Source organism: Micromonospora sp. WMMD967, assembly GCF_029626165.1.
Lineage (GTDB): Bacteria > Actinomycetota > Actinomycetes > Mycobacteriales > Micromonosporaceae > Micromonospora > Micromonospora taraxaci.
The window spans coordinates 4,186,231-5,108,976 of sequence record NZ_JARUBK010000001.1 but is presented as its reverse complement, the minus strand read 5'-3'; the positions used below and the strand labels follow the sequence as shown (position 1 = coordinate 5,108,976).

At 71.8% G+C, this 922,746-nt stretch carries 780 protein-coding genes, 1 tRNA gene, 6 pseudogenes and 5 riboswitches (2 of these 792 cut by a window edge); of the genes and pseudogenes, 383 read left to right on the top strand and 404 right to left on the bottom strand.

Features of this window, described 5'->3' with window-relative positions:
• Positions 1–1,166: the 5' portion of an AMP-binding protein gene (locus O7631_RS23160; protein WP_278146144.1), read on the bottom strand. It extends 391 nt beyond the left edge of the window; only the first 1,166 of its 1,557 coding nucleotides appear in the window; it begins with the start codon at positions 1,164–1,166; the stop codon falls past the left edge of the window.
• Positions 1,167–1,432: 266 nt separating this feature from the next.
• Here O7631_RS23160 and O7631_RS23155 point away from each other — a divergent pair, with 266 nt between their 5' ends.
• From O7631_RS23155 to O7631_RS23130, 6 genes are all read left to right on the top strand, one after another.
• A complete protein-coding gene (locus O7631_RS23155; protein ID WP_278146143.1) occupies positions 1,433–2,737 on the top strand; it encodes an SGNH/GDSL hydrolase family protein in 1,305 nt (434 codons plus the stop codon).
• A 66-nt stretch (positions 2,738–2,803) separates the two neighbouring features.
• Positions 2,804–4,015 carry a cytochrome P450 gene (locus O7631_RS23150; RefSeq protein WP_278146142.1) on the top strand — a complete coding sequence of 404 codons (1,212 nt, stop codon included), beginning with the start codon at positions 2,804–2,806 and terminating at the stop codon, positions 4,013–4,015.
• Positions 4,016–4,022: 7 nt separating this feature from the next.
• The gene (locus O7631_RS23145) at positions 4,023–5,012 is read left to right on the top strand and encodes an alpha/beta hydrolase (protein WP_278146141.1); all 990 of its coding nucleotides are present in this window, start codon (positions 4,023–4,025) and stop codon (positions 5,010–5,012) included.
• On the top strand, positions 5,005–6,105 hold the full coding sequence (locus tag O7631_RS23140; RefSeq protein WP_278146140.1) for an alpha-hydroxy acid oxidase: 1,101 nt from the start codon (positions 5,005–5,007) through the stop codon (positions 6,103–6,105). The genes O7631_RS23145 and O7631_RS23140 overlap by 8 nt, the downstream gene beginning before the upstream one ends.
• Positions 6,102–7,430, top strand: a complete 1,329-nt coding sequence (locus O7631_RS23135) for a PLP-dependent aminotransferase family protein (RefSeq protein WP_278146139.1) — start codon at positions 6,102–6,104, stop codon at positions 7,428–7,430. The genes O7631_RS23140 and O7631_RS23135 overlap by 4 nt, the downstream gene beginning before the upstream one ends.
• Before the next feature lie 67 nt (positions 7,431–7,497).
• Positions 7,498–7,758: a hypothetical protein gene (locus O7631_RS23130; RefSeq protein WP_110566555.1), complete on the top strand. Its 261-nt coding sequence runs from the start codon at positions 7,498–7,500 to the stop codon at positions 7,756–7,758.
• Positions 7,759–7,923: 165 nt separating this feature from the next.
• Here O7631_RS23130 and O7631_RS23125 read toward each other — a convergent pair whose 3' ends face one another.
• The 5 genes from O7631_RS23125 to O7631_RS23105 all read right to left on the bottom strand — a co-directional run bounded on the left by O7631_RS23125 (position 7,924) and on the right by O7631_RS23105 (position 13,125).
• Complete coding sequence (locus tag O7631_RS23125; RefSeq protein ID WP_269679008.1) at positions 7,924–9,360, bottom strand: glycine hydroxymethyltransferase; 1,437 nt, start codon at positions 9,358–9,360, stop codon at positions 7,924–7,926.
• A gap of 19 nt (positions 9,361–9,379) precedes the next feature.
• Positions 9,380–9,469: riboswitch (ZMP/ZTP riboswitch) on the bottom strand.
• Positions 9,470–9,579: 110 nt separating this feature from the next.
• On the bottom strand, positions 9,580–10,080 hold the full coding sequence (locus O7631_RS23120) for a hemerythrin domain-containing protein (protein ID WP_332367447.1): 501 nt from the start codon (positions 10,078–10,080) through the stop codon (positions 9,580–9,582).
• Between the two features lie 80 nt (positions 10,081–10,160).
• Positions 10,161–11,030, bottom strand: coding sequence for an NAD(P)H-hydrate dehydratase (locus O7631_RS23115; RefSeq protein WP_269679006.1), 870 nt, complete (start codon positions 11,028–11,030; stop codon positions 10,161–10,163).
• Positions 11,014–11,745, bottom strand: a complete 732-nt coding sequence (locus O7631_RS23110) for a histidine phosphatase family protein (RefSeq protein ID WP_278146138.1) — start codon at positions 11,743–11,745, stop codon at positions 11,014–11,016. Before O7631_RS23110 ends, O7631_RS23115 begins: the two co-directional genes overlap by 17 nt.
• A 108-nt stretch (positions 11,746–11,853) precedes the next feature.
• The gene (locus tag O7631_RS23105) at positions 11,854–13,125 is read right to left on the bottom strand and encodes an N-acetyltransferase (RefSeq protein ID WP_278146137.1); all 1,272 of its coding nucleotides are present in this window, start codon (positions 13,123–13,125) and stop codon (positions 11,854–11,856) included.
• 129 nt (positions 13,126–13,254) lie between these two features.
• Here O7631_RS23105 and O7631_RS23100 point away from each other — a divergent pair, with 129 nt between their 5' ends.
• Positions 13,255–14,226, top strand: coding sequence for a DNA primase small subunit domain-containing protein (locus tag O7631_RS23100; protein WP_269679002.1), 972 nt, complete (start codon positions 13,255–13,257; stop codon positions 14,224–14,226).
• Positions 14,227–14,232: 6 nt separating this feature from the next.
• On the opposite strand, the gene O7631_RS23095 is transcribed toward O7631_RS23100, so the two are convergent.
• A complete protein-coding gene (locus O7631_RS23095; protein ID WP_278148004.1) occupies positions 14,233–14,667 on the bottom strand; it encodes an Lrp/AsnC family transcriptional regulator in 435 nt (144 codons plus the stop codon).
• A gap of 145 nt (positions 14,668–14,812) precedes the next feature.
• On the opposite strand from O7631_RS23095, the gene pdhA reads away from it, so the two are divergent.
• From pdhA to O7631_RS23075, 4 genes are all read left to right on the top strand, one after another.
• On the top strand, positions 14,813–16,012 hold the full coding sequence (gene pdhA / locus O7631_RS23090; RefSeq protein WP_278148003.1) for a pyruvate dehydrogenase (acetyl-transferring) E1 component subunit alpha: 1,200 nt from the start codon (positions 14,813–14,815) through the stop codon (positions 16,010–16,012).
• Positions 16,009–17,013, top strand: coding sequence for an alpha-ketoacid dehydrogenase subunit beta (locus tag O7631_RS23085; protein ID WP_208745163.1), 1,005 nt, complete (start codon positions 16,009–16,011; stop codon positions 17,011–17,013). Before pdhA ends, O7631_RS23085 begins: the two co-directional genes overlap by 4 nt.
• Entirely contained in the window at positions 16,998–18,392 is a 1,395-nt protein-coding gene (locus O7631_RS23080) for a dihydrolipoamide acetyltransferase family protein (protein WP_278148002.1), read from the top strand. Before O7631_RS23085 ends, O7631_RS23080 begins: the two co-directional genes overlap by 16 nt.
• 130 nt (positions 18,393–18,522) lie before the next feature.
• Positions 18,523–20,202 carry a right-handed parallel beta-helix repeat-containing protein gene (locus tag O7631_RS23075; RefSeq protein WP_278146136.1) on the top strand — a complete coding sequence of 560 codons (1,680 nt, stop codon included), beginning with the start codon at positions 18,523–18,525 and terminating at the stop codon, positions 20,200–20,202.
• 93 nt (positions 20,203–20,295) lie between these two features.
• Here O7631_RS23075 and O7631_RS23070 read toward each other — a convergent pair whose 3' ends face one another.
• On the bottom strand, positions 20,296–22,395 hold the full coding sequence (locus O7631_RS23070) for a PQQ-dependent sugar dehydrogenase (protein WP_278146135.1): 2,100 nt from the start codon (positions 22,393–22,395) through the stop codon (positions 20,296–20,298).
• Between the two features lie 23 nt (positions 22,396–22,418).
• Positions 22,419–23,375, bottom strand: coding sequence for a sugar phosphate isomerase/epimerase (locus O7631_RS23065; protein WP_278146134.1), 957 nt, complete (start codon positions 23,373–23,375; stop codon positions 22,419–22,421).
• 723 nt (positions 23,376–24,098) lie between these two features.
• Between O7631_RS23065 and O7631_RS23060 the strand changes: the two genes are divergently transcribed.
• Complete coding sequence (locus O7631_RS23060) at positions 24,099–25,367, top strand: Ig-like domain-containing protein (protein WP_278146133.1); 1,269 nt, start codon at positions 24,099–24,101, stop codon at positions 25,365–25,367.
• A 79-nt stretch (positions 25,368–25,446) separates the two neighbouring features.
• On the opposite strand, the gene O7631_RS23055 is transcribed toward O7631_RS23060, so the two are convergent.
• Entirely contained in the window at positions 25,447–26,463 is a 1,017-nt protein-coding gene (locus O7631_RS23055) for an SMP-30/gluconolactonase/LRE family protein (protein WP_278146132.1), read from the bottom strand.
• A 250-nt stretch (positions 26,464–26,713) separates the two neighbouring features.
• Here O7631_RS23055 and O7631_RS23050 point away from each other — a divergent pair, with 250 nt between their 5' ends.
• Positions 26,714–27,100, top strand: coding sequence for an STAS domain-containing protein (locus tag O7631_RS23050; RefSeq protein ID WP_278146131.1), 387 nt, complete (start codon positions 26,714–26,716; stop codon positions 27,098–27,100).
• A 44-nt stretch (positions 27,101–27,144) separates the two neighbouring features.
• On the opposite strand, the gene O7631_RS23045 is transcribed toward O7631_RS23050, so the two are convergent.
• The gene (locus O7631_RS23045; RefSeq protein WP_278146130.1) at positions 27,145–27,537 is read right to left on the bottom strand and encodes an FKBP-type peptidyl-prolyl cis-trans isomerase; all 393 of its coding nucleotides are present in this window, start codon (positions 27,535–27,537) and stop codon (positions 27,145–27,147) included.
• A gap of 228 nt (positions 27,538–27,765) precedes the next feature.
• Complete coding sequence (locus tag O7631_RS23040; protein WP_278146129.1) at positions 27,766–28,314, bottom strand: hypothetical protein; 549 nt, start codon at positions 28,312–28,314, stop codon at positions 27,766–27,768.
• Positions 28,315–28,564: 250 nt separating this feature from the next.
• Between O7631_RS23040 and O7631_RS23035 the strand changes: the two genes are divergently transcribed.
• A complete protein-coding gene (locus O7631_RS23035) occupies positions 28,565–29,497 on the top strand; it encodes a TerC family protein (protein ID WP_278146128.1) in 933 nt (310 codons plus the stop codon).
• A gap of 45 nt (positions 29,498–29,542) precedes the next feature.
• Here the strand turns inward: O7631_RS23035 and O7631_RS23030 are convergent, their stop codons facing one another.
• Entirely contained in the window at positions 29,543–30,106 is a 564-nt protein-coding gene (locus O7631_RS23030) for a hypothetical protein (protein WP_278146127.1), read from the bottom strand.
• Entirely contained in the window at positions 30,103–31,203 is a 1,101-nt protein-coding gene (locus tag O7631_RS23025) for an Asp23/Gls24 family envelope stress response protein (RefSeq protein WP_278146126.1), read from the bottom strand. The genes O7631_RS23030 and O7631_RS23025 overlap by 4 nt, the downstream gene beginning before the upstream one ends.
• A 426-nt stretch (positions 31,204–31,629) precedes the next feature.
• On the opposite strand from O7631_RS23025, the gene O7631_RS23020 reads away from it, so the two are divergent.
• Positions 31,630–32,511 (top strand): DUF2726 domain-containing protein, encoded by an 882-nt coding sequence (locus O7631_RS23020; RefSeq protein ID WP_278146125.1) that lies wholly within the window; start codon positions 31,630–31,632, stop codon positions 32,509–32,511.
• Between the two features lie 296 nt (positions 32,512–32,807).
• Positions 32,808–34,055 carry a hypothetical protein gene (locus tag O7631_RS23015; protein ID WP_278146124.1) on the top strand — a complete coding sequence of 416 codons (1,248 nt, stop codon included), beginning with the start codon at positions 32,808–32,810 and terminating at the stop codon, positions 34,053–34,055.
• A gap of 133 nt (positions 34,056–34,188) precedes the next feature.
• Here O7631_RS23015 and O7631_RS23010 read toward each other — a convergent pair whose 3' ends face one another.
• Both O7631_RS23010 and O7631_RS23005 read right to left on the bottom strand, forming a co-directional pair.
• Entirely contained in the window at positions 34,189–34,536 is a 348-nt protein-coding gene (locus tag O7631_RS23010) for an Lsr2 family protein (RefSeq protein WP_088989485.1), read from the bottom strand.
• A 145-nt stretch (positions 34,537–34,681) separates the two neighbouring features.
• Complete coding sequence (locus O7631_RS23005) at positions 34,682–35,305, bottom strand: response regulator transcription factor (RefSeq protein ID WP_278146123.1); 624 nt, start codon at positions 35,303–35,305, stop codon at positions 34,682–34,684.
• 83 nt (positions 35,306–35,388) lie between these two features.
• Here O7631_RS23005 and O7631_RS23000 point away from each other — a divergent pair, with 83 nt between their 5' ends.
• From O7631_RS23000 to O7631_RS22985, 4 genes are all read left to right on the top strand, one after another.
• Positions 35,389–36,108, top strand: a complete 720-nt coding sequence (locus O7631_RS23000; RefSeq protein ID WP_278146122.1) for a HAMP domain-containing sensor histidine kinase — start codon at positions 35,389–35,391, stop codon at positions 36,106–36,108.
• Positions 36,109–36,190: 82 nt separating this feature from the next.
• Positions 36,191–37,060, top strand: coding sequence for a manganese catalase family protein (locus O7631_RS22995; protein WP_278146121.1), 870 nt, complete (start codon positions 36,191–36,193; stop codon positions 37,058–37,060).
• A gap of 140 nt (positions 37,061–37,200) precedes the next feature.
• Positions 37,201–39,531, top strand: coding sequence for an endopeptidase La (gene lon / locus O7631_RS22990; RefSeq protein ID WP_278146120.1), 2,331 nt, complete (start codon positions 37,201–37,203; stop codon positions 39,529–39,531).
• A 135-nt stretch (positions 39,532–39,666) separates the two neighbouring features.
• Complete coding sequence (locus O7631_RS22985; RefSeq protein WP_278146119.1) at positions 39,667–40,071, top strand: DoxX family protein; 405 nt, start codon at positions 39,667–39,669, stop codon at positions 40,069–40,071.
• A 48-nt stretch (positions 40,072–40,119) separates the two neighbouring features.
• Here O7631_RS22985 and O7631_RS22980 read toward each other — a convergent pair whose 3' ends face one another.
• Together O7631_RS22980 and O7631_RS22975 are read right to left on the bottom strand one after the other, a co-directional pair.
• Entirely contained in the window at positions 40,120–41,853 is a 1,734-nt protein-coding gene (locus O7631_RS22980; protein WP_278146118.1) for a DEAD/DEAH box helicase, read from the bottom strand.
• A gap of 85 nt (positions 41,854–41,938) precedes the next feature.
• A complete protein-coding gene (locus O7631_RS22975) occupies positions 41,939–42,853 on the bottom strand; it encodes a hypothetical protein (RefSeq protein WP_278146117.1) in 915 nt (304 codons plus the stop codon).
• A gap of 131 nt (positions 42,854–42,984) precedes the next feature.
• Between O7631_RS22975 and O7631_RS22970 the strand changes: the two genes are divergently transcribed.
• The 8 genes from O7631_RS22970 (at position 42,985) to O7631_RS22935 (ending at position 50,744) form a co-directional block, all read left to right on the top strand.
• Positions 42,985–44,139 (top strand): histidine kinase, encoded by a 1,155-nt coding sequence (locus O7631_RS22970; RefSeq protein WP_278146116.1) that lies wholly within the window; start codon positions 42,985–42,987, stop codon positions 44,137–44,139.
• Positions 44,136–44,741, top strand: a complete 606-nt coding sequence (locus O7631_RS22965) for a response regulator transcription factor (RefSeq protein WP_278146115.1) — start codon at positions 44,136–44,138, stop codon at positions 44,739–44,741. Before O7631_RS22970 ends, O7631_RS22965 begins: the two co-directional genes overlap by 4 nt.
• A 147-nt stretch (positions 44,742–44,888) precedes the next feature.
• Positions 44,889–45,431 carry a 2'-5' RNA ligase family protein gene (locus O7631_RS22960; RefSeq protein ID WP_278146114.1) on the top strand — a complete coding sequence of 181 codons (543 nt, stop codon included), beginning with the start codon at positions 44,889–44,891 and terminating at the stop codon, positions 45,429–45,431.
• A 7-nt stretch (positions 45,432–45,438) separates the two neighbouring features.
• Positions 45,439–46,179, top strand: coding sequence for a winged helix-turn-helix domain-containing protein (locus O7631_RS22955; RefSeq protein WP_278146113.1), 741 nt, complete (start codon positions 45,439–45,441; stop codon positions 46,177–46,179).
• A gap of 50 nt (positions 46,180–46,229) precedes the next feature.
• Positions 46,230–47,276, top strand: a complete 1,047-nt coding sequence (locus O7631_RS22950; protein WP_278146112.1) for a cytochrome P450 — start codon at positions 46,230–46,232, stop codon at positions 47,274–47,276.
• Complete coding sequence (locus tag O7631_RS22945) at positions 47,273–48,082, top strand: isocitrate lyase/phosphoenolpyruvate mutase family protein (RefSeq protein WP_278146111.1); 810 nt, start codon at positions 47,273–47,275, stop codon at positions 48,080–48,082. The genes O7631_RS22950 and O7631_RS22945 overlap by 4 nt, the downstream gene beginning before the upstream one ends.
• Before the next feature lie 100 nt (positions 48,083–48,182).
• Positions 48,183–49,151 carry a DUF5715 family protein gene (locus O7631_RS22940; protein WP_278146110.1) on the top strand — a complete coding sequence of 323 codons (969 nt, stop codon included), beginning with the start codon at positions 48,183–48,185 and terminating at the stop codon, positions 49,149–49,151.
• A gap of 3 nt (positions 49,152–49,154) precedes the next feature.
• A complete protein-coding gene (locus O7631_RS22935) occupies positions 49,155–50,744 on the top strand; it encodes an asparagine synthase-related protein (protein ID WP_278146109.1) in 1,590 nt (529 codons plus the stop codon).
• Between the two features lie 31 nt (positions 50,745–50,775).
• On the opposite strand, the gene O7631_RS22930 is transcribed toward O7631_RS22935, so the two are convergent.
• Complete coding sequence (locus O7631_RS22930; RefSeq protein WP_278146108.1) at positions 50,776–51,987, bottom strand: SLC13 family permease; 1,212 nt, start codon at positions 51,985–51,987, stop codon at positions 50,776–50,778.
• A gap of 170 nt (positions 51,988–52,157) precedes the next feature.
• On the opposite strand from O7631_RS22930, the gene O7631_RS22925 reads away from it, so the two are divergent.
• Positions 52,158–53,150 carry a linear amide C-N hydrolase gene (locus O7631_RS22925; protein WP_278148001.1) on the top strand — a complete coding sequence of 331 codons (993 nt, stop codon included), beginning with the start codon at positions 52,158–52,160 and terminating at the stop codon, positions 53,148–53,150.
• 123 nt (positions 53,151–53,273) lie between these two features.
• Here O7631_RS22925 and O7631_RS22920 read toward each other — a convergent pair whose 3' ends face one another.
• The gene (locus O7631_RS22920; protein WP_278146107.1) at positions 53,274–53,459 is read right to left on the bottom strand and encodes a hypothetical protein; all 186 of its coding nucleotides are present in this window, start codon (positions 53,457–53,459) and stop codon (positions 53,274–53,276) included.
• A gap of 132 nt (positions 53,460–53,591) precedes the next feature.
• Entirely contained in the window at positions 53,592–55,037 is a 1,446-nt protein-coding gene (locus O7631_RS22915) for a hypothetical protein (protein WP_278146106.1), read from the bottom strand.
• A 138-nt stretch (positions 55,038–55,175) separates the two neighbouring features.
• Here O7631_RS22915 and O7631_RS22910 point away from each other — a divergent pair, with 138 nt between their 5' ends.
• The 4 genes from O7631_RS22910 to O7631_RS22895 all read left to right on the top strand — a co-directional run bounded on the left by O7631_RS22910 (position 55,176) and on the right by O7631_RS22895 (position 60,437).
• Positions 55,176–55,883: a DUF305 domain-containing protein gene (locus O7631_RS22910; RefSeq protein ID WP_278146105.1), complete on the top strand. Its 708-nt coding sequence runs from the start codon at positions 55,176–55,178 to the stop codon at positions 55,881–55,883.
• Positions 55,884–55,932: 49 nt separating this feature from the next.
• On the top strand, positions 55,933–57,153 hold the full coding sequence (locus O7631_RS22905; protein ID WP_278146104.1) for a sensor histidine kinase: 1,221 nt from the start codon (positions 55,933–55,935) through the stop codon (positions 57,151–57,153).
• Positions 57,150–57,815: a response regulator transcription factor gene (locus O7631_RS22900; RefSeq protein ID WP_269678963.1), complete on the top strand. Its 666-nt coding sequence runs from the start codon at positions 57,150–57,152 to the stop codon at positions 57,813–57,815. Before O7631_RS22905 ends, O7631_RS22900 begins: the two co-directional genes overlap by 4 nt.
• 147 nt (positions 57,816–57,962) lie before the next feature.
• Positions 57,963–60,437 carry an ABC transporter permease gene (locus tag O7631_RS22895; protein ID WP_278146103.1) on the top strand — a complete coding sequence of 825 codons (2,475 nt, stop codon included), beginning with the start codon at positions 57,963–57,965 and terminating at the stop codon, positions 60,435–60,437.
• Between the two features lie 80 nt (positions 60,438–60,517).
• Here the strand turns inward: O7631_RS22895 and O7631_RS22890 are convergent, their stop codons facing one another.
• Positions 60,518–61,780, bottom strand: a complete 1,263-nt coding sequence (locus tag O7631_RS22890) for a nucleotide sugar dehydrogenase (RefSeq protein WP_278146102.1) — start codon at positions 61,778–61,780, stop codon at positions 60,518–60,520.
• A 125-nt stretch (positions 61,781–61,905) separates the two neighbouring features.
• On the bottom strand, positions 61,906–63,279 hold the full coding sequence (locus O7631_RS22885; RefSeq protein WP_278146101.1) for a serine/threonine-protein kinase: 1,374 nt from the start codon (positions 63,277–63,279) through the stop codon (positions 61,906–61,908).
• A 530-nt stretch (positions 63,280–63,809) separates the two neighbouring features.
• Between O7631_RS22885 and O7631_RS22880 the strand changes: the two genes are divergently transcribed.
• The 10 genes from O7631_RS22880 (at position 63,810) to O7631_RS22835 (ending at position 71,643) form a co-directional block, all read left to right on the top strand.
• Positions 63,810–64,442, top strand: coding sequence for an RNA polymerase sigma factor (locus O7631_RS22880; protein ID WP_278146100.1), 633 nt, complete (start codon positions 63,810–63,812; stop codon positions 64,440–64,442).
• Between the two features lie 16 nt (positions 64,443–64,458).
• On the top strand, positions 64,459–65,217 hold the full coding sequence (locus tag O7631_RS22875) for a hypothetical protein (protein WP_278146099.1): 759 nt from the start codon (positions 64,459–64,461) through the stop codon (positions 65,215–65,217).
• 156 nt (positions 65,218–65,373) lie between these two features.
• A complete protein-coding gene (gene egtA, locus O7631_RS22870; RefSeq protein ID WP_278146098.1) occupies positions 65,374–66,612 on the top strand; it encodes an ergothioneine biosynthesis glutamate--cysteine ligase EgtA in 1,239 nt (412 codons plus the stop codon).
• 29 nt (positions 66,613–66,641) lie between these two features.
• Positions 66,642–67,961: an ergothioneine biosynthesis protein EgtB gene (gene egtB, locus O7631_RS22865; RefSeq protein WP_278146097.1), complete on the top strand. Its 1,320-nt coding sequence runs from the start codon at positions 66,642–66,644 to the stop codon at positions 67,959–67,961.
• A gap of 28 nt (positions 67,962–67,989) precedes the next feature.
• Positions 67,990–68,736 carry an ergothioneine biosynthesis protein EgtC gene (egtC, locus tag O7631_RS22860; RefSeq protein WP_278146096.1) on the top strand — a complete coding sequence of 249 codons (747 nt, stop codon included), beginning with the start codon at positions 67,990–67,992 and terminating at the stop codon, positions 68,734–68,736.
• Between the two features lie 49 nt (positions 68,737–68,785).
• Positions 68,786–69,751 (top strand): L-histidine N(alpha)-methyltransferase, encoded by a 966-nt coding sequence (gene egtD / locus O7631_RS22855; RefSeq protein ID WP_278146095.1) that lies wholly within the window; start codon positions 68,786–68,788, stop codon positions 69,749–69,751.
• A 215-nt stretch (positions 69,752–69,966) separates the two neighbouring features.
• A complete protein-coding gene (locus O7631_RS22850) occupies positions 69,967–70,554 on the top strand; it encodes a TMEM165/GDT1 family protein (RefSeq protein WP_278148000.1) in 588 nt (195 codons plus the stop codon).
• Positions 70,555–70,758: 204 nt separating this feature from the next.
• Entirely contained in the window at positions 70,759–71,121 is a 363-nt protein-coding gene (locus O7631_RS22845) for a DUF1622 domain-containing protein (protein ID WP_088989513.1), read from the top strand.
• Complete coding sequence (locus O7631_RS22840; protein WP_278146094.1) at positions 71,121–71,441, top strand: hypothetical protein; 321 nt, start codon at positions 71,121–71,123, stop codon at positions 71,439–71,441. Before O7631_RS22845 ends, O7631_RS22840 begins: the two co-directional genes overlap by 1 nt.
• A 4-nt stretch (positions 71,442–71,445) precedes the next feature.
• The gene (locus O7631_RS22835) at positions 71,446–71,643 is read left to right on the top strand and encodes a hypothetical protein (protein WP_278146093.1); all 198 of its coding nucleotides are present in this window, start codon (positions 71,446–71,448) and stop codon (positions 71,641–71,643) included.
• Between the two features lie 27 nt (positions 71,644–71,670).
• Here the strand turns inward: O7631_RS22835 and nhaA (O7631_RS22830) are convergent, their stop codons facing one another.
• Positions 71,671–73,023, bottom strand: a complete 1,353-nt coding sequence (nhaA, locus tag O7631_RS22830; RefSeq protein ID WP_278146092.1) for a Na+/H+ antiporter NhaA — start codon at positions 73,021–73,023, stop codon at positions 71,671–71,673.
• A 337-nt stretch (positions 73,024–73,360) separates the two neighbouring features.
• Between nhaA (O7631_RS22830) and O7631_RS22825 the strand changes: the two genes are divergently transcribed.
• Positions 73,361–74,824 carry a polysaccharide biosynthesis tyrosine autokinase gene (locus tag O7631_RS22825; protein ID WP_278146091.1) on the top strand — a complete coding sequence of 488 codons (1,464 nt, stop codon included), beginning with the start codon at positions 73,361–73,363 and terminating at the stop codon, positions 74,822–74,824.
• On the opposite strand, the gene O7631_RS22820 is transcribed toward O7631_RS22825, so the two are convergent.
• Positions 74,805–75,359, bottom strand: a complete 555-nt coding sequence (locus tag O7631_RS22820) for a low molecular weight phosphatase family protein (RefSeq protein WP_269678950.1) — start codon at positions 75,357–75,359, stop codon at positions 74,805–74,807. The two genes, O7631_RS22825 and O7631_RS22820, sit on opposite strands and share 20 nt — an antisense overlap.
• 168 nt (positions 75,360–75,527) lie before the next feature.
• Here O7631_RS22820 and O7631_RS22815 point away from each other — a divergent pair, with 168 nt between their 5' ends.
• The 4 genes from O7631_RS22815 to O7631_RS22800 all read left to right on the top strand — a co-directional run bounded on the left by O7631_RS22815 (position 75,528) and on the right by O7631_RS22800 (position 80,654).
• On the top strand, positions 75,528–76,775 hold the full coding sequence (locus O7631_RS22815; protein ID WP_278146090.1) for a glycosyltransferase family 4 protein: 1,248 nt from the start codon (positions 75,528–75,530) through the stop codon (positions 76,773–76,775).
• A gap of 97 nt (positions 76,776–76,872) precedes the next feature.
• A complete protein-coding gene (locus O7631_RS22810) occupies positions 76,873–78,657 on the top strand; it encodes a DUF4012 domain-containing protein (protein ID WP_278146089.1) in 1,785 nt (594 codons plus the stop codon).
• Positions 78,658–78,670: 13 nt separating this feature from the next.
• The gene (locus tag O7631_RS22805) at positions 78,671–79,300 is read left to right on the top strand and encodes a hypothetical protein (RefSeq protein WP_278146088.1); all 630 of its coding nucleotides are present in this window, start codon (positions 78,671–78,673) and stop codon (positions 79,298–79,300) included.
• A gap of 790 nt (positions 79,301–80,090) precedes the next feature.
• Positions 80,091–80,654, top strand: a complete 564-nt coding sequence (locus tag O7631_RS22800) for a hypothetical protein (protein WP_278146087.1) — start codon at positions 80,091–80,093, stop codon at positions 80,652–80,654.
• A 72-nt stretch (positions 80,655–80,726) separates the two neighbouring features.
• On the opposite strand, the gene O7631_RS22795 is transcribed toward O7631_RS22800, so the two are convergent.
• Together O7631_RS22795 and O7631_RS22790 are read right to left on the bottom strand one after the other, a co-directional pair.
• Complete coding sequence (locus tag O7631_RS22795; RefSeq protein WP_278146086.1) at positions 80,727–82,190, bottom strand: MFS transporter; 1,464 nt, start codon at positions 82,188–82,190, stop codon at positions 80,727–80,729.
• A gap of 55 nt (positions 82,191–82,245) precedes the next feature.
• Positions 82,246–82,482 carry a hypothetical protein gene (locus tag O7631_RS22790; protein ID WP_030491902.1) on the bottom strand — a complete coding sequence of 79 codons (237 nt, stop codon included), beginning with the start codon at positions 82,480–82,482 and terminating at the stop codon, positions 82,246–82,248.
• A 301-nt stretch (positions 82,483–82,783) separates the two neighbouring features.
• Here O7631_RS22790 and O7631_RS22785 point away from each other — a divergent pair, with 301 nt between their 5' ends.
• The gene (locus O7631_RS22785; protein WP_278146085.1) at positions 82,784–83,941 is read left to right on the top strand and encodes a geranylgeranyl reductase family protein; all 1,158 of its coding nucleotides are present in this window, start codon (positions 82,784–82,786) and stop codon (positions 83,939–83,941) included.
• Positions 83,942–84,019: 78 nt separating this feature from the next.
• Entirely contained in the window at positions 84,020–84,193 is a 174-nt protein-coding gene (locus tag O7631_RS22780) for a hypothetical protein (protein ID WP_269678943.1), read from the top strand.
• 54 nt (positions 84,194–84,247) lie between these two features.
• Here O7631_RS22780 and O7631_RS22775 read toward each other — a convergent pair whose 3' ends face one another.
• The gene (locus tag O7631_RS22775; protein ID WP_278146084.1) at positions 84,248–86,038 is read right to left on the bottom strand and encodes a 5'-nucleotidase C-terminal domain-containing protein; all 1,791 of its coding nucleotides are present in this window, start codon (positions 86,036–86,038) and stop codon (positions 84,248–84,250) included.
• A gap of 197 nt (positions 86,039–86,235) precedes the next feature.
• Between O7631_RS22775 and O7631_RS22770 the strand changes: the two genes are divergently transcribed.
• A complete protein-coding gene (locus O7631_RS22770; protein WP_278146083.1) occupies positions 86,236–87,138 on the top strand; it encodes a glucose 1-dehydrogenase in 903 nt (300 codons plus the stop codon).
• A gap of 122 nt (positions 87,139–87,260) precedes the next feature.
• Here O7631_RS22770 and O7631_RS22765 read toward each other — a convergent pair whose 3' ends face one another.
• Together O7631_RS22765 and O7631_RS22760 are read right to left on the bottom strand one after the other, a co-directional pair.
• The gene (locus O7631_RS22765; protein ID WP_088989528.1) at positions 87,261–87,953 is read right to left on the bottom strand and encodes a nucleotidyl transferase AbiEii/AbiGii toxin family protein; all 693 of its coding nucleotides are present in this window, start codon (positions 87,951–87,953) and stop codon (positions 87,261–87,263) included.
• The gene (locus tag O7631_RS22760) at positions 87,917–88,258 is read right to left on the bottom strand and encodes a hypothetical protein (protein ID WP_278146082.1); all 342 of its coding nucleotides are present in this window, start codon (positions 88,256–88,258) and stop codon (positions 87,917–87,919) included. The genes O7631_RS22765 and O7631_RS22760 overlap by 37 nt, the downstream gene beginning before the upstream one ends.
• 1,102 nt (positions 88,259–89,360) lie before the next feature.
• Between O7631_RS22760 and O7631_RS22755 the strand changes: the two genes are divergently transcribed.
• From O7631_RS22755 to O7631_RS22710, 10 genes are all read left to right on the top strand, one after another.
• Positions 89,361–89,924 carry a hypothetical protein gene (locus tag O7631_RS22755; protein WP_278146081.1) on the top strand — a complete coding sequence of 188 codons (564 nt, stop codon included), beginning with the start codon at positions 89,361–89,363 and terminating at the stop codon, positions 89,922–89,924.
• A gap of 839 nt (positions 89,925–90,763) precedes the next feature.
• Entirely contained in the window at positions 90,764–94,036 is a 3,273-nt protein-coding gene (fdh, locus tag O7631_RS22750) for a formate dehydrogenase (protein WP_278146080.1), read from the top strand.
• A complete protein-coding gene (locus O7631_RS22745; RefSeq protein ID WP_278146079.1) occupies positions 94,026–95,000 on the top strand; it encodes a 4Fe-4S dicluster domain-containing protein in 975 nt (324 codons plus the stop codon). The genes fdh and O7631_RS22745 overlap by 11 nt, the downstream gene beginning before the upstream one ends.
• A complete protein-coding gene (gene nrfD / locus O7631_RS22740; RefSeq protein ID WP_278146078.1) occupies positions 94,997–96,220 on the top strand; it encodes an NrfD/PsrC family molybdoenzyme membrane anchor subunit in 1,224 nt (407 codons plus the stop codon). The genes O7631_RS22745 and nrfD overlap by 4 nt, the downstream gene beginning before the upstream one ends.
• 38 nt (positions 96,221–96,258) lie before the next feature.
• A tRNA-Sec gene (locus O7631_RS22735) sits at positions 96,259–96,354 on the top strand.
• 22 nt (positions 96,355–96,376) lie between these two features.
• On the top strand, positions 96,377–97,681 hold the full coding sequence (selA, locus tag O7631_RS22730) for an L-seryl-tRNA(Sec) selenium transferase (RefSeq protein WP_278146077.1): 1,305 nt from the start codon (positions 96,377–96,379) through the stop codon (positions 97,679–97,681).
• Between the two features lie 2 nt (positions 97,682–97,683).
• Positions 97,684–99,468 (top strand): selenocysteine-specific translation elongation factor, encoded by a 1,785-nt coding sequence (locus O7631_RS22725; protein WP_278146076.1) that lies wholly within the window; start codon positions 97,684–97,686, stop codon positions 99,466–99,468.
• 43 nt (positions 99,469–99,511) lie between these two features.
• On the top strand, positions 99,512–99,709 hold the full coding sequence (locus O7631_RS22720) for a hypothetical protein (protein WP_088989536.1): 198 nt from the start codon (positions 99,512–99,514) through the stop codon (positions 99,707–99,709).
• An 80-nt stretch (positions 99,710–99,789) separates the two neighbouring features.
• Positions 99,790–101,067: a hemolysin family protein gene (locus O7631_RS22715; protein ID WP_278146075.1), complete on the top strand. Its 1,278-nt coding sequence runs from the start codon at positions 99,790–99,792 to the stop codon at positions 101,065–101,067.
• 71 nt (positions 101,068–101,138) lie between these two features.
• Positions 101,139–101,324, top strand: a complete 186-nt coding sequence (locus O7631_RS22710; RefSeq protein WP_036410487.1) for a hypothetical protein — start codon at positions 101,139–101,141, stop codon at positions 101,322–101,324.
• Between the two features lie 4 nt (positions 101,325–101,328).
• On the opposite strand, the gene O7631_RS22705 is transcribed toward O7631_RS22710, so the two are convergent.
• The gene (locus tag O7631_RS22705; RefSeq protein WP_145781713.1) at positions 101,329–101,979 is read right to left on the bottom strand and encodes a hypothetical protein; all 651 of its coding nucleotides are present in this window, start codon (positions 101,977–101,979) and stop codon (positions 101,329–101,331) included.
• A 137-nt stretch (positions 101,980–102,116) separates the two neighbouring features.
• Here O7631_RS22705 and O7631_RS22700 point away from each other — a divergent pair, with 137 nt between their 5' ends.
• On the top strand, positions 102,117–102,320 hold the full coding sequence (locus O7631_RS22700; RefSeq protein WP_278146074.1) for a hypothetical protein: 204 nt from the start codon (positions 102,117–102,119) through the stop codon (positions 102,318–102,320).
• On the opposite strand, the gene O7631_RS22695 is transcribed toward O7631_RS22700, so the two are convergent.
• From O7631_RS22695 to O7631_RS22685, 3 genes are all read right to left on the bottom strand, one after another.
• On the bottom strand, positions 102,321–102,797 hold the full coding sequence (locus O7631_RS22695; protein ID WP_278146073.1) for a hypothetical protein: 477 nt from the start codon (positions 102,795–102,797) through the stop codon (positions 102,321–102,323). It abuts the gene before it with no gap.
• A complete protein-coding gene (locus O7631_RS22690; RefSeq protein ID WP_088989541.1) occupies positions 102,794–103,006 on the bottom strand; it encodes a phosphatidylethanolamine-binding protein in 213 nt (70 codons plus the stop codon). Before O7631_RS22690 ends, O7631_RS22695 begins: the two co-directional genes overlap by 4 nt.
• A gap of 72 nt (positions 103,007–103,078) precedes the next feature.
• On the bottom strand, positions 103,079–103,960 hold the full coding sequence (locus O7631_RS22685) for a universal stress protein (RefSeq protein WP_278146072.1): 882 nt from the start codon (positions 103,958–103,960) through the stop codon (positions 103,079–103,081).
• 118 nt (positions 103,961–104,078) lie between these two features.
• On the opposite strand from O7631_RS22685, the gene O7631_RS22680 reads away from it, so the two are divergent.
• The 15 genes from O7631_RS22680 (at position 104,079) to O7631_RS22610 (ending at position 115,662) form a co-directional block, all read left to right on the top strand.
• Complete coding sequence (locus O7631_RS22680) at positions 104,079–104,825, top strand: SAM-dependent methyltransferase (protein ID WP_278146071.1); 747 nt, start codon at positions 104,079–104,081, stop codon at positions 104,823–104,825.
• A 71-nt stretch (positions 104,826–104,896) separates the two neighbouring features.
• Positions 104,897–106,069 carry a PP2C family protein-serine/threonine phosphatase gene (locus O7631_RS22675; protein ID WP_278146070.1) on the top strand — a complete coding sequence of 391 codons (1,173 nt, stop codon included), beginning with the start codon at positions 104,897–104,899 and terminating at the stop codon, positions 106,067–106,069.
• Between the two features lie 53 nt (positions 106,070–106,122).
• Positions 106,123–106,587, top strand: coding sequence for a MarR family transcriptional regulator (locus O7631_RS22670; protein ID WP_278146069.1), 465 nt, complete (start codon positions 106,123–106,125; stop codon positions 106,585–106,587).
• A 292-nt stretch (positions 106,588–106,879) separates the two neighbouring features.
• A complete protein-coding gene (locus tag O7631_RS22665; protein WP_269678925.1) occupies positions 106,880–107,512 on the top strand; it encodes a CDP-alcohol phosphatidyltransferase family protein in 633 nt (210 codons plus the stop codon).
• Positions 107,509–108,453 (top strand): DUF881 domain-containing protein, encoded by a 945-nt coding sequence (locus O7631_RS22660; RefSeq protein ID WP_278146068.1) that lies wholly within the window; start codon positions 107,509–107,511, stop codon positions 108,451–108,453. The genes O7631_RS22665 and O7631_RS22660 overlap by 4 nt, the downstream gene beginning before the upstream one ends.
• Positions 108,450–108,782: a small basic family protein gene (locus O7631_RS22655; RefSeq protein ID WP_088989548.1), complete on the top strand. Its 333-nt coding sequence runs from the start codon at positions 108,450–108,452 to the stop codon at positions 108,780–108,782. Before O7631_RS22660 ends, O7631_RS22655 begins: the two co-directional genes overlap by 4 nt.
• 10 nt (positions 108,783–108,792) lie before the next feature.
• A complete protein-coding gene (locus O7631_RS22650; RefSeq protein WP_278146067.1) occupies positions 108,793–109,821 on the top strand; it encodes a DUF881 domain-containing protein in 1,029 nt (342 codons plus the stop codon).
• A gap of 60 nt (positions 109,822–109,881) precedes the next feature.
• Positions 109,882–110,262, top strand: a complete 381-nt coding sequence (gene gcvH, locus O7631_RS22645; protein WP_088989550.1) for a glycine cleavage system protein GcvH — start codon at positions 109,882–109,884, stop codon at positions 110,260–110,262.
• A 216-nt stretch (positions 110,263–110,478) separates the two neighbouring features.
• The gene (locus tag O7631_RS22640; RefSeq protein WP_007071101.1) at positions 110,479–110,931 is read left to right on the top strand and encodes an FHA domain-containing protein; all 453 of its coding nucleotides are present in this window, start codon (positions 110,479–110,481) and stop codon (positions 110,929–110,931) included.
• Positions 110,932–110,981: 50 nt separating this feature from the next.
• Positions 110,982–111,680 carry a MerR family transcriptional regulator gene (locus tag O7631_RS22635; RefSeq protein ID WP_269683577.1) on the top strand — a complete coding sequence of 233 codons (699 nt, stop codon included), beginning with the start codon at positions 110,982–110,984 and terminating at the stop codon, positions 111,678–111,680.
• 185 nt (positions 111,681–111,865) lie between these two features.
• Positions 111,866–112,330, top strand: coding sequence for a bifunctional nuclease family protein (locus O7631_RS22630; protein ID WP_088989552.1), 465 nt, complete (start codon positions 111,866–111,868; stop codon positions 112,328–112,330).
• A 196-nt stretch (positions 112,331–112,526) separates the two neighbouring features.
• Complete coding sequence (locus tag O7631_RS22625) at positions 112,527–113,123, top strand: MerR family transcriptional regulator (RefSeq protein ID WP_278146066.1); 597 nt, start codon at positions 112,527–112,529, stop codon at positions 113,121–113,123.
• A gap of 261 nt (positions 113,124–113,384) precedes the next feature.
• Positions 113,385–113,783 carry a group 1 truncated hemoglobin gene (locus O7631_RS22620; RefSeq protein WP_278146065.1) on the top strand — a complete coding sequence of 133 codons (399 nt, stop codon included), beginning with the start codon at positions 113,385–113,387 and terminating at the stop codon, positions 113,781–113,783.
• Positions 113,784–113,785: 2 nt separating this feature from the next.
• Entirely contained in the window at positions 113,786–114,967 is a 1,182-nt protein-coding gene (locus O7631_RS22615; RefSeq protein WP_278146064.1) for a globin domain-containing protein, read from the top strand.
• Positions 114,964–115,662 carry a cell division protein DivIVA gene (locus O7631_RS22610; protein ID WP_145781736.1) on the top strand — a complete coding sequence of 233 codons (699 nt, stop codon included), beginning with the start codon at positions 114,964–114,966 and terminating at the stop codon, positions 115,660–115,662. Before O7631_RS22615 ends, O7631_RS22610 begins: the two co-directional genes overlap by 4 nt.
• Positions 115,663–115,716: 54 nt before the next feature.
• On the opposite strand, the gene O7631_RS22605 is transcribed toward O7631_RS22610, so the two are convergent.
• Positions 115,717–116,373, bottom strand: a complete 657-nt coding sequence (locus O7631_RS22605; RefSeq protein ID WP_278146063.1) for an NAD(P)H-binding protein — start codon at positions 116,371–116,373, stop codon at positions 115,717–115,719.
• Positions 116,374–116,505: 132 nt separating this feature from the next.
• On the opposite strand from O7631_RS22605, the gene O7631_RS22600 reads away from it, so the two are divergent.
• From O7631_RS22600 to gcvP, 3 genes are all read left to right on the top strand, one after another.
• A complete protein-coding gene (locus O7631_RS22600; RefSeq protein WP_278146062.1) occupies positions 116,506–117,573 on the top strand; it encodes a MerR family transcriptional regulator in 1,068 nt (355 codons plus the stop codon).
• Between the two features lie 82 nt (positions 117,574–117,655).
• The gene (locus tag O7631_RS22595; protein WP_278146061.1) at positions 117,656–118,501 is read left to right on the top strand and encodes an NAD-dependent protein deacetylase; all 846 of its coding nucleotides are present in this window, start codon (positions 117,656–117,658) and stop codon (positions 118,499–118,501) included.
• Between the two features lie 81 nt (positions 118,502–118,582).
• Positions 118,583–118,681: riboswitch (glycine riboswitch) on the top strand.
• 74 nt (positions 118,682–118,755) lie between these two features.
• A complete protein-coding gene (gene gcvP / locus O7631_RS22590; RefSeq protein ID WP_278146060.1) occupies positions 118,756–121,578 on the top strand; it encodes an aminomethyl-transferring glycine dehydrogenase in 2,823 nt (940 codons plus the stop codon).
• A gap of 132 nt (positions 121,579–121,710) precedes the next feature.
• On the opposite strand, the gene O7631_RS22585 is transcribed toward gcvP, so the two are convergent.
• Positions 121,711–121,911, bottom strand: a complete 201-nt coding sequence (locus O7631_RS22585; protein WP_007460326.1) for a DUF5999 family protein — start codon at positions 121,909–121,911, stop codon at positions 121,711–121,713.
• 123 nt (positions 121,912–122,034) lie between these two features.
• Between O7631_RS22585 and O7631_RS22580 the strand changes: the two genes are divergently transcribed.
• The 5 genes from O7631_RS22580 (at position 122,035) to O7631_RS22560 (ending at position 126,287) form a co-directional block, all read left to right on the top strand.
• Positions 122,035–123,342, top strand: a complete 1,308-nt coding sequence (locus O7631_RS22580; RefSeq protein WP_278146059.1) for a chorismate-binding protein — start codon at positions 122,035–122,037, stop codon at positions 123,340–123,342.
• Between the two features lie 10 nt (positions 123,343–123,352).
• The gene (locus O7631_RS22575) at positions 123,353–123,862 is read left to right on the top strand and encodes a peptide deformylase (protein WP_278146058.1); all 510 of its coding nucleotides are present in this window, start codon (positions 123,353–123,355) and stop codon (positions 123,860–123,862) included.
• Between the two features lie 192 nt (positions 123,863–124,054).
• Positions 124,055–124,393 (top strand): winged helix-turn-helix domain-containing protein, encoded by a 339-nt coding sequence (locus O7631_RS22570; protein WP_278146057.1) that lies wholly within the window; start codon positions 124,055–124,057, stop codon positions 124,391–124,393.
• Between the two features lie 3 nt (positions 124,394–124,396).
• Positions 124,397–124,672: a hypothetical protein gene (locus tag O7631_RS22565; protein ID WP_278146056.1), complete on the top strand. Its 276-nt coding sequence runs from the start codon at positions 124,397–124,399 to the stop codon at positions 124,670–124,672.
• A gap of 28 nt (positions 124,673–124,700) precedes the next feature.
• A complete protein-coding gene (locus tag O7631_RS22560) occupies positions 124,701–126,287 on the top strand; it encodes a serine hydrolase domain-containing protein (RefSeq protein ID WP_278146055.1) in 1,587 nt (528 codons plus the stop codon).
• Positions 126,288–126,308: 21 nt separating this feature from the next.
• On the opposite strand, the gene O7631_RS22555 is transcribed toward O7631_RS22560, so the two are convergent.
• On the bottom strand, positions 126,309–127,082 hold the full coding sequence (locus O7631_RS22555; RefSeq protein WP_278146054.1) for a TSUP family transporter: 774 nt from the start codon (positions 127,080–127,082) through the stop codon (positions 126,309–126,311).
• A gap of 183 nt (positions 127,083–127,265) precedes the next feature.
• Between O7631_RS22555 and O7631_RS22550 the strand changes: the two genes are divergently transcribed.
• The 3 genes from O7631_RS22550 (at position 127,266) to O7631_RS22540 (ending at position 131,120) form a co-directional block, all read left to right on the top strand.
• Entirely contained in the window at positions 127,266–128,045 is a 780-nt protein-coding gene (locus tag O7631_RS22550) for an endonuclease/exonuclease/phosphatase family protein (RefSeq protein ID WP_278146053.1), read from the top strand.
• 221 nt (positions 128,046–128,266) lie between these two features.
• Positions 128,267–130,378, top strand: a complete 2,112-nt coding sequence (locus O7631_RS22545; protein ID WP_278146052.1) for a M14 family zinc carboxypeptidase — start codon at positions 128,267–128,269, stop codon at positions 130,376–130,378.
• 82 nt (positions 130,379–130,460) lie between these two features.
• Complete coding sequence (locus O7631_RS22540) at positions 130,461–131,120, top strand: fasciclin domain-containing protein (protein ID WP_278146051.1); 660 nt, start codon at positions 130,461–130,463, stop codon at positions 131,118–131,120.
• 7 nt (positions 131,121–131,127) lie between these two features.
• Here O7631_RS22540 and O7631_RS22535 read toward each other — a convergent pair whose 3' ends face one another.
• The gene (locus O7631_RS22535; protein ID WP_278146050.1) at positions 131,128–132,129 is read right to left on the bottom strand and encodes a tyrosine-type recombinase/integrase; all 1,002 of its coding nucleotides are present in this window, start codon (positions 132,127–132,129) and stop codon (positions 131,128–131,130) included.
• A gap of 736 nt (positions 132,130–132,865) precedes the next feature.
• Here O7631_RS22535 and O7631_RS22530 point away from each other — a divergent pair.
• The 6 genes from O7631_RS22530 to O7631_RS22505 all read left to right on the top strand — a co-directional run bounded on the left by O7631_RS22530 (position 132,866) and on the right by O7631_RS22505 (position 141,019).
• Positions 132,866–133,420, top strand: coding sequence for a hypothetical protein (locus O7631_RS22530; protein ID WP_278146049.1), 555 nt, complete (start codon positions 132,866–132,868; stop codon positions 133,418–133,420).
• A 179-nt stretch (positions 133,421–133,599) separates the two neighbouring features.
• Positions 133,600–136,872 carry an NACHT domain-containing protein gene (locus O7631_RS22525; protein ID WP_278146048.1) on the top strand — a complete coding sequence of 1,091 codons (3,273 nt, stop codon included), beginning with the start codon at positions 133,600–133,602 and terminating at the stop codon, positions 136,870–136,872.
• A gap of 213 nt (positions 136,873–137,085) precedes the next feature.
• Complete coding sequence (gene zwf, locus O7631_RS22520) at positions 137,086–138,465, top strand: glucose-6-phosphate dehydrogenase (protein ID WP_278146047.1); 1,380 nt, start codon at positions 137,086–137,088, stop codon at positions 138,463–138,465.
• 66 nt (positions 138,466–138,531) lie between these two features.
• Positions 138,532–139,362 carry a hypothetical protein gene (locus O7631_RS22515; protein WP_278146046.1) on the top strand — a complete coding sequence of 277 codons (831 nt, stop codon included), beginning with the start codon at positions 138,532–138,534 and terminating at the stop codon, positions 139,360–139,362.
• Positions 139,363–139,490: 128 nt separating this feature from the next.
• Positions 139,491–140,897: an OFA family MFS transporter gene (locus O7631_RS22510; protein ID WP_278146045.1), complete on the top strand. Its 1,407-nt coding sequence runs from the start codon at positions 139,491–139,493 to the stop codon at positions 140,895–140,897.
• Positions 140,894–141,019, top strand: a complete 126-nt coding sequence (locus tag O7631_RS22505; protein ID WP_269678893.1) for a hypothetical protein — start codon at positions 140,894–140,896, stop codon at positions 141,017–141,019. Before O7631_RS22510 ends, O7631_RS22505 begins: the two co-directional genes overlap by 4 nt.
• 32 nt (positions 141,020–141,051) lie before the next feature.
• Here O7631_RS22505 and O7631_RS22500 read toward each other — a convergent pair whose 3' ends face one another.
• Positions 141,052–141,780, bottom strand: a complete 729-nt coding sequence (locus O7631_RS22500; protein ID WP_278146044.1) for an SDR family oxidoreductase — start codon at positions 141,778–141,780, stop codon at positions 141,052–141,054.
• 192 nt (positions 141,781–141,972) lie between these two features.
• Between O7631_RS22500 and O7631_RS22495 the strand changes: the two genes are divergently transcribed.
• A complete protein-coding gene (locus tag O7631_RS22495; RefSeq protein ID WP_278146043.1) occupies positions 141,973–142,434 on the top strand; it encodes a peroxiredoxin in 462 nt (153 codons plus the stop codon).
• Positions 142,435–142,517: 83 nt separating this feature from the next.
• Positions 142,518–143,204, top strand: coding sequence for a hypothetical protein (locus O7631_RS22490; protein ID WP_278146042.1), 687 nt, complete (start codon positions 142,518–142,520; stop codon positions 143,202–143,204).
• 6 nt (positions 143,205–143,210) lie between these two features.
• Here O7631_RS22490 and O7631_RS22485 read toward each other — a convergent pair whose 3' ends face one another.
• Entirely contained in the window at positions 143,211–143,663 is a 453-nt protein-coding gene (locus O7631_RS22485) for a MarR family winged helix-turn-helix transcriptional regulator (RefSeq protein WP_278146041.1), read from the bottom strand.
• 95 nt (positions 143,664–143,758) lie between these two features.
• Here O7631_RS22485 and O7631_RS22480 point away from each other — a divergent pair, with 95 nt between their 5' ends.
• Positions 143,759–144,190, top strand: a complete 432-nt coding sequence (locus tag O7631_RS22480; RefSeq protein ID WP_278146040.1) for a hypothetical protein — start codon at positions 143,759–143,761, stop codon at positions 144,188–144,190.
• A 243-nt stretch (positions 144,191–144,433) separates the two neighbouring features.
• Here O7631_RS22480 and O7631_RS22475 read toward each other — a convergent pair whose 3' ends face one another.
• Genes O7631_RS22475 through O7631_RS22460 form a run of 4 tightly spaced genes read right to left on the bottom strand, consistent with a single transcriptional unit; the run spans position 144,434 to position 148,975 of the window.
• Positions 144,434–145,618 (bottom strand): GNAT family N-acetyltransferase, encoded by a 1,185-nt coding sequence (locus O7631_RS22475; protein ID WP_278146039.1) that lies wholly within the window; start codon positions 145,616–145,618, stop codon positions 144,434–144,436.
• A 42-nt stretch (positions 145,619–145,660) separates the two neighbouring features.
• Positions 145,661–146,503, bottom strand: a complete 843-nt coding sequence (locus tag O7631_RS22470; RefSeq protein ID WP_278146038.1) for an arginase family protein — start codon at positions 146,501–146,503, stop codon at positions 145,661–145,663.
• 46 nt (positions 146,504–146,549) lie between these two features.
• Positions 146,550–147,548: a cytochrome d ubiquinol oxidase subunit II gene (gene cydB, locus O7631_RS22465; RefSeq protein ID WP_278146037.1), complete on the bottom strand. Its 999-nt coding sequence runs from the start codon at positions 147,546–147,548 to the stop codon at positions 146,550–146,552.
• Between the two features lie 14 nt (positions 147,549–147,562).
• A complete protein-coding gene (locus tag O7631_RS22460; RefSeq protein ID WP_278147999.1) occupies positions 147,563–148,975 on the bottom strand; it encodes a cytochrome ubiquinol oxidase subunit I in 1,413 nt (470 codons plus the stop codon).
• 176 nt (positions 148,976–149,151) lie between these two features.
• Here O7631_RS22460 and O7631_RS22455 point away from each other — a divergent pair, with 176 nt between their 5' ends.
• The 5 genes from O7631_RS22455 to O7631_RS22435 all read left to right on the top strand — a co-directional run bounded on the left by O7631_RS22455 (position 149,152) and on the right by O7631_RS22435 (position 154,585).
• Positions 149,152–149,925, top strand: coding sequence for a lysophospholipid acyltransferase family protein (locus tag O7631_RS22455; protein WP_278146036.1), 774 nt, complete (start codon positions 149,152–149,154; stop codon positions 149,923–149,925).
• A 530-nt stretch (positions 149,926–150,455) separates the two neighbouring features.
• Positions 150,456–151,580, top strand: a complete 1,125-nt coding sequence (locus O7631_RS22450) for an NYN domain-containing protein (RefSeq protein ID WP_278146035.1) — start codon at positions 150,456–150,458, stop codon at positions 151,578–151,580.
• Positions 151,581–151,632: 52 nt separating this feature from the next.
• Positions 151,633–152,400: a glycerophosphodiester phosphodiesterase gene (locus O7631_RS22445; RefSeq protein ID WP_278146034.1), complete on the top strand. Its 768-nt coding sequence runs from the start codon at positions 151,633–151,635 to the stop codon at positions 152,398–152,400.
• A gap of 20 nt (positions 152,401–152,420) precedes the next feature.
• The gene (locus O7631_RS22440) at positions 152,421–153,812 is read left to right on the top strand and encodes an MFS transporter (protein WP_145781812.1); all 1,392 of its coding nucleotides are present in this window, start codon (positions 152,421–152,423) and stop codon (positions 153,810–153,812) included.
• A gap of 149 nt (positions 153,813–153,961) precedes the next feature.
• Positions 153,962–154,585, top strand: a complete 624-nt coding sequence (locus O7631_RS22435) for a thymidine kinase (protein WP_278147998.1) — start codon at positions 153,962–153,964, stop codon at positions 154,583–154,585.
• On the opposite strand, the gene O7631_RS22430 is transcribed toward O7631_RS22435, so the two are convergent.
• Both O7631_RS22430 and O7631_RS22425 read right to left on the bottom strand, forming a co-directional pair.
• Positions 154,552–155,781 (bottom strand): low temperature requirement protein A, encoded by a 1,230-nt coding sequence (locus tag O7631_RS22430; RefSeq protein WP_278146033.1) that lies wholly within the window; start codon positions 155,779–155,781, stop codon positions 154,552–154,554. The two genes, O7631_RS22435 and O7631_RS22430, sit on opposite strands and share 34 nt — an antisense overlap.
• A complete protein-coding gene (locus O7631_RS22425; RefSeq protein WP_278147997.1) occupies positions 155,768–156,178 on the bottom strand; it encodes a DUF4878 domain-containing protein in 411 nt (136 codons plus the stop codon). Before O7631_RS22425 ends, O7631_RS22430 begins: the two co-directional genes overlap by 14 nt.
• 185 nt (positions 156,179–156,363) lie before the next feature.
• On the opposite strand from O7631_RS22425, the gene O7631_RS22420 reads away from it, so the two are divergent.
• From O7631_RS22420 to O7631_RS22410, 3 genes are all read left to right on the top strand, one after another.
• Complete coding sequence (locus tag O7631_RS22420) at positions 156,364–158,067, top strand: acyl-CoA dehydrogenase family protein (RefSeq protein ID WP_278146032.1); 1,704 nt, start codon at positions 156,364–156,366, stop codon at positions 158,065–158,067.
• A gap of 31 nt (positions 158,068–158,098) precedes the next feature.
• Positions 158,099–159,271: a PQQ-binding-like beta-propeller repeat protein gene (locus tag O7631_RS22415; RefSeq protein WP_278146031.1), complete on the top strand. Its 1,173-nt coding sequence runs from the start codon at positions 158,099–158,101 to the stop codon at positions 159,269–159,271.
• A gap of 203 nt (positions 159,272–159,474) precedes the next feature.
• On the top strand, positions 159,475–159,846 hold the full coding sequence (locus O7631_RS22410) for a VOC family protein (RefSeq protein WP_278146030.1): 372 nt from the start codon (positions 159,475–159,477) through the stop codon (positions 159,844–159,846).
• Positions 159,847–159,946: 100 nt separating this feature from the next.
• On the opposite strand, the gene O7631_RS22405 is transcribed toward O7631_RS22410, so the two are convergent.
• The 8 genes from O7631_RS22405 to O7631_RS22370 all read right to left on the bottom strand — a co-directional run bounded on the left by O7631_RS22405 (position 159,947) and on the right by O7631_RS22370 (position 166,144).
• The gene (locus O7631_RS22405; protein ID WP_278146029.1) at positions 159,947–160,945 is read right to left on the bottom strand and encodes a tyrosine-type recombinase/integrase; all 999 of its coding nucleotides are present in this window, start codon (positions 160,943–160,945) and stop codon (positions 159,947–159,949) included.
• Positions 160,946–161,012: 67 nt separating this feature from the next.
• Positions 161,013–161,438, bottom strand: coding sequence for an Hsp20/alpha crystallin family protein (locus O7631_RS22400; RefSeq protein WP_278147996.1), 426 nt, complete (start codon positions 161,436–161,438; stop codon positions 161,013–161,015).
• Positions 161,439–161,506: 68 nt separating this feature from the next.
• Positions 161,507–162,022, bottom strand: coding sequence for a GNAT family N-acetyltransferase (locus O7631_RS22395; RefSeq protein WP_278146028.1), 516 nt, complete (start codon positions 162,020–162,022; stop codon positions 161,507–161,509).
• A 30-nt stretch (positions 162,023–162,052) separates the two neighbouring features.
• Positions 162,053–163,744 (bottom strand): ABC-F family ATP-binding cassette domain-containing protein, encoded by a 1,692-nt coding sequence (locus O7631_RS22390; protein ID WP_278146027.1) that lies wholly within the window; start codon positions 163,742–163,744, stop codon positions 162,053–162,055.
• Between the two features lie 258 nt (positions 163,745–164,002).
• Positions 164,003–164,416: a DUF6069 family protein gene (locus O7631_RS22385; RefSeq protein ID WP_278146026.1), complete on the bottom strand. Its 414-nt coding sequence runs from the start codon at positions 164,414–164,416 to the stop codon at positions 164,003–164,005.
• Between the two features lie 76 nt (positions 164,417–164,492).
• The gene (locus O7631_RS22380; protein ID WP_278146025.1) at positions 164,493–164,969 is read right to left on the bottom strand and encodes a MarR family winged helix-turn-helix transcriptional regulator; all 477 of its coding nucleotides are present in this window, start codon (positions 164,967–164,969) and stop codon (positions 164,493–164,495) included.
• A 52-nt stretch (positions 164,970–165,021) separates the two neighbouring features.
• Positions 165,022–165,537: a DUF2087 domain-containing protein gene (locus O7631_RS22375; protein ID WP_278146024.1), complete on the bottom strand. Its 516-nt coding sequence runs from the start codon at positions 165,535–165,537 to the stop codon at positions 165,022–165,024.
• A gap of 88 nt (positions 165,538–165,625) precedes the next feature.
• Positions 165,626–166,144 carry a MarR family transcriptional regulator gene (locus O7631_RS22370; protein ID WP_278146023.1) on the bottom strand — a complete coding sequence of 173 codons (519 nt, stop codon included), beginning with the start codon at positions 166,142–166,144 and terminating at the stop codon, positions 165,626–165,628.
• A 68-nt stretch (positions 166,145–166,212) separates the two neighbouring features.
• Between O7631_RS22370 and O7631_RS22365 the strand changes: the two genes are divergently transcribed.
• Complete coding sequence (locus O7631_RS22365; RefSeq protein ID WP_278146022.1) at positions 166,213–167,436, top strand: MFS transporter; 1,224 nt, start codon at positions 166,213–166,215, stop codon at positions 167,434–167,436.
• A gap of 5 nt (positions 167,437–167,441) precedes the next feature.
• Here the strand turns inward: O7631_RS22365 and O7631_RS22360 are convergent, their stop codons facing one another.
• The gene (locus tag O7631_RS22360; RefSeq protein ID WP_278146021.1) at positions 167,442–167,633 is read right to left on the bottom strand and encodes a DUF397 domain-containing protein; all 192 of its coding nucleotides are present in this window, start codon (positions 167,631–167,633) and stop codon (positions 167,442–167,444) included.
• A complete protein-coding gene (locus O7631_RS22355) occupies positions 167,624–168,394 on the bottom strand; it encodes a DUF5753 domain-containing protein (protein WP_278146020.1) in 771 nt (256 codons plus the stop codon). The genes O7631_RS22360 and O7631_RS22355 overlap by 10 nt, the downstream gene beginning before the upstream one ends.
• Positions 168,395–168,597: 203 nt before the next feature.
• Between O7631_RS22355 and O7631_RS22350 the strand changes: the two genes are divergently transcribed.
• Positions 168,598–168,894, top strand: a complete 297-nt coding sequence (locus tag O7631_RS22350) for a hypothetical protein (protein ID WP_278146019.1) — start codon at positions 168,598–168,600, stop codon at positions 168,892–168,894.
• Complete coding sequence (locus tag O7631_RS22345; protein WP_278146018.1) at positions 168,894–169,139, top strand: flavin reductase; 246 nt, start codon at positions 168,894–168,896, stop codon at positions 169,137–169,139. Before O7631_RS22350 ends, O7631_RS22345 begins: the two co-directional genes overlap by 1 nt.
• Positions 169,140–169,164: 25 nt before the next feature.
• Here the strand turns inward: O7631_RS22345 and O7631_RS22340 are convergent, their stop codons facing one another.
• The 3 genes from O7631_RS22340 to O7631_RS22330 form a co-directional block, all read right to left on the bottom strand.
• Positions 169,165–169,752, bottom strand: a complete 588-nt coding sequence (locus O7631_RS22340) for a GNAT family N-acetyltransferase (protein ID WP_278146017.1) — start codon at positions 169,750–169,752, stop codon at positions 169,165–169,167.
• 221 nt (positions 169,753–169,973) lie between these two features.
• On the bottom strand, positions 169,974–170,480 hold the full coding sequence (locus O7631_RS22335; protein WP_278146016.1) for a DUF664 domain-containing protein: 507 nt from the start codon (positions 170,478–170,480) through the stop codon (positions 169,974–169,976).
• Entirely contained in the window at positions 170,477–171,508 is a 1,032-nt protein-coding gene (locus tag O7631_RS22330; RefSeq protein WP_278146015.1) for an aldo/keto reductase, read from the bottom strand. The genes O7631_RS22335 and O7631_RS22330 overlap by 4 nt, the downstream gene beginning before the upstream one ends.
• Before the next feature lie 121 nt (positions 171,509–171,629).
• Between O7631_RS22330 and O7631_RS22325 the strand changes: the two genes are divergently transcribed.
• Positions 171,630–173,183, top strand: coding sequence for a glycosyltransferase family 39 protein (locus O7631_RS22325; protein WP_278146014.1), 1,554 nt, complete (start codon positions 171,630–171,632; stop codon positions 173,181–173,183).
• Between the two features lie 60 nt (positions 173,184–173,243).
• On the opposite strand, the gene O7631_RS22320 is transcribed toward O7631_RS22325, so the two are convergent.
• The gene (locus O7631_RS22320) at positions 173,244–173,726 is read right to left on the bottom strand and encodes an Rrf2 family transcriptional regulator (RefSeq protein ID WP_269678859.1); all 483 of its coding nucleotides are present in this window, start codon (positions 173,724–173,726) and stop codon (positions 173,244–173,246) included.
• Between the two features lie 124 nt (positions 173,727–173,850).
• Here O7631_RS22320 and O7631_RS22315 point away from each other — a divergent pair, with 124 nt between their 5' ends.
• Positions 173,851–174,594 carry an NAD(P)H-binding protein gene (locus O7631_RS22315; protein ID WP_269678858.1) on the top strand — a complete coding sequence of 248 codons (744 nt, stop codon included), beginning with the start codon at positions 173,851–173,853 and terminating at the stop codon, positions 174,592–174,594.
• Between the two features lie 69 nt (positions 174,595–174,663).
• Here O7631_RS22315 and O7631_RS22310 read toward each other — a convergent pair whose 3' ends face one another.
• Positions 174,664–175,914 carry an MFS transporter gene (locus tag O7631_RS22310; protein WP_278146012.1) on the bottom strand — a complete coding sequence of 417 codons (1,251 nt, stop codon included), beginning with the start codon at positions 175,912–175,914 and terminating at the stop codon, positions 174,664–174,666.
• A gap of 124 nt (positions 175,915–176,038) precedes the next feature.
• Here O7631_RS22310 and O7631_RS22305 point away from each other — a divergent pair, with 124 nt between their 5' ends.
• Positions 176,039–177,001: a LysR family transcriptional regulator gene (locus O7631_RS22305; protein ID WP_278146011.1), complete on the top strand. Its 963-nt coding sequence runs from the start codon at positions 176,039–176,041 to the stop codon at positions 176,999–177,001.
• A gap of 22 nt (positions 177,002–177,023) precedes the next feature.
• On the opposite strand, the gene O7631_RS22300 is transcribed toward O7631_RS22305, so the two are convergent.
• From O7631_RS22300 to O7631_RS22290, 3 genes are all read right to left on the bottom strand, one after another.
• Positions 177,024–178,943 carry a hypothetical protein gene (locus O7631_RS22300; protein WP_278146010.1) on the bottom strand — a complete coding sequence of 640 codons (1,920 nt, stop codon included), beginning with the start codon at positions 178,941–178,943 and terminating at the stop codon, positions 177,024–177,026.
• 206 nt (positions 178,944–179,149) lie between these two features.
• A complete protein-coding gene (locus tag O7631_RS22295) occupies positions 179,150–179,623 on the bottom strand; it encodes an SUKH-4 family immunity protein (RefSeq protein ID WP_278146009.1) in 474 nt (157 codons plus the stop codon).
• A gap of 39 nt (positions 179,624–179,662) precedes the next feature.
• On the bottom strand, positions 179,663–180,226 hold the full coding sequence (locus O7631_RS22290) for a GNAT family N-acetyltransferase (RefSeq protein WP_278146008.1): 564 nt from the start codon (positions 180,224–180,226) through the stop codon (positions 179,663–179,665).
• Between the two features lie 88 nt (positions 180,227–180,314).
• Between O7631_RS22290 and hemC the strand changes: the two genes are divergently transcribed.
• Entirely contained in the window at positions 180,315–181,256 is a 942-nt protein-coding gene (gene hemC / locus O7631_RS22285) for a hydroxymethylbilane synthase (RefSeq protein ID WP_278146007.1), read from the top strand.
• Between the two features lie 60 nt (positions 181,257–181,316).
• Here the strand turns inward: hemC and rox (O7631_RS22280) are convergent, their stop codons facing one another.
• Positions 181,317–182,801 (bottom strand): rifampin monooxygenase, encoded by a 1,485-nt coding sequence (rox, locus tag O7631_RS22280; protein ID WP_278146006.1) that lies wholly within the window; start codon positions 182,799–182,801, stop codon positions 181,317–181,319.
• 327 nt (positions 182,802–183,128) lie between these two features.
• Here rox (O7631_RS22280) and O7631_RS22275 point away from each other — a divergent pair, with 327 nt between their 5' ends.
• Positions 183,129–183,596, top strand: coding sequence for an HNH endonuclease (locus tag O7631_RS22275; RefSeq protein WP_278146005.1), 468 nt, complete (start codon positions 183,129–183,131; stop codon positions 183,594–183,596).
• 522 nt (positions 183,597–184,118) lie between these two features.
• Positions 184,119–185,093 (top strand): prolyl aminopeptidase, encoded by a 975-nt coding sequence (gene pip / locus O7631_RS22270; RefSeq protein ID WP_278146004.1) that lies wholly within the window; start codon positions 184,119–184,121, stop codon positions 185,091–185,093.
• A 114-nt stretch (positions 185,094–185,207) separates the two neighbouring features.
• Here the strand turns inward: pip and O7631_RS22265 are convergent, their stop codons facing one another.
• Positions 185,208–187,109, bottom strand: a complete 1,902-nt coding sequence (locus O7631_RS22265; protein WP_278146003.1) for a prolyl oligopeptidase family serine peptidase — start codon at positions 187,107–187,109, stop codon at positions 185,208–185,210.
• A 109-nt stretch (positions 187,110–187,218) separates the two neighbouring features.
• Here O7631_RS22265 and O7631_RS22260 point away from each other — a divergent pair, with 109 nt between their 5' ends.
• From O7631_RS22260 to O7631_RS22250, 3 genes are read left to right on the top strand one after another with little or no spacing between them, the layout of a single operon-like run.
• Positions 187,219–187,803 carry an RNA polymerase sigma factor gene (locus O7631_RS22260; RefSeq protein ID WP_278146002.1) on the top strand — a complete coding sequence of 195 codons (585 nt, stop codon included), beginning with the start codon at positions 187,219–187,221 and terminating at the stop codon, positions 187,801–187,803.
• Positions 187,800–188,732 carry a CU044_5270 family protein gene (locus O7631_RS22255; protein WP_278146001.1) on the top strand — a complete coding sequence of 311 codons (933 nt, stop codon included), beginning with the start codon at positions 187,800–187,802 and terminating at the stop codon, positions 188,730–188,732. The genes O7631_RS22260 and O7631_RS22255 overlap by 4 nt, the downstream gene beginning before the upstream one ends.
• Positions 188,733–188,786: 54 nt before the next feature.
• Positions 188,787–189,293, top strand: coding sequence for a hypothetical protein (locus O7631_RS22250; RefSeq protein WP_278146000.1), 507 nt, complete (start codon positions 188,787–188,789; stop codon positions 189,291–189,293).
• A gap of 10 nt (positions 189,294–189,303) precedes the next feature.
• Here the strand turns inward: O7631_RS22250 and O7631_RS22245 are convergent, their stop codons facing one another.
• Positions 189,304–190,254 carry a DMT family transporter gene (locus O7631_RS22245; RefSeq protein WP_278145999.1) on the bottom strand — a complete coding sequence of 317 codons (951 nt, stop codon included), beginning with the start codon at positions 190,252–190,254 and terminating at the stop codon, positions 189,304–189,306.
• A gap of 72 nt (positions 190,255–190,326) precedes the next feature.
• Here O7631_RS22245 and O7631_RS22240 point away from each other — a divergent pair, with 72 nt between their 5' ends.
• Positions 190,327–191,244 carry a LysR substrate-binding domain-containing protein gene (locus O7631_RS22240; RefSeq protein ID WP_278145998.1) on the top strand — a complete coding sequence of 306 codons (918 nt, stop codon included), beginning with the start codon at positions 190,327–190,329 and terminating at the stop codon, positions 191,242–191,244.
• A 3-nt stretch (positions 191,245–191,247) separates the two neighbouring features.
• Here the strand turns inward: O7631_RS22240 and O7631_RS22235 are convergent, their stop codons facing one another.
• From O7631_RS22235 to O7631_RS22225, 3 genes are read right to left on the bottom strand one after another with little or no spacing between them, the layout of a single operon-like run.
• Positions 191,248–192,030, bottom strand: a complete 783-nt coding sequence (locus O7631_RS22235; RefSeq protein WP_278145997.1) for an ABC transporter permease — start codon at positions 192,028–192,030, stop codon at positions 191,248–191,250.
• A 31-nt stretch (positions 192,031–192,061) separates the two neighbouring features.
• A complete protein-coding gene (locus tag O7631_RS22230; protein WP_278145996.1) occupies positions 192,062–192,820 on the bottom strand; it encodes an ABC transporter permease in 759 nt (252 codons plus the stop codon).
• A 14-nt stretch (positions 192,821–192,834) separates the two neighbouring features.
• On the bottom strand, positions 192,835–193,803 hold the full coding sequence (locus O7631_RS22225) for an ABC transporter ATP-binding protein (protein WP_278145995.1): 969 nt from the start codon (positions 193,801–193,803) through the stop codon (positions 192,835–192,837).
• A 126-nt stretch (positions 193,804–193,929) separates the two neighbouring features.
• Here O7631_RS22225 and O7631_RS22220 point away from each other — a divergent pair, with 126 nt between their 5' ends.
• Positions 193,930–194,505, top strand: a complete 576-nt coding sequence (locus O7631_RS22220) for a maleylpyruvate isomerase N-terminal domain-containing protein (protein ID WP_278145994.1) — start codon at positions 193,930–193,932, stop codon at positions 194,503–194,505.
• A 14-nt stretch (positions 194,506–194,519) separates the two neighbouring features.
• Here O7631_RS22220 and O7631_RS22215 read toward each other — a convergent pair whose 3' ends face one another.
• Together O7631_RS22215 and O7631_RS22210 are read right to left on the bottom strand one after the other, a co-directional pair.
• The gene (locus tag O7631_RS22215) at positions 194,520–195,077 is read right to left on the bottom strand and encodes a GNAT family N-acetyltransferase (protein WP_278145993.1); all 558 of its coding nucleotides are present in this window, start codon (positions 195,075–195,077) and stop codon (positions 194,520–194,522) included.
• Positions 195,078–195,118: 41 nt separating this feature from the next.
• Positions 195,119–195,607 carry a DUF1992 domain-containing protein gene (locus tag O7631_RS22210; RefSeq protein ID WP_278145992.1) on the bottom strand — a complete coding sequence of 163 codons (489 nt, stop codon included), beginning with the start codon at positions 195,605–195,607 and terminating at the stop codon, positions 195,119–195,121.
• Between the two features lie 195 nt (positions 195,608–195,802).
• Between O7631_RS22210 and O7631_RS22205 the strand changes: the two genes are divergently transcribed.
• On the top strand, positions 195,803–196,453 hold the full coding sequence (locus tag O7631_RS22205) for a LysE family translocator (protein WP_278145991.1): 651 nt from the start codon (positions 195,803–195,805) through the stop codon (positions 196,451–196,453).
• 35 nt (positions 196,454–196,488) lie between these two features.
• Here O7631_RS22205 and O7631_RS22200 read toward each other — a convergent pair whose 3' ends face one another.
• Genes O7631_RS22200 through O7631_RS22190 form a run of 3 tightly spaced genes read right to left on the bottom strand, consistent with a single transcriptional unit; the run spans position 196,489 to position 199,337 of the window.
• A complete protein-coding gene (locus tag O7631_RS22200; RefSeq protein WP_278145990.1) occupies positions 196,489–197,313 on the bottom strand; it encodes an SDR family NAD(P)-dependent oxidoreductase in 825 nt (274 codons plus the stop codon).
• Complete coding sequence (locus O7631_RS22195; protein WP_278145989.1) at positions 197,310–198,632, bottom strand: NAD(P)-binding domain-containing protein; 1,323 nt, start codon at positions 198,630–198,632, stop codon at positions 197,310–197,312. Before O7631_RS22195 ends, O7631_RS22200 begins: the two co-directional genes overlap by 4 nt.
• Positions 198,633–198,689: 57 nt before the next feature.
• Positions 198,690–199,337: a TetR/AcrR family transcriptional regulator gene (locus tag O7631_RS22190; RefSeq protein WP_269678827.1), complete on the bottom strand. Its 648-nt coding sequence runs from the start codon at positions 199,335–199,337 to the stop codon at positions 198,690–198,692.
• A 57-nt stretch (positions 199,338–199,394) separates the two neighbouring features.
• On the opposite strand from O7631_RS22190, the gene O7631_RS22185 reads away from it, so the two are divergent.
• The 3 genes from O7631_RS22185 to O7631_RS22175 all read left to right on the top strand — a co-directional run bounded on the left by O7631_RS22185 (position 199,395) and on the right by O7631_RS22175 (position 202,503).
• Positions 199,395–200,747, top strand: a complete 1,353-nt coding sequence (locus tag O7631_RS22185) for an MFS transporter (protein WP_278145988.1) — start codon at positions 199,395–199,397, stop codon at positions 200,745–200,747.
• Between the two features lie 26 nt (positions 200,748–200,773).
• Positions 200,774–201,931 carry a hypothetical protein gene (locus tag O7631_RS22180; RefSeq protein ID WP_278145987.1) on the top strand — a complete coding sequence of 386 codons (1,158 nt, stop codon included), beginning with the start codon at positions 200,774–200,776 and terminating at the stop codon, positions 201,929–201,931.
• Positions 201,932–202,161: 230 nt separating this feature from the next.
• Positions 202,162–202,503: an RNA polymerase-binding protein RbpA gene (locus O7631_RS22175; RefSeq protein ID WP_030327608.1), complete on the top strand. Its 342-nt coding sequence runs from the start codon at positions 202,162–202,164 to the stop codon at positions 202,501–202,503.
• A gap of 67 nt (positions 202,504–202,570) precedes the next feature.
• Here the strand turns inward: O7631_RS22175 and O7631_RS22170 are convergent, their stop codons facing one another.
• The 9 genes from O7631_RS22170 to O7631_RS22130 form a co-directional block, all read right to left on the bottom strand.
• Positions 202,571–203,089, bottom strand: a complete 519-nt coding sequence (locus tag O7631_RS22170; RefSeq protein ID WP_278145986.1) for an FxsA family protein — start codon at positions 203,087–203,089, stop codon at positions 202,571–202,573.
• A gap of 67 nt (positions 203,090–203,156) precedes the next feature.
• On the bottom strand, positions 203,157–203,966 hold the full coding sequence (locus O7631_RS22165; protein ID WP_278145985.1) for a polyprenol monophosphomannose synthase: 810 nt from the start codon (positions 203,964–203,966) through the stop codon (positions 203,157–203,159).
• Positions 203,967–204,000: 34 nt separating this feature from the next.
• Positions 204,001–205,632 (bottom strand): apolipoprotein N-acyltransferase, encoded by a 1,632-nt coding sequence (gene lnt, locus O7631_RS22160; RefSeq protein ID WP_278147995.1) that lies wholly within the window; start codon positions 205,630–205,632, stop codon positions 204,001–204,003.
• Between the two features lie 583 nt (positions 205,633–206,215).
• A complete protein-coding gene (locus tag O7631_RS22155; protein ID WP_278145984.1) occupies positions 206,216–207,553 on the bottom strand; it encodes a glutamate mutase L in 1,338 nt (445 codons plus the stop codon).
• Positions 207,550–207,945: a hotdog domain-containing protein gene (locus tag O7631_RS22150; protein ID WP_278145983.1), complete on the bottom strand. Its 396-nt coding sequence runs from the start codon at positions 207,943–207,945 to the stop codon at positions 207,550–207,552. The genes O7631_RS22155 and O7631_RS22150 overlap by 4 nt, the downstream gene beginning before the upstream one ends.
• A 13-nt stretch (positions 207,946–207,958) precedes the next feature.
• Entirely contained in the window at positions 207,959–208,708 is a 750-nt protein-coding gene (locus O7631_RS22145) for an OAM dimerization domain-containing protein (RefSeq protein WP_278145982.1), read from the bottom strand.
• 55 nt (positions 208,709–208,763) lie between these two features.
• The gene (locus O7631_RS22140) at positions 208,764–210,323 is read right to left on the bottom strand and encodes a lysine 5,6-aminomutase subunit alpha (protein WP_278145981.1); all 1,560 of its coding nucleotides are present in this window, start codon (positions 210,321–210,323) and stop codon (positions 208,764–208,766) included.
• Positions 210,324–210,345: 22 nt separating this feature from the next.
• Positions 210,346–211,911, bottom strand: coding sequence for an amidohydrolase family protein (locus O7631_RS22135; protein ID WP_278145980.1), 1,566 nt, complete (start codon positions 211,909–211,911; stop codon positions 210,346–210,348).
• 4 nt (positions 211,912–211,915) lie between these two features.
• On the bottom strand, positions 211,916–212,965 hold the full coding sequence (locus O7631_RS22130; protein WP_278147994.1) for a zinc-binding alcohol dehydrogenase: 1,050 nt from the start codon (positions 212,963–212,965) through the stop codon (positions 211,916–211,918).
• A 152-nt stretch (positions 212,966–213,117) separates the two neighbouring features.
• Here O7631_RS22130 and O7631_RS22125 point away from each other — a divergent pair, with 152 nt between their 5' ends.
• Positions 213,118–214,509 carry a lysine 2,3-aminomutase gene (locus O7631_RS22125; RefSeq protein WP_278145979.1) on the top strand — a complete coding sequence of 464 codons (1,392 nt, stop codon included), beginning with the start codon at positions 213,118–213,120 and terminating at the stop codon, positions 214,507–214,509.
• 55 nt (positions 214,510–214,564) lie between these two features.
• On the opposite strand, the gene O7631_RS22120 is transcribed toward O7631_RS22125, so the two are convergent.
• From O7631_RS22120 to O7631_RS22100, 5 genes are all read right to left on the bottom strand, one after another.
• On the bottom strand, positions 214,565–215,629 hold the full coding sequence (locus O7631_RS22120; protein WP_278145978.1) for a hypothetical protein: 1,065 nt from the start codon (positions 215,627–215,629) through the stop codon (positions 214,565–214,567).
• Positions 215,626–216,192: an RNA polymerase sigma factor gene (locus O7631_RS22115; protein ID WP_278145977.1), complete on the bottom strand. Its 567-nt coding sequence runs from the start codon at positions 216,190–216,192 to the stop codon at positions 215,626–215,628. The genes O7631_RS22120 and O7631_RS22115 overlap by 4 nt, the downstream gene beginning before the upstream one ends.
• 85 nt (positions 216,193–216,277) lie before the next feature.
• Positions 216,278–217,213: a polysaccharide deacetylase family protein gene (locus O7631_RS22110; protein WP_278145976.1), complete on the bottom strand. Its 936-nt coding sequence runs from the start codon at positions 217,211–217,213 to the stop codon at positions 216,278–216,280.
• Between the two features lie 54 nt (positions 217,214–217,267).
• Positions 217,268–217,609 (bottom strand): YnfA family protein, encoded by a 342-nt coding sequence (locus tag O7631_RS22105; protein WP_278145975.1) that lies wholly within the window; start codon positions 217,607–217,609, stop codon positions 217,268–217,270.
• 73 nt (positions 217,610–217,682) lie between these two features.
• Positions 217,683–217,877 carry a CsbD family protein gene (locus O7631_RS22100; protein WP_088989634.1) on the bottom strand — a complete coding sequence of 65 codons (195 nt, stop codon included), beginning with the start codon at positions 217,875–217,877 and terminating at the stop codon, positions 217,683–217,685.
• A 157-nt stretch (positions 217,878–218,034) separates the two neighbouring features.
• Here O7631_RS22100 and O7631_RS22095 point away from each other — a divergent pair, with 157 nt between their 5' ends.
• Complete coding sequence (locus O7631_RS22095) at positions 218,035–218,646, top strand: histidine phosphatase family protein (protein ID WP_088989635.1); 612 nt, start codon at positions 218,035–218,037, stop codon at positions 218,644–218,646.
• Here the strand turns inward: O7631_RS22095 and O7631_RS22090 are convergent.
• The 3 genes from O7631_RS22090 to O7631_RS22080 all read right to left on the bottom strand — a co-directional run bounded on the left by O7631_RS22090 (position 218,576) and on the right by O7631_RS22080 (position 221,415).
• A complete protein-coding gene (locus O7631_RS22090) occupies positions 218,576–219,082 on the bottom strand; it encodes an Lrp/AsnC family transcriptional regulator (protein WP_278145974.1) in 507 nt (168 codons plus the stop codon). The genes O7631_RS22095 and O7631_RS22090 overlap by 71 nt on opposite strands.
• 78 nt (positions 219,083–219,160) lie before the next feature.
• The gene (locus O7631_RS22085) at positions 219,161–220,303 is read right to left on the bottom strand and encodes an acyl-CoA dehydrogenase family protein (RefSeq protein WP_278145973.1); all 1,143 of its coding nucleotides are present in this window, start codon (positions 220,301–220,303) and stop codon (positions 219,161–219,163) included.
• Complete coding sequence (locus O7631_RS22080; RefSeq protein WP_278145972.1) at positions 220,300–221,415, bottom strand: Xaa-Pro peptidase family protein; 1,116 nt, start codon at positions 221,413–221,415, stop codon at positions 220,300–220,302. Before O7631_RS22080 ends, O7631_RS22085 begins: the two co-directional genes overlap by 4 nt.
• Before the next feature lie 204 nt (positions 221,416–221,619).
• Here O7631_RS22080 and O7631_RS22075 point away from each other — a divergent pair, with 204 nt between their 5' ends.
• On the top strand, positions 221,620–222,987 hold the full coding sequence (locus tag O7631_RS22075; protein ID WP_278145971.1) for a glycosyl hydrolase family 18 protein: 1,368 nt from the start codon (positions 221,620–221,622) through the stop codon (positions 222,985–222,987).
• Between the two features lie 32 nt (positions 222,988–223,019).
• Here O7631_RS22075 and O7631_RS22070 read toward each other — a convergent pair whose 3' ends face one another.
• The gene (locus O7631_RS22070; RefSeq protein WP_278145970.1) at positions 223,020–223,907 is read right to left on the bottom strand and encodes a winged helix-turn-helix transcriptional regulator; all 888 of its coding nucleotides are present in this window, start codon (positions 223,905–223,907) and stop codon (positions 223,020–223,022) included.
• A gap of 273 nt (positions 223,908–224,180) precedes the next feature.
• On the opposite strand from O7631_RS22070, the gene O7631_RS22065 reads away from it, so the two are divergent.
• Positions 224,181–224,408, top strand: a complete 228-nt coding sequence (locus tag O7631_RS22065) for a hypothetical protein (RefSeq protein WP_278145969.1) — start codon at positions 224,181–224,183, stop codon at positions 224,406–224,408.
• A 59-nt stretch (positions 224,409–224,467) separates the two neighbouring features.
• On the top strand, positions 224,468–225,394 hold the full coding sequence (locus O7631_RS22060; protein WP_278145968.1) for a 5'-3' exonuclease: 927 nt from the start codon (positions 224,468–224,470) through the stop codon (positions 225,392–225,394).
• 20 nt (positions 225,395–225,414) lie between these two features.
• Here the strand turns inward: O7631_RS22060 and O7631_RS22055 are convergent, their stop codons facing one another.
• Positions 225,415–225,717, bottom strand: a complete 303-nt coding sequence (locus tag O7631_RS22055) for a GNAT family N-acetyltransferase (protein ID WP_278145967.1) — start codon at positions 225,715–225,717, stop codon at positions 225,415–225,417.
• Between the two features lie 128 nt (positions 225,718–225,845).
• Here O7631_RS22055 and O7631_RS22050 point away from each other — a divergent pair, with 128 nt between their 5' ends.
• From O7631_RS22050 to O7631_RS22040, 3 genes are all read left to right on the top strand, one after another.
• Positions 225,846–226,541 (top strand): DUF1223 domain-containing protein, encoded by a 696-nt coding sequence (locus O7631_RS22050; RefSeq protein WP_278145966.1) that lies wholly within the window; start codon positions 225,846–225,848, stop codon positions 226,539–226,541.
• 40 nt (positions 226,542–226,581) lie between these two features.
• Positions 226,582–226,956: an MmcQ/YjbR family DNA-binding protein gene (locus tag O7631_RS22045; RefSeq protein ID WP_278145965.1), complete on the top strand. Its 375-nt coding sequence runs from the start codon at positions 226,582–226,584 to the stop codon at positions 226,954–226,956.
• 157 nt (positions 226,957–227,113) lie between these two features.
• Positions 227,114–229,999, top strand: a complete 2,886-nt coding sequence (locus O7631_RS22040; RefSeq protein WP_278145964.1) for a glycosyl hydrolase — start codon at positions 227,114–227,116, stop codon at positions 229,997–229,999.
• A gap of 71 nt (positions 230,000–230,070) precedes the next feature.
• On the opposite strand, the gene O7631_RS22035 is transcribed toward O7631_RS22040, so the two are convergent.
• On the bottom strand, positions 230,071–231,360 hold the full coding sequence (locus O7631_RS22035) for an endo-1,4-beta-xylanase (RefSeq protein WP_278147993.1): 1,290 nt from the start codon (positions 231,358–231,360) through the stop codon (positions 230,071–230,073).
• A 471-nt stretch (positions 231,361–231,831) separates the two neighbouring features.
• Positions 231,832–233,589 (bottom strand): family 43 glycosylhydrolase, encoded by a 1,758-nt coding sequence (locus tag O7631_RS22030; protein ID WP_278147992.1) that lies wholly within the window; start codon positions 233,587–233,589, stop codon positions 231,832–231,834.
• Between the two features lie 756 nt (positions 233,590–234,345).
• On the opposite strand from O7631_RS22030, the gene O7631_RS22025 reads away from it, so the two are divergent.
• The 3 genes from O7631_RS22025 to O7631_RS22015 all read left to right on the top strand — a co-directional run bounded on the left by O7631_RS22025 (position 234,346) and on the right by O7631_RS22015 (position 238,754).
• The gene (locus O7631_RS22025) at positions 234,346–236,679 is read left to right on the top strand and encodes a beta-L-arabinofuranosidase domain-containing protein (protein ID WP_278145963.1); all 2,334 of its coding nucleotides are present in this window, start codon (positions 234,346–234,348) and stop codon (positions 236,677–236,679) included.
• A gap of 163 nt (positions 236,680–236,842) precedes the next feature.
• Positions 236,843–237,781 (top strand): superoxide dismutase, encoded by a 939-nt coding sequence (locus tag O7631_RS22020; RefSeq protein WP_278145962.1) that lies wholly within the window; start codon positions 236,843–236,845, stop codon positions 237,779–237,781.
• Positions 237,782–237,911: 130 nt separating this feature from the next.
• A complete protein-coding gene (locus O7631_RS22015; protein ID WP_278145961.1) occupies positions 237,912–238,754 on the top strand; it encodes an endonuclease/exonuclease/phosphatase family protein in 843 nt (280 codons plus the stop codon).
• Between the two features lie 18 nt (positions 238,755–238,772).
• Here the strand turns inward: O7631_RS22015 and O7631_RS22010 are convergent, their stop codons facing one another.
• Positions 238,773–239,654 (bottom strand): MHYT domain-containing protein, encoded by an 882-nt coding sequence (locus tag O7631_RS22010; RefSeq protein WP_278145960.1) that lies wholly within the window; start codon positions 239,652–239,654, stop codon positions 238,773–238,775.
• A 165-nt stretch (positions 239,655–239,819) separates the two neighbouring features.
• The gene (locus O7631_RS22005) at positions 239,820–242,618 is read right to left on the bottom strand and encodes a DEAD/DEAH box helicase (protein WP_278145959.1); all 2,799 of its coding nucleotides are present in this window, start codon (positions 242,616–242,618) and stop codon (positions 239,820–239,822) included.
• 86 nt (positions 242,619–242,704) lie between these two features.
• On the opposite strand from O7631_RS22005, the gene O7631_RS22000 reads away from it, so the two are divergent.
• Entirely contained in the window at positions 242,705–243,472 is a 768-nt protein-coding gene (locus O7631_RS22000) for an HAD family hydrolase (protein WP_278145958.1), read from the top strand.
• An 18-nt stretch (positions 243,473–243,490) separates the two neighbouring features.
• Here O7631_RS22000 and O7631_RS21995 read toward each other — a convergent pair whose 3' ends face one another.
• On the bottom strand, positions 243,491–243,889 hold the full coding sequence (locus tag O7631_RS21995) for a hypothetical protein (protein WP_269678796.1): 399 nt from the start codon (positions 243,887–243,889) through the stop codon (positions 243,491–243,493).
• Positions 243,886–244,194, bottom strand: coding sequence for a hypothetical protein (locus O7631_RS21990; protein ID WP_145781983.1), 309 nt, complete (start codon positions 244,192–244,194; stop codon positions 243,886–243,888). The genes O7631_RS21995 and O7631_RS21990 overlap by 4 nt, the downstream gene beginning before the upstream one ends.
• Positions 244,195–244,343: 149 nt before the next feature.
• On the opposite strand from O7631_RS21990, the gene O7631_RS21985 reads away from it, so the two are divergent.
• Complete coding sequence (locus O7631_RS21985) at positions 244,344–245,261, top strand: EamA family transporter (RefSeq protein WP_278145957.1); 918 nt, start codon at positions 244,344–244,346, stop codon at positions 245,259–245,261.
• On the opposite strand, the gene O7631_RS21980 is transcribed toward O7631_RS21985, so the two are convergent.
• From O7631_RS21980 to O7631_RS21955, 6 genes are all read right to left on the bottom strand, one after another.
• Positions 245,224–246,168: a diacylglycerol kinase gene (locus tag O7631_RS21980; protein ID WP_278145956.1), complete on the bottom strand. Its 945-nt coding sequence runs from the start codon at positions 246,166–246,168 to the stop codon at positions 245,224–245,226. The two genes, O7631_RS21985 and O7631_RS21980, sit on opposite strands and share 38 nt — an antisense overlap.
• Positions 246,169–246,314: 146 nt before the next feature.
• A complete protein-coding gene (gene tatC / locus O7631_RS21975; protein WP_278145955.1) occupies positions 246,315–247,268 on the bottom strand; it encodes a twin-arginine translocase subunit TatC in 954 nt (317 codons plus the stop codon).
• Positions 247,269–247,286: 18 nt separating this feature from the next.
• Positions 247,287–247,601 carry a Sec-independent protein translocase subunit TatA gene (gene tatA, locus O7631_RS21970; protein ID WP_145781988.1) on the bottom strand — a complete coding sequence of 105 codons (315 nt, stop codon included), beginning with the start codon at positions 247,599–247,601 and terminating at the stop codon, positions 247,287–247,289.
• A gap of 160 nt (positions 247,602–247,761) precedes the next feature.
• A complete protein-coding gene (locus O7631_RS21965) occupies positions 247,762–248,007 on the bottom strand; it encodes a hypothetical protein (RefSeq protein ID WP_278145954.1) in 246 nt (81 codons plus the stop codon).
• 10 nt (positions 248,008–248,017) lie between these two features.
• Positions 248,018–249,073 (bottom strand): YafY family protein, encoded by a 1,056-nt coding sequence (locus O7631_RS21960; protein WP_278145953.1) that lies wholly within the window; start codon positions 249,071–249,073, stop codon positions 248,018–248,020.
• Positions 249,070–250,068, bottom strand: a complete 999-nt coding sequence (locus O7631_RS21955) for a WYL domain-containing protein (protein ID WP_269678790.1) — start codon at positions 250,066–250,068, stop codon at positions 249,070–249,072. Before O7631_RS21955 ends, O7631_RS21960 begins: the two co-directional genes overlap by 4 nt.
• Before the next feature lie 117 nt (positions 250,069–250,185).
• On the opposite strand from O7631_RS21955, the gene O7631_RS21950 reads away from it, so the two are divergent.
• Both O7631_RS21950 and O7631_RS21945 read left to right on the top strand, forming a co-directional pair.
• On the top strand, positions 250,186–251,193 hold the full coding sequence (locus O7631_RS21950; protein ID WP_278145952.1) for a cation diffusion facilitator family transporter: 1,008 nt from the start codon (positions 250,186–250,188) through the stop codon (positions 251,191–251,193).
• A gap of 60 nt (positions 251,194–251,253) precedes the next feature.
• Positions 251,254–252,339, top strand: coding sequence for a DUF3866 family protein (locus O7631_RS21945; protein WP_278145951.1), 1,086 nt, complete (start codon positions 251,254–251,256; stop codon positions 252,337–252,339).
• Positions 252,340–252,509: 170 nt separating this feature from the next.
• On the opposite strand, the gene O7631_RS21940 is transcribed toward O7631_RS21945, so the two are convergent.
• The 4 genes from O7631_RS21940 to rfbA all read right to left on the bottom strand — a co-directional run bounded on the left by O7631_RS21940 (position 252,510) and on the right by rfbA (position 255,719).
• Positions 252,510–252,701, bottom strand: coding sequence for a hypothetical protein (locus O7631_RS21940; protein WP_088989657.1), 192 nt, complete (start codon positions 252,699–252,701; stop codon positions 252,510–252,512).
• A gap of 80 nt (positions 252,702–252,781) precedes the next feature.
• Positions 252,782–254,140 (bottom strand): Pup--protein ligase, encoded by a 1,359-nt coding sequence (gene pafA / locus O7631_RS21935; protein WP_088989658.1) that lies wholly within the window; start codon positions 254,138–254,140, stop codon positions 252,782–252,784.
• Positions 254,141–254,208: 68 nt separating this feature from the next.
• Positions 254,209–254,832 carry a dTDP-4-dehydrorhamnose 3,5-epimerase gene (gene rfbC / locus O7631_RS21930; protein ID WP_278145950.1) on the bottom strand — a complete coding sequence of 208 codons (624 nt, stop codon included), beginning with the start codon at positions 254,830–254,832 and terminating at the stop codon, positions 254,209–254,211.
• A complete protein-coding gene (gene rfbA, locus O7631_RS21925) occupies positions 254,829–255,719 on the bottom strand; it encodes a glucose-1-phosphate thymidylyltransferase RfbA (protein ID WP_278145949.1) in 891 nt (296 codons plus the stop codon). The genes rfbC and rfbA overlap by 4 nt, the downstream gene beginning before the upstream one ends.
• Before the next feature lie 87 nt (positions 255,720–255,806).
• Between rfbA and rfbB the strand changes: the two genes are divergently transcribed.
• Genes rfbB through O7631_RS21895 form a run of 6 tightly spaced genes read left to right on the top strand, consistent with a single transcriptional unit; the run spans position 255,807 to position 261,080 of the window.
• On the top strand, positions 255,807–256,808 hold the full coding sequence (gene rfbB / locus O7631_RS21920; RefSeq protein ID WP_278145948.1) for a dTDP-glucose 4,6-dehydratase: 1,002 nt from the start codon (positions 255,807–255,809) through the stop codon (positions 256,806–256,808).
• Positions 256,805–257,692, top strand: a complete 888-nt coding sequence (gene rfbD, locus O7631_RS21915) for a dTDP-4-dehydrorhamnose reductase (RefSeq protein WP_278145947.1) — start codon at positions 256,805–256,807, stop codon at positions 257,690–257,692. The genes rfbB and rfbD overlap by 4 nt, the downstream gene beginning before the upstream one ends.
• Positions 257,689–258,060, top strand: coding sequence for a DUF2304 domain-containing protein (locus O7631_RS21910; RefSeq protein WP_278145946.1), 372 nt, complete (start codon positions 257,689–257,691; stop codon positions 258,058–258,060). The genes rfbD and O7631_RS21910 overlap by 4 nt, the downstream gene beginning before the upstream one ends.
• On the top strand, positions 258,053–258,754 hold the full coding sequence (locus tag O7631_RS21905; RefSeq protein ID WP_278145945.1) for a glycosyltransferase family 2 protein: 702 nt from the start codon (positions 258,053–258,055) through the stop codon (positions 258,752–258,754). The genes O7631_RS21910 and O7631_RS21905 overlap by 8 nt, the downstream gene beginning before the upstream one ends.
• A complete protein-coding gene (locus O7631_RS21900; protein ID WP_278145944.1) occupies positions 258,751–260,055 on the top strand; it encodes a polysaccharide biosynthesis protein in 1,305 nt (434 codons plus the stop codon). Before O7631_RS21905 ends, O7631_RS21900 begins: the two co-directional genes overlap by 4 nt.
• Positions 260,052–261,080 (top strand): glycosyltransferase family 2 protein, encoded by a 1,029-nt coding sequence (locus O7631_RS21895; RefSeq protein ID WP_278145943.1) that lies wholly within the window; start codon positions 260,052–260,054, stop codon positions 261,078–261,080. The genes O7631_RS21900 and O7631_RS21895 overlap by 4 nt, the downstream gene beginning before the upstream one ends.
• 95 nt (positions 261,081–261,175) lie before the next feature.
• On the opposite strand, the gene prcA is transcribed toward O7631_RS21895, so the two are convergent.
• The 7 genes from prcA to arc all read right to left on the bottom strand — a co-directional run bounded on the left by prcA (position 261,176) and on the right by arc (position 269,524).
• Complete coding sequence (gene prcA, locus O7631_RS21890; RefSeq protein ID WP_269678779.1) at positions 261,176–261,997, bottom strand: proteasome subunit alpha; 822 nt, start codon at positions 261,995–261,997, stop codon at positions 261,176–261,178.
• A 61-nt stretch (positions 261,998–262,058) separates the two neighbouring features.
• Entirely contained in the window at positions 262,059–262,898 is an 840-nt protein-coding gene (gene prcB, locus O7631_RS21885; RefSeq protein ID WP_278145942.1) for a proteasome subunit beta, read from the bottom strand.
• Positions 262,817–263,107 carry an endonuclease VII domain-containing protein gene (locus tag O7631_RS21880; RefSeq protein ID WP_278145941.1) on the bottom strand — a complete coding sequence of 97 codons (291 nt, stop codon included), beginning with the start codon at positions 263,105–263,107 and terminating at the stop codon, positions 262,817–262,819. The genes prcB and O7631_RS21880 overlap by 82 nt, the downstream gene beginning before the upstream one ends.
• A 386-nt stretch (positions 263,108–263,493) precedes the next feature.
• Positions 263,494–263,709 (bottom strand): ubiquitin-like protein Pup, encoded by a 216-nt coding sequence (locus tag O7631_RS21875; protein WP_030332902.1) that lies wholly within the window; start codon positions 263,707–263,709, stop codon positions 263,494–263,496.
• Between the two features lie 103 nt (positions 263,710–263,812).
• Complete coding sequence (gene dop / locus O7631_RS21870; RefSeq protein WP_347403518.1) at positions 263,813–265,330, bottom strand: depupylase/deamidase Dop; 1,518 nt, start codon at positions 265,328–265,330, stop codon at positions 263,813–263,815.
• Between the two features lie 274 nt (positions 265,331–265,604).
• On the bottom strand, positions 265,605–267,602 hold the full coding sequence (locus O7631_RS21865; RefSeq protein ID WP_278145940.1) for a hypothetical protein: 1,998 nt from the start codon (positions 267,600–267,602) through the stop codon (positions 265,605–265,607).
• Between the two features lie 137 nt (positions 267,603–267,739).
• Positions 267,740–269,524 (bottom strand): proteasome ATPase, encoded by a 1,785-nt coding sequence (gene arc / locus O7631_RS21860; RefSeq protein ID WP_269678775.1) that lies wholly within the window; start codon positions 269,522–269,524, stop codon positions 267,740–267,742.
• 178 nt (positions 269,525–269,702) lie between these two features.
• On the opposite strand from arc, the gene O7631_RS21855 reads away from it, so the two are divergent.
• Positions 269,703–269,996 (top strand): ferredoxin, encoded by a 294-nt coding sequence (locus O7631_RS21855; protein WP_269678774.1) that lies wholly within the window; start codon positions 269,703–269,705, stop codon positions 269,994–269,996.
• Between the two features lie 56 nt (positions 269,997–270,052).
• Here O7631_RS21855 and O7631_RS21850 read toward each other — a convergent pair whose 3' ends face one another.
• Genes O7631_RS21850 through O7631_RS21840 form a run of 3 tightly spaced genes read right to left on the bottom strand, consistent with a single transcriptional unit; the run spans position 270,053 to position 272,815 of the window.
• Positions 270,053–270,625: a hypothetical protein gene (locus O7631_RS21850; protein WP_088989673.1), complete on the bottom strand. Its 573-nt coding sequence runs from the start codon at positions 270,623–270,625 to the stop codon at positions 270,053–270,055.
• A gap of 46 nt (positions 270,626–270,671) precedes the next feature.
• Complete coding sequence (locus O7631_RS21845) at positions 270,672–271,664, bottom strand: tRNA (adenine-N1)-methyltransferase (protein WP_278145939.1); 993 nt, start codon at positions 271,662–271,664, stop codon at positions 270,672–270,674.
• A complete protein-coding gene (locus tag O7631_RS21840; protein ID WP_278145938.1) occupies positions 271,661–272,815 on the bottom strand; it encodes a site-2 protease family protein in 1,155 nt (384 codons plus the stop codon). The genes O7631_RS21845 and O7631_RS21840 overlap by 4 nt, the downstream gene beginning before the upstream one ends.
• A gap of 77 nt (positions 272,816–272,892) precedes the next feature.
• Between O7631_RS21840 and O7631_RS21835 the strand changes: the two genes are divergently transcribed.
• The 4 genes from O7631_RS21835 (at position 272,893) to O7631_RS21820 (ending at position 278,527) form a co-directional block, all read left to right on the top strand.
• The gene (locus tag O7631_RS21835; protein WP_278145937.1) at positions 272,893–273,807 is read left to right on the top strand and encodes a RecB family exonuclease; all 915 of its coding nucleotides are present in this window, start codon (positions 272,893–272,895) and stop codon (positions 273,805–273,807) included.
• Between the two features lie 379 nt (positions 273,808–274,186).
• Positions 274,187–274,873: a response regulator transcription factor gene (locus tag O7631_RS21830; protein ID WP_278145936.1), complete on the top strand. Its 687-nt coding sequence runs from the start codon at positions 274,187–274,189 to the stop codon at positions 274,871–274,873.
• A gap of 331 nt (positions 274,874–275,204) precedes the next feature.
• Positions 275,205–275,972: an ABC transporter ATP-binding protein gene (locus tag O7631_RS21825; RefSeq protein ID WP_269678770.1), complete on the top strand. Its 768-nt coding sequence runs from the start codon at positions 275,205–275,207 to the stop codon at positions 275,970–275,972.
• A complete protein-coding gene (locus tag O7631_RS21820) occupies positions 275,972–278,527 on the top strand; it encodes an ABC transporter permease (protein WP_278145935.1) in 2,556 nt (851 codons plus the stop codon). Before O7631_RS21825 ends, O7631_RS21820 begins: the two co-directional genes overlap by 1 nt.
• Positions 278,528–278,578: 51 nt before the next feature.
• Here the strand turns inward: O7631_RS21820 and O7631_RS21815 are convergent, their stop codons facing one another.
• The 3 genes from O7631_RS21815 to O7631_RS21805 all read right to left on the bottom strand — a co-directional run bounded on the left by O7631_RS21815 (position 278,579) and on the right by O7631_RS21805 (position 280,411).
• Positions 278,579–279,229, bottom strand: a complete 651-nt coding sequence (locus O7631_RS21815) for an HAD family phosphatase (protein ID WP_278147990.1) — start codon at positions 279,227–279,229, stop codon at positions 278,579–278,581.
• A gap of 120 nt (positions 279,230–279,349) precedes the next feature.
• Positions 279,350–280,093 carry a neutral zinc metallopeptidase gene (locus tag O7631_RS21810; protein WP_278145934.1) on the bottom strand — a complete coding sequence of 248 codons (744 nt, stop codon included), beginning with the start codon at positions 280,091–280,093 and terminating at the stop codon, positions 279,350–279,352.
• A 114-nt stretch (positions 280,094–280,207) separates the two neighbouring features.
• Positions 280,208–280,411, bottom strand: coding sequence for a hypothetical protein (locus O7631_RS21805; protein WP_278145933.1), 204 nt, complete (start codon positions 280,409–280,411; stop codon positions 280,208–280,210).
• Between the two features lie 208 nt (positions 280,412–280,619).
• Between O7631_RS21805 and O7631_RS21800 the strand changes: the two genes are divergently transcribed.
• Together O7631_RS21800 and O7631_RS21795 are read left to right on the top strand one after the other, a co-directional pair.
• The gene (locus tag O7631_RS21800) at positions 280,620–281,012 is read left to right on the top strand and encodes a YciI family protein (protein ID WP_278147989.1); all 393 of its coding nucleotides are present in this window, start codon (positions 280,620–280,622) and stop codon (positions 281,010–281,012) included.
• Positions 281,013–281,015: 3 nt separating this feature from the next.
• The gene (locus tag O7631_RS21795; RefSeq protein WP_278145932.1) at positions 281,016–282,269 is read left to right on the top strand and encodes a sigma-70 family RNA polymerase sigma factor; all 1,254 of its coding nucleotides are present in this window, start codon (positions 281,016–281,018) and stop codon (positions 282,267–282,269) included.
• An 18-nt stretch (positions 282,270–282,287) separates the two neighbouring features.
• Here O7631_RS21795 and O7631_RS21790 read toward each other — a convergent pair whose 3' ends face one another.
• On the bottom strand, positions 282,288–283,388 hold the full coding sequence (locus O7631_RS21790; protein WP_278145931.1) for an ionic transporter y4hA: 1,101 nt from the start codon (positions 283,386–283,388) through the stop codon (positions 282,288–282,290).
• 89 nt (positions 283,389–283,477) lie between these two features.
• Between O7631_RS21790 and O7631_RS21785 the strand changes: the two genes are divergently transcribed.
• On the top strand, positions 283,478–283,840 hold the full coding sequence (locus O7631_RS21785; protein WP_278145930.1) for a metalloregulator ArsR/SmtB family transcription factor: 363 nt from the start codon (positions 283,478–283,480) through the stop codon (positions 283,838–283,840).
• On the top strand, positions 283,837–284,343 hold the full coding sequence (locus O7631_RS21780; protein ID WP_278145929.1) for an SRPBCC family protein: 507 nt from the start codon (positions 283,837–283,839) through the stop codon (positions 284,341–284,343). Before O7631_RS21785 ends, O7631_RS21780 begins: the two co-directional genes overlap by 4 nt.
• Here the strand turns inward: O7631_RS21780 and mug are convergent.
• Positions 284,340–284,903, bottom strand: a complete 564-nt coding sequence (mug, locus tag O7631_RS21775) for a G/U mismatch-specific DNA glycosylase (protein ID WP_278145928.1) — start codon at positions 284,901–284,903, stop codon at positions 284,340–284,342. The genes O7631_RS21780 and mug overlap by 4 nt on opposite strands.
• A gap of 75 nt (positions 284,904–284,978) precedes the next feature.
• Between mug and O7631_RS21770 the strand changes: the two genes are divergently transcribed.
• From O7631_RS21770 to O7631_RS21740, 6 genes and pseudogenes are all read left to right on the top strand, one after another.
• Positions 284,979–285,407, top strand: a complete 429-nt coding sequence (locus O7631_RS21770) for a hypothetical protein (protein ID WP_278145927.1) — start codon at positions 284,979–284,981, stop codon at positions 285,405–285,407.
• Positions 285,408–285,788: a CPBP family glutamic-type intramembrane protease gene (locus O7631_RS21765; RefSeq protein ID WP_347403542.1), complete on the top strand. Its 381-nt coding sequence runs from the start codon at positions 285,408–285,410 to the stop codon at positions 285,786–285,788.
• A gap of 108 nt (positions 285,789–285,896) precedes the next feature.
• Positions 285,897–286,610, top strand: a complete 714-nt coding sequence (locus O7631_RS21760; protein WP_278145925.1) for an alpha/beta hydrolase — start codon at positions 285,897–285,899, stop codon at positions 286,608–286,610.
• Positions 286,611–286,672: 62 nt separating this feature from the next.
• Complete coding sequence (locus O7631_RS21755; RefSeq protein ID WP_278145924.1) at positions 286,673–287,623, top strand: hypothetical protein; 951 nt, start codon at positions 286,673–286,675, stop codon at positions 287,621–287,623.
• 481 nt (positions 287,624–288,104) lie between these two features.
• A pseudogene (locus tag O7631_RS21750) lies at positions 288,105–288,830 on the top strand (ThuA domain-containing protein); the annotation flags it as partial.
• A 512-nt stretch (positions 288,831–289,342) separates the two neighbouring features.
• The gene (locus O7631_RS21740) at positions 289,343–292,174 is read left to right on the top strand and encodes a PQQ-dependent sugar dehydrogenase (protein WP_278145923.1); all 2,832 of its coding nucleotides are present in this window, start codon (positions 289,343–289,345) and stop codon (positions 292,172–292,174) included.
• 69 nt (positions 292,175–292,243) lie between these two features.
• Here O7631_RS21740 and O7631_RS21735 read toward each other — a convergent pair whose 3' ends face one another.
• The 3 genes from O7631_RS21735 to O7631_RS21725 form a co-directional block, all read right to left on the bottom strand.
• Positions 292,244–293,188: an acyltransferase domain-containing protein gene (locus tag O7631_RS21735; protein WP_278145922.1), complete on the bottom strand. Its 945-nt coding sequence runs from the start codon at positions 293,186–293,188 to the stop codon at positions 292,244–292,246.
• Between the two features lie 66 nt (positions 293,189–293,254).
• Complete coding sequence (locus tag O7631_RS21730) at positions 293,255–293,839, bottom strand: hypothetical protein (protein ID WP_278145921.1); 585 nt, start codon at positions 293,837–293,839, stop codon at positions 293,255–293,257.
• Between the two features lie 82 nt (positions 293,840–293,921).
• On the bottom strand, positions 293,922–294,350 hold the full coding sequence (locus O7631_RS21725; RefSeq protein ID WP_278145920.1) for a VOC family protein: 429 nt from the start codon (positions 294,348–294,350) through the stop codon (positions 293,922–293,924).
• Between the two features lie 201 nt (positions 294,351–294,551).
• Between O7631_RS21725 and O7631_RS21720 the strand changes: the two genes are divergently transcribed.
• Positions 294,552–295,583, top strand: a complete 1,032-nt coding sequence (locus tag O7631_RS21720) for a hypothetical protein (RefSeq protein WP_278145919.1) — start codon at positions 294,552–294,554, stop codon at positions 295,581–295,583.
• A 64-nt stretch (positions 295,584–295,647) separates the two neighbouring features.
• Positions 295,648–296,592 carry an NAD(P)-dependent oxidoreductase gene (locus O7631_RS21715; protein WP_278145918.1) on the top strand — a complete coding sequence of 315 codons (945 nt, stop codon included), beginning with the start codon at positions 295,648–295,650 and terminating at the stop codon, positions 296,590–296,592.
• Here O7631_RS21715 and O7631_RS21710 read toward each other — a convergent pair.
• From O7631_RS21710 to O7631_RS21700, 3 genes are all read right to left on the bottom strand, one after another.
• Positions 296,549–296,998, bottom strand: a complete 450-nt coding sequence (locus O7631_RS21710) for a GNAT family N-acetyltransferase (RefSeq protein ID WP_278145917.1) — start codon at positions 296,996–296,998, stop codon at positions 296,549–296,551. The two genes, O7631_RS21715 and O7631_RS21710, sit on opposite strands and share 44 nt — an antisense overlap.
• 186 nt (positions 296,999–297,184) lie before the next feature.
• Positions 297,185–297,625, bottom strand: a complete 441-nt coding sequence (locus O7631_RS21705) for a VOC family protein (protein ID WP_278145916.1) — start codon at positions 297,623–297,625, stop codon at positions 297,185–297,187.
• A 201-nt stretch (positions 297,626–297,826) separates the two neighbouring features.
• Positions 297,827–298,789 carry a zinc-dependent alcohol dehydrogenase family protein gene (locus tag O7631_RS21700; protein ID WP_278145915.1) on the bottom strand — a complete coding sequence of 321 codons (963 nt, stop codon included), beginning with the start codon at positions 298,787–298,789 and terminating at the stop codon, positions 297,827–297,829.
• An 85-nt stretch (positions 298,790–298,874) separates the two neighbouring features.
• On the opposite strand from O7631_RS21700, the gene O7631_RS21695 reads away from it, so the two are divergent.
• Positions 298,875–299,444, top strand: coding sequence for a TetR/AcrR family transcriptional regulator (locus O7631_RS21695; RefSeq protein WP_278145914.1), 570 nt, complete (start codon positions 298,875–298,877; stop codon positions 299,442–299,444).
• Between the two features lie 72 nt (positions 299,445–299,516).
• On the opposite strand, the gene O7631_RS21690 is transcribed toward O7631_RS21695, so the two are convergent.
• From O7631_RS21690 to O7631_RS21680, 3 genes are all read right to left on the bottom strand, one after another.
• On the bottom strand, positions 299,517–299,768 hold the full coding sequence (locus O7631_RS21690; protein ID WP_278145913.1) for a hypothetical protein: 252 nt from the start codon (positions 299,766–299,768) through the stop codon (positions 299,517–299,519).
• 81 nt (positions 299,769–299,849) lie between these two features.
• The gene (locus tag O7631_RS21685; RefSeq protein WP_278145912.1) at positions 299,850–300,494 is read right to left on the bottom strand and encodes a hypothetical protein; all 645 of its coding nucleotides are present in this window, start codon (positions 300,492–300,494) and stop codon (positions 299,850–299,852) included.
• A 128-nt stretch (positions 300,495–300,622) separates the two neighbouring features.
• On the bottom strand, positions 300,623–300,988 hold the full coding sequence (locus O7631_RS21680; RefSeq protein WP_278145911.1) for a hypothetical protein: 366 nt from the start codon (positions 300,986–300,988) through the stop codon (positions 300,623–300,625).
• Positions 300,989–301,175: 187 nt separating this feature from the next.
• Here O7631_RS21680 and O7631_RS21675 point away from each other — a divergent pair, with 187 nt between their 5' ends.
• The gene (locus O7631_RS21675; RefSeq protein WP_278145910.1) at positions 301,176–301,475 is read left to right on the top strand and encodes a hypothetical protein; all 300 of its coding nucleotides are present in this window, start codon (positions 301,176–301,178) and stop codon (positions 301,473–301,475) included.
• Between the two features lie 19 nt (positions 301,476–301,494).
• On the opposite strand, the gene O7631_RS21670 is transcribed toward O7631_RS21675, so the two are convergent.
• The gene (locus O7631_RS21670) at positions 301,495–301,971 is read right to left on the bottom strand and encodes an SRPBCC family protein (RefSeq protein WP_278145909.1); all 477 of its coding nucleotides are present in this window, start codon (positions 301,969–301,971) and stop codon (positions 301,495–301,497) included.
• A gap of 101 nt (positions 301,972–302,072) precedes the next feature.
• On the opposite strand from O7631_RS21670, the gene O7631_RS21665 reads away from it, so the two are divergent.
• Positions 302,073–302,495, top strand: coding sequence for a hypothetical protein (locus tag O7631_RS21665; protein ID WP_278145908.1), 423 nt, complete (start codon positions 302,073–302,075; stop codon positions 302,493–302,495).
• On the top strand, positions 302,492–302,836 hold the full coding sequence (locus O7631_RS21660; RefSeq protein ID WP_278145907.1) for a hypothetical protein: 345 nt from the start codon (positions 302,492–302,494) through the stop codon (positions 302,834–302,836). The genes O7631_RS21665 and O7631_RS21660 overlap by 4 nt, the downstream gene beginning before the upstream one ends.
• 76 nt (positions 302,837–302,912) lie before the next feature.
• Here O7631_RS21660 and O7631_RS21655 read toward each other — a convergent pair whose 3' ends face one another.
• Positions 302,913–303,257 carry a hypothetical protein gene (locus O7631_RS21655; protein WP_278145906.1) on the bottom strand — a complete coding sequence of 115 codons (345 nt, stop codon included), beginning with the start codon at positions 303,255–303,257 and terminating at the stop codon, positions 302,913–302,915.
• 480 nt (positions 303,258–303,737) lie between these two features.
• On the opposite strand from O7631_RS21655, the gene O7631_RS21650 reads away from it, so the two are divergent.
• Entirely contained in the window at positions 303,738–303,926 is a 189-nt protein-coding gene (locus tag O7631_RS21650) for a hypothetical protein (RefSeq protein ID WP_278145905.1), read from the top strand.
• Positions 303,927–304,001: 75 nt separating this feature from the next.
• On the opposite strand, the gene O7631_RS21645 is transcribed toward O7631_RS21650, so the two are convergent.
• Entirely contained in the window at positions 304,002–304,565 is a 564-nt protein-coding gene (locus O7631_RS21645; RefSeq protein WP_278145904.1) for a dihydrofolate reductase family protein, read from the bottom strand.
• A 441-nt stretch (positions 304,566–305,006) separates the two neighbouring features.
• Positions 305,007–305,501 carry a GNAT family N-acetyltransferase gene (locus O7631_RS21640; protein ID WP_278145903.1) on the bottom strand — a complete coding sequence of 165 codons (495 nt, stop codon included), beginning with the start codon at positions 305,499–305,501 and terminating at the stop codon, positions 305,007–305,009.
• Between the two features lie 197 nt (positions 305,502–305,698).
• Between O7631_RS21640 and O7631_RS21635 the strand changes: the two genes are divergently transcribed.
• Entirely contained in the window at positions 305,699–306,382 is a 684-nt protein-coding gene (locus O7631_RS21635) for a hypothetical protein (protein ID WP_278145902.1), read from the top strand.
• Between the two features lie 128 nt (positions 306,383–306,510).
• Positions 306,511–306,741: a tyrosine-type recombinase/integrase gene (locus O7631_RS21630; RefSeq protein WP_278145901.1), complete on the top strand. Its 231-nt coding sequence runs from the start codon at positions 306,511–306,513 to the stop codon at positions 306,739–306,741.
• Positions 306,742–306,798: 57 nt separating this feature from the next.
• Here the strand turns inward: O7631_RS21630 and metH are convergent, their stop codons facing one another.
• Positions 306,799–310,314 carry a methionine synthase gene (metH, locus tag O7631_RS21625; RefSeq protein WP_278145900.1) on the bottom strand — a complete coding sequence of 1,172 codons (3,516 nt, stop codon included), beginning with the start codon at positions 310,312–310,314 and terminating at the stop codon, positions 306,799–306,801.
• Positions 310,315–310,576: 262 nt separating this feature from the next.
• On the opposite strand from metH, the gene O7631_RS21620 reads away from it, so the two are divergent.
• Both O7631_RS21620 and O7631_RS21615 read left to right on the top strand, forming a co-directional pair.
• Positions 310,577–311,446, top strand: coding sequence for a PAC2 family protein (locus tag O7631_RS21620; protein ID WP_269678735.1), 870 nt, complete (start codon positions 310,577–310,579; stop codon positions 311,444–311,446).
• 124 nt (positions 311,447–311,570) lie between these two features.
• Positions 311,571–312,362 carry a GntR family transcriptional regulator gene (locus O7631_RS21615; protein WP_278147987.1) on the top strand — a complete coding sequence of 264 codons (792 nt, stop codon included), beginning with the start codon at positions 311,571–311,573 and terminating at the stop codon, positions 312,360–312,362.
• 542 nt (positions 312,363–312,904) lie between these two features.
• Here the strand turns inward: O7631_RS21615 and mshC are convergent.
• The 6 genes from mshC to O7631_RS21585 form a co-directional block, all read right to left on the bottom strand.
• Complete coding sequence (gene mshC / locus O7631_RS21610) at positions 312,905–314,143, bottom strand: cysteine--1-D-myo-inosityl 2-amino-2-deoxy-alpha-D-glucopyranoside ligase (protein ID WP_278145899.1); 1,239 nt, start codon at positions 314,141–314,143, stop codon at positions 312,905–312,907.
• Between the two features lie 66 nt (positions 314,144–314,209).
• On the bottom strand, positions 314,210–315,028 hold the full coding sequence (locus O7631_RS21605; protein WP_278145898.1) for an SCO1664 family protein: 819 nt from the start codon (positions 315,026–315,028) through the stop codon (positions 314,210–314,212).
• Positions 315,025–315,609: a DUF3090 domain-containing protein gene (locus O7631_RS21600; protein ID WP_278145897.1), complete on the bottom strand. Its 585-nt coding sequence runs from the start codon at positions 315,607–315,609 to the stop codon at positions 315,025–315,027. The genes O7631_RS21605 and O7631_RS21600 overlap by 4 nt, the downstream gene beginning before the upstream one ends.
• Before the next feature lie 157 nt (positions 315,610–315,766).
• Positions 315,767–316,480, bottom strand: a complete 714-nt coding sequence (locus tag O7631_RS21595; protein WP_278145896.1) for an MSMEG_4193 family putative phosphomutase — start codon at positions 316,478–316,480, stop codon at positions 315,767–315,769.
• Between the two features lie 226 nt (positions 316,481–316,706).
• Positions 316,707–317,543, bottom strand: a complete 837-nt coding sequence (locus O7631_RS21590; RefSeq protein ID WP_278145895.1) for an undecaprenyl-diphosphate phosphatase — start codon at positions 317,541–317,543, stop codon at positions 316,707–316,709.
• Positions 317,540–318,592, bottom strand: a complete 1,053-nt coding sequence (locus O7631_RS21585; RefSeq protein ID WP_145782115.1) for an LLM class F420-dependent oxidoreductase — start codon at positions 318,590–318,592, stop codon at positions 317,540–317,542. Before O7631_RS21585 ends, O7631_RS21590 begins: the two co-directional genes overlap by 4 nt.
• Before the next feature lie 186 nt (positions 318,593–318,778).
• Here O7631_RS21585 and O7631_RS21580 point away from each other — a divergent pair, with 186 nt between their 5' ends.
• Positions 318,779–319,750 (top strand): aldo/keto reductase, encoded by a 972-nt coding sequence (locus tag O7631_RS21580; protein ID WP_088989714.1) that lies wholly within the window; start codon positions 318,779–318,781, stop codon positions 319,748–319,750.
• An 85-nt stretch (positions 319,751–319,835) separates the two neighbouring features.
• Here the strand turns inward: O7631_RS21580 and O7631_RS21575 are convergent, their stop codons facing one another.
• From O7631_RS21575 to O7631_RS21565, 3 genes are read right to left on the bottom strand one after another with little or no spacing between them, the layout of a single operon-like run.
• A complete protein-coding gene (locus tag O7631_RS21575; protein WP_278145894.1) occupies positions 319,836–320,744 on the bottom strand; it encodes a hypothetical protein in 909 nt (302 codons plus the stop codon).
• Positions 320,745–320,765: 21 nt separating this feature from the next.
• Entirely contained in the window at positions 320,766–321,827 is a 1,062-nt protein-coding gene (locus O7631_RS21570; protein WP_278145893.1) for a WXG100 family type VII secretion target, read from the bottom strand.
• Positions 321,824–322,156 carry a hypothetical protein gene (locus tag O7631_RS21565; RefSeq protein ID WP_278145892.1) on the bottom strand — a complete coding sequence of 111 codons (333 nt, stop codon included), beginning with the start codon at positions 322,154–322,156 and terminating at the stop codon, positions 321,824–321,826. The genes O7631_RS21570 and O7631_RS21565 overlap by 4 nt, the downstream gene beginning before the upstream one ends.
• Positions 322,157–322,249: 93 nt before the next feature.
• On the opposite strand from O7631_RS21565, the gene O7631_RS21560 reads away from it, so the two are divergent.
• From O7631_RS21560 to O7631_RS21550, 3 genes are all read left to right on the top strand, one after another.
• Positions 322,250–322,669, top strand: a complete 420-nt coding sequence (locus O7631_RS21560; protein WP_278145891.1) for a YbaB/EbfC family nucleoid-associated protein — start codon at positions 322,250–322,252, stop codon at positions 322,667–322,669.
• Entirely contained in the window at positions 322,666–323,445 is a 780-nt protein-coding gene (locus O7631_RS21555; protein WP_278145890.1) for an SseB family protein, read from the top strand. Before O7631_RS21560 ends, O7631_RS21555 begins: the two co-directional genes overlap by 4 nt.
• A gap of 242 nt (positions 323,446–323,687) precedes the next feature.
• Positions 323,688–323,879, top strand: coding sequence for a DUF5703 family protein (locus tag O7631_RS21550; RefSeq protein WP_088989720.1), 192 nt, complete (start codon positions 323,688–323,690; stop codon positions 323,877–323,879).
• A gap of 119 nt (positions 323,880–323,998) precedes the next feature.
• On the opposite strand, the gene O7631_RS21545 is transcribed toward O7631_RS21550, so the two are convergent.
• Both O7631_RS21545 and O7631_RS21540 read right to left on the bottom strand, forming a co-directional pair.
• Positions 323,999–324,661 carry a hypothetical protein gene (locus O7631_RS21545; RefSeq protein WP_088989721.1) on the bottom strand — a complete coding sequence of 221 codons (663 nt, stop codon included), beginning with the start codon at positions 324,659–324,661 and terminating at the stop codon, positions 323,999–324,001.
• Positions 324,662–324,718: 57 nt separating this feature from the next.
• Positions 324,719–326,047 carry a M20/M25/M40 family metallo-hydrolase gene (locus tag O7631_RS21540; protein WP_278145889.1) on the bottom strand — a complete coding sequence of 443 codons (1,329 nt, stop codon included), beginning with the start codon at positions 326,045–326,047 and terminating at the stop codon, positions 324,719–324,721.
• 183 nt (positions 326,048–326,230) lie between these two features.
• On the opposite strand from O7631_RS21540, the gene O7631_RS21535 reads away from it, so the two are divergent.
• From O7631_RS21535 to O7631_RS21525, 3 genes are all read left to right on the top strand, one after another.
• The gene (locus tag O7631_RS21535) at positions 326,231–326,839 is read left to right on the top strand and encodes a hemerythrin domain-containing protein (protein ID WP_278145888.1); all 609 of its coding nucleotides are present in this window, start codon (positions 326,231–326,233) and stop codon (positions 326,837–326,839) included.
• An 86-nt stretch (positions 326,840–326,925) separates the two neighbouring features.
• Positions 326,926–327,906 carry a LysR family transcriptional regulator gene (locus O7631_RS21530; protein WP_269678721.1) on the top strand — a complete coding sequence of 327 codons (981 nt, stop codon included), beginning with the start codon at positions 326,926–326,928 and terminating at the stop codon, positions 327,904–327,906.
• Positions 327,907–327,952: 46 nt separating this feature from the next.
• A complete protein-coding gene (locus O7631_RS21525; RefSeq protein WP_088989724.1) occupies positions 327,953–328,198 on the top strand; it encodes a hypothetical protein in 246 nt (81 codons plus the stop codon).
• A 55-nt stretch (positions 328,199–328,253) separates the two neighbouring features.
• Here O7631_RS21525 and O7631_RS21520 read toward each other — a convergent pair whose 3' ends face one another.
• From O7631_RS21520 to O7631_RS21510, 3 genes are read right to left on the bottom strand one after another with little or no spacing between them, the layout of a single operon-like run.
• Positions 328,254–328,604 carry a DUF3140 domain-containing protein gene (locus tag O7631_RS21520; protein WP_269678720.1) on the bottom strand — a complete coding sequence of 117 codons (351 nt, stop codon included), beginning with the start codon at positions 328,602–328,604 and terminating at the stop codon, positions 328,254–328,256.
• Positions 328,604–328,810 (bottom strand): hypothetical protein, encoded by a 207-nt coding sequence (locus O7631_RS21515; RefSeq protein ID WP_278145887.1) that lies wholly within the window; start codon positions 328,808–328,810, stop codon positions 328,604–328,606. Before O7631_RS21515 ends, O7631_RS21520 begins: the two co-directional genes overlap by 1 nt.
• Positions 328,807–331,365 carry an ATP-dependent Clp protease ATP-binding subunit gene (locus O7631_RS21510; RefSeq protein ID WP_278145886.1) on the bottom strand — a complete coding sequence of 853 codons (2,559 nt, stop codon included), beginning with the start codon at positions 331,363–331,365 and terminating at the stop codon, positions 328,807–328,809. Before O7631_RS21510 ends, O7631_RS21515 begins: the two co-directional genes overlap by 4 nt.
• Positions 331,366–331,505: 140 nt before the next feature.
• Here O7631_RS21510 and O7631_RS21505 point away from each other — a divergent pair, with 140 nt between their 5' ends.
• The 7 genes from O7631_RS21505 (at position 331,506) to O7631_RS21475 (ending at position 339,984) form a co-directional block, all read left to right on the top strand.
• On the top strand, positions 331,506–331,898 hold the full coding sequence (locus O7631_RS21505; RefSeq protein ID WP_278145885.1) for a hypothetical protein: 393 nt from the start codon (positions 331,506–331,508) through the stop codon (positions 331,896–331,898).
• 152 nt (positions 331,899–332,050) lie between these two features.
• Complete coding sequence (locus tag O7631_RS21500; RefSeq protein ID WP_088989728.1) at positions 332,051–332,311, top strand: hypothetical protein; 261 nt, start codon at positions 332,051–332,053, stop codon at positions 332,309–332,311.
• Positions 332,312–332,317: 6 nt separating this feature from the next.
• Positions 332,318–333,409 (top strand): hypothetical protein, encoded by a 1,092-nt coding sequence (locus O7631_RS21495; RefSeq protein ID WP_278145884.1) that lies wholly within the window; start codon positions 332,318–332,320, stop codon positions 333,407–333,409.
• Positions 333,402–336,077: an FtsK/SpoIIIE domain-containing protein gene (locus tag O7631_RS21490; protein ID WP_278145883.1), complete on the top strand. Its 2,676-nt coding sequence runs from the start codon at positions 333,402–333,404 to the stop codon at positions 336,075–336,077. Before O7631_RS21495 ends, O7631_RS21490 begins: the two co-directional genes overlap by 8 nt.
• Positions 336,074–336,736, top strand: a complete 663-nt coding sequence (locus tag O7631_RS21485) for a hypothetical protein (protein WP_278145882.1) — start codon at positions 336,074–336,076, stop codon at positions 336,734–336,736. Before O7631_RS21490 ends, O7631_RS21485 begins: the two co-directional genes overlap by 4 nt.
• A gap of 82 nt (positions 336,737–336,818) precedes the next feature.
• A complete protein-coding gene (locus tag O7631_RS21480; protein ID WP_278145881.1) occupies positions 336,819–339,428 on the top strand; it encodes a CHAT domain-containing protein in 2,610 nt (869 codons plus the stop codon).
• 40 nt (positions 339,429–339,468) lie between these two features.
• Entirely contained in the window at positions 339,469–339,984 is a 516-nt protein-coding gene (locus O7631_RS21475; RefSeq protein WP_278145880.1) for a trypco2 family protein, read from the top strand.
• Position 339,985: 1 nt separating this feature from the next.
• Here the strand turns inward: O7631_RS21475 and O7631_RS21470 are convergent, their stop codons facing one another.
• Both O7631_RS21470 and O7631_RS21465 read right to left on the bottom strand, forming a co-directional pair.
• Positions 339,986–341,260: a cupin domain-containing protein gene (locus O7631_RS21470; protein WP_278145879.1), complete on the bottom strand. Its 1,275-nt coding sequence runs from the start codon at positions 341,258–341,260 to the stop codon at positions 339,986–339,988.
• Positions 341,261–341,269: 9 nt separating this feature from the next.
• The gene (locus tag O7631_RS21465) at positions 341,270–341,575 is read right to left on the bottom strand and encodes a hypothetical protein (protein ID WP_278145878.1); all 306 of its coding nucleotides are present in this window, start codon (positions 341,573–341,575) and stop codon (positions 341,270–341,272) included.
• A gap of 67 nt (positions 341,576–341,642) precedes the next feature.
• On the opposite strand from O7631_RS21465, the gene O7631_RS21460 reads away from it, so the two are divergent.
• A complete protein-coding gene (locus O7631_RS21460) occupies positions 341,643–342,509 on the top strand; it encodes a DUF72 domain-containing protein (RefSeq protein WP_278145877.1) in 867 nt (288 codons plus the stop codon).
• A gap of 43 nt (positions 342,510–342,552) precedes the next feature.
• Here the strand turns inward: O7631_RS21460 and O7631_RS21455 are convergent, their stop codons facing one another.
• The 10 genes from O7631_RS21455 to O7631_RS21410 form a co-directional block, all read right to left on the bottom strand.
• Complete coding sequence (locus O7631_RS21455) at positions 342,553–342,981, bottom strand: DUF2267 domain-containing protein (RefSeq protein ID WP_278145876.1); 429 nt, start codon at positions 342,979–342,981, stop codon at positions 342,553–342,555.
• Positions 342,974–343,159: a hypothetical protein gene (locus tag O7631_RS21450; protein ID WP_088989737.1), complete on the bottom strand. Its 186-nt coding sequence runs from the start codon at positions 343,157–343,159 to the stop codon at positions 342,974–342,976. The genes O7631_RS21455 and O7631_RS21450 overlap by 8 nt, the downstream gene beginning before the upstream one ends.
• Positions 343,160–343,270: 111 nt before the next feature.
• Complete coding sequence (locus O7631_RS21445; protein WP_278145875.1) at positions 343,271–344,143, bottom strand: DUF72 domain-containing protein; 873 nt, start codon at positions 344,141–344,143, stop codon at positions 343,271–343,273.
• Positions 344,144–344,191: 48 nt separating this feature from the next.
• Positions 344,192–344,590: a TraR/DksA C4-type zinc finger protein gene (locus O7631_RS21440; protein WP_088989739.1), complete on the bottom strand. Its 399-nt coding sequence runs from the start codon at positions 344,588–344,590 to the stop codon at positions 344,192–344,194.
• Between the two features lie 163 nt (positions 344,591–344,753).
• The gene (locus O7631_RS21435) at positions 344,754–345,416 is read right to left on the bottom strand and encodes a uridine kinase (protein ID WP_278145874.1); all 663 of its coding nucleotides are present in this window, start codon (positions 345,414–345,416) and stop codon (positions 344,754–344,756) included.
• Positions 345,417–345,458: 42 nt separating this feature from the next.
• The gene (locus tag O7631_RS21430) at positions 345,459–346,064 is read right to left on the bottom strand and encodes a winged helix-turn-helix domain-containing protein (RefSeq protein WP_269678706.1); all 606 of its coding nucleotides are present in this window, start codon (positions 346,062–346,064) and stop codon (positions 345,459–345,461) included.
• A 247-nt stretch (positions 346,065–346,311) separates the two neighbouring features.
• The gene (locus O7631_RS21425; protein WP_278145873.1) at positions 346,312–346,863 is read right to left on the bottom strand and encodes a winged helix-turn-helix domain-containing protein; all 552 of its coding nucleotides are present in this window, start codon (positions 346,861–346,863) and stop codon (positions 346,312–346,314) included.
• Positions 346,864–346,914: 51 nt separating this feature from the next.
• The gene (locus tag O7631_RS21420) at positions 346,915–347,400 is read right to left on the bottom strand and encodes a rhodanese-like domain-containing protein (protein ID WP_278145872.1); all 486 of its coding nucleotides are present in this window, start codon (positions 347,398–347,400) and stop codon (positions 346,915–346,917) included.
• Between the two features lie 46 nt (positions 347,401–347,446).
• Positions 347,447–347,902 carry a cysteine dioxygenase family protein gene (locus O7631_RS21415; protein ID WP_278145871.1) on the bottom strand — a complete coding sequence of 152 codons (456 nt, stop codon included), beginning with the start codon at positions 347,900–347,902 and terminating at the stop codon, positions 347,447–347,449.
• A gap of 111 nt (positions 347,903–348,013) precedes the next feature.
• Positions 348,014–348,391: a signal peptidase I gene (locus O7631_RS21410; RefSeq protein ID WP_278145870.1), complete on the bottom strand. Its 378-nt coding sequence runs from the start codon at positions 348,389–348,391 to the stop codon at positions 348,014–348,016.
• Between the two features lie 59 nt (positions 348,392–348,450).
• Between O7631_RS21410 and O7631_RS21405 the strand changes: the two genes are divergently transcribed.
• On the top strand, positions 348,451–348,843 hold the full coding sequence (locus O7631_RS21405; protein WP_278145869.1) for an ankyrin repeat domain-containing protein: 393 nt from the start codon (positions 348,451–348,453) through the stop codon (positions 348,841–348,843).
• Between the two features lie 32 nt (positions 348,844–348,875).
• Positions 348,876–349,823: a DUF3500 domain-containing protein gene (locus O7631_RS21400; RefSeq protein WP_278145868.1), complete on the top strand. Its 948-nt coding sequence runs from the start codon at positions 348,876–348,878 to the stop codon at positions 349,821–349,823.
• 305 nt (positions 349,824–350,128) lie between these two features.
• On the opposite strand, the gene O7631_RS21395 is transcribed toward O7631_RS21400, so the two are convergent.
• The 6 genes from O7631_RS21395 to O7631_RS21370 all read right to left on the bottom strand — a co-directional run bounded on the left by O7631_RS21395 (position 350,129) and on the right by O7631_RS21370 (position 356,555).
• Entirely contained in the window at positions 350,129–350,887 is a 759-nt protein-coding gene (locus O7631_RS21395) for a methyltransferase domain-containing protein (protein ID WP_278145867.1), read from the bottom strand.
• 141 nt (positions 350,888–351,028) lie between these two features.
• Complete coding sequence (locus O7631_RS21390) at positions 351,029–351,223, bottom strand: DNA-binding protein (protein ID WP_278145866.1); 195 nt, start codon at positions 351,221–351,223, stop codon at positions 351,029–351,031.
• A 92-nt stretch (positions 351,224–351,315) separates the two neighbouring features.
• Positions 351,316–351,813 carry a DUF2231 domain-containing protein gene (locus O7631_RS21385; protein WP_278145865.1) on the bottom strand — a complete coding sequence of 166 codons (498 nt, stop codon included), beginning with the start codon at positions 351,811–351,813 and terminating at the stop codon, positions 351,316–351,318.
• Positions 351,814–352,033: 220 nt separating this feature from the next.
• Positions 352,034–352,774, bottom strand: coding sequence for a GAF and ANTAR domain-containing protein (locus O7631_RS21380; RefSeq protein WP_278145864.1), 741 nt, complete (start codon positions 352,772–352,774; stop codon positions 352,034–352,036).
• A 181-nt stretch (positions 352,775–352,955) separates the two neighbouring features.
• Complete coding sequence (gene secA2, locus O7631_RS21375; RefSeq protein WP_278145863.1) at positions 352,956–355,247, bottom strand: accessory Sec system translocase SecA2; 2,292 nt, start codon at positions 355,245–355,247, stop codon at positions 352,956–352,958.
• A 72-nt stretch (positions 355,248–355,319) separates the two neighbouring features.
• Positions 355,320–356,555, bottom strand: a complete 1,236-nt coding sequence (locus O7631_RS21370) for an ABC transporter ATP-binding protein (RefSeq protein WP_278145862.1) — start codon at positions 356,553–356,555, stop codon at positions 355,320–355,322.
• A gap of 18 nt (positions 356,556–356,573) precedes the next feature.
• On the opposite strand from O7631_RS21370, the gene O7631_RS21365 reads away from it, so the two are divergent.
• Positions 356,574–357,242: an ABC transporter transmembrane domain-containing protein gene (locus O7631_RS21365; RefSeq protein ID WP_278145861.1), complete on the top strand. Its 669-nt coding sequence runs from the start codon at positions 356,574–356,576 to the stop codon at positions 357,240–357,242.
• Here the strand turns inward: O7631_RS21365 and O7631_RS21360 are convergent.
• A complete protein-coding gene (locus O7631_RS21360; RefSeq protein ID WP_278145860.1) occupies positions 357,212–358,300 on the bottom strand; it encodes a zinc-binding dehydrogenase in 1,089 nt (362 codons plus the stop codon). The genes O7631_RS21365 and O7631_RS21360 overlap by 31 nt on opposite strands.
• Positions 358,293–359,303, bottom strand: a complete 1,011-nt coding sequence (locus tag O7631_RS21355) for a Gfo/Idh/MocA family oxidoreductase (protein WP_278145859.1) — start codon at positions 359,301–359,303, stop codon at positions 358,293–358,295. Before O7631_RS21355 ends, O7631_RS21360 begins: the two co-directional genes overlap by 8 nt.
• Before the next feature lie 226 nt (positions 359,304–359,529).
• Between O7631_RS21355 and O7631_RS21350 the strand changes: the two genes are divergently transcribed.
• The 5 genes from O7631_RS21350 to ctaD all read left to right on the top strand — a co-directional run bounded on the left by O7631_RS21350 (position 359,530) and on the right by ctaD (position 365,289).
• Complete coding sequence (locus tag O7631_RS21350; protein WP_278147986.1) at positions 359,530–360,513, top strand: glucosyl-3-phosphoglycerate synthase; 984 nt, start codon at positions 359,530–359,532, stop codon at positions 360,511–360,513.
• 136 nt (positions 360,514–360,649) lie between these two features.
• Complete coding sequence (locus O7631_RS21345; protein WP_278145858.1) at positions 360,650–361,807, top strand: glycosyltransferase; 1,158 nt, start codon at positions 360,650–360,652, stop codon at positions 361,805–361,807.
• A 77-nt stretch (positions 361,808–361,884) separates the two neighbouring features.
• On the top strand, positions 361,885–362,343 hold the full coding sequence (locus O7631_RS21340) for a DUF4383 domain-containing protein (RefSeq protein WP_145782281.1): 459 nt from the start codon (positions 361,885–361,887) through the stop codon (positions 362,341–362,343).
• Between the two features lie 110 nt (positions 362,344–362,453).
• On the top strand, positions 362,454–363,176 hold the full coding sequence (locus O7631_RS21335) for an ATP-binding protein (protein WP_278145857.1): 723 nt from the start codon (positions 362,454–362,456) through the stop codon (positions 363,174–363,176).
• Between the two features lie 124 nt (positions 363,177–363,300).
• Positions 363,301–365,289, top strand: coding sequence for a cytochrome c oxidase subunit I (gene ctaD / locus O7631_RS21330; protein ID WP_278145856.1), 1,989 nt, complete (start codon positions 363,301–363,303; stop codon positions 365,287–365,289).
• Between the two features lie 143 nt (positions 365,290–365,432).
• Here the strand turns inward: ctaD and O7631_RS21325 are convergent, their stop codons facing one another.
• Together O7631_RS21325 and O7631_RS21320 are read right to left on the bottom strand one after the other, a co-directional pair.
• Complete coding sequence (locus tag O7631_RS21325) at positions 365,433–366,575, bottom strand: SigB/SigF/SigG family RNA polymerase sigma factor (RefSeq protein ID WP_278145855.1); 1,143 nt, start codon at positions 366,573–366,575, stop codon at positions 365,433–365,435.
• Positions 366,576–366,798: 223 nt separating this feature from the next.
• On the bottom strand, positions 366,799–368,241 hold the full coding sequence (locus O7631_RS21320; RefSeq protein ID WP_278145854.1) for a hypothetical protein: 1,443 nt from the start codon (positions 368,239–368,241) through the stop codon (positions 366,799–366,801).
• Between the two features lie 145 nt (positions 368,242–368,386).
• Between O7631_RS21320 and O7631_RS21315 the strand changes: the two genes are divergently transcribed.
• Complete coding sequence (locus tag O7631_RS21315) at positions 368,387–368,617, top strand: CDGSH iron-sulfur domain-containing protein (protein ID WP_269678687.1); 231 nt, start codon at positions 368,387–368,389, stop codon at positions 368,615–368,617.
• Positions 368,618–368,958: 341 nt separating this feature from the next.
• Here O7631_RS21315 and O7631_RS21310 read toward each other — a convergent pair whose 3' ends face one another.
• From O7631_RS21310 to O7631_RS21300, 3 genes are read right to left on the bottom strand one after another with little or no spacing between them, the layout of a single operon-like run.
• Positions 368,959–370,074, bottom strand: coding sequence for an iron-containing redox enzyme family protein (locus tag O7631_RS21310; protein ID WP_278145853.1), 1,116 nt, complete (start codon positions 370,072–370,074; stop codon positions 368,959–368,961).
• A 49-nt stretch (positions 370,075–370,123) separates the two neighbouring features.
• The gene (locus O7631_RS21305) at positions 370,124–371,875 is read right to left on the bottom strand and encodes a thiamine pyrophosphate-binding protein (protein ID WP_278145852.1); all 1,752 of its coding nucleotides are present in this window, start codon (positions 371,873–371,875) and stop codon (positions 370,124–370,126) included.
• On the bottom strand, positions 371,868–372,992 hold the full coding sequence (locus O7631_RS21300; RefSeq protein WP_278145851.1) for a Vms1/Ankzf1 family peptidyl-tRNA hydrolase: 1,125 nt from the start codon (positions 372,990–372,992) through the stop codon (positions 371,868–371,870). Before O7631_RS21300 ends, O7631_RS21305 begins: the two co-directional genes overlap by 8 nt.
• Before the next feature lie 142 nt (positions 372,993–373,134).
• Here O7631_RS21300 and O7631_RS21295 point away from each other — a divergent pair, with 142 nt between their 5' ends.
• Positions 373,135–373,683 carry a hypothetical protein gene (locus O7631_RS21295; protein ID WP_278147985.1) on the top strand — a complete coding sequence of 183 codons (549 nt, stop codon included), beginning with the start codon at positions 373,135–373,137 and terminating at the stop codon, positions 373,681–373,683.
• 38 nt (positions 373,684–373,721) lie between these two features.
• Here O7631_RS21295 and O7631_RS21290 read toward each other — a convergent pair whose 3' ends face one another.
• The gene (locus O7631_RS21290) at positions 373,722–374,060 is read right to left on the bottom strand and encodes a DUF3817 domain-containing protein (RefSeq protein ID WP_278147984.1); all 339 of its coding nucleotides are present in this window, start codon (positions 374,058–374,060) and stop codon (positions 373,722–373,724) included.
• Between the two features lie 155 nt (positions 374,061–374,215).
• Here O7631_RS21290 and O7631_RS21285 point away from each other — a divergent pair, with 155 nt between their 5' ends.
• Both O7631_RS21285 and O7631_RS21280 read left to right on the top strand, forming a co-directional pair.
• Positions 374,216–375,694 (top strand): glutamate--cysteine ligase, encoded by a 1,479-nt coding sequence (locus O7631_RS21285; protein ID WP_278145850.1) that lies wholly within the window; start codon positions 374,216–374,218, stop codon positions 375,692–375,694.
• 286 nt (positions 375,695–375,980) lie between these two features.
• On the top strand, positions 375,981–376,904 hold the full coding sequence (locus O7631_RS21280) for an LD-carboxypeptidase (RefSeq protein ID WP_278147983.1): 924 nt from the start codon (positions 375,981–375,983) through the stop codon (positions 376,902–376,904).
• A gap of 43 nt (positions 376,905–376,947) precedes the next feature.
• Here O7631_RS21280 and O7631_RS21275 read toward each other — a convergent pair whose 3' ends face one another.
• The 4 genes from O7631_RS21275 to O7631_RS21260 all read right to left on the bottom strand — a co-directional run bounded on the left by O7631_RS21275 (position 376,948) and on the right by O7631_RS21260 (position 380,384).
• The gene (locus tag O7631_RS21275; protein WP_278145849.1) at positions 376,948–377,334 is read right to left on the bottom strand and encodes a DUF2267 domain-containing protein; all 387 of its coding nucleotides are present in this window, start codon (positions 377,332–377,334) and stop codon (positions 376,948–376,950) included.
• Between the two features lie 107 nt (positions 377,335–377,441).
• A complete protein-coding gene (locus O7631_RS21270; RefSeq protein WP_278145848.1) occupies positions 377,442–378,026 on the bottom strand; it encodes a GNAT family protein in 585 nt (194 codons plus the stop codon).
• A gap of 179 nt (positions 378,027–378,205) precedes the next feature.
• Positions 378,206–379,378 carry a zinc-dependent alcohol dehydrogenase gene (locus O7631_RS21265; RefSeq protein ID WP_278145847.1) on the bottom strand — a complete coding sequence of 391 codons (1,173 nt, stop codon included), beginning with the start codon at positions 379,376–379,378 and terminating at the stop codon, positions 378,206–378,208.
• Positions 379,379–379,433: 55 nt separating this feature from the next.
• Positions 379,434–380,384, bottom strand: a complete 951-nt coding sequence (locus O7631_RS21260) for an SRPBCC family protein (RefSeq protein WP_278145846.1) — start codon at positions 380,382–380,384, stop codon at positions 379,434–379,436.
• 229 nt (positions 380,385–380,613) lie between these two features.
• On the opposite strand from O7631_RS21260, the gene O7631_RS21255 reads away from it, so the two are divergent.
• Positions 380,614–381,630 carry a carboxypeptidase regulatory-like domain-containing protein gene (locus O7631_RS21255; protein WP_278145845.1) on the top strand — a complete coding sequence of 339 codons (1,017 nt, stop codon included), beginning with the start codon at positions 380,614–380,616 and terminating at the stop codon, positions 381,628–381,630.
• Positions 381,631–381,639: 9 nt separating this feature from the next.
• On the opposite strand, the gene O7631_RS21250 is transcribed toward O7631_RS21255, so the two are convergent.
• Positions 381,640–382,143: a DUF6584 family protein gene (locus tag O7631_RS21250; protein ID WP_278145844.1), complete on the bottom strand. Its 504-nt coding sequence runs from the start codon at positions 382,141–382,143 to the stop codon at positions 381,640–381,642.
• 151 nt (positions 382,144–382,294) lie between these two features.
• Between O7631_RS21250 and nhaA (O7631_RS21245) the strand changes: the two genes are divergently transcribed.
• The 7 genes from nhaA (O7631_RS21245) to O7631_RS21215 all read left to right on the top strand — a co-directional run bounded on the left by nhaA (O7631_RS21245) (position 382,295) and on the right by O7631_RS21215 (position 390,561).
• Positions 382,295–383,614, top strand: a complete 1,320-nt coding sequence (nhaA, locus tag O7631_RS21245; RefSeq protein ID WP_278145843.1) for a Na+/H+ antiporter NhaA — start codon at positions 382,295–382,297, stop codon at positions 383,612–383,614.
• 115 nt (positions 383,615–383,729) lie between these two features.
• Complete coding sequence (locus tag O7631_RS21240) at positions 383,730–384,620, top strand: ABC transporter ATP-binding protein (protein ID WP_278145842.1); 891 nt, start codon at positions 383,730–383,732, stop codon at positions 384,618–384,620.
• Positions 384,617–386,254, top strand: coding sequence for a hypothetical protein (locus O7631_RS21235; RefSeq protein WP_278145841.1), 1,638 nt, complete (start codon positions 384,617–384,619; stop codon positions 386,252–386,254). Before O7631_RS21240 ends, O7631_RS21235 begins: the two co-directional genes overlap by 4 nt.
• Positions 386,255–386,340: 86 nt before the next feature.
• A complete protein-coding gene (locus tag O7631_RS21230) occupies positions 386,341–386,868 on the top strand; it encodes a sigma-70 family RNA polymerase sigma factor (protein ID WP_278145840.1) in 528 nt (175 codons plus the stop codon).
• Positions 386,855–388,057 (top strand): sialidase family protein, encoded by a 1,203-nt coding sequence (locus O7631_RS21225; RefSeq protein WP_278145839.1) that lies wholly within the window; start codon positions 386,855–386,857, stop codon positions 388,055–388,057. The genes O7631_RS21230 and O7631_RS21225 overlap by 14 nt, the downstream gene beginning before the upstream one ends.
• A 68-nt stretch (positions 388,058–388,125) precedes the next feature.
• Complete coding sequence (locus O7631_RS21220; RefSeq protein WP_278145838.1) at positions 388,126–388,500, top strand: SCP2 sterol-binding domain-containing protein; 375 nt, start codon at positions 388,126–388,128, stop codon at positions 388,498–388,500.
• Positions 388,501–388,512: 12 nt separating this feature from the next.
• The gene (locus O7631_RS21215; protein WP_278147982.1) at positions 388,513–390,561 is read left to right on the top strand and encodes a glycogen debranching N-terminal domain-containing protein; all 2,049 of its coding nucleotides are present in this window, start codon (positions 388,513–388,515) and stop codon (positions 390,559–390,561) included.
• Positions 390,562–390,621: 60 nt separating this feature from the next.
• Here O7631_RS21215 and O7631_RS21210 read toward each other — a convergent pair whose 3' ends face one another.
• From O7631_RS21210 to O7631_RS21200, 3 genes are all read right to left on the bottom strand, one after another.
• Positions 390,622–391,611, bottom strand: a complete 990-nt coding sequence (locus O7631_RS21210; RefSeq protein WP_278145837.1) for a hypothetical protein — start codon at positions 391,609–391,611, stop codon at positions 390,622–390,624.
• Positions 391,612–391,747: 136 nt separating this feature from the next.
• Positions 391,748–392,749 (bottom strand): HEAT repeat domain-containing protein, encoded by a 1,002-nt coding sequence (locus O7631_RS21205; protein WP_278145836.1) that lies wholly within the window; start codon positions 392,747–392,749, stop codon positions 391,748–391,750.
• Between the two features lie 3 nt (positions 392,750–392,752).
• A complete protein-coding gene (locus tag O7631_RS21200; protein ID WP_278147981.1) occupies positions 392,753–393,391 on the bottom strand; it encodes a HEAT repeat domain-containing protein in 639 nt (212 codons plus the stop codon).
• A 209-nt stretch (positions 393,392–393,600) separates the two neighbouring features.
• Between O7631_RS21200 and O7631_RS21195 the strand changes: the two genes are divergently transcribed.
• A complete protein-coding gene (locus O7631_RS21195; RefSeq protein ID WP_278145835.1) occupies positions 393,601–394,284 on the top strand; it encodes a DUF4396 domain-containing protein in 684 nt (227 codons plus the stop codon).
• A gap of 8 nt (positions 394,285–394,292) precedes the next feature.
• On the opposite strand, the gene O7631_RS21190 is transcribed toward O7631_RS21195, so the two are convergent.
• Positions 394,293–394,490, bottom strand: a complete 198-nt coding sequence (locus O7631_RS21190) for a hypothetical protein (RefSeq protein WP_278145834.1) — start codon at positions 394,488–394,490, stop codon at positions 394,293–394,295.
• A gap of 258 nt (positions 394,491–394,748) precedes the next feature.
• Between O7631_RS21190 and O7631_RS21185 the strand changes: the two genes are divergently transcribed.
• Positions 394,749–395,459 carry a carbonic anhydrase gene (locus O7631_RS21185; RefSeq protein ID WP_278145833.1) on the top strand — a complete coding sequence of 237 codons (711 nt, stop codon included), beginning with the start codon at positions 394,749–394,751 and terminating at the stop codon, positions 395,457–395,459.
• A 21-nt stretch (positions 395,460–395,480) separates the two neighbouring features.
• The gene (locus tag O7631_RS21180; protein WP_278145831.1) at positions 395,481–396,572 is read left to right on the top strand and encodes a winged helix DNA-binding domain-containing protein; all 1,092 of its coding nucleotides are present in this window, start codon (positions 395,481–395,483) and stop codon (positions 396,570–396,572) included.
• Position 396,573: 1 nt separating this feature from the next.
• On the opposite strand, the gene O7631_RS21175 is transcribed toward O7631_RS21180, so the two are convergent.
• Positions 396,574–397,017: a DUF5990 family protein gene (locus O7631_RS21175; protein ID WP_278145830.1), complete on the bottom strand. Its 444-nt coding sequence runs from the start codon at positions 397,015–397,017 to the stop codon at positions 396,574–396,576.
• 254 nt (positions 397,018–397,271) lie between these two features.
• On the opposite strand from O7631_RS21175, the gene rph reads away from it, so the two are divergent.
• From rph to O7631_RS21150, 5 genes are all read left to right on the top strand, one after another.
• Positions 397,272–399,896 (top strand): rifamycin-inactivating phosphotransferase, encoded by a 2,625-nt coding sequence (rph, locus tag O7631_RS21170; RefSeq protein WP_278145829.1) that lies wholly within the window; start codon positions 397,272–397,274, stop codon positions 399,894–399,896.
• A 192-nt stretch (positions 399,897–400,088) separates the two neighbouring features.
• A complete protein-coding gene (locus tag O7631_RS21165; protein WP_278145828.1) occupies positions 400,089–400,970 on the top strand; it encodes a hypothetical protein in 882 nt (293 codons plus the stop codon).
• Between the two features lie 397 nt (positions 400,971–401,367).
• A complete protein-coding gene (locus O7631_RS21160) occupies positions 401,368–402,876 on the top strand; it encodes a DUF1996 domain-containing protein (RefSeq protein WP_278145827.1) in 1,509 nt (502 codons plus the stop codon).
• Positions 402,877–402,956: 80 nt separating this feature from the next.
• Positions 402,957–403,487, top strand: coding sequence for a hypothetical protein (locus tag O7631_RS21155; protein WP_278145826.1), 531 nt, complete (start codon positions 402,957–402,959; stop codon positions 403,485–403,487).
• Positions 403,488–403,581: 94 nt separating this feature from the next.
• Entirely contained in the window at positions 403,582–404,226 is a 645-nt protein-coding gene (locus tag O7631_RS21150) for a dihydrofolate reductase family protein (RefSeq protein ID WP_278145825.1), read from the top strand.
• A 172-nt stretch (positions 404,227–404,398) separates the two neighbouring features.
• Here the strand turns inward: O7631_RS21150 and O7631_RS21145 are convergent, their stop codons facing one another.
• The 5 genes from O7631_RS21145 to O7631_RS21125 all read right to left on the bottom strand — a co-directional run bounded on the left by O7631_RS21145 (position 404,399) and on the right by O7631_RS21125 (position 408,067).
• Positions 404,399–404,731, bottom strand: a complete 333-nt coding sequence (locus O7631_RS21145; RefSeq protein WP_278145824.1) for a hypothetical protein — start codon at positions 404,729–404,731, stop codon at positions 404,399–404,401.
• Between the two features lie 181 nt (positions 404,732–404,912).
• Positions 404,913–405,536, bottom strand: a complete 624-nt coding sequence (locus tag O7631_RS21140) for a DUF6518 family protein (RefSeq protein WP_278145823.1) — start codon at positions 405,534–405,536, stop codon at positions 404,913–404,915.
• An 81-nt stretch (positions 405,537–405,617) separates the two neighbouring features.
• Entirely contained in the window at positions 405,618–406,052 is a 435-nt protein-coding gene (locus tag O7631_RS21135; protein ID WP_278145822.1) for a DUF6069 family protein, read from the bottom strand.
• Between the two features lie 40 nt (positions 406,053–406,092).
• Positions 406,093–407,058, bottom strand: a complete 966-nt coding sequence (locus tag O7631_RS21130) for an RNA polymerase subunit sigma-70 (protein WP_278145821.1) — start codon at positions 407,056–407,058, stop codon at positions 406,093–406,095.
• A gap of 94 nt (positions 407,059–407,152) precedes the next feature.
• Positions 407,153–408,067, bottom strand: coding sequence for an SDR family NAD(P)-dependent oxidoreductase (locus tag O7631_RS21125; RefSeq protein WP_278145820.1), 915 nt, complete (start codon positions 408,065–408,067; stop codon positions 407,153–407,155).
• A gap of 101 nt (positions 408,068–408,168) precedes the next feature.
• Here O7631_RS21125 and O7631_RS21120 point away from each other — a divergent pair, with 101 nt between their 5' ends.
• From O7631_RS21120 to O7631_RS21100, 5 genes are all read left to right on the top strand, one after another.
• Positions 408,169–408,834 (top strand): TetR family transcriptional regulator, encoded by a 666-nt coding sequence (locus O7631_RS21120; RefSeq protein ID WP_278145819.1) that lies wholly within the window; start codon positions 408,169–408,171, stop codon positions 408,832–408,834.
• 234 nt (positions 408,835–409,068) lie between these two features.
• Positions 409,069–409,446 (top strand): DUF2089 domain-containing protein, encoded by a 378-nt coding sequence (locus O7631_RS21115; RefSeq protein WP_278145818.1) that lies wholly within the window; start codon positions 409,069–409,071, stop codon positions 409,444–409,446.
• Positions 409,446–409,703, top strand: coding sequence for a hypothetical protein (locus O7631_RS21110; RefSeq protein ID WP_278145817.1), 258 nt, complete (start codon positions 409,446–409,448; stop codon positions 409,701–409,703). The genes O7631_RS21115 and O7631_RS21110 overlap by 1 nt, the downstream gene beginning before the upstream one ends.
• Before the next feature lie 11 nt (positions 409,704–409,714).
• Positions 409,715–410,137: a hypothetical protein gene (locus O7631_RS21105; protein WP_145782471.1), complete on the top strand. Its 423-nt coding sequence runs from the start codon at positions 409,715–409,717 to the stop codon at positions 410,135–410,137.
• Positions 410,138–410,397: 260 nt separating this feature from the next.
• Positions 410,398–411,069 carry a hypothetical protein gene (locus O7631_RS21100; protein WP_278145816.1) on the top strand — a complete coding sequence of 224 codons (672 nt, stop codon included), beginning with the start codon at positions 410,398–410,400 and terminating at the stop codon, positions 411,067–411,069.
• A 13-nt stretch (positions 411,070–411,082) separates the two neighbouring features.
• On the opposite strand, the gene O7631_RS21095 is transcribed toward O7631_RS21100, so the two are convergent.
• The gene (locus O7631_RS21095) at positions 411,083–411,769 is read right to left on the bottom strand and encodes a Type 1 glutamine amidotransferase-like domain-containing protein (protein WP_278145815.1); all 687 of its coding nucleotides are present in this window, start codon (positions 411,767–411,769) and stop codon (positions 411,083–411,085) included.
• A gap of 64 nt (positions 411,770–411,833) precedes the next feature.
• Between O7631_RS21095 and O7631_RS21090 the strand changes: the two genes are divergently transcribed.
• Positions 411,834–412,907, top strand: coding sequence for a glycoside hydrolase family 43 protein (locus tag O7631_RS21090; RefSeq protein ID WP_278145814.1), 1,074 nt, complete (start codon positions 411,834–411,836; stop codon positions 412,905–412,907).
• Here the strand turns inward: O7631_RS21090 and O7631_RS21085 are convergent.
• Positions 412,885–414,132, bottom strand: coding sequence for a DUF418 domain-containing protein (locus tag O7631_RS21085; protein ID WP_278145813.1), 1,248 nt, complete (start codon positions 414,130–414,132; stop codon positions 412,885–412,887). The genes O7631_RS21090 and O7631_RS21085 overlap by 23 nt on opposite strands.
• 80 nt (positions 414,133–414,212) lie before the next feature.
• Between O7631_RS21085 and O7631_RS21080 the strand changes: the two genes are divergently transcribed.
• Complete coding sequence (locus O7631_RS21080; protein WP_278145812.1) at positions 414,213–414,956, top strand: TetR/AcrR family transcriptional regulator; 744 nt, start codon at positions 414,213–414,215, stop codon at positions 414,954–414,956.
• Between the two features lie 227 nt (positions 414,957–415,183).
• Here the strand turns inward: O7631_RS21080 and O7631_RS21075 are convergent, their stop codons facing one another.
• Together O7631_RS21075 and O7631_RS21070 are read right to left on the bottom strand one after the other, a co-directional pair.
• Positions 415,184–415,516 carry a hypothetical protein gene (locus O7631_RS21075; RefSeq protein WP_278145811.1) on the bottom strand — a complete coding sequence of 111 codons (333 nt, stop codon included), beginning with the start codon at positions 415,514–415,516 and terminating at the stop codon, positions 415,184–415,186.
• A 49-nt stretch (positions 415,517–415,565) separates the two neighbouring features.
• On the bottom strand, positions 415,566–416,111 hold the full coding sequence (locus tag O7631_RS21070; RefSeq protein ID WP_278145810.1) for a TetR/AcrR family transcriptional regulator: 546 nt from the start codon (positions 416,109–416,111) through the stop codon (positions 415,566–415,568).
• A 169-nt stretch (positions 416,112–416,280) separates the two neighbouring features.
• Between O7631_RS21070 and O7631_RS21065 the strand changes: the two genes are divergently transcribed.
• From O7631_RS21065 to O7631_RS21055, 3 genes are all read left to right on the top strand, one after another.
• A complete protein-coding gene (locus tag O7631_RS21065) occupies positions 416,281–417,120 on the top strand; it encodes an oxidoreductase (RefSeq protein WP_278145809.1) in 840 nt (279 codons plus the stop codon).
• 48 nt (positions 417,121–417,168) lie between these two features.
• Positions 417,169–418,716 carry an aldehyde dehydrogenase gene (locus O7631_RS21060; protein ID WP_278145808.1) on the top strand — a complete coding sequence of 516 codons (1,548 nt, stop codon included), beginning with the start codon at positions 417,169–417,171 and terminating at the stop codon, positions 418,714–418,716.
• A 70-nt stretch (positions 418,717–418,786) separates the two neighbouring features.
• Positions 418,787–419,164: a hypothetical protein gene (locus O7631_RS21055; RefSeq protein ID WP_278145807.1), complete on the top strand. Its 378-nt coding sequence runs from the start codon at positions 418,787–418,789 to the stop codon at positions 419,162–419,164.
• A gap of 25 nt (positions 419,165–419,189) precedes the next feature.
• Here O7631_RS21055 and O7631_RS21050 read toward each other — a convergent pair whose 3' ends face one another.
• Positions 419,190–419,531 (bottom strand): GlsB/YeaQ/YmgE family stress response membrane protein, encoded by a 342-nt coding sequence (locus O7631_RS21050; protein WP_278145806.1) that lies wholly within the window; start codon positions 419,529–419,531, stop codon positions 419,190–419,192.
• A gap of 142 nt (positions 419,532–419,673) precedes the next feature.
• On the opposite strand from O7631_RS21050, the gene O7631_RS21045 reads away from it, so the two are divergent.
• Entirely contained in the window at positions 419,674–420,327 is a 654-nt protein-coding gene (locus O7631_RS21045) for a hypothetical protein (RefSeq protein ID WP_278145805.1), read from the top strand.
• Between the two features lie 30 nt (positions 420,328–420,357).
• Here O7631_RS21045 and O7631_RS21040 read toward each other — a convergent pair whose 3' ends face one another.
• Positions 420,358–420,975 (bottom strand): TetR/AcrR family transcriptional regulator, encoded by a 618-nt coding sequence (locus O7631_RS21040; protein WP_278145804.1) that lies wholly within the window; start codon positions 420,973–420,975, stop codon positions 420,358–420,360.
• A 104-nt stretch (positions 420,976–421,079) separates the two neighbouring features.
• Here O7631_RS21040 and O7631_RS21035 point away from each other — a divergent pair, with 104 nt between their 5' ends.
• Positions 421,080–421,859 (top strand): glucose 1-dehydrogenase, encoded by a 780-nt coding sequence (locus O7631_RS21035; RefSeq protein ID WP_278145803.1) that lies wholly within the window; start codon positions 421,080–421,082, stop codon positions 421,857–421,859.
• Between the two features lie 13 nt (positions 421,860–421,872).
• On the opposite strand, the gene O7631_RS21030 is transcribed toward O7631_RS21035, so the two are convergent.
• The 3 genes from O7631_RS21030 to O7631_RS21020 all read right to left on the bottom strand — a co-directional run bounded on the left by O7631_RS21030 (position 421,873) and on the right by O7631_RS21020 (position 424,762).
• Positions 421,873–422,403, bottom strand: a complete 531-nt coding sequence (locus O7631_RS21030) for a VOC family protein (RefSeq protein WP_278145802.1) — start codon at positions 422,401–422,403, stop codon at positions 421,873–421,875.
• Between the two features lie 46 nt (positions 422,404–422,449).
• On the bottom strand, positions 422,450–423,298 hold the full coding sequence (locus O7631_RS21025; RefSeq protein WP_278145801.1) for an alpha/beta hydrolase: 849 nt from the start codon (positions 423,296–423,298) through the stop codon (positions 422,450–422,452).
• A 201-nt stretch (positions 423,299–423,499) separates the two neighbouring features.
• On the bottom strand, positions 423,500–424,762 hold the full coding sequence (locus O7631_RS21020; protein WP_278145800.1) for a helix-turn-helix domain-containing protein: 1,263 nt from the start codon (positions 424,760–424,762) through the stop codon (positions 423,500–423,502).
• Between the two features lie 361 nt (positions 424,763–425,123).
• On the opposite strand from O7631_RS21020, the gene O7631_RS21015 reads away from it, so the two are divergent.
• The 4 genes from O7631_RS21015 (at position 425,124) to O7631_RS21000 (ending at position 428,512) form a co-directional block, all read left to right on the top strand.
• Positions 425,124–426,482, top strand: coding sequence for a hypothetical protein (locus O7631_RS21015; RefSeq protein WP_278145799.1), 1,359 nt, complete (start codon positions 425,124–425,126; stop codon positions 426,480–426,482).
• Between the two features lie 39 nt (positions 426,483–426,521).
• Entirely contained in the window at positions 426,522–427,031 is a 510-nt protein-coding gene (locus tag O7631_RS21010) for an NUDIX hydrolase (RefSeq protein WP_278145798.1), read from the top strand.
• A gap of 211 nt (positions 427,032–427,242) precedes the next feature.
• Complete coding sequence (locus tag O7631_RS21005) at positions 427,243–427,425, top strand: hypothetical protein (RefSeq protein WP_278145797.1); 183 nt, start codon at positions 427,243–427,245, stop codon at positions 427,423–427,425.
• The gene (locus O7631_RS21000; RefSeq protein WP_347403517.1) at positions 427,409–428,512 is read left to right on the top strand and encodes an LPO_1073/Vpar_1526 family protein; all 1,104 of its coding nucleotides are present in this window, start codon (positions 427,409–427,411) and stop codon (positions 428,510–428,512) included. The genes O7631_RS21005 and O7631_RS21000 overlap by 17 nt, the downstream gene beginning before the upstream one ends.
• A 144-nt stretch (positions 428,513–428,656) precedes the next feature.
• On the opposite strand, the gene treZ is transcribed toward O7631_RS21000, so the two are convergent.
• Genes treZ through glgX form a run of 3 tightly spaced genes read right to left on the bottom strand, consistent with a single transcriptional unit; the run spans position 428,657 to position 434,803 of the window.
• Positions 428,657–430,381 (bottom strand): malto-oligosyltrehalose trehalohydrolase, encoded by a 1,725-nt coding sequence (gene treZ / locus O7631_RS20995; protein ID WP_278145795.1) that lies wholly within the window; start codon positions 430,379–430,381, stop codon positions 428,657–428,659.
• Entirely contained in the window at positions 430,378–432,684 is a 2,307-nt protein-coding gene (gene treY / locus O7631_RS20990) for a malto-oligosyltrehalose synthase (RefSeq protein WP_278145794.1), read from the bottom strand. The genes treZ and treY overlap by 4 nt, the downstream gene beginning before the upstream one ends.
• 1 nt (position 432,685) lies before the next feature.
• Positions 432,686–434,803, bottom strand: coding sequence for a glycogen debranching protein GlgX (glgX, locus tag O7631_RS20985; RefSeq protein ID WP_278145793.1), 2,118 nt, complete (start codon positions 434,801–434,803; stop codon positions 432,686–432,688).
• A gap of 277 nt (positions 434,804–435,080) precedes the next feature.
• On the opposite strand from glgX, the gene O7631_RS20980 reads away from it, so the two are divergent.
• Positions 435,081–436,562: a glycosyltransferase family 4 protein gene (locus tag O7631_RS20980; RefSeq protein WP_278145792.1), complete on the top strand. Its 1,482-nt coding sequence runs from the start codon at positions 435,081–435,083 to the stop codon at positions 436,560–436,562.
• A 474-nt stretch (positions 436,563–437,036) separates the two neighbouring features.
• Complete coding sequence (locus O7631_RS20975) at positions 437,037–437,681, top strand: maleylpyruvate isomerase N-terminal domain-containing protein (RefSeq protein WP_278145791.1); 645 nt, start codon at positions 437,037–437,039, stop codon at positions 437,679–437,681.
• A gap of 212 nt (positions 437,682–437,893) precedes the next feature.
• Here the strand turns inward: O7631_RS20975 and O7631_RS20970 are convergent, their stop codons facing one another.
• From O7631_RS20970 to O7631_RS20950, 5 genes are all read right to left on the bottom strand, one after another.
• Positions 437,894–439,177 (bottom strand): citrate synthase, encoded by a 1,284-nt coding sequence (locus O7631_RS20970; RefSeq protein ID WP_145782519.1) that lies wholly within the window; start codon positions 439,175–439,177, stop codon positions 437,894–437,896.
• 278 nt (positions 439,178–439,455) lie between these two features.
• Positions 439,456–441,492 (bottom strand): sulfatase-like hydrolase/transferase, encoded by a 2,037-nt coding sequence (locus tag O7631_RS20965; protein WP_278145790.1) that lies wholly within the window; start codon positions 441,490–441,492, stop codon positions 439,456–439,458.
• Positions 441,485–442,915: a class I SAM-dependent methyltransferase gene (locus tag O7631_RS20960; protein ID WP_278145789.1), complete on the bottom strand. Its 1,431-nt coding sequence runs from the start codon at positions 442,913–442,915 to the stop codon at positions 441,485–441,487. Before O7631_RS20960 ends, O7631_RS20965 begins: the two co-directional genes overlap by 8 nt.
• A gap of 17 nt (positions 442,916–442,932) precedes the next feature.
• Complete coding sequence (locus O7631_RS20955) at positions 442,933–443,082, bottom strand: hypothetical protein (protein ID WP_165947858.1); 150 nt, start codon at positions 443,080–443,082, stop codon at positions 442,933–442,935.
• Positions 443,083–443,240: 158 nt separating this feature from the next.
• Positions 443,241–445,058, bottom strand: a complete 1,818-nt coding sequence (locus O7631_RS20950; RefSeq protein WP_278145788.1) for a glycoside hydrolase family 15 protein — start codon at positions 445,056–445,058, stop codon at positions 443,241–443,243.
• A gap of 77 nt (positions 445,059–445,135) precedes the next feature.
• Here O7631_RS20950 and O7631_RS20945 point away from each other — a divergent pair, with 77 nt between their 5' ends.
• The 3 genes from O7631_RS20945 to O7631_RS20935 are packed head-to-tail and all read left to right on the top strand — an operon-like array spanning position 445,136 to position 447,879.
• Positions 445,136–446,350, top strand: coding sequence for a D-arabinono-1,4-lactone oxidase (locus O7631_RS20945; protein WP_278145787.1), 1,215 nt, complete (start codon positions 445,136–445,138; stop codon positions 446,348–446,350).
• The gene (locus tag O7631_RS20940; protein ID WP_278145786.1) at positions 446,350–446,724 is read left to right on the top strand and encodes a sensory rhodopsin transducer; all 375 of its coding nucleotides are present in this window, start codon (positions 446,350–446,352) and stop codon (positions 446,722–446,724) included. The genes O7631_RS20945 and O7631_RS20940 overlap by 1 nt, the downstream gene beginning before the upstream one ends.
• 36 nt (positions 446,725–446,760) lie before the next feature.
• Positions 446,761–447,879 (top strand): FUSC family protein, encoded by a 1,119-nt coding sequence (locus O7631_RS20935; protein WP_278145785.1) that lies wholly within the window; start codon positions 446,761–446,763, stop codon positions 447,877–447,879.
• A gap of 10 nt (positions 447,880–447,889) precedes the next feature.
• On the opposite strand, the gene O7631_RS20930 is transcribed toward O7631_RS20935, so the two are convergent.
• The 5 genes from O7631_RS20930 to O7631_RS20910 form a co-directional block, all read right to left on the bottom strand.
• Positions 447,890–449,155, bottom strand: coding sequence for a bifunctional glycosyltransferase family 2/GtrA family protein (locus tag O7631_RS20930; protein WP_278145784.1), 1,266 nt, complete (start codon positions 449,153–449,155; stop codon positions 447,890–447,892).
• Positions 449,152–451,455 carry a glycosyltransferase family 39 protein gene (locus O7631_RS20925; RefSeq protein WP_278145783.1) on the bottom strand — a complete coding sequence of 768 codons (2,304 nt, stop codon included), beginning with the start codon at positions 451,453–451,455 and terminating at the stop codon, positions 449,152–449,154. Before O7631_RS20925 ends, O7631_RS20930 begins: the two co-directional genes overlap by 4 nt.
• A 44-nt stretch (positions 451,456–451,499) precedes the next feature.
• Entirely contained in the window at positions 451,500–453,005 is a 1,506-nt protein-coding gene (locus O7631_RS20920) for a HAMP domain-containing sensor histidine kinase (RefSeq protein WP_278145782.1), read from the bottom strand.
• On the bottom strand, positions 452,983–453,729 hold the full coding sequence (locus tag O7631_RS20915) for a response regulator transcription factor (RefSeq protein ID WP_269678614.1): 747 nt from the start codon (positions 453,727–453,729) through the stop codon (positions 452,983–452,985). Before O7631_RS20915 ends, O7631_RS20920 begins: the two co-directional genes overlap by 23 nt.
• 113 nt (positions 453,730–453,842) lie before the next feature.
• On the bottom strand, positions 453,843–454,073 hold the full coding sequence (locus O7631_RS20910; RefSeq protein WP_088989807.1) for a hypothetical protein: 231 nt from the start codon (positions 454,071–454,073) through the stop codon (positions 453,843–453,845).
• A 234-nt stretch (positions 454,074–454,307) separates the two neighbouring features.
• Here O7631_RS20910 and O7631_RS20905 point away from each other — a divergent pair, with 234 nt between their 5' ends.
• From O7631_RS20905 to O7631_RS20895, 3 genes are all read left to right on the top strand, one after another.
• Positions 454,308–455,240 (top strand): serine/threonine-protein kinase, encoded by a 933-nt coding sequence (locus tag O7631_RS20905; protein ID WP_278145781.1) that lies wholly within the window; start codon positions 454,308–454,310, stop codon positions 455,238–455,240.
• Positions 455,241–455,307: 67 nt separating this feature from the next.
• Positions 455,308–455,733, top strand: a complete 426-nt coding sequence (locus O7631_RS20900) for an OsmC family protein (protein WP_278145780.1) — start codon at positions 455,308–455,310, stop codon at positions 455,731–455,733.
• A 793-nt stretch (positions 455,734–456,526) separates the two neighbouring features.
• Positions 456,527–457,378, top strand: a complete 852-nt coding sequence (locus O7631_RS20895; RefSeq protein ID WP_278145779.1) for a hypothetical protein — start codon at positions 456,527–456,529, stop codon at positions 457,376–457,378.
• Between the two features lie 30 nt (positions 457,379–457,408).
• Here O7631_RS20895 and O7631_RS20890 read toward each other — a convergent pair whose 3' ends face one another.
• From O7631_RS20890 to O7631_RS20870, 5 genes are all read right to left on the bottom strand, one after another.
• Positions 457,409–457,930 carry an ATPase gene (locus tag O7631_RS20890; protein ID WP_278145778.1) on the bottom strand — a complete coding sequence of 174 codons (522 nt, stop codon included), beginning with the start codon at positions 457,928–457,930 and terminating at the stop codon, positions 457,409–457,411.
• 116 nt (positions 457,931–458,046) lie between these two features.
• Complete coding sequence (locus O7631_RS20885) at positions 458,047–458,493, bottom strand: response regulator (protein WP_145782537.1); 447 nt, start codon at positions 458,491–458,493, stop codon at positions 458,047–458,049.
• Positions 458,494–458,561: 68 nt separating this feature from the next.
• Positions 458,562–458,912 (bottom strand): STAS domain-containing protein, encoded by a 351-nt coding sequence (locus O7631_RS20880; RefSeq protein ID WP_278145777.1) that lies wholly within the window; start codon positions 458,910–458,912, stop codon positions 458,562–458,564.
• 118 nt (positions 458,913–459,030) lie between these two features.
• Positions 459,031–460,068 carry a cobalamin-dependent protein gene (locus tag O7631_RS20875; protein ID WP_278145776.1) on the bottom strand — a complete coding sequence of 346 codons (1,038 nt, stop codon included), beginning with the start codon at positions 460,066–460,068 and terminating at the stop codon, positions 459,031–459,033.
• Complete coding sequence (locus tag O7631_RS20870; protein ID WP_278145775.1) at positions 460,065–461,819, bottom strand: PP2C family protein-serine/threonine phosphatase; 1,755 nt, start codon at positions 461,817–461,819, stop codon at positions 460,065–460,067. The genes O7631_RS20875 and O7631_RS20870 overlap by 4 nt, the downstream gene beginning before the upstream one ends.
• 170 nt (positions 461,820–461,989) lie before the next feature.
• On the opposite strand from O7631_RS20870, the gene O7631_RS20865 reads away from it, so the two are divergent.
• Positions 461,990–462,313 carry an STAS domain-containing protein gene (locus O7631_RS20865; protein WP_278145774.1) on the top strand — a complete coding sequence of 108 codons (324 nt, stop codon included), beginning with the start codon at positions 461,990–461,992 and terminating at the stop codon, positions 462,311–462,313.
• A 70-nt stretch (positions 462,314–462,383) separates the two neighbouring features.
• Here the strand turns inward: O7631_RS20865 and O7631_RS20860 are convergent, their stop codons facing one another.
• A complete protein-coding gene (locus tag O7631_RS20860) occupies positions 462,384–462,698 on the bottom strand; it encodes a hypothetical protein (protein WP_278145773.1) in 315 nt (104 codons plus the stop codon).
• Positions 462,699–462,899: 201 nt separating this feature from the next.
• On the opposite strand from O7631_RS20860, the gene O7631_RS20855 reads away from it, so the two are divergent.
• From O7631_RS20855 to O7631_RS20845, 3 genes are all read left to right on the top strand, one after another.
• The gene (locus tag O7631_RS20855; RefSeq protein WP_278145772.1) at positions 462,900–463,877 is read left to right on the top strand and encodes a DUF2267 domain-containing protein; all 978 of its coding nucleotides are present in this window, start codon (positions 462,900–462,902) and stop codon (positions 463,875–463,877) included.
• A 115-nt stretch (positions 463,878–463,992) separates the two neighbouring features.
• Positions 463,993–464,787 carry a fused MFS/spermidine synthase gene (locus O7631_RS20850; RefSeq protein WP_278145771.1) on the top strand — a complete coding sequence of 265 codons (795 nt, stop codon included), beginning with the start codon at positions 463,993–463,995 and terminating at the stop codon, positions 464,785–464,787.
• A 58-nt stretch (positions 464,788–464,845) separates the two neighbouring features.
• Positions 464,846–465,934 (top strand): AI-2E family transporter, encoded by a 1,089-nt coding sequence (locus tag O7631_RS20845; RefSeq protein WP_278145770.1) that lies wholly within the window; start codon positions 464,846–464,848, stop codon positions 465,932–465,934.
• Here O7631_RS20845 and O7631_RS20840 read toward each other — a convergent pair.
• Positions 465,905–467,206: an NAD(P)/FAD-dependent oxidoreductase gene (locus O7631_RS20840; RefSeq protein ID WP_278145769.1), complete on the bottom strand. Its 1,302-nt coding sequence runs from the start codon at positions 467,204–467,206 to the stop codon at positions 465,905–465,907. The two genes, O7631_RS20845 and O7631_RS20840, sit on opposite strands and share 30 nt — an antisense overlap.
• 78 nt (positions 467,207–467,284) lie before the next feature.
• Entirely contained in the window at positions 467,285–467,812 is a 528-nt protein-coding gene (locus tag O7631_RS20835; RefSeq protein ID WP_278145768.1) for a GNAT family protein, read from the bottom strand.
• A gap of 136 nt (positions 467,813–467,948) precedes the next feature.
• Between O7631_RS20835 and O7631_RS20830 the strand changes: the two genes are divergently transcribed.
• On the top strand, positions 467,949–468,593 hold the full coding sequence (locus tag O7631_RS20830) for a hypothetical protein (RefSeq protein WP_278145767.1): 645 nt from the start codon (positions 467,949–467,951) through the stop codon (positions 468,591–468,593).
• Positions 468,594–468,609: 16 nt separating this feature from the next.
• Here the strand turns inward: O7631_RS20830 and O7631_RS20825 are convergent, their stop codons facing one another.
• The 5 genes from O7631_RS20825 to O7631_RS20805 all read right to left on the bottom strand — a co-directional run bounded on the left by O7631_RS20825 (position 468,610) and on the right by O7631_RS20805 (position 472,031).
• A complete protein-coding gene (locus O7631_RS20825) occupies positions 468,610–468,903 on the bottom strand; it encodes a DUF6510 family protein (protein WP_278145766.1) in 294 nt (97 codons plus the stop codon).
• 25 nt (positions 468,904–468,928) lie between these two features.
• On the bottom strand, positions 468,929–469,693 hold the full coding sequence (locus O7631_RS20820; RefSeq protein ID WP_278147980.1) for a ferredoxin reductase: 765 nt from the start codon (positions 469,691–469,693) through the stop codon (positions 468,929–468,931).
• 7 nt (positions 469,694–469,700) lie between these two features.
• Positions 469,701–470,300, bottom strand: a complete 600-nt coding sequence (locus O7631_RS20815) for a sulfite oxidase-like oxidoreductase (RefSeq protein ID WP_269678596.1) — start codon at positions 470,298–470,300, stop codon at positions 469,701–469,703.
• Between the two features lie 75 nt (positions 470,301–470,375).
• Positions 470,376–471,401: a TerC/Alx family metal homeostasis membrane protein gene (locus O7631_RS20810; RefSeq protein WP_278145765.1), complete on the bottom strand. Its 1,026-nt coding sequence runs from the start codon at positions 471,399–471,401 to the stop codon at positions 470,376–470,378.
• A 219-nt stretch (positions 471,402–471,620) separates the two neighbouring features.
• Positions 471,621–472,031, bottom strand: coding sequence for a DUF2267 domain-containing protein (locus O7631_RS20805; RefSeq protein WP_088989826.1), 411 nt, complete (start codon positions 472,029–472,031; stop codon positions 471,621–471,623).
• 155 nt (positions 472,032–472,186) lie between these two features.
• Between O7631_RS20805 and O7631_RS20800 the strand changes: the two genes are divergently transcribed.
• A complete protein-coding gene (locus tag O7631_RS20800) occupies positions 472,187–472,459 on the top strand; it encodes a DUF2795 domain-containing protein (protein ID WP_278145764.1) in 273 nt (90 codons plus the stop codon).
• A 42-nt stretch (positions 472,460–472,501) separates the two neighbouring features.
• Positions 472,502–473,167 (top strand): DUF1345 domain-containing protein, encoded by a 666-nt coding sequence (locus O7631_RS20795; protein WP_278145763.1) that lies wholly within the window; start codon positions 472,502–472,504, stop codon positions 473,165–473,167.
• Positions 473,168–473,529: 362 nt separating this feature from the next.
• Here the strand turns inward: O7631_RS20795 and O7631_RS20790 are convergent, their stop codons facing one another.
• From O7631_RS20790 to O7631_RS20770, 5 genes and pseudogenes are all read right to left on the bottom strand, one after another.
• Positions 473,530–474,198 carry a hypothetical protein gene (locus O7631_RS20790; RefSeq protein ID WP_278145762.1) on the bottom strand — a complete coding sequence of 223 codons (669 nt, stop codon included), beginning with the start codon at positions 474,196–474,198 and terminating at the stop codon, positions 473,530–473,532.
• An 83-nt stretch (positions 474,199–474,281) separates the two neighbouring features.
• Positions 474,282–475,258: pseudogene (locus O7631_RS20785) on the bottom strand (pirin family protein).
• Between the two features lie 150 nt (positions 475,259–475,408).
• Positions 475,409–476,407, bottom strand: a complete 999-nt coding sequence (locus O7631_RS20780; RefSeq protein WP_278145761.1) for a hypothetical protein — start codon at positions 476,405–476,407, stop codon at positions 475,409–475,411.
• A 439-nt stretch (positions 476,408–476,846) separates the two neighbouring features.
• Positions 476,847–477,410 (bottom strand): hypothetical protein, encoded by a 564-nt coding sequence (locus tag O7631_RS20775; protein ID WP_278145760.1) that lies wholly within the window; start codon positions 477,408–477,410, stop codon positions 476,847–476,849.
• Positions 477,411–478,444: 1,034 nt separating this feature from the next.
• The gene (locus O7631_RS20770; RefSeq protein ID WP_278145759.1) at positions 478,445–478,756 is read right to left on the bottom strand and encodes a MazG-like family protein; all 312 of its coding nucleotides are present in this window, start codon (positions 478,754–478,756) and stop codon (positions 478,445–478,447) included.
• A 328-nt stretch (positions 478,757–479,084) separates the two neighbouring features.
• Between O7631_RS20770 and O7631_RS20765 the strand changes: the two genes are divergently transcribed.
• A complete protein-coding gene (locus O7631_RS20765; protein ID WP_278145758.1) occupies positions 479,085–480,455 on the top strand; it encodes a hypothetical protein in 1,371 nt (456 codons plus the stop codon).
• A 60-nt stretch (positions 480,456–480,515) separates the two neighbouring features.
• Here O7631_RS20765 and O7631_RS20760 read toward each other — a convergent pair whose 3' ends face one another.
• Complete coding sequence (locus O7631_RS20760) at positions 480,516–481,229, bottom strand: hypothetical protein (protein WP_269678585.1); 714 nt, start codon at positions 481,227–481,229, stop codon at positions 480,516–480,518.
• Positions 481,230–481,783: 554 nt separating this feature from the next.
• A complete protein-coding gene (locus O7631_RS20755) occupies positions 481,784–482,254 on the bottom strand; it encodes a VOC family protein (protein ID WP_278145757.1) in 471 nt (156 codons plus the stop codon).
• Between the two features lie 48 nt (positions 482,255–482,302).
• Here O7631_RS20755 and tsaA point away from each other — a divergent pair, with 48 nt between their 5' ends.
• On the top strand, positions 482,303–482,731 hold the full coding sequence (tsaA, locus tag O7631_RS20750) for a tRNA (N6-threonylcarbamoyladenosine(37)-N6)-methyltransferase TrmO (RefSeq protein WP_278145756.1): 429 nt from the start codon (positions 482,303–482,305) through the stop codon (positions 482,729–482,731).
• A 21-nt stretch (positions 482,732–482,752) separates the two neighbouring features.
• Here tsaA and O7631_RS20745 read toward each other — a convergent pair whose 3' ends face one another.
• The gene (locus tag O7631_RS20745) at positions 482,753–483,382 is read right to left on the bottom strand and encodes an MBL fold metallo-hydrolase (RefSeq protein WP_278145755.1); all 630 of its coding nucleotides are present in this window, start codon (positions 483,380–483,382) and stop codon (positions 482,753–482,755) included.
• Positions 483,382–484,467, bottom strand: a complete 1,086-nt coding sequence (locus O7631_RS20740; protein ID WP_278145754.1) for an S-(hydroxymethyl)mycothiol dehydrogenase — start codon at positions 484,465–484,467, stop codon at positions 483,382–483,384. The genes O7631_RS20745 and O7631_RS20740 overlap by 1 nt, the downstream gene beginning before the upstream one ends.
• A 185-nt stretch (positions 484,468–484,652) precedes the next feature.
• On the opposite strand from O7631_RS20740, the gene O7631_RS20735 reads away from it, so the two are divergent.
• Complete coding sequence (locus O7631_RS20735; protein ID WP_269678580.1) at positions 484,653–485,075, top strand: hypothetical protein; 423 nt, start codon at positions 484,653–484,655, stop codon at positions 485,073–485,075.
• A 19-nt stretch (positions 485,076–485,094) separates the two neighbouring features.
• Positions 485,095–486,276 (top strand): low temperature requirement protein A, encoded by a 1,182-nt coding sequence (locus tag O7631_RS20730; RefSeq protein WP_278145753.1) that lies wholly within the window; start codon positions 485,095–485,097, stop codon positions 486,274–486,276.
• Between the two features lie 12 nt (positions 486,277–486,288).
• Here the strand turns inward: O7631_RS20730 and O7631_RS20725 are convergent, their stop codons facing one another.
• The 4 genes from O7631_RS20725 to O7631_RS20710 all read right to left on the bottom strand — a co-directional run bounded on the left by O7631_RS20725 (position 486,289) and on the right by O7631_RS20710 (position 489,736).
• On the bottom strand, positions 486,289–487,206 hold the full coding sequence (locus tag O7631_RS20725; protein ID WP_278145752.1) for an SDR family NAD(P)-dependent oxidoreductase: 918 nt from the start codon (positions 487,204–487,206) through the stop codon (positions 486,289–486,291).
• Between the two features lie 21 nt (positions 487,207–487,227).
• The gene (locus O7631_RS20720) at positions 487,228–488,736 is read right to left on the bottom strand and encodes an NAD(P)/FAD-dependent oxidoreductase (protein WP_278145751.1); all 1,509 of its coding nucleotides are present in this window, start codon (positions 488,734–488,736) and stop codon (positions 487,228–487,230) included.
• Between the two features lie 62 nt (positions 488,737–488,798).
• A complete protein-coding gene (locus O7631_RS20715) occupies positions 488,799–489,257 on the bottom strand; it encodes a hypothetical protein (RefSeq protein WP_278145750.1) in 459 nt (152 codons plus the stop codon).
• Positions 489,257–489,736 (bottom strand): hypothetical protein, encoded by a 480-nt coding sequence (locus tag O7631_RS20710; protein WP_278145749.1) that lies wholly within the window; start codon positions 489,734–489,736, stop codon positions 489,257–489,259. The genes O7631_RS20715 and O7631_RS20710 overlap by 1 nt, the downstream gene beginning before the upstream one ends.
• Before the next feature lie 44 nt (positions 489,737–489,780).
• Between O7631_RS20710 and O7631_RS20705 the strand changes: the two genes are divergently transcribed.
• The 7 genes from O7631_RS20705 (at position 489,781) to O7631_RS20675 (ending at position 498,987) form a co-directional block, all read left to right on the top strand.
• Complete coding sequence (locus O7631_RS20705) at positions 489,781–490,758, top strand: YafY family protein (protein WP_278145748.1); 978 nt, start codon at positions 489,781–489,783, stop codon at positions 490,756–490,758.
• Positions 490,759–490,851: 93 nt separating this feature from the next.
• Positions 490,852–491,484, top strand: coding sequence for an ATP-binding cassette domain-containing protein (locus tag O7631_RS20700; RefSeq protein WP_278145747.1), 633 nt, complete (start codon positions 490,852–490,854; stop codon positions 491,482–491,484).
• Positions 491,481–492,761: an extracellular solute-binding protein gene (locus tag O7631_RS20695; protein WP_278145746.1), complete on the top strand. Its 1,281-nt coding sequence runs from the start codon at positions 491,481–491,483 to the stop codon at positions 492,759–492,761. The genes O7631_RS20700 and O7631_RS20695 overlap by 4 nt, the downstream gene beginning before the upstream one ends.
• Positions 492,758–494,524 carry an ABC transporter permease subunit gene (locus O7631_RS20690; protein WP_278145745.1) on the top strand — a complete coding sequence of 589 codons (1,767 nt, stop codon included), beginning with the start codon at positions 492,758–492,760 and terminating at the stop codon, positions 494,522–494,524. Before O7631_RS20695 ends, O7631_RS20690 begins: the two co-directional genes overlap by 4 nt.
• 59 nt (positions 494,525–494,583) lie before the next feature.
• The gene (locus O7631_RS20685; protein ID WP_278145744.1) at positions 494,584–496,905 is read left to right on the top strand and encodes a tetratricopeptide repeat protein; all 2,322 of its coding nucleotides are present in this window, start codon (positions 494,584–494,586) and stop codon (positions 496,903–496,905) included.
• A gap of 40 nt (positions 496,906–496,945) precedes the next feature.
• Positions 496,946–497,569: an ABC transporter ATP-binding protein gene (locus O7631_RS20680; protein ID WP_278145743.1), complete on the top strand. Its 624-nt coding sequence runs from the start codon at positions 496,946–496,948 to the stop codon at positions 497,567–497,569.
• Entirely contained in the window at positions 497,566–498,987 is a 1,422-nt protein-coding gene (locus O7631_RS20675) for a DUF6297 family protein (RefSeq protein WP_278145742.1), read from the top strand. The genes O7631_RS20680 and O7631_RS20675 overlap by 4 nt, the downstream gene beginning before the upstream one ends.
• A gap of 34 nt (positions 498,988–499,021) precedes the next feature.
• Here O7631_RS20675 and O7631_RS20670 read toward each other — a convergent pair whose 3' ends face one another.
• The 3 genes from O7631_RS20670 to O7631_RS20660 all read right to left on the bottom strand — a co-directional run bounded on the left by O7631_RS20670 (position 499,022) and on the right by O7631_RS20660 (position 501,421).
• On the bottom strand, positions 499,022–500,053 hold the full coding sequence (locus O7631_RS20670) for a PHB depolymerase family esterase (RefSeq protein ID WP_278145741.1): 1,032 nt from the start codon (positions 500,051–500,053) through the stop codon (positions 499,022–499,024).
• Positions 500,054–500,166: 113 nt separating this feature from the next.
• Complete coding sequence (locus O7631_RS20665; protein ID WP_278145740.1) at positions 500,167–500,769, bottom strand: MBL fold metallo-hydrolase; 603 nt, start codon at positions 500,767–500,769, stop codon at positions 500,167–500,169.
• Between the two features lie 43 nt (positions 500,770–500,812).
• Positions 500,813–501,421 carry a hypothetical protein gene (locus O7631_RS20660; RefSeq protein WP_278145739.1) on the bottom strand — a complete coding sequence of 203 codons (609 nt, stop codon included), beginning with the start codon at positions 501,419–501,421 and terminating at the stop codon, positions 500,813–500,815.
• Between the two features lie 179 nt (positions 501,422–501,600).
• Here O7631_RS20660 and O7631_RS20655 point away from each other — a divergent pair, with 179 nt between their 5' ends.
• From O7631_RS20655 to O7631_RS20645, 3 genes are all read left to right on the top strand, one after another.
• Positions 501,601–502,698, top strand: a complete 1,098-nt coding sequence (locus tag O7631_RS20655) for a DUF5919 domain-containing protein (protein ID WP_278145738.1) — start codon at positions 501,601–501,603, stop codon at positions 502,696–502,698.
• A gap of 69 nt (positions 502,699–502,767) precedes the next feature.
• Positions 502,768–503,655 (top strand): pentapeptide repeat-containing protein, encoded by an 888-nt coding sequence (locus tag O7631_RS20650; protein WP_278145737.1) that lies wholly within the window; start codon positions 502,768–502,770, stop codon positions 503,653–503,655.
• Between the two features lie 136 nt (positions 503,656–503,791).
• A complete protein-coding gene (locus O7631_RS20645) occupies positions 503,792–504,028 on the top strand; it encodes a preprotein translocase YidC (protein ID WP_088989852.1) in 237 nt (78 codons plus the stop codon).
• 3 nt (positions 504,029–504,031) lie between these two features.
• On the opposite strand, the gene rnhA is transcribed toward O7631_RS20645, so the two are convergent.
• Entirely contained in the window at positions 504,032–504,505 is a 474-nt protein-coding gene (gene rnhA, locus O7631_RS20640) for a ribonuclease HI (protein WP_278145736.1), read from the bottom strand.
• A 239-nt stretch (positions 504,506–504,744) separates the two neighbouring features.
• A complete protein-coding gene (locus tag O7631_RS20635; RefSeq protein ID WP_278145735.1) occupies positions 504,745–505,980 on the bottom strand; it encodes a lycopene cyclase family protein in 1,236 nt (411 codons plus the stop codon).
• Between the two features lie 135 nt (positions 505,981–506,115).
• On the opposite strand from O7631_RS20635, the gene O7631_RS20630 reads away from it, so the two are divergent.
• The 3 genes from O7631_RS20630 to O7631_RS20620 all read left to right on the top strand — a co-directional run bounded on the left by O7631_RS20630 (position 506,116) and on the right by O7631_RS20620 (position 508,405).
• On the top strand, positions 506,116–506,943 hold the full coding sequence (locus tag O7631_RS20630; RefSeq protein WP_278145734.1) for a metalloregulator ArsR/SmtB family transcription factor: 828 nt from the start codon (positions 506,116–506,118) through the stop codon (positions 506,941–506,943).
• Positions 506,944–507,221: 278 nt separating this feature from the next.
• Entirely contained in the window at positions 507,222–507,707 is a 486-nt protein-coding gene (locus tag O7631_RS20625) for a hypothetical protein (RefSeq protein WP_145782633.1), read from the top strand.
• 86 nt (positions 507,708–507,793) lie between these two features.
• Entirely contained in the window at positions 507,794–508,405 is a 612-nt protein-coding gene (locus O7631_RS20620) for a class F sortase (RefSeq protein ID WP_278145733.1), read from the top strand.
• Positions 508,406–508,445: 40 nt separating this feature from the next.
• Here O7631_RS20620 and O7631_RS20615 read toward each other — a convergent pair whose 3' ends face one another.
• Positions 508,446–509,156: an MBL fold metallo-hydrolase gene (locus O7631_RS20615; protein ID WP_278145732.1), complete on the bottom strand. Its 711-nt coding sequence runs from the start codon at positions 509,154–509,156 to the stop codon at positions 508,446–508,448.
• Positions 509,157–509,232: 76 nt separating this feature from the next.
• Here O7631_RS20615 and O7631_RS20610 point away from each other — a divergent pair, with 76 nt between their 5' ends.
• Positions 509,233–509,646 carry a YchJ family protein gene (locus O7631_RS20610; RefSeq protein WP_278145731.1) on the top strand — a complete coding sequence of 138 codons (414 nt, stop codon included), beginning with the start codon at positions 509,233–509,235 and terminating at the stop codon, positions 509,644–509,646.
• Here O7631_RS20610 and O7631_RS20605 read toward each other — a convergent pair.
• Both O7631_RS20605 and O7631_RS20600 read right to left on the bottom strand, forming a co-directional pair.
• Positions 509,622–510,914 (bottom strand): MFS transporter, encoded by a 1,293-nt coding sequence (locus O7631_RS20605; protein WP_278145730.1) that lies wholly within the window; start codon positions 510,912–510,914, stop codon positions 509,622–509,624. The genes O7631_RS20610 and O7631_RS20605 overlap by 25 nt on opposite strands.
• 208 nt (positions 510,915–511,122) lie before the next feature.
• The gene (locus O7631_RS20600; protein WP_278145729.1) at positions 511,123–512,187 is read right to left on the bottom strand and encodes a hypothetical protein; all 1,065 of its coding nucleotides are present in this window, start codon (positions 512,185–512,187) and stop codon (positions 511,123–511,125) included.
• 187 nt (positions 512,188–512,374) lie between these two features.
• Here O7631_RS20600 and O7631_RS20595 point away from each other — a divergent pair, with 187 nt between their 5' ends.
• Both O7631_RS20595 and O7631_RS20590 read left to right on the top strand, forming a co-directional pair.
• Positions 512,375–513,505: an N-acetylmuramoyl-L-alanine amidase gene (locus O7631_RS20595; RefSeq protein ID WP_278145728.1), complete on the top strand. Its 1,131-nt coding sequence runs from the start codon at positions 512,375–512,377 to the stop codon at positions 513,503–513,505.
• 115 nt (positions 513,506–513,620) lie between these two features.
• Positions 513,621–515,195: an FMN-binding glutamate synthase family protein gene (locus tag O7631_RS20590; RefSeq protein WP_278145727.1), complete on the top strand. Its 1,575-nt coding sequence runs from the start codon at positions 513,621–513,623 to the stop codon at positions 515,193–515,195.
• Between the two features lie 77 nt (positions 515,196–515,272).
• Here O7631_RS20590 and O7631_RS20585 read toward each other — a convergent pair whose 3' ends face one another.
• The gene (locus O7631_RS20585; protein ID WP_278145726.1) at positions 515,273–515,917 is read right to left on the bottom strand and encodes a class I SAM-dependent methyltransferase; all 645 of its coding nucleotides are present in this window, start codon (positions 515,915–515,917) and stop codon (positions 515,273–515,275) included.
• Between the two features lie 109 nt (positions 515,918–516,026).
• On the opposite strand from O7631_RS20585, the gene O7631_RS20580 reads away from it, so the two are divergent.
• From O7631_RS20580 to O7631_RS20570, 3 genes are all read left to right on the top strand, one after another.
• On the top strand, positions 516,027–516,656 hold the full coding sequence (locus tag O7631_RS20580; protein ID WP_278145725.1) for a TetR/AcrR family transcriptional regulator: 630 nt from the start codon (positions 516,027–516,029) through the stop codon (positions 516,654–516,656).
• Between the two features lie 548 nt (positions 516,657–517,204).
• Positions 517,205–517,765 carry an N-acetyltransferase gene (locus O7631_RS20575; protein ID WP_278145724.1) on the top strand — a complete coding sequence of 187 codons (561 nt, stop codon included), beginning with the start codon at positions 517,205–517,207 and terminating at the stop codon, positions 517,763–517,765.
• Positions 517,762–518,346 (top strand): GNAT family N-acetyltransferase, encoded by a 585-nt coding sequence (locus O7631_RS20570; RefSeq protein ID WP_278145723.1) that lies wholly within the window; start codon positions 517,762–517,764, stop codon positions 518,344–518,346. Before O7631_RS20575 ends, O7631_RS20570 begins: the two co-directional genes overlap by 4 nt.
• Here the strand turns inward: O7631_RS20570 and O7631_RS20565 are convergent.
• Complete coding sequence (locus O7631_RS20565) at positions 518,241–519,215, bottom strand: YafY family protein (RefSeq protein WP_278145722.1); 975 nt, start codon at positions 519,213–519,215, stop codon at positions 518,241–518,243. The genes O7631_RS20570 and O7631_RS20565 overlap by 106 nt on opposite strands.
• 95 nt (positions 519,216–519,310) lie before the next feature.
• Here O7631_RS20565 and O7631_RS20560 point away from each other — a divergent pair, with 95 nt between their 5' ends.
• The 3 genes from O7631_RS20560 (at position 519,311) to O7631_RS20550 (ending at position 521,452) form a co-directional block, all read left to right on the top strand.
• Positions 519,311–519,748 (top strand): VOC family protein, encoded by a 438-nt coding sequence (locus tag O7631_RS20560; RefSeq protein ID WP_278145721.1) that lies wholly within the window; start codon positions 519,311–519,313, stop codon positions 519,746–519,748.
• A 57-nt stretch (positions 519,749–519,805) separates the two neighbouring features.
• Positions 519,806–520,993: a DNA polymerase IV gene (dinB, locus tag O7631_RS20555; RefSeq protein ID WP_278147979.1), complete on the top strand. Its 1,188-nt coding sequence runs from the start codon at positions 519,806–519,808 to the stop codon at positions 520,991–520,993.
• Between the two features lie 123 nt (positions 520,994–521,116).
• Positions 521,117–521,452, top strand: coding sequence for a hypothetical protein (locus O7631_RS20550; protein ID WP_278145720.1), 336 nt, complete (start codon positions 521,117–521,119; stop codon positions 521,450–521,452).
• 88 nt (positions 521,453–521,540) lie between these two features.
• Here the strand turns inward: O7631_RS20550 and O7631_RS20545 are convergent, their stop codons facing one another.
• Together O7631_RS20545 and htpG are read right to left on the bottom strand one after the other, a co-directional pair.
• Positions 521,541–522,215, bottom strand: a complete 675-nt coding sequence (locus tag O7631_RS20545) for a transglycosylase family protein (protein WP_278145719.1) — start codon at positions 522,213–522,215, stop codon at positions 521,541–521,543.
• A riboswitch (cyclic di-AMP (ydaO/yuaA leader) is annotated at positions 522,215–522,388 on the bottom strand. (Overlaps the previous gene by 1 nt.)
• A 294-nt stretch (positions 522,389–522,682) precedes the next feature.
• Positions 522,683–524,611, bottom strand: a complete 1,929-nt coding sequence (gene htpG / locus O7631_RS20540; protein ID WP_278145718.1) for a molecular chaperone HtpG — start codon at positions 524,609–524,611, stop codon at positions 522,683–522,685.
• Between the two features lie 149 nt (positions 524,612–524,760).
• Between htpG and O7631_RS20535 the strand changes: the two genes are divergently transcribed.
• Entirely contained in the window at positions 524,761–525,459 is a 699-nt protein-coding gene (locus tag O7631_RS20535) for an SDR family oxidoreductase (RefSeq protein WP_278145717.1), read from the top strand.
• Positions 525,460–525,523: 64 nt separating this feature from the next.
• Here O7631_RS20535 and O7631_RS20530 read toward each other — a convergent pair whose 3' ends face one another.
• Positions 525,524–526,975 carry a M28 family peptidase gene (locus O7631_RS20530; RefSeq protein WP_278145716.1) on the bottom strand — a complete coding sequence of 484 codons (1,452 nt, stop codon included), beginning with the start codon at positions 526,973–526,975 and terminating at the stop codon, positions 525,524–525,526.
• Positions 526,976–527,181: 206 nt separating this feature from the next.
• Between O7631_RS20530 and O7631_RS20525 the strand changes: the two genes are divergently transcribed.
• Positions 527,182–529,974, top strand: a complete 2,793-nt coding sequence (locus O7631_RS20525; RefSeq protein WP_278145715.1) for an ATP-binding protein — start codon at positions 527,182–527,184, stop codon at positions 529,972–529,974.
• A 31-nt stretch (positions 529,975–530,005) separates the two neighbouring features.
• Here O7631_RS20525 and O7631_RS20520 read toward each other — a convergent pair whose 3' ends face one another.
• The gene (locus tag O7631_RS20520; RefSeq protein WP_278145714.1) at positions 530,006–530,758 is read right to left on the bottom strand and encodes a hypothetical protein; all 753 of its coding nucleotides are present in this window, start codon (positions 530,756–530,758) and stop codon (positions 530,006–530,008) included.
• Positions 530,755–531,255 (bottom strand): SigE family RNA polymerase sigma factor, encoded by a 501-nt coding sequence (locus O7631_RS20515; RefSeq protein WP_278145713.1) that lies wholly within the window; start codon positions 531,253–531,255, stop codon positions 530,755–530,757. The genes O7631_RS20520 and O7631_RS20515 overlap by 4 nt, the downstream gene beginning before the upstream one ends.
• A 138-nt stretch (positions 531,256–531,393) precedes the next feature.
• Here O7631_RS20515 and O7631_RS20510 point away from each other — a divergent pair, with 138 nt between their 5' ends.
• Entirely contained in the window at positions 531,394–532,230 is an 837-nt protein-coding gene (locus tag O7631_RS20510; RefSeq protein WP_278145712.1) for a DUF3152 domain-containing protein, read from the top strand.
• Between the two features lie 24 nt (positions 532,231–532,254).
• Here the strand turns inward: O7631_RS20510 and O7631_RS20505 are convergent, their stop codons facing one another.
• Both O7631_RS20505 and O7631_RS20500 read right to left on the bottom strand, forming a co-directional pair.
• Positions 532,255–532,890, bottom strand: a complete 636-nt coding sequence (locus O7631_RS20505; protein ID WP_278145711.1) for a hypothetical protein — start codon at positions 532,888–532,890, stop codon at positions 532,255–532,257.
• A 121-nt stretch (positions 532,891–533,011) separates the two neighbouring features.
• Complete coding sequence (locus O7631_RS20500; RefSeq protein WP_278145710.1) at positions 533,012–534,199, bottom strand: snapalysin family zinc-dependent metalloprotease; 1,188 nt, start codon at positions 534,197–534,199, stop codon at positions 533,012–533,014.
• Between the two features lie 242 nt (positions 534,200–534,441).
• On the opposite strand from O7631_RS20500, the gene O7631_RS20495 reads away from it, so the two are divergent.
• Complete coding sequence (locus O7631_RS20495; protein ID WP_278145709.1) at positions 534,442–535,005, top strand: hypothetical protein; 564 nt, start codon at positions 534,442–534,444, stop codon at positions 535,003–535,005.
• Between the two features lie 408 nt (positions 535,006–535,413).
• The gene (locus O7631_RS20490; RefSeq protein WP_278145708.1) at positions 535,414–538,542 is read left to right on the top strand and encodes a BTAD domain-containing putative transcriptional regulator; all 3,129 of its coding nucleotides are present in this window, start codon (positions 535,414–535,416) and stop codon (positions 538,540–538,542) included.
• Positions 538,543–538,612: 70 nt separating this feature from the next.
• Here the strand turns inward: O7631_RS20490 and O7631_RS20485 are convergent, their stop codons facing one another.
• Complete coding sequence (locus tag O7631_RS20485) at positions 538,613–539,509, bottom strand: hypothetical protein (RefSeq protein ID WP_278145707.1); 897 nt, start codon at positions 539,507–539,509, stop codon at positions 538,613–538,615.
• Positions 539,510–539,699: 190 nt separating this feature from the next.
• Between O7631_RS20485 and O7631_RS20480 the strand changes: the two genes are divergently transcribed.
• Complete coding sequence (locus O7631_RS20480; RefSeq protein ID WP_278145706.1) at positions 539,700–540,197, top strand: hypothetical protein; 498 nt, start codon at positions 539,700–539,702, stop codon at positions 540,195–540,197.
• 153 nt (positions 540,198–540,350) lie between these two features.
• On the opposite strand, the gene O7631_RS20475 is transcribed toward O7631_RS20480, so the two are convergent.
• Positions 540,351–540,689 carry an L-rhamnose mutarotase gene (locus O7631_RS20475; RefSeq protein ID WP_278145705.1) on the bottom strand — a complete coding sequence of 113 codons (339 nt, stop codon included), beginning with the start codon at positions 540,687–540,689 and terminating at the stop codon, positions 540,351–540,353.
• Positions 540,690–540,855: 166 nt separating this feature from the next.
• Between O7631_RS20475 and O7631_RS20470 the strand changes: the two genes are divergently transcribed.
• The 8 genes from O7631_RS20470 (at position 540,856) to O7631_RS20435 (ending at position 548,919) form a co-directional block, all read left to right on the top strand.
• Complete coding sequence (locus O7631_RS20470) at positions 540,856–541,536, top strand: response regulator transcription factor (RefSeq protein WP_278145704.1); 681 nt, start codon at positions 540,856–540,858, stop codon at positions 541,534–541,536.
• Positions 541,537–541,550: 14 nt separating this feature from the next.
• Entirely contained in the window at positions 541,551–542,933 is a 1,383-nt protein-coding gene (locus O7631_RS20465; RefSeq protein ID WP_278145703.1) for a HAMP domain-containing sensor histidine kinase, read from the top strand.
• Complete coding sequence (locus O7631_RS20460) at positions 542,930–543,820, top strand: Gmad2 immunoglobulin-like domain-containing protein (protein WP_278145702.1); 891 nt, start codon at positions 542,930–542,932, stop codon at positions 543,818–543,820. The genes O7631_RS20465 and O7631_RS20460 overlap by 4 nt, the downstream gene beginning before the upstream one ends.
• Positions 543,821–544,201: 381 nt before the next feature.
• Positions 544,202–544,384 (top strand): hypothetical protein, encoded by a 183-nt coding sequence (locus O7631_RS20455; RefSeq protein WP_157742577.1) that lies wholly within the window; start codon positions 544,202–544,204, stop codon positions 544,382–544,384.
• Positions 544,381–545,727, top strand: a complete 1,347-nt coding sequence (locus O7631_RS20450; RefSeq protein ID WP_278145701.1) for a glycosyltransferase — start codon at positions 544,381–544,383, stop codon at positions 545,725–545,727. The genes O7631_RS20455 and O7631_RS20450 overlap by 4 nt, the downstream gene beginning before the upstream one ends.
• A gap of 151 nt (positions 545,728–545,878) precedes the next feature.
• On the top strand, positions 545,879–546,490 hold the full coding sequence (locus O7631_RS20445) for a TetR/AcrR family transcriptional regulator (protein WP_278145700.1): 612 nt from the start codon (positions 545,879–545,881) through the stop codon (positions 546,488–546,490).
• Between the two features lie 34 nt (positions 546,491–546,524).
• Entirely contained in the window at positions 546,525–548,018 is a 1,494-nt protein-coding gene (locus O7631_RS20440; protein WP_278145699.1) for an MFS transporter, read from the top strand.
• Positions 548,019–548,127: 109 nt separating this feature from the next.
• Entirely contained in the window at positions 548,128–548,919 is a 792-nt protein-coding gene (locus O7631_RS20435) for a maleylpyruvate isomerase family mycothiol-dependent enzyme (RefSeq protein WP_278145698.1), read from the top strand.
• 40 nt (positions 548,920–548,959) lie between these two features.
• Here O7631_RS20435 and O7631_RS20430 read toward each other — a convergent pair whose 3' ends face one another.
• The 3 genes from O7631_RS20430 to O7631_RS20420 form a co-directional block, all read right to left on the bottom strand.
• The gene (locus O7631_RS20430; protein ID WP_278145697.1) at positions 548,960–550,159 is read right to left on the bottom strand and encodes an RtcB family protein; all 1,200 of its coding nucleotides are present in this window, start codon (positions 550,157–550,159) and stop codon (positions 548,960–548,962) included.
• Between the two features lie 488 nt (positions 550,160–550,647).
• The gene (locus tag O7631_RS20425) at positions 550,648–551,109 is read right to left on the bottom strand and encodes a hypothetical protein (protein ID WP_278145696.1); all 462 of its coding nucleotides are present in this window, start codon (positions 551,107–551,109) and stop codon (positions 550,648–550,650) included.
• A gap of 21 nt (positions 551,110–551,130) precedes the next feature.
• Positions 551,131–552,402, bottom strand: coding sequence for a ThuA domain-containing protein (locus tag O7631_RS20420; protein WP_278145695.1), 1,272 nt, complete (start codon positions 552,400–552,402; stop codon positions 551,131–551,133).
• 193 nt (positions 552,403–552,595) lie between these two features.
• Between O7631_RS20420 and O7631_RS20415 the strand changes: the two genes are divergently transcribed.
• Positions 552,596–553,783 carry a spore photoproduct lyase family protein gene (locus O7631_RS20415; RefSeq protein ID WP_278145694.1) on the top strand — a complete coding sequence of 396 codons (1,188 nt, stop codon included), beginning with the start codon at positions 552,596–552,598 and terminating at the stop codon, positions 553,781–553,783.
• A 54-nt stretch (positions 553,784–553,837) separates the two neighbouring features.
• On the opposite strand, the gene O7631_RS20410 is transcribed toward O7631_RS20415, so the two are convergent.
• The 4 genes from O7631_RS20410 to O7631_RS20395 form a co-directional block, all read right to left on the bottom strand.
• On the bottom strand, positions 553,838–555,310 hold the full coding sequence (locus O7631_RS20410) for an arabinofuranosidase catalytic domain-containing protein (RefSeq protein ID WP_278145692.1): 1,473 nt from the start codon (positions 555,308–555,310) through the stop codon (positions 553,838–553,840).
• 251 nt (positions 555,311–555,561) lie between these two features.
• Positions 555,562–556,068: a DinB family protein gene (locus O7631_RS20405; protein WP_278145691.1), complete on the bottom strand. Its 507-nt coding sequence runs from the start codon at positions 556,066–556,068 to the stop codon at positions 555,562–555,564.
• Positions 556,069–556,117: 49 nt separating this feature from the next.
• Positions 556,118–556,948, bottom strand: a complete 831-nt coding sequence (locus O7631_RS20400) for a M15 family metallopeptidase (RefSeq protein WP_278145690.1) — start codon at positions 556,946–556,948, stop codon at positions 556,118–556,120.
• A gap of 99 nt (positions 556,949–557,047) precedes the next feature.
• The gene (locus O7631_RS20395; protein ID WP_278145689.1) at positions 557,048–557,704 is read right to left on the bottom strand and encodes a TetR family transcriptional regulator; all 657 of its coding nucleotides are present in this window, start codon (positions 557,702–557,704) and stop codon (positions 557,048–557,050) included.
• 79 nt (positions 557,705–557,783) lie between these two features.
• Here O7631_RS20395 and O7631_RS20390 point away from each other — a divergent pair, with 79 nt between their 5' ends.
• From O7631_RS20390 to O7631_RS20370, 5 genes are all read left to right on the top strand, one after another.
• Complete coding sequence (locus O7631_RS20390; RefSeq protein ID WP_278145688.1) at positions 557,784–558,266, top strand: cupin domain-containing protein; 483 nt, start codon at positions 557,784–557,786, stop codon at positions 558,264–558,266.
• Between the two features lie 23 nt (positions 558,267–558,289).
• The gene (locus O7631_RS20385; protein ID WP_278145687.1) at positions 558,290–558,829 is read left to right on the top strand and encodes a hypothetical protein; all 540 of its coding nucleotides are present in this window, start codon (positions 558,290–558,292) and stop codon (positions 558,827–558,829) included.
• A 152-nt stretch (positions 558,830–558,981) separates the two neighbouring features.
• Complete coding sequence (locus O7631_RS20380; RefSeq protein WP_278145686.1) at positions 558,982–559,491, top strand: DUF3558 family protein; 510 nt, start codon at positions 558,982–558,984, stop codon at positions 559,489–559,491.
• A gap of 8 nt (positions 559,492–559,499) precedes the next feature.
• Positions 559,500–560,972: a hypothetical protein gene (locus O7631_RS20375; RefSeq protein ID WP_278145685.1), complete on the top strand. Its 1,473-nt coding sequence runs from the start codon at positions 559,500–559,502 to the stop codon at positions 560,970–560,972.
• A 247-nt stretch (positions 560,973–561,219) separates the two neighbouring features.
• Positions 561,220–562,257: a LacI family DNA-binding transcriptional regulator gene (locus O7631_RS20370; RefSeq protein ID WP_278145684.1), complete on the top strand. Its 1,038-nt coding sequence runs from the start codon at positions 561,220–561,222 to the stop codon at positions 562,255–562,257.
• A 132-nt stretch (positions 562,258–562,389) separates the two neighbouring features.
• Here O7631_RS20370 and O7631_RS20365 read toward each other — a convergent pair whose 3' ends face one another.
• The 3 genes from O7631_RS20365 to O7631_RS20355 form a co-directional block, all read right to left on the bottom strand.
• Complete coding sequence (locus tag O7631_RS20365; protein WP_278145683.1) at positions 562,390–563,241, bottom strand: peptidylprolyl isomerase; 852 nt, start codon at positions 563,239–563,241, stop codon at positions 562,390–562,392.
• 70 nt (positions 563,242–563,311) lie between these two features.
• Positions 563,312–564,520 carry a serine hydrolase gene (locus tag O7631_RS20360; RefSeq protein ID WP_278145682.1) on the bottom strand — a complete coding sequence of 403 codons (1,209 nt, stop codon included), beginning with the start codon at positions 564,518–564,520 and terminating at the stop codon, positions 563,312–563,314.
• A 10-nt stretch (positions 564,521–564,530) separates the two neighbouring features.
• Positions 564,531–565,286 carry a MerR family transcriptional regulator gene (locus O7631_RS20355; protein WP_278145681.1) on the bottom strand — a complete coding sequence of 252 codons (756 nt, stop codon included), beginning with the start codon at positions 565,284–565,286 and terminating at the stop codon, positions 564,531–564,533.
• A 166-nt stretch (positions 565,287–565,452) separates the two neighbouring features.
• Between O7631_RS20355 and O7631_RS20350 the strand changes: the two genes are divergently transcribed.
• Positions 565,453–567,747: an excinuclease ABC subunit UvrA gene (locus O7631_RS20350; protein ID WP_278145680.1), complete on the top strand. Its 2,295-nt coding sequence runs from the start codon at positions 565,453–565,455 to the stop codon at positions 567,745–567,747.
• Between the two features lie 187 nt (positions 567,748–567,934).
• On the opposite strand, the gene O7631_RS20345 is transcribed toward O7631_RS20350, so the two are convergent.
• The 5 genes from O7631_RS20345 to O7631_RS20325 all read right to left on the bottom strand — a co-directional run bounded on the left by O7631_RS20345 (position 567,935) and on the right by O7631_RS20325 (position 572,550).
• The gene (locus tag O7631_RS20345) at positions 567,935–568,354 is read right to left on the bottom strand and encodes a protein-tyrosine phosphatase family protein (protein ID WP_278145679.1); all 420 of its coding nucleotides are present in this window, start codon (positions 568,352–568,354) and stop codon (positions 567,935–567,937) included.
• 417 nt (positions 568,355–568,771) lie between these two features.
• Positions 568,772–569,329, bottom strand: a complete 558-nt coding sequence (locus tag O7631_RS20340) for a hypothetical protein (RefSeq protein ID WP_278145678.1) — start codon at positions 569,327–569,329, stop codon at positions 568,772–568,774.
• Positions 569,330–569,888: 559 nt separating this feature from the next.
• The gene (locus O7631_RS20335; RefSeq protein ID WP_278145677.1) at positions 569,889–570,533 is read right to left on the bottom strand and encodes a response regulator transcription factor; all 645 of its coding nucleotides are present in this window, start codon (positions 570,531–570,533) and stop codon (positions 569,889–569,891) included.
• Complete coding sequence (locus O7631_RS20330) at positions 570,524–571,681, bottom strand: histidine kinase (protein WP_278145676.1); 1,158 nt, start codon at positions 571,679–571,681, stop codon at positions 570,524–570,526. The genes O7631_RS20335 and O7631_RS20330 overlap by 10 nt, the downstream gene beginning before the upstream one ends.
• Before the next feature lie 86 nt (positions 571,682–571,767).
• Positions 571,768–572,550, bottom strand: coding sequence for a DedA family protein (locus O7631_RS20325; RefSeq protein WP_278145675.1), 783 nt, complete (start codon positions 572,548–572,550; stop codon positions 571,768–571,770).
• Between the two features lie 82 nt (positions 572,551–572,632).
• Here O7631_RS20325 and O7631_RS20320 point away from each other — a divergent pair, with 82 nt between their 5' ends.
• The gene (locus tag O7631_RS20320) at positions 572,633–573,349 is read left to right on the top strand and encodes a carbon-nitrogen hydrolase family protein (RefSeq protein WP_278147978.1); all 717 of its coding nucleotides are present in this window, start codon (positions 572,633–572,635) and stop codon (positions 573,347–573,349) included.
• A 3-nt stretch (positions 573,350–573,352) separates the two neighbouring features.
• Here O7631_RS20320 and O7631_RS20315 read toward each other — a convergent pair whose 3' ends face one another.
• A complete protein-coding gene (locus O7631_RS20315) occupies positions 573,353–573,748 on the bottom strand; it encodes a VOC family protein (RefSeq protein ID WP_278145674.1) in 396 nt (131 codons plus the stop codon).
• On the bottom strand, positions 573,745–574,500 hold the full coding sequence (locus tag O7631_RS20310; protein ID WP_278145673.1) for a MarR family transcriptional regulator: 756 nt from the start codon (positions 574,498–574,500) through the stop codon (positions 573,745–573,747). The genes O7631_RS20315 and O7631_RS20310 overlap by 4 nt, the downstream gene beginning before the upstream one ends.
• Before the next feature lie 106 nt (positions 574,501–574,606).
• On the opposite strand from O7631_RS20310, the gene O7631_RS20305 reads away from it, so the two are divergent.
• On the top strand, positions 574,607–575,113 hold the full coding sequence (locus tag O7631_RS20305; protein ID WP_278145672.1) for a DinB family protein: 507 nt from the start codon (positions 574,607–574,609) through the stop codon (positions 575,111–575,113).
• Positions 575,114–575,123: 10 nt separating this feature from the next.
• Here the strand turns inward: O7631_RS20305 and O7631_RS20300 are convergent, their stop codons facing one another.
• From O7631_RS20300 to O7631_RS20270, 7 genes are all read right to left on the bottom strand, one after another.
• A complete protein-coding gene (locus O7631_RS20300) occupies positions 575,124–575,999 on the bottom strand; it encodes an alpha/beta hydrolase (RefSeq protein WP_278145671.1) in 876 nt (291 codons plus the stop codon).
• 89 nt (positions 576,000–576,088) lie between these two features.
• Positions 576,089–576,730, bottom strand: coding sequence for a histidine phosphatase family protein (locus O7631_RS20295; RefSeq protein ID WP_088989902.1), 642 nt, complete (start codon positions 576,728–576,730; stop codon positions 576,089–576,091).
• Positions 576,731–576,763: 33 nt separating this feature from the next.
• Entirely contained in the window at positions 576,764–578,218 is a 1,455-nt protein-coding gene (locus O7631_RS20290; protein ID WP_278145670.1) for a serine/threonine-protein kinase, read from the bottom strand.
• 97 nt (positions 578,219–578,315) lie between these two features.
• Complete coding sequence (locus O7631_RS20285) at positions 578,316–578,519, bottom strand: hypothetical protein (RefSeq protein ID WP_278145669.1); 204 nt, start codon at positions 578,517–578,519, stop codon at positions 578,316–578,318.
• 2 nt (positions 578,520–578,521) lie between these two features.
• Positions 578,522–579,565 (bottom strand): LacI family DNA-binding transcriptional regulator, encoded by a 1,044-nt coding sequence (locus O7631_RS20280; protein WP_278145668.1) that lies wholly within the window; start codon positions 579,563–579,565, stop codon positions 578,522–578,524.
• 122 nt (positions 579,566–579,687) lie between these two features.
• Entirely contained in the window at positions 579,688–580,575 is an 888-nt protein-coding gene (locus O7631_RS20275) for a helix-turn-helix transcriptional regulator (RefSeq protein ID WP_269678500.1), read from the bottom strand.
• Between the two features lie 140 nt (positions 580,576–580,715).
• Positions 580,716–580,955: a DUF397 domain-containing protein gene (locus O7631_RS20270; protein ID WP_074309213.1), complete on the bottom strand. Its 240-nt coding sequence runs from the start codon at positions 580,953–580,955 to the stop codon at positions 580,716–580,718.
• Between the two features lie 262 nt (positions 580,956–581,217).
• Here O7631_RS20270 and O7631_RS20265 point away from each other — a divergent pair, with 262 nt between their 5' ends.
• Positions 581,218–581,859: a GGDEF domain-containing protein gene (locus O7631_RS20265; protein ID WP_278145667.1), complete on the top strand. Its 642-nt coding sequence runs from the start codon at positions 581,218–581,220 to the stop codon at positions 581,857–581,859.
• Positions 581,860–581,863: 4 nt separating this feature from the next.
• Here the strand turns inward: O7631_RS20265 and rox (O7631_RS20260) are convergent, their stop codons facing one another.
• Positions 581,864–583,294, bottom strand: a complete 1,431-nt coding sequence (rox, locus tag O7631_RS20260; protein WP_278145666.1) for a rifampin monooxygenase — start codon at positions 583,292–583,294, stop codon at positions 581,864–581,866.
• 163 nt (positions 583,295–583,457) lie between these two features.
• Positions 583,458–584,465: a phosphotransferase gene (locus O7631_RS20255; protein WP_278145665.1), complete on the bottom strand. Its 1,008-nt coding sequence runs from the start codon at positions 584,463–584,465 to the stop codon at positions 583,458–583,460.
• Positions 584,466–584,586: 121 nt separating this feature from the next.
• Between O7631_RS20255 and O7631_RS20250 the strand changes: the two genes are divergently transcribed.
• Positions 584,587–585,237 carry an NAD(P)H-dependent oxidoreductase gene (locus O7631_RS20250; RefSeq protein ID WP_278145664.1) on the top strand — a complete coding sequence of 217 codons (651 nt, stop codon included), beginning with the start codon at positions 584,587–584,589 and terminating at the stop codon, positions 585,235–585,237.
• A gap of 327 nt (positions 585,238–585,564) precedes the next feature.
• On the opposite strand, the gene O7631_RS20245 is transcribed toward O7631_RS20250, so the two are convergent.
• Positions 585,565–586,056, bottom strand: coding sequence for a type II toxin-antitoxin system PemK/MazF family toxin (locus tag O7631_RS20245; RefSeq protein WP_088989909.1), 492 nt, complete (start codon positions 586,054–586,056; stop codon positions 585,565–585,567).
• 50 nt (positions 586,057–586,106) lie between these two features.
• Here O7631_RS20245 and O7631_RS20240 point away from each other — a divergent pair, with 50 nt between their 5' ends.
• Positions 586,107–586,622 (top strand): NUDIX domain-containing protein, encoded by a 516-nt coding sequence (locus tag O7631_RS20240; protein WP_278145663.1) that lies wholly within the window; start codon positions 586,107–586,109, stop codon positions 586,620–586,622.
• Between the two features lie 26 nt (positions 586,623–586,648).
• Positions 586,649–587,881: a hypothetical protein gene (locus tag O7631_RS20235; RefSeq protein WP_278145662.1), complete on the top strand. Its 1,233-nt coding sequence runs from the start codon at positions 586,649–586,651 to the stop codon at positions 587,879–587,881.
• On the opposite strand, the gene O7631_RS20230 is transcribed toward O7631_RS20235, so the two are convergent.
• Positions 587,882–588,646, bottom strand: a complete 765-nt coding sequence (locus O7631_RS20230; protein WP_278145661.1) for an SDR family oxidoreductase — start codon at positions 588,644–588,646, stop codon at positions 587,882–587,884. It lies immediately after the preceding gene.
• A 72-nt stretch (positions 588,647–588,718) separates the two neighbouring features.
• Between O7631_RS20230 and O7631_RS20225 the strand changes: the two genes are divergently transcribed.
• A complete protein-coding gene (locus tag O7631_RS20225; protein ID WP_278145660.1) occupies positions 588,719–589,357 on the top strand; it encodes a helix-turn-helix domain-containing protein in 639 nt (212 codons plus the stop codon).
• 10 nt (positions 589,358–589,367) lie between these two features.
• Here the strand turns inward: O7631_RS20225 and O7631_RS20220 are convergent, their stop codons facing one another.
• From O7631_RS20220 to O7631_RS20200, 5 genes are all read right to left on the bottom strand, one after another.
• A complete protein-coding gene (locus O7631_RS20220; protein WP_278145659.1) occupies positions 589,368–590,516 on the bottom strand; it encodes an FUSC family protein in 1,149 nt (382 codons plus the stop codon).
• Positions 590,517–590,604: 88 nt separating this feature from the next.
• The gene (locus O7631_RS20215; RefSeq protein ID WP_278145658.1) at positions 590,605–591,018 is read right to left on the bottom strand and encodes a DUF2267 domain-containing protein; all 414 of its coding nucleotides are present in this window, start codon (positions 591,016–591,018) and stop codon (positions 590,605–590,607) included.
• A 57-nt stretch (positions 591,019–591,075) separates the two neighbouring features.
• Entirely contained in the window at positions 591,076–592,431 is a 1,356-nt protein-coding gene (locus O7631_RS20210; RefSeq protein WP_278145657.1) for a hypothetical protein, read from the bottom strand.
• A complete protein-coding gene (locus tag O7631_RS20205) occupies positions 592,428–593,249 on the bottom strand; it encodes a sugar phosphate isomerase/epimerase family protein (protein ID WP_278145656.1) in 822 nt (273 codons plus the stop codon). Before O7631_RS20205 ends, O7631_RS20210 begins: the two co-directional genes overlap by 4 nt.
• The gene (locus O7631_RS20200) at positions 593,250–594,287 is read right to left on the bottom strand and encodes a zinc-binding alcohol dehydrogenase (RefSeq protein WP_278145655.1); all 1,038 of its coding nucleotides are present in this window, start codon (positions 594,285–594,287) and stop codon (positions 593,250–593,252) included.
• Between the two features lie 115 nt (positions 594,288–594,402).
• On the opposite strand from O7631_RS20200, the gene O7631_RS20195 reads away from it, so the two are divergent.
• Genes O7631_RS20195 through O7631_RS20180 form a run of 4 tightly spaced genes read left to right on the top strand, consistent with a single transcriptional unit; the run spans position 594,403 to position 598,276 of the window.
• Positions 594,403–595,797, top strand: a complete 1,395-nt coding sequence (locus tag O7631_RS20195) for an extracellular solute-binding protein (protein ID WP_278145654.1) — start codon at positions 594,403–594,405, stop codon at positions 595,795–595,797.
• On the top strand, positions 595,794–596,750 hold the full coding sequence (locus O7631_RS20190) for a sugar ABC transporter permease (protein WP_278145653.1): 957 nt from the start codon (positions 595,794–595,796) through the stop codon (positions 596,748–596,750). Before O7631_RS20195 ends, O7631_RS20190 begins: the two co-directional genes overlap by 4 nt.
• On the top strand, positions 596,750–597,616 hold the full coding sequence (locus O7631_RS20185) for a carbohydrate ABC transporter permease (protein WP_278145652.1): 867 nt from the start codon (positions 596,750–596,752) through the stop codon (positions 597,614–597,616). Before O7631_RS20190 ends, O7631_RS20185 begins: the two co-directional genes overlap by 1 nt.
• A gap of 54 nt (positions 597,617–597,670) precedes the next feature.
• Positions 597,671–598,276, top strand: a complete 606-nt coding sequence (locus tag O7631_RS20180) for a class I SAM-dependent methyltransferase (RefSeq protein WP_278145651.1) — start codon at positions 597,671–597,673, stop codon at positions 598,274–598,276.
• 5 nt (positions 598,277–598,281) lie between these two features.
• On the opposite strand, the gene eccB is transcribed toward O7631_RS20180, so the two are convergent.
• A complete protein-coding gene (gene eccB, locus O7631_RS20175; RefSeq protein WP_278145650.1) occupies positions 598,282–599,658 on the bottom strand; it encodes a type VII secretion protein EccB in 1,377 nt (458 codons plus the stop codon).
• Between the two features lie 130 nt (positions 599,659–599,788).
• On the opposite strand from eccB, the gene O7631_RS20170 reads away from it, so the two are divergent.
• Both O7631_RS20170 and O7631_RS20165 read left to right on the top strand, forming a co-directional pair.
• Positions 599,789–600,508 carry a spermidine synthase gene (locus tag O7631_RS20170; protein WP_278145649.1) on the top strand — a complete coding sequence of 240 codons (720 nt, stop codon included), beginning with the start codon at positions 599,789–599,791 and terminating at the stop codon, positions 600,506–600,508.
• A gap of 116 nt (positions 600,509–600,624) precedes the next feature.
• On the top strand, positions 600,625–600,801 hold the full coding sequence (locus O7631_RS20165) for a hypothetical protein (protein WP_167524848.1): 177 nt from the start codon (positions 600,625–600,627) through the stop codon (positions 600,799–600,801).
• A 4-nt stretch (positions 600,802–600,805) separates the two neighbouring features.
• Here O7631_RS20165 and O7631_RS20160 read toward each other — a convergent pair whose 3' ends face one another.
• Positions 600,806–602,608 (bottom strand): acyl-CoA dehydrogenase, encoded by a 1,803-nt coding sequence (locus tag O7631_RS20160; protein WP_278145648.1) that lies wholly within the window; start codon positions 602,606–602,608, stop codon positions 600,806–600,808.
• Between the two features lie 152 nt (positions 602,609–602,760).
• Here O7631_RS20160 and O7631_RS20155 point away from each other — a divergent pair, with 152 nt between their 5' ends.
• From O7631_RS20155 to O7631_RS20140, 4 genes are all read left to right on the top strand, one after another.
• Positions 602,761–603,180, top strand: coding sequence for an MmcQ/YjbR family DNA-binding protein (locus O7631_RS20155; RefSeq protein WP_278145647.1), 420 nt, complete (start codon positions 602,761–602,763; stop codon positions 603,178–603,180).
• A 132-nt stretch (positions 603,181–603,312) separates the two neighbouring features.
• On the top strand, positions 603,313–604,350 hold the full coding sequence (locus tag O7631_RS20150; RefSeq protein WP_278145646.1) for an L-dopachrome tautomerase-related protein: 1,038 nt from the start codon (positions 603,313–603,315) through the stop codon (positions 604,348–604,350).
• A 28-nt stretch (positions 604,351–604,378) separates the two neighbouring features.
• Positions 604,379–604,759: a VOC family protein gene (locus O7631_RS20145; protein ID WP_278145645.1), complete on the top strand. Its 381-nt coding sequence runs from the start codon at positions 604,379–604,381 to the stop codon at positions 604,757–604,759.
• 41 nt (positions 604,760–604,800) lie between these two features.
• Positions 604,801–605,496, top strand: a complete 696-nt coding sequence (locus O7631_RS20140) for an alpha/beta hydrolase (protein WP_278145644.1) — start codon at positions 604,801–604,803, stop codon at positions 605,494–605,496.
• A gap of 47 nt (positions 605,497–605,543) precedes the next feature.
• Here O7631_RS20140 and O7631_RS20135 read toward each other — a convergent pair whose 3' ends face one another.
• From O7631_RS20135 to O7631_RS20125, 3 genes are all read right to left on the bottom strand, one after another.
• A complete protein-coding gene (locus tag O7631_RS20135; protein WP_278145643.1) occupies positions 605,544–606,809 on the bottom strand; it encodes an MFS transporter in 1,266 nt (421 codons plus the stop codon).
• Complete coding sequence (locus tag O7631_RS20130; RefSeq protein WP_278145642.1) at positions 606,806–607,399, bottom strand: helix-turn-helix domain-containing protein; 594 nt, start codon at positions 607,397–607,399, stop codon at positions 606,806–606,808. Before O7631_RS20130 ends, O7631_RS20135 begins: the two co-directional genes overlap by 4 nt.
• Positions 607,400–607,463: 64 nt before the next feature.
• A complete protein-coding gene (locus O7631_RS20125) occupies positions 607,464–609,185 on the bottom strand; it encodes an LLM class flavin-dependent oxidoreductase (protein ID WP_278145641.1) in 1,722 nt (573 codons plus the stop codon).
• 114 nt (positions 609,186–609,299) lie between these two features.
• Here O7631_RS20125 and O7631_RS20120 point away from each other — a divergent pair, with 114 nt between their 5' ends.
• Positions 609,300–609,875, top strand: a complete 576-nt coding sequence (locus O7631_RS20120; protein WP_278145640.1) for a MarR family winged helix-turn-helix transcriptional regulator — start codon at positions 609,300–609,302, stop codon at positions 609,873–609,875.
• 65 nt (positions 609,876–609,940) lie between these two features.
• Here the strand turns inward: O7631_RS20120 and O7631_RS20115 are convergent, their stop codons facing one another.
• Positions 609,941–611,452, bottom strand: a complete 1,512-nt coding sequence (locus O7631_RS20115; protein WP_278145639.1) for a phosphoesterase — start codon at positions 611,450–611,452, stop codon at positions 609,941–609,943.
• A gap of 125 nt (positions 611,453–611,577) precedes the next feature.
• On the bottom strand, positions 611,578–612,237 hold the full coding sequence (locus O7631_RS20110) for a hypothetical protein (RefSeq protein ID WP_269678471.1): 660 nt from the start codon (positions 612,235–612,237) through the stop codon (positions 611,578–611,580).
• Between the two features lie 433 nt (positions 612,238–612,670).
• On the opposite strand from O7631_RS20110, the gene O7631_RS20105 reads away from it, so the two are divergent.
• Positions 612,671–613,633 carry a helix-turn-helix transcriptional regulator gene (locus tag O7631_RS20105; protein WP_278145638.1) on the top strand — a complete coding sequence of 321 codons (963 nt, stop codon included), beginning with the start codon at positions 612,671–612,673 and terminating at the stop codon, positions 613,631–613,633.
• Positions 613,634–613,679: 46 nt separating this feature from the next.
• Positions 613,680–614,333, top strand: coding sequence for a DUF6624 domain-containing protein (locus O7631_RS20100; RefSeq protein WP_278145637.1), 654 nt, complete (start codon positions 613,680–613,682; stop codon positions 614,331–614,333).
• Positions 614,334–614,494: 161 nt separating this feature from the next.
• Here the strand turns inward: O7631_RS20100 and O7631_RS20095 are convergent, their stop codons facing one another.
• Complete coding sequence (locus O7631_RS20095; RefSeq protein ID WP_278147977.1) at positions 614,495–614,896, bottom strand: helix-turn-helix domain-containing protein; 402 nt, start codon at positions 614,894–614,896, stop codon at positions 614,495–614,497.
• A gap of 96 nt (positions 614,897–614,992) precedes the next feature.
• Between O7631_RS20095 and O7631_RS20090 the strand changes: the two genes are divergently transcribed.
• Entirely contained in the window at positions 614,993–615,850 is an 858-nt protein-coding gene (locus tag O7631_RS20090; protein ID WP_278145636.1) for an SDR family oxidoreductase, read from the top strand.
• A gap of 113 nt (positions 615,851–615,963) precedes the next feature.
• On the opposite strand, the gene O7631_RS20085 is transcribed toward O7631_RS20090, so the two are convergent.
• A complete protein-coding gene (locus O7631_RS20085; RefSeq protein ID WP_278145635.1) occupies positions 615,964–616,653 on the bottom strand; it encodes a helix-turn-helix domain-containing protein in 690 nt (229 codons plus the stop codon).
• Positions 616,654–616,717: 64 nt separating this feature from the next.
• Here O7631_RS20085 and O7631_RS20080 point away from each other — a divergent pair, with 64 nt between their 5' ends.
• The 5 genes from O7631_RS20080 (at position 616,718) to O7631_RS20060 (ending at position 621,939) form a co-directional block, all read left to right on the top strand.
• Positions 616,718–617,551 carry an alpha/beta fold hydrolase gene (locus O7631_RS20080; RefSeq protein WP_278145634.1) on the top strand — a complete coding sequence of 278 codons (834 nt, stop codon included), beginning with the start codon at positions 616,718–616,720 and terminating at the stop codon, positions 617,549–617,551.
• Between the two features lie 140 nt (positions 617,552–617,691).
• Positions 617,692–618,639: an ion transporter gene (locus O7631_RS20075; protein WP_278145633.1), complete on the top strand. Its 948-nt coding sequence runs from the start codon at positions 617,692–617,694 to the stop codon at positions 618,637–618,639.
• 77 nt (positions 618,640–618,716) lie between these two features.
• Positions 618,717–619,886: an acyl-CoA dehydrogenase family protein gene (locus tag O7631_RS20070; protein WP_278145631.1), complete on the top strand. Its 1,170-nt coding sequence runs from the start codon at positions 618,717–618,719 to the stop codon at positions 619,884–619,886.
• Positions 619,886–620,731: a PhnD/SsuA/transferrin family substrate-binding protein gene (locus O7631_RS20065; RefSeq protein ID WP_278145630.1), complete on the top strand. Its 846-nt coding sequence runs from the start codon at positions 619,886–619,888 to the stop codon at positions 620,729–620,731. Before O7631_RS20070 ends, O7631_RS20065 begins: the two co-directional genes overlap by 1 nt.
• Positions 620,728–621,939: a ferritin-like domain-containing protein gene (locus O7631_RS20060; RefSeq protein WP_278145628.1), complete on the top strand. Its 1,212-nt coding sequence runs from the start codon at positions 620,728–620,730 to the stop codon at positions 621,937–621,939. The genes O7631_RS20065 and O7631_RS20060 overlap by 4 nt, the downstream gene beginning before the upstream one ends.
• A 49-nt stretch (positions 621,940–621,988) precedes the next feature.
• On the opposite strand, the gene O7631_RS20055 is transcribed toward O7631_RS20060, so the two are convergent.
• Positions 621,989–622,339 (bottom strand): DUF1330 domain-containing protein, encoded by a 351-nt coding sequence (locus tag O7631_RS20055; protein WP_145782850.1) that lies wholly within the window; start codon positions 622,337–622,339, stop codon positions 621,989–621,991.
• A gap of 124 nt (positions 622,340–622,463) precedes the next feature.
• Positions 622,464–623,054: a TetR/AcrR family transcriptional regulator gene (locus O7631_RS20050; protein ID WP_278145627.1), complete on the bottom strand. Its 591-nt coding sequence runs from the start codon at positions 623,052–623,054 to the stop codon at positions 622,464–622,466.
• A 115-nt stretch (positions 623,055–623,169) separates the two neighbouring features.
• Here O7631_RS20050 and O7631_RS20045 point away from each other — a divergent pair, with 115 nt between their 5' ends.
• Positions 623,170–623,523 carry a TraR/DksA C4-type zinc finger protein gene (locus tag O7631_RS20045; RefSeq protein ID WP_278145626.1) on the top strand — a complete coding sequence of 118 codons (354 nt, stop codon included), beginning with the start codon at positions 623,170–623,172 and terminating at the stop codon, positions 623,521–623,523.
• A 14-nt stretch (positions 623,524–623,537) separates the two neighbouring features.
• Here O7631_RS20045 and O7631_RS20040 read toward each other — a convergent pair whose 3' ends face one another.
• Positions 623,538–624,035 (bottom strand): GNAT family N-acetyltransferase, encoded by a 498-nt coding sequence (locus O7631_RS20040; protein WP_278145625.1) that lies wholly within the window; start codon positions 624,033–624,035, stop codon positions 623,538–623,540.
• Positions 624,036–624,215: 180 nt separating this feature from the next.
• Positions 624,216–625,481, bottom strand: a complete 1,266-nt coding sequence (gene eno / locus O7631_RS20035) for a phosphopyruvate hydratase (protein WP_278145624.1) — start codon at positions 625,479–625,481, stop codon at positions 624,216–624,218.
• 120 nt (positions 625,482–625,601) lie between these two features.
• Here eno and O7631_RS20030 point away from each other — a divergent pair, with 120 nt between their 5' ends.
• On the top strand, positions 625,602–626,516 hold the full coding sequence (locus tag O7631_RS20030) for a MerR family transcriptional regulator (protein ID WP_278145623.1): 915 nt from the start codon (positions 625,602–625,604) through the stop codon (positions 626,514–626,516).
• A gap of 23 nt (positions 626,517–626,539) precedes the next feature.
• On the opposite strand, the gene O7631_RS20025 is transcribed toward O7631_RS20030, so the two are convergent.
• Positions 626,540–627,535 (bottom strand): ribonucleotide-diphosphate reductase subunit beta, encoded by a 996-nt coding sequence (locus O7631_RS20025; protein ID WP_278145622.1) that lies wholly within the window; start codon positions 627,533–627,535, stop codon positions 626,540–626,542.
• A gap of 41 nt (positions 627,536–627,576) precedes the next feature.
• Entirely contained in the window at positions 627,577–629,940 is a 2,364-nt protein-coding gene (locus O7631_RS20020; protein WP_278147976.1) for a ribonucleoside-diphosphate reductase subunit alpha, read from the bottom strand.
• A gap of 189 nt (positions 629,941–630,129) precedes the next feature.
• Positions 630,130–630,344, bottom strand: a riboswitch (cobalamin riboswitch).
• 632 nt (positions 630,345–630,976) lie between these two features.
• Here O7631_RS20020 and O7631_RS20015 point away from each other — a divergent pair.
• Together O7631_RS20015 and O7631_RS20010 are read left to right on the top strand one after the other, a co-directional pair.
• A complete protein-coding gene (locus tag O7631_RS20015) occupies positions 630,977–632,371 on the top strand; it encodes an enolase C-terminal domain-like protein (RefSeq protein WP_278145621.1) in 1,395 nt (464 codons plus the stop codon).
• Between the two features lie 7 nt (positions 632,372–632,378).
• Positions 632,379–633,104, top strand: a complete 726-nt coding sequence (locus O7631_RS20010; RefSeq protein WP_278145620.1) for a FadR/GntR family transcriptional regulator — start codon at positions 632,379–632,381, stop codon at positions 633,102–633,104.
• A 9-nt stretch (positions 633,105–633,113) separates the two neighbouring features.
• On the opposite strand, the gene O7631_RS20005 is transcribed toward O7631_RS20010, so the two are convergent.
• From O7631_RS20005 to O7631_RS19985, 5 genes are all read right to left on the bottom strand, one after another.
• Positions 633,114–634,112, bottom strand: a complete 999-nt coding sequence (locus tag O7631_RS20005) for an aldo/keto reductase (protein ID WP_278145619.1) — start codon at positions 634,110–634,112, stop codon at positions 633,114–633,116.
• A 37-nt stretch (positions 634,113–634,149) separates the two neighbouring features.
• Positions 634,150–634,968, bottom strand: coding sequence for an ATP-binding cassette domain-containing protein (locus O7631_RS20000; protein WP_278145618.1), 819 nt, complete (start codon positions 634,966–634,968; stop codon positions 634,150–634,152).
• Positions 634,968–636,023, bottom strand: a complete 1,056-nt coding sequence (locus O7631_RS19995) for an ABC transporter substrate-binding protein (RefSeq protein WP_278145617.1) — start codon at positions 636,021–636,023, stop codon at positions 634,968–634,970. The genes O7631_RS20000 and O7631_RS19995 overlap by 1 nt, the downstream gene beginning before the upstream one ends.
• A gap of 40 nt (positions 636,024–636,063) precedes the next feature.
• Positions 636,064–637,071 carry an ABC transporter permease gene (locus O7631_RS19990; RefSeq protein WP_278145616.1) on the bottom strand — a complete coding sequence of 336 codons (1,008 nt, stop codon included), beginning with the start codon at positions 637,069–637,071 and terminating at the stop codon, positions 636,064–636,066.
• Between the two features lie 512 nt (positions 637,072–637,583).
• On the bottom strand, positions 637,584–638,462 hold the full coding sequence (locus O7631_RS19985; RefSeq protein WP_278145615.1) for an amidohydrolase family protein: 879 nt from the start codon (positions 638,460–638,462) through the stop codon (positions 637,584–637,586).
• Positions 638,463–638,721: 259 nt separating this feature from the next.
• Positions 638,722–638,877: riboswitch (cobalamin riboswitch) on the top strand.
• A 34-nt stretch (positions 638,878–638,911) separates the two neighbouring features.
• On the opposite strand from O7631_RS19985, the gene O7631_RS19980 reads away from it, so the two are divergent.
• Genes O7631_RS19980 through O7631_RS19970 form a run of 3 tightly spaced genes read left to right on the top strand, consistent with a single transcriptional unit; the run spans position 638,912 to position 640,460 of the window.
• Positions 638,912–639,115, top strand: a complete 204-nt coding sequence (locus O7631_RS19980; protein WP_269678446.1) for a CbtB-domain containing protein — start codon at positions 638,912–638,914, stop codon at positions 639,113–639,115.
• Positions 639,106–639,879 (top strand): CbtA family protein, encoded by a 774-nt coding sequence (locus tag O7631_RS19975; protein WP_278145614.1) that lies wholly within the window; start codon positions 639,106–639,108, stop codon positions 639,877–639,879. Before O7631_RS19980 ends, O7631_RS19975 begins: the two co-directional genes overlap by 10 nt.
• A complete protein-coding gene (locus tag O7631_RS19970; protein WP_278145613.1) occupies positions 639,876–640,460 on the top strand; it encodes a histidine phosphatase family protein in 585 nt (194 codons plus the stop codon). The genes O7631_RS19975 and O7631_RS19970 overlap by 4 nt, the downstream gene beginning before the upstream one ends.
• Before the next feature lie 51 nt (positions 640,461–640,511).
• Here O7631_RS19970 and O7631_RS19965 read toward each other — a convergent pair whose 3' ends face one another.
• Positions 640,512–641,150 (bottom strand): response regulator transcription factor, encoded by a 639-nt coding sequence (locus O7631_RS19965; protein WP_347403516.1) that lies wholly within the window; start codon positions 641,148–641,150, stop codon positions 640,512–640,514.
• Positions 641,151–641,154: 4 nt separating this feature from the next.
• Positions 641,155–642,378 carry a histidine kinase gene (locus O7631_RS19960; RefSeq protein WP_278145611.1) on the bottom strand — a complete coding sequence of 408 codons (1,224 nt, stop codon included), beginning with the start codon at positions 642,376–642,378 and terminating at the stop codon, positions 641,155–641,157.
• A 106-nt stretch (positions 642,379–642,484) separates the two neighbouring features.
• On the opposite strand from O7631_RS19960, the gene O7631_RS19955 reads away from it, so the two are divergent.
• Positions 642,485–643,423, top strand: coding sequence for a hypothetical protein (locus O7631_RS19955; RefSeq protein WP_278145610.1), 939 nt, complete (start codon positions 642,485–642,487; stop codon positions 643,421–643,423).
• Here the strand turns inward: O7631_RS19955 and O7631_RS33280 are convergent.
• The 3 genes and pseudogenes from O7631_RS33280 to O7631_RS19945 all read right to left on the bottom strand — a co-directional run.
• Positions 643,420–644,199, bottom strand: a pseudogene (locus tag O7631_RS33280) (PKD domain-containing protein); the annotation flags it as partial. The gene O7631_RS19955 and the pseudogene O7631_RS33280 overlap by 4 nt on opposite strands.
• A gap of 1,464 nt (positions 644,200–645,663) precedes the next feature.
• Positions 645,664–649,035, bottom strand: a pseudogene (locus O7631_RS33275) (GH92 family glycosyl hydrolase); the annotation flags it as partial.
• A 288-nt stretch (positions 649,036–649,323) separates the two neighbouring features.
• Positions 649,324–650,403 carry a glycoside hydrolase family 19 protein gene (locus tag O7631_RS19945; RefSeq protein WP_278145608.1) on the bottom strand — a complete coding sequence of 360 codons (1,080 nt, stop codon included), beginning with the start codon at positions 650,401–650,403 and terminating at the stop codon, positions 649,324–649,326.
• Between the two features lie 450 nt (positions 650,404–650,853).
• Here O7631_RS19945 and O7631_RS19940 point away from each other — a divergent pair, with 450 nt between their 5' ends.
• The 7 genes from O7631_RS19940 to O7631_RS19910 all read left to right on the top strand — a co-directional run bounded on the left by O7631_RS19940 (position 650,854) and on the right by O7631_RS19910 (position 659,894).
• Positions 650,854–651,882 (top strand): polysaccharide deacetylase family protein, encoded by a 1,029-nt coding sequence (locus O7631_RS19940; protein WP_278145607.1) that lies wholly within the window; start codon positions 650,854–650,856, stop codon positions 651,880–651,882.
• A gap of 88 nt (positions 651,883–651,970) precedes the next feature.
• Complete coding sequence (locus O7631_RS19935) at positions 651,971–652,909, top strand: acetamidase/formamidase family protein (protein ID WP_278145606.1); 939 nt, start codon at positions 651,971–651,973, stop codon at positions 652,907–652,909.
• A gap of 110 nt (positions 652,910–653,019) precedes the next feature.
• Positions 653,020–654,438 carry a PQQ-binding-like beta-propeller repeat protein gene (locus tag O7631_RS19930; RefSeq protein WP_278145605.1) on the top strand — a complete coding sequence of 473 codons (1,419 nt, stop codon included), beginning with the start codon at positions 653,020–653,022 and terminating at the stop codon, positions 654,436–654,438.
• A 67-nt stretch (positions 654,439–654,505) separates the two neighbouring features.
• Positions 654,506–655,609, top strand: a complete 1,104-nt coding sequence (locus O7631_RS19925) for a DUF559 domain-containing protein (RefSeq protein ID WP_278145604.1) — start codon at positions 654,506–654,508, stop codon at positions 655,607–655,609.
• Positions 655,606–656,310, top strand: a complete 705-nt coding sequence (locus tag O7631_RS19920) for a hypothetical protein (RefSeq protein WP_278145603.1) — start codon at positions 655,606–655,608, stop codon at positions 656,308–656,310. The genes O7631_RS19925 and O7631_RS19920 overlap by 4 nt, the downstream gene beginning before the upstream one ends.
• Positions 656,307–659,552: an ATP-binding protein gene (locus tag O7631_RS19915; RefSeq protein WP_278145602.1), complete on the top strand. Its 3,246-nt coding sequence runs from the start codon at positions 656,307–656,309 to the stop codon at positions 659,550–659,552. Before O7631_RS19920 ends, O7631_RS19915 begins: the two co-directional genes overlap by 4 nt.
• Before the next feature lie 9 nt (positions 659,553–659,561).
• Entirely contained in the window at positions 659,562–659,894 is a 333-nt protein-coding gene (locus O7631_RS19910) for a putative quinol monooxygenase (protein ID WP_278145601.1), read from the top strand.
• Between the two features lie 74 nt (positions 659,895–659,968).
• On the opposite strand, the gene pdxY is transcribed toward O7631_RS19910, so the two are convergent.
• The 3 genes from pdxY to O7631_RS19895 all read right to left on the bottom strand — a co-directional run bounded on the left by pdxY (position 659,969) and on the right by O7631_RS19895 (position 662,953).
• Positions 659,969–660,820, bottom strand: coding sequence for a pyridoxal kinase PdxY (pdxY, locus tag O7631_RS19905; protein ID WP_278145600.1), 852 nt, complete (start codon positions 660,818–660,820; stop codon positions 659,969–659,971).
• A gap of 143 nt (positions 660,821–660,963) precedes the next feature.
• On the bottom strand, positions 660,964–661,758 hold the full coding sequence (locus tag O7631_RS19900; protein WP_278145599.1) for a serine protease: 795 nt from the start codon (positions 661,756–661,758) through the stop codon (positions 660,964–660,966).
• A gap of 178 nt (positions 661,759–661,936) precedes the next feature.
• Positions 661,937–662,953: a LacI family DNA-binding transcriptional regulator gene (locus O7631_RS19895; protein ID WP_278145598.1), complete on the bottom strand. Its 1,017-nt coding sequence runs from the start codon at positions 662,951–662,953 to the stop codon at positions 661,937–661,939.
• Positions 662,954–663,191: 238 nt separating this feature from the next.
• Here O7631_RS19895 and O7631_RS19890 point away from each other — a divergent pair, with 238 nt between their 5' ends.
• The 11 genes from O7631_RS19890 to O7631_RS19840 all read left to right on the top strand — a co-directional run bounded on the left by O7631_RS19890 (position 663,192) and on the right by O7631_RS19840 (position 676,602).
• Positions 663,192–665,546, top strand: coding sequence for an AbfB domain-containing protein (locus tag O7631_RS19890; protein WP_278145597.1), 2,355 nt, complete (start codon positions 663,192–663,194; stop codon positions 665,544–665,546).
• Between the two features lie 460 nt (positions 665,547–666,006).
• A complete protein-coding gene (locus O7631_RS19885; RefSeq protein ID WP_278145596.1) occupies positions 666,007–667,299 on the top strand; it encodes a cytochrome P450 in 1,293 nt (430 codons plus the stop codon).
• A 236-nt stretch (positions 667,300–667,535) separates the two neighbouring features.
• Positions 667,536–668,045: a helix-turn-helix transcriptional regulator gene (locus O7631_RS19880; protein WP_278145595.1), complete on the top strand. Its 510-nt coding sequence runs from the start codon at positions 667,536–667,538 to the stop codon at positions 668,043–668,045.
• A gap of 253 nt (positions 668,046–668,298) precedes the next feature.
• Positions 668,299–670,689 carry a nitrate- and nitrite sensing domain-containing protein gene (locus O7631_RS19875; protein ID WP_278145594.1) on the top strand — a complete coding sequence of 797 codons (2,391 nt, stop codon included), beginning with the start codon at positions 668,299–668,301 and terminating at the stop codon, positions 670,687–670,689.
• A gap of 16 nt (positions 670,690–670,705) precedes the next feature.
• A complete protein-coding gene (locus tag O7631_RS19870) occupies positions 670,706–671,110 on the top strand; it encodes a roadblock/LC7 domain-containing protein (protein WP_088989969.1) in 405 nt (134 codons plus the stop codon).
• A gap of 51 nt (positions 671,111–671,161) precedes the next feature.
• Positions 671,162–672,355, top strand: coding sequence for an ABC transporter substrate-binding protein (locus tag O7631_RS19865; protein ID WP_269678428.1), 1,194 nt, complete (start codon positions 671,162–671,164; stop codon positions 672,353–672,355).
• On the top strand, positions 672,355–673,248 hold the full coding sequence (locus O7631_RS19860; protein WP_278147974.1) for a branched-chain amino acid ABC transporter permease: 894 nt from the start codon (positions 672,355–672,357) through the stop codon (positions 673,246–673,248). Before O7631_RS19865 ends, O7631_RS19860 begins: the two co-directional genes overlap by 1 nt.
• The gene (locus tag O7631_RS19855) at positions 673,245–674,255 is read left to right on the top strand and encodes a branched-chain amino acid ABC transporter permease (RefSeq protein WP_278145593.1); all 1,011 of its coding nucleotides are present in this window, start codon (positions 673,245–673,247) and stop codon (positions 674,253–674,255) included. Before O7631_RS19860 ends, O7631_RS19855 begins: the two co-directional genes overlap by 4 nt.
• Positions 674,252–674,995: an ABC transporter ATP-binding protein gene (locus O7631_RS19850; RefSeq protein WP_278145592.1), complete on the top strand. Its 744-nt coding sequence runs from the start codon at positions 674,252–674,254 to the stop codon at positions 674,993–674,995. The genes O7631_RS19855 and O7631_RS19850 overlap by 4 nt, the downstream gene beginning before the upstream one ends.
• Positions 674,995–675,792 carry an ABC transporter ATP-binding protein gene (locus O7631_RS19845; RefSeq protein ID WP_278145591.1) on the top strand — a complete coding sequence of 266 codons (798 nt, stop codon included), beginning with the start codon at positions 674,995–674,997 and terminating at the stop codon, positions 675,790–675,792. The genes O7631_RS19850 and O7631_RS19845 overlap by 1 nt, the downstream gene beginning before the upstream one ends.
• 6 nt (positions 675,793–675,798) lie before the next feature.
• Complete coding sequence (locus O7631_RS19840) at positions 675,799–676,602, top strand: methyltransferase domain-containing protein (protein ID WP_278145590.1); 804 nt, start codon at positions 675,799–675,801, stop codon at positions 676,600–676,602.
• 172 nt (positions 676,603–676,774) lie between these two features.
• On the opposite strand, the gene O7631_RS19835 is transcribed toward O7631_RS19840, so the two are convergent.
• The 5 genes from O7631_RS19835 to O7631_RS19815 form a co-directional block, all read right to left on the bottom strand.
• Entirely contained in the window at positions 676,775–677,752 is a 978-nt protein-coding gene (locus O7631_RS19835; protein ID WP_278145589.1) for an ABC transporter permease subunit, read from the bottom strand.
• Positions 677,749–678,648 carry an ABC transporter ATP-binding protein gene (locus tag O7631_RS19830; RefSeq protein ID WP_278145588.1) on the bottom strand — a complete coding sequence of 300 codons (900 nt, stop codon included), beginning with the start codon at positions 678,646–678,648 and terminating at the stop codon, positions 677,749–677,751. Before O7631_RS19830 ends, O7631_RS19835 begins: the two co-directional genes overlap by 4 nt.
• Positions 678,645–679,040: a GntR family transcriptional regulator gene (locus O7631_RS19825; RefSeq protein ID WP_278145587.1), complete on the bottom strand. Its 396-nt coding sequence runs from the start codon at positions 679,038–679,040 to the stop codon at positions 678,645–678,647. The genes O7631_RS19830 and O7631_RS19825 overlap by 4 nt, the downstream gene beginning before the upstream one ends.
• Positions 679,041–679,111: 71 nt before the next feature.
• A complete protein-coding gene (locus O7631_RS19820) occupies positions 679,112–680,053 on the bottom strand; it encodes a hypothetical protein (RefSeq protein ID WP_278145586.1) in 942 nt (313 codons plus the stop codon).
• Between the two features lie 240 nt (positions 680,054–680,293).
• Positions 680,294–680,905: a dihydrofolate reductase family protein gene (locus O7631_RS19815; RefSeq protein ID WP_278145585.1), complete on the bottom strand. Its 612-nt coding sequence runs from the start codon at positions 680,903–680,905 to the stop codon at positions 680,294–680,296.
• Positions 680,906–681,174: 269 nt separating this feature from the next.
• On the opposite strand from O7631_RS19815, the gene O7631_RS19810 reads away from it, so the two are divergent.
• Together O7631_RS19810 and O7631_RS19805 are read left to right on the top strand one after the other, a co-directional pair.
• On the top strand, positions 681,175–682,155 hold the full coding sequence (locus O7631_RS19810) for an ATP-binding cassette domain-containing protein (protein ID WP_278145584.1): 981 nt from the start codon (positions 681,175–681,177) through the stop codon (positions 682,153–682,155).
• A complete protein-coding gene (locus O7631_RS19805; protein ID WP_278145583.1) occupies positions 682,152–682,979 on the top strand; it encodes an ABC transporter permease in 828 nt (275 codons plus the stop codon). Before O7631_RS19810 ends, O7631_RS19805 begins: the two co-directional genes overlap by 4 nt.
• Here O7631_RS19805 and O7631_RS19800 read toward each other — a convergent pair.
• The gene (locus tag O7631_RS19800; RefSeq protein WP_278145582.1) at positions 682,976–686,161 is read right to left on the bottom strand and encodes a BTAD domain-containing putative transcriptional regulator; all 3,186 of its coding nucleotides are present in this window, start codon (positions 686,159–686,161) and stop codon (positions 682,976–682,978) included. The two genes, O7631_RS19805 and O7631_RS19800, sit on opposite strands and share 4 nt — an antisense overlap.
• Positions 686,162–686,274: 113 nt before the next feature.
• On the opposite strand from O7631_RS19800, the gene O7631_RS19795 reads away from it, so the two are divergent.
• From O7631_RS19795 to O7631_RS19770, 6 genes are all read left to right on the top strand, one after another.
• A complete protein-coding gene (locus O7631_RS19795) occupies positions 686,275–687,108 on the top strand; it encodes an ABC transporter ATP-binding protein (RefSeq protein WP_278145581.1) in 834 nt (277 codons plus the stop codon).
• Positions 687,109–687,141: 33 nt separating this feature from the next.
• The gene (locus tag O7631_RS19790; RefSeq protein WP_278145580.1) at positions 687,142–688,125 is read left to right on the top strand and encodes an iron-siderophore ABC transporter substrate-binding protein; all 984 of its coding nucleotides are present in this window, start codon (positions 687,142–687,144) and stop codon (positions 688,123–688,125) included.
• A gap of 5 nt (positions 688,126–688,130) precedes the next feature.
• Positions 688,131–690,230, top strand: coding sequence for an iron ABC transporter permease (locus O7631_RS19785; protein ID WP_278147973.1), 2,100 nt, complete (start codon positions 688,131–688,133; stop codon positions 690,228–690,230).
• 22 nt (positions 690,231–690,252) lie between these two features.
• Positions 690,253–691,158 (top strand): siderophore-interacting protein, encoded by a 906-nt coding sequence (locus tag O7631_RS19780; RefSeq protein WP_278145579.1) that lies wholly within the window; start codon positions 690,253–690,255, stop codon positions 691,156–691,158.
• Between the two features lie 163 nt (positions 691,159–691,321).
• Positions 691,322–692,794: an SDR family NAD(P)-dependent oxidoreductase gene (locus O7631_RS19775; RefSeq protein ID WP_278145578.1), complete on the top strand. Its 1,473-nt coding sequence runs from the start codon at positions 691,322–691,324 to the stop codon at positions 692,792–692,794.
• 74 nt (positions 692,795–692,868) lie between these two features.
• On the top strand, positions 692,869–693,345 hold the full coding sequence (locus O7631_RS19770; RefSeq protein WP_278145577.1) for a heme-degrading domain-containing protein: 477 nt from the start codon (positions 692,869–692,871) through the stop codon (positions 693,343–693,345).
• 44 nt (positions 693,346–693,389) lie between these two features.
• Here the strand turns inward: O7631_RS19770 and O7631_RS19765 are convergent, their stop codons facing one another.
• Positions 693,390–694,766: an FAD-dependent oxidoreductase gene (locus tag O7631_RS19765; protein ID WP_278145576.1), complete on the bottom strand. Its 1,377-nt coding sequence runs from the start codon at positions 694,764–694,766 to the stop codon at positions 693,390–693,392.
• A gap of 231 nt (positions 694,767–694,997) precedes the next feature.
• Between O7631_RS19765 and O7631_RS19760 the strand changes: the two genes are divergently transcribed.
• Together O7631_RS19760 and O7631_RS19755 are read left to right on the top strand one after the other, a co-directional pair.
• On the top strand, positions 694,998–696,383 hold the full coding sequence (locus O7631_RS19760) for a serine hydrolase (RefSeq protein ID WP_278145575.1): 1,386 nt from the start codon (positions 694,998–695,000) through the stop codon (positions 696,381–696,383).
• A 93-nt stretch (positions 696,384–696,476) separates the two neighbouring features.
• Positions 696,477–697,802, top strand: a complete 1,326-nt coding sequence (locus O7631_RS19755; protein ID WP_278145574.1) for an alpha/beta hydrolase — start codon at positions 696,477–696,479, stop codon at positions 697,800–697,802.
• A gap of 106 nt (positions 697,803–697,908) precedes the next feature.
• Here O7631_RS19755 and O7631_RS19750 read toward each other — a convergent pair whose 3' ends face one another.
• A complete protein-coding gene (locus tag O7631_RS19750) occupies positions 697,909–699,135 on the bottom strand; it encodes an MFS transporter (protein WP_278145573.1) in 1,227 nt (408 codons plus the stop codon).
• A gap of 41 nt (positions 699,136–699,176) precedes the next feature.
• Here O7631_RS19750 and O7631_RS19745 point away from each other — a divergent pair, with 41 nt between their 5' ends.
• Positions 699,177–700,271, top strand: coding sequence for an ROK family protein (locus O7631_RS19745; RefSeq protein WP_278145572.1), 1,095 nt, complete (start codon positions 699,177–699,179; stop codon positions 700,269–700,271).
• Between the two features lie 82 nt (positions 700,272–700,353).
• Here the strand turns inward: O7631_RS19745 and O7631_RS19740 are convergent, their stop codons facing one another.
• Positions 700,354–700,740 carry a MerR family transcriptional regulator gene (locus O7631_RS19740; protein ID WP_278145571.1) on the bottom strand — a complete coding sequence of 129 codons (387 nt, stop codon included), beginning with the start codon at positions 700,738–700,740 and terminating at the stop codon, positions 700,354–700,356.
• A 116-nt stretch (positions 700,741–700,856) separates the two neighbouring features.
• Between O7631_RS19740 and O7631_RS19735 the strand changes: the two genes are divergently transcribed.
• Positions 700,857–701,561, top strand: coding sequence for an SDR family oxidoreductase (locus O7631_RS19735; protein ID WP_278145570.1), 705 nt, complete (start codon positions 700,857–700,859; stop codon positions 701,559–701,561).
• A gap of 12 nt (positions 701,562–701,573) precedes the next feature.
• On the opposite strand, the gene O7631_RS19730 is transcribed toward O7631_RS19735, so the two are convergent.
• A complete protein-coding gene (locus O7631_RS19730) occupies positions 701,574–702,833 on the bottom strand; it encodes an Ig-like domain-containing protein (protein WP_278145569.1) in 1,260 nt (419 codons plus the stop codon).
• A gap of 242 nt (positions 702,834–703,075) precedes the next feature.
• Here O7631_RS19730 and O7631_RS19725 point away from each other — a divergent pair, with 242 nt between their 5' ends.
• From O7631_RS19725 to O7631_RS19710, 4 genes are all read left to right on the top strand, one after another.
• Positions 703,076–703,798: a hypothetical protein gene (locus O7631_RS19725; protein ID WP_278145568.1), complete on the top strand. Its 723-nt coding sequence runs from the start codon at positions 703,076–703,078 to the stop codon at positions 703,796–703,798.
• 118 nt (positions 703,799–703,916) lie between these two features.
• Positions 703,917–705,014, top strand: coding sequence for a DUF1996 domain-containing protein (locus O7631_RS19720; RefSeq protein ID WP_278145567.1), 1,098 nt, complete (start codon positions 703,917–703,919; stop codon positions 705,012–705,014).
• A 215-nt stretch (positions 705,015–705,229) separates the two neighbouring features.
• A complete protein-coding gene (locus O7631_RS19715; protein WP_278145566.1) occupies positions 705,230–709,495 on the top strand; it encodes a trypsin-like peptidase domain-containing protein in 4,266 nt (1,421 codons plus the stop codon).
• Between the two features lie 46 nt (positions 709,496–709,541).
• A complete protein-coding gene (locus O7631_RS19710; protein WP_269678399.1) occupies positions 709,542–709,880 on the top strand; it encodes a CU044_2847 family protein in 339 nt (112 codons plus the stop codon).
• A gap of 82 nt (positions 709,881–709,962) precedes the next feature.
• On the opposite strand, the gene O7631_RS19705 is transcribed toward O7631_RS19710, so the two are convergent.
• The 3 genes from O7631_RS19705 to O7631_RS19695 all read right to left on the bottom strand — a co-directional run bounded on the left by O7631_RS19705 (position 709,963) and on the right by O7631_RS19695 (position 711,185).
• Complete coding sequence (locus tag O7631_RS19705) at positions 709,963–710,592, bottom strand: hypothetical protein (RefSeq protein ID WP_278145565.1); 630 nt, start codon at positions 710,590–710,592, stop codon at positions 709,963–709,965.
• 204 nt (positions 710,593–710,796) lie between these two features.
• Entirely contained in the window at positions 710,797–710,970 is a 174-nt protein-coding gene (locus O7631_RS19700; protein WP_167393670.1) for a hypothetical protein, read from the bottom strand.
• Positions 710,967–711,185, bottom strand: coding sequence for a flavin reductase (locus O7631_RS19695; RefSeq protein ID WP_278145564.1), 219 nt, complete (start codon positions 711,183–711,185; stop codon positions 710,967–710,969). The genes O7631_RS19700 and O7631_RS19695 overlap by 4 nt, the downstream gene beginning before the upstream one ends.
• A 407-nt stretch (positions 711,186–711,592) precedes the next feature.
• On the opposite strand from O7631_RS19695, the gene O7631_RS19690 reads away from it, so the two are divergent.
• The gene (locus O7631_RS19690; RefSeq protein WP_278145563.1) at positions 711,593–712,342 is read left to right on the top strand and encodes an XRE family transcriptional regulator; all 750 of its coding nucleotides are present in this window, start codon (positions 711,593–711,595) and stop codon (positions 712,340–712,342) included.
• 58 nt (positions 712,343–712,400) lie between these two features.
• Entirely contained in the window at positions 712,401–712,904 is a 504-nt protein-coding gene (locus O7631_RS19685) for a hypothetical protein (RefSeq protein WP_278145562.1), read from the top strand.
• Positions 712,905–712,968: 64 nt separating this feature from the next.
• Here the strand turns inward: O7631_RS19685 and O7631_RS19680 are convergent, their stop codons facing one another.
• From O7631_RS19680 to O7631_RS19645, 8 genes are all read right to left on the bottom strand, one after another.
• Entirely contained in the window at positions 712,969–713,946 is a 978-nt protein-coding gene (locus tag O7631_RS19680) for a hypothetical protein (protein WP_278145561.1), read from the bottom strand.
• A gap of 32 nt (positions 713,947–713,978) precedes the next feature.
• Positions 713,979–715,505: a plastocyanin/azurin family copper-binding protein gene (locus O7631_RS19675; protein ID WP_278145560.1), complete on the bottom strand. Its 1,527-nt coding sequence runs from the start codon at positions 715,503–715,505 to the stop codon at positions 713,979–713,981.
• A gap of 8 nt (positions 715,506–715,513) precedes the next feature.
• A complete protein-coding gene (locus tag O7631_RS19670; protein ID WP_278145559.1) occupies positions 715,514–719,449 on the bottom strand; it encodes a ThuA domain-containing protein in 3,936 nt (1,311 codons plus the stop codon).
• Between the two features lie 18 nt (positions 719,450–719,467).
• Positions 719,468–720,472, bottom strand: a complete 1,005-nt coding sequence (locus tag O7631_RS19665; RefSeq protein WP_269678391.1) for a multicopper oxidase domain-containing protein — start codon at positions 720,470–720,472, stop codon at positions 719,468–719,470.
• Between the two features lie 456 nt (positions 720,473–720,928).
• The gene (locus tag O7631_RS19660; RefSeq protein WP_278145558.1) at positions 720,929–721,696 is read right to left on the bottom strand and encodes an amino acid ABC transporter ATP-binding protein; all 768 of its coding nucleotides are present in this window, start codon (positions 721,694–721,696) and stop codon (positions 720,929–720,931) included.
• Between the two features lie 4 nt (positions 721,697–721,700).
• On the bottom strand, positions 721,701–722,495 hold the full coding sequence (locus O7631_RS19655; protein WP_269678388.1) for an amino acid ABC transporter permease: 795 nt from the start codon (positions 722,493–722,495) through the stop codon (positions 721,701–721,703).
• 78 nt (positions 722,496–722,573) lie between these two features.
• Positions 722,574–723,392, bottom strand: coding sequence for a basic amino acid ABC transporter substrate-binding protein (locus tag O7631_RS19650; protein ID WP_278145557.1), 819 nt, complete (start codon positions 723,390–723,392; stop codon positions 722,574–722,576).
• 177 nt (positions 723,393–723,569) lie between these two features.
• Positions 723,570–724,247: a hypothetical protein gene (locus O7631_RS19645; RefSeq protein ID WP_278145556.1), complete on the bottom strand. Its 678-nt coding sequence runs from the start codon at positions 724,245–724,247 to the stop codon at positions 723,570–723,572.
• A gap of 337 nt (positions 724,248–724,584) precedes the next feature.
• Here O7631_RS19645 and O7631_RS19640 point away from each other — a divergent pair, with 337 nt between their 5' ends.
• From O7631_RS19640 to O7631_RS19625, 4 genes are read left to right on the top strand one after another with little or no spacing between them, the layout of a single operon-like run.
• Positions 724,585–725,196: a SipW-dependent-type signal peptide-containing protein gene (locus O7631_RS19640; protein ID WP_278145555.1), complete on the top strand. Its 612-nt coding sequence runs from the start codon at positions 724,585–724,587 to the stop codon at positions 725,194–725,196.
• A gap of 9 nt (positions 725,197–725,205) precedes the next feature.
• On the top strand, positions 725,206–725,838 hold the full coding sequence (locus O7631_RS19635; protein ID WP_278145554.1) for a SipW-dependent-type signal peptide-containing protein: 633 nt from the start codon (positions 725,206–725,208) through the stop codon (positions 725,836–725,838).
• A gap of 10 nt (positions 725,839–725,848) precedes the next feature.
• Entirely contained in the window at positions 725,849–727,141 is a 1,293-nt protein-coding gene (locus O7631_RS19630) for a signal peptidase I (RefSeq protein WP_278145553.1), read from the top strand.
• A complete protein-coding gene (locus O7631_RS19625) occupies positions 727,138–727,626 on the top strand; it encodes a hypothetical protein (RefSeq protein WP_278145552.1) in 489 nt (162 codons plus the stop codon). The genes O7631_RS19630 and O7631_RS19625 overlap by 4 nt, the downstream gene beginning before the upstream one ends.
• A gap of 3 nt (positions 727,627–727,629) precedes the next feature.
• On the opposite strand, the gene O7631_RS19620 is transcribed toward O7631_RS19625, so the two are convergent.
• The 3 genes from O7631_RS19620 to O7631_RS19610 are packed head-to-tail and all read right to left on the bottom strand — an operon-like array spanning position 727,630 to position 730,841.
• Positions 727,630–728,541: a sulfotransferase gene (locus O7631_RS19620; RefSeq protein WP_278145551.1), complete on the bottom strand. Its 912-nt coding sequence runs from the start codon at positions 728,539–728,541 to the stop codon at positions 727,630–727,632.
• A 3-nt stretch (positions 728,542–728,544) separates the two neighbouring features.
• Positions 728,545–729,561: a sulfotransferase gene (locus tag O7631_RS19615; RefSeq protein WP_278145550.1), complete on the bottom strand. Its 1,017-nt coding sequence runs from the start codon at positions 729,559–729,561 to the stop codon at positions 728,545–728,547.
• On the bottom strand, positions 729,558–730,841 hold the full coding sequence (locus tag O7631_RS19610; protein WP_278145549.1) for a glycosyltransferase: 1,284 nt from the start codon (positions 730,839–730,841) through the stop codon (positions 729,558–729,560). Before O7631_RS19610 ends, O7631_RS19615 begins: the two co-directional genes overlap by 4 nt.
• Positions 730,842–731,101: 260 nt before the next feature.
• On the opposite strand from O7631_RS19610, the gene O7631_RS19605 reads away from it, so the two are divergent.
• From O7631_RS19605 to O7631_RS19595, 3 genes are read left to right on the top strand one after another with little or no spacing between them, the layout of a single operon-like run.
• Positions 731,102–732,064, top strand: a complete 963-nt coding sequence (locus O7631_RS19605; protein WP_278145548.1) for a hypothetical protein — start codon at positions 731,102–731,104, stop codon at positions 732,062–732,064.
• Positions 732,057–732,836, top strand: coding sequence for a sulfotransferase (locus O7631_RS19600; protein ID WP_278145547.1), 780 nt, complete (start codon positions 732,057–732,059; stop codon positions 732,834–732,836). Before O7631_RS19605 ends, O7631_RS19600 begins: the two co-directional genes overlap by 8 nt.
• Positions 732,833–734,314, top strand: coding sequence for a hypothetical protein (locus O7631_RS19595; RefSeq protein ID WP_278145546.1), 1,482 nt, complete (start codon positions 732,833–732,835; stop codon positions 734,312–734,314). The genes O7631_RS19600 and O7631_RS19595 overlap by 4 nt, the downstream gene beginning before the upstream one ends.
• A gap of 172 nt (positions 734,315–734,486) precedes the next feature.
• On the opposite strand, the gene O7631_RS19590 is transcribed toward O7631_RS19595, so the two are convergent.
• The 12 genes from O7631_RS19590 to O7631_RS19535 form a co-directional block, all read right to left on the bottom strand.
• Positions 734,487–735,338 (bottom strand): sulfotransferase, encoded by an 852-nt coding sequence (locus tag O7631_RS19590; protein ID WP_278145545.1) that lies wholly within the window; start codon positions 735,336–735,338, stop codon positions 734,487–734,489.
• A complete protein-coding gene (locus O7631_RS19585) occupies positions 735,335–736,906 on the bottom strand; it encodes a flippase (protein WP_278145544.1) in 1,572 nt (523 codons plus the stop codon). Before O7631_RS19585 ends, O7631_RS19590 begins: the two co-directional genes overlap by 4 nt.
• Positions 736,907–736,928: 22 nt before the next feature.
• Positions 736,929–737,978 carry a Wzz/FepE/Etk N-terminal domain-containing protein gene (locus O7631_RS19580; protein WP_278145543.1) on the bottom strand — a complete coding sequence of 350 codons (1,050 nt, stop codon included), beginning with the start codon at positions 737,976–737,978 and terminating at the stop codon, positions 736,929–736,931.
• Positions 737,979–739,403, bottom strand: coding sequence for an O-antigen ligase family protein (locus O7631_RS19575; protein ID WP_278145542.1), 1,425 nt, complete (start codon positions 739,401–739,403; stop codon positions 737,979–737,981). It abuts the gene before it with no gap.
• Between the two features lie 254 nt (positions 739,404–739,657).
• Positions 739,658–740,974 carry a glycosyltransferase family 4 protein gene (locus tag O7631_RS19570; RefSeq protein WP_278145541.1) on the bottom strand — a complete coding sequence of 439 codons (1,317 nt, stop codon included), beginning with the start codon at positions 740,972–740,974 and terminating at the stop codon, positions 739,658–739,660.
• Positions 740,975–741,201: 227 nt separating this feature from the next.
• On the bottom strand, positions 741,202–742,095 hold the full coding sequence (locus O7631_RS19565) for a sulfite exporter TauE/SafE family protein (RefSeq protein ID WP_347403515.1): 894 nt from the start codon (positions 742,093–742,095) through the stop codon (positions 741,202–741,204).
• Complete coding sequence (locus O7631_RS19560; protein ID WP_278145540.1) at positions 742,092–742,691, bottom strand: rhodanese-like domain-containing protein; 600 nt, start codon at positions 742,689–742,691, stop codon at positions 742,092–742,094. Before O7631_RS19560 ends, O7631_RS19565 begins: the two co-directional genes overlap by 4 nt.
• 91 nt (positions 742,692–742,782) lie before the next feature.
• The gene (locus tag O7631_RS19555; RefSeq protein ID WP_278145539.1) at positions 742,783–744,183 is read right to left on the bottom strand and encodes an MBL fold metallo-hydrolase; all 1,401 of its coding nucleotides are present in this window, start codon (positions 744,181–744,183) and stop codon (positions 742,783–742,785) included.
• Positions 744,184–744,453: 270 nt separating this feature from the next.
• Positions 744,454–744,723: a metal-sensitive transcriptional regulator gene (locus tag O7631_RS19550; protein ID WP_278145538.1), complete on the bottom strand. Its 270-nt coding sequence runs from the start codon at positions 744,721–744,723 to the stop codon at positions 744,454–744,456.
• Between the two features lie 123 nt (positions 744,724–744,846).
• Positions 744,847–747,123: a catalase/peroxidase HPI gene (gene katG, locus O7631_RS19545; protein WP_278145537.1), complete on the bottom strand. Its 2,277-nt coding sequence runs from the start codon at positions 747,121–747,123 to the stop codon at positions 744,847–744,849.
• Entirely contained in the window at positions 747,120–747,575 is a 456-nt protein-coding gene (locus O7631_RS19540) for a Fur family transcriptional regulator (protein ID WP_269458271.1), read from the bottom strand. Before O7631_RS19540 ends, katG begins: the two co-directional genes overlap by 4 nt.
• Positions 747,572–747,709 (bottom strand): hypothetical protein, encoded by a 138-nt coding sequence (locus O7631_RS19535; protein WP_278145536.1) that lies wholly within the window; start codon positions 747,707–747,709, stop codon positions 747,572–747,574. Before O7631_RS19535 ends, O7631_RS19540 begins: the two co-directional genes overlap by 4 nt.
• Before the next feature lie 65 nt (positions 747,710–747,774).
• On the opposite strand from O7631_RS19535, the gene O7631_RS19530 reads away from it, so the two are divergent.
• The 3 genes from O7631_RS19530 to O7631_RS19520 all read left to right on the top strand — a co-directional run bounded on the left by O7631_RS19530 (position 747,775) and on the right by O7631_RS19520 (position 750,777).
• Positions 747,775–748,182, top strand: coding sequence for a YciI family protein (locus tag O7631_RS19530; protein ID WP_278145535.1), 408 nt, complete (start codon positions 747,775–747,777; stop codon positions 748,180–748,182).
• Positions 748,179–749,324 carry a DUF6596 domain-containing protein gene (locus tag O7631_RS19525; protein ID WP_278145534.1) on the top strand — a complete coding sequence of 382 codons (1,146 nt, stop codon included), beginning with the start codon at positions 748,179–748,181 and terminating at the stop codon, positions 749,322–749,324. The genes O7631_RS19530 and O7631_RS19525 overlap by 4 nt, the downstream gene beginning before the upstream one ends.
• Positions 749,325–749,748: 424 nt before the next feature.
• A complete protein-coding gene (locus tag O7631_RS19520) occupies positions 749,749–750,777 on the top strand; it encodes a glycoside hydrolase family 11 protein (RefSeq protein ID WP_278145533.1) in 1,029 nt (342 codons plus the stop codon).
• Between the two features lie 298 nt (positions 750,778–751,075).
• Here the strand turns inward: O7631_RS19520 and O7631_RS19515 are convergent, their stop codons facing one another.
• Together O7631_RS19515 and O7631_RS19510 are read right to left on the bottom strand one after the other, a co-directional pair.
• Entirely contained in the window at positions 751,076–752,521 is a 1,446-nt protein-coding gene (locus O7631_RS19515; protein WP_278145532.1) for a serine/threonine-protein kinase, read from the bottom strand.
• A gap of 93 nt (positions 752,522–752,614) precedes the next feature.
• Positions 752,615–753,595, bottom strand: a complete 981-nt coding sequence (locus O7631_RS19510) for an NAD(P)-dependent alcohol dehydrogenase (RefSeq protein ID WP_278145531.1) — start codon at positions 753,593–753,595, stop codon at positions 752,615–752,617.
• 116 nt (positions 753,596–753,711) lie between these two features.
• Between O7631_RS19510 and O7631_RS19505 the strand changes: the two genes are divergently transcribed.
• Positions 753,712–754,428 carry a TetR/AcrR family transcriptional regulator C-terminal domain-containing protein gene (locus O7631_RS19505; protein ID WP_278145530.1) on the top strand — a complete coding sequence of 239 codons (717 nt, stop codon included), beginning with the start codon at positions 753,712–753,714 and terminating at the stop codon, positions 754,426–754,428.
• An 87-nt stretch (positions 754,429–754,515) separates the two neighbouring features.
• On the opposite strand, the gene O7631_RS19500 is transcribed toward O7631_RS19505, so the two are convergent.
• The 6 genes from O7631_RS19500 to O7631_RS19475 form a co-directional block, all read right to left on the bottom strand.
• Entirely contained in the window at positions 754,516–755,409 is an 894-nt protein-coding gene (locus O7631_RS19500; protein WP_278145529.1) for an SGNH/GDSL hydrolase family protein, read from the bottom strand.
• 128 nt (positions 755,410–755,537) lie between these two features.
• On the bottom strand, positions 755,538–756,212 hold the full coding sequence (locus tag O7631_RS19495; protein WP_278145528.1) for a hypothetical protein: 675 nt from the start codon (positions 756,210–756,212) through the stop codon (positions 755,538–755,540).
• A 56-nt stretch (positions 756,213–756,268) separates the two neighbouring features.
• On the bottom strand, positions 756,269–756,883 hold the full coding sequence (locus O7631_RS19490; protein ID WP_278145527.1) for a dihydrofolate reductase family protein: 615 nt from the start codon (positions 756,881–756,883) through the stop codon (positions 756,269–756,271).
• Positions 756,884–756,989: 106 nt separating this feature from the next.
• A complete protein-coding gene (locus tag O7631_RS19485) occupies positions 756,990–757,529 on the bottom strand; it encodes a GNAT family protein (RefSeq protein ID WP_278145526.1) in 540 nt (179 codons plus the stop codon).
• A 193-nt stretch (positions 757,530–757,722) separates the two neighbouring features.
• Positions 757,723–759,123, bottom strand: a complete 1,401-nt coding sequence (locus tag O7631_RS19480; protein WP_278145525.1) for a non-reducing end alpha-L-arabinofuranosidase family hydrolase — start codon at positions 759,121–759,123, stop codon at positions 757,723–757,725.
• A gap of 163 nt (positions 759,124–759,286) precedes the next feature.
• Complete coding sequence (locus tag O7631_RS19475; RefSeq protein ID WP_278145524.1) at positions 759,287–759,739, bottom strand: OsmC family protein; 453 nt, start codon at positions 759,737–759,739, stop codon at positions 759,287–759,289.
• A gap of 159 nt (positions 759,740–759,898) precedes the next feature.
• Between O7631_RS19475 and O7631_RS19470 the strand changes: the two genes are divergently transcribed.
• Positions 759,899–760,612, top strand: coding sequence for a hypothetical protein (locus tag O7631_RS19470; protein ID WP_278145523.1), 714 nt, complete (start codon positions 759,899–759,901; stop codon positions 760,610–760,612).
• A gap of 21 nt (positions 760,613–760,633) precedes the next feature.
• Here the strand turns inward: O7631_RS19470 and O7631_RS19465 are convergent, their stop codons facing one another.
• Entirely contained in the window at positions 760,634–761,401 is a 768-nt protein-coding gene (locus tag O7631_RS19465) for a class I SAM-dependent methyltransferase (protein ID WP_278145522.1), read from the bottom strand.
• A 140-nt stretch (positions 761,402–761,541) separates the two neighbouring features.
• On the opposite strand from O7631_RS19465, the gene O7631_RS19460 reads away from it, so the two are divergent.
• Positions 761,542–763,122: an FGGY family carbohydrate kinase gene (locus tag O7631_RS19460; protein ID WP_278145521.1), complete on the top strand. Its 1,581-nt coding sequence runs from the start codon at positions 761,542–761,544 to the stop codon at positions 763,120–763,122.
• Positions 763,123–763,134: 12 nt separating this feature from the next.
• Here O7631_RS19460 and O7631_RS19455 read toward each other — a convergent pair whose 3' ends face one another.
• Genes O7631_RS19455 through O7631_RS19440 form a run of 4 tightly spaced genes read right to left on the bottom strand, consistent with a single transcriptional unit; the run spans position 763,135 to position 767,244 of the window.
• Positions 763,135–764,019, bottom strand: coding sequence for an ABC transporter permease (locus O7631_RS19455; protein WP_278145520.1), 885 nt, complete (start codon positions 764,017–764,019; stop codon positions 763,135–763,137).
• Positions 764,019–764,918, bottom strand: coding sequence for an ABC transporter permease (locus O7631_RS19450; RefSeq protein ID WP_278145519.1), 900 nt, complete (start codon positions 764,916–764,918; stop codon positions 764,019–764,021). Before O7631_RS19450 ends, O7631_RS19455 begins: the two co-directional genes overlap by 1 nt.
• Positions 764,915–766,027 (bottom strand): ABC transporter ATP-binding protein, encoded by a 1,113-nt coding sequence (locus O7631_RS19445; protein WP_278145518.1) that lies wholly within the window; start codon positions 766,025–766,027, stop codon positions 764,915–764,917. The genes O7631_RS19450 and O7631_RS19445 overlap by 4 nt, the downstream gene beginning before the upstream one ends.
• The gene (locus tag O7631_RS19440; RefSeq protein ID WP_278145517.1) at positions 766,024–767,244 is read right to left on the bottom strand and encodes an extracellular solute-binding protein; all 1,221 of its coding nucleotides are present in this window, start codon (positions 767,242–767,244) and stop codon (positions 766,024–766,026) included. Before O7631_RS19440 ends, O7631_RS19445 begins: the two co-directional genes overlap by 4 nt.
• 252 nt (positions 767,245–767,496) lie before the next feature.
• Here O7631_RS19440 and O7631_RS19435 point away from each other — a divergent pair, with 252 nt between their 5' ends.
• Positions 767,497–768,573 (top strand): LacI family DNA-binding transcriptional regulator, encoded by a 1,077-nt coding sequence (locus O7631_RS19435; protein WP_278145516.1) that lies wholly within the window; start codon positions 767,497–767,499, stop codon positions 768,571–768,573.
• Positions 768,574–768,886: 313 nt separating this feature from the next.
• On the opposite strand, the pseudogene O7631_RS19430 reads toward O7631_RS19435, so the two are convergent.
• Positions 768,887–769,489 (bottom strand): annotated as a pseudogene (locus O7631_RS19430) (GNAT family N-acetyltransferase); the annotation flags it as partial.
• Between the two features lie 243 nt (positions 769,490–769,732).
• On the opposite strand from O7631_RS19430, the gene O7631_RS19425 reads away from it, so the two are divergent.
• Positions 769,733–773,191 carry an alpha-glucuronidase family glycosyl hydrolase gene (locus O7631_RS19425; protein WP_278145514.1) on the top strand — a complete coding sequence of 1,153 codons (3,459 nt, stop codon included), beginning with the start codon at positions 769,733–769,735 and terminating at the stop codon, positions 773,189–773,191.
• Positions 773,192–773,425: 234 nt separating this feature from the next.
• On the opposite strand, the gene O7631_RS19420 is transcribed toward O7631_RS19425, so the two are convergent.
• Entirely contained in the window at positions 773,426–776,422 is a 2,997-nt protein-coding gene (locus tag O7631_RS19420; RefSeq protein ID WP_278145513.1) for a glycoside hydrolase family 95 protein, read from the bottom strand.
• A gap of 429 nt (positions 776,423–776,851) precedes the next feature.
• Here O7631_RS19420 and O7631_RS19415 point away from each other — a divergent pair, with 429 nt between their 5' ends.
• Complete coding sequence (locus tag O7631_RS19415; protein ID WP_278145512.1) at positions 776,852–777,307, top strand: hypothetical protein; 456 nt, start codon at positions 776,852–776,854, stop codon at positions 777,305–777,307.
• A 140-nt stretch (positions 777,308–777,447) separates the two neighbouring features.
• Entirely contained in the window at positions 777,448–778,959 is a 1,512-nt protein-coding gene (locus O7631_RS19410; RefSeq protein WP_278145511.1) for a PLP-dependent aminotransferase family protein, read from the top strand.
• Here O7631_RS19410 and O7631_RS19405 read toward each other — a convergent pair.
• The 15 genes from O7631_RS19405 to O7631_RS19335 all read right to left on the bottom strand — a co-directional run bounded on the left by O7631_RS19405 (position 778,904) and on the right by O7631_RS19335 (position 793,838).
• Entirely contained in the window at positions 778,904–780,361 is a 1,458-nt protein-coding gene (locus O7631_RS19405) for a UbiD family decarboxylase (RefSeq protein WP_278145510.1), read from the bottom strand. The two genes, O7631_RS19410 and O7631_RS19405, sit on opposite strands and share 56 nt — an antisense overlap.
• Positions 780,358–780,726: a chorismate mutase gene (locus O7631_RS19400; protein ID WP_278145509.1), complete on the bottom strand. Its 369-nt coding sequence runs from the start codon at positions 780,724–780,726 to the stop codon at positions 780,358–780,360. The genes O7631_RS19405 and O7631_RS19400 overlap by 4 nt, the downstream gene beginning before the upstream one ends.
• Positions 780,723–781,070 carry a cupin domain-containing protein gene (locus O7631_RS19395; RefSeq protein ID WP_145783082.1) on the bottom strand — a complete coding sequence of 116 codons (348 nt, stop codon included), beginning with the start codon at positions 781,068–781,070 and terminating at the stop codon, positions 780,723–780,725. Before O7631_RS19395 ends, O7631_RS19400 begins: the two co-directional genes overlap by 4 nt.
• Complete coding sequence (locus O7631_RS19390; RefSeq protein WP_278145508.1) at positions 781,060–781,758, bottom strand: flavodoxin family protein; 699 nt, start codon at positions 781,756–781,758, stop codon at positions 781,060–781,062. Before O7631_RS19390 ends, O7631_RS19395 begins: the two co-directional genes overlap by 11 nt.
• Before the next feature lie 58 nt (positions 781,759–781,816).
• Entirely contained in the window at positions 781,817–783,121 is a 1,305-nt protein-coding gene (locus O7631_RS19385; protein ID WP_278145507.1) for a TrpB-like pyridoxal phosphate-dependent enzyme, read from the bottom strand.
• Positions 783,122–783,142: 21 nt separating this feature from the next.
• Entirely contained in the window at positions 783,143–784,366 is a 1,224-nt protein-coding gene (locus tag O7631_RS19380; protein ID WP_278145506.1) for an MFS transporter, read from the bottom strand.
• Positions 784,363–785,589: an ATP-grasp domain-containing protein gene (locus tag O7631_RS19375; protein ID WP_278145505.1), complete on the bottom strand. Its 1,227-nt coding sequence runs from the start codon at positions 785,587–785,589 to the stop codon at positions 784,363–784,365. The genes O7631_RS19380 and O7631_RS19375 overlap by 4 nt, the downstream gene beginning before the upstream one ends.
• Positions 785,586–786,365, bottom strand: a complete 780-nt coding sequence (locus tag O7631_RS19370) for a phenylalanine--tRNA ligase beta subunit-related protein (RefSeq protein ID WP_278145504.1) — start codon at positions 786,363–786,365, stop codon at positions 785,586–785,588. The genes O7631_RS19375 and O7631_RS19370 overlap by 4 nt, the downstream gene beginning before the upstream one ends.
• On the bottom strand, positions 786,362–787,651 hold the full coding sequence (locus tag O7631_RS19365; protein WP_278145503.1) for an MFS transporter: 1,290 nt from the start codon (positions 787,649–787,651) through the stop codon (positions 786,362–786,364). Before O7631_RS19365 ends, O7631_RS19370 begins: the two co-directional genes overlap by 4 nt.
• Positions 787,651–788,940: an amidohydrolase family protein gene (locus O7631_RS19360; RefSeq protein ID WP_278145502.1), complete on the bottom strand. Its 1,290-nt coding sequence runs from the start codon at positions 788,938–788,940 to the stop codon at positions 787,651–787,653. Before O7631_RS19360 ends, O7631_RS19365 begins: the two co-directional genes overlap by 1 nt.
• A 32-nt stretch (positions 788,941–788,972) precedes the next feature.
• Positions 788,973–789,623: a prephenate dehydratase gene (locus O7631_RS19355; protein ID WP_278145501.1), complete on the bottom strand. Its 651-nt coding sequence runs from the start codon at positions 789,621–789,623 to the stop codon at positions 788,973–788,975.
• Positions 789,607–791,031, bottom strand: coding sequence for a phenylacetate--CoA ligase family protein (locus O7631_RS19350; protein ID WP_278145500.1), 1,425 nt, complete (start codon positions 791,029–791,031; stop codon positions 789,607–789,609). The genes O7631_RS19355 and O7631_RS19350 overlap by 17 nt, the downstream gene beginning before the upstream one ends.
• Positions 791,032–791,092: 61 nt before the next feature.
• On the bottom strand, positions 791,093–791,803 hold the full coding sequence (locus O7631_RS19345) for an SDR family oxidoreductase (RefSeq protein ID WP_278145499.1): 711 nt from the start codon (positions 791,801–791,803) through the stop codon (positions 791,093–791,095).
• The gene (locus O7631_RS19340) at positions 791,800–792,408 is read right to left on the bottom strand and encodes an aminodeoxychorismate/anthranilate synthase component II (protein WP_269678330.1); all 609 of its coding nucleotides are present in this window, start codon (positions 792,406–792,408) and stop codon (positions 791,800–791,802) included. Before O7631_RS19340 ends, O7631_RS19345 begins: the two co-directional genes overlap by 4 nt.
• The gene (locus O7631_RS19335) at positions 792,405–793,838 is read right to left on the bottom strand and encodes an anthranilate synthase component I family protein (RefSeq protein WP_278145498.1); all 1,434 of its coding nucleotides are present in this window, start codon (positions 793,836–793,838) and stop codon (positions 792,405–792,407) included. The genes O7631_RS19340 and O7631_RS19335 overlap by 4 nt, the downstream gene beginning before the upstream one ends.
• A gap of 455 nt (positions 793,839–794,293) precedes the next feature.
• Here O7631_RS19335 and O7631_RS19330 point away from each other — a divergent pair, with 455 nt between their 5' ends.
• The 4 genes from O7631_RS19330 (at position 794,294) to O7631_RS19315 (ending at position 802,646) form a co-directional block, all read left to right on the top strand.
• A complete protein-coding gene (locus O7631_RS19330; RefSeq protein WP_278145497.1) occupies positions 794,294–795,715 on the top strand; it encodes a PLP-dependent aminotransferase family protein in 1,422 nt (473 codons plus the stop codon).
• Between the two features lie 176 nt (positions 795,716–795,891).
• Positions 795,892–801,294, top strand: coding sequence for a carboxyl transferase domain-containing protein (locus tag O7631_RS19325; protein WP_278145496.1), 5,403 nt, complete (start codon positions 795,892–795,894; stop codon positions 801,292–801,294).
• A gap of 137 nt (positions 801,295–801,431) precedes the next feature.
• Positions 801,432–801,674, top strand: coding sequence for a DUF5988 family protein (locus O7631_RS19320; RefSeq protein ID WP_278145495.1), 243 nt, complete (start codon positions 801,432–801,434; stop codon positions 801,672–801,674).
• A 267-nt stretch (positions 801,675–801,941) separates the two neighbouring features.
• Positions 801,942–802,646 (top strand): 4'-phosphopantetheinyl transferase superfamily protein, encoded by a 705-nt coding sequence (locus O7631_RS19315; RefSeq protein ID WP_278145494.1) that lies wholly within the window; start codon positions 801,942–801,944, stop codon positions 802,644–802,646.
• Positions 802,647–802,866: 220 nt separating this feature from the next.
• Here O7631_RS19315 and scpA read toward each other — a convergent pair whose 3' ends face one another.
• From scpA to O7631_RS19285, 6 genes are read right to left on the bottom strand one after another with little or no spacing between them, the layout of a single operon-like run.
• Complete coding sequence (gene scpA / locus O7631_RS19310; protein ID WP_278145493.1) at positions 802,867–804,993, bottom strand: methylmalonyl-CoA mutase; 2,127 nt, start codon at positions 804,991–804,993, stop codon at positions 802,867–802,869.
• Complete coding sequence (locus O7631_RS19305; RefSeq protein WP_278145492.1) at positions 804,990–806,759, bottom strand: methylmalonyl-CoA mutase subunit beta; 1,770 nt, start codon at positions 806,757–806,759, stop codon at positions 804,990–804,992. Before O7631_RS19305 ends, scpA begins: the two co-directional genes overlap by 4 nt.
• A 28-nt stretch (positions 806,760–806,787) precedes the next feature.
• A complete protein-coding gene (locus O7631_RS19300; protein ID WP_278145491.1) occupies positions 806,788–825,708 on the bottom strand; it encodes a type I polyketide synthase in 18,921 nt (6,306 codons plus the stop codon).
• 34 nt (positions 825,709–825,742) lie between these two features.
• Positions 825,743–840,085: a type I polyketide synthase gene (locus O7631_RS19295; protein ID WP_278145490.1), complete on the bottom strand. Its 14,343-nt coding sequence runs from the start codon at positions 840,083–840,085 to the stop codon at positions 825,743–825,745.
• A 23-nt stretch (positions 840,086–840,108) separates the two neighbouring features.
• Complete coding sequence (locus O7631_RS19290) at positions 840,109–855,717, bottom strand: type I polyketide synthase (protein WP_278145489.1); 15,609 nt, start codon at positions 855,715–855,717, stop codon at positions 840,109–840,111.
• Between the two features lie 28 nt (positions 855,718–855,745).
• Entirely contained in the window at positions 855,746–872,356 is a 16,611-nt protein-coding gene (locus O7631_RS19285; protein ID WP_278145488.1) for a type I polyketide synthase, read from the bottom strand.
• Positions 872,357–872,593: 237 nt separating this feature from the next.
• Between O7631_RS19285 and O7631_RS19280 the strand changes: the two genes are divergently transcribed.
• The gene (locus tag O7631_RS19280) at positions 872,594–873,835 is read left to right on the top strand and encodes a cytochrome P450 (RefSeq protein WP_278145487.1); all 1,242 of its coding nucleotides are present in this window, start codon (positions 872,594–872,596) and stop codon (positions 873,833–873,835) included.
• Positions 873,836–873,891: 56 nt separating this feature from the next.
• On the opposite strand, the gene O7631_RS19275 is transcribed toward O7631_RS19280, so the two are convergent.
• The 10 genes and pseudogenes from O7631_RS19275 to O7631_RS19230 form a co-directional block, all read right to left on the bottom strand.
• Complete coding sequence (locus O7631_RS19275) at positions 873,892–875,847, bottom strand: hypothetical protein (protein ID WP_278145486.1); 1,956 nt, start codon at positions 875,845–875,847, stop codon at positions 873,892–873,894.
• Positions 875,832–876,602 carry an ABC transporter ATP-binding protein gene (locus tag O7631_RS19270; RefSeq protein WP_278145485.1) on the bottom strand — a complete coding sequence of 257 codons (771 nt, stop codon included), beginning with the start codon at positions 876,600–876,602 and terminating at the stop codon, positions 875,832–875,834. Before O7631_RS19270 ends, O7631_RS19275 begins: the two co-directional genes overlap by 16 nt.
• A 43-nt stretch (positions 876,603–876,645) precedes the next feature.
• Positions 876,646–877,401: an alpha/beta fold hydrolase gene (locus O7631_RS19265; RefSeq protein ID WP_278145484.1), complete on the bottom strand. Its 756-nt coding sequence runs from the start codon at positions 877,399–877,401 to the stop codon at positions 876,646–876,648.
• 13 nt (positions 877,402–877,414) lie between these two features.
• The gene (locus O7631_RS19260) at positions 877,415–881,269 is read right to left on the bottom strand and encodes an alpha/beta fold hydrolase (RefSeq protein WP_278145483.1); all 3,855 of its coding nucleotides are present in this window, start codon (positions 881,267–881,269) and stop codon (positions 877,415–877,417) included.
• 256 nt (positions 881,270–881,525) lie between these two features.
• Positions 881,526–890,558 (bottom strand): annotated as a pseudogene (locus O7631_RS19255) (type I polyketide synthase); the annotation flags it as partial.
• A 29-nt stretch (positions 890,559–890,587) separates the two neighbouring features.
• On the bottom strand, positions 890,588–895,441 hold the full coding sequence (locus O7631_RS19250; protein ID WP_278145481.1) for a type I polyketide synthase: 4,854 nt from the start codon (positions 895,439–895,441) through the stop codon (positions 890,588–890,590).
• On the bottom strand, positions 895,441–906,102 hold the full coding sequence (locus O7631_RS19245; RefSeq protein WP_278145480.1) for a type I polyketide synthase: 10,662 nt from the start codon (positions 906,100–906,102) through the stop codon (positions 895,441–895,443). Before O7631_RS19245 ends, O7631_RS19250 begins: the two co-directional genes overlap by 1 nt.
• 38 nt (positions 906,103–906,140) lie before the next feature.
• Positions 906,141–915,533, bottom strand: coding sequence for a type I polyketide synthase (locus tag O7631_RS19240; protein ID WP_278145479.1), 9,393 nt, complete (start codon positions 915,531–915,533; stop codon positions 906,141–906,143).
• 33 nt (positions 915,534–915,566) lie between these two features.
• Complete coding sequence (locus O7631_RS19235) at positions 915,567–921,977, bottom strand: type I polyketide synthase (protein ID WP_278145478.1); 6,411 nt, start codon at positions 921,975–921,977, stop codon at positions 915,567–915,569.
• Positions 921,978–922,021: 44 nt separating this feature from the next.
• On the bottom strand, positions 922,022–922,746 hold the final stretch of the coding sequence (locus tag O7631_RS19230) for a type I polyketide synthase (protein ID WP_278145477.1). 17,365 nt of this gene lie beyond the right edge of the window; only the last 725 of its 18,090 coding nucleotides appear in the window; the start codon falls outside the window, past its right edge; the stop codon is at positions 922,022–922,024.

Genomic DNA, 922,746 nt, shown 5'->3' with positions numbered 1-922,746 from the left:
CGGGTGCGGACCCAGCCGTCGACGAGCGTCTGCGCGGTCAGCTCCGGCTGGCCGTGGTAGCCGGCGAAGCTCAGCCGGGTGTGCACCCACACCTCACCGTCGTGCCCGGTGGGCAGCACCGTGCCGTCGTCGTCGCGGATCTCGATCCGCACGTCGCCGTAGGGGCGGCCGCAGGACCGCAGCCGTTCCGGGTGCTCCGGGTCGTCGGTCAACCCGGGCAGCGCGGTGATCACCACCGCTTCGCTGAGGCCGTACACGATGCGCAGCACCGGGCCGAACCGCGCGATGGCCTGGCGCAGCCGGGCGGGCGCTGCGGGCCCGGCGCCCACGTTGAACATGAACATCGCGGAGAAGTCCGCGCCGACCAGTGCCGGGTGGTCCAGCACCTCGTAGAGCATCGGCGGGGTGACGAAGGTGGAATTGATCCGTTCCCGCTGGACGGTGTCCACGAAGGCCACCGGGTCCCAGTCGTCGCGCAGGAACAGCACCCCACCGGTGAACAGGTTGAACAGGGTGGTGATCTGCCCGCTGGCCAGCCACATCGGTGAGTGCGACAGGTGCCGCAGCAACGGGAACCCGGCGGCCCGGAAGTCGGCGGCCAGGGTGAGGATCTGGGCGTAGAAACTCTCCCGGTGGTGCACCAGCTTGGGGCTGCCGGTGGTGCCGCTGGTCTGCAGGAACGATTCCGGCGCCGCCCCGGGTGCCGGCACCTGCGCCACCTCGGCGGCGGTGAGGTCCGGGCCGGCGCCGCCCCCGCCCAGGCAGCACACCGGCGTGCCGGGCAGCGCGGCGGCCAGGGCCGGGCCCAGGCTGGCCGGATCCCGGGCGTCGTAGACCAGGGCGTCCGGGCGGGCCAGACGGATGAACTCGTCGACCTCCCGACGGGACGTGACCGGCGCGACCCACATCGTCCGGCAGCCGATCAGGTGCAGCGCGAGCTGGAGCAGCGGACCCTCGACCGCGTTCGCCACGGTCACCAGCACGGCCGCGCCCGGGCGTACGCCGTGCCGGGCGAGCGTTGCGGCCATCGACCGCACCAGCGCGGCCGCCTCGGTGTAGGTGAGGCGACGGCCCCCTCCGACCAGCGCCTCCCGGTCACCGAAACCGGCGAAGAGATCCAGCGCCCTGTCCACGTAGGTCGTCGCGTGCCCGGGTGTGTCGGTCATCCGGCAGCCCCCTTCTCCAGACAGCGGCGCGCCCGGTGACGACGCGACGGCGGCGCGCGCTCCGGTGGGCCCGCCGCCTGCGAGCCTAGGCCGGTAACGGCTGGTCGGAACCGTGCCGACGGGCGGTCCGACGGGGCCCGCCGGACATTTGATCGCGTCGATCAGGTTGATTGACGCCCGTCAGCGGCGGCGGCTAGGTTTCTGGACCATCGTCCGGGCGGGAGCCGTCCTCGGACGACCCTGGGCTGCCACACGATGGAGGTTCCATGTCGACCCCGAAGAGATGGCATGTCGTCGCCGCCGCGGCGGCGCTGCTGGTCACCGGAACACCCGCCGTCGTCGCCAGCGCCGGCCCGTCCGGGACCGCCGCCGGCCGGCCCGACCGCCTCGAATGGGCGGGTAGCTGGGCCACAGCGGTCACCCGCGGAAACTCGGTCGGGCTGACCAACACCGGCCTCAACAACCAGAGCGTCCGGATGGTCGTGCACGTCTCGGTGGGCGGCCCGGCACTGCGGGTCCGCCTGAGCAACCTGTACGGCGAGCAGGCGGTCGTTGTCGGCCGGGCCACCGTCGCCCGCCCCAACACCGCCACCGCCGACGACCTGTCCGACATCGATCCGGCCTCGCTCCGTCCGCTGAGCTTCACCGGCGCCGCCTCGGCGACCATGAACCGGGGCGCCGAGCTGCTCAGCGATCCGTTGGCGTTCCCGGTCGCGGACGACAGCGACCTGGTGGTCACCCTGCACTTCCCGACGCCGACCGGCCCGACCACCTTCCACGGGCAGTCCCAGCAGGCCAACTTCATCGGCGCGGGCGACCTGACCGGGGCCGCCGAGGGCAGCGGGTTCACCACCCGGCCCACCTGCTGCTGGTTCTTCCTGTCCGGCGTCGACGTGCAACGCAAGGCGAGCCCGGGCGCGCTGGTGGTGCTCAGCGACTCCATCGGTGACGGCAACGGCAGCACCGTCAACGCCAACCGGCGCTGGCCCGACCTGCTGTCCGACCGGCTGCTCGCCGCCCGGCCGGACGCGCGTACCCCCGGTGTGCTCAACCTCAGCCTGGCCGGCAACCGCCTCAACCACGAGGGCACCGAGCCGGGTGACGGCAACTACCCCGGCTACTACCAGCTCGGCCCGAACGCGGCGGCCCGGCTCAACGAGGACGTCTTCCCCCAGACCGGTGTGCGGACCGTCGTCACCCACCTGGGCATCAACGACATCTGGATGTCCAACGACTCACCCGAGGCGATCATCGCCACCCTTCGACAGATCAACCAGCAGGTCCAGCAGCGTGGACTGACCAGCCTGGTGGCCACGCTGACCCCGTACGAGGGGCACGGGGCGCCCGGCGTGTGGACCGCGCAGAAGGAGGCCACCCGCCAGGCGGTCAACACGTACCTGCGGGGCAGCCGGGAGTTCGACGGGCTGCTCGACTTCGACCGGGTGCTGCGCGACCCGGCACGGCCCAGTGCGCTGTTGCCCGCGTACGACTCGGGAGATCACATCCACCCGAACGACGCCGGCAACCAGGCCCTCGCCGACGCCGTGCCGCTGCGGCTGCTCGGCATGTGACACCGGTCGGGGGCGGCGGGCGATCCCCGCCGCCCCCGGCATCGACATCCTGGGGAGGAAGACGTCGTGACGGTGCAGGAACTGCTCACCGGCCTGTACAGCGAAGAGGGCCGACAAAATCCCTATCCGTGGTACGCCGAGCTGCACCGGCTCGGTCCGGTCAGCGCGGTGCCGCCCCGCGCCGAGCACCGGACGGTGGCGGCGGTGGCGGTCGGCTACGACGTGATCGACGAGATGTTGCGCGATCCGGAGTGGACCAAACAACCACCACCGGGCTGGCAGGAACAGGAGATCCTGCGGACCTTCCAGACCTCGATGATGTTCGTGAACCCGCCCGACCACACGCGGATGCGACACGTGTTCTCCCGCACCTTCACCCCGCGTCGGCTGGGCGCGCTGGAACCGGTGATCGTGCGGGTCGTCGACGATCTGCTGGACCGGATGGCCGACGCCGGGAACAGCGTGGTCGACTTCGTGGCGGACTTCGCGTACCCGATCCCGGCGTTGGTGATGGCCGAGTTCATCGGCATCCCGGCGGGGCAGTTGGCGTGGTACCGCGAACGGGTGGACTGGATCGACGAGTTCCTCGACGTCGCCGGGAAGACGCCGCAGCGGCTGGCCGCCGCCAACACGGCGGCCGAGGAACTGCGGGTCTTCTACCGGGAGCTGTTGGCGCACCGCCGCAGAACGCCCGGTGACGACCTGCTCAGCGGGCTGGTGGAGGCCCTCGACTCGGGCGAGGTGGAGCTGACCGAGGACGAGTTGATCAGCAACCTGATCGTGCTGTTCAACGCCAGTTTCGTCACCACCGTCTACATGTTCAGCAATGGTCTGCCGCTGCTGCTGGCCCACCCGGAGACGGTCGCCGCGCTGCCCGCCGACGAGAAACTGAGCCAGGGCTGCGTCGACGAGGTGCTGCGGCTGCAGAGCCCGGTGCACTTCCTGGCCCGGGCCGCGCCGGCCGACACGGAACTGGCCGGCGTGCCGGTGGCCCGGGACGACAACGTGCTGATCATCATCGGTGCGGCCAACCGGGATCCGGCACGCTTCCCCGAGCCGGACGTCTTCGACCCGACCCGGCCCGGTCCGCCGTCGCTGGCCTTCGGGGTGGGGCTGCACTTCTGTCTCGGCGCGGCGGTGTCCCGCCTGGAGGGGCGTCTCGCGCTGCCCCGCCTATTCGCCCGCTTCCCGGGCCTGACGGTCACCGAGACGCCCACGTACAGCGGCAGCCTGTTCCTGCGTGGCATCGACAAGCTGCTCGTCAGCACCGGCGGATAGGAGCGACATGGCAGTGCACCCGGAGGTGGCGGCGTACCGGGCGGCCCGCGCCGCGGCCGGCACCCCGCCGCTGTACACGCAGACCCTCGCCGAGGCCCGCGCCGCGGACCTGGCCGCGATCCGCGCCGGCAGCGGGGTGGTCGAGCCGGTGGCCGAGGTACGCGACGAGCGCATCCCCGGCCCGGCCGGTGAGCTGCCGCTGCGGGTGTACCGGCCGGCCGGGTCGAATCCGCTGCCCACGCTGCTGTACTTCTTCGGCGGCGGCTGGACGCTCGGCAGCATCGACACCGCCGACGGCATCTGCCGGCGGCTGGCCAACACGGTGCCCTGCCAGGTGATCACCGTCGGGTACCGGCTCGCCCCGGAGCACCCCTTCCCGGCGGCGGTGCACGACTGTCACGCGGCCACCCGCTGGGTCGCCGAGCACGCCGAGCTGCTGGGCGTGGACCCGGACCGGCTGGCGGTGGGCGGGGACAGCGCGGGCGGGAACCTGGCCGCCGCGGTCACCCTGCTCTGCCGTGGCGACGGGCCCTCCCTCGCCGCGCAACTGCTGGTCTACCCGAACACCGACCAGAGCGGCGAGCCGGCCGGCCCCGGTGAGGACGACGATCCGACGCTGTTCAACAGCCGGTCGGTGGCCTGGTACCGGACGCACTACCTGGCCGACCCGGCGCAGGCCCGGGATCCTCTCGCGTCACCGTTGCTCGCCGACGACCTGACCGGCCTGCCCCCGGCGCTGGTGGTCACCGCCGAGTTGGACCCGCTCTGCGCCGAGGGGCAGCGGTACGCCGAGCGACTGGACGCCGCCGGCGTGCCCACCCGCTTGGCGCACTACCCGGGGATGATCCACGGCTTCTTCGCCATGCCGGGCGTCTTCACCGACGGTCGGCGGGCGCAGGCCGGCGCGGCGGCGTTCCTGCGGGAACGGTTCGGGCTGCCGTCCGCCCCCGACGAGGTGGCGCAGACCCCGGCCGGCACGGCGGTACGCGGTGGGTGAGCCGCTGCTGACCGACCTGTCCGCCGTGTCGCTCGCCGACTACGCCGAGCGGGCCCGGACGGTGCTGCCGCCGGACGTGTGGGACTACGTCGACGGCGGCAGCGCCGCCGAGGTGACGGTCGCCGCCAACCGGGACGCGCTGGACCGGGTCGCCGTCCTGCCCCGGGTGCTGCGCGGGGTGCACACCGTCGACCTCTGCACCCGACTGCTCGGCCGCCCGTACGCCATGCCGGTAGGGGTGGCGCCGATGGCGTACCAGCGGCTGGTGCACCCGGACGGGGAGCGGGGCCTCGCCTCGGCGGCCGGCGCGGCCGGCATCCCGTACCTGGCGAGCACGTTGAGCAGCACACCCGTCGAACAGGTCACCGCCGTCGGCGCGGACGTGTGGTTCCAGCTCTACTGGCTGCGCGACCGGGCCCTCGTCGGCGACCTGCTGGCCCGGGTCGTCGCGGCCGGGTGCCGGGCCCTGGTGGTCACCGTGGACGTCCCGGTGCTCGGTCGGCGTCCCCGTGACCTGCGCAACGCGTTCCGGCTGCCGGACGACGTGGTGGCCGCGAACCTGCCCGACGGTCGCGACGCCCTCGCGCACTCCGGCGCCCCCGGGGTGTCCGCGATCGCCGCGCACACCGCCGCCTCGTTCGCGCCGGCGCTGCGCTGGGCGGATCTGGCGTGGCTGCGCGAGCGGGTCGACCTGCCGCTGGTGGTGAAGGGGGTGCTGGACCCCCGGGACGCGATCGAGGCGGTCCGGATCGGCGCGGACGCGGTGGTCGTGTCCAACCACGGCGGCCGGCAGCTCGACGGCGCGCCGGCCAGCGTGACCATGCTGCCGGAGGTCGTCGACGCGGTCGGTGACAGGTGTCAGGTGCTTTTGGACAGTGGCATCCGCAGCGGCACCGACGTCCTGCGGGCGCTCGCGTTGGGCGCCTCCGGGGTGCTGCTGGGCCGGCCGTTGCTCTGGGCGCTGGCCGTCGGCGGCGAACGTGGCGCGCGGGACGCGTTGGCGCTGCTCGCCGCCGAGCTGACCGACGCGCTCACCCTGGCCGGTTGCGCCGACCCGGCGGCGGCGGCCGAGCTGCGGACACTCGGCGCGTGACCGCCACCGAGCCGGTCGACCTGACCGCCGCCGACCTGCACCCCGCGCTGGGCGACCCGGCGCTGACCTCGATGAACTTCCTCAACGAGGTGTCCGAGCGCTACCCGGCGGCGGTGTCCCTCGCGGCCGGACGACCGTACGAGGAGTTCTTCGACGTCGCGGCGGTGCACCGGCACCTCGACACGTTCCACCGGCACCTCACCGACGACCTGGGTCACCCGCCCGAACGGGCGCGGCGGCTGCTGTTGCAGTACGGCCGGACCAAGGGCATCGTGCACCACCTGGTCGCCCGCAACCTCGCCGTCGACGAGGGCATCACCGTCGACCCGGAGGCCGTCGTGGTGACCGTCGGCTGCCAGGAGGCGATGTTCCTGGTGTTGCGGGCGCTGCGGAGCGGGCCGACGGACGTGCTGCTTGCCGTCGCACCGACCTACGTCGGCCTGACCGGGGCGGCCCGCCTGGTGGACCTGCCGGTGTGGCCGGTCGCCGGCGGTCCGTCCGGGGTGGACCTGGCCGACCTGTCGGCGCAGGCACGGCGGGCCCGGGCGGCGGGGCTGCGGCCGCGCGCCTGTTACGTGATGCCGGACTTCGCCAACCCGTCCGGGGTCAGCATCTCCGCGGCGGACCGGCAGCGGTTGCTCACCCTCGCCGCCGAGGAGGACCTGCTGCTGCTGGAGGACAACCCGTACGGGCTGTTCCACGTCGACGACGGGCCGCGCCCGCCCACCCTCAAGGCGTTGGACGCCGAGCGGCGGGTCGTCTACCTCGGCTCGTTCGCCAAGACCGTGCTCCCCGGCGCGCGGGTCGGTTACGTGGTCGCCGACCAGCGGGTGGCCGGCCCGGACGGCCGGGTCGGCCCGCTCGCGGACCAGCTCGCCATGATCAAGAGCATGGTCACTGTGAACACCTCACCGATCGCGCAGGCGGTGATCGGTGGCCGGTTGCTGGAGAACGGGTGCAGCCTGGTGCCGGCGAACACGCGGGAGCGCTCCGCGTACACAAGGAATCTGCGCCACCTGGTGACCGGGCTGCGCCGACGCTTCCCGGCCGGGACGGACGGCCCGGCGGCGGTGCGCTGGACGGTGCCGGGCGGCGGGTTCTTCGTGGTGGTGACAGTGCCGTTCCCGGTCGACGACGCGCTGCTGGACCGCTCGGCGCGTGACTACGGGGTGCTGTGGACGCCGATGGCGCACTTCTACGACGACACCGCGCCGGTGTGCGCGCTGCGGCTGTCGGTCAGCGCGGTGACGCCGGCGCAGATCGACGTCGGGTTGGATCGCCTCGCGGCGCTGATCACCGACGAGCTGGCCGCCCGGACGGGTTGACACACCGCGTTCATCGGATGGCAATGCGCGACGACCCGCGTTTCCCCGTCCTGGGTGGACGGTCATAATAGGCCGCATGGTTGCCTGGGAGTACGCCCTGCTCGTCCGCCGCTATCAGGGACAGGGCCGCAATTTCCATGTCTCGTTCGTCTGGTACGCGCCGGACGGGTCCCGTAAGGACATCACCGCCTTCGGGGACACCGCCATCGCGCACCTCAACCGTGCCGGCCGGGAGGGGTGGGAGTTGGTCTCCGCCGCCGAGGACGTCAACAACGTCCAGGGCAGCACCGAAGTCCACCGCTACCACCTGAAGCGCCCCCTGGCCTAAACCGCCCCACCCCGCCCCCGCCCCGTCCCCTGTCCGGGTCGATCATGGAGTTGTGGTGGTGGACGAAGGGCGCAATCCGCCCTGATTCGGGCACCACAACTCCATGATCGACGCGATCCGGCCGGGCCGGGCCGGGCTGGGGCACGGCCGGGGCGGGAGGGCTGGTCAGGACAGGTCGACGTTGGGGTAGAGCGGGTGGGGGGCCAGCAGGTCGGTGGCCTGGCGGGCGATCTTGTCGGCCAGGGCCGGGTCGAGGGTGTACTTCGCCTTCGACGGGGTGCCGTCGGCGTTGGCGCCGGCGGTGGTCTGCGTGAGTACGGTGTGGATCAGCTCCGCGGTCTGGTCCATCTCGGCGGTGCCGAGGCCCCGGGTGGTCAGCGCCGGGGTGCCGATCCGGATGCCGGACGTGTACCACGCCCCGTTCGGGTCCTGCGGGACCGAGTTGCGGTTGGTGACGATGCCCGAGTCCAGGAGCGCCTGCTCGGCCTGCCGACCGGTGAGCCCGTAGCCGGACACGTCGATCAGCACGAGGTGGTTGTCGGTGCCACCGGTGACGAGCTTCGCGCCCCGACGCAACAGCCCTTCGGCGAGGGCTTGCGAGTTGTCCACGATCCGCTGGGCGTAGTCGGCGAACTCGGGGCGACGGGCCTCCGCGAGCGCGACCGCCTTGGCGGCCATCACGTGCGGCAGCGGACCGCCGAGCACCATCGGGCAGCCCCGGTCCACCTGGTCGGCCAGCTCCGGCTGGCAGAGCACCATGCCGCCGCGCGGGCCGCGCAGCGACTTGTGCGTGGTGGTCGTGACGATGTGCGCGTGCGGCACCGGGTCGAAGTCGCCGGTGAACACCTTGCCCGCCACCAGGCCGGCGAAGTGCGCCATGTCGACCATGAAGGTCGCGCCGACCGAGTCGGCGATCTCCCGCAGGATCCGGAAGTTCACCTTCCGGGGGTACGCCGAGTAACCGCCGACCAGGATCAGCGGCTTGAACTCACGGGCCGCCTCGGCCACCCGGTCGTAGTCGATCAGCCCGGTCTCCGGGTCGGTGCCGTAGCTGCGCTGGTCGAACATCTTGCCGGAGATGTTCGGCCGGAAGCCGTGCGTCAGGTGACCGCCAGCGTCCAGCGACATGCCGAGCATCCGCTGGTTGCCCAGCTCGCGGCGCAGCGCGAACCAGTCGGCCTCGGTGAGGTCGTTGACCTGCCGGACCTGAGCCTTCTTCAACGCGGGGGACTCCACCCGGTCGGCCAGCACCGCCCAGAACGCGACCAGGTTGGCGTCGATGCCCGAGTGCGGCTGCACGTACGCGTGCGCCGCGCCGAACAGCTCGCGCGCGTGTTCGGCGGCGAGCGCCTCGACGGTGTCGACGTTCTGGCAGCCGGCGTAGAAGCGACGGCCGACGGTGCCCTCGGCGTACTTGTCGCTGAACCAGTTGCCCATGGCCAGCAGGGTCGCCGGGGAGGCGTAGTTCTCGCTGGCGATGAGCTTCAGCGACTCCCGCTGGTCGGTCAGTTCGGCGCCGATGGCGTCGGCCACCCGGGGCTCGACCGCCCGGATCACCTCAAGGGCACTACGGAATGCGGTGGACTCGGCGTTGCGCGACATGCGACCTCCAACAGACGTGCGGGAAGGCCCAGGCGCTCGGCAAACGTCCTCGTGACGGGGCCGCTCCCCGATGGTTCTCCATCCCCACGCGCCAGTAACGGCCCGGTTGAGATCCTACCGGGCCGGCCGGGGCCGTCCCGGGCGACCTCCGGACGACACCCCCCGAGGTACGACGAGGGCCCGGCGCGCCGCCGGGCCCTCGGTGTTTACGCGACCGGCTCACGCGGTCATCGCGTCCATCGCCTTCTTGATCGCCTTCGGCTCGGTGGGGGTACGCGGGGCGTCCGCCCGCAGCGCGATCATCTTCTCGCCGATCTCCTGGAGCTGCTTACGCCCCAGCGCGTCGCGGACCTTCGGGAACCACTCCTCCTCTTCCTCCTCGACGTGGTGGGTGACGTTCTCGATGAGGACCGTGGTCTTGGCGTTGAAGCGCTCGTCGGAGGCGTCCATGCTGGCCAGCTCGGCACAGAGCACGTCGGCGACGTGGTGCTCCTCGTACGACTCGAGGATGTCGTCCTCCAGGTCGGGCAGCAGCCTGCGGACCTCCGGGTACATCACCTCGTTCTCGAGGTAGGTGTGCACGGTGAGGGCCTCGAGGATCTGGTTCACCAGCTTCTGCCGCTTGCTCGCCGGCCCCTCCTCGGCATCCTGGAAGGCCTTGAACAGTCGGCGCATTTCCTTGTGGTCCTCTTTGAGCAGGACGATCGCATCGGTCGACACGGGCATGACCTCCCTGAATCTCGGCTGGTGTGATTCCGGTACCCAGCAGGTCAAATACGGAAACAGCCGATATCGGCTGATCAGACCATGGACAGGGTGCCGGGGATCTCGTCGAGCAGTTCTCGGGCGAGGAAACCGATCCGGCCGTACCGGGGGATGAGCCGTTGCCCGCTCACCGCGTGCGCGAACGAGCCCCAGCAGGCGGCCTGCGCCGGATCCGCTCCCCGGGACAGCAGCCCGGCCAACAACCCGGCGAGCACGTCCCCGCTGCCGGAGGTGCCCAGCCCGGCGTCCGCGCTCTCCTCCCGCCAACCCCGCCCGTCCGGGGCGGCCACGTGCCCGTACAACGACACGACCGCCTCGTAGCGCACGGCCAACTCGGCCGCCTCGGCGTCCAGGTCCTCGCCCGGATCCCGCCCGAGCAGGTGCCCCGCCTCGGTGACGTTGGGCGTGAGCACCACCGGCCGGCCCGAGCCGACCAGCAGGTCCGGCGCGTGGCTGAGGGCGCCCAGGGCGTACGCGTCGAGCACCAGCGACGTGTCCGGGCGGGCCGCGTCCAGGACCAGCCGCAGCAGGCGGTTGGTCTCGTCGATCGCCTTCAGCCCGGGGCCGAGGGCCACCACGTCGGCCCCGGCGACCAGCTCGCCGAGTTGGCCGTCGCGGTCGGCGGCGACCGCGCCGTCGTCGGTCTCCGGCAACCCGACCACCAGCGCCTCGGGCACCTGGATGCTCAGCGTGGCGGCGGTGGACTCGGCGGCGGCGAGCTGGAGCACCCCGGCGCCGGCGCGCAGCGCCGCCACCCCGGCGAGGAGCACCGCGCCGGGGGTGAAGCGGGAGCCACCGACGACCAGGACGGTGCCGCGGCTCTCCTTGCCCCCGGCCGGCACCGGCAGCGCCCAGTCCCGCAGCAACGCCGGTGTGATCACCTTCACCTCAGACCGGCTCGGCATGGATCTCGTCCTCCCTGGTGGGCTGGGCGCCCTGCTGACGCAGGTGCGCGACGTCGTTGAAGGCGGTGAGCGCCAGTCGCCCCTCGGCGTCCGCCGACCACTCGGTGATCGAACAGTTGGCGATCACGTCCTGCCGGGTGAGCGCCATCAGCTCGTCCTCGGTCAGCCCCTCCACCAGATAACGAAGCAGGAAGACCAGCGCGTCGTGGCCGAAGAGCAGCACCCGGCAACCCTCGTGGTCACGCCGCAGGTCGCCCAGGAGGGTCCGCAGCCGCAACGCCACGTCCGTCCAGGACTCCCCGCCCGGCGGCCGGTAGTAGAACTTGCCCAACCGCTCCCGACGGTCGGCCTCGTCCGGGTACCGCCGTCGTACGCCGTGCCCGGTCAGCCCGTCGAGGATGCCCAACTCCCGGTCGCGCAGCCGCTCGTCGCGGTGCACGGGTACGTCGGTGCCGGCCAGCGCCAGCCGCGAGGTCTGCACCGCGCGCAGGTACGGCGACACCACCGCCACGTCCGGCCGCTTCGCCTCCGGCAGTGCAGCCAGCCAACGGCCGGTCGCCCGGGCCTGCTCCTGGCCGGTCGCGGAGAGGGGCACGTCGGCGTCGCGATGGGTGAGGTCGATCAGCTCCGCGCCCGTCGCCTCGGCCCGCGTCGCCGCGACGTTCGCGGTGCTCTCGCCGTGCCGGACGATCCAGAGGGTTGCCAGTTCCGCCATGCGGCACCCCTACCCGGCACCAGCGTGCGGTAATCGGCCCGCCGCCCGCCGCCCGCCGCCCGCCGCCCGCCGCCCGCCGCCCGCCGCCCGCCGCCCGCCGCCCGCCGGCTAGCGGCGGCTCTGCCAGGGACGTAGCCCCACCCGGGAGGTCGACTCGTCGCGCCGGCGGAAGAGGTACGTGAAGGACTGGGCGCCCAGGGCGAGGAGGAGCGCTCCCGTCCAGGCCCAGGAGTACGTCGGAGCGGAGTGGCGTACCGCGAGGACGCCGAGCACCGGCGCGGCCGCGACGACGAGGGACAGGGCGGTCGTGCTGATGGTTTGTCGAAAGCGTGCCGAGATGGCGAAGGTCGACCGGTCGTAGACGAGCAGGGCCGCGCCGAAGAGCGTGGCGGCCGTCAGGGCCACGCCCACCGAGGAGGTGATCTTCGCGAAGGTGACCGGTAGGGCGATGAGGAACGGGAAGACACCGCCGAACTCCGAGAGCACGTTGCCCCACTTGGTGTACCGGCTGAAGCTGTTGGTTCGCAGCCGGGCGAGCTCACCGGAGGTGTTGGCATAGATGATCAGCGACGCGGTGGTGGCCAGGGCCGCGCACATCAGCAGCACCCGCACCCCATCGGGATAGGCCGGTGAGGTGAACGACAGGCCGAGGACGAACGCGATCGAGGCCAGGATGCCGCTGGAGAAGGCGACCCCGGCGGCGCTTTCGTCGGACTGCAGGGCCGCGAAGTCGTCCTTCTCGAACCGGGACAGCTCCAGGGCCGGCCCGGCGGGCAGGTTCACCAGTCCCGTGATGACGTTCTCCTCGCCGGCCAGCAGGGTGGCGATCTGCGCCGATGCGGCAACCGGGATCAGATAGCGCTCGTCGGCGTCGACGTACTCCACCCGCGCCTTGTGCTGGCAGTAGTAGCGGTCGCGTCCCGGGCCGAAGTAGTCCGGCACGATGGTGCGGACGACAAACCCGCGGGACAGCAGCAACCCGAGCATGGCCAGGTTCTCCGGGCTGGTCACCGTGGAGATGCTCACCTGGGGCTGGGCCGCGACCGTCCGTGCCCGCGCCACGAAGTCGTCGAGCAGTGCCGCACCCACACCGGTGCGCCGTTGATCCGGGTGCACCCCGAGCCCACTCAGGTAGAGGTGATGGGCGCTCGGCAACTCGTACTGGAGGAAGCCGACGATCTCCGTGCCGGCGCGGACCACCCGGACGTGCCCGGCGGCGACGCCGTTCTCGATCTCACTCGGCGCCGCTGGCTCGTGCGCCGGGTCGCCGGGCGGGAAACAGAGCGCGTCGAGGGCGAGCAGCGCGGGGACGTCCTCGGTCGACGCGTCGTCGATCCGGACGGTGGGTGCCCCGCCCGATCTGGTCTTCTGCTGGCGCACGACGCCATCCTGCCCGACCCGGTCAAGAGGTGTGATCGACGCCGGTCGGTGCCTGGCGGGAGCGGTCGGCGCCGCGCCAGTGTCCGCTCGGTGGCCGTACGTCACGCTCGCGCGTCGTACCCTCAGGGCGTGGCCACGGCGGCGGAGGAGATCCGGGTGGGGGAGCGGCTGGTCCGCGTCTCCAGCCCCGACAAGCCCTACTTCCCGGAGCGAGGGCTGACCAAGCTGGACGTGGTCCGCTACTTCCTGGCGGTCGGCGACGGCATCCTGCGCGCGCTGCGGGACCGGCCCACGATGTTGGAGCGCTGGCCGCGCGGTGTCTTCGAGGGAGCGACGATCGCCACCCGGCAGACCAACCGGGGTGACGCGTTCTACCAGAAACGGTTGCCGGCGGGCGCGCCCGAGTGGGTGCGGACCGCACACATCACCTTCCCCAGTGGCCGCACCGCCGACGAGATCGCGCCGAGCGAGTTGGCCGTGGTGATCTGGGCCGCCAACCTGGGCACACTGCGTTTCCACCCGTGGCCGGTCAGCGCCACCGACGTGGAACGCCCCGACCAGCTCCGCATCGACCTCGACCCGTTGCCCGGCGTCGGCTTCGAGCAGGTGGTGCCGGTGGCCCGGGAGGTCCGCGCCTTCCTCGCCGAGCTGGGGATGACCGGCTATCCGAAGACCACCGGCGGGCGGGGCCTGCACATCTACCTGTCGATCGAGCCGCGGTGGGGTTTCGGCGAGTGCCGCCGCGCGGTGCTCGCGTTGGGCCGGGAGATGCAGCGCCGGTTGCCGGAGCTGGTCACCACCACCTGGTGGCGCGACCAGCGGGACCGGCCGGTCTTCGTGGACTACAACCAGATGTCCCGGGACCACACGATGGCCTCGGCGTACTCCATCCGCCCGACGCCCCGGGCGCTGGTGTCGGCGCCGCTGGAGTGGGCGGAGCTGGACGACGCCCGACCGGAGGACTTCGACGTGCTGTCGGTGCCGGCGCGCTTCGCCGAGCGCGGCGACCCGCACGCCGGTCTGGACGGTGACCGGCACTCGCTGGAGCCGCTGTTGGAGCTGGCCGACCGGGAAGGGCTGGAGGCACCACCCGTTCGGTGAGCCGGGTCAGGCCCACGGGCTGTCCGCCCCGTCGAACTCCTCGAACACCAGCCAGGTGCGGGTGGACAGCACCCCCGGGATGCTCTGCACCCGGCCCAGCACCACGTCCCGCAGCGCGGCGTTGTCCGGCGCGCGGACCAGAGCGAGGACGTCGTGGTCGCCGCCGAGCAGCGCGGCGTGCTCGATGTAGCGCACCCGGGCCAGCTCCGCCGACACCTCCCGCCAGGTGTTCTGCTCGATCGTCAACGCGATGTACGCCGAGGTGCCCAGCCCGGCCGCCTCGGGCGCCACCTGGGCCCGGAACCCGGTGATCACCCCGTCGCGCAGGAGCCGCTCCACCCGCGCGTACGCGTTGGTGCGGGAGATGTGGATCCGTTCGGCGAGGGTGCGCACCGACGTGCGGCCGTCCCGGACCAGCTCGTCGAGGATCCGCCGGTCCACCTCGTCCAGCGCTCGGGCCGATCGTCCCGATCCCGCCGCCCGACCCGCTTCGTCGGCGGGCTCCTGGCTCACTGTCGGCCTCCTAACATGCCAATCGTCCCGCCTTCCGCGTGGATCTTGAGTCAATCATCCGACAAGCGGAAGCATAGGCTCACCACACGTCCCAGGAGGTTCCGCCGTGACGACCACTCCCCAGGCGGTCCGCAGGGCATCCCCGCGCACCCGTCGGGCGGCCACCCCGCCCGACCCGGCGCGTCCGCTGCTGCCGAACACCGAGCCGGTCCGCCTACTCGACCCGACGGGCACGCCGCTGCCCGCCCGCACCGACTACCCGGAGCCGCCCGTCGAGGTGCTGCGCGAGCTGTACCGCCGGATGGTGCTCGGCCGCCGCTTCGACACCCAGGCCACCGCCCTGACCAAGCAGGGCCGCCTGGCCGTCTACCCGTCCTCGCGGGGTCAGGAGGCGTGCCAGGTCGGCGCGGTCCTCGCGGTCCGCGACACCGACTGGGTCTTCCCCACCTACCGCGAGTCGATGGCTCTGGTTGCCCGGGGCATCGACCCGGTCGAGGTGCTCACCCTCCTGCGCGGTGACTGGCACTGCGGGTACGACCCGGCCGAGGTACGCACCGCGCCGCAGTGCACCCCGCTCGCCACCCAGTGCGTGCACGCCGCCGGGCTGGCGCACGGCGAGGCGTACCAGGGGCGCGACACCGTGGCGCTGGCCTTCATCGGTGACGGAGCGACCAGCGAGGGCGACTTCCACGAGGGGATCAACTTCGCCGCCGTGTTCAAGGCGCCGGTGGTCTACTTCGTGCAGAACAACAGGTACGCGATCAGCGTCCCGCTGTCCCGGCAGACCGCCGCGCCGTCGCTGGCCTACAAGGGCGTCGGCTACGGCGTACCGAGCGAGCAGGTCGACGGCAACGACCCGGTGGCGGTGCTCGCCGTGCTCACCCGCGCGGTCGCGCACGCCCGCGCCGGCAACGGGCCGTTCCTGGTCGAGGCGCACACCTACCGGATGGAACCCCACACCAACGCCGACGACGCCAGCCGCTACCGCGACGGCGCCGAGGTCGACGCCTGGCGCGACCGGGACCCGGTCGCCCGCCTGGAGACCTACCTGCGCGCCCGCGGCGTCCTCGACGACGCGGCCGTCGCCGAGGTCGCCGAGCAGGCCGAGGCGTACGCGGCGGACCTGCGGGCGCGGATGAACGAGCAGCCCACCGTCGACCCGCTGAGCCTCTTCGACCATGTGTACGCCCAGCCCACCCCGCAACTCGTCGAACAGCGCGAGCAGGTCCGTGCCGAACTGGCCGCCGCCCGCGACGAGGAGGGGAACGCCTGATGGCCACCACCATGGCGAAGGCGCTCAACACCGCGCTCGCCGACGCCCTCGCCGCCGACGACCGGGTCGTCGTCTTCGGTGAGGACGTCGGTCAACTCGGCGGCGTCTTCCGGATCACCGACGGCCTCCAGGCCCGCTTCGGCGAGAACCGCTGCTTCGACACCCCCCTCGCCGAGGCCGGCATCGTCGGTTTCGCCGTCGGCCTGGCCATGTCCGGCCTGCGGCCGGTGGTCGAGATGCAGTTCGACGCGTTCGCGTACCCGGCGTTCGAGCAGATCGCCTCGCACGTCGCGAAGCTGCGCAACCGCACCCGGGGCGCGTTGAGCGTGCCGATCGTCATCCGGGTGCCGTACGCCGGCGGCATCGGCGGGGTCGAACACCACTGCGACTCGTCCGAGGCGTACTACGCGCACACCCCCGGACTGAAGGTGGTCACCCCGGCGACCGTCGAGGACGCGTACTCCCTGCTGCGCGAGGCGATCGACGACCCCGACCCGGTGGTCTTCATGGAGCCCAAGAAGCTCTACTTCGCCAGCGCCGACGCGGAGCTGCCCGCGCGCGCCGAGCCGTTCGGGAAGGCCGTCGTGCGTCGCCCCGGACGCGACGCCACACTGGTCGCGTACGGGCCGGCGGTGCCGGTCGCGCTGGAGGCCGCCGAGGCCGCCCGCGAGGAGGGCTGGGACCTGGAGGTCGTCGACGTCCGCACCATCGTGCCGTTCGACGACGCCACCATCACCGCCTCGGTCCGCCGTACCGGCCGGTGCGTGGTGATCCAGGAGGCCCCCGGCTTCGCGGGTGTCGGCGCGGAGATCGCCGCCCGGGTGCAGGAGCGGTGCTTCCACGCGTTGCACGCCCCGGTGCTGCGGGTGGCCGGGCTGGACATCCCGTACCCGGCGCCGATGCTGGAGCACACCCACCTCCCCGGTGTGGACCGGGTCCTCGACGCGGTGGCCCGCCTGCAGTGGGACGACCAGCCCGACGCGCGCTGGGCGGCGGCATGACCACCGTCGAACGGACCCAGGTCTTCCTCCTGCCCGACCTGGGCGAAGGGCTGAGCGAGGCCGAGATCGTCGAGTGGCGGGTCGCCGTGGGCGACGTGGTCACCGTCGACCAGAGCGTGGTCGAGGTGGAGACCGCCAAGGCCGTCGTGGACGTGCCCTGCCCGTACGCCGGCCGGGTCGTCACCCTGCACGGCGCGGCCGGTGAGGTACGCCCCGTCGGCCAGCCGTTGATCACCATCGCGCCGCTGGACGGTGGCGACGAGTCGGCCGGGCACGCCACCTACCGCGAGGAGGAACGGGCCGGCTCCGGCAACGTCCTGATCGGGTACGGGACAGGCCACGGCGGCGCCACCCGGCGTCGACGTCGGCCTCGGCTGGTCCTCGCCCCGGAACCGACCGACGTCGGGCCGGCGGACGCTGCTCGCCCGGACACTGCTCGCGCCGACGTCGCCGTGTCCGCCGCGGTGGGCGCCGCGCCCGCCGATCCGCGCTCGCCGGCCGCCCTGGTCATCTCGCCGATCGTCCGGCGGCTGGCCCGTGAGCACGGCGTCGACCTGGGTACGGTGCGGGGCACCGGTCCCGGCGGCGTGATCCGCCGCGCCGACGTGGAGGCGGCCCTGACCGCGCCCGCCGCCCGGCTCGCCGCCGTCCCGGACCCGCACGTCGCCCTCGCGCCGGCCGGGGACGGCGACGTGATCGTCCCCCTCACCGGCGTGCGGAAGGCGATCGCCGACAAGCTCTCCCGCAGCCGGCGGGAGATCCCGGAGGTGACCATCTGGGTCGACGTGGACGCCACGAGCCTCCTGGAGACCCGTGCGGCGATCAACGCGGCGGCCCCCGACGCGCCGGTGAGCATCCTGGCCCTGCTGGCCCGGATCTGCCTCAGCGGACTGCGCCGGTTCCCGCAGCTCAACGCCCGCGTCGACACGGAGGCGCAGCGGATCGTCCAGTCCGCCGGGGTGCACCTCGGCATCGCCGCGCAGACCGACCGGGGTCTGTTGGTGCCGGTGCTGCGCGACGCCCAACGCCTCACCACCGCCGAGCTGGCCGCCGAGCTGGCGGCGACCACCGCCGCCGCGCGGGCCGGTAACCTCCCGCCGGCCCGGCTGACCGGCGGGACGTTCACGCTGAACAACTACGGGGTGTTCGGCGTCGACGGCTCCACGCCGATCATCAACCACCCCGAGGCGGCCCTGCTCGGGGTCGGGCGGATCGTGGACAAGCCGTGGGTGGTCGACGGGCAGCTCGCCGTCCGCAAGGTGACCCAGCTCAGCCTCACCTTCGACCACCGGGTCTGCGACGGAGGGGTAGCCGGTGGCTTCCTGCGGCACGTGGCCGACTGCGTGGAACGACCGGCGATGCTGATCGCCGCCGTCTGACGGCGTACCCCGTCGGCCCCGGCGCTGCCCTCGCGGCGCCGGGGCCGACGCGTGCCCGGGGTTTCCCGGCCCCGTGACCGGGAAGTCGGCCCCGCCGGAGCGCACCGAACGCGTCGAAGGGAACGGGCCCGTGGCGAACGAGCTGATCCTGAACTCGGTCCGGGTGCGTCGGCCCGCCGCGGCCGGCGCGCCGCTCTACTGCAACGCGCTGGAGTACGGGCTGACCGGCGACGGCTCGACGAACGACCAGCCGGCGTTGGCCGCCCTCGTGGACCGCCTCGGCGCCGGCTACGCCTCGGACGGACGGGCCCGGGTCATCTACTGCCCGCCGGGCATCTACTCGATCCGGGACGCCGGCACGGTGTGGCGCAGCGGCGTGTCGCTGATCGGGGCCGGACCCGCGGCGACCCGGTTCATGCTCAGCAACGAGGGCAACCGCGCCGACCCGACCCCGTTGGCGTTCTGGACCACCGTGCAGCACGGCGCCGATCGGGACCGGCACATCGCCGACTGCACCTTCGCCGACTTCCAGATCGACGGCTCGGGCGTGGCGATGGCCGAGTACAACTACCTGGCCAAGGGCCTCGGCCTGCAGTACGTGGTGCGCGGCGTGTTCCGCAACCTCTACATCCACCACACCGCCGCCACCGGGTTGGGCTGCGACTTCCTCCAGGACACGCTCATCGACGGTGTGGTGGTGGTGGGCTGCGGCCGCCTGGACAACGGCGAGCAGATCGGCGGCGCCGGCATCGGGATCGGCATCGGCGGGTGGGGCACGATGGAACGCCTGACCATCGCCAACTGCACCGCCCTGGCCAACGGCACCAACGGCATCTTCCTGGAGTTGCAGAAGGACTACTGGGAACCGCCACGTGGCTACCGCATCGTCGGCTGCCACAGTCAGGGCAACCGGTTCGGCATCTCCGACTGGGGCGCCGACGGTCTGATCGTCTCCGCCTGCACGATGACCGGCAACCTGGAGACCGGCTTCGACGTGTCGGCGCAGGGCACCGCGGGCATCGCCGGACGGGGTGGACTGCTCACCGACTGCGTCATCGACGCGAACCTGCGCGACGGCGTCAGCATCGGCAACAGCCCCGGCCCGTACACCGTGCGGGGCAACCGGATCAGCGGCAACGGTCAGCACGGCTACCACGCGCACGACCTGGGGCGCGGTTACCAGGGCACGATCCGGGACGTGGTGATCGAGAGCAACGAGTTCTGGGGCAACGGGTTGGACGCGATCCGCATCGACCACCAGATGAGCGACGCGGTGCTGCTCAACAACCGGATCCGCAACAACGGCCGGCAGTACGCGCAGGGCGCCGGCGGTGCCGGTGACGCCGTGCGCTACGACGAGCGGACGCTCGTGGACCGGTCGGCCGACTGGCCGCACGACGGCCACCGGGGCAAGGTCCTGCGGGTCGGGCGGTCCGTCGCCATGGTCGCCGCCAACAGCGGCGACGAACTCATGCTCGCCCCGGTCCGTCCGGACGCGTTCAGCGCGTGGAGCGGGGACGTGCCACCGCCCGGTTGCGCGTACGAGTTGGCCCCCGCGCCGGAACGACGTGCGGGTGTCACGATCGACGCCCCATTCGACTCGGCGACCATCCGTGGCAACCGAATCTGGGACAACCACGACAACCAGACCCAGACCCACGGGCTGTGGATCACCGAGCGCGGCAGTTGTGTGGACTGCCGGGTCGAGGACAACGACCTCGCCGGCAACGTCGACGGGGGGATGCGGTTGGACACCCCACCGGTGGGCGGACGCTGGCGGGACAACCACGTCGACAGCGACTGGAGCTGAGCGGCCGATCTCCGCACTGGCGGAGGCGGCCGGAGGGACGGATGCGGCGGCGGCCGGAGTGTTCCGGCCGCCGCCGCTGTCATCGTCTACCGATCAGCCGGCCAGGCCAGCCACCGGGTCCGGGTCCAGCACGACAGTGGCCGAAGCGGACTGCGGCGGGACGCCCGGCTCGGTCGGCGCGTCGGTGTACTCGGCGACGAACACCGCGGTCAGGTTGTCCGCGCCGGCGTGCCCACCGTCCACGAAGGTCGGAATGCTGCCGGAGCAACCCGTCGAGGTGGACAACGGGTGACCGTGCTCGTCATGCCCGAGCACGTAGGTGACCGTCACCCGGGAGCAGTCCACCGGCAGGTCGTCGGTGACCTTCACCTCGTACGCGACGGTCTGCCCGAACTGGAAGGGCTGCCCGGCGACCGGGGCGACGAACTCGATGACCGGCGCCGTCGGCCCGATCACCAGCGGCAGCGTCGCCGAGGCGGACCGGCCGGTGCGGTCGGTCACCTTCACCGTCGGCGTGTACGAACCGTTCTCCTGGAACGTCCAGGTCGGGTTCGGATCGGTGCTGTCCACCGAACCGTCCGCGTTGAAGTCCCACGCGTAGCTGAGCTTGTCACCGTCCGGGTCGGTGGTGCCGGCGCTGGAGAACTTCACGGTCAGCGGGGCCTGCCCGACGGTCTTGTCGGCGCTGATCTTCGGGATCGGCGTCCGGTTGCCGCGGACGAAGTCGATCCGGGACAGCTGGGCGTCCGGGTTCTCGGCGAAGTAGCCGTCACCGTACTCCAGCACGTAGAGCGAACCGTCCGGGCCGAACTCCATGTCCATCGGATTGTCCACCACGATGGAGGGGACCACCGAGCGGATGTCCGCGACGTTCCCGTTGGTGTCGAGGCGGAACTCCTTGATGTAGTCCCGGGTCCACTCGTAGAACAGCGGCACCCCGTCGTAGTAGGCCGGCCAGCGGGTACGCGACGTGCTGGTCCCGTCGTAGTCGTACGCCGGGCCGCCCATCGGGCCGATACCACCGGTGCCCAACTGCGGGAACTCACCGGACGCCGCGGACGGGTACCAGACCTCCGGCTGCTCGACCGGCGGCAGCACGCGCTTGCCGGTGTTGTGCGGAGAGTCGTTGACCGGGCGCTTGCAGTTGAACGTGGCACCCGACTCGCCGGTGGCGAAGTCGTAGTCGCGGTAGGCGATCGTCGGCGTCACGCAGTACGGCCAGCCGTAGTTCGCCGGCTTGTCGATGAGCATCCACCGGCCGTGCCCGGCCGGGCCGCGCTCCGGGTTCGGGGAGGACGCGTCCGGTGAGTAGTCGGCCAGGTAGACGTTGTCGGTGCGCCTGTCGACGGCGAACCGGAACGCGTTGCGCAGCCCCATCGCGTAGATCTCCGGGCGGGTCTGTGCGGCGCCGGGCTTGAACAGGTTGCCGGCCGGCACCGTGTACCCGCCGGCGGCCTTCGGCTTGATGCGCAGCAGCTTGCCGCGCAGATCGTTGGTGTTGGCCGAGGTGCGCTGCGCGTCGTACGCCGGGTTGCGGTCGGCCCGCTCGTCGATCGGGATGTAGCCGTCGGAGGCGAACGGGTTGGTGTCGTCACCGGTCGACAGGTACAGGTTGCCCTTGCTGTCGAAGTCGATCTGCCCGCCGACGTGGCAGCAGATGCCCCGGTCGGTCGGCACGTCGATGATCTGCTGCTCGCTGGCGAGGTTGAGCTTCATCCCCTCCAGCTTGAACCGGGACAGCCGCAGCGCGCCCTTGAACCGCTGCCAGTCCGCCTCGGTGCCGGTCTCCGGCGCGTCGCCCTCGTTGACGCCCGGGGTCGCCGGGTCGTCCACCGGGGTGTTCATCGGCGGCGAGTAGTAGAGGTACACCCACTTGTTCTGGGCGAAGTTCGGGTCGATCGCGACCCCCTGCAGGCCCTCCTCGTCGTGCTCGTACACCGGGATGTCGGCGGCGAGGGTGTTCAGCCCGGTGCGCGGGTCGTGGATGCGGACCTCGCCGGTGCGCGAGGTGTGCAGCACCCGCAGGTCGGGCAGGACGGCGAGGCTGATCGGCTCGCCCGGGAAGTCGTTCAGTGTCACTTTCTGGAAGCTGCTGTCCGGCGGCGCGGCCGGCGCTGCGGCCGCTGCCGACGGTGGTACGACCAGACCGGCCGTCACCAGCAGCAGGGCGGACGCGAATGCGGTCCTGTTCATCAGGTGTGTCCCCCGGGGTGGTGTCAGTACCGAAGTGAAGCGAGATAGTCGAAGCCGACGCGGGCGGTGTCCAGGGCGTCGGCGGGGGAGCGCGGCGGCGTACCCGCGTCGTCACGTTCCACGATGTACTCCTCGATGCCGGCCTCCCGCTCGTGGGCGAAGATCCGGCCGAAGTCGATCAGGCCGTCGCCGAGGTCGGCGAAACCGCCCTCGACGTCGAGGTCCTTGACGTGCACCTGGCGGATCCGGCCACGGTTGGCCTTGATCACGTCGACCGGGTCGTGCGCGCCGCGCCAGGTCCAGTAGAGGTCCAGTTCGAAGTGGACCAGCCGTGGGTCGGTCTGCGTCGCGAGGATGTCGAACCCGGTCGAGCCGCCGGTCAGGGGCACGAACTCGAGCTGGTGGTTGTGGTAGCCGAACTCGAGCCCCGCGCGTTCGGCGAGCCGCCCGGCCTTGTTCAGGTCCCGGGCGAGGGCCCGGTAGACGGCGGGGTCCCGGATCGGCTGGCCGGCAGCGTCCCGACCGAAGTACGGGTGGACGATCTTCTTGCAGCCCACGACCTTGGCGTCGGCGAGGGCCTGTTCCCAGGTCGCGGCGTCGAACGGCTGCGGAATCCCGACGTGCCCGGAGGTGGAGCGCAGCCCCGCCTCGTCGAGCGCGGCCCGGAACTGGGCGGCGGTGCGTCCGACGAAACCGGCGTGCTCCACCCGCCGGTAGCCGATCCGACGCAGCGCGTCCAGGGTGCCGGGCAGGTCGGCGGCGAGCTGGTCGCGCAGCGTGTAGAGCTGGATGCTGATCCGGTCCACCGGCACCCGACGCCGGCCCTGCGCCTCTGCGGCGGGTGCGGCGCTGGCGGGCCCGGCGAGCAGACCGGCGGCCCCGACGGCAGCGGCGGAGACGGTCGCGGCGCGCAGCACTCCACGCCGGCTGACCGACTCCGACGCCGGTGTCGGCTCCGGTCGGTTGATCTGTCGATCCATGGTGGTGGTCCCTTCCTGACGGCTGGCATGCCGTCGGCGGCGGTCGACCTGGCTGCCGTCGCCCGGGCGCGCCGAACCGGCCGGAGGCGGGCTCCGGCTGGACGGTGACGGACGGCGCTCGGGTGCGGCCCGGTCCTGTCAGGAGCGGAACGCGGCGACCCGGCAGGGGTGGCGGCAGACTGATCGACTAATGGGCAACCCTCTATCTAGATCGAGACCCTACCCTTGCCTCCGGACGAAGGCAAAGCTTCGTCGCGTTTGGCAGAAGTTTCGCTCCAAATGACAAAAGCGCGCTGTCGAGGTGCGCCGGCAGGGATGACCTCCTCCTTCCGCGCCCTCTGGAGCGGGCAGCACCCCAGGCTCATGCATGATCCACACGACGTCGCCGATGTGGGGGTGTCGGTTCGGGTCTGATGCCGCGAGGTCACCGAAACGGAGTCGATCATGATGAGGCCGCTCGACCTCGCGTCGGGCCGTACGCCCCCTTCGGCGCGCCACGGCCCACCCGCCCCGGAAGGGCGTCATCCGGACAGCCGGCGCTGGCCGCGCTGAAGCAGAGCAAACGGCACGAGAGATGCCGGCCGAGCTTCTATTCCACCAAGCGGAACATAATTGGAAATTGTGTCGACAAAAGCGCCGACAATTATTTCTGAATGCCGCAATCGCCCATGCCCGGGAAGCGAGAATGTCGGCATAGGGAAGTCGAATACGGGGGGACTGAACATGACGTGTAGGCGGCGATTGACGCTGTTGGCGGTAACCATCGCAGCCGCACCACTCGTCCTGGGTGGGTGCACCGCCGACCGGGGGTCCGCGACCGGTTCGGCCAAGAAGCACGCCGCCCCGCCGGAGCTCGCCGTCACGCCGGGGGACAAGGCCCGCGACGTGCCGGTCAGCGCCGAGGTGGGCACCGTGGTCAAGGGGGGCCGGGTCACCGGCGTACGTCTGACCGACGACAAGGGCAAGCAGATCGCCGCCGAGCCGCGGGAGGACGGGTCTGGCTGGGTGCCGAGCGCTCCGTTGCAGCCGAAACGGACCTACACCGCCGAGGTGACAGCTGCCGGTGACTCCGGCGCCACCACGACCCGCACCACCACCTTCACCACGATGGCCAAATCGACCAAACCGCAGATCACCAGCACCCTCTATTTCGTCGGCAAACGGACGTACGGCACGGCGATGCCGGTTACCGTCGCGTTCGACCCGGGAATTCCGAAAGAGGCCAGAGCGGATGTTCAGCGACGGTTGTTCGTGAAGACGAATCCTCCGCAGCCGGGCACCTGGTCATGGCTCGAGGACGGGACTCAGGTCTATTACCGGGCCCCCGATTTCTGGAAGCCGGGTACGACGATCAGCGTCCGGGCCGGCCTGGAGGGTCTGCCGATCGGCAAGGACCGGGTCGGTGACGCCGAGCGCACCGCGACGTCCACGATCGGACGGCAGGTCTCGCTGGAGATCGACAACGCCACGAAGCAGATGACGGTCCTGCGGGACGGCAAACAGATCCGCCGGATCCCGGTCAGTCTGGGCAAGCCGAGCACGCCGAGTTCGAGCGGCAAGATGGTGATCATGGAGAAGCACGAACGGACCACCTTCGACACCCGGGGTGAGCCCAACGGCGGCTACGTGGTCGACGTCGACGACGCCCAGCGCTACACCTGGGGTGGTGAGTTCATCCACTCCGCCCCGTGGTCGGAGGGGGACCAGGGCAACACGAACGTCTCACACGGATGTGCCAACGTCTCCGCCACCGCTGCCGACTGGTTGATGGGGGTGACGCAGGTCGGGGACCTGGTGACAGTGAAGGGCACCGAAGTGGAACTGCAGCCGGGCAACGGCTGGACCGCGTGGAACGTGAGCTGGGACGAGTTCGTGCGAGGTAGCGCGCTGCCGGTGCCACCCGGGCTCAAGCCCGCCCCGGTCGCTCCGGCCCACCCGGGCGCGGTGGCCGGCGGGTCGCCCGCCCCGGCGCCCTCGGTCAGCGGTCGCTGAGCGACACGGCGGTCACACGGGCCGGTCCGCTGCGGCGAACCGGCCCGTCGCCGCGCGCGTGCTCCGGCGACCCCGGCGTTCACCGCAGGGGTACGCGGGCCACCCCCGGCCCGGTCAGGCTGCCCAGCCAGAGGTGGTCGCCGTGCTGGCGTACCCCGGTGATCATCCGGTAGTGCCCGTTGGGGCCGTGCAGCGTCCGGCGGACCGTGCCCTCGCCGTCGACGAGCGCGACCAGCCCGTAGCGGCGGGGTTGCGGCTGCATCGCGTCGGGGAGCAACGCGGCGAGTTGGCGTAGCCGCGGATGCGGCAGCAGCCGCTCGGCGATCGGCACCCGTGGGCTGGGCAGCGCTATCCAGTACGTCCCGTCGCCCACGGCCGCGAGGTTGTCCGGGTACGCGGGCAGGTCGGCCAGAACCCGCACACCGCCGCCCAGTTCGACGCGGAGCAGGCGGTGGGCGCTGGTCTCCACGAGCATCACTGCCGACTCGTCCGGGGTCAGCGCGATCCCGTTGGGGAAGTACAGCCCGTCGGCCACCACCTCGGTGCGGCCGCTGTTCGGGTGGTGGGCCAGCACCCGGCCGTTGGGGCGATGCTCCAGCAGGTCGCGCTTCCAGTGTGAGACCGGGAATCGGTCGGAGGAGTCGGTGAAGTAGATCGTGCCGTCGCGGGCCACCGTCGCGTTGTTGGCCAGGTGCACCGGGGGCGCGGTGCCGGTCAGTTCGTGCACCGCGCCGTCGGGGGTGACCCGCAGCAACCCGCGGTACGCGTCGCAGACGACCAGCGCCGCATCGGACGGGTCCACCTCGATGCCGAGCGGTCGGCCACCGGTCTCGGCGAGCAGCCGTGGTCGGGTGCCGGCCGGCGCGTCGACCGGCCACCACCAGAGCCGCCCCTCCTCGTCGCCGCTGATCACCCGACCGGCGCCGTCGACCACCACGTCCTCCGGGCCGACTGCCCCCTCGGGGAGGGGCAGCAGATCGACGTGGTCGAGCCGACGGTCGGTGGGCGCCCATGCTCCGGTCAGCGCCGGAGGAACGGTCGCGGGCTCACGGACGGGGCGGATCAGCCGAGGCGGCCGTGGCCGGGGGACCAGCATCGACCTATTCTCCACCCCTCGGTGCCGGCCGCCGTCGACCGTCGCCTGCCCGGCGTGCCGACCACGAGGGCCGACGTGGCGGCGGGGCCGGCGGCCCAGCCGGCCGACCTGGGGGTGGTCACGTCCGGGGAGGGCCCCGAACCTCCACCCTTAGGGGGAGGAGTGCCACCTCCGGGTATGACCCTGGGCGTACCCGGAATCACTCCGCCGAGGGGCGAAACTGTCGGAGGTGCCGGCTAGATTTCTTGGCATGGAAGAGGACAGCGACCGGCTCGACGTGCAGGTCAGCGTGGGTGACCAGGTGGTCGTCATGCGCGTGGCGGGCGAGATCGACATCGCCACTGTGGCGGCGTTCCGGTCCGCGTTGTGGTCCGCGCCTGCTCGCCGGGTGCTTCAGCTGGAGTTGTCCGATCTGCGGCTGCTCTCCGCCGCTGGCGTTCGCACGCTGCTCGCCGCGCATCTGCGCGTCCGGGCCTGCGGTGGCGAGCTGGTCCTCGTCGACCCGAGCCCGGTGGTGGCGCGGGTGCTCCGTGCCAGCGGTCTGCACCGCGTGATGCCGATCCTGGAGCCGGCCAAGGTGATCGACGCCGCGCGTCTCACCGGAGGCACGACCGCACACCTGCAGTTGGCCGCCTGACCGGCGAGGGGTCGCCAGCATGAGCCGGCGACCCCGAGAATCGGTCAGCGCACGCCGAGCAGATCCACGACGAAGATCAGCGTCTCGCCGGGCTTGATGACACCGGCCGCGCCCCGGTCGCCGTACCCGAGGTGTGGCGGGATGGTCAGACGGCGACGGCCGCCGACGCGCATGCCGACGACGCCCTGGTCCCAGCCGGCGATGACCTGACCGCCGCCGAGCGGGAACTCGAACGTCTGGCCCCGGTTCCAGGACGAGTCGAACTCGCCGCCGGTGGAGTGCGACACGCCGACGTAGTGCACGCTGACCAGCTGGCCCGCCTCCGCCTGCGGGCCGTCGCCCACGGTGATGTCCTCGATCACGAGGTCGGCGGGCGGTGCACCCTCGATCGGACCCACCTCGGGCTTGCCGGATCGGGCGCCTGCTGCCTGGTTCATGCGGGGATCTCCTGCCGTTGCGGGTGATGTGTCCGGTCACCGTCGATCCTGCCGGATAGCACCTCACCGATGTGCGGCGGACCCGCCACCTGCTCGAACCCACACCCGCGCCGCCGTCGACAGCCATCGCGACGAGTGCGGCGCGAGAGGCCGGGGCGGTGGCGTCCGGGAACGGACCGGCGGGCGTCACCGGAGGTGGTGACGCCCGCTCGGCATGTCGTCGAGTGGTCAGCGCAGCCAGGGCAGCCGCTGGACGACGGGCAGCTTCGCCCACACCCGGCCGAGGCCCCAGGTGTCGCCGGCGTCGACCAGCGCGAGGACCGCCAGCACCGCGGCGTAGATCAGGTGGTCGTCCATGAAGGGGTTGTTCTCCGGAGGCAGGACGGCGGTCCACATCAGGACCAGCAGCAGCCCACCGGTCACGGCGGCGACCCGCACGCCGATGCCGAGCAGCAGGGCGACACCGATCCCGGCCAGGCCGACCATGAACAGCCAGTCCGCCCAGGCGGCACCCGCGATCCCGGTGTACACGTCCGTGAACGGGCCCGTCACCCCGAAGGTGAGGAAGCCCTTGGTGGGGCTGCCCCCGTTGATCCAGGCGTTCTTCGACTCGGTGGCCATCCCGAGGCCGAACATCTTGTCGACGAACGCCCAGAGGAAGATCCAGCCGAGCGCCAGTCGGAGGCCGGCGAGGATGTACCGGACGGCCCGCCCTCCAGTGGTGCCGTGCGCCGGAGCGGTGTTCTCGACGGTGACCCGGTCGGTCGTCGCGGTCATGGTCTCCACGTCCCTTCTCAGTCTCGCACCGCACTTCCCGGTGGCATCTCCAGTGGACGCTCACGGCGCCCTCGGCGGCAGGGCCGACAGACCGCGTCGGCATGGGACGTTGGACCCCTCCGGTCCGTCCGGCCGAGTTCGCGGGACCGCCGACGTCGGGTCGGTCGTTCGCCTAGGCTCGGGAACGGCCGGCCGGCGGGCGGGGTGACGGGCGCACCGTGGCCGATGCGGGAGGGCTTCGGTGGCGGAGGTGACAGTCCCGGTCCCGCCGTGGGCCTGGGCGGCGGTCGGCGCGGTGATCGCCGTGATGCTCGCCGTGGACGTTCTCCTGCACCGGGACAACCACGTCATCGAGCTACGCGAGGCGCTGCTGTGGAGCGCCGTCTGGATCGGCGCGGGCCTGCTGTTCGGGCTGGTCGTCTGGTGGGGGCTCGGCGGCGACCCGGCCATCGCCTACTTCTCCGGATACCTGCTGGAGAAGGCGCTCTCGGTGGACAACGTGTTCGTCTTCGCCCTGCTCTTCGGCTACTTCCAGGTGCCAGCCGGCTACCAGCACAAGGTGCTGTTCTGGGGAGTCGTGGGGGCGCTCGTCTTCCGTCTGCTGTTCATCCTCGCCGGTGCCCAGCTGCTGAACCGGCTCACCTGGGCCGGGTTCGTGCTCGGCGCGTTCCTGATCTGGACCGGCTGGCGGCTCGCCGTACGCGGAAAACCGGACGTCGACCCGGAACGCAACGTCGTGGTCCGGCTGTTCCGGAAGCTGGTGCACACCGACGCGCGCTACCACGGCGACCGGTTCACGGCCCGGGTGGCCGGCCGGCGGATGGCGACACTGCTGCTGGTGGCGCTCGTCGCCATCGAGGCCACCGACGTGGTGTTCGCCATCGACTCGGTGGCGGCGATCCTCGCCATCACCACCAACACCTTCCTGGTCTGGACAGCCACCGCGTTCGCCGTGCTGGGGCTGCGCAGCCTCTACTTCTGCCTCGCCGGCCTGCTCCGACACTTCGGTTACCTGCGGTACGGACTCGCGTTCCTGCTGGCCTTCGCCGGGCTGAAACTCATCCTCGCCGAGACGCCGGTGGGCAAACTACCGGTCTGGATGACCCTCGCGGTGGTGGTGCTGACCCTGGCGATCTCCATCGGCGCCAGCCTTCTGGCCGCGCGGCGTGCCCCGGCCGGCTGACGTGTCGGTTCAACCGGCCAGCACAGCTGGTCGGCCAGACGCGGGTCAGGGTGGGCCGGGCTCGATACGGGCGGTCACGTCGAGATGCGCGGGTGCGCAGCCGGCGGTCGTCGCGAACCGGCGGACCGCGGCGTCGACGTGCGCGCGTACGCCGTCGGCCCTCGCGTCGCCCGCCAGATCCAGCCGTATCCACACGTCGGGCCGCTGCGGCGCGCCGGTGAGCACCACCCGTGCGCGGCGCACCCCGCGGTCGCCGGTCGTCAGGTCCCGCTCCAGCGCGCCGACCAGCACGTCGGTGGTCAGGCGGGTACGACCGGGGCGGTGGCCGTGGTGGCTCAGCACGCCGCGTAGTGCCTGGCGGGGTCGGCGCAGCTCACCCGCCAGCAGGCGCTGCCCGGCGAGGGCGGCGACAACTCCGGTGGCGGCCGCGGCCAGGGTGCTCCACGGCGCGGCCAGTCGCCAGGCGTCGAGCAGGCCGGCGCCGAGCAGCGCCGCGTCCGCGTCGTCGGCGGGCGGGGCGCTGACGCTGATCCACATCGCTGCCGCTCCGAACGCCACCAGCACCAGCGCGACGATCGTCCACAGCAGGCGGTGTGCGGCGTCGGTCATGCCGGCCTCCGGCGCGGCAGCAGCCGGATCTCGATCCGGCCGGTGCGGGGCGCGGCGAGCCGCCGCAGCTCCTGGCGCACGGCGAACTCGACCTCCGCGTGCGCCGCGGGGTCGCCGGTGGCGTGGACGCTGGGATGCCACTGGTCACCGCGTCGCCGCACGCGCACCCGTGCCCGGCGCACGCCGGGCACGGTCCCGGCCGCGTCGGTCAGCCGGCGTTCCACGCACCGTCTGCGCAGGTGCCAGCCGTCCCGCTCGTCGACGCGCAGCCGGGACGGTGTCCAGCGGCGCAGTTGGGCGACCAGGATGACCAGACCCGACAGGATGGCCGCGCCGGCGCCGGTGCGGACGTCCGGGTCGTGCCACCGGGTGCTGGTCAATGCGTCGTACCAGCCGGTGCCGGCGAGCAGTGGTGCCGGGCGACCCAGTGTGACGAGTAGCGCCTGTACGGCCAGTAGCACCCCGCCGACCAGCAGCGCGACGGCCAGCAGCGACGAGGCGGCCCGGTTGACGATGCGCATGCCGGCCTCGGGGCGCCGAGCCGGTGGTCGTGGCTCGGCGTGGTGCGCCCCGGGGACGATCAGGTCGTCCACCGTGATGGTCACGGCGGCCACGGTGAGGCCGGTTCCGGCGGCCACCCGGTCGGCGACGGCGGTCCGGACCGCCTCGGTGACGGCGGGCACGCTGTACCCGTACGTGGTGACCAGGTGCAGGTCGAGCCCCACGCAGGTGTCGGCCAGCCGGACGGTGGCCGGGTGGGCGCCGGTGACGCCGGGCACCTGACGGGCCGCGTGGGCAGCGATCCGGGCGACGTCCGCCGTCTCGACGGCGCGCCGGTTCGGGGCGACCCGGGTGCCGGTGCCCGGGTTCCCGTTGGTGGTGCCGGCGTTCGGTGCGGTGCCGACCGTCGGAGCGGACGGACGGCCGGCCACGGGGCGCGGTGGAAGTCGATGGTGGCGTCCCGCTCGATCGGTGCGCGGGCGTCGGCGGATGGTCGGATCACCGGCGAGTCGAGGTCGACGGGCGCGCGGGTCGTCCCGGCGTGGGCGGGCGCCCCGACCGCTGCCGGTGCGGGTACCGAGCTGCTGTCGCGACATGCTGACCTCCCGGCCGGTCCGCTACCGGCGACCCCGCTGGATACACCCAACCGAGTCCCCGGGAACGCGGCTTGCCTGTGACCTCGGTCACAGGCTGCCTGCCCCGCCCTGTCCTGCCCTGCCCAGGGGCGTGATCCACACCAGGTCCCCGAAGTGGCGGTATCCCGCCCAGGTGATCGCGCCACTTCGCCGACCTCGTGTTGACCTTGCCCGCCGGGCGGCGGGCGCGGGCGTGGGTGCGGAGACCCGCGTGGTGAGGCACGCTTCGCCCCCCGGAGCCTTCGTGCGCGTTTCGAGGGCCGGTGATCAGTATCGCCGAGTAGCGGGCGGGCGGCGAGCCCGAACCGGGCGTGCCACCGAGGCGTACGCCATGATCGACCGCCTAGACTCGGCCCGGCTCGACCGACCGGCGGATGGATCAGGCAGATGACGAGCATCGGCAGCGACGACCGCGGCTGGCTGCGGACGGTATCCGCCGAGAGCGGACGCGACACGCCGCTCAGTCGCGCCGGCCAGCGGATCCAGACGAACCGCAGGCTCAGTGACCTGGTCCAGGGCCGGCCGCCCGGTGTCACCGGCAGCCAGTGGAGTTCGGCCAGCCGCGCCAGCTTCGACTTCGTGGTCCGCTCGGCCGACACCGGCCGTGCGGTCGTCGCCGTGGAGATCGGCCCGGTCGCGGCCCCCGGCTCGGCGGAGCAGCGTGCCGAGCGACTGAAGGACGCGGTGAGCGAGGCCGTCGGCCTGCCCGTGCTGCGAATCGGTTCTCCGACGTTGCGGGCGGCCGAGCACGGGCGCCGCCTCGTGGAGTACGTGATCGACGCGCGCGCCTACGCCGCGGGCAGCGCCGTGGTGGCCGCCTCCGACGACGAACCGGTCCCGACGGGTTTCCGGGACATCCTCGGCCGGTTGCCGGACGGTCGTACCGGAGCGGTCAACGACCTCGGTGCGCTGACCCGCGCGGCGGTGGTGGAGGCCTACGTGGCCGGGCGGGTGGCCGACCCGATCGTGCGAGGGCTGCACGTCCGCTGGGCGGACGGGCCCGCGCAGGGGTGGAGTTGGGTGCAGGTCCGCCCCGACGCGTGCCTCGTCGAGCGGGTCTCGGTAACCGAACACCGCTTCTCCTGCGGGATCGACCCGGCCCGGCTGGCGGAGGATCTCGCCACTGTCGCCGTCGGGGAGCGACTGCGGGAAGACGCGGTCGCCGAGCTGGTGCCGCGCGCCGAGTTGACCGCGCAGATCGTCGCGCTGGGTCGACGTCGCGACGAACTGGTCGGCGGGTTCGCCTTCGACCACCTCTGCGCCGACTGACGCCACACCCGTTCCACCTGCTGATTCACCGCTCCGCCCCGCCTCCGTGTCGGGTCGCGGCAATTTCCTGTGAACTGGTTGAACCTTCTCGGTCGCCGCCCCGTACTCCTGCGCGAATGAACAGGATCTCCCCACTCGCGTCGTCGGGACCCGGGGGACGGTGTGGAAAGGGCATCGTCGGCCATCGACGCATTACCGGGTAGGTCACGGTGCTCGCCGCCGTGGCGTGCCATCTTACATCCGTCGGTCCGCCGAGGGCAGGAATCCACAACCGGATCGAGAAGGAGAGCAATTCGATGCGCAGGTCCACTCGGGCGCGCCGGTCACCCGGCAACGCGCGGAGCAAGCGTCTGTTGGCCGTTGTCGGCACGCTCGCTGTGTTCGGCGGAGTCGTCGCCGTGACCCAGATTTCGTCGGCCCAGGACCGGCGGACCAATAAGCCCCGCCCGGCCGCTGGGCAGTGCGTGGAACCGAGCCCGGGCGCGACCGCGCCGACCGGCGACGGTTCCACCAGCCGCACCTGGCAGAACGGTCGGTGGGTGCGCAACCACTGGGGTGACGGGCAGCAGTCGGTCCCCGAGTGTGAGGACGGAAAGGACGGCACGGTCGGCACCGGCACGGCCATCGCCTGCCCGGACGTGACGGCCAAGCTGCCGCAGGTGCCGGACCGGGCGCGGGCCGAGGTGGACCGCAACCTCGCCCAGTTGCAGGCGCAGATCGCCGAGGCGGACCGCCGTCTCGCCGCCGAGGGCAACAAGGGTGAGGCGTTCATCCGCAACGCGATCCTGCAACCGTTGGCCGGCAAGCGGCGCGCGGTGCTGGACCGGATCACGACCGCCATCGACCGTGTCGGCCCCCGGCCGCAGGGTCTCGCCGAACTCGCCCCGTGCACGGTGCAGCCGACCAACAACGGTGGCGGCAACAACGGCGGCGGCAGCACCCCTGCCCCCACCACCAGCACCGGCGGCAACAACGGTGGCGGCAACGCCCCCGGCGCCGGTCTCGGCGTGCTGGCCAACGACTGCGACGAGAGCCGCCTCCAGCCGCACGACGGCTTCCAGAACGGCAACCGCTGCGTGAGCACCGAGTTCGGTGAGGTCGGCGCCGCCGCGAACAACCCGTCGCTGCTGATCACCCAGTTCCCCCAGCAGGTGGGCCAGAACCAGGCCTTCACCCTGCGGGTCAGCACCCGCAACCTGGTCCGCGACCGCTTCCTGGCGGCCGGTCAGGGCGGCTACTACGTGGAGAGCTCGCTGCTCAACGCCCAGGGTCTGGTCCGGGGTCACTTCCACACCGCGTGCCGGATGCTGGACAGCCTGACCACCCCGCCGGAGCCGCAGGAGGTGCCTGCGTTCTTCGTCGCGACCGAGGACGGTCGCGGTGGGGCCCAGCCCGACGAGGTGACCATCCAGGTTCCGGGCCTGCCGGAGTCGGGCACCGCGCAGTGCTCCGTCTGGGCCGGTGACGGCTCGCACCGTCTGCCGATGATGGAGCGGGCCAACCAGACCCCGGCGTTCGACTCGGTGCGCATCACCGTCAACTGACCGGACGTACCAACGGCGGCCGGTCACCCGGGGCGACAACCCCCGGGTGACCGGCCGCCGCGTCGTCGGGGTCACCCGGACACAACGACGGGGCCCCGCCGTTTCCGGCAGGGCCCCGTCGTCGACTCGCGCGTCAGCGGCTCTTGTACGCCTCGACGACCTCGACCGGGATCCGGCCCCGTTCGGAAATCTTGTAGCCGTTCTTGACGGCCCATTCCCGGATTGCTCGGTTCTGCTCGCGATCCATTCCCGCGCCGGCGGGTCGCCCCGGACGCCGGACCGAGCGTGCGCTCTCGACCGGGCCGCGCCCGATCCGCCGACCCGCATTGATGTACGGATCCAGCGCCTTGCGAAGGACGCCGGCATTCTCGTCCGACACGTCGATCGTGTAGGCGACGCCGTCGAGACTGAACTCGACCGTCCGATCGGCCTTCCCACCGTCGAGGTCGTCGGTCAGGACCGTGATTACTTTTCTCGCCATTGCCGATTACTCCCTGTGTGCGGCGGGATGTGTCCAAAGTCTGACCTATCACCCCCGGAATCCGCAACAATACGCGTCCTATTCATTCGGCGCGTCGTGATTCCGTTACCGAGCAAAACCGGGAATCGGGGCGGATGAAGTGGCCTCATTCGCCGAGAAGGCCGGTGTGCCCGGCGATGGCGGCGGCCTCCGCCCGGTTGGAAACCCGCAACTTGCGCAGCAACGCGGCGGTCATTCGTTTCACCGTCCGCTCCGAGACATGCAGTTCGTCGGCGATGTCGACGGTGTTGCGGCCGGAGGCGATCGCCCGCAGCAGCCGACGTTCCTCGCCGTCCAGGTCGACGGGCGTCGCGTGGGCGGGGCGCAGCATCGCGTGCAGCAGCGCGCCCGGGAGGACCGCCCACCCGTCGAGGACGGCCCGCAACGGGGGCAGCAGTGCCTCCGGTTCGCTGGTCTTCGGCAGGAACCCCTCGGCGCCGGCCCGCAGCGCCTCCATCGCCGGTGCCGGGTCGGTGGAACCCGACATCGCGACCACGCGTATCCGGGGGGTGGTCCGTCGGATCGCTGCCACCGCCCGGATGCCACCCGGCGGCGGCATGTGCAGATCGACCAGGGCCAGGTCGGGCTGGCAGCGGCTGACCAGCGCCGCCGCGGCGGCGGCGTCGCCGGTGGAGGCGACCACCTCGGCCCGGCCGTCGGTGGTGATGGGGAGCAGCAGTTCGAGCCCGCGGACGAAGAGCGGGTGATCGTCCACGACGACGATTCGCATGGTGGAGGCTCCCGGCATGTCTGCGCCGTTCCCCAGCGGGTACCGATCATGCGGGTACGCACCGAACGAGGGGAGTCGGGTGGATGCGCGCACACCGCGGTTTGCAGGGCCTGCTGCGAGGGTTGCGCCGGATCGAGCCCGCTTCGGGTGACCTGCGAGCACCGGTGGCCGATCCGGAGTTGCTGCTGCGGGTGTTGTGCCACGAGTTCCGTACACCGATCAGCACCCTGACCTCGCTGACCCGGGCGTTGGCCGACGAGCACCGCGAGCTGAGCGGCGCCGACCGGCGGGCGATCACCGAGCTGGCCCGCGACCAGGCCGCCCATTTGCAGAGCCTGCTGCGCGACGCCACGGCCGGCACCGGTGCGCTGGCGTTGACCCTCCAACCGGAGCCGACGGTCGCGCTGGCGGGCATCCTGCGGGAGGCCGCCGCGCTGGTGCCGGTCGGCCGGCGGCGGGTGCGGGCCACCCGGGCCGCGGGATCCTGCCCGGTGGCGGCCGGACGGACCCGCCAGGTGCTCGTCAACCTGGTGGAGAACGCGCTGCGGCACGGGCCGTCGCAGGGGCAGGTCGGGCTCTACGCCACGGTGCGCGGCCCCGGCCTGAGCGTGCTGGTGACCGACGAGGGCCGCGTCGACGACGCGCTGCTGGCCGCGCTGCGCCGCCCGGCGCCGGCACACGGGATGTCCGGGTTGGGGCTGTGGATCGTCCGGCAGCTCGTCGCGGTGGACGGGGGAGCGCTGCGGGCGCACCGGTTGCAGCCGCGCGGCACGGCGCTGGAGGTGCTGCTGCCGGTGCGCTGACCCCGCCGGGACACGAATTGGCCCGGCCGGGTCACCGGTACGGGAAGGGCTGCCCTGCCAATTCCCGTACCGAGGGGGCCAGATGTTCAGTCATGTCAAGGATTTGCAGTTCGAGGCCAAACCGGACGGCCCGGACGCCGCGTTCGCCCGTCGCCTGCAGGAGGTGCTGGGCGGCAAGTGGGGCGAGATGACAGTCGCCAACCAGTACCTCTTCCAGGGGTGGAACTGCCGGCTGCCCGGCAAGTACAAGGATCTGTTGCTCGACGTCGGCACCGAGGAGATGGGCCACGTCGAGATGATCTGCACGATGATCACCCGGTTGTTGGACAGCGCGCCGTTGTCGCTGTCGGAGGGCATCGCGGAGGATCCCGGCGGGGCGGCGATCTACGCCGGCTCGAACCCGGCGCACTTCATCCACGCCGGGGCCGGGGCGTTGCCCGCCGACTCCAGCGGGGTGCCGTGGAACGGCGCGTACGTCACCGCCAGCGGCAACCTGCTGGCCGACTTCCAGCTCAACGTGACAGCGGAGGCGCAGGGTCGGCTCCAGGTCGCCCGGTTGTTCCACATGACCGACGACCCGGGCGTCAAGCAGATGCTGCGCTTCCTGCTGGCCCGCGACACCATGCACCAGAACATGTGGCTGGCCGCTATCGAGCAGCTCAAGGAGGACGGGCTGGAGGACATGCCGGTGCCGGAGGCGTTCCCGGACTCCGGCGACCTCACCGAGGAGTACGCCTACACGTACCTCGGGTTCTCCTCGGGCACCGACGCGGCGCAGAGCAGCTGGGCGTCCGGACCGTCGCCGGACGGCAAAGGCGAGTTCCGGTACGACGACAACCCGCGTGCGACCGCCCCGGAGCCGGTGCTGCCGCCGGGAGATCCCCGGCTCTACGGCACCAACCCGGGGGTGACCGGCTCGATCGCGAACACGGTAAAGAGCAAGCTCACCTGAGGTGTCCGGTCGGGTCGCCCCGCTGTCCGGGGCGACCCGCCGGACCGGCGGCAAAGTGGTCTGGGTCACAAGCCGGAACAAGGGGAACGCTTTGTTACTTGAGCCAGACACGCTCAAGTCAACCTGATGGCAGGTGTTCCATGGCAACTCTTCCGGTACTCCCACTGACCGACGCCGTGCTGCTGCCCGGGATGGTCATCCCGGTGACCCTCGACCCGTCCACCCAGGCCGCCATCGACGCCGCCCGCGCGACCGGCGACCGCAAGCTGCTCGCCGTGCCCCGGATCGACGGCGAGTACGGCCCCGTCGGCGTGATCGCCACCATCGAGAAGGTTGGCCGGCTGCCCGAGGGCGAGCCCGCCGCCGTCATCCGTGGCCTGTCCCGGGCCCGAATCGGCTCCGGCGTCCCCGGCCCCGGCGCGGCGCTCTGGGTCGAGGCGTCCGAACTCGACGAACCCGCGTACGCCGGCAAGGCCCGCGAACTCGCCCGCGAGTACCGCGCCCTGGTGACCTCGGTCCTGCAACAGCGGGGCGCCTGGCAGGTCATCGACGCGGTGGAGCGGATGACCGACCTCTCCGAGTTGGCCGACTCGGCCGGTTACGCGCCCTGGCTGACCCTGGAGCAGAAGACCGAGCTGCTCGCCGCGCCGGACGTCACCTCCCGACTGGAGCTGCTGGTCGGCTGGGTGAAGGACTACCTGGCCGAGCAGGAGGTCACCGAGCAGATCAACAGTGACGTCCGCGAGGGGCTGGAGAAGTCCCAGCGGGAGTTCCTGCTGCGTCAGCAGCTCGCCGCGATCCGCAAGGAGCTGGGCGAGGACGAGCCGGACGGTTCGGCCGACTACCGGTCCCGGGTCGAGTCCGCCGAGCTGCCGGAGAAGGTCCGCGAGGCGGCCATGCGCGAGGTCGGCAAGCTGGAGCGGGCCAGCGACGCCTCCCCGGAGGCGGGTTGGATCCGCACCTGGCTGGACACCGTGCTCGAAATGCCGTGGGGTACGCGTACCCAGGACAACACCGACCTGGCCGCGGCCCGGGCGGTGCTCGACGCCGACCACGCCGGCCTGGCCGACGTGAAGGACCGCATCCTGGAGTACCTGGCGGTGCGCAACCGGCGTGCCGAGCGCAACCTCGGCGTGGTCGGCGGACGAGGCTCCGGCGCGGTGCTCGCCCTCGCCGGCCCTCCCGGGGTCGGCAAGACCAGCCTCGGCGAATCCGTGGCGCGGGCGCTCGGCCGCAACTTCGTCCGGGTGTCCCTCGGTGGTGTCCGCGACGAGGCGGAGATCCGCGGTCACCGGCGCACCTACGTGGGTGCGCTGCCCGGCCGGATCGTCCGTGCCCTGCGCGAGGCCGGCTCGATGAACCCGGTCGTGCTCCTCGACGAGGTGGACAAGCTGGCCGCCGGCTACGCCGGTGACCCCGCCGCCGCCCTGCTGGAGGTGCTCGACCCGGCGCAGAACCACACCTTCCGGGACCACTACCTGGAGGTCGACCTCGACCTGTCCGACGTGCTCTTCCTGGCCACCGCCAACGTGGTGGAGTCCATCCCCGGCCCGCTGCTGGACCGGATGGAACTGGTCATGCTGGACGGCTACACCGAGGACGAGAAGGTCGCCATCGCCCGGGACCACCTGCTGCCGCGGCAGCGGGAGCGGGCCGGGTTGACCGCCGACGAGGTGCAGATCGCCGACGAGGCGCTCGCGCTGATCGCCGGGGAGTACACCCGCGAGGCCGGTGTCCGGCAGCTCGAACGGGGCCTGGCGAAGATCCTGCGCAAGGTGGCGGTGACGTTGGCGACCGACCCGTCGCCGGTACGCGTCGACACCGACAACCTCACCGGCTACCTGGGGCGACCGAAGTTCACCCCGGAGTCGGCCGAGCGCACGGCGGTGCCCGGCGTGGCGACCGGCCTCGCCGTCACCGGCGCCGGCGGGGACGTGCTCTTCATCGAGGCGACCAGCATGGAGGGCGAGCCGGGGCTGACCCTGACCGGCCAGCTCGGCGACGTGATGAAGGAGTCGGCGCACATCGCGCTGTCGTACCTGCGCTCCAACGGGCGACGGTTCGGCATCGACCCGAACGCCCTGGCCGGGCGACGGATCCACGTCCACTTCCCGGCGGGCGCGGTTCCCAAGGACGGCCCGAGCGCCGGCATCACCATGGTCACGGCCCTGGCGTCGCTGGTCACCGGCCGCCCGGTCCGTCCCGAGTTCGGGATGACCGGCGAGGTGACGCTCTCCGGCCGGGTGCTGCCGATCGGCGGGGTGAAGCAGAAGCTGCTCGCCGCGCACCGGGCCGGCCTCACCGAGGTGATCATCCCGGCGCGCAACGAGCCCGACCTGGACGACCTGCCGACCGAGGTGCGTGAGGCGCTGACCGTGCACACCCTGGCCGACGTGGCCGACGTGCTCGCTCTGGCACTGACCCCGGCCGACGTCCCGGCCCTGGACGGACCGGCGCTCTTCGTCTCCTGACCCTGCGACCGCGACGACCCCCGCCGTTCCCGTGACGGCGGGGGTCGTCGCCGTCCGCGCGCCGGGCGCTAACGTCTCGCCTGACGCTCCCCGACACCTCTCCGCCGCGAGGCGGTGCCCCCGGAGGTAAACCCCGTGAACCTGGTGCTCTGGATCATCCAGATCCTGCTCGCCGCTGTCTTCGCCGGCGCCGGCCTGGCCAAGCTGACCCAGCCCAAGGACAAGCTGCGCGAGATGATGCGATGGGTGGACCCGGTCCCGCCGTCGCAGGTCAAGGCCCTCGGCGCGGTCGAGGTGCTGGCCGCCCTCGGGCTCGTGCTGCCCGCGCTCACCGGCATCGCCACAGTGCTCACCCCGTTGGCAGCCGTCGGGCTGGTCATCGTCATGATCGGCGGCTTCCTGGTGCACCTGCGTGACCGGAAGAAGCGCGAGACGGCGGCCGAGCGTCGGCTGGAGGTGCAGGGCGCGATCACCTGCGCGGTGCTGCTGGTGCTCGCCGTCGTGGTGGCCTGGGGTCGCTTCGGGCCGTACTCCTTCTGATCCCCGGCGCCGGCGACCGTCGTACCCCGGCGGTCGCCGGCGTCGTGCTCAGCGCTCGTCGCCCCCACGGTCGCGGCGCACTGTCGCCTTGCGGCCCTTGATCGTGCTCTGCCGCAGCCCGGAGATCACCTCGTCGGCCACCCCCTGCGGCACCTCCACCAGGGAGAACCGGTCGGCGATCTCGATCGAGCCGATGTCCCGGCCGCGAATCCCGGTCTCGCCGGTGATCGCGCCGACCAGGTCCTGGGGGCGCACCCCCGCGCGCCGGCCCAGGCCGACGAAGACCTGGACGGTGTTGCCGCCACCGGAACGTGGACGACCCCCGCCCCGCCGGTCGCCACCCCGGCCACCGGACTCCGGTCGACCCTCGCGGGGACCGCGCACCGGGACCTGCGGGATCTCCTCCTCGTCGTCGGAGCCGGGCGACGTCACCTCGTGGGCCAGCTTCACGGCGGCGAGGGCGACCTCCATCAGGTCGAACTCGTCGGTGAGCGTCTCCACGATCACCCGGTACGGGTCGAGGTCGTCCTCCAGCAGGCTCTCCCGCAGCGCCGCCTGGGTCAGCTCCAACCGGCGGGTACGCATGTCCGCCACGGTGGGGATCTTGTCGATGGTGATCCGCTGGCCGGTCACCCGCTCGATGGTCTTGAGCATCCGGTGTTCACGCGGCTCGGCGAGGGTGATCGCCACACCTTCGCGGCCGGCCCGGCCCACCCGGCCGATCCGGTGCACGTACGACTCCGGGGCGGACGGCACGTCGTAGTTGACGACGTGGGTGAGCTGCTCGACGTCCAACCCCCGGGCCGCGACGTCGGTGGCCACCAGCAGATCGGCGGTGCCCGCCCGCAGCCGGCCCATGACCCGGTCGCGCTGCTCCTGGCTCATGCCACCGTGCAACGCCTCGGAGCGGTAGCCCCGGCCGTTCATCGTCTCGGTCAGCCGGTCGACCTCCTCCCGGCTGCGGCAGAACACGATCGCGGCGGTGGGCGACTCGACGTCCAGCACCCGACCCAGTGCGGCCGGCTTGTGCGCCCGGGTCACGATGTACGCGCTCTGCCGCACCCGGGGCGCCTCACCCGCGACCGGCTGCTCCCGACCGATCTCGATCCGGACCGGATCGCTGAGGTGCTGCCGGGCCATCCCGTCGATGCGCGACGGCATGGTGGCGGAGAAGAGAACCGTCTGCCGCTGCGCCGGAGCGTGTTCCAGGATCGCCTCGATGTCCTCGGCGAAGCCCATGTCGAGCATCTCGTCGGCCTCGTCGAGCACCACCGTGGTCAACCCACCGAGGCGCAGGGTGCCCCGGGCGATGTGGTCGAGAGCGCGTCCCGGGGTCGCCACCACCACGTCCACGCCGCTGTCGAGTGCCCGCAGCTGCCGTCCGATCGGCTGCCCGCCGTAGATCGGCAGCACCCGGGCGCCCAGGTCCTTGCCGTAGCGGTGGAACGCCTCGGAGACCTGCACCGCCAGCTCACGCGTCGGCACCAACACCAGCGCCACCGGGTCACCGCCACGACGGTGGGCCGTCATGAGGTTCAGCAGGGGGAGCGCGAACGCCGCCGTCTTGCCGGTGCCGGTGGCCGCCTGACCCAGCAGGTCCCGACCCTGAAGCAGCGGTGGGATCGCCTCCCGCTGGATGGGTGTGGGCTCCTCGTAGCCGAGGGCGGACAGCGCGCCCAGCAGTTCGGCGCGCAGCCCGAGCTCGGTGAAGGCGTTCACCTCGTCGGTGCCGGCGGGGGTGGCGTCGGACGGTGCGTCGTGCTGTGCAGGTGCGGAACTCATGTGCCAAGCCTTTCATCACGCCGTCCGGGCCGCTGCGCCGACCGCCACATGAGCGCGACAGGCGCCCCACCGGCGGTGGTCGCGGTCAGGCGGGGCTGCTCAGGATCGCCAGGATCATCACCGCGGCGAGGATCGCGTCGAGCACCCCGCAGAACTCGGTGTAGCCGCGCGGCACCACCCGGCCGGACCGATGGTGCGCCAGGTCCCATCCGGCGTGCGCCAGCCAGCCGAGCGCCACCAGCCACTCGGCGCTCCGCCCGCCGACCACGACCGCGACCAGCGTCAGGGCGCCCCAGACGGCGAGACCGACGAGCTGGGTGGCGAGCACACCCGGACCACCCAGCGTGCGCCGGAACAGGCCGATCAGCAGGTAGCCGCCCGGCAGCACCAGCATCGTCCACGGGCTGAGCACCCCCGGGGCGAACCACATGTCCGCAGTCACCAGCAGCGCCAGCCCGGTCGGCCAGCGGCGGGCGAGCGCCACCACGGCCGGGTGTCGACGGATCACCGCCGGCGACTCGTGCCGATGTCGCACCGCCACCAGCACCATCGCCGGCACCATCAGCAGATGGCCGCCGAGCAGCAGGCCGTCGGCGTCGAGCAGGCCGGCCCAGTACGGCACGAAGAGCAGCAGGAACGGGACGTACATGGCGGCGGCCATCTCGCCCACCCCACGCCAGTGGTGCGCCCGGTAGCGCATCCACACCGTCATCCCGGCGGTCATGGTGGTGGCCATCACCAGCGCGGCCACCTCCGGGCGGGCCAGCGCGCCGGTCGCCCCCAGAACCGCACCGACCATCTCGACCAGCGGTCCGAGCAGCAGCATCCCGGCGACCATCGCCAGCGCCATCTCGCCGAGATGCCACAGCAGCCGTCGCGTACCGCCGGCCGGCGTCACGTCGGTCCGCGTCGCGCCCGTGGGCGCCGGCTGGTCCGTCGTCAGCGGCCCGGGCGACGGTACGCGGGCGGCGCGGTCGGCGTACATCCGTGTGTTTTCCATGTCTTGACAGTGCCGGCGCTGCGGCCCGGCGGGCAGACGCGTCCGTCACCGGATATTCATGCGCGTCGCACGGTCCGACCGTGACAATTCGCATGGGTGGACCGGGCGGCGAGCGGTCCTAGGATCGACGCGTGACGAGCGAGGCGGCGACCCCCCGGGCGGACCGCCGGCTGCTCCGGGCCCGGCGGGCGACGTTGCTGTCGCTGGCCGTCGGGATGTGGGCGACCGTCCTGCTCCCGGCAGCCGGCCTGAGCCGTGAGCCGGACGTCGGCCGCGTCGCGCTCGGCGCGGTCGGCATCCTCGCCTTCGCGGCCACCCAGACCGCCGTGTTGTACGCGGCGGTCACCCCCTGGCTCGCGCAGCGGTGGCGACGGCGCGCCCAGCTCGGCCTGGCCGTCGTCGCGGTACTGACCGTGCCGTTGGTGGCGCCGGTCGCGGCCGGGGTCTGGCCGACCTGGGCGTGGCTCGGCGCCTCCCTGGTCGGGATGGCCCCGTTGGTGGTCCGCCTTCCCGGAGCGCTGGCGGTCACCGCCGGCACCCTCCTGGTGTCGGCGGCGGTGGCCTGGTGGACGGGCGGATCGGTGGGGCGTTCCCTGGCGGTGACGGGCGGGGTCGGGGTGGGCGTGGCGGCGGTCAACAGGTTCCAGGTCTGGTTCTGGGACCTGCTGGTGGAGGCCCGGCAGGGACAGGCCGCCCAGGGCAGGTTGGCCGCCGCCGAGGAGCGGCTGCGCTTCGCCCGCGACGTGCACGACCTGCTGGGGCACAGTCTCACGGTGATCGCGCTGAAGGCCGAACTCGCCGCGCGGCTCGCACCGGTCGACCCGGTTCGGGCCGGTCGGGAGGCCGCCGAGGTGCAGCGGCTCGCCGCGTCCGCGCTCGCCGAGGTCCGCGAGAGCGTGCACGGCTACCGCGCTGTCGACCTCGGCGAGCAGGTGGCCGCCGTGGCGGAGGTGCTCCGGTCGTGCGGAGTGCGCTGCACGGTGCCGTCGCCACCGGTGGACCTGCCGCAGCCGGCCGCGACCGAACTGGCGGCGGTGCTACGCGAGGCGGGCACCAACGTGCTGCGGCACAGCCGCGCCGACTGGTGTCGGATCCACATCGACCGGGAGGGGAACGTGGCCAGGATGACGGTGGTCAACGACGGCGCCGACGAGAGCGGCCCGGACGAGCACAGCCACGGCCTGCGGGGTCTGGCCGACCGGCTGGCCGCGGCCGGGGGAGAGCTGCGGACACGTCGCCAGGACGCGGTGTTCACCGTCGAGGCCACAGTGCCGGTGCCGTCGTGATCCGCGTCCTGCTGGCCGACGACGAGGACCTGATCCGGGTGGCGGTCGCCGCGCTGCTCGGCCTCGAACCGGACATCGACGTGGTGGCCCACGCCGCCGACGGGCCGACGGCGGTCACCGCGACGATCGCGCACCGCCCGGACGTCGCCGTGGTGGACCTGGAGATGCCCGGCCTGGACGGCATCGCCGTCGCCGCCGAGCTGGCCCGCGTCCATCCGGAGTGCGCGGTGGTCGTGTTGACCGGGCACGGCCGCCCGGGGCACCTCCGCCAGGCGTTGACCGCCGGTGCGCGAGGCTTCGTGCCGAAGGGCTCGCCCGGCGGGGCGCTCGCCGACGTGATCCGCCGGGTGCACGCCGGCGGCCGGTACGTCGACCCGTCGCTGGCCGCCGACGCGCTGACCCTGCCGGCGTGCCCGCTCACGCCTCGGGAGTTGGAGACGCTGCGGCTGGCCGAGTTCGGCGCACCGGTGGCGGTGATCGCCCGTCGGGTGCACCTGTCCACCGGCACGGTCCGCAACCACCTGTCGGCGGCCGTCCAGAAACTCGGTGCCGCCGACCGGGCCGAGGCGGTCCGTGCCGCCCGGGACAACGGCTGGCTCTGATCCGCTCGATCCACGTGTCGTCCGACACGTAGATCTTGGACAGTTTCCGTTTCGAGCGAACGGAAAGTGTCCAAGATTGGGACCGGGGACCGGGGCGGCGGACCGGTCTGGCGTTCGGTCGGCGAACCGTCCCGTTAGCGTGTCGGAGTGCGAACGGTGGAACTGGTCTGCTCGCCCGGGTTGGAGACCGCGATCCGGTCGATCTGGGTGCGGCTGGCGGCGGCGGGGCTGCCCAGCCTGGCCCGCAACGTCCACCCGACCAACCGGCCGCACCTCACCCTCGCCGCGGTGGACGATCTTCCACCCGGCGTCGCGCGCCGTCTGGCCGGGTTGTTCGAGGACGCGCTGCCGGTGCCGGTCACCCTCGACCGCGTCGTGGTTCTCGACGGCAGCGCTCCGTTGGTCTGGCTCGTCCGACCCACGCCCGCGCTGACCGCGCTGCACACGGCCGTCTGGGACGTCCTCGCCGACACCGAGGGACAGCGCCCGTGGCACGCGCCGGGTGCGTGGGTGCCGCACCTGAGCCTGGCGCTCCGGTTCCGCAACGCGGACCTACGGCTGGCCCGGGCCGTCGCGGGCGGGCAGCGCCCGACGGGCTCGTTCGACGGCGCCCGCAGCTACGACGGCACGGACCGGACGGTGTCCCCGCTGACCCGGCTCCGCTTAGGTCGTCGCGGTGCCGGGGGGTGATGGCGTCATGAGTGCTACCGAGGGCCGGACGATGGCTGAGTTGGCCGCGCTGCTGGCCGACGGCACCCGGGCCGGCATCTGCGTCGCGCTGCTCGACGGTCGGGCGTGGACCGCCGGGGAACTCGCCCGCCGTGCCGGGGTCGCGCCGTCCACGGCCAGCGACCACCTCACCCGGCTGGTGCGGGGCGGGCTGCTCGTGGAGGAACGGCAGGGCCGGCACCGCTACCTGCGGCTGGCCGGGCCGTCGGTGGCCGAGCTGATCGAGCGACTGGCCGGCCACGCCCCGGCCCCACCCGCGCCCACCGGCTCGCTGCGCGCGGCGAGCGCCGGTGCCGCCCTGACGTACGCCCGGACCTGCTACGACCACCTGGCCGGGCGGCTCGGCGTGCTGATGTACGACGCGCTGGTGGCCGACGGGCGGCTGGACCGGTCCAGCGGGTTGGCGTTGACCGCGCACGGGTGGGCGTGGGCGACCGACCTGGGCGTACCCGTGCCGGCGCTGTCCACCGGCCGACGTCCGGTGGTCCGCGACTGCCTGGACTGGACCGAGCGCCGCCCGCACCTGGCCGGAGCGCTCGGCGCGGCGCTGCGCCGCCGCTTCGCCGACCTGGGCTGGATCACCCAGGGCACCGGCCGGGCGGTCCGCCTGACGCCGACCGGGCGCACCGCCCTGGCCGCGACCCTGTCCGTCCCCGAGGACACCCTCGCACCCACTCCGAGCCCGTCACCCGCCAGCGGACGTGCCTGAGGCGCGACTGTTCGGCGGGGAGCGAAACGTTCCGCTCCTACTGTCGTGCGGTGACTGACACGTGGCCCGACATCGCCCCCGCGCCGGGAACGCCGCACTGCGGCCCGCCCTCACCCGTGCCGGGGCACGGCTGGTGGGTGACGAGGCACGCCGACGTACTCGCGGCGCTCACCGACGGAAACCTGCGGGTACCGCCCGTCGAGAGCGGTCCGCCCGGCACGCTCGCCTGGCTGCGCGCGTCGGTCAGCCGGTTCAGTGCGCCGCACCGGCACGCCCAGCGTCGGGCGACGGTGGTGGGCGCGTTGGCCGGCCTGGACCCGGAGGCGCTGCGGCGCGAGGCCGCCCAGCTGACCACCGCCGTCCTGGACCGGGTCGGTGACCGCCTCGACGTGATGCGGGAACTGGCCCGGTCGGTGCCGCTGCGGGTGCTGGCCGAGCGACTCGGTCTCGCCGACCCGGCAGCCGCCGGGACGGCGGTCGCCGTCGTCGCTGCCGCGTACCACCCGGGGGTCGACCCGGCGGTGACCCGGCGGGCCGACGCGGCGGTGGAAACGGTGCTGGCCCTCGTGCCGCCGGGCCCGCCGGAGGTCCGGGCGAACCTGGTCGGTCTGCTGGTCCAGGCCTGCGACGCGACGGCCGGTCTGATCGGTGCCGCCGCCCACCACCTGCTGCCGCCGCTCGACGGCCGGCCCGACGGGGACGCGCCCCCGGCGGCGGGGACCACCGCGCTGCTGGCGGAGGTGCTGCGGCTCGACCCGCCGGTGCGGGCGACCCGGCGCGTCACCACCACCGGGGTACGACTGGGTGGACAGGAGCTGCCGGCGGGAAGCCCGGTGCTGCTGCGCTTCGACGCGGCCAACCGCGATCCGCTGGTGTTCACCGAGCCGGCGGCGTTCCGACCCGGTCGCCCCGGTGCCGGGCTGCTCACGTTCGGGGCGGGGGAGCGCGGCTGCCCCGGCGACCGGCACGCCCTGGCCCTCGCCGCCGGGGTGCTCGACGTGCTGCGCGCACGCTGCCGGCGCACCCGCGCCGACCTGCGGCACGAGCCGCACCCCACACTGCGTGTCCCGACCGACCTGGAGGTGAGCGTCGCATGATCGACCGCCGTGCCGCGTTCCACGCCCTGCACCGCGCCGGCCGGCCCCTGCTGCTGCCCAACGCCTGGGACCACGCCTCGGCGGCGGCGCTCGCCGCGCGGGGCCACCCGGCGGTCGGCACCACCAGCCTCGGCGTGGCCGCCACCGCGGGCCTTCCCGACGGCACGGCCGCCACCGGGCAGGAGACGGTGGCCCTGGCCCGCCGGCTGGCGCGGTTGCCGGTGCTGCTCAGCGTCGACGTCGAGGCCGGGTTCAGCGACGACCCGGCGGAGGTCGCCGGGTACGTGGCGGAACTGGCCGGGCTCGGCGTGGTCGGCATCAACCTGGAGGACGGGCGCGCCGACGGCACCCTCGCCGACCCGCAGCACCACGCCGACAAGGTCGCGGCGGTGAAGGCGGCCGTGCCGGACCTGTTCGTCAACGCCCGCGTCGACGCCTGGTGGCTCGGGGTCGACGACCCGCTGCCGCGGACCCTCGCCCGGGCTCGCGCCTACCGGGCGGCGGGCGCCGACGGGATCTTCGTGCCCGGCGTCGTGGACCCGGCCACGCTGCGCGGACTCACCGAGCGGATCGACGCCCCGGTGAACGCGCTGTACCAACCCGGCGGCCCGGGGCTGGACGAGTTCGGCCGGGTCGGAATCGCGCGGGTCAGCACCGGCTCACTGCTGTTCCGCGCGGCACTGGCCGCCGCGCTCACCGCCGCCGACGGGGTACGCGTCGACGGGCTCGCGGCCCCGGCAGGGCTGCCGTCGTACGCCGAGGTGCAACGGCTGGCACCGACGCAACCGGACGGTTCGCTCCCTTAGGGGTAGATAGGAGGATTGTTCGGTCCGCTCCGGTCGCGGCGATTACGGTGTGTTACAGGGCGAAGTACCCACTGTGGGACCGGAGGAAAGGGACCCCGTCATGCGAGTGCCCAGCCGTAGTCCGGGACAGCAACCCGGCCCTCCCACGTCACCCACCGCCCCGGCCCGACGCCGGCCCTCCGGCACGGCACCCCGACGCCTCCCCACCGCCGAGCCCGACCTGGCCGCCTACCGGGCCGCCGTGGCCGAACTCCTGGTCGAGGTGGGCGCCCTGGCCGACGCGGCCAGCACCCGGGCCCGACAGGTGCTCATCGACGAGCGGCTGCGGGAGCCGGCGCTCGCCGCCGTCCTCGACGCCACCCCGCAGGGGCTGATCGGCGCCCGCGAGACGCTGCTGCTGGAAATGGCCCGCTACCAGCCGAACGAGCGCACCTCGGCACGCGACCTGACCGCGCTGGTCCGGATCTACCTGCTCTCGCGCATCGACGTGCTGTGGTGGCAGGACGCTCCGACGTTCCTCACCGACGACCAGGTCAACGGCAGCGCCGAACTCGTCGACCTGGAGTGGCTGCGCCGCCGCGACCTGCTGCGCTTCCGCTACCAGGAGCAGCCCGCCACCATGCTCGGCCGGGCCGCGCGCGGACTGCGCCGGCGGCTCCGCCCGGACGTCACTCCCCGTACGGCGGGGCTGCTGTTCCGCCGGGCCCGCCGGGAGGTGGTGGCGCTGCTCAACGACATCGGACGGGAGTTCGCCGCCGCCGCACCGCCGGCCACCCCGCCGCTGTGGGTCACCAGCCTGGTCCGCAGCGCCGAACACCAGTACCGGCTTCGCCGGCTGGGGTACGCCGCGATGCTGCCCAGCGGGCACTGCCTCGGCTACTCGGTCGACGTCGAACTGGCCTGGTTCGAGCGTTTCGGAGCGCGGGACACCCTGGCGGAACTGCTGCTCAACCGGCAGAAGGCCGGTGAGCTGAACGTGATCGACGAGGGGCAGGCGTGGCACCTGTGTCTCGCGCCCACCGCCCGGCGTCGTCTGCGCCGGGCCTACGAGGCCGAGATGGGGATCTGACCCGTGTGCGGCATCGCGTTGAGCATCGGCCCCGAGGCCGACCCGGCGACGTTCCGGCGGATGCTCGCCGTCCTGGCCCCTCGCGGTGAGGTCACCGAGACCCGGTCGGAGAACGGTCTGCTCGCCGGCACCCGCCGGCTTCGGATCGTCGACCGGGACCGGGCGGTGCAGCCGTGGACGTCCACCGACGAACGCTGGCTGCTCTGCTTCAACGGCGAGATCTTCAACTACCGGGAGCTGCGGGCGCAGCTGACCCGCCTCGGGCAGGCCTTCCGCACCGACAGCGACACCGAGGTGCTGCTCGCCGCGTTCCAGCAGTGGGGCGAGGCGGCGGTGACCCGGCTCCGCGGCGAGTACGCCTTCGCGATCGTCGAGCGGGCCACCGGCCGGACCTACCTGGCCCGCGACCCGGTCGGGGTGAAGCCGCTGTACTGGTCCCGCCGCCCCGGCTGCCTGCACATCGCCTCCGAGGTCAAGGCGCTCGTCGGGCACGGCGCCCCGGTCTGCGAGGTGCCGCCCGGGCACCACGGCTGGGCGGAGGCGGACGGGCACGTGCGACTGAGGCCGCACGTCGACCTGCTCACCATCGGCGCGGGCCTGCCGGTCATCGACGACCCGGACGAGGCCGCCCTGCTCGTCCGTGCCGCGTTGAGCGACTCGATCCGGATGCGGGTGCAGACCGACCTGACCGTCGGGGTGGTGCTCTCCGGCGGATTGGACAGCTCGTTGACACTGCGGCAGGTCCGCGACATCCACCCGGACTGCGTCGCGGTGACGGTCGGCGTGGCGGACAGCCCCGACGTGGCGTACGCCCGGCGGCTCGCCGCCGACCTCGACGTGCCGCACGTGGTGATCGAGCTGCGTCCACGCGACATCCGCCTCGCCGACGTCCGCGAGGCGATCCGGATCTCCGAGCTGACCGAGTACGGCGACATCATCAACGCGGTGGTCTCGGTGCCGATCTTCCGGCGGCTGCGCGACCTGGGCATCAAGGTGGTGCTCACCGGCGACGGCTCCGACGAGCTGTTCGGTGGCTACCCGATGTACCACCAGGTCGGTCCCGCCGCGGCGCGCAGGCTGTTCCTGCACCGGATCCGCAACCTGTGCCGTACGGAGTTGCAGAGGGTCGACCGGGCCGCCATGGGGCACGGGGTGGAGGCGCGGCTGCCGTTCCTCGACCTCAGCGTCGTGGAACTGGCGATGCGGCTGCCGCTGGATCTGAAACTGCGCCACGGACAGGAGAAGTGGATCGTCCGGCGGGCGTTCGCTGACGTGCTGCCCGACTACATCCTGCGCCGCCCGAAGCATCCGATGTCCTACTCGTCCGGGCTGCACGAGCGGGTCCGGCTGTACAAGCCGCTCTTCGCCCGGTTGCACCGGTCGTTCGGCTACGACCTGCAGGAGCCGGTCCGCCGGGACTTCGACAGTGTCCTCAGCCGCTGCGGCAACGACCTGGACCGGGCGATCGCGGACGGGCTGAGCCGGCCCGACTACACCGTCCTGGAGCACGCCCGTGACCTGGTCGGCGCGGCCAGGTGGAACGCCGCGCCGATGGTCCGTCGACTGGTCGGCCCGCGCCCGGCCCGCCGCTGAACAGCGGCCACCCGGCGGCGGGTCGGCGTGGTCAGCTCACCAGCAGCAGCGCGCCGACCGCGGCGAGCGTGCCGGTGACCGCGAGCAGCGTGCTGGTGAGCACGAAGCGGCTCACCGGCACCGCCACCCCGGCGGCCCGACACCGCTCGAACCAGAGCAGCGTGGCCAGCGACGCCCAGGGCGCGGCCAGCGGGCCGACATTGGTGCCGATCAGCAGGGCCAGCAGGCGGGTGTGGTCGGCGCTCGGCAGCACCGACTCGCCGGCCAGGTAGGCCGGCAGATTGTTCACCCCGTTGGCCAGCAACGCTCCGGTGCCTCCGGCGCGCAGGGCGCCCAGCGCCCCGCCGTCGACGCCGAGCAGGGTGCCGACCAGGTCGTCCAGACCGTGCCGGCCGAGGGTCTGCACCACCAGGAACAGGCCGGTGACGAAGAACAGCAGGCGCACCGGGACCAACCCCGGGCGCAGCGTGGCGGGGGAGCGGACAACGAACCCGACCAGCACCAGCGCCAGCGCGACGGTGGAGGCGAGACCGATCTCCACCCCGGCGAGGATGCCGGCGACGAACAGCAGACAACCGGCCAGCGCCGTGCGGTGCAGTACCGGATCGGCGGGCACGTGGCGGGCCGGCGGAACGAACCGTCCGCCGACCGGTCGGTCCCGCCGCCACCACCCGAACCAGAGCACGGCCATGGTGACCGCGACGGCGGCGACCTGCGGCAGCGCCATCCTGGCCGCGTACGTCAGGGGTGCCAGGCCGACCCGGTCGGCCGCCAGCAGGTTCGTCAGGTTCGACACCGGCAGCAACAGGCTGGCGGTGTTGGCCAACCAGACCGTGGTGACGGCGAGCGGGGCGGCGGGGATCCGCAGGTTCCGGGCCAGCGCGAGCAGCACCGGGGTGAGCAGCACGGCGGTGGTGTCGAGGTTGAGCACGAGGGTGGTGAGTGTGGCGAGACCGCCGCACAGCAGGAACAGCGCCGCCCAGCTGCCCCGGGAGGCCCGGGCCAGTCGACTGGCCAGCACGTCGAACACACCCGCCACGGCGGTCAGCTCGGCCAGCACGATCACGGTACCGAGGAACAGCAGCAGCGGCAGGATCCGGTGCAGGGTCTGGGTGGTCTCCGCACGGGGAAGCAGGCCGCTCAGCGCGCAGGCCGCGCCGACCACGGCGAGCACGACCGCCACCACGTCCAGCGGGTGGGGTCGCCAACGCGTGGTCGGTTCGGGCGGGGCTGCGACTGTCACATCTCGTGACGTTGGCACAGGTCCTGACCCCACGCTCGGCAACCCCGGTCGAGGGTGACCAGTCCCACGGCGCCCGCCGTCGAGCGCTCTGGCGGCCCGCGTCCCCCGCTGCGCCGCACCGATCGGGCGGGGTGGGCAACCGTCGATCGGTCCCATCGCGTCCAGTGGATATGCGCAGGATCCTGCCGGCCGTCGCGACGGCCCTACTGTTCACCGTGACCTCCTGTGCTCCGTCGGCGCCGCCGTCGCGCGTCGGCCCGCCACCGGCCACCCCGGTCGCCTCCCGCCAGGACCCGGAGCAGGCCGAGCGGACCATGGCCAGCCTGCGCCGCGTGGACGACCTGCCGCTGTACGAGATGACGTACGTCGGGGCGTACGACCCGACGGTGGGCACCGATGCCACGCCACCCAGCCCGTTCGGCTGCTCGTTGTTCGTCGCCGCCGGTGACCTGGGCCGGACGGTGTTCGCCCGCAACTTCGACTGGGACGCCAACCCGGCGCTGGTGCTGCGGACCGACCCGCCGGACGGCCACGCGTCCATCTCGCTCGTCGACATCTCCTACCTCGGGGTCGGCGCGGACCCCCGGGGTGACCGTCGTCTGCTGGACGCGCCGCTGCTGCCCTTCGACGGGATGAACGAGCGGGGCCTCGCCGTCGGGTTGGCGGCGGACGACGCGGCGACGGTCCGCCCCGACCCGGCCAAGCCCACCGTCGGCTCGGTACGGATCCTGCGGCTGGTGCTGGACCGGGCCGCGACGGTCGACGAGGCGCTCGCCGTGTTCACCCGGCACAACCTCGACTTCGACGGCGGGCCGCCGCTGCACTATCTGGTGGCGGACGCGACCGGAGCGTCAGCGGTGATCGAGTTCGTCGACGGTCGGTTGCGGGTGGAACGGGGTGCGGGCGGCTGGCAGGCGTTGACGAACGTGCCGGTCGTCGGCGTGCCCGAGCAGCAGCGGCGTGCGGACCGCCGGTACGGGCAGATCGCCGCCGCGCTGACCGAGGCCGGCGGAGCGCTGGACGTCGACGCGGCGCACCGGCTGCTCGCCGCCGTCCGGCAGGGGCACACCCGCTGGTCGGTGACCTACGAGCTGCGTACCGGCGGGGTTCGGGTCGTCACCGCGGGCGGCGGTGAGCGGCGCTACCACCTGGCGACGAGCTGACCTCGCGGCTCTCCCGGACGTTGCCGGGCCCGGCCCCCGAGATCGGATCATCGCGATCCGCAGCAACTGAACGGCTGGGCAGAGTCAGGCGACGGTCGGGAGGAGTCAGCGTCGGGTTCGACCCTAGCTGCCGCCGGTTCCACCGTCGCGCTTCCGCCGAGCGTCGCGCTGGCCACGTGTCGCGTAGTCCGGGAGGAACACCCCGAGGGCTACCACCACGGCCACGAACAGCGCCGACCAGTACGAACGAGCGGTCAACAGCGTGTAGACAAGGGGAGCGGCCAAGACGAGCAGCACGATGACTGCCACCCTCACCACTTTCGACATCGGCCCCTCCAGCATTCTCCCGATGATCGGATGGGCTCCCGCCGGGAACCCATCCGATCTGGGAACGGACAACCAACCGTCGTCGTTGGCCTCGCCCGGTTCGGTGCTCGGTGCCTACCAGCCGAGGTAGCTGGGCTGGGTCTGCACGTTGAGCTCCTGGTAGCGGGTCAGCTTGGCCGTCCAGGTGCGCCAGTCGTTCAGCTCCAGGACGTCCAGGCCCTTCACCATGTCGTTCGAGTAGATGTGGCCGTTGTAGTAGTACGCGGACCAGGTGCCGCCGCCGACGGGCCGGTCGGCCGAGAGCGGACCGCGCTCCCAGAAGGCGATCTCCTTCGGCTTGGCCGAGTCGGTGAAGTCCCAGACCGAGATACCGCCCTGGTACCACGCCTGGACCATGATGTCCTTACCGAGCACCGGGATCAGCGAGCCGTTGTGCGCCACGCAGTTCTCGGTGTCGGCGTTCGCCCGGGGGATCTTGTAGTAACTACGGAAGGTCATCTTCCGGGCGTTGCCACGACCGGAGATGTCGTAGATGGCGTCCGCTCCCCGGTTCGGGCCGACGGCCTCGTTGCAGGTCGCCGCCCCGCCACCACCCAGCTCGTCGGTGAAGATCACCTTGGTGCCGGCGTTGTTGAAGGTGGCCGAGTGCCAGAACGCGAAGTTGACCTCGTCCCGGACCCGGTTGATGACCCGAGGTGCTTCCCGGTTCTTGATGTCGAGCAGGATGCCGTCACCCATGCACGCGCCGGCGGCCAGGTCCTTGGCCGGGTAGACGGTGATGTCGTGGCAGCCGGTGGTCGCCGAGCCGGTCTCGCTGCCCGGGAAACCGCCGTCCGGGAAGAGGTTCGGCGCCGCGATCACCGCGGCGTCGGTCGGCTTCTTCAGCGGCACCTTGACGATGGAGATGGAGTCGTGCGGCGGCTGGCAGTCCGGGAATTCGGCCCGCGGGCTGTACGAGGAGACGTACAGGTAGACGGCCTTGCGGTCCTTGCCCGGCACCAGGGTGTGGGTGTGCGAGCCGCACGCCGTCTCGACCGACTTGATGTAGCGCGGGTTGGCCTTGTCCTTGATGTCGAAGATCTTGATGCCCTCCCACGAGCTCTTCACGTCCGCCCCCTGCGTGGTGCTGTTGCAGGAGTCGTCGCTGCGCGACGAGTCGGTGGAGAGGAAGAGCAGGTCACCGTGGACGGAGATGTCGTTCTGCGACCCCGGGCAGAGCACCCGGGCCTTGACCGTCGGCGCGCTGGGCCGCGAGATGTCGTAGATGACGAAGCCGTTGTAGTTGCCGGCGAACGCGTACTTGCCCTGGAAGGCGATGTCGCTGTTGGTGGCGTCCAGCGGGGCGACCTTGGGCACGTTGGCGATCTGGCGCAGGTTGGGGCTGCTCACGATCTCGTCGACGCCGGGGATCGTGTTGGTGAGCGCGGGGGCCGGGGCCGCCTGCGGCACCGTCTGCGCGTTGCTCGCAGGGGCGACGAGGGCGCTGGCGACGAGGAGGCCGGTTGTGGCGACCGCCACGACGCGCAGTTGTCGTAACCGTGGCTTGTGGAGTCTGATCATCGGCGGGGCCCTTCGCAAGGGGGAGACGATGGTCGACACGTTACCGCCCGACGAAGAACGTCGATGTGAACTGGATCACATGAAAGTGAGTTCTTCAATGGATAACATCGCGGTGACCTCGACCTCAGGGAGTGGCCCATGACCAATCGGCGCGCGCGCACCCTGGCAGTCGTCACACTGGCTGTCGTGCTGCCGCTGGTGGCGTTCCTGATGATCCGTCTCGGCGACGACACCGGCACGGGCACCGGGCAACCGGTCGCCGCCCCCGCCGCCTCCACCGCGCCGCCGACGGCCAGCCCCGTCCCCACCCACCTGACCGTCATCGCGCCCGGCCGTCCGGGCGAGACGGCGTCCACCCGCCCGGCGCACGAGGTGCGTGACGTCGGCCCCGCCCCGCACAACTCGCTGGACGTCGTGTTCGTCCAGATGATGATCCCGCACCACGCGCAGGCCCTGGCGATGGCGGAGCTCGCCCCGGACCGGGCCGCCGACCCCGACGTCCGTGCGATCGCCGAGCGCATCCGCGCCAGCCAAGGGCCGGAGATGGGCATGATGCGCGGTTGGCTGCAGACCCGCGGCCTCCCGGCGGAGGTCAAGGGGCACGACCACGGCACCATGCGCGGCATGCAGTCGCCCGAGGCCATGCGGCAGCTCGCCGCCACCCGGGGCGCGGACTTCGACCGGCTCTTCGTCCGGATGATGACCGAGCATCACCAGGGCGCCATCGAGATGGCCACCAAGCTGCTCACGGTGGGCTCCGACCTGACGCTCAACGAGTTCGCCAACGCCGTCGCCACCGAGCAGACCGTCGAGATCGACCGCATGCGCGAGATCCTCGACTCCTGACCCCGGACGCGGGGTGTGCGGGCCGAGAGCGCCCCGGCACGTACCCTGGGTGACCGTGAGACGCACCCTGTTCGGTCGCCCGCTGCGCGGCGTCGCCTTCGACGTGGCCGTCGCCGCCCTGGTGGTGCTCGTCTCCGTGGCCTCGGCGGTCGCCCAGCCGGGCGGCTGGGCGGCCACGCTGGTCGGCGTGGGGATGGCGGTGGCGCTGCTGTTCCGCCGTACCCACCCGAGCGCGGTGACCGTGGTGGTCGCGGCGCTCGCCCTGGTCCAGGTGGTCGCCGAATGGGGCCCACTCGTCTACGACGTCGCCGTCCTGATCGCGCTCTACAGCGTGGTGAAGTACGGCGAGCGGCTCCGCGACGGCGTCCTGGCCGGCGCGGTCGCCGCCGTGGGCGTGCTGCTGGCCGCCGCCCAGACCCCCGGTGTCATCCAGTGGTGGGTCACCGCGCTGTGGTACGCCCTGGTCACCGGCGCGGTGTGGCTGGTCGCGCTGAACGTGCGTACCCGCCGGCTCTACGTGCTCAGCCTCGAGGAACGGGCCACCACCCTGGAACGCGAACGGGAGGCCGAGTTCCGGGCGGCGGTCGCCGAGGAACGCACCCGCATCGCGAGGGAGCTGCACGACGTGGTCGCCCACAGCATGGCGGTGATGATCGTCCAGGCGGACGGCGCCCGGTTCATGTTCGACCGCGACCCCGGCCAGGCGCGTACCGCCATGAAGGTGGTCGCCGACACCGGCCGGCAGGCCCTGGAGGAGATGCGCCGCCTGGTCGGCGTCCTGCGCGACGCCGGACCGGGTGGCACCGACGGGTCCGACGACCTCGTCGTGGCCGCCGACCCGGAGCACCGCCGTCTGGCCCTGGCCGAGCTGCCCGACCTGCTGGCCCGCTTCGACGACGCCGGGCTGCGCGTCCGCGGCACCGTCACCGGAGCGCCTCCGACGCTCCCTCCGGGGTTGGAGCTGACCGTCTACCGGGTGGTGCAGGAGGCGCTGACCAACGCGCTCAAGCACGCCGGCGTCGGCGCCGGCGTCGAGGTCGCTTTGACGTACAGCGACGAGGCCGTCGTGGTCCGGGTCCTCGACAACGGTCTGGGCCGTCCACTGGTCAGCCCGGCGCCGTCGGGCGGTCACGGTCTGCTGGGCATGCGGGAGCGGGTGACGGTGTACGACGGCAGCCTCACCGCCGGCCCCCGGCCGGTCGGGGGCTGGCAGGTCGAGGTGCGGCTACCGCTACCGTCGGAGCCGGCAACGGAGGTGATCGCGGCATGACGATCCGAGTGGTGATCGTGGACGACCAGGCGCTGGTCCGCGCCGGGTTCCGCATGGTGCTGGACTCCCAGCCCGACCTGGAGGTGGTCGGCGAGGCGATCGACGGCGCCGACGCCCTGCGGGTGCTCGCCCGCACCGAGGCCGACGTCGTCGTGATGGACATCCGGATGCCGACCATGGACGGGGTGGAGGCGACCCGGCGGCTCTGCGCCGACCGGCCCGCCGGCCCGCCCCGGGTGCTCGTCCTGACGACCTTCGACACCGAGGCCGACGCGTTCGCGGCCCTGCAGGCCGGTGCGAGTGGGTTCCTGCTCAAGAACGTCCCACCGGAGGACCTGCTGGCCGCGATCCGGGTGGTGGCCCAGGGCGATTCCGTGGTCGCCCCGTCGATCACCCGACGGTTGCTGGACCGCTTCGCCGGGCAGCTCGGCACCGCGCCGACCGCCGACCCTCGACTCGCGCAGCTCACCGAACGGGAGCGGGAGGTGCTGCTGCTGGTCGCCCAGGGGCTGTCCAACGTGGAGATCGCCAACCGGGTGCACGTGGCGGAGGCCACGGTGAAGACACACGTCGGGCGGATCCTGGCGAAACTCCAGCTCCGCGACCGGGTGCAGGCGGTGGTACTGGCGTACGAGAGCGGGCTGGTCACACCCGGCGGATGACGCCGCGTACGACCTGGGTCGTAGCGACCGGCGGACGCGGCGCGACCCGGGGCGCAGACAGGTCGAGCGCGCAGGTGGAGACGGGCGGACCGGTGTCGCTCATAGCGTCGGAAGGGTCCGATCCGCCACCTGCACCGGGAGCCCCGCTTGATCCGCCTGACCCTGCGCTCGTTGCGTGCCGAGGCGCTGCGCATGCTGCTGTCCGCGCTGGCCGTCGTGCTCGGCGTCGCGTTCGTCGCCGGCACCATGATCTTCGTCGACGGGATGCGCGCCGGGACGTACGAGCGGGCCGGCACGTTCGACCGCCACACCGACCTGGGTGTCTACTCGGCCGGCCGGGAGGTGCTGCCCCCGACCCTGGTCGACCGGGTGCGCGCGGTCGACGGGGTGGCCGCGGCGGGCGGTGAGCTGACCAACACGGCCGGGGTGCTCGGCGTCGACGGTCGACCCGTCCTCGGCTTCACCATGCTCGCCGCGATCCCCACCGAGGCCGCCCTGCGCTCGTACGACATGGTCGCCGGACGGTTGCCCGACCGCGCCGGAGAGGTGGTGCTCGACGCGAAGACGGCCGCCGCGGAGAGCTTCGCGCTCGGCGCCACGGTCCGCGTCGGCGGCGCCAGCGGCCCGGCCCGGCCGTACACCCTGGTCGGCACCGTCGACGTGGCGGGCACCGTCCGCGATGTCGGCGGCCCGTTCGTCGGCATGGTCGGACCGGACGCCCTGGCCCTCACCGGCGAGCGAGGGTACGGCCGGATTCTGGTGGCGGCCCGGCCGGGCGCCTCCGTCGCGGCGCTCACCGACCGGGTGCGCGCCGTCATCGGCGGCGAGGCCGTGGTGAAGCGCCGTCAGCAGATCCTCGACGAGGCCGTCGAGGACGCGGTCCGCAACGTGGACCAGTTCCGGATGCTGTTGTCGATCTTCGTTGGGGTCGCCGTGGTGGTGGCCGGTTTCGTCATCGCCAACACGTTCGCGATCGTGTTGGCGCAGCGCACCCGACGCACCGCCCTGCTACGCCTGGTCGGGGCCACGCGCGGTCAGGTCTTCCGGGCCGCCGTGCTGGAGTCGGCGGTGCTGGGGCTGGCGGCCTCCGCGTGCGGTGTGCTGCTCGGGGTGGTCCTCGCCGGCGGGATGCGACTGTTGATGTCCCGACTGGACGCGCCGGTCGCCGGCGGCCTGACAGTGACCGGCTCGACAGTCCTCACCGGACTGCTCCTGGGCACCGCGTTGACAGTGTGCGCCGCTCTGGTCCCGGCGTGGCGGGGGACCAGGGTCGCCCCGGTGGCCGCGCTGACCGACGCCGCGGTGCAGCCCGCGCGCGCCGCTGGTCGGGTGCGGCTGGCCGTCGGCGCGGTGGTCCTGGCCGTCGGTGTCGCGGCGCTGATCGGCGCCGCCGGCGCGGGCCAACTGCTGCTGGTGGCGGCCGGCGGGGTGCTGGCCTTCTTCGGGATCGTCCTGTTCGGGCCGGTGCTCGTCCCGGCCCTGGCCCGGGTGTTCGGCTGGCCGGCCCGCCGCGTGCTCGGGACGGTCGGCGACCTGGCGGTGGCCAACACGACCCGCAACCCGCGGCGGGTCGCCGCGAGCGCCACCGCCCTGGTGATCGGGATCGGGCTGGTGTCGGCGTTCATGGTCGGTGCCCGGAGCACCAAGGACGGCATCGAACGCAGCGTGGACGCCCAGATCGGCACCGACTTCGTGGTCAGCGGTATCGGTCAGAACCTGCCGGCCGCACTCGCCGGCGAGCTCAGCGCCCGACCAGAACTGGGCGTCGTACACGAGCAGCGCAGCACCGTCGTCGCCGACGTCGAGATCCGCGCGGCCCACCCGGCGCTGGTCGGCCGGACCCTGGGCGCGGTGCTCGCCGGCGACGCCGGTCGGGTCGGGCCGGGGCAGGTGCTGGTACACCGGGAGTTGGCGCAGGCCCGCGGCTGGCGGGTCGGCTCACTGGTGACCGTGCGGGGCCACACGTTCCAGGTGGCCGCCGTGGTCACCGACGACACGTCCGGCGACGGCGCGCCCACCGGACACGTCATCGACATGGCCGACGCCGACTTCGCCGCGCTCTTCCCCGACCAGCGCGGTTTCCTCGCCGAGATCGACCCCGCCGCCGGGGTGAGCGCCGCGCAGGCCCGGGAGGTGATCGAGACGGTGCTGGGCCGCTACCCGACGGTGAACCTGTTGGACCAGGGCGCGTACAAGAAGATGCTGACCAGCACCGTCGACATGCTGCTCGTCTTCGTCACCGCGCTGCTCGGCCTGGCGGTGGTGATCGCACTGGTCGGCGTGGCGAACACGCTGAGCCTGTCGGTCGTCGAGCGGACCAGGGAGAACGCGGTGCTGCGGGCGGTCGGGCTCACCCGAGGGCGCATGCGGGCCGTACTCGCCGTGGAGGCGGTGCTGATGGCACTGGTCGGCGCGGTGCTCGGCGTGGCGCTGGGCACCGGCGTCAGCGCCTCCGCGATGGCCCTGCTGGCCCGCCTCGGCGGGGACTTCCACGTGGTGCTGCCGCTCGGTCAGCTCGGTCTGACCCTCGCCGTCGCGGTGGTGGCCGCCCTGCTCGCCTCCGTGTTGCCGGCCCGTCGGGCGCTGTCGCGCCCGGTTGTCGAGGCGCTGGCCGACCAGTGACCTGGGTCGGCTGCTCGGACGGACATCCGCCGGCCGGTCCCGCGAACTGTCGCACGCGGGACCGGCCAGCGGTGCCGGGTCTACAGGCGCTCGACCAGCGGGCCGGCGCACCGGTTGCGGGTGTCGAACACGTAGCGGGCGTGCCGGACCACGAGGTCGTAGTCGAAGCTGTCGTGGTCGGTGACCACCACCACCCCGTCGGCGGCGCTCACCTCCCGCTCGGACAGCCCGACCACGGTGACCCCGGCCGGGATCTGGTGCGGCTCGGCGTACGGCTCCACCGCGTGGACCTCGGCCCCGAGCGCCTGCAACCGGCGGGCCACGTCGACCGCCGGGGAGTCCCGCATGTCGCCGGTGTTCTTCTTGTACGCCAGTCCGAGCAGCAACAGCCGGGCGCCGCTGACGGATCGGCCCTTCCGGTTCAGTCCCGCCATGACCCGCTGCGCGACGTGCTCGGGCATCTCGTGGTTCACGTCGTTGGCCAACTCGATGAACCGGAACTGCCGGCCGAGGCGGCGCTTGACCTGCCACGACAGGTAACACGGGTCGATCGGCAGGCAGTGACCGCCCACTCCGGGACCGGGTCGGAACGGCAGGAACCCGAACGGCTTGGTCTCGGCGGCGTCGATCGCCTGCCAGACGTCGATGTCGAGGTGGTGCGACAGCATCGTCAGCTCGTTGATCAACGCGATGTTGACCTGGCGGAACGTGTTCTCGATCAGCTTGGTCAGCTCGGCGACCCGGGTGGAGTCCACCGGGACGGTGCGGTGCACGAGCCGCTGGTAGAACTCGTCCACGCGGGCCAGCGACGCCGAGTCCACTCCGGAGACGACCTTCGGGGTGTTCTCCAGCTTCCAGGTCGGGTTGCCCGGGTCGATCCGTTCCGGGCTGTAACCGAGGTGGAAGTCGCCCGGGCTGGCCAGTCCGCTGGCCGACTCCAACAGCGGGCGCAGCAGTTCCTCCGTCGTGCCCGGGTACGTGGTCGACTCCAGGACGACTGTGCAACCCGGCCGGACGTACGGACCGATACCGATACCGGCCTGCTCGACGAAGCTCAGATCGGGAGTGCCGTCGCGCAGTGGGGTCGGCACGGTGATGACGCAGATGTCGAAACCCTCCGCGTCGGAGTACTCCGTGCTGGGGTTGTACCGGCCGCTGCCCAATGCCCGGCCCAGCCGGTCGGTCGGGATGTCCTCGATGAACGACTCGCCGGAGGCGAGACGCTTCACCCGGTCGGCGTCGACGTCGAGGCCCACCACGTCCAGCCCCGCTTCGACGGCACGCAGGGCCAGCGGCAGCCCGACGTACCCCTGACCGATCACGACCAGCTTTTCAACGCTCACCCAGCGCTCCTGCGGCAGTTGGTGGAAATGGCCTGCAGAGAGCCTAGAGGCGTCTTCAGCGACGTAAGTCCGTTTTGGGGATATCGGTGCTGGTGGGACTGCGCCGACGAGCGGTACGCGGCGGACTACCCGCCCGCGCCGTCCGGAATGGCCGGCGTGCTCTCCGTCTCCGTGGGCGTGGCGGACGTCGGCGGAGTGCTCGGTTCGCCGGTCGGACCCCCGGTGGGGGCGGTCGTCCCGGTCGGCGTCCCCGTCGGAGTCGGTGAACTGGTCGTCTGGCTGGGCTGCGTGCTCGGCGTGGTGGAGACCGAGGCGGACGGGGAGTTGCCCGGGACCGGGGCACGATCAGGTCGAACGGGGTCACCGGTGGTGACCTGCTCATTCGCGGCCGGCAGCTCCTGCGGGCCGTCCGGCGCGACCGTCGGCGAGGTGGTGGGCAGTTTGACCGCCGGGTTCTCGCCGGTGTGGCGCGCCGCGCCCAGGGCGGCACCGAGCCCGACCAGTGCGACCAGGACGGCTGCGGCCGCGCCGACCAGCGGCCCCCGCCGCCGCTGACGCCCGGCCTGCGCCGCGCTCGCGACCGCCGCGCCGGCCGGCACGTCGGTACGGGTGCCCGGGCCGGCCTCGCGCAGGGCGACCGGTGTGGCCATCGCCGTCGGAGGCTCGCCACCGGTGACCGCGGTACGGGCGGCCTCGGCCATCGCCGCCCCGCTGCTGAACCTGTCCTGCGGATCCTTCGCCAGTGCCCGGGACACCAGGGCGCGGACCGCCTCCGGGATGTCGTGCGGCAGCTCGGGTGGTTCGTCGTCCAAGTGGCGCACGGCGACCTGGAGCGGGTTGTCGCCGGTGAACGGCGGACTGCCGGTGAGGCAGCAGTAGGTGACCGCGCCCAGGGCGTAGATGTCGGTGGCACCACTCACCGGTCGACCGGCCGCCTGCTCGGGCGCCATGTAGAGGGCGGTGCCGGGCACCGCGTTCGTGCTGGTGATGCTGGTGATGTCGGTGGACCGGGCCACACCGAAGTCCACCAGGACGACGGTGCCGTCCTCCTGCACCAGCAGGTTGCTGGGCTTGACGTCCCGATGCACGATGCCACCGCGGTGCGCGGCGTTGAGCGCGGCGGCCGCCTGGGCCACGATCGACATCGTCTCGGCCACATCGAGCCGGCCAGCCGCCTCGATCCGCTTGGACAGCGGCTCGCCGGCGACGAACTCCATCACGAGGTAGTCCGCTCGGCCGCCGTCGTCGGGCAGGTCGTCGGCGCCGCAGTCGAACACCTGCACGATGCCCGGGTGCCGCAGCGCCGCCATGATCCGGGCCTCGGCCCGGAACCGGGCGATGAAGTCCGGGTCGGAGACCAGCGCGGGCAGCAGGACCTTGACCGCGACCTGCCGGCCGAGGATCAGGTCGGAGGCACGCCAGACGTCGCCCATACCGCCGGTGGCGACACGTTCGTCCAAGCGGTAGCGACCGCTGAGCACGACCTCCGATGACAACACCGCATTACCGTACCTAGAGTGGCGCTGTACGGCTTACCGCGGCCTGTCGTCCGAGTGGGTGACACGCGTCGCGGCGCCGCCCTGACCTGTGTGGACGCCACGTTCCTGTGACGCGGTGACGACGTGCGGTGACGAAACCTGACATCCCTGCGCGTGCGGACACCCGGCGGGCCGCCAAAAGCCGTGACCGGGCACGGATCACTGCCCCCGGGTCACGGATTGTTACGCCGACACGCCGTTCGGCAGGGTTGATAATTGTCACTCTTCCGTAACGCGGTGCCGACTTGTCGCGTCGTCGGTCCCCTCCTAGCGTTAGCCCGGCTCGGGCCCCCGGCGACTTCGGCGCGCGCCGCCGACGAGGGTGGCGGTGGCCCGGACATCCGGCCCGGACCACCCGGGTCGCGGGCGCGATCAGAGCGGCGGGGGGCGGTAGGGGTGCGGCAGTTGGTCGGTTCGGCGTCTCGTTCCCCCCGATCTGCCTCGGTGTGGCAGCTGAGGTCGGCACTCCCCGGGCAGCCCACGGGTCGCGGATGACCGGCGACCTGTCGGAGGCGGTCAGCGCGGCACAGGGTGGGGACGAGGACGCCTTCCGCTTCCTCTACCGCACCCTCCAGCCGGGACTCCTGCGGTACCTCACCGCTCTCGTCGGCGCGGACGCCGAGGACGTCGCCTCGGAGTCCTGGCTGCAGATATCGCGCGACCTGCCGACGTTCACCGGTGGCGAGTTCCGCGCCTGGGTCGTCACCATCGCCCGCAACCGGGCGATGGACCACCTGCGCCGGCTGCGCCGCCGCCCGGCCCTCCCCGTCCCGGTGCAGGCGCTCGTCCACCTGGCCAGCGACGCCGACACCGCGGAGGGGGCCAGCGAGACGATCGGCACCGAGACAGCCCTTGCGCTGATCGCCACCCTCCCTCCCCGTGAGGCCGAAGCGGTGCTGTTGAGGGCCGTGGTCGGGCTTGACGCGGGATCCGCCGGCCGGGTGCTGGGCCGCCGGGCCGGTGCCGTCCGCACCGCCGCCCACCGAGGCCTGCGACGGCTCGCGGCCCTGCTGGAGCGCGAGGATTCGGTCGAACTGCCGGTCGGGGTCGACGGGGTGCCGCCACCCCGGTCGGGCAGCAGCCCGGCCGTGCGGGCGTCGCACACCGAGCCGGTGGACGGCTGACATGAGGGGATTTCCGATGAACCCGTTCCGGCGGGCCGACCACGCCGACACCGAACGGCTGCTCGACTCCGCCCAGCCCGAGGGGGGCACCCGGCCGCGTTCGGCCGCTGCCCCGGCGGCCACTGACGTGCCGTCCGCCCAGGTCCCCGGGTCCAACCCGGTCGCCCGGTTGCTCGCTGCGGCCGCCGGCCCGGTCCGGCCCGGGGAACTGGCCGGCGAGGAGGCCGCGCTGGCCGCGTTCCGGGCCGCCCGGGCCGAACCGTCGCCGTCGGTGCCCCACCGCGCGCGCCGTCGACGCCTGACCACCGGCGCGGCGGCCTGGATCGGCGCGGTCGCGGTGACCGCCACGGCCGGCGCCGCCTTCGCCGCGGTCCGACAGGACTGGATACCGGTACCTGTCGCACCGGAGCCGCCCCGAGCGACGCCGGATTCGCCCCGGTCCAACGACAACACCCGGTCGCCGGCCGAGACGCCGTCGCGCGACACCGTGTCGCCCCGCCCACCGTCGCCCGGCACGCCGTCGGCGGCAGCGCCCTCGGCGGACAGCCCTCCCGCCGGCCCGTTGCACGGCGAGTGCCGTTCGTGGCTGTCCAAGAAGCCCGACCAACGGGAGAAGGCACTGCGGACGCCGGGCTTCGAGCGGCTGGTGACCGCCGCCGGTGGTGCCGAGCGGGTTGAGGAGTACTGCCGCCGGCTGGTTGCCGAGGCGAAGCCCTCCGCGCCGGCGAAATCCGCCGCGCCGCACCCTCCGTCGGGCCGCCCCTCTCCGAAGTGAGCGGTGGCCGCCCGGGTGGTTAGTTCCGTCCGGCATGGGAAATTCGTCTGTCGGACAGAGGTTGGTGGCTCCGTGCACGCCCTCCGGCGGTGTCGGTGGGTGGGTCTACCGTGACACGGTGTCGCTGAGCCGGCACCTGGAGAGGGGACCCGACCGTTGGTGACGTCACCCGAGTTGGAGCGCAGCGCCATCCTGCGTGAGTCGGCAGCCGCAGGCCGGCACCTTGCCCGGATCTGCTTCAAGACCGGTCCGCCGACCCACACCGGCGTCGAACTGGAATGGACCGTGCACGACGCCGCCGATCCCGTCCGTCCCGTCGACCCGGGGCGGCTCAGGGCGGCGCTGGGGCCGCACAGCCCCGCCACGTTGGATCCCACCAGCCCGGCCGAGCCGCTGCGAGACGGCGGCGTGGTGACCCTGGAGCCGGGCGGCCAGTTGGAGATCTCCACCCCACCCCGACCCTCGACCGCCGCGTTGATCCAGGCCACCGAGGCCGACATCGCCCAGGTCACGGATCTGCTGGCCGCCGCCGGTCTGGTCCTTGGTCGCAGTGGCATCGACCCGCACCGGCGGCCCCGCCCGGTGGTGGAAACTCCCCGTTACCGCGCGATGCGCGCCGCCTTCGACCGGCGTGGTCCGGCCGGCCGCGTCATGATGTACAGCACCGCCGGGTTGCAGGTCTGTCTCGACGCCGGCGAGCCGGAGCAGATCGCCGACCGCTGGGCCGCAGCCCACGCCGTCGGCCCGCCGCTGCTCGCGGCGTTCGCCTCCGCCAACCGGCACGCCGGGCGTCGCACCGGTTGGGCCAGTGCCCGGATGGCCGCCTGGCTGGCCATCGACCCGGCCCGCACCCGACCGGTCTGGACGCCCGGCGACGCCGCCGAGGATCCGCGGGACACCTGGGTCCGGTACGTGCTCGCCGCGCCGTTGCTGTGCCGGCGTCGGCGCGGCTCGGACTGGACCGTGCCGCCCGGTGTGACCTTCGCCGACTGGCTCGACGGCGCTCTGCCGCAGCCACCCACCACCCATGACCTCGACTACCACGTCAGCACCCTCTTCCCGCCGGTGCGACCGCGCGGATACCTGGAGCTGCGCTACCTGGACGCCCAGCCCGAGCGGGACTGGCGACTCCCGCTGGCGGTGTTGAGTGCCCTTTTCCACGACCCGGGCACGGTGCGGGGGGCGTACGCCATCTCGGCCCCGGTGGCGCACCGCTGGTCGGCCGCCGCCCGCAGGGGCCTGGCCGACCCCGCGTTGGCCGCCGCCGCGATGGGCCTGCTCGACCTGGCCCTGACCGTCCTGCCCCGGCTGGGCCTGCCGGTCGACACCCAAGAAGACATCGAGCGAGGGGTACGACGGCGGCTGACCGCCGCCACCAGGCAGGGGAACCAGTGAGTACGCAGTCGCGAACGGCAGGAGGATCGGTGAGTTCGAGCAGTGAGCAGTTGCGTGACCGGATCGCTGTGGAGTTGGCCCGGGCCCGCTCCCGTACGTCGTTGTTGACCGAGGTGGTGGACGACGGTGAGTTGATGCGTCAGCACTCGCCGCTGATGTCGCCGCTGGTCTGGGACCTCGCCCACGTGGGTAACCAGGAGGAGTTGTGGCTGGTCCGCGACGTCGGCGGGCGCGAGCCGGTGCGGTGTGACATCGACGACTTGTACGACGCGTTCAAGCAGCCGCGTCGGGACCGTCCGGCGTTGCCTCTGTTGGCGCCCGCCGAGGCGCGTGCGTACCTGGGCACGGTGCGGGACAAGGTGCACGACCTACTCGACACGGTGGCGTTCGGCGAGCGGCCGCTGGTCGCCGACGGGTTCGCCTTCGGCATGATCGTGCAGCACGAGCAGCAGCACGACGAGACGATGCTCGCCACCCACCAACTGCGCGCGGGGTCGGCGGTGCTGCACGCCCCGCCGCCGCCCGAGCCGTCGGTTCGGGTCGGCGGGGAGGTGCTGGTGCCGGCGGGAGAGTTCACCATGGGCACCGACACCGACCCGTGGGCGTTGGACAACGAACGTCCCGCGCATCGTGTCGACCTCCCGGCGTACGTCATCGACGCGGCACCGGTCACCAACGGGCAGTACGAGGCCTTCATCGCCGACGGCGGTTACGACGATCAGCGGTGGTGGAGTCCGGAGGGTTGGGCGCATCGGGTCCGGGAGGGTCTGGTGGCGCCGATGCACTGGCGGCGTGACGGCGACGAGTGGTCGTACCGGCGTTTCGGCCGGTGGGATCGGGTGCGCGGCGACGAGCCGGTGGTGCACGTGTGCTTCTACGAGGCGCAGGCGTACGCGGCGTGGGCCGGTAAGCGGTTGCCCACCGAGGCGGAGTGGGAGAAGGCGGCCCGGTGGGATCCGTCGACGGGGCGGTCGCGGCGTTATCCGTGGGGCGACGAGGACCCGACCGAGGTGCACGCGAACCTCGATCAGCGGCATCTGTGGCCGGCGCCGGTGGGCGCGTACCCGGGCGGTGTGTCGCCGTTGGGTGTGCACCAGCTCATCGGTGACGTCTGGGAGTGGACGTCGAGCGCGTTCGGCGGGCATCCGGGCTTCACCGCGTTTCCCTACCGCGAATACTCGGAGGTCTTCTTCGGCGACGACTACCGGGTGTTGCGTGGTGGGTCGTTCGGCACCGACCGTTCGGCCTGCCGGGGCACCTTCCGTAACTGGGACTATCCGATCCGCCGGCAGATCTTCAGCGGTTTCCGCTGTGCCCGCGACGCCCGACCGGACGAGTCGTACCGGTGATCGGCGGTCCGGTGGGCAGGGCCCGCTGATGTGTCGTCACCTGGTCTACCTGGGGCCGCCGGTCACCCTGGCCGAGGTGCTGTTCGACCCGCCGCACTCGTTGGTGCGGCAGTCCTGGGCACCTCGGGACATGCGCGGCGGCGGCACCATCAACGCCGACGGGTTCGGCGTCGGCTGGTACCCGGGCGAGAGTGAGCCGGTGCGGTATCGGCGGGCCCAGCCGATCTGGAGCGACCCGACCATCGCCCAACTGGCGGCGGTGACCCGCGCCGGGGCGGTGCTCGCGGCGGTGCGGTCGGCCACTGTCGGGATGGCGGTGCTCGACGGCGCCGCCGCGCCCTTCGCCGAGGGTCGGTGGCTGTTCAGCCACAACGGTGTGGTCCGGGGCTGGCCGGACGCGGTGGTGCCGCTCGCCTCCGGTCTGCCGGTTCGTGACCTGCTCACGTTGGACGCCGCCACCGACTCGGCGTTGCTGTGGGCGTTGGTGCGGCATCGGCTGCGCGCCGGGGACGACCCGGCGGACGCGGTCGGGCGGACGGTGGCCGACGTCGCCGCGGCCGCCCCCGGGTCGCGGCTGAACCTGCTGCTCACCGACGGCCGGCGGGCGGTGGCGAGTGCGGCCGGGCATGCGTTGTCGGTACGCGAGTCGCCCGGTTCGGTGCTGCTCGCCTCCGAGCCGCACGACGACGACCCCCGGTGGCGGGTGGTGCCGGAGGGGCACCTGGTCCTCGCCACCGCTGACGAGGTGCGGGTACGTCCACTTCCGGCCCGGTGAGCAGCACCGGGCGGCACGCGATTGTCGATCGAGCAGAGGGGCGAGTTTGATGACGGCGGAACCGCTGGAGGTCTACCTCGAGGAGCGCGATCTGGAGCGTGGTCTGCGCGACGACGTTCGGGCCGGGCTGAGCGCCGAGCAGAAGTGGCTGCCGCCGAAGTGGTTCTACGACGCCCGGGGCAGCGAGCTGTTCGAGGAGATCACCCGCCTTCCCGAGTACTACCCCACCCGGGCGGAGCGGGAGGTGTTGGCCGAGCGGGCACCGGACATCGCGGTGGTGACCGAGGCCAAGACGTTGATCGAGTTGGGGTCCGGGTCGTCGGAGAAGACCCGCCTGTTGTTGGACGCGTTCACCCGCCGGGGTGGGCTGGGCACGTTCGTCCCGCTCGATGTGTCGGTCAGCGCCCTGCAGGGGTCCACCGCCCAGATCGCCGCCGACTACCCGGGCCTGCGGGTGCGGGGCATCGTGGGGGACTTCACCCGACAACTGGACCGGCTGCCCACCGGCGGTCGACGGCTCGTGGTGTTCCTCGGCGGCACCATCGGCAACCTGCTGCCCGCCGAGCGGGCCGAGTTCCTCACGGCGATGCGCGCGACGCTGGAGGTCGGCGACTGGCTGCTGCTCGGCACGGACCTGGTGAAGGATCCGTCGGTGATCGTGCCCGCCTACGACGACGCGGCCGGGGTCACCGCCGAGTTCAACCGCAACGTGCTCCGGGTGATCAACCGCGAGTTGGGCGCCGACTTCGACCCTGGGGCGTTCGACCATGTCGCTCTCTGGGACCCGGAGCGCGAGTGGATCGAGATGCGGTTGCGGGCGACCCGGCCGATGCGGGTGCGGGTGTTGGGCATGACTGTCGACTTCGCGGCGGGGGAGGACCTGCGCACCGAGGTCTCGGCGAAGTTCCACAGGGAGGGGATCGCCGCGGAGTTGGCGGCGGCGGGCTTCGTGACGGCGGAGTTCTGGACGGATCCGGCAGGGCTCTTCGGGGTCACGTTGGCGCGGGCCCGGTGAGCCTGTTCACCCGCCTCGTACCGGGCCGCTGGTGATCGGTTAGGCTGACCGGGCGAAGGGGAGTAGCCCCCAATGTCGTGGTCGACATACTGGTGCGTTCCGCACCCGGCCATGCGGCCCCGGTCCCCGGGGCGGGCGAGACCTTCGACTCAGGCTGTTGCAGCCGGGTCGAGGGCGCCCCTGTACCTCCTCCCGGCATGAGCGGGAAGGACGTCATGGAGGGATTTTTCGCCGCGCTGGTCGTCAGCTTCGGTGTCATCTTCGTCGCGGAGCTGGGAGACAAGTCCCAGTTGATGGCGTTGACCTTCGCCACGCGGTTCAAGCCGATCCCGGTGCTGATCGGTATCACTGTCGCCACGGCGGTGGTGCACCTGGCGTCGGTCGCCATCGGCGCGGGCCTCGGGGCGGTGTTGCCGACCGAGTGGATCTCCCTGGTGGCCGGTGTGGCGTTCCTCGGCTTCGGTGCGTGGACCCTGCGCGGGGACAAACTCACCGAGGAGGAGAAGCGCAAGGCGGAGAAGACGAACAAGACGGCGCTGGTGGCGGTGTCGGTGGCCTTCTTCCTGGCCGAGCTGGGTGACAAGACGATGCTCGCCACGATCACACTCGCAACCAAGTACGGCTGGTTCGGCACCTGGCTCGGTTCCACCATCGGCATGGTGGCGGCGGACGCGTTGGCCATCCTGGTCGGTCGGATGCTCGGTCGTCGGCTGCCGGAGAAGACCATCAAGTACGGTGCCGCGATCCTGTTCGCCATCTCCGGTCTGTGGCTGATCCTGGAGGCGGTGAGCGAGCTGACCTGAGTGCCGACTCGGCCCTGTTTCATGAGGGCGGTCGAGTCGAGGCGGAGTCCGGGCGGCGATCCGGCAAGGCGCGGTTTCGTCCGGATACCGGTGTCGTATCCGGACGAAACCGCAACGCCGCCGGTCGTCGCCCGGGGCCGCCGCAGGCCGACCAGTTCTTATGGAGCAGGGCCTAGCTGCCCCGAGGGCGGGTAACGGCCCGGGGTGGAGCCGGCTGAGCTGTTGCGACACGGTGACCAGGTGTTGGTGGCCGTGGTGGAGGTGGCCGGCGCGCTGGTGATCTTCGTGGGCGCGGTCTGGGCGGCGGTGCGGTTCGTGGTCGAGGGGCTGCGACACCGCACCGCCGCCCGTTTCACTCCGATCCGGCTCTCGCTGGGCCGGTTCCTGACTCTCGGCCTGGAGTTCCAGCTGGCGGCGGACGTGCTGCGGACCGCGGTGTCCCCGTCGTTCGAGCAGATCGGCCAACTGGCCGCGATTGCGACGATCCGGACGGCGTTGAACTACTTCCTGGGCCGGGAGATCCGTCAGGAGCAGCGCCAGGTGGCCGAGGGGGAGCGTCACGGGTGATGGAAACCCTGGTCACGGTGGTGACCGCTCTGGCCCTGGTCGTCGCCGTCGTGACAGTGCTCAGCAGCGGTGCGCTGAAGACCGGCGTCCGACTGCTGCTGGACCTGCTGACGGCGGCCGGTCTGATTCGGCTGGCCGGCGATCCGGGCTGGAACGGTCTGGTCGGCGCGGTGGCGATCATCGCCCTGCGTCAACTGCTCGGCGCGGCACTGAGCGCGCCGACCCCGTGGTCCGGGCGACAATCCCCGGCCCCCTGCGCCGAAGACGATTGCCACCTACCGTTGGCGCTAGGACGCGAAACCAGAAATCCGGGAGGATGACCAGATGAGCCGGCACGACGAACCGAACGAGTACGGCTTCTCCGGCGCTGGCACCGCTCCCGAACCGCCGGCCGGCGGGAAGCCCGACGAGCAGGATCGTGTCGAGGAGGTGGCGGTGCCGGGCGACGACCTCACCGCTCCCGCCGCCGAGGCGGTGGTCGAGGAGACCGAGGACCTGCCGCCCGCTGACCGTCGGCGCTGATCGGAGTCGCCGTCGGCGTGTCGCCGGTCAACCCTCGGCGGGTCGCTGGTAGACGTCGGGCACGCCGTCGCCGTCGGCGTCGAGCCGTTCCCGCTCCGCCACCCGGCGGTACGCCGCGTTGCGCCGGACGAGCACCGCCGCGGCCAGCCCGGCGGAGATCACCGAGCCGAGCAGAACGGCTGCCTTGACCCGGCCGCTGGTGGTGCCGTCGACGCCGAAGGCCAGGTCACCGACGAGCAGCGACACCGTGAAGCCGATGCCGCCGAGCATCGCGATGCCGAGCAGGTCGGCCCAGGTGACGTCCTCGTCCAGTTCGGCCCGGGTGAACCGGGCCAGCAGGTACGTCGAGCCGAGGATGCCGATGCTCTTGCCGAGCACCAGAGCGGCGACGACGGCGATCACCACCGGGTCGGTCAGCAGGGCCGTCAGGTCGCTGCCGCGCACTGTGACGCCGGCGGCGAACAGGGCGAAGACCGGTACGGCGAAGCCGGCCGACACCGGACGCCAGCGGTGCTCCAGGCGCGCGGCGAGCCCGCTCTCGGCGTCGGCGGCCGATCGGTCACCGGTCGTTGTTCGGGGACCCGCCAGCACCGGGACCGTGAAGCCGAGCAGGACGCCGGCCACCGTGGCGTGCACACCCGAGGCGTGCATCAGCGTCCAGGCGGCGATCGCGAGAGGGATGAGCGTCCACTGCCAGCCACCTTTACGCCGCACCAGAATCGCGAAGATCCCGATCGACGCCAGCGCGGCGAACAGTGCGGCGGGCTGTAGGTCGGCGGTGTAGAAGACCGCGATGATGGTGATCGCGAACAGATCGTCGACCACGGCGAGGGTGAGCAGGAATGCCCGTAGGCCCTGGGGCAGATGTGTACTGATCACCGCGAGTACGGCGAGCGCGAAGGCGATGTCGGTGGCGGTCGGAACGGCCCAGCCGCGCAGGCCCTCTCCGTCCGCGCTCAGGACGACCGCCACGTAGACCAGCGCTGGCAGCAGCATTCCGCCGAGCGCGGCGACCACCGGTAGCGCGGCCCGGCGTGGGTCGCGCAGGTCCCCGGCGACGAACTCCCGCTTGAGTTCGAGGCCCACCACGAAGAAGAAGATGGCCAGCAGGCCGTCCGCCGCCCACGCGGCGACATCGAGGTCCAGGTGCCAGGACGCGCCGCCGGGCCAGGGGACCCAGTGGGCGAGCCGGGTGTACGAGTCGGACCAGGGGGAGTTGGCCCAGACGAGCGCGACAGCGGCGCCGAGCAGCAGCAGCACGCCACCGACGGTCTCGGTACGCAGCACGTCGGCCAGGTGTCGGGCCTGCGGCCAGGACGACCGGGTGAACAGCCGGATCTTCGGCGGGCGCTGGTCGGATGGCGGGGTGTTGGGGGTCATCTGCGGGGTCACCTCGGGCGTCAGGACGGCGTGAATCCACTCGCCGACCAGGCTTCCCGGCACACCACTACGGACCCTGTCCGGCTTCGCGTTCCGGCGGCGACCGCTGGGCCGATCGGACGTCGCCGGACCGGCTTTCGACTTTTTCCTCGTTGTCGCCGCTGCCGAATGGACGGTTGTCGGGTTGGTCATCCGGATGCATGTCGCTCTGCGGAAAATACCTAACTCCGGACATAAGCCGCATGAACCGCTTTAATGGTTTCACGAGTTTAGAAACGACCTTGGGGGTTTTCGTGAAGTTCTTTGGCGTAACCGGACCGACACGGAGGCGCGCCTGATGGATCTGCTCCGCCAATTGCGTCACGTGCGTAGGCACTGGTGGGTCGCGCTGGTCACGGTCATGGTGGCGCTGGGCGTCTCGGCCTTCCTGACGGTGCGCGCCCAACCCCGGTACGTCGCCTCGGTGACGTTCTTCGTCACCACCCCCAACACCGGCGTCACGGATGCCTACCAGGGTGGGCTCTTCCTCCAGCAGCGCGTCAAGTCGTACGCGGACCTGCTCACCAGCGACCGACTGGCACAGAGCGTGGTGGCCGAGACCCCGGTCGGTCTCACCGCGGACGAGGTGCAGCGACGGGTGACCACCTCCACCGAGACCGGCACGGTCATGCTCCAGGCGTCGGTCACCGACACCGACCAGACCCGGGCGTTGCGAGTGACGGAAAGCCTGTCCGCGAAGTTCGTCGAACTCGTGCAAAAGGTCGAGACGACGCCCGAGGGCAAGGCGCCGATCAAGATCGAGGTGGTCAGTGGTCCCCGGGTGAGCGCCAACCCTGTCTCACCGCAGCCGGTTCGGAACCTCACCCTCGGTGGCCTGATCGGTCTGATCCTCGGTATCGGTCTGGCGATCCTGCGCGGTGTGGCCGACGTTCGGCTGCGCGACGCCGCCGGTCTGCAACGGGCCACCGGCAGCCCTCTGCTCGGCGAGATTCCGTTCGAGGGCAACGCCCGCAGCGCGCCGCTGATCGTGGGTGACGCCGCAACGTCCGCGCGTGCCGAGGCGGTGCGCAAGTTGCGTACCAATCTGCGTTTCGTGGATGTCCACGAGCCGGCTCGGGTCATCGCCGTGACCAGCGCCCTGCAGGGTGAGGGAAAGACCACCCTGTCCTGCAACCTGGCCATCGCACTGGCCGAGGCGGGCTGGCGGGTGCTGCTGGTCGACGCGGATCTGCGCCGCCCGAAGGTCGACGACTACCTGGGCCTGGACGCGGGTGTCGGCCTCACCGACGTGCTGGTCGGCGACGTGCAGGTCGGCGACGTCGTGCAGCGCTGGGGGGACAAGTCGCTGCTGGTGCTGCCCAGCGGTTCCGCCCCGCCGAACCCGAGCGAGTTGCTCGGTTCCAAGGCGATGTCGGACCTGCTGCTGGCGCTCCGGGAGTCGGCGGACATCGTGATCATCGACACCGCGCCGCTGCTCGCGGTGACCGACGGCGTGGTCGTCGCCGTGCAGGCCGACGGGGCGCTGCTGGTGACCCAGCAGGGTCGTACCTCGCGGACCCAGGTCGCCGCCGCCGCCCGCTCACTGCACTCGGTCTCCGTGCGTCTGCTCGGCTGCGTGCTCAACATGGCGAAGGTGGCCAAGGCCGAGGCGTACCAGTACGAGGCCTACCGGGTGGTCGCCACGACGCCCACGCAGTCGGTGCCTGCCGAACGGGCCGCGTCCGGTCGGCATGTCGCGACCACCGACGGGGTCAACGGCGTCACCGACCACACCCAGGAACTCACCCGGCTGCCCCGATGAGCGCGGCGAGGGGTCGCAGCGACCGTTCGATCTCCTCGGCGCAGCGTCGGAAGTCGGCGGCCGTGCCGCCGATCGGGTCCTGGAGGTCGTCCGCGTCCGGGGCGGCGGGTTGCAGCCGCCCCCGGGCGAGGGCGGCGGCGGCGATCGCCGCCTGCAACGAGTCGTCGGCCGGCCCGGCGGGCGGTTCGGCCGCCGCGGCCAGCCGGCCGAACTGGCGCACCGTGAACGTCCGGTGCAACGCCGCCGGCGCCAGCGCGGTGCAGACCGAGCGCTGGCGCCGGGTCGCCGTCAGCACGAGCGTCGCGTCGGCGAGGTACTCGGGGCGCAACGCCCGGGTCCGGAACGCCGCCGGGTCCGCGCCGCTGTCGGTCGCGACCTCCATGGCGTACGGGTGCATTCCCAGCCCGTCGATCGCGTCGGTGCCGGCACTGGCCACCGTGACGGGCCGGCCGGCCAGCAGTCGGCGAGCCAGGAACTCGGCCATCGGCGACCGGCACAGGTTGGCGTGGCAGACGAACAACACGCGATCAGCCATCGGAGCCCCTCTCATCGGTGCGGACGCGGGTGTCCACACCGCGGGGGCGGTGCGTCGACGCCGGTGGTCGCGCGGGGAGGGGTTGTCCGCATCGTACGCGCGCGAGACGGCCGCCGACCGTCGTGCCGCGCCGGCCGACGCCAATCCGTGCCGGACGGGGGTGTGTCAGTGAGGATCGGCATCCTGTCGTACCACTTTCCGCCCGAGCCGGCGTTCATCCCCGGGAGTCTCGCGGAGGAGTTGGCGGCGCGTGGGCACGAGGTTCGGGTGCTCACCGGATTCCCGGACTACCCGGGCGGACACGTCTATCCCGGCTGGCGGCAGCGATGGCACCACGAGACGCACAGCAGACAGCTGACCGTCCGGCGGGTGCCGCGCTACCCCGGGCGGGCGACGTCCACCAGGGGTCGGATGGCCAGCTACCTGTCGTTCGCGGGCAGCGCGACGTGGGTGGCGCGGCGGTACTTCAGCGATCTGGACGCGCTCTACGTCTTCCAACTACCGGCCACCACGTTCGCCACCGCCGGTGTGCTCCGGTTGCTCGGACAGGTGCCGGCGGTGCTGCACGTGCAGGACGTCTGGACCCGTGACGGCGCCGAGGAGGCCGGCGAGGACCGCTGGGTGGCGCGGATGGGCAGCGCGATGACCCGGATCTTTCGGACCGCGGCGCGGATCGCGGTGGCCGCACCGTCCATGCGGGATCTCGTGGTCGCCGCGGGCGCCGACCCGACCCGGGTACGAGAGGTGCTCAACTGGACCGACGAGCGGATCTTCCACCCGGTGACGCCCGGCGTGGCTGCCCGCCAACTGGTCCGTCGGGACGGTCGGTGCGTGGTGATGCACGCCGGGACCATCGGCGCTCGGCAGGGACTGGAGACCGCGGTCCGGGCGGCGGCGGCTCTGGACCGGACGATGGACCTGGTCCTCGTCGGTTCGGGCGCGGACGAGCGGCGGGTGCGGGGGCTCGCCGGCGAGCTCGGCGCGGACAATGTCCGCTTCGTGGAGCGACGGTCACCTGTCGACATGCCCGAGCTGTACGCCGCCGCCGACTACCAACTGGTCATGCTGCGCGACCTTCCGGAGTTGCGCGGCACGGTGCCGGGCAAGCTCCAGGCCGCGCTCTCGTGTGCTGCCCCGGTGGTCGCGTCGGCCGGCGGGGATACGGCTGAGCTGGTCGAACGCGCCAGGGCCGGCCTCTCGTGCCCGCCGGAGGACTGGGCGGCGCTGGCCGACCGGTTCTGGTTGGCCGCCACCATTCCGCCGCCCGTCCGGACCGAGATGGGCCGCCGAGGGCGGTCGGCGTACCTGCGGGAGATGTCGCTGCCCGCCGGGGTGGACCGCATCGAGCGGCTGCTGCACGAGGCAGCGGGGCGGGTCCCAGCACCGGCCACCGAGCGACGAGGAAACCTCGCGTAAGCGGCAATCATTTCTATATCGGCACGAAGTTCCCTGACCCGTGCTAAGAACGTCAGGGAATCGACCATCTGTCCGATTCCCCGATTGGGAGTGTGGTGTGACGGAAAGCGAACGGCCGACCCGGCGGCGGAGCCGGTCCCGGCGCCGTCGGCGTGCCCGACTGCGACGTGCCCTTCTCAGTGCCCTGGTGGTCGGCTCGCTGCTGCTGGCGGCCGGCGGTTGGGTCGGCTTCCGCGGCTGGCAGGCGCGCGCTCACCTGCTCAACGCCGCCGGCCTCGCCCGGGAGCTCAGCGCCCAGGTCGTCAGCGGAGACACCGACCGCGCTCTGCGGACGCTCGGCGCTCTTCAGGAGCAGTCCCGGGCGGCTCGGGCCGCTACCAACGGCCCGAGCTGGCAGGTCGGTCGGCGTGCCCCGATGGTGGGTGACGACCTCGACGCCGTTCGGCAGATCGCCGCCGCCATCGACTCGTTGGCGCGTCAGGCGTTTCCGACCCTGCTCCGGATGGACCTGACCAGCCTCGTCCCGACCGGCGGTGGACTGGACCTGGCCCGGCTCAGCGGAGTCTCCGCCGAGCTGACCCGGGTTAACGAGTCGGTGCAGGGTACGCGCCGGGACCTCGCTGTGGTCCCGGCCGACAGGCTGGTCAGCCAGGTCCGGCAGGCGCTCGTCGACCTGCGTGGCGAGATCGACCGCCTGGCCGGGCTCACCACGGCTGTGGACCAGGGCGCCCGCCTGCTGCCGCCACTGCTCGGCGCGAGTGGACCGCGGCGATACCTGCTGGTCTCGCAGAACCTCGCCGAGCTGCGCGCCACCGGCGGCATGTTCGGCGCGTACGCGATGATCGAGGCGAAGAGCGGCGCTGTGAAGATGGGCAAGCAGGGCAGTACGTCCTCGCTCGGCCGCTTCACCCCACCGCTGAAGGTGCCCGCCGAGACCCGCGCTCTCTGGACCGACCTCCCCGGCACCTACCCGGCCGACGTCAACCTGTCCCCGCACTTCCCGACCGCCGCGGCACTGTATCGCGAGATGTTTCGTCGTAAGACGGGCACCACTGTCGACGGTGTGCTCGCTGTCGACCCGGTGGTGCTGTCCTATCTGCTCAAGGCGACCGGCCCGGTGCTGGTGCCCGGCGGCGTCCCGCTGGCCAGCGAGAAGGTCGTGCAGACGCTGCTCAACGACAGTTACCGACGGCTCGACGTCAAACAGCAGGACGAGTTCTTCGCGGCGTCGGCGGCTGCCGTCTTCGACGCCTTCTTCAAGAAGAATGTCAACCCACGGGTGTTGTTGTCCGCATTTGACCGTGCTATCACCGAACGCCGGATATTGTTCTGGAGTGCCCGACCTGAGGAACAGCGGACGTTCGGCGACAGCCGGATGGCCGGGACGCTTCCGGAACAGGACACCGTGCCGACGGTCGGCGTGTTCCTCAACGACGGCAGCGGCGCGAAGCTCGGCTACTACCTACGACAGACGGCGAACGTGACGGTCGGCGAATGCCGCCCCGACGGCCGCCGCGAGCTGCGGCTCCGCGTGACCCTGCGCTCCACGGCACCGAAGTCCGGACTCAGCGAGTCCATCCTCGGTCTCGGTATGGCTGGTGATCCGTACACCGTCCGCACGTTGGTGTCGATCTTCAGTCCCGCGGGCGGAGCGGTGCTCGAGGCTCGGCTCGACGGTGCCGAGACGGCAGTAGGTAGCGGCACCGAACGCCGCCGTCAGGTGGCGACCGCCAGCGTCGACGTCGCTCCTGGCGCCGAGAGGACGCTGGAGGCCACCGTGCTGACGGCCAAGACCGGCGTCGGGCAGGCCGAGCTGTGGCTGACCCCCACCGCCAGCCCCTGGACCACCCAAGTTCATTCCGCACCAAGCTGTGATCAGTAGGAGGGAACCAATCATGCGGCTATCCCGCATCATCATGGCGCTCACGGTCGGCCTGGCCGTGGTGGCCGTGCCGACGGCAGCGGGGGCGGCGCAGCCGCAGCCGGCGCCCAGCGCGACCACTGACCCGCCCCAACCGCCGCCGTACCCGCCGGTAGTTGCGTCACTGACCGTCAACCGGCCGACGATCTTCCTCGGCGAGACGGTGCTGCTGACCGGCACCAACTTCGGCCCGAACGAGACCGTCGACATCTCGGTGACGGTCACCCCGCTGGCCGCTCCGGCCGGTGGTCAGGCTCCGGCTCGCCGCAGCGACGGCACCACCGTGGCCATGGCCCCGGTGGCCTACCAGGCGAGCGCGCCGCTGAACTTCACGGCGTACACCAACGCCCAGGGGCGCTTCACCAAGAGCTACAAGCCGTCGGTGACGGGTCTGCTGACCTTCACCGCGACCGGCCGCGAGTCCGGCCGTACCGCCAGCACCGAGCTGCGGGTGCTGCACAAGAAGCAGCCGCTGCCCGTCACGGGCGACAGCATGGGTACGCCCATGAAGCTCGGCGGTGGCCTGGTCGGCGCCGGAGCGATCATGTTGCTGCTGACCATGGCCTGGCGTCGCCGCCAGCGCCTCGGCGGTGCCGCGCACTAATCCGCACGACCGGGCTACGCCCGGACCGCACCGAAGCTGACGCCCGTCGGAGTTTTCCGGCGGGCGTCAGCCCTGCGCGTGGTGCCTCCGTCCTAACGGCGACTGCCGCCTGCAACCGACCGTTACTCGGGTCCGACTTGTGGCATTGGCCACCCGGTGTGCCTTGATCGACTCCGGTTCGCCGATGTCGCGGTATCAATCCCTGACGGACGCCGCGATATCGGCGAGGTCGTGTTGATCATGCGCGAGTTGGGGTGTTCTGCCCGCCAGCCTGGGTGGTCTGGCACCTGAGGTCGGGGTTTGGCGTGTGTTTTGTTCCGTGTGGGTGGTATTGGCGTGTGGGCGGGGGCACGTGTCGGGCGGAATGATGGCCGGGTCGGGGTCGTTGCACACCCTGACGATCGCAGGACCACGCCCCTGCCGGGCGCGATGGTCCGCCCCGGGAATGACCCCCGGCCCCGGGTCGTTACACCTGGACCCCGCCCGACCGGCACCCTGCTTCACCGGGTGTCAGCGGATGGCCGACCCCGGAATGACCTGGGCCTCCGGGTCGTTGTACACGGACCCTGGCCCGACCGGCACCCCGCTCCACCGGGTGCCAACGGATGGGCCGATCCCGGGAATGACCCCGGTCCCCGGGTCGTTACACACGGATCCGGCGCCGCGAGCCTCCGCTCGCAGGCCGCCGATGATCCCCCTCAAGACTTTCCCCGTTTGTTGCAGCGCCGGACGAGGTGCTCACACCCGTGCGATCTAGGCGGGTGTCCTTACCCCCGAAGGAGCTTCCCCCATGAACACGATCATGCGTAAGAGTGTGCTGTCCGTTGCTGGTCTGGCCTTTGCCGGTGGTGTGTTCGCCGGTCCGATCGCCGCCCACGCCGCTACTGCGACTGTGGACGTCAAGCCTGTTGCCGCCGCGGTGCAGGCGGCGCCGAAGCCGCAGGGCGAGCAGTCGCACATCACCCTCAACGATGAGCAGACCGCGAACGTGAAGGCGATCATCGCCGCGACGAAGAAGGCTGGTCTCCCGGAGCGGGCCGCGGTGATCTCGATCGCGACGAGCTTGCAGGAGTCGAAGTTGGAGAACCTGGGCCACCTCGGCGACGCCAACGACCACGACTCGTTGGGCCTGTTCCAGCAGCGCCCGTCCTCGGGTTGGGGCACGCCGGAGCAGATCACGGACCCGGCCTACTCGACCACCGCGTTCCTCAAGGGGCTGCGTCAGGTCGACGGGTGGCAGGACATGGCGCTGACGGATGCCGCGCAGACCGTGCAGGTCTCCGCCTACCCCGACGCGTACGCCCAGTGGGAGCAGCAGGCCACCGACCTGGTCGCCCAGCACTGGAACAGCTGACCCACCGCAACACCGCAACATCGATTGCTGGCCGGCACCCACACCCGGGTGCCGGCCAGCGGCGTACCCGAATCAGTTGTCCTGGTGGTTGCGGGTGCGGACGATGTCGACCATGGCGCAGATCAGCGCGAGCCCGATGATGCCGGTGGCCAGTATGAGGGACCGCTCGAAGGCGGTGGTCCAGTCGCCACGGGTGTCGGCCAGCGATGAGAAGAACATCGAGCCGACGGCGGCGATGCCGGCCGCGGCGCCGATCCGCTGGCCGGTCTGGAGCATGCCCGCGCCGCTGCCGGCCTGCGCCACCGGCACTTCGGAGAGGGTGATCGTCTGGTTGGGGGCGATGACCAGCCCGCTGCCGATGCCCGCGACGAGCAGTGGGCCGGCGGCGACCCAGGGTGCCGGGGCGTCCGGCGCGAGGCGCAGCGCGACCACCGTCGCGGCCAGCCCGACCACCACCGTGAGCAGGCCGAGGGCCACCAACGGTCGGCCGAGGCGGTTGACGATGCGACCACCGAGGACGGCGGCGGCCGCCGAGCCGAGGGCGAACGGGGTGATGGCCAGGCCGGCGACGAGCGCGCTGTAGCCGAGACCCATCTGGAGAAACAGCGTGAAGATGAAGAAGATGGCGGTGAAGCCGCCGAAGTAGACAAGCGCCAACAGCGAGCCCAGTGTGTACGACTGGAGGCTGAACAGCCGAAGGTCGAACAGGGGTTGGTGGTGGTGTGCGTACCGCCGCTCCCACAGTCCGAAGACGACCAGCACCGCCAAGCCGATCGGGATGAGCGCCCACTTCCAGGGTGTCTCCCACTGCTGTTCCTGCACGAGTGGCAGGAGCACCAGGACCACGCCCACCCCGAGAAGGAGAACACCGACGGGGTCGAGTTGACGCCAGCCGGGTTGCCCGGCCGGGCGGCCGGGCAGAAGACGCCAGCCGAGGATCACCGCGAGGATGCCGACCGGCACGTTGACGAAGAAGACCCAGCGCCACCCGTGTTCCTCGCCGCCGATGGCGATGAGCAGCCCGCCGAGCAACGGCCCGACCGCTGTGGAGATGCCAATGGTGGCACCGAGCAGCCCGAAGGGGCGAGCCCGCTCCGGACCGCGGAACAGTTGCTGGATGAGCCCGATGACCTGCGGGTTGACGATGCCGGCGGCGGCGCCCTGGAGGAGTCGGGTGATGACCAGCCAGGTCGGTGAGGTGGCGAGGCCGGCGAGTGCGCTGGTGATCGTGAACAGGGCGATACCGAAGACGAACGCGTTGCGCCGGCCTCGGGCGTCGCCGAAGCGACCGGCGGGGACCAGCGCCAGGCCGAAGGTGAGCGCGTACCCGGAGAGGACCCACTGCAGGTCGCTCGGGGAGGCGTGCAGCGCACGGTCGATGGACGGCACCGCCACGTTGACGATGCTGACGTCGAGCAGCGTCATGAACGCGGCGACCAGGCCGACGCCGACGGCCTGCCAGCGCCGCCGGTTCTCGGCCGCCGTCACCGGCTGCGCCGCGCTCATCGTGCCCCCCGGTGACCGTTGATCGCGCATCTCTGAGCGCTACCCGGGTCAGCGGGGGGCGAACCGTCTCGTGGGGTCCCGCCGGTCACGCCATCTGGCGGGCGCAGAACCGGGGGCCGAAGTCGAGACCCGCCATCGGTGAGTCCTCGCGGTGCAGCAGGCCCTTCTCGGTGAGCAGGTGCAGGGGACTGCCGACCTGCTCCTCGGTCAACCCGGACTCCTCGGCGATCAGGTCCGGGTACGGCACCTGTCCGCGTGCCTCCAGGGTGGTGACCGCCTGGTACACCCGTTGCTCGGCCTCCGACAGTTGCACCTGCTGCATGGTTCCTCCTCCGTTCGTCCGCCATCGCGTGGCGGCTGCCGTGCGCCGGTTACCCCGTGGCTGACCGAAGATGCACACCCGATCGGGCGGTCGGCGGGTCCGGCTGTCGCGGTCCGGCCGTGCCGAAGCCGTGTGTCGAAATCCTGGGCCGGCCTGCGGCGGGCCCAGACGACGACCGGCCGCGTTGGGGATTCGCCCGGATACAACACCGGTATCCAGGCGAATCCCCGCCTTGCCGGACCGCCGCCTGGACTCCGCCTCGGCTCGACCGAGGACTTCGACACACGGCTAGGCTGCTGTCGTGATCGTCTGGGACCTCGTCGTCGTCGGCGCCGGCCCCGCCGGGCTGTCCGCGGCACACGCCGCTGCCCGTGCCGGTGTCTCCACACTTGTCGTCGAGCGGGCCGCGCACCCGCGGTACAAGACCTGCGGCGGTGGCCTGATCGGCACCTCCCTGGCGGCTGTCGCGGATCGGATCGAGGTGCCCGCGCACGACCGGGTGGACCGTGTCACGTTCACCCGCGACGGCCGCCGGGAGTTCACCCGCCGTAACGACGGCCCGGTCGTGACGATGGTGCGCCGCGAGGAGTTCGACGACCGGCTGCGCGAGGCGGCCGTCGCCGCCGGCGCGCAGATGCGTGAGCGGGTCGCGGTCCGCGCGATCGAGCAGGACCCCGAGGGGGTACGCCTGCGGCTCGCCGACGGTACGACGATCGCGGCCCGGACGGTGATCGGGGCCGATGGTTCGTCGGGGGTGACCGCCCGGCACGTCGGGGTCCGGTACCGGCAGGTGGACCTGGGTTTGGAGCTGGAGATCCCGGTCCCCCCGGCGGAGCAGGAGCGGTGGCGGGGGCGGTTGCTGCTGGACTGGGGCGACATGCCGGGCTCGTACGCCTGGGTCTTCCCGAAGGGTGACCGCCTGACCGTCGGTGTGATCGCCGGTCGGGGAGCGGGGGAGGGGACGCGGGAGTACCTGCGGCGGTTCGTCGACCGGTTGGGGTTGACCGGGTTGCCCGCGGAGCACGATTCCGGTCACCTGACCCGGTGCCGTGCGGAGGATTCACCGTTGCGCAGCGGCCGGGTGCTGGTCGTGGGCGATGCGGCGGGGTTGTTGGAGCCGTGGAGCCGGGAGGGCATCAGCTTCGCGTTGCGGTCCGGCGGGTTGGCCGGCGCGGCGGTCGCCGACGGTGATCTGGCGGGGTACGAGCGGGCGGTCGCCGCGCGGTTGGTGCCGGAGATGCGGGCGGGGTTCCGGCTGTTGGACGTGTTCACCCGCCGCCCGGACGTGTTCCACGCCCTGTTGGCGACTCCGCCGGGCTGGCGGATGTTCGTGCAGTTCTGCCAGGGGCGGGCGAGCTTCGACGAGATGCTGCGACGTCGCTCCATCCGGGCCGCCCTCGCCGTGCTGGACCGACTGCCCGCACCGCGCCGGCCCACCTCTGTTACCCCAGGATCCTAGGATGCCTTACAGGGTGTGTGCGGTGCTGGTCCGGATTGGCCGCTCGTTGGACAATGAGCGGAGAAGCGGGAGGTGCCGATGGCCGAGCAGCCGTTCACCGATGACGAGTACGCGTTCCTGCGCCACATCCGGTTCGGGGAGTTGCCGCCCGCTGTGCGTCCCGACGAGCGGGTCGCCCTGACCGAGACCGATCCCGGGCGGGACCGCCCGGAGGAGGCCGAGGACCCGGTCCGCTGGAACGTGCAGGGCTGACAACAGCAGACGGGCCGTGGGTGTCGCCACCCACGGCCCGTCTGTGGCGCGCGATCAGAAGACCGGCACGCCCTCGCGTACCAGCCGCCAGTTCGGCTGGAAGAAGTCGGCCGGGTCGATCGTCCCCTTGGCCTGCGCCCAGTCGATGAGCAGCTGACGGATCTCCTGCTGCGCGTTGTAGACCTGCGTCTTCACGATGCCGGGGAAGTTGCCGCCGCCGCTGCGCCGGTAGTTGTTGACCGCCACGACGAACTGCGCGTTGTCGGCGACCGGGGTGTCGGTGCCGGCGAGCACCAGCCGGGTGATGCGCTGCCCGACCGGCCGGGAGATGTCGATGTCGTAGTCGACGCCGGAGAAGACGTCGTAGTTGTAGTCCGGCACCGCCGGGTCGCTGATCTGCTCCGGGTCGACCGGGGCGCCCGGCGCGAAGGTCCGAAAGTACTTCGCCGAGTACTCCAGGTACGCGCGCACCTCGGCTCCGCTGAGCACCACCGCTTCGAGGGTGTTGTCGTACACGTACAGGCCGGCCACGTCGCGGATCTTGACGTCGCCGGCGGGGAACACCGCGGTACGGCTGAACGGCGCCGCGATCGACAGCACCGGCAGGTCCGCGTACGCGGTGCCGGCCAGCGCCGCGCCGACCACCTCGGTCTGTACGTGGTTGATGAAGTCCAGGATCGGCGTGTCCCTGTACCGCGACTCCGCCGCCGACAGCTCGACAGTGGACCGCGCGACCACCTGGTTGACGTACGCCACGGTCTTCTGGTGTTGGGCCCGCACGGCCGCGAGCACCTTCGGGTCCTCGACCACCGTGTTGGTGTTCAGCATGGTGGCGGCCTTCTTGGTGATCGCCCACCGGCCACGCTCGCGGGTGAGGGTGAAGTCCATCCGGGTGAGCCGCTGGCCCCACTTGGACGGCTCGGAGAGCAGCACCTGGGCGCCGGTGCGCTCGTTGGTGACGAACCGCTCGACCACCTCGTTGTGCGCGTGCCCGAACAGGATCGCGTCGATCCCCGGCACCTGCTGGGCGATCAACGCCACCGGGTTCTCGTTCGGCAGCTCCGGGCCGTAGCTGGAGGTGCCGCTGTCACCCCCGTGCGCCGAGATCAGCACGAGGTCCGCGCCGCGGGCCCGCATGACCGGCACCCACTTCGCGGCGGTAGCGACCATGTCGTCGAAACGCAGCCTGCCCTCGACGTTGCCCTTGTCCCAGATGGCCACGCCGGGGTTGGTCAGACCGAGGATGCCGACCCGCAGGGTGGGCGCGCCGAGACCGAGGGAGACCTTCTTGATGACGTACGGCAGGAAGGCCGGCTTGCCGGTCTTCGCGTTGACGGCGTTCGCGGCGAGCGCCGGGAAGCCGAGCTGGCGGATCCACAGGTCCAGCAACGGCAGCCCGTAGTTGAACTCGTGGTTGCCCAGCGTCACCGCGTCGTAGTCGATGACGTTCATCGCCCGGGCCATGGGGTGCTTCTCCCCGGTGGCGGTGATCGGTTCCTGCTTGGCGTAGTACGTCGCCAGCGGAGTGCCCTGGATGGTGTCGCCGGCGTCGAGCACCAGCGTCGCCTTGCCCCGCCGCTCCCGACGGATCTGGTTGATCAGGGTCGCCAGCTTCGCGACACCGATGTCGTTCTGCTTGCTGTCGTCGTACTCGGCGTCGCGGTAGTAGTCCCAGTTGTAGACGTTGCCGTGAGTGTCCGACGTGCCCAGGAGGGTGAGGTCCCAGGTGCGTGACCGGGCCGCGCCGGCCGCCTGCGCGGGCGCGGCGGCGATCAGCGGGGCGGTCGCCGCCGCGGCGGCGGCGACGAGCACCTGGCGACGCGACGGACCGGAGGGAGAGGTCATGACGTGCCTTTCCATGGGGGTGGACGCGCTTCGTGGGCGCCTCGCGCACCATAACCACCAGCCGACACTCCCGCCACGGCAGCCCCGACGGGTGCAGCGGTTTCCGCAGGCCGGCCCGGGGTAGGGCGATCGGGGACGGGATTTCGCGGGAGCGCCATCGCCTACCGCGACCGCGCGAGGAGACTTCGGAGACATCGGTGACTGAGGATCAGCACACCCAGCAGGACCCGACCAGCCAGTACGGCGGGCAGTCGGGTCAGCCCGCACAGCAGCAGTCCGCGCCCGGCTCGACCGCGCAGATGAGCCCGAAGCCGGACCACGGGGAGGAGTCGTACCGGGGCACTGGCAAGCTCGACGGCAAGCGGGCGCTGATCACCGGCGGTGACTCCGGGATCGGCCGGGCGGTCGCCATCGCCTTCGCCCGGGAGGGCGCCGACGTGCTCATCTCGTATCTCGACGAGGGGGAGGACGCCGACGCCCGGGAGACCATTCGTCTGGTCGAGGAGGCCGGCCGGCGGGGCGTCGCGGTACGCGGTGACATCACCGACGAGTCGCACTGTCAGGAGCTGGTCGATCGGGCGGTACGCGACCTGGGCGGCCTGGACATCCTGGTCAACAACGCGGCTCACCAGATGTCGCAGGACAAGGGGATCCTCGGAATCACCACCGAGCAGTTCGACCGAGTGCTCAAGACCAACCTGTACGCGATGTTCTGGCTCTGCAAGGCGGCCATTCCCCACCTCAGCGAGGGCGCGGCGATCATCAACACGGCGTCGATCCAGGCGTTCGACCCGTCGCCGCAACTGCTGGACTACGCGACCACCAAGGCGGGCATCGCCAACTTCACCAAGGCGCTCGCCGCCGACCTCGCCGAGCAGGGCATCCGGGTCAACGCTGTCGCACCCGGCCCGGTGTGGACGCCGTTGATCCCGGCCACCATGCCCGAGGAGAAGGTGAAGCAGTTCGGCACCGACACCCCGGAGGGTCGCCCCGGGCAGCCCGCGGAGCTCGCACCCGCGTACGTCTTCTTCGCCTCGCAGGAGTCCAGCTACGTGACCGGCGAGATCCTTGGCGTCACGGGCGGTCGCCCGACGAAGTGATCCGCCGCCGGGGCGGGTGCTGCTTCGGTGCCCGCCCCGGGTGCGGCTCGTTCCGTATGCGTCGGTGTTCGGCTTGGCGCAACGCTTCTGTGCGGTCGGTGTTGCGGTGTGTACGTCGGCGGTCAGCGCGGCCAGGTGGCGAAGCGCCGCCGGACGTGATCGACGTCGGCGGCGCTCAGACCGTACCGACCGAACCGCTGCTCCGACAGCCGGTCCAGGTAACGCCCGGCGGCACGTACGTCCGCCGGATCCAGGGCCGGGTCGACCTGCCGTGCCAGCATCAGCAACTCGGTCACGTCGTAGTGCTCCAACGCCGCCGCCACGTCGATGAAGTCCCGGACCTCCCGCCGGTTGACCAACGCCGCGATCTTGTTCGCCACCAGGTCGCGTACGTCCATCACCGGGCCGAGGTCCATCACCACCGGGCTCTGCTGGCGGTCCAACCGGGCGAGGCTCAACCGGATCTGCCGGCCGTCGCGGCTCACCACGAAGTCCTTCATGTCCTGCTCGTACCCGTCGAACAGCTCAGCGAGATCCCCGTCGGGGTCGGCGTCGCTGACCAGGAAGCCGGCCCGCTCCAACGCCACCCGTACACCTGTGGACGCCGCCGCCGCGGCACCCTCCACGTCCGCGAAGAGGTCGACGTCCTCCGTCGGGCGGGCCACCAACCCGTGCGCCGCCCAGGCGACCCCGCCCCCCAACACGAACCGGTACGGTCCGGCGGCGGTGAGCGCCACCCGGGCGACCTCCCGGTAGAACTCGTGCAGATGCGGCTCGGTCACGCCGCGCGCAGGCCGCGGTGGCGGCTCTCCCATGCCTGGCGTACGCCACGGGGCAGGTTGAGCAGTCGCCACACCCGCCGAAGCGCGCGACCGTTGATGAGGACGCGCAGGTCCTCGGCGCGGGTGGTCTCGCGGAGCACGTTCTCGTACATCCAGAGCAGTTGGTCCGGGTCGTTGAGGTCGAAGGTGCGTTCGGCGTTCCACATCAACCGCACCGGCAACTCGACCACCCCGCGCGTGGGGCCGGCCAACTCGGCAAGCGTCCTCGCCACCACGGCAGGACGACCGGGCCGGGCCAGGAAGGCCACGCCGGTCGCAGTGGGGGAGACGGCCTGCATGGTGTCAGGGTAACGCCCACCGAAGCCGGTGTCGCTCAGGACGATCCCTACACGCTCCAGGGACGGTCGCCGGACCCGCTCGCGGGGGCACTGACCGGCCCCGTTGCAGCGGCGCTGTTCATGGCTAGCGTCGTCTATGGGCTGGGTTGTGCGGTGGGTGGGTTGTGCGGTGGGCTGCGTTGTGCGGCGGCTGGGTTGTCGGTGGGCTGCCTTGTCGGTGGGCTGCCTTGTCGGTGGGCGGCGCTGTCGGTGGGCGGCGGTGTCGGGTGGGCTGGGTTGTTCGGGGTTGCGTTGTCCGGTGGGTCGCGTTGTCCGACGGGCCGCGCTGTCGGTGGGCGGCGCTGTCGGTGGGCGGCGGTGTCCGGTGGGCTGGGTTGTTCGGGGGTTGCGTTGTCCGGTGGACTGGGGCTGTCCAGCGGGCCGTACTCTTCGCTGGGCCGTGCTGTTGGGAGGGCCGCGCTTTCCGTGCGTCCCTTGGCGGGCATGGCGTCAGCCCTGCGCGTGGTGCTTCGTCCGAGCGGCGACTGCCGGTCTGCGTTTCGGCGAAGTCGCGGTATCAAACCCTGACGGATACCGCGATATCGGCGAAGTCGTGTGGATCTCGCGTGAGCTGGGGTGTTCTGCCCGCCAGTCTGGGTGGTTTGGCACCTGGGGTCAGGGTTGACCCGTCGGTTTTGTTCCGTGTGGGCGGTGTTGGCGTGTGGTCGGGGCACGTGCCGGGCGGAATGATGGCCGGGTCGGGGTCGTTGCACACCCTGACGATCGCAGGACCACGCCCCTGCCGGGCGCGATGGTCCGCCCCGGGAATGACCCCCGGCCCCGGGGTCGTTACACCTGGACCCCGCCCGACCGGCACCCCGCTTCACCGGGTGCCAACGGATGGGCCGATCCCGGGAATGACCCCGGCCCCCGGGTCGTTGCACACGGACCCGGCGCCGCGAGCCCTCCGCTCGCAGGCCGCCGACCCCGGTGCGACACGCCCCCCCGGCCTGTCGGTCACCGAATCCCCCTCAAGACTTTCCCCGTTTGTTGCAGCGCCGGACGAGGTGCTCACACCCGTGCGATCTAGGCGGGTGTCCTTACCCCCGAAGGAGCTTCCCCCATGAACACGATCATGCGTAAGAGTGTGCTGTCCGTTGCTGGTCTGGCGTTCGCCGGTGGTGTGTTCGCCGGTCCGATCGCCGCCCACGCCGCTACTGCGACTGTGGACGTCAAGCCTGTTGCCGCCGCGGTGCAGACGGCGCCGAAGCCGCAGGGCGAGCAGTCGCACATCACCCTCAACGATGAGCAGACCGCGAACGTGAAGGCGATCATCGCCGCGACGAAGAAGGCCGGTCTCCCGGAGCGGGCCGCGGTGATCTCGATCGCGACGAGCTTGCAGGAGTCGAAGCTGGAGAACCTGGGCCATCTCGGCGACGCCAACGACCACGACTCGTTGGGCTTGTTCCAGCAGCGGCCGTCCTCGGGTTGGGGCACGCCGGAGCAGATCACCGACCCGGCCTACTCGACGACCGCGTTCCTCAAGGGCCTCAAGCAGGTCGACGGGTGGCAGGACATGGCGCTGACGGATGCCGCGCAGACCGTGCAGGTCTCCGCCTACCCCGACGCGTACGCCCAGTGGGAGCAGCAGGCCACCGACCTCGTCGCCCAGCACTGGAACAGCTGACCCACACCAAGCACCGACTGCTGGCCGGCACCCCACCCGGGTGCCGGCCAGCGGCATATCCACCACAGAGCACCGCCAACACGCAAAGGCGGTGGCACCGCCACCAGCGAGCACCGCCAACGCCGCGCACCGCCGCCGCCGCCGCGCGGGCGCGGGTGGCGGCACATCCACTCCGAGATCTTGGACAGTTTCCGTTCTCGCTGAACGGAAACTGTCCAAGATCTCGCGGTTCTGGGTGCTGGAACCGTGCGGCTGCCGCGCTTCGGCCCGGCCCGGCCCGGCCCGGGGCCGGATGGTCGTGCGGTGATACGGCGGCGGTCAGACAGTTCGGGGCGCTCGGTCGTGTGGCGTCAGGTGGCTGCCAGCCAGCGACAGGCAGGCAGCCAAACGGCGGGCCCGCGCTGCCCGGTGGGCAAAGCGCGCCCGGTGGGCAAAGCGCGCCCGGCGAGCCTGCGCCCGGCCGGCGACCAAGCACGAACGGTGGGCCCGCGCCGCCCGGTGGGCCCGCGCCGCCCGGCGGGCAAAGCACGGCCGACGCGCCCGGCCCGCCCCCGGCGCAGCCAGGGCGGCATGCCGGGAACAAGGTCGGGGGCGGGCTGGTTGTGGAGGGTGTCGGTGTGACTCAGTGTCCCCGGGCCTCACCTATATTGCCCTCGCGGAATACCGTTCGGCTGGAGCCGCGTCGTGCCACTCGCCGAGAGGCGACCTGCACACCGACACCAGCGCCGCCCCCGACCCAAAGGCCGGGGGCGGCGCTGTCTGGCAAGGGCCTTAACTCGCGAACATGTCTCAACTGGCCTATGTTCATGTGGTCGCTCGCGTGGGAGGGGGTGTCGGGTATGGGGCTGCGGACCTTCATCGAGGGTTGGCCGGTCTACCGGCAGCTCACCGGCACCGATCCGCTGGGCCGGGGCGCGGCGGCGAAGTCGGCGGGGTCCCGTGCGCTCACCGCTCGTACCGAGGACGCCGACAGTGTGGCTCGTTCGATCTGTCCGTACTGCGCTGTGGGTTGTGGGCAGCGGGTGTTCGTCAAGGACGGGCAGGTCAGCCAGATCGAGGGAGACCCGGACAGCCCGATCTCGCGGGGTCGGCTCTGCCCGAAGGGTTCGGCCAGTAAGAGTCTGGTGACGAGCCCGTTGCGGCAGACGACGGTTCGTTACCGCCGTCCGTACTCGACGCAGTGGGAGGATCTGGAGCTCGACACCGCGCTCGACATGATCGCCGACCGGATGCTCGCCGCGCGCGAGCAGACCTGGGAGGACGTCGACACGCAGGGCCGGCCGCTCAACCGGACGCTGGGTTTCTCCAGTCTGGGTGGGGCGACGCTGGACAACGAGGAGAACTACCTCATCAAGAAGTTGTTCACCGCGATGGGGGCGCTCCAGATCGAGAACCAGGCCCGTATTTGACACTCCGCCACCGTCCCCGGTCTGGGGGCCAGCTTCGGTCGTGGCGGTGCGACGGATTTCCAGCAGGACATCGCCAACGCTGACGTCATCGTCATCCAGGGTTCGAACATGGCCGAGGCGCACCCGGTGGGTTTCCAGTGGGTGATGGAGGCCAAGCGTCGCGGCGCGAAGGTGTTCCACGTCGACCCGCGGTTCACCCGGACCAGCGCTGTCGCTGACGCGTACCTGCCGATCCGGGCGGGCACCGACATCGCGCTGCTCGGCGGTGTGGTGCGGTACATCCTGGACAACGGTTTGGACTTCCGGGAGTACGTGCTGTCGTACACCAACGCCGCGACGATCGTCAGCGAGGAGTTCAGCGACACCGAGGACGGCGACGGTTTCTTCTCCGGCTTCGACCCGGAGACCGGCACCTACGTGCAGGACAGCTGGCAGTACGAGGGGCACGAGGACTCGTCGGGCAGCGGACACACCGCGAAGGAGCGGGACACCGCCGCCGGCCTGGAACACGAGTCGCACGGCGCGGAGGTCGGCGGGCAGACCCGGCGGGACGAGACGTTGCAGCACCCGCGGTGCGTCTACCAGATCCTCAAGCGCCACTTCGCCCGCTACACACCGGAGATGGTGGAGCGGGTCTGCGGCATCCCGCGGGAGCAGTTCCTGGAGTTGGCCCGGGCGTGGACGGCGAACTCCGGCCGGGAGCGCACCGGCATGCTGATCTACTCGGTGGGGTGGACGCAGCACAGTGTGGGTGTGCAGTACATCCGCACGGGCGCGATCATCCAGCTGTTGCTCGGCAACATGGGTCGCCCGGGTGGCGGGGTGATGGCCCTGCGGGGGCATGCCAGCATCCAGGGCTCCACCGACATCCCGACCCTGTTCAACCTGCTGCCCGGTTACCTGCCGATGCCGCACCACGCCGACCACCCGACCTTCGACGAGTGGGTGGACAGCATCCGGCACCCGGGGCAGAAGGGTTTCTGGGGCAACGCGCGGTCGTTCGCGGCCAGCCTGTTGAAGGCGTACTGGGGTGACGCGGCGACGCCGGAGAACGACTTCTGCTACGGCTACCTGCCCCGGTTGACCGGGGACCACGGCACGTACCAGCAGGTGCTCAACATGATCGACGGGAAGATCAAGGGGTACTTCCTGCTCGGTCAGAACCCGGCGGTCGGCTCGGCGCACGGTCGCGCCCAGCGGCTGGGCATGGCCAACCTGGACTGGTTGGTCGTCCGGGACCTGTTCATGATCGAAAGTGCCACGTTCTGGCAGAACGGCCCCGAGGTGGCCACCGGTGAGATCGTGCCGGAGGAGTGCCGCACCGAGGTGTTCTTCCTGCCCGCCGCCTCGCACGTGGAGAAGGAGGGCACGTTCACCCAGACGCAGCGGTTGTTGCAGTGGCGGGAGAAGGCCGTCGAGCCGCCAGGTGACGCCCGCTCCGAGTTGTGGTTCTTCTACCACCTCGGGCTCAAGCTGCGGGAGAAGCTGGCCGACTCACCGCTGCCGCGGGACCGGGCGCTGCTCGACCTCGCCTGGGACTACCCGACGCACGGTCCGCACGCGGAGCCGAGCGCCGAGGCGGTGCTGCGGGAGATCAACGGGTACGACGTGACGACCGGCCGTCCACTGTCCAGCTTCGCGGAGGCCCGCGCGGACGGTTCCACCGCCGTCGGCTGCTGGATCTACACCGGGGTGTACGCGGACGGCGTCAACCAGGCGGCCCGGCGCAGGTCCCGACACGAACAGGACTGGGTGGCCGCCGAGTGGGGTTGGGCGTGGCCGGCGAACCGGCGCATCCTCTACAACCGTGCCTCCGCCGACCCGGACGGCAACCCGTGGTCCGAGCGCAAGCGCTACGTGTGGTGGGACGCGGAGAAGGGCGAGTGGACCGGCTACGACGTGCCGGACTTCGAGAAGACCAAACCGCCGTCGTACCGGCCGCCTGCCGGCGCGTCCGGGCCGGAAGGCATCGCCGGTGACGACCCGTTCGTCATGCAGGGCGACGGCAAGGGCTGGCTGTACGCGCCGAGCGGTGTGCTGGACGGCCCGTTGCCGACGCACTACGAGCCGGTGGAGTCGCCGGTGCGTAACCCGCTCTACGGGCAGCAGGCCAACCCGACCCGCAAGATGTACGCGCATCCGGTGAACTCGGTGAACCCAAGCCCACCACAGGAGCACGATCAGGTGTTCCCGTACGTCTTCACGGTCAGCCGGCTCACCGAGCACCACACCGCTGGCGCGATGAGCCGGATGGTGTCGCCGCTGGCGGAGTTGCAGCCGGAGATGTTCGTCGAGGTGTCCCCGGCCCTCGCCACCGAGGCCGGTCTGACGCATCTGGGCTGGGCGCACCTGGTGAGCGGGCGGGCGGTGATCGAGGCGAGGGTGTTGGTGACGGACCGGCTCACCCCGTTGCGGGTGGACGACCGGATCATCCACCAGGTGTGGTTGCCGTACCACTTCGGTTTCGAGGGTCTGGTGACCGGCGACTCGGCCAACGACCTGTTCGGCATCAGCCTGGATCCGAACGTGCTGATCCAGGAGAGCAAGGTCGGCACCTGCGACGTGCGGCCCGGCCGTCGTCCGACCGGCCCGGCGTTGCTGGACCTGGTCGCCGACTACCAGCGGCGCGCCGGAATCACCCCGGGCCATAATGCCCCGGCGGTCACCACCGACGACGAGGGGAAGGAGCACGGTGCTTCCTGACCCGAACAGCCTGTACGGTCCGCTGGACCCGGCGCCCGATGCGGGTTATGAGAACGCGCCGCCGCGGATGGGGTTCTTCACCGACACGAGTGTCTGCATCGGTTGCAAGGCGTGTGAGGTGGCCTGCAAGGAGTGGAACGGTGTGCCGGAGAGCGGCCTGGACCTGCTCGGTATGTCGTACGACAACACGGGTGCGTTGACCGCGAACTCGTGGCGGCACGTGGCGTTCGTCGAGCAGCCCCGCCCGGCCGGGCAGCACCCGTCGTCGGCCGACGTGCTCGGTGATCCGGTGAACGTCGGCCCGCAGATGTCGGTCGATGCGGGCGCGGGGCCGCAGTTCCTGGGGATGCCGGGTGCGCAGCCGCCGGGTCGGGGCAGCGGTGCTGAGGGGCGGACGGATTTCCGGTGGTTGATGATGTCGGACGTGTGCAAGCACTGCACGCACGCGGCGTGTCTGGATGTGTGTCCGACGGGGTCGTTGTTCCGGACGGAATTCGGGACGGTGGTGGTGCAGGAGGACATCTGCAACGGGTGTGGGTACTGCATTTCCGCCTGCCCGTACGGGGTGATCGATCAGCGTAAGGGTGATGGTCGGGCGTGGAAGTGCACGTTGTGCTACGACCGGTTGGGTGCCGGCATGACCCCCGCGTGCGCGCAGGCGTGTCCGACGGAGTCAATCCAGTACGGGCCGCTGGACGAGCTGCGGGATCGGGCCGCCGCCCGGGTGAACACCCTGCACGAACGGGGGGTGTTGGAGGCCCGGTTGTACGGGCACGACCCGAACGACGGCGTCGGTGGTGACGGGGCGTTCTTCCTGCTGCTGGACGAGCCGGAGGTGTACGGTCTGCCACCGGACCCGGTCGTGACCACCCGGGACCTGCCTGCCATGTGGAAACACGCCGGTCTCGCGGCTCTCGCCATGGCGGCGGCCACCGTCGCCGCGTTCCTCGGAGGTTCCTCGTGAGTCCCCAGCGCCCCGAGGTGGGTGACCTGTTCCGTCGCTTCCGCGACCGGCTGGCCGCCGATGGCGCCGACCGACCGGGCGTCGCGGCAGGGCCGGAGGCCGGGGCCGACGGCGTGCCGACGGGTGCCGACGACCACCGTCCGCACGCGACCGCCCCGCCGCAGGAGATCGCCGCGCGGCACCGGGATTCCCGACCGCAGGGGACCTCCGCCGACCAGCCCGGTCGACGCACGGGCCGCCGACGCGGCGGGCGCGGCGGCGAGGAGCTGCGGGTACCGGAGGCCGAGTTCACGTCGTACTACGGTCGGCCCATCCTCAAGGGTCCGGTCTGGAAGTGGGACATCGCCGCGTACCTGTTCACCGGCGGGCTGGCGGCCGGATCGTCGCTGCTCGCGGCGGGTGGGCAGCTCACCGGCCGGCCGGCGCTGCGGCGTGCCGGTCGGGTCACCGCGCTGGCCGCCGTCAGCGCCAGCGCCGTGTTCCTCGTCAAGGACCTGGGCCGCCCGGCGCGGTTCCACCACATGCTGCGGGTGGCGAAGCCGACCTCGCCGATGTCGATGGGCACCTGGATCCTCACCGCCTACGGGCCGGCCGCCGGTGTCGCCGCTATCGCCGAGGCCGCCGGTGTGCTGCCGCGCCACGGCCTGCTCGGGCTGGCCGGTCGGGCGTTGCCGTCGGTCGGGCACGCCGCAGGGCTGCTCGCCGCCGGTGCCGCGCCCGCGCTGGCCACGTACACCGGGGTGTTGCTGGCCGACACGGCGGTTCCGTCGTGGCACGAGGCGTACCCCGAGTTGCCGGTCATCTTCGCGGGCAGCGCGCTGGCCAGCGGCGCGGGTGTGGGTCTGCTCGCCGCGCCGCCGGTCCAGGCCGGGCCGGCCCGGCGGATGGCGGTGGCCGGCGCGGCCCTGGAGTTGTACGGCGCGCACCGGGTGGAGACCCGCCTCGGTCTGCTCAGTGAGCCCTACCGGCTGGGCCGTCCCGGTCGGCTGCTGCGCGCCGGTCGGCTGCTCACCGCCGGCGGTGTCGCCGGTGCGCTGCTCGGCCGGCGCAGTCGGGTGGTCAGCGGACTGTCCGGTGTGGCGTTGCTGGCCGCGTCGGTGGCGACCCGGTTCGGCATCTTCTACGGCGGTGTCGCCTCGGCCCGTGACCCCCGGTACACGGTGGTGCCGCAACGCGAGCGGGTGGAAGCGCGGCGGAGCGGTGGCGGAACTTCCACCTGACCGGGCGGTCGTGCCCGTGCTGTGATCGAATGTCCGGTGGAGGCGTTCAGGCGGCTGGTGCCCCTCCCGGTCTTCAAAACCGGTGTGGTCCGGGACCCGGGCCAGGCGGGTTCGATTCCCGTCCGTCTCCGCCAAACCAGTGCAGGAGATGACGTCATGGGCGACGGGCCGACGGACCCGCGACGGCGGGTGCCCCGCACCGACACGCTGCTCGCCGATCCCCGGCTGGCCGCCGCCAGCGCGACGCTCGGCCGGGACCGGGTCAAGGCGGTCGTCGCCCGCGCCCAGGAGCGGGTCCGCCGTGGTGAGCTTCGCCCCGACGAGGCACGCGACGCGGCGGTCGCCGCGCTGCCCGCGGCCGGGCCCCGCGTGGTGCTCAACGCGACAGGCGTCGTGCTGCACACCAACCTGGGCCGGGCCCCGCTGTCCGCCGCCGCGGTCTCCGCGGTGGTCGCCGCCGCCGGGCACACCGACGTGGAGCTGGACCTGACCACCGGCCGGCGGGCCCGTCGCGGCCGCGACGCCCTCGACGCGCTGGCGGCTGCCGTGCCCGACGCGGGCGGCGTGCACGTGGTCAACAACGGCGCCGCCGCGTTGGTGCTGGCGGCCACCGCGTTGGCGGCCGGCCGGGAGATCGTCGTCAGCCGGGGTGAGCTGGTCGAGATCGGCGACGGGTTCCGGCTCCCCGACCTGCTGGAGAGCACCGGGGCGCGGTTGCGGGAGGTGGGCACCACCAACCGCACCACACTCGCCGACTACGCCGCGGCGCTCGGCCCGCAGACCGGCTTCGTGCTCAAGGTGCACCCGTCGAACTTCCAGGTCACCGGCTTCACCTCGGCGACCCCGGTGCGGCAACTGGCCACCCTCGGCGTGCCGGTGGTGGCCGACATCGGCTCCGGCCTGCTCACCGCGGATCCGCTGCTGCCCGACGAACCGGACGCGGCCACCACCCTGCGCGCCGGCGCCGCGCTGGTCACGGCCAGCGGCGACAAGCTGCTCGGCGGCCCGCAGGCGGGCCTGCTGCTCGGTGCCGTCGAACTGGTCGAGAAGCTGCGCCGTCACCCGCTGGCCCGGGCGTTGCGGGTGGACAAGCTCACCCTGGCCGCGCTGGCCGCGACGGTGCACCAGCCGGACACACCGACCCGGGGCGCGCTGCACGCCGACCCGGGTGCGCTGCGCAATCGGGTGGAGCGGCTGCGCGACCGGCTCGGCGCGGACGGCCGCAAGGCGGAGGTGGTGCCGGCCGTCGCGGTGGTCGGTGGTGGCGGAGCACCGGGTGTCGAGCTGGACTCGTGGGCGCTGAGCCTGCCCGAACGGTACGCGGGGCCGCTGCGCATCGGCGAGCAGCCGGTGCTCGGGCGGGTGGTCCGGGGTCGGCTCCTGCTCGACCTGCGGTGCGTGCCCGAGGAGGCCGACGAGGCGGTCCGGGCGGCAGTGCTGCGCGTACCCGGGGACGACTGACAGTGTTCGTCGTCGCCACCGCCGGACACGTCGACCACGGCAAGTCGACACTGGTCCGGGCGTTGACCGGGATGGAACCCGACCGGTGGGCCGAGGAGCGCCGCCGGGGGATGACCATCGACCTGGGTTTCGCGTGGACGACGCTGCCGTCCGGCGGCACTGTCGCCTTCGTCGACGTACCCGGGCACGAGCGGTTCGTGCCGAACATGCTCGCCGGCGTCGGCCCGGTGCCGGCGGCGCTGATCGTCGTGGCCGCCGACGAGGGCTGGATGCCGCAGTCCGCCGAGCACCTGGCCGCGCTCGACGCGCTCGGTGTCGCGTACGGCCTGCTGGCGGTGACCCGCGCGGACCTGGCCGACCCGGGGCCGGCCACGGCACGCGCCCGGGCCGAGATCGCCGCCACCAGCCTCGGCGCGGTGCCGGCGGTCGCGGTCAGTGGCCTGACCAGCGCGGGCCTGCCGGAGCTGCGGACCGCGCTGGACGGCCTCGCCGCCCGGGTGCCCGCCCCCGCGGTGGACGACCCGGTGCGTCTCTGGGTGGACCGCAGCTTCACGGTGCGGGGCAGCGGCACCGTGGTCACCGGCACCCTCGGCGCTGGGCGGCTGCGGGTGGGCGACGAGTTGGAGGTGGCCGGGGCCGACGATCCGGTCCGGGTACGCGGCCTGCACTCCCTGGGGGAGGCCCGACCGGAGGTGCCGGCGGTGGCCCGGGTGGCTGTCAACCTGCGCGGCACGCCCCGCGACCGGCTCGGCCGGGGCGACGCGCTGCTCACCCCGGGCCGCTTTCACCACACCGACCTCGTCGACGTGCGACTCACCGGCGACCCCGCGGCCGACCTGCCGGCCACCCTCACCCTGCACGTCGGGTCGGCGGCGGTGCCGGTACGCGTCCGGCCGCTCGGCCCGGACACCGTACGGCTGCGGTTGGCCCGTCCGTTGCCGCTGCTGGTGGGTGACCGGGCGCTGCTGCGTGACCCGGGCCGCCACCACGTGACGGGTGGGGTACGGGTGCTGGACGTGGCGCCGCCGCCGCTGGCCCGCCGGGGTGCCGCCGCCGCCCGCGCGCAGGTCCTGGCGGAGCTGGACGGTCGTCCGGACCTGGCCGGGGAGTTGCGCCGCCGTCGGCTGGTCCGGACCGGCACGTTGATCCGGATGGGTGTGCCGGTGCCTGCCGGCCCCGGGCGGGACAGCCCAGCGTGGACGGCGCCGGTGGCCGGCGACTGGTTGGCCGACCCGGCCCACTGGCAGCGCCTCGGCGAGCAGGTGACCGACGAGGTTGCCCGCTACGCCCGGGACCACCCGTTGGAGCCCGGGATGCCGGTGGACGCGCTGCGCCAGCGTCTCGCCCTGCCCGACCGGGTGCTGGTCGAGGCGCTGGTCCGGCCGCCACTGCGGATCCACGCCGGGCGGGTCGGGACGGCGGGCGTCGACGCGTTGCCGGAGCCGGTGGCCCGGGCCGTGCAGCGGGTCCGCGCCGAGTACGGCGACCGGCCGTTCCGGGCCCCCGAGGCGGACCGCCTCGTCGACCTGGGTCTGGGCCCCCGGGAGATCGGCGCCGCGGTACGGGCCGGCGCCCTGCTGCGGCTGGCCGACAACGTGGTGCTGCTGCCCGACGCGCTCGACGGCGCGGTCCGGGTGCTGGCGGGGCTGCCGCAGCCGTTCACGCTCTCCGCGGCGCGGCAGGCGTTGGACACCACCCGTCGGGTGGCGGTGCCCCTGCTGGAGTTGCTGGACCGTCGCGGCGCGACCCGACGACTGCCCGACGACGCCCGGATCGTCGTCACCTGAGCAACCGGCCCCGAGGTCGGTGACGGTCACCTACGGTGACGCCATGGACCCTTCCGCGGTCTGGCGGGACCGGCAGCACCAGTGGCGGATCGAGGCGTACCGCGCGCCGGACCTGCGCTTCGCCATCTACGCCACCAACGGGCCCACGGAGTCCGTGCCGCTGTGGCTGTTCGGGATGTCGGCGTTGGCCCGGTGGCTGATGACCCACTCCATCTCGCTGGACGACCTCGAGGTCGACTGAGCGGGGGCGCGCTCGCAAACCGGGCCCGCGCCGCGCCTCGCTGCGGTTGAGTGACAGCAGGCGGCGGACGGGAGTACGCGATGGGTGGCCAGCTCGGGCAGTTGGCGCTGGTGGCCGTCCTCGTGCTGGTCAACGCCGCGCTGTCCGGCAGTGAGATGGCGCTGGTGACGTTGCGCGAGGGGCAGTTGCGGCGGTTGGGTCGGCGCAGCCGTTCCGGCGACCGGTTGGTGCAGCTGTCCCGTGACCCGAACCGCTACCTGGCCACCATCCAGCTCGGTATCACCCTGGCGGGTTTCCTCGCGTCGGCGGCGGCCGCGGTGTCGCTGTCCGAGCCGCTGGTCGGCCCGCTGGGGTTCCTCGGCGGCGCGGCCCGTCCCGCCGCGGTGCTGCTGGTGACGGTGCTGTTGACGTTCGTCACGCTGGTGCTCGGCGAGTTGGCCCCGAAGCGGCTGGCCATGCAGCGGGCCGAGCGGTGGGCGCTGCTGAGCGCCGGTCCGCTGGATCTGCTCGCCCGCGTTTCCCGGCCGGCGGTGTGGCTGCTCAGCCGGGCCACCGACGCTGTCGTCCGACTGGCCGGGGGCGACCCGCGGGCCAACCGGGAGGAGATGACCGAGGAGGAGTTGCGGGAGATGCTGGCCAGCCAGCGCGGGCTGTCCGCCCAGCAGCGGGAGATCCTGACCGGCGCGTTCGACATCGCCGGTCGCACGCTGCGGGAGATCCTGGTGGCCCGGCGGGAGGTGACGACGTTGCCGGCCGACCTCGGCGCGGACGAGGGGGTTCGCCGACTCGCCGCCACCGGGCGGTCCCGCGCCCCGGTCACCGGTCCCGGAGGGCTGGACGAGGTGCTCGGCGTGGTGCACATCCGTGACCTGGTGCAGGCCGGCACCGCCTCGGTGGGCGAGCGGGTCCGGTCGCCGCTGCTGCTCCCGGTGACCCTGCCGGTCGCCGACGCGCTGCGGCAGCTCCGGCAGCAACACCAGCAACTGGCCCTGGTGGTCGACGAACACGGCGGCATCGACGGCATGGTCACCATGGAGGACCTGTTGGCCGAGGTGGTCGGCGAGTTGTACGACGAGACCGACCGGGACGTGCACGGCGTCGTCCGGGAACCGGACGGGTCCCTGCTGGTGCCCGGTGACTTTCCCCTGCACGACCTGCCGGACCTGGGGGTGCGGCTCAGTTTCCCGTTGTCCCGCGACTACACGACGGTGGCGGGGTTGGTGCTGGCCCGGCTGCGGCACCTGCCCGGTGAGGCGGGGGAGACGGTGCGCCTGCCCGGGTTGACCCTGGAGGTCGTGGAGGTCGCCGACCGGGCCGTTCGTCGGGTGCGGTTGCGCGGGTTCGTCAGCGATCGCTGACCGTCACCCGACCAGGCGACAAAACCCCCGAATGTGGATGAAAGCCGGATGAGCCGGGTTACCGTGCGAACGTGAAGGACCGAGGGTTGCGTACGTTCGTCACGGTGCTGGCCGGCCTCGCGGTGATCTACTTCGGTAGCGCCGGCCGCAGCCCGGAGGAGGGCCGTGGCATCTCCGGCGGGGTGGTGGTCCTGGCACTGCTCGCCGCCCTGCTGGTGTGGCACCTGACCCGTCCGGGAGACAAGACGGTGAAGTGAGCGCTCAACGGGCGGCGACGCGGGTGACCTCGCCGGCCGACTCCTCGCCGAGCGCCACCCGTACCAGCGCCGAGGCGAGACGGCCGAAGTCCGGTTCGTCGACGAGCCCGGCCAGCCGGTCCGGGGACCCCGGCAGACCCAACCGCTTCGCCCCGGCCAGGGCCCGACGGTCGGCGTACGGGCGCACGTCCGACCAGACCGTCTGGGCTTCGCGCAGGTAGATGTCCGCGCCGGTGGGACCGATGCCGGGGAACTCCGTGAGCCGCCGGCGCAGGCCGACCGGGTCACCCTTGGCCTCGCGGTGCAGCCGTCGCAGGTCACCGTGCCAACGGTCCAGGCACAGCCGGGCGCCGGTGCCGAGCATGGTGGCCGTGCGCTCGTCGTAGCGGCGGTAGTGACCCCGACCCAGCGCGTCGACGCGCTGCTGCCAACTGGCCGCCTCCATCGCCTGGGGCGTGCGGTAGCCCGCCGCGAACAGCTCCCGCGCGGCGTCCACCGCCACACACGCCCGGATCCGGGTGCTCAGCAGGGTGGTCAGCACCAGCAACTGGTACAGCGGTCCCGGTCGGTCGGAGAGCCGGATCCCGGCCTCCTCCGCGTACGTGCGGCCGCGCCGGTCCAGCAGGACCCGCACCACCGTTCGGTCGTTGCCCACACCACCCCTGATACCCCGTTTGGAAGCGGCTAGCCGCCCCGCCGACGCTCCGGGGCCGGAATGCCCACGGGGCGGGCGGGTATGCCGGCGGTGGAGGCGGTCGATGCCGCCTGCCGTACCCGGAAGGGAGACACCCCGTGACGAACCCGCAGCAGCAGGAGCTCCGCCGCAACGCGCTGGGCGCGACCAGCCAGGACAACAAGGGCCCCGCCCCGGGCGGGCACCCGGCCAACCGTGGTACGTCGCGCGGCGACGCCGGTCGACCGGTGCCCAAGGGGCAGGTGTCGCCATACGGCCCGGCCGGTGAGCCGGTGGCCGAGGACGACAGCGACACCCGCTGATCAGCGGCCGCGACCGGACGGCCGCCGCAACCTGTTCCAGGTGGCGGCGGCCGCCAGTCCGTACGCGAGGTGCGGAACGATGTCGGAGATCCAGTCGGAGCGCCGCCAGGTGCGCGGGTCGCTGAGCCCCAGCGCGGTGATCGACCCGTCCGTCATGGTCATCACACCGGCGCCGAGCAGGCCGGTGGCCACCGGCAGTGGTTGACGCCGATCACCGGCGTAGAGGGCGAACGCGACACCCGCGGCGATACCCAGCCCGTAACCGATCAGGGGCCCGAGACCGGAGCGGCGGTTGGCCCTCCGGTCCCCGGACCCCAGATCCAGGTGGGCGTACCCGGCCAGCTTGTCGACGGTCTCCTGCGGGACATCGCTCTCCGGTCGCCCCCGAAGCGCCATGTCGAGGTAACTCACCACGTTCAACGCGGTGCTCCCGACGGCGCCAGCGATGGCGCCGTCGGCCACGTCGACAGTTCTCACTTCGGGTCGCCCGGTTCGCGCTCACTCTTCGGCCCGTACGTGCGGTCGCCCCGTACCACGCCTCGTTGGCCGCGATCCTCCTGCAGGATCCGGTTCGCGACCTGGTTGGCCTTGCCGTCGGGCACCCGGCGTCCGGAGTCGTCGATCGCGTTGCGCAACCGCGCCCGCTGCTTGTCGTACGCGTTACTGCCCGGCCGTGGTCCTGGCATCTGCTGCCTCCTTCGTCGGCGGTCTGGGCGTACCGCGGCCGTCTACCCGTCTGCCGGCGCGCCAACCCCGCGTCAGTGGGGCGCGCGGACCACGGCCACCGGGCACTGCGCGTGGTGCAGCAGGGACTGGCTCACCGACCCCAGCAGCAACCCGGTCACCTCGCCGCGCCCCTGTCCACCCACCACCACCAGTTGGGCGGAGCGGGACGCGTCGGCGAGCACGGTGCCCGTTCGTCCGCGTACCGCCCGGCAGGTCAGCCGCACCGTCGGGTGGCGCTCGGTCAGCCCGGTCAGCCAGCCGGCGAGCATCCGCTCCTGTTCGCCGTGCAGTGTCGCCTCGTCGTACACCAGGGGTTGCATGTCGCCGGGGCCGCTGCTGCCGGGATGCCGGTAGGCGTGCATCGCCACCAGTGGCACACCGCGGGACACGGCGGTCTCCGCGGCGAAGTCGGCCGCGACGCGGGAGGCCTCCGAGCCGTCCACCGCGGCCAGCACCGGCTCGTCGGGCCGTTGCGCGCCGCGGGCCACCAGCACCGGACAGTCGGCGTACGCGGCGACCTGCACGGCGACCGAGCCGACCACCAGCGCCGAGAAGCCGCCCAGGCCACGGTCGCCGAGCACGATGAGCGCGGCGGTGGTGGACTCACCCACCAGCACGGCGGTCGCCTCGCCGTCGATGATCTCACCGGAGATCGTCAGCCCGGGCGCTGTCGCCTCGGCCTCGGCCACCGCTGCCGTGACCAGTTCCTCGGCCCGGTGGCGTAGCCCACCCCCGGGCGGCGCCCCCGGGGCGGGGGAGACCGGCACGTGCAGCAGCGGCCAGATGAACCCGTGCACGACCCGTAGCGGTCGGTGCCGTCGCGCGGCCTCGGCGGCGGCGAGGCGTACGGCCCGCAGCGCCGGCTCCGAACCGTCCACGCCGACCACCACGGCAGCGTTGTTCGCCGAGTTCACCGCCCCACCTCCCGCCCGCGGTCAGTATCGCGGGCTCAGACGCCTCCGCGTCGCGATACCGCGGAGCGCGTCGGGGTCGGTACGCTGGCGACGACCGGCCGGGGAGGGGGCGTCGTCGATGGGTGAACCGGACCAGCCGAGCACCGCGCGGATGATCGACTTTTGGCTCGGTGGGGAGCACCACTTCCCGGTCGACGTGGCCGCCGCGAGCGCGTTCGAGCAGGCGTACGGGCCGTGCGCTCCGGTGTTCCGGGAGCTGCGGGCGTTCCTGGGCCGGGCGGTGCGGGCGATGGCCGAGCAGGGGGTGGACGGTTTCCTGGTGTTCGGCGCGGGGGTGCCCACGCGGGGCAACGTGCACGAGATCGTCACCGACGCGACGGTGCTCTACACCGACGTCGACCCGGTCACCATCCGGCTGGGGCAGAGCATCCTCGCCGGCAGCGACCGGGCCGGCTACGGCTTCGGTGACGCGACCGACATCGGCACGATCGACCCGGCCCAGTTGCACCGGTTCGTGCCCGGTTGGGGTCGACGGCCGGTCGGGGTGGTCTTCCTGGGCCTCGCCGCGTTCCTCGACGACGAGACGTTGACCCGTACGCTCGACGAGTTGTACGCCGCCGCGGCCCCGGGCAGCCTGCTCGCCGTGGACTTCGACACCGAGGAGCTGGCGGGTTATCCGCAGGCCCTGGCGATGATGGGCCCGCAGTTCCGGATGCGTCCACCGGAGGCGTTCGCGCCCCTGCTGGGTCGGTGGGCGCCGACGGCGGACGGGATCGTCCCCGTCACCGAGTGGCGGCCGGAGGGTCCGCCGGCGCGGGTGCCCGACGCGTTCCACGGCGTGCTCGCGGCCCGGGGCGGCGACTGACCGCGCGGATGTGACGTCCGGGGGCGTCCGTATGATGCTTGCCCTGTAGCAAGCTTCTCGAGAGGACGACCATGGTGGACGTGCCGGACGTGGTGTCGCGCGCACTGCGCGACGCCCCGCCCGACCAACTGGCGGAGGCGGCGGACCGGGTGATCCGGTCGACGATGGGTGCGCTGCGCACCGACGTGTTCGTCGCCGACTACCGGATCAGCGGGCTGTGGCCGCTGCTGGATCCGGACCTGCCGGCGGCGGGTTTCCTGGCCTGTCACACCGTGGCGCAGCGCTGTTTCAGCAGCCAGCAGCCGGTGCGCGACGGCGAGGGTCCCTGCCGGCTGTACCTGCCGTTGACGGTGTGGGGGGAGCGGCTGGGTGTGCTGTTGATCGAGCTTCCCGACGTACCCGGTCCGGCGGTCACCGGCCGCGCCACGGACGTCGCCGGCGCCCTCGCGGTGGCGATGCGCGCGGCCGACCGGGAGACCGACCGTTACCGGCGGGCACGCCGCCGCGAGCGCCTCACGATGGCCGCCGAGATGCAGTGGGACCTGCTGCCCGGTCGCAGCGTGGCGCACCGGGCGTTCGACCTGGCCGGCCAGCTGGAGCCGGCGTACACAGTGGGTGGTGACCACTTCGACTGGTCCCTGGACGGTGACCGTCTCACGCTGACGGTGCTCAACGGCGAGGGCAACGGTCTGGCCGCGTCGATGCTGACCTCGGTCACCGTCAACGCGATGCGCAACGCGCGACGGTCCGGCGGTGGCCTGGTGGAGCAGGCCGAGTTGGCCTCGGACACGGTCTTCTACCAGCACCGGGGTAAGCGGTACGTGGCCACTCTGCTGCTCGAGGTGGACACCCGCACCGGGCAGGTACGGGCGGTCGACGCGGGTTCCCCGCACCTGCTGCGGATGCGGGGGTCCGTGGTGGAACAGATCAAGCTGGACCAGCAGTTGCCGTTGGGGATGTTCGCGGAGACCCGCTACGAGCTGCAGGAGTTGCGCCTCGAACCGGGTGATCGCCTCTTCGTGGTCAGCGACGGGGTGTGGGCCGCCGAGCCGCCGGGTCAGGAGCCGTACGGGCAGCGCATGATGGCGCGTTCCCTGCGCGCCACGCGGTTGCAGCCGGCGGCCGAAGCGGTTGGTACGGTGATGCGCGAGCTGCACGCCTACCACGCGGAGTCCGATCTGCGGGACGACGCCGTCGTTGTCTGTCTGGACTGGCGGGGTCCGCGCGAGCGGGGCAGCGGGTGAGGGCCGCCGCTGCGCCGGGCGGTCAGCAGCGCGACGACGGCAGGGGACATCGGGTGGAGCGACCTGCGGATCTCGCCGCGGCGATCAACGCGGCTGCCGAGACACTGATCGCCGTCCTCGATTCGGCAGCGTCGCGGCACCAGTTGCCGCCCACCCAGTTGCGGGTGCTGATGCTGATCAGCACCCGGCAGGAGACCAACGTCAACGGGTTGGCCGAGTTGCTGGACGTGGTGCCCTCGTCGGCGAGCCGTCTCTGCGACCGGTTGGAGGCGACCGGGTTGTTGCGCCGGGTGGCCGATCCACGGGACCGTCGCGAGGTGCGGCTGCTGCCGACCCCGGCCGCGCTGACCCTGCTGGAGGAGTTGGCGGAGCGGCGGCGGCGTGCGGTGCAGGCGGTGTTGGATCGGATGCCGACGCGGATGCAGCACGACCTGTTGCTGGCGTTGGTCGGGTTCGCCCGGGCGGCGACGCAGCCGGTGCCCGAGCAGCAGAATGATGCGGCGGCGCAGACGGCATGAGTGGGGCCCGTCCTCCACTAGTGTCCTAGGACGCTCAACGCGTGGTGATCCACGCCACAGTGCGGCAATGCCGCACCGGACGCCGCGCGGCAGCACCCCAGGGGCCAGGCGGAAGCCCGATATAGTGACAGCGCACTTCGCCGGCCCGCGATCATCGAGATCGCGGGCCGTGTCAGGGGAGAGGCCCCGCCCGGGGCCGCAGGGGGAGCCGGCGGTGGCCGGCCCGACAACGCGTACGCCCCTCAGCCACGTCCGCCGTCGGCTGGGGGCCACGTGCCGTGGAGGAGGATCGGTGTCGCGTCGGCCGGCTCGGGCAGAGCAACCGCCGGACACCGGTGACCAGACTCCCGGCAACCAGGTGCTCACCCTGCCCAACCTGATCAGCTTCGGGCGGTTGCTGGGCGTACCGCTCTTTCTCTATCTCTTCCTGGTCAGCCGGGCCGACGTGGCGGCGATCGTCGTGCTCGCCATCGGCGGCACCACCGACTGGGTCGACGGTTGGATTGCCCGCCGCCTGCGCCAGGTGAGCCGGCTCGGCGAGCTGCTCGACCCCCTCGCCGACCGGCTCTACATCCTCGCCACCCTGATCGCCTTCACCGCGCGCGAGGTGGTGCCGTGGCAGTTCACCGCGGCGCTGCTGGCCCGCGAGGTGCTCCTGCTCGGCTCCCTGGCGGTGCTGCGTCGCTACGGGTACGGGCCGCCGCCGGTGCACTACGTGGGTAAGACAGCGACGTTCCTGCTCCTCGCGGCCTTCCCGGTGCTGCTGTTGGCGACCGAGTGGAGCGCGGCGGCGACGGCGACCGCCGCGATCGGGTGGGGGCTGGCCTGGTGGGGGCTGGTGCTCTACTGGGTGGCCGGCGCGATGTACGTCGTACAGGCGGCCCGGTTGGTGCGCGCGGCCCGCGGCCCGGGAGCGGCGGCGTGAGCGCGCCGCGGCTCGGGAAGCCCGGCCAGGACCGGGTGTACGCGCCGGACTTCCTCACCGAGCTGTTCCGCAACCCGCTGGATCCGGGGTACGCGGACGCGGCGGCCGCCCGTCGGCGGTCGGCGGAGTCCGGGCCGGTGCGGGGTTGGCGGGCGCGGTCGTCGCGGACGGTCAGCCTCGTGGTGGTGGTGATGCTCGGCTTCCTGTTCGCGGTCGCGTACCGGCAGACGATGGCCGACGAGCCGGGGCGCAGCCAGGCCCGTTCCGGTCTGGTGACGCAGATCAAGGAGCGGGAGAGCCAGACCGACCGGCTGTCGACGCGGGCCGACCAGCTGCGCGAGGAGGTCAGTCGGCAGCGGGACGCGGCGTTGAGCGGGTCGGCGGCGGCCCAGCTGCGCAACCTGGAGGCGAGTACGGGCCTGGGCCGGGTGCGCGGTGACGGTGTGGTGGTGCGGTTGGCGGACGCGCCGGACAACGCGGATGCGGTGACCGGCGCCGGCGCTGGTCCGCCGCGGGTGTTGTACAGCGACCTGCAGGGGGTGGCCAACGCGTTGTGGAGTGCCGGCGCGGAGGCGATCGCCATCAACGGGCAGCGGTTGACGTCGACGTCGACGATCAGGTCGGCGGGTGAGGCGATGTTGGTGGACTTCCGGCCGGTGACCGGGCCGTACGAGGTGTCGGCGATCGGTCCGGGTTCGATGCGGCGCAAGTTCGAGGCCAGTCGGAACGCGGCGTTGATGCGGGAGGTCGCGCAGAAGACCGGGTTGTCGTTCGGTGTGCGGGAGTCGGACGACCTCACCCTGCCGGCGGCCGCGGAGCCGCAGCTACGCTACGCCAAGCCGTCGGTCAGTCCGAGCCCTTCCGCGTCGGGTGTCCGGTCCGGCAGTCCCGGGTCGTCCGGTCCGACGACCTCAGTTAGCCCCTCCGGAGGTGGCCGATGATCGCGGTGCTGGCGTTGCTCGCCGGTGTGGTGCTCGGTGTGGTGCTTGATCCCGCGGTGCCGGCGGCGTTGCAGCCGTACCTGCCGATCGCTGTGGTGGCCGCGTTGGACGCGGTGTTCGGTGGTGTGCGGGCGCGGTTGGACCGCATCTTCGACGACAAGCAGTTCGTGGTGTCGTTCATCTCGAACGTGCTGGTCGCCGGTCTGATCGTGTACCTGGGCGACCAGTTGGGGGTGGGCGGGCAGTTGTCCACCGGTGTGGTCGTCGTGTTGGGTGTGCGTATCTTCGGCAACGTGGCGGCGATCCGCCGGCACCTGTTCCGGGCGTAGGTTGGTTGCGATGAGTGACGAGCAGACCGACACGGGGACGGGGTGGCCGCAGCCGGCGGGTCCGGCGCGGCCGGGTGGGCCGGCGGGTGAGCCTGATCCGCGGCCGGACGCGCCGGATCCGGACGAGTTGAGCCCGTTGGCGCCGCAGGGTGAGCCCGCGGAGCCGGAGTCGGGTGATGAGCCCGCGGTGGAGCCGGTGGACGACGGTGCGACGGTGGACCTGAGGGCCGTGTCGCGGTCGGGGGAGCCGGCGGAGCGTTCCGACGGGTTGGCCGATCCGGTGGGGAGCTCTGACGCGCTGGCCGATCCGGTGGGGGAGTCGACGCCGGTGGTGGGTGGTCGGTCCCGGTTGAGTGCTGCCGGTGTGATGATCGTGGCGTTGTTGGTGTTGCTGGGTTTCACGTTGGTCGTGCAGTTGAAGACGACGTCGAAGGACCCGACGTTGGCGGCGACGAGGCAGGAGGACCTGGTCCGGATCCTGTCGGATCTGGATGCGCGGGAGAGCCGTCTTCAGCAGGACATCCGTGCTCTGGAGGACAGCCAGCGGCAGTTGCAGTCGGGTGAGCAGGGTCGTCAGGCGGCGTTGGACGAGGCGACGCGGCGGGCGGACGAGTTGGGGATCCTGGCGGGTACGTTGCCGGCGGTGGGCCCGGGTCTGACCGTGCAGTTCGATTCCGGTGTCAAGCCGATCACGGCGAACCGGGTGTTGGACGCGGTGCAGGAGCTGCGGGGTGCGGGTGCCGAGGCGATGCAGATCTCCGGTGGTGATCGGGCGACGGTGCGGATCATCGCGTCGACGTACTTCCTCGATGGGGACAACGGGTCGTTGGTGGTGGAGGGGCGTCGGTTGACGGGTCCGTACACGATCACGGTGATCGGTGATCCGGCGACGATGCGGACGGCGTTGAACATTCCTGGTGGGGTGGTGGCGTCGGTCCGGGGTGGCGGCGGTAACGTGACGTTTGGGGAGCGTGAGGTTGCCGAGGTTTCGGCGCTGCACGTGCCGATCAAGTTGGAACACGCCCGTCCGGTCTCCTGACCGGCGCGGCCGCGCCGGACCCGGGTGGTCCGGGGCACCGATGGATGAAGGACACGTCTGGTGATTCCTGAGGATCTGCGATACACCGCCGAGCATGAGTGGGTGGCGGGTGACGGCACGGGTGTGATCCGGGTCGGCATCACGCACTTCGCGCAGGACGCGCTGGGTGACATCGTGTACGTGCAGTTGCCCGAGGCGGGTTCGGTGGTCGCGGCTGGTGACTCGTTGGGTGAGATCGAGTCGACCAAGAGTGTGTCGGAGATCTACGCGCCGGTCGCGGGTACGGTTGCGGCCCGTAACGAGGCGTTGGGTGACACGCCTGAGCTGATCAACACTGATCCGTACGGTGAGGGTTGGTTGGTGGAGATCACGCCGAATGATCCGACGGCGACGGATGGGTTGCTGACGGCGGGCGCGTATCAGAAGATCACCGAAGGCTGAGTGAGCTTGTTCCGGTGCGTGGGCTGTGTGCGCGCGTCCGGTTGCCCTGCATTTCGGCGCTGGCTAGGCTCGCCCAGTCGACCGAGAACCCAAAATAGTTGAGCGTTGCGGAATTGCCTTCCCGGGCACGGGGAGCCAGCCGCCGGGTGTGCATGTGCCCGGCGGCCAGACCCGCCATTACCCGACGCCGACCGAACAGATCCGTGAGGTGGTCCCATGACGCGGCCAGACGACGAGTTCCCCCCGCTCGACGTCACTTCGACGCTCAATCTCGGTTCGCTCGACGAAGTGCTGGAGGGGCCGGACACCGATGTGGTGCCGAGCCGGATGTCCGGTTCGTTGCCGCCCGGTATGGCGCTGCTGGTGGTTCGTCGAGGTCCGAATGCGGGTGCCCGGTTCTTGTTGGACCACGATGTGACGACCAGTGGCCGGCATCCGGACAGTGACATCTTCCTCGATGACGTGACGGTGTCGCGTCGGCACGCGGAGTTCCACCGTGACGGTGGCACTTTCACGGTGCGGGACGTGGGCAGCTTGAATGGCACGTACGTGAATCGTGAGCGCGTCGAGGCGGCCACGTTGAGCAATGGTGACGAGGTTCAGATCGGTAAGTTCCGGGTGGTGTTCATCGCCGGTCCGCGCCCGGAGGAGGAGGCCGGCCGGGGGTGAACGAGCCTGCGGCCTCCACGTCACCCGGTGCGGCCCGGTCTCAGCCGCTGATGAGCATCGGTGAGGTGCTCGGGCAGTTGCGGGTGGATTTCCCGGACACCACGATTTCGAAGTTGCGGTTTCTCGAGGCCGAAGGGCTGGTGGAGCCGCAGCGGACGGCGGCGGGTTACCGGAAGTACAGCTGGGACGATGTGGCGCGGTTGCGGTTCGTGTTGACCGCGCAGCGGGACCGGTATCTGCCGTTGCGGGTGATCCGTGAGCAGTTGGCGCAGTGGGATTCGTCCGGTGAGCAGCCGGAGAGGTCGCGGCCGGCGTTGGTGGCGGTTGGTCCTGATGGTGAGGTGCCGGGTCGTGAGTCGGAGCCGGCCGAGTCGTCGCAGGTGCGGCTCGGCCGGGCGGACCTGGTGGCGCGTAGTGGGATCGACGAGTCGACGTTGGTGGAGTTGGAGCGGCTCGGTGTGCTGGTGTCGGATCCGCCGGGTTGGTATGACGGGGATGCTCTGATCATCGCGTCGGCGGTGGCGGGGTTGGCGTCGTACGGGTTGGAGCCGCGGCATCTGCGGGGTTATCGGACTGCGGCGGACCGTGAGGTTGGTTTGTTCGCGCAGTTGGTGGCGCCGTTGGCGCGGCAGAGTGATCCGGCGGCGCGGGCGCGGGCTGCGGAGACGGCGCGGGAGTTGGTGGCGTTGTCGGAGCAGTTGCACGCGGCGTTGGTGCGGGTGGGTCTGCGGTCGACGTTGGGTCGTTGATGGTGCCCGGTGGGTGGTGGCTGAGCGGAAAGATCTCTTCCGGGAAGCGTGCCGTAGGCTTGCCGGGGTAACCCCTTTCTGGCGCGGGCGTGGTGCTGTAGCGCATGGGACGGCCGTGTCGCGGTCCGTGTACCGTGCAGGGAAGGGCGCGGTGCGGCGTAGGTGACAACGACACGGAGGCGGCGGTGCGCGAGCTGAGCGTGGTCGGAGTTCGGGTGGAGTTGCCTAGCAACCAGCCGATCGTCCTGCTCAGGGAGGTCGAGGGGGACCGCTATCTGCCGATCTGGATCGGTGCGGTCGAGGCGACGGCTATCGCTTACGAGCAGCAGGGGGTCAAGCCGGCCCGGCCGTTGACTCATGATCTTCTGCGGGATGTGTTGGCGGCGTTGAAGGCGCCCTTGCAGGCGGTGGAGATCACCGAGCTCAAGGAGAACGTGTTCTACGCGGATCTGTTGATCGGTGATGGGGTGCGGGTGTCGGCGCGGCCGAGCGATTCGATCGCGTTGGCGTTGCGTGTCGGTGCGCCGATTCGTTGTTCGGAGCAGGTCCTCAGCGAGGCGGGGATCGTTATCCCTGATGAGCAGGAGGACGAGGTGGAGAAGTTCCGCGAGTTCCTGGACCAGGTGCGTCCGGAGGATTTCGCGGGCTGAGGTGTTTCTGGCTCTGCGCGTGGGGTTGTCACGGTCGGTGATGCCCTGGTGCGGTTGGTGATCTTTCCTGGTGACTGCGCGGCGTGTCGCGCCGGTTCCTCCGTGGTAACCCCTGAAGGTGGCTATAGGGTTGCCGTGTCGAGGGGTGCGCGTCCCGGAAACGACGCGTCACCGCACTGACGGGGAGGTTGTCCGGATGCACGAGCCGCAGGATTCCGATCCGGGTCGAGAGTGGGTTGAGCCGGGTGCCTCGTCGCCGCAGGCGGCGGTCGAGGGTGAGGGTTCGGTTGGCTACCGGGGTGTGACGGCCTGCCACGCGGTGGGCATCAGTTACCGGCAGTTGGATTACTGGGCGCGGACGACGCTTGTGGTGCCGAGCGTTCGCGACGCTTCGGGTTCGGGGACGCAGCGGTTGTATTCGTTCCGGGACCTGGTGGTGTTGAAGGTCGTGAAGCGGTTGTTGGATGCGGGGGTGTCCCTGCAGAACATCCGTAAGGCGATCGAGGCGTTGCGGTCGCGTGGTGTGGAGGATCTGGCCGGGATCACGCTGATCTCCGATGGGACGACGGTGTATGAGTGCCGGTCTCCGGAGGAAGTGGTCGACCTGTTGCAGGGGGGCCAGGGCGTTTTCGGGATCGCGATCGGTGGGGCTTTCAAGGAGATCCAGGGGTCGTTGTCGCATCTGCCGGCGGAGCCGGCGACGAGCGGCCCGGTGGAGCCTGCGGTGGCGTCTGATGCGGATCCGGTCGGTGACGAGTTGGCGGCGCGGCGGGCGCGGCGGCGGGCCGGCTGAGCGTTCCCATTTCCCGGGCTTTTTCCGGTTGGTTTTCTCGCGACCCTCGGTGACGGTGGTGGGTGCCGTCGAGTCGGTGCGGTCGATTGTGGATACGGTGGGTGTCGTTGCGGTGGCCGATTGTGGATCTACCTGTCGGTAGTGGTGACGCTGCGTGTGTGTTGATTGTCGGGAACCCGATACGGGGGCGCTGACCGGAGGCGTTTGACACGCTATGGTCCCTGACGGTTCTGGACCCTTCACCCCCCGGAAGGAACGACCGTGACGGTTACGGAAGAGACCGCTCCCGCTTCGCACTACGACCGCATTGGTGGTGCCAGTTCGGTCAAGGCGGCGGTTGAGCTGTTCTACGACAAGGTGCTCGTGGACCCCGCGTTGGCGGGTTACTTCTCCGATGTGGACATGGTGGGTCAGCGGCGGCATCTGACGTTGATGTTGACCACGGTCCTGGGTGGCCCCAACGAGTACGCCGGGCGTGGGTTGGCCGAGGCGCACCAGCCGTTGAACATTCCGGTGGAGCACTACGCGAAGGTGGGTGAGCACCTGACGGTGACGCTGACCGAGTTGGGTGTTCCGTCGGACATCCTGGCTGATGTGCAGACGGTGTTGGGACAGGTGCAGGACCAGGTGGTGGCCCGCGAGAACCGGTCGGGCGCCTGAGCGTGGACGCGGCCCGACTCAAGCAGAGCTGGTCGTTGGTCGCCGCGCACGGCGACCAGGTGCCGCTCTATTTCTACTCGACGTTGTTCCTGTCTCATCCCGAGACGCGGCAGATGTTCCCCACGAACATGGCCGGGCAGCGGGACCGCCTGGTGACCGCGTTGGGTCACATCGTGTCCAACGTGGACCAGGTGGATCACCTGGTGGGTTTCCTTCAGGACCTCGGCGCGGATCACCGTAAGTTCGCGGTCCGCGCGGAGCACTACCCGGCGGTCGGTGAGGCGCTGGTGGCGACGTTGCAGCATTTCCTCGCCGAGCAGTGGACCGATGAGCTGGCGGCGGACTGGACGGCCGCGTACGGGTTGGTCGCGCAGGTGATGACGGAGGCCGCGCAGGCCGCCGAGGCGGTGAACCCGCCGTGGTGGGTGGCGGAGATCGTGGCGCACGAGCGGCGGGCGTTCGACGTGGCGGTGTTGACGGTGCGTCCGCAGTACCTGTTGCCGTTCACCCCCGGTCAGTCGGTGGGGGTGTCGCATCCGTCGGTGCGGTCGTGGCGGTACTACTCGCCGGCGAACGCGCCCCGTGCGGATGGCACGTTGGAGTTCCACGTGCGGGCCGCGCCGGGTGGGGCGGTGTCGTCGCGGTTGGTGTACGGGTCGGCGGTGGGTGATCGGATCCACCTGGCGGCGCCGGTGGGGGAGCGGCTGGCGTTGTGGTCGGCGGGTTCGAGTGACCTGTTGTTGTTGGTGGCGGGCACGGGCTGGGCGCCGGTGAAGGCGTTGGTGGAGCAGGTGGTGGCGGAGGGTTCCCGCCGGCGGGTGGACCTGTACGTGGCGGCTCGTTCCCGTAGTGAGCTCTACGACAGCGAGGCGATCGACAAGTTGGCGTCGTCGCACTCGTGGTTGACGGTGACGTACGTGGTGGGTGCCGACGTGCACCGGCCGGGGGAGTTCGTGCACGCGGTGGATCGGGCGTTGGCCGACGGTGACTGGCGTTCCCGGCACGTGTTCGTGTGTGGGTCGGACGAGATGGTTTCGCACGCGGTGCAGACGTTGGTCCAGGCGGGTTTCCATCCGGGTCAGGTGCATCACGAGGGCCTGGGTTCGCAGTGGTACGGCTCGGCCTGGCGGACGGCGGTGCAGGGGACGACCGCCGGTGACACTTCGGGAGGCGGGAACAGGTGAGCGCGACCCCGATCAGTCGGTATGACGGGATACAGGTTTCCGGCGGTGTGCAGGTGCGGATGACCGCCGATCGGGTCCGGCGGTGGGAGTTCGGGTCCGCGTCGTTCGCCCGGCGTGGTTACGACAACGCGGACGTGGACCGGTTCCGGGTGCAGGTGGCCGACGAGTTGGACCTGTTGGCGACGCAGATCGCGACGTTGCGGGCGGAGAACGAGCGGCTGAACGACCGGGTGGAGTTGCACCGGCACGGGGTGATTCCGAGTACGGGTGCGGCGGCGAAGGTCCCGGCGGCGCGGGAGGTGAATCTGCTGTCCGCGGCGCAGCGTGAGGCGGAGCAGATCATCGCGCAGGCGCACGACTACGCGCGGCGGGTCGCCGAGTACGCCCGGGTGCAGTACGAGAGTTACCTGCACGCGGCGGAGGCCGAGGCGAAGCAGGAGGCGGAGCGGGCGGTGGCGGAGTACCGCAGCGCGGCGGGGCCGAGTTTCGACGACACGGTGGCCACCCGGGAGGCGTTGCGGATCTTCGGCGAGATGATGGTGTCGCACATGCAGGCGGCGGCGCGGCATCTCGACGACGGCAGTGAGCATCTGGCGCGCACGATGGATCGGATCGCGGCGGAGACGCCGGGGGCGCCGTTCGCTGCTGGTGCGGCGGCGGGCCGGTCGGCGTTGCCCCGGCATCAGCAGCGCTGACCTGGCCGGCACCGCTCAGGTGGTGGTGCGGCCGGGGCGCGCCGTCGGCCCCGCTCAGGTGGCGGCGGCGCGGACGGCGTCGGTGATCGGGGTGGGGCCGGCGACGAGTTCCACTGTCGCGCCGGTGGTGGATGGTTCGTCGAGGAGCGCGGCGAGGACGTGGGCGACGTCGGCGCGGCTGATGGCGCCGCGTCCGGCGTGCCGGGTGAGGGTGACGGTCGCGGTGGGTGGGTCGTCGGTGAGACGTCCGGGTCGCAGGACCGTCCAGTCCAGGTCGCGGTCGCGTAGGTCGTCCTCGGCGGCGCGTTTGGCGCGTAGGTACGCCGCCCACACGTCGTCGGTGCCGGCGGCGGGTGGGTCGTCCACGCCCATTGAGGAGACGAGCAGGTAGCGGCGGACGCCGGCGCGGGTGGCGGCGTCGGCGAGGAGCGCGGCGGCGGCCCGGTCGACGGTGTCCTTGCGGGCGGCGCCGCTGCCGGGACCGGCGCCCGCTGCGAAGATCACCGCGTCGGCGTCGGTGAGGTGCGTGGCGAGGTCGGCGGCAGTGGTGTGTTCCAGGTCGCAGACGACGGGTGTGGCGCCGGCGGCGCGTACCGTCGGGGCCTGTGCGGGGTTGCGGATCAGCCCGACCGGGGTGTCGCCGCGTTCGGTGAGGCGGCGGTGCAGCAGCAGGGCGATCTTGCCGTGGCCTCCGGCGATGACGACACGCATGCACCCAACCTACCGGCGGTGTGGGAGCCCTCGCGGCGGACGGGCGGACCGCGTGGGCTTGACCTTGACCTTTGGGGAAGGCCCACCCTGGGGTGTGCCGGTCGACGTGGCCGGCACGAGGAGGGTGTCGACGTGGGGCTCATGACCATCGGGGTGTTCGCGCAGGCGGCGGGGCTGACACCGAAGGCGCTGCGCCTGTACGACCAGGTGGGGCTTGTGCCGCCGGCCGCCGTGGACGCGGAGTCCGGGTATCGGCTCTACGACCCGGCGCAGGTGCCGTCGGCCCGGTTGGTGGCCCAGCTGCGGGGCATCGGTATGCCGTTGGCGACGATCCGCGTCGTGTGCGGGTTGGATCCGGCGGCGGCGGCCGAGGCGGTCACCGCGTACTGGCGGCGGGTCACCGCCGACACGGCGGCCCGCGCGCGGCTGGCGACCATCCTCGTGGACCACCTGTCTGAAGGGGGCGCCACGATGTCCGACCCGGGTACGACCATCGCTGTCCGCTACGCCGCCCGTTGTGACACGGGGTTGGTGCGCGACAGCAACGAGGACGCCGCGTACGCCAGCGACCGGTTGCTGGTCGTCGCCGACGGCATGCGGGGGCCCGGCGGTGCTGCCGCCAGCGCCGCCGCGGTCGACGCTCTCACTCCGTTGGCGCTGGTGGACGGGCCGGCCGTCGACCTGGTGACGATGCTCGCCGCCGCGGTCGCGGACGCCGACCGGAGTGTGCGGGCGTTGGCGACCGACGACCACCAGCCGGGCACCACGGTGACCGCGGTGCTGCGCAGCGGTTCCCAGCTGGCTCTCGCGCACGTCGGTGACACCCGCGCCTACCTGCTGCGCGATGGTGAGTTGTCGCTGCTCACACGGGATCACACCTGGGTGCAGGCGCAGGTGGATCAGGGCCGGCTCGACAGTGCCGCGGCCGCGGCGCATCCGCAGCGCGCGTTGTTGGTCCGCGCCCTCGGCGCCGGGACGCAGGTCGAGGTGGACCTGGTGCTGCGTACCGCCCGGCCGGGTGACCGGTATCTGCTGTGCTCGGACGGGTTGTCGGCGGTCGTCGACCGGGCGGCGGTGTGGTCGACGGTGGCCGCGCCGACCGGCCCGGCGGAGACGGTACGGGCGTTGGTCGAGCTGGCGTTGGCGCAGGGGGCGCCGGACAACATCGCCTGCGTCGTCGCCGACGTCGTCGCGGTGTAGACCTCGCCCTCGGTCCGCCGCCGGGCCCCGGCCGGTGCGGGGTTCGGCGGCGGGTGGCGGGTTGAGGCAGCATGGAGGGGTGATGGAGAGCCTCGACGCGTTGACCTCACTGGTGGCCGGGGGTGGGGTGGTGGTGCTCAGCGGCGCCGGCCTGTCCACCGAGTCGGGCATTCCGGACTACCGGGGCCCGAGTGGGGTGGCGCGGCGGCACACGCCGATGACGTACCAGGCGTTCACCCGGGATCCGGTGGCCCGGCGGCGTTACTGGGCGCGCAGCCACCTGGGGTGGCGGTTGATCGCCGGTGCGGCGCCGAACGGCGGGCACCGGGCGGTGGCGGGGTTGCAGCGGGCCGGTCTGGTCGACGCGGTGATCACCCAGAACCTCGACGGTCTGCACGGTGCGGCCGGCAGCACCTCGGTGATCGAGTTGCACGGTCGCCTCGACGAGGTGACCTGCCTGGACTGCGGCAACCTGACCTCCCGGGAGGAGCTGGACCGGCGGTTGCGGGAGGCGAACCCGGACTTCACGGCCCGGGTCGCCGCGGTGAACCCGGACGGTGATGTGGATCTCCCCGACGAGCAGGTGGAGGCGTTCCGGACGGTGGACTGTGGGATCTGCGGCACCGGCATGTTGAAGCCGGACGTGGTGTTCTTCGGCGAGACGGTGCCGCCGCAGCGGGTGGCGCGGTGCTTCGAGGCCGTGGGGCGGGCCCGGTCGTTGCTGGTGCTGGGGTCGTCGTTGACGGTGATGTCCGGGCGACGTTTCGTGATTCGGGCGGCGAAACAGGGCATCCCGGTGGCGATCGTGAACCAGGGGCCGACCCGTGGTGACGGGCACGCCAGTGTGTGCGTCGACGCGCCGTTGGGTGCGGTGTTGCCGGAGCTGGCCGCGCGGGTGAGCGGCAGCGCGGCCACCGTCGGCGTGTGACCGGCGGCCAGGTGACCGGCGCCGGCCGGGGGTAGGACATCTGGCGGTAACACCATCGCTGGTAGCGTTGGCGGTGCCGGTAACACCCACGTGGGAGAGACCGCCCGGCAGCACGCGGGGCGGCGCCGAAGGGGCAAATCCTCCCCGGAACCTCTCAGGCAAAAGGACCTCGTGGGCAGGCACTGTGGAGCGCCGCACCTGGGTGTGACAGAGGGGGAGGCCGACACGTCGACCTCGCCCCGGGAGCGCCACCCATGACCGTAGAGCAGTTCGCCACCCGTCACATCGGTCCCGGCCCCGACGACGAGCGTCGGATGTTGGAGGTCGTCGGGCACGACTCGATCGACGAGTTGATGGACGCCGCGATCCCCGAGGTGATCCGCTGGCACGGCACCCTCGACCTGCCGGACCCGGCCACCGAGGCCGAGACGATCGCCGAGCTGCGGGCCCTGGCGGCCCGCAACACCGTGGCCGTCTCCATGATCGGTCTGGGGTACCACGGCACGCACACCCCGGCGGTGATCCGCCGTAACGTCCTCGAGGACCCGGCCTGGTACACGGCGTACACGCCGTACCAGCCGGAGATCAGTCAGGGCCGCCTGGAGGCGCTGCTGAACTTCCAGACGATGGTCACCGACCTGACCGGCCTGGCCACCGCGAATGCCTCCATGCTCGACGAGGGCACCGCGGCGGCGGAGGCGATGACCCTCGCGCGCCGGGCGTCCAAGAGCAAGAGCGGCGTGTACGTGGTCGACGCCGACGCCCTGCCGCAGACCATTGCGGTGATCACCAGTCGGGCGGTGCCGCTCGGCATCGACGTGCGGGTCGTCGACGTCGACCGCGAGGAGTTGCCGGCGGAGTTCTTCGGCCTGCACCTGCAGTATCCGGGGGCGTCCGGGGCGGTCCGCGACCACGCGGGCCTCGTCGAGGCCGCGCACGGCGTGGGTGCCCTCGTCACCGTCGCCGCGGACCTGTTGGCGTTGACGCTGCTGCGGGCGCCGGGGCAGATCGGGGCGGACATCGCCGCCGGCACCACCCAGCGTTTCGGCGTACCCATGGGATTCGGTGGGCCGCACGCCGGTTACCTGGCGGTGCGCTCGGGCTTGGAGCGGATGCTGCCCGGGCGTCTGGTCGGGGTGTCGCGCGACGCGGACGGCAACCCGGCCTACCGGTTGGCGTTGCAGACCCGCGAGCAGCACATCCGGCGGGAGAAGGCGACCAGCAACATCTGCACCGCGCAGGTGCTCCTCGCGGTGATGGCCGGCATGTACGCCGTCTACCACGGGCCGGACGGGTTGCGGGACATCGCGTCGCGTACCCATGACATGGCGGCACGGCTCGCGGCCGGGCTGCGCGCCGGTGGCGTCGACGTCGCGGACGTCGCGTTCTTCGACACCGTCACCGCGACGGTGCCCGGCGGCGCGGCCCGGGTCGTCGCGGCGGCGGCCGAGCGGGGCGTGAACCTGCGCCTGGTCGACGCCGACCGGGTCGGGGTGTCCTGCGACGAGACGACGACCCTCGCGCACCTGGCGCGGGTGTGGGAGGCGTTCGGCGTGCCCGCGTTCGACGGTCACGCGGACGCGGCCCTGCCGACTGACCTTCGTCGCACCACCGACTTCCTGACCCACCCGGTGTTCCGCAGCCACCACTCGGAGACGGCGATGCTGCGCTACCTGCGGCGGCTGTCGGACTTCGACTACGCCCTGGACCGGGGCATGATCCCGCTCGGGTCGTGCACGATGAAGCTGAACGCGACCACCGAGATGGAGCCGGTCAGCTGGGCGGAGTTCGCCAGCATCCACCCGTTCGCACCGGACGACCAGACCGTCGGGTACCGGGAGATGATCGGCCAGCTGGAGTCGTGGCTGGCCGAGGTGACCGGTTACGACGCGGTCAGCGTGCAACCCAACGCGGGTTCGCAGGGGGAGCTGGCCGGCCTGTTGGCGATCCGCTCCTACCACGCGTCGCGCGGCGAGACGCACCGCGACGTGTGCCTGATCCCCTCGTCGGCGCACGGCACCAACGCGGCGTCGGCGGTGATGGCCGGCATGCGGGTCGTCGTGGTGGCCTGCGACGACGACGGCAACGTCGACCTGGTCGACCTGGATGCGAAGATCGACAAGCACCGGGACGCGCTCGCCGCGATCATGGTGACGTACCCGTCGACGCACGGCGTGTACGAGACGGGCATCGCGTCGCTGTGCGCGAAGGTCCACGACGCCGGCGGGCAGGTGTACGTCGACGGGGCGAACCTCAACGCCCTGGTCGGGTTCGCGAAGCCGGGCAAGTTCGGGGCGGACGTGTCGCACCTGAACCTGCACAAGACGTTCTGCATCCCGCACGGCGGCGGTGGCCCCGGTGTGGGTCCGGTGGCGGTCCGCGCGCACCTGGCGCCGTTCCTGCCCGGTGACCCGTTGGGCGCGCACGCCGACGCGACGCCGGCGATCTCGGCGGCGAAGTACGGGTCGGCGGGGATCCTGCCGATCCCGTGGGCGTACCTGCGGATGATGGGCGCCGAGGGGCTGACCCGGGCGACGGGTGTGGCGGTCCTCGCGGCGAACTACGTGGCGGCGCGCCTGCGGGGGCACTTCCCGGTGCTGTACGCCGGCAACAAGGGCCTGGTGGCGCACGAGTGCATCCTCGACCTGCGTCCGTTGACGAAGGCGACCGGCGTGAGCGTCGACGACGTGGCGAAGCGGCTGATCGACTACGGCTTCCACGCGCCGACGATGTCGTTCCCCGTCGCGGGGACGCTGATGGTGGAGCCGACCGAGAGCGAGGACCTGGCCGAGCTGGACCGGTTCTGCGACGCGATGATCGCGATCCGCGCGGAGATCGAGCAGGTCGCCTCGGGGCAGTGGCCGGCGGGGGACAACCCCCTGGCGAACGCGCCGCACACCGCGGCGATGGTCAGCGGTGACGAGTGGCCGCACGCGTACCCGCGGTCGGTGGGCGCGTACCCGGCCGGGGTGGAGCGGGCCGGGAAGTACTGGCCTCCGGTGCGGCGCATCGACGGCGCGTACGGCGACCGGAACCTGGTCTGCTCGTGCCCGTCGCCGGAGGCGTTCGAAGACTGAACTCGGCGACGGGCGTGCCGGGGCGGGCGGTTGCGAGCCGCCCCGGCCACCGCTGCGACCTGGGCGTGGCGTCCCTTACCGGGGGACCGGGCCTGGTCGAATGGCGGCTAGTCGGTGACGCTGAGTGGTCGGTCAGGCCACGAGGGCGTGGCGTGCGGGGCCGCGGTGCGGTGCGATGCTGCTGCCGTCGGGGAGCAGCTCGCCGGTGTCCTCGAAGACGATGACACCATTGCAGAGCAGGCTCCAGCCCTGCTCACGGAAGCAAGCGAGGACTCGCGCGGCTTCCCGGTCGGTGGCTTCAGCGGAGGGGCAGGTCGGTTGGTGCTGGCACATCGGGTTCTCCGGACTGTGGGGGCACTGTGTCATGGTTCACATGACCAGTGACGCACAGTACCAAGCGAAAGTGTCCGGCATCGAGCAGGTGTCCGTCTGTCGCGCCGGAAATCCACTGAACGGATGAGGAAGGTCGAACCGTACGGCGTGGAAACGCTCCCACAGGTGTACTCCCCGGATCGCGGCCCGGCTGCATTGGCCACGGGCAGCGGCCCGGCTGCGGTGGCCGCCGCCCACAGCGGGCCGGCGGCGTCGATCGCTGTGCCGGGGGCCCCGGCCGCGTGTCGAGGCGCGCTCACCGAACGCGCCCGCCTTCAGTGGCACCTGCGCGACGGAGGTGACCCCGCCGCCCTCGCCGAGGAGTTCCTGGCCGCACACGGCCTGGCCCTGCACGACCTGAGCCGGCCCGCCACGGCCCACCGCGACGGCACCGGGGTCTGCGGGGCGGCGCTCTACCTGTCCGCCGCCGCCGGGGCGTACCTGGCGGGAGCACCCACCACCGCGCCCGAGCCGGCGCCGACGCTGCCCGACCTCACCGTCGTCGTCTACGGCCACCATCCGGCCCCGGCCGACCCGGCCGGCCGGCCCGCCGCGGCGGCGTGGTGGCTCGGTGAGTGGGCCGAGAGCTGGACCCGCCGCCAGCACGCCGACGCGGTGACGAGCGTGCGCGCCGCGATCGGTCGCGGGGACGTCTACCAGACCAACCTCGTCGGGCACGCCGCCGCCGCCTACGCCGGCGACCCGCTGCCCGCGCTGCGCCGCCTCGGCGCGCTGCCCGGCGCCCGCTACGGCGGTGTGCTCACCGGCGACGGCTGGGCCATCGGCTGTGCCTCCCCGGAAACCCTCATCGAGGTCACCGACGGGCAGCTGATCACCCGACCCATCAAGGGCACCCGCGCGGCCACCGCCGCCGGCCGCGCCGAGCTGCTCGCCAGCGCGAAGGAACGCGCCGAACACGTCATGATCGTCGACCTGGAACGCAACGACCTCGCCCGCATCGCCCGCACCGGCACCGTGAGCGTCGACGAGCTGTTCACCGTCCGCCGCTGGTGCGACCTGTGGCAGGCCGAGTCGACGGTGCGGGCGGCTGCCGCCGACGGGCTCGGCCTGGCCGACCTGCTGCGCGCCACCTGCCCCGGTGGTTCCGTCACCGGCGCGCCGAAACGCGCCGCCCTGACCCAGATCAACGCCCTCGAACCGGTCGGCCGGGGCGCCAGCATGGGGGCGCTGGGCTGGGTCGCCCCCGGTCGCGTCGACCTCGGCCTGACCATCCGCACCGCCGCCGCCGACGGGCACCGCCTGCACACCTGGGCCGGTGGCGGCATCACCTGGGACAGCGACCCCGCCGCCGAGGTCGCCGAGGCCGCGGCGAAGACCGCGCCGATCCGTGCCACCCTGGCCGGACGCCGAACCCGCCGCGACCGGCGATAAGCTGCCGTCCATGACCTTGCGGCCCATCCGGATCATCGGCGACCCCGTCCTGCGCACCGAATGTGAGCCGGTCACCACCTTCGACGCCGAACTGCGTGCCCTCGTCACCGACCTGATGGACACCCTGCTCGGAGAGCCCGGCCGCGCCGGTGTCGCCGCGCCGCAGATCGGCGTCAGCGCCCAGGTGTTCGTCTACGACGCCGACGGGCACCGCGGCCACCTGATCAACCCCACCCTCGAACTGTCCGACGAACTCCAGGACGACGAGGAGGGCTGCCTGTCCATCCCCGGGCTGTACTTCCCGACCGTGCGGGCCCTGCACGCCACCGCCCACGGCGTCGACCAGAACGGCGAGCCGTTGACGATCTCCGGCAGCGGGTTCCTCGCCCGCGCCCTGCAACACGAGACCGACCACCTGCTCGGCACCCTGTACGTCGACACGCTGCGCGGCGACATCCGCCGGCGGGCCCTGCGCGAGATCCGCGCGGGTCGCTTCGACTCACCGAGCCGCCGCCGCTGATCTGCCAGCGCTGATCTGCCACTGACGCGCCAGCCGGGCTCGGCTGGCGCGTCAGTTGCTGTCCGCGGTGCCGGGTCTACGGCGATTCCCCGACGCCTCGTCAGGCGTTGACACCTCCGACCACCCCTGTCAGACTTTTGTGACGCCCGATGTCAGGGAAACCTGACAGGGGTGTCGAGGAGGGAATCCACGATGAGCGGCACCTTCCCGACAGGTGACGACCTGGTGTCACTGCTGGCCGCGCTGGCCAGCCCGCACCGGCTGCGGATCCTCGCCGCCCTGGCCCAGCAACGCACGTACGTCAGCGAGCTGGCACGGCAGCTGCACATGAACCGACCACTGCTCTACATGCACCTGCAGAAACTCGAAGCGGCCGGCCTGGTCACCGGCGAACTGGTGACAGCACCCGACGGCAGCTCGGTGAAGTACGTCCAGGCCGTGCCGTTCACGGTGCCCCTGGACCTCACCACGATCGTGCGGGCCGCGCAGAGCCTGACCGGCCCCGAGTCGGCCGCACCACAGAAGGAGTGAGCGATGACCCATCAGGTGGCGTTGGACGTGGCGCAGACCTCCACCATCGCCGTGACGGCGATCGTGCTGGCGGTGATCACCGTCGCCGGTCTCATCGGGACCGGCATCTACCGCGCCCGGTACGCCGCGGCCCGGGAGGAGAGCTACCGGGTGCTGGCCGAACGTGGCGCCGACAGCGCCCGGAGCACCGCGAGCGAACTCAAGGGCGTCCGCGACGAACTCGGCGAGGTCCGGCAACGACTGGCCGCCCTCGAGAAGCTACTCAGCCAGATCGGCTGACGAACGCACCCGGGGGAGGACGTCCGACGTGAACACAGTGACCCGACTGCTGACCCGGACCCGTCGCCTCGCCGGCGCAGCCGTCTGCCTGGCCCTGCTCGCCACGACGCCGACCCCGGTCGCCGCCAGCCCCGCGTCCGCCGACGACCTGGCCGCCGCCGAACGCTACCTGCGCGACTACATGCAGCGCACCCGGGCACCGGGCCTGGCGTACGCGGTGATCCGCGGCGACGAGACCCTGCAACATGGCGCCTGGGGCGTCGACGGCGACGGACGACCGATGACCGTCCACACACCGTTCCTGCTCGGGTCCACGAGCAAGTCGTTCACCGCACTCGCGGTGACCCAACTGGTCGAGTCCGGCCGGGTCCACCTCGACACCCCGGTCTCCACGTACGTGCCGTGGCTGCGCCTGGGCGCCGCCGACACCGCCCGGACGGTCACCGTCCGCCAGTTGTTGACCCACACCAGCGGACTACCGCAGGTGTGGAGCACCGACCTGACCGACCGGTACGACAACCGCCCCGGCGCACTGACCCGGTCCGTGCGGGACCTCGCCACCGTGCGACCCATCGCGCCCGCCGGACAAACCTACGAGTACAGCGACGCCAACTACATGATCCTCGGCGCGCTCGTCGAGAGCGTCACCGGTGACACCTTCGGCGCTCACCTGCGCCGCCACGTGCTCGACCCGCTGCGGATGACACACTCCGCGGCCACCGCCGACGAGGCCCGTGCCATCGACATCCCCGCCGGGCACCGGTACTACCTCGGCCGGCCGCAACGCTTCACCGCACCCTTCGACACCGCCGGAGTGCCCTACGGGTTCCTCGCCGCCAGCCTCGACGACCTGTCCCACTACGCCGCCGCGCAACTGGGCGGCGGGCGCTTCGGCGACACCCGGATCCTCAGCCCGCAGGGCACGGAACAGATGCACACCGGCACCGTGGACACCGGTCACGGCACCTACGGGTTCGGCTGGAAGAACAGCACCCTCGACGGCGTCGGCACCCGCATCGTCTGGCACGCCGGCGCGACCCCCGACTACTTCACCCACCTCGTGCTGGTCCCCGACGCGAACCTCGCCGTGATCGTCATGACCAACATCTACGGGCTGCCGATGGACGCGCCACTGAGCGCCGGAGCGTTCAACCTGGCCCGCATCCTGCACGGTGGCACACCGGCCACCGCCACCGCCGACCCGATCCACACCTGGGCGCTGGGCGGGCTGCTCACCGTCGCCGCCGCACTGCTCGCCCTGCTCGGCTGGTCGGTGACCCGCGTCCGGCGACACCGCACCGCCCTGCCGGCCCATTCCCGTGCCCGGACGGTCGTCACCACCGCCTGCTGGATCGCCGGCTGCGCCGCCGTCGCCGCCACCGCCACGTGGCTGGTGCCCTCCTTCTGGAAGGGCGCCGGGCTGGCCAAGCTCCAACTGTGGGCGCCAGACGTCGGTCACGCCATCCGCACCGTGGTCGTCCTGTCGGCCGCGCTCGCGCTGACCCGAATCGGCATCAGCGTGTACGACACGCTCCGCACCCACCGACCCGGCGCGACAACCCCACCCGGCGCGCCCGCCCGACACACCTCGACCCAGCCGTCCGCGCCCCGCTGACCCCCTCGGGTCAGCGCACCCTCACCGGGCCACCCACTCGTCGTGGCCGAGCTTCACGACCAACGCCACCACGACCACCAGCAGCACCACCCGCACGAACCCCGACCCACGGCGCAACGCCATCCGCGCCCCCAGCACCGCGCCGGCGATGTTGCACACCGCCATCCCCGCACCCAACAGCCACCACACGTGCCCGGTCACCCCGAACACCACCAACGCGCCCAGGTTCGTGCCCGCGTTGACGACCTTCGCCATCGCCGAACCGTGCACGAAGTCCGCGCCGACGAGCGCGGTGAACGCCAACACCAGGAACGTCCCGGTCCCCGGACCGATCAACCCGTCGTACAGGGCGATGCCCACCCCGGCCACCGCGACCACCACGCCCACCCGCACCGGGGTCCGCCTCGCCGGCACCGCCACCACCCCCATCCGAGGGCGCACCAGCACGAACACCGCCACCGCCACCAGCACCACCAGCACGACCGGCCGGTACGCCGACGCCGGCACCGCCCCGGCCAACGCCGCGCCCACACCCGCGCTGAGCACCGCCAACCCCGCAGCCGGCCCCGCCACCCGCCAGTCCACCTTCGTACGCCGGGCGTACGTCGCCGCCGCCGTGGACGTACCGAAGATCGCGGCCAACTTGTTCGTGCCCAACGCGGTCGCCACCGGCAACCCCGGGGCGGCCACCAACAACGCCGGCAGCAGCAACAACCCACCACCACCGACGACGGCGTCGACCCACCCGGCCATCGCGGCGGCGGCCAGCAGCGTACTGAGCGTCACGGCGTCCATGGGCGGCAATTCTCCCCACCCGATCCGCCCGAGCAGCCCTCCGAGTGGGAGAACTCACTGGTCAGCGGCCCCGCGTACGCCGCAGCCACACCCCCAACGCGCCCACCGCCACGAACACCACCATCGAACACAGCAACACCTTCACCACCGGGCAACCATGCCACGGGCACGTATGGTGCAGGAGTGCGCCTGGCCACCTTCAACATGCTGCACGGACGATCCCTCACCGACGGGCTCGTCGACCCCGCCCGACTCACCACCGCCATCGGCGCCCTCGACGCCGACGTGCTCGCCCTGCAGGAGGTCGATCGCGACCAACGCCGCAGCGGCAACCTCGACCTCACCGCCATCGCCGCCCACGCCCTACGCGCACCGCACCACCGCTTCGCCGCCGCCGTCGTCGGCACCCCCGGCGAACACTTCCGCCCCCTGCGCCACGACGACGACGGCCACGGCGAACCCTGCTACGGCATCGGTCTCATCAGCCGACACCCCGTCCGCAGCTGGCACGTCACCCGACTCAAAGCCGCCCCCGTCCGCTCACCGGTCTACGTCCCCGGCCCCCGCGGCGGGCTCATCCTGCTGCACGACGAACCCCGCGTCGTCGTCGCCGCCGTCCTGGACACCCCACACGGCCCGCTCACCGTCGCCGCGACCCACCTGTCGTTCGTGCCCGGCTGGAACGCCCGCCAACTCCGCCAGACCGTCCGCGCGCTACGCGCGTTACCCGCCCCCCGCGTGCTGCTCGGCGACCTCAACCTGCCCGCCGGCGCCGCCCGACTCGTCTCCGGCTGGCACCCCCTGGGCCGCCGCCCCACCTACCCCGCCGGGCAACCCCGCGTCCAACTCGACCACATCCTCGCCGACCGGCACGCCCTCCAACAGCTCCCACCGGTACGCGCCGTCACCACCCCACCGTCCACCATCTCCGACCACCGCCCCCTGCTGGTCGACCTCGGCTGACAAACGTCGCCGGAAACCCCGCTAGACCCTCGAACGCGCCACCCGCCGTGCGCGACAGCATCCGCTGGCTGACACCCGGTCAACCCACCACCGTCACCGCCTGACGACGCCCGGGGGAGCGCGGCCACCGATCCGCAAGATTCCCTCAAGATCATTGCATCGACGGACCTCGACGATCATGCTGATCGACACGCGCCCACGATCACCTCGTCGGAGGCCACATGAGACGTCAGCGACCCACCCTCATCGCCGTGTCCACCCTCATCGCCGTCACCCTCACCACCGCACCCACCCCCGCCAACGCCCAACGCGCCGCCGCGCAACCGACCCAGGTCACCGCCCTCACCGTCCGCCAGGCCGACGGATACGCCACCCTCGCCTGGCAACCCGTCCCCGACGCCACCGACTACCAGATCGAACGCACCCCCGTCGACGCCACCAACACCCCCACCGGCGCACCCACCATCGTCGGAATCTGGCGCCCCAACCGCCAGATCAACCAACAGGCACCCACCTTCGCCGACGCCGGATTCAACCCCGGCGACACCTTCCAATGGCGCGTCCGCGCCCGCGTCGGCACCACCGAACAGCCCTACTCCGACCCGGTCGTCGCCACCACCACCGCACCCTGGGGCAACCCCGAAACCCCCGGCCAGCACCTACGCACCCAGTGGGAGACCACCCACGCCGCGCAATACACCAGCGACACCGACGAGTACGCCTACACCGCCGCCATCGACGCCCTCAGCGACCGCGTCCGCGTCGTCGAACTCGGCCGCACCGTCCAGAACCGACCCATCAACATGATGGTCATCGGCCACCCCACCCCGGCCGCCACCCCGCAAGCCGTCGCCGCCACCGCACCCGTCGCCATCAACTGCAACGTGCACGGCAACGAACCCGGCGACCGCGAAGCCTGCCTCATCATGGCCCGGCAACTCGCCTTCAGCACCGACCCCCGCATCACCGACCTGCTCAGCCACACCACCGTCCTGATCGTCCCCACCATCAACGGCGACGGCCGCGCCAACAACACCCGCGGCAACTCCACCGGCCAGGACCTCAACCGCGACTACTCCCTGATCCGCCAGCCGGAGACCGCCGCGTACATCACAATGGTCCGCGACTACCGACCCGTCGCCGGCTACGACGGCCACGAATTCGGCAACTCCCGCGCCGGCGACCTGCCCATGCTGCCGCCACGGCACCAGAACGTCGCCCAACCCATCTTCGACCAGTCCCAGGACATGATCGAAGGCCACATGTACGCCAAGGGCGCCGAAGCCGGCTGGTGGGCCTGCCCCTACGGCTGCGAAGGCGGCGGCAACGTCGGCCTCAGCGAGGAAACCATCCTGCGCAACACCCTCGGCCTCAAGAACGTCACCAACTCCCTCCTGGAACTGCGCAGCTCCGGCGGCCAGACCCGCCCCGACGAGGGCAACACCGCCAACAACCGCCGCCGCAAGACCTACTCCGCCCTGTGGACCTTCCAGCAGTTCCTCGACTACCACCGCGCCGACCGCGCCGACATCCTCAACTCCCGCGCCGAAGCCATCGAGACCCAGGCCGCCAACACCGGCCGCCTCGTCTTCCGCGGATCCCGACCCATCCCGGCCCACCCCGCGCCGCACCCCGGCGACAGCCCACCGCCGCTCGACGCGCCCCCCGCGAACCTGATCCTCGACAACGCGCCCTGCGCCTACAAACTCACCGACGCCCAGTACAACGGCGCCCGCACCGACGGCCCCGGCGGCGTCGGCACCACCGTCGCCCAACGCATCGCCGCCCACGGCTGGAAGGTCATCAAGACCACCGACGGCTACTACGTCCCCCTCAACCAACCCGAACGCGGCCTCATCCCACTGCTCCTCGACCCGCTGGGCGTCGAGAAGCTCACCGACGGCGAACGCGTCCACCCCACCCTCACCGGCCGCCGCAACGGACCCCTGACCGTCACCGGCTTCACCTGCGCCACCCACGCCACCATCAACGGCCCGGTCACCGTCCGACCCGGCGCCGCACTCGTCACGACCTCGACCACCATCAGCGGCCCCCTCACCGCCACCGGCGCCGCCGGCGTCCTCCTCGCCGACAGCACCGTCAACGGCCCGGTCCGCATCGCCAACACCACCGACGCCGTGTCCGTCATCGACGTCACCATCGCCGGCCCCGTCGACCTCTCCACCAACACCACCGGCACCGACACCCCACTGCTGGCCGGCACCACCATCCGGGGTCCCCTCACCTGCACCGGCAACAACCCCACCCCGAGCAACCTCGGCATCGCCAACACCGTCCACGGCCCTCGCACCAACCAGTGCGCGGCCCTCTGACCGTCAGGTGAACAAGCCGGCGGCGCGGGCAGTGGTTCCCGCGCCGCCGGCACCCACCAACCCCGAACCCGAGGAGGCCACCGTGTCGCAACCCGCCACCGCACGCCGACACCCCCGACTGCCGGCCCTCGCCTTCCTCGCCACGACACTCCTGCTCGCCGCCTGCACCAGCAGCCCCGCGACTCCCCGCGCCGACGCCGAACCACCGGCCAGCGCCACCACACCCCAGGTCACCGGACCCCTCTGCGCCGCCCTACCCACCGGCACCGACCCCGGCAACCCCACCTTCCTCGCCAGCCAACCCGCCGACGAGGCACTGCGCTGGATCCCCACCCTCACCACCTTCGAGGCGGCCGTGCGCACCAGCGGCGTCCTCACCGACCTCCCCGCCGGCACCGGCATCACCATCCTGGCCCCCACCGACGACGCCTTCGCCGCCACGTTCTCCGAGGACAACTGGGACGACCTCATGACCCACCACACCGACCAGCTGCGCACACTGCTCAAGGCCCACCTCGTCACCGGAGCGCACCCGATCGACGACCTCACCACCGCCGGCACGACCACCACCCTCGACGGCACGGCCATCACCGTCACCCGCACCGGACCCACCGCCCGCCTCGGCGACCGCGCCGACACCGTCTGCGCCGACTACCAGGCCACCAACGCCCGCATCCACCTCATCAACGCCGTCCTCGGCCCACTGCCCGTCACCGCCGGCACCGGCCACCGCGCACACTGACCTCCACTCACTCCGACCGTGGCGGCAGCAGAGCCGCCAACGCGCGATTGGTCCGGTTGGCCCGAACCGCGTCCCGCTGCTGCCCAGCCGTCACCTCGATGTACGTCTGCGACGACGCCAACGACGCGTGCCCCAACAACCGCATGATCTCCGCAGCGCTCGCCCCGTCCTCGGCCAGCCGCGTCGCGAACGTGTGCCGTAACGCGTGCAACCGCGCGCCCCGCGGCACCCGGTCACCGATGCCCGCCCGCCGATAACACGACTCGACCAGATACTGCAGCCCTCCACGGCGCAACGGCTCACCCCGCCGATCCACCAGCAACGCCGAGTCCGGGCGTACCGACCGCGAACCGAAGCGCCGCGCCCGACTGTCCAGGTAGTCCTCCAACACCCGGTCCAGGTCCGCCTCGATCGGCACCACCCGGGGCCGTCCGCCCTTCCCGAGCACCTCGATCCGCCGCTCACCAGGCCGACCACCCAGCGAGCCCACCCGCAACGCCAGCAACTCCGACAGGCGCAACCCGGCGCAGAGCGCCACCGCCACCACGGCGACGTCGCGCTCCGGCCACGGGTCGCGCTGTCTGCCCTCGTCCCGCGCGACGGACGCAAGCAGCACCTCGGGGGTGTCCGCGCCCCGCAACGGCTTCGGCTGGGGGAGCAGCGCCCGGGGTCGCCCGACCGCCGGCATCGGGTTACCCGCCACGACCCCGTCGGCCACCAGGAACGTGAAGAAGCTGTTCCAGGTGGACCACGCCCGGTGCACCGACGCGGGTGCCCGGGGCGCGGCGAACCGGGCGAAGGCCGCCCGCATCACCCTGGGGGAGAGCTCGGTGATCGACACGACGTCCAGGGGGAGGGGAGGGGCGGCATCCTCGGCGACCAGGGCCGCCACCGCGAGCAGATCCCGCCGGTACGCGGCCAGGGTGTGGGGGGAGGGCTTACGGGTGGCGCGGGCGGTCAGGAACTCCTCGATCAATACCGCGAGCGAATCGTCCTTTTTGTCATGCATAAGGGATATTATGCAGCATTTTCGGGTTTCCGGAAAGCCGCTCCTGCACGGGCTGGGCGGGGGGAGGGGTGCGCCTGGCGAGGGGGCGCCAACCGTCCTGTAGACCTGCCCCAGATCTGGGGCAGGCGGTGCCCACCCGAACGGATCGGTCTGACCGACGACGCGAACGACAGCCTCCAGCCGCGCGGATGTCCACACGGCACCCACGGGTCGCGACGCCCATCAGCGATGACGACCCCGCGCCGAACGTTCACGTGCTGCGGGCGGCACTGTGGAGCCTCGTACCGTCCCTCGCCGTGGGCGGAGTCGCCCCGTTGCCGTGCCCTGTTCACGTGCCCCGCGGATGGGGCAGCTCTACAGGCCCGGGCAGGCACCTGCCGGCCGGCCCAAGCACCGCAGCTTCCGAATCCGTGACGGCGGTCGGCACGGCTGGCCAGCAGGAACCCCACGTCGCCCACCGGCTCTGACGCGCCGGCCGTAGCGCGCGAGGACGGGTCGCGCGGATCGAGGAGCACGTATCCTGCGCGGCATGACGCCGCCCGTCACCACCTGCCCTCACTGCGGGCGACCCGGCACCGTCTTCGTGTATCAGGAGCCGGGCGAACCAACGGACCTGGTCTGCCCCGAGGGGCACCAGTGGCGGGCTGCCGGCCGACCAGGCTGGGCTCCCTGTGCGTCGTCGGCCGCCCAGCCCGGACGCTACGGCGCGGACGACATATCGACCTGGACGGAGCCCATGGACGTCGACAGGGACGGACGGACGTGGCGGATCGGCACCCCCGACGACGTGGCCTGGCTCGCCGGGCAGACGACGCAGGGCTTGTCGGTCACCACCGCGATCCCACCGGTGTTCGACGCGTACGCCACGTTCCATCCGCCGGAAGGTGTCGGGTTCGACGCCCACGAGCGCGCCGTGGTGGACGTACTGGCGGGGTGCACCCCGGAGCAGCCCTGGTGGCTGGGCTATCTCGACACCGGCGCCCACGATGTCGTCTTCCCGCACGCCCCGAGGGTGTCCCTCTACTGGGACTACCCCTACGTACTGGTCGAGGCTGGACCCGAACAGGCGCTCACCTGGAGATCCGGCCACATGCGCGGCGACGGACCACTGCCGGATCTGTTCTTCCCGGCGGACCGCTCCTGGCTCGTCTCCGCCCTGTGGGACGACACGTGGACCGACTTCGGCGGCAGCGCGGACATGGTGGCCCGGCTGCGGCGCGATCCGCTGGTCAACGCCCGCGCCGTCGGGCCGGACGAGGACGCCTGCCCGCCCGGCCTGACCCGCGAATGACAACGGTGGGGGGACCGCCAGATAAGGCGACTTTACATAATGTGAATTATCGAATTTCGCTACTGCGCTTGCGATAGGGGCCATTGAGCGAGTCAATGACAGGACAGTGGCCAGCCACGCACCCCGGCCATCACGTAACGTGAACCGCTGGTCGCGGAGCGACCAGGAGGAGACGCGGCGTGGGGACTGTCGAGATGGCGCTGCTGCGCCTGGCAGGGTCGGTGGTGGCACCGGCGGTGCAGCGGTGGCTGGGAGGCCGCCGTGAGCAACGAGAACGCGAGACGCCCCTCATCGAACTCATCGGCGCGGGAATCGCCGATGACCTCGGCATGCGTCGGGCGGGCCGGCGGTTAGACGACCTGGTCGACACCGTCTACGAACGCCTTCAGCCGCTCATCCGTCGCGGCGAGCAGGCGCTGCCTGACAACGAGGTCGCGGCGGCCCTGCACGCGGTGGCCGACACGCTTCGGGACGCGGACCTCTCCGATGCCGCGGTGTTCGCCGACCACGTCGATCCCGCGCTGATGGCCACCCGGCTACGCAGACAGCTGCGCGACGTTCCCGAGCGGGCAGGACTGAACGAGGTGGCAGCTCAGCTGTACGGCACGGTGCTCGACGAGTGCTGCACCTGCCTGACCCAACTGGTCGTGCAACTCCCCCCGTTTCAGGGCCGCGCCACCGTGCAGACCTTGGAACGGCTCGCCGCGGTCGCAGACAGCCTCACCCAGGTGCTGGCACGGCTGCCGGTGACAAGCCTGGACGCCCCTACCGGTACCAGTCACGACGCCCATTTCCGCAATCGGTACCTGTCCCACCTGCTCACCGTGGTGGACCACCTGGAACTGTTCGGCGTCGACGTGCACCGCTACCGGCTGCGTACCCCGCTGAGCATCGCCTACATCAGCTTGGCCGTCACCGGCGGCAACACCCGCAACCTGCGCCGCGGTTGGTTCCGCTGGGATCCCGGCCTGCTGCGCTCCGACGGTGGTGGCGACAACGCTTCGGTACGGGCCGAGCAGGCCCTTGGCGACGCCGCACGGGTCCTGTTACGTGGTGATGCCGGCTCCGGCAAGACCACCCTGCTGCAGTGGATCGCGGTTACCGCCGCGCGGCAGGGATTCACCGGGAAGCTCGACGACTGGAACGGGCGCACCCCGTTCCTGGTTCGGCTGCGCGACCATGTCAGTCAACCGATGCCTCCCCCGGAACGGTTTCTCGACCTGATCGCCGCCACGATCGCCGGCCTCATGCCGCCCGGCTGGGTGCATCGCGAGCTCGGCACCGGGGCGATCCTTTGTGTGGACGGTGTCGACGAGGTGCCCGAAGCCCAACGGCGAGCGGTCCGCGACTGGCTGAATGGCATGCTGGCTGCTTATCCCGACCTGCGAGTCGTGGTCACCTCCCGACCGGCCGCCGCGTCCGCCCGGTGGCTTGACGCCGAGGGGTTCACGTCGGTGTTCCTGGAACGGATGGGACCGGCGGACGTCAAGGCGCTGATCCGGCACTGGCACGAGGCGGTTCGTGGGGCCGTCGACCTGCCGTGTGACGCCCATCTTTTGCCCGGCTACGAACAACGGTTACTCGCCCAGCTCGATGGCAGCGCTCACCTGCAGAATCTCGCGGGGAGCCCGCTGCTGTGCGCGATGCTGTGTGCACTGAACCTCGACCGTGACAGCAACTTGCCCCGGGACCGCATGGATGTCTACCAGGCGGCCCTCGACATGCTGCTGCACCGCCGCGACTCCCAACGTGGCGTTCCTACCGAAGTGCCGGAGCTGACCAGCCGCGACCAAGCCCAGCTTCTGCAGGAGGTCGCCTGGTGGATGACGCAGAACGGCCGCACCGAACTCACGCGTGCCGACGCGGCACTGCGTTTTGCCCGGCGGCTGGCCGGGATCCGACACATCACCACCCCCGTCGCCAGCGTGCTGGAGCACATGATTCAGCGCAGCGGCGTCCTGCGTGAGCCGGTGCCCGACCGCATCGATTTCGTCCACCGTACGTTTCAGGAGTATCTGGCCGCCCGGGAAGCCGCCGACCAGGGACACACCGGCGCGCTCCTCGAACACGCTCACCTCGACACCTGGCGGGAAACCATCATCCTGGCCGCTGGTCACGCCAATGCACCTGTTCGCAAGCAGCTTCTGAGCGGACTGCTAAAGCTCGCCGCCGAGCGGCCAAAGAGGGCCCGAGGGTTGCGGTTGCTCGCTGCGGCCTGCCTGGAAACCGCTCCGGCGGTCGAGCCGCAGCTACTTGCCGAAATCCGGTCGCACCTGCGGGCCCTGCTGCCCCGATCCGTCGCGGAGGCACGGTCCCTGGCCGCGGTCGGAGAGCCGCTGCTCGCCGACCTTCCGGCCGATCTCAGCATCTTGAGTGAGGCCCAGGCCGCGGCCACCGTCCGGGCCGTTGCTTTGGTCAACGGGCCTGATGCGCTGGCCACTCTCGCTCGCTACGGTGTCGATCCTCGCTTTCGCGTGCAGCGGCAGCTCATCACGGAGTGGGAGTACTTCGACCCCACCGAGTACGCGGTCCGGGTCCTCGCTGAGGCACCTCTCGACGGCGGCGAGGTGACAATTCGTAAGACGGCCCTGCTTCCCGAGCTGTTTTGGCTGCGGCATCTCACCAGGACGGTCGTTAAGGCTGAGCACAAGTTGGACCTGGCCCAACTAGCAGACGTACCGCACCTGACCACGGTCAATCTCATCGCACACGGGTTTGTCGGCGACCTCGCGCATCTGGCCGAGAAGCCCGACCTGCGCAATGTCTGGTTGGACGCCGGTGAGCAACTGTTGAATCTTTCGACGCTGCGAACGCTGCCGGCACTCACTGACCTGGTGCTGTGGGCGCTCGCACCCGACCAGGATATCTCCGCCCTCAGCAAGCTGGCGCGGTTGGACAACCTTGCTGTCGACGGCGTGGAGGTCGACGCGAACATACTCGCCGACCTCACCGCCCTGACGTACCTGCATGTCAGTCCATCTTCGGGGTGGGATCCGGCGATGCTCGCCCCTCTGCGGCACCTGACACAGTTGGCGCTTCATGCCTGCGGGGAGCCTTGTGGAGGTATTCACGGGCTGGTGGAACACATTCGCCGACTGAATACGATTACGTTCCTGGAACTCGGCGACTGCATGTGGTTGACGGATCTGACTGCGCTCGCCTCGATCGACACCCTCAACGCTTTGAAGATCGACAGGTCCCCCGTCACTGACCTGGGCCCCCTGACCGGGCTCCCGGGGCTCACTTGGCTGAGCATCGGCCACAGCGAACATCTGTTCGACCTGACTCCACTCGCCGGACTGCCTGAGCTGAAGGATCTCTGGATCTGGGACTCGCCGCCGGGACTCGACCTGACGCCACTGCACGGGAAACGTCTGACCGTACGCTTGGGGCGAAGCGTCAGGCTTGCCGACACCGGACGTCCGAACGGATTGCGGATCAAGCGCATTTGACCTCACCGCATCCCGTCGAGCTCCATCGTGAATCGCTTCGATCAGGGCCGATCGGATGTTGCCCACGTCACATCTGGGCCAGAGACCGTCGTCAGGGGGTCCGCGCCGTCGTTGTCGCCGACCTCACGTGCGCCGCTCGCGGGGGAATTCCCCGACCGGGTCGCGCCGTTCTCCGTTCGGAAGATCAGAATCAGATGATCGAATGGAAGTGCCATGCACATGCGCTCAGACGCGGTGGTGCTGTTCGGCGTTACCGGCGACCTCGTCTCGAAGAAGCTGTTCCCGGCGCTGTACGAGTTGACCCGACGCGACCGCCTGAATGTCCCGGTGATCGGCGTGGCCCGCTCCCCCTGGGATGACCAGCAGCTCGTCACCATGGCCCGCAAGTCGGTGCTGGAGGCCAGCGACGAGATCGACGACGGGGCCTTCGACGGGCTGGCGGCCAACCTTTCGATGATCTCCGGTGACTACGCCGACCCGACGACGTACGCGCGTCTGGCCGAGCGTCTGCGCGACGCCGAGCGGCCCGTCTTCTACCTGGCGATCCCTCCGGCGGTGTTCGGGTCCGTCGTCGAGGGCCTCGCGGCGGTCGGGTTGGCTGACCGGGGCCGGGTGATCGTGGAGAAGCCGTTCGGGCGTGACCTGGAGTCGTCGCGTGAGCTGGATCGCACGCTGCGGGCGGCGTTCGACAGCGAACGGGTGTTCCGCATCGACCATTACCTGGGCAAGGAGGCCGTCGAAGGTCTTTACGCCTTCCGGTTCGCCAACCGGTTGTTCGAGCCGTTGTGGAACAACGAGCACATCGACAACATCCAGGTGACCCTCGCGGAGGCGTTCGGGACGCAGGGTCGGGCCGGGTTCTACGACACGGTGGGCGCCACCCGGGACGTGTTGCAGAACCACATCCTGCAGGTCGTCGCGTTGATCGCGATGGAGGCGCCCGCCAGCGACGACACGACGGCGTTCCGGGAGGCGGAGGCCGCGGTGCTGCGGCAGATCGCGCCGCTGTCGCCGGAGTCCACGGTCCGGGGGCAGTACGCCGGCTACCGCGACGAGCCGGGCGTCGCCGCCGACTCCAACACCGAGACGTTCGTGGCGACCCGGTTGACAGTCGACTCCCCCCGCTGGGCGGGTGTGCCGTTCTACCTGCGCACCGGTAAGTCCCTGCCGGGGACGGCCACAGAAGTCGTGGTCGAGTTCAAGCAGCCGCAGCGTTCGCTGATCCCGGCGGAACGGGGCACGGCGACCGCCGCGAACCTGTTGCGGTTCCGCCTCGGGCGTGGCGACGGCATCACGATGTCGATCCAGGCGAAGAGCCCCGGCGCCGAGGTCGCGAGTCGTCCGGTGGACCTGTCCGTCGACTTCGGGTCGGCGCTCGGTCGCCGCCAGGAGGCGTACGAGCGGTTGCTCGACGACGCGATGGACGGGCAACACCTGCGGTTCGCCCGCGCGGAGACGATCGAGCAGGAGTGGCGCATCGTCGCGCCGATCCTGGACCTGCCGGCACCGGTGCGGTCGTACGACAAGGGCACCTGGGGTCCGGCGGACGCCGAGGCCCTCACCGGCGGCTGGCACGCCCCGGACCTGCGGTAGTGGCGCCGCTCACGGCGCCGGCGTTGCCGGCGCCGGAGCGCGCCACGCCCTGGCAGGGTGTGCCGAATGGCAACTGATGAGACGGTGGGCGGGCGCGCCGAGCTGGCCGAGGCCGAGTTCATGTTCCGGTACGAGTCGGGTGCGCCGGCCGACGTGCGGGGCGCGCTCGGGATCCGGACGGCCAGGATGGGCGGCGGTGTGGTGCTGTCGATGCGGCACGACCCGACGGGCTACTGGTCCAAGGCACTCGGGTTCGGCATCGACGAGCCGGTGACCGCCGGCCTGATCGCCCAGGTGTGCGACCTCTACCGCGCCGAGGGCACGCCCAGCGCGGTCATCCAGATCGCCCCGGACCGGCTGCCGGCGGACTGGGACGAGATCTGCGCGCGGGAGAACATCACGGCGGGCGGCGTGTGGGTCAAGCTCGCTGGTGAGATCGACGCCCTGAAGCCCGGTGGCACCGACCTGCGGGTCGGTCCGGTCCCGGACGAGTCGGTGCCCGAGTGGGCGTCGGTGGTCCTTCGGTGTTTCGGGATGCCCGAGGAACACCTGGCGCCGATGCTGGCCGCGAGCGTCCGCGACCCCGGCTTCCGTCCGTTCGCCGCGTGGGACGGCACCGATATGGTCGCCGCCGCGAACCTGTTCGTGCACGGCGAGGTCGGTTCGCTCAACACCGGTGCCACGCTGCCGACGCATCGGGGTCGGGGCGCGCAGTCGGGCCTGCTGGCGGCCCGGGTGGCAGCGGCCGCGGCGGCCGGTTGCCGGTGGGTCACCGGCGAGACGGGTAAGCCCGCGCAGGGTTCGTCGAACCCGTCGCTGGACAACATGCGCCGGCTGGGCATGAGCCCGCTGTACGAGCGTCGTAACTGGGTGTGGCAGGCGGAGCGCGCCGGTTGACGGATGCCGTGGCTGAGTGACCGCTCAGCTCACGGTATCGACCACCCGGCGCTGCCGAGGTTTGCCGCTGGTGTGTGCGCGGGGCACGTTGTGGGCACGTCTCGTCCTCATCCGAGAGGAAGCAGCGCATGCTTTCCGCACTCGATCGTCGGCACATCATCGCGCCGCCCGGCTACAGCCGGTGGCTCATCCCCCCGGCGGCGTTGGCCATCCACCTCTGCATCGGCCAGGTCTACGCGACAAGCGTCTACAAGAACTCGCTGATCGCGCACTTCGACACCAGTCAGACCGCGATCGGGGTGATCTTCAGCATCGCGATCGTGATGCTGGGGTTGTCCGCCGCTGTCGCCGGGACCTGGGTGGAGGCGAACGGGCCGCGTAAGGCGATGTTCGTCTCGGCCTGCTTCTGGGCGACGGGCTTCCTGGTGGGTTCGGTGGGCATCGCCACGAAGCAACTGTGGTTGCTGTATCTGGGCTACGGCCTGCTCGGCGGCATCGGTCTGGGGATCGGCTACATCTCCCCGGTCTCCACGTTGATCAAGTGGTTCCCGGACCGGCCGGGCCTGGCCACCGGTCTGGCGATCATGGGCTTCGGCGGTGGGGCGATGGTCGCCTCTCCCCTGTCGCGGCAGCTCCTGTCGTTCTACGATCCCGCCTACGACCCGGCCAACGCCGGGTCGACGGCGTCCGGCAGCGCCCTGGTCTGGTTGTTCGTGACGCTCGGCCTCGGCTACTTCGTAATCATGATGTTCGGGGTGGCGAATGTGCGGGTGCCGGCCGAGGATTGGCGGCCCGCCGGCTTCGACCCGGCGAGCGTCGCGGCGAAACCGCTGGTCACCACGGCGAACGTGTCGGCGGCGAACGCGGTGAAGACCCGCTCGTTCTGGCTGCTGTGGGTGGTGCTGTTCTGCAACGTCACCGCCGGAATCGGCATCCTGGAGCAGGCCAGCCCGATGATCCAGGACTTCTTCCGGGACAACGGCACATCGGCGGTGACCGTCGCGGCGGCCGGCGGGTTCGTGGGTCTGTTGTCGCTGTTCAACATGGCCGGCCGGTTCGTGTGGTCGTCCACGTCGGACGTCATCGGCCGCAAACCGATCTACCTGGTGTACCTGGGTGTCGGCATGGTGCTGTACGCGGCGCTGGCCCTCGTCGGGCAGACCGCAACGGCGCTGTTCGTGCTGTTGGCCTGCGTGATCCTGTCGTTCTACGGCGGTGGGTTCGCGACAGTGCCGGCGTACCTGCGGGACCTGTTCGGCACGTTCCAGGTCGGCGCGATCCACGGCCGGTTGCTGACCGCGTGGTCGGCGGCGGGGATCGCCGGTCCGCTGATCGTCAACGGGTTCCTCGACGCGCAGGGCGAGCCGGGCACGTTGACCGCGGCGGCCTACCGGCCGGCGCTGTTCACCATGGTGGGGGTCCTCGCGGTGGGCTTCGTGGCGAACCTGCTGGTGCGGCCGGTGCCGCAGCGCTACCACGAGCCGGCGGGGAACGTGGACGAGCCGAAGACCGAGCTAAGGAGTGGGACGCGATGAGCGACGACAGCCGTAACGGGCAGCAGGCCCGCTTGTGGATCTCCTGGTTGGTGGTGGCGGTGCTGCTCGGCTACGGGGTGGCGCAGACCGTCATCACGGCGGCGAAACTGTTCACCCACTGACAGCGGTGGGCCGGGGCGCGCGGCGTCCCGGCTCACAGGCCGCCGGACACCCGCAGGACCGTGCCGGTGGCGTAGGAGGCGTCCGGGCCGAGCAGCCAGGCGATGGCGGCGGCGATCTCGTCGGGTTCGCCGGCACGGCCCAGCGGGATGCGGCCGACAGCCGAGTCGGGGCGGTCGGGCACGCCGGAGTCGGCGTGGATGTCGGTACGCACGATGCCCGGTGCGACGGCATTGACCCGGATGCCCTTCGGGGCGAGTTCCTTGGCCAGACCGACGGTGAGGGTGTCGGTGGCGGCCTTCACCGCGGCGTAGTGCACGTACTCCCCCGGGCTGCCGAGGGTCGCGGCGGCCGAGGAGACGTTGACGATCGCACCGCCGTCGGTCAGCCGCCGGGCGGCCTGCTGCGCGCACAGGACGTAACCGACGAGGTTGACGTCGACGACCCGGCGCAGGTCCTCGACGCGCAGCTCGGTGAAGGGTCCGATGAGGCTGGTGACGCCGGCGTTGTTGACCAGGCCGGTGAGCGGGCCGAGCTGTGCTGCGGCGTCGAACAGCTCGGCGATCTGGTCGGGGTCGGTGGTGTCGGCGCGTACCGCGATGGCCTGCGCTCCGGTCGCGCGCAGGTCGGCCAGGACGGCCGCGGCGGCGGCCTCGTCGCGGCGGTAGCACAGGGCGACGTGGTGACCGGCGGCGGCGAGGCGGCGGGCGGTGGCGGCGCCGATGCCGCGACCGCCGCCGGTGATGACGGTGACGGGTGCCACGGTGCCTCCAGGGCTGTCGGAGCAGGATGCGCCGACGCTACCGTGACCGGCGCGCTCCGGTCGTCGAGAGGAGGGTCACACGCGGCGCGTCCGTGCTCGGCGGCGACGGGGTGACCGGGGAGTTGGGGTTGCTCCGAGGGTGATCGCTTACGCTCTGCGCGCGTTCGGTGGATCGGACAACGGAGGTGCGCGGTGGCGGGTGTGGGTGTCGGCGACGTGGCGCAGGACTTCGAGCTGCCCGATGAGACAGGCACGCCGCGGCGGTTGTCGGAGTTCCTGGCCGCCGGGCCGGTGGTGCTCTTCTTCTACCCGGGGGCGATGACCCGGGGTTGCACCGCGGAGAGCTGCCACTTCCGCGACCTCGCGGCGGAGTTCACGGCGCTGGGCGCGTCGCGGCTGGGCATCAGCCGGGACCCGGTGGCCAAGCAGGCGGAGTTCTCGAAGATGCACGGTTTCGACTATCCGCTGCTGTCCGATGAGGACGGCACCGTGGCGCGGCAGTTCGGGGTGAAGCGGCGGGTGCCGCTGGAGGCGCTGAGCACGAAGCGGATGACGTTCGTGATCGGTCCCGACCGGCGGATCATCGAGGTGATCCACAGCGAGGTCAGCATGACCGACCACGCGGATCGGGCGTTGCGGGCGTTGGGCGGCTGAAGGGGCGTGGGCCCTGTGCGGCGGGTGTCGCAGCCGGCTGGTATCAAGACAGAAATCAAACAGGTGTACGGAAGAGGGTTGTGATGGATGCCGGCCAGGGTTTGTCCACTGACGAGGTGCAGAGCATCCGGGAGGCGTTGGCGGCCGGGCGTAAGCCGCGGGTGGTGTTCACCGCCTCGGCGGGGCAGATCGCCGGCCAGATCGGTCAGGTGATCGAGCTGACCGACCCGGAGGCGTCCGACGAGTTCGTGGTGGTGCGTTTCGGCCGCGACGAGTTGCCGTTCTCCCCCGCCGACCTGGCGGTGGCGCCCAAGGGCGCCGGTCGTCGGGTGGTTCCGGAGCCGAAACCGGAGCCCGAGCCGGAGCCCGCGCCCGTGGCGGCGCCGGAGTTCGTGTTGGATACGCCGCGGGTGCCCGCGCAGCGACAGGAGGAGCCGAAGGTGGAGCAGACGGAGAAGCCGCCGGCGCGGCGGGCGGTCAAGGCCGTCAAGCCGAAGGGCCCCGCGGGTCTCACCGTGACGTTGGCGTACGCCGACGGTGAGTGGACCGTCGCCGCGCAGCAGGGCAGCAAGGCGCTGGCGAAGCCGTACGTGGTGAAGCCGGCCGAGGCGTTGAAGATGGTGGCGCTGGTCGACGTGCCCGGGGTGCAGGAGGCGGTGGAGCAGATCCTCGGCTCCGAGCGGGCCGAGGCGGAGCAGCAGGCCGAGAAGCTGCGCGCCGAGCTGGCCGAGATCGAGGCGCGTCTGGCGGAGCTGCGCGAGGCCCGCTGAGGGTGCTCAGCGCCGGGCGTGGTGCTCCAGCAGCCTGGTGAGCAGGTGGATCAGCTGGTCGCGTTCGGCGGCGGACAGCGGGGCGAGCAGGTCGTCCTGGACCCGGCCGACGGTGTCGCCCATCCGGTGGGCCTCCTCGGCGCCGGCATCGGTGAGGCTGATGACGTTGCGGCGGCGGTCGGCCGGGTCGGGGGCGCGTACGACGAGCCCTCGACCGGCCAGGTCGTTGACGGCGGCCACGACGTCGCTGCGGTCGATGCCGCAGCGTCGGCCCAGGTCGGCCTGGCTGGCGGGGCCGTCCTCAGCCAGCGCGGCGAGCAGCCGGTAGTGGTAGCCGCGCAGGTCGTGCGCGGCGAAGCCCTCGCTGAGCAGGCGGGTGGCGTGGGCGGCGGCCTGGTTGAGCAGCCAGGTCGGGGCGGTGCGGAGCCCGGCGGGTGACTGCGGGGCGGTCGACTCCATGGCGGCAGCCTAACAGGAATCGTTGGTGTGACCCACAATCCGTGCTACGTTGGCTGCACCAACGTTGGTGTGACCAACGTTCAGAAGGAGGCGTCATGTCCACCGCTCCCACCCTCAACGGCCAGGTCATCGGCCAGGCCCACTACGCCACCCGGGCCCTGTTGGAGCGCGCCGTCGCGCCGCTCGGGCTCAGCTTCGGCCAGGTCCTCGCGCTCAACGCCCTCGCCGGCGGGCCGGTCGAACGCGATCACCTCACGCAGCGGATCACCAGCACCCTCAAGGTCGACGCGCCCGCCGTCCACGAGGTGATCGCCGGACTCGTCGACGCGCACCTCGCGCAGGACGACACCGACGGCGCACGGATCCGGCTCACCGACACCGGTCACGCGGCGCAGGCCCGCGTCACCGACGCCGTCTCCGGCATCACCGCCCGCCTCTACGCGGACATCCCCGCCGACGAGGCGAGCGCCGCCGCCCGGGTGCTCACACTGGTCACCCAACGCGCGAACGCCGAACTGGCGGCCTGAGCGGGGCCGGTGGCGCCGGCATCCGGTCGGCGGGCCGGTCCGGGCGCGTGCGTGGGCTCTTAGGTGCCGTCGCCGGTCAGGCGCGTGCGTGGGCCCTCAGGCGGCGTCACCGGTCATGCGCCTGCGCGGGCTCTTAGGCGCCGTCGCCAGTAGGGCGCGCGCGACCCTCAGGTGGCGGCGCCATCACCGGTCGCCTGCGCGGCCCTTTGAAGGCGGCGCTTTCACTGGTTCGGGCGCGGCAGGTCAGAAGTAGTCGAGCACCTGCGCCGGGCCGCCCGCGCCCAACAGGTCCAGGGCGTCCGGCGCGACACCGGCGGCGTGCAGCAGGCCCGCCTGCGCGACCGACCGGGCGCTGGCCGCCCCGGTGTACAGCAACGCGAAACCCCGCACGTCCAGGCGCAGATCCGCATCGCCGGCGACACGGACCATCTCGGCGGCGCCGTCGGCGACAGCCAACCGCCAGGTGCCGGTGTTCCACTCGGCGAGCGGATCGGCGAGGCTGAAGTCCACGAAGCCCCGAACGTGGGCCGGCCACCCACGGGCGCCCACCGCGCGGGCGACGTCGACCGGCCGGTGCATCCACAGATCCCGTTCGTGCTCGCGGGCCGACTCCGACGGCAGGCAGGTGCTCACCGCGTCCCCATCGAGCGGACACAGTCGCAGGGTCGGCGCGACGCTCGCCCAACTGGCCAGCACCCCGACGAGTTCCCGGGCGGCCTCCGCGGTGACCGCCAGGGCCTCGTCGACGGTGAGCACCGAGTCGGCACCGTAACCGCGGCCCCGCTGCCAGCTGGCGTAGGCGACCAGCTCGCCGCCGACCTCGACGAGGGTGAGCCCGTCGCCGGGCAGGGCCGGGTCGGGGGCGTCGAACAGCTCACCCCGGCGGGTCAACAGCCCGTTGCGGTGCCGGGTGACCCGCTCGTAGAGGGCGGCGACGGCCGGCAGGTCGGCCACCGTGCCCGCACGCACCGCGAACCGCGGGTCGGGGCGGTGCCGGGGCAACACGGCGGTGGGCAGGTCGACGGTCCGCAGCACACCGGCGGTCTCCCACCCGCAGGCCCGGTACGGGGCGGCGACGGTCGGGTAGAGCGCGCTGACGGCCGCACCGCGCTCGCGGGCGCCGCGCAGCAGGGCGGTGAGCAGGGCACGAGCCACTCCCCGACCACGGGCCTCGGGGGCGACCGCCACACCCGCCACGTCGGCGGCCGACACCGCCTGCCCCGACCACCACTGGTCGTGGTGCAGGTCGACGGCCTTGCCGACGAGCCGCCCGGCGTCGTCGAACGCGCCCCAGCGCGTCATCCCCGGTACCACGATCCTCGTGCTCGCCGCGCGTTCCGAGGTGTTGCCAAACGCCAACCGACCCAGGTCCCAGGCGGCGTCGAGGTCGTCGGTGGTGAGTTCGCGTACGTGCGGGGTGGCGGGCATCGGGACACCGTAGCGAGGCGCGTCCGCTCGCCGACAGCCGATTTACGGCCGGCGTACCTGTCGCTCTCCGACGAGCCCGAGCGCCTCCAGCACGTCACCGAGCACCCGCTGGTCGTGCTCGACCTGCGGGACATACTCGGTGATCCCCACCCCGACCACCTGATGGTGGGCGCGCAGAGCGGTCAGCGACCGTGCCAGGGCGGCGGCTGTCAGGCCGCCGGGGGTGGGCACCGCCACGGCAGGCAACGCGGACGGGTCCAGCACATCCAGGTCGAGGTGCACGTACACCGCGGCACCGGGTGGGGGCAGCTCGGCCAGCCAGGTCGGCTGCGCGCCCAGAGTCGCGCAGTCCACGACCGTCAGGTCGTGCCGGTGCACGTACTCGACCTCGGCGGGGTCGAGATCTCGGACTCCGACCAGCGCGACCTGGCCCGGCGTGAGGCAACCAGGCGCCGGCAGCGCACCCTCCGCGGCGGCGTCGAGCAGCAAACGCAGAGGCATACCGTGCGCCGCCCCGCTCGGCGAACTCGCCGGTGTGTTGAGGTCACCGTGTGCGTCGATCCAGAGCACGAACAGCCGTTCTGCGTACTGGCCCGCGAGGTGGGCCACCGACGCGACCTCGACCGCGCAGTCCCCGCCCAATGTCAGCACCCGCTGCGGGCGGTGCTTTGCGAGCACCTCACGGTGGGCACGGTGGGCCTCGACGAGCGCGGCCCGGTGGCGGACCCCGTCCTGCCGCTCCGACCCGCCGGCCGGGACCGGCACCGTGACGCGCCGCGTCGCCGGCTCGGTCAGGGCGCCCAGCGCGGCTGCCCCCTCCCGCACACGGCTGTCGTCCGCGCCCTGCCACATCGGTACCAGCACGTCGAGATCCCGGTTCCACATGTGGCGATCCTTCCAGCGGCCCGGGCCGGCGCCACCGGGCGAGCGGTCAGTGCTGCGGGATGTTGGCCACGCCGATGCGCTTGCGGAACACCCAGTACGTCCAGCCCTGGTAGGCCAGCACCACCGGAGTGAAGATCACCGCCACCCAGGTCATGATCTTCAGGGTGTACGGGGTGGACGCGGCGTTGGTGGCCGTCAACGTGCCGGCCGCGTCCAGGGTGGAGGGCAGCACGTTCGGGAACAGCGCCGCGAACAGGGTCGCCACGGCCAGGCCGATCGCCACGGCGGTACCGGTGAACGCCCAGCCCTCCCGGCGTACCCGGGCGGCGGCCAGACCACCGAGCAGGGCGAGGGCCGCGCCGACGGCGAGCACGACGGCGGCCGTGCTGGAACGGATGCTCAACGTCCAGGTCAGGAAACCCACAGCGAGGACGGCGGCCCCGACGCCAAGGCGCACCGCGAGCGCGCCCGCACGCTCGCGGATGTCGCCGGTGGTCTTCAGGGCGAGGAACACCGCGCCGTGGGTGAGGAACAGCGCGAGGGTGGTCGCGCCACCCAGCAGGGCGTACGGGTGCAGCAGGTCGACGAGGCCGCCGACGTACTCATGGTCGGCGTCCAGTGGCACCCCGCGCAGGATGTTGGCGAAGGCGACGCCCCACAGGAACGCCGGCAGCAGCGAGCCGACGACGATCGCGGTGTCCCACCGGCGTTTCCAGGACGCCTCGGGGCGCTTGTGCCGGTACTCGAAGGCAACGCCCCGGGCGATCAGGGCCAGCAGGATCAGCAGCAGCGGCAGGTAGAAGCCGGAGAACAGGGTGGCGTACCACTCGGGGAACGCGGCGAACATCGCGCCACCGGCGGTGATCAACCACACCTCGTTGCCGTCCCAGACCGGCCCGATGGTGTTGATCAGGACGCGGCGTTCCCGGTCGTCACGGCCCAGGACCGGCAGCAGCATGCCGACGCCGAAGTCGAAGCCCTCCAGGATGAAGTACCCGGTGAACAGCACGGCGACGAGGAGAAACCAGATGGTGGTCAGTTCCACGATGGGCTCCGGGATCAGTAGGCGAAGGCGAGCGGGCGCTCGGCGTCGTCGGTGTCGTCGGTGGGGGGTTGTTCGCTGACGTCGGGTACGCCGGCCCTGGCGTAGCGCAGCAGCAACTTGACCTCGATCACGGCGAGGGTGGCGTAGATCAGCGTGAACGCGGTGAACGAGGTGAGCACCTCGGTCAGCGAGACGCTGCGGGACACCCCGTTGCGGGTGAGCATCTCGCCGAAGACGATCCACGGCTGGCGGCCCATCTCGGTGAAGATCCAGCCGAAGGAGTTGGCCAGCAACGGCAGCACCGGCATGGCCAGGCCCGCGCGCAGCAGCCACCTACTGCTCGGGGTACGGCCCTTGCGCTGGCTCCAGAGCACCAGCAGGGCGATCGCGCCGGCGGCCATCCCGAAGGCGATCATGAAGCGGAAGCTCCAGTAGGTGACCGGGATGATCGGGGTGTAGCTGCCCGCGCCGTACTGGGTGGCGTACTGGGCCTGCAGGTCGTTGATGCCGTGCACGGTGCCGTGCGGGTCGCCGGTACCCAGGTACGACAGCAGGTACGGGATCTTGAGGGCGAACACCTCGCGGGTGCCGTCGAGGCTGCCGATGGTGAGCACGGAGAACGAGGCGGGGCTCTCGGTGGTGTAGAGCCCTTCGGCGGCGGCCATCTTCATCGGCTGCACCTCGGTCATGATCTTGCCCTGGATGTCGCCGGTGAACAGCACGGCGGCGGAGGCGACCAGGACCACCCAGGAGCCGAACTTCGTGGCGAAGCGGTAGGCGCCGGCGTCGGCGGAGCCGCGGTTGCGGATCACGTGGTACAGCCCGACGGCCACGACCAGCGACCCGGCGACCAGGAACGAGCCGGCCAGGGTGTGCGGGAAGGTGATCAGGGCGACCTTGTTGGTCAGCACGGCCGGGAAGTCGGTCAGCTCGGCGCGCCCGCTGTCGGGGTTGATGCGGTAGCCGACCGGGTTCTGCATGAACGAATTCGCGGCGAGGATGAAGTACGCGGACAGGTTGGTGCCGATCGCGGCGGCCCAGATGCTGGCCAGGTGCGCCCGCTTGGGCAGCCGGTCCCAGCCGAAGATCCACAGGCCGATGAAGGTCGATTCGAGGAAGAACGCGACGAGCGCCTCGATGGCCAGTGGTGCGCCGAAGATGTCGCCGACGAAGCGGGAGTAGTCGCTCCAGTTCATGCCGAACTGGAACTCCTGCACGATGCCGGTGACCACACCCATCGCGAAGTTGATCAGGAACAGCTTGCCGTAGAACTTGGTGAGCTTGAGGTAGCGCTCGTTGCCGGTGCGGTGCCACAGCGTCTGCAGGATGGCGACCAGCACGGACAGGCCGATGGTCAGTGGCACGAAGAGAAAGTGGTAGACGGTGGTGACACCGAACTGCCAGCGGGCGACGTCCAACGCGTCCACCTGAAAACCCCCAACCATCCGTACTACGAGACGTAGTAAATACTACTGCTTGTCGTAGACCGATGGGCAGGGCCAGGCAGCCCGGATCGGCCCGGGACCAATGACCCTGATCACCCCGGGGCATCCGGCCGACCCGCCCGCACGACCGTGTCGCCGCGTGCGACGATGTCGCGCTGATGAACACCACGTACGCCACCTGGCAGCCGCCGCTCATCTGGCGCGGCGCCCTGCTCCTGGCCCGGGCCCTGGTCGGCCTGCTGGCCCGCCTCGAGGTCACCGGCGACGTCCCCGCGCACCTGCGTCGCGGGCCGCTGGTGCTGGCCGCCAACCACATCAGCCCGTTCGACCCGTTGGTGATGGTCGCCGCCTGCCAGACCCGCCGCATCGCCCCCCGGATCATGGCGACCGCCGGGCTGTTCCGCGCGCCGCTGCTCGGCGCCGCCATGCGCCACGCCGGACACATCCGCGTCGACCGGGGCACCAGCGCCGTCCACCAGGCTCTCGACGACGCCGCCACCGCTGTCGCCCGTGGCTCGGTGATCCTCATCTACCCCGAGGGTCGCATCGGTCTGGACCCCGGCATGTGGCCCGAACGCGGCAAGACCGGCGCCGCCCGCCTCGCCCTGGCCTGCGGCGCCCCGGTCGTCCCGGTCGCCCAGTGGGGTGCGCATGAGGTGCTCCCCTACCAGGCGCCCCGGGGAATGCTGCGTGGTGTCGCCCGCTCACTGTGGCGTCGCCCGGTGATCCGGGTGCACTTCGGCACCCCCGTCGACCTGGGCGAGTCGACCGCCGCCAGCCCCGGCGCGGCCCGCCGGGCCACCGACCGGATCATCGACGCGCTCACCGACACCCTCGCCCCGCTGCGCCCCGACGAGCCCGACCTGCCCCGGCACGTTGATCCGGGCCGCCCGAGCGACCTGAGCCGCGTCCACCGCCGCCGCTCGGCCTGAGGCCGCGCGACGTCGGGGTGCGCCCCTGCCCAGACACCTGAGGACGTGCCGGGCGGGACCCGCCGCACCGAGGTCCCGCCCGGCGCCACCGGCGCATCCCCACCCGCGTGTCCTTTGCTCTGCACCCATGGGCGCACCAGCTACACGCGGTGACTGTCGCCTCCGTGGGTGCAGAGCAAAGGACGAACAACAGGTGTTCGGGGGTGGTGGCCGTGCGCCGGCCCGTGGCTGAGCGTGCGACCGCCGAAAGCGGCGCCGCGGCCGGTCACGGGTGCGGCACGGTCGCACCGGGCAGACCGGCGTGCACGAGCTGCGCCGGCCAGGGGCGTCGGGACCACGCCCAACCCCGACCGAGGCCGACGAGGAGCAGCACGAAGCGCCGCACCGCTTCGTTGGTGGTGTCCCCGGCCGGGGGGATGCGGCTGGCTCGGCGGAGGGATGAGGTCGCCTCGGCAGGTGGCGATGCTGATGCGCATCAGCCAACCGCGCCTGTTTCAAGGAGTGTCATGTCCCGCTTTGGTTCCCGTGCGGTGAGAACCGCGGTGGGCGCGCTGTGGTCCTCGGTGACCTGGGTCTGTTGGAGGCACTGGCCGACCTGGACCGGATACGCGGCCGGGGCCTTCTCGCTGCTGTACGGCGCGCTGGGTCTGTACTGGACCTTCGGTGGCGACGGGTTCCCATTCGCCCCGGTCGACCCGGCACGCGCGTCCGGGTCGATCCTGGAAGGCAGCCGCGCCGAGGTCGTCGCACCGATCATCGCCGCGCTCGGCCTGATCGGCGCGGTCGTCGCCTGGGTGATGACGCGCCGCACCCGGCCCGGACGCCTGCCCACGGCGCTTGTCGTCTTCGGCTGGGCCGCGGCGGTCGGGCTGACCCTGGTCGTCCCCGACTACACCCTGATCGTCCTGGTGGCGTTCGCGCCGCTGCTGGCGGTCTTCGCCTTCACCGGCGTGCCCGGCGAGCAGGACGGCATCGGCGACATCCTGTACTGGCACCGGACGAACCTGATCATCGTGTTCCTCGGCGGCCTACTCTGGGCCGCCGCCACCCTCGGGTACCAGCGGAGGATCCGGGGTGCGTGCGCCCACTGCGGCCGCCGCCACGGGGGCGGTTACGGCCCGACCCGGCAGACGCTGCTGCGCTGGGGCCGCTGGGCCGTGGTGGTCGCCTGCCTCGCGCCACTGCCCTACGAGGTCACCCGGATCGCCTGGTACCTCAATGTTCCCCTCGGCGTCGACGAGGACTTCCTGCGGATGATGCAGGGCACTCCCGGGATGCTGGAGGTCGGGCTGGGCTGCGCCGTCGCGTCGGCGCTGGGCGGCGTGCTCACCCATGGTCTGGTGGCCCGCTGGGGAGAGGTCTATCCGCGCTGGATCTGGTTCAAGGCCGGCAGACCGGTCCCGCCCGCCCTCGCCGTCGTCCCGGCGTCGATCGTCGCCCTGACGATCATTCCCGCCGGTCTGATGCTGCTCTGGACCAGCGAAGCACGAGGCACCTGGGCACTGTGGGTTCCGAGTCTCTTCTGGCCGGTGTGGGGCGTCGGGCTCGGCGTCGCCACCATCGCGTACCACCGGCGCCGACGCGGTGCCTGCCACCACTGCGGAGAAGGACCCCCGGCGGTCGCCCGTGCCGCAGCCCCGGCGTCCCGGGCCTGATCTTCGCCGGTAGGTCACCCGCGCTCCACCGGCGGCGGGCATACTGCGTCGCGTGCTGACCCGATTCGGCTACCTCGACGCGCCCGCGCCGCTGGCGTTCGCCCACCGCGGCGGTGCCGCCGACGGCGACGAGAACACCACCGAGGCGTTCGCCCGGGCCATCGGGCTCGGTTACCGGTACGTGGAGACCGACGTGCACGCCACCGCGGACGGCGTCGCGGTGATCTTCCACGACCCGACGCTGCGCCGGGTCACCGGTGAGCCGGGGCGCATCGCCGAGATGAGCTGGGCCGACCTCGCCTCGGTACGCGTCGGCGGCGCCGCCGTTGTACCCCGGCTCGACGAGGTCCTCGGCGCCTGGCCGCAGGTCCGCTTCAACATCGACGTGAAGGCCGACGGCGGCGTCGAACCGACGGTCTCGACAGTGACCCGGACCGCCGCCGCCGACCGGGTGCTGCTCGCCTCGTTCAGCGACGCCCGCCTGACCCGGATGCGCGCGCTCACCGCGGGACGGGTCGCCACCAGCCTCGGCATGCGGGGCGTCGCCCGGCTACGCCTCGCCTCCCTGCACGGACGCCCGCTGCGGCTCCCCCCGTCGGTGGTCGCCGCGCAGGTGCCACCCCGCTACGGGCGGGTGCCGGTGGTGGACCGCCGGTTCCTCGACTACTGCCACCGGATCGGCCTGCAGGTGCACGTCTGGACGATCGACGAACCCGCCCAGATGCACGACTTACTGGATCGTGGCGTGGATGGCATCATGACCGATCACGTCGGCGTGCTGCGCGACGTCTACCGCAGCCGCGGCCACTGGGCCGCCTGAACCATTCCAAGGACCCCCCGATGGCCGAGACCGTGACCCCCACGGTGGACGACACCCCGCCTCCCGCGAGCACCCGCCGGGAGCGCCGGGGCTGGTACATCTACGACTGGGCCAACTCAGCGTTCCAGACCACCGTCATCACCGTGTTCCTCGGCCCGTTCCTGACCACCGTCGCCGAGGTGGCGGCCGGCTGCGAGCTGGGCGCGGACTCGTGCGACGGCTTCGTGTACCCGCTCGGCATCAAGGTCGCCGCCGGTTCCTACTACCCGTACCTGATCTCGCTGTCGGTCTTCCTCACCGTGTTCGTGCTGCCGGTCATCGGGGCGATCGCGGACCGGTCGGCGCACAAGAAGCGGCTGCTCGGCGGGGCCGCGTTCACCGGCGCCGGCGCCACCATCGCGATGGCGTTCGTCACCGGCGACCGCTACCTGCTCGGCGGGGCGCTCTTCCTGGTCGCCAACATCTCCTTCGGTGCCGCGATCGTGGTCTACAACTCGTTCCTGCCGCAGCTCGGCGGCCCCGACGAACGCGACGGCATCTCCAGTCGCGGGTGGGCGCTGGGCTACCTCGGCGGCGGTCTGCTGCTGGCGCTCAACCTGGTCGCGATCACCCTGCTCGACGACGGTGACAACCCGCAACGCACACTGGACCTGGCCCGCTGGTCGATCGTGTCCGCCGGAGTCTGGTGGGCGCTGTTCACGCTGGTCCCGCTGCGGTGGCTGCGCGAGCGCCCGTCGGCGGCGGCGCTGACCGGTGGCGGCAACGTCCTCACCGACGGGTTCCGTCAGCTCGGCCGCACCGTCCGCGAGATCAAGGCGTACCCGTTGACGCTGTACTTCCTGCTCGCCTTCCTGGTCTACAACGACGGCATCCAGACCGTCATCACCCTGGCCAGCCAGTACGGCACCGAGGAACTACGTCTGGAACAGAGCACCCTGATCATCACGATCCTGCTGGTGCAGTTCCTCGCCTTCGGCGGCGCGCTGAGCCTGGGGGCGCTGGCCCGGCGCATCGGCGCGTGGAAGACCGTGCTCCTCAGCCTCGTGCTCTGGACCGGTGTGATCATCGCCGCGTTCCGGCTGCCCGCCGAGGCGCCCGTGCCGTTCATGGTCCTCGGCGCGGCCATCGGCCTGGTCCTGGGCGGCAGCCAGGCGCTGAGCCGGTCGCTGTTCAGCCAGCTCATCCCCACCGGGAAGGAGGGCGAGTACTACGGCTTCTACGAGATCAGCGACAAGGGCACCAGTTGGCTCGGCCCGCTCGCTTTCGGCCTGGTGTTCCAGCTCACCTCCTCCTACCGGGTGGGCCTGGTCTCACTGCTGATCTTCTTCGTGGTCGGTTTCCTGCTCCTGGCCGCCGTGCCGATGCGCCGTGCCATCGTCGCCGCCGGCAACACGCCACCGCGGGTGCTCTGAGCACGCATCCCGCGCCCGACAGATCAGGAGTGGCCGATCGGCTAGGCTGCCCGACCGTGACTGACGACGCCACCACCGCCCCGACCTGCCTCGCCCACCCGTTCCCCGGTCAGCCGCACGCTCCGGCCGGGTGCGCGGCGGCGCGCGGGATGGACGGGCGGCCGGTGCACGCGGCGGCGCTGAAGTTCTTCTGGGGGCCGATGGACTGCGGCAAGTCCACGATGGCGCTGCAGATGAACTACAACCACGCCCGGCAGGGTCGTCGGGGGTTGGTCACCACCCGCATCGACAGGTCGTTGGGCCCGCAGGTCACCACCCGCATCGGGCTGGCCCACGAGGCCATCGAGGTCACCGACGACCTGGACCTGCGGGCGCTCGTGCGCGGCCGGTGGGCCGACGGGGTACGCGTGGACTACCTGATCTGCGACGAGGCGTGCTTTTACACCGTGGAACACGTCGAGCAGATGGCGGAGCTGGTCGACAGCTACGACGTCGACGTGTTCGCGTTCGGGCTGGCCACCGACTTCCGGTCCAGCCTGTTCCCCGCCGCGCAACGTCTGTTCGAGTTGGCCGACGAGGTGGCCCGCATCCAGGTCGAGGTGCTCTGCTGGTGCGGACGGGAGGGCCTGCTCAACGCCCGCGTCGTCGACGGGCGGGTCGTCCGCGAGGGCGCGCAGGTCGTCATCGGCGACACCGTGGACACCGCCGACGTGCGCTACCAGGTGCTCTGCCGCCGGCACTACCGCAGCGGCGACCTCGGCCCCCGTGACTGAGCCACCCGCGCACCCTCGCGGACCGCGACCTGGTCGATCACGATGACCGCGATGGTCACGACCAGCGCCGCCGAGGCACACACCGCGACCGGCGCCCCCGACCCCACGACGACCGGAATCAACGCCAGCAGCACCACGACCGCCGTGATCCGGCTGGTCGGCGGGCGCCTCCACAGCAACATCTTGTAGGCGGCGTGACCGGCGAGGAACAACGCCGGACCGCCCAGGAGGAACAGCGCGGCGACCGTCGTGGTGGGCGCGCCGGGCTCGGCCAGCAGCCGCTCGTCACCCGCTGAGGCGACGATCACGCCGGCGACGATCACCGGGTGCAGGTAGTTGAACGCGACCCGGCTCAACGCGCCGGTGCGCTCGCCGGCCTGCGCGACGACCTCCGTGGCGGCTGCGGCCGAGCGGGCGAAGTACACCCACCACAGCGCCACCGAACCGGCGAACGCCAGCAGGAACGCCCCGAACGTCACCAGGTCCACGTGCCGAGTGAGGGTGCCCCCGGTGACCAGGATCGACTCACCCAGCGCGATCAGCACGAACGCCCCGCACCGGTCGGCCAGGTGCCCGCCCTCCACCATCCACCGCTCGGGGCGGCTACGCCCTCGCCTCGGCAACGGGTACCCGATCCAGAGGCCGACCACCTCGATCACGATCACCGCCGCCCACAGCGCCTCCCGCGCCACCGGGCCGACCAGACCGCCGAGCACCATCAGCACCGACGTGCCGGCTATCCACGGCAGTGACTGCTGGAAACCGGAGACCAGCCAGGGGCTGCCCCGCGTCGCCCACAGAGCGAACATCGTCCGGCCCACCTGCACGCTCACGTAGACCACCGCGAAGAGCAACCCGGTCCCGTCGAACGCCTGCGGGATCGCCGCCGACAGCGACAGGCTGCCCAGCGTCACCCCGATCAGCATCGCCCGTACCGGCCCCTGGTCCGGTTGCAGCCAGTTGGTCACCCAGGTGGTGTAGATCCAGACGAACCAGACCAGTGCCAGCAACAACGCGGTACGCAGCGCGCCACGCCAGTCCGGGTGCTCGATCAGGTAGTGCGACAACTGGGTGATGGAGAAGACGAACACCAGGTCGAAGAAGAGTTCCGTCGAGGTGGTCGGCTGCACCCCCTGGCGCGGACGCAGCAACCAGGGCCGCACCGCTGTGACGTCCGGCGGTTCAGAAGGGGTCACCGCACACCCGCCAGTCGCCGCCCTCGCGGACCACCGGTAGGCGACGTTCCTCGCTGATCCCACCGTCACGGGTCACCTTCACCGTGACCGTGCCTTGCGGTCGACCGCTGTGCGTGGCGACCGACACGTCGGTGATCTCGTAGTCGGTGACCATCGGCGGGGTACGCACCCAGCTGGTGAAGCCGACCGCGCTCCACCGGCTGCGGGCGTCCTCGCAGAGCCGCTCGTACGCCCGGTCGCTGTCGCCGAGGGCCACCTCGCTGAAGAACCCGTCGGCGGTCTCCCGGATCGGGCCGGCGGCCTGACGGACGGTCTGCAGGTTCCAGGCGGCCAGGCCGGCCACCCCGACGCAGCACAGCGCCACACCGAACCCGGCGAACGCCAACCCGGTGCGCATCGGGCGGCTGCGCCGGGCCGGTCGACTCCACGACTGACCGGCACCCACGACTACCGACCGTAGAGAACGTCGTCGCACCGAGGTACGACATGCCGAAAATCGGATCCGGGGACTCACCCTGTTCGCGGCGGCCACGGATCGTCTACGGTCGGCGCACACCCCCGAGCAGTGCCAGGAGCCGATCGATGAGCCGCTTCGTTCAGCCGGTACCACCCCCCGTCGACCCGTACGCCGGTGACGGCCTGCTGCGCTCCTGGCTGGAGCGTCACCTCGGCCCGGACGGGCACGCCGCCGCGAAGGGCCGACTCGCCGACCTGGCCGCCGACGTCGCCGGGCCGTTGCGCGCGGCGCACGCCGACGCGGAGGCGCACCCGCCGACGCTGGTGCGCTACGACGGGTGGGGCGCGCGGGTCGACCGGATCGACACCTCCGCCGGCTGGCAGGCGCAGCGGGCCGCCGCCGCCCGGCACGCGGTGGTGGCGCTGCCCTACCTGCCGGACGCCCGCGGCACCTGGGGTGCCGCCGCTCGGGTGGTGCAGCACGCCCTGCTGCACCTGTACGGGCCGGAGTCGGCGACGTTCTCCTGCCCGGTGGCGATGGCCGACGGGGCTGCCGCGCTGCTCAGCCTGCCCGAGGTGGACAACGGGATCCGGGACGCGTGGCTGCCCCGGCTGATCTCCACCGACCCGGCCGAGGCGATCACCAGCGGGCAGTGGATGACCGAGGCGCAGGGCGGTTCCGACCTGGGCCGCTCCAGCACGATCGGCCGACCCGCGGCGGATGGTTCCTGGCGGTTGACCGGGGAGAAGTGGTTCTGCTCGGCCGCCGACGCGGCGATGGCGGTGGCGCTGGCCCGACCCGAGGGCGCCGGGCGCGGCAGCCGGGTGCTCGCGCCGTTCCTCGTTCCCCGGTACGCGGTCGACTCACCGTTGACCGACGGCGCGGCCCCGGGAGCGCCCGCGCCGGGTGTCACGGTGCACCGCCTGAAGGACAAGCTCGGTACGAGGGCGCTGCCGACCGCCGAGATCGGTCTGCACGACGCGTACGCGCTGCCGCTGGGCGACCCGGCGGTCCCCGGTCTGGTGCGGGCGATGACCCTGGTCGTGGTGACCCGGGTGCACAACGCCGCCGCGGCGGCGGGCGGAATGCGGCGCGGTCTCGCCTACGCCCGGGCGTACGCCGACGTGCGGCACGTCGCGGGCGGCGCGTTGGTGTCCTCGCCGCTGCACCGGGCCACCCTGGGCACCCTAGCGGTCGACGCGGCGGGCGCGTTCGCCCTGGCCGGGCACGCGTTCGCCCTGCTCGGGCGGGTCGAGGTCGGCGCCGACCCGCTGGCTGCGACGGAGCTGCGGATCGTGGCGCCGCTGGCGAAACTGGCGACCGGTCGACTGGCCGTCAGTTCCGCCAGCGAGTACGTGGAGAGCTTCGGCGGGGCCGGCTACGTGGAGGACACCGGCGTGCCCCGCCTGTTGCGCGACGCCCAGGTGCTGCCGATCTGGGAGGGCACCACGAACGTGCTGGCCCTGGACGTGCTGCGGGCGCTGACCCGGGAGGACGCCGGCGCGCCAGTGCTGGCCCGACTCGCCGCAGCCGTGGACCTGGCCCGGCCGTTGTCGCCGGTGCTGGCCGACACGCTGGCCGCCACCGCCGCGCGGTTGGGCGAGACCATCACCTCGGTGACCGCCGACCCGGCCGCGCCGGGGGTCGTCGCCGGCGCCCGTGGTCTGGCGCTGCGCCTGGCGTACGCGCTGACGACCGCGTTGCTCGTCGAGCACGCCGCCTGGGGTGACGAGCAGGCGGAGTTGGCCGCCCGCCTGTGGGCCCGCCGGTGGCTGCGACACGAGGAGATCGCCGAGGACGCCCACCACCACCTGGACCTGCTCTGCTGAACGGGCGGCGCGAACGGACGGGTGGACGCGCATGTCGGTGCTGATCGAGCTGGGAGACGACTGGGGTTCGCCACTTGACGACCGCACACCGCCGCCGCAGGTGTCCCGCCGTTGGCGGGTGGCGATGCTGGTGGCGGCGTGTGCCCTGCTCGGCGGCGCCGCCCCGGCCGCGCGCCTGACACCCCAGGTCGGGCCGGCGGTGCCTGCCCGGGCGACGGTGCTCGGTGCGGGGCCGCTGCTGCTGGTCGTCGACCCCGACCAGAACCCGCCCACGCTGAGCGCCTACGACCCGGCCGCGCCGGGAGGCCCGCCCCGGTGGCGGGTCACCGTGCCGCCCGCGGCGGGGTGGTCCGCCGAGGTCGCCGGTGACCTGCTCCTGCTTGTCGAACGCGACCAGACGCGCGGGGCGCGGGCGACCTCCGCGCGGTCGATGCGGACCGGCCAGCCGGTGTGGCGGCGACCCGAGCGGGTGTACGCGGCCGGGGACGCGGCGGTCGCGGTGAGCGAGGTGCGCAGCGCCTCCGAACCGGGACGGCGGGTCGAGGGCACGGTGCACGGTGTCGATCCGACCACCGGCGCAACCCGGTGGTCGGTCCCGCTGCCCTCCACGGCGGTGCTGCGGCCGCTTCCCGACCTGCCCGGGCGGGTGCTGCTGGTGCAGGACGACGGGCTGACCCGGCTGCTCGACGCCCATGACGGCACCGAGCGCGGTCGGGGACGGCTCCCGCCGGCCGACTACGGCCCGGACAATCCCCAGGTCGCCGGCGCGCATCTGGTGCTGCGCCACCCGAGCGGCGGCGCGGCGGTGCTGTCCGGGTACGACCTACCGGGGCTGGCTCCGCGCTGGCAGGTGCCGGTGCAGCCGGGCGAGTTGACCCTTCGGCCCTGCCAGGGGCTGATCTGCGGGCAGGACGAGCGGGGCCGCTGGGCGATCGACGCGGGCACCGGGGTGCGGCTGTGGACGTGGTCGGCGGGCGCCCGCTGGCGCACCGTGCCCGGCCCTCGCGGCGCCCCGGAACCCCTGCTGGTGCTCGGATTGGCGGCGGACGGCAGACGTTCACTGGTCGCGACGGTGGGTCGCGATGGTCACTGGGTGTCCGCGGTGCTCCCGGCGGGTGTGACCGACTGCCGGCGGGCCGGCACCGGGTTGCTCTGCCGTGATGGCGGGGCGAGGCAGACATTCTGGCCCCTCAACGGCCCCTGACTCTGCGCCGCGTCGGTCGCCTATCGGCATGATCAACACGGGTTCGCCGAAGTTGGGGTGTCGGAGGCATTGGGATACCCCGACTTCGCCGAACCCGTGTTGATCACCGGGTTCGGCGCGACCGTAGGGCGAGGGCCCGACATTCGGCGGCGTGGCGAGCGTCGCGGGCCGGAGTTGTCGGACCTCGGCGGGATACTGCCCGCGTGACAGTCTCTGCGGACCTCGCCATGGTCAACCTCGACAGTTCCGACCCCGCCGGCCACGCCGCGTTCTACCACGAGGCGCTGGGCTGGGAGGTCACCCACAGCCAACCGGAGTACGCAATGATCAGGTCCGGTGGCGTCTCCATCGGCTTCGGCCTGGTGGAGGGCTACCAGCCGCCGTCCTGGCCGGACAAGACCGGCGACAAGCGTTACCACCTGGATCTCTACGTCGACGACCTGGCTGCGGCGGAGCAGCAGCTCGTCGCTGCGGGTGCGTCCAAGCCGGACTTCCAGCCCGGTGGTGACCGGTGGGTGGTGCTGCTCGACCCGATCGGGCAGCCGTTCTGCATCTGCCCCCGCCCGCAGGGCTGACCGCGCTGACTCGGCCCGCGCCGACGGGGACCAGGGCGGCTCGGCCCGCGCCGAAGGGGACCAGGGTGGCTCGGCCCGCGCCGACGCCGACCAGCCTGGGTCAGGCGCGCCGACGGGAGCGGGCGGCCCAGACCGCGTAGGCCGGGTCGCGGTCGAGGTTGTGCCGGTCCCGGTCGTAGCGGCGGGTGGTGCGCGGGTCGGCGTGCCCCATCGCGTCCTGCACGTCCTCCAACGGCACTCCCTCGGAGCGGGCGGTGGTGGCGAACGCGTGCCGCAACGAGTGCGGCGACAGCTTCGCCCACGCCGGGATGCCCGCTGCTCGGGCGAGCCGACGCACCAGCCGGAACACCGAGTGCCGGTCCAGCCGGCCGCCGGTCGCGGTGACCAGCAGCGGCCCGGTCAGCTGCGTCACCTGCACGCCGGCGGCGGCGGCCCGTTCGGCCAGGTAGGCGTCCACGGCGTACCCGCTGCTGGGGGTCAGCGCGCGGCGGCGTTGCTTGCCGCCCTTGCCGACGAAGCGCACGCTGCGGTGGCCGCGTTCGGTGCCGAGGTCGGTCAGGTCCAACGAGATCAGCTCCCCGACCCGCAGGCCGAGGTCGGCGAGGAGCGCGATCGCCGCCCGGTTGCGGGCGGCGGTCGCTCCGGTGTCCGCGTCCGCGGCCGCGAGCAGCGCGTCGACCTCTTCGGGGGTGAGCCCCAGGGTGGCCGAGTGGTCCCGGTCGACGCGAGGGCGGTCCGCGCCGGAGACCGGGTTGGCCGCGATCGCGCCCAGTTTGACCAGGAAGTCGTACCAACTGGACAGCGCGGAGAGCCGCCGCGCCACTGTCGCCGGTGTCAGCGGCCGGCCGCTGCGGGCGCCGATGGTGGCTTCCAACGCCCGCGCGTACTCGTTGACGTGCAGGAAGGTGGCCCGCAGTGGGTCCAGGTCCCGGCCGGCGCACCAGGTGAGCCAACTGGTGACGTCACGGCGGTACGCGTCGCGGGTGTGCTCGGACAACCGCCGGTTGCGCAGCCACGCCTCGGTGACCTCGACCGGCCCGCTCGGCAGAGCGGGGGTCGCGGACGGGCGGGCGAGCACCGGAGCGTCGGGTAACACCATGTGAAAAAGGCTCTCAGCCTCGGGTGGGATCGTCGTGCAGGCGCGCCGATCCCACCCGAGGCCGTGATCACGCGTTGATCTGGCGGCGTCCTTCGCTGTTGGCGCTGATGGTGACCCGGCGGGGCTTGGCCCGCTCGGCGACGGGGATGCGCAGCGTCAGCACCCCGTGCTCGTAGCCGGCTTCGAGCTTGTCGGTGTCGAGGGTGTCGCCCAGGAACAGTCGCCGGGTGAAGGTGCCCATCGGACGTTCGGCGGCCACCAGCTCGACGCCGTCGCCGCTGGGCCGGCGACGCTCGGCCCGGACGGTGAGCACGTTGCGCTCGACGGTGCAGTCGATGGTGTCGGGGTCGACGCCGGGCAGGTCGAACGCCGCGTAGAAGTGGTCCCCGTCGCGGTACGCGTCCAAGGGCATCGTCGCGGGACGGGCTGCCGTACCGAAGAACTGCTCGGCGAGCCGGTCGATCTCGCGGAACGGGTCGGTACGCATCAACATGGTCATGCCTCCTCGGTTCTCCTGGCCGAAGGTGATGAGTTGAGTCGGTGCGACTCAACTTCCTCTTCTTATTTAGCGTCTTCCGCGGGGTTCGTCAACTGCTTCTCGAACCAGTGCTCGGCGTAGGGGCCCGACGAGTACGCCGGGATCTCCACGTACCCGTGCCGGGCGTACAGGGCGCGAGCCTCGACCAGGTCGTTGCGGGTGTCGAGGCGGATCCGGCCCACCCCGGCGGTACGGGCCGCCTGCTCGACGGCGGCCAGGAGCGCGGCACCTCCTCCGGCGCCTCGATGCTCGGGTCGGACGAACACCCGGGTCAGCTCGGCCCAGTCCGACTGCCAGCGCAGTCCGGCGCAGCCGGCCAGGTCGGAGCCGTGGTGGGCGAGCAGCAGCAGTCCACTCGGGTGGGTCAGGTCGTCGCTGGGCATCTCGGCCAACGCCGCGTCGACCTCACCGGGCAGGGCCTGTCGACGGTGGTAGCGGACCACCATCTCGGTCATGTACTCGCGCAGCAGTCGCACCGCGTCGGGCTGGTCGGGTCGGGTGGCACTGATCGACCACGTTGGTCGGGCGGTGACGGTCACCTGTCGATCATCACCGCCCGGTCAACGGGATTACACCTGCTTCCGGCCTGCCCCACGCGTTCGCCCGCCCGGCCCACCGATGCGCAAGCGCGGCCAGTCGGCCAGGTCGCGCAGCAGTTGCCGGTCGTGCGTGGCGATCACGATGGCGGCGCTCGTGTCGCGGATCGCGGCGGTCAGCTCGTCGGCCAGGGTCGACGACAGATGGTTCGTCGGCTCGTCCAGCAGGATCAGCGTCGGCCGCCCGGCCAGCGCCAACGCCAGGTCGAGACGGCGCTGCTGCCCCTGCGACATCCGCCCGACGGGGGTACGCGCCGCGACGGTGTCCAGCAGCCCCAACGATCCCAGCGACACGGCATCGGCGTCGGTGAGCGCTCCCCGGGCGACCAGGGACCCCACCCGGCGGGCGTACACCTCGTCGGCCGTCAGGTCGGGGGTCTGCCCGGCGGTCTCCTGGGTGACTCGGGCGACCCGGGCGTCCTTCGCCGTCCAGACGTACCCGTCGGTGGGTTCCAGTGCGCCGGCCAGCACCGCGAGCAGTGTGGACTTCCCGGTGCCGTTGGGCCCCGTGACGAGCAACCGGTCGCCGCCGTCGACGGTGAGATCGACCGGACCGGAGAGTCGACCCTCGACCGCGACGCTCTGCACGCGTACCTGCGGCGCGCCCCGCCGCACCCCGACATCCGGCATCCGCAACGCCGGCGGCGGTTTCGGTACGTCGACGCGGTGCGCCCGCAACGCGTCCTGCTGCCGGTGCAGCGCCTGCACGACACCCGGTGCACGGGACTGACGCTGGTGCTTGCCGGTCCCCTTGTCCGGTCGCCAACCGGTGGAGAGCCGGTCGCGAGCCTTCGACACCGCGTCCTGGAGTCGCCGGTGCTCGACCTGCTGCTGCTCGTGCTCCTGCTCCCAGTGCTCCCGTTCGCGACGACGCGCCTCCTGCCAGGCGTCGTAACCGCCGGCGTACAGCCGAGGTTTCCCGTCCCTGGTCGGGTCCAGGTCGAGGAACCGGTTCGCGACGTCGCGCAGCAGCGCCCGGTCGTGGCTGACCACGGCGAGACCGCCGTCGTGTTCGCGCAGCCGAGCGGTCAGGAAGTCCAGGCCGTCGGCGTCCAGGTGGTTCGTCGGTTCGTCCAGCAACAGCACGTCGTGGCGTGCGCCGAGCAGGCACGCCAACCGCACCCGGTAACGCTGCCCGACGGACAGCGTCGCCAGTGGACGGTCGCGGTCCGCGCAGGCGTCGAGTGCCTCCAGTGCCACGTCGACGCGGCGTTCGGCGTCCCAGGCGTCGAGCCGGGTGGCGGCGTCGAGCGCGCTCGCGTAGCGGTCCTCGGCGGTCGGGTCGCCCTCGGCCACGGCGATGGCTGCCGCGTCCAGTGCGGCGACGGCGGCCAGCGACGCGGCAAGCGCCTCGGACGTCAGGGTGCCGACCGTCTCGCCCTCCCGGGCGGACAGTTCCTGGCGGGCCAGGCCGATCGTGCCGGCCCGCGCGACGGTGCCGTCGTCCGGGGTGATCAACCCGGCGAGGACGTGCAGCAAGGTGGTCTTGCCGCGGCCGTTCTCGCCGACGACCGCCACCCGTGACCGGGCGGAGACGGTGACCGAGACGTCGGTCAGTACGCGACGCGACCCGCGCGTCACGGTGATGGCGGTGGCGCGTACGTGCGCGCTGCCGCCCGCCTCGACGGGCAGCGACATGGTTTCGTGGTTCGGGGTGAGGTTCAACGGTGCTCCGCAGCTCGCGATGGAGCCGGGCAGCGACTGACGGCCGCCCGGCGGGAACCGGGACGGCGAGCGCGAATTCAGCAGAAAGGACGCCGCCGTCAGCGGGCGGAGCGAACCTTCTGCGACCAGATACCTCGTGCCATGACGGCGATGCTAGCAGCGCCTCGTCGGAATCGGTGATCAAGAGGTTCGCGTCACCCTGGGTGCGATTGCTGACGCAAACCTCTTGATCACCAAGTGAGGCAGGCTGACCGCCAGTTATCGGCGGGGTCGGGGCAGCAGGGCGATGAGGGCGACCGCCACGGCGACGTGCGTCGCGCCGAGGGCCAGCTTCGCGCCGCCGGTGGCATCGACGTTGAGCAGCGGGGCGAAGGACAGCAACGTCACCACGACGGCCGACGAGATCCAGATCGGAAGGGCGACGCGTGGGGCGAACCGTTCCAGCAGGGCCAGCGTCGCCCAGCCGAGCAGGGCCGCACCCAGGGAAACCGTGACGATCGCGCCAACCCCGATGACCGTGGCGGGTTGCCCCGGGCTCTCGACCGTGTAGTCGACGCCGGCCAGCGCGCCGATCGACCAGATGACCAGGCAGGCCACGACGGCGACGACGACGCCGAGGGCGCGGCGGCGTAGCGGTGAGGTGGTGGGGCTCGTGACGGCGGCAGCATTCATGACGGCTCCTCGTTCAGGGGAAACGAACGAGTACGACCGTAACAGATAGTCTTGTTCGGAACTATCTCCCTCGGGATCAACAGCCGGAGCGGGCGCCCGGTGCGTACGGGGAGGTGTTGGCCAGTGGGCCGCCGACCAGTGCCAGGAGGGCCCGCAGGAACACCTCCCGGTCCTGCTCGGGCAGGGCGGCGAGAACGTCGTTCTGGATTCGCTGAACCACCTGCTGCGCCTGCCGCAGGACCTGCTCCCCCGCCGGTGTCACAGCGACCAACCGAGCCCGGCGATCCGTCGGCACCGGACGGCGTTCGGCCAGCCCGGCCCGTTCCAGCTGGTCGAGCGTCACGACCATCGTGGTCTTGTCCACGCCGCACCGTTCACCGATCTCGCGCTGGGTCAGGTCACCCGTGCGGGCCTGTGCGAGCACGTAGTGCGCTCGCGGCGAGATGCCCAGCTCGGCCAACCCCGCGGCGTGCTCGGCCTGCAGCGCGTGACTCGCCCAGGAGAGGAGGAACAACAGGTCGGGTGGGCCGTCGGCGGGCGTGCAGGAGGTCATGCGCCGAGGCTAGCAAGATGCTCCGTGACCAGACGATCTGTGCGGCGGACGATCAGTGTCGCTGGTAGATGCCGTGCTCACGGGTGAGCAACTGCTCGTCGATCAGGTAGCGCCGCAGCGTCGCGTGGTCCGACCCACCGGCGGCGCACCATTTCTTGAGCACGTCGTCGACGGCCCGCTCCGGATAACGGGTGCCCGGTGCGAACGACTGCTCGGCGATGTGTGCCAGCACCACCCGCCGCCGGCCCCGCTGCGCCGGCAGACCCACCAGGACGTCCCCTCGCAGGAAGGTCCGCAGCACCCGGTCGACGCCGGGATCGGCGTCGTCGGCCGGGCGGCTGTCGCGGGCGGCCTCCCGCAGCGACGCCTGGTCGGCCGCGAATGCGCCGTCCGCGCCGGTGACGAGACCCGCCTCGGTGAGCCGGCGGACCCCGGTGAGCACCGCCCGCACCGGCAGCCCGGTCCGCTCGGCCACGTCGGTCGCGCTGGTCGCACCCAACACGATCGCCGCGAAGATCCGTCGCCGTCCGTCGTCGGCCAGGGCCCCGGCCAGAGCATGCGCAGTCACGCCGGTCACCCTTGCACCGGCGGTACGCGCACCGCCAGCAATTTTCCGGCCCGCTCAGGTCTCTGGCGCGCTCAGCTCTCTGGCGTGCTCAGGTCTCCGGCGTGCTCGGCGGCTGCTCGGCGACGAGCAGCACCCGGCGCAGCAGGTCGGAGAGGCGCCGCCGCTCGGTCGCGGTGAGCGCACCGAACAGCCGGTGCTCCTCGGCGCCCTGGACCTCCATGGCCCCACGCCACGCGGCCTGCCCCGCCTCGGTGAGCTCCACGTCGACCCGTCGACGGTCGACTGTCGACGGAATCCGGCGCACGAAACCCCGCCGCAGCAACGCGTCCACCCGTGCCGTGATCGAGGCGGGGGCCATCGCCAGGTCCGCGGCGAGCTCCGAGGGCGCCGCCCGGCCTCGACGACCGGCCAGGGCGTGCAGTGTCTCGTACTCGTGGGCCGAGAGGTCGAGATCGACCAGGACCCGTTCCTTGACCGCCCGCAGGTGTCGGGTCAGTCGGATCATCCTGGTCACCGCCCCCTCGACGTCCGCGTCGAGGTCCGGAACCACCGGCAGCCAACGCTCGATGTGCCGGTCGGCGGCGTCCGGGGTCGGGGTCGGGGTCACCGCACCAGCTTACCTCAGTGCCGAAATATTCATTGCCAAAATATTCGACGTCGAAGTACCTTCAGGTCATGGCTCACCCTCTGCGCAACCACCCCTTCCGGCTGCTGTTCCTGGGTCGTACCGTCTCCGCCCTCGGCGACGCGGTGGTGCCGGCAGCCCTGGCCCTGGCCATCCTCCGGGCCACCGGTTCCACCGGCGCGCTGGCCGTCGTCCTCGCCGCGGCGATGGTTCCCCGTCTGCTCCTGCTGCCGCTCGGCGGTGTCGTCGCCGACCGGTTCGACGCCCGTCGGGTCGCCCTGCTGGCCGACCTGGTCCGCTGCGCCACCCAACTGGCGGTCGGCGTGGAGCTGCTCGGCGGCGACCCGTCGCTGAGCACCGTCGTCGTGGCGTCCGCGCTCGGCGGCGTCGCCTCGGCGTTCGCCATCCCGACCGCGTCGCCGCTGGTCGCCGGCACCGTCGAGCCGGCCGACCGGCAGCAGGCCAACGCCCTGATGGGAATCACCGCCAACACCAGCCGCCTCGCCGGCCCGGCGCTGGCCGGGGCGCTGATCTGGGCCGCCGGGCCCGGCTGGGCGTTCATCCTGGACGGTGCGTCGTTCGCGCTCAGCGCCGCGCTGCTCATGGTGGTGCGGGTCCGTCACGTGCCGGTGCCCCGCCGCTCCGTCCTCGCCGACCTGCGTCACGGCTTCGGTGAGGTCCGCGCCCGCGACTGGTTCTGGACCAGCCTGATCGGGCACGGCGTGTGGAACGGCGCCGCCGCCGTGCTGATGACCCTCGGGCCGGCCGTCGCCATCGACCGCCTCGGCGGCGAGACGACGTGGGTGGTGCTGTTGCAGGCCGGTGCGATCGGGATGCTCACCGGATCGTTGCTGGCCGGGCGGGTCCGGCTACGCCGGCCGGTGCTGCTGGCCAACCTCGGGCTGGCCTGCTACGCCGCGCCGCTGTTCCTGCTGGCCGTCGCCGCGCCCGCCCCGGCCGTGATCGCCGCGTACGCCGTGGCGTTGACCGCCCTCGGCTACCTCAACCCGGTCTGGGAGACCGTGGTGCAGCACCAGTTTCCGCCCGAGGTCCTGGCCCGCGTCACCTCGTACGACTGGCTGGTGTCGTTGGGCGCCATGCCGTTGGGCTACGCGCTGGCGCCGTTGGCCGCCGACGCGTTCGGCGCGCCGGTGCCCCTGGCCGTCGCCGGGCTGCTGGTCCTCGTCTCCTGCGCGGGCACGTCACTCGTGCCCGGCGTACGCCGACTCACCTGGCCGGCGACCCCGCAACCGCAACCGGCCGGTGTCCGCTGACGAGGTCAGGCGGCGTGGCGGGCCAGCGCGACGAAGCACCGCCACGACGCGGGGCTGAACGCCAACGTCGCGCCGTCGCGATCCTTCGTGTCCCGCACCAGGACCACACCCGGCAGGTTGTCGGCGACCTCGACACAGTCACCGCCGTTGCCGCCGCTCCTCGTGCTCTTCCGCCACCGCGCGCCGGTCATGTCCATGCTGCTGCCGCTTCTCTGAGGAGTGCCAGGGAACGCCCTCGGGGCAATGCCTCTCCGCGAATCCGCTCCCACCGTCGCTCCAGATTAACAAGGTCCGATGGCTGGTCCAGGATCTGCGCCTGGGCCGCGCTGTCCACGTGCGCGACCCGGGAACCGTCCGGCATGTCCGCGATGGTGAACGGCCCGTCGAGCCCCGGGTAGCTGGGCGCGTCCGCCGGGACGATGTGCAACTGGACGGTGCCCGCTTCGGCGTGCCCGACCAGGCGCGCGAGTTGCGTGGCCATCAGCGCGCGGTCGTCGCCGACGCGCCGTCGCAGCACGCCCTCGTCCAGCACGGCCACCAGCAGGGGCCCGCCCTCTCCCGGGGCGAGGATCGCCTGTCGGTCGAGACGCGCCTCGGTGAACTCGTCGATCGCCTCCGCCGCCAGCATCCCGCCGGCCAGGGTCGCCCGCGCGTACGCCTCGGTCTGCAACAACCCGGGCACCCACGCCAGTTGAAAGGACCGCAGCGTTACCGCCTCGCGTTCCAGATCGACCCACGGCCGGAACCACACCGGCTCCCGGTGATGGCCCGCGTCCGGCCACAGCGTGTCGATGTCCTTGGCGAGGAGGTCGGCGACGGTCGCCCGGTGCCGACTCTGTGGAACGTGCCCCGGGTTCGCCCACCGGGCGACGGTCTTCGGGTGCACACCGATCCGATCGGCGAGGCTCTCGGCGGTGTGACCCGCTGCGGCGAGCGCTGCGACAAAGGCGTGGTTCATGCCGTCCTCTCCTGGTGCAAAGCGGCTGCGATGAAGACATAACGTAACGCTGTGTGCTTGTCCAGCGACTACCGGCAAAGTGCGGTGTAGGCGGCGCGGCCGGCAGGGATTCCGACCCGGCGGGCGCGTTCGCGGGGCCGCTTCCGGTGGGCGAGCACTCCCGGAAGCGGCCCCTTCCCAGACGCCGAGCAGAGGGAAGACCGGTGCCGGAGAGCAACGAGGACGCCGGCCGGTTCAGGGCCGGGGACGTGGTCCTCCTGACCGACGCCGCGAGCGTGCAGTTCCGGAAACCGATCGTCGTCCGCGTCATCCGCGAGATACCCGACCGGTACACGTACGACGGTTGGCTCTGGCTCGACGCGTACCAGCTGAACGCGAAGGGTGAAGCGGTGGCACGGCGTGAACTGTTCGTGATGCGCGCGGGCGTACGGCGGCAGGCACCCGGCGAGGCGCGGAGGCCCGCGCCCGTCCGGCGTCGGACCACCGCGCGGACCGTCTGATGCGCGAGCACCGCAAGCATGTGCCGTCGCGGCCGTCCTGGCGCTGCCCGGTCTGCGGCATCCGGTGGCCGTGCTCGGCCGCGAAGCTGCGCCTTCTCGCCGAGTTCCGCGAGGACCGGCCGGGTCTGCTGACGCACCTGGCGAAGGTTCAGGAGGCGGCCACCGCCGACCTCGCCACGCTCCACCCGGGCGTCGCGCTTCCCGACCTGACCCCGCGCTTCGTCGGCTGGGCGGAGACCCGCTGACCAGGGCGGGCCGTCGGTGCGCTGATCAGACCGGGCCGTCAGTGCGCAGCCGAGCGTGCAGGTGCATGTCGTGCCAACCGTCGGTGTGGCGAACCGACCCTCGGCGCATGCCCTCCACCGGGAAGCCGGTCCGCGCGGCCACCCGGCAGGACGCCGCGTTGCCGGTCGAGTGCTCCAGCGCCAGCCGGTGCAGACCAGCCCACGTGAAGCTCCACCGGACGAGTGCCCCCAGTGCCTCGGTGGCGATGCCCCGACCACGCGCGGTGGGCAACAGCCAGTACGACACCTGCGCCGACGCCTCGGTCAGCAGCACGTCGCGCAACCCCACCTGGCCGACCGGCCGGTCGTCGGCGTCGACGACCGCCCAACTGGCGGCCGTCTCGTCGCGCCAACGGTCGGCCCACTGCACTGTCCACGACCGCGCCTCGTCGTCGCTGTCGAGACGACGCACGTGCCATCGCTGGATCGCCGGACAGTCGAATGCGGCCCGCACGGCTGGGGCGTCGTCGTCACGCCAGGGCCGCAGCGCCAGCCCGGAACGCACCGGAAGGTGGGGTTGCTCCTGGGCGGCGAGGCTACCGACGGGCAGGGCGGGCGCGACGAGCAGCGGCATTCGCCCATTATCGACCCGAGGGCCTCACGTGCCGGTCGGGCCGCCCCCCGACGCGAGAGATCTTGGACAGTTTCCGTTAGGGCGTAACGGAAACTGTCCAAGATCTGGTGGTACCACCGCTGTCCGACAACCCGCTCGACCCTGGCTCGGACGTGACGCACAGCCGTTCACACGAACGAAGCCCCGAGCAGCGACATCAGGCCATCATCGAGCCGAGGTTCTCACTCTCCGGTCGGGCCGCTCGCGAGTTCGGCGACGACGTCGAGGTGGCCGAGGTGTCGGGCGTACTCCTGCACCAGGTGGAACAGCACCCGCTCCAGCGACGCCGGGTCCGCGCCGTTCCAACGCGGACCGGGGGCACCGATCTCCGCCAGGTCGTGCGCCGTCACGACCGCGCTGGTGTGTGCGCCCTGCGCGCGCAGGGCCGCCACCAGGTCCTCCCGGGTCACGTCCGGGGCGACGTACCAGCGGTCGTCACGGCGGTCTCCCCACGGCTCGGCCACGTCGCGGCCCTGGAAGCCCCACTCGATCCAGCGCACCTCGACGTGGCGCAGGTGGGTGAGCAACTCCAGCGGGGTCCACCCGGACGGCAGCCGGCTGCTCCGCAGCTCCGACTCGTCCAACGCCGACACCTTGGCCACCACTGACTCCCGGAAGTAGTCCAGGTAGCGCAGGAAGACCTCGGAGCGGCTGCCGGCCGGGGCGGTGGGCTCGGGGAACGACGTCATGACGCGCTCGGCAGGTCACGGCCGCGCTGCCGCACACCCGCGCTGCCGTACGGGTAGTCGCCCACGAGCGGCGCGCTCGCCTCGTCGAGCCGTCGCATCTGCTCGGCGTCGAGGTCCAGGTCGCCGGCGGTCAGGTTGTCGTCGAGCTGCTCGGTGGTACGCGCGCCGAGGATCACCGAGGTGACCGCCGACCGGGCCGCCAGCCAGGCCAGCGACACCGCCGACATGGACACGCCGCGTTGTTCGGCGATCTCGCGCACCGCGTCGAGTACCCGCCAGGTGCGCTCCTCGGCGTTGCGTCCCGCGTACGCCTCGACGCCCCGCTCCGGGTTCTCGCCGAGCCGGGTCGCGCCGGTGGGTGCGCTGTCGCGCTGGTACTTGCCGGTCAGCCAACCGCCGCCCAGCGGTGACCACGGCAGGATGCCGATGCCCTCGTTCTCGCAGACCGGCACCACCTCGAACTCGATCTCGCGGGCCAGCAGGTTGTACTGCGGTTGCACGGTCACGATCGGGGTGAGGTTGAGGTGCTGGGTGAGCAGGGCCGCCTTCTGCAACTGCCACCCGGTGAAGTTGCTGACGCCCGCGTAGCGGATCTTGCCGGCGCGGACCGCGTCGTCGAAGAACCGCAGGGTCTCCGGCAGCGGGGTCAGCGGATCCCAGGCGTGCGCCTGGTACAGGTCGACGGCCTCGACGCCGAGTCGGCGCAGGCTGGCGTCCAGGGCGCGGGTGAGGTGCACCCGGGACAGGCCGGCGTCGTTGGCGCCCGGACCCATCGGGAAGCGCCCCTTGGTGGCGATGACGAGACGGTCCCGAACGTCGGGCCGGGCCCGCAGCCAACGGCCGACGACCTCCTCGGAGACACCGCGGGAGTAGACGTCGGCGGTGTCGATGAAGGTGCCGCCGGCCTCGACGAACCGGTCCAGTTGGGCGAAGCTGCCCGCCTCGTCGGTCTCCGCGCCGAAGGTCATCGTGCCCAGACACAGGGTCGACACCACAGTGCCGGTGGCGCCCAGATTGCGATAGCGCATATCGTCCTTTCGGTCCGAGTGACAAGCTGATCTTCGCACTCGTCCCCACCACCCGCACACGGACGATCCCGAACCTCGGCACGGGCCCCCACGTGGCGACGCCGCCGGTCATCATGAGCGGGTGAGCGAGCCCGCGATCGATATCGACCGACCGCACCGGCCCACCCAGCCGCCGCCGTCGGCGACGCCACCCGAGCCGGGCGCGCCCACGCGCGGTCCGTGGCTGGTGGCCGCCGCCACCACTGTGACGCTGCTGCTGCTCGCCGGTCGGTACGGCTACCACCGCGACGAGTTGTACTTCCTGCTGGCCGGCCGTCACCTCGACTGGGGTTACGTCGACCAGGGGCCGCTGGTCCCGGCGCTGGCCCGGCTGCTCGACACGATCGCGCCGGGCAACCTGGTCGTGCTGCGTACCCCGTCGGCGGTGTTGGCCGGCGCCGCGGTGCTGCTGGTCGCCGCGATCGCCCGCGAGGTGGGCGGCGGTCGGGGCGCACAGATCGTCGCGGCGGTGCTCGCCGCGCTGTCCGGCATCGTGCTCGCCAGTGGTCACCTGCTCAGCACCACCACTGTCGACCTGCTGGTGTGGCTGGTCGCGGCGTGGTGCGCGGTGCGGTTGCTGCGCACCGGTGACAGCCGGTGGGCGCTCGGCATCGGGCTGGCGCTCGGGGTGGGCATGCTCAGCAAGGTGCTGCCGGCGTTGCTGGCCGTGGGGCTGGTCGCCGGGGTGCTCATCGCCGGGCCGCGTCGGCTGCTGCGCGACCGCTGGGTGCTCGCCGCCGCCGCGGTCGCCGCCCTCCTGGCCGCACCGAACCTGATCTGGCAGGCGGCGCACGGCTTTCCGCAGCTCGGGGTGGCCGCCTCCATCGCCGACGGGGACAGCTCCTACAGTGGCCGCCTCGACGCGTTCACCCTCCAGTTCGTCATCATCAGCCCGTACGCCGTGCCGATCTGGATCGCGGGGTTCGTCGCCCTGCTGCGGCGACCGGCGTGGCGGGCGTACCGCGCGGTGGGCTGGGCCTGGTTGGTGGTGGTCGGCATCGTGCTGATCGCCGGCGGCAAGGGCTACTACGACGCGCCGTTGCTGCTGGTCCTCACCGCGGCCGGCGCGGTGGTCACCGCCGGGTGGGCGTCGCGTGGGTCGGTCCGGCTGCGGCGAGGGCTGCTCGTGCTCGGTGTGGTGCCGTTCCTGCTGCCCAACATCGTGCTGTTGCTGCCGGTGCTGCCGGCCGATCGGTTGCCCGGTTTCGTGGTCGACGTCAACTACGACGCGGGCGAGACGATCGGTTGGCCGGCGTTCGCCGACTCGGTCGCCGCCGTCCACCGTGGCCTGTCTCCCGAGGAGCGTTCGCGGGCGGTCGTCCTGACCGGCAACTACGGTGAGGCGGGCGCGTTGGCCCGTTTCGGTCCGGCCCGTGACCTGCCCCGCGCCTACTCCGGGCACAACAGCATGGTCGACTTCGGTCGGCCACCCGCCGACGCGGACGTGGTGATCGCCGTCGGCTTTGACGGTCCGGGTCGGTTGAACTCCTGGTTCGAGTCGTGCACGCAGGCCGGGTGGGTGGACCAGCGCGTCGACGTGGACAACGACGAGAACGGCGGCCCGATCCACGTGTGCCGGGGGCTGCGGCGTCCGTGGGCGCAGATCTGGGACACCGAGGTACGCCACACCGGGTGACAGTGCTCAGCCGGCTCCGCCGGTCGGGCAGGCTCAGCCGGCTCCGCTGGTCGGGCAGGCTCAGCCGGCTCCGCTGGTGAGCCAGGTCTGGATGCCGGCCAGTGCCTCGGGGCCGGAGTCGCTGTCGACGTCGCGAGCGAGGTCGGCGATCGTGACGGCGGCGAGCGCCTGCCGCCAGGCGTCTTCGGCTGCCCACATGGCGCGGGCGACCGGGCACGGGGTGGTGCAGGCGTCGGCAGGGGTTGCGAACGGGCCACGCTGGCGGATCTCGGTGCAGACGAAGCTGGGCCCGGGCCCGTCGACGGCCCGCACCACGTCGAGCAGCGTGACGCTCTCCGGGGCGCGGGTGAGGACGTAACCACCGGACTTGCCCTGGACGGAGTGGATCAGCCCGGCGCGGGCGAGGGACTGGAGCTGCTTGGCGAGGTAGCTGCTGGACACGTCGTGCAGCTCCGCCAGCTTGGCCGCCGGGACGGGCGTGTTGCTGGCTGTGAGGACCACGCAGCAGTGCAGCGCCCACTCGACCCCGCCGGACATCTTCATGACGTCACCCTAGTCACCCCGTTACTCGGATTCATTATGTCCGAGTATAGTTCTCGGACATAGGAGGTCCGAGTTTGACGGCTGGTGAGCCGGACGCAGGACCACATACTTCGCAGGAAGGTGCATGACCGTGAAGATCGCCGTACTGGGTGGGACCGGCCTCATCGGGTCGCAGGTCGTCAAGATCTTGCAATCCGCCGGGCACGAGGCGGTGCCGCACTCGCTGTCCACCGGGGTGGACCTGCTCACCGGGCAGGGCCTGACCGAGGCGCTCACCGGCGCCGACGTCGTCGTCAACCTGACGAACTCGCCGACCTTCGACGACGCCTCCCCCGCCTTCTTCCAGACGACCATGGACAACCTCCTGGCCGCCGCCGGCAGCGCGGGCGTCGGACACGCGGTGGTGCTCTCCATCGTCGGCGTCGACCAGGTGCCCGACCTGGCCTACTACCGCGCCAAGGTCCTCCAGGAGGACATCCTCAAGGCCGGCCCCGTTCCGTACTCGATCGTGCGCGCCACCCAGTTCTTCGAGTTCGTCGAGGCGATCCTGTCCTGGACCGCCGACGACACCACCGTCCGCCTGCCCGACACCCCGGTGCAGCCCATGGCCGCCGCCGACGTGGCGCAGGCCGTCGCCGACGTCAGCATGGGCGCGCCCCTGCAGGGCATCCGCAACGTCGCCGGCCCCGACGTCTTCGCCCTCGACGAGCTGGGCCGGATCACCCTCGCCGCCCGCGGCGACCAGCGCACCGTCACCACCGACAGCGCCGGCATGTTCGCCGCCGTCCCCGGTGACGTCCTCATCGCCCCCGCCGGCGCGGTCATCGCCCCCACCGCCTACCGGGAGTGGCTCGGCCGCCAGAGTTGAGCAACCGCCCGTACCGCACGCCGCCGTGGCGGTCGACCACCACGGCGATGTGCGGTACGGGCGCTCGGGTCACGACGACGTCGCGGCCACCACCTCACGATCGGGCACCGGCTCGACGGCCGGGCGGCGGGGAAGCACCAGTGGGCTGGCGAGGATCAGCAGTCCCGCGACCGCGATGGCCGTGCGAGGGCTGGTGGCGTCGGCGAGCAGTCCGCCGAGGGCGCTCAGGACGGCGATGGCGGCGCTGCTGCCGATCGACCAGGCGGTGAGCGTACGGACGGTGCGATCTCGGGGCGTCTGCTCCAGCCGGTACGTGGCGAGCACCGGGTTGTACAGACTCATGCTGAGGATGATCGCGAATTCGACGGCGATCACCGTCGCGAGTCCGGCGACGCCGGGCTGGACGAACGCCAGGCCGATCAGCCAGACCGCGCGCAACGTCCCGACGGTACGCAGGACCCGGTGCTGCCCGAAGCGCGTCACGACCCGACGGGCCAGGCGTGAGCCGACGAGTCCGCCCAGGCAGGGCACGGCGAAGGCGAGACCGTACTGCCAGGGCGGGAATCCGAGGTCACCGAGCAGGAGTACGGCCAGCAGCGGCTCGGTGGCCATGATCAGCCCGTTGACGAGCAGCTGGTTGAGGTAGAGCGCCCGCAGACCTCGGTGGGTGAACAGGTGCCGCCAACCGTCCAGCACCGCACCGGCCTGGGTCTGGCGTCCGCCGCCTCGCTCCGGACGTTCCTCCCGACCTCGGATCGCCGTGATCCCCAGCGCGGACAGCAGATAGCTAAGCGCGTCCGCGCCGATGCTGGTGACCGGCCCGAACACGCCGACCGCCGCGCCGCCCAGCGGCGGCCCGAGCGCGATGGCGCTCCACGTCGTCGACTCGAACCGCGCGTTGGCCGAGAGCAGGTCGTCCGGCCGGACGAGGACCTTGAGGTAGACGCCACTGGCCGCCCCGAAGGCGATCCTGGCGGTGGCGACGACGGCCGAGACGACCAGCAACTGCGCGAAGCTGACCCGGCCGAGGGCGTACGCGACGGGGATCGTCAGCAGGGCGGCGAACCGGATGAGGTCCATCGCGATCAGCACCGGCCGCTTGCGGCGAAACTCCACCCACGGCCCGAGCGGCACCGCGACCAACGCGCCCACCGCCGGGCCCACCGCGGCCAACGCGGACACCTGGCCGGGGCTGGCGTCCACCACGAGCACGGCGATCAACGGCAGGGCGCCGAACCCGAACCCGGAACCGTACGCGCTGACCGCGTACGCCGCCCACAACCAGCCGAACCGCCGCCCGAGCGACCGTCTCGCGGCCACGCCCACCCCGCTTCCGGACAACCGTTTGTTGACCGACGCGAGCAAAGCAAAGCACTGACCACGGATCAAACAACCGCAGCAACGGCCAGCCACAACCAGACGTTGTGTGGGTAGGGTTCACGCCGTGGATCTCGACGCCGTGCGTACCTTCGTCGCCGCCGCCGACGGCGGCCAGTTCCAGGACGCCGCCGCCGCGCTGTCCATCACCCAGCAGGCCGTGTCCAAGCGCATCGCCGCCCTGGAGAAGGACCTTGGGGTACGCCTGTTCAACCGCACGCCGCGCGGCGTCCACCTCACCATCGACGGTCAGACGTTCCTGCCCCACGCCCGTGAGCTGATCCGGGTCGCGGCGCGCGCCGACGCGTCGGTACGCCCCGGCCGGCGTGCCCTGCGCGTCGACGTGCACAGCCGACGGATCGCGTCGGCAGTGGTGCTCCAGGACTTCCATCGCGCGCACCCGCGCGTCGAGTTGGACGTGGTCACCCTCGACGCCGACGTGCACGCCGCGACAGCCGCCGTCGAGGCGGGAGCGGTCGACGCGTCCTTCCACGCCGTGCCCGTGCCCGCGCGGCACCTGCCGGACGCGATCAGAGTCGCCCGTGTGATCGACGAGCACCACGAGATCCTCGTCGGGCCGCGCCACGCGCTGGCCAACGCCGACGTGGTCACGCCCGCCGACCTGGCCGCGCACCGGATCTGGATGCCCGGCATGGCTCCCGGCAGCGAATGGGCCGACTACTACGACGAACTCGCCGCCGCGTTCGGCCTGACCATCGACCTCGTCGGCCCGGTCTTCGGCAACGAGGCCCTGCTGGCCGAGATCGCCGACTCCCCGCACCTGGCGACGTTGGCCGGTGAACGCACGCGGTACCTGTGGCCGGACAGCTACGACCTGCGGCGGATTCCCGTACGCGGGCCGGCGCCGATCTATCCCCTGTCGCTGATCTGGCGCGCCGACAACAGCCATCCCGCGCTCGGCGCGCTCCGCGAACACCTCGACTCCGGGCACACGCGGACACGGATGCCCGATGCCGAGGTCTGGTTGCCGACCTGGGGAGACACCGTGGTCCCGCCACGCTCTCGGTGAGAGCGTGGCGGGACCACGTGACCTACTTCTTGACGACCCACCGGATCCGCCGGGTGTGCCACAGGGCCACCACGCCGATCAACACCAGCAGGACGCCGGCCGCCGCGACGGTGAAGACGGACGCACCGGTGATCGGCAGGCCGCCACCTCCGCCACCGTCGCCGCCACCCGGTCGCGGAGACGCCTGGTTCAGGCCCACGAAGTCGGGAATCTCGTCGGTGCCGCCCAGGTAGGCCTGCTTCTCGTCGGACGACGTGGTGACCGCCGTGAGCGACTTGTCGACGGTGGCCGGCAGTGTCGCGTGCTGTTCCTTGAACGTGGTGTCGTTGAGCTTGGCCGTCTTCACCGGTTGGGTGAAGTCGACGCCGCCCGCTGTCACCTTCACGCCGTTCGGCAGCTCGTACGTGGTGGAGTTGATCTCCTTCACGTACTGGTTGAAGACGTCCGTCGGGGTCCAGTCGTCCTCCCGCTCCAGGCTGCTGACGTCGTTGCTGTCGATGCCGGCCTCGGCCGCGCGGCCGTCGGCTGCCATCCGCGCCCGGTACCACTCGGCGGCCACCCGGCTGATGTAGATGCGGCGCAGGTCCTTGAACCCGGGCACCTCGTTGACGGCCTCGTTCAACTCGGGCAGCAACAGATCCCGGTAGACGGCCATCGACGGCTCCGGGTTGGCCGGGCAGCTGAAGTTCGGGTCGCCCGGGATCGTGAAGTCGAACGCCTCGGCCTTCACCTCCAGCGGCGCGTCGAGGATGTAGAGACGGTTGCCCTCCTCACGGATCGTCGCGGTCTTCGGGACGATCCACTGCCGGATGCAGGCCCCGTCCAGGCCGGTCATCCGGTTCCAGTACTCCAGACCCAGCGCCGTATTCGGGTCCTGCAAGCGGGTCCAGGCCCGCTTCAGCTCCAGGTCGGCGTCGAGCATGACCCGACCGACCGCGGTACGACCGAGGTACTCGTCGATCACCTTGTCCGGCTGACTCGGGTTCAGGTTCACCCAGAACCGCGCCGACTCCACAGTCATCCAGGTGCTCAGCGCCTCGTCGGCGTCGTAGATCTGGAGGGTGCCGTCCTTCGACTCCTGACCCGGGGTGGTCGCCGTCTCGAACGAGTACGTGTCACCGGTCGATCCGCCACCGTCGGTGACGTACCGCAGCTGGACCGACGAGAAGTCGATGCCACCCGGCCGGACCGGCCCCAACTGCTTGCCGACCGCCTTGCTGACCGCGCTGCCCTTGGCCAACTCCTCCGGCGTCTTGGGCAGGATCGGCCCCGACTTCTTCGTCTCGTTGAGCAGCGTCTGGACCGCTACCTGCTTCGCGCCCGTGTTGCGGTTGTTGGTCCGGTCCCGCAGAGCCTTCTCGTCCTCACCCGGGTTGCCGTTCCAGCGGTAGCTGTAGGTGAACTTGTCCCGGACGTTGGCGTTCTTCAGCGCCGGGTCACAGGTCTTCTTGCAGGGTTCGATCTCGGAGTAGCCCTCCTTGATCGGCGACGCCTTGGCCGGCTGGTACGACACCTTGCCGGTCTTCGGATCGAACTCGATGCGCGGGGCCTTACCCTGCATCTGCTCGATCAGCCGGATCTCGGCGTGCTTCGCACCATCGCTGTAGCCGATGATGTACTTGCCGTCCTGCAGTTGGGCGATCGCGTAGTTGCCCCGGACGTTCGTGTACAACTTGTCGGTGGTCTTCGCCGGCCGGTTGTACCGGAGGTCCAGTCGCGCCTCCTGTAGGTACACGCCCAGCTTGTGGCACCCGTACCCGACCAGGCCCTCCGGCGTGATCGGCGCACACCGCGCATCGATGACCGGCCACGGCGCGGCGGCCTGCGGTCCGGCGTGTGCGGCGGCCGGCGCGATGCCGATCACCGACCAGATCAGGACCAGGACCGCCGCGAGTCGCGTCAGCACCGCGATCCGCGAACGTTCCTTGATGACATTGCCCATCAGATTCGCTGTCCCCCTTCGCACCCATGCCACGAATGGCCCCCCAACGCACGACGAAGATCGAGCGGCGACACGGGTGATGGTGTGTTGACCCGCTTGTCACAGGCGAGTCCGGACATGTCCGTACGTCAATGCCTAACGGACCCGAGGGATGCTAAGCGGTCAATGTCGAGGAAGTGGCCCCGACCGACATTTCGGAGAAGGGGCTAAAGGTCCGATTGGTCGGCGTAGTTGCCGGTAGCGATGTCCCACGAGAGGGCGTCCCAGTAGTTGTCCGAGGTCATCGCCGGCTCGTCCCACTCCGCGATGACACGCTGCATCTCGTCCTTGGCGTCTTCCCACTTGTCCGGGTCGCCACCGACGATCGCGGGCGCGAGACCGGCGACCAGGCGAAGCGACCGGGCGTACACCTCGATCGACGAGTTCACGAACGTCAGCGACCCGTTGTGGTCGAGGACGTACACCGCGCCCGTGCCCGGATCGAGGCAGAAATCGCCGCCCCACGCGTCGGTGCCGTACCCGAACCGGAGCATCCCGTTGCGCTCCACCAGATCCGGGCCGAGCAGGAACAGGTCGTACTCGTCGAGGCGCAGGGCGTCCGGCAGGTCCGCCGCCGCCAGTCGCTCCCGCACCTCAGGCGACAGCGACTCCCACCCGTCGAGCGTGTCCACAGATGACATGGTGGTCAATCTATCGACCGCCGAAGGCCCACGTGGGGATCAACCCGGCTCCCGGGACCGCCATTCGTCGTCCAGGACGGCGAAGACCAACTGGTCGGCCCACTCCCCCTCGAACAGGTAACTCGCCACGTGGCGAGCCTCCTGGCGCATGCCGAGCCGCGTCATCAGACGAGCGGAAGCGTCGTTGCGCGCGTGGCACCGACCGTAGACACGATGCAGCCCGAACTCGGTGAAACCCCAGTCCACCAACGCCGCTGCGGCCTCGGTGGCCAACCCACGACCGCCGTGGTCCGGGTGGACGACGAACCCGAGTTCAGCCGTCCGGTCGGCCTCGCTGCGCCACACCAACTCCACGTGCCCGATCACCCCGGTCTGCTCCACCACGGCCACCGTGAGGCAGTCACCCTCCACGCGCAGCGCGTCCTCACCGGTCATGGCAAGCACCGACGCCCGCGACTGCTCCCGGGTACGCGGCCCGGCACCGCGCATCCACCGCGTGACGTCGGGCCTGCGCTGGTACGCGTACACGTCGTCGAGGTCGTCCGACCGGACCGGACGCAGCGTGAGCCGCGCCGTACGGATCGGGAAGGTCGGGGCGGACACCAGCCGATCCTAGGGTGTGCTCGACCACGCCGATGGGCTCTCGCACCTCGCCGTCGATGCGCGCGTTCAACGGTCTACTCTCGCCGGTATGTCCGACTCCCGCCTGCTGCGCATCGGCACCCGCAACTCCCCGATGGCGCTGGCCCAGGCCGAACGGGTCCGCGCGATGCTCGCCGACCGGCACCCCGACGTCACCGTCGAGGTGAGGTCGATGTCGACCAGCGGGGACCGGTGGCTCGGCGACCTGGCCGCTCTGGGCGGCAAGGGGGCGTTCACCAAGGAGGTGGACGCCGCCCTGCTCAACGGTGACGTCGACCTGGCCGTGCACTGCGTCAAGGACGTACCCGGAGACCGCCCGGCGCCGGCGGGCACGGTGCTGGCCGCCTACCTCGCCCGCGACGACGTCCGGGACTGCCTCGTACACCCGGGCGGCCTGCGCATCGAGCAGCTGCCCGCCGGCACCCGGGTCGGCACCTCCGCCGTACGGCGGGTCGCGCAACTGGCCCTGCACTGGCCGGACCTGGTCCCGGTGGCCATCCGTGGCAACGCGAACAGCCGGCTGGCCAAACTCGACGCCGGCGAGGCGTACGACGCCCTCCTGCTCGCGGTCTCCGGTCTGCAACGGATCGGCCAGGCCGACCGGATCACCCACCCGATCGACGTCGACTCGATGATCCCGGCGGTCGGCTCCGGCACCCTGGTCCTGCAGTGCCGCGACGACGACACCCGCACCCGCGACCTGGCCGAGAGCCTCAACGACCCCCGCACCTGGCGCGAGACCATGGCCGAGCGGACCATGCTGCACATCCTGCAGGGCAACTGTCACTCGCCGATCGCCGCGCTCGCGCGCACCGAACCCGACGGTCGTCTCGGCCTGCGCGCGAGGGTCATCAGTCTCGACGGCAAGACCGTGCTCGACGTGCACGAGTGGGCCGCTGACCCGGTCACCCTCGGGACGTCCGTCGCCGCGGCCCTGTTGCGCCAGGGCGCCCGTGAACTCCTCGACCTGCCCACCCACGGGTCGGCCTGACCCGCGCCGGCCCCGTCCGCTGGCCCGGCGGCAGATGCCCAGGCCAGCGGACGCCGCCGGTCAGCCGGTGGGGTTGCCGAACCAGCGGGCGAGCTGTTCGTCCAGGTCCCGCTGCCCGTCGCCGATCCAGGCGATGTGGCCGTCCGGGCGCAACAGGACACCCGGCGCGTCCACGGCGGCGGTGGGGTCGGCGAGGTGGTCGACCCGGTCCGACCAGCCGCCGACGGTCAACCGTCCGGTCCGGTCCAGCAGCAACCCACGGCCGCGGTGCATCACCTCGTAGAGGGTTCCGTTTGTGACGGCGATGTCGCGCAGGCGGCGGCCGAGCAGATCCGGGCCCGGGCCGAAGTCGTACCGGATGTCGATGCCGGTGATCTTCTCGATCAGGCGGCGGTTCACCACGTCGAGGTCCATCAGCTCGGTGAGCAGCCGGCGCACCGCCTGCGGGCCGGGTTCGGGCGACAGCAACTCCGTCTGGGCGCGGGTGTTGTCCAGCACCTCCTCGGCGACCGGCCGACGTTCCGCCTGGTAACTGTCGAGCAGGGTCTCCGGCGCCCAGCCCCGGACCTGCGCGGCCACCTTCCAGCCGAGGTTGAACGCGTCCTGGACGCCCAGGTTGAGGCCCTGCCCACCGATGGGTGGATGGATGTGCGCCGCGTCGCCGGCCAGCAGCACCCGCTCCACCCGGTACCGCTCGGCCAGGCGGGTGGCATCGCCGAACCGCGACAACCAGCGCGGGGAGTGCACCCCGAGGTCGGTCCCGGCAACCGCCCGCAACCGTGTGCGGAAATCCTCCAGGGTGGGCGGTCGGGTGCGGTCGCTGACGTCCCCGGCGGGGACCACGACGCTGTACACCTGCCCGCCGAAGGGCCGCACCCAGAACGGGCGGTGCTTCTGGCCGACGGCGGCCACCCGGGCCGCGACCTCCTCCGGCGACGCCGTCAGCATCACCTCGCCCATCAGCGTCTCGGTCCGCGAGGGCTCGCCCGGGAATCCGACGCCGAGCAGTTTGCGCACCGTGCTGCGCCCGCCGTCGCAGCCGACGAGGTACCGCGTCCGCAGTTGCTCCCCGTCGGCCAACTCGACCGTCACCCCGTCCTCGTCCTGGGTGAGACCGGCTAGCGCAGCGCCGCGCCGAACCTGTGCCCCCAGGGCGACGGCGTGCTCTTCGAGCAGGTGGACGATGACCGGTTGCGGGATGCCCAGCAGGTAGGCGTGCGCGGTGTCCAGGTCCTCGGGCGCCGGTTTGTCGATGGCGGCGAAGAAGCCGCCGGCCGGGCGCTGTCGGCCCCGCTCGCGGACGCGCTCCAGGAGCCCGCGCATCGCCATCACCTCAAGGGTGCGGACGTGCAGGCCGACGATGCGGGCGAACGACGTGGGCTCGGTGTCCTTCTCCAGCACGAGAACCCGGACGTCGTGCAGCCGCAGCTCGGCGGCCAGCATCGCGCCGGTCGGTCCGCAGCCGCTGATGACCACATCGAAGAAGGGTGGGCGATCGGTGCCGGTGACCGGCGACGCCGCAGTGGTGTGGTGCCCAGAGTGCATGGGTGTTGCCTTTCGGGAGTGCCGTATTGGCGAGGCGCTCCCGGCGACACCTACGTCAATCGCCCGACCGTGACGGAGAGAGGGAGCACCCACATCGCTGCAACGTTCATGGGTCTCACCTCCTTGGGCAGGGTCACGTTCGGCAGCAGGCTACAAGCCCTTGGACCGTCGCGTCCACCGCATTCTCCGTGTCGTCCTGAGTACGCCGGCTCCGCAGGATCCGGGATGTTGCTGCCTCCGACGCTCGGGAAGCAGCAACATCCCCGAAGTGGTGCTGTCCTGGCCCAGCCGATCGGGCTTGTCAGGACTCTGGCCTAGCCTGACGAGATGCTGTCGCAGGTGAAGGGCGTGGCCCGGCATTTCACTGAAGAGACCCTTCGCGGGTACCTCCTCGATCGTGCGGTCCGTCGGGACGACGGCTGCCTGATCGTGCGCGGTTACGGCAGCCAGCGGGGCGTCTACCAGAAGGTCGCCGGTCGGGCCTGGGCACACATCGCGGCCTACGTCGTCTTCGTCGGCGACTTCGATCCGGACCTGGATGTGCACCACCTCTGCGGAGTGCCCGACTGCATCGAGCCCACCCACCTGCGACAGGTGAGCCACGCCGACAACTGCCGCAACCGCACGCAGCAGCCGCACTGCCGCAACGGACACGAGCGGGAGATCGACCCCGCGAGCGGTCGCTACCGCAAGGTCTGCCGAGTGTGCAACAACGAGGCGCAGAAGCGGTGGCGCGCGCGTCAGGCCGCAGAGGTCGCCGCCGCCCGTGCCGCGTACGGGCGCTCGACGGTCTGAGGGTCCGCACCACCATCCCGATCACGACCTGGCGTGACGCGCGGGGTGTTCAGATCAACGCATGCACCATCCTGAAGCATTACGCACAAGAACTGTCATTATGATGCACGTCCGATGCGTCCCTTTTGTGGCGGTCAATTATTGGATTGTTGTTATCGGTAAACCAGTAATCCTGGCGCGGCAACGTCCGGTGGTGTTTCGGAGGACGTCACGCCCGGGTCTGCGGCCCGGACTCCTGAAGGTGCAGCGAGCCGCGAAGTAGCCGATCAATCGAGTTCATGGGATAGCTGACGGGCGCTGTCGACGCATCCGCCGTCGCTGGGATCCCGAAGATCTGAGCGCCTCGTTAGTGGCCGAGGCCTGGAGCAGCTGCCGGTGATCGTCGCCGCGCTGTTGGTCGCCGATCAGCAGGCATCGAGCTGTGGGGCGGTGGCCTCGGTCGACGGGCTGCGGTAGTTGATCTCCGTTGGACGGTCTTCACAATACGATCGCTCTCCTTCCCTGTTCTCGGAGGTCTGGGCCGTGACCGAGCTGTATCCGCCGATCGATCCGTACGACACGGGCATGCTCGACGTCGGCGACGGCAACCTCGTCTACTGGGAGGTGTGCGGCAGGCCGTCCGGTAGGCCGGCGCTGGTCGTCCACGGCGGGCCCGGTTCCGGGTGTGGCCCCGGCTGGCGCCGATACTTCGATCCCGACCGGTACCGGATCGTCCTGTTCGACCAGCGTGGTTGCGGCCGCAGCACCCCGCACGCGAGCGACCCGGCGACCGACATGCGGCACAACACCACCTGGCATGTGATCGCCGACATGGAGCGGCTCCGCGAACGCCTCGGCATCGACCGCTGGCTGCTGCACGGCGGTTCCTGGGGCTCCACCCTCATCCTGGCCTACGCGCAGCAACACCCCCGACGGGTGTCCGAGATCGTCATCTCCGCCGTCACGATGACCCGGCGCACCGACATCGACTGGCTCTACCGGGGCGTCGGCCGGTTCTTCCCTGAACAGTGGGAACGATTTCTCGACGGCGCCCCGGGCACACCCCGCGACGGGGACATCGTCGCCGCCTACGCCCGCCTCATGGAACATCCTGACCTCGCCGTGCGGGAAAGGGCCGCGATCGATTGGTGCGCCTGGGAGGACGCGGTCCTGTCCGGGGAGACGGGCGGCGTATCCAACCCGTACGGCGACCGCCCCTCCGCGGCACGGCTGGCCTTCGTGCGGATCTGCGCGCACTACTTCTCCCACGGGGCGTGGCTGGAGGAAGGCGCACTACTGCGCGATGCCGACCAGATGGCCGGCATCCCCGGCGTCCTCATCCATGGCCGACTCGACCTGGGCGGACCGCTGCGAACGGCGTGGGACCTGCACCGTGCCTGGCCCGACTCCACCCTGACCGTGATCGAGAGCGCGGGACATCTCGGCACCACCGAGACGCGGGAGCACGTTCTTCGTGCCCTCGACCGGTTCGCCGTCGACGACGTCCCTCGCGGGTGAACACCTGTGATTCGCCCCAGGCCAGCATCATCGATCCCGCCCGGCCCTGAGGAATGAGCGCGATGCCGCGCGCACGGCAAACTGCCTAGGTGGCGGCGGTTCTGTGACGCCTGGTCAGGGTCGGAGCCAGCGGTCGAACCAGGCCCGGGTCCGGCGTAGGACGTCGAGTTGGTGGTTGCGTTCCCGGATCGAGTGGCCCTCTCTTGGGTAGATCACGAACTCGTGCTCGACGTCGAAGTGGCGCAGCGCCCGGTGCAGGTAGACGGCCTGTCCAAGGGGGACGTTGGTGTCCTCGGCGCCGTGCAGGATGAGCACCGGAGTGCGGATGTGGCGGGCGAAGGAGACGGGGCTGACCGCGTCGTGTCGGTGTGGGCCGACGCCGGACCAGCCGGTGCTGCCACCGAGCGCCGCTTCGAACTGGCCGTTCTCCCCGGTCGCGGCGAGCATGCCCCAGTCGACGATGCCGGCGCCGACCAGCGCGGCGCGGAACCGGTCGGTCTGGCCGACGGCCCACGCGGACATGAAGCCGCCGTGGCTCCACCCGGCGATACCGAGCCGGTGGGGGTCGGCGACCCCCCGGGAGATGAGAAGGTCGATGCCGGTCTGGATGTCGGTCCACTCCTCCTGGCCGACCCGGCCGGCGACGCTGGCGGCGAACTGGTGGCCGTGGCCCTGGCCGCCGCGCGGGTTGGGCAGGAACACCGCGTAACCGGCGTCGGCCAACCACTGCGCACTGGGGAACCAGAACACCTGGCAACGGTCGGCGTAGCGGTCGTAGGGGCCGCCGTGCACGATCGTGATCAGCGGGAACGGGCCGTCGGCGGCAGTTCGTCCGACCGGGAGTACGAGGAGACCGTCGAGGGCGAGGCCGTCGGTAGCCCGGTAGGTCAGCGGTTCCTGCGTACCGAGGGTGAGGCCGCTCAGCTCTGGGCGAGTATCGGTGATCTTTCGTAGTGGCCCGGTCGGGGGGCCGACATGGACGTCGACGGGTTGATACCGGCTACCGGTCAACGCGGCGATCGTCGCGCCGGAGGCAGCGGTGGTGAGATCGCTCAGGCGTCCCGGATGCGTCGACAGGATCGTGAGGTCGGTGGGGCCGAGCCGGGCCACTGTCGTGTTCAGGCCGTCGGCGAACACCATCAGTGCGGCGGCATCGGTCTGGCACAACTCGGTGGGGCACATCGAGAGATCAGCGGTGCGGTTGCGCAGGACGCGGCTGCCCAGGGCGAGGTCGAACACGGCGGTGCCGGCGTGCAGTGCCGGTGGGGTGAGGGCGAGGTAACCGAGGTGCCAGCCGTCCTCAGCCGGCCACCAGGCCAGCGAGCGTGCGTCGGCCGCGACCGGTCCAAGGTCCTCCACGGTCCCGGTGACGTGGTCGAACAGGTGCAGTCGGCCGCTGCGGGGGCCGTGGTCGCTGTCGGCGCTGGCCTGGGTCAGCACGGCGAGCGGGCCGCCGTCGGGCCGTTGCCGCAGTTCCACGACGTGTCGGTCGCCGAACACATCTGGCGTGATGACGCCGCCCGTGTCGAGGTCGAGCAGCCGCAGCCGGGCACGTGGTTCCCGCTCGCCGGCGACGATGGCGTCGTCGCGGTCCCGGGCGCGGCGCTCGTCCTCCTCGGTGGGTTCGTCTTCGGCGAGCATGGCGACGAGGGCCGGGTCGGCGAGGGGCAGATGGGCGATGATGCCGGCACGCCAGGTGGTCAACGCGGTCACCGTAGCGTCGGCGACGGCAAACCTGTGCAGCTGTGGTGTGCCGCGGTCGGTGCGGTCGGACAGGAAGAACAGCGCCCCCGAATCCGCCGACCAGCGTGGCGAGGACTCCGCCGCGGTGTCGGTGGTCACCCGGCGCGTCATGCCCACGTCGTCGACGTCGGCAAGCCAGACCTGGGTGTCGAGATGGTCACCGACCCGGCTGACGGGAGCGAGGACGTAGCCGAGCAGTCGCCCGTTCCGGGCGAGGACAGGGGTCCGCGGCTCATGACCGTCGACCACCACGTCGGCGGTCAGACCTGTCATGCGGACCAGTCTGCCAACATCGACGACGCAACACGCGACCGGGCCGGCACACGTCGTCCGTCGGCTCAGGAATACGGGAACTCACGGGCGGCTGCGGACAGGTACCGGTGTGACAGCTGAGATGCGGAGCCGAATCCGCGCGGGAGACACCGAGGCGTTCGGGGACCTCTTCGACGAGCACGCCGACGCGGTCCGTCGGCATGCGGTGTGGAGTGGCAGCGACCCGTCGCTCGCCGACGACGTGGTGTCGCTGACCTTCCTCGAGGCGTGGCGGATCCATGAGTCGCTGCGCCCGGACGGGGACAGTCTCCGGCCGTGGCTGCTGGGCATCGCCACCAACGTGCTGCGCAACCGGCGGCGGGCGGTGCGGCGGCATCGGGAGGCGCTACGACGGCTGCCGGCACGCGACACGGTCCCCGACTTCGCCGACGAGGTGGTCGGTCGGATGCACGACGCCGACCAGGTGGCCGCCGCCCTGGCGGCGCTGCGGGCACTGCGTCGGGTGGACCGGGAGGTGTTCCTGCTGTGCGTGTGGTCGCAACTGGACTACGCGGCGGCCGCCGAGGCGCTGGGCGTACCCGTCGGGACGGTGCGCTCACGGCTGTCCCGGGCCCGGACCCGGCTGCGGGCGCTGGCCGAGCAGGAGATGGCACGTACCCGAACGATTCCCGTCGAGCAGGGAGAGTACCGATGAGCGAGCCCACCGCCCCGCACGTGCCGGCCCTGCCGGCCCTACGCCGGCAGGCACTGCGACACCACCTGATGAACGAGATCGGGCGGCCGGCCCGGCGGTCGCGACGGGTGCTGGTGCTCGCGCCGGCGGCGGGCGTGCTCACCGCCGTGGTCGCGGCCGGCGTGGTCACCCAACCGTGGGCGCCGGACAGCGCGCCACTGGTCGTGACGGTCGCGCCGGGAGAACACGCCGGCGCCACGCTGCTGCTGAACCGGATGGCCGAAGCCGCCGTCGACGAGCCGGTCCAGGCGCCCGGCGAGGGCGAGTACGTCTACATCCGCAGCCGGGGTGCCTTCGCCGAGGTGGGCGACGGGCCGGCCCGGCTGCAGCCGGTACGCGAACGGGAGCTCTGGATCCCGCGCTACGAGGCGGGCGAGGGCCTGCTGCGGGAGCCGCGCTTCGACGTACCCCTCACGGGGGTGGTCCCCCGACAGTCGCGACTCGACGACGTGACGCCGAACGCGACGCTCGTCGATCTGCCCACCGATCCGGACGCGTTGCTGGCGAAGCTGTACCGGGAGCGGGAGCAACGGGGTCGGGGTAACAGCCGCGACGGCGCGGCGTTCACCGCGATCGGCGACGTCCTGCGCGAGTCGCTGGTGCCGCCCGAGACGAGCGCGGCGCTCTACCGGGCGGCGGCGAAGATCCCCGGGGTCGAGGTGGTCCGTGGGGTCACCGACGCGGCCGGCCGGCGGGGAATCGCCGTCGGGCACACCGAACTCGACAGACGCGACGAGTGGATCTTCGATGAGCGGACGTACGAGTACCTCGGCGAGCGCAGCTATCTCGTCGCGGACACCCCCGACGGACCCGCCGGCACGGTGTTGGGAACGACGGCGGTGCTGCAACGAGCCGTCGTGTCCGCCCTCGGGGAGCGCCCGGAGCGGTAGCCGGCGCACGCGTGATTTGACCCTCGACCGGGTCGAGGCCCGAGCATCGGCGGCATGGACGACCAGCCCACTTCCGACCCGACCATGACGCGCATCGTCGAGGCGGTGCAGCTCGGCCAGGCCGGTGACCCGACCGAAGCCCGGCACCGCCTCACCGCGTTGTGGGACGAGATCGGCGCCGCCGGCGACGCACTGCACCGTTGCACAGTGGCCCACTACCTCGCCGACCTGCAGGAGACCCCCGAGGTCGAGGTGGTGTGGGACGAACGCGCCCTCGCCGCCGTGACCGACCTCACCGACGAACGCGCCCAGCAGCACCACCACGCGCTGCAGGTACGGGCCTTCCTGCCGTCGCTGCACCTGAACCTCGCCGATGTGCACCGACGACTGCGCGACCCCGACCGGGCCCGGGCGCACCTGAGCACCGCTCGGAGCCTCGCCGAGCACCTGCCGGCCGACCAGTATGGCGATCTGGTCCGCGCGGGCATCCAGCACGTCGACCGGGCTCTCGCGGTGGGTTCGACCAAGCGCCTCGACTCGCACCCCGCCGCGGCTGGCTGACAGCGCCCCCCTACGGCGCTACCGCCGTCGGTTCGGCGACGTCGTCGCGTGCCGGATCCCGTGACGGGCGCCGTACGCGGGCCGACCGGAGCTGGAGGACGACGACGGAAGACAGCACCAGTGCACCGCCGACGAGCTGCACCACTGTCAGGTTCTCACCGAGGAACAGTGTGGCGAGGACGGCGGTGACCACCGGTTCGACGGTGGACAGGATGGCGGCGGTGGACGGGCCGGTGCGCCGCAGCCCGGCGAAGAAGGTCAGCATCGCCACGACTGTGGACACCACGGCGATGCAGGCGACCCAGAGCCACCCCCGCCATCCGAAGGTCAGGTCGACGCCGCCGGTGAGCAGGGCGTAAACGGCGAGGGTTCCGGCCGCGCCGGTCAGCACCAGCGCGGACAGCACCACGGGCGCCAGCCGGTGCACGACGGTGTCGGCGACCAGGATGTAGGTCGTGTACGTCAACGCGGCGGCGAAGGCCAGCAGCGCCCCGAGCGGATGGAAACCCACACCACCGGCGCCGAGCAGGACCAGCAGCGTTCCGCCCGACGCGCCCACCAGCGCGGCGGCGCGCCTCGGTGATAGCCGGTCCCGGCCGAGCAGCACCGCCCCCACTGTCACCAGGACCGGGTACGTGTAGAGGATCAGTGCCAGCAGCGAGGCGTCCATCAGTTGCAGAGCGCCGAAGAACAGGCCCGCCTGGGCGGCGTACCCGATGGCACCCAGCGCGACGGCGACGGCCAGGACGCGGCGGCCGGTCATCACCGGCCGCCCGGGGGCAGACGGAGCGCGGCGTAGGCCCGGCCGCACCAGCAACGCGATGCTGAGCAGAACGGCGGCCAGGGTGAACCGCACCAGCAGCAACTCCCCGGTGGAGACGCCGGCGTCGTAGGCGAGCTTGCCGAAGATCGCCATCGCGCCGAAGCACGCCGCGGACAGGAGACACAGTGCTGCACCCATGCAGCAAGGATCGACAACCCGACCGATCAGGTCCAGCGATGATTCCCGGAGGTCAATCGTTAGGATTCCCGCATGATCGAGCTGGACCTGCGGCGGTTGCGCTTCCTGCGCGAGTTCGAGGAGCGCGGCACCCTGGCGGCGGTGGCGGCGGCCCTGGGGTACAGCCCGTCCACGATCTCCCAACAACTCGCTCTGTTGGAGAAGGAGGTCGGCGCCCGTCTGCTCGACAAGGCCGGTCGGGGGGTGCGGCTCACCGATGCCGGGCACCTCCTCGCCCAGCACGCGCGAGTCCTGCTCTCCGCCGCCGAGGCGGCGCAGGCCGACCTCGCCGCCCTGGGCGGCGACATCCGCGGCACCGTCCGCGCCGGCGGCCTGCAGTCAGCGGCCCGCCGGCTGCTCATCCCCGCCGTCGCGCGCCTGAAGAGCGAACAGCCGCAGGTCCGCGTGGAGATCTTCGAACTCGAACTCGAACAGTCCCTGCCCGGCCTGCGCCTCGGCACTGTCGACCTCGTCATCGGCGACGAGTACGACAGCCATCCCCGCCCACGACCGGCCGGTCTGCGCTTCACGCTCCTGCTGGAAGAGCCGCTGAGGATCGTGCTCCCCGCCGCCCATCCACTCGCCCGGTCCGGTGGATCCGTCGCGATGGCCGATCTGCGCTCCGACATCTGGGCCGCCTCGGCCGAGGGCACCGGCCACCACGCCATGGTGGTCGGGACCTGCCGTGCCCTCGGCGGCTACGAACCCGACCTGCGGCACCGCTCCAACGACGCGGACGTCCAGCTCGAGTTGGTCCGCGCCGCGACAGCTGTCGCCCTCATGCCGGCCCTGACCCTGCCCCGCAACGACCCCTCGCTCGCGATCCGGGACATCGCCGAGACCACCCTCAGACGCCGCCTGGTCGCCGCCACCCGGGACACGCCACCCGCTCCCGCGCTCATCGCCCTCCTGACGGCGGTGACGGACCAGGTCCGCGTACTCGGGGTGTAGAGGTCAGCGCAGCATCGCCCGGGTCATCCGGCGGGTGGCGACGTACATCGCGACCGAGCCGAACGCGACGAGGTACGCCACCGGGATCAGCAGGTCCCAGCCGAGGCGACCCACCGCTGGTTCACGTACCAGCTCGATGCTGTGGTAGAGCGGCAGTGCCTGGATCACGGGTCGCACCGCCTCCGGGTAGACCGACAGGGGGTAGAACGTCGTGGCGAACAGGTACATCGGCAGCATGACCAGCTGGATGTACTGGAAGTCGGCGAAGTCGCGCAGGTACGTGGTGACGGCCAGCCCCGCCGCGGCGAACGCGTACGCGATGAGGAGCGACGCGGGTAGGGCCAGCAGCACCCAGGGCGAGGTGACCAACCCACCGACCGCCATGAGGGTGAGGAAGCCGATCGACGTGAGCAACGCGTTGATCATGGCGCTGGTGACCTCGCCGACGGCGATGTCGGTGACCGACAGCGGTGTCGGCAGGATCGCCTCGTAGGTCTTCTCCACCCTCATCCGGATGAAGACGCCGAAGCTGATCTGGTTGAACGCGGTGTTCATCGCTGTCGTGGCCAGGATCGCCGGGGCCACGTAGACGACGTAGGGGACCTCGATCCCGGGAACCGTACCGACGAGCAGCCCGACGCCGACGCCGATCGACAACAGGTAGAGGATCGGTTCGACCAGCGCGTTGAGCAGCGGGGTGACCGACCGGCGGTAGATCATGAAGTTGCGTTCGATGAGCGCGAGGACTCGGCGTCTCGTCCACTCGGGTACGACGACGGTGGTCATGCTGTCTCCACGAGGCTCTGGACGGAGGCCGTCACGGGTGCAACCGTCGGCGGTAGGTGACGCGGGCGACGAGGAAGCCGCCGATCGCAAGCGTCAACAGGTAGGCGATGTGCACGGAACTGCCGCCGACAGTCGCCGTGCCGAGGCTGAGCGAGCGGCACAACTCCACCCCGTGCCACAGCGGCAGCAGGTAGGACACCGGCCGGATCCACTCGGGTAGCTGCGAGACGGCGAAGAACGTGCCGGAGAACATGTAGAGCGGCATGATGACGAAGCGGAACACCGTGTCGATGTGGCGGAGTTTGCGCACACCGACCGCCCACGCCGCTGCGGGTGCCGCGAACGCGACCCCGGTCAGCGTCGCGCCGAGCAGCGCCCCGAGGGCCCACCATCCCCCGATCAACCCGAACGCGGCCATCACCGCGATGAAGGCGGCGCTGGCGACGAGCACCCGGAAGGCGATGAAGAGCAGGTGCCCGGCGGCGAGTTGCTCCGGGTCGAGTGGTGTCGGCGTGGCGCTGCGGTACGCCCCGAAGCCTGCGGCCCGGGCCACGCCCGCGGACGCCTCCAGGAACGCGTTCTGCATCGCGGCGGCGGCCAGCATGCCCGGTGCGAAGAACGCGGCGTAGGAGACGCCGGCGATCTGGGCCGGCGCGTTGTCGTCGACGAGGGAGCCCAGGCCGGCGCCGATGCCGATCAGGAACAGCAACGGGTTCAGCACGTTGATCACGATCGAGCCGCGCCAGGTACGCCGGTAGCGCGTGACCCAGTATCGGAATGCGCGAAGCACCAGTGGTCCCCCTGCTACTCGATGAGCGATCGGCCGGTGAGCTTGAGGAACACGTCCTCCAACGTCGCGCGGCGGACCAGCGCGGTGAGCGGCGTGAGCGACATGGCGTGCACCGCGGCGAGGGCGGCCTCCCCGTCGGCGGTGTAGACGAGCACCCGGTCGGGAAGCGGTTCGACGCGGCCGTCGCTGCCGGTGGCCAGCGCCGACGTGCGCAACTTCTCCGCCGCGGTGTCCCGTTCGTCGAGGCGGAAGCGCAGTTCGAGGACCTCCCGCGTGGCGTACCTGCTGATCAGGTCCCGGGGAGAGCCCTGGGCGACGATCCGGCCGTGGTCGACGACGATGAGCCGGTCGCAGAGTTGCTCGGCCTCGTCCATGTAGTGCGTGGTGAGGATGAGCGTGACGCCCTCCTGTTTGAGCTGAAAGAGCCGGTCCCACAGGATGTGACGCGCCTGCGGGTCGAGGCCGGTGGTCGGCTCGTCGAGCAGCAGGATGTCGGGTTCGTTGATCAGGGAACGGGCGATGGTCAGCCGCCGACGCATGCCACCGGAGAGCGTCTCGACCTGGTCGCCGGCCTTCTCCTGAAGTTGGGCGAAGTCCAGCAGTCGGGTGGCCCGTTCCCGGATGACGGTGCGTGGCAGGCCGAAGTATCGCCCGTAGATGTGCAGGTTCTCCCGGACGGTCAGCTCGTTGTCCAGGTGGTCGTCCTGGGTCACGACGCCCAACCGGGCGCGGATCTGCGGCCCCTGCGTCATCGGGTCCATGCCGAGCACACGCAGGCTGCCGCCGCTGATCGGCGACGTCGCGGCGATCATCCGCATGGTGGTGGACTTGCCCGCGCCGTTGGGGCCCAGGAGCCCGAACGACTCGCCCCGCTCAAGCGCGAAGTCGATGCCGTCGACAGCGCGGAACTCCGCTGTGGACCCGCGTGGCGGATAGGTCTTGGTCAGATTCCTCGCCTGGACCAGTGGTTGCTCGCTCACCATGGCAGCCTAGAAAATCCAACAACGGACTGCAATATTTAAACAGGGCGTTGTAATTTCCAGACTGTCCTCTGCGGCGGGTCGCCGATCTCGATTGCCACCCCCGACCGGACCTGCGAGGGTCGACGGATGTCACAGGTGACCGGTGCCGACCTGCTCCAGGCGGCCGACGAGATGACGCGCGTGCTGCACCCGCACCGCGAGCGCGACTGGTCGGTGCCCGCCGGCACGCTGACGTGGAGCTGCTGGACCACGGCGGCGCACGTCGCACACGACCTCCTCGCGTACGCCGGCCAGGTCACCGGCCGCCCGGACGACGGCTACCTGCCGTACGACCTGCGGGTCTCCCCCGACGCGAGCCCGGCGCAGGCCCTCACCGTGGTGCGGGCCTGCGCCGGGATGCTCGCCGCCGTCGTCGACGCGACCCCGTCCGACGCGCGGGCCTGGCACTACGGCCCCTGCGATCCGGGCGGCTTCGCGGCGATGGGCGTGGCCGAGACCCTGCTGCACACCCACGACATCACCCTTGGCCTCGGCGTGCCGTGGCAGCCACCGCAGCGGCTGAGCGCACTGGTGCTGGGGCGACTCTTCCCGGACGCCCCGGACGGGCCTGCCCCCGAGGTGCTGCTCTGGATGACCGGCCGTGGTGAGTTGCCCGGCCGGGCGCGGCGTACCTCCTGGAATTGGCACGCTGCGGTGGACTGACGGGCTGGACCGCGCTACCGCAACTGCTCCGGATGGACCTGATGATCGGGCGCCGGCAACACGTGCCGGTGCCCGTCCAGCGGAAAGGTCGGCGGCCGGGCGGGCAGCGTCTCCTCGTAGACGAAGCCGCACTTCTGGGCCACCCGGCAGGACGCGACGTTGTCCACCTGGTGCAGCAGGTCCAGATGCGTCAGCCCCGGGAACCGGTCGAACGCCCAGCCGCTGAGCGCGGTGACCGCGCGCGGCGCGATCCCACGCCCGCGCGCCCACGACGCCGTCCAGTAGCCCACCTCCGGTGCGGGGCGCTGCGGCGTCACGCCCTTGAGCACCACGTTCGCCACCAGCCGTGGACCCTTCGCGTGGTCTTCGAGGACGGCGAAGCTGTACCGCCGGCCGTCGGCCCAGTCCTGCCGTGTCCGCGAAAGCCAGTGCCGGCCCTCGTCGACGCTGGTCACCGGCAGCCGCGTCCATCGGCGCAGCACCGGATCCCGGTACGCCGCCAGCAGCGCGTCCAGGTCGTCGTCCACCCACTGTCGCAGGGCAAGGTCCGCCGCCCGCACCTCGATCATCATCCGCACAGTCTGCCGATGGCGTGCAAGGCCGACCAGACGGGTCAGCGCGACCGGCGTCGCCACGGCCACCAGGTACGGCGGGAGCGGCGCGGCGGGACGACGACGGCGGCGGCCCGCTCGGTCGGTGGCGTCGACACACTCGGCGGGGCGTGTTCGGCGCGCCAGCGGCGGACCACCTCGTCGGCGTTCACCGGGCGTACCACCACCCGGGGGCCGTCGGGGTTGCGGAGCCAGGCCACGATCTGCGCGTTCAACTGCCCCACGACGTCGCGTACGGACTGTTCGGTGGGCAGGTCGCGGACCTCGTCGGGGATCTGCTCGATGCGTCGGCGCAGTTGCAACGGGGTGGGCAGGAGCAGGTCGCTGGGCAGCGCCTCACGTTCCAGGAAACTCTTGATCCACCACGACTCGTCGTACGGCATACCCCGGCCGGGGATCGGCTTGCCCATGCCGGGCAGGTTGTCGAACTCGCCGCGCTGCGCGGCTCCCCGGATCTGCGCCTCCACTGCCGCTTCCCACGCCTCGGTCACCCTGCGGCACCTCCCCGGTCACGGTAGCCCGTCGCCTCCGGACGGCAACGGGCGTCGCAAGAGATCAGCGCACCCGCCCCGGCGACCATTCCCGCCGGACTGAAAGCGCAGGCCACGGGCCGCGAGGTGGCCCTCGGCCGCGATGTTCGTCCCGATTACGGTCAGTGTGGGGACTATCGAAACGGGGGGACACCGATGGTGAGTTCGGGTGCGCTGCTGGGTATCGCGCTGGTCGCGTTGGGGCTGGTGCTGACACCGGGCCCGAACATGGTCTACCTGGTGTCCCGCTCGGTCGCGCAGGGCCGCCGGGCGGGGCTGGTCTCGCTGCTCGGGGTGGCCGCCGGTTTCGGGGTCTACCTGGCCACGGCGGTCGCCGGCCTGGCCGCCGTGTTCGTCCTGGTGCCGACGCTGTACGCGGTGGTGAAACTGGCCGGCGCCGGTTACCTGCTCTGGTTGGCCTGGCGGACGCTGCGCCCCGGTGGGCACTCACCGTTCACGCCCGCGCCGCTGCCACCGGACCCGCCCCGGCGGCTGTTCACCATGGGTCTGGTCACCAACCTGCTGAACCCGAAGATCGCCATCCTCTACGTGTCGTTGCTGCCCCAGTTCGTCGACCCGGCGCGCGGGCACCTGGCCACGCAGAGCCTGCTGCTCGGCCTCACCCAGATCGCTGTCGCGCTGAGCGTGAACGCGCTGATCGTGCTCACCGCCGGTTCCCTCGCGGGCTTCTTCGCCCGCCGACCCGGCTGGCTACGGGTGCAGCGCTGGGTGACCGGCACGGCCCTGGCGGCGCTGGCCGTGCGGATCGCCACCGACCGGTCCCGCGCGGCGGTCGCCGCGCCCTGACCAGCGATCAGCGGCCCCGGTGCCGGACCCGACGGTCACCGGCCCCGGTGGCGGCGGAGCATCCCGGCGGCCAGCGGCGCGGCGTCCAGGTCACCGGCGGCGAGCCGGGCGGCCAGGGTACGGCGCACCAGCCGGTCGGCCAGCGCGGGCGCGTGCCGACCGACAGCCATCTCCAGGCGGCCACGGGCGGTGGTGGCCACGTCCCGGGGTGCCCGACGGGCGGTGGCGGTACGCAGGATCGCCGCGACCACCCCCTGCACCGGCTCGGGGCGGGACACGCCCTGCAACGACAGTCCCGCATCGGCGGTGCTGTCGTGGATGGGTGAGGCGACCATGCTCGGGTAGACGACGCTGACCCCGACGTGGGTGCCCACCTCGTGCCGCAGCGCGTCGGCGTACGCCACCAGGGCCCGCTTGCTCACCCCGTACGCGGCGGCGAGAGGCAGCGGCAGCACCGCCATCCGACTGGCCACGAAGATGACCCGTCCGTGGGCGGTGACCAGCGGCGGCAGGGCGGCGGCGGTCGTCCGCCACGCGGCGAGCAGGTTGACCTCCAGTTGCCGGCGGACCACCTCGTCGGGTGGCAGCTCGGCCGGGGCGGGGCCACCCACCCCGGCGTTGTTGATCAGCAGGTCGAGCCCGCCGAGCTGGTCGACGGCGGCCCGCACCGCCGGTGCGACGGCGTCCGGGTCGGTCAGGTCGCAGCCGAGCACCGGTACCTCGCCGTCGGTGCGAGGGTGCAGGTCGAGCCCCACCACCCGCGCGCCGGCGGCGGTCAACGCCGTACCGAGATGTCGACCGAAGGTGCCGCTCGCCCCGGTCACGAGCACCCGCCGGCCGGCCAGCGACCGGTTCGTCACCGCGGGGCCCCGGCTGCGGCCCGGCGGGCCCCGGCCGCCAATTCCCGGGTCAGCTCGGCCAGGTAGACGTCGAAGTCCACGCGCATCGCCGGACGGCGCTGACCCCAGCGGGCGGTCGCGGCCCGCAGGTCGGCCCGGCAGGCGGCCCGCTGTCGTTCCGGGTCGGGCAACGCGTACCGGCCGGCGAGGTGCGCGGCGACCAGTTTGGCCTGCGCCTCGACCAGGGGGAACGCCGATCCGGTGGACTGCACCAGGCCGACGAAGGTCAGGCCGGGGGCGTCCGGGTGGAACACGTGCCGGTACAACGGCAGGCTGTCCGGGCCGTCGCCGAGCAGCGCCGGGTCGAGGAACGGGACCACCACCCGGTAGCCGGTGCACCAGATGATCAGGTCGACGCTGTCGGTGCGGCCGTCGGTGAACTCGACCCGGTCACCGTCGACGGAGGCGATGCCGGGTCGGGCCTCGACGTCGCCGTGGGTCAGCCGGGACAGCAACCCGTCGGACAGCGTCGGGTGGTCCTGCAGGAAACCGTGGCGCGGCGCGGGCAACCCGTAGCGGGTGGGGTTGCCGACGGTGGTGCTCAGCATGGTCTGGCTGATGCGTTGCCGCAGCCGCCACGGCAACCGGCGGGCCAACGCCCCGTTGAGGGTGTCCGAGGGGCGACCCAGCAGGTACTTCGGCACCACCCAGACGCCCCGGCGCAGCGACAGCAACGTGCGGGTCGCGGCGTACGAGGCGTCCACGGCGATGTCCATCGCGGAGTTGCCGCCCCCGACGACGAGGACCCGCCTGCCGGCCAACTGCTCCGGACCCCGGTAGTCGTGGCTGTGTATCTGCTCGGCCGTGCAGGTGCCGGCGTACGACGGCTCGGGCAGTTTGGGCACCCGGTTGTGTCCGTTGGCCACGACCACCGCGTCGACGGTGACCTCGACCGGCGCGTCCGGACCGCTCGCGGCCACCGTCCAGGTGCCGTCCTGGTTGCGGGTGACCCGTTCGACGGTGTGGCGCAGCCGGATGTGCTCGCCCAACCCGAACCGGTCGACGTAGTCGGCCAGGTAGCCGGCGACCCGGGTGTGGTCGGGGTAGTCGGGCCAGTCGGTGGGCATCGGGTGGTCGGCGAACTGGGTGCGGCCCCGGCTGGTGTTCAGGTGCAACGTCCGGTACGCCGGTGAGTCGGGTGCCCCGTACACCCAGAGGCCACCGACCTGGTCGGTGGCCTCGAAGCAGACCACCGCCGCGCCGACGTCGCGCAACGCCTTGACCGCGGCGAGCCCGGCCGCGCCGGCGCCGATCACCGCCACCTGAGGTGGTACGCCCATCGCCGCCCCCATCTAAATCCAACGTCTGATGGATAATCGTCGTCGGGCGGTCACGCGTCAAGAGGTCGACGGTCCGTACAAACCGTCGAGCAGCCGATGCACGAACGCCCGGAACTCGCGCCGCTCCCGTGCCCCCGGCGCGCCCGCCGCCAACGCCACCACGTGACCGTGGGTCGCCCACACCAGGCTGCGTACGGTGATGTGCGGGGTCGGCTCCGCCAGCGCGCCGGCCGCCGCCGCGGCGCCGAGCAGCTCGGCCACCAACCGGTACAACGGGTCGGCGTAGCGCTGGTCCAACTCGGCGTGCCGCTGCGGCTCCAACCAGCGGCGCAGCCACAGCGCGGTGGTCTCCGGGCGGTCCTCCAGGAAGTCGACGAAGACGTCGACCAGCTCGTGCAGGGCGCGCCGCGCCGCGTCCGGCCCCGCGTCGAGAGCGGCACGGGCCTGCTCGGCGGCTTCGGTGAGGACCTCCCGCTCGGCGGCGAAGACGCGGGCGAAGCAGGCGTCGTAGAGCGCCGCCTTCGTACCCGTGTGGTGCGCGACGGTGGCGACGTCGACCCCGGCGGCGGCGGCGACCTCCCGCAGCCCGACGGCGTCGAAGCCACGCTCGGCGAACAGCGCGGTCGCGGCGGTGAGCACCACCTCGCGGGTCGGCCGGGTCTCGTCGCGTCGCGGGCGACCCGGACGGCGTCGGGGCATGGTCATGACCGCCATTCTGCCCCTAGAATCCAGCAACCGTTGGATTGCGGAGAGGACGCGGCGATGACCGGGCTCGACGGGCGGCCCGCGGCCGCCACCGAGGCGACGCTCCCCCGTGGCCCCCTGGCGGGCTTCGCGGCCGGCTCACTCGGCATGGGTGTCTGGGTGACGGTGCCCGGCCTGCTGCTGCTCTACTTCCTCACCGACGTGCTGGCCGTCGACCCGTGGCTGGCCGGCATCGCGCTGCTGCTGCCGAAGGTCGCCGACGTGGTGCTGCACCCCTGGGTGGGTCACCGCGCCGACGTCGAGCAGACCCGACGCGGCGACCGGCGTCGCCTGCTGCTGGTCGGCTGCGCCCTGCCGCTCGCGTTCGCCGCGCTGTTCGCGGTGCCCGGCGGCCTGACCGGCGCGCCGGCGGCGGCGTGGGTGGCGGTGTTCTTCGTCGTCGGCAACCTGCTCTTCGCCGCCTACCAGGTCCCCTACCTGGCCACCCCTGCCGACCTGCGCATCGGCTACGACGAACGCACCCGGCTGATGGCGTTCCGGATGGTCGTGCTGACCCTGGGCATCCTGGTGTCCGGCCTGCTGGCGCCGCTGCTCACCGGCGGCGACACCGCGACCCGCTCCGGCTACCAGCGGATGGGCCTGGTCCTCGCCGTCGGGATGCTGGTGGCCATGCTCGTCGGCGTCGCCGGCATCCGCCGGCTGCGCGGGTCGGCGGCGGACCACACCCCGGCGGGGCACGGCGGGTGGCGCGCCCTGCGCACCGCACTGCGCGACCGGCAGTTCCGCTGGCTCGTCGCCGCCTACCTGGCGATGTCCACCACCACCCACCTGGTGCTCGCCGGGGTGCCCTACTACGCCGAGTACGAACTGCGGAACACCGGCCTGACCACGGTGCTGGTGGCCGCGTTCGTCGCACCGGCGTTGCTGGTCACCCCGGCCTGGCTGATGGTGGCCCGCCGCGTCGGCAAGCAACGGGCGTTGCTCGGCGCGCAGGGCGCGTTCGCCCTCGGGTCGCTGGTGCTGGCGGTGGGCCGACCGGCCGGCCTGCCGGTGCTGATCGGCGCGGTGGCGGTGCTCGGCGTGGCGTTCGCCGGCATGCAACTGCTGCCGTTCTCGATGCTGCCCGACGTGATCCGCGCAGCCCCCGCCACCACCGGCGCCGGCACCTACACCGGGGTGTGGACGGCCACCGAGGCCACCGGCGCGGCCCTCGGTCCGTACGCGTACGCCCTGTGCCTGACCGTCGGTGGTTTCGTGGCCTCGACGGCCGGTGAGTCGATGGTGCAGCCGGACGCGGCGCTCGCCGCGGTCCGCTACGGCTTCGGGGTGCTGCCGGCGGTGGCGATGCTCGCGGCCGTGCTGCTGCAACGCCGCTACACCCTGGACGCCACCGCCCGGACGACGACCTGAACAGCCGGCACTAGACTTCGCCCTCGATGGACGCCCAGCCCAGCACCACCGAAACCCGTCCGTGCGCCCACTGTGGAGCGCCGGTGGCGCAGCGTGTCGGCGCGGGCCGGCCGTTTCGCTACTGCCGGGACAACGACGGCGCCTGCCAACGCGCCTCCCGCAACAGTCGGATGCGCCACCGCAACGCCCCCGGCCTGCCCGGGCAGGTGGCCCGCACCTGGGAGGCGGTGGACCGCCTCGACCAGATCGTCGAGACGTTGACCGAGTCACTGCACGCCGAGTTGTCGCCGGTGGGTGTGCAGCGGCAACTCGCGCAGGCCCGCGCGGAGGCCGCCACCGAGGTCGCGGCGGCGCAGACCGAACGCGACGAGGCCCGCGACGACGCCGAAGCCGCGGCGGCCGACGCCGCACGAGCCCGCGAGCAGGCCCGCGCCGCGCACGCCGAGGCCGACGACGCCCGGCAACGCGCCGAGCAGGCCGTGCGGCGGGCCACCGCGGCCGACGAACGCGCCCAGCACGCCGAGGCCGCCCGCGACCAGGCACGCCACGACGTCAGCGCCGCCGAGGCGTTGCGCGCCCAGGCGGAACGCGACCGGGACCAGGCCCGCGCCGAGGTGCGCGACCTGCGGGCCGAACGGGACACCGAGCGGCAACGGGTGACCGACCTGACAGTGGAACGCGACGCGGCACGCGCCGACGCCGAACGAGCCACCCGGGCCGCCGCCGAGGCGACCGAGCGGGCCGGGCGGTGGCAGGCCGAGGTGCAGGACGTACGGCGGCAGATCGAACAGGCCCGCGCCGACGCCGCGCGGACCCGCGCCGAGGCCGCCGACGCCGCCCGCGCCCGCGAGCAGGCCGACCGGGCCCGCGACCGCGCGCAGGTCGCGGCCCAACAGGCCGACGACGCCCGGCAGGAGGCCGCCGAACTCGCGGCGCGGCTGCGCGCGGAACTGGCCGCGACCGCCGCCCACCGGGACACCCTCACCGCCGAGGTTGCCGCGGCCCGGCAGGCCACGGCCGCCGCCGAGGCCCAGGTCACCGCCCTGACGGTACGACTCGACGCCGCCGAGACCGACCGGGACGCGGCCCAGCGGCGGGTGGCGCAGCTCGGTGACCAGGTCAGCGACCTGGCGTTGGCGTTGGCCCGGCTGGGTCCGACTCCGACGGGCGGGGCGGACACCTGAACGGGACGGCGCAACCTTCGCCGCGTCCGGGCGGTTAACATCCCCGGTGGCAGCGGACACACCGCCGTTGCGACCTCGCCCGGGGATCACCTGGCCGGCTGACCGTCCCGGCCGGTTACCCTTGGTCCCGGTCCGCCCGTGGACGCCTCACGCCCCCGGGCGGGAATGGCTCGACGGGGACACACAGTTACACCCAGAAGACCAGCACCACGAACGAGGGGAAGTCGATCATGGGCGAGCGTATGCTGCGCGGAAGCCGCCTTGGCGCGGTGAGCTACGAATCCGACCGCAACACGGAGCTCGCGCCGCGTCAGACCCGCGAGTACCTCTGCGCCAAGGGCCACCAGTTCGAGGTGCCGTTCGCCGTCGACGCCGAGGTCCCGACGACCTGGGAATGCAAGTTCGACGGCAGCGTCGCCCGACTCGTCGACGGCAGCGAGCCGGAGCAGAAGAAGGCCAAGCCGCCGCGTACCCACTGGGACATGCTGCTGGAGCGGCGTTCGATCGCCGAACTCGAGGACATCCTCGAGGAGCGCCTGCAGGAGGTCCGGACCCGTCGCGGCCGCGCCTGAGCCGCACGACGTACGACGACGCCGCCCCCGGGGACAACCCCGGGGGCGGCGTCGTTTTTGCGTGCTCTCAGTGGCGGCCGGGCTCCACGATCTCGCCCTCGATCGCCCGGCCACCGTCGACCACCACCGGCTGCTCCGGTCGGGGGGTCGGTTGCGGCGCACCTTGGCGCACCCGCACCGTACGGGGGCCGAACAGGTCACCGGCGACCATCGACGACACCCGCCGCTCGGTGGCACGGCGCACCCCGGCGCGGGCCAGTCGCCGCACCGGCGGCACCAGCAGCAGCAACCCGGCCAGCCCGCTGACCAGGCCGGGCACCGCGAGCAGCAACGCCCCGGCCAACCCGACGAGCCCGTCGGTCACCTGCCCACCCGGTGGTTGCCCGGCCGCCGCGGCGGACCGGAACCCACGCCAGGCGCGCATGCCCTCACGGCGCAGCAGCACCAACCCCAGCAGGGACGCCGCGAAGACCAGCAGCACGGCCACCCCGAACCCCAGCGCCCGCCCCACACCGACGAACACCGCCAGTTCCACCACCACCGCCAGCAACAGGGCCAACGGCACGAACTTCAGTCCTCGGCGCATCTCACCTCATCGCCATTCCCGCGACACCATGGGCGTGTCCCGCCCATCCAGCATGACACGACCGCGCTCACGGCCACCGCGCCTGACCGGTGGCCGTGCCGTGCAGGCCACGGCGTACCGCCTGGCGGCGGTCCCGCACACCCCAGGCGGTGATCCGCCACAGCGCCTCGGCCACGATCTTCGGGCTCATCTTGCTGTCCCCGCGTTCCCGCTCGGCGAACGTGATCGGCACCTCCACGATCCGCACCCCGGCCTGATGCGCCAGGCGGGACAGCTCCACCTGGAACGAGTACCCCTGCGAGGTCACCGACTCCAGGTCGATGGCGTCCAACGCGCTGATCCGGTACACGCGGTAACCGCCGGTGGCGTCCGAGACGGGCACACCCAGCGCCAGGCGCGCGTACAGGTTGCCGCCGCGCGACAGCAGCAGCCGCCGCAGCGGCCAGTTGAGCACGCGGGCGCCGCTGGTCCACCGTGACCCGATCACCACGTCGGCGTCCCGGGCGGCGTCCAGCAGCGCCGGCAGGTCCTCCGGGGCGTGGGAACCGTCGGCGTCCATCTCCACGACCGCCTGGTAGCCGCGTTCCCGGGCCCACCCGAACCCGGCCAGGTACGCCGCGCCGAGGCCTTCCTTGCCGTGACGGTGCAGCACCTGCACGTGGGGGTCGCCGTCGGCGAGAGCGTCGGCGATCGCGCCGGTGCCGTCGGGGCTGTTGTCGTCCGCGATGAGGATCCGCACCGCCGGAGCGGCGCGCCGGACCCGGCCCACGATTGTGGCGATGTTGTCGGCCTCGTTGTAGGTGGGGATCACCACCAGCACCCGGCCCACTCCGGGCACCTCGTCCGGGCGTCGGATCGTATCGGTCGCCTGGATCACGGTTCCTCCGCTCCCGCCGGCGTACCGGCTGTTGCTAACCGGGCATGATCCGTTGCCGCCGGCGCACCACCGCCGCGCCGACCAGGGCCGCCGCGGCCAACGCGGCGAGCGCCACCTCCGGCCACCATCCGAGCCGGGTGGCGAGGGTACGTCCGTCGTCGAGGCGCAGCTGTCGCACCACGACCTCCCGGGTGTTGAAGCCGGTGGCATCGCTTACCCGCCCGTCGGGTGCCACGAACCCGGACACGCCGACCGTGGAGGCCATCAACGCCGGTCGGCCGTGCTCGACGGCCCGCAACCGGACCATGGCCAGCTGCTGGCGGGCCTCCGCCACGTCGAACGTCGCGTTGTTGGTCTGCACGACCAGCAGTTGCGCGCCGCCGGTGACGGTGTCGCGGACCACGGCGTCGTAGGCGACCTCGAAGCAGATCACGTCACCCAGGACGGCCGGGCCGACGCGTACCACGCCCGGGGTGCTCCCCGGCACGAAGTCGTTGCGGATCAGGTCGACCTGCTTGCTGACCATGCGGGCCACGTCGCGCAGCGGCACGTACTCGGCGAACGGCACGGGGTGGCGTTTGGTGTACAGCTGGTCCATGTCGGGCCCGGTGCCGGGCCGCCACAGGATGCCCGCGTTGCGGACCTGCCCGGCGCCCGGGCCGAGCAGCACCGCGCCGACCAGGATCGGCGCGCGCACGGTGTCGGCGGCCTGGGAGATCCGCGCACCGGCGGTGGGGTTGCGCAGCGGGTCGATGTCGCTGGAGTTCTCCGGCCACACCACCAGGTCGGGTTGGTCCTGTTGGCCGGCGGCGACCCGGGCGGCCAGTTCGAGGGTGGCGTCGACGTGGTTGTTGAGCACCGCCTGCCGTTGGGCGTTGAAGTCCAGGCCCAGGCGCGGCACGTTGCCCTGCACGATCGCCACGGTGACCGTGGCGCCGGACCCGGCGGCGGCGACGGGCACGAGCAGCGCCCCGGCGGTCAGCGCGACGGCCAGGGCGGCCGGTACGGCCACCAGCGTCCACCGCCGCGCCGACGACCCGGTGGCCGGGGCGGCGTCCGCACCGTCGACGGTCGACGCGGTGTCGGTGGGGTCGGTGAGGGTGGTGGGACGCACTGTGGTCCAGGTGTGCCAGGCGGCGGTGACGAGCAGCCCGCCCAGGAGCGCCGCCGCGAAGGTCACCAGCGGCGCGCCGCCGAGCGAGGCCAGGCGCAGCAGCGGGGAGGTGTCCTGGCTGAACGCCAGCCGCCCCCAGGGGAAACCGCCGAACGGGGTGCGGTCGCGCAGGGCTTCCTGCCCGACCCACAGCAGGCCGGTCAGCACCGGCCACGACCAGCGGACGCGGTCGACCAGCGGGGACACCCAGGCGGTGGCCGCGCCGAGCAACGCCAGGTAGCCGGCCTGCAGCAGCGACAGGAGCACCCACGGCAGGTAGCCGGTGTGCAGGTTCGTCCAGGCCAGCAGCGGGGCGAAGAGCGCCACGCCGGTGAGGAAGCCCAGGCCGGCGCCGGCGCGCAACCGCCGCCGGTGGGTGGCGGCGGCCAGCAACGCCACGCCGACCGGGGCGAGCGGCCACACCCCGTACGGGGGGAACGCCACCAGCAGGGCCAGCCCGGCGGCCACGGCCAGAGGCACGGCCACCCGCAATGGCAGCGGCCGACCGGTCACCACCGGCCTGGTCGGCTCTGCCGGGGCGTGCGTCTCATCCCGGTCCAGGGTCGTCACCGCTTCACCTCGATCACGGGGCGAAGGCTACCTGGCCGGGGGCTGGAGCGGCCGCATCGGGCAGCCGGCAGTGAGCGGTGGGGCGCGATGCTCACGGAAAGCGGCACGGGTGCTGTCTCACGCCCCGGTGGGGAACGAAATCGGGGCGCGGCTCGCGCCGCGCCCCGATGCTCCCAGGCCCTTCCCGGCCGGTGTGGCGAGGATGGGGCACGACGACCTTCGGACCGACCGGACGTGGACTGGCTGCCCCCGCCGGGCCGTTGTCTACTGGCCGTGCACCTCACCCTGCCCGTACACCGGTAACCGCGGCCGGTTCGCGCCGCCCCGCCGACCCCCGCCCGCTGGACCTGGCCGCCGCGACGATGATGCTGAAAACATGTCGCTCGGCCAGCGGACGAAGGGACGAAGCGAACAACAGCCGCTTCCCGTGGTAGGACTCAAAGACGGTACGTGCCGACCCCCGTTGGTTGTCAACCCACACCCGGCCTGTCGTGTGTTGCGACACGGCGTGTCGGGTCGGCGCGTCTCAATGTGTCCGCAGATGGTGACGCAGCAGCATCCCCGCCGCCGCCCGATGCTCCTGCGCGAGGAGCCCTCCGGCGGCCAACACGTAGTCGGCGTCGACCACCGCGGCGGCGGCGCGCGGCAACGCCCACCCGCCGGCGTGGTCGGCGAGGACCGCCGCCAACACCTGCCCGGACACGGGTGTCGGGGCGTGCCGCAACACACCACCGGAGCCCACCAGCAACCGCACGTCACGCAGGTCCCGTCCGGCCCGCTCACCCGTCGCGGCGCCCCGCGCGTGTCGCCGCAGAGCCACCGTCGCCGCGAGGGTGGCGATCCGGGCGTCCACGGCCCGCTGCGGGTCGTCGACGGCCAGGAACGCCGGGTCGGTGGCCCGACGGTCCGCGTCGGCCGCCAGGGCGTCGGCGTCGCCCGGGGTCAGCAGCCGCTCCTCGACGGCGGCGCGCAGCACCCCGGGGGCGCTCCACCGCATGCCCAGGTCCCCCTCGACGGTGCGGGCCCGCCAGAGGCTGCCGGCGACCTCCCGACCGGGCCCGGTGGCCCGCTCGTCGGGGGTGAGCACCGAGTACACGTCGGTGGTGGCGCCACCCACGTCGACCACGGCCAGGTCACCGCCGACGGTGTCGGCGAGCACCTCCACACCGCTGAGGACCGCATCGGGGGTGGCCGCGCGGACCAGCCGCGCGAACCGGGTGCCCCGCGACAGTCGTTTACCCCCGATGACGTGGCGCAGGAACACCTCACGGATCGCCGCCCGCGCCGACGCCGGGGCGAGGACCCCGATGCGGGGCAGGACGTTCTCCGCGCCCGTCACCGGCACCCCGGCGGCCGCCAGCAGGGCGGTGAGGTCCTCGCGGACGTCGGCGTTGCCCGCGTACACCACCGGTTTGCGCCACCGGGCGCGGGCCAGCCGGGTCGCGTTGTGGGTGACCGTGTCGGCGTCACCGCCGTCGGTGCCGCCGACCAGCAGGACCACGTCGGGTCGGGAGGCGCGCAACGCCGTCAGGTCCGCCGCGCCGAGCCGACCGGCCGCCACGTGCACCACGTGCGCGCCGGCGGACAACCCGACGCGCCGGCCGGCCTGCGCGGTGACCAGCGGCTCGTACCCGATGACGGCCAGCCGCAGCCCACCGCCGGCCGACGAGCACACGTACCACGGCACGTCGCGGACACCGAGCCCGGCGGTGGCCGCCGTGACCGCGGCGTCCAGGCCGTGCAGCACGTCGGTGCCGACCGTCGTGGGCGCCGACGCCGCACCCACCAGCACGCCGGCGGCCAGGTCCACCACCGCCGCCTTGGTGTACGTGGACCCGACGTCCGCGCAGACGGCCAGGGTCACCGGTCTTCGGCGGGGACGACCACGGTGCCGGTCGCGGTGACCGCCACGATCGGTGGGTCCAGGACCTCCGCGGCGGACTCGGAGCGGTCCGGGCGGCCCCGGCACACCACCACGCACGCCAACTCCAGGGTGCGGCTGCGGGAGCCCACCCGCGACACCTGCGCGGTCACCTCCACCACGTCACCGGCGTGGATGGGGGCGGTGAACCGCACGTCGGAGTACCCGGCGAACAGGCCCTCGTCGCCGTCGGTGCGGATGCACACCTCGGTCGCCACGTCCCCGAACAACCCCAGGGCGTACGCCCCGTCGACCAGGTTGCCCGCGTAGTGGGCGTGCGAGTACGGCACATACCGCCGGTGCGTCACCGTCAACCCGAGCCGTGCGTCGGTCATGCCACTACCGTCCTCATGCCATCGCCTTCCGCTTCGTGATCAGGGCGTGCACGAGGTAGCTGGCCACCTCGCCGGGCGTGGTGCCCCGACCGAAGATCCGGTCCACACCCAACTCGTCGGTCATCGTCTCGTCGAACCGGGGACCACCGACGATCAACAGCGGTCGCTTGCCCGCGGGCATCGCCTCCCGGAACGCCGCCGACATCTCCCGGGTGTTGTGCAGGTGCGCGTCGCGTTGCGTGACGACCTGCGACACCAGCACCGCGTCGGCCTTCTCCACCCGGGCCATCTCCACCAACTCCGGCACGCTGACCTGCGCACCCATGTTGGTGACCTTCAACTCCCGGTAGTACTCCAGGCCCTTCTCCCCCGCGATGCCCTTGACGTTGAGGATCGCGTCGATGCCCACGGTGTGCGCGTCGGTGCCGATGCACGCCCCGACCACCGACAACTTGCGCCGCAACCGCTGCTTGATCACCGTGTTGACGTCCTTCGCCGACAGCAGGGCGAAGTCCCGTTCCACCACCTGCACCGCGTTCAGGTCGACCAGGTGGTTGACCCGCCCGTACACGACGAAGAACGTGAACCCGTCGCCCATCGGTTTGGCGTGCACCACCATCGCCGGGTCGATGCCCATCTTGTTGGCCAGCTGCACCGCCGCGCCCTCGGCCCGCTTGTCGTGCGACACCGGCAGGGTGAACGACACCTGCACCATCCCGTCACCGGTGGTGTCCCCGTACGGCCGCACGATCTGGCCGCTCACGACGCCGCGCCGCGGCGTCGTGAGCGGTCGCTACTGTGCTGACCGGTTCGCTCGCTCATGACGCCGCCTCCAGGATCTCGGTAGCCGGGTTGCAGTAGTCCTGCTCGTGCGCGGCGACCCCGGCGAGGCCCTTGCCCCGGTCCGCGGGCCGCTTCATGATCCCGAAGGTGCCCTCGGCGATCGCCGTCAGCAACGTCTGCTCCCCGATGCGTTCCAACAGGTCCAGCGCCTCACCGAGGACCTGGTTGGCGCGGCGGCGGATGAACCCGCCCGGCGCCGGCACGAAATCCTCGTGCAACCCACCGGCCGCCCCCAGCACGTACCGCACGTTCTGCAGGGCGATGTCCCGGTCCGACAACCACGGCGTCACCACCGCCTCGGTCATCATCCCCACCAGCAGGATGCCCTGACCGGTCAGCGCCCCCGCCAGGTTGAAGAACCCGTCGAGCAGGTTGCCCCGGAACACGTCACCGGTCATGTGCTTCGTCGGTGGCATCCACTTCAACGGCGCGTCCGGGAACAACTCCCGCGCCAACAACGCGTGGGCCAACTCCAGGCGGAACGACTCCGGCACCTCCGGGTTGATCTCGAACGCGTGCCCCAACCCCAACTGCCAGTCCGCCAGCCCCGCCTCGTGCGCGAAGAACTCGTTGAGCAGCTGCGACACCGTCACCGTGTGCGCCTCGTCGACCGCGTCGGCGGTGGTCAGGTAGTTGTCCTCACCGGTGTTGATGATGATCCCGGCGCGCGCGTGCACCTGCCGGGAGAACCGCTGGTCGACGAACGTGCGCACCGGGTTGATGTCGCGGAACAGGATCCCGTACATCGAGTCGTTCAACATCATGTCGAGCCGTTCCAGGCCCGCGAGGGTCGCCATCTCCGGCATGCACAACCCCGACGCGTAGTTGGTCAACCGCACGTAGCGGCCCACCTCCTTCGACGACTCGTCCAACGCCGCGCGCATCAACCGGAAGTTCTCCTGCGTGGCGTACGTGCCGGCGAACCCCTCCCGGGTCGCGCCCTCGGGCACGTAGTCCAACAGCGACTGCCCGGTGGAACGGATCACCGCGATCACGTCCGCGCCCGCCCGCGCCGCCGCCTGCGCCTGCGGGATGTCCTCGTAGATGTCGCCCGTGGCCACGATCAGGTAGATCCACGGCCGCTGCGCCGGGTCACCGTGCCGCTTCACCAGCCGGTCCCGCTCGGCGCGCCGCCGGTCGATGCGCCGGATACCCGCCCCGACCGCCTTGCGCGCCGCGCTGCGGGCCGCCGTCGCCGCCCGACCGGTCGGCTGGGTGAACCGCACCGACCCGGCCGCGGCCTTCTGCGCCAGCAACGTCACGTCGGTGAGACCCTCACGGGCGAGAGCGTCGAAGACCGGCACCGCGACCCCGTGCCCCAGACCCACGTCCGCGGCGACCGCGTCGACGAGCCGGTTCACCCACGGAATGCCGTCCGGGTCGGCGCCGGTCACCCCGGCCAGCCGCAGCACCGCCCGCTCCACCGACACCGTCGTGTGGCTGCGCGCCAGGTCCACCACCGGTTGCCCGGCCCGGCGCGCCAACTCCCGCGCCCGCGCCACCAACACCGGATCAAGATCAAGCTTCCCGGTCACGCCACACCGCTCATCTGCTCGCTCACGACGACCCTTCCTCGTAGATGACCTCGCCGCGCAGCACCAACCGCCGGCACACCGGCAGCGGCGTCGGGTCGTCCGGGCCCCGCAGGTCCGGGTCCTCGGCCAGCAACACCGGCAGACCCCGCTCCACCCCCGCCGGCGTCGACCACACCGCGAACGTCGCCGGCGCGCCCAACGCGAGGACCCCCTCGGCGTCCAGGTGCACCGCCCGCCACCCACCACGGGTGTGCGCGGCGAACGCCGCCCGCACACTCATCCGCTGCGCCGGGTTGTGGTGCGCCGCCGCCGCCCGCACCGAACCCCACGGGTCCAGCGGCGTCACCGGCGAATCCGACCCGAACGCCAACGCCACACCCACCGAGTGCAGCGCACCCATCGGATTCGACTCCAACGACCGGTCCAACCCCAACCGCGCCTCGTACATCCGACCCGCGCCACCCCACAACCGATCGAACGCCGGCTGCACGCTCGCCACAACCCCGTACTCCACGAACCGGGCGATCAACCGCCTGTTCATGATCTCCGCGTGCTCGATGCGGTGCCGGGCCGCCCGCAACCGCTCCACACCCACCGTCGCGGCAGCCGCCGCGAACCCGTCGAGGACCGTGCCGATCGCCGCGTCACCGATCGCGTGGAAACCGCCCTGCATGCCGTGCGCCGCGCAGTCCAACAGGTGATCACGCACCTGCTCGGCCGTCAGGTACCCGTGCCCGCACCCGTCACCGTCGTCGTACGCCCGCGACACGTGCGCCGTACGCGAACCCAACGCCCCGTCGGCGAACAGGTCCCCACCGGCGCCCACGGCACCCAGCTCCCGGGCCCGCGCCGCGCCACCCAACTCACCCCAGTACCCGTACACCTCCGGCACCCCCGCACCGGAGATGCCCAGCAACCCGGTGAAGTCCTCCTCGTCGGAGATGTCCGGACCACCGCACTCGTGCACCGCCGCGATCCCCAGCGACGCCGCCTGCGACAGCGCCACCCGCTGCGCGGCCACCCGCTGCGCCCGGCTCACCGACCCCTGCGCCGCCGCCCGCACCACGTGGTGCGCGTCGCGCCGCAACCACCCCGACGCGTCGAACCCGGCCGCCCGCGCCGCCTGCGGACACGCCGCCAGCAGCGCCGACGACACCAACGCCGAATGGATCGACGCCTGCGACAGGTACACCCGCCGCCCGCCGGCCGCCCGATCCAACGCCGCCGCGTCCGGCAACACCGGATCCGACCAGCCCGACTCGTCCCAGCCGTGCCCCAGCACCACCGCGTCCGCCGGCAGACCCGCCGCGAACCCGGCCACCGCGTCCAACAACTGCGCAGCCGTTCGCACCCCGGACAACTCCAGCCCGGACAACGCCAACCCCGTGTCGGTGGCGTGCACATGCGCATCGACGAACGCCGGGGTCACCAACGCCCCGTCCAGGTCCACCACCCGATCGGCCGGCGGCGCGTCACCGTCGGTCCCCAACCAGGCAATCCGCCCATCGGACACCAGCAGGGCGGTCGCGCTCGGGTCGGCGGGACAGTGCAGCACGCCGCCGCGGTACAACGTCGAGGGGTTCGTCATGACCTCAGTCTGCCGCGACCCGCGCCGCGAACAGCTGACGCACCCCCGGCTCGGCGCGCAACAACCCCAACGCCAACTCCGCGTGCCCCGGCACGTACCCGTTGCCCACCAGCATCGTCACGTCCGCCGCCAACCCCTCCGCGCCCAACGCCGCCGCCGAGAAGCTCGTCGCCATCGAGAAGAAGATCACCGTGCCGCCGTCCGCGGTGGCCAACACCGCGCCGTGCTCACACCCCGGCACGTCCACGCACACCACAGTGACGTCCGCCGGCGCGCCCAGGGCGGTCGTCACCGCCGTGGACAACCCCACCGGGTCCCGCGCGTCGGCCAACGCCACCGTCGACGCCAGCCCGGCGGCCGTCAGCGCGTCGCGCTCCGCCGCCACCGGCACCACCCCGACGGTACGCGCGGCACCCGCCCGCCGCGCCGCCGCGAGCGACAACGACCCGCTCTTGCCCGCCCCGCCGATCACCGCCACCCGCACCGGCGTCGGGTCACCGACACGACGACGGTCCTCGACGTAGCGCGACACCACCCGCGCGGTCAACGCGGGCGCCCCACACACGTCCAGCACCGCCAGGGACAACTGCGGGTCCTCGTCGTCGGGCAGCACCGCCGCGATGGACCGCGCGAACAGGATCGCCCACCCGTCACAGGGCACCTGCTCACTGCGCCCGTCCCACCGAGCCAGCCCGTCGGTCACGACCAGCGGGGTCAGCGTCAACGACACCAGGGTCGCCACCCGCTCGCCGACCTTCAACCCCAACGGGGAACGCCGGCCCGCCTCCTCGACCGTGCCGATCAACATCCCACCGGACCCGGTCACCGGGTTCTGCATCTTGCCCCGCGTCGAGATGATTTCCAGCACCTCGGCGCGGACCGCGTCGCCGTCACCGCCGTGTTTCTCCGACAACTGCCGGAAACTCGCCGCGTCCAGGTTCAGCCGCTGCACCCGGATCCGCACCTCGTTCGGTGCGATCTCCGCCGACGCGTCCAGGCGCCAGGCCGCCTGCGGCAGCACCCCCGCCGGTTGCACGACGCGGTGCAGTCCCACCGGTGACGTCACGCCAACCTCCCCTGCCCAGCCGCCCGAAGCCCCGGTCAAGGCTCGCGTAGCGGGAAAACTTACGGCAGACTAGTTTCTGTACCGAATATTTTCCAGTAGCCTTCGGGCCCGTCGATCAACAGCACCACCGAGGAGGGGCCGTGACCCAGACCATCCCGCAACCCCGTCACGCCCCGGTCGCGGCACCGACCGCCGGGCAGCCCTACGAATACCACCGCCGCCCCCTGGTCGAACCCGACTGGACCCGCTTCCCCGGCTGGCGCACCGTCACCCGCGACCAGTGGGAATCCGCCCAGTGGCAACGCGTCAACTGCGTCAAGAACATCAAGCAGCTCCGCGCCGTCTTCGGCGACCTCGTCGACGAGACCTTCTACGCCGACCTCGAGGCCGACCAGAAGGCCCTGGCCACCATGTCCATGCTGGTGCCACCACAAATGATCAACACGATGGTGCCGTTCGCACCCCTCACCACCGAGGCGCTGCTCGCCGACCCCATCCGCCGCTACATGATCCCCGTCGCCTCCGACCGCCGCACCGACTGGCCCTCACACCCCTACGCCAGCCGCGACAGCCTCCACGAGCACGACATGTGGGTCGCCGAAGGCCTCACCCACCGCTACCCCACCAAGGTCCTCGCCGAACTGCTCTCCACCTGCCCCCAGTACTGCGGGCACTGCACCCGGATGGACCTCGTCGGCAACTCCACCCCCGCCGTCGACAAACTCAAACTCACCCTCAAGCCCGTCGACCGCTACGACGCCCACATCGCCTACCTCAAGGGCCACCCCGGCGTCCGCGACGTCGTCGTCTCCGGCGGCGACGTCGCCAACGTCCCCTGGCGCAACCTCGAGTCGTACCTCATGCGACTGCTGGAACTGGAGACGGTGCGCGACATCCGACTCGCCACCAAAGCCCTCATGGGCCTCCCCCAGCACTGGCTACAACCCGACGTCGTCGAAGGCCTGGAACGCGTCGCCCGCACCGCCGCCCGACGCGGCGTCAACCTCGCCATCCACACCCACGTCAACCACGCCCAGTCGCTCACCCCACTGGTCGCCAAGGCCGCCCAGACCGCCCTCGACGTCGGCGTCCGCGACGTCCGCAACCAGGGCGTCCTCATGCGCGGCGTCAACGCCACCACCCCGGAACTGCTCGACCTCTGCTTCGCCTTGCAGGGCGAGGCCGGCATCCTGCCGTACTACTTCTACATGTGCGACATGATCCCCAACGCCGAACACTGGCGCGTCCCGGTCTGGCACGCCCAGCAGCTCCAGCACGACATCATGGGCTACCTCCCCGGCTACGCCACCCCCCGCATCGTCTGCGACGTCCCCTTCGTCGGCAAGCGCTGGGTGCACATGCTCACCGACTACGACCGCGAACGCGGCATCTCCTACTGGACCAAGAACTACCGCACCTCCATCGAATCCGCCGACCTGGAGGCGCTCAACAAGCGCTACGCCTACTACGACCCGATCGACACCCTGCCCGCCGACGGCCAGCAGTGGTGGACCGACCACCGCGACGACTGAACCACCAACGGCGGCGCCCCCGGGATGGTCATCCCGGGGGCGCCGCCGTTCCCCGTCACCGGCAGTCCAGGCCCTGGACATAGGAGGGCCGCAACGTCCCGGCCACGACCTCGTCGGCGTACTCCCAGAACACCTCCGGCCAGTCACCGGCCCGGTCCATGTCCCGCAACACCCGCCACCCATGGCTGCTCCGCAGCGCCTCGACGGCCCGCCCAACCCCGGCCTCGTCCCCGCTCGCCCGCGCCCGCTGCCACTCAGCGATCCACCCACAACCCACCCGGGACGTCACAGCGGCACCGAAATAGTACGAGTCGCTCACCCCGATCTCCTCCAGCGCGGCGACATCGAACCCCGGCGGCAGCGGCACGTCGGCGAGCACCGTCGCCGCCCGCTCCCGCACCGGCACGACCATCTCCGCCGGAAGCACCGCCAACCACGTCCGAGCGTCCACCCGAACGACGTCCGCGAGAACCCGGTCCAGGTCCTTGCGCGACCAGTTCTCGGAGGTCTTCATCTCCACGACCAGATCGTCGCGGGGACGCACCAGCACAGTGAAATCACCGCTGAGGCTCTGGAACGCATCAGCCGGCCAACCGTCCACCCGCACCGACCTCCCCGGCCCCGCATCGCGCTGACCGGCAAACCGGTCCGCGTACACGTACGCCGGATACCAGTTCATCTCCAGTTCCCGCCCACCCCGGCGAAACCTGACCATGCCATAGTTCTCGGAAAACTCAGACAGGGCCACGACCGTCCAACCGGCCCGATCGATCAACAACCGCGGGCTCCTCTCCGCCGCCTCCATCGCCAACGGAGAAAAGACGGCCCCGGCTCCCGCACCCGCGCTGACGATCGGAGAGACCCCCTCACCCTCGGCCTGCCCCCGCACCACCATCGACACCGGCACGACACTCACGAGCACGGCAGCCGCCGTCACGACGCCCGCCAAACGACGCACCCACAACCGCCGCCACGGTGGCCCGACAGCACGACGGACCAACGACTCGGACAGGATGTCCTCCAGCAGCGCCTGCCTCACCCCACCGAGGTCCCCCATCACCCCGAGCCCACCCGGGTCGGCATCCCGAACCAGCCGGTCGACACGCTCCTCCGTGGTCATGAGTCCTCCTTGCGGGCGGAAGTGGTCAGCACGTCGAGTACATGTCCGGGCGGCCCCGGGTCGTCACCGACCAACCCCCGCAACCGCGCCCGCGCCCGCGACAACCGGGTCCGCACCGCCGCGGGAGACACCCCCAGCACCGCCGCCACCTCATGCGGCTGCAGCCCCTCCCACACGGTCAGCATCAGCACCTCCCGGTCCACCTCCGGCAGACCCGCCAACGCCGCCCGAACGGCAAGCCGCTCCGGCACCGCACTGCCCGGATCAGCGACCGAAGCGGCAATCTGCTGGCGCAACCGCTCACCGAGGCGCTGCCGCCGCACACCCCCACGGTGATGATTCGCCAACACACGCCGGGCCACCCCGTACAGCCACAGCCGAGCCTCACCAGCAACCGGAAGGTCCTGCCGCCGGCGCCACGCCACCAGGAAGGTCTCCGCGACCACGTCGGCCGCGTCCTCCGGGTATGCGACACGCCGCAGGGCGTACGCCAGCAACGACTCGAAATCCTCGGCGTACGCCCGCCGGAAACGGTCCTCGTCCCGCTCTTTCTCGGAGCTCACACACACTCCATGTCCGACGCGGCCTCAACCGTGACGGCTCACCGAACCCCGACCCGCCCGACCGCCGACGCCACGCGACGGCGACTCAGCCGGCCAACACCTCGGACAACGGCGCCGGCGTCAACCCCCGCTCGCGCAACCCGGCCAGGATGTGCGGCAACGCCTCATCGGTCATCGCCGCGTTCGCCTCGGTCACATGCATGATCACCACCGACCCCGGGCGCGCGTGGTCCACCACCGCCCGCACCAACGGCTTCCACGCCTTCGCGAACGGATCACCGCTGACCACGTCCCCGTCGACCACCGTCACGCCCAGCGGGGCCAGCGCGTCCAGCGCCGCCGCGTCGTGACACAGCCCAGGGAAACGGAAGTACCGGGTCTGCCGACCCCCGTACGGTTTGATCACCTCGAACGTCTTCGCCACGTCGTCGCGCAACTCGGTCACCGGCTGCGAGGGCAGGTCGTAGCAGTCCTTGGTGAACGCCGCGTGCCCGTAGGTGTGGTTGGCCAACTCGAAGCGCGGATTACCGGCGATCCGCCGGGTGACGTCCGGATACCGCTGCACCCACTTACCGGTCAGGAAGAACGTGGCCGGAACCCGCTCCCGCTCCAGCAGGTCGAGGATGCGCAGGTTGGCGTACGACTTCACCCGGCCGGAACGCAGGCTGGCCAACATCGCGTCGGTCATGTCCGCGTCGAAGGTCAACGCGACCTTGTCGCCGGTCCGCTGCCCGTGGTTGACGACCGGCGCCCTGGTCCCGACGGGTGTCGCACCCGGCACCCTGGCGCCGGTCGACGTCGGCGACGGGACACCTGTCGACGGCGGGGGCACAGCGGCGCCGGACGACGAGACAGTCGGAGAGGCACTGACCGATGGCGCGACGGACGGTGTCGACGACGCGGACGAGCCGACGAAGACCGGCTGGTCCGACGGCGGCACCCGGGACGCCTCACACCCGGCACTGCCGAGAACGACCGCCACCACCAGGACGCCGAGAGCACGAATCCGACCACGAATCACGCCGCCGATCATCCCAAACGCGAGCTGCCCTCACTGCCCCGCGCCGGGTGGGGGTTAGGCGGAACCGCCACGCGGGGCGTACATGATGACTGCCACGCCCAGCAGACAGAGCGCCGCGCCGGTCACGTCCCAGCGGTCCGGGCGGAAGCCGTCCACCACCATCGCCCAGCCCAACGATCCGGCCACGAACACCCCGCCGTACGCGGCCAGGATCCGGCCGAAGTTCGCGTCCGGCTGGAACGTCGCGACGAACCCGTAGCAGCCCAGCGCGACCACACCGGCCGCGATCCACCACAGGCCACGCTGCTCCCGCCAGCCCTGCCACACCAACCACGCGCCGCCGATCTCCGCCAGCGCGGCCAGGGCGAACAACACCAGGGAACGAAGCACCGTCACCCGGCGACACTAACCGCCGCACGGGACGGGTCCCCGGGCGACGGTGCACCCGGGGACCCGCGAACCGCTCACGTCACTTCGTGAAGGAGTCCTTCACGTTGCGACCGGCGTCCTTGACGTTCTGACCGGCCTGCTTGGCGCGCGCGTCGCTCTGCTGGCTGGCGCCCTCGCCACGCATCCGCTCGTTGTCGGTCATGTCGCCGACGCGCTCCCGCGCAGCGCCGGCCATCTGCTCGACCTTGTTCTTGGCCTTCTCGGTGAAGCTCATCGCGCCTCCTCGGTCTGGCGGTTGTCCCCGCTCGCTTGCCCGGTCTCCGGGTGCCGAAACCGGCAGTGCCGGTTGGCACACCTTCTAAGGCATCCTAGGAAGATAGGTTGAGGGAGGGTCGCCTTCCGACCCCCCGAAGCGGTGGTTAACTGGCCGCATGGGAGAGCTCCTGCTGATCCGGCACGGCGAGACCACCTGGAGCGCCAGCCTGCGGCACACCTCGTACACCGATCTGGAGCTCACCCCCGACGGCGAGCGCCAGGCCCGCACCCTGGCCGCGTTCCTGGCCGGCCGGCGGTTCGTGACAGTGCTGGCCAGCCCCCGCTCCCGGGCGCTGCGCACCGCGCAGCTCGCCGGCCTCACCGTCGACGCCGTCGACGAGGACCTCAGCGAGTGGAACTACGGCGAGTACGAGGGCCGCACCACCGTCGACATCCACGCCGACCAGCCGCACTGGAACATTTGGACCGACGGCTGCCCGGGCGGGGAGTCCCCCGCGCAGGTCGGCGAACGGGTCGACCGGGTGCTGGAGCGGGTCACCCCGCTGCTCGACCGGGGCACCGTCGCGCTTGTCGGTCACGCGCACAGCCTGCGGGTGCTCGGCGCCCGCTGGATCGGCCTGCCGCCGTCCGCGGGTGGCCGGCTACGCCTGGAGACCGCCACGGTCAGCGCGCTCGGTCACGAGCACGGCCGGCAGGTCATCCTGCGGTGGAACCAGCCGGCTCCTCCGGCGCCCGGGACCGCGACCGACCCGGCGCCGCGGCACTGATCTTCGGCGGCCGGTGCTCGTACGGGGTCGACAGCACCACAGTGGTCCGGGTCGTGACGTTCGCCGAGGTACGGATCTCCTGCAACACCCGCTCCAGGTCGGCGGGGCTCGCCACCCGCACCAGCAGCAGGTAGAAGTCCTCCCCCGCCACCGAGTAGCAGGAGTCGATCTCGGGCAGGTGCGACAACCGCTCCGGCGCGTCGTCCGGCTGCGACGGGTCGAACGGGCGGATCGCCACGAACGCGGTCAGCGGCAGGTCCAACGCCTCGAACGACACCCGGGCGGCGTACCCCTTGATCACCCCGCGTTGCTCCAGCCGGCGCACCCGCTGGTGCACCGCGGACACCGACAGCCCCACCTTCTCGGCCAGGTCGGTGTACGACAGACGGCCGTCGGCGGTCAGCGCGGCGACGATAGCGCGGTCGATCTCCTCCACGGCGTGCAACCTACCGGGAAAACCGCCCGACGGCGACGCGGTAGCCGGCGCGACCACCCGCGCCGGCACCCGTCGTCCTCAGCCCCGCGCCAGGTCCCGGGAGATCACCATCCGCTGGATCTGGTTGGTGCCCTCCACGATCTGCAGCACCTTGGCCTCCCGCATGTACCGCTCCACCGGGTGGTCGGCCACGTAGCCCGCGCCGCCGAGCACCTGCACCGCGTCGGTGGTCACCCGCATGGCCATGTCGGTGGCGAAGAGCTTCGCCTTGGCCGCCTCGATCGCGTACGGGCGGCCGGCGTCGCGCAGCCGGGCCGCCGCGAGCGTCAACGCGCGGGCCGCGGAGATCTGGGTGGCCGCGTCGGCCACCATGAACCCGAGGCCCTGGAAGTCGATGATGGACCGGCCGAACTGCTGCCGTTCGCGGGCGTAGCCGACCGCGTAGTCCAGGGCCGCCTGGGCCAGCCCGACCGCGCAGGCCGCGATGCCCAACCGGCCGGAGTCCAGGGCGGACATCGCGATGGTGAAGCCCTCCCCCTCACCGCCGATCAGCCGGTCGGCCGGCACCCGCGCGTCGTCGAAGGCGATCTGGGCCACCGGGGAGGCGCGCAGACCCATCGTCCGTTCGGCCGCCTGCGGGGTGATGCCGGGAGTGCCGGCATCGGCGACCAGGCAGGAGATCCCCTTGGGGCCGGGCCCGCCGGTGCGGCAGAAGACGTTGTAGAAGTCGGCGGTCCGGGCGTGCGTGATCCACGCCTTGGTGCCGGAGACCAGGTACGCGTCGCCGTCGCGGACCGCCCGGGTGCTCAGCGACGCCGCGTCGGAGCCGCCCTGCGGCTCGGAGAGGCAGTACGCGCCCAGCAGTTCGCCGCCGATCATGTCCGGCAGCAGCTTGCGCTGCTCGTCGCTGCCGAAGGCCGCCACCGGGTAGCAGGACAGGGTGTGCACGCTGACCGCCTCGGCGACCGCGAGCCACCGGCTGGCGAGGATCTCCAGCACCTGCAGGTACACCTCGTACGGCTGGGCGGCGCCGCCGTACTCCTCGGGGTAGGGCAGGCCCAGCAGGCCGGCCCGGCCGAGGGTACGCAGCACCTCGCGGGGGAACTCGGCGCGCTCCTCGAAGGCGGCGGCCTTCGGTGCGAGCTCGCGGTCGGCGAGCTCGGTGGCGAGGCCCAGCAGGTCGTGGGCCTCGTCGGTGGGCAGGATCCGGTCGACAGTCATAGCGCGATGAGCTCCGTGGGGGTGGTGTTGAGCTGGTGCACGCCGTCCGGGGTGCAGACGACGATGTCCTCGATGCGGGCGCCGTGCCGCCCCGCCAGGTAGATGCCCGGTTCGATGGAGAACGCCATCCCGGCCTCCAGGGGCCGGTCGTTGCCGGCCACCAGGTAGGGCTCCTCGTGGCCGTCGAGCCCGATGCCGTGGCCGGTGCGGTGCAGGAACGCCTCGCCGTAGCCGGCGGCGGCGATCGGCTCACGGGCCGCGGCGTCGGCCTGCGCGCCGCTGATCCCGGGGCGCACCGCCGCGACGGCGGCGCGCTGGGCGTCGCGCAGCACCTCGTAGTAGTCCAGGAAGTCGTCCGGCGCGGACCCTCCGGCCAGGTAGGTGCGGGTGCAGTCCGAGCGGTAACCCGACGGCATCGTGCCGCCGATGTCGACCACCACCGGATCGCCGACCCCGATCGGCCGGTCCGAGGTGCCGTGGTGCGGGCTGGCCCCGTTCGGCCCGGACGCCACGATGACGAAGTCGACGGTTACGTGCCCGGCGGCCCGGATCGCCGCGGCGATGTCGGTGGCGACCTCGGCCTCGGTGCGGCCGGGGCGCAGCCACTCGCCCATCCGCAGGTGCACCTCGTCGATGGCCCTGCCGGCCTCGGCGAGCGCCGCCACCTCCGCCGCCGACTTACGGATGCGCAACTCCCGCAGGACCTCGCCGGCGAGCCGCTGGGCGGCGTGGGGAAGCGCGGCGCGCAGCGCGAGCACCTGCTCGGCCCACATCCGGTCGGCCAGCCCGACCGCAGCGACCGGGCCGTCGAGGGCGGCGGCGACCAGGGGGTACGGGTCGGTGCCGTCGACGTGGTCGACGATGCGTACACCGGTGGCGGGTGCGGGGGACGCCTCCGCCGCGGGGCGCTCCAGCCTCGGCACGATCAGGGTCGGCTCACCCTCGGCGGGCAGCACCAGGCAGGTGAGCCGTTCCCCCGCGTGGGCGTCGTACCCGGTCAGGTAGCGCAGGTCGCTGCCGGGTGTGAGCAGCAGGGCGTCAAGGCCGGCGGCGGCGGTGGCGCGCTGCGCGGCGATCAGCCGATCGGGCGGGTACAGCTCGTCGGTTCCCACACCGTCAGCTTAACGGTCGTTTGGGCCAGGGCGGAATCCGGACAACCGGTACGAAGGAAATCCACCGTCGTTGATTGACTCGGACAGTTAACACTCTTTAAGATTTGGCTGCCTCGAGGCCCACCCGTTCCTGCGTCCCCGCACCTCCCGCCCGCGACAACCCTGCGCGGGCGGCGTCGTCCCCCGCCCACGGGAAGGCCCCCGATGTCCTCACCACTGCGCCGCGCCCTCGCCGCCGGCCTGCTCGCGCTGGCCACCGCCGCCGCCACACTCACTGTCACGTCCACCGCCGCGCAGGCCGTGGTGCTGCCGAACAACTTCAAGAGCGTCGGCTACATGCCCTCCTGGACGGGCAACATCAACAGCATCCAGTTCAACAAGCTCACCCACATCAACTACGCCTTCGTGCTGCCGAACAGCAACGGCAGCCTCCAGGGTGTCGACGGGGCACGGCTCTCCTCGCTGGTCTCCGCAGGACACGCCAACAACGTCAAGGTCTCGATCGCGGTCGGCGGCTGGAACGACGGTAACGACTCGGCCTTCGAGGCCCTCGCGGCCAACTCCAGCACCCGGACCACCTTCGTCAACAACCTTGTCAACTTCGTCAATCAGTACAACCTCGACGGCGTCGACATGGACTGGGAGTACCCCGACCCGGGCGCGTCGGCGAACAACTACACCGCACTCATGACGCAGCTCGGCAGCGCGCTGCACAGCCGCGGCAAGCTGCTCACCGCCGCCGTGGTCTCCGAGGGCTACTACCTGGAGGGCATCCAGCCCGCCGTGTTCAACCAGGTCGACTGGCTCAACATCATGGCCTACGACGGCGGCAGCCCGCACGCCGGCTACGACTGGTCGATCAACAGCGTCAACCTGTGGAAGGCCCGTGGTCTGCCGGCCAGCAAGGCCGTCCTCGGCATCCCGTTCTACAGCCGCCCCGGCTACTACACCTACTCGGCGCTGGTCGGCATGGACCCGGCGAACGCCAACCGGGACTGCGCCACCATCGGCGGCGCGCAACAGTGCTGGAACGGCATCCCGACGGTGAAGCGTAAGACGCAGTGGGCGCTGGCCAACGCCGGCGGCGTGATGAACTGGGAGCTGACCCAGGACACCAGCGGCTCGACGTCGCTGGTCAGCGCGATGTACGACACCATCATGGGTGGCACCACGCCGCCGCCGACCGGTCGTACCGGCCGGATCACCGGCATCGGCGGCAAGTGCGTCGACGTGGCCGCGGCGAGCACCGCCAACGGGGCCGCCATCCAGCTCTACACCTGCAACGGCACCAACGCACAGACCTGGACCGTGGCCAGCGACAGCACGCTGCGCGCCCTCGGCAAGTGCGCCGACATCACCAGCGGCTCCACCGCCAACGGCGCGAAGGTCCAGCTCTGGGACTGCAACGGCAGCGGCGCGCAGGTCTGGCAGGCGCAGTCCAACGGGACGCTGCGCAACCCGCAGTCGAACAAGTGCCTGGACGCCAGCGACAACAGCTCCGCCGACGGCACCCGGCTGCAGATCTGGGACTGCTTCGCCGGCGCCAACCAGCGCTGGACGCTCCCGGCCTGACGGTTCGCACGGTCCCCGGTCGACGCCCAGCGTCAGCCGGGGACCGTGCCGTGTTCCCGAACGAGAGTGAGCATCTCGTCCACCGAGCCCGCCGGGTCGGTGACCGGGAACTGCACGGCCCGCACCACCGCCGTCGGGTCGACCAGCAGCGTCAGCCGCTTGAACCGGGTCATCCCGCCCGCCCGGAAGACGGGCAGCAGCAGGCCGGCGGCCAGCCGACCGTCCTGGTCGGACAACAGCGGGAACGGCAGCTCGGCGTACGCGGCGAAGTCGGCGAGCTGGTCGGGCCGCTGGGTGCTGACGCCGTACACCCCCACCTCGGCGGCCCGGAACTCCCCGTGACGCTTGGCGTACGTGGTCGACTCCAGCGTGCAGCCCCGGGCACCGGGGATCTCCGCCCAGCCGGGCGGATAGTCCGGCCGGACCGGGGCGTACGCCCCGGGAAAGAAGTAGAGGACGCTCCACCTGCCCGTCGCGGCCACCCCGACGGGCTGGCCGTCGGGTGCCGGCAGCACGACGTCAGGCAACCGCCGCCCGACCAGTTCGTGCGCCCGGCGCGCCTCGGCGGACCCGGCGTCGGCCGTCGCGGTCACCTCACCGTCGCCCATCAGGTGCCTCGTCCCCCAGTCCTGGAGGGCGATGAGGACCGGCAGCAGCCCTTCGCCCTTCCCGGTGAGCAGGTAGTCGTAGCGCGGTGGGTGTCGTGAGTACGGTCGACGCTCCAGGACCCCGTGCTCGACCAGGGCGCCGAGGCGCTCGGTCAGCGCCCGCCGGCTGACACCCAGCTCGCGGTGCAGGGCGTCGAAGCGGGTCGTTCCACCGGCGACGTCGCGCACGATGAGGAACGTCCACCAGTCCCCCAGCACGCCGAGCGCCTGCGCGATGCCGCAGTCCGCGTCGGCAAGATCTTCTCGCCGCACCCACTACCTCCGTTGCTCCGGCTCCGACTATAGTCCGTTCCATATTGGAACGCACTGGTTCGGCGAACGGGGGCCGGCGACATGCACGTCGACGAACGGGCCGGGGTGTTCTGGCGCTGGTGGACCGCCGGCACGACCAGCTTGGTCGGGTCGGCGGTCGACTCGGCCACGCCGGTGGGCACGTCGACGACCGTTTTGCCGAGCCGGATGGCGCCCGGGGCCATAGCCTGGGGTCGGGGTCCCGCGCGGGCGGCCCCGACCGGGAGGACCGCCGTGGCAGCGAACGAGGCGAACCGGGCGGCGACACGCCGTCGTCGGCAACTGTGGGCGGGAGTCCTCGCGCTCGTCGGCCTCGTCCTGCTGATCGTCGGGCTCACCGTCGCCGACGGCGTCGCCGCCTGGGTCGAGGTGCTGGTCGCGGTCCTGCTGCTGGTGACCAGTTACGTGGTGCAGCACCTGGCGCGGCGGGAGACCGTCTACCGGCACGACGACAAGGGCTGACCGCGCCGGACGGCCGGGGGTGCCCCGGATCGTCGGAGGGCTGTGCCAGGCTGTCCGGCGTGGCACAACGACCCCCGATCCTGCTGATCGACGCACCCAGCCTCTACTTCCGGGCCTACTTCGGCATCCCGGAGTCCGCCGCCCGCGCCGAGGACGGCACCCCGGTCAACGCGGTGCGTGGCTTCCTCGACATGCTCGCCACCCTGATCCGCGGGCGCGGCGCCGATCGGATGGTCTGCGCGCTGGACTACGACTGGCGTCCGGCGTGGCGGGTCGATCTGCTGCCGTCGTACAAGGCGCACCGGGTGGCACCGCAGGGCGGCGAGGTCGTTCCGGACACCCTGTCCCCGCAGGTGCCGATGATCCTGGAGGTGCTGGAGGCCGTCGGCATCACCGCCGTCGGCGCTACCGGCTACGAGGCCGACGACGTGCTCGGGACGCTCTCGGTGACCCAACCCGGCCCGGTCGAGGTGGTCTCCGGTGACCGGGACCTGTTCCAGCTCGTCGACGACGCCCGACCGGTCCGGCTGCTGTACGTCGGGCGTGGTGTCGCCAAGCTCGACGACTGCGACGACGCCGCGGTGCGGGCCCGCTACGGCGTGCCGGCCGACCGGTACGCGGACTTCGCCGCGCTACGCGGTGACCCCAGCGACGGGCTTCCCGGGGTCCCGGGCGTCGGGGAGAAGACCGCCGCCCGGCTCATCGAGCGGTACGGCAGCATCGCCGGCATCCTGGCCGCTCTCGACGACTCCGACTCGTCCTTCGCGCCGGGCCTGCGCACCAAGCTCGCCTCGGCACGTGACTACCTCGGCGTCGCGCCGACGGTGGTCCGGGTGGCGTTGGACGTGCCGCTGCCGGAGCTGCCCACCGCGCTGCCGTCCGCGCCGGTCGACCCGGACCGGCTGCTCGACCTCGCGGGGCGGTGGAACCTGGCCGGTTCCGCCCGCCGCCTGGTCGACGCCCTCGCCGCCCGCGCCGACGCCTGACCGTCGCTGACCCGCACGCTCTACTTGATCTTGCGGGTCGACCGGACCACGATGCTCTCGTACTCCGGGTGCTTGACCAGCCAGTCGGCGAGGAACGGACAGATCGGCACGACGGTCCGCCGCTTGGCGCGCGCGTCGTCCATGACCGCACGCGCCAGCGTCGACCCGACGCCCCGGCCCTCGAACGCCGGATCGACCTCGGTGTGGGTGTAGGCGATGATCGAGCCGGTCAGCTGGTAGGTGACGAACCCGGCGACCGTGCCCGTTTCGTCGCGCGCCTCGAAGCGCTCCCGCGCCGAGGCGTCTGTCACGGTGAACTGCACCTGACCATCCAACCACCCGGGTGGCCGGTGTCCGTCCGGAGGCGGCGGGGAGGTGAGCCGGCGCGCATTGTCGCGGCCGGAACGGGAAGAGCAACGCCCCCGGCCGCACGTGGGAGGAGACACCCACCATGACGTACCCGTCGACGGACGGCGGCTTCGCCGTCGTGGAGATGTTCACCTCGCAGGGGTGCAACAGCTGCCCCCCGGCGGAGGAGTTGCTGACCGAGATCGAACGTGACGCCCGGGAACGCGGTCAGGCCGTCTTCGGCCTCGGTTTCCACGTCGACTACTGGGACGACCTGGGGTGGCCCGACCAGTTCGCCGACGCGGCGTACACCGCGCGGCAGGAGGCGTACGCCCGTGCCCTTCGCACCCGCGGCCTGTACACCCCGCAGATGGTCGTCAACGGCACCGTCGAGTTCGTCGGATCCGATCGTCGACAGGCGTCCGGCGCGATCGCGTCCGCCCTGGCGTCACCGGCCGCCACCGCCCTCACGGTGTCCGTGGTCGAGTGGGACGGGCAGCGGGCGGTGCTGGACTACCAGGCCGAGCGACCGCCGGCCAACACTGTGGTGAACGTGGCGATCGTGCAGCGGGGCCTGGACAGCGAGATCGCCCGGGGTGAGAACGCCGGGCGGACGCTGCGACAGGACAACGTCGTGCGCGCCTTCGGGTCGGCGAGCCTGGGCGCCGAGCGGGGACGACTGGATCTGGTGACACCGCCCGACCTCGATCCGCGCAGTGCCGCCGTCGTCGCGTACGTGCAGGAAAACGGCAACGGGGCCATCGTCGGCGCGACCCGCGTCGAGCTGTCCACCGCGTAGTCTCGGCGCATGCGGTTGGCGCGCGGCGTGAGGGGGCCCGGTGGTTGACGCGGAGGACGTACGCCGGGTGGCGTTGGCCCTGCCGCACACGGTGGAGAACCCCAGCGACGGGTTCGACTTCCGGGTGGCCGACAAGGGTTTCGTCTGGTCCTATCCGGAGCGTGTGCCGGGCAAGCCGCGGGTGATCCGACTCGACATCGCGGTGCTGTACGTCGGGGACGAGGCGGAGAAGCAGGCTCTCCTGCTCGGTGAGCCGGACATCTTCTTCACCACCCCCGGCTACGACGGTCTGCCCCTGGTGCTGCTGCGCCTGGCGCAGATCGACCGGGAGCGCCTGAGCGAGCTGGTGACGGACGCCTGGCGGATGCGCGCGCCAGAGGCGTTGGTGAGCGGCGTCCAGAGCGCCGGCGCCTGACGACATCCGCGCGCAACCGGACGGACACATTGACGGGAATCTCGGTACTCCACTACCGTGGCCGTGAGAGAGCGCTCTCTCACCCGACCTTCCACCCAATTCAGACGCACCGCGTCGGACCCGGAAACGGTCACACCCGGCGCTCGATGGAGGCACCATGAATCCTCCCGTCCCCCACCGCCGATGGGCCCTGGCCGCCGTCACCGCGCTGGCCCTGGTCGTCGGCGGCCTCGCGATTCCCGTCACCCGCGCGGCCGAGGCCGCACCCGTCGGCGCCGGCAGCTACACCACCACCCCGGTCGGCCCGCTCCCGAGCGGGTGCGGCGCGATGTCCAGCAACCCCCGTCAGTTCGCCACCGCCAACGCGCCCACCGGCCCGATCCCCACCAACGACTGGTGGTCCTCGCTGCTGTGGAAGCGCACCGACTGCTCCTTCAGCGAGCCCCTGCACGCCCACCCGATCTCGTACGACACGTTCACCGACGGGCTGGGCTTCTCCGCGAACTCCACACCCGCCATCAGCGGCACCGCGACCGGTGTCGGGGAGTTCCACTACCCGTACGTGCAGGACATCCGGGTCGGCGTCGCCGGACTCGCCGCACCCCAGGTCAAGGTGGACGGCTGGACGGACTGGACGGTCAGCCCGCACTGGAGCGACGGCACCCGCACCCTACGCGCCACCATCGGCCACGGCCTACCGTTCGCGTACTTCCAGGCCACCGGCGGCAACGCGTCGATCGGGACCGCCGGCACCCCGGACGTCTGGTCCAACAGCGGCGCCACCATCGGCTTCCGGGTCAACGGCCACGACTACGTCGGGTACGCCCCGAGCGGCGCGAGCTGGACCGTCGAGTCCGGCCGGATCACGTCCACGTTGGCCGGTCGGGGATACTTCTCCATCGCCCTCCTGCCGCCGACGTCGAGCGCATCGGAGCGCGCCAGCCTGGCCGCGACCTACGGCCAGTACGCGCACGCCCACGTGACCGGCACCCAGGTCTCGTACTCGTACAACCCGGCGACAAGTGGGCTCACCACCACGTACGCGTTCACCACCACCGCCCGGGAGGGCACCGCCACGCAGACGGTGGTCAGCCTCTACCCGCACCAGTGGAAGTCGCTCAGCGGGTCCACCGCGATCACCCCGACCTACCCGTCGGCGCGCGGCCGGATGAAGGTGCTGACCGGCGTCAACCAGTTCCGCACCGCGATGAAGTTCCAGGGCGTCCTGCCGGAGCTGCCGGCCGTCGGCGACGGCAGCGGAAGTGACCTGGCGACGCTCACCAGCCAACTGGCGGCCGTTCGCGGCAACCCGATGGACCAACGCGGCAACGACACCTACTGGACCGGCAAGGGGCTCGGTCGGGCCGCCCGGATCGCCGAGATCGCCGACCAGGTCAACGACACCGCCACGCGTGACAGCGCGCTGAACGCGATCCGCAGCACCCTCACCGACTGGTTCACCGCGTCCAGCGGCAAGACCAGCCGGGTCTTCTACTACGACAACAACTGGGGCACCCTGATCGGCTACCCCGCGTCGTACGGCTCCGACCAAGAACTCAACGACCACCACTTCCACTACGGCTACTTCATCGCCGCCGCGGCGACCCTCGCGAAGTTCGACCCGGCGTGGGCCGCCACCAGCCGTTACGGCGGCATGGTGGACCTGCTGATCCGCGACGCCAACAACTACCGCCGCGACGACACCCGCTTCCCGTACCTGCGGGACTTCGACATCTACGCGGGCCACGACTGGGCGTCCGGGCACGGCTCGTTCGGCTCGGGCAACAACCAGGAGTCCTCGTCGGAGGGGATGAACTTCGCCAACGCCCTGATCCAGTGGGGGCAGACGACTGGCGACACCGCCGTCCGCGACGCCGGCGTCTTCCTCTACACCACCCAGGCCGCGGCGATCCAGGAGTACTGGTTCGACGTCAGCGACCAGAACTTCCCCGCCGCCTTCGGGCACTCCACCGTCGGCATGGTCTGGGGCAGCGGTGGCGCGTACGCCACCTGGTTCAGCGCCGAACCGGAGATGATCCAGGGCATCAACCTGCTGCCGGTCACCGGCGGGCACCTGTACCTGGGCAACAACCCGGCGTACGTGCGGACCAACTACGCCGAACTGGTCCGCAACAACGGCGGGCAACCGACGGTGTGGCAGGACATCCTCTGGCAGTTCCAGGCCCTCGGTGACCCCGACGCGGCGCTGGCGAACCTGCGCGCGAACCCCGGCTACACGCCGGAGGAGGGCGAGAGCCGAGCGCACACCTTCCACTGGATCCGCAACCTCGCGGCGCTGGGCACCGTCGACACGACGGTGACCGGCAACCACCCGCTGTCGGCGGTCTTCTCCCGCAACGGCGCCCGCACCTACGTGGCGTCGAACCCGACCGCCAGCCCAATCACCGTGACGTTCTCCAACGGCACCACGCTGAGCGTGGGCGCCGGCAAGACGGCCACCACCGGGGCGTACACCTGGAGTGGCGGCAACGCGGCCGGTGGCGTACCCCCGACGACGCCGACGGACCCCCCACCGACGACCACCCCGCCGCCGACGACGACCCCGCCGCCGTCCACCGGCGGACCGACGCGGTACCTGCTGCCCGGCGGCGGGTTGGGCTCCGCCGGTAGCGCGGCCACGACGACAGTCGCGGCAGCCAACGGCAACCACGACGGTACGCCCACCAACGCCCAGGTCTTCACGGCGACGGGCCTCAACCTCGCCTACTCCGGTGGGCAGACGGCGTTCGACCTGTTCGTGGACGCGGGGACGGCGGTCGGCAACGGCGTGCAGGTGCGGGTCTCCTACGACCTCACCGGCAACGGCAGTTGGGACCGGGTGGAGACGTGGCGTTACTTCGCCACCGACCCCGTCCCGGGCTACGAGCACTACACCCAGAGCGCCGGCCTGGCATCGGCCACCGGCACGTTGGGCGCGTTGAGCAACGGCAGGGTCCGGGTGGAGGTGTGGTCGGCGATCGGCAACAACCCCAGCACCATCGGCCTCGGCAACCAGTCGGTGCTGCGGCTGCCGTACTCCTGACCGACCCGCCGCGCACGACGGCCGGTGTGGAGGATGGTTCTCCACACCGGCCGTCGTGTGCGATCAGAGGGTCAGGAGGCGGTGCAGGTGGGCGTCATGCCGGTCCCGCTGCCCGTTCCCTGGAAGCCGAACTCGGCGACCTGGCCCGCGGTGAGCCGGCCGTTGTAGTCCACGTTGGCGAACCGCACCGTGCCGGTGGAGCCGCTGGCCGTGGCGCTCCAGGTGTTGGTGACGCTGGCGCCGCTCGGGAGGGTGACGCTGACGTTCCACCCGTTCGTGCCGGCGGATCCGGCGGTCACCTTCACGCTGGCCACGAACCCGCCGTTCCACGAGTTCAGCGACACCGACGCGGAACACCCGCCCGTGGTCGGTGGCGGGGTGGTGGGCGGCGGGGTCGTCGGCGGGGGCGTGGTCGGGGTGCCCGTGCCGGCGTTGAGGGCGTTCAGGACGGCGGTGTACGCGGCCTTCTTGTTGCCGTTGCAGTCGAACAGCAGCGCGTTGTCCGAGCCACGCCACGAGTCGCAGTCACGCACGCCCCACGTGGTGATGCCGGTGCACCGCGAGACAGCCAGGCAGGCACGGGTGACGGCACCGTAGATGTTGGCCTGGTTGCCGCCGGTCATCACGTCCAGCTCGGTGATCTGCACGTCCACGCCGAGATCGGCGAAGCGCTGCAGGTTGGCCTGGTAGTCCGACGCCAACGACGTGCCCAGGTGCGACTGGAAGCCCACACAGTCGATCGGCACACCACGGGACTTGAAGTCCCGCACCATGTTGTAGATCCCCGTCGACTTCGCGTTGATCCCGTCGGTGTTGTAGTCGTTGTAACACAACTTCGCACCCGGATCCGCCGCCCGCGCGGCCCGGAACGCCGCCTCGATCCAGTCGTTGCCGGTCCGCTGCAGGTTCGAGTCACGCCGCCCACCCGAACCACCGTCGGCGAACGCCTCGTTCACCACATCCCAGGCGTAGATCTTGCCCCGGTAATGCGTCGCGACCTGGGTCACGTGGTTGATCGCCGCGTTGCGCAACGCACTGCCCGACATGCCCTGCGCCCAACCCGGCTGCTGCGCGTGCCACAACAACGTGTGACCCCGCACGCTCATGCCATTGGCCTGCGCATGACTGACCAGACGATCACCACTGGAGTGATTGAACACCCCCTGCTGCGGCTCGTTGGAAGCCCACTTCATCTCGTTCTCGGCCACGACACTGTTGAACTCACGGTTCAAAATCGTCGTGTAGGCGCTGGTCGACAGCTTATTGACGGCGACCGCCGCACCGAAGTAACGGCCCTTCTCGGCCGCCGAGGCCCCGAGGGTCGTGCCGGCACTGGCCCCGGTGGTCATTGCCATCGTCATGCCGGTGGCGAGAGCGCCGGCGACCGCGACGGTCACCGCCGCTCGCAGGACTCTTCTGTGATTCATGCGGATTCCTTGTCTGTGGTGGTTCAGCGATGGGGGCGCAGCACCCGAAGCCGCGCCCACGACGTCGGAGAGCCGCATCGGCGATGCCCGACGGCCGATGCCCCCGTACGACGGCGGTGGTGTCCCAGGGTCGGCGAGACCGTGACAGCGAGCCCGGTAGCCGTCACGGCACCACTGCTGGGAATCCTGACGCGACGTCCGGCATGCCCTGGGCGGACGTCGCGTTCCGAGGTGCGGCCGGCCGACTCGCCCGGTGAGCCACAGCCGTGGCCGCCCTCATCCATCGACTGTGAGCGATAACATGTCGTTCGTCAAGTCGTAACGAAGCGCGTCGCCGCCGGGCGCTTCCACCTGCGGTCACAGGGGGGTGCCGGAGCCGCGCGACCACGACTCCGGCACCGGACGTCACTGGAGCGACGCGTCGTCGACGAGCAGACTGTCGGTGCCCGCCGCCGTCTCGACGTAGAACGTGGCGCCGGTGAGCGTGCCGCTCCACGACGGGGTCGCCGTGCCGGTGAGCAGCGTCCAGCCGTTCGCGTTGACTGCTGTCGCCGGGGTCAGCTGGAGGTAGCTGGTCGTGCCGTTGGCGGTCAACGCCAGTGTCGCCTTCGCGGACGGTGTGCCGCTCTGCGCGCGTACCCAGACGTTCGTGGTGTAGCTCTTGCCGTTGGTGAGTTTCGCTGTCACGTCCTGGCTGGGGCCGTTCCACGCCGAGGTGCGCCCGGTGATCGACAGGGAACCGGCGCCACCCCGGACGACCGACGTGTTCCGGGAGATCGTTCCGCTGCCGTTCACACCCCACCCGGTCGTGCCGTTCTCCACGTCGCCGTTGGTGAGGACGTTCCCGCTGCCACCGGTGCCGCCGGTGAACTGCCACCAGTTGACGTTGAACAGGTTGCCGCTGCCGCCGGCGAAGCGCAGGTACAGGTCACGGGTGCCGGTCGCGCCGCTGACCGCGCAGGTGGTGCTGGTCCAGGTCTGCCAACCACCGGTGCCACCGACGGTGCAGGTGCCCACCGTCGGGCCGCTGGGGCTGTCGAGGCGTACCTCGATCCGACCACCGCTGGTCGCCGACGCGACCCGGGCGGTGAACGAGGTCGCCCCCGCGCCGAACGCGACGCCCTTGACCTTGATGTAGTCGCCGTTCTCGATCCAGCCGACGTTCATTCCGCCCTCGCTGGACACCTCGGTCTCGATGCCCGAGCCCCACGCGATCGTCTCCGCCTCCTGCCGCACGTACGGATTCAGCGTCCCCACCTGCGGCGCGCCGGTGGTGGTCATGGTGATCGTCGGGATCGTGCCGTTGGAGTTGTAGGTGAACTTCTCCACCGCTACCGACCGCGTGTAACCACTGCCGCCCGGCAGCGCCCCGTTGTGGTAGAAGAAGTACGACCCGCCCTGGAAATCGATCACGCCGGCGTGGTTGGTGAAACTGGCGCCCTGCCGAGGCATGATCGTCCCGCGATAGGTCCATGGCCCGGTCGGACCGGTGGCGGTGGAGTACGCGATGAACTCCGAGCAGCACTCCGCCGCGAACACGTTGTAGTACAACCCGTTGCGCTTGAACACCCACGGACCCTCCTCGTAGAGGGTCGGGCGGCTGGCGTTCCCGTTACGGGTGCCGAAGCCCGCCGTGGTGAGCGGGATCCGGGTCGCACTACCCGAGTACGAGATCATGTCGGCGTTCAACCTCACGTACCACAGTCCCGGGTTGCCCCAGTAGAGGTACGCCTGCCCGTCGTCGTCGATGAAGACCGACGGGTCGATCTCGTTGTTGCCGACCAGGGGCCGGCCGAGCGCGTCGCGGAACGGACCGGTCGGGCTGTCGCCCACCGCCACACCGATGACCATCTGCCCGTTCGAGCGCTGGCGCACCGGCACGTACCAGTAGAACTTGCCGTTGCGCGCGATGACCTGGCCGGCCCACGCGTTGGCGTCCGCCCAGGAGAACGTGGCCAGGTTCAACGGCGAGCCGTGGTCGGTCCAGTTGACCATGTCGGCCGACGACCACACCCGCCATTCCTTCATGGTGAAGTACGTCGAGCCGTCCTCATCGTGCCCGGTGTAGAGGTACACCCGGCCGTTGTGCACCAACGGTGCCGGATCGGCGGTGTAGATGTGTTGGACGATCGGATTGTCCGCCCGGGCGGCGCTGGCCGGCAGCACGGCGAGGACGCAGACGAGGCTCGCCAGCCAGGCGGCGGCCCGCCTGACCCGGCCGCCGGCCCGGGTTGTGGTTCTCTCGTTCACCTTCACGATTGCTCCCACAGAGAGTGCGCGATGCGCGGGTTCTGGGTCGACGAGTCACCGCTGCCGGCTGCCGGTCGAGCGGGGGTCACCGCGCGCATGCCGAACAGCACGGCCGACAGCCGTGTTAGCGCTAACAGATCTTGAGTGACTCCCCCTCCCCCGATCTGACCTCGATTTTCTGGTGGTGCGAGATGACCGTCGTAACCACATCGCAGCATTGATGTATCGACGCTGACATCCACGATTTACGATGCACCGTACTGAGCGGCGAGCCGGGCGTCAACGGAGAGCGAGCACGTTCCCGTGACGCTGGGTCATGACCTTGCGATCACGCGCATCGGCGGCGTCGGGTCCGGAGCCGCCCGCGACCCCACCTCGACCGCGCCACCGGGACGCCGGGGCGCGACGGCACCGCACGGACACCCGCCGCGCCGCCGAACCGGCGATCCGGGGGGTTGCGGGCATGTTAACGACCAACTATGTTAGCGATCACATTGATGTGCCGCGATGACGTACCGGGTCGGGCACCGGGCGTCCACGGCTCCAACTTCCTGCGGCACGCGAGCCGACTCCTGAGGCGTCGACACGCTCGGTGGCAGTTCGCGCGCCGCCGACCGGCAGGACGTCACCTTCCGGATCACCACCACGCAGCACACCCTTGGAGGTCCCATGCCACCCCCGCCGCTCAGCCGCCGCCGCCTGCTGCAGGCCGCCGGAGCCACCGTGGCCCTCTCCGCAGCCGGTGCCGCCGTCGCTCCGCGTGGCGCGTCCGCGGCCGTCGTCCCACCGGTCCGACCCGACCTCGGAGTCTCGGCGTATCCGTTCGAGCTCGGGCAGGTACGGCTCAACTCCAGCCGCTGGATGGACAACCAGACGCGCACGCTCAACTACCTGCGGTTCGTCGACGTCGACCGGATGCTCTACAACTTCCGCGCCAACCACCGGCTGTCCACCAACGGCGCCGCCACCAACGGAGGCTGGGACGCGCCGAACTTCCCGTTCCGGACCCACATGCAGGGGCACTTCCTGACCGCGTGGTCGTACGCCTACGCCGTGCTCGGCGACACCACCTGCCGGGACAAGGCGAACTACATGGTGGCCGAGCTGGCCAAGTGCCAGGCCAACAACGGAGCCGCCGGCTTCGGCGCCGGTTACCTGTCCGGCTTCCCGGAGTCCGACTTCACCGCACTCGAAGCCCGCACGTTGTCCAACGGCAACGTGCCCTACTACTGCATCCACAAGACCCTCGCCGGACTGCTCGACGTCTGGCGGTACACCGGCAACACGCAGGCCCGTACGGTGCTGCTGGCGCTCGCCGGCTGGGTCGACACCCGCACGAGCCGGCTGAGCTCCAGCCAGATGCAGTCGATGCTGGGCACCGAGTTCGGTGGGATGAACGACGTCCTCACCGACATCTACCAGCAGACCGGCGACTCCCGCTGGCTCACCACCGCCCAGCGGTTCGACCACGCCGCCGTCTTCAACCCGCTGGCCAACAATCAGGACCAGCTGTCCGGGCTGCACGCCAACACGCAGGTGCCCAAGTGGATCGGCGCGGCCCGGGAGTTCAAGGCCACCGGCACCACCCGCTACCGGGACATCGCCAGCAACGCGTGGAACATGACGGTCAACGCGCACACCTACGTCATCGGCGGCAACAGTCAGGCCGAGCACTTCCGGGCACCCAACGCGATCGCCGGGTACCTCAGCAACGACACCTGCGAGCAGTGCAACACGTACAACATGCTCAAGCTGACCCGGGAGCTGTGGCTGCTCGACCCGAACCGGACCGACTACTTCGACTTCTACGAGCGGGCCCTGATCAACCACCTGATCGGTGGGCAGAACCCGGCCGACAGCCACGGCCACATCACCTACTTCACCCCGTTGCGGCCGGGCGGGCGTCGCGGTGTGGGACCGGCGTGGGGCGGCGGCACCTGGAGCACCGACTACAACTCGTTCTGGTGCTGCCAGGGCACCGGCCTGGAGATCAACACCAGGTTGATGGAGTCGATCTACTTCTACAACGGGACCACGCTGACCGTGAACCTGTTCACGCCGTCGGTCCTGAACTGGTCGCAGCGGGGCATCACGGTCACCCAGAGCACCACCTACCCGGTCGGCGACACCACCACCCTGACCCTGTCCGGGACGATGAGCGGCTCGTGGAGCATCCGGGTGCGGATCCCGGCCTGGACGACCGGCGCGACGATCGCCGTGAACGGCACGGCGCAGAACGTCGCCACCACACCGGGCAGCTACGCGACGGTCACCCGCACCTGGGCCGCCGGGGACACCATCACCGTACGGCTGCCGATGCAGGTCGTCATGCGCGCCGCCAACGACAACAGCTCGGTGGCCGCCGTGACGTACGGGCCGACGGTGCTGGCCGGCAACTACGGCAACACCACGTTGAGCGCCCTGCCGTCGCTCACCGTCTCCTCGATCACGCGCACCAGCACCAGCTCGCTCGCGTTCACCGCCAGCGCGAACGGGTCCACCGTGAACCTCGCACCCTTCCACGACGCCCACGGCTACAACTACACGGTCTACTGGAGCACCACCGGCGGCGGCAACACCGGTGGCAGCTACCGCCTGGTCAACGTCGGGACCGGGCTGGTCCTCGGCATCCAGAACATGTCCACCGCCGACGGTGGCCTGGCCGTGCAGTGGGGCGACAGCGGCACCGCGGACCACAACTGGGTGATGGTGACCGACGGCAACGCCGTCCGGTTCCGCAACGTCAACAGCGGCAAGGTCCTCGGCGTGGAGAACATGTCCACCGCCGACAACGCCCGGGTCCTGCAGTGGGCGGACAACGGCACCGCCGACCACCGTTGGATCCTGGTGGACAACGGCGACGGCACCTACAAGATCCGCAACGTCAACAGCAACAAGCTGCTCGGCATCCTGAACGGGTCCACCGCCTGGGGCGCGCAGGCCGTCCAGGACTCCGACAACGGCAGCGCGGACAACCGGTGGAGGCTCGTCCGCAACGCCTGACATTCACCCCGCTCGACGTCGCACCGGCGCGGCCGATCCGGTCGGTCGCGCCGGTGCCGCCGGGCGGGAGATCGACGACGGTCGTACAGTGGAACAGGTCCTGGCCCCAGTGAACGTGGCGGACGTGTCGGCTGCTGCCGCCTTTCCGCCCGGAAGGAGCACAGTGAACCGCCCCCTCCGCACCACGCTCGGCGGCGCGCTCGTCGTGGCCCTGCTGACCTCCGTCGCCGTCACCCCCGCGCAGGCGCACCCCGGCGGCCGGCCGCCCACCGTCCTCGCCCTGCCCGACGGCTTCGCGCCCGAGGGCATCGCCACCGCCGGCCGGTACGCCTACTTCGGGTCCCGCGCGACCGGCGCCATCCAGCGCGTCGACCTGGTCACCGGCCGCGGCACCCCGATCGGCGCGGCCACCGGCACCCCGTCGCTGGGTCTCAAGATCGACACCCGCGGCCGGCTGTTCGTCGCCGGCGGCACGGCCGGCGACGCCCGCGTGCTCGACACCCGCACCGGCGACGTCCTGGCCAGCTACCAGTTCGCCAGCACGCCCACGTTCGTCAACGACGTGATCCTGACCCGCGACGCCGCCTACTTCACCGACTCCAACCGCCCGGTGCTCTACCGGCTGCCGCTCGGTCGCGGCGGCGCGCTGCCCCCCGCCGGCGGTTTCACCACCATCCCGCTGACCGGTGCGTACGAGCAGGTCGGCACCGGCGTGAACCTCAACGGCATCACCACCACACCGGACGGTCGGGCCCTGGTCGTCGTCCAGTCGAACACCGGCACGCTGTACCGGGTCGACCCGCTGACCGGCGTGAGCACCGCCGTGGACGTGCCGGGCCACACCTTCACCAACGGCGACGGCCTGCTGCTGCTCGGCCGCACCCTCTACGTCGTCCAGAACAGCCTCAACCAGATCGCGGTCGTCACGCTCAACCGCTCCGGCACCGCCGGCACGCTCACCGCCGTCATCACCGACCCGAACTTCGACGTGCCCACCACAGTGGCCACGGCGTTGGGCCGGCTCTACCTGCCCAACGGCCGCTTCACCACGCCACCCACCCCGACCACCCCGTACACGGTCGTCGCGGTCCGCACACGCTGACCAACCCCCCGGGGGTACGCGCGGCGCGCGTGCCCCCGGGGTGGCCCGCGCCCGGGTCAGCCGCCGGTCCACCACGAGTACGATCACTGCCACCGTGGCGACGCCGTCGCCTGCCCCACCCGGAGTGCGCGTGGCCGATCGTCCGTCCCGATTCACGCGTCGAGCCGTGGCCGTCTGCCTCCTGCTCGTCGCCGCCGCGCTGCCCGGCCGGCCACCGGCGACCAGCGCCACGGACACCGCACGACCCACCGTCCTGCGGATGCTCCAACTGAACCTCTGCAACAGCGGTCGGGCCGGCTGCTACACCGGCCGGTCGATGGCCGTCGCCGCCGAGGTGATCGACACCGAGGCACCCGACCTGGTCACCCTGAACGAGATCTGTCAGGGTGACGTCCCCGCCCTGCGGCGCGTGTTCGAGGCCGTCCACCACGGTCGGAGCGTGGTGTCCGCGTTCCAGCCCGCCGGGGACCGGCCCAGCGGGGCCGACACCCGGTGCCGCAACGGGCAGCCGTACGGCGTGGGGCTGCTGGCCCGCGTCAGGACACCGGACACCCCGGGCGGCGTGCACCGCGGGATCCACCCGACGCAGGACCTCGCCGACCCCGAAGAACGCGCCTGGCTCTGCGTGGACGTCGACCGCAGGCTGCTCGCCTGCACCACACACCTGGCCAACACCAGCTACCGGGTGGCGCTCGCCCAGTGCGGGCATCTGCTCGACACGGTCCTGCCCACCATCCGCGGGAACAGCGGATCCGTGCTCGCCGGCGACCTCAACCTCCGGGCCGGCAGTGACCCCGACGTGCGGTCCTGCACCCCGCCCGACCACCAACGGGTGGACGACGGCGCGCTCCAACACATCGTGGCGACGGCCGGCGTGACCATCTGTTGTCGCAGGTCGGTGCCCATGCGCGAGGCGACCGATCACCCCGGCCTGCTGGCCACCCTCGTCATCGACGACCGACCGCCGACCTGAGATCCGCCGAGGTCGGCGTCAGCGGGGCGGCGTGTCCCGGCGGGACGGGAACGGGGTGCCCGGCTGACCGAGGGTGGAGCGGGCGCGCAACCCGACCGGGTCCGGGGCGGGCGTCGGGGCCGCCGGCTCCGCGACCCGCCGTCCGGCCAGGTACGCCGAGGCGGCCCGGTCGTCGTCGGTCGGGGCCGCGAGCAGCGCGTAGAGCAGCCCGACCACCCCGAAGATCACCGCCAGCATGATCGGCACCAGGAGGGTGCTCACGCCGGCCCCGGTCACCTCGCGGTTCGCACCTTCGTGGCGGTGTACCGACAGGGCGCTCATACCGGTGAAGTGCATCCCGTTCACGGCGATGCCCATCACCAACGCCGAGGCGAAGACCGCCATCCCCTTGCGAACCGTCATCGCGAGCCACAGCGCGACGGTGGCCGCCACGACGGCGATGGCCACGGAGAGCGCGACCCGGAGGGTGTCGTACCCGAGAGTGCCGTTGAGCCGCATCGCCGCCATGCCCGTGTAGTGCATGGCCGCCACGCCCGCACCGGTGAAGACTCCACCGGCGATCAGCCGCACGGCGTTCAACCGGCCGGTGCCGACGATGGCCAGACCGATACCGACAGCGACGACGGCGATGACCGTGCTGGCAACGGTCAGCGGCACGTCGTAGCGGATCCGGGTGTTCTCCACGGCGAACCCGAGCATCGCCATGAAGTGCATCGCCCAGATGGCGGTGCCGCCCAGCGCCCACGCCGCCAGCAAGCCCCACCATGCCCGCTGCCCACTCGTCCGCGCCGTACGGATGCGCCCGGCGCAGACCAGACCGAGGACGGAACCGAGCACGGACAGCGCGTAGCTCAACGCGGGTGTGATCCACCCGTACTCAAAGTGATTGATGTCCCCCACTGCGGCCTTCTCCCCATTCGTTACCAGCGCGTCAACAAAACGCTCGGGCAATGATCAGGGGTGCCGTGATCAGGCGCAATAGCACCCCCGGCCGTATTCGCGGGGTGGCGCGACGGTAACCGTCCGATGCGTCGGTTGGACGCCGCCAGTAACTGAACGTAACGGTCAGGCCGAGGTGTGGTAAGCCAGGACGCCCCTGTTGATGGCCGCTATAGCCTGCCGCGCGGTGGAGCGCAACTCCGGCGACGCACCGCCGGAGTCGGCAAGTTGACCAAGGAGGTCGACCACCTGCCGCGCCCACCTGACGAAGTCACCGGCGGGCATCTCACCGTCGATCTCGTGGCCGCTGCCGAGCACCTTGGCCAGCACCTCACCCCGGGCCCACCGGTAGACGGGCCAGGCAAAACCGAGATCCGGCTCCCGGGTCGCGGCCAACCCCCGGGCCGCCTCGTCGGCCTCGATCTCCCCCCACAGCTTCAGCGTCTCGTCCACCGCGTCGGCCACCGGCCCACGTGGCAGCGACGCCCGCTCGTCGACGTCGCGGCGTGCCTCGAAGACCACCACGGACACCGCAGCGGCCAACTCGGCCGGCGACAGACCGTTCCACACACCCCGGCGCAGACACTCGGCGACCAGCAGGTCGGCCTCGGTCCAGATCCGGCCGAGCATCCGCCCGGCGTCGGTGACCGCACCGTCGCGGGCCAGGTAGCCGCGGTCGGTCAACAGCGCCACGATCCGGTCGAAGGTCCGGGCGAGCGAACCCGTGCGCCCGGACACCCGCTCGCGCAACTCCTCGGTGTCGCGCTCCAGCCGGCGACGCCGCTCCGCCCAACGGGCGTGCTCCTCCCGTTCCGGGCAGGCGTGGCAGGGGTGGTGCCGCAATTCGGTGCGGAGCTGGGTCAGCCGGTGGTCCTCGCCGGTCACCTGGCGGGAACGGCCACCCCGTCGGCCGCTGTGCCGGTCCAGGCCGGTGCCGCTCACCTCGGCGGCGAGATCCCGTCGGGCAGCCGGTGAACGGTGGTTGAAGTGCTTGGGCACCCGGATTCGCGCCAGAACCTCGGCGGGGGTGGTGAAATCGCCGGGGCTGACCCGCCCGGCCCAGCGGTCCTGGGTCAGCACCAGGGGCCGGGGCTCACCGAACCCGCCGGTCGCCGGGTCCAGCACGACGGCCAACCCGGCCCGGCGGCCCGACGGCACCCGGATCACGTCGCCGACGCGCAGCCGCTCCAACGACGCCACCGCGGCGGCCTTGCGCTGGGTCTGCCCCTGCCGGGCGATGGCCTTCTCCCGGTCGGCGATCGCCACCCGCAACGCGAAGTACTCGTCGAAGTCGCCGTGGTGGCAGGCGGCCTCCGCGCCGTACGCCTCGATCGTCTCGGTGTTGCGCTGCACCTGCCGCGCCAGGCCGACCACCGACCGGTCCGCCTGGAACTGGGCGAACGAGGACTCCAGCAGAGCCCGGGCCGGCTCCGCGCCGACGGTGCCGACCAGGTTCACCGCCATGTTGTACGAGGGTCGGAAGCTGGACCGCAGCGGGTAGGTGCGGGTGGACGCGAGCCCCGCCACGTGCCGGGGGTCGGTCTCCGGGGACCACACCACGACGGCGTGCCCCTCCACGTCGATGCCGCGGCGGCCGGCGCGGCCGGTGAGCTGGGTGTACTCCCCCGGCGTCAGGTCGACGTGCGCCTCGCCGTTGTACTTCACCAGGCGTTCCAGCACCACGCAGCGGGCCGGCATGTTGATGCCCAGCGCCAGGGTCTCCGTGGCGAAGACCGCCTTGACCAGACCCCGGACGAACAACTCCTCGACGATCTCCTTGAACACCGGCAGCATGCCGGCATGGTGGGCGGCCAGCCCACGCTCCAGGCCGTCGAGCCACTCCCAGTAGCCGAGCACGGTCAGGTCCTCGCCGGGGATGGCGGTGACCCGGGACTCGACGACCCGGCGGATCTCGGCCCGCTCCTCCGGCGACGTCAACCGCAGCCCGGCGGCGAGGCACTGCTGCACAGCCGCGGCGCAACCGGCCCGGCTGAAGATGAACAGGATCGCCGGCAGCAGACCCTCCCGGTCCAGCCGGTCGACGATGTCCGGGCGCAACGGGCCACGCCAGCGCGGGCCACGACGGCCGGCGCCCGGCCCCGCGCTGCGACCCTCGCCCAGCTCCAGCCGACGCGCGGTCTCCCGGGTGTAGCGCAGCAACTCCGGGTGCACGTCGTGCTTGCGGGCGGCGTCGGCGTCGTGGAACAGGTCGAACATCCGCTTGCCGACCAGCATGTGCTGCCACAACGGCACCGGCCGGTGTTCGCTGACCACCACCGCCGTCTCGCCGCGTACGGTGACCAGCCAGTCGGCGAACTCCTCGGCGTTGGAGACGGTCGCCGACAGCGAGACCAGGGTGACCGAGGCGGGCAGGTGGATGATCACCTCTTCCCACACCCCACCACGGAACCGGTCGGCCAGGTAGTGCACCTCGTCCATCACCACGTACGCGAGGCCCTGCAGGGTGCTGGAGCCCGCGTAGAGCATGTTGCGCAGCACCTCGGTGGTCATCACCACCACCGGCGCGTCACCGTTGATCGCGTTGTCCCCGGTGAGCAGACCGACCTGATCGGCGCCGTACCGGGCGACCAGGTCGTGGTACTTCTGGTTGGACAACGCCTTGATCGGCGTCGTGTAGAAGCACTTGCGCCGGGTCGCCGGGGTCGCCGCGTCCGCGTCGGCCGGATCGCCGGGCCGGCCGCGCAACGCCAGGTGGACGGCAAACTCACCGACGACGGTCTTTCCGGCGCCGGTGGGGGCGCAGACCAACACCCCGCTGCCCCGCTCCAGCGACTGGCACGCCTCCCGCTGGAAGTCGTCGAGGTCGAACCCCAGGTCGAGGGCGAACTCGTCCAGCGCTGGAAACTGTGAGGCCTGCGCGGCCCGGCGACGGGCCTCCGCGTACCGCTCGGCGGGACTCGACATGGGACCAAGATTAGTGCGTGCCGGGACACGACACCCCACAAGGCCGTCCGGAGGTGCCGTCGGGGGCGGTCGGTAGGGTGCACGGCGTGCCGGACCATGCCGAACCGCCCCAGACTCGTCCGCCGGGCAACGCCGAGGCCGCCGCCCCCCGGGCGTCCCGACGGCCCGTGAAGGCGGTGCTCTTCGACTTCCACGGCACCCTGGCCCAGGTGGAGGAACCCCGGCGGTGGGTGCTGGAGGCCGCCAGCGCGTGCGGGGTCACCCTGGACCAGGTGCGCGCCACCTCGCTGGCCGACCGGCTGCTGACGGCCGGGCGTGCCGGCGGGCCGCTGCCGGCGCGGGTCCCACCCCGGCTGGCCGAGTTGTGGGCCGACCGGGACCTCTACCAACACGCCCACCGGGGCGCGTACACCGGGCTGGCCGAGACCGTCGACGCCGGCATCGAGGGCTTCGCCGACGCGCTCTACGAGCGGCTGCTGACCGCCGACGGCTGGCTGCCGTACGCGGACACCGCACCCACGCTGACCGCGTTGCGCGACGCCGGGGTGCCGGTGGCCGTGGTCAGCAACATCGGCTTCGACCTGCGGCCGCACTTCGACGCGTGGGGGCTGACCGACCTGGTGGACGCCTTCGTGCTCTCCTACGAGGTGGGGCGCTGCAAGCCCGACCCGGCGATCTTCTGGCGTGCCTGCGGAATGCTCGGCGTCGACGCGGAGCAGACTTTGATGGTCGGCGACACGCCCGCGGACGCGGGAGCGGTGGCCGCCGGCTGTTCGGTGCTGGTGCTCCCGGCCGCCGAGCCGGGCCGCGAGAACGGGCTGGGCGCGGTGCTCGACCTCGCCCTGCCCGCCTGACCCGCGGTTTCCGTGCCGTCAGCCGGGGATGTGGATCACCGGTAGCTCGCCGTCGCCGTACCGGTCTTCGCCGGTGAGGATCGAGGCGTCGTGTTCGAGGACGGCCAGCGCCGTGGTGGCCAGATCGGCGCGGCCCGTCACCGTGCGCCAGAAGCTGAGTTCGTGCCAGGAGTGCCCCTCGGTCGAGAGCACCGCACAGGCGTCCAGGTCCAGCAGCCGGTGCAGGGTCGCTCGTTCCTTCGGGTCGCTGACGATCGCCAGGGCCTCCGCGGCGGTCACGGCGGTGACGCCGAACCTGTTGCGGTCCTGGATGACCTCGTGCAGCGGCTCCCCGACGTGCACCGACCCCGCCAGGTACGCCAGCAGCGCCGACCGGTCCAGCACGAGCCGCACCGGGCGGTCGTCCTCGGGGCTCACGCGGCCGGTTGTTCGAGCGTCCCGGCGGCGGCGTCCAGCGCGTGTTGGCGGACCCGCTCGCGAAGGGCGCTGCGGCGCTCCGGCGACCAGTCGGCCTCCACGGCGGCCCGGCGGGCGCGCGCCTCGGCCACGCCCTGCTCGGTGATCGGGATGCCCTGGTGGGCCAGCTCCGCGTCCAGGGCGTCCAACCGCATCCGGTCACGGACGGCCTGGGTGATGTAGGCGCTGGCGTTGGACTCCCGCTCCAGGCGCTCGGCCACGTCCGGTGGCACGGAGATCGACAACTTCCGCATCGCGCTAGTCATACCAGGGACCGTACGCCGGTAGCACCACGTTGGCGACCACGTACCGCCGTGTCGGCGACGAACGTCCCTCTCCACGAGCCGAACGACAGAGGTCGCGTTCGCGCAGGTGGACACCGCCGCGAGGTAGCCGGAGCTGAACGCCTACCGTCGTGCCCGTGACCGAGATCCTGCTGCCCGCGCCACCGCCGACCGACACGCCACCAGCCCGACGCGGTGGCGTCGTCGCCGTGGGGCTGGTGCTCGGCGGGGCGCTGTCGGTGCAGTTCGGCTCCGCAGTGGCGGCGTTGCTCTTCCCGCGTACCGGAGTGGCCGGCGCGGTCACCCTGCGGCTGACGATCTCGGCGGTACTGCTGCTCGTGGTGTGCCGACCCCGACTACGCGGACACGACCGGTCGGCCTGGCTGGCGGTGGGCGCGTTCGGGCTGGCGCTGGCCGGCATGAACTCACTCTTCTACCAGGCCATCGAACGCATCCCGCTGGGCCCGGCGGTGACGCTGGAGGTCCTCGGCCCCCTCGCACTGTCGGTGTTCAGCGCCCGACGACTGGCCAGTTGGGCGTGGGCGGGCCTGGCCCTGGCCGGGGTGGCGCTGCTCGGGCAGGGCGGCTTCGACCGGCTCAACCCGGCCGGGGTGGCCTTCGCGTTCGGCGCGGGCGCCATGTGGGCCGCGTACATCGTGCTCAGCGCCCGGGTCGGCGGCCGGTTCCCGGGCGCGGACGGGCTGGCCCTGTCGCTGACCCTCGCCGCGCTGGTCACGCTGCCACTGGGCATCGTCGACGGCGGCGCGGTGCTGCTCGACCCGCCGGTGCTGGCGCTCGGTGCCGGCCTCGCGGTGCTCGCCTCCGGGCTGCCCTACACCCTGGAACTGCTGGCGCTACGGCGGATGCCCACCGCCACCTTCGCGGTGCTGATGAGCCTCGGTCCGGCCGTCGCCACCCTCGCCGGCTGGCTGGTGCTGCGGCAGGAGCTGACAGTGCTGGAGTGCGTCGCCATCGCGCTGGTCATCGCCGCCAGCATCGGAGCGGTACGGGTCAACGCAGCAGCCGCACGGCCCCCGGGACGGCGCTGATCGTCACCGGCAGACCCAGGGACCGTTCCCCGTCGGCGTACGTGGTGATGCCCTCGGCGGCCAACTCCACCGTACGGGCGCGGTAGCTATGCACGAGCGGGTGGCTGACGTGGGTGCCCTGGTAGATGCGCGGCTTCACCCGGATCAGGGTCCGTCGGTCGACCCGACCCGCCACCACCACGTCGAGCAACCCGTCGGTCGGGTCCGCGTCGGGGCAGATCCGCATCCCGCCGCCGTACGTGGGGCAGTTCCCCACCGCCACCAGCACCGCGTCCACCTCGTGCGGCACCCCGTCCAGGCGCATCGTGTAGCGACGCGGGCGCAGCCGGGCCAGCTCGACGACGATCGCCAGGTCGTACCGGCGCGGGCCGCGCGGCCAGCGCATCCGGTTGGCCCGCTCGTTGACGATCGCATCGAAGCCGGCGGCGAGAACCGCCCCGTACCAGCGCTCGGTGCCGTCGGCCCCGGTCATCCGGGCCAGGTCGACGGTGTGGCGGCGGCCGTCGCGCAGCGCTGACGCGATCACGTCCGCCGCCGCGAGCGGATCGGCCGGGAAACCGGTGTCCAGCGCGAAGTCGTTGCCGGTGCCGGCGGGGATCGGCCCGAAGGGCACGTCGGTGCCGGCGACCGCCTGCAAGGCCTGGTGCACGGTGCCGTCCCCACCGATCGCCACCAGGGCTCCCGCGCCGTCCGCGACCGCCGCGCGGCACGCCGCCTCCGCCTCGCCCGGCCCGGACGCCGACACCAACCGGACCGGCCGACCGGCGACGGCCAGGCCGTCCAGCAGCCGGGGCAGCAGGGCCCGGTAGCGGCCCCGGCCGGCGGTCGGGTTCGTGAGTACGGCCACCGGGCCACCGGCGAGCGGGGCGCGGTCGACCGGGCCCGGCAGGTGATCGTCTGCGGTCACGGGCAGCACCGTACCGGTCGGACACCCGCCGTTCACCAGGGGCAGGCGCTGTCACCACCAGTCCTCCCGCGCACGCTCGGCGTGACGCGGCGACGCCGCCCCCGAAAGACGGGGACGGCGTCGGCTGACCGGTCGGCGCGCGGCCGTCAGGTCATGTCGTCGTAGCGACGCTCGATCGGTGCCGGCTTGGTGATCGGCTCGGGAACGCCGATCGGCTCCGCCGCGTCGACCCGCTGCCCGGCCACGACCGGGTCCGCGTCGAACTCCAACGGCGACACCTCGTCGTCGTCGATGCCGGCGTAGACCTCCTTGCCCCGCCCGCGCCGCTTGTCGTTGATGAACGCGACCCCGACCGCCGCGAAGTAGAGCGCGGAAAGGCAGAGCGCCAACGCGGTCATCCCGAACGGGTCCGGGGTGGGGGTGACCACGGCGGAGAAGGCGAAGAACACGAAGATGGCCACCCGCCACCAGCTGAGCAGCCGCTTCGCGCTGGCCAGACCGACGAAGTTGAGCATCAGCACGATCAACGGGAACTCGAACGCCACACCGAACAACAGGATCAGGTTGGTGACGAACGAGATGTACCGGGTGACCTCGAGGTTGGTGGCGATGTCGTCGCCGGACACGTTGAGCAGGAACTCAAGGCCCTTGGTGGTGACGAAGAAGGCCAGCACCGCGCCGGCCGCGAACAGCGGCGCGGCGAGAGCCGTGAAGATGTACGCGTAGCGCCGCTCGTGCCGGTGCAGGCCCGGCGCGATGAACGCCCAGAGCTGGTAGAGCCAGATGGGCGCCGCGATGACCAGACCCACCCACAGGCCGATCTTCAGGTTCAGCAGGAAGACGTCCGCAACACCGAGCTGGACGAACTTGCACTTGCCGGAGACCGGATCCATCGAGGCCGGGAGGTCACAGTACGGCTTCGACAGCAGGATCCGGACCGGCGTCGCCAGCCAGATGCCGATGCCGAAGCCGATCATGATCGCCAGCGACGCGCGGAACAGACGGTTGCGCAGCTCGCGGACGTGCTCGATGAGCGTCATCGAGCCGTCGGCGGCCCGCTCGAACGTGCTCGGGCCGCGCTTGCGCAGGGCGAAGGCCACGACAGTGGTGCCCTTCGGTCAGTTGTCGCGGACGCGGTGCACCGGGTCGGCGACCGGCTGCTGCGGCGGCGCCTGCTGGTACGGCGGCTGCTGCGGCTGCCCGGCGTACGGCGCCTGCTGCCCGGCGTGCGGCGGCAACGGCTGGTAGCCGGCCTGCGCGTCGGCCTTCTCGGCGAGGTCGCGGTCGTCGTCCTGCAGGCTCTTGGTCTCCGCCTTGATGATCCGCAGCGACCGACCCAGCGAACGGGCCGCGTCGGGGAGCCGCTTCGCACCGAAGAGCAGGATCAGCACAACCACGAGAACAGCGATGTGCCACGGCTTGAGGGCACCCATGAGAAGCTCCAGTCGGTCTGTGTCCGAGGGGGTGGTACGCAGCCCATCGTACGTGCGGATCGGCTGCCCGCCACCCGCCGGGTGGTGGTGGTTTGGCCGGGAGGGTGAAGTCTTGACCAACCCGGGATGATCCGTCAACAGCCGCCGGACGAGGGGTCGGTCAGCCGCGCTTGGCCTTGATCACCGCGAGCCGTCGGGATGCGGTGTCGAGTTGACGCTGAACTCCCTCGGCCCGCTGCTGCAGCGTCTCGGCGGTGTCGCGCAGCGCCTCGGCCTCACCGGCCCGCCGCTGCAACGCCACGGCCGCGCGGCGCAGCTGAGGCAACCGGGCCAGCACCGGGCGCACGGCCAGCGCGAGCGCCACGAGAGGAAGCAGCACCAGCGCGAGCACGATCCAGATCAGCACGGCGGTCAGCCTACTGGGTGTGGCCGGCCACCGCCCGGTCACCCGACGGTGCGTCGTCCCGGTCGGCCTCCGGTCGCCGGGGCGCCGTGGTGGGCGCGGGCACGGCGTACGCGTCCAGGGCCGCGGCGGCCGTCGCCCGGACCTGTTCGGCCAGCTCGGCCGGGGCGACCACGGTGACCTCCGGGCCGAGACCCAGCACGAACCGGCGAGCCCACAGCAGATCGGTGACCCGCAGGGAGACGAGCCACTGGTCGCCGTCGCCGGCCTCCACCCGCTCGCATGGATAATATTCGGTGATCCACCGCTCGCTGCGACCGATGCGCAGCGTGATCAGCGGCAGGTCGGGCGACGGGCGGAACACCCCCTCGGTGAGGTCGTGCGGCACGGCCTGCGGCGGCACCGTGGCCGGCTCGTCCAGCTCGGTGATGGCGTCGATCCGGTCGGCGCGGAACAGCCGGACCGCCTCCGCGCGCCGACACCACGCCTCCACGTACGCCCGACCACCGACCATCAGCACCCGCAGCGGGTCGATGACACGGTCGGTGGTCTCGTCCCGGGCGGCGGTGTAGTAGGTGATCCGCAGCGCCTTCCCGCCCTCCACGGCGGCACGAAGCGCCTCGACCCGCCGGGTGTCCCCCGGCAGCCGGACCGCCACCGGCGCGCCCACCAGGTCCCCCGCGTCCTCGATCTTCGCCAGGGCCCGTTCGACGGCCTCCCGATTGGCGACGCCGGGCGTCTCGGCGAGCATCCGCAACGCCACCACCAACGCGAGTGCCTCGTCCGGCGTGAGCCGCAGCGGCCGGTCGATGCCGGCGTCGTAGGTGATCGTCACCCGGTCACCGTCGAACGCCATGTCGATGAGGTCACCGGGACCGTAGCCGGGCAACCCGCACACCCAGAGCAGCTCCAGGTCCTCCCGGAGCTGCCGCTCGGTCACGCCGAGGTCGCCCGCCGCCTCGGCGATCTCGATGCCGGGCCGGGCCAACAGGTAGGGCACCAGGTTGAGCAGTCGGGCCAACCGGTCCGCCGAGGCGCGGGAGCCGCCCCGGGCGGTCGGGCGGGTCATCGGGCACCTCCGCTCACGGCCAGCTCGTCGTGTCGGACGGCGATCTCCTTGAGTCGTTGGATGACGGCCTCGCGGACCTCCGGCGGGTCGAGCACCCGCACGTCCGGGCCGTAACCGACGAGATGGCCGGCCAGCCCGTCCGGATCCGCGTACGGCAGGACCAACCGGTCGCCGTCCGGGCCGGTGGTCACCTCGACCGCCCAGCGGCGCAGCCCGGCGGCCCGACCGGACGCGGCCAGGACGGTGGCCCGGCCGGTGCGCTCCACCGGACCCGACCAACGGGCCACGTGGCTGATCAGGTCGACGTTTGCCGGCGGCTCGTACGCGCCGGGCGCGCCGGTCACGCGGACCGCGCCGACGACCCGGGACAGCCGGAAGCAGCGGGTCGCCTCCCGGTCCTGGTCGTGGCCGACCACGTACCACCGGCCGCGCCAGCAGACCACGCCCCACGGTTGCAACCGCCGACGGGTCGGCGCGTCCCGGTCGGGCACCCGGTAGTCGAACCCGACCTCGCGGCGGTCCCGTGCGGCGGCGGTCAACGGCGCGAACGCCGGGTCGACGGTCACCATCGGCTCCAGGCCGAGGGTGGCCTGCGGGTCCACGTCCACCCCGGCGGCGCGCAGCTTGGCCAGCCCGGACGACGCCGCGGCGGCCAACCCGGCGTGCTGCCACAGCCGTGCGGCGATGCCCACGGCGGCGGCCTCGTCGGGCTCCAGGAGGATGTCGGGCAGCGCGTACTCGCGGTGGGCGATCCGGTAACCGGGCTCGGCGTCGAAGGCGCTCGCCGTGCCGGTCTCCAGTGGCACGCCCAGTTCGCGCAGCTCGGCCTTGTCCCGTTCGAACTTGCGCTGGAACGCTTCGTGGTCGCGCGCGTCGTCCGGATCATGCTCGTAACCGGGCACGGTCGCGGCGATCTGCGCGGCGGTCAGGAACCGTCGCGTGGACAGGAGGCAGATCACCAGGTTGACCAGGCGTTCGGTGCGGGTCCGCGACACGCGGTAGACGCTAGCAGCCGACGCGCCCACGACGTGCACCCGCGCGGGCGTGCCGCACACTTGTTCGGATCGGTGCTCCCCCGGCGCGCCGCCGTCTCCGGTCATAGGGTGGGCCTCATGTCGCAGGCGGAGGCCAGGCCAGAGAGCGAGAGCGTCGGCACGGTGATCGTCGCGGGCGCCGCCAACCTCGCCATCGCGATCGCCAAGCTGATCGCCGGGGTGGTCTCCGGCTCGGCCGCGATGCTCTCCGAGGCCGCGCACTCGTTCGCCGACACCACCACCGAGGTGCTGCTCTACCAGGCGCTACGCCGCGGCTCCCGGCCGGCGGACCAACGGCACCCCTTCGGGTACGGCAAGGAGAGCTACGTCTGGGCGTTCTTCGCGGCCATGTTCACCTTCGTCGCCGGCGCCGGTTTCGCCGTCACCCACGGCGTCACCACGATCCTGGTGCACGAGCACAGCGGCGACTACCTCATCTCGTACATCGTGCTCGGGGTGTCGTTCGTCATCGAGTCGATCTCCCTTACCCGGGCAGTGCGCCAGGTTCGCCGTGAGTCCCAACGTTGGCAGACCACGCCCCGACGGTTCCTGCGACTGACCGCCGACACCACCGTCAAGGCCGTCTTCCTGGAGGACAGCGCGGCCCTGATCGGTCTGCTGCTGGCCGGGCTCGGCGTCGGCCTGTCGCACGCCACCGGCGACGAGCTGTGGGACGGCATCGCGTCGATCCTGATCGGGCTGCTGCTGCTGGCGGTCGCCGGGATCCTCGCCGCCAACAACCTGTCGCTGCTGGTCGGCCGGGCGGTTCCGGAGCGGCTGCGCCAGGAGATCGAGCAGGAACTGGCCGGGCTGCCCGAGGTGGAACGCATCGACACCCTCCTGACCATGCAGCTCGGCCCGGACGACATCCTGGTCGCCGCGAAGGTCGACTTCCGCGACGAGGCGACCGGCGCGGAGATCGAGGCCACCGCCGACGAGGCCGAACGGCGGCTCACCGGCCGGTACCGCGAGATCCGCTTCGTCTTCCTCGATCCCACCCGCTCGTTGCCGGGGGCCACCGGCACCGCCCGGCACACCCAGGCCACGCCGAACCCGGACGCCGGCGGCGACGCCGAACCGACCTGATCCACGCCACCAGCGCACCCGGACGCGGGCCGTCGGGCCCGCGCGGCTAGCGTGCCCGTCATGGTGCGATGGCGTACGGGGACGGTGGCGACGCTGCGACGGCAGTGGACCGGGGCGGTGGAACTCGACGTCGACCTGCCCGACGGCACACGCATGCGGGCGCTGGCCTACCCCGAGCTGGTCGGTACGCCCGAGCCCGGCGACCGGGTGCTGCTCAACGCCGGCGCACTGCTGATGGGGCTGGGCACCGGCGGGTACGCCCTGGTGGTGGCCCTGCCGGACCGGCTGCCGCCGGACCCCGCGTCGGTCGGCGACAGCCGGGATGCCGGGCACCTGGTGAAGGCCCGTTACACGCCGCTGCAACCGATCCTGCTGGGCGTGGACGAGGAGGCGTCACCGCACCGCGACGTGCTGGCCGACGCGGACGACCTGGGCGGCCTGCCGGTGGTCACCGCCGACCTGCACTCGGCGCTACCGGCGATCCTGGCCGGCATCCGGGCCGACGCCCCGCAGGCGCGGGTGGCGTACCTGCTCACCGACGGCGGGGCGCTGCCCGCCTGGTTCTCCCGCACCCTCGCCGGGCTGCGCGAGGAACTGGCCGGCACGATCACCGTCGGGCAGTCCTTCGGCGGCGACCTCGAAGCCACCACACTGCACGGCGGTCTGCTCGCCGCCCGGCACGTACTGGGCGCCGACGTGGCCATCGTGGCCCAGGGGCCCGGCAACCTGGGCACCGGCACCCGGTGGGGCTTCTCCGGCGTCGCGGTCGGTGAGGCGATCAACGCGATCGCCACGCTGGGCGGCCGGGCGGTCGGGTCGTTGCGCATCTCCGACGCCGATCCCCGACCTCGGCACCGGGGTGTGTCGCACCACAGCCTGACCGCGTACGGCCGGGTGGCGCTCGCCCCGGCGGACCTGGTGGTGCCCGAGGACCTGGATCCGGCACTCGCCGCCGAGGTGGACGCGTCGCTGGCGCCCCTGATGACCCGACACCGGATCGTCCGGGTGCCCACCGCGGGTCTCGACGCCGCGTTGCGGTCCAGCGCCGTGCCGCTGTCCACGATGGGCCGCGGTCTCGACGCCGACCACGCGTACTTCCTGGCAGCGGCCGCCGCCGGCCGCCACGCGGTAACCCAGCTCCCCTGAACCCCTACCTCCCCGCCCGGGCCGCTCCGGCTCTCACCCGCCACTCCGTCGATCATGAAGTCGTGGTGCCCGGATCCTGGCGATAGACGGCATTTCTCCGCCACCACAACTCCATGATCGACGCAGGGTCGAGCGGGGTAGGGCGGCACCCGGGGGGTGGGGGGAGGGGGTTAGGCCAGGAAGATCAGGGCTAGCCAGCCGCCCACGATGAGGGCCAGGGCCAGGGCCAGCACCCACGTCGGCACGGTGTACTCACCGCGCCGGTTACGGTCGATCTCGGCGCGGATCTTCTCCCGCCGGCGTTCGACCCAGTTCTGCCGCTCGCCGCGTTCGGAGCGGTCGGAAGGTCCAGAAGTCGTCATGGCGCGCTCAGCTTAACCGCACGGTGCGCCGGGGCGACCGGCCCCGTCGGCTCACGCCGCCGCCGGGGCCGGCACACCGGTCACATGCTCGCGATCAGCCGCTCCACCCGCTCGTCGTACGCCCGGAACGGGTCCTTGCAGAGCACTGTGCGTTGCGCCTGGTCGTTGAGCTTCAGGTGCACCCAGTCGACGGTGAAGTCGCGGCGCTTCTCCTGCGCGTGCCGGATGAACTCGCCGCGCAACCGGGCCCGCGTGGTCTGCGGCGGGGTCTCCTTCGCCTCGAAGATCTCCGGGTCGGTGGCCACCCGATCGACCTCGCCGCGGCGCTCCAACAACCCGTAGAGGCCACGCCCGCGACGCACGTCGTGGTAGGCCAGATCCATCTGTGCCACCCGGGGGTGCGACAACGGCAGGTCGTGCTTGCGCTGGTAGCGCTCGATCAGCCGCAGCTTGCTGACCCAGTCGATCTCCCGGGAGACCGGTTCGAGGTCACCGGTCTCCACCGCGTTGAGCACCCGACCCCACAGCTCGACGACCCGCTTGGCGGCCTGGTCGCCACCCCGGCGCTCGACGAACTCGGTGGCCTTGGCCAGGTATTCCTGCTGGATGTCCAGGGCGCTGACCTCCTTGCCGTTGGCCAGTCGCACCTTGCGCCGGCCGGTGATGTCGTGCGACACCTCCCGGATCGCCCGGATCGGGTTCTCCAGGGACAGGTCGCGCATCACCACCCCGGCCTCGATCATCCGCAGCACGATGTCGGCGGTGCCGACCTTGAGCAGCGTGGTGACCTCGTTCATGTTGGAGTCACCGACGATCACGTGCAGCCGCCGGTAGCGCTCGGCGTCGGCATGCGGCTCGTCGCGGGTGTTGATGATCGGTCGGCTGCGGGTGGTCGCCGAGGAGACACCCTCCCAGATGTGCTCGGCCCGCTGCGACAGGCAGTAGACCGCGCCGCGCGGGGTCTGCAGGACCTTGCCGGCCCCACAGATCAACTGCCTGGTGACCAGGAACGGGATGAGCACGTCGGCGAGCCGGCCGAACTCGCCGTGTCGGGAGACCAGGTAGTTCTCGTGGCAGCCGTACGAGTTGCCGGCCGAGTCGGTGTTGTTCTTGAACAGGTAGATCTCACCCGCGATGCCCTCGTCGTGCAGTCGCTTCTCCGCGTCGACAAGCAGGCCCTCCAGGATCCGCTCGCCGGCCCGGTCGTGGGCGACCAGGTCGGTCACCGAGTCGCACTCCGGTGTCGCGTACTCCGGGTGCGACCCGACGTCCAAGTAGAGACGGGCCCCGTTACGCAGGAAGACGTTGCTCGACCGACCCCAGGAAACCACGCGCCGGAACAGATAGCGCGCGACCTCGTCCGGGGACAGCCGCCGCTGCCCGCGATAGGTGCAGGTGACGCCGTACTCGGTCTCGAGGCCGAAGATTCGCCGCTCCATGGTGTGACATTAGCCGCCCGGAGGCCCGGTTCGTCACTGTCACACCACAGGTCGTGCTCCGGGCGCGGTCACATACCGGTTGAGTGCGACATTCCGTCCGGCCCGAGGCTCGCCACGAACCGCCGGCAGGTGTCGTACTCCGGCAGCAGACCTTGCTCGCGGGCCTGGGCGAGGGTCGGCGCCGCCTCGTCGCGCGCGGACAGCAGCGGGACGTCGGCGGGCCACTCGATGCCCAACTCCTCGTCCAGCGGGTGCACCGCGTGCTCACCGGTCGGGTTGTAGGTGGTCGAGCAGAGGTAGCTCAGCGTCGCGTCGTCGGTCAGCGCGCAGAAGCCGTGCCCCAACCCTTCGCTGAGGTAGACCGCACGGCGGTCGGTGTCGTCCAGCCGGACGCCCTCCCAACGGCCGAAGGTCGGCGAACCGACCCGCAGGTCCACGATCACGTCGAGGACCGCTCCGCGCACGCAGGTGACGTACTTCGCCTGCCCGGGCGGGACGTCGGCGAAGTGGATGCCGCGCACCACGCCTCGCGCCGAGACCGACATGTTGGCCTGGGCCAACCGCAGGGGGTGCCCGACCGCCTCTGCGAGCTTGTCGAAGCGGTACCACTCCATGAACATGCCCCGCGGGTCGCCGTGCTGCTGGGGACTGATCTCCCAGGCGCCCTCGATGCTCAGCTCCCGGATCTTCACCACGCGCCCCCGTGCTGGCCGTTCGGCTCGGCCAGCAGGCCGAGCAGGTAGTCACCGTAACCACTCTTGGTCAACGGCGTGGCGAGCGCCCGCAGCTGGTCGTCGTCGATGAGGCCGGCCCGCCAGGCCACCTCCTCGACGCAGCCGATCTTCAGCCCCTGCCGCTCCTCGACGACCCGGACGAACTCGGCCGCCTGCATCATCGAGGTGAACGTGCCGGTGTCCAGCCAGGCGGTCCCGCGGTCCAGGACGGTCACCGACAGCTCGCCGGTCTCCCGGTACACCTCGTTGACCGCCGTGATCTCCAGCTCGCCGCGGGCGCTCGGGGTCAGCTTGCGGGCGATGTCCACGACCCGGTTGTCGTAGAAGTACAGGCCGGGAACCGCGTAGCGGGACTTCGGCCGGGCCGGCTTCTCCTCGATCGAGAGCACCCGACCGGTGTCGTCGAAGTCGACCACGCCGTACTCCTGCGGGTTGGCCACCTGGTAGGCGAAGACCCGCCCGCCGACCGGGTCGCCGTGCGCGGCGAGCTGCCGGCCCAGGCCGACACCGTGGAAGATGTTGTCGCCGAGGACCAGCGCCACCGACTCGTCGCCGATGAAGTCGGCACCGAGGATGAACGCCTGCGCGATGCCCTCCGGGCGCTCCTGGGCAGCGTACTCCAGTCGCAGCCCGAACTGGCTGCCGTCGCCGAGCAACCGGCGGAACTGGTCCTGGTCGTCCGGAGTCGTGATCACCAGGATCTCCCGGACCCCGGACATCACCAGGGTGGAGAGAGGGTAATAGACCATCGGCTTGTCGAAGACCGGCATCAGCTGCTTCGAGACCGCCCGGGTGATCGGCCAGAGCCGGGAGCCGGTGCCGCCAGCAAGTAGGATTCCACGCACCGGAAGAGCCTAGCGGCACAAACGCCGAACGCGCGGGGGGGTCATGCCCCACCCGCAGCACCTGACTTCGCGTAGACTCCCCGACCCGTGAGGATCCTCGTCACCGGCGGAGCCGGATTCATCGGGTCGGAATACGTTCGCCTGTTGCTGGGCAAGCCCCTCGGCAGTGCCGACGGCGTGCCGCCACTGGAGCCGACGGTCGTGACCGTGCTCGACAAACTGACCTACTCGGGCAACCTGGCCAACCTCGACCCCGTCCGCGACGACCCGCGGCTGCGGTTCGTCCAAGGCGACATCTGCGACCCGGTCGTGGTCGACGACGTCGTCGCCGACCACGACGTGATCGTGCACTTCGCCGCCGAATCACACGTCGACCGCTCCATCGCCGGCGCCGCGCCGTTCGTCACCACCAACGTGCTGGGCACCCAGACCCTCCTCGACGCCGCGCTGCGCCACCACACCAGCCGCTTCGTGCACGTCTCCACCGACGAGGTCTACGGCTCCATCGACGAGGGCTCCTGGACCGAAACCTGGCCCCTGGCCCCGAACTCCCCCTACTCCGCCTCCAAGGCCGGCTCCGACCTGCTCGCCCTGGCCTACCACCGCACCCACGGCATGGACGTCGTCGTCACCCGCTGCTCCAACAACTACGGCCCCTACCAATACCCCGAGAAGGTCATCCCGCTGTTCGTCAGCAACCTCCTCGACGGCGCCACCGTCCCCCTCTACGGCGACGGCGGCAACATCCGCGACTGGCTACACGTCCACGACCACTGCCGCGGCATCGCCCTGGTCCAACAGAAAGGCCGCCCCGGCGAGGTCTACAACATCGGCGGCGGCACCGAACTGACCAACAAAGAACTCACCGGCCGCCTCCTGGACGCCTGCGGCGCCGGCTGGGACCGCGTCGTGCCCGTCACCGACCGCAAGGGCCACGACCGCCGCTACTCCCTCGACATCACCAAAATCCACCAGGAACTCGGCTACAGCCCCAGCATCACCCTCGACCAAGGCCTCGCCGACACCGTCGCCTGGTACCGCGACAACCGCGCCTGGTGGGAACCGTTGAAGGCGGCCCCGACCGCATGAGCCGGATTCTCGTCACGGGTGCCGGCGGCATGCTCGGGCGCGACCTGGTCGCCGTTCTGGCGGCCCGGCCCGACCTCAAGGTGACCGCCGCCACCCGCGCCGACCTCGACATCACCGACCCCGCCGCCGCCCGCCACGCGGTGACCGGCCACGACGTCGTGATCAACGCGGCGGCCTGGACCAACGTCGACGGCGCCGAGACCAACGAGGCCGCGGCGACCGCCGTCAACGGCGGGGGCGTGGCCAACCTGGCCGCGGCGTGCGCCGCCGACGGGATTCGGCTGATCCAGGTCTCCACCGACTACGTCCTCGCGGGCAACGCGGACACCCCCTACCCGGAGGACGCCCCCACCGCGCCGGTCAACGCCTACGGACGCGGCAAGCTGGTCGGCGAGGAGGCCGTCGCGCGACTGCTGCCCGACACCGGGTACGTCGTGCGCACCGCCTGGCTCTACGGCGCGCACGGCCCGAACTTCGTGGCCACCATGCTCCGGCTCGCCACCCAGCACGAACACCTCGACGTGGTCGACGACCAACACGGCCAGCCCACCTGGTCGTACACGCTCGCCGAGCGGTTGGTCGCGCTGGCCGACGCGGCGCTGGCCGGAAAGGCGACGCCGGGCGTCTACCACGGCACCTGCGCCGGGCAGACGACGTGGTATGGGCTGGCCCGCGCCGCGTTCACGCTGGCCGGGCTGGATCCGGACCGGATCCGACCCACCACCAGTGACCGGTATCCGCGTCCCGCCACCCGGCCTGCGTACAGTGTGCTAGGGCACAGCCGCTGGGCGGCCGCGGGTCTGCCGCCGCTTCCCGACTGGCACAGCGCCCTGGTTGACGCGTTCCACTCCCCCGCTCCACCCGCCCCGTGGAAGGTCGCATGAAGCTCACCCTCGTCACCGGCCTGACCGGCCTGCTGCTCCTCGGCACCATCGTCGAGCTGCTGCGCCGCCGTCAGCTACGCGAGAAGTACGGCATGCTCTGGCTCGCCGTTCTGGTTGTCGTGATCCCGCTGTCCCTGTTCCCCCGGCTGCTCGACAACGTCGCTGAGCTCCTCGGCGTCGCCTCCGGTGTCAGCCTGGTGCTCTTCCTTGGCATCGTCTTCCTGCTGCTCGTGTGCGTGCACCTGAGCTGGGAGGTCAGCGCCCTCGAAGAAGAGACCCGCACCCTGGCCGAAGACTTCGCCCTGCTCCGCGCACAGTTCGACGCGGACCGGGCAGCCCGAGACGAACTGGTGTCCACCGATGGTTAACGGCAAGCGCACCTTGATCATCATCCCGGCTCTCAACGAGTCGGGCTCCATCGCCGACGTCGTCGGCGAGGTCCGCGGCGAACTGCCCGGCGTCGACGTCCTCGTCGTCGACGACGGCTCCACCGACCGCACCGCGGCCGTCGCCGTGGCCGCCGGCGCCCGCGTCGCCAAACTGCCGTACAACCTCGGCGTCGGCGGTGCCATGCGCCTCGGTTACCGCTACGCCCGCGACAACGACTACGACGTCGCGATCCAGATCGACGCCGATGGTCAGCACGACCCGCGGTACGTCCCGAAGCTCGTCGACCTGCTCGACGACAACGACCTGGTCATCGGCGCCCGGTTCGCCGGCGAGGGCGACTACAACGTCCGCGGCCCCCGCCGCTGGGCGATGGTGATGCTCTCCGCCGTGCTGTCCAAGGTCGCCCGCACCAAACTCACCGACACCACCTCCGGGTTCCGGGCCGCCAACCGGCGGGTCATCGAGATGTTCGCCGGCTGGTACCCGGCCGAGTACCTCGGTGACACGGTGGAGACCCTGGTGCACACCGCCCGACGCGGATACCGCATCCAGCAGGTGCCCGTCGCCATGCGCAAGCGGATGGCCGGCACGCCCAGCCATTCCCCCGCCCGGGCGATGATCTACCTCGGTCGCGCATTCGCCGTCCTCACGCTGGCGCTCATTCGCCGGTGATCAGTCGCCTGCTACGCCTGATCCCGCCCGGCACCATCGCTGTTGGTGCCGGGCTGGGTCTTCTTGGCCTCGCCTCCTACGTCCACCTCGCCGTCGCCGGCCACAGCCTCAGCGGGGCCGACTACAACCGTCTGTCGGTGCTCTGGTCGATCGTGTTCACCCTCGGCATCGGCATCTTCATGCCGATCGAGCAGGAGGTCGCCCGAGTCGTCGCCGCACGGCACAGCCAGGGGCTCCCCCCCGGGCCGGTGCTCGCCCGGGGCGTCACCGTCGCCGCCGCGATGCTCGCCGTGCTGGTGCTGGCCGTCACCGCCGGCCGCCAACTCCTCGCCGACCACCTCTTCCACGGCGACGGCACCATGGTCACCGTGCTCGTCGGCGCGCTCGCCGCGATGGCCGTCGCCTACACCACCCGCGGCGTCCTCTCCGGCCTGCAGCTCTTTCCCTGGTACGGCACCCAACTCGGCATCGACGGCGGGCTGCGCATCGTCATGGTCGCCCTGCTCGGGTTGGCCGGCGTGACCTCCGCCATCTGGTACGGCGTCGTGCTCGTCGTCGCCCCGCTGGCCAGCGTGCTGCTCACCCTTCCGCCAGTGCTGCGCGCCATCGGCGGTGGTCCACCGGTCGCCTGGGCCACCCTCCTGCGCGGCCTCGGGCTGCTCACCGCGTCCAGCCTGCTCTCCCAGGTCGTGGTGAACGTCGGCGTGATCAACCTGCAGTTGCTCGCCCCGTCCGACACCGCGGCCGCCGGCGCGTTGCTCTCCGCTCTCGTGCTGGTCCGCATCCCTCTGTTCGTCTTCGGTTCGATGCAGGCCTCACTGCTGCCCGGCCTGGCCACGACCGCCACCACCGGCGACCAGGCCGGCTTCTACGGCCTGCTGCGCCGGGCGGTGGGCATCGTCACCGCGCTCGGCCTCACCGGGGCCGTCGGTGCCGTGCTGCTCGGCCCGTGGCTGGTCGGCGTGCTTTTCGACGCCCCCGGCGTCCTCGGCCACGGCGACTTCGCCTGGCTGGCCGCCGCCACGCTCGCCTATCTCTGGGCGATGGTGCTCGGCCAGGCCCTCCTCGCCCTCGACCGGCACCGCGCCCAGGCCCTCGCCTGGACCGTCGGCGTCGCCGCCCTGATCATCGTCACGCTGCTCCCGGCCCCGGTGATCCTCCGGGTCGAGCTTGCCTACACCATCGGCTCCGTCATCGTGGCCGCCACCATGGCGGTGCTGCTACGCGGCGGCATTCGCCGACCCCCCACCCGGCCCTTCACCGACGCCGCCACCCCCGCCGTATCCGGAGGCATCCGATGACCCGCCCACAGGTGACCGCGGTCATGCTCGCCTACGGCGCCGAGCCGTACCTGGTCGACGCCGCCCAAGCCATCCTGGCCAGCACCGACATCGACATCGACCTGGTCGTCGTCGACAACGGCTGCACCGGCGACGGCATCGACATCGTCAAGGGCTTCCCGCAGGTGCGGGTCGTCCGCCCCGAACAGAACACCGGCTACTCCGGCGGCTGCCGGGTCGGCGCCGCCGAGGCCACCGGTGACTGGCTCGCCTTCGTCAACTCCGATGCCATCGTCGCCCCGGACGCCCTCGCCAAGACCGTAGCCGTCGCCGCCGAACCGGGCGTCGGCGCCGCGATGGCCTCCATCCGGCTCGCCGACACCCCCGAGTTGATCAACACCTCCGGCAACCCGCTGCACTTCACCGGGCTGTCCTGGGCAGGCGGCAACGGCGAACCCGCCACCGCCCACGCCGTACGCACCAGCGTGCCCTCGCTCAGCGGCTGCTGCTTCGTGATCAGCCGCCAGCGGTGGCAGGAGCTCGACGGCTTCGCCGCCGAATACTTCGCCTACCACGAAGACACCGAACTCAGCCTGCGGCTCTGGCAACGCGGCCTGCGGCTGGAGTACGTCCCGGACGCCGTGGTACGCCACCACTACGAGTTCTCCCGCAACGACCTGAAGCTCTACCTGGTGGAACGCAACCGGCTGGTCACCCTGCTCACCGCGTACCAGACCCGGACGCTGGTGGTGCTCGCACCGATGCTGCTGCTCACCGAGGCCGCCATGCTCGCCGCCGCGCTGGCCGGAGGCTGGACCAAGCAGAAGACCCGCGGCTGGGGTTGGTTGTGGCGCAACCGATCCTGGGTCGGCGCGCGCCGCCGCCAACTCCAGACCGAACGCACCGTGCCCGACGGAGTGATCGCCGAGCTGATGACCGCCCGGGTCGCCCCTTCGAACGTCGACTCGCCCCCCGGCATGGGCATCTTCAACGCGGTCGCCGCCGGCTACTGGGCCCTCGCCCGACCGTTGCTCCAGCGCCGCTGACCCGACCGGCGCGCGGACAGCGCCGCCGACGTGGACAGACGACACAGAAGCGCCGGGACCGTTTCGCGGTCCCGGCGCTTCTGCATGGCACACGATCAGCTGTCGGCCTGCCCCGGACGATCCTCCAGATCGGCCGAACCCGCCGAACTGGTCGGCTTACCCGCCTCGGCGGTCGGCACGGTGGGTGTGTCCCGCTCGTCGGTCGCCGCCGGCGCCTCCTTGCCGTCCAACAGTGCGGTCAGCGCGGCCCCGGTGATCCGCCGGAACGTCCGACCGACCCGCTGACGGTCCAGCACCGCCACCTCGAGCTGGTTCGCGGCGATCGTCCGCGCCGCACCACCCTCGCCGCCGGCGCTGCCCAGCGCCTGCACCGCGACCTTCACCGCCTCACCGAGGGACATGTCCGCCCGGTGATTCGCCTTCAGCACACCGGTGATGGCCTCGGCCTGGCCGCCCATCGCCATCCGCCCCGGCTCGTCGTTGACGGAGCCGTCGTACGTGAGCCGGTACAACTCGTCGTCGTCGGCCGTGGCCCCGACCTCCGCCACGCAGATCTCCACCTCGAACGGCTTCGACTGCTCGGTGAAGATCGCGCCCAGGGTCTGCGCGAACGCGTTGGCCAACGCCCTCCCGGTCACGTCCCGGCGGTCGTAGCTCAACCCGTTCAGGTCGGCCATCCGCACACCGGCCCGACGCAGGTTCTCAAACTCGTTGTAACGGCCGACAGCGGCGAAGCCGATCCGGTCGTAGATCTCACTGACCTTGTGCAGGGCGCTGGAGAGGTTCTCCGCGACGAAGAGCACCCCGCCGGAGTAGCTCAGGACCACCGCGCTGCGCCCCCGGGCGATGCCCTTTCGGGCCAGCTCGGAACGGTCGCGCATGATCTGTTCGGGCGAGGCGTAGAACTGCATTGCCACGGCGGCGGTTCTCCTTACGGCGCTGTGCTGACGACTGCTGGCTGGTGGGGGTGGACGGGGCTCAACCGCCCGGGTTCTCCATCCGACCGGAGACCACGCTCTCGGCGATCGCCGCCGTCTCGGCGTCGGTGAGCCGGTAGGTGCCCTCGGCGGTCGCGGTCATCACCACCGGGTAGATCCGCCGGGTCAGGTCCGGGCCGCCCGTCGCGGTGTCGTCGTCGGCCGCGTCGTAGAGGGCCTCGACGGCGAGCCGGGTCGCGTCGGCCACCGACAGGCCGGCCCGGAACCGCTTCTTCAACGCGGACTTGGCGAACAGCGAGCCGGAGCCGATCGCGTCGTAGCCGGTCTCCTCGTACGGGCCACCGGTGACGTCGAAGCTGAAGATCCGACCGGCCCGCGCCGGGTCGGCGGCGGCCAGGTCGAAGCCGGCGAAGAGCGGCACCACGGCGAGCCCCTGCATGGCCGCGCCCAGGTTGCCCCGGATCATCGAGGCCAACCGATTGGCCTTACCGTCCAGCGAGAGCATCGCGCCCTCGATCTTCTCGTAGTGCTCCAGCTCGACCTGGAACAGCCGCATCAGCTCGATCCCGATGCCCGCGGTGCCCGCGATGCCGACCAGCGAGTACGCGTCGGCCGGATGCACCTTCTCGATGTCGCGCTGGGCGATCAGGTTGCCCATGGTCGCCCGCCGGTCGCCGGCCATCACCACACCCTCGGCGGCCGTGATGGCCACGATGGTGGTCGCGTGCGGCGCCAGGTCGGCGGCCATGCCCGGCGGCAGCGCTCGCCGACCGGGCAGCATCTCGGGGGCCACCCGACTCAGGAACGTCGTGAAGGAGGACGTCCCCGCGTTGGTGAACACATCTGGTAGACGCCCGGATGGATCAAAGCCCGCTGCCACGTGGTTCCTCTCAGGTACGTGATCGCCCTGGCCAGCCTCGTGGGACTGTCACGGAACTGGCCAAGACCACCGTTGCAGTTGAAGCAGAGTATCCCGCGCACCCATCCGGTGCGATGATCGTGGTCCAGATGTTGTGGGTCCGCGCCCCGACAGATCGCGCAGACCCCGCCCTGCTCGGCCAGGAGCTCCTGAAACTCCTTCTCGCCCACGCGTACCGCCGTTGCAGGTGGTACTCGCGGTTACCCCCGTACAGCCGTTGCGCCGTCTCCTTGCCGCGGGCATTGTGGCGGGGCTTGCAGTAACTGTGCCGACCACTGGCCCTGGTGGTGTTGGTGGGGAAATCGTCCAGCGGCTTGATCTGTTCGCAGTCCGGACACCACTTGAGACTCTCACCCACCGGCCTGGGTGACTCTTTCTGCGCAGCGATGCCCCGCTTCCGTCGACTCGCCGCCGAACGCTCGTTGGCGCACGTTTTACAGTAGAAGGCAAGACCGTCCACCCGTCGCCGATCACGGTGAAACTCCGTGTGAGACAGCATCCTCTTGCACTGTGGGCACGCCTTGCCCGACGGGTCATTCAAATCGGACATTTACCCCTATTGGCCGCCTTTCTGGACGTAACCCCTCACGAATTCCTCTGCGTTCTCTTCGAGGACGGAGTCGATCTCGTCGAGGAGGTCGTCGACGTCCTCGGTGATCTCGGCGTGCCGCTCGGCCACCTCGGGGTTGGCCTCGGTGGTGACGTCCTCGATTTCCTCGCCCTGACGGGACTTGCCGGACTGCGACTGCCCGCCGCTGTCATGAGTGGCCACAGCTGCCTCCTCCACGATCGTCTGCGATGAACTTACCTCGCGCGGGCGACGAAAAGCCCGCCGCGCGCCGGCTTACGGCACACGGTGGGCGGCAAATCTCGAATCAGCCCCCGGTCAACGTCTCCAGCAGGTCCTTGGCGCTGGCGCACCGGTCGAACAGCGCGCCCACGTGTGCCCGCGTGCCCCGCTCCGGCTCCATCATCGGCACCCGGACCAACGACTCCCGGCCCACGTCGAAGATCACCGAGTCCCAGCTCGCGGCGACCACCTCGGAGGCGTACTGGGCCAGGCAGCGGCCGCGGAAGTAGGCCCGGGTGTCTTCCGGGGGCTCGGTCATGGCGGTGCGGGTCTCGTCGTCGGTGAGTAGCGTCTTCATCGCTCCCCGGCTGACCAGGCGGTGGTAGAGGCCCTTCTCCGGTCGGACGTCGGAATATTGCAGGTCGACCAGTTGGAGCTTGTGCGAGCCCCAACCGAGCTTCTCCCGCTCCCGGTAGCCCTCCAGCAGCCGCAGCTTGGCCACCCAGTCCAACTCGTCGGCGCAGAGCATGGGGTCGCGTCCCAGCCGGTCCAGGACGCTCTCCCAGCGGTCGAGCACGTCGATGGTCTGCTCGTCGGCGTCGGTGCCGTACCGGTCGTCGACAAAGGACCGGACCCGCTCCAGATAGGCCCACTGGAGGTCGAGGGCGGTGAGCCGACGGCCGTCGCGCAGGCGCATGCGGTGCGTCAGGGTGGGGTCGTGGCTGACCGCGCGCAGCTCGCTGACCGGGTCGGCGATGCCGAGGTCAGCCCCGAGCGCCTTCTCCTCGATCATGGTGAGGATCAGCGCGGTGGTGCCGACCTTCAGGTAGGTGGAGATCTCGGAGAGGTTGGCATCGCCGATGATGACGTGCAGCCGACGGTATTTGTCGGCGTCGGAGTGCGGCTCGTCGCGGGTGTTGATGATCGGACGCTTGAGGGTGGTCTCCAGGCCGACCTCGACCTCGAAGAAGTCGGCGCGCTGGGAGATCTGGAACCCGCTCTGGCCGCCGTCCTGACCGATGCCGACGCGCCCGGCGCCGCAGACGATCTGCCGGGTGACGAAGAAGGGCGTCAGGTACGCCACGATGTCGGCGAACGGCGTCTGGCGGCGCATCAGGTAGTTTTCGTGGGCGCCGTAGCTGGCGCCCTTGTTGTCGGTGTTGTTCTTGTAGAGGTGGATCGGCTGGCTGCCGGGGATGGTGGCGGCGCGGCGGGACGCCTCGGCCATCACCCGCTCACCGGCCTTGTCCCACCGCACCACGTCTCGGGGTGTGGTGACCTCGGGGGTGGAGTATTCGGGGTGCGCGTGGTCGACGTAGAGCCGGGCGCCGTTGGTGAGTATCACGTTGGCCAGGCCGAGATCCTCGTCGGCGAGCGCCTCGGCGGGGTCGTAGGCGGCACCCGAGTAGGTGAAGCCTCTCGCGTCGCGCAACGGCGACTCTTCCTCGTAGTCCCACCGGGCACGCCCGCCCCGGTTGAGTTCGGGGCGAGCCCCATAGGCGTTGACCACCTGCGATGAGGTGACCATCGGGTTGGCTCCGGCCTGACCGGGCACGGAGATGCCGTATTCGACCTCGGTGCCCATGATCCGACGTACCGTCATGCGACCACTCGCTTCGCTCGCCCACGGAGCCGGCGTGCCCGCCGCTCACACCATCGAGACTAGTCTGCGCGATGGCGCGCCGCGCGACCCTGTGGGTCGGCGCGGCGCGGCTGGGGCGTGTGTCAAAGTCCTCGGTCGAGCCGAGGCGGAGTCCAAGCGGCGGTCCGGCAAGCGGAGATGGGCGTGGATACCGGTGTGGTATCCACGCCCATCGCCAACGCCGCCGGCCGTCGTCTGGCGCGCCGCAGGCCGGCCAGGGGCCCGGACAGACGTCCTAGGGCTTGAGCGGTACCACGGTGAGGCCGTCGCGCAGGGCCGGGTCGGCGGTGAGCGCGCCGTCGATGGCCTTCTGGGCGGCCGGGTCGGCGACGATGAGGCGCAGCGGACGGGGTACGCGGCGCAGGATCTCGGCGGTCCGGGCGGGCTCGTCGTAGATCCGGAAGTAGATGCCGGGTTCGGTCTGGCCGCTGGTCCCCTGCATGGCGGACAGGAAGATCGACTCCCGGTAGCCCTGCAGGCCCTGCTTGTCGAGGACCAGGGTGACGGTGCCGGGGATCGCCGGGTAGTTCCGGTAGGCGATGTTGGTGACCGACGCGGTGCGGGAGACCGCCCGCACGTCCCGGCCGGCCCAGTCCTTGGCCCAGGTGCCGTTGCCGCCGTTGCGGTGGAAGTAGCCGCCGGTCCAGCCGATCAGGCCGGTGCCGGCCAGCAGCGCGAGCGTGACGAGGGCCGCGGTGCCGACGGCGGGAATGGCGCCGGCGACGGGGCGGCGGCGCGGTTCACCGTCGGTGCTCGGGTCGGGTGGCACCGGGAGCAGTCGGGCGAGCGCGGCCGCGCCGATGGTGAGCACGACGATGACCAGGTGCGCGGTCTTGCCGAAGTAGTAGGCGGGCTGGGTGCCGTTGGCGATGTTGACGGCAGCCATGCTGGCGGAGAAGAACAGCGCGACGGCCAGGGCCACGAGGTAGCGCCGCCAGGTGGTGTCGGCGAGGTTGGTCCGGACCAGGACGGCGGCGAGGACGAGCGCGCCGAGCCCGAGCATGGTGTTGTAGGTCTCGACCGGTGGTGTGCCGCCGGGGGCGGCGAGCGCCTCGCTCTGGCCGGCGACGAGGACGCCGATCACGGCGACCAGCGGGGCCAGGGCGGCGGTGAGGACGGCGACGACGGCGACGGTGCCGGGGCGGGTACGCAGTCGGCGCCGGTCGGCGATCAACCAGCAGAGCACCATGGCGCCGGTCGGGAAGAGGAAGAGGTAGTAGCTGAAGCCGATGCCGATCAGCAGCGCCCCGACGAGGATGAGTTGTTCGCGGAGCCGGTGCAGGGGGCGGACGACGAGGGCGACGAGGACCACGGCGAGGCTGAGCCCGAACGCCTCGCTGGGGTAGCCGGCGACCAGCAGCCGGGGCAGTTCGGCGCCGAGGACGAGCGCTGTCACACCGATGATGAGGACGAGTCGGCGCAGCGGGTGCAGGGGGCCGGCGACGTGCTGGGCGGCCCAGACCAGCGTGAGCACCAGGAGCCCGAAGGTGGCGAGGCACCAGAGCACGTAGTGGTCCATGAGTCGCGCCCCGGTGGGCGGATCGCCGGCGCTGCGCAGGAAGCCGTCGAGCAGCGCGCTGGTGAAGTGCCAGCCCTGCGGGTAGTGCACGAGGCCGGAGAAGATCTGCTCGCGGGCGGCGTCGGGGTCGACGAAGAGGTAGCCGCCGAGGCGGCCGATCACGTCGAACAGTGCCGGGTGGCGGCCGTTGTCCTCGCCGACCATCGCGAGGCTGAGTCGTTGACCGAAGGTGTCGGCCCGCAGGTAGGGGGTGGCGAGGTAGCCGGCGGCGAGGGCTGCTGCGGCGAGGGAGACCAGGTCGGACCAGCCGGGGCGGGGCAGTCGGGGGGCGCGCCGGGACAGCACGGCGGCCACCGTCAGCACGGTGAACGCCAGGCCGGTGACCGGGACCGGGTGCAGGCCCCAGGGCCAGACGCTGAAGAGAAGGCCGACGGCGCAGGTGAGGCCGCCGAGCAGGGCCAGGGCGAGCATGATCCGGTCGAGCAGGGCCCGGCCGGAGCGCAGCAGACTGGCCGTTGCGAGCAGGACGATCGGGGGCAGCAGCCACGCGGCGTGGACGGCGGTCGCGGCGACGGGGACGAGCCAACTGGCGAGCACCGCACCGAGGATCAGGCCGATGCCGGGGCGTCGGGCGGGCGGCGTGGTGGTTACCGGTTCCGGATCTTCCGTGCGGCCTTGCACTGCTGGTAGTTGCGCGGTGATGTCGGCACGCACGGTTGTCCTCGTTCGGTAGATCGGCGAAGTCGCCGCAGTCTAGCCGTAAGGGGTGTCGGCGAGGGCGCCGCCGGTCGGGTGGTGGCGGGCACGGACAGCGGCGGCACCGGACGGGATCCGGTGCCGCCGCTGGACGGTCAGAGGTACTGGCCGGTGTTGCTGGCGGTCTCGATGGACCGACCGGCCTCGGTGCCCTTGCCACCGGAGACGAGCGTGCGGATGTAGACGATCCGCTCGCCCTTCTTGCCGGAGATGCGGGCCCAGTCGTCGGGGTTGGTGGTGTTGGGGAGGTCCTCGTTCTCGCGGAACTCGTCGACGCAGGCGTCGAGCAGGTGCTGCAGTCGCAGCCCCTTGCGACCGGAGGTGAGGAACTCCTTGATGGCCATCTTCTTGCTCCGGTCGACGATGTTCTGGATCATCGCGCCGGAGTTGAAGTCCTTGAAGTAGAGGACTTCCTTGTCACCGTTGGCGTAGGTGACCTCAAGGAAGCGGTTCTCCTCGGTTTCGGAGTACATCCGCAGCACCACCGCGTCGATCATGGCCGCGACGGTGGCCTGGGGGTCGGCCCCGTGCTCGGTCAGGTCGTCCGGGTGCAGCGGCAGCCCGGAGAGGATGTACTTCGAGAAGATGTCCTTGGCCGCTTCGGCGTCCGGTCGCTCGATCTTGATCTTCACGTCGAGCCGACCGGGGCGCAGGATCGCCGGGTCGATCATGTCTTCCCGGTTGGAGGCGCCGATGACGATGACGTTCTCCAGGCCCTCCACGCCGTCGATCTCGCTGAGCAGCTGCGGGACGATGGTGTTCTCCACGTCGGAGGAGACACCGGAGCCGCGGGTCCGGAAGATCGAGTCCATCTCGTCGAAGAACACGATCACCGGCGTGCCCTCGCCGGCCTTCTCCCGTGCCCGCTGGAAGATCAGCCGGATGTGCCGCTCGGTCTCGCCGACGTACTTGTTGAGCAGCTCGGGGCCCTTGATGTTGAGGAAGAAGCTGGTGTGCTTCTCCTTGCCCTGCCGCTCGGCGATCTTCTTGGCCAACGAGTTGGCCACCGCCTTGGCGATGAGCGTCTTGCCACAGCCGGGCGGGCCGTACAGCAGGATGCCCTTGGGCGGGCGGAGCTGGTGCTCACGGAACAGGTCCGCGTGCAGGAACGGCAACTCCACCGCGTCGCGGATCTGCTCGATCTGCGACTGGAGGCCACCGATGTCGCCGTAGTCGACGTCGGGCACCTCCTCCAGGACCAGCTCCTCGACCTCGCTCTTCGGGATCCGCTCGTACGCGTACGCCGAGCGGGGCTCGATCATGAGCGAGTCGCCGGCTCGGATCGCCGAACCGATGAGGGTCTCGGCGAGGTGCACGATGCGTTCCTCGTCGGAGTGGGAGACCACCAGCGCCCGGTCACCCGGCCCGCCGTTTGGCCCCTCCAGGATCTCCTTGAGCATCACGACCTCACCGACCCGCTCATAGCCGAACGCGTCGACGATGTTGAGCGCGTCGTTGAGCAGGACCTCCTGGCCACGGCGCAGGTCGCCCACCTCCAGTGAGGGCGAGACCGCGACCCGTAGCTTGCGGCCGCCGGTGAAGACGTCCACCGTGCCGTCGTCGTGCTTGGCGAGGAAGACGCCGTAACCACTCGGCGGTTGCGCGAGGCGGTCGATCTCCTCCTTGAGCGTGACGATCTGCGTGCGAGCCTCCTTGAGGGTGCTCACCAGCCGGTCGTTGTTCTCGGTCAGCCGCGCCAACTGTGCCTGGGTGGCCGCCAGCCGCTCTTCGAGCTGCCGGACGTGTCGGGGGCTTTCGGTCAACTTACGCCGCACCAGAGCGAGTTCCTCCTGAAGGAACGCGACCTGCGTGGAGAGATCGTGGGCTTCCTTCTCCCACCGTGCGGCGCGCGAGTCCGCGTCGTCGCTGCGTGCTGCCACGTCCCACCTCCCCGGGGGGCTTGAACGTTCTGCCCTAACACTAGCCGCTATGAGGCCGATTCGGTCCCACGCAACACCCTCGTCACCGAACCTTGATCGCCAAGGGTGGCCTGACGGGCCGTTACCGGCGTTCGGGTACCGTCGGAGCGTAGGACGGGAGAACATGGGGGGTGCACTCGTGGCCGAGGTCGCGACCGATCAGCTGCAGGTCTGGGTGGACCAGGATCTCTGCACAGGCGACGGTCTCTGCGTGCAGTACGCGCCGGAGGTCTTCGAGTTCGACGTCGACGGCCTGGCGTACGTCAAGCGCGCCGACGGTGAACTGCTGTTGGCGCCGGGCAGCCGGGTCGACGTGCCCGCCCACCTGCGGCTCGAAGTGATCGACTCCGCGAAGGAGTGCCCGGGCGACTGCATCCACGTGGTGCGCGGCGACGGTGTCGAGGTCGCCGGCCCGGACGCCGAGGACGACTGACCGACCACACCGGCCGGGCCGCGCGGGCCCGGCCGGGGCCCCGAAAGGGGTACGCCTCAGAGCATCGGACGGCCGACCACCGAGGCGACCAGCCGCGCGAATTCCTCCAACCGGGCGATCTGCCCGGCACCGCCGTCGTCGAGGGTCTTGCCGAAGCGCAGCGCGTCGTGTCGTGGCGTGCCGGCCATCTCCTCGCTCGGCGGCGCCTCGTCGAGTGAGGTCAGCAGCAGGTAGACGTCGATGCTGTCGACCCGGATCTCGCCGCTGTCGGACCGGTTGAGCCGCCGTCGACAGCCGACCTCGGTGATGGTGGAGACCGGCACCACCCGCAGCGACGACGTCATCGAGCCCGGCGGACCCTCCTCCGGCGGCACGTCCTCGCCGTGCCAGAGGATCAGCCGGCTGCCGTCACAGACGACGACCTCCTGCCACACGCCGTTGACCTCGTTGACGAAGCGTTCCAGCGTGAAGCCGAGCACCGACGCGCCACGCAGCACACCGCCGAGCGCCTCCAGGGCGACGTCCGGGTCGCGCAGGTAGGCGCGGGCCGCGGACTCGAGGTCCTGGTAGGGCGACCAGTCGGGAAAGACCGCGGGGAGGTCACCGCCGCCGTAGCCCGGTCGGCTCATGCCGGCGCCTCCCCCTGCTCGCCGCTGCCGACGCCCAGCTTTCTGGTCACGGCCTGTCCATCTCCCCCGAACCGTCGGGAAGCGCGCCGGCCGCCTGGGCGGCCGCGGCCTGCCGGGCCGCCTCCGCCGCGCGCAGATCCTGGCGGCGCTGGGCGTACGCCTCGGTGCCCTTGCTGGGCTTGCGGCGGCGCGGCGGCGCCGTCACCCCCGGGGCCAGCTTGCGCGCGGACACCAGGAACGCGGTGTGCGCGATCATCCGGTGGTCCGGACGGACGGCGAGGCCCTCGGCGTGCCAGTCGCGCACCAGCGACTCCCAGGCCCGCGGCTCGGTCCAGCCGCCGCGCTCGCGCAACGCCTCGACCAGCTCGGAGAGCTGCGGTGTGGTGGCGACGTAGCCGATGAACACCCCGCCGGGCACCAACGCCCGCTCCACCATGTCGAGGGTCTCCCAGGGGGTCAGCATGTCCAGGATGATCCGGTCGAACCCGGTCTCCTGGCACTGCGCGACGTCACCGACGTGCAGGTGCCACGACGGGTGCGGTCCGTTGAAGAAGGCTTCGACGTTGCGCTTGGCGATCTGGGCGAAGTCGTCGCGCACCTCGAACGAGTGCAGTTCGCCCTCGGTGCCGACGGCGCGCAGCAGGGAGCAGCTCAGCGCGCCGGAGCCGGCGCCGGCTTCGAGGACCTTCGCGCCGGGGAAGATGTCGCCCATCGCGACGATCTGGGCGGAGTCCTTCGGGTAGATGACCTGGGCGCCGCGCGGCATGGACAGCACGTAGTCGGACAGGAGCGGCCGCAGGGCCAGGAAGGCGGTGCCGCCACCGGCGGTGGTCACCACGCTGCCGTCGGGCAGCCCGATCAGCGTGTCGTGCGCCAGGATGCCGCGGTGGGTGTGGAACTCCTTGCCCGGCTCCAGCGTCACGGTGTGCATCCGCCCCTTGGGGTCGGTCAGCTGGACCCGGTCGCCGGGCCGGAAGGGCCCTCGGTGCACGGGTGTCAGCGCCGGGGTGGCCGGGACGGTGGAGGGAGTTGCGGTCACTGTGTCATCTTCCGGTTGGGTTCGAGGAGCTGCGCGAGGTCCGCGATGTACAGAATGCCGACGACATCTTCGCCTGACGTCACCACGTACTGCGCGCCCGGGTGGGTCTGTACGGCCTCCATCACCCGCTCGCCGTCCCAGCCGAGCGTCAGGGTGGGGATCGTGCCCAGCGGTCGGGCGACGGCGTCGACCGCCAGCCACGGCCGGCGCTCGACCGGCACCGCCTCGGCGGCGACCGGGTCGACCAGGGCCGCCGGCCGGCCCGCCGAGTCGGTGACCAGCAGGGCGGCGTGGGGTTGCCCCCCGTCGGCGCGTCGGCGCTGCGCCTCGGCCAGCGGCGTGCCGGTGGTCACCGGCCAGACCGGACGGGCCAGCCGGGACAGGTCGATGAGGGGGAACCGGCGGCTGACCCGGGCGGCCCGGATCGACTGCCCGGCGCCGCGCCAGAGGGTGACGGCGACCAGCAGCATCAGCGGCAACGCCAGGGGCGCGAGGTAGTCGGCGACGGTGAGCACCACAACCACGATCGTGGTGCCGACGGCGACGACGCGCCCCGCCCAGCCGGCGACCTCGGTGCCGAGGTGGCGGTCGCGGGTCAGCCCCCACACCGCGGCGCGCAGCGCCCGGCCGCCGTCGAGCGGCAGCCCGGGCAGGCTGTTGAACAGCGCGACGATGACGTTGCTGACCGCGAGCTGGAAGGCGAGCTGGTGGACCACGGTCCCCGGTGGCAGGGCGAGGGTGGCCGCGACCGCGAGGACGCCGAGCACCGCGGAGACCGCCGGGCCGGCCAGTGACACCAGCAGGTCGACGCGGGGTGACGGGGCGTCCCGGTCCATCTCGGTGTAGCCGCCGAGCAGTTCCAGGGTGATCCCGCGCACACCGATGCCGTAGCGACGGGCGGTGAGGGCGTGCCCCAGCTCGTGCAGCAGCACCGAGCCGAGCAGGGACACCACGAAGCCAAAGCCGATCAGATAGCCGCTGATCTGCGGCAGGTCCAGCTGACGGGCGGCGAACTCGGCGTACAGGACGGCGATGATCACCGCGAGCAGGACCATGGAGCCGTTGAGGTGCAGCGGCACCCCGAACACCCGGCCGACGTTGAGGCCGAGCCGGCGGTCGGGTCGGCGTGGTGGCCGGGTTCGTCGCTCCATCGGCACGATGCTACGGACCGTCGCTGTGCGGGGCGGGCGGCGGTAGGTGTCATACCGGTGCCCTAACCTTTGCGGACATGACGGCGGAACCGGTCACCACCACCCAGCCCTCCTCCCCGGCGCAGGCGCCGCCGACGGTGCGGGCCTCGCTGTCGCCGTCGCGGGCGGCGGATTTCAAGACCTGCCCGTTGCTCTACCGGTTCCGCAGCATCGACCGGCTGCCCGAGCGCACCACCATGGAGCAGGCCCGGGGCACGTTGGTGCACGCGGTGCTGGAGCGGCTGTTCGACCTGCCCGCGCAGGGGCGCACGCCGGCTGCGGCCGGCGATCTGGTGGCCCCCCAGTGGGATCGGCTGGTCACCGAGCAGCCGGAGCTGGCCGAGCTGTTCGAGGGGGCGGAGCCGACCGACCCGGCGGAGTTCCTCCGCTCGGCCGCCGGGCTGCTGGAGGGTTACTTCGCGGTGGAGGACCCGACCCGGCTGGAGCCGGCCGAGCGGGAGAGCCTGATCTCGGCGGTGGTCGACGAGGAGCTGCTCATCCGGGGCTACCTGGACCGGCTCGACGTCGCGCCGGACGGGGCACTGCGAGTGGTCGACTACAAGACCGGCGGCGCGCCACGGGAGGCGTTCGAGGCGCGGGCGCTGTTCCAGCTGAAGTTCTACGCCCTCGTGCTGTGGCGCACCCGGGGGGTGGTGCCCCGGGTGCTGCGGCTGCTCTACCTGCGCGACGCCGAGGTGCTGGACTACACGCCGGACGCCGACGAGCTGGTCCGCTTCGAGCGCACCGTCGTCGCCCTGTGGCGGGCGATCGAGCAGGCGACCGCCCGGCAGGATTTCCGCCCCCGGCCGAGTCGGCTCTGCGACTGGTGCAGCCACCAGTCCCTGTGTCCCACCTTCGGCGGCACCCCGCCGCCGTTCCCGGTCGCGGCGGCGACCGCCGACCCGCTGCGCGACTCCCGGTCCGCTCCGGTGGCGCCCGGCGCCGACGAGTGACCGCCCGCACCGCGGCGCGCTGACGTCAGCGGCGCGAACCGCCCCGGGCCGCCGCCCCGGACCGCCGCGGACCGCCGCCGTCCGGGACCGCCGCGGACCGCCGCCGTCCCGGACCGCCGCCGGCTCGCGGGCCAGTCGCCGCCGCGCACACCGCACCCCGGCCGCCGCGCGGGCCGGTCGACGGCGGGTGGGCGTCCTCCCACCGGCATGGTGGTCCCCGACACGACGCTGCTCTCCCCCGCGCCGACCCGACATCGGCGGTGCCGCTGCGATCGGGACAACGCGACGGGCCGCGCTCTACGGTGATCCGCGACGCACCGGCCGGTGTACGCGAGGATGACCGGTGCGGCAGCACGACGTCGGCGGGACAGGAGACGTGATGACCGATCGGGTGGCCCCGGCGCGGCCGGTGCGCATCCTGCTCGCCGACGACCAGCCGCTGCTGCGTACCGGGTTCCGGATGGTGCTGGGCGCCGAGGGCGACCTGGACGTGGTGGCGGAGGCCGGGGACGGCGTGGAGGCGGTGGAGTTGTCCCGCCGGCTGCTACCCGACGTGGTCCTGATGGACATCCGGATGCCGCGGATGGACGGGGTGGCCGCGACCCGGGCGATCGTCGACGCGCGCCTGCCGGTGCGGGTGCTGGTGTTGACCACCTTCGACCTGGACGAGTACGTGGTGGGCGCGTTGCGCGCGGGCGCCAGCGGGTTCCTGGCCAAGGACGTGCCGGCCGAAGAGTTGATCTCGGCGATCCGCACCATCGCGGGCGGCGACGCGGTGGTGGCGCCCCGGATCCTGCGGCGGCTGCTGGACCGGTTCGCCGCACTGCTGCCCGACCCGGCGGCGACGCCCGCGGCAGCCCTCGACGCGCTCACCGACCGGGAACGTGAGGTGCTGGTGCAGGTCGCGCGAGGGCTGTCCAACGCCGAGATCGCCGCGGTGCTGTCGGTCAGCGAGACCACCATCAAGACCCACGTCGGGCACGTGCTGACCAAGCTGCGCCTGCGCGACCGGGTGCAGGCGGTGGTGCTGGCGTACGAGTCGGGTCTGGTCCGCCCCCGGGCGTAGCTCCACCGGCCCGGGTACCTCACCCGGCGTACACGAAGATCCCTCCATGGGGGGACGGCCGGCGTTGCCGCCGTCACCTACCGTGACCGGAGACGGTCTGGCGAGGTTGACCCTCCTGTGACGTGAGGGGGCAGGGTCGGAAACACGCACGACCGACCATCGGGTCAGGGGCAACCCTGATGCGGCATCGGGGTGCACCCGCATTGGGAAATCCGCACCGGGTCAACCCGTGGGCGGACGGTACGGGCGTGAGCAGCGCCGATGATGGAACAGTCGCGCCGGACCATCGGGGGGCGGCGTGAATTTCGGACAGACGGAAGAGGTAGATGACGTGACCGCGACGGTAGGCCAGCAGGCGCAGGCCGCGGCCCGGGCGAACGACGTGTGGAAGGTGTACGGCAGCGGCGAGGCGCAGGTCATCGCGCTGCGGGGGGTCAGCGCGGAGTTCGAACGCGGCCAGTTCACCGCGATCATGGGGCCGTCGGGTTCCGGCAAGTCGACGCTGATGCACTGCCTGGCGGGCCTGGACGCGGTGACCCGGGGCACGGTGTCGATCGGCGAGACGACGGTCACCGGGCTCGGCGACGCGGGGCTGACGAAGCTGCGCCGCGACAAGGTGGGTTTCATCTTCCAGCAGTTCAACCTGCTGCCCACCCTGACCGCGAAGGAGAACATCCTGCTGCCGCTGTCGATCGCCGGGCGTAAGCCGGACCAGGCCTGGTACGACACGGTGATCGAGACGGTCGGTCTGCGGGACCGGTTGGACCACCGGCCGGCGCAGCTCTCCGGCGGGCAGCAGCAGCGGGTGGCGTGTGCGCGGGCGCTGGTCTCCCGCCCCGAGGTGATCTTCGCGGACGAGCCGACCGGCAACCTGGACTCGCGCTCCGGCGCGGAGGTGCTCAACTTCCTGCGCAACTCCGTCCGCGAGCACGGTCAGACGATCGTGATGGTGACCCACGACCCGACCGCCGCCGCGTACGCCGACCGGGTGGTCTTCCTCGCCGACGGCGAGATCGTCTCGGAGCTGATCGAGCCGACCGCCGAGACGGTGCTGGACACCATGAAGAAGCTGGACACGCCGGCCGAGGTGGGCAACTGATGTTCCGCGCGACACTGAAGAGTCTGCTGGCCCGCAAGGTCCGGTTGATCCTGTCCGGGCTGGCGGTGGTGCTCGGGGTCATGTTCGTCTCCGGCGCCTTCGTCCTCACCGACACGTTGGGCCGCTCGTTCGACTCGGTCTTCGCCGACGGCTTCTCCGAGATCGACGTGAACGTCGCGGCGAAGCCGAAGGTCGAGCTGAGCGAGTTGGAGGGCGAGCAGACCGCCGCGCCACTGCCGGCCGCCGTGGTGGACCGGGTGAAGCAGGTTCCGGGGGCCGCCTCGGCGACGGGCGTCGTCAACGCCGACGGCGCCCGGGTGATCGGCAGCAACGGCAAGGTGGTCACCTCGTTCGGTCCGCCGCAGTTGGGCGAGAACTGGACCGGGGAGAGTGACCTGCTGCGGCTGCGCGAGGGGCGCGCGCCGCAGGCCGAGGACGAGATCGTCCTCAACAAGGCGCTGGCCACCACGGCGAAGGTGCAGGTCGGCCAGAAGGTCGGCGTGCTCACCGCGTTCGAGTCGAAGAGGCGGGACTTCACACTGGTCGGCATTGCCGGCTACAGCGGTGACCGGGACTCGATCGGCGGCGTGAACGAGGTCTTCTTCACCACGCCGGTGGCGCAGCGGCTGATGCTGGGCGAGCCGGACGTCTACAGCAGCATCACCGTGACCGCCGCCGACGGGGTCTCCGACGAGAAGCTGCGCGACGACGTGGCCCGCACCCTCGGCGCGGGCTTCGAGGTGAAGACGGGCGAGCAGGTCGCCTCGGACGCCGCGGCCAGCCTGAAGGAGGGTCTGTCCTTCTTCAACAAGATCCTGCTCGGCTTCGCGGCGGTGGCCCTGCTGGTGGGCACCTTCCTGATCCTCAACACGTTCTCGATCATCGTGGCCCAGCGCACCCGCGAGTTGGCGCTGATGCGCGCCATCGGCGCCAGCGGCCGGCAGATCATCGGGTCGGTGGTGCTGGAGGCCATCGCGGTCGGGTTGATCGCCTCGGTGCTCGGTCTGGCCGCCGGCATCGGCGTGGGCGCGTTGCTGGCGTACCTGTTCGGCAGTCTGGCCGGTGGGCTCACCCTCGCCGGGATCGGCGTGCCGGCGGCGGCGGTGATCGGGGCGTTCTCTGTCGGCCTGGTCATCACTGTGGTGGCGGCGCTGTTGCCGGCGCTGCGGGCGGCGCGGATCCCGCCGATCGCGGCGATGCAGGACGTGGCCACCCCGGACCGGCCGTTGACCAAGGTCACCGTGGCCGGGTCGCTGGTCACCGCCATCGGCGCGGTGCTGCTGTTCCTCGGGCTCAGCGGCAACGCCGGTGGTCAGACGCTGACCACCATCCTCGGTGGGGTGCTGTTCGCGTTCATCGGCGTGGCGCTGCTGACCCCGCTGATCAGCCGGCCGGTGGTGAGCCTGCTCGGCGGGATCTTCTCCTGGTCGTTGCCGGGCAAGCTGGGCCGGCTCAACTCGGGGCGCAACCCGCGCCGGACCGCGATCACCGCGGCGGCGCTGATGGTCGGCATCGCGCTGGTCACCGGTATCACGGTGATCCTCGACTCGGCCAAGGGCAGCATCAGCGCCCTGGCCCAGGACAGCGTCAAGGCCGAGCTGGTGATCGCCGGGGCGCAGGGCGGGCCGCGCCCGCCGAGCTTCGACCCGGCGGTGTTGGACCAGGCCAAGACCCTGCCCGGTGTGCAGATGGTCGACGGCGAGTACGGCGACATGAGCCAGATCGACGGCAAGACCACCTGGGTCGGGGCGAGCAGCGACATCGCGTCGCTGCGGCAGATCTTCAGCGCCAAGCCCGTCGCCGGTGACATCGACCGGCTCGGGCCGACGCAGATGCTGGCCAGTTCGGACACCGCCGACTCGCGGGGCTGGTCGGTGGGCTCGACGGTGAACGTGCAGTTGACCCGCGGCGAGACGCGGACGTACACGATCAGCGGCATCTACGAGTCCGGGCAGCTGTTGAACCCGGTGATGCTGCCGGTGACGGCGGCGAAGGACTTCGCGATCCCGCAGCCCTTCCAGGGGTTCATTCAGTTGGCCCCGGGCGCGCGGGTGGACGACGTTCTGCCGCGGGTGGAGACGCTTCTGGCGGACAGCCCCGAGGTGTCGGTGGCCGACCGGGACGCGTTCATCAAGCAGCAGACCGGTCAGCTCGACGGGCTGCTCACGATGATCCAGATCCTGTTGGCGCTGGCCATCGTGATCGCCGTGCTGGGCATCATCAACACCCTGGCGCTGTCGATCCTGGAACGGACCCGCGAGTTGGGGCTGCTGCGCGCCATCGGTCTACGCCGGTCGCAGACCATGGCCATGATCACCGTGGAGGCGGTGGTGATCTCGGTGTTCGGCGCGTTGCTGGGCGTGGCGGTCGGCACCGGCCTCGGCGCCGCGGTGGTCGAGGCACTCAAGGACGAGGGCATCACCGACCTGATCCTGCCCTGGGGGCAGATGGGTGTCTTCCTCGGTCTCGCCGCGATCATCGGTGTGGTGGCCGCTGTGGTTCCGGCCATCCGGGCGGCACGGATCAACGTCCTGGGCGCCATCGCCCACGACTGACGCACCGACGCCGATGGGGGTCCCGCAGCGCGGGGCCCCCATTCGCGTCCGTCAGGCTGCCGCCCGGTCGGCGAGCAGCGCCGCGAGCAGGTCCAGGTCCACGCCGGTGAGGCTATCCACCTGGTGTACGCCGACAGTGCTGGCGAGCGCCACCTCCGCCGGTACGGCCAGCACCGCCGCGCCCGAGGCGAGCGCGCTGGCCACGCCGGTCGGTGAGTCCTCGATCGCCACACACCGCTCGATCGGCACACCCAGTCGCCGGGCCGCGGTCAGGTACGGCTCGGGGTGCGGCTTGGCCGCGACCACCTCGTCGCCGGCGACCACGGTGTCGAAGTTGTCCCGGCCGAGGGTGTCCAGGGCGATCTCGACGAGCGCCCGGGGGCTGGAGGTGACCAGCGCGGTGGGGATTCGCGCCGCGCGGACCGCGCGCAGCAGCTCGAACGCGCCCGGCTGCCAGGGCAGACCGGTGCGGAACAGCTCCAGGATCCGGGCGTTGATCCAGGCCGCGCTGATCTCCGGGTCCCGTTCGGGCTGCCCCAGGTCGTCGTGCAGGATGCGCATCGACTCGGCCATGGCGGTGCCGATGATCGACTGGCGGGCCTCGACGGAGAGGTCCCCGCCGTACTCCCGGGCGAGTTCCTGCAATGCGATGTCCCACAGCTTCTCGCTGTCGACCAACGTGCCGTCCATGTCGAAGAGCACGGCGGCGGGGTGATGGCTGTTCAGCGGATCCTCCAGGGTCGTGGCCGACACGGGCGATCCTGCCAGGGCCCGCCACCGCCCACAGCCGCGATGGCCACCGACGTGATCCGGGCAACCCGCTCAGCCCAGGTCGCACGCCTCCAGCGACCGCTCGTACCCGCGGAAGAACGATTCGGTGCGCTGCTCGGCGGTGCCGTGCGAACCTTCGGCGAACCACGGCTGGTCGGGGTCGTCGCCGACCGCCGCCAACCCTTCCCGGAACTCGTCCAGGTCACCGTCGGCCAGGGTCAGGGCACCGGAGCGCACCGAGTCGCCGAGGTACGCGCCGGCCATGCAGTCGGCCTGCAACTCCTGCTGGATGGTGAAGCTGTTGTTGATGCCGAGCCGCGCCTGGATGGCGTGCGCGTACTCGTGCCCGAGCAGGTAGAACACGAACGCGTCACCGACCTGGCGGAACGCCGCCACCGACCAGCGGACGTCGTAGGCGATGAAGTCGCCCCGCGAGCAGTAGACCGCGTTGTTGCGGGGCAGCGGCTCACCGCCGCAGGACACCTCGCCCTCCCGCTGGTAGGGGGTGATCCGCCGGACTGGTTGGAACCGCTGACCGGACGCCTTGAACTGGGCTGCCCAGTAGCGCTCGGCGATCGCCTGGGCGTCGGCGACGTCCTGCTCGAACTCCGCGACGCTCGTGGTGCTGTCGGCCCGGGTGGTGCCCGGCCCGGGTGACGCCTGCGACTGCTGTGGTGCCGGACGCTCGCCCTCCGGCTCGGCCAGCCCGCCGCCCGCGCAGGCCAGCGACACCAGGGCGGCGGCCAGCAGGGCCGCCACGGTGCCTCGGGCGCCGCGTCCTGACCGTGCCCCCACTGTGCCTCCCAGACATCGCCGCTCTCGCTGAGCAGTACCCCGACGACACGACCGTCACGCCCGTCACCGGTTTCACGTGCGCGCCGGCCGAACGGTTCACCCTCCGGCCGGGCCTCAGCCGCTGGACTCCCGACCGCGCTGCCACGTGTCGCCCTGGTCGCCGTGCCGCTCGGCCTCGTACCGCTGCTGCCGGACGCGGGCGTCCCGCCCGGCCGCACGGTCGCCGTCGACCGCCGACCGCCCCCGCCGCAGCACGACCCCGATCGCCGCGACCGCCACGAGGACGAAGACCCCCACCACCGCCCACACCGTCGTCATGCCGCCAACCTAACGCCCACCCACCACCCCACCACCCCCGGCTGATCATGAGGTTGTGGTGACGCCGCTCGGCGTGTCGCGGCGACAACTTCACGATCGACCGATCAGGTGGGGTGGGGTGTGTCCGGGGTGGGGGCGCTGCTTCGACGTTCCCTCCGGAGGCGTCGGAGGGCGCCCGGCGGACAGAAGGAGCGGCGACGTGAAGTACATGATTTTGCTCTACGGCTCACAGCAGGACTACGACGTGCTGTCCGGGCGGGCGACCGACCGTCCCGCCATGTCCGCCGAGCAGATCGCGGCGATGCACACGCACATGGAGACCTTCCACCAGGCGCTGGCCGAGTCCGGGGAACTGGTCGACGCCCAGGGCCTGAGCGAGCCGGTGCACGCCCGACGGGTGCAGGTACGCGAGGGCGCGCCGGTGGTCACCGACGGCCCGTACCCGGAGACGCAGGAGGTCCTGGCCGGTTACACGATCGTGGAGTGCGCGAGCTTCGACCGGGCCACCGAGATCGCCGCCGGCCTGGTCGACCCGGACGCCCCGGGTGGTTACGTCGACGTGCGGCCGGTGCTGGACGGCATCGAGGACCTGGGCGGCTGACGGGTGCCCGAGACACGGGTCGAGGACCTGCTGCGCGAGTTCGCGCCGCGGGTCCTCGGCGCGCTGGTCCGCCGCTACGGGCACTTCGACACCGCCGAGGACGCGGTGCAGGAGGCGCTGATCGCCGCGGCCGAGGCCTGGCCGCGCGACGGCGTACCGGAGAACCCACGCGGCTGGTTGATCACCGTCGCGTCCCGCCGGCTGACCGACCTGCTGCGCCGGGAGCAGGCCCGGATGCGCCGCGAGGACACCGTGGCGCGGTGGGTGCTCCCGGAGCAGTGGCGCGCTCCGGCGGCGGATCGACCGCCGGCGGGCGAGGACGACACGCTCATCCTGCTCTTCCTGTGCTGCCATCCGGCGCTGTCGCCGGCGTCGCAGATCGCGCTCACGTTGCGCGCGGTGGGCGGGTTGACCACCGCCGAGGTGGCCCGCGCGTTCCTGGTGCCGGAGGCGACGATGACCCGGCGGATCAGCCGGGGCAAACAACGGATCCGCGAGAGCGGGCTGCGGTTCGCGCCGCCCACCGACGAGGAGCGGGCCGACCGGCTCGCCGCCGTGCTGCACGTGCTCTACCTGGTCTTCACCGAGGGGTACGCGCGCACGGCCGGCCCGGGGTTGCTGCGCGCCGACCTGACCGCCGAGGCGATCCGGCTGACCCGCCTGGTGCACCGGCTGTTACCGGAGGATCCCGAGGTCACCGGCCTGCTGGCGTTGATGCTGCTCACCGATGCCCGCGCTCCGGCGCGGATCGGCCCGCACGGCGAGTTGGTGCCGATGGCCGAGCAGGACCGTTCCCGGTGGCGGGCCGACCAGATCGCCGAGGGGACCGAGCTGATCACCAGGGCGCTGCCGCGCGGGGCGGTCGGGGCGTACCAGGTGCAGGCCGCCATCGCCGCCGTGCACGACGAGGCAGCCGGTGCGCGGGACACCGACTGGGCGCAGATCACCGCCCTGTACGAGGTGCTGCTGGGCATGTCGGACAACCCGGTGGTGGCGCTCAACCACGCGGTGGCGGTGGCGATGAGTCGCGGCCCGTCGGACGGGTTGGCGCGGCTGGCCGAGCTGGCCGGCGACGCGCGGTTGGCCGGCGACCCCCGACTCCCGGCCGCTCGCGCCCACCTGTTGGAGATGGTCGGTGAGCGGGCCGCGGCACGGGAGGCGTACCGCACGGCGGCGGCCCGGTCGACGAACCTGGCGCAGCAGCGCTACCTGTACGCCCGCGCGGAGCGCCTCGGCGACCCGCCGCCCGCCGGCTGACCCGGCGGGCGGTGCGGGTCACGGGCTGGCGGCCAGGAAGACGAAGGCGGCCATCAGCACCAGGTGTACGCCACCCTGCAGCACGTTGGCCCGGCCCGGCACGACGGTCAGCACAGCGGTCACGGCGGTCAGCGCGAGCAGCGTGAGCTGGGTGCCGCCGAGGCCGAGAAGCAGCGGGCCGTCCAGCCAGATCGAGGCGATCGCGATGGCCGGAATGGTCAGGCCGATGCTGGCCATAGCGGAGCCGAGAGCGAGGTTCAGGCTGGTCTGGACGCGGTCGCGGCGGGCGGCGCGGGCGGCGGCGAGGGTCTCCGGCAGGAGCACCAGCAGGGCGATGATGACGCCGACGAACGCGTGCGGCAGGTTCGCCGCCGCGACCCCGGCCTCGATGGTCGGGGAGACCGTCTTGGCGTCGCCGACCACCGCGACCAGCGCCACCAGCAGCAGGGCCAGGCTGACCATCGCCGCGCGGGTCGTGGGTGGCTTGGCGTGTTCCTCGGTCTCGATGACCTTGCCCCGGCTGTCGACCGGCAGGAAGTAGTCGCGGTGCCGGCCGGTCTGTACGAGCACGAAGAGCCCGTACAGGGCCAGCGACGCCACGGCGGCGAAGACGAGTTGGGCCGGGCTGAACTCCGGGCCGGGGCGGGCGGTGGTGAAGCTCGGAATGACCAGGCTCAGGGTGGCCAGGGTGATCACGGTGGCCAACGCACCGCCGGTGCCCTCCGGGTTGAACACCGCGACGCGGCGGCGCAGCGCCCCGAGTAGCAGGGACAGGCCCAGTATTCCGTTACAGGTGATCATGACGGCGGCGAAGACGGTGTCGCGGGCGAGTGACTGGGTCTTCTCCGGGCCGCTGATCATGAGCGTGACGATCAGGGCCACCTCGATCACGGTGACCGCGACGGCGAGCACCAGGGACCCGTACGGCTCCCCCACCCGGTGGGCGACCACCTCCGCGTGGTGCACGGCCGCGAGCACCGCGCCACCGAGCAGCAGCGCGACCACCACGATGACCGGCCCCGGCAGGCTCCGACCCCAGGTGACCATCAATATCAGGACGGCGAGCACGGGTACGACAAACGTCCAGTCGGTCAGGCGGGAGCGAAGGAGGGCGGCCATGCCTTACAGAGTGCCAGGTCAAGTGATCATGTGCCCACCATCGACGCACCGACATCGCCGAGATGTAACTCATAGGTTACGCTTCATCGGTGGACGAGGTGGTCACCGCGATCGCGGACCCGGTGCGACGGCACATCCTGACCATGCTGCGCGACGAACCCCTGTCGGCCGGCGACATCGCCCAGCGGTTCGTGATCAGCCGGCCCGCCATCAGCCGCCACCTTCGGGTGCTGCGCGAGAGCGGGCTGGTCCGCGACGAGCTGGTCGGCCGGCGACGGATCTACCACCTGGACCCGGGCCCACTCGCGCCGCTGGTCGGCTGGCTCGCCGGCCTGGCCGGCACCGACCGGTGGGAACGGCACCTCGACGCGTTGGAGACCGAGGTCTACCGCACCCGCCGAGAGCGCCGCAGCCGCGGCCCGGCGGGACACCGAAGGGAGCACACGGCATGACCCGCACACCCGCCGGACGCCTGTTCCGCACCGCCACCGGTCACGACCTCGTCCTGACCCGCACGTTCCGCGCCCCGGCGGCGGACGTCTGGGCCAGCCTGACCGAGTCGGAGCGCACCGCCCGCTGGTTCGGCCCCTGGGAGGGCGACGCGGCCCCCGGGCGCACCATCCGGGTCCAGATGGCGTACGAGGAGCAGCAGCCCTGGTGCGACGTCCGGATCGACGCCTGCGAAGCGCAGCGGCATCTCGCCGTGTCGATGATCGACAGCTACGGCACCTGGCTGTTGGAGCTGACGCTGACCGAGGCCGACGGCAGCACCGAGCTGCGGTTCGTGCAGCACCTCACGAGCGTGGAGGGCATCGCCGAGACGGGCGCCGGCTGGGAGTACTACCTGGACATGCTCGTCGCCTCCCGCGACGGCTCCCCCCGCCCCGACTTCGACGACTACCACCCGGCCATGCAGCCGTACTACCAGGACCTCGTCGCCACCGAACGCGCCTAGGCCTCCTGGCGCAGCCGGGCGAACTCGGCCGTCAAGGCCGGCAACGGGAAGTGCGCGTTCAGGCCACTCGGGTTCGGCAGCACCCAGACCCGGGCCGGACCCAGCCGCTGCGGCTGCGGGCCGAGCCCGGCGCCGGGCCTGACGAAGGCGATCCGGTACGCGGTCACTCCGAGGACGGCCACCCACCGCGGCCGGTACCGCTCGGCCTTCACCGCCAACCCGGTCACCCCGGCCACCAACTCCGCCGAGGTCAGCTCGTCGGCGCGGGCGGTGGCCCGGTTGCTCAGGCTGGTGATGCCCAGGCCATGGCGCAGCAACTCGTCGTGCTCCCACGGGTGCAGTTGCCGGTCCGTGAAGCCGGCACCGTGCAGGGCCGGCCAGAACCGGCTGCCCTTGCGGGCGAAGGGCAGCCCCACGGCGGCGGAGTAGAGGCCCGGGTTGAAGCCGCAGAACAGCACCCGCAGGCCGGGCCCGATCACGTCCGGCAGGCCCCGACCCGCGGCCGCCGCCACCTCCTGCGGTGTCGGCCGCCGAAACGGCTCCGACTGCTGCACGCCCACCTGACCGATCCTGCCCTACGACCGGAGTGTCGGGCCTCACGCTCGCCGTGGACGCCGCTGGCTACGCTGCGCGTGGTGAGCGTTGGACCTCGTCTCGCCCTGCCCTGGCGGATCCTCGTCGTGTCCGCCGGCGCCGTGCTGGTGTGGCTGTCAGTGAAGGCCCTGCTCGGCAGCGACTACGACCGACCCACTCACGCCGTCGGGGCCGTTCTCACCACGGTCCTCGCCGTACCCCTGGTGGTTGTCGCCCGTCGCCTCCTGGACCGACGCCCGTGGGCCGGCCTCGGACTGCCGCCGCTGCGCGAGGGCTGGCGGCATCTGCTGCTCGGCATGGCCTGCTGGCTGGTCCCCGCCGGGGTGGGGTTCGTGCTCTGCCTCGGCCTCGGTTGGGTCGAGATCAGCGTGCGGACGTCCGTCGGCGACGTGTGGCGCGTGACGGCGTTGCTGGTGGTGCTCGTGTTCCTCAAGGAGGCGCTGCCGGAGGAGCTGATCTTCCGGGGCTAACTGCAGCGCAACCTCGCCACCCGGCTGCCGGCGTGGCAGGCCGCCGTTGGGCAGGCCGTGCTGTTCACACTGTTCGGGTTCCTCGTCGGGGCCGCCCGGTCCGTCGACCGGCTCGCGCTCTTCTTCGTCTTCGCGCTCCTGCTGGGCGCCTTCCGGACCGCGACCGGCGACATCTGGGCGGGCATCGGCTTCCACGTCGCCTTCCAGACCGTCGCGCAACTGTTCGGCGACGTGGGGGCGGTCTTCGACGTGGTCGGCTCCGACGTCCTGGGAGTCGTGGCGATGGGGGCCATCCCGTTCTCGGTCAGCTGGATTGTCGTGCGACACCTCTACCGGCACCACCTGGACTGGCGGGCCGTCGCACCAGAGCCGGCGCGGTGACCGGCTGAACCTCCGCGTTCGGCCCCCCGACCCGGCCAGCCTGCGGAAGAGTGTCAGGCGAGAGTTGTCAGCGGTGGCACCGCGTCGTCTCCTGCGGAGGAGGTCCGAATGAGCCCCGAGCCTGCCAGCAACGTCGTCCTGGTGCACGGCGCGTACGCCGACGGCTCGTCCTGGTCCGACGTGATCCCCATCCTCCAGCGGGCCGGTCTGACCGTCACCGCGGTGCAGAACCCGCTGACCACCCTGGCCGACGACGTCGCCGCCACCAACCGCGCCCTCGACCGCCAGGACGGGCCGACGGTGCTGGTGGGCCATTCCTGGGCCGGCACGGTCATCAGCGAGGCCGGCAACCATCCGAACGTCACCGCCCTGGTGTACGTCGCCGCCCGCGCCCCGGACGCCGGCGAGGACTACGCGGCCCTCGCGGCCCAGTATCCGACGCCCCCGGCGAACGCCGGTCTCGTCCACCACGGCGGGTACGGACAGCTCAGCGAGGCGGCGTTCCTCGACGACTTCGCCGGCGGAGTCGACGAGGTCCGCGCCCGCTCGCTCTACGCGGTGCAGGGGCCGATCGCCGACGGCCTCTTCAAGGGCCGTACGACCGTCGCCGCCTGGCGGGACAAGCCCTGCTACTACTCAATCTCCACCCAGGACCGCACCACGGCACCCGAGCTGGAACGGTTCCTCGCCGAGCGGATGAACGCGACCACGATCGAGGTCGAGTCCTCCCACCTCGCCATGGTCACCCACCCGGAGACGATCGCCGACCTCATCATCATGGCCACCAGAGGGACGGACAGTCCCGCGTCGTCCGACCGCTGACAACCGCACGGGCGCTCACCGCAGGTCCGCAGCGCGTCGTCCGACCTGTCATGATCTCGACGGTGAGCAGTAGGTCAACCGGTCAGGTTCGGCTGCGACAGCACGCGACGCTCGTCCCGGTGCAAGCGGGCCAGGTGACGGTCAGCGTCTCCGTCGGTCCACACGGCGAGGCCATCGCGCTCTGGTCGAGCACGGCCGGCCGAGAGGCGCTCCTCGGCTCCACCCTGTCGGCGAGCGGAGTGTCGCGTCCGGACTCGACCACCCGGGCGGGTGTCGCGGTCCAGGTCGCCACCTACTCTCCGCAGGCCCGAAGTGTGATCGCTGTCCCCGACCTGGCACTGGCGCACTGTCACGTCCAACCCCTGCCCGGTGGGCGGATGCTCCTCGTCGGCGCCCGCTCCCGCCGGCTGGCCGAGGGTGTGGAGAACAACGCCGTCATCGTCGACGCCGACGGGACCACGGTCCGCCGGGGCACTCTCGGCGACGGGATCGAACACGTGCAGACCACCCGCTCCGGCAGGATCTGGGTGGGGTACTTCGACGAGGGTGTCTGCGGGGGCAGCGACGGGAGTCCGCCGCTCGGCGCCCCCGGCATCGTCAGGTTCACCAGTCGGCTCGTACCCGAATGGCATTTTCCGGACGGCGGGGTCGACCCGATCGACGACTGCTACGCCCTCAACGTCACCGGCGAGACCGCCTGGGCCACCTACTACAGCGACTTCCCGGTCGTACGCATCGCCGAAGACACTGTGCGGTCGTGGCCGGGTGGCCGCACCGCCGCCCGCGCCCTCATCGTCGACGACACGCGGTGCGCCCTGATCGGTGGCTACGGCGAACACCACGATCGGATCCTGGTGGGCAATCTCGATCACGGCCACTTCCGACGGTACCGACTCGTGCTGCCCAACGGCCGGCCGTTGCCGCGTCGGACCGTCGTGATCGGGCGCGGCGCCGAGTTGCACGCCTTCGTCGACACCACCTGGTTGCGCGTCAGTCTGCCGGACCTGCCGTGACGGGGACGGCGGCGGGAATACCCGCCTCGGGCGGTCCACGCCGACCGGGGTGGGCTTGACGGGGCGGAGACATCGGAGGTTTACTGCGTCAGCGATAGAAGTCGATGAGCTTCGTCCGTCCACTATGGTCGGGCGGCCTCCTCGGCGGTGCGATCGCGATCGGTCGACGCCGGTGCGCCAGCCGTCTCCTGGCACTGTCGGTAGCGACGCGATGCTCCCCCCTCGGCGGGCGGGGAGCACCGGCACGGCAACCCGCACGGCGCAGCGTCGCGCACACCCCCTGCGGGGCGATTCCACCGGCACGGCACCACCCGCAGCATCTCAGCCGAGCATCGGCGGCCCGGCTCCGTACCACCGCCATCGCGGCCTCGGCGAGCTCGCACGCCCACGTGACGCGCGCGCCAGGGTCGACGCTCAGCAGAGGAGCACCCCCATGCGTTCCCGTACCCGCCTGTTGGCACTCGTCACCGGCATGGCCGTGATGCTGGCCAGCCTGGCAATCCTCACGACGCCGGCCTCGGCGGCGCCACTGACCAAGGTCCTGGTGTTCAGCAAGACCGCGGGCTTCCGCCACTCGTCCATCCCGAACGGCATCGCCGCGATCCAGCAGCTCGGTTCGGCGAACGGCTTCACCGTGACCGCCACCGAGGACTCCAACCAGTTCACCACCTCGAACCTGGCCCAGTACCAGGCGGTGGTCTTCCTGTCCACGACCGGTGACGTCCTCAACGCCAGCCAGCAGACGGCCTTCGAGTCGTACATCGCCGCCGGCGGCGGATACGTCGGCGTGCACGCCGCCGCAGACACCGAGTACAACTGGCCGTGGTACGGCCAACTGGTCGGCGCGTACTTCGACTCGCACCCGGCGATCCAGAACGCGACGGTGCGGATCGAGGACAACACCAACCCGTCGACGGCGCACCTCCCGGCGACGTGGGTCCGCTCGGACGAGTGGTACAACTACCGCACCAACCCCCGGTCGAGCGCGCGGGTCCTGGCCAACCTCGACGAGTCGTCGTACAGCGGCGGCAACATGAGCGGCGACCACCCGATCACCTGGTGCAAGACGTACGGCGGCGGTCGGGCCTGGTACACGGGTCTGGGCCACACCGAGGCGTCGTACACCGACCCGAACTTCACCCGGATGCTGCTCGGCGGCCTCCAGGTCGCCGCGGGTTCGGTGACCGCCGACTGCTCGCCGCGGACGACCACCCCGCCGCCGACCACCCCGCCGCCCACCGCCAGCGGCTCCACCCTGAAGGCCCGGGCCAACAACCAGTTCGTCAGCGCGCCCAACTCCACCACCGCGCTGATCGCCAACAAGACCTCTGCGGGCACCAGCGAGCGGTTCGACGTGGTCAACCTCGCCAACGGCAACGTGGCGCTGCGCGCCAAGAGCAACGGGCAGTACGTCGCGGCCGAGAACGCCGGTGCCGCCGCGCTGATCGCCAACCGCGCCTCCGCCGGCGCCTGGGAGACGTTCCAGCTCGTGCGCAACTCCGACGGCACGGTGAGCCTGCGGGCCACGGTGAACAGCCGGTACGTCGCCGCCGACAACGGTGGCTCGTCCCCGCTGATCGCCAACCGGACCTCCATCGGCCAGTGGGAGAAGTTCGACCTCGTCACGAACTGACCGCGCCGCGGCTCACTGATCACCACCCCCTCCGGCCGTGGTGCGCCCCCGCACGCCCGGCCCCCGATCGTCGAGGAAGGACGATCATGTTCTCGAAACCCCGGCGCTGGTCCCGGGCCGTCATGGCGGCGCTCACCGCCGCCACGAGCGTGGCCCTGGCCGTTGCCGCACCGTCCACCGCGCAGGCTGCGGTGATCCCCGCCTCCGACTACCAACAGGTCAAACTCGCCACCGGCTCGGCCGAGCTGGGTGAGGCCATGTCCCTGGCCGTCCTGCCCAACCGCTCGGTCCTGCACACCGCCCGCAACGGCGTCCTGCGGGTCACCGACGTGGCCGGCAACACCAAGACCTCCGGCACCCTGTCGGTCTACACGCACGACGAGGAGGGGTTGCAGGGCGTCGCCGTCGACCCCAACTTCGCCACCAACCGGTGGATCTACCTGTACTACTCGCCCAGTCTGAGCACCCCGTCCGGGGACGCCCCGACCACAGGCTCACAGTCCGACTGGGACCGGTGGAAGGGTCACCTGCGGTTGTCGCGGTTCACCCTCAACTCCGACGACACGCTCAACCTGAGCAGCGAGAAGATCGTGCTCCAGGTCGCCAACGACCGTGGGCAGTGCTGCCACGTCGGCGGTGACCTGGACTTCGACGCCGCCGGCAACCTGTACCTGACCACTGGCGACGACACCAACCCGTTCGAGTCGTCCGGCTACGCGCCGCTGGACGAGCGGACCAACCGCAACCCGCAGTTCGACGCCCAGCGCACGGCGGGCAACACCAACGACCTGCGGGGCAAGGTGCTGCGGATCAAGCCGCAGACCGACGGCACGTACACGATCCCGTCGGGCAACCTGTTCGCTCCTGGCACGGCAAACACCCGTCCGGAGATCTACGCGATGGGTCTGCGCAACCCGTTCCGGATGAGCGTCGACAAGGCCACCGGTGTCGTCTACCTCGGCGACTACGGCCCGGACGCCGGGTCCACGAACTCCAGCCGCGGCCCTTCCGGGCAGGTCGAGTTCAACCGCATCGCCTCACCGGGCAACTACGGCTGGCCGTACTGCACCGGCACCAACACCAGCACCGAAACATACAATGAATACACCTTCCCGTCCGGACCGTCGCAGTCGAAGTACAACTGCACGGGCGGGCCGACCAACAACTCGTTCCGCAACACCGGGCTCGGCACGCTGCCCGCGGCGAGGCCGGCCTGGATCAAGTACGCGGGTGACTCCGGTTCGCCGTCGGAGTTCGGCAGCGGCTCGGAGTCGCCGATGGGCGGCCCGGTCTACCGGTACGACGCGTCGCTGAACTCCAGCATCAAGTTCCCGCAGTCGCTCAACGGTCAGTTCTTCGCCGGTGAGTACGGCCGCCGCTGGATCAAGGCCATCGCTGTCAACTCCGACGGCACCCGCGGGGAGATCTCCAACTTCCCGTGGTCCGGTACGCAGGTCATGGACATGGCCTTCGGTCCGGACGGGGCGCTCTACGTGCTGGACTACGGCACGGGGTCGAACAACCAGGCGCTGTTCCGCATCGAGTACATCGGTGGCGGCAACCGCAACCCCATCGCTGTCGCCTCGGCCAACCCCACGTCGGGGGCCAACCCGCTGACCGTCAACTTCTCGTCGGCCGGCAGCTCCGACCCCGAGGGCGGGGCGCTGAGCTACCTGTGGACGTTCGGTGACGGCACCACGTCGACGGCGGCCAACCCCACCAAGACGTACACCACAAACGGCACGTACTCCCCCACGTTGCGGGTCACCGACCCGAATGGCCTGACCGGCACGGCGAGCCTGGTCATCACGGTGGGCAACACGGCACCGACGGTGACGCTCACCTCGCCCGCCGACGGGCAGCTGTTCAGCTTCGGTGACACGGTGTCGTACCAGATCAGTGTGAGCGACCCGCAGGACGGCACCATCGACTGTTCCAAGGTGAGCCTGACCTACGCGCTGGGTCACGACAGTCACGCCCACCAGATCACCTCGAAGAACGGGTGCAGCGGCTCGATCACCGTGCCGACCGACGGCGAGCACGACTCGGCGGCCAACATCTACGGGGTCTTCGACGCCGCCTACACCGACAACGGCGGGCTGACCACGCACAGCATCAAGACGCTGCAACCGAAGCACCGCCAGGGTGAGCACTTCGGCGCCACCTCCGGCGTCCAGGCCACCGACCACACCAACGCCGAAGGTGGCCGCACCGCCGGGTTCATCGAGAACAACGACTGGATCTCGTACACGCCGTACAACCTGGCCAACGCCAACCGCATCACCGTGCGGGCGTCGTCGGCCGGCGCGGGCGGCACCATCGAGGTCCGGGCCGGTTCGGCGACCGGCACCCTGCTGGGCACCGTCACGGTGCCGGTGACCGGCGACTGGGAGACGTTCGTCGAGGCGTCCGGCACGATCAGCAACCCGCCGAGCGCGTCGACCACGCTGTACCTGGTGTTCAAGGGTGGCTCCGGCTACCTGTTCGACGTCGACGCGTTCACCTTCACGACCGGCACCGGTAGCAGCACGCCGGTGAGCACGCTGCGGGCGCAGGTCAACAACCAGTACGTGTCGGCGGTCGGCAGCACCGCGTTGATCGCCAACAAGGCCAGCGTCGGCAGTACCGAGCAGTTCGACCGGGTGGACGGCGGTAACGGCACCATCGCGCTGCGGTCGCGCGCCAACGGGCTCTACGTCTCGGCCACGAACTCGGGCGCCGGAGCGTTGGTCGCCAACGCCGCGTCGATCGGATCGTGGGAGAGGTTCCAGCTCATCACGAACTCGGATGGGACGGTGAGCCTGCGGGCCACCGTCAACAACCAGATCGTGTGCGCCGAGAACGCCGGGGCCGGATCCCTGATCGCCAACCGTACGTCGGTCGGGGCCTGGGAGAAGTTCATCCTGACCACCGGCTGACGGGAGGTGGGCCCGGCCCGGTCGGTGACGGGCCGGGCCCACCGATCCATCGGCTGTCGGCGCTCTCGGCTAGACCGGGAAGCTCCCGTGCCGCCAGTGCCAGTGTCGGCCAGCCCTGAGGTGGTCGACGATCGCACGTTGGAGCGCGGTGCGGCGAGGCAACTGGTCCAGCGGGGTGCTCAGCGTACGGAACACGAAACGCAGCACCTCGACGTCGGCGTCCGGGCCGTCCTTCTCCTCGTAGGGAACCAGCTCGAACATCTGCTGGAACCGGACGATGTTGGACCCCTCGGGCAGGTATTCCCGCAACTGCGGGTCGAGCAGCCACGAGCCGCAGGAGAACGCCGTGTAGGTCTCGTCGGGAAAGTGACGTGCGAAGAACGCCCGCGCCTCGTCCAGCGACGCCGCGACCGCCTCCGGGGTCAACGGCCCCGCGTCGGGAACGTGCAGGCCGATGGCCGTGTCGCCGGGGTGGTGTTGCAGCCGGCCCAGCTCGTAGATGCTGCCGCGCACGTGCAGCGTCAGCCAGCTCTGCATGACGGGCCAGCCCTCACCGCGCATCCGCCGGTCGATCGCGAGGTTGCGGCCGAGGTCCGCGAGGCTCCGCCACGACACGTCGTCGGGAACGCCGTGGTCGCGGTGGTAGCCCCGGGCGACGTCCACCAGGGCGAGGTACGCGTACACGTAGAGGTGCCGCCAGGCGGGACCCCGCTCGCGGGGCAACTCCGGACCGGGCGACAGCCAACCGTGGCCTCCGAGGTCGGCGTGGACCAGGGCGATCGACCGGTCGAGCAACCAGCGCAGCTCGGGCGTCCAGAGCGGCGAGGACGGGTCCGGCCAGCCCTGCATGATCTCGGCGGCGTCGTCGGGCCGGACCGCGAGCCGATCGAGCAGCTCCGGAGCGTCGGCCCTGGCGGGCAGCGGAACCGACGGTCGGTCGCCGGCGAGCTGCGCGACGCGTTCGACCTCCTCGACGGGCACTGCGAGCCGAGCGGCGATGTCGTGCGGATCCACGCCGACGACCCTACCGGCGTTCGGTCCTCCGGTGGGTGCCCGCGACGGTGGCCGGGGCCTGGTACGTCAGGAGTCGGCGGGCACTTCGGTGTCGAGTTGCCCGATCATCGGTGCCAGAAGCTCGTTGAGCTCCCGGGTCAGCACCACGACCGCCCGACGCGCCGCGGTGGTGACGTCGTCGTCCGGCCCGGTGGGTGTTGGCGGCAGACCGTCGAGCGGCAGCGGCGCCTCCACCTGGAGCAGCGCGCGCAGATGCGGACTGCGCGTCTGGTCCTGGTCGGTGGGGGTGGTGAACTGGCCGAACAGCTGCGGCCAGTCCCGCCAGCCACGGTCGCGCTGCCACTGCTTGGTCCAGGTCAGCTCCGCGGGCCAGCGGGAGGCCACCGTGACCGCGCAGATCATGCTGCCGTCCCAGGGGCTGCGGGCGCAGGTCGCCGAGATGATCCGCCGGTGCCAGCGGACGAAGCCCGGCGACAGTTCGGTGGCCACCCGCCAGGCCGTCGCCGCGAAAGCCACGGGCGCGAAGTCACCCCAGGTCTCGTCGAACTCGCCGATCCGACGAAGCACCTCCGCCTCGTACCGGCCGCGTCCGTCGCTGCCGTGTTCGCGGTCGAACTGCTCGTCCAGCCAGAAGGCGCGCGGTTCCGGCATCCTCGTCCCCGTTCCCCGACGATGGTGTTCAGCATGTCGAACCTATGCCATACGTCGGGCGCGGACGGTGTCCTCGACGCCACTACCCCACGAGAACACAGAACGGGTGACCGGCCGGGTCGGCGTACACGCGCAACGGCTCGTCGGGATCCTCGATGCGGTCGTAGCGCAGCCGGCCACCGAGGCGCAGGACGCGCTCGTGCTGCACCAGCAGTTCCTCGACGGACGTCACGGTGAGGTCCAGGTGCAGTTGCTGGGGTACGTCGTTCTTCGGCCACGTCGACTCCGGCAGGTCGTCCACCTGCTGGAACGCGAGCTGGGCGCTGCCGTCGGGGGACCGCAGGACCAGCCAGTCACGACCACGCTCGTCGTCCTGTCCGGCCGCCGGCGGCTCGTCGCCGGGCCGGTAGACGTAGCCGAGCAGATGTCGGTAGAACTCGGCCAACACCCGCGCGTCGGTGCCGTCCAGCACCACCGAACCCAATCGGGGGACGCTCTCCTGGTCGCTCATCATCGATCACCTCCGAGCGCCCATTGTCGTCGCACCTCGCTGTGGTCGCACCTCGCGGCGCTTCCGTGCCGGCGCGTTTCGCAGTCAGCCACCCGTCACTGAACGCATACGACACGACCACTGTGGATCGAACACGGACACCTAGCGTGGACGGCGCGACGTCGGAGCGACCGTCTCCGGCCGCCATCCCCGGGAGGTCACGTGCGCAGGAAACTCGGATTCGCCTCGGTGGGCATCATGCTGCTGGCCAGCGTCACCCTCGCGCAGGCCCCCGCCCACGCCGGCACCGCCGCGCCGAACGGATCCGCGACGGTCGCCGAAGGGCGCGCCACCATCAACGGACGGCCGTCCACCGACGCGGACACCGCGGCGGCCGTGGGCGACGCCTACTGGACGCCGGAACGGATGCGAGCGGCACGGCCCGCTCCCCTGCCCGACGGGGTCGACGCTCCCGACGGGGAGGCCGCCGACCGGCCCGGCCGCGTCGGTGCGCCGCGCGACGTCGCGGAGCCCGCGGCCCCACGGTCGCCGGCTGCCGCCGGTCCGGGCGTCGCCGCCAGCGGCGCCAGCCACGCGACCCAGGCGGCGAACGCCTCACCCGGGGTCGGTCGGGTCTTCTTCCGGCACAACAACGAGGACTTCTTCTGCTCCGGCGCGACCGTCAACAACCCGCAGGCGAACCTGGTCTCCACCGCCGGTCACTGCGTACACCCCGGGGACGGCGGGTCCGTCTGGTTCGACAACTGGGCGTACGCGCCGGAGTTCACCGACGGCGTCGCGGTGCACGGCCTCTGGTTCCCCAAGGAGTTCACCTCGGTCGAGGGGTGGGTCGACTACGGCTTCCTCTGGTGGGACTTCGCCTTCGTCACCATGCACCCACGGGGCGGCAAGCGGCTCGTGCACGTCACCGGCGGGCAGGGTCTCAGCGTCAACCAGTCGAAGAAGATCTCGGCGTTGCTGCTCGGTTACCCGGGGAAGCCGCCGTACGACGGCGAGTCGCAGTACTACGACCAGGGCACCACCAAGGCCGCCGGCGCGCAGCGGATCAAGCTGAAGGACTGCCCGCTCAACGAAGGCGCGAGCGGCGGCCCGTTCCTGCGTGCCTGGGACAACGATCTGCGGTTCGGGTTCGTCAACTCGGTGATGTCGTACAAGTTCTCCGGCAACATGTACGGCCCCTACTTCGACGACGACGTCCTGGACATCTACAACCTGGCGAAGAACAAGCAGTGACCGACGCTGCGCCGGCGACGGTCGTGGGTTGACAAGGACACACCTCCAGAGTGGACGATGGTGCGTGCGGATACTCGTGGTGGGTGGCAGCGGCCTGATCGGTGCTCACGTGGTGGAGGTCCTGCGGGAGCGAGGTCACGCCACGACAGCTGTGGCGCGTACCTCCCAACCGGGTGTCGACCACCTGCTGGACGTCGGGTCCGCCTCGCCGGAGGATCTGCGGTCGTTGCTCGCCGGTCACGACGGCGTCGTGTACGCCACCCGGACCGACGAGCAGCGGCCGCTGCCCAAGCCGATCTACCCGCAGTTCCGGCGGGACAACGTCGACCCGGTGGTACGCCTGTTCACCGCCGCCCGCGAGCAGGGCCTCACCCGTGGGGTCGTGATGGGTTCGTACTACACCTACTTCGACAGGTTGCATCCGCAGTGGCGGCTGCCCGAGCGGCACACGTACATCCGGTGCCGTGTCGAGCAGGCCCGGGAGGGACGGGCGGCGGCCGGTCCGGATCTGCCGGTCGCCGTCCTCGAACTGCCCTTCGTCTTCGGTCGGGCCGGCGACCGGCTGGCGAACTGGGCCGGTCCGCTGGACCGGTGGGCGCGCTCGCGTACACCTCTGGTCGCACCGGCCGGCGGAAGCGCCGCGGCCTCGGCGCGCAGCGTGGCCACTGTCGCGGCCGACGCTCTGGAGCAGGCCAGCGGCGCGGACATCCCGGTCGCCGACGAGAACCTCACCTGGCGCGACATGCTCGCGCGCATCGCCGAGGCGGTCGGTCGACGCCGCCGGGTCGCCCGGCTGCCGGCCGGCGCGGCACGGGCCGCCCTGCGCCTCGGCGGCGCGTTGCAGGGCCTCGGGGGCAAGGAGTCGGGGGTCAACCCCACCTACGTCGCCGACCTCCTGCTCACCGACCTGTTCATCGAGCCGACGACCGGCCGGTCGCTGGACGTCGCGCTCCGCGAGACCTTCCCTAGCCGTGCGACGCCGGGGGCCGCGCCAGGTACGCCGCCTTGACGTCAGGCGCGAACCCGCAGGCGCGGTAGAACCCGTGGGTCGCCGGAGTGCGCGAGCCCGTCATCAGCATCGCCTTGTAGCAGCCCGCGTCCCAAGCCGCCTGGAGCGTGCCGGCCATGATCTGCCGACCCAGACCGGTGCCCCGCCGGGATTCCTCGACGACCACGTTCTCGATGACGGCGTACGGTGACGCCGACCGGCTCAGGTTGGGGATCACGTTGAGGTAGGTCGTGGCGACGACGACACCGTCCAGGTCGAGGACGAACAGACTGAGCCCGGGGGTGTCGAGGATCCGCTGGTAGGCCGCCCGGTCGGAGCCGTCGTCCAGCACCGGATCGTCCGGGTTCAGCTGCCGGTAGAGGTGGATGATCTGCGTGAAGTCGTCAGGTCCTGCCACACGGAACACGCCCGGAGCCTAACCAGAACCCCCATCGGGCCGGTGCCCCGGCTCGCGGCGCGGCGTCAGCAGTTGGTACGACGACCCGGCCCGGACGCCGTCGCCCATGCGCAACGTCAGGGTTGTGGTGGTGTCCGCCGCTCGTGAGGCCCCGACATCCCTGGCGTTGTGGTTCCTGGACGACGGCGGCGGCTCTCAGCGAAGCTCCTGTGCCAGCCCGACGACGATGCCCTCCGGCCCGCGGACGTAGCAGAGCAGAAAGATGTCCTCGTACCGCTCCACATCCCCGACGAGTTCGGCCCCGTGACCGCGCAGGCGGGCGATCGTGTCCTCGATGTCGTCGACGGCGAACATGATGCGGCGGATGCCCAGTGTGTTCGCCGGCGCGTCCCTGGGCTCGGCGCTGATCGCCTTCGGGGTGTGGAACATCGCCAGTTCGACCTTGCCGTGACCGTCCGGGGTCCGCAGCATCGCGACCTCCTGCCGCACGTCGTCGATCCCGATGACCCGTTCCACCCACCGCCCCTCGACCGGACCTCTGCCCTCCACCTCCATGCCGAGCTCGACGAAGAACGCCATGACAGCGTCGAGGTCCTCGACCACGATGAGGACGTTGTCCATCCGCTGGATCGCCATGCTGCATCTCCTCGGGTGCGTTGCGGTCACGGTCGCCGCATTCTCCCGTGGGACGAAGCCACCCGGCCGTTCTCGACACCCGGAACAGCCCCACGCCGCGCCGCGCCGCGCCGCCTGGTCGATCAAGGAGTTGTGGTGCCCGGAACCTGGTGAACGGCGGCTTTCATCACCCGCCACAACTCCATGATCGACCAGAGAGGATCACGGGGTGAGGACGATTCGCCCGAAGACCTGGCCGGCGTCCATCTTCTGGTGGGCCGCAACCGCCTGCTGCAACGGCAGCACCTCGTGCACCACAGCGACCAGTTCGCCACGAGTCGCGGCGGTGAACTGGTCGCGTCGCACGGCCTGGCGGGCGGATTCCGGCACCGTCGCGGCGCTGAAGGTGGCGAACGACATCGACTTCTGGAATGCCGTCATCAGCTTCGCGCCGACGTCTGCCGGCGGCTGGCCGCCGACCGCGCCGACGACCACGAGGCGGCCGTTGGGGTTGAGCCTGTCCAGGAACGCGGGCAGGCCGTGGCCAGCGACGACGTCGATGATCACGTCGTAGCCGGAGGGGTCGTCGGGGCCTCCCGTACCCGCACGATCCAGCACGTGGGTCGCGCCGAGGCTGCGCAGCCGCCGACCACGCTCGGACGACGAGGTGGTGACCGCGACGGCACCGGCGCCACGGCGGCTCGCGACCTGCACCGCCATGATCCCGATGCTGCCGGCCGCGCCGCGTACCAGCACGGTCTCCCCGGGCGAGAAGTGCGCGTGGGCGAGACCGAAGTGGGCCACGATCCCGGAGTTGCCGAGCGTCACGGCATCGACGACGGAGAGGCCCGCCGGGACGGGCAGGACCTCCGAGATCGGCGCTACCGTCTGTTCGGCGTACCCACCGCCGGTACCGGTGAACGCCCACACGCGCTGCCCGATCCACGCAGGGTCGACGCCCTCGCCGACCTGGGCCACCGTTCCCGCCACCTCGCCGCCGAGGACGTGCCCCTCTCGGAAGCCGTAGGCGGCGAGAGCACCGCTTCGGATCATGACGTCGACACCTGCGACACCGACCGCCTCGACGGTGATCAAGACCTGTCCCGGAGCCGGAAGCGGGTCAGGAAGGTCGATCACCGCCAACCCGCGAGGATCGCCGAACTCCCTGATGGTGACTGTCTTCACCGGTATGCCTCCTCTCACGCTGAATCGCCTCGTGATCAGTACGAACGGTAGTGGACGCCTGCGTCCGTTTAACTAAAGTGAGAGCGTGACGGAGCATTTGACTCGTAACCTGCGGTCGGACGCGCTGGACAACCGCCAGCGGATCCTTGACGCCGCCCGGACGGCGTTCGCCACCGACGGCATGGATGTGCCGATGCGCGAGATTGCCCGCAGGGCAGGAGTCGGCCCTGCCACCCTCTACCGCCGCTTCCCCACCAAGCAGGCGTTGGCGACCGAGGCGTTCTCCGAGCAGATGGAGGCGTGCCAGGTCATCGTCGACGAAGGGCTCGCCGACCCGGACCCGTGGCATGGCCTGTGCCTGGTGATCGAGAAGCTCTGCGAGCTACACGCCCGCAACCGCGGCTACACCACCGCGTTCACGACGGCCTTTCCGCACGCCGTCGATCTCGCCACGAAGCGCGAAGCGGCCCTCGCCTCACTCACCGAACTGAGCCGTCGCGCCAAGAGCACCGGCCGCCTGCGGTCCGACTTCGTCCTGGACGACCTCATCCTCATGCTGATGGCCAACGGCGGTTTGCACGCCACCTCGACGGACGCCCGGGTGGCCGCCTCCCGCCGGTTCGCCACGCTCGCCATCCAGGCGTTTCGCGCCTGATCGACGCAGCGCCTCCCCATGGACCGCCCATCTGGTGGGCTTCCGGCGACGCCAGCGCTCGGTGACTCGGGTTCAACGGCTGTCGGGTAGGCCCGCCGAGGTGGAGGCACCGGACCCCTCGTCCTCGATGCGGCGCTGCTCGGCCAGGTAGTCGGCCAGACGCGGATCGGCCTGCAGCGCGTTGCCCCGCAGGTAGCTCGCGACGACTCGCCGGGTGGCCTGGAGCTGGAGGTACTCCAGGGCGTCGACCCTGCCTCTGCCGTACCGACGCAGAACCGCGATCACTTCTTCGGCGTCGACAGTGAAATCTTCGAGGGAGAGCAAGGAGTACGTCCGCCGCCCGTCGTGCTCTCTCGCCGACCGTCCTCGGAGCCGAGCGCCGGGAGCCAGGCGCCGGCGCGCCCGTCAGCGCCCGGCCGACCAGTCATTCGTCTCCAGAACGGGGTGACACTCGATGGCCTCGATCAGCGAAACAGATCCGCTGACCTTGGTGCCCTGCAGGTCGCTGTCCGTCCACACCATCCAGGACCGATCCAGCGGCCACAGATTCGTCGGTGAGAACCAGTATCGTCCTCCACGCTCCTCGATCAGGCCGGGCACCGCCGACAACGGGCCGCGCCACACGTGGAGCTGGTCGAAGTCCCCGGTGGGCACGGATGCGTAGAAGGCGACGCACTCCGTGCCGGGGCCGTCGACCGAGTGCTGGCTCAGGGTGTCGAGCAGGGCATCGAGGCTCTCCTCGTCGAGAGAGCCCTCCGGGGGTGGCTGGATGTCAGCGGGCCAACTGCCAGCCGGAAACCAGCTGTAGCTCGGCGGGAAGGTCCGCGCCCGTTCCGGGCCTGACCATCGGGTCAGGTACGTCGACCAGAGCACCCGATGCCAGGGGGCACCGGGCCGGGACACGTAACCCAACGGAATGCCGGTCTCTGTCGTGTCCTCGTCGAGGTCGATGCCATTGACGACCAGCGGCGCAAGCTCGCTGGCGTCGAGCCCTCCGCGGCGGATGTCGTCGTGCGTACCCAGACCCGCGCGGCCAGGGTTCTCGTACATCGCATGGAGGATCCAGGTCGACGATTCCCACCCGACCGGGTCGTAACCGGTGAGCGCCTCGTGGTCAGGGCGATCTGCAAGCCAGGTCAAGAGGCTGGCGGGGTCCTCGACCCGGTCCATGGACACAGTCACCATTGTCCGGCACCGGCGCCGGCTTTGATCAGCGAGGTCGACCAGGGCCGGTGGCCGGCCGCCAGGCGTCGAACGGTGTCGTGTGCCACCCTCTGCCAGCGGACCCGCGCGCTACCACCGCCGACGCCATCCTGGTCAAACTGGGCGCGGTCCCGGCCAACCCGGTCTCCGGCGCGGACGAGGTACCCCCGATGCGCCACCGTCGTAGCGTCCCCGCGCTCGACGTACAGCACCTCATCCTCGACCCACCAGACATCGCCGGCACAAAGGAAGACCCAATCGCAGCCGTCAGAGCTGCCGGGCAAGCCCTCCAGGTCGTCCACCAACACTGCCCGGGCTGCGGTGACGGGCTCGGTCTTCACGCCGCCATCCTGCCGTGCTGCCAGCATTGCCTTCGCAGGCCTTCCGCCGTTCGTCGACCGCTGGGACCATCGTCTGATGAACGAGCGGCCTCCAGTCACGAGCGCAGCTGACGACCCCGCCAGCCGACTGGACGCCTCTCGCTCGATCGTGCCCCTCGACACCGCTCTCCGCCGATGGGCCATTGGCATGACCATCGGGACTCTCCTCGTGCTGGCCCTGTCATGGTTCTACTCCGAGAGTTTCTTCGCGATGCTCAGCGCGTTGGGCTTCGTCCACGACCAGGGCGACCGACGCTCGGGCTGGGCTGCCGCCGCAGCCTGGCTGACCGCAGTGCCGGTGGCACTGGGTGCCGCCTGGATTTTGCAGGGTCGGCTGCCCCAACCGTGGGACGGCATCCTGTACGCCGGGATCGGGTCCGTCCTCGGGACCGTCAGCTACGCGGCCGTGACCCGGGCCGGCCACAGGACGCCGCAGCCCCAGCCCTGACAGCAGCTCGCGCCGGCCGTCACACCGCCGCTGGTGGCGACAACCGCATCTTCTGCCAGTTGCGGAACACGAAGCGGTGCACCGACTTCAACCCGACCCACAGCGCCGGATACAGAGCCGCACGGCCGAACCCGCGTACCGTGACCGTCGTCGTCCGGGTGACCCGGGTGCCGCGCTCCGTCGGGGCCAACTCGAACACATCCCCGAGCTGGTCGACGAAGCGGTGGAAGCCCAGGTTCGTCGACTCCATGTGGAAGGCCAGTCGAGCCGGCGGTTCCCAGGTCGTGATCCGCTGCCGCACGACACCCTGCTCCGACACGCACTGCCGGGCGGCGCCCACCTCCCCCGGGCCGTCCGGCAGGCGACAGGTCGTCGGCCGGGGCGTGCCCAGATAGAAGACCGGACACCGGGGCTGCAACTCCAGGCGCGAGTCGCACAGCGCCGGCCACAACACCTCCGGCGGGTGGGGCATCATCCAGCGCGTACGCACCATCATGCCGCTAACGGTAACTCCGGCATCGACAGTGCAATGTCCGGTGAAGGGACTACCTGGCGTCGTCTCGGTCACCTGTGGCCGAGGGGCGCTAGCTTCCTCCGGTGAGCTACGACATGGTCGTCCAGCGGTTCGAGCAGGGCGAGGCGGCGCCGATGGCGGGCGGGGCGTTCCGGGCCGTCGTCGAGCCTCACGTGGACCGTAGGGAACCTCAGGACAACTACTGGCAGATCAGCGCCGAGGACGGCGGCACGGCCGACGTCTACGCCGCACTCGCCGGCGGCACGCTCAGCGGTTTCATGGTCAGCCGATTTTCCGCCGGCGCCATTCTCGACATGCTCGTCAGGTACATCGGGCTGGCTGATGCCGTCGTGCTTCCACCTGGCTGCCCCACTCTGCTCGCGCACGAAGGGCAGCGGCAGCATCTTCCCGAGGACCTTCGCGCCGACGCGGTGGTCGTCCTGAGGACCTCACGTCGCTGGTGCTCCGTACGGACTTCACCAACGACACCGCCTGGGCATCCGTGAAGGCGGCATTACACACCTGGAAGGGCGCCGACTCCACCACCTTCGCCAGCGACCCGACGTACGCGGGCGTGAGCCTTCAAGAGCTGGTCGACGCGGACAACGCGGCGAGCAGCGACGACAAGCTCACGTACCTCTTCGTTGCTGACGCGACAGCGATGGCCGACGTCGAGCGTGGGCTGCTCGCACTCGACCTGGCGGACCAGCCCGGCCGCACCTTCCGGGTGCCACCCCGCTGGTACGCGGATGTCTCGACGAACCTCACCATCGCGAACATGGACTTCTCCGAGTTCGCCGATGCCGTTGACGAGTCTGGCACGTACCGGGGCTTCACCGGAGACTGACGTCCTGGTCTGGGACCTCTTCGCAGGCTCCGAGGTGACGGCCGAGGCCGCCGACGTCCAACCCGAAGCCACCCGGCTAGATCGAGCTGTCCTCCACCTTGCCGAGCATCACGTCGATGTCGCCGGTCCGGATCATTTCCTTTAGGGCCGCCAGCATTGCCTCGACGCCGGGTCTCGGAATGATGACCAGGTCGGAGCACCAGAAGTAGTGACCGCCGCCCGCCTCCCCGGTCTCAGCCCACCGTCGTAGGAGGCGGCCGATCTCAACCGTCGTCATGAAGGTGGCGTAGCGATGGGTGCCGTCGGCGAGGTAGACGTGTGCATCGATGTTGTCCGCCGTCGCAGGGTCGGTCCCCTCGCCGGACATGAAGCTGACACGGGCGCCCTCGACCACGCGGTCCCATTCCACCGTCTGACTCACGGCAACCATCATCGCAGCCTCGGACGCTCGGCGTGGGGATCGGATTGGTCACCCGGTGAGCGGTCGTACCCGCTGGTTGTGGCCTCGGCCGTTGTGACCTGGCTGCCTGAGGACTTCGTCCACCCCGTCTACGTGCCCGTGCCCGGTACCGCGCTTCACCTGCGGCCGATCCGGGAGGCGGACACGGCGATCACCTCGTCAGCACCCACCTCCTGCACACTTCGGGTACGCGACGGAAAATTGCCCGCTGGTCTAATCTCGCGTTATGACGCGTGCACGCCGCCAGAGGCTGCTGGCGCTCGTGGGCTGGACGCTCTGGCTCGCAGCGGGCGTCGGGCTGTTGCTCCGCTGGAACGGCCTGGGAGTTTGGCTGCTCACGGGCGCAGCTCTGCTCGCTCATCACTTGTCGCGTGGTTCTCGCGGTCCTGAGGTGGGACCGGCCCAGGAGGAGCCACATTCGACGGAGAAGACACTCGGCTGATGGCGTCAGTGATCCAGGCCGTGGGCCTCGTCGGTGTTGCCGGGGTCTTGGTCACCGTGGTGGTCCTCGCGCTGATCTCCTTCTGGAAATCACGGCATCGCCACGCAGACGATGACGCCGGGGACTTCCTGCTCAGCCCTCCACTGCATGGGGGCAGCGGTGGTGACACAGGTGATGGCAGCTACTAGACGTTGAGCCAGGGCGGCGTCGGAGCGCAGCCGGTCAGGCAGCCCGGAGCCCGGGCCGCCCCGAGGTCGGGGTGCTCAGCGCCTGGTCTCGTACCTGGTCAACACCACGCCGCCGGGGAACGTCCGAGTCTCCATCAGGGTCAGGTTCACCCAGCTGTCCACTGTCGCGAAGAACGGCATGCCCCCACCCACCAGGACCGGATGGGTGACGACCGCGTACTCGTCGATCAGCCCGGCCCGCATTGCCGCCGCGGCGAGGGTGGCGCTGGCGATATCCAGCGGGCCGCCGTCCTCGGCCTTGAGCCTGCTGATCTCGGCAACCGCGTCGCCGGTGACCACGCGGGCATTCCAGTCGACCGCGCTGGTCGTCGAGGAGAACACCACCTTCGGCATCTCCCGCCAGCGACGGGCGTACTCGACCTCCGCCGGTGTGGCACCCGGCCGCTGGTCGGCGGTCGGCCAGTGGGAGCTCATCGCCTCCCACAGTTTGCGCCCGTACAGTGCCGTGCCCGTGGCGCCCACCCGGTCGGACCACCACTGGAACAGCTCGTCGCTCGGCACACCCCAGCCCAGGTCGCCGTCCGGCGTGTTGACGTAGCCGTCCAGGCTCAGGTTCATACCGAAGGTCAGTCTCCGCATGGTGATCAGCCTTCCGTATGCGGCTACTCGCCGTACAGATCACCACGCCGTGAGCTGTTGACAGGCCCGGAGGCGGTACGACCACGATTCAGCGGCTCGGCGTTGGGCCCGCCAGGCAGATGTGGCGCGATCTAGCCAAGACGCACGAGACGAGCTGCGATGGATCGAGGTCGAGTGTTCGAACCCGGACCTGCAGCGCACTCGCCTCGAAGGTAGGAACCGCGATCACCGCGCACCGTACGAGCCGAGCCGGGCCGACGTTCATCGACGCCGGAGCGAGTACGAACTGTGGACGGAGGAACGGTTACTCCTCGACACCACACGCGAACTGACGACCAACGCTGCCCTCGCCCTGCGTCACGTTCAACCCGGAGTTGATCCCCGCCCGGCCGGCGACCGACTGTGAAGCGCTGGTCGAAGACCTTCAATCGACGCCGACCGCTAAGCCCCGAGACTCTTGGCCATGACGTGCTCCCGACGTACGCCGTCGGGCATGAGGTCGCCGAGTTCACCCGTGTCACGGAAGCCGTTCCGCTGGTAGAGCGCCCAGGCGTTCTGGTTGCCCTCCACCACGGCCAGGCGCAGCGTCTCCGCGCCCACGAGCCGAGCCCACTGCTCGACCGCCTGCAAAAGGCGGTCGCCCACACCCCGGCCACGTCCCAGCGGCGCCACGTACATCGAAATCAGCTCGACGACGGCGTCCTGATCGGTCGGCACCCCGCTGGCCATCCCGACCGGCTGCCCGTCGAGCATCGCCATGATGTTGTACGCGCCAGGTATGGCTAGCCGACCACGCCAGCGTTCCTCACGGTCGCCCTCACCCTGCCAGTCCGCCAGCTGAGAACCGAACGCGTACGCCGCCTCCGCCAGCGCAGCAAGCCGCAGCTCCCGCCACATCTTCCAATCGCCCTCGCTCAGCACACGCGTCTCGATCATGCGGGGAAGGGTGCCGCAGGTGCCGCGAGCAGACAACCCGGTATCCGGTGACGCGGTGTGACGACCAGACCCTGTTGACCGACGACCTGTCACCCATCAACTGAATCAGATGGGTAACGCATCAACTGAAGCCCGACAGTATCACTTGAGCGGCAGATGGTCTTGGGCCGATTGATGGGTTCGGATACGATCTGAACATGGGCCTGCCAGTGCTCGGGCGCAATCGAAGAACATCCCGGTCAACTGACAACGCGAGCACGATTAAAGAAGAATCTGTACAGTTCTTACTGGCTGATTTTGTCGCAGCTCGCGAGCTGCGTGTGTTCCTCTTCTCGGCAGTAGAGAAAAGAGTTCAATTCGTCGTCACACTGCAGGCTGCAGAAATGGCCTTCGTCGGCGTACTACTGTCTCAACGAAGAAGCATCGAGATTGTCATCAGTGTGGCGCTGGGCCTCGGCGTGCCGACTCTATTTCTGACATATCTGGCTTACCGACGAGCCCTCGACATGATGATCCAAGCCCGGAAATACATCAGGGCAATGAATGCCATACGCGGCTTCTTTGTAGCCAATGATCCACTCATCGCCGAGGCAGTACTCCTTCCAGCCAGCCCGCGACTACCGAGGTTTGATCGGCTAGGGCACGGCGGCTCCCCGGTTCAGACCCTGGCGACGACGGTGCTGGTTCTTGTGCTGCTACTCTCCGGACTGCTCGTCTATGCCGTTACATGGCTGATCTCAGGCGTCGGGGTCGGCATCGTCGGCACGCGCGTTTTCGCCATCGCGGCCGTTCCGACTGCGGTCGTCATTGTTGCGGTCGCTCTGGTCGAGCGTCGACGAATGAGAAGACTCCTACAGCAAGCAGAGGCCGAAAATCCTTAGGGCCACAGCGCGCCGCTATTCGACTGGCACCACGCTCCCAAAGGCGGCAAGACGCTAGAGGTTCCCCTCCCCGCCTCAGTAGCTCGCGATCCGAGCCACGAACATCCCCCGACGACCGGCACAACGGAATGCACGTCCTTCGGCACACCTACGCCTCTGATCTCCGGGACGCAGGGGAGAGCATCAGGGCGCTCTCGACCTACCTCGGCCACGCCGACCCGGGATGTACCTTGCGGACCTACACGCGTCTCCTACCGACCAGCGAGGACCGAACGCGCCGGGCCATTGATGCGGCCTTCGGTGAGGACCAGGCCGCTAAGGACGGCCCGGAAGCCGTTGCCGGCCTGGAGACGGCATGATCAAGGTTCAACGGTCTTCCGGACGGCTTCACGCGCAGGTCAGAGCACCCGCACGCGTCACTTGGCGTTGAAGTAGCTGGCCTCCGGGTGGTGGACCACGATCGCGTCGGTGGCCTGCTCCGGCATGAGCTGGAACTCCTCAGACAGCTCGACACCGATCCGGTCCGCGCCGAGCAGGTCCACGATCTTCGCCCGGTCCTCCAGGTCGGGGCAGGCCGGGTAGCCGAACGCGTACCGGCAGCCCCGGTAGTCGTTGCGCAACAGACCGGCCAGGTCGGTCGGGTCGTCGTGGCCCAGCGGACGGCCGTCGGGCAGGGTCATCTCGGCGCGGACGCGCCGGTGCCAGTACTCGGCGAGGGCCTCGGTCAGCTGCACCGACAGCCCGTGCACCTCCAGGTAGTCGCGGTACTCGTTGCGGGCGAACAGCTTCGCCGCGTACTCGCTGACGGGTTGCCCGACGGTGACCAGTTGCAACGCGACCACATCGAGCTGGTCGCCCTTGGGCTTGAAGAAGTCCGCCAGGCAGAGCCGCCGCTCCTGCCGCTGCCGGGGGAAGGAGAACCGGGCGCGCTCCGCGTGCCCGTTCTCGTCGAGCACCACCAGGTCGTTGCCTTCGGAGTACGCGGGGAAGTAGCCGTACACCACGGCTGCCTCGAGCACCTGATCGGCGATCAGCCGGTCCAGCCAGTACCGCAGACGCGGCCGACCCTCGGTCTCGACCAGCTCGTCGTAGGAGGGTCCCTTGCCGCCCCGGGCCCCGTTGAGCCCCCACTGCCCGCGGAACGTGGCCCGCTCGTCGAGCAACGCCGCATAATCCGCCATCGGCACGCCCTTGACCACCCGGGTGCCGAAGAACGGCGGCGTGGGCACCTCCACGTCCACTGCCACGTTGGAGCGGACCGAGGAGTCGTGCAGCTCGGGCAGCGACTCGGTGACCATGGTGCGCTGCCGTTCCCGGCGGGCGCGCCGCGCCGCAAGGGCGGCCTCCCGCTCCGGGTCGATCACCGGAGCGCCGCCGCGCTTGGCGGTCATCACCTTGTCCATCAGGGACAGGCCCTCGAACGCGTCCCGGGCGTAGTGCACCTGGCCGGGGAACATCGACCGCAGGTCGTCCTCGACGTACGCGCGGGTCAGCGCCGCCCCTCCGAGCAGGACGGGCCAACGCTCCGCGACCCCGCGCGTGGCCATCTCGGCCAGATTCTCCTTCATGATGACGGTGCTCTTGACCAGCAGCCCGGACATGCCGATCGCGTCGGCGCGGTGCTTCTCAGCCGCGTCGAGGATGGCGTTGATCGGCTGCTTGATGCCGATGTTCACCACCTCGTAGCCGTTGTTCGACAGGATGATGTCGACCAGGTTCTTGCCGATGTCGTGCACGTCACCGCGCACTGTGGCGAGCACGATACGGCCCTTGCCGCCGTCCTCGGTGGTCTCCATGTGCGGCTCCAGATAGGCCACCGCGGTCTTCATCACCTCGGCGGACTGGAGCACGAACGGCAACTGCATCTGGCCGGAGCCGAACAGTTCGCCGACCACCTTCATGCCGTCCAGCAGGATGTCGTTGATGATCGACAGTGGCGACCGGCCGCCGGCCATGGCGTCGTCCAGGTCGGCCTCCAGGCCGTTGCGCTCACCGTCGATGATCCGCCGCTTGAGCCGCTCGTCCAGCGGCAGCGCTGCCAGCTCCTGCGCCCGACTGGCCCGGGCGCTGGTCACGTCCACACCCTCGAAGAGTTCGAGGAAGCGCTGCAACGGGTCGTACCCCTCGCGGCGCCGGTCGTAGACCATGTCCAGGGCGACCTCGCGCTGCTCGTCGGGAATCTTCGACATCGGCAGGATCTTGCTGGCGTGCACGATCGCCGACGTCAGCCCGGCCTGCACGCACTCGTGCAGGAACACCGAGTTGAGCACCTGCCGGGCGGCCGGGTTGAGCCCGAACGAGATGTTCGAGATGCCCAGGGTGAAGTTGACGCCCGGGTAGCGCCGGGCGATCTCCCGGATCGCCTCGATCGTCTCGATGCCGTCGCGGCGGGTCTCCTCCTGCCCGGTGGCGATCGGGAAGGTCAGCGTGTCGATGAGGATGTCGGACAGCTCCATCCCCCACCTGCCGGTCAGGTCGTCGATGGTGCGCGAGGCGATGCGGACCTTGTCCGCCGCGGTGCGCGCCTGCCCCTCCTCGTCGATGCACATCACCACCACGGCGGCACCGTGCTCCCGGATCACCGGCATCACCCGCCCGTAGCGGGACTCCGGGCCGTCCCCATCCTCGAAGTTGACCGAGTTGACCACACACCGACCGCCGAGCATCTCCAGCCCGGCCTCGATGACCGCCGGCTCGGTGGAGTCCAACATGATCGGCAGGGTGGACGCGGTGGCGAACCGGCCGGCCAGCTCCCGCATGTCCTGCGTGCCGTCGCGGCCCACGTAGTCGACGCACAGGTCGAGCAGGTGCGAGCCGTCCCGGGCCTGACTGCGGGCGATCTCCACACAGGCACGCCAGTCACCGGCGAGCATCGCCTCCCGGAACGCCTTGGAACCGTTGGCGTTGGTCCGCTCCCCCACCATCAACACCGACGCGTCCTGGGCGAACGGCACCGGGTGGTACACCGAGGAGACACCCGCCTCGTGCCGGGCCTCACGGGCCGGGGCGACGCGGCCGTGCAGCCGCTCGGACAACACCCGGATGTGCTCCGGCGTGGTGCCGCAGCAACCCCCGATCAGCCCCACGCCGTAGTCGGTGATGAACCGCTCCAAGGCCTCGGCCAGCTCCACGGGAGTCAGCGGGAAGTACGCGCCGTCGGCGGTCAGCACCGGCAGGCCGGCGTTCGGCATCACCGACAGGGGGGCGCGGGAGTGCTGCGACAGATACCGCAGGTGCTCGCTCATCTCCGCCGGGCCGGTGGAGCAGTTGAGGCCGATCAGGTCCACCCCGAGCGGCTCGATCGCCGCCAGGGCGGCACCGATCTCGCTGCCCACCAGCATGGTCCCGGTGGTCTCCATGGCCACGTGACAGATGATCGGCACCGACTGGCCCAGCTCGGCCATCGCCCGCTTCGAGCCGACCACCGCTGCCTTGACCTGGAGCAGGTCCTGGCTCGTCTCGATGATCAGGGCGTCCACGCCGCCCTCGATCAGACCGGCGGCGTTCTCCTGGTAGGCGTCGCGCAGGGTCGAGTAGGGGGCATGCCCGAGGGTGGGCAGCTTGGTGCCCGGCCCGATCGAGCCGAGCACGAACCGGGGTCGCTGCGGGGTGCTGGCCGCGTCGGCGGCCTCCCGGGCGATCCGCGCGCCCGCCTCGGACAGCTCCCGGATGCGCTGCGGGATGTCGTACTCGGCGAGGTTGGCGAGATTGGCGCCGAAGGTGTTGGTCTCCACGCAGTCCGCGCCGGCGGCCAGGTAGGCGTCGTGCACGCCGCGCACCACGTCCGGCCGGGTGACGTTGAGGATCTCGTTGCACCCCTCGAGACCGAGGAAGTCGTCGAGCGTGAGGTCCGCGGCGTGCAACATCGTGCCCATCGCCCCATCGGCGATGAGAATCCGGTCGGCCAGCACATCCATCAACGAAGTCCGCACCCGTTCAGGTTAGTGCGGTCCCCGTCGCACTCAACGCCCCTCGGCGCGCGATCCCATATTGTGTCAGCGGGATCACCATGTCTGGTTCGTTCGTGTATGACCGGTCGCCGGTCCGGTGGACCGGCGCGGCCGACAAGCCGCATCCCTGCCCGGCACGTAGGCTGGCGGACGTGAAGGACAACAGGGACGCCACTGTGCCACACGGTACGACGACCGGGCGCGATCCCGGCGCCGACCGCGACGAGCAGGGTGAGGTGACGGCGTGACCGAGTTCGACGGACTGCCGGTGCTGCGGTCCCCGGTGGCGATCGCCGCCTTCGAGGGCTGGAACGACGCGGCCGACGCGTCCACCGCCGCGGTCGAGCACCTGGAACAGGTCTGGAACGCCCGACAGATCACCGAGCTGGACCCGGAGGACTTCTACGACTTCCAGGTCAGCCGGCCCACGATCACGATGGCCGACGGAGAGACCCGCCGGGTGGAGTGGCCGACGACCCGGTTCATGGTGGCCAGCCCGGAGGGCACCGACCGTGACGTGGTGCTGATCCGCGGCATCGAGCCGAGCATGCGCTGGCGGACGTTCTGCGAGCAGGTGCTGGAGATCTGCCACAGCCTCGAGGTGGAACGGGTCGTGCTGCTCGGCGCGCTGCTCGCCGACGTTCCGTACACTCGGCCGCTGCCGATCAGCGGCAGCGCCTCCGACGCGCAGGCCGCCGAGCGTTACCAGCTCACCCCCACCCGCTACGACGGGCCGACCGGCATCGTGGGCGTGCTGCACGACGCCTGCGCCCGCGCCGAGGTGGACGCCGTCTCGTTCTGGGTGCACGTGCCGCACTACGCCAACAACCCGCCCTGCCCGAAGGCCACCCTCGCCCTGCTGCACCGGGTGGAGGAGGTCGTCGACCTGCCGGTGCCGATGGCCGACCTGGCCGAGGAGTCCGCCGAGTGGGAACAGCGCGTACGCAGCGCCGCCGAGCAGGACGCCGAGCTGGGCGAATACGTTCGCGAGCTGGAGGAACGGGTCGGCGACGAGGGCATCACCCCGTTGACCGGTGACGAGATCGCCCAGGAGTTCGAGAAGTACCTGCGTCGACGGGGCGGTTCGGCCGGCCCCACCGCCGGTTCCTGGTAGCACGTCTCCCGCTGCGGGCCTTCGGACCTTTTGTGGTCCGGGGGCCCGTTTTGGCGTGTCCGGGGTAGCGCCGTCACACCCTCTACGGCATCCTAGGAACCTAGACGTGATCAAGGAGGCGGGTGTGCAGATCAATCCCGGGGCCGCTGAGTTCCCGCACCGACAGATCGCCGCGCAGCTCAAGGCCCAGGTCCGCCGGGGCGACTGGGGGCCGGGCGAGCGCCTGCCGTCCATCCCAGCCATCGCCGAGATGTTCGGCGTCGCCAAGCAGACCGTGCAACGCGCCGTCGACCAACTGCGGGTCGAGGGCATCCTGATCACCAAACCCGGCTCCGGTACGTACGTCCGGGGCACCCGCCGCCGGCTCAACCGGCTCTCCCGAGGGCGGTACGGCGGCTTCCGCGGCTACCACACCGACCTGGCCGCCCGGTACCGCCAGCAGTTGGTCTCCGTCGGCCTCTCCCCCGCGCCCGCCGAGGTCGCCGACGCGTTCGGCGTCTCCGACGGCACCAACCTGCTCTGCCGCCGGCACCTCGTCCGCACCGACGACTCCCCCGTCGAGGTGGGGGCCTCCTGGTTCCTGCCCCGCGACACCACGGGCACGTCGTTGGAGCGCGCCGAGGCGTTCGGCCGACCCCTCTACCAGGAGGCCGAGGAGGTCACCGGCCGGCGGTACGTCTCGGCCACCGACACGATCAGCGCCCGCCAGCCCAGCCGGGAGGAGGCCGAGACCCTCCAGATCCGGCCGGACACCCCGGTGCTGCACCTCCTGCACATCGCGTACGACGCGCACCGCAAACCGATCGAGGTCGCCCAGGCCACCTGGCCCGGCCCGATGACCACCCTCACCGAGGAGTACCAGATCCCCGGCCCCACCCCCGACCCGGAACCCGACCCCGGCCTGGTCCTGGGCTAACCACCACCCACACCCGGCGCTCGCCCCACCCCGGCGCCCCGCACCCATTGCGTCGATCATGAGGTTGACGGGTCCGATGGACATCGAACCGCCCGTCAACCTCATGATCGACGCAGGATCTCGCGATGATCGACTCGGGTTTCTGGAAGTCGGGGGGTCGCATCGTGCTGGACAGCGCGACTTCCTGAAACCCGAGTCGATCAACCCAGGCGACCGCCGGGCTGGGCATGGCGAGACGCGGTGACCCGTGGCCTCTGTCGATCATGGAGTTGTGGTGCTGCACATAAGGGGCACAGCACCTTTTGTCGCCCACCACAACTCCATGATCGACGCGCGCGGGGCGGGGCGACGCGGGGCGGGGCGACGCGGGGCGAGGCGACGCGGGGCGAGGCGACGCGGGGCGAGGCGACGCGGGGCGAGGCGACGCGGGGCGAGGCGACGCGGGGCGAGGCGACGCGGGGCGAGGCGACGCGGGGCGAGGCGACGCGGGGCGAGGCGACGCGGGGCGAGGCGACGCGGGGCGAGGCGACGCGGGGCGAGGGCTAGAGGCGGATGCCGAGGAGGGCGTCCACTGTGTTCGCGAAGAGGGCGGGGGCTTCGGCGTCATCCGTGGCGCCCGCCAGGGTCGCCTCGACCCAGCGGTCGGCGACCGCGAGGGCGCCGGGGGTGTCGAGGTCGTCGGCCAGGCGTGCGCGTACCCCGGCGAGAAGCTCGGCACCGGACGGCCCGGCGGGCGCGGCGGCGGCCTGCCGCCAGCGGGCCAGGCGCTCCTGTGCGGCGGTGAGCAGCTCGTTGGTCCAGGTGCGGTCGCTGCGGTAGTGCCCGGAGATCAACGCCAGCCGGATCGCCATCGGGTCGACCTTGTCGGCGCGCAGCCGGGACACGAAGACCAGGTTGCCGCGGGACTTGGACATCTTCTCGCCGTCCAGGCCGATCATCCCGGCGTGCACGTAGTGCTCGGCGAACGGCGCCTGACCGGTGAGTCGCTCGGCGTGCGCGGCGGAGGCCTCGTGGTGCGGGAAGAGCAGGTCGTTGCCGCCGCCCTGCACGTCGATCCGGTCGCCGAGGAGGTTCAGCGCGATCACCGCGCACTCGATGTGCCAACCCGGACGGCCGGGGCCCAGGTCTCCGCCCGGCCAGGACGGCTCACCCTCGCGGGCCCCGCGCCACAGCAGCGGGTCCAGGGGGTCGCGCTTGCCGGCCCGGTCGGGGTCGCCGCCCCGGTCCGGGAAGATCTCGAGCATCTGCTCACGGGTCAGGTTCGACTCGTAGCCGAACCGGCCGGTGGCGGAGATGTCGAAGTAGACGTCGCCGGTGCCGTCGTCGAGTCGGTACGCGGCACCGTCCTTGACCAGCACCTCGACCTTGTCGGCGATGTCCGGGATCGACTCGACGGCGCCCACGTAGTGCGCCGGCGGGATGATCCGCAGCGCCTCCATGTCCTCCCGGAACAGCGCGGTCTCCCGCATCGCCAGGACCACCCAGTCCTCGCCGTCGCGGGCGGCCCGCTCCAGCAGCGGATCGTCGATGTCGGTGACGTTCTGCACGTAGCGCACCGGACGGCCGGCGTCACGCCACATCCGCTGCACCAGGTCGAACGTGATCATGGTGGCGGCGTGGCCGAGGTGGGTCGCGTCGTACGGGGTGATGCCGCAGACGTACATGCTCGCCGCGTCGGCCGGGTCACTCGGGTGGACGCCCTGTCGCGCCGAGTCGTACAACGCCAACGGCTCGCCCGTGCCCGGCAGCCGTGGCACCTCGTGTCCCGCCCAAGACTCCATGGGATCAGCCTAACCAGCCGGGCGACGACGCCGGAGCACCCCACGGGTGATCAAGATGACAGCGGCTCACATGGGTGGCCAGGGCATCGCCGGCCAGTCCTCCGGTGGCTGCGGGAAACGGCCGGTCTCGCGCAACCGGTCGATCCGGGAGGCCAGCTCGGCCACCTCGCTGATCGTCAGGTGGTCGGCCAACTCCTCGCCGAGCGCCCCGGTGACCTGCCCGGCGAGCCCGTCGAGCATCTCCACGGCGTCCGGGGGAAGCTGCCGACCGGCCCAACCCCAGAGGACCGTCCGCAGCTTGTCCTCCACGTGGAAGCTCACCCCGTGGTCCACGCCGTAGATCCGGTCGTCAGCCCCGACGAGAACGTGGCCGCCCTTGCGGTCGGCGTTGTTGATCACTGCGTCCAGCACGGCGAGTCGGGCCAGCCGTGGGTCCTCGGCGTGCGCCAACACGTACGCCGCGCCGTCGTCGTCCCGGGCTGCGGCGATCGGGAACCAGCGGGGCGGCACCTCGTCGGCAGGCAGGAACCCGACCAGCTCCTCGGCGTCCTCCGGCTCGTCGATCCACAGTTGGCAGGAGCCGGGGCCGAACGGGCCGTCGCGCAGCACCGTGGGCGGCACCAGGCCCCAACCGGTCGCCTCGGAGACCAGGTACGCGGAGACCTCCCGGCCGGCCAGGGTGCCGTCGGGGAAGTCCCAGAGCGGTCGTTCGCCACGGACCGGCTTGTAGACGCAGCGGGCGGTGACCCCGTCCAGGGTCAGGATGCCGCGCAGCGTCGTGTTCGACGCGTCGACCAGCCGACCTTCCAGGTCGAGCACGCCGTCGCGCAGCAACCGAAGCGCGGCGTCACCGTCCTGGCGAGGCTGGAGGCCGGACGAGGTCACCGGTGGTAACCGTTGTGCCGCGGGCAGAGGTGCCCGGCGGGGTCCAACGGTTGGCCGCAGAGCGGACACGGCGGCCGGCCCGCGTTGACCACTCGCCGGGCCCGCTCGATGAACTGGCGGGTCGCCTGCGGGGTGAGCCGGACCCGGAGCCGATCCAGGTCCTCGTCCGGCTCTTCGTCCTCGTCGTCGTCCTCGTCCTCGTCGTCCTCGTCGCCCAGCTCGACCTCGGGCTCCACCTCGCCGGCGGCGATCGCCTCGATCACCACTGTCGCGGTGTCCACGTCGAAGGCCAGGCCGAGGGTGCCGACCCGGAACTCCTCGTCGACCGGAGTGTCCAGCGGCTCGTTGTCACCGATCACCGGCGCCAGCTCGGGCAGGTCCACCCCGAAGCGACGCTGCGCCTCGGTGAGCAGCTCCTCCAGCTTCTCGGCGAGCAGTGAGACCTGGACCTTCTCCAGCGCGACGCTGACCAGCCGGCCGCCGCCGCGGGCCTGCAGGTAGAAGGCGCGCTCCCCCGGCGGGCCGACTGTCCCGGCGACGAACCGCTCCGGCGGTTCGAAGGCGTGCACCTGGTGGGTCATACCCACGACCCTATCCGGCCCGCCAGGGCACCGCGCACCCCACCGACCCGAATCGCCACAGCGGCGGCGCGCCCGGCGTACCAGCGGCTGCGCCCGGGCGTGGCGGCCTGCGCGCCGGTCCGGTGTGGTGCGGCCCGGCGGCCGCCGATCGGCGTCGTCACCGGGCCGCGCCGGCCCCGCCGCCGACCGCGGCGTCCGAATCAGCCGCCCGGGACGCCCGCCGACGCCGCTTGCGAGGCGGCGGCACCAGGCCGGAGAGGTCGCCGCCGGTGTCGTTGAGCCGGACCAGGAACGGCCGCAGCGGCGTGAACCGGATCGCCGTCACCGACGCCGGGTCGGCCACGACCCGCTGGAAGAGATCCAGGTGTACGCCGAGCGCGTCCGCCACGATGGCCTTGATCACATCACCGTGGCTGCACGCCAGCCACACCGCCTCGGGACCGTGCTCGGCGCTCACCCGGGCGTCCCACGAGCGAACCGCCGCCACCGCCCGGGCGGACATCGCCGCCATCGCCTCGCCGTCGGGGAACACCGCGGCGCTCGGGCGCTGCTGCACCACCGGCCAGAGCGGTTCCTTGGCGAGCTTCTTCAGCGGCTGCCCCTCCCAGCTGCCGTAGTCACACTCGATCAGCCCGTCCTCGACGACCGGCGTGGCCTGCGGCAGCGCCAGCTCCAGGGTCTGCCGGCACCGGATCAGCGGGCTCGTCACGACGGCGGCCAGGGGCACCGCCCGCAACCGCTCGCCCACCGCGACGGCCTGGGCGCGCCCGGTGTCGTCCAGCTCGACCGGTTGTCGGCCGGCCAGACCGCCGTCGGCGTTCGCCGTGGTCCGGCCGTGTCGCAGAAGCAGAAGGGTCGCCACACCGACCACCCTAGGGCCTCCCCCGCCGCTCCCACCTCCACGGGCCACGGCCGCCGTCCGGGCTGATCGACACCAGTTCGCCGATCTGGTGGTGTCCCGCGGCTCGGACACCCCCGCATCGGCGACGTGGAGTCGATCAAGAGAATTCCCGCTCCCCCGGGCGATGTGGCGTCGCGGAAAGCACGACGGCCCCCGGGCCGCCTCGAGGGCGGGCCGGGGGCCGTCGACGGGTGGATCAGGTGGCGCTGATCGTGCCGGTCAGCAGCAGGGCCAGGACCAGGGTGCCCAGCGCGACCCGGTACAGCACGAAGACGTACAGGGTGTGGTGGGCGACATAGCGCAACAGCCAGGCGATGGCCGCGTACCCGATGCCGAAGGCGATGACCGTGGCCACGATCATCTGGGCCACCGACGGCGTGGACGTGCCCGGGGCGGACGGTTCGAAGACGTCCCCGAGACTGAACACGCCGGACATCACCACCGCCGGGATGGCCAGCAGGAACGAGTACCGTGCCGCCGCCTCCCGGGTCAGGTTGAGCAGCAGGCCGGCGGTGAGCGTGCCGCCCGAGCGGGACACCCCGGGGACCAGCGCCATCGCCTGGGCGAAGCCCATCACGATGCCGTCCTTCATCCGGAAGTTCTCCAGGGTGCGGGTCTGCCGACCCCAGTACTCGGCGAACGCCAGCACGAACGCGAACACGATCAGCGTGGTCGCCACCACCCACAGGTTGCGCCCGGCCGTCTTGATCTGGTCCTTGAACAGGAAACCGAACAACCCGATCGGGATGGACCCGACGATCACGTACCAGCCCATCCGGTAGTCGAGGCTGGACCGCACGGACCTGTCCCGGATGCCGACCAACCAGGTCCGGGTGATCCGCCAGATGTCCTTGGCGAAGTAGATCAACACGGCCGCTTCGGTGCCGAGCTGGGTGACCGCTGTGAACGACGCGCCGGCGTCGCGGTCGAAGAAGATCGCCGAGGTGATCCGCAGATGCCCCGACGAGCTGACCGGAAGGAACTCGGTCAGTCCCTGGACGATGCCCAGGACGATGGCCTCGACCCAGGTCACTCGCCAACTCCCGAAAGATCAAGTGCCTCGGCGACGGTACGCAGGGTCTGCACACCGCTCTCCCGGTCGGCCACGAACAGGGTCACCGACAGCGTGGTGACGCCGGCGGCGGCGTACTCCCGCATCCGCTCGGCGACGCGCTCCTTCGGCCCGAGCAGCGACGTCCGGTCGATGAACTCCATCGGCACGGCGGCGGCGGCGTCGCGCTGCCGCTTGGCCAGGTACAGGTCCTGCACCTCGCGGGCGGCGTCGCCGTACCCCATCCGGGTGGCGAGCTGGTTGTAGAAGTTCTGCTGGCGGCTGCCCATGCCACCCACGTACAGCGCCGCGTACCAGCGCACCAGTTCCGCGCAGGACGCCACGTCGTCACCGATCACCACGGGCACCGACGGCACCACGTCGAACCCGGCCAGCTCCTTGCCGACCTTGGCCCGCCCGGCGCGCACCGAGGCGAGCTGCTCCTCGGCGAACTCCGGGGCGTAGAAGACGGCCAGCCAGCCGTCGGCGATCTCGCCGGCCAGCTCCAGGTTCTTCGGACCGACCGCGGCCAGGTAGATCGGTATGTGTTCACGGGGTGGGTGGAAGCCCAGCCGCAGGGCCTTACCGGGGCCGTCCGGCAGCGGCAGCGTGTAGTGCTCGCCGTCGTACGCCACCTCCTTGCGGGCCACGGCCAGCTTCACGATGTCGACGAACTCGCGGGTCCGGGCGAGGGGCTTGGCGAAACGCACACCGTGCCAGCCCTCGGAGACCTGCGGGCCGGAGACGCCCAGGCCGAGGCGGAACCGACCACCGGAGAGCGCGTCGATGGTGGCGGCGGTCATCGCGGTGGCCGCCGGCGTACGGGCCGGGATCTGCATCACCGCGGCGCCGACGTCGATCCGTTCGGTCTGGCCGGCCATCCAGGCCAGCATGCTGGGCGAGTCGGAGCCGTAGGCCTCCGCCGCCCACACCACCGAATAGCCCAGCCGATCCGCCTCCTGCGCCAGAGCCAGGTGGTCGGCCGGTGTGCTCCACGCCGTCTGATATCCAAGACTGAGCCCGAGTCGCACTGGTCCTCCCCCATCCGTGGCACAGGTCGCACCAGGTTACGCAATGCCGATAACGGAGTCGATCACCGGCTCGACCCCTTTGGTCCCCCCTCCATCGGGACAGCACCGGGCGGCGGAACCGGCAGAACCGGCAGAGATACGGGAGCGAGGATATCCGTGGCGGCAGGTTCGAAATAAGGTTCACCCATGCAACAGCGACCGCTCGGCCGAAGCGGGCTGGCGGTTTCCCGGCTCGCGCTCGGCACCATGACCTGGGGCCGGGACACCGACGCCGACGATGCGGCCGCCCAGCTGAAGAGTTACCTGGACGCGGGCGGCAACCTGATCGACACCGCCGACGTGTACGGCGACGGCGACGCCGAGTCGGTGATCGGCTCGCTGCTGGGCTCCCTCGTGCCCCGCGAGGAACTGCTGATCGCCACCAAGGCCGGGTTGCGGCCGGGCAGCGGCCGACGCCGGGACGGCTCCCGGGGGCACCTGCTGCGGACGTTGGACGCGTCGCTGCGCCGGCTCGGCACCGACCACGTCGACCTGTTCCAGGTGCACGGGTACGACCCGGACACCCCCCTCGAAGAGACCCTGGCCGCGCTGGACCACGCGGTGGCCAGCGGCAAGGTCCGCTACGTCGGTGTGTCGAACTTCTCCGGTTGGCAGACCGCGCGGGCCGCCGCCTGGCAGACCGCCTGGCCGGGCCGGGCGCCGGTGGTCGCCGCCCAGGTGGAGTACTCGCTGCTCGAACGGGGCGTGGAGCGGGAGGTGCTGCCCGCGTGCGACGCGCTCGGCCTCGGCGTGCTGCCGTGGTCCCCACTGGGCCGGGGGGTGCTCACCGGCAAGTACCGGCACGGCCGTCCGGCGGACTCCCGGGCCGCGTCGCCGCACTTCGAGCGGTTCGTCGCGACGTACCTGGAACCGCGCTGCTCCAGCATCGTGGAGGCGGTGGCGACAGCGGCCGGCGGGCTGGGTGTGTCGCCGCTGGAGGTGGCGTTGGCCTGGATCCGGGACCGGCCGGGCGTGACCGCGCCGATCCTGGGCGCCCGGACGGTGGGGCAACTGCTCGGCGCTCTGCAAGTGGAACGCATCACACTGCCGGAGGAGATCACCACCGCGCTGGACGACGTGTCGGCGGTGCCGGTGGGATACCCCGAGCGCGACGGCTGACCGACCGGCCGGGTCGAGGCCGACCCGTCGGCCGCGTCAGGTCTGGACCCCCTCGGCCGGGCTACGGCGACGGACGCCGGCCGCGTCAGGGCGACGGACGCCGGCCGGGAAGGTCGCCGAGCGCGGTGAAGAAGCGCGACTGGTCGTCGCGGAGAGCGGGCTGGGTGAGCCGGAGCCATGAGCCGTCGTCGAAGGCGATGGTCGATGTGAGCTGCACGAGACCGGTCGCACTGCGCTCGGAGTCGAACCGTGCCACCCGGCTGAGCGGCACACTCCAGAGCACCCGTGCTCGGCGCCGGTCCGGTCGGTCGGCGTCCGGGCGGGAGCCCAATCTGAGCAGGTGCAGGTGGGTGTCGGTCACCGCGAACGGGGTGCCGGTGTAGCGATCCAGGAAGAGCAGGAGGCTGCCGGCGAGGGTGGCGAGGTCGCCGCTGAAGACGTACCGACGTCGGTAGGCGATCTCGGCGAGCTGGTCGGCCAGGGGCCGGTACAGGCTGAGCCGGAACAGCGCCCGGAACGCCTCCTGTTCCTCGGTGAGCGGGATCGGCTCCCGCTGGACCGGCTGGTGCGGCAGGTCCGGCTCCGGCGCGACCGCCTCCGGCAGGCCGGCGGCGACGGCACCCGCCTTGCCCGGCAGCAGCAGCACGCCCGCCGCCATCCGCACCGGGGTGAGCACCGCATCGACCCAGACGACCGGGTTGACGATGTTGAGCAGACCGAACAGCACCTTCGGGTCGAGGGAGTCGACGAACTTGTCGGCCATCACGTCGGCGAGCTGCCGGCCGGCCTTGTGCGTGTCCGGGCAGCGGACCGGGGCGAGGCCGACGTAGCGCAGCTCCTGGCCGGGCAGGAGCGGCGCCACCAGGGCACGTTCGGGTTCGTCGCTGGTGCGGAACTCCTCGCGCAGCTCGCGGGCCTTGTCCCGGGCCGCCCGCGCGCCGCCGAGCACCGCGTCGGTGAACCGACCCAGCCGACCTCGCTGCTCTGCCGTCACGCCGTACCTCCTCGACCGGGGCTAACGGCCCGCGGGTTGACCCGCGGGCGGCTGCCCGAAGACATTCTGGTCGATCCAGTCGGCGCCGCCCTGCACCGCCTGATCGATCTGGTCACCGACCTGCTCGGCGCCGGGGATGGACAGTCCGCTGGTGAACGCGACGGTCCCCCAGGTGACGCCGTGGACGACCGAGTTCGGCACGTTCCACGGAAGGTTGGTCGCCCAGTCCCGCGCGATCACCCGAGCCCCGTCGGCGACGCCGTGCGTCCGCAGCGCGGAGGCCCGGTCGAGGACACCCATGTCGAACGGCGAACCGGACTTGCCCAGCTTGTAGGTGCCCTTGGTGGGGTCGAAGATCTTGTGGAACCACTTGTCGGCCTTGCCCGCGGCGTGGCGCTTCTCGACGTACTTCCGGCCGGTGAGCAGCTTGTCCTGCATGGTGACCAGCTTGTCGAGGTGCGCCTGGAGCTTCCGCAGGGACAGCATGACCCGTTGGAGCAGGCGGATGACCTTCTGCAGGTGGGCCGCCAACGGTCGCAGGACCTTCAGCGCCCGGGTGACCACGATCAGGGCCCTGGTCACCGTCACGCCCACGCCGGCGACCCAGGACGCCCCCATGGTCACCGGCGCCATCAGGAGCGCCGTCACCAGCGTCACGAGCATCCAGTTCACGAACTCGACGCAGAGGTCCACGAGTACGTCGTGGACGGTCTGCAGGCCGTCGGCGACGCTGCGCAGGTACTCCGCTGTCGCGGCGAACTGCTCGGCCACGTCGAGCATCTGCTGTTCGACCTCGGCCAGCCGCTTGCCGTACGCCACGCCGGAGGGAGAGACCCACCCTGCCTGCGCGGACTCCCGGGTGCCGCGGTGGCCCTGGGCCAGGTCACGTACCTGCGTGGCCAACGCGTCCCACTCGGCGGCCTTGGCGCGCAGGACAGCGGGCTCACCGTCGACCAGCTCGACGATCTGGATCAGCGGCCAGGCCAACGTCCGGCAGACGCTGTCGACGGCGTCCTCCACTCCGGAGAGCGCATTGTCGAGGCCGTTCCACAGTTCGACGGCGCTGCCGGCCGGCCCGCTCATCCGGGCAGCCCCGACTGGATGGCCTTGAACCCGGCGTCGAGGTCCCGTTCGGTGCGCTCGTACGCCTCGACCGTGTCGCCCAACGCCGCGCCGACCCGGCCGAACGCGGCGTGCGCGGCGCCGAACAACTCGCGGCCGCCGGCGACCTGCTCGGCGTATTTGGCGCGCAGTAGGTCGCTGGCGAACGGCAGGTGGCCGAAGGCGTCCGACGGCACGTCACCGGCCGAGACGATCTGCGCCTCCAGCGCGGCGAGCGAACTGGCGACGTGTTTCGCGGCTGTCTCCAGTCGACGGACCGCCTGCACGTCGACATCGATGTCCGGTGGCATGCCGTTCCTCCCCCATGAGTCGAGCGAACCGACGATACGATCTCCCGGCCACCGGGCACCACCCGGTCGCACGATCCACGGGGGAGGGATTTCATGACGGACCCGACGTCCGCGTTCGACGCGCTGGCCGGACGGATCGCCGACATCGAGCGCCGGTTCGCCGGGCTGGGCGACGACCTGACCGAGCTGTCGGGCACCGCGACCGACGAGAGTGGCCTGGTCTCGGCGACCGTCGACGCCACCGGGGCCCTGACCGGCCTCACCCTCGCGCCCGCCGCGCTGCGCGCCGGCACCGAGGGCGTGGCGGAGCTGGTGCTCGACGCCTACCGGCGGGCCCGTGCGGCCGCCAGAGACCGCGTCGAGGAGCACACCGAGGGGTTGGACGGCGCGCTCGGCGCGAGCCTGGGCGACCTGTTCGGCACGCCGGGCGACTTCTCGGCCCTGGGCCGCCTGGAGGAGACCGTGGCCCGGCTCGGCCGGCTGGACGCCCGCCTGCCCGGCCCACCGGCGTGACGTCGCCGACCTGGCCGGAGATCGTCACGCGGCTGCGGGACACGATCGCCCACTGCGACCGGGACACCGACCTGGAACTCTCCGCCGGTCCGCGCGGCATCCGCCTGCTGGTGCGCCGCGAGGTAGTGCGGGTGGTCTGCCCCGGCCACGACGAGGCACGCCTGGCCGCACTCGGGTGGCACCGTCCGACCGGCGACGAGGGCTGGTGGTACGAGGTTGCGCGCACCCCGGAGCAGGTGCAGCGGCTCAGTGTGCTCGTGGCCCGTACCGCCGCCGTGGTGTTGACCGACCAGCCGGGTGCGCTCTCCTGCCGGGCGGTGCCGCCGGCCGCGAGCCCTGGCCTGCCGCCGCGACCGGCCCCCACCCGGCCGACCGCGACCGAGGCGGTTGCGACCGAGGCGGCGGAGCCGGCGGTGGTGGCGCTACTCGGCGCGGCCGTCGACCGGCGTGACCTGCCCGGCTACCTCGGAGTGCTGGCCGGCGCGACGGTGTGCGTGCCGCTGGCCGGGGAACCGACGCCGGATGCCGACTTCCCGTGGACAGTGGTCGGCGACGCGACCGGCGCGCCGCTGCTGCCGGTCTTCACCTCGCCGACGGCGCTCGCCGCGTTCACCGGGGACGGGGTGCCGTTCATCGCGCTGCCCTGCGCCGACCTGTTCGAGGACTGGCCGGACCGCTCCTGGGGGCTGGCGGTGGACCCGGGCAGCGCCCAGGCGGTCGCCCTGTCCGCGCCGGCGCTGACGACCCTGCTGACGGCGAACGCCCCCGCCGGCTGAGTTCCAGGCCTGCCGGCAACGCACCGCCCCGCCGATCATGGAGTTGTGGTGAGTGACGAAGACGCCCCAAACGGGCTAATCCGGACACCATTACTCCATGATCGGCGCAGCACTGTGCGGGCTCGCGGTTGCGGGCCTGTTTACCGCGGCTGGGGGTTTGGCGCGGCGGGAGGGCGCATCAGCGGCGTCGGTCACCCCCGAGGGGGTGGCAAATGGCCGCTGGGCTGGGCAGCATGGATGGCATGGACTACGAATACGCGCCGCTGCGGTTGCCGCCGAACGTCGACCGGTTGACCGCCGCGGCGCAGTTGGCGATCCAGGCGGAGTTCTCCGGATGGGAGCTGGCCCGGGTGCGGCTCTACCGCGACGGCACGCGACAGGTGGTGCTACGCCGTCGACTGGTCAACCAGCCGCAGCCCGGCCTGTCGTACTGAGCGGGCCGTGCCCCCGGTGAGCGATATACCGCAGAGTCATATTCATACCTCTGCGGTATATCGCTCACCGGCACCTCGACACGGCGGGCCAGCCCCGTCCCTGGTGCGGGCGTGCTCGTCTAGTGCTGGTGCCCGGCGTGGTCGTGATCGTCGTCGAGCTCCATGAACGGGTGCTCGTCGAGCCGGCCGACGAGCCGGTCGTCGGCCGCCGGTTGGAACGGGCCGACCGCGTCGTCGTCGTCGAACGACTCCAGGTCGACCGGGGTGCCCACCTCGCTGACCATGACCACCCCGTCGAGTGGCTCCAACTCCGGGACGTCCAGCGCGCCGAGCGAGCCGTCGCCGCTCTGCAGCAACTCCAGCACCGCCTCGCCGACGCCCTCCACCGGTGCCGGCTCGTCGTCCTCCGGGGTCCCCTCGCGCCGGGCGGCCTCGGCCACGCGCAGCAGCGCGGCCACGCTCGGCACCCGGTAGTCACGGCGCTGGCGTACCGAGATCACCCTCGGGTGGGGGTCGCTGGCCTCGGCACCGTCGACGCCGCCGAAGCGCTCGTCGGCCTCGTCGGGGTCGATCGAGTCGACATCCCACGGCGTCACCTCGCCGAAGGCGTCGAGCAGCCGCTCGTCGTACGCGAAGGAGGCGTTGTTCAACGCCACGTACGCCTGCCAGACGTCGTCGTCGTCGACGCGGCCCTGAGCGGCGCGTACAGCGGCCAGGTGGTGGCGGGCCGCTTCGATCACGCGCTCGAGAGCGGCGTCCAGCTCACCGTGCTGGTCGGTCATGTGGGGCAGTCCCTTCGGATGGGGAGGTCGCGCGCCGACGGCAAGTGCCGGACACGGCTAGCAGGTGCGCAGGAACCGGTCGAGCACCCGCACGCCGAACTGTAGTCCGTCGACCGGAACGCGCTCGTCGATGCCGTGGAACAACGCCGAGAAGTTCAGGTCGGCGGGCAGCCTGAGCGGGGCGAACCCGAAACAGCGGATGCCGAGCTGGGAGAACGCCTTGGCGTCGGTGCCGCCGGAGAGCATGTACGGAACCGGCCGCGCCCCCGGGTCCTCGGCGCGCAGGGCGGCCGACATGGCCTCGACCAGGTCACCGTCGAAGGTGGTCTCCAGCGCCGGCTGCCGCTGGATGTACTCGATCGCGATGTCCGGGCCGACCAGTTCGCGCAGCTGTCGTTCCAGCAGCTCGGACTGGCCGGGCAGGCTGCGGCAGTCGATGGTGGCGGTGGCGCGGCCGGGGATGACGTTGTCCTTGTAGCCGGCGCTCAACCGGGTCGGGTTGGCGGTGTTGCGGATGGTCGCGCCGATCAGGTTGGCGATCGGGCCGAGCTTGGCGATGGCCGTCTCCGGGTCCTCCGGGTCCAACTCGATGCCGAGCAGGTCGGAGACCTCGGTCAGGAACGCCCGTACGGTGTCGGTGACCACCACCGGGAAGCGGTGCCGGCCGATCCGGGCGACCGCCTCGGCGAGCGCGGTGACCGCGTTGTCGTCGTGCACCATCGAGCCGTGCCCGGGGCGGCCCTTGGCGTGCAGCCGCAGCCAGTCGATGCCCTTCTCGGCGGTCTCGATGAGGTAGAGCCGCTGGCTGTCGTTGACCGAGTAGGAGAAGCCGCCGACCTCGCCGATCGCCTCGGTGCAGCCGTCGAAGAGGCCCCGGTGGTTGTCCACCAGGAAACGGGCGCCGTAGTCGCTGCCCGCTTCCTCGTCGGCGGTGTACGCGAGCACGATGTCGCGCGGCGGTCGTACGCCGGTGCGCTGCCAGTGCCGCACGACGGCCAGGACCATCGCGTCGAAGTCCTTCATGTCGATGGCGCCGCGACCCCACAGGTAGCCGTCGCGCAGCTCGCCGGAGAGCGGGTGCACCGACCACTCGTCGGCGTCGGCGGGCACCACGTCCAGGTGGCCGTGCACCAGCAGCGCGCCCCGGCCCGGGTCGGTGCCCGGGATGCGGGCCACCACGTTCGCCCGGCCCGGCGCGGACTCGTGCAGGACGGACTCCACGCCCACCTCGGCGAGCTTCTCCGCCACGTACTCGGCCGCGCGGCGCTCACCGACGCTGGTGTCGTTGTCCCCGGTGTTGGTGGTGTCGATGCGCAGCAGGTCGCGGCAGAGGTCGACGACCTCTGCGGTGGGGTCGATTCGGGGGGAGGCGGCGTCGCTCGTCATCGCCTCTTCATACCAGCCCGAGGTGGCCGACGGACCGGCGCACCGGCGTGGCCGGGCCGGCGCGCCGACGCGCGTGGGTCGACACATCGACGGGTCGGTTTCGCCGTGAGCGCGTTCGGGTACCGCCGCCCACGACCGAACGTCCCCTGCCGGAGCTTCCGCCCGCCAGTCGAGGAGGGCACCATGTCCGCCGTTCCCCTGCCACCGCTGCCGCCCACGCCCGCACCCGAGGAGGGTTACCGGCCCGCCGGTCGCAGCATCGCCGACCTCGTCGACCGGGAGCATCAGCAACTGCTGTCGCTGGTGGAGCAGTTGACCGGCCCGGAGGCCACACCGCAGGAGGCGCTGGCGGTGCTCACCGCCGCGTTGTCGCGGCACCTGTCCGCCGAGGAGCAGTATCTGCTGCCGGCGGTGCGCGCGGCGCTGCCGACCGCCGGCGAGCGGGTGGACGCCGAGATCGCCGCCGACGCCGGCCTGCTCAACGCCCTGAAGGGCCTGACGGACGAGGCGCTGACCGACGTCGCCGGGCGGGTTCGTCAGCACGTGGACGGTGTAGGCGCGCTCGTCACCGAGCTGCGGGCGGTCGCGACCGAGGAGGAGCTGATCCGCCTGGGCAACCGGTTGGAGATCGCCGAGGAGGCCGCGCCGACCCGTCCCCACCCGAGCACTCCGGCCACCCCTCCGTGGAACCGGATCGTGGAGCCGGCGGTCGGTGTGGTGGACAAGGTTCTCGACGCGGTGACCCGGCGACCGACCTACCTGGCGGACCTGCCGGAGCCACCCCGCGACTGAGCGCGGACCCCGCCCGGTAATGCATTCATTATCACCGATCCGCTCGGGCTATTCCGCAGGCTGACGCGTAGTCCTACCGTCACCCTATGAACCTGGAGCTGCGTCACCTGCGGGTGGTCTGCGCGATCGCGGAGACGGGGAGTGTGACGAAGGCGGCGTCGGCGCTCGGCCTGGCCCAGCCGGCCCTCACCGCCCAGCTCCAACGCATCGAGCGGACACTGGGCGGCCCGCTGTTCGACCGGGACCGGCGTGGTGCCCGGCCCACCGCCCTCGGGGAGCTGGTGCTGGCCCGCGCCCGGGTCCTGCTGCCGGCGATGAAGGGGCTGCAGGACGAGGCGGCCCGGTTGGCCGGGGCCGGCGGTGCCCCCACCTGCTACCGGTTCGGTGGGGTGAACAGCCCGATCCTGGGTCGGTTGGTGCACCGGTTGGCCGCCGAGCAGCCTCCGGCCCAGATCACCACGTTCGCGTCGTGGTCGGTGGACGAGTTGGCGCAGCTGGTGGCCGGCGGCCGGCTGGACTTCGCGCTCACCGGTGTGTGCGGCGACGCCAGCCCGTCCGCCGGTTTCGGGTTGAGCTGGCAGGAGGTGGCCATCGACCCGGTGCTGGTGCTGCTGCCGGAGACGCACCCCCTCGCCGCCCAGGACGAGGTGCGCCTGGCGGACCTGCGCCACGAGCAGTGGGTGGCGGCACCGGGTGACGGCTGCTTCGGCGACTGCTTCGCCGCCGCGTGCGCCCGTGCCGGTTTCACCCCCCGCAAGGTGTACGAGACCGACATCCGCGGTTGCATCGACCTGGTGGACGCCGGTGTGGCGGTGGCGTTGTGCCAGGCGACGTTCCGGCCGGTGGCCGGGTTGGTGACCCGTCGGCTCGCCGGGACACCGCTGCGCTGGCGGCTCCTGCTCGGCTGGCACCCGGACTCCCCCGCCGCCCAGGGCGCCGATCTGGTGGTGGAGACGGCCAAGGCGGCGTACGTCGACTCGTTGGCCCCGCATCCGGCGTACCTGGCCTGGCTGATGAGCAACCCGGGGTTCGGGGTGCGCCAGCCCAGCGGGATCCGGCCGGTCTGAGCGCGGGGTGGGGTGCGAACCGCCGTTGGCCGGGTATCTGGCGGACATGACGGACCTCTACCCGCCCGCCGACGACCGCGAGTTGCTGCGCCAGGCGGCCGCCGCGCACACCGCCGCCACCCGCGACGTCGAGGCGTTCCTGCGCCGCCTGCCGACGGTGCCCGACCCGGCCGACGTCACCGAGTACGCGAACCTGCTCACCCGGGAGGACCAGACCCGCGGTGACCGGGACGCCGCGGCTGACGCCGCCGGACTGACCATCGCCAGCCTGGAATCCGACCAGGGCCAGTAGCGGCACGTGTCGACGGTGCCGTCCCGGAGCGGGGCGGCACCGTCGAGTGGCGCGGTCAGCGTTCGACGAGCGGGTCGTGCCCCAGGTCGAGCAGCGAGTGCCGCCAGTCGTCGTCGGCGTTGCCACGCGACGGCTTGGCGTCCATCAGCTCGCGGATGCGGTCGACCGCCTCCCGCATGACCTCGATGTCCTCCGGGGTGAGGTCGACCTTGCGCTTGTTCAACACCTTGAGGATCTCCCGGCCCGGCTGGGGCAGGTCGAGGTTCGGGTTCGGGCTGAACGACTCCTCCCCGGAGCCCCGGGTCAGCAGCCAGGTGCGTAGCTGCTCCGACGGGACGTTCACCTCGGCGTGGAAGTCCTCCCAGAGCACTTCCACCTCGGGGTCGAGCCGCGCTTCGCGTACCATCAGGTCTCCTCTCGCCGGCGGTGCCCGGACGTCTCCGGGTCGTCCTCCTGGTCGGTCTTCGGATGCAGGCCCTCGGCGGGCACCCGCGTACGGCGGGGGTTCGCGGTGGGCGGCGCCAGGATCGGGTCGGGATGCTCGTCCTCGTCCCGGGGTTTCGCGGGCTCGTGTGGGTCCTCGTTCTCGTCTCGTCGTGCCGGCCCGCTCATCGTGGGTGCGTGGTCGTGGCCGGGGTGTACCCGCGCTCACCGGCACTCACGTCGAAGGTGAGCGCGCCGTCGCGGACGTCCACCGTGACCTTCTGCCCCGGGGAGATCGCCGACTCCAGCAACATCCGGGACAGGTGGTTGTCCACCTCCCGCTGGATCACCCGCCGCAGCGGGCGGGCGCCGAACTCCGGCTGGTAGCCGTGTTCGGCGAGCCAGTCGATGCCGGCGGTGGTGAACTCCACCTGGAGGTCCTGGGCGTGCATGCGGCGGCGGGTCTCCTCGAGCAGCAGCGCGGTGATGTCGCGCAACTGCTCGGCCTCCAGCCGGCGGAAGATGATGACCTCGTCGATGCGGTTGAGGAACTCCGGGCGGAAGTTCTCCTGCAGGCGACGCATCAGCCGCTCGCGCAGTTCGTCGTTCTCCTGCTCGCTGCCGACGTCGCCGGCGCCGAAGCCGACCGAGCGCTGGGCGCCGGTGATCAGCTCGGAGCCGAGGTTGCTCGTCATGATCAGTACGGTGTTCTTGAAGTTCACGGTGCGACCCTGGCTGTCGGTCAGCCGCCCGTCGTCGAGCACCTGGAGCAGGATGTTGAACACGTCCGGGTGGGCCTTCTCGATCTCGTCGAGCAGCACCACCGCGTACGGGCGGCGGCGAACGGCCTCGGTGAGCTGGCCGGCCTCCTCGTAGCCGACGTATCCGGGCGGGGCGCCGACCAGCCGGCTGACCGTGTGCCGCTCCTGGAACTCGCTCATGTCCACCCGGACCATCCGGTCCGCCTCGCCGAACAACGCCTCGGCCAGGGCGCGGGCCAACTCGGTCTTGCCCACGCCGGTCGGGCCGAGGAACAGGAAACTGCCCATCGGCCGGTCCGGGTCGGCCAGCCCCGCCCGGGAGCGGCGGACGGCCTCGGCGACCGCGGTGACGGCGTCGTCCTGGCCGACGACCTTCTGGTGCAGGTGCCCCTCCAGGCGCAGCAGCCGGTCCCGTTCCTCCTCGGTGAGCTGGCTGACCGGAATGCCGGTGGCCCGGGACACCACCTCGGCGATCTCCTTCGGACTCACCTCCGGCACCTGCGAGGACGACATCCCGTCCTCGCCGTTGGCCCGGCGGATCTCCTGTTCCAGTTCGGCGATCCGGTCGCGCAGCGCGGAGGCCCGCTCGTACTGCTCGTCGGTGACGGCCTGCTCCTTGTCCCGGCGTACCTCGTCGAGCTCCTGCTCCAGCTCCCGCACGTCGGACGCCGGGGTGCGGGTGCGCAGCCGCACCCGTGCGCCGGCCTGGTCGATGAGGTCGATGGCCTTGTCCGGCAGGAACCGGTCGGTGACGTACCGGTCGGACAGCTCCGCGGCGGCGACCAACGCCTCGTCGGTGAAGCGCACCTGGTGGTGGGCCTCGTACCGGTCACGCAGGCCGCGCAGGATGGCGATGGTGTCGTCGACGCTGGGCTCGGGCACCAGCACCGGCTGGAAACGCCGGGCCAGCGCGGCGTCCTTCTCGATGCTCTTGCGGTACTCGTCCAGCGTCGTCGCGCCGATCACCCGCAACTCGCCACGCGCGAGGGCGGGTTTGAGCATGTTGGACGCGTCCATTCCGCCCTCGCTGCCGGCGCCACCCGCGCCGACCAGGGTGTGGATCTCGTCCAGGAAGATGATCAGCTCGTCGCGGTGCGCCCGGATCTCGTCGATGACCTTCTTCAGCCGCTCCTCGAAGTCGCCCCGGTAGCGGGTGCCGGCCACCAGGCCGGCGAGGTCGAGTTGGACGACCCGTTTGCCGAGCAGGGTCTGCGGGACGTCGCCGTCGCAGATCCGTTCGGCCAACCCCTCGACGATGGCGGTCTTGCCGACGCCGGCCTCGCCGATCAGCACCGGGTTGTTCTTGGTGCGCCGGGACAGGATCTCCACGGCCTGCTCGATCTCGTCGGCCCGTCCGATCACCGGGTCGATCTGGTCGTTGCGGGCCAGGTCGGTGAGGTCCTGCCCGTACTGGTCCAGGGTGGGGGTGCCACGGTCCGGCTTCGGGCCGGTCATCGGCCCGCGTTCGGCGTTGGCGGCCTGCAACGACTCGGGTTGGATACGCCCGGCGGCCAGCATCCGCCCGGCCGGCGACTCCGGGTTGAGCGGCAACGCCATCAGGATGTGTTCCGGGCCGATGTAGTTGGCGCCCATCGCCCGGGACAGTTGGTGGGCGTCGAGCAGCGCGCGCTTGGCGGCCGGCGTCAGCGACAGGTTGGGCGGCACCTCCCCGCGCGGCGCTCCGTCACCCTTGCCACCGAGGGCGTTGAGCAGGGTGTCCGGGTCGGCGCCGGCCCGGCGTACCAGGTCACGCAGGGGTTCGCGTTGCAGCGCCGCCCAGAGCAGGTGGTCGGTGTCCAGGTCGCTGCTCTGGCGTTGGGCGGCCCGCCGGGCCGCGTCGGCCAGCATCTCCCGGGCGTCGGCCGTCATCAGTCGGGTGATGTCGACCCGGTGCGGTGGCCGGCGTCCCCCCTCGCCCCGGCCGAAGTACCGGGCCAGGAATTCGTCCCACGGGTCGGAGCCGATGTCACCGGGTCCCATCATGTCTGTCCTCCGCAGTCGGGCGCGGCACGGTCGGCAGGGGCTACCCGGCGCGCGCCCCGACAAACGCCGCAGGCGGTGGCGCACCGGCGTCCCGGGTGTGGCGTCCGGCCAGGGGCGGCCGGTGGTGGCAGGCTGGTGGGATGAACGAGACACCGCTGTTGATCGTGGACGGCGCCAACGTGGTGGGCTCCCGCCCGAACGGGTGGTGGCGTGACCGCGCCGGCGCGGCGGCCCGGCTGCGCGACTCGCTCGCCCCGGTGGCGACCGTCGGGTTGCCGGCTCGTCTGCCCGCCCCGGTGGAGGTGGTGCTGGTGGTCGAGGGTGCCGCGCGGAACGTGCCGGGCACCGAGGGCGTCCGGGTGGTCTCCGCCGCCGGGTCCGGCGACGACACGGTTGTCGAGCTGGTGGCCGACGCGCCGCAGCGCCGCCGGCTGGTGGTCACCGCCGACCGGGAGTTGCGCGGACGGGTGACGGCGCTGGGTGCCGAGGTATATGGCCCGCGCTGGCTCCGGGAGAACCCGACCGACAACTGAGAAGTTCTCGCACTGGGACTCCCACAGAACGGACTCCCGGCACTTCCGGGCGTGTTCCGGACAGGCGGGCAGGAACACCGACAGGGCGGATGTTCTTTCGGACCCGCCGATAGGCTCTAATGGAGATCTCCCCGCCCCCAGGAGGTTCCGCCGTGGCGAGCGTCGCCGAGTTGAAGGCTGCCATCGATGTCGCCCTCCAACAGATCGGGGACGGGCAGACAGCCGTGCAGGCGGCCGGCGAGAAACTGACCGAGGCGCAGCAGACCCTCGCCGGTGCCCTGGAGGGCAGCGGGCACGAGACCGTGGAAGCGGCCCAGGCGTCGCTGACACAGGCCAGCCAGGAGCTGGAAGAGTGTCTCGCCGCGACACTTGTCGCGGTGGAGCAGGCGCAGCTCTACGTCGCCACCCTGTAGGCCGTCATGTCCATCATCGAGGACGTCGGTGGGCAGGTCCGTGCCGCCGCCGAGGAGTTCCCGCTGGCCCTGCTCGGGCAGGCGCTGGAGAAGTTCGGCCTGGCCGCGGAGCGGCTGCGCTGGGTCCGTCAGGAGTCCGCCAACCCGATGGGGGTGCCCGAGCTGAGCGCCGCCACCGAGCACGCCGAAAGCGCCGGCTACGCGCTGCGGGTCGCCCAGGAGCAGCTGTCGGCGTACCTGGCGGCGATCGGTCTCGCCGGGGACGGCGGCCCGGCGCCCCGCCCCGAGCAACGCGCGCCCCGACACGACACGCCGCCGGAGGCCGGGCCCACCGCCGTGCCGCCGGAGCCGGCCGAGCAGGTCCGGATGCGCCGCTGGTGGTCGGTGCGGGTGGCCGAGCTGACCGGCGGTCGGGCCGGCGCCGACGACGAACCCGACGAGCAGCTGGGCGACTCCCAGGAGTTGCTGCGCCGGGTCGTGGGCGGCGTCCGCTCCGGCGACCGCGACCGGCTGCGCAAGGAGCTGCGCCGGGCCCCGGCCGACGTCGGCCTGGGCCTGGCGGCCCTGGCCCCACCGCTGCTGCGCGAACTGGCCGGTGAGCTGCTCGGGCACCCGCCCCGCGCCGCCGACCTCGGGCGGCTGCGCGGGGAACTGGACGGACGCGTCCGCGACCTGCTGCCCGGGCTGCCGCCCCCGGTGCTGGAGACCCTGCTCACCCGGGTCTGCCGGATGCCACCACCGCGTGCCTCCGGGGAGCCGCCGCACGCCGCCGACTCCGCGGTCACCGCCGGTGTGGCGACCGGGCTGCTGCTCGCCCGTCTCGGTCGGGACCTCCCCTCGGGTGGCGCGGCCCAGCCGGCCGGCACGGGCCGACCGGCGGATGCGGGTTCTTCGACGGGTACGGGCCGACCGGCCGACGCACGGCAGCCGGCGGGGTCCGGCCGACCGGCAGCGGGGCGCTCGGGTGGTGTGGGCGCACGCCCCGCCGGTGTCGCCGCGCGGCCGGGCACCACCGGTGGGCAGCCCTCCGGTGGGCTACCGCCCCGCTCGGGAAGCCCCTGGCGGGACGCCCCGGCCCGACGGAGCTCCGATGGCTGACCGGCGCGGTCAGTTGGCCAGCCGGGTCCGGGACACCCTCGCCGAGGCGCTGGGCGCCACCCGTACCCGCCTGTCCGCCGCCCAGGCCGAGCTGACCGCCGGACGGGAACGGCTCACCCGGATCCAGCGGGCGGCGGCGGCCGTGCCGGCACGGGTGGGCGCCCAACGGGACCGTCGGGTCGCCGAGATCGACGCCCGCTACGCCACCCGGATCGCCGAGCTGGCCCGACGCGCCGCCGAGGCCGCCCGCCAGGAGGCCCCGGGTTGCGCGGGGGCCGACTGGGCGGGGTGGACGCCGACGCCGACCCGGCGGGCGGAACCACCCGGCGCGCTGCGGGTGGGCACTGTCCACCTCGACGGCGTCGAGCCGGTGCCCGCGCTGGTGCCGCTGCTCGATGCCGGGCACGTCCACCTCTCCGGCGGCGACCGCGCCGGCTGCGACGCGGTGGTGTCCGCGTTGCTGCTGCGGGCCGCCGGCCGCGCCGACCCGGGGGCGGTACGACTGATCGGGTACGACCCGGAGCAGCTCGGCGGCGGTCTGGCCGGGTTCTCCCCGCTGGGAACGGCGGGGCTGCTCACCTTCGTCGGCCCCGGCGGCTTGGGCCCCCTCCTCGACGACCTGGTGGAGCAGATCCGCCGGATCAACGAGACCGTGCTCGCCGGCGAGTACGCCTCCCTTCGCGAACTGGCGGCGGCGACCGGCCGCCGACCCGAGCCGTGGCGGGTGGCGGTGCTGCTCGGTGGCGACGACCTGAACCGGCACGAACGCGGGCAGTTGGACCGGGTGGTACGAGCCGGCGCCGCCTGCGGCGTGCACCTCGTGGTGCACGGTGTGCCGTTGCCGGAGGATCCGACGGTGACCCGCGTGGTGGCCGAGGTCGACGGCGCGCGGATCGGCGGCTCGGCCGGGTTGCCGGTACGCCTCGATCCGCCGCCGCCGGCGTCGCTGGTCACCGAGACCTGCCGGGAGATCGCCGCCCGGGTGAACGCCGGCCCACCGCCGACCCCGTTCACGGACCTGCTGCCCCCGCCGGATCTGATGTGGCGGGAGAGTTCCGCCGACGGGCTGACCGCGCCGATCGGCGAGGGAACACAGGGCCGGCCGGTGCGGTTGACGCTGGGCGACTATCCGCCACACGCGCTGATCGGCGGGCCGTCCGGCACCGGCAAGACCAACCTGATCTTCGCGTGGATCGGCGCGCTCGCCGCCCGCTACTCCCCCGCCGAGCTGGAGTTCTACCTGTTGGACTTCAAGGAGGGGGTGTCCTTCGCACGGTTCGCGCAGGGCCGGCGCGACCCGAGCTGGTTGCCGCACATGCGCCTGGTCGGCATCAACGTCAACACCGACCGGGAGTTCGGGTTGGCGCTGCTGCGGTTCCTCACCGAGGAGTTGCGCCGGCGTGCCGATGCGGCCAAGAAGCACGAGGTGACCAAGCTGGCCGAGCTGCGGGCCGTCGACCCGACCGGGCACTGGCCCCGGATCGTGGCGGTGGTCGACGAGTTCCAGATGCTGCTGGCCGGCCGGGACGTCGTGGCCCGGGAGGCGGCCGACCTGCTGGAGGACCTGGCCCGGCGCGGCCGGTCGCAGGGCATCCACCTGGTGCTCGCCTCGCAGGACGTACGGGGCATCGAGGCGCTGTGGGGCCGCCCGGCGCTGGTGGCCCAGTTCACCCTGCGCATAGCGCTGCCCAAGGCGCTGCGGATCCTCGCCGAACGCAACGACGCGGCCCAGTCGCTGCCCCGCTGGCACGCGGTGGTCAACGCCGAATCGGGCATGGTGGAGGGCAACGAGGTCGCCCGGATCCCGTCGGCCAGCGACTGGGAGACGTGGAGCGGGTTGCAGCACCGGCTGTGGCGGATGCGCCCGGCCGACGCCGCGCCGGCCCGGCTCTTCGACGGCGACGCGATCCCCCGGCTGGCGGACGCCCCGGACTTCCGGGCGCTGGCCGCGCCCCCCGACGGGACAGCGCCCCGCAACCCGGTGGCAGTGCTCGGTGAGATCATCGACGTGCAGTCCCGCTCGGCGGCACTGCGGCTGCCGCGTGCGCCGGGGCGCAACCTCGCGGTTCTCGGCACCCGGGTGGACGAGGCGTGCGCGGTGCTGGACGCCGCGGCCCGGTCGCTGGCCCGCCAACACCCGCCGGGCACCGCCCGGTTCTCCATCGCCTGCCTCGACCCGGACGCCGATCCGATCGCCCGGGCGCTCTACGACGACCTGGCCGACGACGCCGCCTGGTACGACGAGGAGACCGTCGGCGAGCTGATGGCCGAGACGGCCGACGGGTTGACCGGCCCGGGGAGCCCGCACTACCTGCTGCTGTTCGCCGTCGACGCGGCAGCCGGCGCGCTGGCCGCCCGCGCGGGCGGGCGCACCGGGCTGGAGCAGCTACGCCGGATCCTGCACGACGGGCCGGAACGACGCACACACGTGCTGGCCTGGTGGCGGGGAGTGGCCCGGATGCGCGCCGACCTCGGCGGTCCCGCCGCGCGTACCGACCAGATCGGCGCCTGGGTGGCTCTGGACACCCACGGCGGGGAGCTGGGTGCCTCGCTCTATCCGGGCACCGGCGGCCCGGACTGGTATCCCCGCCCCTGGCGGGGCCTCTTCTTCGACCGGGCGGTCCACCGCACCGGACAGGTGATCATCCCGTATGGACCGTCGCGGTGAACCAACCAGTGACCAGTGAGACGTACACGGCGCAGCTGCGGCGGTTGGCCGAGCTGACCGCGCGGGTGGCCGAGCAGCGCGCCGAGGCGCATACCTGGTACGAGCGGCAGTGCGAGGCCGCCGATCGGGCCGTCGCCGAGGCCGCCGAGCAGCTCCAGGACGCCGAGGTGGAGTTGGTCGCCGCACGTGAGCAGCAGGAACGGGTCGACGCCGAGGTGGCCCACCTGTGGCAGCAGGCCCGCTCGCGTCTCGGCGTCCGCCGCCTAGGTGGCCCACCCGCACCCGCGAACGGCGTCACGGCAACCGACCCCGTACCGATGCTCGCGAAGGTCCGGGACCTGCTCGACCGGGCTGGTCAGCCAGGCGAGTTGCCGGGCTCGGTCAATCCGCTGCTGGCGCTCTGCGGGGTGGCGGGCGCCGTACTCGCGTACGCCCTGGGGGCCGGCGCGCGGGCGCTGGGCGTCGGGTACGGCGGCGACCTGGCGGTCGGGATGCCGGTGCTGGCGCTGGTGGTGACCCTGCTCGGCCCGTTGATCGGTCTCGCGCCGGCACGGATGCTGGCCGACCGCCGGCACGCGATGCTCGGCCCACGACCGATCATCGTGGTCCTCGGCGCGGGCCTGCTGACCACCGCGCTGCTGCTGGCGCTGGGCCGCTGAGTGATCGGTCCACTATGGCTGTCGAGAAGCTGACCCCCGGCACGGCCACGAGCAACGCGCGATCTTCGCTACGGTACGTCCGATGGTCAGTGTCTTCCTGAGTTACCACGCCGGCGACGACACCGGTGTCGGGCGCCTGCTCGACGACATGCTGACCGCTCGGTTCGGCACCGAGAGCGTCGTGCGCGACGAACAGAGCGCGACCCTGTCCGCCACCGAGGTGCGGCGTCGTCTGGCGGCCTCGACGGCGTTGATCGTCGTGCTCGATCCGGCCGCGCCGAAGGTGCGCCGCCAGACCTTCACCATCGCCCTCACCACGTCCGTTCCGGTCGTCGTGGTGCTGGTGGACGATGCTCACCTGGCACCGAACGTCAGCGCGCAGCCCACGCTCAGCACACTGACGGTGCGGCGCTCCGAGGTCCGTACGGCCACCGTCCGTCGGACCATCCGCCGGCTGTGTGACCAACTCGCCACACGTCAGGGCTCCGAGGAGGCGACAGTCGGGCCCGCGATCCCGCTGATCCTCCGCACGCAACCGGTGCGACAGGTCATGTCGCCGGCCAGCCGCCATCCGTCGGTGACGATCGTCTACTCGACGCACCAGGGTGGTCTGGAGGTCGCCGACGCGGGCCGGCACCATTCGGGGCTCGCGGCCCGGTACGAGACGCGCTACGAGGTGGACACCAGCGTCCACCAACGGGTGTTCGGCCTTCGGCTACCCGCGACCGGCGGCGCGGGCCACGTCGAGTCGTCCATCGCCGTTGACTTCTGGGTGACCGACGCGGTCCAGGTCGTCCAAGGCGCGGCCACGGATGCCGCGGTAGTGGTCCGCGAAATCCTGCTGGGCGTCTGCCGACCGATCGCGTCGCGGTACACCCTCGACGAGGTGTCCCCGGCCGAGACAGCCCTCAACCGACAGCTCGCCACCGAAACGTTCACCCTGGACGGCGTCACCGTCCGGGTGAGACAGGTACTGCTGTTCGTCGACGACCGCGCCAGCGTGGGCGAGCGAGCCGAGCAGCGGCGACGGGAGAGGCTCCGCCGGGCCGGTGTCCTCTGGGATGACGCGGACACCCCCGATGCCCTGGTCCACTACCTGTCCAGGCGTGTTCCGCTCTCCGCCGAGTACGCCAGCGGTTGGGCCGGTACGCCACCGCCGATCACCGGACCGAAGGCCTCGCCACCGCCGATCACCGCACCGCAGACCTCGCCACCGTCGATCACCGCACCGCAGACCTCGCCACCGCCGAACGTCACTCCGGCGCCGACGCGACTGCTGGTGGCGCGTGCGCCCACCCGGGTCCCGGTGGGGCAGGACCTGAGCGTCGAGGTTCGGATCGTCAGCGAGGAACGATCGGTTCACCTGGACGCGAAGGTGGCACCGATGCCGAGTCTCTTCGTCGCCGAAGGCGGCACGCCGGTCACGGTGACCGTGCACGCGCCCGCCGGTCTGCACGCTGACGGTCCACTTCAGCAGACCGTCCTGGTCCTGCCGGACGGCGATCCGCATCCGATCCGGTTCGGCTTCGGAGCGCGTACCACTGGTCTGCATCGCGTCGACGTGACCGCCTGGGCCGGCGGCACGTTCCTGGCCGAGGTGTCCGTCGAGGTCTCCGTCGCCGACGGTGGGTCGTTCCGCGACGGCCAACCGAAGACCGCGCCGATCGGTGCCCCGCAGGCACGACCGGGCGAGGTCACGATGGAGGTTCGCTTCGACGGCAGCCGCCACACCTTCCAGCTGCGCTCCGATGCCGCGTTGTTCGCACCGGTCGTCGAGTCGGTCACGAACACGCCGAACGCCGCGGTGGAGAACACCATCCGGGAGTTGCAGCAACTGGCCGGCGGTGGTTCCCGTTACAGCCCCGCGATGACCCGCGAGGTCATCCGGTCGGCGGGCATCCAACTGTGGTCGGAGCTGGTGCCGGCCGATGTGCGGGACCAGTTCTGGGAGGTCCGCGCCGACATGAGCGCCTTCACGATCGCCACCGACCACGACGTGGTCCCGTGGGAACTGCTCCACCCGCTCAGCGCCCGACAGGACAAGGGTTTCCTCGTCGAGCAGGTCCCGGTGGTGCGCCGCACCTATGGTCAGCACCGGAACGCGAAGATCGGCCTACGCAACCCGCGTTTCGTGGTGCCGCCGAAGGCTCCCACCGGCGCGTACGAGGAGGTCACGACCATCCGCGCGATCCTCGGCGCGGCCGACAGCGCGCCCATCACCAGGGCGGACGAACTCCTCGCGCTGATCAACTCCGGGGAGTTGGGAGCGACCCACTTCGCCTGCCACAACACGTTCTCGTCGGACGGCTCGTTCATCGATCTGGACGGTGGCCGGTTCAAGCCGGCCCTGCTCGCCGAGGCCAGCATCCGCAAAGCGCTGACGGAGACCGGTCCCCTCGTGTTCATCAACGCGTGCCGGAGCGCGGGCGTGGCACCGACGTACACCAGGATGCTCGGCTGGGCGCAGCAGTTCATGTCGTCGGGCGCGGGTGCGTTCGTCGGCACTCTCTGGGCGGTGCGCTCGGACAGCTCGGCGCGCTTCGCGACGGCGTTCTACGAGTCCCTGGCCGGCGGCGCCACGCTGGGTGCGGCGGCCCTCGCCGCACGGGTCGGGCAGCAGGATGATCCACTCGACCCGACCTGGCTGGCCTACACGGTGTACGGCGACCCGTTCGCGACCGCCGCGGTCTGAGCGGTCGGCAACTCAACTCGCACGGAAGGGGAGGTGCGGCATGGACGTGATCGACTACAGCGTGCCGGTGGAGGAACTGGTGTCGGCGGTGAAGGACGCGGTGAGGCAGGCCGGCATCTCCACTGTCGACGAGGGCCGGGACCTGCGCCTCGGCTCCGTTCAGCTGATCTTGAGCGCGGTCGTCACCACGAAGCTCGGCGGTGGCCTGGATTTCCGGGTCCCGGTGATCGGCTGGAAGGTCAAAGTGGGCGGCAGCCACGCCCGCCAGCGGACCCACACGATCGACATCACGCTCGTCGCCGAGGATCTCCAGGATCGGCACGAGCTACGCCACGGCCCTGTCGAGGCGACCCTCGTGGACGCGATCACCACGATCCGCGCGGTGGTCGCCGCCGCCGGCGGGGGCGATGACCCGCTGGTGCTGAAGACCAGCACTGTGGAACTCGTCTTCGGCGTCACCGACCAGGGCACGATCTCGGTCGGCGCGGAGGGTGAGTTGACCGACGAGGTCACCAACACCCTCCGGATCGAGCTGCTCGGGGCATCCGCCGGGTAGCTCAGGCCGGCACCAGGACGGCCTCGCGCAGCAGTCGACGGGTGAGCGTGACCCGGTCGGCGTCGTCGGGCAGGCCGGGCAGATCACCGACCCGGATGGCCACTCCGCCGAGCAGGGCGCGGGCCGCCGGCTCACACTCGGCGGGCAGGGTGATCGTCCGGTCGAACAGCCGCAACGCCACAGTGTCCGAACCGTGCGGCACCAACTGCCACCGCAGGCCCGGCCGCACTGTGACCCGGGTGTCGGCGTCCAGAGTGGCGAGCGCGTCGGCCTGGGCGAGCGGGCGGATCGGCGCCGGACGGGAAGCCGGCCAGGCACGCTGCCGCAGCCGTGCGGCGACCGCGCCGGGGTCGGCGCGCAGCAGCCAGTCCCGCAGCGCCTCCACCGTCTCGGTCAGCTCCGGCTCGATGGCGTCCGGGTCGGCGACGTCAGTGCCGAACGGCAGGCTGGCCCGCAGCCGCTGGTCCTCGGAGGCCAGCGCGAGCAGCTCCTCGACCAGCGCGTAGCGGGTGAGCGCGCGGATGCCCACGGTCAGGTGCAGCGAGCTGGCCTCCTGGGCCTGCGCGCTGTGCAGCCACCCCCGGGGCAGGTAGAGGGCGTCGCCGGGGGCGAGCACCACGTCCAGCGCGGCGGGCCCCTGAGCGGTGGCGCCGACCTCGTCGGCACGTCCACCCCACGGCTGCTTCTCCAACGGATCGGGCAGCACCGGCGGGTGGATCCGCCAGTGTTTGCGGCCGTCGACCTGGAGGACGAACACGTCGTGGGTGTCGTAGTGGGTGGCGAACCCCTGACTGCCCGCCGGGGTGAGGTAGGCGTTGACCTGGAGCGGCTGGTTGAGCGCGAGGCCCAGGTCGCGGGCGAAGTCGACCAGCGGCGGCCAGATCCGGTGCAGACCCTGCAACACCAGGGTGGCGCCGGAGGCGTACTGCTCCAGGACCCGCTCGTCGAGCACCTGGTCGCCGATCTCGGCACCCGCGCCGCCGCCGCCGGTCCAGCGCGCGGCCGCGACCAGCTGGCCGTCCTTGGCGACGCGCAGGAACGGGGTACGCAGACCGCGCCGGCTCAGCAGCTCGTCGGCGTCGGCGGGGCTGAGCAGGTCGGTGAAGCCGGCCGGGTCGGGCAACTCGGCGGCGCGGGACAGCAGCGGGGTGTGTCCCCAGTGCGCGGCGGCGAACTTGGCCGGTTCGACCGACACGCAGCGGGCCAGAGCCGCGGCGGCCCCGGCAGACGGAACCGCCGGACGGCCGTGGCCGTCCGGCGGGTCGAGGTGCGTCATGGTGTACGCCTACCGGGCGCTGCCGTCAGCGCCGCCGTCCTGCTGGCCCGGGGTCGCGCCGCCGTCGGCGGGGCCCTCCGCGCCACCGTCGGCGCCGCCGTCCTGCTGGCCCGGGGTGGCACCACCGTCGGCGGGGCCCTCCGCGCCGCCGTCCGCGCCACCGTCGTGCTGGCCCGGGGTCGCGCCGCCGTCGGCGGGGCCCTCCGCGCCGCCGTCCGCGCCACCGTCGTGCTGACCCGCGGTGGCACCACCGTCGGCCGGGCCCTCCGCGCCGCCGCCGCCCATGGTCTGCATGTCGTCATCGTTGAGTGCCATCGGTGCTCCCTCGGGTGTGCCGCCCCGCCATCCGCCGGGGTCCGTCGTACTGCGGGTGGTACCCCACGTGCGATCTTCTCTAACCCTCACCGTAGACGCCGAACCGGGGCGACACGGGCAGTTCGCGGGCGGCGGCGGAGAGTGCCAGGATGAGGCGGTGATCCTGGTGGGCACGTCCGGCTGGCAGTACCGCGACTGGCGGGGTCGTTTCTACCCGCAACGGCTGCCGCAGCGGCTCTGGCTGGAGCACTTCGCGGCCGGCTTCGCCACCGTCGAGGTCAACAACGCCTTCTACCGGCTGCCGGAGCGGGACACGTTCGCCGCCTGGCGGGAGCGGACGCCGGCGGACTTCTGCGTGGCGGTGAAGATGAGCCGCTACCTCACCCACATCAAACGATTGCGCGACCCGGCCGAGCCGGTGGCCCGGTTCCTCGGCCGAGCGACAGCCCTCGGTGACCGGCTCGGCCCGGTGCTGGTGCAACTGCCACCGAACCTGCGGGCGGACGTCGACGCGCTCGACGCCACCCTGCGGCTGTTTCCGGCGGAGGTCCGGGTCGCCGTCGAACCCCGCCACCCCTCCTGGTGGACCGACGCCACCCGGGCGGTGCTGGAGCGGCGTCGGGCGGCGTTGGTGTGGGCCGACCGGCTGGGACGCCCGGTCGCGCCCCGCTGGCGCACCACCGATTTCGGGTACCTGCGGCTGCACGAGGGGCGGGCGCGGCCCTGGCCGCACTACGGTCGCGCCGCGCTCCGGTCCTGGGTGGGTCGGCTGACCGACGCCTTCGGCGCGGACGAGCCGGCGTACGTCTACTTCAACAACGATCCGGGCGGCGCGGCGGTCGTCGACGCCGTCGCGTTCGCCGCGCTGGCCCGGGGGGCCGGGCACCCGGTGTCGCGGGTGCCGTCTGCCGCGGCGGCTGCCGACGACGACTGAGCCCGCCCGACGGTCGTCGGGCGGGCTCGGGGACAGCTCGCTGTCACGGCATCAGCAGGGCGAGGTCCTTGGGCATCGTTTCCTTCACGTCCTGCCATTCGCCCTGGGTGACGTGTCGGCGCAGGGTGTCGAGCACCACCTGCGTCACCCGCTCCGGGCCGCCCTCCGCGTCGTACGGGAAGCCCTGCCGGACCTCGTAGAGGAAGTCGTCCCGGTTGAGCTTGATCGGCACGTCGGACGGCACCCAGCCGTCGAAGTAGATGCCCCGCACCAGGACCGGCAACTGCTGGGCGAACTCGACGCTCTCGTCGACCGGCAACCGGTCGCGCAGCAGGTGCAGCACCGTGCGCAGGGCGGCGTACGACTGGTTGCGCCGATCCTTCGGCCAGCCGTAGGCGTCCTCGATGTCCTTCAGAATGAGGGTCGTCTTGTCCAGCGAGGACTCGAACGCGGAGAGCATCCGGTCAGCCATCGGTCGACCCCCGTTCCGAGGTGTCCCACCGTCGGTCGTCGGCGCGCCGTGGCGGCCCCACCGGGCCGCGGCGGGCCCGCACCGGGCTGCCCTGCGGTGCGCGCCGGGTGTTGTCGGCCGTGCCGACCACGTGCAGGACGGCACCGCGCCGCCGATCCGTCACCACTCGAACCGTCATCCCCGTCACCTCCGTGTCGTCTGCGGCGTCGACCACCCTTGGGCGGCCGAGCCCACCGCGTCCACACTGCCGGTGCGCCGGGTGAGGCGGCCTCACCCCGTTCGGGTGAGGTCAGGTCGCGTCGAGGAGCCCGGCGAGGGTCGTGGCGTTGGTCTGCGCGTAGTCGCGGTAGCAATTGTTCATGAGGACGTGGGTCTGACCGGCCTCGTCGGCCAGCTCGCGCAGCTTCGGCGCCCAGTCGGCCAACTCCCGCTTGGAGTAGTGGTAACCGAACTTCTCGTGAATGTCCTTGCTGGTCCACTTGTCGCTGTGGCCGTGGAAACGCATGACAGCGAGGTCCGCGGTGGCGGCCAGCACCGGCGGTAGCGACGAGCGGTGGCCCTGGGGCATGTCCACGCAGACGTACGGCAGCTGGTGCTCGCGCAGGAAGCTCAGGGTCTCGTCGGCGTTGTCGCCGTCGAACCAGGAGGCGTGACGGAACTCGAAGACCGGTCGCAGCGGCGCGCAGCGCTTCGCCACCTCCAGCAGGTACTGCTTGTTGGCCCGCTTGATGGTGAACCAGGGCGGGAACTGGAACAGCAACGCGCCCAGCTTGCCCGCCTCGACGAGTGGGTCCAGTGCGGACAGGAAGCGCGTCCAGACCTCCTCGTACGACTGCGCGGGCAGGTCGTCGGGGTAGACGTTCTTCTTGTCGGTCTCCGGGCGCAGGTCCTTGTAGAGGGCGCTGACCTTGGTGGGGTGCCCGGTCAGCAGGCTGAACGCCTTGACGTTGAACGTGAAGCCGGCCGGGGTGCGGTCGGCCCACAGCCGCGCGGTCGCCTCGGCGGGCGGCGAATAATAGGTGGCGTCCACTTCGACCAGCGGGAACTGCCGCGCGTAGTAGGCCAGCCGCTTCTCCGGGTTGTCAGCGGTCTGCGGATACCAGCCCGATTCCAGGAGTGTGCGGTCGGTCCAGGACGCGGTGCCCACCAGGATGTCACCCATGGCTCAAGTCCATCGCGTCGCGGACCGACCGGCAACCGCTGGCGTCGCTCAGGCCGCCCGCCGTTCGCGGGTCTGCTTGCAGGTCACACACGTGGTGGCGGAGGGGAAGATCTCCAGCCGCTCGACCGGGATGGCCGCGGAGCAGCCCTCGCACCAGCCGTAGGTGCCCTCGGCGAGCCGGCCGAGCGCGTGCTCGTACTGGGCGCGGCGGTCCAGGATGGTGCGCAGCAGGGACTGCGCGGTGTCCCGCTCGGCCGTCTTGGTGCCGCTGTCGGCCTGGTCGTCGCCGGCGGTGTCGCCGACCTCCACCAGCCGCAGCACCTGGCTCTGGAGCACGGCCTGGTCGTACTCGGCGGTCAGCTCGTCGTACCGCGCCTGGAGTGAGTTCCGGATCTGGTCGATCTCCTTCTGGGAACGGTTCGTGTCGACCGTGTCGTGGACGAGCATCGCTGCCTGCCTTTCCTAAGCCTGTGGCTCACGGTGAACCGGGTGCCGGCGGCGTGGAGCCCCGGTCACGGTCGCATTCGGTACGCGGGCGATCACCCGCGCTCTGTGAGCCGGGCGAGTACCCGCCGGATCGGCGGGGCAAACCGACGATTTCTCGCGGTTGTCAGGCGTCGCCGGCGGGCTCGACGAGCGCGGGGTGGCGGGGGTCGTCGACGCGTACCACCACGTCGGCGAAGCTCGCCGGGACGACCTCCTCGGCGTACCTGTCGAACGCCGGTAGAACCCACGCCTGGGCGGGTTCGGTACGTCGTCGCAGCGCCGCCGGGGACACCTGCAGGTGGACGGTGACGTCGAACGGCAGCCCGCCACCGAGCAGCAGTGGACCGCTGACCAGGACGACGCCGCCGGGTGGCAGGTCGACGTAGCGGGCCCGGCTGGCCCGGTCGGTGTCGGCGTCCCAGAGCGACGGGAGCACCCGGCCGGTGCCACCCGGGCCGGCGGGGTCGAGGACCTCCCGACGCAGTCCGGCCTCGTCGACCCATGCCTCGTAGAAGGAGTCCGGGTTGGTGCGGCCCAGTTCGAAGCGCAGCGACGCGGGACGGAGGAAGTCGCCGGCCCGGACGTGCAGCACCGGAACGCCCTGGGCGCGCAGCGGGTCGACGAGGGCGGCGGCCAGCTCGTCCGGACCGGCGGCGGAGGGGCCGTCGATCGCCACCCGCAGCCGGGCTGGTCCGGGGTCGCCGGTCGCGGCGCCCCTCGCGGCGTCGACCAGCCGGCCGGTCAGCTCGGCGACGAGCAGGTCGGGCGAGATCGGGCGGATGCGCACCGGACCTATCCTGCCCCGCGTCGGGCAGGTCGGTGCGGCGGGTCAGCCGGTGCGGTCGATGGTCACCCGGGCGTCGTCGGCCAGCCGGTAGCCCACGCCGTAGACGGTGGTGACCAGGGGCACGTCCACACCGACCTTGCCGCGCAGCCGACGCACGTGCACGTCGACGGTACGCACGCCGGCGTGCTCGTAGCCCCAGACGGCGTTGAGCAGTTGCAGTCGGGTGAACACCCGGCGCGGATGGGCGACCAGGTGCAGCAGCAGGTCGAACTCCAGCCGGGTCAGCGGCAGCGGCTCGTCGTCGCGCAGCACCGAGCGCGACGAGGCGAGAATGTGCAGGGCCGGGATGGTCGGGCTGATCGCCCGGGTCGGCGACCGGTTGGCGGGCGTCTGCTCGGGGCGCCGTTCGGCCGGCACGGACCCGATGATCACGCCCTCGCCGCGTTCGAGCATCTCCCGGGCGGCCTCCAGCAGTCGACGTGCCGCCGGGGTCAGCGACTCCTCGCAGGCCAGCGGGATGGACAGCGTCACGGTGAGCACTGGCGTCGCGGTGTTCGCCGGGCGACGCTGACCGCCGGGCGGTCGACCGGGCACCGCGGGTTGCGACGTGTGCCATCCGGCGCGCGACGAGGCAGGGCTGACCGACATGGTCCTCCTTGGGCTGGTCCGGGTATCTCCCCACGGCCCGGGACGCCGCTTCATCGATGCTTCCCGGCACCCGGGCGAGGGTCAAGAGGCGGCTGCGTTGCATGAATGTGACAATTGACGAACACATCGGAGCCGGGTGCTCGCTCTGCGTACGAGCTTGATGATTACAGCAGAGTCGCCGAGATGCCCCGTTACGGGGGTCCCCGCCCGGTTCACCGAGGTCGTCGCAGGCCGCCGGACCAGGGCCCTACCGGGTGTGGTCCACGCTGATCCGGGCTTCGTCGGCCAGGCGGTAGCCGACCCCGTAGACGGTGGTCACCACCTCCGACCCGGCGAGCTTGGCGCGCAGTCGGCGGACGTGCACGTCGACGGTCCGCGCCACCGCGTGCTCGTACCCCCAGACGCTGGACAGCAGTTGCAGGCGGGTGAAGACCCGGCGGGGCCGCTCGGCCAGGAACAGCAGCAGCTCGTACTCGATGCGGGTCAGCGGGATGACCTGGTCGCCCTGGCGGACCATCCGCGAGCCGGCCAGGATGCGGACGCCTGGCGCGTCGGCGGACGGCTCGCCGCCGCCGACGGGGATCGGCGCCGGGCGCGGCGCGGGCGTGCGGTCCTCGACGGTACGCAGCTGCCCCTCCCCCGACTCGGCCAGCTCGCCGAGGAGCTGGACCAGGCGGGCCAGCCGTGGGCTCAGCGGCCCCGGGACGAGGTCGAGGGTGATGGTGAGGGTCGGGGCGGTGCGCGGACGGGTCGGGCGCGTCCCCGGGTGACGGCGCGTGGGGATGGCGACGACGGACATGATGCCTCCTCAAGTGGCGGTACGCCCGCCAGGCCTGGTGCGGCGTGGCGGTCAGCGGCGCGCCCACCCGGTGTTCACGGGCGACGCGAGTGCAGAGGTGTGCAGCGGGGTGGGGCCGAGAGCCGGCAGACCGGCGATCCGCCACGCGGCGAAGCCACCGACCACGTCGGTGGCCCGGTGCAGGCCGACGTCCTGCAGGGCGGCGGCGGCCAGCGACGACGTGTAGCCCTCCTGGCAGAGGATCATCACCGGTACGTCGTAGTCGACGGCCTGGGGCAGTCGGGCCGCGCAGCGGGGGTCGAAGCGCCACTCCAGCACGTTGCGTTCGACAGTGAGCGAGCCGGGCACCAGGCCGTGCGCGGCCCGCTGCGCGGCGGGTCGGATGTCGACCAGCAGCGCGCCGGCCCGGTACGCCAGGTGGGCCTGTTCCGGGTCGAGCCGGTCCAGCCGGGCCCGCGCGGCGGCCAGGATCTCGTCGATGCCGCGGGAGCCCGCGGGCGGCACGGGTGCCGGACAGTGCTCGGCGGTTATCTGCATTGTCGGTTCCTTCCGGTGACAGGGGGTTGGTCGTGACTCGCCGGGCTCACCAGGAGGTGCCGGCCTCGGCGACCTCGGCGATCCGCAGCCGGCCGTCCACGAGGTCGTAGCGGGTCATCCGCAGCAAGGCGGGCCGGTAGACGTGCACGCTGACCGCCGGATCGGGGCCCTGGTTGGTCACCCGGTGCACGTGTCGGGGTCCGAAACGGCGGCCGATGCCGGCCGGCAGCAGCCGCGGGCGTAGCCGACCGGAGCTGACGGTCTCCTCGGTGAGCGCGCCGCTGACGACCCGGAACGCCCCGGAGGAGCCGCCGTGGTCGTGCAGGTCGGTGCCCTGCCCGGGCAGCCAGCTCAGCGCCCACACCTCGTGCTCGGCGCTGACGGCGAGGCGGGCGTACCAGCGTTCGGCGGGGTCGAAGCGCAGCGCGACCGGCCAGCCGGCCGGGTCGGCCCACCGGGCGGCGACGGTGAGCAGGTCGGACTCCGGACGGTGGAGCGTCATGGCGGTTCCTCGCGGGTCGTTCGGCGGGGTGCCCTCGTACTCTAGACGGCAAAGCCTATAGGTTTAGTAGGTAATTCCACAGAATGGGACACCCATCGGGTCCCCTGTCGGTCAGCGCACCACCGGCGGGCCCACCCGGTAGCCGGGCAACGAGGGCCACCGCACCGTCAGCACCACCGACGCGCGCTCGGCGAACCAGGAGTGGTCCACCCCCCGGGCCCACACCACGTAGTCGCCGGGCACCGCCAGTCGTACCGTGCGGTCCGGCAACTCCACCCGGAAACAACCCTCGACGAGGACGAGCAGGGTCGTACGCCGCTCCCCCGTCGCCCACCGTGACCGCGCCTGCCCGGGCGGGTGCACACCCCACTTCACCTCGACGTCGGTGCTGTGCCGGATCTCCCCCGGCGGCACGAAGTGCCCGAGCAGCCAGCCGGCGTCGGTGGCACCGTCGACACCCGCGTTGCCCACGTACACCGTCTCAGCCATCGGACCCTCCCCAGCTCGCCGGCCGAGCAACCTATCAGGGCACGTCGTAGCCTGGACGGGTGACCGAGAACCTCGACGCCGAGACGCTGGCGTTCGCACACCGGATGTTCGACCTGGCCCGCGCCGGCTCCACCGAGGAGCTGGCCGCGCAGCTCGACGCCGGCCTGCCGGTCAACCTCACCAACGACAAGGGCGACACGCTGCTGATCCTGGCCGCGTACCACTCTCACCCGGACACCGTGGCCGCCCTGCTCACCCGCGGCGCCGACCACACCCGGGCCAACGACCGGGGCCAGACGGCGCTGGCCGCGGCGGTCTTCCGCAGCAGCACGGACGCCGTCCGCGCGCTCCTCGCCGCCGGGGCCGACCCCGCCCACGGCAACCCGTCCGCGATGGAGACCGCGCAGTTCTTCGACCTGCCGGAGATGACGGAGCTGCTGCGCGCCGGCTGACACCGAGCCCGACCGGCCGGTATACAGGATCGGTGGAAGATCCTCTGCCCGAGCAGATGCGGGCCGCAGGCACGGCGCTGCTGGCCGCGCTCGACCCCGCCGCCCGCGCCGACGCCGTGCACCCGTTCGACGACGAGTCCGCCCGACGCTGGCTGGAGTACCGGCCCCGACCCCGACCCGGCGTCAGCCTCGCCATGATGGACGTCGCCGGCCGCAAGGCCGCCCACCGGCTGCTGGCCACCGCGCTCAGCGCCTCGGCGTACGCGCAGGCGATGGCGATCATCGCGCTGGAGGAGGTGCTGGACCGCGCCGAGGACTGGCAGCGCGGCCGGCACAGCGCTGACTACTGGGTGGCCGTCTTCGGCGACCCGGCGCGCGACGACCGCTGGGCGTGGCGGTTCGAGGGGCACCACCTGTCGGTGACCATGACGGTGGTCGACGGTCAGGTCTCCCCCGCCCCGATCTTCTTCGGCGCCAACCCGGCGGCGGTCCGCTACGCCGGCCGTCCGGTGTCCCGCCCTCTCGGCGTCGAGGAGGACCTGGCCCTGGCGCTGCTCGACGCGCTGGGCCCCGCCGAACGGGCCGCCGCGATCATCGCCGACGACGCGCCGGCGGACATCATCAGCGCCACCCGGGGACGCGTCGACGCACCGCTGGAGCCGCTCGGCGTGCCGGCGGACCGGATGGGCCCGACCGGCCGGGCGCTGCTCCACCAGGTGGTCGCGCTCTACCTGGACCGGCTGCCGCCCGAGCTGGCCACCCGGGAAGCGGCCCGACTGGAGGCCGGCCCGCTGCACTTCGCCTGGGCCGGCCCCACCCGCGCCGGGCAGCGGCACTACTACCGGGTGCAGGGCGACGACCTGCTGATCGAGTACGACAACACCAGCCCGGACGGCAACCACGCGCACACCGTGCTACGCCGTCCCGCCAGCGACTTCGGTGCCGACGTCCTGGCCGGTCACCACCGAACCCACCACTAAGGCCTGTTTCATAAGGACTGGCCGGCCTGCGGCGGGCCCGGACGACGCCCGGCGGCGTTGCGGTTTCGTCCGGATACAACACCGGTATCCGGACGAAACCGCGCCTTGCCGGATCGCCGCCCGGACTCCGCCTCGGCTCGACCGCCCTTATGAAACAGGCCTTAGCCCGCGTTCGCCCCGCCGCGCCTCGCGTGCCGTGGTGATCGACTCCAGATCGCCGACGTGGGGGCATCCTGCTGGCCCGACACCCCCACCTCGCCGAGATGGAGTCGATCATTCCACCCCGGAAGCGGGCCGGTGGCGGGTCAGTGGCGGGTGGCCTCGATGAGGAAGCGCTCGGCGTGGGCCACGAAGGGGCCTTCGTCGACGATGCGGCGGTGCAGGTCACGCAGCCGGTCGCGGTAGCTGTCGACAGTGAACCCGGGCACCGTCCAGATCACCTTGCGCAGGAACCAGACCACCGCGCCGATGTCGAAGAACGCCGCCCGCAGGGTCGCCCGACGCAGGTCGACCACCCGCAGACCGGCCGCCTCGGCGGCGCCGACCGCGTGGTCGGGGTGCCGCGTGGCCGGCGGCGGCAGCGGACCGAGGATCGCCTCGCTCAACTCCCGCATGGTGCCCGCCCCGATCTGCTGGGACAGGAACGTCCCGCCCGGTCGCAGCACCCGCGCCGTCTGCTCCCAGTCGGTGCGTACCGGATGCCGGCTGACCACCAGGTCGAAGGAGGCGTCGCGGAACGGCAGCGGCCCGTCCGGGTCGACTGCCACCACCGTCGCGCCCACTCTTCGCAGGGTCCGTCGGGCGACCACGACGTTGGGCGGCCAGCCCTCGGTGGCCGTCAGGAGCTTCGGTGGCAGTGGCACCTCGGCGAGCACCTCCCCACCGCCGGTGTCCACGTCCAGCGCGGCGGTGGCACGCGCCATCCGATCGGCGACCATGCGGGCGTACCCCCATGGTGGACGTTCCTCGGTGGCCCGCCCGGCCAGCCAGTCGAAGCCCCATCCGTCCACGGGGGCGGCAGCGGCTTCAGCGATCAGGTCCTCGGCGTCACGCTCGGCGTCCATGGCGGCCAGCCTCGTGGTCGGTCACCCCGCCGGCAACCCATTTGCACCGCAGCGGCCGGCCTGTCGTAACGGTCGACCGGTCACGTCGGAACGGCGCGTCGCGGTGCGCGCGCTGCCCGGGGTCCCGGGCGGCGGCAGTGCTCAGCCGAGGCTGAGCTGGTGTTCCTCGAGGGCTGCCTGGAGGATGTCGAGTGCCTTCGCGCCCATCCCGTGCAGTCTGGCCAGGTCGACTCGGGGGACGTCCGCGAGCTGACGCAGCGTGGTGTAGCCGGCGCCGTGCAGGGCGCGGGTCGCGGGTGCACCGATTGTGGGAAGCGCGTCCAGGGCTGAGGTCATCCGTGATGGTAGACCGACCAACCGCAGCGGCGGCGTCCCGTTCACGCGCGCCGCCGACGGCTGGCCGTGCGACGACCGGGAGCCGGGTCGGGTCAGCGGCTGGGCCAGGGACGACGAATGTCGCCGGTCGAGCCGGCGAGGGCCTCCAGGCCGCCGGCCTCGGCCCGACCGCCGTCGAACTGGCGCATCAACCGGGCGCCCAGGTGCACACCGACCCCGCCGATCGCCAGCGCGACCAGCTCGGTGACCAGGATCGCGGCTGACGCCCCTCGTTGCGGGGACTGCGACCGGACCAGGCAGGTGAGCAGGAACATGCCGGCCATTGCGGCGTTCACCAGGTTGAAGGCGACGGCGGTGCGGCGGGTGCGGTCCCCCGGTGCGTCCCACAGGTCGACCATGCCCGCCACTGCGGTCAGCGCAGCGGCGACGAGGGCGGCGACACCCGTCCAGTAGCCCACCTCGCCCAGGAACGCCGGCCCACCGACGACGTCGGTGAGGTCGAAGACGGTGGCGCTGACGAACAGCCCGAGCGGGAAGGTCACCAGCATCGGTTGGATCGGATGCCCCTGCACCCGCAGTCGGCTCTGCATCGGTCCTCCCCCGGGTCGGCGCAGCTCACCTGACCAGAGTGCTACCCGAGCCCGCTCGCGGCGAAACGATCCCGCCCGACTCGCCGCTGACCGGACGAACGGACACCACCAGCCCTGATCGACTCGCGTTTCAGGGAACCGCGCCATCACCGCGCCTCGGATACCGCACCGTCAGGGAACCCGAGTCGATCGTGGAGGCGCAGCGCGAGCGGGGTGGGTGTCAGGCGTCGCGGGGACGGGAGACCGTGTGGACCAGCCGCTCGGCCACCTCGCGCAGCGGGATGTCCAACGACGTCGCGGCGGTACGCAGTACGTCGAGGGCCTCGGCCGGCGGGCACCCGCGCTGGGTCATGATCACGCCGACGGCCTGGCCCACCACCCCTTCGTGGAGCAGCGCGGCGTCCCGTTCACCGGCGACGGTGAGTTGCCGCTTGCGGTCGCGTACGGCGGCCAGCAGCAGGCCGGCGTGTTCGGCGAGCAGCATCGCGGTCAACTGGTGTTGCGGGGTCAGCAGGTCCGGCGCGGCGGCGTAGAGGTTGATCGCGCCGATCACCTGGTCGTCGATGTCCACCGGCGCGGAGATCACCCCGCGTACGCCGAGGTCGCGGGCGCGCGCCGTCCAGCCCGGCCAGCGGGGCTCCGCGGTCAGGTCGGCGGCGAGGATCATCTCGCGGCGTTGGATGGCGCTCATCGCCGGCGAGTCCGGGCCGTGTCGCAGGTCGTCCAGCCCGGCCAGCCGCTCGTCGGAGGCGGCCACGCCGGCCGGTTCGCCGGCGCGCAGCGCGGTGAAGCCGCACCAGCGCACCCCGGCGACGGCGTCCCGGGTGACCCGGACCAGCGCCAGCAGCGCCTCATCGAAATCGGTCAGGGCGATTAGACCTGCGGTCAGTTCCCGCAACAGCGCGGCGGTCTCCAGGACGCCGAGGGTCTGCACCACCGGCTCCCGCGTATCGATGTTCACCGCTTCGCAGCCTCCGTGCACGTCCGCGCCTGCCCGCCGGGCATCGTCACCTGTGTCATCGTCTGCTCTCTCCCGACTTGACCGACCAGCCCTACTACCCTCGCGAACCCTGGTCGAAACGACGTAAATCGGGGCCTCTCAGCGCGCACGGTCGCGCGGCGAGAGGCCCCGGATGCCTACGTCAGCGGGAGGTGCCGCTGAGTCGCCGCCCGATCGACGCGATCAGCCGGTCCAGCTCGGAGCCGAACGGGTTGTCGTGCACCAGGTACGTCCAGGTGGCGGTGGGCCGGACCAGGGTGCCGTCGTCGGGCTGCCAGTCCTCATCGAATTCGGTCTCGTTGAAGGTGGCGATGGTGCGGGCCTCGATCTCCGGGACCAGGTCGTTGAACGCCGGCACCGCGGCACGGTGGAACTCGTCCAGCGGGTCGAGCCGGCCCAGCGCCCGCAGGTGTACGCCCTCGCGGACCTCGGACAGCTCGGCCAGGTGGTCGGCCCAGAGCCGGTCCAGGTGGTAGAGCGCGATCGACCGGGCGGCCCGGGCGAGCAGGTCCTCGTCCATCTCGCCGGCCTTCTCGGGCTCCTTCTCCAGCAGCATCACCGCGGCCACGTCGCTGGTCAGCAGCCGTTCGCGGCGGGCGGCGAGGGCCTTGCGCTGCTGCTCGATGACCACGCTGTAGCGCCAGGTGTTGCGGTGGATCTCGTGGTTGACGCCCTCGGCGACCCGCTGGGCGTGCTCCACCGCGTAGTCCACCTGCTCGTCGGTCACCAGGCCGTCGGCGTTCATCCGCGGCGACGCCGGCACCGAGTCGGCGGCGTGCCGGACGACCAGGTCGTCCTCCAGGCTGACGAAGAAGACCGAGCCACCCGGGTCGCCCTGCCGGCCGGCCCGACCGCGCAGCTGGTCGTCGACCCGGCGGCTGTCGTGCCGGCCGCTGCCGATCACGTAGAGCCCGCCCAGCTCGGCGACCCGCTCCTGGTCGCTCTGGTCGCTGCCGCCGAGCCGGATGTCGACGCCCCGGCCGGCCATCTGGGTGGAGACCGTCACCGCGCCGAACGCGCCGGCCTCGGCGATGATCGCCGCTTCCTCGTCGTCGTTCTTCGCGTTCAGCACGACGCAGGGCACCCCGGCGGCGTTGAGGCCGGCGGCCAGCCCTTCGGACTCCTTGACGTCGAGGGTGCCGACCAGCACCGGCCGCCCCTTGGCGTGCGCGCGCTGGATCTCGTCGACGAGCGCCTCGTCCTTCTCGGCGCGGGTGGCGTAGATGCGGTCCGGCTCGTCCTCGCGGATGCAGGGGGTGTTCGGCGGGATCACCGCGACCTCGAGGTTGAAGAACTCCCGCAGCTGGTCGCCGACGTGCACCGCGGTGGCGGTCATCCCGCAGACCTTCGGGTAGAGCGCGATGTACGCCTGCATGGCGATGGTGCCCAGCACCTCGCCCTCGGCGGTGGCGTCCAGGCCCTCCTTGGCCTCGACAGCGGCCTGGAGGCCGTCCGGCCAGCGGCGGCGCTGGGCCACCCGGCCGCGCATCTCGTCGACCAGCTCGACGGTGCCGTCGCGGACGATGTAGTCCACGTCACGGTGCAGCAGGGCGTGCGCGTGCAGCGCAACGTTGACCGCGGAGAGCTGCTCGACGTGTTCCTCGTCGTACAGGTCGATGCCGAGCTTGGCCTCGATGGCGGCCAGGCCGGCGGAGGTGAAGGCGACGCTGCGGCCATCCTCCGCGACCGTGTAGTGCTTGCCCTTGCGCAGGCCACGCACCTGTGCGGCGGCGGCGTGCACCGGGTCCTGCTCGCCCGGCACCGCGCCGGCCAGGACCATCGGCACCCGCGCCTCGTCGATCATGATCGAGTCGGCCTCGTCGACAATCGCGGTGGACAGCGCCGGCTGCACCCGGTCCTCCACGTCGGTGACCAGCTGGTCGCGCAGGTAGTCGAACCCGGCCTCGCTGACCGAGACGTAGGTGACGTCGCAGGCGTACGCGTCGCGTCGCTCCTGCGGGGTGGAGGCCTCGTTGACCCAGCCGACGGTGAGGCCGAGCAGGGTGTAGACCGGCTCCATCCACTGGGCGTCGCGGCGGGCCAGGTAGTCGTTGATGGTGAGCACGTGCACCGGGCCGTTGCCGAGTCGGACGTGCCCGTACGCGGCGATCGTGGCGGTGAGTGTCTTGCCCTCACCGGTGGCCATCTCGGCGACCTTGCCGGAGAGCAGCGACATCGCGCCGAGCAGCTGCACGTCGTACGGCCGCTGGTCGAGGCCCCGGCGGGCGGCCTCGCGGCCGACGGCGCAGATCTCCTCGTAGCCGGTGGCGGCGCCGGCGGCCTCGGTCAGCTCGGCGTCGTCGAGCGCGGCGAGCTCGTCCGCGCGCGCCTCGATAGCCGGCAGCAGTTTCTCCAGCGGAGCAAGATCCACGGTCGAACCGGGGCGCTGGAGGAACCGCCGGAACTTGCTCTTGAACCGTTGCGACACACCCATGAGCGGCAACGGTACGCGATTCGGGCCGGCATGCGGGGCCCGGCCGCCGACAAGTTGGCGGATCGGACGGGCTCAGCCGACCAGTAGCTGGTGGGCGGCCAGCTCACGGTAGAGCGGGTCGGTCGCGGTCAGCTCGGCGTGGGTGCCGACGGCGACCACCCGACCGCTGTCGAGGACCACGATCTGGTCGGCGTCGACCACGGTGGCGAGCCGGTGCGCCACGATCAACAGCGTCCGGCGGACGGCCACCGCGTCGATGGCCCGGCGCAGCGCGGCCTCGTTGCGCGAGTCGAGGTTGCTGGTGGGCTCGTCGAGCAGCAGCACCGGCGGGCCGGCGAGCAGGGCACGGGCGATGGCCAGCCGCTGCCGCTCACCCCCGGAGAGCAGCACCCCGCCCTCCCCCACCTGGACGTCCAGCCCTTCGGAGGTGCGGTGCGCCAGGTGCGCGAGGTTGACCTCGTCGAGGACCTCGCGAAGCCGGTCGTCGGTGGCGTCCGGCGTGGTGATCAGCAGGTTCTCCCGGAGTGTGCCGGCCAGCACGGGGGCCTCCTGCTCGACGTAGCCCAGCCGGGCCCGCAGCGCGTCGCGGGGCAGATCCCGAACGTCGGCGCCGTCGAGTCGGACCGCGCCGGCGCTCACCTCGTAGAAGCGTTCGACCAGCGCGAGCAGTGTCGACTTGCCAGCACCGGAGGGGCCGACCAGCGCGGTACGGGTGCCGGTGGGCACCGTGAAGCTGACCTCGTGCAGCACCGGCTCGCCGCCCGGGTAGCCGAACCCCACCCGGTCGAACTCGATCATCGGCGCGGGCCGCCGCGGGCTGGTCGTCTCGACGGCGGGCGCCGGCCGGTCCGCCGCGCCCTCCGCGGGCACGGCGAGGATCTCCTCGATCCGCTGGAGGGCGCCCAGGCCGGACTGCAACTGGGTGTACGCCCGCAGCACCTGACCCAGCGGCAGCGCCAGCAGGAACAGGTACATGACGAAGGCGACCAGGTCGCCGACCGAGATCGCCCCGGCGGCGACCCGCGCCCCGCCGATGCCGAGCACCAGCAGGAACGCCCCCTGCACGGTGATCGAGCCGATCGGGCCGACCACCGACTGCACCCGTGCCACCCGCAGCCCGGCCGTGTACGCCTCCCGGGCGCTGCCGGTGACGGTCTGCGTCTCCCGGGCCTCGGCGCGGCTGGCCCGGATGGTCCGGGCCGCCGAGATGGCCCGCTCCACGGCCGAGGTCATCTCCCCGATCCGCTCCTGGGCGCGAAGGACCGGCCGGTCGGCCTGGCCGCGCTGCTGCCGTACCTGCGTGAGCACCGCGGCACCCTGGTCGTGGTGGGTGTGTTGTCGCTGCTCGGCGCGGCGGCGTCGCTGGCGCAGCCGCTGCTCACCCGGTCGGTGCTCGACCGGATCGGCGACGCCCACCCGGTCTCCGCGCTGGTGACGCTCCTCGTGGTCCTCGTGGTGCTCGGCGCGGCCATCGGCGGGCTGCGCGACTACCTGCTGCAACGCACCGCCGAAGGGTTGGTGCTGGGCACCCGCCGCCGGCTCGCCGCTCACCTGCTGCGGCTACCCATCGCCGAGTACGACAGCCGACGCACCGGCGACCTGCTGTCGAGGGTCGGCTCGGACACCACACTCCTGCGCGCGGTCGTCACCTCCGGGCTGTTCGAGACGGTCACCGGGGCGGTGACGGTGGTCGGCGCCGGCACGGCCATGGTGCTGCTCGACCCGCTGCTCTTCGGCATCACACTGCTCGGCGTGGCACTCGGGCTCGGCTTCGCGCTGACCTTCGTCCGCCGCGTGCGGGCGTTGGCCCGGGCCGGTGCCGACCGGCCGGTCCTTCGCGGTGCCGACCGGCCGGTCCTTCGCGGTGCTCATGCCGGGAACGGTAGTCCGCCGCGTCATCCACCCGGGCGGGGTCCGGGCCGACAAGGGTCGCCCGGGCGGTCCGGCACCCGCCCGGGGTGCGCTCAGGCGGACAGCACCACCTGGAGTTCCTGACGTCGACGGTCGGCCAGGTCGGTGAGCAGTGTGGGTGCCTCGTCGAACGGCACCACCGCCGAGACGAGGTGCTTGCGGACCGTGTCCCCGTACGCGCGGAGCAGGTCGACGGTCTCGGCGGAGAGCCGTTCGCGGTCCCAGGTGGGGGCGAGCCCGCGGGGCACCCGACCGATCTGCGCGCAGCGCAGCGAGAGGCCGTTGTGGTGGAACTCCTCGCCGAGCCGGACGGCGTCCGCGCCGTCCTGGTAGAAGGCCAGGTCGATCACGGTGCCCTGGGGGCGCAGCAGCCGCAGGGCGAGCTGCAACGCCCAGGCCTGCCCCCGGCACTGGAACACCACGTCGGCGCCCCGGTCGCCGGCGGTGTGCGCCCAGCGGGTCTTGAGCACGACCGCCGGGTCGTCCGCCTCCGGGTCGAGGGTTTCCAGGCCGAGCGCCTCGGCGGCGTGGCGGCGGTGCGGGGTGGGGTCGAGCACCACCACCGAGGCGGCGCCGTGACGCTTGGCGAACAGCGCCGTCAGCAGCGCCACCACACCGGCGCCGACCACGGCGACGCGCCGGCCGCGTACCCCGTCACCGAGCGTGCGGACGTCGGCGCCGTGCAGGTCGGCGGCCGCGTGCAGGAGGCCGTTGGCGCAGATCGGGCCCATGTGCGCGACGTAGACGCCGAGCAGCGGGTCCAGGTCCTCGGGCAGCGGCACGAACCGTTCGGCGACCGGGTCGGCCAGCCAGCCGGTCCGGTGCCCGTAGGTCATGGCGCCGACAGTGCCCACCGCGACGGCGGGCGTCTCGCTCTCCACCACGCGGCCGACCTGCATGTAGCCCAGCCGGGTCACCGGGTACGGGGTGCTCGCCGCGCCCGGCTGGAACAGGCCCAGGTCGGCGTTCCAGGTGACGTTCAGGTAGGGGTTCGTGCCCTTGACGTAGCTCAACTCGGTGCCGGCGGAGACGCCACTGAAGAGCGTCTCGACCCGGAACGTGCCGGGGCGCAGCGGGGCGGCGTCCTGCTCGACCAGCTCGACCTGGCCGGGACCGGTGACCACCACGACCCGGTCACGCATCGACTGTCACCCCCGTACGCAGCGCCGCCGGGGCGGTCGGGGTGGCGAGTCGTACGGTCGTGCCGGTGCGGGCCGAGTCGGCCACCGCTAGGGCCAGCCGCTGGGTCGCGAGGGCCTCGGCGTACGGGACGCGCACGTCGTCGCCGACGCCCCGGACGGCGTCGACGAAGGCGCGGTCCACCGCCACCCGGGCGGCCTCCGGGTCGGCGGGCACGTGTCGTTCGCCGTCGGCGTCGCGGATCGACAGGCCGTCCTCGGTGAGGGCGAGGGCCAGCCCGTCGGCGAGGATCTCCAGGCCGGCGCGGTGCTTCCAGCCGAGCACGCAGGCCGCGCTGAGGGTGCCGACCGCCCCGTCGGCGAAGCGCAGCACGGCGGTCGTCACCGAGTCGATGTCGGCGCCGTCGACCGCCGGCGGGGTGCCGTTGCCGTACGCGGTGACCTCGGTCACCTCGCCGGCCAGCACCCGGACCAGGTCCAGCACGTGGGCGGCCTGCTCGACCACCGGGCCGCCGGAACGGTCCCGCCGCGACCACCAGGCCACCGGGGGCACCTTGTCCAGCCAGGCGCCGCTGACCATCCGGACGGGACGGTCGGCGAGCAGTTCGCGGGCCTGGTCGAGCACGGTCAGGTACCGCCAGTGGTGGCCGACGGCCGTGCGCAACCCCCGGCGCGCGACCAGGTCGGCGATCCGTTCGGCGGTGCCCAGGTCGACCGCGACCGGCTTTTCCACGAACATCGGCACCCCGGCCTCGACCAGCGCTTCCTCGGCGGGGCCGTGCGCGAACGGGGGCACACAGACGTACACCGCGTCGGGGCTGGTGGCCAGCAGCTCGGCGATGTCGGCGCAGACCCGCGCACCGTGCGGCGTGGCCAGCGCGGACGCCGCCTCCGGCGCGACGTCGGTGACCCCGACCAGTTCGACGTCGTCGAAGCCGGACAGCACGCGCGCGTGACGTTGTGCCACTCCGCCGGCTCCGACCAGACCAACTCGGCACTGACGCATTCGTCACCCCTTCGAAGACATTTCATGTGCGGTGGGAGCAGTCCCCCGGGGTGTGCGCAATCAAACGTTCATCCCCCGGGAACGCACTGGCGTCACCTCTGTGATCAAGCTGTTGCCAAGAAAGCGGTTAACGCGTGGCAGGGAATGGGAACAACCAAATTCGGTTTTTCCACGCACGAATGGAGGGGTGCCCGTGCGGGATGCGACATCGAGCGTTTCACCGGTGGTGGAGGCGTGGGCCACGTATCGGACGACGACGACGGGCGACTGGCCGACGCGTCGGCTGATGCGGGCCAAGGGCGAGACCCGGGTCAGCGTGGTACTGCCGGCGCGCAACGAGGAGGCCACCGTCGGCGCGATCGTGTCGACCATCCGAGAGCACCTGATGGATCGGGTCGCCCTGGTCGACGAGCTGATCGTGGTGGATTCGCGCTCGACCGACCGCACGGCGCAGGTGGCTCGGGCCGCCGGCGCGGAGGTTGTCAGCCAGGACGCGATGACCCGGGGGCTGCCCCGGCTCACCGGCAAGGGCGACGCCCTGTGGGCCGGACTGGCCGCCGCCGAGGGGGACGTGGTGGCGTTCATCGACGCCGACCTGCGGGAGTTCCGGCCGCACTTCGTGACCGGGCTGCTCGGCCCGCTGCTCACCGACTCCTCGGTCGACTTCGTGAAAGGGTTCTACCACCGGCCGTTGGTCGGTGCCGCCAGCGTCGAGCAGGACGGCGGAGGCCGGGTGACCGAGCTGATGGCCCGGCCGCTGCTCAACCTGTTCTGGCCCGAGTTGGCCGGTTTCGTGCAGCCCCTCGCGGGTGAGTACGCGGGCCGCCGGGACGTGTTGGCCCGGGTGCCGTTCGTGTCCGGGTACGGCGTGGAGACGGCCATGATGATCGATCTGCTCGACCTGGTCGGCCTGGACGCGATGGCGCAGGTCGACCTCGGCGAGCGCAAGCACCGGCACCAGGACACGGCGGCGTTGGGACGGATGTCGGCGCAGATCATGTTGACGGCCTGGTCCCGGTTGCAGCGGCGCGGCTGGGCGACCCCCGGGTTGACGCCGGAGTCGTTGCTGACCCAGTTCCGTCGCGGCGGCTCGGACACCCTGCCCAACCTGGACCGCGAGATCGTGGTCACCGACGTGTCCATCGAGGAACGCCCGCCGCTGGCCGAGCTGCGCCACCGGGTGCCACGCCGACGGGTCGCCGCCGCGTGAGCGCGAGGAGTGAGCCGGTCCTGCGAGCCCCGCAGTCACGAACCAACTGCTCCGTGAGCGCGAGGAGTGAGCCGGTCCTGCGAGCCCCGCAGTCACGAACCAACTGCTCCGTAGACGCGAGAGAGGGACGAGCCGGATGAGCCTGACCGTGCTGATGAACGCCGGGCCGTGGCTGTCCGTGCCACCGCCCGGCTACGGCGGGATCGAGAACGTGATCGCCACGCTCGTGCCGGAGCTGCGCCGACTCGGCGTACGGGTGGTGCTCGCCTCGGTGGGCAGCAGCACCCTTCCGGTCGACGAGCGGGTGTCGGTGTTCGCCGACGGGCAGTTCGCGTCGTTGCAGCGGCCGTACAACCAGGTTTGTGGTGTCGCCCAGGCGCACCTGGCCGGCGTGGTCCGTGAGCTGCACTCCCGTGACGACATCGATCTGGTGCACGACCACGTGGAGGCGGTCGGTCTGGCCACGCTCGCCGCGATGGGACCGGCTGGCCCGCCGACCCTGCACACCCTGCACTGGGACCTGGCCAAGCACCCGGCGCTCTACGGCAGCCTGGACGGCGGCGACCGGGTCCGGGTCAACGGGGTGTCCGCGTCGCAGCTGGCCCGGGCGCCGCTGGCGCTGCGGGAACACTCGGTGGGGCACGTGCACCTGTCCACCCCGCTCGCCGTCGACGCCGACCGTCGACCCCGACCGGAGAAGGGTGAGCACCTGCTCATCCTGGGCCGGATCAACCCGGGCAAGGGCCAGGACGTGGGTGTCCGACTGGCCCACCGGGTCGGGTTTCCGCTGGTGCTGGCCGGCCCGGTGGGTCCGTACCACCGACCGGCCGACCTGGCCGCGGCCGGCGACGAGGCCCGGCAGAACCCGGACGTGCGGTTCTTCCTCGACGAGGTGGCCCCGCACGTCGACGGTGACCTGGTCCGCTGGGTGGGCACGGTGGCCGGCCAGGAGCGGGACGACCTGCTCGCGAGCGCCCGCGCGTCGCTGTTCCCGCTGCGGTGGGAGGAGCCCGGCGGCACGGCGGTGGTCGAGTCGCTCGCCCTGGGTACGCCGGTGGTGGCGACCTCCCGGGGCTGCCTTCCGGAGTTGATCGAGCACGGCCGCACCGGGCTGCTCACCGCCGAGGAGGAGGAGTTGGGCGATCTCGTGCTCGCCGGCGACCTGCTCGACCCGGACGAGTGCCGGCGGGTGGCCGCGCAGCGGTTCACCCCGGCGGTGATGGCCCAACGCTACGTGGAGCTGTACGAGCGGGTCCGCGACCTGTCGCGCGCGCCGAGGCTGCTGCCGGCCTGATCGCGGCGGCGTTTGCCGGCGGCGGCAACGGGTAGCCGGCAGCGCTCGTACCCGCCGTCGCAGCGAGGAGCCGGGGAATGGTCGGACCGATGGCCCACTCCCGGGCCCGACCCAACCCGGCCGACGGCAAGGCGCCGGTCCGGCGTGCCGCGTCGACGGTGGGGGTGCTGTTCCTGCTGATCGGCGTGCTCGGCTTCGTACCCGGGATCACCAGTGGGATGCACGACCTGCGCTTCGCCGGCCACGGCTCGGGCGCGTACCTGTTCGGGGTCTTCCAGGTGTCGGTGCTGCACAATCTGGTGCACCTGGCGTTCGGAGTGGCGGGCCTGGTGCTGGCGCGGACGGTCGCCGGGGCCCGGACGTTCCTGATCGGCGGCGGTGCCGTCTATCTGGTGCTCTGGCTCTACGGTCTGGCGGTGGACCATGACACCGGGGCGAACGTGCTGCCGGTGAACGACGCCGACAGTTGGCTGCACCTGGGCCTTGGCGTCGGCATGATCGCGTTGGGCGTCCTGACCGGCAGGCCCCGGCCGTGACCTGCGTCATCGCGGCCGGTCGGCCGCCCCACTCCGCCGGTGGTCCGGTTTGACGGCGGGCGGCCACGGGTAGTGGGGAGCTCCCGACCCAGCAGCGAATCGAGGGCGCGATGTCGAGCCGGATCACCTGCGAGGTGCGCACCACGGCACCGGTGGCGGTCGTCCGACTCGCTGGTGCGCTGCATCTGGGCACCATGCGCTCGGTGCACCGGGCGCTCAGCGACGCGCTCGTCGACCAGCCGGAGGCGTTGGTGGTCGACATGGCCGAGGTGAGCGTGGAGGACCGCCTCGCGCTGTCCGTCTTCGCCGCGACCGCGCGCCGCGCCGAGGAGTGGCCGGCCGTGCCGGTGGTGCTCTGCGCCCCGTCGCCGGTCGCCGCGCGCTGGCTGGCCGAGTCGACCACCTGCCGCGTGGTCCCGGTGACCGCGGACTGCGCGGAGGCCACCCGGATGGCGAGCGCCACGCTGCGGATGCGGGCCCGGTTGGAGCCGGTGGCCGAGGCGTGCCGGCGGGCCCGGGAGCTGGTCACCGACGCGTGCGCCCGGTGGAACCTGCCCGAGGCGGCCGGACCGGCCGCGTTGGTGCTGAGCGAGCTGGTCGGCAACGTGGTACGCCATGCCGGCACCCCGATGCAGGTGACGGTGACCCTGCGCCGGCCGTACCTGCACCTGGCGGTGGTGGACGGCAGCTGCGCGCAGGCGAAGCCGGGCGGGACGGACCTGCACGCCGAGGGTGGCCGGGGGCTGATGTTGGTCCGGGAACTGGCCCAGCGCTGGGGCAGCGTGCCGGCCGGTCAGGGCAAGGCTGTCTGGGCGATGCTGCCGGCAACCTGAGTGTTCGGGCGCTTGCGCCCGGTACCAGCGATCTGACCGAATTTACCGCTCTGGCCTGGTTACATGGTGCGAGGGTCGGGTAGGCACGCCCGTCCTTTCTGCCGTCACGACGGGGTGAGCAGCCATGCCCAAGCGGGTAACCACGGAACCCCGAGACCGGGGCCCGGCGATCCTGGCACCGGCCCGGTTCGGGGGGTTCCCGGGAGCGGTACGAGCACCGATCCCCGGCAACTCGTTGATCAAGTTCCTGGCCACGACCGACCACAAACAGATCGGCCTGCTGTACCTGCTGACCTCCTTCGGGTTCTTCGTGGTGGCCGGGCTGCAGGCGATGGTGATGCGCGCGGAGCTGGCCCGACCGGGGATGCAGTTCCTCTCCTCCGAGCAGTACAACCAGCTGTTCACCTCGCACGGCGCGGTGATGCTGCTGCTGTTCGCCACACCCGCGGCGTTCGGGTTCGCCAACTTCATCGTCCCGATCCAGATCGGCGCGCCGGACGTGTCGTTCCCCCGTCTCAACGCGCTCGCCTACTGGCTGTACCTGTTCGGCGGGCTCATGGTGATCGGTGGGTTCATCACCCCGGGGGGCTCGGCGGACTTCGGCTGGACCGCGTACAGCCCGCTCAGCGATGTGGACCACAGCCCCGGCGTGGGCGCGAACATGTGGGTGCTCGGCCTGGTCGTCTCCGGCCTGGGCACCATCCTCGGCGCGGTCAACCTGATCACCACGATCCTCACCCTGCGCGCACCCGGGATGACCATGTTCCGGATGCCGATCTTCACCTGGAACATGCTGTTCACCAGCGTTCTGGTGATCCTCGTCTTCCCGCTGCTGGCCGCCGCGCTGCTGGCGTTGTCGGCCGACCGGTTGCTCAACGCGCACGTGTACGACCCGGCGACCGGCGGGCCGATGCTCTGGCAACACCTGTTCTGGTTCTTCGGCCACCCCGAGGTGTACATCATCGCGTTGCCGTTCTTCGGCATCATCACCGAGATCATCCCGGTCTTCTCCCGCAAGCCGCTCTTCGGCTACACCGGGATCGTGCTGGCCACCGTCGCGATCACCGTGCTGTCCATGACGGTGTGGGCGCACCACATGTTCGCCACCGGTCAGGTGCTGCTGCCGTTCTTCAGCATCCTCAGCTATCTGATCGCGGTGCCGACCGGCGTGAAGTTCTTCAACTGGATCGGCACCATGTGGAAGGGGCAACTCACCTTCGAGACGCCGATGCTGTTCGCCATCGGCTTCCTGGTCACCTTCCTGCTCGGTGGCCTCACCGGGGTGCTGCTGGCCAGCCCGCCGGCCGACTGGCACACCCACGACAGCTACTTCGTGGTGGCGCACTTCCACTACGTGGTGTTCGGCACCGTGGTCTTCGCCCTGTTCGGCGGCTACTACTTCTGGTGGCCGAAGATGACCGGGCGACTGCTCGACGAGCGACTCGGCAAGGCGCACTTCTGGACGATGTTCATCGGCTTCCACGGCACCTTCCTGGTGCATCACTGGCTGGGCAGCGAGGGCATGCCGCGCCGCTACGCCGACTACCTGCCCACCGACGGCTTCACCACACTGAACACGATCTCCAGCATCTTCGCCTTCATCCTGGGGCTGTCCACCCTGTTCTTCATCTACAACGCCTGGAAGTCCTGGCGGTACGGGGCGGTGGTGACCGTGGACGACCCGTGGGGCTTCGGCAACTCGTTGGAGTGGGCCACCAGTTGCCCTCCCCCGCTGCGTAACTTCGACCGGATGCCGCGGATCCGGTCCGAGCGTCCCGCGTTCGACCTGAAGTACGGCCCGCTCGTCGCCGACCTAGGCCGGGACCTGCCGCAGCGCACCACGAAGCCGCCGCAGCAGTTCGCCGAGGAGTTGCGGTTGGAGCACCACGCCCCGGAGTCGCCGGCCGCCGAGGGCGCGCACGGCGCCCGCGAGGCCGCCGAGTTCCAGCCGGCGCCGCGCTCCGGCGCGCGCCCGGTGGACGTGCCGGAACCCGAGGGAATACGGCGTCCGAGCTTTGAGCAGAGCGACGCGCCCGAGGACAGCGAGGACGCGCCCAAGCCGCACGAGCGCTGGCGTCACCCGCACGGTGACGACAACCCCGAGAAACGCTGATCGGCGTACGCCGAGAGGGCCGACACCCGGCGGGTGTCGGCCCTCGTCGTTCGTGTTCCCGACCGCGGCGCTCCGGTCGAGGCCGGGCGGCTCGGTCCCTGCCGGCGGCTCAGTCCCTGCGCCGGCTTGATCCCTGCGGCGGCTCAGTCGCGGGCGGGGGCCAGGCCGGCGGCGGTGAGCGAGCGGCGTACCGCGGGCTGCACCCGGGTGAGCCGCAGCGGCACCCCGGTCCGCTCCGCGGCGTCCCGTCCGGCCATCAGGGCGGCGATCCCACCGGCGTCGAACCCACCCGCGCCGACCAGGTCGACGACCACCTCGCTGGGCTGGCCGGTGACGGCCTCCAGCATGGCCCGCCGCAGTTGGTCCGCGCCGTCGCGGTCGATCTCCCCGCCGACCTCGACCACCACCCGGTCGCCGTTCTGCTTGACCGAGATCCGGGTCTTGCCCGGGTCGGGTTCGGCCGCGCCGTTCTGCCACGGCGGCGGCGCGTCGGCGAGCATCCCCTGACGCAGCCAGGTGAGTGCGCGCGACAGCAACCGGGACACGTGCATCTGCGAAATGCCGAAGCGGGCGGCGATCTCCGCCTGGGTCTGGTTGCCGTAGAAGCGCATGGCCAGGATGCGCCGCTCCCGCCAGGGCAGTCGGTGCAGCAGACCGCTCACCGTGACCCGGTCGTCGACCGACTCCAGCGCGTTGTCCGATTCGCCGACCAGGTCACCGAACTCCGCCGAGCTCTCCCCGCCCACCGGGGCGTTGAGCGAGGCCGGGCTGTAGCCGGCCGCCGACTCCAGCGCGGCGAGGATCTCCTCCTCCGGGGTCTCCAGTCGGGCCGACAGCTCGGCCACCGACGGGGCCCGGGACAGCTCGCTGGTCAGCGCGGCCGTCGCCTGTCCCACCTCGAGGATCAGGTCCCGCAGCCGGCGGGGCACGTGCACGCCCCAGGTGCGGTCCCGGAAATGCCGTTTGATCTCGCCCACGATCGTGATCGCGGCGTACGCGGTGAACGACCCCCGTTCCGGGTCATACCGGTCGACGGCGTTGACCAGCCCCAGCCGGGCCACCTGCTCCAGGTCCTCCAGGGGCTCCCCACGACCGCGGTACCGGCGGGCCAGCCGCCCGGCGAAGGGCAACGCGAAGCGCACCAGGTCGTCGCGGGCCTCCCCCCGACGCTCGGGCGGCAGCCCTTCGATCCGGGCCGCGTACGCCAGTGCCGCCGCGTCGAGGTCCTCCAGACCCCGATCGGTGGGTGGTGGTGTGGTCGTGGTCGTACTCGTCTGTCCGAACATCCGCGCCTCCCTCAGGAAGGTCCCCCGCCCGGATCGGGAAACCGGTCGTGCGCGTGGTCGAGCCACGCACCGGGCCGGAAAAGTGGGTCAGTGACTGGGATGCCAGCGGGCGACAACGCGTCCACGCAGCGCAATCAGGCCGTCGCAGCCAGCGATGTTCCCGCTCCGTAGGTACTCAATCACGGGACCCCGGGTTCGCGAGGATGTTTCGGCGTGCTCCGTCTCAGGAGACCAACAACCCCTGGTGGCCGCCGCTGTCGCTGAGCACGGCGAGGGCTTCGTCGGCCCGCAGCGGGGGCGGGACGGGGAGGTCGTACGGCTGGGCACGCAGGACCTCGGTGGCCCGGCGGGTGGGCACGGACGTCACCGGGTAGCCGCGCGCGGTGGTCCGGTCCAACGCCCGACGCCGCTGCCCGAACCCGGCCACGGCCAGCCACTGCGGCAGCCCGGCCAGGGCTGGTGAACGCATCCCGGGAGGCTCGGGCAGCACGTCCACCGAGCTGAACGCCTCACTGCCGGCCAGCCACCACTCGGCCTCGTCGACGCTGCGGCGGGTGGCGTTCTCGCACCAGTACGGCACCAGCCCCGCCCGCATCACCTGCCACGGGTCGAGCAGGCGCCCGCATTCCACCACCAGCCGGTTACCGGTCTTTCCGGCGGCGCGCAGCCACCGCCGGTACAGGTCGGCGACGGCGGCGCTCAGTGCCGCCGGGCGGGGCACCAGCACCCGGCGCAGCGGGTGCTGGTGGCGTGTCGACCAGTCCCGCGCGGCCAGCTCGAAGCCCTCGTCGACGCCGTGCTCGGCGGTGCCGGACGACACGGTCACCTCCGGCGGCGCCCACCGGGTCGCGTCGCCGCCGACGGAGCGCAGCACCTGCCGCAGCGCGTGGCTGTCCGGGTGGAAGTCCACCGGGTCGAGCCCGCTGGCCGGGCAGCCGACCTGGAAGCTGTGCCCCGGACCTAATTCCCGGACCGGCCAGGTTCGCGCGTCGCGGACCAGCAGCACGGGGGCGCCGGGGAGTAGCCGGTCGGCCAGAAACCGCGTGTACGCGGCCGGCAGCGCCCTCCACGAGGCGGCCAGCGCGACGGTGGCCCCGGTCAGCGGGCCGCGGCTGGCCGGGCAGTGCACCTGCCGCAGGTGCAGGTCGGCGTTGCCGGCGAGCAGCCGGGTGGCCAGTGCCGCACCGTGGTCCAGTGCGTCCGCCGGGCGGTCCACCGCGCCGTCGGACCAGTGCACTGTCATCTCGAAGCTGGCCGGCAGCCAGGGCACGCCGAGAGCCACCGCCAGGTGCGCCAGGCCACCGTGCGGAGAGCCGATCAGCACCCCGGGGTAGCGCCGGCGGGGGTACTGGTCGACGAACCAGCGGGCGACCCGGGCAGCGTCCACCTCGTCTACCTGGGCGACGGTGAGCGCGACCCGTCCGGCGGCCCGGGTGACCGCGGCCCGGCGTACCGGTTCCGGAGCCCCGGGAAAGCGCGACGTGGGCCCGGTGTGCCCGAGGTCGGCGCAGTCCGCTCCGCGCAGCGCGCGGGCGGTGGCGGCGACCAGCACCCGGGCCGCGCTGCCCGCGGCCACGACCCGGTCGCCGGCCAGACCGGCGCCATCGGCCGTGAGCCCCTTGTGCACCTTGTGCACCGGCCCCACCTTGCCTCGTTCGCTCACCACGCGGCCCGGCTTCCCGTCCCGATGGGGTTCAAACGGGGCATCACCCACCCGGCGGCACATTCCGCTGGTCAGAGGGGTGCGCCGGTCATCAATGGCGTTCGGTCACTCGGGTTTCGGTGGGGCCAGGGCGGGCACTTCCGGGTCCATGGGCACCGACGACACCAGCGAGCCAGCCGCCGCCACGATCACCCCGTACGAGGACGGACCGTTGCTGGTCCGGGGCGACTTCGCGTTGGTCACCCCGGACGGCGAGCGGATCGACGCACGCCGGGGCACTGTGGCGCTGTGCCGTTGCGGCAAGTCGGCGCTCAAGCCGTTCTGCGACGGCACCCACAAGGCGATCCGGTTCCGGGCGGGCACCACCCGCGAGGGCTGACGACCCGACGACGCCCCATCACGCTCCGTGGGCGCGCTCCGGCAGGCCCGACCACCACGCCGCCCTCTTCTCTGCGCACGCCCTGCTCAGCGCAGGCTCGCCGTCCGGGCCCATCCCCCACCCTCGCCGCCTTTGCTCTGCACCCACCCAGGCACCAGGCACGGTCCGTAACCGTCGCCTCGGTGGGTGCAAAGCAAAGGACGAAGCGAGGGCCCTACGTCTGAGCGGGCGACGGCGCCACCCCACCGGCTTCCAGCGCGGCCAGCGCGCGGCCAGCGCGCGGCACCGCCGACAGCGCGCGGCAGCGCAGCCGGTGCACGGCCAGCGCGGCGGCGGCCCGGTCAGACGAGCGCGGTCGGGGCCGGCGGGGCGACCACGGCCGGTGGGGTCATCGGGGTCGACGCGACGAGGGAGACGGTCGGCGGCAAGGCCGGCGGAGCAGGTGGCCGCAGGGAACTGCGACCGGCGGCCCAACTGTCCAGCAGGTGCTCGGCGAACAACCGGTCCAGCGCGAGCCCGGCCGCCGCGCCGAACAGCACGTCGGGGGCGAGGGCCGGCTCGACGGCGACCAGGCCGCCGCACATGTCGTGGGCGGCGATCTGTTCGTGCACCGCGTCGGCCTCGACGTGTTCGTCGTAGAAGCGGGTGGCCACCTCGTCGAAGCCCAGCCGGCGCAGCCCGTTGCCGTAGCGACGGTTCGGCAGCGAGGAGGTCATCTCGAACGCGGCGAGGTGCCCCAGCAGCGCGCCGCGCAGTCGCCGGTGCAGGCCGAACAGCGACATCAGGTTGTTGGTGGCCAGGGTCACCGCCGGAACGGCGTCCAGGTGGGCGGCGTACCCGACGTCCAGCCCCAGCCGGCCGAGGGTGCTGCGGAACAGCTCGGCGTGCATCCGGTCCAGCCGGCCGTTGCCGTACTCGTCGGTCTGGATCTCCACGAGCGCGGCCTTGGCCGGGCCACCGAGGCGGGGCAGCGCCCAACTGTGCGGGTCCGCCTCGCGCAGGTGGTACACCGAGCGGTGTACGACGAACTCGCGGAACTGGGCGAGGTCGGCGCGTCGCTGGAGGTTGGCGGCCAGCGACGGTCCGTCGTCGGCCGCGACCACCTCGGCCAGGCCGGCGGCCACCCCGGCGGCGGGCACCACCGGCGTGCCGACCAGCCGGCGCAGCGCCGCCTCGAAGAGCCGTTCGCAGTGGACGCGCAGGGCGAGCAGCGTCGGCTGCCACTCCCACGACTCGTCGACACCGAACCAGCCCCGGTAGTGCAGCTCGTAGCAGAGGAACAGGGTCAGCTGTAGGTCCTCGTCGGTGATCGGGTCCGCCGGGTCGAGGTCGACGCCGAGACCGGTCGGCAGGTCGTGCGGCGGACGCCGCAGTGCCTCGACCACCGCCGCGGAGAGCGGGCCGCGCGGCCGCGGAAGGGTCGCGGGACCGAAGCGGCGGTCAGCGGACTCGGACATGGGACCTCCAGCGTCGTCGGGCCGCTTCTGATGCCCTGGCCAGGAGCGACTAAACGAAGTCCTCGGCGTTCACGGTGACCTCGACCTGCTCCCGGACCTTCCGGGCGGGAGCACCGTCGGCGTACAGACCCCGCAGGTCGGCGAACGCCGGCTCCGGCGGCGCCAACGACACCGCCGGGTCGACGACCGCCTCCAGTACGCAGGGACGGTCCGCCGCGAGGGCCTCGTCCCAGGCGGCGCCCACCAGTTCCGGGCGGTCCACCCGCACCCCGTGCAGCCCGAGCAGTCGGGCCCAACCGGCGTACGGGACGTCAGGGCGGCGACGGGTCGAATCCGACGGCGCCAACCCACCGCCCATGCCGCCCTGGTCCCGGTTGTTGAGCACCAGCACCACCAGGCGAGGGTCCCGCCACTGCTGCCAGTGGTTAGAGACGGTGATCAGCTCGGCGAGCCCGTTGAGCTGCATCGCCCCGTCGCCGACCAGCGCGACCACCGGCCGGTCGGGGGCGGCGAGCTTGGCGGCCACCGCGTACGGTAGGGCGCAGCCCATCGAGCCGAGCGTGCCGCACAGTTGGGCGTTCACCCCCGGTGGCAGGGTGAGGTGCCGGGCGTACCAGTAGAGGACCGAGCCGACGTCGACCGCGACGGCGCCGGTGCCCGGCATCCGGGCGGACAGCTCCTGGAGGACGAGTTGCGGGTTGACCGGGTCGGCGGGCGCGGCGACCCGCTCGGCGGCGACGTCCCGCCACCGGTCCACCGAGGCCTCCACCGTGGCCCGCCACCGCTGCTCGGGTTGGCCGCGCAGTCGGGTCAGCAGTGCCCGCAGGGTTTCGGCGGCGTCACCAACGAGCGGGACGTCGGCCGGGTAGCGGGCGCCGATCCGGCGACCGTCGATGTCGATCTGCACGGTTCGGGCCTGTTCCGGCATCGGGAAGTACTCGGTCCACGGGTCGTTGGTGCCGACCATCAGCAGCGTGTCGCAGCCGCCCATCAGTTCGGCCGCCGCCGGGGTGCCGACCTCGCCGAGGACACCGGTGTGGAACGGCAGTCGCTCGTCGAGCACCGGCTTGCCCAGCAGTGAGGTGGCCACGCCGGCACCGAGCCGATCGGCCACCTCGATGATCTCGGGGGCCGCGTCGCGACCACCCTGGCCGACCAGGATCGCCACGCGCTGGCCGCCGCCGAGCAGTTGGGCGGCGGCGTCGAGGTCCACGTCGTGCGGCAGCACCCGGGCCAGCGGCTCACCCGGGGTCGCCGAGACCACCCCGACGGCGGACGGCTGCAGGTCGGGCACCACGGCCTCCTGCAACTGCCGGGGCAACACCACACAGGTCGGGCTGCGGGTCGCCGCCGCCGTACGGAACGCCTGGTCCAGCAGCGCCGCCACGTCCTCCGGGCTGCGGCCGTACCGGACGAACTGGTTGCACACGTCCCCGAAGAGCCGGCTCAACCCGATCTCCTGGTGCGCGCCGCCGAGTGGCCCGGAGATGTCCTCCCCGACGATCGCGACCACCGGTTTACTGTCCAGCTTGGCGTCGTAGAGGCCGTTGAGCAGTTGGACGGCGCTGGGCCCCTGGGTGGCGAGGCAGACCCCGATGCCGCCGGTGAACTTGGCGTGCCCGGTGGCCATGAACGAGGCGGTCTCCTCGTGTCGCGCCGGGATGAACGCCGGTTCGCCGCCGGTGCTCTCCAACGCCTCGACCAACGGGGCGATCGCCGCCCCCGGGTAGCCGAAGGCGCGGGGTACCCGCCAGGCCAGGAGCCGTTCCACCACCACATCCGCGACGCGGCGCTCAGCCATTGCCGCGCCCCGGTGTGCTGGGGTCGACGTAGCGCAGCACCGCGCCGACGCCGTCGGTCAGCTCGGGCGCCTCGTCCGGGCCGAGCACGGTTAGCGCGGCATCGGTGCCGACGAGCGCCCGGACCAGCGCCGCGTCGGCGCGTACCCGTTGCGGGTCGTCCACCGACATGGCGGCGAGCTGGCCCGGGTCGACGGCGATCTCGGTGGGTTCCGCGCCGATCCACAGCTCGCCGTTGGCCGACGGGTCGTCCACGATGATCATCGTGTCCACCTGGTTGCGTTGCAGGGCCGAGACGACCGCGTCGAGACCGCCGCCCACGTCCTCCTGCACACCGAACTTGTCCAGCGTGGCGGCGATCCGCTGGTCGGCGACCTCCGCGATGGTCTGCACGGTCAGGTCGTCCAGCAGCGTCTGGTCGGCGCCGCCGGCGCGGGATCCGGCGTCGGTACGGACCACGAGGTCCTGCCAACGCTCCGGCATCTGCGCGGCGATCATGCCGGTGGCACGGACGTCACCGGCGACGACCACGACGTCCGCGCCGACCCGGTCGGCCAGGTCCGCGGTCGCGGCGGTGACGTCGCCGGCGTTCTGGTGCCAGGCCTCCATGGCAGCCCGTTGATACCGCGACTGGGACCAGCCGCCCGGCTTCGTCCGCCGTAGCGGGAACTCGTCGCGACCGGCGACGTGCGCCCGCCGGGGAACCCCGCCGGCGCTGACCGCCATGGCGTCGGCGCCCATCCGGTCGGCGATCACCCGCACCCAGGCCACCTGTTCGCCGCGCTGGGCGAGCAGCGGCATGACGTGTGGCAGCGGCGAGAAGCTGGCCAGGTCGCGCCGTGGCGGCGCGGACAGGTACTCGGAGAGCACCACCCGACCGTGACTGGCGAAGACCGCGAGGCCGTAGTCCCCGACCATCGGGTCGTGCCCACGGATCACCCGGTCCAGCGCGGCGATGCTCGCCTCGTCGGCCCCCTGGTCGGTCAGTTGACTCTGCAAGGCGCGCCAGCGCAGGTCCAACGCGGGATGGGCGTCCTCCGTGTCAGCGGAGGCGTCCAGGTACACCGAGCACCACGGCCCGGGACGGTCGTAGAGCGGGCGCAGGAAGGACAGCTGCATGCTCGACCCCTTTCCAGCTCGGCCCCCCGCTTACCCCTGTCGCCCGGGATGTCACCTCGCTGCCGTGAGCCCGTGACCAGGTTTCATTCACGTCGTTCAACCGAGGACGTCGATACGATCTGTGAACACAAGCGGACTCTCGGTGGTGGAAATGGACAGCGGACTCGATACCCGGCGCATCGTGCACCCGACGGAGCAAATCGTCACGGGGCGGCTGATCCGCCTGATGGACGGCTACACCCGCGAGGTACGCATCGGGCAGCCGGTGTTGGTGGCGGTGCTGGCGGCGGCGGCGATCGCCAGCCTGCCCGCCCTGCTGCTGCGCTCGCTCTTTTCGTTCGGCGGTGGCGGTGCCCGTCGCCGCTGGAAGCAGTTGAAGCAGGGCCCCGAATATCTGGTCACCCCGGTGCGACTGCGCAACACCGCCGGTCAGCTCTGCGAGGTGGAGCTGCACGGTCACCTGCCGCAGAGCGCGTTGCACCCGGCGGACCAGGTGCAACTCACGCTGCGTCCGCAACGGGACCCGGAGCTGCCGCCCCGGATCGAGCGGATCGTCAACCTGACCACCGGGCAACTGCTGACCCCGCGTACCGCGACGCTCTGGTCGCACCTCGGGCCGCCGTTGCTGCTGCAGGCTTTCCTGGGTGGGCTGTTGCTGGCCGGCGTCGTGGCCTGTTCCGCGCTGACCTGACCGTCCCGGACCGGATCAGACCTGAAGGATCAGCCCGGTCAGCCGACCGGCGCGGGCTCGCGGGCGGGCTGGCGGTCGACGCCGAGCATGCCCCGGCGGCGGGCCCAGCGCTCGAAGATCAGAGTGGCGAACGGCGGGACCGCACTGGCGAGGGCCACCGCCGTGGCCAGGAGGCTCCACCGGTGCAGCCGGGCCACGGCGAGCACCAGCAGGACGTACGCGACGAACAGGCCGCCGTGGATCGGCCCGAAGATCTTGACGCCCAGCTCGTTCTCCGGCGGGCCGTACTTGACCAGCATGCCGACCAGCAGAGCCAGCCAGGAGCAGGCCTCGGCGATCGCCGCCGCGACGAACAGCCGGGTCACCTTCTCGCGCATCCGCACGCCACCACCTCTCGGAGCCGCAATGCTATCGGGACGTGCTGACTGGGCTAGCAAGGCGTGCGGCTGGGTAGGAGAGGACCATCGGGTCTTCCCCCGCCCGCCGATGACGTGCGAGGTTAGGGGTGGCCAGCGGTGACAGGGTGGTGACCATGGGCGAGGACGTCGGCGTACGAACCTTCAGTCGAGAAGATCGGGCCCGCTATCGCGACAAGGTCCGCCGCTGTCTGGATGTCTTCGCGGAGATGCTGCGCGAGTCGCGCTTCGACGTCGACCGGCCGATGACCGGCGTGGAGATCGAGCTGAATCTCGTCGACGAGTCGTCGAACCCGACGATGCGCAACGCCGACGTGTTGGCGGCCATCGCCGACCCGAGCTTCCAGACCGAGCTGGGCCAGTTCAACGTGGAGATCAACGTGCCGCCGCGCCGGCTGACCGGCGCCGGCACCGCCGACTTCGAGGAGTACGTGCGGGCCAGCCTCAACGCCGCCGAGGTGAAGGCGCGGACGATCGGCGCGCACATGGTCATGATCGGTATCCTGCCGACGTTGCGTCCCGAGCACCTGACCGCCGAGACGCTCTCGGCCAACCCTCGTTACAAGCTGCTCAACGAGCAGATCTTCGCGGCTCGCGGTGAGGATCTGCCGATCGCCATCAGCGGCGTGGAACGGTTGGCGGTCACCGCCGACACGATCACCCCGGAGGCGGCCTGCACCAGCACCCAGTTCCACCTTCAGGTCAGCCCGCCCCAGTTCGCCGACTACTGGAACGCCGCCCAGGCGGTCGCCGGCATCCAGGTCGCGGTGGGCGCGAACTCGCCGCTGTTCTTCGGCCGGGAGCTGTGGCGCGAAACCCGCATCCCGCTGTTCCAGCAGGCCACCGACACCCGGTCGGAAGAGATCAAAGCCCAGGGGGTACGCCCCAGAGTCTGGTTCGGTGAACGCTGGATCACCAGCGTGTTCGACCTGTTCGAGGAGAACGTGCGGTACTTTCCGGCGTTGTTGCCGGTCTGCGACCCGGAGGATCCGGCGCAGGCCCTGGCGGCCGGTGAGGTGCCCAACCTCAACGAGTTGCGCCTGCACAACGGCACCGTCTACCGGTGGAACCGCCCGGTGTACGACGTGTCGCGCGGCCGGCCCCACCTGCGGGTAGAGAACAGGGTGCTGCCGGCCGGTCCGACGGTGGTGGACACCGTCGCCAACGGGGCGTTCTACTTCGGTCTGGTCCGGGCCCTGGCCGAGGCGGACCGGCCACTGTGGTCACAGATGTCGTTCAGCGCCGCCGAGGAGAACTTCACCAACTGCGCCCGGCACGGCATCGACGCGCAGGTGTTCTGGCCCGGCCTCGGTTACCTTCCGGTGAGTGAGCTGGTGCTGCGCCGGTTGCTGCCGCTGGCGCATCACGGGCTGGACCGGTGGGGGCTCGACCCGGCGGAGCGTGACCGGTTGCTCGGCATCATCGAGCAGCGCTGCCTGACCGGCCGCAACGGCGCGAGCTGGCAGGTGGAGACGCTGCACCGCCTGGAGTCCGCCGACCACCTGGACCGGCCGGAGGCGTTGCGTGAGGTGGTCCGTCACTACGTGGACCTGATGCACAGCAACCGCCCCGTGCACGAGTGGCCCATCCCCTGAGGCGTTGACGGCAGGCCGGCGACCACGTCGGCGCCGGTCCGCCCACGCCGTTCACCGCCCCCCGGGCGATCGATGCTTGTCGTACCCTGATGCGGCGCGGACATCGACGCCGATGAGGGGACCGCCTGTGAGCACATCCGGAAGTGACCGCATCCCGGCCCCGAGGTCCGCGGGCCGTTCCCTCTCCCGGCGGCATCTGCTGGGTGTCGGGGCGGCGGCCGCCAGCGGCACGTTACTGGTCGGCACGGCCACGGCGGCGCAGGCCGCGCCGGGCGGTCCCCGGCGGGTGCTACGCGCCCCGGTGCTGGTTCCCGGTGACCGGGTGCGGGTCGTCTCGCCCGGCCGGACCCCCGATCCCACGCTCATGGGTCGCGGCATCGAGATCCTGCGGAGCTGGGGCTTGGAGGTCGAGCTGGGCGAGCATGTCTACGCGAGGTACGGCTACCTGGCCGGCACCGACGCGCAGCGGCTGGCCGACCTGAACGCCGCGCTCAACGACCCGGGTGTACGAGCGGTCTTCGCTGCCCGGGGCGGTTACGGCACCCAGCGGATCGTGGACCAGATCGACGTCGCCGGTCTACGCCGGGATCCCCGGGTGGTCGTCGGCTTCAGCGACATCACCAGCATCCAGGGCAAGCTCTGGCGGGAGGCCGGTCTGGTCACCTTCTACGGCCCGATGGTCAACTGGAACGACGCCCGCACCGGTCCCGAGTCCGCGGAGGCGTTGCGCAGGGCGGTGATGACCACCGCACCCGTTACGATCACCAGGGACCCGGCCGAAACGGCCGCCCCCGTGGTGGTGCCGGGTCGAGCGTCGGGCCCCTTGCTGGGCGGCTGCCTGACGTTGCTGTCCACCTCGTTCGGCGCCGGGGACGTCCCGACGTTCGACGGCGCGATCCTGTTCTTCGAGGACGTGGACGAGGCGCCGTACAGCATCGACCGGATGCTGACCGAGTTGCGCCGGGTGGGTGCGCTGTCCCGGGTCGCCGGGGTGGCCGTCGGTCAGATCACCAACAGCGTCGGCGGTGCGGGCGAGTGGGACGCGGCGTCGGTGCTCAAGGATCGCCTGTACGACCTGGGTGTGCCGGTCCTGGGCGGGCTGCGGCTGGGGCACGGCAACGGGCAGCTCACCGTGCCGCTCGGCGCGCGGGCCACGATCGACGCCGAGGCGGGGACCCTGACCGTGGAGGCCGGGGTCCGCGCCCGCTGACCACGTGGCCCGCGTGAGCGCGCGGGCCTCGACGCCTCGGTGCTCAGCCGCGTGGGGCGGGCACGCCGAAGAGATCGGTGATGCCGCCGGGCAGTTGGGCGAGCAGGTCGTTGCGCTCGTCGTCGTTGAGCGCCTCGGCGACGGTGCGAAGCACCGCCTGGGCGTGTTCGCGCACCTGGTCCGCGTTCTGGACCTGTTCGCGGTCACCGACGTGCTTCAGGAAGTCGCCGACGTCCCACCGGCGGCCCTGCGGGTTGCGGGTGACGGACCCGTTGAGCCGCTCCGGCAGTTGCGCCGCCAGGTTGTCGGCCTCCTGGCCGGCGAGCCGTTCCCCGAGCACCGACAGGACGGCCTGCACGGACCGGACGGCCTCGTTCTCCCCGAGACCGGCGCGCTGCCGGACCGTGGCGATCATCTGCTCGTACTCCATGACGCGCTCCCTCCCCTCGACCGCCGACCGGCCGGTCAGCGGGCGAACAGGGCGAGTTCCCCGGGGCCCGGGGCACAAACGGGGTCCCCAACGACCCGGACGCTGCGTCACATAACGGGCGAGGGCTGGGCGAGCGCCGCGGGCGGCGGGTCGTCGCGCAGTCGGCTGTAGAGGTAGCCGTCGCGCCACTGACCGGCCCGGAACTCGCAGGCCCGGATGACGCCTTCGAGCTGGAAGCCGGCCTTTTCCAGCGACCGCTGCTCGGCCACGTTCTCGGGGTGGGTGCCGGCCTGGATGCGCTGCGCCGGGCTGTGCTGGAAGAGGTAGTCGCAGAGCAGCGCCTGCGCCCGCCAGCCGATGCCCCGACCCCGCCACGGTGGCAGCAGGACGATGCCGATCTCCCAGTACGACGCCCGCCCGGAGTACCGCCCAGCGGTGAAGCTGACGATGCCCACGGCGGCCCGTTCCTGTTCGACCTCCACGACGAGGCGTCCGTCGTCCTCGCCGAGGTAGCCGTCCACGGCGAACCGCCTGGCCGGCGCGCCGGCGTCGCGGAAGCCGGCCCAGTCCAGGCCGATCAGGCCCGGCTCGGTGCAGAACCGCCGGAACATCCCCAGGTCGGGCTCGGTAACCGGCCGCAGCCGGACGGTGATGTCGACCGGGACCGGCACCGCCGTGCCACCACTGTCCATGGCGACACGCTAGCCGCCGCGCGGCGGGAGACGCGCCGGAGTGCGCGGCGGGCCGGGCGACCTAGGGTGGTGGTCGGCCCTTTTTGGACCTGAATCGTCTGTGACATCGGCCCACTCGGGCTGAATCGTTTACGGCATCGGCTCCAAGGCAGCGCGCGATGCACTCCCCGGCCGCCCGGTCAGACCTTGAGCAGCACCTTCGTGCAGTCGTCCTGCTTCTTCTGAAAGATCTTGTAGCCCTTCGGGGCGTCGCGCAGCGGCATCCGGTGGCTGACGATGAAGCTCGGGTCGATCTCGCCGCGCTGGATGCGTTCCAGTAGCGGCCGGGTGTAACGCTGGACGTGGCACTGACCGGTCCGCATGATCAGGGACCGGTTCATGAACGCGCCCATCGGGAACTTGTCGACGAAACCGCCGTACGCGCCGACGACCGACACCACTCCACCCGAGCGGCAGGCCAGGATCGCCTGGCGCAGGGCGAACGGGCGTTCCGTCTCGACGCGCGCGGCCTGCTTCGCCCGGTCGTACGCGTACATCGCGGCGTTGCCGTGGTGTCCTTCCAGGCCGACCGCGTCGATGCACGCGTCAGGCCCCCGACCGGCGGTCATCTCGTTGAGGGTGTCCAACACGTCGGACTCCTCGTAGTTGATGGTCTCGGCACCGATGTGCTCGTCGGCCAGCCGCAGCCGGTAGGGGTAGCGGTCGATGATGATCACCCGCTCGGCGCCGAGCAGTCGGGCGCTGGCCGCGGCGAACAGCCCGACCGGTCCGGCGCCCCAGACCGCGACGACCTGACCGGGTTTGATGTCGCACATCTCGGCGCCCATGTAACCGGTCGGGAACACGTCGGCGAGCATGACCGCCTGGTCGTCGGTGACCTCGTCGGGCACCTTGAGCGGGCCGACGTCGGCGAACGGCACCCGGGCGTACTCGGCCTGACCGCCGGCGTAGCCGCCGAGCAGGTGGGAGTAGCCGAAGATGCCGGCGGGCGAATGCCCCATGATCTTCTCGGCGATGCCGGCGTTGGGGTTGGAGTTCTCGCACACCGAGTAGAGGCCGCGCTGACAGGACGAGCAGTGCCCGCAGGCGATCGGGAAGGGCACCACCACCCGGTCGCCCGGCTTGAGGTTGCGGACCTGCGGGCCCACCTCGACCACCTCGCCCATGAACTCGTGACCGAGGATGTCGCCCTTGCGCATGGCGGGGATGTAGCCGTGGTAGAGGTGCAGGTCGGAGCCGCAGATCGCGGTGGTGGTGATCCGCACTATCGCGTCCCGGGCGTTCATGATCGTGGGGTCGGGCACGTCGATCACCTTGACGCTGTCGGTGCCCATCCAGGCGGTGGCCTTCATTCTCGGTCCCTTTCGAAAGCGTGGGCGGATCAACGGCGGGACGCCGCGCGGCGGATCAACGGCGGGACGCCGGCAGCGGCTGGGCGGGGCGCTGTGCGGCCTGTTGGCGTACGGAGATGCCGTTGGGGCTGCTCTCGGAGCGGACCACCTCGCCGGTCTCCAGCACCTGCTTGAACCGGCGCAGGTCGTCACGGACCTGCTGCTCGGATTCCTCGCCGAAGAGCTTCGCCACCGCTCGGCCGAGCGCTCCGGCGGGTGGCGCGTAGCGCAGCTCGACCCGGACCTCGGTGCCCCGGTCACCGGGCGCGGGCACGAATCGCACCCGACCGGCGTTGGGCACGCCGGTACCCGGCAACGATCGCCAGGTGATCGACTTGTTCGGTTGGTCGTCGATGATCTCGGCGTCCCACTCGACGTGTCGACCCGCCGGGCCTCGGGCGACCCAGTGCGAGCGGCGCAGGTCGTCGGCGCGTACCGACTCGAGGTGCGCCATGAACCGGGGCAGGTTCTCCATGTCGCGCCAGAACCGGTATGCCTCGGCGGGCGAGCGGTTGACCGTCACGGCGATCTCCATCCGGATCACCCGGGCGCGAGCCCGGCGGGCCCGGCCGATGCGTACGGCGGAGAGCACGTCGACGGCGGTGATGCCGGCGACCGCGACGGTGGTCAGCGCGACCCGGCGGCGACGCTCGCCGCCCCGGTCGGCGAGGGCACGCCCGAGCAGTGTCAGGTCCATGGCGTCGCCGGCCACCCGGCTCCACGCCCAGTTCGCGGGGCGACGGCCGCTGATCAGGCCGGCGGCGCTGCCCAGCTCACGCAGGCCGATCGCCGGGAGCACGGCCCGCGCGGCCGGAGAGTCGTCCACCCCGGTCAGTCGCGCGAGCGGGCCGGGCGCGACCAGGGCGCCCACGCCCAGGGCCAGGCTCAGCAGGCCGAGAGCGCTCGGCAGCGTCGCCGGCACCGGCCCGTCCAACTCCGGCAGGAGCACAGTCTCGACACGACTCATGTCCGTTTCCTCCGGTGCACGTCACCACCGGTCCGCCGCGGAGCGCGATGGACCTGCCCCGTGACGCTATGCGGTACTCGTGACCCGTGCGCCCGATTCGCACACAGAGCCCCTTGTGCACGGCCCGCACTGTTTGCCGGCCTCCCATCGTCGGCATAGCGACATTGACCGATTTGGATCAGCCACGGAACGTTAGCGTCGGCTCACCCCATCGGAAGGGACAACGCCCATGAGTCGCGCACTCCTGCGCCACCTGACCGCCACCGTCGCCGTCGCACTACTCGTCCTGGAGGCCGCCGCGCCGGCTGCCGCCCGTACCCCCGGGGCCGAACCGCCCGCACCCGGCCAGGTCCGCACTGTGGTGCGTGACGCTGCCACCGGCGCGCCGGTCCCCCGGGCCTGCGCCGCGCTCGTCCCGGTGGACGCCGCCGCGCTGTCGGCGGTCACCATCGGACAGGACCAACTCGGCCGGTACGGGGGCTGCTCCGACGAGCAGGGCGTACTGCTGACCGGCGACGTGGCCCCGGGAAAGTACCGGCTTCTGATGCGCCCCTACGACACGACGGTCCACGGCTGGCAGTGGGTGGGCCAGCACGGCGGCACCGGTGAACGTGAGCGGGCACAGGTGGTCCACGTCCGGGCCGGCACGGTGACCACTGCGCCGGCCGTCCGGCTCGACCCGCCGGGCACCGTCGTCGGCGTGGTGACCGATGCCGCCACCGGCGCACCGGTCCCCCGCGCGTTGGTGATGGTGGTGCCGTACGTGCCGGACCCGAAGTACGGCGACCACGGCCCCATGACCGACGAGGACGGCCGTTACACGATCACCGGCCTCGGGCCGTACCGCTGGCCGGTGCAGTTCGCCGCGAACGGGTTCGCGACCGTGTGGTCCGGTGGGGTGGGCAACCGGGAGCAGGCGCGGACGGTGCGGGTCCGCGCCCAGCAGGCGGCGACCCTGGACCAGGCGCTACCCGCCGGGACACCGCTGGGCGGGGCGGTACGCGTCGACGAGCTGCTCACCTACGCCCAGGTGCTCGCGTTCGACGCGGCGACCGGTGACCTGGCCGGCGTGGCGGACGTGGGCGACAGTTACGGCCTGCGTCTGCTCCCCGGTCAGCGGGTGAAGCTGCGCTGCGACTGCTCGTACGCCCAGCCGGTGTGGCACCGCGACGCCGCCGGCTTCGACGCCGCGACCCCGGTGCGGATCCGGCGTGCGCCGAGTGTCGTGAACTTCGACCTGAGGTAACCCGGCGGCCTACAGCACCCACCGGATCACGGTGACCAGACCGACGACGGTCAGTGCCACCAGGACCACGCCGACCACCGCGGCGACCAGGCAGCCCAGCTCGTCGCGCCACGAGCTGGGCTCGCCGGGCCGCGGGCCGACATCCGTCCAGATGACGCCGGCGCCCCCCTGTTCGACCTGCTCGACCAGCCGGGCGAGCCGCCCGCTCGCCACCGGCCCCAGCGTGCCGCTGGGATCGGCGGTCACCCTCAACACCCGCAGGCGCTGCCAGGCGTTCGGGTAGGACCGCTCGAACGCGGCGACCTCCGCGGCGCTGGCGTCCTCGGTGAGGAAACCCCACCGGCCGGCCTCGGCCACGTTGCCCACCTGCCGGTACAGCGCGGCCCGCCGGGCGCGCAGCTCCAGGTCGTCGGGGTACGCGGCGGTGAGGCTGGCCAGCCGTTGCATCGCGGGGTGGACGTGCCCTCGCCGTAGGTCGGCCTCGACCTTCGCCAGCACGTGTTCCTTCGACATGGCGGCCATTCTGAGCGGTATTCCGGCCGCACCGACAGCCGATTTCGCTGCCTCCGATTCGGGCCGATGCTGATCGTTCGGCTAAAATGATCAGTGGTGTGCCGGGAAGCCTGGTCGGCGGTTCCGTCAGCGACCCCTCCGGAGGCTCCCCATGACCCCGCCACCCGCTCCCCACGAGCCGCAGCTCCTTCCGCGCGGCAGCTGGCCCGAGGTACGCCGGATCGGCGACATCCTCCGCACCGAGACGGTCGGCGGGGTGCTGCTCCTGGTCGCCGCGCTGCTCGCGCTGGCCTGGGCCAACTCGCCCTGGTCCGGGGCGTACCAGTCGCTGGGTGACCTGACGATCGGCCCCGAGGCGCTGCACCTGGATCTCACCCTGGGTCAGTGGGCCGCCGACGGCCTCCTGGCGATCTTCTTCTTCGTCGCCGGGCTGGAGCTCAAGCGTGAGTTCGTCGCCGGTGATCTGCGGGAGCCCCGGCGTGCCGTCCTGCCCGTCGCCGCCGCGGTCGGCGGGATGGCGGTGCCGGCGCTGATCTACGTCGGGTTCAACCTGTGGGCGGCCGACGGGGCGCTGACGGGCTGGGCGATTCCCACCGCCACCGACATCGCGTTCGCCCTCGCCGTACTCGGGGTGATCAACACCAACCTGCCGGCGGCGATGCGGACGTTCCTGCTGACCCTCGCGGTGGTGGACGACCTGCTGGCGATCGTGATCATCGCGGTGTTCTACACGAGCACCCTGCACTTCGGCCCGCTGCTGCTCGCGCTGGTTCCGTTGGCCCTCTTCGGGTTGCTGGTGCAGCGGCGGGTCCGGTCGTGGTGGCTGCTACTGCCACTGGCCGTGACGACCTGGGCGCTCGTGCACGCCTCGGGCGTGCACGCCACCGTCGCCGGGGTGCTGCTCGCCTTCACGGTGCCGGTGATCCGCCGTACGGCGGGGCCGGGTCGAGGCCTGGCGGAGCATTTCGAACACCGGATCAGGCCGCTGTCCGCCGGGGTGGCGGTGCCGGTGTTCGCGTTCTTCGCCGCCGGAGTGTCGATCGCCGGCGCGAGCGGCCTCGGCGCGACGCTCACCGACTCGGTCACACTCGGCATCGCTGTCGGTCTGGTGGCGGGCAAGGCAGCCGGGGTCCTCGGTGCCACCTGGCTCGTGCAGCGGTTCACACGGGCCCGGCTGGCGGAAGGGCTCGCCTGGTGGGACATCGTCGGATTGTCCCTGCTGGCCGGGATCGGCTTCACCGTGTCCCTGCTGATCGGCGAGCTGGCGTTCGGTGCCGGCACCGAACGGGACGACCACTCCAAGATCGGTGTGCTGCTCGGGTCGCTGGTGGCGGCGCTGCTGGCCACCATCGTCCTGCGCGCTCGCAACCGCCACTACGAGGGCGTGTGCGCCGTGGAGGAGCGCGACACCGATGCCGACGGCGTACCGGACGTCTACGAGGCGTCGGCGAACAAACCCGGGCCCGCCTGATCCGCTGTCACGGGACGGACACTTCCCGGCCAGGTGACCGGGGAGTACGCTCAGCTCCGGTGTGCCGGGAAGTCTGGTCGGCGTCGTACTCGTCGTCGACCCGGGGGGGTTTCCCATGGCTGTTCCCGCGATCCGCACCGCCGGTCTCACCAAACGCTACGGTCCGGTGTGCGCACTGGACGCACTGGACCTGACGGTGCCGGCCGGTGAGGTGTTCGGCTTTCTCGGGCCGAACGGCGCCGGCAAGTCCACCACGATCCGCATGCTGCTCGGGCTGGCGCGGCCCACCTCCGGACGGGCCTGGATCTTCGATGCCGATGCGGCCGACGTGGCGACGGCACACCGCTCGATCGCGTACGTTCCCGCCGATGTCGCACTCTGGCCGGCCCTGACCGGTGCCGAGGCGTTGGAGTTGCTGGGTCGGCTCGGCCCGGGCGTGGACCGCGTCTACCGCGACGAGCTGGTGGAGCGGTTCGCGTTGGACCTGTCCAAGCCGGGTCGGGCGTACTCGACCGGAAACCGGCAGAAGGTCGCGCTGGTGGCGGCGTTCGCCACCCGCGCTCCGCTGCTCGTGCTCGACGAGCCGACCAGCGGACTGGACCCGCTGATGGAACGGGAGTTCCAGGTCGCCGTCGCGCAGGCCCGCGAACGCGGGCAGACGGTGTTCCTCAGCTCCCATCAGCTGGCCGAGGTCGAGGCGGTGTGCGACCAGGTGGCGATCCTGCGCGGGGGCCGCCTCGTCGAGGTCTCCGGGGTCGCGGCACTGCGGCGGCTGCACCGCAGCCAGGTGGAGGTGAGCTTCGCCGACGTCGCCCCGGATCTGAGTGCGGTGGTCGGCGTCGAGACGGTGGAGCAGGTCGGTCCCGCCCGGCTGCGGTTCACCCTCACCGGCTCGCCAGCACCGGCGTTGCGGGCACTGTCCGCAGTGGAGGTGACCGCGCTGCGGATTCACGAACCGACCTTGGAAGAGATCTTCCTCGACTACTACCAGCAGCCGTCCCGGTGACCGCCATCGTCACCCGCCCGGAGCGGGTTCCGGCGGTTCCGTCCGCCCGCGTCATCGGTTCGACAGTCACCCGACTGGCCCTGCGGCAGGTACGCCGGGGTGCGCTGATCGTCGTCGTGCTGGTCGCCGGGATGTCCGCGATGGTGGCGGCCACGTACGCCAGTACCGTCGGCGACGCGCTGGATGCCGCCGCGCTGGCTGCCCTGGCCGAGAATCCCGCAATCCGCACCCTGTTCGGTCAGCCGGTCGCCCTCGACGACGCGGGTGGCTTCACGGTGTGGCGTACCGGCACCGTCCTGTCCGTCCTCGTCGGGACGTGGGGGTTGCTCGCGGCGACCCGGATCACCCGGGGCGAGGAGGACGCCGGCCGGTGGGCTCTCCTGGCCGCTGGCCGGCTCCCGCTCACCGCGATCGTGGCCCGGCATGTCGCCGTCCTGACCGGCGCGGTGCTGACGGCCGGCGTCGCGGCGGGCGCCGCCCTGCTCGCCGTCGGCACGTCACCAGACGGTGCCGTGCTGCACGGCGTCGGCCTGGCCCTGGTCGGGGTGTACTTCGTGGCCGCCGGCGCACTGACGGCGCAGGTCTTCGTGTCCCGTGCCGCGGCCAGCGGTGCCGCGACGGCACTGCTCGGCGTCGGCCTGCTGCTCCGGATGGTCGGCGATGGCGTCGACGCGCTCGGCTGGATGCGCTGGTTGTCACCGTTCGGGTTGGTCGCACTGGCGCAGCCGTACGCGGCGAACCGGGTCCTGCCGTTGGTCGTGCTGGCGACCTTCGCCGTCCCGCTGCTCGTCGCGGCCGTGCTGGCCGCTCGGCCCCGCGATCTCGGCAGCGGCTGGCTGGCCGCCTCGGCGGGCCGTCGACCCCGTCTGGGCCTCCTCGGCTCGGTGAGTGGCTTCGCCGCCCGTCGGCTGGCGCGTCCGCTCGCCGGCTGGGCGGCCGGGGTGGCTGCCTATTATCTGCTCATCGGCGTACTCACGGTGTCGATGACCGAATTCCTGGCAGACAACCCCCGCTTCGCGGATCTTGCCGCGCAGGCCGGTTTCGCCGGGCTGGGTTCGGTCGAGGGGTACGTGGCCGCGATGATGGCGCTGCTCGCGATCCCGGCAGGCGTGTTCGCCGCGGTCCGATCGGCTGCCTTCGCCGCGGACGAGGCCGCCGGCCGGCTCACGTTGTTGCACGCCCAGCCGTTGACGCGTACCCGATTTCTGCTGGCCGAGATGGCTGTCACCGGATGTGGCACGACGGTGTTGGTCGTCGCCGCCGGCCTTGCCACCTGGGTCGGAGCGTCGACCGTCGACGCTCCCCTCGGGCTCCTCGCCGCTCTGGCCGGCACGCTGAACGTGCTGCCCGTCGCCCTGCTGAGCCTCGGCGCGGCGACGTTCGCAGTGGGCTGGCTGCCACGCGCGGCAGCGCTCGTCGGCGCTCTGCCGGCGGCGGGCGGGTTCCTGTTGCAGGTCGTCGCCGACAGCACCGGCGCACCGGCCTGGGTCGGCCAACTGTCCCCGTACGCGCACCTCGCCCCGGTCCCGGACGCGGCGCCCGCCTGGGCTGCCAGCGCCCTCATGGTGATCATCGCCGGTGCGCTCGCCACACTGGGGCTGTTCGGCTACCAGCGGCGCGACCTCCAGGGATAGATCCGGTGGCCGGCCGACATAACTTGGCCGGCCACCGGAACCTTCTTCCCGGCCCGTTGGTGGGAGTGGTGAGAAGGGAGGTGACGGTGTCCGACGGCGATCTGATCTCCGAGCTGTACGCCAGTTGTTTCCGGCGCCTGGTGGTCCAGCTGTACGCGGTGACCGGTGACCTCAGCGAGGCGCAGGAGGCGGTGCAGGAGGCGTTCACCCGGGCGCTGGTGTCGCCACGGCGTTTCGCCGCGTTGGAGAACCCGGAGGCGTGGTTGCGGCGGGTCGCCGTGAACTGGGCGCGCAGCCGGTTTCGCCGCCGTCGGGTGCTCGACGGGCTGCTGCGCCGGATCGGTCCACCGCCGAACGTCGCCGACCACTCTCCCGAGCACCTCGCCCTGCTCGGGGCGTTGCGGGAACTGCCGGAGGGGCAGCGGCACGCCCTGGCGCTGCACTACCTCGTCGACCTGCCGGTGGACGAGATCGCCGACACGCTGGGCGTGTCGGCCGGCACGGTGAAGTCCCGGCTGTCCCGGGGGCGGACCGCCCTGGCGGCGCTGCTCGCCGACACCGACGACACCGCCACCGACGACACCGAGACGGGGAGGATCGATGCGCGGTCGTGAGTTCTCCGGGTTCGACGTGGACACCCTCACCGAGGCTGTCTCGCCGCCACCCCTCGACGAGTTGCGGTCCACCGCCCGGTTCCGCCGTCGCCGGTCGGTCGCGATGGGGACGGCCGCACTCGTCGCCCTGGCCGGGCTGACTGTCGTGCCTCTGGTGACCGGGGCGGACCGGCCCGATCCGGTGGTCCCCGCGGAGCCGTCGCGCACGGAGGGGGACATGTTCACGCTGACCGGGCCGGACTCCGGGGTCGACGTCGACGTGTCGGAGGACAGCTGCGTCATGCGCTTCGCGTACACGGGTGACCGTGGCCGGACCTGGTCGGCCTGGGACGCGGCCCGGTTCCAGGGCACCAGGTGCACGGCCAACGCCGCCAGCGGCACGCCGTCCGGTCGCAACGAGGTCGCCGTGCTCGGTGACCGGTCCTACCTGGTGAGCGACGCCGGGACGCTGCACCTCTCCACCGACTTCGGCCGGACCTGGCGGGACGCGAACTCCGCGATCGTCGCCGTGCCCGCCTTCCCGGCGACGGCCCGGCCGGTCTTCTGCGGCTTCGGGTGTCGCCCACTGGCCGAGCCGCTAGCTGTGGATCCGGCGAGCGGAACCGTGTACCGGCTCACCGCGAAGATGCCCTCGTGGCGTCCCCTGCAGAGCCTCTACCCGGCCGCCGACGGTTCCATCTGGGCGGCGTACCAGATGGGGTCGGGGGCGACGCTCGCCCGCAGCGCCGACGGAGGCGCGACCTGGACCGCCTGGGAGGTGGGTGACGACGTCAATGTCGCCGCGGTGGTCGGGCTCGACGACCGGGAGGGGTACGCGCTGATCAACCCACCCGCGACAGCGAGCGGTGGCCTGCGCCTGCTGCGCACCACTGACGGCGCGAAGACCTGGACGGATGTCGGCGTCAGCCTGCCGTGGACGTGGGACCTCACGGTGGGGTCGGACGGCTCCCTGCTCGCGATATCCACGGGCGATAGCACCGAGCCCGACCGGCTCGCGCGGCTCCTGGTCAGCCGGGACGACGGGAGACATTTCACCGTCGCCCGGGAGTACGGCCCCTCCGTCATGGCGGCCAGTGTGGCACCCGGGTTCGCCTGGCTCTACGGGCGCGACGGGCCAACGGCCGAACCCGACCACGTCCTCGTCACCACTGACGCGACCTCCTGGAGCCGCTTCGCGCTGAAACCCTGACCTGAGGAGTTAACAGCGGCCCACACCGGGTAGGCACCCGGGCTTCTGCCAGCGGCCGGGGAGGTGGGATGACGGCGACCAGCGCCTTTTTCGACCGGTTGACAGTCGCCGGCCAGGACCCGCGGTTCAGCAAGGTCTGTGGGAGTGTGCGCTTCGACATCCGGGACGGGGACCGTGTGGACCAGTGGCTCCTCGACATCGATCACGGCCGGATGCGGGTGACGAGGAGCGGCGCGCCGGCCACCACCGTGATCATGGTTTCGGCGCAGGTCGCGGACGCGATGGCCCGTGGCGAGGTGAACGGGCTGGCGGCGATCACCCGGGGCGAGATTTTGGTCGACGGTGACCTCGGCCTGGCGTTGCGGATCGGGCGCCTGTTCCCGCGGGAGCCGGAGCCGCCGGAGCACGCCGCCGGTAACGACGGTCCGGACGGCGGCCGGTGACCGATGCAGGACATCCAGGGCACTGTGGCGTGCATCGACGGGAACACCTTCATGGTGTCCGACGCCAGTGGCGACGTGGAGTCCTCCCCCGCCGCTCCGGTCGGGCTGTTCGCCGCCGACACCCGCTTCCTGTCCCGCTGGATGCTCTACGTCAACGGCGAGTGCATGACCGCGCTGTCGGTGGACGACAGCCAGTACTACGAGGTCACGTTCTTCGTGGTGCCGGGGGCGGCGGTGGACTACGTGCAGGCCGACCTTTCGGCCATCCGTCGCAGGCGGATCGGCCCGGACCTCACCGAGTCGTTGACGATCTTCAACTACGGCGAGCGGGAGATGGAACTCGACATCCGCCTCGAGGTGGCGGCCGACTTCGCCGACATCTTCGAGATCAAGTTCGACGTCAGCGACAAGGCCGGCACGTACTACACCGAGGTCGGGCCGAACGATCTGCGCCTGGGGTACCGGCGGTCCACGTACCACCGTCAGGTGGTCGTCTCCGCCACCGAACCCGCCGAGTACGACCCGGACGGCCTCCGGTTCACGGTCCAGCTCGGCCCCGGAGAGCAGTGGTCGACGCGCCTGCAGGCGGCGATGCGGGCGCTGCGCCCGGACGGCGTCGACCTGCGCTCCGCCCTGCGGGCGCAGCGCCCGGACGAGACCACCCTGCCGGCCAGTCTGCGGGCCTGGGTCGCGGCGGCCCCGACGTTGGACACCGAGAGCGTCGCGCTCCAACAGGTGTACACCCGCAGCCTGGTGGACCTGGCCGCGCTGCGCTTCGCCCCGCTGTCGTTGGGTGGCGCGACAGTGCCGGCGGCCGGGCTGCCCTGGTTCATGACCCTGTTCGGCCGTGACAGCCTGCTGACCTGCTTGCAGACCCTGGCCGTGACACCGTCGCTGACCCCGCCGACGCTGCGGATCCTGGCGTCGCTCCAGGGCGCTCGGCGCGACGACGTGCTGGAGGAGGATCCGGGCCGGATCCTGCACGAGCTGCGCTACGGCGAGTCGGCCGCGTTCGAGGAGCAGCCGCACTCCCCCTACTACGGCACTGTGGACGCGTCGCCGCTGTTCGTGGTGCTGCTCGACGAGTACGAGCGGTGGAGCGGCGACACCGCTCTGGCGCTGGAGCTGGAGCAGGAGGCGCGCGCCGCGCTGACCTGGATCGACAGGTACGCGGACCTGACCTCCACCGGTTACATCTGGTACGAGCGGCGCAACCGTGCGACCGGCCTGGACAACCAGTGCTGGAAGGACTCCTGGGACAGCATCTCCTACGCCGACGGGCGGCTGCCGGGCTTCCCGAGGGCCACCTGCGAAACCCAGGGGTACGCCTACGACGCCAAGATAAGAGGCGCGCGGCTGGCACGTACCGTCTGGGGCGACCCGGCCTTCGCCGATCGGCTGGAGCAGGAGGCGGCGGCCCTGTACGACCGCTTCAACCGGGACTTCTGGATGGAGGAACGCGGCTTCTACGCCCTCGCGCTGGACCACGACGGCACTCCCGTCGACAGTCTGTCCTCCAACATCGGGCATCTCCTGTGGAGCGGCATCGTGCCGCCGGAGAGGGCCCCGAGGATCGTCGAGCACCTGATGGGTCCGGCGCTCTTCTCCGGTTGGGGGGTGCGGACCTTCGCCGAGGGGCAGCGCCGGTACAACCCGCTCGGCTACCACAACGGCACGGTCTGGCCGTTCGACAACTCGTTCATCGCCTGGGGTCTGCGCCGGTACGGCTTCACCAGCGAGGCGGGCCGCATCGCCGAGAGCATCCTCTCCGCGGCCACCTACTTTCAGGGGCGGCTGCCCGAGGCGTTCGGCGGGTTCGACCGCGCCACCACCCGCTACCCGGTCCGGTACCCCACCGCCGGCAGCCCGCAGGCGTGGTCCAGCGGGGCGTGCATGCTGCTCATCCGCACCATGCTGGGCCTCAACCCGCACGAGGACCACCTGGCCGTGGACCCCGCGCTGCCGCACGCCTTCGGTCGGATGGCGCTGCTGGACGTCCCCGGCCGTTGGGGCAAGGCCGACGCCTTCGCCCGCCACCGCCCCGATCACCCCCCGTCGTAGCGACGACGACGGGCGGGCGCAACCGGGGACCACCTCCGGTCGCGCCCGGTCATGCGTCGGTCAGTCGGTGGACAGCCCCCTGGTCGCCAGTTCGCTGAGAGACCTGTCACCGCCGCCGAGGGCCGCGCGCGCCGCCTCCGGGTTGCACACCTGGAACGCCTCCACCACGAAGGTCGGCGAGCCGGAGCGCCCCTTGATGCCGTCCACCTCCTGCCGGTCGGGGTTGAAGGGCAGCGTGCGCCACTGCTCCGCGACCTGCGGCCAGGTGGAGGAGATCGCCGTGACCAGCCTGTCGACCAGGCTCGCGTAGTCCTCGGTGCTGATCGGCCGGCCCCGCCCGTACCGATCGCGCAGCGCGAGGATGTCGGCGCCCGCCGTGCCGGCGTAGGTGTCGTCCAGCCCGAGCCACCAGTGCGCGAAGTACGCGCCCTGGTAGCCCTGGGCGAGATAGCGCGACCCGTCGTTGTGCACCTCGATGATGAAGTTGTGGACCTGAGGGAACTGACAGTCCAGCAGCAGGACGGTCTTGGCACTGGCGGGCTTGACGAGCAGTGCCTTCCTGAGATCGTCACCCTCACCCGCGCCGAAGGTCTCCGCCGGCTTGCCGGCGAGTTCGCCGCCCTTGGCTTTCAACTGCTCACGGATCTGGTACGCGGCGAGGCCGCAGTTGGCCCACCGACGGCTCTTGTCGCGCAGTTTCACCTGCTTGTCGTCGGTACGCCCGGTGCTCGCCAGCGCCGTGTCGAGCTTCGTCAGCACAGCGCCGTCGAGGGCCTGGTCCCGCTGCCGCTGGTCGGGGCCGCTGGCGAACCCCTTCCGGGCGTAGTCGGTGGCGGCCTTGACGGCGTCGACCCAGGTGTCGAAGCGCTTGTCGTCGCCGAACCTGGTCGCCGACCAGGTGACCAACTGCCCGAGCGCGTCGCCCTCGAAGCCTTCCGGCAGCAGCGTTTCGATCCGCTCGGCGATCTCGCCGTAGGCTTTCCCGTCGTCCTCCAGGTTGGGGATCTGGCCATCGGGGTACGTCGCCTTGTCCTCGGCGATGAACAGCATGCCGAACCTCCACAGTCCCTTGTGCACGGTCACCCGCGGTGGCGAGTCGACTACCAGGCTGGACCATGGGAGGGGCATCGCATCCGCAACGTCGGGATTCCGTCCGCCGGCCTCCACTGTGGGTGGACACTGTCCGTCAGCCGTCGCTGTCGCGCAGCCCGAGGACGTACGTCGCCGTCATGGCGACGACCCGGTCCTGGTCCCGGGTCAGCTCGGCGAGGGCGCGGGAGGCGGCCGGCCCGGGGATGTCCGCGAGCGCCTGGGTCAACCGCCGACGCGCCGACTGTCGCACCGACTCGTGCGCGAGGCGGTCGACGAGCGCGCTCGTGATCTGGTCCGCCAACGCGCTGTCGCCGGCCAACGCGCTCAACGCGTCGGCGGCGTCGACGTCGTGGGCCTCCTCCACGACCATGTCGACGAGTGTCGCAACGGCGTCGGGCACGCCCCGCGCGCCGAGCGCCAGAGCCGCGTGCTGGCGGACCACGACGTCGGAGTGGGTGAGGGCGTCGCGCAGCAGGTCGGTCGCCGCAGTGTCCGGGATCTCGACGACGGTCTCGACGGCCCGTCCGCGTACCGCCGCGTCCGGCGATCGGAGCCCTTCCGCCAGCAGGGCCAGCCCGCTGTCGCCGGACTGCGCCAGCGCCCAGCGCAGGGCACCGGCAACGTGCGGGTCGGCCTCGCCGAGCACCGCCTCGACCAGGGCCTCCACCGGAACCTTTTCCGCCGAGTGCAGGGCGGCACGCTGACGCCGGCCGGCGCTCTCCGAACCCAACCCGCGCAGCAGGGCGACGGTCTCCAGGACGTCCGCCCAGTCGGCCGGGTCCGCCGCACCGATCCGACGCAGCCGGTTCAGTAACTCCATCTCGCCCGCGATGCGGTCCCGCGTCTGGCGGATGAGGTCGTCGACGAGGGCCGAGGGAGCGAACCCGGGGTCGTCGAGCGCCCGCCGGACGTCGCGCAGCGACAGCCCCAGCGTCCGCAAACTCTCGACCTGGAAGATCAGCCGGATGTCCGCGGCGGTGTACTCGCGGTAGCCCGTGCTGGTCCGGCCGGTCGGTCGGACCAGCCCGAGCGAGTCGTAGTGCCGGAGCATGCGCGCGCTCACCCCGGACCGCCGTGCCACCTCACCGATCAGCACCGGTCACCCGCTCGTCGCCGCCGGGCCGAGCGCCACCACACGGATAGCCTCGTCGGTCGCGTACTCGAAACCGGCGTCCGGGTCCTCCCACAGCCGCTGGGTGGCGGTCGCGTGCGCGCGTACCTGAGGGTCGGGATCGGCCACCGCGGCCCGCAGGATCGGGATGATCACCTCGCCGAGCGCGATCAGCGCTCGGCTCAAGCTCAACCGTGTCTCCCGGTTGCCCCGCCCCAACTGCGTCGACAGCACTGCGGCCAAATCGGCCGTCGCACCGTCGGGGACCACTGCGACCGCCGCCCGCCAGGCGCTGCGGGCCACCTCGTCGTCGGCGTCGGTGAGCAGCGCCGGCGTGATCGCCGGCCACGCCCTCCGGTCACCGATCTTGGACAGGGTGTGCAGCGCCTGACTGCGGGCCTGCGCGCGCTCCGAGCCGAGTTCGCCGAGCAGCCTGGGAACCGTCTGCGCCGCCGGGTGGCGGGTCAGGGCCCAGGTGAGCATTTCGCGTACGGAGAAGTCGGGCTCGACCGCGCACCGCGCGACGAGCGGGTCGACGCCTCGTGGGTCCGGGGTCGTGCCGACGGCCAGGGCCGCGCGCAGCCGCACCGACGCGTCGGTGTGTTTCAGCCCCTGGAGAGCCCTCATGGTGTTCGTGTCCTGGTGCGGACCGGTCATCGAACTCACCTCCTCGGACCCAGTGCAGACCTTGTCACTGTGTCAAGGTCAAGCGATCCTCGCCTGCGCCTTTCCGCAGTGCGGGCCGACACGGCGTGCCACACTCCGAGGTGTCCTCGATCGTCCTGCCCGTCCGGCTGCGGGCGGCGGATCGGCGCCCAGGTGCGGAAGGGGCGAGGATGCCACCAACCTGGCTGCTGGTGCTGTCCTGGGCCGCGCTCGCGGCGGGGTTCGTCAGCTTCGCGATCGTGGTCGCCGACACCTACCTGCGCGGGCACCGTCAGCCGGTGCGGGTCATGGAGATCGTCTGGCCGGTGACCGTCCTCTACATCGGCCCGGCGGCCGTCCGGCTCTACTGGAACTGGGGCAGGGCCGAGGTCTTCGCCCGACGACGGCACGGCGACCAGGTCCGCGGGCCCCGGCGGGGACTCGTCGTCACGCAGGTGTCCCGTTGCGGCGCGCACTGCGCGCTGGGCTTCGTCGTCGCCGAGGTCGCCCTGTTCGCCCTCAGGGTCGACCCGGCCCAGGAGACGCTGTGGGTCGACTACGTCGGCGACTACCTGGCGGCCGTGACGATCGCTGTCCTCTTCCGGTACGTCGGAGGACCCGGTCGCGGAGTCACCAAGATCTGGCGTGCCCTGTCAAGCGTGGTGACTGTCGAACTGCTGACCATCACCGCGTTCGAGCTGGCGCTGTTCGCGTGGCTGACGCTCGCGCACCACGTCGTCTTCCCCGAACCGCCGCTGCGACCGGACAGCCCGGTCTTCTGGTTCGCCGGCCAGCTGGGGCTGATCGCCGGCTTCGTCGCGGCGTGGCCGGTCGCCTCCTGGCAGCTCGACCGAAGTGCCGGTCGAGCGGAGTAGCCGGCCGGTCAGCGTGGCAGCCGGGTCCGGCGGTAGTAGGACCATCCGGCCAGTGGCAACGCGACAGTCCAGGCCAGCAGCAGCGGAAGACCGACCAGCACGCCCGTCGGGGTGAAGATGTCCGCAGAACTACTGTCCGGCAGGTCGGCCGCGAACTGCCACGGCAGGGTCACCGAGTAGCCGATCATCAGTGCGGATCCCAGCACCGTCGGCGTGAGGGGAAGCCATCGAGGCACCCGGCGCCCACGTAACCACGGCACCCACCGGGGGAAGGTCACCCCCCAGTCGCTGATGAGACCGAGCGCCAGGACTCCGCCTAGGGACCCGCCTCCCCGGGACCGGGGACGTCAGCCCGGCCGAGGGCGTGGGAAGCACTGTGATCTATCGATCACCGCGCATTCCACCTGTGTGGACGGCGGCCTGATAGGAAGGAGCGAGTTGGCCTCACCTCAAGGGAGTTGACCGTGGCGCGTTCGCACCTGTCCCGCCGTTCGCTGCTGACCGCCGGTGGCGCCGCCGCCGTCGCGCTCGGCGCAGCCACCGCCAGCCCGTCGGCAGCCGCTGCCACGCCGGCGGAGGACCCGGTCGACACTCCGGCCGAGGCGCTGCGGCGGCTGCGGGCCGGCAACCGGCGGTTCACCTCCGGGCACGGCCGGCACCCGCACCAGGGTCTGGCGGACCTGCACCGTCTCGCCGCCGGACAACACCCGTTCGCCGTCACCGTCGGCTGCGCGGACTCCCGGGTGGCCCCCGAGGTCCTCTTCGACCAGGGGCTGGGCGACCTGTTCGACAACCGGGTGGCCGGCAACATCGTCGACGACCTGCTGTTGGGCAGCATCGAGTTCGCCGTGGAGGAGTTCGGCAGCCTGCTGATCGTCGTCCTCGGCCACGAGCGCTGCGGCGCGATCACCGCCACCATCGACGCCATCCACAGCGGCGGCACCGCTCCCGGGCACATCGGCACGATCGTGGACGCCCTACGCCCGGTCGTCGAGCCGGTCCTCGACCAGCCCGGAGACCCGGTGGAGAACGGGGTCCGCGCCAACATCGTCGCCCAGGTGGCAGCGCTCAGCGCCCGCAGCTCGATCATCTCGGAGAAGGTGCACCAGGGCGCGCTGCGCGTCGTGGGCGCCCGCTACGACCTGGACAACGGGCGGGTTTCGCTGCTGGCCTGACGAGGGCCTTAGGGTTCAGTCATGGTCGATCGGCACCAGGTGTTGAACTTCCGCGTCCGCGCCCAGCAGCTCACCCGGGGCGCGGGCGCGCTCGCCGACACCGCCGTGCTGGACATCGGGGTGCAGAACACCGGGCCGGACGGTGCCCGGTGGGCGCTGGCGGTGCGCGGGGTCGACGTGACCGCGTTGTCCGACACGGAGGTGGTCCTGCTCTGGACCGTGCGGGGTGCCCCGCACCTCTACCGTCGGGCCGACGTCGGCAAGGTGGCGGCCGCTGTCGAACCCTTCACCGACGCGGACGCCGGCAAGCGCATCTACGACGCGTCCCGACCCTTGAAGGCCGCTGGCATCGGCAACCTCGCGGCCCTCGACGAGGTGGCCGCCCGCATGCGGGACGTCGTCACCAGGCCGACGGTCAAGGGGGACGTGTCCGGCCGCCTGGCCACGATGCTGCCCGCGCCGTACCTGCGGTCCTGCCGGCCGTGCGACGCCACCCACCTCTACGAGATGCCGTTCCGGCTCGCCGCCGTGCGGGCCGGCCTGGAACTCCAACTCGACACCTCACCGCCGATCCTGCGGCGCATCGCCGGGTTCCGGAAAGCATCCGCTCCGAGCGACCGTTTCGACCTCATCCGCGCGTACCTTCGCCTGCTCGGCCCGGCCACCCCGAAACAGGTGGCCGACTATCTCGACGCCCCGGTCAGGGACGTGAAGGCGCGCTGGCCCGACGACGTGGTCGAGGTGACTGTCGACGGTGAGGTGCGCTCACTGCTGGCCGCCGACGCACCGGCGCTGGAGTCGGCCGACGGCACGGGCACCCGCCTCCTCGGCCCGTACGACCTGTTCCTGCAGGCGAAGGACCGGGCGACGCTGGTGCCGGACGCCGCCCACGCCAAGGAGTTGTGGCCGGTGCTGGGTCGCCCCGGTGCCGTCCTGGTCGACGGCGAGCTGGTGGGCACCTGGCGCCCGCGCAAATCCGGCAGGACGCTCACGGTCGGCGTGCATCCCTGGCAGCGGCTCTCCGGCGCGACGCGCGACGCCGTCACCGCCCAGGCCGAACGCCTCGCCGCGCACCGGGCCGTCTCCCTGGCCGGCGTCGACATCGCCGGCTAGATCACCGCACCGTCCAGGCGACGGCGGGAGGCCGCACCCGAGCGCAGAGCGGCCCGCCGGCGGCGTCGGTCAGCCCGACCCGGCCGACCAGCACCCCGCCGCCCTCGTGTGCGGCGCGCAGCAGTTCGGTCGGGACGTCGGTGAACATCAGCTTCGCTCGTCGGAACATCGCAAAGCCGTCCTCGGTCACCGCGCCCCAGCTCAGGTACAGAAATCGCGCACCGGGGCGGCCGTGCACCCACGGGCCGCCGACGTCGAGCATCCCGTCGACCTCGCAGCTGGACACCTCGACGTGCCAGGTGGCGTCGGCGGCGTCGGCCGGCACCAGATCGACCACCTCGGCCTTGCGTTGGACGCCGACGTGCACGTTGCCCCGCCGCAGCGCGTCGGCCTCCGCACCGGTACGGCGACCGGGCAGGTCGGTGCCGTCGATCCGGATCCGCATGCTGGCGATTCTCGTTCCTCGACCGGTGCGGGCGCGCCGGTCGGTGGTGGCGGTGTCGGCCTGACGAGGCCGGCCGAAGTGTGCGGCGGTCGGGCGGGTCACCGCACCGCCCGAGCGGGCAAAAAGTAAAGGCAAGGAGATAACTCTCCCTGCCACTTCTAACGTATATCGCACCTGGGGGCTTGCGGCAAGACCCCGGTCCTGGCGCAGAATCTGCGGCCGGACCAGCATCAGGACGCAACGGGGGGCACGACATGGGTGTGTTGTCGATGGACGAGGGCCGCAGCGACCTCGCACCGCTGGTGGACCTCCGGGAGGTTGACGAGACGCAGGTGGCGGTCGTCGGAGGCAAGGCCGCGCACCTGGGCGTGCTGTCGCGCATCGACGGAGTCCGCGTACCGGCCGGGTTCTGCGTCACGACGACCGCCTTCCGGCGGGTCATGGCGCAGACCCCGCCGATCGACGAGCTGCTCGACCAGCTCTCCCGCCTCGGCCCGGACGACCGGGAGGCGGTCGGCGCGCTCAGCGCGGAGATCCGCCGGAGCATCGAGGAGACCCCGATCCCGGGCGACCTGGCGGCCGCGATCACCGGCGCGCTCGCCGGGTTCGGCGAGGAGACGGCCTACGCCGTCCGGTCCAGCGCGACGGCGGAGGACTCCCCCACGGCCTCCTTCGCGGGTCAGCAGGACACCTACCTGAACGTCGTGGGGCCGGAGGAGATCCTGCGGCACGTCAGCCGGTGCTGGGCGTCGCTGTTCACCGAGCGGGCCGTCGTCTACCGGCTGCGCAACGGCGTCGACCACCGTGCGGTGCAGATGGCTGTCGTCGTACAGCAGATGGTTTTTCCGGACGCCGCCGGCATCCTGTTCACCGCCGACCCGGTCTCGGGCGACCGGAGGGTCGCGACGGTGGACGCCAGCTTCGGCCTCGGCGAGGCCCTGGTGTCCGGCCTGGTGAACCCGGACGTCTTCACGGTGCGCGACGGCGAGGTCGTCACCAGGGCGGTGGCCGCCAAACAGCGTGCCGTCGTCGCCGTGTCGGGCGGCGGTACGCGGGAGGTGGCGATCGACCCGCAGCGGCAGGAGCAGCCGGCGTTGACCGAGGCACAGGTCGTGCGGCTGGTGCGGCTCGGACGACGAATCGAGGCTCACGTCGGCCGCCCGCAGGACATCGAATGGTGCCGGGTCGACGACGACTTCCTGATCGTGCAGAGCCGGCCGATCACCACGCTGTTCCCCGTGCCCCCGGCCGGTGACCAGGAGAACCACGTCTACCTCTCGGTCGGTCACCAGCAGATGATGACCGACGCCATGAGGCCGCTGGGGCTGTCCATGTGGCAGTTGACGGCCATGGCGCCAATGCTGGAGGCCGGCGGCAGGTTGTTCGTCGACGCCATCGGGCTGCTGGCCTCCCCGGGCCGGGCCGGGTTCCTGGAGATGGTCGGGAAGTCCGATCCGCTCATGAGGGACGCGTTGCAGACGCTCCTCGACCGCCCGGGCTTCGTCCCGACGACGCCCGTGGGCGAGGGTGGTCCCGCCAGGCTGCCGAACGGCGGCACGTCGATCGAGACCGACCCGGCCATCGTGACCGAGCTGGTCGAGCGCAACGAGGCGTCCGTCGCCGCCCTGCGGCGGGACATCGCGACGGTGAGCGGTACGGCGCTGTTCGACTTCCTGCTGGAGGCCTTCGAGGAACACAAGCGGATCCTCGCCGAGCCCCTGACCATGCAGGCGATCATGGCCGGCATGGAGGCCACCTGGTGGCTCAACGACCGGCTGTACGAGTGGCTGGGCGAGAAGAACGCCGCGGACACCCTCACCCTGTCCGCTCCCGGCAACATCACCTCGGAGATGGGACTGGCGTTGCTGGACGTCGCCGATGCGATCCGTCCGTATCCGGAGGTGGTGGCGTTCCTGCGCGGCGTCGAGGACGACGGCTTCCTCGACGAGCTACCGACAATCCCGGGCGGGGCCGTCGCGCGCGACGCCATTGAGGCGTACCTCGACCGGTACGGCATGCGCTGCATCGGGGAGATCGACATCACCAGGCCACGGTGGAGCGAACGCCCCAGCACACTCGTGCCGGTGATCCTCGACAACGTCCGACTCTTCGAGCCCGGTGCCGCCAGGAGGCGCTTCGCGCAGGGGCAGCGGCAGGCGCGCGAGAAGGCGCAGGAGGTGCTGACGCGTCTGCGGGCGCTGCCGGACGGGGAGCGGAAGGCCGACGAGACCGAGCGGATGATCGAACGGGTGCGGACCTTCGTCGGCTACCGGGAGTTCCCGAAGTACGGCATCGTCAGCCGCTACTTCGTCTACAAGCAGGCCCTGCTCGACGAGGCCGAACGCCTCGTGCGGGCCGGCGTCCTCAGCGAGCGGGAGGACGTCTTCTACCTCACGTTCCAGGAGTTCCGCGAGGCCACGCGCTCGCGCCAGGTGGACCACGAGCTGATCCGGCAGCGCCGGGACGAGTTCCGGTCGTACCAGGCACTGACGCCTCCCCGGGTGATGACCTCGGACGGCGAGGTCCTCACCGGGGCCTACCGACGTGACGACGTGCCGGCCGGTGCTCTGATCGGTGTGCCGGTGTCAGCCGGGACCGTCGAGGGACGCGCCCGCGTCATCCTGGACATGGCCCAGGCCGATCTCGAAGCCGGCGACATCCTCGTCACGGCCCACACGGACCCCAGCTGGACTCCCCTGTTCGTCGGCATCGCCGGCCTGGTGACGGAGGTCGGCGGGTTGATGACGCACGGCGCGGTGATCGCCCGGGAGTACGGCCTGCCGGCTGTCGTCAGCGTCCTCGACGCCACCCGGCTGATCCGCGACGGGCAGCGGATCCGCGTGCACGGCAGCGACGGGTACGTCGAGATCCTGCCCTGACCGACGGCACCCGGGGAGCCACCATGGACGCCACTCCCGACGACGCTCTCATCGCCGAGGCCACCCGGGTGGCCGTCGCCCGACTCTGACGTTCTGCGGCCGCCAGGTCGAAGTCCGTCGGGCTGCGTCAGGTTGCCTCCGCCTCCTACGCTGCCGGTCGTGCCCCACGTGCCCCGGCGACTCAGTCATCAGATGCGCGTTCGGCAGGACAGCGCGGGGGCAGGCCGCCAGAGCGGGGTGCACATCGAGCACCTGGTCATCACCCGCAGAGGCGACACCTGGCGGACGTCCCAGGTCAACGCGCCGGCCGAGCCGACGTGGCCCAGCGACCTGCTGCCCACGATCGGCGCCCTCGTACCGCCGTTGATCATCGTGCTCACCTTCGGCATGCTGGATCAACCAGCGGTGCTCCACGCACTGCTCCAGCAGGGCAACCCGGTCATCCTGGCCGTGGCACTGATTCCACTGGTGCTGCCGCTGGTGGGCGCAGCGTTGACGTACCTCGGTCTGCACCGGTGGACCTCCTGGACGACTCGCCAAGCGGGCTGGACCGCAATCGCCGTCGGCGCGACGCTCTCCTTCTTCATCCCGCTGAACTACGTCGCACCGCAGCTGGGCCTGCTGAGTCTCGCGTTCGCCGCAGTCGCCACCAGGAGACGACGCTTCCGAGCCCTGGCCGTCGCGCTCATCGCGCTGCTGACGGTCATCATCACCACCGCCGTCGTCACCAGCAGGACGCAGAGGTTCGCCTCGACCCCGGACGGTGACTACCTTCAGCGGATAACTGTGGGTCGGCTCCTCGACGGGCTCGTCCGTCTCAACATCGACGACGGCGAAGGGCAACGCAGCGTTCTGCTCGTGGGCAGCAGCGAGGACTACGCCACGGTCATCACCGCCGACCATCCTCCTGTGGTGGAACACGTCAGCGCCGACGTCATCGCCAAGGCCAGTCCGTGCCAACTGCGACCGACCCCGCTGCAACGAAGCCTGTTCAGTCTCGTGACCCGAGGGTCGGCGGCGACGGACGCCGACCGCGGCGGCACACCAGACTGCATCCAGGGACGTGCTTCGTAGGCGCGGTAGTCCACGTCCGCGCCGAGCGCTCCGGCCGCCTGGTGGATTTCGGCGGGCAACGCCGAGCAGAATGCCCTGCCGGCCGCACATTACCGATATTCCGCAGTCGATTGAATCACATTTCACGGCGTCCGTCGCTCGCCGACCTAACGGCTAACGCGAGCCCACATCAGGATCGTACGCCCAGGTGAAGGCGCAGAGGTCCACTCCGGACGCTTAATGAAAACTTAAGGAAATGCAGACGAAAAACTGTTATTCGCCGCCGGCAGGCCGGCCACCAGGGCCCGTCCGAAATGGTCTCCTTAATTCTTCGCCCACAAGTTGATGCCAATCCCCCGACCCACTCATACTTCTTTTCGCCATCAGCTGTGCCGTCGACCCAAAGGAAGAATTGGTAATGCGGACTCCCCCCGCGCATGTCGCACCGCCGGACCGGGCGCGCAAGCGCCGTCGTATCACCCGCCTCACGCTGGCCGGCGCGGTCGCCGCCGCGTTGACCGCGAGCGGCATCTACATCGCCGGCGCCCAGGCCGAGGAGGTCTCCGCCCCGGGCCGGGTCCAGGCGGAGGCCTTCGCGGCGCAGTCCGGCGCGCAGACCGAGAGCACCGGCGACGCCGACGGCGGCCGCAACGTCGGCTGGCTGGCCAACGGCGACTGGCTGCGGTACGACGGCGTGTCGATCACCGGCGCCGACCTGACCGCCCGGGTGTCCTCGCACAACTCCGCCGGTGGCAGCGTCGAACTGCGCCTCGGCGCGCAGGACGGCACGGTGCTGGCCAGTTTCCCGATCGCCCAGACCGGCGGCTGGCAGAAGTGGACGACAGTCGCCGCGAAGGCGTCGAGCGTGCCCGCCGGCCCGCAGACCGTCTTCGCCGTGCTGAAGAGCACCTCGACGTCGGACTTCGTCAACCTGAACTGGTTCACGTTCGGCCCGGCGGCCGGCGCGTCGCCCAGCGCCTCGACCACGCCGAGCACGCCGCCGAGCGCCTCGGCCACCCCGAGCGCCACCCCGTCGTCGTCCGCCTCCACGTCGGTCCCGCCGAGCGCGCCGGCCGGCGGCTGGGTGCCCGTCGACCAGGCCCGGTGGGACAGGGAACTCGCCGCGTTCAACGCGATCACGCCGAAGGCGGTGACCCCGGGCACCACCCGGGTCCCCGAGTTCCACACCGACTGCGAGGTCGCCAACTCCGCGCCGGACGACCCGATCGTCGTGCCCGGCCTGCCCGGCGCCTCGCACATGCACACGTTCTTCGGCACGAAGATCGACGCCTTCACCACGACGGACAAGCTGCTCTCCGCGACGACCAACTGCAACGCCCCGGGTGACAACAGCGCCTACTGGGTCCCGGAGCTGCGCAAGGACGGCAAGGCCGTGCCGATCAAGAGCTTCCGCGTCTACTACGGCTCGCGGGTCAAGGACCCGTCGACCGTCAAGCCGTTCCCGCCGGGCCTGCGGGTCGTCGAGGGTGACGCGAAGAGGCAGGTGGACACCCCGAAGAACGCCGGCAGCAACCAGTTCTGGTGTGCCGGCAGCGCCGAGATCGGCCGCAGCGCCGACGGCAACTGGCCGGTCTGCGCCCCCGGCGGCAACCTGATCTTCCAGCTCGTGTTCAAGGACTGCTGGGACGGCAAGAACATCGACTCGCCCGACCACAAGTCACACATGGGCGACCCGGTGAACGGGGTCTGCACCGGCAAGTACCCGGTGGCCGTGCCGGATCTGTCCTTCATGGTGAACTACCAGTCGCTGGGCGGTGACGGTCTCAGCCTCTCCTCCGGCAAGCCGTCGTCCATGCACGGTGACTTCATGAACGCCTGGGAGCCTGCCCGCCTCGGCGCTCTGGTGAAGTCCTGCCTCAACCAGAACGCCAAGTGCGGCACCGAGGTGACCTTCGCCGGCGGCTGACCGACGCCTGACAGAGACGGCCCTCGCACTCCGGTGCGGGGGCCGTCCGTCTGTGGGAGTCGGGTCCTAGAGTGGCCGGCGTGTGGATCAGGACCGGTGCCGTGACGACCACGCTGACCCTGGTGGCGACCCTCGCGGTCGGCTGTACGTCAGCCACTCCCCCGCCGATCCCGACGAACGCCGACCTGACGAGAGCCTGGTGCGGCTCCTCCGGCGACCGCATCGACCTGCGCCAGGACGGGTCGTCGCGGGTCGAGCCGATGTCCGACACCTATCTGTCGCACGTCCTTCGCGACCTCCGCCACACGTGGACCGACCAGTTCATCTGGCGTACCTACTTCGACGGCCGCAGGCCCACGTCCACGGACGGCACCTGGCTGCTCAGCGACCACGAGAACGAAGACGACCGGAAGGTCGACCACCGTCGGTGGGTGCGACTCGACTTCGGGGAACGCGCCTCCGCGGATCGGCACGAGGAGGAGGCCCCCGATCCGTACGAGTTCGGCGACGCGTTGCTCGTCAGCCACGACGGCAACGGCTTCGAACTGTTCGCCCTCGACGGGAGGCCCGACGAAGGCTGGTCGAGCCGGTTCACGCCCTGCGTCGACTGATCGGCGGACTCGCCGCCGATCACGCGAGCCGGGTCCACGCTCCGGCGCCGGTCTAGGCTTTGGGTCGAGACAACGACCTCATGAGGAGTAGGGCATGGGCCTCGTCCACATCGAGCTGTTCGCGACCCTCGACCTCGTCGGGCAGGCGCCCGGTGGTCCCGAGGAGGACCCGGCGGGGTTCCCGTTCGGCGGCTGGCAGGCGCCCCTGCTGGACGATGTCGCCGGAGCGCAGGTCGCGGCCGCGTACGAAGGCACCGACGCTCTCCTGCTCGGCCGGCGGACGTACGACATCTTCGCCGCGTACTGGCCGCACCAGGAGGGCGGCCAGGACGACGACATCGCCACGCTCTTCAACAGCGTCCCGAAGTACGTGGCCTCCCGGGGCACGCCCGACCTCTCGTGGGCCGGGTCCACGCAGCTCGGCCCGGACCTGGCCGGCGCGGTGCGCGAGATCCGGGACCGGCACGAGCACGTGAAGGTCGTCGGGAGCCTGAACCTGGTGCAGACCCTTCTGCGCGAGAAGCTCTTCGACCGGCTCGACCTGTGGGTGCACCCGATCGTGCTCGGCGTCGGCAAGAAGGTGTTCGACGGTGGCGAGGTGCCCACGAACCTCACACTCCTCGAACCGCCGGTGGCCAGCGCGAAGGGCACCGTCTACCTGCGCTACGGGCTGGCCGACGGCACACCCGCCACGGGCGACATGGCCGCACCCGATCGCGGTGCCCGACGCGACGACTGACGTCGCACCGGGAACCCATCGCCAAGATCCGCGCAACATCAGGGTTGTTGGTGTCTCCCGCATGTCGGAGGCAGCAACATGCGGGAAGTTGCGCGGATCTCCATGCGGCCGATCACCTTCAGCGTCCGTCACCGGGCCGACCAAGCATGGGCAAGCCGGCGCGACCGCTGCCCTAGCGGGCGGCCTCGTCGGGGACGGACCGCGGGTGCCGGAGCGCGCTCAGCAAGGCGGTGAGAACGCCAGCCACCAGCAGGACCCGCACCGCGTTGAACAGCACCGTGTCGCCTGTGGAGTGGGGCGGGAAGAGGTCCTTCACGAGCCAGCCGCCGCCCAGCCCGAGGCCCAGGCAGACGTACATAGCGGCCCGCAGTCGTGGGAGGTGCTGCGGGCGGCCGAAGATCCGGGGTGCCTGCGTGCCGCCACGGCTGCGGTAGAGCAGCACGGCGGCCATGGCCAGGCTGGCCGCTAGGCACGCGACGGCCAGGACAACGTCCACGGATTCCATGGGCGACAGGCTATCCGAGGAACGCCCACGCACCGCCTGCCCGCGCCCACGCACCGGCTGCGCCCGCCCAAGATCCGCACAACATCAGAGATGTTGGTGTCTCCCGCCTGCCGGAGGCAGCAACATCCCGGAAGTTGCGCGGATCATGGGCGGAAGGCGCGGCGAGGGCGGGGCGCGCGGCTTAGGAGAGCGCCCGGCCGGCCAGCGCGAAGCTCACCAGGATCGCGGCCGCCAGTGGTACGGCGACCGCGACGACGAGTGCCCGCCGACGGTGTGACTCGCCGGTCAGCACGACGATCAGCAGGCCCAGCGCGAGGTCGATGGCCACGTTCCACCACGCGCCGGAGGAGTAGTCGGGATCGGTCGCCTTGCCGGCGAACCGGACCGCCTCCTCGAAGAACACGGCTGCCGGCAGCGCCGCCCCGACGACCTGCCGCCAACCCGTGCCACGCGCCCACGTCCCGGCGGTGCCGAACACCACACCGGCGAGCACCCCGAAGAACATCCAGACCAGCGACGACGGCGCCCAGAGCACCGCGAGGTCGTCGCCTTGCAGGAGTGCGGCCGCGAGGTAGTAGCTGGGTACCGCGACGACGAGCAGGACGGTGGCGCCGAGTGCGGCGCGCAGCCACCCGGCCCGCGCCCAGTATCCGAAGAAGAAGGCGGCGACCGCCCAGGTGGCGGTGGAGTTGCCGAGTTCGGCGATGGGGAACGGCAGCCACTTGATCCAGCAGAAGTCGAGGACGCCGAGTAGGAAGCCGCCCACCACGGAGGCGAGCGCCACCGTCCGATCACCAGGTCGCATGATCGCAGAGCATACCGAGTATGCGGTGTCGCCCCGGCGGCCCCCGCAACCCCGAGGGTCGGGGGGCCGGGAGTGAGCCCGTCAGCCGACGCGGGCACGGAGGCTTCGCGTCAGGGTGGGGATCACGACCGCCGCCGGTACGAGGTGCAGCGCGAGAAGGGCGACGGTGGTGGCGGTGTTCGCCCCGGCGAGCAGGGGCGGGACCAGCGAGATCGCGGTCAGCGACACGGTCGTCCAGAGGAACCGCTCGGCGGGGCGGGCGCTCCACCACAGCAGGGCGACGGCGATGACGATGCCGACGACTGAGAAGAACCCGGTCACCACGGCGAACCCGCCCAACGGGATCGCCTCGCCACCGTCGGGGATCTGAAAGTTGACGCCGGCGGCCTGGGCGAGCGCGGCGGCGGCTGTGGTGACCACCATCGCGGCGAGGGTCGCGAGGAGGCCGGTGCCGGCGAGTCCGAGGATTCGGCGGTTGGTCTGAGTGGATGCCGGGGCGGCGTTCGTGCTGGTCATGTCAGTGCTCCATCGGTTCGGTCACTGGCGGACACCGGGACTACTCCGTGCCGCCGGCCGGCAGCCCGAGCCTCGGGAACTGATCGGCGTGGAAGGTGGTGATCTCGGTGATCGCCCCGCCGGTGATGCGTAGGACGTCGAGCGTCAGCGGCAGGTACGCGTTCTCCCGCTCCCGCCAGTGGTAGAAGGCGACGGCGGGTTGCCGGTTGACGGAGGTGGGGATGCCGCGCAGGCCGGTCATGCCTTCGAAGCCGTCCCGGATCCAGTCGTTGACCACCGCGTCGCGGCCGACGTGCAGGCCCGGGGTTGGCGGCATCGAGCACCGCACGTCGTCGCGCAGCATCGTGGTGAGCCGGCCGATGTCCGTGGCGACGCTGGCCTCGGTGAAGCGGCGTACCACCTCACGGGTCCCGGCGTCCTCGTCGCCGCCGGTCCAGTCCTGCCGTTCGGCGGGCAGGTGCTCCCGCATGCCGGCGCGGGCCCGTTGCAGCGCGCTGTTCACCGAGTTGACGGAGTCGCCGAGCAGTTCCGCGACGTCCTTCGCCGGCCAGCCGAGCACGTCGCGCAGGATCAGCGCGGCCCGTGGGCGCGGCGCGAGGTGCTGGACGGCGACCACGTACGCCAGCTCGATCGTCTCCCGGGCGACGGCCACGGCCTCCGGCTCGTCGGCGTCGCCCGCCGGCAGTTCGTCGAGCAGCCGGTCCGGGTAGGGCTGCAACCAGCGCACCTCGCCGCCGGTCGCCGGCTCCGGGCGGCACTTGGCGAGGAAGTCCAGGCAGGCGTTGGTGGCGATCCGGTACAGCCAGGCCCGGAACGTCGAGCGTCCCTCGAAGGTCTCCCGCCGCCGCCAGGCACGGAGGAACGTCTCCTGGACGGTGTCCTCGGCGTCTTCGAACGACCCGAGCATCCGGTAGCAGTGCACGTGCAGCTCCCGCCGGTGCCGCTGCGCCAGCCCGGTGAACTCCGGCTCGTCGACCTCGGCGAGGTCCCTCACATTCGCACTCATCACGTCATCCTTCCGCCTCGTCATGTCCTGTCCCAGGTATGACGGGCGCGGGTCGGAAAACTCATCACCGGGCACCTACCTGCCGGCGGCACGGTCACGCCGTGGCGGCGGCCCTGCCCACCGGAAACCGCACGCCGGTCAGGTCTTCCGACACGGCCCAGAGGCGTTGCTGCACGGTCAGGTCGTAGGACTCGGGGCTGGATGTGACCAGCTTCGGGTAGCCGCGCACCTCGCCCAGGCCGTCGGGGCCGTAGTACTGCCCGCCGAGAACGGACGGGTCGGTGGCGGCACGCAGGGTGGGCAGCGCACCGGCCGTGGCGGGCTGAGTGATCACCGGGGCGAGCAGGGTGACCGGCCGACGGACGACCGCCGGGGCGTTGCGGACCAGCTCGGTGTTGGAGACGCCGGGGTGGGCGGCCACCGCGACGGTGGCGCCGTGCGCGGAGAGGCGGCGTTGCAGCTCGTAGGTGAACATCAGGTTGGCGAGCTTCGACTGGCCGTAGGCGCCGACCCGACTGTACGAACGCTCCCACTGCAGGTCGTCGAAGTGGATGTCGGCGCGGATGCGGTGCCCGACGCTGCTGACCGTGACCACCCGGGAGCCGGGTACCGGCAGCAGCAGGTCGAGCAGCAGGCCGGTGAGCGCGAAGTGGCCCAGGTGGTTGGTGCCGAACTGCATCTCGAAGCCGTCGCGCGTGGTCTGCTTCGGGGTGTACATCACGCCGGCGTTGTTGATCAGCAGATCGATACGCGGGTGGGAGGCGCGCAGGCCGGCCGCGGCGGCGCGTACCGAGTCCAGCGAGGTCAGATCCAGCTCCCGTACGGAGACGTCGCCGTTGATCCGGGCGGCGGCCAGTTTGCCCTTCGCGGTGTCGCGCACGGCCAGCACGACCGACGCCCCGCGCTCGGCGAGCCGCCGGGCGGTCTCGAAGCCCAGTCCGGTGTTGGCGCCGGTGACCACGGCCACCCGGCCGTCCTGGCGCGGAATCTGCTGCTCGGTCCACTTCATCTCTGCTCCCCAATGTACCGCCGGTAACTTACGCCTGAAACGCTAAGGTACCGTCGGTACGTTGTCAAGAGACCGCCGGTACCTAAGCTAGGGTTGCTGTCATGACGTTCCAGCGGGCGCGCAGCGAGGAGCAGCGTGCGGTCCGACGGCAGGCGATCCTGGAGACGACCTCGGCGATGCTCGACGAGATGTCGGTGGCCGAGGTGACCCTCAACGAGCTGAGCCGGCGGGTCGGCCTGGCCAAGACGGCGGTGCTGCGCTATTTCGAGTCCCGCGAGGCGATCCTGCTCGACCTGATGGACGACCGGACGACGACCTGGCTGGCCGAGCTGGAGCGGGAGCTGGCCCACGGCGTCGACCTGAGCGGGTCCGCGATGGAACGGGCGGAGCAGGCGGCCGACGTGCTCAGCCGGTCGCTCGCCACCCAGACGGTGCTCTGTGACCTCATCGGAGCGCAGGGCGGGGTGCTCGAGCACAACGTCTCGGTCGAGGTGATCCGCCGGCACAAGCGGGCCTCGCTGGGCAACCTCGCGGTGATGGCGGGCCTCGTCCGGCGGCACCTGCCCGAGGTCGGCGACCGCGCCGAGCTGTTCTGCCTGCACGCCCTGTTCATGGCTGGCACGCTGTCCGCCTACGCCTCGCCGCCACCGAGCCTGCTCGCCGTCTACGAGTCCGAGCCGGCGCTCGCGGTCCACCATGTCGACCTGCGGACGGCCCTGCGGCTCGCGATCATCACGTCGCTCGTGGGCGTCCTGCCGCGCTTCTGAGTCCGACGCGCACGTCGCTGCGGATCGCTCCCGCTCGGCGAGGGGCTGCGGATCGTTCCCGGCCCGCGAGATCGACTCGGGTTCCGTGAAGCCGCCCTGTCCGAAGAGCCCGGACACCCCGGTTTCCGTGAAGGCGAGTCGATCGCACCGCACACAGGCGACCTTGAGGCCAACCTTAAGAAAGTTAAGGCCAGCCTCTTTGAAGTTGAAGATTCTTGAGATACAACTTTAGGTATGACAGAGCAGGCGATGGACTGGCAGGAACTGACCAGCCTGACGCGGGGCCAGCCGTTCGTCGTCGAGCGGGTGCGCCTGGCGGGCAACGGCGTCGCGATCGAGGGTGAGTTCGAGCTACCGCAACTGGCTCAGCTCAACGTCGAGGACCAGGTCTTCGTGACGGCGTTCGTGCGCTGCCACGGTTCGATCAAGGAGATGGAACGCATCTTCGGGGTGAGCTACCCGACGATCAAGTCACGACTCAACCGGATCACGCAGATGCTCGACTTCGTCGAGACCGACCCGGCACCCTCGCGGACCGACATCATCGACCGGCTGCGCCGCGGTGAGATCACCGCACAGCAGGCGTTGGCCGAGCTGGACGGCCGATCGTGATGCCGCAGCTGGTGACCGTCAAGGTCCGCCGCCCCGACCATCGGCCCCTCCGCTTCTGGGTCCCGGTGCTCCCCGTGGTGCTCGTACTCCTGCCGGTCGTGATCCTGGTCGTGCTCGCGGTGATCGTGGCCTGCCTCGTGTTCCGCATCCGTGTGATGCGGGCGCTCGGTGCCGGTTGGCGCGTCGTCTCCGCGCTGCCCGGCGCCCGCTTCGACATCGAGCAGGGCCGCCTGGCCGTGCTCGTAGCCATCCGATAGGAGAGGTTCGCATGACCGAACAACGCAAGGACATCCTCGACATGCTGGCCGCCGGCAAGATCACCGCAGAGGAGGCGGAGCAGCTCATCGCCGCCCTCGAACGGGACCAGGCACCGGCGGTGGCAGGTCACGATCTCCGGCCGAAGGGCAAGGTGAAGTACCTGCGGGTGGTGGTGGACGCCACCGACAACGGCGAGCCGTCGCGGGTCAACGTGCGGGTGCCACTGCAACTGCTGCGGGCCGGCGTACGGCTGGCGGCGCTGGTCCCGCCGCAGGCCCTGGTCAAGGCCAACGCCTCACTCAGCGACTCGGGCGTGCCGATCGACCTGACGCAGCTCAAGCCGGAGCAGTTGGAGGCGCTGGTGGAGCACCTCGACGACGTGACAGTGGAGGTGGACTCTCCCGATGCCACGGTGCGGGTCTTCTGCGAGTAGGCGCCGTCCGATGGGACGGCCCCTCGAGAGGGTGCTGGAACACCCTCCCGAGGCTGCGCCCGCCGCAGCAGAGCACAGGTGAACTGCCAACCTGAAGTCTAGCCACTCACCGGCACACCAACGGAGGGACCACTCGGACGCGTGGTCCCTCCGCTGCGTCCCGCCGAACGGTTCGCATGTCGGCAATCCGTCGTTGTCGGGGTGTCGGGCCACTCCGTAGCGTCGCGGCTACGTATCGATGCCCAGCGGAAGGACCCCTCGTGTCCGAACTCGTCGCTCCGCAGCTCGTCGTGAACAGCAGGATGATCTACTTCGGTTGGCTACCGGCCGATCCCGACGCGGTGGCCGCCCTGGTGCCGGACGGGCTAACGCCGGCACCGAACCACCAGGTCTTCATGAACCAGTACGTCGTCGACGACGCCGGCCAGACCTCCGGCTTCGGCGCGTACTCCCTGACGTACATCGGGCCAGATCTTTCCGGGGTCGACGCCCCCGACGGGGTGACGCCCGGTCGGTGGTGGACCCATTACTTCAACTCAAGCCCGGTCGTCCGGGCCTACGCCACCGCCCGGGGCGTGCCGGCGACCCCGGGCAAGACCACCATCGAGGTACGCGGGCATCGGCTGATCGCCACCACCGAGGCGGACGGCGTACCCGTGATCAGGACGACGGCCCGCGTCGGGCGCACCGGCGACGCGGTCAACCAGGGCCAACTGCGCTACCTCACCCGGCTGGACGGCAGGCTGCACAGCGGCAACTACCCGTTCGTGGCGCAGCCGGTCGACCCGTTCGCTGTCGAGTCGTTGGAGTTCCTCGAACCCGACCACCCGGTGTACGCGCTGCGTCCGGCCGACCCGCTGACCATCGTCTGGGGTTTCTACTCACCGCGCGCGTCGTTCGCCTACCCGGGCGGCGAGTCGGTGCTCGACTGACGGGACGCCCCGATCAGGGGTTGATCAGTTTCCACTCGCCTTCGGAAACGACGTCGACGGTGCCGTCGACCACGGTGATGGCGGTGTCGTCGTCGATGGCGTACGTCCGGACCGGGATTCCGGACGCCCACGTCTGGATGTCGGGCAACGTGGTGTCCTCCATGTCCGGATGGTTGAGGTGGGGGTACAGGGTGAAGTCCACCAGCCCCAACGCCCGGTCGGCGTCCTTCGCCATGTCGCTGCCGTCCGGGACGAACCCGAGATCGAATGCGGCGTCGCAGTTGTACGGGGTGACCGCGATGCTCCCGGCGCTGACTCCCACGTAGACCGTGTCGGTCAGCGAGGGCAGCAGGCCGGCCAGGCCCGACTGACGCATCCAGTGGGTCAGGTACAGCACGTCGCCGCCCCAGACGAGGAGGGCGTCGGCCTCCCGGACCGCCGGAACCCAGTTCTCCTTCCGGATCGTCGGCAGCGCGGTGAGCTCCAACAACCCCAGGGACTTCCAACCGAGCTGAGTCAGCGGGATGTCGGCCCGACCGTGAACCGCCTTCCACGCCCTCTCCGCCCCGCCGGGGAAGGGGTGGACGGCGGTGGGGATGAACAGGGCGGTGGATTCGGCGATCGGCTTGCCCAGCAGGTCGACGAGCGCGTTGGAGATGCTCGGGTTGCTGATGCCCCCCGAGGTGAGAAGGAACTTCACGCCGAAACGCCCTCCTGAAGCTAATCTACAAGCGTCGATGCTGACCGAGGAAAGGGCCCGGATCGTGACCATCGGAAACCGAACCCTCCCACGAATCCTCTCCGCCCTGCTGGCCGCCGTGCTCGCCGCCGGCCTGTCCGCGGTCGGTGCCGGACCGGCGACGGCCGGGCAGACCAGTCTGCGGGCTGCCGACCCGAGCGTGATCCGCGTCGGCGCCACCTACGTCTCCGTCCAGTCGCTCAGCGGTGGGGTCGCCGTGCGGCAGGCATCGTCACCGGACGCGCTGGCCGCCGCGCCCGCACGTCAGGTGTGGACGGACACCCGCAACCTCGGTGAGGTCTGGGCCCCGGAGATCGTCACCGACGGCGGCCGGTACTACATCTACTTCTCGGCCGGGCGCGGTGCCGCCCACCGCATGTACGTGATCCACTCGGCGTCGCCGGCCAGCGGCTACACGGCCGAGCGGCAACTCGCCCTGCCCGACGGCAAGTGGGCGATCGACGGCAGCCTGTTCACCTTCAACGGGCAGCGGTGGTTCGTCTGGTCGGGCTGGGCCGGCGACACCAACATCGAACAGAACATCTACCTCAGCCGTATGAGCGACCCGCTCACCCCGACCGGCAGCCGGTACGTCATCTCCCAACCACGGGAGAGCTGGGAGCGCGTCGTCGGCAACCCGTACATCAACGAGTCTCCCGAGGCGATCAGGGACCCCAACGGGCAACTCCACATCGTCTACTCTGCCAACGGCAGCTGGAGCGACCAGTACTGCCTGGCCGACCTGCGACTGCGCGCCGGCGGCGACCCGACGTACGTGTGGGACTGGTACAAGTCCAACGGCTGCCTGTTCGGCTCGAACCGGGCCACCATGATGGCCGGCTGGGATCCCACTCTGCACGTCAACGGGCCCGGTCATCACAGTTTCGTGCTGCTCAACGGCGACATCGCCACGAGCCCGCCGGCCGGGCCGAGGTTCCCGTTGATGTTCCACGCCGTCCCCAAGGGCACCGCGTACTCCTGGGCGAACCGGTACTGGTACACCGGCACCTTCTGCTGGTGGGGCAACACCACCTACCGCCGCGCCAACGTGCCCGGCCCGACGACCGACACCGGGTTCAGCCTGAAGTTCTTCGAGTGATCCCGCGTCGACCATGCCCGTCGGAGATCTCGCCGGTGTGTGGCGTCCTTCCGTTCGTCACCCGTCGTAGCGCCCACTCCGCCGGCCCGTACCGGTGCCGGCGCAGCCACCACGCGCTCACCGCAAGCTGCGCCGCGAAGATCAGCAATGCCAGCACGGTCGTCCCCACCGGCGACACCCTCCCGGCCAGGCCGAGCCCGATCCCGCTGAAGATGAGCAGTCCCAGCAGCGATTGCCCCAAATAGTTGGTGAGCGCGATCCGCCCCGCCGGTGCGAGGGCTGACCGCACGGACCCGAACCGCGGGCTGTGCATCATCCGCAGCAGCGTGGCCACGTACGCGGCCGTCAGCAGAGGCGCGGTCGCCGCGCTCGCACCCACGGCCAGTGACTCGCCGTTGCCGCCGCCCAGCGCGTACACCACGCCGCCCGCGACACCCACCGGGAAGCCGATGCACTGGATCCGCCGCAGCACCGGCTCGTGACCGCTGACGCCGGCGAGGAGCCGCCGTCGGCCGGCAACCATTCCGAGCAGGAACATCGCCAGCGCCGTCGGGCCCTGGAACGTCGCGGACTGGAGCACCATAAAGGGGAGCCCGGAGAGGTGGTGGCCGATGACGTCGCCCCACCCGCCGAGCATCGCGGCGGTCGCGTTCTCGGCGTTGGCCAGCGCCTCGGCTCGGGTCGGCAGGAACGCGGAGGAGTCCACGAAGAGCCCGCTGGCCAGCAGGCTCAGCAGCACGATCCCGTAGAGCACGCCGGCGACGCGCAGCGCCGTCCGGTCGCGGACCCGGCGCATCGCGAGCAGGACCAGGCAGACCACCGCGTACGTCATCAGGATGTCGCCGCCGTACAGGAGCGCGGTGTGCAGGGCGCCGAGGATGAACAGGCCGGCGATCCGGCGCAGCATCCGCGGCCCGAACGCGGCGCCCGCGCGCCCAGCCGCCGCCATCTGCAGGGTGAAGCTGTATCCGAACAGGAACGAGAAGAGGATGTAGAACTTCATGTCGACGAACACTGCGGACAGGAACCGCGCCGCGTCGTCGAGGACCGACGAGAACGCCGGATCCGTGATCAGGTTGCCCGGGTAACCGGAGGCCATGAAGGTGATGTTCACGACGAAGATCCCGAGCAGCGCGAAGCCCCGCAGCGCGTCGAGGTCGTGGAGGCGCTGCCCGGCGCTCGACCGGCTCGCCGTGGCGCCGATCGCGCCCGCTGACACGTCCATATGCTTCTTCTCCCCCGGTCCGGCCCGACGACATCTTTAATATACGGGAGATACTATCCATGGGACACAATGTGCCGTCAATGGCCGACGACGTGCCCGCCGACCTGGCGCGGCTCTGGCGACTCCCGACGCCCGCACGCCGCGGCCGGCCCGCCGAACTCGACGTCGAGCGGGTCGTCGGCACTGCGGTGGACCTGGCGGACCACGAAGGGCTGGACGGGGTGACCCTGCAGAAGGTCGCGCAGACTCTCGGCTTCACCAAGATGTCGCTCTATCGGCACGTGGGCTCGAAAGAGGAACTCCTCGAACTGATGACCGACCACGCCACCGGATCCGCCCCCCGGCTGGCCGCGGACAACTGGCGTGACGGCGTGCATCGCTGGGCGGCGGCGATCCGCGCCCGGTACGCCGAACACCCGTGGCTCGTGGAGGTTCCGATCGCCGGCCCACCCCGAGGGCCGAACGCCATCGGCTGGATGGATGCGTTCCTGCGGGTCCTGCACGACACCGGCCTGGATCCGAGGACGAAGGCAGGCGTACTCGTCGTCGTCAGCGGTTACGTGCGCAACGCGATCCTGCAGGGCCGGCAGATGGCCGAGGGCCGCAGCGGCACCGGGCTCAGCCAGGCCGACGTCGAGCAGAACTACGGCCACGCCCTCGCCGCGCTCGTCCGCCCGGAGCGCTTCCCCGAGGCCGCGCCGCTGTTCGCGGCGGGCGCGTTCGAGAGCGAGCCGGGCGAGGACCCGGAGGACCAGGACTTCACCTTCGGCCTGAACCTGATCCTCGACGGTGTCGAGGCCGCCATCGCGCGGCGCACGTCCTGAACCGCAGCACCCTCCATGGCAGCCGTCCCGCGGCCCGCCGCAGAGAGCGATATACCTGTGAGTCATATCTATGACTCACAGGTATATCGCCTACGCGTCATAGTGCGGCGAGGGCTCGTGCTGGCCGGCGTCACGGCTCGGACCGTCAGATCAGCCGGAACTGACGGGTCCGTGGGGCGACGGGGCTCGGCAGTCGATGACGCCGTCACCGCCGTCTGACGCGAGTGTCAGCTGGGCGGAGGCGGGCACTCCAGGACCGCGATCGAGTTTCCGGCGAACAGCCCCAGGTGCGGGTGCCCGGAGAAGATCTGGACAGCTTCGTCGTGCGAGCCCGCTTCGACGACGGTGTAGCCGGTCAGCGAGTCGGTGACGTCCTCGACACCCTGCGCGGTGACCAGCTTCTTCGCGTTCAGCGGAGCGCCCGGGTCGACGATGGCCTTCTCGTTGGCCTGCGCCCACGACGCCCAGGCGTTGATGAACTCGGTCTGCCGCTGTTCGGTGAGGTCGGCCTTGCCGGCCTCGTCAGCCGCACCGTGGAAGAGCGCGAGGAATCTGCCCATCCCCGCATCGTATCGAGCGGCATCAGGCGGGTGGTGATCGCTCCGACCGTCAGGCCGCGCCGAGACCGTTCATGAAGGTGGCTACGACGAGGTCGGCGGCTTGCGGTGGCGTCAGGGTGGGGAACTGGTGGGCGGCGGCGTCGACGAGTTGGTCGAGGACCGTTCGCGCCCAGGTGATGTCCACGTCGCCGCGCAGGTATCCCTCGTCTCGCAACCGGCGGATGAAGGCGTCGACCCGGGCGCTCTGCTCCTGACGGCGGATGCTGGCGGCAGGGTCGTTCTGCATCAGGCGGCGAGTGTCGAGAGGCCATTCGCGGCTGACGGGGACGATTCCCTCCACGTAGCGGTGCAGGGCGACGGGCACGGGGGCCTCGGTCAGGCGGGCCTCGTCTAGGACGTTCTCGGCGGAGTCGAGCTTGGCCTCGAAGACGGCACTGAGCAGGGCTTCGCGGTTCGCGAAGCGGCGGTGCACGGTGGTGCGGTCCACTCCGGCGGCAGCGGCGACGGCTGACATGGAGGTGCCGGGGTCCTCGGCCAGAAGTCGAGCTCCGGCGCGGAGGACCGCATCCAGATTACGGGCGGCGTCAGCTCTCATGGTGCCGCGATCATACTCGATTGTTTCAGCTACCCGGCAATCTTCTGCGTGTGAGTTGCGGAACAGAATTTTACTGCCTCGGTCTTGTTGTATTTAGCAGCCGTAACTCTACGGTTGTGTTGCTGCCCGCTTCGGGTGGCGAGAAATGACAAGCGGGAGGACACGTACGATGACAAGGACTTGGCTGATCACCGGTGGCTCGCAGGGACTGGGCAAGGCACTGGTGCTCGCAGCGCTGGAGGCCGGCGACCGAGTAGTGGCGACGTCCCGCAAGCCGGAAGCGCTGGCTTCCCTGGTGGCAGAGCACCCCGAGCGTCTCGCGGCCGTCGCGCTCGACGTCACCTCCCCGGCGCAGGCCCGAGAGGTGGTCGCCGCGGCGGTGCAGCGGTTCGGATCCATCGACCTGGTGGTCAACAACGCGGGCTACGCCACCAGCGGCTCGATCGAGGACTTCCCCGAGGAGGAATTCCGCGCGCAGGTCGAGGCGAACCTGTACGGCGTGGTCAATGTGACGAGGGCGGTCCTACCCGTGATGCGCGGGCAGCGCTCCGGGCACATCGTGCAGATCTCCTCGATCGGCGGCCGCGCAGGCGGCACCCCCGGCCTGGGTGCCTACCAGACGGCGAAGTTTGCTGTGGAGGGCTTCTCCGAGGTCCTTGCCAACGAAGTGGCCCCCTTGGGCATCAAGGTCACCATCGTCGAGCCGGGCGGCATCCGCACCGGCTGGGCCGCCGGGGCCGCCGAGCCCTCCGGTCCCATCACGCCTGACTACGCGCAGACGGTTGGCGTGTGGCTGGATCGATTCGCGCAGTACGCCGGGAACGAGCCCGGCGACCCGGACCGCATGGCCCGCGCCATCGTCGACACCGTGGACGCCGCGGAGCCTCCGCGCCGGCTACTGCTCGGCAGCGACGCGCTAGGGATCGCGATCAGCTCCGAGGAAGGCCGTATTGCGGAAGCCAACTCGTGGGCCAAGGTGAGCCGCTCCACGGACTACCCCACCGAATGACCGACACCCGTGGTGGCTCGGAACGTGCAGCGGGGCGACCCGGCCACGATGGCCGCCGCGATCCTGAGGCTCACCCAAGAGCCGGCGCCGCCGATGCGGCTTCCGCTCGGCTCCTCCACCCCTTCTCATCTCAAGGAATCAAACATGACTGTGCGCGACAAGCTCTACATCGGTGGTTCCTGGGTGACTCCCAGCGCGCCGGAGCTGATGCTCGACATCCTGTCCCCGCACGACCAGTCGGTGCTCGGCCGCGTGGCGCAGGCCGCACCAGCCGACATCGACAAGGCTGTCGCCGCCGCGCGTGAGGCGTTCGATCACGGTCCGTGGCCGCGCACCTCGCCGAAGGAGCGCCAAGACGTCGTGCGTCGTTACGACGCGCTGCGTACCGCCCGGGCGGACGAGATCGCCGCGGCGATCTCCAGGGAGAACGGCTCGGCAGGCTGGTTCACCAAGATCGGTCAACCCTTCCTGACCCGTCAGACCAACGCCTACCTCCAGGCAGCCGAGGAGTTCGGCTGGGAGGAAATCGTCGCGCCGTCCGACCCTTCGGTGGCCTTCGACACCATCGTCCGGCGCGAGGCGATCGGTGTGGTCGCTGCGGTCATCCCGTGGAACTCCCCGTTCTCCGCCGCCACCGCGAAGCTGATCCCGGCTCTGCTGGCGGGCAACACCGTCGTGCTCAAGGTCTCCCCGGAGAACTCGCTGAGCATGATGCTGCTGGCGGATCTCTGGCACGAGGCCGGGCTGCCCGAAGGCGTCCTCAGTGTGCTCCCGGCGGACCGGGAAACCAGCGAGCACCTCGTCTCGCACGCCGACGTCGACAAGATCTCCTTCACCGGCTCGACCCGCGCCGGCCGGCGGATCGCGGCGATCGCCGGGCAGCAACTCAAGCGCGTCGGTCTGGAACTGGGCGGCAAGTCCGCCGCACTGATCCTGGACGACGCGGACCTGGCCGCCGCGATGCAGGGCCTGCGGTTCGGATCGCTGGGCAACAACGGCGAGGCATGCATCCTGCAGACCCGCATCCTGGCTCCACGCAGCCGTTACGAGGAGGTTGTCACCGCTGTGAAAGACATGGTCGAGTCGCTGAAGGTCGGCGACCCCGCCGCATCCGACACCTTCATCGGCCCGATGATCCGCCGCGACCAGCAGCAACGTGTCATCGACTACATCACCATCGGCATCGAGGACGGCGCGCGTCTGGTGACCGGCGGCCCGCAGATCCCCGCCGGCCTGGAGAAGGGCAACTACGTCACCCCGACCGTGTTCGCCGACGTCGACAACGGCATGCGCATCGCGCAGGAGGAGATTTTCGGCCCGGTCCTGGTCGTCATCGCCTACGACGACGATGACGACGCCGTGCGGATTGCCAACGACTCCGAGTACGGCCTGTCCGGCGGAGTCTGGTCCGCGGACGTTGCCCGCGCCCTGGCCGTCGCCCGCCGGCTGCGCACGGGCACTGTCACGCTGAACGGCTCGCCGATCAGCTTCGACGGACCCTTCGGTGGCTACAAGGCCAGCGGTCTCGGCCGCGAGTACGGCAAGGTCGGCCTGACCGGCTACGTCGAGCATAAGTCGATCACCCGCACCCGGTAATCGTGAGATCTTCGATGGGAAGAAGCCGCGCTCCGACCACGGGTTGCCCGCCGCTGGCACCATCGGTCCGGTGAACGTTCGTCGCCTGGCGGCCATCGACATGCACGGCAGCCGGGGAACCATCCGCCGACGGCGGATCATCCTGGCCGAGTTCCTCGTCGGCGTGGTGCTGATGGTGACGTGGGGCGGTTGGCTGCTGACGACATCGGACGGCTTCGGCACCCGAGCGTTCGGCCTGTGGTTGGTCGGCGCGGGTCTCAACTACGCGCCACTGTCGGTGTACGCGCTCGCACTGATGCGGCCCGGCGCCCTCGACGCCGAGCTGGCCGGGGTCGACATCGACGGGGAACTGCGCCGCTACACAGTGCTTCAGCTCTGGGTCTTCGTGCCGCTGTCGCTGGTGACCTTCGCCGTCCGCGACGCCCTGGCCCGGCGTAGGGCCGGATGACGGCCGACTGAGCGGGGTCGGCTCGTCAGCTCTTGGCCTTGCTGCGACGGGGCCGCCGACGAGGGGTTTCGTCACCGCCGGCCAGCCGGGTGAAGGTCAGCATGTTCGCCAGCGCCACGGCGATGATCGCGAGGCCGACCTGGATCGCGAGCACGATCCAGTCCCAGCGCAGCACCCACACCTTCACACCGGCGTCGTCGTCGACATGGAGTGCCCTGGCGACCACTGTGCCCAGCACCGCCGAGCCGACGCCGAGGACGAACGTGGCGAAGACGCCGATCCGCTGCCTCCCCGGCAGGATGAGTCGCCCGAGCAGGCCGACGAGGGCGCCGATGAGCACCGCGCCGAGATAACCGGTTACCAGCATTGCTGTCTCTCCCCTCCAGCAGTGCCGACATACATGCCCGAATCTCACGTTCCCGGAAACCCCGCCCCGATCAGGGGCCACGGTGATGTCACCCGGACCCTCTACTCTGGCGGAGCTTTCGCACCCGACCGAAGGACGCCCCATGGCCCGCCCCTACCAGCCCGGCCCGAAGCAGTTCGTCTTCGCCACCGGTGACGGCGACGATCACCGCGTCACGGTGGGCGACCCGCAGGAGGCGTACGTGTCGTTCTCCGCGTTCTTCCGAGGTCGGGAGGCTGACACGTACACGATCGCCGACGCACCGGCGCGGCAGCGCCTGGTGCTCATGCCGCGTCGGGGGGTCATCTCCCGGATCACGGAGGCGGACCACCAGCGGTCGGAACACCTCCTGGTCGACAGGGCCAACCGCTACCTGCCGAGCGCGATGCTGTTCTTCGAGAACGGTTACGCCGGCCTCGACCACTTCGGCCAGTGGTTCTCCGACCTTGCCGATCTCGACGCGTCACCGGAGACCCGGGGTGCCGCCCGCGCCGCCACGTTCACGACGGAGGCAGCGGCCATCGACGAGGTGGGCCGGATCTGGGCGGATTCCGGCTACGTCGACCCGACCGACCAGTTCTACATCTTCTTCGATTCGAAGGACGTCGACGACGACCGGGCCGACCGCGCCGAACTGCTCCAGTTGGTCGAGTTCCTCGGTCTCGAACGGGTCGACGCCCCGGCCGGAGCCGCCGGGGGCGAGGTCTGGGTGCGCTCCGACCCACGCCTCGACGCCCAATGCGAACAGTGGGCGTGACGACCCGGCCTACGTCACCTCGTCCACCTGCTATCGGTTTGCGTGCCGGCCGTACCGCGCGACCATGGTGCGGACGGCGTCGTCCACCACCGTGATGACGCGCTCCGGGGTGACCGTCCATCCCGGGACCAGCAGGCTCGGCCAGAACACGTAGTTGGAGATCATCCCGAGGAACTGCGTCGTGGCCATCTGCGGGTCCGTGATGTCCGCCGTTCCCGCGTCGCGCTCGGCGATGAGGTAGGCCCGCACCGTCTCGAAGTACGGCAGCTTGCCCTCCGCGAAGTGCGCCTTGGCCAACTCCGGGAAGCGGGGCAGCTCGGCGATGACGATGCGGAACAGATCCGCCATCCCCGGTCGGCCCAACAGCGCCGCATAGTGCCGCCCGAGCGTGGTCAGGCCGGCTACCAGGTCGCCCGCTGACGGCACCTCGACGTCGTCACCACCGGCCCAGGAGTCGACGACGATGGCGTCGAACAGGGCCGCTTTCGTCGGGAACTGCTTGAACAGCGTGGCCTTCGACACCCCGGCTTCCTCGGCGATGCGCGCCAGCGACGCCCGGTCGTAGCCCAACTCGAGGAAAAGCTGCGTGGCGGCCTGCACGATCAGCGTGCGCTTCTCCTGAGCCACCCGCTGGTGATAGGTCGTCATGCGGTCATCATAGCGAGGTGAGTGGGTTGACTCACCACTCGCGGCGACGTACCGTTGCCATGGTGAGTCGCTCGACTCACCATCTGCCCCTCACGGAGGACCGCATGTCCCGCTTCATCGCTCACACAGTTCTCGTCACCGGCGGCGCGGGTGGGCAGGGCGCCAGCCACGTACGCGCCTTCCACGCCGAGGGCGCCAACGTCGTCATCGCCGGCATCGACCCCGAGCGCGGTGCCACCCTCGCCGCCGAACTGGGTGACAGAGCACTTTCCGTACGCCTCGACGTCGCCGACGAGAAGTCGTGGGCCGACGCCGTCGCCGCGACCGAGGACACGTTCGGCGCGCTCACCATCCTGGTCAACAACGCCGGCGTGCAGAACCCGCCGGCCCTGATCGAGTCCACCGATCAGGCCACGTGGGCGCGCATCCTCGACGTCAACCTCACCGGCACGTTCCTCGGCATCAAGACCGCCACACCAGCGCTGCGACGAGCGGGCGGTGGGGTGATCGTCAACATCGCCTCCGTCATGGGCACCGGAGGCACCGCCTTCTACGCGCCCTACGTCGCCAGCAAGTGGGCCATCCGCGGGCTCACCCAGACCGCCGCCCTCGAACTGGGACGCGACAACATCCGCGTCAACACCATTCACCCCGGCGTCGTCGCCACGAAGTTCATCACCGAACCAGCTGCCGGGGCCGACGCGCCGATCGCCGACTTCTACAACCCCGAGCCGTTCGCCGTGCCCCGGCTCGGGCAACCCGCCGACATCACCGCGACGCTGCTGTTCCTCGCCTCGTCCGACGCCGCGTTCATCACCGGCGCCGAGCACATCGTCGACGGCGGGCTGCTCCTGGGACCCGCCCTGAAGAACGAGGCCGCATGACGTCCTGTCGCACCTAGTCCTCGTCCTGCCACCTGCGCACATCCGTCTGGTCGTGATACGGCATCCGGTCGGGCGTGGTGATGAACTCCATCGTCGTGCCCCAGGGCGTGCGGCAGTAGCAGACCCTGTTTCCCGGGCCTTGTTCGGTCGTGTAGGGAATAGGGCGAGGCTCCGTGAGGGGGGTGCCTCCGGCCCTTCTCAAGCGCTCGACCGACGCGTCGATGTCGTCGGTATAGAGGCCGAAGTGCGTGATGCCGAAGTCGCTCGGCCGGACCGGCTCGGCTTGTTCGGGGCCGTGCATTTCGAAGAGCTCGAAGTCGGGTCCGGTGCCGATCTTGACCATCGCCTGCGCGCGCACGACCGTTCCCGGGTGAGCACCGACGGCCCGCTCGAATTCGGGGCCCTGCCGAGGCGGATCCTGCGGTCCGAAGGACTGATAGATCACCTGGGCGCCGAAGGCTTCCACGAAGAACGTCTTCGCGGCTTCGATGTCCGGCACCGTGATGCCGATGTGGTTGACGCCGCGAATGACAGGTGCGCTCATGACAGCTTTCCCTTCTTGATGAGCCGATCGGCGCGGTCGCAGAGGGTCACATGGCCGTGAGGAAATCGATCAGAGCTGCCGCGACGTCATCCGGCCGTTCCTCCGCGAGGTAGTGGCTGGACCGCGCAACCGGGCCGCCCGTCACGTTGCTGGCGAACTCCTTGAGCATCGGCACCATCTGTCCACCAAAGCGCTGGTCCCCGCCGAGACCCAGCACCGGAATCTCCAGCGGCTTCTTCTTGTACTCGAGCGCAGCGGCATGGTCGGCGGCGAGGGTCCGATACCACTCCAGGCCGCCGCGGGTGCGCCCCGGAAGCGCCATCGCTTTCGCGTAGATGTCGATGTCCGCCGGATCGAACGTGCTGTGGTCGTAGAACCGCTCAGCCATGAAGGTCGACACGTAGTCGTACTCACGGCCGTGGATCAGGCGCTCGGGTAGATCCCGGTTCATGTGGAAGCTGAAGTGCCAGAGTTTCCCGGTCGCCGCCTCCCATCCGGTCCAGCCGGGAAGCGGAACGTCGAGGACGGCCAGGTGGGTGACAGCCTGCCGATAGATGGCGGCCTGTGGCAGGGCGACCATCCCGCCGATGTCGTGCCCGCACACCGCGTAGCGCTCATACCCGAGGGCAACCATCACGTCGTGCCCGTCGCCCGCCATCGTCGCCTTGTCATAGCCGTCGAGGGGGCAGTCGGAGAAGCCCGCGCCGCGCATGTCGATGGCCACCACGCTGAAACGCTCAGCCAGCAGCGGCATCACACGGTGCCAACCCCACCACGTTTCCGGCCATCCGTGCAGCAGGAGGACCGGCGGGCCCGAGCCTCCCGTGACAGCGTTGATCTTGATGCCATTCGCCGGCACCAACTGCTGGGTGAACCCCGTCAAAGCTGCGATCATGATCGCTTTCCCGTCAGATGGTGACGTTCGAAAAAGCTCGCGGCCAACGGTCAGGGGTGTCGCGCCAGGCGTCGATATCGCTGCTGCCGCCACCACGAACCGTCACATCGGCCATGATTGAGCGGTTCTCAGGCGTCTCAGATCAAGCTACCGCGACCAGGTAGGTCCCGGGCACGTAACTGGTCAGGTCCCGACTGAGTCTCACCGGGTGAGGCCGACCAGCGTCGCCAGTCGCGCCACACCGGCCGGCGCCGGCTGCGCGCGGGCGACATCCGCGATGACGGTACGCGCCGACGCCCGGCACCGAACCTCAGCCGGCGCGACGCTGTCCGCGTCCACCAGGGCCCGTGCCGCCCCACGCACGTCGCCCAGGTGCAGGTACGCCCGCGCGACGTCGACCAGGTACGCACCCCGATACTCAGCCGGCAACCGCCGCCACCCCTCCCGCCGCACGACGCTCGAGTGCCTCCGTAACGCCTCGGCGGCGTCACCACGTTGTGCCGCCACGAGAACCCGGGCCAGCTCGACGGCGACCGGCCCGAAGCCGGTGCGGTGCGTGTCGTCGTACCCCCTCAGCCTGGCGGCGACGCCCGCCGCCCGATCGGTCAGCTCGTCGGCGCGGCGGTGCTCGCCGCATCCGGCGGCAGCAAGCGCGGCCTGCACCAGCAACGTCCCACCCACCGCCCTCCCCCGGTGATCGCCCTGCCCCTCACCTCCACTCCCGCCGTCGCCCTCGCTCCCGCCTTCGTGATCAAGACGTTTGCGGCAGGTTTGATCTCCACAAGCGCCGCAAACCTCTTGATCACCGAAGTGGGCTGACTGTGGAAGGACGCGGTTGGCGGCGGGGAGCAGCGCGGCCAGGGCCAGGCGGTCGCGGCCCTGCGCGCGGAGCGCCTGACCCACCGAGATGGTCGCGGTCGCCGCGAGCAGCCTGTCGTCGCCGGCGGCGGACATCGCCCGGTCAGCGGCCAGCCAGCCGAGATCGGCCTCGCCGAGCTTGACCAGCAGAGACGAGGTGATCCGGTACGCCTGCACCAGCGACTCTGCTTTCTGCGCGGCCCGAGCGGCGTCGAGCAGACCCGGCACCACCCGCACCAACTGCCCGTAGTGCGCGTGCTGGTAGCTCAACCACGCATGCCCTACCTGCCGTCTCAGCTCGTCCGTCTGCGGTGGAGCCTGCGGGCTGTCGTAGCGGGCGAGCGCGGCCCGAATGTCGTCCACCCCGTCCGGCGTACCCGCCGGAGTGCTCCGCGGCTGGCCGAGCAGCACCTCCGGCTCCACCCGCAGGACGTGGGCCAGTTCCTGAATCACCGAGTACCGGTCCAGGGTGCGAGCACCCCGCTCGATCTTGTCCACCCAGCTCTTCGACCTGCGCAGCCGGTCGGCAAGCATCTGCTGCGTCATCGACCGCCGCACCCGCCAGCTCGCAACGCGACGGCCGATGGGGATGTCATCGCTGGTCACGCCGCCACCGCCGGTCCGGGACCACGCGGGTCGTGTCGTCAACGGGTACGCGCTCCGCCTCGGCCTGCGCCAGGAGGCGCTGCTTGGCAGCCTCCCGCTCGGCCGCCTCACGTTTACTTGCTGCTTCGTTGCTTTGCACAGCCACCTCCGTCAACCGGGGCGCGACGCTCAGACTTCGCCGTCACCCAGGACTCCTGCTTAGCGAAGCGGGCAGCCGATCGACGGACCAGATAGCAAGTAATGCGCTCGATTGCGCTGCTCAGGACGTGGGTTGCGCGGGGTTGCGCAAGCCCCCATAGGACCGCGGCAGCCCATAGGCTCGTGACTGCTGGTAGTTGACTGATGCCTGGAGGCGGAAACCATGGCGCGACCGGTGACGAACGCGGCGTTCGAAGGGCTACTGCGTGCCGCTGGCTACGGCAACGCCCACGCTGCCTTCGCGCGCCAGCTCAACCACGCCGGCCGGGAGCAGGGGACCTGGCGGTACGACGCGGCCAGCGTCTACTGGTGGTTGCGCGGCCGTCGGCCTGGTGAGCACGCCCAAGCCGCCATGACCGAAACACTGGCTCGGAAGCTTGGTCGCTCAGTCGCCACCACGGAGTTAGGGTTCGGCGCGGTCGACAGTATCGGCATGTGTGTCTATCCCGCGTCCGTCGATAGGGCGATCTATACCAGCGAGCAAATCTGGACGATGCTGGGAAAGCACCTCAACCAACATGCCAGCGGGGTATTCGACAGCGGCAAAGCGCTAGAGGCTGCGCTCGGTTGGCGGTATGACCTGCCCGACAAGGCGGTCAGCCGGAGCGGCCGGCAACAGATCACCTCCACCGATGTTCAATCGCTGTACGCGCTGGCCGACCACTTCACCGACCTCGATCGACGTCACGGCAGCGGCTCTCCGCGCACCCGTGCTGTCATGGCCGACTTCTTGGTGCGTCAGGTCTCGCCGATGCTGCATGGCGCCTACACCGATGCCGTGGGACGGGACCTCATGCGCGCGGCGGCAACGCTCTCCGGCCAACTCGCCTTTATGTCCTACGACGCGGGCGAACATCTCATGGCGCAACATCATGTGACGCTCGGCTTGCGGCTCGCCAAGGCCGCTGGCGACCGCCTCTACGGCGCTCACCTACTGGCGAATCTCGCCACGCAGGCTGTGTTCTTGGGACACGCCCGAGAGTCGGCTCGGCTTGCCGAAGCAGCCATCGATGGTGCCGGCCGCGCACCCGCCGCAGTGCTCGCTCGGCTGCACGCCACCGCCGCTACCGCGTACGGGCAGTCAGGTGAGCGGCGCGCTTGCGAGCTCTCCCTCACCAAAGCTGAACGCACGCTTGACCGGACGGGCACGGATCCCGGCCCACGCTGGGTCGGCTACTTCAGCCCTGCCCACCTGGCCGGAGCCGCGCTCAGGTGCCTGGGCGACCTCCGTCTGTACGCGCAGGCCCTTCGTCACGCACCCGACGCACTTAATCTCGGCAGCAGGAACACCCGGACCCGCGCGCTGCACACCGCCCTCGTCGCCATGACTCATGCCCGCGCTGGCGACACCGACTCCGCCTGCAAATGGAGCCAGCAGCTAACACAGCACACTTCGGGCATCGAGTCGGAACGTGTCCAACAACGCATCCGCGCACTCACTCGGACGCTCAGCGCACAACGCCCATCGCCCCAGGTCAACGAAGTCCTGCACGCACTAGCAGCCTTGCCGACAGTCACCTGAACGAAAGCACACCTGGACAGCTCCGCTAGCGTCACGGAGGTGACCTGGACGGAGCCCGCCACGTGGTACGCCAACCTGGCTTCCTTCTACGCCGCTGCTGCGGCCTTCATCACCGACCCGGCCGATAACGTGCTTCTCGTGAAGCCCACGTACCGCGATCACTGGGTCTTCCCAGGCGGATATGTAGACGAAGGCGAATACCCGCATGAAGCCTGCGCCCGCGAGATCCGGGAGGAGTTGGGGATCGCTTTGCCGGTGGGCGACCTTCTTGTAGTCGACTGGGCACCACCTGCCGGACAGCGTCCCCGTGCAATCGTCAGCTTCACGTTCGACTGCGGGTCTGTTACCAGTCTCGACGGCTTCAACCTTCCGGGACAGGAGTTAGAGGACATCGCCTTCTTCCCATGCTCGGAGGCCGAGCGGCTACTTCCCGACAACGTCGACACACGAGTTAGTGCGGCCATGCGTGCCCGTGGTCGACACGTCCCGGTCTACCTTGCGGGCGGCAGGATCGTCCCGCTATCTTCTGGTGGTTCCCAGTTCGCATGAGCCAGCGCCGCAGACTGCGTGACCCTCAGGTCCGCGCAGACATCACTCATCCCTCGCCGATCATGTCGCCGTGTGTGCCAATGCTCCGACGTGGTCGGTTGAGGCGCCTCGACCAATCTCATACCCGAAGATGAATTAAGATTCAAGAGTTTAGTACTGGCAACGCCGACGAATTGTCGGTGCGCTTAACCTTGAAGAAGAGGAGCCCGTCTTGGACTGGACAGAATTGCTGGCCGCAACACTTGGCATATTGATTGGAGTAGCTGGCGATCGTTCACTCATCGCGATTGGACGCAAGCGAAGCGTAAAGCAAATGCAAAGAGCCGGCGATTTCGCCAGTCAGACACAAGTTGGCGGCAACTACACGGGGCGCAAAGATGATGCGACAGGGTAACCAGCGTCAATCAGCAGGAGACAGCTCGACCCAAATCCAAGGCCAAACCGTCGTTGTTTACCAAGGGGTCACCGAGGACCGGGCGGCCGAGATTGCTGAGTACAAAGCTAAGCAGGTGATCGAGAAATTTGGGCTCGACGGTAGGGCTATCGCACACGCAAGGATCAGCAGCTTCGATGAACAGCTAGTCGCGGAGTTCGCAACTAAAGGCCTTCTTGAGACGTTTCGTGATCCCGGCTTCCAGATCCTCCTTAACAGGGCTCAATTGCAAGCTGCCTCTACTGAGGATCAAGCAGACCACGAGCTGATCACAAAATTGCTGGTCGGGCGAGCATCGCAACGGCAGAAGACAGTACATCTAGCCGTTTCGCGGGCAGTTGAGACAGTCGACTCCCTCGATGACGAGACCCTAACTGGACTAACCCTACTCTGGTACACACTGAATACTCAGCCGGCTACAACCGATCCCTTAATGAGCCTGAAGTTCAGAGACAACGCTTACGGCAAGCTACTGCAGACAGCTCCACTGCCATCCGGGACTCGCTGGCTGGATGATCTCGACCTTCTGGGCCTAATGAACTGCGACTTTTCACAAGCGCGATATTTGAAGAACCTCGAAAGCCTGGCTATAGAGCGAAGGCCAGGCCTGTTCGGTCGAGGCCTTGCTGCCGACGAAGCGAAGCACATCCAAGACCGTCTTCGAGACATCGACAGAGATCTAGCATCTCTGCTCACACCCCACAGCTTGATACCGGGACAATTCCGGCTGAATGTGGTCGGTAAAGAATCCTGTCAGGAGCTTGCAGACAGCCATCAACTGCCACGGGATCGAAGAGAGAAACTGGAGGAGATCTTCGAAATCTGTGGGATAGGAACGGTCGACCAGAAAGCAAGGGACAAGGCGACCGAACTCATTGAAGGGATGCCAAACTATTCCACTGTACGTGCCTGGTTTAACGAATTCAACACGTCCATAGATGTAAGGATAACTGCAGCCGGGGTTGCCATCGCATACTCGAATGCCAACAGGTTCATCGACGTTGACGGATTGGGAACTCTTGCCGAAGTACTAGATAAGCGAAAATAACATGATGGCGCGAAACATCGTAGGAGCGGGTAGCCTTCGGCGATCATTCTGTGCTCTCCGCCTGGGACATCCGTGAGTCAACGAGGGAGCCCGCCGGGCTGAAGAATGGCCCTCATGGACAACAGTCCGTGCAAGGTCGGTGCCTCAAAGCGCCACGATCGCCGCGGTCTCCGCAGGAAGCTCGATCCGGTCCCGCATAACGGTGACCCCCTCCCCGGTCGCCAGGAGCACCCGCCGCGCCACCCCAGGCAACGACACTCCCTGCCCCCGCCCAGCGAAGTTCGCCACCACAAGCGTGTCCCCCCGCCGCATCAGCAGGAACTGATCCCCGTGCTGCACCGACACCGCGCTCATCCGAGGATCCGACAGGTCAGGCACCGACCGCCGCAGCCCGATCAGCCGTTGATAGAACGACAGCATCGAGGCATGCTCAGGCTTGTCCAGCTCCGCCCAGTCCAACCGCGACCGGGTGAACGTCTCCGGGTCCTGCGGATCCGGCACGTCGCCCTCCGGCCACCCGTGTGAGGCGAACTCCCGCCGCCGCCCGGTCCGCACCGCAGAGGCCAACTCCGGCTCCGGGTGCGACGTGAAGAACTGCCACGGCGTGGAGGCGGCCCACTCCTCCCCCATGAACAACATGGGAGTGAACGGCGCGGTCAGCAGCAACACGGCCCCGACCCGCACCAGCGCGGGCGACAGCGAGGCAGATATCCGATCCCCGGTAGCCCGGTTCCCGATCTGATCATGGTTCTGGAGGTACGCCACAAGCCGATGCCCAGGCACCCGTGAGTCGAGGGGTCGCCCGTGGTGCCGGTTGCGGAAGCTCGACCAGGTGCCCGCGTGGAAGAACCCGCCCGTCAGCACGTCCGACAGCGTCTCCAGCGAGCCGAAGTCGCCGTAGTAGCCCTGCCGCTCCCCCGTCAGCAACGTGTGCAGCGCGTGGTGGGCGTCGTCGTTCCACTGGGCGTGCAGGCCGAACCCGCCAGCCTCCCGAGGGGTGATCAGCCGGGGGTCGTTGAGGTCGGACTCGGCGATCAGCGACAGCGGGCGGCCCAGGTGCGTCGACAGGGATTCAACAGAAACCGCCAGCTCTTCGAGCAGAGGCACAGCCCGCGAATCCGGCAGCGCGTGCACGGCGTCCAGGCGCAGCCCGTCGACGTGGTAGTCGCGCAGCCACATGAGCACGCTGTCGATGATGTAGCGGCGTACCTCGTCGGAGTGCGGGCCGTCCAGGTTGATCGAGCGGCCCCAACTGTTGCTCTGCTCTGCCAGGTACGGGCCGAACCGCGGCGCGTAGGCCCCGGAGGGCCCGAAATGGTTGTAGACAACGTCGAGGATCACCCCCAACCCCTTGGCGTGGGCGGCGTCGACGAACCGTTTCAGGCCGTCGGGGCCGCCGTAGGGCTCGTGCGGGGCGTACCAGCAGACGCCGTCGTACCCCCAGTTGTGTTCGCCGTTGAAGGCGTTGACCGGGAGCAGCTCGATCAGGTCGACACCGAGGGTCACCAGGTGGTCGAGGCGGTCGATGGCCGCGTCGAAGGTGCCCTCCGGGGTGAAGGTGCCGATGTGCAGTTCGTAGAGGATGCTGCCGGGCAGTTGCCGGCCCGTCCACGCGCTGTCGGACCACGCGAAGTCGGCGTGGTCGTAGCGGCGGCTCGGCCCGTGCACACCCGCAGGCTGCCACGGGGAACGGGGGTCGGGCAGCGCGGTTTCGTCGTCGTTCAGCAGAAAGGAGTAGTCGGGGCCGGCGTCGGGAACGTCGACCTGCCACCAGCCGTCGGCGGCGGCGTTCATCTCGTGGTCGGTGTCGCCGGCCAGGCGCAGTCGCACCCGGGTGGCGTCCGGCGCCCAGACGGAGAATTCGGTCATGAAGCGGCCTCCTCGGCGGCGGTGAGAGGAGCCAGGAGAGCGACGGGATAGTCGGCCAGGAGATTGTCCAGCGGAGTCTCCCCGCCACTGTAGACCCGCCCGGTGAACAGGTCCTTCACTTCGTGAACAGGAAGCGACAGTGCTGTGTCACACCAGCCGCCGGCACGGGCCAGGCCCAGCGGCAGGCGGGTCGCCACGGTGATCGCGCCGCCCCGGTCGAACGCCACCACGTGGCGGCTCACCGGCCCGTGCGCGGCCACCGGCCGGTAGGTGGTGAACAGCTCCGGGTGCGCCCGCCGCAACCGCAGCGTCCGCGATACGACGAGCAGCTTCGCCGCTCCGTCGGTGTCGACCGGGGGACGCCAGCCGCCGTCGAGGCGTGCCAGCATCTCCCGGCGTACGTCGAAGTCGACCGGCCGGCGATTGTCCGGGTCGACCAGGGAGTTGTCCCACAGCTCGGTGCCCTGGTAGGTGTCCGGCACCCCGGGCATGGTGAGTTGGATCAGCTTCTGGCCCAGCGAGTTGCACCAGCCGGCCGGGGTGATGGCCGCGGCGAGTTCGGTCAGCTCGTCGTGCAGGCTCGGGTCGTCGTACATCCTGTCGACCACGTCGTGCAGCGCCTGCTCGAAGGCCGGGTCCGGGTCCGCCCAACTGGTCGAGGCCGCGGCCTCCCGGGCGGCCTTCTCGACGTACGCGTGCAGCCGCTCCCGCTCGATCGGCCACGCGCCGACGGCGGTCTGCCAGAGCAGGTGGGCGAACGCCGGGTCGGGCAGCGGAGCGTACTCCATCCAGGTTTTGACCTGCTCCGCCCAGCGGCCCGGCAGCTCGCTGAGCACGGCGAGGCGGGCGCGGATGTCCTCGCTGCGCTTGGTGTCGTGGGTGGAGAGGGTGGTCATGCTCGCCGGCCAGCGGACCTGCTGGGCGGTGGCGAAGCGGTGGAACTCCGCCGGTGGCACCCCGAAGCGGGTGGGGTTGTCGCCGACCTCGTTGAGCGCCACGAACCGGGTCCACCGGTAGAACGCGGTGTCCTCCACGCCCTTGGCCATCACGGCGCCGGTGAGCTGGGGGAACCGTTGGCCCAACTCGTCCTCGGGGTCGCGCAGGCGGCGCGTCACAGCGTCCAGGGCGCGGGCCAGGTCGGGGCGGCGGCGGCCGGCCTCGGAGCGGGCGGCGGCGAGGTGCCGGGCACCGTCGGGCGGGTAGCCCCGGTAGACGTCGAACGCGGCGGCCAGCTCGGCGAGCGCCGCACGGGCCTGCTCGGTGGGCACCTCGGGGGCGAGGGCCGCCAACCGGGTCAGCTCGGCCGCGAGCAACCGGGTGGCGGCGGCCATCTTGGTGGAGTGGGTCAGGTCCTCCCACGAGATCTGCTTGCCGTTGAGGTGGGTGTCCAGCACCGTGAAGTCACCCTCGGCGTCGATGTCGATGAAGAGCCCACCGACCATGGCCAGGGCGTCGTAGCCGGTGGTGCCGTCCACCGGCCAGTCCGGCAGCTCCTCGCCGTACTCCAGGATCTTCTCCACCACGAGCCAGGCGTCCGGTGCGGCCTCCCGCAGCCGGGCCAGATAGCCGGCCGGGTCGCGCAGGCCGTCCGGGTGGTCGACGCGGATGCCGTCGACCTCACCGGCGGCGGCCCAGCGCAGGATCAGCTCGTGGGTGGCGGCGAACACCGCCGGGTCCTCCACGCGCAGGCCGGCCAGGGTCGCGATGGCGAAGAACCGGCGGTACGTCAGCTCGGCGTCACCGCGACGCCACGACACCAGCTCGTAGTGCTGCCGGTCGTGCACCGCGCGGGCGTCGCCGTCGCCGGTGCCGTCGGCCACCGGGAAGCGGTGCTCGTGGTAGCGCAGCTCGCCGTCGACCAGCTTGAGGTCGTCCAGGGCGGCCGGGTCGTCGGCCAGGACCGGCAGCAGCAGCCGGCCCCGGTCCCAGTCGATGTCGAACCAGTCGGCGTACGACGAGTCGCGCCCCCGACGCAGCACGTCCCACCAGGCCGGGTTGGCCGGCGCGACGGCGATCCCGGCGTGGTTGGGCACGATGTCCACGACAAGGCCGAGCTGCTTGTCCCGCAGGGCGCGCAGCAACCGCTGGCGGGCGGCCTCCCCGCCCAGCTCCGGGTTGACCTCCCGGTGGTCCACCACGTCGTAGCCGTGCTGAGAGCCGGGCGTCGCGGTCAGCAGCGGGGCGGTGTAGAGGTGGCTGACACCGAGGTCGTTCAGGTAGTCGAGGATCCCGGCGGTCGCGTCCAGGTCGAAACCGGGGCGGACCTGGACGCGGTAGGTGGCCTTCGGAGGGGTGGCCGGCATGTCAGATCGTCCTCTCCAACACCACGAGGGAGCGGTCCGGCACCCGGATGGTGCCGCCCGCGCTGATCACCGTCGCGTCGTCGGGCTCGGGGTCAGCCGTGCTGATCACCCGTTCCCACTTCTGGCCGTACTCGCTGCCGGGCAGTGTGAAGTCCAACGGCGCGTCATGGGCGTTGAAGCAGAGCAGGAACGACGCGTCGTGGTGCTTCTGGCCGTACTGGCCGCGTTCCCGGATGCCCTCGCCGTTGACGAACAGGGCCACCGAACGGCCGAAGTCGTTGCCCCAGTCCTCCCCGGTCATCTCCCGACCGTCCGGGGTGTGCCAGGCCAGGTCGGGCAGCGGCTCGTCGGTGCCGCGCCCGCCGACCGGCAGGCCGGTGAAGAACCGGCGGCGGCGGAACACCTGGTGCCGTTTGCGGAAGTCGGTGAGCGTCCGCACGAACTCCAACAGTTGCTCGTCGACGTTGTCCCAGTCGACCCAGGACAACTCGCTGTCCTGGCAGTAGACGTTGTTGTTGCCGCGCTGGGTGCGGCCCAGCTCGTCGCCGTGGCCGATCATCGGCACACCCTGCGACAGCATGAGGGTGGCCAGGAAGTTGCGCCGCTGCTTGGCCCGCAGGGCGAGGACCCCCTCGTCGTCGGTGTCGCCCTCGACGCCGCAGTTCCAGGACCGGTTGTGGCTCTCGCCGTCCCGGTTGTCCTCGCCGTTGGCCTCGTTGTGCTTGTCGTTGTACGACACCAGGTCGTTGAGGGTGAACCCGTCGTGCACGGTGACGAAGTTGATGCTGTGGAACGGCCGGCGGCCGTCGTCCTGGTAGAGGTCGGCGGAGCCGGAGATGCGCGACGCGAACTCGGCCAGGGTGGCCGGCTCACCACGCCAGAAGTCCCGCACGGTGTCCCGGTACTTTCCGTTCCACTCCGTCCACAGCGGCGGGAAGTTGCCCACCTGGTAGCCGCCCGGGCCGACGTCCCACGGCTCGGCGATCAGCTTCACCCGGCTCACCACCGGGTCCTGCTGCACCACCTCGAAGAACGTGGACAGCCGGTCCACCTCGTAGAACTCCCGGGCCAGGGTGGCCGCCAGGTCGAACCGGAAACCGTCGACGTGCATCTCGGTCACCCAGTACCGCAACGAATCCATGATCAGTTGCAGGGAGTGCGGGCTGCGGACGTTCAGGCTGTTGCCGGTGCCCGTGTAGTCGACGAAGTAGCGGCGGTCCTCCTCGCTGAGCCGGTAGTAGCTCGGGGCGTCCACGCCCTTGAAGCTCAACGTCGGCCCGAGGTGGTTGCCCTCGGCGGTGTGGTTGTAGACCACGTCGAGGATGACCTCGATGCCCGCCGCGTGCAGCGCCTTGACCATGCCCCGGAACTCCTGCACCTGCTGACCGAGCCGGCCCAGCGCGGAGTAGCCGTGGTGCGGGGCGAAGAAGCCGATCGTGTTGTAGCCCCAGTAGTTACGCAGCCCCAGATCGTTGAGCCGGTGGTCGTGCACGAACTGGTGCACCGGCATCAGCTCGATCGCCGTCACCCCGAGCCGGGTCAGATAGTCGATCATCGGCGGGGAGGCGATGCCCGCGTACGTGCCGCGCAGCTCCTCCGGGATGTCCGGGTGCCGCATCGTCAACCCGCGCACGTGGGCCTCGTAGATCACCGAGTGGTGGTACGGCGTGCGCGGCGGCTTGTCGTTGCCCCAGTCGAAGTACGGGTTCACCACCACCGACTTCGGCATGAACGGCGCCGAGTCGGTCTCGTTCATCCGCTCCGGCTCGTCCAGCACGTAGTCGTAGACCGCCGGGTCCCACTGGATGTCACCGTCGATGGCCTTCGCGTACGGGTCGATCAGCAGCTTGTGCGGGTTGCAGCGCAACCCGTTCGCCTGGTCGTACGGGCCGTACACCCGGTAGCCGTAGCGCTGCCCCGGCTCGATGCCCGGCAGGTACGCGTGCCACACGTACGCGTCCACCTCACGCAACTCCACACGCCGCTCCGCGCCGGTGTCCCACTCGTCGAAGAGGCACAGCTCGATCCGCTCGGCGACCTCGGAGAAGATGGCGAAGTTGGTGCCCATCCCGTCGTAGGTGGCGCCCAACGGGTACCGCTCGCCCGGCCAGACCTGCATGTCGCTCCCTTGCCCATGGTGAGGTGCGCACCGGCCGAGGCTGCCCGCGCGCACGCAGGTAGTGCCCCCGGCCCGGCCGCGCCAATCCATCCTTTCAGGGAGTGCCCGGAAACCACCCGTCTGATGTGCGGTAAACCCTCAGGTGTTGTCCGTCACGATGGCCGTTTTCGAGGTGCGTTCTTGGGCCGGATGGACTTTCCTTGATCGGGGACAAGCGTTCGCGCGCGTGCCCGCCAGGCCCTCGGCCGCCCTTCCACCTGTCGCTCCGCCGCCACCGATGTCGGCGCGCACCACCCTGCCCTGGACGGAGATCGACGTGACCCTGCGGGTCGACGAGCAGACCGCTACCACCAAGGACCGGGCCCACCGGCCCACCCTCACTTCCCGGCCGCCGCTCTCGACACCACCCGGTCCGTCCGTGCAGCCCGCCACGATCGTGCCGGCGCAGCCCGGCCCCGGGGTGCCCCCGCAGACCCGCCGCATCCTCATGCTGTCCTGGGAGTACCCGCCGGTGCTCGTCGGCGGCCTCGGCCGCCACGTGCACGCCCTGTCGGTGGCCCTCGCCGCCGCCGGCCACGAGGTCACCGTCGTCACCCGCCACTGCGAGGGCGCACCCCTGGAGGAGTACGCCGACGGCGTGCGCATCCTGCGCGCCCCCGAGGACCCGGTGACCTTCCCCCTCGCCACCGACTCCCTGCTGGCGTGGACCATGGCGTTCAACCACACCCTCACCCGCACCGCCCTGCGCGCCACCCAGGCCGGCTCGTACGACGTCATCCACGCCCACGACTGGCTCGTCGCACACACCGCTATGACGTTGCGCGACCACCTGGACATCCCGCTGGTCAGCACCATCCACGCCACCGAGGCCGGCCGGCACCAGGGCTGGCTGCCGGAGGAGATGAACCGCACCATCCACGGCGTCGAACAGTGGCTCAGCGGCGAGTCCAACCGGGTGATCGTCTGCTCCGGGTACATGCGCGACGAGGTGAACGCGTTGTTCGGCGTACCGGCCGCACGGGTCGACGTGGTCGCCAACGGCGTCGAGCCGCACCGCTGGCGGGTGCCCTCGCGCGCGGTCGCCGCCGCCCGGGCCCGCTTCGCCGGGAACGGCCCGCTGGTCACCTTCGCCGGTCGCCTCGTGTACGAGAAGGGCGTCCAGCACCTCATCGCCGCACTCCCCCGACTGCGCGAGCGCCACCCCGGGCTGCGTGCCGTGATCGCCGGCGACGGCCCGTACCGCGCCGAACTGGAAGCCGAGGTGCACCGCCGTGGTCTGGGCGGCATGGTCACCATGCCCGGCTTCCTCGGCGGCACCGACCTGCCCGCGCTGATGGCCGCGTCCGACTGCTTCGCCGTGCCAAGCATCTACGAACCGTTCGGCATGGTGGCCCTGGAAGGCGCCGCCGCCGGCGCACCCCTGGCCGTCGCCGCCACCGGTGGCCTCGCCGAAATCGTCGAGCCGGGCGTCACCGGAATGACCTTCCGCCCGCACGACCCGGACGGGCTCGCCGACGCCATCGACGCGCTCCTGTCCGACCCGGAGCGATCCCGGGTGATGGCCCGCCGCGCCCGTCGGATGGTCCACGACCAGTACGGCTGGTCCGCGATCGCCCAGCGCACCGCCGCCAGCTACGCCGCCGCCATCCACTCCGACGCCGCGTTCACCGCCGAACGGGCCGAGCGGCGGATGTCCCAGGGTCGTGCGCTACCGGCGCTCCCCGACGGCAACCTGCTGGCCGCCGCCGGCCTGCGCTGACCTCGGGGGCGCGCTGACCTCGGAGGCGCGCTGACCTCGGAGGCGCGCTGACCTCGGAGGCGCGCTGACCTCGGAGGCGCGCTGACCTCGGAGGCGCGCTGACCTCGGAGGCGCGCTGACCTCGGAGGCGCGCTGACCTCGCGGGCGGCGCCCCAACGCTTGATCGACTCAATATCGCCGACGTGGCGGTATCGCCACGCCGGGATACCGCCACATCGGCGACATGGAGACGATCGAGACCCGCCGGGGCGCGCTGCCGGCAGTCCAGCCCGGCCCGCACGCCCCGGCGCGGCGCGGCGCGGCGCGGCGCTTGATCGACTCCACATCGCCGACGTGGCGGTAACGCAGCGCTTGGATACCGCCACATCGGCGACATGGAGACGATCAAGGCCCGCCGGTCCGTGACCCACCGCCCGGGCTGCCACCGCGTCTTGCCGCGCGGCGGGGACCCGTCAGGGCTGCCAGAATGTGCGGATGTCTCGCCCTGTCGACGCCCTGGATTCCGCGTTCCCGGTTGCCGCTTCGATCGCTCTGGACCTGATTCGCCGCCCCGAGGTGTCCGAGCAGTGGTCACGCCCGAGTGTGCTGCCCCATCTGTCCATCGGCGGCTTGGCGTGCCACCTGGGACGTCAGGCGATCCGGGCGGCGGAGCTGCTGCCGACGCCGAGCGACCTGCCGGTGTTGGAGTCGGCCGACAACCACTACGAGCGGGCGGCCTGGGTCAGCGAGGGGACCCCCGACGAAGCCTCGGTCGCCGCGAGCAACGACGAAGCCGAAGCGGCCCGAGGCCCCGCCGACCTGCACGCCCGATCCGCCGCCGCACTCGAGGAGGCGGGAAACCTGCTGGCGCGCGGCGCGGCTCTGGACGTCGTACCCATTCCGTGGCAGGGCTGGGCCCTGCGGCGCGGTGACTTCCTGCTGACCCGCCAGTTGGAGGTCGTGGTCCACTCCGACGACCTCGCGGTGAGCATCGGCGTACCCACGCCGGAGTTCCCGGCGGAGGTCTTCGACCCGGTCCGCGACCTGCTGGTGCGGCTGGCCGTTCGCCGCCATGGTCAGTCCGCGCTGATCAGCGCGTTGAGCCGCAGCGAACGGGCGCAGGACATCTCCGCCTTCTGACACCCGACCCGGCTTGATCGACTCGGTTTCCGTGAAGGCGCGGTATCCCAGCGCCGCCGATGCCCCGACTTCCAGGAAGCCGAGTCGATCAAGCCCACCTGGCCGGGCCGAGGCCGCCACCCCGCGACCGACGAAAGGCGACAGGCCGCCGACCCGAGCGGATCGACGGCCTGCGGTGGTACGACAAACTGTGGTGCGAAGAGCGATGGAGGTCAGCGCTCGTTGAAGGGGACGTAGTCCCGCTCGGCGGCACCGACGTAGACCTGCCGCGGACGGCCGATCTTGGTCTCCGGGTCGCTGATCATCTCGCGCCACTGGGCGATCCAGCCGGGGAGCCGGCCGAGCGCGAAGAGGACCGTGAACATCTTGGTCGGGAAGCCCATGGCCTTGTAGATCAGGCCGGTGTAGAAGTCCACGTTCGGGTAGAGCCGCCGGGAGACGAAGAAGTCGTCGGCGAGCGCGATCTCCTCCAGCTCCATGGCGATGTCCAGCAGCGGGTCCGGCTTGGCCATGCGGCCCAGCACGTCCTGCGCGGCCTTCTTGACGATCGCCGCGCGCGGGTCGTAGTTCTTGTAGACCCGGTGGCCGAAGCCCATCAGCTTGACGCCGTCCTCCTTGTCCTTGACCTTGCGGACGAAGGACCGGACGTCGTCGTCACCGGCGTGGATCTGCTGGAGCATCTCCAGCACCGCCTGGTTCGCGCCGCCGTGCAGCGGGCCGAACAGCGCGTTCACGCCGGCCGAGACCGAGGCGAACAGGTTGGCGTTGCTGGAGCCGACCAGGCGGACTGTCGACGTGGAGCAGTTCTGCTCGTGGTCGGCGTGCAGGACGAAGAGCATGTCCAGCACCTTCGACATCACGGGGTCGACCTCGTACGGCTCCGCCGGCACGCCGAACGTCATCCGCAGGAGGTTGTCCACGTACCCGAGGGAGTTGTCCGGGTAGAGCAGGGGCTGCCCGATGGACTTCTTGTACGCGTACGAGGCGATGGTGGGGACCTTCGCCATCAGCCGGACCGTGGAGATCTCCACGTGCTCGGAGTCGAACGGGTCCAGGCTGTCCTGGTAGAAGGTGGACAGGGCGCTCACCGCTGACGACAGCACCGCCATCGGGTGGGCGTCCCGGGGGAAGCCGTCGAAGAAGCGACGCATCTCCTCGTGCAGCAGCGAGTGCCGCCGAATCCACTCGGTGAACTCGGTCAGCTGCTGCTCGGTCGGCAGCTCACCGTAGATGAGCAGGTACGAGACCTCCAGGAAGGAGGACTTCTCGGCCAACTGCTCGATCGGGTATCCCCGGTAACGCAGGATGCCCGCGTCGCCGTCGATGTAGGTGATCGCGGATGAGGCAGCCGCGGTGTTGACGAAACCGGGGTCGTACGTCGTCATCCCGGTTTCCTTCAGCAGCTTGCTCACCCCGATACCGGCGGGGCCCTCGACCGCGGGATGTACCGGCATCGACAGCTGCCCACCGGGGTGATCGAGCTTGACTTCCGTCATGTGGTTCCTCGCTTCGCCGGCAGATCTACGTTGAATTGCCTTCGCTTCTACCGTAATTGCGGCCCGGTGGACAACGCCCGCCGTGGTTCTGCGGTGAGGCATGCGTCACCCGATTCCCGACCGGGCCGCCGGGAAACCCAACATCCCGCCAGCCGGGACCCGGCCGAAAGCGGGCCGGACCGCCGGCCGAGACCAGGCCGAAACCCAGCCGGGACGCCAGCCAGGACCCGGCCGAAACCCAGCCGGAACGCCGACCGGGAACAGGCCAGACGCACAGGTCACGACAGGGTGAGGCGTCGCAGCGTACCGTCCGGCGTGACCTGGAGGACGTCGAGCTGGTTGGCGCCGGCGCGGAACAGCGTGTCGTCGGTGAGCAGCGCGGCGAACCGGCGGCCGCCGGGGTCGGGGGGCACCGCCGGGACGACGGCCCCGATCCGGCCGTTGACGGCCACCGCCAACAGCGTGCCGTCCGGGATCTGGTCCGGGACGTCGCCCCAGACGAGTGCCGGGAGGGTTCCGGTGTCCGGGTCCATGGCGGTGAACGCGGCCAGGTCGGCTACCCGGGCGTTACCGGCGGCCGGGCCGGCGCGCACCTGCGTACCGACCAGGGGGTGCGGGGTCGGCAGCGGTGGCGGGGTGGGCACTCCGCCGGGGAAGGTGGTCGGAACGCCTGGGCGGTCGTAGAAGTGCTTCGTGCCGTCGGTGCGCGGGGCCTGCCGGGCGGAGCGGCCGTCGACGCGCCAGGGCAGCCGGATGTTGGCCTCGTCGGCGACGGTCGGCAGCAGGTCGACGTGCTCCCAGTTGCGGTCGTCCACCCGGCCGGTCTGTTGCCGGGGTTCCTTGACGAACGTCGGCACCCAGGCGACCTCGCCGGCGGCGGCCTTGATCGCGTCCATGCCCCGGCCCTGAGCGCCGGGACGGAAGCTGACGCCGTGGTCGGCGGTCACCACCAGCAGGGACTGGTCGTAGAGGCCGCTGGCACGCAGCGTCCGCAGGGTCTCGCCGATCAGCCGGTCGGTGTAGCCGAGCTGGGCGAGGTGACGCTGCCGGGCCAGGTCGACCCAGCCGGCGCCGTCGTTGGGAAGGTCCTCGGGGGCGTCGTAGCGGGCACCGGACGGCAGGTAGGCCCACGGCGAGTGCGGCATCAGCAGGTGCAGGAAGTGCAGCGTGGGCCGGGGCGCCGGTTTCAGCCCGGCCAGGAAGCTGGTGAACCGGGCCGGCTGGTTGTCGTCCAGGCTGTCCCAGCGGAACTTCGGGTCGGCCGGCACCGGCTCGGCGGCGTCCAGGCCGGCCTCGACGCGGGTCTGCTCCCGGTAGGAATCCTCCGGGTCGACGGCGCTCTCGGTGGGCGCGGCGATCCGGCCGAGGAGCTTGCCGGTCTCCCGGGCCAGCACGCCGAGCCCCTGTTCCGGGGTGACCGGTTGTTCGCACCGGCTGGGCGGGCAGAGGCGGGTGATGCTCTCCTCGGCGCGAATGTCGTAGAGGCCGCCGAAGGCGGTGAAGATGTTGTCCGGGTACTGCGAGTAGTGCGGGGCGACCGGCTTCGCCGGGTAGCGGCCGGTGAGCATCGCGGGCAGCGCGTTGGGCGTCCATCCGCTGACGCCGGTGGCGTTGCGGTACCAGGTGGACGCGCCGGCCAGCTCCGCGAAGTGCGGGAACCGCGCCGCGTCGATCGTCCCGTCGGCGCCGAGCAGGCTGACCAGCGGCAGCTCGTCGAGGATCAGCATCACCACCGGCGGGTGCACTCCCCCGCCCTGCGCGGTGCCGGCCGCGCCGCCGTCGCCGCGCGGCAGGACCACCGCGGAGGTGGGCGAGGCGAACAGGAACAGCGCCACGAAGGCGACCGGCCCGGCGGCGGCCAGCCGCAGGACCAGGCGCGGCGCCCGCCAGCGCTGGTGCGCGACAGCGCCGCCGGCCCCGATGAGCAGGGCCACCACCAGCAGCGGTACGCCCCGAAGCGGCGTCACGTGTCGGCCCACCTGCACGGCGAGGGCGGCGATCAGCAGCCCGACGAGCCCGGTGTGGGTGACGGCGCGGACGGTCCGGCCAGCCAGCCGGCCGAGCGCGCCGAGCAGCACCACCCCGGTCGTGGGCAGCACCGCCACCAGGGCGACCAGCAGCAGGATCTGCGCCGGGTCGGCGCGGTGGAACAGGAAGAAGTCAGGGCTGCGGCCGAGCACGTCCAGCAGCGGTTGGGTGACCACCAGCCCGACCAGCGCGGTCACCTCCAGCAGCCGGCCCAGCTCACCGCGCCAGCCCCGGTCCCACCGCAGGGCGGCAGGCGGCGCAGGGGTGGCGACGGGCGGTTCAGCCACCGATCACCGTTCGGTAGAGCGTGCGGGTGCCCGAGGGCAGTTCCAGCCGCTCGGTGATCCGGCCCCGGGCGGCGAGCAGCGTCTCGAAGGTGTCGCGTCGGTAGTCCGGGAAGAGGCCTGCGGGTTTGTTGGCCAACAGCCGGGTGGCCATCGGGTCCTCGGGGTGGACGAACTCGACCACCACGGTGCCGCCCGGCGAGGTCAGCCCGGCCAGCCAGTCGACGACCTCCGGCAGCGGCACGTTGCGCCCGATCGCCAGGTGGTGCACGACGGCGAGGGCGAGCACCACGTCGGCGGGCGCCCGGTCGGCGAAGCCGGCCCGTTCGACGCCGCGCCAGCCGCCACCCGGTGACGGGTCGGCGAGGTCCAGCACCAGCGGCAGGATCCGGCGCTGCCCCTCGGAGCGCAGCTTGCGGTACAGCTCGTCGACCACCGCCGGGTCCTGTTCGACGGCGACCACGTAGTCGGCGTGCCCGGCCGCCAACCGGGAGTACCGGCCGTCGTTGGCGCCGAGGTCGAGCACCAGGCGGGGGCGGGCGCCGGCGGCCACGGAGGTGACCACGAACTGTTCCTTCGCCACCCGGTCGCGGGCCGAGTAGCCGCAGGTGACCTGGTAGTCCGACCAGTGGCTGCCGGCGGGGCGGTGGTCCAGTTTGCGGACCAGTTTCTCGATGCCTCGTACGGTGGCCAGCAGCAACTCCCGGGAGAAGCCGGCGGCCCGCAGTTGGTCGCGTACCTCGGTGGTGCTGGCGGCGGCGTTGCGCTGCTGCATGGCCCCGTGCAGGTGCAGGTGGGTCAGCACGCCGGGGCGCAGCCGGCGGGTCCCGCCGAAGAGTGGTCGCAGCTCGTCGGCCTCGATGCCGTCGACGCGGGCGCGCAGCCACGGCTGGAAGTCGACGCCCAGGTGGGCGGTGAGCATCAGCGGGTAGAGCACGGTCTGGCAGAACTGCCGGTAGCCGGCCCACGGTTCGCCGTCGCGGACCGGTTCGAAGGAGCCGATGTCGATGAAGACTGGGTCGGCGCCGCGCCACTGCAGGTTGTACGCCGAGCCGTCCTTGGTGGTGAAGCCCTCGCCGAGCGCGGCGCGCAGGATCTCCAGGTGCAGCAGGGCGGCGTCGCGCAGCATGCCGAACGACCACTCGTACGGGTGGGAGACGAACGGGATGCGCTCGTGGCGCAGCACGGCGGCCCACGGGTTGCCGGTCGCGGCGGGTACCAGGGTCGGCGGGGCGTCCTCGGTGGCGCAGACCTTGCGTGCGGCGACGAGCGCCGGGAAGAACGTGCTGCCGTTGAGCGCCCGCCAGTGCGCGGCGGCCTGGGGGTCCAGCCCGCGCAGCACCTCGTCGCCGACGTGGAAGACCCGGTTGGCGGGGTCGCGGAAGGAGGCCGGCTCGGGCCGTACCTCGGTGGGTGAGATCGCCATCGTCGGGGTCGGCCCGCTCAGCGCTGGTCGGTCGGTTGCCGGCGGAACCGGTCGACCAGGCGTCGCCAGTAGAGTTTCGCGGCGACCGCTGCGCCGGCCACCCCGCCGACGACCGCCTGCACGATCAGGCTGCCGGATCCCGCGTCCAGGTAGGCCAGATGTTCCACCGATCGCTCCTTGGGTTTGCCGTCTCGACACCGGCGTCCCGAGCATGCAGCGGTGAGGCTTTTGACCCAGAAAGCCGGACTTGTCCCTCACCGTACGCCGATCGCCATCCGCGTCGCGGGCACATTGCCGGACTCCCAGCCTCACCACAGGATGTGATTCACACGCTCCGGTCCGCCCACGCGTGCAGGGCGTCGCGGTCGCCAGCGCCGTCGAGGTTCAGGGCCGCCTCGATCAACGCGAGGTGGGTGAAGGCCTGCGGGTAGTTGCCCAGCGCGGTGCCGGCGGCGTCGACCTGCTCGGCGTACAGGCCGAGGGGTCCGGCGTACCCGCACAGGTTGTCGAACAACTCCGCCGCCTCGTCGCGCCGCCCCGCCAGCACCAACGCGGAGACCAACTCGAAGGAGCAGAGCAGGAACGCGCCCTCCTCGCCGGGCAGGCCGTCGTCGATCGCGTACCGCCGGATCAGCGCCGGTGCGACGGCGAGGTCCCGCCGGACGCGGTCGATGGTGGCGACCACCCGGGGGTCGTCCCCGGGGAGGAACCCGACCAGGGGTATCCGCAGCAGCGAGGCGTCGAGCTGCGTCGAGTCGTACGCCAGCACGAAGCTGTCGATGCCGGTGTCGTAACCGCGCGCGATCACCTCGGCGTGGACGGCGTCGCGGTTGGTGCGCCACCTGCCGACGGGCGCGTCGTCGTCGCCGAGCAGCTCGGCGAGGCGGATGCCCCGGTCGAGGCAGACCCAGGCCATCACCTTCGAGTTGACGTAGTGCCGGCGCGGTCCCCGGATCTCCCAGATGCCGTGGTCGGGTTCCCGCCACCGGGCGGCCATGGTGTCGACGTGCCGGCGCAGCACCCGCCACTGCGCATCCGTCAACTCGCCGGTGAGCTGCTGGTACGACAGCGCGGCGTCGAGCACGTGCCCATACGTGTCGAACTGCACCTGGTGGGCGGCCTCGTTGCCGACGCGCACCGGGCGGGAGCCGGCGTACCCGTCGAGGTGGTCGAGGACCCTCTCCTCGCCGGTCGTCCCGTGGATCCCGACGAGCGGGGGCAGGTCGGCGCCGGCACCGGCGCAGGTCGTCAGCAGGAAGCGCAAATAGCGACGGCCCTCCTCGGCGTGGCCCAGCCGGAACAGGGCGAGCAGCAGCAGCGCGGCGTCGCGGTGCCAGGTGAAGCGGTAGTCCCAGTTGCGGACCCCGCCGATCTCCTCGGGCAGCGAGGCGGTGGGCGCGGCGAGCAACGCCCCGGTCTCGTCGAAGGACAGGCCCCGCAGGACGGCGGCGCTGTGCCGTACCTGGTCGCTGCCATGGCCGGTGTAGTCCGCACGGTCGGACCACTCGCGCCAGGTCCGACAGCTCTGCGCCAACAGCTCGGTGGAGTCGACCGCCTCGACCGGGCCTGCGCCGTAGTCGAGCAGCACGTCGACCGTCTGCCCCGCGTGCAGCACCACCTCGGCCCGCATCGTCGCCCCGTCGACGCGGAACGGCAGCGTCGAGCGGAGCCCCAGCCCGGCGTCGACGGCCACCCACCGGTCACCGTCGCGGTGCCACCCGACGGCGTGGGCGCCGTAGCCGGGCCGGGGTGTCACCTCGGCGCGTACCGACACCGAACCCTGGCGCACGGTGAGGCGGCGTACCAGCAGCATGCCCGCGCGGAACGGCTGCGCGGCGTCACCGGCGCGGACTGCCAGGAAGTCCTGACCGACAGCGCTGCCCCCGGCCGCGCGGTGCAGGGTCTCCAGCACCAACGTGCCGGGCAGGTACCGGCGGACCGGCTCGGCACAACCCTCGACCGCGAGCGTGAACGCGCCACCCACGCGCCGGGCCAACAGGCGTGCGAAGACCGCGTCACCTTCGAAGTGCGGCACGCAGAACCAGTCGACGGTGCCGTCCACGCCGACGAGCGCCCCGGTGTGGGTGTCGGAGAGGAACGCGTACGAGTCGATCGGCGGGGAGGTCGAGCCGGGAACCGGCACGCGGCGGGCTTACCCGCCGCGGGACCTCGGAAACAGCGGTCGGTGACTACCGGTCGCGCCGCCGGGTAGTCCCCCGCATGCGACGGTTCGTCAACTGGTCCGGCAGCCTCTCGTTCACGCCGAGGGAGTACGCCGAGCCGGCCGACGAGGACGCGGTACGGGACCTGGTCGTCCGCGCGCGGAAGGCCGGAGGGACGATTCGCCCGGTCGGGTCCGGTCACTCGTCCAGCCCTCTGACGCGTACCGACGACATCCTGCTCAGCGTGGACCGGCTCGCCGGTGTCATCGACGAGGACCACGGCCGGGCCCGGGTGTGGGCGGGCACCAAGCTCAAGACCCTCGGCGAGGGGTTGTACGACGCCGGGCTGGCCATGGACAACCTCGGCGACGTCGACTACCAGTCGATCGCCGGGGCGACGGCCACCGGCACCCATGGCACCGGCCTCGGCTTCGGCAACCTGTGCACCCAGGTGACCGGCGTCCGCCTGGTCACCGGCACCGGCGACGTGCTGGACATCTCGGCCGACGACAACGCCGACCTGCTGCCGGCGGCCCGTCTGTCGCTGGGCGCGCTCGGCGTGGTCACCCAGGTCACCCTGGACGTGCAGCCCCGCTACGAGCTGCGCCGTCGAGCGTGGTGCGCGCACGTCGAGTGGACCCTCGACCACCTCGCCGAGTTGCAGCACACCAACCGCAACATGGACTTCTACTGGTACCCGCGCAGCGACCAGACCCAGATCCGCACCCTGAACCGTGTCGACGGTGGGCCCGACGCGCGGGTGTGGGCCGCGCCGCGGGTGCCGGACTCCGGCCCGTGGGGGGCGCCCCACGAGATCCGGTCCGGGCCGATCCACCGCACCATCCCCCAGGAGCGGGACCTGCGGTTCGAGGAGATCGAGTACATGCTGCCGTCGGAGGCGTTCCCGGCCTGCTTCGCCGAGGTCCGAGCCCGGATCATGCAACGGCACCGCAAGATCGCCGGCTGGCGGGTGCTGGTGCGCAGCATCGCCGCCGACGACATCTGGCTGAGCAACGCGTACGGACGGCCCACCACCACCATCGCGTGCCTGCAGAACACCTCGCTGCCGTACGAGGACTACTTCCGGGACATGGAGGCGGTGTTCCGCCAGTACGGGGGCCGACCGCACTGGGGCAAGAAGCACTGGCTGACCGCCGGCGACCTGCGGCCCCTCTATCCCCGCTGGGACGACTTCCAGGCGGCCCGCCGCCGGCTCGACCCGGACGGTGTGTTCCTCAGCCCGGACCTCGCCAGACTGCTGGAGGAGACCTGATGCCCGACGTCGGCGCCTGCCTCTGGGTCGTGCCGGGCGGGCACATCCCGTTCCCCAGCAACGGCCCGGAGCCGGAGTTCACCGGCTTCGACCAACTCTGCGTCCTGAACGCCACCGACCGGCGGGCCGACGTCGAGCTGCACATCTACTACGAGGACGACGAGCCCGTCGGCCCGTACGCCCTGCCCGTGGACGCCCGCCGGGTGCGCCACGTCCGGCTCAACGACCTGATCGACCCGGAGGCGGTACGGCTGGACCGACCGTACGGCGCCCTGCTGCGGTCCCCGGTGCCCGTGGTGGTGCAGTTCCTGCGCCAGGACACCCGTCTGCCGGGGGTGGTGGCGCTGGCCGCGACCATGGCGTACCCGGCCTGACAGGTTCGCGCCCGGCCGCGCCGGGTAACCGCGACCATGACACCGACGGCCGGGGCGCCTGGCGGGCTGCGTGCCCGGCTCGTGGACGCCGGTCGCGGCGGCTACCAGCGGTTGCAGACGTACCTCATCGTGGCGTTGCAGTCCGGGTTGGCCGCCGCCCTGGCCTGGGTGGTGGCCAGTCAGGTCCTCGGAAACCCGGAACCGACGTTCGCGCCGGCCGCCGCCGTCGCCGTCATCGCGGCGTCCCTGGGTCGGCGCGCCCACCGCGCGCTGGAGCTGGTCGCCGGGGTGGTGCTCGGCATCGCCGCGGGTGACCTGCTGATCGGCCTCTTCGGCACCGGGCCGTGGCAGACCGGTGTGATCGTGTTCCTGGCGATCGCGGTCGCGGTGCTGGTACGCGGCACCGGGGCGCTGATGACCCAGGCCGGCGGTACGGCGGTCCTCATCGCCACCCTCACCCCGAGCGCGCCCGACCTGGAATGGCCGCGCACGATCAACGCGCTGGTGGGCGGGGCGGCCGGTCTGTTGGTGATGCTCGTCCTCCTGCCGATCAACCCGCTGCGGACGGTACGCCGGGCCGCCGAACCCGCCCTGGACCTGTTCGCCCGGGAGATGACCGCGTCGGCGCAGGCCCTCGCGCAGGCGGACAGCGGGCGCGCGCAGGCGACGCTGGAGCGGATGCGCGCCGCCGACCCGACCCTCAAACGGCTCACCGAGGTGGCGAACGCCGCCGACGAGGTGGTCCGGTTCTCGCCGGTGCGGTGGCGTCGACGACGGGCGATCGCCGCGTACCGTGGTGGGGTAACCCACATGCAGCGGGCCTTCCGCAACAGCCGTGGTCTGGTCCGCCGGATCGGCACCACGCTGCGTGACGAGGAGCCGGTGCCGGCCGACCTGCCGGCGGCGGTGGAGCACCTGGGCGAGGCGGTCCGACTGCTGAACCGGGAGTTCCTCGCCGCCCAGGAGCCCGTGCAGGCCCGCGCGCGGGTGCTGCGCGCGGTCCGGGAGGCCGGTGGGGCGTGCCGGGAGGGTCTGGGCTTCTCCGGGACGATCGTGGTGTCCCAACTCCGTACCGCCGCCAACGACCTGTTGCGGGCCACCGGCGTGCCCCGCGACGAGGCACGCCGGTTGGTCCGTGAGGCCGCCGCCGACTGACCGCCGCCGCTCAGCCGCGCCGATGGTGCATGCCGAGGCGCAGCAGCACGAAGCGCAGCACGGTCGCGGCCAGGTTCGCGACCACCAGCACGGCCAGCTCCACCGGCCGGGCCGGCACGGCATGGACCGCGTGCAGGACGGCCAACGAGCCACTGGTCAACGCCAGACCGAGCGCGAAAGCCAGCAGACCCTGCACGTGATGCCGCCCCACGTGCCGACGCCCCGTGATGCCGAACGTCAGCCGACGGTTCGCGGCCGTGTTCCCCACAGCGGTCACCAGCAGCGCCAGCAGGTTGGCCGGCTGCGCGCCGAGGGCTCCCCGGGTGGCCACGAACAGCACCAGGTACACGAGGGTGCTGGCCACCCCGACCGCCGCGAACCGGACCAACTGCCGAGGCAACCCGACGGGCACCTGAGTCACCGGGCCGGGTGACACGGTCAGCGACTCCCGCCCGGACGGCACGGTCAGCGGCCCCCGGCCCCACTGGGCGCGCAGGGCGGTCAACGGCAGCGCGCCGGTCAGCAACGCCCGACCCAGTCGGCCCACCCCTCGCAGGTCGGCCAGGGCCGTGGCGACGATGTCCACGCGGCTGTCCGGGTCGTCCACCCAGTCCACCGGCACCTCGTGGATGCGCAGACCGGCCCGCTGGGCGAGGACCAGCAACTCGGTGTCGAAGAACCAGCCGGTGTCGCGCACCAACGGGAGCAGCTCACCGGCCACGTCGGCGCGGATCGCCTTGAACCCGCACTGCGCGTCGGAGAACCGCGCCGCCAACGCTCCGCGCAGGAACAGGTTGTAGGCCCGGGAGATGACCTCCCGCTTGGCACCGCGTACCACCCGGGAGGTACGCGCCAGTCGGGTGCCGATCGCCAGGTCGGAGTGGCCGGAGATGAGCGGCGCGACGAGCGGCAGGAGCGCCGCCAGGTCGGTGGACAGGTCCACGTCCATGTACGCCAGCACCGGCGCGGACGACGCGGACCAGGCCGCCGACAGTGCCCTTCCCCGCCCCTTGGCCTGCAGGTGCAGCACGTCGACGCCGGGCAGTTCGGTGGCGAGACCATCGGCTATCGCCGGGGTGTCGTCGACGCTGGCGTTGTCCGCGATGGTGATCCGGAACGGGTACGGGAAGTGCTCGGTCAGGTGGGCGTGCAGCCGTCGTACGCACGGGCCGAGGTCGGTCTCCTCGTTGTAGACCGGGATCACCACGTCCAGCACCGCGCCGGCGGCGGCGGGTCGGGCCTGGACGGCGGCCCGCTGTGCGTTCAGCGCGGTCACGACACCTCCGTGCCGGTGCTCAGGTCGTAGACGGTGACACCGTCGACGGTCTGCGCCGTGAAGGTCTCCGCGACCCAGGCGGCGATCTCCTGGGAAGCCGAGCTGCCGCCGTTGGCTCGGAAGCCGCCACCACCGATGAAGTAGTGGATCTTTCCGTCGGCCACGTAGCGCTGGAACTGCGCGAGGGTGGGCGACGGGTCGCTGCCGTTGAAGCCGCCGATCGGCATCACCGGATCTCCGGTGGCGAGCTGGTAACCGGAGGCGTTGTTGGAGCCGATCGTGGCGGCCACCCAGGTGTAGTCGGCGCTGTCGCGCTCCAGCAACTCGCGCAGCGCGGTGCTGGGCTCCCGGGCGTCGAGCAGCCCGCCCATTCCCCCGCCGGCCGAGCGTCCCTGGCCGCCGGTGGGCCCGCCGTTGCGACCACCGCCGGGGAAGCCCGGCCCCTGGCCGCCGTTCTGACCCCCGCCGTTCTGACCGCCGCCGTCTCGACCGCCGCCGGGGAATTGGCCCCCGCCGGGGAGACCGCCCGGGAACTGACCGCCACCGTTCTGACCCCCGCCCGGGAATTGGCCCCCGCCCGGGGAACCACCCGGGAACTGACCGCCGCCCGGTAGTTCCATACCGCCCGGTGGTCGCCCGCCGGGGAAGCCGCCCCGGCCGAAACCGCCCGCCACGAATGGGCCGGCGCTCGGGATCGACCCGGTGTGCGGGGTCGCCCCGGTCTGCACCGCGTACGCCGCCGGGCCCGCGAGGGCCGCCGCGATGCCCAGACCCAGCACCACCGGCACCGACCGGCGGGGAAGCCGGGTCACCAGCAGGAGCAGCGCCGCGCCGACCAGGCCGGCGACGAGCACGACGCTCCGCAGCCACGGGTACCAGTCGGGGCTGCGCCCGAGCAGCGTCCACGCCCACCAGACGGTGACCGCGAGCGTGCCGGCGAGCGTCGCCGTGGCCGCCCATGGACGCCACCGCTGCCGTCGCGAGCCAGCAGCGGCAGCGGACGCCGGCACCGGATCAGCCGCCGGGCTCCCGGCGACAGCCGGATCAGCCGCCGGGTTCCCGGCGACAGCCGCAACCACCGCCGGTCGCCGTTCGCGCCAGAGCAGCGTGCCACCGATGCCGACCAACGCACCGATCGCTGGGGCGAGCGCCACCGTGTAGTACGCGTGGAAGATCCCGGACATGAAGCTGAAGATCAGACCGGTGACCAGCAGCCAGCCGCCCCAGAGCAGCAGCCCGGCCCGGGTCCGATCGGTACGGGCCGCCCGGCCAGCCACCAGCAGCCCGGCGACCAGCAGGATCACGGCGGCCGGCAGCAGCCACGAGACCTGACCGCCGACCTCACCACCGAACATGCGCAGGACGCCGGTCTGGCCCGAGAACGGACCGCCGCCTCCCGGCCGCCCGCCTCCGCCGCCGACGCTCCCCACCTCGTCGCCGGTGATCCGGCCGAGGCCGTTGTAGCCGAGGGTGAGCTCCAGGATGCTGTTCCCCTGCGACCCACCGATGTACGGGCGGGCGCCGGCCGGGACCAGCTCGACGAGCGCCACCCACCAGCCGGCGGAGACCACCACCGCCAGGCCGGCCAGCAGCAGCTGCCGGACCCGTCGCCACAGCCCGGTCGGCGCGGCCAGCAGGTAGACACCGGCGAAGACCGGCACCACCAGGAACGCCTGGAGCATCTTGGTGAGGAAGCCGAAGCCGACCAGCACACCGACCAGCACGATCCACCTGGTGCTCGCCGACTCCACCGCCCGGACGGTGGCGTACGCCCCGGCGACCAGCAGCAGGACCAGCAACGCGTCGGGGTTGTTGAACCGGAACATCAGCGTCGCCACCGGGGTGACCGCGAGGACGACGCCGGCGATCAGACCGGCGACCGGCCCGTACCAGCGCTTCACCGTCGCGTAGAGCACGCCGACCGAGGCAACGCCGCAGAGCGCCTGCGGGACGAGCATCGCCCAGCTGTTCAACCCGAAGATTCGTACGGACAGGGCCATCAGCCACAGGGACGCGGGGGTCTTGTCGACGGTGATGGAGTTGGCGGCGTCCGACGAGCCGTAGAGGAACGCCTTCCCGCTGACCGAGCCGGCCTGCACGGCGGCGGCGTAGAAGGAGTTCGCCCAGCCGGACGCGCCCAGGCCCCACAGGTAGAGCACAGCGGTGGCGAGCAGCAGACCAGCCAGCGCGGGCCGGGCCCAGGCCGGCGAGCGACGCGGCGGCGGCTGCTCGTCGGGGCGCGTGGTCGTCGACGGTTCCGGCTCGGCGGGTGTCGTCGGCAGGGTCTCGGTTCTGTCCATGCGGTCAGCCTCGGCGGCAGGGCTGGCGGGACGCCGTGCGCCGACTATGTGTCAGCTGTGGGATTCGGCAGCCGCACCGTGATCACCGTCCGACCCGGACGGCTGTCGACACCCACCGTTCCCCGGTGGGCCTCCACCACGGCCGCCACGATCGCCAGGCCGAGGCCGGTGCTGCCGTGCTCCCGAGAGCGGGAGCTGTCGCCGCGCGCGAACCGTTCGAACATCTCCGGTTGCAGCTCCGCCGGCACCCCGGGCCCGTCGTCGGCGACGGTGAGCATTGCGTTGTCGTCCTCGACGGCCAGCCTGGTGGTGACAGTGCTGCCGGGTGGGGTGTGCACCCGGGCGTTGGCCAGCAGGTTCGCGACCACCTGGTGCAGCCGGGCAGAGTCACCGGGCACCCGGATCGCCACCTCGGGGAGGTCGAGCTGCCAGCGGTGGTCGGGGCCGGCGACGTGCGCGTCGCTGACCGCGTCCACCACCAGCGCGGTCAGGTCCACCGGGTCCGCCGCGAGCGGCCGACCGGCGTCGAGCCGGGCCAGCAGCAACAGGTCGTCGACGAGCCGGGTCATCCGGGTGCTCTCCGACTCCACCCGGCGCAACGCGTGCGCCACGTCGGGGGGAACCTCGTCCCGACCGCGCCGGGCCACCTCGGCGTAGCCGCGGATCGCCGCCAGCGGAGTCCGCAACTCGTGGCTGGCGTCGGCGACGAACTGGCGTACCCGGGTCTCGCTGGCCTGCCGGGCGGAGAGCGCGTCGGCGACGTGGCCCAGCATCCGGTTCAACGCCGCGCCGACCTGACCGACCTCCGTGCGGGCGTCGGTGTCCGCCTCCGGGACCCGGACGGCGAGCGCCACCTCGCCCCGGTCCAGCGGCAGCTCGGTGACCCGGGTGGCGGTGGCGGCCACCCGGTTGAGCGGGCGCAGCGTGGCCCGGACGATCAGCGCGCCGGCCGCACCGGCGACCAGCAGCCCGACGGCGGCCACCGCGGCCTGCGCCGCCACCATCCACCAGACGGTCTCCTGCACACCCGACAGCGGTATCGCGACGACCCGTACCCGGCCGTCCCAGTACTGCCGGGCCACCGCCCGGTAGTCGCCGCGCGCCCCGAGGTCGACGGTGCGTGGCTGCGCGTCCACCGGCAGGCCCGCCAGCGCGGCGACGTCCCCGACCGGGACGGCCTGTTCGTCGGGGAACGGGTCACCGCTGGACGGACTGTCGGTCAGGGTCCGGGCGCTCGTCACCCGCCCGTCGGTGATCACGGCGACCACCGTGCCCGACGGCGACCCGGGCGGCACGCCGGGTCCGTTGCCCGGGAACGCCGGCCGCCCCGGACGGTCACCCCGCATGCCCGTCGACGGCACCAACTGGGCGTCGAGCCGGTCGATCAGGAAGTGCCGCAGCGCGACCGTGGTGAGGCCGCCGATCGCGACGCTGACCACCGCCAGCAGCGCGAGCAGGGCGAACACCAGGCGGGTACGCAGGGAACGGCCGGCCAGCCACCGTCGGGCGGCACGCAACGGTCGGCGGTCACTCCGCGGGCTTGAGGACATAGCCCGCACCGCGCAGCGTGTGGATCATCGGTTCGCGGCCGGCGTCGATCTTCTTTCGCAGGTACGAGATGTACAGCTCCACCACGTTGGCCTGGCCGCCGAAGTCGTAGTTCCACACCCGGTCGAGGATCTGCGCCTTGCTGAGGACCCGACGCGGATTGCGCATCAGGTAGCGCAGCAGCTCGAACTCGGTGGCGGTGAGCGTGACCAACTGACCCGCTCGGCGGACCTCGTGGCTGTCCTCGTCGAGGCTGAGGTCGCCGACGGTCAGCACGGCGTCCTCCCGGGCGGCGACCGCGAACCCGGAGCGGCGCAGCAACGCGCGCAGCCGGGCGATCACCTCCTCCAGGCTGAACGGTTTGGTGACGTAGTCGTCGCCGCCCACTGTCAACCCGGCGATGCGTTCCTCGACGGCGTCGCGGGCGGTCAGGAAGAGCACCGGCACGGTCGGCGCGTACTCGCGCAGTCGACGCAGCACCTGGAAGCCGTCCAGGTCGGGCAACATCACGTCGAGCACCACAGCGTCCGGCTGGAACTGCCGGGCGGCACTCAACGCCGCCATCCCGTTGCCGGCGCTGCGGACCTGCCAGCCCTCGTAGCGCAGCGCCATCGACAGCAGGTCGGTGAGCGTGGGTTCGTCGTCGACCACCAGCACCCGGACGGGTTCCCCGTCGGGGCGGCGCAGCTCGATCCGGCTCGGTGCGGCCTGCCCGTTCATGACCATGCCGCCCATCGTGGCCGCAACGCCTGTGCCACGCCCCTGCGGAGCCTGTGTGCCGGCTGTGCGGCCGGGCCGACGGGACTCCGGCGTCGCCACCGGTCAGCCCCGCCTCGTGGTCACTCGGACACCCCGTACGCGTCGGTGCGCACGAAGCGCATGCTCCAACCGCCGGTGCCGTCCGGGCGGTCGCGTTCGTACAGGTGGTCGGGGCCGGGCTGCACCGGGCCGGTGCCGTCCGGATGCCGCATGATCCAACGCTGCGGTGGGGCGCCGTCCGACCCGGCCGGCAGCAGCCGGACCAGGCCGTCCGCGGGCCCGCCGACGAAGCGTACGGTGACCTCGCTCATCGCGGCGCCTCTCGGGTGACCGTGCCGGCACAGTGGGTGACACCGGCTCTGGCTCGCAAGCTACCGCACCGGCCGTCGCGCCGCAGCGACGTGCGCAGGGCGGCCCGCCCCGGTTCACCCAGCGCGGCCCGCCCCGGTTCACCCAGCGCGAGTCGCGTCGGTTTGCCCAGCTCGGCGCTCGGGTACCGCGACGTGAGCACCCGTCGTCGGCGGGGCGTGAACGAGGAGTGGTCGATGCGCACGCTGGACGGGCGGTACCAGCTCGAGCAGCGCATCGGCATGGGCGGCATGTCCGAGGTGTGGCGGGCACACGACCAGGTGCTGGACCGGCCGGTCGCGGTGAAGCTCATCCTGCCCGGTCCACACCAGCAGGACAGCCCGGTGGAACGGATCCGCAGGGAGGCCCGGTCCGCCGCCCGCCTCGTGCACCCGAACGTGGCGAGCGTGCACGACTTCGGCACCTCCTCCACGCTGCCCGGCCGCCCGGTGCCGTACATCGTGATGGAACTGGCCGAGGGTGAGACGCTCGCCGCGCACCTGCGGGCCGGGCCACTGGACTGGCGGATCTCGGTGCGGGTCTGCGCGGAGGTCGCCGCGGCGCTGGCCGCCGCACACGCGGAAGGCATCGTCCACCGTGACGTCAAACCGGCGAACGTCATGCTCACCCCGGCCGGAGTGAAGGTCCTCGACTTCGGCATCGCCGTCCCCGCCGGCACCCCGGACCCGCTGCCCGACGGGATCGTAGTCGGCACCCCGGCGTACCTCGCCCCCGAGCAGTTGGACGGGGAGCCCGCCACCCCGGCCGCCGATATGTACGCCCTCGGCGTGCTGCTCTACTACAGCCTCACCGCCCGGCTGCCGTACCGCGCGGTCACCGCCGGCGAACTGCTCGGCGTACGCCGCCGACAGCCGCCGGAACGGCTACCCCCGATCGACGGGCTCCCGCCCGAGGTGGCCGACCTGTGCCACTCCTGCCTCGCCGACGAACCCGAGCGGCGCCCGACCAGCATGATGGCGGCACTGCTGCTGGCCGAGGCCGTGGACGCCCGGGTGTACGTGCCGATGACGATCCCCACCGCCTGGCGGCCCGCCCCACCCTCAGCGTGGACCGAACGGGCCGCGACGGAGGTCACCGAGGCGGTGGCGGTCTTCGACGAGCAGCGCTGAGACCGTCGGTTCGGCGTTTCGCCGGGCTGCGGCCGGGTAGCCCGCCGGTGAGCGACGGGAGAACGCGATGCCGGATCAGAGTTCCTGGCTGCGTGAGGCCACAGCGACCGCCGAGGGCGGCCACGTACGTACCGACGACGGCGGGCTCTCCACCGCGCTGGCCTCGCCGCTGGCGGCGCACTGCACGGGCCTGAGACCAGAGCAACTGCTGGCCGCCGCCTTCGCCTCCTGCCTGCACCACGCGGCGGTGGAGGCGGCCGGTGAGATCACCGACGAGGCACACACCGTTCAGGTGCGGGCGGAGGCGAAGCTGGGGCGCGACGACGACGGCCGGTACCGGGCCGACGTACACGCGCAGATCAGCTCGGCGGGCCTGACTCGGGAGCAACTGGCCGACCTGGTCGAGTACGCCGACCGGCTGTGGCCGTTCTCCAGCAGCGACGCCAGCCGCCACCGGCTGACCGTCACTCCGGCGGAGAACGGCCGACACTGACCCGGCAACCCGCCGGGCCCACCTCGCGCGCACCACACTGAATCACCGCACGCCCGCACTGACCGCCGCGCGCCCCGCACTGACCGCCGCGCGGCCCGCACTCGCCACGCGCCCCGCACTGACCGCCGCGCGGCCCGCACTGACCGCGCCCCGACTGGCATGATCGTGCTCGATCCTGGGTGTAGTGGCCTCGCGCGTTGGTCGAGGCCACTGTTTCCTGGTTCGAGCACGATCACCGGCGGGCGGCCGAGAGCAGGGCGCGCCGGGCCGGCAGCACCGTCGCAGCGCCATGATCCACTCGACATCGGCGAAATGGGGGTTTGCGGGCGGCTCCGACACCCCCATTTCGGCGAACCCGAGTGGATCAAGCGGTATGCGGGCCGCCGGAACGCCGGGCCGGTCCGAAGGGCGCAGGGCGCCACCGCTCCTTCCGCTGCCGCTCGCCGTCGTGGGCGTACTCCGGCTGCGCCGCCGTCAGCCCACCGTGCCGGTTGCACCCGGCCCGACCCCGACGGCGGAGGCAAGGCCCGGCGGGCCGGCCGATCGGCTGTTCGGGGGAACCGCACCTGACCGTTCGACGGACCGTCACGCAGGGCGAGATTGGCGGATGCAACGGCTGGCGCGGCGACCGCAATCACGCCCCGAATCGGAAATAACCGTCTCGCCTGATGTGCGGGTTTGCTCCGCTCCGCTGACGTTTTGCGCCATCACGTCCCCTCGATCGGGGCAAAGTGTGGCGCATGCCACCGTACCGGCGGACGATATCGAGCAATTGGGTCTTTAGCCTCGTCAGGTGCATCCCGACGACCCCTCCGACCAGAAGCTGACCGACGCGCGCCCGACTACCCCGTCGGACGACGCCGTATCAACCGAACGGACGATCGGCCGTCACCGCGCCTCCGAGCCGCCCCGTCGCAGCCTGCTGGGCTCGACCCCGGTCCGGGTGGCGCTGGCCACCGGTGTGACCTGCTGTCTCAGCCTCGTCGCGGTAGCCACCGCGCGGGGCAGCAGCGACGACACCTCCCGCGCCGTGGAGCCACTCGCCGAGGCGGTGGCCGACCGTGCGGCGATCGCCGACGAGCGCGCCTCCCGATCGCTGGACCGCGACGTCGCCCCCGCGCGGATCCTGCCCAGCCCGACGGCGAAGCCCACACCCAGCCCCACCGTCGCGCGCAAGGCGCCCAAGAAGCCGGTCAAGCCGCGCCGGCCCCGACCGGTCGCCGGCCTCGACCAGGCGCAAATGGACAACGCGAAGATCATCGTTGACGTCGGTCTGGACATGAAGATGCCCCGCCGCGCCCTGGTGGTGGCGCTGTCCACCGCCATGCAGGAGAGCAACCTCTACAACCTGGCCAGCGACGTCCTGCCGGAGTCGGCCAACTACCCCAACCAGGGCAGCGGGTCCGACCACGACTCGGTCGGGCTGTTCCAGCAGCGCCCGAGCAGCGGCTGGGGCACGGTGGCCGAGTTGATGCGCCCCTCGTACGCCGCGCGGGCCTTCTACACGGCCCTCAACGAGGTCCCCGGCTGGCAGGACATGAGCGTCACGTACGCCGCCCAGTCGGTGCAGATCTCCGCCTACCCCGACGCGTACGCCCAGCACGAGGAGCGGGCGACGATCGTCGCGTCGGCGCTCACCGCCTGAGCCGGCCACCCACGTCGCGGCCGGCCCGGGTCAGCGGCGACCGGAGGGCGGTTCCGCACTCGTGTCCAGCCCGCCGACTCCCACCCGACTCCCGGGTACGCCCGCAGCCGCGGTCGGCGTGTCGGCGGGCACCTGGTCGACGGTGAGCTGGCCCAGGATCTCGTCGACCCGGGCCTCACGCCGCCGGCGGAGGTACAGCGCCGCCTCGAAGTCGCGGCGGGCCTGCACCGCCTCCGCGTACGCCTGCTCCCGTACCTGCCGGGCCTCCTCGCGGGCCTCGTCCAGCTCGACGCGGGCGCGGGCCAGGAGGTCGGCGGCCTCGCGCCGCGTCGCGTCACCGGCGTGCCGCCTGCCGGTGGTGTCGCCGAGGTCGAGCCGTCGGAGCAGCCCGCTGAGCCAGGCGGCCTCCTCGCGGATCTCGTCCCATTCACGGCCCGCCCCGACCGCGCCCTGGGCCCGCGCGGCGAGCCGGGCCAGCCGGATGCCCAGCTCGTCCAGGCAGGAATCCACCTGCCGCTGGTCGTAACCGGTCTCAACGACGGAGAACCTCATACTGTCGCCCCCCCCAGGCAGCTGCTGTTACTTCCCCACCTGGATCCTCGGCCCAGACCACGACGGCCGAGGAGATTCGGGAAAAATGTTCAGCATGCGTGCGCGGGAGTCACGCGTCAGACGCGCTTGGGCAGCACGACCACCCGGCCGAAGAACTCGTCGATGCGGCGCACCACGTCGTTGAAGTCGTCCAGGTCGATCGGCTTGGTGACGTACGCGTTGGCCTGCAACGTGTAACTGCCCACGATGTCGGTGTCGGCGTTGGAGGTGGTCAGCACGACGATCGGGATGGTCCGCAGGTCCTCGTCCTGCTTGACCGCGCCGAGCACCTGCCGACCGTCCATGCGCGGCATGTTGAGGTCGAGCAGGATCACGTCCGGGCGGCGGGCCTGCTGGTGCCGGCCCTCGGCGCGGAGAAACTCCATCGCCTCCTCGCCGTCGCTGACCACGTCGATGACCTTGTCGACGTCGGAATCCGCCAACGCCTCCTCGATCATGAGCACGTCACCCGGGTCGTCGTCGACCACGAGGATGCGTACCGGCTGCGGGCTGTCTGCGCCCATCACTACCTGCTTCGGGTCGGCGGGGACGGGACCTGACGGTCACCGCGTTGGCGGGGAAATCTAGCCCATCACACAGCGGTCTGCGACGCCGGGTCGAGCGACTCCGGGTCGTGGCGCAACACGTCGGCGAGCCCGGTCACCCGCAACACCCGCTCGACCCGCCCGTTGGCGCCGGTGAGTCGGAGCCACCCTCCGTCGGCGGCGGCCTGGTTGTCCCCCCGGACAAAGACCGCCATGCCGGTGGAGTCGCAGAACGTGAGGTCGGTGAGGTCGAGCAGCAGCCGGGTCTCGCCGGCGGCGGCGAGATCCTCGATCGCGGTGGTCAACTGGGGGGCCGTGCTCAGGTCCAGCTCGCCGGTGAGCCGCAAACGGGCGGCGCCCCCGCCGTCGCGCTCGACGCGGCTGACACTGAACGTCACCGTGCTCCCCCTTGCTCCACCCGGTGGTGGGACGTTTGCAGTGCGGCAAGTATACGCAGAGCTGACTCGTCCGCCGGAGGGCGTGGTGATCGACCCGGAGCGGCCGTCGAGGGCCTCGTCAGCGGTTCGCGACGGGCAGCGCGGCGCGCCCGAGGGCCAGCACACGCGCCGCTCGGGGGAAGTCACGCAACGCGACACCGAAGTGGTCGAAGGGCAGGGCCACCGCCTCGGCGGGCACCCCACGACTGACCAGGATCTCCACCAGCCACTCGACGAACTCGGTGAACAGCGAGGAGTCGTCGACGTAGACCGCCGCGGCCAGGAAGTCCACGATGTGACCCAGGTCGCTCACCGTGGAGTCGAGCTGGGTGGCGCTGTAGGAGCGCGCCGCCGGCACCCGCTCCAGCAGGTCGGCCAACGCGCCGTCGATCAGCTCACCCCGACGCCGCACCAGGCTGGCGTACTCGTCGTCGGCCAGGTGCGCCAACCGCGCCGGCGGCACCGCGCGCAGCGCCCCCTCGTCGGAGATGAGGTCGGCCGCCGCGGGGGCGTCCGGCGCCCAGGCCACGCCGAGGCGACGCGCCCACCGGCCGTCCGTGCCGAACCCACGCCCACCGACCACCACGGGTACGTCTGAACGGCGGCAGGCCTCGATCATCCGGTGGGCGTACGGCAGCCGCATCGGAAGCGCGCACGCCAACGCGACAGCGTGGGCGTCGTAGCGGTGCAGGTACGACACGAGGTGTGCCGCCGGCACGCTGGCACCCAGGAAGGTCACCTGCCAGCCGCGCAACCGCAGCACCTCGGCCACCAGCCGGGGCGGCAGCGCGTGCCACTCGCCGTCCATGCAGGCCACCACCACCCGTCCACCGGTCGGGCGGGGGTTGACATGCGCGACCACCGCCGCCACCACCTGCTCGCTGATGTGCGTGGCGGCGTGCTCCTGCGCGACGCTCCACTCGTTGCGCGCCCACCGCTCACCCACCTCGGCCTGGGCGGGCGCGACCAGGTCCAGCAGCACCCGCTCGGCCGGTACGCCGGCGTCGAGCAGGCCGATCGCCAGGTCGACAGCGCCGTACTCGTCGGCGTCGGCGAGGCAGTCCAGGTAGCCGGCGAAGACACCAGCAGGGTCGGCGGCCGTCGTGGCGGCGGTCACGCGTCGCTCTCCCCCCGCTGGGCGACGTCGACAAGCTCGGGCACCGAGTGCAGGTGCCGCGACCCACGCCCGCCCAGGGCGGTCGCCCGCAGCGCCAGCACCGCGATGTCGTCGTGGTCGCCATGCCCCAACCAGTCGCAGGTGACCTGCTCCACCCGCTCGGCGAGGGCCGGCGCGGGCATCCGTTGACAGCCGGTCACGGCAGCGACGAGCCGTTCCGTGCCGAACTGCTCGTCGCCGCGCCGGCCGCCACGGGCCTCGGTCACGCCGTCGCTGTAGAGCAGGCAGGTCTCCCCCGGCGCCAGTCGTACTGTCACCTCACCGACGCGGGGGTCGGGCACCACCCCGATCAGCATGCCGCGCAGCGGCACCGACTCCACCTCGCCGGAGGTCCGCAGCACCAGCGGCGGCAGGTGCCCGCCGCCGGCCATGGTGAGCGTCAGGCCTCCGTCGCGTTGCGGGCGGGCCACGCCGAGCACGATCGTGGCGAAGCGGCCCTGGCCGTGCGCCTGGGTGGTCTCCAACAGCGCGTCGTTGAGCAGCCGCAGCAACCGCCCGGGGTGCGACTCCAAACGGTGCAACGCCTGCAGGCACTGCCGCAACTGGCCGGTGAAGACGGCCGCCTCGACGCCCTTGCCGGACACGTCGCCGAGGAAGAACACCGAGCCGCCGTCGGCGAGCCGGTGCGAGCCGTAGAAGTCGCCGCCGATGCGCAGCCCCGCCTGCGCGGGCCGGTACGCGGTGCCCCACTGCACGCCTGCGGCCTCGGCCGGCTCGACCGGCAGCAGACTGGCCTGGAGGGTGTCCGCGACCTCCGCCTGGTCGCGGTAGAGCAGCGCGGTGGTCAACGCCGCGCCGGCGCGGGCCGCGAACGCGCGGATCAGGTCCACATCGGCCTCGTCGTACCAGCGGGTCGCACGGCGGGCCACCAGCAGCACACCGACCGGAGCGTCCCGGCCGGGCAACGGAACGACCCGGGCGGCGCTCTCGGTGCCGGCGAGGGCGGGCAGCCAGCCGGCGTCGACCGCCTGCTCGACCAGCCAGTCCACCGCGTGCGGCTCGACCCCGGTCAGCCCGTCGGCGATGGCGGCCGGCAGGTCGCCGCCGGCCAGCGTCCCGCTGTCCACCGTCGGGGCCTCGTCGTCGGTGCGCGAGGCCCTCCACCAGCGGGCCCGACCGCCACGGGGGGCGAGCACCAGCACGGCCACCTCGGCCAGGGTCGGTACGGCGAGACGGACGACCGCCGCCGCGGCCCGGTCGGGGTGCAGCGGGTTGCCCAGCTTGTCGCCGACGACGGCCAGGAACGTCGAACGCGCCCGTTCGGCGAGTAACGCGTCTGCGCCGCTCACGCGGTCGGTGACGTCCTCGACGTACCAGCAGCAGCGGGCTCCGGAGAGGGGCACCTGACGGGCGCTGAGCCGGCGCGCGCGATGGGTGAAGTCGCCCTCGGCCATCTCGGGCACACCGGTGGCGTCGAGCGTCTCGCCGGGCCTGACCTCGGGTAACAGGCGTTCCGCCACCGGGCTGACGTGCCGCACGACGCCGTCGGCGTCGCAGACGATGAGGCCCTCTCGGAAATGCTCGACGACCTCGAACCAGTCGGGGGCGGCGAGGTCTCGGTCCGGGGCGAGCGGCGGGAGCGCGGCGGACCGGGGCAGCAGGCCGGCCGACCACGCCGGGGACCGTGTCGTACTCGGCGTGGGGAGCCGTCCGTCGCCCGGGTCTACGTCCCTGACGTCGGAAGCAGTCACCAGCTGAGCCTCACTCCTTGTCGTCCGCCCGTGCCCGCGCCGCAGACCGGCGCATTGTCGAAACCCTTCAGGCCACCCTACGCCGGTCGGCGGATGGTGGCACCTCGGCGTATTCGGGGCGAACGTCGTGCTCGCTTTGCGTTTCGCCGCTCGGCTGGGAAAATGGCGGGATGTCCGACCAGCTGTTGACCATCGAGGCAACCCGGCTCGACGCCGGGCACGTCCGACTCCGGCTGACCGGCGACCTCGACTTCGACACCGCCCCGGAGCTGACTGCCGCGGCGGCCGATCTGCACGGCGACGAGGTGCTGATCGACCTGAGCGGCGTCAGCATCTGCGACTCCTCCGGGCTCAGCGCGCTGCTGGTGGTGCAGCGCAAGGCTCGGGTGATGCAGCTGACCGGGGTCAGCCCGCAGTTGCAACGGATGCTGGACCGCACCGGCCTGGCCGAGGTGCTGGCCGTCGACCGCGACGACCTCCGCGCCACCGGCTGATCGTCGGCCGCCCCGGAAGGCCGGGGTGGCCCCCGACCCTGGGACCTGGGGTCGGGGGCCGGAGCAATGTCTAGGGTGCCGTCATCGGCTGGAGCCGGGGTCCGCTCTCACGCAGCTCGCCGGTCGGGGCCGGTTCGACGTCCTCGGGTTCTCCCGAATCGGGCGTCTGGTACAGATAGCGGACGAACTGCCCACCCGCCTCGTTGTCGTCCGCGCCGGGCCACTGACCGATGCAGTCCATGCCCACCACCTCACGTCCGGTCCCGTCGGCCTCCTCCAACAGCGCCCACAGGCTCACCGGGTAACACCTGGTGGCCTCGGGCGTGACCTGCCAGCGCGCGTACCAGCCGGGTCGGGCGGGGACGATCTCGACGATCTGCTTCATGACGACCTTCCTTCCGCGTACCTCGGAAGAACGTTGGTCCTGAGGTGATCGTGCGGGCCGTGCGGGTGAGCACCCCTCACCCCCGCCGGATGAAGCGTCGACGAAGACCCGGCCGACCCGGCCGGCAGTACCCGTTTCCTTCTCTTCGACGGCGGGAAGGCGACTGGCGCAGCCACGATCCCCAGCGGAAGGGGTGCCACGATGCGCAAGCAGATGGAAGGCGACAACCAGAGGCGTCGGGCGTTGGCCCGGCAGGCTCGCGAACAGAGTCGCCAGCCCAGCGAGATCGGCGCCAGCCTGAGCGCCTCCAAGCAACTCACGAGCCTCGACGCCGGCAAGCGAGCCGGCCCACCGCCGGCCGGACCCCACAAACCGGACAGTACGCGTGGCGGCCCGGCCCCGCCGCAACTCGGCAGCGCCGACAATCCGCGGCCGCAGCCGTCCCCGCCGAGCGGCGCGGCCGGCGTGAGCACCATGGGCTACCACGACCTGGTCGACGAGGTCCGACGTCGGGCCGGGGTCGACTTCAAGACCGCCAAGGTGGGCACCGAGGCCACAGTTCTGGTCCTCGCCTTCGCCCTGGAGACCGCCGAGCGGCAGCGGCTGCTCGCGGCGGTGCCGGCGTCGCTGCACGACGTGCTGCCCGTCGACGGCATCGAACGGCACCAGGACCTGCCCGGCTTCCTCGCCGAGGTGGGTCGGATCAGCGGCAACACCCCGGAGCAGGCCCGATACCAGGCGGAGGCCACGATGGCCGCGCTCGCCGAACAGGACGGCGACCTGGTCGAGTCGTTGCACGTACCCGACGGGTTGCGCGACCTGCTCAATCCGCCGGAGGCCGGCGGCGGTCTGGTCGGCGCGTCCACCACCACACCCACCCTGAACGCCGACGAGATCGACGCGGCGCTGGACGACCTGCCCTACTGGTCCGGCGACAGCGAGGGCTTCTACCGGGTCGTCGCGCTGCCGCCGGACAACCTGGACCGGGTGCTGGCCCGCCTCGACCGGATGCGCCAGGACACCGGCCGCGGCCCGAGCATTGGGCGTCCCGGCGACACCGCCGCGGTGCTGACCGTACGCACCAGCCAGGCCGACGGGGTGACCGCGCTCGACGTGGACCTCGCCCACCAGATCGACGACGCGATCGACGAGGTGGGGGCCGGGATGGCCGGCAGCTGACCGGCCACCGTGACCCGGGCGGGCCGGCGGGCGGGGGGACACCCCGCTACGCCGGCCCGTCGGCAGTGCCGGGCCACCGCCGGGCCGGACCACCGGCTCGGCTAGCGTGCCGGTCATGAACCGCGCCGCCGACCGGCTGGAACTGGTCGTCGACCCGGTCCGGCGGACCGGGCGGACGCTGCTGTCCGCCGGCGTCGAACAGTCGTACGTGGACGTCGAGGACCCCCGACACCTGCACTTCGACTACGTGCGACGGATCGCCTCGGCGGTGCGGGTGGCCGCCCCGGCCGGCGCCCCGTTGCACGTGCTGCACCTGGGCGGCGGCGCGTTGACGCTGCCGCGCTGGCTGGCCGCCACCCGGCCCGGCTCCCCGCAGCGGGTCGTCGAACGGGACCCGGCGGTCGTCGAGCTGGTCGCCCGGGAGTTGCCGCCGCTGCCGCCCGAGGTGCGGGTGGAGGTCGCCGATGCCCGGGACGCGCTCACCGCCACCCCGGACGGCCGGTACGACGTGGTGGTGGCCGACATCTACCGGGCCGCCCAGATGCCCCGGCACGTCCGCACCGTCGAGTTCGCCGCCGAGGTGGCCCGTGTTCTCCGCCCGGACGGGACGTACCTGGTCAACGTGACGGACCTGCCGCCGCTGGTCGCCACCCGGGCGCAGGTCGCGACGGTGCGGGCGGTCTTCGCCGACGTGTGCGTCGTCGGTGACCGGCGGATGCTGCGCGGCCGGCGGTACGGCAACCTGGTGCTGGCCGCGACGTCACGCCCCGGCGGCCTGCCGGTCGGCCGGCTGGCGGTGGCGGCCCTGCGCGACCCGGTGCCCGGTGGGCTGCTGCACGCCGCCGCGCTCGACACGTTCGTGGCCGGCGCCCGTCCCGTCACCGACACTGACGGCACCTTCGGCCACTGATCAGCGCTGCGTCCGCGATGCCGGGTTTCCGACGCCGCGCGTGGGGAAGGCGCGCCGGATGAGCAACGCCGACGATCGGGCGACCGCCCGCCGGACGCTGATCGTGATCGGTCTGGTGCTGGCGAGCGCGTTCGCGCTGGCGTTCGTGTACGCGACCCGCCGGGTGCTGACCTGGGCCGTGGTCGCCGCGTTCTTCGCCGTGGCGCTCAAACCCATCGTCGACCGGCTGCAACACCGCCTCGTCCGGCGCCGGTCGGTGGCCACGCTGCTGGTGTTCCTCGTCGCGTTCGTGCTGCTGGCGATCCTGGCCGCGCTGATCCTGGTGCCGCTGCTCGACGAGGTGGGCCGGTTCGCCGACCGGGCCCCCGCACTGCTGCACGACGCCCGCACCGGCCAGGGCCCGCTGGGGCGGCTTCTGGAACGCAGCGGGGCGCGACGTTACGTCGACGAACACTCCGACCAACTGCGCGACCTCGGAAGCCAGCTGCGTCAACCCGCTGTGGGCGTGCTGCGGGGCGTGGTCGAGACGGTCGCCGGGCTGATCACGGTCATCGTCCTGGCGTACCTCATGGTGTTGGAGGCCCCGCGGATCACCCGCGGCCTGCTCGCAGCGGCCGGGGACGGTCAGGGCGAGCGACTGCGCCGGGTCGGCTGGGAGGTGTCCCGGACCGTCACCGGCTACCTCACCGGCAACCTGCTGATCAGCGTGATCTGCGGGCTGTTGACCTACCTGGTGCTGGCCCTCACCGGGGTGCCGTTCGCGGCCGTGATCGCCCTGCTGGTAGCGGTGGCCGACCTGATACCGCTGGTCGGCGCGACCCTCGGAGCGGTGATCGCGGCCGGGGCGGGGTTCCTGCACTCCCCCACCGCCGGGCTGGTGGTGCTGGTCTTCTTCGTGGTCTACCAGCAGGTGGAGAACCACCTGCTACAACCGTTGATCCTCTCCCGGGCGGTGCGGCTCAACCCGCTGACCGTGCTGGTCAGCGTGCTGCTCGCGGCGGAGCTGGCCGGCCTGCTCGGCGCGTTGCTGGCCATCCCCGCCGCCGGCATCGTCCAGACCCTGCTGCGGGAGTACGGGCCGCGTCGGCCCGATCCCGCCCCGCCGGACGATGCCCGGTCAGCGGGCCCGGCTCGCGACCTCCGGTGAGGTGCTCTCCAACGGCACCGCGTTGGCCGGCACCAGGCCCAGCTGCACCGCCGACCGGGTCAGCGCGGCGTCCAGGGCCCAGTCGGCGCTCACCCGCGTCCGGTTGCCCGGCATCGCCATCAGGTGGTACGCGCGGGTGACCACCTTCGCCGGCAGCCCACCCAGGTTGACGTGCAACGGGTTCGCCGCCGCGTCCTTGCCGCCCAGGTCGACCACCCAGCCCAGGTCGTGGTGCTTGTACGGCTTGCGCTTGCCGAAACCGTACGACGCGGCGATGTTGTGCGCCGCGCGCTTGCCCTGCCGCTGCGCGTGCTGCGCGGTCATCCCGCACACCTTCCCAGGGTTGAGCAGGTCGGGCACCGCGGCGGCGTCACCGATGGCGAACACCTCCGGGTAGCCGGGCACGTTGAGGTACTCGTCGGTCACCAACCGGCCCCGGTCGGTACGCAAACCCAGCTCGTTCACGAACGGGTCGGGCCGCACCCCCACACACCACACGAGGGTGCAGGTCGGCACGTACTCGCCGTCGGTGAGCTTCACCCCGTCGCAGGTCGCCTCGGCCACCGACGTGCCCATCCGGACGTCCACACCCCGCCGGTTGAGCACCTTGTGCGAGGTGTCCGACATCCGCTTGTCCAGCTCCGGCAGCACCCGGGACGCGACGTCGAGCAGCATCCAGCGCGGGCGGACGGTGAGCCGGGGCCGCTGGGCGTGCAACGCGTCGGTGAACAACTGCCCGTGGGCGGCGACCTCGGTTCCGGTGTAACCCGCCCCGACCACCACGAACGTGGCCCGCGCCTGCTGCTCGGCCGGGTCCTCGGCCTGCTCGGCCAACTCGATCTGCCGCACGATGTGGTCGTGCAAATAGACGGCCTCGGGCAGGCCACGGAAGCCGTGCGCGTACTCGGTCACGCCGGGGATGGGCAGCAACTTGTTGACACTGCCCACGGCGAGCACCAACCGGTCGTACGCCAGCCGGTTCTTGTCCCCCTCCGCCTGGGTGAAACCGACCCAGCGGTTCTGCAGGTCGACGTGGTCCGCCTCGCCGATCACCACCCGGACGTTCTTGAGCGTCCCGGTCAACGGCACCGCGATCCGTCTGGGCTCGACCACCCCGGCGGCCACCTCGGGCAGCAACGGCAGGTAGAGGAAGTAGTCGGTGGAATTCAGCACCACGATCTCGGCCCGGTCCCGGGCGATCCGGCTCAACGTCTTCGCCGCGTGGTAACCGGCGAACCCGGCCCCCACGATCACCACACGAGGTTTCGTCATTGCGGGCCGTTTCCCGTCGCGAGCCGGGACAAACGTCCAGCTGCGCCGCCGTGATCGGCGGGTGGGGGCAGGCGGCGGTCAGGCGGCGGGTTGCGCGGTGATCGCCCACCGTTCGTGGTCGCGCCAGGCGCCGTCGATGAACAGGTAGTCCGGGGAGAAGCCCTCCAGCCGGAACCCGAGCTTGCGGGCCACCCGCCGGGACGGCTCGTTGCCCGGCTGGATGTTCGCCTCCAGGCGGTGCAACCCGACACTGGTGAACGCGTGGTCGATCACCAGGGAGACGCCCGCCGAGGCGTGGCCGGTCCCGCTGTACGGCAGGAACGCCGCGTACCCCAGGTATCCGCCGCGCAGCGCGCCCAGCACGATGCCGCTGATGTTCACGTAGCCGGCGATCGCACCACTGGCCCGGTCACAGATCAGGTAGCCCGCGCTGTCACGGCGGCGGATCCGGCGCAGGTAGAGGTCGTACTCCTCGGGGGTGCCCGGCGCGGCCAACCACGGGTGGTGCAGGTCCCGGCTGCGCCGCACGGCGGCGACGAACTCGTCGACGTCGGCGGGCCGGGGCCGGCGGATCGCGGCGGGACCGCCGGTACGCAGGTATCTCACGGCCGATCACTCTGACCGACCGGGGCGGCCGTTGTCCAACCGACCAGGGGGTTGCCCTCGGAGGAAGCCGGGGACAGGTCGGGTCACCCGAGTAATCGGCGAGCCCGTCGTCGACGGTGGATGCGAGGATCAACCGGTGGACGACGATCTCACTGTTGCCCTGGCGCGCGTTCGGGACGTCTTCGCCCGCTACCCGCGCCGGGCGGTGCTCGACGGCTGCCCGCACTGCAGGGGCGACGTGCTGGTCGACGAGCACGACCTGTTCTCACTGACCATCAGCCTCGGCAACACGGTCGGCAGCCGCGACGACGTGAAGAGCCTGCTCCCGGTGTTTTTCGAGTCGCTGGTCGTGTCCGAGGACCTGTATCCCGGCATCATCCTGGGCAAGCTCCCCCGCGAGGAGTGGCGCACCTGGCCGCAGGACGAGCAGGAGGCCATCGACGCATACCTCGACGCGGTGTGGCGGTCGCTCCTCGCCCAGCACCCGCCGCGACTGGGGGCCTTCGAGGACGCGGCGACGTTCCTCGACGCGGCCCGCGCGGCCGGCGAGCGCGTCGAACGATTCCTCGACGTCTGGGACGCCACGCCCACCTCGTCGGCAGACCGTCACCTCGCCGAGATGGTCAGCGGACTCGACGTCGTGAAGAGGAAGCCGAGCCCTCAGGGCGACTGGTTGCGCCGCGAGGCGGTACGCGACCGCCTGCACCGCGCGTTCGAACGGGACCACGACTCGGCCTGGGCCGACGACCTCGCCCGGGCCTACGACCTCCTCCGGGTCTGACCGGGGTGCCTGCTCGTCAGAGCGGGCCGGAGAACGGCTGCTGCATCGGCATGGGGACCTGGAGGAAGGTCGTGCCGCGCATGTCCAGCCAGGCCCGGTCCGGCCCACGCACCAGTCGCATCATCACCGCTTCGCAGGACGGGCAGCGTGCGACCAGCCCCGGGGCGTGCGAGTAGACGTGCAGGCTGGCCATCGAGCCGGTCATCCCGCAGTTCTCACAGCGGCCCATCGCGCTGCTCAGGTCAACCGTCAACAGCTCGCGCATCGGGCCGTCGAGCATGTTGCCGTCCACGTACGACATCTCGGTCATTGGATCTCCTCGACAGGGGTGTGAGTCAGCCGGTGGGGCCGAAGCGTTCGGTCTTGACCCGCCGCGACGGATGCCCGAGCCCCACCATCAGGTCGGCGACGGTCTCCACGAACGCGGTCGGGCCGCACACGTAGGTGAGCGGTTGCAGGTCCGGTGGCCAACCGTGGGTGTTGACGTCGGCCAGCCCGATGCGGTGCGGCTCGCCGCGCCAGCCCTCGGGCGCCTCGCGGGTGTAGACGTACGCGACGTCCAGGCCGAAGTCGTCGCGGACCCGGCGGCGCAGCTCGTCGGCGTAGATCACGTCGGCGGGGGTGCGCACCGAGTAGATCAGCCGGAACGCGGCCTTGTTGCCGGCGGCGCGGCGGGCCCGGATCATCGCCATCAACGGCACGATCCCGGAGCCGCCGGCGACGAGCTGCACCGGCGCGGTCTCCTCCGGCCGCCAGATGAACCACCCACCGAGCGGTCCGCGGACCTCCACCGGGTCGCCGTCGCCGAAGACATCGATGAGGTACGGGGACACTTCGCCGTCGGGCACGCGCTGGACGGTCACCTCGATGCGCGGGCCGCCCGGGCCGTCCACGACCGGTCCGGCGATCGAGTACGACCGGGCCGCCTGGTAGCCGTCCGGGGCGGTGAGGCGCAGGTCGACATGCTGCCCGGGCAGGTGACCCGGCCAGTCCGGCACCTCCAGCACCAGGGTCTGCGCGGTACGTGTCTCCACCCGGCGCTCCACCAGCCGACCGACCTGCCAGCGGTTGGCCGTCCGGGGCGGGCTGCTCGTCGCCACGGCGCGCTCAGTCACCCTGGTACCGCTGTTCGCGCCACGGGTCCCCGTAGTCGTGGTAGCCGGCGGTCTCCCAGAACCCCGGCTCGTCCATCGTCTTGAGCCGGATCCCGCGCACCCACTTGGCGGACTTCCAGAAGTACAGGTGCGGCACCAGCAGCCGCGCCGGGCCGCCGTGCTCGGCGGCCAGCGGAGCGCCCTCGAAAGTGTGCGCCACCCACGCCCGGCCGCCGCGCAGATCGTCCAGCGGCAGGTTCGTGCTGTAGCCGCCGTAGGAGTGCGCGAGCGCGAAGTGCGCCCCCGTGTCGACGTCGGCGAGCAGAGTGTCCAGGGAGACGCCCTGCCAGTTGGTGCCGAGCTTCGACCAGCGGGTGACGCAGTGGATGTCCACGTGCGGCGTCTCCTGCGGCAGGGCCATCAGCTCCTGCCACGACCAGCGGTGTTCGCTGCCGTTCTCGGCGGAGATGACGAACTCCCAGGTGTCCAGGGAGACCCGGGGCGTCGGGCCGGCCGAGAGCACCGGGAAGTCCTCGGTCAGGTACTGGCCGGGCGGCAGGGCCGGCTCCTGTGTGCGGGGCCGACCCTGAAAACCCGGTGACACGATTCCCATTGCACAGTCGTACCACCCGCGCCGGTGGGGGCGGAGGCTTTCCCGCGTACCCCCTCGTCGCCCGGCGCGGCGCGGTCAGTGCCGCTCGGCGACGACCTTGCGGTCCTCGGGGAGGTCGCCGCCCCGGGTGGCGCGCAGGCTGGTCACGGTGACCACCACCAGCACACCGATGATCACGCCGAGCGAGGCCAGGGTGGGGATCTGCGGCACGCTGTCCCAGATGCCGTGCGCCCAGTGCAGGCCCAGCTTGAGGCCGATGAACGCCAGGATGATGGCGAGGCCGTAGCTGAGGTGCACCAGTCGGCTCAGCGCCGCGTGCAGGACGAAGTAGAGCGCCCGCAGGCCGAGCAGGGCGAACGCGTTGGTGGCGAAGACCAGGTACGGGTCCTCGGTGATGCCGTAGACCGCCGGCACCGAGTCGACGGCGAAGACGACGTCGGTGGCCAGCACCGCGACCACCACCAGGGCGAACGGGGTCAGCGCCCGCTTCGCGCCCTGTCGGACGGTCATCTTGGTGCCGTGGTATTCGTCGACCACCGGCATGATCCTGCGCAGCAGCTTCACCGAGCGCATCTTGTTGATGTCGACTTCCTGCTGGTGCCCGGACAAGGCGTCACGCAGCAGCTTCACCGCCGTGGCGATGAGGATGATCGCGAAGAGCAGGAAGGCGAAGTCGAGGGTCTGCAACGCGGCCGCGCCGAGGGCGATGAACACGGCCCGCAGCACCAACGCGCCGGCGATGCCGTAGAGCAGCACCCGCTGGGCCAGCACCGCCGGCACCGCGAACGCGGCCAGCAGCAGCATGAAGACGAAGAGGTTGTCGACCGAGAGCGACTTTTCCACCAGGTAACCGGTGAGGTACTCCACGCCCTGCTGGGAGCCGTAGCGGGACCAGATCCAGGCGCCGAACGCCAGCGGCAGGGCGATGTAGAACGCCGACCAGCCGACGGCCTCCCGCATCGACACCTCGTGCGGGCGTCGGGTGACCAGGAAGTCCAACACCAGCAGCAGGATCACGCCGAGGATCGTGACCGCCCACAGCGTGGGCGTGCCGACCGACGACAGGTCACTGGCGGCGGACAGGTACGACACTTCGCTCATTGGGGTCTCCTCGAACACCGTCATGTTCGAGGTCTCCTTCACCCATCACCGTGATGGGCAACCACCCGAGGCGCGCCGGGCGCGCCGTACTGACCGGAATGGTTCGTGGGAAGTACTCCCCTCGCACGACAAGGTTAGGCCAGGCCGAATCGCCACGCCAAGCGGGACATCGATGGTTGCCCTGGTAAACAGCTGTGTGCGGCCGGGAAGGCCGCGCCGTCAGGCGCGACGAAGCGTCACGCCCGGTGCCAGCGCCTGCTCGACCAGACCCCGGTAGTCACGCGGCAACTGGGTCACCACGTCGTCGAACTCCCCACCGGTGATCGCCTCGCGCAGGGTGGTGAAGACCGCCCGGACGGCGTCGTCGGCGGCAGGTTCCTCCACACCGGCACGCAACGCCACCCGGGCGACGAACTCGGCCGCACCGAACCGATCGGCCTGCTCGGTGCTCGGGCTGGGCTTGAGCACCAACTGCAACGGCTGCGGCAGTTGAACGGCCAGGTCCAGGACCTCCCCGCCGGTCAACCGCTCGGCGAACGTCTCCAACACCGCCCGGGTCAGCTCCACCGCCCGCTCGGACGACGTCGCGGTGCGCTGGGAAACCTGGTCGATGAAGGTGTCGTAGTTCATCGCGTACTCCCTCTGGGCTCGCGTGGGCGTCTGCGACTACCCGCCGCGACCCGGCGGAAACGGCGGGGTTTCCTCCGCCCGGCGGGCGTGACCGGCCGGCGGGCGGGTAACCGCCGCCGGTCGTCACCACATCGATGCCCGAGGGAGCCCCTGCCATGGCGAGCTACGCCGAGGTCCTGCAGTACCTGTCGAGCCTGGACTACCCGGCCGAGAAGGCCGACGTGGTCCGTGAGGCCGAGCGGGAGGGCGCCCCGCCGGACGTGCTGAAGGCGCTGCGCGCCCTGCCGCCGGTCGACTACGCCAACGGGACCGAGGTGGCCCGCTCTGCCGGGATCGAGGCGGCACCCGAGGTGGGCGCCGCCAAGCGGGCCGAGCAGGCCCGGGACAAGAAGCACAACCGGGTCTCGCAGCATCTGCGCGGCATCTGACCCGGCGGTGACGTCGACCGCCCAGACCCGGACTCGTCACCGATGACCCACACCAGCCCGTCCCGGCCCGTGGAGGTGCGTTTCCCCGCCGCGCGGCAGCTCGCCGTGGTGGCGGTGGTCGGCGTCGTCGCCGGCGGCCTCTTCGCGCTGCTGCTGCCGCTGCACCTCGCCGCGCTGGCCGGCTGGGACGTGGGCGCGCTGAGCTGGCTCGTGCTGGTGTGGCTCAAGATCTGGCCGATGGACGCCGAACGGACCGCCCAACTGGCCGTGCACGAGGACCCGAACCGGGCGATCCGCGACGCGCTCCTGCTCGTCGCCTGCCTGGCCAGCCTGCTGGCCGTGGGGTTGGTCGTGGCCAGCGCCCAGGGCGCGCCTCCCGGCCTGACCCGCGAGCTGCACAGCGGGCTGGGCGTGCTGAGCGTGGTGCTCTCCTGGTTCGTGGTGCACACCGTGTTCGCCGCCCGGTACGCCCGGATCTACTACACCGGCCCGGATGGCGGGGTGAACTTCAACCAGTCCGAGCCGCCCTGCTACTCCGACTTCGCGTACGTCGCGTTCACCATCGGCGCGACGTTCCAGGTGTCCGACACCAACCTGACCAGCAACGAGATGCGTCGTACGGTGCTGCGGCACTCGATGGTGTCGTACCTGTTCGGGGCGTTCATCATCGCCGTGACAGTGAACCTGCTGGCGGGCCTGGCGCGCTGACTCGTTCCTCGCGGTCTGCGTCGGGCGTCGCGGTGTGGCCTGCTGAACGGTGGTGCGGCCTGCTGGCGGCGCTGCGCCCTGCTGGCTGGCGGCGGTGGCGGCGCTGCGGCCTGCTGGCGGCCCCGGGGACGGCACGGGGCGAGGGGTGAACGATCGCCGGGACAGGCGGGCGCCCCCTGGTCACGAACCGCGACCTGGGGCGCCACGCAAACCTGCCCAGGCGGTGAACCGCACCCGAACCGGGTGCCGCCACCAGGCGGTGGATGGCCGCTCGAACCGAGCGGTCAGCACTGCCGGGTCCAACCATACGACAGAACATCCCCCGTTCGGTCAGTATTTGGCGAAGTGTGGGCCACGGCACGTCATGATCGGCCGCTCACCTCCGCGTACCGGTGCTCAAGGTCGACCCGCGCCAGCGCCCCCACCAGCCAGGCGAGCTGCTCCGACTCCCCGCTGGCCAGGCCGGCCAGATCGTCCGCCGACCTGCCCAGCCCGAGCCGACGAGCCGCCGCCAACGCACGCCGGTCGGCCACCGGGGCCACCTCCCGCCACAACGCCTGCGCCTCGCGGAGGAACAGGTCGACGACCTGGCCGTCGACACCGGGAAGCTCGGCGAGGAGCTTCCGCTCCCGAGCCGGATCGTGGTGCGCCAACGCCCGCAACCGGCGCACATCGCCCCGGTACCGCTCGACCACTGTGCGAGCCAGGTCGCCCAGCACGGCGGAGAGGGCGTCCACGTCGCCTCGCTGACCGCTGGCCCGCAACACCCGCACGCGGTCCTCGTGCAGCGAACGGGCCAACCCTGCCGCGCTGTCCCAGCCCTCGTCGCGCAACGCCCGGGCACCGTCCAACGCCCGGCGGAAGTCACCCCGACGGGCCAGCAGCACCGCCAGATAGAGCACCTGGAACAGGCTCGCCGGGTTGTTGGTCACCCGGAAGCCGTACTGCTCGGCGAAGCCCCGCCCCGTGCCGGCGAGCCGGCGCGCCAGGCGTTTCCGGTCCGCCATCGGGGTGATCAGAGTGGTCGGCATGCCGGCGACTACCCGCGCGACCGACACGTCACACGCGGGCTGCACGCGGGTGCGAGCCGGGGCTGCCAGCCCGGCCCGGCCCGTCAGCCGTGCTGGCCACCGGTACGGTCGCGGGCCTTGAGGCGGGTGGTGGGCAGGGCAGGCGCCGGCAGCGGCGGCGCCGCATCGTCGGCGACCACACCGAAGCGCGCGTCCCCCGCCATCCAGTCCTCCCGGGCGGCGACGATCTCCTCGTGCGACCGGCCGACGAAGTTCCACCACATCACCAGCGGCTCCTCGAACGGCGTACCGCCCAGCAACAGCAACCGCGCCCCCGACCCTCCCCGCACGGTCAGCTCGCGGCGGCCCGTACCCAGGTAGAGCAACGCCCCCGGCTCGAACCCCACCCCGGCGGCGCCTCCGCCGAACCGGACATCGCCAGCACGGCGTACTCGAAGTCGGGCCGCAACGACAACGTCGTCGGCGCCTCACCGCCCAGCTCCAGCTGGACCCCCACCAACGGGGTGTGCACCACCGCCGGCGACCGCTGCCCGCCGAACTCACCGACCAGCACCGTGACGTCCACCTCGCCGTCGCGCCAGCGCGGCAGGTCGGCGTGGTGCGCGAAGTCCGCCCCGCCGGCGCGCGCCGAGTCCGGCAACGCCACCCACAGCTGTACGCCGTGCATCAGCGGTGGGTGGACGGCCGGCGACCGCTCGGAGTGGGCGATGCCGTTCCCGGAGGTCATCACGTTCAACTGGCCGGGCCGGATCGGCTGCACGTTGCCGAGGCTGTCCCGGTGCAGGATCTCCCCTTCCAGCAGCCAGGTCACCGTCTGCAGGCCGGTGTGCGGGTGCGGTGGCACCTCCATGCCGGGCCGCTGCGCCACATCGTCCGGGCCGAAGTGGTCGACGAAACACCACGCGCCGACCATGCGGCGGGGACGCTGCGGCAACAGTCGCCGCACAGTGGTGTACCGACCCAACGGCACGTCGTGGCCGGGCAACAGCACACTGCCGGGATCAACGTCGGCCACGCCAGGTGGTCGGGTCTGCGCCAGCATCGACTCGGTACGCTCCACCGCCCGACTGTACGCTCACGCCCACCCACGGCCGCAGCGCTTCTGTTCGGCGACTGCTCGGCTCACCGGCCGCGGTTATCGGCCGCTCGGTCATCGGCCGCTCGGTTATCGGTCGCTCGGTTATCGGTCGCTCGGTTATCGGCCGCTCGGTCATCGGCCGCCGGCGGACACCGTCACCCGGTTCGCTCCCGCGACCAGGTCCAGGTAGAGCCGTTCGGTCGCACGGTCCCAACCCGGCGTACCGAGGACCGCACCCGCGCCCACCCCATCCCAGCGGTCGGTGCCCAGCGCGACTGAACCGGCGCCCGCTCCCACGCGAACCCGCACCGGCGTCTCCCCTGCCAGCCGGATGTCGAGCTGACTGGTCCCACCGATGAGTCGTACCGTCAGGATGGTGGCGCCCTCCGGGCTGCCGGCACCGGACGCGCCGCCGGTGCGTTCCGCGGTGATCGGTGGCAGGAGGATCTCGGTGTGGGCCGACCCGCCGACGAGTTCCACGCCCAGCAACCGGCCCCGGCTCAGGTCCAGGACCTGACGGCTCACCCCGCCGACGAGGTGCAGACGCCAGGCGACCCGCTCGTTGAGCAGCACCCGCACGGCCCGGTCGCCACGTTCCCCGGACTCCGCGAGTTCGAGTCGGACGGTCTCCCCCGAGACGGTCGGTCGACCCACCACTGACGAGTCGGCCGGGCTGCTGATCCGGTACAGGTCGTTGCCCAGTTCGGCCACCCGCAGGTCGAACGAGGACACCCCGTCCGCGAGCACGAAGGTGCCTTTCCGCCGATCCGCCAGTGGCGCCGTGAGCAGCCGCTCGTCGGTGGCCGACCCACCGGGTCGACCATCAGCCGCGTCCGGGTCGACGACGCCCCCCGCGCGACCAACGCCGTCGGGCCGGGTGCCGTCCGGGCGGGTGCCGTCGGGCCGGGTGCCGTCGGGCCGGCTGCCGTCCGATCCACCAGCGTGGATCGTGCCGAGCCGCCCGGGGGCTGCGACGACCACCGCCACCGCGGCCGCGCCCAGCAGCAGCACGACAGCCGCGGCAGCCACCAGCAGGCGGGACCCCGTGGACCACCGCAGCGGTACGTCGTCACCGGCGGGTTCCGGCGGCGCCTCCGGTTCTTGGTTCGTGCCGTACCCCACCGCGGTCATGCCTCTGTCCCTCCGCCGGTCCCCGACGGGAGGTACGTACCCGCCGGCCGATCGGATCACTCCGTGCCACCAGCGCCACTCCACTACGTTGCCGAACGGTCGCCGAACGCGAGATCTTGGACAGTTTCCGTTACGCGTGAACGGAAACTGTCCAAGATCTACGGTCGGACAGCGGCGAAGGACCGGCTACCGCCTTCGCGACGTGCCGCCGCCGCCTTCGCGCGGCGATGGCGGCGGTCGGCGGCGGTGGTCGACGGTGGTCGGTGGTCGACGGTGGTCGGTGGTCGGCGGTGGTCGGTGGTCGACGGTGGTCGGTGGTCGACGGTGGTCGGTGGTCGACGGTGGTCGGTGGTCGGCGGTGTTCGGTGGTGGATATGCCGTTGGCCGGCACCCGGGTGGGGGTGCCGGCCAGCAATCGATGTTGCGGTGTTGCGGTGGGTCAGCTGTTCCAGTGCTGGGTGACGAGGTCGGTGGCCTGCTGCTCCCACTGGGCGTACGCGTCGGGGTAGGCGGAGACCTGCACGGTCTGCGCGGCATCCGTCAGCGCCATGTCCTGCCACCCGTCGACCTGCTTGAGGCCCTTGAGGAACGCGGTCGTCGAGTAGGCCGGGTCGGTGATCTGCTCCGGCGTGCCCCAACCCGAGCTCGGCCGCTGCTGGAACAAGCCCAGCGAGTCGTGGTCGTTGGCGTCGCCGAGGTGGCCCAGGTTCTCCAACTTCGACTCCTGCAAGCTCGTCGCGATCGAGATCACCGCGGCCCGCTCCGGGAGACCGGCCTTCTTCGTGGCGGCGATGATCGCCTTGACGTTGGCGGTCTGCTCGTCGTTGAGGGTGATGTGCGACTGCTCGCCCTGCGGCTTCGGCGCCGTCTGCGCCGCGGCGGCAACGGGCTTGGCGTCCACGGTCGCAGTAGCGGCGTGGGCGGCGATCGGACCGGCGAACACACCACCGGCGAACGCCAGACCAGCAACAGACAGCACACTCTTACGCATGATCGTGTTCATGGGGGAAGCTCCTTCGGGGGTAAAGACACCCGCCTAGATCGCACGGGTGTGAGCACCTCGTCCGGCGCTGCAACAAACGGGGAAAGTCTTGAGGGGGATTCGGTGACCGACAGGCCGGGGGGGCGTGTCGCACCGGGGTCGGCGGCCTGCGAGCGGAGGGCTCGCGGCGCCGGATCCGTGTGTAACGACCCGGGGGCCGGGGTCATTCCCGGGGTCGGCCGGTTCCGTTGGCACCCGGTGAAGCGCGGGGTGCCGGTCGGGCGGGGTCCAGGTGTAACGACCCGGGGCCGGGGGCCATTCCCGGGGCGGACCATCGCGCCCGGCAGGGGCGTGGTCCTGCGATCGTCAGGGTGTGCAACGACCCCGACCCGGCCATCATTCCGCCCGACACGTGCCCCCGCCCACACGCCAACACCGCCCAAACGGACCAAAACGGACGGGTCAACCCTGACCCCAGGTGTCCAACCACCCAGACTGGCGGGCAGAACACCCCAAACTCACGATGATCCACACGACTTCGCCGATATCGCGGTATCCGTGAGGGTTTGATACCGCGACTTCGCCGAAACGGAGTCGATCAAGGCATGCTGGTGGGCCAACGCCGACAAACCGGACTCGCGTAACGACTGGATGCAGGCCAGCCACCTTCGGAACAGGGCACCACGTAGGGCACGGACCTCACGAACCGCGCTCGATCCACTCGACTTCTTGAAAACCGGGGCATCCGAGGCGGTCTGACACCCCGACTTCACGGAAACCGAGTCGATCACGAAACAGAGCCGCGCCGAGCGGGCGCGTAAGACCAGAGCCACAGGAGAGCGTGGCCGAAGCTGACGAGGCCAGCCGCGGGCCACCGGGCCACCGGGCCAACCGCGCCAACCGGGCCAACCGGCCAACCGGCCAACCGGCCAGCGGGCCAACCGGCCAGCGGGCCAACCGGCCAACCGGCCAGCGGGCCAGCGGGCCAGCGGGCCAGGCGAACAAACCGGCCAAGCGAGCCAAGCCGGGACGGGGACGGCGGGTGGTGGACTCGTTCAGGTGGCGAGGCGGGAGCGGACTTTGGCGGCACAGGTGCCCAGGACCGTCTGGGCGTCCAACCCCAGGCTCTCGATGGCCACCAACGCGGTGAAGGCGACGTCGGCCAGCTCGGCGGCGACGTCCTCACGGGTGTGGGTGACGCCCTTGCGCGGGTTCTGCCCGAGCAGGCCGATCCAGGCGGCGGACGCCTCCCCCGCCTCCTCGGTCAGCTTCAGGATGCGGCAGGTCAGTTCGGTCTGCCCGGTGCCGTTCGCGTTGTCCAACCAGCTCCGCGACGCGCGGGCCGCCTCCCAGATCGACTCGTCCACGGCGACAAGTCAACCCGAGAGGTCCGCCTGCTCACGCAGCCGGGTACCGGACGGGCACCTCACCGACCAGCACGCCGGCTGACCCGGGATGGACGGCGGTCCGCATCCCGCGCGCACGGGCGGCCGGGTCAACGCGCGAAGGGCCTCACCGAGCACTGACGGCGCACGAGCCCGAGGGCTGATCAGCCGGACAGTCGGGCTTGACCGGCCGATCAGCGCAGCCATTGACACTGGTCGACGGCGGTCCTAGGTTCAGGACGCTACCGGCCGGTAGGCAACCGTCCCGCCTGGTCGCCCCCGGGCGACGTCCGTCCGATGGGGAGCATCGATGCTGTCCGCACCCGTTCGTACCCTCCGCCGGCTGCTCGCCGCCACCGCGACGCTGACTCTGGCGGTCGGGCTGGCCGGTGCCGCGCCGGCCGCCGCCACCGGCCGCGACCCGAGGGGCGGGGGACCGCTACCCGGGTACACCATCGAGAATCCGCCGTTGACGCCGCTGGTCGTGGGCGGCAAGCCGACGACGGTACGCCAGGGCGTGCACCGCCACGCCGGGTACATCATCGAGGTTCCCGCCCGGTGGAACGGTGACCTGGTGTTGTGGGCGCACGGCTACCGCGGTCAGGGCACTGTGCTCTCGCCGGAGCCGCCGGGCTTCGGGCTGCGCGAGCGACTCCTGGAGCAGGGGTACGCCTGGGCGTCGTCGTCGTACGACAGGAACGGCTTCGACATCCGTTCGGGGGTGCTGGGCACGAAGGATCTCGCCGACCACTTCGGGCGGACGATCCGCCGGCCGCAGCACACGTACGTCGCCGGGGTGTCGATGGGCGGGTACGTCATCGGTCGTTCGCTGGAGCAGTACCCCGGCTTCTACGACGGGGCGCTGCCGATGTGCGGGGTGCTCGGCGACCAGACGTTGCTCGACTTCTACCTTGACTACAACCTGGTCGCGCAGACTCTCGCCGGGGTGCCGGCGTACCCGACGCCGGCCGATTACCTGACGAACGCCGTACCCCGGATCCAGGTGGCACTCGGTCTGGCCGGGCTGACCCCCACCGGGCCGGACACCACCACGGACCGGGGTAAGCAGTTGCGGGCCATCACGGTGAACCGTTCGGGCGGGCCGCGTCCGGGTGCGGACGCGGCGTTCGCGGTCTGGAAGGACTTCCTCTTCTCGATCAGCGTGCCCACCGGGAGTGGCAACTCCCCCGCCCAGCGGCCCGGGCAACTCTCCACCAACCTGCTCACCCGGTACGCCCCGAACAGCCCGGTCGACGTCAACGCCACGGTGCGGAGGGTCGCGCCGGAGAACCCGGTGCAGCGGCTCCTGCCGACCCTGACGGAGGTGCCGCGGATCGCCGGTCGGCCCACCGCGCCGGTGCTCAGCCTGCATGGTCTCGGTGACCTGTTCGTGCCGTTCAGCATGGAGCAGGCGTATGCCACGGACGTGGCGCGGCACGGCCGCGGCAAGCTGGTGGTCCAACGGGCCATCCGGGCCACGCAGCACTGCGAGTTCACCCCGGCCGAGGCCGGCGCCGCCTGGGACGACCTGGTTGCCTGGGTACGCACCGGCAAGCGCCCGGCCGGCGACACCGTGACCGACCCGGCGGTGGTGGCGCGGCCCGACTACGGCTGCCGGTTCAGCGACCGGGAGGCGTACGCCGCCGGCGTCGGCACCCGCCGCCTCTATCCGGCCTGCTGAGACATGACGACGCCGGCCGGTCCCCACGTGGGGACCGGCCGGCGCGTGCGTGTGCGGGTGTCACCAGAGCTGCTGGACGATGTCCGCCGCCTGCTCCTCCCACTGCGCGTACGCGTACGGGAACGCGGAGACCTGGACGGTCTGCGCGGCGGTGGTCAGCGGCAGGTCCTGCCAGCCGCCCACGTTCTTGAGTGCGCTGAAGAACGCGGTGGCGGAGTACTCCGGGTCGGTGATCTGGTCGGGCGTGCCCCAACCGGATGACGGGCGCTGCTGGAATAGGCCCTGCGAGTCGTGGTCGTTGTACGCGCCCAGGTGGCCGAGGTTGTAGAGCTTCGACTCCTGCAGCGAGGTGGCCACGCCGATCACCGCGCCCCGGTCACCGACGCCGGTCTTCTTGGCGGCGTCGACGATGTGCCGGGCGTTGGCGAGCTGCGCGTCGTCGAGCGGGATGCGCGACTGGGCGCCCTCGATGCCGTGCGGGATCAGCTGGGCTCGGCTGGGCTTGCCGGCCGGCGGCTTGCCGGTGGCGGAGCCGGTGGTCAGGCCCGACTCGACGGGCTGGTCGTCCTGCTGGGCCGAGGTGGCGGCCTTGCCGGTGGCGAGGTCGATGGCGGCGACGGCGCCCTGGTGAGGTCCGGTGGTGACCGGAGCGGCGACTGCGGTCGGCGCGAGGGCCAGGCCGCCGAGGGCAGCCACACCCGCGACGCTCAGCGCGGTCTTGCGGTACGAGTCCTTAGCGATGGCGGGGAGCCATCGAGTGAAGTCGACCTTCACGATGGTTGCCCTTTCGATCGTGCGGAGCGCTCCGGGGTGAACACTCCTCGGGAGATGACCGCGGAAAAGGGTTTGGGCTCCGGCGGTACGGGGGACACAACCGGGTTGACGTGTCGGTCATTCCGGAAATGGCCTCACGTCGGCTGGCTGCGGTCCCGGTCACGGCGCAGAACCGGACAGACGCGGCTCGCTGGCCGCAACACCCGACGATGGTGACGCAGAGCGACTTCAGCGCTCGCAGGCGGAACGTCGTCGACACCCTTTGCTCTGCACCCCTACACGCACCGGACACCGCGCGTGACGGCGGCGCGGAAGTCCTCCGGCGGGCGGAAACGGTTCGTCCGCAGCTCAGCGCCCATGGTGCCGATCTGGGTGCAGAGCAAAGGGGGAATTCACCGTGCTGGGGAGGCGGGCGGCGGGTGGTTTGCCGCTACCGTGAGTGAACTACGGACCCAACACTGTGGGTGAGGTTGGCGTGCGGCTCGCCGCAGCGGACGTGGGCCAGGGCCGCCGTCTGCGCCGGGGTGAGAGCCGCGGCCCGGGAACTGTCGGACTCAGTTGTCGCTGTCACGTCCGGGCTCCGCATCCCGCGTCCCCGCCCGCACGTCCGGCGCGAGCAACTCCTGGAAGACGGTGATGTGCAGGCCCGCGGGGGCGTCGAGGCGGGAGTTGAGAGATTCCCACGGGGTACGCGTCGGCGGCGCGACCTCGCTCGCCCCCGCGGCGACCAGCCGGGAGGTGGTCGCCTCGGCGTCGTCCACCTCGAAGGCCACCCGCATCCGGGGGGCGACCTGCCGTCCCACCTCGACCTCGTCGATCATGCGTTTCTGGGCCGGGTTGGCGATCTCCAGGGTGGCGCGGCCGGCGTCCAGGATCATCACCCGGGCGTCGCCGTCGCTGACGAACTCCGCCTCCTCGGGCAGGCCGAGCGCGTCCCGGAAGAACGCGACGGCAGCGTCGTAGTCGTCGGCCTCCACCACGAGGCGCAGCTGACGGACGACAGGTGCGGGGTGCTCGGCGGCCATGCGCGCGATCCTAACGCCGTAGGCTCGCACCGTCGGGAAGGGAGCGTCATGGCCGGGACACCGCACGACGAGACGTACCTCCTGCGCCCGGTCGGCCGGGTCGCCTCGCCGCTGACCGACGCGGCGGACGCTCCGCGGCAGGGTGACGAGGGCGCCCCCACCGCCTGGTTGATCTTCGACGCGCAGGTCGGCCCGGCCGTGCGCGAGCTGCAGGCAGGCGCGGAGCTGCTGGTGCTGACCTGGTTGGACCGCGCCCGGCGCGACGTGCTGGTGGTGCACCCTCGCGGCGACCGGAGCCGGCCGGAGACCGGGGTGTTCAGCACCCGGTCCCCGCACCGGCCCAACCCCATCGGCCTGCACCGGGTGCGGGTCCTCAGCGTGGACGGGCTGCGCATCGAGGTGGCCGACCTGGAGGCCCTCGACGGCACCCCGATCCTGGACGTCAAGCCGGTGCTAGGGGCGGCTGACGAGCGCTGAGCCGCGCACCCGCACGCGGGCTCAGTGGCCGCGCGCCAACCACTCCTCAAGGTGCGGGGCCTCCGCGCCGATGGTGGTGTCGTCACCGTGGCCGGTGTGCACGACCGTCTCCGACGGCAGGGTGAGCAGGCGGGTACGGATCGACCTGACGATGGTGTCGAAGTCGCTGTACGAGCGACCTGTCGCACCCGGACCGCCGGCGAAGAGCGTGTCTCCCGTGAAGACTACGCCCAGGTCCGGGGCGTGGAAGCTGCACGCGCCGGGGCTGTGCCCGGGGGTGTGCAGCACCCGCAGCGTCGTGCCGCCCACCTCGATGCTCTGCCCGTCGTGCAGTTCGCCGTGCGGGGGCAGGTGCGGGTGGACCATGTCCCACAGCACCCGGTCGGCGGCGTGCAGCAACACCGGCGCGCCGGTGGCCTCGGCCAGCTCGGGCGCCACCCGGACGTGGTCGTCGTGGGCGTGGGTGGCCAGGATCGCGCGGACCTGCCGGTCACCCACCAGGGCGAGGATCGCGGCCACGTCGTGCGGGGCGTCCAGGACGACGCACTCGCTGTCGTCACCGATCACCCAGACGTTGTTGTCCACGTCGAACGTCTGGCCGTCCAACGAGAACGTGCCGGCGGTGACCGCCCGGTCGATGCGAGCCGTCATCAGAACACCACCACCGAGCGCAGCACGTCGCCGTGGTGCATCCGCTCGAACGCGTTCTCGACCTGGTCGAGCGTGATCTCCTCGGTGACGAACGCGTCGAGGTCGAGCCGGCCCTGCAGGTACAGCTCGGTGAGCATGGGGAAGTCCCGGCTGGGCAGACAGTCGCCGTACCAGCTCGACTTGAGGGCGCCGCCGCGTCCGAAGACGTCCAGCAGGGGCAGGTCGATCTGCATCTGCGGCGTCGGTACGCCGACCAGCACCACGGTGCCGGCCAGGTCACGGGCGTAGAACGCCTGCTTCCAGGTCTCCGGTCGACCCACGGCGTCGATCACCACGTCGGCGCCGAAGCCACCGGTGGCGGCACGGATCGCCTCGACCGGGTCGGCCTCCGAGGCGTTCACGGTGTGGGTGGCGCCGAACTGGCGGGCCCAGTCGAGCTTGCGGCTGTCGGTGTCCACCGCGACGATCGTGGTGGCGCCGGCCAGGACGGCACCGGCGACAGCGGCGTCGCCGACACCACCGCAGCCGATCACGGCGACCGAGTCGCCCCGGGTGACGTTGCCGGTGTTCATCGCGGCGCCCAGCCCCGCCATCACCCCGCAGCCGAGCAGACCCACGGCAGCCGGTCGGGCGGCCGGGTCCACCTTGGTGCACTGCCCGGCGTGCACCAGGGTCTTCTCGGCGAACGCGCCGATGCCCAGCGCCGGGGCGAGTTCGGTGCCGTCGGTGAGCGTCATCCGCTGCTTCGCGTTGTGGGTGTTGAAGCAGTACCAGGGACGGCCTCGGCGGCAGGCGCGGCAGTCGCCGCAGACCGCACGCCAGTTGAGGACGACGAAGTCGCCCGGGGCGACGTCGGTGACGCCCTCGCCGACCTGCTCCACGATGCCCGCCGCCTCGTGGCCCAGCAGGAAGGGGTAGTCGTCGTTGATGCCACCCTCGCGGTAGTGCAGGTCGGTGTGGCAGACACCGCAGGACTGGATCCGGACGACGGCCTCACCGGGGCCGGGATCGGGCACCACGATGGTGGTGACCTCGACCGGCGCGCCCTTGCTGCGGGAGATGACTCCCCGGACTTGCTGGCTCACTTCGCCTCCTGCTGGTGGTCTGCGGCAGGGCCGGACGCCGAGCGGAGGCGGGGGTGCCACGGGCTCGGCGCTGGGCCCTCGGCGAACCTACCGCGACCACCACGGCCAGCCCAGCCCGCCTGGCGGTTATCGCGGGCGGTCCGGGGTACGCGGGCCGCATTCGACCACGGCCAACGGGAGTGACAATGAAACTCGCACACCTGCCGCTACGGGTCAGCATCGGTGCGTACTTCCTCAACTCGGGCCTGCAGAAACGGAACCTGGAGGGCGCCGCCGCGGAGAGCATGCACGGGATGGCGGTGACGGCCGTGCCGCAGCTGGGTCAGTTCGAGCCGGCGCGCTTCGCGAAGCTGCTGGCGTACTCGGAGGTCGCCCTCGGGGCCGCGCTGATCGCGCCGTTCGTCCCGGCGCCCCTGGTCGGGCTGGGTCTGACCGCGTTCGGCGCGGGCCTGGTGCAGCTGTACCTGAAGACGCCGGGGTTGCGGGAACCCGGCAGCATCCGCCCGACCCAGCAGGGTGCGGGGTTGGCCAAGGACGTCTGGCTGGTCGGCGCGGGGCTGACCCTGGTGCTGGAGGGGCTGACCCACGGTCGTCGGCGGCGCTCCTGATCCGCGCCGAGGAGCGCAGTTGACCGACTCCCGCCCGGTACGGCCGTTCTACCGGCCGATGCGGCCCCATCGCCGCAACGAGCCGCACCGCGCGGCCACGCCGCTGGAACTCTTCTTCGACCTGTGCTTCGTGGTGGCCGTGGCGCAGGCCGCCGGCAACCTGCACCACGACGTCGCCGACGGTCACGTCGGCCACGGCCTGACCAGCTACCTGATGGTCTTCTTCGCGATCTGGTGGTCGTGGATGAACTTCACCTGGTTCGCCTCGGCGTACGACACCGACGACGACGTCTACCGGATCACCACTCTGGTGCAGATCGCCGGGGCGTTGATCATCGCTTCCGGGGTGACCCGGGCGTTCACCGACGGCGACTTCAGCGTCATCACCTACGGGTACGTGGTGGGGCGGCTGGCCGCTGTCGTGCACTGGACCCGAGCCGCCGTCGGCGACCTCGCGCACCGGGCGGCGGCGCGCCGCTACGCGATCGGCGTGACGGTCGTACAGCTCGGGTGGCTGCTGCGTCTGTCGCTGCCCGACGAGTGGGGCCTCGCGTCGTTCGTGCTGCTGGGGCTGGCCGACCTGGCGGTGCCGGCGGTGGCCGAACGCCCCGGCATGACCCCGTGGCACCCGGCGCACATCACCGAGCGGTACGGGCTGTTCACCCTGATCGTGCTCGGTGAGGCGGTGGCTGCCGTCTCGTTGGCGATCCAGGACGGACTCAACGCCGGCGAACACGATCTGTGGTCGCTCGCGGCAGCGGGCGCGGTCATCGTGTTCGCGCTGTGGTGGCTCTACTTCGACCGGCCGATCGAGGCGCCCGACCGGTTGCCGTACTCCCTCGTCTGGGGTTACGGCCACTACCTGGTGTTCGCGGCGATCGCCGCGATCGGGGCCGGGTTGGGCGCGGCGGTGGACGTCGACCGGGACCTCGCGCACATCTCCGAGAGCACCGCCGGGTACGCGGTGGGCATCCCCGTCGCGGTCTTCCTGCTCACGATCTGGGTGCTGCACGTCCGCCGGCAGCAGCACGGCGGTGTGGTCGTGGCCTTCCCGGTCGTCGCGCTGCTCGCGTTGCTCGCGCCGCTCGGCCCGGCCCCGGTGTATGTCCTCGCGGCCCTGCTGGTCGCCCTGGTGACGGTGACCGTGCTGCTGCGTAGGCGGGACGTCGGGCCCAGCGCGACGGTCGCCAACCCGGCCTGACAGCGTCGACGGTCACGCCGCGTCGCGGGCCGGGTCGACAGCGGCCTCGGCGGCGGGGCGTTGCGTGGGCACGCCGGTGGCGGGCGTCGGGGTCGGGCGGACGACGCCCCGGTTCAGGCCGGTGACCAGGAGCCGGTTGTACGAGGCCGGCAGCACCCGGGCCAGCAGGTCGGGCAGCTTCGCCGACCAGCCGATCAGCACCCGGCCCCGACGCCGCTCGACGCCACGCAGGATCACCTCGGCGGCCCGCTCCGGCGCGATGGTGAGCAGCTTCTCGAACTGGGCCCGGCCGGCCGCGTACTCCTCGTGGGAGACGCCGCTGCCGATGCGGGCGTTCTCGGTGATGCGGGTGCGGATCCCGCCCGGGTGCACCGACGTCACCCCGATGCCGTCGTCGACCAGTTCGTGGCGCAGCGCCTCGGTGAGGCCGCGCACGGCGAACTTGCTCGCCGAGTACGCGGCCTGCCCGGCCGGCGCGATCAGCCCGAACAGGCTGGAGATGTTGACCAGGTGCGCGCCGCGTTCCGCCCGGAGGGTGGGCAGCAGCGCGTGGGTCAGCTGCGCCACGGCCCGGAAGTTGACGTCGATCACCCAGCTGAACTCGTCGAACGTCACCTGGTCGAACCGGCCTCCGAGGCCGACGCCGGCGTTGTTCACCAGCAGGCGTACGCGCGGGTGCCGCTGGCCGATCTCCGCGGCCACCTGGGCGGTGGCCGTCGCGTCGGCGAGATCCACCACGTACGTGTGCACCTGACGGTGCGGGTGCGCCCCGCGGATCGCGGTGACGACGGTGTCCAGCCGCTCCGCGTCGCGGTCCAGCAGCACCAGGTCGCTGCCCCGGCGGGCCAGGGCGTGCGCCAACGCGGCACCGATGCCGCTGGCCGCTCCGGTGACCACGGCCGTGGCCCCGGCGAACTCGAACCTCTGCACGGGGTGCTCCTCTCCTGACGGTCAGCGACGCTCGGACGACACGGGACGTCGGGTGCCGGTGGGCGCGTCGGTCTCGCCGGCCCGGGAGAACCGCACACCCTCGTCGGTGAGCCTGCCGTGGCGCATCAGCAGCACGTCGCGGGGGTAGTTCTGGTGCAGCCGCCACGGCGCGTTCGCACCCTGCTTGGGCAGCGTGTCGACGGCGCGCAGCACGTAGCCGGAGCGCAGGTCGATCAGCGGCACCCGCCCGTCGTCGGGCGGCGCGAGCGGCGTGACGACCTGCTGGCCGGTGCGGTCCAGGTGCCGCAGCAGACGGCAGACGTACCCGGCGACGAGGTCGGCCTTGAGCGTCCACGACGCGTTGGTGTAGCCGAGGGTCAGCGCGAAGTTCGGCACCCCGGACAGCATCATGCCCTTGTAGGCGACGGTGCCGGCGAGGTCGACGTCGACGCCGTCCACCCGCAGCGTCAGGCCACCGACGGCGAGCAGGTTGAGCCCGGTCGCGGTGACCACGATGTCGGCGGGCAGCACGTCGCCGGAGGTCAGCCGGACACCGTCCGGGGTGAAGGTGTCGACGGTGTCGGTGACCACCGACGCCCGCCCCTGCCGTACGGCAATGAACAGGTCACCGTCGGGCGCGACACAGAGCCGCTGGTCCCACGGGTCGTAGCGGGGTGAGAAGTGCCTGTCGACGTCGTACCCGACCGGGAGGCGGCCCGTGGCGGCCCGGCGCAGCGTCCGCCTCACCAGGCCGGGCGCACGCCGGCTGAGCTGGTAGGTGACCGTGGAGAGCAGCACGTTCTTCCCGCGCACCAGCGGATACGCGGCGCTCGCCGGCAGCCAACGCCGCAACGCGTCGGCCAGCCGGTCCCGCGAGGACAACGCCATGACGTACGTGGGTGAGCGTTGCAGCATCGTCACGTGGGCGGCCCGCTGCGCCATCGCCGGCACCACTGTCACCGCTGTGGCGCCGCTGCCGATGACCACCACCCGCTTACCGGTGTGGTCGAGGTCGTCGGGCCAGTGCTGCGGGTGCACCAACCGTCCGGCGTACGCGTCGACGCCGGGCAGCGGCGGTGTGTAGCCCTCGTCGTAGCGGTAGTAGCCGGTGCAGGCGAACAGGAACGAGCAGGTCAGCACCACTGTCTCGGCGGTGTCGGCCCGCTGCGCGTACACCGTCCAGCGGGCGGTGGCGCTGTGCCACTCGGCGCGCAGCACCCGGTGTCGGAAGCGGATGTGCCGCTGCACGTCGTACTCCCGGGCGGTCTCGCGGACGTACTCCCGGATGGTCGTGCCGTCGGCGATGGCCTCCGGGGCGGTCCAGGGCTTGAACGCGTAGCCGAGGGTGAACATGTCCGAGTCCGAGCGGATGCCCGGGTAGCGGAACAGGTCCCAGGTGCCGCCGACGGCGTCGCGTGCCTCCAGCACCGCGTACGTCTTGCCCGGGCAGTCCCGGGTCAGGTGGCAGGCCGCGCCGATGCCGGACAGGCCGGCGCCGATGATCAGCACATCGACGTGGTCGGAGGCCATGACATCCCTCCATCCGGGGCGGTGGACGGACCCTAGCACCGCACTCGGACGGCCGGAACCTGCTAGTCGGACGCGCGCGTGAAGATCATGATCCAGTTGGTTTCCCAGGTCTGCTCGCCGTCGACGGAGAACGCCTGCTCCCAGCGGGCGGTGGTCGCGCTGATGTCCGACCAGATGAAGCGGCACCGCACCGGTCGCCCCTCGTGCTGGTCGTCGGCGTAGAAGTGGCCGACCCCGTTGACGAAACGGCCCACCATCGGCGGCTGCTCTAGCACCCCGCTGCCGCTGGTCATCCAGTAGATCGACCATTCCTGCCGGGCCGGGTCGAAGATCCGGATCGTGGCGCCGGCGGAGCCCTTGGTCGGGAACGTGATCTCGTCGAAGTGGCCGCCTCCGGCGAAGAAGCCGTGCGCTACCGACACCCCGGGGAACTCCTCCCAGTCGTCCGAGCCGACCAGCCGCTCGCGCAGCCGCCGGTTGACGACGTTCCAGGTGCCGGTGAAGAAGTCGAAGTCGCCCATCAGTGGCCTACCGGCCCTTCCGCTCGTGTGTCGCTCAGATAGCCGGTCAGGTCGGGGCTCTCCGGCGCCAGCATGTGTCGGACCCAGGCGGCCCGCTCGTGTTCCAGCACCGCCAACTCCCACACGCAGCCGACGGCGGGTCGACGCACCTCGATGAAACGGGTCGGGTCGTCGTCCGGGCAGTCCAGCGCCGATTGCCCGGCCGCGGCGACACGGACCTCCACCGCGTTGTCCCACACCCAGGTGTACGCCAGCAGGTACGCGCCGGTGTCCGCGCCCCGGTGCAGCACCACCCACCCGGCGGCCGGGGTGCCGTCGTCCACGACGTCGGCCAGCAGCGCGGGCAACAGGTCGTACGCCGCCTTCTCCACCTCCGGCTCGATACGCTGTTCCGGCTGGTCGATGTGGTAGCGCTTGAGCTGTCGACCGTCCACCCTGATGAGTCCCGGTGTGCTCAGATCCTTGTCCCTGAAGGCCATGCCGGGACAGTAGGACCACGCCCCTGACAGTTAGTGTCAGTGAAGTGCGGGCCAGTCGACTTCTCTCCGTCCTGATGCTGCTCCAGACACACGGTCGGCTCACCGCCGCGCAACTCGCCGACCGGTTGGGCGTCTCCCCCCGCACGATCTACCGCGACGTGGAGTCGCTGCACGCCGCCGGCATCCCGCTCTACGGAGAGGCCGGGCACGCCGGCGGCTACCAACTGGTCGACGGCTGGCGGACCCGCCTGACCGGGCTGACCGCCGAGGAGGCCGACCGGCTGTTCCTGGCCGGCCTGCCCGGCCCGGCCGACGAGCTGGGCTACGGCGACGTGGTGGCCGCGCTGCAACTCAAGCTGCACGCCGCGCTCCCCGCGCCGCTGCGCGACCGGGCCACCCGGCTCCAGCAGCGCTTCCACCTCGACGCGCCCGGCTGGTACGCCGACGGTGACGCCTCGCCGGAGTTGGCGCGTACGGCCGAGGCGGTCTGGCGACAGCACCGCGTCGAGGTGCGCTACCGGAGCTGGAACGGTGAGGTGACCCGGGTGCTGGAGCCGTACGGCCTGGTGCTCAAGGGTGGCCGGTGGTACGTGGTGGCCGACCAGCCCGGCCGGGGCGCGCCGGCGACGTACCGGGTCAGCCAGATCCTCGCCCTGACTCCGCTCCCGCAGGAGTTCGACCGGCCCGCCGACTTCGACCTGCCGTCGTGGTGGCGGGCGCACGTGGTGCGGTTCCGCGCCCGGCTGCACCGCGACGAGGCCACCGTACGGCTCTCCCCCGGCGGTCGCGAACGGCTGCGGGAGATCGCCGGCGATCCGGTGGTGACAGCTGTGGAGTCCAGCGCCGGGCCGCCGGACGCGCGCGGCTGGGTGACCGCGGTGCTGCCGATCGAGTCGCTCACCCATGCCCATGGTGAGCTGCTGCGCCTCGGCGCCGACGTCGAGGTGCTGGCCCCGGCGGCGTTGCGCGAGCGCCTGGCGGCCACGGCGGCCGGCCTCGCCGCGCTCTACTCGACCGGCTGAACCGACCGGCGCCTCCACAATGGAGGTGGCCGAGGGCATCGATTGTCGGCATGGTGTGCCACCCTGGGTGCGGTCTCCCAGCGGTCACCGGAGGTGAGGGTCACGTTACGGCTACACGCACTGGTCGCCGTCCCCGGCACCGGGCCGGTGACCCTGGACGTCCCCGCCGGCACGCTCGCCGCCCTGGTCGCCCCGCCCCGGTTCGGCACCGCCGTCGCCCGGGTGCTGGTCGGCCTGGCCCCTCCGGTGACCGGTCGCATCCTGGTCGGTGACCGGGACGTCACCGCGCTGCCGCCGCCGCGTCGGCAGATCGGCTACGTGCCGGCCGGCGGCGCGCTCCTGCCGCAGCTCACCGTGCGCCGCAACATCGAGTACGGCCAGCGCAAACGCGAGCGTGTGCACGAGGTGGCCGACGACTGGACGACCACCGTCGTCGACCGGCTCGAGTTGGCGCTGTCGCTGACCCTGCTGCCGCACCAGATCTCCGCCGCCCAACGGTTCCGGGTGGCCCTGGCGCGGGCGGCGGCCTGCCTGCCCGAGGTGCTCGTGGTCGACCTGCCGGCGGGCTCGGCCGGCGACAGTCGCCTCGCCGACCTGATGCCCCGGCTGTCCCCGCCGGAGGCGCCCGGGGTGGCGGTGCTGGTCTGCACCGCCGACCCGGCCACCCTGGCCGAGATCCCGGTGCGGCACGAACTGGTCACCGAGCCGAGCGAGGCGACCCGATGAGACCGTCCGCCCGTACGAGCCGTCGCGCCCTGTTGCGCGCTGCCGCCGCGAGCGTCGCCGCCGCGGCCGCCGGCTGCTCCGGCGGGACCCGGTCGGTGCAGGTCGCGGTGGTCTGGAGCACCAGCGAGCTGGACCGGTTCCGCCAGGTCGTCGGCGACTACCCCGGCGGTTCGGTGCAGGTGGTCAGCGCCGGCAACGACATCGACGCGTTCCTGCGGGCCCGGCACCTCGCGGGCACCAGCCCGGACGTGGCGATCCTGCCCCGCCCCGGCCTCGTCACCGAGTACGCCCAGCGTGGCTGGCTGAGCCCGGTGCGTCCGTCCAGCGAGTACGCGGTGCCCAACGGGCTGGGCGACCTGCTGACCGCCGACGGCCGGCGCTACGGCGTGTGGGTCAAGGCGGCGCACAAGTCGTTGGTCTGGCACCTGCCGTCGATGCTGCCCGAGCAGCCGACCGACTGGGACGGGCTGGTCGAGCGCACCCGACAGCTCGGCGCGAACGCCCGGCGTGACGGCGGCCCGGCACCCCTGGCCATCGGCGCCGCGGACGGCTGGGTGCTCACCGACTGGTTCGAGAACGTCCTGGCCGACGTGGCACCCGAGAGCTACGACGCTCTCGCCCTTCCGGACGCGGACTGGCAGGGCAGACCGGTGCGGGACGCCCTGGACCGGCTGGCCGGGCTCTGGAGCATCGACGGCGCGTTCCTGGGCGGCGGCCGTCGTGCCCTGCTCACCCAGTACGAGGAGTCGGTGATCCAGGTGGTGTATTCCCGGCGCGCGGTGATGCTCTGCGGGGCGGACTTCACCGCCGACGTCGTCGGCCCGTTCCAGCGCGGCCCGGAAGCACCCACCACGTTCCCGTTCCCGGGCACCCGACCCGGAGACGGCCCGTTGATCGTGGGCGGCGACGCGGCGGTGGCGTTCGCGGGCTCCCAGGGCGGGGCGGAGCTGGTCCAGTGGCTCACCAGGGCCGATTCGTTCCGGCCCTGGCTGCGCGCCGGCGGCTACCTGTCGCCCAACACCAACGTGCCGATCACCAGCTACACCGATCAGGTCGGTCGGAAGCTCGCCCGGGAGATGCAGGCACCCGGCACGCTGCGCTTCGACCTCTCCGACCAGTTGCCGGGCGCGTTCACCGGCTCGGACGGCGTCGGCATCTGGCGCATCATGCAGGGCTTCTTCGCCGACGTCACCGACGGTGTCAGCGCCAACGAGGCGATCCGCCGCGCCACCGGTCAGCTCGCCCTGGCGGCCCGCAACGCGGGCGGCGGCCGATGAGCCAGCCGCGGGTCCTCGGCGAGCTGGCCGTGCTCGACGACGTCGGGCCGCCCCGGCGGGGGCGTGCCTACCCGGCGGCGGGGGCGACCTCGGCGCTGTTGCTGCCGGCCGCCGTGCTGCTCGGTGGGCTCGTGCTGTGGCCGGTGCTGCGGACCATGCACGCCAGCGTCACCACCGACGGCCGCTGGGTCGGCGCGGAGCACTTCCGCACGGCGCTCGCCGCCCCGGGCACCGGCGCGGTGGTCGGCCGGACGGTGCTGTGGGCGCTGCTGGTGCCGGCGGTCGTGACCGCGCTGGGCTACCTGCTCGCCGCCGCGTCCCGCCGCTCCGAGGAGGGCGGCCTGGTCCGCTTGATCCTCCTGGTGCCGGTGGCGTTGCCGCTGGTCGTCACCGGGGTCACCTTCCGGCTGATGTACGACCCCGACCCGAGCCGAGGTCTGGCCACCCTGGTAGCCGCCCGACTGACCGGCCGCTCGGCCGAGGATGCGCCGCAGTTGCTCGGGCCAGGGCTGGTCACCGTGGCGTTGATGTCGGCGTTCGTCTGGGCCTGGGTGGGCCTGGCCGTGCTGGTGTTCCGGTCCGCGCTGGACACGGTGCCGCCGAGTCTCGCCGACGCGGTCCGCGCCTACGGCGGGCGGCGTCGGCACGTCCTGTGGGACGCCCAGTGGCGGCCCCTGCTGCTGCGGACAACGGCTGTGGTCTTCGCGCTGGTGGCGGTCGGCACCAGCCGCACGTTCGACCTGATCCTGGTGATGACCCCCGGCTCGGTCCGGGACGAGGCGTCGGTGCTCGCGCTACGGATCTGGCAGACCTCGGGGGGCACCACCACCGGCGACGGCGCCGCGCTCGGCGTGGTGTGGCTGGTGGCGGTCGTCGGCGGGATCATGGTGGCCGCGCTCTTCGTCCGGCAGGCCTGGCCGCCGCCGCGCGCCGAGGCGTCCCCGCAGCCAGGACCGGTCGCCCCGCCCCGGCGGGTCATCCGGCTGCTCGCGGTCGGCGCGGCGGTGGCGTGGCTGGTGCCGCTCGTGGTGCTGGTCGCCACCTCGGCACACGGCAGGGTCGACGCAGCGGCGCGTGGCTGGTGGTCGACTGCGCCCGACGGCGAGTCCTACCGGAATCTGGTCACCGGCACCGAGTTGTGGCGCACGTTGGGCTTCACGTTGCTCCTGGCCACCGCGGTGACCGCCACGGTGCTGGTGGTCGCGCTGCTGGCCGCGTACCCGCTGGCCTGGTTGACCGGGCCGGCCGCGCAGGCCACCGGGCTGTTGCTGCTGGCCGCCAGCGTCGTGCCGATCCAGGTCATCGCCGGCCCGGTCAACGAGGTCCTCGGCCTGGTGCTGTCCTCCGGCACCTCCCAGGGCTTGGCCCTGGTGCACACCGCGTTGGGTGTGCCGTTCGCCGTGCTGGTGCTGCGCAACGCGTTCGCCGACCTGCCCGTCGAGCAGGTGCGCGACGCCCGGCTGGGCGGCCGTCGGTGGTGGCACACCCTGCGCCGGCTGGCCCGCCACAACCTGTCGGCGGTGGTGGCGGTGTCCGTGCTGGAGTTCGTCCAGGTCTGGAACGACCTGGTGGTGGGCCGGCTGTTCAGCGGGCCGGGGGCGTCGCCACTCGGGCCGTTCCTGGCCGAGCAGACGCGCAGCTTCGTGAGCAACAGCGGTGCGCTGGCCGCCAGTTCGGTGCTCGCCTCGGTGCTGCCGGTGGTGCTGGTGGTGGTGTCGCGGCGGCACCTGGTCGCCGGGCTCGTCTCCGGGGGTGTCCGCTGACCAGGCCGGGCGGTGGTCGCCGCAGTCCGCGCTGGCCGGCGCTGATCGCGATCGGCGGGGTGGTCAGCGGCGTCCTGGCCAACGTGGTCAGCAACCTCGCCAGCAACCTGCTCTCCGAGTTGGCGGCCAGTGTGCTCGGGCCGACGAGCATCGCGCTCGCCGTCGGCGGCATCATCGGCTTCGTCGTGTACGAGGTCCGTCGCCGCCGGGCCGACCGGGACGTCGACCCGGAACCGACGGACGTGCTCACCACGCCGGCCGCCGGCGCGCCGAACCTGCCCTACACTGCCGAGTTCACCGGTCGTGGCGAGCACGTCGAGGCGGTCGTCGAGCTGCTCTCCCGGGAACACGCGGTGGCGGTGCTGGGCCGGCGGGCGGTGGGCACCTCCGCGTGCGCAGTCCAGGCCGCGAACCTGTGCCGGGACGACTTTCCGGACGGGCAGTACTACCTCGACCTGCGCCGACACGGGCGGCCCCGCTCGGCCCAACAGGTGCTCACCGCGCTGGCCCGGATCCTGGGCACCGCCCCGCCGACGTCCGGGCGACCGGACGCGCTCGTCGCCGCCGCCGACGCGGTGCGCGGCCAGCTCGACGGCCGCCGGATCCTGCTGGTGCTGGACAACGTCGACCGGCCCGACCAGGTCCGGCCCCTCCTTCCGCCGACCGCGCGCACCTGCCGGCTGCTGCTCGCCGGCGGCCCGGCGCTGATGGGGCTCAAGGGCGTGGTCGCCCACTGGATCGCCGAGCCGGGCACCTCCGAGGCGGTCGAGTTGTTCGCCACCGCGGGCGGGGCCGCGCCCGCCGCCCGGGTCCGCCGTGCCGATCCGCGCACCGACCCGGCGGTACGCGACATCGTCGACCTGTGCGGCCGACAGCCCCGCACCGTCCGCGCGCTCGGTTATCGCACCGCGCAGCACGGCTGGCGACACGCCGACCTGCTGGACGCGCTGCGCCGCGCGGTGCAGACACCACCACACCAGCGGCTCACCGTGTCGCCGGCCGCACGACTGATCACCGAACGGGACACCGCGTACCGGTCGTTGAGCCGCGAGGCGCGACGGTTGTACCGGGTGATGTCGCTGATCCCCGCCCCGGTCGACCGGCCCACCATCGCCGCGCTCGCCGGCCGACACCCCGAGCGGGTGACCGCGCTGCTCGACCAGTTGGCCGCCGCGGCGTTCGTGGTCGGCGCACCCGGGGACCGGTACGAGATCCGCCCGCTGCTCGCCGACAGCGCCCGACTGCACCTGCGCGACGCCGATCCGGTCCGGGCCCGGGTCGCCGCGCAGGCCCGGTTGACCCGGCACCTGGCGCGCCGGGCCGAACGGCACGCGGCCAACCTGGCGGTGCTCGGCGCGCCACCGGACCGGGAGTGGTCACTGCCGCTGGACGACGACCCGTACGGCTGGTTCGACCTGCATCAGGAGCTGCTGCTGGCGGTGGTGCGGGTGCCGTCCGGCGCGGCCGAGACACTGCCCCGACGGGTACGCCGGTGGTGGTTCCGGCTGGCCGTGGCGCTCTGCGGGTGGCTGGCGTACGCCGAGCGGCTCGACGAGTGGGAGCAGGTCTGCCGCACCGTGCTGGCCACCCCGACCGCCGACGACCGACCGGAGATCGCCGGGTGGGCGCACAACGAACTGGGTGTGCTGCGTCGGCGTCGGCACGATCCCCACGGGGCGGCGGCCGCGCTCACCCTCGCGGTGAACGAACGCGGACGCGGGGGCACTGCCCAGGCCCGGATGAACCTCGGCCTGGCCCTGCTGGATCTGGGGCAGTTGGACGACGCGGTGGAGCACCTGGAGATGTCCCGGAGGCACCGCTCCGGGGCGGACCGGGCCGGGCACGCCCTCACCGACCTGGGTCTCGGCGCGGCGCAGCTCGCCCGGGGTGAGCTGGACAGCGCACACCACCACCTGGTGCGGGCGGCGAACACCTTCCGGTCGGTGGGTGACGCCCGGGGGTACGCGGCGGCGTTGACCAACCTGGTGCTGGTGCACGCGGGTCTCGGCGAGCACCTGGACGCCGCGCAGGCGTGGCGGGCGGCGCTGCGCGAGTACGAGTCGGTCAACGACCCGACGAGCCGGGCGACGGCCCTGCTCAACGCCGGGGCGACGCTGCTGACCAGCACGCCGGGGCAGGCGCGGGTGGCGTACGACCTGCTGGCCGAGAGCCGGCGGCTGCGCGAGGAGACGCAACCCACGGCGGGGCTGGCGCGCACCCTGCTCTACCTGGGTGACGCCTGCGCGGCGCTGGGCGAGCACGCGGAGGCGCGGCGGCACTGGGCGGACGCGGCGTCGGTCGCCGAGGAGGTCGCCGACGGGCAGGCGCTGGCCGCCGCCGACGCCCGGCTGGAGGACGACGCTGCGGACCGCGTGACGTAGGTCGCTCGGCTTGGCCGGTGGCACGCCTCTGGGAGACTCTGTGATCGTGGACGCGCTCGCGGTACGGGGACTCAGTCGCAACTTCGGCAACCTGGTGGTGCTCGACGACGTGAGTTTCACACTGCCGGCGGGTCGGATCGCTGTGGTGCTGGGCCCGAACGGCAGCGGCAAGACCACACTGCTGCGCTGTGTGGTCGGCGCGGACCGGCCGGACGCGGGCGAGGTGCTGGTGCAGAGCCGACGGGCCGACGAGACCGACCCGCAGGTGCGGGCGTTGATGGCCGCCGCCCTGGACGACATCGACTTCTTCCCCGACCTGTCCGTGGTCGAGCACCTGGAGTTGGTCGCGTACGCGCACGGTGGTGACGCCGAGCCGGTCGAGGAGGTCCTCGCCGAGCTGGGCCTGGAGGCGGCCCGCGACCAGTTGCCGGTGACGCTGTCCAGCGGGCAGCGCCGCCGGCTGGCGCTCGCCTCGTGTTTCGTCCGCCCCCGTCGGGTGCTGATCCTGGACGAGCCCGAGCAGCGGCTGGACGTCCGTGGTCGGCAGTGGCTCACCGAGCGGCTGCTGCGCGAACGCGAGGCGGGCACGGCCGTGCTGCTGGCCTCGCACGACCCGGAGCTGATCGACGCGGTGGTCGACGAGCGCATCGAGATCGGCCGGTGACCGCCCCGACGGCCACGATCGCCGACGCGCCGACCGGCGTGCCCACCGCCCGGCAGCTGCGGACGCACCTGCGCAAGGCGCGCAGCCGGCACCACGACCATTCCCTCGGCGACGTGCTGGGCGACGCGTACGTGATCGTCCTGTTCACGGGCATGTACGGGTGGTTCGCGGTCAGCGCCAGCCGTGACCTGCTGGACTCCCCCACTGTGGGGCAGGCCGAACCGGGCGTGCGCTGGTGGTTGGCCGTCGCGGCGCTGCTGGCCGGCGCCGGCCTCGCCTGGCGGGGTCTGCGCGCGCTCGGGCCGCTTCTGGTGACCCCGGCCACGCAGAGCTGGGCGACCAGCGCGCCGGTCGACCGGCGGGCCTGGCTGGCGCCGCGCTTCGTGCTGCTGCTGATCGGCGCGGCGGCCAGCACCGCGGCCCTCGGCGTGGCCGTCGCCGCGCTTGGCGGTGTCAGCGATCCGGGTGCCCTGGGCTGGGCGGCCGCGGCCGGCGCGGGGTGGGGTGCGGCGGCGCTGGCGCTCAGCGTCGTCGCCCAGAGCAGCCGGGCCGGTCGACGGTGGCCGACGCTCATCGGCGTGGTCCCGCTGGTCGCGGCCGCCGTGATCACCGGCGCGGTGGTGCTCGTCGGGGGCCTGGGCGACGCGCTGCCCCGACCGACGACGACGCCCACCATCGCGCTGTTCGCCCTGGCGGTGCCGCTCGTGGGCCTGGGCACGGTCCTCGCGGTACGCGCGCTGCCCCGCGTCGACCGGGCCACGCTGACCACCGGCGCCCAGTTCGCCAACGCCGCCTCCACGGCCATGATCCTGCTGGACCCGAGTCTCCTCGCGGGGCTGGTGGAGAGCCGGCGGTGGCGTCGGGTCGGCAAGGTCCGCAGCAGCCGGTTCCGGCCCGGTCCGGGCTGGTGGACGCTGCTCCAGGCCGACGTACGACGACTGCGCCGCCACCCGAGCGCGGTGCTGATCTGGGCGGCGCTGATCGGGGTGCAGTACGCTGCCGCGCTCGCCATGCCCGGGTTGGCCGGGGCCGCTCAGGTGGTGTTCGCGTACCTCGCCGTCGACCGGCTGACCGGTGGTCTGCGGTCGGTCAGCCGCTCACCCGGGCTGCGTCGGGCGCTCGGGGGCAGCGACAATCTGCTGCGCGGCATCCACGTGGTGGTGCCGGCCGTCGGCGCGGCTCTGTGGTGGTTGCTGACGGTGCCGACCGTCGACCCGGGGCCGGCGTGGCTCGCGCCGACGCTGGCGCTCGGGGTGGTGGCCGCCGCGTTCCGGGCCGGCACCCGCCCACCGCTCAATTACGGCGGCGCGACCGTCAACACCCCGTTCGGGATGGTCCCTGTCGACCTGCTGCGTCAGGGTTCACGGGGGCCGGCGCTGCTGGCCGTGCTGGTGCTGGTGCAGCTGTTCCTGGGCTGACCGGCCAGCACCCTCGACCGGCCAGCCCGGGCGATCAGCCGTCGAGGCGGCGGACCATGTTCATGATGGTCTCCACCTGCGCGCCGCCCTTGATCGGGAAGTTGGTCGCGCCGAGGTAGCCCCACCAGTCCCAGCAGCCGTTCGGGTTGCTGAGGCTGGTGCCCGCCTGCGGGTAGAGGACGATGAGGTTGTTGGTGTCGGCGTACTGGTTGAGGTTGGCCCGGTCGACGAAGGCCGTGCCCACCGCGCCGGATCCCTGCGCGCAGCCGTGCAGGGCGACCAGCAGCCGGCACGACTGGCCGGCCGCGCAGGCCGACGGGACGTAGGCGTAGCCGTTGGCGTCCATGCTCAACCCGTTGGCCCAGCCGTTGACGGCGAAGGTGTTCTGGTTGAAGCGGACGAGCGTGCCGCCGAGCGCGCCGGTGTTCGGTGCGTTCACCCCGCCGAGGAGTTTGCGCAGCAGCGCGTTCTGCGGGTCGGTGCCGCAGTCGTTGAGGAAGGGCGACGCGGTCGCCGTGCAGCCGAGCGTGCCGTACGGGGTGACCCAGGAGTGACCGGCGGCGGAGCCGCTGTCGTACTGCACGCTGGCCCCGAAGTGCTGGTAGTAGCGGGCCAGGTCGTCGGTGACGGACTTCTTGACAGTGGTGTCGTTGACGCCGTGGAACACGTACACCGGATCGCCGGACAGGTTGCCGACCGGGTCGACCCAGCCGTACGACGCCCACGTGCGGGTGTAGGCCTGCAGGGCGGAGAGATTCGTCGGGTACGCGTTGTCGCCGCAGCCGTACAGCGCCTGCGCGACGGTGTTCTGGGAGCAGTAGTACGGCCCGGCGGCGAACACGGCCGCGCCACGGATGCGGGACGAGTAGGCGACGTGCAGTTGGGTGGCCATGTAGCCACCGGAGGACACACCGGCGACGTAGACGCCGGAGACGTTGTAGGTGCCCAACGACCCGGCGACCGGGGTCTTGGTGGACGGGGTGGCGGCCTGGGCGGGGGTGGCGGTGGTCAGGGCCAGCAGAAGGACGGCGGCGAGGGTGGTGGCGATCTTCCGCGGTGTGGACATGGGCGCTCCTCGGCAGCGCCGACAGGGGCGTCGACGCGCGCCGAAGCTACCGTGACATAGACCACATCAGATATGAGGGCGGCCGACACGTTCGCCGCCACCGGTGTGGTCCCTCAGGCGGTGTCGCCGGGGGCGAGGTGGCGGTAGCCGGGGATCGTCTCGCCGAACCAGCCGGCGACGCTGGCCAGGCCACGCTCGTTGAGCTGCGCGTCGTGGATCGGGTGGGCCGCGGCGGCACCGACGGCGGCGGCGAACCTTATCGCCTCGTCCAGGCGCAGCCACGACCCCTGGGCCGGCACGAGCACTGTGCGTACGGGCTCGTCCGGCACGTGCAACGAGTCACCGGGGTGGTAGAGCCCGTCACCGACCAGGTAGCCCAGGTTGGGGCAGTCCGGCTGCCCCTCGTGGATCGCCGCGTGCCGGCCGCCGTGGGCACTGACCTCGATGCCGGCCGCCGTGAAGCGTTGCCCCGCGCGGACCCGGGTCACCGGCAGCGGCGCGAGGTCGGGCAGTCGGGCACCCTCCGGGGCGTACACGGGGACGCCCAGGCCGGCGAGGCGCAGCACGTCCACGTGGTCGGTGTGCTCGTGGGTGACCAGGACGGCGTCCGCGCCGACCAGGGCCGCCGGCTCGCTCCACGTCCCCGGGTCGATCACCAGCACCCCGCCGTCGTGCTCGACCCGGACGCAGGCATGGGTGAACCGTGTGATCCGCATCCGAGGACGGTACGCCGCCGGTGTGACGGTTGGGCCGCGCCGGTCACAGCGGTTCGACAGCCGCCGTACGCAGGATGTAGAAGAACTGGGCGACGAACGCGACGAGGGCGGTCACCACCCCGGCCGGGATCGCCAGCACGTGTCCGAGCCCGGCCAGACCGGCCAGCAGGGCGACACCGAGGCCGAGCAGCACCGCGTTCACGGCACCGACCAGAGCGGCAGTGGTGAGCAGGAACTCCCACCACCCACGCTTGATGCCGACCAGCTTCCAGGCCGAGCGCATCGTGCCCTCGTCGGTGACCGCATCGCTGAAGAATTCGTGCTCGCCGGCGAACCGGTGGTGGTAATAGGCGCGGATGCGTTGGATCCGCCGCAGGTCCAACGCGTTCTCGACGGTGGTCTCGACCAGCCGCAGGAAGGTCAGCAACCCGACGACGAGCAGGGTCGGGAGCACCGCGCCGAGGTACGGCTGGAGCAGCGTCTCGTTGGTGGCCACGAAACCGAGCCCGATCAGGGCTGCCGACAGGACGGACAGGAAGATGGTGGCCCGGCCGGTGGCCTCGGCGATCGTGCCGGCGCGGGCGCTCTCCAACGCGTAGTGCTCGGTGGTCAACGCGCTGAGCAATGCCTGTTCGCGTTCACTGTCGTCCACCGCGCCTACCCTCCGTGGTCGCACCACCCCGTTACCGTCACCCTATGAGGGGTGGAGTCGGTCCGGGCGACGAAACCATCGCCCGCGAACGGGGCAGCGGCCGGCGGAGCCGGCACGTATCGTCCGCGTTCCGGATCGGTGGGCGGCGGCCGGGCCGGCCGACGGCGGAAGGGGATCGGATGCCGGGGTGGGCTGGTCGAGGTGGCCGGCAGCGGCGCGCCTTCGGCGTCGGTGGGGCGCTGCTCGGGGTCGCCGTGGTGATGCTGCTGGCCGCGTGGCGCAGCACGGGTTTCCTCAGCGACCTGTTGCTCAACCTCGGGGCCAGCGTGGTGCTCGCGGCCATCTCGTACGTCATCTTCGACCCGCTGTTCGAGGAGGCCCGCAAGGCCCGGGTGCAGGAGCACCTGAGCTTCGACCAGCAGGCCTTCGTGACGCGGCTGCACCGTTCCGGACGCCGGGTCCGCATCCTCGACACCTGGACGATCCTGCTGGAGCAACGGCACCGCGAGGAGACCCTGACCGCGATCCGGGCGGCGCTCGCCAACGGCGCGCAGGTGCAGTTGCTCCTGCTCGACCCGGACTGCACCGCCGCCCAGCAGCGCACCGAGGAGTTGGAGCGGCAGCGGGTGGACGTACCGCGGCAGATCCGCACCAACCTGCGTCACCTCGCCGCCTTCGCCGACGCCCTCGACAGCCGTCTGCGGCACCGCCTACAGGTCCGGCTCTACGACGCCTCGCCGTCGATCCAGCTCTACCAGTGGGACGGGCGGGCGCTGATCTCGTTCTTCCCGATCGGGAAGCTGTCGTTCAACGTTCCTCAACTGGAAGTCGACATGGACAGCCCGTGGGGCGGTTTCGTGCACGCCCGGTTCGAGGAGCTGTGGGAGCACGACCAGGCCACCCTGGACCTGGGACGGTACTGGTCGGTGACTGTCACCCTGCGCCACGACGACTCGGACGTGGTGGAGGTCCGCGTGCCGTACGTGACGGTGGACGGGCAGCACTTCGTCGACTGCCGTGGCTTCCGGGTGACCGGGCCGCTGACCGTGCGAGCCGTGTTGCCACCCCGCGCACCCGGGGCGGCGCCCGCCGTGTTCGCGCTGGCGGAGCCGGCCGATGGTGACCACACGCCAGCCGAGATCGTGAAACGCCACTTCGACCAGAAGTACGGCCACGACGACGGCGGCCGGGCTGTCTATCGGCTGGTGCCGCCGCCGGGCGCCTTCCGTACCCCGGAACCCCGTTCGGCGGCGGCCGGGGACAACCACGGACGGTGACCCCCGACGGTCCGGTCGGTGCGGTGCGCGGAACAATGGAGGCCTCGCCCGCACCAGGAGGACGCCAGCGTGTCATCCAGCCCCGCACCGCCACCGCAGTCGGCGCAGTTACGCGCGGACTGCGGGCGCTGTTTCGGGCTGTGCTGCGTGGTGCCGGCCTTCTCCGCGTCGGCGGACTTCGCCATCGACAAGCCGGCCGGGCAGCCCTGCCCCAACCTGGGCACGGACCACCGGTGCGGCATCCACACCGAGCTGCGGCAACGCGGCTTTCCCGGCTGCACGGTGTTCGACTGCTTCGGCGCCGGGCAGCGGGTCGCACAGGTCACCTTCGGCGGGCGGGACTGGCGGGACGCACCGGAGACGTTGCCGGCCATGGCGGAGGCGTTCGCCGTGCTGCGACCGCTGCACGAACTGCTCTGGTATCTCGACGCGGCGATGACGCTGCACCCGCCGGCCGACCTGCGTGACGAGCTGGAGCACGCCCGTGCCGAGACCGCCGCGCTCACGGCGGGTGACGTGGCGCGGCTGCGCGCGGTGGACGTCGCCGCGCACCGGGCCCGGGTCAACCCTCTGCTGTCGCGGGCCAGTGACGTGGCCCGCTCCCCCGCTGGCGTCGACCACCGGGGCGCGCACCTGCTCGGCGTCGACCTGCGCCGGGTCGACCTGCGCCGGGCCAACCTGCGCGGGGCGCTGCTGATCGGTGCCGACCTCCGCGACGTCGACCTGGGTCTCGCCGATCTCACCGGGGCGGACCTGCGCGGGACCGACCTGCGCGGGGCGGATCTGCGCCGCACTCTGTTCCTGCACCAGGCGCAACTGGACGCCGCCCGGGGTGACACGCGTACCGGCGTGCCGGCGACGCTCACCCGGCCGGCGCACTGGACGGCGCTGCCGCTCACCCCGGTCCGCCAGCCGTCGCCGGCCGGCACTGCCGCCCGGCGCGGCCGGCGACGCTGACAATCCGTCCGCCCCGAACACCCTCGAATCGAGCGCCCGGCCACCGCTGACGACGCCCCCACACCGCAAGGTTTCGGCCGGGACGACGCCGGGTAGCCAGCGCCGACGCTGACCGGTATCGACGGGGGGGCACGGCGTGGGTTTCCGAAAACGCGACGGTGAGCTGCCGGGCGACCCGCAGCACAGCGAGGACGAGGCCGGCCAGGTGCCGCTGGTGCAGGTCGAGGCGGACACCGAGGTGCCGGCGCCGGCCGACACCGACGTGCGCCCGGACATCGTGACCGAGGACAACAGCTCGGGCATGACCGGTGGCTCGTCCGGCAGCAGCGGTGGCGGGTCCAGCATGCCCGGGCATCCGGACGCGACCCGCTGACGCTCAGCGGCTGGAGAGCGCGGCCCGCGCCTCGGTCATGCCCTTGTTGGCCAGCCCGTCGGCCCGCTCGTTCTCCGGGTGACCGTTGTGCCCCTTGACCCACAGCCAGGTGACCTGGTGTCGCTCGCAGGCCGCCTCCAGCCGCTGCCACAGGTCGGCGTTCTTCACCGGCTGCTTGGCGGCGGTCTGCCAACCGTTGCGCTTCCAGGACGCCAGCCAACTGGTGATGCCGTTGCGCACGTAGGTGCTGTCGGTGTGCAGCTCCACGGTGACCGGCCGGTTCAGGCTCTCCAACGCCTGGATGGCCGCCATCAGCTCCATCCGGTTGTTGGTGGTCGGCGTGGCCTCGCCGCCGCACAGCTCCCGCTCGTGGTCGCCGTAGCGCAGCAGCGCGCCCCAACCGCCCGGCCCGGGGTTGCCACTGCACGCCCCGTCGGTCCAGATCTGCACGCCCCTGCCGGCCGCCGCGTCCACCATGCCCGGCAACCTACCGCGCGGTGACGTCGTCCTCGCTCCCCGGGGGCCTGGGCGCGCCGCCGCCGTGGAGGCCGATGCGGCAGTGAGCGGTATACCTCAGAGTCATAAATATGACTCTGAGGTATACCGGTCTCCAGCACATGGGCGTGGCAGCCGGCCAACCCTGATGGGGAGCCCTTTCGCCGCGCCCGCGCCGCCGGCCGGCGGGGCGCGCCGAGCTGCGGTGGGCGCGCAGGCCGCTACGGGCTGGGCTCCGCGCCGACCACGGCGGGCGGCACGGCCGGCGCGGGTCGGGTGGGCCGCAGCCGATCGCGGACGCGGTGCGCCGCGTCGCCGGCGGTGGCGGTGATCATCGGGAGCAGCCGGGTGGAGTTCATGATGGCGACCTCCTCGGCCGGGGTGGTCACCCCGTCGAGGAAGCGCAGCACCCGCTCGGCGGGGTTGCGGTCGAAGAGCCGGTCGAAGAAGTCCGGACCACCGACCCCGCCCCGGTCGAGCGCCCGCAACGCCACCGCGTCCATCCAGCGGTGCCGGCGGGGGTACGCCGCCTGGGGCACCGGCGGTCGCCCCGCCGCGAGGGCGCGGGCCACCTGGTCGGCCTGGCGGTACATCGCGGAGAAGGTGAAGCCGGTCGAGGGGCGGGTCGCGCCGCCGGCCGTACCGAGTCGGACCACCCGGGGCGAGGGCCGGGCCGGAAACGGCGCGTCGGTCATCGGGATCACGCCGTTCTCCACCTCGCGTATCCGCAGTCCGGCCGGGTCCAGCCCGAGCAGGTCCCGGTAGCCGGCCAGCGCCGCGTCGTACCCGGCGTCGGTGAGCAGGTCGGGCGAGAACTCGGTGTACTCGACCAGGGCGAAGCGGTCGCTCACCGGCAGCACGTACCCGAAGGAGACGCCCCGCGGCGGCTGCGGGGTGCGGAAATCCATCAGCACCGCCCGGGCCGGGTCGAAGACGGGACGGTCGGCCTCCAGCCACCAGCCGCGGAAGTGCTGCAACCAGGTGGTCCGCCCCGCTCGTGCCGGCGGGCGGGGGCGTGAGTCGAGCACCCATCCGGCCCGCACGGTCTGCCCGTCGCCGGTGCGCACCCGCACCCGCGTGCCGTCGTCGGTCACCGTGTCTGCGGGCGCGACGATCCGGGTGGCGTCGAGCCGACGCTCGGCCGCGGCAGCCCGGTCGTAGACCGGGCCGGAGCGGAGCATGGCGTACCGCAGCGGGGTCAGGTCCAGGACGCGGCGTCGCGCCGCGGTCGTCACCTCGACCTGTTGCCAGCTCGCGCTGAGCAGCGGGTCGAGGTCGGTGCCCGGGTGGCCCCAGAACGCCCAGGTGCGGTCCTGACCGCGCCGGCGGACCGGGTCGACGACGGCGATGCGCAGGTCGTGGACGCCGTGCCGGTCCAGCGCGGCGAGCAGCAGGGACGCCGCGCCGCCGCCGCCGAGCAGCGCGAGGTCGACGTCCAGCGGCGCGGATTCGGTCACCCGTCCCACGCTGCCACATCGGTGCGCGGCCCTTCACGCCGCTCCGGCCGGCGTGCGGTGCCACGCTTGACGAGCAACCATCCGGTTGCCTATCTTGATGGGCAACCAGACGGTTGCCTATTGGGGGGAGGGTCGGTGGACGAGGCGTTCCGGGCACTGGCCGACCCCAGCCGACGTCAGCTTCTCGACCGGCTCAACACGCGCAACGGCCAGACCCTGCGGGAGCTCTGCGACGGGCTGGCGACGACCCGGCAGGCCGTCAGCAAACACCTCTCGGTGCTGGAGGCGGCCAACCTCGTCACGAGCGTGCGGCGGGGCCGGGAGAAAGTGCACTACCTCAACGCCGCCCCGATCAACGCCATCGCCGACCGATGGCTCAGCCACTACGACCGTGCGCGCGCATCCGCCCTCGCCGACCTGACCACCGCATTGGAGCGACACACCGTGGAGAGCCCGACCTTCGCCTACACGACGTATGTCACCACCACGCCACAGCGACTGTGGGCCGCACTCATCGAACCGGCGTTCACCCGTCGCTACTGGGGTGGGATCGCCCTCGTGTCGGACTGGCAGGTCGGGTCACCCGTGCTGTGGCAGGACGCGCCCGGCGACGAGCCCCGCGATCTCGGCCAGCGGGTGCTGGCCGCGGAGCCGTACCGCCTCCTGTCCTACAGCTGGCACGGCTTCCAACCCGAGCACGCCGAGCACTTCGGGTGGTCCGCCGAGGAGTTGGCGGCCCGACTCGGCGAGCGTCGGTCGACGGTGACGTTCGAGATCGAGCCGCACGGCCCGGCGGCCGTCCGGCTGACCGTGATCCACGACGACTTCTCCCCCGACAGCGAGATGCACCGGGCCATCAGCGGCCAACTCGACGGCAGTGGAGGCTGGCCGGAACTGCTGGCCAGCCTCAAGACGCTCCTCGAAACCGGCGAGCCGATGCCCGAGGCGACCCCGGCCGGCTGACCGGACGCCCAGCCGGCGTATTTCCGTCAATACCTCGCCATCAGCCCAGCCGCGACAGCCCGACATCGACCGGAGGACCGGCGCTGCTCGGACCGTCCGGGCCTTTGCGCAGCTCTCCCCGCCTTCGGGTGGACACGTGACGGCAACGAGGAATTCTCATTTTCACCTGATCGTGGGCCCAACCCACCTAGTGTTGGGCACACCGGTGCTAGTCACGGAGTTGGCCACCCGAACGACGTCCCACGCAGTCAGCGGACGAAAAGTGAGGGAAGACGCGTATGAAGGTCTCAACAGCACTCTGCTCGGCGGCGCTCGGCGTGGGCCTCGGCACACTCCTGCTGCCAGGCGCCGCACTGGCCGACACCACGGTGTCACCGGCCACCACCCCGGTCGGAGGGACCGTCGTGCTCACCGCGACGACCTGCAACCCGAAGTCGGGTGACGCCCTGTTCCGGGTCACCGGCCCCAACCGCGACCAGAACGTCAGGTCCACGACAGCCGCCGCCGGCGGTGGGCTGAGCGCCGAACTCTTCACCGCCGGGTTCACCCTGGGCACGTACACGGTGGCCGCGACCTGCGGCGACGGCAGTTCGGCAGGCAGCGCGACGTTCACCGTCACCCCGATCGGCGGCGCGCCCGCCGGCTCCGGCGGCGACAGCCGCGACAACGGCGCTCTGGCCGCCGGAGGCACGCTGCTCGGCACCGCCCTGGCCGGCGCGGTGATCCTGGTCCGCCGGCGTCGCCCGGTGTCCACTGTCGCCTGATCGGCGGCTGTTCCATCCCTGAGGACGGGTGCCCGCGCCGGCGACACCGGCGCGGGCATCCCGACGATCCCAACGGAGGTGCCCACGTGTGGTGGCGGCGGACCCTACCGGCGGCGGTCGCCCTGCTCGCCGTGAGCGGGCTGGGGCTGATCACGGTCGGCCTCACCGCCGACCCGGCGACGCCACCACGACCGCCCGCCGACGCGCCACGACGCACCCAGCCGGCACCGGACCTGGTGCCGCTCCCGCGCGCCGCGCCGGTCCTGGTGCAGATCAGCGCCATCGGCGTACGCGCGGAGGTCGTCCCCGTCGGGGCCGACGCGGCCGGGGTGCTGGAGGTGCCGCCACTGGACCGGCCCACCCTCGCCGGCTGGTACCGGCACGGGGTGAGCCCCGGTGAGACGGGCAACGCCGTCCTGGTCGGACACGTCGACTCACCGGCCGGCCCGGCGGTCTTCTTCGACCTCGGGCGGCTGCGCGCCGGCGAGCAGATCCAGGTCACCCGCGCCGACACCCAGGTCGCCACGTTCACAGTGGACGACGTGCGGGCGTACCCCAAGGAGCACTTCCCGACCACGCTCGTCTACGGCCCGGCGGACGCCGCCGCGCTGCGCCTGATCACCTGCGGCGGTCGGTTCGACGCCGCGACCGGCAACTACGTCGACAACGTCGTCGTCTTCGCCACCCGCACCGCCTGATCCACAGCCCGCCGCTCCGGCTGGCTGTGAGGCCGCTTGCTCAGCGGTGCGTCGAGAGGAAGGCGCGGATCTTCTCCCGGGGGTTGTCGGTCAACTCCGGGCCGTGGGTGAAGGCCGCGAGGTCGTACTCCAACTCGCCGAACACGTGGGCGGTCTGCTGGGTCATCTGGAAGTTGCTGCACAGCACCTTCGGCGAATAGCGGACCCCGAGAATGTTGAACAGCGCGTCCCCGGTGATCAACAGTCGGGTCGGTTCGTGCAGCAACGACACGTGACCCGGCGAGTGGCCGGGGGTGTGCACCACCCGCAGGCCACCGCCGACGTCGAGCACGTCGCCGTCGGCCAGCGGCTGCGCCACCCGCACCGCCGGGAACCGGCCGCTGTTGAGCCGGGCGAAGAGCCGGCCGCCGGTCACGGTTGGGTCGCTGACCGGCGCGCGGCCCTCCTCGGCGTACGGAACGTCGCCGACGTGCGCCGCCACCGGGGCACCCGTACGCCGCGACATCTCCGCCGCACCACCCGCGTGGTCGGGGTGCGCGTGGGTGAGCACGATCCGGGTGACGTCGGCGGGCACCTTGCCGATCGCCGCCAGCCCGCGCACGATCCGGGCCGGTGCCTTGGCCAGCCCGCAGTCGACGAGCGTGACGCTGCCGTCGCCGTCGACGAACGCGTACGAGTTGACGGCTGAGCTGCCCACGGTGGGGATGCGCCATACGTTCGGGGCGAGCGGCACGGCAGGCGATCGCGTCATGCCGCGAGTCTAGGAACGGTCGTCAACCGGCCCGGGTCACCGTCGGGCGGTGCGGCCGGTACGGCAGGATGGCGAGGTGGGTAAGGCACGCCGACGGGCGAACACGACGACGGGACGGGCCTGCCCGTGCGGCTCCGGGCAGGCGTACGCGGACTGCTGCGCTCCGGCGCACAGCGGCGACAAGCCAGCGCCCACGGCCGAGGCGCTGATGCGCTCCCGGTTCAGCGCCTTCGCCCTCGGCGACACCGGCTACCTGCTGCGCAGCTGGCACTCGTCGACCCGACCCACCTCCATTGAGCTTGACCCGGGGCAGCGGTGGACCCGGCTGGAGATCGTCGGCACCGAGCGGGGCGGCCTGCTCGACACCGCCGGCACCGTCACCTTCCACGCGCACTACCGCAACGCCGGGCAGCCCGGCACGATGACCGAGCACAGCCGGTTCGTCCGCGAGGACGGCCGATGGGTCTACCTCGACGGTGACCAACCCTGACCGCTCGTCGACGCGGCGGCGTCTCGAGGCCTCACCACGGGCCGCCGACGGCGGGTAAGCAGCACCACCGCCAGCACCCCGTACGGCACGGCCGTCACCGTGAAGGCCACCGCGTTGCCGGCCACCGTGGCGAGCAGGCCGTAGCCGGCGTACGTCACGATGATCAACACGTCGGTGGCCATTCCCGCCAGTGACGTGACGGTGGCCCGGCTGGTGCCGGTGATCCGGGCCTGGAGCCGCGCGTCGGCCAGCACGGTGGCCAGCTGGGCAGCGCCGAACGCGACAGCGAGCAGCACGAACCCCGCCGGGTGCCGCAGCAGGGCACCCCCGGCCAACGCAACGCCGACCAGACCCAGCAGCGCGGCGTAACCCCGACTGCCCCACCGCTCCCCCACCGGGGCGAGCAGTCCGCCGACGGTCACCCCGGCCCAGAGCAGCAGGAGCAGCAACGGCACGGCCTGCGCCCCGGCACCGGTGTCCAGGGCGAGCAGCGGGGTGTACTCGTCCAGGGCGCCCCAGTCGGCGGCGACCACGGCCACCAGCAGCACGGCGGCCCGTACCGGCGGGCGGGTGCGAACCTGGGCCACCCCGGCCCGCAGCGTCTCCCACCACCCCAGGTCGTCATCGTCGTCCGGCCCGGCCGCGTCGTCCGGCCCGGCCGCCTCGTTCGCGACGGGTGCTGGGCGGCGCTCCGGGAACCGGGCGGCGACCGCCGCGGCGAGCAGACAGGCGAGTACGCTGGCGGCGCCCACCGCCGGGTAGCCGCCGGCGGCGAGCACCGGGCCGGCGAGCACCCCGGAGAGCACCACGCCCAGCACGCCGGCTGTCCGGGAGCGTCCGAGCACCCGGGCGTACCGATCAACAGCGCCGAGCCGCTCCAGTTCGGTCCAGACCAGCGCCTCCAGCGCGCCGGAGACCAACGCTCCCCCCGCTCCCCAGAGCAGGAACCCGAGAGCGAACGCCGGGTACGACGGCACCAGCACCCAGAGCGCGAACCCGGCGGCGCTCACCAGCGGGGCGAGGCACAACAGCAGTCGGCGGGACACCACGTCGGCCCACGCGCCGGACGGCACCTCGAACAGGATGCCGGCGGCCGACCAGATGACGAAGAGCGACGAGATCTGCCCGACGGACAGCCCGGTGTCGGCGAAGAACACCACGTACAGCGGGTAGAGCAGGACAAGGTCGCTGAGGAACGCGTACCCGTAGAGTGTTGCCGTCAGCCGGCGGACCGCCGGGTCGGGCACGCGCGAGGCGATGTGAATCATGGGGCCTTCCCGTGGGAGTGGAGACGGACACCGGATGTGCGGTGCCCGCGGTGGCCCACGGGATCGGGCTACGCGGCGGGATCAATGTCGCCAGGTCATGCCCGGATGCTAGCCGCGCCCTGTCATGCCCGCCAGCGCTTTCGGCGTGCCGGACGACGTGCGGCGGGGTGGGATCCCGAAGGATCGCACCCCGCCGATGACGTGCGTGTCAGCGCCGGTTCGGGTCGACCGGCGGGAGGACCGTGGTCGCCTCACTGTCGTCGCTGGTACGCGGGCCGGGCACCGCGCCGCCGGCACTCACCACCTGGGTCGTGTCGGCGTCACCGGCGCGCACCACCTGGGTCGCGTCGGCGTCACCACGACTCACGACCTGGGTCGCGTCCGCGCCGGACGGTCGGGTCACGACCTGGGTGGCCTCCGGGTCGGACGGTCGCGTCACCGTCTGCGTGGCCTCCGGGTCGGACGGTCGGGCCACCACCTGCGTGGCCTCCACGTCGGTGCCGACGAAGGACGGCCGCGCCGCCGGCTCGGCGGGGGCTGCCGCCGCGCGGGCCAGCTCGGCCTCGGCGTCGCGGCGACCGGCCCGGTAGGCGCGGGCGTGCTCGGCGATCAGCTGCGACTCCTGCTCGGCACGGGTCAGCCACCCCTCCCACCGGCTCTGCATAGGACGGATGAGACCACCGCCGACCCCGACGACGAGGATGCCGCCGATCGTGGCCAGCACGGCGATCAGCACCGGAGTGGTGACCGCGGTGGCCACACCGATCTGGTTCAGCGCGGCGATGACGCCCAGGCCGAGGATGAACACCGAGGCGGTGGTGGCCAGCACCCGGCCGTACGACAGGCCGCCGAGCGCGCCGCTGATGATGTCCTTCACCGCGCTGGCGATGGCGGCGGACACCACGACGATGACGATCGCGACGAAGGCGCGGGGCAGCCACGCGATCACCGCGCCGAGCAGGTCGGAGATCGGGTTGGGCCCCCAGATGCCGAAGGCGAGCTGAAGGGTGAACAGCAGCAGGGCGTAGTAGACGAGCTTCGCGACGATGTCGCTGGCGTCGTACCGGGAGCGACTCAACGCGCGGCGGACGCCGCCGCGTTCGACGGCGCGGTCGAAGCCCACGCGCTCCAGGACCTTCTCCACGATCTTCAGCGCGGCCTTGGCGATCAGCCATCCGGCCACCAGGATCGCCAGGAAGGCGACGGCCTTGGGCAGGAAGAGCATCACCGAGCGCAGGGCGTCACCCACCGCGTCGCTGACGTTGTCACTCATGTGGTCATTCCTCTACGGGGCAGCCGGGACAGTCGGTCCCGACCTACCCTCACCGGCCCGTGGAGAAACGCCGGCCTGGTTGGACGGGGTCTAGCGCGCGGACGAGTCTTGGCAATATTCTCCGGGGTGCGTGCGGCCACTGGAGCTACTTTTCATCCCCCCGCCGTGGGCCGCAGGAGGAGATGTCATGCACGTCGACCATTCCGAACTGGATCGCCGGACACTGCTGCGGGCCGGTCTCGGCGCCGCCACCGTCGCCGTCGTCGGGAGCGAACTCGCCTTCCCCGCCTCGGCGCAGGCCGCCCCCGGCACCGACCTGGACTGGATCATCAGCTGCGACGAGTGGGCCGCCCGCCCCCCGAAGGACCCGCTGTCGGTCAGCGCCATCGCCACCAACAAGATCATCGTGCATCACATGGCATTCCCGAACGTCACCGACTACTCCCGCGAGCAGGCGGTCAAGCTGGCCCACGACTGCCAGGACCTGCACATGGACGGCAACGGCTGGTCGGACACCGGCCAGCACTTCACGGTGAGCCGGGGCGGCTACGTGCTGGAGGGACGCCGGGGCAGCCTGGAGCGCCTGGAAGCCGGCGACCGGCAGATGATCTCCGCGCACTGCCCGGGCGAGAACGGCCGCGCCATCGGCATCGAGAACGAGGGCACCTACGTCACCGAGACGCCGCCGAAGGCCCTGACCGATTCCCTGGTCAAGCTCTGCGTCGCGATCTGCCGACAGTACGGGCTGCACGCGTACGACATCTTCGGCCACTGGGACTTCCGCACCACCGAGTGCCCGGGCGCCGCCTTCTACCGGCAGTTCCCCGAGCTGCGGCGGCGGGTACACGCCGCCCTCGGCACCAAGCTGGGCGACGTGCCGGCGCGCCGTTGGCCGGACCTGTGGCGCTTCGTGAACTCCCCCTCGGTCCGGGTCGTGCAGCACCTGCTCGCGCACCGGGGCTACGCGGTGGCGGTCAGCGGCACCTTCGACGCCGCGACCGTGGCGGCGGTGCAGGACTGGCAGGCCCGCAACGGCATCCCGGTGGACGTGGACGCCACCCTCACCCCGCCGACCTGGGAAACGCTGGCACCGGAGCTGGACCAGCACGCCACCGGCGCGCCCGTCACGGCCGTCCAGGAAATGCTCGCCACCAAGGGGTACGCGGTCACCGTCACCGGGGCGTACGACCACGCCACCCGGGCCGCCGTGCAGGACCTGCAGGCGCTGCACGGCCTGCCCCGCAACGGCAAGGTCAGCACGAGCACGTGGTGCACGATCGTCGGCGGTTCGGTCCGCCAGTCGTACCGGCACCGTTGAGCCCGAGGAGGCGGTGTGGGCCCGGGTCCGCACCGCCGCCGGCCCGGCCCGGCCACCAGCGCCAACGCGCCGTCGGACGGTTTGAGCCGACGTGCGGACGGAGAAAGTGCCGGACATGACATGGGCCCGTCGAGCCGTACCCGCTGCTGCCGCCGCCGTCGCGGCCCTCGCCGCGCGGGATCTGATCCAGCGCGACCACGCGTTGCTGCGCAACTTCCCGGTGCTCGGACGCGCCCGCTACCTGTTGGAGGCGATCGGGCCGGAGCTTCGGCAGTACATCGTGGCCGGCAACAACGAGGAGCGGCCGTTCACCCGCGACCAGCGCCGCTGGGTGTACGCGTCGGCGAAGCAGCAGAACAACTACTTCGGCTTCGGCACCGACAACGACATCGAGTACACCCCCGGCTATCCGATCATCAAGCACCGCACGTTCGGCCGGGCCGTTCCGCCGTCCACACCGACCGCTGGGCACGACGTCCGGCTACCCTGCGCGAAGGTGCTCGGCGCCGCCCGGGGACGGGCCCGCGCGTTCCGCCCGGAGTCGGTGGTCAACATCTCCGGGATGAGCTTCGGCTCGCTCTCCGGCAACGCCATCGCCGCGCTGAACAAGGGGGCGGCGCTCGCCGGCTGCCTTCAGAACACCGGCGAGGGCGGCCTGTCGCCGTACCACCGCAACGGCGGTGACCTGGTCTTCCAACTCGGCACGGCGTACTTCGGTTGCCGCGACGAGCAGGGCCGGTTCAGTCTCGACCGCCTCAAGGACCTGGTTGCCGGCGCGCCGGTGAAGGCCTTGGAGATCAAGCTGAGCCAGGGCGCGAAGCCGAGCCTCGGCGGTCTGCTGCCCGGCGCCAAGGTCTCCGCCGAGATCGCCGCCACCCGCGGCATCCCGGCCGGGCGGGACTGCGTGAGCCCGTCCCGGCACGCCGAGTTCTCCGACTGCGACAGCCTCCTCGACTGGGTCGAGCTGTTGGCGGCCGAGACGGGCCTGCCGGTCGGTATCAAGTCGGCGGTCGGCGACCTTGGCTTCTGGCAGGAGTTGGCCACGCTGATGCGCGACACCGGCCGCGGCGTGGACTTCGTGACGATCGACGGCGGCGAGGGCGGCACCGGCGCCGCGCCACTGATCTTCACCGACTCGGTGTCCCTCCCGTTCCAGCAGGGCTTCACCCGGGTGTACAAGATCTTCGCCGAGCACGACCTGCACGAACAGGTGGTCTTCGTCGGCGGCGGCAAGCTCGGCCTGCCGGACAACGCCATCGTCGCCTTCGCGCTCGGCTGCGACATGGTCAACGTCGGTCGGGAGGCGATGCTCTCCATCGGCTGCATCCAGGCGCAGAAGTGCCACACCGACACCTGCCCCACCGGCGTCGCCACCCAGAACGCGTGGCTCGCCCGGGGCCTGGACCCGGCGCTGAAGTCGGTGCGGGCGGCCAACTACCTGCGAACGTTGCGCCGCGACCTGACCAGGGTCGCCGAGGCCTGCGGCGTCGAACACCCCGGCCTGATCGACACGGATGCCGTGGAGATCCTGGACGGCCGCACCGGCTCCAGCCCCCTGCACGAGGTGTACGGCTACCAGCGGCGCTGGGGTCTGCCCTCGGCAGCCGACCAGGCGGAGATCGTGCGACTGATGACGCCGGAGGCACCGCAGGGCGGCAGCGCCCCACCGTCGGCCACCGCCGTGGGCTGACGAGCGACGGAACCACGCCTGACCCGGCCCGGCCCGCTGGCGATCCGGCGTCAACCTGCTCAGGTTGACCTCTTCGATCAGCGGCCCGTCCAGCAGCTGAGCTCCATGCCATCCTCGACCGGGAAGTCGATGCTGACGTAGCCGTTGCCCGGGTCTCTGACGTAGGTCACGTAGTCGCTCATCGACTCGAACGTGGAGTCGTCGCCGACGACCAGGGCGCCCGGGGCGAGCCGGTCCTCGATCAGGCGCAGGACGGGCAGGCACATGTCCTTCCAGCCGTCGAGCAGCGCCAGGCCGATCGGGCCGCCGACCATGCCGAGGGTGGTCAGCGCGTCTCCCTCGAGCACTGTCACGAGGTCGCTGAACCCGGCCGCCTCGATATTGGCGCGGGCCGCCTTGACCTTGGTCGCGCTGAGCTCGGTCGTGATGACGTGCCCGATCCCGCTGTCGCGCACGGCCGCGGCGAGGTAGAGCGTCGAGATTCCGTACGAGGTGCCGAACTCGACCACCGTCTGCGGTCGGGCCGCGCGGACCAGGGCGTAGAGCAGGTCGCCGCCGCTAGCCGAGATCGGCATGTAGACCTCTTCAAGCAGGTCGGAGCGTTCCTGGGGGGTGACCGTGGGTGCGGGTCGGCCTGGCGAGCGCTCATCGTCGCGCTCGGCCTCGGTGAACAGCCGGGCGATCAGGTCGCGGTCGGCGGGGTCGTGCAGTATCGTCGTCATGGCAGATAGACTAGACGCAACGTTGCGTCTAGTAAAGACCCGGATCTTGTAACGTCTCGGAAGACTTGAACTCCTCACGGGAAAGACGTCTCACGGGAAGGAGCGCCTGATGCATCGCGGCAACCGGCACGGCCGGAGCGAGGCGGCCCGCGAGGCCGTGCTCCAGGCGGCGGACGACCTCGTCGCCGAGATCGGCTACGCCAAGGTCACCATCGAGGGCATCGCATCCCGGGCCGGGGTCGCCAAGCAGACGATCTACCGGTGGTGGCGTTCCAAGACCGACATCCTGGTCGACGCGTTCACCGCCGACAGCGCCCAGGAGCTCACGCTGCCCGACACCGGCGCCTTCCGTACCGACCTGCGCGCCCACCTCGACGAGTTGGTCCGCTTCCTCGAGGTGTCCGACTCGGGCGCGGTGTTCCGGGCCCTGGTCGGTCAGGCCCAGCATGATCCGGAGCTGGCCGCCCGGCTGCGCGCGGAGGTTCTGCCGCAGCTGCGCGCCCGCGACCGAGTGCCGTTCGACCGGGCAGCGGCACGGGGCGAGCTGCCCGCCGCGGCCGACGTCGACCTCCTCGTCGACGAGGCGGTCGGGCCGATCCACTTCCGGGTGCTCGTGACGGGTGAACCTGTGACACCCGCACTGCTGGACGCGCTGGTCACCAGGGCAGGCCAGGGACAGCCGGGGGCACCACCCGGCCAGGAACAGCCGGGCGCGGCAGACGCGGAACTCGACCGTTGAGGGCGACGTCGCCTCCGAGCAGCGTGGGGATCGGCGCGACGGCCATGCGTCGTACAGCTCCCGTTCGGCCGAGAGGTAGCCCTTCTGGAACGAGCGGGCCAGGGTGTTGGCGTCGTACCAGTCGCCGCCGTCGACCGGGACGTGCCTCGGCTCGACCATCTGGCCTGGGAACGGATTCCGGATCCCGGGGCCACGTTCCCCAATAAGCGATATACCTGTGAGTCATATTTATGCCTCACAGGTATATCGCTCGTTCCTGCGACATGCAGCGCAATGATCACCACCACTTCTCGCGGCAAGCATGAGGCCACAGCGTCGGACGCTCGGCATTCAGCCGCGGGGCGGGGCACGCGGGCACGACACGACACGCCACGGCACGCCACGCAGCGCACGGCATCCGCCGCACGGCAGCCGGCACGCGGCAGCCGGCACGCGGCAGCCGGCACGCGGCAGCCGGCACGCGAATCAACAGGCCGCGCACGCCGGCGTCGGCCTTCAGCGGGATAAACGCGTGGAGCCGCCGCCAGGAACACCCGTATCGTGGCGCGGTGCTGATCAGACGTGAGACACCCGCCGACGTCGACGCCATCCGGGCGGTGCACGCCGCCGCATTCGCCAAGACCGGCGACGGCAACGACAGCGGCGACGGCGACGGCGACGGCGACGGCGACGGCCTACCGGTGGAGGCGACACTGGTCGACGCGCTTCGTGCCGACGACGGCTGGCTGCCCACGTACTCCCTGGTGGCTGTCGATTCGGACGGCCAGGTGGTGGGTCACGTGGTGGCCACCCGCGGCCTGGTGGGCGGTGAGCCGGTGGCGTTGGGCCTGGGGCCGCTCGGCGTGCTGCCCGACTGGCAGCGACGCGGCGTCGGCAGCGCGTTGATGCACGCGGTGCTCGGCGCGGCCGACGCGCGGGACGAGCCGCTCGTGGTGCTGCTCGGGCATCCCGACTACTACCCGCGCTTCGGTTTCGGGCCCGCCGTCGACCTGGGCGTCACTCCGCCACAGCCCTGGGGGCCGCAGTACTTCATGGCCCGTCCGATGGCCGCGTGGCGCGACTCGATCCGGGGTGAGTTCCGCTACGCGCGCCCGTTCGACGACCTGTGACCACACCGCGCATCCGCCGACGGCGTGCCGCCGACCTCGACGGATGCGTCGCGGCGCTCGCCGAGGTCCACCGGGTCGACCGGTATCCAGTGAACTGGCCCGCCGATCCGCGCCGCTGGCTGAGTGAGCCGCGCCCGGACCACGCCTGGGTCGCCGTCGCCGACGACGCGGCGATCGTCGGGCACGTCGCGGTGCACCGGGTGGTGCCCGGGCCGGCGGGCGCGTCGCCGGCCCGGCCGACGGCCGAGGTGGCACGTCTGTTCGTGGCGCCGGGCGCCCGGGGGTCGGCGCTGGGGAGTGCGCTGCTGGACCGGGTTCGCCGGTGGGCGAACGCGCGTGGGACCGCCCTGGTGCTGGAGGTGACGTCGGACAACGCAGCGGCGGCGGCGCTCTACGAGCGCACCGGATGGCGGTGCACCGGCACGAGCACCGCGCCGTGGACCGCACCCGACGGCAGCGCGGTGTCGCTGCGTCACTACACGCTGTCCGCTGACGCGGGGCCGGCCATCGCCGTGAGCCGACGCGCGAGCAGGGCCGCGGCGTCGCGCAACTCCGGAGGCTCCAACACCTGCACCTCGTAACTCAGACGGGCGAGGTGCGCGGCGAGCCAGTCCAGGCGCTCCCCGCCGACGACCAGCACGCACCACCCGTCGCGGTCTTCCTCGACCCGCCCCACCTGGGGCGGCACCGCCTCCCGCACCTGGTCGACCGTCGCGCGCACACGAGCCCGGGCGAGATACCGGTACGACGCCTCGGTCACGGCCCGCTGCACGAAGGCGACCGGGTCCGGGTGCTCGCGCGCCCGGAAACGCCAGGTCGTCGCGAACGCGGTAGCCATCCGGTCCAGGCGGAACGTCCGCCAGTCGTCGCGGTCCACGTCCCAGGCCATCAGGTACCAGCGGCGACCTGTCGTGACCATCCGGACCGGCTCGACCGTCCGCTCGTGCTGCCCACCGTTGCGTGCCTCGTAGGTGAATCGCACCCGCACCGCGTCGCGGCAGGCTCGGGCCAGCGTCACCAGCACCTCCGCGTCGATCTCGGCCACCGGACCCATGAGCGTCTCCGTGGAGCCGTGCACCGCACGCACCTCGGCGCGCAACCGTGCCGGCATGACCTGGTCGAGCTTCGTGAGGGCCCGCAGGGCCGCCTCGCCCGCGCCGGCGATCGTGCCGCCCGAGGCGAGGCGCAGCGAGACCGCCGTCGCGATCGCCTCCTCGTCGTCGAGGAGCAGCGGCGGCAGTCGGGTGCCCGCACCGAGCTGGTAGCCACCACCGACCCCCGGTGCCGCGTGCACGGGATAGCCGAGCGCACGCAGTCGCTGGACGTCACGACGCACACAACGGTCGGTGACACCGAGCTCGGCGGCGAGGTCCGCGGCCGTCCAGGACGGCCGCCGCTGGAGCAGCGCCAGCAACCGCAACACCCGCTCGGTCGTCGCCTCGACGGTCACCCGCCGATCGTTACACACAACGCGGAACGCCTCTGTCCGCTATCAACGAGAGGCTGGGCCCATGACCGACCAGGATCACGAGACAGGGAGCTGAGATGGCCCGCGACATGCAGATCACCGTCGACTGCGCCGACCCCGCCGCGTTGGCGGCGTTCTGGGCCGAGGCCCTCGGCTACCAGGTGCAGGGCCCGCCCGGGACCTTCGCGTCCTGGGAGCAGGCGCTCGACGCGATGGGGGTGCCGCCGGAGCACCGCAACGACGCGTCGGCGGTGGTCGACCCCGAGGGCTCGCGACCGCGCCTGTTCTTCCAACGGGTCCCCGAGCCCAAGCAGGTCAAGAATCGCGTACACATCGATGTGCGGGCCGCACCCGGGCTGGAGGGTGACGAACGGATGGCGGCCCTGGAGAAGGAGGCCGAACGGCTCGCCGCGCACGGTGCCACCCGGCTCAGTCGCCACGAGCCCGCTCCCCCGCTGGGTGCCGGTCACCTCGTCATGGCCGACCCGGAGGGCAACGAGTTCTGTCTCGACTGACGCCACGTTCGCCCAGGTCACTGCCGCGATCACCGGATGCCATGCGAACATGTGTACGTGTCGCCCGGTGCCAGCATCCTGCACGCCGACCTGGACGCCTTCTACGCGTCGGTCGAGCAGCGCGACGATCCACGCCTGCGTGGCCGGCCGGTGATCGTCGGCGGGGGCGTGGTCCTCGCGGCCAGCTACGAGGCGAAGGCGCGGGGCGTCCGCAGCGCGATGGGCGGCCAGCAGGCACGCCGGCTGTGTCCGGACGCGATCGTGGTGCCGCCGCGGATGTCGGCGTACACGGCGGCGAGCCGCGCGGTCTTCGAGATCTTCCGGCAGACCACTCCGCTGGTCGAGGGGCTCTCCATCGACGAGGCGTTCCTCGATGTGGGTGGCCTGCGGCGGCTGGTCGGGCCACCGGCCGACATCGCCGCGCGGCTGCGTCGGGAGGTTCGGGAGCGGGTCCACCTACCGATCACGGTGGGTGTGGCCCGCACGAAGTTCCTGGCGAAGGTGGCCAGCGGGGTGGCGAAACCCGACGGTCTGCTGGTGGTCGCACCGGACGCCGAGACGGCTTTCCTGCACCCCCTTCCGGTCGAACGGTTGTGGGGCGTCGGCCCGGTCACCTCCGCGAAGCTGCGGGAGCACCGGATCCGTACCGTCGGCGAAGTCGCCCGGCTCGGTGAGGCCGCGTTGGTGTCGCTGCTCGGGTCCGGTGCCGGCCGGCACCTGCACGCCCTGGCGCACAACCGTGACCCACGCGCGGTGCAGGTCGGTCGCCGACGCGGCTCGATGGGTGCCCAACACGCGCTGAGCCGTACCCCGCACGCCCCGGCGGAACTGGACGCCATCCTCGCCGGCCTGGTCGACCGGGTCACCCGCCGGATGCGCGCGGCCGGGCGCTCCGGGCGCACCGTGGTGCTGCGGCTGCGCTTCGGCGACTACAGCCGGGCGACCCGCTCGCACACCATCGGCAAGGCGACCGCGGACACGACGCCGCTGCTCGCCGCCGCGCGCGCGTTGCTGCGGGCGGCGCAGCCGGAGATCGACAGTCGTGGTGTCACGCTGATCGGTGTGTCGGTGGGCAACCTGGACGACAGTCCGGTGCAGCCGGAGTTGCCGTTCCACCGCGACCCGGGCGCGGAGTTGGACGCCGCGGTCGACGCGGTCCGCGACCGGTTCGGCTCGACGGCGCTCACCCGTGCGGTCCTGCTCGGCCGGGAGCCGGGTGTCGAGATGCCGCTGCTGCCGGATTGACCGATCTGCGTGCGGTGTCCGCGCGCGAGTTGCGACAGGAGACACATCACAGCAGGTCGGCGGTTTAGCCGGCGGCCGACGGGTGACCCTTGAGGGGTACAGCCTGACAAGGGGGGACCCACCATGTCCGACGACACCAGCAACCGAGCGAGCCGCGGCGCCGAGCGCCCGCACGACGTGACCGACCCGCTGCTCTGGCAACTGGCGATCGACGTGTTGAGCGCCCACGAGCCGGACGACGAGGGTCAGTGCCGCAATCTCCAGTGCGCCGGGCAGGCCTGGCCCTGCGCTGCCCGTCAGGGTGCCGAGCATTCGCTGCGCCTGTCCCGCGGCGGGTCTGACTCCGTCGAGGTGACCGTCGACGGCGGGACCGACCTGGCACCGGCCTCTCGCTGGGGTCGTAACGCCGGCCCGGTGGCGCCTCGTCGAGCACCGAAGGCGTCCGCCTCGGCGGCGTGACCCGAACCCGACCCGGCACTCGGGCTGACCAGCGCAGCACACACGAACGCTCGGCCGGTGATCCGGCCGAGCGTTCGTGTGCCGTCGGTCAGAGGCTGAGCTTCTGACCCGGGAAGATCAGACCGGGGTCGGCCCCGATCAGCTTCCGGTTGTGCTCGTACAGCGCCTGCCAGCCGCCGGACACCCGGTGGGCGTCGGCGATCTCCGACAGGGTGTCGCCCGGCTGGACCAGGTACGTCTGGCCGCCCGACGGCGACGCGGTGCGCTCATGGTTGCGGGACGCCGGCTGCTCGCCGCGCGACGGCCGCTCCTGCCGTTCCTGCCGCTCGGTGGGCTTGGCGGTGGACTTCGTCGACTTGGCGGTGGACTTCGTCGACTTCGTGGCGGAGCCGCCCGACGAGCCGCCCTTCTTGCCGCAGGTCGGCCAGGCACCGATCCCCTGCCCGGCGAGCACCTTCTCGGCGATGGCGATCTGCTCGCCTCGGCTGGCCAGATCGGCGCGGGCGGCGTACTTCTTGCCGCCGTAACCGGCCCAGGTGCTCTGCGAGAACTGCAGGCCACCGAAGTAGCCGTTGCCGGTATTGATCTTCCAGTTACCGCCGGACTCGCACTTGGCGATCGCGTCCCAGTTGACTCCGGCCTGCGCCGGGGCGGCCGGGCCGAAGAGGGCGACAGCGCCGGTGACCGCGCCGACGGCCAGGGTGCCGACGGCGAGGCGGCGGGTGGTGACCCGTCGATGACGGGGCGTGTGAACTGACGTCATGTGAGCTTCCTCCACGCCGGCGAGGTGAGCTGTCGGGTTCGGGCCGAGGAGCCCGGCCGCACGGTGGCGGCTTCACCCCGAGGTGACGTGCACCGAGGAACGTGTGGGTCCCCCGCTCCTGCCCGGGTGACTGGGTTCCGACGGCCGGGGGCAGGATTTGGCGTTGCCGGCCGTGGTGTCCGCAGTGGCGAACCCGACCGACGTTAGGCACGGTCGGTGACGATCGCCCAACCCCTGTGAAGTTGTTCACCGGGCTACGCGGGGCGTCACCCGCAGCGGTTGCGGGCGAGTGGCCACTGTGCAGAGAGCACTGTGGACCGGTTTCGATCAGGCCCGTGGCGCAGCCAGATCACGGTGTGTCGCCGAGCGACTCGACGTGTCCGTTGGTGATCGGATGCTCGACGTCGCACGCCGAACCGGCCGGCGGGTCCCCTGGTCGGGTGGCCCACCGGCCGGGTGTCGACCGTCTACAGAGTGCGCGCCAGCCGATCGGCGAGCGTCCGGGTGAAGCGGGCCGGGTCGGCCAGCTCACCGCCCTCGGCGAGCACCGCCAGGCCGTAGAGCAGCTCTGCGGTCTCGGTCAGGGCCGCCTGGTCGCTCCCCTGCTCGTGGGCCTTACGCAGCCCGGAGACCAGCGGGTGCCCGGGGTTGATCTCCAGGATCCGCTTGGTCGGGGGCACCTCGTGCCCCATGGCCCGGTACATCTTCTCCAGGGTCGGCGTGAGGTCGTGGGCGTCGCCGACGACGCAGGCCGGTGAGGTGGTCAGTCGCGACGACAGGCGGACCTCCCGGACGCTGTCGGTCAGCGTGGTGCCGAGCCAGTCGAGCAGGCCGGCGAACTCCTGCCGCTGCTGCTCGCGCTCGGCCTCGGCCTGCTGCTTCTCCTCGTCGGTGTCCAGGTCGATCTCGCCCTTGGCGATCGAGCGCAGCGTCTTGCCGTCGTACGCGCCGACCCGCTCGACCCACACCTCGTCGACCTGGTCGGTGAGCAGCAGCACCTCGTGACCCTTGGCCCGGAAGGCCTCCAGGTGCGGCGAGTTCTCGATGGCGGCCCGGGACTCACCGGTGGCGTACCAGATGTCGGTCTGGCCGTCCTTCATCCGCGAGACGTAACCGGCCAGGTCGGTGGGCTCGGTCGCGTCGTGGGTGGAGGCCACGGAGAGGATGTCCAGCAGGGTGTCCCGGTTGTCGGTGTCGTCGATCAGCCCTTCCTTGACCACCGCGCCGAACTCGGTCCAGAAGGTGCGGTAGCGCTCGGCGTGGTTGGCCTTCAGGTCCTTGACGGTGGCGAGGATCTTCTTGACCAGGCGGCGACGGACGATCTGGATCTGCCGGTCCTGCTGGAGGATCTCCCGGGAGATGTTCAGCGACAGGTCGTGCGCGTCGACCACGCCCTTGACGAAGCGCAGGTAGGTCGGGACGAGCGCCTCGCAGTCGTCCATGATGAAGACACGCTTGACGTAGAGCTGGACGCCTCGGCGACCCTGGGGGGAGAACAGGTCAAGTGGTGCGTGGCTGGGCAGGAACAGCAGCGCCTCGTACTCGAAGGTGCCCTCGCCCTTCATGTGCACGACCTCGAGCGGGTCGGCCCAGTCGTGGCTGACGTGCTTGTAGAACTCGTTGTACTCGGCGGCGTCGACCTCGTCGCGGGGCCGCGCCCAGAGCGCCTTCATGGAGTTGAGGGTCTGCACCTCGCTGGTGGCGGCCTCGCCGTCGGCGCCGGGGCGTTCGACGGTCATCCGGATGGGCCAGGCGATGAAGTCGGAGTATCGCTTGACGATGTCGCGGACGGTCCACTCGGCGGTGTAGTCGTGCAGGTTGTCCTCGGTGTCGGCCGGCTTGAGGTGCAGGGTCACAGTGGTGCCCTGCGGGGCCTCGTCCACCGCCTCGATCGAGTACGTGCCCTCGCCGGTGGACTCCCAGCGGGTGCCGCCGGTCTCGCCGGCCTTGCGGGTGACCAGGGTGACCCGGTCGGCGACCATGAACGCGGCGTAGAAGCCGACGCCGAACTGGCCGATCAGGTCCTGCGAGGCGCGCGCGTCGGCGGATTCGCGCAGTTGGCGCAGCAGCTCGGCGGTGCCCGACTTGGCGATGGTGCCGATCAACTGGACGACCTCGTCGCGGGTCATCCCGATGCCGTTGTCCCGCACGCTGAGGGTGCGGGCGTCCTTGTCGACCTCGAGCGTCACGTGCAGGTCGTCGGTGTCGGCGACGAGGTCCTTGTCGACGAGAGTGGCCAGCCGCAGCTTGTCCAGGGCGTCGGAGGCGTTCGAGATGAGCTCCCGCAGGAAGACGTCCTTGTTCGAATAGATCGAGTGGACCACCAACTGGAGGAGCTGACGCGCCTCGGCCTGGAACTCCAACGTTTCGGCCTGGTTGCTCACACCGTCTCCCATCTCGGCTCGTGCGGGGTTTCGCGGAAAGGATACGAGTCGTCACGGGCCGGGGTGCCGCCGCGTCCGGGTCGCATTCCCGATTGAGGGGGTCGTCGGTGTGACATGGCTGACTTTGGTTAACAGAAGTCAGGTGGGATAGCGTGACCGCCATGAAGATCTCTGGAAGCACCGCCCTCGTCACCGGCGCCAACCGCGGCCTCGGCCGCCACCTGGCCGCCGAACTCCTCGCCCGCGGCGCCACCGTCTACGCCGGCGCGCGCAACCCGGACACCGTGGACCTCCCCGGCGTGACGCCGGTGCGCCTGGACATCACCGACCCCGCCTCGGTGGCCGCCGCCGCCGAGCGTGCCGGCGGCGTGAACCTGCTGGTCAACAACGCGGGTATCGACACCCGCACCGACCTCCTCGACGGCGACCTGGACCTCGTCCGGCTGGAGCTGGAGACCCACTACATCGGCACCCTGTCCACGGTCCGGGCGTTCGCGCCGGTCATCGCCGGCAACGGCGGCGGAACGATCCTCAACGTGCTGTCCGTGCTGTCCTGGGTGAACTTCCCGATGCACGCCGCCTACGGTGCCGCGAAGTCCGCCGAATGGGCGATGACCAACGCGCTGCGCCTCCAGCTCGCCGAGCGGGGCGTCCGGGTCGCCGGCCTGCACGTCGGCTACCTGGACACCGACATGGCCGCCAATGTGACCGGCCCGAAGTCCGACCCCGCGGTGATCGCCCGGCTCACCGTCGACGGCATCGAGGCCGACGCGTACGAGATCGTCGCCGACGACGTCAGCCGGCGGGTGCAGGCCGGATTCCCCGGCGGCGTGGCGGCGCTCTACCCCCAGCTCCCCTGATCCACGACGCGACGGGCCGCCGCCGGCGAACACCGGCGGCGGCCCACCCGCACGACGTACGCGGTCAGCTCGCCTGCAACGCCACGTCGTCGAGCACGAAGCTGGTCTGCAACGACGAGTCCTCGGTGCCGGTGAACCTCAGGGTGACCGTCTGACCGGCGAACCCGGCCACGTTGAAGCTGCGCTGGGTGTAGCCGGCAGCCGCGTTCAGATTCGAGTACGTCGCCAGCGTGGTGGAGCCCACCTGCACGGTGAGCCGGTCGTACGCCGTGGAGCCGGTGGTCTCGGCGGTGTCGATGTGCAGCCAGAACGACAGCGTGTAGCTGGCACAGCCGGCCGGCAGCGTCACCGACTGCGACAGGCTCTCCGTGCTGGAGCTGCCGTTGCCGCCCAGCCACGCCTTGTACGACCCGGTCCTCGCAGGCTGGCTGCTGGAATTGGTGATCACGCCGGAGGACGCGGTCCACGGGGTGCTGCCGCTCTCGAAGCCGCCGTTCCCGATCACCTGACCGCCGGTGCAGGTCGGGGTGCCGCCGCTCACGGCGAGCTGCCACAACGCGTACGCGACGCCGTCGGCCGCCCGGTTCAGCACGGTGGCGCTGACGTTGGCGGTGGTGTCGCAGGACCGGTGGTAGCAGGGGTCGTACGCGGCGTTCGCGGTGCCGCCCCACTTGGCCGCCTGGGCGCTGGTCTTGCGGGCGCTGGCGCCGGCGGCGTAGCCGGAGGTGGGGATGCCGGCCTGCTGGAAGTAGTAGTCGTCGGAGCGGCCCTGACCCTCGACGTTCTCCTCGGGTTGCAGACCCAACGAGTCCCAGTACGCCTTCAGCGGCGCCGCCGTGGTCGAGGTGACCCGGTTGATGAAGTAGCCGCCGTTGACCGAGCCGACCATGTCGAAGTTGTAGTAACCCTTGATGTAGCCGCGCTGCGTGGAGGTGAGCGAGTTGACGTAGAAGCGGGAGCCGTTGAGGCCCTGCTCCTCGTCGGTCCACCAGGCGAACCTGACCTTCTTCGTCATGGTCGGGTTCTGCGCGGCCAGGACCAGCGCGTTCTCCAGGAGGGTCGCCGAGCCGGTGGCGTTGTCGTTGATGCCGGGGCCGGCCGAGACGCCGTCCAGGTGGGCGCCGAACATGACCACCTGGTCGGTCGGGCCGCCCCGCCACTCCGCGATGAGGTTGTTCGACGGGTACCGGCAGCTGGAGCAGTACTGCTCGCTGACGGTGTAGCCGGCAGACTGCAGTCTGTTCTTGACGTAGGTGAGCGAGGCCGTGTAGCCGGCCGAGCCGGCCCGCCGGTTACCGCCGTTGTTGGTGGCGATGCTGCTGAACTGGGCGAGGTGGGCTTGGACGTTGCTGACCGAAATGTCCGGTGCGGCCATCGCGGCGACGGTGGCGGCGATCGGCCGGGCCATCGTCGTCACGGTCGTGGGCGACGCGACCACCGGCTGTGCGGCCAGCGCCACCGTCATCCCGGCGAACACGGCGAGCGCGACTACCGCGCTCAGCGTTCTGCCTCTCATGGGGGCTCCTCGGGGAGTTGAAGGGATACCCGAGACACTTACAGATGTCGATGCAATGAGCATCGGTCGTTCGTCCCGAACCACCGACGGTTCGACGGTGGGTACCGGCGTCGGCACAGGTGAGTAGAGGTGCCAGGATGGGTAGGTAACGCCAGCAGGGGTCGTCGGGCCCGGAACGGGGGGCTTGCGATGGGGCCGGGTCGAGCGTGACACGACCCAGCATTGACCTGTTCAGCGGCGGTGGCGACACCGGTCGGCTGATGGCCGGGCTGGACTGGACCCGTACGCCGCTCGGCCCGGTCGACGGGTGGCCGCAGAGCCTGCGGGTCGCGGTCCGGCTGGTCCTCTCCTCCCGTTACCCCATGCTGCTGCTCTGGGGCGAGGAGTTCTCCCAGCTCTACAACGACGCGTACTCCACGCTGATCGGCGACAAGCACCCCGCCGCGCTCGGCGGCGACGTACGGGTGACCCTGGCCGAGGGCTGGGACGTGCTCGCCCCGCTGATCCAGCAGGCCATGACGACGGGGGTGGCCAGCTGGGTCCCGGCCCTGCGGCTGCTGCTGGAGCGGGCCGGCTACCGCGAGGAGGCATACTTCAACGTCTCGCACGCCCCGGCCCGGGACGACGACGGCCGTACCGTCGGCGTGTTCACCGTGTGCAGCGAGGTCACCGAGCAGGTCGTCGGCGAACGCCGGCTGCGGCTGCTGCGCGACCTGTCCGTCCTCGGAGACGGTCGCACCGTCGACGTGGACGCGACCGGCGCCCGGTTGATCGAGACGATCGGCGGTCACCCGTTGGACGTCCCGTTCGCCGCCATCTACCTGCGCGACGGCGCGTCCCTGCGGCGGCTCGCCCGCACCGGCGGCGGCCAGGGCACACTGCCGGACACCGTCGACCTGGCCGACCCGGGCCCGGTCGCCCACGCCTGGGGGCTGCCGGACGCCGCCGAGGGTCGTCCGGCCCAGGTCTCCGACGTCACCGACCGGATGACACTGCCCGCCGGCGCGTGGGACGACCCCGTCCACACCGCGCTGGCGCTGCCACTGCCCTCCGGCGACGAGGACCAACCGCTCGGTGTCCTGCTGGCCGGGGTCAGCCCGAGCCGACGGCTCGACGAGGCGTACCGGTCCTTCCACCAACTCCTGGCGCAACAGGCCTCCCTGGCGTTGCGCAACGCCCAGGAGCACGAGGAGGAGCGGCGCCGGATCGAGGCGTTGGCCGAACTGGATCGGGTGAAGACGGACTTCTTCGCCAACGTCAGCCACGAGTTCCGTACTCCGTTGACACTCATGCTCGGCCCGCTGGCCGACGCCCTCACCGACACCACCGCGCCCCTGGCGGCCGTGCAGCGGGAGCGGGTGGAGACCGCGTGGCGCAACGCCACCCGACTGCTGACGCTCGTCAACAGCCTGCTCACCTTCTCCAGCCTGGAAGCCGGTCGCGCTCGCAGCGATGCCCGAACTGTCGACCTGTCCGCGCTCACCGCTGAGCTCGCCGGCGTGTTCCGGGCCGCCGTCGAACGAGCCGGACTGGCCCTGGAGGTGGTCTGCCCTCCGCTGCCACGGCCGGTCACGATCGACCCCGTCAACTGGGAACGCATCGTCACCAACCTGCTGTCCAACGCCCTGAAGTACACGTTCATCGGCCGGATCCGGGTCAGTTTGGACGCCGACGACGAGGAGGTACGCCTCACCGTCGCGGACACCGGCATCGGCATCGCCGAGCAGGACCTGCCGAAACTCTTCGAACGCTTCCACCGGGTGCGGGGCACCCGCTCGCGCAGCCACGAGGGCACCGGCATCGGCCTGGCCCTGGTGAACGAGCTGGCCCGACTTGAGGGCGGCGAGGTGCGGGTGACCAGCCGGGTGGGTGTCGGCAGCACCTTCACCGTGGTGCTGCCCTGGTCGGCGACACGCCGCAGCGCGGTGGCCGACCCGCCGGCGGAACGCCGGGGTGACGCGGCCCGCGCCGCCGTGCAGGAGGCGGCCGGCTGGCTCGCCGAGGCGAGCGACAACCCGACCGAACCGGAGCACACCTCCGGGCCGGCCGCGGACGAGCTGGCCGGCGCACGGATCCTGGTCGCCGACGACAACACCGACATGCGGGCGTACCTCAGCAGGTTGCTGACCGGGCAGGGCTGGCGAGTGCGGGCCGTCACCGACGGCCGGCAGGCCCTCGACGAGGTCCACCGCGAACGGCCCGACCTGGTCCTCACCGACGTGATGATGCCGGTGCTGGACGGTTTCGACCTGCTACGCCGGCTCCGCGCGGACCCGGCGACCCGGGCGCTGCCGGTGCTGGTGCTGTCCGCCCGTGCCGGCGGTGAGGCCAGCGTGGAGGGCCTCGGCCTGGGCGCCGACGACTACCTGGTCAAGCCGTTCGCCGCGGCCGAACTGATCGCCCGGATCCGGGCCGCCATCCGCCGGGCCCGCGACCGTCACGACCCGGTCGGCACGTGGACGGGCGACACCCCACCGGCCCACGCTGGTGCGGTCGCGGCGGTCCCGGAGCCGACGGCCGAGGACGGAGGAACGGCGGTCGGCGTCGCCACCGGCAGGTCGGACGGCGGCGCGTCCACGCGCGATGCCGCCGTGGCCGATCGGGACGGCACCGGCGACGTCCTGGACACCAACTGGACGTACCCCTCCGCGCCCACCTCGGCGGCGCTGATGCGCGGAGATGTCCGACGGACGCTGCGCGACCTCGCTGTCGACCCGGACGTGCTGGAGGACCTGCTGCTGGCCGCGTCCGAGGCGGTGAACAACGCCGTCGAGCACGCACAGCGGCCCAGCCGCCCGGAGGTACGGGTACGGGTCCAGGTGGGTGACGGTCTGGTCCGGATCTCGGTGCGGGACTTCGGCACCTGGCGGGACCGGCGACCGGCGATGGACCGGGGCCGCGGCGCACTGCTCATGAACGCCTACGGCGACGTACGGCTGGTCTCCACCACCGCGGGGACGACGGTGACGATCGAACGCCGGCTGGACGACCCGGCCTGAGTGGCCGGCCCGAGGTCACCAGCCGTCGGCGTCAGAGCTGACCACCGGCGGCGTCGCGGGCGATGATGCCGTCGAGCCGCTCCCCCGGGGTCAGCACCGTCGGATCGAACCAGAAGATCACCACCTGCTTGTCGACACTCCACCGGGCCAGGCGGGCGTCGACCTGCCGCCCGTCCACAGTGCCGATGACGCGGTGGGCGGGGCCGACGAAGTAGCCGAAGGTGGGCACCTGCCTGGTCGACGGACGCTCGTCGTAGCCGATCTGGTGGAACCCGGGGCTCCGGTCGGCCCCCTCCACGTCGTTGACCAGGATGTCCGTGGTCAGCATGCCGTCCGGGAGGCGTCGACCGGCCGCCAGCCCGATGGTCACCTTCGGTGCGGCGGGCACGGACACCCGAACGACGTAGTACACCCGCTGCTCGGTGCCGTACCGCACCTTGCTGTCGATCACCTGGCCCAGCGGCTTCGGGGACGGCACGTCGCCCGCCGATGGCGGAGGGGTTGGCTCCGTCGACCTCGCCAGCGTCGGCGGAGAACCGGACGGTGTCGGGGCGACGGCCACCGGCGGTGGGCGATCGGCCGTCGGCGCAACACCGGTCCGGGCGTCGACCGCCACCACGACGACGGCGGCCAACCCGGCGGCGAGCGTCGCCGCCCCGGCTCCGGCAACCCGCCGGCGGGTACGCAACCGTCGCCCATCGCGCATCACGGCGGCCAGGTCGAGGACGGTGTCGGGGCGCTCGGTCGCCCGCATGGCGTGGCGGAGCTGCTCCAGCTCGCTCATCGGCGCGCCTCCTCGTCGGCGTGCCGCGGCGCCGCGGCGCGTAGTTTCTGCAGGGCCCGCGAGCTGGTGCTCTTGACCGTGCCCACGGATACGGCGAGTTCCCGGGCCACCTGCGCCTCCGGTAGGTCGAAGTAGTAGCGCAGCACGACGATGGCCCGCTCCCGAGGGCTGAGCGCGCGGAGGATGCCGATCAACCAGCGCCGGATGGTTACCTCGTCGGCCACGTCTGCGCGCCGTTGCTCCGGCACCTCGTCGGTCGCGTACTCGCGCATCGGCCGGCGCCACCCGTCCACCAGGTGATTGACCAGGGTGCGGCGGGCGTATCCGTAGGCGTCGTCGTCGTGGACCCGCGACCAGGACGCGTACGTGCGGGCAAGGGCGGTCTGCGCGGCGTCCTCGGCCAGGTGGTGATCGCCGGTCATCAGGAACGCGGCGTGCACGAGCCGCGCGGACGCCGCCCGCGCGAACTCGACGAACTCCGCGTCGCCCCGCGCCACCGTGAACCTCCCCCGTGCCACACCGCTATGGACGGGTCAGGTCGGCGAAAGGTTGAGCGGTGGGTCACATCAACTTTTCGCCACGGTCACCCGTCTTCTCCTCCGCGCCGCCGCCGAAGGCTGCGCGAGGGGAGAGACATGTCGACGAAGGTTACCCACCGATGGCGTTCCGCCTCGGCGACGCTGCTACTGGCGGTGGCGCTGCTCACCGGATGCGGACTGCCGGCCGACTGGCGGCCTGCGAACGACCCCGTCGCCGCCGGGCCGTCGCCCGACGGGCCCCTCGCGCCGGTCGCCACCGGCGGACCGACCGGGGTCGTCGACGTGGTTCCCAGTTCGGTGCCTGTCGTCCCGATCAGCTATCCCGCCTCCGGCGGGAACCGGTGGGTGACGGCGCCCGCGGAGGCGGCACCGGCGCGGACCGGCCGTGGCAGCTTGATGCGGTACCGCGTCGCCGTGGAACGCGACATCCGGGGCCTGCCGGTGGAGGACATCGCCACAGTGATCACCAAGACCCTGAACGACCCACGCGGTTGGACGGCTGGCGGGGCCTGGCGACTGCGCCGGGTGGGTGCCGGCGATCCGACCGACTTCACCATCTACCTGGCCACTCCCGGCACCCGTGACACTCTCTGCCAGGACCAGCCGGAGGGCTACACCTCGTGCCGCAACGGTGGTCGCGTGGTGCTCAACGTGGCGCGGTGGGTCAAGGGGGTGCCCGGGTACGGGGCGAGTCTCGCCACCTACCGGGAGTACATGGTCAACCACGAGGTGGGGCACAAACTCGGGTTCGGCCACGAGCGGTGCCCCGGGCGGGGCCGACCCGCGCCGGTGATGCAGCAACAGACGCTGGGTCTGCACGGCTGCACCGCTAACGCCTGGCCGTACCCGCAGGGCAAGGTCCGCTACAGCGGGCCGGTCGGGGCGTACGACGACAGGATCCCGCGTCGCGAGGGCGCGTATTCCGCGCACTGAGCCTGATCGAACGGGGGGGGCGCCTCAGGTGCGGCGGCCACGTTCCTGAGCCAGGCGCTCGTCCAGCCTGCCCAACTCGTAGATGGCGTTGAGGCTGGTCGGCAGGCGGCTGACGTTGTCCGGCGCGGGTTCGGGATCAGGAGTGGGAGCGGGGGACGGGGCCGGCACCGGCGCCGCGGAGGGGCCCGGGGCGCGGCGCCGCAGGAACAGCAGGGCCAGCACCACCAGGACGCCCAGGAGGAGCAGGTAGGACACGGGCGGCCACCGGTCGCGGGCGGAGTCGGCCGGCGGAGCGGCGACCGGAGCGGGGGCGTCCGCGTCGCGCACGGGCACCCCGGCCTCGCGGCTGCCCGTGCTCCCGCCGCCATCGGGACGGGCGGGTGCGACGACGGGTGCCGCCGGAGGTCGGGCACCGGCCGACGAAACGACGGGCGGGGTGATGGCGGTGGGTGCCGCGGAGCTGGGGCGGGGGGTGGCGGCTGGTGGACCGGGCGTGGACGGCGGGGCCGGGGTGACGCTCGGCGGGCGGTCGCCGTCCAGCAGGTCGTCGACGATCCGGCCGACACCGCCGAGGAGTTCGCCGACCGGACCCGGGGTGGCCGACGGCGACGGCGTGGGCGCGAGGGCGAGGGTCAGCACGAGGGCGAAGACGGCAGGCACGAGGGCCACCTCCGGTGTGTCGATGTGCCAGGCACCGTACCGCAGTGTGGGACCGGGTGGGTGACGCTGCCACGCCGGAGGCGGGGACGTGGTGCGTACCCGCCTCCGGCGTCTCCCATGGTCAGACCGGCAGGCCGCCGACCTGGGTCGAGATCCACGATCGGATCGAGGGCAGGTCGACGTAGATGGACGGGCCGGTGGCGCAGGTGGAGTTGTTGTTGCCGGCCCGGCTGGTCGCGCCGATCAGGTTCCACACCCCGTTGACGCGGCGTACCTGCGGACCGCCGGAGTCGCCGTAGCACGCGCCGGAGTTGCCGTTGGTGTTGTTGGTGCAGATCTCGTACGGGCCGTTGATGCCGGAGCACCGGCTGTCGGCCACGATGGACGTGTCCAGCTCGTTGGCGACCGTCGGGGCGGAGCCGCAGCCCCGAGGTGCGCAGGTCTGGCCCCAACCGATGATCCGGGTGGCCGTGCCGACCGCGCCCGACGTGCTCGGGATCGGGGCCGGGGCGTAGGTGACGGAACTGGCCAGTTGCAGCAGCTTCACGTCGACGCTCGGGTGGTTGACCGCGCGGGTCACCCGCACCACGGTGCCGCCGCTGGTGCGGTTGATGCTGCCCACCCGTACCGAGGACGGCGTCGAGCAGTGCTTGGCGGTGACCGCCCAGTTGCCCTTGATCAGGGTGCCGGTGCAGCCGGAGACGTACACCATGAAGGGGTAGTTCTCCGAGGCCGGACGGCCGCCGACCACCAGCGGCGCGACGTCGGAGGAGGTGCCGTCCCAGGTGTACGTGGTGGTGCCGGCCGGTGCGGCCAGGCTGCCGGCGAACAGCGAGTTCACCCGGCTCGCCTCCGCCGAGCTGGGGTTCGCGTTGCGGCAGGAAACCGGGGCGCTGCTGCCGGACATCAGGTCGGAGCAGAGGCCGGTACGCCGGTCCGGAAGGCCCAGGATGTGACCGAGTTCGTGGGCGGCGATGCGGTTGCGGTCGTAGCCCTGGTTGACGGCCGTGCGCCCCATCCAGATCCGCCCCGAGCCGAGGCCGGTCGGCTGCGCCCGGGGCCAGCCGTCGTCGACGTAGATGGTGATGCTGGCCGGGGTGCCGGCCAGCAGCCGGACGTTGCCGACCCGGCTGTTCCAGATCTGTGCGGCCTGGTCGAAGTTGGTGCGGAACTCGCCGGTCCGGCTCGCGTCGTAGTAGACGGTGCGGACGGCGGCGGCCGGCGCGCCGGTGGTGAGCTGCACCCCGGCTGCCGCCAGGGTCGCCGCGAGCATGGCCAGCGCCACACGTCGCAGTTGTCGTCGGAACATCACGCACTCCCCTGCGGTCGTCCGGCGACCAACGGTCACCGGTCATTGAGATGTGTCGATGCTAGGCCGTGAGTGGTCGGCGACTGTCATAGCGGAAGCGTCATACCGGCGCGGGCGATGGCTGTTACGCAGCGGTTACGCCGCAGCGAAGCGCCCGTGCCGGGGCGGGACGACGGTAACGGCAGAGGGCCACCGGCAGCGTCGCCGCGACGTGACCCCGAGGATCGAACGGAGGGACCACGATGAGGATCACCAGCGCACTGGCCGCGGTGGCGGTCGTCCTCGCCGGACTGGTGGCCGGCGTGGGCAGCAGCAGCGCGGCGGGCAGCAACAGCGCGGCGGCCTACTGCGGGATCACCTGGGGCAGCGCGGAGAAGTCAGCCGGCACGCTGAGCGACGCCCCGTTGACCGAGGTACGCACCGGCCGGCACGACTGTTACGACCGGGTCGTGTTCGAGTTCGCCGGGCCGGTCGACGGTTACGCCATCGGCTACGGCGAGACCTGGACCGAGGGCGAGGGGTTGGCGTTGTCGCCGTACACCGCCGGGGGTGCCCTGCTGCGGGTCTCGCTGCGGGCCCCGGCGTACGACGACGCGCACGAGGGCACCGTGCCCTACGCGGTCGGTGAGCACGTCGCGAACCTGCTGCGCTACCCGACGGTGCGGGACGTCGTCTTCGGCGGCAGCTTCGAGGGCTACAGCACCTTCGCGGTGGGTGTTCGGGCGCGGTTGCCGTTCCGCGTGCTCGTGCTCACCGGACCGGGCACGCACAGCCGGATCGTGCTCGACGTCGCGCACCAGTGGTGACCTGCTGAGGCGGTGACGGTCGCGGACGTCTCGGCGGGGGGCCGACGTGGTGGCGCTTCCCGCCGGCCTCGGCCGGCGGGAAGCGCGGGTCCCCGTTTCACAGATCGTCGGGCCACCAGTGCGGATCCAGGCTCTTGCCGTGGCCTTGCGGGCAGCGTCCGTAGCCGGTGCTGGACACGTTCCAGTGCTGGCGGCAGTAACGCCCTGGCCAGCAGATATTCAGCCACACGTGCGGCAACACGCCTGCGCGTCCCGGATCGGGTACGCGACCGACCAGGGTCTTGCCTCACCGGAGGCCGCCGGTGAACCTTAATCCACGGACACCGATCTGGTCGTCCGGAAGCGCGGCATGACCGGAGGAATGCGGTGCACCCGTTACGGGCAGGTCGTCAGCGGGGAGTCTGCTGCGTGGTGGCCGCCGCCGGTTACGGCAAGACCACAGCCCTGCGCCGCTGGTTTCCCGTCACCGGTTCCCGCTGGTGCCGAGGGGACGAGGGACCCGTACGCCACCTCGTCGCCGACGCCGTCGCGGCCGGCGACCGCGTGGTCGTGGTCGACGACCTGCCGCCGACCTCGGCGGAGCACCTGCACCTCCTGCTACAGGAGGTCGGGCGGTGGGCGGACGACGTCACGGTCGTCCTCGCCTCGCGGTGGCCGATGCCGGTGCCAGCCACCCGCCTGCTCGGCAGCGGTCTCTGGACCGAGCTGGGCCCCGCCGACCTGGCGCTCTCTCCGGACGACGTCGCCGACCTGCTCGCCGAGGAGTACGGCCTCTCCACGCCGGACCTCGCCGACCGGGTGTACGCGGCGACCGGCGGCTGGCCGGCGCTCGTCCATCTGTCCGCCGAGACCCTGCGGCTGGGCGGGGTGCTGACCGGGCCACTCGCCCCGAGCCTCAGCGAGCCCGGCGGGCCGATCGCGCGGTACGTCACCGACGAGGTGCTCGCCGCGCTCCCGGCGGACGCGAGCCGGCTGCTCCGCCAGGTCGGTGCGCTGACGCCGGTGACCGTGGGGCTGTGCCGCGCCCTCGGCCACCGCGGCGCCGCGCGCATCGTCGACGAGCTGCGTCGCACCGGTCTGCTGACCCGACCGGCCTGGGCGGCGGCCGGTCCGGGCGCACCGACGCCGGAGGAGCACCTCGTGCCGATCGTCGTCGAGACCGCCCGGCACGGGCACCGAGCGCCGACCGCCGACTGGGTCCGCACCACGGCCGCCGCCGCAGCAGCGTGGTACGACGAGCACGGCCCCCCGGTCGCCGCCGCCCGCGAGTACCTGCGCGCCGGGGACCACGCGGCGGGCGCCCGGGTGCTCGACGCGCAGGGCGATCGGATGATCGCGGCGGGTCGCTCTTCCACGGTGATCGAACTGGTCCGCATGGTGCCGGACCGGCACCGCAGCCGGCGGCTGCGCCTTCTGCTCGGCGACGCGTTGCGCACCCTCGGCGACCTGGGCGCGGCCACCCGCGAGTACGACGCCGTCGCCGAGGAGGACTGGGACGCCGGCCTCGCCTGGCGGATGGGCCGGATCCACTACCAGCGGGGTGACGCCCGGGCGGCCCTGGCGACCCTCGGCCGGCCGCTCGCCCGGCCCGCCCCGCCCGCCGATCGGGCGCTACTGCTCGCCTGGACCGCACACGCGCACCTGCTGGCCGGCGACACCGAGACCGCCACCGACCACGCGCGGCAGGCGCTGGCTGCCGCGACCAGCGCCGGGCAGGACGACGTACTGGCCACGACCCACCTCAGCGTCGCCCTGTGCCTCAGTGTCGCCGGCGACAGCGCGGGCAGCGAGGAGCACTTCGCCCTGGCACTGCCGATCGCCGAACGCACCGGTGACGTCCTGCTGCTCACCCGCATCCACACCAACCGTACGCACCAGTTCCTGCGAACCGGCCGCTTCGCCGAGGCGCTGACGATGGCCGAGCGATCGGCCCGGTATGCCGCACTGGCCGGCGCGCCCAGTCTGCGCGCCATCGCCACCAGCAACGAGGCGGAAGCGCTGGCGATGCTCGGCCGGTACGACGAGGCGGTGCAGCGGTACCAGGCGGCGCTGGCGTTCTACCAGCAGAAGGGCTCCCGCCGGTTCATCCACGCGCTACTCGGACTGGGTGAGCTGTACCGCCGGCGGGGCTGGCGCGAGCAGGCGCGCGCCGCCTACGAGGAGACGATCCGGGTCACCGAGGAGACCGGCAACGCGCACGTCCTGGTGGCCGCGCTCGCCGGGCTGGCGCTGGTGCGACTCGACGACGATGTGCCGGCGGCGGCGCAGCACGCCGACCGGGCCGCCCGGGGCGTCGCGGACGAGATCGTCGTGCCCGCACTGCTGGCCCAGGGCTGGGTGGCGCTCCGGATGGCCGCGCCCGACCGGGCCACCACGCTCGCCGGCGACGCGGCCCGCATCGCGCGCGGTCAGGGCGACCTGGCCGGGTTGGCCGACGCGCTCGAACTGCGGGCCGCCGCCGAGCAGGACCTCGGGCGGGCCCGTGCGGCGCTGCGCGAGGCGTACGCGATCTGGACTCGGGCCGGTGCGACGATCGAGGCGGCCAGGCTGCTGGTCGTACTCGGGCGGTTGCCCGGGGCCGACATCGACGATCGACTGGCCGGCCTTCTCGCGGGCGAGCAGGTCGCTCTCGCCGGAGCCCTGGTGGATCGGACGGCGAGCAGTTCCGGCGGCTGGGCGCCCGGCACCGGCCCGATCTACCAGCGGGTCGTGATCCGGGCCCTCGGCCGGTTCGAGGTGCACCTCGACGGCCACCCGGTGCCGGCCTCGCAGTGGCAGTCCCGCAAGGCGCGTGACCTGGTACGGATCCTCGTCGCCCGGCGCGGCCGCCCGGTGCCGCGAGGCGAGCTGTGCGAACTGCTCTGGCCGGACGACGACCCGGATCGCACCGGGCACCGGCTGTCGGTCCTGCTCTCGATCGTCCGCGGGGTGCTCGACCCGACGAAGACGTTCGCCCCCGACCACTTCCTGGTCGCCGATCACGCCTGCATCGCGCTCGACGTCGGCCGGTTGCGGGTGGACGTCGAGGAGTTCCTCGCGCACGTCGCGCACGCGCGGCGCCTGGTGGAGCGGGGGGCGCTGGCGGAGGGGCGGACGGTGCTGCTGGCCGCCGACCGGCTGTACCGCGCCGACGCGTTCGAGGACGAGCCGTACGCCGACTGGTCCGGCCCGCTGCGCGAGGAGGCGCGGGCGGCGTACCTCGGCCTGCTGCGCATGCTGGCCCAGGTCAGCCGAGCCACGGCGGGACCGGCGGCTGCGGTGACGTACCTGTTGCGGCTGCTGGAACGGGATCCGTACGACCAGCCGGCGCACCGGGCGTTGGTGCGCACGCTGGCCGCCGGTGGTCAGCACGGCGAGGCACGCCGGGCCCTCGCCCGGTACCGCGAGGCGATGACCGCCATCGGAGTGCACCCGCCGGACGAGATCATCCTCGCGCCCGGTCGTCCGGGTCGGCAGCAGCCGCAGGCCGTCGATCACCGGGGCTCGCCGGCCGCCGCCAACGGCCGGAGGGATCCGGCCCCCGACCGTGGGCGTTGACGGCGGGGCCGCTGCCGGCGGCGGGAGACCGCGCCCCGACCGGGTTCGTCGGCGTGCGACCGGCGGCCGATCAGTGGAAGACGGCCGACTCCAGGGCGGACACGGTGAGCGAGCCTGCACCGTCCCCCTCTGCGTCGTCCCGGGCTGCGGCCGCCCCCGGTAGCTGACTCGCCCGGACGGCCTCGGCGCCCGCCTGACGAAGGGTCGCGCTGGGGAGAAGCGCGCTGAGGAAGAAGGGACCCGCCCCCGTCACGCGCGCGCCGACCCCGTACACGTGGGCGTTCGGGCCGGCATCGGCGGTGACGACCGTCTTCGGCCACGTGCCGTCGTGCCCGCTGGCGGCCTCGACGCGGACGCCGGGCGGCCCGGTCGGTTGAGTGGGCTCCTTGCAGACGCCGACGGCCGTGAGACTCGCCGGCTCGGCGGGCCCGCCGGCGTGCACCCGTACCGTCCGCAGTCCGGGGCCGAAGGCGACCTCGTCGACGTACGTCTGGTCCACCGGTCCTTCGAGACGGAAGCCGGTGCCGACCAACAGTGTGTCGCCCGGGCAGCTCACCTCCGCCGTCGACGCCGATCCGACAGTGGCCGTCGCCCGCACCGGTGGGCTCGTCGACGAGTCGCAGGTGGCGTAGGCCACCACCGACCATGCGCTCGCATGCCCCGTCCGGGCTGTCGCGGTGACGGTCACCGACGTCAGCTCCGGGTCAGGCTCCATCGCGGTCAGCACCACCCCGCCGTTTCCGTTCACGATCCGAGCGCCCGCCGCGAAGACGGAGCGCGCCCCCGGACAGGTCGCGGTGGCGACCTTGGTCACGCTTCCGTCGCTGTCGCTCGCCCGCTCGGCCCGTACCGGTGCGAGCCCTCCCGCGTGGGCGGGCCGGCCCGGTGCGGCCGCCCCTGCTGTCGTACCCAGCGCGACGGCGACGGCGCCCGCCGCCGTCCGTCGTGCGATGTCCACAGTGCGCATGTCGCTCCCTCGCTCTCGCCGGTCCACTCTGGCCGGGCATCACCATGGTCCGGGCGGACCTCAGGGTGGCGTCATGGTGCGCCCGCGCCGATTCGCCACCCGGAGCGGATCGTGACGCGACCCTGAGGTCCCTGCCGAGACTCGATGTCGGACGCCGCGCAGTGGCCGCGGCGCGATCGAGGAGGAAGACATGCGGATCAGCAGAACGGCGACCCGGCTCCTGGCGGTGCCCCTGGTGGTGTGTGCACTCGGGCTGATCGGGGCGAACCCGGCGCAGGCTGCGGTGCGGACCGACCGGTTCTCCATCACCGAGCGGCACTTCGACTTCGGCGACGGCGACCTGGGCAACATCTCCGGGGATCCCAAGGCCGACGGCCGGCTGGAGTGGGATCTCGTCAACGGCACCTGGGAGCCTCGGCTGCTCGGGCGCATCTACATCAACAACGCGTCCGGCGAGTGCGTCCGGGTACAGATGGTCATCACCTACCAGAACGGCGTGGTGGTGACCTACACCGACAACGCGTCGGAATTCTGCGCCCCGAACGGGAGGACCTGGTACAACGACGTCGACTTCACACCGGTCAGGTCGCCCTACGTCGCGAGCGTCGTCGTCAGGCTGCAGAGCGCACCGGCGGGCGGGTGGTCGTTCGCGACCGAGGGAGCGTCGGCGCCGTACTTCACACCGTGATGGCTGCCCTAGGCGTGTCCGGTCATCGGATGACCCGGTAGGCACCTCGTCGATCATGGAGTTGTGGTGGCGGCATAGCCGCCAGGAGTGCCCATACCGGGCACCACAACTCCATGATCGACGCAGCGGGGTGACGGTCGAGGATCCCGAGCGTCAGGCCTGGTCGGATGCCCCTGCGGTTGCTTCGTCGGTCAGGTGCCAGACCTCACGCATCGGAGCCCACCAGTCCCCCGAGCCGGGCTCGGCGATCGACTCCTGACACGGGTCGGTCAGCTTCCACCACTCCTGCGTCTGCGGGTCGGCGGCGATGAACCGCAGGTCGGCCTCGTAGTCGTCACCGACGTACTCGTAGTAGCCGAAGAGCAGGTCGCCGTGGAGGAAGATGGTGTAGTTGCGGAAGTTGGCGTCGCGCAGCGTCTGCTCGACGCTCGGCCAGACCTCGGCGTGCAGTCGCAGGTAGGTTTCCCGCTGGTCCGGGCGGAGTCGGATCACGCAGCCATGACGTTGCACGTCGTGCCCTTTCGTGTGAGCTGATCGAGGGGTGCCGAAATCATCTGACCATAGCGGTTGGACGGTGCTTCGCAGAGGAGCTGCCTGGTCTCTGGGATCAGCCGTTCCGGCAGGCTGCGCAGCGTGGCGACGGGTCTACCCTCAGGTGATGGAGGGCCGCGTGCTGGTGGTCGAGGACGACGCCTCCATCCGGGAGGTCACCGTCCTCGGGCTGCGCCGCGCCGGCTTCCGGGTCGAGGGCGCCGTCGACGGACGGCAGGCCCTGGCGGCCTGGCGGGCCCGCCCCGTGGACCTGATCGTGCTCGACATCATGCTGCCCGTTCTGGACGGCCTGGAGGTCTGCCGGGAGATCCGGCGGACCAGTCAGGTGCCGATCCTCATGGTGACCGCGCGCACCGACACCATCGACGTGGTGGTCGGGTTGGAGTGCGGCGCCGACGACTACCTCCGTAAGCCCTTCGACCTGCCCGAGCTGGTGGCCCGGGTCCGGTCGGTGCTGCGTCGGGTGAGCGCACCGGTCCCGTCGACGCTCATCGAGGTCGGCGACCTGGAGATCGACCCCGGCGGCTTCGTGGTCCGCCGGCACGGCCGCGAGGTGGCGTTGACCACCACCGAGTTTCGCCTGTTGCTGGAGCTGGCCCGTCGACCCGGCCAGGTCTACACCCGGGATCTGCTGCTGCATCTGGTCTGGAACCACGACTTCCTGGGCGACTCCCGGCTCGTCGACGTGGCAGTGCAACGGCTACGCGCCAAGGTCGAGGAGGACCCGGCGCGGCCACGGCTGGTCCAGACCGTGCGTGGCGCCGGCTACAAGTTGTCGACGGATTGACGGGAGGGACGGCGATGGCCGGACGCGCGGTGCCCCCGGGCCGCCTGCGGCGCCGGCTGACCGTCGCGTTCATCCTGGTCGCCGGGGTCTCGGCCGGGCTGCTCGCCGGCGGGACCGGGCTGCTGCTGCGGCAGTCCTGGTGGGACGCGTCGCTGCGGGAGGCCGCCGCCGACGCCCGCTACCAACTCGTCCTGGCCGGGCAGTTCGTTCCACTGACCGACCAGCGCGGCGCCGATCTGCTCACCAGCTTCGAGGCCAGTGGCCGACACGTCGTGCTCGTCGACGGCCCGTCCCGCGCCTCGCACCCCGCGTACGCCCCGGCGCTGGGCACCGGGTTACGGGCCACGGTCGCGGCCGGGCAGCTCGGCTACCAGCGCTCCGCCCCGGCGGAGCGGCCCCGGCTGCTCGTGGTCGGTGGGCGCATCCCCGGCTCGACCGCCGAGTTGTACGTCCTCACCGTGGAGGACGACGTCGCCACCGACCTGGGTCAACTGCGTACCGCCCTGGTGGCGGGCTGGGTGCTCGTGGTGCTGCTCGCCGCCGGGGTCGGTCACGCGCTGGCGCGGCGGACGTTGGAGCCGGTGGGCCGGGCCAGCCGGGCTGCCCGAGCGCTCACCGAGGGCCTGCTCGCCACCCGCCTGCCGGTGCGCGGGCGCGACGAGTTCAGCGTCTGGGCGGCGACGTTCAACGAGATGGCCGAGGCACTGGAGTCGAAGATCGGGGCACTGTCGGCCGCGCAGGCCCGCGAGCGGCGGTTCACCGCCGACGTCGCGCACGAGCTGCGTACCCCGGTGACCTCGTTGGTGGCGGCGGCGTCGCTGCTGCGGGAACACCTCGACCAGTTGCCCGACGACGCCCGGCCGGCCGCGCGACTGCTGGTCGACGACGTGGTCCGGCTTCGCCGGCTGGTCGAGGACCTGATGGAGATCTCCCGACTGGACGCCGGTCGGGAGCATCTGGAAGTCGGGCCGGTCGACGCGTCGGCGCTGCTGCACGGGATCGTCGCCGCGCGCGGCTGGTCGGACCGGGTGCTGGTCGGCGGCGACGCCGTCACCCTGCGCACCGACCGGCGTCGGCTGGAGCGGGTGCTGGCCAACCTGGTCGCCAACGCGGTCGAGCACGGCGGCGGGGAGGTCCGGGCCACCGTCGTCCGGGCGGGCCCGCTGGTCGCCTTCGAGGTCTCCGACCAGGGGCCGGGCATCCCGGCGGAACATCTGCCCCTGGTGTTCGACCGTTTCCACCAGGTCGACAGGTCCCGCTCGGCGCCGGGCAGCGGGCTCGGGTTGGCCATCGCGCGGGAGCACGCCGCGCTGCTCGATGGGATGCTGACCGTCCGTAGTGGACCGGGCACCGGTGCCTGTTTCCGGCTGGAACTGCCGGCGGACGGTGCGGCATGAGCCCGCGCGGTGTCGCCGGGGCGACGCTCGTCGTCGCGCTGCTCGTGGGCGGATGTGGCAGCCCACGCTCCGGAACGCTCGGCCCGGCGCCCACGGCAGCGCCGCCCGGCACGGCCCCGGTGATCGTCACGCCGCCCAGCGCCTCCGCGCGCCCCGAGCCGACCCCGCGCACGGATCCGCCGAGGCCGTCCTCGACCAGCCCGTCGCCGCCGACGAGCGGTCCCGCCGGGGGCACCATCACAGTGGAGTTGTGGTTCGTCCGCGCCGGGCAGCTCGTACCGACCAGGCGGTCCCGGCCAGCGACCATGGCCACGTCCCGGCTGGCGCTGACCGAGCTGGCCCGGGGCCCGACGCCGGCCGAGGCCGCCGGCGGGCTGCGCACCCTCGTCCCGGCCGACGTCGAGGTCACCCGGATCACCGACGGCACGGCGGCCCTGCGCGCCCCGTCCGGCGACCCCGCGGAGCGGCGACTCCGCGAGGCCCAGGTGGTGTGGACACTCACCCAGTTCCCCACCGTGCGCCGGGTCCGCCTCGACGGGGCAGCCCCGGTCGGGCGGGCGGACTACGCGGACCTGCTGCCGCCCATAGTGGTCACCGGGCCGACCGCCGGCGAACGGGTCACCACGCCACTCGTCGTCACCGGGACCGCCGACGTGTTCGAGGCCACGGTGAGCGTCCGGGTGCTGGACTCCGCCGGCCGGGAGGTGGCCACCGGGTTCGGCACCGCCAGCTGCGGCAGCGGCTGCCGGGGCGGCTACCGGGTGCTGGTCGGCTGGCGCACGACCCGGGAGCAGAAGGGCACGATCGAGGTGTACGAGGTGTCCGCGCGCGACGGCTCACGGATCAACACGACGAGTGTGCCGGTGCTCCTCGCACCGGGCGGTTGACCGCCCCCACCGAGGCGGTGTTAACGCGATGCGTCATCCGTTTATCGACAACGACGTGCGGTCCTGACGTCTACCCGACAGCGCCCGGTTCTCGTGCCCACCGCCGGGACTGAGCCGACCGCGCGGCGAAACCGCAGGTCACACGAGGTTGCGCCGGTGGGAACGTCTCCGACACGCCGGTAGCGGTCGGGCGCGTCGGGCTGGGCCGGACGGCAGTTCACGTGACCTCCGAGATTGACCGGGACAGTTCTGTTTGCGAACGTGAGCGCGCAGTTGCACACAGTCACATTCGCTGTTCAGCGTCGTGATGACCGGACAGTTCTGCCGTCGTACCGGTCACCGCGACAGCCTTCGTCATCCCTCACAGAGCGGAGATCCATCATGTCCGGTGGCAGCCTTCCCCGTACCGGTATGGGCGTTGTCACGATCGGCGGCGCGGCCGGTATCGGCAGCTACGCCCTCCCCCTGCCGCTGACCATCGCCATCACCGGAGCGACCGCCGTCGTCGTCGGCTTCCTGATGATCCGGATGACGTTCCGCCGTAAGCAGTCGGTCGGCCAGTGACCGCGAGCGTCACGAGGGCTCGTGTCCTGTTCGCCGCGGCGGTCGTCCTGGCCGCCGCGGCGGCGTGGACCGCCCATCACGTCCTCGCCGTGATCGGCGCCCTCGACGGAGGCGGTCACCGCTTCACCTTCGCGTACGCCGCCATGTTCCTGTTGCTGATCTGGCAGCTCGGCACCTCCTACCTGGAGAAGCCCGCCGTGGTCACCGACCGGATGCAGGGGCACCTCGACGCTCTGCACGTGGTCGGCATCGTGCCGGCGTACAACGAGGATCCTGCCGCGCTGCGCGCCTGCCTCGAATCCATGATCTTCCAGACCCGCAGACCGAACACCATCTACGTGGTGGACGACGGGTCGAAGCTGACCGAGGGGTACCAGCCGATCAAGCGGTGGTTCCTCGACGTCGCTCCCGTGCACGGCATCATCGCCGCCTGGCACATCCAGCCCAACGCCGGGAAACGGCACGCCCAGGCCGCCGCGGTGCGGTCGACACCGGCAGCCGACGTCTACTGGACGGTGGACTCGGACACCATCTCGGACCCGAACGCCCTGGGGGAGTTGTTAAAGCCCTTCGCCGATCCGGCGGTGCAGTCCGTCGCGGGGGTGGTGATGGCGGCGAACGTCCGCAGCAGCTTCCTCACCCGGTTCACCGACCTGTGGCTGGTGACCGGGCAGCTCACCGACAGGTCGTCGTTGTCGGTGTTCGGGTGCGTGTGGGTCAACTCGGGCCCGATCGCCGCCTATCGGGCGGAGGTCGTTCGCGACAACCTCGGGGCGTACCTGACGGAGACGTTCTTCGGCCGGCGGGTACCCTTCTCCGACGACTCCCTGCTCACGCTCTTCGCGATGGTGCGGGGTCGTACCGTGCAGCAGCCGTCGGCGTTCGCGTTCTCCCTCATGCCGGAGAACGCCGGGCACTTCTGCCGGATGTTCCTCCGCTGGATGCGCGGCAGCTTCATCAGAACCTGGTGGCGGGTCCGGTACCTGTCGTTGCTCTCCATCGCGTGGTGGCTGCACCTGTTGCGCTGGGCGGCGACGGTGGTGGCGACCGTGCTGTTCGTGGCGGTGGCGATCCTGTCGCCGATCATCGACCCCGACCCGCGCGCGATTCCGTGGCTGGTGGCTGTGCCGTTGATCGTCGGGTATGGGCAGGCGCTCCGCTACATGACGGTCCGGCGCTCGGACCAGTCGACGGCCTACCAGTGGGGCACCTGGCTCCTCACGCCGGTCGCGGTGGTGTTCGCCCTGGTGGTGCTCCGGGCGATCCGCTGGTACGGCATCGCCACCTGCTGGCGCACCGGCTGGGGCACCCGCAAGAAGGTGGAAGTGGCGCTCAGTTCCTGACCGCCCGCCCGGCGCCCGGCGAAACGTGATCGTTTCGCCGGCCCGGTGCGACACAACTCACGAAAGCCTGCACGTTGGGGCGACCGCGAACTAGTGTCGGTACGACATCGTTTCGCGGGGGGGTCTTTCGGGGATGCTGGGTGGTCAGCAGGTGGGTACGAGCGCCGGGGTGCCGGCGGCTCGTGTTCCGCGGTGCACCGACACCGACCTGTTCGCCGTGGTCATCGCGCTGCTGCGCGAGGTCGGCTACGACCGGTTGACGATCGACGCCGTCGCCGCTCGTGCCCACGTCAGCAAGGCCACCATCTACCGCCGCTGGGACGGCAAGGCCGAACTGGTCGTCGCCGCCCTGCGCGACCGGCAGGTGGGTGTGCACAGCCCTCCCGACACCGGCTCGTTGCGCGGCGACCTGATCGAGTTGCTGCGGGCCACTGTCGCGATCTGCGCGGCCGACTGCGACCTCATGCAGGCGTTGACCTTCGCCATGCGGACCAACCCCGAGCTGGAACGTCTGGTGCGCCATCAGGTGCTGCCGGCCGGGCGGGTGGCCAGCACCGCCATCCTGGTCCGCGCCGCAGCCCGGGGGGAGATCCCGCCGGAGGCCGGCGAACGGGAGTTGTTCCACGATCTGGCGCCCGCGCTCACCATGTCCCGCATCGTCGCGCACGGCCTACCCGCCGACGACGCGTTCCTCACCCAGGTCGTCGACCAGGTGCTGATCCCGGTACTCCGCTACCAGCACGACCGCCCGTCCCAGGCCTGATTCACCGACATCTCGTAACACGGAAGGCTTCACCATGCCCGGAACCACCTCGACCGCCCCCGGCGCGCCCGGCGCCGGGACGTCGACAGGCGCGCCGCACCCGCGGCGTTGGATCGCGTTGGCGGTCATCGCGGTCTCGCAGCTGATGGTCGTCCTGGACGCCACCATCGTGAACATCGCGCTGCCGCAGGCCCAGGCCGATCTGGGGATCACCGACGCGAACCGGCAGTGGGTGATCACCGCGTACACGCTGGCCTTCGGCGGTCTGCTGCTGCTCGGCGGCCGGATCGCCGACTACTGGGGGCGCAAGCGCACCTTCCTGGTCGGTATGACCGGTTTCGCGCTCGCCTCCGCGCTGGGCGGCCTCGCCACCACTGGCGGCATGCTCTTCGCCGCCCGCGCACTGCAGGGCGCGTTCGGCGCGCTGCTCGCCCCGGCCGCGCTGGCACTGCTCACCGTCCTGTTCACCGAGGCCACCGAGCGGGCCAAGGCCTTCGCGGTGTACGGCGCGATCGCGGGCGGTGGGTCGGCGGTCGGTCTGCTGCTCGGCGGGGTGCTCACCGAGTACGCGGACTGGCGCTGGTGCCTGCTGGTCAACATCCCGGTCGCCGCGATCGCCATCGCCTTCGCGCTCCCGCTGGTGCCGGAGAGCCGGGCGCACGGCAACACCCGCTACGACGTGCCCGGTGCGATCGTGGTCACCGCCGGCCTGGTCGCCCTGGTCTACGGCTTCACCAAGGCCGCCGAGGACGGCTGGGACGCCACCGCGACGCTCGGTTTCATCGCCGCGGGTGTGGCGCTGCTCGCCGCCTTCGTGGTCATCGAGATGCGTTCCAGCCACCCGCTGCTGCCGCTGCGGATCATCCTCGACCGCAACCGGGGCGGGGCGTTCCTCACCTCGACGCTGATCGGCGCCGGCCTGTTCGGGGCGTTCCTCTTCCTGACCTTCTACTTCCAGGTGGTGCTGCAGTACAAGCCCCTCGAAGCCGGTCTGGCGTCGTTGCCGGTCACCGCGGGTGTGCTGATCGCCGCCGGTGGCGCGAGCCAGCTGATGCCGCGACTGGGTGCCAAGCCCCTGATGGTCGCCGGCTCGGCGCTCGCCGCCGTGGGCATGCTGGTGCTGACCCAGATCGACGTGAACACGTCGTTCCTCACCCACCTGCTGCCCGCCCAGGTCATCCTGGGCCTGGGGCTGGGCTTCACCTTCGTCCCGCTGTCCAGCCTGGCCCTGGTCGGGGTGCCGGAGCACGACGCCGGCGCGGCCAGCGCGACGCTCAACGCCACCCAGCAGATCGGTGGTTCGCTGGGCACCGCGCTGCTCAACACCCTCTACACCAGCGCTGTCGCCACCTACCTCGTCGGTCGGGCCCCGAGCCCGGTCAACCAGGTCGAGGCGCTGGTGCAGGGCTACAGCGTGGCGTTCGCCTGGGGCGCGGTGCTGATCGTGCTCGCCGGTCTGGCCACTGTGTTCCTGGTGAAGGTGCGCAAGGAGGACATCCCGACCGGCACCACTGTGCACATGGGCTGAGCTGACCGACACGGCCGCCGGCCGGTCCGCCCCGAGGTCGGGGCGGACCGGCCGGCGGCCGCTTCCGGTAACGTCCCGACCATCGTCGACAGTCCGTTTGAGGAGATCCATGTCCACCCCAGCTGACCAGATCATCACAGCTCTGCGCGCGGGCCACGAGGAGCTCGCCGCGCTCGTACGGGACCTCAAGGAAGACGACCTGCTCCGCCCGTCGGGGGCCAGCGAGTGGCAGGTTTCCCAGGTGCTGAGTCACCTGGGCAGCGGCGCCGAGATCAACCTGGCGGCGCTGGACGCCGCCCGCACCGGCACGCCCGGCCCGGACGGGGACTTCAACCGTGGCGTCTGGGCCCGCTGGGACGCGATGGCCCCGGCCGAGCACGCCGCCGGGTTCCTCGCCGCCAACGAGCGGCTGGTCGAGGCGTACGAGGCGCTGGACGCCGAGTCCCGCGCCTCGCTGCGGATCGACCTCGGCTTCCTGCCGGAGCCGGTCGACGTGGCCACCGCTGGCCGGTTCCGGCTCGTCGAGTTCGCGCTGCACCAGTGGGACGCCGAGGTGGCGTTCAACAGGTTCGCCGCGGTGACGCCGGGGGCGGTGGCGCTGCTGCTCGACCAGGTCGGCGGCATGCTGGCCTGGACCAGCCGGCCGCAGGAGTTGGCCGGCCGGGAGGCCACGCTACTGCTGCGCCTGCACGCGCCGGAGCGCACGGTCGGGCTGCGGCTGGGCGAGACGGTCGAGATCGTGGACGCGCCGGAGCAGCCCGACGGCGAGCTGGTCGCCCCGGCCGAGGCGTGGTTGCGGCTGGCGGTCGGCCGGCTCGGTCCCGCGTACACCCCGGACGGGGTGCGGGTGACCGGCCCGGTGACCCTGGACGACCTGCGCCGGGTCTTCGCCGGTTTCTGAGTGGTGGCGCGCGGGCCGGTGACCCGGCCCGCGCGACCCCTCAACCCTTCACACAGACCACCTGCTTGAGGTGGGCGACCACCTCGACCAGGTCCTCCTGCTGGGCCATCACCTCGGTGATGTCCTTGTACGCGCCGGGGATCTCGTCGACCACCCCGGCGTCCTTGCGGCACTCCACCCCGGCGGTCTGCGCGGCGAGGTCGTCGGTGCTGAACGTCCGCTTGGCCTGCGCCCGCGACATCCGCCGCCCGGCCCCGTGCGACGCCGAGCAGTACGCGTCCGGGTTCCCCCGCCCCCGCACGATGTACGACCCGGTGCCCATCGACCCGGGGATGATGCCCAGGTCACCCCGGCCGGCCCGGATCGCGCCCTTGCGGGTGACCAGCACCTCCACCCCGTCGTAGCTCTCCTCGGAGACGTAGTTGTGGTGGCAGGAGATCGGCTCGTCGTAGCCAACCTGCGGGAAGTGCTCCCGCACCACTTCGCAGAGCAGGGCCAGCATGACGGCCCGGTTGCGCCGCGCGTACTCCTGCGCCCACCACAGGTCCCGCCGGTACGCGTCCATCTCCGGCGTGCCGGCGAGGAACACCGCCAGGTCCCGGTCGGGAAGGTCGGCGTTGTGCGGCAGGCCCCGGGCCACCGCCATGTGCCGCTCGGCCAGTTCCTTGCCGATGTTGCGGGACCCGGAGTGCAGCATCAGCCAGACCCGACCCTCGTCGGCACCGCCCTGCTCCAGGCAGACCTCGATGAAGTGGTTGCCCCCACCGAGGGTGCCGAGCTGCCGCCGCGCCCGCGTCTCCAGCTGCGCCACCCGCCGGTCCAGGCCGGCGAACCGGCTCCAGAAGTCGTCCCAGCCGGCCTGCTCCAGGCCACGGACCCGACGCGTGTCGACCTGGTCCTGCCGCTGGGCGAAGCCCACCGGGATGGTGGCCTCGATCGCGGAACGCAGCCGGCCCAGGTCGTCCGGCAGGTCGCCGGCGGTCAGCGAGGTACGCACCGCCGACATCCCGCAGCCGATGTCGACGCCGACCGCGGCCGGCGAGACGGCCTGCCGCATGGCGATGACCGAGCCGACCGTGGCGCCCTTGCCGAAGTGCACGTCGGGCATGACGGCGACACCCTGCACCCAGGGCAGCGCGCCGATGTTGCGTAGCTGCTTGGCGGCCTGCGCCTCGATGGCGTACGGGTCGGTCCAGACCCGGACCGGAGCCCGGGTGCCGGCGAGAGGGGTGAATCCCATCGTGGGTTCCTTCTGTCGAATGGTGACCTGAATGGTCAGGCGCGGTGCGCGGATACGAAGAGGCCGCCCGATCCCGGTGGGATGGGCGGCCGGCGGACGCGTCAGCGTCGGCGTCAGGCGCGCCACCCCGGCCCGGTGCCCCGCAAGGGGTTACAGGCAGTGGTCGTGGGTGTGGTGAGCAGATAACCGTCGGCAGGAAGCGGACGCCGGGCGGCATCGGTGCGGACGCGTCGCGACACGGCGTACTCCCCTCGTGGTTGCTCTCGTGGTTGCTCTCGACCTTGCACCGAGGACAGTAGAAGGGCGGCGGCGCGTCCGCAATGGATATCCAGGTCGGCGCGGCACGGCGCGGCCTGTTCCGGCGACCCTGTCGCCCGCAGGTCCTGTCGAGCTGCCCCATTTATGGGGCAGCTCGACAGGAGCACAACACAGCGGGCCGAGGCCGATGGACCGACGGCAACGGGCCGACGGCTCAACGACAGGCCGGGTCAGGTGTCGTAGCAGCCGTCCCAGGGCGGGTCGAACCCGAGGTCGTCGGGGAGGAACTCGGCGTGGTCCGCGCCGTCGTACTCGTGGGACCAGTCGACCAGCCCGAAGACGTGCCCGTCGACCTCGACCTGGAACAGCGCGATGGCGATGTCGGCGAAGTGCCGGCCGGGCAGCGCGTCCAGCCACTCGTTGAGGCGGGCCTCGGCCCGGTCGATGGAGGCGTCCTCGGTCTCGCTGGTGCCGGCGAACCAGATGTCCGAGTCGGTGTGCGCGCCGTCGGCGTCGAACCGGTGCAGCACCGCGTACCAGCGCTTGTGGCGGTACCAGTCGTCTTCGGCTCCGGCACCGTCTTCGAGGGTGGCGGTGACGGAGCCGAAGAACTGACCCTTGTCGTAGTGGCCGATGGTGCTGGTGCGGTAGTCGGGCTCGTGCGCGATCGGCACCAGGTCGGGAATCGCCATGGCCGCGAGGCTACAGCGGAGTTATGACATGGCCACCAGGCGGAACGACTGCGCGGCGGTGCCGTTGCAGGTGTACTGGATGAGCTGGACACTGTCCGCCGTGGACGCTCCCGGCACGTCCAGGCACTTGCCGCTGCTGCGGTTGACCAGGCGGTAGTAGCCGTTGCCCTCGGACTCGGCCCGCCACTGCTGGTTGTTGCCGCCGCTGTAGCTCCAGAGCTGGATCGGCGCCGAGTCGGCCGTCGACCGGTCGGTCACGTCGAGCACCTGCGCGCTGTTGTTGCGGTTGTTGACCCGCAGGAAACCGCCGCTGGTCGGCGCGAACTGGTACTGCTGGGCGGCGCTGTTGTTGCAGGTGTACTGCTGGATGGCGGTGCCGTTCGCGCTGGCGGCGGCCCGGGCGTCCACGCACTTGCCGTTGCCCCGGTTGACCACCGTGTGCCAGGCGGTCGGCGAGATGCCGTCGGACGGCGGGGGCGTCGTCGGGGGCGTGCTGCTGACGCCGGCGAGCCAGTGCAGGCCGTCGATCAGCAGCTGGTTCTGCTGCGGGCTATCGAAGGTGGAGGACAGCCCGGTGTTGGTGTTGTAGTTCATCGCGTTGTGGCCGAAGTTCGCGTACAGCATCTTGTACTGCCGGTTGCTCCACACCAGCGGGTAGTAGCCGCCGTACCAGGACTGGTTGGGGTCGGTGCCGACCGGGAAGCTCGACGGGTCGACCGAGGCGAGGATGTCGATGTTGGGGTTCTGCCGCAGGTCGTTGCTCCAGGAGTACCACTCGCTGATCGACGACTGGAACGTCGCGGGCAGGTTCCGGCTGGCCGGGTGGGTGCGGTTGTCGGCCCGCATCGTGACCCGGGTCGGCCCCCAGGTGTTGGTCTGGAACGAGCCGGTGCCGAGGAAGGTGTTGTAGTACCAGCTCCAGCTCGACGGGTTGGTGGTGAACGCGCTGACGTGGAAGCCCAGCCATCCCCCGCCGTTCTGCACGTACTGCTGGAACGCGGCGCGTTGCGCGGCGGGCGGCGCGTCATCCAGGAACATGATGACCTTGTACTGGGCCAGGTTCGAGGTGTTCAGCAGGCTCCAGTTGTTGGTGGCCTCCCAGGAGAAGCCGTGCTGGGCGGCAGCCTGCGGGAACCAGGCCCGGGCGTCCTTGACGAAGTCGATGTGCGCGGCGTCCCAGGTGCCGTTGTAGAAGGCCAGGACCTTGAACGTCGGCGCGGCCTGCGCGCTTCGCGACGCGCTGAGCGCGACACCGGCCGTCATCGCGACGACCAGGGCGACGAACAACGACAAGAGTCTTCTGGTACGGGTGGAGAGGTCTGCGATCACCTGATCGTCCCTTCGGTGGGGACGCGCGCCGCCGCGTCGAGGTACATCTGTTCACATTGTTTACAGATAGACGAAAGGTTATTCCTCTGACCTGATCACGTCAATCACCGATCCCCCGAACGGGTGGGATTCCTTCGGCAGCGGGTACCCCGGGCCGGTGACCAGCCCGGACGCGGTCGACGTCGACCAGCCACTCGCCGTGGACGTACCCGCCGCGCCGCACGACGCCAGCGGCGAGCGGGTGTCGACCCGCGACCTGACCGGCCTCGCGCCGCCGGCCCGGCCCGCGCGCCGCTGGACCCCGGGCCGGGTGGTGGCCACCCCCGCCGCGCTGGAACACCCCCACGGGCAACGGATCGTCGAACGGGTGCGGGCCCTGGGCATCGAGGTGGAACACCTCAAATCCAACCGGCTCACCGCGGTACGCGGAGCCACCGACCGGGAGACGTACGCGCGGGCCAAGGCGACCATGGCGATCGTGGTGAGCCCACCCTCGCGGCGCACCCTGCAACCGATCGCGCCCAGCGCCGACTGGCGTGTCGACCTGGCCGAGGGCTGCCCCGCACACTGCCAGTACTGCTACCTGGCGGGTTCCCTGTCCGGCCCACCCGTCACCCGGGTGTACGCGGACCTCGACGACATCCTGGCCGGGCTGGCCCCGTACGCCGGGCGGGGGACGGTGACCAGCCGCGACGCGCGGCGCGCCGACGAGGGCACCACCTTCGAGGCGTCGTGCTACACCGACCCACTCGCGTTGGAGCACCTGACCGGCAGTTGGCGGCGGGCGGTGGGGCACTTCGCCGACTGGGACGCGCCGGTGCAGTTGCGCTGGACCACCAAGTACGCCGACGTGGACACCTTCGTCGGGCTGCCGCACGCCGGCCGCACCCGGGTCCGGTTCAGCGTCAACTGCGCCCCGGTAGGCGAACGGTTCGAGGGTGGCACCGCCCGGGTGCCGGACCGCCTGGCCGCGCTGCGCCGACTCGCGCTCGACGGCTACCCGGTGGGGCTGACCATCGCGCCGATCATCGCGCTGCCCGACTGGCGGGAGGCCTACGGCGGGCTGATCGACCAGGTCCGCGCGGCGGTCGACGGGGTGCCGGAGCTGGACCTGACCGCCGAGCTGATCACCCACCGGTTCACCCCCGGCAGCAAGGAGGTGCTGCTCGGTTGGTACCCGCGTACCCGGCTGGAGATGAACGAGGAGGCTCGCAGCCGCAAGCGCGGCAAGTTCGGCGCGGTGAAGTACGTCTACCCGCGCGACACGATGGCCGAGCTGCGTGACTGGTTCACCGCGGAACTGACCGCCCGGGTCCCCGCCTGCCGGATCCTCTACTGGACCTGAGCCGCCCTCACCTCGATCGGGAAGGGCGGCCCGGCCCCGGGTGTCGTCGAGTGGTCAGCTACGGGTGGACCACTGCTGGTTCGGTTGTCCGTTGCAGGACCACAGGATGAGTTTGGTGCCGTTGGCGGTGGCGGCGCCGTTGGCGTCGAGGCAGAGTCCGGACTCGACGCCGGTGATGGTGCCGTTGGTGTTGAGGTTCCACTGTTGGTTGGTGCCGCCGTGGCAGTCCCAGATGATCACCTGAGTGCCGTTGGTGGTGCCCTGGCCGTTGGCGTCGAGGCACTTGTTGCCGTACACCTGGATCTGCTTGCCGGCCGTGTAGGTCCAGCGTTGCGCGGTGCTGTTGCTGATGCAGTCCCACAGTTGCACCTGGGTGCCGTTGGTGGTGGTGCCGTTCGGCACGTCGACGCAGCGTCCAGACTGGGCGCCGACGACCTGGACGTTCTGCTGGGGGTTGCCACCTCCGGCCGGGGCGTACCCGGCGGCGTTGATGTTGGCCTGGACGGCGTTCTCGGTAGCCGCCGACGGGTAGCCGGAGGTCAGCACGCCCTCGAAGAAGGTGCCGCGGCCGGTGATGCTGTTGTCGCCACCGATGCCGAGCAGGATGGCGCCCTCCTTTTTCATCGGGTGGTAGCCGTTGGGGCGCGGCCCGTCGAAGTAGGTGGTGAGGCTGCCCGACTGCGCGTTGCCACCGCGGATCGCCCAGTGGTTCGGCTCGCCCTTGACCATGGCCGTGACGAAGCGGTGGTTGATCGAGGCGATGTTGTTGTATCCCGCGTTCACCCCGGAGAACAGCCCCCACTCCAGGTCCGCCATGATCCACGGACCGGCCCCCGCGCCGTAGCCCCACTGCTTGTTGGCACCGAAGTAGACGGTTTCCATGATCGCGCGCTCGTCGGCGAGGTTGTTGGTCTGCGCGTTGCCGTAGTCGAAGCAGCACCACTGGTTGTAGTGGGTGCCGTCGACGACCGCGTAGATGCCCTCGGGCTGGTCGCCGGTGGCGACGCCGTTGGTGTTGTTGTTGCGGTAGCCGGTGCCGGGGGCGATGTAGACGCCGTACGCCTTCTGACCACCGACGGTGACCGGCGCGGCCTTCGCGTCGGCGAGGTTGTCCCACCCGCCGGGGGCGGGGCCGGCGAAGCCACCGGGCGGTGCCTGGGTGAGGCGGTTGTTGCGGCCGGACTGGTCGTAGATGACGGTGATGACGCAGGAGGTGTTGGCGCAGAACGAGTCCTGGGTGGCGGCGTTGGCGTAGCCTCCGGCGCTCAGCACGCCGACGTCGCGGGTGGTGCTGTCCGACGATCGTCGGACCTGGTAGAGCGGCCCATTGTACGTGCCGTACAGCGCCCGGGTGGTGCTGTGCGCGGCCACGCACGGCGTACCACCCGAGGCGTAGATGTCGCACGGGCCGGTGGTGGCGGCGCGGGCCGGCGGCGGGTCGGAGACCACGTAGCCACCGGCGACGACGGCGACGAGTAACGGGATTCCTGCGGCGGCCAGGAAACGGCTGAGTCTTGTTCTCTTCACGTTCGTCGAATCCTTTCGAACGGGTGATGGGCGTGGCGCGTGCCGGTGGCGGCAGTACTGGCCCATCAGAACGCCGAGCGAGAAGGTCATGTGGCTGCGATATCCGGGCCAGCCCCGGAGCGAGCACCGTCGATGATCCAGTAGGGCTGGGCGAATCGATTCGACGGCACCCACAGTGGATAGACATCATACGTCTATCGTTATGAATCGAGAAGTGTCACTGTTGAGGCCTGGTGGACGGCCTCGACTTACTACACGCCCACGGCGCCGTCGATGCCCTCCCGGAGGAAGTCCGCGTGGCCGTTGTGCCGGGCGTACTCGTGGATCAGGTGCAGCATCACCAGCCGCAGCGACACCGTCTCGCCGGAGCGGGCGTTGTGGCCGGTCACGTCCAGCGATGGTGCGGCCCGCTCGATCCGACGAGCATGCTCGACCTCACGCTCCCAGGCGGCGAACGCCTCCGCCCTGGTGGCCGAGCTGGCGTCGTACGCCTGCTGGAAGTCGCCGACCTCCGACCAGACCAACGGAACGTCCTCGCCGTCGATGACCCGCCGGAACCAGGCACGTTCCACCTCCGCCATGTGCCGCACCAGGGCGAGCAGGGAGAGCGTGGAGGGCGGCATGGACCGCCGGCGCAGTTCCTCGTCGGACAGGCCCTCGCACTTGATCGCCAGCGTCGCGCGGTGGAAGTCGAGGAACGCGCGCAGCGTCTCCCGCTCGTCGCCGGTGACCGGTGGGCCGATTCGTTCGATGGTCATTGCGACGATCATGCCGGACGCCCCGGCAGCGGCGCTGCCGGGTCGGGCTTCAGCCGACCGACGAACGGGCGACCGGCGCGGCGAAGAACCTGTCCGGGTACGGCTCGTCGCGCAGGCTGTAGTGCCACCACTCGCGGTCGTAGTTGACGAACCCGGCGTCGGCCATCAGCCGTTGCAACAACCGCCGGTTGTCCCGGGGCGCGCCGGTGACGCGTGCGTCGGCGGTGTGTGCTCGGGAGTCGAAACAGTCGAAGCCCGTACCCATGTCGATGCTGTTGTCGGCGAAACGCTGCCCGCGGGGCGCGGTGCAGGCGACCAGCGGCTGCCCGACCCGGTACGGAGGCTGACTGGCGGGTGGCTCGTCGACGAGGGTCAGATCCATGGTGCTGCCCCGGCTGTGCGCGGTGGGCGCCCCGATGTAGCCGTCGGCGAAGAGCCGGTTCTTGGCCACGTCCGGGTAGAACTCGGCCTTGGTCTGCTGCTCGTCGGGGCGCTTCGCCCAGGCCACGAAGTCGTCCACCGCCGGCTGCGGGCGGTAGCAGTCGTACACCTTGAGGCTGTGCCCGCCGGCCAGCGCGGCGTCCTGCACACGCCGCAGCGCCTCCGCGGCCTCCCGGGTGAGCAGGCACAGCGGCTCCCGGTAGCCGGCGATCGGGCGACCCACGAAGTTGTGCGGGGTCGCGTACCGGATGTCGGTGTGGATGCGCGGGTCGACATCGGCCAGTACGACGAAGCCCGGCAGCTGCACGCCGGGGCTCGGCGCGGGAGTGGGGCTCACCGGGGTCGGCTGCGGCGCGGCCGGCGTGGGGCGGGGCTCGGGCCCTGAGCAGCCGCCGAGCAGCGCGACGAGCGCGAGCACGACGCCGATGCGGTAACGCACCAGTCCTGTCTATCAGCCCCGGCCGGACCTCGCGCCGGATCAGCCGTCGGCCGGTGATGGCCGGCCGAGCGGACGGCGGCACATTCCGACGCTGGGGGGTCAGCGGACCAACAGCGCGTCCTTCATGCGTTCGGACAGCCAGTCTCTGAAGGATGCCTCGGTCCAGCCGCAACGCAGCACCAACGCGTCGTAGTGCGCCGGGTCGTTGAAGATCCACAGAGAGTCGACCGCCCGCTCGACGTCAGAGCCTTGGCGCAACGAGCCGAGCGAAAGAACCCGTTCAACGACCATCCGGGCGCCCGCGCGACGGTTGCGCAGCAGCGTCTCCCACACGTCGGCGACCTCGGACGCTTCGTCTGCGGCCCGCCGCACGGTCTCGAAGATCCGCGCCGCGCGCCTGCCGATCAGGGTGCACACATCGGCGTAGGCGTGGAGGACGCCGGCCTGCGTGTCGGCCTCGAAGACAGGCCGGAACCAGGGCCGTTGCGCTACCGGCACCGGCTCGTCATCGCCGGCAAGCGCCTCGTCGAGGACCTGCCGTAGCAGCGCCGGCTTCGACCCGAATGCGGCGAACACGGTCGGGCGCGCGACGCCCGCAGCGGCGGCCACATCAGCCAGCGAGGCGCCGGCGTAACCACGTGCCACGAACAGCTCGGCGGCCGCGCCGACCACCGCCCGCCGGGTACGCCGCGCACTCTCCTCGCGCACCGCGGACCGGTAACGCCGAGTCGACTTTCCGTCCTTGACACCGTCCATGACTTCGCCATACTAGCAACATATTCGCTAGACGCTGGACAGTGAATAGACATCATCCATCAGATGGAGAGGCGACGCGATGACCGCCCGTCCGTACGTGCGCCGCGCCGGCGAGGGAGAAGCCCACTGGTTCGTCGGCAGCCTGATGACCATCAAGGCGACCGGCCAGCAGACCCGTGGTTGTCTCACCGTCGTCGAGTTCATCAATCCGCCCGGCTTCGCCGCACCTCTGCATCGGCACCAGCACGAGGACGAACTGTTCTACCTGCTGTCCGGCACCGCCGAGTTCCACTGCGACGGCGAAGCCTTCACCGCCGGGCCCGGCGATCTCGTCCTACTGCCCGTCGGACTGCCCCACACCTTTCTCGTCCGGCCCGACGAGCCGCTGCACGCCCTACAGATCACCACCCCGGCCGGGTTCGAACGGTTCGCCGCCGAGGCCGGCGCCCCCGCGCTCGACCGGCGTCTGCCCGACCAGGCACCGATCGACCCCGTTGCCCTCGGCCACGCCGCCGCTCGGCACGGCATCGAACTGCTCGGACCACCCCCGAACACTCAGTGAATCGACAGCAAAGGAGCCAGCACATGACGGACGGAAAGGTTCGATGCCGGGGTCGGCGGTGGGCGTTCGCAGCCGCCGCGGTCGCGCTCAGCAGCCTGCCGGCCTGCGGTTCGACACCGGCGGACCAGCCGACCGCGGTGAACGGTGACCCATCCCGCTCGATCGCTGCGGCAGGCACCGGAGCACAGTCGATCGACGCTTGCGCCCTACTGACCGTCGGCGAGGTCACGCAGGTGATCGGAACCATGGGTGACAGTGGCCCGCGGGCCGGCGACTCCGGCGACGGTGGCAGCTCCTGCGGCTGGGAGAACCCGGAGACCTACCACTCGATCACCATCAGCATCGGCAGCGCCGGCACCGCCGTCGGCGGAACCCTGCCGGCGGAATCCCCCTACGGAAAGACCGAACCCGGCTCCGATGGCATCCGCTTCGCGGCGGGCGGCATCGCCGAGTTCGCTCTGCGGGACCGCGCCTGCGAGGTTCAGGTCGTCACCAAGGTCACCGACAACAGCGACCGGTCCACCGCGGTTCGACTGATCGGCCTGGTACGCGACCGCGCCTGAGATCCGGTTCAGGAAGTCCGATAGGCAGTGTCGAGGACGAGCCGGCCACGGAGACCACGGCTTCCACCGATCAGAAAGGGACATCGATGCGACGACTACCCGGCTACGACCCGGCCCCGTATGTCAGGAACACCGGAACGAGGCGGGCGTCGGTGATCTCCGTGACGGTCATGATCCTCGCGCTGACCGGATGCGGCACGGCCGACCCACCTGCGCCGCCGTCCGCCGTCGAGCAGCCGTCCGTCGACGCACCGCCCAGCCCTGACGACCGCAGTGACGTCGCCGCGACCCCGGCACGGGCGGCCGACCCGTGCGCGTTGGTGCCGAAGGCCGACGCCGAACGCCTGGCCGGGACCCCCCTGCAGGATCCGGTGGCGGCCCGGGAGTCCTGCACCTACACCGGCCCGATCAGCGGACCCACCGCCCAGGTCGAGGTCTACGTCGGCGCCGGGGCCAAGAAGATCCTCGACATCGACCGCGAACTCGGCCACGACCTGAAGGCCATCGCCGGTGTCGGTGCCGAGGCGCATCTCGAGGACGGCGCCGTATTCGTCGACGCCGGCGGCACCTGGGTCGCCATCCGGCTGGTCAGCCTGGCCGATCCGGCCGCGTCCCGGCGGGCGTTGGAGGACCTGGCTCGGGACGTGGTGACCCGGCTATGACTCGCCCAATGCGGCGAACCCGTCGGGTCGTCGCCGCCACCACCGTCCTGCCCGTCCTGCTCGGTCTGACGGCGTGCTTCGGCACGAAGCCCACCACGCCGGGCGGCGACGGCGACGATCTGCGCTACGGGGCCGCGCCCGCCCCGCACCCGGACGTGACCCTCCACCGGGACGTGGTCATCGTGTCCGGCGGCAGCCGCGCGGTGCGGTCGGTCACCGACGGGGGCCTGACCTGGCGGCTCGACCCCGACGCCGGCAACGCAGACCTGCTGGCCCCGGGCAAGGTCATGTTCGTCACCGGACGCGGGGTCGGGCGGGTGATCGACGCCCGGCGTGACGGCCGGGACCTCGCCGTCACCATCGGCCCCGTAGGGATCACCGACGTCATCCAGGATGGCGAATTCACATCTGAACAGCCCATCTCCCTGGCCGACGCAGCCGCCTACCAGTTCGACGACACATTCTGGGTCCACCCGAGCAGCGAAGCACCGCGATCCGAACCGGCGGCAACCGCGACCGTGGGTCGCGCCCCGAACGTGACCGGCAACGCGCTGACGCTGGCCGGCACCCGGCCGGTCACCGCCACCGCGCCGCTCACCACAGGCGCGGCCCGGCCAAACGAGCTGGAGGCTGAGGGTCTCTGCTGCGCCGACGGTGTCGGCGCCCGTTTCTCCTACCGGGACAGTGGGCTCTACCTCTCGGGCAGCATCGCCTTCGTGATGGAACAGCCCTCGGCGAAGTTCCACCTGGTGATCGACGGTTCGACGGTCACCGTGGCCGAGTTGCGGATCCACGGCGCCGCCGGAGTCCGGGTCCAGGTTGAGGCCACCACCACAACCGGCCAGAACGTCCATCCCGTCGCGTTCGTCCCGGTCACCTTCAGCGTTCCGCTGGAATCCATTCTGGGCATCCCGCTCTCCGCGACCGTTCGGCAGTCGATCGGCATCCGCACCGGCTTCAGCGCCGGGCACACGACGATCAGGGCCAGCGGTGAGTACTCGCTCGGCGGCACCATGGGCTTCGGCTACGCCGACGGCAGGTTCGGCCCCCGTTGGCCTGGCGGCCTGCAGGTGAAGCGCAGCCTCGTCGACTCCGTCGAGGGCACGTCGGTGGGGGCGAACTCCCTGCTCATCGACTACGACGTGAAGTTCTTCGTCGGCCTCGGCGCGGTCGTGTTCAGCGCCGGACTATACGCAGGGCTCACCACCACGGTGGGGATCACCCGAGGATCCAGCATCGGATTCGGTGGCCTGCAGGGCCTCGCCAACCGCGAGGGGTGCAATCGCGCCGACCTCACGGTGAACGCGCGGTACGGCATCGGCTACACCATCCCGGCCCTGGTCGCCAAAGTGATCAACTTCTTCCTGAGAGTGTTCAACGCCAAACCCATCGCCGCCGAGGGCGGCATCCCCGACCCGCCGCCGGTCGTCAACCTGGTCAACAAGCACTGGGTCACGAACCGACCGGTGTGTCAGCACTGAGATCGCCCAAGCGCCCTTCCCGGCATTGGAAAGCCGAGCAGCCCGGCGCCGGCACGGCCCGCAGGCCGGAAGATACCGAAAGATGTCCGGAAGACTTCCGTAATTCCGTCGGACGCCGTAACCGGCCTGGCGTGTCGTGAACCCCCACCGGTGAGGCAAGATGACGCGTGGAACGGGCACGCCGTTCCGGGACACACGGCGGACGGCACCTGGTGGTCGTTCCTCCGGTTCGGTGAAGGAGACGCGGGTGGGCGCGGACGACGGACGCAGGGTGACCATCACCGCGATCGCACGGGAGGCCGGGGTCTCGGTGCCGACGGTGTCACGAGTGCTCAACGGTCGCTCCGATGTGGCTCCCGGCACCCGGGAGCGGGTCGAGGAGTTGTTGCGTCACCACGGCTACCGGCGTCGCACCAGCCGCAGCGTTCGCCGCGCCGGCCTGGTCGACCTGGTCTTCAACGACCTGGACAGCCCCTGGGCGGTGGAGATCATCCGTGGCGTGGAGGATGTCGGGCACGGCGCAGGCCTCGGCACCGTGGTCTCCGCGATCCACCGGCAGCCCACCGCCGCCCGGCAGTGGTTGCAGAACCTCCGCACCCGGGCCACCGACGGCGTCATCTTCGTGACCTCGCACCTGAGCCCGCCGCTGCACGCGCAGCTACGCCGCCTCAACGTGCCGGTGGTGGTCGTCGACCCGGCCGGCGTTCCGGCGATGGACGTACCGACCATCGGGGCGACCAACTGGGCCGGTGGGCTCGCCGCCACCGAACACCTGCTCTCCATCGGGCACCGACGCATCGGCTTCGTGGCCGGCCCGACGCACCTGCTGTGCAGCCGTGCGCGACTCGACGGTTACCGGGCCGGGCTGGAGGCCGCCGGGGTTCCGGTGGACGACGCGTTGATCTACCCGGGTGACTTCTACCACGCCTCCGGGTTCTCCGGCGCCACGGCGCTGCTCGACCTCCCCGACCCGCCGACCGCCATCTTCGCCGCCAGCGACCAGATGGCCTTCGGGGTCCACGAGGCCGTTCGACGCCGAGGGCTGCGAGTGCCGGACGACGTCAGCGTCGTCGGCTTCGACGACCTGCCGGAGGCCCGCTGGGCGTCACCGCCGCTGACCACGGTGCGTCAGCCGTTGGTCGAGATGGGACGGTTGGCGGCACGGACGGTGCTGCGCCTGTCCCAGGGCGAGGGCATCGACTCGCCTCGTGTCGAACTCGCCACCGAACTGGTCGTGCGGGATAGCACCGCCGCCCCACCGACCGGGTCACCCGACCCGTCGTGACGGCCGGAACTGCGCCGGAGACCGGTTGGAGCGCTTCCGATCCGGTTCCGGTAATTACGGCGACCGGTCGGCGACCCGGCCGAGGCCGCCGGGCGCGGTGAGCGACGGCGGGTCGCCCACCGCGCCGTACGGTCAGTGGTGGTGGTGCGCGCGGACGGCCTTGCGGATCGTCACCGGCAGCGCGGGCGCGCCGTCGACAGGCGCGGGATCCTCAGCGGTCGGGGCCACTCCCCCGGCGGCGATCCGGTCCAGGGTGGCCAGCCCGGCGGCGTCGACCTCACCGAAGATCGTGTAGTTGGGGCGCAACGCCGAGTTGGCGTACACCAGGAAGAACTGGCTGCCGTTGGTGTCCGGCCCGGCGTTGGCCATAGCGAGGACGCCCCGCGCGTACACCCGGCGTTCCCCGGTCGGGTCGGTGGGCGCCGGCGGCAGGTCGGTGGGCAGCTCGTCGCGGTACCGGTATCCCGGGCCGCCCTCGCCGGTGCTCGACGGGTCGCCGCACTGCAACACGCTCAGCGTCGGGTACGCGGTGAGCCGGTGGCACCACGTGCGGTCGTAGAAACGCTTGCCGACCAGGTGCAGGAAGCTCTGCACGGTGCACGGCGCGGTGGCCCGGTCCAGTGTCAGCCCGATCGGCCCGTGGTTGGTCGCCAGGGTCACCCGGACCGTGCCCCGGGACGGGGTGCGTCGCGGGTCGGGCGGCAGCGGCACCGGTCGGGCTGCGGGCTCGTCCGGCGTCTCGGTGTACGCGCACGGGCCGTGCGTGGTGCGCGGCGGTCGGGCTGCGGCGTCGATGCGCTGTGCGGCGGACGCGGCCGACGCGCCGGACGCGTTCACCGCGTCCGCCGACGGGCCGGGCGCGGCCACAGCGGCGGCCGACGCGCCGACGACCAGCGCCCCGGCGAGCACGGTCACCCCCGCGAGGCGGGTCAGGGCGCGGCGGGGTGCCGCCACGCGGGGGCGCGGTGGGAGTTCACTCGACACAGGGATCCTCCTGGACTCGTGGTGCCACAAAGACCGGAGTCTATGGAGGGCAGCGCCGGATGTCGATTCGTCAGGGCAGCCGACGGCGACGCCGCCACAGCAGCCCGCCCATCAACGCCAGCACGCCCGCCCCGCTGACCGCGGTCACCGACCAGAGCCATCCCGAGCCGCTGTGTCCCGGCCCGCTGGCCGCCGCCGGCCGGGGCGCACCGGGCGCCGCCAGCGCCGACGGTGCCGCCGACGGCGTAGCGGTCAGCTCGCCCGGCTCGACCAGCCGGCCGACCGAGGCGTCCCGGGGCACTGTGAACCCCCAGTCGAGCAGGGCGGCACCTTGCTCCCAGCCACGCTTCGGCGCCGACTCGGCGCCGAGCAGGGTCACCACCAGCCGCCGCCCTCCCCGTTCCGCCGCCCCCACGTAGGTGTGCCGGGCCAGGTCGGTGAAGCCGGTCTTGCCGCCGAGCGCACCCGGGTACCGGTAGATGAGCTGGTTCTCGTTCTGGATGTCGAAACCCTTGGTGCGTTGCGCCGGCTGGGCCGGAATCGACGTCTGCTCGGTCAACGCGTACCGGCGGAACGTCGGCTCGGCGAAGCAGGCGCGGGCGATCAACGCCAGGTCGTACGCGCTGGTGAACTGGCCCGCCCCGTCCAGCCCGGACGGGGTGACAGCGTGCGTCTGGAGCGCGCCGAGGTGGTGCGCGTACTCGTTCATGGCGCGTACGCCGGCGGCGCTGTCCGCGCCGCCACCGAGTCGCGCGAGGGCGTTGGCGGCCTCGTTGCCGGAGTTGAGCAGCAACCCGAGCCAGATGGTCTCGATGGTGTACCGGCCTCCCGCGACCAGGCCCACGGCTGAGGATCCGGGTTCGATGTCCATGTCCTCGTCGGTGACGGTGACCGTCTCCTTCGGGTCCAGCCGGGGCAGCATGGTGGCCGCCAGCAGGAGCTTCTGCACGCTGGCGGGTGTGCCGTACTCGTGGGGGCCGCAACCGCCGAGCACCTGGCCGCTGTCCAGGTCGGCGACCAGCCACGACGTGGCGCTGACCCCCGGTGGCGCGGGAGCGCCGGCCGGCACCACCAGGCCCGCGGTGTCCAGCCCGACGCCCCCGACCACCCGCTGGGCGGGCACGGCGGGCGGGGGCGAGGGCCGGGGTGGACGGGACATCGCCGGCACCGGCACCCGGGGGCATCGCACAGTGGGCACGGCGGAGGCTCCCGCCGCGGCGACCGGCGCGGGAGCGAGCAGAACGGCGGACGTCGTGGCCGCCAGCAGCGCAGCTCTCATGTGCCCGACCCTAGTCACGACGATCGCTTTGCGGGACGGGATGCGGGTCAACCCGAGCGCCCAGGTAGTCGTGCAGCGCGGCGCTGCCGCGCAGCCTGCGCAGGCTACGGGCGTGCAGCTCCTGCTCACGGCGGGCCAGCTCGGCACGGACCCGCTGCGGGCTGCCGGTGGTCCGCAGTTCACCCAGCACCGCCTCGATGATCTCGAACGGGTACGCGCCCCGGCGGAGCAGCGCGATGACCTGCGCGGCGCGTAGCTCCGTTTCGTCGTACACCCGGTAGTTGGTGCCCGGGGCGCGTCCCGGCCGCAGCAGCCCGCGTTCCTCCCACAGCCGAAGCTGCGAGGTCCGGACCCCGACCACTGCGGCGACCTCGCCGATGCGGGCGGCGCGGCGCGGCGCGGGCCGGGCGTGCGACGGGCTGGCCAGCACGGTCTCGAAGGCGCCGAGCACCCGCCGGATCTCTGCGCGTTCCCGGTCCAGCTCGGCATGCCCGCCGTCGAGCGCCGCCAGGGCCGCCGGCACGTCATCCGAGTGCACCGCCGCCATGATCTCCCGGGTACGGATCCAGCCGTGCCCCTCGGCCAGTCGGCGTGCCACCGTCAGCGCCCGCGCGTGCGCGGTCGTGAAGATCCGGTATCCGCTGTCGGTGCGGCCGACGGGCGGCAACACCCCCTGCTCGACGTAGTTGCGCACCTGCTGCACCGAGATCCCGACGGTGGCGGCGAGGTCGACGGCGCGCAGCCGTTCGACGGGTCCGGAGGTCACGACGGCAACCGTACCGGTTACCACGTGATTTGAGACTTTCCGGAGCAGTTCGCGGCCGCCTGCTCGGCAGGTTCGGCAAAAGTCTCTACATGGGGATGAATGAGACAATGGAACCCGTCAGCATCGGCGGGGCAGGAGTCCCGCCACGAATCCGCGAAGGGTCCGCATGTCGCAGCCAGCATGGTCCGCCGCCGACAGCCACGACATGATCGAGGTACGCGGAGCGCGGGAGAACAACCTCGCCAGCGTCTCGGTCGACATCCCCAAGCGCCGGTTGACGGTCTTCACCGGCGTCTCCGGCTCCGGCAAGTCGTCGCTGGTCTTCGGCACCATCGCCGCCGAGTCCCAGCGCATGATCAACGAGACCTACAGTGCGTTCCTCCAGTCGTTCATGCCGAACCTCAACCGGCCGGACGTCGACTCGCTGCGCAACCTCAGCGCGGCCATCGTCGTCGACCAGGAGCGGATGGGCGTCAACTCCCGCTCCACCGTCGGCACCGCCACCGACGCGTACGCGATGCTGCGGATCCTGTTCAGCCGGCTCGGTCAACCGTCGGTCGGCGGCGCCGGGGCGTTCAGCTTCAACCTGCCCGAGGGCATGTGCCTCACCTGTGAAGGGCTCGGCCGGGTCTCCGACCTCGACGTCAACGAGCTGGTCGACGTCGAACGCTCCCTCAACGACGGCGCGATCACCGCGCCCAACTTCGCCGTCGGCTCCTGGTACTGGCAGACCATCGTCGGCTCCGGTCTGTTCGACCCCGACGTCAAACTCCAGGACTTCACCCCGCAGCAGTGGGAGGACTTCCTCCACAAGCCGGCCACGAAGATCAAGGTGGGCAGCAACAACTGGACGTACGAGGGTCTGGCGGTCAAGGTCAAGCGGCTCCTACTGACCAAGGACCGCGAGTCGATGCAACCGCACATCCGCGCCTTCGTCGACCGGGCGGTCACCTTCACCAGCTGCGGCGACTGCGGCGGCACCCGACTCAACGCGGCAGCCCTGTCGTCGCGCATCGCCGGGCAGAACATCGCCGAGTGCTCGGCCATGCAGATCAGCGACCTGGCCGCGTTCGTCCGGGGCGTCGACGACCCGGGAGCGGCGCCGCTCGTCGCCAACCTCCGCGACCTGTTGGAGTCCCTGGTCGAGATCGGGCTGGGCTACCTCAGCCTGGACCGCGAATCGGCGACCCTCTCCGGCGGCGAGGCGCAACGGGTGAAGATGGTCCGGCACCTCGGCTCCAGCCTCTCCGACGTCACGTACGTCTTCGACGAGCCCACCGTCGGCCTGCACCCGCACGACATCGCCCGGATGAACGACCTGCTGCTGCGGTTGCGCGACAAGGGCAACACGGTGCTGGTGGTCGAACACAAGCCGGAGACCATCGCGATCGCCGACCACGTGGTCGACCTCGGCCCCGGGGCCGGCACCGACGGCGGGCGGATCTGCTTCACCGGCGACGTCGCCGCGCTACGCCGCTCCGACACCCTGACCGGCCGCCACCTGGACCACCGGGTCACCGTGCGCGCCGACGTACGCCGACCCACCGGGCACCTTCCCATCCGCCAGGCCGACCTGCACAACCTGCGCGACGTGGACGTGGACATCCCGCTCGGTGTGCTCACCGTGGTCACCGGCGTGGCCGGCTCCGGCAAGAGCTCGCTCATCCACGGGTCGCTACGCGGCCGTCAGGGCGTCGTGATCGTGGACCAGTCCCCGATCCGCGGCTCCCGGCGCAGCAACCCGGCCACCTACAGCGGGTTGCTCGACCCGATCCGCACCGCGTTCGCCAAGGCCAACGGGGTCAAGGCCGCCCTGTTCAGCGCCAACTCCGAGGGCGCCTGCCCGGCCTGCAAGGGGATCGGGCTGATCTACACGGACCTGGCGATGATGGCCGGCGTGGCGAGCGTCTGCGAACGGTGCGAAGGCCGACGCTTCACCGACGAGGTGCTCACGTACACGCTGCGCGGCAAGAACATCAGCGAGGTGCTGGCCATGTCGGTCACCGAGGCGCACGCGTTCTTCCCGGGTGGGCCGGCGCACCTCATCCTCGGCCGGCTGGTCGACGTCGGGCTGGGCTACCTCAGCCTCGGGCAACCGTTGACCACCCTGTCCGGCGGCGAGCGGCAACGGCTCAAGCTCGCCATCCACCTGGCGGAGAAGACCACCACGTACGTCCTGGACGAGCCCACCACCGGCCTGCACCTGGCCGACGTGGACCAACTGCTGGCCCTGCTCGACCGGATGGTCGACGCCGGCAACACGGTGATCGTCATCGAGCACCACCAGGCGGTCATGGCGCACGCGGACTGGATCGTCGACCTCGGCCCGGGCGCCGGACACGACGGCGGCCAGATCGTCTTCACCGGCACACCCGCCGACCTGGTCGCCCACGGCGACACCCTCACGGCCACCCACCTCCGCGAGTACGTCAACGCGCCAGCAGCGGTCGACAGGGGGTGACGCCCGCGGGGCCGAGGTCTCCGGGCTGTGCGCGCGGCCGACCAGGGCGTGCGCGCGGCCGGTCGGGTGCACGGCCCGGGCGGGGGCGTGCGGCCAGTCGGGGCGTGCGGCCGGTCGGGGCGGCGGCGGGTGCACGGCCCGGGCAGGGCGTGCGCGCGGCCCGGTCGAAGCGTGTGGAGGTTGTGGCTCAGGCGACGCGACGCAGCCAGCGCCGCTGCCAGGGGGTCTCCACCGCCTTCGGGTGGTAGCCCGCCCGAACCCACGGCACCGCCCGCTCGACCGGCAGACCGTCGAGGATCGCCAACGCGGCCAGGGCCGTTCCGGTGCGGCCCACCCCACCCCGGCAGGCCACCTCGACGCGTTCGCCGTCGTGCGCCCGCCGCAGCGCCTCGCGCAGAGCGTCGAGGGCATCGGCGCGATCCAGCGGAACCCAGAAATCGGGCCACCGTATCCGCCGATGCGGCCAGACCGGCACCGGACCAGGCGCCAACAGCACGGCGAAATCGGCAGGCGAGGTCTCCGCAGCGACACGACGTCCGCGCACCGCAACCCCACTGGGGAGTACGAGTACGCCCGGCTGCTCCGACCACGGCTGCGCGTCTGTCATCCGGACATTGTGCCGCCGCCCTCTGAGCACAGACAGCGCCGCCCCCGGCCTTGTGGGTCGGGGGCGGCGCTGGTGTCGGTGTGCAGGTCGCCTCTCGGCGAGTGGCACGACGCGGCTCCAGCCGAACGGTATTCCGCGAGGGCAATATAGGTGAGGCCCGGGGACACTGAGTCACACCGACACCCTCCACAACCAGCCCGCCCCCGACCTTGTTCCCGGCGTCCCGCTTCCCGCCGCAACTTCCAGGCCGCGCTACCTCAGACCATCCCGAAGCGCGCTGCCACACCACCGCATCACGAGATCTTGGACAGTTTCCGTTCACGCCTAACGGAAACTGTCCAAGATCTCGGGGTGGATATGCCGCTGGCCGGCACCCCGTTGTGGGTGCCGGCCAGCGGTCGGGCTGTTTGGTGGGGGTCAGCTGTTCCAGTGCTGGCCGACCAGGTCGGTGGCCTGCTGCTCCCACTGGGCGTACGCGTCGGGGTAGGCGGAGACCTGCACGGTCTGCGCGGCCTCGGTCAGCGGCATGTCCTGCCACCCGTCGACCTGCTTGAGGCCCTTGAGGAACGCGGTGGTGGAGTAGGCCGGGTCGGTGATCTGCTCCGGCGTGCCCCAACCCGAGGACGGCCGCTGCTGGAACAGGCCCAGCGAGTCGTGGTCGTTGGCGTCGCCGAGGTGGCCCAGGTTCTCCAGCTTCGACTCCTGCAGGCTCGTCGCGATCGAGATCACCGCGGCCCGCTCCGGGAGACCGGCCTTCTTCGTGGCGGCGATGATCGCCTTGACGTTGGCGGTCTGCTCACCGTTGAGGGTGATGTGCGACTGCTCGCCCTGCGGCTTCGGCGCCGTCTGCACCGCACCAGCAACAGGCTTCGCATCCACGGGGTTGGCGTGGGCGGCGATCGGACCAGCGAACACACCACCGGCGAACGCGAGACCAGCAACGGACAGCACACTCTTACGCATGATCGTGTTCATGGGGGAAGCTCCTTCGGGGGTAAGGACACCCGCAGTGATGCCGCGGGTGAGAGCACCTCGTCCGGCGCTGCAACACAAGTCCTAGGGGGAATCTTCGGCGGCCTGCGAGCGGGAGGCTCGCGGCGCCGGGTCCCTGTGTAACGACCCGGGGACCGGAGCCATTCCGGCCCCGTGGCACCGGTGAAGCGGGGTGCCGGTCGGGCCGGGGTCCAGGTGTAACGACCCGGGGTCGGGGGTCATTCCCGGGGGCGGACCACCGCGCCGACCGGCCGTGGTCCTGCGATCGTCAGGGTGTGTAACGACCCCGACCCGGCCACGATTCCGGCTGAGATGTGCCGCCGACCACAGCCCAGACGACCCAAGACCGGACAAACACGCGCGCGCACCAGAGCGACAACGGACCCTGATGCCTGATCGCCGCCTGCGGACCCCTGGCCAGCACCGCGATGATCGACTCAGTTTTCGTGAAGTCGCGGCATCGGATCGCCACGGACACCCCGACATCAAGGAAGGCGAGTCGATCACTCCCGCGACGGGGGCGTGGTTTGGGGCGAATGCGTCAGCTGCCCAGATAGCGCAGGACGGCGAGGATCCGCCGGCTGTAGCCGGTCGTGTGGGCGAGATCGAGTTTGTCGAAGATGGCGTTGACGTGCTTTTCGACAGCACTCTGCGACACGTGCAGCCGCTGGGCGACGGCGAGGTTCGTGTGGCCCTGCGCCATCTCGTGCAGCACGTCCCGTTCGCGCGGTGTCAGCCGACCGAGCGGGTCAGGCCGCCCCGAGCCGGCCACCACCTGCCGGACCACCTCCGGGTCGAGGGCGGTGCCTCCGGCGGCGACCCGGTCGAGTGCGTCGAGGAAGTCGTCCACCTGGGCAACCCGGTCCTTGAGCAGGTAGCCGACCCCCTCAGGGCGGTCCGCGAGCAGCCGGCCGGCGTACCGCCGTTCCACGTACTGCGAGAGCACCAGGACGCCGGTGTCGGGCCACCGCCGACGGATCTCCAACGCCGCCCGCAGGCCGTCATCGGTGTGGGTGGGCGGCATCCGGACATCCGTGACGACCACGTCGGGCCGGGTTCGTCCGACCGTCTCGACGAGTTCGTCGGCGGTCCCGACCGCCGCGAGCACCTCGTGGTCCTCCTCGGCGAGGAGTCTCGTCAGGCCTTCCCGGAGCAGCGTCGAGTCTTCGGCGAGGACTAGCCGCACGGCAGTTCCGCCAGCAGTGTCGTCGGACCGCCAGCAGGGCTGGTCACCCGCAGCCGGCCGTCCAGTGCGGCGACCCGTCGGGCCAGCCCGGACAGCCCGCGCCCTGCTGGTTCCGCCCCGCCGACGCCGTCGTCGTGCACGCGCATCCGGATCCACCCGTCCTGTGCCTCGAAATCGACAGTGACCAGGGTAGCGGCGGCGTGTTTCGCGGCGTTCGTGAGCGCCTCGCAGGCCACGAAGTAGAGCACCGTCTCGATCTGCCGCTCGGGGCGGACCGGCAGCTCGTAGCGGATCCGCACTGGCACCTCGGATCCGCGAGCGGCGATGGCGAGGACCTCGCCCAGATCGTTGCTGTCCAATGCCGACGGGTAGACCCGCCACGCCACCTCACGCAACTCCTCGACGGCCCGCTGGACGTCCTCGTGTGCCTGCACGATCAGCGCGTGCGTACGGTCGGCGTCGCGGGCACGGCGGGCACGGCCGAGCAGCATGCCGAGGGCGATCAGCCGTTGCTGCAGGCCGTCGTGCAGGTCGCGTTCGATGCGCTGCCGTTCGGCGTCGACGGCGGCGATGACGCCGGCCCGACTGGTGGTCAACTCCTGGACCCGTCGCGTCAGCTCCGCCCGGGTGCCCGGGCTGAGCAGTCGTCGCGCCAGCCGGACGTCGAGCACCGCGATACTGGCGAAGGCTTGAACGTTGAGCAGTAGCAGGACCACACCGACGCCGACCTGGGCCAGTGCGTCGAGAAGGGTCAACTCTCCGCGCACCGCCGCGCGCAGCACGATCCAGGCCAGCACCACGCCGACACCCAGCAGGGCGTACGCCAGCACGCCGAGCGTTCCGGTCAGCAGTCGGGCGACCAGGTAGCCGATCTGCCGTCGGGTCACCACATCGTCTGTCGTGGGCAACTCCTCGGCGGCGAGCAGCCCAACGAGGCGGCGACGTTCCATGTGCACCAGTCGCCCCGCGTACCTCTTGGTCAGGGCGGCGACCCGACGGCGGGCCGCCGGTTTCATCGCGACCAGGCTGAACGCGGCGGCCGCGACGGTGAGGAAGACGAACCCGACACCGGCCGTCGCGACGCCGACGGCGACGCCGACCGGAAGCCGGAGGACGCCCCACCACCTGCCGGTTCGCCGCTCTCCCACCACCTCGTCCGCCTTTCACACCGAGCCCTGACGCACCGACGGGTGCCATGTGTGGTGGCGCAGCAGAGGCCACCAGGGATGGTCGACTAGCGGTCGTCCGAGCCCCACGACCCGCTGCGGTAGAGCGTTCCGCGACCGGCCGGGTCGGGCACACCGTTCAGCGTGTTCGGCTCGGGTTCGGTCGGTTCGGGGTTCTGCGCGGCGCGGCGGGCTCGCAGCACACGGGACCCGACGAACCAGGCGGCCGCGGCCGCGCAGACGACGATCACCACCTTCTGGAGCATGCCGGCGTAGCCCTCGACGAGGTGCCAGTTGTCGCCGAGCAGGTAGCCGGCGAGGACGAACGTGGTGTTCCAGATAAGGCTGCCCAGCGTGGTGTAGATCAGGAACGTGCCGACCGGCATCCGTTCCACGCCCGCCGGAATGGAGATCAGGCTACGGAAGATCGGGATCATCCGGCCGAAGAAGACGGCCTTCACGCCGTGGCGCAGGAACCACGCCTCGGTCCGGTCCACGTCGCTGAGCTTCACCAGGGGAAGCCGGGACACGATGGCGCGCATCCGGTCGCGCCCCAACGACGCGCCGATCAGGTAGAGCGCGAGCGCACCCACCACCGAGCCCAGCGTGGTCCAGAAAATCGCACCGACCAGACTCATCCGTCCCTGCGCGGCGACGAACCCGGCCAACGGCAGAATCACCTCGCTGGGGATCGGCGGGAAGAGGTTCTCCAGCGCCACCGCCAGGCCGGCACCGGGGCCGCCGAGCCGTTCCACCAGGTCAGTGACGTAACCGACGATCCCGCCCTGCGGCGGTTCCGCTGCGGCGGTGGGGGTTCCGGTGGCGAGCAGGGCGTGGGACGTTCGAATCATGCCCCCACGGTACGAAGCGATCCTGAGAGTCGACCATGAGGCCGACCCCCCGACCGCACGGGTCGACCACATCGGTAAGGGTGTGGAAGACCGCACCCCGCTGCGTCTCGCGGTGGCGCAGCCGGCGTGCGTACCCCTGGATGTCGCGGAGAACGCGCTGGCGCACGCCGCCGCGGTCCGCGCGGCGCGCGCCCGGTTGGTGGTCTTTCCGGAGCTGTCGCTGACGGGGTACGAGTTGGACGCGCCGGTCGTGTCGGTCGACGACCCGCGGTTGACGCCGCTGGTCGAGGCGTGCGCCGAGACGGGCGCGTTGGCCCTGGCCGGTGCGCCGGTCGCGGGCGACCACATCGCGATGCTGGCGGTGAGCGGGGGCGGCGCGACGGTGGCGTACCGGAAGATGTGGTTGGGCGGTGCGGAGCCTCGCCGCTTCTGCCCGGGCGACGTGCCAGTGGTGCTCGACGTGGACGGTTGGCGGGTGGGGTTGGCGATCTGCAAGGACACCGGGGTCGCCGCGCACGCGGCGCGGACCGCGGCGCTCGGGATCGACGTGTACGCGGCGGGTGTGCTGGAGTCGGCCGAGGATTCGGCGGTGACCGACGAGCGGGCCGGCCGGATCACGGCCGCGCACCGGGTCTGGGTGGCGGTGGCGAGCTTCGCCGGGTCGACAGGTGGCGGCTACACCGAGGCGGCGGGGCGGTCGGGGGTCTGGACACCGCAGGGCGAGGTGTACGCCCGCGCGGGCGCCGAGCCGGACGAGGTGGTCAGCGTGCTGGTGACGCCAGGGATGGACGGCGTCTGAACGTCAGGCGCGGATGGGCTCGAACAGCTCGACCGGGTTGCCCGCTGGGTCGTCCATGACGATCTGCCTGCCGCCGGGGCCGCTGACGACGTCGCTGCGGAACACCACACCGGCTGCTCGGAGCCGGGCCGCCTCGGTGTCGATGTCGGCGACGATCAGGTGGATGCGATTCCAGCCACCGGGGTGCGGACGGCGCCCGTCGGGCATGGCGCGGCCGGCGGAGCTGTCCGGGCCGGACAACAGCAGCCGCAGGTTGCCGCGCCTCACGTCGGCGAACGCGGGCAGGAACGTGGTGATCGGAGTGAACCCGAGGTAAGTGGTGTAGAAGTCGAGCGCGGCGGCAACGTCGTCGACGAGGTAACGCACGCTGACGGTGCCGTCATCGGCAGGGCTGGTCATGATGTCTTCTCCCGGCGGTGAGTGAGTGTGTGCAGCAGGAAATCGATGCGCTGGGCGAGTGCGTCGGCGACGTGCTCGAACGCGGGCGGCCCGCCAGGCTCGGCGGCGGGGTCCGCGATGCTCCAGTGCACCGGTCGCGGATGGCCCGGAAACTCGGGGCAGACTTCCTTGACCCGGTCGCAGAGAGTGATCACGACGTCGAATCGCTGACCACTGAACTCGGCAAGGTGTTTGGGTCGGGCTGTTGTCAGATCGATCCCACGAGCCGCCATGACGCCGGCCGCCAGCGGATGAATCGGCTTCGGTGTGCTCCCGGCGCTGAACGCCTGCACAGCCCCGCCGGAGCGGTCGCGCAGCAGCGCTTCGGCCATCTGCGACCGCGAGCTGTTGGCCGTGCACAGGAACAACACCCGCCCGGCTGCCGGGGCGGCAGGCGCGGGTCCGGTGAGTCGCAACCCGGGGTGCAGGGCGTCACCCACGCCGGACAGCAGGTCAGCGCAACGGGCAAGGTCGAGCGAGTAGTAGGTGTCACGGCCGTCGGCGCTGCTGCGCCGCGCGGTCACCAGCTCGGCCTTGCGCAGCTTGGCCAGGTGGTACGAGACGAGATTCTGTGGCTGGCCGAGCGACGCGGTCAACTCCCGCACAGCGAGGTCGCTGCCAGCCAGCTCACCGAGCAGCCGCCACCGCACCGGGTGCCCGGCGGCCGTCACGAACCCGGGCGGCGTCATGGTGCCTGGTGTCTCTGAGATCACGCCCGGAGATTACATCAAATTGGATTGATGCAATAGCAAGTTGCCGGGTCGGGTTGCTGAGCGGTTGGTGTTTGCCAGCCGACGATGACCTTGGAATGCTTCGCGGATGACTTCCTTGCCGGGGACCTTCGCACCCGACGTCATCGCCCTGCCGGAGCAGGCGCAGTTCGAGGCGTTCATCGACGAGCACCGCAGGGCACTCAACGGCTGCCTGGACGGGTTGACCGAGGAGCAGGCACGCCGATCGTTGGTGCCGTCCCGGACCACGCTGCTGGGCCTGGTGAAGCACGCCGCCTTCGTGGAGAAGGTCTGGTTCGACGAAGCCGTCACGTGCCGCTCACGCGCCGAGATCGGCATCCCACCCACGCCGGGCGACTCGTTCCTCCTCGACGACGACGACACCATCGCCAGCATCCGGCAGGCACACCGGGAGGCGTGCGAAGCGTCCCGCCGCGCCACGGCCGCCCTGGGCCTGGACGACCTCCTGCGCGGCCACCGCAGCGGCCCGCAGCCCCTGCGATGGGTGTACCTGCACGTGCTGCGCGAGCTTGCCCAGCACTGCGGACACGCGGAGATCCTGCGGGAGCAGATCCTGAGCGAGCAGCGCGGGTGACCCAGGCCGGTCAGCCGGCGTCCAACACCTCCCGCAACCGGGCCGCGAACTCCTGCGGCTTGCCCGCGTAGCCGTGCTCTCCCCCCAGGAAGCCGCCGTGGTGACTGGGGAACACCACGGCCTGCTGGCCGAGCAGGGCCGCCAGGCCGTGGGCGGTCCGCGCGGTGTACGTCCCGGCCGACTCCTCCCCCACCGCGACCACGATCCGGGTGGGCGCCGCGGCGAGCCGGCTCGCGTCGGGGCGGTAGTCGGTGATCGCCCACGAGTTCTTCGACAGCAGCGGGTCGTCGCGGTTGCCGTCGTCCTCGGTGGACAGCCCGAACATCGCCGGGTCGGGGGTGGGCTGAGCGAAGTAGGCGTCGGTGAACTCGCCCTGCCACGAGGTCATCGCGATGAACGCGGCCATCCCGGCGCCGGCCCCCTTCGCCTGGTACGCGTCGTAGAACCCGGCCCGGGCGCGCTCGGCGGCGTCGGCGTCGGGGAGCACGGCGTTGATCGGGGGTTCGTGCGCCACCAACGTCACGACGTCTCCGGGGTACGCGGCGACGAGTTCGAGTGCCGTCACCGCGCCGCCGCTGCTGGCGAACAGATCGACCGGGCCGGCACCGAGCGCCTCGATCAGCAGGTGCAGGTCGGCCGCCTGCTGCTGCGGCGTGTGGTCGATCCGGCCGTCCGTGCGGACGCTGCGGCCGAGGCCACGCGGGTCGTAGGTGACGACGGTACGGTCGGTGAAGAGCGGCGCGAGCGAGGAGAAGCCCTCCGCCGCCATCGGCTGGCCGATCATCAGCAGCACGGGGCGTCCGCCGGCCGGGGGCAGCGGGCCTCGGACGTCGTAGACCAGGTCGACGCCGGGTACGGCGAGGGTGTGCGTCTGCGTTGTCGTCATCCGGTGAGACTACGACCGGCGGGAGCAGGTGGACGACCACGCCGTGCCGGCGACGCCAACCGGACGGCCGTCGGTCGTCGACGAACGGGTCACGCCCGGGCCCACCCGCCGGAGTCGGCGAAACGACGGAGCGTCCAGCGGGCCGGCGGCCAACCGCCCGGGTCGTGGTCGGTCGTCCACTCGGTGATCGACGCCGGGGGCACGTCCAGGTCGAAGGCCCGGAAGACCGGCTGCGCGGCGAGCGCGTGGAACGCGCCCTCGACGGTCTCGCTGTGACCGACCAGGATCACCGTGGAACCCCGGTGCCGGTGCGCGATCTCCATGATCGCTCGGCTGACACGGACCACCAGTTCGGCCCAGCTCTCGTTGCCCTCCTCGAACGGCCGGAACACACCCCCGCCGGCCACCGCGTGTTCGGTGCGGAAGCGTGCGGTCGGAAGGCCGTCGGCGTACGGGGGTGTGTGCCAGGTGCACAGGCCACAGTCGGCCACCGGCCGGACGCCGAACGCGGTGGCGATCGGTTGCGCCGTCTCGACAGCCCTCCGCAGCACGGACGAGTAGACCGCCACGGGCCGGTCGGCGGCGACCTCGCCGGTGAGCCGCTTGGCGAGATCGTTCGCCTGCTCGTGACCGAGGGCGGTGAGGCCCCGGCATCCACGTGGTCCGCCCACGATTCCCTCGAGCTGGTGCAGCGACTCACCGTGTCGCACGAAGATCAGACGTGTCCGCATCGGGACATCATGCCAGCGGTATAGACGCAGGTATCAGTCGTCCGTACGGCCGGTGAAGATGCTGCTGGTCCGCGCGAGCAGATCGTCCAGCTGGACGCCCGTCCGCGCTGGTAGCCGGTCGCGCTCCACCAAGTCGGCGATGTGTTCCCGCAGCTCGGCGACGCGCTTGGTCCGGTCCCTGGTGTGGCGGTTCAGGTCGGCGAGTTCGTCGCGGAGGTCTTCGGCGGTCTTGCGGTCGATGTCACCGCGGGCCAACGCGCCGGCGAGGATGCTGGCGAACTCGCCCGTCACCTCGCGGAAGCTGACCGGCACCTGCTGCCCACCGGTCGGGGGCGCGGTGGTGGCCGATGGTGACGGCGAGGGTGGCGGCTTCGGCGTCGGCGACTGCGTCGTGGGTCTGGGCGCCGGCGCGGAGGCCGAGGGTGCACCGGCGACGTCGCCGGGGTCGGGTGTGCCCGAGCTGCCGAACTGGCCCTGGGTGAGCAGGGCGCCGAGGCCGACGAGCACGGCCAGGCCGGCTGCGACCAACACGGCGAGGGGTCGGCGCGATCGGCGGCGGGCCGACACGGCGGGCACCGGGGCGGGACGGACAGCCGAGCGGTCGATCAGGGTTGGCGGATGGGCTGTCGGCCTGACGCGCAGCATCTCGGTGGGCGGCTCGACCGGCTGGCCCGCACCGAAGCGACGGGCCAGGTGCGCGGCGCTCGGCCGGTCAGCCGGATTGGCCGCCAGGCAGGCGACGGTCAGCTCGGCGACGTCGGCGGGGAGGCCGGGCACCCGCAGTGGCGGCACCGGAGTGCCGCGCCGGTGCACCTCCAGGGCGTCCTCCCAGCTCTGTACGGGCAGGGGGGCCTGGCCGGTGAGGGTCCGGTAGAGCAGCGCGCCGAGGGCGTACACGTCGCTGGCCGGGTCGGGCGGGCCAGCTCTCAACCGCTCCGGGGCGAAGTAGGCGGGTGTGCCCATCAGCGGTTCGCCGGACTGGCTATCGAGCCCGCCGAGCGCGGCGATGCCGAAGTCGAGCACCTTGGCCCCGGTGTCGGTGAGCATCACGTTGCCGGGCTTGACGTCGCGGTGCACGACGCCGATGCGGTGCGCGGCGGCCAGCGCGGCGGCGATCTGCCCCGCCACCCGTACCGCCTCCGGCCAGGGCATCGGGCCGTTGCGTAGCCGGTCGGCCAGGTTGTGCCCCTCGACCAGTTCCATCACCAGGTACGGGACCACAGCGCCGCTGGCCAGGGTCGCCTCGGCGTAGTCGTACACCTGGGTCACGTGTGGGTGGGTCAGCCGGGCGGCCGCGCGGGCCTCGCGCTGGATGGTGGCCCGCAGGTGCGGGTCGGTGGCGAACTGCCCGGCGAGGACCTTGATCGCGACCGGTCGGCCGAGGACGTCGTCGTCGGCCCGCCACACCTCGGACATGCCGCCGAGACCGATCCGCTCGTGCAGGACGTAGCGGTCGTGGAGACGGAGAGTGGGCGTGAAAGGCGACATGGCTTCACCATTCTGCCTGGTCGAGCCCTCCTCGACCACCCTCCGTGCCCGAGCCCACACTGTTCGTCCGGTGCGTGCCCGAATGAGTGCGAAGGGGTCAGGAGCAGCGCGGGGTGGCCGGCAGCGGTCGCGGCTGGATGCGGTCGGCGAGCCGACGCAGGGCGATGGCGGCAGCCTGCCGAGTCGGGTCGAGTGGAGCCCGGCGGACCCGCTCGACCTGGACCGGGGCGTCCGGTCGGGCCGAGTTGACGTGTCGGTTCATCGCGTCGAGGGCAGTGATGTATCCGGTGGGAAGTTCCATGGTCAACTCCTCGGGACAGGTCCGGTGGAGTCCCGGACGATGAGTGCGGTGGGCAGCAACACGTGACCGTCCGCCGTCTTTGCGGGCGGGTCGAGCAGCAGTTCGGCGGCGATGCGGCCCTTCTCCTCGGCCGGCTGCCGGACGGTGGTGAGGCCGGCCGCGGCGGCCTCGGGAACGTCGTCGAAACCGGTCACCGAGACGGGTGGGCGGTAACCGGCCGGCCGGGCGGCCAGGGCGTCCAGCACACCGAGTGCGAGGACGTCGGAGCCGGCCAGCACGGCGGTCGGGGGGTCGGGTCGGTCGAACAGTCCGGCGACGGCCGCGGCGGCGGCTTGGCGACTGTTGCCCGGAGCGTTGACCAGGGTCAGCGCGCCCCAGTCGATGCCGACCTCGGCGAACGCGTCGGCGAAGCCGGTGAGCCGGCCCCGGGTGGTGGGGTGCGGAACCTGCTCCACCCCGGCCACTGTGAGCGGGCCGGCCGGGGCGTCCGGCAGCACCGAGTCGGCGAGCAGCGCCACGCGGCGGTGACCGAGGCCCGCCACGTGCGCGGCGGCGCCGTACGCGGCGGCCCGTTCGTCGATGCCGACGTACCGCTCGTCGGGGCCGGCGTCGTCGCGGGCGGCCGTGCTGACGAACGGCAGCCCGCGTGCGCGGATCACGTCCAACGCCCACTCCTCGTCGGCGACGCAGTAGACGCAGAACCCGTCCACGGCGGCGTTCTCGACCGCCCGCCGGGCGTCGGTGACCGCCGTGGGCAGCGGCACCAGCAACATGCTGGTGCTGTGCCGCTCGGCCGCCTCGCCGACCCCGGCGAGGAAGCGGACGGCGAACGGGTCGGTGAAGGCGTACGACAGCTGCGAGGTGAACAGCACGCCGATCGACCCGACGAAGCCGCGGCGCAGGGAACGCGCGGTCGGGTTGGGACCGGGGTAGCCGAGTTGGCGTGCGGCGTCCAGGATTCGCCCGCGCAGGCTGGCGGAGAGCTGGTCGGGGCGGCTGTAGGCGTTGGACACGGTGCTGCGGGAGACGCCGACGGCGTCGGCCACGGCTTGCAGTGTTGGCTTCACCGGCACCTCTCTGTATCGATTCAGTCTGTATCGATTCAGAGACTAGCCCGACTCGTTGGCGTCGGTCAATACCACGCGTTTCGGAGTCGCCCGTGCCGCGATCAGGCCGGGTAGAGGTCGTCCAACAGGCGGCCGAGAATGTCCGGGGTACGCTCCGGCGGCTCGGCCTCGACGCAGAGCCGCTCCATGGCCACCGCGTAGTAATCCAGGTCATCGCGCTTGTCGAGGTAGAGGGCGCTGGTGAGCTGCTCGATGTAGACGATGTCGGGCAACTCCTGGTCGCCGAAGCGCAGGATCGTGAAGGCGCCCCCGGCGGCGGCGTGGCCGCCGGCGGCGAACGGGATGACCTGGAGCCGGATGTTGGGCGACTTGGTCGCCTCGATGAGTGCGGTCAGCTGGCCGCGCATGACGGCGGGGCCGCCGATCGGACGCCGCAGGGCGGCCTCGTCCACCACGGCCCAGAGCTGCGGCGGATTGTCCCGGTGGAGCAACTGCTGCCGCTGCATGCGCAGGGCGACCCGTCGGTCGATCTCGGCCGGATCGGCCGCGCCGTGCCCGAGCAGCACTACCGCCCGGGCATAGTCCCCGGTCTGCAACAGGCCGGGCACGAACTGCACCTCGTAGCTCCGGATCAACGCCGCAGCGGCCTCCAGCCCCAGGTACGACTGGAACCAGGTCGGCAGCACGTCACCGTAGCGGTGCCACCAGCCGGGGCTGTTGGCGTCCCGGGCGAGTTTCAGCAGCGCCTCGCGCTCGTGCTCCTCGGTGACCCCGTAGAGGGTCAACAGGTCGGAGACGTCGCGCTCCTTGAAGCCGACCCGACCCAGCTCCATCCGGCTGATCTTCGATTCGGAGGAACGGATCTCCCAGCCAGCACCCTCGCGGGTCACCCCACTGGTCTCCCGCAGCCGACGCAACTGGGCGCCGAGCAGCATGCGCAGCACGGTCGGCCCGGTTGTCGGGCCACCCTCGGCGGGAACCATCGTCACGTGCGGACCTCCGGACACCGACCCACGCGGCCGGGTACCTGGCCCGGCCGACGTGTAAGCATGCCATGGACCGACAGTGAGGTGAACTCCTCCGCGCCGGTGATTCAGTCCCGTCGCCGGGACGACCCCACCCGGGACGGTCAGTTGATCAGATGGTCGAAGTCCCCGTCCCGCGCGCCGAGAACGAAGGCCGCGATCTCGTCCACTGTGTAGATCAGCGCCGGCCCCTCCGGGTGCCGCGAGTTGCGAACCGCGATGCCCGCTCCCCCGGGCAGTTCGGCGAGTTCGACGCAGTTGCCGCTGGGGTTGCTTCGGCGGCTCTTCTGCCAGCTCAGTGGAGGCAACTGATGGATCGGTACGCCATTGGGTGGCTGCTGCATGGAGGCGTCTTTCTGCTCACGAGCCCGCCGGTGGCCGTGGGAGGAGCGGTGACGGCGAGGGGTGCGGTATCGACATCGGACGGTTCTGCACGTGCATCTGCTATTGCATATGCACCGGACGGCGAGCATGATAACGCACATGATCGGTGTGCATCCGTTCACGTTGAGTTACCCCACAGGGGCAACCAGCAGGTAAAACTGGCCCGATGCGGCGCACCGCGTCGGACGAAGGGGTAGGGCGGTCGCGGCGATGGGAGGGTTCGTGCCGGATCCGATGAGTGTCGCCTCCGGCATCTGCGCGGCCGGCGCGCTTCTCTCTTCCTGGCAACTACGCCGCCGGGCGGTGCGCGCCGAGGCCGAGATCGAGCACCTTCAGGCCGAGCTCGCCGCCGAACGCCACGCCGCCAGCCACGACGCCCTCACCGGGCTGCCCAACCGACGCGCCTTCTACCGCCTGGCTGCCGCCCTGCTCACCGACGCGGCCGGCCAGCCGTTGATCGCCGTGGTGCTGGATCTCGACGACTTCAAGCAGATCAACGACCGGTACGGGCACGCCGCCGGCGACCAGGTGCTGATCAGTGTGGCCGAACGTCTCGCCGGCTTCGCCGGGGACAATCTCGTCGCCCGCCTCGGTGGGGACGAGTTCGCCGGGTTGCTCGCCAGCCCGACCGTCGACCGGCGTTGGATCGAGTACTCCACCCGCCGTCTCGCCGAGACCGTCGCCGCGCCGATCCGACTGAGCGGGTGCAGCGTCCGGGTCACCGCCTCCGTCGGGCTCGCCCCGGTGACCGGCCCGGCCCAGCTCACCGAGGCGCTCAGCCGCGCCGACGCCGCCATGTACCAGGCGAAGAGCCTCGGCGGCGCCCGCTCACCCCGGCAACTGGTCGACAGCACCGAGCGCTGACGGGTCACCCGACGGGCGCACCGAACCACCTGGGCAACAGGCCGAGCAGGTCCGTCTGATCGTCGCCCACCCACGCCACGTGGCCGTCCGGCCGCAGCAGCACGGCGGGCACGTCCAGCTCGTCGCTGACGTCGACGACGTGGTCGACCCGATCCGCCCACCCGTCGACGGAGAGCCGGCCGGTCTGGTCGAGCAGCAGACCTCGGCCACCACGCATCAGCTCGTAGAGGCGACCGTTGTGCTTCAGTCGTACGTCGCGCAGGTGCCGACCGAGCAGCTCGTGGCCCGTACCGAGGTCGTACCGGACCCCGATCGCGGTGATCTTCTCGATCAGGAAGCGGTTGACCTCCTCGAAGTCCAGCAGCTCCGACAACAGGTGGCGCACCGCCCGGGGCCCCGGCTCCGGCGACAGCAGCACCATCTGCGCACGGGTGTTGGTCAGTACGTCGGCCGCCACCGGGTGCCGCTCGGCGTGGTAGCTGTCCAACAGCCCTTCCGGCGCCCAGCCGTTCACCGCGGCGGCCAGCTTCCAGCCGAGGTTGAACGCGTCCTGGATGCCCAGGTTGAGCCCCTGCCCACCGGTCGGTGGGTGGATGTGCGCGGCGTCGCCGGCCAGGAACACGCGGCCGGTCCGGTAGCGCTCGGCCAGCCGGGTGGCGTCGCCGAAGCGGGACAGCCAGCGTGGTGAGTGGACGCCGAAGTCGGTGCCCGCGTACACCCGGAGTTGCTCTTTGAACTCCTCGATGGTGGGCGGGACGGACCGGTCCTCGGCCACCCCCTCGGCGGGGACGAGGACGCGGTAGACCCCGTCGCCGAGCGGTCCGAGACCGAAGCGCAGGTGGGTCTTGCGGACCTCGGCCACCACGTCGGCCACCGCCTGCGGTGCCATGCCCACCTCCATCTCGCCGAGCAGTGACTCGACCTCGCTGGGCTCACCGGGAAAGCCGACGCCGAGCAGTTTGCGGACGGTGCTGCGACCGCCGTCGCAGCCGACGAGGTACCGCGATCGCACCCGCGTGCCGTCGGCGAGTTCCACAGTCACCCCGTGCTCGTCCTGGCTGAGGCCGGTCAGTTCGCAGCCGCGCCGGATCTCGACGCCGACCTCGCCGGCGTGCTCGGCCAGCAGCCGGTCGGTGGTGGTCTGCGGAATGCCGAGGACGTAGGCGTGTGCGGTGTCCAGTCCGCCCGGCGACGGTTTGGGAATGGCGGCGAAGAAGCCACCGACCGGGTGCTGCTGGCCGAGCGCGAGGAACCGCTCCAGCAGACCGCGCTGGTCCATCACCTCGATGCTGCGCGCGTGCAGGCCGAGCGAGCGGACGAACGGGGTCGGCTCGCTGTCCTTCTCCACCACGAGCACCTGCACGTCGTGCAGCCGCAGCTCGGCGGCCAGCATCAGGCCGGTCGGTCCGCCGCCGGCAATGATCACATCAATCATGGAATCCCCCGATTTTCCCAGGTTTGGGCTTCGGCAGGAGATTCTGCAGCACACCCCGGGTCTTGCGGCAAGACCCGGGGTGCGATATACGTTGGAGGTGGCAAGGAGTGCGTGACCTCCTTGCCCTTCGTGTTTTCCGGCCCCGGACGGACGCGGTCCCCGCTCAGCTCCGCCGGTCGAGGTCGCGCAACGCGACGTCGGCGAGAGTGACCAGACCGACCTCGGACACCAACCCCCGCACGATCCGCGCCGCCCGAGCACGGTCGGTCGCCTCGGCGTCCGGATCCAACGCCTGCCAAGTCCAGTCGGACAGGTCGTCCAGCGCGCGGACCGCGAGGAACCAGGCCAGACGGGCCCTGTCGATGTCGACCGGGCCGTACCCGTCGAGGGCGGCCTCCTGCTGGGCGGCGCTGACCGGGGCGAACGCGAGCACCCCGCCGACGACGAACATCAGGTCACACTCGGGCGGCGCGAGCACCGCGTCGTCCCAGTCGATCAACCAGACCTGCCCGTCCGCGCCGAGCAGCAGATTTCCCAGGTGCGGGTCACCGTGGCAGACCACGTCCGGGCCGAGGCGGGCCCGCCGGTCGACGGCGAGACGTTCGACGTCCCTGACCAGAGCGTCCACGCGGTCGGCCACCGCGGACCACTCCCGGGCCAGTTCCGCGGCGAGCGGACCGGCCGGGTCGCGCAGCCGCTCGGCCATCGCGCGGGTCGAGGCCACGATCGAGGGGTACGCCGCGCCGCCCGCCGGCAACAGTCGCCGCAACTCCCCGGTCACCGGCACCGCGTGTACGGCCGCCAGCACCTCGCCGTACGCGCGCCAGTGCGCGTCGGTCATCGGGCCGTCGAGGGCCCGCTGGTCGGAGACCCACGGCACCACCGAGAGGCGACACCCGTCGTGGTCGACGGCCAGCCCACCGTCCCGGGTCCGCAGCGGCGCGGCGATCCCCGGCACCCCCTGATCGGCCAGGTACGCCGTGACGACCAGACCGGCGGCGGTGCCACCACCGCTCAGTTTGACCGCGTAGCGCCCACCGTCGAGGGTTCTGGCCAGCCACAGGCGGGCGTGCTGGTCCGCGCCGTGGGTCACCAGCTCCAGCGCGGAGATGGTCAGGCCGAAGCTTGCCCGGACCTGCTCGGCAACCCGCCGCGGGACGTCCTCGATCATGGGGTCACCATGCCACCGACCGGCAGACCCGCCCAGCGCATTAATCGTGCGGAGGTGTCCCGGGACGGCCTCCGGGTATGGCGAGGCAGTAATCATCACCCGACGGGCGAAGGGAATCGACGTGGCGAGCATCCGCGCCCTCGTACTCAATTGCACCCTCAAGCCGTCACCCGCGCCGTCCAGCGCCGAGCAGCTCGGCCGGGAGGTGCTCGGCGAGTTGGCCGCGCAGGGCGTGGAGGGCGAACTGATCCGGGTCGTCGACCACGACGTGCGCTTCGGGGTGTCCACCGACGAGGGCGACGGCGACGGTTGGCCGACGATCCGCGCCAAGCTGCTGGCGGCCCAGGTGCTCGTCATCGCCACGCCGATCTGGCTCGGGCAGCCGTCGAGCGTCTGCAAGATGGTCCTCGAACGGCTCGACGCCGAACTCTCCGAGACCGACGACGAGGGCCGGCTCCTGACCTACGGCAAGGTGGCCGGTGTGGCCGTCGTCGGCAACGAGGACGGCGCGCACCACACGATCGGCCAGGTGCAGCAGGCGCTCAACGAGGTCGGGTTCACCCTCGCGGCCGCCGCCGCCACCTACTGGGTCGGCGAGGCTTTGCACACTGTGGACTACCGCGACGCCGGCCCGAAGCCGGACACCACCGGCCGCACCACCAAGGCACTGGCGCTCAACAGCGCACACCTCGCCCGACTGCTCAGCGAGCAGCCGTACCCGCCGCCGGACGCGCGCAGCGCCGCCGTCGGCCCGAGTCGCGGATCGGCCTGACCGACCGCAGCCGCTGCCCGGCCTGACCCCGTGGCACCTATTTGTTGCCCTGTAGAGCTGCCCCATCGGTGGGGCAGCGCTGTGCTCAGCCCGGCGCCCGGCAAACGCCGGCCCCGCCTGCCCTCGGCCCCACCCCCGGCCTCGCCCTACCCCGGCCTGCCCTGCCCCGCCCTACCCCGGCCTGCCCTGCCCCGCCCTACCCCGTCCTGCCCTGCCCCGCGGCTGCCCACATCTGGGGCAGCTCTACAGGGCGCACGGGCCATCCCTTGCTCCCCGACCGGTGCGCGGATCAGCTGCCAACCGCTTCGCCAGCGGCCGGCGTGCGGGTCAGCGCCAGCCGTAGCCGGCGCGTAGCGCCTGCCCGACCCGGTCGAACCGAGGCCGGTCCAGTACGGCGCCCTCGCGGCGGATGCTGTCCTCGCGCATGGTGAGCACCCGGTCCAACCGAACCCAGCTCGGCCGGTTGTCCCGGTCCCACTCGCCCGGCCCGAGCGCGAACCAGTGCCGCTGCCCGTCGCGCTCACTCTGACTGGACAGCATCAGCCCGAACAGCGTCCGGCTGTGCCGACCGACGACCAGCACCGGCCGGTCCTTGCCCTGCCGGGGGTCGTCCTCGTACGGCACCCACGTCCAGACGATCTCGCCCGGGTCGGCCTGCCCGTCGCGCTCCGGGGCGTAGGTCAGCTCCCGGCGCTGCAACGCGCTCACCTGACGGCGGCGGGCCACCTGGGCGGGGGCGGGCCCGCTACGTCGGGGCGACGGAATCACCGCGCCCACCCGGGAGATGCGAGCCGCGACATTCCTCAACAGACCAGCCACGGCGGGCAGCCTACCCGCCGCCCGAGCGGCCGGTGCGAGAGACTGGCCCGATGAACGAGGTGCCCCGCGACCTGCCGATCCTGGAACGACGCGCGGTGCGGGTGGTGGTCACGGACAGCACCGACCGGGTGTTGCTGTTCCACACCCGCGATCCCGACCATCCCCGGCTGGGCACCTGGTGGGAACTGCCAGGTGGTGGCATGGATCCCGGGGAGACCTATCGCGACACCGCCGTACGGGAGCTGCGCGAGGAGACCGGCATCGTGGTCGCCGCCGACCAGGTCGGTTCGCCGACCTGGCGTCGCCGGGCGACTTTCCTGCACCGTCAGGTGCGGCACGTGCAGGACGAGGTCGTCGTCACCGTACGGCTGGCGGGCCCCGGTCCCGACGTGGACGAGACACACCGGCTCGACTACGAGCGGGAGGACTACTTCGGGTTCCGCTGGTGGCCGCTGCACGAGGTGGTCGCCAGCACGCAGCGGTTCTATCCCGGGCACCTTCCCCGGTTGATCACGTCATTCCTCGACGGCGAGGAGATCGACGAGCCGTTCGAGTTGTGGTCGTGAGCCGGGCCGGCGGGCAGAGTGGGGGCATGACGACCGATCTGCACGGGCCGCTGTCCGCGTACGCCGCACGGTTGCACACCACGGCGGGCGACGCGCACCACGTCGCCTCTCCGCTCGGCGCCTGGCTCCTGCTCGCGGTCTGCGCCGCGGCTGCCACCGACGACGACCCGGCCGCCGAGGATCTGGCCCGCGCTCTGGGCACCGACCTGGCCGGTGCCGCCGAGGCTGCCCGCGCGCTGCTGGATTCGCCGCACCCGCTGGTCAGGTCCGCCACCGCGCTCTGGCAACGGTCGGGACGGAGCGACGTCGGGGCGGGCGGGTGGCGGGCCGCGCTGCCCCGCAGCACCGAGGTCGGCGTACTGCCCGATCAGGCCGGCCTGGACGCGTGGGCGCGCGCGCACACCGACGGTCTCATCGAGATGTTTCCGTTGACTGTCGGCCCGGACGTGGTCTTCGCCCTGGCCAGCGCGCTGGCCACCCGGGTGTCCTGGGCGGCCCCGTTCGACGTGGCCGACGCCCGCGAGCTCGGTGCCGGCAGCCCGTGGGCGGGACAGCTTCGGCGGGCGCTGCGCAGCCCGAGCCACGGCCACCGGTGCGCCATCGTGTCGACCACGCGTGCTGGTGACGTGATCGTGCACGCCGCCCCGGCCCAGACGACCGACGGAGCGGGGCTGGTGGTCCTCTCGGTGGCCGCCGCGCCGCAGGTGTCGCCGGCCGAGGTGCTGGCCGTCGCGTACGACCTCAGTGCCGGCGCGGCCGACGGCGCGCCACCGGCCGGCGCTCGCTCGCTGTTCGACCTGCCCCTCGGTAACGCTCCGCTCTGGACGGTGCGCGAGGAGCGGGTGCGGACAATGGCCTGCGGCGGACGAGAGGAGCGGCACCACGCCGTACTCCCCTGCTGGTCGGCCCGTAGCGAGCACGACCTGGCCGCTGCGACGCTCGGCTTCCCGGCCGCGACCGCGACGCTGGCGAAGGCGCTGGCCACCCCCGTGGAAGGCTTCGAGGCGCGGCAGTCGGCGGTGGCCCGCTTCGACAGGTACGGCTTCGAGGCGGCGGCGGTGACCGGCATGTTCGCGCGGACCAGCCTGCCGCCCGAGGGCGTCGCACGCACGGCCGAGCTGCGCTTCGGCCACCCGTACGCGGTGGTGGCCGTCGCCACCGACAGCCGGGCCGGCGGTGGCACCGGGCCGTGGCACGGGCTGCCGGTCTTCTCCGCCTGGATCGCCGAGCCCGAGGAGTTGCGCGCCGCCGATCGGTGATCAGAACCGCGGGCCGAGGAACAGGCCGCCGCTCGCGTCGATGACCTGGCCGGTGATCCAGCGGGCGGCGTCGGAGGCGAGGAAGGCGACCACCTCGGCGACGTCGTCGGGTGCTCCCAACCGGTTCAGGGCTGTCGTCGCGGCGATGAGGTCGGCCAGGCCCGGCGCTTCGAAGGCCGGACCGTTGGTCGCCGTGCGGGTGGCGCCGGGGGCGACCGCGTTGACGGTGATCCCCCGGACCCCGACCTGGTTGGCCAGGGTCATGCTCATCGTCTCGACCGCGCCCTTCGTCATGGCGAAGGACGTCTGCGTGGTGTTGGCCATCCGGGTCGCCACCGACGAGATCGTGATGACGCGGCCACCGTCGCGCAGCAGGGGCAGCGCCCGCTGGCAGATGAAGTACGGCGCTCGCACGTTCACCGCGAAGAGGTGGTCGAACTGCGCCCGCGTCGTGACGCCGAGCGGGCCGGCCGGTGCGGTGGCCGCGTTGTTGACGAGGATGTCGAGTGCACGCCCGGCCAGGGCGGTCTCCACTGCCGCGAAGAGGGTCTCCACGTCGTCGTCCACGCCCAGCTCCGCGCGCACGGCGAGTGCCGTTCCACCGGTGCGCTCGATGTCGCCGATCGTGGCCATCGCACCGTCCTCGTCGGTGCCGAAGTGGACGAGGACCATCGCGCCGCTCGCCGCCAGGCGAACCGCGATCGCCTGTCCGATGCCGCGGGACGCGCCCGTCACCAGAGCCGTCCTACCGGTCAGATCGCCCACGTCGACCACCCTCACGAATACGTTAGTCGCTACCAATCTGGTAGTGACTACCACTGAGGTAGTGTCTATCACATGCCCGATCAGCAGTCGACCCTGCGCGCTCACCGCCGAGCCGAGACGCAACGCGCGATCCAGGCGCACGCGGTGCGGCTGTTCACCGAACGCGGGTACGACGCCACCACGGTGAACGACGTCGCCGAGGCCGCTGGCGTGTCCCCCATGACCGTCTACCGGCACTTCCCCACGAAGGAAGACCTGGTCCTGATCGACCAGCACGGCCGACTCGTCGCCGACCGGATCACCGCGTCACCCGCCACCCAACCGCTGGTCCGCCGCATCGGCGGCGCGCTGATCGAATCGACCACGGCTCTGACCGGCGGCCCCGGTGGAGGCGAGCTCTCCACGAGCGGGCAGTTCCTGCTCGCCCGGCTCCGGCTGATGATCTCGACGCCGGCCCTGCGGGCCAAGCACCTGGACAACACGTACGCGCTCCAGCAGGCCATCGTCACCGCGCTCGGGGACGACACCACCGATCCCGACGCCGCATTCCACGCCCACGCGGCGGCGAGCGCCTGCCTGGCCGCCATGCACACTGCACTCGTGCGGTGGGCCGAGGACGACGGACGAAGCGAGCTGCCCGACCTGATCGCGAAGGCCCTCACCGCCGCCTTCGGCGACGACGCCCTCACCGACCGGCCAGACACGCGCTGAGCCGCCGGCCTCACCCGCCCGGGTGCAGAGAGGCTTCACCGTCCTGTACCGCCTTGCGCACCTCGTCGTTCGCTGACGTCGCGTCGTACCCGATCGCACGGAGGAGGTCGCTGGCAGCGGTACGCAGCTGGGTGACGACGGCGTCGCCGAACTCGTCGACGCCCTGGGCGCGGGCACGGCCCGCCCGATAGACGGCGTCGCGTACCGCCTGGTGGGTCTTCTCGGTCGGACGGCCGGCGCGATGCTCGCGGCGCAGCAGTTCGACCGCGTCGGCGAGCCGTCCGACGCTGGCGGACAGCTCTGGGGGAATCCGCTCGCGGTACTGCAGTGCCATCGCCGATCGGCGGGCGACCCCACGGCTGTGTTCGATGACGCGCTCGACCTGCTGACTCGCCCGCGCGAACCGCTCCACATCCTGTCGACGCAACCACCGGGCAGGAGCCAGGCTGACCACCTCTTCGGCGCCGCTGAGCGCCTGGTGCATCCGGTCCAACGCGGGACCCATGTCACGAAGGAGATCGAGGGCGCGAATCGCCCGCGGCTGATCCCCCGCCGTCAGGGCACCGGACACCTCCCGGAGCTGACCGGCGAGCCGCTGGTAGATCGGCGCCGCGTCCCGGTCGAGGATCCGCATCGGGTTCAACGGCACCAGCAACGCGACCACCACGAGGCCCACCGCGCCGCCGACCATCGCCTCGACGATCCGCGGCCATTCGAGGTCGTTCTGCGCCGGGGCGAGGGTCGCGAGCAGCACGGCCGTACCGCCGGCCTGGCCGACGGCAGCACCGCTGCGTCCGAACAGCACGAGCGTCGCGAGGACGGCGATCGCGACGACGAACCCGGTCTGCCAGAACCCGGTGCCCAGAAAGCTCAACAGAAGGTCGGTGGTGGCGATGCCGAGGCCGACACCGAGCAGCAGCTCGATGGTCCGGTGGGCGCGTTGGCCGAGCGCGGCGACGATCGTGCCCACCGCGGCGGAGGGGGCGAAGATCGGCGCGGGGTTGCCCAGCAGGTCGTGCCCGATCGACCAGGCCAGTGCCGCGGCCAGCCCGGCCTGCACCGAGATGACCAGGGCGGCTTCCAACTGGCTGAGCCGTAGTCGGCCCGCCCGGCCGCCGCGACTGCGGATCTGCGCGACGGCCGTCCTGACGCGTTTCACCGAGCACTCGTACCACGCACCGACTGCCGATCAGTCCGGGTTCACGCTAATCGGGACGTCCGGTGCCGGCACTGCCCACGCGAGTGGATCACAAAGGACCTGGTCGGCCGCCGTCGTCGCGCGGCAGTCGCGCCACCATCTCGCGGAACTCCCGAACTGTCATCGCCTCCCGCAGCGTCGCGAAGACCGCTCCGGTTCCGGCGCGGGCGGCGGCCGGGTCGACCCCGGCACGCTGCTCCACCCGACGCAGGAACTCGGCCGGGCCGGCGTCCGACGGCGGTGGTGCGGCCCCGGCACCGCCGTCGACCGGGGCCGGGCCGGTCAGATAACCGCCGACGTTGTTCGGAAGGTGCCCCACGAGGTCGTCGGGCGCGCCACCAGTCACCCGTTCGGCCATCGTCTGGAGGACGGCGCGGGCGAGCGCGGCGGCCTGCTCGGTCGGCAGGCCGGACCGCCGGGACACCGCGTCGATGAAGTACGGAAAGCCGTCGCCGTCGGTCACGTCCGGGCGGTTACCCCCGGCCGGCGTCGACAAACTGCGCCCTCAGCCATCAGGCGCTCACTCCCTCAGCAGGTCGAGCACCAGCGCTGCGGTCCAGCTGAACGCCGGTGAGCCGAGTCCGACGCCGGTGTCCGGATGGAAGTACTCGTGGCAGCCGGCCCCGGCGACCAGACCGATCATCGAGTGGCGCAGCCCGGCGGCCAGCTCCGGGTGCCCGTGCGTGAGCAGCCCGCGCCGGACCAGCCAACCGATGTTCAGCCAGCTCGGCCCCCGCCAGTAGCGCAGCGGCTCGAAGTCCGGCGCGGTGCGGTCGTAGGTGGGCAACGGCCGCTCCATGTGCCGGGTCACCCCGAAGCGCGCCGACCGGGCCTCGACCACCAGCGCGTCGACCTGTCGGGCCGGTAGGTCGGGCAGGACCAGTGGGGTCAGCCCGAGCACGGTACGGGCGCCGATCAGCCGACCGGTGCGCAGGTCGCGGGGTTGGAACGTGCCGGTGGTCGGGTCGTAGAGCCGTCGTACCACAGCCTCGGTGATCCGGGCCGCGCGGGCCCGGTGCGGCCCGGGGTCGTACCCGACGAGCGCGGCGATCTCGGCGAGCGCGTGCTCGGCGGACCCGAAGGCCGCGTTGAACAGCGGACACTCGACCAGGAACGGGTGGTCGTCGGCGAGGTCCCGGTCGGCGTAGCCGTGCTCGCGGTAGGCGGCGACGATCGCCAGGTAGCGCGCGTAGTCCAGGTCCGTGGGACGGTGCGCGGCGTCGGCGTGCGCGGTGTCGTGCCGGCGGTACGCGCGCATCACCGCCGCCTCGGCCGGCACCGCGGCCATCGGCGCGTCCCAGGCGGGGCTGTTGTCCAACCCGGACTCCCACGGGTGCACGACGCAGACGAGTCCGTCGCCGGCCACGTCCCGCCGGTCGGCCAGGTAGCGCTGCTGGGCGACGAGGGCGGGATAGAGCCGGCGCAGCGCGGCCAGGCCGGCCGCCTCGGGTGCCCGCTGGTACGCCAGCAGCGCGGCGAGCGCGTGCACCGGTGGCTGGACGAGCCCGGACGTGTCCACGGCAGGGGTGCCCTGTGCCTTCGCGCTGCGCCACATCTCCGGGCCCGGGAAGTACGCGCCGACGCGCAGCGTCGGGTTGAACACGATGTGCGGCACCCTCCCGTCGGCCCACTGGGCCCGGAACAGGCTCGTCAACTCCTGCCAGGCCCGTTCGGGGCGGGCCTGGGCGAGCCCGATCGCGATGAACGCGGAGTCCCAGCTCCACTGGTGCGGGTAGAGGGTGCGCGACGGCACCGTGTGGTCGTGTTCCCAGTTGGCGTCGAGCGTGTCGACAGCGAGACGGCGCAGCGCGGCCGGTTCGGCGGGGCCGCCGGTGCGGGTGAGGGCGGCGTGGGTCGCCCCGGCGTCGGCGGTCACGCGGCGGCCCGCCGGGGCAGCGCGTGCCGCAGCACCGTGGCGGCCTCCTGGAGGGCCCGGACCGGGTCGCCGCGCAGCCGGCACTCCAGGGCGAGCCAACCCTGGTAGTCCAGCTCCAGCAGGGTGCGTACCAACGCCGGCCAGTCCAGGTGCCCCGCGCCCGGCTGGTGGCGGTTGGAGTCGCTGACCTGTACGTGCCCGAGGTAGGGCGCGGCGGCGCGCAGGGCGCGGTGCACGTCGTCCTCCTCGATGTTCATGTGGAACGTGTCGGCGACCACCCGAACCGAGGGCAGGGCGAGTGCGGCGCAGAGCCCGACCGCCTCGTCGAGACGGTTGACCATGTGGTCCTCGTACCGGTTGAGGGGTTCCAGGAAGAGGGTGACGCCCTCGGCCTGGGCGTGCTCACCCAGCTCACCGAGGGCGTCGAGGAGGACCTGCCGGTCGCCGGCGGGCGGGCGGGGCGGCTCGAACGGCGGTAGCCGCCGGGAGAACATCCCCCAGGATGCCGGTGTCATCACCCCGACACCGCCCAGCTCGGCGATCACCGAGAGTTGGGAGCGCAGGTTGCGGACGGCGTCGGCGGAACGATCACTGTCGAAGTCGCCGATGAAGTGGTCCATCTCGACGCAGACGGTGGGCATCACCACGCCGGCGGCGCGGGCCCGACGCAGTTCCGGCAGCCGGCGGGCGAACGCGAGGTCACCACGTCCGCGTAGTTCGATGCCCTGGTAGCCGAGGGCGGTCGCGAGGGCGTACTTCTGGATCAGATTGGTGCCCGGCAGGAGTTGTTCCTGGCAGGCCAGCGCGATGGTGGTCATCTAGAACCTCAGCACCACTTGGAGGACGTCACCGGCGCCGCGATCGAGCAGCGCGAGGGCGTCGGCGACGGCGCTGGCGTCGACGATGTGGCTGACCAGCGGCAACGGATCGACGCTACGGTCGGCCACCAGGTCCATGAAGGTCTGCGCGACCCGGTCCCCGGTCCACCGCCCGGCCATGCTCGGCGCGGGGGTGGGCCCGGAGACTTGGGCGGCCACCAACTGGATGCGGTTGTGGTGGAACTCCTCGCCGAGGCCGAGCGCGTCGGCCTGGCCCTGGTAGAAACCGGCGGCGACGACCCGTCCGGCGTGTGCGGTGGATCGGATCGCCTCGTGCAACGCCGGGTACGCGCCGGACAACTCCAGGCAGACGTCCGCGCCCCGACCGTCGGTGGCCCGGCGCAGCGCGGCGGCGGCGGACTCGGAGCGGACGTCCACAGTGGAGGCGGCACCGTATCGGGCGGCGTGTGCCAGCCGGTCGGGCACCGGGTCGACGGCCACCACCCGGGCCCCGGAGAGCACCGCGAGTCGGGTGGCGAGCAGGCCGATGACACCCTGCCCGAAGACGCCCACCCAGTCGCCGAGGTGCAGGTCGCCGGCGAGCACGGCGGTCAGGGCGATGGCACCGGGCCGGGCGAAGACCGCGGCGAGCGGATCCAGCCCGGCGGGGAGCGGACGAACCGCCTCGGCGGCGAGCACCGCCTCGGCCCGGTGCCCCCAGATGCCCCAGACCAGTTGCCCCGGGTGTCGGTCGGTGACCTCCGGCGCCACCTCGACGACCTCGCCGACCTCCTCGTAGCCGAAGCCGATCAGCGGGTAGGGCACCGGCGTCTGTCGGGGGACGAACATCCGGGCGGTGTCGTCCCAGTCCTTGCTGAGCCGGGGATTGCTGCCCCGGTAGAGGGTCAGCTCGGTGCCGGCGGAAATGCCCGAGTAGCAGGTGCGCACACGAACCTGGCCGGGGCCGAGCGGATCCGGGGGGCAGGGCTCGAGGCTGATCCGTCGAGGCCCGGCGAGAGAGACAACCCAATTGACCATGAGTCACATCCCGGTAGCACTGGGCTCCAGGATAGCAAAAAATCGCCATATGTCTTGTCATTGATCAATCGAAGGCGTTGAATCCGTCTTGTACCCTTCGAGAGGAGTGCCACCGATGTCAGCACCTCCGAGGCGGATACTCGCCACCACAGTGATCCTGGCACTGACCACGTCCACCCTGCTGGCCTGCGGCGACGACACGTCGGACAGCAACAGCAAGAAGATCACCGTCTGGAGCCTGGAGGACGTCGCCGACCGGGTGACCGCCACCAAGGCGATCATCGCGGACTTCACCGCGAAGACCGGGATCCAGGTCGACCTGGTGACCGTCAACGAGGACCAGTTCCCCTCGCTGATCGCCGCAAACGCCGCCGCCGGTGACCTGCCCGACGTCGTCGGGTCGGTCTCCCTCGCCGGCATCCGTACGCTCGCCGGCAACGAGCTGCTGCACTCCTCGGCGAACGCGGAGGTCGTCGACCGGCTGGGCCGGCAGACGTTCTCACCGCGCGCGCTGGAGCTCACCTCCGACAACGGCACACAGCTCTCCGTGCCCAGCGACGGGTGGGGGCAGCTGCTCGTCTACCGCAAGGACCTGTTCGCCGCCGCCAACCTGCCCGCCCCCGACACGTACGAGCGGATCACCGCCGCCGCGGCGGCGCTGAACACCGGTGGCGTCGCCGGGATCACCGCGGCGACCGCCCCCAGCGACGTGTTCACCCAGCAGACCTTCGAGCACCTGGCGTTGGCCAACGGCTGTCAGCTCACCGACGACTCCGGGAAGATCACCCTGGATTCGCCCCAGTGCGTCGAGGCGTTCCGCTTCTACGGCGATCTGATCCGCACCAGCTCGGTGAAGGGCGCACAGGACGTGGACACCACCCGGGCCACCTACTTCGCCGGCAGGGCCGCCATGGTGATCTGGTCGCCGTTCATCCTCGACGAGCTGGCCGGGCTGCGTAACGACGCCAAGCCGACCTGCCCGCAGTGCCAGGCCGACCCGGGTTTCCTCGCGAAGAACAGCGGGTTCGTCACCGCGATCAAGGGCCCGAACGGCACCGAGCCGGCCCAGTACGGAGAGATCAGCTCCTGGGCCGTGCTGGACGGTGCGGTGACCGAACCGGCGACGTCCTTCGTGGAGTACATGCTCGGCGACGGCTACCCGCGCTGGTTCGGCATGTCCCCCGAGGGCCGCTTCCCGGTCCGCAAGGGCACCCCGGCCGAGCCGGAGGCGTTCCTGACCGCCTGGAACACCAGCCAGGCCGGTGTGGACGCGAAGAAGCCCCTCGCCGACGTGTACGGCGACGAGGTGTTGGCCACGCTGCGCCGCAGCCCGGACACCTTCGGCCGGTGGGGGCTCAGCCAGGGGCAGGGCAAGCTGGTCGGTGCCATGCTCGGGGAGTTGCCGGTGCCCAAGGTGCTGGGCGACCTCGTCTCCGGCAAGTCCGACGCGGCAGCCACCGCCAACCGCGCCAAGAAGGACGTGGACGCGATCAAGGCCGGCGTCAATTGACCACGACCGCGCCCGGCCCCGGCCGTTCCCCCACCCGGGAGCGGCCGGGGCGGGCCCGCCGCCGACCGATGACCCTGCGCCGCCGCGAGTCCCGTGCCGGGCTCGGGCTGGTCGCGCCGACATTGCTCGTCACGATCGCCGTGATCGGCATCCCGATCGTCTGGACGGTGGTGCTCGCCTTCCAGAGGGTCCGGCTCGCCACCCTGCGCAAGACCGGCCTGTTCGGCGAGTTCACCATGGACAACGTCGACCGGGTGCTGCGCACCCCCGGGTTCGCCGACACGCTCTGGACCACTGTGGTCTACAGCATCGGCGGCACCGTCGGGTCGATAGCGCTCGGCCTGGTCGCCGCGCTGGTGGTCCGTCGGCCGTTCCGGGGCCGCACCCTGGTCCGGGCGTCCATGCTGCTGCCGTACGTGGCGCCGGTGGTCGCGGTGACCTTCGTCTGGCAGGTGATGCTCGACCCGCAGCTCGGCATCGTCAACGCCTGGGGTCAGCGGCTGCTCGGCTGGGACGCCCCGGTGCCGTTCCTGTCCCAGGAATCGACAGCGCTGACCACCGTGATCGTGTTCGAGGCGTGGCGGTACTTCCCGTTCGCCTTCCTGTTCCTGCTGGCCCGACTCCAGGCGGTGCCCGGTGAGTTGGAGGAGGCCGCCCGCGTCGACGGGGCCACCCCCACCCAACGCTTCCGGCACATCCTGCTGCCGCAACTGCTGCCGGTGATCGCCCTGCTGGGCGTCCTGCGCTTCATCATGACGTTCAACAAGTTCGACGACGTCTACCTGCTCACCGGCGGCGCGGCGGGCACCGAGGTGGTCAGCGTGCGGGTGTACGAGTTCCTCACCGCCCGTACCGACATCGGCGCGGCGGCCGCGCAGGCGGTCGTGCTGGCCGTGGTGCTCATCGTGTTCGTGCTGATCTACCTGCGCTTCTTCGGACGGAGGGTGAGCTGATGGACCGGGACGTCATCGAGACGGTGAGCCTGCGCTGGCTGCGCCGCCTGGTGATCGCCGCGTTCCTGGTGGTCACCGTCTTCCCCTTCTACTACATGCTGGTGCTCTCGGTGCGCCCCATCGAGCGTCTGCTGCTCGACCCGGGCGCACTCGTGGTCGGCTTCGGTGAGCTGACCGTCGCCACGTACGCCGAGGTCCTGCGGGCCACCGACGACGGCGGCCAGGGATTCCTGACCTTCATCCGCAACAGCGGGGTGGTCGCGGTCGCGGCTACCGTGCTCACCCTGCTGGTGGCGATCCCGGGCGCGTACGCGGTGGCCCGGCTGCGGTTCTTCGGCCGACGGCAGGTCGACTTCCTGTTCCTCGCGGTCTACCTGTTCCCGTCGATCGTCATCGCGATCCCCCTGTTCGTGGTCTTCACCCAGGCCGGGCTGCGCGGCTCCCTGTTCGGTCTGGTGCTGGTCTACATCTCGCAGACGTTGCCGGTGTCGGTCTACATGTTGAAGAACTACTTCGAGACGATCCCGGTCAGTCTGGAGGAGTCCGCCGCCATCGACGGGGCCGGTCGGCTGGGCATCATCCGGCGGGTCAGCCTGCCCCTCGCCGCACCATCGATCATGGCGGTCGCCCTGTACGACTTCATGATCGCCTGGAACGAGTTCCTCTTCGCCCTGCTGTTCCTTGTCGACAAGCCCAACCGGTGGACGGTGTCGCTGGGGTTGTCCCTGCTCGCCGACGGGGTGGAGGTCCCCAAGACCGTGCTGATGGCCGGGTCGGTCGTCCTCACCGTGCCCATCGTGATCCTCTTCTTCGCCAGCGAACGACTCCTCACCGAGGGGCTGACAAGCGGCGCGGAGAAGGGATGATCGTCTCGCTCGGGTCCGGCGCCGCTCCCCCACCGGCCCGGTTACGGTGGCCACATGGCCAATCCGACCCGCTGGGCGACCGACACCGGCCCCGAGCACTCACAGTGGTACATCGACCGGTTCCGCAAGCTGGCCGCCGAGGGAGCGGACCTGGCCGGCGAGGCCCGCCTGGTCGACACCCTGGTGGAGCCCGGCTCCCGGATCCTCGACGCCGGCAGCGGCACCGGCCGGGTCGGTGCCGCGCTGGCGCAGCGTGGGCACACGGTGGTGGGGGTCGACGCCGACCCGGCGCTGGTGGCGGCGGCCCGAGCCGACCATCCGGGCCCGACGTGGCTGGTCGCCGACCTCGCCGAACTGGATCTGCCCGCGCTGGGTGAGACGGAGCCGTTCGACGCCGCGGTGCTGGCCGGCAACGTCCTCGCCTTCGTCGCCGTCGGCACCGAACCGGAGGTGCTGCGCCGCATCGCCGGCCACCTGCGACCGGACGGGGTGCTGACGGTGGGCTTCGGCACCGAACGGGGCTACCCGCTGACCGCTTTCGACGCCGACGCGGTGGCGGCCGGGCTGCGCGTGGAGCACCGCTTCGCGACCTGGGACCTGCGCCCGTGGCGCGACGACGCCCCGTTCGCGGTCACCATCCTGCGCCGTCCGGCCGACTGACGGCCTCAGTCTCCGGCGGCGACAGCCCGGGCGGCGGCCGGGTCCAGGGTCGCGCCGGCCGGCACCAGGCTGACCAGACCGGCCGGCAACCGCAACGGACGGACGCCGCCGTAGCCGAGCATCGGCAGCACCTCACGGTCGGCCAGCACGTACCGCCGGCCCAGGTCGGTGACCACGGAGACCGCACCGCCGGTCGCGCCGGGCGCCGCGGCGGCCTCGACGACCGCGCCGCGGCCCGGCTCGACCAGCACATGGTCGGCCAGCACCGCGTCACCCGCCGGCGCGGTCCGCGGAGAAGCCGCCAGGTCCCGCAGCGGTACGCCCCACCGCACCTCACCCACCCCACCGTCGTCGGCGACGCGGGTGCAGAGCGCCCCGTCGCCGCCGGCCGCCAGCCGGGGCGGGGTCGGCGGCGGGGCGTCCTGGCCGGTCGGCGCGAGGTCGGGCACCGTGGGCAGCGCGGCGAACTGGCCCAGGGTCAGCGGTACCGGCGCGCCCTGCCCGGTGCGGGCCAGCAACAATCCCGCCTGCAACTCGGTGATGCCGGCCAGACCGGCGTCGAGGGCCACCGCGTACTGCCGGCCGCCGCCGGAGTTGCTCACCAGGTAGACGGTGCCGATGGCGGTGCCCGGCACGCCGGTGGCGGGCCGGCCCAGCTCCGGCAGGTCGAGTGGGGCGAGGTCGGCGCCGGCGGGCAGAGAGTTGAGCAGGGCGGGCGCCACCGGCACGGCCTGCGCCCGGGTGGTGGCGAGCGCCGCCAGGACCCTGCTGGCGTCGCGGACCAGGTAGCGCCGTTGGTGCCAGACCAGGTGCAGCCCGCCGTCGGGGTGGCGCAGCAGCAGCGCCTCGTCCCCCAGCTGTCGACCGCCGTCGGGTTCGGTGCCGATCAGCAGGGCGGAGCGGGGCGCCTCGCCGGCCGGGACGGTCGAGCAGACCGTCCACGCCGCGGTGGCCAGCCGGCCGGGAGCGGGCAGCGAGTCGGGCGCGTCGGCGATGCCCAGCGGCAGACCACGCGGCACGCCGTCGATGGTGCGTCGGGAGACCAGGACGGTCTTCGACCGGTCCGCGCCGACGATGAGCAGCGCGGAGGCGTAGTTGAGCACCGGGTGCAGCTTCTGCTCGCGGTAGACGAACCGGGCGCCGGACTCCTTCTCCACGATCACCGCGCCCGGGTCGCGCCAGCCCTTGCCGCCGCCGGCGAACAGGCCGTAGAGCGCGAAACCGCCCAGCAGGATCGCCGCGACCAGGACGCTGGCCAGACCGGCGCCGGCCAGCCGCCGAAACGGTGACTGCGCGGGGTCGGTCTCCCGCATGACCAGGGCGGCGACCGCCCGTTGGACGCTGAACTGGTAGGAGTGCAGCTGGTCCTGCCGCGACGGCATGAGGTCCCTTCCGGTGGATCGGCCGGGCACAGGATATGCGCTGCGTCGATGTCCTGCGGACCCTGCGTGGCCGCCCGTGGCAGGGCAACCGGTACCATCCGTGGACGAATCCGGCGGCGAGAGGGCACCCGTGGGCGCGCGTTTCGAGGAGCTGGCCTGGCGGGAGACCCCGATCGGGGCGATCAGCCTGCGCCGACGCCGGGACCCGGCACTGCAGGTCGAGGTGTACGAGGTCAAGCTCGACGACGAATATTTGATGTCCAGCCTCTTCCCGGTCGCGGAGATCGAGCTGGCCCGGTTGGGTCTCGCCGAGGTGGCCGGTGACTCGGTCGACGTGGTGGTCGGCGGTCTCGGCCTGGGATACACCGCCTGCGCCGCGCTGGGTGATCCTCGGGTGCGTTCGCTGCTGGTGGTGGAGGCGATCGAGGACGTGATCGACTGGCACCGGCGAGGGCTGCTGCCGTTCGCGGCGGGGCTCGCCGAGGACCCGCGGACCCGGTTCGTGCAGGCCGACTTCTTCGCGGCGGTCGCCGGTGACGTCGGCTTCGACTCCGAGGTGCCCGGGAGACGGTTCGACGCGGTCCTGCTCGACGTCGACCACTCCCCGCGCAATGTCCTGCACCCCAGCCACGCCGCGTTCTACCCGCCGGCCGGCCTGCGCCGCCTAGCCGCCCTGCTGCGCCCGGAGGGGATCTTCGCGCTCTGGTCGGACGACCCGCCGGACGCCGAGTTCACCGACGCGCTCGGCGAGGTGTTCGCGAGCGTACGGGCGCACGTCGTGCCGTTCGCCAACCCGCTGACCGGCGGGGAGTCGGCCAACACCGTCTACGTGGCGCGTACCGGCCCCTGACCTGCTCGGCGCAGCGGGGCCGGAACCCGAGTCGATCGATCGGCATGGTGTCGGCCGGACGGGGAACGTTGGGACGGGCCGGCCGCACCAGGCGCGGCCGGTTTCAGGAGGTCGAGATGCGTGCGCTGCTCTGGGTCGTCGGCGTTGTCGCCGGTGTGCTGATCCTGCTCGGGTTGATCCTCGAGGCGGTCCGCTGGCTGATCATCATCGGTGTGATCGCGCTGGTGATCGTGATCGTCTGGGGGGTCGTGAAGGGGCGGCAGGCGGTGCAGCACCAGGGCCGACGACGCTGACCGGTCAGAACCAGTCCGGCCGCATGTCGAGCGTGGTGCGGTCCCGGCTGTCCAGCAGGTCGAACTGCGGCCCGGTACGGGGCAGCTCGACCGCGTAGAAGTAGCGGGCGGCCTGTCGCTTGCCGGCGTGGAACGCGTCGCCGGCACCCTCCGGCGGCAGGGCCAGCACCTGCTCCAGCCACATCCACGCGATCACCACGTGCCCGACGGCCTCCAGGTAGGCGCTGGCGTTGGCCAGCGCGAGCACCGGGTCACCGTCGGCCCACAGCCGAGCGGTGACCGAGGTGACCCGGTCGACCGTCTCGGCCAGCCGGTCGGCCAGGTCGGCCGCCTCGCCACCAGCCTTACGGGCGCGCTCGACGGTGTCCTCGATCGTCCTGGTCAACAGAGTGAGACCGGCGCCGCCCCGCATGGTCATCTTGCGCCCCAGCAGATCCAGCGCCTGGATGCCGTGCGTGCCCTCGTGGATCGGGTTGAGCCGGTTGTCCCGGTAGTGCTGCTCCACGTCGTGGTCCCGGGTGTAGCCGGCACCTCCGAGCACCTGGATCGCCAGGTCGTTGGCGGTCAGGCACCACTGTGACGGCCAACTCTTGGTGATCGGGGTGAGCACGTCCAGCAGCAGGTGGGCACGCTCGCGATCCGCCTCGGCGGGTGCGGTCCTCTGCTCGTCGAGCAGCCGCGCGCAGTAGAGCACCAGCGCCAGCGCCCCCTCCACGTAGCTCTTCTGCGCCAGCAGCATGCGGCGCACGTCGGGGTGGTCGATGATCGGCACCTGCGGCGTGGCCGGGTCCTTCGCACCGACCGGTCGGCCCTGCGGCCGCTCCCGGGCGTACGCCAGGCTCTTGAGATAGCCGGTGTAACCGAGCGCGGTGGCGCCCGCCCCGACCCCGATCCGGGCCTCGTTCATCATGTGGAACATCTGCGCCAGACCCTGGTGCGGTGCCCCGACCAGCTGGCCGACCGCGCCGGCCCGGCCGCCCGGGGTGCGCCCGCCGTCGCCGAAGCTGAGCAGGGTGTTCGTGGTGCCCCGGAAACCCATCTTGTGGTTGAGCCCGACCAACACCACGTCGTTGCGTTCCCCGAGCGACCCGTCCGCGCCGACCAGGACCTTGGGCACGATGAACAGCGAGATGCCCTTCACCCCGGGCGGCGCGCCTGGGATCCGCGCCAGGACCAGGTGCACGATGTTCTCGGCCAGCTCGTGGTCACCACCGGAGATCCACATCTTGGTGCCGAAGAGCCGGTACGTGCCGTCGGCCTGTGGTTCGGCGCGGGTGGTGATGTCAGCCAGCGAGCTGCCCGCGTGCGGCTCGGACAGGCACATGGTGCCGAAGAACCGGCCGTCCAGCATCGGCCGGACGTAGGTGTCCACCTGCTCGGCGCTCCCGTGCGCCAGCAGCAGGTTGGCGTTGCCCAGGGTCAGGAACGGGTACGCCGAGGTGGCCACGTTCGCCGCCTGGAACCAGGCGAAGCAGGCCGCCGTGACCGCGTGCGGCAGTTGCAGGCCGCCGACCGAGGAGTCCAACCCGGCGGTGAGCAGGCCCGTCTCGGCGAAACTGTCCAGCGCGGCGCGAACCTGCGGGATCAGCCGCACCCGCTGCCCGTCGAATGTGGGCTCGGCGAGGTCGGCGGCCCGGTTGTGCGGGGCGAACTGTTCGGTGGCCACCCGTTCGGCGAGGTCCAGTGCGTCGTCGAACGTCTCCCGGGAGTGCTCCGCGTAGCGGGGACGCTCGACGAGCTGCGACACCCGCAGCCAGTCGTGCAGCAGGAAGTCGAGGTCGCGGCGGGAGAGCAGGGTGGACGGCACGGAACTCCTCAGCGGGCCCGGGGTGGGACTGCCGGGACGACGGCCCACTGTCGCCCCGGCCCATCCTGACGGATCGTGGGAGCGGGCACCACCGGCGCGGGCGGCGTCGGGCGAGCGGGATCTGTCACACCGGGCGGCTAGGGTCGCTGTCCGTGACCGAACCCGGAGATGTTCCGCCCGAGATCCTCGACCGGCTGCGCCCGATCTGTCTCGGCCTGCCGGAGACGTACGAGGAGCCCGCCTGGGTGGGCATCCGCTGGCGGATCCGCAAGCGCACCGTCGCCCACGTGTTCACCGTCGACCCCGCCCGTCAGGTGGTGCACGCGCGGGCCGCCGAGCTCGACCGGCCCGCCTGCCTGCTGACCTTCCGCTCACCGCTCGACGAGATCGCCGGGCTGCTCAGTGGCGGTCACCCCTTCTACAAGCCGGACTGGAGTCCGACGGTGATGGGCATGGTCCTGGACGGCGGCGCCGACTGGGTCGAGATCGCGGAGTTGCTCTCCGAGAGCTACTGCATGCTCGCCCCGAAGCGGCTCGCCGCCCTGGTCGGCCCGCCGGCCCCGACCTTCTGAGCGGGCGGCGGCATCGGGTGAGCAGGCGGTTTCGCCCGGCATGCTCCGGGGATACCGCGCCGGGTGGCCGAGGTCAGTCGGGCTCCCCGCTGGAGTGCCGACGACGCCGCAGGGCGGGTGAGGAGCGGGTCGATGTCCACCCTGCCCACCCGGGAGGACCCCCGGCTGACCCCGATCCTCGGTGAGGGTCGGGTGTGCACGGGGGTGACGACTCTGCGAGGACGGGTCTTCCTGAGCTACCCGTCGGCGGACGGGCCCGGCGTGCAAGTGGTGGAGGCCCTCCCGGACGGCCGCCGCAACCCGTATCCGGACGCCGCGTGGAACCGGACGAACCAGTCATCGGACGGCGCGTTCGTGCACGTCAACGGCTTGCGTGCCGGCCCCGACGGCCGGCTGTGGATCCTCGACTCGGGCACGCCGCAGATCGGCGGGAAGCAGGTGCCGGGAGGCGCCCGTCTGATCGCGGTCGACCCACACCACGACCGGGTGGACCGCGTCTACCACCTCGGCGAGGCGCTGCACACCACCAGCTACGTCGACGATGTCCGTTTCAACGGGGCGATCGCGTACCTCAGCGACGCGGGGATGCCCGGCCTTGTCGTGCTCGACCTCGAATCGGGTCGGCTTCGGCGCGTACTGGACGGACACCCGAGCACCGTGGGCGGGCCGGTGGTCGCCGACGGGCGGGTGCTGCGCGATCCGGACGGCGTCGAGGTTCGCCTGCACGTCGACCAGCTCGAGGTGTCGCCCGACGGTCGCTGGCTCTACTACCAACCGGCCTCCGGTGGGATGTCCCGGATCGATACCCGCTGGGTGGACGACCCGACGGTGTCGGCCGACGGGATCGCCCGGCGGGTCGAACGGTGGTGCGACACACCCAGCACCGGCGGCACGGCGATCGACAACACCGGGACCATCTACCTCAGCGACCTGGAGCGCAGGCGCATCCTCACCGTCGCGCCGGACGGCAGCGTGCGTACCCTCGTCGCCGACCCTCGGCTGGTCTGGGTGGACGCGATGTGGCTCGACGCCGAGGCCCGGCTCTGGATGCCGGCGGCCCAGTTGCACCTGACCGCCGGGTTCAACGACGGGCGTTCCGCTGTCGACTACCCGGTGCACGTCTACCGGATGCCGGTCGCGGCCGGTCCGCCCCTCCTGGACCACTCCTGAGCTGACGGGCGTCGATAGGCTGCCTCGCATGCATCGAAGTCGCGTCTACGCCCTGCTGATCGATGCCCCCGCGGCGGAAGCCGCCCGGGCTGCGGAGTTCTGGTCCGCCGCGCTCGGCGTCAGCACCCGGACCCATCCGGCGGAGCCGCAGTTCGTCGGCCTGCACGAGGCGCTGCCTGGGCTGGTCGCCGCGGTTCAGGCAGTCGACGACGAGCCCCGCTTCCACCTCGACATCGAGACCGACGACGTGCCGGCCGAGACCGCGCGGTTGATCGGCCTGGGTGCCACCGAGGTGTCCCGGTGGCTCGAGTGTCGGATCCTGCGGGCGCCCGGCGGTCACCTGCTCTGCGTCCTGCCGGTGGAGAGCCCGCCGGAGCTCTTCGCCGCCGAGGCCCGCACCTGGTCCTGACCGCGTCCGGGTTGTCGGAGGGCGCCGTTAGAGTCCCGCCCATGGCTGAATTCGTGTTGGTGGCGGGGGCGTGGCTGGGGGCTTCGGCATGGGACGACGTGGTCGCGCCACTCCGGGCGGCCGGTCACGGGGCCCACGCGTTGACCCTCTCCGGTCTCGGTGACAAGCGGGGCATGCCCGCTGGGCAGCAGACCCACGTGCGGGACATCGTCGACGAGGTCGAACGTCGCGACCTGCGCGACGTGGTGCTGGTCGGGCACAGCTACTCCGGCATCCCGGTGGGTCAGGCCGCCGAGCGCATCGGTGACCGGTTGACCACTGTGGTCCTCGTCGACGCGGAGGTGCCGGTCGACGGCCTGTCGTTCGCCTCCGGTTGGTGGCAGGGCCAGGAGGCGTTCGAAGCGCAGCTCACCGAGAACGGGGGTTACTGGCCGCCGATCGGCGCGGCCGACCTCGACGGTCAGGGGCTCGCCGACGAGCAGGTCGCCCGCTTGATCGAGGCCTCCGTGCCGCACCCGGGTGCCACGCTGACCGAACCGGCCGTGCTGACCCGCCCGTTGGGTGAGCTTCCGGCGACGTACATCAAGTGCCTGCTCGACGGGCCTGAGCCCAACGATACGGTGGCCAAGCTGCTGGGCAACGACAACTGGCGACTGGTCACCATGGACACCGGGCACTGGCCGATGTTCTCGCAGCCCACCGAGCTGGCCCGGATCCTGGCGGCGCAGGCCGACTGACCGCGTCGGGCGCCGTGAGTGACGCCGTGGTGCCAGCGCCGACGAGGTCACGCAGTCTGATCGTCCAGGGTTCTGATGTGGCGCACCGGCGACGCGACCAGCCAGAGCACGGCGAGCACGCCACCCAGCCCGGCGATGGCCAGTGTGGGTCGCAGCCCGATGGTGGTGCCCAGCGCGCCACCGACCAACGCGCCGATCGGTCGGACGCCGTAGTTGACGGCGCTGTACGCCCCGGCCCGGCGTCCTCGTGCCTCGTCGGGTGTCACGGCGGTGAGCAGGGCGTTCAGGTTGATGTCCATCAACATCACACCGATGCTGGAGACCAGCTCGATGGCCGCCAGCATGGCCACCTTCGTCCAGGTGGGGCCTGTCACCAGCGCGGTCAGTGCCAGCGGTGCGGGAAAGAGCACCGCGCCGATCATGGCGGTACGCCCCAACCCGATGGTGCGGGAGATCCGTGGGGCGAGCCCCGCGCCGGCCAGGCCGCCGAGCGCGCCGAACCCGAGGGCGACACCGATCGCGCCGGCCGACAGGCCGAGGTCCCGGCTGGCGTAGAGCACCAGGAGCGCCCCGGCGATGAACGTGAAGAAGTTGACGGTGCTGGTGCAGCCGAGGGCTGCCCGCAGCACCGGGTGCCGCAGCACCATCACGAGCCCTTCGCGGACCAGACCGAGAGTGGACGTGTGGCGCGGCGGCGGAGGCGGCTCCGTCACCGGGATGCGGCGGAGCAGCAACGCCGAGCCGAAAAACGACACCGCGTCGACGAAGATCGCGACCGGCGCGCTGAGCGCCTGGACCAGCCCGCCGCCGACGGCTGGGCCGGCGATGAAGGACAGCGACCGGCTCATGCTGAGCTTGCTGTTCGCGTCCACGTAGGCCGATCGCGGCACCAGGGCGACGAAGAATGCCTGACGTGCCATGGCGAACAGCACCGCCCCGAAGCCGGTGAGCAGTGCCACCAGGTAGAGCTGGGTGAGGGTGATCGCGTCGAACAGGTACGCCACCGGCAGGCTGAGCAGCACCGCTGCGCGGACCAGGTCCGCGATGATCAGAAGCCGGCGCTTGTGGGTGCGCTGGTCAACCCACGCGCCGAGGAACAGGCCCAGCAGGTTGGGCAGCCAGATCAGCGCGGTGAGGACGCTGACCTGCACGGGCGTCGCGGCGAGCAGGGAGACGGCGATCAGCGGCAGCGCCAGTTCGCTGATCCGGTCGCCGAACTGGGAGATCGTCTCGCCGGCCCAGAAGGTGCGGAACCGTCGGTCGCGGTGCAGAGGCGGCGGGGGGTCGGTGACAGCGGCGGTGGTGGCGGTCATGACTCGGCCTGGTCGTCGCCGGACTCGGGCAGGAGGTAGCGCAGCATCCGGACGATTCGCGCCCCGTCCGGGGCCGACTCCTCCTTGCGCCGCACGTACGGAGCGAGCAGCTCCTCGATCGACTCCTCCAACTGCCGCAGCTCGTCGGCGGTGGCCACGAATCGGGTGTCGGCGACGCCGGCCAGCCCGCGCCACTCGGCGTCGAGTCGGGGTTCGTCGTGCAGCAGCCACTGCTGGGGCACCTCGGCTCGCCGGGCGAACATCTCACCGCGCAGTTGCCGGCCGGCGGCCTGCCCCTCGGCGTCGTCGGGCAGGACGAAGCGGAAACCACGGGCTGCCGCCTGCCACCAGCGTTCCCGCTTGCTGGTGGCGCCGTCCCAGTCGGTGACCAGGCCGAACGTCGCGAGGTGCCGCAGGTGCCAGCTGACCACCGACGGTGTGGCGCCGACGTGCGGCGAGAGCCCGGTCGCGGTGGCCGGGCCCTCCCGCTGGAGGTGTTCGAGGATGGCCAGCCGGACGGGGTGGGCCAACGCCCGCAGCGCCTGCGGTTCGTTGATCTCGAAGTCCCCGTACGGATTCTTGAGAGACATGTTTCGAAAGTACTCTCTCAGGTTTACCCCGGCAACCCCCTCCGCGCGCCACCGACCACGACGATCAGGCGATGCCCAACCGGGCCAACGGCTCGACCAGCTCACGCTCCTCGTAGCTGAGGTGCGACAACAGGGCGTCGGTCAGCAGGTCCACCGCCGCCCGCAGGTCGGCGAGCCCGTCCGGCGACCCGACGTACGCCACCAGGGCCCGGTCGACACCCTCCAACACGTCGTGGATGACGTGGTGCTCCTGCTCCAGCCGGTCCACGACCGGGCCCAGCCGTGGGTCTTGCGCCCGCAGCCGAGGGAAGAACGACTGGTCCTCGATCGTGTGGTGGGTGGTGACGATGCGGCAGTACGACTCGCAGTAGACGCCGAGCGTCCACCGGTTCTGTCGCATGGTCATCGTGTTGATGTGCGACCGGGCCGTGCCGGCGTCGATCTCACCGGCCGCGACCTGTTCGATCAGGTCGTGGATCTGGGCCAGCTCGGCCCGCAGCCCGTCGTGGATCTGCACCAGATGCGCACCGGTGGCCTGCTCCTGCGGCGTGTAGGTGCGATCCGGGTCGGGCGCCGGCCCGGTCGGTCGGGTCGACTCGTCCCAGACCTGCTGGTCGCTACGCCGTACGCCGTCGTCGGGGGTCGGCACCACCGCGAACGCGCCGCCGGTCACTGTCGCGCGGCTCGGCCGCGCCGCAGGGGCGGCAACCGGCTCCGCCGCCGCGCCCCGACCGTCCGCCGCCGCGCCGCCCACTGCCGCACCCCGGTCGCGTTCGGCCGCACCCCCGTCGCGGCCGCCCTCCGCCGCGCTCTGGGCGCGCTCGGCCGTGCCAGGAACGCGTTCGGCCGCGCCAGGGTCGCGCTCGGCCGTGCCCTGAGGACGCTCGGCCACGCCACTGTCGCGTTCGGCCGCGACCAGCTCGCGGACGGCTGGGGCGACCTCACCCGCGAAGCGGCGCAGGTCGTCGGGGTCGTCGCCGGCGAGGATGAAGGCGCTCACGCCCTCGCCCAGGGCCAGCTCGACCAACTCCTGCACCCACTGCTCGGCGGGCCCGTTCAACGGGCCACGACCGACGGCCGAGAACTGGCCGGCGATGTTGAGCAGTCGGCGCACGTCCCGGGGGGACCGGCCGGCCTCCTGCGCGGCGTCGTCGATGATCGCGTTGCCCTTGGTGAGGTCACCCGGCTGGAGGTAGCCCAGCGTGGGCAACCAACCATCGGCCCGCCGTCCGGTGAGCTGGAGCATCCGCGGCTTGTACGCCCCCAGCCAGACCGGCACCCGGTGCGCCGGAGCCGGACCGCGCTTGGCACCCCGCACCCGGTGGAACTCGCCGTCGACACGAACGCCACCGCGGGTCTCGGTGTCCCACATCTGCCGGATGATCTCGATGGCTTCCTCCAGCGCGCGTACGCCCTGGCCGGGGGTCAGCCGTCGGCCACCCATCGCCTCGATGGCGTCCCAGAACGCTCCCGCGCCGAGGCCGAGGGTGATCCGGCCGTCGCTGAGCAGGTCCAGGCTGGCCACGCTGCGGGCGAGCACCGCCGGTGGGCGCAGCGGCAGGTTCGTCACGTTCGCCGCCAGGTGCACCCGGTTGGTGCGGGCCGCCACGAAGCTGAGCAGCGTCCAGGTGTCGAGGAACGCCGGCTGGTACGGGTGGTCCTGGAAGGTGACGAGGTCCAGACCGACCTGCTCGGTCAGCACCGCGAGGCCGACAGTGCGGTCCGGATCGCCGGCACCAGGGGTGACGAAGGATCCGAAGACCAGGTCATGGCCGTAGTCGCTCATCTGCGAGCCTCCCGATTCACACGACGCGTCGGACGATGCGCCACGACCCAAACCTTATGCCAGTCAGAACATCTTCTGCCAACAAGGTCTGCGTCACTGCGCTATTGTCGAGTCATGACGGGTGCCACAGACCGGCCGGAAAGGCCCGATCCGCTCGACGACGACCTGGGCTGGATGCTCGGGATCGTCTTCCGTGGCTACGTCCGGGCAGCCGACCACGCGCTCACCGACTTCCCCGGCGGCCCACGCGGCTACCAGGTGCTCACCGCCGCGATCAACGGCCCAGCCCGCAACCAGGGGGCGATCGCCGAGGAACTCGGCCTCGACCGCACCGTCCTGACGTACCTCATCGACGACCTGGAACGGCCCGGGTTCGTCGCGCGTCGGGCGGACCCGGCAGATCGACGCAACCGGTTGATCGACGTCACCGACGCCGGCCGCGCGGCCTGGGAGAAGCGGCGCTCCGCGCTACGGCAGGTCGAGTCGCACCTGCTGGGTGCGCTCACGCCGGCCGACGCGGCGACGCTGCGGGCACTGCTGCAACGGGTCGCCTGCTCGGCCCAGGCGGCGGACCCGCTGCGCGACCTGTGCGAGGTGGTGGCGCAGGTGCAGCCGACGACGGACCGGCCTGACGCCGCCTCCGGCCGGGTCAGGCCGACTCCGACCCCCCGAGCCCGCCGCCGCGCCTGACACCCGTCGGGTACGGGTGGGTGCCGCTCGACTGTCGTACGTCGAGCGGCACCGCTACCGGGTCCTCAGCGGACGTGCACGAACACCGGGTTCGAGTAGAACCACAGGTCGTCCCACGGGCTCTCCAGCCCGTCGGCGAGCGGCTCGGCCTCGTCCGTGCTGGTGCCGCGAACCCGCGCGTAGGTGTCGGCCTCGACGTTGCGCAGGGTGTGCCGGATGACGTAGCTGTCGCCGTGCCGACGCCAGTCCCGCGGGCCGAACCGGGCCGCCACAGTGGTGGTGGGGTTGGTGTCGGCGTCCAGGCTGGCGCTCGGGCCGGTGATCTGGCCGACGATCAGGTCGACCCGGCGGACCTCGGGGCGGTCCCCGTTCGCGTTCACGCCGCCCAGCGGACGGAAGGTGATCTCGATCTCGACGTCGGTACGGCTCCGACGGCTGACCGTGATGGTCTGTCCCACCTCGGCGGTCTTGCCCTGGGACGTGGCGGTGACGTCGAGGCTGCGGATCAGGTCACCGGTGGTGACCCAGATCCGGCCGTTACGCAGACCGTCCATGATGTCGCCGTAGTCCTGACGGGCGTGCACGTACGTCTTGCTGTACTCGCCCGGCCAGAAGTCGGAGCCACCACGGGTCCAGTGCACGTGCGAGTCCGACGTCGCGGTGATCCACCAGCGCCGGCCCTCGCCGAGCAGCGAATCCCACAGCCCGCCGACCCGCGCGGTCATCTGGTCGAAGCCGCCGTAGGTCGGGTGGTTGCCGTACCCGCCGCGCTTGCCGCCGTTGAGAGGGCCGGCCTGGTGGCCGGGCGCGCCCTCGAAGCCGATGTAGACGTCCGGCGCGGCGTTGTTGCCGTTGCGGAACTCGCGCGGGGTGTCCTGGCCGTAGACGCCCAGACCGGGTGCCGACCGGGACGCGTGGTGGGCGATCACCAGCGGCTTGTGCGGCATGCCCCTGGCCACCTTGAGGAACTCGACCATCTTCGCCTCGGTGTCCCGGGCCGAATCGGTGGGGAACGCGTCGTACTTGGCGAACCGGCTCTCCAGCTCGAAGAGCTGCTTCGCCTCGTCGTCGTGGCGCGGGATCATCAGCGTGTGGTGGTCCAGCGACGGTGCGTCGAACTCCATTCCCCAGAACTGGAGCACCTCGGGGACCAGCTTGCGCGACCGGAGCAGGTCCGGGTACGCCTGCTCGATGTTCACCTTTGAGTGGGTCGGTCCGCCGTGGTCGGTGCACATCGCCCAGGTCAGACCGAAGTTCTTCGCCATGATGGCGTTGGTGACGATCGGGTAGACCGCGTCCGCGCCCTTGTGGAAGACGATCGGTGACTTCGTGGTGTCGAACTCGCCGCTGTACTCGGAGTGGATGTGGTGATCGCCGGCACGCCACGCCCGGTTCTTGGTGTTGCCCCGGCCGTCCTTGTCGTCGTCTCCCGGCCTGCGGTCCTCGTCGGCCCACGCCGCGCTGGCACCGACCAGAGGGCTGGCCGCAGCCAGTGTCGCGCCGACGCCCGCGTACTTGACCAGCTTGCGCCGTGACAACTGCGCCTGCTCGGTCTCTTCGGCTTGCTTGTCTCTCACGTGAGAGCCTCTCCTCGATCAAGCGATTGCTCTTTCGATCAAGGAGCCTTGAAGAGCGGGGTTAACGCCCGCCGTACGGGATCCGTGTCCACGATGAACACAGTGCCCAGTCGGGGTGCCAGCCATCAGATCCGGGCGCGGGGCAGCCAGCCGAGGAACCGGTGCCGCACCCGGGGCAGCGGCAGCGTGGGCAGGTCCTGGGCTGCGGCGACGAGGCAGGAGCCGAGGTAGACCGCGAGGGCGGCGCGCGCTCCACCGAACTCGGCGAGCAGTTGGCTCTGCTTCGTGGCGCAGGGCCACTCCCGACCACATCCGGTGCAGGTCCAGCTCGGCGGGCTGGGAAGGTGCTCCGGCAGTTTCACCCGGCGGTACCGGCCGACGACGCTGTTGTCCGAACGCACGTCGCGTCGCCGCGGCGCGGGGCCCGCGTTCCGGTGCGTCGGGCGGGCAGCGGGAAGGTAGCGCCCGACGGTGCCGAGGAGCACTCCGACGCGGATGAGCGCGTCCGGCCCGACGTGCTGGGCCAGCAACGCGGTCATCAGGTAGTGCCCCAGCAGGTCGAAGGCGTCGCGGTGGAGACGCAGTTCGCGGCACAGGTCGACGAAGTCCGGCGTGGTCAGGGGCACCCGGTCGTCGAGCGCGCGGCGCAGCACCTCGCGCAGAGCACCGCCGAGTCGCTGTACCGCGTCGCCCTCGCCCAGTCCCAGGCTGTCCTCGTCGGCAACCCGGGCCAGCGCTTCGGCCACCGCCAGTCGAACGACGCGTTCAGGGTCAGTACTGTCCAACGCTCATCCCTCCGTGGGCCGATCCGCGGGCGGTGGCCCCTTCGCCTGGCCACCGCCCGAGGTGATCGTGAATAACATTTCGTTGTCGGCCGCGCGGGTGGCTAGGACAGCAGGCGCAGAACGACGTCAGGCGTTAGTCGGAAAGCGAAGTCGGCCTGCCGACACGCGGCAGCGATTGGCGGGACGCCGCAGCCGCAGTTGTCGTATGGTGATATTCCCATCGACAGATATTGCGCCCCACCACCGCCCTGCGGTCTGGACATTTCCGACTCCCCCCGACCGGTCGCTGCCGTCCCGCTCGCGACGTCCCATCCACCGCACCGCCGGCCACGACGTGCCGGGTCACCGCCGAACACCCCCGGCACGTCCCGATCGCGCCGCCGGCACCGTTTCGTCCACCGGCGGCACCCGCACCGGACGGAGGCAGCAGCGGATGACGTCAACACCAGTGCGCGCACACCAGTTCGACAGCCACGACCCGGTGGCCATCCACCAGTTCCTGTCCGCGACGTACGACCCGAAACTGCGCGTCCAGAGCAGGAACGCCTACCAACTCAGCCACAACCGCGTCGACGCCGGTCCGTTCGCGATCGCGACCATGCACCAGAACGGGCATCTGGACATCGACGCCAGCACACTCCGCGGTCTGGTCGTCGGCCGCACCCGAACCGCGCGGGTCGATCGCGCCTGCCACGGACCGGCCGACCATTTCGGGCCCGGCGACGTCTTCCTCGTCACCAGGCCGGAGGAGCCGTGCCGCGTCCAGTGGCACCCCGGCGAGGTGGAACTCTGCGTGCTGGACCTGTCGGTCCTGGCGCAGGTGGCCACCACTGCGCCGACCCGGCGGCCCGGTCCGATCCGATTCACCGACCTGGGCCCCGCCAGCGCGGCACTCGCCCGCCAGTGGCGCAACACCACCAGCTTCGTCAGTGGCGTGGTGCTGAACAATCCGGCCGCCGGAACGCAACCGCTGGTGATCGGCAACGCCGCGCGCATGCTCGCCGCGGCGGCGCTCACCGTCTTTCCCAACACTGCCTTCACCGAACCCACCATCGGTGACCGGCACGACGCCAGCACCACCACGCTGCGGCGGGCCATCACCTTCCTGGAGGAGCACGCCCACCAGGACATCAGCGCCGCCGACATCGCCGCCGCGGCCCGGGTCTCCCTGCGGGCGGTGCAACTCGCCTTCCGCCGCCACCTCGGCACCACGCCGACGGCGTACCTACGGCGAATCCGCCTCGACCGGGCACACCACGACCTGGTGCGGGCCGATCCCCACCGGGAGACCGTCTCGGCGATCGCCAGTCGGTGGGGCTTCGCCAGCCACAGCAGGTTCACGGCCCGCTACCACGCGAGCTACGGCGTACCGCCGCGAGAGACGCTGCACGCCTGAGGGCTGGACCTTGTGAGCCGACCAGAGCCGGACGACAATCGTCGATGTGAGGGTTCCCACGCAGGTTGCCTTGCCGCTGGTCACACTGATGACCCTCGCCGCCTGCAGTAGTTCGTCCGACCCGACCGTCGACCCGTCGACCGATGCGCCGACGGCACCCACCAGCGCAGGCCCGTCCGCGGCCGTCCGCTCCCCTGCGGCCTTCGACAAGGCGCTGCACGACGAGTTGGTCGCGATGCTGGACCGTGACCAGGCCGATCGTGGGGGCACGCCACAGACCGAGTCCGACCAGGTCCGCACCGCACGGTTGAAGGACATCATCAGCACCCACGGCTGGCCGACCTTCGCGCTGGTCGGCGAGGACGGCGCCAACGCCGCGTGGGCCATCGCCCAACACTCCGATCTGGACCCGGCCTTCCAACAGGAGGCCCTGGGCCTGCTACGCGCGGCGGTCGCCAGCCGCCAGGCGTCGCCGGGCAACCTGGCCTATCTCGAAGACCGGGTCGCGGTGGGCAAGGGCGAGCCCCAGGTGTACGGCACACAGGTCCGCTGCGGTCCGGACGGCCCCTCCCCGACGACTCCGATCAGGGACGAGCCGGGTGTCGAGCGGCGTCGGGCCGAGGCGGGTCTGCCCACCCTGGCCAGCTACCTGGCCGAGATGACCACGATCTGCGCGCAGGACAACCAGGGCACGCCCTAGGGCCTGTTTCATAAGGGCGGTCGAGCCGAGGCGGAGTCCGGGCGGCGATCCGGCAAGGCGCGGTTTCGTCCGGATACCGGTGTTGTATCCGGATGAAACCGCAACGCCGCCGGGCGTCGTCCGGGCCCGCCGCAGGCCGGCCAGTTCTTATGAAACAGGCCCTAGGTCTGGCTCCGGTCGCGCTCGCGGGTGTCGCGGGCGGCCTGCACCTCAGGCACCGAGGCCTCCAGCAGGTCGGCGAGCCCGCGTAGCTGGTCGGCGACCCGGGCGCCGAGGGGCGTCAGCGAGTATTCGACGCGGGGCGGGATCGCGGTGAGCACCTCGCGGGTCAGCATTCCGTCGCGTTCGAGTGTTTGCAGGGTCTGGGAGAGCATCCGCTCGCTGACCCCGTCGATCCGGCGGCGCAGGGCGTTGAACCGGTAGCGACCCTCGCCGAGCGCCAACAGCGCCAGCGAGGCCCACTTCGAGGTCACGTCCTCGAAGGCCGCCCGGGAGGTGCACCCTCGGGCGAAGACATCGCTGACGAATTCCTGGGTAGGCCCCGCCGGGTCCTGGGCGGGCATGTCGTTCACCTCACCAGCCTACCTCACGGTTACTTGATGATAGTGCTGTAGATTCGTAAGTGCATGCAGATTCGACACCATTCTTCGGAGGTTCCCATGCCCACCTATGCCGTGACCGGCGCGACCGGTCGCCTGGGCCGCCTCGTGGTCGGGCAGCTGCTCGACAGCGGCATACCGGCCGCCGAGATCGCCGCTGTCGTCCGCAGCCCGGAGAAGGCCGCCGACCTGGCCGCGCGCGGGGTCGAGATCCGCCAGGCCAACTACGACGACCCGTCGACACTGCCCGGCGCCCTTGCCGGCGTCCGCCGGCTGCTGCTCATCTCCGGCGACACCCCCGGTCAGCGCGTCCCGCAGCACACCGCGGTCATCGACGCCGCCAAGCTCGCCGGGGTCGAGCGGCTGGTCTACACCAGCATCCTGAAGGCGGACACCACCACGAACCCGCTCGCCCCGGAGCACAAGGCCACCGAGGAGGTTCTCGCCGCGTCCGGCCTGACCCACACCGTGCTGCGCAACGGCTGGTACACCGAGAACTACACCGACCAGCTGCCGCAGTACCTGGGGTCCGGCACCATCCTCGGCGCCACCGGCGGCAGCAAGATCTCCGCCGCGACCCGGGCCGACTACGCGGCGGCGGCCGTGGCGGCGCTGACCCGCGAGGAGGACGGCAACGCCGTCTACGAGCTGGGCGGCACCCCGTTCACCTTTGACGAGCTGGCGGAGGCCGTCACCGAGGTGACCGGCACCCCGGTCGTCCACCGGGACCTGTCCGCCGCCGAGCTGGCCTCGGCCCTAGAGAACGTCGGCCTCGACGCCGGCACGGCCGGATTCGTCGCCGCGCTCGACCACTCGATCGCCATCGGCGAACTGGTGACCGACAGTGACGACCTCAGCCGGCTGATCGGGCGGCCGAGCACCCCGCTGCGTGACGCCATCCGGGCCGCGCAGGCCTGACCTGATCGTCGTCCACGCTGAAGCCGGGCGGGCGGTGGGCAGACGCCCGCCGCCCGCCCGGACCTACCCGCCCTCGTCGTAAGCCGACTGGCACCGCCGGTACGCCGATCAGGTCAGCCAGCCTCGGTCGACCCGGGGAGCAGCAGGCCGGTCAGCAGACCGCGCAGGGTCCGCTCGACGAGGTCGGCCCGCGGCGCCGGCTCGGAGGGCTGGCGGAACGCCGCGACCAGGTGCGGGTACGCCGTGAGGTCGGCCCCGGCGAGGCTGAACGCCCCGGCGGCGGGCTCGCGACGGGCGAAGAGGCTCACCACGCCGGTCATCATCGCGATGGCCTCGAACTTGGCCGCGACGGGGCAGCGTACGGGCTCCAGGACCCGGATGCAGTTGTCGAACCAGGCCAGGCTCTCCGGGCCGACCCCGGATGGCCGGTGGATCACGTCGCGCAGCCACGGATGCGCGCCGAACAGGGCCAGCTGTCGACGTCCCAGCAGCACCATCGTGTCCAACCAGCCGCCGTCCGCCTGTGGGTACGGGCGCAACTCCCCCACCGCCCGGTCGGTCATCAGGTCGAGCAGGTCGTCGCGGGACGACAGGTACCGGTAGAGGGATCCGGCCCCCGTGCCGAGCGCACCGGCCACGGCGCGCATCGACACCGCCGCCAACCCTTCGGCGTCGGCCAGGGTGATGGCGGCCGCGACGATGGCGTCCCGACTGTGCGCCGGGGTGGGTCCACGGGTGCCGCGTTCCGGCCTGCTCCAGATCGACTGCCGGTCGGGGCCGGCACTGGCGGGTGCGTCGCTCACCGATCTACTGTAAACTGCAAACGTCGTTCGCAGTTGTGGTCGGTGGCGGAAGGATGGGCCAACCATGGAGCAGGTCAGGGCACGGGACGGCGCGACGATCGTGCTGCGTTCCACGGGGGTGGGGCCGGGGATCGTCGTGGTGCACGGCGGCGGCACGACAATCGACGTCTACCGACGGCTGGCGCGGGCCCTCGCCGACCGGTTCACCGTGCACCTCTACAACCGACGCGGGCGGGCCGACGCGCCGCCGAGGTCGATGCCCTACACCGCCGACCAGGAGGCCGACGACCTCGCCGCCGTCCTGGAGCACACCGGCTCGGGCAACGTCATCGGCCACAGCAGTGGAGGCTTCCTGGCGCTCGAAGCCGCACTCCGACTGCCGATCGACCGTCTCGCCCTCTACGACGCCGCGATCTCGGTCGACGGCAGCTTCCCGTCGGCGTGGCTGCCGTCCGCGCGGGCGGCGGCGGAGGCTGGTGACATCCCCCGGGCTCTCGCGATCACGAGCGCGGGGATCAACCCTCACATGGCGGCGGGGAAGCTCCCGCTCGGCGTCCGGGTCGCGATCATCCGCGCCTTCCTGCGTACGTCGATCGGCCGGACCATGGGCGATCTGCTGCCGACCACACTGGAGGAGACGGCCCTGATCCTGGCGCACGACGCCCCGGCCACCCGGTGGGCCGGAGTGAGCGCCGAGGTGCTGCTGGCCTGCGGTGCCGACGGTCCGCCGTACTACGTGGACCAGAACGCCGCGCTGGCCCGCGCGCTGCCGCACGCCCGGACGCTGACGATTCCGCGCAGCGGCCACGACGCCATCAACCGGGCGCACCCGAGGATCGTCGACCCGCTCGCCGAGTTCTTCGGAGCGCCGGTGACGCCGGAGCGGGCGCGTCACTGACGAGCGGCGCACGATCGGGCACCGTCATTGATCTTGGCTAGGCTGGTGGACATGCCCGCACACCAGCCGCACCGCCATGACGACGGCCGGAGGTGGGCCCCCGCCACCGCCCCGGCGCGCCCGATCGAACCGGCCGGTCGGTGAGCGACGCACCCGTGCCCGCCCAGCGAGGCGGGCCGGCCACAGCCCCACCTGACCGAACCGCTTGGGCCGCCCGCTGCGCGCGGCTCTCCCGGTCGCGGCCCTTCGAGATCGCCATCGTCGTGGTCATCCTCGCCAACGGGATCGTGCTGGGCCTGGAGACGTACGACGACCTCAGCCCGGCGGGCACGGCGCTGCACTGGTTGGAGTTGTTCTTCCGCGCCGTCTTCGTCGTCGAGATCGGCATCCGACTCGCCGCGTACGGCAGGCGTCCGCAGGACTTCTTCCGGCACGCCTGGAACGTCTTCGACTTCGTGGTGATCGCCGCCATGTTCATACCGGGCCTGCACGGCGACCCGGCACTGCTGCGGGTCGTCCGGGTCGCCCGCATGGTGCGGCTGGTGCGGTTCTCGCCGGGTCTGCGGACCATCGTCTCCGCGCTGTGGCGCAGCCTGCCCGGCGTCACCGGCTTCCTCGCCCTGGCGGTGGTGACGCTCTACGTGTACGGGATGGCCGGCTGGTTGATCTTCGGTAGCAGGTATCCGGAGGAGTACGGCGACATCGGCCGGTCGTTGCTGACGTTGTTCGTGCTGCTGTCGCTGGAGACGCTGCCGGACCTCATCGAGCAGGGCATGGCCATCTCACCGTGGACGCTGCTGTACTACGTCAGCTACGTCGTCATCACCGTCAACCTGCTGCTCAACATCCTCATCGCCGTCATCGTCAACTCGATGGAGGAGGCACGCCGGTTGGAGATGACCGAGCGGCTGGCCCCCGACTACGACGAGGACGGCGACGGCGTACCGGACGAGGTGGACCGCATCGCGCTGACCCAACGGCTGGACGACCTGCGGGCGGTCATCGCCGAGTTGGAACGGGAGTTGCGGATCGACCGGGAGGACGGGCACGGCCGGCCGTACCGGGACGGCACCCGCGCCAGACGGTGATCCGACACTCGCGCCGCGTACTGCGGTTCGGATAGTGTCGGCGGCGGTCCCACCGCTTCGGCCGAAGGGGCACCAACATGACGTCCACTGTCGACAGTGCTCGATCCACCAGCGACGTCGCCGACACCCTCGGCGCCGTCATCGACGAGGTGATCCGGCCGCAGGCGCCGTCGGTCGACCGGGAGGGCGTCTTCCCCCGGTCGGGTGTCGACGCTCTCGCCGCAGCCGGCCTGCTCGGTCTGGCCTCCTCCACCGAGGTCGGTGGCGGCGGCCACGGCATGCGGACCGTCGCCGAGGTCGTCGAGCGGCTGGCCGCCGAGTGCGGCTCCACAGCGATGGTGGTGCTCATGCACTACGCGGCGACCGCCGTGATCGAGGCGCACGGCCCGCGCGAGGTCCGCGCGGCCATCGCGACCGGCGGCCACCTCACCACCCTGGCCTTCTCCGAGTACGGGTCACGCAGCCACTTCTGGTCGCCGACCGGCACCGCGACCGTCACCGACGACGGCAGCGTCCGCCTCGACGCCCGCAAGAGCTGGGTCACCTCGGCCGGCGAGGCCACCAGCTACGTCTGGTCGAGCCTCCCGCTGTCCGGCGACGCCGGCCCGATGACGCTGTGGCTCGTGCCGGCCGACAGTGCCGGCCTCACCGTGACCGGGAGCTTCGACGGGCTCGGCCTGCGCGGCAACGGTTCCCGGCCGATGACCGCCGACGGGCTGCGGGTCCCGTCGACGGCGATGATGGCTGCCGACGGGGCGGGGCTCGACACCGCGCTCGGCGCGGTCCTGCCCTGGTTCCTGGTGCTCAACGCCGCGTTCTGTCTCGGCCTCGCCGACAGCGCGGTCGCCGAGGCGGGCCGGCACCTCACCGCGACCACGCTCACCCACACCGGCGCCGCCCTGCGCGATGCGCCGGTCACCCGCCGGGACCTCGCCCGACTGATGATCCGCACCGATGCTCTGCGCGCCTTCCTGGGTGACACCCTCACCGCACTGGAGACGGGCCGAGACGACGCGATGCTGCGCGTACTGCAGGTCAAGGCCCTCGCCGGGGAGACCGTCGCCGAGGTGACCGACGGCGCGATGCAGCTCTGCGGTGGCAGCGCGTTCCGCAAGGAGCTGGGCCTTGAGCGTCGCTTCCGCGACTCGCGTGCGGCCCGGGTGATGGCACCCACCTCCGACGCCCTGTACGACTTCGTCGGGCGGGTCGCCACCGGTCTGCCACTCCTCGACGAGGCGAATCGCTGATGTCGACGCCCGGCGTCCTGATGGGCGCGGTCGCGTACGACCCCAAGGTGGTGACCATCTGGGAGGGTTTCCGCTCCTGGCTGCGCGGCCGTGGCCTGGAGTTCGACTTCGTCCTCTACTCGCACTACGAGCGCCAGGTCGAGGACCTCGTCGCCGGGCGGATCGACGCGGCGTGGAACTCTCCCCTGGCCTGGCTACGCGCCGAACGACTGGCGACCGCCAACGGCACGAGGGTGCGCGCGTTGACGATGCGCGACACCGACCAGGACCTCACCTCGGTCATGGTGGTCCGGGCCGACTCGCCGGTGCGCAGCACCGCCGACCTGGAAGGGCTGACGGTCGCGGTCGGAGCGGTGGACAGCCCTCAGGCGACGTTGATTCCGCTGGGTCACCTCGCCGCGGCCGGGGTCGCTGTCGACGTACGTCGCTTCGATGTCGGCGTCGGCCTGCACGGCGACCACATCGGTGGTGAACGCGACGCCGCCCGTGCCCTGACGGCCGGTGAGGTCGACGCCGCCTGCATGATCGACGCCAACCACCTGGCGTTCGTCCGGGAGGGCACCCTGCCGCCCGACGGCACCCGGATCATCGCGCAGACCACACCGTACGACCACTGCAACATGACGGTCCGCGAACCGGAGTCCGCCGGGGTCCGGCTCTTCGGCACGCTGCTGCTCGGCATGTCGTACGCCGATCCGCAGGTGCGCCCGCTGCTCGACCTGGAGGGGCTGACGGCCTGGAAGGACGGCCGGACCACGGGGTACGACGCCCTGGCAAGCGCTGTCGATGCCACCGGTTTCTACTCCCCCGACGGGCGGGTGACGGCCACGGACTACCGGCCGTGAGCGCGACACCGGTCGCCAAGGTCGACCTCGGTGACCTCGGTTTCGGCCGGGGCGCGCACCTACTCGTGCAACGCGCCCTGGCCGGGCTCCCGCCCGGCGGCCGGTTGGCGGTCTACGGCCGCGACCCGGCGTTGCGCGTACACCTGCCCGCCTGGTGTCGTGGGCGGGGCCATCGGGTCGAATGGCCGGATCCGGGTGACCGCGCCGACCTGGTCGCGGTGGTGGTCCGGGGGTCGGCGGACGACGACCGTTGGTTCGGCGCGGAGCGGGCCGGGCCGGCCCTGCCGACGGCTCTCAGCGGTCGCCCGCCGGCGCGGTGGGGGCTGGGTGCCCGGGGCGCGCTGCTCGAATCCGGTGGTCCGGAGGCTCGATTCGATCTGGACGATCGTGACCTGGTGTGGGCCGACGTCGCTCCGCACCTCTACGCCCAGGCGGCGGCGCGGCAGTGGGACCCGCAGACCGCGGTGCCGTGGGACGACACGTTCGCGCTACCGGCCGACGTGGAGGCCGCTGTGGTGCAGGTGATGACCTACCTGGTCGAGAACGAGCAGGCAGCTCTCGTCGTGCCGGCCCGGTTCGTGGGGCGCATCCACCCGCACTTCCGGGAGGTGGTGCAACTCCTCGCCGTGCAGATGGCCGACGAGGCCCGACACATGGAGGTCTTCAGCCGGCGGGCGCTGCTGCGCGGCGGCGAAATGGGTACGTCGTCGGCCGGCGGCCGGCAGTCGCTCTTCACGCTCGTCGCGGAGTCCGACTTCGCGCTGGCCTCGTTCCTGCTCTCCGTGCTCGGGGAGGGCAGCTTCGTCGACCTGCTCTCGTTCCTGCACGAGAACGCGCCGGACCCGGTGACGCGCCGGATCTGCTGGCTCGCCATGCAGGACGAGCGCCGGCACGTCGTGTTCGGCATGGCCCACCTGGAGCATCAGGCACGGCTCGACCCGATGGTGCGCGACCGGCTGCGGGCGGCCATCCACCGTCGCCACGACGCGCTCGCCGACACCGCCGGCCTCAACGCGGACGTCTTCGACGCGCTGGTGGTGCTCGCCGCGGGTGGATGGCACCCCGACGACGTGGCCGCCGGCTTCGACCGGGTGCAGGCTCTGCACCAGGCGATGGACCAGGGCCGTCAGCGCCGGCTGGTACGCCTGGGTTTCCGGCCCGACGAGGCTGCCGCGCTGTCGGCCCTGCACACCCGTAACTTCATGTAGGCGCGGCCCCCGCGCACGACGTTTCGTCCGCGGGGGCCGGGGTCCGGCGTCATTGGCCGAGCAGGGTCCGGATCTGCTGCGCGTAGCCGGCCACCGTGAACTCCGGGCCGACCGAGTCCACCAGGATCAGGTCGTTGATGGTGTGTGCGGTGCGCAGCGACAGGATCGCCTGGTACTCGGGCGAGTTGTACCAGGCCTTCGCGGTCTCCGCGTCCGGGAACTCGATCAGCACGACGGAACCGGGCCAGGCGCCCTCGATGACCTGCACCTCGGCGTCGACGGCGAGCCACTTGGCGCCGTACGCCTCGGTGGTGGCCTGGACCTGCTCCAGGTACCGCAGGGACTCCTCGGTGGGCACGCCGCCGGGGATACGCAGGTGGTTGATCAGGTAGGTGCTCATGTCCGACTCCTCAGTGCGGTTGGTGGGGCCTGCCGGCCGAAGGCGTACGACCGGTCGTCTTGAAATGGGTAAGAGCCGAGGCTCGGGTACAACGCCCCTCGCCACAGTTGGTGATCGACAGGGATCAGGTGAGGATCCGCGTCGTGGTGATCGTGAAGAACTCCCGCAGGGCATCCTGGTTGCCGGAAGCCTTCGCCCGCGCTGCCGCCCCCTCGTAGCCGGAGACCACGAAGCCGGCGAGGTCGCGGGCCGGTTCGTCGCCGTGCAGCTCATCGGCGGCGCGCGCCTGTTCGATCGCCACGGTGAGAGCGGCGACCCACCGGCCGAAGCCGGCATCGACGGCGGCGCGTAGGACGTCACTGTGCGCGGGGATCTCGCTGGCGAAGTTGCCGAGCAGGCAGCCCCGGTCACCCATGGTGTCGCCGAGGCCGGTGATGTAGCGGAGGTGGTTGACGATCCGCTCGCGCGGCGTGCCGCCCTGCTTCTTGTCGAGCATCTCCAGCCCCATCGCCGCGGAGTATCTCGCCACCGAGTCGAGGGCGAGGTCCTCCTTGCTGGCGAAGTGGTTGTAGAAGGTGCCCTTGGGTGCTCCGGCGGCGGCGACGATGTCCTGGACGCTCGTGCCGTTGTAACCGCGCAGGTGGAACAGGTCCAACGCGGCGTCGGACAACCGTTGCCGCGTCCCGGCGGAGGCCGGCGACTTCGATCGTGCCATGGCGGGCTCCTTCCGCTGACGGTTCCGGCGTGCTGACACCGCAAACGATATGACCGGTCGTCTCGGAATGCAAAATACTGTGACCACTGTCATTCGGCAGTACCGTGGAACCGCCATGGACAGGAACTCCGCCGCGATCCGCGACGAACTTCTGCGGCTGCGCCAGCAGACCGAGGCGCAGGTCGCCGCCCTCGACGGCGACCTGCGCAGCCTCTTCGAAGCGTCCCGGGCGTCGAACGCCGACGACGAGCACGACCCCGAGGGCGCCACCATCGCCTTCGAACGCGCACAGCTCACCGCCGTCCTGGACGCCGCCCGCCGCCGCCTCGCGGAGCTGGACGTCGCGCTGCGACGGGTCGACGACGGCAGCTACGGGGTGTGTGAACGGTGCCGTCGTCCCATTCCCGCCGAGCGACTGGTCGCCCGCCCGTCGGCGCGCACCTGCGTGGCCTGCGCGAGCCGACGCTGACAGCTCCGGGCCGGTCAGGTGATGGTGGGGCTGCGCCGCTCCAGCAGGACCACGTCACGCCAGCGTCCGTGGTGACGACCAACCCGTTCGCGTACGCCGACGACACGGAACCCGGCCCGCTGATGGAGTGCCAGGCTGGCGGTGTTCTCCGGGAAGATTCCGGACTGGATCGTCCAGATGCCGGCTGCCTCGGTGGAGCTGGTCAGCGCGTCCAGTAGCAGTCGACCGGCACCACGGCCCTGGGCCGCCGGGTCCACGTAGACGGAGTGTTCGACCACACCGGCGTACACCTCCCGGGTGGAGGTCGGCGAGACCGCGACCCAGCCGAGGACCGCGCCGGTGCGGTCGACGGCCACGAAGCGGTGCGCGGTCAGGCGCGCGGCGTCGAACGCCGCCCAGGTCGGCGCGGTGACCTCGAAGCTGGCGTTGCCGGCGTCGAGGCCGGCCTGGTAGATCTCCAGGACCCGACCGGCGTCGCCGTCGGCCATGGGCCGCACGGTGATGTCGCTCATCTCTGGGCGCAGCGATGGGCGCTGGGCCGGCGGCCATCGCGGGGGTGCTGACGAGCGGTATACCTCAGAGTCATCATCATGACTCTGAGGTATACCGCCTACCACCGCGCCCCTCCCCAGAGGGTGCCCGACGGCTGGCCGCCGGTCGCGCCCGTACGGCATCCGCGTGGTGCGGCGATGTCAGCGACTCCCGGCGTAGACGGCGCGGACGCCGAGCTCCTCCTCGATGCGGATGAGCTGGTTGTACTTGGCGGTGCGGTCCGAACGCGACAGTGAGCCGGTCTTGATCTGCCCGCAGCCCACTCCCACGGCCAGGTCGGCGATGGTGGTGTCCTCGGTCTCGCCGGAGCGGTGGGACATCACCACCCGGTACCCCGCCTTGTGGGCGGCGTCCACCGTCGCGAGGGCCTCGGTGAGCGTGCCGATCTGGTTGACCTTGACCAGGATCGCGTTGGCGTAACCACCCTCGATGCCGTCGCGCAACCGGTCGACGTCAGTGCAGAAGACGTCGTCGCCGACCAACTGCACCCGGTCCCCCGCCAGTGCCGTCAGCCGCTGCCAGCCGGCGATGTCGTCCTCGGCCATCGGGTCCTCGATCGAGCTGATCGGGTACCGGGCGGCCAGGTCCACCAGGTGGTCGATGTGCTCCTCCACGGTGCGCTGACGACCCTCGCCGACGTAGTCGTAGACGCCGTCGCGGTAGAACTCCGAGCTGGCCGGGTCCAGGCAGATCGCCACCTCGGTCCCCGGCTGGTAGCCGGCGTCCTCGACGGCGCGCACCACGAAGCGCAGCGCCTCGTCGGCGGTCGAGAAGTTCGGCGCGAACCCGCCCTCGTCGCCCACGTTGGTCTGGTGACCGGCAGCGGCCAGGGACGCCTTCAGGGTGTGGAAGACCTCCGAACCGACCCGGACCGCCTCGGCGAAGGTGCGTGCCCCGACCGGGGCGATCATGAACTCCTGGAAGTCCAGCGGGTTGTCGGCGTGCGCGCCGCCGTTGACGATGTTCATCATCGGCACCGGCAGCAGGCGGGCACCGACGCCGCCGACGTAGCGGTAGAGCGGCTGCCGGTGGGCCACCGCCGCCGCCTTCGCCGTCGCCAGGGACACCGCGAGGATCGCGTTGGCGCCCAGTCGCCCCTTGTCCTTCGAGCCGTCGAGATCGATCATCGTCTCGTCGATCAGCGCCTGGTCCTCGGCGTCGAGCCCGATCACCGCGTCGGCGATCTCGCCGTTGACGGCGGCGACGGCCGTCGTCACGCCCCTGCCGTGGAAGCGAGCGGGGTCCCCGTCGCGCAGCTCGACCGCCTCGTTCGCACCGGTCGACGCACCGGACGGTACGGCCGCCCGGCCGACCGAGCCGTCGCCGAGTTCCACGTCGGCCTCGACGGTCGGGTTGCCCCGGCTGTCGAGGATCTGCCGAGCACGCACCCGATTGATCACCGTCATCACACACACTCCCTGGTCACACTGCCTTTTCGCCGCCAGACTGGCAGGAAACGGCGGTCCTGGCACCGCGACGATGGACACGTTGACCCGTACCCCAGGGTGCGGGTTTAGGGTCGCGGGATGCGGGTGGGTGAGCTGGCACGACGGACCGGGACGACGGTCCGGGCACTGCGGTACTACGAGTCGGCGGGGCTGGTCGTGCCCCGGCGGCTCGGCAACGGCTACCGCGAGTACGACCCGATCGCGGTGCGGCTGGTGGCGCAGATCCGCGAGCTGATGGCCCTCGGCCTCACCGTCGAGGAGACCCGCCCGTTCGTCGAGTCGATCGCCGGTGGCGCCGACGACACCGACGTGTGCGCGGCGGCGGTGGCGACGTACCGCAGCACCATCACCACCCTCCAGGAGCGGATCGGCAGGCTGACCGCCCAACGGGACGCGCTGGACGCACGCCTCGACGCGGCGGCGACCCAGGTCGTACCCGGCGGTGGCGAAGTCGGGGGTGACCCCGCCGCGTTGGTCGGCACCAGCCTGCCGTCGCTGTCCTTCTACGGCACCGACGGCCGCCCGGTCGACCTCGGCGCGCTCGGCGTCGGACGCACCGTCATCTTCGTGTACCCACTGACCGGACGGCCGGGCGTCGACCTGCCCAACGGGCTGCTGGAGGTCCACGGCGCCCGGGGCAGCACCGAGCAGGCCGCCTGGTTCCGTGACCACCACGCGGAACTCCGCGCGGCCGGCGCCGCCCGGGTGTACGGCCTGTCCGCGCAGTCGACCGGGTACCAGCGGGAACTCGCGTACCGGCTACGGCTGCCCTACCCGCTGATCCCCGACCCGAGGCTGACCCTGGCCGACGCGCTGCGCCTGCCGACCCGCACCGCTGGTGACATGACGCTCTACGAACGGCTGACCCTGATCATCGCCGACGGTGTGGTGGAACACGTCTTCCACCCGATTCCGGACCCGGCGTCGCACCCCCTGCACGTGATGCGGTGGCTCACCAAGCGACGCCGGGCCCCCGGATCGGTCGCCGCCTAAGGCCTGTTTCGAAAGAACAGGCCTTAAAAGTCGTCGTCGAAGGCGACAGTGCCGGTCACCCCGACCTGGTACGCCGACACCCGCCGCTCGAAGAAGTTGGACAACTCCTGCACGTCCTGCAACTCCATGAAGGCGAACGGGTTGCTCGACCCGTAGTGCGGGGCGATGCCGAGCTGGGCGAGTCGACGGTCGGCGACGTGCTGGAGATACTCCCGCATGTCGGCGAGGGTCAGACCGGGCACGCCCTGGCCCACCAGGTCCTCGGCGAACTGCACCTCGCACTCGACGGCCTCGGTGAGCATCTGCCGCACCTGCTCGGCGAGGTCGTCGTCGAACAGGTCCGGCTCCTCGGCGCGAACCGTGTCCACGACGTCGAACGCGAACGCCATGTGCATGCTCTCGTCGCGGAACACCCAGTTGGTGCCGGAGGCGAGGCCGTGCAGCAGGCCACGGGAGCGCAGGAAGTAGACGTACGCGAACGCGCCGTAGAAGAACAGCCCCTCGATGCAGGCGGCGAAGCAGATCAGGTTGAGCAGGAACGCTCGCCGGTCCTCGCGCGAGCGCAGCTCCCGAAGATCGCCCAGGGAGTCGATCCAGCGGAAGCAGAACTCCGCCTTGCGGCGGATCGAGGGGATGTTCTCGATCGCGGCGAAGGCCTCGAACCGCTCGGTCTCGTCGGGCACGTACGTGTCGAGCAGGTTGAGATAGAACTGGACGTGCACCGCCTCCTCGAACAGTTGCCGGGACAGGTAGAGGCGACCCTCGGGGCTGTTCACGTGCTGGTACAGGTTGAGCACCAGGTTGTTCGCGACGATCGTGTCGCCGGTGGCGAAGAACGCCACCAGGCGGCTGACCAGGTGCCGCTCGGCCGGCGACAGCTTGTCCAGGTCGGCGAGGTCGGCGTGCAGGTCGACCTCCTCGACCGTCCAGGTGTTGCGGATGGCGTCGCGGAAGCGGTCGAAGAAGTGCGGGTAGCGCATCGGGCGGAGGGTGAGGTCCATCCCGGGGTCGAGCAGCATGTGCGTGGTCCTCGTGTCGGCGGTGATGGGGTGGGCGGCGGTCACTGGCAGGCCTCGCACGACTCGGGGTTCTCCAGCGAGCAGGCCAGCGCCTCCGCGTCGAGGGCAGCAGGCGCGAGGGCGACGGGCGCAAGGGCGACGGGCGCGGCGGCCACGGGTGCGACGGCGCTGACGGTGGCCTGCTGGATCCGCGTCGCGGGGCGCGAGCGCAGGTAGTAGGTGGTCTTCAGCCCGGCCTTCCAGGCGTACAGGTACATCGAGGAGAGCTTGCCGATGGTCGGCGCGGCCAGGAACAAATTCAGTGACTGGGACTGGTCGATGAACGGGGCACGGGCGGCGGCGAGGTCGATCAGCGCCCGCTGCGGCAGCTCCCACGCGGTGCGGAACAACTCCCGGACGCCGGCCGGCAGCTCCGCGATGTCCTGCACCGACCCCTCGGCCCGCTTGATCGCCGACCGGATCCGGTCGGTCCACAGACCCCGGGCCTTCAGCTCGCGGACCAGAGCGGTGTTGACCTGGAGGAACTCCCCGGACAACGTCTCGCGCTTGAACAGGTTCGACACCTGCGGCTCGATGCACTCGTAGCACCCGGCGATCGAGGCGATGGTGGCGGTCGGGGCGACGGCCACCAGCAGTGAGTTGCGCAGCCCGTGCGCCGCGACCTGCTCCCGCAGGGCGTCCCACCGGGTGGCCTGCGTACCCTCGACACCCCACAGGTCGGGCTGCAACTGACCCCGCGCGGCCCGGGTCTGCGGGTACGTCGGGTGCGCGCCGTACTGGCGGGCCAGGTCGGCGGAGGTCTCCAGCGCGGTCAGGTACAGCTCCTCGCTGACCCGGGTGGACAGCTCCCGCGCGGCGGGCGAATCGAACGGCAGCCGCAGTGCGAAGAAGACGTCCTGCAGGCCCATCAGCCCGAGCCCGACCGGCCGCCAGCGGGGGTTGCTCGCCGCCGCCTGCGTGGTCGGGTAGTAGTTGATGTCGATGACCCGGTCGAGGAAGGTCACCGCGGTACGCACCGTGGCGCGCAGCCGCTCCCAGTCGATGTCACCGTCGACGAGGTGGGCGGCGAGGTTCACCGAGCCGAGGTTGCACACGGCGGTCTCGGCGTCGCTGGACACCTCGACGATCTCGGTGCAGAGGTTGGACAGGTGCACCACGTTGCCCGGTTCGGCGGTCTGGTTGCACAGCCGGTTCGACGCGTCCTTGAAGGTCATCCACCCGTTGCCGGTCTGGGCCAGGGTGCGCATCATCTTCCCGTACAGCTCCCGCGCCGGGACCTGCCGGACGTAGCGGCCCTGCGCCTCGGCCTCGCGGTACGCGGCGTCGAACCGCTCCCCCCACAGGTCGGGCAGCTCGGGCACCTCGTGCGGGTCGAACAGCGACCACATCTCGTCGGCCTCGACCCGGCGCATGAACTCGTCCGGGACCCAGTTGGCCAGGTTCAGGTTGTGGGTGCGGCGGGCGTCCTCGCCGGTGTTGTCCCGCAGTTGCAGGAACTCCTCGATGTCCGGGTGCCACGGCTCCAGGTAGACGCACGCCGCGCCCTTGCGCCGGCCACCCTGGTTGACCGCCGCGACGCTCGCGTCCAACGTGCGCAGCCACGGCACGATCCCGTTGGACTGCCCGTTGGTGCCGCGGATCAACGCGCCCCGGGAGCGGACCCGGGAGTACGCGATGCCGATGCCGCCGGCGAACTTGGACAGGTTGGCGACCTGGGCGTAGCGCTGGTAGATCGAGTCCAACTCGTCGAGCGGTGAGTCGACCAGGTAGCAGGAGGACATCTGGGTGTGCCGGGTGCCGGAGTTGAACAGCGTCGGTGAGCTGGGCAGGTACGCCAGGCTGGACATCAACCGGTAGAAGCCGACCGCCTCGTCCGGCGTACGGGACAGGCCACAGGCCACCCGCAGCAGCCAGTACTGCGGAGTCTCCAGCACCGCCCGGCTGGTGGGGTGGCGCAGCAGGTACCTGTCGTAGACGGTGCGTAGCCCGAAGTACTCGAACCGCCGGTCGCCGTCCGGGTCGATGGCATCGTCGAGCACCGCGGCGTGCGTGGCGATGAACGCGGCGGTGTCTTCTCCGATCAGGCCCTCGGTGTGGCCGGTCCGGATCGCCGCGCTGAACGAGGCGATGCCCTGCCGACGCACCTCCTTGTCGACGTAGCCGGCGAGCAGGCGGGCGGCGAGGCGCGAGTACTGCGGTTCCTCACCGATCATCTCGGCCGCGGTCTGAATGGACAGCCGGTCCAGCTCGGCTGTCGTCGCGCCGTCGTACAGGCCGCTGATCGTGCGGGTGGCGACGCGCATCGGGTCGACGTCGGTCAGGTCGTCGGCCCACCGTTCGACCGCCCGGACGATCTTGTTCACGTCCACGGGTTCGGTGCCGCCGTCGCGCTTGCGGACCTGCATCGGTGTCCGCCGCGGTGCCGCGTCGGCGCTGGCCGGGACTACCTCGGTGACTGTCACCACTCGCTCCTCGGAGTTCGAGACCTGGAGGTCCGAACGCGCGGAGACAGACACCGACGGACGCCACGCCGGCGGCGTGGGTCACATGGCGTCAGCCGTCCCACGCGGCCTCGGACCGCCGCACACCCGGGTGCGGGTACGCGGCGCGCTGGCAGGTCTTCGGACTCGTGGGCGCGACCGGGCTCGCCGGTCTCCTACCGGCCGTCGCTTCCCAGACCGTGTGGTCCAGTGCTGATGACGGCTGTCGTTCCCACTCACCGCTGCGGGACAGTCCCGGATTTCCACCGGGTTCCCTCTTGCCTCGACCGCCCTGGGTGAGCGGTCGAACCAGCTGCGTTCGACACCATATATAGGGACCCAGCGGTTGTCACACCCCACATGTCGGTGCTGGCGTGTCGGCGGCGGAGGCGGTGACGACCGTCACCCGACCGCGCCCCGCCGCCGGCCCCGGGCGGCGGGGGCCGGCGGGAGGCGGCGGTCAGTGGCGCGACAAGGCTGCCGGGTGGTCGAACAACGGTCCACAAAGATGTGATGTATGCAGGATCCAGATGTAAGGAACGTTGCCCATAATCGACCGTCGATGTCGACGGTCAGAGTGAACATCCAATCTTCAAAACCCTCGGTCGGCCGTTGGCTCCGACCCTCGTTCCGAGCGGCGCGCCGCCGCCCACCATTCGACACATTCCACCGGCCGGGGTCCCACTTCGGACAGCGCGCGCCCACTACCAGCGGATTGGGTTTCGACCGTGGCGCAAATGCGCGATCGCGGGCCGCGACGGCGGGGTACCGCCGCCATGACGGCGGTCGCTCGGCATCCGAACACACCAGGTGGGAAGCGCCTCTCGCCCGGCGTCCGATCCCGATCAGAAACATTGGATGTCTGCATCGGTCAGGTGATCGACGTCGTTGACGCACCTGAACCAGCCTCCGTATACTCCGAATGATCATCTGATCTTTTGCCTAGTCGGGCGAGGAGCGCATGCCGCAGATCACCGCTGTCACCGTCGAGGACGTCCGCTTCCCCACCTCCCTGACCGCTGACGGGTCAGACGCCATGAACAAGGACGGCGACTACTCAGCGGCCTACGTCGTCCTGCACACCGACGGCACCGACAGCGTGGGCGCGCCGCTCGCGGGCCACGGCCTGACCTTCACCATCGGTCGGGGCAACGACATCGTCGCCGCCGCGGCGGTCCACCAGGCACAGCTCCTCGTGGGCCTGGACGTGGCGACGATGGCGGCCGACATGGGGGCGGTCTACCGCCTCCTCACGTCCGACTCGCAGCTGCGGTGGCTCGGGCCCGAGAAGGGCGTCGTCCACCTGTCGCTCGCGGCCGTGCTGAACGCCTCGTGGGACCTGGTGGCCCGGCTCGCCGACAAGCCGCTGTGGCGGCTCCTGGTCGACATGACCCCCGACCAACTCGTCGACATCGCGGACCTGCGCTACCTGTCCGACGCGCTGACCCGCGACGAGGCACTGGCCATCCTGCGAGCCAAGGAGAGCACGAAGGCCGACCGCCTCGCCGAGCTCCACCGGACCGGCTACCCCGCCTACACCACCTCGGCCGGCTGGCTCGGCTACGGCGACGACAAGCTGCGCCGGCTGTGCCAGGAAGCCGTCGACAGCGGCTACGGCTACGTCAAGCTCAAGGTGGGCGCCAACCTCGACGACGACATCCGTCGGTGCGCCATCGCCCGGGAGATCCTGGGCCCGGACCGCAACCTGATGATCGACGCCAACCAGGTGTGGGACGTCGGCCAGGCCATCGAGTGGGTCACCGCCCTCGCCCGGTTCACACCGCTGTGGATCGAGGAGCCGACCAGCCCCGACGACATCCTGGGTCACGCGGCCGTCCGCCGGGCCGTCGCCCCGATCGGCGTCGCCACCGGCGAGCACTGCCACAACCGGGTGATGTTCAAGCAGCTGTTCCAGGCCGGGGCCATCGACTTCTGCCAGTTGGACACCGGTCGGCTGGCCAGCATCAACGAGATCGTCGCCGTGCTGCTCCTCGCCGCGAAGTTCGACGTACCGGTCTGCCCGCACGCCGGCGGCGTCGGGCTGTGCGAGATGGTCCAGCACGTGTCGGTTCTCGACTACGTCGCGGTCTCGGGAGACCTCACCAACCGGGTCACCGAGTTCGTCGACCACCTGCACGAGCACTTCACCGACCCGTGCGTCATCCGCGACACCGGCTCGGGCAGCGGTTACGTCCTGCCCGACCAGCCCGGCTACTCCACGCGGATGCGCCCCGAGTCGATCGCGCTCTACCGCTTTCCCGACGGCCACTACTGGGCCGCGGCCGACCCGACTACCGTGTCATCTCCGGAGCCGTACGTGATCGCGGGTGGGACGGCCACATCCGCTGGCCGCTAGGGGGACCATGTCACGCACCGACGAAGTGGTGAACGGCATCAAGCAGATGATCCTGGACGGGAGGTTCAAGCCCGGGGACCGCCTGCCGATCGAGAAGGACCTCGCCGAGTCCCTCGGCGTCTCGCGCGGCTCACTGCGCGAGGGAATGTCGGCCCTGTCGATCCTCGGCATCGTCAACATCCGTCAGGGCGACGGCACCTACGTCACCAACCTCGACGCGCCGCAACTGCTGGCCCCGATGGGCTTCGTGGTGGACTTCCAGGGTCAGGACGACCCTCGGCACATCCACACCGTCCGGCGGCTGCTGGAGTGCGAGGCAGCCCGGTTGGCCGCCACCAGGATCACCGACGAGGCCCTCGCCCAGGCCGGGGAGCTGCTCGACGAGGCCGCCCGAATGGTCGGCCAGTCACCGCAGGACCACGAACGCATCCTCGAGATCGACATCGCCTTCCACCGGATCATCGCCGTGCACGCCGAGAACCCGGTGCTCGTCGGGCTCATCGAGGCGTTCGCCGGTCGCACCATCCGCGGGCGGCTCTGGCGGAGCCTGCACGAGGAGGGCGCGGACCGGCGTACCCATGACGAACACGTGGCGATCCTCAAGGCCCTCGTGGCGCGTGACCCGGAGCGGGCCCGCACCCGGATGGCCAACCACCTGATCGGTGTGGAGGAGTCGTTGCACGGGTTGCCCGACGACGGTGACCCGACCACCACCGAGATGACGGGCCCCTGACCGCTGACACTACGGCTGCACGTCGAGCAGCCCCGCCTCGTACAGCGCCGCCCAGAGCTGGTCCGGGACGTCGGTGTCGAACCGGCGCAGGGTCTCGGTCACCTGGACCGCGTCACGCACGCCGACCACTGTCGAGACCACGGCCGGGTGCCGACGGACGAACGCCAACGCCGCCTGGGGCAACGTGACGCCGTACGTCTGGCAGACCCGCGCAATCCGCCGGGCCTGACCGACCACCTCCACCGGCGCCCGCTGGTAGTTGTAGGCGGCGTCGCTGGGCGGCAGGTCCCGGGCCAGCAGCCCGGAGTTGTAGACCCCGGCGATCACCACACCGACGCGGCGGGCCTGCGCGGCGGGTAACAGGTCGGTCAACGCGCCCTGCTCCAGCAGCGTGTACCGGCCGGCGCACATCACCACATCGACGTCGGTCTCCGTGACGAAACGGGCCAGCATCGCGGACTGGTTCATCCCCGCGCCGATCGCGCCGATCACGCCCTGCTCGCGCAGCTCCACCAACGCCGGCACCGCCTCGTACGCGGCCTGCTCCCAGTGGTCGTCCGGGTCGTGCAGGTATACCACGTCGATCCGGTCCAGGCCGGTGCGTCGAAGGCTCGCCTCCACCGACCGGTGTACGCCGTCCCGGCTGAAGTCCCAGACCCGCCGGTGGTCGGCGGGCACGTCGAACCCCTCCGGGTCACGCAGGTGCGCGGTCTCCGGCGACGGCACGAGCAGCCGACCGACCTTGGTGGACACCACGTACTCGGCACGGGGTCGGGAGCGGAGGGCGGCACCCAGACGCCGTTCGGACAGGCCGAGCCCATAGTGCGGCGCGGTGTCGAAGTATCGGACACCCCCGGCCCACGCGGCGTCCACCGCGGCGGCGAACGCCTCGTCCGACGTACTCCGGAAGAGATTGCCGCCCTGCGAGGCACCGAATCCCAGTGGGCTGAACCGCACCTGTGGGCGGGCGGTGTCCACCGCGGTCCGCCGACCCAGGGGGCCGGTCACCGGCTGCGCCAGCTGCCGTCGGCCGGGACGTTCGTCGTCACCGCTCGTCCCGGTCCGTGCTGGTGCTCCCGGTCATCGCCGCCACCAGGTCGTCGGTGGTGACCTCGTCGGTCCGGAGTTGGGCCGCGCGGCGGCCGAGGCGCAGCACCTCGACCCGGTCGGCGATGTCGAGCACCTGCGGCATGTTGTGGCTGACCAGCACCACCGACATGCCGGCGTCGCGGGCGCGCCGGACGACGTCGAGAACCCGCCCGGTCTGGACCACGCCGAGCGCCGCGGTGGGTTCGTCGAGGATGACCACGTTGGTGGCCCAGATGATGGCACGGGCCACCGCGACGCACTGCCGTTGCCCACCGGACAACATGGCGATCGGGGTGGTGACCCGGGGGATCCGCACACCGAGTTCGTCCAGGGCCGCTGCCGCGCCCTGCCGCATGGCGCGCTTGTCCAGCAGGCCCAGCCGACCGAGTGGTCCGGAGCGGAGGATCTCCCTCCCGAGATACAGGTTGGCGGCCACGCTGAGGTCGTCGGCGACGGCCAGATCCTGGTAGACGGTCTCCACCCCCGCGCGCCGGGCGTCGACCGGGGTCGAGAACTGCACCGGGCGGCCGCCCACGAGGATCTCGCCCTCGTCCGGTGGGTGCACACCGGAGAGCGTCTTGATCAGAGTGCTCTTCCCGGCGCCGTTGTCGCCGATCAGCGCGACGACCTCGCCTCGGTGGACGGTGAAGTCGGCGCCCCGCAGCGCCTCGACGTGTCCGAACCGTTTGACGATGCCGCGAGCTTCCAGGACCGGCGGTTCCCCGCCGGACGGCAGTTCGTCGGTGTCGGCGGTGGCCGTCGGAGTCGTTCCCATCACTGCACCGGAGGGTTGGCGCAGCTGGGCTCGAGCACCGCCTTGATCTCCGCCGTGTCGATGTTCTCCTTGGTGACGAACGTGACGCCGGTGTCGGCGGACGCGAGGGGTGCCTTGTCCCGGAGGTGCTTGACCATCTTGTCGACGCCGAAGTAGCCCATCTTGAACGGGTTCTGCACGACCAGGGCCGAGATCTGACCGCTGCGCAGCCCGGCCACCTCGTCCGGGGCGGCGTCCCACCCGATGATGACGATCTTGCCCGACTTGCCCGCCGCCTGGATGGCCTGGGCGGCGCCGAGCACGCTCGGCTCGTTGGCCGCGAAGATGCCCTTGAGGTTGGGGTTGGCGGTGAGGATGTTCTCGGTGACCCGCCGCGCCTCGTTGACGTCGCTCTTGCTGGGCTGTTGGCCGACCAGCTTCAGGTTGGGGAACTGGGCGAGGCCGGCCTTGAAGCCGTCGACCCGCTCGGTGTTGGTCTGTGATCCGGGCTGAAACTCGACCAGGGCCACGTCGTGGTTGCCGGGGCCCAACTCCTTGGCGAGCAGCTTCGCCGCCTCGGTCGCCGAGGCGCGGTTGTCGGTGGCGAACAGCGGAACGCTCGACGGCTGCGGGCTGGTGCCGGAGTCGATCATCGCGACGGGGATCTTGGCGGCCAGCGCCTGGTCGGTGGCGGGCGCCAGGGCGCTGGAGTCGGTCGCCGCGTAGACGATGCCGTCGACCTTCTTGGTGACGAAGTTCTGGATCAGATTGACCTGGCCCTCGACGTCGGTCTCGGCGGTCACCCCGTCCCACTGGACGGTGACGTCCCCGGCGCGCTGCGCGGCGCACTCCGCGCCCGCCTTCACCGTGTTCCAGTAGTCGGCGCCGACGGCCTTCGGTACGACGGCGAGCTTCAGCGGCCCGCTCGCGTCCTTGCTCGCGCCGTCGTCGCCGCCGTCCCGGACCTCGACGCCGCCGCAGGCGCTGAGCAGGGCGGTGGCCGCGACCGCGGCCAGGATGGCCTGGGCACGGAGGAGACGCGTGCGCGCCGGTCGACTGGTGGTGGTGTGTGCCATGGTGGGTGTCCTTCCTCGTTCGGACTCGTGGAATGGCATGTCAACCCCGCGATTCCAGCCGCCGGCGGCGGTACTGGTCGAAGTAGACGGCGGCCCAGATGATCAGGCCGACGATCACCTGCTGGTAGTGGATGCTGATGTCGAGCAGGACGGCCCCGTTACGGACCAGGGCGATGAGGAAGGCGCCGATGATCGTCCCGACGATGCGGCCCTGCCCCCCGAACAGGCTGGCTCCGCCGATGACCGCGGCGGCGATGACGTCGAGCTCCAGCGAGATCCCGTAGTTGGGCTGGCCGGAGTTGACCCGGGAGGCGGCGATCATGCCGCCGAGCCCGACCAGCACACCCGCCAGCACGTACACCCCGGTCAGGTGACGGCCCACCCGGATGCCGGAGCGACGCGCGGCCTCCAGGTTGGAGCCCATCGCGTAGGTGTACTGGCCGAAGCGGGTCTGGGAGAGCAGGAAGGCGACCCCGACGGCGACCAGGACGGTGATCACGACGGCGAACGGAATGCCGATGATCTCGCCGTTGCCGAGCAGTTGGAACGACCGGGGCAGGCCGTAGACGCCGACCGCGCCGGTGATGATGAAGACCAGACCACGGCCGACGGACATCGTTCCCAGCGTCGCGATGAACGGTGGAATCCGGGCGGCCGTCACCAGCAGACCGTTCAACAGCCCGGCCAGCGCGCCGACGCCGATCGCGACCGCCGTGGCCGCCAGGAGGGAGAAGCCGAGGTCGCGGACTGTCATCGCTCCCAGCACGCCGGCGAGCGCGGCCACCGACCCGACCGAAAGGTCGATGCCCTTGGTGATGATGACCATGGTCTGCGCCGTGGCGATGATGGCGATCACCGCCGTCTGGGCCCCGATGTTGAAGAGGTTGTCCGCCGTCAGGAAGTAGGGACTCGCGAAGGTCAGCGCGACGAACAGGACGACCAACGCGGTGGCGGCGGTGAACTCGGAGACGGCGTGGGAGATCCGTTCCCGGAGCCAGTCACCGATGTCGCCGCGCTGCGTGCCGGCGGATGCCTCGGCGGTACTCATCGTCGGACCTGACCTCCCCATGTGTGGGGCCGGCACTCGACGGAAGGACCCGCCGTCGCGCCGAGCACCTATGAGCGACCGAGCCTCCCCACGGAGGAGAGAACTTGGCGTCGACCTGCCGCACCGTCACGATAGGTCAGATGTTTCCCTTGATCAGCCGTTACCATGCCATGCACCCCCGTGGATTGCCAAGGTCTTACAACCATGTTTTGACATCGTTACCAGAGCCGCCCCGCACATACGTCTGATCAAATCGGCACAAGTGCGGCCGAGCGTCGCGGCGACCTCTGTCGACGGTTGGTCACGGGACACCGAACCGGCAGGAGTCCACACTGGATCGGCAGGTCCGGCCCCGACGACCATGCGCACCCCGCACCCTAGGGTGACCCACCGGCTCGATCCGGCGGGCCATCGCGAGCATGTTATCGATAACATGCTATGCCCGGTGGCGGTTGCGGGCACCTCATTCTCCGCCGAACTCCCGGCCGGTCAACCGACGGCCTCCCGGCGGGTCACGACGCCGCGAGCCGGTACTCCCGGCTGGCCGTCTGTCGCCAGATCGCCGCGCGTTCGTCGTCGGTCAGCGGATCCAGCAGGTCGCCGAGGACCCTGACCCAGCGGGTGTACGAGGTGGCGAGCAGACACACCGGCCAGTCCGAGCCGAACATCAGCCGGCCCGGCCCGAACACGTCCAGTGCGTGCTCGACGGCCGGCCGCAGGTCCGCCACCGTCCAGGAACTGCCGCTCACCTCCGTCACCAGGCCGGAGATCTTCGCCGTCGTGTTGGGTGCGGCGGCGAGCGTCCGCAGGTCCCGGGGCCAGTCGGCGAGGCCCCCGCTGCCGAGCGGTGGCTTACCGAGGTGGTCCAGGACGAACCGGACCTGGGGCAGGTCACGGACGAGCCGGGTGGCCGCCGACAGCTGATGATGGCGTACGAGCAGGTCGAAGGCGAGGCCGGCAGCACCGACCGCGGCGACACCCCTCCGCACGTCGGGGCGGTCGAGATACGCCGGGTCGGGCTCGGACTGGACCAGATGACGGATACCGACGAGCCGCTCGCCGCCCCGCGCCGCCCGAAGTCGCTCCAGGCGCTCGACGACATCGTCGGCGGTGAGGTCGACCCACCCGACGACTCCGGCGATGAGAGGGTCGTCGGCCGCGATCCCCAACAGCTCCGGCGTCTCCGACCGGGCGGCGACGGACTGCACGACGACGGTCTGGGTGACTCCGGCGACCCGGGTAGCCGGGCCGAGATCGACCGGGGTGAAGTCGTCGTCGATCGCGGCCATGGTGTGCGGGTCGATCCAGGGTTGCGGGTGTCGGGCGCGAACCCAGAGGTGATGGTGCGCGTCGATGATCCCCGACTGCCGCACGGCCGCACCGGTCGTCATCGGACCCGACCCGGCGCGCTCACGTCCACCCACCCCGCTCCGCCACTGGTCGGCCCTCCGGCTCGGCCCGGTGCCGTCGACCGATCTGGCAGGATGACCATGTTAGCGGTAACAGACCGGTCGCAGGCCGCAGAACGCGCCCACCAGCCGGAACTCCCCAGCACTCCGGCCGGGCGAACACCGTCGACTGACCGAAGCGACGATGCGCCGCTACCCGCACGTCGGCGAGCCGGCGGGTCGCCGTCCGGGGACCGGGTTGACCGCCTGAGGCGGCACCGATACCGTCGACCCACTATCTGCGGCGACGCGAGGGAAGCCGGTGTGATTCCGGCGCGGTCGCGCCACTGTGAGCGGTTCCCTACACCTCAAGAGGGGCCGCGAGCCAGGACGCTCGGTCGTCCGCAGCCTTGCGATGGGGACGCGTCATCCCCGGGGAGGTTCGTGAGCACATGTCCAGTTCCACGTCCAGCCAGCCGTTGGTGAATCCCGCTGGCACCACGCGTCTGCTGTGGACGGTGTTGATGACCGTCGCCGCTCTGGCGTTGCTGGCCTACCTCGTCGCCTTCGACCAGGGCGCGGTGTCGCGCAGTGGCATGTACCTGCACGAGCTGATGCACGACGGCCGGCACCTGCTGGGTGTTCCGTGCCACTGACGGCCACCACCGCTCCCCCGTTCGTCACCGTCCTCGTCCGCGGCCTGCTCGCCGGTCTGATCGCCGGTCTGCTCGCCGGGACGTTCGCCTATGTCGCCGGCGAGCCGCACGTCGACGCGGCCATCGCGATCGAGGAGGCGGCGTCGGCGCATGCCGAGCCGGCCACCGGTGCGCACGACCACGAGGATGCCCTGGTCAGCCGCAACGGTCAGCGCGGCGGCCTGTTCCTGGCCACCGGCCTGTTCGGTGCCGCGATGGGTGGCCTGCTGGCCACGGCGTACGTCCTGCTGGCGCGTCGTCGGCGGACCTACGACGACGGACGGTCGGGTCTGCTGCTGGCCGGCGCGGCGCTGCTCGGCGCGGTTGTCGTGCCGTTCCTCAAGTACCCGGCGAACCCGCCGGCGGTCGGCGATCCGGCCACCATCAACCAACGCACCGTCACCTACCTACTGATGGTGGTGCTCGGTCTGGTGGCGGTGTGGGCGGGATCGCTGGGCTACCGATCGGTTGGCGCGCAGGCACCGCTGTGGCAACGCGTCGCTGCGGCCGTCGGCGGATTCCTGCTGGTCACCGTGGTCTCCTATGTGGTGCTTCCGTCGTTCCAGGAGGTCCCCGCCGACTTCCCCGCGACGCTGTTGTGGGACTTCCGGCTGGCCTCCCTCGGCACCCAGGTGGTGCTCTGGACCGGGATCGGCCTGCTGTTCGCGGCCCTGATGCACCACGACCGGCGTCGCCGGGCCGCCGCTGCACTTCCGGGCACGTGACCGCCACCAGCCTCCGGCTGGTCGCCCACGCGCACACCACCGCCCTGCGTCGGGCCCGCTTCGGCGGTTCGGACGACGGCTTGGACGAGGGCGGTCTGCGTGCCGCCCTCGCCCTGGCCGGACGTGGGCACCTGGGCGTCGACGACGCCTGCGTGTCCAGTCCCGCCGCAGCGGCTACCGATACCGCCGACGCACTCGGTCTGCTGCCCACCATCGAGGCGGCGTTGGCGGACTGCGACTACGGCGACTGGACCGGACGGTCGGTCGAGGAGGTCGCCGTCGAGCAGCCGCAGGCGCTGCACCAGTGGATGTCCGAACCGGAGGAGTCCGCACCGCACGGCGGCGAGTCCGTCGCTGCGGTGCGCGACCGGGTCGGTGCCTGGTTGGACGGGCAACGCGGCGCCGACCGCCGAATCACCGCGATCACGCACCCGCTGGTGATCCGGGTTGCGGTCGTGCACGCCCTGGGCCTGCCGTTGGCGACGTACCGGCAGGTGGACGTGGAGCCGTTGGCCGTGGTCCGGCTCACCAGCCAGGGCAGCCGCTGGCACCTACGACTGACCGCGCCGCGAGCGGACTGAGGTCACGCCGCCACCCTGCTGGCCCCTGCCGTCGGGGCTGGCGGGTTGCGGTCAGTCCAGCACCCCGGCCTGGTAGGCGAGAATTGCTGCCTGGACCCGGTTTGTCAGGCCCAGCTTCGCCAGAATCCGGCTGACGTGCGTCTTCACCGTCGCCTCGCTCATGAAGAGCGTGGCCGCGATCGCGGTGTTGGACAAGCCGCCGCCGACGGCTACCAGGACTTCCCGCTCCCTTTCGGTAAGCACCGCGAGTCGTTGTTCGGCATTGCTGCGCCGATCAGTTGTCGGGCCGGAGAACTGTCGAAGCAGCCTGCGGGTAACCCTCGGGGAGATCATCGCGTCACCGCGCGCCGCGCTGCGCACCGCGTTGAGCATGTCCTCGGCGGAGGCATCCTTGAGCAGGAAGCCGACGGCGCCGTAGCGAAGCGCGGTGTGCACGTACTCGTCGAGATCGAACGTGGTGAGCACGACGACGTGTGGTGGCCGATCGAGCCGCGCGATCCGCTCGATCGCGGTCAGCCCGTCGGTCCGCGGCATGCGGATGTCCATGAGGACGACGTCGGGCCGGCGCGTCCGGGCGAACTCGACCGCTTCGGCTCCGTCGGACGCCTCTCCCACCACCGTGATGTCCGGGGCCGCGTCGAGGATGGTGCGCAGCGTCGAACGCACCATCCATTCGTCGTCGACGATCAACGTCTTAGTCGGTGAGGTCATGGTCCTTTCCCGGTGCGATCGGTAGCTCGGCAACCAGGCTGAATCCACCATCGGCTGTGGGGCCCGAGGTCAGTTTTCCGCCGATCAGGTGAACGCGCTCGGCGAGGCCGAGGAGTCCGTGGCCGCCACCCGGCAGAGGCGGGGCCGTCGTGGGCCGTCCGCGGCCGCTACTGATCATCACCTGGAGCGACTGCCGTGTCTGCCCGACGCGGATCCGGGTTCTGGCACCCGGTGCGTGCTTGTGCACGTTGGTCAGGGACTCCTGGACGATGCGATAGGCAGCGTGCTCGACCAGCAGCGGTAGGCGTTCGGCGGTCTTCTTCTCCACGTCCAGGGTGACCGGTACACCGAGCCGCCGAGAGTCCGCGACCAACGCATCGAGATCGGCGAGGCCGGGGTGCGGGGCAATCGGCGCGTCATCATCGCTGCGGAGAATTCCGACCAGAGCACGCAGCTCCGCGAGTGCCTCACGCCCGATCGCTCCGATCTGCTGTCCCCGGACCACCGCGTCCTCGCCCTCGGCCACCTCCAGGGCGGTGGCCTGCAGCACAATCAGCGCCACCCGGTGGGCGACGACGTCATGCATGTCACGGGCGATCTGGGCCCGTTCGTCGCTCCGGGCCTGGGCCACACGCTGGTGCTGTTCGCGTTCGAGGCGTTCGGCCCGCTCCCGTATCCGTTCGACCAGCTCGCGTCGGGTGCCGACGTAGAGGCCGAGGAGAGCCGGAGCAACGCATACCGCGACGGTGACCGGGATCGCTCCGTCCGCGCCGGCGTACCGCCAGATCGGGGTGCCGACCAGGAGCACCGAGACCAGCACGCTCACGGCGACCTTCGGCCGCGCCATGGTGCGCTCTGCCAGCGTGTAGAGCGCGACCACCACCGTCACCTGGGCCGACACGAGGGCGGTCGCCACCAGGGCACCAGCCAGCAGGACCGTCGGGGCCTGTCGGCGCCGCCAGGTCAGCAGGCCGACCGCGAGGCCGAGCGGGATACCGAGCCACAACGGAGGAAGGCCGGGGCCGAAGCCGGCGAGGGTAGGACCGAAGAAGTCCACGCCGAACTGGCCGGTCGCCGCGCACACTGCCATGGCGAACGCCGCTACCGCGTCGATCACCGAGCGGCGGCGGGACCAGCGCAGAGCCTGGTTCAGGAGACGCGACATTATGATGCCGCCAGCGTAGGGCCGACCGACGGACACCGGCATCGGTCTAAGGATGTACGCCACCCCCGCCGGTCGGCACCGATAGATTGATTCGTTCTATCGGATCCGCCGACGCACCGCGCGACGCGCCCCGGCGAGGGTTGGGGGCATGACCGGACGACATCTCAACCCGCGAGTGATGCAGCTCGCCTTCGGTGTTTTCGCCCTCACCGCAGGCACCTTGACCGCGCTGCGTCCCGACCCACCGCATCCGCTTTTCACTACCGCGGCGACATCCGGATACGCGCTCGCCGCACTGCTGTCGTTCGGCGGCTGGCTCGCGCTCGGACACCCCGCGCTCGCCGCCCGTACCCGGCAGGTGCTGATCGTCTTCCATCTGCTCTTCGTGCCGGCTCAGTTCCTGTTTCTGCTCGCCCACGCCACACCGTGGCTCGGAATGGCCCTGTCCTCGGCGATCGCGGTCGGCCTGAAGCCGCGCTTCCCCCGCCTGGGGCGGACGCCGCGCAAGGTGTGGCTGACGCTGCACGTCGGCATCGGGGTCGGTTGGCTGGGCGTCGCAACCGGCATGCTGTTGCTGGCAGTCACCGGAGCGGTGGCCGACAGTCACGAGCTACAGCACGGGGCTTACCTGTTACTGCACACGTTCGAAATTCTGCTGGCGATCCCGAGTGCCTTTCTGGCGATCATCACCGGTGTCGTGGTCTCGCTCGGCACCCCGTGGGGTCTACTCAAACACAGGTGGGTGTTGGCCAAGCTGGTCATCGCGCTCGCCCTACCATTCCTCGCTGTCTTCGAAGGCCCCTGGATCGAGGAACTCGAGGCCCGCAGCGCATCCGGCCCGATCGACACCGGCACCACCGGGATGCTGCTGATCGGTGCCATGGGACTGTTCGCCGCCCTGCTGTGGGCCGCGACGATCCTCTCCATCTTCAAGCCGGGCGGGCGAACCCGGTGGGGCCGTCGCACTGACGAACGAGTGGGCCGCGCCGGCAGGGAGCCGGCACAGCCCACTCGTGATTCGTCACCCCGTCTCGCGTCACGACAGGTCCAACGAGCGACCTTTCATGATCTGCGAGGCAGTAGTTAGCCGGTGACGGTGAACGGTCGGGACACCTTCGTGGCCGACGTCTCGCCGGTCAGCGTGACGCTTGTCGCCCCGGGCTTCGCCGCTCCCGGAACGCTCACCGTCGCGCCCGAGATGACACCGTCACCGTTCGCGCGCACCGTGGTGACCGCGACGCCGTCGCCGAAGGCGATAGTGACCACCTCGTTCGGCACGAACCCGGAACCGTCGACGGTGATCGCCGTCGCGCGCGGCCCCGAGGCCGTCAACAGCGCCACCCTCGGCTGGTAGGTCCGCGCCTGCGCCTGCTCGGTCACCTGGACGGTGGCCGTGGCCGGCGTACGGGAGGACGCGCCGGTCGCGGTGACCGCGTACCGGCCGGGTTGCGCGTCGTCGGACGTCGGAACCGAGACTCGTACGGTTCCCTTCGCCGAGGCCGCGACCTTCGTGGTCCGGGCCGGGTCGGTGCCGACGCTGACCGTCACCTGCTCGCCGGCGGCGAACCCGCTGCCGTCGACGGTGATCGCGCCACCGGTCGTGACGCTGCCCGCCGAGGAGAGCGCGATCGCCGGCTGCGATCCACCCCTCGCGACGGTGACGGTGAACGCCTTGGTGCTGCTGGACAGCGTGTCCCACGCGGTGACGTGCACCGTGTAGGTGCCCGCGCGGGAGTAGGTGTGCTGCCCGGTCATGGCACCGGACGCGTCGATCGTGACGTCCTGCGGAGCCGTGCCGTCACCCCACTGGACGCGGGCGCGGTAGCCCGCCGTGCCGGGAACGCCGCCGGTCACCGAACCGAGGCTCGCCGTGAGGGCCTGCCCGGCGTTCGCCGTCTGGTCCTTCGGCGCGTCGGTGGTCAGCGCGGGGGCCGGCGTGCCGTCGTTGGCGACGGCGAACACGTGGATCCGGCCCGCCGAGCGGGGGTCGCCGGTCTGCGTCGGCAGGGTCACCGACACCAGCGTCTTACCCGCCGGGATCTGGTACGGCGCGGTGGCGAACAGGAACGGCTGGGCGCCGTCCCGGCTGGTGCCGTGCAGTCGGTACGCCGTCTTGGCGACGATGACGTTGCCGTAGGACGGGGTGCCGTTGGCGTTGCCGCCGAGCGTCCAGTCGCTGAACTGGATCGGGATGTCGGCGGTGCTGCCGTCGCTGAACGTCGCCGTGCCGGTGGTGCTCTGGTTGCCCTGCGTACCGGCGCCGATGAACGAGATGGACCGGGCGTCGGCCGGCAGGTCGAGAACGACAGTCGAGCCGTTGCCGGTGGCGTTGTCCGGCTGCCCGGGCGGGATCACCGGCAGGGTGAACCGCAGTGCCGTTCCGGGGACCTGCTGCCGCTGGCCCTGGACCGCGCCGCCCGCCGTCAGGGCGGCCCGCGAGTACGCCCACGACTTCGCGTCGCAGTCGGCCGCGAGGACCCCTTCGTCACCGATACAGACGCTGTCGAAGGCGGCGGTGAGGCCGGACGGCGGGGCGTACGCCACCTCGACGCCGACCGTCGCGGAGGTCTGGCTCTCGCCGTCGGTCACCGTGACGCTGGCCTGGTGGTAGCCCGGCGTGGCGTAGGTGTGCGATCCACCGACGCTGTAGACGGCCCGCGAGCTGAGCGTCAGGGTGCCCTCGGTCGCCGGCGTGCCGTCACCCCAGTCGATGGTGGCCCGGTAACCGTCGGCGGCGCCGCCGGTGACGGACGCCAGCGGCACCGAGACGGGCACACCGGAGGTGGCGTGCACGCTGCCCGTGGCCGTCACCGTGATGTCGCCACCGCCGATGGCCAGGTCCCCACCGGCGAGCAGCTCGATCTCGGCGAGGTTGGTCTGCGCGGCGCCGACGGTCTTCGTCACGGCGAGCCGGAACTGCGCGAACTTGCCCGGCTTGTCGATCGGGTACGGACGGGTCTGGTTGCGCCACCGGAACACCTGGTCGGTGCGGGTGTCCAGAGTGGTCCAGGTGATGCCGTCGTTGGAGCCCTGCAACCGCCAGTCCGCCGGGTCGCCCGCAGCCGCCCCGGACGTCACCGTGTAGTACGTCGGCTTCTGCTTGCCACCGCGGTTGGTCCAGGTGATCTGCGGCGTCGCCGAGGTGAGGGTCAGCTGCGTGGTCGACGAGTCGTCGAACAGCTTCGACGCGTCCTGACCGCCGGTCGCGGTAGCGGTGCCCAGACCGGGGCCGGTGGTGTCCTGCAACGGCTTCGGCGCGTCCTCGCCCTTGGTCAGCGACGGGGGCGCGTCCTTCTTGCCACTGCCCCAGGACGACGGGTTGGGGCCCATCTGGAAGTCGATGGTGCCGCCCCTGGCGAGCGTGGCCACGTCCACCGACAGGCCGCGCTGCTTCTTGCCGTTGACCTTGACGTCCTGCACGTAGATGTTGCGCGTGCTGTTGGCCGGCGCGTTGACGACGATGTCGCCGGTGGGCCGACGCACCATCATCCTGGTGAACTGCGGCGAACCGATGGTCCACTCGGCCGAACCGGCCTGCAACGGGTAGATGCCCAGCGAGCTGAGGATGTACCACGCCGACATCTCGCCGTTGTCCTCGTCGCCCAGGTAGCCCTGGCCGATCTCGCTGCCGACGTAGAGGCGGCGCAGGATCTCGCGTACCGCCGCCTGCGTCTTGGCCGGCGCGCCGGCGAAGTTGTACATGTACGGGATGTGGTGCGACGGCTGGTTGCTCATGCCGAGCTGACCCATCCGCACCGCGCGGGCCTCGATCATCTCGTGGATGATGCCGCCGTACCCACCGGGGCGGTCGGCGTTCTCCGGGGTGGCGAAGAACGTGTCGAGCTTGTTCCGCAGCGCCTGCTGCCCGCCGTACAGGTTGGCGAGGCCCTGCCCGTCCTGCTGGGCGGTGAAGGCGAAGTTCCACCCGTTGGTCTCGGTGTAGACGCCACCCCAGTCCAGCGGGTCGCCGGCGAGGAAGTTCCCGGCGGCGTCGCGGCCCTGGAACAGCTTCGTTTTCGGGTCGAACAGGTGGACGTAGTTGCGGGCCCGCTCCAGGAAGTAGCGGGACTCGTCCTTGAGCCGGGTGCGCTCCGACTTCGGCGTGGCCGGGTCCTTGGCCAGTGCCGCGGCCATGTTGCCGATGCCGTAGTCGTTGATGAAGCCCTCCAGCGCCCACGACACCGACTCGCCGGTGGAGGTGGGCGTGTAGCCGAGGAACAGGGAGGTCTCGATGCCCTTGCGGCCGACCGCGCTGCGCCCGGACGCGACCGTCGCGTCCTTGACCGCCGCGTCGTACGCCGCGAGCGGGTCGGGCAGCTTGACCCCGGTGAGGTACGCCTGGGCCAGCGCCACGTTGGCGCTGGTGCCGGTCATCAGGTCGGCGTACCCGGGAGACGACCAGCGGGCGATCCAGCCGCCGTCGCGGTAGTGCTGGACGAACCCGTCGGAGATCTTCGCGGCGACGTCCGGGTACAGCAGCGCGTAGGCGGGCCACACGGTGCGGTAGGTGTCCCAGAAGCCGTTGTTGACGTAGATCTGCCCGTCGACGATCTTCGCGCCGGTCTGGGTGGGGGTCGACGCGCCGGTGGGAGCGGAGACCGGGCTCGCGTACTGCCAGCGCGGGGCGGCGGCGGTGCCGGTGTTCTCCGACTGCGAGTTCGGGTAGAGGTTCAACCGGTACAGGTTGGAGTACATCGTGACGAGCTGCGATTCGTTGGCGCCACGCACCTCGACCCGGCCGAGCCGGTCCTTCCACGCTGCCGTCGCGGCGGCGTGGACCTGGTCGAAGCTCCTGCCGGTGACCTCCAGGTCGAGGTTGCGGCGGGCCTGGTCGACGGAGAGGAACGACGTCGCGAGGCGCATCGTCACCTCCCGGTTGGTGGAGACGTCGAAGGTGGCCGACGTCGCGGCGGAGGCCGTGGGCGCCCGGTCGAAGGCACCCGCCACGAACATACGGCTACGGCCGGCGGACAGGCCACTTCCGTTGTCCACCCAGCCGGTGAGCGTGCCGTCCGTGCCGATGGTGAACGTGCCGTTGTAGAAGACGAGACTGCCGGTCGCCTGCCCGGTCGGGAAGGTGAACCGCATGATCCCGGCGTGGTCGGTCGGCGACATCTCCGCGACGAGGCCGTTCTGCAGCGTGACCCGGTAGAGGTCCGGCCGGGCGATCTCGTCGTCGTGGCTGAAGGCGAGCGCGCGGCTGGCCGGCTGGCCGGTCAGGGAACCGCCGCCGACGACCGGCATCACCGACATCTGGTTGCGGTCACCCATCCACGGGCTCGGCTCGTGGGAGATCGCGAGGCCCTGCAACATGGGCAGGTTGGCCGCGTTGTTGATCCGGTGGTACTCGTACTCCCACGAGTTGGAGGTGGCGTCGGTGACCGGGGTGAAGAAGTTGAACCCGTTCGGCACGGCGGTGATCGGCAGGTTGTTGCCGCGCGAGAATCCGCTCGTCGAGTTGGTGCCGCGTCGGGTGTCGACGTAGTTGGTCAGCGTCGAGCCGTCGATCGCCGCCGGCGCCCCCGTCAGCTCGATGTCGTCGAGCCACCCCTGGAAATGGGTGTCGGCGACGGCCTGCGGGTTGTCGTACGCGAGCAGGATGCGGTCGATCGTCTTGCCGCGCGCGACGGTGCCGAGGTCGGTCTGCACCAGGTTCCACTGGTCGGCGAAGAGCGCCTTGGACGCACCCTGGCCGGCGGCGGTGAGCGGGTTGCCGTGCTGGTCGACAGGCGAGCGTCCACTCAGGTAGCTGCCGTCGGTGAAGTGCAGGTCGACGGCGGCGTAGGTGGACGGGTACCGGGCGTTCCCGGCGGTGAACTCCGGGAAGATCTTGTACGACAGCCGGGTCTTCGGCCCCACCGGGACGTTGACGTCGAACAGCTTGTTGGTGGCGTACGAGCGGCCGTCGCCCTCGGCGCCGCCGGAGTAGCGCAGCGCGGCGAGACCGGTGAACCCGGCGTCCGGCTTCGTGGTGTAGCCGCCGTTCGGGCCGGCGGTGGCCTCGCTGACCATCGGGGTGGCCGGCGGAAGGACGTCCGAGCCGTCGCCGACGTTCCAGTCGGCGAGTTGCAGCAGGTCGTCGCCGGAGTTCGCGGTGACGTTCAGCCGGTAGTACGCGTAGGCGTTGCTGTTGGTGACGCTGTAGCGGTTGGTGGCGAACCGGCCGCCGAACGTCTCACCGGAGCGCTTGTCCAGGTCGGTCCACGACGTGCCGTCCGTCGACCCCTGCACGACGAAGTCCTTGGGGTCGCGGCTCGGCGCGTCGTTGGCGGAGGTCAGCGAGTAGCGCTTGACCGTCACCGGTTCGGCGAACCGGTAGGTCACCCAGCCGGTCGTCTGGAACACGAGCCACTTTGTCGACGAGTCGTCGTCGGCGAGGTTGGCGGCGATCTCGCGGGGCTGGTATTCGTCGCTCGCGGTCACCGCGCTGACCTGCCCGAGCAGGCTGCCGGGCAGCGTGGTGACGGTGCCGCTCAGGTTCGCCTGGATCGGCTTACCGTTCGCGCCGACCTCCACAGTGCTGGTGGCGGGCTGTGGCTCGGCGGTCTCGAACGAGGAGCTGAAGTCGCCCGGCGTCGCCGAGGCGGGAGCGGCGTTGGCCAGGGGTGCGGCCACGAGCAGGCCCAGCGGCAGCAGGACGGCTGTCGTCGCGGCGACCAGGCGGGGAGACAGGGGGCGTGCAGGGGGGCTATGTGACATGGGGGACGGTGCCTTTCGACTCGAACCGGTCGAGTACGTCGAAGGTCGGGGCAGTGTGGAGCGTGCGGTGGCGCTGATCAGGCCCTGACATCGTTGTCATACCGGCTGGCGATCAACGAGAGTCGGGGCGGTGAACTGTTCGCTGATAGTTCCGGGCGCACCACGGCCCTGTCAACGGGTTGACCGGAGCGAGGCGTACCGGGCCTCGACGCCACACGGTGAATGCGCTGTGGCATCTAGATGCCACAGCGGAATCAGGCTGCGGACGCGCCGAGGCCCGGCCGCGGATCAGCAGTAGAGGTTGGCTCCGGCCGACACACCGAGGATGCCGACGAACTGCTGGTACCTGGTGACGCGGCTCTGCACCTGGGCGGGGTTACCGCCGTTGCACTCGATCGAGCCGTTGATGCTGCGGATCGTCTGGCCGAACCCGGCCCCGGTGACCATCGCGTTGTGGGCGGTCATGGTGCCCGGCCCGTTCTGGGTCATCCAGTACCAGATCCCGGTCTTCCAGGCCACCGCGGCATCGTTCTGCACCAGCCAGGGGTTGGTCAGCAGGGGCAGGTTGAGCGCGATACCGGCGGCGTTGTAGTTGAAGTTCCAGCTCAGCTGGATCGGCCCGCGCCCGTAGTAGGCCGCCTGTCCAGCCGGGCAGCCGTAGGACTGGCCGGGGTCGCAGTAGTGCGGGTAGTTCGCCGTGTTCTGTTCGACGATGTGCACGAGCCCACCGGTCTCGTGGTAGACGTTCGCCAGGAAGGCCGCGGCCTCCTGACGTTGCACAGTGGTGCTGCCGCTCTTCGCGAACGCCGGATAGGCGCTGAGCGCGGCGACGAGCCCGGAGTAGGTGTAGAAGGAGTTGCGACCCGGGAACATCTGGTTGAACTGGGCCTCGGTGACCACGAAGCCTCCCGGGTTGGTGGGCGGCGGGGTGGTCGGCGGTTGGCCACCACAGGTGTACGGCTCCCAGTACCAGGTGCTGACGACCGGGTCGTACCCGGGATTGTCGTGCTCGGCGACGTAGTAGAGACCGTTGGTGTACCGCACTATGGCTCCGGCGGCGTACCAGGTACCGGCGACCCAGTTCGGGTGGTTGCACGTGCCGCCGGTGGGCGGCGTGGTGCCTCCCCCGCACGCTCCGAGGTCCTCCCAGACGCCTGTCGTCCCGGGTGGCGCCTCGTTCTGGGTCCACCACTTCGCCCGGTAGTTGCGGCCGTTGTGGGAGACCTGGGCGTCTCCCCAGTAGACGGCAGAGGCCTGCCACGATGCCGAGCAGGCCGCCGCCGACGCGGCGGTGGGCGGGATGACCGCGACGAACGTCCCGGCGACGATCAGTGCCGCCAGCGCGACCAGCGCGCGCAGTCTCGTCATGTGCTCACTCCTTCCTGGAACTCCAATGACCGGAATCCAGCCTGATATCGATGGCAGTAACTGTAACATCTTCTGTTCACAATCTTTACTGTTTCCTTGACGCCGGCCGGGGATGACCACCGGGCGTCACGCTGGCATCGACACCGGTATTTCCGGCAGCTTTCCGGATCATGTCGCGACGGATCGGACGCCAGGCACGGTCGAGCCGCTGAACAGACGACAACCAGCCAGTCAGACATGCAGTACAGGGACCGATCGGCCGCCCACAGTGTCCGGTGACGCGTTCCGGAGCTGTTCCGGAAGTTGTTGACGCGTTGGAATTCCCGCTGTAATACTCCGATCCATCGAGGTCAATGCGAGCCACGCCGGCCGGCAGGACCTCCCACTCATCCACACCCGTCCGGACCGTGCTGCCCAGGCATCCGGCCGGCCTGCGCGAAGGGGCACCAGATGAGCAGGCTCTTCCCCCGCACGGCCCTGCGGTCGAGGCGGTTGCGCGCGGCGCTCGCCGTCCTCGCCACCGCCGTCGCGATGTGCGGCGTCGTCCTCGCCGCCACCACGACCTCTTCGAGCGCCGCGACCTGCAACGGGTACGTCGGCCTCACCTTCGACGACGGCCCGACCGGCAGCACCAGCGCGCTGCTGAACGTGCTGCGCAGCAACGGCGTACGGGCCACCATGTTCAACGTCGGACAGAACGTCCAGAACAACCGCTCGGCGGCGCAGGCACAGGTCTCCGCCGGCATGTGGGTCGCCAACCACAGCTGGAACCACGCGCACATGACCTCGATGAGCCAGTCGCAGATGCAGTCGGACCTGTCTCAGACCAGCTCGGCGATCCAGTCGGCCACCGGCGTCCGGCCGCAGCTGTTCCGGCCGCCGTACGGGGAGACCAACTCCACCCTCCAGTCCGTCGCGTCCTCGCTCGGCATGCGCCAGGTGCTGTGGGACGTGGACTCCCAGGACTGGAACGGGGCCAGTGTCAGCCAGATCGTCTCCAACGCGAGCCGCCTGCAGGCCGGTCAGGTCATCCTCATGCACGACGGGATCCAGAACACCCGCGACGCGATCCCCCAGATCGTGGCCAACCTGACAAGCCGCAACCTGTGCCCCGGCATGATCTCGCCGTCCACCGGCCGGGCCGTCGCACCCGACGGCACGACCCCGCCGACCGATGGCGGCACCACCCCGCCGCCCGGCGGCGGTAGCTGCACCGCGACGGCGACGACCACGAACGTCTGGGGCGACCGGTACAACACGTCGGTGACGGTCAGCGGCGCCAACACGTGGACGGTGGTCGTGGCCCTCACCTCTCCGCAGCGGGTCTCCACCGTCTGGAACGGCACCGCCACCTGGGACAGCAGCGGCACCGTCATGACCATGAGGTCCAACGGCAGCGGCAACACCTTCGGCTTCACCACGATGACCAACGGCAACAGCGGCGCCCGTCCACAGATCCGCTCCTGCACCTCCGGCTGACACCGCCGGGGCGAGACGTGCGCGGCGGGTGCGCCCGGCACCCGCCGCGCACCGCGTCGTGCGGATCGCGTGCCACTAGCCTGCACCCATGCGCCACACCCTCACGCCCGGGGACGACACCCTGCACGGCCACTTCTCCCCCGACTTCCGACCGGTGCTCACCGTCGATCCCGGCGACACCGTCACCTACCGGACCCTGGACTGCTGGTGGTCGTCCGGCCCGTACCCCGGCGGGCCCAACCGGGACCGCCCGCGGGTCGCGCAGCATCGCCCCGACCACGGACACGCGTTGGTAGGTCCGGTCGCGGTCCGCGGTGCGCGCGCCGGCCAGACCCTCGCGGTACGCATCGACGCGGTCGTCCCGGCGACCTGGGGGACGACTGTCGCCGGCGGTTGGCCGAGCGACTTCAACGAGCGCTACGGCGTCGAGGAACAACCGGTGGTGCACGCCTGGACGCTGGACCCGGCGACGATGACGGGCCGCAACCAGCACGGCCACACCGTCGCGCTGCGTCCCTTCATGGGGGTGCTCGGCATGCCACCGGCCGAGCCGGGACGGCACTCGACGATCCCGCCGCGCCCCTGGGGCGGCAACCTGGACTGCAAGGACCTCACCGCCGGCAGCACACTTTTTCTGCCGATCCCGGTGGAAGGCGCGCTCTTCTCGGTCGGCGACGGGCACGCCGCGCAGGGCGACGGCGAGGTCGGGGGCACCGCGATCGAGTGCCCGATGGACGAGGTGACACTGACTCTCGACGTCCGGGACGACTTCCCGCTCACCGGGCCGGTGGCGCGCACCTCGGACGCGTGGCTGACCCTGGGCGTCGGCGCGTCCCTCGACGACGCCACGTTCGCGGCGCTGGACTCGATGCTGACTCTGATGCAGCGGCTGCACGGGCTCGACCGCGCGGACGCGGTGGCGCTGGCCAGCATCGCTGTCGACGTCCGGGTGACGCAGATCGTGAACCAGACCGTCGGCGCGCACGCCGTGCTACGCGACGACGCGCTGGGCTGGCCGGGGCGGTGACTGGTCGGAGTTACGGCGAGCCGATTGTGTCGGTGGCCGCCGTTAGCGTGTGGTCACTGTCGCCGCGCCGGCCACGTCGAGCCGGTCGCTGACCCCTCGGAGGCCCGCCCATGTCCCAGGAGACGACCTACCTCGAACTGTCCGAAGTGGACGGTGCGCACAAGTTTTACGAGGTCATCGTCGACAACGCCACGCTGACCGTGCGCTACGGCCGGATCGGCGACCAGGGTCAGGTCAAGGCGAGCGGCTACCCGGACAACGCCCGTGCCCGCGCGGCCGCGGCGAAGAAGATCGGGGAGAAGATCCGCAAGGGGTACGCACCGGCCGTCCCGGGCGTCCGGCAGAAGCGCTCCGTCTCCCGGCGGCAGATCGTCAGCACCCGCTCGACCGCGCACACCGCCCCGGTGCTCTGGCGCTACGACTCCGGCGCTCCCGCCTTCGGCATCTTCGTCGACGGGCAGCACTGCATGGTCGGCAACGAGCACGGCGTCATCACCACGCTCGACCACGATGCCCGGGTGCGCAGTCAGGTGCGTCTTCCCGACGGGGTGAAGTGCATCGTCGCCGACGACGCCTGGGTCTACGCCGGCTGCGACGACGGCAACGTCTACGACCTCTCCGGCAAGGTGCCCCGAGTGGCCTACGCGATCGCTCCGGAGATCGACATCTACTGGCTCGACATCCACGACGGCGTCCTGGGTGTCTCCGACGCCGACGGCGGGATCACCGCCGTCGACCACGAGGACGAGTTCCTGTGGCGCAGGCCCGGGCGGGGGCGCTCGGCCTGGATGGTGCGGTGTGACCGCGACGCGATCTACCACGGCCACTCCCAGGGCGTGACCGGCTACGAGTGGCGTACCGGCAGCGAGTTGTGGCACACCAGGACCGGCGCGGTGCTGTTCGGCTGGCAGGAAGACGGCAGCGTGTTCGCCGGGACGAGCACCCGTGAGGTGGTACGCCTGTCCAAGTCGGGTCGGCACGAGCGCAGTTACCTCTGCGACGCCCCGGTGTTCTCCTGCGCGACCGCCGAGGGCGGTCGGTACGTCTTCGCCGGCGACAGCCAGTCGTCGATCTACTGCTTCGACGCGGACGGCACCCGGCTGTGGAAGCTCGGCACCGGCTGCGGCTCGGCGTACTCGATGCAGTACCACGACGACCGGCTCTACGTCGTCACCACCGGCGGCCATCTGGCCTGCATCGACGCGAGCGAGCCGGCGATCCGCGCCGCGCAGGCCGGTGACGTGCCCGAGGTACGCGACATCAAGGCGCCCCGGCAGGCTCCACGGGCGGCGCAGCCGACAGTCGTCGAGGTGACCAGCGACCTCGGCGGTGGAGTGGTGGTGCAGTGCCTGGACGATCGGGGCCGGTTGCGCGTCCAGGTGCTGTCCGACGGCTACCGACGGGACTGGTCGGTGCAGTTCCCAAAGGGGATCCGCGAGCCGGGTGCCCGCTACCTGGTGACCGAGGTCCGCGAGTCCAGCCGCGGTGGTTACTACCGCGCGTACGGCGACATCCGCCGGCTGCGCTGAGCGACGGGCGCACCGCCTCGCCAGCGAGGGGTCCCGGCCGCACCCGTCGCTGTCGTAGGGTGCCGCCATGGCACACCCCGTCCGGGCCGACGGCGACGCCAGCGCGGCCTGGTGGGCTGCCCCGCCGACGGGCCGAGTCAGTCACCTGCCGGGCATCGACCCGGAACTGCTGCGGGTGGCACTCGACCCGTTACCCCCGGCAGCCCCCGCGATCGTGCACTACTGGCCCACTGTGACGGGTCCTCTCGGTGACCTCGTGGACACCCTGCTCGACCAACTGGACACCGCCGCCCTCGCGATGTTCCCCCGCTGGCTGACGGGGGCCGGCCATCTCGACAGCGAGGGCACGCTCGCGGTGGCGGCGGTGCGGGCACTCGCGGCCCGTACCGCCGCCCGCTCCCGGCACTTCGGTCCGTTCCTGGCCGACCTCGCCGAGCGAGGGCTGCGCGGCCCGCGCCGCCCCGCCGGCCGGTCCCGCTTCGCCCCGGGGGTACGCGCGGCCGGGCTCGCCCGGGTGATCTCCGGGGCGTACGACCGGGAGAGCTGCGTGCTGGTCGTGGCCCTGCCCGACCTGGACGCCGACGCCGAGCGGACGCTGGTGGCCGCCGCCGAGTGGCTCGTGCGGCACGGTGGCTTCACTGTGTGGTTGGCCGGCGGGCCATTGCGCCACGCCGACCGGGTGCGCGCGGTGACGATGCCGGTGCCGGCACGGTTCACCGGTCTGACCGACGCTACCGAACGGCTCCCGGCCGCCGCCGCCGAGTCGGAGTCGACGGTGCTGGCCTGGCCGCCGATCGCTGGCGTGCCCCGCGGTGACAGCCCCGCCGAACAGGCGTTGGAACGCGCGCTCGCGCCGCACGACTGGGCGCGGGGCCGACGGTGGAACCAGACCTACGAGTGGCACGTCCTGGCCGCCGCGTACCGTCTGGATCTGTTTTGGCCCACGGAGGGTCTTGCGGTCGAGGTGGACGGCCCGGAGCATCGTGGGCGAATCGCTTTCGCCAACGACCGGCGGAGAGACGTGCAGCTGCAACTCCTCGGGCTGGACGTGCTCCGCTTCACCAACGAGCAGGTGCTCACCGACGCGCCGGCGGTGGTCGACGGGATCCGTCGGCTGCTGGCCCGGCGACGCGCGGGCGGCACGCACCCCCATGGAGATGAGACATCATGACGAGCCCGGCGGACGTCCCGCACCTGACGCCGAACCAGATCAACGCCCTCGTGGTGCTGATGGTCGAGGCACGCCGACTCACCAACGTCGAGTTGAAAGAGCTGGCCGGTTTCACACTGACCGGCAAGGACAACACGAAGCTCGTCGACCTGGGCCTGGTCGACACCGATCGGACGCACCGGCCGTTCGCCCACGAGTTGACCGAGCAGGGCTGGCGGGTGGCACGTCAGCTGCACACCGCCGCGCCGCCGAAGGCGGGTGGCTCGACGACCCGGTCCCTGTTCGTCGTCCTGTCCAACCTGCACCGTTCGCTGGACCGGCTCCGGGTCAGCCACGGCGACTTCTTCAAGCAGACCGGGGCAACGGCCGCCCTCAGCGAGCCGCGACCCGACGCACCGGCACCCGCTGTGACCGCACCGGCCGCACCGGTGTCCGCGGCCGAGGTGGAGGCACTGGTCCGCTCGGCGTACCGGGATCTGGCCACCGCGCCGGGCGCGTGGATCGGCCTCGCCGACGTCCGCGACCGACTCGCCGACACCGACCGGGCAGCCCTCGACGCGGCGTTGCGGGCGATGGTCGGCCGAGAGGACGTCCGCATCATTCCGGTGGCGAACACCAAGTCGCTGACCGCACGGGACCGGGCTGCGGCTGTGCGCATCGGGAACGAGGACAACCACGCCCTGGCGATCGGCCCGGCATGATCTCGGAGGACCATCGGGCCGTGCTGGACGCGGTCAGTCTCAACCCGGCGGTCACCCCGGACGACGTCTGGCGACCCAGCCCACACAACGTGCCGGAGCTGCACGAGAAGGTGACCGCGGAGATCCTGCGGGGGGTGGCGCGGGCCCGCACCGACGACACGAGCATGCCGCTCGGCGTGGCTATGCAGGGCCGCGCGGGCGCCGGCAAGACGCACCTGCTGGGGGCGGTCCGCGAACGGATCCAGGGCGACGGCGGCTACTTCTTCCTGGTCGACATGGTCAGCGGCAAGACGTTCTGGGAGAGCGTGGCCCTGGCCCTGGTGGAGGGGATGGGCCGCCCCCACGTCGGCTGGGGCACCCAGTTGAAGACCTTCCTGCGTCGACTCACCCCCCAGCTCGGCCTGCCGGTGGAGGTGCGCGACGCGGTCGCCGGCACCCGACCGGTGACCCGTGCGCATCTCGACACGTTCATCTGGGCGCTGCGCGAGCGCGATCGGGAGGTCGGGCGGGACGCCCAGGACACCGCTCGGGCGCTCGTCCTGCACGGCGGCATCGACTTCGAGGCACAGGACGTCGGTTACGCCCACCTGATCTCCGAACCGGGTGAGCCGGCCGCACGGGCGGCGTGGGGGTTGAGCGCCGCGATCCGCACCCCCCAGCAGGTCGTGCAGGACATCTCCCGGCTGATGGCCCTGACCCTGGACCCCACGGTCATCGCCGTGGATCAGCTCGACACGCTGTTCGCCCAGACCAGCACCTCACTGCTCAACCAGCATCAGGGCCTGGAGGACGGCCAGGCCAGGGTGCTCGGCCCGATCGCCGACGGCCTGCTCAAACTCCGCGACATCACCCGCCGCACGCTGGTCGTCGTCTCGTGCCTGCCGGACACCTGGGTGCTGATGACCCGCACCGCGCCCAGCCCGGTCGCTGACCGCTTCCGTACGGCGACCCTGCCGGACCGGATCCCCACCCCGGAGATCGGGCAGGCCATCGTGGCGAAGCGCCTCGCCGCCGCCTATGCGGGTATGTACTTCGGGCCACCGCACCCCACCTGGCCGATCGCCCCCGCCGCCTTCGCCGACGCACCCACCCTGACGCCACGCGCCCTACTCCGCCGAGTGGACCGCCACATCGCCTGGTGCCGTGATCGCGACGACGTGATCGAGCTGGATCGGCTCATCGACGGCGCCGACTCGACGCCGACCGTCAGCGCCACCCATGGCGCTCCCGCCGATCCGACGACGGACGAGCGCCACCTGCACGAGCTGGACGCACGGTTCGCCGAACTGGTCGAGGCCGCGGACGTGTCGGCCGCAGTCGACCCGACCGGCGAGGACGAGCACATGCCGCCGCTGATCGCCGCCGGCCTCGCGGCCTGGATCGCCGAGCAGGCGCCGACCGGCGCCACCTACAAGTACGATCCGCCGCCCGGCCGTAAGCCCGCGCTGCACGGGCGGCTCGTCGAGGTGCTCGACGAGGCCACCGAGAACGAGGCGCACTGGTGCTTCCGGGCCATCGCGCACCCCAATGCCATCGCCGTCACCGCCCGGGTCAAGGCCGCCTGCACCCTCGCCGGGTTGGACCGGGACCTGCCGCAACGGCGGCTGATCCTGCTGCGCAACGGTCCCTGGCCCACCGGGAAGCGTACGACCGAGGTGTTGACCGGCTTCGACGCGGCCGGCGGCCTGCGCTTCGTCGTCTCGGAGGCGGACCTGCGGGTCTTCGCGGCGCTGCGGGTGATGGCGGCCGAACCCTCCACGGCCCTGCAGGAGTGGCTGGTGGCCCGCCGTCCGGCCAGCGGCACCGAACTGTTCCGCGCGGTCCTGCCCGGGCCCGACGGGACGCGCGACGGTGCCCAGCCGCCGACACCCGACGACGAGCCACCGTCCCGTGGTCCCGAATCCGACCCGCCGCGGGTGTCGGAAGCCGACGCTCCCGCCGACGTGTCGACCGGTGCGGCAGCCGGGCCCGTACCCGCTGACCAGGCCGACCTCGTGGTCGGCGAGGGCGGTCGGGCTGTCAGGCTGGGCCGGACCGTCGACGGCGCTCACCCCTTCACGGTTCCCCTGGAGTCGCTGCGTCGCCACGCCGTCGTGTTCGCCGGGTCCGGCTCGGGCAAGACCGTGCTGATCCGCCGGCTGGTCGAGGAGTGTGCCCGCGAGGGGGTCTCCGCGATCGTGCTCGACCCCAACAACGACCTGGCCCGACTCGGCGACCCGTGGCCCGACCCGCCGGCCGGCTGGGGCCCCGGCGACGCCGAACGCGCCGCCGACTACCTCGCACACACCGAGGTGGTGGTGTGGACGCCCCGGGTCACCGCCGGTCGGCCGCTCAGCTTCCAGCCGCTGCCCGACTTCACCTCCCTGCGGGACTGGCCCGACGAGTTCGACCAGGCCGTCCGCTCCGCCGTGGAGGCGCTCGCGCCACGGGCCGGCGTAGACCGCTCCGGCCGGCTCGCCCAGCAGGGCAAGGCCGTCCTGACCGAGGCCCTCCACGCGTACGCGCGCAGCGGGATGGTGGGCCTGCCCGGCTTCACGGAGTTCCTCACCGACCTGCCCGAGGGGGTCAGTCGGCTGGCCCGCGCCGGGAAGCTCGCCGAGGAGTTGGCCGAGGCGCTCAAGGCGGCGATGGTCACCGATCCGCTCTTCGGCGGGGTCGGCGCGCCGGCCGATCCAGGGCTGTTGCTGACGCCGTCGGCGGGACGGCGGGCCCGGGTGTCGGTGATCAGCTTCGTCGGCCTCACGTCCGACCAGGAGCGGCAGAGCTTCGTCAACCAGTTGCAGATGGCGCTCTTCGCATGGATCAAGCGGCACCCCGCCGGCGACCGACCGCTGGGCGGGCTGTTCGTGATGGACGAGGCGCAGACGCTCGCGCCCTCAACCGGCACCACAGCCTGCACCGCCAGCTCGATCGCGCTGGCATCGCAGGCCCGCAAGTACGGGCTCGGGTTGGTCTTCGCCACCCAGGCGCCCAAGGGTCTGCACAACCAGATTTCCGGCAACGCGACGACGCAGTTCTTCGGGCTGCTCAACGCGCCGGCGCAGATCGACGCGGCCCGGCAACTCGCCGAGGCCAAGGGCGGCCGGCTGCCGGACATCGGCCTGCTCAACAGCGGTGAGTTCTACGCGGCCGGGGAGGGATTCTCCTTCGTCAAGGTCCGCACGCCGCTGTGCCTGACGCATCACCCGAAGGCGCCGTTGACCCCAGAGGAGGTCGTCGCCCGCGCCCGTCCGGCTGGGTAGCCTGGGGCCATGATCTTCATTACCGCCAAGTTCCGCATCTTGCCCGAGCACGCCGACCAGTGGCCGCAGATCGCCGCGGAGTTCACCGAGGCGACCCGGGCCGAGCCGGGTTGCCTGTGGTTCGACTGGTCGCGCAGCGTGGACGACCCGACCGAGTACGTGCTGGTCGAGGCGTTCCGCGACGGCGAGGCCGGCGGGGCTCACGTGCAGTCGGCGCACTTCCGCAAGGCCCAGGAGACCCTGCCGCCGCACCTGGCCGAGACCCCGCGCATCGTGAACGCGACCGTGCCGCAGGACGACTGGTCGCTGCTCGGCGAGATGGCCGTCCCCGAGGGCCGCTGACCGGACCCTGACCGTCGGCCGTCGCCGACCCCGCCGCGGCGGAGCCGACCTTCCGGCAGCGGGCCGTCCCGCCGTCAGCGGAGCCGGCGGGCGGTGAACCGGGCCGGCGGGTCGGCGATCACGTCCTGCGCCGCGACGAGCTGGATCTCCCGGGTGCCCGCCGCGACCGTCGCTTCGAGCACCGCGAAGACGGATGCGATGGTGCGTTCCAACGCGACAGCGGGTGAGCCCGTCGTCCAGAGATGCGCGAGGTACAACGCCGCGGTGACGTCGCCCCCGCCGTTCGGGTTGATCGGCAGCAGCGGTGTGGTCACCGCCCAGGCACCCTCGTCCGAGACGGCCACCACCTCCAGCGAGCCCGGCGGCAGGTCGCCGTGCAGCACGCTGGTCACCAGGACGTGCCGCGGGCCGGTCGCACGCACGACGTCGACCGCGTCGAGGACCTCCGCCAACGAGGTCGTCGTACGCCCGGCGAGGAAGTCAAGCTCGAAGTGGTTCGGCGTGATGATGTCGGCACGCGGCACGACGGTGTCGCGCAGGTACTCCGGGATACCCGGACGGACGAACATCCCGCGACCGGCGTCGCCCATCACCGGGTCGCAGCAGTACACAGCCGCCGGATTGAGGGCCTTGACCTTCTCGACCGCGTCCAGGATCACCGCCCCCATGGCCGGGTCACCCTGGTAGCCGGACAACACCGCGTCCGCGCCGCCGAGGACCCCACGGTCGGTGATGCCCGCGATCACCTCGGCCACGTCGGCCGCCGCCAGCATCGGTCCGCGCCACGCGCCGTACCCGGTGTGGTTGGAGAAGTGCACCGTCAGGACCGGCCAGACCTCGTGCCCGAGCCGTTGCAGGGGAAACACCGCCGCCGAGTTGCCGACGTGACCGTAGGCGACCGACGACTGGATGGACAAGATCTTCACTGGCCCATCATGGCCGTCGCTGCGGTGACCGCACGCGCGGCCCGCCGATTCTGTCGGCTGGCCCACTCGCCGCCTACCCCTGGGTGCCGGCACGAGCGGGCGGCCCGGACACCGTCGTCCGGGCCGCCCGAGTGGTCGTACGGTCAGCCGCCGAGGCTCGCCGCCGCCGAGGCGATCGACGAGGCGAAGTAGCTCACCTGGGTGTAGACGCCCGGGTAGTTGGGTCGGGCGCAGCCGTTGCCCCAGCTGACGATGCCGACCTGGATCCAGGCGTTGGAGGCGTCGCGCCGGAACATCGGGCCACCCGAGTCACCCTGGCAGGTGTCGGTGCCACCGCTGGCGTAGCCGGCGCAGATCTCCTGGGCGGGGATGAGGTCGCCGCCGTAGTTGGCGTTGCAGACGGAGTCACTCACGAACGGGACCGTCGCCTTGAGCAGGTACCGCTGCTGCCCGCCACCCTCGCGGGCAGCGCCCCACCCGGCGACGGTGAAGGTGCCGCTGTCGTAGGCGGTCGTGCTGGCGATCGGCAGCGTGCTCAGCCCGGTGACCGGGCTGGCCAGGCGGATCAGCGCCCAGTCCCGGCCGGCCCCGTTGTAGCCGGGGGCGCGGTAGACGTAGTTCGACCGGACGGTGATCCGACTGGACGACTGGAGGTCCACCGCCCCGAGCGTCGCGGTGATGCTGGTGTTGGTGCCGGTCGCGCCCACGCAGTGAGCCGCGGTGAGCACCAGCCGGGGGCTGTACAGGGCCCCGCCGCATCCCATCGAGAGCCGAACCATGAACGGGAACTCGCCCTGGGCGGCGCGGGTGCCGCCGACGACGTTCGGCGTGATGGGGTTGTCGGCCGCGGCGGCCGGCGCGGTGAGGGTGAGGCTGGCCGCGGTCACCGCGGCCAACGCGGTGGCCAGCAGGCCAGTGAGGGTACGCCAGCGAACCATGCATTCCTCCGCATCAGGATGGCACGCCTCGTGAGCGCACCGGCATTCGAGATAGCGGTCATCATATTGAGATCTTTGGATCTAGCGCGTCATCCTCTCTGGGTCGTACCACCGGCGCTATGGACTTCGGCATGCGCACCGCGCAGGTCCGGTCGGACAGCTCGCGGGCGAACGCTCGTCATCCGCCCGGCGTGCCGGTGCTCTCTCGTCGGACGAGCCGGAACGGCGTCTGCACGGTCAGCGGCGCCGCGACCGCCGTGCCCTCGATGCGGGCGACGAGTCGGCGTACCGCGAGACGGCCGATCTCCCTCTTGTCCGGCGCGATGGTGGTGAGGGTCGGCGTGCCGAAGCGTCCCTCCTCGATGTCGTCGATCCCGACCACGGCGACGTCCTCCGGCACCCGGAGACCGGCCTCGGCCAACGTCCGCAGCGCGCCGATGGCGACCAGGTCGTTGTAACCGAACACCGCGTCGGGCGGGTCACCGAGGGCGAGCAGGTCACGCATCGCGCGCTTGCCGTCGAGTCGGCCGAACGCGTCGGTGCGGGCGACCAACCGGGGGCGGTACGGCAGGCCGGCGGCGACGAGCGCCTCCCGGTAGCCGCGTACCCGCAGGTGCGCCGACTGCCGGTCACCGCCGGGCGTGGCGCCGATGAACGCGATCCGTCGGCGGCCGATCGCCACGAGGTGCTGGATCGCCGCGTGACTGGCGGCGACGTTGTCGATCGCGATGTGGTCGTACGGCACGTCGGAGACGCCCTCACCGATCAGCACGAGCGGAGTGTCAGCGGTCCGGGCGAGCACCTCCTCGCGGCCGATCCGCACCGGACTGAGGATCAGGCCGTCGATGATGTGTCGCCGGCTCCCGTCGAGGAGAGCCAGCTCGGCCTTCCGGTCGGCGGCGGTGTTCTCCATGACGAGCGTGTAGCCGAGCGCGGCGGCCTCGGAGATGGCGATCTCGGCGAGTTCGGCGAAGTAGGGGTTGTTCAGTTCCGGGATGGCCAGGGCGATCAGCCCGGTACGCCCCCGTCGGAGGTGCCGGGCACCCAGGTTGGGGCTGTACCCGAGTTCGTCGATCGCCTGCTGCACACGCTGCCGGGTCCGCTCCCCCACCGGCCGGTACCCGTTGACCACGTTCGAGACGGTGGCTAGCGACACCCCGGCGCGCTGGGCGATGTCCTTGAGGTTGACGCCCATCCATCGACCCTTCTCATGGGGACCACCGGACCACAGACATCGACGAACAAGGATTGACGGGAGGGCCGGCGCGGCTCTATAACGTTATACAGGCGATGACAGATGTCAATATGCCCACCACCTGACGCACGGAGACCGCACCGACGTCCGTTCGTCGTCAACCACCACCCGATGCCCACCGCCCACGCGCTTCGGGCTTGGCTGCACCGCCCGCGGCGACTCGCCCCTCGGAGACGGCATGACACGTCAGGTCCCCATCCGCCCCACAGTGCCGCTGCTGCTCATCCTCACCCTGGTCGCCGGCATCCTCGCCGCGCCGGCCGCGCCGGCGCACGCCGCACCGGCCAAGACGCCACCACTGACCACCCCCTGGACCAGCCAGGCCCTGGCCGGAACGCCGCTGCCCGAGTACCCGCGACCGCAGATGACGCGACCGGACTGGCTCAACCTCAACGGCGAGTGGCAGCTGCGCCAGTCGGCCACCGACGACGCCCCGCAGTTCGGCACCAACCTGCCCGAGCGGGTCAACGTGCCCTTCCCGGTGGAGAGCGCCCTGTCCGGCATCCAGCGGGCCGCCAACGACAACCGCAACTACCTGTTTTACCGGCGCACGGTCACCATCCCGGCGAACTGGTCGGGTCGCCGCACCCTGCTGCACTTCGGCGCCGTCGACTGGCAGAGCACCGTCTGGGTCAACGGCATCCGGGTCGGCGCGCACACCGGCGGCTACGACGCCTTCACCTTCGACGTGACCCCCCAGCTCACCACCGGCACGAACGAGATCGTCGTCAAGGTCTGGGATCCCACCGACACCCGCCAGAACGGCAGCCTGCCGGCCATCGGCAAGCAGACCAAGACACCCAGCGGAATCTTCTACACCCCGAGTTCGGGAATCTGGCAGACGGTGTGGCTGGAGCCGGTGCCCGCGGCGTCCATCAGCAGCGTCGACGTCTACCCGAACCTGAGCAACAACACAGTGCGGGTCCGGGTCTTCACCAGGGGCACCGTGAGCGGCCACAGCGTGCTCGCCGAGGCGCTGAACGGAAGCACTGTGGTCGGCACGGCCACCGGCGGCTTCACCGACTTCAGCGTGCCGGTGCCCAACGCCCGCCGCTGGTCGCCCGACGACCCGTTCCTCTACAACCTGCGGATCACCCTCCGCAACTCCGGCGCCGCCACAGTGGACCGGACCACGCACTACTTCGGGATGCGGGAGATCAGCACCGGTGTGGTGAACGGGGTGCTGCGCCCCAAGCTCAACGGCCAGTTCGTGTTCCAGGTCGGCACCCTCGACCAGGGCTACTGGCCGGACGGCCTCTACACCGCGCCGACCGACGCCGCCCTCGCCTTCGACCTGCAGAAGCACAAGGACCTCGGCTTCAACATGGTGCGCAAGCACATCAAGGTCGAACCGCAGCGCTGGTTCTACCACGCGGACCGGCTCGGCCTGCTCGTTTGGCAGGACATCCCGTCGCTGACCGCCCAGGACGTCAACCCCACCGACGCCCAGCAGGCTCAGTTCGAGGCGGAGGCACGCGAGATCGTCGACGAGCACCGCAGCTCGCCCGCCGTGGTCGCGTACACGCCGTACAACGAGGGCTGGGGCGAGCGTTCCCTCGCCGACACCCGGCGGGTCGCGCAGAACATCAAGAACCAGGACCCGACACGGCTGGTCAACCCGCACAGCGGTCACAACTGCTGCCAGTCCCTCGGCAACCCGGGTAACGGCGACATCGACGACTGGCACGTCTACCTCGGGCCCGACTCCCCCGTGCCGTCGAGCAGCCGGATCGCCGTCCTGGGCGAATTCGGTGGGCTGGGCCTGCACACCCCGGGTCACGAGTACAGCCCGAGCGGCAGCTTCTTCGCCTACGAGTGGCAGACCAGCTCGAACGCTCTCACCGACAGATACGTGGGACTGGTGCAGGGCAGTCAGAACCTGATGCTGGGCAAGGGACTCAGCGCCTCCATCTACACCGAGATCACCGACCTGGAGGGCGAGCTGAACGGCTTCCTCACCTACGACCGGCAGGTGATCAAGATGGATCAGGCGCGGGTCCGCGCCGCCAACACCGCCCTGATCAACGCCTCGAAGACCATCGGCAGCTCGGCGCCCGTGGCCCTGCCGGTGAACACCCGACGGTCATTGCAGGTGACGACGCCCGGCTACACCAACAGGTACCTGCGTCACCAGGACAGCCTGGCCTTCACCGAGGTCGTCGACGCCGCGAGTTCCAGCCTGCTCAAGGCCGACGCCACGTACACCGTCCGGACCGGTCTGGCCGACGCCGGCTGCTACTCGTTCGAGTCGGTCAACTTCCCCGGGCAGTACCTACGCCATCAGAACTCCCGGGTCCGCAACTCACCCGACGACGGCTCGACGTTGATGCGCGCCGACGCCACCTGGTGTGCGCGTGTGGGGTTGACCGGCGCGGGGGTCTCACTGGAGTCGTACAACTTCCGGGGCAGGTACCTGCGGCACTACAACTCGGAGATCTGGCTCAGCAACGGCGCGGGCGGCGACGCGTACAACACGCCGACGTTGTGGACCGCCGACAGCACCTGGAACGTCACCACACCCTGGGCACCCTGACCCCCCATACGGAGGAAGGACGTCGAGGGGGTCTTCGGCCTGGCCGAAGGCCCCCTCGACGTCCGATGTCATCGCGGAGCGCCCACTGTCGGGACCGCGACGGCGCGGCGACGTCACCGGGCGACAGGAAGATCGTTCTTCCGGTCATGAGGGAGAGCGGCACGTCGAACCCACGGTCCGTCAGGGCCGGCTGCCCGCCCCTGACGTCGGAGGGCCCGCAGGCCTGGGTCGACTGATGACAAGGACCAACTCGCACGTTGCAGACCGCCGCGTCCACCTGGCCGTTGCAACCCGCATTATGTCGCGCATTAAATAGACGTTGACCTATCTTGACTTGTGCAGCCGCTCAGCGCACCGTAAAGAGCCATAGGCAGATGCGCGCCATTATCGGCCCAACTGAACGTGGATCGTTGAATGGGGACGCTGCCGGTTTCGCGCCGCGTGCATCAGGAGGCGTTCCATGCGGTTGAATCCGTTCACCGGGACCTATCTCACCGATCCGGCAAGCATCTGGCGGCGTATTCTCGACGATCCCGACGGGGTGCACTACGCCGAGGATCTGGGCCTGTGGTTGATCAGCGGGCACGCCGACGTCCGGCGGACCCTCGCCGACGTGACGACCTTCGCCAACACTCTCACCCTCGCCCCGGTCTACGAGGTCTGCCCGGAGGCGTTGAGCGTGCTCATGCAGATTGACGCGCCCCCGACGACGGCCGCCGCGGACCCGCCGGTGCACCCCCGAACCCGTCGGGCGCTCCGCGCGACCTTCGCGAACACCGCCGAGCGGGTCGAGGCCGACTACGGCGCGATCGTCCGGCGCAGGGTCGACCAACTGGTGTCCCGGCTCACCGACCGCCAGGGCGACCAGGTCGACCTGATCCCGGAGTTCGCCACCGAACTTCCCCTGCTGGTGGTCCTGGACATCCTCGGCGTACCCGACGCCGACATCGGACGGATCAGGACGTGGGCCGACGGCCAGATCGCCCTCGTGTGGGGGCAACCCGACCCGGCCGAGCAGGTACGCCTGGCACGGGACCTGCTGGAGTTCTGGCACTACTGCGAGGAACTCGTCCGGCAGCGAGTGGCCAGCGGACACGAGGGCGACGACTTCATCAGCCGCGCCCTGTCGTACCGCGACGACGACGACACGGTGCTGACGGTGTCCGAGGTGGCGAGCCTCGCCTTCAATCTTCTGGTCGCCGGACACGAGACCACCGCCGGGCTGCTCGCGCACGCCCTCGACCAGGCGCTGTCCAACCCGCAGCACTGGTCGACGCTGACCACGGACCCGAAAGCCGCCGCCGCGTTCGTGAACGAGACCCTGCGGTTCGCGCCCGCCATCGACGGTTGGCTCCGGGTGACCAGCCGCGAGGTCACTGTGGGAACGGTGACGATTCCCGCCGGGGCGCGTTGCCTGCTGTTGATCGGAGCCGCGAACCGCGACCCCGCGGTGTTCGCCCACCCGGACCAGTTCCACCCACACCGGGTGGACGCGGGCAATCACCTGTCGTTCGGCCACGGACCACATTTCTGCATCGGAGCAGGATTGGCGAAACTGGAGGCCGAGATCGCCCTCACCCGGCTCGCCGACGCCATTCCCGGCCTTCGTCTGTCGACCGAGCAGCGGCGCTCGTACAAGCCGAACGTCGCATTCCGTGCGCACCGCACGCTGCTCGCGACAATCGACACCCGCACGCCTGCCGACATCCCGGCGGCGCGTGACGAGGTGGCTGCCGAAGCGCACGCCGCGTGACATGGGCGAGCGTCAGCACATCGCACCGCGGGGTCGGCGCTCACCGTTGCCCGCCCCCGGGCACACGCAACAGGTCCGACACGCATCCCTCGCGCTTTGCCTGACGATCGATGTCGGCGAACGTCTTCACAGTGATCGGTTCCTGGGATAAGAATTGCCCTCTATGAATGTTCAGCTCATCCGCCAATCCCGATCTGGCGTCCGCTGCTGATTCCCGTAGCCACGAAGGTGAGCGCATGGAGCACACGTCCCCGTCGAGCTCTGCTCACTCCGCGGCCAGCCAACGGTTCCGGTGGGAACTGCGCGACTGCCGCGTCCGGCGCGGCCTGACCCAGCGTGCCCTGGCGGATCTGGTGCGGTTCAGCCGGGAGACGGTCGCCGCGGTCGAGTCGGGTCGCCGGTTCGGCAGTCACGAGTTCGCGCTGCGCTGCGACGACGTGCTCGGCACCGGCGGACGGCTCGCGGCCCTCTGGCCGCAGGTGGCGGCCGAGCAGTTGGCGGCCGACGGCCGGCGGGGCCCCCGCGACTCGCAACCACAGCACCAGCAGCGGCGGGTGCCACGTCAACGTGATCGGCGCGATGCCCGTGACCCGGGTGCCGTGGTCGACGCGATCGACGAGCTGCGTGAGCTGATCGGCCAGGTGCTCAACACCCCAGCCGACGCGGGCGAGCCCAGCGACGCGCAGCGACGGCAGACACCGGAGGGCACGATGCCGGCCTCCGACCCCCACGACGACCAGCGCTGACCCCACGGATCGAGCTCCGTCTCACGGCGTCACCGGTTGCTGACGTTGGGTACAGATGCTGGTACGGGCAGTTTGTACCACGGCCAGGTCTGGTCTACGAGCGCGGCTTCCGGCCGAATGGGACTTGCATTCGGCAACGTGCGGATAGACCGTCATCGACGAGTCGTGGGAGTCAATCTTGGCGTCGAGCACCCGGTCCCACGCGGCCAGACCCTACCCGACCCGCCGACGCGGTTGGAAGATTGCCGGCCGGATGCGCCTCATCGTCGCGGCACCGCTCGTCGCCGTCATCGGCTTCGCCGGGCTCGCGCTGACCGAGAGCGCCCGCCAGACGGCCCGTGCCAGCGACCTTCGGATCCTCGCCCAGGTCGGCGCCGAGGCCGGCGACCTCGCCTACCGCCTGCAACGCGAGCGGATCGCCGCCGCCGACCTGCTCACCTACGGCGCGCCGGAGCAGCAGGACGCCTTCAGCGCGGAGATGACCGCCACCGACGATGCGGTCGGCCGCTACCGCGCACAGCGTGAACGGCTGACCGCTGACACCGACGCCAACCGGGACCTCCTACGCCGCATCGACGCGGCCCTGGACGGCCTCGCCCCGCTGCGCACCCAGGTGCGTACGGCGACGCACGCATCGGTGTCGGCGATGACCTTCAGCTACCGCATCGCGATCGCCGATCTGATCAACTTCCGGGAAGCCGTCTCGCACGGCGTGGTCGACGCTCGGCTCGCCGACGGGATCCGCGCCTCGGCGGCACTGTCGAAGACCGCCGAGGCGATCGGTCAGCAGCAGGTCGCCGTGCTGCGGACCGTCGCGGGCGGTGAACTGACCCCGGCCATGCAACAGGACATCACCGCCGCCCGTACCAGCTACACCGAGTCGAGCCTGTCGTTCCTGGCCCTGGCCCCACCCGAATGGAGCAGCTGGTGGGAGCAGGCCGGCACCGGCAAGGAGGCGCTCGCCCTGCAACGAATGCAGGACGCGGTGTCCCGCGCCCAACCGGGCTCACGGCTGCAACTGGAGACCGGCAGCTGGGTGTCCACCACGCAGACGCGTGCCGCCCGCCTGGCCGACCTGCGGGCACGGGTCGACGCCGCGGTCCGTGACGACGTGCGGGCCGCGCACGCCGACCAGCGCCGCCGAGCCGTCGCCGAGGCCGTCGGCGTCCTCCTGGCGCTGATCCTCACCGCGCTGGTGACCTGGCTCGTCGCCCGGCAGATCACCCGGCGCCTGCGTCGCCTGCGGGACGCCGCGAACGCTGTCGCTTTCGAGCAGCTCCCCGCTGTGGTGGCCCAGCTCCAGCAACCGGGCAGCGCCGCCGTCGACCCGGACAAGCTGGCCCGCCAACAGTCGACCGCCGCGCTCGAACCGTCCAGCGACGACGAGATCGGCGAACTGGGCCAGGCGTTCAGCGCCGTCCACCAGGCCGCCGTACGGACCGCCGCCGAGCAGGCCGTCATGCGCGCCAACACCGCCGACATCTTCATCCACCTGAGCCGCCGTGAACAACGCCTCGTCGATGCCGTCCTGGCACAGGTCGACCTGGTCGAGCGGGACGAGACCGACCCCGACCGGCTCCACCAGCTGTACACGCTGGACAACCTGGCAACCCGGATGGGGCGGATCAACGCGAGCCTGCTGGTGCTCGGCGGCGTCGGCGTCGGCCGCGTACGCCAGCGCGACGTCCCCCTGCAACAGGTGCTCCAGGCGGCGCTGTCCCAGATCGAGCACTACGCGCGGATCCGGCTCGGCATGATCGACGGGGACGTCGCCGTGGCGGCGAAGACCGTCGACGAGGTCGTGCACCTGCTCGCCGAACTCATGGACAACGCGACGACGTACTCACCGCCGGGCAGTGAGACCTGGGTGAGCGGCCGGAGCCTGGGCGACCGCGTCATCATCCAGATCAGCGACGAGGGCGTCGGGCTGTCGCCCCAGCGGATGCAGCAGCTCAACGAGTTGTTGGCCCGCCCACCCGCCATCGACGTGGCCGCCGTACGGGCGATGGGTCTGGTCGTGGTGGGTCAGCTCGCACAGCGCCTGGGTGCCACCGTCCAGCTGCGACGCGGCCCTCGACGCGGCACCCTCGCCGAGGCGACGCTTCCCGCGGGGATCATCCGGTCGCTGCCGCCGGAGGAGTACCTTCTCGCCCCCGGACGGCTCTCCCGCCGGGCGGCCCGCACGACCGGCGCCCCACCGCCGTACCAGCCGCGGCCCGAGCCCACCGCCGGGCACCCACCGGCCGAGCGGACCCTGCCCGCGGCCCCGGTGTTCCGAGCGACACCCCCGCCCCCGGACCGGGGTGACGCGCCCACCGAGGAGCTCCTCATCTTCGAGCAGGTCAACCACTGGTTCCAGAGCGACGTCGTCGAGGGCCACGAGACCCGGGAATGGTCCAGTCCCGCCGACGACGCCTGGCGCACCGCCGCCCAGGCGACCACCCCCGACGTCACCACGACCACCACCTCGGGCCTGCCCAAACGGCAGCCGCAGCGGCATCTCGTGCCCGGTGGCGTGACCGTCCCCCAGCAGCAGCAGAGATCCGAGTACCGCGACCCGGCCCAGGTGGCGACGGCGATGGCCGCGTACGCGCGGGGTGTGGCGAACCGACGGCGTACCCCGATCAACCTCGGCAACAAATGACGCGACAGGAGAGCACGTGAGCGACCAACAGGATCTCGGCTGGCTGCTGGACAACTTCGCGGCGCGTGCCAGCGAGGTCAGCCATGCGATCGCCATCTCCAGTGACGGCCTGATGGTGGCCGCCACCCGCGACCTGCCGCCGGACCGGGCCGACCAGTTGGCCGCGACGGGTAGCGGCCTCGTCAGCCTGCTGCGCGGGGCGGCGGCCTTCTTCGACGCCGGCGCGGTGATCTCCAACGTCACGCAGCTCGAGGGCGGATTCATGTTCTCGATGGCCTTCAACGACGGTGCCTCGCTGCTGGTGCTCGCCGCGCCCGAGTGCGACGTCGGCAAGGTCTCCTACGAGATGACCGAGCTGGCCAACCGCATCGGCGACGCCCTCACCCCCGCGGCCCGGGCGGCACTCGCCCGCAGCCGCTGACAACCCCGGCGCCCCCACGCCGGAGACCCCTCCCTTCCTCTGGAGAAAGACATGTCTCTCACCACCCCTTGGCGCAGCCGTGCCCTCACCGCCGCACTGCTCGCGGTCGTCCTGACCGGCAGCGCGGCCTGCGGTGACGACGCGCCGGGCACGAGCGCCGGCGGCTCGATAAAGATCGGCCTACTCGCGTCCCTGTCCGGGACGTACCAGGCCGTCGGTACGGAGATCCGCGACGGTTTCCAGCTCTACCTCGACACCCACGACGGCAAGCTCGGCGGCCGACAGGTCGACCTGGTCGTCGCCGACGAGGGCAACGGCGCCCAGACCGCGGTGCCGGCGGCGACCAAACTCCTCAAGCAGGACCGGGTGTCCGCGCTCACCGGCATCGTCGGCGGCGGCTCGGTCGCCGGGGTCGTCCCCCTGCTGGAGGAGACCAAGGTGCCTCTCGTCGGCTCCAACGGACGGCCGGAACTCAAGGACGTCTCCCGCGTCTGGCACACCTCGTACCTGTCCGACGAGCCCGGAGCGGCGATCGCCCAACACGTCCGGGACAACGTGAAGGGCTCGGTGTACGCGATCGGCCCGGACTACCAGGGCGGCTGGGACGAGCTGCGGGGGTTCACCGACGCCTTCGGCAAGATCGGCGGGAAGCTCGCGAACGCCGACGGCAAGACGACCTTCACCCCGTTCCCGGCGACAACCAACTTCACGCCGTACTTCGCCCGTATCAAGGCCTCCGGCGCGGCGGCCGTCTTCACGTTCTACGCCGGCAGCGCCGCCGTCGACTTCGTCAAGCAGTACGCGCAGTCCGAGATCAAGGACATCCCGTTGTACGCGGCCGGGTTCCTCACCGAGGGCGGTGTGCTCAACGCGCAGGGCGACGCGGCCCGGGGCATCTACTCGGTGCTCAACTACTCACCCGACCTCGACAACGCCGAGAACCGCGCCTTCGTGGCGGCGTGGAAGGCCAAGCACGACGGTTCGCCGACGACCTACGCGCTCGCCTCGTACGACGCGGCGGCGGTGCTGGACCGGGCGATCGGCGCCGCGGGGAACGACCCGACCCCGGAGGCCATCAACACGGCCATCGGTCAACTCGGCCAGATCGCCAGCCCGCGCGGCACCTGGCAGTTCTCCACCAGCACGCACTCCCCCGTGCAGAAGTGGTATCTGCGGCAGGTCCGCCAGGACGGCCGGGCGCTGTCCAACACCGTCGTGGGTGACCTCGCGACCGTCGGCCGGTGATGGCGGTGGCGGCCGGCACGAACCGGATCGACCCGTACCTGATACCGGCGCTGGACGGAGTCGCCTACGGGCTGCTCGTGTTCGTCGCCGCGTCGGGCCTGGTCTTCTGTTTCGGCGTCGCCAACATCCTCAACCTGGCGCACGGCATGCTCTACGCGATCGGCGGTTACACCGCCGCGGCGCTGCTCGACGGCGGCTGGGCAAGCCTGGCGTTGGCGCTCGGGGTCGGTGTGCTGGCCGCCGCCGCGGCGGGGGTGCTCCTCGCCGGCCTGCTCGCGCCGGTCGCCGCCGGCAACCACCTGGGTCAGGCGCTGCTGACGTTCGGCGTGGCGTTGGCCGGCGGCAGCCTGCTCGTCGCCGGCTTCGGCCCCGACGACCCACAGGTCGAGGTGCCCGCCGCCCTGGAGGGCTCGGTGGTGGTCGCCGGTCACCGCTACGCCGCGTACCGGCTGGTCTTCATCGTCGTCGCCGCGGTGATCGCCGCCGCCCTCTACCTCGTGGTACGGCGCACCAGGGCGGGGATGCTGGTCCGCGCGGCCGTCGACGACGCGGAGATGGTCGCCTGTCTGGGGGTGAGCCCGGCGCGGATCCGCGCCGGCGTGCTCGCCGCCGCCGGCGCGCTGGCCGGCGCGGCCGGGGTCCTGGGCGCGCCCATCATCGGGCCCGGCACGGACACCGCCGACACCGTGCTGCTGTTGTCCCTGGTCGTCGTCGTCCTCGGCGGCCTCGGTTCCATGGGAGGCACCCTGCTGGCCGCGCTCGCGATCGGCGAGATCCAGACGCTGGGGGTGGCGCTGCTGCCGTCCGCCGCGCCGTTCCTGCTGTTCGCCGCCATGGCCGCGGTGCTGGCCGTGCGCGCACGCGGCCTGGCCAGCAGGTGGAGGACGACGTGAGGCACGAGGTCGTCCGGCGGGCGCGAGGCGCGGTCGCCGCACTGGTCCTGGCGGGCCTGGTCGTGGCGCCCTGGGTGGTCGACGACTACACCACGGCGATCCTCGCCCGGACGCTGGCGTTGGCCCTGGTGGGGGTGAGCGTGGCCCTGCTCACCGGTGTCGCCGGTCTGCCGACCCTCGGCCAGACCGCGCCGTACGCCGCAGGCGCCTACGCGTGCGCCGTGGTCGGCAGCCGGGTGTCCGACGTCGGCGTCGTGCAGCTCGCCGTCGCGGCGGGCGCCGGGGCGGTACTGGCCGCGCTCACCGTGCCGCTGGTCGTGCACGCCCGAGGGGTGGTCATCCTGATGATCACGCTGGCGATCGGCGAACTCGCCGTCGTCGTCCTCGGCCGGTGGCGGTCGATGACCGGTGGCACGGACGGGTTGGCCGGCATCGCCGCGGTCCGTCCCTTCTGGGGGCTCCCGACCCTCGCCGACGACCAGTCCCGCTACCTGTACGCCCTGGTCGTCACGGCCACGCTGGTCGGGGCGGTGCTGTTGCTGCTGCGTACCCGGGCCGGGCTGCTGCTGCGGGCAGGCCGCGACGACGAGGCACGACTACGGGCCAGCGGGCACCGGGTGCCCCTGTACCTGTCCGGTGCGCACATCGCCGCCGGGGCGATCGCCGGTGCCGCCGGCTCGCTCCTGGTCGTCGCCCAGCAGTACATCTCCCCCGCCGACTTCGGCTTCGACACGTCCGCGCTGCTGCTGCTCGGTGTCGTCATCGGTGGCACCGCCTCGGTGGGCGGCGCCCTGGTCGGCGCGGCGCTGGTCATCGCCGCCCGGGACTGGTTGTTCGGCCTGCTGCCGGGGCATGCGCCGCTGGTGCTGGGTCTGCTGTTCGTGGCCACTGTCTACCTGCTGCCCACCGGCGTGAACCGGGCCCGGAGCCGGCTACGCCCGCCGCAGGCCCCGTCACACCGGCCCGCCGCTGTCGAGCAGGCCGCCGTCCCGGAGCTGCGCCGATGACCGGCCTGCTCGACGCCCGGGGCGTCACCGTGCGGTACGGCTCGCTCGCCGCGCTCGACAGCGTGGACCTGCGCGTCCACGACGGCCAGCGGCACGCCTTGATCGGCCCGAACGGCGCCGGCAAGACGACCCTGCTCAACGTCATCGGCGGGTCCACGAGACCCCAGCGCGGCACGGTGACCTTCGACGGGCGCGACGTCGGCCGATGGGGGCCGGCGGCCCGCGCCCGACGGGGCATCAACCGCATCCACCAACGGCCCGCGGTCTTCCCGACGTTGACCGCGACGGAGAACATCCTGGTCGCGGCGCTGCCGCGGGTCATTCCACGGCGCACATGGTGGCCCGGCGGACGTCGCCGCATCGCACACCACAGGGCAAGCACGCTGCTGGACCAGATGGGCCTCGCCGACGTCGCGGCGGTGCCCGCCGGACACCTCGCACACGGGCAACGACGTCAGTTGGAGATCGCGATGGCCCTTGCCGGTCGCCCCCGCCTGCTACTCCTCGACGAACCGGCCGCCGGACTGTCCGCCATCGAGGTCGGCCGCCTGGCCGAGCTGCTGCGGACGCTGCCCAGGGCTGTCGCCCTGCTCCTGGTCGAACATCGACTGGACCTGGTGTACGCCCTCTCCGACACGGTCACCGTGCTGCGCGACGGTCGAACCCTGGCCGCCGGCACCCCGGACGAGATCCGAACCTCGCCGCTGGTGCGGCAGGCCTACGCCGACGGGGTGGCCTGATGCTGTCCGTGGATCGCCTGTGCGCCGGCTACGCCGGAGGGACCGTGCTGCACGAGGTCAGCCTGCGGGTACGCCCCGGCAGCATCCAGGCCGTGGTGGGTCGCAACGGCGCGGGCAAGAGCACGCTCGTGCACACGATCGCCGGGCTGGTGCGCGCCTCCAGTGGTCGCATCGAGATCGGCGGGGTGCACCTCGCCGGCCGGCAGCCGCACCGCATCGCCCAGTCCGGAGTCGGTCTCGTCCCGCAGGGCCGACGGGTCTTCTCCCGGTTGACGGTGGCCGAGCACCTGCACCTGGCGGCCGCGCCGTGGCGGGCCCCCGCCGTGGGCGGTGAGGGCTGGACGGTGGCCCGGACCCTCGACCTGCTGCCGAGGTTGGCGGCCCGGCTGCGACACCGCGGCTGCGAACTGTCCGGCGGTGAGCAGCAGATGCTCGCCATCGCCCGGGCGCTGCTCGGCCAACCACGGGTGCTGCTCCTCGACGAGCCGTGTGAGGGCCTGTCGCCCGACCTGGCCGCGCGGGTTCGCGAACTCGTCAACGGCCTCGCCGCCGACGGCTTGACCGTGCTGCTCGTGGAACAGCAACTCCAGCATGCGATCGAGATCGCGGACCGGGTGGCGGTGCTGGAGTACGGCCGGGTGGTCTACGACCGACCGACGGTCGAGGCCCGCGTCGACCCCACCCCGCTGGCGGCGATGTTGAGCGTCGCCTCCGCCCCCATGCCGCCGCCACCGAACCGGTCGGCCCCTCGGCTCTGGGCCGACACCCCCACGTCACCCGACCCCTCGGAGAGGTAGACACCGATGGCAACCGCTACGAGCGATGGCACGTACACCTTCGACAACGGCCGACCGGAAGCCGTTCCCCAGATGCACGCCCTGGAGTCCTTCCTGGACCCGATCACGACACGCCGACTCGCCCGCCCGGTGCTGCGACCGGGTGCTACCTGCTGGGAGGTCGGGGCGGGTGGCGGTTCGATGGCCCGACGGATCGCCCGCGCCGTCGGCGACGACGGGTCCGTGATCGCCACCGACATCGACCCCACGCACCTGGTGGCCGAGGGCAACCTGCACGTACGCCGACACGACGTCCGAAGCGAACCGCCACCGGGGGACGCGTACGACCTGATCCACGCCCGGCTGCTGTTGCTGCACCTCCCCGATCGACGGCGGGTCCTGCGTACGCTGACCGGCGCGTTGGCTCCCGGTGGGTGGCTGGTGGTCGAGGAGTTCGACTGCACCGCGACGCCACGGGTGCTGACCGCGCCGAGTGACGACGCCGCGAAGCTTTTCGGGCAGGTGATGGACGCCATGATGGGAGTCCTGGAGGACCACGGCGCCGACCTGGGCTGGGCGCAGGACGTTCACACCGAGATGGCCCTCGCCGGCCTGACCGACCTGGACACCGTCACCCACTCGCAGAGCTGGGCCGGCGGCTCGACCGGGGCGTCGCTCTACGAGACGAACTCCCGCCAGTTGGAGCCGGACCTGCTCGCGGCCGGGTTGTCGCCGAACCAACTGAACACCTTCCGGCGACTGGTCCGGGACCCCGGGTTCGCCGTCATGTCGTACCACTTCGTCTCCACGCGGGGCCGTCTGCCGGAGTGAGCAGGTAGACCACCGCGTGGAGAGCGGTCGCGCCGTTCGTAGCTCCCGCCGCAGCACGCCCCCCGCTGAGCCGGACAGCTCTACCGAGGCGTCGACCGCACCGGCCGGGTTCCTGACAAGGAGCCCGGCCGGTCTGCGCGCGGGCCGGTCCCGGCCGGCGGGAGTCCGGGCACTAGATCATTCGGCGTCGTACCCGCCAGACCACCACACCGATGAGGACCGCCGCGACGGCGACGAACAGGGTCGCCTCGATGAGCTGGAACGTCCAGAACCGGTCGGCCGGGTGGTAGACCCCGAACTGCTGGACTCCCCGCGCGTGCAGGAACTGGTTGAGGTTGGTGCCGGCCCGGTTGGCGGCGTCCTCCAGCTCGTAGTATTCGGTCGAGCTCAGCCTGCGCCCGGTGGCGTCCGCGTAGCCGTGTTCGATCACCCAGGAAGCGTTGCCGGACACGGGCCGGTGCCCCGCCTGGTCCGTCGAACCGCCGACGGGGACCGGCTCCATGGCGGTGAGCGGCGTGGCGTACGCGGGACGGGCCAACAGCGCCACCGACATCCGGGCGGCGAGGAACGCCCCGAACGCGACGCCGAACGCGGGCAGGCTGCGCCGCAGGATCGCCCCGGCGGCGGTGGCGACGCCGAAGGCGAACAGCGCGTACGCCACCGGAACAAGTCCCTCCAGGTCGAAGGCGTCGTACTGGAACCGCCCTTCCCACACGTCGAATGGCTGACGGAACCAGGTGAGCACCGCGGTGAACATCGCGGTGAGCGCGACGGTGACGCCGGCCAGCGCGGCGAGCTTGGCCGCCAGCCAGCGCATCCGCGGCACGGCCTGCGTCCAGGCGAGCTGCCAGGTGCCGTCCTCCAGTTCGCGGGCGAGCAGCGGCGCACCGAGGAACGCGCCGATGACGACGGGGACCAGGTAGAAGGCCGCCAGGAGGTTCTCGACGTTGCCGTACCCCTCGTCGAGCCGGCGGAAGGACGCCACGCAGTCCTCGGTGATGCCGGCCGCTCCCGCACACCGGGCGGGACCGCCGGGGAACAGGTCGTGGGCCTGTGTCCCGAGCACGAGCAGGGCGATGCCGAACAGGCCGACGAGCAGACCCAGGACGCAGACCTCGGTCCGGTGCTGACGCCAGATCAACCACGTCACACCGCCACCTCCGACGTGACCACGGCGCTCGGCTCGGACGGCCGGCGCAGGTACGCCAGCACCAGGTCCTCCAGCGCCACCGGCTGGGCCTGCCACCCGGGCGCGGCCGGGAGCCCGCCGTCGCGTACCAGCACCGTCGAGTGCCGATCGCTGTGGACCGCCTCCACGACGGCGGCGGCCCGGTCGAGGTCGGTGGTCGTGCGCGGGCCGACGAGCAGCCGGTGCTCGGCGAGGAGGGTGTCGATGTCACCGGTGAGCGTGACCCGGCCGTGGTTGAGCACGATCAGGTGGTCGCAGACGCGCTCCAACTCGTGCACGACGTGGGAGGAGAAGAGGACGGTCACCCCGTCTTCGGCCACCGCGCCCATGAGGACCTGTAGGAACTCGTGCCGGGCCAGTGGGTCGAGGCTGGCCACCGGCTCGTCGAGGACGAGCAGGTCCGGTCGTTTCGCCAGGGCCAGCGCCAACGCGACCTGGGCCTGCTGCCCGCCGGAGAGCGTGCCGGCCCTGCGGTCGAGCGCGATGCCCAGCTTCGCCAGCCGGCGCTCGGCGAGCCCTTGGTCGAACCGCAGGTTGCAGGCCCGGCCGAAGCGGAGCATCTCGGCGACGGTGAAGCGCTTGTACAGCGGGTGGTCCTGGGCCAGGAACCCGATCCGGGACAGGGTCTGCGGGGTGCTGGCGGTGACGTCGTGGCCGAGGACCTCCACCGTGCCGGTGCTCGGTGCCAGCAACCCGACGACCAGGCGCAGCAGTGTGGTCTTGCCCGCGCCGTTGGGCCCGACCAGGGCGATCACGCCGCCCGTCGGCAGGGTCAGGGTGCAGTCGCGCAGCGCCCATCCCTTCCGGTACCGCTTGCCCACACCGTCGGTGCGCAGCGCGAACTCGGTCGCTGTCACGCCACTTCCTCATTCCTCGTCTGCTGGTGGACGGAGGTGAAGAGCGCGTCGACCGCCTGCTCGTCGAGGCCGGCCGCGTAGGCGCGGCGCAGCCAGGTCGCCAGGCCGCGCCGCAGCGACGTGTACGTCGATGCCGACATCGCGGCCGACTGCTGTTCGTTGACGAACGTGCCCTGGCCGGGCCGGCCGGTGACCAGGTTCTCCTGCTCCATCTGCCGGTACGCCTTGGCGACGGTGTTCGGATTGATCGCCAGATCCTCGACCACCTCGCGGATGAGCGGGAGGCGGTCACCGGGTTGGAGAAAGCCCAGCAGCACCGCCTGGCGGACCTGCTGGACGAGTTGCAGGTACGGCGGCACGCCGGAGTGGGTGTCGAGCCGGAAGACGAACACGGAAGCCCCTTACTGCTTTCCTAGCACAATAGTAAAGCAGCAAAGCAGAGGGCAACCGGGCTGTCGGTGGTTCAGCGCGGGATGGTTTCCTGGCCGGCGAGGACAATAAGGTCGTCAGGGCGGGCAGACAGCGGCGCGGTCGCTCCGTCAAGCCACACGAGGTAGCCCACCGGCGGACCGGAGGCCCCCCACCTGGCCTCGATGACCGTGGCCGAGCGGGCGTCGTTCGGCTGGGCGCGCAGGCGCACCCGGGTACCCGGCGCGTGTCCGTCGTCGGCGACGATGAGCAGCGCGTCGAGGATCTGGCGGGCACCGACGATCGGCAGCCCCTCCACATACGGTTCACCCGCGTGCCCCAGACGGGGCGTCATCATCGTGCTCAACAGCGCGGCCTGCCGGATCGCCTCCTGGCGGACCTGCCCGTCCACGCTGCGTTCGGCGATGGTCAGCGCCTCCTGAATGCTCGACCAGAGGGCCAGTGGCTCCTGATCGAGCAGCCGGCGGGCCTCGCGGTCGATGTCGGCGCAGGCCGTGTCGAGCGCGGTGTCCTCGCCCATCTCCGCGATCCAGGCCAGGTCTCCGACCTCGGGCAGCAGCCCCGGCGCCCCCGTCCCGATCACGATGTACAGCATCGCGAGCAGTTCCTCCCGGCCGTAGCCGTGGTAGAGCCGGCCCACCCCACTGCCCACACGCCCACGGCTCGGGGGGAAACGCTCGGCGAGGTGCCGAGCGCGGCCATGAGGCAGAGCCGCAGCTCTCCTCGTGTCCGACACCCGCTCCTCGAACGACCGCCGCTCACGGCGCTCGACGAGCAGCTGACGGTGGGGGTCGGATCCGATGGGGTAGATCGTCCGCCCGTAGGTGGCGAGGGTTTCGCCGGGTCGCAGCCCGACCGAGTCGAGGTGCCGGGCAGCCACCGAGTAGGCGACACCGGCCTGGGTCGCGTACTCCCGGATGGCGCGCTTGCGGGCTCGTCCGGAAGCTGGATCTCGCCGTGAGTGGTGATCAGACATGACGCCTCCGGTGCAGCCCCACGCACTCCACCGAACAGGCGGCGTGGCCGCAAGCCGGGAGTCGACACAACCGCGCGGAGTCGGAGACTCTTGGCCCCAGCATGCGATCAGGCGTGGGCCACCGCATCGGGCGCAGGCAGGCGCTCTGCCAGCGCCCAGCATATCGCTACCGTGGCCGGCTGCACGGACCCGCACGACCTGACCGACCGGCCTGCGCGCGGGCAGGGGAACGTCAGGTGGTCACTTCGGGACGGTGAAGCGCAGGTGCGTGACGTGCGGTGACTCGATCACCGCGGTTCGCACGAGCTCGATGTGGTCGGTGCCGAGCTCGTCGAACGGGCGCGTGCCGGTGCCGAGGAACACCGGTACGAGTTGGAGGTGGATGTCGTCCACCAGCCCGGCCTTGACGAACTGTCGTGCGGTGGTGGGCCCGCCCATGATGAGGACGTTGCGGTCGCCCGCCGCGTGACGCGCCTGGCGCAGCGCGCTGTGCAGGCCGTCGGTGACGAACGTGAAGGTGGCGCTCTTCATCGTCAACGGTTCGCGCGGCTCATGGGTCACCACGAAGCACGGCACCGGGAACGGGGTGTCCTCCCACAGGTCCACACCGACATCGAACGTCCGCTTGCCGACCACCACGGCGCCCGTCGTCGCGTGGATTTCCCGCGCCTGGGCGGCGTCGACGCCGACCGGGGTGACCCCGTCCGCCGCCACGGCACGGTCCCCGTCAGCCCGGAACAGCCACTCGTGCAACCGCTCGCCGCCCGCACCCATCGGTTGTTCCTTGGTGACGTCAGGTCCGGCGGCGAAGCCGTCCAACGACACGCTCATGCTCAACAGAACGCGGCCCATCGCGTACTCCTCGTCGTTCGGGTCCGTCAGAAGAACGGTCAGCGGGAGTATGACGTGACTCGATGGTGCTGAGGGGGCACCGCCGTGATCCACTCGATATCGGGGAGGTTGGGGTATCCGGGCGGTTCGGACACCCCCATTTCGGGGAACGCGAGTGGATCAAGCTGGATACCGGCCTCCGGGACCAGAGGCGGCGGGTCGGCGACCGTGTCAGCCGGTGTCGGTGGCGTGTCGGGGCGGTGTCAGCGGGCCGGCGCATGCTGTGACGCATGACAGCTGACCTGGTGATCGAGGCCGAGGGCCTCGTCAAGACCTTCGGGAAGACGAGGGCGCTGCAGGGCGTGGACCTCGCGGTTCCCCGGGGCACGGTGCTCGGGGTGCTCGGCCCCAACGGCGCCGGCAAGACCACCGCCGTACGCATCCTCTCGACCCTGCTGACCCCGGACGGCGGGACCGCCCGGATCGGCGGTTTCGACGTGGTACGCGACGCCGAGCGCGTTCGGCAGAGCATCGGACTGACCGGCCAGTACGCCTCGGTCGACGAGGACCTGACCGGACGGCAGAACCTGGAGCTGTTCGGCACCCTGCTGGAGCTGGGGCGTTCCGGCGCCCGGCGGCGGGCCGCCGAACTGCTCGAATGGTTCGACCTGACCGACGCCGCGAACCGGCCGGCCAAGACCTACTCCGGCGGCATGCGGCGACGGCTCGACCTGGCCGCCAGCCTCGTCGGCTCCCCCGACGTGATCTTCCTGGACGAGCCGACGACCGGGCTCGACCCGGCCAAGCGCGAGGACATGTGGGACGTGGTCCGCTCGCTGGTGGGCAACGGCTCGACGGTGCTGCTCACCACGCAGTACCTGGAGGAGGCCGACGCGCTCGCCGACGCGATCACGGTGATCGACCACGGCCGGGTGATCGCGCACGACACACCCGACGGGCTCAAGCGGGTGGTCGGCGGGCAGACCCTGGAGGTCCGGCCGTCCGACCCGGCGCACCTGCCCCGGACGGCGGAGATCCTGACCCAGGTCGGCTCCGGCGCGCCGGCCGACGAGATCCGCAAGGGCGTCCTCGCGGTGCCGGTCACCGACGACGCGGCCCTGACCGAGAGCGTCGCGCGCCTCGCCACGGCCGGCATCGCGGTCACCGAACTGTCCCTGCACCTGCCGAGCCTCGACGAGGTGTTCTTCACCCTCACCGGGCGTACGGCGTCCGAAGACGACACCACCCGCCCCACGGAGGTCGCGGCATGAGCACTCTGACCGACGCACCACCGACCCGGAACCGGGCGCTGTCGACGATCACCGCGCACCCGCGACCGTTCCGACTGGTCCGGCACTCGTTGGCGCTAGCCAAGCGCAGTCTCATCAAGACCTGGCGTACGCCCGAGGCGCTCATCGACGTCACGTTGCAGCCGGTGCTGTTCCTCGTCATCTTCGTGTACGTCTTCGGCGGCGCGGTCGCCGGATCGACAGGCGACTACCTGCAGTTCCTGCTGCCCGGCATCCTGGCGCAGACCATCGCGACAGGTGCCATCGCGATCGGTGTCAACCTCAACACCGACATCTCCAAGGGCATCTTCGACAGGTTCCGGTCGTTGCCGATCCCCCGCTCCGCACCACTTGTCGGCGCGGTCCTGGGCGACGTCGTCCGGTACGTGATCGTCACGGTGTCGACTCTCGCGATCGGCTACGTGATGGGTTTCCGGATCGAGACCGACCTGTTCCGGGCCATCGCCGGGTGTCTGCTCGCGGTGCTGTTCGCGCTCTGCCTGAGCTGGTTGCCGGTGCTCGTGTCGATGAAGGTGCGGACCGCCGGTGCCGTGCAGGGCGTCATGTTCGCGCTGATCATGCCGTTGAGCTTCGCGTCCAACGTCTTCGTCGGCGCCGACACCCTGCCCGGCTGGATGCGGGCGTTCGTGGACGTCAACCCGATGACCCACCTGGTGGCGTCGGTCCGTGGTCTGTTCCTCGGCACCCCGCTCGGCTCGCACGTGTGGTGGACACTCGCCTGGTGCGCCGGCTTCGTGGTGCTGTTCATGCCACTGGCGCTGCGCGCGTACCGGAAGAAGATCTAGGGCCTGGCGAGCAGGTCGCTCATCAGCTCCCGGATCCGGGCGGCGGCCGCGGCGACCGGACGCCCACGCCACGCGACCAGCAACGACTCGCGCCGCTCCTCGTCAGCGAGGGCGGCGTCGAGTCGTTCGGCCCGTCCGGGTGGGAAGAACATCCCGACGTGGGTGCCGACCCGGGTGGCGAGCGTGAACAGTTCCCGCGCTGTCTCGTCGTCACCGCGGTACGCCGCGAGCTCGGCGCCGCCCTGCGCCCACGCGCCGATGATGGGTAGGTCCTTCGAGGCGAGCGCGTCGTCGCGGGCGAGGGTCAACAGGGCGACCGCGTGCGCGTCGGGGTTCTCCCCCGGCATCGGCCGGACCTGCGCCACCCGCAGGTCGAGGACTGCCACGGCGACGCGCAGCATGGCCTGCGGCTGCGGCTGTGGGCTCGTCCAGCCGCGCAGGATCCGGGTGACCCGGGCGCCGCACGCGCGGGCCTCGTCGTACTGCTGACGCTGCCAGGCCAGGTGGGCCAGCCCGAGGCAGGCGACCGCGGCGTCCACCGCCTCGCCGTCGCCCGGGGCGGCCGTCTCCACCAGTCGTCGTTCGGCTTCTCCGTCACCGGTCAGGGCGAGCTGCACGTCCAGCCGTACCCGGATCGACCGGGCGTCCTGGGTGGCACCGATCATCTCCATGTGGCGGACGCTGCGCGCCAGCCACTCGGCCGACCCGGTGTCCCCGGTGGGGTTGAGGAACTGCCCGACGGCACCCGCCGCCATCGCCATGCCCCAGTGGTCACCGGCGATCGCGAAGCGGTGGTAGGCCTGCTCGGCATCGGTGACCGACGCCTCGGGCATGCCGCCGTTCTCCCGGGCCGCGGCGCGGGCGAACAGGCCGAGGGCCTGCACGTGCGGGTCGGGGTGCGCGACCAGTTCGTCAGCGGCCTTCATACTGCGATCCACGTCGGAGGCGTCGAACTCGGGCAGGGCCGACGCGAGCGCTGTCAACCGGGACGAGACCTCGTCGGGTCGCTCGGTGAGCAGCGTCCGTAGTGCCCGCCGGGCGAGCACCGCGAGCCGGAGTTCACCGCTGATACCGGAGTTCACCCCGGTCAGCAGGCACAACCAGGCGAGTCGGTCAGCGTCGGGCAGCGGTCGCCCGGCACGACGACCGTGCAGGATCGCCGAGTGGCGTCGTCGGACCGGGTCGGCGACACCCAGTATCCCGCGCGCCCATCCGAGGACCTCCAGGTGAAGGCCGCGCACCGTCCAGAGGTGGAACAGCGCCGTCGCGACGTCGACGGTGGCCGGCTCGTCGTCCTCGGCGAGCGCCCAGCGCAGGGCGGCGAGCAGGTTGTCCTGCTCGGCGGCGCAGCGGTGCAGCGCCTCGACCTGGCCGGGGCCGACGAAGCGGCCGGCGAGCGCGACGGCCCGCTCCCGGGCCCACGCGACCAGCCCGGTCATGGCCGCCCCTCGGGCACCGACCGCGTCGAGCCGGGCTTCGCCGTACTCACGGACCGTTTCGAGCATCCGGTAGCGCGGCGGGCCGTCCCCCTCGACCAGGGTCAACAGGGACTGCTCGACGAGTGTCGCCAGGCCGCGACGGACGTCCGGGGTCGGCGCGACGGCGGCGGCGAGATCCGCGGTGAAGGGCGCGGGGATGACCGCGACCCGTTGCAGCAGATCGCGGTCGTCCTCATCGAGCAGTTCCCTGCTCCAGTCGACGAGCGCCCACAGGCTCGCGTGCCGCTCCGGCAGGCCGCGCAGGGCGTCGTCGAGCAGCGCGAACCGGTCGGTGAGCCCGGCGAGCACGTCGTCGATCGGCATGTGTCGCAGTCGCGCCGCGGCCAACTCGAGGGCCAGGGGCAGGTTGTCGAGCCGGTGGCAGAGGGCCAGCGCCCGCGCGCTGTCCCAGGTGGGCACCGCACCGCCGGCCCGGGCGCGCGATTCGAGAACGGCGAGGGCGTCGGCGTCGGGCAGCGCGGTCAGTCGGTGCACCAACTCACCGGCCAGACCCAGCGGGGCCCGGCTCGTGGCGAGCACCGCGGCCTCCGGGGACGCCACAGCGACCAGGTCCGCCACGACGGTGGCCACCGCGTCGAGGACGTGCTCGCAGTTGTCCAGCACCAGCAGCCCGTCGAGGTCGGGTGCCACCGCGCGAAGGCGTTCCTCGGGGCTGAGCACCCGGCGTTCCAGGCCGAGGTTGCCACCTGTGGACGAGGTGTCCGCGCCTCCGAGGGCTGCGAGCACTGTGGGCAGCACCTCGTCGGGTGAGCGCAGGCCCGCGAGTTCGATCACGCGTACCGACTGCCCGGCCGCCGCCGTACGCCGCGCCACCTCGGCGGCGAGACGGGTCTTGCCCGCGCCGCCGGGTGCCACGATCGTCACCACCGCCGCGTCGGCGAGTGCCTCCACCACGGCCTCGACGTCCCGTTCCCGGCCGACGAGGGCGGTCATCGGCCGACGCCAGGCGGTCGGCAGGGCGATCCGCGTCGGTTGCCGGGGTGCCGCCTCGACGACCGGGGTGGTCAGCTCGCCGCGCAGCAGCGCCAGGTGGACCTGTGTGATCACCGGCGACGGGTCGGTGCCGTACCGGTCGGACAGCTCGACCCGGAGTCGCTCGACCACCTCCAGCGCCTCCGCCTCCCGTCCCTGGGCGGCGAGGCTCCGGACGAGCAGGGCGGCCGAGGGCTCGTCCGGCGGTGTACGGGCGACGAGCCGGCTCAGATCGGCCTCGTCGAACGGGCCCGCACCGGCGAGTGCCGCCTGCGCGCGGAGCGCGGCGACATCGGCGAACAGGCGGGTGTCCTCGGCGCTGACCAGCTCGGGCACCTCGGGGAAGAGGGCGCGCGCCTGGTCGGCGAGGCTGCGGGCGGCCGACAGATCGCCGCTGTCGAAGGCGGTCCGCGCGCGGTCGACGAGCGCCCGCGCCTCGACCGCGTCGACGGTGACCTCCTCGGCGGGCAGCCGGTATCCGCCGGGCACCGCGACCACGGACAGTCCGAGGCGGCGCACCCGGGACACGAGTGCCTGCACGGCACCCGTCGCGTCGTCGGGTGGGGCGCCGTCCCACACGGCGTCCACGAGCAGGCTCGTGGAGACCGCCCGTCCCCGTGCGTCGACGAGCGCGCGGACCACCGCCGCGAGACGTTCACCCCGAACGGGCTGACCGTCGACTGCGAACGGACCGAGGGTGGTGATCTGCACGGACCCAGCATCCCCCACGTGCGCGACCCCGCGACGACCGCCGGTCCATCCCCGGTGACCTGACTCGTTGGCCGACTTGACACGCCGGCATTTCGTTAGGTTAGCCTAACCTCATGCAAAACGAGTTGGCGTCGGCCAACGGCGAGCGCAGCCTGGCCGGCGTCGACCTCCGTCTGGGCTACCACGGCGTGCCGGTAGTGCACGACGCCATGATCAACCTTCGCGCCGGTGCCGTGACCGCCCTCGTCGGGCCCAACGGCAGCGGCAAGTCCACCCTGCTGCGGGCCCTGGCCCGCCTGCACCCGATCGAGTCCGGTCTGGTCCACCTCGCCGACGGCGTCGCGGCCGCCAGCCTCCCGTCCCGTGAGTTCGCCCGGCGGGTCACCCTGCTCGCCCAGAGCCGTCCGGTGCCCAGTGGGGTCACCGTCCACGATGTCGTCGGCTACGGCCGGCACCCCTACCGGGGGCGCTGGCGCACCGAGGATCCGGACGGTCCCGCCGCCATCGCCCGCGCCATGGACGTGACCGGTGTCGCCGCGATGGCCCAGCGTCCGGTCGACGAACTCTCCGGCGGCGAGTTGCAGCGGGTGTGGCTGGCCACCTGCCTGGCCCAGGACACTCCGGTGCTGCTCCTCGACGAACCCACCACCTTCCTCGACCTGCGCTACCAGGTGGAGATCCTGGACCTGGTCCGGGACCTCGCCGACGACCACGGCGTCGCCGTCGGCGTCGTCCTGCACGACCTCAACCAGGCCGCCGCCGTGGCGGACGAGGTGGTCCTGCTGCACCAGGGCAGGGTCCGCGCCACCGGCACCCCGGCCACCGTGTTCACCGAGGAAGCCCTCACCGAGACCTACGGAATCCGCATCGAGGTGACCACCGATCCGATCAGCGGACTGGTCACCACCCGTCCCGTCGGGCGGCACGCGGTCCGCGCCCTGGTCTGAAACACCCCTCATCCCCAGCAGAGAAAGACCGTCATGACCCGTACCCGTTTCACAGCCCTCATCGCCGTCGTGGCCGCCCTGACACTCGGCGCCTGCGGCACCACCGAGAAGGCCGCCACTCCCGAGACCTCCGCCTCGACGGCCGGCGGGCCGGTCAGCATCACCGACAGCCGCGGCAAGGAGATCACCCTCAAGGCCCCGGCCAGCAAGGTCGTCGGGCTCGAGTGGGGCGAGGTCGAGATGCTGGTCAGCCTGGGCGTCATGCCCGTCGGTGTGGCCGACCCGAAGGGCTACGGCACCTGGGTCACCTCCGCGAAGCTCGACCCGAGCGTCAAGGACGTCGGCGCTCGCGGAGAACCCAGCGTCGACTCGATCGTCGCCCTCCAGCCCGACCTCGTCGTGATGGAGGACGACCGGGGCGGCGCCATCGTCAGTCAGCTGGAGAAGTTCGTCCCCGTCGTGGTCGCCAAGGGCAGTGACGCCACCGACAACCTCGGCCGGATGCGCGCGGACCTCACCATGATCGCGAAGGCCGTCGGCAGGACCGCGCAGGCGGAGAAGCTGCTCGCCGACTTCGACACGGCCATCGCCGACGGCAAGAAGAAGATCGCCGACGCCGGGGCAGCCGGCCGGCCGTTCGCCATCGCCGACGGCTGGAAGGAGGGCAGCACCGTCAGCATCCGAATGTTCGGCACTGGCGCGCTCGTCTCCCAGATCGGCATCCAGCTCGGCCTCAGCAACGCCTGGACCGGCAAGACCGATGAGGTGTGGGGCCTCGGCCAGACCGACGTCGAGGGCATGACAGTGCTCAAGGACCCGAACGTGCACCTCTTCTACAACGCCTCCGACGGCGACGACGTGTTCGCCGACGGGCTCGCCGGCAACGCCATCTGGAAGTCGCTGCCCTTCGTGCAGAAGGGCAACCTGCACAAGATGCCCAACGGCATCTGGACCTTCGGTGGGCCGCTCTCCGGCAAGCAGTACATCGACGAACTCGTCAAGACGTACGCGGTGTGAGCGTGCTGAACGCACCCCCACGCCCGGAGCCGGCCACCCGGCCGGCTCCGGGCGGGCGACTGGCCGTACCACGCGTCGCCGGGGTCTTCGTCGCGGCGCTCCTGCTGCTGCTCGTGGTCGGCGCGGTGCACCTCACCCAGGGCACCTCCACCGTCGGGGCCCTCGACCTGCTCCGGCTCGTGACCGGCGGCGACGACGAGGCGGCCCGCGTCCTGGTCGCCTCCCGGCTGCCCCGGCTGCTCGCCGGGCTGGCCATCGGCGTGGCGCTCGGGTTCGCCGGCGCGGCGTTGCAGTCGATCGCCCGCAACCCGCTCGCCTCCCCGGACACGCTCGCTGTCAACGCGGGCGCCCACCTGGCGATCGTCGCCGTCGCCGCGTTCGGCATCTCGTTGCCGGCGCTGCCCTCCGGCGGCCTCGCCTTCTGCGGCGGGCTGGCCGCCGCCGGCCTGGTGATGGCCATGTCCTCCGGTGGGCAGGCCGGCACCACCCGGCTGATCCTCGCCGGCTCGGCGACGGCGCTGGCGCTCGGGTCGGTGACCACCCTGCTGCTGCTCCTCTTCGAGCAGGCCACCATCGGCCTGTTCGCCTGGGGCAACGGCTCGCTGGTGCAGAGCGACCTGACCGCGCTGACCCAACTCGCCCCGGTGATCGTCGGCGCGGCCCTCGTGCTCGTGCTGCTCGGACACCGCCTCGACATCCTCGCCCTCGGCGACGACACCGCCACAGTGCTCGGTCTCGACGTGCGGCGTACTCGGCTCACCGTCATGGTGCTGGCCGTGCTGCTCTCCGCCGCGGCGGTCACCCTCACCGGCCCGGTCGGCTTCGTCGGCCTGTGCGCCCCGGTGATCGTCCGGCTGCTCGCCCCCGTGGTGCCGGGGGTGCACCGGCACCGCGTCCTGCTGCCGTTGTCCGGCATCGCCGGGGTCATCATCGTGCTCGGCTCCGACGTGCTGCTCCGTGCCGTGATGGGCGGGCAGGCCGGCGTCGACATTCCGACCGGTGTGGTCACCACCCTGTTCGGCGCGGCGATCCTCATCTGGCTGGCCCGCCGGCACCGCGACGCGGGCCCCACCCGCCGCCCGCCCGGCGGGCACGCGGCCGTCCGCTCCGCCGCCTTCCACCGTGGCGTCGTCGCCGTCACCGCCGTCGTGACCATCTCCGCCGTGACGGTCGGCATGCTCGTCGGCGACACGTGGGTGCTGCTCGGGGATGTCGTCAACTGGATCAACGGCAGCACCGGGCCCGCGTACACCTTCGTGCTGGACCAGCGGTGGCCGCGCGTCGCCGCGGCGGTCCTGGCCGGCGCGGCGCTCGCGGTCGCCGGCACCACGGTGCAGGCGGTCTGCCGCAACCCGCTGGCCGAACCCGGCATCCTCGGCATCACCGCCGGCGCCGGGCTCGGGGCGGTCTCCCTGCTCACCTTCGTGCCGTTGGCCGGGGTGTGGGCCGTCTCCGGCGTCGCCGGGCTCGGCGCGATGGCGGCGTTCGCCCTGGTCTACGGCCTGGCGTGGCGCGGCGGGCTGAGTTCCGACCGGCTGGTGCTGATCGGCTTCGGCGCCTGGCAGGGCGGCATGGCAGTGATCACCTTCCTGGTCGTCGCCTTCGACCCGTGGAACACCGGAAAGGCGTTGACCTGGCTGTCCGGCTCCACCTACGGCCGCATGCCGACCCAGGTGCTGCCGGTGCTGATCGCCCTGCTCGTGCTCACCCCGGCAGTGGTCGCCGCGCGCCGCGAACTCGACCTGATGGCGTTGGACGACGACACCCCCCGGGTGCTGGGCGTCCGCCTGGAACGCACCCGGTTGGTGGCGCTCGGCGCGGCGGCGCTGCTCACCTCCACAGCGGTCTCGGCCGTCGGCGTCATCGGCTTCGTCGGCCTGGTCGCCCCGCACGCCGCGCGGGCCCTGGTGGGCGGGCGGCACTCCCGGGTGCTTCCGGTGGCCGCGCTGCTCGGCGCGGCGCTGGTCAGCATCGCCGACACCCTCGGCCGGACGATCATCGCCCCGGCCCAGGTCCCCGCCGGCCTGGTCACCGCCATGATCGGCACCCCGTACTTCGTCTGGCTGCTCTGGCGCTCCCGCGCCGTCACGAACAACCCCCGCTAGCTGCCGAGCCGAGAGAGGCACCATGACCGAGACCCTGCCCATCGCCCCCTGGCGCGTGTTCACCGTCACCGTCGCGGCGCTACGCCGGCTCAGCCCGTCGTTCGTCCGGGTGACCTTCACCGGCGTCGACCTCGACCGGTTCGCGGACAACGGGTACGACCAGCGGATCAAGCTGGTGCTGCCGGTGCCCGGTCAACACGGTGTCAACCTCACCGGCGGCGCGGACTGGTACGCGGCCTGGCGGGCTCTGCCGGAGCACCTGCGCAACCCGATCCGCACCTACACGGTACGGGCGGTCCGGCCCCACCTGGCCGAGGTCGACGTCGACCTGGTGCTGCACGGCGATGGTGGTCCGGCGACGCGCTGGGCTCGGCGCGCGAGCGTCGGCGACGAGATCGCCCTCGTCGGTCCGGACACGGGATACGACGGCAGCCACGGCGGCATCGAGTTCCGGCCGTCGACCGGGAGCTGCCTGCTGCTGGCCGGGGACGAGACCGCCGTGCCGGCGATCGCCAGCATCTGCGAGCGGCTCCCCCTCGACACCCGGGGCACCGTCCTGCTGGAGGTGCCCGACGCTGACGACGTGTTGCCGCTGGTCACACCCCCGGGCATCGAGGTCCGCTGGCTTCCTCGGGGCCTCGACGCACACGGCAGCCGGCTGGTGCCCGCGGTCGCCGCCGCAGCGGAGGAACTGCTGCTTCCTGGCCCGTCCGGGACCGGGCAACCCGTCGCCGACCTGGACGTGGACACCGAGATCCTGTGGGAGGTCCCCGAGGAGGTGGCCGCGGCACCCCTGTACGCATGGTTGGCCGGGGAGGCCGGCGTGATCCGCACCCTGCGGCGGCACCTGGTCTCCGAGCGAGGGCTGGACCGACGGGCGGTGGCCTTCATGGGTTACTGGCGTCTCGGGCACGCCGACCCCGCCTGACCGCCGCGAGCCGCGCCGCCGCCCCGGCAGCCGGGGCAGCCACGGGCAGGGGGCCGGGGCGGCCGTGAGGTGCGTGGGTGGCCGCGCGGTGCGTACAGTTTCGGGTCGGACTTGGGGCGAGCCGGGGTGACCCGGCACGGGATACGGGACGAGACGACGACGCATGACGGTGGACAACGTTACCGAAAACGGTCAGAAGGGCATTGACCGCGACCGCGGTCCCCAGGGCATTGACCGAGAACGGCTGGAGGCCTGCCTCAGCGTCTTCGAGGCGTTGGAGGCGCTGCCGTCGGACCACCCGGACGTGGTGCGGGTGCAGCGGGCCACCGCCCGGCTCTACAAGGTGGTCAAGCAGCGGCGACGAGAGGAACGGCGGGACGCCATCCTCGCCGCCGACCGGGCGGTGACGGAGGCCACCGCCACCGGTGCTCCCGGGAGGATCGACGACGAGACCCAGGGCATCCCGCTCGCGTCGTCGGTCGCGGGCGAGACGGCGGGCTTCCTGCACAACCCGCGCGGGTGCTACGTCTGCAAGCAGCGCTATCACCAGGTGGACGCCTTCTACCACCAGCTCTGCCCGTCCTGCGCGGCGCTCAACCGGCAGCGCCGCGACGCCCGTACCGACCTGACCGGTCGGCGCGCGCTCCTCACCGGCGGCCGAGCGAAGATCGGCATGTACATCGCGCTGCGGCTGCTGCGCGACGGTGCCCACACGACGGTGACCACGCGGTTCCCGCACGACGCGGTACGCCGGTTCGCCGCGATGCCGGACAGCGCCGACTGGCTGCACCGCCTGCGCATCGTCGGGATCGACCTGCGTGACCCGGCCCAGGTGATCGCCCTCGCCGACTCGGTGAGCAGTCAGGGTTCCCTGGACATCCTGATCAACAACGCGGCACAGACCGTCCGCCGCTCCCCCGGGGCGTACGCGCAGCTGGTCGCCGCGGAGGCCGCGGCCCTTCCGGACGGCCCGCTGCCGGAGTTGATCACCTTCGCCAAGCCGGGTGGGCAGGACGCCCCGGCGGGCGCCCTCACCGCCGGGCTCACCCCGCACGCGCTCACCGCGTTGGCGCTCACCAGCGGTTCCGCCTCGCCAGAGCGGATCGCGGCGTCCACGGCCATCGACGCCGGGGGTCTCGTACCGGACCTCGACTCGGTCAACAGCTGGGTCCAGCGGGTGCAGGAGGTCGACCCGGTCGAGCTGCTCGAAGTGCAGCTGTGCAACGTCACCGCACCGTTCGTGCTGGTCAGCAGGCTACGCCCGGCGATGGCCGCCGCGCCGGCCCGCCGCAAGTACGTGGTGAACGTGTCGGCGATGGAGGGCCAGTTCGGCCGTGGCTACAAGGGGCCGGGGCACCCGCACACCAACATGGCCAAGGCCGCGCTGAACATGCTGACCCGCACCAGCGCCGAGGAGATGCTGACCGACGGCATCCTGATGACCAGCGTCGACACCGGCTGGATCACCGACGAACGGCCGCACCCGACCAAGATGCGCCTGGCCGACGAGGGCTTCCACGCCCCGCTGGACCTGGTCGACGGCGCCGCCCGGGTGTACGACCCGATCGTCCGTGGCGAGCAGGGCGAAGACCTGTACGGCTGTTTCCTGAAGGACTACGCGCCCTGCGCCTGGTGACCGCCCGCAACAAAGCGAGTGATCGCCCGCGTGCAACAGAGCGGGTGACCGCCCGCGACGACGAGGAGAAGAACATGTCAGACGACCGTGACACGTGGCCGACGCTGGACGAGCTGCTGCGCGAGGAGAGCGAGCTGGAACTCGCGGGCCTGTCCGAGACGGACGCGTACGAGCTGGGGATGCTCGCCGTCGCCGCCGCGCGGGAGCAGGGACTGCCGGTGTCGATCGGGGTGTGGCGGGCGGGACGCCAGCTCTTCCACTGTGGTCTGCCGGGCTCGACGGCGGACAACGACGCGTGGCTGCGTCGCAAGGGGCGTGTGGTGACGCGCTTCGAGCACTCCTCGCTGTACATGGCCCGGTTGTGCCACGACAAGCAGGTGACGCTGGCCGAACGGTACGGTCTGCCGGCCGAACGGTTCGCGGCGGCCGGGGGCGCGGTGCCGCTGCGCGTGCGGGGCACCGGCGTGGTGGGCTGGGTCGGTGTATCCGGGCTGCCGCAGCTCGACGACCACCGTTTCGTCGTCGACATCCTCCGCAAGCTTCCCCGCTGACGCTGCGGACCCGGCGGCCCCGCACGAGGCCGCCGGGTCGGTCGTCAACGCGCCCGTCGGTTGGCGCGCAGGGCACCGATCAGTACGCCGGGCCGGGCCAGCGAGCGCGGGTGTTCACGCATGGAGACGACCTCGTTGAACCGGCGTGCTGTCGCCACGTCCGTGACGGTCGCCTCGATGATCTGCCGGCTCGCCCAACTGGAGATCCGGTAACCGCGCGGGTAGGGCCCGTGGACGTGGGGCAACGCCAGGTCGGCAGAGGTCGAGATCGACCAGGCGGCGTCGACGACGACCTGCTGCAACGCGAGGAAGTGCCGCGCGGGTGCCCGCAGGTCCGGCGCGGACCGCAGGTGAACCGACAGGCAGGCCGCGTACAGGGCCGCCGACGTCATCCCCTGCCCGTACACCGGGTTGAACGACGCGACGGCGTCGCCGACGCTGACCAGGCCGGCCGGGAACCGCTTCAGGGCGTGGAAGTCCCGTCGCCGGCTGTCGGCGTGGTGGTAGGTCTGGACGTCGCCCAGCATCTCCTGGTCGGCGATCTCGCCGAACTCCGGCGGGAACTGCTCCCGCAGGCGGCGGACGAAGTCCTCCGGCGTGCGGCCCGGTCGGTCGTCGCCGTAACCGGCCATCATGGCCATCCACCGGCCGTCCTCGATGGCGAAGAACGCGGCACCGGCCACGTCCACCCCCCTCTTCGGGGTGTGCAACGCCATCACCACGGTCGTGGCCGGGGTGACCTCCGGGCGGCGGAACAGGGCTGTCGCGTAGTTGAGGTGCACTGTCATCCGCCGCGTCACCGGCCGCTCCCAGCCGGCCTGCTCCAACCAGTCCGAGAGTCTGCTCGACCGACCCATGGCGTCCACCACGAAGTCACCGGTCTCCACGCCGGTCACCCCGGCACCCTCGCAGCGGACCCCGGTGACCGCGTCGCCGTCGAACACGAGACCTGTGGCGCGTGCGGTGACCGTCTTGACGTTGGGGAGCCGGAGCACCTGTTGGCGGATCAGCCCCTCCAGGAGCGGGCGGCTGCCGGCCAGGCTGTCGGCGTCGTCGGGGACGACGACCTTCGGGCGGCCATCGAGGTAGTTGAGCCGGGCCTCGGGCGGCGCCTCGACCGCTCCCTGCGCCAGCGCCGCGTCGCGGAAGCCGGGAAACAGGCGCTCCAGCTGGAGAAAGCCGCCGGGCAGCAGCGCGTGCAGCTGTGTCCCCTGGGGTACGCCGGGCCGCGCGCCGGCCACCTGCGGGTCGTCCCGGTCGATGATGACGACGCTCTCGGCGTGGTCGGACAGCACCCGGGCGGCCAGCAGGCCGGCGACGCTGCCGCCGACCACGACGGCCCTGCCGATCGTCGGTGAGATCTGCTCAGGGGGTCGGACCGCGTTCAGCTCCGCGAAGACCCGGGATGGGGAGAGGGACATCGTGCTCTCCAAGGGATACGAGGTGTGGTGCCCTCCGTGCCGCCGGCGTTCGGTGGGCGGGCGGACCGGTGGACGGTCGTCCGACGTGACGCTCGCCGATCGTCGCACAACCACCTGAAGGGCAACCGTCTGTGTCTGCCAGATGACCACGTGTCGGACGACGGGGTGGACACGACCGACGTTCGGACGGCCGATTGGCGTGCGACGATGCCGACTGTCACGATCTCCGGCATGCCCGTTGCACGTCGTACCCTCCTTGTCGCCGGTCTGGCCGCCGCGACCTCCGCGGTCACCGGATGCGGCGACAACGGCGCGCCGGATTCCGGTGTGGCCGGGCCTGGTGACGCGGTGACCGCGACCGACGCCGCCGGCAACCGGGTGGGCTTCGGCTCGGCCGGCAAGACCACACCGCCTTCGGGTACGCCGAGCGCCACCGCCTCCCCGAGCGGCGGTGCCGCGCCCGCCGGTCAGGCCCGCTACGCGCAGGAGGTGACGGCGCTGCTGCGGCGGCACCTGCCCGCCACTCCGCAGACGGTGCAGCACAAGGGCTTTCCCGGCGCGGTCGCCGTCGTCCTGGTCGACGGGAAGACGGCCGTGCACATCGCGGTCGGGGAGGCGTTGCGCTACGGCGCCGGGCCCAAGCTGCTGCCGGCGGGCCAACGGGTCGAGATGCGCCCGGACTCCATCTTCGACCTGGCCTCGGTCACGAAGGTGTACACGGCCATCCTGCTGTTGCAACAGGTCGACAAGGGTCGGGTCGAGTTGGGCGCGCCGGTGCGCGACTACCTGCCAGGTTTCACCGGCGCGGGCACCGAGCGGATCACCGTCGAGATGCTGCTGACCCACACCAGCGGTCTCCCGGTCGGCGCCAAGGTCACCGGGCTCGCCGACAACACGGCCCGCTGGAACGCCGTGCTCACCACCGGGCTGGTCTCCGGCGCCGTGCCCGGCACCACGTTCCGCTATTCCAGCGTCGGGCTCATGGTCGCCGGCAAGATCGTCGAGAAGGTGACCGGCCAGCGGCTCGACCAGGCGCTGAAGAGCAACCTCACCGGCCCGCTGGGCCTCCGTGACACCGGCTTCAACCCGAACGCCTGGCTGTCGGGCAGCGCGAAGGCCACCCGTCTCGTCGCCACCGACGCCCGCTCGTCGCGGGGTCTGCTCCGGGGCACCGTCCACGACGACGTCGCCAACCACCTCGGCGGCGTGGCCGGTCACGCCGGCATCTTCGCCACGGCCGGCGACCTGGCCGTCATCGGGCAGATGCTGCTCAAGGGCGGCACCCACCAGGGCCGGAGGATCCTCGCCGCGACGACGGTGCGTCGGATGCTCACCAACCAGAATTCCGGGAAGCCGGCGATCGACCCGGAGCGGCCCAACCGGACCGCCGCCCACGGACTCGGGGTCGTGCTCAACCAGAGTTGGTTCATGGGTCGGCTCGCCTCTGCCCGGACCTTCGGCCACACCGGTTTCGCCGGCCCGTCACTAGTGGTCGACCCGGCCCGGAAGCTCGTCGTCGCGCTGCTCACCAACCGCGCGCATCCCAACTGGAGTTGGTCGAACCCCGATCCGGTGCGCGCCTCCCTCGGCGATCTGCTCGCGAAAGCTGTCAACTGATCGACGACCGTCAGGTGTAGACCGCCGCGCCGCGCCCTGACAGGATACTTGCGCTATCAGTGCAGATACTTCGTCGCTCAGCGTGGAGGACCGATGCACGTGTCTCACCGGAGACTGCTCTCCGTGCTGGCCGGGGGCGTCCTCGCGGTCGGCTTGGCCGTCGCTCCCGCCCCCCGGGCCGCCGACGCCGCCACCACGACGTACCGCCCGGCGATCTTCGTGCACGGCAGCGCCGGTTCGGCGACGCAGTTCCAGTCGCAGGCCAAGCGTCTCGCCAGCAACGGCTACCCGATCGACGTCATCGAGGCCCACGAGTACGACTCACCGAACATCGCCACGATCCTGCCGGAGGTGTACGCGGGGCTCGACGCACGGATCACCCGTCTGCTGGCGACGACCGGCGCGGACCGCGTCGACCTGCTCGCGCACTCCCTCGGCACCTTCGTCACGCAGGGCTATCTGAACAGCTCACCGGCACGCGCCGCCCGCGTCGCCCACTACGTCAACCTGGACGGGCGCCCCGCCGCCTCCCCGCCCGGTGGTGTGCCCACCCTCGCCATCTGGGGTGAGGGCGACCCGGCCCGCGCCGTCGTCGGTGCGACGAACGTGCACCTCCCCGACCAGTCCCACACGCAGACCGTGTCGTCGCCGGAGTCGTTCGGTGAGATCTTCCGGTTCCTCCAGGGTCGGACGCCGCACACGACAGGGATCACGCCACAGCTCTTCGGCACCGCCCGGGTCTCCGGTCGCGCGGTGCTCTTCCCGAGCAACGTCGGCGTCACCGACGCGATTGTCGAGGTCTACCCGGTCAGTTCCCTGACCGGCGGTCGGTTGTCCCACCGGCCCACGCACCGGTTGGCAGTGGGTGACGACGGCTCGTTCGGCCCCGTCCCGGTGCTCGCCACGGCCCGCTACGAGTTCGCCATCGTGCGTCCCGGCGCACCGATGCACCACTTCTACTTCCAGCCGTTCCTTCGTTCGGACTCGTTCGTACGCCTCGCGACGAGCGTGCCCGGCGAAGGGCTCGGCGCGCTGGTGGACACCAGCGACCGGCACACGGCGCTGACGGTTCAACGCCAGAAGGAATGGTGGGGCGACCAGGGCGACGCCGGCGACCACCTCTGGATCAACGGCACTGACGTCCTGAACGCGGCGAACGCGCCACGGGCCAAGCGGACGATCGCGATCTTCGCGTTCGACGACGGCAGCGACGGTGTGAGCGACCTGACCGCTCCCCTGCCGGAGTTCTTCAGCCAGACCTTCATCACCGGCATGGACCTGTTCATCCCGGCGGCACCGGCGCACCTCGGCCTCGTCCGGATCACCGTGGGTCAACGCGGCGGCGGACACGACGTGATCAACGTGCCGAACTGGAGGTCGAGCGCCCACCGCGTGTCGGTCAGCGTCGACGACTTCTGACCCGAGCCTCCTCGGTGACCCGGCCGCCTCAACCCACGACAGCGGCCGGGGCACCTCAGTTTGCGATAGCGGCCGGGTCCCTCAGCCGCGGAAGCGGCCGGGCCCCTCAGCCCGCGACCACGGCCGGGGTTCGGTCGCGCTGGCGTCGCCCGACGGCGAAGCTGACCACCCCCAGGGCCAGGCCGACAATCGCCAGGGCAGCGCCGACCCAGGCCGGTGCGAGGTAGCCGAGGCCGGCGGCGATGGCGACGCTGCCCAGGGCCGCGCCCAGGCTGTTCGCGATGTTCATGGCCGACTGGTTGAGCGCCGCGCCCATCAGCTGCGCTCCGGGGGCAACGGTGATCAGGCGCGCCTGGAGGACCGGCCCGAGGTAGAGGCTCGTCGCGCCGACCAGGAACGCGCCGACGAACAGGCCGACCGGGCTCGACGCGACGAGGCTGAACGTCGTGATGCTCACGATCATCGCGACGAACCCGATGATCATGCTGCGTTGGAGGTCCCGGTCCGCCAACCAGCCACCCAGGGCGTTGCCGACGGTCATGCCGAGACCCACCGCCACCAACGCCCAGGGCACCGTCGCGGCCGAGAGTCCGGCGACGTCGGTGGTGACCGGCGCGATGTAGGTGTCCACCGCGAAGAAGCCGGCGAAGCCGATCGCGCCGGTCGCGGCGACCAACCAGACCTGCGACGTCCGCAGCGCCCGCAACTCGGCGGCCGGCGAGCCGTCGACCGCCGCGGCGACCTCCGGGACGACCGCCAGGACCGCCAGCAGGGTGAGCACGAAGACACCGGCGATGACCAGGTACGCGACGCGCCAGCCGGCCGCCTGACCAAGCCTCGTGATGAGGGGTACGCCGACCACGTTGCTCACTGTCAGACCGCTGAGCACGATGGCGAAGCCGCGGGCCTCGTTGCCGGGGCCCATCAGGGTGGCCGCGAGCAGGCCCGCCGCGCCGAAGTACGCGCCGTGCGGCAACGCCGCCGCGAACCGGGCCACCATCACCAGGTCGAAGGTGGGGGCGATCGCGGACGCGACGGTGCCGACGGCGAAGAGCGCGAGCAGTCCGAGCACGAGCTTCTTGCGCGGCAGGCGTGCGCTCAGCGCGGCGATCAGGGGTGCGCCCACGACCACGCCGAGCGCGTACGCGGTGATCATCCAGCCGGCGCGGGCGACCGCGTCGGACGACGACCGGGCGTACTCCTGCGGGAGCAGACCGCGCGCGATGTCGGGCAGCAGGCCCATCGCCACGAACTCGGTCAGACCGATCGCCACACCACCGAGTGCCAACGCGACAAGCGCCGCCACCCGTCGTCCTCTGCTCATCCCGATCACCGAGAAAATTTAGCAACAGCGTTGCGTAATAGAGTGGCGAGATGACTCGCATCACTGCCGACGTCACGTTCCTGCGCGGCTACAACCAGGCGCGGGTCCTGGCGTTGGGGCGTACCGGGCGGACGTTCGAGCGGTCGACGGTGGTCGGGGCGACCGGGCTGACGCCGCAGGCGGTCTCCAAGGTCATCGCGCGTCTGACCGGCGACGGCCTGATCCGCCCCACCGGCGTGCGCCGTGCGGGCATCGGCAAGCCTGCCGTCGTCTACGAACTCGTCCCCGACAGCCGGTACGCGATCGGCGCCCACGTGGCCCGGCGCACACTGCGGCTGGTCCTCGTCGACCTGGCCGGTGCCGTGCGCCACTCGGCGGTCAGTCCGTTGCCGGCCGACTTCACCCCCGAGCAGCTTCTCGACGCCCTGGCGGCCGGCGTCGGGGCGATGACCGCCAGCGGCGACGTGCGGAGCCGACTCACCGGCGTGGGCATCGGCATGATCGGCCCGCTGGACCACGCCAACGGCCTGGTCCGGGGTGCCCACGGCCTGCGGCACTGGCACGACGTACCCCTGCGCGAGATTGCCGAGAAGCACCTCGACCTGCCCGTCCACCTCGACAAGGACGTCACCGCGGGGGTTACGGCCGAGGCCTGGCGGCACGGCGCGACGTTCGGCGACGCGGCCCTCATCATGATCGAGTCAGGTATCGGTGGCGGCTTCTGGCTGGGCGGCACGGCCCACCGGGGCGCGCACACCAACGCGGGCGAGTTCGGCCACACTGTCGTCGACCTGGACGGACCCCGCTGTGTCTGCGGCCGCCACGGGTGCCTGGAGATCGTGCACCACCACGCGGCCGACGCCGGAGACATCGCCCGCGCCGCCCGCGTCGTGGCGGTCGGCGTGGTCAACCTGCTCCAGACCCTCGACCTGGCCCACGTCGTGCTGGCCGGCGCGGACCTCCTCCGACATCCGCAGACCTATCTCACGGCGGTGACCGAGGCCGTACGGGCCGACGCGCGGCGCGCGGACTGGCTCACCACGACGGTGACCCTGTCCAGCCTCGGCGCGGACGCCATCGCCGCGGGTGCCGCGATGCAGGTGCTCGACCAGCACTTCGGCGTGCCGGAGCTGGCCCCGATCTGAGCGCGCCGCCGGACCGTCCCGATGCGGACGCGGCCACCGACACCGATCGGCGGTGCCCCAGGCGTGCCGCGCCGTCGAACCGCTACGCCACCATCGCGGCGGCGAATTCCACGTGGGTGCATCCGCTGGCCGGGCTCTCGCTGAAGGCGATGACCGCGTCGAGCCGGTCCCGCGCGCTGCGGAGTTGGGTGATCTGCTCGTCGATACGGTCACGTTCGGCGCGCAGCAGCGCCCGGGACTCCGGCGTGTTGACCTTCGCGTCGACGCAGGGCAGCAGGTCCAGGATGGTGCGGCTGGTCAGGCCGGCCGAGTACAGCGTCTGGATGAGGTGCACCCGCTCGACCGCGTCGTCGCCGTAGTGACGCTGCCCGCCACTGCTGCGTGCGGCGGTCAGCAGGCCCTGCTCCTCGTAGTAGCGCAGGGCGCGTACCGACACGCCGGCCGCCGTGGCGAGTTCGCCGATGCGCATGGATCCTCCCCCGGCCGGTGACGCCCGCCACACGACCTTGTCCCTCACGTTCACGTCAGGTTTTAGCGTAGCTCGCGTACCGCTCGTCAGTGACACACGCCAGGAGGCAACAGGTCATGCAGATCAACGGTTCGATCGCACTGGTCACCGGGGCCAACCGTGGCCTCGGCCGGCACTTCGCCCGACAGCTGCTGGAGCGCGGCGCGGCCAAGGTGTACGCCACGGCCCGCAACCCGGAGCAGATCGACATTCCCGGTGTCGAGAAGCTACGGCTGGACATCACCGACCCGAGCTCCGTCGAGCAGGCGGCCGCCGCCGCGCCCGACGTCACCTTTCTGATCAACAACGCCGGCATCACCACCTTCACCAACCTGGTGAAGGGAGACCTGGGCAAGATCCGGTCCGAGCTCGACACGCACTTCTGGGGGACCCTGAGCATGGTCCGGGCGTTCGCACCGGTGCTGGGCGCGAATGGCGGAGGGGCGATCCTCAACGTCCTGTCGGCGTTGTCGTGGTTCTCCTACGACGGGGCCAACGCCTACGGCGTGGCGAAGGCGGCCGAGTGGAGCCTGACCAACGGCATCCGGCTGGAACTCGCCGGCCAGGGGACCCTGGTGAGCGGCCTGCACCTGGGCGCCGCCGACACCGACATGATGGCCCACTACGAGGGCGACAAGATGGACCCCGCCGACGTCGTACGCGTCGCCCTGGACGGCATCGAAGCCGGCCGGATCGAGGTCCTCGCCGACGAGTGGAGCGCACACGTCAAGGCGTCCCTCGCCAACGATCCGAGCGCCTTCTACGCCCCGACCGGGCGATAGTCGCCTGCCGGCTCAGCCGGTGGGCCCCGGCGGCGACGAGCCGCCCGCGACCGCGCCCGGGCGCGGCGTCGCGGGCGGGGCCGGCGAAGGACCAGTGGGTACGGGCAGTGCACTGCCCTTGACGAACTGCTCCCAACTGGTGTTCCAGGCCGTCCAGCCGTTGCCCGCCTCCAGCCGGACCTCGGTGCCGGTGAAGGTGACCAGATCACCGATCTGGGTGAACGTCATCAGCCAGTCCGCGTTGGCCGGCGAGATGTTCGTGCAGCCGTGCGACACGTTACGGTGCCCCTGATCCGACACGGACCAGGGTGCTGCGTGGATGAACTCACCGCCCCAGGTGAGGCGTTGCGCGTCCGCGACGTTCACCACGTAGCCGCCGTTCGGCTCGCCGCGGGTGTCGAAGGTGGTGCGCTGGTGCTTCTCCATGATCACCATCTTGCCGCTGGACGTCGGGGTGCTCGGCCTGCCCAGGCTGACCGGGATCCTGCGGATCACCGTGCCGTCGCGCAGCACGCGCATCTGCTTCGTGGCGTTGTCGACCTCGAGTGCCACCTGACGTCCGATCCGGGACGTCGCGGTGCGGTCGGCGTCTCCGACAAGGTTCTCGCCGATCGGCAGACCCTCCAGACCGGCGCGGACGCTGATCGTGGTGCCCGGTCGCCAGAAGTCGGGGGCGCGGTAGTAGACCTGACTGCCGTCGTCCAGCCAGGACCAGGCCCCGGGCTGCGGTGGGTTCGTCGTGACGAACAGCCGACGCTGCACGTCGGCGCGGACCGCCCTGGCGACGGGCGGATCGAAGCCGATGGTCACCGGCATGGCCGTGCCGTACGTCCGGCCGTCGGCGAAGTACAGCGTGCTGGTCACCTGCGGTTTCGTCGACGTCGCCATCGTGGTGAAGGTCGTCGTACGGGTGGTGGTCCGGCCGGAGTCGCCGACGGCGACCGCCTCGACGGTGTAGGTGCTCCGCGGTCGCAACGCGACGGTGGGCACCCAGGCCGAGCCGTCCTCCCGACGTTCCGCCCTGACCAGCATGCCCTTGTCGTCGGCGATGCGGACGACGACGACCGTTCCGCCGGTGACCCGCGCGGTGACCTCGGCGCTGACCGGCACGTCGCGGGACCGATCGGCGGGCGTCAGAGTCACCTCCGGCGCCGGCACCTCCCGTTCGACGGGCCGCACGGGGGCCTTGCGGTCGGTGGTGCATCCACCGAGGACCAGCGGCGTGGCCACGACGGACACCACCACCAGCGCCAGCCGTCGCCACAACCCCATCGACCGTCCCCTGCTCTCGTGTTCGCGTGCCCGCAATTCTTTCCCGCCGCTCACACTGACCGTGCCGTTTCCGGCAATCACGAAAGAAAGTCGTAAACGGCATGCTGCCGCGTACTCGATCAGGAGTTGCGCGTGCTGACTCCTGCGGTGCGGGTGGGCTAGGTTGTCGGCTTCGGAATATCAGGTTGGGGCCTGCCGGCGCGGGCGTGTCCGCGCCCGGTGACGACAGGTAGGAGCCGGCGGTGGCGATGGTCGACCAGCTCGTTTCCCGGACGGACACCGCCTACCAGCGATGGCTGGCATCAATCACCGACGACATCACCGCTGAGGGAGTGAGCGTGTACTGCCTGGAATCCCTGCCGGAGCGCAACACGACCTACGACATCGGCGAGTGGCTCACGGGCTACCTCATGATCGCCCAGGAAGGCGATCGGGGATTCTTCCTCAGGTGCGACGGCGGCGGCCCGGTGTTCTCGGCCGACCTGGGCGGGCTCGGCGAGGTCGACCTCACTGTCATCGCCCCAGGGTTCGAGGTGTGGCTGGGCTCCGGGTTCGCTCTGCCGGCGGACCCGGAGCCAGACCTGCCGCCAACCGCCGACGTCTATGTCGACGGGATTCCGGTCGACCGGGTTCAGCTGCTGGCGCGGGCAAGGAAACTTCTGGGTACGGATTGGCCGTTCGGGGCATTCCGGGGCCTGCTCGCCGCCCAACCGTTCCTGGCGGCGAGATCAGCTCGCCTGTACGTGCTGCTCCGCGACCTCGAGGACGCCCCCGAGTTGCGGCCCTACCTGCTCTACGCCACCGACCACGGCCTGGAAACGGTGTGGCCGACCGAGCTCGCCCGGCGGTGGAGTATCCACACCGAACCCGATTACAGTTTTTCGAAGAAAATCAAAGAATTGAGACTGAATCGACAGCCGGACCGCTCCGCACAGCGTATCGAGCAATCGCGGAATGAGTTTTAAGACAGACTTAAACGTCTCAGCTGGAATCAGGCAGGGGGTCAACTCGTACTCTTCCTTCTCGGAAGAAAGGTGACCCCTCTTGTTCAATATGCGATCCACTCCCAGGCTCCGCCGTTCCGTGACCGCCCTGCTGTTGGTGGGTGTGGCGTTCGCCGGCGGTTGCAAGGACATTCCGGGAGCTCCCGGCGCGTCAAGCCCCTCCAGCGACACCGGCATCGGCTCCTCCGACCCGCAGACGCCCACGTCCGCCGCCCCCGGCGACGCGTCGGCCACGCCGGGCGCTCCGAGCGCCTCGGCCACCCCGTCCCCCTCCGGTAAGCCGGCGACCCCGTCGACCAGCGCCGCCCCGCCCACCGCGTCCGGTGGTTGGATCACCATCGACGCCGCCGCGCAGGCCGCCGCGACGAAGGCGTTCTTCGCGCGCAAGCCCAAGCCGGTGACCGGCAACCCGGTCAAGGTGCCCGAGTTCAACGTCGGCTGCAAGGTCAGCCACCACAACAGCGACGACCCGATCGTGCTGCCGAAGCTGGTCGGCGGCTCCCACAACCACACGTTCTGGGGCAACAAGTCGACCGACGCCAACTCGACCGCCGAGTCGTTGCGGGCGTCGAAGGCGACCACCTGCAACTCGCCGGACGACCAGTCCGCCTACTGGGTGCCGACGATGTACCAGAACGGCAAGGTCGTCGACCCGACGGAGGTGACCGTCTACTACGGATCCCGCCTGAAGGACCCGAGCAAGACCCAGCCCTTCCCGTTCGGACTTCGCATGATCACCGGCGACGCGAAGAACCAGGTCGACACCCCGGACAAGCAGGGCAACCACTTCTGGTGCGCCGGCATCGGCGGCGAGGTCGGCCGCAGCGCGGACAAGACGTTCCCGGTCTGCGCCAAGACCGCGAACATCGTCCGCCAGATCACCTTCCCGGACTGCTGGGACGGCAAGCACCTGGACAGCCCGAACCACAAGGCGCACATGGCCAACGGCGACCACACCGGGGCGTGCCCGAAGAGCCACCCGGTGCCGGTCCCCTCGGTGTCCTTCGTGATCTCGTACCCGCTGAGCGCGAACACCGACGGCATCACCCTCGCGTCCGGCACCTCGTTCTCCATGCACGCGGACTTCTTCAACGCGTGGAAGGACGAGGCGCTCGCCGCCCGGGTCCGCAACTGCCTCGACCAGGGCGTGAAGTGCAACTCGGCCGGCAACTTCTAGGCACGGCAGCACCGCATCTCCTGACGGCGGCGGCACAACTCCCCCACACGGGGCCAGGACCCCGCTGCCGCCGTCAGCAGATGCGACGCTCACCGGCGGCCGTCACGAAGCAGGATGCCGCAGAAACAGGGGCATTGACCACCGGCGCTGTTCGATAGCATCAGCGAACGACGGGCTCCCGCTTCGATTGGTTGCCCGACCGACCCGGGAGCGCCATGGCCGAGGACATTTCACCGGCCGCCGCGCTCGGGCGCCTGCGAGGGCGGTCCGGCCAGGTGGTTGGCACGGCATTTCTCGTCACAGCCGATCTCGTCATCACCTGCGCCCATGTCGTCAGCGCGGCGCTCGGGGGTGACCACTTCGACGCCGCGGCACCGACGGAGACCGTCACTATCGAGTTCCCGCTGGTCGGTGACGACGCGCCGGGGAGCTCTTATCAGGGTTCCGTGGTGAGCTGGTGGCCCGCCCGGCTCGACGGCAGTGGTGACACCGCTGTGCTGCGACTCGACCGACGGCCGCCGGTGGGCATTCACCCCGCCCGTCTCACTCTGACCGAACCTGATTGGGGGGACAAGGTCCGGGTTTTCGGCTTCCCCGCCGATCTGACCGACGAGTACGGCGTATGGGTCGAGGCCGAGCTCCGTGCCCGGCAGGGGGCCGGCTGGTTGCAGGTCGAGTCACCGCCGCACCAGAGAGGGATCGGCCAGGGGTTCAGCGGCTCCCCGGTGTGGAGCCCTGCGGCCGGGATCATCGGCATGGTGGTGGCGGCCGAACGCGGCAACACCACGGCGTACCTGATTCCGGTCCGGACCCTGGTCGAGGCTCACCCGGACATCGCCGCGCCGGACCCGACCGAGACCTCCCCCTACCGAGGGCTGGAACCGTTCCTCGAAGAGCATTCGGCGTACTTCCGCGGTCGCGAGGCGCTGACCAAGCAAGTGATCAGACAGGTCGAGCGGCATCCCCTGGTGACCCTCGTCGGGCCGTCCGGCAGCGGTAAGTCCTCGCTGGTGTACGCCGGGCTGACGCCATCGCTGCGCAGGCTCGGCATGCTGGTCACCACCTTCCGCCCGCTGCCCGGCGCCCGATCCACCTCGCTGCTCGCCAACGCGGTCATCGGCGTCCTGGACCCGACACTGCCCGGGGTGGGTCAGCACGATGAAGCCGAAGCACTGGCGGACATGCTCGACACCACACCGACCCGGACGCTGTCCTGGCTCGCCGACCAGTTGGTCGAGAAGGCCGGCGACGGTGGCCTGCTGCTGTTCTGCGACCAGTTCGAGGAGTTGGCAGCCGAGGACGCCCAGCGGCTGTGGCGGCTCCTGCACGACCTGCTCCACGTCGCTCCACATCGCGCGGACGGCACTCCGAGGCTGCACGCCGTACTGACGATGCGGTCCGGCGCACTGGACTTGCTGGTAACGGAGGACACCGCGGAGGCCGCCACAGTGGGGATGGTGTTTGTTCCCCCGATGACCCGCGACCAGTTGCACGAGGTCGTCACGGCTGCCGACGTCGATTTCGAACCCGGGTTGGTGAGCCGGATCATCGACGACACCGGCACCGAGCCCGGGCAACTACCGCTGGTCGAGTTCACCCTCGCGCAGCTCTGGAAACGGCGGAGCACCAGCACGTTGACCCATCGCTCGTACGAGGAGTTGGGCGGTGTGTCCGGTGCCCTGGCCAGGTACGCCGACGACGTCTACGACGCGCTGCCGGCCTCGGATCGCCTGGCCGCCCGGCGGCTCTTCACCCAGTTGGCCCGCCCCGAGGACAGTGGTGACTTCCTGCGTCGACCAGTCCGGCTCGCCGACCTGAACGACGACCTCCGACCGGTCCTGGGGCGGCTCGCGGCCAGCCGACTGGTTGTTGTCAGCAGAGCCGCCGACGGTGCCGAGATCGCCGACCTCGCCCATCAAGCGCTGCTCCGGCAATGGCAGGGGCTGCGGGAATGGCTGATCCACGAGCGCGACTTTCGCGGCTGGCAGGAGGGGCTGCGAGTCCGACTCGCCGCCTGGGAGGCCGCCGGCCGGGACGCCGGTGGCCTGCTGCGCGGGGTCGCCCTCGCCACCGCGAACAGGTGGGAGCGGGAGCACCCCGAGGACATCGGGCCCGCCGAGCGCGCTTACATCACGTCGAGCAGCGCCGGAGAACGGCGCAGAGCCTGGGTGCTGCGGTCGGTGGTCGTTGTGATCTCGCTCCTGGCCCTGGTCGCCAGCGGCCTCGCGGTGGTCGCCGCCCGGCAGACCCACCAGGCCGACGCTCGCCTCCGTACCGCGGCGTCGCGAGCGCTCGCCGATGAGGCGAGTCGGCAACGCGCCACCGACCCCCGCGCGTCCCTGCAGTTGGCACAGGCTGCGTGGCATCATGACCAGACAGCCGAGGCATCGGGCGTGACCTTCACCTGGTACGCGGCCCTCCAGTTTGTGGAGCGGATCTACCAGGACGCGTGGAAGGGCGACCTGGACAAGATCCTCGCGAGCTCCGACGGGTCGACCGTGGTCTTCGTCAACAAGTCAGGCCTGCCTGCGGTGTGGACCGGCATGAACGGCGAGAACCCCCAGCAGTGGCGACTGCCGACCACCGGCGGCGGCTGGGAGGGCGGCACCTTCGCGCTCAGCCCTTCCGGCCGTCACCTCGGCTACAGCAGCGGCCTCGGCCGCGTCGCGCTCTGGGACATCGCGCAGCGCAGCGAGCCGATCGAGCTGGCCAGGCAGACGACACGCGACGACCTGAGCGTCAACGGGCAGACCAGTTCGGTGTCGTTCTCCCCCGACGGCAGCCGGTTCATGGTGTGGTCGCACAGCGAGCGGTCGGAGACGTCGCAGATCCTGGTCTGGACGGTCGAGGACGGCCAGCCGGTCCGGGTTACGGCACCAGCCCTTCCCGCCAGCTCGCTCACCTCGGTGTCGTTCGGTCCTCGAACCGACACCCTGCTGCTCGTCGGGTACGGGGTAGCACGCCTGCACCAACTCGACACCGGGCGACTCCTGAAGGCTCTGCCCGTGCCGGAGTCGGTGGACCCGCAGCCCGTCAGCAACGGCTCACTTCTCGCCCACTGCGATCCGGATCGGGACCTGGTGCAGGTCACCGATGTGGCGACCGGCGAAGCCCTGCGGACGGTCCCGATGCGCTCATGTGCGACGCCTATTCTGAGGCTTGACGGTCCGCCGTACCTGGTCTCCGCCAACTCGTTCGACGTCTCCGACTCGAACTCCGAGATCAGCGTCACCGACTTACGGACAGGCCAGACCTACCGGTTCACCACACCACCGATCGACTTCAACCCGCTGAGGCAGTCCCACCGCATCGCGCTGTTCGGCCGGCCGGACGGCCGTGTCGTCGCCCTCGTCGGGGACCGGAACCAGGGCTACCGGCTGGCGGCGACCGCCCCGCAGCCGCCGGCACCCGAACAGCCGAAGCAGGGGCCTGCGCGGCCGTTCGGGTCGCTCAGCCTCGGTAGCCCGGACGACCGCTGGGAGGTGGCTGTCAACGGCGAGACCGGCCGCATCGATCTGGTGGACGTCGAAACGCGACTGACAATCGCCAGCGCCACCGGCACGCCGACGACCGACGCCGCGAAGGTGATCTTCAAGGGATTCTGGTGCGGCTTCACGAGCGACGGCACCCGCTTCCTGATGGTTCAGGGTGATGAGTTGGTCGCCTACTCGATTCCCGAGCTGACTGTCGAGCATCGGATGCGACTACCCGTACAGCCCGAGATCGGGACCCCGCCGAACGAGCCCGGCATGTCCGCCTGGGCGAGCTCGGTGGCGGCGGACGGCGACGGCCGGGTGATCGTGTTGCACGCCGGTCTGCTGACCCGCTGGGACACCGCGACCGGAGCCATGACGGACGGTCCCGTACCGCTGAGAACCGACCTTTCGACGCAGCAGCATTCGGCCCTGCTGGCGGTCATGTCACCACTGCCGAGGCCGGGGCATCCCGGCGAGGTCGCTGTCGTCGAGCCCAATGGTGAGGTGGAGATCTGGAACATCGACCGGCGGCGGGCGATCGCGACCTTCACGGTCGGCGCGGCGAGAGGTCCGGGCACGCCCGTCTTTGATGTGACCGGGTCTCGCCTCGCCGTCCGATCGAGCAACGAGCAGGTCAAGATCATTGACGTGGATGGGAGTCGGGCCGAGAGCAGCATCCCCGCCGGCCAGATCGACGCGGTGCTCGGCTTCACCCCCGACGGCAGGCTGCTGACCGTGTCCCAATCACTCAAGCCGGTTGCTCAGTTCTGGGATGACAATAGTGGAAAGCTGCTGGCAACCCTGACCCTGGCGGCCAGCCCGACCCGCTGGACCCTGGCCGGTGATCTCCTGTCGCTGTCTGACGCCGAGCAGACCCGTTCGTTGCGGCTGAGGCCCGAGGTGTGGATGGAGCATCTCTGTTCCCTCAACGAGCGCCCTTACGACGGGACCGAGCGGGCCGTGATCAAACGGCACTCAGGTGCGACCGAGCGCCCGTGCGGCTGAGTCGTACGCTGCGCCCAGGGCTTACCGACCCCAGAGGAGTTGCGGGATGACACACGTCGTGGCGATGCCGGTCGACGGAGGCGAGACGGTTCTGATCGAGGTCTCCGACGACCGGACCGGTATCGAGCGGGTCGGTCGGCCCGGCGAGGTCGTGCGCACCGCCGGGGAGACACTCCAGCAGGCGCTCGCACGGGTCCGGCCGGCGGCCGAGGCGGTTCTGGACAGCGTCCGGGGTATGGCGAAGACCCCGGACCGGGTCACCGTCGAGTTCGGTATCAAGCTGACGGCGGAGGCTGGTGTGGTGGTCGCCCGCACGGCTACGGAGGCCAACTTCGCCGTCACCGTCGAGTGGTCGATGCCCGCGACGACTGAGCCCACCGGGTGACGGTGCTGGGCCCAACGCCGGGGACCTCGCGGCAGTCGGGTCCGAAGCCGTCGGACCAGCCCCGCCTCGTCGGCTCACCGACCTACTTGCGCAGCAGGTTGAGGAAGTCGGCGGCTGCCGGGAACGCCCGGTCCTCGGCGAACTCGCCGATGTAGACGACGGCCTCCTCGTCCTGGCCGTAGGAGTAGCCGTCCAGGGCAGGCCCGACCACGAGGATGGTGCCGCCCCGCCGCCAGGCCGCGTACCGCCAGGAGTAGCTACCGATGGCGAGGTACCTGCCCTCGGTCCGGACGTCGCACTCCGGTGGGCCGAGCCGTTCGGCGAACCTGTCGATCGCCGCGTCGAGGTACGCCTCGAACTCCACGCGCCCGGCGCCCCGCTCGCTCGTCCAGCCGGGCTGCGAGCCCCAGAAGTCGTCCGGCCACAGCTCCCCGCCCACCACGTAGTAGTGGACGAAGGGCAGGTAGAGGCCGTAGTCGGTGTAGACGGCATGACCGGCCGGGGTGACGAAGCGCGCCTCGTCGGTCGGCACCCCGTCGGTGGACCAGTCGAGGTTCCGCATCGCCCGGCTGGTGACGGCCGGCTCGTGCCAGGGTAGGTCGGCCAACCCGATGAGCTGATCGGCCAACTTCGCGTCGATCGGGCAGCTGGCGACGCAGTTCTCGATGTCCGTCTCGTCCTCGCCGGACTCTGGCTGGTGATCTTCCGACATGGCCGGGAATTCTTCCGACGCCGGCACCGCCGCGCAAGCACGGGCCGTGACGAGACCGCCGCGTACGTCTGCTCGACTACGCGAATGCGCGGGCTTTCACCTCTCCGTCGAGATCCGTGTGCGGCGGCAAGGGAGGTGGTGACCAGCAAGGCGTAGACCTCGGGTAGTTCGACGTCGTCACGGACGGCACCGGCACTGTTGGCATCAGACGAGGCGCTGGATGCGGACCTTCGGCCGCTCGTTCCTGAGGTGGCCGTGCTTGTGCTGGCGGACCTGCTCGTCCCAGACAGCCTGGTCGTAGTCCGGGTCCGGCGGGATCCACTTGTGCGAGCCGTCGCTGTAGTGGAACTTCTCATCACCGGGTCGCAGGATGCTCATCGAGTCCAGCCGAGGAAGCGGTGATGCAGGTAGCTGGCGGGAACGTGGGCCAGGTCCTGAGTGGCGTCGACGAGATGGGCGGCCAGGTAGAGGGCCAGCGACACCGGGGCTCGGTCGTACTCGGCTCGCAACTCCCAGCGCCGGATCCGGCAAGGCCACTCCCGCGCACACCCGCCGCACGTCCAGGCCGGCTTGACCGGATGGTGCGTCGTCACTCCGGGCCGTCCTGGCTGGGCCACCGGCCGCAGTTGATCGGACGGCCCCGCAAGGACGCCACCCGCCGCCCGACCGGCACCAGCTCAATGCCGCCCACGAAGCCACCGCCGATCCGGCACCGCCCGCGTGGTCTCCTCCACCGGTATTCGATCCGCCTCCGCCTCGGCAAGAAGCCGCCGCTTGGCCGCTTCCCGCTCGGCCGCCTGGATTTGCTCGCCCCGGCCTGCCGCTGGCTCGCCACCCTTACCCGGCATTGCCACCTCCGTCACCGAAACGCGGCAGCGCCCCCTGCGCCATCGCAGTCTCACAATGACGTCGGAGCGTCACCGGTTGCGACGGCACAACATGCGACAGACAGGACACATTGGTGACGACATTCAGGCGACATAGCGCTATCGTGGCGGTCATGGCCGCCCCCAACACCGCGTTGCGCGCTGTCCGTACCGGAATGCGCATGAGCCAAGACGACTTCGCTCGCGCGCTCCAGGCTGCCGGCCACCGCGTCGGCGAACCCAACGACGCCAACAAGAGACTCGTCCAACGATGGGAGTCGGGCGCGATCACCGCGCCGCGCCCCGTCTACGCCCGCGCGCTGGAGGTCGTCACCGGCCTACCCATCTCGCTACTGGGCTTCGCCTCGGTGCCCGGCGAACACGTCATTGACGACGAACGGGGTGGCCACGACCTCACCTCTCCCCTGTCCAGCCTGGCCACGCCGACACCAACGGCCAAGCCCGCCACGGTCCACGGGTCGTACGAAGGTGTTTGGCTCAGCCGCTATCAGTACTACTCCAGCGGCCGGGGGGACTCCTTCGCCGGGCAACACTTCGTCGTGATGCTTCAGCATGGCGACAGGCTGACCGTGCGCAGCCTGCCCGGCTCGGCGGCCTCGTCGCTCTCGATGGACCTGACCGTGGACGGTGCCGTTGTCACAGGCACGTGGGTGGAGCAGACCGACCCCGCCGGCTACTACCGGGGCGCCCGGTATCACGGCGCGGTTCAGCTCCTGGCCGAGCCCACGGGTCGCCGGATAGCCGGAAAGTGGGTTGGATTCGGCAAGGACATGGACGTAAACACCGGCCCGTGGGAGCTTGTCTTCCAAGACGCTTCAACGTCCAAGGCAACGCTCGATCGCTACAACACGTCGGTGACGTGACGCACGTACGGGCGCTGTCGGAACAGCCGGAGTCGGCGGGCAGAAGGACGGTCTTCCGTTGACCCTGGTACGCGGCAAGCTGGGATTCACCGATCCCAGGTCGTTCAGCCTCATCGGCTATCGGCACGGCGGCCACGGGTACGCGTTGTTCCGTGGATTCCCCTCCCTCGCGGAGATCGAGGATGGTCACAGCGACAGCGAGTTCCGGGTGCTCGACATCTGCTTCAGGAACATCGAGCGGATCTCTTGCTGGGCCGGTGGAGGGCCGATCCATCTGCGACACCCCACGGACGAGGAAAAGGACGCCATCCAGGCAAGGATCGGACCGACCCGCAACACGAACATCTACCTGTTGAAGCCGGACTCGATCGAGGACTACGTCGTAGCCAGCGCGGTCTACTGGGCGGAGTACCATCTCGCCCTTACTGCGCCGAGTCCTCTTGTCGCCGAGGACAAGGAAGGCCGGGATACCCATTCGCCGATCGAGCGGCCTGTGCAGTTCGTCGATCAGCCATGGACTCCGTACTCCCTGTCCAACAGCACCGACGCGAAGACCGTCTAACCGGTCGATACGACGGCGGTGGCCGGTCACCCAGAGGGCGACCGGCCACCGTCGCGTCGATCGGTCAGAGCTTCGCCGCACCCGCCTCGGTGGCCTCCTGCACCGCCGAGGTACGACGAACCTCGGCGCGCTGGTCGCCGGCGTCCTCGCGGTCCGGAGCGGCCACCCGCGCCGCCCGGTTGGTGGTCGCCGCCGCCTGGTCACCGGTCACGCCACCACGGATCCGGTTGTTGGCGGCTACCTGGGCGACCGGGTCGTTGCCCGTCACCGTCAACTGGCCGTTGATGATGTTGTCGTCCACCGTGACACCACCGGTGGTGCTGGTGATGCTGACGTCGGCACCCCAGTAGCCACCGGAGGCGCAGCTGTCGAGCCCACCGTTCGGGCCGACCTGCACGCCGCCCAGGTTGCCGGCGAACGTGGCCTTGCCGCGCACCGCGCTGCCGCACACCACGCTGCCGGTGGCGCTATTGAGCACCGACAGCGTGCCGTCGACGAACGAGTCGTGCAGGTCGGTGTAGTAGGTGCCGGTGCTGCTGAGGTTGCGCTCCACCTGGGTGCCCCGGTCGAGCCGGACCTCACCGGCTCCGACCGTGACGTTGCCGGCGACTGTCGACTCCTCCACGAACAGGAAGCTGTCGATCGTCGCGCTGCCCTTCGGCCGCACGGTCACGGTGCCGGTCCGGGCGTCCTTCAGGAAGATCCCGTACCCGCCGGCGGCGAGCACCACCTGACCGTCGACTGTGGTCTGCGTGGCGTCGAGGTAGCCGTCCGCGGAAACCCGTACCTCACCGCTGATCCGGCCCCCGGTCACCACCAGGTTGCCGCCGGCGGCGACGGTGACGTTGCCGGTGATGGTGGTGCCGGTCAGCGCGCAGGACTCGCCGGCCGGCACGTACAGGTCGTTGGGCACTGTCACCGCACCGCCGGTGCCGATGCAGTGGGTGACCAGGTCGGCGTGGGCGGTGGGGGCCACGGTCAGCACCGAGGCGGCGACGACGGCGGTCACGGTGGCCAGCTTGGCGACGGTACGTCCGGGCATCGTGGTACTCCCTGTCGAGAAGATTCGAGGACTCATGCGCCGACGTCCGATCGGGCCGCGGCCCGGACGATGGCGCCCTGCTGTCGCCGGTCGAGCGTTCCGCCGGTCACCAACGCGAGGGTGACCGCCTCGACGTGCCGGACGAATTCGGCGTGGCCGGGGTAGTCGGCGTGTTCGTCGATCAGATCGTTGATGGTGCAGCCGTTGCCGGTGTCGACGTTGCGGACACCGGTGTCGTCACCGTCGATGACCACCGTCGCCCGGGTGTCGGACTCGGGGCAGGCGTCGGTGCCGTCGGCCACCACTGTGAACGTCGTCGACTGCTCGGCGGCGGCGTTACCCGCCTTGTCCGTCGCCCGCACGCGCACCGTGTGCGCTCCGGTGGCGCGAACGGTGACGGGAGCGGAGTACGCGGTCCAGGCGCCGGTGTCCAGCGCGTACTCGACAGTCGCCACGCCCGACTCGGCGTCGGTGGCAGTGACGGTGACCGTCGCTGCGCCGACGTACGCGCCGTCGTCGTTGCGGTCACCGGCCACCGTGGCGGTGACGGTGGGTGGCGTGGTGTCCTCGGCCTGCGGCTCGACGACAGTGAAGTGCGACATCTGCTCGGCCGACGTGTTACCGGCCACGTCGGTGGCCCGGAAGTGCAGCATGTGCATCCCGACAGCGGTCACGACGACCGGGCTCGTGTACGCGGTGAAGGCAGCGCCGTCCAACGAGTATTCGATGGTGGCGACACCGGACCCGGCGTCGGTCGCGGTCAGCGTGGCGGTGGCCGTACCGACGTAGTTGCCGTCGCCGTCGCGGTCGCCGGCCAGTGTGGCCTTCACCTCCGGCGGGGTGGTGTCCTCCTCCCCCGGCTCGACGATCCGGAACGACACCGACCCGACGGTGCTGGTGTTGCCGGCCTGGTCGGTGGCCCGGAACTGCACCGAGTGGTCGCCGATCGCGGTCACCCGAACCGGCTCGGTGTACGGCGCGAAGCTCGTGTCGTCGACCTGGTACTCGACGGTCTCCACACCGGAGTCGGCGTCGGTGGCCGTGACGGTCACCGTGGCCGCGCCGAGGTAGTTGCCGTCGGGGTCCTGGTCACCCGCCACGGTGGCGGCCACCGTCGGCGGTGTGGTGTCGCCACCCCCGCCGCCCTCGGTGACGACCAGTTCGCCGACCATCTGGCTGTGGCCGGGGATCGAGCAGAAGTAGCGGTACCGGCCCGGGGTGAGGGTCACTGTCGCCTGGTGGCGGCCGTTGTTCGCGTCGAACGGACTGGCCAGGATGTTGAGGGTCACGTCGTGGTTGTAGCCCTCGCTGCTGGTGTCGAAGGTCAGCGTGTGCGGCATCCCGATGGTGTTGCCGGTGGCCTCGCTGTTCTCCCAGATGATCGTGGTCTCGCCGGCCACCGCTGTGGTGGGCGCGGACTTGTAGCGGGTGATGTCGCCGTCGGCGGTCCAGGTCAGCACCTGTGCCGCGGCTCGGGGGGCGGCGGAGGCCGGCGTCGCCACCCACGGGGTCACCGTGAGCAGGAGCGCCGCCAGCACTGCCGTTATTCGTCGGGGCATCGTCTCTCCTAGAGTTCCCGTACGCGGACGTTGCGGAACTCGGCCAGGTCGTTGTCACCGTGGTTCTGCAGACCGATGAAGCCGCGCAGGAACTGCCGCAGATCGGTCGGGGGGTCGCCGGCACGCGACGACTGCTTGCCGGGCGTGTTGTCGAACTCGTTGATCACCACGCCGTTGCGGATCATCGTGTAGTGCTGCCCGACGACGCGGATCTCGTAGTCGTTCCACTCGTTCTTCGGCGTCACACCGGCCTGGGCGAGCGGCACCGGGTCGAAGTTGTAGACCGAGCCGGTCTTCTGCGGCTCACCGGTGTCGCCGTCGTAGATCTGGATCTCGTGTCCGCAGTAGATCGCCATCCACGCGGTCGAGGTCCGGGCCGAGCCGACGGTGCCACAGCTGCCCGGCGGGCGTTGCTCCAGAGGGGTTCGCAGGTCCGGGAACCGGATGAAGACGCCGGTGTTGGCCCGGCCGGTGCCCGGTGCGATGTCCTTGAACTGGAGCCGCAGCGAGAAGTCACCGAGTTCCTTGGTGTGCCAGAGCATGCCCAGACCTCCGCTGGGCCGCAGCGAACCGTCCGGCTGGATCGCGAACGATCCGGTCGGCGCCTGCTGCCAAGCGCGCAGCGAGTCGGCGGTGCCGTCGTAGAGCGGCTCGTACCCGGTGTGCCCGTCCCGGCCGATCTCGGACGCGGCGGCCAACCGGGTCAGGGTGCCGGCCTCCCGGGCGTTGAGCAGGTCGTCGTCCTGCAACGCCTGGGCCACCGCCTTGACGTGCCGGACGAAACCGTCGTGGTCGGACCAGGTGCTCTCGTCGTCGATCAGGTCGTTGGCCGTGCAGCCCTGCCCGACGGTGCGACTGGGCACGCCCGTGTCGGTGTCACCGAGCCAGACGTTCTGCCGGTCGTCCGGCACCGCGCAGCCCACCGTGACAGTGCTCTGCACCGTCGCCGTCTCACCGTCGGCGTACGTGACGGTCAGCTTCGCGGTGTAGGTGCCGACTGTGGCGTACGTGTGCCGGGGGTTCGCCTCGGTCGACGTGGCACCGTCGCCGAACTCCCACCGGTGGCTGACACCGCCGGAACGCGCGCCGTCGAAGGCGATGGTCAGGGGCTTGTTCTGCACGGCGACGGAGTTCGCCGCCGGTACGGGGGTGGGTGCGCCACCGGTGTAGGTGATCCGGATCAGCTTCTGGTTGGGGTGCAGGCTGAAGAACCCGCCGCCGTAGTCCAGCAGGTAGAGCGCGCCGTCCGGGCCGAACTTGGCGTCCATCCAGCTCTGCAGCCGCGTGTCGCCGTTGCCGCCCGGGATGATGGCCCGCAGCGATTCGGCGTACACCGGTGGGGCGGCCTGCGGCACACCGGCCGGGTCGACAGTCACCGCGACCCGGTTGGCCGCGTTCGACTGGTCGCCGATGAACCACTTGCCGTCCCAGTGCTCCGGCCACGCCACGCCGCTGGCGGTGTCGACGAGGCTGCGGTGGTACGTCGGGCCGGACATGATGGCCTGCCCGCCGCCACGCAGGTACGGCTGGGTGTAGGTGGCGTCGGCCGCGACGTAGGTCGGGAGGCCGCTGCCGTCGGTGCGCTCCGGGAACACCGGGCCGCCGCCGTCGGGTGAATACCAGATCATGTTGTCCCGGGCGGCCGGGATGTCCACCAGTCCGGTGTTGCGGGGCGACTCGTTCTTCAGGTTGTCGCAGTCGTACCAGCCGGTCAGGACCGTCGCGTCGGTGTTGCTGCGGTCCCGGTACGGCTGCCGGTTGCCCATGCAGTACGGCCAGCCCTGGTTACCGGCGGAGGTGATGATGGTGGCGGTCTCGTACTTGGCCGGGCCCAGGGTGGGGCTGGGCGACGAGGCGTCCGGGCCGACCCAGCCGGCGGTCAGCCACTGGTGCACCGGATCGATCTGCAGGCGGGCGATGTTCCGGACGCCCATCACGTAGATCTCCGGGCGGGTCTTCTCGGTGCCCGGCGGGAACAGGTTCCCCTCGGGAATGGTGTACGTGCCGTCCGCCTCCGGGTGGATCCGGATGATCTTTCCAGCGAGGTCGTTGGTGTTACCCGACGTACGGCGGGCGTCCTGGAACGAGATCCCCTCGTATTCCTGGGTCCAGTTGTTGCCGGCGTAGCCCTGCGACCCCTCGGAGGAGTTGTTGTCGCCGGAGCCGACGTAGAGGTTGCCCTTGGCGTCGAACGCCATGCCGCCGCCGGCGTGGCAGCAGCTGTGGATCTGCACCGGGAACTGGAGCAGATCCTTGCGGGTGCTCTGGTCGACGGTCTGCGCCTGCCGGTCGTAGGTGAACCGGGAGACCGTTCGCTGCCCGACGCGCTTCACCCGGTCGACCGAGTCGTGCGGCATCCAGTAGACGTAGAGCCAGCCGTTCTCGGCGAACTTCGGGTCGGGCACGATGCCGAGCAGGCCCTCCTCGTTCTTCACCAACTCGGAGCCGCTGCCCCGGTTGCCCATCACCTCCAGGGTCGTGAGCAGCTTGACCTGCTTGGTCCGCGGGTCCCACGAGTGGATGGTGCCGCAGCCCTTGCCGACGTTCGGGTTGTTCCAGTCCGCGATCGGGCCGCTCGGGCAGGCGGCCTTGCCGACGTAGAAGACAGTGCCGTCCGGCGCGATGGTGAGCCCGTGCGGCTCGCCGATCTGGTCGAGCTGCCCGGTCTGGTTGGCGGCGGTGAGCCGCTCCACCTTGTAGTTCGCGGCGATCGTGGCCTGGCAGTCACCGCGTACGCGGCCGGTGGTCCAGTTCAGCGCCCCGGTGAGGTGGGTGCGGAAGGCCTCCTCACCGTAGCTGCCCTCGGTGTGGCCCATGCCGGTGTAGAACGACCGGCCGCCGTCGTAGTCCCGGCACCAGGAGACCGGGTGGAACGGGCCGTTGGCGGCCGCCCCCGCGTTGTAGTGCCGTTCCTCGACCTGGGCGAGGGTGTGCACGGTGCCGATCGGGTTCGGGTCCCAGTTCTCCCACCGGTCGGAACGGGTGATGGTCAGCGGCAGCGACGCCGTGGCCGGGTGTTTGCGGTCCAGGATGTTCACCACCGCGCGGTTCACGGCGGGAGGCTCCGGGGCGGTGGTGCTGCCGGTGAACAGGCGCAGGTCGGCCAACTGGGTCAGTGGCTCCCCGCTGTTCGCGGTGATGTTCAGGCGGTAGCGGGTGAACTCCTGCGGGGTGGCGATGTCGAACCGGCGGGTCTGGAACCGGTCGGGGAAGGCCTGGCCGGTGCGCCGGTCCAGGTCGGACCAGTTCTGACCGTCGGTGGAGCCCTGCAGGGTCCAGTCCTTCGGGTCGCGGCCGGAGGAGTCGTTGGCCGACGTCAACGCGTACCCGGTCACCCGCTTGGCGGCGGCCAGCTCGTAGGCCACCCAGCCGGTCGGGGTGCGGACCAGCCACTTGGTGTTGGCGTCGCCGTCGGTCAGCTTTTCCTTGGTCTCGTTCGGGGGGTTCTCGCCGCTGGCGGTCACCCGGGCCACCGGCTCGGCCACCGGGATGGCGCCGGCCGGGCGGGTGCCGATCAGGCCGGTGAACCAGGTCGAGTCGACCTGGGCGCGCGCCGCGTCGGCGATGCCGACGAAGCCGCCGCCGGCCTTCATGTAGCTCTGCAGCGCCGACTCCTGGTCGCGGTTGAGCGCGGCGCCCGTCGCGGAAAGGAAGACCACGCTGCGGTACGCGGACAGCCCTGCCGTGGTGAACACGCCGGGGTCCGTGGTGGCCGTGACATCGATGTCATGACCGGCACCAAGCTGTTTGATGGTGTCCACCGCGCGGGCCACCGGGTCCTGCTGCTCGGCCACCGGCCCGTGGAACACGAGGACAGCTGTCCTCTGTGGTTGCGCCGCCTGCGGGGCGGCTGCCGGTCGCGGCGCGGCTGCTGCCGTCGTCGCGGGAATCAGTGTCGCGATGGCGGCTGCCGCCGCGAGGGCTCGTCGTATCGTCCTGGTCATCCCCGTCCCCACTTTCGGTCAGCTTCCGTGCGTGTGGGTGTGGCCCTGGAACCGGTGGATCGCCTCCTCGGCGCCCGGTGGCATGCTGCCGTCGGCGTTGCGCACCAGGAAGATCCCGGCCATGCCGCCGTCGGAGTGCGTCTGCACGTGGCAGTGGTACATCCACGCCCCTGGTCCGACGCCCTCGCCGGCCAGCACCTGGAAACCGAACGAACTGCCCGGGTTGAGGTCCTTGTTGTCGACGACCAGGCTGGGGTCGCTCGGCCCCTCCAACATCCCGGTGCGGTTGTCGGCCCACCGGTGGGCGTGCAGGTGGAAGGTGTGGAACAGGTTGCCGTGCCCGATGGCGATCCACTCGACGCGCTCGCCCAGGTTCGCCTCGAACATCGGGGTCGCCGGGGCCATCTTGTTGTTGATCATCATGTCGTGGAACACGGCCGTGAACTGCTTCGACGGCAGGATGTCGCCGCGCCGCCGGACGATCAGCGCTCCGTACAGGCCCTTGGCGACACCGCCGGTGCCGTGGTCGGTGCCCATCGCGTGGTCGTGGTAGTGCCAGTAGCCGGCACTGCCCGGCATGTACCGCCGGCCGGCGGCGGCCACCATCTCGTGGGAGCGCCAGACGTACGTCCGCGTCTCGCCGGGGTTGTTGAACGAGGCGTTGAACGGGCTGCCGTCGGAGTCGGTGCTGTAGTCCACCCCGTGCGGGTGGATGGACAGCCGCTGCGTGGTGGTGTTGACCAGGGTGATCTCCAGGGTGTCACCCTCGTACATCTCCAGGATCGGCCCCGGGACGGTGGCCTGCCCGGGTGCCAGGCCGTAGCCGAACAGGTTGCCCGGCAGCTGCTCGGCGTAGATAGTGATCTTCTTGGTGACGCCCGCGGCGGCCCGCGCGGGGCTGCCCCCGAACGCGGCGCCGATCGCGGGGGCGGACGCGCCCAACGCTCCGGCGGCGAGCGCTCCGCTGGCGATCAGCGATCTGCGGGAGAGGTGGCGGTGGGGGCCACCAGCGTGATCGTCCATGGGTCTCCGTTCCCAACCGGGCGAAGACGCGACGAGGGCAGGGTGCATCGACCCGAGCACGGGGGCGGTAGCACGACTGAGGATGAGGCTCGTCGCGAACTTTGCTCGGAAGGCTCAGAACTTTCGGTGGATGACAGCAACTTATGTAATCCATCGACGAAAGTACAGGTCTGATTGCAAAAAGATTACCTTGACATCACGACGGCCGTCGATTGACATGAAGCTGACACGCTACCGCCGTCCGCGGCGCGAGGCGGTGGTCCGCCACTTCACGGCCGTGCTCGCCCGTCAGCCGCTGTGGCTGGCCGCCGACTCGATGTGCTGTTGAGCGATATACCTCAGGGTCATTTTTATGACTCTGAGGTATATCGCTGCCTGCCGTGACCGCTCCGACGGCGGTTACCGACGGTCACCTAAGTCCGTCGGCTGCGCCGACCGCCCGAGCCCGGTCGGGAGCTACTCGGTGACGTGGGTCGGGTCGAGGACCCGGGAGAGGAACGCGCGGGTCCGCTCGTGCTTCGGTGCGCCGAGCACCTCCTGCGGCGGTCCCTGCTCGACCACCACCCCACCGTCCATGAAGACGACCCGGTCGGCGACGTCGCGGGCGAACGCCATCTCGTGCGTCACCACCATCATCGTCATGCCGTCCTCGGCCAGCTTGCGCATGACGGTGAGCACGTCGCCCACCAGCTCCGGGTCGAGCGCGGAGGTCGGCTCGTCGAAGAGCATCAGCTTCGGCTCCATCGACAGCGACCGGGCGATCGCCGCCCGCTGCTGCTGCCCGCCGGAGAGTTGCGCCGGGAAGGCGTCGGCCTTGTCGCTCAGCCCGACCCGGTCCAGGTTGAGCCGAGCGATCCGCTCGGCCTCGGCACGGCCACGCCGCAGCACCCGGCGCTGAGCGATGGTGAGGTTGTTCAGCACGGTTAGGTGCGGGAACAGGTTGAACGACTGGAAGACCATGCCGATGCTGCGGCGGGCCGCGTCGATCTCGACGTCCGGGTCGGTCATCTCGACCCCGTTCACCCAGATCCGCCCGGCCGTCGGCTCCTCCAACAGGTCGACGCAACGCAGCAGCGTCGACTTGCCGGACCCGGACGGGCCGATGACGCAGACCACCTCGCCCTGGCCGACCTCGAAGTCGATGCCCTTGAGCACCTCGAGCGGACCGAAGGACTTGTGCAGGTCGCGGATCTCGACGGCAGGTCGGGACGGGGTCGTCGTCATGGGGTCACCGGGCCTTGGCGTAGCGGAGTTCGAGGCGACGTACCACCTGGGACAGGGGCAGGGTGATGATCAGGTAGGCGAGGCCCGCCACCAGCAGCGGGGTGGCGTTCACCCGGTCGTTGAGCATGTCCCGACCGAACTTGGTGATCTCGATGGTCTGCGCCGTCACGCCCAGCACGTAGGCCAGCGACGAGTCCTTGGTGAGCAGGATGAGTTCGTTCGTCAGCGGTGGGATGACGATCCGGAACGCCTGCGGGATGACGATCGTGCGCATCGCGGTGAAGTGCGACATGCCGAGGGTGCGCGCCGCCTCCATCTGGCCCTTGGGGACGGCCTGGATGCCGGCGCGGATGGTCTCGGCCATGTAGGCCGCGGCGGTCAACCCGAGGCCGATCGCAATCGACCCGAACACGCCACCCGGGATCTCCCGCTCCGGGAAGGCGATCGGGATGCCGTAGCCGACGAGGAAGAGCACCAGCAGCGCGGGCAGGCCCCGGAACAGCTCGATGTACGCCGTCGCCACCCAGCGGTACGGCGCCACCCGGGACAGCCGCATCAGGGCGAGGACGGTGCCGAACACGAGGCCGAAAGCGAACGCGCCGAGCGTGTAGAGGACGGTGTTGCGCAGCGCGACGGTGATGATCGTCGGGAACATCGACGTGATGATGTCGACGCGGAAGAACGCGTCGGCCAACCGGCCCCAGTCCGCGGCGAAGGCCACCGCGGCGATGACGGCGATGAAGACCAGGTACTGGATCCCGAGGGACAGCCGCTCCCGCTGGCGGCGTCGCAGCTTCACGTTGGCTCGTTGCCTTCCCGGAGTTACCGACACGGAGGGCGCGCGGGACGCGCGCCCTCCGGCACTACACGTGTGTGATCAGGCGCTCGGCCGCTTGCCGATCCACTTCTCGTAGATCGTGTCGTACGTGCCGTCCTGCTTGGCCTTGGCCAGCACCTCGTTGATCTTCTTGAGCAACTCCGGGTTGGCGGCCTTCTTCACGGGGAAGCCGTACTGCTCGCCGGTGTTGAACTCGGCGGCCACCTCGAACCCGCCCGGGTTCTTCTTCAGGTACTCGGTCCAGACCGGCAGGTCGTTGACGGCGGCCTCGACCTGGCCGTTGGAGACAGCCTGCTGCAGGGCGGCGAGGTCCTCGAACTCGACGAGCTGCAGGCCCTTCTCCGCCTCGAACTTCTTGGCGTAGTCACGACCCGTGGTGGCCGCCTGGACGCCCAGCTTCTTGCCCTTGAGGTCGTCGAGAGACTTGTACGCCTTGCCGGTCTTCACCAGCAGCGCCTGGGTGGCATCGAAGTACGGGTCGGAGAAGTCCAGGACCTTCTTGCGCTCGTCGGTGATCGTCATGCCGGCGGCGGCCGCGTCGCACTTACCGGTGTTCAGGTCCTGACCGGACTTGATCCCCTCGAACGGGGTGTCGACGATCGTCTGCTCGACGCCCAACTCCTTGGCCACCAGGTCCATGATCTCGACGTCGAAGCCGGTCACCGTGCCGCTGGCGTCCTTCGACTGGAACGGCGGGTACGGCAGGTGGGTGCAGACGGTCAGCTTGCCCGCCGTGACCAGCTTGACCCCGCTCGCCTGGACCTCGCTGTCGTCCTTCTTGGCGCACCCCGCGGTCACCGCGAGGGCGGCGATCGCCACGACGAGACCGGCCTGACGCACGGCGCTTGGGAACCTCACGGCTGTGTCCCTCCGATTCGGCTTCCATCGCATAGAAAGCCAATCTGGTTCATAGACTTTGCGATTAGCGACCGTACCCGATCCAGCGAGCCGCCCCCAAGATCACGCCGGGGCCGCCGTGCCGACGCGGCACGACGGCCCCCGTCGGCAAACCCGACAGACATGCCGCAACGGGTCTCAGCCGCCGGTCCCCTCGGCCGCGCCGTCCGGGGTGAGCGCCCCTTCATGGGGGTCTGTGTCCAGGAACACGTGCTGGTGGCCGTGGCCGGCGTCGATGCTGATCTGGTCGAGCTGGGTCGCCGCAACCGACCAGACCGTGGCCGCCTCGGCCGCCTGCCGCGTGCTGATGTCCAGCAGGGCCGCCTGGTGGGCGGCGGGGACACCGGCCGCCAGGGCGTAGGTGTCGACGGCGAGTGACGCCTGCTGCACCGCACCGCGCAGACCACCCCGGGCCACGTTCGTGGCGGTCGTCCCCGAGGGCGGGTCGGCGAACGGCTCGGCGGCCTTGCGCATGGTCTCCTGCCAGGTACGCGCCCGACCCGCATCCGGCGCCCGCCCGGCGGACTTCTCCTCCTTGACGGCGGCCAGGACGGGGGCGATCTGGTCGCGGACGCGGCGGGCCGTCTCGATCAGCTCGACGATCTGCTGGGCGTCCCGTTTCGCGTCGGCTTCCTGGATGCTCGCGATGGTCTCCGCAGTGGCGTCCGGGCGGCCCACCTGGTAGCCGACGAGGCCGCCGAGCAGCGCGGTGACCAGTGCGATGGCCCCCGCCACCGCCACGATGCGCGCTGTGCGACGACGACGATCATCGGGCTTCTCGGACAGGTACGAGGGCCGGCCGGTGCGACGCGCCATCGCATCTCCTCACATCGATGGTCTGGGGGCCACAGGGTAGCCGTCCTTCGGGACACCGGTCGATAGCCGGCAACGGATCGGCACGACAATCCGGCACCTGCGGGCGCAGCCCGCCCGGTTGCCGCAGCCACCACCACTGAAGAGGTTCGCCTCGGACTTTTGTCCTCTTTCATGCCTTTTGTCGTCATTGTCGGCATATCGTGTCCCTTGCGTGACAGCCCCCGCCAGATCACCTCTGTTCGACCGGCGGCTGCACAACGGCGACGGCCGGTCAGATCACCGGTGCGCCACTGTCACGACCCAGGACAGCCACAAGCGTCGCACCGAGGAGGACACATTGAGAGATTCGAGCAGCCGAGGAACCCGTCGCAAGCTCAAGGCGATTCTGGCCGGAGGGATCGCCCTCGGCCTCGGAGCGACGATCACCCTCGCCGCCTGGAACGACTCGGAGTACGCGACAGGCACGTTCACCGCGGGCACCTTCAGCATGGAGGGCAGCACGAACGGCACCACCTACGCGGAACACCCCACGGCTGGCACGGCGGCAGCACTGGTCTTCAGCACCGGCTTCGACGACATCAGCCCCGGTGACGTAGTCGCCGCACCGTTCGCCGTCCGCCTGACCGCGGCGACGACGTACGACGCCACAGTCACCGTGGCATCGGCCACCCCCGCTCCACCCGGCTTCGTCGGCCTCACCTACGGGATCGCGACCGTCCCCGCCTTCGCCAACTGCAGCGCGACGCCCACGACACCGACCTGGATCGTGGCACAGGGCACGCCGCTCAACTCGGTCGCCGGAGCGGTGCCGTTCAACCTGACGCAGGGCACCCCTCCCACGACTCCGGGCGCTGCGGTGAACCTCTGCTTCGTCGTCACGGCGGGACCCACGCTGGTGCAGGGCACATCGGTTACGGAAACCTGGCAACTCCTGGCCGAATCCGTATAGGTGGCGGCCGTGGTCAACCGTCGGACACCGGCCGGGACACCACGGCTCCGCCGGACCCGTGCCGTACTCGCCGGCGCGCTCGTTCTCGGCCTGGGAACGACGTCCACGCTCGCCGCGTGGACCGACAGCGAGTACGGCACCGGGTCGTTCGGCGCCAGCATCTTCGGCACCGAATCGCAGACCGCGTCCAGCACCTGGGCCAGCCACACTCCGGCGGCCAATGCCGCCACGTTGGCGTTCAACGCGACGGCGATGTCCCCCACGGTGTCCTTCTACGCCTTCCTCGACATCCGCACGACCGCGACGACGACCGTCGGTGGCGCGGTGGCGCTCACCAGTTCGTCGAACAACTCCGGCGCTCTCCTGCCCGCCCTCGAGTACCGCGCGGTGCGGACCGCCACCACCAGCACCACCTGCGCTGCCGCCGCCTTCACCGGCACGCCCACGTGGATCGTCGGGCCCAGCTACTCGGCGATCACCTCGGTGCCCGGTTCGCCGGTCTCCTCCGCCATCACCGTGCCGAGCGGCGCTACACCGCAGCTGCGGTTCTGCTTCGAGGTGCGGATCCAGTCCGGTGCCAGTAACGCGTACCAGGGCACGAGCGGCACCGTCACCTGGGAATTCACTGCCACGTCTACGTAAGGATCTTCACATGGTGGGACGCGCGCGTCGACGGCAGAGCCGCCTCGGCCGGGTCGGCGACCTGGTGCTGACCGTGCTCGCCGTCGGCGGGACGGTGTGCGTCGTCCTCGTCCCGCTGGCGTTCTTCTTCGACATCACGCTCATCCTGTTCAAGACCGGATCGATGAGCCCGACCATCCCGGCCGGATCACTGGCCGTGGTACGGGAGATTCCCGCGTCCGAGGTGAGCGTGGGAGACGTCGTCACCGTCGATCGCACGCCACTGCCGCCGATCACCCACCGCGTCGTCGACGTCGCCAACGGCGGCGGACCCTCCCGCCTGCTCACCCTGCGCGGGGACGCGAACCAGGCCAACGACGCCGCGCCGTACGCGGTGACCACCGTACGGCTCGTCGAGTGGTCGGTGCCCCGGCTCGGCTACGCGGTGCGCAGCGTGTCCAACGTGTACGCGATGAGCGCCATCACGATCGGGACCGCCGGGATCGTCACCTGGGCGTTCTGGCCACGTGGCGGAGAGCCGCCGACCCGGCGTCGCGGAGCGTCGCCTCGCCGTGGACCGGGCTCATCGGGGCCGGACAACGCGGGCCCAGGTACCGGGGTCGACACCCCGCCGAGCCGCACGGCGGCGCACGACGACTCGATCCTGAGGCGCATGTTCGTTCTGGCGGCTGTGCTGCCGGGCGTCACCGCGGCCGTCCTGGCGACGCCCGGTCAGGCACGCGCGGACACGTCCGAAGACGTCATTCGGAGCCAGTACCTCACCCTGATCTCGATCGGCGACCAGGATCGGATGACGAACCTCGCGCCGGACGAGCCGGTGCCGTGGCAGGTGGGCGTCACGGCACATACGCGGCAGCCGGGCGCGGTGAGCATCGCCCTGTCGGCGCTGGGACCACTCGCCGTCGATCCGGACGGACTCCAGGTCATGGTCGCCGTCTGCGCCATGCGGTGGGTGCGGGGTGCCTGCCCGAGCGGCCAGGCGGAGCAGGTCCTCGCCTACGGCCCCGCCGCGAGGCTGGCCGCACACCCGGTCACCATCAGCGCGATGCGCGCCGACCAGCAACGGTGGGTGCTCGTCACCGCCGGCCTGCTCGCCAGATCCGCCGTCTCGGGATCGGCGGATCTGGTCCTCACCGCGACCGGATTCGGCGACCGGGCATCGACGGGAGGCACTGTCGGCCCGCTTCCCCGTACCGGCACCAACCTGTGGACACCGGTGCTCGCCGGCGCCGGGGTGCTCCTCGCCGGGCTGCTGCTCATCCTCGCCACCCGCAGACACCGGGCCAGAGTCGAGCAACAGTGACGCTCCCGTGGATCCCGGATGCGCCAGCGCGGGAGAAGACCCGCCGTGTTCGGCGGCGCCGGCTCGCGGGTGCTGTCGCCCTGCTGCTCACCGGCACTGTGGTCGTACTCCCACCAGCACAGTCAACGATGGCGGCGTGGACCGACACCGAGTACGGGACCGGTTCCCTGCAGGCCGGCACGGTCAGCCCACCGACCAATCTTCAGTGCACAGCAGGCCTGGCCACCCCGCCGACATTCACCTGGAGCCTGCCCGTCGGCGGGCTCACCCGCAGCGGCTTCACCTGGTCGCTGTCGGGCGGCTTCTCCGGCGGCGGCACTCTCGCCGCCACGGCCACCTCGGTCACTGTGCCCGGCGCGTTGCTCAGCGTCGGAAGCGGCACCTTCCAACTGGTCGCGAACGGCCCCGGAGGGTGGACGTCGACACCGGTCACCGGCACGATCGGCATGCTGACTGTGCTGCTCTACTCCTGCAGCGTGCCGTAGGTCCTAGACCGGGTAGCCCCACTCGGCAAGTGGCTTCTCCAGCGACCGTTCGATAGCGGCGAGCTGCGCCGGACTGAGTTCGTCGCGGTACGCCGCAGCCCGGCCCGCCGGGAAGTCGTACCGGGAGAATCCCTTCTCGAACGCTGGCGACCAGTGCAGCCCCAGGAAGTCGAGCATCCGGCCGACCTGTTCGCGGGGCTGCTCGACCAGGTCCTCGTAGCGCACGTCGAGCCACTGCTCGGCGGGATGACGCAGGCGGGCCTGCGCGAACGCCTCCATCAGCATCTTCCAGCCGAGCGCGGCGAGGACCTGGAAGGACCGGCCCGACTCGAACCACTCCTCCCGCAGGTCCGACGGGAGCGGGCCGAAGATCCAGTTGTCGGGGCCCCGCCAGCCGTCCCACCAGCCCATCTGGAGCCAGGAGTTGGCCACCGCCCGGCCGTCGCGCACCACGTTGACGACCCGCAGGTCCGGGTACGCGGCGTGCAGCAGGCCGGTGCGCGGCCAACCGGTGACGTGCTGCACCAGGTGCTGGCAGCCCTGGCGGGCGATCCGCTCGTCGAAGAAGGTCCGCAGCCGGCGGGCCACGAACGGCGTCAGGTCCTCGGCCACCAGGTCCCGGCACGGGCGGGAGAAGCCACCGAGCACCTGCCTGTCGAGCAGGTGGTACGCCTCCGACGGCGCCACCCGCAGCCGCCCCCGCTCCAGCAACCGTCGGCTGTGTCGCAGCGAGGTCATGCCCGCCGGGCGGGGTGCCGAACGCCGGTAGAGCGTCCCGTTGAACCGGCCCTTGAGGTTGAGCCGGGCGAGCTTGTCGTCGAGGCCGGAGACGAAACCGACAGCGGGATGCCGGGAGAGCAACTCCTGGACCAGGGTCGAGCCGCAGCGACCGGTGCCCACCACCAGTGAGAGCATCGTTCAGCCTTCCTGCCGGGTAGCGGGTGACGAGGGAACGGCCGGCTCCGGACGGGACGTGGCGGCGGGAGGCGTGACCGTCCGGCGGCGCAACGGGTAGCCGAACCGGGACAGGGCCAGCCCGGTCAGCCCGGTGACCACCGCGTACGCGCGGGTGGACAGCCCGGTCAGCCACTCGGTGTCGGCGACCACGGGGACCAGCCCGGTGCGGTGCCGCGAGGGGTTGCCGGCAACCGAGTGGGTGGGTGCCAGTCGTGCCGTGCCCGGTGCCGGGAAGGGCAGGTCGTCCGCTGTCGCGCCGGCGAACCGGACGATCCGTGCGGTGGTGCCGGCCGGGTCGGCGACGAAGTCCTCGTACCGCACCCGCAGGTAACGGCCGTCCGCGGGCCGGCGGCCCCACAGTCGGACGGTGGCGGTGTTCCACACCAGCCAGAGCACCGCGGCCTTCCAGACCGGTGGCCGGCTCATCAACCGGTCGTCCGCGCGCCCGTCCAGTGGGCGTCGCCGACGCCAGGAGTAGGCGGTGGCCCGCGGGTCGCGGACCACGTGCAGGACGTACAGGTCGATGCCGGGCAGGGAGCCCAGCAGAGCGCCGTACGGAGGCAGCTTGGAGGAGTCGACGATGACCCCGCCGGGCCGGTCGGCGAGGGCGTGTTCGGCGATCGAGGCGTACAGCCGGGCCAGGTGGGTGTCGTCGGTGTGAGCCGGGACCGGCCGTCGACCGCGACGCCGTCGGCGCAGCAGTGCGGGCAACCCGCGCATCCGCAGCCGCCCGGCCAGCCGGTCGGCGATCCCGGCCGGGTCGGCTCCGGCCAGGTCGGCGCGCACCCGCGTCCACAGCGGGCAGTCGGCCAACGGCACCCCGCAGCCGCACTGCCGGTTCTCCAGGATGCCCCGCCGCCACAGGTAGCGCAGCTCACCCGCGGCGAAGAAGCCCGGGACCTGCCCCAGGACGGTGGTGATCAGCGTGCTGCCGCTGCGACCGCTGCCGGCGAGGTAGAGCACTCGGACCGCGCTCACCGAGCCGCTCCCCCACCGGCCGTCGCGCGGCCTACGCGTCGCCGGGTCGGCAGCGCCTCGGCGGCCTCCGCGTAGAGCGCGCGGATCCGGGCCAGGTGCAGGTCGGGGGCGAACTGTCGGGCGACCTTCGCCCGGCCGGCCTGCCCCATCCGGTACGCCCGTTCGGGGTCGGCCAGCAGCGCGTTCAGCGCGGCGGCGAGGTCGGTGGGCCGGTCCGCCCCGACGATGCTGCCGTCCACTGTGGGGTCCACCAGCTCGGGGAGACCACCGAGGTCGCTGGCGACCACCGGGACACCGCAGGCGAACGCCTCCAGCACCGCCATCGGCTGGTTCTCGTGCCACCGTGAGGGAACGGCGACCACCGCTGCCGACCGGATCAGCTCGTGCAGGCGCGGCTTGTCCAGGCGGCCGTGGAACCGGATCCGGCCGGGCGCGCGGCGCGCGGCGAGCGCCTCCAGGTCGGGTCGGGCCGGGCCGTCCCCGGCGACGTCGACGGCGACTCCGTCCGGCAGTGCGGCCACCGCCTCGACCAGCACGTCGACGCCCTTCTCCGCAGCCAGCCGGCCGGCGAAGACGACACCGCCGCCGGGCGTCTGCTTGGTGGCGATGCCGCCCAGGTCGACGAAGTGGTTCACCACCCGCAGCCGGTCCGGGTACACGCCGGCGCGACGCATCACGTCGGCCAGGAACTCGCTCGGGCTGACGAAGACCTGCACCGGGTCGTACGCGTCGAACTGCCGGTGCAACCACGACTCGACGGCGAGCAGGCCACTGCGCGACAGCGATCCGTCCTTGCAGCGGCGGCGGGCCGCCTGCAGGGGGCCTCCGGTGACGCAGGCCTGGCAGGGGCGGCCCCGATCCAGCAGTTGGTAGCTCGGGCAGGCGAGCTTGTAGTCGTGCAGGGTCAACACGCACGGCACGCCGGCCGACCGCGCCGCCGCGAGCACCGACGGCGAGAGCTGATGGTAGATGTTGTGCAGGTGCAGCACGTCCGGGTGGAAGTCGTCGATCACCTGAGCCAGGCCCCGGCGGCTCGTCGGTGACCACAGCATCCGACCGACGGCCGTCGCGCGCGGTCGGAGCCCGCTCGGCGCCGGCTCCAGCTCCACTTCGGTCGGAAACCGCTGCTCGTACGGGAGCGGCGACTCGTTCTCCGGGTGGCTCATGCCGAAGTAGGCGACCGTGTCCCCCGCCGCCCGCTGCAGGTCGGCGAGGTCGAGCAGGTAACCCTCCGCGCCGCCACGGCGGTAGAGGAACTTGTTCACATGCAGCACGCGCATCGACTCGGCCTGCTCACGTCGATCGGGCGAACCAGGCCCGGAGGTGACGACCGGGGTCTGCCCGCCCCGGCCAGGGCCCACCGTATGCAGGGCGGGTCTACGAGTCCAGTTCACCTATGGCATGTACCTGAACGGTTGATCTTCGTATGCCCGTGCGGCCCGCGCCCTGGCTTCCCTCCATGATCTCCGGATAGCCTGGCTGCGCCGCCGGTCGTCCCCGTTTCCCAGCGCGCCGGACCGGCGCCCGACCGAGGAGGACCGTGGCAGCCGACGACGAGATCTCCACAGTCGCGTACACCGCGCGCCGGATCAGGCGGCATCTGCGCTGGGCGCGCACCGAGGGGATCGGGCGGCTGGTCGAGGAGGACCGCCTCGACCCCGTCGAGCGGGTCCGCACCGCACTGGCAAAACGACGCTGGCGGCAGCGGGCCGGCCGGGCGCCCGGCTCGGCGATGCCGGTCTACCTGGTCGGTCTGCAACGATCCGGCACGAACATGCTGGTCCGTGGCCTCGACGCGGCCCCCGAGGTAGAGGTCCGCAACGAGAACGACAGCACCCTCTTCCACCGCTTCCAGCTGCGCCCGGACGCGGTGCTGACCGCCGCGATCCAGCGCAGCCGGCACGCGTACGTCCTGGTCAAGCCCCTCTGCGAGAGCCACCGCGTGGACGAGTTGCTGGCCCTGCCGGGGTCGACGCCCGGCCGCGCGCTCTGGGTCTACCGCGACGTCGACGACCGGGCCCGCTCCGAGGTCGCCAAGTTCGGTGACGCCAACCTGCGGGCGCTGCGCGCCATCGCCGACGGCAGCATCGGCCGGCGGTGGCAGGGGCAGCGCCTCGACGCCGACGCCGTCGAGCTGATCCGGGCGCACGACCCACAGAGGTTGGACCCGCACAGCGGCGCGGCCCTCTTCTGGTACGTCCGCAACTCGCTCGTCTTCCAGCTCGGCCTGGACCAGCGCGCCGACGTGCTGCTCTGCCGCTACGACACGGTCGTCGCGGAGCCGGAGGCGCAGCTGCGGCGGCTGTGCGCGTTCCTCGACTTCCCCTACCGGCCGGGGCTGCACGCGCACATCGCTCCGCGCCGATTCCACGACGGCACAGCGGGCCACCAGCAGTTACCGATCGACAGGCGCGTGCGGGCTCTCTGCGACGAGCTGACCGACCGGCTCGACAGGTGCGCGGCCGACGCCCGGTCCGAGACGAAGGCGGCCGACCGTGGCTGAACCAGTGACCAGTACCGCACCGATCTTCCTGGTCGGATGTCAACGCTCCGGCACGACGATGGTGCGCCTCGTCCTGGACTCCCACTCCAGCATCAGCTGCGGCCCGGAGACCCGGTTCCTGCCCGACCTGCGACGGATCGTCGGGCGGGACTGGGAACGGTTGGCCCGCTTCGGGTTCCCCCGCGAGGACTGGCTACGCCGGATCCGGGACTTCTTCGGCGGCGTCCACGCCGACTATGCCGCCGCGCGGGGCAAGACCCGGTGGGCCGACAAGACCCCGCTGTACGCGATGTCACTCGACTTCGTCACCGAGGTCTTCCCGGACGCCCAGATCGTGCACCTCATCCGGGACGGCCGCGACGTCGTGGTCTCGCACCGCAAACGGTTCGGCTACTGGTCCGCCGTCAAGTGCGTGGTGAAGTGGCCGCGCTACATCCGCGCCGCGCGGGCCGTCGGCGCCACCCTGCCCCCGGACCGCTACTACGAGCTGCGGTACGAGCAGGCGGTGACCGAGCCGGAGAAGACGATGCGGGGTCTCTTCGAGTTCCTCGGCGAACCGTGGGAGGACGGCATCCTCGACTACGACAGCAAGCAGCACGACGTGGCGCAGAAGTACACCACCGAGGCGGAGAAACGGCGGGCCGCCGCGAGCGTGACCGAACCGATCTACGGCTCCCGGGTCGGCACCTACCGCCGTGAGCTCGACCCGTTCCTCCGCCTGTTGGTCTGGGTCTTCTCCGGTCCGACCCTGCGCGCCCTCGGCTACCGGTGAACAGCCCTCGCCGGCTGGGCGCGCTCGCCACGGCCCTCGTCGCCGCGCTCCTGGTCACCGCCGGTTGCACCGCCCGCCGCGACGATCCGCCGGCGCCCACACCGGGGGCGGGCACCCCATCGGCCACGCCCGCTCCGGGAGGCGCCGTCGACGGGGTGAGCAACCCGTTCGGCGCGCACTGGGACTGGTCGCGCTACCAGCAGTTCGCGCCGTACCTGCGGCGGATCGCCGGGTCGGCGACCTACGAGGAGATCTCCTGGTGCGAGATCGAGCGCACCTCGGGCCAGCCGGACTGGACCGGGCTGGACGAGATCGCCACCCGCAGCCGGGAGTTGGGCATCACACTGCACCTGAAGATCCGTACCGGGGTGTGCTGGGCGACCGGTGGCACCGCGCGCTACACCCGGGGGGCGGCGAACAAGACCGAGTCGGCGATGCCCACCGACCTCGCCGCGTACCAGCGGTTCGTCCGCTCGGTGGTGCAACGGTACGGCCCGTACGGGGTGCGCGAGTACGCCATCGAGAACGAAGTCAACGCGCCGAGTTACTGGGCCGGCAGCCCCGAGGACTACGTACGGCTCGTCAAGGCCGCCGCCGAGACGATCCGCGCGACCGACCCACAGGCGCGGGTGGTCGACTCCGGCATCAGCAGCGTCGCGTACGGCATGGGGGTCGCCGACCGGCTGGTACGCGCCGATCGGGTGCCCGAGGCCATCGCCGCCTACCAGGCGTACTTCCAGCGCCGCGTCGGCACCAGGGGCCAGCAGATCCCCGCGGTCACCGGGGCGGAGCAACTCGTCAAGGCGCTCGCCACCGAGACCAACAGCCGCAGCCTGCGGTTCCTGGCCGCCACCGAGTCACTGCTGGCCGACCGCACCGTCGACGTCCGGCAGGTGCACTTCTACGAGCACTTCAGCGGTGTCGCGCCACTGCTGGACTACCTGCGTACGACGACGCCTGCCGGCATGCCGATCCAGGCGTGGGAGGTCGGTCAGTTCTGGCGTGACGGCGACGGTGACCCGGCCGGCCGGGCCGCCGAGATGGTCAAGACGGTCACCCTGCTGGCCGCCGGCGGGATCGGCGAGATCAGTTGGTTGCCGTTGGCGTACAACCCGAACAACGCGGCCGGCAGCGAGGTCCGCTACGGCCTGCTCGACCCGGACGGCACCGAACGGGAAGCCGGCCGGATGTTGGCGAGCCTGGCCGACGCGGCCCGGGGCGCCACCGTCACCCCGCTGCCGGCCTCGGTGGCGAACAAGCTGTACGGGGTGGCCTTCGTGCGCGGCGGGTCGAGCACGCTGGTGCTCTGGTCGGCGTCGAACGCACCGGTGACAGTGCCGGCGGCACGGGGTGGGCAGACCGGTGCGGTGGGTGCACCGCTGCGGGCGGCCGGGGGTGGTGGCACCACGGTGACCGACGTACCCGTGCTGCTGCGCGCCGACCAGCCGGTCGACCGGATCCTCGCCGACCTGCGCTAGCCGACTTGTTTCTCGACCTGCCTCCGGCGGCGCTCGCTGACCCCTGTCGATGTGCCGAATAGCGGCATACCTCAGAGTCATATTTATGACTTTGAGGTATACCGCTCAATGCCGCCTTCAACCCGGCGGAGGTGACCGACGGTCACCGCCGTCGATCGGCCGGTGCCGTGCGTTAGTCGGGCCAGGGGTCGGGCCAGTCGAGCAGGGCGGCCAGGCGGGCGTTGTGCGGTGCGAAGTACGCGGACAGCCGCTCCCGCAGCTGCGGGGTGAGCTGCGAGGCGCCCTCGTCGACGCGGCGGGTGTGCCGGGTGAACGCCTCGGGTGTGAAGGCCGGCAGGTCGAGGAAGTCCAGGATCGCGCGGTACGTGCCCGCCGGGTCGGCGTGCAGGTCCTCGGTCCGGGCGACGTGGATCCGTTCCCGGGGGACGTGCGCGAACCACCGCTGCACCTGCTCGGCGTAGCGACCTCGGGCGGCGTACGAGTGGTTGCGTAACGCCCGGTGTGCGGCGCGGGTGTCCGGGCCGACGCTCGTGGCCCGAGCGAGCCGCTCCTCCTCGGCGTCGAGCGCGTCGGCGAAGGTCAGCGGTTCGAGGCCGTACGAGCGGGTGTGCAGGTAGTGCGAGTAGGCCCGCTGCACCGGGTCCCGCAGCAGGGCGACGAAGCGGGCCTGCGGCAGGGCCGCCGCGACCCGGGACGGCACCTCCGGATGGAACAGGTAGTAGGGGCTCGCCTCGAACGTGCGCTCGTCCGGGGCGAGGCGCGGGAAGTGCCCCCGGTACCAGCGCAGACCCCGACCATGGTGGACGCTGAAGTACTGCAACTCCTTGCCGGTGGCGACCCGTACCCGGGGATGCGCGGCGAGGTGGTGGTACAGCGAGGTGGTGCCGCAGCGTTGACCACCGATCACCAGGAAGTCGGGCAGCGGGCCGGGCTCGCCCGGCCGCGCGGCGCGTCCCCACGCCCGCGTCGCGCGCACACCCCGGCGCAGGTGGTCGGTGACCTGACGTCGACCGGACGCGCTCACGAGCCGACCTTCGCGGCGGAACCGCGGGCCAGGGCGGCGCGTCGGCCGCCCCGACGGGTCACCGAACGCAGCACCATGACGTCCTCCCGACTGAGCCCGAGGGCGAGCACCCCGGCGCAGTACGCCCCCACGATCGCGGTCAGACCGACGGTGAGCTGCGTGACCCAGCCCTCGACCAGCCACCGCACACCGAACCCGACGACCACCGCGAACACCGCGGCGAACAGCCCCTTGAGCATGCCGGACGTCACCGGCACCGTGTGCACCTGCGCGCGCACCTGCCAGACCCGGGCGACGTTCACCGCGGCCAACGAGACCGCCCAGGCCACCGCCGCGCCGAGGATCCCGTACGCCGGGATGAGCCACAGGTTGAGCAGCACGTTGAGCACCAGGGCGGCGAGGTTGTCGACCATGTTGACCGCGACCCGGCCCGACATGTTCAGCAGCGTCCCGCACGGCCCGGTGGCGGCGTTGACGAGCTGGCCGAGCGCCAGCACGACAGTGACCGCCGCGCCGCCGGCCAGACCGGGCCCACCGACCAGGCGCAGCAACTGCTCCGGGAAGACCAGCAACGCCACGAACGCCGGCAGCGACAGTCGCAGCACCCAGCCGGTGGCGACCCGGTAGATCCGGCGGACCTCGTCCAGCCGACCCTGGTGGTAGAGGTGCGCCAGGTGCGGGCCGAACGAGGCGTTGACCGGTGCGAGCACGAACACCGCGATCGTCACCAGCCGGGTCGCCACGTGGTAGACGCCGATCGCGTCGGGCCCGTAGTCGAAGAACCCGAGCAGCAACGCGTCCACCCAGATCAGCCCGGTCGAGGAGAGCGAGGAGACCCAGCTGACAGTGGAGAAGCGGAACAGCTCTCCCGGCCGGTACGCGGGCCGGGCGGCCGGCACCCGGCGGATCATCCGGGCGAGCGCCACGAGAGCGAACCCGGCGGCGCTCCAGCTGGCCACCACCAGGGCCCAGAACGCGCCGGTCAGGCCCGCGCCCACGGCGAGCGCCACCGCGGTGAGCACCAGCCGGGCCGCCGGTTCGTAGACCTGGCCGATGAGCGCGTAGGCCCGTTGGGTACGCCAGCCCCGGGTGGCCGCGAGGGCGGCCTCGCAGACGGTCGAGGCGGGCAGGCACAGCGCGACCAACCGCAGACCGGTGCTGAGCTGCGGGTCGTGCAGCGCCCCGGCGAGCCACGGCGCGCCGACCGCCAGACCGACGGCGATGACGGTGGACGCCACGACCGAGATGCCGATCCCGAGGCGGATCGCGCCCCGCAGCGCGGCCGGGTCGTCGTCGGCGAGGTGCACCGCCACGAACCGGGTCAGCCCGGCGCGGAAACCGGACAGCGACAGCAGCCCGAGCAACGACAGCACGGCGTAGACCTGGGCGTACCGGCCCAGCTCGCGTACGCCCAGCACGCGGGCCAGCAACAGCATGACCAGGAAGAGCGCCACCTGGCTGAGCACCGCGCTCGCCAGGTTCAGCATGCCTCCGCGCGCCATGCCGCGTACCTGCTGGTCGCCGGCCTCCGGCGGGGCCGGTGGCCGGCCGGTCAGCTCGCCGCGCACCTGGCGGCCCGTTCCCGGGCGGTCACGACCGTCCCGCGGGCACGGTCTGTGCCGGCACCAGCGGCTCGGCCGGCGGCGGGCCGCTCGGGGTCGGCGTGGTGGTCGGGCGACCGGTCAGGCGTGCCCGCGAGAGCAGTTCGAGGACGCCGACCAGCAGCACCCCGAGCAGCAGACCCGCGCCTCCCACCGGCAGGGCGGTACGCACCAGCTCGGCCATCCGACTCACGTCGTGTGTCTCGCCGATGCTGGTCACCTGCTTCGGATCGGCGGCCTGGGCCTGGGCCCGGGCCGCCTGTAACCCCTCCCGGGCCTGCGACAGCGCGCCGGTCGCCGCGTCCCGCTGGGCGAGCAGCGCCTGGTAGTCGGGAAGTTTCGGCCCCAGCTCGTCGAGTTTCTTCTGCGCGGCGGTGATCGCGGCGGCCGCCGCGGCCGTACCCCGGCTGTTGCCGACCGCCTGCATGGAGAGTTGCTGCTGCCGCAGGCTGGTCAGCTCACCCAGCGTCGCCTGGTAGATCCGGTCCGGCTGGGAGACCTTGTTGGCCTTCTCCCAATCACCGATCGCCTTGGTGGCCGCGGTGACGTCGGCGTTGGCCGCCTCGACCTCGCTGGTGGCGATGCCGACCTGGGAGGAGAACAGGAAGGCGAGCGCCCGGGTGGTGGTCGCGCCCAGCACCGGCGCGACGGTCGCCCGGTCGCCGGCGGTGTACGTCACCTCCAGTTGGCTGCTCGCGCCGACCTGGGTGACGGCGAGGCCGTCGCGCAGCCGCTCCGGCGTCACCCCGGTGTCACCGGCCACGTCGGCGAGGACCCGGGGTGAGGTGACCGCCGCGCCGAAGGCCGCGACGAACTGGTTCGCCGCCTGCGTGCCGGTGTACTGCGTACCGGCCGCCCCGCCCACCAGCGCCGGCGCCGCCACGTAGGCGGTGCCGCTGTACTGCTGTGGCGCGAGCAGGACGATGCCGGCCGCCGCGCCGGTGGCGACCAGCGGCACCCCCACGAGTACCCAGAGGCGCCGTCGGGCGACCCGCAGGTAGTCGACGATCTCCACATTTTCCCCAATGCTGTCGTTCACTCAGACCGGGACAGACGTGCTTCGCGGCTGCTCGCCGGCCACCTTCGGAGCCGGGCGGCGGGCGATCGCACTGGCCGCCGCGGCGAACGCGACGAAATACCAGAGCGTAACCACATTGGAAATGACGTTGGACGCCGCGCTGACCGCCACGAACGCGACGGCGCAACCGGTGAAACCGACAGCGACGCCGCGCTCGAAGCTGCCCGGCGGCGCCCGCCGCAGCGCCCGACGCGCGGTGTGCACGATGGCGACAAGCATCATCAGGTACGCCCCGAGGCCGAGCAAGCCGGTCTCGACGTACGCCCGGAGGAAGTCGTTGTGCGGCTTCTTCGCCTCGTCGGTCTCGCGCTGGGTCATGTTCGGCCCGATGCCGGTGACCGGATTACGGTCGGCCAGCGTGACGATCTCGGTCCAGTAGCCGATCCGCCACGCCAGGGTGTTCCCGGTGGGATCCCCGCCGACAGCGCGTGAGCTGCCGAGTTGGGCGAACCTCTCGCCGACGGCGGGCACCAGGGCCACCCCGGCGACGGCCACCACGCAGAGGGTGACCAGCATCCGCTTGCTGCGGTGCAGCACGGCGACCACGACCAGACCGATCGCCGCGCCGAGCAGGGCGCTGCGGGTGTTGGTCAGCAACAGGAACAGCAACGAGAACCCGAGCAGCACGCCGAGGGTCACCCGCAGGCGACGACCCAGGAAGCGGTACACCGCGAAGCCGAAGATCACCATGAACATCAGGTAGCGACCGAACGTGGTCGACTGGCTGAACGTGCCACTGATCCGGGTGAAGTCGCCCTTCACCTCGGCCGGCGGGTTGCCGAGCAGCGACAGGACGACCGTGTAACCGAGCGACAGCACCAGCGAGACGTAGCAGGCGAGCAGGATCCGACGGATCGCCGCGGTGTTCGGCATCAGTTGTTCCAGCACCACGAACATCACCACAACGGTGAGGATCCGCAGCGCCTCCAACAGGCTGTTCGCCGGCCGTGTCGCGCCGAGCGCGCTCACCACGCTGCTGGCCCCGACGAGCAACATGGCCCACCCCAGCGGCGAGCCGCGCAACCGCCCGTGCCGGCTGAGCTGAGCGGCCAACCAGAGCCCGGCGGCGAGGAGGAACAGCACCGCGAGCAGTGTGGACGGGTCCACCACCCGGGCGGCGCCGGTGGAGTCGGCCTGGCCGGCACTCGGTCCGGTGAGCTTGAAAAGGTCGACGCAGGAGCGGACCGCGAGCATCAGCAGCACGTACCCGGAGAAGCGGGTCAGCGCGAGGACGGCCACCGCGACGCCCGCGACCGCCGCGAGTGGCAACACCATGCCCCTACGGTCACCGGCCGCCATCGACACTCCCGCGACCACCGCCACGACGGCGGCGGCCAGCGCCGCCGCGCCGGTGAGCAGGCGGGTCGTGTCCACCCGGTTGCTCATCGGCGGAGTCCCGCCGCCCGGCGAGTGACCGGGTAGTTCCGCATCGACCACCTGCTGCGTGTGTTGTCCCACTGATCCCACTGAACCGAATCGACGATGCCCGGCCGCTGCCGGGCGCGGCCAACCGATGTCCTCCCGGCACAAGATCGGTTCAATCTAGCCCCGTCACCTCACCGGCAGAAGGGGCCGTTGCACCGACGTGTCGGTCCCCCGCCAGGCTGACCCGAGATCGCGCCGGCGAACGGACCGTACGGTCAGTCGGTGCGGGCCGGCGGTCGCGCCCTGGACCGCCTACGCGTCACCGGGAGCAGGCTGAAGTAGAGGCGCTCCAACTCGTGGGCGGCGGTGTCCCAGCTGTACCTCTCGGTGACCCGGTCACCCAGCGCCTTCGCGCCGGCCCGCTCCCCCGCCAGGTCCCCGAGCAGCGCGGTCAGCACCCGGACCAGGTCGTCCTCGTCGCCGTCGCGGAACAACCGGCCTCCAGCGGCGTCCGACTCCAGCACCTCCACGTGTGGTGCGATGTCGCTCGCGACCACGGGAAGTCCGTACGCGGCCGCCTCCAGCAGCGTCAACGGCAGCCCTTCGAGGCGGGACGGCTGGACGAAGCCGGCGGCGTTGGCGTACAGCTCGGCGAGGAGGTCGCCGTAGGCGAACCCGGTGAAGACGATCCGGTCGTCCCCTTCGGCGGCACGGTGCAGCTGGTCAACGTAGTCGTCGGTGAACGACGACCCGCCGACGATCGCCAGCCGGATTCCGGTGTCGAGCCGCCGGAAGGCCCGGATCAGCAGGTCGGCGGCCTTCTCCGGGACCAGCCGACCGACCAGCAGCAGGTAGCCTCCGGGGGCCAGCCCGAAGCGGGCCTCGATCTGCCGGGTCGACGCCCGCCGAGCCGGGTTGACGCCGTTCGGGATGTAGGTTGTGGGCCGGCCGAACCGGGTCTCGTAGTGGGTGGCGAGCCCTCGGGAGACGGCGACCCGCTGGTGCGGGACGTAGCCGCTGAGCCAGTGGGCGCTGCCCAGCACCGTCCGTGCGGCCAGCCCCCACTTGGCCCGCTGGTTGTCCAACCCGTGCACTGTCAACACCACGCCCGAGCGGGAGAACCAGCGGGGCACCGGGGCGACCAGGGCCGGCCCGAGTCCGTGGTAGTGCACGATGTCGGGCCGTCCGGTCATCGCCGCCGCGGTCGAGGTGGCCGCGTGCACGATAGCGTCGAGGTGCTTGCTCGCGATGGTGTGCACCTCGCGCAGGCGTACGCCCCGGTAGTGCTTGGCCGGCATCTTCCCGTAGCTCCGGCGGCAGTAGACGGTGACCTCGTGCCCGAAGCCGGCCAGCCGGCTGGCCATCTCCTCGACGTGCCGTTCGATGCCGCCGTAGGTGGCCGGCATTCCCTTCTGGCCGATCATCGCGATGCGCAGTGGACGCCAGGCCGCGCCCGCCTCGGTGGCGTCCTCTCCGACCGCGCGCATGGGGAGCGCCTGCCGCGCCGCGCCATCCTCGCCCCGCTGCCGGGGAATCGCGGGATCGCCGCTGCCCTGGTCCACATCGTCGGTCTGCAGGTCGGGATGGGCCACGATGACTCCCTGCGTGACTAGGTGCGTGCCCGCGCCCGGGCAGATCAACACCTTGCCATGAACCGGCCCGTCCGCCAGCCGATCATGCAGACAAAAAAATCATCGGTGGGATTCGTTACTGGCGAGATGACATCCGGATGACATCCACGCGGACGGCTGTGGCACCAGGCCGACCAGGGGATGAACAGCGCACGAGTCGTTACGGCCCCGGTCGGGCCGTTACACACTCAATCCGGCCGGCGGTCAGTGGCGGGCCGACGATCCGGTCGGTTCGCGCACTCCCTACCGTGCCAGACGGCCACCGTCACGGTGATCGCGGCGACGACGCCGACACCGGCCCAGAGCAGCGGTCTGGTCCGCAGGTCGTCGGGCAGTTGCTGGCCGAGGACGAAGACTCCCATCACCACGACGAACCAGCCGAACGCCTTGCGCAGGATGTCCGCGGGAATCCGAGCGGTGAGTCGTCCGCCGGCGAGGCTGCCCGCGATGGCGGCGGCGGTGACCGCAGCCGCCAGGCCCCAGTCGATCTGCACAGTGGACAGATAGCCGGCCAGGCCGGCGAAGGACTTCATGGCGATGACCACCAGCGAGGTGCCGACCGCGACCGACATCGGCAGGCCACCGAGGAGCGCCAGGGCCGGCACCACCAGGAAGCCACCGCCCGCGCCGACCAGGCCGGTCACCAGTCCGACCACCACACCGTCGAGGATCACCCGCGGCACCGGCAGCTCGTGCGGCGCCGCCCTGCCGTCGGCGTCGCGGCGGCCGCGGATCATCGCGACCGCGGTGGCCAGCATCATCACTGCGAACCCGGTGAGCAGGACGCCGCCGGGGATGAGCCCGGCCAGTCGACCACCGGCGTAGGCGCCGGTCATACCGGCGAGACCGAAGATCAGGCCGGTGCGCCAGCGCACCCGGTGGGCGCGGGCGTGCGGAATGACGCCCACCACGCTGGTGGCACCGACGACGAGCAGCGATGTCGCGATGGCCTCCTTCGCCGGCAGGTCGGCGACATAGACCAGCAGCGGTACGGCGAGGATCGAACCGCCGCCGCCCAACAGCCCGAGGCTGACCCCGATCAGCACGGCCAGCCCGACGGTCAGCGCCAGCGTCGCTGTCATGCCCGCTCCGTGGCGCTCCCGCGCAGCTGGCCGACGACCCTGTCCAGGTCACAGCCGGCACCCCGGTTGTAGGGCAGCTTGCTGAGCATCAGCCCCATGGCGCAGGTGTTGGTGACGGCGGCGACTGTGAGACCGGCGCCGATGAACGCGGCCGCCCACTTGAGCTGCGGCACGAACACCGATGCGAGGACGCTGACCAGCACGATCGAGCCGGCCACGAGGCGGACCTGACGTTCGAGGTCCCAGCGGGGAACGCCTCGCGTGATCGGCGCGTCGGCCGCCTGCCAGGACATGATGCCGCCGTCGAGGACCCTCAGGTCCGACAGGCCGACCCCGGCCAAGGCCTGCTGGGCATGGGTGGCGCGGACACCGGAGCGGCAGACCAGAACGTCGTCCTCGTCCAGCTGGTCACGCAACTCCCGGCGGTGTTCCCTGAGCAGGTCGAGCGGCACGTTGTAGGAGCCGGGGATGTGCGACGACTCGAACTCCGCCGGGGTACGCACATCCAGCACGCGGGGGGCACGACCGGATTCGATCAGCTCGCGAAGAGCGGTGGCCTCGAGCGGGGCCGGACGCGTGGTGTCGGAAGTACTCATTTCTCTCTTTCCTGGATGAGCTGCCAGCTGTCATGGCAGGGGGATGCGGGCCGGCGGTGGTGGCGCCGACCGGTGGTACGGACTGTTCAGATCAGGCGTCGCCGACCGTCTTCAGGCCTGCGGCTGGGGCCTGGCCGAACGCGTCGTCGACGACGACCACCTCGCGGCCGGCGTTCGCCAGGACAGAGGCGGCAGCGGTGGCCCGGTAGCCGGAGCCGCAGTGCACCCACACGGCACCGGCCGGTACGTCGGCCAGCCGCCGGGGCAGGTCGGGCAGCGGGATGTGCACCGCGCCGTCGATGTGACCGGCCCGCCATTCGTTGGCCAGCCGCACGTCGAGAATCACGTCCGCGCTGGGCAGACCGGCTGGGACGTCGCCCTCCCGAGCCGCGGCCAGGGCAACGAAGTCCGCCATCCGCAACTCCCGCAGCTGACCGGGATCAGTCGCCCACTGCCCGGCGTCGCCGGTGGCCTGTGCGGCGGGGCGGTCGACACCGATGCGGACCAGTTCGCGTTGGGCGTCGGCGACCTGCTGCGGTGTCTCGGCGAGCAGGGTGATCGGCACCCCCCACTCGATCAGCCAACCGAGCCAGGTGGCCATCGGGCCATCCAGACCGAGACTGACCGTGCCGGCCAGGTGCGAGGCGGCGTACGCCTTGCGGTGCCGCAGGTCCACCACCCACTCCCCCTCGGCCATCCGCTCGCGTAGCTCGGCGGCGTCCGCGCGGTTGACCGGCGTGAGGTCGACCGGGGCCGGACCGGCGACGTTCGCCACCCCCATGTGGGCGTAGTACGCCGGATAGGCGTCGAGGCCGTCGAGGGTCTCGGTGACGAAGTCGTCGGCGGCCAGTCGCAGGACGGGGTTCTTCTCCCGCTCCCGGCCGATCGTCGACTCCGGCGCGTCCGACTGACTGGCCGAGCAGAAGCTGCCGAACCCGTGCGTCGGCCACACCTGCGCACCGTCGGGAAGCAGATCCGCCAACCGTTTCGCCGACGTGTGCTGGTGCAGGGCCAACTCGTGGGCGTGGCGCTGGCCCAGCAGGTCGGTACGGCCCGTCGTGCCGAACAGCAGCGACCCACCGGTGAAGACCCCGACTGCCTCCCAACCGGCGTCGGTGGCCACGTCGACGACGTACGACAGGTGGTGGAAGGTGTGACCCGGCGTGGCGATCACCCGCAGGCGGAGGGAGTCGGAGACGGCCACCTGGTCGCCGTCGGCGACCGACGTCCGCTCGAATCCAACCTCGTCGGCGGCGGCCACCAGGTAGTGCGCGCCGGTGATCCGGGCGAGTTCCAACCCGCCGGACACGTAGTCGTTGTGCAGGTGTGTCTCCAGGACGTGGGTGATGCGGACACCCTTCTCCCCCGCGAGGTACAGCATCCGGTCGACGTCGCGCTGAGGGTCGACAACGATCGCGACCTGCCCGTCCGACGCCAGGTAGCTGCGATCACCGAGGGAGGACGTCGCGACGACGGAAACCTCGACTGGCATGTTCCGCACTCCTTTCGTAGATACCCCGGGGGGTATGTAGACGACACACTGCCGCCTGGTTCTGCACCTGGATCGTTACCCGTCCACGCCGTCGTCAGTCCATGCGGAAGGCGTCGTCGGCGAGCTGCAAGCTCGGGCCGCACCGACGCGGGGGCGGCGCCCCGACCACACGGCCCGGACGCACCTCCGGGCGCGACGGCCCCACGGATATGGCAAGGATCCGCCTCGACGAGCCCTGCCGCCCGATTCGGACGGCAGGGCTCGGTCGTCTCAGGCGAGGGCGAGGAAGAGCTTCTCGAGCTCCTCCTCGGTCATCTCCGGCTCGTCGCCACGGTCACGCGCGGCCCCGCAGTGCCGCATCCCCGACGCAATGATCTTGAAGCCCGCGCGGTCGATCGCCTTCGACACCGCTGCGAGCTGGGTCAGCGCCTCGCGGCAGTCCTGACCGTTTTCCATCATCTCGATAACCGCGTTGAGCTGCCCACGCGCCCGCTTGAGCCTGGTCAGCGCATCCGAGGTCATCTCCGGTCGAAGCTTCATCGGCACCTCCTGGGCCCAACCATACCCCCTGGGGTATCCGATCCGCCAACATGACCGACGGCCGGATGCCAAAGAGCCCCGGCCGATCGCAGTGGATCGGCCGGGGCTCGTCGTGTCGAGCTGTCAGGCGATGTCGAACCGGTCGAGCTCCATGACCTTCGTCCAGGCGGCCACGAAGTCGGCCACGAACTTGGCCCGGGCGTCCTCGCTGGCGTAGACCTCGGCGAGGGCACGCAGCTGCGAGTTGGAACCGAAGATGAGGTCGACCGCCGTGGCGGTCCACTTCACCTCGTCGGTCGCCAGATCGCGGATCTCGTACACGTGCTCCTCGGACTTCGACGCGCTCCACCGGGTGCCCGGGGACAGCAGGTTCGCGAAGAAGTCGTTGGTGAGCAGGCCCGGCCGGTCGGTGAGGACACCGTGCTGGGCGCCACCGGTGTTGGCACCGAGGGAGCGCAGACCGCCGACCAGGACGGTCATCTCCGGCGCGGACAGGTTGAGCATGTACGCGCGGTCGATCAGCAGCACCTCCGGCTGGGTCTTCTCACCCGGACGCAGGTAGTTGCGGAAACCGTCGGCGCGCGGCTCCATGACGCGGAACGACTCGACGTCGGTCTGCTCCTGGGTCGCGTCCGTACGACCCGCACGGAACGGCACCGTCACCTCGACGCCGGCGTCCCGCGCCGCCTTCTCGACGGCGGCCGAACCGGCCAGCACGATGAGGTCGGCCAGCGAGATCTTCGCGCCGCCGGCCTCGTTGAACTCCCGCTGGATGCCCTCCAGGACGCCCAGGACGGTCGCCAGCTGCTCGGGCTGGTTGACCTCCCAGTTGCGCTGCGGCTCGAGGCGGATCCGGGCGCCGTTCGCGCCACCGCGCTTGTCGGTGTGCCGGAAGCTCGCGGCGGACGCCCAGGCGGTGGAGACCAGCTGAGCGGTCGTCAGACCGGACTCCAGGACCTTCGCCTTGAGCGCGGCGACATCGGCGTCACCGACCAGCTCGTGGTCGACGGCGGGCACCGGATCCTGCCAGAGCTGCGGCTCGGCCACCCACGGACCCAGGAAACGCTCGATCGGGCCCATGTCGCGGTGCAACAGCTTGTACCACGCCTTGGCGAACGCCAGCGCGAACTCGTCCGGGTTCTCCAGGAAGCGGCGCGAGATCTTCTCGTACGCCGGGTCGACGCGCAGCGACAGGTCGGTCGTGAGCATCGTGGGCTTGTACTTCTTCGCCGGGTCGAACGGGTCCGGGATGATCGCCTCGGCGTCCTTGGCCACCCACTGCTTGGCGCCGCCGGGGCTCGTGGTGAGCTCCCACTCGTAGCCGAACAGGATCTCGAAGAAGCGGTTGCTCCACTGCGTCGGCACGTCGGTCCAGGTCACCTCGAGACCACTGGTGATCGTGTCACCGCCCTTGCCACTGCCGTGGGTGCTCAGCCAGCCCAGACCCTGCGCCTCCAGCGGGGCACCCTCGGGCTCGGGGCCCACGTGGTTGTCGGCGACGCCGGCACCGTGGGTCTTGCCGAAGGTGTGACCACCGGCGATGAGCGCGACGGTCTCCTCGTCGTTCATCGCCATCCGGCCGAAGGTCTCCCGGATGAAGTGCGCCGCCGCGAGCGGGTCCGCGTTGCCGCGGGGGCCCTCCGGGTTGACGTAGATCAGACCCATCTCGGTCGAGCCGACGCCCGGCGTCATCTCCTTCTCGGAGGCGTACCGCTCGTCGCCGAGCCAGGTGTCCTCGGGACCCCAGAAGATCTCCTCGGGCTCCCAGACGTCCTCACGGCCGAAGCCGAAGCCGAAGGTCTTGAAGCCCATCGACTCCAGGGCCACGTTGCCGGCCAGCACGAGCAGGTCGGCCCAGGAGATCTTCTGGCCGTACTTCTGCTTGACCGGCCAGAGCAGCCGACGGGCCTTGTCCAGGTTGGCGTTGTCCGGCCAGCTGTTCAGCGGGGCGAAACGCTGGCCACCGTCGCCGGCGCCACCGCGACCGTCCTCGATGCGGTACGTGCCGGCGGCGTGCCAGCTCATCCGGATCATCAGGCCGCCGTAGTGGCCGAAGTCGGCCGGCCACCAGTCCTGCGAGGTGGTGAGCACCTCGACGATGTCCCGCTTGAGGGCCTCGACGTCGAGCTTCGCGAACTCCTTGGCGTAGCTGAAGTCCGCCCCCAGCGGGTTGCCCTTCGACGAGTGGGCGTGCAACACCGAGAGGTCGAGCTGGTTGGGCCACCAGTCCCGGTTGGTGCGCGGACGGCCGCCGGTCTTCGGGGTCGGCGAGTCGATCGCCGGGTTCTCGCTCTCGCTGCCGTGCGCGGTCACCGAGTCGTGCGCCACCGGGCAGCCGGCCGCTGCCTTCTGGTCCACACCCTGTGCACTGGTGGGGCGGTTGTCCTGGGTGTCGCTCATGAACTTCCTTCCGAGCTTGCGGATCTCTGGGGCGTACGGGCGGTCGCGCAGTCGGGGCAGATGCCCCAGTAGACGACCTCCGCCTCGTCGACCACGAACCCGTGGTCGACCGGGGCGGTGAGACAGGGGGCGTGCCCGACGGCGCAGTCGACGTCGGCGATCACGCCGCAGGTGCGGCAGACGACATGGTGGTGGTTGTCCGCGACCCGGGACTCGTAGCGGGCGGTCGCGCCGGCCGGCTGGATGCGCCGCACCAGACCGGCGTCGGTGAGTACGCGCAGCACGTCGTACACCGCTTGGTGGGAGATCGTCGGATGATCCGCCCGCACCAGCGCGATCACGGCGTCGGTGCCGACGTGCGGGTGGTCGCGCAACGCCGCGAGCACCGCCAATCGAGGCCGGGTCACCCGCAGCGAGGCGGCCCGCAGTTGCGCCTCGAAGTCGGACATCACTTGCCGAACACTAGCCCACTTTTCTGGAACCAATCAAGTTTTGGCCCGGGTTCGCGCGCCGCCGTGGCGAAGAATTCACCCAGGTCCTCCGCGATAGTAGAAATAATCCGGACGGCCATGTCGAGAACCGACACCCGGCTTCGTCCCCGGGGTGAACGCGACCACGACGGGTCGCACACCAGCGTCAAGGAGAACCACGATGGCCAAGTACCTGCTGCTCAAGCACTACCGCGGCGGCCCCAAGGCGGTCAACGACGTGCCGATGGACCAGTGGGCGCCGGCGGAGGTCTCGGCCCACATGCAGTACATGCGCGACTTCGCCGCGCGCCTCGAGGAGAGCGGTGAGTTCGTCGACGGTCAGGCCCTCGCCCCCACCGGGACGTTCGTCAGGTACGACGGCGAGGGTCGCCCGCCGGTCACCGACGGCCCGTTCGCCGAGACCAAGGACCTGATCGCCGGCTGGATGGTGATCGACGTCGACAGCTACGAGCGCGCCGTCGAGCTGGCCGGGGAGTTGTCGGCAGCCCCGGGAGCGGGCGGGAAGCCGATCCACGAGTGGCTCGAACTGCGCCCGTTCCTGACCGAGCCGCCCACCATCACCGAGTGAACGAGTCAGTGCTCCGGGGCCTCACCCCGAGCGTGCTCGGCATCCTCGTCCGCCGCGGGGTCGACTTCGCGGCGGCCGAGGACGCCGTGCAGGACGCGCTGGTCGAGGCGGTTCGCGTCTGGCCGGCCGACCCGCCGCGGGACCCGAAGGGCTGGCTGGTCACCGTGGCCTGGCGCCGGTTCCTCGACGCGACCCGGGCGGACGCGGCGCGCCGCCGACGTGAGGACGCCGTGGACGAGGAACCGGCACCGGGGCCCGCGTCGGCGGTGGACGACACGCTGTGGCTCTACTTCCTGTGCGCCCACCCGTCGCTGACGCCGTCGTCGGCGGTCGCGCTCACGCTGCGCGCGGTCGGAGGTCTGACCACCCGGCAGATCGCGCACGCCTACCTGGTCCCCGAGGCGACCATGGCCCAGCGCATCAGCCGGGCGAAGCGCACCGTCTCCGGGGTGCGGTTCGACCAGCCCGGCGACGTCGCGACAGTGCTGCGCGTCCTCTACCTGGTCTTCAACGAGGGCTACTCCGGCGACGTCGACCTCGCCGCCGAGGCCATCCGGCTGACCCGGCAGCTCCAGTCGGCGATCGACCATCCCGAGGTGGCCGGACTGCTCGCCCTCATGCTGCTCCACCACGCCCGGCGCGCCGCCCGCACCGCACCCGACGGCAGCCTGGTGCCCCTGGCGGAACAGGACCGCAGTCGGTGGGACACCGAGTCGATCGCCGAGGGCGTCACGATCCTCCAGACGGCTCTCGCCCGCGACCGGCTGGGTGAGTTCCAGGCCCAGGCCGCCATCGCGGCACTGCACGCGGACGCTCCCGCCGCCGAGGAGACCGACTGGGTGCAGATCGTCGAGTGGTACGACGAACTCGCCCGCCTGACCGACAGTCCTGTCGTCCGGCTCAACCGCGCGGTGGCCGTCGGCGAGGCCGACGGCGCGCGGGCCGGCCTCGCGGCGCTCGCGGCGCTGGACGAATCCCTGCCCCGCTACGCGGCGGTGGCGGCGTACCTGCACGAACGCGACGGCGATGTGGCGTCGGCGGCGCTGTTGTACGCCGAGGCGGCCCGGAAGGCGCCCAACCTCGCCGAGCGTGACCACCTGACCCGCCAGGCCGCGCGGCTCAACGCCGGCCGGTCCAGCTGACCCGTCCCCGCTCCTGACCCGACGCCGATCATCGGATGATTTCGGTCCGGAAAGTGTTCGGAAGTTTTCGGCCCGTCACCCGCGCTTCCAGAACGATCATTACGGCTTCCGGACGGCTCTGATCGACTACTGACCTGGCGAGACGTCACCCTGCGACAACCCGCCGGCCGTCGCCGCCCTACCGCGATGTTTCCGGAAATTGTTGACAAGGCGACAGCCAGGTTAATACGGTCCCCATCGACGGCATTCAATCGCCGTCGTGCACCGGATACCGCGATCCACTCCTCCGCTCGTCGTGCAGGACGACCGGTCAACCACCACCACGCGGTACGACGACAGTGGCCGCCACCCGACCACCGGCAGCCAGCCGAGACGTGCCGCATTGCTGGCCCCCCGCCAGCCGTCACGAGGAGGAAACACCCACATGAGCGACACCAGCCACATCCCCATCGCACCACAGAGGCGCGGCCGGCTACGGCTGCTCCTCGGCGCCGCGTGCGCCGCCGTCGTGGCCGTCGCCGGCACGATGACGGCCACCAACGCGTACGCCGAGGCGGACCGGACGCTCACCTCGAACCTCACCGGCACCCACAACGGGTACTACTTCTCGTTCTGGAAGGACAGCGGCAACGCCAGCATGACGCTGCGTGCCGACGGTCGCTACTCCAGCAGCTGGGACCGCAGCACCAACAACTGGGTCGGCGGCAAGGGCTGGGCCACCGGCAACCGGCGGACGGTCAGCTACTCGGGCACCTACAACCCGGGCAACAACAACACCTACCTCGCCCTGTACGGATGGACGCGCAACCCGCTCATCGAGTACTACGTGGTGGAGAACTTCGGTAGCTACAACCCGAGCAGCGGCGCCACCCGCATGGGCACCGTCACCACCGACGGCGGCACGTACGACATCCTGCGCAGCCAGCGCGTCAACGCCCCGTCGATCGATGGCAACCAGACGTTCTACCAGTACTGGAGCGTCCGCCAGCAGAAGCGGTCGAGCGGCACCATCACCACCGCCAACCACTTCGACGCCTGGGCCCGCGCCGGCCTGAACCTCGGCAGCAACCACGCTTACCAGATCATGGCCACCGAGGGCTACCAGAGCCAGGGCAGCTCCGACATCACCGTCTGGGAGGGCGGCGGCGGCAACCCGACCACCCCTCCCACCACCGGGAACCCGGGCACCGGCAACTGCAACGCGACGCTCTCCGCCGGTCAGCAGTGGGGTGACCGGTTCAACCTGAACGTTGCGGTCAGCGGCACCAACAACTGGGTGGTCAGCCTCGGTCTCAACGGCGGCCAGAGCATCCAGAACAGTTGGAACGCCTCCGTCAGCGGCACCAGCGGCACCGTGACGGCCAGGCCGAACGGCAACGGCAACAACTTCGGCATCACGATCATGGCCAACGGCAACTGGACCTGGCCGACGGTCAGCTGCCGAACCAGCTGACCCTGGGCAACTCCTGAGTCACACCTCTGGCGTGGCGGCTTCGGCCGCCACGCCAGAGTCGTATCAACAGGCCGGCCAGCCGCGCCCCCCACGTCGCACCCACGACAACCGGTGCGGCCCAGGCCGAGCGCGCCCGCTGCCAAGATCCGCGCAACATCAGGGATGTTGGTGTCTCCCGAGCGCTGGAGGCAGCAACATCAGGGAAGTTGCGCGAATCCTGGGCAACGGGCGACGGGCGGCGGGCGGCGGGCGGGCGGCGACGGGCGACGCGGCCATGCGCGGCGGGGTGTTGCGGTACCTAGGCCTGCGGTGTCGATGAGGTCTCTTCTGCGGAGTCCTCCGCCGACGGCTTCTTCGTCGGGTCCGCCACCGGTTCCTCCTCGGGCTCCCCCTCGGGTTCCTCCGAGGAAGTCTCGGTCGGCGCCGCCGTCGTACCGCCCGTGGGTGCTGTCGTCGGGTCGGTCGGGGCGCTCTCGGACGAGGTGGGCGCGGGCCCTCCCCCGGTGCTCGCACCGGGCGACGGGGACTGGCCGTCCGTTTCCGCAGCGGCCGAGCCGCCGGGCGTCGGGGTCGGGGTCGCGGAGCCAGTGGCGCTGACCGGCAGGCCCGCAGAATCTCGGGTGCCCGGGTCACCGCCGCCGGCGCCGGGGCCGGGATCGCGTTGCGACGGCACCGTCGGCGACACGGTGGGTGGCGTCGACGGTTGCCCGGTCCGGCCCGGCATGAGCCCGGTGGGGTCGGCGAAGACCAGGACGGCGGCTGCGGCGGCCATCGATCCGAGCAGCGCCGCGAGCACCTTCGGCCCTGGGCCGCCCGACCGCTTCGCCGCGCTGCCGACGACCGGACGCTGGACCTCGGTGCGCTCGACCGGTGTCCCGATCGGCGCTGCGACGGCGGTCCGCAGCGACTGGTCGGACGAATCCGTGAGTGCCTGTGCGGCAGTGGCCATGGCCGCCGCCGTCGGGAAGCGACGCGCGGGGTCCTTGGCCAGCGCGGTGGTGACCAGCCGCTGGACCGCCTCCGGGACGTCTTCGGGCAGCGGCGCCGGCTCCTCTTCGAGATGCCGCAGCGCCACCGCGACGGCGTTCTCGCCCTGGTGCGGGGGCCTGCCGGCGAGGCAGTGGTAGACGACGGCCCCCAGCGCGTAGATGTCGATCGCCGGGGTGGTCTCGTTCCTGGTGACCTGCTCGGGTGCCATGTAGAGGGCGGTGCCGACGACCTGGTTCGTGCCGGTGAGGCTCGCCGCCTCCTGCGTCACCGCCACACCGAAGTCGACGAGCACGACGTGCCCGTCCGGCTCGATGATCAGGTTGCTGGGCTTGACGTCCCGGTGCACGACGCCGGCGTCGTGTGCGGCCTGGAGCGCACCGGCGGTCTGCGCGGCGATCGACATCGTCTCGGCGACGCCCAGCCGGCCGACCTCGGCGATCCGCTCCGACAGGGGTTGCCCCTGCACACACTCCATGACGATGTACGCGAGGACCGGGGCGTCGGGCCCGGACACCTCACCGTAGTCGTAGACCTGGGCGACACCGGGGTGACGCAGCGCCGCCATCGCGCGGGCCTCGCGGCGGAACCGCTCGCCGAAGCCCGGGTCGGTGACCAACCGGGGTTGCAGCATCTTCACCGCGACGCAGCGGTCCAGGGTTTCGTCGACCGCCCGCCAGACGTCACCCATCCCACCGCTGGCAATGCTCTCGACCAGACGGTAACGGTCTCCGACGACTTGCCCCACAATCGGCATGACACTTTCGGTACCCCGGTCTCCCCGATCTCAAGCACCGCGACGCGACGTCGGATCCCAGGTGTCGTGTCGCGCCGGACCGTCGCGGCCGGGTCAGACGGTGATCACGACCTTGGCCCGCGCGTGCTCGCCCTCCAGGTAGCGCATCGCCAGGGGCACCTCGTGGAGGGGATAGTCCCGGTCGATGACCGGGGTGAGGCGACCGGTCTCGGCGTGCGCGCGGAGCGTGTCCAGGTGGTGCCGGCCGGGGACGGCCGTGAGGACGACGATGCGGTGCCGGACGAACGGCGCCAGCAGCCGGCCGCGCGCGATGAGGCCGATCGGTCCGAGGAGGCTGCCTCCGCGGTACACACCCCCGCCGGAGAGCACCAGCGTCCCGGTCGGGGTCAGCACCCGCCGAAGCGCCCGCAGCGAGCGGTTGCCGACCAGGTCGAACACCACGTCGTAGCGGTGGGTGCCGCGGGCGAAGTCGTCGCGGGTGTAGTCGACGACGTGTTCGGCGCCGAGGGAACGGGCCAGGTCGACGTTGCGGGTGCTGCACACGGCGGTCACTGTCGCCCCGAGCACCGCGGCCAACTGGACCGCGAGAGTGCCGACGCCGCCGGAGGCACCGTTGACCAGAACCCGGTGGCCGGGCCCGACCCGCCCGGCGTCCAGACCCATGAGCGCGGTGACGCCGGCCAACGGCAGGGCGGCGGCCTGCTGCGGGGTCAGGTTCGCCGGCTTCGCCGCGACCAGGTTCTCGTGGACACACACGTACTCCGCGAACGCCCCGTTGGCGTCACCGAGGTCACCGAAGACGGCATCGCCCGGGCGGACCTGTCGGACGCGCGCGCCGACGGCCTCGACCCGGCCGGCGAAGTCGCGGCCGCGGATGCGCGCTCGGGGCCGGGACCGCCCCAGCGCCAGGCGCGCCATCCGTGGGTCGCCCCGCATGGCATGCCAGTCGTACGCGTTGAGCGCGGCTGCCTCCACCCGCACGAGCACCTCGTCGGGGGCGGGCACCGGCGTGTCCACGTCCGCGAGCGTGAGCGTTTCGGGTGGGCCGTACCGGTCCTGCACGATCGCCTTCATGGCTTCACCCCTTCCTAGGTGTACGGCGTACACCTGACGACTCACAGGCTAGGTGTACGGCGTACACCTGTCAAGAGGTCTAGGGTTCGGTTGTCCACCGGACGACGAGGAGCGAGATGGCCGAGCAGGCGGAGACGCTGCGCCGCACGCCGCTGAGCAGGGACCGGGTCCTCCACGCCGCCGTCGCGCTCGCCGACGAGGCCGGGATCGAATCTCTCAGCATGCGCAACCTCGCGCAGGACCTGGGCGTCGTGCCGATGGCCCTCTACAAGCACGTGGCCAACAAGGACGAACTGCTCGACGGCATGATCGACGTGGTCGTCGGCGAGATCCGCGCCTCCGAGCCCGGCGCCGACTGGAAGCGCGCGGTCCGCGAACGCATTCTCTCGGCGCGGGAGGTGCTTCAGCGCCACCCCTGGGCGCCACTGGCGATCGAGTCGCGGAACATGGCGACACCGGCCATCCTGGCCTATCTCGACTCCATGATCGGGACGTTCCGGGCCGGCGGCTTCTCCGTCGACCTCACCCACCACGTGATGCACGCGATGGGCAGCCGGATCCTCGGCTTCAGTCAGGAACTCTTCGACGCCGACCGCCGCGCCGGTCGAAGCGGCAGGGCCGACCCGAACCCACCGACCGCCCTGCCCCCGGAGATCGCGGCCCGGTTCCCGCACGTCGCGGAGATCGCGATGGCGGCGTCGCATGACGACGAGTCCGTCCTCGGGCAGGGCTGCGACGACCAGTTCGAGTTCGAGTTCGCCCTGGACCTGCTTCTCGACGGCGTCGAACGGCTGCACCAACACGGTTGGGCTTCCGCACGCCGGCCTGGCTGAGGCTCCCGCGCACCACGAGGGCCTGATTCAGCGGTGAGTCGGCCCCGCCGCATCCGACGGGGCCGACTCGGCAGATCGCAGGATCGCTCAGCTGTTGAGCGTGGCGAGGAGGGCGGTGGCCATGCCCTGTTCACCCCGGGCGTTCGGGTGGAACGGCGCTGCCGCGTTCTGCGGCACCAGGCCCTCGACCCACCGAGTACCGCTGCTCTTGCACGCGTCACGACCGATCGACGGCGTGTAGACGTCGGAGTAGGTGGCGCCGTTCGCACTCGCGACGCTCGCCAACATCGCGTTCAGCGACTTCTCGATGCCGCGCAGGTACGGCACGTCCTGGTAGGCGATCGGGACGACCGGCCAGCAGCCGTACCCGGTGTCCGGCAGGATCGCCGGGTAGCCCAGCACCACGACCCGCGCGCTCGGCGCGGCCCGGCGAACCGCCTGGAGCACGGCGGTCACCTTCGGCGTCGCGGCGACGATCCTCGCCTGCAACTGGTCGACGCCTCCGGCGGTGTAGCTGTTCTTGCACGGTGACCCGAGCGGGCTGCTGACACTCGCCTCGGCGCAGGCGCCGATGATGCCGGAGAAGCCGATGTCGTTGCCGCCGATCTGCACCGTCACCAGCGCCGTGTTCGACGTGACCGCGTTGAGCTGCGGCGGCAGCGCGGTGCCCAACTGGCCGCTGCCACCGGAGAGGATGTCGTCAGTGGTGGCCCCGGAGCAACTCACGTCGGCGAACGACGACGAGCCGGCGGCCGCGGCCACCAGTGACGGATAGTTGCGGCTGGACCGTAGGCAGTTCAGGTCGGTCTGGCTGGGGATCAACGGGCCGGCGGTGTACGAGTCGCCCAGCGCGACGTAGCGGCCGGTGGGCACGGCCGCGCTGGCGGGGGTGGCGACGGTGAGCAGCACGCCGGCGGTGGCCAGGGTCAGTGCGGCCAGCCGGGTGGCTGCCCGCAGGAGGGGCAGGCGGGGACGGGTCATGGCGCCTCCCAGGGAGGGGGATCACGGGGGGTGGTGGTGCCCAAGATCCTGTCCCCGCCAACGCCGAACGTCAATATAGATGCGCCTCACTAAATAGAGCTCCGGGGTGTGGGCCGGGCCGGTGGCGCTCAGCCCAACGGCGCGTACCACTGGGCGCCGGTGACCCTGATCCGCTTGGACTGCTTGCGGTTCCACTCCACCCGCATGCCGTGTTTGCGCAGCACCGGAAACGCGACCTCGTCCATCAGTCGCTCCAGGTCGGCCTGGTAACCGGCCTGCTGCTCGGCCTCCGACAGACGGCCGTAGGCGGCCTCGTCGAAGTCGGCCGGAGGATAGACGCCGTAGCCGAGGTAGACCGCGCCCTCTTCGCTCTCGAGCAGCGACTCGGTGTCCTGCTGGTGGAACCAGAGGAACCCGCGCCAGTGCCGGGAGTCGTCGCGCTCGTCGTCGATCTCGGCGCTCGCGCAGGTGCCGCAGCAGCTGAAGTTCGCCCGGGCCAGCACCCCCACCTCGTTGAGCTCGGCGAAGGCGCGGGTGATGTTGGCGGTCACCTCACCCCACTGCCGCTGCTGCGCCCGCCGAGCGGCCACCGCCTTGCCGTGCGCCGCCCTCAGCTCGTCGTCGGTGGCGCCGCAGCGCTCCTCCTCGTCGTCGAAGAAGTCGACGAAATCGTCCGCGTCATCCTCACCGCGCACGATCCAGGCCCACAGCTCGTCCTCGATCGCGCTCCGCCCCGGCTCGGGGATGCGATCGGTCAGGAACCGGGCGCCCTCGGGGCGATCGTTGTACGTCCATTCGGTCACGAACGAATCTTCACACGGGCGTACGACGGGCCCGGACGCCCCGGGAGGCGGGCGTCCTAGTTTCCGGCGGGCACCTGGTCCTTGACATCGTCGTAGCCGGCCGGGGTGGGGGCCGCAGTCGGCGCGTAGATCACACGGAGCACACCCGTCGGGAACGACTCCGTCGCCAGCAGGCGCAGGTGGTAGGCCGAATCACCGTCGTCGAACAGCTTGCGGCCCTTGCGTGCCGCTACCGGGTGCACCAGCAGCCGCAGCTCGTCGACCAGACCCGCGGCGAGCAGCTGCTGCACCACGGAGATCGACCCGGGGATCAGGATGCCGCGTACGGCGTCGTCGGCCTTCAGGGCGGCGACGGCGTCGACGAGATCCCCCTGGATCAGCTCCGAGCTACGCCAGGAGAACTCCAGCGGCTGGCGCGAGACGACGACCTTGCGCATGTCCCCGAGCTGCTTGGCGAACGGCGCGTCCTCGCCACCAGCGGCCTCCCGACCGGGCCAGGCGCCGGCGAAGCTGTCGTACGTCTCGCGGCCGATCAGCAGCACGTCGGCGGTCTCGTAGTCCTCGGTGACGGCGCGGCCCATGTTCTCGTCGAAGTACGGGAAGTGCCAGTCAGGATCGATCTCGGCCACGCCGTCGGCCGAGATGAACAGTGTGGAGATGACCTTTGCCATCGCGGGGTCCCTTCGAATCGGGTGATGTCGGTAGCTCGACCGGCGCATCGTCCCAAAATCGTCAGCCACCGGCTGCCCCGATGACGCGTGTCGCATCAGGTAGTTGTCAGCCGGACGTCACCGGAGCGAGCCAGTGCCACGTTTCGAGCAGCTTGAGCTGTCCCAGCCCATTGGTCCGCTCGACGACGTCGTCGTCGCTCCGGACGTATCCGGCGGATGCGGCAACCCGCTGCGAGGGCAGATTGCCCCGCACGATACTCAGCCGCAGTCGGGTGAAGCCGAGCTCTTCGTGGCAGAACGTCGTGATCAACCGCAGGGAACGCGACGCCATACCTCGGCCGCGGTGCGCCGGGCCGCTGGCGTACCCCAGCACTCCGCTCGCCACGTGAAGTGCGACGAGGCCGAGCGGCTCCCCGCCGTCCCGCGTCACGGCCAGGTCGACGATGCCCTGGACCCGGCGGCGCCGGATTCTGACCAGAAAGGCGTCCGCGTCGAACGGAGAAGGAATGTCGGTGTTCGCGGCGATGTCCGCCGCGTCGAAGAGGCCCGGCAGGTGTGGCAGATCGGCGTCGAGCCAGTCGCGCAGCACAATCCCCTCCCCTTCCAGCACGAGAGGGGAGGCGGTGGGATCGACCGCTGACGACACAGTTGAATCACAGCTCACACACCATCGTTGCACGGCTGCCGGCGCGGGCCTGAGCTGTGCAAACGACCGGGCCCTGGACGTGTGGCGCGGACCATGCGCGGTCGGAAGGTCACCCGCACTCGACGTGGTGCGGGCGGGCTCGGCGTGACGCCGAGCCCGCCCGTTCCGGTCGGTCGAGCTTGATCGAACCGTGTCAGCGTTGCAGGGTCAGCAGACCCGGCCGGTACGGCAGCAGCCCGTAGTCGCCGCCGGAGTTGGGCGAACGACCCTGGTAGAGCAGTTGCAGGTTGCAGGCGTTGACGGTCATCGTCTGGTCCGCACTGGTCCGCAGCAGCTCACCGTGGCTGATGTCGTTGGTCCAGGTGGCGCCACTGTTGGCCTTGCCCGCGAACGGGTTGCTCTCGGACGTGGCCTGCGGCGTCCACGAACCACCCAGGCTGGTGGCCGTGAAGGAGCGGAAGTAGCGGCCCTGCGAACCGATCGCCTCGACGATCATCAGGTACTTGTTCAGGCCCTGGAGCTTGTAGACCTGGACAGCCTCGAAGAGGTTGTTCGTCGTGTCACTCATGATCGTCGTGTAGTTGGACCCGAAGCTGCCCGGGAAGTTCCCGATCGGCATGCTCGCCCGATAGATCTTACCGTTGTCACCGGCGAAGAACAGGTACATGTTCTGGCTGTCGCCGATCACCGCCTGGTCGATCGGCCCCGTGCCCGAACCCGTGATGCTCCCGCTGAACAACGTCTGCGCCGACGACCACCCGTTCGGGTTCGTCGGATCAGTCGACGTCCGGTACGAGAACGCCGGTCCACCCCACTGGTAGGCCAGCACCCAGATGTTGCGCGGCGCGAAGTAGAACAACGACGGCGCCACCGTCGCGTTGTTCATCGCGTTCTGACTGGCCGAGCCCATCTGGTTGTAGTTGCTGAAGAGACCGAAGTTCATCGAACCCCACCTGGTCCCGGTGTCGTGCGTGGTGGCGTAGACCAGTTGCTGGCCGTTGTACGGCGCGACGGTGAAGTCCTTCAGCGACACCCAACCCGACCTCGGCTGCGCCAACGCGCCGGTGGACGACCACCGGTACGACGAGGGGAGATCGCAGGTGTTGGTGGGGGGCGGAGTCGTCGGCGGCGGGTCGGTGGGCGGCGGGGTGGTGGTCGGCGGAGTGGTCGGTGTGGTGCCGCCGGTGCACGTGACGCCGTTGAGAGCGAAGCTGGTCGGCACCGGGTTGCTGCCCGTCCACGAGCCGTTGAAGCCGAACGACACCGAGCCGTTGGTCGGGACCGCGCCGTTGTAGCTCACGTTCTTCGCCGTCACCGCCGAGCCGCTCTGCGTCACCGAGGTGCTCCACGCCTGCGTCACCGTCTGCCCGGCGCCGTACGACCACGTCAACGTCCAACTGGTCAGCGGGTCGCCCAGGTTCGTGAGCGCCACGTTGGCGGTGAAGCCGCCCTGCCACTGTGACGCCACGGCGTAGTTCACCGAACAACCCGCTGCCGCGGCGCCCGCCGGCAGCGCCGCGACAACCGACGACGACACCAGTAGGGCAACGCCGGCCGAGACCAGGCCGACATTGGTAGCTCTGGATCTGGTCATATAGCACCTTCCTGACGGGATGGCGGCCAAATGCATTGGTGGTGGTCACTGCGAGCGGAGCGCATGTGAGCGTTAACAGGCCGCGTCAGGTATGTTACGGGAGCGCTCCCATAACCTCAAACCATTGAAGATGTTAATTCTTTAAAGCGTTGAGTGAGCGTGCTCAGCGCGGGTCTTCCGAGGTGTCACCGCCGGCGATGGCGACCGAGACCGGAGCGCCCAGCTCGACCGTACGGGAGACGGTGCACAGGCGGTCGTGCGACTGCTGCAACGACCGGGGCAACGCCTCGCGCGCCCGGTCGCCGTCCGCGCCGGCCGGAAACGTCACTGTGAACTCGACAGTGATGTTCTGCATCCGGTTGCCCCCGGACTCGTCCCGGATCTTGTCGCCGGTGACCGCGACGGAGAACTGCGTCGGTTCCGCGCGGCGGCTGGTGATGTGGTCCACGTCGACCGCGCTGCAACCGCCGATGGCCGCCAGGAGCAACTCCACAGGTGTGAAGCTGGAGTCCTCGCCCGTGCCCAACGACATCGACCCGCCGCGGACGTTGCGCGCAACGTAGTTACCCACACTGGTGCGCTCGATCTGCACCGAGCGGAAAGTGTCCTCACTCATGACAGGAAAACTACCCAGGCTTCGCCGGGACCGTCTGGCGAGTGCGGATCCCCGTCCGCCCGGTGGCCGGGCTCGGTCCGCCACCCCGTCCGCAAGGGAGCAACGGACGAGGCACTAGCATTGCCGCCGTCCACGACGGCTCTGCTGAAACGAGGCGACATGCGTTGGCTCCGGCGGTTGCTGGGCGGTAGGCGGGTCCAGCTCGACCCGGGACGACAGCAGACGCTGTTGCGGGACGCCCAGTCCCGCTACGGCGCCCACGCGCAGGTCCGGTTCCCGGACCAGGTCGAGGCGCTGACCGCGGCGCTGGACAGCGACGACGGCCTGGTGGTGGCAGCCCGGATCGTGAGCCAGGTCGCCGACGAGGCCCACGTGGACCTTCAGGCCCAGGCCCAGGAGATCCACCGACGGACGGGCCGGCGTCTCCTGGTGCACCGACGCAACTACCGGCCGCTGTGGGTGGAGGCCGGCCACGCCCTGCGCTGGCCGCTGTTCGCCCTGCCGAGCGGCTTCCACCCGTACGCGCAGGTGACCGCCGCGGTCACGGTGGTCGGCAGCCGAGCGCCGCGGCTGGACCGGGTGACCGACCCGAACCCGCTGCTGACCCGCGTGTTCGAGGTGCTCGACCTCACCACCGCCGCCTGGGAGTACGGACGGGTGCGGGTCGACACCGACGCCGCCGCCCTGGCCGATCGACTGATCCTGAGCGCCGGGCAGGTCCTCGCGGCCATGGACGAGCCGCCCCGGCTGCCACCGGCGGTCCGGGAGCTGATGCGCCGCAACAACACCGTCAGCGTGCACGACCCGGCCGGCCCTCGGGCGGTGGGTGGCATCAACCTGGGCGCGCGGATGCGCGAGAACTTCCTGGTCTGAGCAGCCGCCGGCGTCGAGGCGCTACCGCTCGTGACGCCGACGGGCGAGGTGGACGACGATGTCGGCGGCGAGGTCGACCGTCTCGGGCAGGACCCGCATGATCCGGTCGAAGACCTGTTCCTGGTCCGAGGTCGGCAGTTCGAGGTACGCCGAGATCGTCGACAGGTGCCCGACGTAGTCGTCGGCGCTCATCGTCAGACGCCGCTCGATCACGACCTGCTGGACATCGGTGAACCACTCGGACCGTTGGAGCTCGGTGCCCGGCCACTGCATCGCATGCCCGGGAGGCGTGCCGTCGGGAGACGGCACCTCGTCGCTCTCCAGAAACGGCGCCCGCGCCGCACGCACCGCCTCCGCCACCGCCGGATCGGCCAGCTGGATCGGGGCGCCGAACGAGGCGAACACGCCACCCGGCTCCACCAGCGCGGCCATCCGCGACCACCGACCCTCCGCCTTCGTCCAGTGCAGCGCCGCGGCCGCGTACACCAGGTCGTAGGTCTTTCCCGGTCGCAGGTCCTCGAATGCGGCCTGCACGGTCTGGACGCGGGACGGCACGTGTTTGCGCAGTTCGGCGAGCATGGCCCCGTCCGGTTCGGTGGCGGTGACGGTGACCTCCCGTCGGGTGAACAGACGGGTTGCCTTGCCTGTCCCCGCGCCGATCTCCAGGGCCGTCCGAACCGGCCGGCCCGCGTAGGCCATCACCAGGTCGAGAAGCTCGACGGGATATCCCGGCCGGTACCGTTCGTATGCTTCCGCCACCATCCCGAAGCTCAGCGCGCGAGCAGACATGCCGACAATCCTGTCACGACTCGCGTCGTCGATGCTCGATCTTCCTCGCCCGATCGACCGCGCGACTGCGCATCGTCAGGGCGACGGCAACTGCGCGCAACCGCTTGCCGGCCCGACGAGCGCCTCCCGACCATTGGCGGATGAGCCCGGGAGGTCCTGTCATCCTCGCGGTCGACCTGGGCACCACGACCGTCCGGGCGGCATCGTTCGCGCTGGACGGCACCGTGCGGCACGTCGAGACACGGCAGTGCCCACTCCTGCAGCCGGCACCCGGCTGGCTGGTGGTGGAGCCCGACGTCCTCGTGGCGGCCACCCTGGCGGCGATGTCCGCCTGCGCCGCCGCCACCGGAGGCGCGGAGGTCGTCGCTGTCACGCTCAGCACGGCCAGGGGCGCCCTGATCGGGTTGGACGCGACGCTGACGCCGGTGACGCCGCTGGTCACCCGGCACGACTCACGGTCCGCCGAGGCAGCCCGCGACCTGCGGTCCTCCGGTCAGAGCCGAGAGTTGCACCGGTTGTCGGGCACACCTGTGCACCCGGGCAGCCCGCTCTGCAAACTCATGTGGTTCGCCCGCCACGAGCCGTACCTCTGCGCGGCGACCCCGTGGTGGGTCGGCCTCAAGGACTACGTGCTCCACCGGCTGACCGGGGCGGTGGTGACCGAGCTGTCCTCGGCTTCCGGCACCGGACTGTTCGACGTCCACCGGAGAATGTGGAGTCCCGCGGTCCTCGACCTCGCCGGGGTGTCCGAGAGTCAGCTGCCCCCGGTCCTGCCCACGACGGCCGTCCTGCGGCTGTCGGCGACGGCAGGACGGTCGGTCGGCCTGCCGTCCGGCACGCCTGTCGTCGTGGGCGCGTGCCAGGAACCGTTGCGCGCTCTGGGCACCGCGGCGATCGACAGCACCGTCGCGGGTGTGACGCTGGGGGCCACCGGATCCCTGCGGACGGTGGTCACGGCTCCCCTCGTCGACGCGACGGAGACCTTCACCTGCGGCGCGTTGACCGAGGACGCCTGGGTCCTCGGCGCCACCGTCGGCAACGGCGGCAACGTCGTGCGGTGGGCCGGTCACACCCTCGCGCCCGACCATCCCTCGGCGCCCGGGGACGACTGGGCGCCGCCCGCGCTGCTGAGGCTCGCCGAACGGATCGCCCCGGGAAGCGACGGCCTCGTGATGCTGCCCCACGCGCGCGACGACCGGGCCTACCCGGAGGGCTCCGGCCCGTTGGGGGCGTACCTGGGGTTACGTGGGCACCACTCTCGCGGTCATCTGGTGCGGGCCGCCGTGGAGGGCGTCTGCCTGCAACTCGGTGACGTCCGCGACCGCCTGGCCGAGGTGACGCCGGTCAGCAGCGTTCACCTGGCCGGGGGCGCGTTCTCCTCTCCCCTGTGGCGGCAGGTGATGGCGGCGGTCCTGGACTGTCCGGTGCAGGCGTCGGGCGCGGCCGACGACGCGGCCCTCGGCGCGGCCGCGCTCGGGCTCTTCGCGATCGGTCTCTCCCCCGACCTGCGGGGGGCGGTCACCCACCTCGATCCGGAGGGCACCCGCAGCGAACCGGTCACCGTCGACCCGGCCCTCGCCACGGCGTACCGCGGCCTACGGACGAAGCTGCCCGTACTCCGCACTGTGGTGGGACGGGTGGGTGAGATCCTCGACGAGGCCGCCGCCCCGCACGTCGCCTGGCGGACCGACGCGCTGCCCCACGATGTCGTGGGCGGTTGACCGGGCCGCCGTTCAGTGCTCCGGCTCGTCCTTGACCCGGGCCACGAGCTGCGTCGGATTGACGTAGCGCAGGGCCACGACGAGCAGGACGAGCATCATCGAGGTGTAGATGACCGCCATGGCGTCGACCGACTGCTGGGCCCGGATCCCGGACGCCGACATCGAGTAGTAGAGCGCCACCACGAGGGTCTGCGAGTCCGGTCCGGCGGTGAGGAAGGTCAGTTCGAACATCCCCACGGTCCGCACGAGGACGAGGATCGCGGAGGCGAGGATGCCCGGCACGAGCAACGGTGCGAGGACCCGGAGGAACACCGTCCGCAGTCCCGCGCCGCACATGCGCGCGGCGCTCTCGACCCGCGGGTCGATCTGTTCGATGAACGGGGTCATCGTCAGGATGACGAAGGGCACCGAGGGTACGAGGTTGGCGAGCACCACCCCGGACATGTTCCCGGCCAGACCGAACTTGTAGAGAACGGTCGCCAGGGGAATGCCGTACGTGATCGGCGGCATCAGGATGGGCAGCAGGAACACGAGGAAGATCAACCGTTTGCCGGGGAACGACCGCCGCGCGAGCACATAGGCCGCCGGCACGCCGATCAGCAGCGAGAGACCCACGACGAGCGCGGAGACCTCCAGCGTCACGACGATGACCCGCAGGAGCGCGAACTCCTCCCAGGCCCGCCCGTACCAGCTGGTGGTGTAGCCGTCGGGCAACCAGGTGTCGAACCAGCGCCGGCCGAACGAGCTGACCAGCACGGACGCCACGACGCCCAGCAGGTTGAGGAAGAAGAAGACGACGACGCCCCACACGATCCAGGCGGCGGGCCGCGCGACGACGCGCCGACGTCCGGTACGGGCGGGGGGCGACGCCGGTGGCGCCTCGGTGATCGTTGCCATCAGCCCTTGCCTCCCGTGGAGCCGGTGTAGAAACGGCTGCGCGCGGCCAACACCACCGCGATGATGACCAGCTCGACGAACCCCATGATCATCGCGATGGCCGAGGCGTACGGGTAGTCGTACTGCTCGTACGCCGCCTGGTACGCGGCGAGGGAGATGACCCGTGTCTCGCCGGCCGGGTTGCCGACCAGGACGGCCGACGGGAACACGCTGAACGCCAGCACGAACGTCAGGCAGAACGTCGTGGCCAGGCCGGGCATCAGGAGCGGGAGGGTGATCCGGGTGAACCGGCGACGCCAGTCCGCCCCCAGCGTCGCGGCCGCCCGTTCCAGGGTCGGGTCGATGCCGGAGAGGTACGAGAGCACCAGCAGGAACGCGAACGGAAAACCGGTGATCACCAACGAGAAGAAGACACCCCAGTAGTTGTGGGTCAGTCGCACCGGCTCGTCGACGAGGTTCGTGGCCAGCAGGATCCGGTTGAACCAGCCGGTCGGGCCGAGGAAGTTCAGCAACCCCTGGGCGGTGAGCACCGTCCCGAGCGTGATCGGCACGACCAGCAGCGTGGTGACCAGCCGCTTGGCCCGGAAGCGTCCGCGCATCCGGTAGGCGATCGGCACCGCGGCGAGGACGTTCAGCAGCGCGGCGGGCAACGCGATGCGCAGCGTGATCCAGATCGTGCCCCGCTCGTAGGCGTCGGAGAAGAACCGGGCGTAGTCGCTGAACGGCCCACCCCTGGTCGGCTGGAACGAGAGCCCCAGCCCGTAGAAGAACGGGTAGAGGAACAGGGCGACCACGAACACCAGGGCCGGGACCAGCAACCAGAGCTGACGGTCGACGCCCCGCTCGGCGAGACGGTGCTGCCAGTGCGTCAACGGTCTGCCGGGCCGGCTGCCGCTCACCGCGCCGCCTCCACGACGTCCGCGAGGCGGTCGGTCGGCTGTGCCGCGTCGGCGGGATAGACGAGCAGCCGCCGTGGGTCGACGGCGAGCGTGACCTGGTCGCCCGGTGCGATGCGCCGCTCGGTACGCAGGTGCAGCAACAGGCCCGTGTCGGTGCGCGCCTCGGCCGCCAACTCGCGCCCCTGGTACTCCACCACCTCGATGGTGGCCGGCAGGACGTCGCGGGTCTCGCCGGACCCGTCGACGCGGACGTCCTCGGGGCGCACCGCGACCACCGCATCCACCCCGGCGCGCAGGTCTCCGACGGCCTCGCCGACCAGTCGATGACCGGACGACCCGACGGTGGCCCGCACGCCGTCGACCTGCTCGACCCGGCCCGGCCACAGGTTGCGGTAGCCCATGAAGTCGGCGACGTGCCAGTTCGCCGGCCGGGTGTGCAGCTCACGCGGCGACCCGACCTGCTGCACCCGACCCTCCCGCAGCACCACCAACCGGTCGGCCAGGGACAACGCCTCCTCCTGGTCGTGCGTGACGTAGACGGTGGTGAGGCCCAGCGACTGGTGCAAGCGGCGGATCTCGGTGCGCATCTCCAGACGCAGTTTGGCGTCGAGGTTGCTCAACGGCTCGTCCATCAGGACGAGGGACGGCTCGAACACCACGGCACGGGCGATGGCGACGCGTTGCTGTTGACCACCCGAGAGCTGGCCGGGCAGCTTGTCGACGTGATCCTCCAGCCGCACCAGCCGCACCGCCTCCTCGGTACGCCGGCGCGTCTCCTCCTTCGGCAACCGCCGCATCCGCAGCCCGAAGGCGATGTTCGCCCGTACCGTCAGATGGGGGAAGAGCGCGTAGCTCTGGAACACCATGCCGAAACCGCGCCGCTCCGGCGGCAGCGTGTCGATGCGGCGCTCGTCCTGCCAGATGCTCCCGGCCGTCAACGGCAGGAGCCCGGCCAGGCAGTTCAACGCCGTCGACTTGCCGCAGCCGGACGGGCCGAGCAGGGCGATGAACTCGCCCGCCTCGATCGTCAGGTCCAAGTCGGTGAGCGCGGCCTGCCCACCGAACCGGCGGGACACCCCGTCCAGGCGGAGTCGGGCGAAGGCGCTCATCCCTGCTTGACCTTCCCGCCGCCGATCTCACGGTCCCAGCGGTTGAACGCCGCCACGAGACTCTTCGCGTCGAGCGGGACCTCGGTGGGGTTGCCGGCGATCAGCGCGTCGTACTCGGGGCGGCCGAACTCGCGGATCGCGTCCTGGCTCTTCTGCGGCGCTGACGTGAGCTGGACGTCCTTCACCGCCGGCCCGGGGTAGAAGTACCCCTCGTCGTACGCCTTCGCCTGCTGCTCGGGGGTCAGCATGAACGCCAGCAGGGCCAGCGCGGCGGCCTGCGTGTCGGTCGACACGCCCTTGGGCATGACGGCGTAGTGCGCGTCGGTGACCCAGTGGAACCCGTCGATCGTGGCGATCTTCGCGTCCTTCGGCACCGTGCCCAGCACCCGGGGGTTGATGTCCCAACCGGTGGTGCTGACGATCAGATGGGCGGTGCCGTTGGCGAGGTTCTTCATCGTCTCGGTGGTGCCGGACGGGTAGTAGTCGACGTACTGGCCCAACTCCTTCAGGAAGGCCCACGTCTTGTCCCAGCCCGCGGTGGGGTCCTTGGGGTTGGCGTCGCCCAGGATGTAGGGCAGACCCATCAGGAACGTACGCCCCGGACCGGAGTTGGCCGGTCGGGCGTACTGGAACCTCTTCGGGTTGGCCTTGGCCCAGGCGAGCAGGGCCTGCGCGTTGGTGGGTGGCGTCGCGAGTCGCGACGGCAGGTATTCGAGCAGTGGGCCGGACGGGTAGTAGGTGACTGTCACGCCGGCGTTACCGGCGAGCTTCTGCATCGCGGCGGCCGGTTCCAGGTAGTTCCGCATCCCGCCGAGACGGTCGGCGAACGCCGGCAGCACGTCGACCCACAGCCCCTGCTCGATCCCGGCCGCGAGGCCGTCGACGCCGGTCAACACCAGACCGATGTCCACCCGGTCCGCACCCTGCTGGGCCTTGATCTTCCCGGCCAGCTCGGGCGCCGGCGCCTTCGAGTACGTCACCCGCGAGATCACGTCCGGGTTCTTCGACACGAACTCGTCGATCATCCCCTGGGTCAGCTGCAGGTTGCCGGCCACGTCGAGGACGTTGAGCGTCACCGCCCGGCCGGGTCGCTGCGGCACCTCTCCGGAGGTGTCACCCGAGGTGTCGCCGGGGGTCTCCGGCGCCCCGCACCCGACCGCGCCCACCAGGAGCGACGATGCCGTGACCAGGAGGGCGCCTCGCCGCGTCATACCCATCAGCCGTCTCCTTCGTCGGCTACCCGGCCCGGCCAGGTAGGTCCACGCTCCGCTCAGGTGGGGTCGCCCGTGAGGCCGCCCGCCATGGGCCATCTGCGATGCATTCAGACAGCCGACGTGCCGCAACGGCAACGGGTTGCCATGTATTGCCTCGCGCGAATACGTTCCTGGGCCGGAATGTTGCCGGGGCATTGCCGAGTGCGCACCGTCGTCATAACATGATCACGGCGCGTAGCCGGGGGGAGCACGACGATGCCCGACCACACCAGGCCGCCCGACAAGAGAGCCACGATCTACGACGTCGCGGCCGAAGCCGACGTGTCACCCTCCACGGTGTCGCGTGCCTTCTCCCGGCCGAGTCGCGTCAACTCCGAGACCGCCGAGCGGGTCCGGCAGGTCGCCGAGCGGCTGGGCTACCGGACCAACCCGCTCGCCCGCGCCCTCACCACGTCCCGCACGCGCATGATCGCGCTCGTCATCGCCGACATCACCAACCCGGTCTACGCCGGGATCGTGCGCGGTGCGCAGGAGACGGCGATGCACGACGAATACACCACTGTGCTCATCGACGCCCAGGAGTCCGACCGGCTGGAGCGGGCGGCGATCGAACGCACGATGTCGACTGTCGACGGTATCGTGCTGGCCAGCAGCCGGATGTCGGACTCGGCGATCCGGATGTTCGCCAAGCAGCGGCCGGTGGTGGTCCTCAACCGCGCCGTCGCCGACGTGCCCTGCGTCGTTACGGACAACCCCCGTGGGGTCCGGCGGGCCGCCGAGCACCTCGGGGAACTGGGGCACGACCACATCACCTACGTCGCGGGGCCGCAGGCGTCCTGGCCGAACGGCATCCGCTGGCGGTCGTTGCTCGAAGCCGGCATGGAACTGGAGATCAAGGTACGCCAGATCGGCCCGTTCAGCCCGACCATCGAGGGCGGCGAGCGAGCCGCCGAGGAACTGCGTGCCCGTCCCGCGACCGCCGTCCTCGCCTTCAACGACCAGATGGCGATCGGGCTCATCCGCGGCCTCACCCGGATGGGTGTCGACGTGCCGGGCGACGTCAGCATCGTGGGTTTCGACAACACCCTCGCCGCCGACATCGTCACACCCGGGCTGACCACCGTCGCGGCGCCGTTCTACGCGGAAGGTTCAGCGGCGACCCGGCACCTCCTCACGATGATCGAGGGCGCTCCCGGGCACGCCGGCCGGCCGATGGTCCTGCCGGTACGCCTCGTCGTCCGCCACTCGACGGCCGCCCGTCGGAACGCGGGTCGCGCCCGACCGTGGATACGCCAACGACAGTCGACCAACCCGGCGGCCCAGCTGTCCTGACGGGGATGGTCCGCTCCACCGGGCAGTGACGACGAGACCAGAAGGCTCACCGAGCACCTCCGAATCCGGTTCGGGTGTTCGTGTCGCCTGCGGTCGCCGACGATCAGTGCCAGGGATCGGCCTCCGGATTCTCACCGAGCACCCGCGCGCTCTCCCGGCACAGGTCACCGCCGAAGAGTTGGTTGCCTCCGGAATCGGTGCCCCATCGCTGGTCGGCAGCCGCAGCGATCGCACGCCACGTGTAGTCATCGGCCCGCCACCGCCTGACCTGCCGCGCGATGTCCGTGGTCACCGTCAGTCCCCACACCGTGGGACGGGCCTCCCACATCTCACGGGTCATCTCGTACTCCACCTCACCGGATTCATGCCCTGGTATCGGGGCGTCCCAGGTAGGGAAGTACGTGCGCACATACCGCATGCCGACGGCCTTCATCACGCCCTGGGAACCGATGTTCACCGTCATGGTCTGCGCGATCACCCGGCTCTGCCCGACCGTGTCGAAGGCATGCCGCAGCAGGGCCTGGGATGCCTCGCTGGCCAGACCTCTACGCCAGCAGTGGCGGGCAAGCCGGTAGCCCAACTCCGCGACGGTGGGATCGTCGGGCTGGTCGGGCCCGTGTGCCGGCGGAAGCATCATGAGCCCGACGAAGTCGCCCTCGTCCTCGCGCTCCGGCGCCGCCTTGCCACGCGCGCCGCCATCGGACCCGAACGCCATCCAGTAGCCCAGGCCGTCCACCGTGCCGGACAGCGCCAACCTCTGTGCGTGAGACGCGGCCACCTCGTCCCTGGATCGCGCCCGCCCGGTGATGTAGCGAAGCACCTCCGGGTCGGAGTCGAGCTCGACCTCCAGGTCGAAGTGCCGATCGGCGAGGGGAACCATCAGCAGACGGGCGGTGCGAAGGGTCGGTTGAGTCACCTGGTGACCGTTTCACGAGGGGGGCCGGCGACGCTACTCGATTCGAACGGGGCGGCCCTGGCTCCGCGTTGTGCCGTTCGATAGACCCGATCGCCCCGAGGCTGCGGGCCGCGACAAGAAACGACAACTCGTTGCCGCGGCGCCGCCGCGCCACACAGCATCGACACGTAGCAATCTGTCGACGTCGTCGTGCTCGCACGCCGGGCCGCACGGCATCCCGAGTGGACGAACGAGGAGATGGCGATGATCCGAGGCTCGACGCCCAGGCTACGGCGAACCCTCATCGTGCTGGGAACGGTGCTCGCCACGGTCGCGGCCACCCTGACGGTCGCCACGACACCCGTTGCCGCGGCCCCGCCACCGGACGACTACAGCGGCTCCGACCTGTGGCTGCGGTACGTGCCGGTCAGCGACCAGAAGGTGCTGCGCGACTACCGCCGCACGGTCACCGGGATCGTGGTCGAGAACGCCGACGCCACGAAGGTCCACCGGCACACGCCGGACCTCGCCATGGCCCCCGGGTCCGCTGAGAAGTTGGCCGAGACCACGCTGGGAGCGGCTCGGGACGAGCTGGTACGCGGGCTGGGCGGGCTGCTCGGCCAACCGGCTCCCGTGACGACCGTCGACGGTCACCGCGTACCGGACGGCGCCGTGATCGTCGGCACGCCGACGAGTTCGCCGTTGGTGAGCCGTGCCGTCCCGGCGCGGGACATCGCCGAGGTCGGCGACGAGGGTTATCTCGTCCGCTCGGTGACGAGCGGGAAGGCGCGGTTCACCGTCATCGCCGGCAACACCGACCTCGGCGCGTTGTACGGCACCTACGCCTTCCTGCGACTCCTGCAGACGCAGAAACCCATCGACCGCCTCCGCGTCGCCGAGTCACCGAAGATCAAGCACCGGCTGCTGAACAACTGGGAGACCGAGCGCCTGTACGCCGGCAACAACGCCTCCGGGCTGGGCGGACTGAACGGGGAGACCGGGGCGATCTTCAACTTCGCGGCGACCGGGGCGAGCGCCGGCCGGAACCTGCCCGTCATCCTGGACCGCTACATCGTGGTGGCACGGGCGTTGGCGTCTCTCGGCATCAACGGCATCACCATCAACAACGTCAACGCCGACAACGCGTACCTGACCAGTGCCCGGATCGCGCAGGAGGCGGCGCTGGCCGACGCGCTGCGTCCGTACGGCATCAAGCTGGGCCTCTCGATCCGCTACACCGCGCCGACGGACAGCCGATTCGCGCCGGACACGCTCACCAACAGCCAACTCGACCCCTACGGCGCCGACTTCCGGGGCTGGTGGAACCGCAGGGCCCAACAGATCAAGACCGCCATCCCGGACTTCATGGGCTTCACCGTGAAGGCCAACTCGGAGGGCCAGCCGGGGCCACAGGACTTCGGGTACGACCACGGCGACGGCGCCAACGCCATCGCCGCCGCAGTGGCGCCGCTCGGTATGACAGTCCACTGGCGGACCTTCGTCTACAACGCCGAGGTCGACAACGACCGGCTCAAGCGGGCCTACCTGGAGTTCGGGCCGATCGACGACGAGGTCCAACCGGACGGCACCCGGGGACGCTTCCGCGACAACGTGTTCCTCCAGACCAAGAACGGGCCGCTGGACTTCCAGGCCCGGGAGCCCATCCACCCGATGTTCGGCCGGATGGAGAACACCAACCAGGCCCTGGAACTCCAGATCACGCAGGAGTACACGGGTCAGAACTGGATGCTCAGCTACCTCGGCCCGATGTACGAGGAGATCCTCAAGACCGACACGTACGCCACCGACGCCAACGGCAAGCTGCTGCGCGAGCGGCTGGTCGGCGACGTCGTCGACGGGACCGCCCAGCACCACTCGGACACGGCCATCGTCGGTGTCGCGAACCTCGGCAACGCCGACAACCTGACCGGGCACCACTTCTCCCAGGCGAACCTCTTCGCCTTCGGCCGTCAGGCGTGGGACTGGACACTCGACTCGACGGACATCGCCACCGACTGGGTCCGGATGACCTGGAGCAACGACCGGCGGGTCGTCGACACCATCCGGGCGATGATGATGGGTTCGTGGGAGTCGCTGGTCAGCTACCAGACGCCGCTGGGCATCGGCCACCAGTTCGCCGAGGGCGCCCACTACCGCCCCGACCCCGCCGACTGGGCGGGCCGCGACGACTGGAGCCCGATCTACTACAACAAGGCCGACAGCGTCGGTCTGGGCTTCGACCGCTCCCCCACCGGCAGCAACCTGGCCGCCCAGTACTTCCCCCGGTTGCAGCAGCGCTACGGGAACATCGACTCGGTCCCGGAAAACCTGCTCATGTGGTTCCACCACGTGCCCTGGGGTCACCGGATGGACAGCGGCCGGACGTTCTGGGACGAGCTGGTCTACCGCTACCAGATGGGTGTGCAGTACGTGACCTGGATGCGGGAGACCTGGGAGACGCTCCAGCCCGACATCGACGCCCGCCGGTTCGCGGAGGTACGCGCCAAGCTGGCCGTCCACGAGGCGGACGCCGCCGACTGGCGGGACACCTCGGTGAACTACTGGAAGGAGTTCAGCGGGCGGGACATCCCGGTGGACGACGCGCCGCTGTCCGCGACGATCGTGGTGGGCGGGAAGGAGTTCGGCGGCTTCAACCTGTCGGAGAACGCGTACACCATCGGAGTCCCGGCCGGGGCATCGCCGACCATCACGAAGGTGCGGACCGCCGACCGGAAGGCCCGCTCCGAGATCGTCTCGCAGGCGGCCGGCGTACCCGGTCAGGCGGTCGTCAAGGTCACCACCAGGGGCTTCTTCGGGCCGCTGGTGAAGAACTACGTCTTCAACCTGGTGCCCGACACGACGCTCGCGAGCCTGCGCGTCGACGACGAGCCCTTGGCGTCCTTCGCACCGGCGGTGCGGCACTACAACGTCCTCACGCCGGCCGGCACCACGACCGTGCCGACCGTCGCGGCACGTGCCGCCGACCCCGCCGCCTCGGTCGTGGTCGCGCAGGCGGACAGCGCCACCGGGCAGGCACGGGTCACCGTCACCAACGGCCGCGCGTCGTCGGTCTACGTGGTGGACCTGAACACCACCCTCACCGGCAGCGACGAGTTCGACTCGACGCAGCTCGGCCCGCAGTGGCAGTGGGTCCGGAAGGACGACAGCAGGTGGCGCCTGGCCGACGGGTCGCTGGTCGTCACCGCCCAGCAGGGTGACCTGCAAGGCAGCGTCAACACCGCACGGAACCTGGCGCTCCAGGACGTCGACGGGGACTGGACGGCCGACTCCAGGATCGTCTTCTCCCGGCCACTCGCCGCCAACAACGAGCAGGGCGGCGTCCTCGCGTACGCGGACGACGACAACTACGTCAAGCTCGCCTGGGAGATGGCCAACGCCGGCGCACCGGTCCACAAGGCCCGGGTCGTCCTCCTGCGCGAGCAGAACGGCGTGACGTCGACAGTGGAGATCACCGGGGCGGACGCCCAGCGCATCGTCGGGGCGGACGGGGCCATCTGGCTCCGGCTGACCAAGACCGGGGACCGCTACCGCGCCTACTACTCCACCGACGGGAGCGTCTACCGCTACATCGGCTCCCAGACGTTGAACGCCGAGCCGACGAAGGCCGGAGTGCTGGCCTTCAACCGGGCCGGCACCTCCACCGACCTGAACGTCGCCGTCGACCACTTCCGGATCGAGAGCCGCGGGGAACGCATCAGCTAGGCGAATAGGCCGAGTAAGCCCCACTCCAGGGTGCGCTTCGGCTGGCCCGGCAGGTCGATGTGCTGATGAGCGGTATACCTCAGAGTCATACTTATACCTCTGAGGTATACCGCTCATCACCGAATCCGACCCGAGGAAGGTGACCGACGGTCACCGCCGAACGCCGAACGCGACCGGGCCCGTCCCCAGGTGGGACGGGCCCGGTCGTGCTCCCCCAAGCAGGAATCGTTGCCGTCAGCCGCCGATCGCGATGGCGAAGACGTGCATGGTCGGCACGTTGGCCGCAGGCCGCGCGCTGATGTTGGGCAGGACCACCTGGGCCACCGCCTTGCTCTGCAACGACACACCCACGTAGTAGATGCAGGCGGCCGTGGCCTGACGGCCGTTGTTGGGCCGGTTCTGGTACGCGGACACGACGGCGGCGGTGCCCCCGGAGTGGGGCCCGCCGTACCAGTCGGGCGAGCTCAGCGTGAACGTCTGGCGGGTGCCGTCGGCGTACACGACGGTGCCTGTCCCGGACACCGCGCCGTAGGTGCCGGTCAGCAGGAAGCCGAGCGTGCTGCCGGTGCCGCTGATGCCGATGGTCTGGCCCGAGGCGACGGCGTTGTCGGCGGTGCCGGGGCTGACGTTCGGCCAGCGGAAGTTCACCCCGTTGCGGCTGATCGTGGCGCCCGGGCTGGCTCCGGCCGAGGCCAGTGCCTGCGCGGACAGGCTTGCCCCGTTACCGTCGAAGTTTCCGACGTTGGTGTTGCTGTCGTTGGTGATGCCGGCGTTGGTGAAGCTCTGCTCGAGCGTCGGGGTGGCGACGCCCGTGCTGGTGACCCGGTAGGTACGCCCGGCCTGGACGGCGACCTCGATCAGGTCGGACTCGATCCGGGTCACCCGGGGCGCCGAACCGTCGGCGGTGTCGACAACCGTGACGGTGCCGGTGAGGATGCGGGCGCGCAGGCGGACCGTGCCGGCGCGGTCCGGCCGGACGAGCACCTCGGTGGCCTGACCGTTGCCCCAGGTGATGCCGACAGTGTGCCCGCCGCGACCCCGCAGGCCGGTCACCTTCCCGGCCGGCCACGCCGGCGGCAGCGCGGGCAGGATGTGCAACTCACCGGCGTGGCTCTGCAGCAGCATCTCGGCGATGCCCGCCGTCGCGCCGAAGTTGCCGTCGATCTGGAACGGGGGGTGCAGGTCGAACATGTTCGGCGCGAGCCGGGCGGTGGTGGCGAGGTAGCGGATGAGGTCGTGGGCCCGCTTGCCCTCCTCCATCCGTGCCCAGAAGTTGATTTTCCAGGCCAGCGACCAGCCGGTCCCGTCGTCGCCGCGCAGGGCCAGGGTCCGGCGGGCCGCCTCGAACAGCTGCGGGGTGCCGCGCTTGGTGATCTGGTTGCTGGGGGCCAACCCGTACAGGTGGGAGATGTGTCGGTGGTTGGGCTCGGTCTCCACCCAGTCGTAGAGCCACTCCATGATGTTGCCGCGCGAGCCGACCTTCATCGGAGGGAGCCGGTCGCGGGTGGCCCGGACCTGCGCCCGGAAGGTGCTGTCCACGTTGAGGACCTCGCTCGCACGGGCGACGCCGTCGAAGAGGTCCCGCAGGATCTGGTTGTCCATGGTGGGGCCGGCGCACACGCTGGCGTTCGAGTGGTGGCTGAGCTCCGGCGAGTTCGACGGGTTGGTCACCAGGTAGCCGAGGGTCGGCTCGGTCACCAGGGTGTCCAGGAAGAACTGCGCGGCGCCCTTCATGGCCGGATAGTTCGTCCGCAGGAACTCGATGTCGCCGTTGAACAGGTAGTGGTCCCAGATCAACACCGACAGCCACGCGCCACCGGTCTGCCACATCCCCCAGAACGCGCCGTCCACCACGGCCGTGGCCCGCCACGCGTCGGTGTTGTGGTGGGTGACCCAGCCACCCGCGTTGTACTGCACCTGGGCGGTACGAGCACCGGCGACGGAGAGCTCCCGGACCATGTCGAACACCGGGTTGTGGCACTCGGCCAGGTTCGTCGTGTTGGCCGGCCAGTAGTTCATCGGCAGGTTCGCGTTGATCGTGTACTTCGAGTCCCACGAGGGGGTCAGCGAGTCGTTCCAGATGCCCTGCAGGTTGGCGGGCTGCGTGCCGGGGCGCGAGGACGAGATCAGCAGGTACCGGCCGAACTGGAACAGCAGCGCGGAGAACTGCGGGTCGTTGACGCTGTTGTGCTGGGCGATCCGCACGTCGGTCGTCTGGTTCGCGGCCGAGGTGCGGCCCAGGTCCAGCGTGACCCGGTTGAAGAGCGCCTGGTAGTCGGCCACGTGCCTGCTGCGCAGCGAGTCGAAGCTGGTGGCCCGGGCGGCACTGAGGCGCTGCCGGGCGATGCCCCCGTAGTCGCCGCCGACGTTGCGGTAGTTGACGTAGCTGGAGCCGATGGAGATCAGCAGGACCACGCTCGTGGCGTTGGTGACCCGCAGGGTGCCGCCCGAGCTGGACACGCTGCCGCCGGTGACGGTGGCGTTGGCCAGGGCGAGGAAGCGGACCTGGCCGGTGACGCCCTCCTGGTTGCCGGAGACGCCGTCGAGGCCGATCGTGGCGCCGTCCGGGCTGGACACCGACGTGCGCTGCGGGCTGTCGAAGGTGGCGGTGAAGCTGATCGAGTTGCTCCGGTCGGCGGTGAGCCGCATCGCGATGACCTGGTCCGGCGCGCTGGCGAACACCTCCCGCTGGTGCCGGACGCCGTTGAGCACGTACGACGTGGTGACGGTGGCGGTGGTGAGGTCCAACGTGCGGTCGTACTGCGACGCCCCGCTGGCCGACCCGAAGGCGAGCCGCAGGTTGCCGACGGTCTGGTAGGCCAGTTGGCCGCCGGGGTTGCCCATCATGGTCTGGTTGATCAGGTCCTGGGCCTGGGTCCACTGGTTGGCGTTGACCAGACGCCGGATCTCCCCCAGTGAACCGGCACCCCGGGGGTTGCTCGGGTCGTGCGGGCCGCCGGCCCAGACGGTGTCCTCGTTGAGTTGGAGCCGTTCCGTGTCGACGTTGCCGAAGACCATGGCGCCGAGTCGGCCGTTGCCGATCGGTAGCGCCCGGAGCCAGTCGGTGCCGGCCCCCTCGTCGTACCAGAGGGCGAGGTCCCCGGCGGCCAGCACCTGCGGCGGCGCCACCGCGTCCGCCTGGGCCGCGGCGGTCCAGGGCAGCGGCAGGAGAGCGCCGCCCGCACCGGCCGCGCCGATCTTGATGGCTTGCCGTCGAGTCAGGTCGGACATCGATCCTCCAAACGGTGACCGATCCGGCCACCCGAAGCGGGACAACCATGAGAGCCGTCGTCGGGATCCGCTTGCCGACATCGACCACGGACCGCAGTGACCGGCCGAGATCAGCCCCGGAGACAGCCAGACATCTGATGTGTTTCGCGAAGGTTACTCCGACGCAACCGAATCGGCAATGGTCGATAGATGATGGGAATCCGCCCTCTGACCCGTCCCGCGGAGCGCCGCCGACAGGGAGACGGCATCGACCCGGCACTTTCTGACACGGACGGATCCCCGACCGGACACCGTCGAGCGACCAGGTAGGTGCCCATACATCGGATGTACCGTCCGTCGAACGGATTCCCGACCTCCCGGCCGGCCGCAACCTCGACGGGTCGACGGGCGTCTAGCGGGAAACACTTCCAGGTTGGACCGGAGGATCCGATGACTTCGACACCGCTACGCGCTCTCGTGCCCGTCGCCGTACTGGTGGGCCTCGCGGCCTGCACGACCCCCTCGTCCAAGCCCGAGGCCGGGGCCGGCACCACGTCGCCCGCACCCGACGCGACGTCCGCCTCCCCGGACACGTCGCCGACCCGCACGGCACCCGCGTCACCCGACGCCACCCCTGCCGCCTGTCCGGTCAGCGCGGCCACCCTTCAACGGGTGTCGGGGCTCGGCGACAGCCACCGGATCAACCCGGACCAGATCAACTGCGCACGTCGGTGGGCGACGGCCGGTGTGCGCGCCGTCGACCCGAGCATGCAGGGCGACGGCGTGCTGGTCTTCGAGTACGCCAACGGCACGTGGAAGAAGCTGGGCGAAGGCAGCGCGATCGAATGCAGCCCGTTCGGCATCCCGAACGAGATCGGCGACGAGGTCGGTTGCCGCGACCAGTGAGGGCGGTACGACCTGTGGGACCGGGTGCGAGTCTGCGAGAGCACCAAGACCGGTCCACCCTTCCCGCAGTGTCCGCGAACGACACCCACCTACGCGACTAGACTCGGAACCAGCGTCGATCCGGGGGGGTGCGTGCGCAGGTGGGTTCGTCTGAGCTTCTCGTCGCACTGGACCGCGACAGTTCGATTCCGTTGCAACAACAGCTCTGCGACCAGATCAGCGGGTCCGTGCGCACCGGTCGACTGCGCCCCGGCGATCCGGTGCCGCCGAGCCGTGAGCTGGCCCACCAGCTCCGGGTCTCCCGGACCGTGGTGACCAGGGCGTACGAACTGCTGCGGGCCAACGGGGTGCTCACCTCACGGCGGGGATCCGGCACCCGGGTCAGCGGCGCGCTGACCGACACCCCGCCACCGGCCCAACGCGCCGCCCGCCCGCCACTGTGGCCCGAGCCCCCGCTGCCCACCGACGCCGGTAGCCCGCTGTGGAAGCCCTGGGAACCAGCGCCGATGCACCGGCCGGACGGCGCGTACGACTTCCGGCACGGCACCCCGGCGCTGGCCAGCTTTCCGGTGACCCGGTGGCGGCAGTCGCTCGCCGAGGCGGTCAGTCAGGCCGACGCGGTGGCGCTGGGCTACGGCCCGGCCGAGGGCGCCTCGTCGTTGCGTACCCAGATCAGCGCCCTGCTGCGCCGCAGCCGCGCCCTCGACGCCAACCGCGAACACACGGTGGTGACCAGCGGCGCCACCCAGGCGATGGACATCCTGGTCCGGCTGCTCGTCGGCCCGGACGACGTGGTGGTCATCGAGGACCCGAGCCACACCGTGCTGCGGCAGATCTTCGGCTACTCGCGGGCCGCCGTGGTGCCGGTCGGCGTCGACGAGGAGGGCCTGCGGGTCGACGAGATCGAAAGCCAGGTCCGCGCGCACGGCCACGACCCGTCCCGGGTACGACTGATCTACGTGACCCCGTCGCACCAGTTCCCGACCGGGTTCATCATGTCCGAGCGGCGGCGACGAGCGCTGCTGCGCTGGGCCCGTGAACACTCCGCCACGGTGCTGGAGGACGACTACCACAACGAGTTCACGTTCGCCGAGGAGCGGCTCCCGTCGCTGGCCGCCGACCCGCAGGACGCGGACGTGGTCTACGTCGGCAGCTTCAGCAAGACGCTCTTCCCGTCGCTGCGCATCGGGTACGCGGTGCTGCCACAGCACCTCGTCCGGCCGTTCCTCGGCGTCAAGTGGATCACCGACCGGCTGACCCCGACGCTGACCCAGGAGGCACTGGCCGAGTTCATCTCCTCCGGGGCGTACGCCCGGCACATCGGCCGGATGGACCGCCTCTACCGGCAGCGACGTGCCCGGCTGCTGGAGGCGCTCTACGAACACTTCGGCGCGGGTGTGCGCATCTCCGGCACGGCCGCCGGGCTGCACGTGCTGGTGACCCTGGGCGGCGCGTCCGACGCCGACGAGGCGGCGATCGTGCGCGCCGCCGCCGCGCGCGACGTCCGGATCTACCCGGCCTCGGGCTACTTCGTCACCCGACCACCTGCCGAACCGACCTTCCTGATCGGGTACGCGGCGCTGCCCACCGCACGGATCACCGAGGGTGTGGCGCTGCTGGCCGCCGCGGTGCGGGAATCGACGGCTCGGTGAAACGGGGCCGGACGAACCGGGCCCGCTGGGCGTACGGGACGGTGCAGTCGAAGACCGCCTTCGCCGTGCGCCCGTCGGCCGAGAGCGACGACGAGTAGCCGGTGTGCTGGCTCGGGTCGAGCGGGAAGCCCTCCCGGTCCGGCAACACGCGCAGGTCCTGATCGGCCTGGAAACGGGTGACCATCGCCCACCACAGGTCCTGGTCGGACTCGATGTCGACGTCGTCGTCCACGCACAGCACCAGCTTGGCCATCCGGAACCGCTCCAGCACCGCCTCCGCGGCGGCGCGTACCGCGAGGTCGTCCTCCGGGCCCCGCTTCGCCGGCCACTGCAACACCACCATGAGCTGACCGCCGCCCGCCGTGTGGCAGTGCGCGGCCAGCGCCGGCGTGCCCCTGCGGCGCAGCACGTCCAGCACCGCGGCCTCCATCCCGAAGCCGAGCAGCACCGACTGCTCGTGCCCGGGCCCGGAGACGGCCTGCAGGATCGGGCTCTCCCGGGCGGTGATCGCGGTGACCTGGATCAACGGCAGCGCGGGATGCGCCCGGCCCTGGTAGCCGAGGAACTCCGGGGTGGCGACAGTGCCGTGTCGGCTCTCCGGCGCCCGGTCGGCCAGCAACTCGCCCTCGATGACGTACTCGGCGTGCGCGATGAACTCGGTGTCCACGGTGCGGCACTGCAGCAACTCCACCGGTTGCCCGGCGAGAGCGCCGGCCACCGCCAGCTCGTCGAGGTCGGGTGGCACGAGTGACGTCGGGCAACAGGAGGAGAGCAGCACCGCCGGGCACAGGCCGAGGTGGACGGCCACCGGCAACGGACTCCCCCGCCGCAGCGCGGCCTGGTACGCGAGCTCCAGGTCCCGGCCGGGCACCATCCAGATGGTCAGCGAGTCCGGACCCTGGACGCACATCCGGTGCACGGACAGGTTGCGGACCCCGGTGTCCGGGTCGGTGGCGAGCACCGCGCCGAGGGTCAGATAGGGCCCGGCGTCCTCGTCGGTGAGGACCGGCACCGGCAGCGCGGTCAGGTCCACCGGCAGCGTCTCGCGGGGCCATCGGGACGGGTCGTGTGCGGGCACCGGCGGGCGGGGTGCGGCCACCGCGTCGAGCAGCCGATGCGGCAGCTCGGCCGGTGTGCAGCCGAGCAGCCCGGCCGCGCGCCGACGGGTGCCGTACAGGCCCATCAGCACCGCTCGGGTCGGACCGTGGTCGGGGCGTACCCGGTCGAAGAGCACCGCCGGGCCGGCACCGGTGGGCGGGGCGGCGGGCGCACCCGCCCAGCGGGCGTAGTGCGCGGAGACGCCGTACCGGGCCGGTAGTTCGGTGGCGACGCGGACCAGCTCACCGGGGAGCGGATCGAGGGTGGCCAGGGCGTGCCGCAGGTCGACGGGTGTTCGGCTCACCGCTCCTCCCCCGCCGACGCGGCGGCGCGGCGGGCCGCCAGCATGTCGAGTTGCATCCGGGTCAGCTCGTCGATGAGGGCCCGGTAGGTGCCGACCGCCACCTCCGGCGGCATACCGTTGCCGACGGCCAGGTCGGACACCCGGTCGAGCACCTGCCGCACGCGGTCGGGTGATCGGACGGTCGCCTCGTCCGTCTTGTGCGCGGTCAGCTCCTGCACCACCCGGGTGCGCTCGGCCAGCAGGGCGATGATCCGCTGGTCGAGGTGGTCGATGACGCCGCGCAGCTCGGCGATCCGGGTCGGGCCGGCGGCGGCACCGGCCGGCGGGGAGCCGGCCGGTGCCGCGAACCAGTGCTGGTCGGTCATGGCTGGGGAACCTGGTCGACCACGAAGACGACGGTGGGCTCGGCGTCGCTGCCCTGGGACCGGTGCTCCTCGTCGTCGGGGATCACGAACCCCATGCCGGGGCGGCACGGCACCGACCGGTCCCGGAAGTGGATGGTGAACTCGCCCTGCAGGACGTAGCCGGTGTGACCGCGCAGGCACCAGTGGTGCTCGTCGAAGCCGGGCGGCAACTCCAGCAGGCGCAGCCGCTGCCCCCCGACGTACGAGATCTTGACGCGTCCCTCGGCGCCCGGCTTGTCCCACCTCTCCCACTCGGTGGCCGGGAAGTCGATGCCGACCGGCGCGGCGACCTGCTCAGTGGACATTCTCGATATCTCCTCTGGTCGGGGCGGAATCGTTGCGGCGGGGCCGCGGCACGCGTTCGTTGCGGTCCCGCCGCGGAAGGACCGGATCGCCGTCGACGCGCTGGTGCTGCTTGAGCAGCTGCACCATGTCGAGCATCCGGTGCACCATCCGCTCCAGCGCGTCGACGCCCTCGACGTCGTGCAGGCCCGGAGTGCCGGTGGTGTTGCGCAGCAGGACGGGGAACCCGCTGCCCACCAGGATCATCCGGTTGAGCAGCAGGTTGTTGACGATCTGGTTGTGCACGGACGAGTCGCTGTACCGTCGCCCGGTGACGATGATGCCGCCCACCTTGTCCGCCAACGGACGGGTGAAACGCAGGTAGCCGACGCCCGCGCGCTCGATGAAGACCTGCATGAGGTGGGCCAGACCGAAGCCGTGCACCGGGGCCGCGTAGATCAGCCCGTCGGCACGTGTCATCTGCTCCACCAGGGCGGGGACGTCGTCGTCCACCTGGCAGGGCACTGTGCGGCTGTTGCAGTCGCCGCACGGGCTGCACGGCGAGATCCGGTGCTCACGTAATTGAATGGTGCGCAGGACGCCGCCCCGCTCGGCGATGAGTCGTCCCGCGTACGCGATGGCGTGGTCGGTGTTGCCGCCGACCCGTTCCGATCCGTTGATGGCGAGGATGGTCCCTGCTTCGCTGTGCACTTTCACCCCCGGTGCTCGTCGCGGGGTGGGCGCCGCACCGCGCCCACCCCCTGCGAGGTCAGTCCGTCAGCTTCCCGGCGAAGTAGTCGATGTAGGCCTGCATGTCGAAGTGACCGTGCCCGGACAGGGAGAAGACGATCGCCTTCGACTCGCCCGTCTCCCGGCACTGGATCGCCTCGTCCACCGCCACGCGTACCGCGTGGGTGGACTCGGGCGCCGGCACGATGCCCTCGCTGCGCGCGAACAGCACGCCGGCCTCGAAGCAGGCCGTCTGCGGCACCGCGCGGGCCTCGATCAGGTCGATCTCCCGCAGCGCGCTCACGATCGGCGCCATGCCGTGGTAGCGCAGCCCACCGGCGTGGATCGACGGCGGGTGGAAGTCGTGGCCCAGGGTGTGCATCTTGGCCAGCGGGGTGAGCCCGGCGGTGTCGCCGAAGTCGTAGTCGTAGCTGCCCTTGGTCAGCGACGGGCAGGAGGCCGGCTCGGCCGCGACGAACCGCACCGTCGGACCACCGCCCCACTGCCGGCGCAGGAACGGCAGGGCCAGCCCGGCGAAGTTGGACCCGCCGCCGGCGGCGCCGACCACGACGTCCGGGTAGTCGTCGGCCATCGCCAACTGGAGCAACGCCTCCTGGCCGATGATCGTCTGGTGCATCAGCACCAGGTTGAGCACCGAGCCGAGGGCGTACTTGGCGGCGCCGCCGCTGCTCATCGCCGCCTCCACCGCCTCGGAGATGGCCAGGCCGAGGCTGCCGCTGGAGCCCGGGTCGGCGGCGAGCGCCGCCCGACCCGCACCGGTGCGGTCACTCGGGCTCGCGGTGACCGACGCCCCGAAGGTTTCCATCAGGCCCCGCCGGTACGGCTTCTGGTCGTAGCTGACCCGCACCATGAAGACCTCGCAGTCGAGGCCGAAGTAGGAACAGGCCATCGACAGCGAGCTGCCCCACTGACCGGCGCCGGTCTCCGTGGTGAGCCGTTGCACGCCGTCCTGCTTGCTGTAGTACGCCTGCGGAACGGCGGTGTTCGGCTTGTGGCTGCCGGCCGGGCTGACGCCCTCGTACTTGAAGTAGATCCGGGCCGGGGTGCCGAGGGCCTGCTCCAGCCGACGGGCCCGGACCAGCGGGCTGGGCCGCCACTGCCGGTAGATGTCCAGCACCGGCCCGGGAATGTCGATGTCCCGCTCGGTGGAGAACTCCTGCTCGACCATGCCGGTGGCGAAGAGCGGTTCGAGGTCGGCCGGGGTGATGGGCTCCCGGGTGCCGGGGTGCAGCATCGGGGGGAGCCCCTTGGGCAGGTCGGGGACCACGTTGTACCAGGTCGTCGGGATGTCGCTCTCGGGCAGCACGAACTTCGTCGCGGTCATGGCCTCTTCCAGGGGTGGGTGTCAGGAACTGGCGGTGGCCGGCTCGGCAGGTGACGGCACGGACCGGGCAGCCGGTCGCATCCGCAGCACTGCGAACGCGACCACGCCGACCACCGGGGTCAGCAGGAGCAGGAGGAGGACGGGCTGGTGCCCACCGGTCTGCCAGACGAAGCCGAGGCCCATCGGCACTACCAGGCGGGCGGAGCTGAGCACGAAACCGTTCAGGGCCATGAAACCGCTGACCCGGTGCTCCTCGACGTGGTCGGCGATGTAGGTGGGCACCACCACCGAGGCGATGATCTCCCCCAGCGTCCAGACCACAGTGGACAGCAGCACGGCGGGCAGCGAGAACGCGAACACCAGCACCGCCATGCCGGTGGACCAGAGCAGGCCCGCGACGACCAGCAGGGTCCGCGTCGAGTACGCCTTCATCCGCTTCTCGATGAGCAGACTGGCGCTGACCACGACCACGCTGTTGATCGTGTAGACCGCCCCGACGACCGCCACCGACGAGTGCAGCACCGTGGTGACCGCGAGCGGCAGTGTGTATTCCAGGCCGATCAGCGGTGCGACGTAACAGAACGAGACGATCACCAGCACCGCCACGTCGAGGTCCCGCAGCAGCCCGGCCCGCCGGGTGCTCGCGGTCGGCGAGGTCACCGGCACGCGCCGGGTGTCCGCCGGTACGAACAACCAGATGGTGGCCGCCGCGACCAGCCCGAGCAGGATGTTCCCGGCGAACATCAGCTGGTAGGAGTAGGCCGCCGCGATCCCGCCGAGCAGCGGGCCGACGCCCATGCCGAGGTTGTTGGCGAGGTAGCTCACCGTGTACGCGAACGGCCGCTGCTCGGGGGCGGTCAGGTCGGCGATCAGCGTGTTCGCCGCCGGGGCGAACATCCCCATCCCGACCAGCGCGACGAAGAGCAGCACCGCGTACGTCCAGGTGGGGCCGTCGAGCACTGCGAGACCCAGGTAGCCGACCGCGTTGAGCAGCAGGCTCGTCACCAGCGCGGCGCGTCGGCCGGCTCGACCGCAGACCGGGCCGCTGAGCAGGCTGCCGGCGAGCAGGCCGGTGCTGCCGACCGAGATCAGCACACCCGCCTCGCCGGTGCTGAGGTGCCGGCTCTGCACCAGGTAGACGGCGAGCAGCGGGAAGACGAACATGCCGGCCCGGTTGATGAAGGAGGCGTAGACCAGCATCCGCAACGGGCGCGGCAGCGCCTGGAACCGGCCCAGCCAGCTCACGCGTCACCGACCGGCTCGGTGACCACCTCGAAGGCGTCCCGAATGACCTTGAACCGTGCCCGCACGTCGTCGAAGTCGCGCCCCTCACAGACGTACCAGCCGAGGACGTCGTTGGACGCGGTCGGCGCGGCGAGCACGTCCCCCACGCTCTTCCACACGTCAGCGTCGAGCACCGAGTCGAGCCCTCGCAGCTCGTCCGCCGTGGTGATCGCGGTGATCCGCCCGTACCGGTCGGAGCACAGGTATTCGGTGCCGATCTCCGGGCCGAGGGTCGCCGCCGGGACGTGCCCCGGGTCCAGTTCGAGGCGGCACCACTCGCCGGCCAGGTTGATCCCCCGCCCGGCCTGGATGGCGGGGACGATCGAGCCGCCACCCGCCCGGGCGGCCGCCTCGCCGAAGACCAGCCCGCCGTCGTCGCGGAGGAAGAACTCCACGTGCGCCACGCCGGTCAGCATGCCGAAGCCACGCAGCACGGTGGCGCTGGCGGCCACGATGCGCCGCTCCGCCGGGGTCAGGTCGTGCTTGCGGGAGACCGTGCCGCCGGGCTCGTCGCGGAACTCCAGGATCGAGTACGTGTAGCGGGACAGCTGATCGAAGACCACCTCGCCGTCGCGCAGCAGCGAGTCGACGTGGTACTCGACGCCCCGGACGTACTCCTCCACCCGGTAGTCGTGCCGGTCGTCGGCGACCAGCGGCCACACCCGGGCCAGGTCCTCGGCGGAGTCCACCCGGTGGGTGTCGCCGCAGGCCCAGCCGGCGTACGGCTTGATCACCACCGGCCAGCCCACCTCGGCCGCGAACTCGGCGACCGCGCCGACCGTCTCGGGTCGGCACGAGCGGGCCACCGGCACGCCCAGCTCGACGGCCCGACGGTGCATGACGTTCTTGTCCCGGAACGTCAGCGCCTCCTCCGGGTCGAGACCCGGGATGCCGTGGTCGCGGCGGCAGTGCGCGGCGGTGAGCACGTCGCCCTCGAAGAGCGGGAAGACGCGCTCCACCGGGTGCGCGGCGACGATCGTGGTGACCGTGGCGCGAACGGCTTCCCGGTCGTCGAGGTCGGCGAAGTAGCAGGGCAGTCCGGCGGCCTCGGCGGCCGGCTGCCCGGTCGGCAGCAGCGCGACGGTGGCCACGCCCAGCTCGGCGGCGGCAGTGACGACACTGCGGAACTGGGCCGCGTACCGGCCGGCCGCGGGTCGGTAGATCACCAGGATCGCGCGGTTCACGAACGGCTCCCACTGTCACTGCCGACCGGGCCCGCGGTACGCAGGACGGCGCTGGTCGTCGCGCCGTCGAGCACCGCCTCCTGCCGGGTGCCGTCGGACAACCCGTCGAGGACGGTGGCGAGCCGGCCGAGCGCGTCCACCACGTCCGCCCGGCCGCCGGGGTGGGCCGACTCGACGGTGAGCAGCAGCCGGTGCCGGCCCAGGTCGGTGCGGACCAGGTGGCCCTGTCGCCAGTTCCAGCGCCGCGAGTGGGCCCGCCCGTCGGTGTCGGCGTAGACGACCTCGCCCGGCTCGGGCTGCTCCGGGGCGTCCGGAGCACCGAGCGGCAGGTACGTCTCGGTGCCGTCGGCCGGCCGGACCACGAGGTCGGCGAGGCCGTCGACGGCGCACGAGGCAACCGGGAGGGCGGCGCCGAGCGACACCGCGTTGCAGAGGTCGACCAGGGCGTTGATCCGGGGCAGCCGGTCGCCCTTGGCGACCCGCCGGGCGATGGACTCGGCGGCGCAGGGGAACCGGTTCGGGTTCACCCCCACCGCCCGGTACGCCTCCCGCCACGCGGCGATGCCCGGCAGCTCCGCCACCCCCGCCTTGTCCAGGCCGGCCGCGTGCAGCGCGTCCTCGGCGGCGGTGAGAAGCGCCGACACGGCGGGAGGGGCCGGAGCGACATCGACCGCCGGTACGGCGATCACGCCGAGCACGTAGTCCGGCACCGCGGTCAGCACCCGGTCGTCGATGCGCACGGTGAGGGTGTCCACACCGTCGCTGAGCTGGGTCATCGTGATCCTCGTAGGGTTCGGGTCCGATTGTCGGTCCGACCGTACGCAGCGGGGCGACCACCGCGTGTGGCCAATCCGGGGTGATCCGGTGTGGCCAATCCGGCGGTCGGCGGCGGACCGTCGGCGCGGCCGGCGCGGGTCCGCGCGCCGAGCAGCGTGGTGCCCAGCGCCAGCACGCAGAGCGCCGCCCCGACCGGCCCGAGCAGGTCCAGGCCGTTGTCGCCACCGTGCCGCAGCAGCAGGTTGCCGAGGAAACCGCCGAGCGCGATGCCCACGAACGTGGCCGACGAGTTGAGCGAGAGCAGCAACGGCCCGGAGGTCGGCGCGACGGTGAAGAGCCGGTGCTGCTGAGCCGGCTGGGTGGCCATCGCGGTGACGCCCCAGGCCGCCATGGCCAGCGCCGCCGGTAGCAGCGCCTGCCTGGTCAGCGGCAGTGTGACCAGCACCAGGGCGAGCCCGGCGACCGACACCAGCAGCACCGGCACGCCACCCCACCGGTCGGTGGCCCGCCCGCCGAGCACGGTCCCGGCGACCGCCGGCACGCCGAAGACCAGCAGCAGCACCGCGAGCACTGTGCCGTCGCCGTCGGTGGCCGGGGCGAGCAACGCCCCGACGTACGTCAGCGCGAGGTATCCGCCGGTCATGAACAACGCGGTGGTGAGCACCGCCAGGCCGACGCGACCCTCACGGGCCGGTGCGAGCCGGGCGGCCAGCGACGGGCCGGGAGGCAGCGCCAGCGCCGGCAGGCCGACGGTCACCGCGACCGCGCAGGCCGCGCCGACGGCCGCGAGCAGCCAGAACGTGGCCCGCCACTGGAGGTCGGCGGCGAGCCAGGTGCCGAACGGCACACCGGCGACGGTAGCCGCGGAGAGACCGCCGAGCACCACCGCCATGGCCCGGGCACGCCGCTCCGGTGGGGCCAGGGCGGCCGCCGACGCGGTGGCCGCGGGAACGTAGAGCGCGGCGCTGACCGCCGTGACGACCCGGGCCAGCAGCAGCAACGGCAGGTCGGGGGCGAGCGCGGAGGCGACGTTGCCCACCGTGAACCCGACCAGAGAGACCACCAGCACGGTACGCCGTTCCAGCCGGCCGGTCAGGGTGCCGAGCAGCGGTGCGGCGACCGCGTACGCGAGGGCGAAGACGGCGCTCACCCAGCCGGCCGAGGCGACGCTGACCCGCAGACTTCGGGCCACCTCGGGGAGCACACCGGCGACCACGAACGTGTCGGTGCCGATGGCGAAGGCGCCGACCGCGAGCAGCCCGACGACGGGTACGCCCCGACGCATCACGCCACCCCCGCCGGCTGCCCGGAGCGGTACCGGGCGGCGTCCCCGGCGACCACCCGACCGCCGAGCAGCACCATCTCGATCGCCTCCGGCCGACCGAGGACGGTGATGTCCTCGGCCGGGTCCCCGTCGGTGATCACCAGGTCGGCGAGCCGCCCCGGCTGCACGGTGCCCGCCTCGTCGCCCCGGCCGGCCAGCCGCGCTCCATTGGCCGTGGCCCAGGTCAGCACCACCGGCGCGGGAATGCCGGCAATCGTCACGTACGTCTCCAGCTCCTCGGCGTAGCGGCCGTGCGGGGTCCAGGCGAACCCGAAGTCGTCACCGGCCACGATCGGGATGCCCATCCGCACCATCAGCGGCAGGATGCGCAGGGTGTTCTCGACCTCGGCCTCGAACTCCAGCGTCTCCAGGTACTCCGGGGTCTTGCCGTGCCGGACGCCGTCGGTGAGCAGGCGGTGCGGCTGGTGCAGGCTCGGCACCACGAAGATGCCGCGCTCGGCGATGGCCTCCAGGGCGGCGTCGTCGGCGTACGTGGCGTGGTCGATCACGTCGACACCGGCGGCGATGGCGTTGCGGATGCCGCCCAGACCGCGCGAGTGCGCCCGGATCCGGACGCCCCGCTCGTGCGCGGCCCGGGCCGCGATCACCAACTCCTCGGCGGTGAACAGCAGCTCGTGCGACCGGCCGTTGGGGAAGGTGTCGTCACCCGTGGAGAAGACCTTGATGATCTCCGCGCCCTGGGCGACCTCGGTGTCGACGTACTCGATCAGCTCCTCCGGGGTGTCGGCCAACCGCATCAGGTCGCTCGGGATGCGTTGCTTGACCCCCGGGTTGCGGCGCTCCGGCGGGCCGGACACCATCAGGTCCCTGCTGCACGGCGTGATCCGCGGGCCGGGCAGCTTCCCGGCGTCGATCGCCCGACGCAGTGCCATGTCGATGCCCGACACCGAGCCGGCGCCGACGAAGGCGGTGTAGCCCAGCCGGAGCATCGCGGCGGCGTTGGCGGCGGCGCCGAGGGTGACCTCCGGGATGCTGTACTTGAACAGCATCTCCCGACCGTCGAGCACGTCCAGGTACGCGATGTGGGTGTGGCCGAGCGTCATCCCCGGCATGACCGTCCGACCGTCGAGGTCGAGGACGTCCACGTCCGGGTCGTGCAGCGGGGCCTGCGCCTCGGGCAGCACCGCGACGATGCGCTCGCCGTCGAGCAGCACACTGTGGTGCGGTCGGGAGGCCACCCCCAGTCCTTCCTGGACCGTGGCGCGGTGCAGCAACGTTCGTCGGGACACGACTGTCACTCCGGTTCTCTCGATGTCTGGTCTCAGCGACGGCCGAACAGGGTCCACACGATCTCGGCGCCCGGGCGGCGGGCCACCCACCGCAACGCGTGGCGGTGCACCCCGGGCGCGTTGGTCACCGCGAGGTCGGCGCCGCCGGCGGCGAGGATCTCGGCGGCGTGCTGGGTGGAGTCCGCGTCGACCCACCGCACCTGGCGCTCCCGCAGCGCGGGCGGCGCGAGGTCGTGGTAGATCCGTCGGACCTCCCACAGGGCGGCCACGGTGAGCCGGCCGTCGGCCGGGTCCGGGTCGCGGTCCGGCGGGGCGGCGATGCCGTACTCCGGGGTCGCCTGGGCGAAGTAGGCGTCCAGCCGCAGGTCACGGTGCCAGTGGAAGCGGGTGAGCCCCTGGTAGGCGCTCGGCACGAGGGCCTGGTCCACGCGCCGCTCCACCAGCGCGGCGAGCACCGCGTCGAAGGTGTCGGACAACTCGATGCGCAGCCCGTGCCGCTCGGCGAGGAACGCCGCCGTCAGGTGACTGGACGTCCCGGCCGGGCCGAGGGTGGCCAGCGTGGTGCCGGGCCGGCTCGCCCACCGGTCCATCACACTGCGCCACCGCCGCCCGTACGCGTCGGCGAGCGGGCCGGGCAGCGCCGGCACCGACCCGTGCGTGGCCGCCTCAGGTGGTGTAGCCACGGTTGCCCGCCATCCGCTGCGCCACCCTGGTCTCGTGGTCCACCTCGACCCGCCGGTCGACGATCCGGGCGGCCTTCCAACTGACGAACGCGCCGGTGCTGACGATCGGGTCCAGCCCGTCGGTCAGCTCCACCTCGACGGGTACGCCGAGCGCGGCGGCGGCCCGCTCCCGGACCCCGTCGGCCACCCCGGCGGGGTCGTCGGTGAGGTCCTTGAGCAGCTCCAGCCGGACCGTGAGCCGGTCACCGCCGGCGCCCGGGTCGTGGTCGATCACCACCTGGTACCCGCCCGAGCCGGTGACCCCGGTCAGGACCGCCGTCTCGATCTGCCCGGCGGTGAGACGTCGACCGCCCAGCTCGATGCGGTCCAGGGTGCGGCCCACGATCTGCACCAGGTCGCCGGGCATCTCGCAGGCACAGTCCGACGCCTCGACGATCACCGCGTCGCCGGTGCGGTAGCGGACCAGGGGCTTCACCCCGTCCACGAGCATGGTGACGGTGAGCTCTCCGCTGCCCCGGGAGCCGTACGACGTGCCGGTCTCCGGGTCGACCACCTCGATCAGGTAGTTGGTCTGGGAGAGGTGCATCCGCTTGTTGCGGCAGGCGGTGGCGATGACGAACGCCTCCTGCGAGCCGTACAGGATGTTGTAGACGTCCGCGCCCCAGACGGACTCCAGGTTGCGGGCCAGCGCCGGGGTGCACATCTCACCGGTGACGAAGAGGAGCTTGACGGAGAAGTCGTCGCGCAGCCGGTATCCGTAGTGCTCGGCGGCCTTGGCCAGCATCATCGCTACGCCGGGCGTGCAGCAGACGACCTCCAACTCGAGGTCCTTCATCAGCTGCAACGCCTTCGCGAACCCGATCACCGGTGAGTACGGCCAGATCTTCGCGTTCAGTGAACCGACGTTGCGGGCGATGTCGCCGAGGGTGTCGCCGAAGGAGTGCACCTCGGTCGGGCCCATCAGCCCGATGCGGGGCGGGTGGTCACGGAAGTGGTGGCGGAAGATCGACGCCCAGGACTCGGTCACGTGGGCGTTGCTGGCCACCACCTCCCGGCCGTCGCGGGGGCAGGGCGTCGCGCGACCGGTCGTGCCTGTCGTCTCGTAGAAGAACACCCCGTCGGCCAGCGGCCGGCTGAGGACGTCGAGCATCTCCTGCCGCAGGTGCGTCTTCGTGGTGAAGGGCAGCCGGTCGAGGGTCGCCGGGGTGATCGTCGACAGGTCGACGTCGGCCAGGTGACGGGCGTAGAACGGCGAACCGGTGGACACCTGGTCGAGCACCGTGCGCAGTTGGCGTGCACGCCAGGCGTCCAGCTCGGACGGGTCGAGGGTGCGGTCGTAGAACGCCCGGTGCAGAGCCAGGTAGTCGGCGGCGAAGTCCGCCGCCGGTCCGGTGGTCGGAAGCCACATGGTCGGATCCTTTCCAGGGATGAGCCGGCTGCCGTGCGGTTGTGGCGGGCCGGGACGCAGGTCAGTGCAGACCGCCGTTGACGTCCATCACGGAAGCGGTGACGTAGCTGCTCTCCGGACCGGCCAGCCAGGCGACCGCCGCGGCGACCTCGGCCGGCGAGCCGAACCGGCCGACCGGGATCCGGGCCCGGTAGTCGTCGCGACGCTCGACCGGAATCCGGGCGGCCATCGGGGTGTCGACCAGGCCCGGGGCGACCGCGTTGACCCGGATCCGGTGCTCGGCGAGCGACCGGCCGAGGCTGCGGGTCAGCGCGATGCACGCGCCCTTCGACGCCCCGTACGCGGCGTCCGGGCTCCCCGACTGCCCGCTGATCGAGGCGACGTTGACCACCGTGCCGGGACGACCGGCGGCGATCAGCGCACGGACGAACACCTGGGTGCAGAAGAACGCGGCGCCCAGGTTGACGTCGAGCACCTGCGCGTACGTCTTCGGGTCGTAGTCGAGGAAGTCCCGGGCGTGGTAGACGCCGGCATTGTTGACCAGCACCGTCGGCTGGCCGTAGCGCTCGTCGATGCGCGCGAAGAGCTGCTCCACCTGCTCCGGAACGGCCACGTCGGCGACCAGCGAGGCGTACGCCGCCGGGTCGCCGGCCCTGTCGACGTCGACGCCGAGCACCCGGTGCCCGGAGCCGGTCAGGGCGGCCGTCACGGCCCGGCCGATGCCGCCCGCCGCGCCGGTGACCACGGCCAGGGGTGCCGACTGATCGGTCATGACGACCCCGCCGCCCGGGACCCGGCCACCGGCAGCGCCGTGGCGCTTCGCAGGAAGTTGTCGAACAGGCGCAGCCCGTCCTCGGTGAGCACGCTCTCCGGGTGGAACTGCACCCCCTCCACCGGCAGGCTCAGGTGTCGTACCCCCATCACGTAGCCGTCGTCGGACGACCGCGCGGTGACCTCCAGGGCCGGCGGCGCCGGGTCCGCGACGATGAGCGAGTGGTAGCGGGTGACGGTGAGCGGGGCGGACGCCCCGGCGAAGACTCCCCGGCCGTCGTGGCCGACCACGCTCGTCTTGCCGTGCATCAGGTGCCGGGCGACGGCGACCGAACCGCCGTAGGCGAGACCGATCGCCTGGTGGCCGAGGCAGACGCCGAGCAGCGGCACCTGGCCGGCGAAGGCGTGCACCAGCTCCACGTGCCCGGACTCGGCGGGGTGGCCGGGCCCGGGGCCGAGCACCACCGCGTCCGGTCGCAGCGCGGCCAGCTCGTCGCTTGTCCGGGAGCGGGAACGGACGACCACGGTCCGCGCGCCGAGCGTGCGGAGGTACTGGTCGATGATGTGGGTGAAACTGTCGTACGCGTCGACGAGCAGAACCTTCACGGCAGCAGCTCCGTACCGGTCAGGGCCCAGAAGGTGGCGCTCATCTTGGCCAGCGTCTCCCGCCACTCGGCGTCCGGGTTGGAGTCGGCCACGACCCCGGCGGAGGCCTGGGTGCGGTAGCGGTGGCCGTCGTGCACGGCGGTGCGGATGCAGAGTGCGAGCACCGCGAACCCGCGCACGTCGACCAGGCCGATCGACCCGGCGTACACGCCCCGGGGTTCGTCCTCCAGCCCGTCGATGATCTCCATGGCCCGCAGCTTCGGCGCGCCGGTCATGGTGCCGGCGGGAAAGGCGGCGCAGATCGCCGCCCAGGCGTCGGCGTCGTCGGCGAGTTGCCCGGAGACGGTGGAGACGAGGTGGTGCACGTACGCGAACGGCTCGACGTCGAACATCGTGTCGACGCTGAGCGTCCCCGGCACGCAGACCCGACCGATGTCGTTGCGGCAGAGGTCGACGAGCATGACGTGCTCGGCGCGTTCTTTCTCGCTGGCGGTCAGCTCGGCCACCAGCCGGCGGTCGGTCTCCGGGTCGGCGCCGCGGGCCGCGGTGCCGGCGATCGGACGCATGGACAGCCGGCCCTGCTCGATGCGGAGGAACAGCTCCGGGCTCGCCCCGATGACGGTCCCGCCGGCCCAGGGCGTGAGGTACATGTAGGGCGACGGGTTGCGGTGCCGCAGCCGCCGGTAGACCTCCAGCGGGGTGAGAGTGGTCTCCACGTCGATCCGGTGACCGATCTGGATCTGGTAGCTGTCCCCCACCTCGATGTGCCGGAGGCACTGCTTGACCCGGGCGGCGAACGTCTCCTCGTCGACGGTGTCCCGGACCAGGCTGGGCGGTGGGGCGGCGGGCACCTCCCGATCGCCGTCCGGCAGCGCGGCGAGGAGGTCCGGCAACCGGTGGGCCGTGGCGTCCTCCGGCAGGTGCGGGCCGGTGGCGGCGAGGTGCCGCACGGTGCCGGTGCGCAGGTCCCACCAGACGGTGTGCCGGAACAGGACGAGGGTGCAGCGCGGGATGTCGTCCACCACCCGGTCGACGGAGAGTTCGTCCATGTCCCGCGCGGCCTCGTACGCGAGGGTGGTGAGGAAGCCGAAGGCGAAGCTGTCGGCGGGCGCGGTGGTCCGCACGGCGAACGCCCGTTGGACGGCCCGGATCGCCGCCCAGACCTCGGGCGGCCCGGCGACGGACCAGACCCGTTCCCGGGCGCGGTGCCGGACCGGCTCGCCCAGGACGGCGGTGAGCACGGCCGCCAGGGCGTCACCGAGCGGGCCGTCGGAGATCACCTCACAGCGGTCGGCGATGAACCGCACCTCGGCGAGGGCGTCCCAGCCGACGGCTGCCGCGTGGCGGTCCTGGGCCGGACCGTCCAGGCTTTCGAAGAGATACAGATCGTCCGGAGAACGAACTTCGGCGAGCGCCGTGTAGAGCGACAAAGGATCGATTGGCGACAGTGTGACAGATGTCACGTCTATTGGAATTGAGTTGGTCGGTGGCGTACGCCGCACCGCCACGGAATGCGACCCAATGAGCCGCGTGGCAGTCTTGGCCGACAATGAGGACACTGCGAAACCCCCTCTGAGCAGCCCGATTCACGCGCCCCCGTTGGCGTTGACCCCGCCACTGACGCGGCAGATCGGACTCTTCCCCCCAGCACAAAAGGACTCGCACGACCACCCGTGCGCCGAGGCCGGTGACGGTGCCGAGGTCCATATTGGACATACTCGGAACGTACGCCCTGATTCGCCGACAGCAGGTGGTTGCGCGTCCGACCAACACTTTCCTCAGGCGCAGATCACGCTGTCCATACCACTTCGACGACGCCGGAGCGGACCACTTGTCCCTGAATCTAAGCCTGTCAATAGATGGTCAATCGCGTGAAACGCTGGCAGTGCAGCTCCGTAACGCATTCCGCACACAGATCGAGGAGGGCACGCTTCGCCCGGGCACCCGGCTGCCGTCGAGCCGGCAACTCGCCGTCGACCTCGGGGTGTCCCGCAGTGTGGTCGTCGAGGCGTACGAGCAGCTCTGCGCCGAGGGGTACCTCGTCTCCCAGCACGGCTCGGGCACCTCCGTGGCGGCGACGGCGCGCACCGACAGCGGCTCGGCGCTCACTCCGCACGACAGCACGTCGACGGCGGCGGTCTGGGACCTGCGCACCGGCGGCCTGCACAGCTCCACCTTCCCCCGCCAGGACTGGATCCGGGCGGTCAGCGCGGTGGTCACCTCGGCCGGCCACCGGGAGCTGGGGTACGCCCCGCCGTCGGGCCTGCCGGTCGTGCGGCACACCCTCGCCGGCTACCTCGGTCGGGTGCGGGGCGTCCGCAGCCGACCCGAACACCTCATGATCACCTCAGGGTTCGCCCAGGGGCTGGCACTGCTCTGCCGGGAACTGCGCGACCGGGGCCACCACACCGTCGGTGTGGAGGACCCGGGTCACCCGGGCGAGTGGGAGTTCATCGCCGACGCCGGCCTGCGCCCGGTGGGCCTCCCGGTGGACGCCGACGGCATCCGGGTCGACGCGCTGGCCGCGAGCGGGGTCCGCGCCGTGCTCGTCACCCCGGCCAGCCAGTTCCCCACCGGGGCCACCCTCAGCGCGCACCGTCGGGAGCAACTCGTGGCCTGGGCCGAGGCGGTCGACGGCTACATCGTCGAGGACGACTTCGACGCCGCCTTCGTGGCCCCCGCCCAGCGGATGCCGGCACTGCAGAGCCTCGCCCCGGACCGGGTGATCTACGCCGGCAGCGCCAGCAAGGTCCTCGCCCCGGCACTGCGCCTCGGCTGGCTGGCCACCCCCGCCGCGCTCACCGCGCCGATCGAGCGGGTCCGCGCCGGCTGGGACATCGGCTGTTCCAGCCTGGAACAACTCGCCCTCGCCCGGCTGATCGACACCGGGGTCTTCGACCGGCACCTACGCCGACTCGCCGCCGACATCCAGAAGCGCCGTCAGGCGGTCCACCAGTTCGTCGCCCGCGAGATGCCGGGCACCACGGTGTTCGGCGGGCACAACGGGTTGCAGACGTACCTGGTGCTGCCCGAGCGGTGCGACGAGGAGGCGCTGGTGCAGGCGGCGCGGCGGCGCTCGGTACTGGTCCGTGGCGGACGCTTCTACGCCCTGCGAGCCGACGACCGACCGCCGGCGCTGGTCGTCGGCTACGCCGGGGTGCGCGGCTCGGAGCTGAGCCGCGGCCTGGCCGGGATCGCCGGGGCGTACCGCGAGACGACCGGCCGCGCCGGCGCCCGGTCCACACCCGACACCCCTGTCGCCTCGGTGTCGTCACGCTGGGCGTCTTCCCGCGCGAGGCGAAGCTAAGGCCTGTTTCATGAGGGCGGTCGAGCTGAGGCGGCGTCCGGGGCGGCGATCCTTAGGGGTGTTGGCTGCTCCGCGAGGCGGGCTACGGTCCGGCCGTGGCCGTACCGCGATGCGCGCGCGGGTCACTCGGAATCGTCGTCCGTCGAAGCGTCGGACGACGGGGGAGGGGTCGACCGGTGTTCAGGCGTATCGCGATCATCAATCGGGGCGAGGCCGCGATGCGGCTGATCCATGCCGTACGGGACCTGTCCGCGGAGTCGGGCGACCACATCGAGACCGTCGCCCTCTACACCGACGAGGACCGGACGGCGACCTTCGTCCGAGCGGCCGACGTGACGTACCCGTTGGGCGCCGCGGCCACCCGCCCCTACCTCAACCACGAGCTGCTGGAACGCGCCTTGGTCGAGACCGGCGCCGACGCGGCCTGGGTCGGTTGGGGATTCGTCGCGGAGGATCCGGCGTTCGCCGAGCTGTGCGAGCGGCTCGGGGTGACGTTCGTGGGGCCCAGCGCGGACGCGATGCGCAAACTCGGGGACAAGATCGGCTCGAAGCTGATCGCCGAGGAGGTCGGCGTGCCGGTCGCCCCGTGGAGCCGGGGCGAGGTCGCCACCCTGCAGGACGCCCTCCGCGCGGGCGAACGGATCGGCTATCCACTCATGCTCAAGGCGACCGCCGGTGGTGGTGGGCGTGGCATCCGACGGGTCGACTCGGCGGAGGACCTCACCGACGCCTACGAGCGGACCAGCCAGGAGGCGCTGCGGGCCTTCGGTTCGGGCGTCGTCTTCCTGGAACGACTGGTCACCGGCGCCCGGCACGTCGAGGTGCAGATGATCGCCGACGGGCAGGGCGGCGCCTGGGCCCTCGGCGTACGCGACTGCTCGGTGCAGCGTCGCAACCAGAAGATCATCGAGGAGTCCGCGTCGCCGGTGCTGGCGGCGGAACAGGTCGCCGAGGTGAAGGCCGCGGCGGTGCGACTCGCGCTGGCGGTCGGCTACCGGGGCGCCGGCACTGTCGAGTTCCTGTACCACCCGGCGCAGAAGCTCTTCGCGTTCCTGGAGGTCAACACGCGCCTGCAGGTCGAGCACCCGATCACCGAGATCACCACCGGCACCGACCTGGTCAAACTCCAACTGCACGTGGCCGGCGGTGGTCGCCTCGACGGCGCGACGCCGGTCGAGGCGGGTCACGCGGTCGAGGCCCGCCTGAACGCCGAGGATCCGGACCGCGACTTCGCGCCCTCCCCCGGCCGGATCGTCCGGCTCGCGCTACCTGCCGGCCCGGGCATCCGGGTGGACACGGGCGTGAGCGAGGGCGACAGCATCCCGGCGGCCTTCGACTCGATGATCGCCAAGATCATCGCGTACGGCCGGGACCGCGACGAGGCCCTCGGTCGCCTGCGCCGGGCCATGTCCGAGACGACGGTCATCATCGAGGGCGGCGCCACCAACAAGAGCTTCGTCCTGGACCTGCTCGACCAGTCCGAGGTGATCGACGGCTCCGCCGACACCGGCTGGATCGACCGGGTCCGCGCCGAGGGCCGCCTGGTCACCCACCGCCACTCCGCGCTCGCCCTCGCCGCGGCCGCCATCGAGGCCTACCAGGACGAGGAGGAGGTCAGCCGGCAACGGCTGCTCACCACCGCGCACGGAGGCCGACCGCAGGCGCAGCACGAGACCGGGCGTCCGCTCGACCTCAAGCTGCGCGGCGTCGGCTACCGGGTCGCGGTGTCGCGGGTGAGCAGCGAGCGGTTCCGTGTCGGCCTGTCGGCGGGCGGCGACGTCCACCGCCTGGACGTGCAGATGCAGCGGTTCGACGAGCACCGGGGGCAGATGCTGGTCAACGGGGAGCGTTTCCGGTTGGTGACCGCCACCCACGGGCCGATCCACACCGTCGAGGTCGACGGTGTCACCCACCGGGTCAGCAGGGACGAGGGCGGCGTGGTCCGCTCCCCCGCACCAGCCCTCGTCGTCGCCACTCCCCTCGCCGCCGGTGACGAGGTCGAGGCGGGCGCACCCATCCTCGTGCTGGAGAGCATGAAGATGGAGAACGTGCTCCGCGCCCCCTTCCGGGCCCGGGTCCGCGAATGCCCGGTCTCGGTCGGCAGCCAGGTCGAGACCGGCACCCCCCTGATGCGCCTCGAACCGCTGGCCGACTCCACCGCCGAGGAGACGTCGGGCGCGGCCGACACCGTCGAGATCGACCTGCCGCCGGCCCCGCCCGGGCCGTCGGCGCAGCAGACCCTTGACGATCTGCGCGCGCTCCTGCTCGGCTACGACGTCGATCCGGGTGAGATCACGCTCCACCCGGCCGCGGGCACCGAGTCGCCGACCGCCCAGCTCGACCTCCTGACGATCTTCGCGAACCTGGCGGAGCTGGCCCGGAACAAGCCCCGCCGGGCCGCCGACGCCCAGCCGGGCAGCGCCGTGCACACCCCGCGCGAGTTCCTCCACAGCTACCTGCAGAGCCTCGACGTCGAACGGGCCGGCGTCTCCCCCACCTTCGTGGCACGCCTCGAACGGGTCCTAGCCCACTACGGCGTGACCAGCCTCGACCGGACGCCGGAGCTGGAGGATGCCGTCTTCCGGATCTTCCTGGCCCAACAGCGCATGGCCGCCGCGGTGCCGCTCGTCTCCGAGGTGCTGCGCCAGCTGCTCGCGGGACCGGCACCCGCCGGTGACCGGCGCGAACCCGCCGGGATCGTCCTCGAACGACTGGTCGAGGCCACCCAGGTCCGCTTCCCCGCTGTCGCCGACCTGGCCCGTGGCCTGGTGTTCCGCTGGTACGCCCAGCCCCTGCTGCGCCGCACCCGCGCCGAGGACTACGCCGAGGTCCGCGCCGACCTGCGACACCTCGACCGGCACCCGGACGCACCGGATCGCGCCGAGCGCGTGCAACGGATGGTCGCCTGCCGGCAGCCCCTCGTACGGATCATCGGCCAGCGCATCCGACGCGGGGGCGACACCGAGCACGGCCCCCTGCTGGAGGTGCTGACCCGGCGCTACTACGGCAACCGGGGGCTGCGGGCCGTCACCCCGCGAGGCAGCTTCGTCACCGCCCAGCACGGCACCACGCACATCGTGGCGGGCGCCACCGACATTCCCGGTCTCCCCGAAACCCTCACCGCGCTCGCCGAGCTGGCCGCCGACGCCCCGGCCGGGCTGGTCGCGGACCTCTACGTCGCGCTGGGCGACCAGCCCGACGACGACGAGGCGATCGCCGTACGGCTCGGGAAGCTCTTCGCGGACCACTCGCTGCCCTCGACCGTCGAGCGGGTGACCGCCACAGTGGCCAGCTCCACCGGCGCGGTCATGCACCACTACTTCACGTTCCGGCCCGGGGAGGGCGGCTTCACCGAGGACCGGCTGATCCGGGGCCTGCACCCGCAGATCGCCCAACGCCTGCAACTGGAACGGCTCCGCGAGTTCGACCTGACCCGGCTGTCCTCGGCCGACGAGGAGATCTACCTCTTCAAGGCCGTGGCCCGCAGCAACCCGGCCGACGAACGGCTGATCGCCATGGGCCAGATCCGCGACCTGACCCCGCTGCGGGAGACCGACGGGCGGCTGGTCGCCCTGCCCGCCCTGGAGGAGGCCACCACCCTGGCCCTGGACGCGATCCGCGACATCCAGGCGCGGCGCCCGCAGGACAAGCGCTTCGACACCAACCGGATCCTGATGTACGTCTGGCCGCCCACCGACCTGTCGCGTGACGAGCTGAACGCGCTGGTCCAGCGGATCCTGCCGACGACGGTCGGCGCCGGGCTGGAGGAGGTGCAGTTCATCGCCCGCCAGCCGCGTGCGGCCGGGGACGTGGCGGTGACGATCACAGTCGACCCGGGCGGCGCCCGGCTGCACGTGGGCGCGCCGTCCACCGAAGCGGTACGCCCGTTGGACGACTACCGGCAGAAGGTGCTCCGCGCCGCACGCCGGGGCACCACCTACCCGTACGAGCTGACCGGGCTGCTCGGTCGGTTCACCGAGTACGACCTCGACCCGTCCGGGACGCTGGTGCCCGTCGACCGGCCGAAGGGGAGGAACTCGGCGGCCATCGTCGCCGGCCTGGTGACCACCGCGACCGAGCGGTACCCGGAGGGGATCACCCGTGTGGTGCTGCTCGGCGACCCGACGAAGTCGCTGGGCGCGCTCTCCGAACCCGAGTGCGCCCGTGTCATCGCCGCCCTCGACCTCGCCGAGCACCTGCGGGTGCCCCTCGAATGGTTCGCGCTGTCGGCCGGTGCCCGGATCTCGATGACCTCGGGCACCGAGAACATGGACTGGGTGGCCGCCGCGCTCAAGCGCGTCGTGACGTTCACCCAGGCCGGCGGTGAGATCAACATCGTGGTGGCCGGCATCAACGTGGGCGCACAGCCGTACTGGAACGCCGAGGCGACGATGCTCATGCACACCAAGGGCATCCTGGTCATGACCCCGGACTCCGCGATGGTGCTCACCGGCAAACACTCGCTCGACTTCTCCGGTGGCGTGTCCGCCGAGGACAACTTCGGCATCGGCGGCTACGACCGGGTGATGGGCCCGAACGGGCAGGCCCAGTACTGGGCACCCGACCTGCCGGCGGCCCGGGACGTGCTGATGGCCCACTACGACCACACCTACGTCGTACCCGGGGAGACCGGGCCCCGGCGGGCGGACACCGACGACCCGGTGGACCGGGACGTCTCGGACTACCCGCATACCGTCGACGGCAGCGACTTCACCACCGTCGGGCAGATCTTCTCGGCGACCCACAACCCGGACCGCAAGAAGGCCTTCGACATCCGTACTGTCCTGCGCGCCCTGTCCGACCAGGACCACCCCGTCCTCGAACGCTGGGCCGGGATGGCCGACGCCGACACGTCGGTGGTCCAAGACGCGCACGTCGGCGGCTATCCCGTCTGCCTCGTCGGCATCGAGTCGCGGCCCGTACCCCGGCGTGGGTTCCCGCCCACCGACGGGCCGGACACCTACACGGCGGGCACCCTGTTCCCCCGCTCGTCGAAGAAGACGGCACGGGCCATCAACGCGGCGTCCGGCAACCGACCGCTCGTCGTCCTGGCCAACCTGTCCGGCTTCGACGGCTCCCCCGAGTCGATGCGCCACCTGCAACTGGAGTACGGCGCCGAGATCGGTCGGGCGATCGTGAACTTCGACGGACCGATCGTCTTCTGCGTGATCTCCCGCTACCACGGCGGTGCGTTCGTGGTCTTCTCCAAGGCCCTCAACCCGTCCATGACGGTGCTCGCGCTGGAAGGATCGTTCGCCTCGGTGCTCGGCGGCGCCCCGGCGGCGGCTGTCGTCTTCTCCGGTGAGGTCAACACCCGTACCGCCAGGGACCCGCGCGTCGCGGACCTGCACGCGCAGGTGGCCGGGACGACCGGCGCGGAGCGCGCGGCAGTGAACACCCGGCTCGCCGAGGTGCGCTCCGCGGTCCGCGCGGAGAAGCTGGGCGAGGTGGCGGCGGAGTTCGACCGGGTGCACAGCATCCAGCGAGCCGTCGAGGTCGGCTCGGTCGACGCCATCGTCAGCACGGCCGACCTGCGGCCGCGCGTCATCGAGGCGATCGAGCACGGCCTGAAGCGCTGAAACGCACCGCGGCCTTCCGCATCTCGCGATCCGTCGCGCCTGCGACACCGCGGTACTAGGGGTCTGTGTCGGGGCCGGAGCCGCCAGCATGCTGGACTCCGGAGCAACGACGCTCCCTGGCAGAGAGGAACGATCCGATGCCTCAGCAGTACCTGACGCTCGATCGACCCGCCGTGGCACCAACGTCCGAGCCCGTGCTGGTGTTCCTCCAGGGTGGACCCGACGGCGTCCCACGCACGGTGGTGGCCACCGTCGAGCAGCTGGTCTACGGGAAGATCAAGGTGCCCTACCTCGCCGGCTACGAGCACTTCGAGCGCCGCGTCGGTGACGGCGCCCCACTGTTGTTCACCTGGACCGGCCGAACCAAGATCGCCGAGTGATCCGGGGCGGATCGCGGGCCGTACCCCTGCCGGCGGCAGCGGCACGACGGCCCGCGACCGGGCCCCCCACCTGCCCCTAGCCGTCGAGGGCACTCCCTTAGCCCAGCGGGCGCGGCCCGTGAAAGCCGCAGCGTTCGTTCCCTGTGGCTACCAGCGCCGATACTGTTGAAGCGTGACCAATGTCAGCCGTGCCCAGCCACTGCCGCCCACCGGCGTCAGCTCGGGTGTCGCTGACTCCGGAACCGTTTCTCCGGCGCGGAGGAAGCCATGATCGAGTCTATTCTTCCCGGCGCCGTGACGGCCGTCGACACGTTCGTGGACCCGCCCGGCGCCGACCTCTTCCCGGAAGAGGAGGCCGTCGTCCGCAAGGCGGTGGACAAGCGCCGCCGCGAGTTCACCACGGCCCGCTGGTGCGCCCGCCAGGCGATGCGACGGATCGGGATCGCCCCCGCGCCGGTCCTGCCCGGCACCCGGGGCGAGCCCCAGTGGCCGTTCGGGATGGTCGGCAGCATCACCCACTGCGCCGGCTACCGGGCCGCGGTCCTCGCCGAACAGGAGAAGGTCACCACCGTCGGCATCGACGCCGAGCCCAACGACGCCCTCGCCAACGGCGTGCTCGAAGCCGTCTCCCTGGCCGAGGAGCGGGACCGCATCGCCGTCCTGCTGCGGGACCACCCCGGTGTCGCCTGGGACCGGCTGCTGTTCAGCGCCAAGGAGTCGGTCTACAAGGCCTGGTTCCCGTTGACCGCGCGGTGGCTCGACTTCGAGGACGCGAACATCGTCATAGACCCGCTGAACGGCACGTTCACGGCCGCGTTGCTGGTGACCGGGCCCTGGGTGCACGGTCGACGACTCAGCGGCTTCAGCGGCCGCTGGCTGGCCGAGCAGGGCCTCGTCGTCACCGCCATCACCGTGCTCGCCCCGGTGGCCCCGAAGACCCGCACCACCGGCCGCGTCGCCGCGCACCGCTAGACGGGTGGGTCCTGGGTCAGGCCGGCGCTGTGGGCAGCGGGGGGCCCGCCATCCGCTTCGGCCGGCCGATGCGTGATCGAGCGGTATACCTCAAAGGTATAAATATGACTCTGAGGTATACCGCTCATCACCGCATCCGCCCCGACCGGGGTGACCGACGGTCACCGCCGGCCATCGGCGTACTCGGGCGGGCCTCGGCGACGCCGCCCGGCACGCAACCTCAGCGCAGCAGTCGTTCCAGCAGGTCCACCGCGGCCTCGGCGAGCACCGTCCCGGGCGGGAAGACGGCCGCGGCGCCGGCCCGGCGGAGCGCGGCGATGTCACCCGGAGGCACCACCCCGCCGACCACGATCATGATGTCCGCGCGACCCAGAGCGGTCAGAGCCTCGCGCAACGCGGGCACCAAGGTGAGGTGGCCGGCGGCGAGCGAGTTGACGCCGACGACGTGCACGTCCGCGTCGACGGCCTGCCGGGCCACCTCGTCCGGGGTCTGGAACAGCGGACCGACAGCGACGTCGAAACCCAGGTCGGCGAAGGCGGTGGCGACGACCTTCTGACCGCGGTCGTGACCGTCCTGGCCCATCTTCGCGACCAGGATGCGCGGGCGGGCACCATGCCGGTCGGCGAACGCGTCGGCGGCGGCACGGGCCCGCGCGACACCGGGATCGGCGCCCGCCTCGTCGCGGTACACCCCCTTGGTCGTGCGGATGCGGGCGACGTGCCTGCCGTAGGCCGACTCCAGGGCCGCGGAGATCTCCCCGACGGTGGCGTGCGCCCGGGCGGCGGTGACAGCCAGGTCGAGCAGGTTGGCCGACGGGTCGGTGGCGCCACGGGTGAGAGCGGCCAGGGCGGCGTCGCACGCCGGCTGGTCGCGTTCGGCCCGCAGCCGGCGCAGTTTCGCGACCTGCTCGGCGCGGACCGCCGAGTTGTCCACCTTGCGCACCTCGATGGGATCCTCGACGACCGGCCGGTGCCGGTTGACGCCGATCACCGGTTGCCGGCCCGAGTCGATCCGCGCCTGGGTACGCGCGGCGGCCTCCTCGATCCGCAGCTTCGGCAACCCCTGCTCGATGGCCCGGGCCATGCCCCCGGCCCGTTCGACCTCCCGGATGTGACCCCACGCGCGTTCGGCCAGGTCGTGGGTGAGCCGCTCCAGGTAGGCGCTACCACCCCACGGGTCGATCACCTGGGTGGTGCCGGACTCCTGCTGGAGCAGCAGCTGGGTGTTGCGGGCGATCCGGGCGGAGAAGTCGGTGGGCAACGCCAACGCCTCGTCCAACGCGTTCGTGTGCAGCGACTGCGTGTGGCCCTGGGTGGCCGCCATCGCCTCGACACAGGTCCGCACCACGTTGTTGTACGGATCCTGCGCGGTCAACGACCAGCCGGACGTCTGACAGTGGGTACGCAGCGACAGCGACTTCGGGTCGGTCGCGCCGGCGTCACGCAGCAGCCGCGCCCACAACAGGCGGCCGGCCCGCAGCTTCGCCACCTCCATGAAGAAGTGCATACCGACCGCCCAGAAGAACGACAGCCGGGGGGCGAACGCGTCGACGTCCAGCCCGGCGGTCTGACCGGCGCGCACGTACTCGGCGCCGTCCGCGAGGGTGTACGCCAACTCCAGGTCGGCTGTCGCGCCGGCCTCGTGCATGTGGTAGCCGGAGATCGAGATCGAGTTGAACCGGGGCATCCGTCGCGAGATGTAGGCGAAGATGTCCGCCACGATCCGCATCGAGGGCTCCGGCGGATAGATGTAGGTGTTGCGGACCATGAACTCCTTGAGGATGTCGTTCTGGATCGTTCCCGCCAACTGCTCGGGCGTGACCCCCTGCTCCTCGGCGGTGACGATGTAGAGGGCGAGGATCGGCAGCACCGCGCCGTTCATGGTCATCGACACGCTGATCCGGTCCAGTGGGATGCCCGCGAACAGCTCCCTCATTTCGAGGATCGAGTCGATCGCCACCCCGGCCATGCCCACGTCACCGGCCACCCGGGGGTGGTCGGAGTCGTAACCACGGTGGGTGGCCAGGTCGAACGCGACCGACAGGCCCTTCTGCCCGCCGGCCAGGTTGCGCCGGTAGAACGCGTTGGACTCCTGCGCGGTGGAGAAGCCGGCGTACTGGCGGACCGTCCACGGTCGGGTGGTGTACATGGTCGGGTAGGGGCCACGGACGAACGGGGCGATGCCCGGCAACGAGTCGAGGAAGTCCACTCCCACCAGGTCGTCCGCCGTGTAGAACCGCTTGACGCCGATCCCCTCCGGGGTCTGCCACACGTCGGTCGGCTCCGGGGCCGGGCCACTCGACCCGGGTGGCGTGCCGAGCGCGACGTCGGCGTACGAGGGGATCATCGGGGCACTCCGAGGTCGTCGAGGGTGGTCTCCAGCACGCGCACCGCGTCGCAGCCGGCGTACAGATAGTCGTCGACGCCGGGATGCCCGCCCGGCCGCCCGGCCAGCCAGACCTTCGCCGCGCCGGCCTGTCGGAGCGCGGCCGCGACCGGCGCGGCCTGCTCGGCGTACACCCGGTCGGACGAACAGAGGCAGACCACGGCGCCGGGCGCGACCGCGTCGCCGGGGGCGGTCGTCACGGTGCGGATGCCGCCGGCGGCGAACAGGTTCGCGGTGAAGGTGACCCGGGCGTTGTGCTCGGACGTCCGGCCGATCGCGACCAGGTGCACCACCGGCGTCGTCGGCGCGTCGTCGGCCCGGCGACGCAACTCCTCGAAGCGGAACGCGTAACGGTGGCGGGGCAGGCCGCCGACCGGTGCGGGCGAGCCGGCATGGCGGGTGGGGACCTGTTCGTCCAGATCAGGGAACTCGCTGACCCCGGTGATCGGGTCCTGCCGACGGGCCAGCCGCGTGGCCCGGCGCTCCCAGGTGGCGGCCAGCCGGTCGGCGACCAGACCGCTGCGCAGCGCCGCCCCGATGCCGCCGGCCCGTTCGATGGTGGTGAACCAGTCCCAGGCCGCGCGGGCCAGGTCCTCGGTGCGTGACTCGACGTACCAGGATCCGCCGGCCGGGTCGGTGACCCGGTGCAGGTGCACCTCGTCGAGCAGGATGATCTGGGTGTTGCGGGCGATCCGCTGGGCCGTCTCGTCGGGTCGGCCCAGGGCCAGGTCGAACGGCTGGACGGTGATCGCCCCGGCGCCACCGACGCCCGCGCCGAAGCCGGCGATCGTGGTCCGCAGCAGGTTGCTCCACGGATCCCGGGCGGTCATCATCGCGGCCGAGGTGACCGCGTGCTGCCGTTGCGCCGACGGCCGGTCGGCGCCGGCCACCTCGGTGACCCGGTGCCAGAGCCGGCGGGCCGCGCGGAACTTCGCGATCGTGGCGAACTGGTCGGCGGTCGCCGCGTACCGGAATTCGAGCTGGGCGAGCGACCTCGTCAGCGGGATCCCCCGATCGCTCATCGCCCGCAGGTACGCGACGCCGGTGGCCAGCGCGCACCCCAACTCCTCGGCGTCGCTGCCGCCCGCGTCGTGGTAGGTGGTCGCGTCGACTGTCAGCGCCCGCAGCTCCGGGTGCGCCGTCACCGACTGGGCCGCCAGCTCCGCGGCGACCCGGAGTTCCGGTTCGACGCCGCTGGCCGCGTACGCGCCGATCGGGTCGGCGCCGAGGTTGCCGCGCAACACGCGAGGGTCGATGTGCTGTCGGGTGGCCACGTCCAGCAGGGCGGCGGCGGCCTTGTCGGTCTCGGTGCCGGCGTCGAGCACGATGCCGGTGCGGTCCAGTGGGATACCGGCGAGCAGTTCGCCGAGTTGCTCGGGTGCCGTCGCGCGCAGCCACAGCGAGGTCGCCCCGCCGTGCAGGTCGGCGCGGGCTGCCGCCGCGCTGCGTACCGGGTCGGGGTCGGTGTGCACGGTTCGCACGTCCCACCGGCCGCCGACCGCACCGCCCCGGGTGAACGGCGCCTGCCCGGGTACGCCGTCCGGCACCGTGGTGTGGTGCGAGGTGTAGAGCGGGGCCAGCGGGAATCCGTCGTACGTGGTGGTGGCCAGCAGGTCCGCGGCCTCGTCCGCCCGGGTGTTCTCGTCCGCCCTTCCGGCCTTGCGCAGCACGCTCAGGGTGAGCCGCTGCCAGTCCTCGATGGCGGGAACCGGGAAGTCGTCTGTCATGGGTGTGGTCCTCCTTGGCCCGGCCCGGTCAGGCGCGGCCGAGTTCGCTGCGGATGAAGGCGAACAGTTCCTCGTCGCTGGCTTCTTCGAGCGGTGGCGCCTCCTCGGTGACCGGCTCGACGACGTCGTTGAGGCGGTTGATGAAGGCTTGGAGTCGCAGGACGGTCCGGCTCCTCGTGGTGCTGTCCGGTGTGGACGTCGCGAGGCCGGCTTCGAGACGGTCCAGTTCGGCGAAGAGCCCGCCGGTCAGGTCCAGGCCGTCGCCGATGACGGCGTCCCGGATGTGCCGGGCGAGGGCCTGCGCGGTCGGGTGGTCGAACGCCGCCGTGGGTGGCAGGTTCAGGCCGGTGACCCGGCCGAGCCGGTTGCGCAGCTCGACGGCGGTAAGCGAGTCGAAGCCCAACTCGGTGAAGGCCCGGGTGGGCGGGACGGCTTCCAGGGTGTCGTGGCCCAGGACGGCGGCGACGGTGCCGCGTACCAGGTCGAGAGCCGCCCGTTCCTGTTCCGGTTCGGTGCGGGCACGCCACTCGTCGCGCAGGGCGGCGGTGGTCCCGGCGTCTGCTGCGGGCGGCTGCTCGGCGGCCGACACCGGCACCTCGGGCAGGTCGGCGAGCAGTCGGCTGGGTCGGGTTCCGGTGAACGCGCTGGCGAACCGGGGCCAGTCGACGTCGGCGAGGACGACCTGACCGGTCGCGCCGGCGGCGGTTGCCATCGCGTAGAGGGCGGCGTTCGGGGGTAGGGCGTTCAGACCGCGACGACGGAGGCGCTCGTCGCTTCCGGTCCAGGGTCCCCAGGCGATCGATGTGGCACCGGCTTGCTGGGCGAGCGCCTCCAGCGTGGTGGCGGCCACCGCCGCGGCGGTCTGCAGGCCTCCGCCCCAGGTGCCGGCCACCGAGGTGAAGACGACGAACGCGTCCAGGTCCTCGTCGACGAGGGCGGTCAGGTGCCGGGCCCGGCGTACCGCCGGGGTGTCCCAGGCGTCGGGTGTGGTGTCGGTCAGCGGGGCCGGTGCGGGCTCGGAGCGGTCGGCGAGGACGACGGCGGTCAGCGCGACGCCGTCGGCCCGGACACGGTGCAGCAGGTCGGCCAGGGCGGCGTGGTCGTCTCCGGAGCAGGCCTCGACGGTGACGACGCCGTCGTCGTCCATCTCCGCGACGCTCTCGGTGACGATGACCCGGTCCGCGCCCTCGGCCACCGCCCAGCGGGCGATGTCGCCGCTGGTGTCGCCGACGACCAGGATCGTGCCGCGCGGACGCCAGCCTGCGGCGGGCGCGGCGGCGTGGCGGAGGCGTCGGGCGAGCACCCGGTCGCCACGGACGGCGAGCTGGTCCTCACCACCGCCACCGAGCGCGGCGGCGAGGTGGTCGCCGGCCCAGTCCGCCGGAACGTCCAGGAGGCCACCCCACCGGTGCGGCAGTTCCAGGGCGGCGACCCGGCCCAGGCCCCACACGGCGGCGGCGGACGGGTCGACTGGTTCGCCGGGCTCGGTGGCGACGGCCGCCGTGGTCACCATCCAGAGCGGCGCGTCGACGGCGGCGTCGACGTAGGCCTGGACGATGGTGAGCGCCGCCTCGGGGGTGCCGCCGGAGACGACGGCGCCGGCGATCGGGCCGTCGTCGACGGCCAGCCGAAGCCGGTCGGCCGCATCGGTCCGATTCAGGCCGACGACCGGGACTCCCCGTACCTCGGCGCCGTACGCGGTGAGGGTCTTGGCAACCACAGTGAGGTACGCGTCGTCGCCGAGCACCAGCCACGTGCCGGCGATCGTCGTGGTGGGCGCGGCGATCGTCGTCCACGCCTCCTCGTAGCGCCACGAGTCGCGGTTTCGGGTGGCTCGTCGTTCGTGACGCCAGGCGGTCAGGGCGGGCAGCAGGTCGGCGTTGTCGCCGGTGATGCCGAGCGGGCTGAGGTCGCCGTCCTCGACGGCCTGCCAGAACTCGCTGTCCACCGGGTCGACGGTGACCGGTTCGACCGGGGACGGCCAGAACCGGACGCGCTGGAAGGGGTAGGTGGGCAGGTCGACGCGTCGGCCACCCTGAGCCAGCTGTCCCCAGTCGACGGGGACACCGCGGACGAAGGCGCTGGCCAGTGCCGTGAGAAGGGTGGTGGGCTGGTCGCGGTCGGGGCGCTGCACCGCGACGAAGGCGGCGTCGGTGACGCAGTCCGCGCCCATCGCGGAGAGGACCCCGTCGGGGCCGATCTCCACGAACGTGCTGACGCCAAGGCCTTCCAGCGTGGTGATGCCGTCGGCGAAGCGCACCGCCTCACGGACGTGCCGCACCCAGTAAGCGGCGTCCTGGGTCTCGGCGACCTGCCCGGTCAGGTTCGACACGACGGGGATGCGCGGCGAGTCATAGGTCAGCGTCGCCGCGACCTGGGCGAACTCGGCCAGCATCGGCTCCATCAGCACGGAGTGGAACGCGTGGCTGACCCGCAGCTGCTTCGACTTCTCGAAGGCCGCCGCCACCGCCGTGACCTCGTCGGCCACACCGGACAGGACGACGGAGCGGGGGCCGTTGATCGCGGCGATGTTGACGCCGTCGGTCAGCAGTGGCAGCACCTCGGCCTCGGTGGCCCGCACCGCGGCCATCACCCCACCGGTCGGCAGCGCCTGCATCAGCCGGCCCCGCGCGGTGACCAGTTTCGCGGCGTCGGCCAGGGACAGCACCCCGGCGACGTGCGCGGCGGCGATCTCACCGATCGAGTGCCCCACCAGGAAGTCCGGAGTCACCCCGAACGACTCCACCAGTCGGAACAGGGCCACCTCGACGGCGAACAACGCCGACTGGGTGTAGACCGTCCGGTCCAGGTCGTCGCCGTCGGCGATGACGTAGCGGATCGGCCGGTCCAGGTGCCGGTCCAGCTCGGCGCAGGCCGCGTCGAACGCCTCCGCGTACACCGGGAACGTGTCGGCCAACCCCAGGCCCATGCCCTGCCGCTGGGAACCCTGCCCGGAGAAGACGAAGGCCGTCCGCCCGCGTACCGCCGAGCCGGTGACCACCCGGGGGTGGTCAGCGCCGGCGGCCAGGGCGTCGAGACCAGCGACCAGGGCTTCCGTGTCGGTGCCGACCACCACCGCGCGCTCCTCCAGGACGCTGCGGGTGGTCGTCAGCGAGTGGACCAGGTCCTTCGGGTCGGCTCCCGTCGAGAGGCGTTCCCGCAGCCGGGCGCTCTGCTCGCGGAGCGCGGGCCCGGTGCGGGCCGACAGCGGCAGCGCCGACACGGACGCCTGCGAGGGCTCGGTGGGCGCGGACGGCGTGCGGGTCGGCGGCTCCTCCAGGACGGCGTGGGCGTTCGTGCCGCTGAACCCGAACGACGAGATGGCAGCCCGACGCGGCCGGTCACCGGTCCGCGCCCACTGCCGCTCCTCGGTGAGCAGGGCCACCGAACCGGTGGTCCAGTCCACGTGCGGGCTGGGTTGGTCGGCGTGCAGCGTACGCGGCAGCGTTTCGTGCCGCATCGCCTCGACCATCTTGATGATGCCGGCGACCCCGGCGGCGGCCTGGGTGTGGCCGAGGTTCGACTTCACCGACCCCAGCCACAGCGGGTGGTCGGCGGGTCGACCCCGCCCGTACGTCGCGAGCAGTGCCTGCGCCTCGATCGGGTCGCCCAGTTTCGTGCCGGTGCCGTGCGCCTCCACCGCGTCGACGTCGGCGGCGGACACGCCCGCGTTGGCCAGCGCCGCCCGGATCACCCGCTGCTGCGACGGCCCGTTCGGAGCGGTCAGCCCGTTCGACGCGCCGTCCTGGTTGACAGCGCTCCCCCGGACCACAGCGAGCACCGGGTGGTCGTTCGCCACCGCGTCGCTGAGGCGCTCCAGGAGGAGCATGCCGACGCCCTCACCCCAGATCGTCCCGTCGGCATCGGCCGAGAACGCCCGGCAGCGGGCGGTGGCGGACAGGCCCCGCTGGCGGCTGAACTCGATGAACGCCCCCGGCGTGGACATCACCGTCACCCCGCCGGCCAGGGCGAGCTCGCACTCGCCCTGCCGCAGTGCCTGGCTGGCCCAGTGCAGGGCGACCAGCGACGACGAGCAGGCGGTGTCCACGGTGACCGCCGGGCCTTCCAGCCCGAAGGTGTACGAGATCCGTCCGGAGACGACGCTCGCCGCGTTACCGGTGCTGACGTACCCCTCGGCGGCTTCCTGCTCACCGGTCAGCAGCGGACCGTAGTCGAGGTTGTTGGTGCCGACGAAGACACCGGTCTGGCTTCCGCGTAGCGCGTCGGCCGGCACGCCGCCGCGTTCGAACGCCTCCCACGCCGTCTCCAGCAACAGCCGCTGCTGCGGGTCCATGGCCAGCGCCTCGCGGGGCGAGATGCCGAAGAACCCGGCGTCGAACTCGGTGGCGTCGGCCAGGAAGCCGCCTTCGCGTACGTAGGTGGTGCCGATGGCGTCCGGGTCCGGGTCGTAGAGGGCGTCCAGGTCCCATCCACGGTCGGTGGGGAACGCGCCGATGGCGTCGCCGCCGTCGGCGAGCAACCGCCACAGGTCCTCGGGCGAGCCGATGCCGCCGGGGAAGCGGCAGGACATCGCGACGATCGCGATCGGCTCGTCGGTGCGGGCCGGCACGGCGGCGACCGGGTTCGCGTCGGTCACCCCGACGACCTCGTTCTCCAGGTACGCGGCGAGTGCCTCCGGTGTCGGGTGGTCGAAGACCAGGGTGCTGGGCAGTCGCAGTCCGGTGGCCGCGCCGAGCCGGTTGCGTAGTTCGACACCGGTCAGCGAGTCGAAGCCGATCTCGGTGAAGGAACGTCCCGGGTCGACGGCGTGGGACGACCGCAGCCGTAGGACCTCCGCGACGTGGGTCCGGACTGTCTCCAGCACGGCGTGGGTCCGTTCGCTGCCGGCGAGTGCCAGCAGCTCGGACCGCCACCCGTCGTCGGCTGACGACTCCGGTTCGGTGGTGAGGGCGTGGACCTCCGGGACACCGTCGAGCAGCGGGCTGGGCCGGGCCGCGGTGAACGCCGGGGCGAACGTCGCCCAGTCGACGTCGGCGACGACGACACACGTGCGCTCGTCACCGACCGCCGACCGTAGGCCGCGCAGGGCCCGATCGGGGGCCATCGGGCGAAGGCCGCGTCGGCGTAGGTGTTCGTCCACGGCGCTGTCGGCGGCCATGCCACCGTCGGCCCACGGGCCCCAGCCGATCGAGGTCGCGGTGAGCCCTCGGGACCGGCGCTGTTCGGCGACGGCGTCCAGTGCCGCGTTGGCGGCCGCGTACGCGGCGTGGTCGCCGCTGCCCCACACACCGGCGATGGAGGAGAACAGCACGAAGGCGTCCAGCGGGACGTCCCGGAACAGGTCGTCCAGGTGTGTCGCGCCGCGCACCTTGGCGGCCGTGACCTCGGCGATGGCGTCGGCGGTCACCTCCGTGACGGGGGCGCGGGTGGCGACGCCGGCGGTGTGCAGCACCGCGGTGACCGTGTCACCGGCGGCGTCCAGGTCCGCGACGACCGCACCGATGGCGTCCCGGTCGGCCAGGTCGACCGCGCGGATGGTGACTCGGGCCCCGGCGGCGGTCAGTTCGTCGCGCAGGTCGGCTGCGCCGGGTGCGGCGTCTCCCCGTCGGCTGAGCAGGACCAGGTGGTCGGCGCCGTGGCCGGCGGCCCACCGGGCGGCGTGGGCGCCGAGCGCGCCGGTGCCGCCGGTGATCAGGACGGTGCCGCGCGGCTGCCACTGCCGACCCGTGCCGGCCGAGGGAACGAGTCGCCGGCCGAGCAGCCCGGCGCGGACGGCGACCTGGTCCTCGCCTCCGGCGCCGGTCAGTGCGGTGGCGAGCAACCGTCCGTCGATCGGGTCGCTGCCGGTGGGCAGGTCGACGAGGCCGCCCCAGGCGCTGTGGAGTTCCAGGGCGGCGACCCGGCCGAGGCCCCAGACGGCCGCGGCGGACGGGGTGGGCGCCGGATCGTGCGGGGTGGCGGCCACCGCGCCGCTGGTGATCAGCCAGAGCGGGATGTCGGTGGCCAGGGACTGGTGGGTCTGGACGGCGTGCAGTGCGTGCGCGGGGTCGTCCACCACGACGGCGATGCCGCTGATGTCGGGTGTCGCCTCGGCGTCCGGGGTGCCGCGTCGCACGTCGAGGCCGCTGGCGGCCAGGGCGTCCGAGACGCGGGTGTCGCCGGCCGGTTCGGTGATCAGCCAGGTCCCGGTGGGTGTGCCCGCCTGCGGTAGTGGGGTCCAGTCGACGCCGTACCGGCCGAGGGGCGTGGTGGTGTGGTCGCGCCGCCAGGACGCCAGGGCGGGGAGCAGCGGGGTGAGGGCGGTGCTGTCGTCGAGTTTCAGGGTCTGGGTGAGGGTGTCCAGGTCGGCGCGTTCGACGGCGTCCCAGAAGGCGGCGTCGGTGGGGCTCGTCGCCCGGGTGCCGGGCCTCGGCCAGTAGCGCTGGTGGTGGAAGGCGTAGGTGGGCAGGTCGATCAACCGCCCGCCGGGGTAGCACGGCGTCCAGTCGACAGCGACGCCGCGCACGTAGGCCTGCGCGAGGGCGGTCAGCAGCGTGGCTGGTTGGTCGCGGTCAGAGCGTTGCACTGGTACGAACACCGCGTCGCTGACGCAGTCTGCCCCCATCGCGGACAGCACCCCGTCGGGGCCGATCTCGATGAACGTGCTGACACCCAGGGCTTCCAGTGTGGTGATGCCGTCGGCGAACCGGACGGCCTCGCGGACGTGCCGCACCCAGTACGCCGCGTCCTGCGTGTCGGCGACCTGCCCGGTCACGTTCGACACGATCGGAATGCGCGGCGTGCCGTAGGTCAGGGTCTCGGCAACCTCGGTGAAAGCCTCCAGCATCGGCTCCATCAACACCGAGTGGAACGCGTGACTGACCCGCAGTTGCTTCGACTTCTTGAAGTGCGCCGCGACGGCGGTGACCTCGTCGGCAGCACCGGAGAGCACCACCGACCGGGGCCCGTTGATCGCCGCGATGCTCACTCCGTCGGTGAGCAGCGGCAGCACCTCCGCCTCGGTGGCCCGTACCGCGACCATGACACCGCCGGCCGGGAGTGCCTGCATGAGGCGACCTCGGGCGGTGACCAGCGTCGCCGCATCCGGCAGGGACAGCACCCCGGCGACGTGTGCGGCGGCGATCTCACCGATCGAGTGCCCGACCAGGTAGTCCGGTGTGACGCCGAACGACTCGACCAGGCGGAACAACGCGACCTCGACGGCGAACAACGCCGACTGGGTGTAGACGGTCTGGTCCAGGTCGTCGCCCTGGGCGATGACGTCGCGGATCGGCCGGTCGAGGTGCCGGTCCAGCTCGACGCAGGCGGCGTCGAATGCCTCGGCGTAACGCGGGAACGTGTCGTAGAGAGCCAATCCCATGCGGGAACGCTGGGATCCCTGGCCGGAGAACACGAACGCGGTCCTGCCGCGCACCACCGACCCGACCACGGGGCCGGGCACGCCCGCCGCGAGCGCCGCCAGCTCGTCGCGTCCGAGCACCACAGCCCGATGGGCGTGTGTCGACCGCGCCGACACCAACGAGAAGCCGACGTCGCGCGGGTCGGCCTCCACCGACGCCAGTCGGGCGGCCTGCGCCCGCAGGGCCTCAGGTGTGCGGGCGGACAGCACCCACGGCACGACCTCGGGCGCGTCCGGCCTGTCGTCGGCAGGGGTGTGCACTGTCGGTGGTTCTTCGAGGATGACGTGGGCGTTGGTGCCGGAGATGCCGAACGACGACACACCGGCGCGTCGAGGGTGCCCGTTCACCGGCCAGGGCTGCGCCTCGGTGAGCAACCGCACCTCACCAGCCGACCAGTCGACATGCGACGTCGGCGCATCCACATGCAACGTCCGCGGCAGAGTTTCGTGGCGCATCGCCTGCACCATCTTGATGATCCCCGCGACACCCGCAGCGGCCTGAGTGTGACCCAGGTTCGACTTCACCGACCCCAACCACAACGGCCGACCAGGGCGATCCTGCCCATAGGTCGCGAGGAGCGCCTGCGCCTCGATCGGATCACCCAACACCGTCGCCGTACCGTGCGCCTCCACCACATCCACATCAGCGACCGACAACCCCGCGTCAGCCAGCGCCGCACGAATGACCCGCTGCTGCGACGGACCATTCGGCGCCGTCAAACCATTCGACGCACCATCCTGATTAACCGCACTCCCCCGCACCACCGCCAACACCCGACGCCCATTGCGCAGAGCATCCGACAGGCGCTCCACCAACACCACACCCACACCCTCAGACCAACCAGTACCCCCCGCACCCTCCGCGAACGACCGACACACACCATCCGACGACAACCCCCGCTGCCGCGAAAACTCCACAAAAGCCGACGGCGTCGCCATCACCGTCACCCCACCCACCAACGCCAACGAACACTCACCACGCCGCAACGACTGACCCGCCACATGCAACGCCACCAACGACGACGAACACGCCGTATCCACCGTCACCGCCGGACCCTCAAACCCAAACGAATACGAAACCCGCCCCGACACCACAGAACCCGAATTACCCGTCCCCAAAAACCCCGCAAGACCATCAGGGCTCTGTTGGGCGTACGGGCCGTAGTCGTGGTACATCAGGCCGGCGAAAACGCCGGTGTCGGAACCGCGCAAGGATTGTGGGTCGATTCCCGCCCGTTCCAGGGCCTCCCAACTCACCTCCAACAACAAACGCTGCTGCGGATCCATGGCAAGAGCCTCACGCGGCGAGATCCCGAAGAACTCCGCGTCGAATTCGGCGGCGTTCGTGAGGAATCCGCCCCGGCGGGTGTACGAGGTGTCCGTCCGGGATTCGTCGGTGTCGAAGAGCGTGTCCAGGTCCCAGCCGCGGTCGGTGGGGAAGTCGCCGATGCCGTCGACACCCGAGTCGACAAGCCGCCACAGACCCTCGGGTGAGTCCACTCCGCCGGGGAAGCGGCAGGCCATGCCGACGATCGCGAGGGGCTCGTCCGCCGCCGCCGCGGTGCGAGCGCCGGTCTGCGTCGCCGCCGTGTCGGTCAGTTCGGTCAACAGGTGGTCGACCAGGGCGTCCGGTGTCGGATAGTCGAACACCGTCGTGGCCGACAACCGCAACCCCGTCGCCGCCGACAACCCGTTGCGGAACTCCACAGCCGTCAACGAGTCGAACCCCAACTCACCGAACGCCTGACCACCGTCCACCGACCACCCCTGCGGATGACCCAACACCGCCGCCACCCGCGACGACACCAGATCGAGGAGGTGGGAACGCTGTTCGTGTGGCGGCAGGTCGGCGAGCTGTGCCCGTAGCGACGACCTGTCGGCCGTGGCGGCGGCCCGCCGTCGCGGGGGTCGGACGAGCTGCCGCAGGAGCGCGGGCACGGTGCCGGAGGCGGCCACCGCCGTGAGGTCCAGCAGGATCGGCACGCTGACCGGCGGTGCCGCCGCGCAGCCGGCGTCGAGCAGGGCGAGTCCCTGCTCGGCGGTGAGCGGGAGCACCCCGCCTCGGCCGAGGCGGCGTTGGTCGGCGGTGGCGCTGAGGTCGCTGGTGTCGGCCCAGAGGCCCCAGGCCAGGGAGACCGCCGGCAGGCCCAACCCACGCCGGTGCTGCGCCAACGCGTCCAAGAACGCGTTACCCGCCGCGTACGCACCCTGACCCGCGTTACCGAACACCCCGGCCGCCGACGAGAACACCACGAACGCCGACAACCCCCGATCCCGGGTCAGCTCGTGCAGATACCAACCCGCATCCACCTTCGCCCGCAACACCGCCGACAGACGCTCCGCGCTCAGCCCGCCGACGACACCGTCGTCCACCACACCGGCGAGGTGGACGACACCGGACAGGTCCGGGGTGTCGGCGACGACCTGGGCGAGGGCTGCCCGGTCGGTGGCGTCCACGGCCACCAGCTGGGCGGACGCGCCGAGCGCGGCGAGTTCCGCCACGTACTCGGCAGCTCCGGGGGTTTCGGCGCCACGGCGGCTGACCAGCAGCAGGTCGCGTACGCCGTGCGTGGTGACCAGGTGCCGGGCCACCAGCTGGCCGAGCGTGCCCAGCGCACCGGTGACCAGTACCGTTCCGGTGCCGAAGGTGAACGGGCGTGGTTCCTCGACCGGCGGTCGGACGAGTCGGGGCACGCTGACCACTCCGCCACGGATGGCCAGTTGCGGCTCACCGCACTGAGCGGCCGCCGGGAGCACCGCCAACGAGCCGGGTCCGTCGTCGATGTCGACAAGTACGAACCGGTCCGGGTGTTCGGCCTGGGCGCTGCGTACCAACCCGTGGACGGCGGAGCCAGCGAGGTCGGTCAGCGGCTCGTCGCCGGCCTGCACGGCGTGCCGGGTCGCGATGACCAGCCGCACACCGGCGAGCCGGTCGTCGGTCAACCAGGACTGGAGCACCGCCAGGGTTTGGGCGGCGGCGGTGTGCGCTGCGGTGACCGGGTCGGCGGCGGGGCCGGACTCGGCGTACCAGAGGACCGGGCCGGCCGGCACGCTGCCGGCGGCGAGCGTCGCCGCCAGATCCGCGTGGTCGGTGAGCAGGGTCGCGGGCACGTCCAGCTCGGGGATCGGCGTCCACTCGATCCGGTACGGGCGAAGGGTCGTGCTCGTCGTCGGGGTGTGCGGGCGCAGGACGAGTCGGTCGACGGTGGCGATGGGCTGGTCCTCGGCGTCGCGCAGGTCGAGGGCGATCGCGTCGGTGCCGGCGCGGCTGATCCGCACCCGGGCCGCGCGCGCCCCGGTGGCGTGCACTGTCACTCCGGTCCAGCTGAACGGGAGTCCTGTCGTGTCGGAGTCGAGGACGCCGAGGGCGAGGCCGTGCAGGGCGGCGTCGAGGAGCGCGGGGTGCAGGAGGAAGCCGTCCACCGTGAGGTCGTCGGCGAGGGCCACGTCCGCAATCAGGTCGCCATCGCGGTGCCAGGCCCGGTGGAGTCCGCGCAGGTGCGGCCCGTACTCGAATCCGATCTCGGCGAAGCCGGGGTAGACGCCGTCGACAGGTAGCTCCTCGGTCGCCTCCGGTGTCCAGTGGCCGGGGGTGTCCCCCGTTTCGGCGGCGGTGAGGATGCCGGTGGCGTGCCGCTGCCATTCGCCGGTGTCGTCCGGGCGCGCGTAGAGGGTGACGTCTCGCCGTTGCCCGCACGGACTGTCGTCGGTGGACGGGCCGACCAGGGCGCGGATGGTCAGGGTGCTGCCACTGCTCGGGAGGACCATCGGGGCCTCGATGGTGAGTTCGTCGAGGCGGTTCAGGCCAGTGTGGTCGCCGGCGGCCAGGGCGAGGTCGACCAGCGCGGCGCCGGGGACCAGCAGTGTGCCGCCGATCAGGTGGTCGGCCAACCAGGGCTGCGTGCGGGAGGAGAGGCGGCCGGTGAGCAGCAGGCTGTCCTGCTCGGGCAGGTCGGCCGCGGCGGCCCAGAACGGGTGGTCGACGGTTCCGAGCCCGATGCTGGCCGCGTCGGCGGCGGCCTCGGGGGCGGTCGGCCAGTAGCGGCGGCGCTGGAAGGCGTAGGTGGGCAGGTCGACGGGCCGCCCGCCGGTCAGGCAGGGCGTCCAGTCGACGGCGACGCCGCGCACGTAGGCCTGCGCGAGGGCGGCCAGCAGCGTGGCTGGTTGGTCGCGGTCAGAGCGTTGCAGGGGTACGAATACCGCGTCGCTGACGCAGTCCGCGCCCATCGCGGAGAGGACACCGTCGGGGCCGATCTCCACGAACGTGCTCACACCGAGGCTCTCGAGTGTGGTGATGCCGTCGGCGAAACGGACCGCCTCGCGGACGTGCCGCACCCAGTAGCCGGCGTCCTGTGTTTCGGCGATCTGCCCGGTCACGTTCGACACGATCGGGATGCGCGGTGACTCGTAGGTGAGGGTTGCGGCGACCTGGGCGAACTCGGCCAGCATCGGCTCCATCAACACCGAGTGGAAGGCGTGGCTGACCCGCAACCGCTTGGACTTCTCGAAGTGCGCCGCCACCGCCGTGACCTCGTCGGCTAGACCGGAGAGGACGATCGAGCGGGGCCCGTTGATGGCGGCGATGCTCACCCCGTCGGTGAGCAGCGGTAGCACCTCGGCCTCGGTGGCCCGCATCGCGACCATCACCCCACCGGCCGGGAGGGCCTGCATGAGACGGCCTCGGGCGGTGACCAACGTCGCCGCGTCGGCCAGGGACAGCACCCCGGCCACGTGCGCGGCGGCGATTTCACCGATCGAGTGCCCGACCAGGTAATCCGGCCGGACGCCGAACGACTCCACCAGGCGGAACAGGGCGACCTCGACGGCGAACAACGCCGCCTGCGTGTAGACCGTCTGGTCCAGGTCGTCGCCCTGGGCGATGACGTCGCGGATCGGCCGGTCGAGGTGCCGGTCCAGCTCGACGCAGGCGGCGTCGAACGCCTCGGCGTAACGCGGGGAAGTCTCGTAGAGGTCCAGGCCCATGCCCGGCCGCTGCGAGCCCTGGCCGGAGAACACGAACGCGGTCTTGCCGCGCACCACGGAGCCGACGACCGGGCCGGGCTCACCGGCGGCGAGGGCCGCCAGGTCGTCCGGGCCGAATACCACCGCCCGGTGCGGGTGCGTCGTACGGTGTGCGGCCAGGGTGAACCCGACGTCCACCGGGTCGGCGTCCACCGCCGCCAGCCGGGCGGCCTGCCCCTGCAGCGCCTCCGGCGAGCGGGCCGACAGCACCCACGGCACCGGGGCGGGTGTGACGGCCTCGGTGCGGGGCGGCAGCTCGACCGCCGGTGGTTCTTCGAGGATGACGTGGGCGTTGGTGCCGGAGATGCCGAACGAGGACACACCGGCGCGTCGGGGGCGTCCGTTGACCGGCCACTGCTGCGCCTCGGTGAGCAACCGCACCTCACCAGCGGACCAGTCGACCTGCGACGTCGGCGCATCCACATGCAACGTCCGCGGCAGGATCTCGTGCCGCATCGCCTCGACCATCTTGATGATCCCCGCGACACCCGCAGCCGCCTGAGTGTGACCCAGGTTCGACTTCACCGACCCCAACCACAACGGCCGACCAGGGCGATCCTGCCCATAGGTCGCGAGGAGCGCCTGCGCCTCGATCGGATCACCCAACACCGTCGCCGTACCGTGCGCCTCCACCACATCCACATCAGCGACCGACAACCCCGCGTCAGCCAGCGCCGCACGAATGACCCGCTGCTGCGACGGACCATTCGGCGCCGTCAAACCATTCGACGCACCATCCTGATTAACCGCACTCCCCCGCACCACGGCGAGGACCCGACGCCCATGACGCAGAGCATCCGACAGGCGCTCCACCAACACCACACCCACACCCTCAGACCAACCAGTACCCCCCGCACCCTCCGCGAACGACCGACACACACCATCCGACGACAACCCCCGCTGCCGCGAAAACTCCACAAAAGCCGACGGCGTCGCCATCACCGTCACCCCACCCACCAACGCCAACGAACACTCACCACGCCGCAACGACTGACCCGCCACATGCAACGCCACCAACGACGACGAACACGCCGTATCCACCGTCACCGCCGGACCCTCAAACCCAAACGAATACGAAACCCGCCCCGACACCACAGAACCCGAATTACCCGTCCCCAAAAACCCCGCAAGACCATCAGGACTTTGCTGGGCCAGGCCGGCGTAGTCGTGGTACATCAATCCCGAGAAGACACCGGTGTCGGAACCGCGCAACGATTGTGGGTCGATTCCCGCTCGTTCCAGGGCCTCCCAACTGACCTCCAACAACAAACGCTGCTGCGGATCCATCGCAAGCGCCTCACGCGGCGAGATCCCGAAGAACTCCGCGTCGAAATCCGCGGCGTCGGTCAGGAACCCGCCCCGGCGGGTCAGGGACGTCTCCGCCAACGCCTCCAGGTCCCACCCGCGATCGGCGGGGAAGTCGCCGATGCCGTCACCGTCGGAGTCGACAAGCCGCCAGAGAGCGTCCGGCGAGTCCACCCCACCGGGGAAGCGACACGCCATCCCCACGATCGCGAGCGGCTCGTCAGTACGTGCCGTCGCCGTGGCGGTCGTCGCCGCCGTCACGCCGGACAGTTCGGCCAGCAGGTGACCGACCAGCGCGTCCGGGGTCGGGTAGTCGAACACCGTCGTCGCGGACAACCGCAACCCGGTCGCCGACGACAGACCGTTGCGGAACTCCACAGCCGTCAACGAGTCGAAACCCAACTCACCGAACGCCTGACCACCATCCACCGACCACCCCTGCGGATGACCCAGCACCGTCGCCACCCGCGACGACACCAGATCGAGAAGAGCGGCGCGGCGTGCGTCGTGGTCGAGGTTCGCGAGTCGGTCCCGCAGCGGAGCCGAGGCCGCGGCGGCGCGGCGTACGCGTACCAGATGCTGGAGAATGGTCGGGACGGTCCCGGCGGCCCGGATCGCGCGCAGGTCGAGCCGCACGGGCACGGTGACTGCCGTGTCCTCGGCCGCTGCCCGGTCGAAGAGCGCGAGGCCCTGCTCCGCGGTCAGTTCGCGGGCGCCGCCCCGGAGGAGGCGTTCCCGGTCGGCGGCGTCGATGTCGGCGGCCATGCCGACGGCCCAGGGGCCCCAGGCGAGGGAGACCGCCGGCAGGCCCAACCCACGCCGGTGCTGCGCCAACGCGTCCAGGAACGCGTTACCCGCCGCGTACGCGCCCTGACCCGCGTTACCGAACACCCCGGCCGCCGACGAGAACACCACGAACGCCGACAACCCCCGATCCCGGGTCAGCTCGTGCAGATACCAACCCGCGTCCACCTTCGCCCGCAACACCGCCGACAGACGCTCCGCGCTCAGCCCGCCGACGACACCGTCGTCGAGCACACCGGCCGTGTGCACCACACCGGACAGCTCTGGGGTCTCGGTGATGACCTCGGCCAGGGCCTCGCGGTCGGCCACGTCGACCGCGACGATCCGCGCGGACGCCCCCAGCTCGGCGAGTTCCGCCAGGAGTTCCGCGGCGCCCGGCGCGTCAGCGCCCCGGCGGCTCAGCAGCAGCAGGTCGCGCACACCGTGTGTCGTGACCAGGTGCCGTGCGACGTGCCGACCGAGTTGCCCGGTGGCGCCGGTGACCAGCACCGTGCCGTCGGTCAGGTCGAGGGGTCGCGGCGGGGTGCCGGCGGGTGGCCGGACCAGCCTGGGCGTGGTCGCGTCGCCGTTGCGCAACGCGGCCTGCGGCTCCCCGGTGGTGAGCAGGTTCGGCAGCGCCGCCTCGGACTCGTCGGTGCCGTCGACGTCGACCAGGACGAACCGATCGGGGTGCTCGGACTGCGCCGCCCGGACGAGGCCCCACACGGCGGCGGCACCGGGGTCGGTGACCGGCTCGTCGGCAGTGGCGACCGCGCCGGTCGTGACGACCGCCAGCCGGGCGCCGTCCTGCGGCCCTGCGGCCAGCCAGGACTGGAGGGTCTCCAGGACCGCGGCGGTGCGCTCGTGCGCACCGGTGACGACGTCGGCGTCGGCGGGTTCGACCCGGTGGATCACCACGGGACCGGTGACGGCGGCGGCGGACGGCGTGAGCGGGAGCCAGCCGAGGTGGAACAGCGCATCGTCGGTGCCGGTGCCCGCTGCGGCTGTGGTGAGTGGGCGCAGGACGAGTCGGTCGACGGTGAGTACCGGCTGACCGGCGGTGTCGGTCAGGTCCAGCCGGACCGAATCCGGGCCGAGGGTGCGGACCCGGGCCCGGACCGCCGAGCCGCCGGTCGCATGCACTGTCACGCCGGACCAGCTGAAGGGCACGCTGGCCCCGTCGGCGTGGGCGGGCAGCAGGTCACCGGCGCCGATGGCGTGCAGGGCGGCGTCGAGCACCGCCGGATGCAGTGGGAAGCCCTCGACCGGCACTGTCTCGTCGAGCGTGATCTCCGCGTACACCTGCTCCTGGTCGCGCCACGCGGCGCGCAGCGCGCGGAACGTCGGGCCGTAGAGCAGGCCACGGTCGGCGAAGGCGTCGTAGAGGCCGTCCAGGGCGACGGCTGTCGCGTCGGACGGCGGCCACGTCGGCGGCGGCGGGTTGGCCGCGCCGGGCTCGGAGGTGAGGACGCCGGAGGCATGCTCGGTCCACGTCTCGGCGTCCTGACTGGCGTGGACGCCGACCTGGCGACGCCCGTCGCCGTCCGGGGCGCCGACGCGGACCTGGACGTGCACCGCGTCGCTGCCGATGGTGAGCGGGATACCGGTGGTGAGTTCCTCGATCCGGTCGCAGCCGACGCGGTCGCCGGCGGCCAGGGCCAGATCGACGAGGGCGGCGCCGGGGACGACGACGGTCCCGGAGAGGGAGTGGTCGGCGAGCCACTGGTGGGTGGCGACGGTCCACCGGCCGGTGACGACGAGTTCGTCCGCTCCGGCCAGGGTGATGGCGGTGTCCAGCATGGGGTGACCGGTGCCGCCGCTGCCGGTGGGGGTGCCGGTGCCGACCGGCCAGTACCGCTTGTGGTGGAAGGCGTAGGTGGGCAGGTCGACACGCCGCCCGCCGGTCAGGCACTGCGTCCAGTCGACGGCGACGCCGCGCACGTAGGCCTGCGCGAGAGCGGTCAGCAGCGTGGTCGGTTGGTCGCGGTCAGAGCGTTGCAGGGGTACGAACACCGCGTCGCTGACGCAGTCTGCCCCCATCGCGGACAGCACCCCGTCGGGGCCGATCTCCACGAACGTGCTGACACCCAGGGCTTCCAGGGTGGTGATGCCGTCGGCGAACCGGACGGCCTCGCGGACGTGCCGCACCCAGTAGCCGGCGTCCTGCGCTTCCGCGATCTGCCCGGTCACGTTCGACACGATCGGGATGCGCGGCGTGTCGTAGGTCAGCGTTGCCGCGACCGACGCGAACTCGGCCAGCATCGGCTCCATCAACACCGAGTGGAACGCGTGGCTGACCCGCAGCTGCTTCGACTTGAAACTCGCTGCCACCTGCGCGACCTCGTCGGCCGCACCGGACAGCACCACCGAGCGGGGGCCGTTGATCGCGGCGATGCTCACCCCGTCGGTCAGCAGCGGCAGCACCTGCGCCTCGGTGGCCCGCACCGCGACCATCACTCCACCGGCCGGCAATGCCTGCATCAGGCGGCCCCGGGCGGTGACCAGCGTCGCCGCATCGGGCAGGGACAACACTCCCGCGACGTGCGCGGCGGCGATCTCACCGATCGAGTGGCCCACCAGGTAGTCCGGGGTGATGCCGAACGACTCGACGAGGCGGAACAATGCGACCTCGACGGCGAACAGCGCCGACTGGGTGTAGACGGTCTGGTCCAGGTCGTCGCCCTGGGCGATGACGTCGCGGATCGGCCGGTCCAGGTGCCGGTCCAGCTCGGCGCAAGCGGCGTCGAATGCCTCGGCGTAACGCGGGAACGTGTCGTAGAGGGCCAATCCCATGCCGGGTCGCTGGGAGCCCTGGCCGGAGAACACGAACGCCGTCTTGCCCCGCACCACCGACCCGACGACGGGGCCGGGCTCACCGGCGGCCACCGACGCCAGGTCGTCCGGGCCGAACACGACCGCCCGGTGCGGGTGCGCCGTACGGTGTGCGGCCAGGGTGAACCCGACGTCGACCCGGTCGGCCTCCACCGACGCCAGTCGGGCGGCCTGCCCCCGCAACGCCTCCGGGGAGCGGGCCGACAGCACCCACGGCACCGGGGCGAGTGCGACGGCCCCGGTGCGCGGCGGCACCTCCACCACCGGTGGCTCTTCGAGGATGACGTGCGCGTTCGTACCGGAGACCCCGAACGAGGAGACACCCGCGCGGCGTGGGCCCGGGCGCTGCGGCCACGGCTGGTTGTTGGCGGCGATGCGGACCGCGCCGGCGGCCCAGTCGACGTGCGTGGACGGCTGGTCGGCGTGCAGGCTGCGCGGGATCCGGCCGTGGCGCATCGCCTCGACCATCTTGATGATCCCGGCGACGCCGGCGGCGGCCTGGGTGTGGCCGATGTTCGACTTGACCGACCCCAGCCATAGTGGCTGGTCGGCGGGGCGGTCCTGCCCGTAGGTGGCGAGAAGGGCCTGCGCCTCGATCGGGTCGCCCAACGTGGTGCCGGTGCCGTGCGCCTCGACGGCGTCGACGTCGGAGGTGGTGAGGCCGGCGTTGCTCAGCGCGGCCCGGATGACGCGTTGCTGGGACGGCCCGTTCGGGGCGGTCAGCCCGTTCGACGCGCCGTCCTGGTTGACAGCGCTCCCCCGCACCACGGCGAGCACGGGATGGCCGTTGCGGACGGCGTCGGAGAGCCGCTCGACGAGCAGCATGCCGACACCCTCGCCCCAGCCGGTGCCGTCGGCGTCGTCGGAGAACGGCTTGCAGCGTCCGTCCGGGGCGAGTCCCCGCTGGCGGGAGAACGCCAGGAACGCCCCCGGGGTGGCCATCACCGTGACGCCGCCGGCCAGCGCCAGGTCACACTCCCCCTGCCGCAGCGCCTGAGCGGCGAGGTGCAGGGCGACAAGGGACGACGAGCAGGCGGTGTCCACAGTGACGGCGGTGCCCTCGAGGCCGAACGTGTACGCGATCCGCCCGGAGGCGATGCTGCCGGTGCTGCCGGTGCCGAGCGAACCCTCGGCGGAGTCGCCCAGCTCACCGACCAGCGCGGCGTAGTCGTGGTACATCACGCCGGTAAAGACGCCGGTGCGGCTGCCCTTGAGGGTGGCCGGGTCGATGCCCGCCCGCTCGAACGTCTCCCAGGACGTCTCCAGCAGCAGGCGTTGCTGCGCGTCGGTGGCCAGCGCCTCCCGGGGTGAGATGCCGAAGAACGCGGCGTCGAAGTCGCCGGCGTCGTGCAGGAAGCCCCCGTGCCGGGTGTACGACGTGCCGGGGTGGTCCGGGTCGGGGTGGTAGAGCTTCTCCACCTCCCAGCCCCGTTCGGCGGGGAACTCCCCGATGGCGTCGACACCCGAGTCGACGAGCTGCCACAGCGACTCCGGCGAGTCGACGCCACCGGGGAACCGGCAGCTCATGGCGATGATGGCGATCGGCTCGCGATGCCGCGCCTCGGCTTCCTGCAACCGCTCGCTGGTCTCGTGCAGTTCGGCGGTGACGCGCTTGAGATATTCGCGGAGCCGATCTTCGTTCGCCATGGGAATCACCTGTCCGAGAGAGGGTGCGAGCCGGTCAGGACGCGCCGAGCCGGCGGTCGATGAACGCGAACAGCTCGTCGTCGCTGGCTTCGTCGAGCGTTTCGGTGACCGGCGCGGACGCCCCGGTCACCTCGGCCCACTGGCCGGTGAGTGCCTTCAGCCGGGCCGCGACGCCGTCCCGCACGGCCAGTTCGGCGACCTCGTCCGGCAGCAGGGCGGTGAACGCCTGCTCCAGCCGGGCCAGTTCGTCGAGCAGTCGCGGGGTGCGGGCCGGGGCGAGCGTGCTCAGCAGGTGGTCGGCGAGAGCGCGCGGCGTCGGGTAGTCGAAGGTGAGCGTCGCCGGCAGGCTGAGCCCGGTGGCGGCGTTGAGGCCGTTGCGCAGTTCGACAGCCGCGAGGGAGGTGAACCCGAGGCCGGTGAACTCCAGGTCCGGGTCGACGGTGTGCGCTCCCCCGTCGCCGATCGTGGCCGCCACCTGGGTGAGGACGACGGTCAGCACGGCCTCGCTCCGGGCGGCCGGGTCGGTCGAGGCGATCTGCTCGGCGAGCGTACGGTCGGGTCCGCGTCGGGTGGTGCGGCGCTTCGGCGCCTCCCGCAGCAGGCCGCGTAGCACCGCCGGCACACTGGCCGGGGTGGCGGTCGGGTCGAGGCGCAGCGGCACCAGGGCCGGCTCGGCGGCGCCGAGGCTCAGGTCGAACGCGGTCAGGGCCTGCGCCTCGGTCATCGGCAGGACGCCGGTGCGGGCCATCCGGGCCAGGTCGGCCTCGGTGAGGGTGGCGGCCATGCCGGCGGCCCACGGCCCCCAGGCCAGCGAGGTGCCAGGCAGGCCGGCCCTTCTGCGGTACGCGGCGAGCGCGTCGAGGAACGCGTTGGCTGCCGCGTAGTTGCCCTGCCCCGGTCCGCCGACGACGCCGGCCGCCGAGGAGAACAGCACGAACGCTGTCAACTGCCGGTCCCGGGTCAGCTCGTGCAGGTGCCAGGCGGCCTCGGCCTTGGGGCGCAGGACGGTGGCGACGCGGTCCTCGGTCAACGCGGTGACCACTCCGTCGTCGAGCATCCCGGCGAGGTGGACGACAGCGCTCAGGTTGGTGAGACCGTCGAGCACCTCGGCCAGCGCGGTGCGGTCGGCGGCGTCGCAGGCGACCACTGTCGCGGTGGCTCCGGCGGCGGTGAGGTCTCGGACCAGGGTGTCGGCGCCCGGGGCGTCCGGGCCCTGCCGGCTGAGCAGCACCAGGTCGGTGACGCCGTGCCGGGTGACCAGGTGGCGGGCGACGGCAGGGCCGAGTCCACCGAGGCCGCCGGTGACCAGCACGGTCCCGGTGCCCAGTCCGGCGGTCTCGGCGCTGTTCGTCGCGTACGCCGTGAGGACGGGGGTGAAGACATTGTCCACGCCGATGGCGATCTGGGACTGCTCGGCTGCCGCAGCTGCCCGGATCTCCGCCTCGCCGGTGCCGGGCTCGGCGTCGACGAGCGTGAACCGGCCGGGGTGCTCCGACTGGGCGGCACGGACGAGACCCCAGACGGCGGCTCCGGAGAGGTGGGTGATGTCGCCATAGGCGGCTCCGGCGGTGACCACTGTGAGGCGGGTGTCGGAGTCCACAGCCGACTGGAGGGCGGCGAGCGTGCGGGCGGTCGAGGTACGCGTGGCGGCCACGGGGTCGGTGCCGTCCGCCGTAATCCGCAGGATGACGGTCTCGGGGTCACCGGTGGCGGGTAGGTCGACCGCCCTCCAGTCGAGGCGGTGCAGCACCGACGGCGGCGCGTACGCCCGCAGCCGCAGGGCGGCCACGGAGACGACCGGGTCGCCGACGGCGTCGGCCAGCGTGACCTGGACGGCGTCGCCGACGCGAAGGCGGACCTGGGCGGCGGTGACGCCGGGCTGGTGGACGGTGACGCCGGACCACGCGAACGGCACCGTGGCAGCGCCGTCGCCGGTCTGGTCGTCGAGGCCGAGAGCGTGCAGGGCGGCGTCGAGCAGGGCCGGGTGGATGCCGTAGCCGTCGACGCCCACGTCGTCGGGGAGCACGACGTCGGCGTGCACTGTGCCGTCGGTGTCGCGCCAGGCGGTCCGGACGCCCTGGAACGCCGGCCCGTAGTCGAGGCCGCGTCGGAGCAGCTCGTCGTAGAGCCCGTCCACGTCCAGCGGTGCCGCGGCGGCCGTGCGGCCCACCGGGACCACTGGCGTCTCGTCGGGGGGTGCGAGGGTGCCGGTGGCGTGGGCGGTCCAGGTCGTACCGTCGGTGCTGGCGTGGATGGTGACCGGCCGGCGGCCGTCGTCGGTGGCCGGGCCGACCCGCACCTGGATCTGGGCACCTCCGTCGTCGATGACGAGCGGGGCGGCGAGGACCAGGTCGTCCAGCCGGTCACCGGCGCCGGCCGCGAGGGCGGCCTCCACGAGCGCGGTGCCGGGGACCAGGAGGGCGCCGTCGACCCGGTGGTCGGCGAGCCACGGCACTGTCGCGACCGACCAGTGGCCGGTGAGGACGCGTTCCCCGCTCGCCTCGGCGAGGGTGATCGCGGTGTCGAAGAGCGGGTGGCCGGTGCGGTCACGGGGCCCGGCGGCCGGGCCGGTCGGCCAGTAGCGGCGGTGCTGGAAGGCGTAGGTGGGCAGGTCGACCAGCCGTCCGCCCCTGTGGCACGGTGCCCACTCGACGGCGACGCCGCGCACGTAGGCCTGCGCGAGGGCGGTCAGCAGCGTGGTCGGCTGGTCCCGGTCAGAGCGTTGCACTGGTACGAACACCGCGTCGCTGACGCAGTCCGCCCCCATCGCGGACAGCACACCGTCGGGGCCGATCTCCACGAACGTGCTGACACCCAGGGCTTCCAGTGCGGTGATGCCGTCAGCGAAGCGCACCGCCTCACGGACGTGCCGCACCCAGTACGCCGCGTCCTGCGCCGACGCGACCTGCCCGGTCAGGTTGGACACGATCGGGATACGCGGCGTGCCGTAGGTCAGGGATGCCGCGACCGAGGCGAACTCGGCCAGCATCGGCTCCATCAACACCGAGTGGAACGCGTGACTGACCCGCAGCCGCTTGGACTTGAAACTCGCAGCCACGGCCGCCACCTCGTCAGCGGCACCAGACAGCACCACCGAGCGGGGGCCGTTGATCGCCGCGATGCTCACCCCGTCGGTCAGCAGCGGCAGCACCTCCGCCTCGGTGGCCCGCACCGCGACCATCACCCCACCGGCCGGCAACGCCTGCATCAGGCGACCCCGGGCGGTGACCAGAGTCGCCGCGTCGGCCAGGGACAGCACCCCCGCGACGTGCGCGGCGGCGATCTCCCCGATCGAGTGCCCGACCAGGTAATCCGGCCTGACACCGAACGACTCCACCAGACGGAACAACGCGACCTCGACGGCGAACAACGCCGACTGCGTGTACACCGTCTGATCCAGGTCATCGCCGCCGCCGATGACGTCGCGGATCGGCCGGTCCAGGTGCGGGTCCAGTTCGGCGCAGACCGCGTCGAACGCCTCCGCGTACACCGGGAAGGTTTCGCGGAGGTCCAGGCCCATGCCCGGGCGCTGGGATCCCTGTCCGGAGAAGACGAAGGCGAGCTTGCCGTCGACCACGTCGCCGGTCACCAGGCCGGCATCGGTGCGGCCCTCGGCGAGCGCTTCGAGGGCGTCCGGGCCGAACACCACGGCCCGGTGCGGGAACGCGCCGCGCGTGCTGAGGGTGTGCCCGACGTCGGCGGGGTCCAGCGCGGGGTGGGTCTTCAGGTGGGTCAGCAGCCGGGTGCCCTGGTCGCGGAGACCGTCGGTGGTGGTCGCGGTGAGCGGCCAGACCGCCGGCCCGCTGACCGGGTGTCGGGGCACGGGTGTCGGTTCGGGGGCGGCTTCCAGGATGACGTGGGCGTTGGTGCCGGAGACGCCGAACGAGGACACGGCGGCGCGACGCGGGCGGCCCGACACTGTCCACTGCCGTTCCTCGGTGAGCAGCGAGACCGCTCCGGCCGACCAGTCGATGTGCGGGGACGGGTCCTCTGCGTGCAGGGTGCGGGGCAGGACGCCGTGCCGCATCGCCTGGATCATCTTGATGATGCCGGCGACACCGGCGGCGGCCTGGGTGTGGCCCATGTTCGACTTGATCGAGCCGAGCCACAGTGGTTGGTCGTCCGGGCGGTCCTGGCCGTAGGTGGCGAGCAGCGCCTGCGCCTCGATCGGGTCACCGAGCACCGTGCCGGTGCCGTGCGCCTCGACGGTGTCGACGTCGGCGGTGCTCAGGCCGGCGCTGGCCAGCGCGGCGCGGATGACCCGCTGCTGCGCGGGGCCGTTGGGGGCGGTCAGGCCGTTGGACGCGCCGTCGGAGTTGACGGCGCTGCCCCGAATCACGGCGAGGATCGGGTGGCCGTTGCGGTGGGCGTCGGAGAGGCGTTCGACGACGAGCATGCCGACGCCCTCGGACCAACCGGTGCCGTCCGCCCCTGCACCGAAGGACTTGCAGCGGCCGTCGGCGGAGAGCCCTCGCTGACGGGAGAATTCGATGAAGGTGCCCGGGGTGGCCATCACCGTGACGCCACCGGCGAGCGCCATGCTGCATTCGCCGCTGCGGATCGCCTGGACCGCGAAGTGCAGCGCCACCAGTGACGACGAGCAGGCGGTGTCCACGGTGACCGCCGGTCCTTCCAGCCCGAAGGTGTACGCGATCCGGCCGGAGATGACGCTGCCCGCGTTGCCGATGCCGAGCAGGCCTTCGACGGCGTCGCCGTCGGGGTCCAGGCGGGACACGTAGTCGTGGTACATGACGCCGGCGAAGACACCGGTGCGGCTGCCGCGTACGGTCGCCGGGTCGATGCCGGCCCGTTCGAAGGCCTCCCACGAGGTTTCCAGCAGCAGCCGCTGTTGTGGGTCGGTGGCGAGTGCCTCGCGCGGGCCGAGCCCGAAGAACGGGGCGTCGAAGTCGGCGGCGTCGGCGAGGAACCCGCCGAAGCGGGTGTACGAGGTCCCGGGGTGATCCGGGTCGGCGTGGTAGAGGCGGTCGACGTCCCAGCCCCGGTCGGCGGGGAAGTCGCCGATCGCGTCGCCGCCGGTCTCGACGAGTCGCCACAGGTCCTCGGGTGAGCTGATCCCGCCGGGGTAGCGGCAGGCCATGCCGACGATGGCGATCGGCTCGTCGGCCGGCCCCGATGCGGTGACCTTCACGAGAGGCTCGTCGGCGCCGATCAGCGTCTCGTGCAGGTGGGCGGCGAGGGCGGCCGGGGTCGGGTGGTCGAAGACGAGGGTGGCCGGCAGTCGCAGGCCGGTCGCGGCGTTCAGGCCGTTACGGAGTTCGACGGCGGCGAGCGAGTCGAACCCGGTCTCCTGGAACGCCTTGCCGGGGGCGACCGCCTGCCCCGAGCCGTGGCCCAGCACGCTCGCGACGTGGGTGCGGACCAGGTCGAGGAGGGCTTCCCGTTGGTCGGCCGGACGCAGTGCCGCGAGTCGCTGGACCAGGGAGGCGTCGCCGGTGGCGGCCCGCGCGGTGCCTCGTCGCGTAGCTCGGATGAGGTTGCGCAGCAGCGGGTGGACGGTGGCCGGCGCGTGACGGCCGGAGGTGAGCCGCAGGGGGACGACGGTGGTGCGGTGGCCGGCCGCGTCGAAGAGGCCGAGCCCGTCCTCGGGCGTGATCAGGGCGAGGCCGCCCCGGCTGAGTCGCTGGACCGCGTCCGGGTCCAGGTCGGCGGCCATCCCGGCGGCCCAGGGCCCCCAGGCGAGCGACGAGGCCGGCAGGCCGGCCTGGTGGCGGAGGTCGGCGAGGGCGTCGAGGAAGGCGTTGGCTGCCGCGTAGTTGGCCTGGCCGGGGCTGCCGAGCAGACCGGCGGCCGAGGAGAACGTCACGAAGGCGGTCACCGGGTGCCCGGCGGTGAGTTCGTGCAGGTGCCAGGCGGCGTCGACCTTCGGGCGGAGCACCGCGGCGAGGCGTTCCGGGGTGAGCGCGGTGACCACACCGTCGTCAATCACCCCGGCGATGTGCAGGACCCCGGTCAGGCTGCCGACACCGTCGATGGCGGCGGCGAGAGAGTCGCGGTCGGCCAGGTCGCAGGCCAGGACGGTGCTTGTCGCCCCGAGTGCGGCGAGTTCCGCGGTCAGGTCGGCGGCCTCCGGGGCGTCCGGGCCACGGCGGCTGAGAAGCAGCAGGTCGGTGACGCCGTACCGGGTGACCAGGTGTCGGGTGAGCAGTCGGCCGAGGGTGCCGAACGCGCCGGTGACCAGTACCGTGCCGGTGCCGAAGTCGTGACCGTCGGCGGGTGCGGTGACCCGGGCCAGGCGGGGTGCGCGCAGCATGCCGTCGCGGACGGCGATCTGCTCCTCGCCGGTGGCGAGGACAGCGCCCAGGTGGTCGTCGCCGTCGGTGTCGACGAGCAGGAACCGGCCGGGGTTCTCGGTCTGGGCGCTGCGGACCAGACCCCAGACGGCCGCGCCGGCCAGATCGGTGACCGTGTCGTCGGGGCCGCTGGTGACCGCGCCGCTGGTGACGACAGCGAGTCGGACGTCCCGTTCGACGGCGTCGCGTAGCGCGGTCAGGACGGCGGTCGTGGTGGCATGGGTGGCGGTGACCGGGTCGCCGGCGGCGGCGGCGGGCACGCGCAGCACCTCGATTCCCGTGCGGTCGGAGGTGCCGGGTGCCTCAACCGGAATCCAGTCGAGTCGGTGCAGGCCGTCGGTGCTGGCGGTGCGCTCGGCGTACCGGCGCAGCACCAGCGAGTCGGCGGTCAGCAGGGTCCGCCCGAGGGTGTCGGTGAGGTGGACGCTGACGGCGTCGGTGCCGGCGTCGGCCAGCCGCACCCGGGCGGTCACCGCGCCGGAGGTCCGCAGTGTGACGCCGGACCAGGCGAACGGCACCCGGGCCTGACCGTCGTCGTCGCCCAGGACGCCGAGGCCGAGTGGGTGCAGGGCGGTGTCCAGCAACGCCGGGTGGACGCCGTACCTGCTGCCGTCCACTGTGGTGGGCAGCTCCACCTCGGCGTGGACGGCACCGTCGGCGTCGAGCCAGGCCTGGCGCAGCCCGCGGAACGCGGGCCCGTAGTCGAGACCTCGACGGCGCAGGGCGTCGTAGAGACCGGTGGTGTCGATCGCCTCGGATCCGGCGGGTGGCCAGGCTTCCGGCGTGGCCTCGTCGAGGGTTTCGGCGGTGCTGAGGGTGCCGGTGGCGTGGGTGGTCCACCGGCTGCCGTCGGGGCTGGCGTGGACGGTGACGGTGCGGCGGCCGGTGCCGTCGTCGGCGCCGGTGCGGACCTGGACCTCGATCCGTTGCTCGCCGAGGACCAGCGGGGCGGCCAGGACGAGGTCGTCGACGCGGTCACAACCGACCTCGACGCCGGCGGCGAGGGCGAGTTCGAGCAGCGCGGTGCCGGGGACGACGACGTCACCGGCGACCTGGTGGTCGGTGAGCCACGGCAGGGCGGTCCGCGACCAGCGGCCGGTGAAGATCCGTTCGTCGCTGTCGCCGGCGAGGGTGAGCATGCCGCCGAGCAGCGGGTGGTCGACGGCGTCGCCGTTGCCGGTCACCGTGGCGGCGGGCCAGTAGCGCTGGTGTTGGAAGGCGTAGGTGGGCAGGTCGATCAGCCGCCCGCCGGTCAGGCAGGGCGTCCAGTCGACGGCGACACCGCGCACGAAGGCCTGCGCCAGGGCGGCCAGCAGCGTGGTCGGCTGGTCGCGGTCAGATCGTTGCACTGGTACGAACACCGCGTCGGCGACGCAGTCCGCCCCCATGGCCGACAACACCCCGTCGGGGCCGATCTCCACGAACGTGCTGACACCGAGACCTTCCAGGGTGGTGATGCCGTCGGCGAAGCGCACCGCTTCGCGGACGTGCCGCACCCAGTACGACGCGTCCTGTGTCTCGGCGATCTGCCCGGTCACGTTCGACACGATCGGTATGCGCGGCGTGCCGTAGGTCAGGGTTGCCGCGACCTGGGCGAACTCGGCCAGCATCGGTTCCATCAACACGGAATGGAACGCGTGACTGACCCGCAACTGCTTCGACTTTCCGAAGTGGGCCGCCACCTGCGCGACCTCGTCAGCCACACCGGACAGCACGACCGAGCGAGGGCCGTTGATCGCCGCGATGCTCACCCCGCTGGTCAACAGCGGCAGCACCTCGGCCTCGGTGGCCCGTACCGCGACCATGACACCGCCGGCCGGGAGGGCCTGCATGAGACGGCCTCGGGCGGTGACCAGTTTCGCCGCGTCGGCCAGGGACAGCACCCCGGCGACGTGCGCGGCGGCGATCTCACCGATCGAATGCCCGACCAGGTAATCCGGCCTGACAGCGAACGACTCGACAAGGCGGAACAACGCGACCTCGACGGCGAACAACGCCGACTGGGTGTAGACGGTCTGGTCCAGGTCGGTGCCGTCAGCGATGACCTCGCGGATCGGCCGGTCCAGATGCCGGTCCAGTTCAGCGCAGACCGCGTCGAACGCCTCGGCATAACGCGGGAACGTGTCGTAGAGGGCCAATCCCATGCCGGGTCGCTGCGAACCCTGGCCGGAGAACACGAAGGCGAGCGTGCCGTCGACCACGTCCCCGGTCACCAGACCGACATCGGTGCGGCCCTCGGCGAGCGCTTCGAGGGCGTCCGGGCCGAACACCACGGCCCGGTGCGGGAAGCTGCCGCGTCGGGTGAGGGAGTGGCCCAGGTCGACCGGGTCCGCGTCGCGGTACGGCAGCAGCCGCGTGGCCTGGGCGCTCAACGCGCCCGGCTCGGCGGCGCCCAGCGTCCACGGCACCGGCAGGGCAGCCGGCGTCGGCGGCGCGGCCTGGGGTTCCGGCGTCGGAGGCGCTTCCAGGATGGCGTGGGCATTGGTGCCGCTGATACCGAAGGAGGACACGGCGGCGCGGGCCGGACGGTCCACGTCGGGCCACGGCTGCGGCGCGGTGAGCAGCGACACCGCCCCGGAGGCCCAGTCGACGTGCGGGGTGGGTTCGTCCACGTGCAGCGTGCGGGGCAGCACCCGGTGCCGCATCGCCATGACCATCTTGATGATCCCGGCGACACCGGCCGCCGCGACGGTGTGCCCGATGTTCGACTTGACCGAGCCGAGCCAGAGCGGTCGCCCGGTCGGGCGGTCCTGCCCGTACGCGGTGAGCAGCGCCTGCGCCTCGATCGGGTCACCGAGCCGGGTGCCGGTGCCGTGTGCCTCGACCGCGTCCACGTCGGTCGGGCCAAGGCCGGCGTCGGCCAGTGCCGCCCGGATGACCCGCTGCTGGGCGGGGCCGTTGGGGGCGGTCAGGCCGTTCGACGCGCCGTCGGAGTTGACTGCCGTGCCGCGCACCACGGCGAGCACCCGGTGGCCGTTGCGGACGGCGTCGGAGAGACGCTCGACCAGGAGGATGCCCGCGCCCTCGGACCAGCCGGTGCCGTCCGCTCCCGCCGCGAACGACTTGCAGCGGCCGTCCGCGGACAGGCCCCGCTGGCGGGAGAACTCCACGAACGCGTCCGGGCTGGCCATCACCGTGACGCCACCGGCCAGCGCGAGGGAGCACTCGCCGGACCGTAGCGAGCGGACGGCCAGGTGCAACGCCACCAGCGACGACGAGCAGGCGGTGTCCACGGTGACCGCCGGGCCCTCCCAGCCGAGGGTGTACGCGATCCGCCCGGAGGTGACACTTGCCGCCGTGCCGGTGAGTCGGTACCCCTCGACCCCGTCGGCGATCTGGTCACCGGTGCCGTAGCCGGAGAAGGACGCCCCGACGAAGACACCCGCGGGTTCGCCGCGCAGGCCGGCGGGGTCGATGCCGGCCCGCTCGACCGCCTCCCACGCGGTCTCCATCAGCAGTCGCTGCTGCGGGTCCATGGCCAGCGCCTCGCGCGGTGAGATGCCGAAGAACGCCGCGTCGAAACCGGCGACGTCGGCGACGAACCCACCAGCACGGGTGTAGGAGGCGCCGGGCTGGTCCGGGTCGGGGTCGTAGAGGGCGTCCAGGTCCCAGCCACGGTCGGCGGGGAACCCGGCGATCGCGTCGGCGCCGGACTCGACGAGACGCCACAGGTCCTCGGGTGAGCCGACGTCGCCCGGGTAACGGCAGGCCATCCCGATGATGGCGATCGGCTCGTCGGGGCTGCCGGCCGACGGTGCGACGGTGTGCGCCGTGCGATCCGCCCCGGACAGCAGGGTGTCCAGCTCGGCGGCGAGGACGGCGGCGTACGGGTAGTCGAAGGCGACGGTGGTCGGCAGGCGCAGGCCGGTGGCGGCGGCGAGGCGGCTGCGCAGCTCCACGGCGGTCAGCGAGTCGAAGCCGAGTTCCCGGAAGGGGCGGTCGGCCGGGACGGCGTCGGCGGAGTCGTGTCCGAGGACGGCGGCGGCCTCGCCGCGTACCAGGTTCAGTAGGTACGCGCGGCGCTCCTCGACGGTACGGCCGGCCAGCAGGTCGGTGGCCGGGCCGGTGGACTGCGGCTGCTCCTCGACGTCGGCGAAGAGCGGGCTGAGCAGAGGGCTGGTGCGTCGTACCGTGAAGGCGGGTCCGAAGCGTGACCAGTCCACGTCGGCGACCACCACTGTGGTGTCGCCGGCGGACACGGCGTGGGTCAGCGCGACGATGGCGCGGGCAGGGTTCATCGCGGTGACGCCGCGCCGGGCGAGCTGGGCGGAGACGTCGGCGTCGGCCATGCCGCCGCCGGCCCACGGGCCCCAGGCGATGGCGGTGGCGGGGCGGCCCTGGGCGGCCCGGCGGGCGGCGAGGGCGTCGAGGTACGCGTTCGCGGCGGCGTATCCGCCCTGGTCCCCGCTGCCCCACACGCCAGCGATGGACGAGAAGAGCACGAAGGCGTCGAGGTCGTCGCCGAGGAGTTCGTCGAGGTGCCGGGCGCCGAGCACCTTCGCGGCGCCGAGTTCGCCGATCTCGGTCGGGTCCAGCTCGGCCAGTGAGGTCAGGTGGGCGACGCCGGCGGTGTGCACCACCGAGCGGACCGGGGTGCCGTCCGCGCGGAGCGTCGCGACGAGGGCGGCGAGGGCGTCGCGGTCGGTGACGTCGCAGACGACGGCGGTGAGGTGGCAGCCGGTCCCGGCCAGGTCCGCGGTCAGGGCGTCCAGGCCGGGGGCGTCCGCGCCCCGGCGGCTGACCAGGACGACCCGCTCCGCGCCGTTGTGCGCGGCCCAGCGGGCGACGTGGGCGCCGAGCGCGCCGGTGCCGCCGGTGACCAGGACGGTCCCGGTCGGCTGCCAGGGTTCGGTGGCCGGGGCGGGCGCACTGTCGATGCGCCGGGCGTGCAGGCCGTCGGCACGGATGGCGACCTGGTCTTCTCCGGTGCTCCCGGCCACAACGGTGACGAGCTGGTCGGTGACGTCGCCGGCCAGGTCGACGAGGCCGCCCCAGGTGTCCGGGTGTTCGAGGGCGGCCACCCGGCCGAGACCCCAGATCGCGGCCTGGGTGGGGTCGGGTGCGATGTCGTCGGTGCCCGTGGTGACGGCCGCTGTGGTGACGGTCCAGATCGGCGCGGTGATCCCGGCGGTGGTCGCCGCCTGGATCAGGGCGAGCAGGTCGGCTGTGGCGTCGAGGTCGCCGGTACGCGAGGGCACGTGGAGGATGCCGGTCACCTCGTCGGTGAGCTGCCCGGCGTCGCCGATCTCCGGGGTGGCCCCGTGTCGGGTCAGCAGGTCGTGCAGCTGCCGGGCGGTCGGGTCTGCCGGGTCGGCGACGATGCGCCACGTCCCGGCGAGGGTGCCGGCGGGTGGGGCGTCGACGGGCTGCCAGGTCTCCCGGTACCGCCACTGGTCGGGTGTGCCGCTCGTGGGTTTCGGCAGGTCCGGCCAGTAGTAGCGGCGTTGGAAGGCGTAGGTGGGCAGGTCGATCGTGCGGGCGTGTGGGTGGCACGGCGTCCAGTCGACGGCGACGCCGCGCACGTAGGCCTGCGCGAGGGCGGTCAGCAGCGTGGTCGGTTGGTCCCGGTCGGAGCGTTGCACTGGTACGAACACCGCGTCGCTGACGCAGTCCGCCCCCATCGCGGACAAAACACCGTCGGGGCCGATCTCGATGAACGTGCTGACACCGAGGGCTTCCAGTGTGGTGATGCCGTCAGCGAAGCGGACCGCCTCGCGGACGTGCCGCACCCAGTAGCCGGCGTCCTGCGCCTCGGCGACCTGCCCGGTCACGTTCGACACGATCGGAATGCGCGGCGTCTCGTAGGTCAGCGTTGCCGCTACCGACGCGAATTCGGCCAGCATCGGCTCCATCAACACCGAGTGGAACGCGTGACTGACCCGCAACCGCTTGGACTTCTCGAAGTGCGCCGCCACCGCCGTGACCTCGTCGGCGGCACCGGACAGCACGATCGACCGGGGGCCGTTGATCGCCGCGACGGACACCCCGTCGGTCAGCAGCGGCAGCACCTCCGCCTCGGTGGCCCGTACCGCGACCATCACCCCACCGGCCGGCAACGCCTGCATCAACCGGCCTCGGGCGGTGACAAGCGTCGCCGCATCCGGCAGGGACAACACCCCGGCGACATGCGCGGCGGCGATCTCACCGATCGAGTGCCCGACGAGGTAGTCCGGCGTGACACCGAACGACTCGACAAGCCGGAACAACGCGACCTCGACGGCGAACAACGCCGACTGGGTGTAGACGGTCTGGTCCAGGTCGGCTCCGTCGGCGATGACGTCGCGGATCGGCCGGTCCAGGTGCGGGTCCAACTCGGCGCAGGCCGCGTCGAACGCCTCCGCGTACACCGGGAAGGCCTCGGCCAGGGCCAGGCCCATGCCCGGGCGTTGCGAGCCCTGGCCGGAGAACACGAACGCGAGGGGGCCACGGGTGACGGTGCCTCGCACCACGCCGGCCGCGCCGCGGCCCTCGGCGAGCGCCGTCAGCGCGGCGAGCCGTTCCGCCGGGTCGGTGCTGGTGATCGCGGCGCGGTGTCGCAGGCCGGCGCGGGTGGTGGCCAGCGAGTGCGCGACGTCGCCGGGGTCGTCGTCACTGTCGGTGAGGTGGCGGGCGAGGCGGGCCGCCTGGGCGTGCAGGGCGGCGTCGTCGTGACCGGAGAGCAGCAGCGGCGCCGGGACGGTGACCGGATCACGGCCCGCCTCCTCGTCGCCGGCCGGGGCCTGCTCGACGATGACGTGGGCGTTGGTGCCGGAGACGCCGAAGGCGGAGACTCCCGCTCGCGCCGGTTGGTCGCCGGACGGCCAGGGGCGGGCCTCGGTGAGCAGCTCCACCGCACCGGCCGACCAGTCGACGTGCGGGGTGGGTGCGTCGACGTGCAGGGTCTGCGGGAGGGTGCGGTGGCGCATCGCCATGACCATCTTGATGATCCCGGCGACACCGGCGGCGGCCTGGGTGTGGCCGATGTTCGACTTGATCGAGCCGAGCCAGAGCGGGTCGCGCTCCCCTCGGTCACGGCCGTACGTGGCGAGCAGCGCCTGCGCCTCGATCGGGTCGCCGAGGACGGTGCCGGTGCCGTGCGCCTCCACCACGTCCACGTCGGCGCCGGTGAGCCCCGCGTTGTCCAGGGCGGCCCGGATGACCCGCTGCTGCGACGGCCCGTTCGGTGCGGTCAGGCCGTTGGACGCGCCGTCCTGGTTGACGGCGGTGCCCCTGATCACGGCGAGCACCTGGTGGCCGTTGCGGCGGGCGTCCGAGAGACGTTCCACCAGCAGCAGGCCGACGCCCTCACCCCAGCCGGTGCCGTCGGCGGCCGAGGCGAAGGACTTGCAGCGGCCGTCCGCCGCGAGGCCGCCCTGCCGTTCGAACTCCTCGAACGCGCCGGTGGTGCACATGACCGTCGCACCGCCGGCCAGCGCCATCGTGCACTCGCCCTGCCGTAGCGACTGGACCGCCAGGTGCAGCGCGACCAGCGACGACGAGCAGGCGGTGTCGACGGTGATGGCCGGGCCTTCGAGTCCGAAGAAGTACGACAGGCGGCCGGAGACCACTGCTGCCGCGTTCCCGGTCAACAGGTGACCCTCGTCGGCGATCGGCGTCCGCATCAGCACCGACGCGTAGTCCTGGGTGTTGGAGCCGACGAAGACGCCGACCTGGCGGCCCCGCAGCGACAGCGGGTCGACGCCGCCGCGCTCCAGGGCCTCCCAGGCGGTCTCCATGAGGAGCCGTTGCTGTGGGTCCATGGCGACGGCCTCGCGCGGCGAGATCCCGAACAACGCCGCGTCGAACTCACCGGCCGCGTCGAGGAACCCCGCCGGGCGGGCGTACGAGGCGGCCGGGTCCCAGCCACGGTCGTCCGGGAAGCCCGACAGGGCGCCGGCACCGTCGGCGACGAGTCGCCACAGGGCCTCGGGCGAGTCGACGCCGCCGGGATACCGGCAGGCCATACCGACGACAGCGATGGGTTCCCGCTGCGCCTCGGTGAGCCGGCGGTGCTGGTGGCGCAGACGCTCGTTCTCCTTCAGGGAGGAGCGCAGTGCCTCGACGAGCTTGTCGCTGGAGGTGGCCATCATGAGCTCCGCACGTCGGTGGTTCAGCGAGAGGAATCGAGCGCCAGCCGGATGAGGTCGTCCTCATCCAGCCCGTCGAGGTCGGTGCCGTCGGATTCCCCGGCGGCGGGTTCCGTGTCGTCGCCGGCGTCGTCGGCGAGGCGCAGCACGGCGTCCAGCAACCCGGCGGCACGCAGCCGGGCCGGTGAGATCGCGGCGAGCGCCTGCCGGATGCGGGCGTCGTCGTCGAGGTCGTCCGGGCCGAACAGCTCGTCGTGCAGGTGTTCGGCGAGGACCAGGGCGCTGGGGTAGTCGAAGATGAGGGTGGTGGCGAGCCGCAGGCCGGTGCTCGCGTTGAGCCGGTTGCGCATCTCGATCGCGGTCGCCGAGTCGAAGCCCAGCTCCCGGAACGCGCGCTCGGGTTCTACGGACTCGGCCGACGGGTGTCCGAGGACAGCGGCGGCCTCCGCCCGTACCGTCTGGAGCAGGGCCCGGTGCCGTTCGCCGCGAGACCTGTCGCGTAGCCGGGTGTAGAGCGCGGACGCCCCCTGGCCACCGATCGCGGCCTGGTCGGCGTCGCGGATCCGGCGTACCTGCGGCAGTTCGTGCAGCAGGGGCCGGGGCCGGGCCGACTCGTAGGCGGGTGCGAACCGCTGCCAGTCCACGTCGGCGATGGCGACGAAGGTCTCGTCGTGGTCCAGGGTGCGGGCCATGGCGGCGATGGCCAGGTCGGGTGCCATCGCGGCGAGGCCACGGCGGCGCAACTGCTCGACGATCGCGGCGTCGGACATGCCGCCGCCGTCCCACACCCCCCAGGCGATCGAGGTGGCGCGCAGACCACGGGCCCGGCGACGGGCCGCGAGCGCGTCGAGGTACGCGTTGGCCGCCGCGTACGCGCCCTGCCCACCGCCGCCCCAGACGCCGGCGTTGGAGGAGAACAGGACGAACGCGCTGACGTCTCCGACGAGGTCGTCGAGCGCCGCGGCGCCTGCCGCCTTGCCGTTGACCACGTCGGCGAACTCGTCCAGGCCGGTGTCGGCCAGCGGCGCCGACCGGGCGACACCGGCGGCGTGGAAGACCGCGGCGAGGTCGCCGATGCCGTCGAGCAGGCTGGTGAGCGCCTCCCGGTCGGCCGTGTCGCAGGCGGCGATGGTCACCCGTGCACCGAGGTGTTCCAGCTGGGTACGCAGCTCGTCGGCGCCGGGGGCGTCCGGCCCTCGACGGCTGGTGAGCACCAGGTGCTCGGCACCCCGTCCGGCCAGCCAGCGGGCCACGTGTGCGCCGATCGCGCCGGTGCCGCCGGTGATCAGGGTGGTGCCGGTGGGCGTCCACCCGTTCGGCGGTGCCGGGCTGTCGAGGGGGGCGGGGCGGAGGCGTCGAGCGTGGACGGCGTCCTCGCGTACCGCGATCTGGTCCTCGTCGTCGATGCCGGCGACGGCTGCCTGGAAGCGGGTGAGGGCGGCGTTGTCGAGCCGGGCGGGCAGGTCGATCAGGGCACCCCAGCGGTCCGGCTGTTCCAGGCCGAGCACCCGGCCGGTGGCCCAGACCTGGGCGGGGCCGGTCAGCGGCGGCTCGTCGGTGGCGGCGACGGTGACGGCGCCGCGGGTGACGATCCGGAGCCGGCCGGGGATCCCGGCGTCGGCCAGGGCCTGGACCAGCAGCACTGTCGCGGTCAGGCAGTGTGGGACGGCTCCGCCGGTGTTCGGGGCGACCGCCAGGAGGGACAGCACACCGGTGACGGCGGTCTCGGGGCCGGTCGCGGCTCTCAGCTGTGCGGTCAGTGCGGCCCGGTCGGTCGTCGCCGGGTCGACCTCGACGATGACGGCGGTGCCGCCGGCCTGCTCGATCGCGGCGCTGGCGAATTCGGTCTCAGCCTGGGCGGTGGCGGTGGTGATCAGCAGCCAGGTGCCGGTGAGCAACGCGTCGGGCGGTTCGGGCAGGGCGGTCCAGCCGACGGTGTAGCGCCAGGTGTCGGTGGTGCCGCGTTCCGTGCGGGTACGCCGCCAGGCGGTGAGAGCGGGCAGCAGGGCGTCGCCGTCGCCTGTGATCCCGAGGGGGGTGAGATCGCCGTTCTCCACCGCCTGCCAGAACTCGCTGTCGACCGGGTCGACGACGGGCACCGGTGTGTCGCCGGCCGGCCAGTAGCGCTGGTGCTGGAAGGGGTAGGTGGGCAGGTCCACGACCTGGGTGGCCGGGATGACTGTGGTCCAGTCGACCGGTGCGCCCTGCACCCACGCCTCGGCCAGCGACCGCACGAACCGCTCCGAGCCGCCTTCGCCACGGCGCAAAGTGCCGACTGTGGTGGCCTCGATCGCCCCGGTCAACACCGGGTGCGCGCTGACCTCGATGAAGATCCGGTGCCCGGCGGCGTGGGCGGCCCGCACCGCCAGGTCCAGACGTACCGGTTGACGCAGGTTGCGATACCAGTAGGCGGCGTCCATGACACCGCCGTCCTCGACCGTGGAGAACACCGGCACCGCGCCCGGCTGTGGTTGCACCCCGTCGAGCAGGCGGGCCAACTCGGCCTCCACCGGTTCGACCAGTGGGCAGTGCGACGCGTAGTCGACCTTGACCCGCTTGGCCCGCACCCCGGCCGCCTCGGCGGCGGCCAGGAACCCGTCCAGATCCGCACCGGCCACCACGACACTCGTCGGACCGTTGACCACCGCGACACTGACACCCTCGGTCAACAACGGGGTGACCACGTCCAGGCCGGCGTTGACCGACACCATCGCACCACTGCCGGACAGAGCCAGCAGAGCCTTACTGCGCAACGCGACGACCTTCGCCGCGTCACTCAACGACAACACACCGGCGACACACGCCGCCGCGATCTCACCCTGCGAATGACCGATGACCGCGTCGGGGACCACGCCCTTGGCCTTCCACACCTCGGCCAACGCGACGTGCACCGCCCAGAGGACCGGCTGCACCACATCCACCCGCTCCAACGGATCATCGGAGCGCAGCACGTCCAGGAGATTCCAGTCCACGAACGGCGCAAGGGCCGCCGCGCACTCCGCGATCCGGGCCGCGAACACCGGCTCGGCATCCAGCAGACCCACCGCCATCCCCACCCACTGCGAACCCTGACCGGGGAAGACGAACACCACACCGGCGGAACGGGCCACACCGGAGACGACGGCGCTCGACGGCATCCCGTCGGCCAAGGCGGCCAGACCGGCACTGTGGTCCGGGCCGAGGACGACCGCGCGGTGGTCGAAGACAGCACGCGAGGTGGCCAGCGAGTACGCCGCCTGCCCGGCGTCGCCGTCCCACGTCGCGAGCCGTTGCGCCTGACCGGCGACCGCCGTCGCGCTGCGGGCCGACAACAACCAGGGCGCACCGGGATCCGCCGCGACCGACTCGGCCTCCGGGGTGACCGGCGGCTCCTCGATGATCACGTGGGCGTTGGTGCCGGACACCCCGAACGACGACACCCCCGCCCGACGCGGGCGCTCCCCCGCCGGCCACGGTCGGGCGTCGGTGAGCAGCTCCACCGCGCCGTCGGACCAGTCGACGTGCCCGGTGGGCCGCTCGACGTGGACGGTCCGCGGCATGGTGTCGTGCCGCATCGCCATCAGCATCTTGATGATCCCGGCGACGCCCGCGGCGGCCTGGGTGTGCCCGATGTTCGACTTGATCGAGCCGAGCCACAGCGGCTGGTCGGTGGGCCGATCCTGCCCGTAGGTGGCGAGCAGCGCCTGGGCCTCGATCGGATCCCCGAGTCGGGTGCCCGTGCCGTGCGCCTCAACCGCGTCCACGTCGGCGGTGGTCAGGCCGGCGTCGGCCAACGCGGCGCGGATGACGCGTTGCTGCGACGGGCCGTTCGGGGCGGTCAGGCCGTTCGACGCGCCGTCCTGGTTGACAGCGGTGCCGCGTACCACGGCGAGCACCCGGTGACCGTTGCGGACCGCGTCGGAGAGCCGCTCGACCAGCAGCACACCGGCGCCCTCCGCCCAGCCGGTTCCGTCGGCGTCGTCGGAGAAGGACTTGCACCGGCCGTCGGGCGCCAGGCCGCGCTGCCGGGAGAAGTCGACGAACGTGCCCGGGGTTGCCATCACCGTCACCCCGCCGGCCAGCGCCATGACGCACTCGCCGTTGCGCAGCGCCCGTACCGCGAGGTGCAGTGCCACCAGCGACGACGAGCACGCGGTGTCCACGGTGACCGCCGGGCCCTCCAGGCCGAAGGTGTACGCCACCCGGCCGGAGACCACACTGCCGGCGTTGCCGACACCCAGCAGACCCTCGACTCCGTCAGCCGAACCGAGTCGGCTGACGTAGTCGTGGTACATCACCCCAGCGAACACACCCACCTGCGCTCCCCGTACGACCGCCGGGTCGATCCCGGCCCGCTCGAACGCCTCCCAGGAGGTCTCCAACAACAGCCGCTGCTGCGGATCCATGGCGAGGGCCTCCCGTGGCGAGATCCCGAAGAATCCCGCGTCGAAGTCGCCCGCGTCGTAGAGGAAACCGCCCTCCTTGGTGTACGTGGTCCCAGGATTGTCAGGATCGGGATCGAACAACACCCCTACATCCCAGCCCCGGTCAGGGGGGAACTCGCCGATCGCGTCACCGCCGGTGTCGACCAGCTGCCACAGGTCCTCGGGGGTCGTCACACCCCCGGGGTAGCGGCAGGCCATGCCGACGATCGCGATGGGTTCGTCGGCCGTGACCGCCCTGCTCACACCGGTCGTGGGGGCCTCGTCGCCACCGCCGAGAGCGGTGTTCAGGTGGTCGGCCAGGGCGACTGGGGTCGGGTAGTCGAAGACCAGGGTGGCGGCCAACCGCAGTCCGGTCGCGGCGTTCAGCCCGTTGCGCAGCTCGACGGCGGCGAGTGAGTCGAAGCCGAACTCGCTGAACGGTCGGTCGGCGACGACGGCGCGTCCGGAGCCGTGGCCCAGCACGCCGGCGACGTGGGTGCGTACCAGATCGAGCAGTTGGTCGCGGCGCGCGGCCGGCGCCAGACCGGCGAGTCGGCGCACCAGGGCGGCGTCGCCGGACGCCCGACCCGCGCGTTGCCGGGGGATCGCGCGGACCATGCCGCGCAGGACGCCGGGGACGTGCGACGGGGTCGCCGACGGGTCGAGCCGGACCGGTACGAGCAGGGCCTGGCCGTCGGCGGCGGCCTGGTCCAGCGCGGTGAGCGCCACGTCGGTCGGCAGCGGCAGCACACCGGAGCGGGCCATCCGGTCCAGTTCCGCCGGGGCGAGACCGGCGGCCATGCCGTCCGCCCACGGTCCCCAGGCCAGCGAGGTCGCGGCCAGGCCGGCGGCGTGCCGGTGCGCCGCGAGGGCGTCGAGGAAGGCGTTGGCGGCGGCGTAGTTGCCCTGCCCCGGGCCGCCGAAGACGCCGGCGGCGGAGGAGAACGACACGAACGCCGAGAGGTCCCGGTCGCTGGTGAGGTCGTGCAGGTGCCAGGCCGCGTCGACCTTCGGTCGCAGGACGGCGGCGGTGCGGTCCGGGGTGAGGCGGTCGATCGTACCGTCGTCGAGGACGCCGGCGATGTGGACGACGGCGGTCAGGTCGGGCGCTGCGGCGAGGACCGCCGCGAGGGCGTCCCGGTCGGCCGCGTCGGCGGCGACCACCGTCGCGGTGGCGCCGAGGGCGGCCAGGTCGGCGACCAGCTCGGCGGCACCGGGCGTGTCGGTGCCGCGGCGACCGAGCAGGATCAGGTCGGTGCAGCCGTGGCGGGTCGCCAGGTGCCGGGTGACGATCCTGCCGAGGGCGCCCAGGGCACCGGTGACCAGTACCGTTCCGGTGCCGAAGTCCGGGCCGTCGCCGGTCGGGCGGTGCGGAACGAGCCGGGGTACGAGGACGGTGTCTCCCCGCAGCGCGACCTGCTCCTCGCCGGCCCCGGCGATGGCTGCCAGCCGGGCATCGTCCGGGTCGTCACCAGGTGCGGCGTCGGCCAGCAGGAAGCGGCCCGGGTTCTCGGACTGGGCGCTGCGGATCAGGCCCCAGACCGCGGCGCCGGCCGGGTTCGGGACCGTGTCGTCCGGGGCCGCCGCGACCGCCCCGGTGGTGAGGACGAGCAGACGGGCGTCGTCCTGGGCGAGCACGGCCTGCGCGGCGGCGAGCGCCTCCACCGTGACCGCGTGCGCGGCGGCTGCCTGGTCGCCCGGGACCTGCGGGACGCGCAGCACGGTCAGGTCCTGCGCGGTCGACTCCACGGGCACCGGGATCGGCGACCAGGACAGCGTGTGCAGCACCGACGGCGGGGCGTACGGCCGCAGGAGCAGGGACTCCACGGTGACCGTGGGGCGACCGAGGTCGTCGGTCAGGTCGATCCGGACGGTGTCGGCGGCGGTCCGGGTCAGCCGGGCGCGGGCGGCGCTGCCGGTCTGACCGTGGCGGGTGACACCGGTCCAGGAGAACGGCACCTTTGCCTCCCGGCCGGCGTCGCCGGTCAGGCCGAGGACGTGCAGGGCGGCGTCCAGCAGCGCCGGGTGCGCCGCGTACCCGTCGGCGTCACCGTCGAGGGCCAGATCGGCGTGGAGGGCGCCGTCGGTGGCACGCCAGGCTTCGCGCAGCCCTCGGAAGGCGGGACCGTAGTCGAGGCCACGGTCGGCCAGGTCGTGGTAGAGGTCGCCGAGGTCGAGCGGGGTCGCGCCGGGCGGGGGCCATTCGTCGCTGTCCGGGGCGGGCACTGTGGCGGGGCTGACCGTACCGGTGGCGTGTGCCGCCCACCGGACCCCGTCGGTGGTGGCGTGCACCGCGACCGGTCGACGTCCGGCGTCGTCGGCCGGGCCGACCCGGACCTGGAGCTGCACGCCACGTTCGCCGGCCATCACGGGGGCGGAGAGCACGAGGTCGTCGACGTGGTCGCAGCCGGCCTCGGTGCCGGCGGCGAGGACCAGTTCGAGCAGCGCGGTGCCGGGCACGACAACCGAGCCGGCGATGCGGTGGTCGGCGAGCCAGGGCACCGAGCCGGTGCTCCAGTGGCCGGTGTGTACCCGCTCGTCGTCGCTGCCGGCCAGCGGGACCATCGCGCCGAGCAGCGGATGACTGCCGGCGCCGGCCTCGCCGACGGCGGCGGCCGGCCAGTAGCGGCGGCGTTGGAAGGCGTAGGTGGGCAGGTCGACCAGCCGTCCGCCCCTGTGGCACGGTGCCCACTCGACGGCGACGCCGCGCACGTAGGCCTGCGCGAGGGCGGTCAGCAGCGTGGTCGGCTGGTCCCGGTCAGAGCGTTGCACTGGTACGAACACCGCGTCGCTGACGCAGTCCGCCCCCATCGCGGACAGCACACCGTCGGGGCCGATCTCCACGAACGTGCTGACACCCAGGGCTTCCAGTGCGGTGATGCCGTCAGCGAAGCGCACCGCCTCACGGACGTGCCGCACCCAGTACGCCGCGTCCTGCGCCGACGCGACCTGCCCGGTCAGGTTGGACACGATCGGGATACGCGGCGTGCCGTAGGTCAGGGATGCCGCGACCGAGGCGAACTCGGCCAGCATCGGCTCCATCAACACCGAGTGGAACGCGTGACTGACCCGCAGCCGCTTGGACTTGAAACTCGCAGCCACGGCCGCCACCTCGTCAGCGGCACCAGACAGCACCACCGAGCGGGGGCCGTTGATCGCCGCGATGCTCACCCCGTCGGTCAGCAGCGGCAGCACCTCCGCCTCGGTGGCCCGCACCGCGACCATCACCCCACCGGCCGGCAACGCCTGCATCAGGCGACCCCGGGCGGTGACCAGAGTCGCCGCGTCGGCCAGGGACAGCACCCCCGCGACGTGCGCGGCGGCGATCTCCCCGATCGAGTGCCCGACCAGGTAATCCGGCCTGACACCGAACGACTCCACCAGACGGAACAACGCGACCTCGACGGCGAACAACGCCGACTGCGTGTACACCGTCTGATCCAGGTCATCGCCCTCGGCGATCACATCGCGGATCGGCCGGTCCAGGTGCCGGTCCAACTCGGCGCAGGCCGCGTCGAACGCTTCCCCGTACGCCGGGAAGGTTTCGTGAAGGGCCAGGCCCATGCCCGGGCGTTGCGAGCCCTGGCCGGAGAAGACGAACGCCGTCCGGCCGGTCACCGGAGTGCCGGTGACCAGAGCGGGGTCCTGCTGGCCGGCGGCGAGGGCGTCGAGGGCAGCCCGACCGAACGCCACCGCCCGGTGCGGGAGGCGGGCCCGCCCGGCGAGGGTGTACGCGGCGTCGAGCAGGTCCACGTCGCCGTCGGCCAGGAGCCGGGTGGCCTGCGCGGTCAGCGCCTCCGGGGTGCGGGCGGACAGGAGCAGCGGTACGCCGACGGTCGCGTCACGTGCCGGCCCATCGGGTGCGGGGGCCGGTTCGGGTGCCGCTTCGAGGATGACGTGCGCGTTGGTGCCGGAGACCCCGAAGGAGGAGACCGCCGACCGGCGGGGACGACCGTCGCCCGTCCACTCGCGGGGCTCGGTGAGCAGGGCGACCGAGCCCGACGACCAGTCGACGTGCGAGGTCGGCTCGTCGGCGTGCAGGGTGCGGGGCATCAGCCCGGCCCGCATCGCCATGACCATCTTGATGATGCCGCCGACTCCGGCGGCGGCCTGCGCGTGACCCAGGTTCGACTTGATCGAGCCGAGCCACAGCGGCCGGTCGGCGGCACGGCCCTGGCCGTACGTGGCGAGCAACGCCTGCGCCTCGATCGGGTCGCCCAGCACCGTGCCGGTGCCGTGCGCCTCCACCACGTCGACGTCGGCGGTGGACAGACCGGCGTCGGCGAGCGCCGCCCGGATCACCCGCTGTTGGGCGGGGCCGTTCGGGGCGGTCAGACCGTTCGATGCGCCGTCCTGGTTGACGGCAGTGCCCCGGACCAGCGCGAGCACCGGGTGACCAGAGCGGCGGGCGGTGGAGAGCCGCTCGACCAGCAGCACACCGACGCCCTCGGACCAACCGGTGCCGTCGGCGCCCGCCCCGAACGCCTTGCAGCGCCCGTCGGCGGCGAGCCCACCCTGTCGGGAGAACTCCAGGAACATCGTCGGCGTGGCCATCACCACGGCGCCGCCGGCGACGGCCATCGCGCACTCGCCGTTGCGGATCGCACCGATCGCCAGGTGCAGTGCGACCAGTGACGACGAGCAGGCGGTGTCCACAGTGACGGCGGGGCCCTCGAAGCCGAAGGTGTACGCGAGCCGGCCCGAGATGACGCTGGCGGCGGTGCCGGTGAGCAGGTAGCCGGTGCTGGCGTCCCGGCCCTGCAGCAGCGTGTCGTACCCCTGGGCCGAGGCGCCGACGAAGACGCCGACCTGTTCGCCGCGGACCGTCTCCGGGTCGATGCCGGCGCGTTCCAGTGCCTCCCAGGTGGATTCCAGCAACAGCCGTTGCTGTGGGTCCATGGCCAGTGCCTCGCGCGGCGAGATGCCGAAGAAGTCGGCGTCGAAGTCGGCGGCGTCGTGCAGGAAGCCTCCACGGTCGGTGGCCGAGCCGCCGTCCCGGTCGGTGTCGAAGAGGTCGGCCCGCCACCCCCGGTCCGCCGGGACCGCGCTGATGCCCTCGGCGCCGTCGGCGACCAGTCGCCACAACTCCTCCGGGGTGCCGATGCCACCCGGGTAGCGGCAGGCCATCGCGACGATCGCGATCGGATCGTCGTCGTCCCCGGTGGCAGCGGTGGAGGGTGGGGGCGCCTCCGGGATGGCACCGCCGAGCAGTTCGTCGCGCAGGTGGGCGACGAGCGCGAGAGGGCTCGGGTGGTCGAAGGCGAGTGTCGCGGACAGCCGGAGGCCGGTCACGGCGGTGAGCCGGTTGCGCAGTTCGACGGCTGTCAGCGAGTCGAACCCGAGTTCCTTGAAGGCTCGGCCGGCGACGACGTCGGACGGGGCGTGCCCGAGGACGGCGGCGACGTCCGCCACGACGATGTCCAGGAGGATCCGTTCGGCCTCGGCCGGTGCGGTGGCCAGCCGCCGGCGCAGCGCGGTCGCCGCGTCGGCGGGCCCGGCGGTGCCGGCCGGGCGGGTCGCACCACGGACGAGGCCCCGCAGCAGCGGCGGTGGGGTGGTGCCGGCGGCGACGGTACGGGCGAGTCGCACCGGAACGGCCAACGACTCGTCGACGCCGAGAGCCAGGTCGAGCAGCGCCAGCCCTTCGCCGGTGTCGAAGCCGAGCACGCCCGTGCGGTCCATGCGTCGCGTGTCGGTGTCGTCCAGCCGTCCGGCCATGCTGGTCGTGGCGGTCCACGGGCCCCAGGCGAGCGAGATCGCCGGCCGGCCCTGGGCGCGGCGGTGCGCCGCGAGCCCGTCCAGGAACGCGTTCGCGGCCGCGTAGTTGGCCTGCCCGGCCGCGCCGAGCAGGCCGGACAGCGACGAGAAGAGCACGAAGGCGGCCAGCGGCTGGTCGTGGGTGAGGTCGTGCAGGTGCCAGGCCGCGTCGACCTTGGGGCGGAGCACGCTGCTCAGCCGGTCCGCTGTCATCGCGCCGAGGACACCGTCGTCGAGGATGCCGGCGAGGTGGACGACGGCGGTGAGTGGCCGTTCCGTGGTGCTGGCCGCGATGAGGGCCGCGGCCGCGCCGCGGTCGGCGACGTCGCAGGCGACCAGTGTCACGCTGGCACCGAGGCCGCGCAGTTCGTCGGCGAGGTCGGTCGCGCCGGGCGCGTCCGGCCCGCGCCGTCCGGCCAGCACCAGGTGCCGGACGCCGTGGGTGGTGACCAGGTGCCGGGCGACGGCCGCACCGATGGCGCCGGTGCCGCCGGTGAGTAAAACGGCACCCTCCGGGTCGAGGGCGCTCGGGACGGTGAGGACCACCTTGCCGACGTGCGCGGCCTGGCTGACGTGCCGGAACGCGGCACCCGCCGCGCGTACGTCCCAGGTGGTCACCGGCAGCGGCCGCAGCGCGCCGGCCTCGAAGAGGTCGACCAGGGCGCGCAGCATCTCCTGGATCCGGTCCGGTCCGGCCTGGATGGTGTCGAAGGCCCGGTAGCTGACGCCGTGCGCCGCGTTGATCGCGGCCGGGTCGCGGACGTCGTTCTTGCCCATCTCGGCGAACCGGCCGCCCGGGGCGAGCAGCCGCAGGGAGGCGTCGACGTGCTCGCCGGTGAGCGAGTTGAGGACGACGTCGACCCCTCGGTCGGCGGTCGCGGCGCGGAACCTCTCCTCGAAGCCGGTGGTGCGGGACGAGGCGATCCGGTCGCCGTCGACACCCAGACCGCGCAGCGTCTCCCACTTGGCCGGGCTGGCCGTGCCGTAGACGGTGGCGCCGAGGTGGTGGGCCAGTTGCACGGCGGCCATGCCGACGCCGCCGGTGGCGGCGTGCACCAGCAGCGACTCCCCGGCGCGCAGGCCGGTCAGGTCGACCAGTGCGTAGTAGGCGGTGAGGAAGACGATCGGCACGGCGGCGGCCTGCTCGAACGTCCAGCCGGTCGGGATCGGGGTGACCAGCCGGTGGTCGGTGACGGTCACCGGGCCGAACGCGCCGTAGAACATGCCCATGACCGCGTCGCCGACGGCCACCCCGTCGACACCGGGGCCGATCGCGGTGACGACACCGGCGCCCTCGCTGCCGAGTTGGGCGACGTCGGGGTACATGTCCAGGGCGATCAGGACGTCCCGGAAGTTGAGGCCGGTGGCGCGGACCGCGATCCGGACCTGACCCGGGCCGAGCGGTTCGTCGACCTCGGGGCACGCGACGAGGGTGAGGTTGTCGAGGGTGCCCTTGACGGGGACGTCGAGTCGCCAGGGGACTCCGGCGGGCGGGATGAGGGCGGGCCCGGTCGCGGCGCGGGCCAGCCGTGGGGCGAGCACCGTGCCGTTGCGGACGGCGAGTTGCGGCTCCCCGGTGGCGAGCGCGGCGGCGAGCACGTCGTCGTCGGGCCGGTCCAGGTCGACCAGGACGAAGCGGTCCGGGTTCTCGGTCTGCGCGGTGCGGACCAGCCCCCACACCGCGGCGGCGGCCAAATCGGTGACGTCCCCGTCGGGTGAGGTGGCCACCGCGCCGGAGGTGACCACGGCGAGCCGGGCGTCCGCGTCGGTGGTGTCGCGCAGGAACCGCTGGAGGACGTCGAGTGTGGCGGCGGTCGCCGAGTGCGTGGCCGTCAGCGGGTCGGCACCGGTGGTCGGTGGGTGCCAGATCTGCGCCGACGTGGCCGGTGCGGCGGGGACGGTGGCGACCGCTGTCCACGCGAGGCGGTGCAGGGCGTCGGCGACCGGGAGGGTGCTCGTGGTCGGTGGGGTGTACGGCCGGAGCACCAGGGAACCGACAGTGGCGACCGGCTGCCCCGTGGTGTCCCAGACGTCCAGGGCGACGGTGTCGGTGCCCCGCAGCCGTACCCGGATCGTGTCGGCGCCGACCGCGTGCACCGTGGCACCGTTCCAGGCGAACGGGACGGCGGCCGGTTCGGCGTCGGTGACGGTGTGACCGAGGGCGTGCAGGGCGGCGTCGAGGATCGCCGGGTGCAGCCCGAAGCGGGAGGCGTCGACGCTCTCGGGGGCGCGTACCTCGGCGAACGTCTCCCCCAGCGGGCCGCGCCAGACCGCCTCCAGGCCCCGGAACGCGGGCCCGTAGGTCAGGCCGCGCTCGACCAGCCCCGGGTAGAGGCCGTCGATGTCGACGGGTTCGGCCCCCGGCGGCGGCCACTCGGTGAGGGCCGGGGGCACGGCGCCGGTGACACCGAGGGTGCCGGAGGCGTGCACGGTCCACATCTCGCCGTCCCCGCTGTGCACGCTCACGGTGCGCCGGCCGTCGGCGTCGGCCGCGCCGACCCGGACCTGGACCTGCACCCCCGCCGACGGCAGGACGAGCGGGGTGGCCAGGACCAGGTCCTCGACCGTCGGGCAGCCGACCTCGGCGCCCGCCGCGAGCACCGCTTCGAGCTGGGCGGTGCCGGGCACGACGAGGTCCCCGGCGACCCGGTGGTCGGCGAGCCACGGGTGCCCGGCGGCGGACCAGTGACCGGTGAAGAGGTGCTCGTCGGCGCCGGCCAGGGCGACGGCGGCACCGAGCAGCGGGTGGTCGACACCGGTGAGGCCCAGCGCCCGGGTGTCGCCGACCGGGGCGGTGCCGGTGGCCGGCCAGTAGCGCTGGTGTTGGAACGCGTAGGTGGGCAGGTCGACGCGGCGACCACCGGGGGCCAGCACGGTCCAGTCCACCGCGGCGCCCCGCACGTACGCCTCGGCCAGCCCGGTGACCACCGCGGTCACCTCGGGGCGGCCCCGGCGCAGCAGCGGCACGTAGGTGGCTTCGGTGTCGTCGCTCTCCCGGGCCATGGCGGTGAGGACGCCGTCCGGGCCGATCTCCAGGAACCGGGTGACGCCACGCCCGCGCAGCCAGGCGATGCCGTCGGCGAACCGGACCGCCCCGCGCACGTGCCGGACCCAGTAGTCGGCGTCCGGTGTGCCGGCGAGCTGCCCGGTCAGGTTGGACACGACCGGGATGACCGGCTCGTGGTAGGTCAGGGCGCTCGCCACCTGGGCGAACTCGGCCAGCATCGGCTCCATCAACGCCGAGTGGAACGCGTGGCTGACCGTCAGCGCCCTGGACTTGTCGAAGTGGGCGGCGACCGCCGCCACGGCGTCGGCGGTGCCGGACAGCACCACCGACCGGGGACCGTTGACGGCGGCGATGTCCACACCGTCGGACAGCAGCGGCAGCACCTCCGCCTCGGTGGCGCGTACCGCCACCATCACCCCGCCGGGCGGCAACGCCTGCATCAGCCGACCTCGGGCGGTGACCAGCTTCGCCGCATCGGGCAGGGACAGCACGCCGGCCACGTGGGCGGCGGCGATCTCACCGATCGAGTGCCCCACCAGGTAGTCCGGGGTGACCCCGAACGACTCGACCAGACGGAACAGGGCCACCTCGACAGCGAACAGGGCGGCCTGCGTGTAGCCGGTCTGTTCCAGGTCCACGCCGTCGGCGATCACCTCGCGCAGCGGACGGTCGAGGTGGGGATCCAGCTCCGCGCAGACCGCGTCGAATGCCTGCGCGTACGCCGGGAACCGTTCGGCGAGGTCGAGGCCCATGCCGTGACGCTGGGATCCCTGACCGGAGAAGAGGAAGGCGGTGCGACCCTCCTGGACGGTGCCGGTGACGAGCCCGGCGGCGGCGTTCCCGGCGGCCAGGGCCGCGAGTCCGGCCGGCAGGTCGGCGCCGGTGACCACCGCCCGGACGGGCAGCGGTGAACGGGTCGCGGCGAGCGAGTGGGCGACGTCGGCGGGGCCGGCCCCGGAGCCGGCGGTGAAGGCGGCGAGGCGGTCGGCCTGCGCCCGCAGCGCCTCCGGAGTGTGACCGCTGAGCACCCAGACCGGGTCGGTGGCGGCCGGGACGTCGGTCGCCGGGGCGTCCGTCGCCGGGGCCTCCTCGATGATCGCGTGGGCGTTGGTGCCGCTGATGCCGAACGCGGAGACCGCCGCCCGTCGGGGCCGCTCCCCCGGCGCCCACCGGCGCTCGGAGGTGAGCAGTTGGACGTTGCCGGCGGTCCAGTCGACGTGCGGGGTGGGCTCGTCGACGTGCAGGGTGCGTGGCATGACGCCGGCCCGTAGGGCGAGCACCGTCTTCATCACGCCGCCGACCCCGGCCGCGGCCTGGGTGTGGCCGAGGTTGGACTTGAGCGAGCCGAGCCAGAGCGGTTCGCCGGCCGGACGGCTCTGACCGTAGGTGGCGAGCAGCGCCTGCGCCTCGATCGGGTCGCCGAGCCGGGTGCCGGTGCCGTGCGCCTCGACCAGGTCGACGTCGGCGGCGGTGAGTCGGGCGTTGGCGAGCGCGGCCCGGATGACGCGTTGCTGGGCGGGCCCGTTGGGGGCGGTGAGGCCGTTGGACGCGCCGTCCTGGTTGACAGCGGTGCCTCTGATGACGGCGAGCACCGGGTGGTTGTTGCGCTGGGCGTCGGAGAGCCGCTCCAGCAGGAGCAGGCCGGCGCCCTCGGACCAGCCGGTGCCGTCGGCGGCGGCGGCGAACGGCTTGCACCGGCCGTCCGGGGCGAGGCCGCGCTGGCGGCTGAACTCGACGAACGCCTCCGGGGTGGCGAGCACCGTGGCGCCACCGGCGAGGGCCAGGGAGCACTCCTGCTGGCGGAGTGACTGGACCGCCAGGTGCAGCGCGACCAGGGAGGCCGAGCAGGCGGTGTCGATGGTGACCGCCGGCCCTTCCAGACCGAACTGGTACGCGATCCGCCCGGAGAGCACGCTGGCCGCGCTGCCGGTCAACCGGTAGCCCTCGATGCCGTCCTGGGTGTGCCGCTGCAACAGCGTGTCGTAGTCGCGGCCGCTGATCCCGACGAACACGCCGGTCCGGCTGCCGCGCACGCTGTCACCGGGGATGCCGGCCCGCTCGAACGCCTCCCAGGCGGTCTCCAGCAGCAACCGTTGCTGCGGGTCCATGGCCAGGGCCTCGCGCGGCGAGATGCCGAACAGCGCCGGGTCGAAGTCGGCCGCCTCGGCGAGGAAGCCGCCCTCGCGGGCGTAGGTCTTGCCCTTGGCGTCCGGGTCGGGGTCGTAGAGCGCGTCGACGTCCCAGCCCCGGTCGTCGGGGAAGTCGCCGATCGCGTCACCGCCGGCGGCGATCAGCTCCCAGAGCTGCTCCGGCGTGTCGACCCGCCCGGGGTAGCGGCAGGTCATCGCGACGATCGCGACCGGTTCGCCGGCCGCCGTCTCCACCTCTTCGAGGCGCCGCTTGCTGCGTCGCAGCTCGGCGGTCATCCACTTGAGATGGTCGAGCAGCTTCTCGTCGTTCGCCATCACACGTACCCCGTTCCCGCTGCGCGGATCAAGATCTGCCGAATTCGTTCTGGATGATCTGGAGCAGTTCGTCGGCGGTCGCGTCGCCGATCTCGTCGCCGGCCACCTCCGCCGGTTCCTCGGTGGCGGCCCAGCGGTGTGCGAGCGCCTGGAGGCGGGCCACCAGGGCGGGCCGGTCGGCGTCGTCGACACCGGTGGCGGCGAGGGCCGCCTCGAGGTCGTCGAGCCGACCCTCCACCGTCGGCGCGGCCGGGCGGTGCTCGCGCATCAGGAGGGTGTCCAGGTGCGCGGCGAGGACCGCCGGGGTCGGGTGGTCGAACACCAGGGTGGCCGGGAGGTTGAGCCCGGTGACAGCGGTGAGCCGGTTGCGCATCTCGACAGCTGTCAACGAGTCGAAGCCGAGTTCGCGGAAGGCGCGGTTCGCCTCGAAGCCGCCGCCCGGGCCGAGGACGGTGGCCGTCTCGGTCCGGACCAGGTCGAGCAGCAGGTGCCCGCGTTCGGCGTCGGGCAGGTCGGTGAGCCCGTCGATCGGCCCGGCGGTCCGCACCGGTACGGCCGGTGCGGCGACCGCCGCGCGGGCCTCCTCGACGCCGTCCAGCAGAGGGCTGGGGCGGGCGGCGGTGAAGGCGGGGGCGAAGCGGGCCCAGTCGACGTCGGCGACCGCGACGGTGACGTCGCCGTGGTCGAGGGCGCTGGCGAACGCGTCGACAGCCGCGGACGGGACCAGCGGGGTGAGCCCGCGTCGCCGCAGGTGTTCCTCGGTCCCGGTGTCGGCGACCATACCGCCCTCGCCCCACGGTCCCCACGCGACAGCGCTGCCGGCCAGGCCGCGTGCCCGCCGCCGTTCGGCGAACGCGTCGAGGTAGGCGTTGCCCGCGGCGTAGGCGGCCTGGCCGCCGCTGCCCCAGACGCCGGAGATGGAGGAGAAGCAGACGAAGGCGTCCAGGTCCCGGTCGCCGAGGAGGTCCTCCAGGTGCCGGGCCCCGCCGATCTTCGCGGCGACGATGCGGGCCAGCAGCTCCGGGCTGGTCTCGTCGAGCGGGGCGGAGTCACCGATGCCGGCGGTGTGCACCACGGCGCGCAGCGGCAGCACGTCGGCGTCGGCCCGGCGGAGCAGGTCGGCGACGTCGTCGGGGTCGGTCAGGTCGCAGGCCACGACTGTGACCCGGGCGCCGAGCGCGGTCAGCTCCCGGGACAGGTCGTCCGCGCCGGGGGCGTCGGCACCGCGACGGCTGGCCAGGATCAGGTGGCCGGCGCCGTCCTGGGCGAGTCGGCGGGCCACGTGCCCGGCGAGCGCGCCGGTGCCACCGGTGACCAGAACGGTGTCGCGGGGTGTCCAGCGGGTCAAGGTGGTGGGCGGGAGCGGTGCCCGGACCAGGCGGCGGACGAACGTGCCGGCGTCGCGCAGGGCCACCTGGTCGACGCCGCCGTCGGCGAGCACCCGGCAGAGCGCGGGCCCGTCGACGCGGTCCGGCAGGTCGATCAGCCCACCCCAGCGGGCGGAGTGCTCCAGGGCGGCGACGCGGCCGAGGCCCCACACCGCGTTCTGGGTCGGGTCGGTGACCTCGGCGGTGGCGGACACCGCACCCCGGGTGACGGCCCACAGCGGCGCGTCGAGGTGGGCGTCCCCGGCCGCCTGGATCAGGGCCAGGGTGGCGGCCAGCCCGTTGGGCACCCCGGGGTGGCCGGGCAGTTCACGGTCGTCCAGGGCGAGCAGCGACAGGACACCGGTGACCCCCGTCGCCGAGGCCAGTTCGGCGGCGATCGCCGCCCGGTCGAGGCCGTCCACCACCACCGGCAGCGAGTGGGCGCCGGCGTCGGTCAGGGCCTCGATCAGGGTACGGGCGTACGCGTCGGCCGGGCCGGGGAGCGCGACCAGCCAGGTTCCGCCGAGACGGGCGGTACCGTGCATGGCGACGGGTTCCCACTGTGCCCGGTACCGCTGTCGGTCGGCGGTGTCGCGGGCCTGCCGGCCCCGGTGCCAGTCGGCCAGGGCCGGCAGCGCCTGGGCGACCTCCGCCACCCGGTCGTCGCCGAGCATCGTGCCGAGCGTTTCCAGGTCGTTGTGCTGTACCGCGGACCAGAAGGGGTCGTCCGACGAGTCGGCGCCGGTGCTGGCGGGCAGTGCCGGGGCGATCCAGAACCGGCGGCGCTGGAACGGGTAGGTGGGCAGCGGCACGGTCGCCGTGCCGGGCAGTGCGCTCGCCCAGTCGACGGGTACGCCGCCGACGTGCAGGCCGGCCACCGCCTCGGCGACCGCGGCGGGCTCGGCCCGGTCACCGCGTAGCGCGGCGACCAGGACGGCGTCCGCCTGCCTCGCCGTGGGCAGGCACTCGCGGGCCAGCGCGGTCAACACCCCACCCGGACCGACCTCGCAGTACGCGGTGACACCCCGGGCGTCCAGTGCGGTGATCCCGTCGGCGAAGCGCACCGCCCCACGGACGTGCCGCACCCAGTAGTCGGCGTCCGGGCGGCCGATCGGTTCGCCGGTCAGGTCGGAGATCAGCGGGATCGTCGGCGGCGCGTACGTGAGGTCGGCGGCGATCCGGCCGAACTCGGCGAGCATCGGGTCCATGTGCGCGGAGTGGAAGGCGTGGCTGACGTTGAGCCGCTTGGCCCGTCGCCCGTCCGCGCGCCACCGCTCGACGATCAGGTCGACGGTGTCCGCGTCGCCGGCGACGACCACCGAGTCGGGTCCGTTGACCGCGGCGATCGACACGTCGCCGGTCAGCAGTGGCCGGATCTCCGCCTCGGTGCCCTGCATCGCCACCATCGCGCCGCCGGAGGGGAGCGCCTGCATCAGTCGGCCCCGCGCGGCGACCAGCCGTGCGGCGTCGGGCAGGGACAGGACGCCTGCCACGTGCGCGGCGGCGAGTTCACCGATGGAGTGGCCGAGCAGGTAGTCGGCTGTCACGCCGCGCGTTTCGAGGAGGCGGTACAGGGCCACTTCGAGGGCGAAGAGCGCCGGCTGGGTGAACTCGGTGCGGTCCAGCACTGCCGCGTCATCGGTGCCGGGCTCGGCGAACATGACGTCGAGCAGTGGGCGGTCGAGGTGCGGGGCGAACGCGGCCCGGATCTCGTCGAGCGCCGCGGTGAAGACCGGTTCGGTGGCGTACAGGTCACGACCGGCACCCGGGCGTTGGCTGCCCTGGCCGGTGAACAGGAACGCGAGCTTGCCGGTGGCGGTGGCGGTGCCGTTGATGACCGACGGGCCGGGTTCGCCGGCCGCGACGGCGTGCAGGCCGGTACGCAGCGCGTCGGCGTCGGCGGCCAGGACGACGGTCCGGTGTTCCAGGGCGGAGCGGGTGGTGGCCAGGGAACGGGCGAGGGTCGCACCGGTTCCGGCCTCGACGTGCCGGTCGACACCGGCGGCGAGGAGCCGTTCGGCCTGGGCCCGCAGCGCCCGGTCGGAGCGTCCGGACAGGACGTACGGAAGCTGTCGCGTCGACGGGACCGGGTCCGGGGCGGTCGCCTCGGGTTGGGCGGCGGGCGTCGGTTGTTCGAGGATGACGTGGGCGTTGGTGCCGCTCACCCCGAACGCCGAGACCGCCGCGCGGCGCGCCCGGCCGGTCTCGGGCCACGGCTGCGCCGTGGTGAGCAGCCGTACCGCGCCGGCCGACCAGTCCACGTGCGGTGTCGGCTCGTCCACGTGCAGGGTCCGTGGCGCGAGGCCGTGCCGCATCGCCTGGACCATCTTGATGACCCCGCCGATGCCGGCGGCGGCCTGGGCGTGCCCGATGTTCGACTTGAGCGAGCCCAGCAGCAGTGGTTGCTCGGCCGGCCGACCCCGCCCGTACGTGGCGAGCAGCGCCTGCGCCTCGATCGGGTCGCCGAGGGTGGTGCCGGTGCCGTGCGCCTCGACCACGTCGACGTCGGCCGTGGACAGACCCGCGTCGGCCAGCGCCTCGACGATCACCCGCTGCTGCGCGGGCCCGTTCGGGGCGGTCAGGCCGTTGGACGCGCCGTCGGAGTTCACCGCGCTGCCCCGGACCACGGCGAGCACTGTGTGCCCGTTGGCCAGGGCGTCCGACATCCGTTCCAGGACCACGAACCCGACGCCCTCGGCCCAACCGGTGCCGTCGGCACCGGCGGCGAACGCCTTGCACCGGCCGTCCGGGGCGAGCCCGCCCTGCCGGCTGAACTCGACGAAGACCGCCGGGCTCGACATGACAGCGACACCGCCGGCCAGGGCGAGCGTGCACTCCCCCTGCCGTAGCGCGCGGGCCGCCCAGTGCAGGGCGACGAGCGACGACGAGCACGCCGAGTCGATGGTGACGGCCGGCCCCTCGAAGCCGAAGGTGTAGGCGACCCGCCCGGACATCACGCTCGTCGCGTTGCCGGTGAGGCGGTACCCCTCGACCCCGGGTGGTGGCGGCGCGCCTTCGGCGTACCCGAGGTGGGCGCCGCCGACGAAGACGCCGGTCCGCCGGCCGCGCTGCGCCCGTGGTGGGAGGCCCGCGTCCTCGAGGGCCTGCCAGGCGGTCTCCAGCAGGAGCCGCTGCTGCGGGTCCATCGCCAGGGCCTCGCGGCCGTTCACCCCGAACAGGTCGGCGTCGAAGTCCGCCGCGTCGTGCAGGAAGCCGCCGGAGCGGGTGTACGCGGTGCCCTGGTGGTCCGGGTCCGGGTGGTAGAGCGCGTCGAGCGCCCAGCCGCGGTCGGCGGGGAAGCCGGAGATGACGTCGGCCTCGTCGGCGACGAGCCGCCACAGGTCGTCGGGCCCCTGCACGCCGCCCGGGAAGCGGCAGGACATGCCGACCACGACGATCGGGTCGTCGTCGGGTGCCACTGCCGACGCCGAGACCGGCGCTGCGGTGGCGGGCTGGTCGAGCAGCCGGTCGCGCAGGTAGCGGGCCACCGCGAGCGGGTTCGGGTGGTCGAAGACGAGGGTGGCGGGCGGGGCGAAGCCGACGTCGCGGCGCAGCCGGTCCCGCAGGTCCACGCCGGTGAGCGAGTCGACACCCATCTCGCGGAACGCCTGCTCCGCGCCGACCGCGTCCGGCCCGGCGTGACCGAGGACGGCGGCGGTGACGCCACGGACGAGGGTGAGCAGGTGGTGTTCCTGTTCGGCCGGGGCCAGCGCGGCCAGGGTCTCGGCCAGCGGCGTGGCGGTCGGCTCGACGCTCTGGCCGACCAGCGCCCGCACCTGCGGCAGGTCGCCGATCAACGGCCGGGGCCGGGCGGCGCTGAAGATGGGGGCGAAACGCGACCAGTCGACGTCGGCGACCGCCACGTAGGTCTCGTCGCCGTCCACGGCCTCGCGCAGCGCGGCGATCGCGGTCCGCGGGTCGAGGACCGGCAGGCCGCGCCGGAACAGCAGGGTTTCGGTGCCGGCGTCGACCATCCCGCCGTCGCCCCACGGGCCCCAGGCGACCGAGGTGGCGGTCAGGCCCCGGGTTCGCCGGTCGTCGGCGAGGGCGTCCAGGTAGGCGTTCGCGGCGGCGTACCCGCTCTGCTCGCCACTGCCCCAGAGCGCGGCGATCGAGCTGAACAGCACGAACGCGTCGAGCGGGGTGTCGGCGAGGAGCCGGTCCAGGTGGGCGGCGCCGGCGACCTTGGCCTCGGCGACCTCGGCGAGCCCGGCCGGGTCGTCGTCCAGCGTTGCGGCGAATCGCAGGGCGCCGGCGGTGTGGAAGACGGCGGTCAGGTCCCCGATGGTGCCGAGCAGGTCGGCGAGGGCCTCGGCGTCGGCGACGTCGCAGGTGGCGATGGTGACGCGGGCACCGAGCGCGGTCAGTTCGGCGTGCAGCTGGTCCGCGCCGGGGGCGTCGGCGCCGGCCCGACTGGTCAGCACCAGGTGGGGGGCGCCCGCCCCGGCGAGCCAGCGGGCCACGTGCGCGCCGAGCGCGCCGGTGCCGCCGGTGATCAGGACGCTGCCGCGCGGCGACCAGGTGGTCGGGGTGATGGGCGGGGCCGCCGGTACGACACGTCGGACGTGGACTCCGGTGTCCCGGACGGCGACCTGGTCCTCCGTGGTGGTGCTGCGCACCACCGCCCAGAGCCGGGCGAAGGTGTCGGCGTCGGGGTTCTCCGGCAGGTCGGCGAGGCCGGCCCAGGTGTCGGGGAGTTCGAGGGCGGCGACCCGGCCGTACCCCCACACGGTGGCCTGGTGCGGGCTGATCCGGGGTTCGTCGCCGACGCGTACCGCGCCGGTGGTGACGGCCCAGAGCGGGGTGCCCTGCGGAAGGTCGCGCAGCAGCTTCGAGGTGCCGGTCAGGCCACGGGACAGGTGTGGGTGCTCCTGGTCGGGGCGCTCGTCCAGGGCGAGCAGGGACAGCACGCCGACGATCTGACCCGGGTCGATGGTGGACAGTGCGCCGGCCGGCACCGCGATCACGTCGGGACCACCCGCGGCCACGAGGCCTGCGGTCATCGGGAGGTCGAGGTCGGGGACGACGACCAGCCAGCGTCCGGGGCGGGGGGCGGTGGTGACGTCCCGGACCGGCCAGTCGACGCGGTAGCGCAGGCCGGGTTCGGTGCCCTGGCGACGCCAGGCGCGCAGCGCGGGGAGGACCTCGTCGAGGGGGTGGTCGTCGGCGACGCCGAGCAGGTCGGCCAGGTCGCCGCGGTCGACGGCCTGCCAGAACGGGGTGTCGGGGGCGGCGGTGTCGTCCTCGATCCAGAAGCGCTGCCGTTGGAAGGCGTAGGTGGGTAGGTCGACCAGCCGCCCGCCGCTCAGGCAGGGCGTCCAGTCCACCGCGACGCCGCGCACGAAGGCCTGCGCGAGGGCGGCCAGCAGCGTGGTCGGTTGGTCGCGGTCAGAGCGTTGCACGGGTACGAACACCGCGTCGCCGACGCAGTCCGCGCCCATCGCGGACAGCACCCCGTCGGGGCCGATCTCCACGAACGTCGAGACACCCAGGGACTCCAGTGTGGTGATGCCGTCGGCGAAGCGGACCGCCTCGCGGACGTGCCGCACCCAGTACGCCGCGTCCTGCGTGGATGCGACCTGCCCGGTCACGTTCGACACGATCGGGATGCGCGGTGACTCGTAGGAGAGCGTCCCCGCGACCGACGCGAACTCGGCCAGCATCGGCTCCATCAACACCGAGTGGAACGCGTGACTGACCCGCAGCTGCTTGGACTTCCCGAAGTGGGCCGCGACGGCGGCGACCTCGTCGGCCGCACCGGACAGCACCACGGACCGAGGGCCGTTGATCGCCGCGACGGACACCCCGTCGGTCAGCAACGGCAGCACCTCGGCCTCGGTTGCCCGCACCGCGACCATCACGCCCCCGGCCGGCAACGCCTGCATCAACCGGCCCCGCGCGGTGACCAGCGTCGCCGCATCCGGCAGGGACAACACCCCTGCGACGTGCGCGGCGGCGATCTCCCCGATCGAGTGCCCCACCAGGAAGTCCGGTGTGACACCGAACGACTCCACCAGGCGGAACAACGCGACCTCGACCGCGAACAACGCCGACTGCGTGTACACCGTCTGATCCAGATCGTCGCCCTCGGCGATCACGTCCCGGATCGGCCGGTCCAGGTGCCGGTCCAGCTCGACGCAGACCGCGTCGAACGCCTCCGCGTACACCGGGAAGGCCTCGGCCAGAGCCAGGCCCATGCCCTGCCGCTGCGAACCCTGACCGGAGAAGACGAAGGCGAGACTTCCCGCCCGTACCTCACCGGTGTGCGCGCCTGGGTGATCGCGGCCCGCGGCCAGATCGCGCAGGGCGCCCACCGCGTCGCTCTCGCTGGTGAGCAGCACCGCCCGGTGCGTGAACGCGGTCCGGGCGGCGGCCAGGGTCCAGCCGGTGTCGAGCAGTGTGGGTGTGCCCGGTTCGGCCAGCCGGTCCGCGAGGCGAAGCGCCTGGGCGCGCAGCGCGTCGGTCGACTGCCCGCTGAGCACCAGCGGGACGACGGGAGAGGACGCCTGCGGAAGGGCCGGTACGCGGCCGACTCCGGCGGGCGCCTCCAGGATCACGTGGGCGTTGGTGCCGCTGATGCCGAACGACGACACGGCGGCCCGGCGCGGCAGGTCCGCCGGCCACGGTTGGGCCGTGTCCAGCAGCCGCAGCGGGCTGTCCGCCCACTCGATGTGCGGGCTGGGCGTCCCGGCGTGCAGGGTGCGGGGCAGCACCTCGTGCCGCATCGCCTCGACCAGCTTGATGACACCGGCGACACCGGCGGCGGCCTGGGTGTGCCCCAGGTTCGACTTGACCGAGCCGAGCCACAACGGCCGCTGCGCCGGGCGGTCCGGCCCGTACGCCGCCTGCAACGCCTGGGCCTCGATGGGGTCGCCCAGCGCGGTGCCGGTGCCGTGCGCCTCGATCACGTCGATGTCGCCGGGCGTCAGCGCCGCGTCGGCGAGCGCGGCCCGGATCACCCGTTGCTGGGCGGGGCCGTTCGGGGCGGTCAGGCCGTTCGACGCGCCGTCGGAGTTGACGGCGGTGCCACGGACCACGGCGAGGACCGGGTGACCGTGCCGTTGGGCGTCGGAGAGACGCTCGACCAGCAGCATGCCCACGCCCTCGGCGGAACCGAACCCGTCGGCGTCGGCGGAGAAGGGCTTGCAGCGGCCGTCTGGGGCGAGTCCACGTTGGCGGCTGAACTCGACGAACATGTGCGGGGTGGACATGATGGCGACGCCGCCGGCCAGCGCCAGGTCACACTCACCGGCCCGCAGCGCCCGCACGGCCAGGTGCAGCGCGACCAGCGACGACGAGCAGGCGGTGTCGACGGTGACGGCAGGGCCGTCGAGGCCGAAGGCGTACGCGATCCGGCCGGAGGCGACGCTCGCGGTGCTGCCGGTGAGCAGGTAGCCCTCCAGGTCGGCGGGCGCCTGCCGGACCCGGGACGCGTAGTCCTGGTAGGTGAGGCCGACGTAGACCCCGGCGTGCCGGCCGCGCAGCGTCGCGGGGTCGATGCCGGCCCGTTCGAACGCCTCCCACGAGGTCTCCAGCAGGAGCCGCTGCTGCGGGTCCATCGCCAGGGCTTCGCGGGGGGAAATACCGAACGGGGCGGGGTCGAAGTCGGCGACGTCGTAGAGGAACCCGCCGTGCCGGGTGGTCGAGGTGCCCGGGTGATCCGGGTCCGGGTGGTAGAGAGCGGCCAGGTCCCACCCACGGTCGGTGGGGAAGCCACCGATCGCGTCACCGCCGTCGTCCAGCAGTCGCCACAGGTCGGCGGGCGAGGTGACGTTCCCGGGGTAGCGGCAGGCCATCGCGACGATCGCGATCGGCTCGTCGGGTACCCGTACCGTGGCGGGGTCGTCAGCGGGTCGGGCGGGCAGCGTGCCGGTGAGCTCGTCGTGCAGGTACGCCGCGAGGGCGGCCGGGGTGGGGTGGTCGAAGACCAGTGTGGTGGACAGGCGCAGGCCGGTGACAGTGCGCAGGCGGTTGCGCAGCTCGACCCCGGCGAGGGAGTCGAAGCCCAACTCGCGGAACGGACGGTTCGGGTCGACAGCGTCCGGGCCGGTGTGGCCGAGCACGAGCGCCGCCTGTTCGCGGACCAGGCCGACCAGGGCCCGCTCGCGGGCCGCCTCGGGCAGCGCGGCCAGTGCGGCGGCGAGGCTCTCGGCGGGGCCACCGGACGCGCGGGACGCGACTGCGCCGGCACCGATGGCGCGCTGCACCTCCGGCAGGTCCTCGATCAGCGGGCGGCGGCGGCCGGCGGTGAGCGCGAGGGCCAGCCGGTCCCAGTCGAGGTCGGCGACGGTGATCGTGGTGGCGTCGTCGTCGAGGGCCTGTTGCAGGGCGGCGAGCGCGATCTGTGGGTCCATCGGGGTGATGCCGTGGCGTTGCATGAGGTCGCCGACTGCGACGTCGGCGGCCATGCCGCCGCCGGCCCACGGACCCCAGGCGATCGAGGTCGCCGTCAGGCCGTCGGCGCGGCGCTGCTCGGCCAGGGCGTCGAGGTACGCGTTTCCCGGCGCGTAGTTGCCCTGCCCCGGGATGCCGATGCTCGCCGCGATCGACGAGAACAGCACGAACGCGTCGAGGTCCCCGTCCCGGGTGAGGTCGTCGAGGTTACGGGCGGCGGCCACCTTCGCGGCGAGGACCCGGTCGACCTGGTCGGCGGTGAGGGTGTCGACGGTGCCGTCGTCGAGCAGGCCGGCGGTGTGCACGACCGCGCTGACCGGATGCGCGGCGAGGACCGTCGCGAGGGCGTCACGGTCACCCGCGTCGCAGGCCACGACCGAGGCGGTGGCGCCCAGTTCGGCCAGGTCGGCGACCAGGTCGGCGGCGCCGGGCGCGTCCGGGCCGCGCCGGCTGAGCAGGATCAGGTGCGGCACGCCACGCTCGGCGAGCCAGCGGGCGACAGTGCCGCCGAGGGCGCCCGTCCCGCCGGTGACCAGCACCGGTCCGTCCAGGCGCGGGCCGCCAGCCAGTCGGGCCGGGCGGGGTGCGTGGCCGAGGCGGCGCAGGTAGCGACCGTCGACCCGGATGGCGACCTGGTCCTCGCCGTCCTCGCCGGCCACGGTGGCGAGCAGCCGATCGGCGGCCCGCTCGTCGAGGTCGGTGGGCAGGTCGACCAGGCCGCCCCACCGATCGGCGTGTTCCAGGGCGACGATCCGGCCGAGACCCCAGATCAGTGCCTGCTCGGGGTCGTCCACCCGGTCCGCCGGACCGGTGTCGACGCCACCGCGGGTGACCAGCCAGAGCGGGGCGTCCACGCCGGCGTCACCGAGGGCCTGGGTGAGGGTCAGACTGCGGCGCAGCCCTTCGCCGAGGGGCCCCTCCGCGAAGGCGAGCAGGGACAGGACGCCGTCGGCGTCACCGGCGAGCCGCTCGGCGACTGTGACCCGGTCGGCGTCGGCGGCGATGACCACCACGTCCAGGGTGAGCCCGGCGTCGCCGAGGGCCTGGAGGACGGCGGTGGTGCCCGGGTCGTACCCGGCCACGGCGACGATCCAGTGCCCGTCGGCGGTGACAGTGGCGTCCGGCTGCGGCTTCCACTGGACCACGTAGCGCCAACCGGCGGCCCCGGCGCGGATCCGCTGCTCACGCCGCCAGGCGGCCAGCACCGGCACGATCTCGTCCAGTGCGCCCGGAGCCAGGGCCAGGTCGGTGGCGAGCGCGGCGGCGTCGCCACGCTCCACCGCCGCCCAGAACGGGTCGTTGGCCGGGTCGTCGGCGCTGCCGGGCACGACCGGGTGATGCCAGAAGTGCTCCCGTTCGAACGGGTAGGTGGGCAGCGCCACCAGCGCGCCGTCCGGGGTCAGGTCCGTCCAGTCGACGGTGAGCCCGCGCGCGTACGCCTCGGCCAGCGCGACCCGGAACCGGTCCGGGCCGCCGTCGTGGCGTCGCAACGTCCGGAGCACGGCGGCGTCCACTCCGGCCTCGTCGGCCGAGTCCTGCACGGCCGCGACGAGAACCGGGTGTGGGCTGGCCTCGACGAAGGCGCGGTACCCGTCGGACAACAGCACGTCCACCGTCTCGGCGAAGCGGACCGGCCGGCGCAGGTTGGTGTACCAGTAGTCGGCGTCCAGCTCGGTGGTGTCCAGCCGCGAGCCGTAGACGGTGGAGTAGAACGGGATGTCGGCGGCGCACGGCTCGACGCCGCTGAGCGCGTGCAGCAACTCGTCGCGGATCGCCTCCACGTGTGCCGAGTGCGAGGCGTAGTCGACCTTGATGCGCTTGGCCTCGATGCCCACCGCGGCGAGCGCCGGTTCGAGGTCGTCCAGGTCGGCGGGTTCCCCGGCGACGACCACTGCGGTCGGACCGTTGACGGCGGCCACGCTGATCCGGCCGCCCCAGCGGGCCAGGACCGGCTCCACGGCGGCGGCGGACGCCTGGACCGCGAGCATTCCGCCCTGCCCGGCCAGCGCGACGATCGCCTGGCTGCGGCGGGCCGCGATCCGGGCGGCGTCGTCAAGGGTGAGCGCGCCGGCGATGTGCGCGGCGGCGACCTCACCCTGGCTGTGCCCGATCACCGCGGCCGGTCGGACACCGGCGGCCTGCCAGAGCCGGGCCAGGGAGACCATCACCGCCCACAGCGCGGGCTGGACCACGTCGACCCGGTCCAGCGACGGGGCGTCGTCGTCGCCGCGCAGCGCGGCGAGAAGATCCCAACCGGTGTACGGGAGCAGCGCCGCGCCGCAGGCGGTCAGGTGGTCGCGGAACACCGGGTCGGCGTCGGCCAGCTCGACGGCCATGCCCAGCCACTGGGAACCCTGTCCCGGGAAGACGAACGCGACCCGGCCGGGCTCGGCCGGGTGGGCGGTGACGACGTTCGCCGCCGACCCGTCCTCGGCCACGGCGGCCAGTCCGTCGCGCAGGTCGTCCGGTGTGGTGGCGAGGACGACCGCCCGGTGTTCGAACCGGGTCCGGGTGACGTTGAGGGTGTACGCGAGGTCGGCGAGGTGGGTGTCGTCTCCCCCGATGCGGTCGCGCAGACGCGCGGCCTGGCGTCGTAGGGCGTGCGGCGTACGGGCGGACACCAGCACCGGCACGGCGGTCGGCACGGCCGGGCGGGCGGCGGCGACGACGTCGGTGGCGACGTCGACGTCGGGTGCTTCTTCGAGGACCAGGTGGGCGTTCGTTCCGCTGATGCCGAAGGAGGAGACGGCGGCCCGGCGGGGGTGGTCGTTCCGCCGCCAGTCGCGGGGCTCGGTGAGCAGTCGGACGGTGCCGGGGGACCAGTCGACGTGCGGTGACGGCTCGTCGGCGTGCAGGGTGCGGGGCAACACCTCGGCGCGCATCGCGAGGATCATCTTGATCACGCCACCGACGCCGGCGGCGGCCTGGGTGTGGCCGATGTTGGACTTCAGCGAGCCCAACCACAGCGGGTCGTCCTCGGGTCGGTCGACGCCGTAGGTGGCGATCAGCGCCTGCGCCTCGATCGGGTCGCCCAGTGTGGTGCCGGTGCCGTGTGCCTCGACCACATCGACGTCGGCCGGGGTGAGTCCGGCGTCGGCGAGGGCGGCCCGGATGACGCGTTGCTGGGCCGGGCCGTTCGGCGCGGAGAGCCCGTTGGACGCGCCGTCGGAGTTGATCGCGCTGCCCCGGATCACGGCGAGGACCTGGTGGCCGTTCGCCCGCGCGTCGCTGAGCCGTTCCAGGACCAGGACGCCGACGCCCTCGCCCCACCCGGTGCCGTCGGCGGCCGCGCCGAACGCCTTGCACCGGCCGTCGCCGGCCAGGCCGCGCTGGCGGCTGAACTCGACGAACATGCCGGGGCCGGCCATCACCGTGGCACCGCCGGCCAGGGCCAGTTCGCACTCCCCCCGGCGCAGCGACTGGGCGGCCAGGTGCAGCGCGACGAGCGACGACGAGCAGGCGGTGTCGACGGTCAGCGCCGGCCCTTCGAGGCCGAGCACGTACGAGATGCGGCCGGAGGCGACGCTCATCGTGCTGCCCGTCAGCACGTAGCCGTCGAGGCCGTCGGCGGGTTCGGCGAGGCGTGCGCCGTACTCGTGGGAGGTGGCGCCCACGAAGACCCCCGTGCGGCTGCCGCGCAGCGCGCCCGGCACGATGCCGGCCCGTTCCACCGCCTCCCAGGAGGCCTGCAACAGCAGTCGCTGCTGCGGGTCCATGGCCAGCGCCTCGCGCGGGGAGATGCCGAAGAAGCCCGGGTCGAACTCGGCGGCGTCGTGCAGGAACCCGCCAGAGCGGGTGTAGCTGGTGCCCGGGTGGCCGGGGTTCGGGTGGTAGAGGGCGGTCAGGTCCCAACCCCGGTCGGTGGGGAAGCCGGTGATGGCGTCACCGCCGCTGGACACCAGGTGCCACAGCTCGTCGGGGTCGGTGATGCCACCGGGATAGCGGCAGGCCATCGCGACGACAGCGATCGGCTCGTCGGCGTCGGGCCGCCCCGGCCGCGCGGACTCCTCGACGGTCGACGGGTCGACGCCGCCCGAGGCGGTGTGCAGCCACCGGGCGAGCGTGACCGGGTCGGGGCTGTCGTAGAGCAGGGTGGCCGGCAACGCGAGGTCGAGGGCGGAACTGAGGCGGTCGCGCAGTTCGACGGCGGTCAGCGAGTCGAAGCCGAGCTGCTTGAAGGAGTGGGTGGTGTCGACGGTGAACGGGTCCGGGTGGCCGAGCACCGCGGCGGCGTGCGTGCGTACCAGGTCAAGAAGGTCGGCCTCGGAGCGCGCGGCGCTGCGCGCGGCCGGCGTCGAAGGCTCGTCGGCGGTCTCGGACACCCAGTAGGACTCGCGCTGGAACGCGTACGTGGGCAGCGGCACGCGCACCCCGCCGGCCAGCGACGGCGTCCAGTCGACGGCGACTCCCCGGCCGTGCAGCTGGGCCAGGGCGGCGACGACCGTCTCCGCCTGCGGGCGGTCCGGGCGCTGGGCCGGGACGAACGCGCCCGTCGGCACGCAGTGGGCGCCCATCGCACAGAGCACCCCGTCCGGGCCGATCTCGACGAACGTGGTGACGCCTTCGCTCTCCAGTGTCGCGAGCCCGTCGGCGAACCGGACCGCCTCGCGCACGTGCCGCACCCAGTAGGCGGCGTCCTGGGTCTCGGCGATCCGGCCCGTCACGTTGGAGACGATCGGGATGGTCGGCGGCGCGTACGTCAGCGTCTCGGCGACCTCGGCGAAGGCCACGAGCATCGGTTCCATCAGCGCCGAGTGGAAGGCGTGACTGACCCGGAGCTGCCGGGTCTTCTCGAACCTCGCCGCGACCGCGGCCACCGCGTCGGCGGTTCCGGACAGCACCACCGAGTTGGGGCCGTTGACCGCCGCGATGTCCACGCCGTCGGTGAGGTGCGGTGTCACGTCGGCCTCGGCGGCCTGCACCGCGACCATCACGCCACCGGCCGGGAGGTCCTGCATCAGTCGGCCCCGGGCCGTGACGAGCTTCGCCGCGTCGGCCAGGGACAGCACCCCGGCGACGTGGGCTGCGGCGATCTCGCCGATGGAGTGCCCGACCAGGTAGTCCGCCGTGACGCCGAACGACTCGACGAGCCGGAACAACGCCACCTCGACGGCGAACAGCGCCGCCTGCGTGTAGACGGTCCGGTCCAGCTCCGACCCGTCCGCGACGACCTCGCGCAGCGGGCGGTCCAGGTGCGTGTCGAGGTCCGCGCAGGCGGCGTCGAAGGCTGCCGCGAACACCGGGTAGGTGTCGGCGAGGTCGAGGCCCATCCCGACCCGCTGCGAGCCCTGGCCGGCGAAGAGGAACGCGAGCCGGCCGTCGCCGACCCGCTGCACCGGCGAGTCGTCGGCGGCGAGGGCGGCCAGGCGCTCGGTCAGGGTGGTCAGGTCCGCTCCGACGACCGCCGCCCGGTGGTCGAAGCCGCTGCGGTGCCGGACGAGGGAGTACGCCACGTCCACCGGCCGCGCGTCCGGGGCCAGCGCGTCGCGCAACTGTCCGGCCTGCGCGCGTACGGCGGCCGGGGTACGCCCGGACAGCAGCCACGCCACGGGTTCGTGTGTCGCCGGCTCGTCGGTCACGGGTGGCCGGGTCGGCGCCGACGACAGCACGACGTGGCAGTTCGTGCCGCCCATGCCGAACGAGCTGACCCCGGCGACCAGCTGCCGCTGCGACTCCGGCCACGCCCCGTGCTCCGTACGGACCCGCAGCCGCAGCTCGTCGAACGGGATGCGCGGGTTCGGCGTGACGAAGTTGAGACTCGGTGGCAGTTCCCGGTGGTGCAGGGCCAGAACGGTCTTGAGAAGCCCGACCACGCCCGCCGCGCCCTCCAGGTGCCCGACGTTCGTCTTCGCCGACCCGACCAGCAGCGGATGACGGCGGCCGGACGCCACCCCGAGGACCGTGCCGAGCGCGTCGGCCTCCACCGGGTCGCCGACCCGGGTGCCGGTGCCGTGCAGCTCCACGTACTGGACCGTCGCCGGGTCCACACCGGCCTGCCGGTACGCCTCGCGCAGCACGTCGGTCTGGCCGTCGCTGGTGGGTGTGGTGAGGCTGTCGCCACCGCCGTCGTTGTTGACCGCGCTGCCCCGGACCACGCCGTAGATCTGGTCGCCGTCGGCGAGCGCGTCGGTGAGGAGTTTGAGGGTGAGGACGACGCCGCCCTCGCCGCGCGCGTAGCCGTTGGCCCGGGCGTCGAACGTGTAGCAGCGGCCGTCCGGCGACAGGCCACCGAACGCGGCGGCGGTGAGGGTGCTCTCCGGGACCAGGTTGAGGCTGACCCCACCGGCCAGGGCTACCTGGCAGCGGCGCTCACGCAGGCTCTCCGCCGCCAGGTGGACGGCGACCAGCGAGGACGCCTGTGCCGCGTCGACGGTGAGGCTGGGACCGCGCAGCCCGAGCACGTACGACAGCCGGTTGGCGATGATGCCCCGGTTGGTGCCGGTGAGTGTCCACGGGGTGATGCCGTCGACCCCGAGGCGGCGGATCAGAGTGGCGTAGTCGTCGCCGATCGCGCCGACGAAGACACCGGCTCGTGTGCCGGCGAGAGCGTCCGGGACGATGCCGGCGTCCTCCAGGGCTTCCCAGCCGAGCTCCAGCATGAGCCGTTGCTGGGGGTCCATGGTGGCCGCCTCGCGCGGGGCGATGCCGAAGAAGCCGGGGTCGAAGCCGTCGACCCGGTCCAGGAAGCCGCCGCGTGGACGGTCCTCGGTGCTCCCCCAGCGTCCGGCCGGTGCCCTGGTGATGGCGTCGCGGCCGTCCGCGAGCAGGTGCCAGAACGCGGCGGGATCGTTGGCGCCGGGAAGTCGGCACGCGACACCGACAATGGCGACGCCGTCGGATTCCGCATTTCCATCGGTGAATGCTGATTCGCTCTTCATGACGATCCGCGGCCCCCACTCGTCCACACGGCCCGATGGCGCGTTCGATTCGGACGGTAATGAGGGCCGGCAGAGGCCGGACACCCCTACGGGATCGAGCGCACCCCGGGCCGGGGCCGATGTGGAGGGCAGCCCCTATCCCCCTGGATCGACCCCCGATCCGGGTCGTGGCGCATTTCCCGAAGACCCGTTCTTCCTATCGTGGAGACAATGTCCATGCGGAAATGAGTGGTGACGATGACCAGTGCGACGCAACATCCCGCCCCGGCCGGATCGGGCACCGGGGAGCCGGCTCCGCTGCCCCGGCAGCGCGGTAAATGTCCGTTCTCCCCACCTGACGAACTCCTGAAGCGCGCCGAGGAGCACCCGGTCAGCCCGCTGATCATGGCGGACGGGTCGGTCGGCTGGCTGGTGACGCGGGCCGAGGACGTCCGGGCGGTGCTCGCCGACACCCGGTTCAGCGCGGACATCCTCAAGGCGTCGAACCCGATCCAGGTGATCCCCGAGGAGGCCAAGCAGCTCCCGCCCGACCCGGCGTTCTTCATCCACGTCGACCCGCCGCACCACACCCGTTACCGCAAGATGTTGATGGGTCAGTTCACCATGCGCCGGGTCCGTGCCCTGGAGCCGCGGATCTCCGAGATCGTCACCGATCGCCTCGACGCGATCGAGGCCGCCGGCCCGCCGGCCGACCTGGTCCGGGACTTCGCCCTGCCCATCCCCTCACTGGTCATCTGCGAGCTGCTCGGCGTGCCGTACGCCGAACGGGAGCAGTTCCAGACGCTGACCGCCGCAATGCTGCGCACCGACGCCACCCCGATGGAGGTCGGGATGTCGGCCTGGAACCTGCGGCAGTACCTGGCGGCTCTGGTGGCGACCAAACACGAGGAGCCGGACGGCGCCCTGATCTCCGGCCTGATCCACGACTCGGACGACGACCCGCTCACCGACGAGGAACTGACCAGCATCGCCATGCTGCTGCTCGTCGGCGGCCACGAGACCACCGCCAACCAGCTCAGCCTCGGCGTGTTCGCGCTGCTCACCAATCCCGAGCAGCTGGCCATCCTGCGCGCCGACCTGGACCGGGTGCCGGACGCCGTGGAGGAGTTGCTCCGCTACCTGCCGACGTTCCAGTTCGGCGTGACGCGCCTCGCGACCGAGGACGTGCCGGTGGGCGGTCAGCTCATCCGCGCCGGTGAGAGCGTCAGCCTCTCGCTGTCCGCCGCCAACCGCGACCCGTCCCGCTTCGTCGACCCGGGGGTCTTCGACGTGACCCGGACCGGCAACCAGCACCTGGCCTTCGGTCACGGTGTGCACCTGTGCATCGGCCAGCAGCTCGCCCGCGCGGAGCTCCGGATCGCACTGCGGGCCCTGCTCACCCGCTTCCCCGGGCTGCGCCTGCACGGGTCCGCGGACGACGTTCCGCTGCGCTCCGAGTCGCTGATCTACGGCGTCCGCGAGCTGCCCGTCTCCTGGTGAGGTCCAGGCACACACGAGGGCTCGGCCACACGGTGGCCGAGCCCTCGTCGTCGTGCTCAGTGGTGCAGTTCGTCGACCTTCTCGGGGTGCCGGGTCACCACCGGGGCGGCGGCGAGACCGGCACCATCCACAGTGGCCTGTCGGCTCTCCCGGCGTGCCAACCGGAGCTGGTGGAAACCCGCGGCGATGAGGCCCAGGCCGAGCAGGACCATGACGCCCACGACCGGCCAGTGCAGCGCCTCGGGGACGAGGCGAGCCACGAACCACGAGTCGCGGTCGGGGTCGGTGTACTTCAGGAAGGCGGGGACCACACCCTGTGCGATCAGCGGGACCCAGCAGACGATGAAGCACACGTAGACCGCAGCACGGCGGGCCGGCGACGCCTTCGCGATGCCGAGGCGGCTCTCGCCGAGGTCCACCCCGCCGAGCGACGCCGTGATCTGATCCCAGTCGACGTCGCCGGTGAGGTTGCTCTTGCGGGAGGTGGAGGCCCGCATGGTGGCCAGCAGGTCGGGGCCGGTGGCTTCCAGGTGCTTGGCGGCGAGGTCACCGAGCAGCCAGGCCAGCAGGATGCCGGTGACCAGGCCGACGCCGGCGCCCGCCCAGTCGGGGCCGTAGCGGACGGTGAGGTAGGCGGGGGCCGCGGTGGCCGCGACCAGCACCAGCATGAGCAGCACCTGGGTGAAGTCGGTGCCGTTCTCCAGGAGGTTGCCGCTGCGCTTGTGCGGGTCGGTCATCGGCACCGGCCGCAGCACCGAGATCAGCACGATGACGCCGGCGCCGCCGCCTACCAGGGCCGGCACCAGGGCGGCCAGCCACGGCCAGGCCCACGTCTGCCCGCTGAGCAGGGTGGGCACGACACTGAGGACGACGACCACCGGGGCGGTCAGCAGCAGCCAGGCGAGCTGGCGGCCACGGACGTCCTTCCGGGCGGCCCCGGGGGTGAGCACGGTCTGCCAGATCACCGTGCCGTCCTCGCCGTACAGGTTGGCGGAGATGGCGGCGGCCCAGATACCGAACGCGACACCGATGAACGGCACGAAGATCGGCAGGTCGACCATGAGCGGCAGCAGACAGAACGCGAGGGCGTAGACCAGCGAGAAGACCAGGTAGTGGAAGCGCATCAGGTCGCGGGACGCGGTGCGCAGCTCCCGACCGACGACGGCTCGTACGCCGCCACCCCGGATCTTCTGGGCTGCGGTGCGACCGCGCGCCGGGCGTCCGCTGGCGCTGCGGTGGCTGAGTCGGCGGACCAGCAGCGCGGACCAACCGAGCATGGCCAGCACGCTGAGCACGGCGAACCCGGCCGGCACGGCGGCGGCCAGCAGCCAGTCACCGCGGCCGGCGGCCTCCACCGCGACGATTCCCCAGCCGGACGGCAACCGGCGCACCCAGGCCGCCAGGTTGTCCGGGAAGCCGGCGGTGAGGGCGTACTGGATGGTGGGTTTGAGCACCCAGCCGGTGTGCGTGAGCGCCAGGATGCCGCCGCTGATGACGGCGGCCAGCACCGCTCCGATCTTGGCGCGCATCAGCGTGCTGAGCGCTGCGGTGACGAACCGGGAGGCGAGCACCACGAACAGCAGCTGGAGGAACACCACCGGCACCGCGATCAGGGCGGCGGCGCCGCCCACCGGGAGGGCCGCGACGATCAGCGCGGTGAAGGCCACCAGGCTGACCACCGGGGCGACGCCGACGAACGCGACGGCGAGCAGGCCGAAGGCGAGCCGGCGCGGTGGAATCGGCAGCAGCGCCAGGTGCTCCGGGCGCAGCGTCTCGTCGCCGCCACCGAACAGCACCGGGCCGAACAGCCACCCGATCGTCCAGATGGCGAACGCCGCGCCGACCAGGTCGAGGGGTAGGCCGTCCACCGGCCAGTCGTGCACGGCAAGCCAGATCGTGCCGCCGGCGAGGACCAGGCCCAGCACGCCGCCACCGATCATGTCGGCGGCGCGCTGCCCGGTCATCGAGTGCCGCAGGACGGCCAGCTTCATCCGGATCAGGATGCCAACCATGACAGCTCCCCCGCGCTCACCGGCTGGCCGCCGACCAGGTCGACGAACCGGTTCTCCAGGGTGCTGCCGCCGCGTACCTCGTCGAGTGGGCCGGAGGCGACCACCCGGCCGCCGGTGACGACCGCGACGTGGTCGCAGAGCTGCTCGACCACCGGCATGACGTGACTGGAGAACACCACCGAGCCGCCGGCGGCGACGAACCGCTGGAGGATCACCTTGATCGTCGCCGCCGAGACGGGGTCGACAGCCTCCAGGGGCTCATCGAGGACCAGCAGCTTCGGTGCGTGCAGCAGCGCCGTGGCCAGGCCGATCTTCTTCCGCATGCCGGTCGAGTATTCGAGGACCAGGGTGCTGTCGGCCCGGTCGAGTTCGAGGACCTCCAGCAGTTCCTGGCTGCGCTCGGCGACCGCCTCGGGTTCCATCCCCCGCAGCAGACCCAGGTAGGTGAGCACCTCCCGGCCGGTGAGCCGTTCCGGCATGCCGAGGCTGTCGGGAAGGACGCCGATCAGCTCCTTGGCGCGGACCGGGTCGGCCCAGACGTCGACACCGAAGATCTCGGCGCGACCGCTGTCCGGGCGCAGCAGCCCGACGGCCATGGACAGCGATGTGGTCTTGCCGGCCCCGTTGGGACCGACCAGCCCGAAGAACGAGCCGCCCGGAACCTCCAGGTCGACGTGGTCGACGGCGCGCTTGTCACCGAATGTCTTGGACAGCCCGATGAGCCGCAGAGCCGGCGTGGGTGTCGGGGTTGTCACTGGTACCTCCGGAAGTCTCGGACTGCTCAAGCCGGCGTCGCCGTCAGCCTGACGTCAGGCGATCCACAATGGTCTCCAGTATGTCCGTCTGGTGGTTGTTCAGGTAGAAGTGACCACCCCTATAAACTTTGATGGCGTAGGGGCCGGTGGTGTGCGTCCGCCAGGAGTCGGCCTCGTCCACTGTCACCTTCGGGTCGGAATCGCCGGTCAGGACGGTGATCGGGCAGGACAACGGCGGCCCGGGCCGGTACACGTAGGTCTCCGCGGCCTTGTAGTCGTTGCGGATCGCCCCGATGATCATCCGGATCAGCTCGTCGTCGTCGAGCAGTTTGCCCTCGGTGCCGTTGAGCCGGCGCATCTCCGCGATCAGGCCGTTGTCACCCAACTGGTGGATGTGCTCCTCACGGTGACGTGACGGCGCACGCCGCCCGGAAGCGAACAGGTGCTTCAGGACGATGCCGTCCTCCTCCAGGAGCCGGGCCACCTCGAAGGCGACCGAGGCTCCCATGCTGTGACCGAACAGGGCGATCGGGCGGTCGGCGAGGGTGGCGACCTGCTCCGCGACCCGGGTGGCCAGGCCGTGAACGGTGTCGATGCACGGCTCGGCGCGACGGTCCTGCCGGCCGGGATACTGCACCGCGAGCACCTCGACGCCGGTCAGGGCGCGCGAGACCGGGTGATAGTAACTGGCCGAACCGCCGGCGTGCGGCAGGCAGACCAGACGCACCGGCGCGTCCGGCTTCGGGTGGAACCGGCGCAGCCAGAGGCTGGTGTCGACAGTGGCAGTGGTGATTGTCATCGAGGTCTCCGTCTCACAGGGTCGTGGTCAGCCAGTCGTGCACCGTCTGGGCGGTGCGACCGACCTGGTCGCCGAGCATCGTGAAGTGATTTCCGGTGGCGTCCGCCACCGTGTGCGGGTGCTGCCAGGACGGCCGCCAGTCGCGGCCCTCCGGCACCGCGCCGAGAGGCTCCCCGGCGCGGACCAGCAGGGTGGGTGCGGTGCTGGGCAACGGCTCGAAGTCGCCGTAGTGGCGGATGTACGACGCCCAGGCGAGGTACCGCTCGTCGGGCACCCCGGCGTCGTCCATCTCCAGCCCGTTGAGCAGTTCGGGGATCCACTGGCCGAGGACCGCGTCGGCCGGCGGGTAGGTGTCGAGCAGCACCACGGCGGCCGGTGTGACGCCAGCGGCCTCCAACTCGGCGGTGAGGGCGTTGGCGACCAGACCGCCGGCCGAGTGTCCCAGCAGGATGAACGGCTCGGTGCCGGCGTCCTCGCGGATCGCCCGGGTCTGTAGGCGCAGCGCGGCGGCCAGGTCGGCGGGGGCCGGCTCGTCGGCCTGGTAACCGGGATTGACCAGGGCGGAGATCCGGTACCGGCCGCGTAGGGCGCCGGCCAGTCGCGCGTACTCCTGCGGACCGGCCATCAGCGAGGTCGTGCAACACGCGATGATCCGCGGGCCGTCGCCCTCCTCGGCCAGGCGTGCCAGCGGGGGTACGGCCACCCGCCCGGCGTCCACGTCGTCGGCGGTGAACGTCGGCCGGTACCCGGCCAGCCGCATCAGCAGTGTCGTGTACTCGTGCAGGTCGTCGTTCTGCCGCGCCTGCCGGAACAGCGCGTCCAGGGTGGGGGCCGGCGTGGCCGGCGTCGTCCCGGCCATCTCCGCCATCAGGTGCCGGGCCAGCCGGTCCGGGTCCTGGTAGGTGAAGAGCAGGCCGGGAGGCATGTTCAGGCCGGCGGCGGCGTTGAGCCGCAGGCGGATCTCCTGCCCGATCACCGAGTCGACGCCGAGTTCGAGGAAGTCCCGGCCGGGCCGGATGGACTCGATGCCGGGGTAGCCGAGGACCTCGGCGGTCTCCCGCCGGATGAGGTCGCGGACCTCCTCGAACGTGGAGTCCCGGGACAGGACCGGCGCCGCCGACGCGGCCGGCGACTGCTCGGCGGGGGCGGCTGCGGTCGGCATGGTGACCGGTTCCAGCGCCGGCCAGTAGTGCTGCCGCTGGTACGGGTAGGTGGGCAGGTCGACGCGCGCGGTGCCGGGCAGCAGCGCCGCCCAGTCCGGTCGTACGCCCCGGCAGTGCAGCCGGGCGAGTGCCGTGACCAGGGCTTCCACGTCGTCCCCTGCGCGGCGCTGCGCGGCGACGAACAGCGGGGCGGTGTCCCGGTCGGCGCCCTCGACGCAGTCGGCGCCCAGCGGGGTGAGCACCGCGTCCGGACCGATCTCCAGGTAGGCGGTGACGCCCCGCTCGTGCAGGGTCCGGATGCCGTCCGCGAAGCGCACGGTGGCGCGGACCTGGTCGACCCAGTAGTCGGAGTCGAACTCCGCGACGCCGCCGGTCACCGTCGAGACGACCGGAACGCGGGCGGGGGCGTGGGTAAGCCCTCGGACGACCCGGGCGAAGTCCGCGGTCATCGGTGCCATCAGCGGTGAGTGCAGGGCGTGCTCCACGTCCAGCGTCCGGGTCTTGCCGAACCGCGCGACCACCTGCTCGACCGCCTCCGCCGCGCCGGACACCACCACCGACTTCGGGCCGTTGACGGCGGCGACGGACGCCACCGCCTCGAATCCGGCGAGCGCGTCCCGGACCTCCGCCTCGGTGGCCCGGACCGCGACCATCACGCCGCCGGCCGGGAGTGCCTGGATGAGCCGTCCTCGTGCCGCGACGAGCGCGGCCGCGTCGGACAGCGACAGCACTCCGGCCGCGTGTGCCGCCGCGACCTCGCCGGTGGAGTGTCCGATGAGCTGGTCCGGGACCACTCCGAACGAGGTGACCAGGCGGTACAGCGCGACCTCGACGGCGAACAGCGCCGCCTGGGCGTACCCGGTGCGGTCCAGGGCTGCCTCGTCGTCGAGGACGACCTCGCGGATCGACCGGTCCAGGTGCACGTCGAGTTCGGCGCAGGCCGCGTCGAACGCCTCGGCGAACACCGGGAAGGTGGCGTACAGGTCCCGGCCCATGCCGACCCGCTGCGCGCCCGGGCCGGAGAAGACGAAGGCCACCTGCGGTCGGGCCGCCGCGAGGTCGCCGGGGTCGGTCCCGTCGGCGATCCGGGTCAGCGCCGCGGTCAACGTGTCCGTTCCGGTGCCGACGGCGACCGCCCGGTACTCGAAGTGCGAGCGGGTGACAGCGAGCGACCCGGCCACGTCGGCCGGGTCCAGACCGGGGTGCTCCCGCAGGTACGCGAGCAGCTGCGCCGCCTGGGCGCGGAGCCCGGCGGGCTCACGGGCCGACACCGGCCAGGCCAGGACGCCGTGGGGGGCACGGGTGCCCGGGGTGGCGAGCCGACCCTCGGTCTCCTCGGGTTGTTCGAGGATCACGTGGGCGTTGGTGCCGCTGACCCCGAACGAGGAGACCGCGGCGCGGCGCGGCCGACCGTCGGCGGGCCACGGGCGCGACGAGGTGAGCAGTTCGACGGCCCCCGCGGACCAGTCCACCTGCGGGGTGGGCCGGTCGACGTGCAGGGTGGCCGGGAGCATGCCGTGCCGCATCGCCTCGACCATCTTGATGATGCCGGTGACACCGGCGGCGGCCTGGGTGTGGCCGATGTTCGACTTGATCGAGCCGAGCCACAGCGGCCGGTCGGCGGGGCGGTCCTGGCCGTAGGTGGCCAGCAGCGCCTGCGCCTCGATCGGGTCGCCGAGTCGGGTGCCGGTGCCGTGCGCCTCGACGACGTCGATGTCGGCCATCGTGAGCCGGGCGTTGGCCAGCGCGGCCCGGATCACCCGCTGTTGGGCAGGGCCGTTCGGGGCGGTCAGGCCACTGGACGCGCCGTCCTGGTTGACCGCGCTGCCGCGCAGCACGGCGAGGACGGGGTGACCGTTGCGGCGGGCGTCGGACAGCCGTTCCAGCAGGATCATCGCGGCGCCCTCGCCCCAGCCGGTGCCGTCGGCGGCGGCGGCGAACGACTTGCACCGGCCGTTGGCGGCGAGCCCACCCTGCTTGGAGAACTCGACGAACACCGACGGGGTGGCCATCACCGCGACGCCGCCGGCCAGCGCCAGGTCGCACTCGCCATCGCGTAGGGACTGGGCGGCCAGGTGGACCGCGACGAGCGAGGAGGAGCAGGCGGTGTCCACGGTGAGCGCCGGCCCTTCCAGGCCGAACGTGTACGAGATCCGCCCGGAGACCACACTCGCCGAGTTGCCGGTGCCGAGGTGCCCGTCGAAGCCCTGCGCCAGGGCGGCGACCAGCACACCGGTGTAGTCCTGGTTGTTGGTGCCGGCGAAGACCCCGGTACGGCTGCCCCGGGCGGCGGTCCGGTCGATGCCGGCCCGCTCGAAGGTCTCCCAGGCGATCTCCAGGAGCAGCCGCTGCTGCGGGTCCATGGCGATCGCCTCGCGCGGGGAGATGCCGAAGAAGCCGGGGTCGAAGTCACCGGCGTCGTAGAGGAAGGCACCGGAGCCCGCGGTGCTCAGCTCGGACAGCGCGGCCAGGTCCCAACCGCGATCGGACGGGAACTCACCGATCGCGTCCCGGCCCTCGGCCACCAGGTCCCAGAGCTGATCGGGCCCCCGGACTCCACCGGGCAGCCGGCAGCCCGTCGAGACGATCGCGATCGGTTCGGGCGCGGGCGGGGCCGCCGGGGTTGCGGCGCGTTGCTTGAGCCGCTTGTTGTCGGCGAGCGCCGCACGCAGCGCCGCCACCACCTCGTCGTAACTCGTGGCCATCGTCTACTCCCCGTCAGCTCTCGGTGCCGTCGAGGGCGAGGCGGACCAGCTCGCTCACGTCGAGCTCCGCCAGGTCCTCACCGTCGTCGTCGGTGGCCGGGGGCGCGTCCGGCGCCTCCGGCCCGGTCTGTGCCAGGCCGAGCAGGGTGTCCAGCAGGCCGGCCGCACGCAGCCGCTCCACCGGGATCCGGGACAGGACCTCACGGACCTGCTGCTCCTCCGGGTCCCCCGCCGCCTCCGGGCCGGCCAACTGGTCGAGGACGTGCTCGGCCAGGACCAGCGGTGACGGATAGTCGAAGATCAGGGTCGCCGGCAACGGCAGGCCGAGTTCGGCGGAGAGCGCGTTGCGCAGCTCCACACCGGTCAGCGAGTCGAAGCCCAGTTCCAGGAATCCGCGGTCGACGTCGACACCGCCGGGCGCGGTATGCCCCAGCACGGTGGCGGCGTTCTTGCGGATCAGGTCGAGCACGACCCGCTCCCGCTCGGCTGCCGGCAGCCCGGTCAGACTGCGGCGCAGGGCGTCGGCGTCGGCGTCGTTCTCGGCCCCCGGCGTACCGGCGGTGAGAGCGGCCCGCGCCTCGTCGATCTCGTCGAGCAGCCGGCCGGAGCGGACCGCCTGGAACGGCAGCGCGAACCGGGCCCAGTCGACGTCGGCGACGGCGAGCGCCACCTCGCGGTCGTCGATGGCGGCGGCCAGCGCGTCGATCGCCGACTCCGGGTTCATCACGGGCAGGCCGCGGCGGCGCAACTGCTCCTGGGCCGGGCCCTCGGCCATGCCACCGTCACCCCACGGCCCCCAGGCCACGGCGGTGCCGGCGAGGCCACGGCCACGCCTGGCCTCGGCGAGGGCGTCGAGGTACGCGTTGGCTGCCGCGTAGGCGCCCTGCCCGCCGCTGCCCCAGATCCCGGCGATCGAGGAGAAGAGCACGAACGCGTCGAGCTGTCGCTCCCCGAGCAGCGCGTCCAGGTGCACCGCGCCGGCGATCTTCGCGCGGACCACGGCGGCGAACTCGTCCAGGTCGGTGTCCCGCAGCGATCCGGGTGTGCCGATGCCTGCGGCGTGCACCACAGCGGTCAGCGGCAGGTCGGTGGGGACGCGGTCGAGCACGCCGGCCAGCGCGTCCCGGTCGGCGACGTCACAGGCCTCGACTGTCACCCGGGCGCCGAGCGCGGTCAGTTCGCCGGTCAGGTCGGCCACGCCGGGTGCGTCGGCGCCCCGGCGGCTGAGCAGGAGCAGGTGCTCGGCGCCCCGCTCGGCGAGCAGGCGCGCGACGCGTCCGCCCAGTGCTCCGGTGCCGCCGGTGACGAGGACCGTTCCGCGCGGCTGCCACTGCGGCCCCGGGGTCGTGCTGCGGGGATGGCGGACCAGCCGGCGGCCGAAGATCGCCGAGGCGCGGATCGCCACCTGGTCCTCACCGCCGCCGGCACCGGCGCCGGCCAGCACGGCGCAGAGCCGTGAGCCGGCACGGTCGTCGAGCTGCGGCGGCAGGTCGACCAGACCTGCCCACAGTCGCGGCTGCTCCAGGGCGGCGACCCGACCGAGACCCCAGACCTGCGCCTGGGCGGGCGCGGCGACCCGCTCCGAGCCGCCGATCGCGACGGCCCCACGGGTCACGCTCCACACCGGAGCGTTCGCCCCGAGCTGGTCGAGGGCCTGGACCAGTGTCACAGTGCCGGCGACACCAGTGGTCAGGATCGGGTGCGTGGGGTGCGGGGCCTCGTCGAGGGCGAGCAGTGACACGATGCCGTGCACCGGGCCGTACTCGTCAAGGGCCGCGCCGAGCCGCGCGGCGGTGCCGGCGCGGGTCAGGTCCGCCGGCGTCAGCGTGACGGTTCCGGTCGCCGCGCCGTGCTTGCGCAGCACGGCGGCGAGTTCGGCGGTGGGGTGGTCGGGGGTGCTGACCAGCAGCCAGGTGCCGGTCAGCGTGGGCGTCCCGGTGGAGGACAGGGGCCGCCAGCGGACGCCGTACCGCCACCCGTCGATCGTCGAGCTCCGCCGGGCCTGTCGACGCCAGACGGAGAGCGCCTGGACGACCGCCGGCAGGGTGGCGTCGGTCGGCAGGGCGAGTTCGGCGCCGATGCCCGCGAGGTCCGCGCGCTCGATGCGGTCCCACAGGTCCGCGTCGTCGGACGCGGCGGCCGGCAGGGCCCAGGAGATCGACCCGGGCCAGTAGTGCTGCCGCTGGAAGGCGTACGTGGGCAGCTCGACGCGTCGCGCCCCGGGGTGCACGGCCACCCAGTCCACCGCGATGCCGCGGACGTGGAGCTGGGCGAGCCCGGCGCGCAGGGCGGTCGGTTGGTCGCGGTCGGATCGTTGCAGCGGTACGAACACCGCGTCGGTGACACAGTCAGCGCCCATCGCGGAGAGCACCCCGTCCGGGCCGATCTCCACGAAGGTGGCGACACCCAGACCTTCCAGGGTGGTGATGCCGTCGGCGAACCGGACCGCCTCCCGCACGTGCCGCACCCAGTAGGCCGCGTCCGGTGTCTCGGCGACCTGCCCGGTCACGTTGGAGATGATCGGAATCCGCGGCGGCGCGTACGTCAACGTCTCGGCGACCGACGCGAACTCCGCCAGCATCGGCTCCATCAGCACCGAGTGAAAGGCGTGGCTGACCGTCAACCGCTTGGACTTCGCGAAGTGCGCGGCGACGGCTTCCACCGCGTCGGCGGCACCGGACAGCACCACCGAACGGGGGCCGTTGACGGCCGCGACGGAGACCCCGTCGACCAGCAGCGGCACCACCTCTGCCTCGGTGGCCCGCACCGCGACCATGACCCCGCCGGCGGGCAACGCCTGCATCAACCGGCCGCGTGCGGTGACCAGCTTCGCGGCGTCGGCCAGGGTCAGCACGCCAGCGACGTGGGCGGCGGCGATCTCGCCGATCGAGTGGCCCACCAGGTAGTCGGGGGTGGCGCCCACCAGGCGGTAGAGCGCGACCTCGACCGCGAACAACGCGGCCTGGGTGTAGACCGTCTGGTCCAGCTCGTCGCCGTCGGCGATCACCGACCGCAGCGGTCGGTCCAGATGCAGGTCCAACTCGGCGCAGGCCGCGTCGAACGCGTCGGCGAAGACCGGGTAGGTGGCGGCGAGTTCCAGGCCCATCCCCGGCCGCTGTGAACCCTGGCCGGAGAACACGAACGCCGTCCGCCCCCGCACCACGGACCCCCTGATCGAGGCCGGTGATCCGGCGGCGGTCGCCGCCAGCTCGGCGCGGCCGAACACCGCGGCCCGGTGCCGATGCGGGGTACGGGTGGTGGCGAGGGAGAACCCGACGTCGTAGGGGTCCAGCCCCGGGTGCTCGTCCAGGTGGCCGAGCAGCCGCTCGGCCTGGTCCCGCAGCCCTTCCTCGGTACGCGAGCCGAGCAGCCAGACGCACGGCCGTTGCGGGTTCGTGGCGGGGTCCGGGGCTGGCGGGATCGGGTCGCCCTCCAACACGACGTGGGCGTTCGTCCCGCTGATGCCGAACGACGACACGGCGGCCCGGCGTGGTCCGGTGACCTCCCACGGCAGGGACCTGTCGAGCAGCGCGACAGCGCCGGACTCCCAGTCCACCTCGGCGCTCGGCTGGTCCACGTGCAATGTCCGGGGCAGCACCCCGTACCGCATCGCCTGGATCACCTTGATCACCCCGGCGACACCGGCGGCGGCCTGGGTGTGGCCGATGTTCGACTTGATCGAGCCCAGCCGCAGCGGGCGGTCCGCGGGTCGGTGCTGTCCGTAGGTGGCGAGCAACGCCTGGGCCTCGATCGGGTCACCGAGTCGGGTGCCGGTGCCGTGCGCCTCGACGAGGTCCACGTCGGAGGGTCGCAGGCCGGCGTCGGTGAGGGCAGCCCGGATGACCCGCTGCTGGGCGGGCCCGTTGGGGGCGGTCAGCCCGTTCGACGCGCCGTCCTGGTTGATCGCGCTGCCGCGTACCGTGGCGAGGATCTGGTGGCCGGCGGCCAGCGCCGCGGATCGGCGCTCGAGCAGCAGCATGCCCGCGCCCTCGCCCCAGCCGGTGCCGTCGGCGTCGTCGGCGAACGCCTTGCAGCGACCGTCGGCGGCGAGCCCGCGTTGGCGGCTGAACTCGACGAACCGGCCCGGGGTGGCCATCACCGTGACACCGCCGGCCAGCGCCTGCCGGCACTCGCCCCGGCGCAGCGACTGGGCGGCGAGGTGCAGCGCGACGAGCGACGACGAGCAGGCGGTGTCGATGGTGACGGCCGGGCCCTCCAGGCCGAGGGCGTAGGAGATCCGTCCGGAGGCGACGCTGCCGGCGTTGCCGGTCATGGTGTGCCCCTCGACGCCCTCGGTGGAGCCGTAGAGCAGCGCGCCGTAGTCCTGGCCGTTGGAGCCGACGAAGACGCCGACCTGCTCGCCACGGGCGGTCGACGGGTCGATGCCGGCGTGCTCGAACGCCTCCCAGGCCGTCTCCAGCAGGAGCCGCTGCTGCGGGTCCATGGCCAGTGCCTCGCGCGGCGAGATGCCGAAGAACTCCGGGTCGAACGCGGCGGCGCCGTAGAGGAAGCCGCCCTCGCGGACGTAGCTGGTGCCGGAGTTGTCCGGGTCGGCGTCGTAGACGCTGTCGACGTCCCAGCCACGGTCGGCGGGGAACGTGGAGATGGCGTCCACCTCGTCACGCACGAGCTGCCACAACTGGTCGGGGTTGTCGGCGCCGCCGGGGAAGCGGCACGACATGCCGACCACGACAATCGGGTCGTCCTGGTCGGCAGCGCCGACGGAAAGGCCTTGGTCGGCAGCGCCGACGGAGAAGCGCTGGTCGGCGGCGGGCTCGGTGTCACTGTCGGCGCCGAGCAGGTCGCTGAGGTGGCCGCCGAGGGCGAACGCGCTCGGGTGGTCGAAGATCAGGGTGGCGGGTAGCCGCAGGCCGGTGGCGGCGGCGAGCGCATTGCGCAGTTCGACAGCGGTGAGCGAGTCGAAGCCGAGGTCACGGAAGGCACGTTCCGGTTCCACGCCGTCCGCGTCGGGGTGGCCGAGGACCGCGGCGGCGTGCCCGCGGACCAGGTCGACGAGCGCGGTGGCACGTTCCCGGGCGGTCATCGACCGCAGCCGCCGGGTCAGGTCGCCGGACGGGTCGGCGGCGGTGGTCGCGGCGGCTTCCGGGATGGAGGCGAGGGTCGGGTTGGGGCGTACCGCTGTGAAGCCGGGCGCGAACCGCTCCCAGTCGACGTCGGTCAGCGCCAGGACCGGCTCACCGCCGCCGATGGCCTGGGCGAGACCGGTGAGGGCCAGCTCCGGGTCCATCGCGCCCAGGCCGCCTCGGCTGAGCCGCTCCCGACGCACGGCCTCCTCGGCGAGGCCGCCGTCGCCCCAGCGGCCCCAGGCGATCGAGGTCGCCGGTAGGCCGCCGGCGGCCCGCTGCTCGGCGAGGGCGTCGAGGTACGCGTTGGCGGCGGCGTACGCGCCCTGTCCCGCGTTGCCGAGGGTGCCGGCGAAGGACGAGAACAGCACGAACGCGGTCAGCTCCCGGTCCCGGGTGAGGTGGTGCAGGTGGTGGGCGGCGACGGCCTTCGGGGCCAGGACCCGGTCGATCCGGTCCCGGTCGAGGCTGCCGAGGGTGCCGTCGTCCAGGACGGCGGCCGTGTGGAAGACGGAGGTCAGGTCGTCCAGGCCGTCGATCACTGTGCGCAGGGCGTCCCGGTCGGTGATGTCGCAGGCGGTGATCGTCACTCGTACGCCGGTCTGCTCCAGTTCGGCGCGCAGGTCGTCGGCGCCGGGGGCGTCCGGGCCACGGCGGCTGACGAGCACCAGATGCTCGACACCGTTGCGGGCCAGCCAGCGGGCCGTGTGCGCGCCGATCGCGCCGGTGCCTCCGGTGACCAGCGCGGTGCCCGACGGCGACCAGCGGGGTGCGCCGCTCTGCGGGGCGCGGGTCAGCCGGCGGGTGTAGAGGCCCGAGGCGCGGACGGCGAACTGGTCCTCGTCGTCGCCGGCGGTGAGGGCCGCGACGAGCCGGGCGGCCGAGCGGGGGTCGGGCTGGGCGGGCAGGTCGACAAGGCCACCCCAGCGGTACGGCTCCTCGAGGGCGACGACCCGGCCGAAGCCCCAGAGCGCCGCTGGTGTGGGTGCCGGGGCGGCGTCGGAGCGACCGACCCGGACACCGGACCGGGTGGCGAGCCAGAGTGGAGCGGTGACGCCCGCGTCCGCGAGGCCGTGCAGGACCGTGGACGTGTCGTGCACCGCGTCGGCGGCGGTCGACTCGGCAAGGGGCAGCGCGAGCAGGGACAGCACTCCGTCGACAGGCGTTCCGGCGACGGCGGTGGCGACCGCGTCGGCGACGGCGGTCCGTTCGATCGGGCCTTGGTCGATGGTCACCGGTACGGTCCGGGCACCGGCCTGCCGGAGTGCGTCCTCGACGGCGTCCGACCACTGTTCGCCGGTGGGGCGCAGGACCAGCCAGGTGCCGGTGTGGGTGCTCTCGGCCGGTGTGGTCCGGCTCTGCCAGGTGATCCGGTACCGCCAGTCGTCGAGGATGTGGTGCTGGCGTGTGCGGCGACGCCAGGCGGTCAGTGCGGGCAGCAGCTCGGTGCCGTCGCCGGTGATGCCCAGCGGGGTGAGGTCGCCGTTCTCGACGGCCCGCCAGAACTCGCTGTCCACCGGGTCGGCCAGGTTCGTCGCACCGCCGGGGGTGGGCCAGTAGCGCTGGTGCTGGAAGGGGTAGGTGGGCAGGTCCACGACCTGGGTGGCCGGGATGACTGTGGTCCAGTCGACCGGTGCGCCCTGCACCCACGCCTCAGCCAGCGACCGCACGAACCGCTCCGGGCCGCCTTCGCCACGGCGCAGCGTGCCGACGGTGGTGGCCTCGATCGCCCCGGTCAACACCGGGTGCGCGCTGACCTCCACGAAGATCCGATGCCCGGCCGCCTGCGCTGCCTGCACCGCCAGGTCCAGACGCACCGGCTGACGCAGGTTGCGATACCAGTAGGCGGCGTTCATCTCCCCGCCGCCCTCCACCGTGGAGAACACCGGCACCGCGCCCGGCTGCGGTTGCACCCCGTCCAGCAGACGAGCCAACTCCGCCTCCACCGGCTCGACCAGAGCACAATGCGACGCGTAATCCACCTTCACCCGCTTGGCCCGCACCCCGGCCGCCTCGGCGGCGGCCAGGAACCCGTCCAGATCCGCACCGGCCACCACGACACTCGTCGGACCGTTGACGACCGCGACGCTGACCCCCTCGGTCAGCAACGGGGTGACCACGTCCAGGCCGGCGTTGACCGACACCATCGCACCACTGCCGGACAGAGCCAGCAGAGCCTTACTGCGCAACGCGACGACCTTCGCGGCGTCACTCAACGACAGCACCCCGGCGACACAGGCCGCCGCGATCTCACCCTGGGAATGACCGATGACCGCGTCGGGGACCACGCCCTTGGCCTTCCACACCTCGGCCAACGCGACGTGCACCGCCCAGAGGACCGGCTGCACCACATCCACCCGCTCCAACGGATCATCGGAGCGCAGCACGTCCAGGAGATTCCAGTCCACGAACGGCGCAAGGGCCGCCGCGCACTCCGCGATCCGGGCCGCGAACACCGGCTCGGCATCCAGCAGACCCACCGCCATCCCCACCCACTGCGAACCCTGACCCGGGAACACGAACACCACACCCGCGTCCGGGTGGGCCGAGCCGGACACCAGCGCACCCGACGGCAGGCCGTCCCGGAGGGCGGACAGGCCGGCGCCGTGATCCGGGCCGAGCACGACCGCCCGGTGGCTCAGCACCGATCGGGTGGACAGCAGCGAGTACGCGACCGCCCCCGGATCCGCCGTCACCCGCGACAGCCGCTCGGCCTGCCCGCGCAGCGCCTCCGGCGCCGCCGCCGACAACAGCCACGGCACGTTCGGTTCCGTCACGACCGGCACGTCGACAGGCGCGACCGGCTCGTCGGCGGGCGCGACCGGCGCCTCCTCGATGATCACGTGCGCGTTGGTGCCGGACACCCCGAACGACGACACTCCCGCCCGACGCGGGTGCTCCCCCGCCGGCCACGGCCGGGCGTCGGTGAGCAGCTCCACCGCACCGGCCGACCAGTCCACCTGCGGTGTCGGCTCGTCCACATGCAGCGTGCGCGGCAACGTCTCATGACGCAGCGCCTCGACCACCTTGATGATCCCGGCGACACCCGCGGCGGCCTGGGTGTGCCCGATGTTCGACTTCACCGACCCCAACCACAGCGGCTGACCGGTGGGCCGATCCTGGCCATAGGTCGCCAGGACCGCCTGCGCCTCGATCGGGTCGCCCAGTGTGGTGCCGGTGCCGTGCGCCTCGACCGCGTCGACGTCCGCCGCCGACAGTCGGGCGTCGACCAGCGCGGCCTGGATCACCCGCTGCTGCGACGGCCCGTTCGGGGCGGTCAACCCGTTCGACGCGCCGTCCTGGTTGACCGCGCTGCCGCGTACCACGGCGAGCACCCGGTGACCGTTGCGGACCGCGTCGGAGAGCCGCTCCACCAGGAGCACCCCGGCGCCCTCGGCGAAGCCGGTGCCGTCGGCGGCACCCGCGAACGCCTTGCACCGGCCGTCCGCCGCCAGGCCACGCTGGCGGGAGAAGCCCACGAACAGCGACGGGGTGGCCATCACCGTGACACCACCGGCCAGCGCCAGCGAGCACTCACCGGCCCGCAGCGCCTGCGCCGCCAGGTGCAGGGCCACCAACGACGACGAGCACGCGGTGTCGACGGTGACCGCCGGGCCCTCCAGACCCAGCGAGTACGACACCCGCCCGGAGATGACAGCGCCCGCGTTACCGGTGGCCAGGTAACCCTCCAGCCCTTCGGACGCGCCCATCAGGATGGCCGAGTAGTCCGAGCCGTTGGTGCCCGCGAACACGCCGGTCCGCGACCCGGACAGCGACGCCGGGTCGATGCCGGCCCGCTCGATCGCCTCCCAGGACACCTCCAGCAGGAGGCGCTGCGCCGGATCCATGGCGAGGGCCTCGCGAGGGCTGATCCCGAAGAAGCCGGCGTCGAAGTCGCCCGCCCCGCTCAGGAACCCGCCCTCGGCGGCGTACGACGTCCCGGGGTTGTCCGGGTCGGGGTCGAACAGCGCCTCGGTGTCCCAGCCCCGGTCGGACGGGAACGGCGTGATGCCGTCCCCTTCCCCGGCGACCAGGTTCCACAGCGACTCCGGGGAGTCCACGCCACCGGGGAACCGGCAGCCCACGCCGATGATCGCGATCGGCTCGTCGGCGCGTACCTCCAGGTGCCGGATACGCTCCTGGGCGGTTTCCAGGTCGGCGGTGACCCGCTTGAGGAAGTAGCGCAACCGCTCTTCGTTGGCCATCGGTAGGTCTCCCCTTGTGAGCGTGCGGGTCAGGCGATGCCGAACTTCTTGCCGAGGAGGTCGAACATCTCCTCGTCGGTGGCGTCGGCCAGGGCTTCGCCCGCGGTCTCCACCGGCTCGGCGCGCCCGTGCTTCCAGTCCGCGACGAGCGCCTGCATGCGGGTCATCAGCCGGACGTACGTGACGTCGTCCGGTTCGAGGCTGTCCAGGGCCGCCTCCAAGCGGTCCAGGTCGTCCAGCGCGGAGGTGTCCCCCGTCCCGCCGCACAGGCTGTCCAGGAAGGCGGCGAGCGTGGTCGGGTTCGGATAGTCGAAGACGAGCGTGACGGGCAGCCGCAGCCCGGTGGCGGCACCCAGGCGGTTGCGCAGTTCCACGGCGGTCACCGAGTCGAAGCCAAGCTCCTGGAAGGTCTTCTTCGGTGGCACCTCGTCGGCGGAGGCGTACCCGAGCACCGTGGCCACCTGCGCCCGTACCGTGTCGAGCAGTGCCTTGGCCCGCTCGGCCGGCGGCAGGCCCGCGAGGCGCGCGGCGGCGCTCTCGCCGGCTCCGTCGCCGTCGCGGGCGATCGCCGCGAGCACCTGCTGCGCCTCCGGGATCGCGCTGACCAGGGGGCTGGGCCGGGTCGCGGTGACCGCGACGAAGAACCGCTCCCACCTGATGTCGGCGACGGTGAGGAACGGTTCGTCGTGCTCCACCGCCTGCCGCAGGGTGGTGATCGCCAGCTCGGGTGCCATCTCGGCGACGCCGTGGCGGGTCAGCAGCTCACCGAACTCGCCGTCGGCCATGCCGCCGCCACCCCAGGCGCCCCAGGCGATGGCGGTGCCCGGCAGTCCGAGCGAGCGGCGGTGCTGCACCAGGGCGTCCAGGTAGGCGTTCGCGGGGGCGTAGTTGCCGACGCCGGAGCTGGCCACCGTGCCGGCGAACGAGGAGAACGTGATGAACGCGTCCAGGTCCAGGTCCCGGGTCAGCTCGTGCAGGTGGCGGGCGGAGTCCACCTTGGCGCGCAGGACGCCGTCGACGCGGTGGGTCTCCAGGGCGTCGATCACGCAGTCGTCGAGGACGGCGGCGCTGTGCACCACAGCGGTCAGCGGCGTCTCGGCGGGGATCGCGTCGATCAGCGCGGCCAGGGCGTTGCGGTCGGCGGCGTCGCAGGCGGCCACCGTGACCGTCGCGCCGAGCGCGGTGAGGTCGTCGCGCAACGCGTCGGCGCCCGGTGCGTCCGGGCCGCGTCGGCTGACCAGCAGAAGGTGCTCGGCGCCGTGCGCGGCCAGCCACCGGGCCAACTGGGAGCCGAGACCGCCGGTGCCGCCCAGGACGAGAGTGGTGCCGCGCGGCTGCCAGCGGCGAGCCGGGCTGCGGTCGCCGACCGGTGCGCGCATCAGCCGCCGGCCGAGGAGGCCGGGCGCGCGGATCGCGGCCTGGTCCTCGCCCGTCGCGCCGGAGAGCAGGGCGCAGAGCAGGTTGGCGCCGCGCTCGTCGAGCGTCGCCGGTAGGTCCACCAGCCCGCCCCAGCGTTCCGGGTGTTCCAGGGCGGCCACCCGGCCGAAGCCCCAGAGCAGCGCCTGGGCCGGGTTGGCCAGGGGGTCGCCCGGTCCGGTGCCGATCGCGCCCCGCGACGCGCACCACAGTGGCGCGCCGATACCGAGGTCGCCGAGGGCCTGCACCAGGACGACGGTGGCGGCGAAACCGCGCGGGGTGGAGCGGTACCGGGCCAGGACCCGCTCGTCCAGGGCGAGCAGGGACAGCACACCGTCCGGACGGTCACAGCCGGCCGCGTCGAGGGCCAGGGTGAGCTGGGCGGCCAACGCGGTGCGGTGGACGTCGAACGGGTCGATCTCCACCGGCACCACCCGCGCGCCGCCGTCACGCAGCGCCGAGCTGACCTCGGCCGGCAGCGGCGAGTCGATCCCGGCCGGTACGGCGACCAGCCAGGTGCCGGTGAGACGGGCCGGTTGGTCGGGGACGCGTACCCACTCGTCGCGGTAGCGCCAGCTGTCCAGTTTCGAGCCGGTCTGCCGTTGCTGCCGCCACGACGACAGGGCCGGGAGCAGGTCTCCCACCGCCGCCGGGTCGACGCCGATGGTCGCGGCGAGCACGTCCGCGTCCTGCCGCTCGACGGCGTTCCAGAAGACCGCGTCGTCGGTGCTCGCGGCCACGACGGCGGGAGCCGGGGGCCGCTGACCGCCCAGCCAGTACGGCCGGCCCTGGAACGCGAAGGTCGGCAACGGCACGGTGCGCCCCTGCGGGTGGACCGTCGCGAAGTCGACAGCGGCACCGTGCACGTACGCGGAGGCCAGCGAGTGGGTGAACCGCCGGAGCCCGCCGTCGCCGCGCCGCAGCGTGCCCAGGACCACGGCGTCGCCGCCGGCGTCCTCAGCGAGGCCGGTGAGACCGGCGATCAGCACCGGGTGCGGGCTGATCTCGATGATCAGGGCGTGACCGGCGTCCAGGGCGGTGTGCACGGCCAGGTCGAGGCGGACCGGGTTGCGCAGGTTGTCGTACCAGTAGGCGGCGTTCATCGCAGTGCCGTCGATCGGTGTGCCGGTGACCGTGGAGATGATCGGCACGGTGCCGGTGGTCGGCGTGATCCCGTCCAGGAGCCGGGCCAGCTCGGCCTCGATCGGTTCCACCTGGGCGCAGTGCGAGGCGTAGTCCACCTGGACCTGCCGGGCGCGGACACCGGCCGCCTGGGCGGCGGTCAGGAAGGCCGCGACGTCGGCGCCCGCCACGACCACACTGGACGGACCGTTCACGGCCGCGACGGCGATCCCGTCGGTGAGCAGCGGTTCGACGCTGGCGAGCGGGGCGTTCACCGACACCATGCCGCCGGTGCCGGACAGGGCGAGCAGGGCGCGGCTGCGCAGGGCGACCACCTTGGCGGCGTCGGTCAGCGACAGCGCGCCGGCCACACAGGCGGCGGCGATCTCGCCCTGTGAGTGGCCGACGACCGCGCCGGGTCGTACGCCACGGGAGATCCAGGTTTCGGCGAGCGAGACCATCACCGCCCAGAGCGCGGGCTGCACCACGTCGACGCGGTCCAGGGCGGTCGGGTCGGTGGAGCGCAGCACGTCCAGCAGCGACCAGTCGACGTACGGGTCGAGGGCGGCGGCGCACTCGGCGATCCGGGCGGCGAAGACCGGCTCCTGGTCGAGCATCTCGGTCGCCATGCCGAGCCACTGGGAGCCCTGGCCGGGGAAGACGAAGAGCGGCCTGCCGGCGAGCTGCCGGTCGGCGCGGGGTGCGCTGCCGTCGGGGAACTCGGCGAGGCTGGTCAGCATCTCGTCCCGGTTGGCGCCGACGACCACGGCACGGTGGTCGAAGGTGGCCCGGGTCCTCCACAGGGAGTGGCCGACGTCCGACGGCGTCAGCGCGGGGTGCCGGGTCAGGTGGTCGTGCAGACGGCGGGCCTGCGCGACGAGGCCGGCCTCGGTGCGGGCCGAGATCGGCCAGGCGGCGACCGGGCCGTCGGTCGGGTCGGTGGTGTCGACGGGCGCCTCGGTGGGCGGCTGCTCCAGGATGATGTGCCCGTTGGTGCCGGAGACGCCGAAGGACGACACCCCGGCCCGGCGCGGGTGCCCGGTCTCCGGCCACGGGATCGTCTCGGTGAGGACCTGCGCGGCACCGGTCGACCAGTCCACGTGTGAGGTGGGCGCGTCGACGTTGAGTGTCTTCGGCAGGATCCCGTGCTGGATGGAGAGGACCGCCTTGATCAGCCCGGCGATGCCGGCCGCCGACTGGGTGTGCCCGATGTTCGACTTGACCGAGGTGATCCAGAGGGGGTTCTCCGCCGGTCGGCCCCGGCCGTACGTCTCCAGCAGCGCCTGCGCCTCGATGGGGTCGCCGAGGGTGGTGCCGGTGCCGTGCGACTCGACGGTGTCGACCTGGTCCGGGGTGAGTCGGGCGTTGGCGAGCGCGGCCCTGATGACCCGCTCCTGGGCCGGCCCGTTGGGGGCGGTGAGGCCGTTGGAGGCGCCGTCCTGGTTGGTCGCGCTGCCCCGCACGATCGCAAGGATCGGGTGGCCGTTGCGCTGCGCGTCGGAGAGCCGCTCGGCCATGATGATGCCGACGCCCTCTCCCCAGGCGGTGCCGTCGGCGGCTTCGGCGAAGGGCTTGCACCGCCCGTCCGCGGCCAGCCCTTTCTGCCTGCTGAACAGGATGAACGCGCCCGGCGCCGCCATGATCGTGACGCCGCCGACCAGGGCCAGGTCGCACTCGCGCGACCGCAGTGACTGGACGGCCCAGTGCATCGCGACGAGCGACGACGAGCAGGCCGTGTCGACGGTGACGGCCGGGCCGCCGAAGCCCAGGCTGTACGCGATCCGGCCGGACGCGACGCTGGTGGTGGTGCCGGTGCCGAGGTACATGTCGACGCCCTCGGGGGCCTCGTGCAGTGCGGTGCCGTAGTTCTGCTGGGTGATGCCGACGAACACGCCGGTCTGGCTTCCGCGCAGGGTCTGCGGGTTGACGCCGGCCCGTTCGATCGCCTCCCAGGACGCCTCCAGCAGCAGCCGTTGCTGCGGGTCCATGGCGAGCGCCTCGTGCGGGCTGATCCCGAAGAACGCGGCGTCGAAGTCCGCGGCGTCGTCCAGGAACGAGCCCTCCCGCACGTAGCTCTGGCCGGGTGCGTCAGCGTCCGGGCTGTAGAGCGACTCCAGGTCCCAGCCCCGGTCCGCGGGCAGGGGGCCGAGCGCGTCGCGCTCGCCGACGAGCATTTGCCAGAGGTCCTCCGGCCCGCGTACGCCGCCGGGGAACCGACAGCTCATCGAGACGATCGCGATCGGCTCCCGGTCCCGGTTCTCGGCCTCGTGCAACTGCTGTTTGGTCTCCTGAAGGGTGGTGGTGACCTTCTTGAGGAAATGGCGAAGCTTCTCGTCGTCTGCCATCACGACACTCCGAACTCTCGGGTGATGAACTCGAACATCTCGTCGTCGGTGGCCGACTCGAGGTCCTGCGTCACGTCCGCGGCGCCGGTGGGCTCCAGCCCGGCCAGCAGGTCACGCAGGCGGCTGGTCACCTGCTCGCGTACCGATCCGTCGCCGGGCAACGTGGCCACGGCGGCTTCGATCCGACTCAGCTCGGCCAGCAGCGGCTCGGCCGCCCCGGCCTCGTCCGGCACCACCTGCGCCCGCAGGTACGCGGCGAGCGAGTGGGCGTTCGGGTAGTCGAAGACGAGGGTGGCGCGCAGCCGCAGGCCGGTCGCGACGTTGAGCCGGTTGCGCAGCTCGACGGCGGTCAGGGAGTCGAAACCGAGTTCCTTGAACGGCAGGGTCGGGTCCACGTCGTCGGGGCCGGGGTAGCCGAGGACGGCCGCGACGTTGGCGCGTACCACCTGGAGGACCAGGGCGTCGGCGTCCTCGTCGGCGAGACCGGCGAGCCGCTGGGCGAGGCCCACGACCGACGGGCCGCCGGCCGGTTCGGTGACGGGCCGGGCGGCGCCTCGGACCAGACCGCGCAGCAGCGCCGGCACGGTCTCCACCGGCTGGTGGCGCAGCCCGGCCAGGTCCAGGTCCGCCGGGACCAGCAGCGGTTCGTCGAGTACGCCGGCCGTGTCGAACAGGGCGAGCGCGCGGGCGGTGGGCAGTCGGCGGACGCCGCCGCGTGCCACCCGCCGCAGGTCGGCGCCGTCCAGGTGCCCGGTCATGCCGCTGGCCTGCTCCCACAGGCCCCAGGCCAGCGACTCGGCGGGCAGGCCGAGCGCCCTCCGGTGCCGGGCCAACTCGTCGAGGAAGGCGTTGGCCGCCGCGTAGTTGCCCTGGCCCGCGCCGCCGAGGACACCGGCCGCGGAGGAGAACAGCACGAACCGGGCGACCTTGCGGTCGGTGGTCAGCAGGTGCAGGTTCCACGCGGCGTCGGTCTTCGGTGCCAGCACGGCGTCGATGCGGTCCGGGGTCAGCGCGGTGACGACGCCGTCGTCCAGTGCGCCGGCCGCGTGCACCACGGTCAGTGGTTGGTCGGCGGGTATCCGGTCGAGGACCGCCGCGAGGGCGTCCCGGTCGGTGGCGTCGCAGGCCTCCACGACGACCTGGGCGCCGAGCTCGGTCAGGTCGGTGACCAGGGTGTCCACCCCGTCGGCGGCGCGTCCGCGACGTCCGGTCAGCACCAGCCGCCGGGCCCCGTGCTCGGTGACCAGGTGTCGGGCGAGCAACCCGCCGAGGGTGCCGGTGCCACCGGTGATCAGAACGGTGCCGTCCGGGTCGCCGCCGGCGGTGTCGGCGCGCGGTTCCGGGGCGACCGGGACCGGTGCCAGGCGCGGGGCGAGCGGCCGACCGGCACGGACGACCACCTGCGGCTCACCGGAGGCGACCGCCGGGACGGCCACGGTCAGCGAGGTGGGATCGTCGTCGAGGTCGAGGAGGACGAAGCGGTAGGGGTTCTCCGCCTGCGCGGTGCGGATCAGGCCCCACGCGGCGGCTGCGGCGAGGTCACCGGCCGGGTCGCCGGTGTTCGACGCGACCGCACCCCGGGTGACGACGACCAGTCGCGACGCCCCGAACGCGGGCTCCGCGAGCCAGCGCTGCACCAGGTCGAGCGCGACTGTGGTGCTGCGTCGCGCGCCGGTGCCGGGCTCGGCCGCCGCCTGCGGATCCGCCTCCAACGTCACGAAGACCATCTCGGGTACGACCGGGGCGTCCGCCAGCGCGGCCAGGTCCGGGTATCCGGTGCCGGCGACGCGGGTCAGCTGGTACGGGTCGACGCCGACGACAGCGGTGCTCGGCGCAGTGCCGGGCAGCACCGGGGTCCAGTCCAGCCGGTACAGCGACTCGTGGTCGCCGCCGCGGGCGCTGGCCAGCCGGTCCGCCGACACCGGCCGCATGATCAGCGAGTCGATCTCGGCGACCGGGGCGCCGGTGCTGTCGGCGACGGTGAACGAGACGCCGACGGCGCCGGCCGGCTTGAGTCGGATCCGGAAGCTGGAGGAGCCGGTGGTGTGCAGGGAGATGCCGCTCCACACGAACGGGAGGCGGCTGCGCTCGGCCGGTTCGCCGTCGCCCATCCGGGTCAGGAAGGTGTTCAGCGACATGGCCTGCAGGCCGGCGTCGAGCAGGGCCGGGTGCATGCCGTACGCACCCGCGGCGGCCCGGCCCGACTCGGGCAGGGACAGCTCGGCGTAGACGTCGTCCTCGGTGACCCAGGCGGCGCGCAGGCCCTGGAACATCGGCCCGTAGTCGAACGCGGTCCGACTGACGGCCTCGTAGAACTCGGAAAGGTCGACCGGCCGGGCCCCGGGTGGCGGCCAGGTGGTGAGGTCGGCCGGCCCGGTCGGGTCGGCGGCGGTGCTGATCGCGCCGGTGGCGTGGTGGATCCAGCCGGTGGCGTCCAACGGGTCGCCGGTTTCGCCCTCGTCGGAGCGGGAGCGGACGTTGATGGCGCGGCGGCCGTTGCCGTCCGGAGGGCCCACCCAGAGCTGTAGTTGGCGGGTGCCGCGTTCGGGGACGATCAGCGGGGTGAGCAGTGTCAGTTCTTCCAGCCGCCGGCATCCGGTCTGACCCGCTACGTGCAGGGCGAGTTCGACGAAGGCGGTGCCGGGCATGACGTTGGCGCCCATCACCTTGTGTTCGCCGAGCCAGGGGTGGGCCTCGACGGAGAGCAGGCCGGTGAAGAGGACGGCGTCGGAGTCGAGCAGGGGGATGGCGGCGCCGAGCATCGGGTGGCTCGCCGGGTTGAGGCCGGCGGTGGCGATGTCGGCGCTGATCGGGAGGTTGACCTCGTCGACCCAGAACCGTTGGTGTTGGAAGGGGTAGGTGGGCAGGTCGACGGTCCGGGTGGCGGGGATGACTGTGGTCCAGTCGACGGGTGCGCCCTGCACCCACGCCTCGGCCAGGGCCCGCACGATCTGACCGGTGCCGCCCTCACCCCGGCGCAGCGTCCCGACGGCCGGGGCGTCCACGCTGTCGGCGATCGCCCCGGTCAACACCGGATGGGCGCTGACCTCGACGAATATCCGGTGCCCCGCCGTGTACGCGGCCTGCACCGCCAGGTCCAGGCGTACCGGTTGACGCAGGTTGCGGTACCAGTAGGCGGCGTCCATGACACCGCCGTCCTCGACTGTGGAGAACACCGGGACCGTGCCCTGCTGCGGTCGCACCCCGTCGAGCAGCTTTGCCAGCTCGGCCTCGACCGGTTCGACCAGAGCGCAGTGCGACGCGTAGTCAACCTTGACCCGCTTGGCCCGCACCCCGGCTGCCTCGGCAGCGGCCAGGAACGCATCCAGATCCGCACCGGCCACCACGACACTCGTCGGACCGTTGACGACCGCGACACTGGCACCCTCGGTCAACAATGGGGTGACCACGTCCAGACCGGCGCTGACCGACACCATGCCGCCGGTGCCAGACAGGGCCAGCAGCGCCTTGCTGCGCAACGCGACGACCTTCGCCGCGTCGCTGAGCGACAACACCCCGGCCACACACGCCGCCGCGATCTCACCCTGCGAATGACCGATCACCGCATCAGGGACCACACCCTTGGAGCGCCACACCTCGGCCAGGGACACGTGCACCGCCCAGAGGACCGGCTGCACCACATCCACCCGCTCCAACGGGCCATCGGAACGCAGCACGTCCAGGAGGTTCCAGTCCACGAACGGGGCAAGGGCCGCCGCGCACTCCGCGATCCGCGCCGCGAACACCGGCTCGGACTCCAGCAACTCGGCGGCCATGCCGACCCACTGGGAACCCTGACCGGGGAAGACGAAGACCACACCTGACGAACGGGCCGCACCGGAGACGACAGTGCTCGACGGCAAGCCGTCGGCCAACGCGGCAAGACCGGGCCGGTGGTCCGGGCCGAGCACCACGGCCCGTTGGACGAACTCGGATCGGCTCAGCAGCGAGTGGGCGACCTCGGCCGGCTCCGACTCCAGGCCGGCAAGTCGGCGGGCCTGGTCGGCGACGGCCGTGGCGGTACGCCCGGACAGCACCCACGGCACGTCCGGCGACACCACTGTCGACTCGTCGACCGGCGTGGCCGGCGCCTCCTCGATGATCACGTGGGCGTTGGTGCCGGAGACCCCGAAGGACGAGACGCCGGCCCGCCGTGGCCGCCCGTACGTCTCCCACGGCCGCGCGTCGGTGAGCAGCTCGACCGCACCGGCCGACCAGTCCACCTCGGGTGTGGGCTCGTCCACGTGCAGGGTCCGAGGCATGGTCTCGTTGCGGATCGCCGCGACCATCTTGATGATCCCGGCGACACCGGCGGCGGCCTGCGCGTGGCCGATGTTCGACTTGATCGACCCGAGCCGCAGCGGTCGGTCCGCCGACCGACCCTGACCGTAGGTGGCGAGCAGCGCCTGCGCCTCGATCGGGTCGCCGAGCACCGTGCCGGTGCCGTGCGCCTCGACCACGTCGACGTCGGCGCTGCTCAGGCCCGCGTTGGCCAGGGCGGCGCGGATGACGCGTTGCTGCGACGGGCCGTTCGGGGCGGTCAGGCCGTTGGAGGCGCCGTCCTGGTTGATGGCGCTGCCGCGGACCACGGCCAGGACGTGGTGCCCGTTGCGCCGCGCGTCGGAGAGTCGCTCCACCACCAGGACGCCGGCGCCCTCGGCCCAGCCGATCCCGTCGGCGGACCCGGCGAACGACTTGCAGCGCCCGTCCGGGGCCAGTCCGCGCTGCTGGCTGAACGCGACGAACGCGGCCGGGGTCGCCATCACCATCACGCCACCGACCAGCGCGAGGGAGCACTCCCCCTGCCGCAGCGCCTGGGCCGCGAGGTGCAGGGCGACGAGCGACGACGAGCAGGCGGTGTCCACCGACAGCGACGGCCCTTCCAGGCCGAGCGCGTACGACACCCGCCCGGAGATCACGCTCGCTGTGGTGCTGGTCAGGCCGAAGCCCCCGACGCTGGACGGGTCACGGCCAAGGACGCCGCCGTAGTCCTGGCCGCTGGTGCCGGCGAACACACCGGTCCGGCTGCCGCGCAGCGACACCGGGTCGATGCCGGCCCGCTCGATCGCCTCCCAGGAGACCTCGAGGAGCACCCGCTGCTGCGGGTCCATCGCGACCGCCTCGCGGGGGCTGATCCCGAAGAACGCGGCGTCGAAGTCGGTGGCGCCGTCGAGGAAGCCGCCCTCACGCACGTAGAAGCCGCCCGGTCGGTCGGCCTCCGGGTCGTAGAGGCCGGCGATGTCCCAGCCCCGGTCCTCCGGGACGCCGGTGATGCCGTCGGTGCCGAGGTCGACCAGCTGCCACAGGTCCTCCGGCGTCCGCACACCGCCGGGGTAGCGGCAGGCCATCCCGACGATGGCGACCGGTTCGTCGGCGGCGATCGGCGCGGCCTCGGTGCTCGCCGCCGTCGGTGCCTCGATGCCGCCGAGCTGTTCGTGCAGGTATCCGGCGAGAGCCTGCGGGGTCGGGTAGTCGAAGATGAGGGTGGCCGGCAGGCGCAGCCCGGTCGCGCCGCCCAACTGGTTGCGGATCTCCACGGCGGTGAGCGAGTCGACGCCGAGTTCGGAGAGGGGCTGGTGCGGCGGGACGGCCGCCGGACCGGAGTGGCCCAGGACGGCGGCGGCCTGTCCGCGTACGAGATCGAGCAGTGCCCGCTCCCGGTCCGCCTCGGCGAGGGCGGCGAGGTGGGTGAGGAACGCGTTGCCGGCGCGGGTCCTGGCACCCGGCTTGCCACCCGGCACCCGGACCAGCCCGCGCAGCAGCGCCGGTACGCCGCCCTGGGCGCTCTGCGCCCGCAGGGTGGCGAAGTCCAGCCGGGCCGGCGCGACCACCGGCACCGACGCGGCGATCGCCCGGTCGAAGAGCGCGAGCGCGTCGGCGGACGGCATGGAGACGATGCCGCCGCGCGCGATGCGGGAGAAGTGGGTGTCGTCGAGGTGCTCCGACATGCCGCTACGGGCGTCCCAGAGGCCCCAGACGAGGGACACGCCGGGCAGCCCGGCCGCCCGTCGGTGCTGGGCGAGCGCGTCCAGGTAGGCGTTCGCCGCCGCGTAGTTGCCCTGGCCGCCACCGCCGAGGGTCGCGGCGAGGGAGGAGAACAGGACGAACGCGCCGAGGTTCGCATCCCGGGTCAGGTCGTGCAGGTGGTGGGCGGCGTCGACCTTGGGTCGCAGCACCGCGCCGACGCGGCCCGGGGTGAGCGCGCTGACCACGCCGTCGTCGGAGACCCCGGCGGCGTGCACCACGGCGGTCAGCGGGTGCTCGGCGGGCACCGAGGCGAGCAACGCGGCGACCGCGGCGCGGTCGGCGGTGTCGCACGCGGCCATCGTCACCGCGGCGCCCAGTGTGGTCAGTTCGGCGCAGAGTTCGGCGCTGCCCTCGGCGGCGCTGCCCCGGCGGCTGGTGAGCAACAGGTGCCGCACGCCGTGCCGGGTGACCAGGTGCCGGGCCAGCAGGCCGCCCAGGGTGCCGGTGGCGCCGGTGATCAGGACGGTGCCGTCCGGGTCGAGCGGGGGGTTCGGCTCCCGGGGCGGGGCGAGCCGGGCCAGCCGGGGCACCCGTACCGTGCCGCGCCGGACGGCGACCTGCGGTTCGCCGGAGGTGACCGCCTCGATCAGCCGGCCCGCGCTTGCCGGGTGCCCGTCCAGGTCGGCCAGGACGAACCGCTCCGGGTTCTCCGACTGGGCCGAGCGGATCAGACCCCAGACCGGGGCGGCGGACAGGTCGGCCACGTCCTCGTCCGGGCCGGCGGCGATCGCCTGACGGGTGACCACCACCAGCCGCGCCCCGTCGAACGCGCCGTCGTCCAGCCAGTGCTGCGCGGTGACCAGCGCGGCGATGGTGGTGGCGTGGGTGGACCGGGGATCGGTGTCCGCCCCGGAGCAGCCGGCCAGGACCAGGTCCGGACGGTCCGCGCCACCGGCCAGGGCGACCCCGAGCGCCGCGAGGTCCGGGTAGCGGTCGGCGGCGACGTCGGCGAGTTCGGGAAGGTCGTCGCCGAGGATCGCGATCCGGCCGGGATCGCCGGCGGTGGTCGTGACGGCCGGCCAGTCGACGTGGAAGAGCGTGTCGTCGGGGGTGGCGAGTTGGTCGGCGGAGATGGGACGCAGCGTGAGCATCCGCACCTCGGCGACCGGCGCGCCGGTGGTGTCCGCGACGGCGACGCTCACGTCGGCGTTCTCCGCGATCCGCACGCGGACCCGCAGATCGGTGGCGCCGGCCGCGTGCAGCGCGACGTCGTTCCAGGCGAACGGCAGCCGGTTGCCCTGCTCGGTGGTCCGGGCCGGCAGCAGGCCGGTGGCGTGCATGGCCGCGTCGAGCAGCGCCGGGTGCAGACCGAAGTCGGCCGGGTCGGTGCCGCTGCCGTCCGGGATACGCACCTCGGCGTACGCGTACTCGCCGGCCACCCAGGCGCGCTGGAGTGCCTGGAACGCGGGCCCGTAGGTGAATCCCTGCGCGGCGAGCCGGTCGTAGAAGCCGGTGAGGTCGGCGGGGCGGGCGTCGGCCGGTGGCCAGGTGGTGAAGTCCCGCCAGTCCGTGGTGGACGCCTCGGCGGCCTGGACCACGCCGACGGCGTGGCAGGTCCACGGCTTGTCCGGGTCGGCGGAGTCGACAGCTCGGGAGTGGATGGTGACGGCGCGGGAGCCGTCGTCCTCGGCCGGGCCGACCGACACCTGCAGTTCGGTGTCGCCGCGCTCGGGCAGCACCAGTGGCGCCTGGAGGGTGAGTTCGCGCAGGTGGCCGGTGCCGACCTGCTCGCCGGCGCGCAGTGCGAGCTCCACGAAGCCGGTGCCGGGCACCAGCACGGTGCCCTGCACGGCGTGGTCGGCGAGCCAGGAGTGCTGCTCCAGGCTGAGCCGGCCGGTGTAGAGGAAGCCTGCCCCGTCGGCGAGCGCGACGGCCGCGCCGAGCAGCGGGTGCCCCGCCGGGCGGACGCCCACGTTGGTCAGGTCGCCGGTCCACCGGCGGGAGGTGTCCGGCCAGTACCGCTCGTGCTGGAAGGCGTAGGTGGGCAGGTGGACCGGCCGTCCGGCGGGGAGCACGGCACGCCAGTCCGGGGACACCCCCTGCACGTGCAGGCGGCCGAGCGCCGCGAGCAGCGCCGCCGGCTCGGGGCGGTCCTTGCGCAACGCGGCGACGACCACCTGACCACCGGTCAGGCATTCGTCGGCCAGGGCGGTCAGGACACCGCCGGGGCCGATCTCCACCAGTGTGGTGACGCCGGCGTCGACCAGGGCGGCGATGCCGTCGGCGAAGCGGACCGCGTCGCGGACGTGGCGCACCCAGTAGGCGGCGTCCAGTCGCTCGTCGAGCCGGCCGGTGACGTTGGAGACGATCGGGATCTGTGGCTCGTGATAGGTGACGCTCTCCGCGACCCGGCGGAAGTCGTCGAGCATCGGCTCCATCAACGCCGAGTGGAAGGCGTGGCTGACGGTGAGCCGCTTGGCCCTGCCGACGGTCGCGGCGACCGCCTCGACGGCCTGCTGTTCGCCGGAGAGCACTACCGAGCGCGGGCCGTTGACCGCCGCGATCGAGACGCCGTCGGTCAGCAGGGGCAGCACCTCGGCCTCGGTGGCCCGCACCGCGACCATCACCCCGCCGGCGGGCAACGCCTGCATCAGGGTGCCGCGCGCGGCGACCAGTGTCGCCGCGTCCGCGAGGGACAGCACACCAGCGACGTGCGCGGCGGCCAGCTCGCCGATCGAGTGGCCGATCAGGTGGTCGGGGACGATGCCCCAGGACTCGACCAGCCGGTACAACGCCACCTCGACGGCGAACAGACCGGCCTGGGTGTACGCGGTCTGGTCCAGCAGGCCGTCCGGGTTCTCCGCGATCACCCGGCGCAGCGGCTGCTCCAGGTGCGGCTGGAGCGCGTCGCAGACCTCGTCGAACGCGGCCGCGAAGACGGGGTACGTGGCGGCGAGGTCGCTGCCCATGCCGGTGCGTTGGGAACCCTGACCGGAGAAGAGGAACGCGGTACGCGCGGGCTGCCGCTGGCCGGTGAGCACTCCGGCGTCGAGGCGCCCCTCCGCCAGCGCCGCGAGCCGGTGCACCAGGTCGGCGCGGTCACCGGGCAGGATCACGGCCCGGTGGTCGAACGTGCTGCGGTCGGACGTCAGGGCGTACGCCACGTCGCGCAGGTCGACCCGGTCGTCGCCGGCCACCCGGGCGAGCAGTTTCGCCGCCTGCGCCCGCAACGCCCGCTCGGTACGCCCGGACAGCAGCCACGGTCCGTCCGGTGCGGTGCTGGCCGCCGGTGCGGTGTCGTCGGCGACCTCCGGGGCCTGTTCGAGGACCACGTGCACGTTCGTGCCGCTGACCCCGAACGAGGAGACCGCCGACCGGCGCGGCTCGTCGGTCCGTGGCCACGGCTGCCGGCTGGTGAGCAGTTCGACGGCGCCCTCGGACCAGTCGACCTGCGGGGTCGGCTCGTCGACGTGCAGCGTCTGCGGCAGGACGCCGGCGCGCATCGCGAGGACCATCTTGATGATCCCGGCGACGCCCGCGGCGGCCTGGGTGTGGCCGAGATTGGACTTGATCGAGCCGAGCCACAGGGGGCGCTGCCTGTCGCGGTCCTGCCCGTACGTGGCGATGAGCGCCTGCGCCTCGATCGGGTCGCCGAGGCCGGTGCCGGTGCCGTGCGCCTCGACCGTGTCGATCTGGTTCGGGGTGAGGCCGGCGTTGGCCAGCGCCCGTTGGATGACGCGCTGCTGCGCCGGGCCGTTCGGGGCGCTGAGCCCGTTGGACGCGCCGTCCTGGTTGACCGCCGAGCCGCGGATCACGGCGAGGATCGGGTGACCGTTGCGCTGCGCGTCGCTGAGCCGTTCCAGGACCAGCACACCGGCGCCCTCCGCCCAGCCGGTGCCGTCGGCCGCGGCGGCGAACGCCTTGCACCGCCCGTCGCCGGACAGACCGCCCTGCCGGGAGAATTCGAGGAACGCGCCAGGGGTGGCCATCACCGTGGCGCCGCCGGCCAGCGCGAGCCCGCATTCCTGCTGGCGCAGGGCCTGGGCGGCGAGGTGCAACGCCACCAGCGACGAGGAGCACGCGGTGTCGACGGTGACCGCCGGGCCCTCCAGCCCCAGACAGTAGGAGATCCGGCCGGAGACGACGGCCGCCGCGTTGCCGGTGAGCAGATGCCCCTCCAGCCCAACGGATGCGCCCAGCAGCAGCGTGCCGTAGTCCTGACCGGCGGTGCCGGCGAAGACACCGGTCTGGCTGCCCTTGAGCGTGACCGGGTCGATCCCGGCCTGCTCCAGGGCCTCCCAGGTGACCTCCAGCAGCATCCGCTGCTGCGGGTCCATCGCGGTGGCCTCGCGTGGCGAGATGCCGAAGAAGGCGGCGTCGAAGTCGGCCGCGTCGTAGACGAAGCCGGCCTGGCGGGCGTCGGAGGTGCCCGCCGCGCCGGTGCCGTCGCCGAACAGGGCGTCCAGGTCCCAACCCCGGTCGTCCGGGAACTCGGCCATCGCGTCGCGGCCGTCGAGCAGCAGTTGCCACAGGTCCTCGGGGGTACGGACGTCGCCGGGGAAGCGGCAGCCCATGCCGATGATGGCGATCGGCTCCTGCTCGCCCGCCTCGACCTCGCGCAGCCGTTGCCGCGTCTGGTGCAGGTCGGCGGTGACCCGCTTCAGGTAGTCGAGGAGCTTGTCTTCAGTCAGCATCGCTTGCCAACCCCTCCGGATGCGCGCAGCGCTCGGTGTCAGGACACCGAGAGTTGCGTGTCGATGAAGTCGAAGATCTCGTCGGCGCTGGCCGACTGGAGCTTCTCGGTGACGGTGTCGCCGGTGTGTTCGGTGGTGCCGTGCACGTCGGCCAGGAGTGCCTGGAGTCGGGCGGTGAGCTGGGCCCGCGCGCCCTTGTCGAGGGTTCGTCCGGAGATCAGACCGGCGAGGCGGTCCACCTCGGCCAGCAGCGGCAGCTCGGTGTCCGAGTCACCGACGATCCGGCCGACCAGGTGGGTGGTGAGGGCCCGGGCGGTGGGGTGGTCGAAGGCCAGGGTCGCCGGCAGTTTCACCCCGGTCGCGACGCTGATCTGGTTGCGGAGCTGCACCGCCGTCAGCGAGTCGAATCCGAGTTCCTTGAACGCCCGGTCCGACTCGACGGCGGTGCTGTCCGGGTGGCCGAGCACCGAGGCGGCCTGGGCACGGACCAGGTCGAGCAGGACGGCGTCGCGTTCGGCCGGGTCGAGCCCGTCGATGCGACGCAGCCACGGCGCTGTCGACGGGTCGCCGGTGCCGGCGGCCAGCGCGGCGCGTACCGCGGGTAGGTCGGTGACCAGACGCGGCGGGCCGGCCGGGTGTTGCTCGGTGAAGCGGTCCCAGCCGACGTCGGCCAGCACGATCCGGGTGTCGCCGTGGTCGAGGGCCTGCCCCAGCGCGGTCAGGGCGGACGAGGTGGGCAACGGGGTGACCGCGGGATCGCCGGCGGCCTCGCTGCCGGCCCAGTCGCCCCAGGCGATCGAGGTGGCGGGCAGCCCCGCGGCGACGCGACGGGCGGCCAGGGCGTCGAGGTACGCGTTGGTGGCGGCGTACGCGCCCTGCCCGGTGCTGCCGAGCGTTCCCGCGAGCGCCGAGAACAGCACGAACGCGGTCAGATCGTGATCGCGGGTCAGTTCGTGCAGGTGTCGGGCGCCGGTTGCCCGGCCGGCGGCGACGGCGGCCAGACGGTCGCCGGTAAGCCCGGTCAGCAGGCCGGAGTCGCGGGTCCCGGCGAGGTGGAACACGGCGGTCAGGTCGTCGATGCCGTCGACCAGCGTGCGTAGGGCGTCGCGGTCGGCGACGTCGCAGGCGGCGATGGTCACCCGCGCGCCGAGCTGTTCCAACTCGGTACGCAGGTCACCCGCACCGGGGGCGTCCGGGCCACGGCGGCTGGTGAGCACCAGGTGCTCGACGCCGCGTCCGGCCAGCCAGCGCGCCACGTGTGCGCCGATCGCTCCGGTGCCGCCGGTGACCAGTGCGGCGCCGGTGGGCGACCAGCCGGTCGTCGGCGTCGGGACGGTGGACGGGGCCGGCCGCAGGCGGCGGGCGACCGCGCCGGCGGACCGGATCGCCACCTGGTTCTCGCCGGTCGAACCCGGCTCGCCGCGGAGGGTGACGGCGAGCCGGGTTCCGGCCACCGGGTCGAGAGTGTCGGGCAGATCGATCAGCCCGCCGAAGCGCTGCGGGTCCTCGGCCTCGAGTACGGGTCCAAGGCCCCAGAGCATCGCCTGGGCCGGGTGCGGCACGCCCTCGCCGGGGGCGACGGCAACCGCCCCACGGGTGACGCACCACAGTTTCGCCGGGGAACCGATGTCGCCGAGCGTCTGCAGCAGCGTCAGCGTGGCGGTCGTCCCGGTGGTGATCTGCGGGTTCTCTCGATCCGGACGTTGGTCGAGCGCGAGCAGCGACAGGACACCGGCGATCGGGATGTCGATGTCGGAGAGCCGGTTCAGGAGCCCGGCCAGCTCGCCGCGCTCGGTGGTGGCCGGTGCGATCTCCAGGACCTCGGCGCCGTGGTCGCGCAGGGCGGCGGCGCAGTCGGTGGCGATCCGGTGCTGGTCGGTGGTGTCGGGTACGACGAGCAGCCAGGTGCCGTCGAGCCGGGGCGCGGTGCCGGCGTCCGGGATCGGGGTCCAGCCGACGGTGTAGCGCCAGGTGTCGGTGGTGCCCCTCTCCCGGCGGGTACGCCGCCAGGTGGCCAGCGCGGGCAGCAGGTCCCCAGCGTCGCCGGTGATGCCCAGCGGGGTCAGGTCGCCGTCCTCGACGGCCTGCCAGAACTGGCTGTCGACCGGGTCGGAGGCGGCCATCGCCCCGCCACCGGTGGGCCAGTAGCGCTGGTGCTGGAACGGGTAGGTGGGCAGGTCGACGACCCGGGTGGCCGGGATGACGGTGCTCCAGTCGACCGGTGCCCCGCGTACCCAGGCCTCGGCCAGCGCTCGCTCGACCTGGTCGGTGCCGCCCGCGTCGCGGCGCAGGGTGCCGACGGTGGCCGCGTCGACGGTGTCGGCGATCGCGCCGGTGAGCACCGGGTGGGCGCTGACCTCGACGAAGATCCGGTGTCCGGCGGTGTACGCGGCCTCGACGGCCTGGTCCAGGCGGACCGGCTGGCGCAGGTTGCGGTACCAGTAGGCGGCGTCCATGACCCCGCCGTCCTCCACGGTGGAGAAGATCGGCACCGCGCCGGGCAGCGGCCGCACACCGTCGAGCAGGCCTGCCAGTTCGGCCTCGACCGGCTCGACGAGCGCGCAGTGCGAGGCGTAGTCCACCTTGACCCGCCTGGCCCGCACGCCGGCCACCTCCGTGACGGCCAGGAACACGTCCAGGTCGGCGGGGGCACCCGCGACGACCACGCTGGTCGGGCCGTTCACGACCGCTACCGTCACACCGTCGGTGAGCAGCGGGGTGACCACGTCCAGACCGGCGTTGACCGAGACCATGCCGCCCGTGCCGGCGACCGCCAGCAGGGCCTTGCTGCGCAGCGCGACGACCTTGGCAGCGTCGCCGAGCGAGAGGACACCGGCGACGCAGGCCGCGGCGATCTCGCCCTGCGAGTGGCCGATCACCGCGTCCGGGGTCACGCCCTTGGCCTTCCACACCTCGGCCAACGCGACGTGCACCGCCCACAACACCGGCTGCACCACATCGACCCGCTCCAACGGGTCGTCGGAGCGCAGCACGTCCAGGAGGTTCCAGTCCACGAACGGCGCGAGCGCCGCCGCGCACTCGGCGATCCGGGCCGCGAACACCGGTTCGGCGTCGAGCAGCCCGACCGCCATGCCGACCCACTGCGAGCCCTGGCCGGGGAAGACGAAGACGACGGGTGCGTCGGGGTACGCCGAGCCGGTGATCACCGAACTGGACGGCAGGCCGTCGACGAGCGCGTTCAGGCCGGTGCGGTGCTCCGGGCCGAGGACCACGGCCCGCTGGCTGAACGCCGAGCGGGTAGCGGCCAGCGAGTAGGCCACCTCACCGGCCGGGGCGTCCAGCGCGGCGAGTTGCCGTGCCTGGTCGGCGACCGCCGTGGCGGTGCGCCCGGCCAGCAGCCACGGCACGTCCGGCGTCGTCGCGGCGACCTCGTCGGCGGCGACCGCCGGCGCTTCCTCGATGATCACGTGGGCGTTGGTGCCGGAGACCCCGAACGACGAGACACCGGCGCGGCGCGGGCGCTCCCCCGCACGCCACGACCGCGGCTCGGTGAGCAGCTCCACCGCGCCGTCGGACCAGTCCACCTGCGGGGTCGGCTCGTCCACGTGCAGCGTGCGGGGCAGGGTCTCGTGACGCAGCGCCTCGACCATCTTGATGATGCCGGCGACCCCGGCGGCGGCCTGGGTGTGCCCGATGTTGGACTTGACCGACCCGAGCCACAACGGCTGGTCGGCGGGACGGTCCTGGCCGTACGTGGCGAGCAGCGCCTGCGCCTCGATCGGGTCGCCGAGTCGGGTTCCGGTGCCGTGCGCCTCGACCACGTCGACATCCGCGGCGGACAATCCGGAATTGGCCAGAGCAGCCCGGATGACGCGTTGTTGGGAAGGCCCATTCGGCGCGGTCAGACCATTCGACGCACCGTCCTGATTGACTGCGGAACCGCGTACCACGGCGAGGACGCGGTGACCGTTTCGGCGGGCGTCGGAAAGCCTCTCCACGAGCAGCATTCCGACGCCCTCGGAGAATCCGGTGCCGTCGGCCGCCCCGGCGAAGGCCTTGCAGCGGCCGTCCTCGGCCAGGCCCCGCTGGCGGGAGAAACCGACGAACAACGACGGGGTGGCCATCACCGTCACGCCGCCGGCCAACGCGAGGTCGCACTCGCCGCTGCGCAGGGCCTGCGCCGCCAGGTGCAGCGCCACCAGGGACGACGAGCAGGCCGTGTCGACGGTGACCGCCGGCCCTTCCAGACCCAGCACGTAGGACACCCGGCCGGACAGGACCGCTCCTGCGTTGCCGGTGGCCAGGTATCCCTCCAGGCCGTCGGAGGCGCCGAACAGCACGGCGGAGTAGTCGGAACCGTTGGTGCCGGCGAAGACGCCCGTACGCGAACCGGCGAGCCCCGCCGGGTCGATTCCGGCGCGCTCGACGGCCTCCCAGGAGGCTTCCAACAACAACCGCTGCTGAGGATCCATCGCTAATGCCTCACGCGGATTGACACCAAAGAATTCGGCATCGAACTCACCTACGTCGTAGAGAAACCCGCCGGTCCGGGTGTATGTGGTCCCAGCGTTGTCGGGATCGGGATCGAACAACACCCCTAAATCCCAGCCCCGATCCGCAGGGAAAACGCCCATGCCGTCACCGTCGGCGGCGACCAGCCGCCACAGGTCCTCCGGGGAGCCGACGCCACCCGGGTAGCGGCAGCTCATGCCGACGATGGCGATCGGCTCGTCCGCCGCCAGGGCGGTCGTCGGGGCCGCGGCGGCCGGTCCGGTGTCGGTGTCCAGGAGCTGCTCGCGCAGACGGGCGCCGAGGGCGTGCGGGGACGGGTGGTCGAAGACCATGGTGGCCGGTAGGCGCAGACCGGTGGCGCGGGCCAACCGGTTGCGCAGCTCGACGCCGGTGACCGAGTCGAAGCCGAGTTCCTGGAAGGTGCGGCGTGGTTCGACCGCCTCCGGCGACGGGTAGCTGAGCACCGCGGCCACCTGGGCGCGGACCAGGTCGAGCAACGTGCGCCGCTGGTCCGCCTCGGACTGGCCGGCGAGCTGCCGGGCGTAGGTGTTGGCGGGTGCCGCGGTCGGGTCGCCGGCCTCGGTCGTCGCGGCGCGCGAGCGCAGCTCCCGCACCTCGGGCACCGCGTCGAGCAGCGGGGCCGCGCGGGTGGCGGTGAAGGCGACGAAGTACCGGTCCCAGGCGATGTCGGCGATGGCCAGGTACGTCTCGTCGTGGTCGACAGCGCCGCGCAGCGCCTCGATGGCGAGGGCCGGTGCCATGCCGGGCATGCCGTGCCGGTCCAGCAGGTCACCGAAGCGACCGTCGGCCAGCCCGCCACCGTCCCAGGCGCCCCAGGCCACCGAGAGGGCGTGCCGTCCGGCCGCCCGGCGTTGCTGGGCGAGCGCGTCGAGGTAGGCGTTCGCGGGGGCGTAGTTGCCCACGCCGGAGCTGGCGAGAGTGCCGGCGACCGACGAGCAGAGCATGAAGACGGACAGGTCCAGGTCGCGGGTCAACTCGTCCAGGTTGGCCGCCGCGGTCATCTTGGCGTGCAGGGCCCGGGACATCCGGTCGACGTCGAGGGCGTCGACGACGGTGTCGTCGATAGCGGCGGCGGTGTGCACCACGGCGGTCAACGGATGCGCGGCGGGCACGTCGGCGAGGACCGCGGCCAGCGCGTCGCGGTCGCCGGCGTCGCAGGCCACCACGGAGACCGCGGTGCCCAGCGCGGTGAGTTCCGCGGTGAGGTCGGCGGCTCCCGGGGCGTCCGGTCCGCGACGGCTGAGCAGCAACAGGTGCCCAACTCCGGAGCGGGCCAGCCAGCGGGCGATGTGTCCGCCGAGCGCGCCGGTGCCGCCGGTGATGAGGACGGTGCCCTCGGGGTTCCAGCGGCGGGTCGGGGCGGTCCCGGCGAGTGGCGCGCGGACCAGCCGTCGGCCGAAGACGCCGCTGCTGCGCACTGCCACCTGGTCCTCGCCGGTGGCGCCGGAGATCACCGTGGCGAGCAGGCCACGGGTGCGCTCGTCCAGCTCGCCGGGCAGGTCGACGAGCCCACCCCACCGGTCCGGGTGCTCCAGCGCGGCGACCCGCCCGAAGCCCCAGACCAACGCCTGGGCCGGGTTGGTGACCGGGTCGGTACGGCCGACCGACACCGCGCCCGAGGTGGCGCACCACAGCGGCGCGCCGAGGTCGGCGATCCCGAGTGCCTGGGTGAGCGCGACGGTGGCGGCGAAGCCGGCCGGTACGTCCGGGTGCTCCGGCAGTGGTTGTTCGTCGAGGGCGAGCAGGGACAGGATGCCGCCGGGCTGGGCACCACGCAGGGTGTCGGCCAGCGAGTCCCGGTCGGCGGTGCGGGTGTCGACCTCGACGGCGATCACCCCGGCGGCGTGCCGGCCGAGGGTGTCGAGGGCGGCGGTGACCCGGTCGTCGCCGCGTCGCCCGGTCGGGACCAGGACCAGCCAGGTGCCGGCGGGGGTGCCGTCGGCGCCGCCCGGGTGCGGACGCCACGCGATGTGGTACCGCCACGAGTCGACTGTCGCCTGGTCCCGGCTACCCCGGTGCCACGAGGTGAGGCTGGGCAGGATCGGCTCGACCACGTCGTCGGCGACGCCGAGGGTGGCGGTGAGCGCGCCCACGTCGGCCCGGTCCACAGCCGACCAGAAGCCCGCCTCGGCGGGGGTGCCGCCGCCGGTGCCGGCGCCCGGGTCGGCCGCGCCGAACTCCACCTCCAGCCAGTAGCGCTGGTGCTGGAACGGGTAGGTGGGCAGGGCGACCGTACGCGCGCCGGGGAACACCGCCGACCAGTCCAGCCGGACGCCGTGCACGTGGGCCTCGGCCAGTGACCGGGTGAAGCGGGCCAGCCCGCCCTCGTCCCGGCGCAGGCTGCCGATGACGGCGGCCTCGTCCGCGCCGCCGAGCAGTTCGGTGAGTCCGCCGGTCAGCACGGGGTGCGGGCTGCACTCCACGAAGACGTGGTGCCCGTCGGTCCGCAGTCGTTCCACCGTCTCCGCGAAGAGGACCTGTTGGCGCAGGTTGCGGAACCAGTAGTCGCCGTCCACCGTGCTGGTGTCGAGCGGCTCGCCGGTGACCGTGGAGTAGAACGGAATGGCCGCCGGGCCGGGGCTCAGCCCGTCCAGGGCGGTGAGCACGGCGTCGCGGATCCGCTCGACGTGGGCGGAGTGCGAGGCGTAGTCCACGTTGATCCGCCGGGCCCGTACGCCGTCGCGCTCACACTCGGCGAGCAGCTCGTCCAGGGCGTCCGCGTCGCCGGCCACCACGACCGAGGCCGGCCCGTTGACGGCGGCGACACTGATCCGCCCGACGTAGCTCTCCAGCCGTCGCCGCACCGCGTCGGCGGGTGCCGCGACCGAGACCATGCCGCCCAACCCGGACAACGCCGACAGGGCCTGGCTGCGCAGCGCGACGACCTTCGCGCCGTCCTCCACTGACAGCGCTCCGGCGACGACGGCGGCGGCGATCTCACCCTGGGAGTGACCGACGACCGCCGCCGGGACGACACCGTACGAGCGCCACAGCTCGGCCAGCGCCACCATGACCGCCCAGAGCGCGGGCTGCACCACGTCGACCCGCTTCAGCACCTCCGGGTCGGTGGAGCGCAGCACGTCGAGCAGGGACCAGTCGGTGTACGGCCGCAGGGCCGTCGCGCACTGCTCGATCCGGGCGGCGAACACCGGCGCGGTCTCCATCAGCTCGGCTGCCATGCCGACCCACTGGGAGCCCTGACCGGGGAAGACGAGCACCGCGCCGGCGGTCTCACCACGGCAGGCGTACGCGTCGGCGGCGTCCGGCCCCTGCGCGGCGAGCGTGTCCAGGCGCTCACGTAGGCCGGCCAGGTCCCGGCCGACCAGCACGGCCCGGTGTTCCAGGGCCGCCCGGGTGGTGGCCAGGGAGAAGCCCACGTCGGCGGGGTCGACGGATCCCACGGCGTCCAGGTGGGCGGCGAGCCGACTGGCCTGCTCCCGCATCGCCGCCTCGGTACGCCCGGACAGCACCCACGGCAGCGCCCCACCGGCCGCCGCCGGGGTCACCGGCTCGGACGACAGGGCCGGGGTCACCGGCTCGGAAGACGGGGCCGGGGCCTCCTCCAGGATCACGTGCGCGTTGGTGCCGCTGACCCCGAACGCCGACACGCCGCCGCGACGGGGCAGGCCGGTGTCCGGCCAGGGCAGGCGTTCGGTGGCCAGCGCGACGGTGCCGGCCGACCAGTCGACCTGCGGAGTGGGCTCGTCGACGTGCAGGGTGGGCGGGACCACGCCGTGCTGGATGGCCAGTGCCATCTTCATGATGCCGGCGATGCCGGAGGCGGCCTGGGTGTGGCCGATGTTGGACTTGACCGAGCCGATCAGCAGCGGTCGTTCGGCGGCCCGCTGCTTGCCGTACGTGGCGATCAGGGCCTGCGCCTCGATCGGGTCGCCGAGGGTGGTGCCGGTGCCGTGGGTCTCGACCACGTCGACCTGGGCGGCGGTCAGCTTCGCGTCGGTGAGCGCCTGGCGGATCATGCGCTGTTGGGCCGGGCCGTTCGGGGCGGTGAGGCCGTTGGACGCGCCGTCCTGGTTGAGGGCGCTGCCGCGTACCACGGCGATGATCGGGTGGCCCAGGCGCTGCGCGTCGGAGAGCCGCTCCAGGAGCACCAGGCCGACGCCCTCGGCCCAGCCGGTGCCGTCGGCGGACGCGGCGAACGCCTTGCAGCGGCCGTCGCGGGCCAGGCCACGCTGCCGGCTGAACTCGACGAACGGGGTCGGCGTCGACATGATCGCGACACCGCCGGCGAGGGCCAGGGAACACTCGTCGCGGCGCAGCGACTGCGCCGCCAGGTGGACGGCGACCAGCGACGACGAGCAGGCGGTGTCGATGGTGACGGCCGGCCCCTCCAACCCGAGGGAGTACGCGATCCGCCCGGACACCACGCTCGTCGAGCTGCCGGTGAGCAGCTGTCCCTCGATGGCGTCCGGTGCGCTCATCAGCACCCGGGCGCTGTAGTCCTGCATGGTGACGCCGGCGTAGACACCGGTGCTGGTGCCGCGCAGCGACAGTGGGTCGATGCCGGCGCGTTCGAAGGTCTCCCACGCCGATTCGAGCAGCAGTCGCTGCTGCGGGTCCATGGTGAGGGCCTCGCGCGGCGAGATCCCGAAGAACGCGGCGTCGAACTCGCCGACCGCGTCGATGAACCCGCCGTGCTTGGTGTACGTGGTGCCCCGGTGTTCCGGGTCGGGGTCGTAGAGCTCCTCCACGTTCCATCCCCGGTCGGCCGGGAACTCGGTGATGCCGTCCCGGCCGTCCGCGAGCATCCGCCACAGCTCTTCCGGGCTGTTCACACCGCCCGGGAAGCGGCAGCTCATCGCGACGATCGCGATCGGCTCCTGGTCGCGTGACTCGACGGCCTGCAGCTGACGCTTGGTGCGCCGCAGATCAGCGGTGACCTTCTTGAGGTAGTCGAGAAGCTGCTGCTCATCGGCCATCGTTCGGCCCTCCCCTAGGACGGAAGTGGTGGATCACGGAAAGTCGAGTTCGTTGTCGATCAGGTCGAAGATGTCCTCGGCCGAGGCGTCGTCGAGGTCGGCGTCGTCGGACGTGGTCGCGGTGGGCACGGCCGCTGCCGGTTCCACGGCGGCGAGCAGTTCCCGAAGCCGGGAGGCGATGCCGGTGCCGGCCAGCGCCTCGGCGTCCAGCGCCGAGATCGCGCCGGTCAGCCGGTCGAAGGCGACGTGCACCGCGTTCCCGTCCGGCTCGGATCCGGTGGTGAGTTCCTTGCCGAGGTGCTCGGCGAGCGCCTGGGCGTTGGGGTAGTCGAAGACGAGCGTGGCGGGCAGCCGCAGCCCGGTCGCGCCGTTGAGCCGGTTGCGCAACTCGACGGCGGTCAGCGAGTCGAAGCCGAGTTCCTTGAACGCGCGGGTGGGCTCGATCGGCTCCGAGGCGGGCCGGCCGAGGACCACTGTGGCGTGTCCGCGTACCAGATCGAGCAGGATCCGCTGCTGGTCCGCCGCGCCGAGCCCGGCCAGCCGCCGGCCGAGGTCGTCGCCGGTCTCGGTGGCGGTGGCCGCCGCCCGGCGGGCCGGTGCGCGCACCAGGCCGCGCAGCAGCGGCGCCACCGCGCCGCCCTGCCCCCGCAGGATCCCGGTGTCGATGTTCGCCGGTACCAGGATCGCCTCGTCGTGGCGCACTGCCGCGTCCAGCAGGGCGAGTCCCTGGTCGGCGGTGAGCGGGGCCATGCCGCCGCGGGCCATCCGGGCGTGGTCGGTCGCGTCCAGGTGACCGGTCATCCCACTGGCGTCGGCCCAGAGGCCCCAGGCGAGCGCCACGGCGGGTAGCCCCTGGTCGCGCCGGTGCTGGGCGAGGGCGTCGAGGAACGTGTTGGCCGCCGCGTAGTTCGCCTGGCCGGCGCCGCCGAAGGTCCCGGCGCCGGCGGAGAAGAGCACGAACTCGGCGACCGGCGCGGCCTGGGTCAGTTCGTGCAGGTGCCAGGCCGCGTCCACCTTGGGCCGCATCACCTCGTCCAGGCGTTCCGGTGTCAGCGAGCCGACCACGCCGTCGGCGAGGACGCCTGCCGCGTGCACCACAGTGGTGAGCGGGTGCTCGGCCGGGATTTCGGCGAGCAGTGCGGCCAGGGCCTCCCGGTCGGCGGTGTCGCAGGCGACGACGCGGGCCTGCGCGCCGAGGTCGGCGAGTTCCGCGCACAGGTCGGCGGCACCGGGTGCCTGCGGGCCGCGCCGGCTGGTGAGCAGCAGGTGACGGCGACCCTGCCGGGCGAAGTGCCGGGCCATCAGCGCGCCGAGCGTGCCGGTGCCACCGGTGATGAGGACGGTGCCCTCCGGGTCCGGCCGGGGCGGCAGGGTCAGGGCGATCTTGCCGATGTGCCGGGCCTGGCTGAGGAAGCGGAACGCCTCCGGCGCGCGGCGCAGGTCCCAGGTGCGCAGCGGCATCGGGCGCAGGTGCCCGGCCGCGAAGAGGGCCATCAGCTCGGTCCAGATGTCGCGGATCCGATCGCCGCCGGCCTCGATCAGGTCGAACGCCTGGTAGCCGACGCCGGGGTGCTGCGCGGCCACGGTGTCGGCGCGGCGGATGTCGGTCTTGCCCATCTCGACGAACCGTCCGCCCCTGGGCAGCAGCCGCAGCGACGCGTCAACGAACTCACCGGCCAGGGAGTCCAGGACCACGTCCACGCCGCGTCCACCGGTCGCCCCGAGGATGCGGTGCTCGAAGTCGAGGCTGCGCGTCGAGGCGATCCGGTCGTCGGTGAAGCCGTCGGCGCGCAGCACGTCCCACTTGGCGGGGCTGGCGGTGCCGAACACGTCGGCGCCGAAGTGCCGGGCGAGCTGGACCGCTGCCATCCCGACGCCGCCGGTCGCGGCGTGCACCAGCACCGACTGCCCGGCACGCAGGTGGCCGGCGTCGACCAGACCGTAGTACGCGGTGAGGAAGGCGACCGGCACCGTCGCGGCGACCGGGTACGACCAGTCGTCGGGCACCTTGGCGATCATGCGGTGGTCGGTGACGCCGATGGGGGCCATCGAGCCGGAGAAGAGACCCATCACCCGGTCGCCGACGGCGAACCCGTCCACACCCGGTCCCACCTCGACGATCTCACCGGCCGCCTCGTTGCCGAGGACCTGCTGGTCCGGGACCATGCCGAGGGTCAGCACCACGTCCCGGAAGTTCAGGCCGCTGGCGTGGATGCGGACGCGCACGTGTCCGTCCGGGAGGTCCCAGCCGATCTCCGGGCAGGGCAGCAGTTCCAGGTTGTCGAAGGTGCCGCGCTCCCGTACGTCGAGGCGCCACGGCTCGTCGGTGTCCGGCAGGACCAGGGCCGGGGTGGTCGCGGCGCGGGCCAGACGCAGCGCGTACGCGGTGCCGCCGCGCACCGCCACCTGCGGTTCCCCGGTGCCGATCGCGGCGACCAGTGCGGCCGCCGAGGCGGCATCACCGTCCAGGTCGGCCAGGTGCAGGCGGTCCGGGTTCTCCGCCTGAGCGGCGCGGACCAGACCCCAGAGGGGTGCGTGGACCAGGTCCTCGATCGGGTCCTCGGCACCTGTCGAGACGGCGCGGCGGGTCACCACCACGAGCCGGGCGTCCGGTCCGGTGAGCCAGTCCTGGAGCAGACCGAGGAAGGAGTGGGTGGCGGCAGTCGCGGCCGCGGCGACGGCACCCGCGGTGTCGCCCGGGCCGAACGGAGCCACGACCAGGTCGGGGCGTCGACTCGGGTCGCCGGCGAGATCGGCGTACGCCACGACGTCGTGTCCGGCCTCGGCGAGCGCTGCGGACACCCCGATCTCGTCGACGCCGAGGACAGCGACGAGGGCCGGAGCAGCGGCGGCGGGAAGGGTCAGCGGGGTCCAGTCGAGGCGGAACAGGGAGGTGCGGGCCGGGTCGTCGGCCGTCTCCAGGGCACCGGCGGCGAGCGGGCGCAGCACGAGGGAGGCGATCGACAGGACCGGGCTGCCGCTCTGGTCGGCGGCGAGCACCGACACCGTGTCCGGGCCCTGTGGCCGCAGCCGGACGCGCAGCATCTCCGCACCGGTGGCGAGCAGGTCGACGTCGGTCCAGGAGAACGGCAGCAGGCCTGCCTGTTCGGCGCCGGCCGGTTCGAGGGCCAGCCCGATCGGGTGCAGCGCCGCGTCGAGCAGCGCCGGGTGCAGCCCGTATGCGTCGGCGTCGGTTCCTCGGGGCAGGGCGACCTCGGCGTACACGTCGTCGCCGGAGCGCCAGATCGCCCGCAGCCCTTGGAAGGCCGGGCCGTAGCCGTAGCCTCGGGCTTCCAGGTCCGGGTAGAAGCCGTCCACCGCGACGGCCTGCGCGCCGGCCGGTGGCCAGACCGGGAGCGGTTCGGGTGCGTCCGGCCGGGTGGTGCTGAGCAGACCGGTGGCGTGTCGGGTCCACTGCTGTTCGGCGTCGGCGGTGTCCGGCCGGGCGTAGAGGGTGAACGCGCGGTCCGGTGCGTTTCCGGGGGCGTCGACCACGGCCTGCAACGCCAGACCGGTCTGGTCGGGGACGATGAGTGGCCGTTCCAGGGTGAGGTCGGCGACTGTCGGACAGCCGAGCTGGTCGCCGATCCGGATGGCCAGGTCGAGCAGTGCGGTGCCGGGGACCACCAGGCGGCCGGAGACGCGGTGGTCGGCGAGCCATGGGTGGGTGGTGAGCGAGAGCCGCCCGGCGACGATCGTGCCGTCGGCGCCGGCGAGTCCGAGGGCCGCTCCGAGGACCGGGTGGGTGACGGGGGCCAGGCCGAACGCGGAGGCGTCGCCGTGTGCCCGCGTGCTGGGGCGCGGCCAGAAGCGTTGGCGCTGGAAGGGGTAGGTGGGCAGTTCCACTGTCGGTGCTGCCGGGATGACTGTGGTCCAGTCGACGGGTGCGCCCTGGACCCACGCCTCGGCGAGGGCCCGCACGATCTGACCGGTGCCGCCCTCACCCCGGCGCAGCGTGCCTACCGTCGCCACGTTTACGGCGTCGGCGATCGCCCCGGTCAACACCGGGTGCGCGCTGACCTCGACGAATATCCGGTGCCCCGCCGTGTACGCGGCCCGCACCGCCAGGTCCAGACGTACCGGTTCACGGAGGTTGCGATACCAGTAGGCGGCGTCCATGACACCGCCGCCCTCCACCGTGGAGAACACCGGCACCGCGCCCGGCTGCGGATGCACCCCGTCCAGCAGACGGGCCAACTCCGCCTCCACCGGCTCGACCAGAGCACAATGCGACGCGTAGTCCACCTTCACCCGCCTGGCCCGCACCCCCGCCGCCTCCGCAGCGGCCAGGAACGCATCCAGGTCCGCACCCGCCACCACGACACTCGTCGGACCGTTGACCACCGCGACGCTCACACCCTCGGTCAACAACGGGGTGACCACATCCAGACCGGCGCTGACCGACACCATCCCACCACTGCCGGACAGAGCCAGCAAAGCCTTACTGCGCAACGCGACCACCTTCGCCGCGTCACTGAGCGACAGCACACCGGCGACACACGCCGCCGCGATCTCACCCTGCGAATGACCGATCACCGCGTCCGGGGTGACGCCCTTGGACCGCCACACCTCGGCCAGGGACACGTGCACCGCCCACAACACCGGCTGCACCACATCCACCCGCTCCAACGGATCATCCGACCGCAACACGTCCAGGAGGTTCCAGTCCACGAACGGCGCAAGGGCCGCCGCACACTCCGCGACCCGCGCCGCGAACACCGGCTCGGACTCCAACAACTCCGCAGCCATCCCCACCCACTGCGAACCCTGACCCGGGAAGACGAACACCACGCCCGCGTCCGGACGGGCCGCGCCGGACACCACTGAACCTGACGGCAGGCCCTCCCGGAGGGCGGCCAGTCCGGCTCGCTGATCGGGGCCGAGCACGACGGCGCGGTGGTCGAAGACGGCACGCGACGACAGCGACGACGCCACCGACGAGGCGTCCGCGTCCACGCCCGACAACCTGTCGGCCTGGTCGGCGACCGCCGCCGCGGTACGCCCCGACAACAACCAGGGCACGCCGGGATCCGCCGCTACCGACTCGGCCACCGGTACTGCCGGCGGCTCCTCGATGATCACGTGCGCGTTGGTGCCGGACATGCCGAACGACGACACCCCCGCCCGACGTGGGCGCTCCCCCGCCGGCCACGGCCGGGCGTCGGTGAGCAGCTCCACCGCACCGGCCGACCAGTCCACATCCGGCGTCGGCTCGTCCACGTGCAGGGTGCGCGGCATCGTCTCGTGCCGCATGGCGTGGACGACCTTGATGATCCCGGCGACACCGGCGGCGGCCTGCGCGTGGCCCATGTTCGACTTGATCGAGCCGAGCCACAGTGGCTGGTCGGCGGGGCGCTCCTGCCCGTACGTGGCGAGCAGTGCCTGCGCCTCGATCGGGTCACCGAGGGTGGTGCCGGTGCCGTGCGCCTCCACCAGGTCGACCTCGGCAGTGGAGAGTCCGGCGGCGGCGAGCGCCTGGAGGATCACACGTTCCTGGGCGGGTCCGTTGGGGGCGGTGAGTCCGTTCGAGGCGCCGTCGGAGTTGACAGCGGTGCCCCGTACCACGGCGAGCACCCGGTGGCCGTTGCGGACGGCGTCGGAGAGGCGCTCCACCAGCAGCATTCCCGCGCCCTCGGCCCAGCCGGTGCCGTCGGCCGCCGCGGCGAACGCCTTGCAGCGGCCGTCACCGGCGAGGCCGCCCTGCCGGGAGAACTCGACGAACGTGCCGGGGGTGGCCATGACGACGGCGCCGCCGGCCAGCGCGAGGGAACACTCACCGCGCCGCAGCGCCTGCGCGGCGAGGTGCAACGCGACGAGCGACGACGAGCAGGCCGTGTCGACGGTGACCGCCGGCCCTTCCAGGCCCAGCGCGTAGGCGACCCGTCCGGACGCCACGCTGGCCGCGTTGCCGGTGGCCAGGTAGCCGTCGAGGCCGTCGTCGGCCGCGCCCATCAGCAGTGTCGAGTAGTCGTGCGAGTTGGTGCCCGCGAACACACCGGTACGCGACCCGGACAGCGATGCGGGGTCGATGCCGGCGCGTTCGATCGCCTCCCACGACACCTCCAGCAGGAGCCGCTGTTGCGGGTCCATGGCCAGTGCCTCACGCGGGTTGATCCCGAAGAACGCGGCGTCGAAGTCGGCGACACCGTCGATGAAGCCACCCTGTGCGGTGTGCGAGGAGCCACGGTCGTCCGGGTCGCCGGCCAGGGCGGCGAGGTCCCAGCCTCGGTCCCCGGGCAGCTCGGAGACCACGTCGGCGCCGTCGGCGACGATCCGCCACAGGTCGGCCGGGGTGGTGATCCCGCCCGGGTACCGGCAGGCCATCCCGACGATCGCGATCGGCTCGCGGTCCGCGGCTTCGAGGTCGCGCACCTGGTCGCGGGTGCGCTGCAACTCGTTGATCACCTTTTTGAGGGATTCGCGCAGGCGTAGTTCGTCCGCCATCAGAACGCTCCTTGCTCGGGCCGGCGGGGGAAGGGGGTCCGGCGTTACAGACCGAGGTCGTTGTCGACCAGGTCAAACAACTCGTCGTCGGAGGCGTCGGCGAGGGCGTCCGGGACGCCGTCGGTGTCGGCCCCGCCGGTGTTCAGCTTCGCCAGCAGGCTCTGCAGGCGCAGGACGATGCGGGCTCGTCCGCTGTCGTCGACGTCGCGGCTGGTCAGCGCCAGTTCGAGCCGGTCGAGTTCGGCAGCGGTGGGCAGGACCGTCCCGGTGTCGGGCAGGAGCTCGTTCTTGAGGTACCGCGCGAGCACTGTCGCGGTGGGCCGATCGAAGACCAGCGTGGCGGGCAGTTTGAGGCCGGTCTCCCGGCTCAGGTGGTTGCGGACCTCGACAGCGGCGAGGGAGTCGAAGCCGAGTTCCCGGAACGCCCGCGTCGGCGGGATGCTGTCGACCGAGGAGTGGCCGAGCACCGTCGCCGCGGCGGTGCGTACCAGGTCGAGCAGGTGCTTTTCCCGGTCCTGCTCCGGCAGTGCGATGAGCTGGTCGCGTAGCGCGGCCACCGTGTCGGTGCCGCTCGCCGGGCCGTCGGCCTCCGCGCCCGCCAGCGCGTCGCGGGCCTCCGGCAGGTCGGCGAGCAGCCCGCTGCGGCGGGCCATGGTGTACGCCGGGGTGAACTTCGCCCAGTCGACGTCGGCGACAGTGGTGGTGGCGTCGGTTCCGGCGACCGCCCGGGCGAGGGCCGCGATGGCCGCCTCCGGGTCGAGTGGCAGCA

What these genes read in the sequence shown, in the direction of transcription:
- O7631_RS23155 (WP_278146143.1), top strand. Translation starts at nt 1,433, where the DNA reads ATGTCGACCCCGAAGAGATGGCATGTCGTCGCCGCCGCGGCGGCGCTG.
- O7631_RS23145 (WP_278146141.1), top strand. Translation starts at nt 4,023, where the DNA reads ATGGCAGTGCACCCGGAGGTGGCGGCGTACCGGGCGGCCCGCGCCGCG.
- O7631_RS23125 (WP_269679008.1), bottom strand. Translation starts at nt 9,360, where the DNA reads ATGTCGCGCAACGCCGAGTCCACCGCATTCCGTAGTGCCCTTGAGGTG.
- O7631_RS23115 (WP_269679006.1), bottom strand. Translation starts at nt 11,030, where the DNA reads ATGCCGAGCCGGTCTGAGGTGAAGGTGATCACACCGGCGTTGCTGCGG.
- O7631_RS23110 (WP_278146138.1), bottom strand. Translation starts at nt 11,745, where the DNA reads ATGGCGGAACTGGCAACCCTCTGGATCGTCCGGCACGGCGAGAGCACC.
- O7631_RS23070 (WP_278146135.1), bottom strand. Translation starts at nt 22,395, where the DNA reads ATGAACAGGACCGCATTCGCGTCCGCCCTGCTGCTGGTGACGGCCGGT.
- O7631_RS23065 (WP_278146134.1), bottom strand. Translation starts at nt 23,375, where the DNA reads ATGGATCGACAGATCAACCGACCGGAGCCGACACCGGCGTCGGAGTCG.
- O7631_RS23060 (WP_278146133.1), top strand. Translation starts at nt 24,099, where the DNA reads ATGACGTGTAGGCGGCGATTGACGCTGTTGGCGGTAACCATCGCAGCC.
- O7631_RS23055 (WP_278146132.1), bottom strand. Translation starts at nt 26,463, where the DNA reads ATGCTGGTCCCCCGGCCACGGCCGCCTCGGCTGATCCGCCCCGTCCGT.
- O7631_RS23050 (WP_278146131.1), top strand. Translation starts at nt 26,714, where the DNA reads ATGGAAGAGGACAGCGACCGGCTCGACGTGCAGGTCAGCGTGGGTGAC.
- O7631_RS23045 (WP_278146130.1), bottom strand. Translation starts at nt 27,537, where the DNA reads ATGAACCAGGCAGCAGGCGCCCGATCCGGCAAGCCCGAGGTGGGTCCG.
- O7631_RS23040 (WP_278146129.1), bottom strand. Translation starts at nt 28,314, where the DNA reads ATGACCGCGACGACCGACCGGGTCACCGTCGAGAACACCGCTCCGGCG.
- O7631_RS23030 (WP_278146127.1), bottom strand. Translation starts at nt 30,106, where the DNA reads ATGACCGACGCCGCACACCGCCTGCTGTGGACGATCGTCGCGCTGGTG.
- O7631_RS23025 (WP_278146126.1), bottom strand. Translation starts at nt 31,203, where the DNA reads ATGTCGCGACAGCAGCTCGGTACCCGCACCGGCAGCGGTCGGGGCGCC.
- O7631_RS23020 (WP_278146125.1), top strand. Translation starts at nt 31,630, where the DNA reads ATGACGAGCATCGGCAGCGACGACCGCGGCTGGCTGCGGACGGTATCC.
- O7631_RS23015 (WP_278146124.1), top strand. Translation starts at nt 32,808, where the DNA reads ATGCGCAGGTCCACTCGGGCGCGCCGGTCACCCGGCAACGCGCGGAGC.
- O7631_RS23010 (WP_088989485.1), bottom strand. Translation starts at nt 34,536, where the DNA reads ATGGCGAGAAAAGTAATCACGGTCCTGACCGACGACCTCGACGGTGGG.
- O7631_RS23005 (WP_278146123.1), bottom strand. Translation starts at nt 35,305, where the DNA reads ATGCGAATCGTCGTCGTGGACGATCACCCGCTCTTCGTCCGCGGGCTC.
- O7631_RS23000 (WP_278146122.1), top strand. Translation starts at nt 35,389, where the DNA reads ATGCGCGCACACCGCGGTTTGCAGGGCCTGCTGCGAGGGTTGCGCCGG.
- O7631_RS22995 (WP_278146121.1), top strand. Translation starts at nt 36,191, where the DNA reads ATGTTCAGTCATGTCAAGGATTTGCAGTTCGAGGCCAAACCGGACGGC.
- lon (WP_278146120.1), top strand. Translation starts at nt 37,201, where the DNA reads ATGGCAACTCTTCCGGTACTCCCACTGACCGACGCCGTGCTGCTGCCC.
- O7631_RS22980 (WP_278146118.1), bottom strand. Translation starts at nt 41,853, where the DNA reads ATGAGTTCCGCACCTGCACAGCACGACGCACCGTCCGACGCCACCCCC.
- O7631_RS22975 (WP_278146117.1), bottom strand. Translation starts at nt 42,853, where the DNA reads ATGGAAAACACACGGATGTACGCCGACCGCGCCGCCCGCGTACCGTCG.
- O7631_RS22955 (WP_278146113.1), top strand. Translation starts at nt 45,439, where the DNA reads ATGAGTGCTACCGAGGGCCGGACGATGGCTGAGTTGGCCGCGCTGCTG.
- O7631_RS22945 (WP_278146111.1), top strand. Translation starts at nt 47,273, where the DNA reads ATGATCGACCGCCGTGCCGCGTTCCACGCCCTGCACCGCGCCGGCCGG.
- O7631_RS22940 (WP_278146110.1), top strand. Translation starts at nt 48,183, where the DNA reads ATGCGAGTGCCCAGCCGTAGTCCGGGACAGCAACCCGGCCCTCCCACG.
- O7631_RS22925 (WP_278148001.1), top strand. Translation starts at nt 52,158, where the DNA reads ATGCGCAGGATCCTGCCGGCCGTCGCGACGGCCCTACTGTTCACCGTG.
- O7631_RS22915 (WP_278146106.1), bottom strand. Translation starts at nt 55,037, where the DNA reads ATGATCAGACTCCACAAGCCACGGTTACGACAACTGCGCGTCGTGGCG.
- O7631_RS22910 (WP_278146105.1), top strand. Translation starts at nt 55,176, where the DNA reads ATGACCAATCGGCGCGCGCGCACCCTGGCAGTCGTCACACTGGCTGTC.
- O7631_RS22900 (WP_269678963.1), top strand. Translation starts at nt 57,150, where the DNA reads ATGACGATCCGAGTGGTGATCGTGGACGACCAGGCGCTGGTCCGCGCC.
- O7631_RS22880 (WP_278146100.1), top strand. Translation starts at nt 63,810, where the DNA reads ATGACCGGCGACCTGTCGGAGGCGGTCAGCGCGGCACAGGGTGGGGAC.
- O7631_RS22875 (WP_278146099.1), top strand. Translation starts at nt 64,459, where the DNA reads ATGAACCCGTTCCGGCGGGCCGACCACGCCGACACCGAACGGCTGCTC.
- egtC (WP_278146096.1), top strand. Translation starts at nt 67,990, where the DNA reads ATGTGTCGTCACCTGGTCTACCTGGGGCCGCCGGTCACCCTGGCCGAG.
- egtD (WP_278146095.1), top strand. Translation starts at nt 68,786, where the DNA reads ATGACGGCGGAACCGCTGGAGGTCTACCTCGAGGAGCGCGATCTGGAG.
- O7631_RS22850 (WP_278148000.1), top strand. Translation starts at nt 69,967, where the DNA reads ATGGAGGGATTTTTCGCCGCGCTGGTCGTCAGCTTCGGTGTCATCTTC.
- O7631_RS22840 (WP_278146094.1), top strand. Translation starts at nt 71,121, where the DNA reads ATGGAAACCCTGGTCACGGTGGTGACCGCTCTGGCCCTGGTCGTCGCC.
- O7631_RS22835 (WP_278146093.1), top strand. Translation starts at nt 71,446, where the DNA reads ATGAGCCGGCACGACGAACCGAACGAGTACGGCTTCTCCGGCGCTGGC.
- nhaA (WP_278146092.1), bottom strand. Translation starts at nt 73,023, where the DNA reads ATGACCCCCAACACCCCGCCATCCGACCAGCGCCCGCCGAAGATCCGG.
- O7631_RS22825 (WP_278146091.1), top strand. Translation starts at nt 73,361, where the DNA reads ATGGATCTGCTCCGCCAATTGCGTCACGTGCGTAGGCACTGGTGGGTC.
- O7631_RS22820 (WP_269678950.1), bottom strand. Translation starts at nt 75,359, where the DNA reads ATGGCTGATCGCGTGTTGTTCGTCTGCCACGCCAACCTGTGCCGGTCG.
- O7631_RS22805 (WP_278146088.1), top strand. Translation starts at nt 78,671, where the DNA reads ATGCGGCTATCCCGCATCATCATGGCGCTCACGGTCGGCCTGGCCGTG.
- O7631_RS22800 (WP_278146087.1), top strand. Translation starts at nt 80,091, where the DNA reads ATGAACACGATCATGCGTAAGAGTGTGCTGTCCGTTGCTGGTCTGGCC.
- O7631_RS22795 (WP_278146086.1), bottom strand. Translation starts at nt 82,190, where the DNA reads ATGCGCGATCAACGGTCACCGGGGGGCACGATGAGCGCGGCGCAGCCG.
- O7631_RS22790 (WP_030491902.1), bottom strand. Translation starts at nt 82,482, where the DNA reads ATGCAGCAGGTGCAACTGTCGGAGGCCGAGCAACGGGTGTACCAGGCG.
- O7631_RS22780 (WP_269678943.1), top strand. Translation starts at nt 84,020, where the DNA reads ATGGCCGAGCAGCCGTTCACCGATGACGAGTACGCGTTCCTGCGCCAC.
- O7631_RS22775 (WP_278146084.1), bottom strand. Translation starts at nt 86,038, where the DNA reads ATGACCTCTCCCTCCGGTCCGTCGCGTCGCCAGGTGCTCGTCGCCGCC.
- O7631_RS22765 (WP_088989528.1), bottom strand. Translation starts at nt 87,953, where the DNA reads ATGGGAGAGCCGCCACCGCGGCCTGCGCGCGGCGTGACCGAGCCGCAT.
- O7631_RS22760 (WP_278146082.1), bottom strand. Translation starts at nt 88,258, where the DNA reads ATGCAGGCCGTCTCCCCCACTGCGACCGGCGTGGCCTTCCTGGCCCGG.
- O7631_RS22755 (WP_278146081.1), top strand. Translation starts at nt 89,361, where the DNA reads ATGAACACGATCATGCGTAAGAGTGTGCTGTCCGTTGCTGGTCTGGCG.
- selA (WP_278146077.1), top strand. Translation starts at nt 96,377, where the DNA reads ATGGGCGACGGGCCGACGGACCCGCGACGGCGGGTGCCCCGCACCGAC.
- O7631_RS22720 (WP_088989536.1), top strand. Translation starts at nt 99,512, where the DNA reads ATGGACCCTTCCGCGGTCTGGCGGGACCGGCAGCACCAGTGGCGGATC.
- O7631_RS22715 (WP_278146075.1), top strand. Translation starts at nt 99,790, where the DNA reads ATGGGTGGCCAGCTCGGGCAGTTGGCGCTGGTGGCCGTCCTCGTGCTG.
- O7631_RS22690 (WP_088989541.1), bottom strand. Translation starts at nt 103,006, where the DNA reads ATGCCAGGACCACGGCCGGGCAGTAACGCGTACGACAAGCAGCGGGCG.
- O7631_RS22680 (WP_278146071.1), top strand. Translation starts at nt 104,079, where the DNA reads ATGGGTGAACCGGACCAGCCGAGCACCGCGCGGATGATCGACTTTTGG.
- O7631_RS22675 (WP_278146070.1), top strand. Translation starts at nt 104,897, where the DNA reads ATGGTGGACGTGCCGGACGTGGTGTCGCGCGCACTGCGCGACGCCCCG.
- O7631_RS22655 (WP_088989548.1), top strand. Translation starts at nt 108,450, where the DNA reads ATGATCGCGGTGCTGGCGTTGCTCGCCGGTGTGGTGCTCGGTGTGGTG.
- O7631_RS22650 (WP_278146067.1), top strand. Translation starts at nt 108,793, where the DNA reads ATGAGTGACGAGCAGACCGACACGGGGACGGGGTGGCCGCAGCCGGCG.
- O7631_RS22640 (WP_007071101.1), top strand. Translation starts at nt 110,479, where the DNA reads ATGACGCGGCCAGACGACGAGTTCCCCCCGCTCGACGTCACTTCGACG.
- O7631_RS22635 (WP_269683577.1), top strand. Translation starts at nt 110,982, where the DNA reads ATGAGCATCGGTGAGGTGCTCGGGCAGTTGCGGGTGGATTTCCCGGAC.
- O7631_RS22625 (WP_278146066.1), top strand. Translation starts at nt 112,527, where the DNA reads ATGCACGAGCCGCAGGATTCCGATCCGGGTCGAGAGTGGGTTGAGCCG.
- O7631_RS22605 (WP_278146063.1), bottom strand. Translation starts at nt 116,373, where the DNA reads ATGCGTGTCGTCATCGCCGGAGGCCACGGCAAGATCGCCCTGCTGCTG.
- O7631_RS22595 (WP_278146061.1), top strand. Translation starts at nt 117,656, where the DNA reads ATGGAGAGCCTCGACGCGTTGACCTCACTGGTGGCCGGGGGTGGGGTG.
- gcvP (WP_278146060.1), top strand. Translation starts at nt 118,756, where the DNA reads ATGACCGTAGAGCAGTTCGCCACCCGTCACATCGGTCCCGGCCCCGAC.
- O7631_RS22585 (WP_007460326.1), bottom strand. Translation starts at nt 121,911, where the DNA reads ATGTGCCAGCACCAACCGACCTGCCCCTCCGCTGAAGCCACCGACCGG.
- O7631_RS22580 (WP_278146059.1), top strand. Translation starts at nt 122,035, where the DNA reads ATGAGGAAGGTCGAACCGTACGGCGTGGAAACGCTCCCACAGGTGTAC.
- O7631_RS22575 (WP_278146058.1), top strand. Translation starts at nt 123,353, where the DNA reads ATGACCTTGCGGCCCATCCGGATCATCGGCGACCCCGTCCTGCGCACC.
- O7631_RS22570 (WP_278146057.1), top strand. Translation starts at nt 124,055, where the DNA reads ATGAGCGGCACCTTCCCGACAGGTGACGACCTGGTGTCACTGCTGGCC.
- O7631_RS22565 (WP_278146056.1), top strand. Translation starts at nt 124,397, where the DNA reads ATGACCCATCAGGTGGCGTTGGACGTGGCGCAGACCTCCACCATCGCC.
- O7631_RS22555 (WP_278146054.1), bottom strand. Translation starts at nt 127,082, where the DNA reads ATGGACGCCGTGACGCTCAGTACGCTGCTGGCCGCCGCCGCGATGGCC.
- O7631_RS22545 (WP_278146052.1), top strand. Translation starts at nt 128,267, where the DNA reads ATGAGACGTCAGCGACCCACCCTCATCGCCGTGTCCACCCTCATCGCC.
- O7631_RS22535 (WP_278146050.1), bottom strand. Translation starts at nt 132,129, where the DNA reads ATGCATGACAAAAAGGACGATTCGCTCGCGGTATTGATCGAGGAGTTC.
- O7631_RS22530 (WP_278146049.1), top strand. Translation starts at nt 132,866, where the DNA reads ATGGACGTCGACAGGGACGGACGGACGTGGCGGATCGGCACCCCCGAC.
- zwf (WP_278146047.1), top strand. Translation starts at nt 137,086, where the DNA reads ATGCACATGCGCTCAGACGCGGTGGTGCTGTTCGGCGTTACCGGCGAC.
- O7631_RS22515 (WP_278146046.1), top strand. Translation starts at nt 138,532, where the DNA reads ATGGCAACTGATGAGACGGTGGGCGGGCGCGCCGAGCTGGCCGAGGCC.
- O7631_RS22510 (WP_278146045.1), top strand. Translation starts at nt 139,491, where the DNA reads ATGCTTTCCGCACTCGATCGTCGGCACATCATCGCGCCGCCCGGCTAC.
- O7631_RS22505 (WP_269678893.1), top strand. Translation starts at nt 140,894, where the DNA reads ATGAGCGACGACAGCCGTAACGGGCAGCAGGCCCGCTTGTGGATCTCC.
- O7631_RS22490 (WP_278146042.1), top strand. Translation starts at nt 142,518, where the DNA reads ATGGATGCCGGCCAGGGTTTGTCCACTGACGAGGTGCAGAGCATCCGG.
- O7631_RS22485 (WP_278146041.1), bottom strand. Translation starts at nt 143,663, where the DNA reads ATGGAGTCGACCGCCCCGCAGTCACCCGCCGGGCTCCGCACCGCCCCG.
- O7631_RS22480 (WP_278146040.1), top strand. Translation starts at nt 143,759, where the DNA reads ATGTCCACCGCTCCCACCCTCAACGGCCAGGTCATCGGCCAGGCCCAC.
- O7631_RS22475 (WP_278146039.1), bottom strand. Translation starts at nt 145,618, where the DNA reads ATGCCCGCCACCCCGCACGTACGCGAACTCACCACCGACGACCTCGAC.
- O7631_RS22470 (WP_278146038.1), bottom strand. Translation starts at nt 146,503, where the DNA reads ATGTGGAACCGGGATCTCGACGTGCTGGTACCGATGTGGCAGGGCGCG.
- O7631_RS22455 (WP_278146036.1), top strand. Translation starts at nt 149,152, where the DNA reads ATGAACACCACGTACGCCACCTGGCAGCCGCCGCTCATCTGGCGCGGC.
- O7631_RS22440 (WP_145781812.1), top strand. Translation starts at nt 152,421, where the DNA reads ATGGCCGAGACCGTGACCCCCACGGTGGACGACACCCCGCCTCCCGCG.
- O7631_RS22435 (WP_278147998.1), top strand. Translation starts at nt 153,962, where the DNA reads ATGGACGGGCGGCCGGTGCACGCGGCGGCGCTGAAGTTCTTCTGGGGG.
- O7631_RS22425 (WP_278147997.1), bottom strand. Translation starts at nt 156,178, where the DNA reads ATGCGCACCGGGTTGGCGTTCGCCGGGTTCGGTGTGGCGCTGTGCTGC.
- O7631_RS22420 (WP_278146032.1), top strand. Translation starts at nt 156,364, where the DNA reads ATGAGCCGCTTCGTTCAGCCGGTACCACCCCCCGTCGACCCGTACGCC.
- O7631_RS22415 (WP_278146031.1), top strand. Translation starts at nt 158,099, where the DNA reads ATGTCGGTGCTGATCGAGCTGGGAGACGACTGGGGTTCGCCACTTGAC.
- O7631_RS22405 (WP_278146029.1), bottom strand. Translation starts at nt 160,945, where the DNA reads ATGGTGTTACCCGACGCTCCGGTGCTCGCCCGCCCGTCCGCGACCCCC.
- O7631_RS22400 (WP_278147996.1), bottom strand. Translation starts at nt 161,438, where the DNA reads ATGTTGATGCGTACCGACCCGTTCCGCGAGATCGACCGGCTCGCCGAG.
- O7631_RS22385 (WP_278146026.1), bottom strand. Translation starts at nt 164,416, where the DNA reads ATGAATGCTGCCGCCGTCACGAGCCCCACCACCTCACCGCTACGCCGC.
- O7631_RS22380 (WP_278146025.1), bottom strand. Translation starts at nt 164,969, where the DNA reads ATGACCTCCTGCACGCCCGCCGACGGCCCACCCGACCTGTTGTTCCTC.
- O7631_RS22365 (WP_278146022.1), top strand. Translation starts at nt 166,213, where the DNA reads ATGGCTCACCCTCTGCGCAACCACCCCTTCCGGCTGCTGTTCCTGGGT.
- O7631_RS22360 (WP_278146021.1), bottom strand. Translation starts at nt 167,633, where the DNA reads ATGGACATGACCGGCGCGCGGTGGCGGAAGAGCACGAGGAGCGGCGGC.
- O7631_RS22355 (WP_278146020.1), bottom strand. Translation starts at nt 168,394, where the DNA reads ATGAACCACGCCTTTGTCGCAGCGCTCGCCGCAGCGGGTCACACCGCC.
- O7631_RS22345 (WP_278146018.1), top strand. Translation starts at nt 168,894, where the DNA reads ATGCGCGAGCACCGCAAGCATGTGCCGTCGCGGCCGTCCTGGCGCTGC.
- O7631_RS22340 (WP_278146017.1), bottom strand. Translation starts at nt 169,752, where the DNA reads ATGCCGCTGCTCGTCGCGCCCGCCCTGCCCGTCGGTAGCCTCGCCGCC.
- O7631_RS22335 (WP_278146016.1), bottom strand. Translation starts at nt 170,480, where the DNA reads ATGACGTCGTTCCCCGAGCCCACCGCCCCGGCCGGCAGCCGCTCCGAG.
- O7631_RS22330 (WP_278146015.1), bottom strand. Translation starts at nt 171,508, where the DNA reads ATGCGCTATCGCAATCTGGGCGCCACCGGCACTGTGGTGTCGACCCTG.
- O7631_RS22320 (WP_269678859.1), bottom strand. Translation starts at nt 173,726, where the DNA reads ATGAAGATGTCCGGCGGGGTCGAGTGGGCGCTGCACTGCTGCGTGGTC.
- O7631_RS22315 (WP_269678858.1), top strand. Translation starts at nt 173,851, where the DNA reads ATGACCGTGAAGATCGCCGTACTGGGTGGGACCGGCCTCATCGGGTCG.
- O7631_RS22300 (WP_278146010.1), bottom strand. Translation starts at nt 178,943, where the DNA reads ATGGGCAATGTCATCAAGGAACGTTCGCGGATCGCGGTGCTGACGCGA.
- O7631_RS22295 (WP_278146009.1), bottom strand. Translation starts at nt 179,623, where the DNA reads ATGTCATCTGTGGACACGCTCGACGGGTGGGAGTCGCTGTCGCCTGAG.
- hemC (WP_278146007.1), top strand. Translation starts at nt 180,315, where the DNA reads ATGTCCGACTCCCGCCTGCTGCGCATCGGCACCCGCAACTCCCCGATG.
- rox (WP_278146006.1), bottom strand. Translation starts at nt 182,801, where the DNA reads ATGCACTCTGGGCACCACACCACTGCGGCGTCGCCGGTCACCGGCACC.
- O7631_RS22275 (WP_278146005.1), top strand. Translation starts at nt 183,129, where the DNA reads ATGCTGTCGCAGGTGAAGGGCGTGGCCCGGCATTTCACTGAAGAGACC.
- O7631_RS22265 (WP_278146003.1), bottom strand. Translation starts at nt 187,109, where the DNA reads ATGACAGGTCTGACCGCCGACGTGGTGGTCGACGGTCATGAGCCGCGG.
- O7631_RS22255 (WP_278146001.1), top strand. Translation starts at nt 187,800, where the DNA reads ATGAGCGAGCCCACCGCCCCGCACGTGCCGGCCCTGCCGGCCCTACGC.
- O7631_RS22250 (WP_278146000.1), top strand. Translation starts at nt 188,787, where the DNA reads ATGGACGACCAGCCCACTTCCGACCCGACCATGACGCGCATCGTCGAG.
- O7631_RS22245 (WP_278145999.1), bottom strand. Translation starts at nt 190,254, where the DNA reads ATGGGTGCAGCACTGTGTCTCCTGTCCGCGGCGTGCTTCGGCGCGATG.
- O7631_RS22240 (WP_278145998.1), top strand. Translation starts at nt 190,327, where the DNA reads ATGATCGAGCTGGACCTGCGGCGGTTGCGCTTCCTGCGCGAGTTCGAG.
- O7631_RS22235 (WP_278145997.1), bottom strand. Translation starts at nt 192,030, where the DNA reads ATGACCACCGTCGTCGTACCCGAGTGGACGAGACGCCGAGTCCTCGCG.
- O7631_RS22225 (WP_278145995.1), bottom strand. Translation starts at nt 193,803, where the DNA reads ATGGTGAGCGAGCAACCACTGGTCCAGGCGAGGAATCTGACCAAGACC.
- O7631_RS22220 (WP_278145994.1), top strand. Translation starts at nt 193,930, where the DNA reads ATGTCACAGGTGACCGGTGCCGACCTGCTCCAGGCGGCCGACGAGATG.
- O7631_RS22215 (WP_278145993.1), bottom strand. Translation starts at nt 195,077, where the DNA reads ATGATGATCGAGGTGCGGGCGGCGGACCTTGCCCTGCGACAGTGGGTG.
- O7631_RS22205 (WP_278145991.1), top strand. Translation starts at nt 195,803, where the DNA reads ATGGTGAGTTCGGGTGCGCTGCTGGGTATCGCGCTGGTCGCGTTGGGG.
- O7631_RS22195 (WP_278145989.1), bottom strand. Translation starts at nt 198,632, where the DNA reads ATGGGCGTACCACCTCAGGTGGCGGTGATCGGCGCCGGCGCGGCCGGG.
- O7631_RS22190 (WP_269678827.1), bottom strand. Translation starts at nt 199,337, where the DNA reads ATGACCATGCCCCGACGCCGTCCGGGTCGCCCGCGACGCGACGAGACC.
- O7631_RS22185 (WP_278145988.1), top strand. Translation starts at nt 199,395, where the DNA reads ATGACCGGGCTCGACGGGCGGCCCGCGGCCGCCACCGAGGCGACGCTC.
- O7631_RS22180 (WP_278145987.1), top strand. Translation starts at nt 200,774, where the DNA reads ATGGACGCCCAGCCCAGCACCACCGAAACCCGTCCGTGCGCCCACTGT.
- O7631_RS22175 (WP_030327608.1), top strand. Translation starts at nt 202,162, where the DNA reads ATGGGCGAGCGTATGCTGCGCGGAAGCCGCCTTGGCGCGGTGAGCTAC.
- O7631_RS22170 (WP_278145986.1), bottom strand. Translation starts at nt 203,089, where the DNA reads ATGCGCCGAGGACTGAAGTTCGTGCCGTTGGCCCTGTTGCTGGCGGTG.
- O7631_RS22150 (WP_278145983.1), bottom strand. Translation starts at nt 207,945, where the DNA reads ATGACCGACGCACGGCTCGGGTTGACGGTGACGCACCGGCGGTATGTG.
- O7631_RS22135 (WP_278145980.1), bottom strand. Translation starts at nt 211,911, where the DNA reads ATGACGAACCCCTCGACGTTGTACCGCGGCGGCGTGCTGCACTGTCCC.
- O7631_RS22120 (WP_278145978.1), bottom strand. Translation starts at nt 215,629, where the DNA reads ATGACCACGGAGGAGCGTGTCGACCGGCTGGTTCGGGATGCCGACCCG.
- O7631_RS22100 (WP_088989634.1), bottom strand. Translation starts at nt 217,877, where the DNA reads ATGAGCTTCACCGAGAAGGCCAAGAACAAGGTCGAGCAGATGGCCGGC.
- O7631_RS22095 (WP_088989635.1), top strand. Translation starts at nt 218,035, where the DNA reads ATGGGAGAGCTCCTGCTGATCCGGCACGGCGAGACCACCTGGAGCGCC.
- O7631_RS22085 (WP_278145973.1), bottom strand. Translation starts at nt 220,303, where the DNA reads ATGACTGTCGACCGGATCCTGCCCACCGACGAGGCCCACGACCTGCTG.
- O7631_RS22075 (WP_278145971.1), top strand. Translation starts at nt 221,620, where the DNA reads ATGTCCTCACCACTGCGCCGCGCCCTCGCCGCCGGCCTGCTCGCGCTG.
- O7631_RS22050 (WP_278145966.1), top strand. Translation starts at nt 225,846, where the DNA reads ATGACGTACCCGTCGACGGACGGCGGCTTCGCCGTCGTGGAGATGTTC.
- O7631_RS22040 (WP_278145964.1), top strand. Translation starts at nt 227,114, where the DNA reads ATGAATCCTCCCGTCCCCCACCGCCGATGGGCCCTGGCCGCCGTCACC.
- O7631_RS22035 (WP_278147993.1), bottom strand. Translation starts at nt 231,360, where the DNA reads ATGACGATGGCAATGACCACCGGGGCCAGTGCCGGCACGACCCTCGGG.
- O7631_RS22025 (WP_278145963.1), top strand. Translation starts at nt 234,346, where the DNA reads ATGCCACCCCCGCCGCTCAGCCGCCGCCGCCTGCTGCAGGCCGCCGGA.
- O7631_RS22005 (WP_278145959.1), bottom strand. Translation starts at nt 242,618, where the DNA reads ATGTCGAGTCCCGCCGAGCGGTACGCGGAGGCCCGTCGCCGGGCCGCG.
- O7631_RS21990 (WP_145781983.1), bottom strand. Translation starts at nt 244,194, where the DNA reads ATGACTAGCGCGATGCGGAAGTTGTCGATCTCCGTGCCACCGGACGTG.
- tatA (WP_145781988.1), bottom strand. Translation starts at nt 247,601, where the DNA reads ATGGGTGCCCTCAAGCCGTGGCACATCGCTGTTCTCGTGGTTGTGCTG.
- O7631_RS21960 (WP_278145953.1), bottom strand. Translation starts at nt 249,073, where the DNA reads ATGACCCGCCCGACCGCCCGGGGCGGCTCCCGCGCCTCGGCGGACCGG.
- O7631_RS21950 (WP_278145952.1), top strand. Translation starts at nt 250,186, where the DNA reads ATGTCGCAGGCGGAGGCCAGGCCAGAGAGCGAGAGCGTCGGCACGGTG.
- O7631_RS21945 (WP_278145951.1), top strand. Translation starts at nt 251,254, where the DNA reads ATGGTGCGATGGCGTACGGGGACGGTGGCGACGCTGCGACGGCAGTGG.
- O7631_RS21940 (WP_088989657.1), bottom strand. Translation starts at nt 252,701, where the DNA reads ATGACGACTTCTGGACCTTCCGACCGCTCCGAACGCGGCGAGCGGCAG.
- pafA (WP_088989658.1), bottom strand. Translation starts at nt 254,140, where the DNA reads ATGGAGCGGCGAATCTTCGGCCTCGAGACCGAGTACGGCGTCACCTGC.
- rfbD (WP_278145947.1), top strand. Translation starts at nt 256,805, where the DNA reads ATGAGCCGGATTCTCGTCACGGGTGCCGGCGGCATGCTCGGGCGCGAC.
- O7631_RS21910 (WP_278145946.1), top strand. Translation starts at nt 257,689, where the DNA reads ATGAAGCTCACCCTCGTCACCGGCCTGACCGGCCTGCTGCTCCTCGGC.
- O7631_RS21905 (WP_278145945.1), top strand. Translation starts at nt 258,053, where the DNA reads ATGGTTAACGGCAAGCGCACCTTGATCATCATCCCGGCTCTCAACGAG.
- O7631_RS21895 (WP_278145943.1), top strand. Translation starts at nt 260,052, where the DNA reads ATGACCCGCCCACAGGTGACCGCGGTCATGCTCGCCTACGGCGCCGAG.
- dop (WP_347403518.1), bottom strand. Translation starts at nt 265,330, where the DNA reads ATGACGGTACGTCGGATCATGGGCACCGAGGTCGAATACGGCATCTCC.
- O7631_RS21850 (WP_088989673.1), bottom strand. Translation starts at nt 270,625, where the DNA reads ATGAGCCGACCGGGCTACGGCGGCGGTGACCTCCCCGCGGTCTTTCCC.
- O7631_RS21840 (WP_278145938.1), bottom strand. Translation starts at nt 272,815, where the DNA reads ATGGAGCGACGAACCCGGCCACCACGCCGACCCGACCGCCGGCTCGGC.
- O7631_RS21835 (WP_278145937.1), top strand. Translation starts at nt 272,893, where the DNA reads ATGACGGCGGAACCGGTCACCACCACCCAGCCCTCCTCCCCGGCGCAG.
- O7631_RS21830 (WP_278145936.1), top strand. Translation starts at nt 274,187, where the DNA reads ATGACCGATCGGGTGGCCCCGGCGCGGCCGGTGCGCATCCTGCTCGCC.
- O7631_RS21820 (WP_278145935.1), top strand. Translation starts at nt 275,972, where the DNA reads ATGTTCCGCGCGACACTGAAGAGTCTGCTGGCCCGCAAGGTCCGGTTG.
- O7631_RS21805 (WP_278145933.1), bottom strand. Translation starts at nt 280,411, where the DNA reads ATGACGACGGTGTGGGCGGTGGTGGGGGTCTTCGTCCTCGTGGCGGTC.
- O7631_RS21800 (WP_278147989.1), top strand. Translation starts at nt 280,620, where the DNA reads ATGATTTTGCTCTACGGCTCACAGCAGGACTACGACGTGCTGTCCGGG.
- O7631_RS21790 (WP_278145931.1), bottom strand. Translation starts at nt 283,388, where the DNA reads ATGGCCGCCCTCCTTCGCTCCCGCCTGACCGACTGGACGTTTGTCGTA.
- O7631_RS21780 (WP_278145929.1), top strand. Translation starts at nt 283,837, where the DNA reads ATGACCCGCACACCCGCCGGACGCCTGTTCCGCACCGCCACCGGTCAC.
- O7631_RS21760 (WP_278145925.1), top strand. Translation starts at nt 285,897, where the DNA reads ATGAGCCCCGAGCCTGCCAGCAACGTCGTCCTGGTGCACGGCGCGTAC.
- O7631_RS21740 (WP_278145923.1), top strand. Translation starts at nt 289,343, where the DNA reads ATGTTCTCGAAACCCCGGCGCTGGTCCCGGGCCGTCATGGCGGCGCTC.
- O7631_RS21730 (WP_278145921.1), bottom strand. Translation starts at nt 293,839, where the DNA reads ATGCCGGAACCGCGCGCCTTCTGGCTGGACGAGCAGTTCGACCGCGAA.
- O7631_RS21725 (WP_278145920.1), bottom strand. Translation starts at nt 294,350, where the DNA reads ATGAGCGACCAGGAGAGCGTCCCCCGATTGGGTTCGGTGGTGCTGGAC.
- O7631_RS21705 (WP_278145916.1), bottom strand. Translation starts at nt 297,625, where the DNA reads ATGGCGATCCAGCGGATGGACAACGTCCTCATCGTGGTCGAGGACCTC.
- O7631_RS21685 (WP_278145912.1), bottom strand. Translation starts at nt 300,494, where the DNA reads ATGTACGAGAACCCTGGCCGCGCGGGTCTGGGTACGCACGACGACATC.
- O7631_RS21675 (WP_278145910.1), top strand. Translation starts at nt 301,176, where the DNA reads ATGACCATCGGGACTCTCCTCGTGCTGGCCCTGTCATGGTTCTACTCC.
- O7631_RS21670 (WP_278145909.1), bottom strand. Translation starts at nt 301,971, where the DNA reads ATGATGGTGCGTACGCGCTGGATGATGCCCCACCCGCCGGAGGTGTTG.
- O7631_RS21650 (WP_278145905.1), top strand. Translation starts at nt 303,738, where the DNA reads ATGGCGTCAGTGATCCAGGCCGTGGGCCTCGTCGGTGTTGCCGGGGTC.
- O7631_RS21645 (WP_278145904.1), bottom strand. Translation starts at nt 304,565, where the DNA reads ATGCGGAGACTGACCTTCGGTATGAACCTGAGCCTGGACGGCTACGTC.
- O7631_RS21640 (WP_278145903.1), bottom strand. Translation starts at nt 305,501, where the DNA reads ATGATCGAGACGCGTGTGCTGAGCGAGGGCGATTGGAAGATGTGGCGG.
- O7631_RS21635 (WP_278145902.1), top strand. Translation starts at nt 305,699, where the DNA reads ATGGGCCTGCCAGTGCTCGGGCGCAATCGAAGAACATCCCGGTCAACT.
- O7631_RS21630 (WP_278145901.1), top strand. Translation starts at nt 306,511, where the DNA reads ATGCACGTCCTTCGGCACACCTACGCCTCTGATCTCCGGGACGCAGGG.
- mshC (WP_278145899.1), bottom strand. Translation starts at nt 314,143, where the DNA reads ATGGAGTCTTGGGCGGGACACGAGGTGCCACGGCTGCCGGGCACGGGC.
- O7631_RS21600 (WP_278145897.1), bottom strand. Translation starts at nt 315,609, where the DNA reads ATGACCCACCAGGTGCACGCCTTCGAACCGCCGGAGCGGTTCGTCGCC.
- O7631_RS21580 (WP_088989714.1), top strand. Translation starts at nt 318,779, where the DNA reads ATGCAACAGCGACCGCTCGGCCGAAGCGGGCTGGCGGTTTCCCGGCTC.
- O7631_RS21570 (WP_278145893.1), bottom strand. Translation starts at nt 321,827, where the DNA reads ATGAGCGGGCCGGCCGGCAGCGCCGTCGAACTGTGGAACGGCCTCGAC.
- O7631_RS21565 (WP_278145892.1), bottom strand. Translation starts at nt 322,156, where the DNA reads ATGCCACCGGACATCGATGTCGACGTGCAGGCGGTCCGTCGACTGGAG.
- O7631_RS21560 (WP_278145891.1), top strand. Translation starts at nt 322,250, where the DNA reads ATGACGGACCCGACGTCCGCGTTCGACGCGCTGGCCGGACGGATCGCC.
- O7631_RS21550 (WP_088989720.1), top strand. Translation starts at nt 323,688, where the DNA reads ATGGACTACGAATACGCGCCGCTGCGGTTGCCGCCGAACGTCGACCGG.
- O7631_RS21545 (WP_088989721.1), bottom strand. Translation starts at nt 324,661, where the DNA reads ATGACCGACCAGCACGGTGAGCTGGACGCCGCTCTCGAGCGCGTGATC.
- O7631_RS21540 (WP_278145889.1), bottom strand. Translation starts at nt 326,047, where the DNA reads ATGACGAGCGACGCCGCCTCCCCCCGAATCGACCCCACCGCAGAGGTC.
- O7631_RS21535 (WP_278145888.1), top strand. Translation starts at nt 326,231, where the DNA reads ATGTCCGCCGTTCCCCTGCCACCGCTGCCGCCCACGCCCGCACCCGAG.
- O7631_RS21530 (WP_269678721.1), top strand. Translation starts at nt 326,926, where the DNA reads ATGAACCTGGAGCTGCGTCACCTGCGGGTGGTCTGCGCGATCGCGGAG.
- O7631_RS21525 (WP_088989724.1), top strand. Translation starts at nt 327,953, where the DNA reads ATGACGGACCTCTACCCGCCCGCCGACGACCGCGAGTTGCTGCGCCAG.
- O7631_RS21520 (WP_269678720.1), bottom strand. Translation starts at nt 328,604, where the DNA reads ATGGTACGCGAAGCGCGGCTCGACCCCGAGGTGGAAGTGCTCTGGGAG.
- O7631_RS21515 (WP_278145887.1), bottom strand. Translation starts at nt 328,810, where the DNA reads ATGAGCGGGCCGGCACGACGAGACGAGAACGAGGACCCACACGAGCCC.
- O7631_RS21510 (WP_278145886.1), bottom strand. Translation starts at nt 331,365, where the DNA reads ATGATGGGACCCGGTGACATCGGCTCCGACCCGTGGGACGAATTCCTG.
- O7631_RS21505 (WP_278145885.1), top strand. Translation starts at nt 331,506, where the DNA reads ATGAACGAGACACCGCTGTTGATCGTGGACGGCGCCAACGTGGTGGGC.
- O7631_RS21495 (WP_278145884.1), top strand. Translation starts at nt 332,318, where the DNA reads ATGTCCATCATCGAGGACGTCGGTGGGCAGGTCCGTGCCGCCGCCGAG.
- O7631_RS21490 (WP_278145883.1), top strand. Translation starts at nt 333,402, where the DNA reads ATGGCTGACCGGCGCGGTCAGTTGGCCAGCCGGGTCCGGGACACCCTC.
- O7631_RS21480 (WP_278145881.1), top strand. Translation starts at nt 336,819, where the DNA reads ATGGTCAGTGTCTTCCTGAGTTACCACGCCGGCGACGACACCGGTGTC.
- O7631_RS21475 (WP_278145880.1), top strand. Translation starts at nt 339,469, where the DNA reads ATGGACGTGATCGACTACAGCGTGCCGGTGGAGGAACTGGTGTCGGCG.
- O7631_RS21470 (WP_278145879.1), bottom strand. Translation starts at nt 341,260, where the DNA reads ATGACGCACCTCGACCCGCCGGACGGCCACGGCCGTCCGGCGGTTCCG.
- O7631_RS21465 (WP_278145878.1), bottom strand. Translation starts at nt 341,575, where the DNA reads ATGGCACTCAACGATGACGACATGCAGACCATGGGCGGCGGCGGCGCG.
- O7631_RS21455 (WP_278145876.1), bottom strand. Translation starts at nt 342,981, where the DNA reads ATGGCTGACCGGATGCTCTCCGCGTTCGAGTCCTCGCTGGACAAGACG.
- O7631_RS21450 (WP_088989737.1), bottom strand. Translation starts at nt 343,159, where the DNA reads ATGACGGTTCGAGTGGTGACGGATCGGCGGCGCGGTGCCGTCCTGCAC.
- O7631_RS21445 (WP_278145875.1), bottom strand. Translation starts at nt 344,143, where the DNA reads ATGGGTGACATCCTGGTGGGCACCGCGTCCTGGACCGACCGCACACTC.
- O7631_RS21440 (WP_088989739.1), bottom strand. Translation starts at nt 344,590, where the DNA reads ATGCTCGTCCACGACACGGTCGACACGAACCGTTCCCAGAAGGAGATC.
- O7631_RS21430 (WP_269678706.1), bottom strand. Translation starts at nt 346,064, where the DNA reads ATGTCGGTCAGCCCTGCCTCGTCGCGCGCCGGATGGCACACGTCGCAA.
- O7631_RS21425 (WP_278145873.1), bottom strand. Translation starts at nt 346,863, where the DNA reads ATGTCCGTCGTCGCCATCCCCACGCGCCGTCACCCGGGGACGCGCCCG.
- O7631_RS21420 (WP_278145872.1), bottom strand. Translation starts at nt 347,400, where the DNA reads ATGCAGATAACCGCCGAGCACTGTCCGGCACCCGTGCCGCCCGCGGGC.
- O7631_RS21415 (WP_278145871.1), bottom strand. Translation starts at nt 347,902, where the DNA reads ATGACGCTCCACCGTCCGGAGTCCGACCTGCTCACCGTCGCCGCCCGG.
- O7631_RS21410 (WP_278145870.1), bottom strand. Translation starts at nt 348,391, where the DNA reads ATGGCTGAGACGGTGTACGTGGGCAACGCGGGTGTCGACGGTGCCACC.
- O7631_RS21395 (WP_278145867.1), bottom strand. Translation starts at nt 350,887, where the DNA reads ATGGACGCCGAGCGTGACGCCGAGGACCTGATCGCTGAAGCCGCTGCC.
- O7631_RS21390 (WP_278145866.1), bottom strand. Translation starts at nt 351,223, where the DNA reads ATGACCTCAGCCCTGGACGCGCTTCCCACAATCGGTGCACCCGCGACC.
- O7631_RS21385 (WP_278145865.1), bottom strand. Translation starts at nt 351,813, where the DNA reads ATGCAGAGCCGACTGCGGGTGCAGGGGCATCCGATCCAACCGATGCTG.
- secA2 (WP_278145863.1), bottom strand. Translation starts at nt 355,247, where the DNA reads ATGGGTGTGTCGCAACGGTTCAAGAGCAAGTTCCGGCGGTTCCTCCAG.
- O7631_RS21360 (WP_278145860.1), bottom strand. Translation starts at nt 358,300, where the DNA reads ATGCGTGACCGGGTCGTGGTGGTCACCGGTCCCGGCCAGGTCGAGCTG.
- O7631_RS21355 (WP_278145859.1), bottom strand. Translation starts at nt 359,303, where the DNA reads ATGCGTCAGTGCCGAGTTGGTCTGGTCGGAGCCGGCGGAGTGGCACAA.
- O7631_RS21345 (WP_278145858.1), top strand. Translation starts at nt 360,650, where the DNA reads ATGAGCCTGACCGTGCTGATGAACGCCGGGCCGTGGCTGTCCGTGCCA.
- O7631_RS21340 (WP_145782281.1), top strand. Translation starts at nt 361,885, where the DNA reads ATGGTCGGACCGATGGCCCACTCCCGGGCCCGACCCAACCCGGCCGAC.
- O7631_RS21335 (WP_278145857.1), top strand. Translation starts at nt 362,454, where the DNA reads ATGTCGAGCCGGATCACCTGCGAGGTGCGCACCACGGCACCGGTGGCG.
- ctaD (WP_278145856.1), top strand. Translation starts at nt 363,301, where the DNA reads ATGCCCAAGCGGGTAACCACGGAACCCCGAGACCGGGGCCCGGCGATC.
- O7631_RS21325 (WP_278145855.1), bottom strand. Translation starts at nt 366,575, where the DNA reads ATGTTCGGACAGACGAGTACGACCACGACCACACCACCACCCACCGAT.
- O7631_RS21315 (WP_269678687.1), top strand. Translation starts at nt 368,387, where the DNA reads ATGGGCACCGACGACACCAGCGAGCCAGCCGCCGCCACGATCACCCCG.
- O7631_RS21310 (WP_278145853.1), bottom strand. Translation starts at nt 370,074, where the DNA reads ATGTCCGAGTCCGCTGACCGCCGCTTCGGTCCCGCGACCCTTCCGCGG.
- O7631_RS21305 (WP_278145852.1), bottom strand. Translation starts at nt 371,875, where the DNA reads ATGGCTGAGCGCCGCGTCGCGGATGTGGTGGTGGAACGGCTCCTGGCC.
- O7631_RS21300 (WP_278145851.1), bottom strand. Translation starts at nt 372,992, where the DNA reads ATGCAGCTGTCCTTCCTGCGCCCGCTCTACGACCGTCCCGGGCCGTGG.
- O7631_RS21290 (WP_278147984.1), bottom strand. Translation starts at nt 374,060, where the DNA reads ATGCGCGAGAAGGTGACCCGGCTGTTCGTCGCGGCGGCGATCGCCGAG.
- O7631_RS21285 (WP_278145850.1), top strand. Translation starts at nt 374,216, where the DNA reads ATGGGCGAGGACGTCGGCGTACGAACCTTCAGTCGAGAAGATCGGGCC.
- O7631_RS21275 (WP_278145849.1), bottom strand. Translation starts at nt 377,334, where the DNA reads ATGGAGTACGAGCAGATGATCGCCACGGTCCGGCAGCGCGCCGGTCTC.
- O7631_RS21270 (WP_278145848.1), bottom strand. Translation starts at nt 378,026, where the DNA reads ATGGACAGTGGTGGCACGGCGGTGCCGGTCCCGGTCGACATCACCGTC.
- O7631_RS21265 (WP_278145847.1), bottom strand. Translation starts at nt 379,378, where the DNA reads ATGAAGGCCACCGCCTGGATGGGCACCGACAGCGTCAAGGTGATCGAC.
- O7631_RS21260 (WP_278145846.1), bottom strand. Translation starts at nt 380,384, where the DNA reads ATGAGTCGTGTCGAGACTGTGCTCCTGCCGGAGTTGGACGGGCCGGTG.
- O7631_RS21255 (WP_278145845.1), top strand. Translation starts at nt 380,614, where the DNA reads ATGAGTCGCGCACTCCTGCGCCACCTGACCGCCACCGTCGCCGTCGCA.
- O7631_RS21250 (WP_278145844.1), bottom strand. Translation starts at nt 382,143, where the DNA reads ATGTCGAAGGAACACGTGCTGGCGAAGGTCGAGGCCGACCTACGGCGA.
- nhaA (WP_278145843.1), top strand. Translation starts at nt 382,295, where the DNA reads ATGACCCCGCCACCCGCTCCCCACGAGCCGCAGCTCCTTCCGCGCGGC.
- O7631_RS21240 (WP_278145842.1), top strand. Translation starts at nt 383,730, where the DNA reads ATGGCTGTTCCCGCGATCCGCACCGCCGGTCTCACCAAACGCTACGGT.
- O7631_RS21225 (WP_278145839.1), top strand. Translation starts at nt 386,855, where the DNA reads ATGCGCGGTCGTGAGTTCTCCGGGTTCGACGTGGACACCCTCACCGAG.
- O7631_RS21220 (WP_278145838.1), top strand. Translation starts at nt 388,126, where the DNA reads ATGACGGCGACCAGCGCCTTTTTCGACCGGTTGACAGTCGCCGGCCAG.
- O7631_RS21210 (WP_278145837.1), bottom strand. Translation starts at nt 391,611, where the DNA reads ATGCTGTTCATCGCCGAGGACAAGGCGACGTACCCCGATGGCCAGATC.
- O7631_RS21200 (WP_278147981.1), bottom strand. Translation starts at nt 393,391, where the DNA reads ATGAGGGCTCTCCAGGGGCTGAAACACACCGACGCGTCGGTGCGGCTG.
- O7631_RS21195 (WP_278145835.1), top strand. Translation starts at nt 393,601, where the DNA reads ATGCCACCAACCTGGCTGCTGGTGCTGTCCTGGGCCGCGCTCGCGGCG.
- O7631_RS21180 (WP_278145831.1), top strand. Translation starts at nt 395,481, where the DNA reads ATGGTCGATCGGCACCAGGTGTTGAACTTCCGCGTCCGCGCCCAGCAG.
- O7631_RS21175 (WP_278145830.1), bottom strand. Translation starts at nt 397,017, where the DNA reads ATGCGGATCCGGATCGACGGCACCGACCTGCCCGGTCGCCGTACCGGT.
- rph (WP_278145829.1), top strand. Translation starts at nt 397,272, where the DNA reads ATGGGTGTGTTGTCGATGGACGAGGGCCGCAGCGACCTCGCACCGCTG.
- O7631_RS21165 (WP_278145828.1), top strand. Translation starts at nt 400,089, where the DNA reads ATGCGCGTTCGGCAGGACAGCGCGGGGGCAGGCCGCCAGAGCGGGGTG.
- O7631_RS21160 (WP_278145827.1), top strand. Translation starts at nt 401,368, where the DNA reads ATGCGGACTCCCCCCGCGCATGTCGCACCGCCGGACCGGGCGCGCAAG.
- O7631_RS21150 (WP_278145825.1), top strand. Translation starts at nt 403,582, where the DNA reads ATGGGCCTCGTCCACATCGAGCTGTTCGCGACCCTCGACCTCGTCGGG.
- O7631_RS21145 (WP_278145824.1), bottom strand. Translation starts at nt 404,731, where the DNA reads ATGGAATCCGTGGACGTTGTCCTGGCCGTCGCGTGCCTAGCGGCCAGC.
- O7631_RS21140 (WP_278145823.1), bottom strand. Translation starts at nt 405,536, where the DNA reads ATGCGACCTGGTGATCGGACGGTGGCGCTCGCCTCCGTGGTGGGCGGC.
- O7631_RS21135 (WP_278145822.1), bottom strand. Translation starts at nt 406,052, where the DNA reads ATGACCAGCACGAACGCCGCCCCGGCATCCACTCAGACCAACCGCCGA.
- O7631_RS21130 (WP_278145821.1), bottom strand. Translation starts at nt 407,058, where the DNA reads ATGAGTGCGAATGTGAGGGACCTCGCCGAGGTCGACGAGCCGGAGTTC.
- O7631_RS21125 (WP_278145820.1), bottom strand. Translation starts at nt 408,067, where the DNA reads ATGAAGTGGACCGAGCAGCAGATTCCGCGCCAGGACGGCCGGGTGGCC.
- O7631_RS21120 (WP_278145819.1), top strand. Translation starts at nt 408,169, where the DNA reads ATGACGTTCCAGCGGGCGCGCAGCGAGGAGCAGCGTGCGGTCCGACGG.
- O7631_RS21115 (WP_278145818.1), top strand. Translation starts at nt 409,069, where the DNA reads ATGACAGAGCAGGCGATGGACTGGCAGGAACTGACCAGCCTGACGCGG.
- O7631_RS21110 (WP_278145817.1), top strand. Translation starts at nt 409,446, where the DNA reads ATGCCGCAGCTGGTGACCGTCAAGGTCCGCCGCCCCGACCATCGGCCC.
- O7631_RS21105 (WP_145782471.1), top strand. Translation starts at nt 409,715, where the DNA reads ATGACCGAACAACGCAAGGACATCCTCGACATGCTGGCCGCCGGCAAG.
- O7631_RS21085 (WP_278145813.1), bottom strand. Translation starts at nt 414,132, where the DNA reads ATGGACGTGTCAGCGGGCGCGATCGGCGCCACGGCGAGCCGGTCGAGC.
- O7631_RS21080 (WP_278145812.1), top strand. Translation starts at nt 414,213, where the DNA reads ATGGCCGACGACGTGCCCGCCGACCTGGCGCGGCTCTGGCGACTCCCG.
- O7631_RS21075 (WP_278145811.1), bottom strand. Translation starts at nt 415,516, where the DNA reads ATGGGCAGATTCCTCGCGCTCTTCCACGGTGCGGCTGACGAGGCCGGC.
- O7631_RS21070 (WP_278145810.1), bottom strand. Translation starts at nt 416,111, where the DNA reads ATGAGAGCTGACGCCGCCCGTAATCTGGATGCGGTCCTCCGCGCCGGA.
- O7631_RS21065 (WP_278145809.1), top strand. Translation starts at nt 416,281, where the DNA reads ATGACAAGGACTTGGCTGATCACCGGTGGCTCGCAGGGACTGGGCAAG.
- O7631_RS21060 (WP_278145808.1), top strand. Translation starts at nt 417,169, where the DNA reads ATGGCCGCCGCGATCCTGAGGCTCACCCAAGAGCCGGCGCCGCCGATG.
- O7631_RS21050 (WP_278145806.1), bottom strand. Translation starts at nt 419,531, where the DNA reads ATGCTGGTAACCGGTTATCTCGGCGCGGTGCTCATCGGCGCCCTCGTC.
- O7631_RS21045 (WP_278145805.1), top strand. Translation starts at nt 419,674, where the DNA reads ATGGCCCGCCCCTACCAGCCCGGCCCGAAGCAGTTCGTCTTCGCCACC.
- O7631_RS21040 (WP_278145804.1), bottom strand. Translation starts at nt 420,975, where the DNA reads ATGACGACCTATCACCAGCGGGTGGCTCAGGAGAAGCGCACGCTGATC.
- O7631_RS21035 (WP_278145803.1), top strand. Translation starts at nt 421,080, where the DNA reads ATGTCCCGCTTCATCGCTCACACAGTTCTCGTCACCGGCGGCGCGGGT.
- O7631_RS21030 (WP_278145802.1), bottom strand. Translation starts at nt 422,403, where the DNA reads ATGAGCGCACCTGTCATTCGCGGCGTCAACCACATCGGCATCACGGTG.
- O7631_RS21025 (WP_278145801.1), bottom strand. Translation starts at nt 423,298, where the DNA reads ATGATCGCAGCTTTGACGGGGTTCACCCAGCAGTTGGTGCCGGCGAAT.
- O7631_RS21015 (WP_278145799.1), top strand. Translation starts at nt 425,124, where the DNA reads ATGGCGCGACCGGTGACGAACGCGGCGTTCGAAGGGCTACTGCGTGCC.
- O7631_RS21000 (WP_347403517.1), top strand. Translation starts at nt 427,409, where the DNA reads ATGATGCGACAGGGTAACCAGCGTCAATCAGCAGGAGACAGCTCGACC.
- treZ (WP_278145795.1), bottom strand. Translation starts at nt 430,381, where the DNA reads ATGACCGAATTCTCCGTCTGGGCGCCGGACGCCACCCGGGTGCGACTG.
- treY (WP_278145794.1), bottom strand. Translation starts at nt 432,684, where the DNA reads ATGCCGGCCACCCCTCCGAAGGCCACCTACCGCGTCCAGGTCCGCCCC.
- glgX (WP_278145793.1), bottom strand. Translation starts at nt 434,803, where the DNA reads ATGCAGGTCTGGCCGGGCGAGCGGTACCCGTTGGGCGCCACCTACGAC.
- O7631_RS20980 (WP_278145792.1), top strand. Translation starts at nt 435,081, where the DNA reads ATGTCGGCGCGCACCACCCTGCCCTGGACGGAGATCGACGTGACCCTG.
- O7631_RS20975 (WP_278145791.1), top strand. Translation starts at nt 437,037, where the DNA reads ATGTCTCGCCCTGTCGACGCCCTGGATTCCGCGTTCCCGGTTGCCGCT.
- O7631_RS20970 (WP_145782519.1), bottom strand. Translation starts at nt 439,177, where the DNA reads ATGACGGAAGTCAAGCTCGATCACCCCGGTGGGCAGCTGTCGATGCCG.
- O7631_RS20960 (WP_278145789.1), bottom strand. Translation starts at nt 442,915, where the DNA reads ATGGCGATCTCACCCACCGAGGTACGGCCCGAGCCGGCCTCCTTCCGC.
- O7631_RS20945 (WP_278145787.1), top strand. Translation starts at nt 445,136, where the DNA reads ATGCGACGGTTCGTCAACTGGTCCGGCAGCCTCTCGTTCACGCCGAGG.
- O7631_RS20940 (WP_278145786.1), top strand. Translation starts at nt 446,350, where the DNA reads ATGCCCGACGTCGGCGCCTGCCTCTGGGTCGTGCCGGGCGGGCACATC.
- O7631_RS20935 (WP_278145785.1), top strand. Translation starts at nt 446,761, where the DNA reads ATGACACCGACGGCCGGGGCGCCTGGCGGGCTGCGTGCCCGGCTCGTG.
- O7631_RS20925 (WP_278145783.1), bottom strand. Translation starts at nt 451,455, where the DNA reads ATGGACAGAACCGAGACCCTGCCGACGACACCCGCCGAGCCGGAACCG.
- O7631_RS20920 (WP_278145782.1), bottom strand. Translation starts at nt 453,005, where the DNA reads ATGTCCTCAAGCCCGCGGAGTGACCGCCGACCGTTGCGTGCCGCCCGA.
- O7631_RS20915 (WP_269678614.1), bottom strand. Translation starts at nt 453,729, where the DNA reads ATGGTCATGAACGGGCAGGCCGCACCGAGCCGGATCGAGCTGCGCCGC.
- O7631_RS20910 (WP_088989807.1), bottom strand. Translation starts at nt 454,073, where the DNA reads ATGAGCGAGGTCACCGTACGCTTCGTCGGCGGGCCCGCGGACGGCCTG.
- O7631_RS20905 (WP_278145781.1), top strand. Translation starts at nt 454,308, where the DNA reads ATGCGCACGCTGGACGGGCGGTACCAGCTCGAGCAGCGCATCGGCATG.
- O7631_RS20900 (WP_278145780.1), top strand. Translation starts at nt 455,308, where the DNA reads ATGCCGGATCAGAGTTCCTGGCTGCGTGAGGCCACAGCGACCGCCGAG.
- O7631_RS20890 (WP_278145778.1), bottom strand. Translation starts at nt 457,930, where the DNA reads ATGAGGTTCTCCGTCGTTGAGACCGGTTACGACCAGCGGCAGGTGGAT.
- O7631_RS20885 (WP_145782537.1), bottom strand. Translation starts at nt 458,493, where the DNA reads ATGGGCGCAGACAGCCCGCAGCCGGTACGCATCCTCGTGGTCGACGAC.
- O7631_RS20865 (WP_278145774.1), top strand. Translation starts at nt 461,990, where the DNA reads ATGTCCGACCAGCTGTTGACCATCGAGGCAACCCGGCTCGACGCCGGG.
- O7631_RS20860 (WP_278145773.1), bottom strand. Translation starts at nt 462,698, where the DNA reads ATGAAGCAGATCGTCGAGATCGTCCCCGCCCGACCCGGCTGGTACGCG.
- O7631_RS20855 (WP_278145772.1), top strand. Translation starts at nt 462,900, where the DNA reads ATGCGCAAGCAGATGGAAGGCGACAACCAGAGGCGTCGGGCGTTGGCC.
- O7631_RS20850 (WP_278145771.1), top strand. Translation starts at nt 463,993, where the DNA reads ATGAACCGCGCCGCCGACCGGCTGGAACTGGTCGTCGACCCGGTCCGG.
- O7631_RS20845 (WP_278145770.1), top strand. Translation starts at nt 464,846, where the DNA reads ATGAGCAACGCCGACGATCGGGCGACCGCCCGCCGGACGCTGATCGTG.
- O7631_RS20840 (WP_278145769.1), bottom strand. Translation starts at nt 467,206, where the DNA reads ATGACGAAACCTCGTGTGGTGATCGTGGGGGCCGGGTTCGCCGGTTAC.
- O7631_RS20825 (WP_278145766.1), bottom strand. Translation starts at nt 468,903, where the DNA reads ATGACCGAGATGTCGTACGTGGACGGCAACATGCTCGACGGCCCGATG.
- O7631_RS20815 (WP_269678596.1), bottom strand. Translation starts at nt 470,300, where the DNA reads ATGGGAATCGTGTCACCGGGTTTTCAGGGTCGGCCCCGCACACAGGAG.
- O7631_RS20810 (WP_278145765.1), bottom strand. Translation starts at nt 471,401, where the DNA reads ATGAGCGAAGTGTCGTACCTGTCCGCCGCCAGTGACCTGTCGTCGGTC.
- O7631_RS20805 (WP_088989826.1), bottom strand. Translation starts at nt 472,031, where the DNA reads ATGAACTACGACACCTTCATCGACCAGGTTTCCCAGCGCACCGCGACG.
- O7631_RS20800 (WP_278145764.1), top strand. Translation starts at nt 472,187, where the DNA reads ATGGCGAGCTACGCCGAGGTCCTGCAGTACCTGTCGAGCCTGGACTAC.
- O7631_RS20795 (WP_278145763.1), top strand. Translation starts at nt 472,502, where the DNA reads ATGACCCACACCAGCCCGTCCCGGCCCGTGGAGGTGCGTTTCCCCGCC.
- O7631_RS20790 (WP_278145762.1), bottom strand. Translation starts at nt 474,198, where the DNA reads ATGCCGACCACTCTGATCACCCCGATGGCGGACCGGAAACGCCTGGCG.
- O7631_RS20780 (WP_278145761.1), bottom strand. Translation starts at nt 476,407, where the DNA reads ATGACCGCGGTGGGGTACGGCACGAACCAAGAACCGGAGGCGCCGCCG.
- O7631_RS20775 (WP_278145760.1), bottom strand. Translation starts at nt 477,410, where the DNA reads ATGAACACGATCATGCGTAAGAGTGTGCTGTCTGTTGCTGGTCTGGCG.
- O7631_RS20765 (WP_278145758.1), top strand. Translation starts at nt 479,085, where the DNA reads ATGCTGTCCGCACCCGTTCGTACCCTCCGCCGGCTGCTCGCCGCCACC.
- O7631_RS20755 (WP_278145757.1), bottom strand. Translation starts at nt 482,254, where the DNA reads ATGGCCGCCGAGCACCCCGCACCTGTCGTCCGTCAGCTGCGCCTCGTG.
- tsaA (WP_278145756.1), top strand. Translation starts at nt 482,303, where the DNA reads ATGGCCGGGACACCGCACGACGAGACGTACCTCCTGCGCCCGGTCGGC.
- O7631_RS20745 (WP_278145755.1), bottom strand. Translation starts at nt 483,382, where the DNA reads ATGACGGCTCGCATCGACCGGGCGGTCACCGCCGGCACGTTCTCGTTG.
- O7631_RS20735 (WP_269678580.1), top strand. Translation starts at nt 484,653, where the DNA reads ATGAAACTCGCACACCTGCCGCTACGGGTCAGCATCGGTGCGTACTTC.
- O7631_RS20720 (WP_278145751.1), bottom strand. Translation starts at nt 488,736, where the DNA reads ATGGCCTCCGACCACGTCGATGTGCTGATCATCGGCGCCGGCCTGTCC.
- O7631_RS20715 (WP_278145750.1), bottom strand. Translation starts at nt 489,257, where the DNA reads ATGGGCGACTTCGACTTCTTCACCGGCACCTGGAACGTCGTCAACCGG.
- O7631_RS20710 (WP_278145749.1), bottom strand. Translation starts at nt 489,736, where the DNA reads ATGGCCTTCAGGGACAAGGATCTGAGCACACCGGGACTCATCAGGGTG.
- O7631_RS20695 (WP_278145746.1), top strand. Translation starts at nt 491,481, where the DNA reads ATGAGACCGTCCGCCCGTACGAGCCGTCGCGCCCTGTTGCGCGCTGCC.
- O7631_RS20690 (WP_278145745.1), top strand. Translation starts at nt 492,758, where the DNA reads ATGAGCCAGCCGCGGGTCCTCGGCGAGCTGGCCGTGCTCGACGACGTC.
- O7631_RS20670 (WP_278145741.1), bottom strand. Translation starts at nt 500,053, where the DNA reads ATGTCCACACCGCGGAAGATCGCCACCACCCTCGCCGCCGTCCTTCTG.
- O7631_RS20665 (WP_278145740.1), bottom strand. Translation starts at nt 500,769, where the DNA reads ATGCGGATCACACGGTTCACCCATGCCTGCGTCCGGGTCGAGCACGAC.
- O7631_RS20655 (WP_278145738.1), top strand. Translation starts at nt 501,601, where the DNA reads ATGCCGGGGTGGGCTGGTCGAGGTGGCCGGCAGCGGCGCGCCTTCGGC.
- rnhA (WP_278145736.1), bottom strand. Translation starts at nt 504,505, where the DNA reads ATGGTGGACGCGGCGGCCGGCAGGGGCGTGCAGATCTGGACCGACGGG.
- O7631_RS20625 (WP_145782633.1), top strand. Translation starts at nt 507,222, where the DNA reads ATGAAGGTCTCAACAGCACTCTGCTCGGCGGCGCTCGGCGTGGGCCTC.
- O7631_RS20615 (WP_278145732.1), bottom strand. Translation starts at nt 509,156, where the DNA reads ATGACGCGATCGCCTGCCGTGCCGCTCGCCCCGAACGTATGGCGCATC.
- O7631_RS20605 (WP_278145730.1), bottom strand. Translation starts at nt 510,914, where the DNA reads ATGATTCACATCGCCTCGCGCGTGCCCGACCCGGCGGTCCGCCGGCTG.
- O7631_RS20600 (WP_278145729.1), bottom strand. Translation starts at nt 512,187, where the DNA reads ATGAGTGACAACGTCAGCGACGCGGTGGGTGACGCCCTGCGCTCGGTG.
- O7631_RS20595 (WP_278145728.1), top strand. Translation starts at nt 512,375, where the DNA reads ATGCACGTCGACCATTCCGAACTGGATCGCCGGACACTGCTGCGGGCC.
- O7631_RS20590 (WP_278145727.1), top strand. Translation starts at nt 513,621, where the DNA reads ATGACATGGGCCCGTCGAGCCGTACCCGCTGCTGCCGCCGCCGTCGCG.
- O7631_RS20585 (WP_278145726.1), bottom strand. Translation starts at nt 515,917, where the DNA reads ATGACGACGATACTGCACGACCCCGCCGACCGCGACCTGATCGCCCGG.
- O7631_RS20580 (WP_278145725.1), top strand. Translation starts at nt 516,027, where the DNA reads ATGCATCGCGGCAACCGGCACGGCCGGAGCGAGGCGGCCCGCGAGGCC.
- O7631_RS20560 (WP_278145721.1), top strand. Translation starts at nt 519,311, where the DNA reads ATGGCCCGCGACATGCAGATCACCGTCGACTGCGCCGACCCCGCCGCG.
- O7631_RS20550 (WP_278145720.1), top strand. Translation starts at nt 521,117, where the DNA reads ATGTCCGACGACACCAGCAACCGAGCGAGCCGCGGCGCCGAGCGCCCG.
- O7631_RS20545 (WP_278145719.1), bottom strand. Translation starts at nt 522,215, where the DNA reads ATGACGTCAGTTCACACGCCCCGTCATCGACGGGTCACCACCCGCCGC.
- htpG (WP_278145718.1), bottom strand. Translation starts at nt 524,611, where the DNA reads ATGGGAGACGGTGTGAGCAACCAGGCCGAAACGTTGGAGTTCCAGGCC.
- O7631_RS20535 (WP_278145717.1), top strand. Translation starts at nt 524,761, where the DNA reads ATGAAGATCTCTGGAAGCACCGCCCTCGTCACCGGCGCCAACCGCGGC.
- O7631_RS20530 (WP_278145716.1), bottom strand. Translation starts at nt 526,975, where the DNA reads ATGAGAGGCAGAACGCTGAGCGCGGTAGTCGCGCTCGCCGTGTTCGCC.
- O7631_RS20520 (WP_278145714.1), bottom strand. Translation starts at nt 530,758, where the DNA reads ATGAGCGAGCTGGAGCAGCTCCGCCACGCCATGCGGGCGACCGAGCGC.
- O7631_RS20510 (WP_278145712.1), top strand. Translation starts at nt 531,394, where the DNA reads ATGTCGACGAAGGTTACCCACCGATGGCGTTCCGCCTCGGCGACGCTG.
- O7631_RS20500 (WP_278145710.1), bottom strand. Translation starts at nt 534,199, where the DNA reads ATGTTCCGACGACAACTGCGACGTGTGGCGCTGGCCATGCTCGCGGCG.
- O7631_RS20495 (WP_278145709.1), top strand. Translation starts at nt 534,442, where the DNA reads ATGAGGATCACCAGCGCACTGGCCGCGGTGGCGGTCGTCCTCGCCGGA.
- O7631_RS20485 (WP_278145707.1), bottom strand. Translation starts at nt 539,509, where the DNA reads ATGCGCACTGTGGACATCGCACGACGGACGGCGGCGGGCGCCGTCGCC.
- O7631_RS20480 (WP_278145706.1), top strand. Translation starts at nt 539,700, where the DNA reads ATGCGGATCAGCAGAACGGCGACCCGGCTCCTGGCGGTGCCCCTGGTG.
- O7631_RS20470 (WP_278145704.1), top strand. Translation starts at nt 540,856, where the DNA reads ATGGAGGGCCGCGTGCTGGTGGTCGAGGACGACGCCTCCATCCGGGAG.
- O7631_RS20465 (WP_278145703.1), top strand. Translation starts at nt 541,551, where the DNA reads ATGGCCGGACGCGCGGTGCCCCCGGGCCGCCTGCGGCGCCGGCTGACC.
- O7631_RS20460 (WP_278145702.1), top strand. Translation starts at nt 542,930, where the DNA reads ATGAGCCCGCGCGGTGTCGCCGGGGCGACGCTCGTCGTCGCGCTGCTC.
- O7631_RS20455 (WP_157742577.1), top strand. Translation starts at nt 544,202, where the DNA reads ATGTCCGGTGGCAGCCTTCCCCGTACCGGTATGGGCGTTGTCACGATC.
- O7631_RS20440 (WP_278145699.1), top strand. Translation starts at nt 546,525, where the DNA reads ATGCCCGGAACCACCTCGACCGCCCCCGGCGCGCCCGGCGCCGGGACG.
- O7631_RS20435 (WP_278145698.1), top strand. Translation starts at nt 548,128, where the DNA reads ATGTCCACCCCAGCTGACCAGATCATCACAGCTCTGCGCGCGGGCCAC.
- O7631_RS20430 (WP_278145697.1), bottom strand. Translation starts at nt 550,159, where the DNA reads ATGGGATTCACCCCTCTCGCCGGCACCCGGGCTCCGGTCCGGGTCTGG.
- O7631_RS20425 (WP_278145696.1), bottom strand. Translation starts at nt 551,109, where the DNA reads ATGGCGATTCCCGACCTGGTGCCGATCGCGCACGAGCCCGACTACCGC.
- O7631_RS20405 (WP_278145691.1), bottom strand. Translation starts at nt 556,068, where the DNA reads ATGACCATCGAACGAATCGGCCCACCGGTCACCGGCGACGAGCGGGAG.
- O7631_RS20395 (WP_278145689.1), bottom strand. Translation starts at nt 557,704, where the DNA reads ATGGACGGTGTCAAGGACGGAAAGTCGACTCGGCGTTACCGGTCCGCG.
- O7631_RS20390 (WP_278145688.1), top strand. Translation starts at nt 557,784, where the DNA reads ATGACCGCCCGTCCGTACGTGCGCCGCGCCGGCGAGGGAGAAGCCCAC.
- O7631_RS20385 (WP_278145687.1), top strand. Translation starts at nt 558,290, where the DNA reads ATGACGGACGGAAAGGTTCGATGCCGGGGTCGGCGGTGGGCGTTCGCA.
- O7631_RS20375 (WP_278145685.1), top strand. Translation starts at nt 559,500, where the DNA reads ATGCGGCGAACCCGTCGGGTCGTCGCCGCCACCACCGTCCTGCCCGTC.
- O7631_RS20360 (WP_278145682.1), bottom strand. Translation starts at nt 564,520, where the DNA reads ATGAGAGCTGCGCTGCTGGCGGCCACGACGTCCGCCGTTCTGCTCGCT.
- O7631_RS20350 (WP_278145680.1), top strand. Translation starts at nt 565,453, where the DNA reads ATGTCGCAGCCAGCATGGTCCGCCGCCGACAGCCACGACATGATCGAG.
- O7631_RS20345 (WP_278145679.1), bottom strand. Translation starts at nt 568,354, where the DNA reads ATGACAGACGCGCAGCCGTGGTCGGAGCAGCCGGGCGTACTCGTACTC.
- O7631_RS20340 (WP_278145678.1), bottom strand. Translation starts at nt 569,329, where the DNA reads ATGAACACGATCATGCGTAAGAGTGTGCTGTCCGTTGCTGGTCTCGCG.
- O7631_RS20325 (WP_278145675.1), bottom strand. Translation starts at nt 572,550, where the DNA reads ATGATTCGAACGTCCCACGCCCTGCTCGCCACCGGAACCCCCACCGCC.
- O7631_RS20315 (WP_278145674.1), bottom strand. Translation starts at nt 573,748, where the DNA reads ATGACCAGCCCTGCCGATGACGGCACCGTCAGCGTGCGTTACCTCGTC.
- O7631_RS20305 (WP_278145672.1), top strand. Translation starts at nt 574,607, where the DNA reads ATGACTTCCTTGCCGGGGACCTTCGCACCCGACGTCATCGCCCTGCCG.
- O7631_RS20300 (WP_278145671.1), bottom strand. Translation starts at nt 575,999, where the DNA reads ATGACGACAACGCAGACGCACACCCTCGCCGTACCCGGCGTCGACCTG.
- O7631_RS20295 (WP_088989902.1), bottom strand. Translation starts at nt 576,730, where the DNA reads ATGCGGACACGTCTGATCTTCGTGCGACACGGTGAGTCGCTGCACCAG.
- O7631_RS20290 (WP_278145670.1), bottom strand. Translation starts at nt 578,218, where the DNA reads ATGTCGCCTTTCACGCCCACTCTCCGTCTCCACGACCGCTACGTCCTG.
- O7631_RS20285 (WP_278145669.1), bottom strand. Translation starts at nt 578,519, where the DNA reads ATGGAACTTCCCACCGGATACATCACTGCCCTCGACGCGATGAACCGA.
- O7631_RS20270 (WP_074309213.1), bottom strand. Translation starts at nt 580,955, where the DNA reads ATGCAGCAGCCACCCAATGGCGTACCGATCCATCAGTTGCCTCCACTG.
- rox (WP_278145666.1), bottom strand. Translation starts at nt 583,294, where the DNA reads ATGATTGATGTGATCATTGCCGGCGGCGGACCGACCGGCCTGATGCTG.
- O7631_RS20255 (WP_278145665.1), bottom strand. Translation starts at nt 584,465, where the DNA reads ATGATCGAGGACGTCCCGCGGCGGGTTGCCGAGCAGGTCCGGGCAAGC.
- O7631_RS20240 (WP_278145663.1), top strand. Translation starts at nt 586,107, where the DNA reads ATGAACGAGGTGCCCCGCGACCTGCCGATCCTGGAACGACGCGCGGTG.
- O7631_RS20235 (WP_278145662.1), top strand. Translation starts at nt 586,649, where the DNA reads ATGACGACCGATCTGCACGGGCCGCTGTCCGCGTACGCCGCACGGTTG.
- O7631_RS20225 (WP_278145660.1), top strand. Translation starts at nt 588,719, where the DNA reads ATGCCCGATCAGCAGTCGACCCTGCGCGCTCACCGCCGAGCCGAGACG.
- O7631_RS20205 (WP_278145656.1), bottom strand. Translation starts at nt 593,249, where the DNA reads ATGACCACCATCGCGCTGGCCTGCCAGGAACAACTCCTGCCGGGCACC.
- O7631_RS20200 (WP_278145655.1), bottom strand. Translation starts at nt 594,287, where the DNA reads ATGGTCAATTGGGTTGTCTCTCTCGCCGGGCCTCGACGGATCAGCCTC.
- O7631_RS20195 (WP_278145654.1), top strand. Translation starts at nt 594,403, where the DNA reads ATGTCAGCACCTCCGAGGCGGATACTCGCCACCACAGTGATCCTGGCA.
- O7631_RS20185 (WP_278145652.1), top strand. Translation starts at nt 596,750, where the DNA reads ATGGACCGGGACGTCATCGAGACGGTGAGCCTGCGCTGGCTGCGCCGC.
- O7631_RS20180 (WP_278145651.1), top strand. Translation starts at nt 597,671, where the DNA reads ATGGCCAATCCGACCCGCTGGGCGACCGACACCGGCCCCGAGCACTCA.
- eccB (WP_278145650.1), bottom strand. Translation starts at nt 599,658, where the DNA reads ATGCCGTCGCGGCAGGACCAGCTGCACTCCTACCAGTTCAGCGTCCAA.
- O7631_RS20165 (WP_167524848.1), top strand. Translation starts at nt 600,625, where the DNA reads ATGCGTGCGCTGCTCTGGGTCGTCGGCGTTGTCGCCGGTGTGCTGATC.
- O7631_RS20150 (WP_278145646.1), top strand. Translation starts at nt 603,313, where the DNA reads ATGTCCACCCTGCCCACCCGGGAGGACCCCCGGCTGACCCCGATCCTC.
- O7631_RS20145 (WP_278145645.1), top strand. Translation starts at nt 604,379, where the DNA reads ATGCATCGAAGTCGCGTCTACGCCCTGCTGATCGATGCCCCCGCGGCG.
- O7631_RS20140 (WP_278145644.1), top strand. Translation starts at nt 604,801, where the DNA reads ATGGCTGAATTCGTGTTGGTGGCGGGGGCGTGGCTGGGGGCTTCGGCA.
- O7631_RS20135 (WP_278145643.1), bottom strand. Translation starts at nt 606,809, where the DNA reads ATGACCGCCACCACCGCCGCTGTCACCGACCCCCCGCCGCCTCTGCAC.
- O7631_RS20130 (WP_278145642.1), bottom strand. Translation starts at nt 607,399, where the DNA reads ATGTCTCTCAAGAATCCGTACGGGGACTTCGAGATCAACGAACCGCAG.
- O7631_RS20125 (WP_278145641.1), bottom strand. Translation starts at nt 609,185, where the DNA reads ATGAGCGACTACGGCCATGACCTGGTCTTCGGATCCTTCGTCACCCCT.
- O7631_RS20120 (WP_278145640.1), top strand. Translation starts at nt 609,300, where the DNA reads ATGACGGGTGCCACAGACCGGCCGGAAAGGCCCGATCCGCTCGACGAC.
- O7631_RS20105 (WP_278145638.1), top strand. Translation starts at nt 612,671, where the DNA reads ATGACGTCAACACCAGTGCGCGCACACCAGTTCGACAGCCACGACCCG.
- O7631_RS20095 (WP_278147977.1), bottom strand. Translation starts at nt 614,896, where the DNA reads ATGCCCGCCCAGGACCCGGCGGGGCCTACCCAGGAATTCGTCAGCGAT.
- O7631_RS20090 (WP_278145636.1), top strand. Translation starts at nt 614,993, where the DNA reads ATGCCCACCTATGCCGTGACCGGCGCGACCGGTCGCCTGGGCCGCCTC.
- O7631_RS20080 (WP_278145634.1), top strand. Translation starts at nt 616,718, where the DNA reads ATGGAGCAGGTCAGGGCACGGGACGGCGCGACGATCGTGCTGCGTTCC.
- O7631_RS20070 (WP_278145631.1), top strand. Translation starts at nt 618,717, where the DNA reads ATGACGTCCACTGTCGACAGTGCTCGATCCACCAGCGACGTCGCCGAC.
- O7631_RS20065 (WP_278145630.1), top strand. Translation starts at nt 619,886, where the DNA reads ATGTCGACGCCCGGCGTCCTGATGGGCGCGGTCGCGTACGACCCCAAG.
- O7631_RS20055 (WP_145782850.1), bottom strand. Translation starts at nt 622,339, where the DNA reads ATGAGCACCTACCTGATCAACCACCTGCGTATCCCCGGCGGCGTGCCC.
- O7631_RS20050 (WP_278145627.1), bottom strand. Translation starts at nt 623,054, where the DNA reads ATGGCACGATCGAAGTCGCCGGCCTCCGCCGGGACGCGGCAACGGTTG.
- O7631_RS20045 (WP_278145626.1), top strand. Translation starts at nt 623,170, where the DNA reads ATGGACAGGAACTCCGCCGCGATCCGCGACGAACTTCTGCGGCTGCGC.
- O7631_RS20040 (WP_278145625.1), bottom strand. Translation starts at nt 624,035, where the DNA reads ATGAGCGACATCACCGTGCGGCCCATGGCCGACGGCGACGCCGGTCGG.
- eno (WP_278145624.1), bottom strand. Translation starts at nt 625,481, where the DNA reads ATGACGGTGATCAATCGGGTGCGTGCTCGGCAGATCCTCGACAGCCGG.
- O7631_RS20030 (WP_278145623.1), top strand. Translation starts at nt 625,602, where the DNA reads ATGCGGGTGGGTGAGCTGGCACGACGGACCGGGACGACGGTCCGGGCA.
- O7631_RS20025 (WP_278145622.1), bottom strand. Translation starts at nt 627,535, where the DNA reads ATGCTGCTCGACCCCGGGATGGACCTCACCCTCCGCCCGATGCGCTAC.
- O7631_RS20020 (WP_278147976.1), bottom strand. Translation starts at nt 629,940, where the DNA reads ATGCAGGTCCGCAAGCGCGACGGCGGCACCGAACCCGTGGACGTGAAC.
- O7631_RS20015 (WP_278145621.1), top strand. Translation starts at nt 630,977, where the DNA reads ATGCCGCAGATCACCGCTGTCACCGTCGAGGACGTCCGCTTCCCCACC.
- O7631_RS20010 (WP_278145620.1), top strand. Translation starts at nt 632,379, where the DNA reads ATGTCACGCACCGACGAAGTGGTGAACGGCATCAAGCAGATGATCCTG.
- O7631_RS20000 (WP_278145618.1), bottom strand. Translation starts at nt 634,968, where the DNA reads ATGGGAACGACTCCGACGGCCACCGCCGACACCGACGAACTGCCGTCC.
- O7631_RS19995 (WP_278145617.1), bottom strand. Translation starts at nt 636,023, where the DNA reads ATGGCACACACCACCACCAGTCGACCGGCGCGCACGCGTCTCCTCCGT.
- O7631_RS19990 (WP_278145616.1), bottom strand. Translation starts at nt 637,071, where the DNA reads ATGAGTACCGCCGAGGCATCCGCCGGCACGCAGCGCGGCGACATCGGT.
- O7631_RS19985 (WP_278145615.1), bottom strand. Translation starts at nt 638,462, where the DNA reads ATGACGACCGGTGCGGCCGTGCGGCAGTCGGGGATCATCGACGCGCAC.
- O7631_RS19980 (WP_269678446.1), top strand. Translation starts at nt 638,912, where the DNA reads ATGTCCAGTTCCACGTCCAGCCAGCCGTTGGTGAATCCCGCTGGCACC.
- O7631_RS19960 (WP_278145611.1), bottom strand. Translation starts at nt 642,378, where the DNA reads ATGCCGGTGTCCGTCGGTCGGCCCTACGCTGGCGGCATCATAATGTCG.
- O7631_RS19955 (WP_278145610.1), top strand. Translation starts at nt 642,485, where the DNA reads ATGACCGGACGACATCTCAACCCGCGAGTGATGCAGCTCGCCTTCGGT.
- O7631_RS19945 (WP_278145608.1), bottom strand. Translation starts at nt 650,403, where the DNA reads ATGACGAGACTGCGCGCGCTGGTCGCGCTGGCGGCACTGATCGTCGCC.
- O7631_RS19940 (WP_278145607.1), top strand. Translation starts at nt 650,854, where the DNA reads ATGAGCAGGCTCTTCCCCCGCACGGCCCTGCGGTCGAGGCGGTTGCGC.
- O7631_RS19935 (WP_278145606.1), top strand. Translation starts at nt 651,971, where the DNA reads ATGCGCCACACCCTCACGCCCGGGGACGACACCCTGCACGGCCACTTC.
- O7631_RS19930 (WP_278145605.1), top strand. Translation starts at nt 653,020, where the DNA reads ATGTCCCAGGAGACGACCTACCTCGAACTGTCCGAAGTGGACGGTGCG.
- O7631_RS19925 (WP_278145604.1), top strand. Translation starts at nt 654,506, where the DNA reads ATGGCACACCCCGTCCGGGCCGACGGCGACGCCAGCGCGGCCTGGTGG.
- O7631_RS19920 (WP_278145603.1), top strand. Translation starts at nt 655,606, where the DNA reads ATGACGAGCCCGGCGGACGTCCCGCACCTGACGCCGAACCAGATCAAC.
- O7631_RS19915 (WP_278145602.1), top strand. Translation starts at nt 656,307, where the DNA reads ATGATCTCGGAGGACCATCGGGCCGTGCTGGACGCGGTCAGTCTCAAC.
- O7631_RS19910 (WP_278145601.1), top strand. Translation starts at nt 659,562, where the DNA reads ATGATCTTCATTACCGCCAAGTTCCGCATCTTGCCCGAGCACGCCGAC.
- O7631_RS19900 (WP_278145599.1), bottom strand. Translation starts at nt 661,758, where the DNA reads ATGGTTCGCTGGCGTACCCTCACTGGCCTGCTGGCCACCGCGTTGGCC.
- O7631_RS19895 (WP_278145598.1), bottom strand. Translation starts at nt 662,953, where the DNA reads ATGGGCGTCAACCTCAAGGACATCGCCCAGCGCGCCGGGGTGTCGCTA.
- O7631_RS19890 (WP_278145597.1), top strand. Translation starts at nt 663,192, where the DNA reads ATGACACGTCAGGTCCCCATCCGCCCCACAGTGCCGCTGCTGCTCATC.
- O7631_RS19885 (WP_278145596.1), top strand. Translation starts at nt 666,007, where the DNA reads ATGCGGTTGAATCCGTTCACCGGGACCTATCTCACCGATCCGGCAAGC.
- O7631_RS19880 (WP_278145595.1), top strand. Translation starts at nt 667,536, where the DNA reads ATGGAGCACACGTCCCCGTCGAGCTCTGCTCACTCCGCGGCCAGCCAA.
- O7631_RS19875 (WP_278145594.1), top strand. Translation starts at nt 668,299, where the DNA reads ATGCGCCTCATCGTCGCGGCACCGCTCGTCGCCGTCATCGGCTTCGCC.
- O7631_RS19865 (WP_269678428.1), top strand. Translation starts at nt 671,162, where the DNA reads ATGTCTCTCACCACCCCTTGGCGCAGCCGTGCCCTCACCGCCGCACTG.
- O7631_RS19860 (WP_278147974.1), top strand. Translation starts at nt 672,355, where the DNA reads ATGGCGGTGGCGGCCGGCACGAACCGGATCGACCCGTACCTGATACCG.
- O7631_RS19850 (WP_278145592.1), top strand. Translation starts at nt 674,252, where the DNA reads ATGACCGGCCTGCTCGACGCCCGGGGCGTCACCGTGCGGTACGGCTCG.
- O7631_RS19845 (WP_278145591.1), top strand. Translation starts at nt 674,995, where the DNA reads ATGCTGTCCGTGGATCGCCTGTGCGCCGGCTACGCCGGAGGGACCGTG.
- O7631_RS19840 (WP_278145590.1), top strand. Translation starts at nt 675,799, where the DNA reads ATGGCAACCGCTACGAGCGATGGCACGTACACCTTCGACAACGGCCGA.
- O7631_RS19820 (WP_278145586.1), bottom strand. Translation starts at nt 680,053, where the DNA reads ATGTCTGATCACCACTCACGGCGAGATCCAGCTTCCGGACGAGCCCGC.
- O7631_RS19815 (WP_278145585.1), bottom strand. Translation starts at nt 680,905, where the DNA reads ATGGGCCGCGTTCTGTTGAGCATGAGCGTGTCGTTGGACGGCTTCGCC.
- O7631_RS19810 (WP_278145584.1), top strand. Translation starts at nt 681,175, where the DNA reads ATGACAGCTGACCTGGTGATCGAGGCCGAGGGCCTCGTCAAGACCTTC.
- O7631_RS19805 (WP_278145583.1), top strand. Translation starts at nt 682,152, where the DNA reads ATGAGCACTCTGACCGACGCACCACCGACCCGGAACCGGGCGCTGTCG.
- O7631_RS19795 (WP_278145581.1), top strand. Translation starts at nt 686,275, where the DNA reads ATGCAAAACGAGTTGGCGTCGGCCAACGGCGAGCGCAGCCTGGCCGGC.
- O7631_RS19790 (WP_278145580.1), top strand. Translation starts at nt 687,142, where the DNA reads ATGACCCGTACCCGTTTCACAGCCCTCATCGCCGTCGTGGCCGCCCTG.
- O7631_RS19780 (WP_278145579.1), top strand. Translation starts at nt 690,253, where the DNA reads ATGACCGAGACCCTGCCCATCGCCCCCTGGCGCGTGTTCACCGTCACC.
- O7631_RS19775 (WP_278145578.1), top strand. Translation starts at nt 691,322, where the DNA reads ATGACGGTGGACAACGTTACCGAAAACGGTCAGAAGGGCATTGACCGC.
- O7631_RS19770 (WP_278145577.1), top strand. Translation starts at nt 692,869, where the DNA reads ATGTCAGACGACCGTGACACGTGGCCGACGCTGGACGAGCTGCTGCGC.
- O7631_RS19765 (WP_278145576.1), bottom strand. Translation starts at nt 694,766, where the DNA reads ATGTCCCTCTCCCCATCCCGGGTCTTCGCGGAGCTGAACGCGGTCCGA.
- O7631_RS19760 (WP_278145575.1), top strand. Translation starts at nt 694,998, where the DNA reads ATGCCCGTTGCACGTCGTACCCTCCTTGTCGCCGGTCTGGCCGCCGCG.
- O7631_RS19755 (WP_278145574.1), top strand. Translation starts at nt 696,477, where the DNA reads ATGCACGTGTCTCACCGGAGACTGCTCTCCGTGCTGGCCGGGGGCGTC.
- O7631_RS19745 (WP_278145572.1), top strand. Translation starts at nt 699,177, where the DNA reads ATGACTCGCATCACTGCCGACGTCACGTTCCTGCGCGGCTACAACCAG.
- O7631_RS19740 (WP_278145571.1), bottom strand. Translation starts at nt 700,740, where the DNA reads ATGCGCATCGGCGAACTCGCCACGGCGGCCGGCGTGTCGGTACGCGCC.
- O7631_RS19735 (WP_278145570.1), top strand. Translation starts at nt 700,857, where the DNA reads ATGCAGATCAACGGTTCGATCGCACTGGTCACCGGGGCCAACCGTGGC.
- O7631_RS19730 (WP_278145569.1), bottom strand. Translation starts at nt 702,833, where the DNA reads ATGGGGTTGTGGCGACGGCTGGCGCTGGTGGTGGTGTCCGTCGTGGCC.
- O7631_RS19715 (WP_278145566.1), top strand. Translation starts at nt 705,230, where the DNA reads ATGGCCGAGGACATTTCACCGGCCGCCGCGCTCGGGCGCCTGCGAGGG.
- O7631_RS19710 (WP_269678399.1), top strand. Translation starts at nt 709,542, where the DNA reads ATGACACACGTCGTGGCGATGCCGGTCGACGGAGGCGAGACGGTTCTG.
- O7631_RS19705 (WP_278145565.1), bottom strand. Translation starts at nt 710,592, where the DNA reads ATGTCGGAAGATCACCAGCCAGAGTCCGGCGAGGACGAGACGGACATC.
- O7631_RS19700 (WP_167393670.1), bottom strand. Translation starts at nt 710,970, where the DNA reads ATGAGCATCCTGCGACCCGGTGATGAGAAGTTCCACTACAGCGACGGC.
- O7631_RS19690 (WP_278145563.1), top strand. Translation starts at nt 711,593, where the DNA reads ATGGCCGCCCCCAACACCGCGTTGCGCGCTGTCCGTACCGGAATGCGC.
- O7631_RS19680 (WP_278145561.1), bottom strand. Translation starts at nt 713,946, where the DNA reads ATGCCCGGACGTACCGTCGCCAAGCTGGCCACCGTGACCGCCGTCGTC.
- O7631_RS19675 (WP_278145560.1), bottom strand. Translation starts at nt 715,505, where the DNA reads ATGCCCCGACGAATAACGGCAGTGCTGGCGGCGCTCCTGCTCACGGTG.
- O7631_RS19670 (WP_278145559.1), bottom strand. Translation starts at nt 719,449, where the DNA reads ATGACCAGGACGATACGACGAGCCCTCGCGGCGGCAGCCGCCATCGCG.
- O7631_RS19665 (WP_269678391.1), bottom strand. Translation starts at nt 720,472, where the DNA reads ATGGACGATCACGCTGGTGGCCCCCACCGCCACCTCTCCCGCAGATCG.
- O7631_RS19660 (WP_278145558.1), bottom strand. Translation starts at nt 721,696, where the DNA reads ATGACGACGACCCCGTCCCGACCTGCCGTCGAGATCCGCGACCTGCAC.
- O7631_RS19645 (WP_278145556.1), bottom strand. Translation starts at nt 724,247, where the DNA reads ATGGCGCGTCGCACCGGCCGGCCCTCGTACCTGTCCGAGAAGCCCGAT.
- O7631_RS19630 (WP_278145553.1), top strand. Translation starts at nt 725,849, where the DNA reads ATGGTGGGACGCGCGCGTCGACGGCAGAGCCGCCTCGGCCGGGTCGGC.
- O7631_RS19620 (WP_278145551.1), bottom strand. Translation starts at nt 728,541, where the DNA reads ATGCTCTCACTGGTGGTGGGCACCGGTCGCTGCGGCTCGACCCTGGTC.
- O7631_RS19610 (WP_278145549.1), bottom strand. Translation starts at nt 730,841, where the DNA reads ATGCGCGTGCTGCATGTGAACAAGTTCCTCTACCGCCGTGGCGGCGCG.
- O7631_RS19575 (WP_278145542.1), bottom strand. Translation starts at nt 739,403, where the DNA reads ATGAGCAACCGGGTGGACACGACCCGCCTGCTCACCGGCGCGGCGGCG.
- O7631_RS19565 (WP_347403515.1), bottom strand. Translation starts at nt 742,095, where the DNA reads ATGACAGCGACGCTGGCGCTGACCGTCGGGCTGGCCGTGCTGATCGGG.
- O7631_RS19560 (WP_278145540.1), bottom strand. Translation starts at nt 742,691, where the DNA reads ATGAGTACTTCCGACACCACGCGTCCGGCCCCGCTCGAGGCCACCGCT.
- O7631_RS19555 (WP_278145539.1), bottom strand. Translation starts at nt 744,183, where the DNA reads ATGCCAGTCGAGGTTTCCGTCGTCGCGACGTCCTCCCTCGGTGATCGC.
- O7631_RS19550 (WP_278145538.1), bottom strand. Translation starts at nt 744,723, where the DNA reads ATGAAGCTTCGACCGGAGATGACCTCGGATGCGCTGACCAGGCTCAAG.
- katG (WP_278145537.1), bottom strand. Translation starts at nt 747,123, where the DNA reads ATGAGCGACACCCAGGACAACCGCCCCACCAGTGCACAGGGTGTGGAC.
- O7631_RS19530 (WP_278145535.1), top strand. Translation starts at nt 747,775, where the DNA reads ATGGCCAAGTACCTGCTGCTCAAGCACTACCGCGGCGGCCCCAAGGCG.
- O7631_RS19520 (WP_278145533.1), top strand. Translation starts at nt 749,749, where the DNA reads ATGAGCGACACCAGCCACATCCCCATCGCACCACAGAGGCGCGGCCGG.
- O7631_RS19515 (WP_278145532.1), bottom strand. Translation starts at nt 752,521, where the DNA reads ATGCCGATTGTGGGGCAAGTCGTCGGAGACCGTTACCGTCTGGTCGAG.
- O7631_RS19510 (WP_278145531.1), bottom strand. Translation starts at nt 753,595, where the DNA reads ATGAAGGCGATCGTGCAGGACCGGTACGGCCCACCCGAAACGCTCACG.
- O7631_RS19505 (WP_278145530.1), top strand. Translation starts at nt 753,712, where the DNA reads ATGGCCGAGCAGGCGGAGACGCTGCGCCGCACGCCGCTGAGCAGGGAC.
- O7631_RS19500 (WP_278145529.1), bottom strand. Translation starts at nt 755,409, where the DNA reads ATGACCCGTCCCCGCCTGCCCCTCCTGCGGGCAGCCACCCGGCTGGCC.
- O7631_RS19490 (WP_278145527.1), bottom strand. Translation starts at nt 756,883, where the DNA reads ATGGCAAAGGTCATCTCCACACTGTTCATCTCGGCCGACGGCGTGGCC.
- O7631_RS19480 (WP_278145525.1), bottom strand. Translation starts at nt 759,123, where the DNA reads ATGACCAGATCCAGAGCTACCAATGTCGGCCTGGTCTCGGCCGGCGTT.
- O7631_RS19475 (WP_278145524.1), bottom strand. Translation starts at nt 759,739, where the DNA reads ATGAGTGAGGACACTTTCCGCTCGGTGCAGATCGAGCGCACCAGTGTG.
- O7631_RS19470 (WP_278145523.1), top strand. Translation starts at nt 759,899, where the DNA reads ATGCGTTGGCTCCGGCGGTTGCTGGGCGGTAGGCGGGTCCAGCTCGAC.
- O7631_RS19465 (WP_278145522.1), bottom strand. Translation starts at nt 761,401, where the DNA reads ATGTCTGCTCGCGCGCTGAGCTTCGGGATGGTGGCGGAAGCATACGAA.
- O7631_RS19460 (WP_278145521.1), top strand. Translation starts at nt 761,542, where the DNA reads ATGAGCCCGGGAGGTCCTGTCATCCTCGCGGTCGACCTGGGCACCACG.
- O7631_RS19455 (WP_278145520.1), bottom strand. Translation starts at nt 764,019, where the DNA reads ATGGCAACGATCACCGAGGCGCCACCGGCGTCGCCCCCCGCCCGTACC.
- O7631_RS19445 (WP_278145518.1), bottom strand. Translation starts at nt 766,027, where the DNA reads ATGAGCGCCTTCGCCCGACTCCGCCTGGACGGGGTGTCCCGCCGGTTC.
- O7631_RS19440 (WP_278145517.1), bottom strand. Translation starts at nt 767,244, where the DNA reads ATGGGTATGACGCGGCGAGGCGCCCTCCTGGTCACGGCATCGTCGCTC.
- O7631_RS19435 (WP_278145516.1), top strand. Translation starts at nt 767,497, where the DNA reads ATGCCCGACCACACCAGGCCGCCCGACAAGAGAGCCACGATCTACGAC.
- O7631_RS19425 (WP_278145514.1), top strand. Translation starts at nt 769,733, where the DNA reads ATGATCCGAGGCTCGACGCCCAGGCTACGGCGAACCCTCATCGTGCTG.
- O7631_RS19420 (WP_278145513.1), bottom strand. Translation starts at nt 776,422, where the DNA reads ATGTCCGACCTGACTCGACGGCAAGCCATCAAGATCGGCGCGGCCGGT.
- O7631_RS19415 (WP_278145512.1), top strand. Translation starts at nt 776,852, where the DNA reads ATGACTTCGACACCGCTACGCGCTCTCGTGCCCGTCGCCGTACTGGTG.
- O7631_RS19400 (WP_278145509.1), bottom strand. Translation starts at nt 780,726, where the DNA reads ATGACCGACCAGCACTGGTTCGCGGCACCGGCCGGCTCCCCGCCGGCC.
- O7631_RS19395 (WP_145783082.1), bottom strand. Translation starts at nt 781,070, where the DNA reads ATGTCCACTGAGCAGGTCGCCGCGCCGGTCGGCATCGACTTCCCGGCC.
- O7631_RS19385 (WP_278145507.1), bottom strand. Translation starts at nt 783,121, where the DNA reads ATGACCGCGACGAAGTTCGTGCTGCCCGAGAGCGACATCCCGACGACC.
- O7631_RS19370 (WP_278145504.1), bottom strand. Translation starts at nt 786,365, where the DNA reads ATGACCCAGCTCAGCGACGGTGTGGACACCCTCACCGTGCGCATCGAC.
- O7631_RS19365 (WP_278145503.1), bottom strand. Translation starts at nt 787,651, where the DNA reads ATGCGTCGGGGCGTACCCGTCGTCGGGCTGCTCGCGGTCGGCGCCTTC.
- O7631_RS19350 (WP_278145500.1), bottom strand. Translation starts at nt 791,031, where the DNA reads ATGTGGCTTCCGACCACCGGACCGGCGGCGGACTTCGCCGCCGACTAC.
- O7631_RS19345 (WP_278145499.1), bottom strand. Translation starts at nt 791,803, where the DNA reads ATGACCGATCAGTCGGCACCCCTGGCCGTGGTCACCGGCGCGGCGGGC.
- O7631_RS19320 (WP_278145495.1), top strand. Translation starts at nt 801,432, where the DNA reads ATGCCTCAGCAGTACCTGACGCTCGATCGACCCGCCGTGGCACCAACG.
- O7631_RS19315 (WP_278145494.1), top strand. Translation starts at nt 801,942, where the DNA reads ATGATCGAGTCTATTCTTCCCGGCGCCGTGACGGCCGTCGACACGTTC.
- scpA (WP_278145493.1), bottom strand. Translation starts at nt 804,993, where the DNA reads ATGATCCCCTCGTACGCCGACGTCGCGCTCGGCACGCCACCCGGGTCG.
- O7631_RS19305 (WP_278145492.1), bottom strand. Translation starts at nt 806,759, where the DNA reads ATGACAGACGACTTCCCGGTTCCCGCCATCGAGGACTGGCAGCGGCTC.
- O7631_RS19300 (WP_278145491.1), bottom strand. Translation starts at nt 825,708, where the DNA reads ATGGCGAACGAAGATCGGCTCCGCGAATATCTCAAGCGCGTCACCGCC.
- O7631_RS19295 (WP_278145490.1), bottom strand. Translation starts at nt 840,085, where the DNA reads ATGGCCACCTCCAGCGACAAGCTCGTCGAGGCACTGCGCTCCTCCCTG.
- O7631_RS19290 (WP_278145489.1), bottom strand. Translation starts at nt 855,717, where the DNA reads ATGGCGAACGACGAGAAGCTGCTCGACCATCTCAAGTGGATGACCGCC.
- O7631_RS19285 (WP_278145488.1), bottom strand. Translation starts at nt 872,356, where the DNA reads ATGAAGAGCGAATCAGCATTCACCGATGGAAATGCGGAATCCGACGGC.
- O7631_RS19280 (WP_278145487.1), top strand. Translation starts at nt 872,594, where the DNA reads ATGACCAGTGCGACGCAACATCCCGCCCCGGCCGGATCGGGCACCGGG.
- O7631_RS19275 (WP_278145486.1), bottom strand. Translation starts at nt 875,847, where the DNA reads ATGGTTGGCATCCTGATCCGGATGAAGCTGGCCGTCCTGCGGCACTCG.
- O7631_RS19265 (WP_278145484.1), bottom strand. Translation starts at nt 877,401, where the DNA reads ATGACAATCACCACTGCCACTGTCGACACCAGCCTCTGGCTGCGCCGG.
- O7631_RS19260 (WP_278145483.1), bottom strand. Translation starts at nt 881,269, where the DNA reads ATGGCCACGAGTTACGACGAGGTGGTGGCGGCGCTGCGTGCGGCGCTC.
- O7631_RS19250 (WP_278145481.1), bottom strand. Translation starts at nt 895,441, where the DNA reads ATGGCAGACGACGAGAAGCTTCGCCATTTCCTCAAGAAGGTCACCACC.
- O7631_RS19245 (WP_278145480.1), bottom strand. Translation starts at nt 906,102, where the DNA reads ATGCTGACTGAAGACAAGCTCCTCGACTACCTGAAGCGGGTCACCGCC.
- O7631_RS19240 (WP_278145479.1), bottom strand. Translation starts at nt 915,533, where the DNA reads ATGGCCGATGAGCAGCAGCTTCTCGACTACCTCAAGAAGGTCACCGCT.
- O7631_RS19235 (WP_278145478.1), bottom strand. Translation starts at nt 921,977, where the DNA reads ATGGCGGACGAACTACGCCTGCGCGAATCCCTCAAAAAGGTGATCAAC.